General features: G+C 55.4%; 852 protein-coding genes, 16 tRNA genes, 7 rRNA genes, 3 other RNA genes, 18 pseudogenes, 1 riboswitch and 1 other annotated feature (1 of these 898 cut by a window edge). Of the genes and pseudogenes, 527 read left to right on the top strand and 369 right to left on the bottom strand.

What is annotated here, in order from left to right; all coding sequences use genetic code 11:
* Nucleotides 1–85 precede the first annotated feature (85 nt).
* The 3 genes from cysG (VPX56_RS21090) to nirB all read right to left on the bottom strand — a co-directional run bounded on the left by cysG (VPX56_RS21090) (nt 86) and on the right by nirB (nt 4,461).
* Nucleotides 86–1,459, bottom strand: a complete 1,374-nt coding sequence (gene cysG / locus VPX56_RS21090; protein ID WP_326468723.1) for a siroheme synthase CysG — start codon at nt 1,457–1,459, stop codon at nt 86–88.
* A 135-nt stretch (nt 1,460–1,594) separates the two neighbouring features.
* Complete coding sequence (gene nirD, locus VPX56_RS21085; protein WP_326468721.1) at nt 1,595–1,921, bottom strand: nitrite reductase small subunit NirD; 327 nt, start codon at nt 1,919–1,921, stop codon at nt 1,595–1,597.
* Nucleotides 1,918–4,461 (bottom strand): nitrite reductase large subunit NirB, encoded by a 2,544-nt coding sequence (gene nirB, locus VPX56_RS21080; protein ID WP_326468719.1) that lies wholly within the window; start codon nt 4,459–4,461, stop codon nt 1,918–1,920. Before nirB ends, nirD begins: the two co-directional genes overlap by 4 nt.
* Before the next feature lie 238 nt (nt 4,462–4,699).
* On the opposite strand from nirB, the gene VPX56_RS21075 reads away from it, so the two are divergent.
* Entirely contained in the window at nt 4,700–6,016 is a 1,317-nt protein-coding gene (locus tag VPX56_RS21075; RefSeq protein ID WP_326468717.1) for a cytosine deaminase, read from the top strand.
* A gap of 3 nt (nt 6,017–6,019) precedes the next feature.
* Here the strand turns inward: VPX56_RS21075 and tsgA are convergent, their stop codons facing one another.
* Entirely contained in the window at nt 6,020–7,204 is a 1,185-nt protein-coding gene (gene tsgA / locus VPX56_RS21070) for an MFS transporter TsgA (RefSeq protein WP_326468715.1), read from the bottom strand.
* Between the two features lie 278 nt (nt 7,205–7,482).
* Between tsgA and ppiA the strand changes: the two genes are divergently transcribed.
* The 4 genes from ppiA to argD all read left to right on the top strand — a co-directional run bounded on the left by ppiA (nt 7,483) and on the right by argD (nt 10,648).
* Nucleotides 7,483–8,055: a peptidylprolyl isomerase A gene (gene ppiA, locus VPX56_RS21065; protein WP_023309471.1), complete on the top strand. Its 573-nt coding sequence runs from the start codon at nt 7,483–7,485 to the stop codon at nt 8,053–8,055.
* A gap of 106 nt (nt 8,056–8,161) precedes the next feature.
* Entirely contained in the window at nt 8,162–8,746 is a 585-nt protein-coding gene (locus tag VPX56_RS21060; RefSeq protein WP_326468713.1) for a putative adenosine monophosphate-protein transferase Fic, read from the top strand.
* A gap of 30 nt (nt 8,747–8,776) precedes the next feature.
* Nucleotides 8,777–9,340 (top strand): aminodeoxychorismate synthase component 2, encoded by a 564-nt coding sequence (pabA, locus tag VPX56_RS21055; protein WP_326468711.1) that lies wholly within the window; start codon nt 8,777–8,779, stop codon nt 9,338–9,340.
* Nucleotides 9,341–9,427: 87 nt separating this feature from the next.
* Nucleotides 9,428–10,648: a bifunctional acetylornithine/succinyldiaminopimelate transaminase gene (gene argD, locus VPX56_RS21050; protein ID WP_326468709.1), complete on the top strand. Its 1,221-nt coding sequence runs from the start codon at nt 9,428–9,430 to the stop codon at nt 10,646–10,648.
* Here argD and VPX56_RS21045 read toward each other — a convergent pair.
* Complete coding sequence (locus VPX56_RS21045) at nt 10,645–12,732, bottom strand: YccS/YhfK family putative transporter (RefSeq protein ID WP_131635237.1); 2,088 nt, start codon at nt 12,730–12,732, stop codon at nt 10,645–10,647. The two genes, argD and VPX56_RS21045, sit on opposite strands and share 4 nt — an antisense overlap.
* Nucleotides 12,733–12,788: 56 nt before the next feature.
* Nucleotides 12,789–13,421 (bottom strand): cAMP-activated global transcriptional regulator CRP, encoded by a 633-nt coding sequence (crp, locus tag VPX56_RS21040; protein ID WP_000242758.1) that lies wholly within the window; start codon nt 13,419–13,421, stop codon nt 12,789–12,791.
* A gap of 310 nt (nt 13,422–13,731) precedes the next feature.
* Between crp and VPX56_RS21035 the strand changes: the two genes are divergently transcribed.
* Entirely contained in the window at nt 13,732–14,136 is a 405-nt protein-coding gene (locus tag VPX56_RS21035) for an OsmC family protein (protein ID WP_010436331.1), read from the top strand.
* Between the two features lie 86 nt (nt 14,137–14,222).
* Here the strand turns inward: VPX56_RS21035 and VPX56_RS21030 are convergent, their stop codons facing one another.
* The 3 genes from VPX56_RS21030 to VPX56_RS21020 are packed head-to-tail and all read right to left on the bottom strand — an operon-like array spanning nt 14,223 to nt 16,360.
* Entirely contained in the window at nt 14,223–15,092 is an 870-nt protein-coding gene (locus tag VPX56_RS21030; RefSeq protein WP_326468707.1) for a phosphoribulokinase, read from the bottom strand.
* 30 nt (nt 15,093–15,122) lie between these two features.
* A complete protein-coding gene (locus VPX56_RS21025) occupies nt 15,123–15,341 on the bottom strand; it encodes a YheU family protein (RefSeq protein WP_131635112.1) in 219 nt (72 codons plus the stop codon).
* Nucleotides 15,338–16,360 carry a hydrolase gene (locus tag VPX56_RS21020; RefSeq protein ID WP_263611468.1) on the bottom strand — a complete coding sequence of 341 codons (1,023 nt, stop codon included), beginning with the start codon at nt 16,358–16,360 and terminating at the stop codon, nt 15,338–15,340. The genes VPX56_RS21025 and VPX56_RS21020 overlap by 4 nt, the downstream gene beginning before the upstream one ends.
* 228 nt (nt 16,361–16,588) lie before the next feature.
* Between VPX56_RS21020 and mdcA the strand changes: the two genes are divergently transcribed.
* The 8 genes from mdcA to mdcH all read left to right on the top strand — a co-directional run bounded on the left by mdcA (nt 16,589) and on the right by mdcH (nt 23,637).
* Nucleotides 16,589–18,244 (top strand): malonate decarboxylase subunit alpha, encoded by a 1,656-nt coding sequence (gene mdcA / locus VPX56_RS21015; RefSeq protein ID WP_326468703.1) that lies wholly within the window; start codon nt 16,589–16,591, stop codon nt 18,242–18,244.
* Nucleotides 18,244–19,101 (top strand): triphosphoribosyl-dephospho-CoA synthase, encoded by an 858-nt coding sequence (locus tag VPX56_RS21010; RefSeq protein WP_326468701.1) that lies wholly within the window; start codon nt 18,244–18,246, stop codon nt 19,099–19,101. The genes mdcA and VPX56_RS21010 overlap by 1 nt, the downstream gene beginning before the upstream one ends.
* A gap of 9 nt (nt 19,102–19,110) precedes the next feature.
* A complete protein-coding gene (mdcC, locus tag VPX56_RS21005; protein ID WP_119937631.1) occupies nt 19,111–19,410 on the top strand; it encodes a malonate decarboxylase acyl carrier protein in 300 nt (99 codons plus the stop codon).
* Entirely contained in the window at nt 19,403–20,236 is an 834-nt protein-coding gene (locus VPX56_RS21000) for a biotin-independent malonate decarboxylase subunit beta (RefSeq protein WP_131635109.1), read from the top strand. The genes mdcC and VPX56_RS21000 overlap by 8 nt, the downstream gene beginning before the upstream one ends.
* The gene (mdcE, locus tag VPX56_RS20995) at nt 20,236–21,036 is read left to right on the top strand and encodes a biotin-independent malonate decarboxylase subunit gamma (protein WP_326472159.1); all 801 of its coding nucleotides are present in this window, start codon (nt 20,236–20,238) and stop codon (nt 21,034–21,036) included. The genes VPX56_RS21000 and mdcE overlap by 1 nt, the downstream gene beginning before the upstream one ends.
* Nucleotides 21,037–21,161: 125 nt before the next feature.
* Complete coding sequence (locus VPX56_RS20990; protein WP_006177842.1) at nt 21,162–22,121, top strand: AEC family transporter; 960 nt, start codon at nt 21,162–21,164, stop codon at nt 22,119–22,121.
* Between the two features lie 2 nt (nt 22,122–22,123).
* A complete protein-coding gene (locus tag VPX56_RS20985; protein WP_326468697.1) occupies nt 22,124–22,741 on the top strand; it encodes a malonate decarboxylase holo-ACP synthase in 618 nt (205 codons plus the stop codon).
* Entirely contained in the window at nt 22,741–23,637 is an 897-nt protein-coding gene (gene mdcH / locus VPX56_RS20980; protein ID WP_326468695.1) for a malonate decarboxylase subunit epsilon, read from the top strand. Before VPX56_RS20985 ends, mdcH begins: the two co-directional genes overlap by 1 nt.
* A 61-nt stretch (nt 23,638–23,698) precedes the next feature.
* Here the strand turns inward: mdcH and VPX56_RS20975 are convergent, their stop codons facing one another.
* Complete coding sequence (locus VPX56_RS20975) at nt 23,699–24,631, bottom strand: LysR substrate-binding domain-containing protein (protein WP_326468694.1); 933 nt, start codon at nt 24,629–24,631, stop codon at nt 23,699–23,701.
* 15 nt (nt 24,632–24,646) lie between these two features.
* Nucleotides 24,647–26,551 (bottom strand): ABC transporter ATP-binding protein, encoded by a 1,905-nt coding sequence (locus tag VPX56_RS20970; RefSeq protein ID WP_131635105.1) that lies wholly within the window; start codon nt 26,549–26,551, stop codon nt 24,647–24,649.
* A gap of 132 nt (nt 26,552–26,683) precedes the next feature.
* Here VPX56_RS20970 and kefG point away from each other — a divergent pair, with 132 nt between their 5' ends.
* From kefG to slyD, 4 genes are all read left to right on the top strand, one after another.
* Nucleotides 26,684–27,235, top strand: a complete 552-nt coding sequence (gene kefG, locus VPX56_RS20965) for a glutathione-regulated potassium-efflux system ancillary protein KefG (RefSeq protein ID WP_074160922.1) — start codon at nt 26,684–26,686, stop codon at nt 27,233–27,235.
* A complete protein-coding gene (gene kefB / locus VPX56_RS20960) occupies nt 27,235–29,040 on the top strand; it encodes a glutathione-regulated potassium-efflux system protein KefB (protein ID WP_131635104.1) in 1,806 nt (601 codons plus the stop codon). Before kefG ends, kefB begins: the two co-directional genes overlap by 1 nt.
* Before the next feature lie 13 nt (nt 29,041–29,053).
* Nucleotides 29,054–29,254 carry a YheV family putative zinc ribbon protein gene (locus VPX56_RS20955; RefSeq protein ID WP_010436300.1) on the top strand — a complete coding sequence of 67 codons (201 nt, stop codon included), beginning with the start codon at nt 29,054–29,056 and terminating at the stop codon, nt 29,252–29,254.
* Between the two features lie 94 nt (nt 29,255–29,348).
* A complete protein-coding gene (slyD, locus tag VPX56_RS20950) occupies nt 29,349–29,939 on the top strand; it encodes a peptidylprolyl isomerase (protein WP_119937639.1) in 591 nt (196 codons plus the stop codon).
* 124 nt (nt 29,940–30,063) lie between these two features.
* On the opposite strand, the gene VPX56_RS20945 is transcribed toward slyD, so the two are convergent.
* Nucleotides 30,064–30,282, bottom strand: coding sequence for a protein SlyX (locus VPX56_RS20945; RefSeq protein ID WP_131635235.1), 219 nt, complete (start codon nt 30,280–30,282; stop codon nt 30,064–30,066).
* A gap of 238 nt (nt 30,283–30,520) precedes the next feature.
* On the opposite strand from VPX56_RS20945, the gene fkpA reads away from it, so the two are divergent.
* From fkpA to bfr, 11 genes are all read left to right on the top strand, one after another.
* Nucleotides 30,521–31,339 carry an FKBP-type peptidyl-prolyl cis-trans isomerase gene (gene fkpA / locus VPX56_RS20940; RefSeq protein WP_080329016.1) on the top strand — a complete coding sequence of 273 codons (819 nt, stop codon included), beginning with the start codon at nt 30,521–30,523 and terminating at the stop codon, nt 31,337–31,339.
* Between the two features lie 167 nt (nt 31,340–31,506).
* Nucleotides 31,507–32,229 carry a helix-turn-helix transcriptional regulator gene (locus VPX56_RS20935; RefSeq protein WP_014171909.1) on the top strand — a complete coding sequence of 241 codons (723 nt, stop codon included), beginning with the start codon at nt 31,507–31,509 and terminating at the stop codon, nt 32,227–32,229.
* On the top strand, nt 32,229–32,615 hold the full coding sequence (gene tusD / locus VPX56_RS20930) for a sulfurtransferase complex subunit TusD (protein WP_131635103.1): 387 nt from the start codon (nt 32,229–32,231) through the stop codon (nt 32,613–32,615). Before VPX56_RS20935 ends, tusD begins: the two co-directional genes overlap by 1 nt.
* Nucleotides 32,615–32,974: a sulfurtransferase complex subunit TusC gene (tusC, locus tag VPX56_RS20925; protein ID WP_131635102.1), complete on the top strand. Its 360-nt coding sequence runs from the start codon at nt 32,615–32,617 to the stop codon at nt 32,972–32,974. The genes tusD and tusC overlap by 1 nt, the downstream gene beginning before the upstream one ends.
* A gap of 7 nt (nt 32,975–32,981) precedes the next feature.
* Nucleotides 32,982–33,269, top strand: a complete 288-nt coding sequence (gene tusB / locus VPX56_RS20920) for a sulfurtransferase complex subunit TusB (RefSeq protein ID WP_131635101.1) — start codon at nt 32,982–32,984, stop codon at nt 33,267–33,269.
* Between the two features lie 124 nt (nt 33,270–33,393).
* Complete coding sequence (gene rpsL / locus VPX56_RS20915) at nt 33,394–33,768, top strand: 30S ribosomal protein S12 (RefSeq protein WP_000246815.1); 375 nt, start codon at nt 33,394–33,396, stop codon at nt 33,766–33,768.
* Nucleotides 33,769–33,864: 96 nt separating this feature from the next.
* Nucleotides 33,865–34,335 carry a 30S ribosomal protein S7 gene (rpsG, locus tag VPX56_RS20910; protein WP_004106370.1) on the top strand — a complete coding sequence of 157 codons (471 nt, stop codon included), beginning with the start codon at nt 33,865–33,867 and terminating at the stop codon, nt 34,333–34,335.
* A gap of 96 nt (nt 34,336–34,431) precedes the next feature.
* On the top strand, nt 34,432–36,546 hold the full coding sequence (fusA, locus tag VPX56_RS20905) for an elongation factor G (protein WP_131635100.1): 2,115 nt from the start codon (nt 34,432–34,434) through the stop codon (nt 36,544–36,546).
* 69 nt (nt 36,547–36,615) lie between these two features.
* Nucleotides 36,616–37,800 (top strand): elongation factor Tu, encoded by a 1,185-nt coding sequence (gene tuf, locus VPX56_RS20900; RefSeq protein WP_326468683.1) that lies wholly within the window; start codon nt 36,616–36,618, stop codon nt 37,798–37,800.
* A 179-nt stretch (nt 37,801–37,979) separates the two neighbouring features.
* The gene (gene bfd / locus VPX56_RS20895; RefSeq protein ID WP_003863268.1) at nt 37,980–38,174 is read left to right on the top strand and encodes a bacterioferritin-associated ferredoxin; all 195 of its coding nucleotides are present in this window, start codon (nt 37,980–37,982) and stop codon (nt 38,172–38,174) included.
* A gap of 72 nt (nt 38,175–38,246) precedes the next feature.
* Nucleotides 38,247–38,723 (top strand): bacterioferritin, encoded by a 477-nt coding sequence (bfr, locus tag VPX56_RS20890; protein ID WP_003863270.1) that lies wholly within the window; start codon nt 38,247–38,249, stop codon nt 38,721–38,723.
* On the opposite strand, the pseudogene VPX56_RS20885 reads toward bfr, so the two are convergent.
* Nucleotides 38,707–39,178 (bottom strand): annotated as a pseudogene (locus VPX56_RS20885) (prepilin peptidase). The gene bfr and the pseudogene VPX56_RS20885 overlap by 17 nt on opposite strands.
* Nucleotides 39,179–39,558: 380 nt before the next feature.
* On the opposite strand from VPX56_RS20885, the gene rpsJ reads away from it, so the two are divergent.
* The 31 genes from rpsJ to VPX56_RS20730 all read left to right on the top strand — a co-directional run bounded on the left by rpsJ (nt 39,559) and on the right by VPX56_RS20730 (nt 54,392).
* On the top strand, nt 39,559–39,870 hold the full coding sequence (gene rpsJ, locus VPX56_RS20880; protein WP_001181005.1) for a 30S ribosomal protein S10: 312 nt from the start codon (nt 39,559–39,561) through the stop codon (nt 39,868–39,870).
* Between the two features lie 32 nt (nt 39,871–39,902).
* Nucleotides 39,903–40,532 (top strand): 50S ribosomal protein L3, encoded by a 630-nt coding sequence (gene rplC, locus VPX56_RS20875; protein WP_006178923.1) that lies wholly within the window; start codon nt 39,903–39,905, stop codon nt 40,530–40,532.
* A gap of 10 nt (nt 40,533–40,542) precedes the next feature.
* A complete protein-coding gene (rplD, locus tag VPX56_RS20870) occupies nt 40,543–41,148 on the top strand; it encodes a 50S ribosomal protein L4 (RefSeq protein ID WP_003031119.1) in 606 nt (201 codons plus the stop codon).
* The gene (gene rplW, locus VPX56_RS20865) at nt 41,145–41,447 is read left to right on the top strand and encodes a 50S ribosomal protein L23 (protein ID WP_000617546.1); all 303 of its coding nucleotides are present in this window, start codon (nt 41,145–41,147) and stop codon (nt 41,445–41,447) included. The genes rplD and rplW overlap by 4 nt, the downstream gene beginning before the upstream one ends.
* A gap of 17 nt (nt 41,448–41,464) precedes the next feature.
* Nucleotides 41,465–42,286 carry a 50S ribosomal protein L2 gene (rplB, locus tag VPX56_RS20860; protein WP_008457150.1) on the top strand — a complete coding sequence of 274 codons (822 nt, stop codon included), beginning with the start codon at nt 41,465–41,467 and terminating at the stop codon, nt 42,284–42,286.
* A gap of 16 nt (nt 42,287–42,302) precedes the next feature.
* Nucleotides 42,303–42,581, top strand: a complete 279-nt coding sequence (gene rpsS, locus VPX56_RS20855) for a 30S ribosomal protein S19 (RefSeq protein ID WP_001138117.1) — start codon at nt 42,303–42,305, stop codon at nt 42,579–42,581.
* A 14-nt stretch (nt 42,582–42,595) separates the two neighbouring features.
* On the top strand, nt 42,596–42,928 hold the full coding sequence (gene rplV, locus VPX56_RS20850; RefSeq protein ID WP_002919773.1) for a 50S ribosomal protein L22: 333 nt from the start codon (nt 42,596–42,598) through the stop codon (nt 42,926–42,928).
* Between the two features lie 17 nt (nt 42,929–42,945).
* Nucleotides 42,946–43,647 carry a 30S ribosomal protein S3 gene (rpsC, locus tag VPX56_RS20845; protein WP_000529945.1) on the top strand — a complete coding sequence of 234 codons (702 nt, stop codon included), beginning with the start codon at nt 42,946–42,948 and terminating at the stop codon, nt 43,645–43,647.
* Nucleotides 43,648–43,659: 12 nt separating this feature from the next.
* The gene (gene rplP / locus VPX56_RS20840) at nt 43,660–44,070 is read left to right on the top strand and encodes a 50S ribosomal protein L16 (RefSeq protein ID WP_002919759.1); all 411 of its coding nucleotides are present in this window, start codon (nt 43,660–43,662) and stop codon (nt 44,068–44,070) included.
* On the top strand, nt 44,070–44,261 hold the full coding sequence (gene rpmC, locus VPX56_RS20835; RefSeq protein WP_003863282.1) for a 50S ribosomal protein L29: 192 nt from the start codon (nt 44,070–44,072) through the stop codon (nt 44,259–44,261). The genes rplP and rpmC overlap by 1 nt, the downstream gene beginning before the upstream one ends.
* The gene (rpsQ, locus tag VPX56_RS20830) at nt 44,261–44,515 is read left to right on the top strand and encodes a 30S ribosomal protein S17 (RefSeq protein WP_008503489.1); all 255 of its coding nucleotides are present in this window, start codon (nt 44,261–44,263) and stop codon (nt 44,513–44,515) included. Before rpmC ends, rpsQ begins: the two co-directional genes overlap by 1 nt.
* A 166-nt stretch (nt 44,516–44,681) precedes the next feature.
* Nucleotides 44,682–45,053, top strand: coding sequence for a 50S ribosomal protein L14 (gene rplN, locus VPX56_RS20825; protein WP_002919748.1), 372 nt, complete (start codon nt 44,682–44,684; stop codon nt 45,051–45,053).
* Nucleotides 45,054–45,063: 10 nt separating this feature from the next.
* Nucleotides 45,064–45,378, top strand: coding sequence for a 50S ribosomal protein L24 (rplX, locus tag VPX56_RS20820; RefSeq protein WP_003863287.1), 315 nt, complete (start codon nt 45,064–45,066; stop codon nt 45,376–45,378).
* Between the two features lie 14 nt (nt 45,379–45,392).
* A complete protein-coding gene (gene rplE, locus VPX56_RS20815) occupies nt 45,393–45,932 on the top strand; it encodes a 50S ribosomal protein L5 (RefSeq protein ID WP_001096206.1) in 540 nt (179 codons plus the stop codon).
* A gap of 14 nt (nt 45,933–45,946) precedes the next feature.
* On the top strand, nt 45,947–46,252 hold the full coding sequence (gene rpsN, locus VPX56_RS20810) for a 30S ribosomal protein S14 (RefSeq protein ID WP_003863291.1): 306 nt from the start codon (nt 45,947–45,949) through the stop codon (nt 46,250–46,252).
* A gap of 30 nt (nt 46,253–46,282) precedes the next feature.
* Nucleotides 46,283–46,675 (top strand): 30S ribosomal protein S8, encoded by a 393-nt coding sequence (gene rpsH, locus VPX56_RS20805; RefSeq protein WP_006178918.1) that lies wholly within the window; start codon nt 46,283–46,285, stop codon nt 46,673–46,675.
* Nucleotides 46,676–46,687: 12 nt separating this feature from the next.
* Nucleotides 46,688–47,221: a 50S ribosomal protein L6 gene (gene rplF, locus VPX56_RS20800; protein ID WP_006178917.1), complete on the top strand. Its 534-nt coding sequence runs from the start codon at nt 46,688–46,690 to the stop codon at nt 47,219–47,221.
* Nucleotides 47,222–47,230: 9 nt separating this feature from the next.
* The gene (rplR, locus tag VPX56_RS20795) at nt 47,231–47,584 is read left to right on the top strand and encodes a 50S ribosomal protein L18 (RefSeq protein WP_003863297.1); all 354 of its coding nucleotides are present in this window, start codon (nt 47,231–47,233) and stop codon (nt 47,582–47,584) included.
* A gap of 14 nt (nt 47,585–47,598) precedes the next feature.
* Nucleotides 47,599–48,099: a 30S ribosomal protein S5 gene (gene rpsE / locus VPX56_RS20790; protein WP_003863299.1), complete on the top strand. Its 501-nt coding sequence runs from the start codon at nt 47,599–47,601 to the stop codon at nt 48,097–48,099.
* 6 nt (nt 48,100–48,105) lie between these two features.
* The gene (gene rpmD / locus VPX56_RS20785) at nt 48,106–48,285 is read left to right on the top strand and encodes a 50S ribosomal protein L30 (RefSeq protein ID WP_003863301.1); all 180 of its coding nucleotides are present in this window, start codon (nt 48,106–48,108) and stop codon (nt 48,283–48,285) included.
* A gap of 3 nt (nt 48,286–48,288) precedes the next feature.
* The gene (gene rplO, locus VPX56_RS20780; RefSeq protein WP_003863304.1) at nt 48,289–48,723 is read left to right on the top strand and encodes a 50S ribosomal protein L15; all 435 of its coding nucleotides are present in this window, start codon (nt 48,289–48,291) and stop codon (nt 48,721–48,723) included.
* Between the two features lie 7 nt (nt 48,724–48,730).
* Entirely contained in the window at nt 48,731–50,062 is a 1,332-nt protein-coding gene (gene secY, locus VPX56_RS20775) for a preprotein translocase subunit SecY (RefSeq protein ID WP_003863305.1), read from the top strand.
* A gap of 31 nt (nt 50,063–50,093) precedes the next feature.
* Complete coding sequence (gene rpmJ, locus VPX56_RS20770) at nt 50,094–50,210, top strand: 50S ribosomal protein L36 (RefSeq protein WP_000868187.1); 117 nt, start codon at nt 50,094–50,096, stop codon at nt 50,208–50,210.
* A gap of 146 nt (nt 50,211–50,356) precedes the next feature.
* Nucleotides 50,357–50,713: a 30S ribosomal protein S13 gene (gene rpsM, locus VPX56_RS20765; protein ID WP_003863308.1), complete on the top strand. Its 357-nt coding sequence runs from the start codon at nt 50,357–50,359 to the stop codon at nt 50,711–50,713.
* Between the two features lie 16 nt (nt 50,714–50,729).
* Complete coding sequence (rpsK, locus tag VPX56_RS20760; RefSeq protein ID WP_003863312.1) at nt 50,730–51,119, top strand: 30S ribosomal protein S11; 390 nt, start codon at nt 50,730–50,732, stop codon at nt 51,117–51,119.
* A 33-nt stretch (nt 51,120–51,152) separates the two neighbouring features.
* Nucleotides 51,153–51,773: a 30S ribosomal protein S4 gene (gene rpsD / locus VPX56_RS20755; protein ID WP_004868345.1), complete on the top strand. Its 621-nt coding sequence runs from the start codon at nt 51,153–51,155 to the stop codon at nt 51,771–51,773.
* Nucleotides 51,774–51,798: 25 nt separating this feature from the next.
* Nucleotides 51,799–52,788: a DNA-directed RNA polymerase subunit alpha gene (locus VPX56_RS20750; protein ID WP_002919219.1), complete on the top strand. Its 990-nt coding sequence runs from the start codon at nt 51,799–51,801 to the stop codon at nt 52,786–52,788.
* Nucleotides 52,789–52,828: 40 nt separating this feature from the next.
* Nucleotides 52,829–53,212 (top strand): 50S ribosomal protein L17, encoded by a 384-nt coding sequence (gene rplQ, locus VPX56_RS20745; protein WP_001216368.1) that lies wholly within the window; start codon nt 52,829–52,831, stop codon nt 53,210–53,212.
* A 107-nt stretch (nt 53,213–53,319) separates the two neighbouring features.
* Nucleotides 53,320–53,688, top strand: coding sequence for a DnaJ family domain-containing protein (locus tag VPX56_RS20740; protein WP_131635923.1), 369 nt, complete (start codon nt 53,320–53,322; stop codon nt 53,686–53,688).
* Between the two features lie 2 nt (nt 53,689–53,690).
* Nucleotides 53,691–54,116, top strand: a complete 426-nt coding sequence (gene zntR, locus VPX56_RS20735) for a Zn(2+)-responsive transcriptional regulator (protein WP_131635922.1) — start codon at nt 53,691–53,693, stop codon at nt 54,114–54,116.
* A 57-nt stretch (nt 54,117–54,173) separates the two neighbouring features.
* Nucleotides 54,174–54,392 (top strand): alternative ribosome-rescue factor A, encoded by a 219-nt coding sequence (locus VPX56_RS20730; protein ID WP_326468673.1) that lies wholly within the window; start codon nt 54,174–54,176, stop codon nt 54,390–54,392.
* Here VPX56_RS20730 and mscL read toward each other — a convergent pair.
* The 5 genes from mscL to def all read right to left on the bottom strand — a co-directional run bounded on the left by mscL (nt 54,389) and on the right by def (nt 59,170).
* Nucleotides 54,389–54,802, bottom strand: a complete 414-nt coding sequence (gene mscL, locus VPX56_RS20725; RefSeq protein WP_131635920.1) for a large-conductance mechanosensitive channel protein MscL — start codon at nt 54,800–54,802, stop codon at nt 54,389–54,391. The two genes, VPX56_RS20730 and mscL, sit on opposite strands and share 4 nt — an antisense overlap.
* A gap of 147 nt (nt 54,803–54,949) precedes the next feature.
* Complete coding sequence (gene trkA / locus VPX56_RS20720) at nt 54,950–56,326, bottom strand: Trk system potassium transporter TrkA (protein WP_131635919.1); 1,377 nt, start codon at nt 56,324–56,326, stop codon at nt 54,950–54,952.
* Nucleotides 56,327–56,348: 22 nt separating this feature from the next.
* Complete coding sequence (rsmB, locus tag VPX56_RS20715; RefSeq protein WP_326468667.1) at nt 56,349–57,635, bottom strand: 16S rRNA (cytosine(967)-C(5))-methyltransferase RsmB; 1,287 nt, start codon at nt 57,633–57,635, stop codon at nt 56,349–56,351.
* 52 nt (nt 57,636–57,687) lie between these two features.
* Nucleotides 57,688–58,635 (bottom strand): methionyl-tRNA formyltransferase, encoded by a 948-nt coding sequence (fmt, locus tag VPX56_RS20710; protein ID WP_326468665.1) that lies wholly within the window; start codon nt 58,633–58,635, stop codon nt 57,688–57,690.
* 25 nt (nt 58,636–58,660) lie between these two features.
* Nucleotides 58,661–59,170, bottom strand: a complete 510-nt coding sequence (def, locus tag VPX56_RS20705; protein ID WP_028018484.1) for a peptide deformylase — start codon at nt 59,168–59,170, stop codon at nt 58,661–58,663.
* Between the two features lie 127 nt (nt 59,171–59,297).
* Here def and dprA point away from each other — a divergent pair, with 127 nt between their 5' ends.
* The 6 genes and pseudogenes from dprA to VPX56_RS20675 all read left to right on the top strand — a co-directional run bounded on the left by dprA (nt 59,298) and on the right by VPX56_RS20675 (nt 63,084).
* Nucleotides 59,298–60,422 (top strand): DNA-protecting protein DprA, encoded by a 1,125-nt coding sequence (gene dprA, locus VPX56_RS20700; protein ID WP_326472157.1) that lies wholly within the window; start codon nt 59,298–59,300, stop codon nt 60,420–60,422.
* The gene (gene smg, locus VPX56_RS20695) at nt 60,394–60,867 is read left to right on the top strand and encodes a DUF494 family protein Smg (protein WP_014072048.1); all 474 of its coding nucleotides are present in this window, start codon (nt 60,394–60,396) and stop codon (nt 60,865–60,867) included. The genes dprA and smg overlap by 29 nt, the downstream gene beginning before the upstream one ends.
* 27 nt (nt 60,868–60,894) lie before the next feature.
* Nucleotides 60,895–61,449: a DNA topoisomerase family protein gene (locus VPX56_RS20690; RefSeq protein ID WP_326468660.1), complete on the top strand. Its 555-nt coding sequence runs from the start codon at nt 60,895–60,897 to the stop codon at nt 61,447–61,449.
* Nucleotides 61,442–62,014: an L-threonylcarbamoyladenylate synthase type 1 TsaC gene (tsaC, locus tag VPX56_RS20685; protein WP_263611662.1), complete on the top strand. Its 573-nt coding sequence runs from the start codon at nt 61,442–61,444 to the stop codon at nt 62,012–62,014. Before VPX56_RS20690 ends, tsaC begins: the two co-directional genes overlap by 8 nt.
* Nucleotides 62,015–62,020: 6 nt before the next feature.
* Nucleotides 62,021–62,839 carry a shikimate dehydrogenase gene (gene aroE / locus VPX56_RS20680; protein ID WP_326472155.1) on the top strand — a complete coding sequence of 273 codons (819 nt, stop codon included), beginning with the start codon at nt 62,021–62,023 and terminating at the stop codon, nt 62,837–62,839.
* Nucleotides 62,836–63,084: pseudogene (locus VPX56_RS20675) on the top strand (DUF1488 domain-containing protein). The gene aroE and the pseudogene VPX56_RS20675 overlap by 4 nt, the downstream one beginning before the upstream one ends.
* Here the strand turns inward: VPX56_RS20675 and VPX56_RS20670 are convergent.
* The gene (locus tag VPX56_RS20670) at nt 63,045–63,614 is read right to left on the bottom strand and encodes a gamma carbonic anhydrase family protein (protein ID WP_326468657.1); all 570 of its coding nucleotides are present in this window, start codon (nt 63,612–63,614) and stop codon (nt 63,045–63,047) included. The pseudogene VPX56_RS20675 and the gene VPX56_RS20670 overlap by 40 nt on opposite strands.
* A gap of 471 nt (nt 63,615–64,085) precedes the next feature.
* Between VPX56_RS20670 and VPX56_RS20665 the strand changes: the two genes are divergently transcribed.
* The 6 genes from VPX56_RS20665 (at nt 64,086) to rrf (VPX56_RS20640) (ending at nt 69,311) form a co-directional block, all read left to right on the top strand.
* Nucleotides 64,086–65,625, top strand: a 16S ribosomal RNA gene (locus tag VPX56_RS20665).
* A gap of 87 nt (nt 65,626–65,712) precedes the next feature.
* Nucleotides 65,713–65,787 (top strand) — tRNA-Glu (locus VPX56_RS20660).
* A gap of 184 nt (nt 65,788–65,971) precedes the next feature.
* A 23S ribosomal RNA gene (locus tag VPX56_RS20655) occupies nt 65,972–68,877 on the top strand.
* A 69-nt stretch (nt 68,878–68,946) separates the two neighbouring features.
* Nucleotides 68,947–69,062, top strand: a 5S ribosomal RNA gene (gene rrf / locus VPX56_RS20650).
* A 14-nt stretch (nt 69,063–69,076) separates the two neighbouring features.
* Nucleotides 69,077–69,152: transfer RNA gene (locus VPX56_RS20645), tRNA-Thr, on the top strand.
* Between the two features lie 43 nt (nt 69,153–69,195).
* Nucleotides 69,196–69,311 (top strand): 5S ribosomal RNA (rrf, locus tag VPX56_RS20640).
* Together the 16S, 23S and 5S rRNA genes with 2 tRNA genes alongside form the textbook arrangement of a ribosomal RNA operon.
* 106 nt (nt 69,312–69,417) lie before the next feature.
* Here rrf (VPX56_RS20640) and VPX56_RS20635 read toward each other — a convergent pair.
* From VPX56_RS20635 to VPX56_RS20605, 7 genes are all read right to left on the bottom strand, one after another.
* Complete coding sequence (locus VPX56_RS20635; RefSeq protein ID WP_263610381.1) at nt 69,418–70,176, bottom strand: amino acid ABC transporter ATP-binding protein; 759 nt, start codon at nt 70,174–70,176, stop codon at nt 69,418–69,420.
* 7 nt (nt 70,177–70,183) lie between these two features.
* Complete coding sequence (locus VPX56_RS20630; RefSeq protein ID WP_326472153.1) at nt 70,184–71,287, bottom strand: amino acid ABC transporter permease; 1,104 nt, start codon at nt 71,285–71,287, stop codon at nt 70,184–70,186.
* 9 nt (nt 71,288–71,296) lie between these two features.
* Nucleotides 71,297–72,478, bottom strand: a complete 1,182-nt coding sequence (locus VPX56_RS20625; RefSeq protein ID WP_326468655.1) for an amino acid ABC transporter permease — start codon at nt 72,476–72,478, stop codon at nt 71,297–71,299.
* Between the two features lie 67 nt (nt 72,479–72,545).
* A complete protein-coding gene (locus tag VPX56_RS20620; protein WP_326468653.1) occupies nt 72,546–73,571 on the bottom strand; it encodes an amino acid ABC transporter substrate-binding protein in 1,026 nt (341 codons plus the stop codon).
* A 472-nt stretch (nt 73,572–74,043) separates the two neighbouring features.
* Nucleotides 74,044–74,265 (bottom strand): lipoprotein, encoded by a 222-nt coding sequence (locus tag VPX56_RS20615; RefSeq protein WP_006178893.1) that lies wholly within the window; start codon nt 74,263–74,265, stop codon nt 74,044–74,046.
* A 247-nt stretch (nt 74,266–74,512) separates the two neighbouring features.
* A complete protein-coding gene (locus VPX56_RS20610; protein ID WP_131635246.1) occupies nt 74,513–77,626 on the bottom strand; it encodes an efflux RND transporter permease subunit in 3,114 nt (1,037 codons plus the stop codon).
* Between the two features lie 11 nt (nt 77,627–77,637).
* A complete protein-coding gene (locus VPX56_RS20605) occupies nt 77,638–78,777 on the bottom strand; it encodes an efflux RND transporter periplasmic adaptor subunit (protein ID WP_263610383.1) in 1,140 nt (379 codons plus the stop codon).
* 391 nt (nt 78,778–79,168) lie between these two features.
* On the opposite strand from VPX56_RS20605, the gene envR reads away from it, so the two are divergent.
* Nucleotides 79,169–79,870, top strand: coding sequence for an acrEF/envCD operon transcriptional regulator (gene envR, locus VPX56_RS20600; protein WP_326468650.1), 702 nt, complete (start codon nt 79,169–79,171; stop codon nt 79,868–79,870).
* On the opposite strand, the gene VPX56_RS20595 is transcribed toward envR, so the two are convergent.
* From VPX56_RS20595 to acuI, 14 genes are all read right to left on the bottom strand, one after another.
* Nucleotides 79,786–81,867, bottom strand: coding sequence for a putative bifunctional diguanylate cyclase/phosphodiesterase (locus tag VPX56_RS20595; protein ID WP_326468648.1), 2,082 nt, complete (start codon nt 81,865–81,867; stop codon nt 79,786–79,788). The genes envR and VPX56_RS20595 overlap by 85 nt on opposite strands.
* 129 nt (nt 81,868–81,996) lie before the next feature.
* Nucleotides 81,997–82,161 (bottom strand): DUF2556 family protein, encoded by a 165-nt coding sequence (locus VPX56_RS20590; protein ID WP_131635250.1) that lies wholly within the window; start codon nt 82,159–82,161, stop codon nt 81,997–81,999.
* Nucleotides 82,162–82,340: 179 nt separating this feature from the next.
* Nucleotides 82,341–82,637 carry a DNA-binding transcriptional regulator Fis gene (gene fis / locus VPX56_RS20585; protein WP_000462905.1) on the bottom strand — a complete coding sequence of 99 codons (297 nt, stop codon included), beginning with the start codon at nt 82,635–82,637 and terminating at the stop codon, nt 82,341–82,343.
* A gap of 23 nt (nt 82,638–82,660) precedes the next feature.
* Nucleotides 82,661–83,626: a tRNA dihydrouridine synthase DusB gene (gene dusB, locus VPX56_RS20580; RefSeq protein ID WP_010436190.1), complete on the bottom strand. Its 966-nt coding sequence runs from the start codon at nt 83,624–83,626 to the stop codon at nt 82,661–82,663.
* Between the two features lie 330 nt (nt 83,627–83,956).
* The gene (locus VPX56_RS20575) at nt 83,957–84,697 is read right to left on the bottom strand and encodes a carbonic anhydrase (RefSeq protein WP_326468645.1); all 741 of its coding nucleotides are present in this window, start codon (nt 84,695–84,697) and stop codon (nt 83,957–83,959) included.
* 138 nt (nt 84,698–84,835) lie between these two features.
* Nucleotides 84,836–85,717 (bottom strand): 50S ribosomal protein L11 methyltransferase, encoded by an 882-nt coding sequence (gene prmA, locus VPX56_RS20570; protein WP_263610387.1) that lies wholly within the window; start codon nt 85,715–85,717, stop codon nt 84,836–84,838.
* A gap of 11 nt (nt 85,718–85,728) precedes the next feature.
* A complete protein-coding gene (gene panF, locus VPX56_RS20565; protein WP_326472151.1) occupies nt 85,729–87,180 on the bottom strand; it encodes a sodium/pantothenate symporter in 1,452 nt (483 codons plus the stop codon).
* Complete coding sequence (locus VPX56_RS20560) at nt 87,170–87,412, bottom strand: YhdT family protein (protein WP_006178860.1); 243 nt, start codon at nt 87,410–87,412, stop codon at nt 87,170–87,172. The genes panF and VPX56_RS20560 overlap by 11 nt, the downstream gene beginning before the upstream one ends.
* Before the next feature lie 108 nt (nt 87,413–87,520).
* Nucleotides 87,521–88,870, bottom strand: coding sequence for an acetyl-CoA carboxylase biotin carboxylase subunit (gene accC, locus VPX56_RS20555; protein WP_010436177.1), 1,350 nt, complete (start codon nt 88,868–88,870; stop codon nt 87,521–87,523).
* A 10-nt stretch (nt 88,871–88,880) separates the two neighbouring features.
* On the bottom strand, nt 88,881–89,348 hold the full coding sequence (accB, locus tag VPX56_RS20550) for an acetyl-CoA carboxylase biotin carboxyl carrier protein (RefSeq protein WP_131635254.1): 468 nt from the start codon (nt 89,346–89,348) through the stop codon (nt 88,881–88,883).
* 21 nt (nt 89,349–89,369) lie between these two features.
* Nucleotides 89,370–89,822 (bottom strand): type II 3-dehydroquinate dehydratase, encoded by a 453-nt coding sequence (gene aroQ, locus VPX56_RS20545; protein ID WP_131635255.1) that lies wholly within the window; start codon nt 89,820–89,822, stop codon nt 89,370–89,372.
* A 234-nt stretch (nt 89,823–90,056) separates the two neighbouring features.
* Entirely contained in the window at nt 90,057–90,656 is a 600-nt protein-coding gene (gene msrQ / locus VPX56_RS20540) for a protein-methionine-sulfoxide reductase heme-binding subunit MsrQ (RefSeq protein WP_263610388.1), read from the bottom strand.
* Complete coding sequence (msrP, locus tag VPX56_RS20535; RefSeq protein WP_326468640.1) at nt 90,657–91,658, bottom strand: protein-methionine-sulfoxide reductase catalytic subunit MsrP; 1,002 nt, start codon at nt 91,656–91,658, stop codon at nt 90,657–90,659.
* 77 nt (nt 91,659–91,735) lie between these two features.
* Nucleotides 91,736–92,710 carry an acrylyl-CoA reductase (NADPH) gene (gene acuI, locus VPX56_RS20530; RefSeq protein WP_326468638.1) on the bottom strand — a complete coding sequence of 325 codons (975 nt, stop codon included), beginning with the start codon at nt 92,708–92,710 and terminating at the stop codon, nt 91,736–91,738.
* A gap of 179 nt (nt 92,711–92,889) precedes the next feature.
* Between acuI and csrD the strand changes: the two genes are divergently transcribed.
* From csrD to tldD, 8 genes are all read left to right on the top strand, one after another.
* Nucleotides 92,890–94,830: an RNase E specificity factor CsrD gene (gene csrD / locus VPX56_RS20525; RefSeq protein ID WP_263610391.1), complete on the top strand. Its 1,941-nt coding sequence runs from the start codon at nt 92,890–92,892 to the stop codon at nt 94,828–94,830.
* Between the two features lie 280 nt (nt 94,831–95,110).
* Nucleotides 95,111–96,154, top strand: coding sequence for a rod shape-determining protein MreB (gene mreB, locus VPX56_RS20520; RefSeq protein WP_000913396.1), 1,044 nt, complete (start codon nt 95,111–95,113; stop codon nt 96,152–96,154).
* Nucleotides 96,155–96,216: 62 nt separating this feature from the next.
* Nucleotides 96,217–97,221, top strand: coding sequence for a rod shape-determining protein MreC (mreC, locus tag VPX56_RS20515; protein WP_131635260.1), 1,005 nt, complete (start codon nt 96,217–96,219; stop codon nt 97,219–97,221).
* A complete protein-coding gene (mreD, locus tag VPX56_RS20510; RefSeq protein WP_131635261.1) occupies nt 97,221–97,709 on the top strand; it encodes a rod shape-determining protein MreD in 489 nt (162 codons plus the stop codon). The genes mreC and mreD overlap by 1 nt, the downstream gene beginning before the upstream one ends.
* 9 nt (nt 97,710–97,718) lie before the next feature.
* The gene (locus VPX56_RS20505; RefSeq protein ID WP_326468634.1) at nt 97,719–98,312 is read left to right on the top strand and encodes a Maf family protein; all 594 of its coding nucleotides are present in this window, start codon (nt 97,719–97,721) and stop codon (nt 98,310–98,312) included.
* Nucleotides 98,302–99,771 (top strand): ribonuclease G, encoded by a 1,470-nt coding sequence (gene rng / locus VPX56_RS20500; RefSeq protein ID WP_131635263.1) that lies wholly within the window; start codon nt 98,302–98,304, stop codon nt 99,769–99,771. Before VPX56_RS20505 ends, rng begins: the two co-directional genes overlap by 11 nt.
* Nucleotides 99,772–99,813: 42 nt before the next feature.
* Nucleotides 99,814–103,614 (top strand): AsmA2 domain-containing protein YhdP, encoded by a 3,801-nt coding sequence (yhdP, locus tag VPX56_RS20495; RefSeq protein ID WP_326468632.1) that lies wholly within the window; start codon nt 99,814–99,816, stop codon nt 103,612–103,614.
* 84 nt (nt 103,615–103,698) lie between these two features.
* The gene (gene tldD, locus VPX56_RS20490; protein ID WP_263610393.1) at nt 103,699–105,144 is read left to right on the top strand and encodes a metalloprotease TldD; all 1,446 of its coding nucleotides are present in this window, start codon (nt 103,699–103,701) and stop codon (nt 105,142–105,144) included.
* 49 nt (nt 105,145–105,193) lie between these two features.
* On the opposite strand, the gene VPX56_RS20485 is transcribed toward tldD, so the two are convergent.
* Together VPX56_RS20485 and aaeR are read right to left on the bottom strand one after the other, a co-directional pair.
* Nucleotides 105,194–105,808 (bottom strand): YagU family protein, encoded by a 615-nt coding sequence (locus tag VPX56_RS20485; RefSeq protein WP_131635266.1) that lies wholly within the window; start codon nt 105,806–105,808, stop codon nt 105,194–105,196.
* A gap of 218 nt (nt 105,809–106,026) precedes the next feature.
* Entirely contained in the window at nt 106,027–106,953 is a 927-nt protein-coding gene (aaeR, locus tag VPX56_RS20480; protein ID WP_131635267.1) for an HTH-type transcriptional activator AaeR, read from the bottom strand.
* Between the two features lie 179 nt (nt 106,954–107,132).
* Between aaeR and aaeX the strand changes: the two genes are divergently transcribed.
* From aaeX to VPX56_RS20455, 5 genes are all read left to right on the top strand, one after another.
* Nucleotides 107,133–107,336 (top strand): p-hydroxybenzoic acid efflux pump operon protein AaeX, encoded by a 204-nt coding sequence (gene aaeX, locus VPX56_RS20475; protein WP_003860416.1) that lies wholly within the window; start codon nt 107,133–107,135, stop codon nt 107,334–107,336.
* 7 nt (nt 107,337–107,343) lie between these two features.
* Nucleotides 107,344–108,276: a p-hydroxybenzoic acid efflux pump subunit AaeA gene (gene aaeA, locus VPX56_RS20470; RefSeq protein ID WP_131635268.1), complete on the top strand. Its 933-nt coding sequence runs from the start codon at nt 107,344–107,346 to the stop codon at nt 108,274–108,276.
* 5 nt (nt 108,277–108,281) lie between these two features.
* Entirely contained in the window at nt 108,282–110,249 is a 1,968-nt protein-coding gene (gene aaeB, locus VPX56_RS20465) for a p-hydroxybenzoic acid efflux pump subunit AaeB (RefSeq protein WP_131635269.1), read from the top strand.
* 88 nt (nt 110,250–110,337) lie between these two features.
* Nucleotides 110,338–111,792 carry an NAD-dependent succinate-semialdehyde dehydrogenase gene (locus VPX56_RS20460; protein WP_263610395.1) on the top strand — a complete coding sequence of 485 codons (1,455 nt, stop codon included), beginning with the start codon at nt 110,338–110,340 and terminating at the stop codon, nt 111,790–111,792.
* A gap of 18 nt (nt 111,793–111,810) precedes the next feature.
* A complete protein-coding gene (locus tag VPX56_RS20455) occupies nt 111,811–112,083 on the top strand; it encodes a barstar family protein (protein WP_326468625.1) in 273 nt (90 codons plus the stop codon).
* A 61-nt stretch (nt 112,084–112,144) separates the two neighbouring features.
* Here the strand turns inward: VPX56_RS20455 and yhcN (VPX56_RS20450) are convergent, their stop codons facing one another.
* The 3 genes from yhcN (VPX56_RS20450) to argR form a co-directional block, all read right to left on the bottom strand.
* Nucleotides 112,145–112,411, bottom strand: a complete 267-nt coding sequence (yhcN, locus tag VPX56_RS20450; RefSeq protein WP_131635272.1) for a peroxide/acid stress response protein YhcN — start codon at nt 112,409–112,411, stop codon at nt 112,145–112,147.
* Nucleotides 112,412–112,519: 108 nt separating this feature from the next.
* On the bottom strand, nt 112,520–112,783 hold the full coding sequence (gene yhcN / locus VPX56_RS20445; protein WP_326468620.1) for a peroxide/acid stress response protein YhcN: 264 nt from the start codon (nt 112,781–112,783) through the stop codon (nt 112,520–112,522).
* A 375-nt stretch (nt 112,784–113,158) separates the two neighbouring features.
* Nucleotides 113,159–113,629, bottom strand: coding sequence for a transcriptional regulator ArgR (gene argR, locus VPX56_RS20440; RefSeq protein ID WP_003860428.1), 471 nt, complete (start codon nt 113,627–113,629; stop codon nt 113,159–113,161).
* A 389-nt stretch (nt 113,630–114,018) separates the two neighbouring features.
* Here argR and mdh point away from each other — a divergent pair, with 389 nt between their 5' ends.
* The gene (gene mdh, locus VPX56_RS20435) at nt 114,019–114,957 is read left to right on the top strand and encodes a malate dehydrogenase (protein ID WP_326468617.1); all 939 of its coding nucleotides are present in this window, start codon (nt 114,019–114,021) and stop codon (nt 114,955–114,957) included.
* A 57-nt stretch (nt 114,958–115,014) separates the two neighbouring features.
* Here the strand turns inward: mdh and degS are convergent, their stop codons facing one another.
* The 3 genes from degS to zapG form a co-directional block, all read right to left on the bottom strand.
* Complete coding sequence (gene degS, locus VPX56_RS20430) at nt 115,015–116,082, bottom strand: outer membrane-stress sensor serine endopeptidase DegS (RefSeq protein WP_131635275.1); 1,068 nt, start codon at nt 116,080–116,082, stop codon at nt 115,015–115,017.
* Between the two features lie 92 nt (nt 116,083–116,174).
* On the bottom strand, nt 116,175–117,542 hold the full coding sequence (gene degQ, locus VPX56_RS20425; protein WP_131635276.1) for a serine endoprotease DegQ: 1,368 nt from the start codon (nt 117,540–117,542) through the stop codon (nt 116,175–116,177).
* A gap of 171 nt (nt 117,543–117,713) precedes the next feature.
* Nucleotides 117,714–118,112 carry a Z-ring associated protein ZapG gene (gene zapG / locus VPX56_RS20420; RefSeq protein WP_006178827.1) on the bottom strand — a complete coding sequence of 133 codons (399 nt, stop codon included), beginning with the start codon at nt 118,110–118,112 and terminating at the stop codon, nt 117,714–117,716.
* 189 nt (nt 118,113–118,301) lie between these two features.
* Here zapG and zapE point away from each other — a divergent pair, with 189 nt between their 5' ends.
* The 10 genes from zapE to nanQ all read left to right on the top strand — a co-directional run bounded on the left by zapE (nt 118,302) and on the right by nanQ (nt 126,841).
* Nucleotides 118,302–119,426, top strand: coding sequence for a cell division protein ZapE (gene zapE / locus VPX56_RS20415; RefSeq protein ID WP_326468614.1), 1,125 nt, complete (start codon nt 118,302–118,304; stop codon nt 119,424–119,426).
* Between the two features lie 350 nt (nt 119,427–119,776).
* On the top strand, nt 119,777–120,205 hold the full coding sequence (gene rplM / locus VPX56_RS20410; RefSeq protein WP_131635278.1) for a 50S ribosomal protein L13: 429 nt from the start codon (nt 119,777–119,779) through the stop codon (nt 120,203–120,205).
* Nucleotides 120,206–120,220: 15 nt separating this feature from the next.
* A complete protein-coding gene (rpsI, locus tag VPX56_RS20405; RefSeq protein WP_003860436.1) occupies nt 120,221–120,613 on the top strand; it encodes a 30S ribosomal protein S9 in 393 nt (130 codons plus the stop codon).
* A 308-nt stretch (nt 120,614–120,921) separates the two neighbouring features.
* Entirely contained in the window at nt 120,922–121,560 is a 639-nt protein-coding gene (gene sspA, locus VPX56_RS20400) for a stringent starvation protein SspA (protein ID WP_003860438.1), read from the top strand.
* 5 nt (nt 121,561–121,565) lie between these two features.
* Nucleotides 121,566–122,063 (top strand): ClpXP protease specificity-enhancing factor, encoded by a 498-nt coding sequence (sspB, locus tag VPX56_RS20395; RefSeq protein ID WP_263610400.1) that lies wholly within the window; start codon nt 121,566–121,568, stop codon nt 122,061–122,063.
* Nucleotides 122,064–122,165: 102 nt separating this feature from the next.
* Nucleotides 122,166–122,948, top strand: coding sequence for a transcriptional regulator NanR (gene nanR / locus VPX56_RS20390; RefSeq protein WP_063442144.1), 783 nt, complete (start codon nt 122,166–122,168; stop codon nt 122,946–122,948).
* A 122-nt stretch (nt 122,949–123,070) separates the two neighbouring features.
* The gene (gene nanA, locus VPX56_RS20385) at nt 123,071–123,964 is read left to right on the top strand and encodes an N-acetylneuraminate lyase (protein ID WP_063442146.1); all 894 of its coding nucleotides are present in this window, start codon (nt 123,071–123,073) and stop codon (nt 123,962–123,964) included.
* A 71-nt stretch (nt 123,965–124,035) separates the two neighbouring features.
* On the top strand, nt 124,036–125,520 hold the full coding sequence (locus VPX56_RS20380; protein WP_063442147.1) for an MFS transporter: 1,485 nt from the start codon (nt 124,036–124,038) through the stop codon (nt 125,518–125,520).
* Entirely contained in the window at nt 125,517–126,377 is an 861-nt protein-coding gene (gene nanK / locus VPX56_RS20375; RefSeq protein ID WP_326468609.1) for an N-acetylmannosamine kinase, read from the top strand. The genes VPX56_RS20380 and nanK overlap by 4 nt, the downstream gene beginning before the upstream one ends.
* Nucleotides 126,374–126,841: an N-acetylneuraminate anomerase gene (gene nanQ / locus VPX56_RS20370; protein ID WP_326468607.1), complete on the top strand. Its 468-nt coding sequence runs from the start codon at nt 126,374–126,376 to the stop codon at nt 126,839–126,841. Before nanK ends, nanQ begins: the two co-directional genes overlap by 4 nt.
* Nucleotides 126,842–126,876: 35 nt before the next feature.
* Here nanQ and VPX56_RS20365 read toward each other — a convergent pair whose 3' ends face one another.
* Together VPX56_RS20365 and gltB are read right to left on the bottom strand one after the other, a co-directional pair.
* A complete protein-coding gene (locus VPX56_RS20365) occupies nt 126,877–128,295 on the bottom strand; it encodes a glutamate synthase small subunit (RefSeq protein ID WP_119936799.1) in 1,419 nt (472 codons plus the stop codon).
* A 9-nt stretch (nt 128,296–128,304) separates the two neighbouring features.
* Complete coding sequence (gene gltB, locus VPX56_RS20360) at nt 128,305–132,765, bottom strand: glutamate synthase large subunit (protein ID WP_131635283.1); 4,461 nt, start codon at nt 132,763–132,765, stop codon at nt 128,305–128,307.
* Between the two features lie 687 nt (nt 132,766–133,452).
* Here gltB and VPX56_RS20355 point away from each other — a divergent pair.
* Complete coding sequence (locus tag VPX56_RS20355; protein WP_131635357.1) at nt 133,453–134,394, top strand: tRNA modification radical SAM protein MnmL/YtqA; 942 nt, start codon at nt 133,453–133,455, stop codon at nt 134,392–134,394.
* On the opposite strand, the gene VPX56_RS20350 is transcribed toward VPX56_RS20355, so the two are convergent.
* Nucleotides 134,374–135,876, bottom strand: coding sequence for a helicase HerA-like C-terminal domain-containing protein (locus VPX56_RS20350; RefSeq protein ID WP_131635284.1), 1,503 nt, complete (start codon nt 135,874–135,876; stop codon nt 134,374–134,376). The two genes, VPX56_RS20355 and VPX56_RS20350, sit on opposite strands and share 21 nt — an antisense overlap.
* 137 nt (nt 135,877–136,013) lie before the next feature.
* Here VPX56_RS20350 and VPX56_RS20345 point away from each other — a divergent pair, with 137 nt between their 5' ends.
* Complete coding sequence (locus tag VPX56_RS20345; RefSeq protein WP_326468603.1) at nt 136,014–137,660, top strand: dihydroxyacetone kinase subunit DhaK; 1,647 nt, start codon at nt 136,014–136,016, stop codon at nt 137,658–137,660.
* Between the two features lie 92 nt (nt 137,661–137,752).
* On the opposite strand, the gene ahr is transcribed toward VPX56_RS20345, so the two are convergent.
* The 5 genes from ahr to pepA all read right to left on the bottom strand — a co-directional run bounded on the left by ahr (nt 137,753) and on the right by pepA (nt 144,410).
* On the bottom strand, nt 137,753–138,772 hold the full coding sequence (ahr, locus tag VPX56_RS20340; RefSeq protein WP_008502818.1) for an NADPH-dependent aldehyde reductase Ahr: 1,020 nt from the start codon (nt 138,770–138,772) through the stop codon (nt 137,753–137,755).
* A gap of 83 nt (nt 138,773–138,855) precedes the next feature.
* A complete protein-coding gene (locus VPX56_RS20335; RefSeq protein WP_131635287.1) occupies nt 138,856–139,359 on the bottom strand; it encodes a GNAT family N-acetyltransferase in 504 nt (167 codons plus the stop codon).
* A 123-nt stretch (nt 139,360–139,482) separates the two neighbouring features.
* Nucleotides 139,483–142,338 (bottom strand): valine--tRNA ligase, encoded by a 2,856-nt coding sequence (locus tag VPX56_RS20330; RefSeq protein ID WP_326468601.1) that lies wholly within the window; start codon nt 142,336–142,338, stop codon nt 139,483–139,485.
* Nucleotides 142,338–142,781, bottom strand: coding sequence for a DNA polymerase III subunit chi (gene holC / locus VPX56_RS20325; protein WP_131635289.1), 444 nt, complete (start codon nt 142,779–142,781; stop codon nt 142,338–142,340). Before holC ends, VPX56_RS20330 begins: the two co-directional genes overlap by 1 nt.
* A 117-nt stretch (nt 142,782–142,898) precedes the next feature.
* The gene (gene pepA / locus VPX56_RS20320; protein ID WP_010436084.1) at nt 142,899–144,410 is read right to left on the bottom strand and encodes a leucyl aminopeptidase; all 1,512 of its coding nucleotides are present in this window, start codon (nt 144,408–144,410) and stop codon (nt 142,899–142,901) included.
* Nucleotides 144,411–144,676: 266 nt separating this feature from the next.
* Here pepA and lptF point away from each other — a divergent pair, with 266 nt between their 5' ends.
* From lptF to mtgA, 5 genes are all read left to right on the top strand, one after another.
* Nucleotides 144,677–145,777, top strand: a complete 1,101-nt coding sequence (gene lptF / locus VPX56_RS20315; protein ID WP_131635290.1) for an LPS export ABC transporter permease LptF — start codon at nt 144,677–144,679, stop codon at nt 145,775–145,777.
* The gene (lptG, locus tag VPX56_RS20310) at nt 145,777–146,859 is read left to right on the top strand and encodes an LPS export ABC transporter permease LptG (RefSeq protein WP_131635291.1); all 1,083 of its coding nucleotides are present in this window, start codon (nt 145,777–145,779) and stop codon (nt 146,857–146,859) included. The genes lptF and lptG overlap by 1 nt, the downstream gene beginning before the upstream one ends.
* A gap of 135 nt (nt 146,860–146,994) precedes the next feature.
* Nucleotides 146,995–149,328, top strand: coding sequence for an aerobic respiration two-component sensor histidine kinase ArcB (gene arcB, locus VPX56_RS20305; protein ID WP_263610407.1), 2,334 nt, complete (start codon nt 146,995–146,997; stop codon nt 149,326–149,328).
* 231 nt (nt 149,329–149,559) lie between these two features.
* Nucleotides 149,560–150,213: an isoprenoid biosynthesis glyoxalase ElbB gene (gene elbB / locus VPX56_RS20300; protein WP_326472148.1), complete on the top strand. Its 654-nt coding sequence runs from the start codon at nt 149,560–149,562 to the stop codon at nt 150,211–150,213.
* Nucleotides 150,210–150,935, top strand: coding sequence for a monofunctional biosynthetic peptidoglycan transglycosylase (gene mtgA, locus VPX56_RS20295; RefSeq protein WP_131635294.1), 726 nt, complete (start codon nt 150,210–150,212; stop codon nt 150,933–150,935). Before elbB ends, mtgA begins: the two co-directional genes overlap by 4 nt.
* Nucleotides 150,936–150,974: 39 nt before the next feature.
* Here mtgA and npr read toward each other — a convergent pair whose 3' ends face one another.
* The 11 genes from npr to VPX56_RS20240 all read right to left on the bottom strand — a co-directional run bounded on the left by npr (nt 150,975) and on the right by VPX56_RS20240 (nt 158,894).
* A complete protein-coding gene (npr, locus tag VPX56_RS20290; RefSeq protein ID WP_003861872.1) occupies nt 150,975–151,247 on the bottom strand; it encodes a PTS phosphocarrier protein NPr in 273 nt (90 codons plus the stop codon).
* Nucleotides 151,244–152,098, bottom strand: coding sequence for an RNase adapter RapZ (rapZ, locus tag VPX56_RS20285; protein WP_131635295.1), 855 nt, complete (start codon nt 152,096–152,098; stop codon nt 151,244–151,246). The genes npr and rapZ overlap by 4 nt, the downstream gene beginning before the upstream one ends.
* A gap of 45 nt (nt 152,099–152,143) precedes the next feature.
* Nucleotides 152,144–152,635 (bottom strand): PTS IIA-like nitrogen regulatory protein PtsN, encoded by a 492-nt coding sequence (gene ptsN, locus VPX56_RS20280; protein WP_131635296.1) that lies wholly within the window; start codon nt 152,633–152,635, stop codon nt 152,144–152,146.
* Between the two features lie 82 nt (nt 152,636–152,717).
* Entirely contained in the window at nt 152,718–153,005 is a 288-nt protein-coding gene (gene hpf / locus VPX56_RS20275) for a ribosome hibernation promoting factor (protein ID WP_119936816.1), read from the bottom strand.
* A 22-nt stretch (nt 153,006–153,027) separates the two neighbouring features.
* Nucleotides 153,028–154,461, bottom strand: coding sequence for an RNA polymerase factor sigma-54 (gene rpoN / locus VPX56_RS20270; RefSeq protein WP_326468592.1), 1,434 nt, complete (start codon nt 154,459–154,461; stop codon nt 153,028–153,030).
* Nucleotides 154,462–154,508: 47 nt separating this feature from the next.
* A complete protein-coding gene (gene lptB / locus VPX56_RS20265; RefSeq protein WP_131635298.1) occupies nt 154,509–155,234 on the bottom strand; it encodes an LPS export ABC transporter ATP-binding protein in 726 nt (241 codons plus the stop codon).
* A gap of 6 nt (nt 155,235–155,240) precedes the next feature.
* The gene (gene lptA, locus VPX56_RS20260) at nt 155,241–155,795 is read right to left on the bottom strand and encodes a lipopolysaccharide ABC transporter substrate-binding protein LptA (RefSeq protein WP_131635299.1); all 555 of its coding nucleotides are present in this window, start codon (nt 155,793–155,795) and stop codon (nt 155,241–155,243) included.
* Entirely contained in the window at nt 155,764–156,339 is a 576-nt protein-coding gene (lptC, locus tag VPX56_RS20255; protein WP_131635300.1) for an LPS export ABC transporter periplasmic protein LptC, read from the bottom strand. Before lptC ends, lptA begins: the two co-directional genes overlap by 32 nt.
* Nucleotides 156,336–156,902: a 3-deoxy-manno-octulosonate-8-phosphatase KdsC gene (gene kdsC / locus VPX56_RS20250; protein WP_131635301.1), complete on the bottom strand. Its 567-nt coding sequence runs from the start codon at nt 156,900–156,902 to the stop codon at nt 156,336–156,338. The genes lptC and kdsC overlap by 4 nt, the downstream gene beginning before the upstream one ends.
* A gap of 14 nt (nt 156,903–156,916) precedes the next feature.
* Nucleotides 156,917–157,903: an arabinose-5-phosphate isomerase KdsD gene (gene kdsD / locus VPX56_RS20245; RefSeq protein ID WP_131635302.1), complete on the bottom strand. Its 987-nt coding sequence runs from the start codon at nt 157,901–157,903 to the stop codon at nt 156,917–156,919.
* 13 nt (nt 157,904–157,916) lie between these two features.
* Entirely contained in the window at nt 157,917–158,894 is a 978-nt protein-coding gene (locus tag VPX56_RS20240) for a calcium/sodium antiporter (RefSeq protein WP_131635303.1), read from the bottom strand.
* A gap of 227 nt (nt 158,895–159,121) precedes the next feature.
* Between VPX56_RS20240 and mlaF the strand changes: the two genes are divergently transcribed.
* The 7 genes from mlaF to murA all read left to right on the top strand — a co-directional run bounded on the left by mlaF (nt 159,122) and on the right by murA (nt 163,913).
* A complete protein-coding gene (mlaF, locus tag VPX56_RS20235; RefSeq protein WP_131635304.1) occupies nt 159,122–159,934 on the top strand; it encodes a phospholipid ABC transporter ATP-binding protein MlaF in 813 nt (270 codons plus the stop codon).
* A gap of 7 nt (nt 159,935–159,941) precedes the next feature.
* Nucleotides 159,942–160,724, top strand: coding sequence for a lipid asymmetry maintenance ABC transporter permease subunit MlaE (mlaE, locus tag VPX56_RS20230; protein ID WP_131635305.1), 783 nt, complete (start codon nt 159,942–159,944; stop codon nt 160,722–160,724).
* 4 nt (nt 160,725–160,728) lie between these two features.
* On the top strand, nt 160,729–161,277 hold the full coding sequence (gene mlaD / locus VPX56_RS20225; RefSeq protein ID WP_131635306.1) for an outer membrane lipid asymmetry maintenance protein MlaD: 549 nt from the start codon (nt 160,729–160,731) through the stop codon (nt 161,275–161,277).
* 18 nt (nt 161,278–161,295) lie between these two features.
* Nucleotides 161,296–161,931, top strand: a complete 636-nt coding sequence (mlaC, locus tag VPX56_RS20220; RefSeq protein WP_131635307.1) for a phospholipid-binding protein MlaC — start codon at nt 161,296–161,298, stop codon at nt 161,929–161,931.
* Nucleotides 161,931–162,224, top strand: coding sequence for a lipid asymmetry maintenance protein MlaB (gene mlaB / locus VPX56_RS20215; RefSeq protein ID WP_131635308.1), 294 nt, complete (start codon nt 161,931–161,933; stop codon nt 162,222–162,224). The genes mlaC and mlaB overlap by 1 nt, the downstream gene beginning before the upstream one ends.
* A 125-nt stretch (nt 162,225–162,349) precedes the next feature.
* Complete coding sequence (gene ibaG / locus VPX56_RS20210; RefSeq protein ID WP_014071941.1) at nt 162,350–162,604, top strand: BolA family iron metabolism protein IbaG; 255 nt, start codon at nt 162,350–162,352, stop codon at nt 162,602–162,604.
* 49 nt (nt 162,605–162,653) lie between these two features.
* On the top strand, nt 162,654–163,913 hold the full coding sequence (gene murA / locus VPX56_RS20205; RefSeq protein WP_131635309.1) for a UDP-N-acetylglucosamine 1-carboxyvinyltransferase: 1,260 nt from the start codon (nt 162,654–162,656) through the stop codon (nt 163,911–163,913).
* 63 nt (nt 163,914–163,976) lie between these two features.
* Here murA and sfsB read toward each other — a convergent pair whose 3' ends face one another.
* Both sfsB and ispB read right to left on the bottom strand, forming a co-directional pair.
* The gene (sfsB, locus tag VPX56_RS20200; protein ID WP_131635310.1) at nt 163,977–164,264 is read right to left on the bottom strand and encodes a DNA-binding transcriptional regulator SfsB; all 288 of its coding nucleotides are present in this window, start codon (nt 164,262–164,264) and stop codon (nt 163,977–163,979) included.
* A gap of 228 nt (nt 164,265–164,492) precedes the next feature.
* On the bottom strand, nt 164,493–165,464 hold the full coding sequence (gene ispB / locus VPX56_RS20195; protein ID WP_131635311.1) for an octaprenyl diphosphate synthase: 972 nt from the start codon (nt 165,462–165,464) through the stop codon (nt 164,493–164,495).
* 257 nt (nt 165,465–165,721) lie between these two features.
* Between ispB and rplU the strand changes: the two genes are divergently transcribed.
* From rplU to cgtA, 4 genes are all read left to right on the top strand, one after another.
* On the top strand, nt 165,722–166,033 hold the full coding sequence (rplU, locus tag VPX56_RS20190; RefSeq protein WP_095284390.1) for a 50S ribosomal protein L21: 312 nt from the start codon (nt 165,722–165,724) through the stop codon (nt 166,031–166,033).
* A 19-nt stretch (nt 166,034–166,052) separates the two neighbouring features.
* Complete coding sequence (gene rpmA / locus VPX56_RS20185; protein ID WP_004385076.1) at nt 166,053–166,310, top strand: 50S ribosomal protein L27; 258 nt, start codon at nt 166,053–166,055, stop codon at nt 166,308–166,310.
* A 95-nt stretch (nt 166,311–166,405) separates the two neighbouring features.
* Nucleotides 166,406–167,374 carry a DMT family transporter gene (locus tag VPX56_RS20180; protein WP_263610411.1) on the top strand — a complete coding sequence of 323 codons (969 nt, stop codon included), beginning with the start codon at nt 166,406–166,408 and terminating at the stop codon, nt 167,372–167,374.
* 15 nt (nt 167,375–167,389) lie between these two features.
* Complete coding sequence (cgtA, locus tag VPX56_RS20175) at nt 167,390–168,565, top strand: Obg family GTPase CgtA (RefSeq protein WP_326468575.1); 1,176 nt, start codon at nt 167,390–167,392, stop codon at nt 168,563–168,565.
* A 35-nt stretch (nt 168,566–168,600) separates the two neighbouring features.
* On the opposite strand, the gene pmrB is transcribed toward cgtA, so the two are convergent.
* Genes pmrB through dacB form a run of 3 tightly spaced genes read right to left on the bottom strand, consistent with a single transcriptional unit; the run spans nt 168,601 to nt 171,739 of the window.
* A complete protein-coding gene (gene pmrB, locus VPX56_RS20170; protein ID WP_326468573.1) occupies nt 168,601–169,644 on the bottom strand; it encodes a two-component system sensor histidine kinase PmrB in 1,044 nt (347 codons plus the stop codon).
* Nucleotides 169,641–170,303: a two-component system response regulator PmrA gene (pmrA, locus tag VPX56_RS20165; protein WP_006178770.1), complete on the bottom strand. Its 663-nt coding sequence runs from the start codon at nt 170,301–170,303 to the stop codon at nt 169,641–169,643. Before pmrA ends, pmrB begins: the two co-directional genes overlap by 4 nt.
* A 2-nt stretch (nt 170,304–170,305) precedes the next feature.
* Entirely contained in the window at nt 170,306–171,739 is a 1,434-nt protein-coding gene (gene dacB, locus VPX56_RS20160; protein WP_131635315.1) for a serine-type D-Ala-D-Ala carboxypeptidase, read from the bottom strand.
* A 227-nt stretch (nt 171,740–171,966) separates the two neighbouring features.
* Between dacB and greA the strand changes: the two genes are divergently transcribed.
* On the top strand, nt 171,967–172,443 hold the full coding sequence (greA, locus tag VPX56_RS20155) for a transcription elongation factor GreA (protein WP_131635316.1): 477 nt from the start codon (nt 171,967–171,969) through the stop codon (nt 172,441–172,443).
* Between the two features lie 151 nt (nt 172,444–172,594).
* On the opposite strand, the gene yhbY is transcribed toward greA, so the two are convergent.
* Nucleotides 172,595–172,888 carry a ribosome assembly RNA-binding protein YhbY gene (yhbY, locus tag VPX56_RS20150; protein WP_003861814.1) on the bottom strand — a complete coding sequence of 98 codons (294 nt, stop codon included), beginning with the start codon at nt 172,886–172,888 and terminating at the stop codon, nt 172,595–172,597.
* 127 nt (nt 172,889–173,015) lie between these two features.
* Here yhbY and rlmE point away from each other — a divergent pair, with 127 nt between their 5' ends.
* From rlmE to VPX56_RS20120, 6 genes are all read left to right on the top strand, one after another.
* A complete protein-coding gene (rlmE, locus tag VPX56_RS20145) occupies nt 173,016–173,642 on the top strand; it encodes a 23S rRNA (uridine(2552)-2'-O)-methyltransferase RlmE (RefSeq protein WP_010436004.1) in 627 nt (208 codons plus the stop codon).
* A 102-nt stretch (nt 173,643–173,744) separates the two neighbouring features.
* Nucleotides 173,745–175,679, top strand: a complete 1,935-nt coding sequence (ftsH, locus tag VPX56_RS20140) for an ATP-dependent zinc metalloprotease FtsH (protein ID WP_010436002.1) — start codon at nt 173,745–173,747, stop codon at nt 175,677–175,679.
* A 99-nt stretch (nt 175,680–175,778) separates the two neighbouring features.
* On the top strand, nt 175,779–176,627 hold the full coding sequence (gene folP / locus VPX56_RS20135) for a dihydropteroate synthase (protein WP_131635317.1): 849 nt from the start codon (nt 175,779–175,781) through the stop codon (nt 176,625–176,627).
* The gene (gene glmM / locus VPX56_RS20130) at nt 176,620–177,957 is read left to right on the top strand and encodes a phosphoglucosamine mutase (protein WP_131635318.1); all 1,338 of its coding nucleotides are present in this window, start codon (nt 176,620–176,622) and stop codon (nt 177,955–177,957) included. Before folP ends, glmM begins: the two co-directional genes overlap by 8 nt.
* A 224-nt stretch (nt 177,958–178,181) precedes the next feature.
* Nucleotides 178,182–178,514 carry a preprotein translocase subunit SecG gene (gene secG / locus VPX56_RS20125; RefSeq protein ID WP_003861803.1) on the top strand — a complete coding sequence of 111 codons (333 nt, stop codon included), beginning with the start codon at nt 178,182–178,184 and terminating at the stop codon, nt 178,512–178,514.
* Nucleotides 178,515–178,523: 9 nt separating this feature from the next.
* Nucleotides 178,524–178,610, top strand: a tRNA-Leu gene (locus VPX56_RS20120).
* A 188-nt stretch (nt 178,611–178,798) separates the two neighbouring features.
* On the opposite strand, the gene argG is transcribed toward VPX56_RS20120, so the two are convergent.
* Complete coding sequence (gene argG, locus VPX56_RS20115) at nt 178,799–180,145, bottom strand: argininosuccinate synthase (protein ID WP_326468567.1); 1,347 nt, start codon at nt 180,143–180,145, stop codon at nt 178,799–178,801.
* Between the two features lie 286 nt (nt 180,146–180,431).
* Between argG and VPX56_RS20110 the strand changes: the two genes are divergently transcribed.
* From VPX56_RS20110 to mtr, 12 genes are all read left to right on the top strand, one after another.
* Nucleotides 180,432–180,508: transfer RNA gene (locus VPX56_RS20110), tRNA-Met, on the top strand.
* 207 nt (nt 180,509–180,715) lie between these two features.
* Nucleotides 180,716–181,168 (top strand): ribosome maturation factor RimP, encoded by a 453-nt coding sequence (gene rimP, locus VPX56_RS20105; RefSeq protein ID WP_014071903.1) that lies wholly within the window; start codon nt 180,716–180,718, stop codon nt 181,166–181,168.
* A gap of 28 nt (nt 181,169–181,196) precedes the next feature.
* Entirely contained in the window at nt 181,197–182,699 is a 1,503-nt protein-coding gene (nusA, locus tag VPX56_RS20100; protein WP_131635319.1) for a transcription termination factor NusA, read from the top strand.
* Nucleotides 182,700–182,723: 24 nt separating this feature from the next.
* Nucleotides 182,724–185,411, top strand: coding sequence for a translation initiation factor IF-2 (gene infB, locus VPX56_RS20095; RefSeq protein WP_131635320.1), 2,688 nt, complete (start codon nt 182,724–182,726; stop codon nt 185,409–185,411).
* Nucleotides 185,412–185,623: 212 nt separating this feature from the next.
* Complete coding sequence (rbfA, locus tag VPX56_RS20090; protein WP_003024988.1) at nt 185,624–186,028, top strand: 30S ribosome-binding factor RbfA; 405 nt, start codon at nt 185,624–185,626, stop codon at nt 186,026–186,028.
* A complete protein-coding gene (gene truB / locus VPX56_RS20085) occupies nt 186,028–186,978 on the top strand; it encodes a tRNA pseudouridine(55) synthase TruB (protein WP_326468563.1) in 951 nt (316 codons plus the stop codon). The genes rbfA and truB overlap by 1 nt, the downstream gene beginning before the upstream one ends.
* Before the next feature lie 155 nt (nt 186,979–187,133).
* Nucleotides 187,134–187,403: a 30S ribosomal protein S15 gene (gene rpsO / locus VPX56_RS20080; RefSeq protein ID WP_003861789.1), complete on the top strand. Its 270-nt coding sequence runs from the start codon at nt 187,134–187,136 to the stop codon at nt 187,401–187,403.
* A 242-nt stretch (nt 187,404–187,645) separates the two neighbouring features.
* Nucleotides 187,646–189,781 carry a polyribonucleotide nucleotidyltransferase gene (pnp, locus tag VPX56_RS20075; RefSeq protein WP_263610414.1) on the top strand — a complete coding sequence of 712 codons (2,136 nt, stop codon included), beginning with the start codon at nt 187,646–187,648 and terminating at the stop codon, nt 189,779–189,781.
* Between the two features lie 108 nt (nt 189,782–189,889).
* Entirely contained in the window at nt 189,890–190,774 is an 885-nt protein-coding gene (gene nlpI / locus VPX56_RS20070; RefSeq protein ID WP_131635323.1) for a lipoprotein NlpI, read from the top strand.
* A 107-nt stretch (nt 190,775–190,881) separates the two neighbouring features.
* Nucleotides 190,882–190,962 (top strand): protein YrbN, encoded by an 81-nt coding sequence (gene yrbN / locus VPX56_RS20065; RefSeq protein WP_097397692.1) that lies wholly within the window; start codon nt 190,882–190,884, stop codon nt 190,960–190,962.
* Nucleotides 190,955–192,841, top strand: a complete 1,887-nt coding sequence (locus VPX56_RS20060; RefSeq protein ID WP_131635324.1) for a DEAD/DEAH family ATP-dependent RNA helicase — start codon at nt 190,955–190,957, stop codon at nt 192,839–192,841. Before yrbN ends, VPX56_RS20060 begins: the two co-directional genes overlap by 8 nt.
* Before the next feature lie 142 nt (nt 192,842–192,983).
* On the top strand, nt 192,984–194,228 hold the full coding sequence (mtr, locus tag VPX56_RS20055) for a tryptophan permease (protein WP_047646463.1): 1,245 nt from the start codon (nt 192,984–192,986) through the stop codon (nt 194,226–194,228).
* A gap of 89 nt (nt 194,229–194,317) precedes the next feature.
* Here mtr and VPX56_RS20050 read toward each other — a convergent pair whose 3' ends face one another.
* From VPX56_RS20050 to ubiU, 3 genes are all read right to left on the bottom strand, one after another.
* Nucleotides 194,318–195,325 (bottom strand): luciferase-like monooxygenase, encoded by a 1,008-nt coding sequence (locus VPX56_RS20050; protein WP_326468558.1) that lies wholly within the window; start codon nt 195,323–195,325, stop codon nt 194,318–194,320.
* A gap of 78 nt (nt 195,326–195,403) precedes the next feature.
* Nucleotides 195,404–196,282, bottom strand: coding sequence for a U32 family peptidase (locus tag VPX56_RS20045; RefSeq protein ID WP_090418859.1), 879 nt, complete (start codon nt 196,280–196,282; stop codon nt 195,404–195,406).
* Nucleotides 196,283–196,289: 7 nt separating this feature from the next.
* Nucleotides 196,290–197,285 carry a ubiquinone anaerobic biosynthesis protein UbiU gene (ubiU, locus tag VPX56_RS20040; RefSeq protein ID WP_114978834.1) on the bottom strand — a complete coding sequence of 332 codons (996 nt, stop codon included), beginning with the start codon at nt 197,283–197,285 and terminating at the stop codon, nt 196,290–196,292.
* A 220-nt stretch (nt 197,286–197,505) separates the two neighbouring features.
* Between ubiU and ubiT the strand changes: the two genes are divergently transcribed.
* Together ubiT and VPX56_RS20030 are read left to right on the top strand one after the other, a co-directional pair.
* Nucleotides 197,506–198,030, top strand: a complete 525-nt coding sequence (gene ubiT / locus VPX56_RS20035) for a ubiquinone anaerobic biosynthesis accessory factor UbiT (protein WP_131635327.1) — start codon at nt 197,506–197,508, stop codon at nt 198,028–198,030.
* Nucleotides 198,024–198,527, top strand: a complete 504-nt coding sequence (locus VPX56_RS20030; protein WP_326468551.1) for a GNAT family N-acetyltransferase — start codon at nt 198,024–198,026, stop codon at nt 198,525–198,527. Before ubiT ends, VPX56_RS20030 begins: the two co-directional genes overlap by 7 nt.
* Here the strand turns inward: VPX56_RS20030 and VPX56_RS20025 are convergent.
* Nucleotides 198,514–198,843: a GIY-YIG nuclease family protein gene (locus VPX56_RS20025; protein WP_326472145.1), complete on the bottom strand. Its 330-nt coding sequence runs from the start codon at nt 198,841–198,843 to the stop codon at nt 198,514–198,516. The two genes, VPX56_RS20030 and VPX56_RS20025, sit on opposite strands and share 14 nt — an antisense overlap.
* A gap of 14 nt (nt 198,844–198,857) precedes the next feature.
* Between VPX56_RS20025 and VPX56_RS20020 the strand changes: the two genes are divergently transcribed.
* Entirely contained in the window at nt 198,858–199,292 is a 435-nt protein-coding gene (locus VPX56_RS20020; RefSeq protein ID WP_326468549.1) for a YhbP family protein, read from the top strand.
* On the opposite strand, the gene VPX56_RS20015 is transcribed toward VPX56_RS20020, so the two are convergent.
* Complete coding sequence (locus VPX56_RS20015; protein ID WP_131635330.1) at nt 199,272–199,790, bottom strand: type 1 glutamine amidotransferase domain-containing protein; 519 nt, start codon at nt 199,788–199,790, stop codon at nt 199,272–199,274. The two genes, VPX56_RS20020 and VPX56_RS20015, sit on opposite strands and share 21 nt — an antisense overlap.
* Before the next feature lie 128 nt (nt 199,791–199,918).
* On the opposite strand from VPX56_RS20015, the gene VPX56_RS20010 reads away from it, so the two are divergent.
* Both VPX56_RS20010 and VPX56_RS20005 read left to right on the top strand, forming a co-directional pair.
* Nucleotides 199,919–200,563, top strand: a complete 645-nt coding sequence (locus VPX56_RS20010) for an NAD(P)H-binding protein (protein ID WP_131635331.1) — start codon at nt 199,919–199,921, stop codon at nt 200,561–200,563.
* Nucleotides 200,564–200,603: 40 nt separating this feature from the next.
* Nucleotides 200,604–201,641: a permease gene (locus VPX56_RS20005; RefSeq protein WP_326468545.1), complete on the top strand. Its 1,038-nt coding sequence runs from the start codon at nt 200,604–200,606 to the stop codon at nt 201,639–201,641.
* A gap of 50 nt (nt 201,642–201,691) precedes the next feature.
* Here the strand turns inward: VPX56_RS20005 and dolP are convergent, their stop codons facing one another.
* The 4 genes from dolP to VPX56_RS19985 are packed head-to-tail and all read right to left on the bottom strand — an operon-like array spanning nt 201,692 to nt 205,365.
* The gene (gene dolP, locus VPX56_RS20000; RefSeq protein ID WP_263610418.1) at nt 201,692–202,267 is read right to left on the bottom strand and encodes a division/outer membrane stress-associated lipid-binding lipoprotein; all 576 of its coding nucleotides are present in this window, start codon (nt 202,265–202,267) and stop codon (nt 201,692–201,694) included.
* A 9-nt stretch (nt 202,268–202,276) separates the two neighbouring features.
* Entirely contained in the window at nt 202,277–202,867 is a 591-nt protein-coding gene (gene diaA, locus VPX56_RS19995) for a DnaA initiator-associating protein DiaA (RefSeq protein ID WP_003861754.1), read from the bottom strand.
* A gap of 21 nt (nt 202,868–202,888) precedes the next feature.
* Complete coding sequence (locus VPX56_RS19990; protein ID WP_326468543.1) at nt 202,889–203,284, bottom strand: YraN family protein; 396 nt, start codon at nt 203,282–203,284, stop codon at nt 202,889–202,891.
* A complete protein-coding gene (locus tag VPX56_RS19985; protein ID WP_326468541.1) occupies nt 203,242–205,365 on the bottom strand; it encodes a penicillin-binding protein activator in 2,124 nt (707 codons plus the stop codon). Before VPX56_RS19985 ends, VPX56_RS19990 begins: the two co-directional genes overlap by 43 nt.
* A 62-nt stretch (nt 205,366–205,427) precedes the next feature.
* Here VPX56_RS19985 and rsmI point away from each other — a divergent pair, with 62 nt between their 5' ends.
* Complete coding sequence (rsmI, locus tag VPX56_RS19980) at nt 205,428–206,291, top strand: 16S rRNA (cytidine(1402)-2'-O)-methyltransferase (RefSeq protein ID WP_131635336.1); 864 nt, start codon at nt 205,428–205,430, stop codon at nt 206,289–206,291.
* A gap of 65 nt (nt 206,292–206,356) precedes the next feature.
* Here rsmI and VPX56_RS19975 read toward each other — a convergent pair whose 3' ends face one another.
* The 9 genes from VPX56_RS19975 to kbaZ form a co-directional block, all read right to left on the bottom strand.
* Nucleotides 206,357–208,246: an alpha-galactosidase gene (locus VPX56_RS19975; RefSeq protein WP_326468538.1), complete on the bottom strand. Its 1,890-nt coding sequence runs from the start codon at nt 208,244–208,246 to the stop codon at nt 206,357–206,359.
* Between the two features lie 19 nt (nt 208,247–208,265).
* Nucleotides 208,266–209,138 carry a tagatose-bisphosphate aldolase subunit KbaY gene (kbaY, locus tag VPX56_RS19970; protein WP_045134778.1) on the bottom strand — a complete coding sequence of 291 codons (873 nt, stop codon included), beginning with the start codon at nt 209,136–209,138 and terminating at the stop codon, nt 208,266–208,268.
* Nucleotides 209,139–209,150: 12 nt separating this feature from the next.
* Nucleotides 209,151–210,299, bottom strand: a complete 1,149-nt coding sequence (locus VPX56_RS19965; RefSeq protein ID WP_326468536.1) for an SIS domain-containing protein — start codon at nt 210,297–210,299, stop codon at nt 209,151–209,153.
* A 246-nt stretch (nt 210,300–210,545) separates the two neighbouring features.
* Nucleotides 210,546–211,679, bottom strand: coding sequence for an N-acetylglucosamine-6-phosphate deacetylase (gene nagA, locus VPX56_RS19960; protein ID WP_326468534.1), 1,134 nt, complete (start codon nt 211,677–211,679; stop codon nt 210,546–210,548).
* Complete coding sequence (gene agaF, locus VPX56_RS19955; protein WP_131635341.1) at nt 211,676–212,110, bottom strand: PTS galactosamine/N-acetylgalactosamine transporter subunit IIA; 435 nt, start codon at nt 212,108–212,110, stop codon at nt 211,676–211,678. Before agaF ends, nagA begins: the two co-directional genes overlap by 4 nt.
* A 16-nt stretch (nt 212,111–212,126) precedes the next feature.
* A complete protein-coding gene (gene agaE, locus VPX56_RS19950; RefSeq protein WP_010435942.1) occupies nt 212,127–213,005 on the bottom strand; it encodes a PTS N-acetylgalactosamine transporter subunit IID in 879 nt (292 codons plus the stop codon).
* Nucleotides 212,995–213,774 carry a PTS N-acetylgalactosamine transporter subunit IIC gene (gene agaW / locus VPX56_RS19945; protein ID WP_010435940.1) on the bottom strand — a complete coding sequence of 260 codons (780 nt, stop codon included), beginning with the start codon at nt 213,772–213,774 and terminating at the stop codon, nt 212,995–212,997. Before agaW ends, agaE begins: the two co-directional genes overlap by 11 nt.
* A 10-nt stretch (nt 213,775–213,784) precedes the next feature.
* Entirely contained in the window at nt 213,785–214,258 is a 474-nt protein-coding gene (gene agaV / locus VPX56_RS19940; RefSeq protein ID WP_263610426.1) for a PTS N-acetylgalactosamine transporter subunit IIB, read from the bottom strand.
* Between the two features lie 19 nt (nt 214,259–214,277).
* Entirely contained in the window at nt 214,278–215,585 is a 1,308-nt protein-coding gene (gene kbaZ / locus VPX56_RS19935) for a tagatose-bisphosphate aldolase subunit KbaZ (protein ID WP_326468530.1), read from the bottom strand.
* A gap of 239 nt (nt 215,586–215,824) precedes the next feature.
* Here kbaZ and VPX56_RS19930 point away from each other — a divergent pair, with 239 nt between their 5' ends.
* Nucleotides 215,825–216,628, top strand: a complete 804-nt coding sequence (locus tag VPX56_RS19930) for a DeoR family transcriptional regulator (RefSeq protein ID WP_326468528.1) — start codon at nt 215,825–215,827, stop codon at nt 216,626–216,628.
* Nucleotides 216,629–216,741: 113 nt separating this feature from the next.
* On the opposite strand, the gene garD is transcribed toward VPX56_RS19930, so the two are convergent.
* Nucleotides 216,742–218,313, bottom strand: a complete 1,572-nt coding sequence (garD, locus tag VPX56_RS19925) for a galactarate dehydratase (protein ID WP_326468526.1) — start codon at nt 218,311–218,313, stop codon at nt 216,742–216,744.
* Between the two features lie 414 nt (nt 218,314–218,727).
* Between garD and VPX56_RS19920 the strand changes: the two genes are divergently transcribed.
* The 10 genes from VPX56_RS19920 to pflB all read left to right on the top strand — a co-directional run bounded on the left by VPX56_RS19920 (nt 218,728) and on the right by pflB (nt 230,956).
* Nucleotides 218,728–220,062 carry an MFS transporter gene (locus tag VPX56_RS19920; RefSeq protein WP_131635345.1) on the top strand — a complete coding sequence of 445 codons (1,335 nt, stop codon included), beginning with the start codon at nt 218,728–218,730 and terminating at the stop codon, nt 220,060–220,062.
* Nucleotides 220,063–220,077: 15 nt separating this feature from the next.
* The gene (gene garL / locus VPX56_RS19915; protein ID WP_326468523.1) at nt 220,078–220,848 is read left to right on the top strand and encodes a 2-dehydro-3-deoxyglucarate aldolase; all 771 of its coding nucleotides are present in this window, start codon (nt 220,078–220,080) and stop codon (nt 220,846–220,848) included.
* Nucleotides 220,849–220,868: 20 nt separating this feature from the next.
* The gene (gene garR, locus VPX56_RS19910; protein ID WP_131635347.1) at nt 220,869–221,759 is read left to right on the top strand and encodes a 2-hydroxy-3-oxopropionate reductase; all 891 of its coding nucleotides are present in this window, start codon (nt 220,869–220,871) and stop codon (nt 221,757–221,759) included.
* 76 nt (nt 221,760–221,835) lie between these two features.
* Nucleotides 221,836–222,981 carry a glycerate 2-kinase gene (gene garK / locus VPX56_RS19905; protein WP_326468521.1) on the top strand — a complete coding sequence of 382 codons (1,146 nt, stop codon included), beginning with the start codon at nt 221,836–221,838 and terminating at the stop codon, nt 222,979–222,981.
* Between the two features lie 32 nt (nt 222,982–223,013).
* Nucleotides 223,014–223,390: RNase P RNA component class A (gene rnpB / locus VPX56_RS19900), an RNA gene on the top strand.
* A gap of 664 nt (nt 223,391–224,054) precedes the next feature.
* Nucleotides 224,055–224,975: a transcriptional regulator TdcA gene (tdcA, locus tag VPX56_RS19895; protein ID WP_326468519.1), complete on the top strand. Its 921-nt coding sequence runs from the start codon at nt 224,055–224,057 to the stop codon at nt 224,973–224,975.
* 100 nt (nt 224,976–225,075) lie between these two features.
* Entirely contained in the window at nt 225,076–226,065 is a 990-nt protein-coding gene (tdcB, locus tag VPX56_RS19890) for a bifunctional threonine ammonia-lyase/L-serine ammonia-lyase TdcB (protein ID WP_131635350.1), read from the top strand.
* A gap of 10 nt (nt 226,066–226,075) precedes the next feature.
* Nucleotides 226,076–227,407 (top strand): threonine/serine transporter TdcC, encoded by a 1,332-nt coding sequence (gene tdcC / locus VPX56_RS19885; RefSeq protein ID WP_131635351.1) that lies wholly within the window; start codon nt 226,076–226,078, stop codon nt 227,405–227,407.
* A gap of 30 nt (nt 227,408–227,437) precedes the next feature.
* Entirely contained in the window at nt 227,438–228,646 is a 1,209-nt protein-coding gene (gene tdcD, locus VPX56_RS19880; RefSeq protein ID WP_326472143.1) for a propionate kinase, read from the top strand.
* 15 nt (nt 228,647–228,661) lie between these two features.
* Nucleotides 228,662–230,956 carry a formate C-acetyltransferase gene (pflB, locus tag VPX56_RS19875; RefSeq protein WP_326468513.1) on the top strand — a complete coding sequence of 765 codons (2,295 nt, stop codon included), beginning with the start codon at nt 228,662–228,664 and terminating at the stop codon, nt 230,954–230,956.
* Between the two features lie 38 nt (nt 230,957–230,994).
* Here pflB and VPX56_RS19870 read toward each other — a convergent pair whose 3' ends face one another.
* From VPX56_RS19870 to VPX56_RS19855, 4 genes are read right to left on the bottom strand one after another with little or no spacing between them, the layout of a single operon-like run.
* Nucleotides 230,995–231,966 carry a DUF3396 domain-containing protein gene (locus VPX56_RS19870; RefSeq protein WP_326468511.1) on the bottom strand — a complete coding sequence of 324 codons (972 nt, stop codon included), beginning with the start codon at nt 231,964–231,966 and terminating at the stop codon, nt 230,995–230,997.
* Nucleotides 231,967–231,978: 12 nt separating this feature from the next.
* The gene (locus VPX56_RS19865) at nt 231,979–233,190 is read right to left on the bottom strand and encodes a DUF3396 domain-containing protein (RefSeq protein WP_326468509.1); all 1,212 of its coding nucleotides are present in this window, start codon (nt 233,188–233,190) and stop codon (nt 231,979–231,981) included.
* A 12-nt stretch (nt 233,191–233,202) separates the two neighbouring features.
* A complete protein-coding gene (locus tag VPX56_RS19860) occupies nt 233,203–234,486 on the bottom strand; it encodes a VRR-NUC domain-containing protein (RefSeq protein WP_326472141.1) in 1,284 nt (427 codons plus the stop codon).
* Entirely contained in the window at nt 234,486–237,005 is a 2,520-nt protein-coding gene (locus tag VPX56_RS19855) for a type VI secretion system Vgr family protein (protein WP_326468507.1), read from the bottom strand. Before VPX56_RS19855 ends, VPX56_RS19860 begins: the two co-directional genes overlap by 1 nt.
* 237 nt (nt 237,006–237,242) lie before the next feature.
* Here VPX56_RS19855 and VPX56_RS19850 point away from each other — a divergent pair, with 237 nt between their 5' ends.
* Nucleotides 237,243–237,653: a Spy/CpxP family protein refolding chaperone gene (locus VPX56_RS19850; RefSeq protein WP_326468505.1), complete on the top strand. Its 411-nt coding sequence runs from the start codon at nt 237,243–237,245 to the stop codon at nt 237,651–237,653.
* Nucleotides 237,654–237,720: 67 nt separating this feature from the next.
* Here the strand turns inward: VPX56_RS19850 and VPX56_RS19845 are convergent, their stop codons facing one another.
* The 3 genes from VPX56_RS19845 to VPX56_RS19835 are packed head-to-tail and all read right to left on the bottom strand — an operon-like array spanning nt 237,721 to nt 238,997.
* Nucleotides 237,721–238,206 (bottom strand): Hcp family type VI secretion system effector, encoded by a 486-nt coding sequence (locus VPX56_RS19845; protein ID WP_238458540.1) that lies wholly within the window; start codon nt 238,204–238,206, stop codon nt 237,721–237,723.
* Nucleotides 238,207–238,227: 21 nt separating this feature from the next.
* The gene (locus tag VPX56_RS19840; protein ID WP_326468502.1) at nt 238,228–238,545 is read right to left on the bottom strand and encodes a DUF1493 family protein; all 318 of its coding nucleotides are present in this window, start codon (nt 238,543–238,545) and stop codon (nt 238,228–238,230) included.
* A 2-nt stretch (nt 238,546–238,547) separates the two neighbouring features.
* Nucleotides 238,548–238,997, bottom strand: coding sequence for an STM2901 family protein (locus VPX56_RS19835; RefSeq protein WP_326468501.1), 450 nt, complete (start codon nt 238,995–238,997; stop codon nt 238,548–238,550).
* A gap of 220 nt (nt 238,998–239,217) precedes the next feature.
* Between VPX56_RS19835 and VPX56_RS19830 the strand changes: the two are divergent.
* A pseudogene (locus VPX56_RS19830) lies at nt 239,218–239,364 on the top strand (serine dehydratase subunit alpha family protein); the annotation flags it as partial.
* A gap of 67 nt (nt 239,365–239,431) precedes the next feature.
* Here the strand turns inward: VPX56_RS19830 and VPX56_RS19825 are convergent.
* Complete coding sequence (locus tag VPX56_RS19825) at nt 239,432–240,133, bottom strand: pirin family protein (protein ID WP_131633429.1); 702 nt, start codon at nt 240,131–240,133, stop codon at nt 239,432–239,434.
* Between the two features lie 104 nt (nt 240,134–240,237).
* Here VPX56_RS19825 and yhaJ point away from each other — a divergent pair, with 104 nt between their 5' ends.
* A complete protein-coding gene (gene yhaJ, locus VPX56_RS19820; RefSeq protein ID WP_003862655.1) occupies nt 240,238–241,140 on the top strand; it encodes a DNA-binding transcriptional regulator YhaJ in 903 nt (300 codons plus the stop codon).
* A gap of 41 nt (nt 241,141–241,181) precedes the next feature.
* Here the strand turns inward: yhaJ and VPX56_RS19815 are convergent, their stop codons facing one another.
* From VPX56_RS19815 to VPX56_RS19765, 11 genes are all read right to left on the bottom strand, one after another.
* Nucleotides 241,182–241,547: a DUF805 domain-containing protein gene (locus VPX56_RS19815; protein WP_131633430.1), complete on the bottom strand. Its 366-nt coding sequence runs from the start codon at nt 241,545–241,547 to the stop codon at nt 241,182–241,184.
* Between the two features lie 107 nt (nt 241,548–241,654).
* Entirely contained in the window at nt 241,655–242,641 is a 987-nt protein-coding gene (locus VPX56_RS19810; RefSeq protein ID WP_131633431.1) for a glutathione S-transferase family protein, read from the bottom strand.
* A gap of 72 nt (nt 242,642–242,713) precedes the next feature.
* Nucleotides 242,714–243,106, bottom strand: a complete 393-nt coding sequence (locus VPX56_RS19805; RefSeq protein ID WP_003862651.1) for a DoxX family protein — start codon at nt 243,104–243,106, stop codon at nt 242,714–242,716.
* Nucleotides 243,107–243,358: 252 nt separating this feature from the next.
* Nucleotides 243,359–243,655 carry a YqjK-like family protein gene (locus tag VPX56_RS19800; RefSeq protein WP_131633432.1) on the bottom strand — a complete coding sequence of 99 codons (297 nt, stop codon included), beginning with the start codon at nt 243,653–243,655 and terminating at the stop codon, nt 243,359–243,361.
* Nucleotides 243,652–244,050: a phage holin family protein gene (locus VPX56_RS19795; protein ID WP_131633433.1), complete on the bottom strand. Its 399-nt coding sequence runs from the start codon at nt 244,048–244,050 to the stop codon at nt 243,652–243,654. Before VPX56_RS19795 ends, VPX56_RS19800 begins: the two co-directional genes overlap by 4 nt.
* 1 nt (nt 244,051) lies before the next feature.
* Nucleotides 244,052–244,357, bottom strand: a complete 306-nt coding sequence (locus VPX56_RS19790) for an ElaB/YgaM/YqjD family protein (RefSeq protein ID WP_008503141.1) — start codon at nt 244,355–244,357, stop codon at nt 244,052–244,054.
* Between the two features lie 29 nt (nt 244,358–244,386).
* On the bottom strand, nt 244,387–244,755 hold the full coding sequence (locus tag VPX56_RS19785; RefSeq protein ID WP_131633434.1) for a DUF1090 domain-containing protein: 369 nt from the start codon (nt 244,753–244,755) through the stop codon (nt 244,387–244,389).
* A 143-nt stretch (nt 244,756–244,898) separates the two neighbouring features.
* On the bottom strand, nt 244,899–245,282 hold the full coding sequence (gene mzrA / locus VPX56_RS19780; RefSeq protein WP_131633435.1) for an EnvZ/OmpR regulon moderator MzrA: 384 nt from the start codon (nt 245,280–245,282) through the stop codon (nt 244,899–244,901).
* 2 nt (nt 245,283–245,284) lie between these two features.
* Complete coding sequence (yqjA, locus tag VPX56_RS19775; RefSeq protein ID WP_131633436.1) at nt 245,285–245,947, bottom strand: DedA family general envelope maintenance protein YqjA; 663 nt, start codon at nt 245,945–245,947, stop codon at nt 245,285–245,287.
* A 344-nt stretch (nt 245,948–246,291) separates the two neighbouring features.
* A complete protein-coding gene (gene exuR, locus VPX56_RS19770) occupies nt 246,292–247,068 on the bottom strand; it encodes a transcriptional regulator ExuR (protein ID WP_131633437.1) in 777 nt (258 codons plus the stop codon).
* 182 nt (nt 247,069–247,250) lie between these two features.
* On the bottom strand, nt 247,251–248,549 hold the full coding sequence (locus VPX56_RS19765) for an MFS transporter (RefSeq protein ID WP_131633438.1): 1,299 nt from the start codon (nt 248,547–248,549) through the stop codon (nt 247,251–247,253).
* 476 nt (nt 248,550–249,025) lie between these two features.
* Between VPX56_RS19765 and uxaC the strand changes: the two genes are divergently transcribed.
* On the top strand, nt 249,026–250,438 hold the full coding sequence (gene uxaC, locus VPX56_RS19760) for a glucuronate isomerase (RefSeq protein ID WP_326468489.1): 1,413 nt from the start codon (nt 249,026–249,028) through the stop codon (nt 250,436–250,438).
* A 17-nt stretch (nt 250,439–250,455) separates the two neighbouring features.
* A complete protein-coding gene (locus VPX56_RS19755; protein ID WP_131633440.1) occupies nt 250,456–251,943 on the top strand; it encodes a UxaA family hydrolase in 1,488 nt (495 codons plus the stop codon).
* Nucleotides 251,944–252,081: 138 nt separating this feature from the next.
* On the opposite strand, the gene sstT is transcribed toward VPX56_RS19755, so the two are convergent.
* The 4 genes from sstT to VPX56_RS19735 all read right to left on the bottom strand — a co-directional run bounded on the left by sstT (nt 252,082) and on the right by VPX56_RS19735 (nt 256,350).
* Entirely contained in the window at nt 252,082–253,323 is a 1,242-nt protein-coding gene (gene sstT / locus VPX56_RS19750; RefSeq protein ID WP_263610443.1) for a serine/threonine transporter SstT, read from the bottom strand.
* Between the two features lie 234 nt (nt 253,324–253,557).
* Nucleotides 253,558–254,526, bottom strand: a complete 969-nt coding sequence (locus VPX56_RS19745) for a TerC family protein (protein ID WP_326468486.1) — start codon at nt 254,524–254,526, stop codon at nt 253,558–253,560.
* A gap of 251 nt (nt 254,527–254,777) precedes the next feature.
* Nucleotides 254,778–255,776: a Gfo/Idh/MocA family protein gene (locus VPX56_RS19740; RefSeq protein ID WP_131633443.1), complete on the bottom strand. Its 999-nt coding sequence runs from the start codon at nt 255,774–255,776 to the stop codon at nt 254,778–254,780.
* Between the two features lie 70 nt (nt 255,777–255,846).
* Entirely contained in the window at nt 255,847–256,350 is a 504-nt protein-coding gene (locus VPX56_RS19735; protein WP_326468483.1) for a M48 family metallopeptidase, read from the bottom strand.
* 83 nt (nt 256,351–256,433) lie between these two features.
* Between VPX56_RS19735 and rlmG the strand changes: the two genes are divergently transcribed.
* Entirely contained in the window at nt 256,434–257,570 is a 1,137-nt protein-coding gene (gene rlmG / locus VPX56_RS19730) for a 23S rRNA (guanine(1835)-N(2))-methyltransferase RlmG (protein WP_326468481.1), read from the top strand.
* Nucleotides 257,571–257,652: 82 nt separating this feature from the next.
* On the opposite strand, the gene VPX56_RS19725 is transcribed toward rlmG, so the two are convergent.
* From VPX56_RS19725 to lsrR, 3 genes are all read right to left on the bottom strand, one after another.
* Complete coding sequence (locus VPX56_RS19725; RefSeq protein ID WP_326468479.1) at nt 257,653–259,674, bottom strand: NADPH-dependent 2,4-dienoyl-CoA reductase; 2,022 nt, start codon at nt 259,672–259,674, stop codon at nt 257,653–257,655.
* A gap of 207 nt (nt 259,675–259,881) precedes the next feature.
* Nucleotides 259,882–261,480, bottom strand: a complete 1,599-nt coding sequence (gene lsrK, locus VPX56_RS19720; protein ID WP_326468477.1) for an autoinducer-2 kinase — start codon at nt 261,478–261,480, stop codon at nt 259,882–259,884.
* Between the two features lie 34 nt (nt 261,481–261,514).
* A complete protein-coding gene (gene lsrR / locus VPX56_RS19715) occupies nt 261,515–262,483 on the bottom strand; it encodes a transcriptional regulator LsrR (protein ID WP_010435856.1) in 969 nt (322 codons plus the stop codon).
* A 215-nt stretch (nt 262,484–262,698) separates the two neighbouring features.
* On the opposite strand from lsrR, the gene lsrA reads away from it, so the two are divergent.
* From lsrA to lsrG, 6 genes are read left to right on the top strand one after another with little or no spacing between them, the layout of a single operon-like run.
* Nucleotides 262,699–264,186: an autoinducer 2 ABC transporter ATP-binding protein LsrA gene (gene lsrA, locus VPX56_RS19710; protein ID WP_326472139.1), complete on the top strand. Its 1,488-nt coding sequence runs from the start codon at nt 262,699–262,701 to the stop codon at nt 264,184–264,186.
* Nucleotides 264,183–265,214 carry an autoinducer 2 ABC transporter permease LsrC gene (lsrC, locus tag VPX56_RS19705; protein WP_326468475.1) on the top strand — a complete coding sequence of 344 codons (1,032 nt, stop codon included), beginning with the start codon at nt 264,183–264,185 and terminating at the stop codon, nt 265,212–265,214. The genes lsrA and lsrC overlap by 4 nt, the downstream gene beginning before the upstream one ends.
* On the top strand, nt 265,215–266,192 hold the full coding sequence (lsrD, locus tag VPX56_RS19700) for an autoinducer 2 ABC transporter permease LsrD (protein WP_257259989.1): 978 nt from the start codon (nt 265,215–265,217) through the stop codon (nt 266,190–266,192).
* 1 nt (nt 266,193) lies between these two features.
* The gene (gene lsrB, locus VPX56_RS19695) at nt 266,194–267,195 is read left to right on the top strand and encodes an autoinducer 2 ABC transporter substrate-binding protein LsrB (RefSeq protein WP_326468472.1); all 1,002 of its coding nucleotides are present in this window, start codon (nt 266,194–266,196) and stop codon (nt 267,193–267,195) included.
* An 11-nt stretch (nt 267,196–267,206) separates the two neighbouring features.
* Entirely contained in the window at nt 267,207–268,094 is an 888-nt protein-coding gene (gene lsrF, locus VPX56_RS19690) for a 3-hydroxy-5-phosphonooxypentane-2,4-dione thiolase (RefSeq protein ID WP_029741387.1), read from the top strand.
* A complete protein-coding gene (gene lsrG, locus VPX56_RS19685) occupies nt 268,091–268,384 on the top strand; it encodes a (4S)-4-hydroxy-5-phosphonooxypentane-2,3-dione isomerase (RefSeq protein WP_003862606.1) in 294 nt (97 codons plus the stop codon). The genes lsrF and lsrG overlap by 4 nt, the downstream gene beginning before the upstream one ends.
* A 96-nt stretch (nt 268,385–268,480) precedes the next feature.
* Here lsrG and VPX56_RS19680 read toward each other — a convergent pair whose 3' ends face one another.
* Together VPX56_RS19680 and VPX56_RS19675 are read right to left on the bottom strand one after the other, a co-directional pair.
* Nucleotides 268,481–269,329 (bottom strand): dihydrodipicolinate synthase family protein, encoded by an 849-nt coding sequence (locus tag VPX56_RS19680; protein ID WP_326468469.1) that lies wholly within the window; start codon nt 269,327–269,329, stop codon nt 268,481–268,483.
* Between the two features lie 12 nt (nt 269,330–269,341).
* Nucleotides 269,342–270,028 (bottom strand): B3/B4 domain-containing protein, encoded by a 687-nt coding sequence (locus tag VPX56_RS19675; protein WP_326468467.1) that lies wholly within the window; start codon nt 270,026–270,028, stop codon nt 269,342–269,344.
* A gap of 42 nt (nt 270,029–270,070) precedes the next feature.
* Here VPX56_RS19675 and VPX56_RS19670 point away from each other — a divergent pair, with 42 nt between their 5' ends.
* On the top strand, nt 270,071–270,673 hold the full coding sequence (locus tag VPX56_RS19670) for a helix-turn-helix domain-containing protein (RefSeq protein ID WP_326468465.1): 603 nt from the start codon (nt 270,071–270,073) through the stop codon (nt 270,671–270,673).
* A gap of 38 nt (nt 270,674–270,711) precedes the next feature.
* On the opposite strand, the gene ygjG is transcribed toward VPX56_RS19670, so the two are convergent.
* Entirely contained in the window at nt 270,712–272,091 is a 1,380-nt protein-coding gene (ygjG, locus tag VPX56_RS19665) for a putrescine aminotransferase (RefSeq protein WP_326468463.1), read from the bottom strand.
* 435 nt (nt 272,092–272,526) lie between these two features.
* Here ygjG and VPX56_RS19660 point away from each other — a divergent pair, with 435 nt between their 5' ends.
* Both VPX56_RS19660 and VPX56_RS19655 read left to right on the top strand, forming a co-directional pair.
* Nucleotides 272,527–274,047, top strand: a complete 1,521-nt coding sequence (locus VPX56_RS19660; protein ID WP_326468461.1) for a methyl-accepting chemotaxis protein — start codon at nt 272,527–272,529, stop codon at nt 274,045–274,047.
* A gap of 239 nt (nt 274,048–274,286) precedes the next feature.
* Nucleotides 274,287–275,846 (top strand): methyl-accepting chemotaxis protein, encoded by a 1,560-nt coding sequence (locus VPX56_RS19655; RefSeq protein ID WP_131633455.1) that lies wholly within the window; start codon nt 274,287–274,289, stop codon nt 275,844–275,846.
* On the opposite strand, the gene VPX56_RS19650 is transcribed toward VPX56_RS19655, so the two are convergent.
* A complete protein-coding gene (locus VPX56_RS19650; protein WP_131633456.1) occupies nt 275,843–276,337 on the bottom strand; it encodes a PadR family transcriptional regulator in 495 nt (164 codons plus the stop codon). The genes VPX56_RS19655 and VPX56_RS19650 overlap by 4 nt on opposite strands.
* 147 nt (nt 276,338–276,484) lie before the next feature.
* Here VPX56_RS19650 and VPX56_RS19645 point away from each other — a divergent pair, with 147 nt between their 5' ends.
* On the top strand, nt 276,485–277,249 hold the full coding sequence (locus tag VPX56_RS19645; protein WP_326468456.1) for a siderophore-interacting protein: 765 nt from the start codon (nt 276,485–276,487) through the stop codon (nt 277,247–277,249).
* Here VPX56_RS19645 and VPX56_RS19640 read toward each other — a convergent pair whose 3' ends face one another.
* The 5 genes from VPX56_RS19640 to VPX56_RS19620 form a co-directional block, all read right to left on the bottom strand.
* The gene (locus VPX56_RS19640) at nt 277,250–278,419 is read right to left on the bottom strand and encodes a DNA repair protein (protein ID WP_326468454.1); all 1,170 of its coding nucleotides are present in this window, start codon (nt 278,417–278,419) and stop codon (nt 277,250–277,252) included.
* A 382-nt stretch (nt 278,420–278,801) separates the two neighbouring features.
* Nucleotides 278,802–279,587, bottom strand: a complete 786-nt coding sequence (locus VPX56_RS19635) for a hypothetical protein (RefSeq protein ID WP_326468452.1) — start codon at nt 279,585–279,587, stop codon at nt 278,802–278,804.
* Between the two features lie 11 nt (nt 279,588–279,598).
* Nucleotides 279,599–280,621 (bottom strand): phage integrase, encoded by a 1,023-nt coding sequence (locus VPX56_RS19630; protein WP_326468450.1) that lies wholly within the window; start codon nt 280,619–280,621, stop codon nt 279,599–279,601.
* A 3-nt stretch (nt 280,622–280,624) separates the two neighbouring features.
* On the bottom strand, nt 280,625–281,182 hold the full coding sequence (locus tag VPX56_RS19625) for a PH domain-containing protein (RefSeq protein ID WP_326468448.1): 558 nt from the start codon (nt 281,180–281,182) through the stop codon (nt 280,625–280,627).
* A gap of 15 nt (nt 281,183–281,197) precedes the next feature.
* Nucleotides 281,198–281,779, bottom strand: coding sequence for a phage repressor protein CI (locus VPX56_RS19620; RefSeq protein ID WP_326472137.1), 582 nt, complete (start codon nt 281,777–281,779; stop codon nt 281,198–281,200).
* 135 nt (nt 281,780–281,914) lie between these two features.
* Between VPX56_RS19620 and VPX56_RS19615 the strand changes: the two genes are divergently transcribed.
* Together VPX56_RS19615 and VPX56_RS19610 are read left to right on the top strand one after the other, a co-directional pair.
* The gene (locus VPX56_RS19615) at nt 281,915–282,136 is read left to right on the top strand and encodes a regulator (protein WP_326468446.1); all 222 of its coding nucleotides are present in this window, start codon (nt 281,915–281,917) and stop codon (nt 282,134–282,136) included.
* Between the two features lie 30 nt (nt 282,137–282,166).
* A pseudogene (locus tag VPX56_RS19610) lies at nt 282,167–282,661 on the top strand (phage regulatory CII family protein).
* A gap of 760 nt (nt 282,662–283,421) precedes the next feature.
* Here VPX56_RS19610 and VPX56_RS19605 read toward each other — a convergent pair.
* Both VPX56_RS19605 and VPX56_RS19600 read right to left on the bottom strand, forming a co-directional pair.
* Nucleotides 283,422–283,748 (bottom strand): hypothetical protein, encoded by a 327-nt coding sequence (locus VPX56_RS19605; RefSeq protein ID WP_326468444.1) that lies wholly within the window; start codon nt 283,746–283,748, stop codon nt 283,422–283,424.
* Nucleotides 283,749–283,905: 157 nt separating this feature from the next.
* Nucleotides 283,906–283,981 (bottom strand) — tRNA-Ile (locus VPX56_RS19600).
* Nucleotides 283,982–284,106: 125 nt separating this feature from the next.
* On the opposite strand from VPX56_RS19600, the gene mug reads away from it, so the two are divergent.
* Nucleotides 284,107–284,613 (top strand): G/U mismatch-specific DNA glycosylase, encoded by a 507-nt coding sequence (mug, locus tag VPX56_RS19595; protein WP_263611210.1) that lies wholly within the window; start codon nt 284,107–284,109, stop codon nt 284,611–284,613.
* Nucleotides 284,614–284,643: 30 nt separating this feature from the next.
* Here mug and VPX56_RS19590 read toward each other — a convergent pair whose 3' ends face one another.
* From VPX56_RS19590 to rpsU, 5 genes are all read right to left on the bottom strand, one after another.
* Nucleotides 284,644–286,641, bottom strand: a complete 1,998-nt coding sequence (locus VPX56_RS19590) for a TonB-dependent receptor domain-containing protein (RefSeq protein ID WP_131633461.1) — start codon at nt 286,639–286,641, stop codon at nt 284,644–284,646.
* A 10-nt stretch (nt 286,642–286,651) separates the two neighbouring features.
* Nucleotides 286,652–287,701 (bottom strand): 7-bladed beta-propeller protein YncE, encoded by a 1,050-nt coding sequence (yncE, locus tag VPX56_RS19585; protein WP_326468441.1) that lies wholly within the window; start codon nt 287,699–287,701, stop codon nt 286,652–286,654.
* Nucleotides 287,702–287,863: 162 nt separating this feature from the next.
* Nucleotides 287,864–289,705: an RNA polymerase sigma factor RpoD gene (rpoD, locus tag VPX56_RS19580; RefSeq protein ID WP_131633463.1), complete on the bottom strand. Its 1,842-nt coding sequence runs from the start codon at nt 289,703–289,705 to the stop codon at nt 287,864–287,866.
* A gap of 165 nt (nt 289,706–289,870) precedes the next feature.
* Nucleotides 289,871–291,616: a DNA primase gene (gene dnaG, locus VPX56_RS19575; RefSeq protein ID WP_131633464.1), complete on the bottom strand. Its 1,746-nt coding sequence runs from the start codon at nt 291,614–291,616 to the stop codon at nt 289,871–289,873.
* A 115-nt stretch (nt 291,617–291,731) separates the two neighbouring features.
* The gene (rpsU, locus tag VPX56_RS19570) at nt 291,732–291,947 is read right to left on the bottom strand and encodes a 30S ribosomal protein S21 (RefSeq protein ID WP_001144069.1); all 216 of its coding nucleotides are present in this window, start codon (nt 291,945–291,947) and stop codon (nt 291,732–291,734) included.
* Between the two features lie 236 nt (nt 291,948–292,183).
* Here rpsU and tsaD point away from each other — a divergent pair, with 236 nt between their 5' ends.
* On the top strand, nt 292,184–293,197 hold the full coding sequence (gene tsaD, locus VPX56_RS19565; protein WP_131633465.1) for a tRNA (adenosine(37)-N6)-threonylcarbamoyltransferase complex transferase subunit TsaD: 1,014 nt from the start codon (nt 292,184–292,186) through the stop codon (nt 293,195–293,197).
* A 44-nt stretch (nt 293,198–293,241) separates the two neighbouring features.
* Here the strand turns inward: tsaD and ureG are convergent, their stop codons facing one another.
* From ureG to plsY, 10 genes are all read right to left on the bottom strand, one after another.
* Nucleotides 293,242–293,859, bottom strand: coding sequence for an urease accessory protein UreG (gene ureG, locus VPX56_RS19560; RefSeq protein WP_131633466.1), 618 nt, complete (start codon nt 293,857–293,859; stop codon nt 293,242–293,244).
* Between the two features lie 9 nt (nt 293,860–293,868).
* On the bottom strand, nt 293,869–294,543 hold the full coding sequence (locus tag VPX56_RS19555) for an urease accessory protein UreF (RefSeq protein WP_326468437.1): 675 nt from the start codon (nt 294,541–294,543) through the stop codon (nt 293,869–293,871).
* Nucleotides 294,543–295,082, bottom strand: coding sequence for a HupE/UreJ family protein (locus tag VPX56_RS19550; protein WP_326468435.1), 540 nt, complete (start codon nt 295,080–295,082; stop codon nt 294,543–294,545). Before VPX56_RS19550 ends, VPX56_RS19555 begins: the two co-directional genes overlap by 1 nt.
* A gap of 9 nt (nt 295,083–295,091) precedes the next feature.
* Entirely contained in the window at nt 295,092–295,550 is a 459-nt protein-coding gene (ureE, locus tag VPX56_RS19545; protein ID WP_326472136.1) for an urease accessory protein UreE, read from the bottom strand.
* A 9-nt stretch (nt 295,551–295,559) separates the two neighbouring features.
* Complete coding sequence (gene ureC, locus VPX56_RS19540) at nt 295,560–297,263, bottom strand: urease subunit alpha (protein ID WP_326468433.1); 1,704 nt, start codon at nt 297,261–297,263, stop codon at nt 295,560–295,562.
* Nucleotides 297,256–297,570, bottom strand: a complete 315-nt coding sequence (locus VPX56_RS19535) for an urease subunit beta (RefSeq protein ID WP_326472134.1) — start codon at nt 297,568–297,570, stop codon at nt 297,256–297,258. The genes ureC and VPX56_RS19535 overlap by 8 nt, the downstream gene beginning before the upstream one ends.
* A gap of 10 nt (nt 297,571–297,580) precedes the next feature.
* The gene (locus VPX56_RS19530) at nt 297,581–297,883 is read right to left on the bottom strand and encodes an urease subunit gamma (protein ID WP_326468431.1); all 303 of its coding nucleotides are present in this window, start codon (nt 297,881–297,883) and stop codon (nt 297,581–297,583) included.
* Nucleotides 297,884–297,893: 10 nt separating this feature from the next.
* Nucleotides 297,894–298,721 (bottom strand): urease accessory protein UreD, encoded by an 828-nt coding sequence (locus tag VPX56_RS19525; RefSeq protein WP_326468429.1) that lies wholly within the window; start codon nt 298,719–298,721, stop codon nt 297,894–297,896.
* Between the two features lie 189 nt (nt 298,722–298,910).
* A complete protein-coding gene (locus VPX56_RS19520; protein WP_131633472.1) occupies nt 298,911–300,377 on the bottom strand; it encodes an MFS transporter in 1,467 nt (488 codons plus the stop codon).
* A gap of 93 nt (nt 300,378–300,470) precedes the next feature.
* A complete protein-coding gene (gene plsY, locus VPX56_RS19515) occupies nt 300,471–301,085 on the bottom strand; it encodes a glycerol-3-phosphate 1-O-acyltransferase PlsY (protein ID WP_010435699.1) in 615 nt (204 codons plus the stop codon).
* Nucleotides 301,086–301,192: 107 nt separating this feature from the next.
* On the opposite strand from plsY, the gene folB reads away from it, so the two are divergent.
* A complete protein-coding gene (folB, locus tag VPX56_RS19510; protein ID WP_131633473.1) occupies nt 301,193–301,561 on the top strand; it encodes a bifunctional dihydroneopterin aldolase/7,8-dihydroneopterin epimerase in 369 nt (122 codons plus the stop codon).
* A 105-nt stretch (nt 301,562–301,666) separates the two neighbouring features.
* Entirely contained in the window at nt 301,667–302,488 is an 822-nt protein-coding gene (bacA, locus tag VPX56_RS19505; protein WP_119936945.1) for an undecaprenyl-diphosphate phosphatase, read from the top strand.
* A 13-nt stretch (nt 302,489–302,501) separates the two neighbouring features.
* Here the strand turns inward: bacA and VPX56_RS19500 are convergent, their stop codons facing one another.
* Together VPX56_RS19500 and VPX56_RS19495 are read right to left on the bottom strand one after the other, a co-directional pair.
* Entirely contained in the window at nt 302,502–303,743 is a 1,242-nt protein-coding gene (locus VPX56_RS19500) for a multifunctional CCA addition/repair protein (protein ID WP_131633475.1), read from the bottom strand.
* A gap of 60 nt (nt 303,744–303,803) precedes the next feature.
* Complete coding sequence (locus VPX56_RS19495; RefSeq protein ID WP_131633476.1) at nt 303,804–304,424, bottom strand: TIGR04211 family SH3 domain-containing protein; 621 nt, start codon at nt 304,422–304,424, stop codon at nt 303,804–303,806.
* Nucleotides 304,425–304,661: 237 nt separating this feature from the next.
* Between VPX56_RS19495 and VPX56_RS19490 the strand changes: the two genes are divergently transcribed.
* The 3 genes from VPX56_RS19490 to hldE are packed head-to-tail and all read left to right on the top strand — an operon-like array spanning nt 304,662 to nt 310,308.
* On the top strand, nt 304,662–305,960 hold the full coding sequence (locus tag VPX56_RS19490) for a CYTH domain-containing protein (RefSeq protein WP_326468424.1): 1,299 nt from the start codon (nt 304,662–304,664) through the stop codon (nt 305,958–305,960).
* A gap of 21 nt (nt 305,961–305,981) precedes the next feature.
* Nucleotides 305,982–308,837, top strand: coding sequence for a bifunctional [glutamate--ammonia ligase]-adenylyl-L-tyrosine phosphorylase/[glutamate--ammonia-ligase] adenylyltransferase (gene glnE / locus VPX56_RS19485; RefSeq protein ID WP_326468422.1), 2,856 nt, complete (start codon nt 305,982–305,984; stop codon nt 308,835–308,837).
* A 40-nt stretch (nt 308,838–308,877) separates the two neighbouring features.
* Nucleotides 308,878–310,308, top strand: a complete 1,431-nt coding sequence (gene hldE / locus VPX56_RS19480; RefSeq protein WP_326468420.1) for a bifunctional D-glycero-beta-D-manno-heptose-7-phosphate kinase/D-glycero-beta-D-manno-heptose 1-phosphate adenylyltransferase HldE — start codon at nt 308,878–308,880, stop codon at nt 310,306–310,308.
* A 115-nt stretch (nt 310,309–310,423) separates the two neighbouring features.
* Here the strand turns inward: hldE and ubiK are convergent, their stop codons facing one another.
* On the bottom strand, nt 310,424–310,720 hold the full coding sequence (gene ubiK, locus VPX56_RS19475; RefSeq protein WP_028014454.1) for a ubiquinone biosynthesis accessory factor UbiK: 297 nt from the start codon (nt 310,718–310,720) through the stop codon (nt 310,424–310,426).
* 120 nt (nt 310,721–310,840) lie between these two features.
* A riboswitch (FMN riboswitch) is annotated at nt 310,841–310,991 on the top strand.
* Nucleotides 310,992–311,097: 106 nt separating this feature from the next.
* Here ubiK and ribB point away from each other — a divergent pair.
* Nucleotides 311,098–311,751: a 3,4-dihydroxy-2-butanone-4-phosphate synthase gene (gene ribB / locus VPX56_RS19470; RefSeq protein ID WP_131633480.1), complete on the top strand. Its 654-nt coding sequence runs from the start codon at nt 311,098–311,100 to the stop codon at nt 311,749–311,751.
* Between the two features lie 44 nt (nt 311,752–311,795).
* On the opposite strand, the gene VPX56_RS19465 is transcribed toward ribB, so the two are convergent.
* The 5 genes from VPX56_RS19465 to zupT form a co-directional block, all read right to left on the bottom strand.
* Nucleotides 311,796–312,857: a type 1 fimbrial protein gene (locus tag VPX56_RS19465; RefSeq protein WP_263611222.1), complete on the bottom strand. Its 1,062-nt coding sequence runs from the start codon at nt 312,855–312,857 to the stop codon at nt 311,796–311,798.
* Nucleotides 312,841–313,602: a fimbrial biogenesis chaperone gene (locus VPX56_RS19460; protein ID WP_263611261.1), complete on the bottom strand. Its 762-nt coding sequence runs from the start codon at nt 313,600–313,602 to the stop codon at nt 312,841–312,843. The genes VPX56_RS19465 and VPX56_RS19460 overlap by 17 nt, the downstream gene beginning before the upstream one ends.
* Before the next feature lie 9 nt (nt 313,603–313,611).
* A complete protein-coding gene (locus VPX56_RS19455) occupies nt 313,612–316,050 on the bottom strand; it encodes a fimbria/pilus outer membrane usher protein (protein WP_326468414.1) in 2,439 nt (812 codons plus the stop codon).
* Between the two features lie 78 nt (nt 316,051–316,128).
* Nucleotides 316,129–316,689, bottom strand: a complete 561-nt coding sequence (locus VPX56_RS19450; RefSeq protein WP_131633483.1) for a fimbrial protein — start codon at nt 316,687–316,689, stop codon at nt 316,129–316,131.
* A gap of 330 nt (nt 316,690–317,019) precedes the next feature.
* Entirely contained in the window at nt 317,020–317,793 is a 774-nt protein-coding gene (gene zupT, locus VPX56_RS19445; protein WP_326468411.1) for a zinc transporter ZupT, read from the bottom strand.
* A 131-nt stretch (nt 317,794–317,924) separates the two neighbouring features.
* Here zupT and ygiD point away from each other — a divergent pair, with 131 nt between their 5' ends.
* Entirely contained in the window at nt 317,925–318,713 is a 789-nt protein-coding gene (gene ygiD, locus VPX56_RS19440) for a 4,5-DOPA-extradiol-dioxygenase (RefSeq protein ID WP_326468409.1), read from the top strand.
* A 79-nt stretch (nt 318,714–318,792) separates the two neighbouring features.
* Here the strand turns inward: ygiD and VPX56_RS19435 are convergent, their stop codons facing one another.
* The 3 genes from VPX56_RS19435 to tolC form a co-directional block, all read right to left on the bottom strand.
* Nucleotides 318,793–319,953 carry a glutathionylspermidine synthase family protein gene (locus tag VPX56_RS19435; RefSeq protein WP_326468407.1) on the bottom strand — a complete coding sequence of 387 codons (1,161 nt, stop codon included), beginning with the start codon at nt 319,951–319,953 and terminating at the stop codon, nt 318,793–318,795.
* 2 nt (nt 319,954–319,955) lie between these two features.
* Complete coding sequence (locus tag VPX56_RS19430) at nt 319,956–320,621, bottom strand: DUF1190 family protein (protein ID WP_326468405.1); 666 nt, start codon at nt 320,619–320,621, stop codon at nt 319,956–319,958.
* Nucleotides 320,622–320,774: 153 nt separating this feature from the next.
* Entirely contained in the window at nt 320,775–322,253 is a 1,479-nt protein-coding gene (gene tolC / locus VPX56_RS19425; protein WP_131633488.1) for an outer membrane channel protein TolC, read from the bottom strand.
* 203 nt (nt 322,254–322,456) lie between these two features.
* Between tolC and nudF the strand changes: the two genes are divergently transcribed.
* The 5 genes from nudF to parE are packed head-to-tail and all read left to right on the top strand — an operon-like array spanning nt 322,457 to nt 326,865.
* A complete protein-coding gene (gene nudF, locus VPX56_RS19420; RefSeq protein WP_326468402.1) occupies nt 322,457–323,089 on the top strand; it encodes an ADP-ribose diphosphatase in 633 nt (210 codons plus the stop codon).
* Nucleotides 323,086–323,508 carry a DUF1249 family protein gene (locus VPX56_RS19415; protein WP_045330081.1) on the top strand — a complete coding sequence of 141 codons (423 nt, stop codon included), beginning with the start codon at nt 323,086–323,088 and terminating at the stop codon, nt 323,506–323,508. The genes nudF and VPX56_RS19415 overlap by 4 nt, the downstream gene beginning before the upstream one ends.
* A 27-nt stretch (nt 323,509–323,535) precedes the next feature.
* On the top strand, nt 323,536–324,363 hold the full coding sequence (gene cpdA, locus VPX56_RS19410) for a 3',5'-cyclic-AMP phosphodiesterase (RefSeq protein WP_131633490.1): 828 nt from the start codon (nt 323,536–323,538) through the stop codon (nt 324,361–324,363).
* The gene (gene yqiA, locus VPX56_RS19405; protein WP_326468398.1) at nt 324,363–324,944 is read left to right on the top strand and encodes an esterase YqiA; all 582 of its coding nucleotides are present in this window, start codon (nt 324,363–324,365) and stop codon (nt 324,942–324,944) included. The genes cpdA and yqiA overlap by 1 nt, the downstream gene beginning before the upstream one ends.
* 28 nt (nt 324,945–324,972) lie before the next feature.
* The gene (gene parE / locus VPX56_RS19400; RefSeq protein WP_131633492.1) at nt 324,973–326,865 is read left to right on the top strand and encodes a DNA topoisomerase IV subunit B; all 1,893 of its coding nucleotides are present in this window, start codon (nt 324,973–324,975) and stop codon (nt 326,863–326,865) included.
* A 120-nt stretch (nt 326,866–326,985) separates the two neighbouring features.
* Here the strand turns inward: parE and VPX56_RS19395 are convergent, their stop codons facing one another.
* Entirely contained in the window at nt 326,986–329,115 is a 2,130-nt protein-coding gene (locus VPX56_RS19395; protein ID WP_326468396.1) for a TonB-dependent siderophore receptor, read from the bottom strand.
* Between the two features lie 382 nt (nt 329,116–329,497).
* On the opposite strand from VPX56_RS19395, the gene VPX56_RS19390 reads away from it, so the two are divergent.
* From VPX56_RS19390 to VPX56_RS19370, 5 genes are read left to right on the top strand one after another with little or no spacing between them, the layout of a single operon-like run.
* On the top strand, nt 329,498–330,310 hold the full coding sequence (locus tag VPX56_RS19390) for an ABC transporter ATP-binding protein (protein ID WP_263611233.1): 813 nt from the start codon (nt 329,498–329,500) through the stop codon (nt 330,308–330,310).
* Nucleotides 330,307–331,290, top strand: coding sequence for a FecCD family ABC transporter permease (locus VPX56_RS19385; protein ID WP_263611234.1), 984 nt, complete (start codon nt 330,307–330,309; stop codon nt 331,288–331,290). Before VPX56_RS19390 ends, VPX56_RS19385 begins: the two co-directional genes overlap by 4 nt.
* Entirely contained in the window at nt 331,287–332,327 is a 1,041-nt protein-coding gene (locus VPX56_RS19380; protein WP_326468394.1) for a FecCD family ABC transporter permease, read from the top strand. Before VPX56_RS19385 ends, VPX56_RS19380 begins: the two co-directional genes overlap by 4 nt.
* A 9-nt stretch (nt 332,328–332,336) precedes the next feature.
* Nucleotides 332,337–333,287 (top strand): iron-siderophore ABC transporter substrate-binding protein, encoded by a 951-nt coding sequence (locus tag VPX56_RS19375; protein WP_326468392.1) that lies wholly within the window; start codon nt 332,337–332,339, stop codon nt 333,285–333,287.
* The gene (locus VPX56_RS19370) at nt 333,284–334,159 is read left to right on the top strand and encodes a MurR/RpiR family transcriptional regulator (RefSeq protein ID WP_263611237.1); all 876 of its coding nucleotides are present in this window, start codon (nt 333,284–333,286) and stop codon (nt 334,157–334,159) included. Before VPX56_RS19375 ends, VPX56_RS19370 begins: the two co-directional genes overlap by 4 nt.
* 41 nt (nt 334,160–334,200) lie before the next feature.
* Here the strand turns inward: VPX56_RS19370 and VPX56_RS19365 are convergent, their stop codons facing one another.
* Complete coding sequence (locus tag VPX56_RS19365; RefSeq protein WP_131633503.1) at nt 334,201–335,040, bottom strand: AraC family transcriptional regulator; 840 nt, start codon at nt 335,038–335,040, stop codon at nt 334,201–334,203.
* Between the two features lie 166 nt (nt 335,041–335,206).
* Between VPX56_RS19365 and VPX56_RS19360 the strand changes: the two genes are divergently transcribed.
* Genes VPX56_RS19360 through VPX56_RS19350 form a run of 3 tightly spaced genes read left to right on the top strand, consistent with a single transcriptional unit; the run spans nt 335,207 to nt 339,535 of the window.
* Nucleotides 335,207–337,021 (top strand): DUF2264 domain-containing protein, encoded by a 1,815-nt coding sequence (locus VPX56_RS19360; protein WP_326468388.1) that lies wholly within the window; start codon nt 335,207–335,209, stop codon nt 337,019–337,021.
* 33 nt (nt 337,022–337,054) lie between these two features.
* The gene (locus VPX56_RS19355; protein WP_326468386.1) at nt 337,055–338,320 is read left to right on the top strand and encodes an oligosaccharide MFS transporter; all 1,266 of its coding nucleotides are present in this window, start codon (nt 337,055–337,057) and stop codon (nt 338,318–338,320) included.
* A 27-nt stretch (nt 338,321–338,347) separates the two neighbouring features.
* The gene (locus tag VPX56_RS19350; protein ID WP_326468384.1) at nt 338,348–339,535 is read left to right on the top strand and encodes a glycoside hydrolase family 88 protein; all 1,188 of its coding nucleotides are present in this window, start codon (nt 338,348–338,350) and stop codon (nt 339,533–339,535) included.
* 32 nt (nt 339,536–339,567) lie between these two features.
* Here VPX56_RS19350 and lysM read toward each other — a convergent pair whose 3' ends face one another.
* From lysM to qseB, 5 genes are all read right to left on the bottom strand, one after another.
* Entirely contained in the window at nt 339,568–340,011 is a 444-nt protein-coding gene (gene lysM, locus VPX56_RS19345) for a peptidoglycan-binding protein LysM (protein WP_131633507.1), read from the bottom strand.
* 142 nt (nt 340,012–340,153) lie between these two features.
* Nucleotides 340,154–340,468: a putative quinol monooxygenase gene (locus VPX56_RS19340; RefSeq protein ID WP_131633508.1), complete on the bottom strand. Its 315-nt coding sequence runs from the start codon at nt 340,466–340,468 to the stop codon at nt 340,154–340,156.
* A gap of 31 nt (nt 340,469–340,499) precedes the next feature.
* A complete protein-coding gene (locus VPX56_RS19335; protein WP_131633509.1) occupies nt 340,500–341,081 on the bottom strand; it encodes an NAD(P)H-dependent oxidoreductase in 582 nt (193 codons plus the stop codon).
* 105 nt (nt 341,082–341,186) lie between these two features.
* A complete protein-coding gene (qseC, locus tag VPX56_RS19330; RefSeq protein WP_263611242.1) occupies nt 341,187–342,524 on the bottom strand; it encodes a quorum sensing histidine kinase QseC in 1,338 nt (445 codons plus the stop codon).
* A complete protein-coding gene (qseB, locus tag VPX56_RS19325) occupies nt 342,521–343,180 on the bottom strand; it encodes a quorum sensing response regulator transcription factor QseB (RefSeq protein ID WP_326468377.1) in 660 nt (219 codons plus the stop codon). The genes qseC and qseB overlap by 4 nt, the downstream gene beginning before the upstream one ends.
* A 139-nt stretch (nt 343,181–343,319) precedes the next feature.
* On the opposite strand from qseB, the gene VPX56_RS19320 reads away from it, so the two are divergent.
* The 5 genes from VPX56_RS19320 (at nt 343,320) to VPX56_RS19300 (ending at nt 350,834) form a co-directional block, all read left to right on the top strand.
* Nucleotides 343,320–343,721 carry a YgiW/YdeI family stress tolerance OB fold protein gene (locus VPX56_RS19320; protein WP_263611244.1) on the top strand — a complete coding sequence of 134 codons (402 nt, stop codon included), beginning with the start codon at nt 343,320–343,322 and terminating at the stop codon, nt 343,719–343,721.
* Between the two features lie 118 nt (nt 343,722–343,839).
* The gene (gene parC / locus VPX56_RS19315) at nt 343,840–346,098 is read left to right on the top strand and encodes a DNA topoisomerase IV subunit A (RefSeq protein WP_131633513.1); all 2,259 of its coding nucleotides are present in this window, start codon (nt 343,840–343,842) and stop codon (nt 346,096–346,098) included.
* Between the two features lie 162 nt (nt 346,099–346,260).
* Entirely contained in the window at nt 346,261–346,998 is a 738-nt protein-coding gene (gene plsC / locus VPX56_RS19310) for a 1-acylglycerol-3-phosphate O-acyltransferase (RefSeq protein WP_326468373.1), read from the top strand.
* A 59-nt stretch (nt 346,999–347,057) separates the two neighbouring features.
* Complete coding sequence (gene ftsP / locus VPX56_RS19305) at nt 347,058–348,470, top strand: cell division protein FtsP (RefSeq protein ID WP_326468371.1); 1,413 nt, start codon at nt 347,058–347,060, stop codon at nt 348,468–348,470.
* Nucleotides 348,471–348,659: 189 nt separating this feature from the next.
* Entirely contained in the window at nt 348,660–350,834 is a 2,175-nt protein-coding gene (locus VPX56_RS19300; protein ID WP_326468369.1) for a YgiQ family radical SAM protein, read from the top strand.
* Nucleotides 350,835–350,930: 96 nt separating this feature from the next.
* Here VPX56_RS19300 and dkgA read toward each other — a convergent pair whose 3' ends face one another.
* Both dkgA and yqhD read right to left on the bottom strand, forming a co-directional pair.
* A complete protein-coding gene (gene dkgA / locus VPX56_RS19295) occupies nt 350,931–351,758 on the bottom strand; it encodes a 2,5-didehydrogluconate reductase DkgA (protein ID WP_131633517.1) in 828 nt (275 codons plus the stop codon).
* 105 nt (nt 351,759–351,863) lie between these two features.
* Nucleotides 351,864–353,027 carry an alcohol dehydrogenase gene (gene yqhD, locus VPX56_RS19290; RefSeq protein WP_326468366.1) on the bottom strand — a complete coding sequence of 388 codons (1,164 nt, stop codon included), beginning with the start codon at nt 353,025–353,027 and terminating at the stop codon, nt 351,864–351,866.
* 195 nt (nt 353,028–353,222) lie between these two features.
* Between yqhD and VPX56_RS19285 the strand changes: the two genes are divergently transcribed.
* Nucleotides 353,223–354,122 carry an AraC family transcriptional regulator gene (locus VPX56_RS19285; protein ID WP_326468364.1) on the top strand — a complete coding sequence of 300 codons (900 nt, stop codon included), beginning with the start codon at nt 353,223–353,225 and terminating at the stop codon, nt 354,120–354,122.
* A gap of 45 nt (nt 354,123–354,167) precedes the next feature.
* Here the strand turns inward: VPX56_RS19285 and yghB are convergent, their stop codons facing one another.
* On the bottom strand, nt 354,168–354,827 hold the full coding sequence (gene yghB, locus VPX56_RS19280) for a DedA family general envelope maintenance protein YghB (RefSeq protein ID WP_080328201.1): 660 nt from the start codon (nt 354,825–354,827) through the stop codon (nt 354,168–354,170).
* A gap of 143 nt (nt 354,828–354,970) precedes the next feature.
* Complete coding sequence (gene metC / locus VPX56_RS19275; protein ID WP_263611251.1) at nt 354,971–356,158, bottom strand: cystathionine beta-lyase; 1,188 nt, start codon at nt 356,156–356,158, stop codon at nt 354,971–354,973.
* 251 nt (nt 356,159–356,409) lie between these two features.
* On the opposite strand from metC, the gene exbB reads away from it, so the two are divergent.
* From exbB to VPX56_RS19260, 3 genes are all read left to right on the top strand, one after another.
* Nucleotides 356,410–357,141, top strand: a complete 732-nt coding sequence (exbB, locus tag VPX56_RS19270; RefSeq protein ID WP_131633522.1) for a tol-pal system-associated acyl-CoA thioesterase — start codon at nt 356,410–356,412, stop codon at nt 357,139–357,141.
* A gap of 4 nt (nt 357,142–357,145) precedes the next feature.
* Nucleotides 357,146–357,571, top strand: coding sequence for a TonB system transport protein ExbD (gene exbD / locus VPX56_RS19265; RefSeq protein ID WP_047062705.1), 426 nt, complete (start codon nt 357,146–357,148; stop codon nt 357,569–357,571).
* Nucleotides 357,572–357,750: 179 nt separating this feature from the next.
* Nucleotides 357,751–359,202, top strand: coding sequence for a methyl-accepting chemotaxis protein (locus VPX56_RS19260; RefSeq protein ID WP_326468359.1), 1,452 nt, complete (start codon nt 357,751–357,753; stop codon nt 359,200–359,202).
* Here VPX56_RS19260 and VPX56_RS19255 read toward each other — a convergent pair.
* The gene (locus VPX56_RS19255) at nt 359,199–359,672 is read right to left on the bottom strand and encodes a cytoplasmic protein (protein WP_370974281.1); all 474 of its coding nucleotides are present in this window, start codon (nt 359,670–359,672) and stop codon (nt 359,199–359,201) included. The genes VPX56_RS19260 and VPX56_RS19255 overlap by 4 nt on opposite strands.
* Nucleotides 359,653–360,057, bottom strand: a complete 405-nt coding sequence (locus VPX56_RS19250) for a hypothetical protein (RefSeq protein ID WP_326468357.1) — start codon at nt 360,055–360,057, stop codon at nt 359,653–359,655. The genes VPX56_RS19255 and VPX56_RS19250 overlap by 20 nt, the downstream gene beginning before the upstream one ends.
* A gap of 102 nt (nt 360,058–360,159) precedes the next feature.
* Between VPX56_RS19250 and VPX56_RS19245 the strand changes: the two genes are divergently transcribed.
* Nucleotides 360,160–360,663 carry an ESA_00282 family adhesion-associated protein gene (locus tag VPX56_RS19245; RefSeq protein WP_326468356.1) on the top strand — a complete coding sequence of 168 codons (504 nt, stop codon included), beginning with the start codon at nt 360,160–360,162 and terminating at the stop codon, nt 360,661–360,663.
* A gap of 81 nt (nt 360,664–360,744) precedes the next feature.
* Nucleotides 360,745–361,233 carry a TIGR00645 family protein gene (locus VPX56_RS19240; RefSeq protein WP_131633527.1) on the top strand — a complete coding sequence of 163 codons (489 nt, stop codon included), beginning with the start codon at nt 360,745–360,747 and terminating at the stop codon, nt 361,231–361,233.
* Nucleotides 361,234–361,343: 110 nt separating this feature from the next.
* Here VPX56_RS19240 and VPX56_RS19235 read toward each other — a convergent pair whose 3' ends face one another.
* Nucleotides 361,344–362,384 carry an aldo/keto reductase gene (locus tag VPX56_RS19235; RefSeq protein WP_326468353.1) on the bottom strand — a complete coding sequence of 347 codons (1,041 nt, stop codon included), beginning with the start codon at nt 362,382–362,384 and terminating at the stop codon, nt 361,344–361,346.
* 261 nt (nt 362,385–362,645) lie between these two features.
* Between VPX56_RS19235 and VPX56_RS19230 the strand changes: the two genes are divergently transcribed.
* On the top strand, nt 362,646–364,193 hold the full coding sequence (locus VPX56_RS19230) for a methyl-accepting chemotaxis protein (protein ID WP_263611255.1): 1,548 nt from the start codon (nt 362,646–362,648) through the stop codon (nt 364,191–364,193).
* Between the two features lie 52 nt (nt 364,194–364,245).
* Here the strand turns inward: VPX56_RS19230 and fucR are convergent, their stop codons facing one another.
* Nucleotides 364,246–364,962 (bottom strand): L-fucose operon activator, encoded by a 717-nt coding sequence (fucR, locus tag VPX56_RS19225; protein WP_131633530.1) that lies wholly within the window; start codon nt 364,960–364,962, stop codon nt 364,246–364,248.
* Between the two features lie 197 nt (nt 364,963–365,159).
* Between fucR and VPX56_RS19220 the strand changes: the two genes are divergently transcribed.
* The 4 genes and pseudogenes from VPX56_RS19220 to VPX56_RS19205 all read left to right on the top strand — a co-directional run bounded on the left by VPX56_RS19220 (nt 365,160) and on the right by VPX56_RS19205 (nt 368,317).
* A complete protein-coding gene (locus VPX56_RS19220; protein WP_326468348.1) occupies nt 365,160–365,762 on the top strand; it encodes a helix-turn-helix transcriptional regulator in 603 nt (200 codons plus the stop codon).
* Nucleotides 365,763–365,775: 13 nt separating this feature from the next.
* Nucleotides 365,776–366,342, top strand: a pseudogene (locus VPX56_RS19215) (LuxR C-terminal-related transcriptional regulator); the annotation flags it as partial.
* Between the two features lie 239 nt (nt 366,343–366,581).
* Nucleotides 366,582–367,634 (top strand): ABC transporter substrate-binding protein, encoded by a 1,053-nt coding sequence (locus VPX56_RS19210; RefSeq protein ID WP_326468346.1) that lies wholly within the window; start codon nt 366,582–366,584, stop codon nt 367,632–367,634.
* Nucleotides 367,634–368,317: a molybdate ABC transporter substrate-binding protein gene (locus VPX56_RS19205; protein WP_326468344.1), complete on the top strand. Its 684-nt coding sequence runs from the start codon at nt 367,634–367,636 to the stop codon at nt 368,315–368,317. The genes VPX56_RS19210 and VPX56_RS19205 overlap by 1 nt, the downstream gene beginning before the upstream one ends.
* Before the next feature lie 76 nt (nt 368,318–368,393).
* Here VPX56_RS19205 and yghU read toward each other — a convergent pair whose 3' ends face one another.
* A complete protein-coding gene (gene yghU / locus VPX56_RS19200) occupies nt 368,394–369,260 on the bottom strand; it encodes a glutathione-dependent disulfide-bond oxidoreductase (RefSeq protein ID WP_326468342.1) in 867 nt (288 codons plus the stop codon).
* Nucleotides 369,261–369,505: 245 nt separating this feature from the next.
* Between yghU and VPX56_RS19195 the strand changes: the two genes are divergently transcribed.
* Genes VPX56_RS19195 through VPX56_RS19175 form a run of 5 tightly spaced genes read left to right on the top strand, consistent with a single transcriptional unit; the run spans nt 369,506 to nt 374,889 of the window.
* Nucleotides 369,506–371,095, top strand: a complete 1,590-nt coding sequence (locus VPX56_RS19195; RefSeq protein WP_326468340.1) for an ABC transporter substrate-binding protein — start codon at nt 369,506–369,508, stop codon at nt 371,093–371,095.
* A gap of 45 nt (nt 371,096–371,140) precedes the next feature.
* Nucleotides 371,141–372,094: an ABC transporter permease gene (locus VPX56_RS19190; RefSeq protein ID WP_326468338.1), complete on the top strand. Its 954-nt coding sequence runs from the start codon at nt 371,141–371,143 to the stop codon at nt 372,092–372,094.
* Between the two features lie 5 nt (nt 372,095–372,099).
* Complete coding sequence (locus VPX56_RS19185) at nt 372,100–372,945, top strand: ABC transporter permease (protein ID WP_023294546.1); 846 nt, start codon at nt 372,100–372,102, stop codon at nt 372,943–372,945.
* Nucleotides 372,938–373,915 carry an ABC transporter ATP-binding protein gene (locus tag VPX56_RS19180; RefSeq protein WP_326468336.1) on the top strand — a complete coding sequence of 326 codons (978 nt, stop codon included), beginning with the start codon at nt 372,938–372,940 and terminating at the stop codon, nt 373,913–373,915. Before VPX56_RS19185 ends, VPX56_RS19180 begins: the two co-directional genes overlap by 8 nt.
* Nucleotides 373,912–374,889 carry an ABC transporter ATP-binding protein gene (locus VPX56_RS19175; protein ID WP_326468334.1) on the top strand — a complete coding sequence of 326 codons (978 nt, stop codon included), beginning with the start codon at nt 373,912–373,914 and terminating at the stop codon, nt 374,887–374,889. Before VPX56_RS19180 ends, VPX56_RS19175 begins: the two co-directional genes overlap by 4 nt.
* A 106-nt stretch (nt 374,890–374,995) precedes the next feature.
* On the opposite strand, the gene VPX56_RS19170 is transcribed toward VPX56_RS19175, so the two are convergent.
* A complete protein-coding gene (locus tag VPX56_RS19170) occupies nt 374,996–375,544 on the bottom strand; it encodes a DsbA family protein (protein WP_326468332.1) in 549 nt (182 codons plus the stop codon).
* A gap of 152 nt (nt 375,545–375,696) precedes the next feature.
* Between VPX56_RS19170 and gss the strand changes: the two genes are divergently transcribed.
* Nucleotides 375,697–377,559, top strand: coding sequence for a bifunctional glutathionylspermidine amidase/synthase (gene gss, locus VPX56_RS19165; RefSeq protein WP_326468330.1), 1,863 nt, complete (start codon nt 375,697–375,699; stop codon nt 377,557–377,559).
* Nucleotides 377,560–377,632: 73 nt separating this feature from the next.
* Here the strand turns inward: gss and VPX56_RS19160 are convergent, their stop codons facing one another.
* Nucleotides 377,633–378,796: a polysialyltransferase family glycosyltransferase gene (locus VPX56_RS19160; protein WP_326468328.1), complete on the bottom strand. Its 1,164-nt coding sequence runs from the start codon at nt 378,794–378,796 to the stop codon at nt 377,633–377,635.
* Between the two features lie 257 nt (nt 378,797–379,053).
* Between VPX56_RS19160 and VPX56_RS19155 the strand changes: the two genes are divergently transcribed.
* Genes VPX56_RS19155 through VPX56_RS19140 form a run of 4 tightly spaced genes read left to right on the top strand, consistent with a single transcriptional unit; the run spans nt 379,054 to nt 382,091 of the window.
* Nucleotides 379,054–379,605: a peroxiredoxin gene (locus tag VPX56_RS19155; RefSeq protein WP_131633542.1), complete on the top strand. Its 552-nt coding sequence runs from the start codon at nt 379,054–379,056 to the stop codon at nt 379,603–379,605.
* A 20-nt stretch (nt 379,606–379,625) separates the two neighbouring features.
* Nucleotides 379,626–380,858: a protein-disulfide reductase DsbD family protein gene (locus VPX56_RS19150; RefSeq protein WP_131633543.1), complete on the top strand. Its 1,233-nt coding sequence runs from the start codon at nt 379,626–379,628 to the stop codon at nt 380,856–380,858.
* 20 nt (nt 380,859–380,878) lie between these two features.
* Nucleotides 380,879–381,436 (top strand): RNA polymerase sigma factor, encoded by a 558-nt coding sequence (locus tag VPX56_RS19145; RefSeq protein WP_326468325.1) that lies wholly within the window; start codon nt 380,879–380,881, stop codon nt 381,434–381,436.
* Nucleotides 381,423–382,091: a DUF1109 domain-containing protein gene (locus VPX56_RS19140; protein ID WP_326468323.1), complete on the top strand. Its 669-nt coding sequence runs from the start codon at nt 381,423–381,425 to the stop codon at nt 382,089–382,091. The genes VPX56_RS19145 and VPX56_RS19140 overlap by 14 nt, the downstream gene beginning before the upstream one ends.
* A gap of 4 nt (nt 382,092–382,095) precedes the next feature.
* Here VPX56_RS19140 and VPX56_RS19135 read toward each other — a convergent pair.
* Both VPX56_RS19135 and VPX56_RS19130 read right to left on the bottom strand, forming a co-directional pair.
* Nucleotides 382,096–382,171 (bottom strand) — tRNA-Phe (locus VPX56_RS19135).
* A gap of 95 nt (nt 382,172–382,266) precedes the next feature.
* The gene (locus VPX56_RS19130) at nt 382,267–382,980 is read right to left on the bottom strand and encodes a DUF554 domain-containing protein (RefSeq protein ID WP_131633546.1); all 714 of its coding nucleotides are present in this window, start codon (nt 382,978–382,980) and stop codon (nt 382,267–382,269) included.
* Nucleotides 382,981–383,161: 181 nt separating this feature from the next.
* Here VPX56_RS19130 and VPX56_RS19125 point away from each other — a divergent pair, with 181 nt between their 5' ends.
* Complete coding sequence (locus VPX56_RS19125) at nt 383,162–385,297, top strand: ornithine decarboxylase (protein WP_326468320.1); 2,136 nt, start codon at nt 383,162–383,164, stop codon at nt 385,295–385,297.
* Nucleotides 385,298–385,412: 115 nt separating this feature from the next.
* Here VPX56_RS19125 and VPX56_RS19120 read toward each other — a convergent pair whose 3' ends face one another.
* Together VPX56_RS19120 and VPX56_RS19115 are read right to left on the bottom strand one after the other, a co-directional pair.
* Nucleotides 385,413–386,105 carry a response regulator gene (locus VPX56_RS19120; RefSeq protein ID WP_131633548.1) on the bottom strand — a complete coding sequence of 231 codons (693 nt, stop codon included), beginning with the start codon at nt 386,103–386,105 and terminating at the stop codon, nt 385,413–385,415.
* Complete coding sequence (locus VPX56_RS19115) at nt 386,095–387,732, bottom strand: sensor histidine kinase (protein WP_326468318.1); 1,638 nt, start codon at nt 387,730–387,732, stop codon at nt 386,095–386,097. Before VPX56_RS19115 ends, VPX56_RS19120 begins: the two co-directional genes overlap by 11 nt.
* Nucleotides 387,733–388,077: 345 nt before the next feature.
* Between VPX56_RS19115 and VPX56_RS19110 the strand changes: the two genes are divergently transcribed.
* From VPX56_RS19110 to citG, 8 genes are read left to right on the top strand one after another with little or no spacing between them, the layout of a single operon-like run.
* A complete protein-coding gene (locus VPX56_RS19110; RefSeq protein ID WP_014885210.1) occupies nt 388,078–389,439 on the top strand; it encodes a 2-hydroxycarboxylate transporter family protein in 1,362 nt (453 codons plus the stop codon).
* 17 nt (nt 389,440–389,456) lie between these two features.
* On the top strand, nt 389,457–390,320 hold the full coding sequence (locus tag VPX56_RS19105) for a fumarylacetoacetate hydrolase family protein (RefSeq protein WP_131633550.1): 864 nt from the start codon (nt 389,457–389,459) through the stop codon (nt 390,318–390,320).
* A 10-nt stretch (nt 390,321–390,330) separates the two neighbouring features.
* Nucleotides 390,331–391,353: a [citrate (pro-3S)-lyase] ligase gene (gene citC / locus VPX56_RS19100; protein WP_326468314.1), complete on the top strand. Its 1,023-nt coding sequence runs from the start codon at nt 390,331–390,333 to the stop codon at nt 391,351–391,353.
* Between the two features lie 16 nt (nt 391,354–391,369).
* Entirely contained in the window at nt 391,370–391,663 is a 294-nt protein-coding gene (gene citD / locus VPX56_RS19095) for a citrate lyase acyl carrier protein (protein ID WP_326468312.1), read from the top strand.
* Nucleotides 391,660–392,535: a citrate (pro-3S)-lyase subunit beta gene (gene citE, locus VPX56_RS19090; RefSeq protein ID WP_326468310.1), complete on the top strand. Its 876-nt coding sequence runs from the start codon at nt 391,660–391,662 to the stop codon at nt 392,533–392,535. The genes citD and citE overlap by 4 nt, the downstream gene beginning before the upstream one ends.
* Before the next feature lie 10 nt (nt 392,536–392,545).
* Nucleotides 392,546–394,063: a citrate lyase subunit alpha gene (citF, locus tag VPX56_RS19085; protein ID WP_326472130.1), complete on the top strand. Its 1,518-nt coding sequence runs from the start codon at nt 392,546–392,548 to the stop codon at nt 394,061–394,063.
* A 2-nt stretch (nt 394,064–394,065) separates the two neighbouring features.
* Nucleotides 394,066–394,605, top strand: coding sequence for a citrate lyase holo-[acyl-carrier protein] synthase (gene citX / locus VPX56_RS19080; RefSeq protein ID WP_326468308.1), 540 nt, complete (start codon nt 394,066–394,068; stop codon nt 394,603–394,605).
* Nucleotides 394,583–395,386 carry a triphosphoribosyl-dephospho-CoA synthase CitG gene (gene citG / locus VPX56_RS19075; RefSeq protein ID WP_326468306.1) on the top strand — a complete coding sequence of 268 codons (804 nt, stop codon included), beginning with the start codon at nt 394,583–394,585 and terminating at the stop codon, nt 395,384–395,386. Before citX ends, citG begins: the two co-directional genes overlap by 23 nt.
* A gap of 90 nt (nt 395,387–395,476) precedes the next feature.
* Here citG and VPX56_RS19070 read toward each other — a convergent pair whose 3' ends face one another.
* The 4 genes from VPX56_RS19070 to mutY all read right to left on the bottom strand — a co-directional run bounded on the left by VPX56_RS19070 (nt 395,477) and on the right by mutY (nt 399,510).
* Complete coding sequence (locus VPX56_RS19070) at nt 395,477–396,733, bottom strand: nucleoside permease (RefSeq protein WP_131633556.1); 1,257 nt, start codon at nt 396,731–396,733, stop codon at nt 395,477–395,479.
* Nucleotides 396,734–396,957: 224 nt separating this feature from the next.
* Nucleotides 396,958–398,034, bottom strand: a complete 1,077-nt coding sequence (gene mltC / locus VPX56_RS19065; protein WP_263611554.1) for a membrane-bound lytic murein transglycosylase MltC — start codon at nt 398,032–398,034, stop codon at nt 396,958–396,960.
* Between the two features lie 124 nt (nt 398,035–398,158).
* Nucleotides 398,159–398,431 carry an oxidative damage protection protein gene (locus tag VPX56_RS19060; protein WP_003862425.1) on the bottom strand — a complete coding sequence of 91 codons (273 nt, stop codon included), beginning with the start codon at nt 398,429–398,431 and terminating at the stop codon, nt 398,159–398,161.
* A gap of 26 nt (nt 398,432–398,457) precedes the next feature.
* Nucleotides 398,458–399,510 carry an A/G-specific adenine glycosylase gene (mutY, locus tag VPX56_RS19055; protein WP_326468302.1) on the bottom strand — a complete coding sequence of 351 codons (1,053 nt, stop codon included), beginning with the start codon at nt 399,508–399,510 and terminating at the stop codon, nt 398,458–398,460.
* Between the two features lie 144 nt (nt 399,511–399,654).
* Between mutY and trmB the strand changes: the two genes are divergently transcribed.
* Genes trmB through VPX56_RS19040 form a run of 3 tightly spaced genes read left to right on the top strand, consistent with a single transcriptional unit; the run spans nt 399,655 to nt 401,474 of the window.
* The gene (trmB, locus tag VPX56_RS19050; RefSeq protein WP_022649361.1) at nt 399,655–400,374 is read left to right on the top strand and encodes a tRNA (guanosine(46)-N7)-methyltransferase TrmB; all 720 of its coding nucleotides are present in this window, start codon (nt 399,655–399,657) and stop codon (nt 400,372–400,374) included.
* Complete coding sequence (locus tag VPX56_RS19045) at nt 400,374–400,700, top strand: YggL family protein (RefSeq protein ID WP_131633560.1); 327 nt, start codon at nt 400,374–400,376, stop codon at nt 400,698–400,700. The genes trmB and VPX56_RS19045 overlap by 1 nt, the downstream gene beginning before the upstream one ends.
* A gap of 57 nt (nt 400,701–400,757) precedes the next feature.
* Nucleotides 400,758–401,474: a YggN family protein gene (locus tag VPX56_RS19040; RefSeq protein WP_131633561.1), complete on the top strand. Its 717-nt coding sequence runs from the start codon at nt 400,758–400,760 to the stop codon at nt 401,472–401,474.
* Nucleotides 401,475–401,622: 148 nt separating this feature from the next.
* On the opposite strand, the gene VPX56_RS19035 is transcribed toward VPX56_RS19040, so the two are convergent.
* The 6 genes from VPX56_RS19035 to VPX56_RS19010 form a co-directional block, all read right to left on the bottom strand.
* Nucleotides 401,623–401,985 (bottom strand): endonuclease domain-containing protein, encoded by a 363-nt coding sequence (locus tag VPX56_RS19035; RefSeq protein WP_326468299.1) that lies wholly within the window; start codon nt 401,983–401,985, stop codon nt 401,623–401,625.
* Between the two features lie 63 nt (nt 401,986–402,048).
* Nucleotides 402,049–403,191 (bottom strand): radical SAM family heme chaperone HemW, encoded by a 1,143-nt coding sequence (hemW, locus tag VPX56_RS19030; RefSeq protein ID WP_326468297.1) that lies wholly within the window; start codon nt 403,189–403,191, stop codon nt 402,049–402,051.
* Nucleotides 403,184–403,777, bottom strand: coding sequence for an XTP/dITP diphosphatase (locus VPX56_RS19025; RefSeq protein WP_326468295.1), 594 nt, complete (start codon nt 403,775–403,777; stop codon nt 403,184–403,186). Before VPX56_RS19025 ends, hemW begins: the two co-directional genes overlap by 8 nt.
* A gap of 3 nt (nt 403,778–403,780) precedes the next feature.
* Complete coding sequence (gene yggU, locus VPX56_RS19020) at nt 403,781–404,077, bottom strand: DUF167 family protein YggU (protein WP_028018385.1); 297 nt, start codon at nt 404,075–404,077, stop codon at nt 403,781–403,783.
* Entirely contained in the window at nt 404,074–404,640 is a 567-nt protein-coding gene (locus VPX56_RS19015) for a YggT family protein (RefSeq protein ID WP_131633565.1), read from the bottom strand. The genes yggU and VPX56_RS19015 overlap by 4 nt, the downstream gene beginning before the upstream one ends.
* Before the next feature lie 21 nt (nt 404,641–404,661).
* Nucleotides 404,662–405,363 carry a YggS family pyridoxal phosphate-dependent enzyme gene (locus VPX56_RS19010; RefSeq protein WP_131633566.1) on the bottom strand — a complete coding sequence of 234 codons (702 nt, stop codon included), beginning with the start codon at nt 405,361–405,363 and terminating at the stop codon, nt 404,662–404,664.
* 17 nt (nt 405,364–405,380) lie between these two features.
* On the opposite strand from VPX56_RS19010, the gene VPX56_RS19005 reads away from it, so the two are divergent.
* Complete coding sequence (locus tag VPX56_RS19005) at nt 405,381–406,361, top strand: type IV pilus twitching motility protein PilT (RefSeq protein ID WP_326468291.1); 981 nt, start codon at nt 405,381–405,383, stop codon at nt 406,359–406,361.
* 10 nt (nt 406,362–406,371) lie between these two features.
* Here VPX56_RS19005 and ruvX read toward each other — a convergent pair whose 3' ends face one another.
* The 8 genes from ruvX to metK form a co-directional block, all read right to left on the bottom strand.
* Nucleotides 406,372–406,788 (bottom strand): Holliday junction resolvase RuvX, encoded by a 417-nt coding sequence (gene ruvX, locus VPX56_RS19000; RefSeq protein ID WP_006811925.1) that lies wholly within the window; start codon nt 406,786–406,788, stop codon nt 406,372–406,374.
* The gene (locus tag VPX56_RS18995; RefSeq protein ID WP_131633568.1) at nt 406,788–407,348 is read right to left on the bottom strand and encodes a YqgE/AlgH family protein; all 561 of its coding nucleotides are present in this window, start codon (nt 407,346–407,348) and stop codon (nt 406,788–406,790) included. The genes ruvX and VPX56_RS18995 overlap by 1 nt, the downstream gene beginning before the upstream one ends.
* A gap of 87 nt (nt 407,349–407,435) precedes the next feature.
* The gene (gene gshB / locus VPX56_RS18990; RefSeq protein ID WP_326468287.1) at nt 407,436–408,383 is read right to left on the bottom strand and encodes a glutathione synthase; all 948 of its coding nucleotides are present in this window, start codon (nt 408,381–408,383) and stop codon (nt 407,436–407,438) included.
* 19 nt (nt 408,384–408,402) lie between these two features.
* The gene (gene rsmE / locus VPX56_RS18985; protein ID WP_326468286.1) at nt 408,403–409,134 is read right to left on the bottom strand and encodes a 16S rRNA (uracil(1498)-N(3))-methyltransferase; all 732 of its coding nucleotides are present in this window, start codon (nt 409,132–409,134) and stop codon (nt 408,403–408,405) included.
* 52 nt (nt 409,135–409,186) lie between these two features.
* Entirely contained in the window at nt 409,187–409,894 is a 708-nt protein-coding gene (gene endA / locus VPX56_RS18980) for a deoxyribonuclease I (RefSeq protein WP_131633571.1), read from the bottom strand.
* 94 nt (nt 409,895–409,988) lie between these two features.
* Nucleotides 409,989–410,486 carry a SprT family zinc-dependent metalloprotease gene (locus VPX56_RS18975; RefSeq protein ID WP_131633572.1) on the bottom strand — a complete coding sequence of 166 codons (498 nt, stop codon included), beginning with the start codon at nt 410,484–410,486 and terminating at the stop codon, nt 409,989–409,991.
* 60 nt (nt 410,487–410,546) lie between these two features.
* Nucleotides 410,547–411,944 (bottom strand): galactose/proton symporter, encoded by a 1,398-nt coding sequence (galP, locus tag VPX56_RS18970; RefSeq protein ID WP_119936193.1) that lies wholly within the window; start codon nt 411,942–411,944, stop codon nt 410,547–410,549.
* Nucleotides 411,945–412,309: 365 nt separating this feature from the next.
* Nucleotides 412,310–413,464 carry a methionine adenosyltransferase gene (metK, locus tag VPX56_RS18965; protein ID WP_010435443.1) on the bottom strand — a complete coding sequence of 385 codons (1,155 nt, stop codon included), beginning with the start codon at nt 413,462–413,464 and terminating at the stop codon, nt 412,310–412,312.
* A 493-nt stretch (nt 413,465–413,957) separates the two neighbouring features.
* Between metK and yqgB the strand changes: the two genes are divergently transcribed.
* The 3 genes from yqgB to speB all read left to right on the top strand — a co-directional run bounded on the left by yqgB (nt 413,958) and on the right by speB (nt 417,258).
* Nucleotides 413,958–414,089 carry an acid stress response protein YqgB gene (yqgB, locus tag VPX56_RS18960; protein WP_127312443.1) on the top strand — a complete coding sequence of 44 codons (132 nt, stop codon included), beginning with the start codon at nt 413,958–413,960 and terminating at the stop codon, nt 414,087–414,089.
* 8 nt (nt 414,090–414,097) lie between these two features.
* The gene (speA, locus tag VPX56_RS18955) at nt 414,098–416,074 is read left to right on the top strand and encodes a biosynthetic arginine decarboxylase (protein WP_326468281.1); all 1,977 of its coding nucleotides are present in this window, start codon (nt 414,098–414,100) and stop codon (nt 416,072–416,074) included.
* Nucleotides 416,075–416,337: 263 nt separating this feature from the next.
* The gene (speB, locus tag VPX56_RS18950) at nt 416,338–417,258 is read left to right on the top strand and encodes an agmatinase (RefSeq protein WP_006811917.1); all 921 of its coding nucleotides are present in this window, start codon (nt 416,338–416,340) and stop codon (nt 417,256–417,258) included.
* Between the two features lie 3 nt (nt 417,259–417,261).
* Here speB and VPX56_RS18945 read toward each other — a convergent pair whose 3' ends face one another.
* Complete coding sequence (locus VPX56_RS18945; protein ID WP_326472126.1) at nt 417,262–418,473, bottom strand: MFS transporter; 1,212 nt, start codon at nt 418,471–418,473, stop codon at nt 417,262–417,264.
* A gap of 414 nt (nt 418,474–418,887) precedes the next feature.
* Between VPX56_RS18945 and VPX56_RS18940 the strand changes: the two genes are divergently transcribed.
* The 14 genes from VPX56_RS18940 (at nt 418,888) to VPX56_RS18875 (ending at nt 431,582) form a co-directional block, all read left to right on the top strand.
* Nucleotides 418,888–419,211 carry a Rieske (2Fe-2S) protein gene (locus VPX56_RS18940; protein ID WP_131633574.1) on the top strand — a complete coding sequence of 108 codons (324 nt, stop codon included), beginning with the start codon at nt 418,888–418,890 and terminating at the stop codon, nt 419,209–419,211.
* Nucleotides 419,208–419,516: a recombinase-like helix-turn-helix domain-containing protein gene (locus VPX56_RS18935; RefSeq protein ID WP_131633575.1), complete on the top strand. Its 309-nt coding sequence runs from the start codon at nt 419,208–419,210 to the stop codon at nt 419,514–419,516. The genes VPX56_RS18940 and VPX56_RS18935 overlap by 4 nt, the downstream gene beginning before the upstream one ends.
* 10 nt (nt 419,517–419,526) lie before the next feature.
* A complete protein-coding gene (locus tag VPX56_RS18930) occupies nt 419,527–420,549 on the top strand; it encodes an aromatic ring-hydroxylating oxygenase subunit alpha (RefSeq protein ID WP_263611547.1) in 1,023 nt (340 codons plus the stop codon).
* Entirely contained in the window at nt 420,549–421,298 is a 750-nt protein-coding gene (locus VPX56_RS18925; RefSeq protein WP_326468278.1) for an SDR family oxidoreductase, read from the top strand. Before VPX56_RS18930 ends, VPX56_RS18925 begins: the two co-directional genes overlap by 1 nt.
* A gap of 12 nt (nt 421,299–421,310) precedes the next feature.
* On the top strand, nt 421,311–422,099 hold the full coding sequence (locus tag VPX56_RS18920; protein ID WP_238458924.1) for an IclR family transcriptional regulator: 789 nt from the start codon (nt 421,311–421,313) through the stop codon (nt 422,097–422,099).
* A gap of 78 nt (nt 422,100–422,177) precedes the next feature.
* Entirely contained in the window at nt 422,178–423,104 is a 927-nt protein-coding gene (locus tag VPX56_RS18915; RefSeq protein ID WP_326468276.1) for a VOC family protein, read from the top strand.
* The gene (locus VPX56_RS18910; RefSeq protein ID WP_326468274.1) at nt 423,101–424,288 is read left to right on the top strand and encodes an NAD(P)/FAD-dependent oxidoreductase; all 1,188 of its coding nucleotides are present in this window, start codon (nt 423,101–423,103) and stop codon (nt 424,286–424,288) included. The genes VPX56_RS18915 and VPX56_RS18910 overlap by 4 nt, the downstream gene beginning before the upstream one ends.
* 25 nt (nt 424,289–424,313) lie before the next feature.
* The gene (locus VPX56_RS18905; protein WP_326468272.1) at nt 424,314–425,570 is read left to right on the top strand and encodes an MFS transporter; all 1,257 of its coding nucleotides are present in this window, start codon (nt 424,314–424,316) and stop codon (nt 425,568–425,570) included.
* Nucleotides 425,571–425,580: 10 nt separating this feature from the next.
* Nucleotides 425,581–426,111, top strand: coding sequence for a cupin domain-containing protein (locus VPX56_RS18900; protein WP_131633582.1), 531 nt, complete (start codon nt 425,581–425,583; stop codon nt 426,109–426,111).
* 9 nt (nt 426,112–426,120) lie between these two features.
* Nucleotides 426,121–426,891, top strand: coding sequence for an alpha/beta fold hydrolase (locus VPX56_RS18895; protein ID WP_326468269.1), 771 nt, complete (start codon nt 426,121–426,123; stop codon nt 426,889–426,891).
* On the top strand, nt 426,875–427,669 hold the full coding sequence (locus VPX56_RS18890) for an SDR family oxidoreductase (RefSeq protein ID WP_326468267.1): 795 nt from the start codon (nt 426,875–426,877) through the stop codon (nt 427,667–427,669). The genes VPX56_RS18895 and VPX56_RS18890 overlap by 17 nt, the downstream gene beginning before the upstream one ends.
* A 9-nt stretch (nt 427,670–427,678) precedes the next feature.
* Nucleotides 427,679–428,449, top strand: coding sequence for an aspartate dehydrogenase (locus VPX56_RS18885; protein ID WP_131633585.1), 771 nt, complete (start codon nt 427,679–427,681; stop codon nt 428,447–428,449).
* Nucleotides 428,450–428,458: 9 nt separating this feature from the next.
* Complete coding sequence (locus tag VPX56_RS18880) at nt 428,459–429,928, top strand: aldehyde dehydrogenase (RefSeq protein WP_326468263.1); 1,470 nt, start codon at nt 428,459–428,461, stop codon at nt 429,926–429,928.
* A gap of 13 nt (nt 429,929–429,941) precedes the next feature.
* Nucleotides 429,942–431,582 carry a thiamine pyrophosphate-binding protein gene (locus VPX56_RS18875; protein WP_326468261.1) on the top strand — a complete coding sequence of 547 codons (1,641 nt, stop codon included), beginning with the start codon at nt 429,942–429,944 and terminating at the stop codon, nt 431,580–431,582.
* Between the two features lie 93 nt (nt 431,583–431,675).
* On the opposite strand, the gene VPX56_RS18870 is transcribed toward VPX56_RS18875, so the two are convergent.
* Both VPX56_RS18870 and loiP read right to left on the bottom strand, forming a co-directional pair.
* Complete coding sequence (locus VPX56_RS18870) at nt 431,676–432,944, bottom strand: OprD family outer membrane porin (RefSeq protein WP_326468259.1); 1,269 nt, start codon at nt 432,942–432,944, stop codon at nt 431,676–431,678.
* A 209-nt stretch (nt 432,945–433,153) separates the two neighbouring features.
* The gene (gene loiP, locus VPX56_RS18865; protein ID WP_119936175.1) at nt 433,154–433,912 is read right to left on the bottom strand and encodes a metalloprotease LoiP; all 759 of its coding nucleotides are present in this window, start codon (nt 433,910–433,912) and stop codon (nt 433,154–433,156) included.
* 272 nt (nt 433,913–434,184) lie between these two features.
* Here loiP and tkt point away from each other — a divergent pair, with 272 nt between their 5' ends.
* The 4 genes from tkt (at nt 434,185) to fbaA (ending at nt 439,918) form a co-directional block, all read left to right on the top strand.
* The gene (tkt, locus tag VPX56_RS18860) at nt 434,185–436,176 is read left to right on the top strand and encodes a transketolase (RefSeq protein WP_326468257.1); all 1,992 of its coding nucleotides are present in this window, start codon (nt 434,185–434,187) and stop codon (nt 436,174–436,176) included.
* Between the two features lie 337 nt (nt 436,177–436,513).
* Nucleotides 436,514–437,533 (top strand): erythrose-4-phosphate dehydrogenase, encoded by a 1,020-nt coding sequence (epd, locus tag VPX56_RS18855; RefSeq protein WP_131633591.1) that lies wholly within the window; start codon nt 436,514–436,516, stop codon nt 437,531–437,533.
* A gap of 49 nt (nt 437,534–437,582) precedes the next feature.
* On the top strand, nt 437,583–438,746 hold the full coding sequence (pgk, locus tag VPX56_RS18850; RefSeq protein WP_010435381.1) for a phosphoglycerate kinase: 1,164 nt from the start codon (nt 437,583–437,585) through the stop codon (nt 438,744–438,746).
* 92 nt (nt 438,747–438,838) lie between these two features.
* Nucleotides 438,839–439,918, top strand: a complete 1,080-nt coding sequence (gene fbaA / locus VPX56_RS18845) for a class II fructose-bisphosphate aldolase (RefSeq protein ID WP_131633592.1) — start codon at nt 438,839–438,841, stop codon at nt 439,916–439,918.
* Nucleotides 439,919–439,965: 47 nt separating this feature from the next.
* On the opposite strand, the gene VPX56_RS18840 is transcribed toward fbaA, so the two are convergent.
* Nucleotides 439,966–440,871 (bottom strand): carbamate kinase, encoded by a 906-nt coding sequence (locus tag VPX56_RS18840; RefSeq protein ID WP_326468253.1) that lies wholly within the window; start codon nt 440,869–440,871, stop codon nt 439,966–439,968.
* 334 nt (nt 440,872–441,205) lie between these two features.
* On the opposite strand from VPX56_RS18840, the gene VPX56_RS18835 reads away from it, so the two are divergent.
* The 8 genes from VPX56_RS18835 (at nt 441,206) to VPX56_RS18800 (ending at nt 449,726) form a co-directional block, all read left to right on the top strand.
* The gene (locus VPX56_RS18835; RefSeq protein ID WP_131633594.1) at nt 441,206–442,429 is read left to right on the top strand and encodes an MFS transporter; all 1,224 of its coding nucleotides are present in this window, start codon (nt 441,206–441,208) and stop codon (nt 442,427–442,429) included.
* Nucleotides 442,430–442,442: 13 nt separating this feature from the next.
* Nucleotides 442,443–444,104 carry an acyl-CoA synthetase FdrA gene (locus tag VPX56_RS18830; protein ID WP_326468250.1) on the top strand — a complete coding sequence of 554 codons (1,662 nt, stop codon included), beginning with the start codon at nt 442,443–442,445 and terminating at the stop codon, nt 444,102–444,104.
* 16 nt (nt 444,105–444,120) lie between these two features.
* Entirely contained in the window at nt 444,121–445,383 is a 1,263-nt protein-coding gene (locus tag VPX56_RS18825) for a YlbE family protein (protein WP_263610366.1), read from the top strand.
* 40 nt (nt 445,384–445,423) lie between these two features.
* Nucleotides 445,424–446,299 carry an oxamate carbamoyltransferase subunit AllH family protein gene (locus VPX56_RS18820; RefSeq protein WP_326468248.1) on the top strand — a complete coding sequence of 292 codons (876 nt, stop codon included), beginning with the start codon at nt 445,424–445,426 and terminating at the stop codon, nt 446,297–446,299.
* Nucleotides 446,217–447,146, top strand: coding sequence for an HTH-type transcriptional activator AllS (allS, locus tag VPX56_RS18815; RefSeq protein WP_131633598.1), 930 nt, complete (start codon nt 446,217–446,219; stop codon nt 447,144–447,146). Before VPX56_RS18820 ends, allS begins: the two co-directional genes overlap by 83 nt.
* 122 nt (nt 447,147–447,268) lie before the next feature.
* Nucleotides 447,269–448,123, top strand: a complete 855-nt coding sequence (gene mscS / locus VPX56_RS18810; RefSeq protein ID WP_263610363.1) for a small-conductance mechanosensitive channel MscS — start codon at nt 447,269–447,271, stop codon at nt 448,121–448,123.
* A gap of 144 nt (nt 448,124–448,267) precedes the next feature.
* Nucleotides 448,268–448,903, top strand: a complete 636-nt coding sequence (argO, locus tag VPX56_RS18805; RefSeq protein ID WP_326468245.1) for an arginine exporter ArgO — start codon at nt 448,268–448,270, stop codon at nt 448,901–448,903.
* Between the two features lie 91 nt (nt 448,904–448,994).
* On the top strand, nt 448,995–449,726 hold the full coding sequence (locus VPX56_RS18800) for an oxidative stress defense protein (protein WP_326472122.1): 732 nt from the start codon (nt 448,995–448,997) through the stop codon (nt 449,724–449,726).
* A 48-nt stretch (nt 449,727–449,774) separates the two neighbouring features.
* Here the strand turns inward: VPX56_RS18800 and argP are convergent, their stop codons facing one another.
* Nucleotides 449,775–450,668 (bottom strand): DNA-binding transcriptional regulator ArgP, encoded by an 894-nt coding sequence (gene argP, locus VPX56_RS18795; protein WP_326468243.1) that lies wholly within the window; start codon nt 450,666–450,668, stop codon nt 449,775–449,777.
* A gap of 127 nt (nt 450,669–450,795) precedes the next feature.
* Here argP and rpiA point away from each other — a divergent pair, with 127 nt between their 5' ends.
* Both rpiA and serA read left to right on the top strand, forming a co-directional pair.
* On the top strand, nt 450,796–451,455 hold the full coding sequence (rpiA, locus tag VPX56_RS18790; protein WP_131633600.1) for a ribose-5-phosphate isomerase RpiA: 660 nt from the start codon (nt 450,796–450,798) through the stop codon (nt 451,453–451,455).
* A 265-nt stretch (nt 451,456–451,720) separates the two neighbouring features.
* Complete coding sequence (gene serA, locus VPX56_RS18785; RefSeq protein WP_263068125.1) at nt 451,721–452,953, top strand: phosphoglycerate dehydrogenase; 1,233 nt, start codon at nt 451,721–451,723, stop codon at nt 452,951–452,953.
* Nucleotides 452,954–453,055: 102 nt separating this feature from the next.
* Here serA and VPX56_RS18780 read toward each other — a convergent pair whose 3' ends face one another.
* From VPX56_RS18780 to zapA, 3 genes are all read right to left on the bottom strand, one after another.
* Complete coding sequence (locus VPX56_RS18780; protein WP_326468238.1) at nt 453,056–453,652, bottom strand: 5-formyltetrahydrofolate cyclo-ligase; 597 nt, start codon at nt 453,650–453,652, stop codon at nt 453,056–453,058.
* Between the two features lie 24 nt (nt 453,653–453,676).
* Nucleotides 453,677–453,860: non-coding RNA, 6S RNA (gene ssrS / locus VPX56_RS18775), on the bottom strand.
* A gap of 41 nt (nt 453,861–453,901) precedes the next feature.
* Nucleotides 453,902–454,231, bottom strand: coding sequence for a cell division protein ZapA (gene zapA, locus VPX56_RS18770; protein ID WP_014071673.1), 330 nt, complete (start codon nt 454,229–454,231; stop codon nt 453,902–453,904).
* Nucleotides 454,232–454,398: 167 nt separating this feature from the next.
* On the opposite strand from zapA, the gene VPX56_RS18765 reads away from it, so the two are divergent.
* From VPX56_RS18765 to VPX56_RS18730, 8 genes are all read left to right on the top strand, one after another.
* The gene (locus VPX56_RS18765) at nt 454,399–454,977 is read left to right on the top strand and encodes a YecA/YgfB family protein (RefSeq protein WP_131633603.1); all 579 of its coding nucleotides are present in this window, start codon (nt 454,399–454,401) and stop codon (nt 454,975–454,977) included.
* Nucleotides 454,978–455,008: 31 nt separating this feature from the next.
* Nucleotides 455,009–456,322 carry a Xaa-Pro aminopeptidase gene (gene pepP, locus VPX56_RS18760; RefSeq protein ID WP_326472120.1) on the top strand — a complete coding sequence of 438 codons (1,314 nt, stop codon included), beginning with the start codon at nt 455,009–455,011 and terminating at the stop codon, nt 456,320–456,322.
* Nucleotides 456,319–457,497: a 2-octaprenyl-6-methoxyphenyl hydroxylase gene (ubiH, locus tag VPX56_RS18755; protein WP_131633604.1), complete on the top strand. Its 1,179-nt coding sequence runs from the start codon at nt 456,319–456,321 to the stop codon at nt 457,495–457,497. The genes pepP and ubiH overlap by 4 nt, the downstream gene beginning before the upstream one ends.
* Nucleotides 457,498–457,509: 12 nt before the next feature.
* A complete protein-coding gene (gene ubiI / locus VPX56_RS18750) occupies nt 457,510–458,712 on the top strand; it encodes an FAD-dependent 2-octaprenylphenol hydroxylase (RefSeq protein WP_131633605.1) in 1,203 nt (400 codons plus the stop codon).
* A 397-nt stretch (nt 458,713–459,109) separates the two neighbouring features.
* On the top strand, nt 459,110–460,204 hold the full coding sequence (gene gcvT / locus VPX56_RS18745; RefSeq protein ID WP_131633606.1) for a glycine cleavage system aminomethyltransferase GcvT: 1,095 nt from the start codon (nt 459,110–459,112) through the stop codon (nt 460,202–460,204).
* A gap of 23 nt (nt 460,205–460,227) precedes the next feature.
* Complete coding sequence (gene gcvH, locus VPX56_RS18740) at nt 460,228–460,617, top strand: glycine cleavage system protein GcvH (protein ID WP_006178383.1); 390 nt, start codon at nt 460,228–460,230, stop codon at nt 460,615–460,617.
* Between the two features lie 124 nt (nt 460,618–460,741).
* Complete coding sequence (gcvP, locus tag VPX56_RS18735; protein ID WP_326468231.1) at nt 460,742–463,615, top strand: aminomethyl-transferring glycine dehydrogenase; 2,874 nt, start codon at nt 460,742–460,744, stop codon at nt 463,613–463,615.
* A 70-nt stretch (nt 463,616–463,685) separates the two neighbouring features.
* Complete coding sequence (locus VPX56_RS18730) at nt 463,686–464,429, top strand: SDR family oxidoreductase (protein ID WP_131633608.1); 744 nt, start codon at nt 463,686–463,688, stop codon at nt 464,427–464,429.
* Nucleotides 464,430–464,488: 59 nt separating this feature from the next.
* Here the strand turns inward: VPX56_RS18730 and bglA are convergent, their stop codons facing one another.
* A complete protein-coding gene (bglA, locus tag VPX56_RS18725; protein WP_263610358.1) occupies nt 464,489–465,922 on the bottom strand; it encodes a 6-phospho-beta-glucosidase BglA in 1,434 nt (477 codons plus the stop codon).
* Between the two features lie 116 nt (nt 465,923–466,038).
* Nucleotides 466,039–466,770, bottom strand: coding sequence for a MurR/RpiR family transcriptional regulator (locus tag VPX56_RS18720; protein ID WP_131633849.1), 732 nt, complete (start codon nt 466,768–466,770; stop codon nt 466,039–466,041).
* Nucleotides 466,771–466,820: 50 nt separating this feature from the next.
* Here VPX56_RS18720 and yqfB point away from each other — a divergent pair, with 50 nt between their 5' ends.
* Nucleotides 466,821–467,132 (top strand): N(4)-acetylcytidine aminohydrolase, encoded by a 312-nt coding sequence (yqfB, locus tag VPX56_RS18715; protein ID WP_131633610.1) that lies wholly within the window; start codon nt 466,821–466,823, stop codon nt 467,130–467,132.
* 165 nt (nt 467,133–467,297) lie between these two features.
* Nucleotides 467,298–467,957, top strand: a complete 660-nt coding sequence (trhA, locus tag VPX56_RS18710) for a PAQR family membrane homeostasis protein TrhA (protein ID WP_131633611.1) — start codon at nt 467,298–467,300, stop codon at nt 467,955–467,957.
* 110 nt (nt 467,958–468,067) lie between these two features.
* On the opposite strand, the gene ygfZ is transcribed toward trhA, so the two are convergent.
* Entirely contained in the window at nt 468,068–469,048 is a 981-nt protein-coding gene (ygfZ, locus tag VPX56_RS18705; RefSeq protein WP_131633612.1) for a tRNA-modifying protein YgfZ, read from the bottom strand.
* A 294-nt stretch (nt 469,049–469,342) separates the two neighbouring features.
* Between ygfZ and sdhE the strand changes: the two genes are divergently transcribed.
* On the top strand, nt 469,343–469,609 hold the full coding sequence (gene sdhE / locus VPX56_RS18700; RefSeq protein ID WP_042716098.1) for an FAD assembly factor SdhE: 267 nt from the start codon (nt 469,343–469,345) through the stop codon (nt 469,607–469,609).
* A complete protein-coding gene (locus tag VPX56_RS18695) occupies nt 469,590–470,000 on the top strand; it encodes a protein YgfX (RefSeq protein WP_131633613.1) in 411 nt (136 codons plus the stop codon). The genes sdhE and VPX56_RS18695 overlap by 20 nt, the downstream gene beginning before the upstream one ends.
* Nucleotides 470,001–470,007: 7 nt before the next feature.
* Here the strand turns inward: VPX56_RS18695 and fldB are convergent, their stop codons facing one another.
* Nucleotides 470,008–470,529: a flavodoxin FldB gene (gene fldB / locus VPX56_RS18690; RefSeq protein WP_131633614.1), complete on the bottom strand. Its 522-nt coding sequence runs from the start codon at nt 470,527–470,529 to the stop codon at nt 470,008–470,010.
* A 101-nt stretch (nt 470,530–470,630) separates the two neighbouring features.
* Here fldB and xerD point away from each other — a divergent pair, with 101 nt between their 5' ends.
* The 5 genes from xerD (at nt 470,631) to lysS (ending at nt 476,723) form a co-directional block, all read left to right on the top strand.
* The gene (xerD, locus tag VPX56_RS18685; RefSeq protein ID WP_131633615.1) at nt 470,631–471,527 is read left to right on the top strand and encodes a site-specific tyrosine recombinase XerD; all 897 of its coding nucleotides are present in this window, start codon (nt 470,631–470,633) and stop codon (nt 471,525–471,527) included.
* A 28-nt stretch (nt 471,528–471,555) separates the two neighbouring features.
* Entirely contained in the window at nt 471,556–472,269 is a 714-nt protein-coding gene (gene dsbC / locus VPX56_RS18680; RefSeq protein WP_326468222.1) for a bifunctional protein-disulfide isomerase/oxidoreductase DsbC, read from the top strand.
* A 5-nt stretch (nt 472,270–472,274) separates the two neighbouring features.
* Nucleotides 472,275–474,008 (top strand): single-stranded-DNA-specific exonuclease RecJ, encoded by a 1,734-nt coding sequence (recJ, locus tag VPX56_RS18675; RefSeq protein WP_326468220.1) that lies wholly within the window; start codon nt 472,275–472,277, stop codon nt 474,006–474,008.
* A gap of 89 nt (nt 474,009–474,097) precedes the next feature.
* Nucleotides 474,098–475,196, top strand: a protein-coding gene (gene prfB / locus VPX56_RS18670) for a peptide chain release factor 2 (RefSeq protein ID WP_108416304.1) whose coding sequence is annotated in 2 segments (ribosomal slippage) — nt 474,098–474,172 and nt 474,174–475,196 — 1,098 coding nt in all. Because the reading frame shifts where the segments join, the coding sequence is not laid out codon by codon here.
* A 9-nt stretch (nt 475,197–475,205) separates the two neighbouring features.
* Entirely contained in the window at nt 475,206–476,723 is a 1,518-nt protein-coding gene (lysS, locus tag VPX56_RS18665) for a lysine--tRNA ligase (protein ID WP_326468218.1), read from the top strand.
* A gap of 38 nt (nt 476,724–476,761) precedes the next feature.
* Here lysS and idi read toward each other — a convergent pair whose 3' ends face one another.
* The gene (gene idi, locus VPX56_RS18660; protein ID WP_131633619.1) at nt 476,762–477,304 is read right to left on the bottom strand and encodes an isopentenyl-diphosphate Delta-isomerase; all 543 of its coding nucleotides are present in this window, start codon (nt 477,302–477,304) and stop codon (nt 476,762–476,764) included.
* 213 nt (nt 477,305–477,517) lie between these two features.
* Here idi and actS point away from each other — a divergent pair, with 213 nt between their 5' ends.
* The 3 genes from actS to VPX56_RS18645 all read left to right on the top strand — a co-directional run bounded on the left by actS (nt 477,518) and on the right by VPX56_RS18645 (nt 479,695).
* Nucleotides 477,518–478,210 (top strand): amidase activator ActS, encoded by a 693-nt coding sequence (gene actS, locus VPX56_RS18655; RefSeq protein WP_242673398.1) that lies wholly within the window; start codon nt 477,518–477,520, stop codon nt 478,208–478,210.
* A gap of 80 nt (nt 478,211–478,290) precedes the next feature.
* Nucleotides 478,291–478,364: transfer RNA gene (locus VPX56_RS18650), tRNA-Gly, on the top strand.
* 164 nt (nt 478,365–478,528) lie between these two features.
* Complete coding sequence (locus VPX56_RS18645) at nt 478,529–479,695, top strand: tyrosine-type recombinase/integrase (protein ID WP_001546991.1); 1,167 nt, start codon at nt 478,529–478,531, stop codon at nt 479,693–479,695.
* Nucleotides 479,696–480,234: 539 nt separating this feature from the next.
* On the opposite strand, the gene VPX56_RS18640 is transcribed toward VPX56_RS18645, so the two are convergent.
* A complete protein-coding gene (locus VPX56_RS18640) occupies nt 480,235–482,187 on the bottom strand; it encodes a hypothetical protein (RefSeq protein WP_094917375.1) in 1,953 nt (650 codons plus the stop codon).
* Nucleotides 482,188–482,761: 574 nt separating this feature from the next.
* On the opposite strand from VPX56_RS18640, the pseudogene VPX56_RS18635 reads away from it, so the two are divergent.
* From VPX56_RS18635 to VPX56_RS18620, 4 genes and pseudogenes are all read left to right on the top strand, one after another.
* A pseudogene (locus tag VPX56_RS18635) lies at nt 482,762–482,949 on the top strand (IS3 family transposase); the annotation flags it as partial.
* Nucleotides 482,950–483,174: 225 nt separating this feature from the next.
* Nucleotides 483,175–484,344, top strand: coding sequence for an ABC-three component system protein (locus VPX56_RS18630; RefSeq protein WP_094917373.1), 1,170 nt, complete (start codon nt 483,175–483,177; stop codon nt 484,342–484,344).
* A gap of 8 nt (nt 484,345–484,352) precedes the next feature.
* Nucleotides 484,353–484,820, top strand: a complete 468-nt coding sequence (locus VPX56_RS18625) for a hypothetical protein (protein ID WP_001546987.1) — start codon at nt 484,353–484,355, stop codon at nt 484,818–484,820.
* Nucleotides 484,817–486,760 (top strand): AAA family ATPase, encoded by a 1,944-nt coding sequence (locus tag VPX56_RS18620; RefSeq protein WP_001546986.1) that lies wholly within the window; start codon nt 484,817–484,819, stop codon nt 486,758–486,760. Before VPX56_RS18625 ends, VPX56_RS18620 begins: the two co-directional genes overlap by 4 nt.
* 727 nt (nt 486,761–487,487) lie before the next feature.
* On the opposite strand, the pseudogene VPX56_RS18615 reads toward VPX56_RS18620, so the two are convergent.
* From VPX56_RS18615 to VPX56_RS18575, 9 genes and pseudogenes are all read right to left on the bottom strand, one after another.
* Nucleotides 487,488–487,880, bottom strand: a pseudogene (locus VPX56_RS18615) (VOC family protein).
* A gap of 64 nt (nt 487,881–487,944) precedes the next feature.
* The gene (locus VPX56_RS18610) at nt 487,945–488,154 is read right to left on the bottom strand and encodes a zinc ribbon domain-containing protein (RefSeq protein ID WP_234625480.1); all 210 of its coding nucleotides are present in this window, start codon (nt 488,152–488,154) and stop codon (nt 487,945–487,947) included.
* A gap of 169 nt (nt 488,155–488,323) precedes the next feature.
* Nucleotides 488,324–489,964 (bottom strand): class I SAM-dependent methyltransferase, encoded by a 1,641-nt coding sequence (locus VPX56_RS18605; protein ID WP_326468207.1) that lies wholly within the window; start codon nt 489,962–489,964, stop codon nt 488,324–488,326.
* A 7-nt stretch (nt 489,965–489,971) separates the two neighbouring features.
* Nucleotides 489,972–490,229, bottom strand: a complete 258-nt coding sequence (locus tag VPX56_RS18600; RefSeq protein WP_060175518.1) for a YjhX family toxin — start codon at nt 490,227–490,229, stop codon at nt 489,972–489,974.
* Between the two features lie 310 nt (nt 490,230–490,539).
* Nucleotides 490,540–490,932: a VOC family protein gene (locus tag VPX56_RS18595; protein ID WP_326468204.1), complete on the bottom strand. Its 393-nt coding sequence runs from the start codon at nt 490,930–490,932 to the stop codon at nt 490,540–490,542.
* A gap of 13 nt (nt 490,933–490,945) precedes the next feature.
* Nucleotides 490,946–492,202 carry a multidrug efflux MFS transporter MdtM gene (locus tag VPX56_RS18590; protein ID WP_100051024.1) on the bottom strand — a complete coding sequence of 419 codons (1,257 nt, stop codon included), beginning with the start codon at nt 492,200–492,202 and terminating at the stop codon, nt 490,946–490,948.
* A 39-nt stretch (nt 492,203–492,241) separates the two neighbouring features.
* Nucleotides 492,242–492,814 (bottom strand): DUF1349 domain-containing protein, encoded by a 573-nt coding sequence (locus VPX56_RS18585; protein WP_326472114.1) that lies wholly within the window; start codon nt 492,812–492,814, stop codon nt 492,242–492,244.
* Between the two features lie 40 nt (nt 492,815–492,854).
* Nucleotides 492,855–493,673, bottom strand: coding sequence for a GNAT family N-acetyltransferase (locus tag VPX56_RS18580; protein ID WP_100051023.1), 819 nt, complete (start codon nt 493,671–493,673; stop codon nt 492,855–492,857).
* Between the two features lie 60 nt (nt 493,674–493,733).
* Nucleotides 493,734–494,168, bottom strand: a pseudogene (locus VPX56_RS18575) (VOC family protein).
* An 866-nt stretch (nt 494,169–495,034) separates the two neighbouring features.
* Between VPX56_RS18575 and VPX56_RS18570 the strand changes: the two are divergent.
* On the top strand, nt 495,035–495,844 hold the full coding sequence (locus tag VPX56_RS18570; RefSeq protein ID WP_326468200.1) for a MerR family transcriptional regulator: 810 nt from the start codon (nt 495,035–495,037) through the stop codon (nt 495,842–495,844).
* A 46-nt stretch (nt 495,845–495,890) separates the two neighbouring features.
* On the opposite strand, the pseudogene VPX56_RS18565 reads toward VPX56_RS18570, so the two are convergent.
* A pseudogene (locus tag VPX56_RS18565) lies at nt 495,891–496,117 on the bottom strand (hypothetical protein).
* Nucleotides 496,118–496,417: 300 nt separating this feature from the next.
* Here VPX56_RS18565 and VPX56_RS18560 point away from each other — a divergent pair.
* Nucleotides 496,418–497,026 carry a DUF1062 domain-containing protein gene (locus VPX56_RS18560; RefSeq protein ID WP_100051021.1) on the top strand — a complete coding sequence of 203 codons (609 nt, stop codon included), beginning with the start codon at nt 496,418–496,420 and terminating at the stop codon, nt 497,024–497,026.
* 167 nt (nt 497,027–497,193) lie between these two features.
* Here VPX56_RS18560 and VPX56_RS18555 read toward each other — a convergent pair whose 3' ends face one another.
* The 4 genes from VPX56_RS18555 to VPX56_RS18540 form a co-directional block, all read right to left on the bottom strand.
* The gene (locus VPX56_RS18555; RefSeq protein ID WP_196520885.1) at nt 497,194–497,613 is read right to left on the bottom strand and encodes a putative zinc ribbon protein; all 420 of its coding nucleotides are present in this window, start codon (nt 497,611–497,613) and stop codon (nt 497,194–497,196) included.
* Nucleotides 497,601–498,029 (bottom strand): putative zinc ribbon protein, encoded by a 429-nt coding sequence (locus tag VPX56_RS18550; protein ID WP_100051019.1) that lies wholly within the window; start codon nt 498,027–498,029, stop codon nt 497,601–497,603. The genes VPX56_RS18555 and VPX56_RS18550 overlap by 13 nt, the downstream gene beginning before the upstream one ends.
* Nucleotides 498,030–498,147: 118 nt before the next feature.
* Complete coding sequence (locus VPX56_RS18545; RefSeq protein WP_094917361.1) at nt 498,148–498,354, bottom strand: helix-turn-helix transcriptional regulator; 207 nt, start codon at nt 498,352–498,354, stop codon at nt 498,148–498,150.
* A gap of 84 nt (nt 498,355–498,438) precedes the next feature.
* Entirely contained in the window at nt 498,439–499,026 is a 588-nt protein-coding gene (locus tag VPX56_RS18540; RefSeq protein ID WP_094917359.1) for a YagK/YfjJ domain-containing protein, read from the bottom strand.
* A gap of 647 nt (nt 499,027–499,673) precedes the next feature.
* On the opposite strand from VPX56_RS18540, the gene VPX56_RS18535 reads away from it, so the two are divergent.
* Nucleotides 499,674–500,882 carry a hypothetical protein gene (locus VPX56_RS18535; RefSeq protein ID WP_094917357.1) on the top strand — a complete coding sequence of 403 codons (1,209 nt, stop codon included), beginning with the start codon at nt 499,674–499,676 and terminating at the stop codon, nt 500,880–500,882.
* A gap of 306 nt (nt 500,883–501,188) precedes the next feature.
* Here the strand turns inward: VPX56_RS18535 and lpxP are convergent, their stop codons facing one another.
* Entirely contained in the window at nt 501,189–502,097 is a 909-nt protein-coding gene (gene lpxP / locus VPX56_RS18530; protein ID WP_326468193.1) for a kdo(2)-lipid IV(A) palmitoleoyltransferase, read from the bottom strand.
* A 555-nt stretch (nt 502,098–502,652) separates the two neighbouring features.
* Nucleotides 502,653–502,829 carry a YnfU family zinc-binding protein gene (locus VPX56_RS23050; protein WP_213076229.1) on the bottom strand — a complete coding sequence of 59 codons (177 nt, stop codon included), beginning with the start codon at nt 502,827–502,829 and terminating at the stop codon, nt 502,653–502,655.
* A gap of 153 nt (nt 502,830–502,982) precedes the next feature.
* Between VPX56_RS23050 and VPX56_RS18525 the strand changes: the two genes are divergently transcribed.
* Nucleotides 502,983–503,216 (top strand): hypothetical protein, encoded by a 234-nt coding sequence (locus VPX56_RS18525; RefSeq protein WP_001446196.1) that lies wholly within the window; start codon nt 502,983–502,985, stop codon nt 503,214–503,216.
* Nucleotides 503,217–503,235: 19 nt separating this feature from the next.
* Here VPX56_RS18525 and VPX56_RS18520 read toward each other — a convergent pair whose 3' ends face one another.
* The 3 genes from VPX56_RS18520 to cspF all read right to left on the bottom strand — a co-directional run bounded on the left by VPX56_RS18520 (nt 503,236) and on the right by cspF (nt 512,432).
* Nucleotides 503,236–511,818: a GH36-type glycosyl hydrolase domain-containing protein gene (locus VPX56_RS18520; protein ID WP_232927828.1), complete on the bottom strand. Its 8,583-nt coding sequence runs from the start codon at nt 511,816–511,818 to the stop codon at nt 503,236–503,238.
* A gap of 155 nt (nt 511,819–511,973) precedes the next feature.
* Nucleotides 511,974–512,117: a YnfU family zinc-binding protein gene (locus VPX56_RS18515; protein ID WP_228961026.1), complete on the bottom strand. Its 144-nt coding sequence runs from the start codon at nt 512,115–512,117 to the stop codon at nt 511,974–511,976.
* Between the two features lie 102 nt (nt 512,118–512,219).
* Entirely contained in the window at nt 512,220–512,432 is a 213-nt protein-coding gene (gene cspF, locus VPX56_RS18510) for a cold shock-like protein CspF (RefSeq protein WP_001446195.1), read from the bottom strand.
* A gap of 278 nt (nt 512,433–512,710) precedes the next feature.
* Here cspF and VPX56_RS18505 point away from each other — a divergent pair, with 278 nt between their 5' ends.
* The 5 genes and pseudogenes from VPX56_RS18505 to VPX56_RS18485 all read left to right on the top strand — a co-directional run bounded on the left by VPX56_RS18505 (nt 512,711) and on the right by VPX56_RS18485 (nt 515,124).
* Nucleotides 512,711–512,929, top strand: a complete 219-nt coding sequence (locus VPX56_RS18505; RefSeq protein ID WP_000203924.1) for a cold shock domain-containing protein — start codon at nt 512,711–512,713, stop codon at nt 512,927–512,929.
* Between the two features lie 268 nt (nt 512,930–513,197).
* A complete protein-coding gene (locus tag VPX56_RS18500; RefSeq protein WP_010434226.1) occupies nt 513,198–513,425 on the top strand; it encodes a hypothetical protein in 228 nt (75 codons plus the stop codon).
* A 561-nt stretch (nt 513,426–513,986) separates the two neighbouring features.
* Nucleotides 513,987–514,391, top strand: a complete 405-nt coding sequence (locus VPX56_RS18495) for an H-NS family histone-like protein (RefSeq protein ID WP_223537960.1) — start codon at nt 513,987–513,989, stop codon at nt 514,389–514,391.
* Between the two features lie 52 nt (nt 514,392–514,443).
* Nucleotides 514,444–514,593: pseudogene (locus tag VPX56_RS18490) on the top strand (arsenical resistance protein ArsH); the annotation flags it as partial.
* 312 nt (nt 514,594–514,905) lie between these two features.
* Nucleotides 514,906–515,124: a hypothetical protein gene (locus tag VPX56_RS18485; protein ID WP_063956689.1), complete on the top strand. Its 219-nt coding sequence runs from the start codon at nt 514,906–514,908 to the stop codon at nt 515,122–515,124.
* 273 nt (nt 515,125–515,397) lie between these two features.
* On the opposite strand, the gene VPX56_RS18480 is transcribed toward VPX56_RS18485, so the two are convergent.
* Together VPX56_RS18480 and VPX56_RS18475 are read right to left on the bottom strand one after the other, a co-directional pair.
* Nucleotides 515,398–516,930, bottom strand: coding sequence for an EAL domain-containing protein (locus VPX56_RS18480; protein WP_048991857.1), 1,533 nt, complete (start codon nt 516,928–516,930; stop codon nt 515,398–515,400).
* A gap of 197 nt (nt 516,931–517,127) precedes the next feature.
* Nucleotides 517,128–517,432: pseudogene (locus VPX56_RS18475) on the bottom strand (hypothetical protein); the annotation flags it as partial.
* Between the two features lie 1,207 nt (nt 517,433–518,639).
* Between VPX56_RS18475 and VPX56_RS18470 the strand changes: the two are divergent.
* From VPX56_RS18470 to VPX56_RS18415, 12 genes are all read left to right on the top strand, one after another.
* Nucleotides 518,640–519,527: a GTPase family protein gene (locus tag VPX56_RS18470; protein ID WP_094917353.1), complete on the top strand. Its 888-nt coding sequence runs from the start codon at nt 518,640–518,642 to the stop codon at nt 519,525–519,527.
* Nucleotides 519,528–519,703: 176 nt separating this feature from the next.
* Nucleotides 519,704–520,111, top strand: coding sequence for a hypothetical protein (locus tag VPX56_RS18465; RefSeq protein WP_048294088.1), 408 nt, complete (start codon nt 519,704–519,706; stop codon nt 520,109–520,111).
* Nucleotides 520,112–520,115: 4 nt separating this feature from the next.
* Complete coding sequence (locus VPX56_RS18460; protein WP_326468181.1) at nt 520,116–520,598, top strand: hypothetical protein; 483 nt, start codon at nt 520,116–520,118, stop codon at nt 520,596–520,598.
* Nucleotides 520,599–520,682: 84 nt separating this feature from the next.
* Nucleotides 520,683–521,501: a DUF932 domain-containing protein gene (locus VPX56_RS18455; RefSeq protein ID WP_048294090.1), complete on the top strand. Its 819-nt coding sequence runs from the start codon at nt 520,683–520,685 to the stop codon at nt 521,499–521,501.
* Nucleotides 521,498–521,761: a DUF905 domain-containing protein gene (locus VPX56_RS18450; protein ID WP_048294091.1), complete on the top strand. Its 264-nt coding sequence runs from the start codon at nt 521,498–521,500 to the stop codon at nt 521,759–521,761. Before VPX56_RS18455 ends, VPX56_RS18450 begins: the two co-directional genes overlap by 4 nt.
* 75 nt (nt 521,762–521,836) lie before the next feature.
* On the top strand, nt 521,837–522,268 hold the full coding sequence (locus VPX56_RS18445) for an antirestriction protein (RefSeq protein WP_048294092.1): 432 nt from the start codon (nt 521,837–521,839) through the stop codon (nt 522,266–522,268).
* Nucleotides 522,269–522,280: 12 nt separating this feature from the next.
* The gene (gene radC, locus VPX56_RS18440; protein WP_048294093.1) at nt 522,281–522,823 is read left to right on the top strand and encodes a RadC family protein; all 543 of its coding nucleotides are present in this window, start codon (nt 522,281–522,283) and stop codon (nt 522,821–522,823) included.
* Nucleotides 522,820–523,041, top strand: a complete 222-nt coding sequence (locus tag VPX56_RS18435; protein WP_012543032.1) for a DUF987 domain-containing protein — start codon at nt 522,820–522,822, stop codon at nt 523,039–523,041. Before radC ends, VPX56_RS18435 begins: the two co-directional genes overlap by 4 nt.
* 25 nt (nt 523,042–523,066) lie before the next feature.
* Complete coding sequence (locus VPX56_RS18430; protein WP_094917351.1) at nt 523,067–523,423, top strand: type IV toxin-antitoxin system YeeU family antitoxin; 357 nt, start codon at nt 523,067–523,069, stop codon at nt 523,421–523,423.
* Nucleotides 523,424–523,443: 20 nt separating this feature from the next.
* The gene (locus tag VPX56_RS18425) at nt 523,444–523,767 is read left to right on the top strand and encodes a TA system toxin CbtA family protein (RefSeq protein WP_094917349.1); all 324 of its coding nucleotides are present in this window, start codon (nt 523,444–523,446) and stop codon (nt 523,765–523,767) included.
* A 279-nt stretch (nt 523,768–524,046) separates the two neighbouring features.
* Nucleotides 524,047–524,577, top strand: coding sequence for a P-loop nucleotide/nucleoside kinase family protein (locus VPX56_RS18420; protein WP_131633621.1), 531 nt, complete (start codon nt 524,047–524,049; stop codon nt 524,575–524,577).
* Between the two features lie 246 nt (nt 524,578–524,823).
* Nucleotides 524,824–525,789 carry a sugar-binding transcriptional regulator gene (locus VPX56_RS18415; protein ID WP_131633622.1) on the top strand — a complete coding sequence of 322 codons (966 nt, stop codon included), beginning with the start codon at nt 524,824–524,826 and terminating at the stop codon, nt 525,787–525,789.
* Between the two features lie 101 nt (nt 525,790–525,890).
* Here VPX56_RS18415 and VPX56_RS18410 read toward each other — a convergent pair whose 3' ends face one another.
* The 4 genes from VPX56_RS18410 to VPX56_RS18395 are packed head-to-tail and all read right to left on the bottom strand — an operon-like array spanning nt 525,891 to nt 528,574.
* A complete protein-coding gene (locus VPX56_RS18410) occupies nt 525,891–526,349 on the bottom strand; it encodes a PTS sugar transporter subunit IIA (RefSeq protein WP_004105511.1) in 459 nt (152 codons plus the stop codon).
* Complete coding sequence (locus VPX56_RS18405) at nt 526,349–526,642, bottom strand: PTS sugar transporter subunit IIB (protein ID WP_131633623.1); 294 nt, start codon at nt 526,640–526,642, stop codon at nt 526,349–526,351. Before VPX56_RS18405 ends, VPX56_RS18410 begins: the two co-directional genes overlap by 1 nt.
* 21 nt (nt 526,643–526,663) lie before the next feature.
* Nucleotides 526,664–528,034, bottom strand: a complete 1,371-nt coding sequence (locus VPX56_RS18400; protein WP_004105509.1) for a PTS galactitol transporter subunit IIC — start codon at nt 528,032–528,034, stop codon at nt 526,664–526,666.
* Nucleotides 528,035–528,037: 3 nt separating this feature from the next.
* Complete coding sequence (locus VPX56_RS18395) at nt 528,038–528,574, bottom strand: RpiB/LacA/LacB family sugar-phosphate isomerase (RefSeq protein WP_097402162.1); 537 nt, start codon at nt 528,572–528,574, stop codon at nt 528,038–528,040.
* Nucleotides 528,575–528,947: 373 nt separating this feature from the next.
* Between VPX56_RS18395 and VPX56_RS18390 the strand changes: the two genes are divergently transcribed.
* From VPX56_RS18390 to hxlB, 7 genes are all read left to right on the top strand, one after another.
* Nucleotides 528,948–529,703, top strand: coding sequence for a DeoR/GlpR family DNA-binding transcription regulator (locus tag VPX56_RS18390; protein ID WP_326468173.1), 756 nt, complete (start codon nt 528,948–528,950; stop codon nt 529,701–529,703).
* A gap of 358 nt (nt 529,704–530,061) precedes the next feature.
* Nucleotides 530,062–530,511: a PTS galactitol transporter subunit IIA gene (gene gatA / locus VPX56_RS18385; RefSeq protein WP_131633625.1), complete on the top strand. Its 450-nt coding sequence runs from the start codon at nt 530,062–530,064 to the stop codon at nt 530,509–530,511.
* 21 nt (nt 530,512–530,532) lie between these two features.
* Nucleotides 530,533–530,826 carry a PTS sugar transporter subunit IIB gene (locus tag VPX56_RS18380; RefSeq protein WP_131633626.1) on the top strand — a complete coding sequence of 98 codons (294 nt, stop codon included), beginning with the start codon at nt 530,533–530,535 and terminating at the stop codon, nt 530,824–530,826.
* A 27-nt stretch (nt 530,827–530,853) separates the two neighbouring features.
* Complete coding sequence (locus VPX56_RS18375) at nt 530,854–532,107, top strand: PTS transporter subunit IIC (RefSeq protein WP_131633627.1); 1,254 nt, start codon at nt 530,854–530,856, stop codon at nt 532,105–532,107.
* Nucleotides 532,108–532,125: 18 nt separating this feature from the next.
* Nucleotides 532,126–532,770 (top strand): ribulose-phosphate 3-epimerase, encoded by a 645-nt coding sequence (gene rpe / locus VPX56_RS18370; RefSeq protein WP_131633628.1) that lies wholly within the window; start codon nt 532,126–532,128, stop codon nt 532,768–532,770.
* A 122-nt stretch (nt 532,771–532,892) separates the two neighbouring features.
* A complete protein-coding gene (locus tag VPX56_RS18365) occupies nt 532,893–533,645 on the top strand; it encodes an SDR family NAD(P)-dependent oxidoreductase (protein ID WP_131633629.1) in 753 nt (250 codons plus the stop codon).
* Between the two features lie 14 nt (nt 533,646–533,659).
* A complete protein-coding gene (hxlB, locus tag VPX56_RS18360) occupies nt 533,660–534,220 on the top strand; it encodes a 6-phospho-3-hexuloisomerase (RefSeq protein ID WP_131633630.1) in 561 nt (186 codons plus the stop codon).
* A gap of 143 nt (nt 534,221–534,363) precedes the next feature.
* Here hxlB and VPX56_RS18355 read toward each other — a convergent pair whose 3' ends face one another.
* The 5 genes from VPX56_RS18355 to VPX56_RS18335 all read right to left on the bottom strand — a co-directional run bounded on the left by VPX56_RS18355 (nt 534,364) and on the right by VPX56_RS18335 (nt 540,853).
* Nucleotides 534,364–535,434, bottom strand: a complete 1,071-nt coding sequence (locus VPX56_RS18355) for an ABC transporter ATP-binding protein (protein ID WP_131633631.1) — start codon at nt 535,432–535,434, stop codon at nt 534,364–534,366.
* The gene (locus tag VPX56_RS18350; RefSeq protein ID WP_023309073.1) at nt 535,427–537,196 is read right to left on the bottom strand and encodes an ABC transporter permease; all 1,770 of its coding nucleotides are present in this window, start codon (nt 537,194–537,196) and stop codon (nt 535,427–535,429) included. Before VPX56_RS18350 ends, VPX56_RS18355 begins: the two co-directional genes overlap by 8 nt.
* An 80-nt stretch (nt 537,197–537,276) precedes the next feature.
* On the bottom strand, nt 537,277–538,365 hold the full coding sequence (locus tag VPX56_RS18345; protein WP_131633632.1) for an ABC transporter substrate-binding protein: 1,089 nt from the start codon (nt 538,363–538,365) through the stop codon (nt 537,277–537,279).
* A gap of 168 nt (nt 538,366–538,533) precedes the next feature.
* Entirely contained in the window at nt 538,534–539,229 is a 696-nt protein-coding gene (locus tag VPX56_RS18340) for a response regulator (protein ID WP_131633633.1), read from the bottom strand.
* Nucleotide 539,230: 1 nt separating this feature from the next.
* Nucleotides 539,231–540,853 carry a sensor histidine kinase gene (locus VPX56_RS18335; RefSeq protein WP_326468164.1) on the bottom strand — a complete coding sequence of 541 codons (1,623 nt, stop codon included), beginning with the start codon at nt 540,851–540,853 and terminating at the stop codon, nt 539,231–539,233.
* 176 nt (nt 540,854–541,029) lie between these two features.
* Between VPX56_RS18335 and yjdI the strand changes: the two genes are divergently transcribed.
* Together yjdI and VPX56_RS18325 are read left to right on the top strand one after the other, a co-directional pair.
* Nucleotides 541,030–541,260 carry a 4Fe-4S mono-cluster protein YjdI gene (gene yjdI / locus VPX56_RS18330; protein WP_032660181.1) on the top strand — a complete coding sequence of 77 codons (231 nt, stop codon included), beginning with the start codon at nt 541,030–541,032 and terminating at the stop codon, nt 541,258–541,260.
* Between the two features lie 10 nt (nt 541,261–541,270).
* Nucleotides 541,271–541,543: a GNAT family N-acetyltransferase gene (locus VPX56_RS18325; protein ID WP_008499687.1), complete on the top strand. Its 273-nt coding sequence runs from the start codon at nt 541,271–541,273 to the stop codon at nt 541,541–541,543.
* Nucleotides 541,544–541,570: 27 nt separating this feature from the next.
* On the opposite strand, the gene VPX56_RS18320 is transcribed toward VPX56_RS18325, so the two are convergent.
* Nucleotides 541,571–542,182 (bottom strand): LysE family translocator, encoded by a 612-nt coding sequence (locus VPX56_RS18320; RefSeq protein WP_131633635.1) that lies wholly within the window; start codon nt 542,180–542,182, stop codon nt 541,571–541,573.
* A 115-nt stretch (nt 542,183–542,297) separates the two neighbouring features.
* On the opposite strand from VPX56_RS18320, the gene VPX56_RS18315 reads away from it, so the two are divergent.
* The gene (locus tag VPX56_RS18315; RefSeq protein ID WP_045404629.1) at nt 542,298–542,750 is read left to right on the top strand and encodes an Lrp/AsnC family transcriptional regulator; all 453 of its coding nucleotides are present in this window, start codon (nt 542,298–542,300) and stop codon (nt 542,748–542,750) included.
* Between the two features lie 55 nt (nt 542,751–542,805).
* Here the strand turns inward: VPX56_RS18315 and VPX56_RS18310 are convergent, their stop codons facing one another.
* Both VPX56_RS18310 and VPX56_RS18305 read right to left on the bottom strand, forming a co-directional pair.
* On the bottom strand, nt 542,806–544,035 hold the full coding sequence (locus VPX56_RS18310) for an amino acid permease (RefSeq protein WP_326468159.1): 1,230 nt from the start codon (nt 544,033–544,035) through the stop codon (nt 542,806–542,808).
* 119 nt (nt 544,036–544,154) lie between these two features.
* Nucleotides 544,155–544,616 carry a multidrug/biocide efflux PACE transporter gene (locus tag VPX56_RS18305; RefSeq protein WP_326468157.1) on the bottom strand — a complete coding sequence of 154 codons (462 nt, stop codon included), beginning with the start codon at nt 544,614–544,616 and terminating at the stop codon, nt 544,155–544,157.
* Between the two features lie 101 nt (nt 544,617–544,717).
* On the opposite strand from VPX56_RS18305, the gene VPX56_RS18300 reads away from it, so the two are divergent.
* From VPX56_RS18300 to VPX56_RS18290, 3 genes are all read left to right on the top strand, one after another.
* Complete coding sequence (locus tag VPX56_RS18300) at nt 544,718–545,584, top strand: LysR family transcriptional regulator (RefSeq protein ID WP_326468155.1); 867 nt, start codon at nt 544,718–544,720, stop codon at nt 545,582–545,584.
* A gap of 93 nt (nt 545,585–545,677) precedes the next feature.
* Nucleotides 545,678–546,856: an acetyl-CoA C-acetyltransferase gene (locus tag VPX56_RS18295; RefSeq protein WP_326468153.1), complete on the top strand. Its 1,179-nt coding sequence runs from the start codon at nt 545,678–545,680 to the stop codon at nt 546,854–546,856.
* 315 nt (nt 546,857–547,171) lie between these two features.
* Nucleotides 547,172–547,855, top strand: coding sequence for an oligogalacturonate-specific porin KdgM family protein (locus VPX56_RS18290; RefSeq protein WP_131633641.1), 684 nt, complete (start codon nt 547,172–547,174; stop codon nt 547,853–547,855).
* Nucleotides 547,856–548,040: 185 nt separating this feature from the next.
* On the opposite strand, the gene VPX56_RS18285 is transcribed toward VPX56_RS18290, so the two are convergent.
* Nucleotides 548,041–549,216 carry an oligogalacturonate lyase family protein gene (locus VPX56_RS18285; RefSeq protein ID WP_326468150.1) on the bottom strand — a complete coding sequence of 392 codons (1,176 nt, stop codon included), beginning with the start codon at nt 549,214–549,216 and terminating at the stop codon, nt 548,041–548,043.
* 297 nt (nt 549,217–549,513) lie between these two features.
* On the opposite strand from VPX56_RS18285, the gene kduI reads away from it, so the two are divergent.
* The 3 genes from kduI to araE all read left to right on the top strand — a co-directional run bounded on the left by kduI (nt 549,514) and on the right by araE (nt 552,904).
* Nucleotides 549,514–550,350, top strand: a complete 837-nt coding sequence (kduI, locus tag VPX56_RS18280) for a 5-dehydro-4-deoxy-D-glucuronate isomerase (RefSeq protein WP_131633643.1) — start codon at nt 549,514–549,516, stop codon at nt 550,348–550,350.
* A 63-nt stretch (nt 550,351–550,413) separates the two neighbouring features.
* Nucleotides 550,414–551,175, top strand: a complete 762-nt coding sequence (gene kduD / locus VPX56_RS18275) for a 2-dehydro-3-deoxy-D-gluconate 5-dehydrogenase KduD (protein WP_042717044.1) — start codon at nt 550,414–550,416, stop codon at nt 551,173–551,175.
* Nucleotides 551,176–551,488: 313 nt separating this feature from the next.
* Entirely contained in the window at nt 551,489–552,904 is a 1,416-nt protein-coding gene (gene araE, locus VPX56_RS18270; RefSeq protein WP_326468148.1) for an arabinose-proton symporter AraE, read from the top strand.
* A gap of 84 nt (nt 552,905–552,988) precedes the next feature.
* Here the strand turns inward: araE and VPX56_RS18265 are convergent, their stop codons facing one another.
* Genes VPX56_RS18265 through VPX56_RS18250 form a run of 4 tightly spaced genes read right to left on the bottom strand, consistent with a single transcriptional unit; the run spans nt 552,989 to nt 557,214 of the window.
* Nucleotides 552,989–554,275, bottom strand: a complete 1,287-nt coding sequence (locus VPX56_RS18265; protein WP_326468146.1) for an ABC transporter substrate-binding protein — start codon at nt 554,273–554,275, stop codon at nt 552,989–552,991.
* Between the two features lie 13 nt (nt 554,276–554,288).
* Nucleotides 554,289–555,416: an ABC transporter ATP-binding protein gene (locus VPX56_RS18260; RefSeq protein WP_131633646.1), complete on the bottom strand. Its 1,128-nt coding sequence runs from the start codon at nt 555,414–555,416 to the stop codon at nt 554,289–554,291.
* A gap of 12 nt (nt 555,417–555,428) precedes the next feature.
* Entirely contained in the window at nt 555,429–556,331 is a 903-nt protein-coding gene (locus tag VPX56_RS18255; protein ID WP_326468144.1) for a carbohydrate ABC transporter permease, read from the bottom strand.
* On the bottom strand, nt 556,324–557,214 hold the full coding sequence (locus VPX56_RS18250; protein ID WP_131633648.1) for a carbohydrate ABC transporter permease: 891 nt from the start codon (nt 557,212–557,214) through the stop codon (nt 556,324–556,326). The genes VPX56_RS18255 and VPX56_RS18250 overlap by 8 nt, the downstream gene beginning before the upstream one ends.
* A 540-nt stretch (nt 557,215–557,754) precedes the next feature.
* Here VPX56_RS18250 and wzz(fepE) point away from each other — a divergent pair.
* Nucleotides 557,755–558,885 carry an LPS O-antigen length regulator Wzz(fepE) gene (wzz(fepE), locus tag VPX56_RS18245; RefSeq protein ID WP_326468142.1) on the top strand — a complete coding sequence of 377 codons (1,131 nt, stop codon included), beginning with the start codon at nt 557,755–557,757 and terminating at the stop codon, nt 558,883–558,885.
* Between the two features lie 34 nt (nt 558,886–558,919).
* Here wzz(fepE) and VPX56_RS18240 read toward each other — a convergent pair whose 3' ends face one another.
* A complete protein-coding gene (locus VPX56_RS18240; protein WP_154126085.1) occupies nt 558,920–559,243 on the bottom strand; it encodes a cupin domain-containing protein in 324 nt (107 codons plus the stop codon).
* 136 nt (nt 559,244–559,379) lie between these two features.
* Between VPX56_RS18240 and VPX56_RS18235 the strand changes: the two genes are divergently transcribed.
* Nucleotides 559,380–560,072 (top strand): aspartate/glutamate racemase, encoded by a 693-nt coding sequence (locus VPX56_RS18235; RefSeq protein ID WP_326472107.1) that lies wholly within the window; start codon nt 559,380–559,382, stop codon nt 560,070–560,072.
* On the opposite strand, the gene VPX56_RS18230 is transcribed toward VPX56_RS18235, so the two are convergent.
* Nucleotides 560,067–560,993, bottom strand: a complete 927-nt coding sequence (locus VPX56_RS18230; protein WP_326468136.1) for a LysR family transcriptional regulator — start codon at nt 560,991–560,993, stop codon at nt 560,067–560,069. The two genes, VPX56_RS18235 and VPX56_RS18230, sit on opposite strands and share 6 nt — an antisense overlap.
* Nucleotides 560,994–561,116: 123 nt before the next feature.
* On the opposite strand from VPX56_RS18230, the gene lysA reads away from it, so the two are divergent.
* Entirely contained in the window at nt 561,117–562,379 is a 1,263-nt protein-coding gene (gene lysA / locus VPX56_RS18225) for a diaminopimelate decarboxylase (RefSeq protein WP_326468134.1), read from the top strand.
* Here the strand turns inward: lysA and VPX56_RS18220 are convergent.
* Complete coding sequence (locus tag VPX56_RS18220; RefSeq protein ID WP_131633653.1) at nt 562,349–563,386, bottom strand: LacI family DNA-binding transcriptional regulator; 1,038 nt, start codon at nt 563,384–563,386, stop codon at nt 562,349–562,351. The two genes, lysA and VPX56_RS18220, sit on opposite strands and share 31 nt — an antisense overlap.
* Nucleotides 563,387–563,685: 299 nt before the next feature.
* Between VPX56_RS18220 and VPX56_RS18215 the strand changes: the two genes are divergently transcribed.
* The 4 genes from VPX56_RS18215 (at nt 563,686) to VPX56_RS18200 (ending at nt 567,769) form a co-directional block, all read left to right on the top strand.
* Nucleotides 563,686–565,011, top strand: coding sequence for a PTS sugar transporter subunit IIC (locus tag VPX56_RS18215; RefSeq protein WP_326468131.1), 1,326 nt, complete (start codon nt 563,686–563,688; stop codon nt 565,009–565,011).
* A gap of 7 nt (nt 565,012–565,018) precedes the next feature.
* Nucleotides 565,019–566,446: a glycoside hydrolase family 1 protein gene (locus VPX56_RS18210; protein ID WP_326468129.1), complete on the top strand. Its 1,428-nt coding sequence runs from the start codon at nt 565,019–565,021 to the stop codon at nt 566,444–566,446.
* Between the two features lie 76 nt (nt 566,447–566,522).
* Nucleotides 566,523–567,296, top strand: coding sequence for a GntR family transcriptional regulator (locus VPX56_RS18205; protein WP_131633656.1), 774 nt, complete (start codon nt 566,523–566,525; stop codon nt 567,294–567,296).
* Nucleotides 567,293–567,769: a GNAT family N-acetyltransferase gene (locus VPX56_RS18200; RefSeq protein ID WP_131633657.1), complete on the top strand. Its 477-nt coding sequence runs from the start codon at nt 567,293–567,295 to the stop codon at nt 567,767–567,769. Before VPX56_RS18205 ends, VPX56_RS18200 begins: the two co-directional genes overlap by 4 nt.
* Here VPX56_RS18200 and galR read toward each other — a convergent pair.
* Entirely contained in the window at nt 567,730–568,746 is a 1,017-nt protein-coding gene (gene galR, locus VPX56_RS18195; protein WP_263610344.1) for an HTH-type transcriptional regulator GalR, read from the bottom strand. The two genes, VPX56_RS18200 and galR, sit on opposite strands and share 40 nt — an antisense overlap.
* 620 nt (nt 568,747–569,366) lie before the next feature.
* Between galR and aas the strand changes: the two genes are divergently transcribed.
* Entirely contained in the window at nt 569,367–571,526 is a 2,160-nt protein-coding gene (aas, locus tag VPX56_RS18190) for a bifunctional acyl-ACP--phospholipid O-acyltransferase/long-chain-fatty-acid--ACP ligase (protein ID WP_263610343.1), read from the top strand.
* The gene (gene lplT, locus VPX56_RS18185) at nt 571,519–572,712 is read left to right on the top strand and encodes a lysophospholipid transporter LplT (RefSeq protein WP_326468123.1); all 1,194 of its coding nucleotides are present in this window, start codon (nt 571,519–571,521) and stop codon (nt 572,710–572,712) included. Before aas ends, lplT begins: the two co-directional genes overlap by 8 nt.
* 92 nt (nt 572,713–572,804) lie before the next feature.
* On the opposite strand, the gene VPX56_RS18180 is transcribed toward lplT, so the two are convergent.
* The 4 genes and pseudogenes from VPX56_RS18180 to VPX56_RS18165 form a co-directional block, all read right to left on the bottom strand.
* Nucleotides 572,805–573,845, bottom strand: a complete 1,041-nt coding sequence (locus VPX56_RS18180) for an NADP(H)-dependent aldo-keto reductase (RefSeq protein WP_326468121.1) — start codon at nt 573,843–573,845, stop codon at nt 572,805–572,807.
* A gap of 131 nt (nt 573,846–573,976) precedes the next feature.
* Complete coding sequence (locus VPX56_RS18175; protein ID WP_326468119.1) at nt 573,977–574,195, bottom strand: YgdI/YgdR family lipoprotein; 219 nt, start codon at nt 574,193–574,195, stop codon at nt 573,977–573,979.
* A 129-nt stretch (nt 574,196–574,324) separates the two neighbouring features.
* Nucleotides 574,325–575,017, bottom strand: coding sequence for a DNA mismatch repair endonuclease MutH (gene mutH / locus VPX56_RS18170; protein ID WP_326468117.1), 693 nt, complete (start codon nt 575,015–575,017; stop codon nt 574,325–574,327).
* A 151-nt stretch (nt 575,018–575,168) separates the two neighbouring features.
* Nucleotides 575,169–575,258: pseudogene (locus VPX56_RS18165) on the bottom strand (hypothetical protein); the annotation flags it as partial.
* A gap of 442 nt (nt 575,259–575,700) precedes the next feature.
* Between VPX56_RS18165 and rppH the strand changes: the two are divergent.
* The 12 genes from rppH (at nt 575,701) to recD (ending at nt 594,020) form a co-directional block, all read left to right on the top strand.
* Nucleotides 575,701–576,231: an RNA pyrophosphohydrolase gene (rppH, locus tag VPX56_RS18160; RefSeq protein ID WP_003862791.1), complete on the top strand. Its 531-nt coding sequence runs from the start codon at nt 575,701–575,703 to the stop codon at nt 576,229–576,231.
* A gap of 12 nt (nt 576,232–576,243) precedes the next feature.
* Nucleotides 576,244–578,490, top strand: coding sequence for a phosphoenolpyruvate--protein phosphotransferase (gene ptsP, locus VPX56_RS18155; RefSeq protein ID WP_263610340.1), 2,247 nt, complete (start codon nt 576,244–576,246; stop codon nt 578,488–578,490).
* A 182-nt stretch (nt 578,491–578,672) separates the two neighbouring features.
* Entirely contained in the window at nt 578,673–579,548 is an 876-nt protein-coding gene (lgt, locus tag VPX56_RS18150; RefSeq protein WP_131633665.1) for a prolipoprotein diacylglyceryl transferase, read from the top strand.
* 6 nt (nt 579,549–579,554) lie between these two features.
* On the top strand, nt 579,555–580,349 hold the full coding sequence (gene thyA / locus VPX56_RS18145) for a thymidylate synthase (RefSeq protein ID WP_326468114.1): 795 nt from the start codon (nt 579,555–579,557) through the stop codon (nt 580,347–580,349).
* A 185-nt stretch (nt 580,350–580,534) separates the two neighbouring features.
* Nucleotides 580,535–580,999: a prepilin peptidase-dependent protein gene (locus tag VPX56_RS18140; RefSeq protein WP_263610338.1), complete on the top strand. Its 465-nt coding sequence runs from the start codon at nt 580,535–580,537 to the stop codon at nt 580,997–580,999.
* On the top strand, nt 580,990–581,550 hold the full coding sequence (locus VPX56_RS18135) for a prepilin peptidase-dependent protein (protein ID WP_326468112.1): 561 nt from the start codon (nt 580,990–580,992) through the stop codon (nt 581,548–581,550). Before VPX56_RS18140 ends, VPX56_RS18135 begins: the two co-directional genes overlap by 10 nt.
* Entirely contained in the window at nt 581,547–581,948 is a 402-nt protein-coding gene (locus VPX56_RS18130; protein ID WP_326468110.1) for a DUF2509 family protein, read from the top strand. The genes VPX56_RS18135 and VPX56_RS18130 overlap by 4 nt, the downstream gene beginning before the upstream one ends.
* The gene (locus VPX56_RS18125; RefSeq protein ID WP_131633670.1) at nt 581,933–582,256 is read left to right on the top strand and encodes a prepilin-type N-terminal cleavage/methylation domain-containing protein; all 324 of its coding nucleotides are present in this window, start codon (nt 581,933–581,935) and stop codon (nt 582,254–582,256) included. Before VPX56_RS18130 ends, VPX56_RS18125 begins: the two co-directional genes overlap by 16 nt.
* 11 nt (nt 582,257–582,267) lie before the next feature.
* The gene (recC, locus tag VPX56_RS18120; protein WP_326468107.1) at nt 582,268–585,642 is read left to right on the top strand and encodes an exodeoxyribonuclease V subunit gamma; all 3,375 of its coding nucleotides are present in this window, start codon (nt 582,268–582,270) and stop codon (nt 585,640–585,642) included.
* Nucleotides 585,643–585,781: 139 nt separating this feature from the next.
* On the top strand, nt 585,782–588,664 hold the full coding sequence (ptrA, locus tag VPX56_RS18115) for a pitrilysin (protein WP_326468105.1): 2,883 nt from the start codon (nt 585,782–585,784) through the stop codon (nt 588,662–588,664).
* Complete coding sequence (recB, locus tag VPX56_RS18110; RefSeq protein ID WP_326468104.1) at nt 588,661–592,203, top strand: exodeoxyribonuclease V subunit beta; 3,543 nt, start codon at nt 588,661–588,663, stop codon at nt 592,201–592,203. The genes ptrA and recB overlap by 4 nt, the downstream gene beginning before the upstream one ends.
* Nucleotides 592,200–594,020, top strand: a complete 1,821-nt coding sequence (recD, locus tag VPX56_RS18105) for an exodeoxyribonuclease V subunit alpha (protein WP_326468102.1) — start codon at nt 592,200–592,202, stop codon at nt 594,018–594,020. The genes recB and recD overlap by 4 nt, the downstream gene beginning before the upstream one ends.
* Before the next feature lie 32 nt (nt 594,021–594,052).
* Here recD and argA read toward each other — a convergent pair whose 3' ends face one another.
* Nucleotides 594,053–595,384: an amino-acid N-acetyltransferase gene (gene argA, locus VPX56_RS18100; protein WP_131633675.1), complete on the bottom strand. Its 1,332-nt coding sequence runs from the start codon at nt 595,382–595,384 to the stop codon at nt 594,053–594,055.
* 216 nt (nt 595,385–595,600) lie between these two features.
* Here argA and amiC point away from each other — a divergent pair, with 216 nt between their 5' ends.
* Nucleotides 595,601–596,854 carry an N-acetylmuramoyl-L-alanine amidase AmiC gene (gene amiC / locus VPX56_RS18095; protein ID WP_131633676.1) on the top strand — a complete coding sequence of 418 codons (1,254 nt, stop codon included), beginning with the start codon at nt 595,601–595,603 and terminating at the stop codon, nt 596,852–596,854.
* Nucleotides 596,855–596,943: 89 nt separating this feature from the next.
* Here amiC and VPX56_RS18090 read toward each other — a convergent pair.
* From VPX56_RS18090 to VPX56_RS18080, 3 genes are all read right to left on the bottom strand, one after another.
* A tRNA-Met gene (locus tag VPX56_RS18090) sits at nt 596,944–597,020 on the bottom strand.
* 44 nt (nt 597,021–597,064) lie between these two features.
* A tRNA-Met gene (locus tag VPX56_RS18085) sits at nt 597,065–597,141 on the bottom strand.
* A gap of 171 nt (nt 597,142–597,312) precedes the next feature.
* Nucleotides 597,313–597,389 (bottom strand) — tRNA-Met (locus VPX56_RS18080).
* Between the two features lie 208 nt (nt 597,390–597,597).
* Between VPX56_RS18080 and mltA the strand changes: the two genes are divergently transcribed.
* Nucleotides 597,598–598,695, top strand: coding sequence for a murein transglycosylase A (gene mltA, locus VPX56_RS18075; RefSeq protein WP_131633677.1), 1,098 nt, complete (start codon nt 597,598–597,600; stop codon nt 598,693–598,695).
* A 75-nt stretch (nt 598,696–598,770) separates the two neighbouring features.
* Nucleotides 598,771–599,577, top strand: a complete 807-nt coding sequence (tcdA, locus tag VPX56_RS18070; protein ID WP_326468097.1) for a tRNA cyclic N6-threonylcarbamoyladenosine(37) synthase TcdA — start codon at nt 598,771–598,773, stop codon at nt 599,575–599,577.
* Here tcdA and csdE read toward each other — a convergent pair.
* Both csdE and csdA read right to left on the bottom strand, forming a co-directional pair.
* A complete protein-coding gene (gene csdE, locus VPX56_RS18065; protein ID WP_326468095.1) occupies nt 599,568–600,014 on the bottom strand; it encodes a cysteine desulfurase sulfur acceptor subunit CsdE in 447 nt (148 codons plus the stop codon). The two genes, tcdA and csdE, sit on opposite strands and share 10 nt — an antisense overlap.
* Nucleotides 600,011–601,219 (bottom strand): cysteine desulfurase CsdA, encoded by a 1,209-nt coding sequence (csdA, locus tag VPX56_RS18060; RefSeq protein WP_326472105.1) that lies wholly within the window; start codon nt 601,217–601,219, stop codon nt 600,011–600,013. The genes csdE and csdA overlap by 4 nt, the downstream gene beginning before the upstream one ends.
* A gap of 192 nt (nt 601,220–601,411) precedes the next feature.
* Between csdA and VPX56_RS18055 the strand changes: the two genes are divergently transcribed.
* The 4 genes from VPX56_RS18055 (at nt 601,412) to rlmM (ending at nt 604,434) form a co-directional block, all read left to right on the top strand.
* Nucleotides 601,412–601,639 carry a YgdI/YgdR family lipoprotein gene (locus VPX56_RS18055; RefSeq protein ID WP_008499648.1) on the top strand — a complete coding sequence of 76 codons (228 nt, stop codon included), beginning with the start codon at nt 601,412–601,414 and terminating at the stop codon, nt 601,637–601,639.
* A 349-nt stretch (nt 601,640–601,988) separates the two neighbouring features.
* Nucleotides 601,989–602,906, top strand: coding sequence for a glycine cleavage system transcriptional regulator GcvA (gene gcvA / locus VPX56_RS18050; protein ID WP_263610328.1), 918 nt, complete (start codon nt 601,989–601,991; stop codon nt 602,904–602,906).
* 39 nt (nt 602,907–602,945) lie between these two features.
* Nucleotides 602,946–603,341, top strand: coding sequence for a DUF423 domain-containing protein (locus tag VPX56_RS18045; protein WP_003862756.1), 396 nt, complete (start codon nt 602,946–602,948; stop codon nt 603,339–603,341).
* Nucleotides 603,334–604,434 carry a 23S rRNA (cytidine(2498)-2'-O)-methyltransferase RlmM gene (gene rlmM / locus VPX56_RS18040; RefSeq protein WP_131633681.1) on the top strand — a complete coding sequence of 367 codons (1,101 nt, stop codon included), beginning with the start codon at nt 603,334–603,336 and terminating at the stop codon, nt 604,432–604,434. The genes VPX56_RS18045 and rlmM overlap by 8 nt, the downstream gene beginning before the upstream one ends.
* A gap of 63 nt (nt 604,435–604,497) precedes the next feature.
* Here rlmM and xni read toward each other — a convergent pair whose 3' ends face one another.
* The 5 genes from xni to queF all read right to left on the bottom strand — a co-directional run bounded on the left by xni (nt 604,498) and on the right by queF (nt 610,921).
* Entirely contained in the window at nt 604,498–605,253 is a 756-nt protein-coding gene (gene xni, locus VPX56_RS18035) for a flap endonuclease Xni (protein WP_263610327.1), read from the bottom strand.
* 112 nt (nt 605,254–605,365) lie between these two features.
* Nucleotides 605,366–606,733: an L-serine ammonia-lyase gene (locus VPX56_RS18030; protein WP_326468091.1), complete on the bottom strand. Its 1,368-nt coding sequence runs from the start codon at nt 606,731–606,733 to the stop codon at nt 605,366–605,368.
* A 63-nt stretch (nt 606,734–606,796) separates the two neighbouring features.
* Entirely contained in the window at nt 606,797–608,086 is a 1,290-nt protein-coding gene (locus VPX56_RS18025) for an HAAAP family serine/threonine permease (RefSeq protein WP_131633684.1), read from the bottom strand.
* A 511-nt stretch (nt 608,087–608,597) separates the two neighbouring features.
* On the bottom strand, nt 608,598–609,962 hold the full coding sequence (gene ppnN / locus VPX56_RS18020) for a nucleotide 5'-monophosphate nucleosidase PpnN (RefSeq protein ID WP_263610325.1): 1,365 nt from the start codon (nt 609,960–609,962) through the stop codon (nt 608,598–608,600).
* Between the two features lie 116 nt (nt 609,963–610,078).
* Entirely contained in the window at nt 610,079–610,921 is an 843-nt protein-coding gene (queF, locus tag VPX56_RS18015; RefSeq protein ID WP_131633686.1) for an NADPH-dependent 7-cyano-7-deazaguanine reductase QueF, read from the bottom strand.
* Between the two features lie 69 nt (nt 610,922–610,990).
* Between queF and syd the strand changes: the two genes are divergently transcribed.
* The 8 genes from syd to VPX56_RS17975 all read left to right on the top strand — a co-directional run bounded on the left by syd (nt 610,991) and on the right by VPX56_RS17975 (nt 619,339).
* Entirely contained in the window at nt 610,991–611,536 is a 546-nt protein-coding gene (syd, locus tag VPX56_RS18010) for a SecY-interacting protein (RefSeq protein ID WP_263610324.1), read from the top strand.
* A 632-nt stretch (nt 611,537–612,168) separates the two neighbouring features.
* Entirely contained in the window at nt 612,169–612,498 is a 330-nt protein-coding gene (locus VPX56_RS18005) for a YqcC family protein (protein WP_131633689.1), read from the top strand.
* On the top strand, nt 612,495–613,280 hold the full coding sequence (gene truC / locus VPX56_RS18000; protein ID WP_263610323.1) for a tRNA pseudouridine(65) synthase TruC: 786 nt from the start codon (nt 612,495–612,497) through the stop codon (nt 613,278–613,280). Before VPX56_RS18005 ends, truC begins: the two co-directional genes overlap by 4 nt.
* Before the next feature lie 15 nt (nt 613,281–613,295).
* Nucleotides 613,296–613,745 (top strand): flavodoxin, encoded by a 450-nt coding sequence (locus tag VPX56_RS17995; RefSeq protein WP_131633691.1) that lies wholly within the window; start codon nt 613,296–613,298, stop codon nt 613,743–613,745.
* A 328-nt stretch (nt 613,746–614,073) separates the two neighbouring features.
* On the top strand, nt 614,074–615,429 hold the full coding sequence (gene gudP / locus VPX56_RS17990; RefSeq protein WP_131633692.1) for a galactarate/glucarate/glycerate transporter GudP: 1,356 nt from the start codon (nt 614,074–614,076) through the stop codon (nt 615,427–615,429).
* Entirely contained in the window at nt 615,429–616,769 is a 1,341-nt protein-coding gene (locus tag VPX56_RS17985) for an enolase C-terminal domain-like protein (protein WP_326472103.1), read from the top strand. Before gudP ends, VPX56_RS17985 begins: the two co-directional genes overlap by 1 nt.
* A gap of 15 nt (nt 616,770–616,784) precedes the next feature.
* Complete coding sequence (gudD, locus tag VPX56_RS17980) at nt 616,785–618,122, top strand: glucarate dehydratase (RefSeq protein WP_326468083.1); 1,338 nt, start codon at nt 616,785–616,787, stop codon at nt 618,120–618,122.
* Nucleotides 618,123–618,199: 77 nt separating this feature from the next.
* Nucleotides 618,200–619,339, top strand: a complete 1,140-nt coding sequence (locus tag VPX56_RS17975) for a glycerate kinase (protein ID WP_326468081.1) — start codon at nt 618,200–618,202, stop codon at nt 619,337–619,339.
* Between the two features lie 117 nt (nt 619,340–619,456).
* On the opposite strand, the gene barA is transcribed toward VPX56_RS17975, so the two are convergent.
* Nucleotides 619,457–622,216: a two-component sensor histidine kinase BarA gene (gene barA / locus VPX56_RS17970; RefSeq protein ID WP_326468079.1), complete on the bottom strand. Its 2,760-nt coding sequence runs from the start codon at nt 622,214–622,216 to the stop codon at nt 619,457–619,459.
* Between the two features lie 57 nt (nt 622,217–622,273).
* Here barA and rlmD point away from each other — a divergent pair, with 57 nt between their 5' ends.
* From rlmD to eno, 5 genes are all read left to right on the top strand, one after another.
* Nucleotides 622,274–623,572, top strand: a complete 1,299-nt coding sequence (gene rlmD / locus VPX56_RS17965) for a 23S rRNA (uracil(1939)-C(5))-methyltransferase RlmD (protein WP_326468077.1) — start codon at nt 622,274–622,276, stop codon at nt 623,570–623,572.
* 51 nt (nt 623,573–623,623) lie between these two features.
* Nucleotides 623,624–625,855, top strand: coding sequence for a GTP diphosphokinase (relA, locus tag VPX56_RS17960; RefSeq protein WP_131633697.1), 2,232 nt, complete (start codon nt 623,624–623,626; stop codon nt 625,853–625,855).
* Nucleotides 625,856–625,924: 69 nt separating this feature from the next.
* A complete protein-coding gene (mazG, locus tag VPX56_RS17955; RefSeq protein ID WP_326468073.1) occupies nt 625,925–626,716 on the top strand; it encodes a nucleoside triphosphate pyrophosphohydrolase in 792 nt (263 codons plus the stop codon).
* 223 nt (nt 626,717–626,939) lie between these two features.
* A complete protein-coding gene (gene pyrG / locus VPX56_RS17950; RefSeq protein ID WP_131633699.1) occupies nt 626,940–628,577 on the top strand; it encodes a glutamine hydrolyzing CTP synthase in 1,638 nt (545 codons plus the stop codon).
* 82 nt (nt 628,578–628,659) lie between these two features.
* Nucleotides 628,660–629,958: a phosphopyruvate hydratase gene (eno, locus tag VPX56_RS17945; protein ID WP_131633700.1), complete on the top strand. Its 1,299-nt coding sequence runs from the start codon at nt 628,660–628,662 to the stop codon at nt 629,956–629,958.
* Nucleotides 629,959–630,011: 53 nt separating this feature from the next.
* On the opposite strand, the gene VPX56_RS17940 is transcribed toward eno, so the two are convergent.
* Entirely contained in the window at nt 630,012–631,121 is a 1,110-nt protein-coding gene (locus tag VPX56_RS17940; RefSeq protein WP_326468069.1) for an SDR family oxidoreductase, read from the bottom strand.
* A 357-nt stretch (nt 631,122–631,478) separates the two neighbouring features.
* Nucleotides 631,479–632,303 (bottom strand): MurR/RpiR family transcriptional regulator, encoded by an 825-nt coding sequence (locus VPX56_RS17935; protein WP_326468067.1) that lies wholly within the window; start codon nt 632,301–632,303, stop codon nt 631,479–631,481.
* Nucleotides 632,304–632,468: 165 nt separating this feature from the next.
* Here VPX56_RS17935 and VPX56_RS17930 point away from each other — a divergent pair, with 165 nt between their 5' ends.
* From VPX56_RS17930 to queE, 3 genes are read left to right on the top strand one after another with little or no spacing between them, the layout of a single operon-like run.
* Complete coding sequence (locus tag VPX56_RS17930; protein ID WP_131633703.1) at nt 632,469–634,028, top strand: PTS transporter subunit EIIC; 1,560 nt, start codon at nt 632,469–632,471, stop codon at nt 634,026–634,028.
* The gene (locus VPX56_RS17925) at nt 634,028–634,735 is read left to right on the top strand and encodes an N-acetylmannosamine-6-phosphate 2-epimerase (protein ID WP_131633704.1); all 708 of its coding nucleotides are present in this window, start codon (nt 634,028–634,030) and stop codon (nt 634,733–634,735) included. The genes VPX56_RS17930 and VPX56_RS17925 overlap by 1 nt, the downstream gene beginning before the upstream one ends.
* A gap of 54 nt (nt 634,736–634,789) precedes the next feature.
* Nucleotides 634,790–635,461 (top strand): 7-carboxy-7-deazaguanine synthase QueE, encoded by a 672-nt coding sequence (queE, locus tag VPX56_RS17920; RefSeq protein ID WP_131633705.1) that lies wholly within the window; start codon nt 634,790–634,792, stop codon nt 635,459–635,461.
* A gap of 17 nt (nt 635,462–635,478) precedes the next feature.
* Here the strand turns inward: queE and VPX56_RS17915 are convergent, their stop codons facing one another.
* The gene (locus VPX56_RS17915; RefSeq protein ID WP_326468063.1) at nt 635,479–636,876 is read right to left on the bottom strand and encodes an MFS transporter; all 1,398 of its coding nucleotides are present in this window, start codon (nt 636,874–636,876) and stop codon (nt 635,479–635,481) included.
* 27 nt (nt 636,877–636,903) lie between these two features.
* Entirely contained in the window at nt 636,904–638,073 is a 1,170-nt protein-coding gene (locus tag VPX56_RS17910; RefSeq protein ID WP_326468061.1) for a M20 aminoacylase family protein, read from the bottom strand.
* 171 nt (nt 638,074–638,244) lie between these two features.
* On the opposite strand from VPX56_RS17910, the gene VPX56_RS17905 reads away from it, so the two are divergent.
* Nucleotides 638,245–640,593: a helix-turn-helix transcriptional regulator gene (locus tag VPX56_RS17905; RefSeq protein ID WP_326468059.1), complete on the top strand. Its 2,349-nt coding sequence runs from the start codon at nt 638,245–638,247 to the stop codon at nt 640,591–640,593.
* Here VPX56_RS17905 and queD read toward each other — a convergent pair.
* Nucleotides 640,578–640,940 (bottom strand): 6-carboxytetrahydropterin synthase QueD, encoded by a 363-nt coding sequence (gene queD, locus VPX56_RS17900; RefSeq protein ID WP_023309002.1) that lies wholly within the window; start codon nt 640,938–640,940, stop codon nt 640,578–640,580. The two genes, VPX56_RS17905 and queD, sit on opposite strands and share 16 nt — an antisense overlap.
* Before the next feature lie 305 nt (nt 640,941–641,245).
* Here queD and cysJ point away from each other — a divergent pair, with 305 nt between their 5' ends.
* From cysJ to cysH, 3 genes are all read left to right on the top strand, one after another.
* Nucleotides 641,246–643,051: an NADPH-dependent assimilatory sulfite reductase flavoprotein subunit gene (cysJ, locus tag VPX56_RS17895; protein WP_326468057.1), complete on the top strand. Its 1,806-nt coding sequence runs from the start codon at nt 641,246–641,248 to the stop codon at nt 643,049–643,051.
* A complete protein-coding gene (gene cysI / locus VPX56_RS17890) occupies nt 643,051–644,763 on the top strand; it encodes an assimilatory sulfite reductase (NADPH) hemoprotein subunit (protein WP_131633710.1) in 1,713 nt (570 codons plus the stop codon). The genes cysJ and cysI overlap by 1 nt, the downstream gene beginning before the upstream one ends.
* 99 nt (nt 644,764–644,862) lie before the next feature.
* The gene (gene cysH / locus VPX56_RS17885; RefSeq protein ID WP_063146470.1) at nt 644,863–645,597 is read left to right on the top strand and encodes a phosphoadenosine phosphosulfate reductase; all 735 of its coding nucleotides are present in this window, start codon (nt 644,863–644,865) and stop codon (nt 645,595–645,597) included.
* Between the two features lie 161 nt (nt 645,598–645,758).
* On the opposite strand, the gene VPX56_RS17880 is transcribed toward cysH, so the two are convergent.
* Nucleotides 645,759–646,802 carry an aminopeptidase gene (locus VPX56_RS17880; protein ID WP_263610310.1) on the bottom strand — a complete coding sequence of 348 codons (1,044 nt, stop codon included), beginning with the start codon at nt 646,800–646,802 and terminating at the stop codon, nt 645,759–645,761.
* A gap of 247 nt (nt 646,803–647,049) precedes the next feature.
* On the opposite strand from VPX56_RS17880, the gene cysG (VPX56_RS17875) reads away from it, so the two are divergent.
* From cysG (VPX56_RS17875) to rpoS, 13 genes are all read left to right on the top strand, one after another.
* Entirely contained in the window at nt 647,050–648,399 is a 1,350-nt protein-coding gene (gene cysG, locus VPX56_RS17875) for a siroheme synthase CysG (RefSeq protein WP_326472101.1), read from the top strand.
* Nucleotides 648,400–648,408: 9 nt separating this feature from the next.
* Nucleotides 648,409–649,317 (top strand): sulfate adenylyltransferase subunit CysD, encoded by a 909-nt coding sequence (gene cysD, locus VPX56_RS17870; protein WP_131633713.1) that lies wholly within the window; start codon nt 648,409–648,411, stop codon nt 649,315–649,317.
* Nucleotides 649,318–649,326: 9 nt separating this feature from the next.
* Nucleotides 649,327–650,751, top strand: coding sequence for a sulfate adenylyltransferase subunit CysN (cysN, locus tag VPX56_RS17865; protein WP_326468052.1), 1,425 nt, complete (start codon nt 649,327–649,329; stop codon nt 650,749–650,751).
* Complete coding sequence (gene cysC, locus VPX56_RS17860; protein ID WP_326468050.1) at nt 650,751–651,356, top strand: adenylyl-sulfate kinase; 606 nt, start codon at nt 650,751–650,753, stop codon at nt 651,354–651,356. The genes cysN and cysC overlap by 1 nt, the downstream gene beginning before the upstream one ends.
* A 58-nt stretch (nt 651,357–651,414) precedes the next feature.
* Nucleotides 651,415–651,741 carry a DUF3561 family protein gene (locus VPX56_RS17855; protein WP_131633716.1) on the top strand — a complete coding sequence of 109 codons (327 nt, stop codon included), beginning with the start codon at nt 651,415–651,417 and terminating at the stop codon, nt 651,739–651,741.
* Between the two features lie 79 nt (nt 651,742–651,820).
* On the top strand, nt 651,821–652,132 hold the full coding sequence (gene ftsB / locus VPX56_RS17850; protein WP_003862095.1) for a cell division protein FtsB: 312 nt from the start codon (nt 651,821–651,823) through the stop codon (nt 652,130–652,132).
* Nucleotides 652,133–652,151: 19 nt separating this feature from the next.
* Nucleotides 652,152–652,862, top strand: coding sequence for a 2-C-methyl-D-erythritol 4-phosphate cytidylyltransferase (gene ispD / locus VPX56_RS17845; RefSeq protein WP_131633717.1), 711 nt, complete (start codon nt 652,152–652,154; stop codon nt 652,860–652,862).
* A complete protein-coding gene (gene ispF / locus VPX56_RS17840; RefSeq protein WP_131633718.1) occupies nt 652,862–653,341 on the top strand; it encodes a 2-C-methyl-D-erythritol 2,4-cyclodiphosphate synthase in 480 nt (159 codons plus the stop codon). The genes ispD and ispF overlap by 1 nt, the downstream gene beginning before the upstream one ends.
* The gene (truD, locus tag VPX56_RS17835; protein WP_131633719.1) at nt 653,338–654,387 is read left to right on the top strand and encodes a tRNA pseudouridine(13) synthase TruD; all 1,050 of its coding nucleotides are present in this window, start codon (nt 653,338–653,340) and stop codon (nt 654,385–654,387) included. Before ispF ends, truD begins: the two co-directional genes overlap by 4 nt.
* Nucleotides 654,368–655,129, top strand: a complete 762-nt coding sequence (surE, locus tag VPX56_RS17830; protein ID WP_131633720.1) for a 5'/3'-nucleotidase SurE — start codon at nt 654,368–654,370, stop codon at nt 655,127–655,129. The genes truD and surE overlap by 20 nt, the downstream gene beginning before the upstream one ends.
* Nucleotides 655,123–655,749 carry a protein-L-isoaspartate(D-aspartate) O-methyltransferase gene (locus VPX56_RS17825; RefSeq protein ID WP_131633721.1) on the top strand — a complete coding sequence of 209 codons (627 nt, stop codon included), beginning with the start codon at nt 655,123–655,125 and terminating at the stop codon, nt 655,747–655,749. The genes surE and VPX56_RS17825 overlap by 7 nt, the downstream gene beginning before the upstream one ends.
* A 116-nt stretch (nt 655,750–655,865) precedes the next feature.
* Nucleotides 655,866–656,990 carry a murein hydrolase activator NlpD gene (nlpD, locus tag VPX56_RS17820; protein ID WP_131633722.1) on the top strand — a complete coding sequence of 375 codons (1,125 nt, stop codon included), beginning with the start codon at nt 655,866–655,868 and terminating at the stop codon, nt 656,988–656,990.
* A gap of 60 nt (nt 656,991–657,050) precedes the next feature.
* A complete protein-coding gene (gene rpoS / locus VPX56_RS17815; protein WP_013098493.1) occupies nt 657,051–658,043 on the top strand; it encodes an RNA polymerase sigma factor RpoS in 993 nt (330 codons plus the stop codon).
* Between the two features lie 52 nt (nt 658,044–658,095).
* Here rpoS and VPX56_RS17810 read toward each other — a convergent pair whose 3' ends face one another.
* Complete coding sequence (locus tag VPX56_RS17810) at nt 658,096–658,473, bottom strand: DUF4440 domain-containing protein (protein ID WP_326468043.1); 378 nt, start codon at nt 658,471–658,473, stop codon at nt 658,096–658,098.
* Nucleotides 658,470–659,672: an MFS transporter gene (locus VPX56_RS17805; protein ID WP_326468041.1), complete on the bottom strand. Its 1,203-nt coding sequence runs from the start codon at nt 659,670–659,672 to the stop codon at nt 658,470–658,472. The genes VPX56_RS17810 and VPX56_RS17805 overlap by 4 nt, the downstream gene beginning before the upstream one ends.
* A 110-nt stretch (nt 659,673–659,782) precedes the next feature.
* Between VPX56_RS17805 and VPX56_RS17800 the strand changes: the two genes are divergently transcribed.
* Nucleotides 659,783–660,670, top strand: coding sequence for a LysR family transcriptional regulator (locus VPX56_RS17800; RefSeq protein WP_326468039.1), 888 nt, complete (start codon nt 659,783–659,785; stop codon nt 660,668–660,670).
* Here the strand turns inward: VPX56_RS17800 and VPX56_RS17795 are convergent.
* Nucleotides 660,667–661,074 (bottom strand): MarR family winged helix-turn-helix transcriptional regulator, encoded by a 408-nt coding sequence (locus VPX56_RS17795; protein WP_131633726.1) that lies wholly within the window; start codon nt 661,072–661,074, stop codon nt 660,667–660,669. The two genes, VPX56_RS17800 and VPX56_RS17795, sit on opposite strands and share 4 nt — an antisense overlap.
* Before the next feature lie 172 nt (nt 661,075–661,246).
* Between VPX56_RS17795 and VPX56_RS17790 the strand changes: the two genes are divergently transcribed.
* Genes VPX56_RS17790 through VPX56_RS17780 form a run of 3 tightly spaced genes read left to right on the top strand, consistent with a single transcriptional unit; the run spans nt 661,247 to nt 663,498 of the window.
* Complete coding sequence (locus tag VPX56_RS17790; RefSeq protein WP_326468038.1) at nt 661,247–661,849, top strand: non-oxidative hydroxyarylic acid decarboxylases subunit B; 603 nt, start codon at nt 661,247–661,249, stop codon at nt 661,847–661,849.
* Nucleotides 661,839–663,266 (top strand): non-oxidative hydroxyarylic acid decarboxylases subunit C, encoded by a 1,428-nt coding sequence (locus tag VPX56_RS17785; RefSeq protein ID WP_326468036.1) that lies wholly within the window; start codon nt 661,839–661,841, stop codon nt 663,264–663,266. Before VPX56_RS17790 ends, VPX56_RS17785 begins: the two co-directional genes overlap by 11 nt.
* 10 nt (nt 663,267–663,276) lie before the next feature.
* A complete protein-coding gene (locus VPX56_RS17780; protein ID WP_326468034.1) occupies nt 663,277–663,498 on the top strand; it encodes a non-oxidative hydroxyarylic acid decarboxylases subunit D in 222 nt (73 codons plus the stop codon).
* A gap of 139 nt (nt 663,499–663,637) precedes the next feature.
* Here VPX56_RS17780 and mutS read toward each other — a convergent pair whose 3' ends face one another.
* On the bottom strand, nt 663,638–666,199 hold the full coding sequence (gene mutS / locus VPX56_RS17775; RefSeq protein ID WP_263610300.1) for a DNA mismatch repair protein MutS: 2,562 nt from the start codon (nt 666,197–666,199) through the stop codon (nt 663,638–663,640).
* 113 nt (nt 666,200–666,312) lie between these two features.
* The gene (locus tag VPX56_RS17770) at nt 666,313–666,543 is read right to left on the bottom strand and encodes a SymE family type I addiction module toxin (protein ID WP_131633730.1); all 231 of its coding nucleotides are present in this window, start codon (nt 666,541–666,543) and stop codon (nt 666,313–666,315) included.
* Nucleotides 666,544–666,717: 174 nt separating this feature from the next.
* On the opposite strand from VPX56_RS17770, the gene VPX56_RS17765 reads away from it, so the two are divergent.
* On the top strand, nt 666,718–667,062 hold the full coding sequence (locus tag VPX56_RS17765; protein ID WP_326468030.1) for a nitrous oxide-stimulated promoter family protein: 345 nt from the start codon (nt 666,718–666,720) through the stop codon (nt 667,060–667,062).
* A gap of 5 nt (nt 667,063–667,067) precedes the next feature.
* On the opposite strand, the gene VPX56_RS17760 is transcribed toward VPX56_RS17765, so the two are convergent.
* From VPX56_RS17760 to hypA, 10 genes are all read right to left on the bottom strand, one after another.
* Complete coding sequence (locus tag VPX56_RS17760; protein WP_326468028.1) at nt 667,068–668,288, bottom strand: MDR family MFS transporter; 1,221 nt, start codon at nt 668,286–668,288, stop codon at nt 667,068–667,070.
* A 15-nt stretch (nt 668,289–668,303) separates the two neighbouring features.
* Nucleotides 668,304–669,065 (bottom strand): siderophore ABC transporter ATP-binding protein EitC, encoded by a 762-nt coding sequence (gene eitC / locus VPX56_RS17755; RefSeq protein ID WP_326468026.1) that lies wholly within the window; start codon nt 669,063–669,065, stop codon nt 668,304–668,306.
* Nucleotides 669,065–670,102 (bottom strand): FecCD family ABC transporter permease, encoded by a 1,038-nt coding sequence (locus VPX56_RS17750; protein WP_263610297.1) that lies wholly within the window; start codon nt 670,100–670,102, stop codon nt 669,065–669,067. Before VPX56_RS17750 ends, eitC begins: the two co-directional genes overlap by 1 nt.
* Nucleotides 670,102–671,100, bottom strand: coding sequence for a siderophore ABC transporter substrate-binding protein EitA (eitA, locus tag VPX56_RS17745; RefSeq protein ID WP_326468023.1), 999 nt, complete (start codon nt 671,098–671,100; stop codon nt 670,102–670,104). Before eitA ends, VPX56_RS17750 begins: the two co-directional genes overlap by 1 nt.
* Nucleotides 671,101–671,251: 151 nt before the next feature.
* Complete coding sequence (gene flhA / locus VPX56_RS17740; RefSeq protein WP_131633736.1) at nt 671,252–673,324, bottom strand: formate hydrogenlyase transcriptional activator FlhA; 2,073 nt, start codon at nt 673,322–673,324, stop codon at nt 671,252–671,254.
* A gap of 62 nt (nt 673,325–673,386) precedes the next feature.
* Nucleotides 673,387–674,397 carry a hydrogenase expression/formation protein HypE gene (hypE, locus tag VPX56_RS17735; protein ID WP_263610294.1) on the bottom strand — a complete coding sequence of 337 codons (1,011 nt, stop codon included), beginning with the start codon at nt 674,395–674,397 and terminating at the stop codon, nt 673,387–673,389.
* Nucleotides 674,394–675,515, bottom strand: coding sequence for a hydrogenase formation protein HypD (gene hypD, locus VPX56_RS17730; RefSeq protein ID WP_326468020.1), 1,122 nt, complete (start codon nt 675,513–675,515; stop codon nt 674,394–674,396). The genes hypE and hypD overlap by 4 nt, the downstream gene beginning before the upstream one ends.
* Before the next feature lie 3 nt (nt 675,516–675,518).
* Nucleotides 675,519–675,791: a HypC/HybG/HupF family hydrogenase formation chaperone gene (locus VPX56_RS17725; protein ID WP_119936001.1), complete on the bottom strand. Its 273-nt coding sequence runs from the start codon at nt 675,789–675,791 to the stop codon at nt 675,519–675,521.
* Entirely contained in the window at nt 675,782–676,645 is an 864-nt protein-coding gene (gene hypB, locus VPX56_RS17720) for a hydrogenase nickel incorporation protein HypB (RefSeq protein WP_131633739.1), read from the bottom strand. Before hypB ends, VPX56_RS17725 begins: the two co-directional genes overlap by 10 nt.
* A 3-nt stretch (nt 676,646–676,648) precedes the next feature.
* Nucleotides 676,649–676,999, bottom strand: coding sequence for a hydrogenase maturation nickel metallochaperone HypA (hypA, locus tag VPX56_RS17715; protein ID WP_131633740.1), 351 nt, complete (start codon nt 676,997–676,999; stop codon nt 676,649–676,651).
* Between the two features lie 211 nt (nt 677,000–677,210).
* Between hypA and hycA the strand changes: the two genes are divergently transcribed.
* From hycA to hycI, 9 genes are all read left to right on the top strand, one after another.
* Nucleotides 677,211–677,675, top strand: a complete 465-nt coding sequence (gene hycA / locus VPX56_RS17710) for a formate hydrogenlyase regulator HycA (RefSeq protein WP_131633741.1) — start codon at nt 677,211–677,213, stop codon at nt 677,673–677,675.
* Nucleotides 677,676–677,746: 71 nt separating this feature from the next.
* Nucleotides 677,747–678,355, top strand: coding sequence for a 4Fe-4S dicluster domain-containing protein (locus tag VPX56_RS17705; protein ID WP_131633742.1), 609 nt, complete (start codon nt 677,747–677,749; stop codon nt 678,353–678,355).
* A complete protein-coding gene (gene hycC, locus VPX56_RS17700) occupies nt 678,352–680,166 on the top strand; it encodes a formate hydrogenlyase subunit 3 (RefSeq protein WP_326468014.1) in 1,815 nt (604 codons plus the stop codon). Before VPX56_RS17705 ends, hycC begins: the two co-directional genes overlap by 4 nt.
* A gap of 1 nt (nt 680,167) precedes the next feature.
* Entirely contained in the window at nt 680,168–681,091 is a 924-nt protein-coding gene (locus VPX56_RS17695) for a respiratory chain complex I subunit 1 family protein (RefSeq protein ID WP_326468012.1), read from the top strand.
* Nucleotides 681,092–681,106: 15 nt separating this feature from the next.
* Nucleotides 681,107–682,816: a hydrogenase large subunit gene (locus VPX56_RS17690; RefSeq protein WP_326468010.1), complete on the top strand. Its 1,710-nt coding sequence runs from the start codon at nt 681,107–681,109 to the stop codon at nt 682,814–682,816.
* Between the two features lie 132 nt (nt 682,817–682,948).
* Nucleotides 682,949–683,491 (top strand): formate hydrogenlyase complex iron-sulfur subunit, encoded by a 543-nt coding sequence (locus VPX56_RS17685; RefSeq protein ID WP_326468008.1) that lies wholly within the window; start codon nt 682,949–682,951, stop codon nt 683,489–683,491.
* Nucleotides 683,491–684,258, top strand: a complete 768-nt coding sequence (locus tag VPX56_RS17680) for an NADH-quinone oxidoreductase subunit B family protein (protein ID WP_021241938.1) — start codon at nt 683,491–683,493, stop codon at nt 684,256–684,258. The genes VPX56_RS17685 and VPX56_RS17680 overlap by 1 nt, the downstream gene beginning before the upstream one ends.
* Complete coding sequence (locus VPX56_RS17675) at nt 684,255–684,665, top strand: formate hydrogenlyase maturation HycH family protein (RefSeq protein WP_326468006.1); 411 nt, start codon at nt 684,255–684,257, stop codon at nt 684,663–684,665. Before VPX56_RS17680 ends, VPX56_RS17675 begins: the two co-directional genes overlap by 4 nt.
* Nucleotides 684,658–685,131 (top strand): hydrogenase maturation peptidase HycI, encoded by a 474-nt coding sequence (gene hycI, locus VPX56_RS17670; RefSeq protein WP_326468004.1) that lies wholly within the window; start codon nt 684,658–684,660, stop codon nt 685,129–685,131. The genes VPX56_RS17675 and hycI overlap by 8 nt, the downstream gene beginning before the upstream one ends.
* Before the next feature lie 66 nt (nt 685,132–685,197).
* On the opposite strand, the gene VPX56_RS17665 is transcribed toward hycI, so the two are convergent.
* Nucleotides 685,198–686,622, bottom strand: coding sequence for a 6-phospho-beta-glucosidase (locus tag VPX56_RS17665; RefSeq protein WP_326468002.1), 1,425 nt, complete (start codon nt 686,620–686,622; stop codon nt 685,198–685,200).
* Between the two features lie 18 nt (nt 686,623–686,640).
* The gene (ascF, locus tag VPX56_RS17660; RefSeq protein WP_131633750.1) at nt 686,641–688,092 is read right to left on the bottom strand and encodes a PTS cellobiose/arbutin/salicin transporter subunit IIBC; all 1,452 of its coding nucleotides are present in this window, start codon (nt 688,090–688,092) and stop codon (nt 686,641–686,643) included.
* Nucleotides 688,093–688,305: 213 nt separating this feature from the next.
* Here ascF and VPX56_RS17655 point away from each other — a divergent pair, with 213 nt between their 5' ends.
* The 4 genes from VPX56_RS17655 to VPX56_RS17640 all read left to right on the top strand — a co-directional run bounded on the left by VPX56_RS17655 (nt 688,306) and on the right by VPX56_RS17640 (nt 693,247).
* A complete protein-coding gene (locus VPX56_RS17655; protein ID WP_326468000.1) occupies nt 688,306–689,319 on the top strand; it encodes a LacI family DNA-binding transcriptional regulator in 1,014 nt (337 codons plus the stop codon).
* A gap of 135 nt (nt 689,320–689,454) precedes the next feature.
* Entirely contained in the window at nt 689,455–690,000 is a 546-nt protein-coding gene (hydN, locus tag VPX56_RS17650; RefSeq protein ID WP_131633752.1) for an electron transport protein HydN, read from the top strand.
* Nucleotides 690,001–690,006: 6 nt separating this feature from the next.
* Nucleotides 690,007–692,247 carry a carbamoyltransferase HypF gene (gene hypF, locus VPX56_RS17645; protein ID WP_326467998.1) on the top strand — a complete coding sequence of 747 codons (2,241 nt, stop codon included), beginning with the start codon at nt 690,007–690,009 and terminating at the stop codon, nt 692,245–692,247.
* Nucleotides 692,225–693,247 (top strand): HoxN/HupN/NixA family nickel/cobalt transporter, encoded by a 1,023-nt coding sequence (locus VPX56_RS17640; RefSeq protein WP_326467996.1) that lies wholly within the window; start codon nt 692,225–692,227, stop codon nt 693,245–693,247. The genes hypF and VPX56_RS17640 overlap by 23 nt, the downstream gene beginning before the upstream one ends.
* Here VPX56_RS17640 and VPX56_RS17635 read toward each other — a convergent pair.
* The 4 genes from VPX56_RS17635 to norV form a co-directional block, all read right to left on the bottom strand.
* Nucleotides 693,220–694,884 carry an SgrR family transcriptional regulator gene (locus VPX56_RS17635; protein WP_326467994.1) on the bottom strand — a complete coding sequence of 555 codons (1,665 nt, stop codon included), beginning with the start codon at nt 694,882–694,884 and terminating at the stop codon, nt 693,220–693,222. The two genes, VPX56_RS17640 and VPX56_RS17635, sit on opposite strands and share 28 nt — an antisense overlap.
* A gap of 161 nt (nt 694,885–695,045) precedes the next feature.
* The gene (locus VPX56_RS17630; protein WP_165500698.1) at nt 695,046–695,204 is read right to left on the bottom strand and encodes a hypothetical protein; all 159 of its coding nucleotides are present in this window, start codon (nt 695,202–695,204) and stop codon (nt 695,046–695,048) included.
* 206 nt (nt 695,205–695,410) lie between these two features.
* On the bottom strand, nt 695,411–696,544 hold the full coding sequence (gene norW, locus VPX56_RS17625; protein WP_326467991.1) for an NADH:flavorubredoxin reductase NorW: 1,134 nt from the start codon (nt 696,542–696,544) through the stop codon (nt 695,411–695,413).
* Nucleotides 696,541–697,986, bottom strand: coding sequence for an anaerobic nitric oxide reductase flavorubredoxin (gene norV / locus VPX56_RS17620; protein ID WP_131633757.1), 1,446 nt, complete (start codon nt 697,984–697,986; stop codon nt 696,541–696,543). The genes norW and norV overlap by 4 nt, the downstream gene beginning before the upstream one ends.
* Before the next feature lie 187 nt (nt 697,987–698,173).
* Between norV and norR the strand changes: the two genes are divergently transcribed.
* The gene (norR, locus tag VPX56_RS17615) at nt 698,174–699,688 is read left to right on the top strand and encodes a nitric oxide reductase transcriptional regulator NorR (RefSeq protein WP_326467988.1); all 1,515 of its coding nucleotides are present in this window, start codon (nt 698,174–698,176) and stop codon (nt 699,686–699,688) included.
* On the opposite strand, the gene gutQ is transcribed toward norR, so the two are convergent.
* The 7 genes from gutQ to srlA form a co-directional block, all read right to left on the bottom strand.
* Complete coding sequence (gutQ, locus tag VPX56_RS17610; RefSeq protein ID WP_263610281.1) at nt 699,685–700,650, bottom strand: arabinose-5-phosphate isomerase GutQ; 966 nt, start codon at nt 700,648–700,650, stop codon at nt 699,685–699,687. The genes norR and gutQ overlap by 4 nt on opposite strands.
* Nucleotides 700,643–701,416, bottom strand: a complete 774-nt coding sequence (srlR, locus tag VPX56_RS17605) for a glucitol operon DNA-binding transcriptional repressor SrlR (protein ID WP_032640855.1) — start codon at nt 701,414–701,416, stop codon at nt 700,643–700,645. The genes gutQ and srlR overlap by 8 nt, the downstream gene beginning before the upstream one ends.
* A gap of 63 nt (nt 701,417–701,479) precedes the next feature.
* The gene (gene gutM / locus VPX56_RS17600) at nt 701,480–701,839 is read right to left on the bottom strand and encodes a transcriptional regulator GutM (RefSeq protein WP_131633760.1); all 360 of its coding nucleotides are present in this window, start codon (nt 701,837–701,839) and stop codon (nt 701,480–701,482) included.
* A 92-nt stretch (nt 701,840–701,931) separates the two neighbouring features.
* Nucleotides 701,932–702,711, bottom strand: a complete 780-nt coding sequence (gene srlD, locus VPX56_RS17595; RefSeq protein WP_181593736.1) for a sorbitol-6-phosphate dehydrogenase — start codon at nt 702,709–702,711, stop codon at nt 701,932–701,934.
* 14 nt (nt 702,712–702,725) lie between these two features.
* Complete coding sequence (srlB, locus tag VPX56_RS17590) at nt 702,726–703,088, bottom strand: PTS glucitol/sorbitol transporter subunit IIA (protein WP_181593735.1); 363 nt, start codon at nt 703,086–703,088, stop codon at nt 702,726–702,728.
* A 12-nt stretch (nt 703,089–703,100) separates the two neighbouring features.
* Nucleotides 703,101–704,060, bottom strand: a complete 960-nt coding sequence (gene srlE / locus VPX56_RS17585; RefSeq protein WP_181593734.1) for a PTS glucitol/sorbitol transporter subunit IIB — start codon at nt 704,058–704,060, stop codon at nt 703,101–703,103.
* Nucleotides 704,057–704,620, bottom strand: a complete 564-nt coding sequence (gene srlA / locus VPX56_RS17580; RefSeq protein ID WP_023333189.1) for a PTS glucitol/sorbitol transporter subunit IIC — start codon at nt 704,618–704,620, stop codon at nt 704,057–704,059. Before srlA ends, srlE begins: the two co-directional genes overlap by 4 nt.
* Nucleotides 704,621–704,872: 252 nt before the next feature.
* Here srlA and mltB point away from each other — a divergent pair, with 252 nt between their 5' ends.
* From mltB to VPX56_RS17485, 19 genes are all read left to right on the top strand, one after another.
* On the top strand, nt 704,873–705,973 hold the full coding sequence (gene mltB / locus VPX56_RS17575; protein ID WP_263610278.1) for a lytic murein transglycosylase B: 1,101 nt from the start codon (nt 704,873–704,875) through the stop codon (nt 705,971–705,973).
* Between the two features lie 371 nt (nt 705,974–706,344).
* A complete protein-coding gene (locus tag VPX56_RS17570; RefSeq protein WP_131633765.1) occupies nt 706,345–706,998 on the top strand; it encodes a metal ABC transporter ATP-binding protein in 654 nt (217 codons plus the stop codon).
* The gene (locus VPX56_RS17565) at nt 706,995–707,855 is read left to right on the top strand and encodes a metal ABC transporter permease (protein ID WP_326467982.1); all 861 of its coding nucleotides are present in this window, start codon (nt 706,995–706,997) and stop codon (nt 707,853–707,855) included. The genes VPX56_RS17570 and VPX56_RS17565 overlap by 4 nt, the downstream gene beginning before the upstream one ends.
* 14 nt (nt 707,856–707,869) lie before the next feature.
* On the top strand, nt 707,870–708,748 hold the full coding sequence (locus VPX56_RS17560; protein WP_326472099.1) for a metal ABC transporter substrate-binding protein: 879 nt from the start codon (nt 707,870–707,872) through the stop codon (nt 708,746–708,748).
* 130 nt (nt 708,749–708,878) lie between these two features.
* Entirely contained in the window at nt 708,879–709,376 is a 498-nt protein-coding gene (pncC, locus tag VPX56_RS17555; protein ID WP_131633767.1) for a nicotinamide-nucleotide amidase, read from the top strand.
* Between the two features lie 89 nt (nt 709,377–709,465).
* A complete protein-coding gene (gene recA / locus VPX56_RS17550) occupies nt 709,466–710,524 on the top strand; it encodes a recombinase RecA (protein ID WP_131633768.1) in 1,059 nt (352 codons plus the stop codon).
* A gap of 68 nt (nt 710,525–710,592) precedes the next feature.
* Nucleotides 710,593–711,093 (top strand): recombination regulator RecX, encoded by a 501-nt coding sequence (gene recX, locus VPX56_RS17545; RefSeq protein ID WP_131633769.1) that lies wholly within the window; start codon nt 710,593–710,595, stop codon nt 711,091–711,093.
* Between the two features lie 131 nt (nt 711,094–711,224).
* Nucleotides 711,225–713,852, top strand: a complete 2,628-nt coding sequence (gene alaS, locus VPX56_RS17540) for an alanine--tRNA ligase (RefSeq protein WP_131633770.1) — start codon at nt 711,225–711,227, stop codon at nt 713,850–713,852.
* A gap of 241 nt (nt 713,853–714,093) precedes the next feature.
* A complete protein-coding gene (gene csrA, locus VPX56_RS17535) occupies nt 714,094–714,279 on the top strand; it encodes a carbon storage regulator CsrA (protein WP_000906486.1) in 186 nt (61 codons plus the stop codon).
* A gap of 342 nt (nt 714,280–714,621) precedes the next feature.
* A tRNA-Ser gene (locus tag VPX56_RS17530) sits at nt 714,622–714,714 on the top strand.
* Nucleotides 714,715–714,718: 4 nt separating this feature from the next.
* Nucleotides 714,719–714,795, top strand: a tRNA-Arg gene (locus VPX56_RS17525).
* Nucleotides 714,796–714,859: 64 nt separating this feature from the next.
* A tRNA-Arg gene (locus VPX56_RS17520) sits at nt 714,860–714,936 on the top strand.
* Nucleotides 714,937–715,097: 161 nt separating this feature from the next.
* A tRNA-Arg gene (locus tag VPX56_RS17515) sits at nt 715,098–715,174 on the top strand.
* A gap of 28 nt (nt 715,175–715,202) precedes the next feature.
* Nucleotides 715,203–715,279: transfer RNA gene (locus VPX56_RS17510), tRNA-Arg, on the top strand.
* A gap of 118 nt (nt 715,280–715,397) precedes the next feature.
* The gene (gene yqaB / locus VPX56_RS17505; protein WP_221551326.1) at nt 715,398–715,964 is read left to right on the top strand and encodes a fructose-1-phosphate/6-phosphogluconate phosphatase; all 567 of its coding nucleotides are present in this window, start codon (nt 715,398–715,400) and stop codon (nt 715,962–715,964) included.
* On the top strand, nt 715,961–716,389 hold the full coding sequence (locus VPX56_RS17500) for a YqaA family protein (RefSeq protein ID WP_008499541.1): 429 nt from the start codon (nt 715,961–715,963) through the stop codon (nt 716,387–716,389). The genes yqaB and VPX56_RS17500 overlap by 4 nt, the downstream gene beginning before the upstream one ends.
* An 83-nt stretch (nt 716,390–716,472) precedes the next feature.
* Nucleotides 716,473–718,017 carry a glutamate--cysteine ligase gene (gene gshA / locus VPX56_RS17495; protein WP_263610273.1) on the top strand — a complete coding sequence of 515 codons (1,545 nt, stop codon included), beginning with the start codon at nt 716,473–716,475 and terminating at the stop codon, nt 718,015–718,017.
* A gap of 154 nt (nt 718,018–718,171) precedes the next feature.
* Entirely contained in the window at nt 718,172–718,687 is a 516-nt protein-coding gene (gene luxS, locus VPX56_RS17490; RefSeq protein WP_119935962.1) for an S-ribosylhomocysteine lyase, read from the top strand.
* Nucleotides 718,688–718,741: 54 nt separating this feature from the next.
* Nucleotides 718,742–719,506, top strand: a complete 765-nt coding sequence (locus VPX56_RS17485; protein ID WP_326467974.1) for an AraC family transcriptional regulator — start codon at nt 718,742–718,744, stop codon at nt 719,504–719,506.
* Here VPX56_RS17485 and leuA read toward each other — a convergent pair.
* The 13 genes from leuA to VPX56_RS17420 form a co-directional block, all read right to left on the bottom strand.
* Complete coding sequence (gene leuA / locus VPX56_RS17480) at nt 719,493–721,148, bottom strand: 2-isopropylmalate synthase (RefSeq protein WP_326467972.1); 1,656 nt, start codon at nt 721,146–721,148, stop codon at nt 719,493–719,495. The two genes, VPX56_RS17485 and leuA, sit on opposite strands and share 14 nt — an antisense overlap.
* 184 nt (nt 721,149–721,332) lie before the next feature.
* Complete coding sequence (emrB, locus tag VPX56_RS17475; RefSeq protein ID WP_131633775.1) at nt 721,333–722,880, bottom strand: multidrug efflux MFS transporter permease subunit EmrB; 1,548 nt, start codon at nt 722,878–722,880, stop codon at nt 721,333–721,335.
* 16 nt (nt 722,881–722,896) lie between these two features.
* On the bottom strand, nt 722,897–724,069 hold the full coding sequence (gene emrA / locus VPX56_RS17470; protein ID WP_131633776.1) for a multidrug efflux MFS transporter periplasmic adaptor subunit EmrA: 1,173 nt from the start codon (nt 724,067–724,069) through the stop codon (nt 722,897–722,899).
* 126 nt (nt 724,070–724,195) lie between these two features.
* Nucleotides 724,196–724,726: a transcriptional repressor MprA gene (gene mprA, locus VPX56_RS17465; protein ID WP_131633777.1), complete on the bottom strand. Its 531-nt coding sequence runs from the start codon at nt 724,724–724,726 to the stop codon at nt 724,196–724,198.
* A 313-nt stretch (nt 724,727–725,039) separates the two neighbouring features.
* Nucleotides 725,040–726,224, bottom strand: a complete 1,185-nt coding sequence (locus tag VPX56_RS17460; RefSeq protein ID WP_263611301.1) for an MFS transporter — start codon at nt 726,222–726,224, stop codon at nt 725,040–725,042.
* Between the two features lie 209 nt (nt 726,225–726,433).
* Nucleotides 726,434–727,429, bottom strand: a complete 996-nt coding sequence (gene proX / locus VPX56_RS17455) for a glycine betaine/L-proline ABC transporter substrate-binding protein ProX (protein ID WP_165500700.1) — start codon at nt 727,427–727,429, stop codon at nt 726,434–726,436.
* A gap of 9 nt (nt 727,430–727,438) precedes the next feature.
* The gene (proW, locus tag VPX56_RS17450) at nt 727,439–728,503 is read right to left on the bottom strand and encodes a glycine betaine/L-proline ABC transporter permease ProW (RefSeq protein ID WP_165500701.1); all 1,065 of its coding nucleotides are present in this window, start codon (nt 728,501–728,503) and stop codon (nt 727,439–727,441) included.
* Nucleotides 728,487–729,698: a glycine betaine/L-proline ABC transporter ATP-binding protein ProV gene (proV, locus tag VPX56_RS17445; protein ID WP_131633779.1), complete on the bottom strand. Its 1,212-nt coding sequence runs from the start codon at nt 729,696–729,698 to the stop codon at nt 728,487–728,489. Before proV ends, proW begins: the two co-directional genes overlap by 17 nt.
* Nucleotides 729,699–730,131: 433 nt before the next feature.
* Complete coding sequence (nrdF, locus tag VPX56_RS17440) at nt 730,132–731,091, bottom strand: class 1b ribonucleoside-diphosphate reductase subunit beta (RefSeq protein WP_263611303.1); 960 nt, start codon at nt 731,089–731,091, stop codon at nt 730,132–730,134.
* A 9-nt stretch (nt 731,092–731,100) separates the two neighbouring features.
* The gene (nrdE, locus tag VPX56_RS17435) at nt 731,101–733,245 is read right to left on the bottom strand and encodes a class 1b ribonucleoside-diphosphate reductase subunit alpha (RefSeq protein WP_326467963.1); all 2,145 of its coding nucleotides are present in this window, start codon (nt 733,243–733,245) and stop codon (nt 731,101–731,103) included.
* A complete protein-coding gene (gene nrdI, locus VPX56_RS17430; protein ID WP_131633782.1) occupies nt 733,218–733,628 on the bottom strand; it encodes a class Ib ribonucleoside-diphosphate reductase assembly flavoprotein NrdI in 411 nt (136 codons plus the stop codon). The genes nrdE and nrdI overlap by 28 nt, the downstream gene beginning before the upstream one ends.
* The gene (gene nrdH / locus VPX56_RS17425; RefSeq protein ID WP_131633783.1) at nt 733,625–733,864 is read right to left on the bottom strand and encodes a glutaredoxin-like protein NrdH; all 240 of its coding nucleotides are present in this window, start codon (nt 733,862–733,864) and stop codon (nt 733,625–733,627) included. The genes nrdI and nrdH overlap by 4 nt, the downstream gene beginning before the upstream one ends.
* A 243-nt stretch (nt 733,865–734,107) precedes the next feature.
* Nucleotides 734,108–734,434: a DUF883 family protein gene (locus VPX56_RS17420; RefSeq protein WP_131633784.1), complete on the bottom strand. Its 327-nt coding sequence runs from the start codon at nt 734,432–734,434 to the stop codon at nt 734,108–734,110.
* Between the two features lie 158 nt (nt 734,435–734,592).
* Between VPX56_RS17420 and VPX56_RS17415 the strand changes: the two genes are divergently transcribed.
* The gene (locus tag VPX56_RS17415; RefSeq protein ID WP_023333165.1) at nt 734,593–734,937 is read left to right on the top strand and encodes a DUF2002 family protein; all 345 of its coding nucleotides are present in this window, start codon (nt 734,593–734,595) and stop codon (nt 734,935–734,937) included.
* Nucleotides 734,938–734,969: 32 nt separating this feature from the next.
* Here the strand turns inward: VPX56_RS17415 and alaE are convergent, their stop codons facing one another.
* Nucleotides 734,970–735,419 (bottom strand): L-alanine exporter AlaE, encoded by a 450-nt coding sequence (gene alaE / locus VPX56_RS17410; RefSeq protein ID WP_131633785.1) that lies wholly within the window; start codon nt 735,417–735,419, stop codon nt 734,970–734,972.
* A gap of 495 nt (nt 735,420–735,914) precedes the next feature.
* Here alaE and stpA point away from each other — a divergent pair, with 495 nt between their 5' ends.
* Entirely contained in the window at nt 735,915–736,319 is a 405-nt protein-coding gene (stpA, locus tag VPX56_RS17405) for a DNA-binding protein StpA (protein WP_131633786.1), read from the top strand.
* 36 nt (nt 736,320–736,355) lie between these two features.
* On the opposite strand, the gene VPX56_RS17400 is transcribed toward stpA, so the two are convergent.
* Nucleotides 736,356–736,535 carry a YodC family protein gene (locus tag VPX56_RS17400; RefSeq protein WP_131633787.1) on the bottom strand — a complete coding sequence of 60 codons (180 nt, stop codon included), beginning with the start codon at nt 736,533–736,535 and terminating at the stop codon, nt 736,356–736,358.
* A 221-nt stretch (nt 736,536–736,756) separates the two neighbouring features.
* Between VPX56_RS17400 and VPX56_RS17395 the strand changes: the two genes are divergently transcribed.
* On the top strand, nt 736,757–736,915 hold the full coding sequence (locus VPX56_RS17395) for a YqaE/Pmp3 family membrane protein (protein ID WP_007681616.1): 159 nt from the start codon (nt 736,757–736,759) through the stop codon (nt 736,913–736,915).
* Here VPX56_RS17395 and VPX56_RS17390 read toward each other — a convergent pair.
* A complete protein-coding gene (locus VPX56_RS17390) occupies nt 736,912–737,841 on the bottom strand; it encodes a LysR substrate-binding domain-containing protein (RefSeq protein ID WP_131633788.1) in 930 nt (309 codons plus the stop codon). The two genes, VPX56_RS17395 and VPX56_RS17390, sit on opposite strands and share 4 nt — an antisense overlap.
* A gap of 320 nt (nt 737,842–738,161) precedes the next feature.
* Here VPX56_RS17390 and VPX56_RS17385 point away from each other — a divergent pair, with 320 nt between their 5' ends.
* The 7 genes from VPX56_RS17385 (at nt 738,162) to VPX56_RS17355 (ending at nt 746,705) form a co-directional block, all read left to right on the top strand.
* The gene (locus tag VPX56_RS17385; RefSeq protein WP_326467952.1) at nt 738,162–738,767 is read left to right on the top strand and encodes an ankyrin repeat domain-containing protein; all 606 of its coding nucleotides are present in this window, start codon (nt 738,162–738,164) and stop codon (nt 738,765–738,767) included.
* A gap of 107 nt (nt 738,768–738,874) precedes the next feature.
* A complete protein-coding gene (fdrA, locus tag VPX56_RS17380; RefSeq protein WP_326467950.1) occupies nt 738,875–740,416 on the top strand; it encodes an acyl-CoA synthetase FdrA in 1,542 nt (513 codons plus the stop codon).
* The gene (locus tag VPX56_RS17375; protein ID WP_326467948.1) at nt 740,416–741,831 is read left to right on the top strand and encodes a YlbE family protein; all 1,416 of its coding nucleotides are present in this window, start codon (nt 740,416–740,418) and stop codon (nt 741,829–741,831) included. Before fdrA ends, VPX56_RS17375 begins: the two co-directional genes overlap by 1 nt.
* Nucleotides 741,832–741,842: 11 nt before the next feature.
* Nucleotides 741,843–743,387, top strand: a complete 1,545-nt coding sequence (locus tag VPX56_RS17370; protein WP_326467946.1) for a xanthine permease — start codon at nt 741,843–741,845, stop codon at nt 743,385–743,387.
* A gap of 120 nt (nt 743,388–743,507) precedes the next feature.
* Nucleotides 743,508–744,464, top strand: a complete 957-nt coding sequence (locus VPX56_RS17365; protein WP_326467945.1) for a carbamate kinase family protein — start codon at nt 743,508–743,510, stop codon at nt 744,462–744,464.
* Nucleotide 744,465: 1 nt separating this feature from the next.
* Complete coding sequence (locus tag VPX56_RS17360; protein ID WP_326467943.1) at nt 744,466–745,845, top strand: amidohydrolase family protein; 1,380 nt, start codon at nt 744,466–744,468, stop codon at nt 745,843–745,845.
* A gap of 125 nt (nt 745,846–745,970) precedes the next feature.
* Nucleotides 745,971–746,705, top strand: a complete 735-nt coding sequence (locus VPX56_RS17355) for a class I SAM-dependent methyltransferase (RefSeq protein ID WP_326467941.1) — start codon at nt 745,971–745,973, stop codon at nt 746,703–746,705.
* On the opposite strand, the gene VPX56_RS17350 is transcribed toward VPX56_RS17355, so the two are convergent.
* Nucleotides 746,699–747,301: a short chain dehydrogenase gene (locus tag VPX56_RS17350; protein ID WP_326467940.1), complete on the bottom strand. Its 603-nt coding sequence runs from the start codon at nt 747,299–747,301 to the stop codon at nt 746,699–746,701. The genes VPX56_RS17355 and VPX56_RS17350 overlap by 7 nt on opposite strands.
* A gap of 98 nt (nt 747,302–747,399) precedes the next feature.
* Here VPX56_RS17350 and VPX56_RS17345 point away from each other — a divergent pair, with 98 nt between their 5' ends.
* Nucleotides 747,400–748,323 carry a LysR family transcriptional regulator gene (locus VPX56_RS17345; RefSeq protein ID WP_326467939.1) on the top strand — a complete coding sequence of 308 codons (924 nt, stop codon included), beginning with the start codon at nt 747,400–747,402 and terminating at the stop codon, nt 748,321–748,323.
* Nucleotides 748,324–748,346: 23 nt separating this feature from the next.
* Here VPX56_RS17345 and VPX56_RS17340 read toward each other — a convergent pair whose 3' ends face one another.
* From VPX56_RS17340 to VPX56_RS17320, 5 genes are all read right to left on the bottom strand, one after another.
* Nucleotides 748,347–748,907, bottom strand: a complete 561-nt coding sequence (locus tag VPX56_RS17340) for an Ail/Lom family outer membrane beta-barrel protein (RefSeq protein WP_326467937.1) — start codon at nt 748,905–748,907, stop codon at nt 748,347–748,349.
* Nucleotides 748,908–748,998: 91 nt separating this feature from the next.
* Nucleotides 748,999–749,358 (bottom strand): hypothetical protein, encoded by a 360-nt coding sequence (locus tag VPX56_RS17335; protein ID WP_326467935.1) that lies wholly within the window; start codon nt 749,356–749,358, stop codon nt 748,999–749,001.
* Nucleotides 749,359–749,369: 11 nt separating this feature from the next.
* Nucleotides 749,370–757,172 carry a two-partner secretion domain-containing protein gene (locus tag VPX56_RS17330; RefSeq protein WP_326467933.1) on the bottom strand — a complete coding sequence of 2,601 codons (7,803 nt, stop codon included), beginning with the start codon at nt 757,170–757,172 and terminating at the stop codon, nt 749,370–749,372.
* Nucleotides 757,165–757,713: a toxin-activating lysine-acyltransferase gene (locus VPX56_RS17325; protein ID WP_131633801.1), complete on the bottom strand. Its 549-nt coding sequence runs from the start codon at nt 757,711–757,713 to the stop codon at nt 757,165–757,167. The genes VPX56_RS17330 and VPX56_RS17325 overlap by 8 nt, the downstream gene beginning before the upstream one ends.
* The gene (locus VPX56_RS17320; protein WP_326467930.1) at nt 757,713–759,335 is read right to left on the bottom strand and encodes a ShlB/FhaC/HecB family hemolysin secretion/activation protein; all 1,623 of its coding nucleotides are present in this window, start codon (nt 759,333–759,335) and stop codon (nt 757,713–757,715) included. The genes VPX56_RS17325 and VPX56_RS17320 overlap by 1 nt, the downstream gene beginning before the upstream one ends.
* 368 nt (nt 759,336–759,703) lie before the next feature.
* Between VPX56_RS17320 and VPX56_RS17315 the strand changes: the two genes are divergently transcribed.
* The 6 genes from VPX56_RS17315 to VPX56_RS17290 all read left to right on the top strand — a co-directional run bounded on the left by VPX56_RS17315 (nt 759,704) and on the right by VPX56_RS17290 (nt 766,879).
* Nucleotides 759,704–760,885 (top strand): aminotransferase-like domain-containing protein, encoded by a 1,182-nt coding sequence (locus VPX56_RS17315; RefSeq protein ID WP_326467928.1) that lies wholly within the window; start codon nt 759,704–759,706, stop codon nt 760,883–760,885.
* A 385-nt stretch (nt 760,886–761,270) separates the two neighbouring features.
* Nucleotides 761,271–761,891: a LuxR C-terminal-related transcriptional regulator gene (locus VPX56_RS17310; RefSeq protein ID WP_131633804.1), complete on the top strand. Its 621-nt coding sequence runs from the start codon at nt 761,271–761,273 to the stop codon at nt 761,889–761,891.
* 122 nt (nt 761,892–762,013) lie between these two features.
* Nucleotides 762,014–762,556, top strand: a complete 543-nt coding sequence (locus tag VPX56_RS17305) for a fimbrial protein (protein WP_326467925.1) — start codon at nt 762,014–762,016, stop codon at nt 762,554–762,556.
* A 45-nt stretch (nt 762,557–762,601) separates the two neighbouring features.
* The gene (locus tag VPX56_RS17300) at nt 762,602–763,261 is read left to right on the top strand and encodes a fimbrial biogenesis chaperone (RefSeq protein WP_326467923.1); all 660 of its coding nucleotides are present in this window, start codon (nt 762,602–762,604) and stop codon (nt 763,259–763,261) included.
* Between the two features lie 43 nt (nt 763,262–763,304).
* Nucleotides 763,305–765,833, top strand: a complete 2,529-nt coding sequence (locus tag VPX56_RS17295) for a fimbria/pilus outer membrane usher protein (protein WP_326467921.1) — start codon at nt 763,305–763,307, stop codon at nt 765,831–765,833.
* Nucleotides 765,834–765,844: 11 nt separating this feature from the next.
* Nucleotides 765,845–766,879, top strand: coding sequence for a fimbrial protein (locus VPX56_RS17290; RefSeq protein WP_326467919.1), 1,035 nt, complete (start codon nt 765,845–765,847; stop codon nt 766,877–766,879).
* A gap of 23 nt (nt 766,880–766,902) precedes the next feature.
* Here VPX56_RS17290 and nudI read toward each other — a convergent pair whose 3' ends face one another.
* The 9 genes from nudI to VPX56_RS17245 form a co-directional block, all read right to left on the bottom strand.
* Entirely contained in the window at nt 766,903–767,328 is a 426-nt protein-coding gene (gene nudI, locus VPX56_RS17285) for a nucleoside triphosphatase NudI (protein ID WP_326467917.1), read from the bottom strand.
* Nucleotides 767,329–767,368: 40 nt separating this feature from the next.
* On the bottom strand, nt 767,369–767,716 hold the full coding sequence (locus tag VPX56_RS17280) for a HigA family addiction module antitoxin (protein WP_326467915.1): 348 nt from the start codon (nt 767,714–767,716) through the stop codon (nt 767,369–767,371).
* Between the two features lie 10 nt (nt 767,717–767,726).
* Nucleotides 767,727–768,026 (bottom strand): type II toxin-antitoxin system RelE/ParE family toxin, encoded by a 300-nt coding sequence (locus VPX56_RS17275; protein WP_131633811.1) that lies wholly within the window; start codon nt 768,024–768,026, stop codon nt 767,727–767,729.
* Nucleotides 768,027–768,308: 282 nt separating this feature from the next.
* Entirely contained in the window at nt 768,309–769,478 is a 1,170-nt protein-coding gene (locus tag VPX56_RS17270) for a beta-barrel domain-containing protein (RefSeq protein WP_131633855.1), read from the bottom strand.
* Between the two features lie 10 nt (nt 769,479–769,488).
* Nucleotides 769,489–771,681, bottom strand: coding sequence for a type I secretion system permease/ATPase (locus tag VPX56_RS17265; protein WP_263611324.1), 2,193 nt, complete (start codon nt 771,679–771,681; stop codon nt 769,489–769,491).
* Nucleotides 771,678–773,081 (bottom strand): TolC family outer membrane protein, encoded by a 1,404-nt coding sequence (locus VPX56_RS17260; protein WP_263611325.1) that lies wholly within the window; start codon nt 773,079–773,081, stop codon nt 771,678–771,680. The genes VPX56_RS17265 and VPX56_RS17260 overlap by 4 nt, the downstream gene beginning before the upstream one ends.
* 73 nt (nt 773,082–773,154) lie before the next feature.
* Nucleotides 773,155–785,199, bottom strand: coding sequence for a BapA/Bap/LapF family large adhesin (locus VPX56_RS17255; protein ID WP_326467910.1), 12,045 nt, complete (start codon nt 785,197–785,199; stop codon nt 773,155–773,157).
* A 713-nt stretch (nt 785,200–785,912) separates the two neighbouring features.
* Entirely contained in the window at nt 785,913–786,269 is a 357-nt protein-coding gene (locus tag VPX56_RS17250; protein WP_131633815.1) for a hypothetical protein, read from the bottom strand.
* 133 nt (nt 786,270–786,402) lie between these two features.
* Complete coding sequence (locus tag VPX56_RS17245) at nt 786,403–786,993, bottom strand: TOBE domain-containing protein (RefSeq protein ID WP_326467907.1); 591 nt, start codon at nt 786,991–786,993, stop codon at nt 786,403–786,405.
* 51 nt (nt 786,994–787,044) lie between these two features.
* Between VPX56_RS17245 and VPX56_RS23045 the strand changes: the two genes are divergently transcribed.
* The 46 genes and pseudogenes from VPX56_RS23045 (at nt 787,045) to VPX56_RS17020 (ending at nt 834,958) form a co-directional block, all read left to right on the top strand.
* Nucleotides 787,045–787,461 carry an Ail/Lom family outer membrane beta-barrel protein gene (locus VPX56_RS23045; RefSeq protein ID WP_407655047.1) on the top strand — a complete coding sequence of 139 codons (417 nt, stop codon included), beginning with the start codon at nt 787,045–787,047 and terminating at the stop codon, nt 787,459–787,461.
* A gap of 655 nt (nt 787,462–788,116) precedes the next feature.
* Entirely contained in the window at nt 788,117–788,608 is a 492-nt protein-coding gene (tssB, locus tag VPX56_RS17240) for a type VI secretion system contractile sheath small subunit (RefSeq protein WP_326467905.1), read from the top strand.
* A gap of 40 nt (nt 788,609–788,648) precedes the next feature.
* Nucleotides 788,649–790,184: a type VI secretion system contractile sheath large subunit gene (tssC, locus tag VPX56_RS17235; protein ID WP_326467903.1), complete on the top strand. Its 1,536-nt coding sequence runs from the start codon at nt 788,649–788,651 to the stop codon at nt 790,182–790,184.
* Between the two features lie 13 nt (nt 790,185–790,197).
* Complete coding sequence (gene tssK, locus VPX56_RS17230) at nt 790,198–791,538, top strand: type VI secretion system baseplate subunit TssK (RefSeq protein ID WP_263611327.1); 1,341 nt, start codon at nt 790,198–790,200, stop codon at nt 791,536–791,538.
* Nucleotides 791,535–792,209 (top strand): type VI secretion system protein TssL, short form, encoded by a 675-nt coding sequence (gene tssL, locus VPX56_RS17225; RefSeq protein WP_326467900.1) that lies wholly within the window; start codon nt 791,535–791,537, stop codon nt 792,207–792,209. Before tssK ends, tssL begins: the two co-directional genes overlap by 4 nt.
* On the top strand, nt 792,209–793,882 hold the full coding sequence (locus VPX56_RS17220) for an OmpA family protein (protein ID WP_326467898.1): 1,674 nt from the start codon (nt 792,209–792,211) through the stop codon (nt 793,880–793,882). Before tssL ends, VPX56_RS17220 begins: the two co-directional genes overlap by 1 nt.
* Before the next feature lie 5 nt (nt 793,883–793,887).
* Complete coding sequence (hcp, locus tag VPX56_RS17215; RefSeq protein ID WP_029883904.1) at nt 793,888–794,379, top strand: type VI secretion system effector Hcp; 492 nt, start codon at nt 793,888–793,890, stop codon at nt 794,377–794,379.
* A 160-nt stretch (nt 794,380–794,539) separates the two neighbouring features.
* A complete protein-coding gene (tssH, locus tag VPX56_RS17210) occupies nt 794,540–797,191 on the top strand; it encodes a type VI secretion system ATPase TssH (RefSeq protein ID WP_326467895.1) in 2,652 nt (883 codons plus the stop codon).
* A complete protein-coding gene (locus VPX56_RS17205) occupies nt 797,188–799,545 on the top strand; it encodes a type VI secretion system Vgr family protein (RefSeq protein WP_326467893.1) in 2,358 nt (785 codons plus the stop codon). The genes tssH and VPX56_RS17205 overlap by 4 nt, the downstream gene beginning before the upstream one ends.
* A 6-nt stretch (nt 799,546–799,551) precedes the next feature.
* The gene (locus VPX56_RS17200) at nt 799,552–800,097 is read left to right on the top strand and encodes a DUF3828 domain-containing protein (RefSeq protein ID WP_326467891.1); all 546 of its coding nucleotides are present in this window, start codon (nt 799,552–799,554) and stop codon (nt 800,095–800,097) included.
* 73 nt (nt 800,098–800,170) lie between these two features.
* Complete coding sequence (locus VPX56_RS17195) at nt 800,171–800,641, top strand: DUF3828 domain-containing protein (RefSeq protein WP_326467889.1); 471 nt, start codon at nt 800,171–800,173, stop codon at nt 800,639–800,641.
* Between the two features lie 342 nt (nt 800,642–800,983).
* Nucleotides 800,984–803,341 (top strand): hypothetical protein, encoded by a 2,358-nt coding sequence (locus VPX56_RS17190; protein ID WP_407655155.1) that lies wholly within the window; start codon nt 800,984–800,986, stop codon nt 803,339–803,341.
* Nucleotides 803,338–803,955 carry a hypothetical protein gene (locus VPX56_RS17185; RefSeq protein ID WP_326467886.1) on the top strand — a complete coding sequence of 206 codons (618 nt, stop codon included), beginning with the start codon at nt 803,338–803,340 and terminating at the stop codon, nt 803,953–803,955. The genes VPX56_RS17190 and VPX56_RS17185 overlap by 4 nt, the downstream gene beginning before the upstream one ends.
* 64 nt (nt 803,956–804,019) lie before the next feature.
* A complete protein-coding gene (locus VPX56_RS17180) occupies nt 804,020–804,625 on the top strand; it encodes a hypothetical protein (RefSeq protein ID WP_326467884.1) in 606 nt (201 codons plus the stop codon).
* Between the two features lie 249 nt (nt 804,626–804,874).
* A complete protein-coding gene (locus VPX56_RS17175; protein WP_326467882.1) occupies nt 804,875–805,423 on the top strand; it encodes a hypothetical protein in 549 nt (182 codons plus the stop codon).
* A gap of 67 nt (nt 805,424–805,490) precedes the next feature.
* On the top strand, nt 805,491–805,754 hold the full coding sequence (locus VPX56_RS17170) for a PAAR domain-containing protein (RefSeq protein ID WP_111465610.1): 264 nt from the start codon (nt 805,491–805,493) through the stop codon (nt 805,752–805,754).
* Between the two features lie 2 nt (nt 805,755–805,756).
* Nucleotides 805,757–806,965, top strand: a complete 1,209-nt coding sequence (locus tag VPX56_RS17165; RefSeq protein WP_131633829.1) for a hypothetical protein — start codon at nt 805,757–805,759, stop codon at nt 806,963–806,965.
* Nucleotides 806,958–810,329 carry an ImcF-related family protein gene (locus VPX56_RS17160; protein WP_326467879.1) on the top strand — a complete coding sequence of 1,124 codons (3,372 nt, stop codon included), beginning with the start codon at nt 806,958–806,960 and terminating at the stop codon, nt 810,327–810,329. The genes VPX56_RS17165 and VPX56_RS17160 overlap by 8 nt, the downstream gene beginning before the upstream one ends.
* A 53-nt stretch (nt 810,330–810,382) precedes the next feature.
* Nucleotides 810,383–810,754, top strand: a complete 372-nt coding sequence (locus tag VPX56_RS17155) for a hypothetical protein (RefSeq protein ID WP_326467877.1) — start codon at nt 810,383–810,385, stop codon at nt 810,752–810,754.
* Between the two features lie 4 nt (nt 810,755–810,758).
* Complete coding sequence (locus tag VPX56_RS17150; protein WP_131633832.1) at nt 810,759–811,232, top strand: hypothetical protein; 474 nt, start codon at nt 810,759–810,761, stop codon at nt 811,230–811,232.
* A 355-nt stretch (nt 811,233–811,587) separates the two neighbouring features.
* On the top strand, nt 811,588–812,079 hold the full coding sequence (locus VPX56_RS17145; protein WP_326467875.1) for an AcrVA2 family anti-CRISPR protein: 492 nt from the start codon (nt 811,588–811,590) through the stop codon (nt 812,077–812,079).
* A gap of 342 nt (nt 812,080–812,421) precedes the next feature.
* Nucleotides 812,422–813,606, top strand: coding sequence for a tetratricopeptide repeat protein (locus VPX56_RS17140; protein ID WP_326467873.1), 1,185 nt, complete (start codon nt 812,422–812,424; stop codon nt 813,604–813,606).
* A gap of 43 nt (nt 813,607–813,649) precedes the next feature.
* Nucleotides 813,650–814,540 (top strand): PASTA domain-containing protein, encoded by an 891-nt coding sequence (locus VPX56_RS17135; RefSeq protein ID WP_326467871.1) that lies wholly within the window; start codon nt 813,650–813,652, stop codon nt 814,538–814,540.
* A gap of 47 nt (nt 814,541–814,587) precedes the next feature.
* Complete coding sequence (gene tssA, locus VPX56_RS17130) at nt 814,588–816,195, top strand: type VI secretion system protein TssA (protein ID WP_326467869.1); 1,608 nt, start codon at nt 814,588–814,590, stop codon at nt 816,193–816,195.
* Between the two features lie 32 nt (nt 816,196–816,227).
* A complete protein-coding gene (gene tssF / locus VPX56_RS17125; protein ID WP_326467867.1) occupies nt 816,228–817,997 on the top strand; it encodes a type VI secretion system baseplate subunit TssF in 1,770 nt (589 codons plus the stop codon).
* A gap of 225 nt (nt 817,998–818,222) precedes the next feature.
* A complete protein-coding gene (locus VPX56_RS17120) occupies nt 818,223–820,496 on the top strand; it encodes a lysozyme family protein (protein ID WP_326467865.1) in 2,274 nt (757 codons plus the stop codon).
* Nucleotide 820,497: 1 nt separating this feature from the next.
* On the top strand, nt 820,498–820,926 hold the full coding sequence (locus tag VPX56_RS17115; RefSeq protein WP_131633838.1) for a hypothetical protein: 429 nt from the start codon (nt 820,498–820,500) through the stop codon (nt 820,924–820,926).
* Nucleotides 820,927–820,981: 55 nt separating this feature from the next.
* Nucleotides 820,982–821,170: pseudogene (locus tag VPX56_RS17110) on the top strand (type VI secretion system baseplate subunit TssF); the annotation flags it as partial.
* Complete coding sequence (tssG, locus tag VPX56_RS17105; protein ID WP_326467859.1) at nt 821,134–822,216, top strand: type VI secretion system baseplate subunit TssG; 1,083 nt, start codon at nt 821,134–821,136, stop codon at nt 822,214–822,216. The pseudogene VPX56_RS17110 and the gene tssG, both read left to right, overlap by 37 nt.
* A 35-nt stretch (nt 822,217–822,251) precedes the next feature.
* Nucleotides 822,252–822,776, top strand: coding sequence for a type VI secretion system lipoprotein TssJ (gene tssJ, locus VPX56_RS17100; protein ID WP_326467857.1), 525 nt, complete (start codon nt 822,252–822,254; stop codon nt 822,774–822,776).
* A gap of 4 nt (nt 822,777–822,780) precedes the next feature.
* Complete coding sequence (locus VPX56_RS17095) at nt 822,781–825,102, top strand: type VI secretion system Vgr family protein (protein ID WP_326467855.1); 2,322 nt, start codon at nt 822,781–822,783, stop codon at nt 825,100–825,102.
* Complete coding sequence (locus tag VPX56_RS17090) at nt 825,099–825,632, top strand: DUF4123 domain-containing protein (protein WP_326467853.1); 534 nt, start codon at nt 825,099–825,101, stop codon at nt 825,630–825,632. The genes VPX56_RS17095 and VPX56_RS17090 overlap by 4 nt, the downstream gene beginning before the upstream one ends.
* 1 nt (nt 825,633) lies before the next feature.
* On the top strand, nt 825,634–825,990 hold the full coding sequence (locus VPX56_RS17085; protein WP_326467851.1) for a hypothetical protein: 357 nt from the start codon (nt 825,634–825,636) through the stop codon (nt 825,988–825,990).
* On the top strand, nt 825,983–826,651 hold the full coding sequence (locus VPX56_RS17080; protein WP_131636016.1) for a restriction endonuclease fold toxin 5 domain-containing protein: 669 nt from the start codon (nt 825,983–825,985) through the stop codon (nt 826,649–826,651). Before VPX56_RS17085 ends, VPX56_RS17080 begins: the two co-directional genes overlap by 8 nt.
* 9 nt (nt 826,652–826,660) lie before the next feature.
* Complete coding sequence (locus VPX56_RS17075) at nt 826,661–827,353, top strand: hypothetical protein (RefSeq protein ID WP_326467848.1); 693 nt, start codon at nt 826,661–826,663, stop codon at nt 827,351–827,353.
* Between the two features lie 13 nt (nt 827,354–827,366).
* Nucleotides 827,367–828,704 (top strand): annotated as a pseudogene (locus tag VPX56_RS17070) (type VI secretion system Vgr family protein); the annotation flags it as partial.
* A 554-nt stretch (nt 828,705–829,258) separates the two neighbouring features.
* Nucleotides 829,259–829,714 (top strand): hypothetical protein, encoded by a 456-nt coding sequence (locus VPX56_RS17065; RefSeq protein ID WP_131635989.1) that lies wholly within the window; start codon nt 829,259–829,261, stop codon nt 829,712–829,714.
* Nucleotides 829,715–829,906: 192 nt separating this feature from the next.
* A complete protein-coding gene (locus VPX56_RS17060; protein ID WP_326467845.1) occupies nt 829,907–830,431 on the top strand; it encodes a hypothetical protein in 525 nt (174 codons plus the stop codon).
* Nucleotides 830,432–830,509: 78 nt separating this feature from the next.
* Nucleotides 830,510–830,629 (top strand): annotated as a pseudogene (locus tag VPX56_RS17055) (type VI secretion system lipoprotein TssJ); the annotation flags it as partial.
* 30 nt (nt 830,630–830,659) lie between these two features.
* Nucleotides 830,660–830,995: a hypothetical protein gene (locus VPX56_RS17050; RefSeq protein WP_326467843.1), complete on the top strand. Its 336-nt coding sequence runs from the start codon at nt 830,660–830,662 to the stop codon at nt 830,993–830,995.
* A gap of 47 nt (nt 830,996–831,042) precedes the next feature.
* Nucleotides 831,043–831,651, top strand: a complete 609-nt coding sequence (locus tag VPX56_RS17045; protein ID WP_326467841.1) for a hypothetical protein — start codon at nt 831,043–831,045, stop codon at nt 831,649–831,651.
* Between the two features lie 112 nt (nt 831,652–831,763).
* Nucleotides 831,764–832,025 (top strand): annotated as a pseudogene (locus VPX56_RS17040) (type VI secretion lipoprotein TssJ); the annotation flags it as partial.
* A gap of 15 nt (nt 832,026–832,040) precedes the next feature.
* Nucleotides 832,041–832,432: pseudogene (locus VPX56_RS17035) on the top strand (S-type pyocin domain-containing protein); the annotation flags it as partial.
* 179 nt (nt 832,433–832,611) lie between these two features.
* Nucleotides 832,612–833,061: a type VI secretion system baseplate subunit TssE gene (gene tssE, locus VPX56_RS17030; protein WP_131635992.1), complete on the top strand. Its 450-nt coding sequence runs from the start codon at nt 832,612–832,614 to the stop codon at nt 833,059–833,061.
* Between the two features lie 27 nt (nt 833,062–833,088).
* Nucleotides 833,089–834,465, top strand: a complete 1,377-nt coding sequence (locus VPX56_RS17025; RefSeq protein WP_326467839.1) for a VasL domain-containing protein — start codon at nt 833,089–833,091, stop codon at nt 834,463–834,465.
* A gap of 13 nt (nt 834,466–834,478) precedes the next feature.
* Nucleotides 834,479–834,958, top strand: a complete 480-nt coding sequence (locus tag VPX56_RS17020) for a hypothetical protein (RefSeq protein ID WP_326467838.1) — start codon at nt 834,479–834,481, stop codon at nt 834,956–834,958.
* A gap of 41 nt (nt 834,959–834,999) precedes the next feature.
* Here the strand turns inward: VPX56_RS17020 and VPX56_RS17015 are convergent, their stop codons facing one another.
* The 6 genes from VPX56_RS17015 to VPX56_RS16990 all read right to left on the bottom strand — a co-directional run bounded on the left by VPX56_RS17015 (nt 835,000) and on the right by VPX56_RS16990 (nt 841,115).
* The gene (locus VPX56_RS17015) at nt 835,000–836,175 is read right to left on the bottom strand and encodes a cupin domain-containing protein (RefSeq protein ID WP_326467837.1); all 1,176 of its coding nucleotides are present in this window, start codon (nt 836,173–836,175) and stop codon (nt 835,000–835,002) included.
* Nucleotides 836,176–836,186: 11 nt separating this feature from the next.
* A complete protein-coding gene (locus VPX56_RS17010; protein WP_326467835.1) occupies nt 836,187–836,978 on the bottom strand; it encodes an HpcH/HpaI aldolase family protein in 792 nt (263 codons plus the stop codon).
* The gene (locus VPX56_RS17005) at nt 836,960–837,703 is read right to left on the bottom strand and encodes an alpha/beta fold hydrolase (protein WP_326467833.1); all 744 of its coding nucleotides are present in this window, start codon (nt 837,701–837,703) and stop codon (nt 836,960–836,962) included. Before VPX56_RS17005 ends, VPX56_RS17010 begins: the two co-directional genes overlap by 19 nt.
* Before the next feature lie 8 nt (nt 837,704–837,711).
* Nucleotides 837,712–838,476 (bottom strand): SDR family NAD(P)-dependent oxidoreductase, encoded by a 765-nt coding sequence (locus tag VPX56_RS17000; RefSeq protein WP_326467831.1) that lies wholly within the window; start codon nt 838,474–838,476, stop codon nt 837,712–837,714.
* Nucleotides 838,477–838,479: 3 nt separating this feature from the next.
* Nucleotides 838,480–839,802, bottom strand: a complete 1,323-nt coding sequence (hisD, locus tag VPX56_RS16995; RefSeq protein ID WP_326467829.1) for a histidinol dehydrogenase — start codon at nt 839,800–839,802, stop codon at nt 838,480–838,482.
* Nucleotides 839,803–839,876: 74 nt separating this feature from the next.
* A complete protein-coding gene (locus VPX56_RS16990; protein WP_326467827.1) occupies nt 839,877–841,115 on the bottom strand; it encodes an MFS transporter in 1,239 nt (412 codons plus the stop codon).
* 307 nt (nt 841,116–841,422) lie between these two features.
* On the opposite strand from VPX56_RS16990, the gene VPX56_RS16985 reads away from it, so the two are divergent.
* From VPX56_RS16985 to VPX56_RS16925, 13 genes are all read left to right on the top strand, one after another.
* Nucleotides 841,423–842,493, top strand: a complete 1,071-nt coding sequence (locus VPX56_RS16985; RefSeq protein ID WP_326467825.1) for a LacI family DNA-binding transcriptional regulator — start codon at nt 841,423–841,425, stop codon at nt 842,491–842,493.
* Nucleotides 842,490–843,461, top strand: a complete 972-nt coding sequence (locus VPX56_RS16980) for a nuclear transport factor 2 family protein (RefSeq protein WP_263611576.1) — start codon at nt 842,490–842,492, stop codon at nt 843,459–843,461. The genes VPX56_RS16985 and VPX56_RS16980 overlap by 4 nt, the downstream gene beginning before the upstream one ends.
* Nucleotides 843,462–843,567: 106 nt before the next feature.
* Nucleotides 843,568–844,710 (top strand): nuclear transport factor 2 family protein, encoded by a 1,143-nt coding sequence (locus tag VPX56_RS16975; protein WP_131636003.1) that lies wholly within the window; start codon nt 843,568–843,570, stop codon nt 844,708–844,710.
* The gene (gene hisD / locus VPX56_RS16970; RefSeq protein WP_131636004.1) at nt 844,711–846,006 is read left to right on the top strand and encodes a histidinol dehydrogenase; all 1,296 of its coding nucleotides are present in this window, start codon (nt 844,711–844,713) and stop codon (nt 846,004–846,006) included. It begins immediately after the preceding gene.
* 53 nt (nt 846,007–846,059) lie between these two features.
* A complete protein-coding gene (locus tag VPX56_RS16965; protein WP_326472095.1) occupies nt 846,060–847,379 on the top strand; it encodes an amidase in 1,320 nt (439 codons plus the stop codon).
* Between the two features lie 350 nt (nt 847,380–847,729).
* A complete protein-coding gene (locus VPX56_RS16960) occupies nt 847,730–848,581 on the top strand; it encodes a DUF6387 family protein (protein WP_326467820.1) in 852 nt (283 codons plus the stop codon).
* A 99-nt stretch (nt 848,582–848,680) separates the two neighbouring features.
* A complete protein-coding gene (locus tag VPX56_RS16955; RefSeq protein ID WP_149543129.1) occupies nt 848,681–848,887 on the top strand; it encodes a helix-turn-helix transcriptional regulator in 207 nt (68 codons plus the stop codon).
* Between the two features lie 321 nt (nt 848,888–849,208).
* A complete protein-coding gene (locus VPX56_RS16950; RefSeq protein ID WP_326467816.1) occupies nt 849,209–850,414 on the top strand; it encodes a site-specific integrase in 1,206 nt (401 codons plus the stop codon).
* A 1-nt stretch (nt 850,415) separates the two neighbouring features.
* Nucleotides 850,416–851,729, top strand: coding sequence for a tyrosine-type recombinase/integrase (locus VPX56_RS16945; RefSeq protein ID WP_326467814.1), 1,314 nt, complete (start codon nt 850,416–850,418; stop codon nt 851,727–851,729).
* Complete coding sequence (locus tag VPX56_RS16940) at nt 851,726–853,357, top strand: DNA-binding protein (protein ID WP_326467812.1); 1,632 nt, start codon at nt 851,726–851,728, stop codon at nt 853,355–853,357. The genes VPX56_RS16945 and VPX56_RS16940 overlap by 4 nt, the downstream gene beginning before the upstream one ends.
* Nucleotides 853,358–853,756, top strand: a complete 399-nt coding sequence (locus VPX56_RS16935; protein WP_001052044.1) for a hypothetical protein — start codon at nt 853,358–853,360, stop codon at nt 853,754–853,756.
* 92 nt (nt 853,757–853,848) lie between these two features.
* Nucleotides 853,849–854,262 carry a hypothetical protein gene (locus tag VPX56_RS16930; RefSeq protein ID WP_080172273.1) on the top strand — a complete coding sequence of 138 codons (414 nt, stop codon included), beginning with the start codon at nt 853,849–853,851 and terminating at the stop codon, nt 854,260–854,262.
* 395 nt (nt 854,263–854,657) lie between these two features.
* Nucleotides 854,658–855,998, top strand: coding sequence for a hypothetical protein (locus VPX56_RS16925; protein ID WP_326467807.1), 1,341 nt, complete (start codon nt 854,658–854,660; stop codon nt 855,996–855,998).
* Nucleotides 855,999–856,073: 75 nt separating this feature from the next.
* On the opposite strand, the gene bamE (VPX56_RS16920) is transcribed toward VPX56_RS16925, so the two are convergent.
* The 5 genes from bamE (VPX56_RS16920) to VPX56_RS16900 form a co-directional block, all read right to left on the bottom strand.
* Nucleotides 856,074–856,376, bottom strand: a complete 303-nt coding sequence (bamE, locus tag VPX56_RS16920) for an outer membrane protein assembly factor BamE domain-containing protein (RefSeq protein ID WP_001417601.1) — start codon at nt 856,374–856,376, stop codon at nt 856,074–856,076.
* A 101-nt stretch (nt 856,377–856,477) separates the two neighbouring features.
* Nucleotides 856,478–857,146 carry a hypothetical protein gene (locus VPX56_RS16915; protein ID WP_326467805.1) on the bottom strand — a complete coding sequence of 223 codons (669 nt, stop codon included), beginning with the start codon at nt 857,144–857,146 and terminating at the stop codon, nt 856,478–856,480.
* A gap of 310 nt (nt 857,147–857,456) precedes the next feature.
* Nucleotides 857,457–858,695 (bottom strand): relaxase/mobilization nuclease domain-containing protein, encoded by a 1,239-nt coding sequence (locus VPX56_RS16910; protein ID WP_326467803.1) that lies wholly within the window; start codon nt 858,693–858,695, stop codon nt 857,457–857,459.
* The gene (locus VPX56_RS16905) at nt 858,695–859,108 is read right to left on the bottom strand and encodes a hypothetical protein (protein ID WP_001610850.1); all 414 of its coding nucleotides are present in this window, start codon (nt 859,106–859,108) and stop codon (nt 858,695–858,697) included. Before VPX56_RS16905 ends, VPX56_RS16910 begins: the two co-directional genes overlap by 1 nt.
* A gap of 445 nt (nt 859,109–859,553) precedes the next feature.
* Nucleotides 859,554–860,003 (bottom strand): hypothetical protein, encoded by a 450-nt coding sequence (locus VPX56_RS16900; protein WP_163387558.1) that lies wholly within the window; start codon nt 860,001–860,003, stop codon nt 859,554–859,556.
* A 441-nt stretch (nt 860,004–860,444) separates the two neighbouring features.
* Here VPX56_RS16900 and hxsD point away from each other — a divergent pair, with 441 nt between their 5' ends.
* From hxsD to VPX56_RS16875, 5 genes and pseudogenes are all read left to right on the top strand, one after another.
* Nucleotides 860,445–860,717: a His-Xaa-Ser system protein HxsD gene (gene hxsD / locus VPX56_RS16895; protein WP_000333418.1), complete on the top strand. Its 273-nt coding sequence runs from the start codon at nt 860,445–860,447 to the stop codon at nt 860,715–860,717.
* Entirely contained in the window at nt 860,717–862,105 is a 1,389-nt protein-coding gene (gene hxsB / locus VPX56_RS16890; protein ID WP_326467799.1) for a His-Xaa-Ser system radical SAM maturase HxsB, read from the top strand. The genes hxsD and hxsB overlap by 1 nt, the downstream gene beginning before the upstream one ends.
* Nucleotides 862,098–863,210, top strand: a complete 1,113-nt coding sequence (gene hxsC, locus VPX56_RS16885; protein WP_326467797.1) for a His-Xaa-Ser system radical SAM maturase HxsC — start codon at nt 862,098–862,100, stop codon at nt 863,208–863,210. The genes hxsB and hxsC overlap by 8 nt, the downstream gene beginning before the upstream one ends.
* Nucleotides 863,207–863,842, top strand: coding sequence for a His-Xaa-Ser repeat protein HxsA (gene hxsA, locus VPX56_RS16880; RefSeq protein WP_326467795.1), 636 nt, complete (start codon nt 863,207–863,209; stop codon nt 863,840–863,842). Before hxsC ends, hxsA begins: the two co-directional genes overlap by 4 nt.
* Before the next feature lie 68 nt (nt 863,843–863,910).
* Nucleotides 863,911–865,723 (top strand): annotated as a pseudogene (locus VPX56_RS16875) (DUF6119 family protein).
* Here the strand turns inward: VPX56_RS16875 and VPX56_RS16870 are convergent.
* The 4 genes from VPX56_RS16870 to smpB all read right to left on the bottom strand — a co-directional run bounded on the left by VPX56_RS16870 (nt 865,710) and on the right by smpB (nt 868,494).
* Entirely contained in the window at nt 865,710–866,126 is a 417-nt protein-coding gene (locus VPX56_RS16870) for a hypothetical protein (protein ID WP_000448924.1), read from the bottom strand. The pseudogene VPX56_RS16875 and the gene VPX56_RS16870 sit on opposite strands and share 14 nt — an antisense overlap.
* Before the next feature lie 38 nt (nt 866,127–866,164).
* Nucleotides 866,165–867,394: an integrase domain-containing protein gene (locus VPX56_RS16865; protein ID WP_023329935.1), complete on the bottom strand. Its 1,230-nt coding sequence runs from the start codon at nt 867,392–867,394 to the stop codon at nt 866,165–866,167.
* Nucleotides 867,395–867,559: 165 nt separating this feature from the next.
* Nucleotides 867,560–867,922: a transfer-messenger RNA gene (ssrA, locus tag VPX56_RS16860) on the bottom strand.
* An 89-nt stretch (nt 867,923–868,011) separates the two neighbouring features.
* Nucleotides 868,012–868,494, bottom strand: coding sequence for an SsrA-binding protein SmpB (gene smpB / locus VPX56_RS16855; protein WP_006178063.1), 483 nt, complete (start codon nt 868,492–868,494; stop codon nt 868,012–868,014).
* Nucleotides 868,495–868,650: 156 nt separating this feature from the next.
* Between smpB and VPX56_RS16850 the strand changes: the two genes are divergently transcribed.
* Together VPX56_RS16850 and VPX56_RS16845 are read left to right on the top strand one after the other, a co-directional pair.
* Nucleotides 868,651–869,088 (top strand): type II toxin-antitoxin system RatA family toxin, encoded by a 438-nt coding sequence (locus VPX56_RS16850; protein ID WP_326467791.1) that lies wholly within the window; start codon nt 868,651–868,653, stop codon nt 869,086–869,088.
* The gene (locus VPX56_RS16845; RefSeq protein WP_263611580.1) at nt 869,078–869,365 is read left to right on the top strand and encodes an RnfH family protein; all 288 of its coding nucleotides are present in this window, start codon (nt 869,078–869,080) and stop codon (nt 869,363–869,365) included. Before VPX56_RS16850 ends, VPX56_RS16845 begins: the two co-directional genes overlap by 11 nt.
* A gap of 104 nt (nt 869,366–869,469) precedes the next feature.
* On the opposite strand, the gene bamE (VPX56_RS16840) is transcribed toward VPX56_RS16845, so the two are convergent.
* From bamE (VPX56_RS16840) to nadK, 3 genes are all read right to left on the bottom strand, one after another.
* Complete coding sequence (gene bamE / locus VPX56_RS16840) at nt 869,470–869,808, bottom strand: outer membrane protein assembly factor BamE (RefSeq protein ID WP_014884883.1); 339 nt, start codon at nt 869,806–869,808, stop codon at nt 869,470–869,472.
* Between the two features lie 138 nt (nt 869,809–869,946).
* The gene (gene recN, locus VPX56_RS16835; protein ID WP_326467788.1) at nt 869,947–871,608 is read right to left on the bottom strand and encodes a DNA repair protein RecN; all 1,662 of its coding nucleotides are present in this window, start codon (nt 871,606–871,608) and stop codon (nt 869,947–869,949) included.
* Between the two features lie 85 nt (nt 871,609–871,693).
* Nucleotides 871,694–872,572, bottom strand: a complete 879-nt coding sequence (gene nadK, locus VPX56_RS16830; protein WP_326467786.1) for an NAD(+) kinase — start codon at nt 872,570–872,572, stop codon at nt 871,694–871,696.
* A 122-nt stretch (nt 872,573–872,694) separates the two neighbouring features.
* On the opposite strand from nadK, the gene grpE reads away from it, so the two are divergent.
* A complete protein-coding gene (gene grpE, locus VPX56_RS16825) occupies nt 872,695–873,288 on the top strand; it encodes a nucleotide exchange factor GrpE (protein WP_165500742.1) in 594 nt (197 codons plus the stop codon).
* A 52-nt stretch (nt 873,289–873,340) separates the two neighbouring features.
* On the opposite strand, the gene VPX56_RS16820 is transcribed toward grpE, so the two are convergent.
* Nucleotides 873,341–874,627: an HlyC/CorC family transporter gene (locus VPX56_RS16820; RefSeq protein WP_131635739.1), complete on the bottom strand. Its 1,287-nt coding sequence runs from the start codon at nt 874,625–874,627 to the stop codon at nt 873,341–873,343.
* Nucleotides 874,628–874,645: 18 nt separating this feature from the next.
* The gene (locus VPX56_RS16815; protein ID WP_131635738.1) at nt 874,646–875,437 is read right to left on the bottom strand and encodes a cytochrome C assembly family protein; all 792 of its coding nucleotides are present in this window, start codon (nt 875,435–875,437) and stop codon (nt 874,646–874,648) included.
* A gap of 166 nt (nt 875,438–875,603) precedes the next feature.
* On the opposite strand from VPX56_RS16815, the gene ffh reads away from it, so the two are divergent.
* The 7 genes from ffh to VPX56_RS16780 all read left to right on the top strand — a co-directional run bounded on the left by ffh (nt 875,604) and on the right by VPX56_RS16780 (nt 881,022).
* Nucleotides 875,604–876,965, top strand: a complete 1,362-nt coding sequence (ffh, locus tag VPX56_RS16810; protein WP_131635737.1) for a signal recognition particle protein — start codon at nt 875,604–875,606, stop codon at nt 876,963–876,965.
* 116 nt (nt 876,966–877,081) lie between these two features.
* Entirely contained in the window at nt 877,082–877,330 is a 249-nt protein-coding gene (gene rpsP / locus VPX56_RS16805) for a 30S ribosomal protein S16 (RefSeq protein WP_003863133.1), read from the top strand.
* Nucleotides 877,331–877,345: 15 nt separating this feature from the next.
* On the top strand, nt 877,346–877,885 hold the full coding sequence (gene rimM / locus VPX56_RS16800) for a ribosome maturation factor RimM (RefSeq protein ID WP_021241995.1): 540 nt from the start codon (nt 877,346–877,348) through the stop codon (nt 877,883–877,885).
* 31 nt (nt 877,886–877,916) lie between these two features.
* A complete protein-coding gene (trmD, locus tag VPX56_RS16795; protein WP_125914974.1) occupies nt 877,917–878,684 on the top strand; it encodes a tRNA (guanosine(37)-N1)-methyltransferase TrmD in 768 nt (255 codons plus the stop codon).
* Between the two features lie 43 nt (nt 878,685–878,727).
* Nucleotides 878,728–879,075 carry a 50S ribosomal protein L19 gene (gene rplS / locus VPX56_RS16790; protein WP_006178051.1) on the top strand — a complete coding sequence of 116 codons (348 nt, stop codon included), beginning with the start codon at nt 878,728–878,730 and terminating at the stop codon, nt 879,073–879,075.
* A gap of 132 nt (nt 879,076–879,207) precedes the next feature.
* Nucleotides 879,208–879,612, top strand: coding sequence for a DUF2946 domain-containing protein (locus VPX56_RS16785; protein WP_131635736.1), 405 nt, complete (start codon nt 879,208–879,210; stop codon nt 879,610–879,612).
* Between the two features lie 39 nt (nt 879,613–879,651).
* Complete coding sequence (locus VPX56_RS16780) at nt 879,652–881,022, top strand: PepSY-associated TM helix domain-containing protein (RefSeq protein WP_326467779.1); 1,371 nt, start codon at nt 879,652–879,654, stop codon at nt 881,020–881,022.
* Nucleotide 881,023: 1 nt separating this feature from the next.
* Here VPX56_RS16780 and VPX56_RS16775 read toward each other — a convergent pair whose 3' ends face one another.
* The 4 genes from VPX56_RS16775 to VPX56_RS16760 form a co-directional block, all read right to left on the bottom strand.
* The gene (locus VPX56_RS16775) at nt 881,024–881,509 is read right to left on the bottom strand and encodes an OmpA family protein (protein WP_131635734.1); all 486 of its coding nucleotides are present in this window, start codon (nt 881,507–881,509) and stop codon (nt 881,024–881,026) included.
* Between the two features lie 12 nt (nt 881,510–881,521).
* On the bottom strand, nt 881,522–882,742 hold the full coding sequence (gene dgcN / locus VPX56_RS16770) for a diguanylate cyclase DgcN/YfiN (protein ID WP_326467778.1): 1,221 nt from the start codon (nt 882,740–882,742) through the stop codon (nt 881,522–881,524).
* Complete coding sequence (locus VPX56_RS16765) at nt 882,735–883,271, bottom strand: regulatory sequestration protein YfiR (protein WP_326467776.1); 537 nt, start codon at nt 883,269–883,271, stop codon at nt 882,735–882,737. The genes dgcN and VPX56_RS16765 overlap by 8 nt, the downstream gene beginning before the upstream one ends.
* A gap of 153 nt (nt 883,272–883,424) precedes the next feature.
* The gene (locus tag VPX56_RS16760) at nt 883,425–883,799 is read right to left on the bottom strand and encodes a DUF2799 domain-containing protein (RefSeq protein ID WP_326467775.1); all 375 of its coding nucleotides are present in this window, start codon (nt 883,797–883,799) and stop codon (nt 883,425–883,427) included.
* 214 nt (nt 883,800–884,013) lie between these two features.
* Between VPX56_RS16760 and aroF the strand changes: the two genes are divergently transcribed.
* The 3 genes from aroF to VPX56_RS16745 are packed head-to-tail and all read left to right on the top strand — an operon-like array spanning nt 884,014 to nt 887,149.
* Nucleotides 884,014–885,084 (top strand): 3-deoxy-7-phosphoheptulonate synthase AroF, encoded by a 1,071-nt coding sequence (gene aroF, locus VPX56_RS16755; RefSeq protein ID WP_326467773.1) that lies wholly within the window; start codon nt 884,014–884,016, stop codon nt 885,082–885,084.
* A gap of 10 nt (nt 885,085–885,094) precedes the next feature.
* Nucleotides 885,095–886,216: a bifunctional chorismate mutase/prephenate dehydrogenase gene (tyrA, locus tag VPX56_RS16750; protein ID WP_131635729.1), complete on the top strand. Its 1,122-nt coding sequence runs from the start codon at nt 885,095–885,097 to the stop codon at nt 886,214–886,216.
* 60 nt (nt 886,217–886,276) lie between these two features.
* The gene (locus VPX56_RS16745; RefSeq protein WP_326467771.1) at nt 886,277–887,149 is read left to right on the top strand and encodes an SMP-30/gluconolactonase/LRE family protein; all 873 of its coding nucleotides are present in this window, start codon (nt 886,277–886,279) and stop codon (nt 887,147–887,149) included.
* Here the strand turns inward: VPX56_RS16745 and pheA are convergent.
* From pheA to bamD, 4 genes are all read right to left on the bottom strand, one after another.
* Entirely contained in the window at nt 887,146–888,306 is a 1,161-nt protein-coding gene (gene pheA / locus VPX56_RS16740; protein WP_263611587.1) for a bifunctional chorismate mutase/prephenate dehydratase, read from the bottom strand. The two genes, VPX56_RS16745 and pheA, sit on opposite strands and share 4 nt — an antisense overlap.
* Before the next feature lie 30 nt (nt 888,307–888,336).
* Nucleotides 888,337–888,462 (bottom strand) — a sequence feature (Phe leader region).
* Complete coding sequence (gene pheL, locus VPX56_RS16735) at nt 888,414–888,461, bottom strand: pheA operon leader peptide PheL (protein ID WP_001386991.1); 48 nt, start codon at nt 888,459–888,461, stop codon at nt 888,414–888,416. Its footprint overlaps the feature before it by 48 nt.
* Nucleotides 888,463–888,572: 110 nt before the next feature.
* Entirely contained in the window at nt 888,573–888,914 is a 342-nt protein-coding gene (gene raiA / locus VPX56_RS16730) for a ribosome-associated translation inhibitor RaiA (protein WP_003863162.1), read from the bottom strand.
* A gap of 268 nt (nt 888,915–889,182) precedes the next feature.
* On the bottom strand, nt 889,183–889,920 hold the full coding sequence (gene bamD, locus VPX56_RS16725) for an outer membrane protein assembly factor BamD (protein WP_131635726.1): 738 nt from the start codon (nt 889,918–889,920) through the stop codon (nt 889,183–889,185).
* A 131-nt stretch (nt 889,921–890,051) separates the two neighbouring features.
* Here bamD and rluD point away from each other — a divergent pair, with 131 nt between their 5' ends.
* From rluD to VPX56_RS16680, 9 genes are all read left to right on the top strand, one after another.
* Complete coding sequence (rluD, locus tag VPX56_RS16720) at nt 890,052–891,032, top strand: 23S rRNA pseudouridine(1911/1915/1917) synthase RluD (RefSeq protein WP_326467767.1); 981 nt, start codon at nt 890,052–890,054, stop codon at nt 891,030–891,032.
* A complete protein-coding gene (yfiH, locus tag VPX56_RS16715) occupies nt 891,029–891,760 on the top strand; it encodes a purine nucleoside phosphorylase YfiH (RefSeq protein WP_326467765.1) in 732 nt (243 codons plus the stop codon). The genes rluD and yfiH overlap by 4 nt, the downstream gene beginning before the upstream one ends.
* Before the next feature lie 129 nt (nt 891,761–891,889).
* Nucleotides 891,890–894,463, top strand: a complete 2,574-nt coding sequence (gene clpB / locus VPX56_RS16710) for an ATP-dependent chaperone ClpB (RefSeq protein WP_326467763.1) — start codon at nt 891,890–891,892, stop codon at nt 894,461–894,463.
* Between the two features lie 427 nt (nt 894,464–894,890).
* Nucleotides 894,891–896,430 (top strand): 16S ribosomal RNA (locus VPX56_RS16705).
* An 87-nt stretch (nt 896,431–896,517) separates the two neighbouring features.
* Nucleotides 896,518–896,592, top strand: a tRNA-Glu gene (locus VPX56_RS16700).
* A gap of 184 nt (nt 896,593–896,776) precedes the next feature.
* A 23S ribosomal RNA gene (locus VPX56_RS16695) occupies nt 896,777–899,682 on the top strand.
* A gap of 70 nt (nt 899,683–899,752) precedes the next feature.
* Nucleotides 899,753–899,868: ribosomal RNA gene (gene rrf, locus VPX56_RS16690) — 5S ribosomal RNA — on the top strand.
* Between the two features lie 132 nt (nt 899,869–900,000).
* On the top strand, nt 900,001–900,453 hold the full coding sequence (locus tag VPX56_RS16685) for a DUF4385 domain-containing protein (protein WP_326467761.1): 453 nt from the start codon (nt 900,001–900,003) through the stop codon (nt 900,451–900,453).
* Nucleotides 900,454–900,603: 150 nt separating this feature from the next.
* Nucleotides 900,604–901,911: an MFS transporter gene (locus VPX56_RS16680; RefSeq protein WP_131635892.1), complete on the top strand. Its 1,308-nt coding sequence runs from the start codon at nt 900,604–900,606 to the stop codon at nt 901,909–901,911.
* On the opposite strand, the gene VPX56_RS16675 is transcribed toward VPX56_RS16680, so the two are convergent.
* From VPX56_RS16675 to trxC, 5 genes are all read right to left on the bottom strand, one after another.
* Nucleotides 901,908–902,231, bottom strand: a complete 324-nt coding sequence (locus VPX56_RS16675; protein WP_263611649.1) for a YfiM family lipoprotein — start codon at nt 902,229–902,231, stop codon at nt 901,908–901,910. The two genes, VPX56_RS16680 and VPX56_RS16675, sit on opposite strands and share 4 nt — an antisense overlap.
* A 45-nt stretch (nt 902,232–902,276) precedes the next feature.
* A complete protein-coding gene (pssA, locus tag VPX56_RS16670; protein WP_326472091.1) occupies nt 902,277–903,632 on the bottom strand; it encodes a CDP-diacylglycerol--serine O-phosphatidyltransferase in 1,356 nt (451 codons plus the stop codon).
* Between the two features lie 109 nt (nt 903,633–903,741).
* Nucleotides 903,742–906,405, bottom strand: a complete 2,664-nt coding sequence (locus tag VPX56_RS16660) for a bifunctional acetate--CoA ligase family protein/GNAT family N-acetyltransferase (RefSeq protein ID WP_326467758.1) — start codon at nt 906,403–906,405, stop codon at nt 903,742–903,744.
* A gap of 35 nt (nt 906,406–906,440) precedes the next feature.
* On the bottom strand, nt 906,441–907,139 hold the full coding sequence (gene tapT, locus VPX56_RS16655) for a tRNA-uridine aminocarboxypropyltransferase (RefSeq protein WP_326467756.1): 699 nt from the start codon (nt 907,137–907,139) through the stop codon (nt 906,441–906,443).
* Between the two features lie 69 nt (nt 907,140–907,208).
* On the bottom strand, nt 907,209–907,628 hold the full coding sequence (gene trxC / locus VPX56_RS16650) for a thioredoxin TrxC (RefSeq protein ID WP_131635888.1): 420 nt from the start codon (nt 907,626–907,628) through the stop codon (nt 907,209–907,211).
* 204 nt (nt 907,629–907,832) lie between these two features.
* On the opposite strand from trxC, the gene VPX56_RS16645 reads away from it, so the two are divergent.
* Nucleotides 907,833–908,948, top strand: a complete 1,116-nt coding sequence (locus VPX56_RS16645; RefSeq protein WP_326467753.1) for a tRNA/rRNA methyltransferase — start codon at nt 907,833–907,835, stop codon at nt 908,946–908,948.
* A 39-nt stretch (nt 908,949–908,987) separates the two neighbouring features.
* Here VPX56_RS16645 and ung read toward each other — a convergent pair whose 3' ends face one another.
* Complete coding sequence (gene ung / locus VPX56_RS16640; RefSeq protein WP_326467751.1) at nt 908,988–909,677, bottom strand: uracil-DNA glycosylase; 690 nt, start codon at nt 909,675–909,677, stop codon at nt 908,988–908,990.
* Nucleotides 909,678–909,990: 313 nt separating this feature from the next.
* On the opposite strand from ung, the gene grcA reads away from it, so the two are divergent.
* Complete coding sequence (grcA, locus tag VPX56_RS16635) at nt 909,991–910,374, top strand: autonomous glycyl radical cofactor GrcA (protein WP_029741127.1); 384 nt, start codon at nt 909,991–909,993, stop codon at nt 910,372–910,374.
* 54 nt (nt 910,375–910,428) lie between these two features.
* Here grcA and srmB read toward each other — a convergent pair whose 3' ends face one another.
* Entirely contained in the window at nt 910,429–911,757 is a 1,329-nt protein-coding gene (srmB, locus tag VPX56_RS16630) for an ATP-dependent RNA helicase SrmB (RefSeq protein ID WP_131635885.1), read from the bottom strand.
* A 132-nt stretch (nt 911,758–911,889) separates the two neighbouring features.
* Here srmB and trmN point away from each other — a divergent pair, with 132 nt between their 5' ends.
* Entirely contained in the window at nt 911,890–912,627 is a 738-nt protein-coding gene (trmN, locus tag VPX56_RS16625; RefSeq protein WP_326467748.1) for a tRNA(1)(Val) (adenine(37)-N(6))-methyltransferase TrmN, read from the top strand.
* Here the strand turns inward: trmN and nadB are convergent.
* A protein-coding gene (gene nadB, locus VPX56_RS16620) for an L-aspartate oxidase (protein WP_326467746.1) crosses the window boundary here: on the bottom strand, nt 912,612–913,693 show its 3' portion. Its footprint extends 538 nt past the window's final position; only the last 1,082 of its 1,620 coding nucleotides appear in the window; the start codon falls outside the window, past its right edge; its stop codon occupies nt 912,612–912,614. The genes trmN and nadB overlap by 16 nt on opposite strands.

The following is a 913,693-nucleotide window of genomic DNA, read 5'->3' as shown; positions in this document are numbered from 1 at the left end:
GTTCCATTTCAGGGCGGTATGTTATCGACAGCGGTAAGAGGGGAGTAGTCCGGTTAAGGACTACTCGAAATTTGGAGAATATGCGTCAGTGGTTGGAGAACCAGTTCAGTTTCTCGCGTAGCTCAACCACGCGGCCAACAATAATCAGCGCCGGACTTTCTACCTGCTGCGCCAGTTCGCCGAGCTGCGTCAGCACGCCATCCACCACGCGCTGCGTAATGGCGGTACCGTTTTCCACCAGCGCGACCGGCATATCTGCCTCCATGCCGTGTTCCAGCAGTTTTGCCTGGATGGTCGCGGCCTGGTTCAGCCCCATGTAGAACACCAGAGTCTGCTTTTCGGCGGCCAGGTTGTGCCAGTCCAGCTCGCTGCCGGTTTTCAGATGGCCCGTCACCAGGCGCACGCTCTGAGCGTAATCACGGTGGGTCAGCGGAATACCGGAGTAGGCTGAACACCCGGACGCCGCCGTAATGCCCGGCACCACGGAGAACGGAATGCCCGCGTTGCACAGCGTTTCCAGCTCCTCGCCGCCGCGGCCAAAGATAAACGGATCGCCGCCCTTAAGGCGGACCACGCGCTTGCCTTTCTGCGCCTCGTGCAGCAGGATCTGGTTAATCTCCTCCTGCGGCACGCAGTGGTAGCCCGCTCGCTTGCCGACGAATACGCGGTCGGCGTCGCGGCGCACCAGGTTCATGATGTCATCGGAGACCAGGCGATCGTACACCACGATATCGGCCTGCTGGATCTGCTGTAGCCCTTTTAGGGTCAGCAAGCCCGCGTCGCCGGGACCAGCCCCGACCAGCACCACTTCACCGCGGTGATCCAGCGGTTCGATGAACAGCTGCTCGGTCGTCTCTTCAACGGCTTTCGCATCCTGATTCGCCAGCGACTGCGCCAGCCGGTCGTTAACAAAGAATTTTTCCCAGAAGCGGCGACGTTCACCGACGGTCGAGAAGGTTTGCTTCACGCGGGAACGAAGCTGCCCGGCGTACTGCGCAATCTGACCAAGGTGCTGGGGCAGCACGGCCTCCAGCTTTTCCCGCAGCAGGCGGGCGAGAACCGGCGAGCGACCGCCGGACGACACCGCGATCATCAGCGGCGAGCGGTCGATGATCGACGGCATGATAAAGCTGGCCTCTTTCGGCGCATCCACCACGTTGCAGAAGATGCGGCGCGCTTCGCAGGCGTCGCTGACGCGCTGGTTCACTTCATCGTTATCCGTCGCGGCGATGGTCAGCCAGCAGGTATCCAGCAGGGATTCATTAAATTCCCCCTGTTCCAGCGTGAGCATCCCTTCCTGGGCCCAGACGTTAAACTGCGGGGCGAAGTCGAGGGCGTTGACGGTCAGTCGAGCGCCCGCTTCCAGCAGCAGGCGCGCTTTGCGCTCAGCCACGTCGCCGCCGCCCACGAGCAGGCAGTCGCGGTTGCGTAATTGACAAAAAATCGGCAGGTGATCCACGACGTTACCTCGCAGCATTCATGGAGGGGGTAAGAGTTGACGTCAGGATAACAGCAGGAATCGTACAGAACATACGGTTTTTCCTGCCGTTACCCATAAGGGGTCATAAGCCTTTCCTATTGAAAAGGCTGGGGGTTACGCCTTCAGCTGCACCTTGCCGTCCCTCACGCGGGCGTCGTAGTGCTTCACAGAGTGGCTCTCATCTTCCATGCAGTGCCCGTCGGTCAGGCGGAAGCGCTGCTTTTTCAGCGGGCTGGCAACCCACAGCTCGCCCTGGTGCTCCGCAATCAGGCCGCGGGAGAGCACGCTGGCGTCGAAGAACGGGTCGATATTGCTGATGGCAAAAACCTGTTCGTCATGACGAGGGCGGAAAATCGCGACCTGCTCGTTACCCAGCAGCGCACAGACGCCGGTGGCAGGCAGAATATCGTTAATGTTGCAGATGTTTACCCACTGGCTCATGCGTTTTCCTCCACCAGAGTTACCGGAATACGTTCATACGGCGTCGCCGGACGATGCTGTTCGCGCTCTGCCACGACCTGCACGTTAGGGTCGCGCTGGGTGCTGTTGATAAAGTGTTTGAAGCGCGTCTGCGCCGCCGGGGTGTTCACGGTTTCGGTCCATTCGCAAATCACCGCGTCGCGCAGGCGAGCCATCTCTTCTTCCAGATGCTCGTTCAGGCCCAGCTTGTCGTCGATGATGACCGACTTCAGGTAGTCGATGCCGCCTTCCAGATTATCCAGCCACGAGGCGGTACGGGTCAGCTTATCGGCGGTACGGATGTAGAACATCATGAAGCGGTCGAGATACTGAATCAGCGTGTCGCGATCGAGGTCTGCCGCCAGCAGGTCCGCGTGGCGTGGCTTCATCCCGCCGTTGCCGCACACGTACAGGTTCCAGCCTTTCTCGGTGGCGATGATCCCCACGTCTTTACCCTGCGCTTCGGCACATTCGCGGGTACAGCCGGAGACGCCGAACTTCATTTTGTGCGGCGTGCGGATGCCCTTGTAGCGGTTCTCCAGCTCCACGCCGAAGCCCACGCTGTCGCCGACGCCGTAGCGGCACCAGGTGCTGCCCACGCAGGTTTTTGCCATGCGCAGCGCTTTTGCGTACGCGTGGCCGGTTTCGAAGCCCGCTTCAATCAGCTGACGCCAGATTTCCGGCAGGTCATCCTTCTGCGCGCCAAACAGGCCGATACGCTGGGAGCCGGTGATTTTGGTGTACAGATTAAATTCACGGGCGATACGGCCTACGGCCACCAGCCCTTCCGGCGTGATTTCGCCACCGGCGGAACGTGGAATAACGGAGTAGGTGCCGTCTTTCTGGATGTTGGCCAGGAAGTTGTCGTTGGTGTCCTGCAGCGGCGTATGCTCGGGTTTAAGCACGTACTCGTTCCAGCAGGAGGCCAGCAGGGAGCCGACGGTCGGTTTACAGACTTCGCAGCCGTAGCCCTGGCCGTGCTTCGCCAGCAGTTCGTCGAAGGACTTAATGCCCTCCACGCGGATCAGGTGGTACAGCTCCTGGCGAGAATATGCGAAGTGCTCGCACAGGTTGTTGTTCACTTCGATGCCCTGTTTCGCCAGTTCGGCGTTCAGCACCTGCGTGACCAGCGGAATACAGCCACCGCAGCCGGTACCGGCTTTGGTTTCCGCTTTCAGCGCCGCCACGGTATGGCAGCCTTTGTTGATGGCGGAGATCAGCATGCCTTTGGTGACGTCGAAGCAGGAGCAAATCTGCGCGCTGTCCGGCAGTTTGTCCACGCCGATAGACGGCTTGCCGCTGGAGGCGTAGGCCGGGAGGATCAGCGCGTCCGGGTTTTCCGGCAGCTCGATGGCGTTCAGCACCAGCTGCAGCAGGTTGCCGAAGTCGCTGGTGTCACCCACCAGTACCGCGCCGAGCAGGGTTTTGTTGTCCTGGCTGACGATCAGGCGTTTATAGACTTCTTTGCTTTCGTCGAGGTAGACGTAGCTGCGTGAGTTCGGGGTACGACCGTGCGCATCGCCGATGCCGCCTACGTCCACGCCCAGCAGCTTCAGCTTGGCGCTCATGTCTGCGCCGGTGAAGGCGTTTTCGGTGCCGAGAATGTGGTCAACGGCAACCTGCGCCATTTTGTAGCCCGGCGCCACCAGGCCGTAGACGCGGTTGTTCCAGCTGGCGCACTCGCCGATAGCGTAGATATCCGGGTCGGAGGTCTGGCAGGAATCGTTAATCATGATCCCGCCGCGCTGCGCCACGGCCAGACCGCACTGGGTGGCCATTTTGTCGCGCGGACGAATACCGGTGGAGAAGACGATGAAGTCCACTTCCAGCTCGCTGCCGTCGGCAAAGCGCATGGTTTTACGCGCTTCGGTACCTTCCTGAACGATCTCTTTTGTGTTCTTGCTGGTGTGAACCTTCACGCCCATGCTTTCGATTTTACGGCGCAGCTGGTCACCGCCCATGTGGTCCAGCTGTTCGGCCATCAGCATCGGGGCAAATTCGATGACGTGGGTTTCAACGCCGAGGTTTTTCAGCGCGCCTGCGGCTTCCAGACCCAGCAGGCCGCCGCCGACGACCGCACCGCGTTTGCTACGGCGGGCGCAGTTTTCGATGGCTTTCAGGTCTTCAATGGTACGATAAACGAAGCAATCCTGCGTTTCCGAGCCTTTGATCGGCGGGATCCACGGGTATGAGCCAGTCGCCATGATCAGCTTGTCGTAAAAAACCGTACGTCCGGCGCTGGAGTGGATCACTTTTTCCTGACGGTTGATGGTGATAGCGCGTTCGCCCACCAGCACTTTTACGCCGTGCTTCTCATAGAAACCTTCACGCACCAGAGAAAGCTCTTCGGCGGTATGATGGGAGAAGTAGGAAGACAAGTGCACACGGTCGTACGCCTTGCGGGGTTCTTCACAGAACACGGTAATGTCGAAACGGTCGGCGTCGGCTTTATCGAGAAGATCCTCAATAAAGCGGTGGCCGACCATGCCGTTACCGATGATAGCGAGTCTGACTTTGCTCATTTTTGCCTCGATTTCTTTTCTATTACTGCCTACCTTAACGATTCAGCAGGGGCACTTATTGATGCAAATCAAATACGCCTTAACCTACCCCCTAAGTGGTATATGACTGATTTGTCAGGATTTTTATAAGTAATGGAATTTGCTGGCTTTTCGCATTCGCTGATTTTGTGTACAAAATAGGGCGCATTTTTAAAAATGCGTACTCCTAAATTTCAGACGCGTTTTTCGGGAGAAAGGTATGTCTACAACACCGCTTTGGCTTGTCCAGAATGTTCGCTTACCGGGTCGGGAAGGGCTGTGGCAAATTCCCATTGAGAACGGTCGTTTTGGCGGCATTACGCCGATGGACGATACCCATGCCGAAAGTTACGAAATCCTCAACGCGCGCGGCGGGCTGGCGATCCCGCCGTTCATCGAGCCGCATATCCACCTGGATACCACGCAGACGGCGGGCGAGCCGAGCTGGAACCAGTCCGGCACGCTCTTTGAAGGCATCGAGCGCTGGGCCGAGCGCAAGGCGCTGCTCAGCCATGAGGACGTAAAGGCCCGCGCCTGGAAAACGCTGAAGTGGCAAATCGCCAACGGCATCCAGTTTGTGCGTACTCATGTGGATGTCTCTGATCCGACGCTCACCGCCCTTAAGGCGATGCTGGAGGTGAAGCAGGAGGTCGCCCCGTGGGTGACGCTGCAAATCGTCGCGTTCCCGCAGGAGGGCATTCTCTCTTACCCGAACGGCGCGGCGCTGCTGGAAGAGGCGTTAAGGCTGGGGGCCGACGTGGTGGGGGCGATCCCGCACTTCGAGTTCACCCGCGAGTACGGCGTGCAGTCGCTGCATATCGCTTTTGATCTGGCGAAGAAGTACGACCGACCGCTGGATATCCACTGCGATGAAATTGACGACGAACAGTCCCGGTTTGTCGAAACCGTCGCAACGCTGGCGTACGAGGCCGGCATCGGCCCGCGCGTGACCGCCAGCCACACCACCGCCATGCACTCCTACAACGGCGCGTACACCTCGCGCCTGTTCCGCCTGCTGAAGATGTCGGGCATCAACTTTGTCGCTAACCCGCTGGTGAACATCCACCTGCAGGGGCGCTTTGACGACTATCCGAAGCGTCGCGGCATCACGCGCGTGAAAGAGCTGCAGGAGGCGGGCATTAACGTCTGCTTTGGTCACGATGACGTTTTTGACCCGTGGTATCCGCTCGGCACCGGCAACATGCTGCAGGTGCTGCACATGGGGCTGCACGTCTGTCAGATGATGGGCTATCCGCAGATCGACAGCGGCCTGAACCTGATAACCCATAACAGCGCCCGTACCTTTGGCCTGAGCGATTACGGCATTGAGGAGGGCAACCCGGCGAACCTGATTATTCTGCCTGCGGAGAGCGGATTTGAAGCCGTGCGCTGCCAGGTGCCGGTGCGCTGGTCGATTCGTCAGGGACGCGTGATTGCCACGACGCAGCTGGCGCAGACGTGGATCCAAACGGACGTCGGAGGAGAAGAGGTGAGCTTTGCCAGAAACAGCCCCTCTGCAGAGCGCAAAGGGGCGTAGGGTTTAGTGGGACGCTGCTGCCGCGTTGTGCTGGCGGTGGCGGGTCACGAAGCCCAGAATGAAGCACATGATGAACACCACGGCGTACAGACCGTTGGCGGTGTGCAGCGCCGCCAGCGGGCCGCTGTGGGCGACGATTGGGCCAGTCACCACGAAGGTCAGCATGGTGCCGATGGTGCCGCAGGTCAGAACGAAGTTAACCAGCTTCGGCGAGGCCACTTTGGTCTGCAGGGAGCCCAGGGTGATGATTGAGGTATAAATCGCGCTGGAGAAGAAGCCCAGGGTCAGAATGAACCACGGCATATGCTCCGGGGAACCGTTGATGAACAGATACATCAGCACGGTTGCCAGACCTGCCAGCACGGTGAGAATGCGCTGCAGGTCGAAGAAGCGCAGGATGAAGCTAAACGCCCACATGCCGAACATGTAAGACATCCAGAAATCGCTCACCAGTTTGCCCGCGTCGTTCAGGCTCATGCCCAGCCCTTTGGCGTATTCCGGTACCCAGGAGATAAAGCCCAGCTGGCCGAGGATGTAGCACAGCGCGGCGACGGAGAGGAACAGCACGCCGATGCCCCATTTCTCTTTTGCGACAGGTTCAGACGCGGTTTGCGCTTTCTTGCCCAGCACCGGGAAGTCGCAGCCGAAGGTCAGAATAAAGATCGCCACGTAGACCAGACCGATGCAGGCATACACCCAGTACCACTCGATGCTGCGCGCCAGCAGAACGGCGGCGACCATCGGGAAAATCATCCCGGCCATGCTGAAGAAGGAGTCGGTAAACAGCAGGCGCGCGCCGCGCTGGCGGCCTTCATACATGTGCGTAATAAGGAACGTACCGATCGACATGGTGATCCCGCTGACCAGACCGAGCACGAACATGGCGGCGGAGAACAGGGCGATGCTGTGGCTCAGCATCAGGCCCGCCACGGCGGCGACCATCAGCACAAAGCCAAAGCGCAGCTGGGTTTTCAGCGGGACGATTTCCATCAGCCAGGCATTCAGGAAGATTGAGATCAGGATCCCCGCGTTGAGGAAGGTGAAGGTGTTACTCATGCTGGAAACGGGCAGCTGGAAGTAGTCTGCGATATTTCCCATCACCATCCCGGTGACGATCACCAACGCGCCGGTCAGGGCGTAGGAGAAGAAGCTGATCCATGTGAGCTTGATGCGATTGCTGTTAGTCATGTCTGGCCTGTTCAAAGTAAAGTAAAACGCATTAATCGCGTTTGAGCGGGCAGATTTTAGACGGGAAAGTGATCTAATTAAATCTTTTAGGAAACTTTCGATCTTAATTGCAGGGTTTAGTGTGATCCTGATCACACTAAAAGGCGTTATAACCAATCGTTTGCGCGGTTACAACTGTTTCAATTTCGTAAAATTAGGTAAAAGGCTGGTCTACGTTCATACTGCTCTTTAGAATCAAGCCATTCGCTTTTTATACTGCGCTTTGTTAAGGAATTCTCATGCTCAAATCAACACTGGCGGCTGTCGCAGCTGTGTTTGCTCTTTCTGCCGTTTCCCCTGCTGCGCTGGCAGCCAAGGGTGACCCTCACGTCCTGCTGACGACCTCTGCCGGGAATATTGAGCTGGAACTGAACAGCCAGAAAGCCCCTGTTTCTGTTAAAAACTTCCTCGACTACGTGAACAGTGGTTTCTATAACAACACCACCTTCCACCGCGTGATCCCTGGCTTCATGGTGCAGGGCGGCGGCTTCAACGAGCAGATGCAGCAGAAGCAGCCTAACCCGCCAATCAAAAACGAAGCGGACAACGGCCTGCTGAACAAGCGCGGCACCATCTCCATGGCGCGTACAGCGGATAAAGACAGCGCGACCAGCCAGTTCTTTCTGAACGTGGCGGATAACGCCTTCCTCGACCACGGCCAGCGCGACTTTGGCTATGCCGTTTTCGGTAAGATTGTGAAAGGTATGGACGTGGCCGACAAGATTTCTCAGGTGCCGACCCACGACGTCGGTCCGTACCAGAATGTGCCGTCAAAACCGGTGGTTATCCTCTCCGCAAAAGTTCTGCCGTAACTCTTCTGAACGCGGGTTTCTTTTGCCCGCGTTTTGTCTCCCTCCCTGCGAAAGCGCGTTTTGCTGCTTATACTTGTGGCAAACGGACTATTCAGGGAGGCGTTAAGTGAAAAAACTCACCGATAAGCAAAAATCCCGTCTCTGGGAACAGCAGCGTAACGTCAATTTTCAGGCCAGCTGCCAGCTCGAAAAAGGCAATGGTCCTTCAGATCCTCAAATTGAGTCGCTGGCGCTGGGGCCTTCTGCACCCGGCTTGCCCCACCTGTGCCTCATTCACCGCCACCTGTACCGCAGAGAGATTAAGCTGGCTGGCGAGTTCCGCACCGCCGATATCGCTAAGGGCGACATTCCTTTTTGTCATTTCGAGTACATCGAGAAGATGGGGAACGACCTGATGGACGCGCTGGAATACGACAACTATCTGGTCGGCCTTAGCAAAGAGGAATTTACAGACCGGGTTAGCCATTACTACTGTGAAATCAATATGCTGCACCCTTTTATGCGCGGTAACGGCATTTCCCAGAGGATCTTCTTTGAGCAGCTGGCACTCCACGCGGGCTACGCGCTGGACTGGCGTGATATCGATCCCGCGCAGTGGGTAGCGGCTAACCAGAGTGGTGCGATGGGGGATTTAACGGCCCTGAACGCCATCTTTGCCAAAGTAGTGAGCGAAGCGCGGGAATCTGAGTAAAATAGGGCGGCATTTTTTTCTGGAGCCGCCATGATTCTTCTGATTGATAACTACGATTCCTTCACCTGGAACCTTTACCAGTATTTCTGCGAGCTGGGTGCCGAGGTGGTCGTTCGCCGTAACGACGAGATAACCCTGGCAGATATCGAGAAGTTGGCTCCGCAGAAAATTGTTATCTCACCGGGCCCCTGCACGCCGTCGGAATCCGGCATCTCGCTTGATGCGATACGCCGTTATGCAGGCAAGCTGCCGATTCTGGGCGTCTGCCTCGGCCATCAGGCCATTGCTCAGGCGTTTGGCGCGACCATCGTGCGCGCAGCGAAGGTGATGCATGGCAAAACGTCACCCGTCACGCACGCCGGCACGGGCGTATTCACCGGGTTGAATAATCCCCTAACCGTAACGCGCTACCATTCTCTGGTAATCGACCCGCCAACCTTACCCGCGTGCTTTGACGTGACCGCCTGGAGCGAGTCGCAGGAGATCATGGGGATTCGCCACCGCGAGTGGGATCTCGAAGGCGTGCAGTTCCACCCGGAAAGCATCCTCAGCGAGCAGGGCCACCAGCTGCTGGCGAATTTCCTTAAGCGCTGAATATCTGTTGCCTTGCTGTGATTTTTTATGCATATTTTGTGATTATATTTTCACAATCACTGTGACATAAAAATGGATGGTCATGACATGGCAACTGAACAACCAGCAATTACCCGCGCGACATTCGATGAAGTCATTCTGCCGATTTATGCACCGGCCGAGTTTATCCCTGTAAAAGGGAAAGGCAGCCGCGTCTGGGATCAGCAGGGCAAAGAGTATGTGGATTTCGCGGGCGGCATTGCGGTGACGGCGCTGGGTCATTGCCATCCTGCGCTGGTGGAGGCGCTGAAAACCCAGGGCGAAACCCTGTGGCACACCAGCAACGTGTTCACCAACGAACCGGCGCTGCGCCTGGGGCGTAAGATCATCGATGCCACCTTCGCCGAGCGCGTGCTGTTCATGAACTCCGGCACTGAAGCCAACGAAACCGCCTTTAAGCTGGCGCGCTACTACGCAACCACGCGCCACAGCCCGTACAAAACCAAAATCATCGCCTTCCATAACGCTTTCCACGGACGCTCGTTCTTTACCGTTTCCGTTGGTGGTCAGCCGAAATACTCAGACGGGTTTGGTCCGAAGCCAGCCGACATCGTTCACGTGCCCTTTAACGATCTGCACGCGGTAAAAGCGGTAATGGATGACCATACCTGCGCGGTCGTCGTTGAGCCGATTCAGGGCGAAGGCGGCGTGACGGCGGCGACGCCGGAGTTCCTGAAAGGACTGCGCGAACTGTGCGACGAGCATCAGGCGCTGCTGGTCTTTGATGAAGTGCAGTGCGGCATGGGGCGCACCGGGGATCTGTTTGCCTACATGCACTACGGCGTGACGCCGGACATCCTGACCAGCGCCAAAGCGCTCGGCGGCGGCTTCCCGGTCAGCGCGGTGCTGACGACGCAGGATATTGCCTCTGCGTTCCACGTTGGTTCTCACGGCTCTACCTACGGCGGCAACCCGCTGGCGAGCGCCGTGGCGAGCGCGGCGTTTGATATCATCAACACGCCGGAGGTGTTGAACGGCGTCAACGCGAAGCGGGAGCTGTTTGTCAAGCACCTGCTGCAGATTGATGAGCAGTACGACGTGTTCAGCGAAATCCGCGGCATGGGGCTGCTGATTGGCGCCGAGCTGAAGCCGCAGTACAAAGGCCGCGCGCGCGATTTCCTGCACGCCGCCGCGCACGAAGGGGTGATGGTGCTCAACGCCGGACCGGACGTAATGCGCTTTGCGCCGTCGCTGGTGGTGGAAGAGAAGGATATTGAAGACGGGTTAAGCCGTTTTGCCGCGGCGGTCGCGAAGATCGTTAAGGGTTAATACTCGGTTCGCTTTAATCGACGCGTTAACCAAATCCCGTGATGCGGACGCTGACGCCATGCCACCGATGAAATGGTGTGCATGGTGTTCAAATGTCCCAGAACGCGCTGCAGGTGCTGCTCCAGGGTGCTCATCGGCCCGTGGGTCAGCGTTTCAGGCGCTTCGAGAATATTGGAATCGCCCGACTCGCCCGGCGCGTCGTACTCCAGACGCTGCTGACACCTCTGCAACGCAATTTCACACGACTGCAAATAGCGCTGCGCCAGATCCGGCGTGAGCATGGTGTGCTCGCGCGCCAGCGTGGTCATGGCGTTAATGTGCTCGACGATAAACTGGCTGTGTGTCACCCACAGCTTCATGTCTGCAAGATAGTGCGAGTTAAAGCCCGGCTCCTGCATCGCCTGGTTGAGCGAGTTGAACAGGGCGTTGTGCGCCTGGTTGACCCTCATGCGCTGGTAGGCCAGCGGGGAGGGCTGCGGATCGTCGCTCAGGATCAGGCGGATGGCCTGCTGATCGGCCTCCAGCGCGTCGTGGGCGTTTTGCCTCAGTAATCCGCTCTGCCACTGCGGCCACAGCCAGACCATGCCGCCGAAGGCAATCAGGCAGCCAATCAGGGTATCGACCAGGCGGGCAATAATGAATTGATCGCCGTTGAGCGTGAGCAGCTGCAGGGTGTACACCGCCGTAACCGTAAAGCCCACCGTCGCCCAGCCGTAGTTTTTGCGGATGATGAGATAGCTCACCATCGTAATCGCCAGCATCCCGACCAGCGTATACCCTTCCGGCACGTGGAAATGCAGCGTCGCCCCCGCAATAATCAGCCCGGCCATCGTGCCGCCAGCCCGGTGGAAAATACGCACGCGCGTGGCGCCATAGCCGTTCTGCGTCACGAACAGCACGGTCATTAAGATCCAGTAGGGTTTCGGCAGATGCAGCGCCATACCCATCAGGCTGGCGATGCTGAGCATGACGCTTATCCGCGCGGCGTTGCGCAGGGCGGCGGATTTCAGCGACAGGTAGCTTTTGAGGGCGGGCAGCAGCGGCAGACGCTTCTGTTTATCCGCCATCAGGTCGCGAGGATAAAGCGGGCGCTGGGTACGCAATACGCGGGCGATGCGGCTGAAGTGCCAGGCGGCAAACTGGCCGACCGGGTTATCCGGGTGCTGACGCGCAATTTTTTCCAGCGCGCCGAGCGGTTTGTCCATGTTAAAGCGCGTCGGGTAGCGGTGATAGAGAATATCGTCGGCCAGCACCCGCAGGCGCGCCGACACGGTCTGGGCGTTCCAGCGGATCACCGCTTCGGCGTGGCTGCGCTCGACCAGCTTTTGCACCTCCTGCGGATGGTGCAGGCTCACGGAGATATGCTCCTGCAGATCCAGCCCCACCTGGAAGGTGCGCAGCAGCCGCTTGTACTCGTGGTTTTTATTGGCGGCGAGCATGTGCAGCTGCTGATAGCACTGGCTGATCAGGTCGACCACCTTTTGCTGGCGCGCCAGCAGCGGCGGAAGGGATTTCTCCGGATCGGTGTGCTGGGTCAGCAGGGTATATTTGGCTTCACAGTAATCCGCCAGCTGCACGTAGAGCAGGCTCAGGGATTCACGCAGCGGCTGCTCCCGCCACAGCCAGAACCAGAACCAGTTAAACAGCCCGTACCACAGCGTGCCGAGGGCGTAGATGAGCAGCGGTTCCCATATCGGCATATTCCCCGCGAGGCTCAGGGTGAATATGGCGGCAATCAGCGAGGCGGGCAGCAGGCGCGCGTGAAGCGAACTGATCTCCGCCGTTACGCCGAGCGTCATCGCCAGCACGGTCAGGATCAGCGGGAGCGGAATATCACGGGCGAGCAGGAGCTGTACGGCAAGGCTACAGCCGGCAAACAGGCAGCCGCCGATAATCAGGCGCTTGAAAAAGCGTTTATGCGGCGTGTCCAAACCGGCGATGTTGCAGCAGGCGGGCACGAGGGAAAACAGCAGGCCTTGCTGAAGATGTCCGAGGATCAGGCCCACGGCCACGGGAAGGCACAACACCAACGTTTGTCGCAGTGCGTAGTTAACTTCCGGGTGATAAATCAGCCTGCGCCACATGGGGAATAGAGACAAAAACGGCGTGCCACCCTGAGATGGCACGCCGTTTGACCGAATTAACGGGTTCCGTAAACCACGATGGTTTTACCGTGCGCGGAGATCAGGTTCTGATCTTCCAGCATTTTCAGAATACGGCCTACTGTTTCACGGGAACAACCGACGATCTGACCGATTTCCTGACGGGTAATTTTAATTTGCATGCCGTCCGGGTGGGTCATTGCGTCTGGCTGTTTCGCCAGGTTCAGCAGGGTCTGTGCGATACGACCGGTCACGTCCAGGAACGCCAGGTTACCGACTTTTTCAGAGGTGACCTGCAGGCGACGCGCCATCTGGGAAGAGAGACGCATCAGGATGTCAGGATTAACCTGAATCAGCTGACGGAACTTCTTGTAAGAAATTTCAGCCACTTCACATGCTGTCTTTGCACGAACCCAGGCGCTACGTTCCTGGCCTTCTTCAAACAGGCCCAGTTCGCCGATGAAATCGCCCTGGTTCAGATAAGAAAGGATCATCTCTTTCCCTTCTTCATCTTTGATCAGCACTGCCACCGAGCCTTTAACGATGTAATACAACGTCTCGGCTTTTTCACCCTGGTGAATCAGAGTGCTTTTCGATGGGTACTTATGAATGTGGCAATGAGACAAGAACCATTCGAGAGTCGGGTCTGTTTGCGGTTTGCCAAGCACCATGCGCTGTTATCCTCTGTTATAAGCTGTCACCAGAGTCATAAGATGCATCCGGACTCTGGGGTTGCAATCGAATTCTTACCCATACCCTGGGAAGTCGGCTGTCGTAATTTTCGCAGCCAGTAAAGTTTGATGTCCTCTGCATACATGTGTAACGTCAATGTATTACTGTAGCATCCAGAGTGTTTTAGCATAGCTTTTGCCGCGTGTCTCCTGGTGTCTCGCTTCAGCATGATGCAGGTCGCCTTCCGTTGCGAGAAATGTAACGCGCGCGTAATCTGTCACCAAAAATGCAACGTTGGAGTTAATGAATATGCAAGCGCGTGTGAAATGGGTTGAAGGTTTAACGTTCCTGGGCGAATCCGCTTCCGGGCACCAGATTTTGATGGACGGTAACTCCGGCGACAAGGCCCCAAGCCCGATGGAAATGGTGCTGATGGCGGCGGGTGGATGCAGCGCGATTGACGTGGTGTCGATTCTGCAAAAAGGCCGTCACGATGTGACCGACTGCGAAGTGAAGCTCACGTCAGAACGTCGCGAAGAGGCGCCACGCCTGTTCACGCATATTAATCTGCACTTTATCGTGACCGGTAAAGAGCTGAAAGATGCCGCGGTATCACGCGCCGTAGACCTTTCTGCGGAAAAATACTGCTCTGTGGCGTTAATGCTGGAGAAAGCGGTAAAAATCACCCATTCGTATGAGGTGATCGAGGCTTAATCTTTTGGCGGGTGGCGCTTCGCTGACCCGCCCTACAAAAGCACGACCGTAGGCCCGGTAAGCGCAGCGCCACCGGGCAAAACAACTCACGCGATCTGCTTCCCTTCCATCAGTCGCTGGACCAGCGGCGTCATAATTAACTCCATCGCCAGCCCCATTTTTCCGCCCGGCACCACCAGCGTATTCATGTGGGAAATGAACGAGCCCTGCAGCATCGCCAGCAGCCAGGGATAATCGATGCCTTCCAGATTGCGGAAGTGGATCACCACAAAACTCTCATCCAGAGACGGGATGGTTTTCGCCGCAAACGGGTTGGAGGTGTCCACCGTCGGCACGCGCTGGAAGTTGATATGGGTACGCGAGAACTGTGGCGTCAGGAAGTTGATGTAATCTTCCATAGATCGCACCACCGAATCCATCACCGCCTCGCGCGAATGGCCGCGCTCGCTGATGTCGCGCGTCAGCTTCTGGATCCATTCCAGGTTAACGATCGGCACCACGCCCACCAGCAGATCCACGTGGCGCGCCACGTCGTGCTGGTTGGTCACCACGCCGCCGTGCAGCCCTTCGTAAAACAGCACGTCGGTGGGTTCCGGCAGCGGCTGCCACGGGGTAAACGTCCCCGGCACCTGGTTCCAGGGAACCGCTTCGTCGTAGGTGTGCAGGTATTTGCGGGATTGTCCTTTGCCGGTCTGACCGTATTCTCTGAAGGTCTGCTCTAGCAGGCCGAAATCATTGGCATCGGGGCCAAAGTAGCTGATGTGTTTACCGAGATCCCGCGCTTTACGGATGGCCATGTCCATTTCAGGGCGCGTGTAGCGGTGAAAGCTGTCGCCCTCAACCTCTGCCGCCTGTAAGTTCAGCTGTGCGAAAATTTTGCGAAAGGCAAGGCTGGTGGTGGTGGTTCCCGCCCCGCTCGAACCCGTGACGGCAATAACCGGATGTCTGGCAGACATAGCAACTCCCTGACTGGAAAGGTTTACAGATCAGCCGTGAAACGCGTTGCGGGGCATGATATTGACCGTCTCATGCAGTTCAGACCATACCAGCACCACGTCGCCGCTTTTAAGCTGGCGTTTTACATCGCTGACCTTTTGTTCAAGAGAACGTTCATGTTCACCATAATCGGTGCCCTCTCGTAATACAAAGCTTTCAATCAGATTATCGAGCGTTTCGGGAGGCAGATCCTGCCAGGGAATAATCATTTTTTACCGTCCAGAAATGAGGTGAGCCAGTCAGGAATGCGGGTTTCCAGCCACATTTTCGGGCGTCGCAGCGTACCGCCGACAAATCCCACGTGGCCGCCATGCTCGGTCAGCTGATAGTGAACGTTTTCAGGCAAAAATTCCTGGGCCGGAATGGAGTGGTGGTCCATAAACGGATCGTCTTTGGCATGGATGATCAGCGTCGGCTGGGTGATTTTGCTGAGCAGCGGCATTGCGCTGCACTGGCGATAATAGTCAATCGCATCGGCAAATCCGTGAATTTTAGCGGTGATCAGATCGTCGAATTCACGAATGCGGCGCACCTTTTTCAGCTGGCGAAGGCTAACGGGTAAGGTGTCCGGGTAGGCCTTCAGCTTACGCGCCGCGTTGGCCTTCAGCAGGTTGAGCAGGTAGCGCTGATAAACCCGTGAAAAGCCTTTTTCCATATGGTAGCTGCACTGCTCCAGCATGAAAGGCGCAGAGACGATAACGGCGGCATCCAGCGGCACCGTTTCACCCTCTTTCGCCAGCAGGCAGGCCAGCATATTGCCGCCCAGCGAATAGCCCACCGCCGCCGTCGGCACCGTTCCATAGTTCTCTCTCAGCCAGTGTAAGAACCAGGTGCCATCTTCGGTTTCACCCGAATGATAAATGCGCTTCTGGCGATTCGGCTCGCCGCTGCAGCCGCGAAAATGCATCACCACGCCAAGCCAGCCGCGCGCCTTTGCCGCCTCGATGAGGCCATGCGCGTAAGGGCTGTGCAGGCTGCCTTCCAGACCGTGAAACACCACCAGCCGGGGCTTATGCCTGGCCAGCTCCGGCGCTTCGCTCCAGGCGAGATCCAAAAAGTCACCGTCCGGCAAATCCAGGCGCTGCCAGTGTGGGGTGAACTGAACCTTGCGGCGGATCAGGCGCGGCAGCATGGTTTGCAGATGGCAGTTAGCCAGGCCGCGCATGGGCACGAATTCTGCGCTGTCGTCGGCAGCAATCTCAAAGTCTGACGGGATGATTTGGGTCATAACGGCGATGCTAATTATTGTCTGTTATTTACGATACCTTCCGAATTGTACCCCGTTTAGCCTGGATTTCCGAAACATGAACTGATCCCGATCACAAATCTTTACCTTGATTATTACTCTCAGGCTAATGATTGCGCTCTATGCTTAATTGATGCCTTTCTCACCAGAGCGCACACTTTACTCAACGTTAAGCAAATCAAAATGATTAGCTGAATCAGGAGGTTAATAATGTTATCTGGGCAAACACCCACCCGGCAATGGAACACTCGACGCAGCGAAAAAGCGCGTCGTCTGGCGTCCGTACCGGTGCAGGGCAAGGTACTGCCAACCGGCGATCTTGTCGCTATGCTGGAAAAACTGATCGCACCGGGCGACAAGGTCGTTCTGGAAGGTAACAACCAGAAGCAGGCCGATTTCCTTTCCCGCTCGCTCGCCGAGGTGAATCCGCAAATCGTTCACGATCTGCATATGATCATGCCGAGCGTGGGCCGCAGCGAGCATCTGGATATCTTCGAAAAAGGCATCGCCCGCAAGCTGGACTTCTCCTTCTCCGGCACGCAAAGCCTGCGCATTTCGCAGCTGCTGGAAGACGGTCAGCTCGAAATCGGTGCGATCCACACTTACATCGAACTTTACTCACGCCTCTACGTCGACCTCTCGCCCAACGTGGCGCTGATTGCCGGTTTTAAAGCGGACCGCAAAGGTAACCTCTACACCGGGGCAAGTACCGAAGATACCCCGGCGCTGGTGGAAGCCGCCGCGTTCCACGACGGCATCGTCATCGCACAGGTGAACGAGCTGGTGGACGACGAATGCGATCTGCCGCGCGTCGACATTCCGGGCTCCTGGATCGATTACGTGGTCGTTGCGGATAAGCCGTTCTTTATCGAACCGCTGTTCACCCGCGACCCGCGCCTGATCAAGCAGGAGCATATCCTGATGGCGATGATGGCCATCAAAGGCATCTACGCAGAGCACCAGGTGCAGTCCCTGAACCACGGTATCGGCTTTAACACCGCGGCGATTGAGCTGCTGCTGCCTACCTACGGCGAACAGCTCGGCCTGAAGGGCAAAATCTGTCAACACTGGACGCTGAACCCGCATCCCACGCTGATCCCCGCCATCGAAAGCGGCTGGGTGGAAAGCGTGCACTGCTTCGGCGGCGAGCTGGGGATGGAAGAGTACATCCGCGCCCGTCCGGACGTGTTCTTTACCGGTGCCGACGGCTCCATGCGTTCCAACCGCGCCTTCTGCCAGCTGGCAGGCCAGTACGCGGTGGATATGTTCATCGGCTCTACGCTGCAGGTTGACGGCTACGCCAACTCCTCCACCGTGACCCGCGGTCGTCTTTCCGGCTTCGGCGGTGCGCCAAACATGGGCCACGATCCGCACGGTCGTCGTCATGCGACCCCGGCCTGGCTGAACATGATCACCGAGCCTGACCCAATGCAGCGCGGTAAAAAACTGGTCGTGCAGATGGTCGAAACCTTCCAGGCAGGCGTGAAGCCGACCTTCGTGGAAAAACTCGATGCCGTTGACGTGGCGAAAGCCTCCGGCATGCCGCTGGCACCGGTGATGATTTACGGCGATGACGTGACGCACGTGCTGACGGAAGAGGGGATTGCTTACCTCTATCGCGCCAAAGATCTGGAAGAGCGTCGGGCCATGGTTGCCGCCGTCGCGGGGATCACCGATATCGGCCTGGGCGTTGACGCCAAACGCGTGGCGGAACTGCGCCAGAGCGGCAAAGTGGTCTATCCGGAAGATATGGGCATCCGCCGTACCGACGCTACCCGCTCTCTGCTGGCAGCCGGCAGCGTGTCTGACCTCGTTGAGTGGTCCGGCGGTTTGTACAACCCACCTGCGAAATTCCGGAGCTGGTAATGAAAGTTCTGCCCCAGATTCAGGTTGAAGGCGGTGCCGAATGGCTGGCGCGAACCGCCACGCAGTGTCTGATTGACGAAGCACGTTTAAGCCCGAAACCCGGTCTGGTGGACAGTCGGGGGAACGGCGCGCACCACGATTTATCCCTTGCGCTCATGGAGCGCTCCGCGCACAGCCTGACCTCCACGTTTCAGGCGCTGGCGCAGCAGAGCTGGCAGCGCCCGGCGGATATTGCCCTCAGGCAAACCGTTGGCCGTCTTGGCCGCGAAGGCGAACGGCAGATGATGGCCGCTACCGACGGCGTGAACACTCACCGCGGCGCGATTTGGGCGCTGGGGCTGTTGGTCAGCGCGGTGGCGATGCTGGGCGGGGATGCGGCTGCGCAAGCCGTCGCAAATACCGCCGCCCAGCTGGCGAAACTGCCGGACGAGGCGGCGCCGAAAGTGTTCAGCAAAGGGCTGCGCGCCACGCACCGCTACCGCGTGCCGGGCGCCAGAGAAGAAGCGCAGCAGGCGTTTCCGCACGTTATGCAGCGCGCGCTGCCGCAGCTTCGCCTGAGCCGTCTCAACGGCAGCAGCGAAACGCAGGCCAGGCTCGACGCGCTGATGGCGATCATGACCTCCCTCACCGACACCTGCGTGCTGTCGCGCGCCGGAATGGAGGGGCTGGACGCCATGCAGAGTGGTGCCCGTGCGGTACTGAACGCCGGAGGCTGTGCAACGCTCGCGGGCCAGCGGGCATTGGCGAGCTTAGATCGTCAGATGCTCACGCTCAACGCCTCGCCGGGCGGCGCAGCCGACCTGCTTGCCGCCACGCTGTTTCTCGACCGCGTCGAAACGCCTTATTCAAAGCATTAAGAGGATGTTATGGAAAAAATCACATTGACCGTGCCAGCCAGCCGCGCGTTAAGCGGCAGGGCGCTGGCAGGGGTAGTCGGCTCCGGGGATATGGAGGTGTTGTTTGCCGCCGAACCGGGCCAGACCTTAACCATCGATATCACCACCTCCGTCGACAACAGCCGTGGTCGCTGGGAGGCCCTGTTCAACCGCCTGCAGACCGTCAGCAGCCTGCCCGCCGGGAAGCTGACCATCCACGACTTCGGCGCGACGCCGGGCGTGGCGCGCATTCGCATCGAACAGGTCTTTGAGGGGGTAAGCCATGCGTAATGACAGCAGCTTTATCGAACTAAAAGCGCGCCAGCGCGCGCAGGCTCTGCTGGATGACGGCAGCTACCGCGAACTGCTGGACCCGTTTGAAGGCATTATCTCTCCGTGGCTTGGGCCGCAGGGGATTGTTCCGCAGGCCGATGACGGTATGGTCGTCGCAAAAGGCACCATTAACGGCCAGCCTGCGGTCGTCGTCGCGATTGAAGGCGCGTTCCAGGGCGGCAGCATGGGCGAAGTGTCCGGCGCCAAAATGGCGGCGGCCCTGGAGCTGGCGGCGGAAGATAACCGCAACGGTATTCCGACTCAGGCGGTGCTGTGCCTCGAAACCGGCGGCGTGCGTCTTCAGGAAGCCAACCTGGGCCTGGCGGCGATTGCCGATATCCACGCGGCGATCGTTGACCTGCGCCGCTACACCCCGGTGGTCGGGATTGTTGCCGGAACCGTGGGCTGCTTCGGCGGGATGTCCATTGCGGCAGCGCTCTGCAGCTACCTGATCGTGACCCGCGAAGCGCGTCTTGGCCTCAACGGCCCGCAGGTTATCGAGCAGGAGGCGGGCATTGAAGAGTATGACTCCCGCGACCGTCCGTTTATCTGGAGCATGACCGGCGGCGAAGTGCGCTATCAAAGCGGTCTGGTGGATGCCCTGGTAGGCGACGGCGTGAACGCGGTGAAAGCGGCGATGAACGACGCGATTGCCAAAGGCGTGCCGGCGAAACACCGCACCGATAACTACGACGATTACCTGAACCGTCTGACGAATTTCGACACCCGCAAGCAGGCCGATGCCGAACAGATTAACGCGCTTTTTGCCCGGGAGGTGAAATGATGAGTAATTCAATAAGCCGTGGCGAACTCTGGCTGGAAACCCTCGCCCCGAACGCCAAACGTATCGAAGGGCTTTGCCCGTCCGTGCAGGCGGCAGACGGCGAGCTGAACGGCGAGGCGGTGCGCTTTGTGGCCGTGGTGCCGGATGCCAATAACCACTTCCCGCGCGCGGCGCAGGGCGAAGTCGGCCTGCTGGAAGGCTGGACGCTGGCGAAGGTGGTCAGCGAAACCGTCGCGGCGGATGCCGATAAAGCCGTTAAGCGCCCGATTGTGGCGGTGATCGACGTCCCAAGCCAGGCCTATGGCCGTCGCGAAGAGGCGTTTGGTATCCACCAGGCGCTGGCGGGAGCCGCTGCCGCGTATGCAAACGCGCGTCTGGCCGGCCACCCGGTGATTGGTCTCATCGTCGGCAAGGCGATGTCCGGCGCGTTTCTGGCGCACGGCTACCAGGCCAACCGCCTGATCGCCTTTAACGACAAGGGCGTGCTGATCCACGCGATGGGTAAAGAGTCTGCGGCGCGTATTACGCTGCGCACCGTGGAGGCGCTGGAAAAACTGGCGGCGACCATTCCGCCGATGGCGTACGACATCAGCAACTACGCCACGCTGGGGCTGCTCTCTAACCTGCTGGATATCAGCAACCCGGATGCCCCATCCGATAACGATCTGGCGCAGGTGAAAACCACCCTGCAGCAGGCCATCAGTGACGCACGTCAGGACACCACGTTGAAAAACCGCTTGGGTGCTGACAACCGCCGCAGCTCGGCGCTCGTACGCGAACGTATGCGAGCCAGCTGGTAAGTAAAAAGAGACCTGCCAGAGATGTACAACCCCGTGGGCGCGCCCGCTGCGCCCGCGCGGGAACCTGCATCCTGAAAATAATAAACATCGCGCCAGTGCTTAAACTTTTTTACTACAGGTGATTTATGACTTACGTAATTGTTCATGCTCTTGCACCGATTTTCGTCATCATGCTGCTGGGATTCTGGGCCGGTAAGGCAAAGATGGTCGATAACAAAAATGTTTCCCTGCTCAATATTTTCGTGATGGATTTTGCACTGCCTGCCGCGCTGTTCAGCGCCACCGTGCAAACCCCGTGGACCGGCATCGTGGCCCAGTCGCCGCTGATCCTGGTGCTTACCCTGGCGATGTGGATCACCTATGCGGCAATCTACTTCCTCGCCACTAAAGTCTTTAAAAAATCCCCGCAGGACGCGGCGGTGCTGACGCTTACCGTTGCCCTGCCAAACTACGCGGCGCTCGGTCTGCCGATTCTGGGCAGCGTGCTGGGTGAAAGTTCTTCCACGTCGCTCTCCGTGGCGGTTTCTATCGCCTGCGGTTCGGTGCTGATGACCCCGTTCTGCCTGCTGATTCTGGAGCGTGAGAAAGCGCGCGCCGAAGGGAATAATTCCGGCTCAACGCTCTCCATGCTGCCGGTGCTGATGTGGCGTTCCATTAAGAAACCGATCGTGATGGGCCCGCTGCTGGGGGTGATCCTTTCCGCCATCGGCATCAAAATGCCGGAACTGGTGCTTGCGGCGATTAAACCGCTGGGGCTGTCCGCCACCGCTGCCGCGCTGTTCCTGACCGGGGTGATCCTCTCTGCCCGCAAGCTGCAGATCAATACCATGGTGATCACCTCCACCATCGCCAAGCTGCTGATTCAGCCAGCGATTGCCTGGGGTATCGTTTTGATCTTCGGCCTGCACGGCTCCGTGGCGATCACCGCTATCCTGATGATTGCGCTCTCCGCAGGCTTCTTCGGCGTGGTGTTCGGTAACCGCTTTGGCGTGCAGTCGCCGGATGCTGAAGCCGTGCTGCTGTTAAGCTCCGTACTGTGTATCCTGTCGCTGCCGCTGTTTATCTCGCTGACTTCAGGAATGTAATCATGACCACAACATTACGACCGCACGACCTCATCTGGCTTACCGCGCGCGACGCGCTGGAAGGCATCACCGAATCCTGGGTGGAGGCGGCCTGGCACACTGGACTGCCTGTGGTGGTGCGGCGTGATGTTGATAGTGAAGGCCGCATTCCCGTTGGCGTGCGTGGATTGCGCCGCGACCAGCGGGCGGCCGGATGGGTGAAGCCGGAAAACGTGCTGCGCGTGGTTTCACCTGAAGACCTGAGCGTTACAGCCGATCTGCTGCGCTCGCCCTTTGTGACTCAGCCACCGGTTCAGGTGGCGCTGCAGCTTGCTCAGCAGCCGTGGCCCTGGACGTGGGGCATTACCGGCAGCACCGGCTACGCGCTGGCAACCGGTATACCGGTGATTCATGCCGACAGCGATCTGGACCTGCTGATCCGCGCCCCGCAGCCCGTTTCTCCTGACGCGTTTACAGCCTGGCAGTCTCAGCTTGGCCGCGCGCTGTGTCGGGCGGATACGCAGGTGGATACGCCCGAGGGCGGATTCGCGCTGGCGGAGTGGCTGCGCGACGGCAAAACGCTGTTAAAAACGCAATGTGGGCCGCGCCTGGTGGCGGACCCGTGGCGCAGGGAGGAGTGATGAAAATACTGTTTACCTTTCCGGGGCAGGGCACGCAGCACGAAGGCATGCTGCAAAACCTGCCGGGAATGGAGCTGGCTCAGGCGCGCGAGGTGCTTGGGGATGAAGTCGATAATCTCGACAGTGCCGCCTCGTTAACCCATACCCGCGCGGTTCAGCTTTCGCTGCTGATTGCCGGCGTGGCCTGGGCGCGCGAGCTGGAGCGTCGCGGCGTGACGCCGGATATCGTCAGCGGGCTGTCCATCGGCGCTTATCCGGCGGCGGTTATCGCGGGTGCGCTGGACTTTTCGGACGCGCTGAGGCTGGTGGCGCTGCGCGGTGACCTCATGGAGCAGGCCTACCCGCACGGCTACGGCCTGACGGCCATCATGGGCTTAACCCTGCCGCAGGTGGAAACGCTGATCCAAGGCACCGGAACCTACATCGCCAACCTGAACGCCGAAACGCAGATCGTGATCGCCGGAAGCGATGACGGGATGGCGCAGGCGGCAGAACGCGCGCTGGCGAAAGGGGCGAGCAAGGCCAGGCGGCTGGCGGTGAGCGTGCCGTCGCACTGCGAACTGCTGGCGGAACCGGCACAAAAGCTGGCGTCGGCGTTTGAATCGGTCAGCCTTTCCCGCCCGCGCTGCGCGTACCTGAGCGGCAGCACCGGGCGCGTGCTCTGGCAGCCGGAAAAGATTGCCGACGATCTGGCGATGAACATGGCGCGCACCGTGCGCTGGCAGGAGGCGGTGATCTCCGCTAACGAGCGTGAAGCGCGGCTGGCGATTGAAATGCCGCCCGGCGGCGTACTGACCTGCCTGACGCGTCAGGCCGCGTGGGAAGGGGAGACCATCTCGCTGGAGCGCAGCGGGGTGGACGTGGCGGTACATCTGGCGAAGCGGCTTCGTGCGTGATCTTTTGCCCGGTGGCGGCTGCGCCTTACCGAGCCTACGGGTTCGGTTGTCTTGTTCTGTATCACACACCTTCCTGCAGGCTGCGGGCATACATCCGCCCCTCGGCGGCTAATGCCCGCAGGCTCGGGTCCTGCTCGCGGTTGCGGGCAAAGACGATCGCGATAAGCTGCTGCATCTGGTACGGCTGCGCCAGCTTCAGCAGCTGCACCGAATTCTCATACACTTTCTTCATCCTGCCCGGCATCAGCGTAAACCCAACGCCCGCCTGCACCAGGCTCAGCATCGAGAAAATATCATTCACGCGGGTGACGATTTCCGGCTCGAACCCGGCGATATGAAACGCTTCCTGAAACCCGGCGTACGTGGCGAACCCTTCCGCCAGGGCGACAAATTTCTGGTCTTTGTAATCACGCAGATCGGCGGGCCCGCTGGTATTCAGCGTGGCGGAGGCGGGGGCGGCAAGGAAAATGTCGTCGTGGAAGAGGGGCAGCACTTCGAGGCTGTTACGGTCGATGTCGCTTTCGGAGATGGAGATCAGAATCGCGTCCAGCGAGCCTTCATCCAGCATGTGCAGCAGGGTGTCGTTGGAGCCCATCGTCAGATCCATCTCCAGATCCGGACGGCGGAGCTTCATGCCCATAATCAGGCGCGGCACGGTTTCCAGCGTCAGGGAGTAGAGCGTGCCCACGCGCAGCCGCCCCTGGCCGATACCGGCGATTTTGCGGGATTCCTCGAGCCCGCGCTCCATCACCTGCATCACCTCCTGGCAATACTCCAGCAGCGTCCACGCGGAGGGGAGCGCAATCAGGTTACGCCCTTTGTGGGTAAAGAGCGGACAGCGCACGTTCTCTTCCAGCGTGTGCAGCGCGCGGTGAACGCTGACGCCGCTCAGGCCAAGCGTTTCGGCGGTGCGCGCGATATTGCCCTTCTCCATGAAGGTCATGAAGATGCTGAGCTTGCGGAACGTAATCTCGCTCGTGATATCGAAACCCATAACCCTCCCGGCGTGTTAGTCGGCCTGCAGCATCGCTTCCAGCTGCTCCTGCGCGTCCAGCCACGCCATTTCACACTCCTCGAGGCTGGATTTGGTTTTTGCCTGGGTTTGCAGGCAGTCGGTCAGCTCAGCCTTGCGGCTCTGGTCGTACAGCCCGCTGTCGCCCAGCTTCTCTTCAACGGCGGCAAGCGTGGCGTTGAGCTTTTCCATCTCTTTTTCAAGACGGGCGATTTCCTTGCGCAGCGGCTGCGTCTGGGTGCGCAGCTCCGCCTCGCGGCGCTTCTGGTCTTTACGCGACTGCGCGCTGTTGGCGTTGTCCTTCGCTGACTCTTCCGGCTGGTTTTCCTGCTTCTGCACGTCCGTCAGCCACTGCTGGTAGTCTTCCAGGTCGCCGTCGAACGGTTCGACTTTGCCGCCGTGGACTAAATAGAGATCGTCCGTGGTGGAGCGGATCAGGTGACGGTCGTGCGAGACGACAACCAGCGCGCCTTCGAACTCAATCAGCGCTTCGGTCAGCGCCTGACGCATGTCGAGATCCAGGTGGTTGGTCGGTTCATCGAGCAGCAGCAGGTTCGGGCGCTGCCAGACGATCAGCGCCAGCACCAGACGGGCCTTTTCGCCGCCGGAGAAGCGCTCGGTGTTTTCGGTGACCTTATCCCCCTGGAAGCCGAAGCCGCCGAGGTAGTCGCGCAGCTTTTGCTCCATCTCCTGCGGTGCCAGACGCGCCAGGTGCTGAATCGGCGATTCATCCGCGCGTAAAAATTCCAGCTGATGCTGGGCGAAGTAGCCCAGCTTGATGCCCTTCGCCAGGCCGATTTCACCGCTGACCGGGTTAAGCTCGCCCGCCAGCAGCTTGATCAGCGTCGATTTACCGGCACCGTTACGCCCCAGCAGGCCGATACGTGAACCCGGGACCAGGTTGAGCTTGATGGAGTCGAGAATAATGCGGTCGGCATAGCCCGCGCTCACTTTTTCCATCTTCAGGAGCGGGTTTGGCAGGCTTTCCGGCGCACGGAAGCTGAAGTGGAACGGGTTATCCACGTGCGCCGGGGCAATCATCTCCATGCGTTCCAGCATCTTGATGCGGCTCTGGGCCTGCTTCGCTTTTGAGGCCTTGGCCTTAAAGCGATCCACGAAGCTCTGCAGGTGCGCCACGCGCTGCTGCTGGCTTTCGTACATGGACTGCTGCTGGGCAAGACGCGTCGCGCGCTGGCGCTCGAAGGAGCTGTAGTTGCCGGTGTATTCGAACATCGTTTGCTGTTCGATATGGATGATTTTATCCACCACCGGGTCGAGGAAGTCGCGGTCGTGGGAGATCAGAATCAGAGTGCCCTGATAGCTCTTGAGCCACTTCTCCAGCCAAATAACGGCATCGAGATCGAGGTGGTTGGTGGGTTCATCGAGCAGCAAAAGGTCAGAGCGACAGATCAGCGCCTGGGCCAGGTTAAGGCGCATGCGCCAGCCGCCGGAGAAGTCGCTGACCGGGCGTTCAAGCTGTTCGTTGCTGAAGCCCAGACCGTGCAGCAGGCTGGAGGCGCGGGAGCGAATGGTCCAGGCGTCGATGGCGTCCAGCTTGCCGTGAACGGTGGCAATGGCGTGACCGTCGTTGCGCTCGTTGGCGGCGTTGAGTTCCGCCTCAAGCCTGCGGTATTCGCGGTCGCCGTCGATAACATAGTCGAGCGCCGGTTCGCTCAGCGCAGGCGTCTCCTGGTTAACCCAGGCCAGCTGCCAGTTCCCCGGATAGGTAAAGTTACCGCCATCAGCGCTAATCTCGTTTTTCAGCAGGGCGAGCAGGGTCGATTTACCGCAGCCGTTTTTGCCGACCAGACCCACCTTTTGGCCCGGGTTGATGGTAGCGGTCGCGTTATCCAGCAGGACGCGCACGCCGCGACGAATTTGTAACGAGGAGAAAACAATCATAGAAGCGCCGTATGTTCCGACTATGTTAATTTGTCATTATGATAATGTAAGGTGTGGGCCACTTTCCCCACCGGGCCGCCATGGTAGCCCAAAACGACAACAATACACAAAAACAGAACCGGGAGGGGAGTGATGTCTCAGACAGCGAAAGTGCTGCTGCTGTATGCCCATCCGGAATCTCAGGACTCGGTGGCGAACCGGGTGCTGCTTAAGCCGGCCACACAGCTCAGTAACGTAACGGTGCACGATCTCTACGCGCACTATCCTGATTTCTTTATCGATATTCCTTACGAGCAGGAACTGCTGCGTCAGCATGACGTGATCGTGTTCCAGCATCCGCTTTATACCTATAGCTGTCCGGCGCTGCTGAAAGAGTGGCTGGACCGCGTGCTGAGCCGGGGCTTTTCCAGCGGGGTGGGGGGCAACCAGCTCGCGGGAAAGTACTGGCGTAGCGTTATCACTACCGGCGAGCCGGAGAGCGCCTACCGCCACGACGGGCTGAACCGCTATCCGATGAGCGATATTCTGCGGCCGTTCGAGCTGACGGCGGCGATGTGCCGCATGCACTGGATGAGCCCGATTATCGTTTACTGGGCACGGCGACAGGAGCCGAAAGCGCTGGCGAGCCATGCCAGAGCCTACGGTGAATGGCTGGCGTCACCCATTCCGGCAGGAGGTCGCTGATGGAAGGATCAAATCTCCTGCTTGCCGGGGTGTTGTTTCTGTTCGCGGCGGTTGTCGCGGTGCCGCTGGCCGCCCGTATCGGCATCGGCGCGGTGCTGGGCTATCTGTTAGCCGGTATTGCCATTGGCCCCTGGGGGCTGGGATTCATCAGCGATGTGGATGAAATCCTCCACTTCTCCGAGCTGGGCGTCGTCTTCCTGATGTTTATCATCGGCCTGGAGCTGAACCCGTCCAAGCTGTGGCAGCTCCGTCGCTCTATCTTCGGCGTGGGCGCGGCGCAGGTGTTGTTCAGCGCGGCGATCCTTGCCGGACTGCTGATGATGACGGACTTCTCGTGGCAGGCGGCGACAATCGGCGGGATTGGCCTGGCGATGTCGTCCACGGCAATGGCGCTGCAGCTGATGCGCGACAAAGGAATGAACCGTAACGAAGCCGGACAGCTGGGCTTTTCGGTCCTGCTGTTCCAGGATTTGGCGGTGATCCCGGCGCTGGCGCTGGTGCCGCTGCTGGCCGGTTCCGGTGACGATCATTTCGACTGGGTGAAAGTCTCCATGAAGGTGCTGGCCTTCGCGGGGATGCTGATTGGCGGACGTTTCCTGCTGCGCCCGGTGTTCCGCTTTATTGCCGCCTCGGGCGTGCGCGAAGTCTTTACCGCCGCGACGCTGCTGCTGGTGCTCGGGTCCGCCCTGTTTATGGACGCGCTGGGGCTGTCTATGGCGCTCGGTACGTTTATTGCCGGGGTACTGCTCGCCGAGAGTGAATATCGACACGAGCTGGAAACAGCCATCGATCCCTTTAAGGGGCTGCTGTTAGGGCTGTTCTTTATTTCGGTGGGCATGGCGCTGAATCTGGGCGTGCTCTATACCCATCTGCTGTGGGTGATTGCGAGCGTCGCCGTGCTGGTCGCGGTGAAGACGCTGGTGCTCTACGTCCTGGCACGCGTTTACGGGCTGCGCAGCTCGGAAAGAATGCAGTTCGCCAGCGTGTTAAGCCAGGGGGGAGAGTTCGCGTTTGTGCTGTTCTCTACCGCATCTTCCCAGAAACTGTTTAAAGACGACCAGATGGCGCTGCTGCTGGTAACGGTGACGCTGTCGATGATGACCACGCCGCTGCTGATGAAGCTGGTGGATAAAATGCTCTCCCGCCGCCTGAACCCGGTGGATGATGAGGATGAGGCCCCGTGGGTGGAAGACGATAAGCCGCAGGTGATTGTCGTGGGGTTTGGCCGTTTTGGACAGGTCATTGGTCGCCTGCTGATGGCGAACAAAATGCGCATCACGGTGCTGGAGCGCGATATCAGCGCGGTCAACCTGATGCGCAAATATGGCTATAAGGTTTACTACGGCGACGCGACCCAGCTTGAACTGCTGCGCTCGGCCGGGGCGGAAGCGGCAGAGTCTATCGTCATCACCTGTAACGATCCGGAAGATACGATGAAGCTGGTGGAGCTCTGCCAGCAGCATTTCCCGCATCTGCATATTCTGGCGCGTGCGCGCGGACGTGTTGAAGCTCACGAACTTTTGCAGGCGGGTGTGAAACACTTCTCCCGCGAGACGTTCTCGAGCGCGCTGGAGCTGGGGCGCAAGGCGCTGGTGTCGCTGGGCATGCATCCCCATCAGGCCCAGCGTGCCCAGATGCACTTCCGCAGGCTGGATATGCGGATGCTGCGCGAGCTGATGCCGGTGCATAGCGACACGGCGCAGATCTCCCGCGTGCGGGAAGCGCGTCGCGAACTGGAGGAGATCTTCCAGCGCGAGATGCAGCAGGAACGACGCCAGCTCGACGGCTGGGATGAATTTGAATAAAGGGTAACGAAAGATGGCTGTACGTAAACGCTTTATCGCGGGAGCAAAATGCCCGACCTGCCAGGCGCAAGATACTTTGGCCATGTGGCGGGAAAATAATATTGATGTGGTTGAGTGTGTTAAGTGCGGTCACCAGATGCGCGAGGCCGATAAAGAGGCCCGCGATCACGTTCGCAAAGAAGAGCAAGTGATCGGCATTTTTCATCCAGACTAGCGATATGCTCTGAGTTTTTTTAAGCTTAAGGGTACACGGGTGCAGATTTCCGCTACAATCTGCGCCAGCAATTTTCCCACGCTCAGGAGATATCATGAAAGTAGCAAAAGACCTGGTGGTCAGCCTGGCCTATCAGGTACGTACAGAAGACGGTGTGTTGGTTGATGAGTCTCCGGTGAGTGCGCCGCTTGACTACCTGCATGGTCACGGTTCCCTGATTTCTGGCCTGGAAACAGCGCTGGAAGGTCATGACGTTGGCGACAAATTTGACGTTGCTGTAGGCGCGAACGACGCTTACGGTCAGTATGACGACAACCTGGTTCAGCGCGTGCCTAAAGACGTGTTCATGGGTGTTGACGAGCTGCAGGTTGGCATGCGCTTCCTGGCTGAAACTGACCAGGGCCCGGTGCCGGTTGAAATCACCGAAGTTGAAGACGACCACGTTGTGGTTGACGGCAACCACATGCTGGCTGGCCAGAACCTGAAGTTCAACGTAGAAGTTGTTGCGATCCGTGAAGCAACCGAAGAAGAACTGGCTCACGGCCACGTTCACGGTGCGAACGGTCACGACCATGACCACGACCACGGCCACGACGGCTGCTGCGGTGGTCACGGTCACGATCACGACCATGGCCACGACCACGGTAAAGGTGGTTGCGGCAACGGCGGCTGCGGCTGCCACTAATACCCGTCGTCTTTCAAGCCGCCTTCCAGCGACCTGAAATCCATAGGGTATTTGACATGTAGGCCCGGTAAGCTTCGCGCCACCGGGCACAAAAAAAGCGGGGAGATCCCGCTTTTTTTACGCCTCAATAATGAGGTGGTGGCGTCTCTTCTGACTGAGAGGCAATGTGCGATGACTGGGTTGCCTTCACTTTTTCAGTGAGAAGCCGCATTAAATCGCGCAGTTTTGCCATTTCAAGCTCATGGGCGGTCACCGTCTGGTTTAGCTCTTCGATGGTGATGTCCTGAAAAGCCAGGCGGCTTTCCAGCTCAGCCAGTCTCGCTTCTATCAATGTGTCCTGCATCATTCACCTCGTCTATTTCTGGTTTGCCACGATGGGCTCGCGGCGGCGAATTTTAACCGAGTTTATGCCTAAGTACAGTATCCATCCCATTGGCAAGAAACTTATTTAAACAAAAATAGTCTGAAAAGAGGCGAGAATCGGGGGAGTCTGTCTGTAGATTTCTTCCGCAACGATTTATAGTACGTTACTCATTTACGTTTAATGCTGGGGTGAGAGTCCCCAGGCCCTGGAGATATGGATGAAATCACTGTTTAAAGTAACGCTGCTGGCGACGACGATGGCTGTTGCACTGAATGCGCCGCTGTCTTTCGCAGCTGACACTGCTGCGAAGCCTGCTGCGACTGCAGACAGCAAAGCGGCGTTCAAAAATGACGACCAGAAATCCGCCTACGCACTTGGCGCATCTCTGGGTCGTTACATGGAAAACTCTCTGAAAGAACAAGAGAAACTGGGCATCAAACTGGACAAAGCGCAGCTGATCGCGGGTGTTCAGGATGCATTTGCAGACAAGAGCAAACTGTCTGACCAGGAAATCGAGCAGACTCTGCAGGCGTTTGAAGCGCGCGTGAAAGGCGCCGCTCAGACCAAGATGGAAGCAGATGCCAAAGACAACGAAGCGAAAGGCAAAGCCTATCGTGACACCTTTGCTAAAGAGAAGGGCGTAAAAACTTCCTCTACCGGTCTGGTGTATAAAGTTGAGAAAGAAGGTACCGGCGATGCGCCTAAAGACAGCGACACCGTTGTGGTTAACTACAAAGGTACGCTGATCGACGGTAAAGAGTTCGACAACTCCTATACCCGCGGTGAGCCTCTCTCCTTCCGTCTGGACGGTGTTATCCCAGGCTGGACTGAAGGCCTGAAGAACATCAAGAAAGGCGGCAAGATCAAACTGGTTATCCCACCGGATCTGGCTTACGGCAAAACCGGCGTTCCGGGTATCCCTGCGAACTCTACCCTGGTATTCGACGTAGAACTGTTGGATATCAAACCGGCTCCGAAAGCGGATGCGAAAGCAGACGCACCGGCTGACGATAAAGCCGCTGCAGCGAAGAAGTAATCTCGCAAAAAACCGCCGCCTTTTAGGCGGCGGTTTTTTTTATTGTGGGGCAGATAGAATTAACACTGGAAAGCGTTATACACGCTGTATTAATTTAGTTGTCCGTGTAGATAATGAGCCTGCCCTGAAAACGTAACGACAGGCTCCTGAAAAGGAGTGTTTTTTTCATGTCCAGGTCGCTTTTAACCAACGAAACCAGTGAGCTTGATTTGCTGGATCAACGTCCTTTCGATCAGACCGACTTCGATATTCTGAAATCCTACGAAGCGGTGGTGGACGGGTTAGCGATGCTCATTGGGTCCCACTGCGAAATCGTATTGCACTCCCTGCAGGATCTGAAGTGTTCCGCCATCCGCATTGCGAATGGTGAACATACTGGCCGTAAAATTGGTTCGCCAATCACCGACCTTGCATTGCGTATGCTGCATGACATGACCGGCGCGGACAGTAGCGTCTCCAAATGTTATTTCACCCGCGCCAAAAGCGGCGTGCTGATGAAATCAGAAACCATCGCAATTCGAAACCGCGAGCACCGCGTGATCGGGCTGCTGTGCATCAACATGAACCTTGATGTGCCATTCTCGCAAATTATGAGCACCTTCATTCCACCAGAAACGCCGGACGTGGGCTCTTCGGTTAACTTTGCCTCCTCCGTGGAAGACCTGGTGACGCAGACGCTTGAGTTCACTATTGAAGAAGTGAATGCCGATCGCAACGTATCAAACAACGCCAAGAATCGTCAGATCGTGCTGAACCTCTACGAGAAAGGCATTTTTGATATCAAAGATGCCATCAACCAGGTGGCCGACCGTCTCAATATCTCCAAGCACACCGTCTACCTCTACATTCGCCAGTTCAAAAGCGGTGATTTCCAGGGGCAAGACAAGTAATGCGTTTTGCATTAATGGTAACAGGTCCGGCGTATGGGACTCAGCAGGCCAGCAGCGCGCTGCAGTTTGCTTATGCGCTGCTTGATGCGGGACACGAGCTGGCGAGCGTCTTCTTCTATCGTGAAGGGGTGTATAACGCGAACCAGTTTACCTCACCGGCGAGCGATGAATTTGATCTCGTGCGCGCGTGGCAGGCATTAAACGAAAAGCAGGGCGTTGAGCTGCACATCTGCGTGGCAGCGGCATTGCGCCGTGGCGTGACCGATGCAACCGAAGCCGCGCGTCTTGGATTATCGGGTTCTAACCTGCAGCCCGGTTTTTCGTTGAGTGGTCTGGGTGCACTGGCACAGGCGGCATTAACCTGCGACAGAGTGGTGCAATTCTGATGAAGCGCGTAGCATTTGTTTTTACGTCTGCGCCGCACGGCAGCGCTTCTGGCCGAGAAGGGCTGGATGCGTTACTTGCGACTTCCGCGCTGACCGAAGATATCGGTGTCTTCTTTTTGGGCGACGGCGTATTTCAGCTTCTGGCGGGGCAACAGCCTCAGGCCATTCTGGCGCGTGATTATATCGCGACGTTCAAAGTGTTACCGCTTTACGATATCGAAACCTTCTTTGTTTGTGCTGACTCTTTGGCCGCGCGTGGTTTAAACGAGGCAACGCCTTTCGTGCTGGATGCGACAGTCCTGCCTTCTGCTGCATTGCGCGAACACCTTTCCCACTACGACACTGTTCTGACTTTCTGAGGCCGTCATGCTCCATACCCTGAGCCGTTCACCGTGGCAATGTGATATCGACGCGTTAATGCGTATGCTGCGCGAGGGCGATGCTCTGCTGCTGATGCAGGATGGCGTGCTGGCTGCGCTTGAAGGCAGCCGTTTCGTTGAAATCCTCAATAGTGCCCCCATATCGGTCTCTGCGCTGAAAGACGATCTTGATGCGCGGGGCCTGTCTGGTCAAATTTCAGCCAAAATTGACGTGATTGGCTATACTGAGTTCGTCAATCTAACGGTGAAACATGCCAGTCAAATGAACTGGTGATTTGAGATCGCTGTATATTTCTTGACACCTTTTCGACGTAGCCCTAAAATTTCGCGTCCTCATATTGTATGAGGTCGATTTATTACGTGTTTACGAAGCAAAAGCTAAAACCAGGAGCTATTTAATGGCAACAGTTAACCAGCTGGTACGCAAACCACGTGCACGCAAAGTTGCAAAAAGCAACGTGCCTGCACTGGAAGCCTGCCCGCAGAAACGTGGCGTATGTACCCGTGTATATACCACCACTCCTAAAAAACCAAACTCCGCACTGCGTAAAGTATGCCGTGTGCGTTTGACTAACGGTTTCGAAGTGACTTCCTACATCGGTGGTGAAGGTCACAACCTGCAGGAACACTCCGTGATCCTGATCCGTGGCGGTCGTGTTAAAGACCTTCCGGGTGTTCGTTACCACACCGTTCGTGGTGCGCTCGACTGCTCAGGTGTTAAAGACCGTAAGCAGGCTCGCTCCAAGTACGGCGTGAAGCGTCCTAAGGCTTAATGGTTCTCCGTTAAGTAAGGCCAAACTGATTTATCTTAATGTCACACTAAACTCTTTGAGTTTTGGACAATCCTGAATTAACAACGGAGTATTCCCATGCCACGTCGTCGCGTCATTGGTCAGCGTAAAATCCTTCCAGATCCGAAATTCGGATCAGAACTGCTGGCAAAATTTGTAAATATCCTGATGGTAGATGGTAAAAAATCTACTGCAGAAGCAATCGTATACAGCGCGCTTGAGACCCTGGCTCAGCGTTCTGGTAAAAATGAACTGGAAGCTTTCGAAGTCGCTCTCGACAACGTTCGCCCAACTGTAGAAGTTAAGTCCCGCCGCGTTGGTGGTTCTACTTATCAGGTTCCAGTTGAAGTTCGTCCGGTTCGTCGTAATGCTCTGGCAATGCGTTGGATCGTTGAAGCTGCTCGTAAACGCGGTGATAAATCCATGGCTCTGCGTCTGGCGAACGAACTTTCTGATGCTGCAGACAACAAAGGTACTGCAGTTAAGAAACGTGAAGACGTTCACCGTATGGCAGAAGCCAACAAGGCGTTCGCACACTACCGTTGGTAATCCCTTCGGAGTATTAGTCACCAGGCGGGCGCTTCAGAGAAGCCGCCCGCTCTGGGTAACTTAACTGAACGCCTAAAGAAACAAACGAGGAATCAAATGGCTCGTACAACACCCATCGCACGCTACCGTAACATCGGTATCAGTGCGCACATCGACGCCGGTAAGACCACTACTACCGAACGTATTCTGTTCTACACCGGTGTAAACCATAAAATCGGTGAAGTTCATGACGGCGCTGCCACCATGGACTGGATGGAGCAGGAGCAGGAGCGTGGTATTACTATCACCTCCGCAGCGACTACTGCATTCTGGTCAGGTATGGCTAAGCAGTACGAACCGCATCGCGTAAACATCATCGACACCCCGGGCCACGTTGACTTCACCATCGAAGTAGAACGTTCCATGCGTGTTCTTGATGGCGCGGTAATGGTTTATTGCGCAGTTGGTGGTGTTCAGCCACAGTCTGAAACCGTATGGCGTCAGGCGAACAAATATAAAGTTCCACGCATCGCGTTCGTTAACAAAATGGACCGTATGGGTGCTAACTTCCTGAAAGTTGTTGGTCAGATCAAAACCCGTCTGGGCGCGAACCCTGTTCCGCTGCAGCTGGCAATTGGTGCTGAAGAAGGCTTCACCGGCGTTATCGACCTGGTGAAAATGAAAGCCATCAACTGGAACGAAGAAGACGCAGGCGTTACCTTCACTTACGAAGATATCCCGGCAGAGATGCAGGACCTGGCTGACGAATGGCACCAGAACCTGATCGAATCCGCGGCAGAAGCTTCTGAAGAGCTGATGGAAAAATACCTGGGTGGTGAAGAACTGACTGAAGAAGAGATCAAAAAAGCTCTGCGTCAGCGTGTTCTGAACAACGAAATCATCCTGGTAACCTGTGGTTCTGCGTTTAAGAACAAAGGTGTTCAGGCGATGCTGGATGCGGTAATTGATTACCTGCCATCCCCGGTTGACGTTCCTGCGATCAACGGCATCCTGGACGACGGTAAAGATACTCCGGCTGAGCGTCACGCAAGTGATGACGAGCCGTTCTCTGCACTGGCGTTCAAAATTGCTACCGACCCATTCGTTGGTAACCTGACCTTCTTCCGCGTTTACTCTGGTGTGGTTAACTCCGGTGACACCATCCTGAACTCCGTGAAAGCGGCGCGTGAACGTTTTGGCCGTATCGTACAGATGCACGCTAACAAACGTGAAGAGATCAAAGAAGTTCGTGCGGGCGACATCGCTGCAGCTATCGGTCTGAAAGACGTGACGACTGGTGACACCCTGTGTAACCCAGATCACCCGATCATTCTGGAGCGTATGGAATTCCCTGAGCCGGTAATCTCCATCGCAGTTGAACCAAAAACCAAAGCTGACCAGGAAAAAATGGGTCTGGCTCTGGGCCGTCTGGCTAAAGAAGACCCATCATTCCGCGTATGGACTGATGAAGAATCTAACCAGACCATCATCGCTGGTATGGGTGAACTGCACCTGGACATCATCGTTGACCGTATGAAGCGTGAATTCAACGTTGAAGCGAACGTGGGTAAACCTCAGGTTGCTTACCGCGAAGCAATTCGCTCTAAAGTTACCGATGTTGAAGGTAAACACGCTAAGCAGTCTGGTGGTCGCGGTCAGTACGGTCACGTTGTGATCGACATGTACCCACTGGAGCCGGGCTCTAACCCTAAAGGTTACGAGTTCATCAACGACATCAAAGGTGGTGTAATTCCTGGTGAATACATCCCTGCCGTTGATAAAGGCATCCAGGAGCAGCTGAAAGCGGGTCCTCTGGCTGGTTACCCGGTTGTTGACATGGGTGTTCGTCTGCACTTCGGTTCTTACCACGACGTTGACTCCTCAGAACTGGCGTTTAAACTGGCTGCTTCTATCGCCTTTAAAGAAGGCTTTAAGAGAGCGAAACCAGTTCTGCTTGAGCCAATCATGAAGGTTGAAGTAGAAACTCCTGAAGAGAACACCGGTGACGTTATCGGTGACTTGAGCCGTCGTCGCGGTATGCTGCGTGGTCAGGAATCTGAAGTAACTGGCGTTAAGATCCACGCTGAAGTTCCACTGTCTGAAATGTTCGGATATGCAACTCAGCTGCGTTCTCTGACCAAAGGTCGTGCATCATACACCATGGAATTCCTGAAGTATGATGATGCGCCAAACAACGTTGCTCAGGCCGTTATTGAAGCCCGTGGTAAGTAATCCACAGGATTAAAACCTAAGTCCCGTGCTCTCTCCGAAGGGGAGAGCACTATAGTAAGGAATATAGCCGTGTCTAAAGAAAAATTTGAACGTACAAAACCGCACGTCAACGTTGGTACTATCGGCCACGTTGACCATGGTAAAACTACCCTGACTGCTGCAATCACTACCGTACTGGCTAAAACCTACGGCGGTGCTGCTCGTGCATTCGACCAGATCGATAACGCACCAGAAGAAAAAGCTCGTGGTATCACCATCAACACTTCCCACGTTGAATATGACACCCCGACTCGCCACTACGCACACGTAGACTGCCCAGGCCACGCCGACTATGTTAAAAACATGATTACCGGTGCTGCGCAGATGGACGGCGCGATCCTGGTTGTTGCTGCGACTGACGGCCCAATGCCTCAGACCCGTGAGCACATCCTGCTGGGTCGTCAGGTAGGCGTTCCTTTCATCATCGTGTTCCTGAACAAATGCGACATGGTTGATGACGAAGAGCTGCTGGAACTGGTAGAGATGGAAGTTCGTGAACTGCTGTCTCAGTACGATTTCCCAGGCGATGATACTCCAATCATCCGTGGTTCTGCTCTGAAAGCGCTGGAAGGCGAAGCAGAGTGGGAAGCGAAAATCATCGAACTGGCTGGCTTCCTGGATTCTTACATCCCAGAACCAGAGCGTGCGATTGACAAGCCATTCCTGCTGCCAATCGAAGACGTATTCTCCATCTCCGGTCGTGGTACCGTTGTTACCGGTCGTGTAGAGCGCGGTATCATCAAAGTTGGCGAAGAAGTTGAAATCGTTGGTATCAAAGAGACTGCTAAGTCTACCTGTACTGGCGTTGAAATGTTCCGCAAACTGTTGGACGAAGGCCGTGCTGGTGAGAACGTTGGTGTTCTGCTGCGTGGTATCAAACGTGAAGAAATCGAACGTGGTCAGGTTCTGGCGAAGCCAGGCTCAATCAAGCCACACACCAAGTTCGAATCTGAAGTGTACATCCTGTCCAAAGACGAAGGCGGCCGTCATACTCCGTTCTTCAAAGGCTACCGTCCACAGTTCTACTTCCGTACAACTGACGTGACCGGTACCATCGAACTGCCAGAAGGCGTTGAGATGGTAATGCCAGGCGACAACATCAAAATGGTTGTTACCCTGATCCACCCAATCGCAATGGACGATGGTCTGCGCTTCGCAATCCGCGAAGGCGGCCGTACCGTTGGCGCGGGTGTTGTTGCTAAAGTTCTGGGCTAATTCATTATCCCTGAATGAAAAAAGGACGCTTCGGCGTCCTTTTTTGTTTTTTGTCATTACGCGCTTGTCACAAATTTTCGCATTTTTTGTCCGCACCCGTTCCGTATCCCGCCGCTTGTGCTATTGTAATCATAACCATTCTCACTTACACTTTGCGCATATTTTGAACGGGAGTCTGTATGTACGTTTGTTTATGTAATGGTGTGAGTGACAAAAAAATTCGTCAGGCCGTTCGTCAGTTTCAGCCTCAGTCCTTCCAGCAGCTTCGCAAGTTTGTTCCGGTGGGAAATCAATGCGGTAAGTGCGTGCGCGCCGCGCGTGAAATTATGCAGGACGAATTGATGCAGATCCCGGAATTCAAAGAGATCGCCTAAGCGCATATCTTTTTTTTGACATCCCTGTAGCCCGTTCTACGCTTCAATGAGTGGAAGCGGAGGGACTATATAATGAAAGGTGATGTTAAAATCATAAGTTATCTCAATAAATTATTGGGAAATGAGCTTGTCGCAATCAATCAGTATTTTCTCCATGCAAGAATGTTCAAAAACTGGGGTCTGACTCGCCTCAATGATGTTGAATACCATGAGTCCATCGATGAGATGAAACACGCCGATAAATACATTGAGCGTATTTTATTCCTCGAAGGCATTCCTAACCTGCAGGATCTCGGTAAGCTGGGCATCGGAGAGGATGTCGAAGAGATGCTGCGTTCGGACCTCCGGCTGGAGCTCGAAGGTGCGAAAGATCTTCGCGAAGCCATTGCCTATGCTGACAGCGTACACGACTATGTTAGTCGCGATATGATGATCCAGATCCTGGCGGACGAAGAAGGGCATATCGACTGGCTGGAAACCGAACTGGATCTCATCAGCAAAATCGGCCTACAGAACTATCTCCAGTCGCAGATTAAAGTGGAAAGCTAATCAGATTTTGCCAGCCGACGCATAAACCCGCTGCCGCCAGAAATGGCCCAAAAGGCAGTGGGTTTTTTAATGTCCGTTTAGCCGGAGAGAGCGTAGATATGGCCAGATGGCACAGAAGTGCCATGAGCGCAGCAACGAACGCCATTATCGGCAGCACGCACCAGCCATGCCATGCGCCAAGCGCGCCCAGGTATTTTACATCGCCATAGCCCATCCCTTCATGTCCATACATAAGTCGATATCCCCAATAGATAACAGAATCCAACATAGCCCGCCATCGCGCCAACCACTGAACTGGCAAGAAAATCTGGATGAATGCAGAGCTGGAACAGCAGGCCTGACCATAACAGCGGGCAGAGGTATTTATCAGGGAGAATACCGAACCGGATATCTTCTCGTACCAGTAATAGAGAAAAAGAAAAATAAAGCAGCAGGAAGGGGAGGGTGGTTAGCATAGAGTAAGCCTCTGAAAAGATTTCAGCGCATACTCCGCGCTTCGCATTGGCCGGACAACGGGCAAAAGTGAAACTTGCGTAGCGCTTTCAAAACAAGAGATGCGATGGGATTCGTTGCTTAGAATATTGCGAGGGCGCACGCAAACAGTGGCTTTGGCGCTTAATTTCTAAACGGCACTTGCGTCTTTCCCTGATTTACGTATAATGCGCGGGCTTGTCGTAATTGACGGCGGGTTCAATCTGAACCAGAGTAACAAATTTGTTGCTCAACAATGCTCCCAATTGGGGAGCTACGTAAGAACGGTTACACTCTCCCATCAATCGTAATGGGTTTGAGGAGTAATCATTTTCGTTTATAAAATAATTGGAGCTCTGGTCTCATGCAGAACCAAAGAATCCGTATCCGCCTTAAAGCGTTTGATCATCGTCTGATCGATCAATCAACCGCGGAAATCGTCGAGACTGCTAAGCGCACTGGTGCGCAAGTCCGTGGTCCGATCCCGCTGCCGACCCGCAAAGAGCGCTTCACCGTTCTGATCTCCCCGCACGTCAACAAAGACGCGCGTGATCAGTACGAAATCCGCACTCACAAGCGTCTGGTTGACATCGTTGAGCCAACTGAGAAAACCGTTGATGCTCTGATGCGTCTGGATCTGGCTGCCGGTGTAGACGTGCAGATCAGCCTGGGTTAATCAGGTCATCGAGCGATTGAGAGGTTGATACAATGATTGGTTTAGTCGGTAAAAAAGTGGGCATGACCCGCATCTTCACTGAAGATGGCGTTTCAATCCCAGTAACCGTAATCGAAGTTGAAGCAAACCGCGTTACTCAGGTTAAAGATCTGGCTAACGATGGCTACCGCGCTGTTCAGGTGACCACTGGTGCTAAAAAAGCTAACCGTGTAACCAAACCAGAAGCGGGTCACTTCGCTAAAGCTGGCGTAGAAGCTGGCCGTGGTCTGTGGGAATTCCGTCTTGCTGAAGGCGAAGAGTTCACCGTAGGTCAGGACATTAGCGTTGAGCTGTTTGCTGACGTTAAAAAAGTTGACGTAACCGGTACCTCTAAAGGTAAAGGTTTTGCTGGTACCGTTAAGCGCTGGAACTTCCGTACCCAGGACGCTACTCACGGTAACTCCTTGTCTCACCGCGTTCCGGGTTCAATCGGTCAGAACCAGACTCCGGGCAAAGTGTTCAAAGGCAAGAAAATGGCAGGTCAGCTGGGTAACGAACGTGTGACCGTTCAGAGCCTGGACGTAGTACGTGTTGACGCTGAGCGCAACCTGCTGCTGGTTAAAGGTGCAGTTCCGGGTGCAACCGGTAGCGACCTGATCGTTAAACCAGCTGTGAAGGCGTAAGGGGATAGCAATGGAATTAGTATTGAAAGACGCGCAGAGCGCGCTGACTGTTTCCGAAACTACCTTCGGTCGTGATTTCAACGAAGCGCTGGTTCACCAGGTTGTTGTTGCTTATGCAGCTGGTGCTCGTCAGGGTACTCGTGCTCAGAAGACTCGTGCTGAAGTAACTGGTTCTGGCAAAAAGCCATGGCGCCAGAAAGGTACCGGCCGTGCGCGTTCAGGTTCTATCAAGAGCCCGATCTGGCGTTCAGGTGGCGTGACCTTCGCTGCGCGTCCACAGGACCACAGTCAAAAAGTTAACAAAAAGATGTACCGCGGCGCGCTGAAAAGCATTCTGTCCGAACTGGTACGTCAGGATCGTCTGATCGTTGTCGAATCATTCTCTGTTGAAGCGCCTAAAACTAAGCTGCTGGCACAGAAACTGAAAGACATGGCTCTGGAAGATGTGCTGATCATCACCGGTGAGCTGGACGAGAACCTGTTCCTGGCCGCACGTAACCTGCACAAGGTTGACGTACGCGATGCGACTGGTATCGACCCGGTTAGCCTGATCGCCTTCGACAAAGTCGTAATGACTGCTGATGCTGTTAAGCAAGTTGAGGAGATGCTGGCATGATTCGTGAAGAACGTCTGCTGAAGGTGCTTCGCGCACCGCACGTTTCTGAAAAAGCGTCTACTGCGATGGAAAAAACAAACACCATCGTTCTCAAAGTTGCTAAAGACGCGACCAAAGCAGAGATCAAAGCTGCTGTGCAGAAACTGTTTGAAGTCGAAGTCGAAGTCGTTAACACCCTGGTCGTTAAAGGGAAAGTTAAACGTCACGGACAGCGTATCGGTCGTCGTAGCGACTGGAAAAAAGCTTACGTCACCCTTAAAGAAGGCCAGAACCTGGACTTCGTTGGCGGCGCTGAGTAAGTCGGAGGAGTAATACAATGGCAGTTGTTAAATGTAAACCGACATCTCCGGGTCGTCGCCACGTCGTTAAAGTGGTCAACCCTGAGCTGCACAAGGGCAAACCTTTTGCTCCGTTGCTGGAAAAAAACAGCAAATCCGGTGGTCGTAACAACAATGGCCGTATCACCACTCGTCACATCGGTGGTGGCCACAAGCAGGCTTATCGTATTGTTGACTTCAAACGCAACAAAGACGGTATCCCAGCAGTTGTTGAGCGTCTTGAGTACGATCCGAACCGTTCCGCGAACATCGCGCTGGTTCTGTACAAAGATGGCGAACGCCGTTACATTCTGGCCCCTAAAGGCCTGAAAGCTGGCGACCAGATTCAGTCTGGCGTTGATGCTGCAATCAAAGCAGGTAACACCCTGCCGATGCGCAATATCCCGGTTGGTTCTACCGTTCATAACGTAGAAATGAAACCAGGTAAAGGCGGTCAGCTGGCACGTTCCGCTGGTACTTACGTTCAGATCGTTGCGCGTGACGGTGCTTATGTCACCCTGCGTCTGCGTTCTGGTGAAATGCGTAAAGTCGAAGCAGACTGCCGCGCTACCCTGGGCGAAGTTGGCAATGCTGAGCATATGCTGCGCGTTCTGGGTAAAGCAGGTGCTGCACGCTGGCGTGGTGTTCGTCCTACCGTTCGCGGTACTGCGATGAACCCAGTCGACCACCCACATGGTGGTGGTGAAGGTCGTAACTTTGGTAAGCACCCGGTATCTCCGTGGGGCGTTCAGACCAAAGGTAAGAAGACCCGCAGCAACAAGCGTACTGATAAATTTATCGTACGTCGCCGTAGCAAATAATTTTAGAGGATAAGCCATGCCACGTTCTCTCAAGAAAGGTCCTTTTATTGACCTGCACTTGCTGAAGAAGGTAGAGAAAGCGGTGGAAAGCGGAGACAAGAAGCCCCTGCGCACTTGGTCCCGTCGTTCAACGATCTTTCCTAACATGATCGGTTTGACCATCGCTGTCCATAATGGTCGTCAGCACGTTCCAGTCTTTGTTACCGACGAAATGGTTGGTCACAAACTGGGTGAATTCGCACCGACTCGTACTTATCGCGGCCACGCTGCTGATAAAAAAGCGAAGAAGAAATAAGGTAGGAGGAAGAGATGGAAACTTTAGCTCAACATCGCCATGCTCGTTCTTCTGCTCAGAAGGTTCGCCTTGTTGCTGACCTGATTCGCGGTAAGAAAGTGTCGCAGGCCCTGGACATCCTGACCTATACCAACAAGAAAGCTGCGGTATTGGTCAAGAAAGTACTGGAATCTGCCATTGCTAACGCTGAACACAACGATGGCGCTGACATCGACGATCTGAAAGTTGCGAAAATTTTCGTAGATGAAGGCCCAAGCATGAAGCGCATTATGCCGCGTGCGAAAGGTCGTGCAGATCGCATCCTGAAGCGCACCAGCCACATTACTGTGGTTGTGTCCGATCGCTGAGACTCTGGAGACTAGCAATGGGTCAGAAAGTACATCCTAATGGTATTCGCCTGGGTATTGTAAAACCATGGAACTCAACCTGGTTTGCGAACACCAAAGAATTCGCTGACAACCTGGACAGCGATTTTAAAGTACGTCAGTACCTGACTAAGGAACTGGCTAAAGCGTCTGTATCTCGTATCGTTATCGAGCGTCCAGCTAAGAGCATCCGTGTGACTATTCACACTGCTCGTCCTGGCATCGTTATCGGTAAGAAAGGCGAAGACGTAGAAAAACTGCGCAAGGTCGTAGCGGATATCGCTGGCGTTCCTGCACAGATCAATATCGCTGAAGTTCGTAAGCCTGAACTGGACGCTAAATTGGTTGCTGATAGCATCACTTCACAGCTGGAACGTCGCGTTATGTTCCGTCGTGCTATGAAGCGTGCTGTACAGAACGCAATGCGTCTGGGCGCTAAAGGTATCAAAGTTGAAGTTAGCGGCCGTCTGGGCGGCGCGGAAATCGCACGTACCGAATGGTACCGCGAAGGTCGCGTACCGCTGCACACTCTGCGTGCTGACATTGACTACAACACCTCTGAAGCGCACACCACTTACGGTGTAATCGGCGTTAAGGTATGGATCTTCAAAGGTGAGATCCTGGGTGGTATGGCTGCTGTTGAACAACCGGAAAAACCGGCTGCTCAACCTAAAAAGCAGCAGCGTAAAGGCCGTAAATAAGGAGCGTCGCTGATGTTACAACCAAAGCGTACAAAATTCCGTAAAGTGCACAAAGGCCGCAACCGTGGTCTGGCGCAGGGTACGGATGTTAGCTTCGGCACTTTCGGTCTGAAAGCTGTTGGCCGTGGTCGTCTGACTGCACGTCAGATCGAAGCAGCACGTCGTGCAATGACCCGTGCAGTTAAGCGTCAAGGTAAGATCTGGATCCGTGTATTCCCGGACAAACCGATCACCGAGAAGCCACTGGAAGTTCGTATGGGTAAAGGTAAAGGTAACGTGGAGTACTGGGTTGCCTTGATCCAACCGGGCAAAGTCCTTTATGAAATGGACGGTGTTCCGGAAGAGCTGGCCCGTGAAGCCTTCGGCCTGGCAGCAGCGAAACTGCCTATCAAAACCACCTTTGTAACTAAGACGGTGATGTAATGAAAGCAAAAGAGCTGCGTGAAAAAAGCGTTGAAGAGCTGAACGCTGAGCTGCTGAACCTGCTGCGTGAGCAGTTCAACCTGCGTATGCAGGCTGCAAGTGGCCAGCTGCAACAGACTCACCTGCTGAAGCAAGTGCGTCGCAATGTTGCACGCGTTAAGACTTTACTGACTCAGAAGGCGGGTGCGTAATGACCGATAAAATCCGTACTCTGCAAGGTCGTGTTGTTAGCGACAAAATGGAGAAATCCATTGTTGTAGCTATCGAACGTATTGTGAAACACCCGATCTACGGTAAATTCATCAAGCGTACGACCAAACTGCACGTACATGACGAGAACAACGAATGTGGTATCGGCGACAAGGTTGAAATCCGTGAATGCCGTCCACTGTCCAAGACTAAGTCCTGGACGCTGGTTCGCGTTGTAGAGAAAGCGGTTCTGTAATAGAGTACGCATTCTCAATACGAATAAACGGCTCAGCGATGAGCCGTTTATTTTTTCTACCCATATTGCAGAAGCGGTGTTATAATGCCGCGCCCTCGATATGGGGCTTTTTAACGGCTCTGATTTTAGAGTCTCAGGTAGTAGTTGACATTAGCGGAGCACTAAAATGATCCAAGAACAGACTATGCTGAACGTCGCCGACAACTCCGGTGCACGTCGCGTAATGTGTATCAAGGTTCTGGGTGGCTCGCACCGTCGCTACGCAGGCGTAGGCGACATCATCAAGATCACCATCAAGGAAGCAATTCCACGTGGTAAGGTCAAAAAAGGTGATGTGCTGAAGGCGGTAGTGGTGCGCACCAAGAAGGGTGTTCGTCGCCCTGACGGTTCTGTCATTCGCTTCGATGGTAATGCATGCGTTATTTTAAACAATAACAGCGAGCAGCCTATCGGCACGCGTATCTTTGGGCCGGTAACTCGTGAACTTCGTACTGAGAAGTTCATGAAAATTATCTCTCTGGCACCAGAAGTACTCTAAGGAGCGAATCATGGCAGCGAAAATCCGTCGTGATGACGAAGTTATCGTGTTAACCGGTAAAGATAAAGGTAAACGCGGTAAAGTAAAAAATGTTCTGTCTTCCGGCAAACTTGTCGTTGAAGGTATCAACCTGGTTAAGAAACATCAGAAGCCGGTTCCGGCCCTGAACCAACCAGGCGGCATCGTTGAAAAAGAAGCTGCTATTCAGGTTTCTAACGTTGCAATCTTCAATGCGGCTACCGGCAAGGCTGACCGTGTAGGCTTTAGATTCGAAGACGGCAAAAAAGTCCGTTTCTTCAAGTCTAACAGCGAAACTATCAAGTAATTTGGAGTAGTACGATGGCGAAACTGCATGATTACTACAAAGACGAAGTAGTTAACAAACTCATGACTGAGTTTAACTACAATTCTGTCATGCAAGTCCCTCGGGTCGAGAAGATCACCCTGAACATGGGTGTTGGTGAAGCGATCGCTGACAAGAAACTGCTGGATAACGCAGCAGCTGACCTGACAGCAATCTCCGGTCAAAAGCCGTTGATCACCAAAGCACGCAAATCAGTTGCAGGCTTCAAAATCCGTCAGGGCTATCCGATCGGCTGTAAAGTAACTCTGCGTGGCGAACGCATGTGGGAGTTCTTTGAGCGCCTGATCACTATTGCTGTTCCACGTATCCGTGACTTCCGTGGCTTGTCCGCTAAGTCTTTCGACGGTCGTGGTAACTACAGCATGGGTGTCCGTGAGCAGATCATCTTCCCAGAAATCGACTACGATAAAGTCGACCGCGTGCGTGGTTTGGATATTACCATTACCACTACTGCGAAATCTGACGAAGAAGGCCGTGCTCTGCTGGCTGCCTTTGACTTCCCGTTCCGCAAGTAAGGTAGGGTTACTGAATGGCTAAGCAATCAATGAAAGCACGCGAAGTAAAGCGCGTAGCTTTAGCTGATAAATTCTTCGCTAAACGCGCTGAACTGAAAGCGATCATTTCTGATGTGAACGCTTCCGACGAAGATCGTTGGAATGCGGTTCTCAAGCTGCAGTCTCTGCCGCGTGATTCCAGCCCGTCTCGTCAGCGTAACCGCTGTCGTCAAACAGGTCGTCCACATGGTTATGTGGGCAAGTTTGGGTTGAGCCGTATCAAACTGCGTGAAGCCGCCATGCGCGGTGAAGTACCAGGCTTGAAAAAGGCTAGCTGGTAATTACCAATTGAATCACGGGAGTAAAGACAGATGAGCATGCAAGATCCGATCGCGGATATGCTGACCCGTATCCGTAACGGTCAGGCCGCGAACAAAGTTGCGGTCACCATGCCTTCCGCCAAGCTGAAAGTGGCAATTGCCAACGTGCTGAAGGAAGAAGGTTTTATCGAAGATTTTAAAGTTGAAGGCGACACCAAGCCGGAACTGGAACTTACTCTCAAGTATTTCCAGGGTAAAGCTGTTGTAGAAAGCATTCAGCGTGTCAGCCGCCCAGGTCTGCGCATCTATAAGAAAAAAGATGAGCTGCCGAAAGTTATGGCTGGCCTTGGTATCGCAGTTGTTTCTACCTCTAAAGGTGTTATGACTGATCGTGCAGCGCGCCAGGCTGGTCTTGGTGGCGAAATTATCTGCTACGTAGCCTAATCGGAGGAAAGAATGTCTCGTGTTGCTAAAGCACCGGTCGTTATTCCTGCCGGCGTTGATGTAAAAATCGACGGTCAGGTTATTACGATCAAAGGTAAAAACGGCGAGCTGACTCGTACCCTCAACAATGCTGTTGAAGTTAAACATGCAGATAATGCTCTGACCTTCGGTCCACGTGATGGTTTTGTGGATGGATGGGCTCAGGCTGGTACCGCGCGTGCCCTGCTGAACTCAATGGTTGTTGGTGTTACCGAAGGCTTCACTAAAAAGCTTCAGCTGGTTGGTGTAGGTTATCGTGCAGCTATCAAAGGGAATGCAGTAGGCCTGTCTCTGGGCTTCTCACACCCTGTTGAGCATCCGCTGCCGGCCGGTATCACTGCAGAATGTCCGACTCAAACTGAAATCGTGCTGAAAGGCGCTGATAAACAGCTGATCGGTCAGGTTGCAGCAGATCTGCGCGCCTACCGTCGTCCTGAGCCTTATAAAGGCAAGGGTGTTCGTTACGCCGACGAAGTCGTGCGTACCAAAGAGGCTAAGAAGAAGTAAGGTAACACTATGGATAAGAAATCTGCTCGTATCCGTCGTGCGACCCGCGCACGCCGCAAGCTCAAAGAGCTGGGTGCAACTCGCCTGGTGGTACATCGTACCCCGCGTCATATTTACGCACAGGTAATTGCACCGAACGGTTCTGAAGTTCTGGTAGCTGCTTCTACTGTAGAAAAAGCTATCTCAGAACAATTGAAGTACACCGGTAACAAAGACGCCGCTGCAGCTGTAGGTAAAGCTGTTGCAGAACGCGCTCTGGAAAAAGGCATCAGCAATGTTTCCTTTGACCGTTCCGGGTTCCAATATCATGGTCGTGTCCAGGCACTGGCAGATGCTGCCCGTGAAGCTGGCCTTCAGTTCTAAGGTAGAGGTGTAAGATGGCTCACATCGAAAAACAGGCTGGCGAACTGCAGGAAAAGCTGATCGCGGTTAACCGCGTATCTAAAACCGTAAAAGGTGGTCGTATTTTCTCCTTCACAGCTCTGACTGTAGTTGGTGATGGTAACGGTCGCGTTGGTTTTGGTTACGGTAAAGCGCGTGAAGTTCCAGCAGCGATCCAGAAAGCGATGGAAAAAGCCCGTCGCAATATGATTAACGTCGCGCTGAACAACGGCACCCTGCAACACCCAGTTAAAGGTGTTCACACGGGTTCTCGTGTATTCATGCAGCCAGCTTCAGAAGGTACCGGTATCATCGCCGGTGGTGCAATGCGCGCCGTTCTGGAAGTTGCTGGAGTTCATAACGTTCTGGCTAAAGCATATGGTTCCACCAACCCGATCAACGTGGTTCGTGCAACTATTGATGGCCTGGAAAATATGAATTCTCCAGAAATGGTCGCTGCCAAGCGTGGTAAATCCGTTGAAGAAATTCTGGGGTAATTGACCATGGCAAAGACTATTAAAATCACTCAAACCCGCAGTGCAATCGGTCGTCTGCCGAAACACAAGGCAACGCTGCTTGGCCTGGGTCTGCGTCGTATTGGTCATACCGTTGAGCGCGAGGATACTCCTGCTGTACGTGGTATGGTCAACGCGGTTTACTTCATGGTTAAAGTTGAGGAGTAAGAGATGCGTTTAAATACTCTGTCTCCGGCCGAAGGCTCTAAAAAGGCGGGTAAACGCCTGGGTCGTGGTATCGGTTCTGGCCTCGGTAAAACCGGTGGTCGTGGTCACAAAGGTCAGAACTCTCGTTCTGGCGGTGGCGTACGTCGCGGTTTCGAGGGTGGCCAGATGCCACTGTACCGTCGTCTGCCGAAGTTCGGCTTCACCTCTCGCAAAGCAGCGATCACAGCGGAAATCCGTCTGTCTGACCTGGCGAAAGTTGAAGGCGGCGTTGTAGACCTGAACACGCTGAAAGCAGCAAACATTATCGGTATCCAGATCGAGTTCGCGAAAGTGATCCTGGCTGGTGAAGTTTCTACTCCGGTAACTGTTCGTGGCCTGCGTGTTACTAAAGGTGCTCGTGCTGCTATCGAAGCTGCTGGCGGTAAAATTGAGGAATAAGTAGCAGATGGCTAAGCAACCGGGATTAGATTTTCAAAGTGCCAAAGGTGGATTTGGCGAGCTGAAACGCAGACTGCTGTTTGTTATCGGCGCGCTGATTGTGTTCCGTATTGGCTCTTTTATTCCGATCCCTGGTATCGATGCCGCTGTACTTGCCAAACTGCTTGAGCAACAGCGAGGCACCATCATTGAAATGTTCAACATGTTCTCTGGTGGTGCTCTCAGCCGTGCTTCTATCTTCGCATTGGGTATTATGCCGTACATTTCGGCATCTATTATTATCCAGCTGCTGACGGTCGTTCATCCGGCCCTGGCAGAGCTGAAGAAAGAAGGGGAGTCTGGACGTCGTAAGATTAGTCAGTACACCCGTTACGGTACTCTGGTGCTGGCAATATTCCAGTCGATCGGTATTGCTACCGGTCTGCCGAATATGCCTGGTATGCAGGGCCTGGTGTTAAACCCAGGCTTTGCATTCTACTTCACCGCTGTTGTAAGTCTGGTCACAGGGACTATGTTCCTGATGTGGCTCGGCGAACAGATTACTGAGCGTGGTATCGGTAACGGTATCTCAATCATTATCTTCGCCGGTATTGTTGCGGGCCTCCCGCCAGCCATCGCCCATACTATTGAGCAAGCGCGTCAAGGCGACCTGCACTTCCTCCTGTTGCTGTTGGTTGCAGTATTAGTATTTGCAGTGACGTTCTTTGTTGTCTTCGTTGAACGTGGTCAACGCCGCATTGTGGTGAACTACGCTAAACGTCAGCAAGGTCGTCGTGTCTATGCTGCACAGAGCACACATTTACCGCTGAAAGTGAACATGGCGGGGGTTATCCCGGCTATCTTCGCTTCCAGTATTATTCTGTTCCCGGCGACCATCGCGTCATGGTTCGGGGGCGGGACTGGTTGGAACTGGCTGACAACAATTTCGCTGTATTTGCAGCCTGGGCAACCACTTTATGTGTTACTCTATGCGTCTGCGATCATCTTCTTCTGTTTCTTCTACACGGCGTTGGTCTTCAACCCGCGTGAAACAGCAGATAACCTGAAGAAGTCCGGTGCATTTGTACCAGGAATTCGTCCGGGAGAGCAAACGGCGAAGTATATCGATAAAGTAATGACTCGCCTGACTTTGGTTGGTGCGCTTTATATTACTTTTATCTGCCTGATCCCGGAGTTCATGCGTGATGCGATGAAAGTGCCGTTCTACTTCGGTGGGACCTCGCTGCTTATCGTTGTTGTCGTGATTATGGACTTTATGGCTCAAGTGCAAACTCTGATGATGTCGAGTCAGTATGAGTCTGCATTGAAGAAGGCGAACCTGAAAGGCTACGGCCGCTAAATGGTCGTCTGAGAAGTTACGGAGAGTAAAAATGAAAGTTCGTGCTTCCGTCAAGAAATTATGCCGTAACTGCAAAATCGTTAAGCGTGATGGTGTCATCCGTGTGATTTGCAGTGCCGAGCCGAAGCATAAACAGCGCCAAGGCTGATTATTTCGCATATTTTTCTTGCAAAGTTGGGTTGAGCTGGCTAGATTAGCCAGCCAATCTTTTGTATGTCTGTACGTTTCCATTTGAGTATCCTGAAAACGGGCTTTTCAGCATGGTGCGTACATATTAAATAGTAGGAGTGCATAGTGGCCCGTATAGCAGGCATTAACATTCCTGATCAGAAACATGCTGTGATCGCATTAACTTCGATCTACGGCGTCGGCAAGACCCGTTCTAAAGCCATTCTGGCTGCAGCGGGTATCGCTGAAGATGTTAAGATCAGTGAGCTGTCTGAAGAACAAATCGACACGCTGCGTGACGAAGTTGCCAAATTTGTCGTTGAAGGTGATCTGCGCCGTGAAATCAGCATGAGCATCAAGCGCCTGATGGATCTTGGTTGCTATCGCGGTTTGCGTCATCGTCGTGGTCTGCCAGTGCGCGGTCAGCGTACTAAGACCAACGCACGTACCCGTAAGGGTCCGCGCAAACCGATCAAGAAATAATCGGGGTGATTGAATAATGGCAAAGGCACCAGTTCGTGCACGTAAACGTGTAAGAAAACAAGTCTCTGACGGCGTGGCTCATATCCATGCTTCTTTCAACAACACCATCGTTACTATTACTGATCGTCAGGGTAACGCATTGGGTTGGGCAACAGCCGGTGGTTCCGGTTTCCGTGGTTCTCGCAAATCCACTCCGTTCGCAGCTCAGGTTGCAGCAGAGCGTTGCGCAGAAGCCGTAAAAGAATACGGCATCAAGAATCTGGAAGTTATGGTTAAAGGTCCGGGTCCGGGTCGTGAATCTACTGTTCGCGCTCTGAACGCCGCTGGTTTCCGCATCACGAATATTACTGATGTGACTCCGATCCCTCATAACGGTTGTCGTCCGCCGAAAAAACGTCGCGTATAACGCTCCGTTTTTTAGGTTAGTTGGAGATAGAAAATGGCAAGATATTTGGGTCCTAAGCTCAAGCTGAGCCGTCGTGAGGGCACCGACTTATTCCTTAAGTCTGGCGTTCGCGCGATCGATACCAAGTGTAAAATTGAACAAGCTCCTGGCCAGCACGGTGCGCGTAAACCGCGTCTGTCTGACTATGGTGTGCAGTTGCGTGAAAAGCAAAAAGTTCGCCGTATGTACGGTGTGCTGGAGCGTCAGTTCCGTAACTACTATAAAGAAGCAGCACGTCTGAAAGGCAACACGGGTGAAAACCTGCTGGCTCTGCTGGAAGGTCGTCTGGACAACGTTGTATACCGTATGGGCTTCGGCGCTACTCGTGCTGAATCACGTCAGCTGGTTAGCCACAAAGCAATCATGGTAAACGGTCGTGTTGTTAACATCGCTTCTTATCAGGTTAAAGCGAATGACGTTGTTAGCATTCGTGAGAAAGCGAAAAAGCAATCTCGCGTGAAGGCCGCTCTGGAGCTGGCTGAGCAGCGTGAAAAGCCAACCTGGCTGGAAGTTGATGCTGGCAAGATGGAAGGTACGTTCAAGCGTCAGCCAGAACGTTCTGATCTGTCTGCGGACATTAACGAACACCTGATCGTCGAGCTTTACTCCAAGTAAAGCTTAGTACCAAAGAGAGGACACAATGCAGGGTTCTGTGACAGAGTTTCTAAAACCGCGCCTGGTAGATATCGAGCAAGTGAGTTCGACGCACGCCAAGGTGACCCTTGAGCCTTTAGAGCGTGGCTTTGGCCATACTCTGGGTAACGCACTGCGCCGTATTCTGCTCTCATCGATGCCGGGTTGCGCGGTGACCGAGGTTGAGATTGATGGTGTACTTCATGAGTACAGCACCAAAGAAGGCGTTCAGGAAGATATCCTTGAAATCCTGCTCAACCTGAAAGGGCTGGCGGTGAGAGTTCAGGGTAAAGATGAAGTTATTCTTACTCTGAATAAATCTGGCATTGGCCCTGTGACTGCAGCCGACATCACCCACGACGGTGATGTTGAAATCGTCAAGCCGCAGCACGTGATCTGCCACCTGACCGATGAGAACGCAGCTATTAGCATGCGTATCAAAGTTCAGCGCGGTCGTGGTTATGTGCCGGCTTCTGCCCGAATTCATTCGGAAGAAGATGAGCGCCCAATCGGCCGTCTGCTGGTCGACGCATGCTACAGCCCTGTAGAGCGTATTGCCTACAATGTTGAAGCAGCGCGTGTAGAACAGCGTACCGACCTGGACAAGCTGGTCATCGAAATGGAAACCAACGGCACAATCGATCCTGAAGAGGCGATTCGTCGTGCGGCAACCATCCTGGCAGAACAACTGGAAGCTTTCGTTGACTTACGTGATGTACGTCAGCCGGAAGTGAAAGAAGAGAAACCAGAATTCGATCCGATCCTGCTGCGCCCTGTTGACGATCTCGAATTGACTGTCCGCTCTGCTAACTGCCTCAAGGCAGAAGCTATCCACTATATCGGTGATCTGGTACAGCGTACCGAGGTTGAGTTGCTGAAAACGCCGAACCTGGGTAAAAAATCTCTTACCGAGATTAAAGACGTGCTGGCTTCACGTGGTCTGTCTCTGGGCATGCGCCTGGAAAACTGGCCACCGGCAAGCATTGCTGACGAGTAACCGGATCACAGGTTAAGGTTTTACTGAGAAGGATAAGGTCATGCGCCATCGTAAGAGTGGTCGTCAACTGAACCGCAACAGCAGCCATCGCCAGGCTATGTTCCGCAACATGGCAGGTTCACTGGTTCGTCATGAGATCATCAAGACGACCCTGCCTAAAGCGAAAGAGCTGCGTCGCGTAGTTGAGCCGCTGATTACTCTTGCCAAGACTGACAGCGTTGCTAATCGTCGTCTGGCATTCGCCCGTACTCGTGATAACGAGATCGTGGCAAAACTGTTTAACGAACTGGGCCCGCGTTTCGCGAGCCGTGCCGGTGGTTACACTCGCATTCTGAAGTGTGGTTTCCGTGCAGGCGACAACGCGCCGATGGCTTACATCGAGCTGGTTGATCGTTCAGAGAAAGCAGAAGCTGCTGCAGAGTAATCTGCAGTAACGTAAAAAAACCCGCCTCGGCGGGTTTTTTTATATCCGCTGAATCCCCACTTATCTACAATAGCTGTATCTTTTCTGTTCATCCTCTGGAGGTCATTATGTGGTTGCTCGACCAGTGGGCAGAACGCCATATCAGTGATGCCCAGCGCAAAGGAGAATTCGATAATCTTCCTGGAAGCGGCGAACCCCTTGAGCTTGGAGATGATTCGCACATTGCACCTGAATTACGGGCTGGATATCGCTTACTTAAAAATGCAGGGTGTTTGCCTCCGGAACTTGAGCAGCGAAAAGAAGCGATTGAGCTTTCTGATCTGCTAAAAGGTATTCGTAAAGACGATCCACGACATGCTGAGCTGAGCCGCAGACTCACGTTGATTGAACTTAAGCTCCGTCAGGCGGGGGTGAGCACTGCTTTTTTACACGGCGAGTATAGTGGCAGATTAATGCAGAGAATAAATGAGGAATAGTCATGTACCGTATCGGTGAACTTGCAAGGCTTGCTAACGTGACGCCGGATACCATCCGTTACTACGAAAAGCAGCAGATGATCGATCATGAGGTACGGACCGAAGGCGGATTCCGTCTTTACACTGATAACGATCTGCAGCGGCTGCGGTTTATCCGTTATGCCAGGCAGCTCGGCTTCACGCTGGAATCGATACGCGAGCTATTATCGATCCGTGTTGATCCGGAACACCATACCTGCCAGGAATCGAAAAGCATCGTTCAGGCTCGGCTGGATGAGGTTGAAGCTCGAATTCAGGAATTGCAAACTATGCAGCGTTCCCTGCAAAGATTGAATGATGCTTGCTGCGGTACGGCGCACAGCAGCGTTTACTGCTCTATTCTGGAGGCGCTTGAACAGGGTGCCAGTATCGAAACTCAGAGCTGTTGATTTTTAATCAATCGAAGTCTAGACTCGCGTCAACATAAACCACGCTCAGGAGAAACTATGAGCCGCTATCAGCATACGAAAGGACAAATTAAGGATAACGCCATTGATGCACTGCTTCACGACCCGCTCTTCAGGCAACGCGTAGAAAAAAATAAGAAGGGAAAAGGAAGTTATCTGCGTAAAGGCAAACATGCAAATCGGGGTAACTGGGAGGCCAGTGGCAAGCAAGCGAATCGCTTATTTACCACTGGCCTTCCTGCTTTTAGCCTCTGTTAAGTGCGGCTATTCTGCTCTTTTAACAGATCGCGAATTTCAGTAAGCAGAACTTCTTCTTTAGTGGGGGCGGGCGGCGCTGCTGCCGGCTCTTCTTTTTTACGGTTAAGCTTGTTGATAAGCTTGATGGCCATAAAAATAGCAAACGCTACAATCACGAAATCAAAAATATTCTGGATAAATACACCGTAGTGCATAACAACTGCCGGGACATCACCCTGCGCATCCCTAAGCGTGACGGCGAATTGTTTGAAATCAATGCCCCCAATTAACAGCCCCAACGGTGGCATGATAATGTCTGCTACGAGTGATGAAACGATCTTGCCGAATGCGGCACCAATAATGACACCCACCGCCAAATCCACTACATTCCCGCGCATCGCAAATTCGCGAAATTCTTTAATAAAACTCATTATGTTCTCCTTGTGCCAGCTGACGACTATAAGTTTAACAAATGATTAGCCATTTGCCATTGGGGATAAATAATCGTTATGAAAAAATAGATGGCATATTAAATAGAAGGTTAATATTCGGGTGCTGTTTGACGAGCACCCGATACATTAAAGGAAGAAAGGACTTGGCTGGAATAAACGTTCGACGTCGGTAATAAATTTTTTATCGGTAAGGAACATAATTACGTGGTCACCTTGCTCAATACGTAAATTATCATTGGCAATCATGACATCATTCCCACGCACGACGGCGCCGATGATGGTGCCCGGTGGCAGCTTAATTTCATCGATGGAACGGCCGACCACGCGTGACGTGCTTTCATCCCCGTGTGCTACCGCTTCTATAGCTTCAGCAACCCCACGGCGTAACGATGAAACGCCGACAATATCCGCTTTACGAACGTGACTGAGCAGTGCAGAAATCGTCGCTTGCTGCGGTGAAATCGCAATATCAATCACGCTCCCCTGCACGAGATCAACATAGGCACGGCGCTGTATCAGCACCATTACTTTTTTCGCCCCCATGCGTTTGGCGAGCATCGCGGACATGATATTTGCTTCGTCGTCATTGGTAACGGCAATAAACAGATCGACTTGATCAATATGCTCTTCTGCCAATAACTCTTGATCCGATGCATCACCATAAAATACGATCGTATTTTGCAGCTTTTCAGCAAGTTCTGCAGCGCGCTGTTGATCGCGTTCGATCAGCTTCACGCTGTAATCTTTTTCAAGCCTGTGTGCCAAACCCGCACCGATATTACCCCCCCCAACCAGCATGATGCGCTTGTAAGGTTTTTCAAGGCGCTGGAGTTCACTCATAACGGCGCGGATATGCTGAGATGCGGCGATAAAGAAGACCTCATCTCCCGCTTCTACGATTGTTGAACCCTGTGGGCGAATCGGCCTGTCGTGGCGGAAAATGGCGGCGACGCGGGTATCAATATGCGGCATGTGCTCGCGCATCGTGGACAATGCGTTACCGATAAGTGGCCCGCCATAATAGGCTTTTACCACGGCCAGGCTCACCTTCCCTTCAGCAAAGTTAACAACCTGCAATGCACCCGGGTATTCGATCAGGCGGTAAATGCTGTCTATAACCAGCTGCTCAGGTGCAATCAGATGGTCGATAGGGACTGCTTCTGAATTAAAGAGCTTTTCCGCATCCCGGACATAGTCCGGAGAACGGATGCGAGCGATTCGGTTTGGCGTGTTGAAGAGTGAGTAAGCGACCTGACAGGCGACCATATTGGTTTCGTCTGAGCTGGTAACGGCAACCAGCATGTCGGCATCGTCGGCCCCCGCCTCACGAAGCACGCGTGGATGCGACCCATGCCCCTGCACGACGCGAAGGTCAAATTTGTCCTGCAAGACGCGCAGCCGGTCGCCATTGGTGTCTACAATCGTGATGTCGTTATTTTCACCGACAAGATTTTCCGCCAGCGTCCCGCCAACCTGTCCAGCACCCAGAATGATAATCTTCATATCTCGCGACCCGTTCTCAACATCACTTTTTGATTAGCTTAGCGTAAAAGAAGCCATCACCCTCTTCAGCACCCGGCAGGTTTTGCTGGCCTGGGCGTTCCGGCGTTCCCGTATCGTGCAGAGCAGCATCAGGAGTACGTTTCAGGAAGGCTGAAATTTGTTGACTGTTCTCTTCCGGAAGCACGGAGCAGGTTGCATAGACCAGCGTTCCGCCGGATTTCAGATGTGGCCAAATGGCGTCGAGAATGTCAGCTTGCAGCTGCGCAAGCTCTGGAATATCGCGATCGCGTCGCAACCACTTGATATCCGGATGACGTCGTATTACACCCGTTGCAGAGCAAGGAGCGTCGAGCAATATGCGATCGAACTGCGTCTCGCCGCACCATTCTGCAGGTTTACGTCCGTCACCCTTTTTGACCTGCGCCTTCATACCCAGACGCTTCAGGTTATCGTAGACGCGTGAAAGGCGCTGCTCATCAACATCGACCGCCATGACGTTGGCTTGTGGCGCGACTTCCAGAATATGGGTGGTTTTGCCTCCAGGTGCAGCGCAGAGGTCAAGGATGTGCTCACCATTTTTCGGTTCAAGCCAGGTCATGCAGCCCTGAGCGGAAGCATCCTGCACGGTTACCCAGCCGTCTTCAAAACCGGGTAATGCGTGCACAGGTGCAGGAGCCGCTAAGCGCACGGCGTCAGGGTAGGCTTCATGCGTAAAGCCATTCATTCCGGCGTCTTCCAACAAAGCCAGCCAGGCATCGCGGGTATGATGATTGCGGTTGACGCGTAGCCACATGGGCGGGCGCTGGTTATTAGCTTCAGCAATTTCCTGCCACTTCTGCGGATACGCCTTTTTGAGGCGCTTCAGGAGCCACTCAGGGTGAAGAAAACGGGTTTCGCTCTGGGAAAATTCAGTCAGCAATTCTTCCTGTTGCCGTTGAAATTGACGCAGTACCCCGTTGATCAAGCCTTTCAACTGCGGGCGCTTAATCGCCACAGCACCTTCAACCGTTTCAGCCAGCGCGGCATGCGGTGGAATACGGGTATGAAGAAGCTGGTAGAAGCCAACCATAATCAAATAATGCACGGTACGCTGTTTGCCCGTCATAGGGCGTGACATCAGCTTATTAACCAGCCATTCAAGCTGGGAAAGGGTGCGCAAAACCCCGAAGCATAGCTCCTGGAGCAGCGCTTTATCTTTATCGGACACTTTTTGCTGCAGCGCAGGCAGGACATTGCTCAGCGACTGACCCTGCTCGACCACTTTTTCAACGGCCTGCGCCGCCATACTGCGTAAGTTTTGTTTTTTCATAACCGTAAAAATAAAAATGCCCGGAAACTCCGGGCTTTAAAGATGAACGTTTTCAGGCAAGACGGTTGCCAGGAATAAACCACTCGCGACGAGAATTTAACAGGTCCTGCGCGCTCATCGCTTTTTTACCTGCGGGCTGCAGCGACTCAAGGTTTAAAATGCCTTCTGATGTCGCAACCTGGATACCCTGCTTGTTCGCTTCGATTATTGTCCCCGGTTCAGCAGTGACATGGCAATCAATAACGGAGGCTTTCCAGACCTTCACCGGTTGCTCATCAATCATCATCCAGCTCATAGGCCACGGATTGAAGGCGCGAATATTGCGCTCAAGCTGAGCAGCGGGAAGCGACCAATCGATCTGCGCTTCTTCTTTACTCAGCTTTTCAGCATAGGTGACCTGCGCTTCATCCTGAACTTCCGGTTTTGCGGTATTGTCAGCAAGCTGTTGCAGCGTTTCGATAAGCCCCTGTGGGCCAAGATCGGCTAGCTTGTCGTAAAGCGTGGCGCTGGTATCGTCGGCCGTAATTGGACAGGACAGCTTATACAGCATGTCGCCAGTATCTAAGCCTACATCCATCTTCATGATTGTGACGCCAGTTTCAGCATCACCAGCCCACAGAGAACGCTGGATTGGTGCCGCTCCACGCCAGCGCGGGAGGAGAGAACCATGGACATTCACACAACCGAGACGAGGCATATCAAGCACGGCTTTTGGCAAAATCAAACCGAAGGCGACAACCACCATCACGTCTGCATTCAGATCAGCCACTAATTGCTGATTTTCCTGAGGGCGCAAGGATGATGGCTGGAATACGGCTATTCCGTGCTCTTCTGCCTGCACTTTCACCGGGCTCGGCATGAGCTTTTTGCCGCGACCTGCCGGGCGATCTGGTTGGGTAAACACGCCAACAACCTGGTGACCAGACGATAACAGCGCGTCAAGATGACGCGCTGCAAAATCAGGAGTACCCGCGAAGATAATACGTAGTGTTTTAGACACGTTGTTCCTTGTATCCGGGGGGACGTTACGCGCGAGAACGCATACGATCCAGTTTTTCTACTTTCTGACGAATACGCTGCTGCTTCAGGGGGGAGAGGTAATCGATAAACAGTTTACCGACCAGGTGATCCATCTCATGCTGAATACAAATGGCGAGCAGATCGTCTGCTTCCAGCTCGAACGGGTTACCGTCGCGATCCAGGGCGCGAATTTTCACTTTTTCCGCACGCGGCACTAAAGCACGCTGTTCCGGAATGGACAAGCAGCCTTCTTCAATCCCTGTTTCGCCGCTCTTTTCGAGCAGTTCAGGGTTGATCAGCACCAGGCGACCATCGCGATTTTCAGAAACGTCGATCACGATAATACGTTTGTGAATATCTACCTGAGTTGCCGCCAGGCCGATGCCTTCTTCGGCATACATGGTATCGAACATATCATCGACGATACGCTGAATTTCTGCATTCACTTCTTTAACCGGTTCAGCGACGATGCGAAGGCGCTCGTCCGGAATATGTAACACTTGCAAAACTGCCATAAATTTCCAGAGTCGTGTTCAGGAGTTGATAAGAATATTATCTCTATTCTAGACAAATCCCCCATCGATTGACAGCATCAGTGACCAATCGCAATGATTGCGGAGGCTGCTTATGGCAGGGAAAAGGATGACATCTACAGAGATATGGTTACGGCTGATAAACGTGGGTTCTTTATGTGGTGATGCAATGCTGGAAGTGGCGTTGCGTCTGCTTAAACAAGCAACGATTGATGGAACGGCGGCCCGTGAATCCGGGCTGTCAGCAAAGCAGGCAGGGCGCTTTTTTGCGCTTGATGAACAAGAGCTTGAGCGCAGCCTTATGTGGATTGAACAGCCAGATAACCACCTGGTAACCGCAAACGACCCTCTCTATCCACCGTTATTGCGAACGATTCCTGATTTTCCTGGGGCGCTGTTCGTTAAAGGTAATCTTGATGCGCTGAATACCGTTCAGCTGGCAGTGGTCGGCACGCGCGCCCCCTCCTGGTACGGCGAACGGTGGGGCAAGATACTGTGTGAACAACTTTCACAATGCGGCTTTACAATAACCAGCGGGCTGGCCTGCGGTATTGACGGTGTTGCCCATAACGCCGCGCTTTCGGTAAAAGGGTGCAGTATTGCGGTTCTGGGCAACGGGCTTTTTAGCATTTACCCTCGCCGGCATCAGCAGCTGGCAGATCGACTTATCGCGTCGGAGGGGGCGATAGTGTCTGAATTCTCACTCTCCACTCAGCCCTGGCCGGGGAATTTTCCTCGTCGCAATCGAATTATTAGTGGATTGAGTCATGGCGTGTTGGTTGTTGAAGCGGCACTGCGCAGCGGGTCGTTGGTGACGGCAAGATGTGCGCTTGAACAGGGGCGAGAAGTGTTTGCCTTGCCCGGACCGATAGGTAACCCTGGATGTGAGGGGCCGCACTGGCTGATCAAGCAAGGCGCTACGCCAGTGACTGGGGTGGAAGACATCCTCGAAAATTTGCGATATGGCTTGCACTGGTTAACAGATGAAACCGAAAAGCAACATTATTCATCAGATAAGGAAGAGGTAGCATTGCCATTTCCCAAGCTCCTGGCTAACGTAGGAGATGAGGTAACACCTGTTGACGTTGTCGCTGAACGTGCCGGCCAACCTGTGCCAGTAACGGTAGCACAGCTACTTGAACTGGAGTTAGCAGGGTGGATCGCAGCTGTACCCGGCGGCTATGTCCGATTAAGGAGGGCATGCCATGTTCGACGTACTGATGTATTTGTTTGAAACTTACATCCACAACGAAGCAGAAATGCGCGTGGATCAGGACAAATTGACACGGGATCTTACCGATGCAGGCTTTGAGCGGGAAGATATATATAATGCGTTGATGTGGCTGGAAAAACTGGCTGATTATCAGGAAGGCCTTGCCGAACCGATGCAGCTTGCTTCTGACCCATTGTCAGTGCGTATTTATACAGCGGAAGAGTGTGAAAGGCTGGATGCCAGCTGCCGGGGATTCATTTTATTCCTTGAGCAAATTCAGGTGCTAAACCTCGAAACGAGAGAAATGGTGATAGAGCGCGTCATGGCGCTGGATACTGCAGAATTCGAACTGGAAGACCTCAAGTGGGTGATCCTGATGGTTCTGTTCAATATACCTGGCTGTGAAAATGCCTATCAGCAAATGGAAGAATTACTCTTTGAAGTGAATGAAGGTATGCTGCACTAATTCAAATGTGTAGCACCAAGAGTTGTTATGGCCAAATCAGCACTTTTTACGGTGCATAAAAATGAGCCCTGCCCACAGTGCGGGGCTGAACTTGTCATTCGGTCCGGGAAACACGGTCCGTTTCTCGGTTGTTCACACTATCCGGAATGTGATTATGTCCGTCCCCTGAAAAGCCAGGCTGATGGACATATCGTTAAAATTCTGGAGGGGCAGCTTTGTCCTCTCTGCGGAAGTGAATTAGCGCTACGCCAGGGCCGTTACGGAATGTTTATTGGGTGTAGCCGCTATCCCGAGTGTGAACATACGGAACAAATTGATAAACCAGATGAAACGGCTATTTCTTGCCCGCAGTGCCAACGAGGGCAACTGGTACAGCGACGTTCTCGTTTTGGTAAGACCTTCCATTCTTGCGATCGCTATCCTGAATGCCAGTTCGTTATCAATTTCAAACCGGTAGCGGGCGTCTGCCCTCATTGCAACTATCCGCTGCTTATAGAGAAGAAATCGGCGCAAGGCATCAAACATTTCTGCGCCAGTAAACAATGTGGAAAGCCGGTATCGGCGGATCAAACCAGTGAATAATAACCTGCCATCAGGCTCCATTGCTCATGCTGTGGACGTCCTGAAAAATGAAGAAGTCATCGCTTATCCAACAGAAGCTGTCTTTGGGGTCGGTTGCGATCCTGATAGCGAAAGGGCCGTGAGCCGCTTACTTGCACTCAAACAAAGACCCGTCGAAAAAGGGCTGATTTTGATCGCTGCAAACTTCGAGCAGCTTAAACCTTATATTGATGACTCCATGCTGACGCCAGCACAGCGGGAGACGATCTTCTCCGCGTGGCCTGGGCCAGTAACCTTTGTTTTCCCGGCACAGCCGACGACGCCGCGCTGGTTGACCGGGCGTTTTGACTCCCTCGCCGTTCGCGTAACCGACCATCCGCTGGTGGTGGAGCTCTGTGAGGCGTTTGGCAAACCGCTGGTTTCAACCAGCGCCAACCTGACCGGGTTGCCTCCTTGCCGGACTAGCGAAGAAGTGCTTGCGCAGTTTGGGGATGATTTCCCGGTGGCGGCTGGTGAGACGGGCGGTCGCCTCAATCCGTCGGAAATCCGTGACGCCTTGACCGGCGAACGTTTTCGCCAGGGGTAATATATGATGGAAACTTACGCTGTTTTTGGTAACCCGATCGCACATAGCAAGTCGCCGTTAATCCATCAGCAGTTTGCTGACCAGCTGCACATCGACCATCCCTATGGTCGCGTGCTGGCCCCTGTTGATGCATTTATCGCTACGTTGAATGCCTTTTTTAACGCGGGCGGACAAGGTGCGAACGTGACGGTGCCTTTTAAGGAAGAAGCATTCGAACGCGCAGATGAGCTGACGGAACGCGCCGCTCTTGCGGGAGCGGTGAACACGCTCAAACGGCTTGAGGATGGTCGTCTTCTTGGCGATAACACCGACGGGATAGGTCTGCTGAGCGATCTGGAGCGACTGTCATTTATCAAACCCGGTTATCGGGTTCTGCTGATTGGTGCCGGTGGGGCATCGCGGGGCGTACTGCTTCCTTTACTTTCATTGGATTGTGCGGTGACCATTACCAACCGAACCTTCTCCCGGGCGGAAGAGCTGGCAGCATTGTTTGCCCATACGGGAAGCGTGAGTGCGGTAGCGCTAGACGATCTTGACGATCGCGAGTTCGATCTCGTCATCAATGCCACATCAAGCGGCATTGGTGGTGAGGTACCGGCAATCCCTGTTTCGCTCGTGAGCGCGCACACCTATTTCTACGACATGTTTTATCAGAACGGTAAGACACCATTTCTAAACTGGTGTGAACGGCACGGCGCAAAACACCTTGCTGACGGTTTGGGTATGCTGGTGGGTCAGGCGGCACACGCAGTTCTGCTTTGGCACGGCGTGTTACCTGCTGTCGAACCGGTAATCGAAAAGTTGAATCAGGAACTGAAGGCGTGAACCAGGCAATCCACTTCCCTGACCGAGAAACCTGGGATGAGAGTTAACAAGCGGTCTGCTTCCCGGTGTTGGTGCACGGCATGCAGCTTACCTGCGCTATCAGTGGGGAAGCGTTGCTGAGTCGCTTTGGTGGTTCGAATCCGCTAGAGGTGTTTTGCGAAAATCGCTGGGATCTGGAAGAGGATGCCAGCGATTTAATTCGCGATCAGCAGGAAGACGATCGGGGCTGGGTCTGGTTATCTTGATCCAGATAGTCATTCTTCCATTTGACATAGTTGTTTGCTGAGTATTTCAATCCCTCGATCTCCGCTTCTTTTAAGGGGCGGATCTGTTTCACCGGGCTACCTAAATAGAGATAACCACTTTCCAGTCGTTTGTTTTGCGGGACAAGACTGCCGGCGCCAATCATTACGTCATCTTCTACTATTACGCCATCCAGTAAAATCGAACCCATACCAACCAGTACCCTGTTTCCGATCGTACAGCCGTGGAGCATTACTTTATGGCCGACGGTAACATCTTCCCCAACGATCAGTGGATTACCTTCCGGGTTATAGGCGGATTTATGGGTGACATGCAGAACGCTGCCGTCCTGAATATTGGTGCGTGCGCCGATTGATACATAGTTAACGTCTCCCCTGATCACAACCAATGGCCAGATGCTAACGTCGTCGGCCATTCGGACATCGCCGATGACCACACTGCTGGCGTCGATCATCACGCGATCGCCTTTTTTGGGGAAAAGATCTTTATAAGGACGTAAGACAACAGACATATCTACCTCGACAGATGGGCGCTATACAGAAGACTTTGATCGTTTTATGGGATCGAGGCAAGGCAAAACACGTCAATATTTAAGCAGATCGGGCGGGATTTCAGCGAAAAGAACGGAAAATCAGCAGTCGGTAAAAAAGATCTAAAAAATGCTTGTGCTAAAAACTGGGATCCCTATAATGCGCCTCCATCGACACGGCGGATGTGAATCACTTCACAAACAACCCGGTCGGTTGAAGAGAAAAAATCCTGAAATAACGGGTTGACTCTGAAAGAGGAAAGCGTAATATACGCCACCTCGCAACGGTGAGCGAAAGCCGCGTTGCACTGCTCTTTAACAATTTATCAGACAATCTGTGTGGGCACTCAAAGTGACATGGATTCTTAACGTCTTCGGACGAAAAATGAATACCAAGTCTCTGAGTGAACATTCGTAATTCATTACGAAGTTTAATTCACGAGCATCAAACTTAAATTGAAGAGTTTGATCATGGCTCAGATTGAACGCTGGCGGCAGGCCTAACACATGCAAGTCGAGCGGTAGCACAGGGAGCTTGCTCCTGGGTGACGAGCGGCGGACGGGTGAGTAATGTCTGGGAAACTGCCTGATGGAGGGGGATAACTACTGGAAACGGTAGCTAATACCGCATAACGTCGCAAGACCAAAGAGGGGGACCTTCGGGCCTCTTGCCATCAGATGTGCCCAGATGGGATTAGCTAGTAGGTGGGGTAACGGCTCACCTAGGCGACGATCCCTAGCTGGTCTGAGAGGATGACCAGCCACACTGGAACTGAGACACGGTCCAGACTCCTACGGGAGGCAGCAGTGGGGAATATTGCACAATGGGCGCAAGCCTGATGCAGCCATGCCGCGTGTATGAAGAAGGCCTTCGGGTTGTAAAGTACTTTCAGCGAGGAGGAAGGTGTTGAGGTTAATAACCTCAGCAATTGACGTTACTCGCAGAAGAAGCACCGGCTAACTCCGTGCCAGCAGCCGCGGTAATACGGAGGGTGCAAGCGTTAATCGGAATTACTGGGCGTAAAGCGCACGCAGGCGGTCTGTCAAGTCGGATGTGAAATCCCCGGGCTCAACCTGGGAACTGCATTCGAAACTGGCAGGCTAGAGTCTTGTAGAGGGGGGTAGAATTCCAGGTGTAGCGGTGAAATGCGTAGAGATCTGGAGGAATACCGGTGGCGAAGGCGGCCCCCTGGACAAAGACTGACGCTCAGGTGCGAAAGCGTGGGGAGCAAACAGGATTAGATACCCTGGTAGTCCACGCCGTAAACGATGTCGACTTGGAGGTTGTGCCCTTGAGGCGTGGCTTCCGGAGCTAACGCGTTAAGTCGACCGCCTGGGGAGTACGGCCGCAAGGTTAAAACTCAAATGAATTGACGGGGGCCCGCACAAGCGGTGGAGCATGTGGTTTAATTCGATGCAACGCGAAGAACCTTACCTACTCTTGACATCCAGAGAACTTAGCAGAGATGCTTTGGTGCCTTCGGGAACTCTGAGACAGGTGCTGCATGGCTGTCGTCAGCTCGTGTTGTGAAATGTTGGGTTAAGTCCCGCAACGAGCGCAACCCTTATCCTTTGTTGCCAGCGGTTAGGCCGGGAACTCAAAGGAGACTGCCAGTGATAAACTGGAGGAAGGTGGGGATGACGTCAAGTCATCATGGCCCTTACGAGTAGGGCTACACACGTGCTACAATGGCGCATACAAAGAGAAGCGACCTCGCGAGAGCAAGCGGACCTCATAAAGTGCGTCGTAGTCCGGATTGGAGTCTGCAACTCGACTCCATGAAGTCGGAATCGCTAGTAATCGTAGATCAGAATGCTACGGTGAATACGTTCCCGGGCCTTGTACACACCGCCCGTCACACCATGGGAGTGGGTTGCAAAAGAAGTAGGTAGCTTAACCTTCGGGAGGGCGCTTACCACTTTGTGATTCATGACTGGGGTGAAGTCGTAACAAGGTAACCGTAGGGGAACCTGCGGTTGGATCACCTCCTTACCTTAAAGAACCTGCCTTTGTAGTGCTCACACAGATTGTCTGATGAATGTAGAGAAGCAAGACGGCTGCGAAGTCGAGACACTCCGTGTCCCCTTCGTCTAGCGGTTAGGACTCCGCCCTTTCACGGCGGCAACAGGGGTTCGAATCCCCTAGGGGACGCCACTTGCTGGGTGTGAGTGAAAGACACAGCCAACCGATATCTCAAAACTAACTCGGTGAGTTACGTTTGAGATATTTGCTCTTTAAAAATCTGGATCAAGCTGAAAATTGAAACGGCACACCTTAATGGTGTGTTCGAGTCTCTCAAATTTTCGCAATCATGAAGTGAAACATCTTCGGGTTGTGAGGTTAAGCGACTAAGCGTACACGGTGGATGCCCTGGCAGTCAGAGGCGATGAAGGACGTGCTAATCTGCGAAAAGCGCCGGCGAGGTGATATGAACCTTTGACCCGGCGATGTCCGAATGGGGAAACCCAGTGTGTTCCGACACACTATCGTTAACTGAATACATAGGTTAACGAGGCGAACCGGGGGAACTGAAACATCTAAGTACCCCGAGGAAAAGAAATCAACCGAGATTCCCCCAGTAGCGGCGAGCGAACGGGGAGCAGCCCAGAGTCTGAATCAGCTTGTGTGTTAGTGGAAGCGTCTGGAAAGTCGCAGGGTACAGGGTGATACTCCCGTACACGAAAGCACACATGCTGTGAACTCGAAGAGTAGGGCGGGACACGTGGTATCCTGTCTGAATATGGGGGGACCATCCTCCAAGGCTAAATACTCCTGACTGACCGATAGTGAACCAGTACCGTGAGGGAAAGGCGAAAAGAACCCCGGCGAGGGGAGTGAAAAAGAACCTGAAACCGTGTACGTACAAGCAGTGGGAGCCTCTTTATGGGGTGACTGCGTACCTTTTGTATAATGGGTCAGCGACTTATATTCTGTAGCAAGGTTAACCGTATAGGGGAGCCGAAGGGAAACCGAGTCTTAACTGGGCGTTAAGTTGCAGGGTATAGACCCGAAACCCGGTGATCTAGCCATGGGCAGGTTGAAGGTTGGGTAACACTAACTGGAGGACCGAACCGACTAATGTTGAAAAATTAGCGGATGACTTGTGGCTGGGGGTGAAAGGCCAATCAAACCGGGAGATAGCTGGTTCTCCCCGAAAGCTATTTAGGTAGCGCCTCGTGAACTCATCTTCGGGGGTAGAGCACTGTTTCGGCTAGGGGGCCATCCCGGCTTACCAACCCGATGCAAACTACGAATACCGAAGAATGTTATCACGGGAGACACACGGCGGGTGCTAACGTCCGTCGTGAAGAGGGAAACAACCCAGACCGCCAGCTAAGGTCCCAAAGTCATGGTTAAGTGGGAAACGATGTGGGAAGGCACAGACAGCCAGGATGTTGGCTTAGAAGCAGCCATCATTTAAAGAAAGCGTAATAGCTCACTGGTCGAGTCGGCCTGCGCGGAAGATGTAACGGGGCTAAACCATGCACCGAAGCTGCGGCAGCGACGCGTATGCGTTGTTGGGTAGGGGAGCGTTCTGTAAGCCGTTGAAGGTGGCCTGTGAGGGCTGCTGGAGGTATCAGAAGTGCGAATGCTGACATAAGTAACGATAATGCGGGTGAAAAGCCCGCACGCCGGAAGACCAAGGGTTCCTGTCCAACGTTAATCGGGGCAGGGTGAGTCGACCCCTAAGGCGAGGCCGAAAGGCGTAGTCGATGGGAAACAGGTTAATATTCCTGTACTTGGTGTTACTGCGAAGGGGGGACGGAGAAGGCTATGTTAGCCGGGCGACGGTTGTCCCGGTTTAAGCATGTAGGCGGAACGATTAGGTAAATCCGGTCGTTTATTAACGCTGAGGTGTGATGACGAGGCACTACGGTGCTGAAGTAACAAATGCCCTGCTTCCAGGAAAAGCCTCTAAGCATCAGGTAACACGAAATCGTACCCCAAACCGACACAGGTGGTCAGGTAGAGAATACCAAGGCGCTTGAGAGAACTCGGGTGAAGGAACTAGGCAAAATGGTGCCGTAACTTCGGGAGAAGGCACGCTGATATGTAGGTGAAGCCCCTGCGGGTGGAGCTGAAATCAGTCGAAGATACCAGCTGGCTGCAACTGTTTATTAAAAACACAGCACTGTGCAAACACGAAAGTGGACGTATACGGTGTGACGCCTGCCCGGTGCCGGAAGGTTAATTGATGGGGTTAGCGGCAACGCGAAGCTCTTGATCGAAGCCCCGGTAAACGGCGGCCGTAACTATAACGGTCCTAAGGTAGCGAAATTCCTTGTCGGGTAAGTTCCGACCTGCACGAATGGCGTAATGATGGCCAGGCTGTCTCCACCCGAGACTCAGTGAAATTGAACTCGCTGTGAAGATGCAGTGTACCCGCGGCAAGACGGAAAGACCCCGTGAACCTTTACTATAGCTTGACACTGAACACTGGTCCTTGATGTGTAGGATAGGTGGGAGGCTTTGAAGCGTGGACGCCAGTCTGCGTGGAGCCGTCCTTGAAATACCACCCTTTAATGGCTGGTGTTCTAACGTAGACCCGTAATCCGGGTTGCGGACAGTGTCTGGTGGGTAGTTTGACTGGGGCGGTCTCCTCCCAAAGAGTAACGGAGGAGCACGAAGGTTAGCTAATCCTGGTCGGACATCAGGAGGTTAGTGCAATGGCATAAGCTAGCTTGACTGCGAGAGTGACGGCTCGAGCAGGTGCGAAAGCAGGTCATAGTGATCCGGTGGTTCTGAATGGAAGGGCCATCGCTCAACGGATAAAAGGTACTCCGGGGATAACAGGCTGATACCGCCCAAGAGTTCATATCGACGGCGGTGTTTGGCACCTCGATGTCGGCTCATCACATCCTGGGGCTGAAGTAGGTCCCAAGGGTATGGCTGTTCGCCATTTAAAGTGGTACGCGAGCTGGGTTTAGAACGTCGTGAGACAGTTCGGTCCCTATCTGCCGTGGGCGCTGGAGAATTGAGGGGGGCTGCTCCTAGTACGAGAGGACCGGAGTGGACGCATCACTGGTGTTCGGGTTGTCATGCCAATGGCATTGCCCGGTAGCTAAATGCGGAAGAGATAAGTGCTGAAAGCATCTAAGCACGAAACTTGCCCCGAGATGAGTTCTCCCTGACTCCTTGAGAGTCCTGAAGGAACGTTGAAGACTACGACGTTGATAGGTCGGGTGTGTAAGCGCAGCGATGCGTTGAGCTAACCGATACTAATGAACCGTGAGGCTTAACCTTACAACGCCGAAGGTGTTTTGGCGAAGAGACGACACGATTTTCAGCTTTGATACAGATTAACAGAATTTGCCTGGCGGCTTTAGCGCGGTGGTCCCACCTGACCCCATGCCGAACTCAGAAGTGAAACGCCGTAGCGCCGATGGTAGTGTGGGGTCTCCCCATGTGAGAGTAGGGAACTGCCAGGCATCAAATTTAGCGTGCTGATATGGCTCAGTTGGTAGAGCGCACCCTTGGTAAGGGTGAGGTCCCCAGTTCGACTCTGGGTATCAGCACCACTTTATACTTAGGTTAAAGTTCGGCAAGAAGTAAAAGAATTTGTCTGGCGGCTTTAGCGCGGTGGTCCCACCTGACCCCATGCCGAACTCAGAAGTGAAACGCCGTAGCGCCGATGGTAGTGTGGGGTCTCCCCATGTGAGAGTAGGGAACTGCCAGACATCAAATAAGTGAAAAGGCCATCCGAAAGGATGGCCTTTTTGCGTTTGTGCGCTGAAAAAACGGTCGGCCGGGTAAGGCGGAGCCTCCACCCGGCAGAGCAAACGGCTAATGAATCACCTGCGACAGGAATGCTCGCGTACGTTCTGACTTCGGATGCGCAAAGAACTCATCTGGCGGTGCCTGCTCAACAATCTCCCCGCGATCCATAAATATCACCCGGTCGGCCACGGTTCGCGCAAACCCCATCTCATGCGTAACGCAGAGCATTGTCATTCCGGATTGTGCCAGCCCAATCATGGTATCCAGTACCTCTTTTACCATTTCCGGATCAAGCGCAGAGGTTGGTTCATCAAACAGCATAATTTTAGGTTTCATACACAATGAACGGGCGATAGCCACGCGCTGCTGCTGACCGCCGGATATCTGGCCGGGGAACTTATTGGCATGTTCTGCGATACGCACGCGTTCAAGGTAATGCATTGCCAGCGCCTCAGCTTCCTTTTTCGGCATCTTTTGTACCCAAATTGGTGCCAGCGTGCAGTTCTGCAGAACGGTAAGATGCGGGAACAGATTGAAGTGCTGAAAGACCATTCCCACCTCCTGACGTACACGTTCGATATTGCGGATATCTTCATTCAATTCGATACCATCAACAACGATACGTCCTTGCTGATGTTCCTCAAGATGGTTAATGCAACGAATGGTCGTTGATTTTCCCGAACCTGATGGTCCGCAAAGAACAATTCTCTCACCCTGCCTGACCTTGAGATTAATGTCTTTCAGTACGTGAAACTGCCCGTACCATTTATTGACGCTTTCCAGCGTAATCATCGCGTCGGCAGGTGTCATAGTAATCTGGCTCATAATATCCTCAATGCGGTGTACGCCCTGTGTTAAAGCGCTTTTCCAGATGCTGGCTGTAGCGCGACATGCTAAAACAGAAGATCCAGTAGATCAGTGCAGCAAAGACATATCCCTCGGTGGACATACCCAGCCAGACGGGGTCAACGGTTGCCTGTTGCACGCTGCTGAAGAGATCGAATAATCCGATGATGATCACCAGACTGGTGTCCTTGAAGAGGGCGATTATCGTGTTGACCAGGCCTGGGATAACCAGCTTGAGCGCCTGAGGCAGGATGACCAGCCCCTGCGTTTTCCAGTAACCCAGCGCCAGAGATTCCGCCGCTTCGTACTGCCCTTTTGGCAATGCCTGCAGACCGCCACGAACCACTTCAGCAACATAGGCGGACTGGAACAAAATCACCCCGACCAAAGCGCGGATCAGTTTGTCGATGGTGGTGCCTTCTGCCATAAACAGCGGCAGCATGACCGAAGACATAAAAAGAACGGTGATAAGCGGTACGCCACGCCAGAACTCGATAAAGATGACGGAAAGTATACGGACCACCGGCATTTTTGAACGCCGTCCCAGGGCGAGTAAAATTCCCCAGGGAAGCGCACCTGCGATCCCCACTGAAGCGATAATCAACGTTAGCGTCAACCCGCCCCACTGGCGTGTTTCAACGCGTTCCAGTCCCAGGAAACCGCCATACAACAGCGCCCAGACAATAATCGGATAAACCACTGCCCAGGCGGCGATATAGCGTCCACGATGAGGCAGTTTTTTCCAGAACATGACCGCGATAGAGGCCAGGCCAATAACCAACGCCAAATTAATCCGCCAGCGCTGTTCGTGCGGATACAATCCATACATGAACTGACCAAAACGCTCGTGAATAAATACCCAGCATGCACCTGCTTTAGTACAGTCAGCGCGGGTAGAACCTACCCAGTTAGCCTGCAGGAAAGCCCAGTTCAGTAGCGGTGGGATCAACTCCCACATAAGCCACAGGCAGACAATCGTCAGCAGGCTATTCCCCCAGCTGGAGAACAGATTTTTACGCGCCCAGAAAATAAAGCGTCCACCCGTCGAGCGGGCAGGACGCTGAGAGTACGACAATATTGCTTTTGTCATCATTGATCCTTAGCGCTCAACCAGGGCGATACGACGGTTATAAAGATTCATTACCAACGAGATTGCGAGGCTGATAACCAGGTAGACCGACATCGTGATCGCAATGGTTTCAATAGCCTGTCCCGTCTGGTTAAGCACGGTCCCGGCGAACAGCGACACCATATCGGGGTAGCCAATTGCGGCCGCCAGAGATGAATTTTTGACAATATTGAGATACTGACTGGTCAGTGGTGGAATGATGACGCGCAAAGCCTGTGGAATGATGACCTGACGAAGCGTTACCGTATGGGGTAAGCCCAGTGACCGCGCAGCCTCGTGCTGCCCATGGGGCACGGCCTGGATACCGGCACGAATGATTTCAGCGATAAATGCAGAGGTATAAATTGAAAGCGCAAGCGTCAAAGCAGCCAGTTCCGGGATTAATACCATCCCTCCCTGGAAGTTGAAGCCACGCAGATGTGGGATTTGCCAGTGTAGCGCTGCACCAAATACCCAGTGCGCCAGTAACGGCAGGCCGATGATGAGGATTGTTGCTGTCGGCCAGGTCTTGCGGAGTTGCCCGGTTTTAACCTGATGCCTGCGATTATAGCGGTATAGCCCGGTGGAGATGGCACAGGCAACCATAACAGCGGCAATGAACGCGAGCACGCCCTCGGCTATCTGCGGAGAAGGAATATACAATCCGCGGTTGCTTAGGAAGAACAGATCGAATGCGTCAACGGCCTGGCGCGGCCCCGGGAGGTTACGCAGCACGGCGAAATACCAGAAGAAAATCTGCAGCAGGGGCGGGATATTACGAAACGTCTCAATATAAACAGTAGAGAGTTTCCGCAGCAGCCAGTTTTCTGACAGCCTGGCTAGCCCAATGAAGAATCCCAGTATCGAAGCGAAAACGATACAAAGCGCCGAAACCAGCAGCGTGTTGAGTAAACCCACGACAAATACGCGTCCATACGTATCGCCTTCCTGGTAATCAATAAGATGCTGAACAATGCCAAAGCCCGCGCTGCGATCCAGAAAGGCAAAGCCGGAGGTAATGCCGCGATTATTCAGGTTGGTGACGGTGTTGTGTATTAAATAAACGGCGACGACCACAACCGCGATGACGGCAATAATCTGGAATAGCCAGGCGCGGACCGCGGGATGAGAAAAGGATAGCGATCCTTTTACGGTTGAGCGGCGATGGGGCATAAAGAAACCTCGGTAACCATGACTCTGGACTGGGCATTGCAAATGCAATGCCCGTTACAGCGAATACTTAACGTACTGGCGGTGCGTATTGAATGCCGCCGTTGTTCCAGAGATTGTTCTGGCCGCGTTTGATCTTCAGCGGGCTTTCCGATCCCACATTGCGCTCAAAGATCTCAGCGTAGTTACCGACCTGCTTAACGATGTTATAAGCCCATTTATTATCCAGCTTCAGATCCTTGCCAAAATCACCTTCTTTACCCAGCAGGTGTGCCATATCAGGTGTAGACGGATTCGCGGCTTTCTCATCGACGTTTTTCGAGGTGATGCCCATCTCTTCAGCGTTCAGCATCGCGAACAGGGTCCAGCGAACGATAGAGAACCAGTCTTCATCGCCACGACGGACGACCGGCCCCAGAGGCTCTTTGGAAATGACTTCAGGCAGGACAATCCATTCTGCAGGGTTGCTTAGCTTGATACGCAATGCGTACAGCTGTGACTGATCGGATGCCAGCGTATCGCAGCGGCCAGACTCCAGCGCTTTAGCCGATTCATCGGAGCGATCGAATGTGACGGGGGTATACTTCATGTTATTCGCTTTGAAGTAATCCGCGACGTTAAGCTCGGTATCAGTACCGGCCTGAATACACACGGTCGCTCCATCCAGCTCTTTGGCACTTTTCAGGCCTGCTTTATTGTGCGTGAGGAAGCCGATACCGTCGTAATAGGTCACGCCGGTAAACGACATGCCCATGCCTGCATCGCGGGAGGAGGTCCAGGTAGTATTGCGAGAGAGCATGTCAACCTCGCCAGACTGCAGCGCGGTGAAACGTTCCTTCGCCGTCAGCGGGGTATATTTCACTTTACTGTCATCGCCAAACACTGCAGCAGCGACGCCACGGCAGACATCAACATCAATACCGGTAAATTTGCCGTTCGCGTCGGCATAAGAGAAGCCAGGCAAACCGTCACTGATACCGCATTGTACAAAGCCTTTCTTTTTAACCGCATCCAGCGTCGTGCCTGCATGGGCCTGACCGGCTACTGCAAACAATACGCCTGCGGCGGCCAGGCTGGCTATCATCGTCTTTTTCATAATGCATCCTGTGTGGCGAAATTTATCGTTATAGAGGCGTTTTAATACGCTTTTACCTGTCTGTGGCTTTGGCCAACGTTTATAAAGCAAACGTAGTGCCAGGTTTGCGCTCGATAAAATAAAGAACAAGTGAACGCATAATGCTGAGTGTAGACAGGGTTAAATAAATCGAATGCCCTCAAACGGTGCGAAATTCCAACCTGCGCCACAAATTAGAGCAAAAGTGAGATTAACGATAAGAAAAAGATGAAAGATAGTTTCTGACGTAATTATTGGCAGGGTATTAAATGTATTTAATAGGTGAAAATCATCACGCTAAATTATGAAAGTAAAATAGTTAAGCAAAAAGGCTGTGACCGAAAACTTAAATGGAATGAGCTGAGGGGGCGGAGAAATTAATTTTACTTATCTGAAATAATGCATGCTGGAAAGAGCAAAAGCGCGGACGGCGCCGCGCTTTCAGTGGATATTCTTATTTGGTCAGGGCGACGATACCCAGCGTCAAACCTGCGATAGCAGCGGCCCCGCCGGCAATCGCACCGGCCGTTTCCCAGTTATCCTGAGTGGTACCCTTCATACAGGTATTGGTATGAACCAGTCGGCCCTGATCGTCGTATACCGGTACACAGGGAGAATCGTGCGCGCAACCAGCAAGCAGCGCAGCGAGTAGTGCAACGGAAATGAATCTTTTCATGATGTTACCTCAGTGTTTTTTCGCATTCGCTATAAAGCCTGAGCGGCTATTAACGAATTGATGACTATTTTACCACCGGTATAAGCTCACGCTGCATGGGGAATAATCTCAAATTATGTGGATTGTAAAAATCATGGAGAAAAGAGAGCTCTTCGAATCAAATCATGGAGAAAGTGTGGCGTCCGGGGATATTAATTCATTGAACCTGATAATAAAAAAGGCACCAAAGGTGCCTTTAAGTTATTCATTATTCCTTATGCCGGGTAAACCGGCGACGGACCACCACAAAGAAAACAGGCACAAAGAAAATGGCCAACAGAGTGGCGGAAAGCATCCCGCCCATCACGCCGGTGCCGACAGCGTTTTGCGCACCGCTCCCCGCGCCGCTGCTGATCACCAGTGGCATGACCCCAAGAATAAATGCGAGAGATGTCATCAGGATAGGACGCAAGCGCATACGTGAGGCTTCAAGCGTTGCTTCGATGATCCCCTTGCCCTCTTTATCCATAAGATCTTTGGCAAACTCAACGATCAGGATGGCGTTCTTGGCAGACAGGCCGATCGTTGTCAGCAGGCCAACCTGGAAATAGACGTCATTGTTCAATCCACGCAGAGAGGCTGCGAGGAGAGCACCAATGACACCCAACGGCACAACCAGCATGACCGAGAAGGGAATGGACCAGCTTTCATACAGCGCTGCCAGACACAGGAATACGACAATCAGCGAAATGGCGTACAGCGCAGGCGCCTGATTGCCGGAAAGTCGTTCCTGGAATGACATGCCCGTCCAGTCATAGCCGATGCCGGAAGGCAGTTTTGAGGCAAGGCTTTCCATCATGACCATGGCCTCACCGGTACTTTTACCCGGGGCGGATTCGCCAAGGATTTCCATCGATGGCATCCCGTTGTAGCGTTCCAGGCGAGGCGAGCCGTACACCCAGTGAGAGGTGCTAAAGGCTGAGAACGGCACCATTTCACCGTTTGCGCTGCGCACATAGAGATTATTGATGTCCCCAGGCAACATACGGAAGTGGGCGTCAGCCTGGACGTAAACTTTTTTCACACGCCCATGGTCGATAAAGTCATTCACATATGTTCCGCCGAGTGCCGTCGAGATCGTTTGATTGACGTCCGAAATACTGACGCCCAGCGCCTGTGCTTTCTCCTGATCGACATCCAGTTTGAACTGTGGGGTATCTTCCAGGCCGTTGGGACGCACGCGCACCAGCAGGTCAGGATGCTCTTTAACCATGCCGAGCAGCGTATTTCGCGCCTGAGTCAGCTGCGTATGCCCCAGGTTAGCCTGATCGATCAGCTCGAAGTCAAAGCCCGTTGCCGTACCCAGTTCGATAATGGCAGGCAGGTTAAATGGAAATACGAGCCCATCCTTTATCTGGCTGAACGCTTTAGTTGCGCGGCTAACAATCGATTCAACGCTGTTAACCGCGCCCGGACGCTCTTCCCAGGGTTTCAGGCTGACAAAAGCGATACCGGAGTTTTGACCCTGGCCGCTAAAGCTAAAGCCGTTAACGGTGAAGACGGATTCAACATTCGCCTTCTCTTTTGTCAGATAGTAGTCCTGAACCTGATCGAGCACCTGTTGGGTTCGCGTTTGCGTCGCACCGGCCGGGAGCTGCACCATCGTCATAAAGACCCCCTGATCCTCTTCAGGCAGGAAGGAGGTCGGCAGACGCAGAAACAGCACCGCCATACCGCCTACGATGATCACATATACCACCAGGTATCGCCCGGTTTTGCGAAGAATACCGCTCACGCTGTTGCTGTAATGCTCCACGCTCTTGTCAAAGAGCGCGTTAAACCAGCCAAAGAATCCCCCTTTTTTCTCGTGATGATCGCTGGAAACCGGTTTAAGCAATGTTGCGCAAAGAGCAGGCGTCAGAATCAATGCCACCAGTACGGACAGCGCCATCGCGGAGACGATGGTGAGCGAGAACTGGCGGTAAATCGCCCCCGTTGATCCGCCAAAAAAGGCCATCGGGATAAAGACCGCTGAAAGCACCATGGCGATACCTACCAGGGCGCCCTGAATCTGCTCCATCGACTTCTGCGTCGCCTCTTTGGGCGGCAGATTGTCCTCGACCATCACGCGCTCGACGTTTTCAACCACCACGATGGCATCGTCGACCAATAGCCCGATCGCCAGCACCATCCCGAACATCGTCAGGGTATTGATGGAGAAGCCAAACGCCGCCAGCACCGCAAAGGTCCCCAGCAGGACAACCGGCACCGCAATGGTGGGGATAAGCGTTGCCCGCAGGTTTTGCAGGAACAGATACATGACCAGGAAGACGAGAATGATTGCCTCAAACAGCGTTTTCACGACCTCATGGATAGATATTTTGACAAATGGCGTGGTGTCGTAAGGGTAAACAACCTTCAGCCCCTGCGGGAAGAACTGTTGGAGCTGTGCCAGTTTGCTCTTGATGGCCGCAGCGGTATCCAGCGCGTTCGCCCCGGTTGCCAGCTTAATTCCAAGACCGGTTGCCGCCTGACCGTTGATCTTGGTGACCATGTTGTAGTTTTCGCCACCTAACTCAATGCGCGCCACATCTTTCAAATGAACCATAGAGCCATCCTGGTTCACCTTCAGCGTTACGCGGCCAAACTCTTCCGGCGACTTCAGGCGGGTCTGCGCAATGATCGAGGCGTTCAACTGCTGACCCGGGACGGATGGGGTCCCGCCTAGCTGGCCAGCCGCTATCTGGTCGTTCTGCGTTTTCAGCTGGTTAATCACATCCAGCGGCGTCAGCTGGTATTTGTTCATGGCATTGCTGTCGAGCCAGATGCGCATCGCATACTGGGCACCAAACAGCTGGACATCACCTACCCCAGTGGTTCGGCTGATCGTATCCTTCACGTTAGAAGCGACATAGTCTGAGATGTCGTCCTGAGTAAGGTTTTTATTATCTGAAACAAAGCCTGCAACCAGCAGGAAGCTGCTGCTGGACTTCTCTACACCGATCCCTTGCTGCTGTACTTCTTGCGGCAGCAGCGGCATGGCGAGCTGAAGTTTGTTCTGAACCTGAACCTGGGCAATATCCGGATCGGTACCTGACTGGAAGGTCAGCGTAATCGTGACGCTGCCCGAGGAGTCGCTGGTGGAGGACATGTACATCAGGTTATCGATACCGTTCATATTCTGCTCGATAACCTGCGTAACGGTATCCTGTACCGTCTGTGCATCAGCGCCAGGGTAAGTCGCTGTTATGGCAACGGCGGGCGGTGCGATGGTCGGATACTGCGCGATAGGCAGTTTGAGAATAGCCAGCCCGCCCGCAATCATCAGAATGATGGCGAGAACCCAGGCAAAAACCGGCCTTTGAATAAAGAAATTAGCCATGCTGTCGCCCCTTAACTGGCTGGAGTAGCTGCGGTGTCGGGTGTCGCCACCACGGTGGCGCCAGGTCTGGCTTTTTGTAATCCGCTGACAATCACGCGATCACCGTTTTTCAATCCTTCCGTCACCAGCCAGCGATCGCCGACTGCCTGTGGGGCAACAACCGTACGTGACTCCACCTGGTTTTTATCGTTAACCACCAGAACGGTTGCGTCGCCGCGCGGTGTACGGGTCACCCCTTGCTGCGGAACCAGAATGGCATCCGGCTGTGTGCCTTCATCAATACGAGCCCGGACAAACATGCCTGGCAACAGCATGTGCTGCGGATTAGGGAAAATTGCGCGAAGGGTAATGGAGCCGGTGCTTTGGTCTACGGTGACGTCAGAGAACTGCAGCGTGCCCTTCAGGGGATAAGGCTGGCCATTTTCCATCAACAGCTCAACGGTACGGGTGCCATCCCCTTTTTGCAGACTCGTCTGCTTAAGCCGCATAAAATCGTTGCTGGACTGGGTGACGTCGACATAAATCGGATCAAGCTGCTGTACCGTTGCCAGCGCGGTTGCCTGTCCATTGGTGACAAGCGCGCCCTCGGTCACGCTGGATTTGCCAATACGACCATCAATTGGCGAGGTGACTTTGGTATAGGCGAGATTGATGCGTGCGCTTTCAACGCCAGCCCGTGCAGCCACGACGCTGGCATCGGCCTGCTGAGCGGTTGCCACCGCCTGGTCATACTCTTGCTTGCTGACATACTGCGTGCCGACCAGCGGGACGTAACGTTTCACCGTCAGATGGGCAATATTGGCTGCAGCCTGCGCCTTAACCAGTTCACCTTTGGCGTTGTCATACGCAGCCTGATATGTTGCAGGATCGATCTGGTAAAGGGAGTCACCCGCTTTTACATCGCTTCCCTCAGTGAAGTTACGACGCAGAATAATACCGCTTACCTGAGGACGAACCTCCGCGACACGGAATGCATCAGTCCTGCCCGGAAGCTCAGTTGTGACAGCCAGCGGAGCGCTTTTCACAATATGTACGCTGACCTGAGGCGCCTGCGGTTGTTGCTGTTGGTTTTCCTGCCCATCGCATCCTGTGAGCAGCGCGGCGCAGACAATAAAACCGGATATGGGTAAGAGTCTGAAATGATTCGTCATTACTGTTCCTTTAAATACCCATTAACCGATATTTCCGTGAATCGGTGACTGGGCAGGGGACAAAAACAAAAATGTAGCTGCACATAATAATGAGGGTAATTAATGTTTTTTAATTTATACGTGCGAATGAATGGGGAGGAATGTAAAAATAGGAATCAGGCTCAACACATTCAGCCGGGGTCTTCTGGTAAACGAATCAAATAAATGGCGTTTGATAAACGTGATTCATATGTTTGGTGTATTTATTGCGATTGATATATTCGCCTAAATTATAAATTAAGTGAATTGACTTTTTTTGTGCAAAATTAAAACCTGTTTTGGTGAATACTTCATTCGACCCCACTGTATTTTCTGAGAATGCAGTCACCCTGTGAGTAACGAGTAGCATTTTATGGCGCGTAAAAAGAAAGAAGATGCTCAAAAAACCCGGCAGCAGCTGATTGAAGCGGCTATCGGGCAGTTCGCTGCACGCGGCGTCGCTAACACCACGCTTACGGATATCGCCGATGCTGCCCAGGTTACGCGCGGGGCGGTTTACTGGCATTTCAGCAGTAAATCAGAAATATTTAATGCTATCTGGGAGCAGCAGTTACCGCTTCGTGAAATTATTCGTGACAGGCTTTTGCTATCAGAAAATGATAATCCCTTGTTAATGCTTCGTGAGCTGTTCATTACTGCATTGCAGTATATTGCGCGTGAGCCCCGTCAGTGCGCACTGTTGCAAATTTTGTATCATAAGTGTGAATTTAATAGCGATATGATTTCAGAGTGTGAAATCAGAAAACGCATTGGTTTCAACTTCAAGCATCTGCGCGCCATTTTGGAAAAATGTATTTCGCATAACATCATTTCCTCTCAGGTCAACGTTGATCTTACGCTTATCGTTTTTCATGGTTTTTTTAGCGGAATAATTAAAAACTGGTTAATGAATAGCGACAGCTTCAATCTCTACCAGCAGGCACCCGCTTTGGTCGATAACATCCTGGCGACACTTCCGCTGACTGATGATTATGAGTCCGCGCCGGGCACCATTTCTCCCTGCGCGCAAAGCGCATCAATCGTCTCTGCGCTAACCGGTTTACCTAACAGATAGCCCTGAAGGGTGTTACAGCCAAGCTCCGTTAAAAACGTTTGCTGCGCTTCGGTTTCTACGCCCTCAGCCACGACTTTCAGGTTCAGCGTTTTTGCCAGCGCGACGATGGCTGAAACAATAGTGGCGTCATCACTTTCCCCGCTCAGCTCCTGCACGAAGGCACGATCGATTTTCAGCTCGCAGGCGGGCAAGCGTTTAAGGTACAGCAGGCTTGAATACCCTGTACCAAAGTCATCAATGGAGGCTTTTACACCGGCATTCGTAAGCTCTGTCAGCACCCGTACGCTTTCGTCAGGGTTGCTCATGGCCGTTGTCTCCGTGACCTCCAGGATGAGCATTTCCGGCGGCACGTGGTGACGCGCCAGACAGTCAAGTACCGTCTTAACCAGCGAGGGCTGCTCGAACTGCAGCGTCGACAGATTCACCGCCATTGACCAGTCCTGATGCCCCTGAAGATGCCATTCGCGTAACTGGCGACAGGCTTCGTTGATCACCCAGTTGCCAATGGGGATGATCTGGCCGGTTTTCTCAGCCAGAGGTAAAAACAGGTCCGGCGTCAGTAATCCCTGCTTCGGATGCTGCCAGCGTAAGAGCGCCTCAAAGCCGAGGACCGGGCCTGCCGGGGCATGGAATTTAGGTTGATAGACCAGGCGAAGCTCATCGCGCTCGATCGCAAGCCACAGGTCGTTCATCAGCTGGAGGTGAGTCTGCGCCAGGGTATTCATGGAGGGCTGGAAAAAATGGTAGCCGTTTCGACCCATATGCTTGGTGTGGTACATCGCCGCATCTGCGTTAAACATCAGTTCGCGATCGGTTGTACCGTCGTGTGGGTAAAGCGCGATCCCAATACTGAGGGTCACGACCAGCTCATAAGGTTCCAGGCTGAAAGGGCTGTCTATGGCGCGAACCAGCGAGTTAGCCAGTGAGGCTGCATCGTCAGGGCCTTCCCCTTCTGCCAGCAGAACAAATTCATCACCGCCGATACGTGCAAGCGTGAACTGGCCCTTCAGGTGCTGCAGCAAGCGCTCCGTTACGGCGACCAGTAGCTTATCACCCACATCGTGGCCGTAGGCGTCATTGATCGCTTTAAACCCGTCGAGATCCATGAACATTAGCGCAAACTGCGCATTTTCTCGTTCGGCCTTACTGATGGCCTGATCGAGACGGTCCTCCAGCAGGATACGATTCGGCAGGCGGGTTAACGTATCGTGCAGTGCCAGCTGAGCCAGTTCCCGGTTTGCTTCGGCAAGAGACGAAGCCAGTAATGAGGTGCGCGCCTGCAGGCGAGCATCCAGCATTGAAACGAGCAGTGAAATCCCCAGAATGGACAGGGCGACCACGCTGACCAATACGGCCAGCCAGCTGCCGTTAATGCCGTGGTGATGAGCCATGGTCGACATCGGAAACTGGGCGGCCTTCATGCCGGCATAGTGCATGCCGGCAATAGCGATCCCCATAGTGAGTGCGGCACCCAGACGCATCAACGCGACCCTGGCGGCCTCATGTCGAAGGCGGAACGTGAGCCAAAGGGCAACGAGTGAAGCCGCTAGCGCGATGGCGACAGAAATGACCACCCAGGTCGTATCCCAGATGATACCGGGCGTGACCTCCAGCGCCGCCATGCCGGTGTAATGCATCGCCACAATCCCGGTTCCCATCACCAGCGCCCCCGGCAGCAGTCGGCGTAAGCGCAACTGCTCGCAGCTGACAAGCCACAGGGCAAACATTGATGAACCAATGGCGATAACCATTGAGAGTACCGTCAGCGTGGCGTTGTAGCTCATGCTCATGGAGAGATCCATCGCCAGCATGCCGATAAAATGCATTGCCCATACGCCGATACCCATCGCAATGCCACCGCCGGCCAGCCAGATGCGGGCTGCAATACCCTGGCTCCCCGCGACGCGCGCGGCCATATTCAGCGCGGTATAGGCGGCAAGGATGGCGACAATAAAGGAGATGACTACGAGGATTTGGTTGTATTGGCTAACCAGCATGGTCTGTTCAACTCGAGTGTGAGGTTACGCAAGAGCGGTTGGGAAGGGCGAGACATTATCACCGTAAGATAATGACTAAAAGGGATTTAAATCCCTGTTTTTACTGGGTGATACAGGGGTGTCTACGGCTTAATCAAGCGCTGAGCAATTGACTAATTTTAGCGGATTCACGGAATTCATGTTGCGGCACTTGTCAGTTTCGGTGCTCATCAGCTCTATCCACTGCATCAGCAGCGCGTCGAACAGGAAAACTGAGATAGCAAACACAACCAGCCACCAGTATTTACGAATCATAGTGTCATTCCGGGAGAAGAGAGCCTGTAGGGTGGTGGAAATATACACGAAAAGCCGCGCTTGGAAAGCGGCGGAGGAGAAGGTTTACAAAGCGTTGACGGTTGCGGGCGAGGCGAATAAAAAAGGCGCTTCCCCATGCCGAAGAGCGCCTTTTTAAACAAGCATTTAACTGATTAGTATCAGTTCATGCCGTATTTTTTCAATTTCTTACGCAGAGTACCACGGTTGATACCCATCATCAGCGCAGCGCGGGTTTGGTTACCGCGGGTGTATTGCATCACCATGTCCAACAGTGGCTGTTCAACTTCAGCCAGTACCAGCTCATACAGGTCATTAACATCCTGACCGTTCAGTTGAGCAAAATAGTTCTTCAGTGCCTGTTTAACCGAGTCACGCAGGGGCTTTTGAGTCACCTGATCCTGGGAGTTAACGGTGGAAACGGTCAGTACGTCAGAATTTACGCGTTGTTCGAACATAGTTCTGTCAGCTCTTTATTTCATTACGCAAGATTTTCGAAGTATGCCTCCAACGCCTCCAGCTGTACGCTGGCATCCTCTATGGCGTTGAATGTGCGCCGAAACTGGTCATTTGGAGCGTGCTCCTGGAGATACCAGGATACGTGTTTACGCGCAATTCGGTACCCTTTTGCCTGGCCGTAGTGGTCATGCAATTCCCGAACATGCGAACAAAGCAAGCGCTTAACCTCTGCCAGTGGCAGGGGGGCAAGCAGCTCCCCAGTGTCCAGATAATGCTGGATTTCCCGAAAGATCCAGGGTCTTCCCTGAGCTGCACGTCCTATCATCAGAGCATCAGCTCCCGTATAGTCGAGCACAGCTCTGGCTTTAAGCGGGTCAGTAATGTCACCATTCGCGATAATCGGAATGGAAACTTTCTGCTTAACTGCCCGAATGCTGTCGTATTCAGCTTCACCATTGAACAAACAGGCGCGAGTGCGTCCATGAATGGTCAGGGCCTGAATGCCACAGTCTTCGGCCAGTTGGGCAATCTCTACACAGTTACGGTGTTCCGGCGACCAACCCGTGCGAATCTTTAACGTAACAGGAACGTCCACCGCGCTGACAACCGCCGTCAGGATAGACTTCACCTGGTCGGGGTATTGCAGAAGGGCTGAACCTGCAAGCTTGCGATTCACTTTCTTGGCCGGGCAACCCATATTGATATCAATAATTTGGGCGCCACTTTCCACGTTGATACGCGCGGCATCTGCCATCTCTTCAGGCACGCTTCCGGCAATTTGCACGGTACGAATACCTGGTTCATCAACGTGCACCATCCGCAAACGTGACTTATCGCTTTCCCATACCTGCGGGTTAGACGACATCATCTCGGAAACGGTTAAACCTGCTCCCATCTCGTAGCACAGCGTCCTGAACGGCCGGTCGGTAATACCTGCCATTGGGGCTGCGATCAGGCGATTTCTGAGCTGGTGGTGTCCGATGCGCATGAGTTAAGAAATGACCATACTGTGACTGCAAGGCGGCGTATATTACGCATTTTTTGCACGAGATGAAAGGCCAAACTTTGAACAATCCTCTGTTGTAGATCAAGGAATCGCCGGTCAATCATTCTGTTGAGAATTATTCACTATTTAAATCATTATGTTATACGAAACAGGTTATTTTATGGGCGCTTACAATTTCCCGTAACTTCTCATCATTTCTGAATAAATGCAGCACTTGAGCGGCATAATCTGCTGTTTTTAGCAGCAGATTATGCCGGTTCTTTGCGATCTGCGTCGCATTTTAGAACATCATCTCAGTTCAGAAAATGGACATTATTCAACAACTACGCGGCCATGAAGTGACTGTACCGGACGGTTATTATCGTGATGCATCGTATGGGTGAATTTTGCCAGCTGCTCGGCCGAAAGCGTCAGCGGATGTTTGAGGACAATCCATGTCACCCCCTCTGAGCACGGCGGCGTGGTCAGGGAGCCGCTAAAGCGCCAGTAGGTTTTCTCTTTTGGCAGCAGCTTGTTGAGATCGAGATCCTGCGTAATGGAGACGTTCTGCTCCGCCTGCTGAGGCATGACCGCCCACAGCTTTTCAAGCTCAGGGTTCGCGGCACCTTTATCAAACATCACCGCAACGACCGCCAGTTCGCCGTTGGCATTTTTATGCACCAGATGCATTTCCATCGCGTATTTTTTACCGTGAACGGTGTTTTCGCTCGGCGCGTGGAAATGGAACTGTTGTAACGTCCAGCTTTGCTTGTCGAGCGTGATGCTATCGCGCGTGTCGGCTTTTTCGCTCGCCTGGATCGTATGGCCATTGTTTGTCAGCGTCACGGGACCATCGCGGTAAGCCGTTTTCAGCGGGGAGAGATGGGCTTTGGCAGTCGAATCAATATTGATGGGGGACTGGTTCATCCCGCTTTGACAGGTCTTGTAGGCCTCATCCAGTTCGCCCCAGTGCTCCGGTGCACCTTCGCCTTCGTAGCTCCAGTGTGATGCGAAAGCGGAAGCGGAGATCATACTCAGCGCGAGCAGCGCTGCCTTGCCGGTAAAGTGATTCATAATATTCTTCCAGTGAATTGTTGTAATTCAAATCATGATTTATCATTATGATTTGTAGGGTTATTTTACCGGAGAATGGCTGGGGAAGTGAGAGATATGAGAGGAAAACAGGCGTGGTCAGATGACCACGCCAAATGCTTACTTTTTACGACCGGTAATGCGGCACCACTCTTCTTTCTCAACAACGGGGTCGAGTGCGAACAGATCGGCATAGGCTTCACAGACGCTGTCTGCCTGGCTCGCCAGGATACCCGAAAGACCCAGCAGACCACCCTCAACGGGCAGCACGCTGATTAACGGTGCCAGTTCACGTAACGGGCCTGCCAGAATATTCGCAACCACCACATCGGCTTTCATGGCTTCTGGCTGCGCATCCGGGAGATAAAGCTCCAGGCGCTCGGACACGCCGTTGCGCTCGGCGTTATCGCGGCTGGCCTGAATGGCCTGCGGATCGATGTCGATCCCGATGGCTTTTGCCGCGCCCAGCTTGAGCGCCGCAATGGCAAGGATCCCGGAGCCACAGCCAAAGTCGATCACCGTCTTGCCTTCCAGATCCAGGCCATCCAGCCATTGCAGGCAGAGCGAGGTTGTCGGGTGAGTGCCGGTACCAAAGGCCAGGCCCGGGTCGAGCATCACGTTGACCGCATTCTCGTCCGGGACGTCGCGCCAGCTCGGGCAGATCCACAGGCGCTTGCCGAACTGCATCGGGTGGAAATTATCCATCCACTCGCGTTCCCAGTCTTTGTCTTCCAGCTGTTCGATTTTGTGCACAAAGCCCGCGCCCAGCAGAGGATGATTTTCCAGAATCGCGACAACCTCTTTCATATCCGTTTCCGCATCGAACAGGCCGATAACGTCGGTATCACCCCACAGGCGGGTTTCGCCCGGCAGCGGCTCAAAGACCGGCGTGTCATGCGTGTCCTGGAAGGTGATAGAAACCGAACCGGCCTCCATCAGCGCATCGCTCAGCTCTTCGGCGTTCGCGCCGGTTGTATTCAGTTTTAGTTGGATCCACGGCATGGCAAAACTCTTTATTTATCAGTAGAAATCATAGCGGGTTGTTGAACGGGCTGACCGAAACGGTTCCCCACCACAAACGCCAGTAAACTTAGCAGTAACGAAGGCACAATCGGATGGAAGCCCAGATACTGAATTTTAAATGTTGCGAGCACGGCGTAAAGCACGCCGCCGACAATCATGGCGCTCAGCGCGCCGGCAGCATTGGCGCGTTCCCAGTAGAGCCCCAATACCAGCGGCCACAGGAAGACGGCTTCAAGGCCGCCAAACGCGAGCAGGTTCAGCCAGATGATCATCTCCGGCGGACGCCATGCGGCAAGCAGAAGCAATGCGCCCAAAACCAGGGTAATCACCGCAGACATGCGCTTTAAGCGGCGTTCGTTTTCAACCTGCTCAGGGCGCAGGTTCAGATAAAGATCTTTAATGATCGTAGCGGAACTTTGCAGCAGCTGAGCGTTGATTGTCGACATGATGGCGGCCATTGGGGCGGCAAGGAAAATCCCGGCAGCGAACGGTGGAAGCACTTTGACCATCAGCGTTGGGATCACCAGATCCGGCACGGTGAGGTCGGGGATCACCGCGCGCCCTAATGCGCCCGCCAGGTGCATACCAAACATCAGGATCGCGACAACGATAGTGCCGATAATGATACCTCGGTGCACGGCTTTGCTGTCTTTATAAGAGATACAGCGCACAGCCGTATGCGGCAGACCGATAACCCCAAAGCACACTAATACCCAGAACGAGGTCATAAATGTAGGAGAAAGGATGTCATCCGCGCCCTGCGGCGAAACCAGTTTTGGATCGATCGCCTCGAGGGTTTCAACCGCATGGCTCAGGCCGCCCGCGGCGTGGACGATGCCGACCAGCAGGACGATAGTGCCGATAAGCATCACCATGCCCTGCATCGTATCGTTCAGCACGCTGGCGCGGAATCCGCCAAACGCGGTATACAGCGCAATGCTGACCCCGAAGATGATCAGGCCTGTCTCGTAGGGGATCCCGGCAGCCGTTTCCAGCAGGCGTGCCCCGCCGATAAACTGTACCGTCATCGCGCCAATAAAGGCCACCAGCAGGCTTAAGCTTGCCAGCCACACCAGTAAACGGCTCTGATAGCGGGCAAACAGCATATCGTTGAGCGTCACGGCATTGTAGCGACGCGCCAGGATAGCGAATTTTTTGCCCAGGATGCCCAGGGAGAGCCAGACGGCGGGAAGCTGGATCATCGCCAGCAGCACCCAGCCTAGCCCGTATTTATAGGCCGCCCCGGGGCCGCCGATAAACGAGCTGGCGCTAATGTAGGTGGCGGTCAGCGTCATGGCCAGCACAACGCCGCCCATCGAGCGGCTGCCGAGGAAATACTCGTTCAGAAAGCTCCCGGTCGACCTTTTACGCATGGCGTAAATCGACAGGCCAAACACCACGAATAGGTAAGCGATAAGCGGCAGAATGACTTCAAGCTGCATCATCGTCCTCCAGCGGAATGTCGCGATAGATAAATTTCACCATTGCCCAGCAGAGCAGGATAAAGACCAGCGGCACCAGCAGGCAGGCCATTTCAAACCAGTGCGGCAGGCCGGTAATGCCAATAGCGGAGTCAGGTAAGTAAGCAGTTACTAACCATGCAGCAAGATAGAGAAGGGTCAGCCACAGCGCCCAGCGCGCTTCTTTATGGGCCTGAACAAAACGCTTGTCCATTTTTTGTCCCTTGTGGATGAAGAAAGCGGGGATTGTACATGATGGGGTGCGGCAATCCCCAGAAATAAAAAAGGCCGGATAATCCGGCCTTTTAGCGTCAATGCAGTCTTACTTCTCGTGCAGACCGAGTTTCTTCTCAAGATAGTGGATGTTGGTGCCACCATTCTGGAAGTGCTCGTCGCTCATGATGCGCATCTGCAGATCGACGTTGGTTTTGATACCGTCGATGATCAGCTCCTGCAGGGCGTTCTTCATGCGGGCAATCGCCACGTCACGGTTCTCGCCGTAGCAGATAAGCTTACCGATCATTGAGTCATAGTACGGCGGTACGGTGTAACCGGCGTAAATATGGGACTCCCAGCGCACACCAAAGCCACCCGGCGCGTGGAAACGCGTGATTTTACCCGGGCTAGGCAGGAAGGTATTCGGGTCTTCGGCGTTAATACGGCATTCTACCGCATGGCCTTTCACCACAACTTCTTCCTGTTTGATGGACAGAGGCTGGCCGGCTGCAATACGCAGCTGTTCTTTGATCAGGTCAACGCCGGTGATCATTTCGGTAACCGGGTGTTCAACCTGAATACGGGTGTTCATCTCAATGAAGTAGAACTCGCCGTTTTCGAACAGGAACTCAAAGGTACCTGCACCGCGATAGCCGATGTCGACACACGCTTTGGAGCAACGCTCGCCGATGTAGCGACGCAGTTCCGGGGTAATGCCCGGTGCTGGCGCTTCTTCGACCACTTTCTGGTGACGACGCTGCATGGAGCAGTCACGTTCTGCCAGATAGATCGCGTTACCCTGACCGTCAGCCAGCACCTGAATTTCGATGTGGCGTGGGTTTTCCAGGTATTTTTCCATGTACACCATGTCATTGCTGAAAGCCGCTTTCGCTTCAGCTTTGGTCATGGAGATGGACTGCGCCAGTTCAGCATCGCTGCGCACAACGCGCATACCGCGACCGCCGCCGCCGCCGGACGCCTTGATGATAACCGGGTAGCCAATGCGTTTAGCGTGAGCACGGTTAGCATCCATGTCGTCGGTCAGCGGGCCGTCAGAACCAGGAACGGTTGGAACACCGGCTTTCTTCATCGCGGTGATTGCAGACACTTTGTCGCCCATCAGGCGGATGGTGTCGGCTTTCGGGCCGATAAAGATAAAGCCAGAGCGTTCGACCTGCTCGGCAAAGTTGGCGTTCTCAGAGAGGAAGCCGTAACCCGGGTGAATAGCCACCGCGCCGGTGATTTCAGCGGCACTGATGATAGCCGGGATATTCAGATAGCTTTTTACGGACGGAGCCGGGCCAATACAGACCGTCTCATCCGCCAGCAATACGTGTTTTAAATCACGATCCGCGCTTGAGTGCACGGCCACGGTCTTGATGCCCAGCTCTTTACAGGCACGAAGAATACGCAGTGCAATCTCGCCGCGGTTGGCGATAACAATTTTATCCAGCATGTGCGCCTCGTTACTCGATGACGACCAGCGGCTCGTCAAATTCTACCGGCTGACCACTTTCGACCAGAATCGCTTTCACGGTACCTGACTTGTCAGCTTCGATCTGGTTCATCATTTTCATGGCTTCAACGATGCACAGGGTATCGCCTACATTGACTTTCTGACCCACTTCGATGAACGCTTTCGCGTCCGGGCTCGGGGTGCGGTAGAAAGTACCAACCATTGGGGAACGTACGATGTGACCACTGATTTCTGCAGCTGCTGCAGGTGCGGCTTCTGCTGCTGGTGCAACGGCTGCGGCGAGCGCAGGCTGTTGTTGCATCATCGGCGCAGCGTAAGCTTGCTGCATTACCGGGAAGCTAGCGGCTGGGGCTGCACGGCTGATGCGTACAGACTCTTCGCCTTCAGAAATTTCCAGTTCGGAGATGCCTGATTCTTCAACCAGCTCGATCAGTTTTTTAATCTTACGAATATCCATGAGTGGGTTCCGTACTCTTGTTTAGTGTGATTGTGACAGGCGTTTTACCGCTGTCTGTAAAGCGTATGAATAACCGTCCGCACCCAGTCCACAGATTACGCCAGCAGCGATGTCTGACAGATAGGAGTGGTGGCGGAACGGCTCACGGGCGTGCACGTTGCTCAGGTGGATCTCGATAAACGGGATATTCACCGCAAGCAGTGCGTCGCGTATAGCAACACTGGTGTGCGTAAACGCGGCCGGATTGATCAGGATATAGTCCACATTGTCTTTAGCCTGATGAATACGGTCGATGATTGCGTACTCCGCGTTAGACTGAAAATGATCCAAATCCACATCCAGCGAGGCTGCTTCCGTACCCAGACGGTTAACAATTTCGCTCAATGTCAGCGTGCCGTACTTCTCTGGCTCACGGGTTCCGAGCATGTTCAGGTTCGGTCCGTTCAAAACTAAGATCTGGAATTTATCAGCCATTGTGCCGCTATCTCCTGCGATTCTCCGGTAAAAAACAAAATATACCTTAGAAGCGCGATTGTCACCTTTTCAGAGGCTAAAAACCCCTGTCAGGAAAACCAAAGTCGCACATTATAACGATTTCGTAGCATTTAGCAGCTAAATACTGGTCTTATCAGGGAAGATTATCAACCGCATTCCGCAAAAGATTCGCGGTTGATAAGTAATCTGCGGGAAAACGCACAGTTTCGCGTACTATCGGAACCACTGGCGGAACTTCTTGTAACGCCACGCTAAAAGCGCCACGGCCAGCAGCGCGTAAAGGATTGGCTGCGGGGATAAGATCTTCACTGACCACAGGTAATGAATGGGAGCGAGGATCGCGACAAGATAGACGACGTTGTGCAAAAGCTGCCAGCGTCTGCCCATTTTTCGCTGTGCATACTGCGTGGATGTTAGCGCAAGCGCCAGTAAAATCACCCAGCTCACGATACCCAGCGTCAGATAAGGGCGAGTCACCAGTTCGCGACCCAGCAGTGCCAGATTGTTAATACCCAACTCCAGCAGCGCGTAGCTGGTTAAGTGTATCGTTGCCCACGCAAAGCACCATAGCCCTAACAGGCGGCGGGTGCGTATCAATAATGGCTGCTTAGCGTAACGCGCCAGCGGTGAAACCAGCAAGGTTGCCAGTAAAAATTTCAGAGCCATCCTACCCGTAAAATGCTGGATATCCTTCGCCGGATCTGCGCTAAACGCACCGTGGCTGACGGCCCAGAAGAGCCAGATAAAAGGAAGCAACCCGGCCAGATGCAGCAACACCTTCAGCCAGGTTATCTGCTTTGCGGTTAAGCGCACTTAGAAATTCTCCCGTAAATTCAGCCCTCGGTAGAGCGAGGCCACTTCATCCGCATAGCCGTTAAACAGCAGCGTCGGCTGACGCTTCACGTCCAGCGCGCCGCCGGAGCCAATAAAGCGCTCCGTGGCCTGCGACCAGCGCGGATGGTCCACGTGCGGGTTCACGTTGGCAAAAAAGCCGTATTCGCCCGGCGCCGCCAGGTTCCAGGTGGTTGGCGGGCGCTCGCGGGTGAGCTTGATGCTGACGATGGATTTGATCCCTTTAAAGCCATATTTCCACGGCACGGTCAGGCGGACAGGCGCGCCGTTCTGCGGCGGGAGCGCTTTACCGTATACGCCAACGGTCAGCAGGGTGAGGGGATGCATTGCCTCGTCCAGGCGTAAACCTTCGACATAAGGATACTCAAGCCCGCCGCCGATAAACCTGTCCTTCTGGCCCGGCATTTCGTCCGGGGCGTAACGCGTCTGGAAGGAGACATATTTTGCATTGCTGGTGGGTTCAACCATTGCCAGCAGCTTATGGAGCGGGAAGCCCACCCAGGGGACCACCATCGACCAGGCCTCAACGCAGCGCATGCGGTAGATGCGCTCTTCGAGCGGGAAGCGCGTGGTGAGATCGTGATGATCCAGCGTCAGCGGCTTCGCGACTTCACCGTCAATATTCAGCGTCCAGGGATCGGTTTTCATACTGCCGGCGTTGGCGGCAGGATCGGCTTTATCAAGGCCAAATTCGTAGAAGTTGTTGTAGCCGGTCACTTTATCTTCCGGCGTCAGCGCCAGCGTGTTTTGCCATTGAGCCGGTTTCGTAAAGGTGAGCGGCGCGCCCGAAGGCGCTTTCGGACGGTCGTTGCCCTTAAACCAGTCGAGCAGGTCGGCGTGAGCCGCAGGGGTAAGCGTCAGGGCCGTGGCGCTGATGCCAAGCATCTTCAGGATCTGGCGGCGCTGTAGCATAAAGACAGATTCGGACGTTACGTCGGCTTCCGTCAGTTTTGGGGTTTTCATGGCATCCTCCGTCAGGCGTTTTTCTAAGCATGACGGAGGAGAGGGGTTAGCGCGAATATGTCACGAAAATTTGAAGATTACGCCACTTTCACCAGCGCACGGCCGTGGAACTGGTTGTCCATGATCTTGCTGGCATATTCAGGGGCCTGGCTAAGCGTGATTTCGGTTGCGCTCTGCGCGTAAAACGATTCCGGCAGATCGCGCACCAGACGTTCCCAGGCCATCGTGCGGCGCGCTGCCGGGGTCATCACGGAATCGACACCCTGCAGGCGGACGTTGCGCAGGATAAAAGGCATCACGGTAGTCGGCAGGGCAAATCCGCCTGCCAGACCGCATGCCGCCACACAGCCGCCGTAGTTCATCTGCGCCAGCACTTTCGCCAGCACTTTGTCGCCAACGGTATCGACCGCGCCGGCCCAGAGCTGTTTTTCCAGTGGACGGGTTTCGGCAAACTCTTCGCGCCCCAGAATCCGGTTTGCGCCCAGCTGGCGCAGATAGTCATGGGTGCTTTCGCGGCCAGAGACGGCGACGACCTGATACCCCAGCTTATGCAGCAGCGTTACCGCGGTGCTGCCCACGCCACCGCTGGCACCGGTAACTACGATCTCGCCTGATTCAGGACGGATGCCGGCATCTTCCAGCGCCATTACGCACAGCATGGCGGTAAAGCCCGCCGTACCGACGATCATCGCTTTGCGGCCATCCATACCTTTTGGCATCGGTACCAGCCAGTCGCCCTTAACGCGGGCCTGCGTTGCCAGTCCGCCCCAGTGGTTTTCGCCTACACCCCAGCCGGTGAGCAACACCTGCTGTCCGACATGGAAACGAGGATCTTCACTGCTATGCACGTGGCCAGCAAAATCGATCCCTGGAATCATTGGGAAATTTCGGATGATTTTACCTTTGCCCGTAATGGCCAGCGCATCCTTATAGTTCAGACTTGACCAGTCGATATCGACGGTCACGTCGCCTTCGGGCAGACGGCTCTCTTCAACGGCTTGCACCGAGGCAAGGGTTTTACCGTCCTGCTGTTCTAAGATCAAAGCCTGCATACGGGATCCTCATTACTCTGATTGGAAAATAATTTCTGAAGACTATACTCGCAGAATGAAACGTTATGCCGATTTAACGCAATAAATTGCCAGATACACCAGCTTTGGTAGTATGTCGCATCTTAAATGCAAGTTAGCGCTTACTCGCTACCCCATCAACCCACGGAGTAATCTCAAGGATGCGATTAACGACGAAATTCTCAGCGTTCATTACCCTGCTGACGGGACTGACGATTTTCGTCACGCTGATTGGCTGCTCCCTGAGCTTTTACAACGCCATCCAGGACAAACTGGTCAACCGGGTACAATCCGTTGCGTCGGTGATTGATACGCGTCTGATTACCACCTCGTTCCCGGAACTCTCCCGCGAGCTGGATGAGCTGATGGTGCCCGTTGATATTGTGCAAATAGACATTACGCAGGGAAAGCACAAGGTCTTCAGCCATGTACGCCAGAGCAGCTATCGGCCCGCAGGGGCGGTGAATCAGTACCGGGACGTGACGGTTCATTCGCTTAAAAATCCTGGGCTTGCGATACATATGGTCTACCTGGACCCTATGGCGAGCTACTTCCATTCGATGCTGACCACCGCGCCTCTTACCCTTGCCGTTGCATTCATTATTGTGCTGATTTTTCTGGCGGTTCGCTGGCTGCGTCGGCAGCTTTCCGGCCAGGAGCTGCTGGAGACCCGCTCCGTGCGGATCCTCAACGGCGAGCGCGGCCCGCAGGTGCGCGGCTCGGTTTATGAATGGCCTTCGCGCACCAGCAGCGCCCTGGATGTACTGCTCTCCGAAATCCAGTTTGCCAGCGACCAGCGTAGCCGCATGGACACGCTAATCCGCTCTTACGCCGCGCAGGATAATAAAACCGGCCTTAATAACCGTCTCTTCTTTGATAATCAGCTGGCCACGCTGCTGGAAGATCCTGAAAAGGTGGGCACGCACGGCGTCGTGATGATGCTCCGCCTGCCTGATTTCGATCTGCTGCGCGACACCTGGGGCCGGCGCGTGGCGGAAGAGAACCTCTTTACCCTCATAAACCTGATCTCCACCTTTATTATGCGCTATCCGGGGGCGCTGCTGGCACGCTATCACCGCAGCGATTTTACCGTGCTGCTCCCTCATCGCACCCTGAAGGAGTCGGAAAGCATTGCCAGCCAACTTCTCAAGGCCGTAGATGCGCTCCCGCAGAGCAAAATGCTCGACCGTGATGATATGGTGCATATTGGCATCTGCGCCTGGCGCGGCGGCCAATCGACAGAACAGGTGATGGAACATGCCGAAGCGGCCACCCGCAACGCCGTGTTGCAGGGCGCGAACGGCTGGGCGGTATATGACGATTCCCTGCCGGAAAAAGGGCGCGGGAACGTGCGCTGGCGTACCTTGATTGAGCAAATGCTGAGTCGCGGCGGGCCGCGCATCTATCAAAAACCGGCCGTCATGAAAAATGGCAATGTGCATCACCGCGAGTTGATGTGCCGTATTTTCGACGGTAACGAAGAGGTTATTTCTGCGGAATATCTGCCGATGGTGATGCAATTTGGTCTTTCCGAAGAGTATGACCGTCAGCAAATTACGCGCCTGATACCGTTTTTATCGTTTTGGCCTGACGAAACCCTGGCATTACAGGTGACCGTCGAGTCGTTAATTCGCCCGCGTTTTCAGCGCTGGCTGCGCGATACGTTAATGCAATGCGAAAAATCGCAACGTAAACACATTATTTTTGAACTTGCCGAGGCAGATGTAGGTCAACACATCAGTCGGTTACGTCCGGTGGTTCGTCTGATCAATGCGCTCGGCGCACGCGTAGCCGTGACGCAGGCCGGTTTAACCCTTGTCAGCACCAGCTGGATCAAGGAGCTGGACGTGGAGCTATTAAAGCTTCACCCAGGGCTGGTAAGGAATATCGAAAAGCGTACGGAAAACCAGCTGCTGGTGCAGAGTTTGGTGGAAGCGTGCAAGGGAACGCAAACACAAGTATTTGCCACCGGCGTGCGCGCCCGAGGCGAATGGCAGATGTTGACAGAGCGCGGTGTTACGGGTGGTCAGGGGGATTTTTTTGCCTCCTCTCAGCCGCTTGACACCAATGTGAAAAAATATTTGCAAAGATACTCTGTTTGACCTGCCGTTTACTTTGTTTTCACGTAGAATATCGCGCCTGTAGCTTTGAGTATGACGAGCAAAAAGCCAGTGAACGACCTTTAACGGGTTACAAATGAAAGTGAGGGACGCACTGTTTACTCAGCCCTGAGGGAATCAGGGGATTAATTTGTAACAAAGGAAACGTACTGCACTAATTTTCACCGTAGCAGATGATTTTTGCGCCTTGTCGCTGCTGCGTGTGGTTGGTAAAGTAAGCGGATTTTGTTTTCCGCCCCAGCTTTCAGGATTATCCCTTAGTATGTTGAAAAAATTTCGTGGCATGTTTTCCAATGACCTGTCCATTGACCTGGGTACCGCGAATACCCTTATCTATGTAAAAGGACAAGGCATCGTATTGAATGAGCCTTCCGTTGTGGCCATTCGTCAGGATCGTGCCGGCTCGCCGAAAAGCGTAGCCGCGGTGGGTCATGACGCGAAGCAGATGCTGGGTCGTACCCCTGGCAACATCGCCGCAATCCGCCCAATGAAAGACGGCGTTATCGCTGACTTCTTCGTGACTGAAAAAATGCTTCAGCACTTCATCAAGCAGGTTCACAGCAACAGCTTCATGCGCCCAAGCCCGCGCGTTCTGGTGTGTGTGCCGGTGGGAGCAACGCAGGTAGAACGTCGCGCCATTCGCGAATCTGCTCAGGGCGCAGGCGCCCGTGAAGTGTTCCTGATTGAAGAACCAATGGCTGCGGCTATCGGTGCGGGTCTGCCAGTCTCCGAAGCAACCGGTTCGATGGTTGTGGACATCGGTGGCGGTACCACTGAAGTGGCCGTCATCTCCCTGAACGGCGTGGTGTACTCCTCTTCCGTGCGTATCGGCGGCGACCGCTTTGACGAAGCCATCATTAATTATGTGCGCCGTAACTACGGCTCTCTGATCGGTGAAGCCACCGCAGAGCGTATCAAGCACGAAATCGGTTCTGCCTATCCGGGTGATGAAGTTCGCGAGATCGAAGTTCGCGGCCGTAACCTGGCGGAAGGCGTTCCACGTGGCTTTACCCTGAACTCCAACGAAATTCTGGAAGCACTGCAGGAGCCACTGACGGGCATCGTGAGCGCGGTAATGGTTGCGCTGGAACAGTGTCCACCAGAGCTGGCGTCCGATATCTCCGAGCGCGGTATGGTTCTGACCGGTGGTGGTGCGCTGCTGCGTAACCTCGACCGCCTGTTAATGGAAGAGACAGGTATTCCTGTCGTAGTTGCAGAAGATCCACTGACTTGCGTCGCCCGTGGTGGTGGCAAGGCGCTGGAAATGATCGACATGCACGGCGGCGATTTGTTCAGCGAAGAGTAGTCGAGTTTGAGAGGGTAGCAATTTGCTACCCTTTCTCTCTGACGCGAGAATACGCATAGCCTATGAAGCCAATTTTTAGCCGTGGCCCATCGCTACAGTTTCGCCTCATTCTGGCGGTTCTGGTTGCGCTTGGGGTCATTATTGCCGATAGCCGCCTCGGTACGTTCAGCCAGATCAGAACGTACATGGATACCGCCGTCAGTCCTTTCTACTTTGTTTCAAATGGTCCCCGTGAACTGCTCGACTCCGTTTCTCAAACGCTGTCTTCGCGCGACCAACTCGAACTCGAAAACCGGGCATTACGTCAGGAACTGCTGCTCAAAAACAGCGAGCTGCTGATGCTGGGGCAATACAAGCAGGAAAACGCGCGTCTGCGTGAACTGCTCGGCTCGCCGCTGCGTCAGGATGAGCAGAAAATGGTCACGCAGGTGATCTCCACCGTGAACGACCCCTACAGCGATCAGGTTGTGATCGACAAAGGGAGCGTGAACGGGGTGTATGAAGGTCAGCCTGTTATCAGTGATAAAGGCGTCGTGGGCCAGGTTGTTGCCGTGGCCAAACTGACCAGCCGCGTGCTGCTGATTTGCGATGCCACGCATGCGCTGCCGATCCAGGTCCTGCGCAACGACATCCGGGTGATTGCGGCCGGTAACGGCTGTACGGACGATCTGCAGCTTGAGCATCTGCCGGCCAATACGGACATTCGCGTGGGCGACGTGCTGGTCACGTCCGGCCTGGGCGGACGCTTCCCCGAAGGCTACCCGGTAGCGGTTGTCTCCTCCGTGAAGCTCGATACTCAGCGCGCGTACACGGTGATTCAGGCACGCCCAACGGCGGGTTTACAGCGTCTGCGCTATTTACTGCTGCTGTGGGGGGCCGATCGTAACGGTTCCAACCCGATGACGCCGGAAGAGGTTCATCGCGTGGCAAACGAACGCCTGATGCAGATGATGCCGCAGGTTCTGCCCGCGCCGGACTCCATGGGGCCGCCTGCGCCCGTGCCGGCGCCCGCTACGGGCATAACGGATGCGCCGCCACCGCCTAAAGTCTCGACTGGAGGGCAGTAGTGGCAAGCTATCGTAGCCAGGGGCGCTGGGTTATCTGGCTCTCGTTTCTCGTTGCCCTGCTCTTGCAGGTTATGCCCTGGCCGGACGACATCCTCGTTTTCCGGCCAAACTGGGTGTTACTCATTTTGCTCTACTGGATCCTTGCCCTGCCGCACCGCGTAAATGTCGGCACAGGTTTTGTGATGGGTGCCATACTGGATCTCATTAGCGGCTCTACGCTTGGCGTACGCGCGTTATCCATGAGCATTATTGCGTATCTCGTCGCACTCAAATTCCAGCTCTTTCGTAACCTTGCGCTCTGGCAACAGGCGCTGGTGGTGATGTTGTTGTCGCTCGCTGCGGATATCGTTGTTTTCTGGGCAGAGTTTTTAGTGATCAACGTCTCTTTCCGACCGGAAGTGTTCTGGAGTAGTGTAGTGAACGGTGTGCTCTGGCCATGGCTGTTCCTGCTGATGCGTAAAATTCGCCAGCAGTTTGCTGTGCAATAAAAGGTTTCTATGACGTCTTTGTATCTTGCTTCCGGCTCTCCGCGCCGTCAGGAACTCCTGACCCTGCTGGGCGTATCTTTTGAACGCATCGTTACCGGCATTGAAGAAAAACGTGCTGAGGGCGAAAGCGCTCAGCAGTATGTTTCCCGCCTGGCGCGTGAGAAAGCGCAGGCCGGCGTGGCGCAAACGCCGCGTGACCTTCCGGTGCTGGGGGCAGATACCATCGTTATCCTTAACGGTGAGGTGCTTGAGAAACCGCGTGATGCAGACCATGCGGCGCGAATGTTGCGCAAAATGTCCGGACAAACGCATCAGGTAATGACCGCCGTCGCGCTGGCGGACAGCCAAAACGTGCTGGATTGCCTGGTGGTAACGGACGTGACGTTCAGAGTGCTTACCGACGACGAGATTGCCGCTTACATTGCCAGCGGTGAACCGATGGATAAAGCAGGTGCATACGGTATTCAAGGGTTGGGTGGCTGTTTTGTCAGGAAGATAAATGGCAGCTATCACGCCGTAGTCGGCTTACCGCTGGTGGAAACGTATGAGTTGCTGAGCAATTTTAACTCACTGCGTGAGGGAAGGGATAATAATGACGGCTGAATTGTTGGTAAACGTAACGCCCTCGGAAACCCGTGTGGCCTATATTGATGGTGGCATCCTTCAGGAAATTCACATTGAGCGTGAAGCGCGGCGCGGAATCGTAGGCAATATCTACAAAGGTCGTGTCAGTCGTGTCCTGCCGGGTATGCAGGCGGCTTTTGTAGATATTGGGCTCGATAAGGCGGCCTTTTTACACGCCTCCGACATCATGCCGCACACCGAGTGCGTCGCAGGCGAAGAGCAAAAGCAGTTTGCCGTGCGCGACATTTCCGAGCTGGTGCGTCAGGGCCAGGATCTGATGGTGCAGGTGGTGAAAGACCCCCTCGGCACTAAAGGCGCCCGCCTGACCACCGACATCACGTTACCTTCCCGCTATCTGGTCTTTATGCCTGGCGCATCGCACGTTGGCGTCTCCCAGCGTATTGAGAGCGAAACCGAGCGCGAGCGCCTGAAAAAAGTGGTTAGCGCCTACTGCGATGAACAGGGTGGTTTCATCATCCGCACCGCGGCGGAAGGGATCAGTGAAGACGATCTGGCGTCCGACGCCGCCTATCTCAAGCGCGTCTGGACCAAGGTGATGGAGCGTAAAAAACGCAACCAGACCCGCTACCAGCTGTACGGCGAGCTGGCGCTCGCGCAGCGCGTCCTGCGCGATTTTGCCGACGCGCAGCTCGATCGCATTCGCGTGGACTCCCGCCTGACGTATGAAGCGCTGCTGGAGTTTACCGCCGAGTACATCCCGGAAATGCCCGGGCTGCTTGAACACTACTCTGGCCGTCAGCCGATCTTCGACCTTTTTGATGTCGAAAACGAAATCCAGCGTGCGCTGGAGCGCAAGGTTGAGCTGAAGTCCGGCGGCTATCTGATTATCGATCAGACCGAAGCGATGACCACCGTCGATATCAACACCGGCGCGTTTGTCGGCCATCGCAATCTGGATGACACCATTTTCAACACCAACATTGAAGCGACGCAGGCCATCGCGCGCCAGCTTCGTCTGCGCAATCTGGGCGGCATTATCATCATCGACTTTATCGATATGAATAATGAAGATCACCGCCGTCGTGTGCTGCACTCCCTGGAGCAGGCGCTGAGTAAAGATCGCGTAAAAACCAGCATCAACGGCTTTTCACAGCTGGGTCTGGTGGAGATGACCCGCAAGCGCACCCGCGAAAGCGTGGAGCACGTGCTGTGTAACGAATGCCCAACCTGCCACGGTCGTGGCACGGTAAAGTCGGTAGAGACGGTCTGCTACGAAATCATGCGTGAAATCGTGCGCGTCCATCACGCCTACGACTCAGACCGTTTTCTGGTCTATGCTTCCCCTGCGGTGGCTGAGGCGCTGAAAGGTGAAGAGTCGCACGCGCTGGCGGAAGTGGAAATTTTTGTCGGCAAACAGGTAAAAGTGCAAATCGAGCCGCTCTATAACCAGGAGCAGTTTGACGTCGTGATGATGTAAGACGCAGTTCGCTGCAAGACCAAGGCTGACAAGGAGAGATGCGTGAGGCGATTGCCGGGGATTTTACTGCTTACAGGGGCAACGCTGGTCGTGATTGTCGCGTTGCTCGTGAGCGGGCTGCGCCTCGTTCTCCCACATCTGGACAGCTGGCGTCCGCAGATCCTCGCAAAAATCGAATCTGCTACCGGCGTGCCGGTGGACGTCAGCCAGTTAAGCGCGAACTGGCAGAACTTCGGCCCGACGCTTGACGTCCGGGATATCAATGCCAGCCTGAAAGACGGCGGCTTTGTGAAAATTAAGCGCGTGACGCTGGCGCTGGACGTCTGGCAAAGTCTGCTGCATATGCGCTGGCAGTTTCGCGACCTGACTTTCTATCAGCTTCAGTTTCTGACCAATACGCCGCTGCGCGGCGGTGACAGCAATCAGGGGCTGGAGACCAACCGCATCAGCGATCTCTTCCTACGCCAGTTCGATCATTTCGATCTGCGCGACAGCGAAGTGAGCTTCATTACCCTTTCAGGCCAGCGCGCCGAGCTGGCCATCCCCCAGCTGACATGGCTTAACGGCAAAGACCGCCACCGCGCCGAAGGGCAGGTGAACCTCTCCAGCCTGAACGGGCAGCACGGCGTAATGCAGGTGCGGATGGATCTGCGGGACGATAATGGCCTGCTTAACAACGGCAAGGTCTGGCTGCAGGCCGACGATGTGGATGTCAAACCCTGGCTCGGCGACTGGATCCAGCAAAACATGCAGCTGGAAACCGCCCGATTTAGCCTGGAAGGCTGGATGACCCTGACCGATGGGGAATTTTCCAGCGGCGATGTCTGGCTAAAGCAGGGGGGCGCGAGCTGGAAAGGTGAAAATCAGCAGCATCAGCTTTCCGTGGATAATCTCACTGCGCATGTGACCCAGGTGAAAGAAGGCTGGCAGTTTGCCATTCCGGATACGCGCATCACGATGGACAGTAAGCCCTGGCCACGCGGTGCGCTGACCCTGGCGTGGATGCCGGAGCAGGACGTGGGTGGCGTGGGCAGCAAACGTAGCGATGAGCTACGCATTCGCGCCAGCAATTTGGATCTGACCGCGATAGAGGGGCTGCGCTCGATGGCGGCAAAGATTTCTCCCGATCTGGGTGAGATCTGGCTGGCAACGAAGCCGAAAGGGCAGATCGATACCCTGGCGCTGGATATTCCGCTGCAGGCGACGGAAAAAACGCGTTTCCAGGCCGCGTGGAAAAGCCTCGCCTGGAATCAGTGGAAGCTTCTGCCGGGTGCAGAGAACTTCAGCGGCAAGCTGGAGGGCAGCGTTGAAAACGGCAGGCTTACGGTCGATATGCATAACGCCAAAATGCCTTATGAGACCGTGTTCCGCGCGCCGCTGGAAATTGAACAGGGGAACGCAACGCTTAACTGGCTGAAAAATGATAAAGGTTTTCAGCTGGACGGCCGCCATCTTGATGTGAAAGCCAAAGCGGTACACGCGCGTGGGGATTTCCGCTATCTGCAGCCTGAAGGTGAAGAGCCGTGGCTGGGGATTCTGGCGGGGATCAGCACCAGCGACGGTTCACAGGCGTGGCGCTACTTCCCGGAAAACCTGATGGGGAAAGCGCTGGTGGACTACCTGAGCGGCGCAATTCAGGGCGGTCAGGCGGATAACGCCACGCTGGTCTACGGCGGTAACCCGCATCTTTTCCCGTACAAGCATAACGAAGGTCAGTTCCAGGTGCTGGTGCCGCTGCACAACGCCACCTTTGCCTTCCAGCCGGACTGGCCCGCGCTGAAAAATCTCGATATCGAACTCAACTTTATCAATGACGGACTGTGGATGAAGGCCGACAGCGTTGCGCTGGGCGGCGTGACGGCCAGCAATCTGACGGCAAACATCCCGGACTACTCCAAAGAGAAGCTGCTTATCGATGCGGATATCAACGGCCCGGGCAAGGCGGTTGGGCCGTACTTTGAGGATACGCCGCTCGATGATTCGCTGGGAGCGACCCTCCAGCAGCTGCAGCTAGATGGCGATGTGAATGCTCGCTTACATCTGGATATTCCGCTGGACGGCGAGATGACCACCGCGAAAGGCGATGTTCGTCTCAACAACAATAGCCTGTACATCAAACCGCTCGACAGCACGCTGAAAAACCTCACCGGACAGTTCAGCTTCGTGAACGGCAACCTGAAGAGCGAGCCGCTCAAGGCCAGCTGGTTCAATCAGCCCGTCAATATTGACTTCTCCACCACCGAAGGGGAAAAGGCCTATCAGGTGGCGGTCAACCTGGACGCCAGCTGGCAGCCTGCCAGAATGGACGTTTTGCCGAAGCCAATCGCGCAATCGGTCGACGGTGCCGTTTCCTGGAACGGCAAGGTGGCTATCGATCTGCCTTATCACGCCGGAGCACGCTATAAAGTCGATATTACTGGCGACCTGAAAAACCTCAGCAGCCAGCTCCCCGCGCCGCTGGACAAAAAGGCCGGACAGCCGCTGCCGGTGAAGCTCAACGTTGACGGCAACCTCAATAGCTTCGAACTGACCGGCAGCGCAGGTGGAATGAACCATTTCAACAGCCACTGGCTGCTTAACCGCAAGCTGACTCTCGACAGAGCCATCTGGACGAGCGACAGTCGCACCACGCCGCCGCTGCCTGAGCAGGCAGGCATTGAACTTAACCTTCCGGCGATGGACGGTGCTGAATGGCTGGCGCTGTTCCAGAAGGGCGTGGGGCAAAACGTCGATCAAGCCGCCCAGTTCCCGCAGACCATCACCCTTCGCACGCCTGCGCTGACCCTGGGCGGACAGCAGTGGAACAATCTCAGCATTGTCTCTCAGCCTACGAGCAACGGCTCGAAGGTTGAGGCGCAGGGCCGGGAAATCAACGCCACGTTAAATATGCGCGATAACGCCCCGTGGCTGGCCGCGATCCGCTATCTCTACTACAACCCGACAGCCGCGAGCGGTAAAGACCCGGCGGCTGGCTCGTCGCCGTTCAGCAACGCTTCCCGCGTGGATTTCAGCGGCTGGCCCGATCTGCAGTTGCGCTGCGCCGAATGCTGGCTGTGGGGGCAAAAATACGGCCGTATTGACGGGGATCTTGCCATCAAAGGCAATACGCTGAGCCTGACCGGCGGGCTGGTCGATACCGGTTTTGGGCGCCTGACGGCTGCGGGCGAGTGGGTCAATAACCCAGGCGAGCAGCGCACCTCGCTGAAGGGCGACATTAAGGGCAACAGGCTGGACGCAGCGGCTAACTTCTTTGGCATCAGCACACCGCTTCGCGGCTCGTCATTCGACGTGAATTACGATCTTCACTGGCGCGCGGCGCCGTGGAAGCCAGATGAAGCGTCGCTCAACGGCATACTGAAAACCAACTTTGGTAAGGGTGAAATTGCCGACGTGAGTACGGGGCGCGCCGGACAGATCCTGCGCCTGCTGAGCTTTGATGCGCTGCTACGCAAGCTGCGCTTCGACTTCAGCGATACCTTCAGCGAAGGTTTTTACTACGATTCCATCCGCAGTACGGCGTGGATCAAGGACGGCGTGCTGCATACTGACAACACGCTGGTCGATGGCCTGGAAGCGGATATCGCGATGAAAGGTTCGGTGGATCTGGTGCGCCGCGAGCTGGATATGGAAGCGGTGGTGGCTCCGGAAATTTCCGCCAGCGTAGGCGTTGCGGCAGCCTTTGTGGTGAACCCGATCGTCGGTGCGGCCGTGTTTGCCGCCAGTAAAGTGCTGGGGCCGCTCTGGAGTAAAGTCTCAATCCTTCGCTACCGGATTACCGGGCCGATCGATAAACCGCAGATTAATGAAGTGCTGCGCCAGCCGCGCAAAGATGCACAGCAATGATTTGACGTGGGCAGGTAATTGCCTCACTCTCAATAAATACGATTTTTATACCGCCACGGGCGGCAACGAACGAGTAGCAATACGATGAGTCTGAACCTGGTAAGTGAACATTTGCTCGCAGCGAACGGCCTGAGCCATCAGGACCTGTTCTCCATTCTTGGTCAATTGACCGAACGCCGTCTCGACTACGGCGATCTCTATTTCCAGTCGAGCTATCACGAATCCTGGGTTTTAGAAGACAGCATCATCAAAGATGGCTCTTATAACATCGATCAGGGCGTTGGCGTGCGCGCCATCAGCGGCGAGAAAACCGGTTTTGCCTATGCTGACCAAATTAGCCTTGCCGCGCTGGAGCAGAGCGCGCAGGCCGCGCGTACCATCGTGCGTGACGCGGGCGATGGCCGCGTGAAAACCTTGGGCGAAGTGCAGCATTCTGCACTCTATACCAGCATCGATCCGCTGCAGAGCATGAGCCGCGAAGAGAAGCTGGACATCCTGCGTCGCGTGGATAAAGTGGCGCGCGCGGCGGATAAACGGGTGCAGGAAGTGTCTGCCAGCCTGAGCGGCGTGTATGAGCTGATTCTGGTTGCGGCGACCGACGGGACGCTGGCCGCCGACGTGCGCCCGCTGGTGCGTTTGTCTATCAGCGTGCAGGTCGATGACGACGGCAAACGCGAGCGCGGCTCAAGCGGCGGCGGCGGTCGTTTTGGCTATGATTGGTTCCTGGGCGATGTTGACGGCGAAGCACGCGCTGACGCATGGGCAAAAGAAGCCGTGCGCATGGCGCTGGTAAATCTTCATGCTGTCGCGGCGCCGGCGGGTTCATTCCCGGTCGTTCTGGGCGCGGGCTGGCCGGGCGTGCTGCTGCACGAAGCGGTCGGTCACGGTCTGGAAGGGGACTTTAACCGTCGCGGGACCTCCGTGTTCAGCGGTCAGATGGGGCAGCTCGTCTCTTCTGAGCTTTGCACCGTCGTGGACGATGGCACCATGCTGGATCGTCGCGGCTCGATTTCTATCGATGACGAAGGTACGCCAGGCCAGTACAACGTGCTGATCGAAAACGGCGTGCTGAAAGGCTACATGCAGGACAAACTCAATGCGCGCCTGATGGGCGTTGCGCCAACGGGCAACGGTCGCCGTGAATCTTACGCGCACCTGCCGATGCCGCGCATGACCAATACCTATATGCTGCCGGGCCAGTCCACGCCGCAGGAGATTATCGAATCCGTTGACTACGGTATCTTCGCGCCAAACTTTGGCGGCGGTCAGGTTGATATCACCTCCGGCAAGTTTGTGTTCTCAACCTCAGAAGCCTATCTGATCGAGAAAGGCAAAGTCACCAAAGCGGTGAAAGGCGCGACGCTGATTGGCTCCGGTATTGAGGCTATGCAGCAGATCTCAATGGTCGGTAACGATCTGAAGCTGGATAACGGCGTGGGCGTCTGCGGTAAAGAGGGGCAGAGCCTGCCGGTTGGCGTGGGCCAGCCTACGCTGAAAGTGGATAACCTGACGGTCGGCGGTACCGCCTGATCTGAAAAAGCATGAAGAATGGCGCTACTCTCGGGTAGCGCCATTTTTTTTAGCGTAAATTGCCCAGCGGAATTTCAGGGTCCGGCTCGTGGGTAATGCGATTGCGTAAATCACGACGAATAATTTCGATCGACCAGAACCAGATCAGATGCCCTACGATCTCTGAAACGTGCTCATACCACGGCAGCTCAAAGAGCGGCGGCGTCAGCCCCATGAGCGGGAAGGAGATCATATGGACAAAGAGCTGAGCTAATGCACCGGCCAGCAAGCCCTGCCACAGTTTAATTTTCGGGAAGACTTCAGCGACAACGCAATACCCTACGGCAAAGACGATAGAGAAAATAATATGCGTCACGCCGACGCTGTTAAATATATGCCCGGCGAATGTATAAACGGCGGCATTAGGATCGGCAATGCCCAGCCAGTCGCGCAGAAATATATAGGGAGGATTAAGGAAGTTGCGTGAGCAATCGATCTGGCCTGCCGCTCTCAATAATTGTTCCGGCCCACACGCGGCGGTGAATAAATCCGTCGGGCTACGTGGAGGCAGCGGCACTTCGGCTCCCCATTTGACAAAGGCGGAGACAACCCCTGCGATCAACCCAATGAATGCAGCGAGACCGTAGCGTCTGCGCGAACGCGGTGTTTGTTCAAATAGATTCATTTCTTTTCCTTGTTTAACGTCATCCTGCTAAATACATTTTATTTTTCATGTTGGTAATAATAAAATAACAGCCTGAATATCAGGCTGCTTATACGGTAAATGGCGGATGATAACGGTGTCAATTCGCTATTGTTGATAGTCAGCCGGTTTAAATACTTAATTTAAGGAAGCTGTGCCCGGAAATATTCATGCCAAATATTATTCCCGGGACAATCTTATTATTCTTTTCGTCGACCTCGCATCCCCTGAAATAGCTCTGCGACGTCTACGAAATACTCGGTCAGATAGTTAATACAGACCTGCACCTTAAGCGGCAGTTTGTCCTTTTCGGTATACAGGGCGTAAACCGGGCGCGGATCGGACTGGTAGCGCGGGAACAGGATCTCCAGCTCGCCGCTGTTGATTTCGTTGATCACCCACATTAACGGCACGTAGGCGATCCCGGCGCCGGCAACCAGCCAGCGGGAGATGGTCATGGGATCGTTTGTCACAAACCTGCCTACCGGCAGCAGTTTGGTGGAAAGCCCTTCCGGAGCGATCAGTTCAAACTCATTATCCGGACGCACGCTGTACTCCAGCCAGGAGTGATTACTGAGATCGGCGGGTTTCTCAGGGATGCCATACTGCGCGAGGTAGCTTTTGGAGGCGCAGACCACCATCGGCATACTGCCCAGCCTACGCGAGAACAGGCTGGAATCCTGCAACGCGCCGACGCGGATCACCACGTCCAGCCCGTCGGCAATCAGGTCCGGAGCCGGGATACCCGTCACCAGATTCACCGTTAACCCCGGATACTCTTTCAGCATATCCGCCGTCATGGCAGCGAGAACATTTTGTGCCATAGTTGAAGAACACCCGATTCGCAGCGTGCCGATGGGGGTGTTGTTAAAGGCGTAGAGCTGTTCGTGAACGTCCTGCACTTCAAGCAGCATTCGCCGACAGCCCTGATAGTAAATTTTACCCGCCTCCGTGAGGCCTATGCTGCGGGTACTGCGGTTGAGCAACTTCACCTGTAGCTCATCTTCCAGCTTCGAGACGGTCTGGCTGATGGAAGAAACGCTCATCTGGAGCTGGCGAGCGGCGGCGGTAAATGAGCCGAGTTCAACCACTTTGGCGAAAACGGACATGCGCTTTAAACGTTCCATTGTTAACTCTGGCTTAAAAGTGATTTAGATCACATATTATAGATAACAGCATAACAGTTACGTTAATATATTATTAATTACATAACGGCTGCGCCACTCTCGCCCGGCATTTCTTGCTCTCCTGCGGCGGCGCGTGCTTAAAAATTCTGTAGCCTGCACTCTCTCTAATCAAGGTCAACATGAGTCTGTTTCCCGTTATCGTGGTGTTCGGTCTGTCGTTCCCACCGATATTCTTCGAGCTTCTTTTATCACTGGCGATTTTTTGGCTGGTGCGCAAGGTGCTGGTCCCTACCGGGATCTACGATTTCGTCTGGCATCCTGCATTGTTCAATACCGCGCTGTATTGCTGCCTGTTTTACCTGATATCGCGCATGTTTGTCTGAGGTTGATGTGAAAACGCTAACAAGAAAAATCTCCCGCACTGCCATTACGATGGCGCTGGTCGTCCTGGCGTTCATTGCTATTTTCCGCGCCTGGGTTTATTACACTGAATCCCCCTGGACGCGCGATGCGCGGTTCAGCGCGGATGTCGTGGCGATAGCGCCCGACGTCGCCGGGCTTATCACCGCGGTTAACGTTCACGATAACCAGCTGGTGAAAAAAGATCAGGTGCTGTTCACCATCGACCAGCCTCGCTATCAAAAAGCGTTAGAAGAAGCTGAGGCGGACGTGGCCTATTACCAGGCGCTGGCTGCCGAGAAGCGTCGTGAAGCTGGACGTCGTAACCAGCTAGGCGTGCAGGCGATGTCTCGCGAAGAAATTGACCAGTCTAACAACGTGCTGCAAACCGTTCTGCACCAGCTTGCAAAAGCCGAAGCGACGCGGGATCTGGCGAAGCTCGATCTGGAGCGTACGGTGATTCGCGCGCCGTCCGACGGCTGGGTGACCAACCTCAACGTCTATACCGGGGAATTTATCACCCGTGGCTCTACCGCCGTGGCGCTTGTCAAACAGAACTCCTTCTACGTGCTCGCCTATATGGAAGAGACCAAGCTGGAAGGCGTGCGTCCTGGCTATCGCGCTGAAATCACGCCGCTGGGCAGCAATCGCGTTATTAAAGGCACGGTTGATAGCGTCGCCGCTGGCGTAACCAACTCCAGCAGCAGCAATGATTCCAAAGGCATGGCGACCGTCGATTCCAACCTAGAGTGGGTGCGTCTGGCCCAGCGCGTGCCGGTACGTATTCACCTTGATGAGCAGCAGGGCAACCTCTGGCCTGCGGGCACCACGGCGACCGTGGTGATCACCGGCGAGAAAGACCGCGATTCAAGCCAGGACTCTTTCTTCCGTAAAATGGCCCATCGCCTGCGCGAGTTTGGTTAATCGCCATGGGTATTTTCTCCATCGCCAGCCAGCATCTCCGCTTCGCCGTGAAGCTGGCGTGCGCCATCGTGCTGGCGCTGTTTATCGGCTTTCACTTCCAGCTGGAAACGCCCCGCTGGGCGGTGCTGACGGCCGCGATTGTTGCAGCAGGCCCCGCCTTTGCGGCAGGCGGTGAACCCTACTCTGGCGCAATCCGCTACCGCGGGATGCTGCGCATTGTCGGGACGTTTATCGGCTGTATTGCGGCGCTCACCATTATTATCCTGATGATCCGCACGCCGCTGCTGATGCTGATGGTGTGCTGTATCTGGGCGGGCTTCTGCACCTGGGTTTCTTCCCTGGTGAAAGTTGAAAACTCCTACGCCTGGGGTCTGGCTGGCTATACCGCGCTGATTATTGTCATCACCATTCAGTCCGAACCGCTGCTTGCCCCGCAGTTTGCCGTAGAGCGCTGCAGCGAGATCGTGATTGGTATCGTCTGCGCTATCGTCGCTGACCTGCTTTTCTCGCCGAGATCTATCAAACAGGAGGTGGACCGTGAGCTGGACGCGTTCATTGTTGCGCAGTACCAGCTGATGCAGCTTTGCATTAAGCACGGTGACAGCGAAGAGGTCGACAAGGCCTGGAGCGGCCTGGTGCGTCGCGCCCAGGCGCTGGAAGGCATGCGCAGCAACCTGAACATGGAGTCTTCGCGCTGGTCCCGCGCGAACCGCCGCCTGAAGGCCATCAACACCGTTTCGCTAACGCTGATCACCCAGGCGTGTGAAACCTACTTGATTCAAAACACCCGTCCTGAAGCGGTGACCGACACCTTCCGCGAGCTGTTCGATGAGCCGGTTGAAACGGTGCAGGACGTACACAGGCAGCTTAAACGCCTGCGCCGGGTTATCGCCTGGACGGGGGAGCGCGACACGCCGGTAACGATTTATACCTGGGTTGGCGCTGCGACGCGCTATCTGCTGCTGAAACGCGGCGTGATCGGCAATACTAAAATCAGCGCCGCAGAAGAAGAGGTGCTGCAGGGCGAGGTGGTGATCAAGGCGGAATCCGCCGAGCGTCACCATGCCATGGTTAACTTCTGGCGCACCACGCTGGCCTGTATGCTCGGCACGCTGTTCTGGCTGTGGACCGGCTGGACGTCCGGCAGCGGCGCAATGGTGATGATTGCCGTTGTGACCGCGCTGGCGATGCGTTTGCCGAATCCGCGCATGGTCGCCGTCGACTTCCTGTACGGGACAATAGCCGCACTTCCGCTCGGGGCCTTCTATTTCCTGGTGGTTCTGCCTTCGACCCAGCAGAGCATGCTGCTGCTCTGCATTAGCCTGGCGGTCATGGCGTTCTTTATTGGTATCGAAGTGCAAAAACGCCGTCTGGGATCGCTGGGCGCCCTGGCGAGCACCATCAATATTCTCGTTCTGGATAACCCGATGACGTTTCACTTCAGCCAGTTCCTCGACAGCGCGTTAGGGCAGCTGGTGGGCTGTTTCCTGGCGATGATGGTGATCCTGCTGGTTCGCGATAACTCTCAGGCGCGGACCGGACGCGTGCTGTTGAATCAGTTTGTGTCGGCTGCCGTATCGTCGCTGACCACCAACGCCGCACGCCGCAGGGAGAACCATCTTCCCGCGCTGTATCAGCAGCTGTTTTTACTGTTGAACAAATTCCCCGGCGACATCGCAAAATTTCGTCTGGCGTTAACGATGATCATTGCGCACCAGCGTCTGCGAAACGCGCCAGTGCCGATCAACGACGATCTCTCTGCGTATCACCGCCAGCTGCGGCGCACCGCTGATCATGTGATCTCCGCCTCCAGCGATGACAAACGCCGCCGCTACTTCACGCAGCTGCTGGAAGAGCTGGATATCTATCAGGAGAAGCTCAAGGTCTGGGAAGCGCCGCCTCAGGTGACAGAGCCGGTAGAGCGGCTGGTGTTTATGCTGCACCGCTACCAGAACGCCCTGACGGATAACTGATGATGGTAAAAAACCGACGCCAAAAGCGTCGGTTTTTTTGTGGCTATACTTAGTTCTGCATGCTCTTACATTCAGAAAGGGAGGACACATGACAACCCAGGCTCTTCAGGACAACATCCTTTTTCAGACCGGCTATCTGGTTAATGGCTTATGGAAAACGCTGGATACCACCTTTGACGTGCTGAATCCGGCAACCGGTGAGGTTGTTGCGAAAGTGGCAAAAGCGGGTAAAGCGGAAACCGAAGAAGCGATTGCCGCGGCGGCTAAAGCCTTCCCGGCATGGCGTGCCAAAACCGCCAAAGAGCGTTCGACGATCCTCTATCGCTGGTATGAACTGATTATTGAGAATAAAAGCTGGCTTGGCAGGTTAATGACCACCGAACAGGGCAAGCCCCTGAAGGAAGCGGAAGGCGAAGTCGAGTACGCTGCCAGCTTTATTCAATGGTTTGCCGAGCAGGCCAAGCGCGCCAATGGTGAAATTATTCCCCCCATTAAACCCGGCTCCCGCATTCTCGCGACCCGCGAACCCGTCGGCGTGGTGGCGGCGATCACGCCGTGGAACTTCCCGATGGCCATGCTCACCCGTAAATTAGGCCCGGCGCTTGCCGCAGGGTGTACGGGGGTGATTAAACCTGCCAACAACACGCCGCTCAGCGCCTTTGCGCTGCTTACGCTGGCTAAACAGGCTGGCGTACCGGATGGCGTGCTCAACGCCGTGGCGGGCAATACGCATGAAATCAGCGACGCCATTATGGCGAGCCACGACGTGCGCAAGATCTCCTTTACCGGATCAACCTCGGTAGGCAAAACGCTGGTGCGTAACGCCGCAGAAACGATGAAAAAAGTCTCGATGGAGCTGGGAGGAAATGCCCCGTATATCGTCTTTGAAGATGCGGACATTGATGCCGCGGTGAAAGGGGCAATCGCCAACAAATTCCGTAACGCCGGGCAGGTCTGCGTCAGCGTTAACCGCTTCTATATCCAGGAAACCGTTTACGATAAGTTTGTGAATCAGCTTGCCGATGCGGTGAAGGCGCTGAAGGTGGGGAATGGCGTGGAAGAGGGCGTGGTGGTGGGTCCGCTGATCGAGTCCGCTGCCGTCGATAAAGTCCGCGAGCATGTTGAAGATGCCGTGGCTAAAGGCGCGACGGTGCTGGCCGGCGGTAAGCCACACGATCTTGGCGGAAATTTCTGGATGCCAACCGTGCTCGGCGATTGCCATGAGGGCATGAAGCTGGCAGAAGAAGAGACGTTTGGCCCGGTCGCGGCCTGCTTCCGTTTCACCTCGGAAGATGAAGTTATCCAGCGGGCTAACAATACGCCTTTCGGGCTGGCGGCCTATTTCTACACCCAGAATTTATCTCGCGTTTTCCGCGTCTCACAGGCAATTGAGAGCGGCATGATCGGCATTAACGAGTGCGCGGTTTCTACGGAATTGGGGCCGTTTGGCGGTGTGAAAGAGTCCGGGCTGGGCCGTGAGGGTTCGGTATTGGGTCTGGACGAGTTTCTGGAAGTCAAAACCCTTCACATTGGAGGGCTGTAATGGACAGGGCGGCTGGCAATGAAAATCTATACCTTTGATTTTGATGAAATCGACAGTCAGGAAGCGTTCTATCGTGAATTTGTCCGCATGTTCAACCTTGAGCGGGAAAGCGTTACCAATCTGGATACGCTATGGGACGTGGTCACCGGCAATCAGTTACCGTTACCGCTGGAGATAGAGTTTATCCATCTGCCCGACAAGCTGCGCAGGCGCTTCGGCGCGCTGGTTTTATTATTTGATGAAGCGGAAGAAGAGCTGGAAGGTCAGCTGCGTTTTAACGCCCGGCATTAGTAAAAAAAAGCCCCTGACCGGGAGGCCAGGGGCAAGTCGTATGATGAGATACGACGAGGGTTTATTTATACAGCTCAGCGGTTGCGTGCCAGTGATCGCCCTGATTCAGCTCGGTAACGCGATAGCTGCTTGCGCCCGCTTTTTCAGCTTTTGCTGCCAGTTCCTGACGGATATCCATCGGAGCGCCGGTAACGGACGTTACGGATACACTACCCATAGACTGCAGATTCTGTGCCTGGTCGGCATTTACCTGTTGTACGGCTGCGCTCGCGCCGAAAGAAAGAACGGATGCCAGGCCGAGGGTTGCGATGATTAATTTGGTTTTCATAGTCTTTGCTCCTGAAAAGGGTGTTCTCAACGGCGAGAAGGGTTGAACTGCTATTTTTATGCCTGGTGCCGTTGAGTGGATAATTAGGTCTTCTGGTATTACTAAAACTTATTTGTACAGCTCAGCGGTTGCATGCCAGTGGTCGCCGGAACGCGCTTCGATGATGCGATAAGATGATGCACCCTGTTCTTCCGCTTTTTTGTTCAGCATTTCATGCATGTCCATCGGAGAGGTGCTCACCGCGCCGACAGAAACCGTGCCGATTGCCTGGCGGGATTGCGCCTGATCCGCGTTAATAGAGTCAGCCGCAAACGCACCGAATGACAGGACAGACAGGACGCTCAGCGCCGCTACAGTCGTTTTGATATTCATGATTCTTTACCTCGTCGAATTTTTTAGTGGGGTCTTGTTTCGTGACCCTCATCACAAAATCAAGTATACACTAATCACGCTAAAAATTAATACCAGACTAATTGTTTCACAGGTAATTACGTGTTAACGGCGGTAATTTTTATAACAAAAATGCATAAAAGTGGACGTTTTTTCGACATAATGTTGCTGTATATCTAATTAAATCATATGGATATGATAATTTGATTTTTTGTGCGATTTGTTGATTTGGCATTCATCAAATGAATGTTAATGGATGGTAAAAAGCACTATTTGTTAAAGTCAGAAGGGGAGAAAGCAGGGGAAAACCTGGCGGGAGCAGAACAACCCCCGCAGCTGCGCCACGGGGGGAGAGGATTACAGTTCCTGTTCGAACAGGACCAGAATCGCTTCGTAGAGATCTTTCACGGAGAAACCATTCGCAGGGGTTGTAAAGATGGTGTCATCGCCGGCGATGGTACCCAGAATGCCTTCCGCTTTACCTAATGAGTCCAGCAGGCGCGCGATCAGCTGCGCAGCACCAGGGCTCGTGTGGATCACCACCACGGCATCGTTATAGTCGATATCCAGCACCAGGTTTTTCAGCGGGCTGGAGGTGGTCGGCACGCCAAGTTCAGCAGGCAGGCAATAGACCATCTCCATTTTGGCGTTACGCGTACGCACCGCGCCAAATTTGGTTAACATGCGGGAGACTTTCGACTGGTTGATGTTATCGAAGCCTTGTTCCTGCAGCGCCTGAACAATTTCTCCCTGAGAACTGAATTTCTCTTCTTTGAGCAGCGCCTTAAACGCCTTCACTAATTCTTCTTGCTTAGACGAGCTTCGCATAAGTCACCCGGAATATGACGATAGAAACAACATTATTATGCATGTGGATGAATTTTTATGCAAATTATCTACCGAGCGGTAGTCTGAAATAATGTTATGAAAGGGAGTGATTTTATCAGAATTCGTTATCGGAAAACATGCCTGAGTCACGCCGCGCAAATAAGCTTAAAAGTAAATTAAATGTTATCAAAATGATGTTGTTTTGGTGGCTGGGCAGGGTGTATTGTAACCACCTCTTGATTCGTCACCCCCGACTGAACGTTTACGAGGGTGAAAAGCGTGTGACCTCTAATTATTTAGCTACGAAAATTGTAATTATTTACCTGCTGAATTATGGTCGCCGCAACGGAGTTGAAGATAATTAAGTTAACCATAATAAGGAGTTTAGGATGAAAGTCGCAGTCCTCGGCGCTGCTGGTGGTATCGGCCAGGCGCTTGCCCTACTACTGAAAACCCAACTGCCTTCAGGCTCAGAACTCTCCCTGTACGATATTGCCCCGGTTACCCCAGGTGTGGCGGTTGATCTGAGCCACATCCCGACAGCTGTGAAAATCAAAGGCTTCTCCGGTGAAGACGCGCGTCCTGCGCTGCAGGGTGCAGACGTGGTGCTGATCTCCGCAGGTGTTGCACGTAAGCCTGGCATGGATCGTTCAGACCTGTTCAACGTCAACGCGGGTATCGTGAAGAACCTGGTGCAGCAGATTGCAGAAATCTGCCCGAAAGCCTGCATCGGCATTATCACTAACCCGGTGAACACCACCGTAGCTATCGCGGCAGAAGTGCTGAAGAAAGCGGGCGTTTACGATAAAAACAAACTGTTCGGCGTCACCACGCTGGATATCATCCGTTCCAACACCTTCGTTGCTGAGCTGAAAGGCAAACAGCCAACTGAGGTTGAAGTGCCGGTTATCGGTGGTCACTCAGGCGTGACGATCCTGCCTCTGCTGTCGCAGATCCCGGGCGTGAGCTTCACCGAGCAGGAAGTGGCTGACCTGACCAAACGCATCCAGAACGCGGGCACCGAAGTGGTGGAAGCGAAGGCCGGTGGCGGTTCTGCAACGCTGTCTATGGGCCAGGCGGCGGCACGTTTCGGCCTGTCTCTCGTTCGAGCGCTGCAGGGCGAGAAAGACGTTGTTGAATGCGCTTATGTCGAAGGCGACGGCGAACACGCCCGCTTCTTCTCTCAGCCGCTGCTGCTGGGTAAAAACGGTATTGAAGAACGTAAGTCTATCGGTACGCTGAGCGCGTTTGAACAAAACGCGATGGAAGGCATGCTGGATACGCTGAAGAAAGATATCACCCTGGGCGAAGAGTTCGTTAACAAGTAAAACGCACTTTCCCCGGTATAAAAAAACGGAGCTTATTGCTCCGTTTTTTTATGGCCGTCAGTTGGTCGCCGGGTACTCCTGGATCGTCACCTGAATCGTCAGCTTTTTATCGTTACGCATAACTTCGACCGGGATAATTGAGCCTGGGCGTATTTCTGCCACCTGGTCCATGGTCTCGAGCGCCGATACCGCAGGCGTGCCGTTCACCGATACGATGACATCGTTGACCTGAATACCCGCGTTGGCCGCCGGGCCGCCCGGGGAGACTTCGTTAACCACGATCCCCTGAATCTGATCGATACCGCCGCCCTGCGTGTGCATCGGCGCAATCTCACGCCCGCCAATGCCGATATAACCGCGGATGACGCGGCCATCGCGGATCAGCTTATCCATAATCTTCGTCGCCAGCTGGAACGGGATCGCAAAGCCGATACCTTCCGGCGTCTCGCCGTCGTTGCTTTTATCGAAGGAGAGGGTATTGATACCCATCAGTTCGCCTAGCGAGTTCACCAGCGCGCCGCCTGAGTTGCCGTGGTTGATAGACGCATCGGTCTGCAGGAAGTTCTGCCGCCCTGACGGGTTCAGGCCAATTCGACCGGTGGCGCTGATAATGCCCTGGGTGATGGTCTGACCGAGGTTATACGGGTTACCGATCGCCAGCACCACGTCGCCAATGTGCGGCGTACGCTTGCGGTTAATCGGGATAGTCGGCAGACCGCCGGTGGCGTTGATTTTCAGCACGGCCAGGTCGGTCAGGCTATCGGAGCCGACCAGCAGGGCCTCAAACACGCGACCGTCCTGCAGCGCGACGATAATCTGGTCGGCATCGTTAATCACGTGTTTGTTCGTAATGATGTAGCCGCGCTCGTCCATAATCACCCCGGAGCCGAGCGTGCGGATCTCCAGCTGATTATGACTCGAACTATTAAGACCGCGGTTATAGACGTTAACCACGGCAGGCGCCGCACGGCGGACGGCCTGGTTATAGGTGGCCGGCGTTTCATCCGTGCTGTCAAACTGAGGGGCAGTCAGCTTGTTGAACTGGCGTAAAGAGGGCATAGCCACTAACAGCAGGCCAGCAACAATCAAACCGATAGCAATAGAACGAAAGAGCTTTAAAAGCATGATGCGCGTGTCGTTAATAAAGGAACGGTTTGCAGCATAACATGAGTTATCCGGACATCACACGCAGCGGCGATGCCCGGCGTCGCAAATGCCTAGCGTAATAAAATATAGATAGAGTCGTTGCCGCGCATAATCTGCAGGGCAATGACCGTCGGTTTACCTTCCAGCACCTTGCGCATCTCCGCGATAGACTGCACGCGATTGCGGTTCACGCCGATGATAACGTCATCCTGGTGCAAGCCCGCCTGCGCGGCAGGGCTGCTCTTCTCGACGGTATCAACGGTAATCCCCTTGGTGCCGTCTTTAAGCTGGCCGTCGCTCAGCGTCGCCCCCTGCAGGGTCGGAGCGATAAGCTCCGCGCTGGCAGAGGAAGAGGTGCTCTTGTCCAGCGTGACCTCAACATCCAGCGGCTTGCCGTCGCGAATCAGGCCCAGCTTCACTTTGGCACCCGGTTCCGTGGTGGCAATACGGGAGCGCAGTTCGGCGAAGCTGCTCAGCGGCTTGCCGTTAAGGCTGACGATGACATCACCGGATTTCACGCCAGCTTTCGCCGATCCGGAATTGGGCAGCACTTCACTGATAAACGCCCCGCGCTGCACATTGATGTTGAACGCCTTGGCGATATCCGCGCTCATCTCCATCCCTTTAATCCCCAGCAGCCCGCGTTTGACTTCACCAAACTGGATGAGCTGCTGAGACAGCGTTTTGGCCATATTGCTGGGAATGGCAAAGCCAATTCCGACGCTGCCGCCGCTCGGGGCAAGGATCGCCGTGTTAATGCCGATCAGTTCACCGTTGAGATTAAGCAGCGCACCGCCGGAGTTACCGCGGTTAATAGAGGCATCGGTCTGAATAAAGTTTTCCAGCCCTTCCAGATTCAGTCCACTGCGCCCCAGCGCGGAGACAATGCCTGAGGTGGCGGTCTGGCCGAGGCCGAACGGGTTACCGACGGCAACGGCAAAGTCGCCGACGCGCAGCTTGTCGGAGTCCGCAATGGCAATTTGCGTCAGGTTGCTCGGGTTTTGCACCTGCAGCAGCGCAATGTCGCTCTGGTCGTCACCGCCGATCAGCCTGGCATCGAATTCACGCCCGTCATTCAGCTGGACGCTAATTTTATCCGCCTGGCTGATCACGTGGTTATTGGTCAGGATGTAGCCTTTAGCCGCATCAATGATGACCCCTGAACCGAGCCCTTCAAAAGGCTGCGCCTGCTGGTCGGGAGCGTCATCACCAAAATATTTTTTCAGTTCTTCAGGGACGCGCTGGCTTTGTCGCGCCGTGCCTTCCACCTGGACGCTGACCACGGCGGGCAACACTTTTTCCAGCATCGGCGCCAGGCTCGGAATGGCGGCTTGTCCGGGTACCTGTGACGGCAAAGCCGCACCCGCAGGGTAGGATGCCGAGAGAGATAACCCGACACTTAACGCTAACGCGCTCAACAGCTGGTTTTTTTTCTTCATTGATGCTGACTCTCGTATCCTGGAATGAAAGAAGAACGGCCCCAAAAACATCCTGATGTTATTGAATTTTAAACCGCTGAACAATGAGGTGTTTGACTAAATAATAGCTGGGGACGGAAAGAAAGGACGGGCGCAGTCGCTGCGCCCGTAAAATAAATTCAGGTTGTGCGATTAATCGCGTTTTGCACCACCGCGCAGCAGGCCTGACGCGCCGTCAGAATAGTCGCGAGGCATCTGAACAGGGGCCTGATCGTTACCGGCTTCTGAGTCCGCCAGACGGTTGCGGAACGGGTTGGTTTCCGCCGTCATTTCCGGCAGCAGGCTGCTGGAGCTTTTCGCCATATGTTGGTACAGCTGACGATAGTCTGTCGCCATATTGTCCAGCAGCTCGGCGCTACGGGCAAAGTGGCTGACCAGCTCTTCGCGGTACTCTTCCAGCTCGGCTTTGTTCTTTTCCAGTTCGTACTGCAGAGACTGCTGCTGACGCAATTTGCGATTACCGAAACGCATCGCCACAGCACCAATGATGATGCCGACGACTAAACCGATTAGCGCATATTCCCAGGTCATGAACTTCTCCCGTTGTCTTGTTGTTCCGTAGGGTGTTGGCTCGGCTCCTGCCTGTGCCTGATATTGCCACTATAACCGCTATTTCTGCAGAAGTGGAATCCTGACGTATCATCGCGTAGTGTAGAACGGCCTTTTTTTCATCAGTCACGCCTGCTGGTGAGGTTTAATTGAAGGAATAACAACAAGATTATGCAAAGCCTGTCCCCCGCATCGCGATACCAACACGCCCTGAAAGAGGGTTCACACCAGCCGGATGACGTTCAGCGTGAAGCGGTAAATCGTCTGGAATCGATTTACCAGTCGCTCACGGCCCAGCCCGCAGAAACCGTGCAGGGCGGGGGGCTGAAGGCCGCGTTTGGTCGCTTCCTCGGTAAAAAAGAGCCGCAGAAGACGCCACCTGTTCGCGGCTTATATATGTGGGGCGGCGTTGGGCGCGGTAAAACCTGGCTGATGGACATGTTCTATCAGAGCCTGCCCGGTACGCGTAAGCAGCGTCTGCACTTTCACCGCTTTATGCTGCGAGTGCACGAAGAGCTGACGGCATTGCAGGGTAAAAGCGATCCGCTGGAGATCGTGGCCGACCGCTTTAAGGCCGAAACGGACGTGCTTTGCTTTGACGAATTTTTTGTCTCCGATATTACAGACGCCATGCTGCTGGGCGGGCTGATGAAAGCGCTGTTTGCGCGCGGCATTACCCTGGTGGCGACGTCAAATATTCCGCCGGACGATCTGTATCGCAACGGTCTGCAGCGCGCGCGATTCCTGCCCGCTATTGATGCCATTAAACAGCACTGTGACGTGATGAACGTTGATGCGGGTGTGGATTACCGTCTGCGCACGCTGACCCAGGCCCACCTGTGGCTTTCGCCGTTGAACGCTGAAACTACCGCTCAGATGGATACGCTGTGGCTTGCGCTGGCAGGGGCAAAACGTGATAACGCCCCGGCGCTGGAGATTAACCACCGTCCGCTGCAAACGCTGGGCGTAGAAAATCAAACCCTGGCCGTCTCTTTTGCCACGCTCTGCGTAGATGCCCGCAGCCAGCATGATTATATTGCGCTCTCGCGCCTGTTCCACACCGTGATGCTGCTGGATGTTCCTGTCATGACGCCGCTGATGGAGAGCGAGGCGCGGCGCTTCATTGCGCTGGTGGATGAATTCTACGAACGCCACGTTAAGCTGGTGGTCAGCGCAGAAGTTCCTTTATATGAGGTGTATCGGGGGGAGCGACTCAAGTTTGAGTTCCAGCGCTGCCTGTCGCGCCTGCAGGAGATGCAAAGCGAGGACTACCTCAAGCGCGAGCATATGCCGTAATAAATGCCCCCTCTTCTCGTGGGAGAGGGGCTCGGGATGAGGGGATCAGGCCTTAACTAACGCCACCCTCTTCTCGTGGGAGAGGGGCTGGGGGTGAGGGCACCAGACCGCACAGTCTCCCACCTCCGAAAAACCCATTCCAAATCACATTTAAGGGTCGATCTTTGACCTCAACTTCTCTATAATCTTGCGACCCCACGTTACGAGAAGGTTTTTTTCCCAAAACTTTCTATGTGTCGGCATTTGCTATTCGAAGGGGTAGGTTTGCCGGACTTTGTCGTGTGAGCCTCAACTGACTAAACGTTTGGGTGTTCACCAACGTGTAACTTATTTATTTGGGTAAGCTTTTAATGAAAACTTTTACAGCTAAACCAGAAACCGTACAACGCGACTGGTATGTTGTTGACGCGACCGGTAAAACTCTGGGCCGTCTGGCTTCCGAACTGGCTCGTCGCCTGCGCGGTAAGCACAAAGCGGAATACACTCCGCACGTTGATACTGGTGACTACATCATCGTTCTGAACGCAGAAAAAGTTGCTGTAACCGGCAACAAGCGCGAAGACAAAATGTACTACCATCACACCGGCCACATCGGTGGTATCAAAGAAGCGACCTTTGAAGAGATGATTGCTCGCCGTCCTGAGCGTGTGATTGAAATCGCGGTTAAAGGCATGCTGCCAAAAGGCCCGCTGGGTCGTGCTATGTTCCGTAAACTGAAAGTTTACGCAGGTAACGAGCACAACCACGCGGCACAGCAACCGCAAGTTCTTGACATCTAATCGGGATTATAGGCAATGGCTGAAAATCAATACTACGGCACTGGTCGCCGCAAAAGTTCCGCAGCTCGCGTGTTCATCAAACCGGGCAGTGGTAAAATCGTAATCAACCAACGTTCTCTGGAACAGTACTTCGGTCGTGAAACTGCCCGCATGGTAGTTCGCCAGCCGCTGGAACTGGTTGATATGGTAGAAAAACTGGATCTGTACATCACCGTTAAAGGTGGTGGTATCTCCGGTCAGGCAGGTGCGATCCGTCACGGTATCACCCGCGCTCTGATGGAGTACGACGAATCCCTGCGTTCTGAACTGCGTAAAGCTGGCTTCGTTACTCGTGACGCGCGTCAGGTTGAACGTAAGAAAGTGGGTCTGCGTAAAGCACGTCGTCGTCCACAGTTCTCCAAACGTTAATCACTTTCTGCTTACGCAGAACGATTGGCGAAAAACCCGCTTCGGCGGGTTTTTTTATGGATAATGCGCAGGTTATCCACAAAATCCATTCATCTATCTTCTCTTTTTCCACATTTCCAGAATCCCCTCACCACAAAGCCATCAAAATCTGGTAAACTATCATCCAATTTTCTGCCCAAATATCGGTGAATACTCGATTTTTGTTCGATTCTTGAACAATGTGTCTTCTCTGGGATGGGCGATATTTCATCTGGCTGGCCCCTGTTGGGCCGGTAGCAGTAAAATTCTGAATATACCTGGAGGTTTTCATGGCTGTCGCTGCCAACAAACGTTCGGTAATGACGCTGTTTTCTGGTCCTACTGACATTTATAGCCATCAGGTTCGTATCGTGCTGGCCGAGAAGGGTGTCAGTTTTGAGATCGAGCATGTGGAAAAGGATAACCCACCTCAGGATCTGATCGATCTCAACCCGAGCCAGAGCGTACCGACGCTGGTGGATCGCGAGCTGACCCTGTGGGAATCCCGCATCATTATGGAATACCTGGATGAGCGTTTCCCGCATCCGCCGCTGATGCCTGTTTACCCGGTTGCGCGTGGCGAAAGCCGCCTGTACATGCAGCGCATCGAAAAAGACTGGTACTCGCTGATGAACGTTATCGTCAACGGTTCCTCCTCTGAAGCCGATGCCGCACGTAAACAGCTGCGTGAAGAGCTGCTGGCAATTGCCCCTGTGTTTGGTCAGAAGCCATTCTTCCTGAGCGACGAGTTCAGCCTGGTGGATTGCTACCTGGCACCGCTGCTGTGGCGTCTGCCTACGCTGGGCGTTGAGTTCAGCGGCCCGGGCGCAAAAGAGCTGAAGGGCTACATGACTCGCGTATTTGAACGCGATTCTTTCCTGGCATCTCTGACTGAGCCAGAACGTGAAATGCGTCTTGGCCGAGGCTAATAACTGTGGAAATGTCACAACTTTCTCCACGCCGTCCGTATCTGCTGCGCGCCTTCTATGAATGGCTGCTGGATAACCAGCTCACGCCGCACCTGGTTGTGGATGTGACGTTGCCGGACGTGCAGGTTCCTATGGAATACGCACGTGACGGACAGATCGTGCTGAACATTGCACCGCGCGCGGTGGGTAATCTGGAGCTGGCCAATGACGAAGTGCGCTTTAACGCGCGCTTCGGCGGCGTGCCGCGTCAGGTTTCGGTTCCACTGGCTGCGGTGCTGGCGATCTACGCACGTGAAAACGGTGCTGGCACCATGTTCGAGCCGGAAGCGGCGTATGACGAAGACGTTGCCAGCCTGAACGATGACGACGCATCCGATGAACGCGAAAGCGACACCGTGATGTCTCTGATCGACGGTGATAAACCGGATCATCACGACGACAATGACCCTGATGACGATCCGCCTCCGCGCGGTGGCCGTCCGGCGCTGCGCGTAGTGAAATAATCAAACAGGCCCTCAGGGCCTGTTTTGCTTTCTGCCCCTTTTCGCCCCCTCTAATTTCCTGTGTTATGATGAGCCGTTTTCCTTCTATGGCACCGGACTGCAATGAAACCGACCGATCTTAAAGCTGAAAACTCTGATGAAACTATTGGCCGCAGCCTGCATCGTCGTCCGCTGACGCGCAAAAAGCTGTCCGATATGGTGGAGGAAGAGCTGGAGCAGATGATCCGCCGCAAGGAGTTCGCCCAGGGAGAACAACTGCCCTCCGAACGCGAGCTAATGGAGTTTTTCAACGTGGGCCGCCCTTCGGTGCGTGAGGCGCTGGCGGCGCTAAAGCGCAAAGGGCTGGTGCAGATCAACAACGGTGAACGTGCCCGCGTCTCCATGCCTTCAGCCGATACCATCATCAGCGAACTTTCAGGCATGGCGAAAGATTTCCTGACCCAGCCCGGCGGCATTGCCCATTTTGAGCAGCTACGCCTGTTCTTTGAATCCAGCCTCGTTCGGTTTGCGGCTGAGTTTGCCACTGACGATCAAATCGCTCAGCTGACAAAAGCGCTGGAGATCAACAGCCAGTCTCTGGATGATAATGCCCTGTTTATTCGATCCGACGTCGATTTCCACCGCGTGCTGGCGGAGATCCCCGGCAATCCAATCTTCAACGCGATCCACGTTGCGCTGCTCGACTGGCTGATCGCCGCGCGTCCAAAAGTGCCGGATGCCGAGCTGTATAAGCATAATGAAGTCAGCTATCGCCAGCATATTGCGATCGTCGATGCGATCCGCCGCCGCGATCCGGATGAGGCCGATCGCGCGCTCCAGACCCACCTCAACAGCGTTTCTGCCACCTGGCACGCTTTCGGCCAACATTCAAAAGCCAAAAAATAACGATCCTTTAGTGAAGCAGATCGCAATATAAGCGTTCTGTATTCCACTGCTGCTTAATTGATCTGGTATAACAGGTATAAAGGTATATCGCTATAACAAACACACGATTGATTGAGGTAACTATGGCAACGCAATTACGCGGCGTAATGGCCGCACTCCTGACCCCGTTTACTCAGCAGCAAATGCTCGATAAAGAGAGCCTGCGCCGTCTGGTGCAGTTCAATATTGAGCAAGGCATCGACGGGCTTTATGTGGGTGGCTCAACGGGAGAGGCTTTTGTGCAAAGCCTTTCAGAACGCGAGCAGGTAATGGAGATCGTGGCGGATGAGGCGAAGGGGAAAATTACCCTCATTGCCCATGTTGGCTGCGTCAGCACCGCAGAAAGCCAGCAGCTGGCAACTGCCGCCGCCCGCTTTGGGTTTGACGCCGTGTCCGCCGTCACACCGTTCTACTATCCCTTCAGCTTTGAAGAACACTGCGACCACTATCGTGCAATTATTGACTCCGCTGATGGTTTGCCGATGGTGGTCTACAACATTCCTGCGCTGAGCGGCGTTAAGTTAACGCTGGAGCAGATCAACACGCTGGTGACGCTGCCGGGCGTCGGCGCACTGAAGCAAACCTCTGGCGATCTCTTCCAGATGGAGCAGATCCGCCGCGCGCATCCGGATCTGGTGCTCTACAACGGCTACGACGAGATCTTCGCCTCCGGACTGCTGGCAGGCGCTGACGGAGGGATCGGCAGTACGTACAACATTATGGGCTGGCGCTATCAGGCGATCGCTAAAGCGGTTCGGGAAGGGGATAACGCCACCGCGCAGCGCCTGCAAGGCGAGTGCAACAAGGTTATCGACCTGCTGATCGGCGCCGGCGTCTTCCGTGGTCTGAAAACGGTGCTGCACTATATGGACGTGGTCTCCGTACCGCTGTGCCGCAAGCCGTTTTCACCCGTGGACGAAAAATTCGTGCCCGCGCTTAAAGCCCTGGCAGAGCAGCTCATGGCGGAAAAACGCTAACGCATTACGTAGGCCGGACAAGGCACAGCCGCCGTCCGGCAAAACGACAGAGAAATCGTCGGGAGAGTGAAATGAGTATATCTACCCAAAGCATCCCGTGGTACCGCCATCTTAGCCGCCCGCAGTGGCGCGCATTCTCCGCTGCCTGGCTGGGATATTTGCTTGATGGCTTCGATTTTGTACTGATTGCCTTAGTTCTGACGGAAGTGAAAAGCGAGTTCGGCCTGACGACGGTGGAAGCTGCGAGCCTGATTTCGGCGGCCTTTATCTCACGCTGGTTCGGTGGCCTGCTGCTGGGAGCGATGGGCGATCGCTATGGCCGCAAGCTGGCGATGATTACCAGCATTGTTCTTTTCTCCTGCGGCACCCTGGCCTGCGGGTTTGCGCCGGGCTACGTCACCATGTTTATCGCCAGAATGGTGATCGGCATGGGGATGGCGGGCGAATACGGCTCCAGCGCAACCTACGTAATCGAAAGCTGGCCAAAGCAGCTGCGCAACAAGGCGAGCGGCTTTTTGATTTCCGGTTTCTCCGTGGGGGCCGTCATCGCCGCGCAGGTCTACAGCCTCGTGGTCCCCGTCTGGGGCTGGCGCGCGCTGTTCTTTATCGGCATCTTGCCTATCGTTTTTGCCCTGTGGCTGCGCAAAAACATCCCGGAAGCCGAGGACTGGAAGGCGAAGCACGCTGGCAAAGCGCCGGTGCGCACGATGGTCGATATTCTGTATCGCGGTAAGTACCGCGTCATCAATATTGCCATGACGCTGTTTGCCGGTGCGGCGCTGTGGCTCTGCTTTGCCGGAGAGCTAAACAACGTTGGGATGGTGGTTATTCTGGGGCTGCTGTGCGCCGTCGTTTTTATCAGCTTTATGGTGCAAAGCAGCGGCAAACGCTGGCCCACTGGCGTAACGCTGATGGTTGTGGTGCTGTTTGCCTTTCTCTATTCGTGGCCGATTCAGGCGCTGCTGCCAACCTATTTGAAAACGGAGCTGGCCTACGATCCGGCTACGGTGGCTCGCGTGCTGTTCTTCAGCGGATTTGGCGCGGCGGTGGGCTGCTGCGTAGGCGGTTTTCTTGGCGACTGGCTGGGCACGCGTAAAGCGTACGTCTGCAGCCTGCTGGCCTCGCAGCTGCTCATAATTCCGGTATTTGCGATCGGCGGCGCGAATATCTGGGTGCTCGGGCTGCTGCTCTTTTTCCAGCAGATGCTGGGTCAGGGCATTTCCGGGATCTTACCTAAGCTCATCGGCGGCTATTTCGATACCGACCAGCGGGCGGCCGGGCTTGGATTTACCTATAACGTCGGCGCGCTGGGCGGGGCGCTTGCACCGGTGATCGGCGCTCTGCTGTCCCAGCGGATGGAGCTGGGAACCGCGCTGGGATCGCTCTCCTTTGGCCTGACGTTTGTCGTGATCCTGTTGATCGGCCTCGATATGCCGTCCCGCGTTCAGCGCTGGATCAGGCCGGAAGCGCTGCGTACTCACGACGCCATCGACGGTAAACCGCTGAGCGGAGCCTTTCCTGCGGGCGCGGTCAAACGCGAGCAGGTGATGAAATGACGACGCTGGCAATCGATATTGGCGGCACGAAGCTCGCTGCCGCCCTGGTTGAAGGGGACGTTATGTCGATGCGCAGGGCGTGCCCGACCCCCGGCAGCCGGACGCCGGGCGCGCTTGAGGAGGCGCTACGTGCCCTGGTTTTACCCCTGGTTAAGCACGCCGGGCGCGTGGCGGTGGCATCGACAGGGATTATTCATAACGGCGTGCTCACCTCCATCAATCCGGCCAACCTGGGCGGCCTGGAGCACTTTCCGCTGGTCGCCTTTCTGGAAGCCGCCACGCAATTACCGGTCACGGCGGTTAACGACGCGCAGGCCGCCGCATGGGCAGAGTTTTGCGCCTTGCCCGAGAGGGACGATATGGTGTTCCTGACGGTTTCAACCGGCGTGGGCGGCGGCGTTGTACTCAATGGAAAACTTCAGACGGGCAGCGGCGGGCTGGCCGGGCATCTTGGGCATACGCTGGCCGATCCCGCCGGGCCGCTTTGTGGCTGTGGACGACGAGGATGCGTTGAAGCCATTGCCTCAGGCCGGGGCATTGCCGCTCAGGCGCAGGGCGAACTGGCAGGGCTGGATGCGAAGGCGATATTCAGCCGGGATACGCCGCAGGCCCGCGGGCTGGTGGCAAGTTCGGCACACGCGCTGGCGCGACTGATCGCCGACGTGAAAGCCGTTACCGACTGTCAGGTTGTCGTGGTCGGCGGCAGCGTGGGGCTGGCGGAGGGGTATCTACCCCTGGTGAAAGCCTGTTTATCGCAGGAGCCAGACGTGTATCAGGTGCCCCTTCGGGCGGCGCATTATCGTCACGACGCCGGGCTATTGGGCGCGGCGCTGTTAGCTACAGGAGACGCGTTATGATGATGGGAGAGCTGCAGTCACTGGCATCGTCGGGCCTGCCCGCCGCACTGGTGAATGCTCTCACGCTGGCGGTTGCCGCCCGGCCGCAGGAGAAAGCGCCGGGCCACTACGCACTGCAGGGTGATGATATCTTTATGAATGTTATGCAGTTTTCTACACAAGCTCCGGAGCTGAAAAAGGCAGAGCTGCACGCGGAGTATATTGATATCCAGCTCCTGTTAGCCGGTGAAGAGCGGGTTCTGTTTGGCGTGGCGGAGTCCGCGCGCGGGTGCGAGGAAATGCATAGCGCCGAGGATTATCAGCTTTGCAGCCGCATCGAAGGGGAGCAGTCGGTAGCGTTAAGACCGGGGATGTTCGTGGTGTTTATGCCGGGGGAACCGCATAAGCCAGGGTGTATCACCGACTCGGCGGGAGAGATTAAAAAGGCCGTGGTGAAGGTTCGCGCCAGCCTGCTAAGCGCATAAAAAAAGCCGGATGGTTTTCCATCCGGCTCGATCTTTTACACTTCCAGGTAGTTAAGAATACCGTCAGCCGCTTTACGCCCTTCGGCAATCGCCGTCACCACCAGGTCGGAACCGCGAACGATATCGCCACCGGCGAAGATTTTCGGGTTGCTGGTCTGGAAAGCGTTATCGCTGCCTTCTGGCGCAATCACGCGGCCCTGCGAATCCAGCTCGACGCTGTGCTTCGCCAGCCACTCCATGCTGTGAGGACGGAAACCGAACGCCATCACCACGGCATCGGCAGGGATCACGTGTTCAGAGCCTGCCACGATTTCCGCGCGACGACGGCCCTTCGCATCCGGCGCGCCCATCTCCGTGCGCGCCATCTTCACGCCGCTCACTTTACCGTTAGCATTCACTTCCACGCCCAGAGGCTGAATGTTGAACTGGAACTCCACGCCCTCTTCACGCGCGTTTTTCACCTCGCGCTTAGAGCCCGGCATGTTCTCTTCATCGCGACGGTAGGCGCAGATGACGTGGGCCGCGTTCTGGCGAATAGAGGTACGCACGCAGTCCATCGCGGTATCACCGCCGCCCAGCACCACCACGCGCTTGCCTTCCATGCTGACGAACGGCTCTTCGGCGGTTTCGCCGTAGCCCATAATCTGCTTGGTGTTGGCAATCAGGAACGGCAGAGCGTCAAACACGCCGGGCGCGTCTTCGTTCTCCAGGCCGCCGCGCATGGACTGATAGGTGCCCACGCCCAGGAACACGGCATCGTAATCTTTCAGCAGATCGTCGAGCTGCACGTCGCGGCCCACTTCCACGTTCAGTTTGAACTCGATGCCCATGCCGGTGAAGATTTCACGGCGACGGGTCATGACCTCTTTTTCCAGCTTGAAGGCCGGGATACCGAAGGTCAGCAGGCCGCCGATTTCCGGATGACGGTCAAAGACCACCGCCTTCACGCCGTTGCGGGTCAGCACGTCCGCACAGGCCAGGCCCGCCGGTCCCGCGCCGATGATGGCCACGCGCTTGTCGGTTTGACGCACGCCGGTCATATCCGGACGCCAGCCCATCTCGAACGCTTTATCGTTAATATAGCGCTCGATGTTGCCGATGGTCACCGCACCGAACTCATCGTTCAGCGTACAGGAGCCTTCGCACAGACGGTCCTGAGGACACACGCGGCCGCACACTTCCGGCAGGGTGTTGGTCTGGTGAGAAAGCTCGGCCGCTTCAAAAATACGCCCTTCGTTGGCCAGCTTCAGCCAGTTCGGGATGTAGTTATGTACCGGACATTTCCATTCGCAGTAAGGGTTACCGCAGGACAGGCAGCGGTCTGCCTGCGCTTTGGCCTGGCCTTCTGAAAACGGCTCGTAGATTTCAACAAATTCAATTTTGCGGATCTTCAGCGGTTTCTTTGGCGGATCAACACGCTGCAGGTCGATAAACTGGTATACGTTCTGGCTCATCTGAATTCCTTACTGCGCCTGCACGCGCAGCTCTGCTGCGCTACGACTACGGTGACCCAACAGGGCTTTAACATCGCTGGACTTCGGCTTAACCAGCGCGAATTTCGCAGAGAACGCCGGCCAGTTCGCCAGGATCTCTTCGCCGCGCGAAGAACCGGTATGCTGCACGTGTTCGGTAATCAAACCGCGCAGGTGTTCTTCGTGGATAGCCAGCGTATCAACGTCCAGCACTTCCACCAGCTCCGGGTTCACGCGCTTGCGGAACTCACCGTCTTCGTCCAGGACGTACGCAAAACCGCCCGTCATGCCCGCGCCGAAGTTCACGCCGGTTTTACCCATTACGCAAACAATCCCGCCCGTCATGTATTCACAGCCGTTATCGCCAATGCCTTCCACCACGGTGATAGCACCAGAGTTACGCACCGCAAAACGCTCGCCCGCACGGCCTGCTGCGAACAGGCGACCGCCGGTCGCGCCGTACAGGCAGGTGTTACCGATGATGCTCGCTTCGTGGCTGCGGAAGGCGGAGCCAACCGGAGGACGCACCGCCAGCAGACCGCCCGCCATGCCTTTCCCGACGTAGTCGTTGGCATCGCCGGTCAGGTACAGCTCAACGCCGCCTGCGTTCCACACGCCGAAGCTCTGGCCCGCCGTCCCGCTGAAGTGCGCGGTAATCGGGTCGGCAGCCAGCCCCTGGTCACCGTGCGTTTGCGCGATGTAGCCGGAGAGCGACGCGCCCACGGAGCGGTCGGTGTTGCGGATATCAAACCAGAACGTTTTGCTCTGCTTGTCGTCTACGTACGGCTTCGCCTGCTGAAGCAGCTGCGCGTTCAGCACGCCGTTGTCGAACGGCGGGTTCTTCTCGGTGCAGTAGACCGCTTTGCCAGGGTGCGGCTGCGCGGTTTCCAGCAGCTTGCCCAGATCCAGCTTCTGCTGCTTAGCGGTAAACCCTTCCAGCTCTTTCAGCAGGTCGGTACGGCCAATCAGGTCTACCAGGCGCTTCACGCCCAGCTGCGCCATCAGCTCGCGGGTTTCGCGGGCGATGAAGTCAAAGTAGTTGGTCACTTTGAACGGCAGGCCGTGATAGTGGTTCTTACGCAGCTTCTCGTCCTGGGTTGCAACGCCGGTTGCGCAGTTGTTCAGGTGGCAAATACGCAGGTATTTACAGCCGAGTGCAACCATCGGGCCGGTACCGAAGCCGAAGCTTTCCGCGCCGAGGATCGCCGCTTTGATGATGTCGAGGCCGGTTTTCAGGCCACCGTCCACCTGCAGGCGGATCTTGTGACGCAGACCGTTAGCCACCAGCGCCTGCTGGGTTTCCACCAGCCCAAGCTCCCACGGGCAGCCCGCGTATTTTACGGAGGAGAGCGGGCTTGCGCCGGTACCGCCGTCGTAGCCGGCGATGGTGATGAGGTCCGCATAGGCTTTCGCCACGCCGGTAGCGATGGTGCCGACGCCCGGTTCGGAAACCAGCTTCACGGAGATCATCGCCTTCGGGTTGACCTGCTTCAGGTCGAAAATCAGCTGCGCTAAGTCCTCGATAGAGTAGATATCGTGGTGCGGCGGCGGGGAGATCAGCGTCACGCCCGGCACCGAGTAGCGCAGTTTGGCGATGTACGGGGTAACTTTATCACCCGGCAGCTGACCGCCTTCGCCCGGTTTCGCACCCTGAGCGACTTTAATCTGAATCACGTCGGCGTTGACCAGATACGCAGGCGTTACGCCAAAGCGACCGGATGCCACCTGCTTGATGCGGGAGACCTTGTTGGTGCCGTAACGCGCAGGGTCTTCACCGCCTTCGCCGGAGTTGGAGTTGCCGCCGATGCTGTTCATGGCTTCCGCCAGCGCCTCGTGGGCTTCCGGGCTCAGCGCGCCGATGGACATCGCCGCGGTATCAAAGCGTTTGAACAGCTCGGTTGCAGGCTCTACGTCGTCAATGCTGACGGCTTCGTCACCCGGGTTCAGGGCGATAAGGTCGCGCAGCGTCGCCGCCGGACGGTTGTTCACCAGCTCAGCGTACTGCTGATAATCGCCGTATTCGCCGCTCTGAACCGCCTGCTGCAGCGTGCGCACCACGTCCGGGTTGTAGGCGTGGTATTCGCCACCGTGAACGTATTTCAGCAGACCGCCCTGATCCAGCGGCTTACGTGCCAGCCAGGCGCGTTTTGACAGGTTCACCAGATCCTGCTGGAAGTCAGCAAAACCGGCGCCGCCGATGCGGCTGATCACGCCCTGGAAGCAGAGGTTGGCGACATCGTCATGCAGGCCGACCGCTTCAAATAGCTTCGAGCAGCGGTAGGAGGCAATGGTCGAGATGCCCATTTTGGACATGATCTTATACAGGCCTTTGTTGATGCCGTTACGGTAGTTCAGCATCACCGCGCGGTAGGCTTTGTCGATGGCGCGGGTATCCACCAGACGGGCCAGCGTTTCATAGGCCAGGTACGGGTAGATCGCCGTCGCACCGAAGCCTAACAGCACCGCAAAGTGGTGCGGATCGCGGGCGCTCGCGGTTTCTACAATGATGTTGGCGTCGCAGCGCAGGCTCTTGTCGACCAGACGCGTCTGGATTGCACCTACCGCCATTGGCGCAGGCACCGGCACGCGGTTTTTCGCGATGTTACGGTCAGACAGCACCAGCAGCACGGTGCCGTTACGCACCATCTGTTCGGCTTTGTCACACAGCGCATTCACCGTCTCTTCGAGGGTCGCTTCGGTCACGTCGAAGGTAATATCGAGCGTGTCGGCGCGGTAGTGCTCCTCTTTCATGGTGGTGAGCTGCTTGAAATCGGAGTACAGCAGGATCGGCGATTTGAAGGTCAGACGGTGCGCCTGACCTTCGGCCTCGCAGAAGACGTTCATCTCGCGGCCGATGCTGGTCGCCAGCGACATTACGTGCGCTTCACGCAGCGGGTCGATCGGCGGGTTGGTCACCTGCGCAAACTGCTGGCGGAAGTAGTCGTAAATAATGCGCGGCTGGCTGGAGAGCACGGCAAACGGGGTATCGTCACCCATAGAGCCGACCGCTTCCTGGCCGTTTTCGCCGAGCACGCGGATAACAGAGTCCAGCTCTTCCGCACTGTAGTTAAACTGTTTCTGGAAGCTCGCGAGGGTGTCGTCGTCCATTTCGCGGCTGCCCACTTCTTCGTCCGGCAGGTCCTCGAACGGCACCAGGCGGCGGACGTTTTTCTCCATCCACTCTTTGTACGGATGGCGGCTTTTCAGATCGTGATCGGTCTCGGCGGAGTGCAGGATGCGGCCGCCGCGGGTGTCGATAACCATCAGCTCGCCCGGACCGACGCGGCCCTTCTCGACCACTTCGTCAGGCTGGTAATCCCAGATCCCGACCTCAGAAGCGCAGGTGATGAGCTTGTCTTTGGTGATGACGTAGCGTGCGGGACGCAGGCCGTTACGGTCCAGGTTACAGGCAGCGAAGCGACCGTCGGACATCACGATGCCCGCCGGGCCGTCCCACGGCTCCATGTGCATGGAGTTAAAGTCGAAGAACGAACGCAGCTCGGGGTCCATATCCGGGTTGTTCTGCCAGGCCGGCGGCACGAGCAGGCGCATGGCGCGCACGATGTCCATCCCGCCCGCCAGCAGCAACTCCAGCATGTTGTCCATTGAGCTGGAGTCAGAGCCGGTTTCGTTCACGAACGGTGCGGCATCGTGCAGATCAGGGATCAGCGGCGTCTGGAACTTATAGGTACGGGCGCGGGCCCACTGGCGGTTACCGGTGATGGTGTTGATCTCGCCGTTGTGCGCCAGATAGCGGAACGGCTGTGCCAGCGGCCAGCGTGGAACGGTGTTGGTGGAGAAGCGCTGGTGGAACAGGCAAATGGCCGATTCCAGACGCAGGTCCGCCAGGTCCAGGTAGAAGCGCGGCAGGTCAGCCGGCATACACAGACCTTTATAGATGTTTACCAGGTTCGAGAGGCTACAGACGTAGAACTCTTTATCCTCCTGGAGACGTTTTTCAATGCGGCGGCGGGCGATAAACAGGCGGCGTTCCATATCGCGTGGACGCCAGCCCGCAGGCGCGTTGACGAAAATCTGTTCAATGCGAGGCAGCGAGGAGAGGGCGATTTCACCGAGCACCCCTTCGTTGGTTGGCACATCGCGCCAGCCGACAATAGACAGGGTTTCACGCTGAAGTTCTTCTTCGACGATGCGGCGTGAGGCGGCAGCCTTTTCAGTGTCCTGATTCAGGAACAGCATGCCGACAGCGTAGTTTTTGGCTAAACGCCAGCCGCGCTCTTCCGCCACGATGCGGAAGAAACGATCCGGTTTTTGCAGCAGCAGGCCGCAACCGTCGCCGGTTTTACCATCGGCAAGGATGGCACCACGGTGCTGCATACGGGCCAGTGCGTGAATAGCGGTACGCACTACCTTGTGGCTAGGTTCGCCTTCTATGTGGGCGATCAGGCCGAAACCACAGTTATCCTTCTCAAGGGATTTATCGTACAACATATCAGTGAACCTCCCCAGGCTCGTCGGGCTTCCCACTGAACTTTACCGTGGCGCACAGGCACAGAAAGAGCATGGCGACGGGGTTTGCGTTTCATACGCGGACCTCGCATTCGCCCTCTTAATATCCTTTTCGCGCAGGTAAACAAGTTTGAGGACTTGCTTCAGAGGGAATCTCAATTACTGCATAAATATGATGAGCAGGCTGCTCATCCAGAAAGCTTCCAGCGGATTTCCAACTTATCGGGAATTGGTACACAGGTCAAATGGCAATCTTATTTATACAAAAATGTGCTAAAGAGGTATTAACTATTTGTATGTAAAAGATATTTAACTATTTTTACAACCAGCAAACGCCCTGAAAAGAGCCTGCGTAGTGTGATCTGACTCACTATATGAAAGCGGTATTATCGATGTAGCGTGCTGAATAGCGGTTTTATGACAGAATAATAATCTGGATGGTGCTTCAGACCCGCATAAAATCACTGTTTTTCAGTGTCGGCGCTATAACTGAAAAAAACCATCCGAACATAAGGAAAAGTAATCACGACCGGCGTGAATGAAATTGCAGTAATCTTGATTATTTATTCAAATAAATAAAGGCCGTCCTGGGCGATTGATCCAGGTCATCGCCGACAGAGGCTAAAAATGGCAGGCTTGTCCCCTTTCTTCGGGACGGTCTATCAGATTATGCAGTTACAGAAATTAGTCAATATGTTTGGTGGGGATCTTTTGCAGCGCTATGGGCAAAAGGTTCATAAGCTGACGCTGCACGGCGGCTTTAGCTGCCCGAATCGCGACGGCACTATCGGACGCGGCGGCTGCACCTTCTGTAACGTGGCCTCCTTTGCTGACGAAGCCCAGCAGCATCACTCTATCGCGGAACAGCTTGCGCATCAGGCCAGCCTGGTAAACCGTGCGAAGCAGTATCTGGCCTATTTCCAGGCCTACACCAGCACGTGGGCGGAGGTGCAGGTGCTGCGCTCTATGTACCAGCAGGCCGTCAGCCAGGCCAATATTGTCGGGCTGTGCGTGGGCACGCGCCCGGACTGCGTGCCGGATGCGGTGCTGGATCTGCTCAGCGAATACAAAGAGCTGGGCTATGAGATCTGGCTGGAGCTGGGGCTGCAGACCGCACATGACAAAACCCTGCACCGCATCAATCGCGGGCATGATTTCGCCTGCTACCAGCGCACCACGCGCCTGGCACGCGAGCGCGGGCTGAAGGTCTGCTCCCATCTGATCGTCGGCCTGCCCGGTGAAGGGCAGCAGCACGGCCTTGAGACTCTGGAAAGGGTAGTGGAAACCGGCGTGGACGGCATCAAGCTGCATCCGCTGCACATCGTTACGGGAAGCATTATGGCGAAAGCCTGGGAGGCCGGGCGGTTAGGCGGTATTGAGCTGGAGGACTATACGGTGACGGCGGGGGAGATGATTCGCCACACGCCGCCGGAGATTGTCTACCACCGCATCTCCGCCAGCGCCCGCCGCCCAACGCTTCTGGCACCGCTCTGGTGCGAGAACCGCTGGACGGGGATGCTGGAGATCGACCGCTACCTGCAGGAGCAAGGCGTACAGGGGTCGGCGCTGGGCAGGCCGTGGGTTCCCCGTCTACCGACGACGTCCACCTAACAGGCTCCCCAGCATGCCGCGCACAATCTGATTGGTGACCTGCCGCGCGGCGCTTTTCGCCATGGTCTGCACCACGCCGTCGCGTTTTCCGCCGCGTGGCCCGGTGGTGCCGAACAGGATATCTTTTAGCCCGCCGAGAATGCCGTCATCCACGGCGACAGTCTGGCCTTTGGCGGCTGGGGCATCCTGAGATTCCGCTGTCGCCTGTACGCCCTTCTGCAGCATCTCAAACGCGGACTCCCGGTCCACCTCGTCTTCATACTTGCCGTAAACCGGGGAGTGGTTAATCAGGCCGTTACGTTCATCGTCGGTAACGGGTCCCATCCGCGAGCAGGGCGCGATTACCATGGCGCGTTCCACCACGGACGGGCTGCCCTTGGCATCCAGGAAGGAGATCAGCGCTTCACCGGTGCCCAGCGCCTGGATCGCGGTTTCGGTATCAAAGGCCGGATTGGCGCGCATGGTTTGCGCGGCGGCTTTCACCGCCTTCTGATCTTTCGGCGTAAAGGCGCGCAGGGCGTGCTGCACGCGGTTACCGAGCTGGCCGAGAACGTTATCGGGGATATCCGACGGGTTTTGCGACACAAACCAGACGCCAACGCCTTTAGAGCGGATCAGGCGAATGACCTGTTCAATTTTATCCAGCAATACCTGCGGCGCGTCGTTAAACAGCAGGTGCGCTTCGTCAAAGAAGAACACCAGCTTCGGTTTTTCCAGGTCGCCCGCTTCCGGTAGCTGTTCATACAGTTCGGAGAGCATCCACAGCAGGCTGGCGGCGTAGAGCTTCGGCATCTGGTAGAGCTTTTCTGAACTCAGAATGTTGATGATGCCTTTGCCATTGCTGTCGGTGCGCATCCAGTCTTTGATATCCAGCATCGGCTCGCCGAAGAAGTGCTCGGCCCCCTGTTGCTCCAGCGTCAGTAGCCCGCGCTGAATGGCCCCAACCGAGGCGCTGCTGATGTTGCCGTACTGGTTCTGGAAGGACTTGGCGTTATCGCCGATGTACTGGGTAATGGCGCGCAGATCCTTGAAATCAAGCAGCAGTAACCCCTGATCGTCGGCAATGCGGAAGATGATATTCAGCACGCCGGACTGCACGTCGTTGAGGTTAAGCAGACGGGCCAGCAGCAGCGGGCCGAGATCGGAGACGGTGGCGCGCACCGGATGGCCTTTTTCACCGAAGATATCCCATACCACCACCGGATTGTTATGCGGCGTCCAGTCGGTGATGCCAATATTCTTCAGCCGTTCAAGCAGTTTTTCAGAGGCAGTCCCTTCCTGAGCCACACCGGTTAAATCGCCCTTTACGTCAGCCATAAAGACCGGCACGCCAATCTCTGACAATGATTCCGCCAGCTTTTGCAGGGTGACGGTTTTTCCCGTCCCGGTGGCGCCGGTGATCAAGCCGTGGCGGTTCGCCATCGCGGGCAGTAAAAACAGCTCTTTTTCCAGCGTCCGGGCAATTAACAATGGTGTACTCATGATGCACGTCCTCTCTTAGTCCTGGGTGCAGTATAGGCAACCTGACGGCAAAATGGCTGAGTAAATTGCTGACTTTGCGGCGCATTACCCAGCGCGGACTATGCTTTTGCATACGGTTCACAACATTTTGGGAAGCTATGTCCAGATTCTTTTTTAACGACCGCAAACAGCTGGTCAACGACGCCATTGAAGGTATTCTGATCTCGGCCCCGCGTGGCAACCTCGTCAAGCTTGATATCGACCCGGCGATTCGCGTGGTGGCGCGCGCCGACTGGGATAAAAGCCGCGTGGCGGTGATCTCCGGGGGCGGTTCGGGTCACGAACCGGCGCACGCCGGGTTTGTCGGAAAAGGGATGCTTACGGCGGCGGTATGTGGAGACCTGTTTGCCTCCCCCAGCGTCGATGCGGTGCTAAATGCCATTGTGGCGGTGACGGGCGATCGCGGCTGTCTGCTGATTGTGAAAAACTACACCGGCGACCGTCTGAACTTCGGCCTGGCGGCTGAAAAGGCCAAACGCTACGGGCTGAAGGTCGAGATGGTGATTGTCGCAGACGACATCGCACTGCCGGATAACAAGCAGCCGCGTGGTATCGCGGGAACAGCGCTGGTGCATAAGATTGCGGGCTATGCGGCAGAGCAGGGTAAATCCTTGAGCGACGTGCGGGACATTGCGCAACAGGCCTGCGACAGCCTCTGGAGCCTGGGCGTGGCAATGCAAACCTGCAACCTGCCGGGCAGCGACGATGAAGAGGGGCGCATTAAGCAAGGCCACGTGGAGCTGGGGCTGGGCATTCACGGCGAGCCGGGTGCGTCCGTGGTGGATACGCAAAACAGCAAGGAGATTATCGACACGCTGGTGAAGCCGTTAAAGGCGCAGGCGGGCGAAGGGCGCTTTGCGGTGCTGATTAACAACCTCGGCGGCGTCTCGGCGCTGGAGATGGCGCTGCTGACCAAAGAGCTGGCGCATTCGGCGCTGAAAGACGATATTGCGTATCTCATCGGTCCTGCGCCGCTCGTCAGTGCGCTCGACATGAAGGGGTTTTCGCTCACGCTGCTGAAGCTAAACGATCTCTTTGAAAAAGCGATTCACGCCGAGGTGGAGACGTTGGGTTGGCAAAAGCCCGTAGCGTTTGCGCCGTTGCGCACCGTTTCCCATAGCGCGATCCACGATCGTGTGGAATACACCCCGTCGGACAATCCGCAGGTGAGTGAGTACGTCTCTTCGGTGACGAAGACGCTAATCCAGCTGGAAAACCGCCTGAACGCGCTGGATGCCAAAGTGGGTGATGGCGATACTGGTTCTACTTTTGCGCAAGGCGCGAGGGATATTGCGCAGCGCCTGGAGGAGAACAATCTTCCGCTGAAAGACGTCTCTACGCTGCTGCTGCTGGTGGGCGAGCGGCTGGCGACGGTGATGGGCGGATCGAGCGGGGTATTGATGTCGATCTTCTTCACGGCAGCGGGGCAAAAGCTTCACGATGGGCAGCCGCTGCCGGAGGCGCTGCTGAGCGGGCTGGCGCAGATGAAGCAGTACGGCGGGGCAGATCTCGGCGATCGCACGCTAATCGACGCGCTGCAGCCGGCGCTGGAGGCGTTGCGGAAAGGCGATATCGAGTCAGCGGCGAAGGCCGCGCAGCAGGGCGCGGAGGCCACGGCGAAGATGGCAAAAGCCGGAGCGGGGCGCTCGTCGTACGTGAATAAAGAGAATCTGGACGGCGTGATGGATCCGGGAGCGGTCGCGGTGGCGGAGGTGTTTAAGGCCATGGTAGAAGCAAAACGGTAACAACCGTTACCGTTTTTAGTGTTTGCGCCCTCTCCCAGTGGGAGAGGGTTGGGGTGAGGGCATCAGGCCGCACATTCCCCGGCAATGTCACATCAAAAATCCGCTTTCAGCACCACGCGGTAACGGGCTTTGCCGTCGCGCACGTGCTGGATCGCTTCGTTGATCTTCGACATCGGATACAGCTCGGTGGTCGGTGCCACTTTGGTGCGTCCGGCAAACTTCATCAGCTTGCGCAGTTCATATGGCGTCCCGGTCGCAGAACCGGAAATGCTGCGATCCCCGCCGATCAGGGTAAACGCTGGAACCGGCAGGGGCTTCATTACGGCACCCACGGTGTGGAAGTTACCGCCGTAGGCCAGCGCTTCGAAGTACGGCTGCCAGTCGAGATCGACGTTCACGGTATTGATGATCAGGTCAAACTGACCCGCCAGCGCGTTCAGCGCGTCCGGATCGCGGCTGTTCACCACTTTATCCGCACCCATCGCCAGCACTTCTTTCTCTTTCGCCGGGTTGGAGCTGAACGCCGTCACTTCGCAGCCCATCGCGTGCAGCAGCTTGATGGCGATATGCCCCAGGCCGCCAATACCGATCACGCCCACGCGGCTGGTGGCGGTGATATGGTGCATCAGCAGCGGTTTGAAGACGGTGATACCGCCGCACAGCAGCGGACCGGCGGATTCGATATCAATGCTGTCCGGCAGCGGGATGACCCATTGCCAGTCGGCGCGCAGCTTGTCGGCAAAACCGCCCTTGTTCAGAATGGTGGGAACGGCGCCCTCGAGGCAGTTGATCTGGTTCCCGCTGATACAGGCATCGCAGTGACCACAGCTGCGTGCCGTCCAGCCAATACCCACGCGCTGGCCAACCTTCAGCCCTTTGTCCTGCGCGGCGCTACCGAGCGCCACCACGCGGCCAATGACTTCGTGCCCGGCAACCAGCGGATAGCTGGAGAAGCCCCATTCGTTGTCGATCATCGAGAGATCCGAGTGGCAGATCCCGCAGTAATCAACCTGCACTTCGACGTCTTCTGCTTTTAGTTCGCCCGCATCGTACTCGTACAGCTCAAGTTCTGCACCCGCCTGCGGTGCGGCGTAGCTTTTTATCTTCGACATCGTGTTTCCCCCGTTATGGTGTGAACTGAGAGTGTAGAGCATTCAGTTTACAGCCGCTTAACAGAAGAGGGCAGGAACGAAAGTTACAGACTTTTCAGCATTCTGACTTCGCAGTCAACGTGGCCGGTACAGCCCAGCGGCGCATCGATATGCTCAAAGCCCAGATGCTCATACAGGCCAATAGCCTCTTTGAGGAAGGCGGTGGTTTCGAGGTAACAGCGCTTAAAACCCTGGGTGCGCGCGTGCTCAAGGGCAACGAGCGCCAGCTTCTTCGCCAGGCCCTGCCCACGCACAGACGGCAGGAAATACATTTTCTGTAGCTCGCAGATGTCCGGCTCGCTGCAGCTGAGTGGCGCAACGCCGCCGCCGCCTACGACCTTGCCATCCTGCTCAAGTATCCAGTAGGCGTGGCCCGGCTGGCTGTAGAGCTGGAACAGTTCGTCCAGGTTCGGGTCGGCAACCGTGTAGCCTTTGTCAGCGGTCAGGCCGTATTCGGCGGAAACGGTGCGGATAACGGCGGCGATAGCCCGGTTATCCTGCTCGGCGATCGGGCGCATTGTCGTCGCGACGGGGGTAATCACGCTCATAGCATTACTCATTACAAAAATTGACACACAACTGCTGTTAATAGCACCGCAGAAAGGGGAGTGCAAGCGAGGAGTTTTCAGGAAGGTTACCCCTTACGCCCTGAAGCGTAAGGGGTAAAAGCATTACAGGGCGGCAATAACCGCCTGCTGCTCAATCAGCTTGGTCTTCGCATCGGCGAAAGCAACCAGGCGTTCACGCTCTTTGGCGATGACCGCTTCCGGCGCGCGGGCGACAAAGCCTTCATTCGCCAGCTTGCTTTCGATTTTGCCAATTTCCACGTCGACTTTCGCCACTTCTTTCGCCAGACGCGCCAGCTCGGCGTCTTTGTCGATCAGGCCCGCCATCGGGATCAGCAGCTCGGCGCCGTCGATGATTTTGGTCACGGAAACCGGGCCTTTGTCATCCGCAGGCAGCACGGTGATGCTTTCCAGACGCGCCATGGTTTTCAGGAAGGTGTTGTTCTCGCTGACGCGACGAACGGCAGCCTCGCTGCAGCCGCGCAGCAGCAGCTCAAGCGGTTTTCCTGGGGCAATGTTCATCTCAGCACGAATATTACGTACCGCAACGATCGCCTGCTTCAGCCACTCGGTGTCCGCAGACGCCGCTTCATCAACCTTCGCCGCATCGAATTCCGGGAACGGCTGCAGCATGATAGTGTCAGCGTTGATGCCTGCAATCACCTTCACGCGCTGCCAGATGGTTTCGGTGATGAATGGAATGACCGGATGCGCCAGGCGCAGCAGGCCTTCCAGAACGGTAATCAGCGTGTTGCGCGTGCCGCGCAGTTCCGCCTCAGTTCCGCCGTTCATCACCGGCTTCGCCAGCTCCAGATACCAGTCGCAGAACTGGTTCCAGGTGAACTCGTACAGGATGCCCGCCGCGATGTCGAAGCGGTAGCTGTCCAGCGCCTCACGGAACGCTTTCACCGTCTGGTTGAATTCCGCCAGGATCCAGCGGTCCGCCAGCGACAGGGTCATTTCGCCGCCGTTGAAGCCGCAGTCCTGATCTTCGGTGTTCATCAGCACGAAGCGGCTGGCGTTCCACAGCTTGTTACAGAAGTTACGGTAACCTTCCAGACGCTTCATGTCCCAGTTGATGTCGCGGCCGGTAGAAGCCAGCGCCGCCAGGGTGAAGCGCAGGGCGTCGGTACCGTGAGACTCGATCCCGTTCGGGAACTGCTTCTCGGTGCGCTTGCGGATTTTCTCTGCCAGCTGCGGCTGCATCATGTTGCCGGTACGTTTTTCCAGCAGGTCTTCCAGAGAGATACCGTCAACCATATCTAGCGGGTCAATCACGTTACCCTTGGACTTGGACATCTTCTGGCCTTCGTCGTCGCGGATCAGACCGGTCATGTAGACGGTATGGAAAGGAACCTGCGGCTTGCCGTCTTCGTCTTTGATGAAGTGCATGGTCATCATGATCATGCGGGCAATCCAGAAGAAGATGATGTCGAAGCCGGAGACCATCACGCTGGTTGGGTGGAACTGACGCAGCGCGTCGGTATTTTCTGGCCAGCCGAGGGTGGAGAAGGTCCACAGCGCGGAGGAGAACCAGGTGTCCAGCACGTCTTCGTCCTGACGCAGCGCAACGTCCGCGCTCAGGTTGTTTTCCTGACGCACTTCGTCTTCGGTGCGGCCAACGTAGACGTTGCCTTCGTTGTCGTACCACGCCGGGATACGGTGACCCCACCACAGCTGACGGGAGATACACCAGTCCTGAATGTCACGCATCCAGGAGAAGTACATGTTTTCGTACTGCTTCGGTACGAACTGAATGCTGCCGTTCTCAACCGCTTCAACAGCCGGTTTCGCCAGCACGTCGGCACGCACGTACCACTGATCGGTCAGCATCGGCTCGATAACCACACCGCCACGGTCGCCGTACGGCACGGTCAGATCGTGAGGTTTGATCTCTTCCAGCAGGCCGAGCGCGTCAACGGCAGCCACAATCGCTTTACGCGCGGCAAAACGTTCCATCTTCTGGAACTCAGCCGGGATAGCGTTGGAGTAAACGTCGGACTCTTCGCCTTTGGTGTCGTACACTTCTGCGCTTTCGCGGATATCGCCGTCGAAGGTCAGAATATTGATCATCGGCAGGGCGTGACGACGACCCACTTCATAGTCGTTAAAGTCGTGCGCCGGGGTGATTTTCACGCAGCCGGTGCCTTTTTCCATGTCGGCGTGTTCGTCGCCCACAATCGGAATGCGGCGGTCAACCAGCGGCAGCACCACGAATTTGCCGATCAGGTCTTTATAGCGCGGATCTTCCGGGTTAACGGCCACGCCGGTATCGCCCAGCAGGGTTTCCGGACGGGTGGTCGCGACCACCAGGTAATCTTTACCGTCGGCGGTTTTTGCGCCGTCGGCCAGCGGATAGCGGATGTGCCACATGGAGCCTTTAGACTCGCGGTTTTCCACTTCCAGGTCAGAGATGGCGGTACGCAGTTTCGGGTCCCAGTTTACCAGGCGCTTGCCGCGGTAAATCAGGTCTTCTTTGTACAGGCGCACGAAGACTTCTTTCACGGCGTTGGACAGGCCTTCGTCCATGGTGAAGCGCTCGCGCTCCCAGTCCACGGAGTTGCCGAGACGGCGCATCTGACGGGTAATGGTGCCGCCGGATTCCGCCTTCCACTGCCAGATTTTATCGATGAACGCATCGCGACCGTAGTCGTGACGGGTTTTACCTTCTTCAGCGGCAATTTTACGCTCTACCACCATCTGGGTCGCGATACCCGCGTGGTCCGTCCCCGCCTGCCACAGGGTGTTTTTGCCCTGCATGCGCTGGTAGCGGATCATGGTGTCCATGATGGTTTGCTGGAAAGCATGACCCATGTGCAAACTGCCGGTGACGTTCGGCGGCGGGATCATGATGCAGAAGGACTCTTTGCTTTCGTCGCCGTTAGGCTTGAAATAGCCCTGCTTTTCCCAGTGCTCGTAAAGCGGCTGTTCGATATCGCGTGGGTTGTATGTTTTTTCCATTATGTCCAGGTTGCCGTATTCAGGTTAAAACCAGCCAGGCGGTACGCTTTATAGCGTTCGCGCGCCAGTTGTTTCAAAGATTCTTCGTAAGGGACAAAGTCTACCACTTCTGTGAAAGCGGTGGCAAAATCTGCAAAGTCTATCCGCAGGCTAATCAGAATATCGCGCGCGCTGCTGTTGCGCTTCTGCGGCCAGGCAATTTCTACCGGTGCGCCGCCGCGCGGACCTTCGCCCGACAGGTTATGCGGCACAAAGCTCTCCGCCGGGCGCGCCCACAGCGCTTCATCAAGGCGAATCGCCTGCTGCTCATCTTCACAGGCGATCAACACGCGTTTGCCTGCGCGCCAACGTTCTGCGGCAATTTCACACACCAGCTGTTCGACGGCGCTGAGGCCATCCTGATGGGTGTCGTTGTCCAGAAGGTAGAACGTTGCATTCTTCATATATGGGGCTTCTTGTCGTGGATTTAAATGCAAAGCCGGGTGGCGCTACGCTTACCCGGCCTACGGTTGAGTGATGCTGTAGGCCGGGTAAGGCGAAGCCGCCACCCGGCGTTTACATCACTCGTCGCCGTTAAAACCCGCACGATTGAGCAGGAACTGCGACAGCAGCGCCACCGGACGGCCGGTTGCGCCTTTGGCTTTACCGGAGCGCCATGCGGTGCCCGCGATATCCAGGTGTGCCCAGTTGTACTTGCGGGTGAAGCGTGCCAGGAAGCAGCCCGCGGTGATCGCCCCGCCAGGACGACCGCCGATATTCGCCATATCCGCAAAGTTGGACTCCAGCTGCTCCTGGAACTCATCGCCCAGCGGCAGGCGCCACGCGCGGTCACCGGCCTGTTCGGACGCGCCGATCAGCTCGTGCGCCAGCGGGTTGTGGTTCGACATCAGGCCGGTGATGTGGTGGCCCAGGGCGATCACGCAGGCGCCGGTCAGCGTTGCCACGTCGATTACCGCTTCAGGCTCGAAGCGCTCAACGTAGGTCAGCACGTCGCACAGCACCAGACGGCCTTCGGCGTCGGTATTTAGCACTTCAACGGTCTGGCCGGACATGGTGGTCAGCACGTCGCCCGGACGATAAGCGCGACCCCCAGGCATGTTTTCACAGCCTGCCAGCACGCCGATGACGTTAATCGGCAGTTGAAGTTCAGCCACCATGCGCATCACGCCATACACCGCCGCTGCGCCGCACATGTCGTACTTCATCTCGTCCATGCCTTCGGCAGGCTTGATGGAGATACCGCCGGAGTCAAAGGTCAGGCCTTTACCGACCAGCACGATCGGGCGCGCGTCTTCGGACGGGTTGCCCTTGTACTCGATAACGGACATCAGGGATTCGTTCTGAGAGCCGTTGCCAACCGCCAGGTAAGAGTGCATCCCCAGCTCTTTCATCTGCTGTTCGCCGATGACGCGGGTGATGACGTTCTTGCTGTAGGAATCGGCCAGCTGTCGCGCCTGAGAGGCCAGATACGCGGCGTTGCAGATGTTTGGCGGCATGTTGCCAAGATCTTTCGCGGCTTTGATACCGGCGGCAATTGCCAGGCCGTGCTGGATCGCGCGCTCGCCGCTCGTCAGCTCGCGACGGGTTGGGACGTTAAAGACCATTTTACGCAGCGGGCGACGCGGCTCGCTTTTATTGGTCTTCAGCTGGTCGAAGCTGTAAAGGCTCTCTTTTGCCGTCTCAACGGCCTGGCGCACTTTCCAATAGGTGTTACGGCCTTTGACGTGCAGTTCGGTCAGGAAGCAGACGGCTTCCATCGAGCCGGTATCATTCAGCGTATTAATAGTTTTCTGAATAACCTGCTTGTACTGACGCTCGTCCAGCTCGCGCTCTTTGCCGCAGCCAATCAGCAGAATTCGCTCTGACAGGACGTTCGGAACATGGTGCAGTAACAGCGTCTGCCCAGGTTTGCCTTCCAGTTCGCCACGGCGCAGCAGGGCGCTGATGTAGCCGTCGCTGATTTTATCGAGTTGCTCGGCGATCGGGGAGAGTCGGCGCGGTTCAAAGACGCCCACAACGATGCAGGCACTCCGCTGTTTCTCCGGGCTACCGCTTTTTACACTGAACTCCATGCACTACGCTCCTGAATCTTAAAGACAACGGCGGCGGCTACGGATAGAATTGAAACCTTTCGTAACTCATGTCCGCTGTTGTGGTGACTTCGTGTTAATCTTACGTTATTACGGTTTCGACACGTCAGAAAAAGTCCTGAAGCGTGAATCCGCCGGATGTTTTAATCTTAGCGATGATTTCGACGACTCAAGAGAATAAATGACGTTTAAGCCATGAAACAAGCGATTTTCCAGCAAAGAGACGGGTTTTTACGGGCGTATTTAAAGTGATAATCATAAGATATCTGGTGCGGGAGACGCTCAAAAGCCAACTGGCGATCCTCTTTATCCTGCTGCTGATTTTTTTCTGTCAGAAGCTGGTTAAGATCCTCGGTGCGGCCGTTGACGGTGAAATTCCTACGAATCTGGTGCTTTCCCTGCTTGGGTTAGGCGTCCCGGAAATGGCGCAGCTTATTCTACCGCTGAGCCTTTTCCTTGGCCTGCTCATGACGCTGGGAAGACTCTACACCGAAAGTGAAATCACGGTGATGCATGCCTGCGGCTTGAGCAAAGCCGTGCTGCTGAAAGCTGCTTTTGTTCTGGCGCTGTTTACCGGCATCGTTGCCGCCGTGAACGTCATGTGGGCGGGCCCTATGTCCTCTCGCCATCAGGATGAAGTCCTGGCCGAAGCCAAGGCGAACCCCGGTATGGCGGCATTGGCGCAGGGTCAGTTCCAGCAGGCAACCGACGGTAACTCCGTTCTGTTCATCGAGAGCGTCGACGGCAGCAAATTTAACGACGTCTTCCTGGCCCAGTTGCGCACCAAAGGCAACGCGCGCCCGTCGGTGGTGGTTGCCGATTCCGGTCAGCTTGCCCAGCGTAAAGACGGTTCTCAGGTCGTCACGCTGAACAAGGGGACGCGTTTCGAAGGCACCGCGATGCTGCGCGATTTCCGCATCACCGATTTCCAGAACTATCAGGCCATTATCGGCCACCAGGCCGTCGCGCTGGACCCCAGTGATACCGAGCAGATGGATATGCGCACCCTGTGGAATACCGATACTGACAGAGCGCGTGCAGAGTTCCACTGGCGTATCACCCTCGTATTCACCGTATTTATGATGGCATTTATTGTGGTGCCGCTGAGCGTGGTAAACCCACGTCAGGGCCGCGTGCTGTCGATGCTGCCGGCGATGCTGCTTTATCTCGTGTATTTCCTGCTGCAGACCTCGATTCGCTCTAACGGCGCGAAAGGGAAGCTGGATCCGATGATCTGGACGTGGGCGATCAACAGCCTGTACATCCTGCTGGCGCTGGGATTAAACCTGTGGGATACGGTGCCGATGCGCCGCATTCGTGCCCGATTCTCGCGTAAAGGAGCGTTGTAATGCAGGCGTTTGGCGTTCTCGATCGCTATATCGGTAAAACGATTTTCTCCACCATCATGATGACGTTGTTCATGCTGGTGTCGCTCTCCGGCATTATCAAGTTTGTCGATCAGCTGAAAAAAGCCGGGCAGGGCAGCTACGACGCGCTGGGCGCAGGAATGTATACCCTGCTCAGCGTGCCGAAAGATGTGCAGATCTTCTTCCCGATGGCGGCGCTGCTTGGCGCGCTGCTGGGGCTGGGGATGCTGGCACAGCGTAGCGAACTGGTGGTGATGCAGGCATCGGGCTTTACCCGTATGCAGGTTGCGCTCTCGGTCATGAAAACCGCGATCCCGCTGGTTCTGCTAACCATGGCGATTGGCGAGTGGGTGGCACCGCAGGGTGAGCAGATGGCGCGTAACTATCGCGCGCAGGCCATGTACGGTGGTTCACTGCTCTCCACTCAGCAAGGGCTATGGGCGAAAGATGGTAAAAACTTCGTCTACATCGAACGGGTTAAAGGCGATGACGAACTGGGCGGCGTAAGCATTTATGCCTTCAACGATGAGCGCCGTCTGCTGTCCGTACGTCACGCCTCATCGGCAAAATTTGATGCTGAACATAAGCAGTGGCGTCTGTCGCAGGTGGATGAGTCTGACCTGACGAATCCAAAACAGATCACCGGTTCACAGACGGTATCGGGTACGTGGAAGACCAACCTGACGCCCGACAAGCTTGGGGTGGTTGCGCTTGATCCCGATGCGCTGTCGATTAGCGGTCTGCATAACTACGTGAAGTACCTGAAGTCGAGCGGACAGGATGCCGGACGCTATCAGCTCAACATGTGGAGCAAAATCTTCCAGCCGATGTCGGTGGCGGTCATGATGCTGATGGCGCTGTCGTTCATCTTCGGGCCGTTGCGCAGCGTGCCGATGGGCGTGCGCGTCGTGACCGGTATCAGCTTCGGCTTCGTGTTCTACGTTCTTGACCAGATCTTCGGTCCGCTGACTCTGGTGTACGGCATTCCGCCGATTATCGGTGCGCTGCTGCCGAGCGCCAGCTTCCTGCTGATCAGCCTCTGGCTGCTGCTGAGACGTTCCTGACCTTCCTCTCCTCGCCCCCGTTTCTCCGGGGGCGAGGCTAATCTCCTGTTTCACCCCGCACTTTTTCTCACAACCTTCAACGCCTCGCCGTGAATTTGAGTATTATTGAGCGATAAAGTCGTGAAGGGATCTTCTATGAAGCAAATTCGAATGCTCGCCCAGTACTACGTCGACCTGATGATGAAGCTTGGGCTGGTGCGGTTCTCCATGCTGTTGGCCTTGGCGCTGGTTGTTCTGGCCATTGTCGTGCAAATGGCTGTCACCATGGTTCTGCACGGTCAGGTCGAAAGTATCGACGTGATCCGATCTATCTTCTTCGGCCTGTTGATTACCCCCTGGGCGGTCTATTTCCTGTCCGTGGTGGTTGAACAGCTGGAAGAGTCGCGCCAGCGCCTGTCTAAGCTGGTGGATAAGCTGGAGGAGATGCGCGAGCGCGATCTGAAACTGAACGTTCAGCTGAAGGACAACATTGCCCAGCTTAATCAGGAGATCTCGGATCGTGAGAAGGCAGAGGCCGAGCGCCAGACCACGCTGGAGCAGCTTAAAATTGAAATGAAAGAGCGTGAGGTCACGCAAATTCAGCTTGAGCAGCAATCCTCCTTCCTGCGCTCTTTCCTGGATGCTTCGCCGGATCTGGTGTTCTACCGCAACGAAGATAAAGAGTTTTCCGGCTGTAACCGCGCCATGGAGCTGTTGACCGGGAAAAGCGAAAAACAGCTGATCAACCTCAAGCCGCAGGATGTCTATTCTGAAGAGGCGGCAGCAAAAGTGATGGAGACGGATGAAAAGGTCTTCCGCCACAACGTCTCGCTGACCTACGAACAGTGGCTGGATTATCCGGACGGGCGCAAGGCCTGCTTTGAAATCCGTAAGGTCCCGTACTATGATCGCGTGGGCAAACGCCACGGGCTGATGGGCTTTGGCCGCGATATTACCGAGCGTAAGCGCTATCAGGATGCGCTCGAGCGCGCCAGCCGTGACAAAACCACCTTTATCTCGACCATTAGCCACGAACTGCGCACGCCGCTCAACGGCATCGTAGGGCTGAGCCGTATTCTGCTGGATACCGACCTGACCGATGAGCAGGAAAAATACCTGAAGACGATCCACGTCTCGGCGGTGACGCTGGGTAATATCTTCAACGATATTATCGACATGGATAAAATGGAGCGTCGTAAAGTTCAGCTTGATAATCAGCCGGTTGATTTTACGGGCTTCCTCGCTGACCTGGAGAACCTCTCAGGGCTGCAGGCTCAGCAAAAAGGGCTGAGCTTCGTGATGGAACCGACCCTGCCGCTGCCGCATAAAGTGGTGACGGACGGCACGCGTCTGCGCCAGATCCTGTGGAACCTGATCAGTAACGCCGTGAAGTTCACCCAGAAGGGGCGGGTTGCCGTGCGCATTCGCTATGACGAAGGTGACATGCTGCACTTCGAGGTGGAAGACTCAGGGATTGGTATTCCGCAGGAGGAGCAGGACAAAATCTTCGCAATGTATTATCAGGTAAAAGACAGCAATGGCGGTAAGCCTGCAACCGGTACGGGGATTGGCCTGGCGGTGTCTAAACGTCTGGCGAAGAGCATGGGCGGGGACATCACCGTTGCCAGCCAGACGGGAAAAGGTTCAACCTTTACCCTCACGGTACATGCGCCTGCGGTCGCTGAAGAGGTTGAAGATACCTTTGAGAGCGACGATATGCCGCTGCCGGCGCTGCACGTGCTGCTGGTGGAAGACATCGAGCTGAACGTTATCGTGGCGCGCTCCGTTCTCGAAAAGCTGGGTAACAGCGTGGACGTGGCGATGACCGGTAAAGCCGCGCTGGAGATGTTCACTCCTGGCGAATATGACCTTGTTCTGCTGGATATTCAGCTGCCGGACATGACCGGGCTGGATATTTCTCGCGAACTGACGAGCAAGTATGCCGCCGAGGATCTGCCGCCGCTGGTGGCGCTGACGGCGAACGTGCTGAAGGACAAAAAAGAGTACCTCGATGCCGGTATGGATGATGTGCTCAGCAAGCCGCTGGCGGTGCCTGCCCTGACCGCCATGATCAAGAAGTTCTGGGATACCCGTGATGAAGAGGAGAGCACCATGACGTCTGTTGATAGCGCTAAAGCCCAAACGATACTGGATACCGCGATGCTGGAGCAGTATATCGACCTGGTGGGGCCTAAACTGATTACCGATGGCCTGGCCGTATTCGAAAAAATGATGCCGGGTTATTTAAGCGTGCTGGAATCTAACCTGACCGCGCGCGATCGGAAAGGCATTGTGGAAGAAGGGCATAAGATTAAAGGGGCCGCGGGGTCGGTTGGGCTACGCCACCTGCAGCAGCTGGGCCAACAGATTCAGTCGCCTGATTTACCTGCATGGGAAGATAACGTAGGTGATTGGGTTGAAGAGATGAAACAAGAGTGGCAGAACGATGTGGCGGTGCTGAAAGCCTGGGTGGACGCCAGAAAAAAATGACCCCGGCTTAACCGGGGTGCGCGAATACTGCGCCAACACCAGGGAAATCGTGGCTGCGCCTGATTTTTTGTGTTGTTTTCGCTTGGACGCCGCCTGAATATTTAGGCCGCACGCAAATAAGATAGCAAATCTTAAATGGTTTGTTACATGAATCAGTGAAATGTGTGAAGCATAGCGTTTTAATCAGAATTATTAATGTGCTTCAGCACGTTGCATAGAAGGATCGTCATGATGAAAAAGATTGGTGTCGTGCTCAGCGGCTGCGGTGTTTACGATGGTTCGGAAATACACGAAGCCGTAATCACGCTGCTGGCATTATCGCGCCGGGGCGCTGAGGTGGTCTGCTTCGCGCCGGATAAAAACCAGGCGGATGTGATTAATCATCTTACCGGTGAACCGATGGCGGAAAACCGCAACGTGCTGATTGAAGCGGCGCGAATTGTCCGCGGAGATATTCATCCTCTGATTGAGGCTGATGCCGCCGAGCTAGATGCCTTAATCGTGCCGGGCGGCTTTGGCGCAGCCAAAAATCTCAGCACCTTCGCCACTCAGGGGGCGGAGTGCCAGGTCGATCCAGATTTAAAAGCGCTGTCACAGGCGATGCATGCGGCAGGCAAGCCGCTGGGCTTTATCTGTATCGCGCCGGCGATGCTGCCCGCTATTTTTGATTTCCCCCTGCGCCTGACTATCGGGACGGATATTGATACCGCAGAGCTTGTCGACGAGATGGGTGGCGAACACGTGCCTTGCCCGGTCGATGACATTGTGGTCGATGAAGACAACAAAATTGTCACCACGCCTGCGTATATGCTGGCGCAAAACATCGCTGAGGCCGCTGCGGGTATCGAAAAGCTGGTGGACAGAGTGTTGGTTCTCGCTGAATGAGCCGTAAATATTCCGCAGGAGCGTGGGTAAAACGTATCCTGCTTCGCATTGTGCTTGTGCTGGCGGTGTTCTGGGGCGGCGGGATTGCCCTGTTCGGCATTCTGCCGGTTCCCTTTTCCGCCGTCATGATTGAGCGTCAGGTCAGCGCATGGTTCACCGGTGATTTCAGCTACGTTGCGCATTCTGACTGGGTGAGCATGGATGAGATCTCTCCGTTCATGGGGCTGGCGGTGATCGCCGCAGAGGATCAGAAATTCCCAGAGCACTGGGGTTTCGACGTGGCCGCTATCGAGAAGGCGCTTGCCCATAACGAACGTCACGAAAACCGGGTGCGCGGCGCATCGACCCTTTCGCAGCAGACCGCCAAAAACCTGTTTTTATGGGATGGCCGAAGCTGGGTGCGCAAAGGGCTCGAAGCAGGGCTAACGCTGGGCGTCGAAACGGTCTGGAGCAAGAAGCGTATTCTGACCGTCTATCTGAATATCGCGGAGTTTGGCGACGGCGTATTTGGCGTTGAGGCCGCCTCACAGCGTTACTTCAATAAACCAGCCAGCCGTTTGAGTATGTCTGAAGCCGCGCTGCTTGCCGCCGTTCTGCCGAATCCCATCAAGTTCAAAGCCAGCGCTCCCTCGGGATACGTGCGGAGCCGTCAGGCGTGGATTATGCGCCAGATGCGTCAGCTGGGTGGGGAAGGTTTTATGGAGCGTAACAACTTAATGTAGGGCGGGTAAGCGCAGCGCCACCCGCCGAGGGGGCGAACGTTAGTCTTCGTCAAACCCGGCGTTGAACAGCGCAATCACCGCTGCCAGCGCCTCTTCTTCCTGCGGGCCGGTCGCCTCGACTTCGATCTGGCGACCTTTGGCGGAGTCCAGCATTAGCAGCGCAATCACGCTGTTGGCTTCCGCCTCGGTACCTTCATCGTTACGCAGCAGAACTTCAGCATCAAAACCCTGCATCAGCTCAAACAGCTTCATCGCCGGGCGGGCGTGCATACCCAGCTTGTTGGTGATCTCAACGGTCTGTTTTACGGTCATGTTTTGCGTTTTTCCAGCGTGCGATGACGGGACTGAACGTTCTTTCCGCGCGAGCGGAAGTAGTCGGCCAGCTGTTCGGCGATATAGACCGAACGATGTTTACCGCCGGTACAGCCAATCGCCACCGTCAGGTAGCTACGATTGTTTGTTTCCAGCATAGGTAACCATAGCTCAAGGTAGCTTCGCGTCTGGTAGATAAAATTGTGTACTTCTGTGTGCCGGTCGAGGAAGGCCGCGACAGGCTTATCCAACCCGGTCATTGGACGCAGTTTTGGGTCCCAGTGCGGGTTCGGCAGGAAGCGCACGTCGAAAACGTAATCCGCATCGATAGGGATACCGTGCTTAAAGCCGAAGGATTCGAACACCATGGTCAGCTCGCGCTCGCGCTTGCCCAGCAGGCGGGTTCGCAGCATTTCTGCCAGTTCGTGAACGGACATTTCGGAGGTGTCGACAATCAGATCCGCCCGTGACCGCAGCGGCTCCAGCAGATCGCTTTCCTGGTCGATGGCGCTTTCCAGGGAGAGGTTTTTACTGGAGAGCGGGTGCAGACGGCGGGTGTCGCTGTAGCGGCGGATCAGCGTGTTGCGATCGGCGTCCAGAAACAGCAGCTGCGGCGAGAACGCGTCAGGCAGGTTGCTCATCGCCTGTTCAAAGATCTCCGGCGATTCAGGCATGTTACGCACGTCAATGCTGACCGCTGCCGAGATCTGCCTGTCGGCCAGCGTCCGCGCCAGCTCCGGCAGCAGCACCACCGGCAGGTTATCGACGCAGTAAAATCCCATATCTTCCAGCGCGCGCAGGGCGACGGATTTCCCCGACCCCGAGCGGCCACTGACGATCATCAGCACCATGTTCCGTTTCTCCTCAGGACAACAGATGTGAAAGCCATCTCCCGGTTATGCATCATCCTGATTGCCTTCTGCTTCAGTGATAATCTGGTAGAGCTCTTCATCACTTTGGGCTGAACGCAGTCGACGGCAAATGGTTTTATCAGCCAGGCGTTTAGCGACCAGCGAAAGCGTATGCAGATGGGTTTTTGTCTGGTCGGCAGGCACCAGCAGCGCGAAGAGGAGATCGACCGGCTGGTTATCAATGGCATCGAAGGCAATAGGCGTTTCGAGCTGCACAAACACGCCGACGGCACGCAGGGTGTCTTCTTCGAGCTTGCCGTGCGGGATCGCGATACCGTTGCCGATGCCGGTACTGCCCATTTTTTCACGGGTCAGGATAGCTTCGAACACCACCTGCGGCGGCAGGCCCAGCTGTTTTGCGGCCAGTTCACTGATGATCTCCAGCGCACGTTTTTTGCTCTGGCAGTGAACGCCACTGCGGGTACATTCCTGGTTAAGGACATTGCTCAGTTGAAGAGCCGAATCGTTGTTCATCATAATTTCACCTAAGCGCTAACTGTACAAATGGCCTGTTGTGTTTCACAACAGGCCGTCCTGCACCCGTTAACTGCCCGGACAATTAGTGTTGTTTCAGTTTATCTTTATGTTTATTGAGCTGTCGCGCAAGCTTATCAATCAAGCCGTCGATAGCCGCGTACATGTCTTGCCCTTCCGCACTGGCATGGAGTTCACCCCCGTTAACGTGCAGGGTTGCATCCGAGATATGAGTCACTTTCTCCACTTTCAACACAATATAGACCTGATTGATCCTTTCGAAATACTGTTCGAGCTTCGCGAACTTCGTGTTCAGAAAATCGCGTAATGCCTCAGTAATCTCGACATTGTGTCCTGTGATGTTGAGCTGCATAGTGTCTTCCTTATCGGTTGTGTCAGACCAGTTGTTTACGCTGGTTAGACGGCGGAATGGATAAAGACTCTCGATACTTCGCAACAGTACGACGTGCCACCATAATACCCTGATCGGACAGCATGGTGGTTAACTTACTGTCACTCAGTGGCTTCGCGGGGTTCTCCGCTGCGATCAACTTCTTCACCAGTGCACGGATCGCCGTGGACGAGGCTTCGCCACCGCCCTCGGTGCTCACATGGCTGGAGAAGAAATACTTAAGCTCAAAAATACCGCGCGGGCTGTGCAGATACTTCTGCGTGGTCACGCGGGAAATGGTTGATTCATGCATCTCGACGGCCTGGGCGATATCCGCCAGCACCATCGGCTTCATGTACTCTTCGCCCTGCTCAAAGAACGCCTGCTGCTGTTCGACAATACAGCGGCTTACGCGCAGCAGCGTATCATTTCGGCTCTCCAGACTTTTGATCAGCCATCGCGCTTCCTGCAGGTTGCTGCGAATATATTGATTGTCTGAGTCGTTACGCACGCTGGTGCACATGGAGGCGTATTGCTGATTAATTTGCAGGCGAGGAATGCTGTCTGAGTTCAGTTCAACGACCCAGCGGTCGTTGTGCTTTCTGACCAGGACATCCGGGATGACATACTCGGGTTCGCTGGTCTGGATCGACTGACCGGGGCGCGGATCGAGCGACTGGATCAGGTTAACCGCTTCTTTCAGCACCTCTTCCTTCTGGCGCGTGACGCGCATCAGGGTACGGAAATCGTGGTTAGCCAGCAGATCCAGATGATCGCTGATGATTAATCGGGCCTCATCAAGCCAGGGCGTGGTTTTGTCGAACTGCGAGAGCTGGATCAGCAGGCAATCGCGCAGATCTTTTGCCGCGACCCCGACCGGATCGAAGCGCTGGATGCGCTTCAGGACGGCTTCAATTTCTTCGAGTTCAATCTCGTCGTCGCCGATGCTTTCCAGAATATCGTCAAGCGTGACGGTCAAGTAGCCGGTGTCATCGACGGCATCGACAATTGACGTCGCAATTGCGCGGTCGGTGTCGGAGAAGGGCGTCAGCTCAACTTGCCACATCAGGTAGTCCTGCAGCGACTGGGTCGTTTCGCCCTGATAAACCGGCAGCTCGTCGTCCTGATAATCTGCACGCGTGCCCGAAGGCGTTCCGGCGGTGTAGAGTTCATCCCAGCTGGCATCCAGCGGAAGCTCGTCCGGCATCTCTTTTTGTTCGAGCGCATCAACGGTATCGAGCGTTTCAGTGTCCTGCGATTGCTGAGTATCTACCTCGTCATGAAGATCGGTTTGCTCCAGCAGCGGATTGCTGTCCAGCGCCTGCTGGAGCTCCTGCTGGAGTTCTAACGTGGACAACTGCAACAGGCGAATTGCCTGCTGTAGCTGCGGCGTCATTGCCAGTTGTTGGCTGAGCCGTAATTGCAAACCTTGCTTCATGTTCAGAGCATTTTTCTCCGGTTCGGCGTTGTGTTACCTCTACCCTATCAGAGTCTGAAGTCTTCCCCAAGGTACACGCGCTTAACATGCTCATCTTCGAGGATTTGCTGCGGCGTACCGTGGGCGATCAGATGGCCCTGGCTCACAATGTAGGCGCGTTCACACACCGCCAGCGTTTCACGAACGTTGTGGTCGGTGATCAGCACGCCAAGTCCGCTGTCGCGCAGATGCTCGATAATACGTTTGATGTCGATAACGGAGATCGGGTCAACGCCCGCGAAGGGTTCATCCAGCAGGATGAATTTCGGGTTCGCCGCCAGCGCGCGCGCAATTTCAACACGGCGACGTTCACCGCCGGATAACGCCTGACCGAGGCTGTCGCGCAGGTGTTCGATGTGGAACTCCTCCATCAGCTCATTGGCGCGATCCTGACGCTGTTCGCTGGTCAGATCGTCACGAATTTGCAGTACCGCCATCAGGTTATCGTAAACGCTCAGGCGGCGGAAAATGGAGGCTTCCTGAGGCAGGTAGCCAATGCCACGACGCGCGCGCGCGTGCAGCGGCAGCAGGCTAATGTCTTCATCGTCGATGATAATGTTGCCCGCATCGCGCGGCACAATGCCGACGACCATGTAAAACGTGGTGGTTTTACCCGCACCGTTAGGGCCAAGCAGGCCCACGATTTCGCCGGAATTGACGGTCAGACTGACATCTTCCACGACGCGGCGGCCCTTGTAGGCTTTCGCAAGATTTTTTGCAGTTAATGTTGCCATAGCGAATTAGTTACTCTTCTTCTGTGCCGGGGCCTGGCCTTTGCCTTTGTCCTGCAGCTGGGACGGAACAAGCACGGTAGTCACGCGTTTGCCTTTCTCACTGGTGGCCTGCATTTTCTGCTCTTTCACCAGATAGGTGATCTTGTCGCCGGTGATATTGCTGTCCAGCTGCTCCAGATAGGCGTTACCGGTGAGGATAACCAGATCCTTCGCCAGTTCGTAATGCATGTGCGAGGCACGCCCTTTTACCGGCTTGCCGTTGTCCTGCATCTGGTAGAAGGTGGCCGGATTGCCATAGCCATCGATGATTTCTTTGCCCTGCTCGCCGCCTGGGCGGGTAACGACCACTTTGTCGGCGTTAATTTTGATCGTGCCCTGGGTCATGACGACGTTGCCCGTGAAGGTGACGACGTTACCCTGCATATCGAGCGACTGCGCGTCGGACTCGATATGAATTGGCTGCTCGGTATCACCCGTCACAGCAAAAGCGGGAAGACTGGCCGCCAGCATCGCACTGGCGATAATTACTTTAAGGCTGAGTTTGTTTGTTTTGAATTTCATAGGAGGTTCTAACCTTTTCAATCAGCTCGGCGTTTTTGCTGCGTAAGTTCCCGCGCATTCTCAGACCGCTGGAATTAAATGTAGTGCCATACAGTGTGACCAGATCCTGCGACGTGACATCCTGGGTCACCAGGTTGATTTGGGCATTATCCGTCGTAATTTTGCGCAGCTGCGAGTCAGGGGTCAGGGCGTTGACTTCAACGTGGCCGTACAGATACAGCATACGGTCGTTCGTCAGCTTTGCCCTGTCTGACTTAATCGACCACGTCGGCACTTTGTCCGTATCGAACGTGGTCATGACGGGCTGGGTAAACCAGGAAATACCGTCATCTGAAAAATATTCTACATGCTGGGCAATCAGCCGATAGTTCAGCGCCCCTTCAGGGCTGTAGACCACGGTGTCGCTGTGATCGCTTTTATAGGTTGGCTCGTTATTATTCACTACTTCTGTCTGCGTATCGTCACGATCGGCAAGATTCACGCCAATCAGGACCAGCGCAACAAGCGAAAGCAGAATGATAACCCAACGTCTGGTTTTACTCATATCGATTGCCCTTTGGCCTCATCAAGCTTGCCCTGCGCCAGCAGAAGCAGATCGCAGACTTCACGTACGGCACCACGGCCACCGTTAATATGGGTAACATAGTCAGCGCGCGGGATCAGCAGCGGATGCGCATCGGCCACCGCGATACTCAGGCCCACTTCCGCCATCACCGGCCAGTCAATCAGATCGTCCCCGACGTAGGCCACATTTTCCGGTGCGATAGCCAGTTTACCCAGCAGATCGTTGAAGGCGACCATCTTGTCGGATTGCCCCTGATACAGATGGGTAATGCCCAGCGTTTCACAGCGATCTTCTACCAGTTTAGCTTTTCGTCCGGTGATGATTGCAACTTCAATACCCGACGTGAGCGCGCAGCGAATGCCGTAACCGTCGCGAACGTTAAATGCTTTCAGCTCTTCGCCATTATTGCCCATGTAAATCAGGCCATCGGAGAGTACGCCATCCACATCCAGGATCAGCAGGCGAATATTTTCCGCCTTTGCCATCATGGAGGTACTCACCGGACCATAACAGGTTGCAAGGGATGCACCCGCATTACTCATTGTCTTATCCTTCATTACACTACGCCCGCGCGCAGCAGATCATGCATATGTACCACACCCAGCAATTGGTCGCCATCGGCAACCATGACGGAGGTGATATGACGGGACTGCATGAGGTTCAATACATCCACAGCCAGCGTGCCTGGACGCACGCGAATGCCGCCTGTCGTCATGACGTCGGCAATACCGAGCGTGCGGACATCCACCCCCATATCGAACACGCGACGCAGGTCGCCATCGGTGAAAATGCCCTGAATTTTCATCAGGTCATCGCATATCACCGTCATGCCCAGATTTTTACGGGTGATCTCCAGCAGCGCATCGCGCAGCGAAGCCTCTTTGCTGACGTGAGGGATCTCATCGCCCGTGTGCATAATATCGTTCACCCGCAGCAGCAGCTTGCGGCCCAGCGCGCCACCCGGGTGGGACAGCGCGAAATCTTCCGGCGTAAAGCCCCGGGCTTCAAGCAGCGCAACGGCCAGCGCATCGCCCATGACCAGCGCAGCCGTGGTGCTGGATGTCGGCGCAAGACCGAGCGGACAGGCTTCTTTGGGGACCTTCACACACAGGTGAATATCCGCGGCGCGCGCCATGCTGCTTTCGGGGCGGCTGGTCATGCAAATGAGCGGAACCTGCAGGCGCTTCAATACCGGGATCAGCGCCAGGATCTCATTGGACTCGCCGGAATTCGACAGTGCAATGACCACATCCTGCGGCGTGACCATCCCCAGATCGCCGTGCGCGGCTTCACCAGGATGGACAAAGAAGGAGGAGGTTCCCGTGCTGGCAAACGTCGCCGCCATTTTGCGCCCGATGTGACCGGACTTGCCCATTCCCATGACCACGACTTTACCGGCACAGTAGAATATCTTCTCACATGCCAGACTAAAATCCTGATTAATGTACTGATCTAACTGCGCCAGACCTTCACGTTCAATCTCCAGAACGTCTTTGCCTGCTTTCTGAAAGTCAAAACCCGGCTGCAATTCTACTTGCGACATAATGCGTTTCCGTTTACCCAGAGAGAAGAGGCGAGAGCCAGTACAGCATAGCCATCCATACGATAAATCCACCTGTCAGCAGCGCGCCTGCGCCTTTGCCTATCTGCTCTTTTCGCCGCCAGCAGAGCAGGGCGAAAATCACGCTGACCAGCAGCATCACACCGTAATCACGCGTGAAGGCCATAGGGTTAAATGGCCCCGGTGAAATCAGAGCCGGTAGCCCCATCACGATGGCGATATTGAAAATGTTGGAACCGATGATGGTGCCAATGGCGATATCGTCTTCGCCCTTACGTGCGCCAGCAATGGCCGTGGCCAGCTCCGGCAGGCTGGTGCCGATGGCAATCACGGTCAGGCCGATGGTTAGTTCGCTCATGGCGAAATAGTTCGCCAGCACGGTTGCGTTATCCACCACCATGCGCGTGGCCATCGGCATGATGATTAACGCAACGCCAAGCCAAAGCAGCGCGACGGGAAGCGTGCCTTCACGCGGGAGTTCGGCAACATGCTCGCGCGTCAGGCTGTCATGGCCCTGTTTTTCAGCCTGCCGGGCGATTTTAACACTATAAAGTAGCCAGATGGCCGCCAGCGCCAGCAGGAAAATGCCGTCGCTGTAGCTCAGCACCCCATCATAAAATACGCAGCCTGCCAGCAGGCTTACGATTAACATTAGCGGCAATTCGCGGCGCAGAACATCAGAATGCACGCGAAAAGGATGCAGCAGCGCGGCAAGGCCTAAAATAAGCAGAATATTGACGATGTTAGAGCCGATCGCCGTGCCAATCGCGAGGTCAACCTGACCGTGTAAAGAGGCGGTAACCGAGACGATTATTTCAGGAAGAGAAGTGCCGACGCTGACAACGGTCATCCCGATGACAATAGGCGGTACGCCAATCAGACGGCACAGGATCGATGCGGCAAACACTAAACGGTCAGCACTGTAGACCACCAAAAGTAAACCAATTATTAACAGTGCTGTTGCTAAAAGCATCAAAAGTCCTTTCTTCAGGTATACTCGCCGGTCCACCGTGCAGAATTGCCGGCGCTGCATACAGTCTGAGACGTAACGAATTCCTAATTTTGACTTTATGCGCTGGAAAAGTAAAACAAATGCCAGCTTTCGCTAACCTCAAAGGCTAATATTCTGTAAAAATGTGGGGTTTAGGGCTGATTTAAGCGTTACGCTTCGCATGAGGCAGGGTAAGAAAGGAACCATAAATGAGCCAAACGATGGCGAATATAGTCGATGTCCGCGGTGTGAGCTTTTCTCGCGCCGACAGATTGATATTTGATGATATTTCGTTGACCGTACCGCGTGGCAAGATTACCGCCATTATGGGGCCGTCCGGGATCGGTAAAACGACTCTGTTACGACTCATTGGTGGGCAGATCCCACCAGACAGCGGAGAAATTCTTTTCGACGGGGAAAACGTCCCGGAGATGTCGCGATCGCGCCTGTATACCGTGCGTAAGCGCATGAGCATGCTTTTTCAGTCGGGAGCGTTATTCACCGACATGAACGTCTTCGATAACGTGGCTTATCCGCTGCGAGAACATACCCAGCTGCCGCCAGAACTGCTGAAAAGCACCGTGATGATGAAGCTGGAAGCCGTGGGGCTGCGAGGTGCGGCGAAATTAATGCCGTCTGAGCTTTCCGGCGGTATGGCACGTCGCGCCGCGCTGGCGCGCGCCATTGCGTTAGAACCTGATTTAATCATGTTCGACGAACCTTTCGTCGGGCAGGACCCTATCACTATGGGCGTGTTGGTTAAGCTCATCTCTGAATTGAACAGCGCGCTCGGCGTGACCTGCATCGTGGTCTCCCACGACGTGCCGGAAGTGCTGAGCATTGCTGATTACGCCTACATTGTGGCAGACAAAAAGATCGTTGCGCACGGCAGTGCTCAGGCGTTGCAGGAAAATTGCGATCCGCGAGTTCGTCAGTTCCTGGACGGCATTGCGGATGGACCCGTGCCGTTCCGCTATCCTGCGGGCGATTACCGTGATGATTTACTGGGAATAGGGAGTTAAGCCACTCATGCTGTTAAATGCGTTGGCCGCTCTCGGACACCGTGGCATAAAAACCATCAGGACGTTCGGGCGTGCCGGATTGATGTTATTCAACGCGGTGGTCGGCAAGCCGGAATTCCGTAAACATACGCCTTTACTCGTGCGACAGCTCTATAATGTCGGCGTGCTGTCGATGCTCATCATCATCGTTTCCGGTCTGTTTATCGGTATGGTGCTGGGGCTGCAGGGGTATCTGGTTCTCACCACCTACAGCGCGGAAACGAGCCTTGGAATGCTGGTTGCGCTCTCGCTGCTGCGTGAGCTGGGGCCGGTTGTTGCGGCGCTGCTGTTTGCCGGACGCGCGGGTTCTGCGCTAACGGCGGAAATCGGCCTGATGCGTGCGACCGAGCAGCTTTCCAGCATGGAGATGATGGCGGTCGATCCGCTGCGTCGCGTGATCTCGCCACGTTTCTGGGCTGGGGTTATTTCCTTACCGTTGCTCACCATCCTCTTTGTCGCCGTGGGTATTTGGGGCGGTTCGCTGGTTGGCGTGCACTGGAAAGGGATTGACGCCGGGTTCTTCTGGTCTGCTATGCAGGATGCGATCGACCTGCGAATGGATCTGGTTAACTGCCTGATTAAAAGCGTGGTCTTCGCTATTACGGTCACCTGGATTGCCTTGTTTAACGGTTACGATGCTATCCCGACGTCGGCGGGCATTAGCCGTGCTACTACACGTACTGTCGTACATTCGTCGCTGGCCGTACTGGGTCTGGATTTTGTGCTCACCGCACTGATGTTTGGGAATTGAGTTCATGCAAACGAGAAAAAATGAAATTTGGGTTGGCGTGTTTCTGCTGTTAGCCCTGCTGGCTGCACTGTTCATCTGCCTGCGCGCGGCGGATATCACTTCCGTTCGCACCGAGCCGACGTATCGTATCTATGCCACTTTCGATAATATCGGTGGCCTGAAGGCGCGCTCGCCGGTTCGCATCGGCGGCGTGGTGATTGGCCGCGTGACGGATATTACGCTCGATGAGAAAACCTATCTCCCGCGCGTCGCGATGGAGATTGAAGAGCGCTACAACCATATTCCAGATACCAGCTCGCTTTCCATTCGTACCTCCGGCCTGCTGGGTGAGCAATATCTTGCCCTGAACGTCGGTTTTGAAGACCCGGAGCTGGGAACGACTATCCTTAAGGACGGTAGCGTAATCCAGGATACGAAGTCCGCGATGGTGCTGGAAGATATGATTGGTCAGTTCCTTTACAACAGTAAAGGGGATGATAAAAACTCAGAAGCTGCGCCTGCGCAGAGTGAAGAGCATACCAACGCCGCACCGGCACCTGGTGCAGCGAATTAATTTCAGGAGAAGTCATTCATGTTTAAACGACTGTTAATGGTTGCCATGCTGGTCATTGCCCCTCTTTCCGCAGTACATGCGGCAGACCAGACTAACCCGTACAAACTGATGGATGAGGCCGCACAGAAGACCTTCGATCGTCTTAAGAACGAGCAGCCTAAAATTCGTGCTAATCCTGATTATCTGCGCGACGTGGTCGATCAGGAACTGCTTCCGTACGTGCAGATTAAATATGCGGGCGCGCTGGTTCTGGGACGTTACTACAAAGATGCTACCCCAGCGCAGCGTGATGCCTACTTTGCCGCCTTCCGCGAGTACCTGAAACAGGCGTACGGCCAGGCGCTGGCGATGTATCACGGTCAGACCTATCAAATTGCTCCTGAACAGCCGCTGGGCGACGCGACCATTATCCCTATCCGCGTGACCATTAACGATCCTAACGGTCGTCCGCCGGTTCGTCTGGACTTCCAGTGGCGTAAAAACAGCCAGACCGGCCACTGGCAGGCGTATGACATGATTGCCGAAGGGGTGAGCATGATCACCACCAAACAGAACGAGTGGAGCGATCTGCTGCGCACCAAAGGTATTGATGGCCTGACCGCACAGCTGCAGTCTATCTCTCGTCAGAAAATTACGCTGGACGAGAAAAAGTAATGTCTCAGCAGCTTGGCTGGTCGCGTGAAGGCGAGGCGTTAAAACTGTCCGGTGAACTGGATCAGGACTTGCTGAACCCGCTATGGGATAAGCGTCATGAAGCCATGCAGGGCGTGACGCTCATTGACTTAAGCGACGTCACGCGGGTTGATACGGCTGGGATTGCGCTGCTGACCCATCTGATAGCGGAAGGGAAAAAGCAGGGTAAAAACGTCGCGCTTCACGGTGCGAGCGACAATGTTGTTACCCTGGCGCAGCTCTACAATTTGCCGCAGGACGTTTTGCCTCGTTAATATTTTCAGTGCGTTACTTCTGAAAGCCTCGACAGTTTCATCGTCGGGGCTTTTTGCTTGTTTAAGACTGCGCCACTTTGCTCTAAGATGTTGGGCTTGTTTTACTATCAGATGATTAAGAACCCATGGAAAATAATGAAATCCAGGCAGTGCTGATGAATGCACTCTCCCTTCAGGAAGCCCACGTCTCTGGCGATGGCAGTCACTTCCAGGTTATTGCTGTGGGTGAGATCTTCGACGGTATGAGTCGCGTGAAGAAGCAGCAGGCTGTTTACGCGCCGCTGATGGAATACATTGCGGACAACCGCATCCACGCCCTGTCGATTAAAGCGTTCACCCCGCAAGAGTGGGCACGCGATCGCAAACTAAACGGTTTTTGAGCTGAGGGCTATGCCCGCAGCACGGTTGAATTTATAAGAGAGCAATTACATGGACAAATTTCGTGTACAGGGGCCAACGCGTCTCCAGGGCGAAGTCACAATTTCTGGCGCCAAAAACGCCGCGCTGCCAATCCTCTTTGCCGCGCTGCTGGCGGAAGAGCCGGTAGAAATTCAGAACGTACCGAAGCTGAAAGATATCGACACCACCATGAAGTTGCTCACCCAGCTGGGTACGAAAGTCGAGCGTAACGGTTCCGTGTGGATCGATGCCGGCAACGTTAACAACTTCTCTGCGCCTTACGACCTGGTGAAAACCATGCGTGCGTCCATCTGGGCGCTTGGCCCGCTGGTGGCGCGTTTTGGTCAGGGGCAAGTCTCGCTGCCGGGCGGTTGCGCCATCGGCGCGCGTCCTGTTGACCTGCACATCTTTGGCCTTGAGAAACTGGGCGCAGAGATCAAGCTGGAAGAAGGTTATGTGAAAGCGTCCGTCAATGGCCGTCTGAAAGGCGCGCACATTGTTATGGATAAAGTGAGCGTAGGCGCAACCGTCACCATCATGTCGGCAGCGACGCTGGCAGAAGGCACGACCGTTATTGAAAACGCCGCGCGCGAGCCGGAGATCGTGGATACCGCGAATTTCCTCGTGGCGCTGGGTGCAAAAATTTCGGGTCAGGGCACCGACCGCATCACCATCGAAGGCGTTGAGCGCCTGGGTGGCGGCGTTTACCGCGTTCTGCCGGACCGTATCGAAACCGGTACCTTCCTGGTGGCAGCGGCGATTTCCGGCGGCAAGATTGTCTGCCGTAACGCACAGCCTGACACGCTGGATGCCGTTCTGGCGAAACTGCGCGATGCGGGTGCGGATATTGAAACAGGTGAAGACTGGATTAGCCTGGATATGCACGGTCAGCGTCCAAAAGCCGTAAATGTGCGTACTGCACCGCATCCTGCCTTCCCGACGGACATGCAGGCGCAATTTACCCTGTTAAACCTGGTTGCAGAAGGCACCGGGTTCATCACGGAAACCATCTTCGAAAACCGTTTCATGCATGTGCCTGAACTGATCCGTATGGGCGCGCATGCTGAGATCGAAAGCAATACGGTTATCTGCCACGGCGTTGAAAAACTGTCGGGTGCGCAGGTGATGGCGACCGACCTGCGTGCGTCCGCAAGCCTGGTGCTGGCGGGTTGTATTGCAGAAGGAACGACCGTTGTCGATCGTATCTACCACATCGATCGTGGCTATGAGCGTATCGAAGACAAACTGCGCGCGCTGGGTGCCAATATCGAGCGTGTGAAGGGCGAGTAATCGTTCCGGCACCCCCCTGCCTTGAAGGGCTGGGGGATTGCTGTTCCTGTCAAACCGGGTGCATCAGCTCTGATGCGCTTTCTTTGTTTTGCTCTGGCGCATCATGCGCGTTCTGTCGATAAACTCATGCGTAACAGGGTCGTGGTAGCGTGACGGCCAGATTATCCACGGGTGCGTGTCCAGCGCCGTCGCGATGATTAATTCTCCCTTTGGCCAGGGGCGGGTCAGGGCGTTTGCCAGCGTCGAAGAGCTTAAACCGCTGCGGCGCGATTCTGCTGCCAGTGATGTTCCTTTTTTGCGCAGTGCCGCAATGATGTCAGCGGAATGCCAGTCGATAAATTTCGTATCCATAAAGCTGTCCTTATGTTCGTATTCACCTGCGCCATTTCTCCTGAAATGACCGCGTTACTATAGCGCCTTCGAACACATGTTCTAAAAAGTTCGAGTTACTGGAAGCAATATTCAGAATAAGACATGGCTTTATTCATGCGGCCTGTAAGCCGATGATTTAACATGAATATGGAATTTACAGGAGCTTATTGGAGTTCCCCGTGACGCGCACGGGGAAAGGGCGAGAAATTAACGATCGCGCTGAACGGCGATGTGGGCAAGACCAATTAGCGCCTCGCGCCACGGGCTGTCGGGAATAACCTGGAGTGCTTCGATGGCTTTATCGGCCTCTTCCTCGGCACGCTGACGCGTCCATTCCAGCGATCCGCAGATAGCCATTGTTTCCAGTACAGGTTCCAGAAGATGTCGACCATTTCCCTGTTCGATCGCTTCGCGGATCATTTTCGCCTGTTCAGGCGTGCCGTTGCGCATGGCATGGAGCAACGGCAGGGTCGGTTTACCTTCGTTCAGGTCATCGCCAACGTTTTTACCGAGCGTTTCGCCATCGGCGCTGTAATCCAGCAGGTCATCAATCAGCTGGAACGCGGTGCCAAGGTAGCGGCCATAATCCTGCAGCCCTTTTTCCTGCGCTTCCGTACAGCCTGCCAGGATGCCAGAACATTGCGCAGCCGCTTCAAACAGGCGCGCGGTCTTGCTGTAGATGACGCGCATGTAATTTTCTTCCGTGATGTCCGGGTCGTTGACGTTCATCAGCTGGAGGACTTCGCCTTCCGCGATCACGTTTACGGCTTCAGACATCACTTCGAGCACTTTCAGCGAGCCCAGGCTGGTCATCATCTGGAAGGCGCGGGTATAGATAAAATCCCCGACCAGAACGCTGGCTGCGTTACCGAAGGCGGCATTGGCCGTGGCTTTCCCGCGACGCATGTCTGATTCATCCACAACGTCATCGTGCAGAAGCGTCGCAGTATGAATAAATTCGATCAGGGCAGCGATCGTGACGTGGGCATTTCCCTGATAGCCAATGGCGCGGGCGGCCAGAATGGCAATCATCGGGCGAATGCGTTTACCGCCGCCGCTGACGATGTAATAGCCCAACTGATTGATCAGCTGAACGTCAGAGTTGAGTTGCTCCAGGATTGCTGCATTCACACCCGCCATATCTTGCGCGGTTAACTCGTTGATTTTTTCTAAATTCATCGCAAAAGCCGGGCTTTTTATCCTGTTTATCCCACACGATGTGGGTTCACAATGGGGTTGGGTTTATCAATAGTATTGCTGATTGTACTGAAAAAACCGCGCAGATAAACGTTACCGTACGTGTTGTGTTTTTTTTCTTCATGTATTGACGGTAGCACTTGTCAAAGGCTCGCGTTTTGCGTAATATTCGCGCCCTATTGTGAATATTTATAGCGCACTCTGATTCATACGAGGACGTGCGCGGAAGCGGAGTTTATATGTACGCGGTTTTCCAAAGTGGTGGTAAACAACACCGAGTAAGCGAAGGTCAGACCATTCGCCTGGAAAAGCTGGACATCGCAACTGGCGAAGCTGTTGAGTTCGCTGAAGTTCTGATGATCGCAAACGGTGAAGAAGTCAAAATCGGCGTTCCTTTCGTTGATGGCGGCGTTATCAAAGCTGAAGTTGTTGCTCACGGTCGTGGCGAGAAAGTTAAAATCGTTAAGTTTCGTCGTCGTAAACACTACCGTAAGCAGCAGGGCCACCGTCAGTGGTTCACTGATGTGAAAATTACTGGCATCAGCGCCTAAGACCTGAGGAGAGATTTAAATGGCACATAAAAAGGCTGGCGGCTCCACACGTAACGGTCGCGATTCAGAAGCTAAACGCCTTGGCGTTAAGCGTTTCGGTGGCGAATCCGTTCTGGCGGGTAGCATCATCGTTCGTCAACGTGGTACCAAATTCCACGCTGGCAACAACGTAGGTTGCGGTCGTGACCACACTCTGTTTGCTAAAGCAGACGGTAAAGTGAAATTTGAAGTTAAAGGCCCGAACAACCGTAAATACATCAGCATCGTTGCTGAGTAAGGTTTTCTCGGTCCGGTAACGGATTAAAGCCCCGCAACACGTTGCGGGGCTTTTTACATTGGAAACCCGGAAAATTTTCTGTAGGGAAAACGGGCATGAAGCAGCAGGCCGGCATTGGTATTCTTTTGGCGATCACCACCGCGATGTGCTGGGGTGCACTGCCAATTGCAATGAAGCAGGTACTGGAAGTGATGGAGCCACCAACGGTGGTGTTTTATCGCTTTCTGATGGCAAGCATTGGCCTCGGTGCCATTCTGGCCGTCAAAGGTAAGCTGCCACCGCTGCGCATCTTCCGCAAACCGCGATGGCTGGTATTGCTGGCAATCGCGACGGGCGGTTTGTTCGGTAACTTCATCCTGTTCAGCTCTTCCCTGCAGTACCTTAGCCCTACGGCGTCGCAGGTGATTGGTCAACTCTCACCGGTCGGTATGATGGTGGCCAGCGTCTTTATCCTGAAGGAGAAGATGCGCGGGACGCAGATTGTCGGGGCGAGCATGCTGCTTTGTGGCCTGGTGATGTTCTTCAACACCAGCCTCGTGGAAATTTTTACCCGCCTGACGGATTACACCTGGGGTGTGATTTTCGGTGTGGGTGCAGCAACGGTCTGGGTGAGTTACGGCGTCGCGCAAAAGGTGTTATTGCGTCGTCTGGCCTCACAGCAGATCCTCCTTTTGCTGTACACTTTGTGTACAATAGCATTATTGCCACTAGCAAAGCCGGGTGTGATTACCCAGCTTAGCGACTGGCAGCTGGCGTGCCTCATTTTTTGTGGGCTTAATACGCTGGTCGGTTATGGCGCGCTGGCCGAAGCAATGGCGCGCTGGCAGGCAGCGCAGGTGAGCGCGTTAATCACGCTGACGCCGCTGTTTACCCTGTTATTTTCAGATTTGTTATCAATGGCCTGGCCCGATGTTTTCGTCAGACCGATGCTCAACCTGTTGGGCTATCTCGGTGCGTTTGTCGTGGTTGCGGGCGCGATGTATTCCGCCATTGGCCATCGTCTTTGGGGGCGTTGGCGCAAAAATGAAGCGGTCGTAGTAGAAGTCCCCCGCTCAGGCGAATGAGTTACGGAGAGTAAAATGAAGTTTGTTGATGAAGCTACGATTCTGGTCGTAGCAGGTGATGGCGGTAACGGCTGTGTAAGCTTCCGTCGTGAAAAATATATTCCTCGTGGCGGCCCTGACGGCGGCGACGGTGGTGACGGCGGCGACGTGTGGCTGGAGGCGGATGAGAACCTCAACACGCTGATCGACTACCGTTTTGAAAAATCTTTCCGTGCTGAGCGTGGCCAGAACGGCCAGAGCCGTGACTGTACCGGCAAACGGGGTAAGGACGTCAACATTAAGGTTCCGGTCGGTACGCGTGTCATCGATCAGGGTACGGGCGAAACTATGGGTGATATGACCAAACACGGTCAGCGCCTGCTGGTTGCGAAAGGGGGGTGGCACGGTCTGGGTAACAGCCGTTTCAAATCATCCGTAAACCGTGCTCCGCGTCAGAAAACCATGGGTACGCCGGGCGATACGCGCGAGCTGCAGCTGGAGCTGATGCTGCTGGCTGACGTGGGTATGCTGGGTATGCCGAACGCCGGTAAATCAACGTTTATCCGTGCGGTATCAGCCGCCAAGCCAAAAGTGGCGGATTATCCGTTTACCACGCTGGTGCCAAGCCTGGGCGTTGTCCGTATGGACCATGAAAAGAGCTTTGTCGTCGCTGATATCCCAGGTTTGATCGAGGGCGCAGCGGAAGGCGCAGGTCTCGGTATTCGCTTCCTGAAGCACCTTGAGCGCTGCCGCGTGCTGCTGCACATTGTTGATATTAATCCAATCGACGAATCCGATCCGGTTGAAAACGCCCGTATCATCGTGGGTGAACTGGAAAAATACAGCGAAAAACTCGCCGGTAAGCCGCGCTGGCTGGTCTTTAACAAGATCGACCTGATGGACAAAGCGGAAGCCGAAGCGAAAGCGAAAGCGATTGCTGACGCAATGGGTTGGGAGGATAAATACTACCTGATCTCTGCGGCAAGCCAGGTTGGCGTGAAAGATCTTTGCTGGGATGTGATGACCTTTATCATCGAAAACCCAATCGTTCAGGCGGAAGAAGCGAAACAGCCTGAAAAAGTTGAATTCATGTGGGATGACTACCACCGCCAGCAGCTCGAAGAGCTGGAAGCGGAAGAAGATGATGAAGACTGGGACGATGACTGGGATGAAGACGACGAAGAAGGCGTCGAGTTCATCTACAAGCATTAATTCCTGCAAGAAGCCCCTGTTAAGGGGCTTTTTTTTTAACCTAACGTCGACGGTAACCAGCAGCTGGCAATTAAACCGCCTTCTGCGGCATTCTCTAGCGTCAGTTTGCCGTGATGAAGCTGCACAATGCGTTGCACAATGCTCAGCCCAAGGCCGCTTCCGCCGTAGCGCTGATCGAGCCGGCGGAAAGGCTCGGTGATGGACTGACGGTGCGCTTCGTCAATGCCCGGGCCCTGATCGATGACGCTAACCTCTGTCCCGCCGTCCCGCTCGGTCAGCGTCACTTCAATCGTGGTTCCCGCAGGGCTATAGCGTCCGGCATTCTCCAGCAGATTACGCAGCATCAGGCGCAGAAGCACCGCATCACCCTGAACCGTCAGCGGGCTTTTGGCGGGCCAAATGACCGTGTGCTCTTTAGCTTCATGCTCAAGGCCGAGAGGGGTGATGATATTGTCTGTCCAGCTGACGGTATCGTAGTGGCCGCTGGCCATCGCTTGCCCGGCTCGCGCCAGCATGAGCAGCTGTTCAACGGTGTGCATCAGCTGATCGATGCGGCTGATTAACGGAGTAGCCTGTGCCGAACCCGACTGCACCATGAGTTCCAGATGCAGCCTGATCCCGGCGAGAGGCGTCCGAAGCTCGTGGGCAGCGTCTGCGGTAAAGAGACGCTCCTGCTGAATGGTGTGATCCAGCCGCGCGAGGAGCTGGTTCAGAGAGGTGGTGACCGCGCCAATCTCCTCCATGTCGGAATACATAGGCAGCGGCGTCAGGTTGTCCGCAGAACGGTTCGCCAGGCTGACGCGCAGTTTATTCAAAGGGCGGGTTATCCAGGTCACCGCCCAGAAAGAGAAGAAGAGCGTAAAGCCTACCATCACCAGGGAAGGCACCAGCAGAGAGGCAATCGCCTCGCGGATCTCTTTCTCGACGTGATTGTTACGGGATTTCGCAGACAGCGTTTCGCTGACCAGAAAGCCAATCTGCTCCCGGCTTTCGTGCCACAGCCACACGACGCTAATCAGCTGAAAAAAGAGAAGAATAACCGCCAGCAACACCATCAATCGCCGACGCATACTGTTCATTTCTGACTCTCCAGGCGGTAGCCAACGCCACGGACGGTTTTAATCCGATCCTTGCCGAGCTTGCGGCGCAGATTGTGAATGTGGACTTCAAGAGTGTTAGAGCCCGGATCGTCCTGCCAGGAGTAGATATCCTGCTGCAGCGTTTCGCGGTGTACGGTTTGTCCGCTGCGCATGATGAGGCGCGTAAGCAGTGCAAACTCTTTAGGCGTGACTTCAACCGGTTGGGATTGGCGCAGCACCTGCTGGGTTTGCAGATTCAGCGTAATATCGCCGTCGGTCAGCAGATTGTCGCTATGCCCCTGATAGCGGCGGATCAGCGCCCGCACGCGTGCCTGCAGCTCCGCAAGCGCAAAGGGTTTTACCAGGTAGTCATCCGCACCGGAATCGAGGCCATTAATGCGGTCTTCGATGGCATCGCGGGCGGTAAGGATCAGCACCGGGTTTTCCACACCGCGGCGACGCCACTGGCTCAGCAGCGTGGCGCCGTCTTTATCCGGCAGGCCTAAATCGAGGATCACCAGGCTGTATTCGCCGCTTTGGATCAGCGCGTCCGCTTCTGCCGCCGTTGCGGCACAGTCGAGAGCATATCCCTCATTGGCTAAAGCCAGCGCCAGCCCTTCCTGTAATAACAGATCGTCTTCAACTATGAGCAGTTTCATCGCTAGTTATTCTGGTAGATGTCCTTATAAAGCCTGCTTTCGAAACGTACCAGCGGGATACGACGATTACGCTGGTCGGCCGGTTCGACGGCATAGCCGGAAAGATACTGCACGAATGCCATGCGTTGTCCGCTGGCGGTCGTGATAAAGCCTGCAAGGTTGTATACGCCCTGCAGTGAACCGGTTTTCGCCGACACTTTGCCATCCACTCCGGCGGCGTGAAGTCCTGCACGGTATTGAAGTGAACCGTCGTGCCCGGCAAGCGGCAGCATCGTAATAAAGTTTAGCTCAGTGTCATGTTGTGCAATGTACTGAAGCACTTGCATCATCGTTGCTGGGGAGATCAAATTATGACGCGATAATCCGGACCCATCGACGGCGATGGTATTACCAAGATCGATCCCCGCCTGCTGGCGAAGGATCTGACGTACGGCATCTGAACCCGCGCGCCACGTACCCGGGACGCCGAAACGGGCGTGACCAATCATGCGAAACACCGTATCAGCAATCATGTTATCTGACTTTTTCAGCATAATCTTAAGCAGATCGTGCAGTGGAGCCGATTGTTTGGTCGCAATAACGTTACCGGGCTGATTGACTTGGGTCTGACGGAGCAGGGTGCCGGAATAGGTTATTCCAGCCTGTTTCAGCTCGTCTTTGAGAATGGCGCCAGCATAGCCCGCGCCATCCTGTATGGCGAAGGCCAGCGGCAGCGGATCGGCACGCTGCGTCAGGCAGCCGGTGAGCGTGAACCGATTAAGATCGCCTGGCACCACGTCCAGCTCGCAATATTGCGCATCCGGGGAACCTTTCGCCAGCGTGCGAACCTGGCTGAACATCGTGACCGGGTAGTAAGACGCCACGCGGATAAATGCTAAATCATCCGGTTTCGGTGCGCTGTACAGCGAGACGGAAAAGCAGTTACGGTCAACGATAGCGGCGGCAGGCGGGGCGCTAAAGCACTGCGTCATATCGTTCCACGGCCAGCCGGGGGCTTTGTCATGGCTGGCAAAGATAGAGGTGTCGATCAGCACGTTGCCATCAATTTTCTGCACGCCAGATTTTTTCAGCACCGCCACCATGTTGCGGATATCCTGGCGCTTAAAGGTCGGATCGCCGCCAAAGCGGGCGATAAGATCGCCTTTCAGTTCGCCATCTGCCACGTTGCCTTTTGTCTCAAGGGTGGTGGTAAAACGAAAATCCGGCCCGAGCTGAAGCAGCGCGGCGAGCGCAGTGATCACCTTCTGGGTACTGGCAGGCAGCGCCATCTGTTGACTGTGATAGTCAATCTCTGGCGACTGCGCGCCAACCTTCTGCACCATCAGCGCAAGGTTAGCACCCGCGGGCAGCTGATTAATGTATTCATCAACATTCGCAGCCTGGACGGTGAACGTTATACTGGTAGTCAATCCGATGATAAAACTGGAAAATCGCATAATCTCGCGCTAACAACCCGAAAACAAACCGTCATACTACGGTGCATGGCACTGCAAAGTAAACGATGACCCATAGTGAACTTCGCGGTAAAATGCATATCAAAATGAAAATTGCTGCTGGCCTGGGGCTCCGCTCCCGGGTCGGTTTTCTTTTTGCTTCTTGCCCGCTCATGGGGGCAGGAGCAGGGAACACTGCTCCCAACAGGAATGTTTAAGAGGTATAACAAATGCAAGCTATTCCGATGACCTTACGTGGTGCCGAAAAACTGCGCGAAGAGCTGGATTTCCTGAAATCCGTGCGTCGTCCTGAAATCATCGCCGCTATCGCGGATGCGCGTGAGCATGGCGACTTGAAAGAGAATGCTGAATATCACGCCGCGCGTGAGCAGCAGGGCTTCTGTGAAGGGCGTATTAAAGATATCGAAGCAAAGCTGTCCAATGCGCAGGTTATCGATATCACTAAAATGCCAAACAATGGCCGCGTGATCTTTGGCTCTACCGTTAGCGTGTTGAACCTGGACAACGATGAAGAGCAAACTTATCGCATCGTGGGTGATGATGAGGCTGACTTTAAGCAGAACCTGATTTCGGTGAACTCCCCGATTGCTCGTGGCCTGATTGGCAAAGAGCAGGATGATGTGGTCATGATTCGCACCCCAGGCGGTGAAGTGGAATACGAAATTACGAAGGTTGAATACCTGTAATTCGCTTCTCCGCTAAGATGTTGATACATTGTAAAGAAAAGAAAAAGGCCGCATAGCGGCCTTTTATCAACTCAAGGAGCGTGGCATTTTGCTCACCTGCTGACAGAAATCCCTCGTTTTACACAGAAAATGTGTGCAATTCAGGATATCCTTAGCGTGGCAGCGAGATTTTGCGCTCTTTAGATGGGCGATAGAGCACCAGCGTTTTACCGATGACCTGTACGTTACAGGCGCCGGTTTCGCGCACGATGGCTTCCACGATCAGGTTTTTAGTGTCTCTGTCTTCAGAGGCGATTTTCACCTTGATCAGCTCGTGGTGTTCCAGCGCTTGTTCAATCTCGGCAAGCACCCCTTCGGTCAAACCATTGTTGCCAAGCATAACTACAGGCTTGAGCGGATGTGCCAGACCTTTAAGGTGCTGTTTTTGTTTAGTACTCAGATTCATCGTATATTTTTGCTTACGTTGGGATTGAAAACGGTTCATTCTACCGCCATCTCCCTTATATCGCCAAATAGCAGCGTAGAAATTTACGTCAAAGGTAGGCAACGATGAACCCGGACGGAAAAGTTAAATGACAGGTAAAAAGCGTTCTGCCAGTTCCAGCCGCTGGCTTCAGGAACACTTTAGCGATAAATATGTTCTGCAGGCGCAGAAAAAGGGGTTACGTTCCCGCGCCTGGTTTAAACTTGATGAAATACAGCAAAGTGACAAACTTTTTAAGCCGGGGATGACGGTTGTCGACCTCGGTGCCGCGCCTGGCGGATGGTCCCAGTATGCGGTAACGCAGATCGGCGGCGCGGGTCGAATCATTGCATGCGATCTTTTACCGATGGATCCCATTGTCGGTGTCGACTTCCTTCAGGGCGATTTTCGTGATGAATTAGTGCTGAAAGCGTTACTTGAACGTGTGGGTGACAGTAAGGTCCAGGTTGTCATGTCTGATATGGCACCAAATATGTGTGGAACACCGGCGGTGGATATCCCCCGCGGCATGTATCTGGTGGAGCTAGCGTTAGAAATGTGTCGTGATGTACTAGCGCCTGGTGGTAGTTTTGTTGTGAAGGTGTTTCAGGGCGAAGGTTTCGAGGAGTACCTTAAGGAAATTCGCTCCCTGTTTGCGAAGGTCAAAGTTCGTAAGCCGGACTCTTCCCGGGCGCGTTCCCGTGAAGTGTATATTGTAGCGACCGGGCGAAAATGATAACCGGTAGATTTCAGGCGAAAGTTTGAATGAAACTGGATATAGAGTATCCTGACGCTGTTTTTAACACAGTTGTAATGTGAGGTTAATCCCTTGAGTGACATGGCGAAAAACCTAATTCTCTGGCTGGTCATTGCCGTCGTGCTGATGTCAGTATTCCAGAGCTTTGGGCCCAGCGAGTCGAATGGCCGCAAGGTGGATTATTCTACCTTCCTGCAGGAGGTCAATCAGGACCAGGTTCGCGAAGCGCGTATCAACGGACGTGAGATCAACGTTACCAAGAAAGATAGTAACCGTTACACGACCTACATCCCGGTGAACGATCCTAAGCTGCTTGATAACCTTCTGACCAAAAACGTCAAAGTGGTTGGCGAGCCGCCAGAAGAACCGAGCCTGCTGGCTTCTATCTTCATTTCCTGGTTCCCGATGCTGCTTCTTATCGGCGTCTGGATCTTCTTTATGCGTCAAATGCAGGGCGGCGGTGGCAAAGGTGCCATGTCGTTCGGTAAGAGCAAGGCGCGTATGCTAACGGAAGATCAGATCAAGACCACATTTGCCGATGTCGCAGGTTGTGACGAAGCAAAAGAAGAAGTGGGCGAACTGGTTGAATACCTGCGCGAGCCGAGCCGTTTCCAGAAGCTGGGCGGTAAGATCCCGAAAGGCGTCCTGATGGTCGGCCCTCCGGGTACCGGTAAAACCCTGCTGGCGAAAGCGATTGCAGGTGAAGCGAAGGTGCCGTTCTTTACTATTTCAGGTTCTGACTTTGTTGAAATGTTCGTGGGCGTGGGTGCATCTCGTGTGCGCGACATGTTCGAGCAGGCCAAAAAGGCAGCGCCGTGCATTATCTTCATCGATGAAATCGACGCCGTAGGCCGCCAGCGTGGCGCAGGCCTGGGCGGTGGTCACGATGAACGTGAACAGACGCTGAACCAGATGCTGGTTGAGATGGACGGCTTCGAAGGTAACGAAGGTATTATCGTTATCGCCGCAACTAACCGCCCTGACGTACTTGACCCAGCGCTGCTGCGTCCTGGCCGTTTCGACCGTCAGGTTGTGGTCGGTCTGCCGGATGTTCGCGGTCGTGAACAGATTCTGAAAGTCCACATGCGTCGCGTACCGCTGGCACCAGACATCGACGCGGCAATCATTGCGCGTGGTACTCCGGGCTTCTCCGGTGCGGATCTGGCTAACCTGGTCAACGAAGCCGCTCTGTTTGCCGCTCGCGGTAACAAGCGCGTCGTATCCATGGTGGAGTTTGAGAAAGCGAAAGACAAAATCATGATGGGTGCGGAACGTCGCTCCATGGTGATGACGGAAGCGCAGAAAGAGTCCACGGCATACCACGAAGCAGGCCACGCGATTATCGGTCGTCTGGTACCGGAGCACGATCCGGTGCACAAAGTGACGATTATTCCACGCGGCCGCGCGCTGGGTGTGACCTTCTTCCTGCCTGAAGGCGACGCGATCAGCGCGAGCCGTCAGAAGCTGGAAAGCCAGATTTCGACCCTTTACGGCGGTCGTCTGGCAGAAGAGATTATCTACGGTGTGGAACATGTGTCTACCGGTGCGTCCAACGACATCAAAGTCGCGACAAACCTGGCACGTAACATGGTGACCCAGTGGGGCTTCTCCGACAAACTCGGTCCGCTGCTGTATGCAGAGGAAGAGGGTGAAGTATTCTTGGGCCGTTCCGTGGCGAAAGCAAAACATATGTCCGATGAAACGGCACGTATCATCGATCAGGAAGTGAAATCATTGGTAGAGCGTAACTATGCGCGCGCACGCCAGATCCTGAACGACAATATGGACATCCTGCACTCGATGAAAGATGCGCTCATGAAATATGAGACTATCGATGCTCCGCAGATTGACGACCTGATGGCGCGTCGCGAAGTGCGTCCGCCAGCAGGCTGGGAAGACCCAGGCGCTTCCAACAATTCTGACAACAATGGCACCCCGCGTGCGCCGCGTCCGGTCGATGAACCGCGTACGCCAAACCCGGGCAACACCATGTCAGAACAGTTGGGCGATAAGTAAGTCACTGCTGTTGACGCGTTTGTCTGTATCTCAAACCCTGGAGCTTGCTCCGGGGTTTTTCTTTTCTGTTAAACCACATTAATACCAGGGATTTTCGCCATGAAACTATTCGCCCAGGACTCGCATCTCGATCTCTCACATCCGCACGTGATGGGCATCCTGAATGTTACCCCTGACTCCTTCTCTGACGGCGGCACGCACAACACGCTGATCGACGCGGTTAAGCACGCAAATTTAATGATCAACGCGGGTGCCACCATTATTGATGTTGGCGGTGAATCGACGCGTCCAGGCGCGGCGGATGTTTCTGTAGAGGAAGAGCTGGCGCGCGTGGTGCCGGTGGTTGAAGCCATCGCACAGCGTTTCGAAGTGTGGATCTCTGTTGATACCTCTAAACCTGAAGTCATTCGTGAAGTAGCGAGAGTAGGCGCTCACATTATCAATGACATCCGCTCATTGACCGAGCCGGGCGCTATTGAAGCGGCAGCGGAAACCGGCCTGCCGGTTTGTCTGATGCACATGCAGGGTCAGCCGAAAACGATGCAGGAAGCCCCGAAGTATGACGATGTCTTTGCCGACGTGAATCGCTTCTTTAATGAGCATATAGCGCGCTGCGAGCGTGCCGGTATCGCAAAAGATAAATTGCTGCTCGACCCGGGGTTCGGTTTCGGTAAAAATCTTTCCCACAACTATGCGCTGCTTGCGCGCTTATCAGAATTTCATCAGTTCGGCCTGCCGCTGCTGGTGGGGATGTCGAGAAAGTCGATGATTGGGCAACTGCTGAACGTGGGGCCAAGCGAGCGTCTAAGCGGCAGCCTGGCGTGCGCGGTGATTGCAGCGATGCAGGGCGCGCATATTATCCGTGTCCATGACGTCAAAGAAACAGTAGAAGCCATGCGTGTGGTAGAAGCCACACTGGCAGCGAAGGAAAACAAACGCTATGAGTAATCGTAAATATTTTGGTACCGATGGCATCCGTGGGCGCGTAGGCGATGCGCCAATCACCCCTGATTTTGTTCTGAAGTTGGGCTGGGCTGCTGGCAAGGTACTGGCGCGTCATGGTTCCCGTAAGATCATCATCGGTAAAGATACCCGTATTTCAGGCTATATGCTGGAATCCGCGCTGGAAGCCGGCCTCGCCGCAGCGGGGCTTTCTGCTTCCTTCACCGGCCCAATGCCTACGCCCGCCGTTGCGTATTTGACGCGGACCTTCCGTGCGGAAGCGGGGATTGTTATTTCGGCATCGCATAACCCGTTCTACGACAACGGCATCAAGTTCTTCTCTATCGACGGCACCAAGCTGCCGGATGAAGTGGAAGAGGCTATTGAGGCCGAAATGGAAAAAGAGATCACCTGCGTCGACTCAGCCGAGCTGGGTAAAGCGAACCGCATTGTTGATGCCGCGGGCCGTTACATTGAATTCTGTAAAGGAACCTTCCCGAACGAGCTGAGCCTGGCGCATCTGAAGATTGTGGTGGATTGTGCAAACGGCGCGACCTACCACATTGCCCCGAATGTTTTCCGCGAGCTGGGTGCGAACGTGATCACCATCGGCTGTGAGCCAGACGGCCTGAACATCAACGAGCAGGTGGGAGCAACGGACGTTCGTGCTCTGCAGGCACGCGTGCTGGCGGAAAAAGCCGATCTGGGGATTGCGCTGGACGGCGACGGCGACCGCGTGATCATGGTTGACCACGAAGGTAACAAGGTCGACGGCGATCAGATCCTCTACATCATTGCGCGTGAAGGTCTGCGTCAGGGCCAGCTTCGCGGCGGCGCCGTAGGTACGCTGATGAGCAACATGGGTCTGGAGCTGGCGCTGAAGCAGCTTGGGATCCCGTTTGTCCGCGCGAAAGTGGGCGACCGCTACGTGCTGGAAAAACTGCAGGAGAAGGGCTGGCGCATTGGGGCTGAAAACTCCGGCCACGTGATCCTTCTCGACAAAACGACCACCGGTGACGGCATTGTCGCGGGCCTGCAGGTTGTGGCCGCCATGGCGCGCAACCATATGAGCCTGCACGATCTCTGCAGCGGCATGAAAATGTTCCCGCAGATCCTCGTCAACGTGCGTTTCACAGCGGGTAAAGGCGATCCGCTTGAAAATGACAACGTGAAAGCGGTGATGGCTGACGTTGAAGCGGCCCTGGGCAATCGTGGCCGTGTACTGCTGCGTAAGTCAGGTACTGAGCCACTGATCCGCGTAATGGTGGAAGGTGAAGATGAAGCGCAGGTGACTGAATTCGCGCACCGTATTGCTGATGCGGTGAAAGCTGCATAATATTTCACTGTAAGTGTTTAAAAAGGCGGCGCTTGCCGCCTTTGTTTTAAGCAATTAACGGCTTTTTGCTGTTTTTTTCCGCAGTTGATACAATGCGTCAAAAATGCCCTTGCGAAGGTGATTCGCTTTGGTTAGTATTCACACCCGCTTCAGTGGGAAACACGAAATCCTGCTAATTGGTCGAAGCATTGGTATGCGGCAAATCCGCAAGGAACAGGTTGATTATGTACGAAGCTCTTTTAGTTATTTTCCTTATTGTAGCCATCGCTCTCGTAGCGCTGATCATGCTGCAGCAAGGTAAAGGCGCTGATATGGGAGCCTCCTTCGGAGCAGGCGCTTCCGGTACGCTGTTTGGTTCAAGTGGTTCTGCGAACTTCATGACCCGCACTACGGCGATTCTGGCTACGCTGTTCTTCATCATCAGTCTGGTGCTGGGCAATATCAACAGCAACAAGACCAGTAAAGGAAGCGAGTGGGAAAATCTGAGCGCGCCAGCAAAAACTGAGCAGACTCAGCCAGCTGCACCGGCTAAGCCAACCAGCGATATCCCGCAGTAAGTATTCAGTACCGAGGTGGTGGAATTGGTAGACACGCTACCTTGAGGTGGTAGTGCCCTAACGGGCTTGTGGGTTCGAGTCCCATCCTCGGTACCAATATTCCAGAAGAAAGACGTCGAAAGACGTCTTTTTTTTCGTCTGTATATCGTGAGATCTCCGATCTTGTGTAGGGCGGGTAAGCGCAGCGCCACCCGCCATTTTGCCCGGTGGCGCTGCGCTTACCGGGCCTACGAAGAGCATAAAAAAGGCGCCCTGTGGGCGCCTTTTGCATGTCTTGCTGTCGATTACTTCTTGTCGCTGTGTTCCAGGTTTTCAACCTGCGGCAGACCGTTACCGGAGCTGGCGGAAAGCAGGCCGTTCTCAACGTAGTTGAACAGCTTCTCACGGGTATCGGTGATGTCCAGGTTACGCATGGTCAGCTGACCAATACGATCGTCCGGAGAGAATACGGAATCACCTTTTTCCATGGTTAAACGCTCTGCTTTATAGGTCAGGTTGTCAGACACGGTATTCAGGATGGAGTAGTCATTGCCGCGACGCAGTTCCAGCGTCACTTCGCCGGTGATTGCGCTTGCTACCCAACGCTGCAGGGCATCACGCAGCATCAGCGCCTGCGGATCGAACCAGCGGCCCTGATACAGCAGTTTGCCCAGCTGACGTCCATGTGAGTGATACTGCTCAATGGTGTCTTCGTTGTGAATACCGGTCAGCAGACGTTCGTAAGCAATGTGCAGCAGCGCCATCCCCGGAGCTTCGTAGATGCCACGGCTTTTCGCTTCGATAATACGGTTTTCAATCTGATCGCTCATGCCCAGACCGTGACGGCCACCGATGCGGTTTGCTTCCAGCATCAGCTCAACGTCGTCAGAGAAGGTCTTGCCGTTCAGGGCAACCGGATGGCCGCGCTCAAAGCGTACGGTGACTTCCTCCGCCTGAATTTTGACGTTTTCGTCCCAGAACTTCACGCCCATGATCGGGTTAACGATCTTCACGCTGGAGTTCAGGAATTCGAGATCTTTTGCTTCGTGCGTGGCACCCAGCATGTTGGAGTCGGTAGAGTAGGCTTTCTCAACGGACATTTTGTAATCAAAGCCGCAGGCAATCATGAATTCGGACATTTCATGACGGCCGCCCAGCTCGTCAATGAAGTCGGTATCCAGCCACGGTTTGTAAATCTGCAGTTCGGCGTTGGTCAGCAGGCCATAACGATAGAAACGTTCGATATCGTTGCCTTTATAGGTGCTGCCATCACCCCAGATATTCACGTCATCTTCTTTCATGGCGGCAACCAGCATGGTGCCGGTGACGGCACGGCCCAGCGGGGTGGTGTTGAAATAGGTCAGGCCGCCGGTGGTGTTATGAAAGGCACCACACTGAATCGCAGCGATACCTTCGGCGACCAGCTGCTTACGGCAGTCAATCAGGCGTGCGTTCTCTGCGCCATACTCCATGGCACGACGAGGGATCGCGTCATAGTCTTCCTCATCCGGCTGTCCCAGGTTCGCAGTATATGCATAAGGAACCGCTCCCTTCTGGCGCATCCACAGCAGTGCAGCGCTGGTATCCAGGCCGCCTGAAAAAGCGATGCCAATACGTTGTCCTACCGGAAGATGCTTGAGAATCGTCGTCATATAATAAAACCCTGCTTGATTGACTGATTAGAGACCGCTTTCGCTCTCGATGCATGTTTATGCAAAATAAGTGAGTATTCATTTAATCATCTTTTGTCGATGACCGAAAGAGACTCGTGCGTTTTTTGTAAAATTTTCCCTCGGTTTGCCCTGGCGCAATCTGGGTTGACAGGTGGGGTCCACTATCAATATACTGAACGCCGATTTAACGTCCCGTCTTCGGTACCAAATCCCAGCATTATTTGCAAATTCTCACCAAAACGCGTAGAATTTGCCACGTTTCAGGCGCGGGGTGGAGCAGCCTGGTAGCTCGTCGGGCTCATAACCCGAAGGTCGTCGGTTCAAATCCGGCCCCCGCAACCACTTTCCCATAAAGTTCTTTTTCAAATATACTGTGAAGACTTAGAGCCTTCGTAGCTGGATTTGAAAAAATTCTTTCGGAGAGTGCTCCAGGCCACAGTTGTGGCTATAGGGTTCAGTTATCTAAAGCCCCGATTTGTCGGGGTTTTTTGTTATCTGACTACAGAATAACTGGGCTTTACGCCCTTTTTTTATGTCTTGGGGGTGGGCTTGTCCACATTAGAGCAAAAATTAACAGAGATGATTACTGCACCGGTCGAAGCACTGGGCTACGAACTGGTTGGCATCGAATTCGTTCGCGGCCGCACATCGACGCTGCGCATCTATATTGATAGTGAAGATGGCATCAATGTTGATGATTGTGCTGATGTAAGCCACCAGGTCAGTGCGGTAATGGATGTTGAAGATCCAATCACTGTTGCGTACAACCTGGAAGTTTCCTCACCTGGCCTCGATCGCCCGATGTTCACGGCCGAGCACTATGTGCGCTTTACCGGTGAAGAAGTGGCCCTCGTTCTGCGTATGGCCGTACAGAACCGCCGTAAATGGCAGGGAATTATCAAAGCCGTTGATGGTGAAATGATCACGGTGACAGTCGAAGGCAAAGATGAAGTGTTCGCGCTGAGTAATATCCAGAAGGCGAACCTGGTTCCCCACTTTTAACAGTCTGGATTGAGGTGAAAAGCCCGCGATGAACAAAGAAATTTTGGCTGTTGTTGAAGCCGTCTCCAACGAGAAATCACTGCCGCGTGAGAAGATTTTCGAAGCGCTGGAAAGTGCACTGGCTACAGCAACCAAGAAAAAATACGAACAAGAGATCGATGTTCGCGTAGAAATCGATCGTAAAAGCGGTGACTTCGATACATTCCGTCGTTGGGTAATCGTAGAAGAAGTGACCCAGCCAACCAAAGAGATCACGCTGGAAGCGGCGCGTTACGAAGACGAAAGTCTGAACGTGGGTGAATATGTTGAAGATCAGATTGAATCTGTCACCTTCGACCGTATCACGACGCAGACCGCTAAACAGGTTATCGTGCAGAAAGTTCGCGAAGCCGAGCGTGCACTGGTCGTCGATCAGTTCCGCGATCAGGAAGGCGAAATCATCACCGGCGTGGTGAAGAAAGTTAACCGCGACAACATCTCTCTGGAAATCAAATCCGAAGGGTTGCCGGGTAACGCTGAAGCGGTAATTCTGCGTGAAGATATGCTGCCGCGCGAAAACTTCCGCCCAGGCGACCGTATCCGTGGCGTTCTGTACGCTGTGCGTCCAGAAGCGCGTGGCGCTCAGCTGTTCGTGACCCGTTCTAAACCAGAAATGCTGGTAGAACTGTTCCGTATCGAAGTACCGGAAATCGGTGAAGAAGTTATTGAAATCAAAGCGGCGGCTCGCGATCCGGGCTCCCGTGCGAAAATCGCAGTAAAAACTAACGACAAGCGTATCGACCCGGTCGGTGCTTGCGTAGGTATGCGTGGTGCACGTGTTCAGGCGGTATCTACCGAACTGGGCGGCGAGCGTATTGATATCGTTCTGTGGGACGACAACCCAGCGCAGTTCGTGATCAACGCAATGGCTCCGGCTGATGTGGCGTCTATCGTTGTTGACGAAGACAAACACACCATGGATATCGCTGTAGAAGCGGGTAACCTGGCGCAGGCAATCGGCCGTAACGGTCAGAACGTACGTCTGGCGTCACAGCTGAGCGGCTGGGAACTCAACGTAATGACCGTTGATGACCTGCAGGCTAAGCATCAGGCTGAAGCCCATGCGGCGATCGATACCTTTACCAAATACCTCGACATTGACGAAGATTTCGCCACCGTTCTGGTAGAAGAAGGTTTCTCTACGCTGGAAGAACTGGCCTATGTGCCAATGAAAGAGCTGCTGGAAATTGACGGTCTGGATGAACAAACCGTTGAAGCCCTGCGTGAACGCGCTAAAAACGCACTGACCACCCTGGCACTGGCTCAGGAAGAAAGCCTTGGCGATAAGAAGCCGGCTGATGACCTGCTGAATCTGGAAGGTCTTGATCGTGCGATTGCGTTCAAGCTGGCTGCCCGTGGTGTTTGTACGCTGGAAGATCTCGCTGAGCAAGGCGTTGATGACCTGGCTGATATCGAAGGTTTAACCGACGAGAAAGCCGGCGAGCTCATCATGGCCGCACGTAATATTTGCTGGTTCGGCGACGAAGCGTAATAAACTGTAGCAGGAAGGAACAGCATGACTGATGTAACTGTAAAATCGCTGGCTGCTGAGATTCAGACCTCCGTGGACCGCCTGGTACAGCAATTTGCTGATGCAGGGATCCCGAAGTCCGCTGATGACTCAGTGACCGCGCAAGAAAAACAAACCTTGTTAGCGCACCTGAACCGTGAACACGGCTCAACGCCTGACAAGCTGACGCTGCAGCGCAAAACGCGCAGCACGTTGAACATTCCTGGTACCGGTGGTAAAAGCAAATCGGTACAAATTGAAGTCCGCAAGACACGCACCTTTGTAAAACGTGATCCGCAAGAGGCAGAACGCCTTGCCGCGGAAGAGCAGGCACAGCGTGAAGCGGAAGAACAAGCTCAGCGTGAGGCAGAAGCAACTGCCAAACGTGAAGCAGAATTAAAAGCTGAACGTGAGGCCGCAGAAAAAGCGAAACGCGACGCAAGTGATAAAGTGAAGCGTGACGCTGCGGAAAAAGACAAAGTGAGCAATCAACAGACCGACGAAATGACAAAAACTGCCCAGGCTGAAAAAGCCCGCCGTGAAAATGAAGCTGCCGAGCTGAAGCGTAAAGCGGAAGAAGAAGCCCGCCGCAAGCTTGAAGAAGAAGCTCGCCGCGTCGCCGAAGAAGCGCGTCGCATGGCAGAAGAAAACGAGAAGAACGGCGTGAATACCGCTGAACCGACTGAAGACACCAGCGATTATCACGTCACCACTTCTCAGCACGCACGTCAGGCTGAAGACGACAACGACCGTGAAGTTGAAGGTGGTCGTGGCCGTACGCGCAGCACCAAAGCCGCGCGTCCTGCGAAAAAAGGCAACAAGCACGCTGAATCCAAAGCTGACCGTGAAGAAGCACGCGCTGCCGTTCGCGGCGGTAAAGGCGGTAAGCGTAAAGGTTCTGCTCTGCAGCAGGGCTTCCAGAAGCCTGCTCAGGCGGTTAACCGTGACGTTGTGATCGGCGAAACCATCACCGTTGGCGATCTGGCGAACAAGATGGCGGTTAAAGGCTCTCAGGTCATCAAAGCGATGATGAAACTGGGCGCAATGGCGACCATCAACCAGGTCATCGACCAGGAAACCGCACAGCTGGTTGCCGAAGAGATGGGCCACAAAGTTATCCTGCGTCGTGAAAACGAGCTGGAAGAAGCAGTAATGAGCGACCGTGACACTGGCGCAGCGGCTGAACCGCGTGCACCGGTTGTGACCATCATGGGTCACGTTGACCACGGTAAAACCTCTCTGCTTGACTACATTCGTTCTACTAAGGTTGCTTCCGGTGAAGCGGGTGGTATTACCCAGCACATCGGTGCTTACCATGTTGAAACTGAAAACGGCATGATCACCTTCCTGGATACCCCGGGCCACGCAGCGTTTACCTCAATGCGTGCTCGTGGTGCTCAGGCGACGGATATCGTTGTCCTGGTTGTTGCTGCGGACGATGGCGTAATGCCACAGACCATCGAAGCTATCCAGCACGCGAAAGCGGCGCAGGTGCCTCTGGTTGTTGCAGTCAACAAAATCGATAAGCCAGAAGCTGACATGGACCGCGTTAAGAACGAACTGTCCCAGTACGGCGTTATGCCGGAAGAGTGGGGCGGTGAAGCGCAGTTCATCCCTGTATCTGCAAAAGCGGGTACCGGTATTGACGACCTGCTGAACGCTATCCTGCTGCAGGCTGAAGTTCTGGAGCTGAAAGCGATCCGTAATGGTATGGCGAGCGGCGCGGTGATCGAATCCTTCCTGGATAAAGGTCGTGGTCCGGTTGCAACCGTTCTGGTTCGTGAAGGTACGCTGAACAAAGGCGACATCGTCCTGTGCGGATTCGAATACGGTCGCGTTCGTGCGATGCGTAACGAACTGGGTCAGGAAGTGCTGGAAGCGGGTCCATCCATTCCAGTGGAAATCCTGGGCCTGTCCGGTGTTCCGGCTGCCGGTGATGAAGTGACCGTTGTGCGTGACGAGAAGAAAGCGCGTGAAGTTGCACTGTATCGTCAGGGCAAATTCCGTGAAGTTAAGCTGGCTCGTCAGCAGAAGTCTAAACTCGAGAACATGTTCGCGAACATGACCGAAGGCGAAGTTCACGAAGTGAACGTCGTTCTGAAAGCCGACGTTCAGGGTTCTGTGGAAGCGATCTCCGACTCCTTGCTGAAACTGTCTACCGACGAAGTTAAAGTGAAGATCATCGGTTCTGGCGTAGGTGGTATCACCGAAACCGACGCAACCCTGGCTGCAGCGTCCAACGCCATCCTGGTTGGCTTCAACGTTCGTGCGGATGCGTCTGCACGTAAAGTGATCGAAGCTGAAAGCCTGGATCTGCGTTACTACTCCGTCATCTATAACCTGATCGACGAAGTGAAAGCAGCAATGAGCGGCATGCTGTCTCCTGAGCTGAAACAGCAGATCATCGGTCTGGCTGAAGTACGTGACGTGTTCAAATCACCGAAATTCGGTGCGATCGCGGGCTGTATGGTTACCGAAGGTAACATCAAGCGTCACAACCCAATCCGCGTACTGCGTGACAACGTGGTTATCTACGAAGGCGAGCTGGAATCCCTGCGCCGCTTCAAAGATGACGTTAACGAAGTCCGTAACGGCATGGAATGTGGTATCGGCGTGAAGAACTACAACGACGTTCGCGTTGGCGATATGATCGAAGTGTTCGAGATCATCGAAATTCAGCGTACCATCGCTTAATCTTCGTCGGCTTTTGGGCCGCCACTGCGTTGGCTGCGCTCGTTCACCCCGGTCACATAGTTATCTATGCTCCCGGGGATTCACGAGCTTGCCGCCTTGTTGCAACCCAAAATCCTTAGAAGATTAACTAGCGTAGGCCGGGTAAGCGAAGCGCCACCCGGCAATAATTTAAAAAAGGGGCTTTAGCCCCTTTTTTGTCTGGAGAATTTATTATGGCGAAAGAATTTGGTCGCCCTCAGCGCGTAGCGCAGGAAATGCAGAAAGAGATCGCGCTCATTCTGCAACGTGAAATTAAAGACCCACGCGTGGGCATGATGACCACCGTCTCTGGCGTAGAGATGTCTCGTGACCTGGCCTATGCCAAAGTGTTCGTGACCTTCCTGAACGATCAGGATGAAGCCGCGGTGAAAAACGGTATCAAAGCGCTGCAGGAAGCCTCTGGCTTCATCCGCTCTCTGCTGGGCAAAGCGATGCGCCTGCGTATCGTGCCAGAGCTGACCTTCTTCTACGACAACTCGCTGGTCGAAGGTATGCGCATGTCCAACCTGGTGACCAGCGTGGTGAAACACGACGATGAGCGTCGTGTTAACCCAGCGGACGACAGCAAGGAGGACTGATGAGTCGTCCTCGTCGTCGCGGTCGCGACGTGCATGGCGTGCTGCTGCTGGACAAACCTCAGGGCGCATCCAGCAACGACGTGCTGCAAAAAGTGAAGCGTATTTTTAACGCCAACCGCGCGGGCCATACGGGTGCGCTGGATCCGCTGGCGACCGGTATGCTGCCGGTTTGCCTGGGAGAGGCGACAAAGTTTTCCCAGTATCTGCTGGATTCCGATAAGCGTTATCGCGTTATCGCTAAACTGGGCCAGCGCACGGATACCTCCGACGCGGACGGCCAGGTCGTGGAAGAGCGTCCGGTGACCTTCAGCGCGGAACAGCTTGATGCGGCGCTGGAAAGCTTCCGTGGTGACACCATGCAGGTGCCGTCGATGTATTCGGCGCTGAAATATCAGGGCAAGAAGCTCTACGAATATGCGCGTCAGGGCATCGACGTCCCGCGCGAAGCCCGTCCGATTACCGTGTACGAGCTGCTGTTCATTCGCCATGAAGGCGATGAGCTGGAGCTGGAAGTACACTGTTCGAAAGGCACCTATATTCGCACCATCATTGACGACCTCGGCGAAAAGCTGGGCTGCGGCGCGCATGTTATCTACCTGCGTCGTCTGGCCGTCAGCACATACCCGGTTGAGCGCATGGTCACTCTGGAGCATCTCCGTGAGCTGGCTGAGCAAGCTGAAACGCAGGGAATTGCGCCGGCAGATTTGCTCGACCCGTTACTGATGCCGATGGACAGTCCGGCAGCGGATTTCCCGATTGTTAATCTTCCTTTAACATCGTCCGTGTACTTTAAGAACGGAAATCCTGTGCGGACCACGGATGCGCCGCTGGAAGGTCTGGTACGAGTGACCGAAGGTGATGAGGGTAAGTTTATCGGCATGGGTGAAATGGATGGCGAAGGGCGTGTTGCCCCTCGTCGCCTGGTCGTTGAATATCCGGTCGAAGCCTAACGGCGATTGCGGCTCACCTTGCGATAAGCAGGGGAGACGAGTAGAATATCGCCGCTTAACGATCTGCAAATTGTTTAACAATCGGCTGGTCGTATACTGGGATTGCTGAATTAGAGATCGGCATCCTTACATTCTTTATATTCTGGAGTTTGAAAATGTCTCTAAGCGTTGAAGCTAAAGCTAAAATCGTTTCCGAGTTTGGTCGTGGTACTAACGACAGCGGTTCTACCGAAGTTCAGGTTGCACTGCTGACTGCACAGATTAACCACCTGCAGGGTCACTTTGCAGAGCACAAAAAAGATCACCACAGCCGTCGTGGTCTGCTGCGTATGGTTTCTCAGCGTCGTAAACTGCTCGACTACCTGAAACGTAAAGATGTTGCACGCTACACCGCGCTGATCGAGCGTCTGGGTCTGCGTCGCTAAGTCTTGCGAGTTTCAGAAAAGGGGGCCTGATGGCCCCTTTTTTCAACCAGACGGCAGCAATTCACTGGAAACTATTGTATTGTTGCTATAAATGATCTTCATTGCAGAGGTTCGCGCGGCTAATGAGAGGCTTCACCCATGGGGGTGTCGGTTGTCATTAGTCGCGAGGATGCGAAGAAGGTCGGGTTAAATCGTCAGCACGCCTGTGGTGTGCTGTCATACATTTTAGAAAGGACAGAACTTTGCTGAATCCGATCGTTCGTAAATTCCAGTATGGTCAACATACCGTCACGCTGGAAACCGGCATGATGGCACGTCAGGCTACTGCTGCCGTTATGGTAAGCATGGATGACACCGCGGTATTCGTTACCGTTGTTGGCCAGAAAAAAGCTAAACCAGGTCAGGACTTCTTCCCGCTGACCGTTAACTACCAGGAGCGTACCTACGCTGCCGGTAAAATCCCGGGTGGTTTCTTCCGTCGTGAAGGCCGTCCAAGCGAAGGCGAAACCCTGATCGCGCGTCTGATTGACCGCCCTGTTCGTCCGCTGTTCCCGGAAGGCTTCGTAAACGAAGTTCAGGTTATCGCGACCGTTGTTTCCGTTAACCCACAGGTTAACCCGGACATCGTTGCTATGATCGGCGCATCTGCTGCCCTGTCACTGTCTGGTATTCCATTCAATGGCCCAATCGGTTCCGCGCGCGTTGGCTACATCAACGACCAGTACGTGCTGAACCCAACTCAGGAAGAGCTGAAAGAAAGTAAGCTGGACCTGGTGGTTGCCGGTACTGAAGCGGCGGTTCTGATGGTTGAATCCGAAGCTGAACTGCTGAGCGAAGACCAGATGCTGGGTGCGGTGGTGTTTGGCCACGAACAGCAGCAGATCGTTATCCAGAACATCAACGACCTGGTGAAAGAAGCCGGTAAACCACGCTGGGACTGGCAGCCAGAAGCGGTGAACGACGCGCTGAACGCACGCGTTGCTGCACTGGCAGGCGCACGTCTGAGCGATGCATACCGCATCACCGACAAACAAGAGCGTTACGCTCAGGTTGACGTCATCAAATCAGAAACCATCGCGACGCTGGTTGCTGAAGATGAGTCTCTGGATGCTAACGAGCTGAGCGAAATTCTGCACGCTATCGAGAAAAACACCGTTCGTAGCCGCGTTCTGGCAGGCGAGCCGCGTATCGATGGTCGTGAAAAAGACATGATCCGTGGTCTGGACGTTCGTACTGGCGTTCTGCCACGTACTCACGGTTCCGCGCTGTTCACCCGTGGCGAAACGCAGGCGTTGGTTACCGCAACCCTGGGTACTGCACGTGACGCACAGAACATCGACGAACTGATGGGCGAGCGTACTGACAGCTTCCTGTTCCACTACAACTTCCCTCCGTACTCCGTCGGTGAGACCGGTATGGTTGGCTCGCCGAAGCGTCGTGAAATTGGTCACGGTCGTCTGGCGAAGCGCGGCGTGCTGGCAGTGATGCCGGAAGCAGACAAATTCCCGTACACCGTTCGTGTGGTGTCTGAAATCACCGAATCTAACGGCTCTTCTTCTATGGCTTCCGTGTGTGGTGCCTCTCTGGCGCTGATGGATGCAGGCGTGCCAATCAAAGCCGCCGTTGCGGGTATCGCAATGGGCCTGGTGAAAGAAGGCGACAACTTTGTTGTTCTGTCTGACATTCTGGGCGATGAAGATCACCTGGGCGATATGGACTTCAAAGTCGCAGGTTCCCGCGAAGGTATCTCTGCGCTGCAGATGGATATCAAAATTGAAGGTATCACCAAAGAGATCATGCAGGTTGCTCTGAACCAGGCTAAAGGTGCGCGTCTGCACATCCTGGGCGTGATGGAACAGGCGATTAACGCGCCGCGCGGCGACATTTCTCAGTTCGCTCCGCGTATCCACACCATCAAGATCAATCCAGACAAGATCAAAGACGTTATCGGTAAGGGCGGTTCTGTAATCCGTGCTCTGACCGAAGAGACCGGCACCACTATCGAAATCGAAGATGACGGTACTGTGAAGATCGCAGCAACCGACGGTGAGAAAGCGAAATTCGCTATCCGCCGCATCGAAGAAATCACTGCAGAGATCGAAGTGGGCCGTATCTACGCGGGTAAAGTGACCCGTATCGTTGACTTTGGCGCATTCGTTGCCATCGGTGGCGGTAAAGAAGGTCTGGTACACATTTCTCAGATCGCCGACAAGCGCGTTGAGAAAGTGACCGATTACCTGCAGATGGGCCAGGAAGTCCCGGTTAAAGTTCTGGAAGTTGATCGCCAGGGCCGCATCCGTCTGAGCATTAAAGAAGCAACCGAGCAGTCTCCTGCTGCTGCGCCAGAAGCACCGGCAGCAGAACAGCAAGGCGAGTAAGGTTGCCATTTGCCCTCCGCTTTGCGGAGGGCCTATTATCAGGCAGGACGCCTTGTTAGCAGCCGGGGGACAGGACGTTCATCCAATAGTTGTCTTCGGGAGTGGGAAATGAAGCCTTTTTTGCGCTGGTGTTTCGTTGCGACAGCTTTAACGCTGGCAGGATGCAGCAACTCTGCCTGGCGTAAGAGCGAAGTCCTCGCAGTGCCATTGCAACCGACTTTGCAGCAGGAAGTGATTCTGGCACGCATGGAACAAATTCTTGCCAGTCGGGCTTTAACCGATGACGAACGCGCACAGCTTTTATATGAGCGCGGAGTGTTGTATGATAGTCTCGGTCTGAGGGCATTAGCGCGAAATGATTTCTCACAAGCGCTGGCAATCCGACCTGATATGCCTGAAGTATTCAATTACTTAGGTATATATTTAACGCAGGCAGGCAATTTTGATGCTGCCTATGAAGCGTTTGATTCTGTACTTGAGCTTGATCCAACTTACAACTACGCGCACTTGAATCGCGGTATCGCATTGTACTACGGCGGTCGTGATAAGTTAGCGCAAGATGATCTGCTGGCGTTTTATCATGACGATCCTAATGATCCTTTCCGCAGCCTGTGGCTTTACGTCGTTGAGCGAAAGCTCGATGAAAAGCAGGCCAAAGAAGCACTGAAACAGCGCTTCGACAGTTCGGATAAGGAACAGTGGGGATGGAACATTGTCGAGTTCTACCTGGGGAACATTAGCGAAGCAACGCTGATGGAACGCCTCAAGGCGGACGCAACGGATAACACCTCGCTCGCTGAGCATCTCAGTGAAACCAACTTCTATTTAGGTAAGTACTACCTAAGTCTGGGGGATAAGGACAGCGCCACGGCACTGTTCAAATTAGCGGTTGCTAACAACGTACACAACTTCGTTGAGCACCGTTATGCATTGTTGGAATTATCGCTCTTGGGCCAGGAGCAAGACGACCTGGCAGAATCGGACCAGCAATAGCTGACGACATAAACATCAGCCCGTAATCTTTTGATTGCCATCACCTTAACTGGTGAGGGCGTTGTTGTTCGTCAATACACCTACTTTGAGCCGGTTCACACTTTTCAATGAAAATTGCTAATCATTTTCACGATGAGCTAAGTAGACTGGCCGCCATTAATATCGAGGCACTTGTACTACATGGCTGAATTCGAAACCACTTTTGCAGATCTGGGCCTGAAGGCTCCTATCCTTGAAGCCCTTAACGATCTGGGTTACGAAAAACCATCTCCGATCCAGGCTGAGTGTATCCCACACCTGCTCTCTGGTCGTGACGTGCTGGGCATGGCCCAGACTGGTAGCGGTAAAACTGCAGCGTTCTCGCTGCCGCTGCTGAACAACATCGATCCGGACCTGCGTGCACCGCAGATCCTCGTCCTGGCTCCAACCCGTGAACTGGCTGTTCAGGTTGCAGAAGCTATGACGGAATTCTCTAAACATATGCGCGGCGTAAACGTGGTAGCCCTGTACGGCGGCCAGCGTTATGACGTGCAGTTACGCGCCCTGCGCCAGGGTCCACAGATTGTTGTCGGTACGCCGGGCCGTCTGCTGGATCACCTGAAGCGCGGTACTCTGGACCTCTCTAAACTGAGTGGTCTGGTACTGGATGAAGCAGATGAAATGCTGCGTATGGGCTTCATCGAAGACGTCGAAACTATCATGGCGCAGATCCCAGAAGGTCATCAGACCGCTCTGTTCTCTGCAACCATGCCGGAAGCAATCCGTCGCATCACCCGCCGCTTCATGAAAGAGCCGCAGGAAGTGCGTATTCAGTCAAGCGTTACCACTCGCCCGGACATCAGCCAGAGCTACTGGTCCGTGTACGGCATGCGCAAAAACGAAGCGCTGGTACGTTTCCTGGAAGCAGAAGATTTTGATGCGGCGATTATCTTCGTTCGTACCAAAAACGCGACTCTGGAAGTGGCTGAAGCCCTGGAGCGTAGCGGCTACAACAGCGCAGCGCTGAACGGCGACATGAACCAGGCCCTGCGTGAGCAGACTTTGGAACGTCTGAAAGACGGTCGTCTGGATATCCTGATTGCAACCGACGTGGCAGCACGTGGTCTGGACGTTGAGCGTATCAGCCTGGTTGTAAACTACGACATCCCAATGGATTCCGAGTCTTACGTTCACCGTATCGGTCGTACCGGTCGTGCGGGTCGTGCTGGCCGCGCGCTGCTGTTCGTTGAGAACCGCGAGCGTCGTCTGCTGCGCAACATCGAACGCACCATGAAGCTGACCATTCCAGAAGCTGACCTGCCAAATGCAGATCTGCTGGGCAAACGCCGCCTGGAAAAATTCGCCGCGAAAGTACAGCAGCAGCTGGAAAGCAGCGATCTGGATCAGTACCGTGCGCTGCTGTCGCAGATTCAGCCTACCGCTGAAGGCGAAGAGCTGGACATGGAAACCCTGGCTGCAGCACTGCTGAAAATGGCTCAGGGCGAACGTAGCCTGATCGTGCCGCCAGATGCGCCAATGCGTCCTAAGCGTGAATTCCGTGACCGTGACGATCGTTTCGAACGTCGTGGCGACCGTAATGACCGTGGCCCGCGTGGCGATCGTCCAGAGCGTGGTGGTGAAGACCGTCCACGTCGCGAGCGTCGTGACGCTGGCGAAATGGAACTGTACCGCATTGAAGTTGGCCGTGATGACGGTGTTGAAGTTCGTCATATCGTTGGCGCGATCGCTAACGAAGGTGATATCAGCAGCCGTTACATTGGTAACATCAAGCTGTTCGGTACTCACTCCACCATCGAGCTGCCTAAAGGCATGCCGGGCGAAGTACTGCAGCACTTTACGCGCACCCGCATCCTGAACAAGCCGATGAACATGCAGCTAATGGGTGATGCACAGCCTCGCTCCGATCGCGGTGGCGAACGTCGTGGCGGTGGTCGCAGCTTCGGTGGCGAGCGTCGTGAAGGCGGTCGTAGCGAAGGTCGCGGTGAACCACGTCGTTTTTCCGGCGAACGCCGTGAAAGCCGTGGCCCACGTCGTGACGAAGGCTCAAGTCGTCGCCGTGACGCGTAAGCCTTACGCACCTGACGTAAAGTAAAATATACAGCCCCGATAAATGCTATCGGGGCTTTTTTTATTTCCTTTGTACTCTTGTACTGGTACAGTGCTGCACATTAACATGCATCACCGCATTATTGACTGGAGAAATGGCTGTATGGCGACACTAACCACCACCCAAACGTCACCTTCGCTGCTTGGCGGCGTGGTGATCATCGGCGGTACCATCATTGGTGCTGGGATGTTTTCCCTGCCCGTGGTCATGTCCGGTGCGTGGTTCTTCTGGTCGCTGGCGGCGCTGGTGTTCACCTGGTTCTGCATGCTCCACTCCGGGCTGATGATCCTTGAAGCGAACCTGAACTACCGCATTGGCTCAAGCTTCGACACCATCACCAAAGATCTGCTGGGCAAAGGCTGGAACCTGGTGAACGGGCTGTCCATCGCGTTTGTGCTCTACATCCTGACCTACGCATATATTTCGGCGAGCGGCTCAATCCTGCATCACACCTTCTCAGAGATGTCGCTGAACGTTCCGGCGCGTCTGGCGGGGCTATGCTTTGCGCTGGCTGTGGCGTTTATCGTCTGGATGAGTACCAAAGCGGTGAGCCGCATGACGGCGATCGTGCTGGGCGCGAAGGTCATCACCTTCTTCCTGACCTTCGGCAGCCTGCTGGGGCACGTGACGCCCGCCACGCTGTTTAACGTCGCGGAAGTGAATACCTCCTACACACCGTACCTGCTGATGACGCTGCCGTTCTGTCTGGCGTCGTTCGGCTACCACGGCAACGTGCCGAGCCTGATGAAGTACTACGGCAAAGATCCGCGCACCATCGTGAAGTGTCTGGTCTACGGCACGCTGCTGGCGCTGGGGCTGTACGTGATTTGGCTGCTGGGGACGATGGGCAACATCCCGCGTCCGGAATTTATCGGCATTGCCCAGAAGGGCGGTAACATCGACGTGCTGGTGCAGGCCCTGAGCGGCGTGCTGAACAGCCGCAGCCTGGATCTGCTGCTGGTTATCTTCTCTAACTTTGCGGTGGCGAGCTCTTTCCTCGGCGTGACCCTGGGGCTGTTTGACTACCTGGCGGATCTGTTTGGCTTTGATGATTCTGCCATGGGGCGCTTCAAAACCGCGCTGCTGACGTTCCTGCCGCCGATTGTGGGCGGCCTGCTGTGGCCGAACGGCTTCCTCTACGCCATTGGCTATGCAGGGCTGGCGGCAACCATCTGGGCGGCGATTGTACCGGCGCTGCTGGCGCGTAAATCACGTAAACGCTTCGGCAGCCCCAAATTCCGCGTCTGGGGCGGCAAGCCGATGATTGCGCTGATCCTGGTGTTTGGCGTTGGCAACGCGCTGGTTCACGTGCTGTCGAGCTTTAACCTGTTGCCCGTGTATCAATAAGTCTTTTGTGCCGGATGGCGGCTACGCCTTATCCGGCCTACGCGATCCCGTAGGCCCGGTAAGCGCAGCGCCACCGGGCGAAACAATGGCTATCCCACCAACTCCTCTTTCACCTGCATCGCCAAGTCAAACGAATGCAAACGCGCCTGGTGATCGAAAATCTGACCGTTAACCATAATCTCATCCGCCTGCGTCTCGCTCAGTACCGCGTCCAGCCCGTGGCGCACTTTCGCTTTATCACCCACCAGCGACATGCTCAGCGCCTGCTGAACGCCATACTGCTCGGAGGCGGACCACAGCTGGTGCATATTCTCTACCGGTGGCGGAAGCTGGCCGGTCTCGCCGCGGCGCAGCTTCATAAACGCCTGCTGCATTGAGGTAAACAGGAATTCAGCGTCGCGGTTGCTGTCTGCGGCAATGATGTTAATACATACCATCGCGTACGGCTTCTCAAGACGCTCGGACGGTTTGAAGTTCGTGCGGTACAGATGCAGCGCCTGGTGCAGCATATCCGGCGCGAAGTGCGAGGCAAACGCAAACGGCAGCCCCAGCTGTGCGGCGAGCTGGGCGCTGTACAGGCTTGAGCCTAGCAGCCACACCGGGATCTTCTCACCGTAACCCGGTACCGGGCGTACGTGCGGGTTCGGATCGCGCGCGTCGAACCAGTCCACCAGCTCAGCCACGTCGCGCGGAAAATTGTCGATATCACCGCTCATATGGCGGCGCAGGGCGCGCATGGTTGGCTGGTCGCTGCCTGGCGCGCGGCCAAGCCCCAGGTCAATTCGGCCCGGGTATAAGGTATTCAGCGTACCAAACTGCTCGGCGATAACGAGCGGGGCGTGGTTCGGCAGCATCACGCCGCCGGATCCCAGGTGCAGGGTAGTGGTATTTGCTGCAAGATAGCCAATCAGTACCGAGGTGGCGGCGCTGGCGATGCCTACCATGTTGTGATGCTCGGCCAGCCAGTAGCGGTGGTAGCCACGCTTTTCGGCCAACTGAGCCAGATCCAGAGAGTGCGAAAAGGCTTCTCTTGCCGAGGAGCCTTGTGGGATCGGCGCCAGATCCAGCACCGAAAACGGAATGGTTTTGTCAGTCATAACAGCTCACTTTGTCGACGGTGAATCTTTAATACTGCATTAAAAAATGATAACCGTTGTTAACAAAGTGAGCCTTTTTTACGCCTGCAGCTCCAGCCCGGCCAGACGCTTCCAGTAACCGTTGCAGTCGCTGTTGGCCGTCAGCGGCAGCGGCGCGGCACCGTTTTCGTTGGCGCGGAAGGCGTCCAGCATCGCGAACACGCCGGTATCGAGCGGCGACAGCCGCACCATATCCACCAGCCCGTCCATCGACGCCAGCTCGTTGCCGAGGTTATAAACATAGCCGCTCATGGTCTGAATGCCGTTCAGGACAAACACCTGCTGGTTCTCCTGCGACAGCATGCTGCGCCCGTTCGGGTACTTGATGCAGCAGGTTTCGCATTCGTCTTTCGGACGATCTTCCGACCGCGCGGTAAAGCAGCGGGCGGAGTAGGCCAGCGGCAGATGGCCGTAGCTCAGCACTTCCACTTCGAACTGATTGCGTATGCCCAGCTCGTCGCACTGATTCAGCAGGTTTGCCAGCCAGTCGCGGGAGAGTTCTACCGGCATGCACCAGCGCGTCATCCCCTGCTTGAGCAGTAGGCGCAGGGTCACGGCGTTGTAGCAGTTAAGCGCGTGGCCCGCGACAAACGGCAGCTTACGCTCGGCGCACATATTCACCACGCCGAGATCGCTCGCTTCCAGCAGGAACTCGCCGTTTTCGACGTAGCGCTTCAGCTCGCCCAGTTCGGACGAGGCCTGCACCAGCGCGAGCGTTGAGAGCACCACCTGCTTGCCGCTCCCGGCCAGGCTTTTCGCCATATCCAGCCAGTCGCCCACTTTGGTGGCGCGGCGCTTGCTGCACACCGCTTCGCCGAGGTAAATCACGTCGGCGCTGCTGGTGGCGGCCTGTTGGTAAAAATCTTCCAGCGTCTCTTTTGGCCAGTAGTAGAGCACCGGTCCTAATGAATATTTCATGATTATCTCACTGCCATTTACGGTGATACGCGCCAAGCGTGGTTTGCGTGCCTTCGGACATTGAACCGAGCGTCTCCATCCAGGCCGGCTGCGGGGCGTAGTTCTGCGGGTCCGCCATGCAGCGGTCGATGGCCTGACGCCACACTTTCGCCACCTGGCTCACGTAGGCCGGGCTGCGCTGGCGACCTTCGATTTTCACCGAGGCGATATTGGCCGCCAGCAGCTCTGGCAGCAATTCCAGCGTGTTAAGGCTGGTGGGCTCTTCCAGCGCGTGGTAGCGCTCGCCGTCGACCAGATAGCGGCCTTTGCACAGCGTTGGATAACCGGCGTTTTCACCGTCCTGATAGCGATCGATCAGCACTTCATTTAGACGAGATTCCAGCCCCTGAGGCGTTTGCTGCCAGCGAACAAAGCGGGCAGGGGAGCAGGCTCCGACGGTATTCGGTGATTCACCGGTGAGATAAGAGGAAAGATAGCAGCGACCTTCAGCCATGATGCACAGGCTGCCGAAGGCAAAAACCTCAAGCGGCACTGGCGTGACGCGGGCGAGTTGCTTAACCTGATGAATAGAGAGCACGCGCGGCAGCACCACGCGGGCGACGTCGAAGTTTTGATGATAAAAACGCACGGCTTCTTCGTTGGTGGCGGATGCCTGAACAGAGACGTGGCGCTCAATATGCGGATAACGTTCTGCCGCATACTCAAGCATGGCGAGGTCGGCCAGGATCAGCGCATCGGCGCCGAGCTGCGCCGCCATATCCACCGCGCGCTGCCAGCGTGCGTAGCCGTCAGGATGGGCAAAGGTATTGATGGCAATGTGCAGCTTGCGGCGGTGCTGGTGAACGAAGTTAACGGCTTCCTGAAGCTTTTTCTCCGTAAAGTTGAGGCCAGCAAAATGGCGGGCGTTGGTGTCATCTTTCAGCCCGATATAGACCGCATCGGCCCCATTTTCGATGGCCGCCTTAAGCGCCGGAAGATTTCCGGCAGGGCAGAGCAGCTCCATAAATTATCCTGATGTTGTCGATCGCAGGGATCGCAAAATTGTTAACGAGCTGGGATTTTAATTAACCCATACGCGACAATTTTTGATTTAAGGCAGCTAATGGCGTATTGATGACACCAATAATGAGGTAAGCCGGACGTCGGTTTGTTGATTTACGCCGCTATGTTCTGGAATGGATGTGGCAAAATAGCGGGATTACAGATATCAGGGAGTAAAGCTCGTGCTGGAGAAACTGCGTTCACGTCTCGTACAATTTGGTCCATCAATGCTGAGCGTGCCGGTCAAGCTGGCACCGTTCGCGCTTAAACGTCAGGTGCTGGAGCAGGTGCTGAGCTGGCAGTTCCGTCAGGCGCTGCAGGATGGCGAGCTGGAATTTCTGGAAGGCCGCTGGTTAAGCATTGAGGTGCGCGACATCGGGCTGCGCTGGTTTACCTCCGTTGAGAACGGCCAGCTGATCGTGCGCGAGTCCGCCGAGGCGGACGTGAGCTTTAGCGCAGACGCCAGCGATCTGCTGATGATCGCCGCGCGTAAGCAGGACCCGGATACGCTCTTCTTCCAGCGCCGTCTGGTGATTGAAGGCGACACGGAGCTGGGCCTGTACGTGAAGAATTTAATGGATGCCATTGAGCTGGAGCAGATGCCGAAAGCGCTGCGCGTGATGTTAATGCAAATGGCAGATTTCGTTGAGGCCGGGCTGAAAACCCCGCCGGACGGTAAACACACTTCAGTAGGTGAGCCATGCTGATTCGAGTCGAAATTGGGATTGATGCACCGGGTATCGATGCATTGTTACGCCGCTCTTTTGAGAGCGATGCGGAAGCCCAGCTGGTCCACGATCTCCGCGAAGACGGCCTGATCACGCTGGGGCTGGTTGCCACCGATGACGAAGGTCAGGTGGTGGGCTATGTGGCCTTCAGCCCGGTGATCGTTCAGGGCGAGGATCTTCAGTGGGTCGGAATGGCACCCCTGGCGATCGATGAAAACTATCGCGGGCAGGGTCTGGCGCGCCAGCTGGTCTATGAAGGGCTGGATTCGCTCAATGAGTTCGGTTACGCGGCCGTTGTCACGCTGGGCGATCCGGCGTTCTATGGCCGTTTAGGCTTTGAGCAGGCCGCGCATTACGATCTGCGCTGCCGCTGGCCGGGTACGGAATCCGCTTTCCAGGTCCATCGCCTGGCGGACGATGCGCTCAACGGCGTCAATGGCCTGGTCGAGTATCACGACCATTTCAATCGCTTTTAATCAGGCTCTCGCGTAGCGCCTCAAAGGAGCCGTCTCCGGTCACGAGGCGCTCTTTCTGGCGCTTCGTCAGCTGCTTGATGCGATATTCCAGCCTCAGCGCCAGCGAACGGTCGCCGACGGCCGCTGAGAAGGCGAGCCGTAATTCCCCTTTCCCCCGCAGCGCCTTAGCGCCTTTCCCCGTTTGATGCTGTAAAAAACGCCGCGCCACATCGGTAGTGATCCCGGTGTAGAGGGCGTTATCAGCGGTTCGGACAAGATAGAGAAACCAGCACACGGTAAACGGATTCAGTATGTTAAGGTGAACGCACCATAGCATGAGAGAGAACGAAAATGGAAACACTGGCCGCCATTAGCCGCTGGCTGGCGAAGCAGCATGTCGTGACCTGGTGCGTCTATGACGAGGGTGAGATGTGGTGCGCGAACGCGTTTTATTACTACGATCCGGAGCGCGTGGCGTTTTACGTCATGAGCGAAGACAAAACCCGGCATGCGCAGATGACCGGCCAGCAGGCGAAGATAGCTGGCACGGTAAACGGCCAGCCGAAAACCGTCGCACTGATCCGCGGGGTGCAGTTCAAAGGTGAAATCCGTCGGCTGGACGGAGAAGAGAGCGACGCGCGGCGTAAACACTACACGCGTCGCTTCCCTGTTGCGGCTGCGCTAAAGGCCCCGGTGTGGGAAATCCGCCTCGATGAGCTGAAATTTACCGACAACACCCTGGGTTTTGGCAAAAAGCTGCACTGGTTACGTCCCGAGCAGGCGTAGCGCTTCCCGGTTAAACGCCGGGAGATCGTCCGGGGTGCGGCTGGTGATCAGCTGGTCCTTGTCGTTCACGACCTCCTGATCGTAAAACTCCGCGCCCGCGTTTTTCAGATCGATAACGATCGGCTTCACGGCGGTCAGTTTGCGCCCGCGCACGACTTCGGCGCTGATCAGCAGCTGCGGACCGTGACAGATAGCAAACACCGGTTTGCCTGTTCCCACGAAGTCACGGGTAAACGTCACGAAGCGCTCGTCCCCGCGCAGGGAATCCGGTGAATGGCCGCCGGGTAACAGCAGGGCGTCGAAATCGGACGGGCTGACGTTATCGATAGACTCATCAATCGTCACGCTGGCTTCTCCCTTATGGCCTTTCACCGTTTTGCCCGCTTCTTTCTCAATGGTGATGACCTCATGTCCCGCCTTGCGGAATGCCTCTGCAGGAGAGGTGAATTCTGAATCTTCAAACTCGTCGGTAATCAAGACTGCGATTTTCTTGCCCATGCTTCCTCCGTTGTTTTGGGTTCAGACTGATTTTTCTCCGTTTGTGGTAAATACTTACCTGTAACAGACTTCTAAGTGTGGTAGACCACGCTGAGTTCGCAAACGGACAATTCTGTAAAGGGGATACGATGAGTCAGGTATTGATTACGGGTGCTACCGGGCTGGTGGGCGATCATCTGCTGCGGCTGCTGATTCAGGATCGCCATGTGAACTACATTGCTGCTCCGACGCGTCGCCCGCTGGCGGATATCTCGGGCGTCTTTAACCCGCACGATCCGCAGCTGACCGACGCACTGGCGCAGGTTCAGGATCCCATTGATATCGCCTTTTGCTGTCTCGGCACCACGCGGCGCGAGGCGGGCAGTAAAGAGGCATTTATCCACGCCGACTACACGCTGGTGGTGGATACGGCGCTCACCGCGAAAAAGCTGGGGGCGAAGCATTTTCTGGTCGTAAGCGCCCACGGTGCAAATGCCAGCTCGCCTTTCTTCTATAACAAGGTGAAGGGCAAAATGGAGGATGCGCTGATTGCGCAGAAGTGGGAGCGCCTGACGATCGTGCGCCCCTCCATGCTGATCGGTCATCGCGACGAGCGGCGTTTTAACGAGTCATTTTTTGCGCCGCTGTTTCGTATCCTTCCCGGCAACTGGAAATCCATCGAGGCGCGGGACGTGGCGCGCGCGATGCTAAAAGAGGCGCTTTCTCCCTCGCAGGAAGGCGTGAACATCATCCCTTCGGCAAAACTGCGTGAAATCGCACAGGGCGAGGCGTAAACTCCCCCGGCTAATTAAATAACACTCTCCGGGGAATGCTATGACTGGTCAGTCTTCATCTCAGGCGGCTACGCCTTTTCAGTGGTGGAAGCCCGCACTTTTCTTTCTCGTGGTCATTGTCGGCCTCTGGTATGTGAAATGGCAGCCGTACTACGGCAAAGCCTTCACCGCTGCCGAAACGCACAGCATCGGTAAATCTATTCTCGCTCAGGCTGATTCCAGCCCGCTTCAGGCGGCATGGGATTACGCCATGGTTTACTTCCTTGCCGTCTGGAAAGCCGCCGTGCTCGGCGTGATTCTGGGCTCGCTGATACAGGTGCTTATCCCGCGCAACTGGCTGGTGAAAACGCTGGGGCAGCCGCGCTTTCAGGGCACGCTGCTGGGGACCATTTTCTCCCTGCCGGGCATGATGTGCTCCTGCTGCGCCGCACCGGTTGCGGCGGGTATGCGTCGTCAGCGCGTGTCGATGGGCGGCGCGCTGGCGTTCTGGATGGGTAACCCGCTGCTCAACCCGGCAACGCTGGTCTTTATGGGCTTCGTGCTTGGGTGGCATTTCGCGTTCATCCGCCTGGTCGCCGGGCTGCTGACCGTGCTGGTGGTGGCGACGCTGGTGCAAAAACTGGTGAAGGATACTGCCGCAGAACCCGCAGCCGTTGAGCTGGACGTCAGCGAGCCGGAGGGTGGCTTCTTTGCCCGCTGGGGTATCGCGCTGTGGCAGCTTTTCTGGAGCACCATCCCGGTTTATATCCTGGCGGTGCTGGTATTGGGGGCGGCGCGCGTCTGGCTCTTCCCGCATGCGGATGGCGCTATCGACAACACGCTGATGTGGGTCATTGCGATGGCCGTTGCAGGCTGCCTCTTCGTGATCCCTACGGCGGCGGAAATTCCGATTGTTCAGACTATGATGCTGGCGGGCATGGGCACCGCACCGGCGCTGGCGCTGCTGATTACGCTGCCGGCGATCAGCCTGCCGTCGCTCATCATGCTGCGTAAGTCATTCCCGGCGAAAGCGCTATGGCTGACTGCGGGGCTGGTGGCGTTGAGCGGGGTGATAGTGGGGAGTGTTGCGTTGCTGTAAAAAAAAGCCCGGTGGCGCTAGCGCTTACCGGGCCTACAGTAAGGTGTGGCTTACTTAATGTACGTAAACGCGGTGGTAACGTGCTTCACGCCGCTCACCCGGCTGGCGATATCCGCCGCCGCTTTCCCTTCACGTTCGGTCACCAGGCCCAGCAGGAACACTTCGCCGTTCTCGGTGGTCACCTTCACGTTAGAGGATTTCACCTGATCGGAGCCCAGCAGCTGGGAGCGAACTTTGGTGGTAATCCAGGTATCGGATGAGGCGTCTCCCAGGCCAATTGGCTGGCCCTGACGCACTTCGTTAAACACTTCCGTAGTACCTTCTACGCCCATCGCAATTTGTTTCGCGCGTGAGGCCAGATCCATATTCGGTGCCTGGCCTGCCAGCAGCACTTTGCCCTGGTAAGCCGTCACGTTGATGCGCGCTTCTTTCTTGATTTGTTCGTCTTTCGACAGCGCGCTGTTGACGCGAAGTTCAAGCGTACCGTCATCTACCTGTGTTCCAACAGAACGCGGATCGGTTGCCGCTTTGGTACCCACTGCCGCGGTGCCGACAACGGCCGCTGCAATACATCCCTGAAGTAACAGTGCAGACGTTAGGACTGCGAGGGTCGATAAAGCCTTCATTAGTACTCCTTAATCATCCTGGTGAGGAAAAAGCGTGTTATCGATCAGATCGCATAAGCAGTTTACCGTCAGCATATGCATTTCCTGAATACGCGCGCTGCGGTGGGACGGAATGCGGATCTCCACATCCTGCGGCCCCAGTAAACCTGCCAGCTCGCCGCCGTCATAGCCGGTCAGGGCCACGATAGTCATATCGCGGGTGACGGCTGCTTCAACGGCTTTGACGATATCCCGGCTGTTGCCGCGCGTGGAGATCGCCAGCAGCACGTCTCCGGCATGGCCCAGGGCGCGCACCTGCTTAGCGTAAATCTCGTCATGCAGACGATCGTTAGCAATCGCTGTTAAGACCACATTATCGGTATTTAGTGCAATGGCGGGTAAACTCGGTCGTTCTGTTTCAAAACGATTGATCATGCTGGCAGCAAAATGCTGTGCGTTGGCGGCTGACGTGCCATTGCCACAACAGAGGATTTTGTTGCCATTCAACAGGGACTGTACCAGCGTCATGGCTGCGCGAGAGATCGCGTCCGGGAGGGCTTCCGCCGCGGCAATCTGAGTCTGGATGCTTTCTGTGAAGCACACTTTAATTCTTTCGAGCACGTTATCCCTTTTAAATCTTAATTATGCGTCTTCGCCAAAAGCGTTTTTAAGCCAGTCGATCTCATTTCCGGTGAAGGCTATCACATCGAACCGGCAATCCACAGTATCAAAACTCCCATTATGGCGGGCGAGCCACAAGTGGGCAGTCTGTAATAATTTTTGTTGTTTGGCGAACGTCACGCTGGCGGCAGCACCGCCAAAACGGGATGACTGTCGAAAACGCACTTCAACAAACACGGTGGTGTGACCTTCTTTCATAATCAGGTCGATTTCGCCGCCGCGTCCGCGGACGTTGGCGGCGACGAAGCGCAGTCCTTTGCCTTCAAGCCAGCGACGCGCTTTTAACTCCCACGCGTCACCGGTCTCTTTACGGCTTAACTGGCCGGGACGATTTGCCCCTGCTGGTATTTGAGCCATGATAACTTCCTGTTAATCACACAATCCTGAGTGGCGGTCAGATCGCCGGTATTGCCGTTAAGCTCAAAGCCCGGCACCTGGCGCATCTGGGTAAAGTGGTTTGCCAGCGCCCATGCATCGACACCCATCGCATACAGACGCGCCAGCGAGTAGTCGTTACGTACCGCGCCGAGCGCCTGCTGCATCAGCGCCGGGTTGCTGCCCGCCAGCATTGGGATTTCACTGTACTGAAGGCCATCCATCTCCAGACGGAAATCCGGGCCAGCGGTGCCCTGCGCGCTGCGCGAGCTGGCGTAGAGCGTTGCGCCGCTCTGGCTGCCGTTACGCATCGCGATCATTGGCTTAATGAAGGCAATCTCTTCCGGCGTGGCGACGATATAGGCCGCATCGACTTTACCGCCCCCGCTAATTTGCGCGTCGGTTGGCGGAGCTGGAATGGTCAGGCCGCCGATGGTCACGCCCTGCTGCTGCGGCAGGCTTGCGGAGACCGGGCTGCCGTTCAGCGCAATGCCTGCACCGCCGTTGACGCCTGCTCTCAGCTCAGAGGCCGAACCAAACTTCTGCTGCAGCACTACGCCGCCGCCGAGCGTTTGCCACTCCTGAGCAAAGGCATTTGCCACGCGATCGCCCAGCGTGCTGCGTGGGATGAGCAGCAGCGGAGCCTGCTTACCCTGCTCGTGAATATGACGCGCCGCGTCGCGCGCTTCGTCTTCCGGAGAAAGCGCGAAGTAGCAGATGTTGGCGCGGTTTTGCACGTTCTCTGGCTGGTTGAGCGCCAGCACGTTCAGCGTGGTGTTGCTCTTCATCAGCTCTTCCACGTTGTTTTTCAGCAGCGGGCCGACAACGATGCTCGCGCCATCTTTTTGCACCTGGGCCAGTACCTGGTCAAGCGGCTGAGAACTGGTGTCGTAGATTTTCAGCTCAGCGCCCGGCGCAGCGCTGGTGGTTGCCACGGTTTGTGGCTGGGCGACAGGCTGCTGTTCCGCTGGCGCGGTTTGCGGCTGCGGCTGTTCAGCCGTTGCCGGGGCAGGTGTTTCTGCCGGTGCTGGAGGGGTTGTCGCAGGCGTCGTCGGCGCGGTGACCGGGTTCTGCATGGTGCCCTGCGCAGGCGTTTGCGCCGTGGTCAGGTCGCTGGTCTCTGCGGCAGACGGGCTAACAACGTCATTCACGTTGGCTGCCTGAGCGGCCTGCTCCGGAACTGCGCTGCCGGACACTGGCGTGATGCCATTTTTCGCCGCTTCAAAACCTTGCTGAATGGTGCGGCCAAATACCGCCGCCTGGCCGTTCAACGGCAGAAGCAGGGCGATTTTGCTGGTGGAGGCTGGCTTGAAGTTCTGCACGTTCACCAGCTGGGTTGGCAGCATTTTTGCGCCCGGGTTTTGCGGATAGCGGGTCTGCCAGTCGGTAATGCCGGCTTTCAGCATCTTTGGATCGCTGCGGTTGGTCAACCACATCTGCTGCAGATCCAGCCAGCCCTGCAGCACGTTTTCGTCTGCATTGATGACCAATGCCCGAGCCTGCTCCTGCGTCATGGACGCGAGCGCCTGCCAGGTCGCATCGATATTTTTCTGCTTGTCCGCACCGGCGAGCAGCGGCTCCTGTGCGATCAGGGCGCGCAGCAGCGTCAGCGAAGGGCGACCCTGTTCAGCGGTGATACCGGCCTGCCAGAAGCGAGCCTGCTGATTTTTATCCAGCGCGCTGACGTCGATATTGCCGAGAATTTTCTTCGCGGACTCGTAATTTTTCAGCGCCACCTTCAGCTCGGCCGACAGCAGACCCTGCTCACGACGCTGGGTGTCGTTAAGATCCTGAGGCAGCTGGTTGAACAGTTCAGCGGCCTGCTGGGTTTTACCCTCTTTCAGCAGTGCACGAATGGCGAGTAATTGCCAGTTGATCCTGGTATCATTTGAGCTCTGCGACATTTGTTGCAGATAAAAACCAGAATCAGCCTGAGCCGAACCCTGCATATGGGCAGCGGTCTGGTCGGGTGCCTGGGTGCCACAGCCAGCGAAGATCAGGGCTGCCAGCAGGAGAGGCACGCTACGCGCGGCTTTTGTTCGAAGTAACGTTAAGGGTACCATACTGTATCCAGTGATTTTTTTTACGCAATGCTCAATATTAAATCGGCAATACGGACTAAACAATGAAACAACACGAAACGGCGGATAATTCTCAAGGCCAGCTTTATATTGTACCTACTCCTATCGGGAATTTGTCTGATATTACCCAACGTGCGCTGACCGTATTGCAAGCTGTTGATTTAATTGCCGCTGAAGATACTCGCCACACGGGTTTACTGCTGCAACACTTTGCGATAAACGCCCGCATGTTTGCCCTGCACGATCACAACGAGCAGCAAAAAGCCGAAACGCTGGTGGCGAAGCTCAAGGAAGGGCAGAACATTGCGCTGGTCTCTGACGCCGGTACGCCGCTGATTAACGATCCTGGCTACCACCTGGTGCGCACCTGCCGTGAAGCAGGCATCCGCGTCGTGCCGCTGCCGGGGCCGTGCGCCGCCATCGCGGCGCTGAGCGCGGCGGGTCTGCCGTCCGATCGCTTCTGCTATGAAGGTTTCCTGCCCGCCAAATCCAAGGGCCGCCGCGATGTCTTAAAAGAGCTTGAAGCTGAACCGCGCACTCTGATTTTCTATGAATCAACCCACCGCCTGCTGGAAAGCCTGGACGATATGGTGACCGTCTGGGGAGAAGCCCGCTACGTGGTGCTGGCGCGCGAGCTGACCAAAACCTGGGAAACGATCCACGGCGCGCCGGTGGGCGAGCTGCTGGCGTGGGTGAAGGAAGACGAGAATCGCCGCAAGGGCGAAATGGTGCTGATTGTCGAAGGGCATAAGGCACAGGAGGACGCGCTTCCAGCCGACGCGCTGCGCACGCTGGCGCTGCTGCAGGCAGAACTGCCGCTGAAGAAGGCCGCTGCGCTGGCGGCGGAAATTCACGGCGTGAAGAAGAATGCGCTGTACAAGTATGCGCTGGAGCAGCAGGGGGAGTAATTCCTGCTGTTGTTGTGCCGGGTGGCGGCTGCGCCTTACCCGGCCTACAGATCTTTATGCGCCTTTTAGTGAGCAGGCACTGCCTCAAACACCAGCGTTTCCAAGGGCTGCAGCGTAATCACCACGGCATTTTTATACTCCCCTGGTACGGTTGAATTACGCCCGTACACCGCCTTCAAACCGTATTGCGTGGCACCACCCGTCGGGATCTCAAAGTCTCTGGTCAGATCCAGGTAGTAGCTTTGCGGCTTATCCGACGGGTTACGCAAGCCGAGAATCGCTTTGTCCTTGCTCCAGGATGCCCAGCCGTAAACCTGCAGCGCGGTGGGATCGCCACCAATCCAGTGCGTGTCCACCAGCACGCCGGCGTTATCCCGCGACCACTTCGCGGCCTGTGCCAGGGTGTCCCACTTCGCCTTGTTGAGCATGGACGGGGTGATATACAGCTCCTGCAGCTGGGTGCCGGTCGCGAAGTAGCTCCAGACCTGATCGGCAAAGTCACCGTCCGTCTGGACTTTCTCCAGGCCGTAATAGGCATTTTCGGCGCTGACGATCCCGTGGTACATCAGCGAGTTCAGCGGGAACAGCGGGCCTTTGCGCACAATGGAGCGGTAGGTTTCGGCATCGCGATAGGTCATCCACTGCTGCACCGGCGTGCCGGGGCCGTACAGATTTATGTCATCCCCCTGACGCCAGATTGAATCCGCGTAGAACAGCCAGGACGGGCTGGCGTCGGTGCCGGTCGTCAGGTTGATAAACAGATTCGGGTTAGCGCTGCGCATGTTATGCAGCAGAGCGATGGAGGCGTCAAAATCCGAGGCAAACGGGCTGCCCTGGATGTGCGAATTGGCATTGCCCATCCCGTCGAGCTTGAACGAGGTAATGTGCTCGTTTTTGATCAGCTTGATAATCTGTTCATTGAAGTTTTTAAAATAGTTCGGCCCGGACAGCGCCAGCTTCCCGTCCACCGTTTCGAAACCGTATTCCTTCGCATGCGAGACGCGCGTATCGCGCGGCTTGTTGTAACCACCCCACGGCGAAAGCCACAGCCCGACGGAGCTGTGCAGGCTGTCGGCTTTCTCTCGTACCTTGCCAAAGCCGTTGCTGAATGCCGGGCCAAACAGCCAGCGTCCGGTAAGATCGTCCCAGCCGTCGTCCAGCAGGAAGGCGTCCAGCGCCACGCCGCGTCCGGTGATAAATTCCTTATTCCACTCATCCATGCGGCCAAGCACGTCCTGCTCGGAGTAGGGGGTAAAGAAACCGATATCCATCCAGCTGTTGTAGTGCAGGTAAGGCTTGTACGGGCGTGGACGCACGGCGTCGATGAACTGGTTCACGCTGCGGCGCAGCTGGCTGGTTTCGGGGAAGGTACCGAAATACGCGGTATAGCTCACCGGCGTCTCCGGCTGGATCGGCGTTTTTAATTCGACGTTGAGGTTGGTCGTCGCTTCATAGGCGTAGGTATTAACGATCGGCTTATCCGGCAGGATAAAGAACGAGTCAGCGATAATCGGCGAGCTGTTGATTGCCCCGTCAACGTAAGGTGCCTGAGCCTGTTTTTTCGTCGGGAAGAAGGTAATTTTTGCCACGTTTCGCGGTTGCCCGACGGCAGCAAGCGTGTAGTCGATGCTGGCGTACTTCCCCTTCACCAGGTTTAACTTCACCGTTACGTTAAAGTCCGGATGGGTAAAGTCGATGATAATTGCACTGTCCTGCTTTTCGACGTGCTTGATTTTGAAATCAGCGGTGTGGATTTTTGTTTCATCCGGCAGCGTCAGAAAGAACAGCTCCTGCGGGGTGATGGGATGGTTGGCAGTAGTATCTTTCACCACCACCGTTGAATTTGCGTCATCAAAGGACAGAGCAAGCTTATCGTTGGTGAGCGTGTAGTTTGCCGCCATAGCGCTACAGGGAACGACAAGGGCAAGCATTGAGAGGGTGAGGTTTTTTTTCATCAGAATAAGATCCTTTTTGTTATGCTTCAGCCGGAAGCAGCAACCGATTTGCCGAGCCGCAAACGGCGATCTTGCTTCTGACCACCTCTTTCATGGCGTCCATGCCGACCCGCATGTAGAAGCGCGGATCGTTACCCTGCGGATTTTCGGCAAACCAGGCTTTAACCGCGTCAGAGAAGGCGATTTTCAGCTCGGTCGCCACGTTCACTTTGCACACGCCCAGCTCGATGGTGCGGCGTACAAACTCATCCGGCACATCGCTCGCGCCGTGCAGCACCAGCGGCACGGTGACCACTTCGCGGATCTCGGCCAGCCGCTGGAAGTCGATTTTCGGACGTTTGGTATAGAGGCCGTGCGCGGTGCCGATGGCGACGGCAAGGCTGTCTACGCCGGTCAGCTCGACGAAGCGTTTCGCTTCCTGCGGATCGGTGAGGAACGCGCTTTCGGCGTCCACGCTCATGTCATCCTCCACGCCGCCCAGGCGGCCCAGCTCGGCCTCGACGCTGCAGTCGTTGAGGTGGCAGAAATCGACCACCGACTTCACCAGCTTCACGTTTTGTTCAAACGGATAGTGGCTGCCGTCGATCATCGCGCTGCGCACGCCCGCGTTGACCTTGCGGCGAATATCGTCCAGCGATTCGTGGTGATCGAGGTGCAGCGCCAGCGGCATGTCGTAGGTGTGGGAGTACGCGCTGCACAGGGCGTAGATCTCTTCCAGCGCGATATGCTTAAAGGTGCCCGGCGTGCCCGCCAGGATCACCGGCGATCGCATTTCGCTGCACGCTTCGAGGATCGCCTGGATCGTCTCCGCGTTGTGGATGTTGAATGCCGGAACGGCGTAGCCTTTTGCCTGCGCGTCCTGCAGAAGGTATTTGGTAGAAATAATACTCATGATCCGATCCTCTTAAGCCTGCCACGGGTGAATAACAACGCCCTGCACCACGCGGTTGACCGTCCCGCTGGCGGATGGCGTATCGGGCGTATTGCCTACGCTGAGCGACTGCGTGAGCGCAAAGACCTGGGCGTACATCAGGAAGCAGAACGCCTGTTCCATATCGATAAACGGACGGGAAGGCGGCAGCAGGATATGCGGGCCCGCTTCAATAACCGGATCGTTTTCAGCGGCGATGGCGACGACGCGCATGGCCTGCCGATCGCGGCGCAGCTCGGCCAGCAGATCCAGATCGTACTGACGGGTATACGGATGGCTTGAGACATACACCACCACCAGCGTTTCGCTATCGACCAGCGACTTCGGCCCGTGACGGAAGCCCGTCGGGGAGTCGTAAAACGCCGCCAGCTTGCCCGCCGTCAGCTCCAGCACCTTCAGCGCCGATTCGCGCGCCGCGCCCTGCAGGCCGCCGCTGCCCAGATAGACAACGCGTTTCCACGCTTCATTGCCAAAGACGCCGTGGCTGAAATCACCGAGCGTAGTGAGGATCGCCTGACACCGATCGGCGACGTCGCGGAAGGTGTGGCTATTGATCGTTTCCGGAGCGAACACGGCCAGGCAGCTGGCCATCATGGTGGTAATGCTGCTGGTCATGGCAAACCCGCGATCGTGCGTTTCGGCAGGCATCAGCAGGGCATAGGCGTTATCGCTGTCGACCGCAGTTTGATACAGGCTTCCCGCCTCATTGCAGGTGATCGACAGGTGGTAGCACTCCGGCACGAACTGATTTGCCAGCTCGACGGCAGCGACGCTTTCCGGGCTGTTGCCGGAGCGGGCGAAGGAGATCAGCAGCAGCGGATGCGCAGGGCTGAAGTAGTCCATTGGATTGGTGACCAGATCGGTCGTTGGAACGGCTGTGAAGTTTTTCCCGGTGTGGCTGGAAAGCCATGGCGCAATGATGTCGCCGATAAACGCCGATGTGCCCGCGCCGGTCAGGACGATCCGCAGATCGCGCTTGCGCAGCAGCGGCGTCAGGAAACTGTCGATCGAGGATCGCAGGCTATCGATATTATTCAGTGAGCGGCTCCAGCTCGCAGGCTGCTGGCGGATCTCTTCCTCGGTCCAGGTGCCGGTTGTGGCGGCGGTAGTGGTTTGTTGCATAACTCATTCCTTAGTCGTGTGAATTCCACATCAGACGCTGGCAATCGTGTCGCTATCTTTCGTTTCGTTTCACTTGTTCACGTTAGCAGTTAAATAAAATCTATAGAAAAGAAATCGAAAGTTCAATGAAAGAAAAGAAATAAAACGAAAAGTGTGATCGCCAAAGGAAAGGCAATGAAGAAGGAAAGGAAAAGAAAGGCCTTACGATCTCGTTCCGTAAGGCCAACGGGAGACACAATGAAAGGGCTAAAGGGGAAGAGCCTGGCCCTGAATCCAGATCTTATGGAGGTGCAAACCCCTGTCCAGCGCGATGAGATTCGCGCGTTTACCCGGCGCTAACGAGCCGAGCTGGTTATCCATACCCAGCAGGCGGGCCGGGTGCAGCGAGGCCATATGAATCGCGTCTTCGGCGGTAATGCCCGTATGTTCCACCATATTGCGTACGGCGGCATCCAGCGCGAGCGTGCTCCCGGCCAGCCCGCCGGCGCCGGTTCGAACCACGCCGTTTTGCATCGAGACCTCTTCACCACAGAGCGTGTAGCGTCCGTCCGGCATACCTGCCGCCTGCATGGCATCGGTAATCAGCACCACGCGATCCTGCGCGCAGCAGCAGCACAAGCGCATTGCGCCCGGATGGACGTGGTGCCCGTCGGCAATCAGCTCCAGCCACGCCCGTTTGTCCGTAAGCCCTGCGCCGACCATGCCGGGTTCCCTGTGGTGCAACCCCGTCATGCCGTTGTAGCAGTGAACCAGCCCGTCGGCACCCGCATCAAATGCCGCAAGCGTTTGATCGTAAGTGGCGGCGCTATGGCCCAGCATCACGCGTATGCCGCGCTGCTTAAGGTGGCGGATCGCTCGTAATGCGCCGGTTTTTTCCGGCGCGAGCGCCACTACCCGTAGCGTGCCCTGTGAAACGGCAACCAGCCTGTCCAGCTCGGCGATATCCAGCTCCCGGAACAGCTCCGGCGGATGCGCCCCTTTGTTCTGCGGCGTAAAGTAAGGTCCTTCCAGATAACTGCCCAGAACCTGCGCGCCGGGGCCGCCTGCGCGAGTGCGCCGGGCGATGCGCATAAGCGCGTCGTGGATGGCCTCCAGCGGCGCGGTGACGGTGGTGGGCAAAAATGCGCCCACCCCTTCACGCGCTTTATGCATCGCCAGCGTATCCAGCACGTCGGGCGCATCGTCCATGACGTCTACGCCCGCGCCGCCGTGCACGTGCGTATCGATGTACGCCGGGCAAAGCAGCTCAGCATCGCGCGCCGTAACGCCTGCCGGGATAGGTTCAATCGCCGCAATCGTTCCGTTTTCAATGCGTAGCTGGTGGTCGTCCAGCCAGCCCTGCTCCGTGAGCAAACGATGCGCGCGCAGCAGCTGGCTCATATTCCTTCCTCAGCCGGCGCTTCCTCGCGACAGCGTCCCAGCTCGTCCACCAGGCTGGTCAGCCCGCGATGCCCGCACTCCAGCGCCTGCCGCCGAAACGCTTCGCTGCTTAGCCCGTCGCGCTCCAGCACCATCTCCAGCAGCAGCTGCAGGTTGGTGCCGGTGATCACTTCGCTGCCCGGCCTTTGCATGGCGAGCGTTGACGCCACGCGGAACGGCGTGCCGCCCAGCAGGTCGGTAAGAAAGACAACATCGTGCTGCGCATCCAGCTCGCTGACCGCCTGCTCAAGCTGAGCGGTCAGCCGCGCGGTGGTGGAGCTTTCCGGAAAATCGACGGCGATGAACTGCGGCTGCTCGCCGAGGATCTGCTTCATTGCCTGCTCAAGCCCGCTGGCAAAGCCGCCGTGACCCGTCAAAATAATGCCTAACATCGCTACCTCTTTGCTTTTACAGGAAGTGACAGAACTTACCGACTACACCCAGCAGCACGGTGATACCAATCAGGCGCAGCGGGCTCCAGCCGCGGCGTACCAGCCAGAACATGGTCAGGGTATAGACCAGCGGCAGGAACGCGGGCATCAGCTTGTCGATCACGTCGGCCTGCAATTTAACGACCGCATCACCCGCCTTGATTTCAAGCGTGGTATTGAGGCGGACGTAGGTTGCCACCAGCGCGCCGATCACCGTCATCCCGACGATAGACGCCGCGTGGCCGACCTTTTTGGTGTTGGCCTTAATCAGCGGAATGGCCGCGACGCCCATCCGGTACGCGTAGTGCGCCAGGCCAAAACGCAGGCCAAGGTGCACCACGTTAAACAGCACGATAAAGACCACTGCGCCCAGAATCGACCCTTGCAGCGCCAGGCTGGCGCCAATACCGCCGCAGATGGGCAGCAGGGTTAGCCAAAACATGGCGTCGCCAATGCCGCCGAGCGGGGCACCGACGGCAATTTTGGTGCTCTGGATGCTGTTCACATCCTGCTTGGAGCGCTCCATCGCCAGAATAATGCCGATAACAAAGGTCACCAGGAACGGGTGGGTGTTGAAGAAGCCCATATGGCCTTTCATGGCGCGCGCCAGGTCCCGCTTGTTGGTGTGGATCTTTTTCAACGCGGGCAGTAAGCCGTACAGCCAGCCGGAGGCCTGCATACGTTCATAGTTAAACGAGGCCTGCAGCAGCATGGAGCGCCAGGCCACGCGGTTAATATCCTGCTTCGTCAGCTCGGCACCGATGCTTTGGTCCTCGTAGACGTTTTCATTCACGCCGGTCAGGAGCGTCTCTTCGCTTTCAGACACGCCCGGCAACGTTGTTTGGTTAGATGCCATCTTCGAATTCCTCTTTCTGAGCGGCAGGCGCCGTCGGTTCAGGTGATTTGCGCATCAGGTCGATCAGCGCCATTGCCAGCGCGGCCGCCGCTATCGCCAGCACCGGGAGCTTGAGCCAGGCTGCAGCCACAAAGCCGATAATGAAGTAAGGGATATAGACGTTTTTCATCATGATCTTCAGCAGTACGGCGAAGCCGATAGCTGGCATGATGCCGCCCGCCACGCCGAGGCCGTCAATCAGACGCGCTGGCAGAACGTCAATGGCGGTTTTCGCATGTTCTGCACCGAAGTAGATCGGCAGGAACGCGCACAGAAAATAGAAGATGCCGAGTGCCAGCAGCGCCAGATAGTTGACCCGTTCAATGCCGCTGGTGTCGGCATTTGCCGCCATGCGGTCGCAGCGGGACATCACGCCGGACATTACCGAGAAGAGGAAGGTGATCCCCATTTGCACCGCAACGGCAAACGGCACGGCGACGCCAACCGCAACCTCCGGCTTCACGCCGGTGCTGATGGCAAAGGCGGTGCCCACGATGGTGCCGATAATGACGTTAGGCGGCTGCGCGCCCGCCAGGGGTGCCAGTCCCATCCAGACCAGCTCTAACGTCCCGCCGGTCAAAATGCCGGTATGCAAATCGCCCAGAATCAGGCCGACCAGCGGCCCGAGTACCACCGGGCGGTGCATGTGCGTTAAGCCGTTAAACATATCCAGACCGGCGATAAAGGCGAGTACGCCCAGCGCCAGCGCCTGCAACAGACTGATTTCCATTGTGAATCCCTCAGAGCAGTTTAAAGAGATCCAAAGCAGCTTCTGTTGGTACGCCCTGAACGAAGCATTCCACTCCGGCAGATTTCAGGCCGTTGAACGCGGCGATATCGTTCGCGTCGACAGAGACCGTTTTGGCAATTTGTTGTTTGCCATTGGCGTAGTGCATGTTTCCCACGTTGATACGGGTGATGGGCACGCCGCCCTCGACCAGCGTCAGAAAATCGGCGGGTGATTTGCAGACCAGCAGGATTTTCTGACGGTCAGCGGCGCGGTGAATGTTGTCGATCACTTTTTGCAGCGACCAGAAGCGCACGGCGATCCCCTCCGCGAGCACCATTTCCATCAGGTTTTGCTGTACCGGATCTTCAGCCACCTCGTCATTTGCTACCAGCACCAGGTTTGCTCCCGCAAACCCCACCCACTGCACGCCCACCTGACCGTGGATCAGACGTTCATCGATGCGGCATAAAACAATGTTTGGCATAGCGTTTTCCTCTTTTTAATTATGCGTTTTGAGTCGTTACGCCTTCGCAGGCGGCGTGGTACTGCTGAAGTATGTCCTGAATGTGGTCGATAATGAGTTCCCGTGGTGTCGACTTGAGAGCGCCCTCGCGAACTTTGCCGTACTGCAGCGGCAGATACTGGCTAATCAGCGGCAGCGGGATGGGTTCATCCGCCAGGTTGCGCACCAGTCGCTCAAAAGCATCGTCAATCTGGCTGTCCGGCCAGTAGTAGCGCACGCGGTCGGAGTAGCTGTAGCCGCGCGCCAGGCGTCGCGCGTTACCGTCACCGTGGTAGTGGCTTTGCCAGTATTCCGGGCGATCGAGCATGACGTTTTCCAGCACGTGGCGCAGGCCGGAGCTGGCTTTCGCAGGGAGCAGTTCCTCTTCAATGGCGGCCAGCGAGAACAGCGCCTCGCGCAGGGCGAAGGTCAGGGCAGGGCCAACTTTCAGAATGGCGAAGTGATCTTTCACCAGCTGGCGAAGCGCCTGCGGCGTCTGGTAATCGGTGGAGTGCGCTTCAAACACCAGCGTGTCGTAGGCTTCAACCATTTTGCTCAGGGCAACGGCTTTCTGCGGCTGATAGTCGCAGACGTGCGCGTGGTCGAACTCCACGCCAGGCTGGACCACCAGGCCAATAATGCGCGGCCAGATGTCGTTTAACCCCTCTTTTTCGAACGCGTGGCGGTGAGCCTCAAGCGTGGCGCGGGCCGCGTCCGGCGTAGTGACCTCAAGCTCGGTGAGCGTCTCGTGTGCGCCGCCGGGAACCGGAACCTCCGTGCCGATAACGTAGACCAGATCGGTGACGCCGAACTGTTCGCGGCAGGTCGCTTCGGCAATCTTCGCCAGACGAGCCGCGCGTTCAGCAACGATGGCATCGGTTAACGGCACCGGATCGTCTTCGCAGGACATGCTGCAGTCGAGGTGGATCTTTTTGAATCCGGCGGCAACATAGCTTTTGATGAGGTCGTCGGCATTGGCCATCGCCTGCTGTGCAGGCAGGTTTTGCCAGCGGTTCGGCCCTAAGTGATCGCCGCCGAGGATCAGCTGTGAGGTCGGAAAATCGAGCGACTCGGCCAGACGGCAGACAAACCCGTAAAAATCTTCGGGCGTCATGCCGGTATAGCCGCCGAACTGATCCACCTGGTTGGAGGTGGCTTCAATCAATAGCGGCGTTTGATGCGACTGTGCGTAACGAATTGCGGCTTCAAGTACCAGGGGATGTGCGGAACAGACGGCGTAAATCCCGTTTGCATTCCCCCGTTTATGTTGTTCCACCATGTGTGTCAGATGTTTCACTTTCCTCTCCATTTCGGATGGTGTTGGTATTCATCTTTCGTTTTGTTTCATTTGATACTGCATCATGGTGTTATAAAAATAAAACGAAAGATAATAGTTTTCCGATCTGTTTCACAAAAGAAACATAATGAAAGGTTTCAGCGCCCGGTCGGCTTGCGTCTGGTCGCCAGACAGGGCTTGCATTCCCGTAAAAGAAAGGCCTTAATAGGCGAAACGAAATGAAACGAAAGTTTATTTATTAAGGAGCTCGTATGAGCAGCACCGATTCATCCGCGGAAAAGCGCATCACCGGTACCAGTGAAAGGCGAGAGCAAATTATTCAGCGGTTGCGGGCGCAGGGAAGCGTGCAGGTTAACGATCTTTCTCATCTCTATGGCGTGTCGACGGTGACGATCCGCAACGATCTGGCGTTCCTTGAGAAGCAGGGCATTGCCGTACGTGCCTACGGCGGCGCCCTGATATGTGAAGGCAATGCGACGGGCGCTGAGCCTTCCGTGGAGGATAAAAGTTCGCTGAATACGGCGGTGAAGCGCAGTATTGCGCAGGCCGCCGCTGAGCTGGTAAAGCCAGGCCACCGCATTATTCTGGATTCCGGCACCACGACGTTTGAAATCGCCCGCATGCTGCGCCAGCATACGGACGTGATTGCGATGACCAACGGGATGAACGTCGCCAATGCGTTGCTGGAAGCGGAAGGGGTAGAGCTGCTGATGACCGGCGGGCATTTGCGCCGTCAATCGCAATCGTTCTACGGCGACCAGGCGGAGCAGTCGCTACAGAATTACCATTTTGACCTTTTATTCCTGGGCGTTGACGCCATCGATCTGGATCGCGGTGTAAGCACGCACAATGAAGACGAGGCCCGCCTGAACCGCAAAATGTGCGAGGTGGCAGAGCGTATTATCGTGGTGACGGACTCCAGCAAGTTTAACCGTTCGAGCCTGCATAAAATCATCGATACGCAAAGGATCGATATGATTATTGTCGACGAAGGGATTCCGGCGGAGAGCCTGGACGGGCTGCGGAAGAGCGGGATTGACATGGTGCTGGTTTAAGAGGTTTTACACCTTTCCCCTCACCCTGCCCTCTCCCCATAGGGGCGAGGGTGAAAAGACCGCACCGAGCAGTCCCCTCTCCCCTATGGGGAGAGGGTTAGGGTGAGGGGCCATCACGTCACCGGTGCCGGATTAAACACCGCCAGCTGATTATGTAATCCCCACCGATCGGAGAAGGTTTTCTTCCGCCCGCTCGCCACGTCCAGAATGAAGTGGAACAGCTTCCAGCCCACGTCCTCAATGCTCTCTTCCCCGGTGGCGATGGTGCCCGCGTTGATGTCCATTAAGTCATACCAGCGGTTCGCCAGCTCGGTGCGGGTCGCCATCTTGATCACCGGCACCGCCATCAGGCCGTACGGCGTGCCGCGTCCGGTGGTGAAGACCTGAACCGTAATGCCGGACGCCACCTGCTGCGTACCGCAAACGAAATCGCTGGCAGGCGTTGCCGCGTAAATCAGGCCGCGTTTGGTTGGGCGCTGCCCGGGTGACAACACTTCCACAATCGCGCTCTGGCCGGATTTGGCAATCGAACCAAGGGCTTTTTCCACCACGTTCGCCAGGCCGCCCTTCTTGTTGCCCGGAGACGGGTTGGCGCTGCGATCGGTTTGGCCCATATCCAGATAGTTATCGTACCAGGCCATCTCCTCCAGCAGGCGTTTGCCCACCTCTTCGTTGACGGCGCGCGGCGTCAGCAGGTGGATGGCGTCACGCACCTCGGTTACCTCGGAGAACATCACCGTCGCGCCGCAGCGCACGAACAGATCGGACGCATAGCCCACCGCCGGGTTAGCAGTGACGCCGGAAAACGCATCGCTGCCGCCGCACTGGGTTCCTACAACCAGGTCAGACGCCGGGCAGGTTTCGCGCTGGCGCCTGTTGAGCTTGTCCAGATGACGTTCAGCCACCTGCAGAATATCGTCGACCATCGATCTAAAGCCGACGTGGTGTTCGTCCTGCAGGCGCACGATGCTGGCCTCGTCCACCGGAATGGCTTTCACATCCTCGGTGCCCTGCAGCAGGCGCTCAGGCTGCAGCTTTTCACAGCCCAGGCCAATCACCATCACCTCGCCGCCAAAGTTCGGGTTAAGGGCGATATTATGAATGGTGCGGATTGGTACCACCGCCGCGGGCGCGTTGATCGCCACGCCGCAGCCGTAAAGGTGGTTCAGGCCGACCACGCCGTCCACGTTCGGGTATTTCGGCAGCAGGTCGCGCTCGATGATTTTCAACACGTAATCCACCACGCCCGCCACGCAGTGCACGCTGGTGGTAATACCGAGCAGGTTCTTGGTGCCGACGCTGCCGTCCGCGTTGCGATAGCCTTCAAAGGTATAACCTTCCAGCGGCGGAAGCGGCTCGGGAACGCGGGTCGCCAGCGGCAGGGTGTTCAGCGGCGGTGCCTTGGGTAGCTCCACCAGCGACTCCTCAATCCAGCTTCCCTGCGGGATGGCGCGAACGGCATAGCCAATCACTTCACCGTAGCGCACGATTTCACCGTGAGCCGGGATATCCACCAGCGCGACTTTATGCCCCTGCGGAATATGCTCAATCAGTTCCAGCCCGTCCGGGAAACGGGTTCCCGCTTTTAAGCCGTTGTCGTTGACAATAATCGCCACGTTATCGGTGTCGTGTACTTTTATATAGAACGCCGTCGGCGATGCCTGTCGAATTTCAATGTCGGCCATTGTTCAGTATTCTCCAGCAAAGTGTCTGATAATTAATGCGGCCAGATGGATTTTTATTTTCTTATTATCGAAATAAAGATGCCGCTTCTTAAATAAAGAATGTCAGGACTTAGGGTATAAAAATGTGATCCGGATCACTCCCTAATGCGAGACATCATGCCCGTTAGCCCCTAATGCCTGATTCTGTGCATCAGCGCCCAGTGCCTTGTGCATATGCTCAAAATATTATTTATATAGGCCGCGATAATTGAGCGTTATTACAATGTGCGAATACCGGGTGATGATTATACTGAATCACGATTTCATTGCATCTGGTTAATTACCTGATATTGCCTGCTATCGATAAATAATCAGGGAATACTCCTTCATAAAAATTATAAATATAAAACTATCGATGTGCCCGAGGAAATAAACATGATTCTGGATACCGCTGTAGAATCGAAAAAGGGGATACCCACCCGTTATTTAATTCTGCTGATTATATTTATCGTTACGTCCATCAACTATGCTGACCGTGCCACGCTGTCGATTGCCGGCACCGAGGTGGCGAAAGAGCTGCAGCTGAGCGCCGTCTCGATGGGGTATATCTTCTCCGCCTTCGGCTGGGCCTACCTGCTGATGCAAATCCCCGGCGGCTGGCTGCTGGATAAGTTCGGCTCGAAAAAGGTTTACACCTACAGCCTGTTCTTCTGGTCGCTGTTCACCTTCCTGCAGGGCTTTGTGGATCTCTTCCCGCTGGCCTGGGCGGGCATTTCAATGTTTATCATGCGCTTTATGCTCGGCTTCTCGGAAGCGCCGTCATTCCCGGCGAACGCCCGCATCGTGGCGGCCTGGTTCCCGACTAAAGAGCGCGGCACCGCGTCTGCGTTGTTTAACGCGGCGCAGTATTTCTCGCTGGCGATCTTCTCTCCGCTGCTGGGCTGGCTGACCTTCGCCTGGGGCTGGGAACACGTCTTCACCGTCATGGGAGTGATTGGTTTCGTGCTGACCGGCGTATGGGTCAAGTACATCCATAACCCGACCGACCACCCGCGCATGTCCGGGCAGGAGCTGAAGTTCATTACCGAAGGCGGTGCCGTGGTCGATATGGACCACAAAAAGCCGGGTGCGCAGGCGGCGAGCGGCCCGAAACTCCACTACATCAAACAGTTATTGACCAACCGCATGATGCTGGGCGTCTTTTTTGGTCAATACTTTATAAACACCATCACCTGGTTCTTCCTCACCTGGTTCCCGATTTATCTGGTGCAGGAAAAAGGGATGTCGATTCTGAAGGTCGGTCTGGTGGCCTCCATCCCGGCGCTGTGCGGCTTTGCAGGCGGCGTGCTGGGCGGGGTGTTCTCGGATTACCTGATTAAGCAGGGCAAGTCGATAACGCTGGCGCGCAAGCTGCCGATTGTGCTGGGCATGCTGCTGGCATCATCCATCATCCTGTGTAACTACACCAACAACACCACGCTGGTGGTGGCCCTGATGGCGCTGGCGTTCTTCGGCAAAGGCTTTGGTGCCCTCGGCTGGCCGGTCATTTCCGACACCGCGCCAAAAGAGATTGTCGGCCTGTGCGGCGGGGTGTTTAACGTCTTTGGTAACGTGGCGTCTATCGCGACGCCGCTGGTAATTGGTTATCTGGTCAGTGAGCTGCATTCTTTCAACGCGGCACTGGTATTCGTTGGCTGTTCAGCGTTAATGGCGATGGTCTGCTACCTGTTCGTGGTAGGCGACATTAAACGTATGGAATTGCAGAAATAAGCAAAGGTATAAGCGATGAGTAACGATATCTTCCCGAACAAGTTTAAAGCGGCCCTCGCGGCGAATCAGATCCAGATTGGCTGCTGGTCTGCCCTGGCGAACCCCATCAGCACCGAAGTGCTGGGCCTGGCCGGGTTCGACTGGCTGGTGCTGGACGGCGAACATGCGCCAAACGATATCAGCACCTTTATTCCGCAGCTGATGGCGCTGAAAGGCAGCCACAGCGCGCCGGTGGTGCGCGTGCCGACCAACGAGCCGGTGATCGTCAAGCGCCTGCTGGATATCGGTTTCTACAACTTCCTGATCCCGTTCGTGGAGACCGAAGAAGAAGCGGTGCAGGCCGTGGCCTCTACCCGCTACCCGCCGGAAGGCATTCGCGGCGTGTCGGTGTCGCACCGCGCCAACATGTTTGGCACCGTGCCGGACTACTTCGCGCAGTCCAATAAGAACATCACCATCCTGGTGCAGATCGAGAGCCAGCAGGGCGTGGATAACGTCGATGCCATCGCCGCAACCGACGGCGTGGACGGCATCTTCGTCGGGCCAAGCGACCTGGCGGCCGCCTTCGGCCACCTGGGAAATGCGGGACATCCGGAGGTGCAGCGCGCCATTCAGCACATTTTCGCCCGCGCCAAAGCGCACGGCAAACCGTGCGGCATTCTGGCCCCGGTTGAAGCGGACGCCCGCCGCTACCTGGAATGGGGCGCGACCTTTGTTGCGGTCGGCAGCGACCTCGGCGTGTTCCGCTCCGCCACGCAGAAATTAGCAGACGCATTTAAAAAATAACCATCATTGAGGAAAAAGTTATGACGCTGAAAGTGGGCTTTATTGGCTTAGGTATCATGGGTAAACCAATGAGTAAAAACCTCATTAAAGCGGGTTACTCACTGGTGGTGCTAGACCGTAATTCAGACGCCGTGGCGGAAGTGATTTCAGCCGGTGCAGAAGCGGCCACCACGGCCAAAGCGGTTGCCGAGCAGTGCGATGTGATCATCACCATGCTGCCAAATTCCCCGCACGTAAAAGAAGTGGCGCTGGGCGAAAACGGCATTATCGACGGCGCGAAGCCGGGCCTGGTGGTTATCGACATGAGCTCTATTGCCCCGCTGGCCAGCCGAGAAATTAGCGAGGCGCTGAAGGTGAAGGGCGTGGATATGCTGGACGCGCCGGTGAGCGGCGGCGAGCCAAAAGCCATCGACGGCACGCTGTCGGTGATGGTGGGCGGCGACAAGGCGATTTTCGACAAATATTACGACCTGATGAAAGCGATGGCGGGTTCCGTGGTGCATACCGGTGAAATCGGGGCGGGTAACGTCACCAAGCTGGCGAACCAGGTGATTGTCGCCCTGAACATTGCGGCGATGTCAGAAGCGCTGACCCTGGCCACCAAGGCGGGCGTAAACCCGGATCTGGTTTATCAGGCGATCCGCGGTGGCCTGGCGGGCAGCACCGTGCTGGATGCCAAAGCGCCGATGGTGATGGATCGTAACTTCAAGCCGGGTTTCCGCATCGACCTGCACATTAAAGATCTGGCGAACGCGCTGGATACGTCCCACGGCGTGGGCGCGCAGCTGCCGCTGACCGCCGCGGTGATGGAGATGATGCAGGCGCTGCGCGCGGATGGGCTGGGTACAGCCGACCACAGCGCCATCGCGTGCTACTACGAAAAACTGGCGAAAGTGGAAGTTGCTCGCTAATGACGTCCTGCCCGGTGGCGCTGCGCTTACCGGGCCTACGGTCCAGGCCGGATCCGTGCTGTAACAGGCTACAACTATGAAAATCGTAATCGCTCCAGACTCTTATAAAGAAAGCCTTTCTGCCACCGAGGTAGCTCAGGCGATAGAAAAAGGATTTCGGGAGATTTTTCCCGACGCACTTTATGTTTCTGTGCCTGTTGCTGACGGTGGAGAAGGTACGGTCGAAGCGATGATCGCCGCCACCCGGGGCACGGCACAGCACGCCGTCGTCACCGGCCCGCTGGGGGAAAAGGTCAACGCCTGCTGGGGGATGTCGGGCGATGGCAGCACCGCATTTATCGAGATGGCGGCGGCCAGCGGCCTGGCGCTAGTGCCCCCCGCGCAGCGTAACCCGCTCGTGACCACTTCACGCGGCACGGGGGAGCTTATCCTCAGCGCGCTGGATAAAGGCGCACGCAATATTATTATCGGCATTGGCGGCAGCGCTACGAATGATGGCGGCGCCGGCATGATACAGGCGCTGGGCGCGAAGCTCACTGACGCGAACGGTACGGAGATCGGCCACGGCGGTGGCAGCCTGATGGCCCTTAACAGCGTTGATATTTCGGGCCTGGACGAGCGCCTTGAAGGGTGTTCGATCCGCGTGGCCTGCGACGTCACCAATCCGCTGGTGGGGGAAAAGGGGGCGTCACGCATTTTTGGCCCGCAGAAAGGGGCGACGGAAGGGATGATCCTCGAGCTGGACGCCAACCTCAGCCACTATGCCGATGTCATTAAAAAATCCCTGCGTATCGACGTGAAGCACGTACCGGGCGCGGGCGCGGCGGGCGGCATGGGCGCCGCGCTGATGGCCTTCCTCGGGGCAGAGCTTAAGAGCGGGATTGAGATTGTCACGCAGGCGCTTAACCTCGAAGAACATATCCACGACTGCACCTGGGTGCTGACGGGAGAAGGGCGCATCGACAGCCAGAGCATTCACGGCAAAGTGCCCGTTGGCGTAGCGAACGTCGCCAAAAAATACCATAAGCCGGTGATCGGCATTGCCGGTAGCCTGACGCAGGATGTCGGTGTCGTTCACCAGTACGGCATTGACGCGGTATTCAGCGTGCTGACCAGCATCGGCTCGCTCGAAGAGGCGTTTCGCAGCGCCTATGACAACATTTACCGCGCCTCGCGTAATATTGCCGCCACTTTACAGGTGGGGATGCACACCCAAGGGTGACAGCGGGGCGCAAACCCTCTATACTTCGCGCCGAAGCTGACCAGACAGTCGCCGCTTCGTCGTCGTCCCTTTCGGGGGAGACGGGCGGAGGGGAGGAAAGTCCGGGCTCCATAGGGCAGGGTGCCAGGTAACGCCTGGGGGGGAAACCCACGACCAGTGCAACAGAGAGCAAACCGCCGATGGCCCGCGCAAGCGGGATCAGGTAAGGGTGAAAGGGTGCGGTAAGAGCGCACCGCGCGGCTGGTAACAGTCCGTGGCACGGTAAACTCCACCCGGAGCAAGGCCAAATAGGGGTTCACATGGTACGGCCCGTACTGAACCCGGGTAGGCTGCTTGAGCCAGTGAGCGATTGCTGGCCTAGATGAATGACTGTCCACGACAGAACCCGGCTTATCGGTCAGCTTCAACTTTTTAAAGAACCCCGCTTCGGCGGGGTTTTTGCTTTCTGCACCATGATGCAATGTTTACAAACGAGACCAATTCTCAGTTTTGCGACATGAAGCACATTTCACTGTCTCGATGCTTAATGCATGCATTCATCCTCCATTGACGATCGCAATCACAAAATTTCCCGCTATAAAATGCGTTATTTGTAGTGTTTTGAGATTGTTAATATTGTTATTAAAATGGGTGTCATTGTTTTCTTATTTGATATGCATATATTGAAATCAAAAACATTTACCGCATGAATATGTGACCTGCTCCACTCTTTCCTTCATCATCGTAAAATTATTATTATCGTATTTGATAAATTACAAAAATGTTTTAAGTAAATAATGACTATTTATTAACCTTTAATTGTCTGAAAGTTAATCTTTATTGTTATTTAATATTTGAAGAAATTCACCGTGGTTATCGGCATAAAATAAATTTATTACTCCCTTTTTTGTTGATCAATATCAGCGTAATAGCGTATTTATATTTGTTTACTGTATTGATTTTAAAGGTTTTTATTGGGTTTTTGCAGCCAGCCGAATGAGTCCTAAAAGGTAAATTGTGAGTAACAGCACATACCCTCTTAAACACAATTAGGTAGAATCCGCTCCGTCATAGGGAAATAAGCGCAGAATATTATGAACACTATTATTCTACCGAAAACACAGCACCTCGTGGTATTTCAGGAAGTCATTAAAAGTGGCTCCATAGGTTCTGCGGCTAGACAGCTGGGCCTGACGCAGCCGGCGGTCAGCAAAATCATCAGCGATATCGAATCCTATTTCGGCGTGGAAGTGATGGTACGTAAAAACACCGGCGTAAAACTCACTGCCGCAGGCCAGGTTCTGCTCTCGTACTCAGAGTCGATCACCCGCGAAATGAAGAATATGGTGAGCGAGATTAACAGCCTCAGTTTTAGCACCGTCATGGACGTCTCCTTTGGCTACCCGTCGCTGATTGGCTTCACCTTCCTCTCTGAGATGATCAAAAAATTCAAGGAAGTGTTCCCGAAAGCGCGCGTCTCGATGTATGAAGCCCAGCTCTCGTCGTTCCTGCCCGCGATTCGCGACGGTCGTCTGGATTTTGCCATCGGCACGTTAAGCGACGAAATGCTGCTGCAGGATCTTCACGTCGAGCCGCTGTTTGAATCCGAATTTGTGCTGGTTGCCAGCAAATCACGAACGTGCACCGGCCCGACGACACTGGCATCGCTCACGCACGAGCAGTGGGTGATGCCGCAAACCGATATGGGCTACTACAAAGAACTTCTGACCACCCTGCAAGACAACCACATCAGCATTGAAAACATCGTCCAGACCGATTCCGTCGTCACCATTTATAACCTTGTCCTCAATGCCGATTACCTGACGGTCATTCCCCGCGACATGATTGCACCGTTCGGTTCTGACCAGTTTATTGTGCTGCCAGTGGAAGATGAATTTCCCGTGGCGCGTTATGCCGCGGTGTGGTCAAAAAATTACAGTATTAAGAAATCAGCGTCAGTATTAGTTGAGCTGGCGAAGCAATATTCGTCGATGAATATAGAAAGACGACGATGAATTTTTAGAACGTATTTTAAAAACACCCAGAGCTTATCTCTGTAACGCTCTGATACCCTGACTTTGCCTGAAAAGAATGAATTATTATAACGAGGATATTATGCACATTACCTACGATCTCCCGGTAACCATTGAAGATATTCAGGACGCCAGAAAACGACTGGCGGGAAAAGTTTATAAAACCGGTATGCCGCGCTCGAATTATCTCAGCGAACGCTGTAAGGGTGAGATATTCCTTAAGTTCGAAAATATGCAGCGTACGGGTTCATTCAAAATTCGCGGCGCGTTTAATAAGCTAAGCTCGCTGACCGATGCCGAAAAACGCAAGGGCGTTGTCGCCTGCTCTGCGGGCAACCACGCGCAGGGCGTGTCGCTCTCCTGCGCCATGCTCGGTATCGACGGCAAAGTGGTGATGCCGATGGGCGCGCCGAAGTCCAAGGTTGCCGCCACGCGCGACTACTCGGCTGAAGTGGTGCTCCACGGCGAGAACTTTAACGACACCATCGCCAAAGTGAGCGAAATCGTCGAGATGGAAGGGCGTATTTTTATTCCCCCTTACGATGATGCCAAAGTCATCGCCGGGCAGGGCACCATTGGTCTGGAAATTCTCGAAGATTTATATGACGTGGATAACGTCATTGTGCCTATCGGCGGCGGTGGCTTAATTGCCGGTATTGCCACGGCGATTAAGTCCATCAACCCGACCATTAATATTATCGGCGTGCAGTCTGAAAACGTTCACGGTATGGCGGCATCGTATCAGGCCGGTGAAATCATCAACCATCGCGTCACCGGAACATTAGCAGACGGTTGCGACGTTTCTCGTCCGGGTAATTTAACCTTCGAAATCGTTCGAGAATTAGTCGATGACATTGTGCTGGTGAGCGAGGACGACATTCGCAACAGCATGATTGCCCTTATTCAGCGAAATAAAGTCGTAACAGAAGGTGCCGGTGCGCTGGCCTGCGCGGCGTTATTAAGCGGCAAACTCGATCGCTATATTCAGGGCCGTAAAACCGTCTGCATTATTTCCGGCGGCAATATCGATCTCTCCCGTGTTTCCCAAATTACCGGCTTCGTTGACGCATAAAGGATGACCTATGAGCAACACAGAAAGCATTATCGTTGGCCAGACAAAAACGTCCACCTGGCGTAAGTCTGATACCACCTGGACGCTTGGCCTGTTTGGTACCGCGATTGGCGCGGGCGTGCTGTTCTTCCCCATTCGTGCAGGCTTTGGCGGCTTGATCCCCATCCTGCTGATGCTGGTTCTCGCCTTCCCGATTGCCTTTTACTGCCATCGGGCGCTGGCGCGCCTGTGTCTGTCCGGCAGCAACGTCTCCGGCAACATCACCGAAACGGTAGAGGAGCACTTCGGTAAGACCGGTGGGGTGGTGATCACCTTCCTCTACTTCTTCGCCATTTGCCCGCTGCTGTGGATTTACGGCGTCACTATTACCAATACGTTTATGACATTTTGGGAAAACCAGCTCCAGCTGCCCGCACTGAACCGCGGCTTTGTGGCGCTGTTCCTGCTGCTGCTGATGGCCTTTGTTATCTGGTTCGGTAAAGACCTGATGGTGAAGGTGATGAGCTTCCTGGTGTTCCCGTTTATCGCCAGCCTGGTGTTGATTTCCCTGTCGCTGATCCCTTACTGGAACTCGGCGGTGATCGACCAGGTCAACCTGAGCGATATCGCCTTCACCGGTCATGACGGCATTCTGGTCACGGTGTGGTTGGGGATTTCCATCATGGTCTTCTCCTTCAACTTCTCGCCTATCGTCTCCTCGTTTGTGGTCTCCAAGCGCGAAGAGTACGAGCCTGAGTTCGGGAAAGAGTTTACCGAGCAGAAATGTTCCAAAATCATCGGTCGCGCCAGCCTGCTGATGGTGGCGGTGGTGATGTTCTTCGCCTTTAGCTGCCTGTTCACGCTCTCTCCGCAGAACATGGCGGAAGCCAAAGCGCAGAATATTCCGGTGCTCTCCTACCTGGCGAACCACTTCGCGTCGATGTCGGGAAGCAAATCCACGTTCGCAACGGTGCTGGAGTACGGCGCGTCCATCATCGCCCTGGTTGCCATCTTCAAATCCTTCTTCGGCCACTACCTGGGCACGCTGGAAGGGCTGAACGGCCTGGTCCTCAAGTTCGGCTACAAGGGCGACAAGAAGAAAGTCTCCATCGGCAAGCTGAACACCATCAGCATGATCTTCATCATGGGATCCACCTGGGTTGTGGCCTACGCCAACCCGAACATTCTGGACCTTATTGAAGCCATGGGAGCGCCAATCATCGCCTCTCTGCTGTGCCTGCTGCCGATGTACGCCATCCGCAAGGCACCGGCGCTGGCGAAATACAAAGGCCGCACCGAGAACATCTTCGTTACCGTGGTCGGCTTGCTGACCATTCTGAACATCGTTTACAAACTGTTCTAACCCAAAGCTTAGGAAGAGCGGAGTCACATGATGATTGAGTTTCCGGTAGTACTGGTTATTAACTGCGGATCGTCCTCCGTTAAGTTTTCGGTGCTCGACGCAAGCAGCTGCGATGCCCTGATGACGGGGATTGCAGACGGTATCAACACCGAGAAGGCCTTTATTTCCGTGAACGGGGGTGAGCCAGTCGGACTGGCTCACCAGGACTACGAAGGGGCGCTGGCCGCCATCGCCCTGGAGCTGGAGAAGCGCGATCTGATGAGCAGCGTGGCCTTAATTGGCCACCGCATCGCTCACGGCGGCGACATCTTCAGCGAGTCGACCCTGATTACGGAACAGGTTATCGAGCAGATCCGCCAGGTTTCCCCGCTGGCGCCGCTGCACAACTACGCCAACCTGGGCGGCGTGGAAGCGGCAGAGCGCCTGTTCCCGGGCGTGCAGCAGGTGGCGGTATTTGACACCAGCTTCCACCAGACGCTGCCCCCGCAGGCGTATCTGTACGGCCTGCCGTACCGCTATTTCGAAGAGCTTGGCGTGCGCCGCTACGGCTTCCACGGCACTTCTCACCGCTACGTCGCCGCGCAGGCGCATACGCTTCTCGGGCTGTCCCCCGATGACAGCGGCCTGGTGATTGCCCATCTCGGCAACGGGGCGTCCATTTGCGCGGTGCGCAACGGGGAAAGCGTCGATACCTCGATGGGAATGACGCCGCTGGAAGGGCTGGTGATGGGGACGCGCTGCGGCGACGTGGACTTTGGCGCGATGGCGTGGATTGCCCAGCAGACCGGCCAGTCGTTTGAGGATCTGGAGCGCGTGGTCAACAAAGAGTCCGGGTTGCTGGGGATCTCCGGCATCTCCTCTGATTTACGCGCGCTGGAGAAAGCCTGGCACGAGGGCAACGAGCGTGCGCAGCTGGCGATCCAGACCTTCGTCCACCGCATTGCGCGGCACATTGCGGGTCACGCGGCGTCGCTGCACCGTCTGGATGGCGTGGTGTTTACCGGCGGCATCGGTGAAAACTCGACGCTCATTCGCGAGCTGGTGGCAGAGCATCTGAAGGTCTTTGGCATCATTCTTGATGAAGCCAAAAATGCGCTTCCGGGCAGCGCGGGTGAGCGCGTGATCTCTACAGATGCCTCCCGCACGGCCTGCGCGGTGATCCCAACCAATGAAGAAAAAATGATCGCGCTGGACGCCCTCCGTCTTGGGAAGGTCACTCCGGCTGCGGCTTACGCCTGATTAAGCGAGAAACGCATGAAAGTAACAATCGATACGGGCGTCGCGCCCTACAGCGACGCATGGGCCGGATTTCGCGGTGAAGAATGGAAAAACGCCGTTAACGTGCGCGATTTTATTCAGCATAACTACACCCCTTATGAAGGCGATGAGGCTTTCCTCGCGCAGGCGACGCCAGCAACGACGGCGCTGTGGCAGAAGGTGATGGTTGGCATTCGCCAGGAGAATGCTACCCACGCGCCGGTGGATTTTGACACCAACGTCGCCACCACCATTACCGCCCACGGGCCGGGCTATATTGACCAGGAGCTTGAGACGATCGTCGGCCTGCAAACCGATAAGCCGCTCAAGCGTGCGCTGCATCCGTACGGTGGGATCAATATGATCCGCAGCTCGTTCGACGCCTACGGTCGCGAGATGGATCCGCAGTTCGAGTACCTGTTTACCGACCTGCGCAAAACCCACAACCAGGGCGTGTTTGACGTCTACTCCCCGGAGATGATGCGCTGCCGTAAATCCGGCGTGCTGACCGGTCTGCCGGACGGCTACGGGCGCGGGCGCATCATCGGCGACTATCGCCGCGTGGCGCTGTACGGTATCAGCTATCTGGTGCGCGAGCGTGAGCTGCAGTTCGCCGATCTGCAGGGCAGGCTGGAGCGCGGTGAAGATCTGGAGGCCACGATCCGCCTGCGCGAGGAGCTGGCGGAGCACAGGCGCGCGCTGCTGCAGATCCAGCAGATGGCGGCGAACTACGGCTTTGATATCTCCCGCCCGGCGATGAACGCCCAAGAGGCGGTACAGTGGGTCTATTTTGCCTACCTTGCCGCGGTGAAATCCCAGAACGGCGGGGCAATGTCGCTGGGGCGCACGGCCTCGTTCCTCGATATCTACATTGAACGCGATATGCAGGCCGGGCGGCTGAGCGAGGTGCAGGCCCAGGAGCTGATCGACCACTTCATCATGAAGATCCGCATGGTGCGCTTCCTGCGCACGCCGGAGTTCGACACGCTCTTCTCCGGCGATCCGATCTGGGCGACGGAAGTGATCGGCGGCATGGGGCTGGACGGCCGCACGCTGGTCACCAAAAACAGCTTCCGCTATCTGCATACGCTGCACACCATGGGGCCTGCGCCGGAGCCGAACCTGACGATCCTCTGGTCCGAACGGCTGCCGATCGCGTTCAAGAAATACGCCGCGCAGATGTCGATCGACACCTCGTCCCTGCAGTATGAGAACGACGATCTGATGCGCGCCGACTTCAACAGCGACGATTACGCTATCGCCTGCTGCGTCAGCCCGATGATCATCGGCAAGCAGATGCAGTTCTTTGGCGCGCGAGCCAACCTCGCCAAAACGCTGCTGTACGCGATCAACGGCGGGGTGGATGAGAAGCTGAAGATCCAGGTCGGGCCAAAAACCGCTCCGCTGCTGGACGACGTGTTGGATTACGACACCGTAATGGCGAGCCTGGATCACTTTATGGACTGGCTGGCGGTGCAGTACATCAGCGCGCTGAATCTCATTCACTACATGCATGACAAGTACAGCTACGAAGCCTCGCTGATGGCGCTGCACGATCGCGACGTTTATCGCACCATGGCCTGCGGCATTGCCGGGCTGTCGGTGGCGGCGGATTCCCTGTCGGCCATCAAATACGCCACGGTAAAACCGGTGCGCGACCACACCGGTCTGGCGGTTGATTTCGTGATTGAGGGGGACTATCCGCAGTACGGCAACAACGACGATCGCGTGGACAGTATCGCCTGCGATCTGGTCGAGCGCTTTATGAAGAAAATTCAGGCGCTGCCGACATACCGCAACGCGGTCCCGACCCAGTCGATCCTGACCATCACCTCCAACGTGGTTTACGGGCAAAAGACCGGCAACACGCCGGACGGACGCCGCGGCGGCACGCCGTTTGCGCCTGGCGCGAACCCGATGCACGGTCGCGACAGAAAGGGGGCCGTGGCCTCGTTAACCTCGGTCGCCAAGCTGCCGTTCACCTACGCGAAAGACGGGATCTCCTACACCTTCTCCATCGTGCCGCAGGCCCTGGGCAAGGATCGGCTGGTGCGCAAAACCAACCTGGTGGGGCTGCTGGACGGGTACTTCCACCACGAAACCGCCATTGAGGGCGGGCAGCACCTGAACGTCAACGTGATGAACCGGGAGATGCTGCTGGATGCGATTGCCCATCCGGAGAACTACCCGAACCTGACGATCCGCGTGTCAGGCTATGCGGTGCGGTTTAACGCCCTGACGCGCGAGCAGCAGCAGGACGTGATATCGAGGACGTTTACGCAGGCGATGTGAGATATGTCATTTAGCCCCCTTTTCTGAAGGGGGCGTTTTTAATCCAGCAGGGCGCTGGCGTCATCGAAGCGGGCAAACCACTTCATGGAGGATTCTTCATCAAACTGGTGGTTTTCATATTCTGAATAGAAATGCAGCCCCTTATGCCCGTCATAACGAACAGGGAGAATAATCTGGTTTATTTTTACCAGTAATCGAGGAAGACCTTCCGTGTGTTTTTCGCCAAGTGGAGGAGGTAGCTCACCGGCTTTCATAATCACCCCGTTGTTATAGGAAAGCAGGTTGATTTCCGGTGTTTTCACCAGACGCCGAGAGACGACATTTTCTCCGCCGAGCCTTTCCAGCCAGGGCGTACCCAGAATGGTATACCAGCAGGCACCTTTGAGGCCTTCAACCGCTTCCCCGCCTTCCAGGGTGCCCAGAGAGTCCACCATCACCCCGGAAAAACGCTGCGCCAGGGCATATTCATACGGAAACATGCGCTCAAAGGCGTAGGGCAGGATGAACGACAGCCCGGCATAGCCGCTTTCCACTTCGAAGGTATTGCACAGCCACAGCAGCCATGACTCATAGCGTGCCTTACCGTCCGGCTCTTTCAGCAGGGAGAGGGGAAAGACCAGCTTAATAACGGAACGGTTATTTTCATTGTGGAAAATACGTTTTCCCATAATAAGAATTCCGTAATCCGGTGCCAGATATGACTCAGATGCAGAACTCAGTACCCAGTCAAAAATTTCCTCGGGCGTCGAGTTTAGAATGGCCTGCTTCTGTCTGGCATAATTGTTTTCGGTGATTTTGGTCCATTTCTTTACCGGCAGCGTTTTCCTGAGATACGGCTTAAATTCACCGTAATAACGATCCACGCACTCCACCATTTTGCGGCGAACGTCCGGCGTATGGCCGTTTTTAAAGAACACGGTGATAATCAGCCCGAGGTTCACCGCCGGGCTGCCGTCTTTATATTTCACCGATGCTTCCGGCAGCCATTTTTCGATATAGTCGAGTTCCATCTCTTGTTTCTCTTATTCCGGAATAATAAATACGCTGCCCTTATCGTCACGCTTAAGCAGCGACCAGCAGGCGCGGTGTTTTTTGCCGTACTTGTCTTCAAAGGCGGGCATCTGCTGCCCTTCCCGGGTCTGAATATACTCCGTTGTGCCGTTAACGATGGCGGCCCACTGCCCGGCGTGCGGGGCGGTTTCATCGGTCCAGCGGGTAATGCGTACCGGCTCTGATGAGGTTGCGGGCTCCTCGCTGTCCAGCAGGGCGCTGGCATCGTCGAAGCGCCGGTACCACTTCATGGTCGACTCTTTATTAAATTGGTGGTTCTCATATGACGAGTAAAAATGCAGCGAGCGGGGTTCATCGTAGCGAACCGGCTTGATGATTTGATTTATCTTCACCAGTAACGGGGGAAGGCCTTCTGTTTTCATCTCTCCCAGTGACGGAGGTAATTCACCGGCTTTCATAATTACCCCGTTGTTATAGGAGAGCAGGTTGATTTCCGGTGTTTTCGCCAGGCGCCGCGAGACGGCGTCTTCTCCGCCGAGCTTTTCCAGCCATGGTTTACCCAGAATGGTGTACCAGCAGGCACCCTTGAGCCCTTCGACTTCTTCCCCGCCTTCCAGGGTACCCAGAGAGTCCACCATCACGCCGGAAAAACGCTGCGCAAGGGCATATTCATAAGGAAACATGCGTTCAAAGGCGTAGGGCAAAACGAACGACAGCCCTGCATAGCCATTTTCAACTTCAAAAGTGTTGCATAACCACAGCAGCCAGGATTCATAGTTTTCCTTGCCATCAGACTTCTTGAGCAGTGAAAGCGGGAATATAAGCTTAATAACGGATCTATCGTTCTCATTGTGAAATATTCGTTTTCCCATAATAAGAATTTCATAATCTGGGGCATGGTAATCCGTATCGACGCTTCCCAAATACCAGGAAAAAATTTCCTCAGGCGTTGAGTCCAGGATCTGCTGCCGTTTTTTCTGATAGTTTTTATCCGTAATGCCAACCCACTTCGGCGCCATGGTTTTCTTCAGATATGGCTTAAATTCACCATAATAACGATCCACGCACTCCACCATTTTGCGGCGAACGTCCGGCGTATGGCCGTTTTTAAAGAACACGGTTATAACCAGCCCAAGGTTCACCGCCGGGCTGCCGTCTTTATATTTCACCGATGCTTCCGGCAGCCATTTTTCGATATAGTTCAGTTCCAGGTCCTTTAACATCCTCACTCCTTATTATTGTGATGCCACCAAGGTGGTTCCTGTTCCGAGGACCGCTGCCAGCGTCCCCCAGGCGCTTATCGCCAGGCGTACAATCAGTAAAAAGGCACCGATAATGACTTCCGGGATGCCCAGCGTCACCACCAGCACCCCGACGCCGACCGCCACCAGAATGACCCCTATGCCGATAGCCGCATCGGTCAGCACCTGCACCCAGTCCACCTGTTTTAACATCTCCAGCGTCATATCCGTTGCCTGCTGGATCTCCCGCCAGGCAGCACGTAGCTGTGCGTCTGTCCAGTAGGCCACCGTACGACCGGTCCGGCTCGCCCAGTGCCATGCCTGGCTGCCCTGCGAATAGACCCATTCGCCGCTGTCGTTCAGCCAGCCAGCAACTCGCTGGAGTTTCTGCTGCATCTCTTTTGACAGCGCATTCCAGCCCTCAGCGATGCCGCGAATGGCGCCTTCACTGAGATCGGCAACGGTATCACTGGCATGTGTCCATGGCTGGATTTTGGCAGGCACTGGTGCATTCGGCGGGCGTGGAGTGAAAATGGGGGGGTAGAGGAATAGCGGCCAGTATTTCGCCCCGCTTTTCACCCAGTTCTGCAGCGTGACGTTGACCACCTGATCGCTCCACTGTTGCTCCTGCGGGCGGCAGTCGTGGATCTCCAGAATAGTCATTCGCTCTTTATTTACCGGACCACCAACAATTTTTATGTAATCGTCATACTGCTCACGTTCCAGCTTATCCTCCGGAAACTTCACCTCCACCAGCCGCTCCAGATTATCGGCGTGCAGGTTGCCTTCGGTATCCGCTCCAGCCAGCCCCGGCCAGCGGTCCTTCCTGTTCTTAACAATGATCACGTCCGGACGGCGATAAATACCTTTTCCCGGTTCGGGGAAGGGGTTGGTGGTATGCCGCCTGCCCGGCCCTGTCTGCGTGCTGCTGAGATAAGGGCGGGGCGGCGTGGTGCGAATGTCAAACGGTACTTCCGCTTTGTACCACCAGTAATATTTTGCTGCGATTTCGTCTGCGCGGATAAGCCCGCTCATCATCAGTTGCTTCAGGCTCATCTGATAGCTTTTGCCGTTACGACGAACTTTTGCCGACAGGCGAGGAAAACGCATCGCATATTCCACCTTGATATGCAGATACTGACGGTTGTTCTCCGTCGGCAGCTGCGACTGCTTTTCCACCATCTCCACGCCTGTGGTGGTACAGTCCCACGGCTGGTTGTTTTTGCCTGAGGGGATATCGGGTGAATCAGGTGATGTGGGTAAATCCGGTAGTTCCATCATGGCTGCTCCCTGAGTTCAGTTTCCATTTGTTGCTCTGAGCCGTCACCAATAAACCACAGCATTTCCTGCGGCTGCGGTTTTTTCTGCACAACGTGTAGTTCGACATTTTCCTGAGTGCGGGTATAGACAGGCACCGTTTTCCCCTCTTCGTCGGTATAACCCGTCGCTATCTGTCCGGAAGGTGTTGTGAGTCTGTAAGGTTTTCCCGCCAGCAGGGTGCCGCGCTCATCCTGTAACTGGTAGATTGCGGAATAGATATACGATGTGCCCAACCGGGGCATCTTTAATGGCATGTCTGACGCTGCTGCCGCCATCGTCCGCTTCACTTTACGCATATACGTCGCCGTCGTGCCGTACTCGACTTTTCCCGCCTCCAGCCGCAGGTAGCTCCCCCCGCCGATAAGCGTGATGCGCTTTTTCCCCGCAAACGAGATGTCGCTCGCCGAGCTCATCGTCAGCTTCTTCTCTACAAACAGCCTCATATTGCCGTTCTGCGCCTGCACCTCCACCGGGCCCTCGCTGGCCTTCAGGCTCAGCTGGCCGGTCCGCGCAAACAGCCCGAGCTTTTCTCCTGCGAGGCCAGCCATATTCCCCATAACGCCGGTGCTGATGTCCCCGTCTGCATTAATGGCCACGTTTTTGCTGGCCGCCAGCTGCAGGTGCTCCCCGCTGGTCAGGGCCATCCCTTCCGGGGCCGACATCAGCAGCGCCTCGTTCAACGGCTTCAGACGCTCCTCAAACATCCGTATCTGGCTGTCCACGTCCGCCTTCAGGGCCTGCGCCTGCTCCGCCGCGATTTCCAGCTGCTGCAGCTGCTGGTTAAGCCGGTCGATTTCCTTCAGCGCCGCATCCCTGTCCAGCGCCTCGCCCCGGGCCTTCACCTGCGCGTCCGCGCTGACGAACAGCCCCTTTCCGGCGCGGATAGCCCCGTATTCATCCGTGCGCAGTTCTGCGCCCGTGCCGCGGCGCTGTCCCTGCGCGTCCACCAGGTGCCCGGCGTTCAGCTGGGTTTTTCCGTACTCCGTGGCGAGCTTGATGTGCTCCTCCCCGCGCCGGTCCTCCATCCGCAGCTTGTTGTTTGCGGGCGTGCGCAGCACGTTGCGGGTGTGATTGTCACGATTCACGAGGTCGGGATGTTCAGAGTCGTGCAGCGCATACGCGATGTACGGCAGGTCAATATCACCATTGCTGAACGCAATCGCCACTTCCGTCCCGTCGGTGAGCGGCGTATGCCAGCCATATGTATCACCAGAGTACGGTTTCGCCATCCGCAGCCACAGATACCCGTAACCGGGTTCCGTCCCCTCCCGGTCGAAGTCGAACTTCACCCGGTAGCGCCCCTGCTCGTCCAGGTGAGCGTATATGTCGTTCTTTTCCCGGCTCTCGATGCGCGCGGGCAGGGTGCCGTGAATTTCAGGGCGCGGGATTTCCGCCGGGCGGAAGCAGTAGCGCTCCGTGTACGGCATCCCGTCGACGGAGACGTGCAGGCGGGTGTCGCGGGCGGCGTGGTATTCCACCTGAGTGATGACCACGCCTTCCTGCAGCGCGCGAATCACCTCACCCTGCGGCTCCAGCACCTGGCCGGGCATCAGGCCAGCGGCGTTGCTCTCAAGGTGAACGCGGGCCGACCCGTTCAGCTCCCGCTCGTGGTGAATCCGGGCATAAAAGGCCCCGGATTCGGTCTCCGCCTCCGGGTCCGTATCGTCCCCTGCAGTGCGGTACGGCTCCTGGTAGCGGTAGTGTTCGCCCGTCGTCACCGCATCGCTGCGCACGCTGACCGCCGCATCCATCGGCGCGCCGGCGTCGCGGTAGTTGTGGTCCCTGGCGCTGACCCTCCCCGGCACCACCTGATGCCGGGTATGCACGTCCCACACCGACTCCTCTGCCCCGTCGTACAGCCCGGATGGCTCGCGGTACGGCAGGCGGACGTCAAACCGATAGTTCAGCGGGCTGTCGGCGAAAATCACGACCTCCAGCCCGCGGGCCTCGTCCATCTCCGTGCGCCAGAATATCCCGACCTCTGAAAGGAGGCGCTGCACAAAGTCGAGGTCCGTTTCCCGCCACTGGGTGATAAGCTCACGCGCCGGGTACGTCCGCTCCAGGCGGAAGTCAAAGTCCGGCCCTTCCAGCCCGTGCTGGCGTAAAACCTGCTCCACCACCTCCGGCACGGACTGGTTCTGAAAGACCCGGCACCGGCGGGTGCGGCTGAGCAGCGCCAGGCGGGAACTGAGCACCACCTGCCAGTGCGACTGGTCGGCGGTGACGGCAATCCACGCCATGCGGGTGATGATGCCGTGCACCGCCTTGCCGCTGCGCATGCGCAGTGTGGCGTGCTTCATCAGCACCTGCTCCGGGGCGACAGGGTTCTGCGGGGTGGTGAAGTCGATGGTCCAGCAGAAGGGTTCGCTGAGCGCCTCGCGGCCCTGAAAGCGCAGGACGTCGGGCGTGACGGGGGAGTCGTTTATCTCGAGGGTGTAGCGGGTCTGTCCGTCGAAAAGCGCTGACCAGTTATCCATAACAAAGACCTTTAATTCTCTATGGTGAATAATCTCTGTGATAGTTACATAACGCAAATTCGTTGTAAATTGCTTAAATGATGCGTCTAAAAAAGACGATATCTTATAAAAGAACCTGTAAATAAATTTTGCCCGCTGAACATACAAAAATGTTTATATAATTACTGACACATCTTCATCCGCTCTTGAAAAACAATGTTCCTGCTTTTCCCAATAACAAAATGTAAGGACAGTAAGATGATGAAAATGACCCGTATTGCGTTGGTTGCAGCGTCGCTGGCGGTGTGCAGTTTTACGGCGCAGGCCGCTAACGTTCAGGCTGCCCCGTCTCCGACGCAGGATCCGCTCGTGCAGCATTTAAAGCTCAGCAACGAGCAGGTTAAAAAGATTGAAGATCTGCACCAAACGTTGGAACAAAACGTCAGCAAGATCCCAATGACTGGCGTAAAAGATGGCGCGCTGATCGACATGTTCCAGACCGGGAAATGGGATGAAAGTACAGTGAAAAGTCAGCTTGCTGCCTTCGGCAAAATTGAAGAGCAGACCCGCTACTATCGCGTGAAATATTACTTCGATGTTAGTCAGGTGCTGACGCCTGAACAGCGCAAGCAGGTGAAAACCGACATGGCCAACGCGCTGGCAAACTGATCCAGGAATTAAAATGAAACCTCACAGAATCGCTTCAATTGGATTCTGTGAGGAATGATCCTGGCTTTCATGCTGATGCTCGTTCATTCCATGCATCAGAGAACTGAATATTCCCATCGCAATAGGTCCAGGTCGCTTTTTCGTAGCGCAATTGAATAGATTCAAGGTGGCCAGTACCAGGACAGTTACGAGTATCGTTAACAATAGGGGAGATAGAGACAACTTTCACACCTTCCAGCTCAGTTCTAAAATATTCAACCTCCCAACCTGCATCATTAATTCGGTAATATCTAATCTCAACTTTCTTAAGGTTTTGCCCTGTCGCTACCGCCTTATAAAGATAAGGAGATGAACTATCAATTTCCTTCTCGAACAGGAAAGGAGCATGTTTCCTCGTTCCGGTTAATCTTCCGGAGAGTGGATCGGTTGGAATAGTCAAATTATGGGTTAAACCTCTAATTTCAACACTCCCTTCACGATCCTGAACATCACATGAACCTTTAATGAGTGAACCACCGTCGTCATAGAACCAAATGTGAACAGGTACGGCCATGATAAAAACTCCTTCTATCAATCAATCGTGTATCCATTTTCCTGCTTTTACCGCTTCGGCAAACATTCTTACCGTCAATGGCTTTGATATTTGCTTAACCGGTTCTTTAGTAAACCATTTCCTGAAAAACCAGGTTTGAGTCCAGGGGAAATAATTTTCAGTGTTAACTTCAATAAGATACTCTTTTTCGAATCTCTCAATCACATATACGATATCATCCAGATCGGTGTAATCCTGTAAAACATCATCTATCTCAAGCGGGATTCTCTTGCCCGTAAATGTGCCTTGTTCTGGTAAATTGTCCCTGAAGAATTTTAAAACATCAGCTTCACTGTTCATCTTCACCAAATCCGGTCTTTTGGGTGAGTAATCGTATTATATCTTGAAAGCGTTTTGTAACTTATCATTGCAACATCTGCAGCAAGTATGGTTATCCCTAGTGCAGGTATCCATCGTCCAATGAATGCACCTAAGTTTTTGGTATACATTGGTTTTCGGTATTTAAAGCTTGCAAGTGTAATGGTAGGTAGTCGGTGTGGTAGCTGTACATTCAGTAGATCTCGCAGGTATTTAGATGCCACAGATGTGCCTATTGTAGCCGTTTCTGGCTTTGTTCTGGTTTCAAGTATAGGTAAACCAAGAATCATAGTGGCCATCATTACTGCATCCTTTAATCCGCCGAACTGTTCATCGGTGGCATCCAGAAAAATCCAAAAAAATAACTCAGATGCGGAGATGTTACATACACCTTTATAAAAGTATGTTCCATTGAGTTCTTCAACGGTGTCCATAGTATAACCATAGTCTTTGCATTGTTTTCTGAAATGTCATCCTATAAAAAACAAAGGGCTGAGAGTAGGGCTTTCCTCTTTATAAATTCCGAAATATTCGTTCTTTCAAGATGGCTATGATTTTTAAAGGGCATCATTCTTAGATAGTCCTGGTTATTTTTTCCAGTTCATGGGGATTTTTTCTCCCTTGCTCCGGTTAAGATTTTCTCACACCAACACACTGGATGACTCTGCCGTAACGGGCAACGAGGGAATTGTGGCGCACGATGTGGAGCAGTCGATCGCAAACCTGTGCGCGCTGGCGTGCCGCTCAATGCAGGCGACGGATCGGCAGATTATTGAGATTATGGCGAGTAAGGTGTTGTGATTTAATCCAACCCGTTACCCCTCTCCCACAGGGAGAGGGAACCGATCGAGCGAGGGGGGTGTTGATCTTAAACCGGCAAATCAATCAGCAGCGCGCGCAGCGGCGTATCCGCCACCAGGGTGATATTCGCCTCATCACGAATAAACGCCCCGTCGCCGCAGGTGAGCGCTTCTTTCTCTTCCGTATGCGTCACCGCATGTACCGTGCCGTGAATCGACTGCAGATAGGCGCGCGGGCCGTGAAGCTGGAAGCTCGCCTGTTCACCTTTTTTCAGCTCGATATGGTGCAGCCACACCTGCTGGCGCAGCTGCAGGCTGCCTTTGCTGCCGTCCGGCGAGGCAATCAGCTGCTGCTTATCGCCTGATAAATCTACCTTTTGCACCAGCGGGTTTTCCCGCTCCGGGCAGGCGTCCAGCCACAGCTGCATGCGGGTCAGCGTTTTGTCTTTGCTGAGATTATGCTCGCTGTAGCTGATGCCCGGCTGCGTGGAAATTAACAACGCTTCGCCAGCCTTTGCCTGGACATGATTGCCCTCGCTATCGCGGTATTCTGCCTCGCCTTCCAGGATCAGGTTCAGGATATCGACTTTCGGATACGTACGCGGCTGGAAGGCGCTGCCGGGGGCGAGCACTTCCTGGTTCAACACGCGCAGTGAAGCGTAACCGAGGAGTTTAGGGTCAAAGTAGTGTCCAAAGGAAAAGGTGTAGCGGGCCTGCAGCCAACCGAAATCGGCTTGTCCGCACTGTTTAGCTGTTCTTGTCGTAATCATAAACTTGACCTCTCTTTACACTAAAACAATGGTAAAGGTATGGACGCTGCATTGTTAGCCAGATATTCTGCCCGGTATGTTCAAATTTCCTGAATGAGAACGAGATGGCTAAAGAGAGAGCATTGACGCTTGAGGCGCTTCGCGTCATGGACGCGATAGACCGCCGTGGCAGCTTCGCCGCGGCTGCAGATGAACTGGGGCGCGTTCCGTCTGCGCTGAGCTACACCATGCAGAAGCTGGAGGAAGAGCTGGACGTGGTGCTTTTTGACCGCTCCGGTCATCGAACAAAATTCACCAACGTTGGCCGCATGCTGCTGGAACGCGGCCGCGTGCTGCTGGAAGCGGCGGATAAGCTCACCACCGACGCCGAAGCGCTGGCGCGCGGCTGGGAAACTCATCTTACGCTGGTGACCGAAGCGCTGGTGCCCACCGAAGCACTCTTCCCGCTGGTGGACAGGCTGGCTGCGAAGGCCAATACCCAACTGTCGATCATTACCGAGGTGCTGGCAGGGGCGTGGGAGCGTCTGGAGACGGGCAGGGCGGATATCGTGATTGCGCCGGACATGCACTTCCGCTCATCGTCGGAAATCAACTCCCGCAAGCTTTACAGCGTGATGAACGTCTACGTCGCCGCGCCGGATCACCCGATTCATCAGGAGCCAGAGCCGCTCTCAGAAGTGACGCGCGTGAAGTATCGCGGCGTGGCGGTCGCGGATACCGCGCGCGAGCGCCCGGTGTTAACGGTGCAGCTGCTGGATAAACAGCCGCGTTTAACCGTCACGTCTCTGGAAGATAAGCGCCAGGCGCTGCTGGCCGGGCTTGGCGTGGCGACGATGCCTTATCCGTTTGTTGAAAAAGACATTGCGGAAGGACGGCTGCGCGTGGTCAGCCCGGAGTACACCAGCGAGGTGGATATCATAATGGCGTGGCGTCGCGACAGCATGGGTGAAGCCAAGTCGTGGTGCCTGCGCGAAATACCCAAACTCTTCGCCCACCACAATAAATAAACGAGTAGGCCCGGTAAGCGTAATCGCCACCGGGCGTTATTTTACGCGCCGATCTTAGGATCGGGGCCAAAGCGGTTTTCACCCGGCGTGCCGTTCTGACAGTTGAAGACCAGGATCACAATCCAGCCCACGATCGGGATCAACAGCAGCAAGAGCCACCAGGCCGAACGATCGGTATCGTGCAGGCGTCGGAACTGAACCGCCCAGGAAGGCAGCATAATAAACACGCCATAAATCGTGGTGAGAATGCCTTCTCCCCCGGCACGTTCCCAGCCCAGAATTTTGTCCACAATACTCAGCACCAGGGCGAGGATGAAGTTCACCAGAACGAACATCCAGTACTCTTTACGGCGGGCACGTCCACCAAATCCAATGTAGTTGCGCAGTACGTTTAAATACCAGTCCATTTTTCCTTGCCTCATTTATCAGTCAATCACTTGTTTTCTAAGCGATCGAAGTAAGGATAGATGGATATTATGAATTAAAAAAGGGCATCTATTGATGCCCTTAATATTTAGCCGAAGCGGACGTCGCGCCCGTGCGGTTCATCCAGATCCTGCCACGGCCCAATGGAAATAATGCCCGTTGGGTTGATGGTTTTATGGCTGCGGAAATAGTGCGTGCGAATATGGTCAAAGTCGACCGTTTCGGCGATGCCCGGCGTCTGGTAGATATCGCGCAGAAAACCGTGCAGATTAAGGTAATCGCTGATGCGGTGTTTGTCGCACTTGAAGTGTGTAACGTAAACCGGATCAAAGCGGATCAGCGTGGTCCACAGGCGGATATCCGCTTCCGTCAGGCGATCGCCCGTTAAATAGCGGTGCTGGCCGAGGATCTGCTCCAGACGCTCCAGGGATTCAAAGACTTTACCGACCGCTTCATCATAGGCTTCCTGGCTGGTGGCAAAACCGGCCTTGTAGACGCCGTTGTTCACGCTGTCGTAGATCCAGCCGTTCAGCTCGTCAATCTTATCGCGCAGTTCAGCCGGATAGTAATCCCCGGCGCGAGCGCCGTGCGCGTCAAACGCGGTGTTGAACATGCGGATAATCTCCGCCGATTCATTGCTGACAATCGTCTGGTTTTTCTTGTCCCACAGCACCGGTACGGTTACACGCCCGGTGTAGTGCGGATCGGCGCGCAGATAAAGCTGGTACAGGAAATCGTGGTGATACAGGTTGTCGCCGGTGGCGGCAGGGAAATCAGCGTCAAACGTCCAGCCGTTTTCCAGCATTAGCGGATTCACTACCGAAACCGGAATCAACGACTCCAGCCCTTTCAGTTTGCGCACGATCAACGTGCGGTGCGCCCAGGGGCAGGCGAGAGAAACATACAGATGATAACGGTCTTTCTCAGCCGCGAAGCCGCCTTCACCGCTGGGGCCTGCAGCGCCATCGGCGGTCAGCCAGTTACGGAAGGCCGAAACAGAGCGCTTGAAGCGACCACCGGTGGATTTGGTGTCATACCAGACATCCTGCCAGACGCCGTCTACGAGTTGTCCCATTTTTTTCTCCTCCGTCAGATAGCAAAAGCGAGGAGATATCTCCTCGCTTTGAATTTATTCAGTATAGCGTGCTTACCACTTCTTATTCAGAAGGCGGTCGATGCTGTAGGCGCCCGGACCGGTGATAGCCAGCAGCAGGAAGCCGCCTGCGATGGTCAGGTTTTTCATGAACATCAGGGAGTTCACGCCTTCCGCAAAGTTGCTGTGGAAGATGAACGCGGTCAGCAGCGTGAAGCCTGCAGTGAACAGCGCGGTGGTACGGGTCAGGAAGCCGAACAGTACCGCCAGGCCGCCGCCGAACTCAAGCAGAATGGTCAGTGGCAGCAGGAATCCCGGAACGCCCATGGCTTCCATATACTGTTGGGTACCTGCATAGCCGGTGATTTTGCCCCAGCCTGCGGTGATGAACAGAATTGGCATCAGAATGCGCGCGACCAGTACACCAACATCTTCTAATTTTTTCATTTTACTCTCCAGGAAACCACATCAGCGGCTGAACTTTAAATGTGTGCAAATTCGGGTAGATACCGCGTCTTTGCTGTCGATGGAGAGAATCATAAACGGGGCGGGTAACAATTGTTAGCAAGGAAAACTGTCAATCTTTATCAAAGATATTGAGTAAGGGATGTGCGCGCTGGTGCCCTCACCCCAACCCTCTCCCACGGGGAGAGGGCGCAAAAACAAAAAACGGTAACCTGGGTTACCGTTTTGCTTTTATCACCGCAACTGCTGCTGACGAATCGTTGATTTCACCAGACGCCAGGCGCTCCAGGCACCGAAGCCACGACGGGCCCAGCGAACCAGCATATTGGGATGACGAATACTCCAGATCGCCATCACGCTGCTCCCGACCAAAGCCCACGAACGCAGGCTCAGGACGGTATTCCAGCCGCGGTCGAATCGACGCGTTGCGTCAACCCAATCGCGACGGCTGGCGGACAGATCCAGCCGCTGCTGTTGGATTTGACTCAACAGATACGCCTTTCGCTTTTGACGTTCGGCTGTGCTGCTCACGATTTATCATCCTCCAGCAGCGAGCGATCGTTGGCTAACTCCTGGCGCGTATGGCGCAAGAAGGTGGACGTGCGCGCTTTGTGCAGCGTCCAGATACCGCCAATTAGCGCTGCAACAAGCAGAACAACGGTGGTAGCTATCATCGCGTTAAGCCGATACTGCGGGTCGATGGCCCAGATGATTAACACCATCAGGCTCATCAGACCGAACGCGGCGAAGAGCATGGTCAGCCCCAGCATCAATAGCATCTGGAAGAGATTGGCTTTCTCCTCTTCCAGTTCGACGACGGCGAGGCGGACGCGCGTTTCGGCAATCCCGACCAGCGTGGTCAAAATACGCTGGCCGATACCGAGGACGTTATTAGCAGGCCCTTGTGCGTGACGAGGATCTTCCATATTAACGACGCGTCAGCAGAACACCCAGCACCACACCGACGGCAGCACCGATACCGACGCCCGTCCACGGATTGTCGCGAACATACTCATCGGCACGCGCTGCGGCCTCGCGGGTCTGCTTAGCCAACGCATCGCCGGTTTCACCCAGGCGGTAACGGCTCTCTTTCAGCGCCTGCTCCGCTTTGCTGCGCAGCTTGCTGACTTCTTCCTTAGACTTATCGGCAGAGGAGTTCAGCACCTCTTCCAGGGTATCCGCCAGGGATTTCAGTTCAGCGCGCAGATGTTCTGAGGTGGTATCTTTTGACATGATTCTCTCCTGTTGAGATTTCCGTTAACTCAATAATCGCGAGCTTCCAGCGCTTTCAGGTCATCCTGCGCTTCTTGCAACTTCCTCTCGCGTTTCGCAATTTTATCCGCATCACCTTTCTCTTTCGCTTCCTGCAGGTCTTGACGACGCTCGGCGATCTCGTCCTTTTGTTCAGCGATTTTCTTCTGGTGATCGGCACGCAGCTTGCTGTCCGTACAATTGTCTTTCACTTCGCTCAGCGCTTTTTTCAGGCCGTCAACACGGTGCTGATTGTTATGCTTTTCGGCATAGCTGATTTCACGCTGAATATCCTTTTCTTTCTCCTGACACAGAGAAGTGGCGAAGGATGCTGTGCTTAAAGAAAAAAGGGCCAGAGCCAGAGTGATGCGGTATTTCATTATTGAAACCTTCCATTGTGTTACGGCGTGAGCCGTGTTCCAGATTCATGCGGAGAACGTCTGAGGGGTGCTCCGCATACTTAAGCATAGTAAGTAAACGGGGGAATCACCAAAGTTGGTGAAAAGATTCGGAATCCTGGTAATTATCCGAACCGATGCGAAGTATCGCGCAATAATGACAGCCAGGCTGCAGGCTGGCTGTCATCTTCCTGCTGGGCAATGATGTACCCGTGCGGCAGCGTGCGGTCGAGCACAATTTTTGCCGCTGCGCTTTGCGCACTGGAATCAAATTTTATCAGCAGGACGTCGTCCTGCGGGGTGATGCTCTTAAAGCGAATGCCGTTGGCATCCAGATGATGCCAGACGGAAAAACCGTCAGGAACGCTGACGCCCTGATTCGCCGGGCGAATGGCCAGCGTGGACTCCTGCTGCTGAAGCGCCGCCCATGCCAGGAACAGGGCGCTGAACACGATCAGCGCAATCATGGCATAGGAAAAACGACGTACGACGAGCGGTGAGATAACCATCGTTAGCTCCTGGCCCCGTATTTCTTTTTCCACAGTACGTACAGCGAACCCAGCAGGCCAAACACCAGCAGCACGACCGGCAGCAGCATCAGGCACGACATCAGCTGGTCTTCATACTTCATAAAGACCGGCGTTTTACCCAGCGCATAGCCCAGCGTTGTCAGGATCAAGACCCACAGCAGGCCGCTCATCCAGTTAAAGAACTGGAAACGCGCGCTGCTCAGCCCGGAAAGCCCGGCAATGGTTGGCAACAGGGTTCTTACGAAGGCGATAAAGCGGCCAATCAGCAGCGCGGAAAGCCCGTGCTTATGGAAAAGATGATGCGCCCGCTGGTGATAATGTGCCGGCAGATGGGAGAGCCAGTTCTGCACAATGCGCGTGTTACCCAGCCATCGTCCCTGAATATAGCTCACCCAGCAGCCGAGGCTGGCGGCAACCGTCAGTAAAAAGATGGTTTGTGGGAATGCCATTGCCCCTTTGGCGCAAAGCACGCCAACCAGGACCAGCAGGCTGTCGCCGGGTAAGAAGGCAGCCGGAAGCAATCCGTTCTCAAGGAACAGGATCATAAACAAGACGAAATAGAGCATGCCAATCATGGAAGGGTTGGCCAGCGTTTCGAAATCCTGTGCCCAAAGGGCATTCAGTAGTTGGGTCAAAAGTTCCATTCAGTGTTCCTGGAAATCGGTTAACGTCACGCCTGTTATCCGGGAAAAACAGCACGGCGACATTGTTGTGATTTCATTATGGTCGCTCGCGGACACGGTAGTGTGTGGCCAACACTGTTCCCTGTTAATTGGCTGGTTAGCAAGCACTAACTTACAAAATAACGAAGTGAATCCAATTGTAACAAAGCCCAACGTTCTGCGTCACAGAATTTGCAGGGGTAAAATGATTTTGGCGTAAGCAAGGGAGGTGAGCGAGGAGTTTTACAAAGGCTGACACTATATATGTTTTGCTTACCCCCTCTCGCCGGAAGGCGCAGCGAAGCGCCTGCCGGGAGAAAAGGAAACTATTTTGCCTGACTGGCTGCAGTATCGAGATGAACGACAGGATTATCCGCAAAAAGATAGCGGTCTGCGTTAAATTCAAAGTCGTCGCTGGTTTCATTGAACAGCATCTGTTTGGTGTTTTCCAGGTGCTGCCACATGGCCAGCTTCGCGGCATGGGGATCTTTACGAATCAGTGCCTTAAGAATTTGGTCGTGATCGTCGCACCAGTTATCGACGGTGCGCAAATCGATGTGATCGTGCAGTTTTTTCCAGTACGGGTTGTGAACGCGCTGAGTCCACATTTTTTCAACAATTGCGGCCAGCGCCGTATTCTGGGTTGCCAGCGCCACCTGAACGTGAAACTGGAGGTCCCATTCGGAATCACGGAAGCATTTTTCCTTACGCGCGTTCTCCTGGATCTCCATCAGCTTCATGATGTCCTGCTTGGTCACCTGGGTTGCCGCAAACTCCGCAATGTTGCTTTCAATCAGCTGGCGAGCCTGGAGCAGCTCAAACGGACCGTAGCTGGCAAATTCCAGACTTTCGTCCGGTGCCGGGGAGTGTTTTGCCTGATTTGAAATAACGTGAATACCGGAACCTTTGCGTACCTCAACGTAGCCTTCTACTTCCAGCATGATGATGGCCTCGCGCACCACCGTGCGGCTCACGCTTTTTTCATCGGCAATGAAGCGCTCAGCGGGAAGTTTATCACCGACAAGATAGACACCTTGCTCGATGCGATCTTTCAGCTCGGCGGCAAGTTGTTGATATAAACGACGTGATTCGGTGATTTCCATATGCGCTCCAGGCAGGGTACGGCGGATGATTTGTTATACCACTTTTGCGCGCCAGTCTCCAGATTTCGCCATGAAAAAAGCCGCTACAGAGCGGCCTTTAAATGCCCGGCGGCGCTTCGCTTGCGCGGGCCTACGGGGTTTGTAGGCCGGGTAAGGCGAAGCCGCCACCCGGCACTGCAACGCTAACTCTGCGTTGCCGGCCCCCCAAGGGACTCTTTTGCCAGCTCGTCTGCGGATTTGCTTTTCAGCACCGTCCAGATGACTACCGCACCCAGCAGGTCGAAGATAGCCAGTACCGCGAACAGCGGGCTAAAGCCAATGGTATCCGCCAGGGCACCCACCACCAGCGCAAACATCGTACTTGCAGTCCAGGCGGCCATGCCGGTCAGGCCGTTGGCGGTGGCGACTTCGTTACGTCCAAACACGTCGGAAGAAAGCGTAATCAGCGCGCCGGACAGGGACTGGTGAGCAAAGCCACCGATACACAGCAGGGCGATAGCAACGTAAGGGCTGGTGAACAGGCCGATCATGCCCGGGCCAATCATCAGCAGCGCGCCCATGGTGACAACCATTTTACGGGAGACGATCAGGTTCACGCCAAACCAGCGCTGGAACAGCGGTGGCAGGTAGCCGCCCACGATACAGCCCAGGTCTGCGAACAGCATTGGCATCCAGGCGAACATCGCAATCTCTTTCAGGTTAAAGCCGTACACTTTAAACATGAACAGCGGGATCCATGCGTTGAACGTACCCCAGGCCGGTTCTGCGAGGAAGCGCGGCAGGGCGATACCCCAGAACTGACGGGTACCCAGGATCTGCCAGACGGTCATTTTTTTGCCGTTGTTGGTCTGATGCTGAGATTCCTGACCGCCAATGATGTATTCACGTTCTTCTTCAGACAGCTTTTTCTGGTCGCGCGGGTGTTTATAGAAGATCAGCCACGCCATTGCCCAGGCAAAGCTCAGGACGCCAGAGATGATGAACGCCATCTGCCAGCTGTGCATCACGATGGCCCACACCACCAGCGGCGGCGCAATCATCGCACCAATCGACGAGCCCACGTTGAAGTAGCCTACAGCGATGGAACGCTCTTTTGCCGGGAACCATTCGGAGCTTGCCTTCAGGCCCGCTGGGATCATGGCGGCTTCAGCCGCACCGACTGCACCACGCGCCAGCGCCAGGCCGCCCCAGCTGCCCGCCAGTGCGGTTGCACCGCAGAAAATCGCCCAGGCTACGGCGAAGAAGGCATAACCGATTTTGGTGCCCAGAATGTCCAGAACATAGCCTGCAACAGGCTGCATTATTGTATAAGCCGCGGAATAAGCAGCAATGATGTAGGAGTATTGCTGCGTGGAAATATGCAGCTCTTCCATTAACGTTGGAGCCGCTGCTGCCACGGTGTTACGTGTCAGGTAGCCCAGCACGGTGCCGAGCGTCACCAGTGCGATCATGTACCAACGTAACCCTTTAATTTTACGCATGTAAAACCTCATCGTTATGTTATTTCCGTGCCGGGGCACGGTAACAGCTCAACCGTTGCCGGGAGCTGCTCTGTAACGGGAGGGGCGTAACCGGGAGAACTTCCCGGAACGGCCCGAACCTTGCCATAAGTAATCGTGCATAAGTCGGTTTCCGTACCGTTAAATCCGATGTTACTCACACCGGTAATGCATTCCGTCGGCGTAGTGTTTGCGACGGCGAAAAGATAACTTGTCATACAACTTTAAAAGGTGAGTGACATCACAAAAGTGTGATTCTTTGTAAGGACATTCTGAGGCGAGATTAAAGCCAGTGCTGGCGCGGCCTGCGAGAGGGTTTACTCCGTTTGAGGTAATTTATTTGTCGACGTTTATTGATCTAACTCACGAAAAAAACTTCGGTCGGTGGAAATTGGTGTGATAACTTTGCAGCATATGAACATACGCTTTCAGACGCTCTCGTTACGAGGAAGACGATAATGACGCCGTTTATGACCGAAGATTTTCTGTTAGATACCGAATTTGCCCGCCGCCTGTACCACGACTACGCAAAAGACCAGCCGATTTTCGACTACCACTGCCACTTACCGCCGCAGCAGGTTGCCGAAAATTACCGTTTCAAAAACCTGTATGACATCTGGCTGAAGGGTGATCACTATAAATGGCGCGCGATGCGCACCAACGGCGTGGCGGAGCGCCTGTGTACCGGTGATGCGACCGACCGCGAGAAGTTCGACGCGTGGGCGGCCACCGTGCCGCATACCATCGGCAACCCACTGTACCACTGGACGCACCTCGAACTGCGCCGTCCGTTTGGCATCACCGGTAAGCTGCTCTCCCCAACCACCGCGGATGAAATCTGGGACCAGTGTAATGAGCTGCTGGCGCAGGACAACTTCTCCGCGCGCGGCATCATGAAGCAGATGAACGTGAAGATGGTCGGCACCACTGACGATCCTGTCGACTCGCTGGAGCACCACGCCGTCGTCGGTCAGGACGCCTCTTTTGACATCAAAGTGCTGCCGAGCTGGCGCCCGGATAAAGCCTTCAACATTGAGCAGGCTACCTTCAACGACTACATGGCGAAGCTGGCTGAAGTCTCTGATACCGACATCCGCCGTTTTGCCGACCTGCAGAGCGCGCTGACCAAACGTCTGGATCACTTCGCGGCGCACGGCTGTAAGGTATCTGACCACGCGCTGGACGTGGTGCTGTTTGCCGAGTCTAACGAAGCCGAGCTGGACAGCATCCTGGCGCGTCGCCTGTCCGGTGAAGCGCTGAGCGAGCATGAAGTTGCCCAGTTTAAAACCGCGGTGCTGGTCTTCCTCGGCGCGGAATATGCCCGTCGCGGCTGGGTGCAGCAGTACCACATTGGCGCGCTGCGCAATAACAACCAGCGTCAGTTCAAGCTGCTGGGCGCGGACGTGGGCTTCGACTCCATCAACGATCGCCCGCTGGCGGAAGAGCTGTCTAAGCTGCTGAGCAAACAGAACGAACAAAACCTGCTGCCGAAAACCATTCTCTACTGCCTGAACCCGCGCGATAACGAAGTGCTGGGCACCATGATCGGTAACTTCCAGGGTGAAGGTATGCCGGGCAAGATGCAGTTCGGCTCCGGCTGGTGGTTTAACGATCAGAAAGACGGCATGGAGCGTCAGATGACGCAGCTGGCGCAGCTCGGTCTGTTAAGCCGCTTTGTGGGTATGCTGACCGACAGCCGCAGCTTCCTCTCCTACACTCGCCACGAGTACTTCCGCCGCATTCTGTGCCAGATGATTGGCCGCTGGGTGCAGGCTGGTGAAGCGCCAGCGGATATCCAGCTGCTGGGCGAAATGGTGAAAAACATCTGCTTTAACAATGCGCGTGACTACTTCGCCATTGAACTGAACTAAGGCCGTTTGAGGTTGATATGCAATACATCAAAATCCATTCGCTGGATAACGTTGCCGTCGCGCTGGCAGATTTAACCGAAGGCACGGAAGTGACCTTTGACAACCAGTCGGTCACGTTACGCCAGGCCATTGGACGTGGACATAAGTTTGCCCTGATCCCCATTGCGAAAGGGGAGAACGTGGTGAAGTACGGTTTGCCCATCGGCCATGCGCTGGCGGATATTGCACCGGGTGAATACATTCACTCCCACAATACCCGTACCAACCTGAGCGATCTGGACGAGTACAGCTATCAACCTGACTTCCAGGCGGAAGCCGAGCGGGCGGCAGATCGCGAAGTGCAGATCTATCGCCGCGCCAACGGCGACGTGGGGATCCGCAACGAGCTGTGGATCCTCCCGACCGTCGGCTGCGTGAACGGGATCGCGCGTCAAATTCAGACGCGCTTTCTGAAAGAGACCAACGATGCCGAAGGCACCGACGGCGTGCATCTGTTCAGCCACACCTACGGCTGCTCCCAGCTGGGTGATGACCACATCAACACCCGCACCATGCTGCAAAACATGGTGCGCCACCCGAACGCGGGCGCGGTGCTGGTGATTGGCCTCGGCTGTGAGAACAACCAGGTCGACGCCTTCCGCGAAACGCTGGGGGAATTCGACCCCGAGCGCGTGCACTTTATGGTGTGCCAGCATCAGGACGACGAAGTGGAGGCGGGTCTTGAACAGCTGCGCCAGCTGTATGAGGTCATGCGCCACGACAGGCGCGAGCCGGGCAAGCTGAGCGAGCTGAAGTTTGGCCTGGAGTGCGGCGGATCTGACGGCCTGTCCGGGATCACCGCTAACCCAATGCTGGGCCGTTTCTCCGACTACGTCATCGCCAACGGCGGCACCACGGTGCTGACCGAAGTGCCGGAAATGTTCGGCGCGGAGCGTATTCTGATGAGCCACTGCCGCGACGAAGAGACGTTTGAGAAAACCGTCACCATGGTGAACGACTTCAAACAGTACTTCATCGCCCACAATCAGCCAATTTATGAGAACCCGTCGCCGGGTAACAAAGCGGGCGGGATCACCACGCTGGAAGAAAAATCCCTCGGCTGCACCCAGAAAGCGGGCGCGAGCCAGGTGGTTGACGTGCTGCGCTACGGTGAACGTCTCAAAACGCACGGCCTGAACCTGCTGAGCGCGCCGGGTAACGATGCGGTTGCCACCAGCGCGCTGGCCGGAGCGGGCTGTCACATGGTGCTGTTCAGCACCGGGCGCGGTACGCCGTACGGTGGGTTTGTGCCGACGGTGAAAATCGCCACCAACAGCGAGCTGGCGGCGAAGAAAAAGCATTGGATCGACTTCGATGCGGGCCAGCTGATCCACGGCAAAGCGATGCCGCAGCTGCTGACGGAGTTCGTGGATACTATCGTGGAATTTGCTAACGGCAAGCAGACCTGCAACGAGAAGAACGACTTCCGCGAGCTGGCGCTCTTTAAGAGTGGCGTGACGCTTTAATCGGTGCGGCCTGATGCCCTCACCCTGGCCCTCTCCCACGGGGAGAGGGTACAAACACTAAAAACGGCAACCTCAGGGTTGCCGTTTTGCGTTTACCCTGTAGGCCCGGTAAGGCGTAGCCGCCACCGGGCTTTTGTTTTAACTGCGCAGGGCGTTCTTCGCTAAACGCGCGTCTTCCGCCTGACAGGCCGCGGCGGTGAACAGCACGTCGGTAGAGGAGTTCAGCGCGGTTTCGCAGGAGTCCTGCAGCACGCCGATGATAAAGCCGACGGCCACAACCTGCATCGCGATCTCGTTCGGGATGCCGAACATATTGCACGCCAGCGGGATCAGCAGCAGCGAACCGCCCGCCACGCCGGATGCGCCACAGGCACACAGCGATGCCACCACGCTCAGCAGCAGCGCCGTTGGCAGATCCACCGGAATGCCCAGCGTCTGCACCGCCGCCAGCGTCAGCACGGTGATGGTGATCGCCGCGCCCGCCATGTTCACGGTTGCGCCCAGCGGAATGGAGACGGAATAGGTATCGCGGTCCAGGTTCAGCTTTTCAGCCAGCGCCATGTTGACCGGAATGTTTGCCGCAGAGCTGCGGGTGAAGAAGGCGTACACGCCGCTCTCGCGCAGGCACGTCAGCACCAGCGGATACGGGTTGCGGCGGATCTGCCAGAACACCAGCAGCGGGTTGATCACCAGCGCCACCAGCAGCATACAGCCAACCAGCACGACCAGCAGCTGCGCGTAGCCCCACAGCGCGTCAAAACCGGTGGTAGCCAGCGTGGAGGAGACCAGACCGAAGATCCCGATTGGCGCAAAGCGAATCACCAGCTTCACCATGAAGGTCACGGCGTTGGACAAATCGTTGACCAGATTTTTGGTGGTGTCGTTACCGTGACGCAGCGCGAAGCCCAGGCCAATTGCCCAGACCAGGATGCCAATGTAGTTGCCGCTCATCAGCGCGGTGACGGGGTTAGAGACCATGCTCATCAGCAGGCCGCGCAGCACTTCTACAATGCCGGACGGCGGGGTGATGTCACCGGCCGCGCTGGTCAGGTGCAGCGTGGACGGGAACAGGAAGCTAAACACCACGGCCGTTAAGGCCGCAGAGAAGGTCCCCAGCAGATACAGGAACAGAATAGGGCGAATGTTGGTTTTTTGTCCGTGCTGGTGGTTGGCAATTGAGGCCATGACCAGCATCAGAACCAGTACCGGTGCAACGGCTTTCAATGCACCCACGAACAGCGTCCCGAGCAGCCCCGTCGCTTCTGCCGCTGGCTTTGACACCATCGCCAGCAGGATCCCCAGTACCAGCCCTACCAGAATTTGTTTAACCAGGCTGCCCTGTGCCAGGCGCGCAAAAAGCCCCGTTGATTTTGTGCTCATACATTATTCCTGAGTGAAATTGCGTTCCATCCCGGATGTGCTCTAAGTCACATTTATGTCCGGATGTAAGTAAATGTTTGCCTGGTCGAGTATAGGGAAAGCGCGTACGGAGGGAAGCGTAAAATGCTGGATTTTACGTGTTGCGTCATGTTTTTTAACTATTGGTTAACGAAAATGCCGGGTGGCGCTGCGCTTTTCACCCTCTCCCTGTGGGAGAGGGCCGGGGTGAGGGAATTACTCCGCCTGCTGCTTCTTATCGTGCTGCCGGTTAACCCAGGTATTGATAATCAGCGTCACGATCAGAATGCCAAACACCACGCCGAGCGAAATGGCGATCGGGATATGGTAGAAATCGACGATCAGCATCTTGATACCGATAAACACCAGGATCACCGACAGGCCGTACTTCAGCATCGAGAAGCGCTCCGCCGCGCCCGCCAGCAGGAAATACATGGCACGCAGGCCGAGGATCGCGAACAGGTTTGAGGTCAGGACGATGAACGGGTCGGTCGTTACCGCGAAGATTGCCGGGATGCTGTCGACCGCGAAAATCACGTCGCTCAGCTCAACCAGAATCAGCACCAGCAGCAGCGGGGTGGCGAACAGCAGGCCGTTCTTGCGCACGAAGAAGTGCTCGGTTTCGATCTTGTCCGTCATGCGCAGGTGGCTGCGGATCCACTTCACCAGCGGCTTCTCGCCAATGCCGGTTTCGTCTTCTTTCGCCAGCGCCATTTTGATACCGGTGAACAGCAGGAACGCGCCAAAGACGTACAGCAGCCATTCGAACTGGGTAATCAGCCAGCTGCCGGCGAAGATCATGATGGTACGCAGGATGATCGCGCCCAGCACGCCGTAGACCAGCACGCGACGCTGCAGGGCAGCCGGTACGGCAAAGTAGCTGAACAGCATCAGCCAGACGAAGACGTTATCAACCGCCAGGGCTTTTTCAATCAGATAGCCGGTGAGGAAGGCGAGCGCCTGGGGATCGGCCACCGCGCGGCCTTCGGTCGAGGCCAGATACCACCAGAAGGCGGCGCAGAACAGCAGGGAGAGGGTGACCCAGACCAGCGACCAGGCCGCAGCCTGTTTGATGCTCATGCCGTGCGCGCCGCGACGACCCTGCAAAAAGAGGTCTATCGCCAGCATGATGAGCACGACAACCGCGAATCCGCCCCACAACATTGGAGTGCCGACAGAATGCATACTATTTTCCTTACACATAAAAAACAAAAACGGCCATGGTCAGAAGACGATAGCCGTTAGCTTTTTATGCATAGACCTCGCCTTCCGGCAAGGTCTCACTTACAACCACGAAGGTTGCCCGGCGACCGGATGCGGTATTGCACGCATCGTAATGACGATCCACCGGCGAAGAAGTTACTCCCCTTTGCAGGTAACAAAATATGTCAGACCATCGGTTTCGTCAATGGTCTGCACGGTTTCATTACACAGCTTTACGCGATCGCTTCCGCGCCTACGCCGTCTGCCGGGAACACCACGCCGGTCTGGCGGCGGATCTCCGTCTGCAGCTTCGCCGTCGTGCGGCTCACCGCGAGGCCCGGGTGATTCACTTCGTTGTCTTCCACCAGACGGGCGAAGACCTCTGCCTCATAGAGCATAGTGTTTATATGCTGAGGCTGCGTCAGCTCCTGCGCTTTGCCCCCGCGCGGCACAATGCTCACCTTCTGGCATTCTGAGATCTTTTCGACCACCAGCGATCCCGCTTCGCCCTGAATCTCGCTTGGCAGCACTGAATCGCTCACCTTCGAGTGCTGCAGGGTGACGCTGAAATCACCGTAGTCCAGCACCACTAGCCCGTGCGCATCCACGCCGCTCTCCAACAGGCTGGCGGTGGCCGTCACGCCGTGCGGTTCGCCCCACAGTGCAACCGCAGAGGCCAGGCAGTAAAAACCGATATCCATAATCGAGCCGTTCGAGAAGGCCGGGTTAAAGGTGTTCGGGTTCTCGCCGTCGAGATAGCGCTGGTAGCGCGACGAATATTGGCAGTAGTTGATAAAGGCTTTACGCACTTTGCCAATTTTCGGCAGGGACTGCTGCAGCAGCAGGAAATTCGGCAGGCTGGCGGTTTTGAACGCTTCGAACAGCACCACCTGGTTTTCGCGGGCAAGCGCAATGGCGGCTTCCACTTCCTGGATATTAGAGGCCAGCGGCTTCTCGCAAATCACATGCTTTTTATGGCTGAGGAACAGCTTCGTTTGCGGGAAGTGCAGGGAGTTCGGGCTGGCGATATACACCGCGTCAATGGCGTCGCTTTGCGCCATCTCGTCGAGCGAGGTGAACAGATGTTCAACGAGGTAGTCGTTAGCAAAACTCTGCGCCTGCTCGAGGCTGCGGGAATAGACTGCGGTGAGCTTGTATTTGCCGGTCTCGTGGGCGGCGTCGACGAACTGGCGCGTGATCCAGTTCGTTCCAATGACTGCGAAACGTATCATAAACGTTTACGTACTCCGTAGCTGGGAACCTTTAGCCACTGTAGCACGGGATTATTGCAAAACCAGTGCGCTATTCCGCATTACCTTTTAACGATAAATGCGTAAGCCACAGGCGGGTATCAAACTCGAGCTGGTGGTACTGCGGCTCCATGTGGCAGCACAGGGAATAGAACGCTTTGTCGTGCTCTTTCTCTTTCAGATGCGCCAGCTCATGAACCACGATCATCCGCAGAAAGGCTTCCGGCGCGTTTCGGAATACGGTCGCCACGCGGATCTCCGCTTTGGCTTTCAGCTTGCCGCCCTGCACGCGGGAGATGGCGGTATGCAGGCCGAGCGCATTTTTCAGCACGTGGATCTTATTGTCGTACATCACCTTGTTGATCGGCGGCGCGCTCCTGAGATACCGGTTTTTCAGATCCTGCGTATACTGCCAGAGCGCCTTATCGGTCGCGAAATCGTGCGTGCCGGGATAGCGTTTTTCCAGCACCGTGCCGAGCTTCTGCTCGGCAATCAGGCTGCGAACCTGAGTCAGTAAATGCTCCGGGTAGCCCTGGAGATAAGTAAGTTGGTTCATCAACGCCCCAAATCGACAATAAAACGGGTATACTCACGCACCCTTTTCAGGGATACGCCAAATTTTATCATTCAGGAGGGCCGATGAGCCACTTAGACAACGGTTTCCGTTCACTCAACCTTAAACGTTTCCCGGAAACGGACGACGTTAACCCGCTCATGGCGTGGGAAGCGGCGGATGAATATCTGCTGCAGCAGTTGGATGAGACTGAAATCCGCGGCCCGGTTTTGATCCTGAATGACGCGTTTGGCGCGCTGGGCTGCGCCCTGGCGGAGCACACGCCTTACAGCATCGGCGATTCCTACCTGAGCGAGCTGGCGACGCGTGAAAACCTGCGCCATAACGACATCGAAGAGTCCAGCGTGAAGTTCCTCGACAGCACCGCGGACTACCCGCAGGCGCCGGGCGTGGTGCTGATAAAAGTGCCAAAAACCATGGCGCTGCTGGAGCAACAGCTTCGCGCGCTGCGTAAGGTCGTGACGCCGGAAACGCGCATTATCGCGGGCGCCAAAGCGCGCGATATTCACACCTCGACGCTGGAGCTGTTCGAGAAAGTCCTCGGCCCGACCACCACGACGCTGGCCTGGAAAAAAGCGCGCCTGATCAACTGTACCTTTAGCGCGCCGGAGCTGGCCGACGCGCCAGAAACCCTGAGCTGGAACCTGGAAGGGACCGACTGGACCATCCACAATCATGCGAACGTCTTCTCCCGTACCGGTCTGGATATCGGCGCGCGTTTCTTTATGGAACATCTGCCGGAAAACCTGGAAGGTGAAATCGTCGATCTGGGCTGCGGTAACGGCGTGATTGGCCTGACGCTGCTGGCGAAGAACCCGGACGCCAGCGTGGTGTTCAGCGATGAGTCGCCAATGGCGGTGGCCTCCAGCCGTCTGAACGTGGAAACCAACATGCCGGAAGCGCTGGACCGCTGCGAGTTTATGATCAACAACGCGCTGTCGGGCGTAGAGCCGTTCCGCTTCAACGCGGTGTTCTGCAACCCGCCGTTCCACCAGAAGCACGCCCTGACGGATAACGTCGCCTGGGAGATGTTCCACCACGCGCGCCGCTGCCTGAAAATCAACGGCGAGCTGTACATCGTGGCGAACCGCCACCTGGACTACTTCCACAAGCTGAAGAAGATTTTCGGCAACTGCGTCACCGTTGCGACCAATAACAAGTTTGTGGTGCTGAAAGCGGTGAAGCTGGGACGTCGTCGGTAAGATCGTTTTGCCTGGCGGCGCTTCGCTTGCACAGGCCTACGGTTTTGTAGGCCCGGTAAGCGCAGCGCCACCGGGCGAGAAATCAAATCGCTAATGCCAATGTTGTCCCCTGCGCAATGGCCCGCCGCGCGTCCAGCTCCATCGCCACATCGCACCCGCCGATCAAATGCACCGTTTTACCGGCTTCGCGCAGCGGATCGGCCAGATCGCGCTTCGGCTCCTGCCCGGCACATAGAATGACATTATCCACGCCCAGCAGCCGCGGCTCGCCGCCGATCGTGACGTGCAAGCCCTCATCGTCGATCTTCTGGTAGCTCACCGCCGGGATCATCTTCACCCCGCGCGAGAGCAGGGTGGCGCGGTGGATCCAGCCCGTGGTTTTGCCCAGCCCTTCGCCCGGCTTGCTGGCCTTACGCTGGAGCATCACGATCTGGCGCGGGCTTTTCGGCAGCTGCGGCCCTTCCGGGCGCAATCCGCCGGACTGGCTCAGGCTGGTGTCGATACCCCATTCCACGCAAAACTCGGCGATGTTCTGGCTGGTGGCCTCGCCCGGCTGGCTTAAGTACATGGCGGTATCAAAGCCGATCCCGCCGCAGCCGATAATCGCCACCTTCTCGCCAACCGGCGTTTTGTCACGCAATACGTCCAGATAGCTCAATACCTTCGGATGATCGATACCCTCGATCGCAGGCGTGCGCGGGGCGATCCCGCTCGCCAGGATCACCTCATCGAAACCGAGCAGATCCGAAGCATTCACAAAGCGGCTGAGCTGCAGTTCCACGCCCGTAACCTCGATCATCCGGCGGTAGTAGCGCAGCGTTTCATAGAACTCCTCTTTGCCGGGGATCTGTTTGGCGATATTAAACTGCCCGCCGATCTCCGCCAGCGCATCAAACAGCGTCACGCTGTGCCCGCGCGAGGCAGCATTGACCGCAAATGCCAGCCCCGCCGGGCCAGCGCCCACCACGGCCAGGCATTTTTTATTCACCGCCGGAACGATCGGCATTTTAGTTTCGTGGCAGGCGCGCGGGTTAACGAGACAGGAGGTGACCTTGCCGACGAAGATCTGATCCAGGCAGGCCTGGTTACAGCCGATGCAGGTGTTGATCTCGTCCGCACGGCCGCTTTGCGCTTTGGAAAGCAGCTCGGCATCCGCGAGGAACGGACGCGCCATCGACACCATATCGGCGTCGCCGCGCGAAATCACATCGTCCGCCACCTGCGGATCGTTAATGCGGTTGGTGGTGACCAGCGGAACAGACACTTTGCCCTTCAGCCTGCGCGTTACCCAGCTGAACGCCGCGCGCGGCACCGGCGTGGCGATGGTCGGGATGCGCGCCTCGTGCCAGCCGATGCCGGTGTTGATAATGGTGGCACCTGCGGCTTCAATCGCCTGCGCCAGCTGCACGGTTTCGTCGAACGTCCCGCCGCCTTCCACCAGGTCGAGCATCGACAGGCGGAAGACGATAATAAAGTCCGCGCCCGCACGTTCGCGCACCGCGCGCACCACCTCCACGGCAAAGCGCATCCGGCGGGCATAGTCGCCGCCCCATTCGTCGTCGCGCTGGTTGGTGCGGGCGGCGAGGAATTCGTTAATTAGATAGCCTTCTGAGCCCATCACCTCAACGCCGTCGTAGCCCGCCTCGCGCGCCAGCGCCGCGCAGCGGGCGAAGTCGTCAATTAACGCCAGGATCTCGTCGTGGGTCAGTGCGTGAGGTTTAAAACGGTTAATCGGTGCCTGAAGGGCCGACGGTGCGACCAGACTCGGCTGATAGCTGTAGCGCCCGGTGTGCAGGATCTGCAGGGCGATTTTGCCGCCTTCTTTATGCACCGCGTCGGTCACGATCCGATGGTGCGCAAGCTGTGATGCATCGTTCAGCACCGCGCCGCCCTCCATCGTCACCCCAGAAGGGGCAGGGGCCACGCCGCCGGTCACAATCAGCGCCACCCCGTGGCGCGCGCGCTCGGCATAGAAGGCCGCCAGACGCTCGGCCCCGTCCGGACGCTCTTCCAGCCCGGTGTGCATCGAGCCCATCAGCACGCGGTTTTTGAGGGTGGTGAACCCCAGATCGAGAGGGGCGAATAACGACGGGTAGCGGCTCATAGTCTCTTCCAGTGTAAAATTATTGTTATGTGGTCGGATGAGTTACTAATTTAGCCAGCGGCAGCGGAAAGGTAAAAGCGGGATCGAATGATTGTGATAGATCTCAAAGAACTTCACCCCTCACCCTAACCCTCTCCCCGGAGGGGAGAGGGGACTGGCCGGTGCGGCCTTAAAGAATCGGCTCGATCAGGTTTTTTCCCTCTCCCCTTAGGGGAGAGGGGCAGGGTGAGGGGTTTGGGTTTTTACTAGCCCCGGTGCCTGCCACATCGACGTCGTCAGCCCGCTGTCCACCAGCCCCAGCTGGTCGGCGTACACCGCCTGCCACTTCTGCATCATGCCGTCGTACAGCTCGCGGTGCTGCGGGTTCGGCGTGAACTCGCGGCTCCACTTCACCAGGCGCTCGCCCGTCGAGGCCATATCCGCAAATAGCCCCGCGCCAGCACCTGCCGCGATGGCACAGCCGAGCGCCGTCGCCTCTTTCACCTCCGGCACGCGCACCGGCAGCCCGGTGACGTCGCTTAAGATCTGGCTCCACAGGGCGCCCTTAGCCCCGCCGCCCGCAAACACCAGGCTCTCAAACGTCACGCCGGAGAAGCGCGAAATCTGCGCCAGGTTGCAGGCCGAGACGATCGCCGCATTCTCCTCCAGGGCGCGGAACAGCGTCGCTTTGTTGCACTTTTCCGGGTCGATGGAGAGGTTAATAAACGACGGCGCGGCGTGGTACCACTGCTTAAAATGCATCGCGTCGGAAAATATCGGCATTACCCCGTGGGAGCCCGCCGGCACGCGGCTCGCCATCTCTTCCAGCAGGGAATAGGTGTCCATCCCCATCCGTTCGGCTATCAGCTTCTCTTCAGCGCAGAAGGCGTCGCGGAACCAGCGCATGGTCAGCCCGGTGAAGAAGCTGATCGACTCCGCCTGCGCCATGCCGGGAATCACGTGCGGGTTCACGCGGATGTTCATCTCGGGGTCGGTGCGCACCTGCGGCAGGTTGACGACCTGTTGCCAGAAGGTGCCGCCCAGCACTGCGGTTTGCCCGGCGCGGACCACGCCCAGCCCCAGACAGCCCAGCTGCACGTCGCCGCCGCCCATCACCACCGGGGTGCCTTCGCGCAGGCCGCTCTGCAGCGCGGCCTCTCTGGTGACAGCGCCCAGCACGGTGCCGGTCTCTTTCACCGGGGAGAGGATATCGGCGCGCAGCCCGGCCATGTCGAGCAGCGCCGGGCGCCAGTCGCGGGAGAAGAGATCCAGCATGCCCGTCGTGCCTGCGTTCGACGGATCAACCGCCAGCTCGCCGGAGAGCTTCGCCGCCAGCCAGTCGCTGATCATGGTGATGGTCGCGGCCCTGCGGTAGATGTCCGGGCGATGGTGCGCCAGCCACAGCAGGCGCGGCATGGCGCTCAGCGCCAGCGTCTGGCCGGAAACGTCATACACTTCGGATTCAAAACGGTCGTTGTGGATCTCTTTGAGTTCGGCCACTTCGCGGCTGGCGCGGGCGTCGACGTTGGCGCAGGCCCAGATGGCCTCGCCGTTGCGGTCGTACAGCACGATCCCTTCGCGCATCGAGCAGCATGCAACGGACTGAATGTCCGCCGCGCTCAGGCGCGCGCGCTCCAGCGCCTGATGAATGCACCGGCAGGCCAGCTGCCAGTTGGTCTCGAGGTCGAACTCCATCGACCCCGGCACGTTCTCCACGCTCAGGTGCTTCCACTCGGCCTGGCCGACGGCAATCTGGTTGCCCTGTAAATCGAAAATAACGGCGCGAACGCTGCCTGTCCCTGCATCTAACGCTAAAAGGTAACTCATGAGCTTGCCTCGTTGTTAGCGCAGGTCAACCCCGTTACGTCAGGGCCAGCACCGCGCGGGCTGTCGTCTCCTCCGTCACCAGGCCATTGATACGGCGACCCTTCAGTGCGGCATAAATCGCATCGGCTTTCTCTTCCCCTCCGGCCACGCCAACGATGGTGGGCAGCTGCGCCAGCTCATCGAGCGTGACGCCCAGCAGTTCTTTGTGGATCTCCAGCTCCTCGACGCACTCGCCTTCGGCATTGAGGAAATAGCCGAGAATGTCGCCGACCGCGCCTTTGCGGGCGTACATCAGCTGTTCACCTTCGCTGATATAGCCGGAGCGCAAAATCGTGGCGTCACGGCGCTGGTTAACCGAACCAATGCCGACCACCGCCACGTCGGCGGCGGTGGCGGCGAGGATCACGTCCCGCACGCTGGTTTCGCGTTTTAAGATCCCGGCCACCTCGGCGGAGGACACGCGAAGCGGGGCGGGGATCATGCTAACGCTGCAGGCCGCGTCCAGCTGGCCGATACCGGTCATATAGGGCCCGACGCCGCCGGAGAGCGTCACCAGGCGGATCTGCTGCGAGCTGATAAAGCCGCTCAGGTGCTGCAGGCTACTCATGGTGGTTTCACCAAACCCCACCGCCAGCAGCTGGCCGGGCTCCAGCACGCCCATCAGGGACTGCGCCGCGCCAATGCCGAGCCGCACGTTCATCGGCGGCGTATTTAACGCGGGCATCACGCGCACCAGCTTCAGGCCAAAGCGCTGCTGTAGCTCGGTCTCCAGCGCCAGGCAGCCCTCGTAGCGGGAGTTGATCTGCACGCGGATCACTCCGGACTGACGGCCCTTCTCCAGCAGGCGAGAAATCTTCAGGCGCGGCAGCCCGAGCCGCTCGCCGATGTCGTTCTGAGTTAATCCGTCGTGGTAGTAGCACCAGGCCACGCGCGCCACCAGCTCCTCTTCCGCCAGTGCCAGCCCGGCAAACCGTCCTTCTTCCGCAGTGCGTTTATCGCTCATAGTTGAACTCTTATAAAAATTTAGATCATATGTTCGTGATGGCGCGGAGGGAAAGTGTGAGCCACGCGACAAAACGGATCTTTTAGAACGTTTCTCGTTTATCTGTATCTCAATCGATAAAACTGTGATCCCTGCACGGTTGTAAATATAGTTCACCGTCTACGCTTTTGAACATTATTAAATCTAAAAATCATTTGTTCAATAGCGGAGCGATGATGACACCACTTCTCGACGCGCGGAATATCAGCAAGCAGTTCTCAGGCGTGCCGGTTCTGAAAGGCATTGATTTCACGCTGCTTGCGGGCCAGGTGCACGCCCTGATGGGCGGAAACGGCGCGGGAAAATCGACGCTGATGAAGATCATCGCCGGGGTGGAAACGCCGGATGATGGTGAACTTTCTGTCGAGGGGCAGTCATATGCGCGGCTCACGCCCGTGCAGGCGCACAGGTTAGGCATTTACCTGGTGCCGCAGGAGCCGCTGCTGTTCCCCAACCTGACGGTGCGGGAAAATATCCTTTTCCGCCTGCCGCGCGAGCGCGATCTGGAAAAGCGGCTGGCGGAGAAACTCCAGCAGCTGCAGTGCCAGCTTAACCTCGATGCCGCCGCCAGCACGCTGGAAGTGGCGGACCAGCAGATGGTGGAGATCCTGCGCGGGCTGATGCGCAATGCCAGGATCCTGATCCTCGACGAACCTACGGCCTCCCTCACGCCGGGCGAAACCGAGCGGCTGTTCCGCCAGATCCGCGCCCTGCAGGCGCTCGGCGTCGGGATTGTCTTTATCTCGCACAAGCTGCCGGAAATTCGCATGCTTTCGAGCCACGTCTCGGTGATGCGCGACGGCGCGGTGGTGCTGAGCGGCGAAACCGCGCAGTTTGACGACAGCGCCCTGATCGCCGCCATGACGCCGGTAAGCCGGGAGAAATCCCTCAGCGATACGCAAAAGCTGTGGCTGGCGCTGCCGGGCAACCGCCGCACTCAGGCGCAGGATTTCCCGGTGCTGCGGGTGGACGATCTCACCGGAGAAGGGTTTATCGATCTCAGCCTTGAGATCTACGCCGGGGAGATCGTCGGCCTGGCCGGGCTGGTGGGAGCCGGACGCACCGAGTTTGCGGAAACGCTCTACGGCCTGCGGCCGGTACGCGGGGGCCGCGTCTGGCTTGAGAATCAGGACATTACAGGCGAGCCGGTAAGTTCACGCCTGGAAAAAGGGCTGGTCTACCTGCCGGAAGACAGGCAGGTGTCCGGCCTGTTCCTCGACGCGCCGATCCGCTGGAACACGGTGGCGCTGAACGAGCCGTCGATTTGGCAGCAGCGCAAGCGGGAGTCGGCGGTGGTGGAGCGCTATCACCGGGCGCTGGGGATCAAGCTCAACCATGCGGATCAAACCGTGCGCACGCTCTCCGGCGGCAACCAGCAGAAGGTGCTGCTGGCGCGCTGTCTCGAGGCCAACCCTTTACTGCTGATCGTCGATGAGCCGACGCGAGGGGTGGACGTCTCGGCGCGCGCCGACATCTACCAGCTGATAAAAAGCGTGGCGGCGCAGAACGTGGCGGTGCTGATGATCTCAAGCGATCTCGACGAGTTCCCGGGCCTCGCGGACCGGGTGCTGGTGATGCATCAGGGCGTGCTCAGCGGCGAGCTGCCGCGCCACGCCGTCAGCCTCGACAGGATGATGGCGCTGGCGTTCGGAGGGCAATCATGAAGACCTTACTCAAAAACCGCGAGCTGAGCGCGTTTCTCGCCATTCTGGCGCTGTTCGCCGTGCTGGTGGCGCTGAATCCGTCCTACCTGAGTTTACAGACGCTGGGGATGATCTTCGCCAGCTCGCAGATCCTGATCCTGCTGGCCATCGGCGCGGCGCTGGTGATGCTGACCCGCAATATCGACGTGTCCGTCGGCTCCATCGTCGGGCTGTCCGCCATCGCCGTCGGCGTGGCGCTCAACAGCGGCTACAGCCTGCCCGTTTCCATTCTCTTCGCGCTGTCGACTGGCGCGCTGGCCGGGGCGTTCAACGGGTTTCTGGTGGTGGGGCTGCGCATCCCGGCGATTGTCGCCACCCTCGGCACGCTGGGGCTGTACCGCGGGGCGATGCTGCTATGGACGGGGGGAAAGTGGATTGAGGGGCTGCCGCCGGGGCTGAAATCCCTCTCTGAGCCTGCCGCCGTCGGCATATCTCCGCTTGGTATGCTGGTGTTGATCGTCGCGGCCACCGGCGCGTGGACGCTGTCGCGCACCGCGTTCGGGCGTGATTTCTACGCGGTGGGGGATAACCTCGCCGCCGCGCGCCAGCTGGGCGTGGCGGTGAACCGCACCCGCATGCTTGCCTTTACCCTCAACGGCATGCTGGCGGCCTGCGCCGGGATCGTCTTTGCCGCGCAGATTGGCTTTGTGCCGAACCAGACCGGCAGCGGGCTGGAGATGAAAGCCATCGCCGCCTGCGTGCTCGGGGGGATTTCGCTGCTGGGCGGCACGGGCACGCTGGTTGGCGCGCTGCTCGGTGCCTTCTTCCTGACGCAAATCGACACCGTGCTGGTGCTGTTCAGGCTCCCGGCGTGGTGGAACGACTTTATCGCCGGGCTGGTGCTGCTGGGTGTGCTGGTGCTCGACGGGCGCCTGCGCCAGGCGCTGGCGCGCCATCAGCGGGCGCTGAAATACGGTCGCTTCCAGCCGGGTAACAAAGGGGGAAAGCACGTTACCCCGTTTCCAAAACGCAAAAAAGAGGTGGCGTAAATGAGGCTTAACTGGGAAAGCGCGCTGCTGATTTTACTGGTGCTGGAGATCCTGCTCTTTGGCGCCATCAACCCGCGCATGCTTGATATCAACATGCTGCTGTTCAGCACCAGCGACTTCATCTGCATCGGCATTGTGGCGCTGCCGCTCACGCTGGTGATTATCAGCGGCGGGATCGACATCTCCCTCGGCTCAACCATCGGCCTGTGCGCCATCGCGCTGGGGGTGATGATGCAGGCGGGGTGGCCGATGGCGGTCGCCGTTCCATTGACGCTGCTGCTCGGCCTGCTGTGCGGATTATTTAATGCCGCGCTGATCCACTACACCGGCATCAGCCCGCTGGTGATCACCCTCGGCACCCTCTACCTCTACGGCGGCGGGGCGCTGCTGCTCTCCGGCATGGCGGGGGCGACGGGCTATGAGGGCATCGGCGGCTTCCCGGACAGCTTCACGGCGTTCGCTAACCTCACGGTGCTGGGGCTGCCGATTCCGCTGGTGCTGTTCGCGGTGATTACCGTCTTCTTCTGGCTGATTACCCACCGCGGGCGCTTTGGCCGTCATCTGTTTTTAATCGGGCAGAATCCGCGTGCGGCGCGCTATGCGGCGCTGTCGGTGAACGGCATGCCCTACGCGCTGTACGGGCTGGTGGGCGTGGCCTCCGCCATTGCCGCGCTGGTGATGGTCTCCTATTTCGGCTCCGCGCGTTCGGATCTGGGGCGCGATCTGCTAATGCCCGCGCTCACCGCCGCCGTGCTCGGCGGGGCCAATATCTACGGCGGGTCAGGTTCGGTTGTCGGTACGGCGCTGGCGGCGCTGCTGGTGGGCTACCTGCAGCAGGGTTTACAGATGGTCGGCATCCCTAACCAAGTGTCGAGCGCGCTGTCAGGGGCGCTGCTGGTTGTGGTGGTGATGGGACGTTCGCTGAGTCTGCACCGCGAGTGGGTGCGATCTCTCTTTAGAAAACTATCCGGAGCGTAAGATGAAAACAAAACTGTTCGTCCTGGCAATGGCCCTCAGCTTCGCCTCGGCGCAGGCGGCGGACCGCATTGCCTTTATCCCGAAGCTGGTGGGCGTGGGCTTCTTCACCAGCGGCGGCAACGGCGCGAAAGAGGCGGGGAAAGATCTTGGCGTGGACGTCACCTACGACGGCCCAACCGAGCCGAGCGTCTCCGGCCAGGTGCAGCTCATCAATAACTTCGTCAACCAGGGCTATAACGCCATCATCATCTCGGCCGTGTCGCCGGACGGACTCTGCCCGGCGCTCAAGCGCGCGATGCAGCGCGGCGTCAAGGTCCTGACCTGGGATTCCGACACCAAACCGGAGTGCCGCAGTATCTACATCAACCAGGGGACGCCGGAACAGCTGGGCGGCCTGCTGGTGGAGATGGCGGGCAAGCAGGTCACCAAACCGAACGCTAAAGTGGCGTTCTTCTACTCCAGCCCCACCGTCACCGACCAGAACCAATGGGTGAAAGAGGCGAAGGCCAAAATCGAGAAAGATCATCCGCAGTGGCAGGTCGTGACGACCCAGTTTGGCTATAACGATGCCACCAAATCCCTGCAAACCGCCGAAGGGATCTTAAAAGCGTATCCGGATCTGGACGCGATTATCGCCCCGGACGCCAACGCCCTGCCGGCGGCGGCGCAGGCGGCGGAAAACCTGAAGCGGGAAGGGGTGGCGATTGTCGGCTTCAGCACGCCGAACGTGATGCGCCCGTACGTTGAGCGCGGCACGGTGAAAGCCTTTGGCCTGTGGGACGTGGTGCAGCAGGGCAAAATTGCGGTCAATGTCGCCGATCGCCTGCTGAAAAAAGGCGATCTTAACGTCGGCGACAGCGTGGACGTAAAAGATATCGGCGCGCTGAAGGTCGAGCCGAACAGCGTGCAGGGCTACCAGTATGAGGCGAAGGGCAACGGCATCGTGCTGCTGCCGGAGCGCGTGGTGTTCACCAAAGAGAACATCAGCAAATACGATTTCTGACGGGGGAGCAAATGGCTGATTTAGACGACATCAAAGACGGCAAGGATTTTGGCATCGGCACGCCGCAGCAGAACGTGCCTTACACCCTGAAGGGCTGCGGCTCGCTGGACTGGGGCATGCAGTCCCGGCTTGCGCGCATCTTCAACCCGCAGAGCAACCGCACGGTGATGCTGGCCTTTGACCACGGCTACTTTCAGGGGCCGACCACCGGCCTTGAGCGTATCGACCTCTCCATTGCGCCGCTGTTTGGTGAAACCGACGTGCTGATGTGCACCCGCGGCATCCTCAGGAGCCAGGTGCCAGCCGCGACGAACAAACCGGTGGTGCTGCGCGCCTCCGGCGGTAACTCAATTCTGGGCGAGCTGTCCAACGAGTGCGTGGCGGTGGCGATGGAGGACGCGCTGCGCCTGAACGTCTGCGCGGTGGCGGCGCAGGTGTACATCGGCAGCGAGTTCGAGCATCAGTCGATCAACAACATCATCAAGCTGGTAGATGCGGGCGCGCGCTACGGCATGCCGACGCTGGCGGTGACGGGCGTGGGGAAAGAGATGGCGCGCGACGCGCGCTATTTCTCGCTCGCCAGCCGTATCGCCGCCGAGATGGGGGCGCAGTTCGTCAAAACCTACTACGTGGACGAGGGCTTTGAAAAAGTGACCGCCAGCTGCCCGGTGCCGATTGTGATTGCCGGGGGCAAAAAGCTGCCGGAGCACGAGGCGCTGGAGATGTGCTGGCGCGCGATTGACCAGGGCGCGTCCGGCGTGGACATGGGGCGCAACATATTCCAGTCCAGCGCGCCGCTCGCCATGCTGAAGGCGGTGAAGAAAGTGGTTCACGAGAACTGGAATGCTCGCGATGCGTTCCAGTTCTGGCAGGAAGAGAAACAGGGAGAAGCAAAATGAACGTGACGCTGGTTGAAATCAACATCAAGCCCGAGCGGGTGGACGAGTTTCTGGAGGTATTCCGCGCCAACCACGAGGGGGCAATCAAGGAGCCGGGAAACCTGCGCTTTGACGTATTGCAGGACCCGAGGGTGAAAACTCGGTTCTTTATCTACGAGGCCTATAAGGACGAAGAGGCGGTGCTGGCGCATAAGCAAACTCCGCACTATCTGGCGTGCGTGGATAAGCTTGAGGAATTGATGTCAGAGCCGCGCAAGAAACGCAGTTTTGTGGGGTTGCTGCCGGAGTAGCGGATTTGCCCGGTGGCGCTGCGCTTACCGGGCCTACGAATGCTAGGCTGTATTGATTTTGTAGGCCGGGTAAGCGTTAGCGCCACCCGGCATTTGTCAGGCCAGCGCCAGATCCGCCATTATCCCCGCAAGCGCCTTGCGCGGTTCACCCTGTATCGCCTGCAGCGGGAACGGCAGCGCGGGCGCTTCGACTTTCCCCATCATCTCGGCCGCCGCCGCCATTACCCTCAAACTACCGTAACGGCGGAACAGCGCCCACAGCGGCTCAAGCCGCTCGGACTGCGCCACCTCCTTCGATCGCGCAATCGCCAGCGCGGCCTGCGGGAACAATCCTCCCATCACCGAATACCAGACGTCAAACCCGGCCTGCAGGGCGGAGGCCGCTCGCCAGTCACCGGCGATGCCCAGCGTGACGTTTTCAGGAAGACGAGCGCGTACCTGCAACAGGTCCTCCGGCACGCGGCCAAGCTTTATGGACCCTATATTCGGCAGGGCCGCGGCGGCAAATAACAGTTCATCGCTAAACGAAAAACCGGTCGTTGCGGGATTATCGTAAATGCACAGCGGTACGGAGATCTGGCGGGTCACCGTTTCATAGAGATGAAACACTTCGTCTTCCGTTAATCGCTGGTACGACACGGGTGCCAGCAGCACGCCGGAGACGCCTGCCGATTGCGCGTCGTCAGCCAGACGCAGAATATCGTCCAGCCGTAATGCGCCGATGCTGACGATGACCGGAATGTCATCAGCATGCGCCACCGCGCAGCGTGCGATCTGGCCGCGCTCTTCAACGGTCAGATAGGCATAACTTCCCGTTGAGCCCAAAATGCCCAGTGAATCCACGCCAGCGTCGACAACGGGGCGCAGAAGATTGATGAAGGCCCGCTCGTCAAACGTCCCCTCTTTCAGGGGCGTTAACGGAAAGGCGCTTAACCCGTGAAACATTTTTTTGTCCTCTTACAGTTCCAGCAGCTGCACCTGCGCCGTGGCGCCGGGCATCATGCGCTGCAGATTATTGACCAGTTCTGCACCCGCCTCTTCCAGCGCGGCTAAAGGCATCGACGGAAGGCTTTCGAGAATAAACCACATAGATCGCGCCTGGCTATCGAGACGCGTGCGCACCCCCTGTCGCCAGTTCCAGCGGCGGCAGGTGACGCCGATATCGTCGCGCCAGATAACCTCGCCAGCATCCGGGTTTTCCGCCACCGGCTGGCCCTCTTTCAGGGTATCAAACGGCTCGCTGCCGTCGGCCAGCGTCAGTCGTGGTGCACCGGAATAGGCCGCGAGATTTTCCCCTCCCACCGGAATGGCATAGCGAATGCTCACCGCGTTATAGATATCCACTACCGGGTCGAGCGGCGGCAGCGAGCCGTCTTTAATCACCCGCTTGCGCAGGGCTGCGGCCGAGCAGGGCGTGCGTTTGGGTTTTGCGCCAAAGGCTTTAAACACCTCATCCCAGGCGGCGAGATGATCTTCAGCCCAGGGTACATCGTCATTCAACACCTGCTGGCAGGCCTGCGCCAGCGCGGCGGGCGCAACCTCCGGATGGATAATCGGCGCGGCTTCAACCAGAATGCTCAAGGCCCGAAAGCCGGGCGCGATCCCGGCCAGTCGTGAATCTATTGACGGCGTTACGAGAGACATAAATAATCCTGTATTGACTGTTTTATACCATGGTAGTGACCAATGACTGATAAAGTCAATATAATGACTGATTCGGGTGCCGATGTTGCCCAGGTAAGCCTGGCCGTAGCGAACCGCATCCGCAACTGGCGGAAAGAGAAAAAGCTGTCGCTGGACGAGCTGTCCCGCCGGGCCAGCGTCAGCAAAGGGATGCTGGTGGAAATCGAAAAGGGCGCAGCCAACCCCAGCATCGCCATTTTGTGCAAGCTGGCCGCCGCGCTCGGCATCTCCGTGGCGGATATCGTTAACGTCTCCAGCGAGCCGCTGGTGCATGTTATCGAAGAAGCGGCTATTCCGGTGCTGTGGCAGGGGGCGCAGGGCGGGTACGCCAGGCTGCTGGCGGGCACCGCGGGCCCGGACATGATTGAATTATGGCAGTGGGAGATGCAGCCGGGGGAGCGCTTTACCTCTCCAGGTCATTCGGCGGGAACCTTTGAGCTGCTGCACGTGAACGAGGGCGTGTTGACGCTGACGGTGGACGAGACGGTGACGCAGGTTAACGCTGGCGCGTCGGCGGTGGCGAAAACGGAAGCGAAGCACGGCTACGCCAATGAAGGTGATACCGTGCTTCGCTTCACCATGACGGTGGCGGAGTTTCACCGATAAAAAGTAGGCCGGGTAAGCGTAGCGCCACCCGGCGTTGTTTACGCTTCTTCCACGCTCACCCGCAGCGCTGCCAGCGCTTTACGCGCCGCTTTCAGCACCTGCTCACACTGCTCAATCGTCAGCGTCAGCGGCGGTTCTATGCGGATGGTTTTCGAGTTGTTGAGCGTTCCGGCGACCAGCACACGCTGGCGGAACATCTCGCTCGCGAAGCTATAGCCGGTTTCGTTATCAACAAACTCAATTGCCATCAGCATTCCTTTCCCGCGCGCGTCCTGCACCAGGTCCGGATACTCCCGGCCCAGCTGGCGGAAGCCGTCCAGCAGCATGTCGCCTTTCTGCTCCGCCTGCGCGGGCAGGTTTTGCTCCAGCAGCACGTTGATGGTGGCCAGCGCCGCCGCACAGGCCAGCGGGTTGCCGCCAAAGGTGGTTGTATGCAGGAACGGGTTGTCGAACAGCACCGAGAAGACCTCCTCGGTGGCCACCGTCGCGCCAATCGGCATCACGCCGCCGCCGAGCGCTTTCGCCAGGCACAGGATGTCCGGCTGAACGTTCTCGTGCTCGCAGGCAAACATCTTGCCGGTGCGCCCCATCCCTGTCTGCACTTCGTCGAAGATCAGCAAGGCGCCAAACTCATCGCACAGCTGACGCACGGCGGGCAGATAGCCTTGCGGAGGCAGGATCACGCCGCCTTCGCCCTGAATCGGCTCCAGGATCACCGCCGCCACGTCGTCGCCGGTTTTACGGCATTCGCTCAGCAGGGTGCGCATGGCGTTGATGTCGCCAAACGGCACGTGGCGGAAGCCCGGCAGCAGCGGCATAAAGGGTTTGCGGAAGGTGGATTTAGCGGTCGCCGACAGTGCGCCCAGGGACTTGCCGTGGAACGCGCCGCTGGTGGCGACAAAGGTGAACTTCCCGCGCGGCGACTGGTACGCCTTGGCGAGCTTAAGCGCCGCCTCGACCGATTCCGTGCCGCTGTTGCTAAAGAAGCTGTACTTTAGTTTGCCGGGCGTTAAGGCCGCCAGCGTTTTCGCGAGCATGGCGCGAAGCGGGTCGAGCAGCTCCTGGCTATGGAGAGGTTGTTTCGCAAGTTGATTCTGTACGGCGGAAACCACGACTGGATTACGGTGCCCCACGTTGAAAATACCAAAACCACCCAGGCAATCGATAAACTCCTGTCCCTGGGTGTCGACAAGCGTGTTCAGACTTCCCGCTTGCCACTCTACGGCTCCGTAATCCCCGCCGGCGGTAACAGATTTGCGATACTCCAGAAAACCAGGGTTCACATGCTCTTTAAAGTAGTCGATGACCTCTCGGTTAAGTTGTTTCATCTCCTCATGATCGAGCGTTCGCTTCTCAATGAGATTCAGTGCGTGCGCGGTACAGGCAAGAGCCGAGGCGCTGGAAGGTAACCTGTTCAAAATGTGCTCCCGGGGATCGCGTATCACATGATACTGAGTTAAGTATTGCAGGGATTACGCCACTTCAGATGACTTAACGAAAATCGGGATAAACGCCAGGTTAACATTATGTTGCACAATATTTAATCATGCCGGGACAAGCCAAACGGGATGAACGAGCAGCGCAGAGGCCGGGAAGATGATGCCAGCTTTCGTCAATTGCACCAGCGTGGTGCGTTACATGCTTTTTTAGCGGGCATTAACAGGTAACGCTTTGTAGGTAATTTCTTCTCGAAAGTATTTTAAATCAATTAATTATAAAAACGCACAAAAAGTGCGGTTTAACTAAAATTTGCGATCTCGATCGAATTTAACAACTAAAGATAAATTGGTTATCGCCGAAAAAACAATAAACCACAAAATTAACATTCGAATAACCTGCAAGGAATGCCCGCCATGTCCTCTCCATCCTACGTCACCCAGAATGAATATCTTCTGGGCGATGACACAACCCTAATGTCGACCACCGATCTCGACAGCTACATGACCCACACCAACGATACCTTTGTGCAGGTGAGCGGCTACTCCCTGCAAGAACTGCTTGGTCAGCCGCACAATCTGGTACGTCATCCCGATATGCCGAAAGCGGCCTTCGCTGACATGTGGTACACGCTGCAGCAGGGAGAACCCTGGAGCGGGATTGTCAAAAACCGCCGTAAAAATGGCGATCACTATTGGGTTCGCGCCAACGCCGTACCGATGGTGCGCCACGGAAAGGTGACGGGCTATATGTCGATTCGCGCGAAAGCGACGGCAGACGAAATTGCAGCCGTGGAGCCTTTGTATAAAGCCCTGAATGAAGGGCGTTGCAATAAACGCATCCATAAAGGGCTAGTGGTGCGTAAAGGCTGGCTCGGCAGGCTGGCTGGGATGCCGCTGCGCTGGCGGGTGCGCGGTGTCATGGCGGTGATGTTCGTGGCGCTGGCAGCCACGCTGGCGGCAACCTCTGCGGCCTGGGCTTCCTATGCGGCCGCCGCCGTTGTCATGCTGCTGGGCATGGCGCTGTTTGAACAGCAGATTGTCCGCCCGGTGGAAAACGTGGCCCGTCAGGCGCTCAGGGTGGCGACCGGCGAGCGCAACAGCGTGCAGCATCTGAACCGCAGCGACGAGCTGGGCCTGACGCTGCGCGCCGTCGGGCAGCTGGGGCTGATGTGTCGCTGGCTTATCAATGACGTCTCAAGCCAGGTGGTGAGCGTGCGCGACGGCAGCGACAGGCTGGCGCAGGGCAACGAAGATCTCAACGACCGCACGCGTCAGACCGTCACCAACGTGCAGCAAACCGTGGCGACGATGAACCAGATGGCGGCGTCGGTACAGAGCAATTCGGAAACCGCCGCCGAGGTGGACAAGCTCTCCGTCGCGGCCAGCAGCGCGGCAACGAAGGGCGGGAACGCGATGCAGACGGTGGTGAAAACCATGGACGACATTGCCGACAGCACCCAGCGGATTGGCTCGATTACCTCGCTGATTAACGACATCGCCTTCCAGACCAACATCCTGGCGCTGAACGCCGCGGTCGAAGCGGCAAGGGCGGGTGAGCAGGGCAAGGGCTTTGCGGTGGTCGCAGGCGAAGTGCGCCACCTCGCCAGCCGAAGCGCCAACGCGGCTAACGACATTCGTAAGCTGATCGATGCCAGCGCCAGCAAGGTGCAGTCCGGCTCCGATCAGGTTCATGCGGCGGGCCGCACCATGGACGACATCGTTGAGCAGGTGAAAAACGTCACGCAGCTGATTGCGCAGATTAGCAACGCCACGTCTGAGCAGGCGACCGGGCTGTCCGAATTAACCCGCGCCGTGGCGGAACTGGACGGCATTACGCAGAAAAATGCGGATCTGGTAGAAGAGAGCGCGCAGATCTCTGCCATGGTGAAGCACCGCGCCGGACGTCTTGAAGATGCGGTAACCGTGCTCCATTAAGTCTTTTCAGGTTTCGCTAAAGCCGTTTATTCCCTTCGGGAGTAAACGGCTTTTTGTTTTTCTGAATAAGTCAGCATGTTAAATAAATATTAAATAACTAAAAAATGCCGGATTTTTTATTCACTCCTGACCCGTTCATCAATGGTGGTAAAGAAAAAAACGATCAAAGTCATAAAGTTAGCGTTTTTATTACCGATAACAGCGATCGTCTGAGAAATAATCACATCGATGGAGTAAATATGTTCTTACATGACGTAAAGATCGGCACGAAATTATTTCTGGCGTTTGGGTTTTTTATTGTCCTGATGATCGTCAGCGCGAGCTTATCCCTTTTGAGCCTGAACCGGGCAAACAACGGGATGCAAACCATCATTAGCAGCGACTACCCGACTACGGTAAAAGCCAACCAGCTAATCGACAACTTCCAGGAATTTATTAGCACCCAGCAGCTTATGCTGCTTGACGAACAGGGCACGTACACGGCGCAATCCCAGCAGCGCTTAAAAGAGATCAGCGAGCGCATTACGGTGATCCTGGGGGAGCTGAACAACGCGCTGCATGATGCAAAATCACAGCAGGTGCTGGCGGATATCCGCGACGTGCGCCAGCAGTACCTGGACTCGCGCTACCGTATTTTACAGGCGGTGCAGAATAACGATCGTGCGGGAGCCATCCAGGAGATGATGACCAACACGATTGCCGTGCAGCAGGCTTACAAAGCGAAAGTGCAGGCGCTGATTGCCATTCAAAACAGCGAGATGCAGAGCGCAGGCGCGCAGGTGGACGGCGACTTCCGTACTAATCGCCTGCTGCTGATCCTGATCACCCTCTTCAGCGTGGCGGTGGGCAGCCTGATCGGCTGGTTTATCGTGCGCTCCATCACCCGTCCGCTGGGCCAGGCGGTGAGCTTTGCGGAAGCCATTGCCGAAGGCGATTTGACCGGCAGCATTCGCTCCCATGGTAAAGATGAAACCGGCCTGCTGCTCGCCGCGCTGATGGAGATGAAAACCCGTCTGCTGGACATCGTGCAGCAGGTGCAGACCGGCTCCGAGAACATCTCCAGCGCCGCCGCGCAGATTGTCGCGGGTAATCAGGATCTGGCCGCGCGCACGGAAGAGCAGGCCAGCTCCGTTGAACAGACCGCAGCCTCGATGGAGCAGATCACCGCGACGGTGAAAAACACCGCGTCGCACACGGGTGAAGCGACCAACCTCTCTGCCGATGCCGCCACGGTGGTCAAAAACAACGGCGAGATGATGAAGCAGGTGACCAGCAAAATGCGCCTGATTAACGATACGTCGAACCGGATGTCCGACATTATCGACCTGATCGACGCCATCGCCTTCCAGACCAACATTCTGGCGCTCAACGCGGCGGTCGAGGCGGCGCGTGCGGGCGAGCACGGTCGCGGCTTTGCGGTGGTGGCGGGCGAAGTGCGCCAGCTGGCGCAGAAAAGCGCATCGTCCGCGAGTGAAATCCGCCAGCTGATTGAAAGCTCCACCAGTCAGACCCAGGACGGGATGAACCTGGTTGAGAAAGCCAGCGGGCTGATCAACGGGATGGTTGGCAACGTGGAGGAGATGGATATGATTCTGCGCGAAATCCGCCAGGCGAGCCACGAGCAGACGGAAGGGATCTCGCAGATTAACAGCGCGATTGGCCTGATTGACGCTACCACCCAGCAGAACTCCGCGCTGGTGGAGGAGTCCGTTGCGGCGGCGGCCTCGCTAAACGAGCAGGCAATGCACCTGAAGGCGCTGGTACGCGTCTTCCGCGTGAGCGAGCACGCGCTGGCTTAATCCAGCTGGGAGATCTCCAGCGCCGCGCGGTCGATTACGCCGATAATCTGCTTTAGCTGCGCGTCGCTGAGCTCTCCCTGATTCACCTTCAAATCCAGCACCGCCTTGAAGTTATCCAGCGCCCGCTTCATCTGCGGGTTTTTGCGTAGCTGGAACCCCACGGAACGCGCTTTGATACGTTCCTGAATCTGCTCAAGCTGTTCCTGGTTTTCATCCAGCCAGCGCTGCCCTTCAGCGGTTATCGCAATTCTCTTACGCCCGTTCTCTTCGTCCGTAATGGTGATAAACGTCTGATCCTGCAGATAATCCAGAGTTGGGTAGATCACGCCCGGGCTTGGGGTGTAGTTCCCCTGCGTCAGGTTCTCAATCTCTTTGATCAGCTCATATCCGTGGCTGGCATTGCGCGTCAGGATATCCAGGATCACCAGCCGCAGGTCGCCGTGGCCAAAAAATCGTGGTCGGCGTCCACCGCCGTCGTGTTCGTGTCGCATGGTGAACCTCATAATTTGATATATCTAAACTATATCTTAGATATATTCAGATGCAATCTAAAAGATCTTGCATTCCTGGTTAATAGCAATCATTATCATTAAAAAATCAATTTCGATATATCGTATTCACCTGAGAAGGGCATAAACATGACATCAACCCGTTACCCTCAACGTGTCCGCAACGACCTGCGCTTTCGCGAGCTGAACGTGCTCCGCGTTGAGCGCGTCAGCGCGGGCTTCCAGCGCATCGTTCTCGGCGGCGAGGCGCTGGAAGGGTTTAGCTCCCGCGGCTTTGACGATCACACTAAGGTCTTTTTCCCGGCCCCGGGCACGACCTTTGTGCCGCCGGTGGTGACCGAGGACGGCATCGACTGGGGCGAAGGCGTGCGTCCGCAGGCGCGTGACTATACGCCGCTGTACGATGAGGTGAAGCATGAACTGGTGCTGGATTTCTATGTGCATGACGGCGGCATTGCCAGCAGCTGGGCGCTTGCGGCGAAGCCCGGCGACAAGCTCACTATTGGCGGCCCGCGCGGATCGCTGGTGGTGCCGGAAGATTACGCCTGGCAGCTCTACGTTTGCGATGAGTCCGGCATGCCCGCGCTGCGCCGCCGTTTAGAAGGCATAGCAAAACTGCCGGTGCGCCCGGACGTTCATGCGGTGGTGACCGTCAGCGATGCGTCTTATAAGGACTATCTGGCGCACCTGAGCGAATTTAACATCACCTGGGTTGTGGGCCATAGCGAACAGGCGGTAGCGGACCATCTGGCGACGCTGGTCGTGCCGGAGGCGGATTACTTTATCTGGCTGACCGGGGAAGGGAAGGTTGTGAAAAACCTGAGCCGTCAGTTTGAAACCGAGGCGATCGATCAACAGCTGGTGCGTGCCAGCGCATACTGGCACGCCAAATAATCAGGCGGCGGACTCCAGCTGCGCTTCGCTCACCTGATGTTCGAGCGAGGCGCGGACCTCGTTCAGCGCCTTCTCCTGCTGGGCAAAGTAGGCTTCCATATTGTTCAGCGAGGAGACCAGCAGCCAGGACTCTTCTTTCTCCAGCTCCGCCAGCTCGTTCACCAGGGTGTCGATTTGCTCGCGAACCTGCGCCATTTTTTTGCGGATTCGCTCCAGATCGTTCAGCCTGTCGCTCGCCATCAGCGGCTCAAAGCCCTGCTGCAGGCGCGCCACCAGTGAACGGATTGCTTTCACATCCCCGCGCTGCCTGGCCTGGTTGAGCTGCACCATCATGGTATTGGCTTCCTCTTTCAGATCGTCCGCAACCAGATCCGGATGGCACAGCTTGCTCGCTTGACGCCAAAGGCGTTTCAGCTCGTTCCGATCCTCTTCCGAGAGATCTTTCCCTTTACGCAGACGCACTTCGGCATCGTGATGCTGTTCGCGATACTTCTCGTACTCGTCGTTGGCCTCGTCGCGCGCCTGACGTGCCGGCTCTTCTTCACGCGTTAAGCCGCTCTCCAGCTCCAGCGCTTCGGCCAGCAGATTGGCGATGAGGTTGCTCTGCTGCTGCAGATGCTTGCGCGCCTCTGCAGCCTGAATGGAATCGGCAGGCAGGTCGCGCCAGCGCTGGGTGAGCGTTGCCAGCACCTCCACCGCCTGCGCCATATAGCGCTGACAGCGACGGTAATCCTCTTCCCGACGACGCGCCTCCGCCTGCTGACGACGCAGGTTTAGCTCCGCCAGCGTTTTGCGCAGAGCGAGGATCTGCTGCATCAGCGGCCCGAGGCGGGAGAAATAGAGGTCGTTGAACTCGTCAAGCTGTTGGACGCGGGCGTTACGACGATCGATCAGATCGCGCAGACGCTCCTCCAGCGCTTTCAGCTCCATCTTGCTGGCGGCCACCTGCGGGTCGCGCCACGGGGTAACGGCGCGCTGACCCTGCAGCCAGGCGGTGATGGCCCGGATGGCCGCGGTATAGTTCTTCTGCTCAAGCGCCACGACGATTGCCTGTAGCTCATCGTCAAACGCTTCATTTTTCAGCCGCGTCAGCTGGCTCTGGATGATGTCGTCATCTTCCAGTTCGATGGCATTTTTAATGATTTCTAGCCGTTTGATCGGTGTGCTCATGATGCCTTTTGCTCTGGCGCTTAAGTATTTGAGTTAAGGTTAGTTGTTGTAAAAGCTACAGGAAATAATACACACGGATGATGATCGGCGCGATGGGGGATTTCTTTAGTTTTTAGGGTTTGTGAAGGAGTGGTAGGTATTTTGCGATCCTTCTGGATGGGAGAGCACAGCAACTCCTCTTTCTCTGTGGAGTATCCCCAAGAAAAACAAAAGGGCCGACGATTTCTCGCCAGCCCTTGCTGTATCTGGTGGCCCCTGTTGGGTTTGAACCAACGACCAAGAGATTATGAGAACTATGACAACCAACCAAAAATTAAGTATTTACATATTTATCAATGCATTATCTTGGTAATAATAGGCAGTATATGTTAATAAATCTGACTTACTGCGACACTTTCGCGACATTTTTAGGTTCGTGATAAACATACACTGCATTATTGAAGGATGTAACGGGGGAATCAGGTGTAAACTTATTCTTGATATTTTCTAGCATAGAAGCATCACAAAATATGCCATAGAAATAGTACTCCATGTATAGGCACACACTAATTATAATTAACTCTCCAACTTCTTCAGTATGGTATTGAAATACCTTGTGCTTACTGTGCATATTCAAGTTTTTTTCTGTTAAATCTTTAAATTCTTGTATGCCAAATGCAAAGTCAAATATATCAAAATCTTCATCAAAACCAACAAGACTCATAGGTATAATGAACAGTTGTTTACTCCATGTATCACCATATGTTTTATGATAAATCCCTTTCAAAATGCATTCTTGATAAAATTTGTGATCTCCATACACTATATTAACTTCAGAGTTTTCAAAGTTAGGATTGAGGAAGGTGAGTTCTTTATTTTTGTTTCTAACAATTCTGGTGTCTTTAGCAAAGTTATTAAATGTCTTCACGTCCCTCAATGTTCCACGGATAACTTTATGCACCAATTTTTTAAAATCTTTATCTTGATGTATCTTCTTGCTTACCCCTACTAAAAACAGGCGCATTCTGCTATCTAAATCTGATTTCTTATTATTATGTTTATTGCATGATGGTACGCTTAAAAGGTTGTAAGTGTATTTCTCTGAGTCAGGGAAAAGACCTCGAGGAGGGATATGTTCGCTTGTCGTTGCTGGTTCATTGCAATAATAGCATGTTGGCTTAGTAGTCATTACTTATACCTTTAAATTGCTTTATTTAGAGGGTTGAATTTTAGTGCGTCTTGTAAATGGCTAGGTGAGAAGTGTGCATATCGCATTGTCATCTTTATTTCAGAATGTCCGAGTATTTTTTTTAACACAAGAATGTTACCACCATTCATCATAAAATGACTTGCAAAATTATGTCTTAAAACGTGAGTTAATTGTCCTGCTAGAAGTTCAATTCCTGCACGCTCAAGAGCATTTCTAAATGCGTAATAACATGGGGTAAAAAGGCTTCCATTTTTCTTTGGTAATTCCTCGAGCAATTCGTTCGATATGGGAAATGAACGATTACGTTTCCCTTTTGTTTTTATACAAGTTATCTTTCCTGCCGCAATCTGTGAACGCTTTAATTTTTCTCCTTCACTCCATCTTGCGCCGGTAGCTAAACAAATTCTCACTATAATTTCGAGATCTTTAGCGTTGCTGTTTCGGCATTCAAGTAAAACAGTTTTGATCTGTTCATCCGTTAGATAAGACATTTCACTTTCATCGATTCTAAACTGTCTTACGTTTTCTAAAGGATTTGGAGCTTTCCATTCTCCCAATTTTTTCAGCTCATTGAATACAGCAAGAAAATAAGCATGTTCAAGATTCATTGTTCGAGGGGAAATTTTGGATACTCGTTTCGTCCTGGCAAATTCACCTTCAAGTCTTTTGGCCCGATACGCAGTGAATAGTTGTGCATTAAACTCTGTAGCTAATGGCGATCCCATACACTCCGCAGCCCACAGCATAGAGCTTTTGCGCTTCTCACCATCATTCAAAGTGATGCCATGACGATCAAACCAGAGATGCACTAAATCAGACAAGCGGCGGCTGTCTTTGCGTTCCCCAAGCCAAGGGGAATCATCAATTTTTTGCAGTGTATAATTTTCGAAAGCAAGCGCTTCGCCTTTGGTGGAGAACTTCTTGCGGATGCGCTTGCCATCTTTGCCATTGGTACGGTCTACAGTATAGAAATCTGCAATCCATTGGCCATCAGCTAGTTTTCTTACAGGCATAACTTAACCGTTTAGAATTCGTTGTTTTTGCTGTTGGAACTCTTCGTCACTCAGAATTCCTTTTTCTTTGAGTGCGGCTAAACGCTCCATTTGAGAGATAAAATCATCTGCCTGTGGTTTAGCTTGCTCAACTTGTTGCGGAGCTTCGTTCTGAGCGTTGCGGGTCGAATTGATCAGGTTTGTGAAAGGAATAACCGATGTCTTCATGACATTTTTGATGGTGTATGTCTGACCGCTTGTGGAGATCATAATCTCACCAAGAATCAGCCCAGTTTTCCCACCAACACTTACAATGTTTTTAAGGTTAACATCGACCTGTTTCACGCCAAAAACCATGCCCTTATCCAGGAAGATAATTCGCTGGTTTGTGAGCGTTATTAGCCAGGTATTTCCGTCCATCGCCCCGCTTGCAACTGCCAGCGGTTGCTCACCTGAATTGAGGATATTGGGTAAGTGGAAAAATTCTTTTTTTGTGCCAAACGTTGAATCAGATACGACCTTTGCAAGGCGTGTGAATTCTTGTTTTAGCTGATCTTTTGAAGCTGTTTTATAGTCAATCATTATGAAGTCCCTATCTTATTTTACAGTTAGCACAACCCTGCCAATAATTTTGATGTCATCGATGGCGCAATCAAATGCCATACCTACACCGCTAATACGTACCTTACCAACTGGGATGCGGGTGAGGGTGCGAATACTCGTTTTTCCTTCCACTTCGACCAACCAGTCATCGTCATAAACTTCGGAGAAAGACTGATCAACGATGTACTGCATGAAACCATCAATGATGCACATTGGTTTCTGTGGCAGTGGCTTACCCGGCAAGAATGCCACTTTGTCCAGCATTAGCATGCCAGCTTCATAGAGTTGACCATCAACAATCTTTCGGCGTGGGACCTTGAGGATATCTAATTCATCGTCGTCAAACTTAGGGCCCCGACCAGTCGCAAGCCACTCTAAATTTGCACCTGTTTCAGCAGCACATCTCACGACGATATCAGCAGGAAAAATTCCACGCTTATAGCGCGAGGAGAGAGAGCTTGCTGCCATGTCCAGATGTTCCGCGAGCTGTAACTTCTGCGTAAAGCCGTAAGCCACAATCACCCTATCCAGGATAAGGGTGCTATCAACATCAAGGTCAATTTTGAATTTGCTAATAAAGAATCGACACTTTCAAAATCGAGAACTTAAAATTTTTAGTTATCGTAATTCGAATTAGCCTGGCTCCGTAGTTTGAATGTTGCCTTATATAACCCTGTATTGCCGTACAGGCTAACTGACGGAGTTTGCACTATGCGCCCCAACATTACAATCATTATCCAAGAGCCATACCTGCCATTAGATGAGTATTGCCGCCGCACTGGCACCAACAAAGAAACCGCTAGAAACCTGATTGAATACGGAAAATTGCCAATTAAACCGAAAGGAAAGCAAAAGAAAGGGTTGGTTGAGATCAACATGGCCGCTCTTACCATTCAGGCATTAAGCGAATGTGATATTTCGCTTAATGCGTAAAGAATCCTATCGATTAGTTAAAGGCAAATCATGTTTGATTTTCAGGTTTCCAAACATCCCCACTATGACGAAGCGTGTCGAACTTTCGCGCAGCGTCACAACATGGCGAAGCTGTCAGAGCGCGCGGGGATGAATGTTCAAACGCTACGTAACAAGTTGAACCCGGAGCAGCCTCACCAGTTCACTCCGCCAGAGTTATAGATGCTGACTGACCTGACTGAAGACTCGACTCTCGTCGATGGCTTTCTGGCTCAGATCCATTGTCTGCCTTGCGTACCGGTCAACGAAATGACGAAAGACAAATTGCAGTCCTACGTCATGCGCGCCATGAGTGAACTCGGCGAACTGGCAAGCGGCGTAGTTTCAACAGAACGCCTGACCCCAGCTCGTAAGATCTCAATGATTGAGAGCATTAATGCCGGTACCTGCCAGCAAATCACAGAGCTTAAATTAAAGCACTATACGATCTGCGAATTAGCAAAAAAATCTTCCAAGAAAACTCCGAATTCGCAATTTTTGGTTTAATGATTTCGGGAATCGTCACGATGTATCGACCGTCTCAGAGCCTATGTCGACGGTATATCTAGCGGTATATCTAGCGGTATGTCTGGCAGGAGAGGGCCGGAAAATTCGCGGATGTGCCTTACCCCATGAGCTGTTAAGAAATGATAAGGTTTTTGGACACACGCTGCCGGAAACTACCACCATGAGGCTTACCGGTTTATATCCGAAAACTTAGCGTGATCGGCTATTGCCGCTTTCCATGCGGGGCGCGGAGTATAAAACGCAGTATTGCCCCAAAAAGTATAATTCCGCACTTTTGACCACTTTTTAATTCCGCACTGAAACGCAGGTGATATGCGGCCTGAGAGGTGTTTTTTTCGCAGAATGATTCCGCAGTGAAAATGCGGAAAAATTAAATTGAACAAAATATGCACATGTTCATTTTGCATTGTTCTTCGTTGGAATCTGTGAACCAACATTTATGGGGCTGAACTAACCTCCTTTTGCTGAATGTTGGTTCGCATAAATCCAGTGCTGGTGCGACTTAAAGAGCCGTGAACCAACTGAACCAACGTTTTTTCTGTGTCTATATATACGTTTTTATTGTGTCTGGGCTGGCAGGTTAGCCGGGAACCACCAGCGCCGGTGGCCGGGGGGGATTGCAATCACTGCAGGCTATGGATCGCCATACGGCCCGCTTCATCGAATTTTTACACCCGCGAAAATAAAAAATTAGGGTAACGAATAAAGCAGGTAACTGACGTGCTGGTGGGATGGTGTTTTAAGCACCTTTCGGACTGAGGAACATCAGTAAGCCTGTGCCGACGATCGCGCCAAGAAAACCATAACCGCCGATGAAGTACATGGCGATCAGTCCAGAAAAATTCACTACGGACAGCAAAACACAGAAAAGTAAGGAGGACAGTTTATTTTTTTTGAGGCTATCAATGCTGCCCCAAACTCCCAGCCCAGCGAAAGGCAAAAGCAGAAGGCCCGAATTCAGCAGCGCTTTTTCATTCGTTAGATTTCTACAGCCATAGGAACAGCCAGCATAAGCATTATTGAGAGGGGCAAACAGAACCGAAGCAGTGATGAAGATCCGTTTCAATCATACCCCTTGCAGTAGTGGTTACTGCATGAAGCTCGTTAGATCCAGGAGTGTATAACGGTCATAAATTAACCATGTATCACTATGGTTCCCATTTCAAAATATCCTGGAGGATTTAGGGCTGGTGGGTGAATTCCCCGCCAGCCCTTGCTGTATCTGGTGGCCCCTGCTGGACTTGAACCAGCGACCAAGCGATTATGAGTCGCCTGCTCTAACCACTGAGCTAAGGGGCCGTGGCGGTGAATTATAAAGTAACTCCCCGCAGCAATCCAGCCATTCACACCTGCCTGCTGTTTTTATAAACAATGCATAATCAATCCTTTATACTTCCTTAACGATGTATCCATTGGGAGTAAAGATGATCAACGACATTCTGGCCCCGGGCCTGCGGGTGGTGTTCTGCGGAATCAACCCCGGCAAGTCCTCGGCGCACACCGGTTTTCACTTCGCCCATCCGGGAAATCGCTTCTGGAAGGTGATCCATCAGGCAGGCTTTACCGACAGGCAGCTCAAGCCCGAAGAAGAGCAGCACCTTCTGGATACGCGGTGTGGGATCACCATGCTGGTCGAACGCCCCACGGTGCAGGCAACGGAAGTAAACCTGCATGAGCTGCGCACTGGCGGGCGTGAGTTGATCGGGAAAATTGAAGACTATCAGCCTGCCGCGCTGGCGATCCTCGGCAAGCAGGCCTACGAGCAGGCGTTCAGCCAGCGCGGGGCGCAGTGGGGCAAGCAGAGTATAAGCATCGGCGTCACGCAGGTATGGGTGTTGCCGAACCCGAGCGGATTGAACAGGGCAACGCTGGACAAGCTGGTTGAGGCGTATCGGGAACTCGATGAAGCCCTTATCGTGCGCGGGTTGTAGCTGCCGGAGCCAGAGGCTCCGGCATCATCATCAGAACTCGAAACGGGCACCCATGTTGTAGCGGCGTCCTTCCAGGATGGAAGACTGGTTGTAGGACGTTTTGTATATCGGGTTTACGTCGAACAGGTTGTAGACCCCCGCCATCAGCGTGATGCGCTTGTTGAGGTGGTAGCGTGCGCCCATGTCGACCAGCGCATAGGCTTCTGTGGATGTCGATTTGCCGGTGTTTGGCGTATTGCTGCGCCAGCTGGCTTTGGTCCACAGCTCAAGGTCGTTAAGCGCGCTCCACGTCAGGGACAGGTTGGCCATGCTGCTCGGGAATTCGTTCAGCGCTTCACCCTTGTACTGACCGCTCTTTTGCTCGCTGTGGGTGTAGGTATAGTTCGCGTTCGCCTTCAGCGCTGGCGTCACCTGCCAGTCGCCGTTTAGCTCCAGGCCATAAATCTCCGCGTCGCTGACGTTGAAATACTGGGAGACCTCTTCTGCTTCATACCCGTTGTACACACACTTCTGCGTGGCGGTTGCCGTACAGATGGTGTAATCGCTGATCTTGTCTTTAAATTTGGTGAAGAACACGGTGGCATCCAGCGCAAGAGTGTCCTCCTGCCAGTAGACGCCCAGCTCGGTGTTGACGCTCTGTTCCGGCTTCAGGTCATCGTTGCCTATGCCGATAAAGGAGTACGGATAGGCGCCGTAGACGCTGGTGAAACCTTCGTTGTTCTCACGCAAATCCGGTTTTTTATAGCCTGCCGATACGCCGCCCTTCAGCGCCCAGCTTTCATCGAGGGTCCAGTTACCGTAGAGCTTCGGCGTCACGTGGTAGCCAAAGTAGCTATCGTGATCCAGGCGTGCAGAGGTCGTCAGGATAAAGTCAGGCACCATCATCCATGCATCTTCGGCAAAGACTGCCCAGCCGTTGCGGGCGATCTTGCTGACCGGGGTCACGCCCGGCACTTCCTTGTCTGCAATACCGAAGGTGTCGTCCAGTTCATTGCGCGTGAAGTTAATCCCCAGCGTCAGCTTGTGATCGCCAAGCGTAAAGGTGTTCGCGCTGTTGGCCTCGTAGTTTTTTTGCTTGATGAACTGCGAGCTCATGCCCGGCACGCGATATTCGGTTTTGGCGTTCTCGTAGCTGACGAAGTTCTTCACCTCCAGCAGATCGTCGCCGTACCAGGCGTGCTGAGCGAGCGACGCGGCATCACGATCGAAGTCCCACTGCCAGGCTTTATCGTTGTGCGATTTTACCTGGTGCCCCTTAACGACGTTCAAATCCCACAGCTGGGTATCGGTCGGAGACATATTGATGGTGGCATCCAGGTTCCCGGCCTGGTGCTTCACAAAGCGCTCGTCGTTCTGGCTGTCGTCATCGCGACGGTCAAGATAATCCGCCGCCACGCTCACCCCGAGCTTGCCCGGAATGACTGGCCCCATCAGGAAGGCGTTGGTCTGGTTGGTGTTGCCGTACTCGCTCTTCTCCTGCAGGAAGTAGTTATCTTCCAGCACGCCGGTCCATTTATCCAGGTTATAGCCTTTTTTGGTGATGACGTTGACCACGCCGCCGATAGAGTCGGAACCGTACAGCGAAGACATCGGCCCGCGAATCACCTCGATGCGCTCGATAGCCGCCATCGGCGGAAGGAAGGCCGCTTCAGTACCGATGTGGTGCCCGTAAGGACGGGATTCGCGGGTACCCTGTTTGATGCCGTTGACCATGTAAGAGGTATAGGTCGAGTCCATACCGCGCATCTGGACGTCGCCCGTGGCAAGGCTTCCGTTACCGTTGCCCACCAGGACGCCGGGCATCTCGCGCAGCGCTTCGGTGACGTTTTGATTCGAACGGGTGTTAAGCTCTTTTTCGCCGACGACGGAGATGGTGGCCGGTGCCTCGCGGCGCTCCTGTGCAAAACCGGTGGCGGTGACCACGAGCCGATCTTCATCAGCAGGCGTTGTTTCTTCAGCGAAAACGGTCGCAGGAAGGGTGGCGAGGGCGAGCGACATCGCCAGCGCCGTACGTGTCTGGTTAATCACAGCGTGCTCCTCAGAATTGGGTTAGATCGAGTTTGAGCACGTAGTCAGCCTTGTTGGCTTTCTCATCCTGCTTCACGCTGACGAACAGCGTTTTACCGTCAGGTGAAAGCACCATGCTGTTCGGCATGGCTGCCGTTTTGACGGTGTGCTTCAGGCTGTAGTTGCTGGCATCGATAATGCTGATCTGACGGGCATTGCGGTGGGTGACATACACTTCGTTGCGCGCGGCGTTGTAGACCGCGGCGATAGAGTTCGGGGTTGGGACGCGATGAACGATCTTGCCGGTGCCGAGCTGCACAACCAGCACGTCGGCAGTATTGGTATCCGCGATAAAGCCGACGCCTTTGGCGGTATTCAGGGCGATATTCAGGAAGTAGTGCTTAGGTTCGGATGGGTCAACCTTCACGCGGGAAAGCACCTGGGACGTTTTGCCATTCAGAGTGACTAACTCGCCTTTGCCGGTGACGGCGTAGACTTTGTCGCCATCTTCATCGACGGCAAAGCCGACCGGATCCATGCCTTTCAGGGCATGCAAAAGCCTCTGGTTCTGCGTGTCGACAACCCACAGCACGCCTTTACCTTCACTGCCGATGCCGGAGACATACAGGCGGTGGTGTTTCTTATCAAGAACTACCTCGCGGACGTGTGCTTTATTCTCAGCATCCGCAAGCTGGAGGGTTTTCACTTCTTTGCTGGTGCGGGTATCGAGCAGCGTCACTGAGCCATCCAGCGCGTTGCCTAACCACAGGATATGGTTGGCGTCATCGAGTGAAACCGCAAACGGGCGGCGCTGGGTAGTAATGCGCTCATCTACTTTTAGTGAATCGGCGGCAAGCTGGAACACTTCTCCGGCGGTTTTGTCTTTCTCGAACGAGGGGGCAGAGGCCGCGTAGAGGGCCTGTTGTCCGGCGTCATAAGCCAGTTCGTAAACGCCGTGACCCAGCGTCTGAGTGGAAAACTGATTTTCCGTGAAGTCCTTTGCCAAAACAGAACCCGCATGAAGGGCTAGGGAAATCGCGAGCGCACAGAGGGATTGATTTTTTAATGTTCTGAAATTCATGTAATTTTTCTTTACAGTAGTTTACGAAAAGAAAAATGATAATGAAAATAAATATCATTTACAATTGCATGTTCGCGCTGTTACCCCTACCAATTTTTGTACTCTGCGGAAAATCCGCAAAAAAAAAGCTCCCCGGAGGGAGCTTTTCAATAACGGGAACGATTAGTCGTCCAGGAAGCTGCGCAGCACTTCAGAGCGGCTTGGATGGCGCAGCTTACGCAGCGCTTTCGCTTCGATCTGACGGATACGCTCGCGGGTAACGTCGAACTGTTTACCCACTTCTTCCAGCGTGTGGTCGGTGTTCATATCGATACCGAAACGCATACGCAGCACTTTCGCTTCACGGGCGGTCAGGCCAGCCAGAACGTCGTGCGTGGCGGCACGCAGGCTCTCGGTGGTCGCAGAGTCCAGCGGCAGCTCGAGGGTGGTATCCTCGATGAAATCACCCAGATGCGAATCTTCATCGTCGCCGATTGGCGTTTCCATGGAGATTGGCTCTTTGGCGATCTTCAGCACTTTGCGGATCTTGTCTTCCGGCATCAGCATGCGCTCGGCCAGCTCTTCCGGCGTCGGCTCGCGGCCCATCTCCTGCAGCATCTGGCGGGAGATACGGTTGAGCTTGTTGATGGTCTCAATCATATGCACCGGAATACGGATGGTGCGCGCCTGGTCTGCGATAGAGCGGGTGATCGCCTGACGGATCCACCATGTCGCGTAGGTGGAGAACTTGTAACCACGACGGTATTCAAACTTATCTACCGCTTTCATCAGACCGATGTTGCCTTCCTGGATCAGATCCAGGAACTGCAGACCACGGTTGGTGTATTTCTTGGCGATAGAGATAACCAGACGTAAGTTCGCTTCAACCATCTCTTTCTTCGCACGGCGGGCTTTCGCTTCACCGATGGACATACGACGGTTAATGTCTTTCACCTGCTCGATGGTCAGGCCGGTTTCTTCTTCAATCTGCTGCAGCTTCTGCAGGCCACGATGGACGTCTTCCTTCACGTCGTGCAGTTTTTCAGACCACGGCTTGTTCATCGCGATAGCCGCGTTGAACCAGGTTTCGCTGGTTTCGTTACCGGTGAAGAGAGTGATGAAGTTCTTCTTCGGCATTTTGCACTGCTCAACGCACAGCTTCATGATGATGCGTTCCTGGGTGCGTACGCGATCCATCATCACGCGCATGCTGTTAACCAGGTAGTCGAACTGTTTTGGCACCAGGCGGAACTGTTTGAATACTTCAGACAGCTTCAGGATCTCTTCCTGAGCGGCGGCGTGGCTGCGGCCTTTTGCCTTGATGGTATCGCGGGCCAGTTCGTACTGGGTACGCAGCTCGCCAAACTTCTCACGCGCCAGTTCAGGGTCGATGCTGTTGTCATCGTCGCTGTCGTCTTCTTCTTCCTCGTCTTCTTCTTCGTCGTCATCCATCTCTTCCTGAGACAGTTCAGAACCGACGTGAGTGGCGGTTGGCGCCATATCTTCTTCAGCGTTCGGGTCGACAAAGCCGGTGATAAGGTCGGAGAGGCGAGCTTCTTCAGCTTCAACGCGATCGTACTGCTCCAGCAGGTAGGTGATCGCTTCCGGGTATTCGGCAACAGAGCACTGCACCTGGTTGATACCGTCTTCGATGCGTTTCGCGATGTCGATTTCGCCTTCGCGGGTCAGCAGTTCAACGGTACCCATTTCGCGCATGTACATGCGGACCGGGTCAGTGGTACGCCCGATTTCAGATTCCACGCTGGACAGTACCTGTGCAGCAGCTTCTTCCGCATCTTCGTCAGTGTTGTTGGAGGTTTCAGCCAGCAACAGATCATCGGCATCAGGTGCTTCTTCCATCACCTGAATACCCATGTCATTGATCATTTGGATGATGTCTTCGATCTGATCTGAATCGACGATATCTTCCGGCAGATGGTCATTGACCTCGGCATAGGTCAGATAGCCTTGCTCCTTACCGCGTTGGACAAGAAGTTTCAGCTGTGACTGCGGGTTTTGCTCCATAAGACGGTATCCACACTTAATTCGTTTGATTGGTGTCGGCGGTGGGGCTGCCAACCTTTAAAGCGAGGGCGTACTTATATTTTTGCCGCTGCCTCTCAGTGCGGCTGCCGGGGGCTTCCCGATCGATATTCGGCACTTAAGCCGTTAAATACTTTTGTCTTTCACTTATTTTCTTGCCAGTTCCTGGTTAATCATCCAGAGCTCCCGGCGTTCTTCGCTGCTTAAGCCGTGCGTGCGCTCGCGAGCGATCAGCTCTTCCTGGCGCAACTCAAGCATCGAATCAAACATATGGTTGAGTGAGTCGGTGAACGTTTTTTCTGCGATATCCTTATCTGCTATATCGTCCCACATCGACAGTTTTTCAAGGGTAGCGGCCTCTTTTGTGCCGCGATAATGTTCTAAAAGTTGTCCGGTGGTCAGACCTGGCTGCGACAAACAAGTGTTGACCAGTTCTGAAAATAAGCCAAGTCCGGGCAATTTTTCGTGGTTCAAACCCGCCAGCGACGGCACCTGCGGAGCAAGTTCGGGGTTTTGGACCAGTAACCCTATCAGTATACGCATGGTTGTGCGTTTTAGCTGAGGCGCGGGGCGAACCGTGCCGTTTTCAGCCTGTTTTGGCATTAAACGTTCAAGCTGGCTGTCATCCAGAATGCCGAGCTTATTGCCTAACTCCTGACGCAGATAGATGCGCAGCGTTTCGCCGGGCACCTGAGTAATTAGCGGCAGCGCCAGCGTGCTGAGCTGCGCGCGCCCGTCAGGGGTACTCAAATCGACCCGCGGCATCAGGCTGTTAAACAGAAACGTGGAGAGCGGCTGTGCCTGCTCCATCCGCGCTTCAAACGCCGCTTTGCCCTCTTTACGCACCAGCGTATCCGGGTCTTCACCGTCGGGCAGAAACATAAAGCGCAGCTGACGCCCGTCGGTCATGTACGGCAGCGCGGTTTCCAGCGCGCGCCAGGCGGCGTCGCGTCCTGCGCGGTCACCGTCGTAACAACAAATCACGTTGTTCGTGACGCGGAACAGCAGCTGGATGTGATCCGCCGTGGTGGACGTCCCTAACGACGCAACCGCGTAGTTAATGTCGTACTGCGCCAGCGCAACGACGTCCATATAGCCTTCGACGACCAGAAGACGCGGAGGTTCCGCATTATCCTGCTGCGCCTCATAAAGACCGTACAGCTGGCGGCCCTTATGGAAAATATCGGTTTCCGGGGAGTTGAGGTACTTCGGCATGCCGTCACCCAGCACGCGACCGCCAAAACCAATCACCCGGCCACGCTTGTCGCGGATCGGGAACATCACCCGTTCGCGGAAGCGGTCGTAGCTTCGTCCCTGGTCGTTGGTGACCAGCATGCCTGCATCGATGAGAGACTTACGATCTTCGCTATTGCCGCCAAAACGCTTTAACACGTTGTCCCAGCCGGGCGGGGCGTAACCAATAGCGAAACGCGCAATGACATCGTCGCTCAGTCCGCGCTTGTTCAGATACTGACGCGCAGGCTCAGCCGCAGAGTGCTTAAGAGACTGTTGATAAAACGAATTCAGGCCATCCAGCAGTTGATACAGCGTTTGCCGTTGATGACGCTCGATCTGACTTGGCCCGCTGCCGGCTTCATAGGGCACTTCAAGGTTATGCATCGCCGCCAGCTCTTCGACGGTTTCAACGAACTCGAGCTTGTCGTAGTTCATCAAAAAATCGACGGCATTACCGTGTGCGCCACAGCCGAAGCAGTGGTAGAACTGCTTTTCACCGTTTACGGTGAAAGATGGGGTTTTTTCGTTATGGAACGGACAGCACGCATGGTAGTTCTTGCCCTGCTTTTTTAGCTTTACCCGCGCGTCGATGAGATCGACGATGTCGGTTCTGGCAAGCAGGTCATTGATGAAAACGCGTGGGATTCTTCCGGCCATATGCCCCGTTATTTTTAGTGACTCATAAACGAAAACAAGCCGCGCATTCCTTCCGGAAGCACGGCCTTACGACTATTACTCTGTCTGTCAATTGAGGGCATTGGCCCTCAACAGATTAGTACAGACGAGTACGGCGTGCGTTTTCGCGAGCCAGTTTCTTCGCGTGACGTTTCACAGCGGAAGCTTTAGCGCGCTTACGTTCGGTCGTTGGTTTTTCATAAAACTCACGACGACGAACTTCAGCCAGAACACCTGCTTTCTCGCATGAACGTTTGAAGCGACGCAGTGCTACGTCGAACGGCTCGTTTTCACGTACTTTAATTACCGGCATGTAACTCTCACCTTTAATAAATTCGGTTTGCCGCTGGCATCAACGCCAGCTTATTTCAAAATGGTGCGGAATTTTACTGCAAATGCTGCTGCTTTGTAAAGCACCGATGCGATTTTGAAAGGGACTTTAATAAGGGTGAGGAGTATACACGAGCCTTCTTCCTGGGGCGAACAAAGTTTTACATCAACCCGCCCAGGCTCTACACTGCGCGGTATTGAAACGAGGTAAATCAAGTCATGCGTGTACTGGGTATTGAAACATCCTGCGATGAAACCGGCATCGCCATTTACGACGACGAAAAAGGGCTTCTGGCCAACCAGCTGTATAGTCAGGTGAAATTGCACGCTGACTACGGCGGCGTTGTGCCTGAACTGGCCTCTCGTGACCACGTGCGTAAGACGGTTCCCCTGATTCAGGCGGCGCTGAAGGAAGCCGGATTAACGGCAAAAGAGATTGATGCAGTGGCGTATACCGCAGGCCCGGGCCTGGTCGGCGCGCTGCTGGTTGGCGCTACCGTTGGCCGCTCGCTGGCCTTCGCGTGGGATGTTCCGGCGATCCCGGTCCACCATATGGAAGGGCATCTTCTGGCGCCGATGCTGGAAGACAATCCGCCTGAATTCCCGTTTGTCGCGCTGCTGGTCTCCGGCGGCCATACCCAGCTGATTAGCGTAACGGGCATTGGCAAGTACGAGCTGCTGGGCGAGTCCATCGACGACGCCGCCGGTGAAGCCTTCGACAAAACCGCCAAGCTGCTGGGGCTGGATTACCCGGGTGGCCCGATGCTGTCCAAAATGGCGTCGCAGGGAACGGAAGGGCGTTTTGTCTTCCCGCGTCCGATGACCGACCGTCCGGGGCTGGACTTCAGCTTCTCCGGGCTGAAAACCTTCGCGGCTAACACGATCCGCAATAACGACAACGACGAGCAGACCCGTGCCGATATCGCCCGCGCGTTTGAAGATGCGGTGGTGGATACGCTGATGATCAAGTGCAAGCGCGCGCTGGATCAGACCGACTTTAAGCGTCTGGTGATGGCGGGCGGCGTGAGCGCCAACCGCACGCTGCGCGCGAAGCTCGCCGAGATGATGCAAAAGCGTCGCGGAGAGGTGTTCTATGCCCGTCCGGAATTTTGTACCGATAACGGCGCGATGATTGCCTACGCGGGTATGGTGCGCCTGAATGCGGGCGCAACGTCCGACCTGAGCGTGTCCGTGCGTCCGCGCTGGCCGCTGGCGGAACTGCCGGAGGCGTAATCCCTCACCCTAACCCTCTCCCACAGGGAGAGGGGATCGTTTGATTACACCCGCAGCATCCCTTTCGCTTCCAGAAACGCAATAATCGTCGCTAAGCCGTCACCCGCCTTCAGGTTGGTAAACGTCCACGGGCGCTCGCCGCGCATGCGGTTGGTATCGCGCTCCATCACCTCCAGCGACGCACCGACGTACGGCGCGAGATCGGTTTTATTGATCACCAGAAAATCGGATTTGGTGATCCCCGGCCCGCCCTTGCGCGGAATTTTTTCCCCTTCGGCCACGTCGATCACGTAAATAGTCAGATCCGCCAGCTCCGGGCTGAAGGTCGCGCTCAGGTTGTCGCCGCCGCTTTCAACGAAGATCAGATCCAGATTGCCGAACTTCTCGCTTAACGCTTCCACCGCCGCCAGGTTCATTGAGGCGTCTTCGCGGATGGCAGTATGCGGGCAGCCGCCCGTTTCCACGCCCACGATGCGCTCCGGCTCCAGCGCGCCCGCCTCGGTCAGGATGCGCTGATCCTCTTTGGTGTAGATATCGTTGGTCACGACCGCGAGATGGTACGTGTCGCGCATCGCCTTGCAGAGCGCTTCCAGCAGCGCCGTTTTGCCCGATCCCACCGGGCCGCCCACGCCTACGCGCAGGGGATGTTTGTAATCAGCCATGTTGACTCCTCAGGAACGGAATAGTCGTGAATATTGGGTTTCGTGGCGCGCGGAGGCGATGGCCGAAAGCGGCGTCGCTGCCCCCAGCGCGTCGTCACTGCGTAAAAATGCCTGTTCAAACCCGGCGGCGTAGTGGTCGCTTAGCTCGATGATCAGCTGCTGCGCGGCCTGCTGCCCAAACGGCACCAGCTTGACGCCCGCCATCACCGCGCTCTCCATCCAGCTGTAGCCGAGGCTCAGCGCCAGCTCGCGCATGCTAATGCCCCAGCGCACGCCGAGCCAGGCCATGCCGCAGAGCTGGCTTTGCATAAACAGCGGCAGCCATTCTGTCGGGCAGTCTGGCTCCCAGCTTTTGATGAGGCGCGTAAAGGCCGCGCCGCGGTTGCGCTCCTCTTCGCGCAGCTCGCGCGTTTCCCGGCAGGCGAGAAGGTATGCCGTCCAATGTTTTGCCATTGCCAGATCCTGCTGCTCGCAGGCCTGGAACAGCCGGGTAAACAGCGGCAGATCGACGCAGAAAAAGCTCTGCTCCATCTGCTGGATCTGCCAGCGTTTAAAGGCCTCGGCATTCGTGACCCAGCCTGCCTCAACGGCCCACTCCAGCCCCTGCGACCAGGTAAACGACCCGACCGGCAGGCTGCTGCTGGAGAGCTGCATCAGGCGCAGCCTCTGGCGGGCGTGCTCCATCAGCTCATCAGCGCCAGCAGGGCGGAGACGATCAGCCCGCCGCCGAAGGTTTTACGCAGGCCGTCGTGACGTCGCAGCTGCAGTCCTGCGGCAAAGCTGGCGCACAGCACCGTGGCGCTGGCCAGCATAAACCCGCTGGTGAAGAGCCAGAAGCTGTGGCCGGACATCTCCACGCCGTGCGCCCAGCCGTGGAACATCGCCAGGGCAGGCACCGCCAGCAGCAGGCGGTTTTCAGTTTTAAACATCATTACGCCGGATACCGCCAGCGAGGCGATAATCAGCATCTCCATGCCGCTAAAGCCGCCGAGCAGGCTGCCCGCAATCGCGCCGACAAGCATCATCCCGAGGGTGGCAAGCGGCAGCAGAAGCCTGCGGCCGCTCAGGGCCGAGAGCACGCCCGCGCCGGTCAGCATCAGCAGGTGATCGAGCCCGGTCAGCGGATGGAGAAAACCGGCCTGAAAGCTGTCGGTGCCGTGGCCGGGATGGGCGAGCGCCGGAACGGAAAAGGCCAGAAGCAGCAGAGGTAAATACTTACGCATGATTGATCCTTAATGTGAATGAGCGTGAGAGTGGCTGTGGGCATCGCTGGTATAAGCGCCCGCTTCCGGTTCAAACGGCAGGCTGGCGTAGGCCATCTCCAGCCCGAACTGGCGCAGCATGTCGTCAAGAACGTGGTCGTGGTGATAGCGTAGCTCGCCGGGCATGATCTGCAGCGGCACGTGGCGGTTGCCCAGGTGGTAGCAGGCGCGGGCGAGCAGGAACGGATCGGCGCAGCGCACCACGGAAACTGACTCCGGGGCGGCGATCACCTCGACAACCTCGCTGCCGTCGTCGGTAGTCAGCAGGTCGCCCCCGCGCAGCAGCAGGCCGCGCGGCAGCATCAGCCCGGCTTCGCGGCCGTCGTTCAGCGATACGCGGGCGCGGCTTTTCACCCGCACGTCAATCGGCAGCGTGACGCTGGCGGTGACGGGGTGGGCATGGTCCAGACGTTGGGTTAAATAGATCATCATCACTCCTCAAAACAGGAAATAGCGTTGCGCCATCGGCAGTACGTCAGCCGGTTCGCTGGTTATCAGTTGACCGTCGACGCGCACCTCGTAGGTTTGCGAGTCGACGGTGATGTTCGGCTGCAGGGCGTTGTGGATCATGTCCGCCTTTTTCACCGTCCGGCAGCCTTTCACCACCGCCGTGGCGCTTTGCAGGTTGAGCTGCTGCGGGATGCCGTTCGCACTGGCGGCCTGCGAGATAAACGTCAGCCGGGTGGCGTGGCGCGCGGCGCCCAGCGATCCAAACATCGGACGGTAATGCACCGGCTGCGGCGTAGGGATTGAGGCGTTGATATCGCCCATCGGCGCGCAGGCGATCATCCCGCCCTTGACGATGGTGGCGGGCTTGACGCCGAAGAACGCCGGGGACCAGACCACGAGATCCGCCAGCTTGCCCGCCTCAATCGAACCGACTTCGTGGGCGATGCCGTGGGTGAGCGCCGGGTTAATGGTGTATTTGGCGACATAGCGCTTCACGCGGAAATTGTCGTTATCGCCGGTATCTTCCGGCAGCGCGCCGCGCTGGACCTTCATGCGGTGCGCCACCTGCCAGGTGCGGATAATCACTTCCCCCACGCGGCCCATCGCCTGCGAATCTGACGAGGTCAGCGAGAACGCGCCGATGTCGTGCAGCACGTCTTCCGCGGCGATGGTTTCCCGACGAATGCGGGATTCGGCAAACGCCACGTCCTCGGCGATATCCGGATCGAGGTGATGGCAAACCATCAGCATGTCGAGATGCTCGTCGATGGTGTTCACCGTGTAGGGCAAGGTCGGGTTGGTAGAGGAGGGCAGAATATTCGGGTGCGCGCAGGCGGTGATGATATCCGGCGCGTGGCCGCCGCCCGCGCCTTCGGTGTGGAAGGTGTGGATGGTACGCCCGGCGATAGCTGCCAGCGTGTCTTCGACAAACCCGGACTCGTTCAGCGTGTCGCTGTGCAGCGCCACCTGAATATCCATCTCTTCCGCCACCTCCAGCGAGCAGTCGATCGCCGCAGGCGTCGCGCCCCAGTCTTCGTGAATTTTCAGCCCGATAGCACCGGCGGCAATCTGTTCCCGCAGGGCGTCCGGGTTGGAGCCGTTACCCTTGCCGAGCAGGCCGATATTCACCGGCAGGGTATCGGCAGCCTGCAGCATGCGGGCGATATACCATGGCCCCGGCGTGCAGGTGGTGGCGTTGGTGCCCGCCGCCGGTCCGGTGCCGCCGCCGATCATGGTGGTGACGCCGGAGACCAGCGCCTCTTCCGCCTGCTGCGGGCAGATCCAGTGGATGTGGGTGTCGATCCCGCCAGCGGTGACGATCTTCCCCTCGGCGGCGATGACTTCCGTTGCCGCACCGATCGGGATCGTCACGCCGGGCTGAATGTCCGGGTTGCCGGCCTTGCCGACGGCAAAGATCCGCCCGTTCTTCACGCCGATATCGGCTTTAACGATCCCCCAGTGATCGACGATCAGCGCGTTGGTCAGGACCAGATCCACGCACCCGTCAGCGGTCATTTGACCCTGACCCATGCCGTCGCGGATCACCTTTCCGCCGCCGAACTTGACCTCTTCGCCGTAGATCGTGAGATCGTCCTCCACTTCGATCCACAGCTCGCTGTCGGCCAGCCGCACTTTATCCCCGGTTGTGGGGCCGAATATATCGGCATACGCCCGGCGTGAAATGTCAGCCATGTTTCACCTCTCCCATTACGTCACCGCGAAAGCCAAAAATGCGCTGCGCGCCCGCGATCTGAACCAGCGTCACCTCGCGCTTCTGGCCGGGCTCAAAGCGCACGGCGGTGCCCGCCGGGATGTTCAGGCGGTAGCCCTTGGTGGCTTCCCGATCGAACTTCAGCGCCGGATTGACCTCGTAAAAGTGGTAGTGCGATCCAACCTGGATCGGCCTGTCGCCGTGGTTTTCGACGATCGCGATTTGGGTTTCTCGCCCGACGTTGAGAGCAAGAGTGCCGGGCTGGATCCGGTATTCGCCTGGGATCATCATGCGCTCCTTAGACGATAGGGTTGTGGACGGTGACGAGCTTGGAGCCGTCCGGGAAGGTGGCTTCCACCTGAATATCCGGGATCATCTCCGGCACGCCTTCCATCACCTGATCGCGCCTCAGGACGTGGCAGCCCGCCTCCATCAGCGAGGCAACGGTTTCGCCATCGCGCGCGCCTTCCATAATGAAGGCGCTAATCAGTGCGACCGATTCCGGATAGTTGAGCTTTACCCCGCGCGCAAGGCGGCGCTCGGCAACCAGCGCGGCGGTAAACAGCAACAGCTTGTCTTTTTCTCTGGGGGTCAGTTCCATAACGTTTCTCTTATGTCTGCCAGATGCGGGGTGAACAGGCGGCTTTGGTGGTTAAAAGGGGGCGAAGCGACTGCCAGATCTCGCGCATCGCCCGCTGGCAAATCAGGTTATCGTGGGAGAGAAAGCGCACCGACAGCAGGCCATCGGTGAGCGTTGCCCCCGCATAATTTTCCAGCGGGGCGAGCCGTTCGCGCACCGCGTCGAGATGATCTTCCCGGGCAGGATAAAACAGCAGGGTGCCGATCCACGGATGCCCGGCGACGGGCGTAAGATCGCCATCGCTGAGGTGCTGGCGTTCAATCAGGCGCGGTTCATCATCCACCCACACCTCAAGGCGGCTTTCCAGCGTGCCGTGGCTGAAGGTTTCGTTAATCACCGGGCGGCCCAGGCAGTAAAGCTCCCAGGCCAGCAGCGTGCTGGAGGCCTTAAGATGAAAGACGGAGCGCAGCATCGCGTTTGCACCGGGAAAGATAATGGTGTCCTGCGGCAGCCACTCCAGCGTGGCGTTTTCCTCAAGGTAAAAGTGCTGGTTCAGACGCGCCTGCGGGCCGCTGCTGCGATAGAACTTGCTGGCGCCGGGCATGGTGATAAGCGCGTGGCTTTTGGCGTCCAGCCGAACGGAAATGTCCAGCGTATCGCCGCCCACAATCCCGCCGGGCGGGTGCAGCAGGTAAAGGTGGCAGGTTTCCTCTTCGGGATAAAACGGACGCTGAACGGTAAGCGGCCCGACGTGGTGGGCGGAGTGCAGGAGGGTTTTCTCAGGGGTATGACGAAACTGCAGGGCAAGCGATGCCTGCCAGCCTTTGTACGTATTATCAGTGACCTGAGTTGCTAACATGCTGCATCCATTTCACACCATCGGGATACGTTTCAGTATGCCCTGGCGGAAATGAAGGCTGTCATATGAGTCGCTTATGGATAAAAAACGGCTGATGTGATTTTCGCCCGGCGGCGCTACGCTTGCACGGGCCTACAGGGTAATGCGCAGTGTAGGCCGGGTAAGCGCAGCGCCACCCGGCAGGAAAGGCTAGCGATAATCCTCCGCATCCACATCATACCCGGACGGCTCCCAGCGGATCGCCAGCAGCGACGCCAGGCCGATAAACGGCGCCAGCGCAATCACCCAGAACACGGCGGTATCCAGCGAGGCGACCAGCAGCGGGAACAGGAACAGCGACAGCGTCGAGCTGCTGCGCATCAGCGTCTGGTTGAGGCCCACGCCCACGCCGCGCAGCGAGGTCGGGTAGCTCAATGAAGCAAACGTCATGGTATGCGCGCCCGGCCCGAAGCCCTGACCGAACAGGAACAGCGCCAGCATCGCCACGGCGACTACGCCCTCCGCCGCGCCTTCCGGTCGGCCAATCAGCGCCAGCCCGAGCAGCGCCACAAGCTGGCAGGCATAGCCCGCGAGCGACATCCGCCACGCGCCGAAGCGCGGCACGTAGCGTACCGCCAGCAGTCCGCCGACGAAGGCAAACAGCAGGTTAAGCACCAGCGAGATCAGAATGGTGGTGAGCATCGACTGCACGAAGAAGCTGGAGATAATCACCGGCAGGCCAAAGGCCACGGCGTTGTAGGCGAACGAGGAGACGACGGACAGCAGCGTGGCGAGCGTGGTGCGCCGCAGATAGATGCCCCGGAACAGGTTGAGGTAGTTCGACCATTTGGCCTTGTTAACCACCGGCGCGGGCTGGGCAAGCGCATCCTGCGGCACGTGGGCGTTGATATTGTACGACTGGCGAAGGATGGATGCGGCCTCTTTCAGGTTGCCCTGATTGGCCGCCCAGACCGGGGATTCGCTCATATAGCGGCTGCGAATGGCGATGATCGCCAGCGCGGGCACCGCGCCAAAGCCGAGGATGATGCGCCAGAGCCAGTCGCTGTGGCTTTCAGGCAGCACGGCGTAGAAGAAGAGAACCAGTAAGTAGGAAATACTGATGGCCGCATACCAGGTTGGGCACCACATCGCGACGCTGGAGGCCTTATTCCCCGGGCCTTTCAGTTTGGCGAACTCGCTCAGAAAGGCCATCGCCACGGGAAGATCGATCCCCACGCCGAGCCCCATGACAAAGCGCGCGCCTGCCAGCACATATTCGTTCGGGGCCAGCGCACAGGCGATAGCGGCGACGACAAAGAACACCATGTCGGCCATAAACACGCGGTAGCGCCCGATTTTATCCGTAAGATAGCCGCCGAGCAGCGCCCCGACGATGGCACCAAAGGTAATGGCCGACGCCACCATCCCTGTGCCAGCAGGGGTTAAATTGAATTCGCGGGTAATGTCCTTGATGCCAAACGCCAGCGCGCCGAGATCGTAGGCGTCGAGAAAAATACCGCCCAGCGCGATACCCACCACGATACGGGCGTTGGCCCGGCCCTGAGAACCGTCGTTAACCAGACGTGAAACGTCCGATGCGCTGCGCACCCACCTGATGTCGCCATCCGGGGTGCTTCCTGCCGTTGAAAGGGGAGTTGTATCTGTGATTTCTGCCATTTTTCTTTTTATGTGGTTGTGTTGTGTCTCTAACAGTTACCACAGGCAGAAGGTGACCAAAATCACATTTGGTTATAAGGCATAACGAACGGTTTATTTAGCGTCTTTCTTCTTACGCTTGAGCTTCGTCCAGATCTTCGTTTCCTGACGTCGCCACAGGCGCTGAATATTGTCGTGATGGCGCAGCAGGATCAGGCAGGAGAGCATCGACACCGGGAAGGTGAACTGGGGTTTGAACCACCAGACGTAGAACGGGGCAATCAGCGCGCTGACGATAGCGCCCAGCGACGAGTAGCCGCTCAACAGAATGGTGAGCAGCCAGGTGCCGGCCATTACGCCGGTGAGATCCCAGCCGATAGGCGCAATCGCACCAAAGGCCGTTGCGACGCCTTTGCCACCTTTGAAACCGAAGAACACGGGCCAGATATGGCCGACGCAGGCGGCGATGGCGATAAGGCCAAGCCAGAACGGCGTGACGCCCAGCGCGTAAGCGCCCCAGACGGGAAGCATTCCTTTCAGAACATCAAAAATCAAAACCGCTACGGCTGCTCCCTTGCCGCCAATTCGTAGTACATTGGTCGCCCCGGGATTCCCGGACCCGCTTTCGCGCGGATCGGGCAACCCGGCGATGCGGCAGACCAGAATGGCGCTGGAGATTGAGCCGCAAAGGTAGGCGAGGATAATCATTCCAGGCGCGATTGCACTCATAACGCTGTTCCGTTTTGAAAATGTATCTGTATTCTCAGCATCTGTGGATAATACGCATAATTCGCCGGAAGTGGTATCCGGTTTAGCCAAAAAGCAGGCAGGTCGTGATGGATATTGTATTTATAGAGCAACTTTCGGTAATCACCACTATTGGTGTTTACGACTGGGAACAGACCATCGAGCAGAAGCTGGTGTTCGATATCGAAATGGGCTGGGATAACCGCGCGTCGGCAAAAAGCGACGATGTTAACGACTGTCTGAGCTATGCCGACATTAGCGAAGCGGTCGTGGGGCACGTGGAAGGGCAGCGTTTTGCGCTGGTGGAACGCGTGGCGGAAGAGGTGGCGGAGCTGCTGCTGAGCAAGTTCAACTCGCCGTGGGTGCGCATCAAGTTAAGCAAGCCGGGTGCCGTTGCGCGCGCCGCCAACGTAGGCGTGATTATCGAGCGTGGCACAAATCTGAAATCAAAGGTTTAACGTCATCATCGTTAAACCATTTTCGTTTATATAGGTCTTAAAGCTGTATCTTTCACGGTAGCCGATGTGGCGACCGTTTTTTTATATCTTTTTAGGGGTTTATAGATGAGCGATATGCACTCGCTGCTGGTGGCGGCAATACTGGGTGTGGTCGAGGGATTGACGGAATTTTTGCCGGTTTCCAGTACGGGCCATATGATTATCGTTGGCCATCTGCTGGGCTTTGAAGGCGATACCGCAAAGACGTTCGAGGTTGTGATTCAGCTGGGTTCTATCCTGGCGGTTGTCGTGATGTTCTGGCGTCGTCTGTTTGGTCTGATCGGCATCCACTTTGGCCGCTTACCGCAGCGTGAAGGCGAAGGCACTGGCCGCCTGACGCTTATCCATATTCTGCTTGGCATGGTTCCGGCGGTGGTGCTGGGCCTGGTCTTCCACGATACCATCAAGTCGCTTTTCAACCCGATTAACGTCATGTACGCGCTGGTGGTCGGCGGCTTCCTGCTGATCGCAGCCGAAGTGCTGAAGCCAAAAGTGCCGCGTGCGGAAGGCCTGGACGATATGACCTACCGCCAGGCGTTTATCATCGGCTGCTTCCAGTGTCTGGCGCTGTGGCCGGGCTTCTCGCGCTCAGGTGCAACGATTTCTGGCGGGATGCTGATGGGCGTGAGCCGCTATGCGGCGTCTGAGTTTTCCTTCCTGCTGGCGGTGCCGATGATGATGGGCGCTACCGTACTCGACGTTTATAAGAGCTACCACTTCCTGACAGCTGGCGACATTCCGATGTTCGCCGTGGGCTTTGTCACCGCCTTTATCGTGGCGCTGGTCGCCATCAAAACCTTCCTGCAGCTGATCAAGCGTATCTCGTTTATTCCGTTTGCGATCTACCGCTTTATCGTCGCCGCTGCGGTGTACGTGGTCTTCTTCTGACGACCGGCTGCCCTCAGTCTTTTGGCTGAGGGCAGCGCTGTTCCTTCCACGCCGCGACGGCCTCAGTTCGCCGTTTCGTCATCTCTTCGCGAATCTCAGGCCCTTTAAATCCTGCCTCAACGACGTCCTTCGTTGGCACCGCTTTTGCCACCTCCCAGGCTTCGCGCAGCAAACGCCCCTGCGGGTAATCGCAGGCCTCAAACCCGGTGCGTCCGCGTACGTCAGCCTCGCTCGTTAAGGCGATTTGCTCCACGCGCTGCGGCTTGCGCCAGGCGTCGATGTTGTCAAACAGCTTAACGATGGTTGCCGGTTTCAGGATCGGGAAGGTATGGATCAGGTCATGGAATTCCGCCACCAGTTTTGCCAGGTCGCGGATCTCATTTGGCACGCGCAGGCGCTGGCAAATTCCCTCGACCAGCTTCACGCCCGCCGGACCGTGCCCGTGGTGGCGCGGCCAAAACTCCTTCGGCGTTAATCCTTTGCCGAGATCGTGGCACAGGGTGGAAAAACGCACGTCCACGTCCGGGCTAAGCATGGCGGCCATGCTCAGCGTCATCAGGGTATGTACGCCGGTATCAATTTCCGGGTGCCACTTCGCTGGCGCCGGTACGCCAAACAGGTTATCCACTTCCGGGAAGAGCACTTTCAGCGCCCCGCAGTCGCGCAGCACCTGGAAAAAGACCTGCGGGTTGCGGGTGGTGAGGGCGTTTTCCGTCTCTTTCCAGACGCGCTCGGGCGTGAGGTGTTCCAGCTCGCCCGCCTCGGTCATCGCCGCCATCAGCGCCAGGGTTTCATCGGCAATGCGGAAGCTCAGATGGGCATAGCGGGCAGCGAAACGCGCCACGCGCAGCACGCGAAGAGGATCTTCAGAAAACGCAGGGGAGACGTGACGCAATATGCGGTTACGCAGATCGTCCTGACCGCCGTAGGCGTCGATGATATGGCCGTCTGCATCCTGCGCCAGCGCGTTGATCGTGAGGTCGCGGCGCAGCAGATCCTGCTCCAGCGTGACGTCAGGAGCGGCATAGCAGGTAAAGCCGGTATAGCCTGAGCCCGATTTACGTTCGGTACGCGCCAGGGCGTACTCCTCACGGCTTTTCGGATGCAGAAAAACAGGAAAGTCGCGGCCTACCTGCTGGTAGCCCGCGTCGAGCATCTCTTCTGGCGTGGCGCCAACCACAACCCAGTCTTTATCTTTGACCGGCAGTCCTAACAACGCATCACGTACCGCACCACCGACCAGATAACTCTTCACGCACTACACTCCCGTTTTCTGTTTTCCCAGATGATACGTAAGTGTGGCAGAGAAGACGAGTTAGTTCATCCAGCGGTCTTTGCGTTTACGGCTTGGGATGAGCATTGGCAGCACGAGACCCAGCACCAGGCCTACGCCCAGCACGCCGCCGCCATACATAAACCACTGCATGATGATGGTGCGCTGCTTGTCATCAAGCTGAAGATTGGCGGCGCTGACTTTTTTCTGCGCGACAATCAGCTCGTTTTTCAGCTTCTGGTTCTCTTCCTTCAGGCCGTTAATCACGCTGTCGCTCTGCGCCACTTTTTGCTGCATTTCAGCCGTGCGCTGGTTCCAGGTGTTATCGATATTGGTCAGCTTGTCGGTGAGGGTTTTCACCTGGTTTTCCAGATCCGGCACGCGGGTGCGCAGGCTAGGCACGTTGCTCAGCTCTTTCAGCGGTATCCAGGAGGTACGGCCCGTACTGTCGCGAACCTGTCCATAGTTGGTGTCGGCATTGGTTTGTAACAGCACCACTTCCTCGCCGGCATTCACCGTACCCACGAGGCGATAATTGTCTCCGGGGCCACTGCGTACCCAGGTGTTGAGTTCATCAGAAACGTAACGCTTCTCTTCAGCGTGGACCGCGGTTGCGGCGCTAAAAGCGAGTAAAGTAAGTCCAATCAGGCGTAATTTAAGCATATCAGTCGTTATTTTCATAAATAGTGGAACGATAGTAGTGGTATCAGTGTCGCTACGCAAAGGATTCATCATCAATCGGAATCATCTGTGTCGTGCTTTTCACCACTTCAAACTTTTACGCCCGTCAAATTGCTCATTGCGTGGTAATTTGGCGCAAAATACTATGTACTGACAAACAAATGGCGAGGAAGTTCGCCTTCATCGACGCGTCTGTGACGCACGCAAAAGTACAAGGCTATGGCACAAGAAATCGAATTAAAGTTTATCGTCGAAAAAGACAGCGTTGACGCGCTCCGTCAGCACCTGAATACGCTTTCCGGCGAACACCATGAACCGGTACAGCTGCTTAATATCTATTACGAAACGCAGGAAAACTGGCTCCGTCGTCACGATATGGGCCTGCGCATTCGCGGCGCAAACGGCGCATATGAGATGACGATGAAAATCGCCGGTCGCGTGGTGGGCGGTTTGCATCAGCGTCCGGAATACAATATCGACATCAGCAAGCCAGAACTTGAGCTGGATCGCTTTCCTGCGGACGTTTGGCCTGAAGGAAAGCTGCCGGAAACCCTATCCGCTGAGGTACGGCCGCTGTTCAGCACCGACTTCTGGCGTGAGAAATGGCTGGTGACGGAAGGCAAAAGCCGTATCGAAATCGCGCTGGATCTGGGCGAGGTGAAGGCCGGTGAATTCCAGGAACCGATTTGCGAACTCGAGCTTGAGCTGCTCGAAGGTGATACGAGCGATGTACTGAAGCTGGCGCGCAAGCTGGTGAACCAGTCCGGACTGCGTCAGGGTAGCCTCAGCAAAGCGGCGCGCGGCTATCATCTGGCAGCCGGAAATTCCCCGCGCGTGGTAAAAGAGACGACCGTCCTGCGTGTTGCTCCGAAAGCCAGCGTGGAGCAAGGTATGGAAGCGGCGCTGGAGCTGGCGCTTTCGCAGTGGCAGTACCACGAAGAGCTGTGGGCGCGGAATGTGAAAAACGCGAAAACGCACGTGCTGGCAGCGATGGGCCTGGTGCGTCATACCCTGGCGCTGTTCGGCGGCATCGTGCCTCGTAAAGCGAGCGCTCACTTACGTGATCTGCTGACGCAAACCGAAACGCTGATGCTCTCCGACGTATCCGCGCAAACGGCGATCTACAGCCCGCAAACCGCCACGGCAAAACTGGCGCTGACCGAGTTTCTGGTGACGCGCGGCTGGCGCGCTTTCCTTGATGCGAAGGCCGAGGCTAAAATCGCCGAAAACTTCAAACGCTTTGCGGATATCCATCTTTCACGCCATGCCGCCGAGCTGAAAACGACCTTTGCCTACCCGCTGGGCGACCAGTATGGCGATCAGCTTCCGCGTCTTTCGCGCAATATCGACAGCATGTTGCTGCTGTCTGGCGCCTATGAAGCCAAGGCGCAGCCCTGGCTGGAAAACTGGCAGGGTCTGAAACATGCTATCGAAACCCGCCAGCACATTGAGATTGAGCATTACCGTAACGAGGCTATTTCGCAGGAGCCGTTCTGGCTGCACAGCGGAAAACGTTAACTCTGGCAAGGAACCCCTACAATGCCGCTTTCTTCGCAGTTAGAGCAGCACTGGCAGACCGTTTGCGAACGTCTGCCCGAGTCATTACCGGCATCATCGTTAAGCGAGCAGGCCAGAAGCGTGCTCACCTTCAGTGATTTTGTGCAGGAAAGTATTACTGCCAACCCTGACTGGCTGGCGGAGCTTGAGGGGTCGCCACCGCAGGCAGAAGAGTGGCGGCAGTATGCGGGCTGGCTGCAGGCCGACCTTGAGGGCGTGGCGGATGAGGCGACGCTGATGCGCGTCCTGCGCCAGTTCCGCCGTCGGGTAATGGTCCGTATTGCCTGGGCCCAGTCGCTGGAGCTGGTCAGCGAAGAGAGCACGCTGCAGCAGCTAAGCGAGCTGGCGCAGACGCTGATTGTCGCCGCGCGCGACTGGCTCTACGCCGCCTGCTGCAAAGAGTGGGGCACGCCGTGCAGCGAGGAAGGGGTTCCACAGCCGCTGTTGATCCTGGGAATGGGCAAGCTCGGCGGCTGCGAGCTGAACTTCTCCTCCGATATCGACCTGATTTTTGCCTGGCCGGAGAACGGCTCCACGCGCGGCGGCCGTCGCGAGCTGGACAACGCCCAGTTCTTTACCCGCCTCGGTCAGCGCCTGATTAAAGCCCTGGATCAGCCCACGCAGGACGGTTTTGTCTACCGCGTGGACATGCGTCTGCGTCCGTTTGGCGACAGCGGCCCGCTGGTGCTGAGCTTTGCGGCGCTGGAAGATTACTACCAGGAGCAGGGGCGCGACTGGGAACGTTACGCGATGGTCAAAGCACGGATTATGGGCGACAGCGACGACGCCTACGCCAACGAGCTGCGCGCCATGCTGCGCCCGTTCGTCTTCCGTCGCTATATCGACTTCAGCGTGATCCAGTCTCTGCGTAACATGAAGGGGATGATCGCCCGCGAGGTGCGCCGTCGTGGCCTTAAGGACAACATTAAGCTCGGCGCGGGCGGCATCCGCGAAATTGAATTTATCGTTCAGGTCTTTCAGCTTATTCGCGGCGGACGCGAGCCGTCCCTGCAGTCCCGCTCGCTGTTGCCAACGCTGAGCGCCATCGAACAGCTGCACCTGCTGCCGGAGGGCGACTCGACCACGCTGCGCGATGCCTACCTGTTCCTGCGCCGCCTGGAAAACCTGCTGCAGAGTATCAACGACGAGCAAACCCAGACCCTGCCGGGCGACGATCTGAACCGGGCGCGTCTTGCCTGGGGAATGCACGCAGAAGACTGGGCGGCGTTAACCGTACAGCTCGATGCCCACATGGCGGGCGTGCGGCGCATTTTTAACGACCTGATTGGCGACGATGAAGGCGAATCGCAGGACGACGCGCTCTCTGAACACTGGCGCGAGCTGTGGCAGGATGCGCTTCAGGAAGACGATACCACGCCGGTGCTGACGCATCTGAGTGACGACGCGCGCCATCGCGTGGTGGCGCTGATCGCGGACTTCCGGCTTGAACTTAACAAGCGCGCCATCGGCCCGCGCGGTCGGCAGGTGCTGGATCACCTGATGCCGCACCTGCTGAGCGAGGTCTGCTCCCGCGACGATGCGCCGGTGCCGCTGTCGCGCATGATGCCGCTGCTGAGCGGGATTATCACGCGTACCACGTATCTGGAGCTTCTGAGCGAGTTTCCGGGGGCGCTCAAGCACCTGATTTCCCTCTGCGCCGCCTCGCCGATGGTGGCGAACAAGCTGGCGCGTTATCCGCTCCTGCTGGACGAACTCCTCGACCCGAATACGCTGTATCAGCCGACGGCGACGGATGCCTACCGCGACGAGCTGCGCCAGTACCTGCTGCGCGTGCCCGAAGAAGACGAAGAGCAACAGCTGGAGGCGCTGCGCCAGTTCAAGCAGGCGCAGATGCTGCGCGTGGCGGCGGCGGATATCGCCGGAACGCTGCCGGTGATGAAAGTGAGCGATCACTTAACCTGGCTGGCAGAAGCGATCATCGATGCGGTTGTGCATCAGGCGTGGGTGCAGATGGTGGCGCGCTACGGCCAGCCGAAGCATCTCGCCGAACGAGAAGGTCGCGGCTTTGCGGTGGTCGGCTACGGCAAGCTCGGCGGCTGGGAGCTGGGCTACAGCTCCGATCTGGATTTAATCTTCCTGCACGATTGCCCGGTTGACGTGATGACCGACGGCGAGCGCGAAATCGACGGGCGTCAGTTCTACCTGCGCCTGGCGCAGCGCATTATGCACCTGTTCAGCACCCGCACCTCCTCCGGCATTTTGTATGAAGTGGATGCGCGCCTGCGCCCGTCCGGCGCGGCGGGCATGCTCGTCACCTCCACGGAATCGTTCGCGGAATACCAGAAGAGCGAGGCCTGGACGTGGGAGCATCAGGCGCTGGTGCGCGCCCGCGTGGTGTATGGCGATCCGCAGCTTAAAACGCAGTTTGACGTCATCCGTAAGGACGTCATGACGACCGCGCGCGAGGGCAGCACCCTGCAAACCGAAGTGCGCGAAATGCGCGAGAAAATGCGCGCGCATTTGGGCAATAAGCATCGCGATCGCTTTGATATTAAAGCCGATGAGGGCGGTATCACCGATATTGAGTTCATCACCCAGTATCTGGTGCTGCTGCACGCGCACGATAAGCCGAAGCTGACGCGCTGGTCGGATAACGTGCGCATCCTGGAACTGCTGGCGCAAAACGACATCATGGACGAGCAGGAGGCGCAGGCCTTAACCCGCGCCTACACCACGCTGCGCGACGAGCTGCATCATCTGGCCTTACAGGAACAGCCGGGCCACGTGGCGCTGGACTGTTTTGCTCATGAACGCGCACAGGTAACGGCGAGCTGGCAGAAGTGGCTGGTGGAACCGTGCGTAACAAATCAAGTGTGATATTATCGCGCGCAAATTGTGAATCTTTCTGGAGTCAGGAATGAAAGTAACACTGCCAGAGTTTGAACGTGCTGGGGTAATGGTTGTTGGGGATGTGATGCTGGACCGCTACTGGTACGGGCCGACCAGCCGCATCTCCCCGGAAGCACCGGTGCCGGTGGTTAAGGTCGACACCATTGAAGAGCGTCCCGGCGGCGCGGCAAACGTGGCGATGAACATCGCTTCTCTGGGCGCGCATTCGCGTCTGGTGGGCCTGACCGGTATCGACGATGCGGCGCGCGCGCTGAGCAAGTCGCTGGCGGACGTGAACGTGAAGTGCGACTTCGTTTCTGTTCCGACCCACCCAACGATTACCAAACTGCGCGTGCTGTCGCGCAACCAGCAGCTGATCCGCCTCGACTTTGAAGAAGGTTTCGAAGGCGTTGATCCTGAGCCGCTGCACGAGCGCATCAGCCAGGCGCTGGGCAATATCGGCGCGCTGGTGCTGTCCGACTACGCCAAAGGCGCGCTGGCAAGCGTACAGACGATGATCCAGCTGGCGCGCAAGGCCAGCGTGCCGGTACTGATCGACCCGAAAGGGACCGATTTTGAGCGCTATCGCGGCGCAACCCTGCTGACGCCAAACCTCTCTGAGTTTGAAGCGGTGGCGGGCAAGTGCAAAACCGAGCAAGAGCTGGTTGAGCGCGGCATGAAGATCATCGCTGATTTCGAGCTGTCTGCGCTGCTGGTGACCCGCTCCGAGCAGGGGATGACGCTGCTGCAGCCGGGCAAAGCGCCGCTGCATATGCCAACGCAGGCGCAGGAAGTCTACGATGTGACCGGTGCCGGTGATACGGTGATCGGCGTGCTGGCGGCGACGCTGGCGGCTGGGAATTCGCTGGAAGAAGCGTGCTACTTCGCTAACGCCGCGGCGGGCGTTGTCGTCGGTAAGCTCGGTACGTCAACCGTGTCGCCAATCGAGCTGGAAAACGCGGTGCGCGGGCGTGCCGATACCGGTTTTGGCGTGATGAGCGAAGAAGAGCTGAAGGTGGCCGTTGCCGCCGCGCGCAAGCGCGGTGAGAAAGTGGTAATGACCAACGGCGTGTTCGACATTCTGCACGCGGGCCACGTCTCTTATCTGGCGAACGCGCGCAAGCTGGGCGATCGCCTGATTGTGGCGGTCAACAGCGATGCGTCGACGAAGCGCCTGAAGGGTGAAACGCGTCCGGTGAACCCGCTCGAGCAGCGTATGATTGTACTCGGCGCGCTGGAGGCGGTGGACTGGGTGGTGTCGTTTGAAGAAGACACGCCGCAGCGCCTGATTGCCGGCATTCTGCCGGACCTGCTGGTGAAAGGCGGGGATTACAAGCCGGAGCAAATCGCGGGCAGCGAAGAGGTCTGGGCCAACGGCGGTGAAGTGATGGTGCTCAACTTTGAGGACGGGTGTTCAACCACCAACATCATCAAGAAGATCCAGAAAGACAGTCAGTAAAAAACGGGCCAGTTGGCCCGTTTTTTTATGTCGGGTGGCGGCTGCGCCTTACCCGACCTACGCGTTCATGTAGGCCCGGTAAGGCGTAGCCGCCACCGGGCACATCAGGCCGCACTTACTCCTGGTCGTCCACAGGTGGAATAGCCGGTGCAGGCTTCACTTCTTCCGGCGCATTGCGGTTTTCCAGCTCGCTCAGACGCTGTTCCAGCAGCGCCAGCTTTTCGCGGGTGCGCAGCAGAACCTGGGTCTGCACGTCAAACTCTTCGCGGCTGACTAAATCAAGGCGAACCAACTGCGCCTGCAGGGTCTGGCGGATTTTCTTTTCAACGTCATCACCAAACTCACGAATGCCCTTCGGCATGGACTCATGAACCTGACGCGCGATCTGCTCAATTTTCTTTGGGTCAATCATTGTCGTTTCCCTTGATGAAAAGGTGTTAGTGCCTATTGTAGCGCGTCATGCCGCGGGTTAAACAAAATTGTTTGAAGCTTATGCATTGCCCAGGGTAATCAATAGCGTTATAGTTATCTCGCTTATTCTCAGGGCGGGGCGAAATTCCCCACCGGCGGTAAATCAGCTTAACGCTGAAAGCCCGCGAGCGCTTTGGGTGAATTCTCAAAGGTCAGCAGATCCGGTGTAATTCCGGGGCCGACGGTTAGAGTCCGGATGGGAGAGAGTAACGATCCAGTCGGGCTTGGGCCCGCTCACGTTATCTTTTTGCCGCTTATACGGCGCTCCTAAGACTGCCCTGATTCTGGTAACCATAATGTTAATGAGGTTTTTTTACCATGAATCAGACGCTACTTTCCTCTTTTGGCACTTCAACTGAACGTGTTGAACATGCACTTGATGCGCTGCGCGAAGGCCGCGGCGTGATGGTGCTCGACGATGAAAACCGTGAAAACGAAGGCGACATGATTTTCGCCGCCGAAAACATGACCGTTGAGCAGATGGCGCTGACCATCCGTCACGGCAGCGGCATCGTATGCCTGTGTATTAATGAAGACCGTCGTAAACAGCTCGATCTGCCGATGATGGTTGAGAACAACACCAGCGCCTTTGGTACCGGCTTTACCGTGACCATCGAAGCGGCGCACGGCGTGACCACCGGCGTGTCTGCGGCTGATCGTCTGACTACCGTGCGTGCAGCCATTGCTGACGGCGCGAAGCCATCCGATCTGCATCGTCCTGGCCACGTTTTCCCACTGCGTGCGCAGGCGGGCGGCGTGCTGACCCGCGGTGGCCACACCGAAGCGACCATCGATCTGGTTACGCTGGCAGGCTTCAAACCTGCGGGCGTGCTTTGTGAACTGACCAACGATGATGGCACCATGGCGCGCGCGCCGGAGTGCGTCACCTTTGCCCGTCTGCACAACATGCCGGTCGTGACGATTGAAGATCTGGTGGAATACCGCCAGGCGCACGAGCGCAAAGCCAGCTGAAAGTGCTGATGTAAAAAAGCCGGGGAAACCCGGCTTTTTTGTTTCTAGTGGTAGTTAATTTTAAACAGCACGACCGTTTCGAACGGGCCTGACTGGATGGCTTTTCCCTCCACGGGCGATAGCTCAGCCGTGTACGTCTGATCGTATTGCAGCGTACTGCCCGTGAAATCAGCATACTCTTCATAATGGTTGAAGGTATAAGGCTCTGTACCATTGAGGATCCGCAGCTTCAGCCCATTGCCGATCAATAATGCCGTATCGTCAGCACTCAGTGATTCTGTGGTGTAGAACGATGAATCCATTTTAAATCCATCCGAACATTGCGCATCCTGCACTTTGGTTGTTCTCACCGAGAACGTGCGGGTACGCTTCTGCTGATTCACAATATCCCGGGCGCTAAAGGTACCAAAATCAATCTCCTGGTTTTCGGGGTATATGCTGAACGTTGCCCCGCAGTCCAGCACGGTAATGTTTTGCAGGCCGTTAATATGGTATTTGAGGTTTTTCGCGTCGGCCATTTGGTTAACCCCGCCCTTGCCATCGAACTGCACAACGATGTAATCGCCGAGCGAGCTGACATAGCCATGGGGGGGAATTGCCTTAATTTTTACAAACAGGCGCAATCGGGCCACAAATACCCGTGAGGTATGGATATCATCCGGGTTGCCGGAGCAGATGAGGTTTTCCCACCCCATTTGCCGGATCTGAGCGGGGGTATAGATCAGGATGTTATCGTTATCCAGACACTGGTGTGTATCAACGCCGTTGGGCTGGCCTGTTGCATCGTAATCCATCCCCTCGTAGGTCACACCAAGTTCGTAATAAGGATCTGAGGCAGCAGGGTAAGGGTTTACCCAGGCATAGACATCCTCCGGTTCAAAATCACCGACAACGTTGTGGTTGCAGGTCACCGGAATTTTGATGTCATCCGACTCCCAAATTTTTTGACCCACCTGCGCGTTACTGGGGATAGCAAAAGGCGTGATGGTTTTGGTCTCTTCAACGGGACCGCCAGAGCCACCCAGATAGCAGTCGAGCGCCAGCGCCTCTTTTAAAGGCAGTACAGAAACCAGCAGAATAAGAAGTACCTTAGTGAGCTTTCGCATCTTTATCGATCTTCCGTTCGGTAAGCGTGCATTGAGCCGTTCCGGCGCACTGCGCGTCGACTTTTTTCAGCGCACCGTAATCGTCGATATAACCGATGCTGTAATAGCTACCGTGATAATCACCGGTAGAGGTCGTTGCCGTCGCGAAAGGCGCAATCATCAGGCTGTCGAAGCCCGGCAGCATGGTTTTCGCATTCTTACTGAGCCACGCCAGGGTGATGTAATAGGGCGTAGGGTTGTGTACGGACAGCCCTTTCGCATTGGCTGAAACCTCCATGCGCATTTCCGCCAGCTCGCCAGGCTTTTTGGTAATGGATTTCGGACGCCAGAACAGCTTGATGCGGCTCTGCATCGCCACCTGCATGACGCTGCGTTCATCGCTGGCGCTGGTGCTTTTGGGGGGCACTTCGCGCAGGTTGAAATAAAAGAGCGATTCCCTGTCTTTCGGCAACTGGCTGGTGGCCGCTTGCTTAACTATCCTGACCTGAGACGCTGATCCGGCTTCAATGCGCTGAATAGGCGGAAGCGCCATAAAGTGCGTGTCATCTTTGCGCCCGTTTTCATCTTCAATCCATGAAAGGGCCAGATAAGGCTGTGCCTTACTTTGATTATCAACTTTCAGGCTGCTGGCCTTATCGCTTTCTGGAAAAACAATCCGCGTGCGGTCCAGGTTAACGGCTGCGTGAGTAGTGAATGCGGCACCGATTAACAACAGGCACAGATTCTTCAGTGGGGTGAGTTTCATCATGGTTTCTTACTGACATGGCAGTATCAACTGCATACTGTTTTCAAGGTGTGAAGGTAGCGTGAAGCGACACTGCTGATTGTCACCCCACGTCACGCGATAGTGTTGTTCTGGCTCTACGGCACCCAGCCAGACGTGGCCATCGTCGGCCACCATCCCAATTTGCCGATCGTTTTCCTGCAGGCGAACAACCGCACCGAGCGGTGGTGTGCCTGTTGGAGTGCGTAAAACGCCCGAAATATCCTTGCCCGCGCGGGTGGCAATCTGACGGTATCCGATAGCCCCCTCCGTCCATGTTGAGGTGACGACGCGGTTGTCCACGTCCACGCCATCAGGCAGGTTATTCATATTGACCTGCACGCTGGCGGGGGAGTAGCTGGAAAAAGAGGGTAAAACGCCAATGCCAAAACGGTTGGTTTCATCCCGGGCCATATTTAAGGGAATGTTGCCCACGCCGTCGGTGCTGACCATCACGCGCGGTTCGTTACCGTAGCTCCGGCGGTGCAGGGCGGCGCCTTTCGCCGTTGAGGTGAACGAGCCGTTCCAGCTGGCGCTGAGAGAGTTGTATTCGTCGGCCTTATAACTTCCGGAGAGATTCAGATCGCCAAAGGTAGAATAGTGTTGGTAATTACCGCTGAACTGCGCGCCGGAGTCCGGTTTCTCACTTTCAGTACCCGCCGAAACGCCCCAGGTGTTGTTGCGATCGGATGTGTCATACCACGACACTTTCTGCGTCACCGTGTCGCTGTTGTGCAGGTCGTAGTTGAGACGATGGTCGGGGTCCAGAGGCACGCTCAATGAGACATAGAACTGCGTATCATCGTCCTCATCTTCGTAATGCGTCTTGCTCCAGGACAGGGTTACGCCCAGGTTTTTCCAGCGGCCAATATCAAAGTTGTAGCCAGCCGTCACGCTGCCCGTGGTGGAAGGCGAATCATTCCACCAGGTCTGACGCAGCATATTCACATACAGGTTTAGCGATAGCGCCGAAATATACTGGCTGGCCGTGACGCTCAACGTCTGTTTTTCAGACTGTCGATCGTTGTTGTCATAATCCAGGAAACGGGCATAGCTCAGGAACTGCGGATCGGAATAGCGGTAGCTGGCGAGCGTAAGCTGGCTGCCCGTGGTATCGAAACGTTTGCTGTAGTTAAAGCGGTAGCTGTAGCCCGTCTGGCTATTCTGATGCGGCAACTGGCTGGTGGCCTGGGTAACGTCAAACGAGAGCGCCCCCAGATATTCCATGTTCTGCCCGATCCCGGCGGCGAAGGACCGGTAATGGTCTCCGTCGGCAAGAGTCCCACCGTAGAGGGAGGTTTGCGACAGCATGCCCCATGAGAATTCCCCGCTCATGAACGCGTTGTCTTCAACATCATGGGAGGCGTCTTTGCGCGCCTTCCCCGTTGCGAGTTTATAGCGTACCTGTCCCTTGCGCGTTAAGAAAGGCACCGATTCCGCCGACACCTGGAAGGTGCTCACGCGCCCGTCTTCTTCTGTGACTTTGACGTCCAGCGTGCCCTGTACCGACTGATTTAGATCCTGAATAACAAACGGCCCTGGCGGGACTTTGCTTTGATAAATAACGCGATCGGCGAGGCTGACGGTGACCGTGGCGTTGGTTTGCGCGATGCCGGTAATTTGTGGCGCGTAGCCGCGCAGCGACCAGGGCAACATACGCTCATCGCTGATCAGGGAGGCGCCAGTATAGGTAAAGGCATCAAAAATAGCGGACTGGAAATCCGTTTCGCCCAGCGTAAGTTTTGCACCCAGAGAGGGGAGTGGGCGGAACATATAGACGCGCGAAAAGCGTCCGTCGTTTTGTGAGCCTGCGTCAGTATGGGTTTGCGTGTACTGGTAATCGCTGCGCAGCCGCCATGCGCCCACATTCGCACCGGCGGTGCCGTAGGTGTTGGCGTTATCCGTGCTGCTGCCGTTATTCGGCTGGTAATGGCTGGCAAAAAGATTGTAATCCAGCAGGACGCCGGGCACGCCGTTGTCCCAGGTTGAGGGCGGCATCCAGTCGGCAGCACGGTACTGTAACCAGGCCTGAGGTACGGTGACCTTCAGCGTCTGGCTGGATTGCTCGAAGTTAAACTTTATATCCGGTCTGGATGCAAAATCGACGCACCCGTCTTTTTCAGGCAATGCGCTACGGATGTTGTCCTGCAGAGCAAAGGTATCGGCCAGCTCGGGTGGAATACAGACCTGGACGCTATTTTTTATCTGTCGCCAACGAAGCTGCCAACCATTTGCCAGCGGAATATCATTAATTGAGACGGTAACAAAATAGTTGCCTGGCGTAACGGAGATTTGATCTTTAAACAGTGATAAATCGACGCTACCACGCTGATCTTTATCTATTGCGTTAATGTTAAATTCAGTAGAGGAAGCAATTTTCGTCATTAACAGGGACGTAATGATAATTATCCATTGTAATTTATATGTCATCGTCCTGTTACTCAAAAAAAGATATAGAATGCCGGCTGGCATTTAATGTCAGCCGGTTTATACCGTGAAGTGAGGTAATTATTTGTACATCAGAACATAGTTTGCGGTTGCTTCAACCTGACCCGCGGTTGCCGTTTTACCGGTCGCAACTTCCATTAACGCTTTGAAGTGCAGAGTCTGAGTGGTTGAACCTGCCAGCAGTGCAATTTCATTAGCCGCACCCAGCGTGATGTTAGCTTCTGCGTTATCCAGCAGACGAACGCCAACGTTCTGAGCACCGCTTGCATAGGTGTTGCTCATCAGGCTGGTGTCAGTTGCGTCAGTTGCCGCACTGGTGAAGGTCACATCGACTTTGGTAATTGGCGTATCTGTTTCGTCAGCCGGATCGTCAAGCTGGCAGTTCTCCAGGTTGATATCTACCGCGACAGGCGTAGACTTTTTGTTGGCATTGATGACTGCAGTAGTCACTTCACCCAGATCCACTTCTTTATCAACGCTGTCTGGTGCAATACTGCAAGGAGCATCAATAACAACACCTTTGAATTTGATTTTGCCTGAACCCTGGTCGTCAGCAAAAGCAGAACCCGATACGATGGCTGCCATCGCAACCGCTAACAGTACTTTTTTACCCATATACATGAAAATATCCTTTTTCAAATGAATTCATAATCTGAATATTAATTTTCAGAATACGGGAAAAGTATACGGTTTGGCGGGGTGGGATGCGATTAATGTGGCTTAAACTTATTTTAAGTTTCTATTAAATTATAACTTTTAATTATTGTAAGCGTTTGATATTTGCTATCCAGCGCGCAGGGTTACCCTCAGGAATGGGCGATTGTATAGTGGATAATAATATAAAATAAATTACTTTACTTTTTTCTAAGAGATATCAACTGCGGTAATCAATATCGATAACATTAAATGAACGAGATGGGTGCCTCCGTGTAAAACGGAGGCGACAATCTTTTAACCTATCCCGGCAGTTTGCAGCAACACCAGGCTTAATCCCATCACCGACATCCCGCACAGTACGCCGTAGCTCGGGTTATTGTTTGGATCGATCTCTTTCGCCAGCGGCATGAGTTCATCCACCGAGAGGGCAACCATAATTCCGGCTACCGCCGCCATAATGGCTGCCATCACGACCGGAGAGACCAGGCTGCCAAGGATCAGCCACGCCAGCACACCACCGAGAATTTCGGCTATCCCGGATAGGCCCGCCCAGAAGACTGCGGTACGTTTTGAACCTGTCGCAGCATAGACCGGCCCGGCAACGGCCAGTCCTTCAGGAATATTGTGTAACGCCACCGCCAGGGCGATTCCAAGGCCCATCTCCAGGTTGCTGCTGGCCGTTACGTAGGTGGCCACGCCTTCGGGGAAGTTATGCAAACTGATACCCAGCGTCAGCAGGATTGCCGTGCGCTTGATATTACGCGGCATGGGGGTAACGCTCTTATGCATTAAATCCTGCGGATGGGCATGGGGCAACATGCGGTCGAGCGCAAAGTAGCCCAGCAGGCCCAATACAAACATGCCGTAGCCCAGAATGGGCGACATGCCCTCGGTGCCCAGCGCGGCAGGGAGCATCTCCATCAGTGAGATAAGCAGCATAATGCCTGCAGCAAAGCCCAGTGAGAAGGCCAGCACGCGGTTAGACGGCTTTTGCCCCAGCACGCCGAGCAGCGCGCCGATAAAGGTGGCCGCTCCCGCGAGTATTGTCAGAATCAAGGGGACTGACATTTATCTCTCCTTACGCTGTTCCTGATATTCAAAATTCCTGAAGATGATCTTCACGCTTATCTGCGTTCATCCTGACCAGATTGCGCGTACTGTAGAACCATCAAATTGACACCTTCTGTAAGGATATCATCATGTCTTCATCTCGTATGCCAGCGCTGTTTTTAGGCCACGGTAGCCCAATGAACGTTCTGGAAGATAACGTCTATACCCGCGCATGGCGTCATCTGGGCGAGACGTTGCCGCGTCCGAAGGCGATCGTGGTGGTGTCCGCGCACTGGTTTACCCGTGGAACGGGCGTGACGGCTATGGAAGCACCAAAAACGATTCATGATTTTGGCGGCTTCCCGCAGGCGCTGTATGACACGCACTATCCGGCACCGGGCTCGCCCGAGCTTGCACAGCAGCTGGTGGATCTGCTGGCGCCTGTCCCCGTTACGCTGGATAAAGAAGCCTGGGGATTTGATCACGGCTCGTGGGGCGTGCTGATCAAGATGTACCCGGATGCCGATATCCCGATGGTGCAGTTGAGTATCGACAGCACCAAGCCGGCAGCCTGGCACATGGAGATGGGGCGTAAGCTGGCGGCGCTGCGCGATGAAGGCATCATGCTGATTGCCAGCGGTAACGTGGTGCATAACCTGCGTACGGCGCGCTGGCACGGTGAGAACACGCCGTACCCGTGGGCAACATCCTTTAACGACTACGTTAAAGATAATCTAACCTGGCAGGGGCCGAGCGAGCAGCATCCGCTGGTGAACTATCTTGATCATGAAGGCGGTTCGCTCTCTAACCCAACGCCGGAACACTTCCTGCCGCTGCTGTATGTCCTGGGCGCATGGGATGGCCGGGAGCAGATCACTATTCCTGTCGACGGAATTGAGATGGGCAGCTTGAGTATGTTGTCGGTGCAGGTGGGGTGAAAACATGCCCGGTGACGCTACGCTGACCGGGCCTACAAAACCGTAGGCCGGGTCAGGCGAAGCCGCCACCCGGCAGATCTTACTCTAAGAAAATATGCGGATAGAACCGTGACAGATCCTGGGTGATCAGCGCGCGATCTTCGCGAATGCCAATCCCGGCAGGCTGGTCGTTGATGAGCCAGCTGCCAATCAGCGTATAGCTGTCGCCAAACTTCGGCAGTTGATAGAACGCCTGGACGATCATCCCTTCCTCGCCATAAGGCCCTTCAACCGCCTCCAGCGTTTTACCGTTTTCGATAATCGAGACGTTTGCCCCTTCGCGAGAGAAGATCGGCTTAACGACGTATTTCTCCATCGGCGGGAAATCATCTTCAGCAAAGTAAGCAGGCAGCAGGTTCGGATGGTTCGGGAACATCTCCCACAGCATCGGCAGCAGGGCTTTATTGGAGATAATGCTCTTCCAGGCCGGCTCCAGCCAGCGCACGCCCGCATCTTCCAGCTTGGTGGAGAACATCTCGCGCAGCATGTATTCCCACGGGTAGAGCTTGAACAGGTTGCTGATCACCTGGTCCTGGGTGTCGGTAAACTGACCTTTCTCGCCCAGGCCAATGTCCTCGATGTAGAGGAACTCTGTCGCCACTTCCGCTTCGGCCGCGCAGTCCTGCAGATACTGCACCGTTCCACGGTCTTCTCCCGTGTCGCGGCAGCAGGCAAGGTGCAGCAGGTTGAAACCGTGCTGTTCACGCAGTTCGGCGAAACGCTCAATCAGCTTTTCCTGCAGGCTGTTGAACTGGTCGCTGCCTTGCGGCAGGTTTCCGGCATTGGCCTGGTCTTCCAGCCAGATCCACTGGAAGAACGCGGCTTCGTACAGGGACGTTGGCGTATCGGCGTTATTTTCCAGAAGCTTAGGTTCACCCACGCCGTCCCATGCCAGATCGAGACGCGAATAGAGCGACGGCTGGCTGGTTTTCCACGACTGGCGCACAAAGCTCCAGGTATGCTTAGGGATGCGGAATTTGGTCATCAGCGCATCGCTGTCGATAACCTTCTCGACGACCTTCAGGCACATCTGATGCAGCTCAGCGGTAACCTCTTCCAGTTTTTCAACCTGGGCAAGGGTGAGCTTGTAGTAAGCATCTTCACACCAGTACGGCTCGCCGTACATGGTGTGGAAGTTAAAACCGTATTCGGTGGCTTTTTCGCGCCAGTCCGGGCGCTCAACAATACTGACTCGTTCCATGATCAGCCGCCCATAGAGCGTGTTGAAGAGCCGGTCGCGCTACGCTGCATGGTGGTCTGTTTTGCCACAGACTCGCCGAAGCCGCCGCGGGTAATGGTGCTGGTAGTCGCGGGCTTTGGTGCCATCGCCGTTTTTGGTACGGTCGTGGTGCGGCCAGGCGTTGCTGCGCCGTAGTTTTTACCGCTGGCATCGGTGTATTTGCCGTATGCCGGGCTGTTTGGGTTTTTGGAGCTAAACAGCGGCTGCTGCTGGTAGCCCGCGCCGCCGCTCATCATACGGCCCATCATGTAGCCTGCCATCAGCGGCATCCAGAAGCTGCCGCTGGACTGCGCCTGCGCCTGGTTTTCTGGCGCCATGCCTGCCTGAGCAGGTGCCTGCTGGCACTGGCCTTCGCCGAATTCAGCGACACAGTCTTCGCGCGAGGCGTATTTCGGCGCGGTGCGTTCCGCTTCTTTCAGGGCGTTGTTATAGGCAGTCGTACACTCAGCGGCTTTGCCGGTGGCGGTAGAGCAGTCGTCGGCGTTCTGATACATCGAGACCGTTTCGTCGCTTTGCTCACAGCCTGCCAGCATAAAAACAGCCGTGATCGCAAAGGCAACAGGAGTGAGGTGACGCGCGTTCCAGCTTTTGCGGAACGAGGCGTGATTAATCGTTTTTGTCCGTTTCATCTTTGTCTTCCAGGACCCAGTGGTAATAACGCTCAGGATAGAGGATGAGTGGTTGAAAATGAAGCGAAGAGGGGGATTAAGGGGGATCTTTACGTTGGCTTACGTTTGGATGTGATAGGGGTTCCCTCTCCCGAAGGAGAGGGAGGGTAATGCTTAGTTACGGAACGGATTGTTACCGCTGCTGGCAGGTGCGGTTGTACGTGCCGTAGCAGGCTGTGCTGCTGGCGCGCTGTTTTCACCGTTAAAGTTATCTACGGCGGCGGTCTGCTGCGGGTTCTCCGGCGCAACGCTTTCAGGTGACGTTGATACCGGTTTGCCCAGCGCGCTGTTCAGCGACTGCAGATCCTGCTCGTTCAGGGTACCGAGCGCCTGCTTGATGTTCAGCTGGTTAATCAGGTACTGGTAACGGGCGCTGGAGAGCTGCTGCTTGGCGTTATACAGCGTGGTTGTTGCGTCTAACACGTCAACGATGGTACGCGTACCGACGGAGTAGCCTGCTTCCATTGCGTCCAGGGAGCTCTGAGCAGACACAACGGCCTGTTTATAGGCGTTAATGCTGCTGATGGACGCGTTCACGTTGTTGAAGGAAGAACGCACGGTCTGCACCACGTTACGGTGCGCGCTCTCCAGCTGTTCGCTTGCGCCAACAAAGTTATATTGCGCCTGTTTGACCTGAGAGTTTACCTGACCGCCCTGATAGAGCGGCAGAGAGAAGCTCAGGCCCACTTTATTTTGCCCCTGGTTGCTGTCGTCATACTGGGCAGTATTGGTTTTAGAACCGCTGTAGGTGGTATCAGATACGCCGGTAGACGCGCTGAGGCTCAGGGTTGGCAGATGACCGTCCTGCGCCTGGCGAATCTGCTCGCGGGCCAGATCCTGGCTCAGACGTGCCTGCAGTAATGCCAGGTTGCGGTTTTCCGCTTCTTTCAGCAGGGCATTAACGGCCTGTGGCTTATCGGTTTTAAAGCTGTCTACGTTCAAAGATGCCAGCTCAGGGTAATAGTTACCGGTGACCTGACGCAGTGATTCCAGCGCGTTGTCGAGGTTGTTACGCGCGGTCACTTCATTTGCCAGAACGGTATCGTACTGTGAACGGGCGTTCTGTACGTCAGTGATGGCGACCAGGCCCACGTTGAAACGCTGGGTGGTTTGATCCAACTGACGATAAATTGCCTGTTTCTGCGCTTCGGTGTAGGAGAGCGCGTCAATCGCGCTCAGCACGTTGAAGTATGCTGTCGCGGTGTTCAGAATCAACGTCTGCTGATCGGTCTGATAGGTTACATCCTGAATGCCTGCGCTCTTTTCCTGCAGGGTCAGGGCACGCCATTTGGACATATCAAACAGGGTCTGGGTCAACTGCAGCGATGCGCTGGTGGCGTTGGAGTTAATGCCATTGGAGTCGCGGAAACCGTTGCTGTAGGTGTAGTCTGCACCTAAGCCCAACTGCGGCAGCAGTGGACTACGTGCTTCGTTAATCTTTTCAAACGCAGCATCACGATCGGCCGCTGACTTACGTAAATCAGGGTTGCCCAGACGTGCCTGCTGGTAGACCTGTAGCAGGTTCTCTGCCTGGCTCATTGCACTGAAGCCCGTCAGGCTCAGGCCGATAAGGATGGGGAGCAATTTCTTCATTTGCATTCCTTGTTGTGAAGCAGTATTAGCGCTGATCTAATTAAAAATAATTGCCGATTCTAACAGAATCATCCACACCAAAAGGTTGGCGTTACGTGCCATCTGGCGGTAATTTGCACCAATCTACCATATAGCCTTTGAAACGGCAGCCAAACAGCCTTGAAATTCACAATTTCATCACCATTGCTACCAGGACTCGACCCATGGAAAAACCAGAAAAGTTGCCAGTGACATTCGCCAAAAACGATGTAGAAATTATTGCACGAGAAACGCTTTATAGCGGTTTTTTTTCAATGGATCTTTACCGTTTCAGGCATCGCCTGTTCAACGGTGAGATGAGCGGTGAAATCCGCCGTGAAATTTTTGAGCGCGGGCACGCTGCAGTCTTGCTACCCTTTGACCCAGTGCGCGATGAAGTTGTGCTTGTAGAGCAGATCAGGATTGCCGCATACGACGTCAGCGACACCCCGTGGTTACTGGAGATGGTAGCCGGGATGATCGAAGAGGGTGAGTCGGTCGAAGACGTTGCCCGCCGTGAGGCGCTGGAAGAGGCGGGTCTGGCTGTCGGCCGCACGAAGCCGGTGCTGAGCTACCTGGCAAGCCCGGGCGGCACCAGCGAGCGCTTGTCTATTATGGTGGGTGAAGTGGACGCCACGACCGCGGAAGGCATTCACGGTCTGGCTGATGAAAACGAAGATATTCGGGTTCATGTGGTAAGCCGGGAGCAGGCTTACCAGTGGGTAGAAGAGGGGAAAATCGACAACGCAGCGTCTGTCATCGCCCTGCAATGGCTGCAGCTGCACTATGAGGCATTACGAAACGAGTGGAAAAAATGAAGCGCTATACGCCTGACTTCCCAGAAATGATGCGCCTGTGCGAAACCAATTTCGCCCAGCTGCGCCGCCTGCTGCCGCGAAATGACGCACCCGGCGAAACGGTAAGCTATCAGGTGAGCAACGCGCAGTATCGATTAACGATAGCAGAATCAACGCGCTACACGACGTTGGTAGAAATTGAGCAAACGGCACCCAGCATTAGCTACTGGAGCCTGCCGTCGATGACGGTGCGTCTCTACCACGACGCGATGGTCGCTGAAGTGTGTTCAAGCCAGCAGATCTTTCGCTTCAAAGCGCGGTATGATTATCCGAATAAAAAGTTGCATCAACGCGACGAAAAGCATCAAATTAACCAGTTTTTAGCCGACTGGCTAAGATATTGTTTAGCACATGGAGCAATGGCGATTCCGGTTTGTTAGCGTCATAAACCTACCTAAGGACACCATTTGGAAAGCCTGTTGAACCTGACTGTTGCTGGTGGGGCGCCAGTCAGGATATTACAAATCACCGATACCCACCTGTTTGCCGAAAAGCATGAAACTCTGCTGGGCGTGAACACCTGGGAGAGCTATCAGGCGGTACTAAGCGCGATCCATGCCGAAAATCGTGCCTGCGATCTGATTGTCGCAACGGGCGATCTGGCGCAGGATCAGTCCTCCGCGGCCTACCAGCATTTTGCTGAAGGTATCGCGAGCTTCAGCGTGCCTTGCGTCTGGCTGCCGGGCAATCATGACTTCCAGCCTGCGATGTTTAGCGCACTCCATGAGGCGGGGATCTCGCCGGCGAAGTGCGTGTTCGCGGGTGATAACTGGCAAATCCTGCTGCTCGACAGCCAGGTATTTGGCGTACCGCACGGTGAACTGAGCGAGTTTCAGCTCGACTGGCTTGAGGCTAAACTGGCCGCCGAGCCAGAGCGAAACACGCTGCTGTTGCTTCATCATCATCCCTTACCGGCTGGCTGTAGCTGGCTCGATCAGCATAGCCTGCGCAACTCTGCGGCGCTGGATAGCGTGCTGGTGAATTTCCCCCGGGTGCAAAACCTGCTGTGCGGGCACATTCATCAGGAACAGGATCTCGACTGGAATGGCCGCAGAATGCTGGCAACGCCGTCCACCTGCGTGCAGTTCAAGCCGCACTGCGCCAACTTCACCCTGGACACCATTGCACCGGGCTGGCGCTGGCTGGATCTGCATGCCGACGGCACGCTGACGACGGAAGTCTGCCGCCTGTCCGGCGCCAAATTCCGTCCTGACACCGCTTCAGAAGGCTATTGATGTCTACGCTTCTTTATCTTCACGGGTTTAACAGCTCGCCGCGTTCCGCGAAAGCGACGCAGTTTAGCCACTGGCTGAGCGAGCATCATCCAGACGTTGAGATGATTGTTCCGCAGCTGCCGCCTTACCCGGCGGATGCGGCGGAGATGCTGGAATCAATCGTGCTGGAACACGGCGGCGAATCATTTGGCGTGGTCGGCTCGTCGCTGGGCGGATACTACGCCACCTGGCTATCGCAATGCTTTATGTTGCCCGCCGTCGTGGTTAACCCGGCGGTACGTCCTTTTGAGCTGTTACGCGACTTTCTCGGGCAAAACGAGAACCCCTACACCGGACAGCAATATGTGCTAGAGTCACGCCATATTTACGATCTCAAAGTTATGCAGGTAGACCCGCTTGAAGCGCCCGATCTTATCTGGCTGCTGCAGCAAACGGGTGATGAAGTGCTGGATTACCGCCAGGCAGTGGCGTATTACGCATCCTGCCGCCAGACTATAGAGGAGGGCGGAAATCATGCTTTCACGGGCTTTGAGGATCATTTCACCCAGATTGTCGATTTTCTTGGACTGCACAGCCACTGACAATCAATGCGAATTGCTAGTTTAAATCATGACGCAAACCTATAACGCTGATGCCATTGAGGTACTCACCGGGCTTGAGCCGGTTCGCCGCCGCCCGGGGATGTACACCGATACGACGCGCCCAAACCACCTGGGCCAGGAAGTTATTGATAACAGTGTGGACGAAGCGCTGGCAGGCCATGCCAAACGCGTTGACGTCATTCTGCACGCCGATCAGTCGCTGGAAGTCATCGACGACGGGCGCGGCATGCCCGTGGATATCCACCCGGAAGAGGGTGTGCCTGCCGTTGAGCTGATCCTCTGTCGTCTGCACGCGGGCGGTAAGTTCTCTAACAAGAACTACCAGTTCTCCGGTGGCCTGCACGGCGTGGGCATTTCCGTGGTGAACGCCCTCTCCAAACGCGTGGAAGTGAACGTTCGACGCGACGGGCAGGTGTACAACATCGCGTTTGAAAACGGCGATAAAGTGCAGGATCTGCAGGTTGTCGGCACGTGCGGTAAACGCAACACCGGCACCAGCGTCCACTTCTGGCCTGACGAGAGCTTCTTCGATAGCCCGCGCTTTTCGGTTTCTCGCCTCACGCACCTGCTGAAAGCCAAAGCGGTGCTGTGTCCGGGCGTGGAAATCACCTTTAAAGACCACGTTAACAACACCGAACAAACCTGGTGCTACGCCGACGGTCTGAACGACTATCTGTGCGAAGCGGTAAACGGCCTGCCGACGCTGCCGGAAAAACCGTTCGTCGGGAACTTTAGCGGCGATACCGAAGCCGTGGACTGGGCGCTGCTGTGGCTGCCGGAAGGCGGCGAGCTGCTGACCGAAAGCTACGTCAACCTGATCCCAACCATGCTCGGCGGTACTCACGTCAACGGCCTGCGTCAGGGGCTGCTGGACGCGATGCGCGAGTTCTGCGAATACCGTAACATCCTGCCGCGCGGCGTGAAGCTGTCGGCAGAAGACATCTGGGACCGCTGCGCCTACGTCCTCTCCGTGAAGATGCAGGACCCGCAGTTTGCCGGGCAGACCAAAGAGCGCCTGTCGTCACGCCAGTGCGCGGCGTTCGTTTCCGGCGTGGTGAAAGACGCGTTTACCCTATGGCTGAACCAGAACGTGCAGGCAGCAGAAATGCTGGCCGAAATGGCGATCTCCAGCGCCCAGCGCCGTCTGCGTGCCGCCAAGAAAGTGGTGCGTAAAAAGCTGACCAGCGGCCCTGCGCTGCCGGGCAAGCTGGCAGACTGTACCGCGCAGGATCTCAACCGTACCGAGCTGTTCCTCGTGGAAGGGGACTCGGCGGGCGGATCGGCCAAGCAGGCGCGCGATCGCGAATATCAGGCGATCATGCCGCTCAAGGGTAAGATCCTGAACACCTGGGAAGTCTCGTCTGATGAAGTGCTGGCCTCGCAGGAGGTGCATGATATCTCGGTGGCGATCGGTATCGATCCGGACAGCGACGATCTGAGCCAGCTGCGCTACGGCAAGATCTGTATCCTTGCGGATGCGGACTCCGATGGCCTGCACATCGCCACGCTGCTGTGCGCGCTGTTTGTGAAGCACTTCCGCACGCTGGTGAAAAACGGCCACGTCCACGTGGCGCTACCGCCGCTGTACCGTATCGATCTCGGTAAAGAGGTCTATTACGCGCTGACGGAAGAAGAGAAGGCGGGCGTGCTGGAGCAGCTGAAGCGCAAGAAGGGCAAACCGAACGTACAGCGCTTTAAAGGGCTGGGCGAGATGAACCCGATGCAGCTGCGTGAAACGACGCTGGATCCAAATACCCGCCGTTTGGTTCAGCTGACCATCAGCGACGAAGACGAACAGCAGACCAACGCCATGATGGATATGCTCCTTGCCAAGAAGCGTTCGGAAGACCGACGTAACTGGCTGCAGGAGAAAGGCGATATGGCGGACATTGAAGCCTGATGCTGAAAAAGCCCTGCGATGCAGGGCTTTTTTTTGCCTGGTGGCGCTGCGCTTACCGGGCCTACGATCGATCCCCTCGCCCCTCTGGGGTTAGGGTGAGGGGAACTCCCCGCACTGACGTCAAAACTCCATCTTCACCGTAAACTGCACTTCGCGCGGGTCGCCAATCTGGTTGCCCAGGTTATTGGTCGCAATCGACGACGTGTAGTAGGTCTTATCGAACAGGTTTTTCACGTTCACCTGCAGCGTCACCGGATACTGCAGCTTCATCTTATACGCCGCAAACGCATCCGCCACGAAATAGCCCGGCAGATAATAATCCGCGCCGTTGGTTGCCGAGCGGCGGCTCACGCCGTGCCCGCCGCCGCCAATCGTCAGGGTATTACCGGCAAACGCATTCTGAATATCGTACGTCAGGAACAGAGAGCCGGTATGGCGCGGCACGTTCGGCAGCGGTTTACCCGCGTAGTCCGGGTCTTCCAGCACCTTCGCATCGGTATAACCGTAGCTGGCGATAATGTTGGTATTCTCGGTCAGCGATCCGGCGAGATCCACCTCCACGCCCTGAGATCGCACGCGGCCCGCGGTTTTGGCGACGGTTTCATCACCCACGCTTTCGGTATACAGCACGTTACGCTTGTGGATATCAAACAGCGCGATGTTGGCAGTAATGCCGTCGAACAGGTCAAACTTAGCGCCGATTTCATAGGCGTTTGAGGTCTCAGGCGGCAGGTCGCCAATGTAGCTCGCGATGGACGACTGCGGCATAAACGTCTGCGAATAGTTGGCAAAGAGCGACACTGCTGGCGTCAGCTTGTAAACCAGCCCCAGCTTCGGCGTCCACTGGTCGTCGCGGCTGTCGGTATTCACGTTAAACGGACGGCCTTTCCCCGCGTACTGGGTGTAATACTGATAGCGCAGACCGGCAACGGCGATCCATTTATCGGTCAGGTACAGCGCGTCCTGCGCATAGGCAGAATAGCTCTCCTGCTTGATGGTCTGATCGCTGTCCGACGCCGAGACGGTGGTGCACTTGTCGAGGTTGCCATAAACCGGATGGTAGATGTTGAAGCCTTTGACGTTCTTACAGCGCATCATATCCGAGCGCAGCAGATCGTAATTCTCATACGACACGCCGGTCAGGATCTCGTTGTAGAAGCCCGCAATATCGACGTTCCCCTGCAGATCCGCACGCGTCGTATGCATCCGCTGGGTCGAACCCTGGGTGGCATCCACGCGGCGGGTCAGGTTGCCGGTTTTCGAATCGTAGGCCATCACGCGGGCCTGGTTATCGCTGTATTTATCCTGGCTGTAGCTGTAGTCGAACTTCGCGGTCCACTGGCTGTTAAGGCGATACTCCGCGTTGAGCTGAGCGAGATCGGACTGTCCGTCGGTCACGTTGAACGACTCGTCGAAGCGGGTTTTGCGATCGACGTCGACGGCCTTTTTGGTATTGAGATCGAAGATCGTCCCGCGATCGAACGGCGTTTTATAGTCGCGATGCGAATAGAGCACCGTCACGGTGGCATCATCGCCGAACCAGGTCAGCGATGGGGCGATAAAGGTGCTGCGCTCGGTGCCAAAATTGCGCCAGTAGTCTTCGTCCTGATATTCACCCGTCAGGCGATACGCCAGGCGCGTGCCGTCAATCGGGCCCGTGACGTCAAACTGTCCGGTGCCGCCGCCAAAGCTGGTCGATGTGGCGGAAAGCGAGCCGCCAAAGGTTTTCTCCGGGTGTTTGGTTACCACGTTAATCAGCCCGCCGGGATCGAGAATGCCGTACAGGGTCGATGCCGGCCCCTTCAGCACCTCCACGCGTTCGGTTGACGCGTTAAAACTGCGCGGCAGCACGGTGCGCAGGCCGTTGGTCATGATGGAACCGTCGCGGTTCGCGCCAAAGCCACGGCGCACGAAGGCATCCTGCGTGCCGCCCAGGGTGTTGGTTTGCACCACGTTGCTGACGTTGTACAGCGCCTCGTCGAGCGTGGTCGCGTTTTGATCTTCCAGCACCTTGTCGCTGACGGTATTCACTACCTGCGGAATATCCAGCATCGGCATGTTGGTCAGCGTGGCGGTAGAGGTATTCAGGGGCTGATAGCCGTTGGTGGCGTCAACGGTAGCATTCGGATCGGCGGTAACGGTCAGGGTATCGCCGTCTTTTGCCGCTGCATGTATCAGAGGTGCCATAAACAGAAGTGAAAAGAGCGCGCGCCCTTTTACCCCAGAGAACGAAGGTGTGAACTTAGCCATTACATCTGTTTTCCCAAAATATCCACAAGGGAAGGCTTGCGGAAGAATGTGTGAGTCATTGCCCTTACGGTCTGTTCGTTAGCCATTGCGGCATCGAACTTGTAATTGAGAATCATTCAAACATGAGCGAATGTAGTAGTAAATGGAAAAAAGAAAAAATTGGCTACAGTGAACTTATTCACCTCAATGCTTTTGGGTGTGTTGTGTAATCGATTGAAATTATGTGATTAAATTTAGATTCATCAGATGTGTATCTTGACGTTTAACCCTGGCTTTTTAAGGGTGTTTCTTCTCTTGACTACTACATGAGGCGGCGGCAAACTCTCAAAAGAGAATGAGTTTTATTTTTATTTATTAGCTCCATTATTACGTTGGCGTTCACGTGGCTTACAACACCAAAAAGTCGGGACTGGTTCTTGAAAACCTTTCTGCGGGCTATCAGAAAAAAATCATCGTTGATGACATCTCCCTTGCGATCCCCCGGCAGAAAATGACCGTACTGGTGGGTGCCAACGGCTGCGGAAAATCCACGCTGCTGAGCACTCTCGCGCGTCTGCTACAGCCCCTCGGCGGCAGCGCGGTGCTGGACGGCAAAGCCATTCACGAACAGCCAACCAAAGCGGTTGCCCGACAGCTGGGCATTTTGCCGCAGTCTCCGCTGCTGCCGGAAGGGTTGACCGTGTTTGAGCTGGTGTCGCGCGGGCGCTTTCCCTGGCAGAATTTTATGCGCCAGTGGAGCGATGAGGACGAGCAGGCGGTTGAGGAGGCGTTACGCCTGACCGGGACGGCAGAGTTTGCCCATCTGCCGGTAGAAAGCCTGTCCGGCGGCCAGCGCCAGCGCTGCTGGATCGCGATGGTGCTGGCGCAGCAAACGCCCTACATCCTGCTGGATGAACCCACAACCTATCTCGATCTTCGCTATCAGGTGGAGATCCTCGAGCTGCTGCACGCCCTGACGCGCCGGCACGGGCGCACCGTGGTGGTGGTACTGCACGATCTCAACTTTGCCGTGAACTACGGGGATTCGCTGGTCTTTTTACGCCAGGGGAAAGTTGAAGGCGTATTGCATGAGGGCGATGCCTGCACGCCTGAACTCATTAAGGCGGTGTTTGATGTTGACGTGCATATGTCGGTTAACCCGCTGACCGGAAAGCCGTTTTTTATGCCGTTTCGCCAGGCTGCCGACAGGTCATGATGCGAACCTCGCTGGCATTTATCCTGTTCACGCTGCTGCTGGTGATGGGCGCGATTGCGCACCTGGGCATTGGCGCACGCTTTATCGCCCCGCAGACTGTGGTGGAAGCATTCTTCCATTTCGAGCCGCGCAATTTCGACCATAACGTCATCATAAAATTAAGACTGCTGCGCCTTTGCGCCGCGATGGTGACGGGTGCTGCGCTCGGCGTGGCGGGCGTACTGCTGCAGTCGGTGATCCGCAACCCGCTCGGCGAGCCGCATATTCTGGGGCTGAACGCCGGGGCGGCGCTGGCGGTAGTGCTGACCAGCGCTCTTGGGCTGTCGCTGCCGTTTGGGCGTCCGCTCGTTGCCGCTGCGGGAGCCGCCGCGCTCTTTTTGCTGGTGCTGCTGTTCTCCTCATCCGGACGCACCGGCCTCACGCCGATGAAGGTCACGCTGTGCGGCGTGGCGATGTCGGCCTTCGCCTCGTCGATTACCGCCGCGGCGCTGATTCTGGATGAGCAGACGCTGCTCGCCATGCGGACCTGGCTGGCGGGGGATTTATCCGGGCTAAACGGGGATACGATCGGGAGCGCCGCGGGGCTGGCTGCCGTGGGGTTTGCGCTGGCGCTCTGGCTCTCGCCGTCGCTGAACATGCTGGCGCTGGGCGACAGGATGGCGCAGGGGCTTGGCGTATCGCTGTTAAAAACCCGGCTGTTCGCGCTGCTGGCCATCGCGCTGCTGTGCGGCGCGGCGGTTTCTGTTGCCGGTCCAATCGGGTTTATCGGACTCGTGGTGCCGCAGCTGATCCGCCGCCTGGTATCGGTAGATTTACGCGTGATGGTGCCGCTTTCGGCCCTGTGCGGGGCGCTGGTTCTGCTGCTGGCGGATATCGCCGCCCGCACGCTGTTTACGCCGTATGAGCTGGCAACCGGCGTCATGACCGCGCTGGTGGGGGCGCCGGTCTTTATCCTTATGGCGTCGAGGATGTTCAAATGAACCGGGCTGGACTGCGTGCGCTACGCGTCGGCATTTTCTCGGCGCTGATTCGTCCGAGGGCGCTGGCGTGCCTGGCCCTCTTATTGCTGATAGCCTTCCTGCTGGTCACTTTTGGCCTCACCCACGGCTCCCTGCCCATTCCCGCCTCTGCCATCGGGCGCGCGCTGGTTTATCCGCAAACGCTGGATGCAGAGACGCATTACATCGTCATGGATATTCGCCTGCCGCGCCTGCTGATGGCGGTGCTGTGCGGCGCGATGCTCGGCACGGCGGGTGCGGCGATGCAGTCCATCACCCGCAATGGCCTGGCCGATCCTGGCCTTATCGGCGTGAAGGAGGGCTGCAGCGCGGCGGTGCTGCTGCTGATTTTTGAGTTTCCTGCGCTGGGGCTGTACTGGCGGCCACTTATCGGTATGGCCGGCGGGTTGCTGACCGCGCTGCTGGTGGTGGCGCTGGCCCGCGATATCTCGCGTCCCCGGTTCATTTTGATCGGCATCGGCGTGTCGTGGGCGTTTGCCGCCGCGATGGGGATCTTCATGACCACCGCCGACGTGCGCGACGTGCAGACGGCGATGCTGTGGCTGGCCGGAAGCCTGCACGCGGCAAACTGGACGCTGGTCGGCACTGCGGCTGCCTGGGCAGCGCCCGCGTTCGCGCTGCTGCTCTTTACCGCGCGCGCCGCCGATGTCGCGCTGCTGGGCAACCAAACCGCGACCGGCCTTGGGGTGCGTACCTCTCGCCTGGCGTTGCTGCGCGTCTTAGCGCCCGTTGTGCTGACCGCGGCCTGCGTCTCGTGCGTGGGCAGTATTGGCTTTGTCGGGCTGATCGCGCCGCATATGGCGCGCCTGCTCCTGCGCGGTGGGCAAACCGCGCTGCTGACGGGAAGCGCCGTGCTGGGTGCGCTGCTGGTGCTGCTGGCGGATAACGTCGGGCGTCTGGCATTTCTTCCGCTGCAGCTGCCGGCGGGAATAGTAATTTCAATGATTGGCGGACCGTTTTTCCTGCTGCTGCTCTGGCAGCGTCGGGACACATTTTAGGGGAGTGTAATGCGCGTACTTTTTTCGATGCTGCTGCTGGTGGGCTTCGCCGTCGGGGCGGCGGAGCCGACGCAGACGTTTACGGACGATCTGAACCGCAAAGTGGTGGTGCCGGTGCATCCGAAGCGGATCGTTTCTTTGCACGATCTGGATATCACCATTCCGCTGATCGAGCTTGGTGTGCCGCCGATCGCCAGCCATGGCCGCACCCGACCGGACGGCAGCCATTTTCTGCGCTCCAGCGGCATGTTAACCGGCGTCGACTTTGATAATTCCGACATCAAGTTTATCGGCACTGCGGATATCGATATCGAAGCCATCGCCGCCGCGAAGCCGGATCTTATCATCACCGAGCCGACCCGCAGCACGCCGGTAGAACAGCTGGAAAAAATTGCCCCGACGGTGAGTATCGATCACCTTGACGGCGGCGCGCCGGAGATCTACCGCAAGCTGGCGCAGCTGACCGGAACGCAGGCGCGGCTAAAGGTTCTGGAACGTCGCTACGAGGAGCAAATCAAGGCCCTGAAAGCAACGATCGACACCAGCAGGCTAACCGTCTCGGTGATTCAGGCTAATCAGGGAAAAATTAACGCCATGCACAGCTATCACTCGCTCGGGCGCGTGCTGCGCGACGCCGGGTTCAGGTTCCCGCCGCTGATTGAGAGCATCCCTGAGGGCGGGCGCATCGACGTCAGCGCCGAGCGCCTGCCGGAGCTGGACGCCGATTTTGTCTTTGCCACCTGGCGCGGGGATACCGGGGGTAAACCGCAGGACGAGCTGGCGGCGATGGATGCGGTGATGCCGGGCTGGTGTCAGTTTCTCAACGCCTGCCGAACCGGGCATTACGTGCTCATCTCCCGCGAGGAGGCGATCTCAAATTCATTTGCCTCGCTGGGGCTGATGGCCGCGCAGGTGCAGTCGCAGATAGCGGGCCGTCCGCTGCCGGAGGCGTCACGTTGAGCCGCAAAGTCGATGTTTACGGCGACCGCTTTCGAGCGCGGGCGCACCAGCTGACGCCGCGCCTGCTGCAGGTGGCGCGCTATATCAATGAGAACCGGGAAGCGGTGATGGAGCAGACGGCAATGGAGATTGCGACGATGCTCGATACGTCTGATGCCACCGTCGTGCGCGCCATTCAGGCGCTCGGTTTTGCGGGGCTGCGCGATCTGAAGCAGACGCTGGAGCAGTGGTTTGGCCCGGTGATCACCTCCAGCGAGAAGATGTCCACCACGGTGAATACGCTCACCAGCGACGTTAACGCGAGCATCGATTTTGTGCTGGAAGGGCATCAGCACACCTGTAACGTCTTGTCCCAGCCGGACAATCGCTATGCGATGGCGCAGGCCGTATCGCTGCTGGCGCAGGCGAGGCAGGTCGCTATTTTTGGCATTGGTGCATCCGGCATTCTGGCCGAGTACACCTCTCGCCTGTTTAGCCGTATAGGTCTGCCTGCGATCCCGCTTAACCGCACCGGCATTGGCCTCGCCGAACAGCTTATTGCCTTACAGCGTGGCGACGTGCTGGTGATGATGGCGCAAAAATCTGCGCACCGGGAAGGGCAGACCACGCTGCGCGAAGCGAAGCGTCTGGGCATTCCCACCATTTTGCTGACCAACGCCACCGACTCGCGATTCAGCAAAGAGGCGAGCGTGGTGATCCACGTTCCGCGCGGCGGTGAGAAGGGCAAAATACCGCTGCACGGCACGGTGCTGCTGTGTCTGGAGATGATTATTTTGTCCGTCGCCTCCACCGAGCCGCAGCGCACCATCAGGTCGATGAAGCGCATCAACGAATTTCACCGTGGGTTAAAGCCGGGCAAGAAAAGCGGTTGATTTTCCCCCTCTCCCCGTGGGAGAGGGCTGGGGTGAGGGCGTCAAACCGCACGATGGTTCTTCCTGTACTGCAGCGGCGTCTCCCCAATCCCTTTTTTGAACGCGCTGATAAACCACGTCACGTCGGAAAAACCCGTCTGCGCCGCGATGTCCCGCACGCTCGAATCCGTGTGAAGCAAAGACTCGCAGGCCTTGCGCAGCCGTAACGTATTCAGATAGTCGTGGATCTTCTCGCCCGTCTCCGCATGGAATTTTCGCGACACGTAGCTGCGCGATTTCCCCAGCTCTTCGGCCAGCGCGTCGAGCCGGAATTTTTCCTGGTAATGCTCGTCCAGCCAGAACATCACCTGGCTTGCGATCCCCTGGCTGCTGCCCGGCGCGCCGGCGTTATCGTCCGGCAGCATGGCAAACAGGCTTATCAACATCCCGGCGATGCTCTCGCTGTTCATGGGAGACTGATAACAGCCCAGCAGGTGATCGATATGCTGACGGCAATGCGCCAGGTCAGCGACCCACGCCTCGCCGCCGCGGCGCGAAAGCCGCTCCAGCCGCTGTCGGGTTTGCGGGAAATCGCGCAGGGTTTTCATCACGGCATGATGGTCGAGATGGATGATGGTGCGCCGGTAAATCGCTTCGGCCTGCTCGTCTACCATCACCTTGTGCAGCGTAAACGGCGGAAAGAAAAAAAGCCGCCCGGGGCGCATGGTGTAATGGCGGTTGTCGACAATCGCCACGCCAAACCCTTCTTCCACATACAGAATTTCCAGACACTGGTGCCAGTGGTGGTAACGCACCGTGTTGGCAAAGAGGCGGCTGAACGACACGACGGTGTCGTTCAGGGTAATCAGCTCAAGACGGTCGGATATCGGCGTGTCGCGCATAGTGCAATAAAACTCAACTTTTTCCCGTAACAACCACGTTATAAACCACCTTTTTAAATTTTCTTAACTGCGGGTTTATTCATCGCTCTTAGCTGTGACATGGCTAACATTTCTGCCCCTTGTGGATTCACTATGCTTTGCCGCAGTTGATTACGAGGGCAAACCAATGTGGGCGGTAAATAAAGAAAAATCAAATCCGTTGTCTTCACGCCGGGACGTAGTGGCGTATCTGAACGAGATGCTGGGCGCGCTGGATAAGCAGTTTCCGCCGGGCGGTTCCCGCTTCTCTCTGGGGGAAACCTGTGCGCATTACGCAACGGACATTGCGCAGATGGAAGGGCTTTCCCGCGCGCTGTGGGGGCTGTTTCCGCTGATGGCGGGCGGCGACGCCACGCCGTTTAGCGAGAAGTACATAACGGCCATCAGGCTCGGCACCGATCCGCAAAGCGCAGGCTACTGGGGCGAAGCCGGCCCTTACGATCAGCGCCTTGTAGAGATGGCGGCCTACGGTCTGGGGCTGTCCCTGCTGGGCGACAAACTCCTCGATCGCTTCACCGAGCGCGAAGTGATGAACCTCCACGCCTGGCTCAGCCAAATTACCGACGCGCAAATGCCGGACAGCAACTGGAACTACTTCGCCATTATGGTCCAGCTCGGCTTCAAACGCGCCGGACTGCCCTATGACCAGGCCGCCATCGATCGCCGCTTTGCGCTGATGGACGCCTACTATCTGGGAGACGGCTGGTATTCCGACGGCCCGGGCCGCCCGAAGGATTATTACATCTCGATGGCTTTCCACTTCTACGGGCTGATCTACGCCACCCTGAGCGGCGACGAGGCGAGGGCGGACGTGCTGCGCGAGCGTTCGCGCCTGTTCGCGGAAGACTTTATCTACTGGTCCGCTGCCGACGGTGCCTCGGTGCCGTTTGGCCGCAGCCTGACCTACCGCTTTGCGATGGTGGCGTTCTGGAGCGCGGTGGCTTTTTCCGGGCTGCAGGTGTTCACGCCGGGCATCGTGAAGGGCATTATTCTGCGCCATCTGCGCTGGTGGCAGCAGCAGCCGATGACCGATCGCGACGGCATTTTGACCCTCGGTTTTGCCTATCCGAACCTCGCAATGTGCGAGGACTATAACTCGCCCGGTTCGCCGTACTGGGCGCTGAAAACCTACCTTATTCTGGCGCTACCGGAGGCACACCCGTTCTGGCTGGCCGATGAGGAGCCGTTACCCGCACTGGCTGAAAAGCACGTGATTCCGCATGCCCAGCAGATCCTTATCCATGCGGAAAAGTCACAGCACGTCACCCTGCTCACCGCCGGACAGCTTGAGCTGAACAACTACGTCAATACCGACGCCAAATACACCAAATTTGCCTACTCCAGCCGCTTCGGCTTCACCATTGAGCGCGGGCGTTTTGGCCTGAAGCATGCCGCCTGCGACTCCATGCTGCTGCTGGCGGACGGAGACGATTACTACCGCGGGCGCCGCGCGTGTGACGCGGTGCGGGTGGACGAAAACTCTATCTACTCGCGCTGGTCGCCGTGGCACGACGTGCATATCGATACCTGGCAAGTGCCGTTCGGAGAGTGGCATCTGCGTCTGCACCGCATCAACAGCGCGCGCGCCCTGCAAACGGCAGAGGGTGGTTTCGCGGTGATGAAAACGGAACATCAGATCCGCGAGCGCGGCTGTTATCTCGCGGCGGAAAACGGCAGCAGCCTGATTGTCGATCTGTCGCCCGCCATCGCTCGCCAGCCGGACAGCATCGTCACGCCGCCAAACAGCAGCATCATGTTCCCGGAGTGCGCCTCCATTCCGCTGTTAAAAACCGATCTCCCGCCAGGGGAAAGCTGGCTCTGCTGCGCCGTCGTTGCCAGCGGATCGCCACACGATGCGGTAGCGCCGCAGCTGAACATCACCCAAAACCAGGTCGTTATTCGCGAACCCGGAAGCGAACGACAAATATCGTTCACGTTATAAAAACTCTGACCCCTACACGTCGGCGAGGATGATATGAAAAATACATCTACAACAAACAGAACCGAATATTACAAAATCAGCAGCTTTATTTTTCTCTATTTCTTTACCTGGTCTGCCAGTATTGGCCTATTGGCTATCTGGCTTGGTCAAAAAGCCAACCTCAGCGGATCGGTTATTGGGACCGTATTTGCCGTAAACGGTATTTTCTCCGTTATTCTCAAACCGATTTACGGCTACATTCTCGATAAGATCGGCATGAGCAAATATCTGCTCTATTTTGTGGTCGCCATGTCGGCCCTGATGGCGCCGTTCTTTATTTACGTCTATCAGCCGCTGTTAATGTCCAACACGATGCTGGGAATTATTATCGGCGCGCTCTATTTAAGCTTTGCCTGGTACGCGGGCGTGGCGGCGTGTGAATCCTATTCCGACCGCTTCAGCCGCCTGAACGGCATGGAGTTCGGGCAGATCCGCATGTGGGGATCGCTCGGCTGGGCGGTGGCGTCTTCGTTCTCCGGCCTGCTGTTTAACCTCTCGCCGGCCTATAACTTCATCATGGGCAGCGTGGCTTCGGTGGTGATGCTGATTGTCCTGCTGAGCCTGAAAGTGAACACTAACTCCGCTCGCGCCGGTGACGTGTTGACCAAAGAGAAAATCGCTCCGTCAGACGTGTATGCCCTGCTGCGAAACCGCAAGTTCTGGGCCTTCTGCCTCTACGTGGCGGGCGTGGCGTGGATGATGTTTATCGCCGAGCAGCAGTTCTCGCGCTATTTCGTCACCTTCTTCGACGATATCCACGAGGGTAACGCGGTGTTTGGTTATCTGGGCACCGTGCAGTCGGGGATGGAGTTCGTCATGTATATGGTGATCCCCCTGTTCGTGAACTTTATTGGCGCCAAGCGCGGGCTGTTAATCGTCGGCCTGGTGGTCGGCGCGCGCCTGATTATTTCCGGCATGTGCGATTCACACCTGTTAATTTCCGTGCTGAAACCGCTGTACGGCCTGGAAATATGCCTGCTGCTGGTGTCGGTCTTTAAATACATCGCCGAGCATTTCGATAAGCGCGTTAACGCCACCATGTATTTACTGGGCTATCAGGCCATGCTCTACGTCGGTAACGTGGTGGTTTCTTCACCTGCGGGATATATGTATGACCGCATCGGCTTTGAGCAGACCTATATCATCATGGGCGCCACGGCGCTGACCTTTACCCTTATTTCTGCCTTTACGTTATCCGCCTGCCAGAGCAAATGGCGCGGGGCCCGCGCGCTGAACGTAGCAGAAACCTCAACACGATAATTACGCCGTCAAAGAAGGAACCGAAATATGTTAAGTCGTATCAAAGAGGAGCGTCTGCCCGCTATCCCTGTGCCCGTTGATTCACGCGCGTTTAGCGATGAACTGAGCACGGCACGCCGCCACGTTCTCGACCTGATCAGCCGTCATTTAACGGAATTCGGCGAGCAGTTTCCAGCGGAAACCTGTAAGGACGGTTTTTATCCGCTGACCGACAACGTGGAGTGGACCACCAGCTTCTGGACCGGCCAGCTGTGGCTGGCGTGGGAGATGAGCGGCGAGGCGAAATTCCGCGCGATGGCGGAAAAACACGTGCGCTCGTTCGGCCTGCGCATCGCCGGGCGCAGCGACACCAACACCCACGATTTGGGCTTCCTGTACACGCTCTCCTGCGTGGCGGCCTGGCGACTCACCGGCAGCCGCGAGGCGCGCGGCTTCTCCCTGCTGGCGGCAGAGGCGCTGCTGGAGCGCTTCCATGAAAAGGCGAAGATCATTCAGGCGTGGGGCGATCTCGCTGACCCGGAGCAGGCCGGACGGATGATCATTGACTGCAACATGAACCTGCCGCTGCTGTACTGGGCGACGGAACAAACGGGCGATCCGCGCTTTGCCGACGCTGCAAAAGCGCACGTCATGCAGGCGGCGACGTACCTGATTCGCGAAGATGCCTCGACGTTCCACACCTACTATATGGATGTGAACACCGGCGCGCCGCGCTACGGCAATACCCAGCAGGGCTACGCCGACGACTCATGCTGGTCGCGCGGGCAGGCGTGGGGGATTTACGGCTTCCTGCTGAGCTATATCTATACCGGCGACGAGACGATGATCGCCCTGTCGAAGCGGCTGGCGAACTATTTCCTCAACCGTCTGCCGGAAGATTACGTCTGCCACTGGGATCTGGCGCTGGTAGGTACGGACGCGCTGCGCGATTCGTCTTCGGCGGCCATCGCGGTATGCGGCCTGCTGGAGCTGGTGAAGCATCTTCCGATCACGGATCCGGATCGCGAACGCTATCTGGAGTGGGCGAAAGGGATCATGTCGTCGCTGACGAAGCACTACCTGATGGGCAAAGACGAGAAGGGTAACGGGCTGCTGAAGCACTCGGTGTATCACCTGGCGAGCAATAAGGGCGTGGACGAGTGCGCGAGCTGGGGAGATTACTTCTACGTTGAGGCGCTGGTGCGCTTCACCCAGAGCTGGAAGCTGTACTGGTAAAACAGCCGGGGGGACGTCCCCCGGCTATGCGGTTACGCTTTCGGAATACGCAGCGTCTGGCCGGGGTAGATTTTATCCGGGCTGGAGAGCATCGGGCGGTTGGCCTCGAAAATCTTGTTGTACTGGTTGGCATCGCCGTACACGGTTTTGGAGATGGCGCTCAGGGTATCGCCAGATTTCACCGTATAGTACGTGGCTTCATCTTTGGCATCGGTGGCGGTGATATTGTTCTCAACCTCGCTCACCCCCGCGATGTTCCCCACGGCAACCTGGATTTTCTCTTTCTGCTCCTGCGTCAGCCCGTCACCCGTGACGCTGGCTTTGCCGTCGGTAACGGTGACCTGGACTTTATCCGCGCCAGGAATATTCAGCTTTTTGAGGTGCTCGCTGACTTTGTCGCCTGCATCCTTATGCGACTCTGTGAGGTTGTCCCACAGTTTCTCACCTGCTTCTTTAACGAAATTAAAAAGACCCATTCCATCCTCCTGTTAACAATGAAGTCAGAATAAGCATAGCAGTTGGGTTTTAAGGTGATAAAAAAGCCCGGTGGCGCTAGCGCTTACCGGGCCTGAATGTGTTCTCCCTCTCCCTGTGGGAGAGGGCGGGGTGAGGGGAAACTTAAACCCCTTGCTCCAGAATGCGGATGTGCGTTTCCAGAACGTCAGCTTTCACCGCGTCGCTCCACGCTTTCATGTGCGGGGTCTGCAGGTGCGCTTCGAGGTGCGCGACGGTTTCCCACTGCTCAACCATGATGATGGAGTCGGGTGCGGTCGCCTGGAAGCTCGCCTCGGTGGCGGCGTCAACCATCGGCGCGTAGCCGTGGCAGCCTTCTTCTTTCAGTACGGTTGGGATAATCTTCGCGAACTGATCCAGCACCGCCTGGCGGTGATGTTGACCTGGACGAGTACGGATTTCTGCGATAACGGTAAGCATGGTTACTACTCCTTTAATTCCAGGCTACCAGTTAAGCAAAAATTTCCGCGAGATGCTTGCGATATTCTGCGATATAGCGCGGGACGTCAGGCATTTTAATCACGTCGTTGACGATAAAGGTCGGCAGCGGGTCCATGCCCAGGAACTGATTCGCCTTGTGGAACGGCAGGTAAGCGCCGTCAACGCCCACGCCTTCGAAGAACTGATCTTTCTCGGTGAAGGCTTCCATCGGGGCGTTCCAGGTCAGGGAGAGCATATATTTTTTGCCCTGAATCAGGCCGCCGGAGCCGTATTTTTTCGACGCGTCTGAGCGGGTACGGCCGTCGCTGGCATACAGCGAGCCGTGGCCTTCGGTGAACACGTCGTCCATGTATTTTTTCACGGTCCACGGCGCGCCCATCCACCAGCCCGGCATCTGCCAGATCACCACGTCAGCCCACAGGAAGTTCTGCACTTCGGCCTTCACGTCGTAGTTGCTGTCCGCGCGCACGACCTTAACATCATGCCCGGCGTCGCGCAGGAAACCGTCCGCGACCTCGGTCAGGGTGTCATTCAGCTGGCCTTTTGAGTGGGCGAATTCTTTCGCGCCGTTGATAATCAGAATGTTGCTCATTATTTGTCCTCGGTGTTGAGAGTATGCCAGGTATTCTACGCGCGAGGACGGAGCGGAAAAATGAGCAAAATGTGCAAAGTCTTTTGCATTCAGCGCAATAATCGCTTACCAGCTTATTGTCACCTCAAAGCCACCCTGAGCCGCGTTGCCCAGCGCAACGCGCATGCCGTGCAGAGCAGCAATACGCTTCACGATGGATAACCCCAGCCCGCTGCCCGTTTCATCCTGCCCAGGCGGACGATAGAAGCGCTCGCCGATCCGCGCCAGCGCGTCGGGAGAAATCCCCGGGCCGTTGTCGCGCACCGTAAAGCGCCGGGCGTCCAGCGTTACGTCAATCAGGCTGCCGCGCGGGCTGTAGCGGATGGCGTTATCCAATAGGTTACGCACCAGCAAGCTGAGGAGCAGCCGCTGGCCGGTGCGTTTCACCTCCGGCGCGTTGACGTTCAGGCGAATGTCGATACCCGCCTGCTGCGCCGGATGATAAATATCCATCACCGCCGACTGCAGTAAATCGGCGATCGCGATCGGCTCCACGTCGTCGAGATTGTCGAGCGAGTCGAGGCGCGAAAGCGTAAGAAGCTGATCCACCAGCCGGGACGCGCGGTCGATACCCGCATGAAGCTGCGTCAGCGCTTTTGCCTGCGCCTGCGGATCGTCCAGATACAGCTGCGCCACGTCGGTTTGCACCTTCAGCGCGGCCAGCGGGCTGCGCAGCTCGTGGGCGGCATCGGAGGTGAAGCGGCGCTCGCGGCTCATCATCTCCTGCGTGCGGGTAAACAGGTGGTTCAACGCGTCTAGCAGGGGGCGCACTTCCGTCGGTACGCCTTCCGTCGGCAGTTTATCGGTGGCGTCCGGAGAGCGTGAACGCAGGGTCGTCGCGAGCTTTTTCAGCGGCCTCAGCTCGCGGCCCAGCAGCAGGATTAACAGCAAAAGCATCACGGGCAGCGCCACCAGCCACGGCGTGAGCTGCGAACTCACCACGTCCAGCGCCATATCCTGGCGATACTCCCACTCCTGGCCGACCACCACGCGGTACTTACCGTCCGGCGACGTCAGCCACAGGAAGCGCCATTCGTCGCTGTCGTCCTGAAGCCGTCCGTCAGCAAACCCGTCGCGACGGTAGTGATACGGGATATCGCGCCCGTTTTCGCCGTCGTTGAGGATCATGCTGCCGTCGGCGCTAAAGATGGCGAAGGCCAGCGCGTCATCGTCCAGATGTCCGTGCCTGGCTTTTTTCGGTATCTCGCGCATCCGTTCCGGCGCGCGAAGCTCGTCCAGATCCATCGTCAGCAGCCGTTTCGCAAACAGCATCTGCTGGGTATCAAACAGCTTGTCGAGCTTATGCGTCGTCTGCTGCCAGGCGACAAGGCTTGCGGCAAACCAGGCTGCCAGAGACAGCAGCAGGAACAGCAGCGTCAGGCGGAGCTTCAGGCTCAGTTTCATGCGTCACCCAGGGTATAGCCGATGCCGTGGACGGTGCGGATAAAGTCGCTCCCGAGCTTGCGGCGAAGATGATGGACGTGGACCTCCACAGCGTTGCTGGAGACATCGTCATCCCAGGTATAGAGCTTTTCTTCAATCGTTTTGCGGGGAAGCACGCGGCCCGCGTTGCGCATCAGCAGCTCCAGCAGGGCGAACTCTTTTGGCTTGAGGGTAAGCGCTTCGCCGTTAAGCGTGGCGACAAGGCCGGTCGGATCCAGCGTCACCTTGCCGTGACGAAGCTCGCTGCGCGCCTGGCCGTGGCTGCGGCGCACCAGCGCTTCAAGGCGGGCTGCGACTTCGATCAGGGCAAACGGCTTACAGAGATAATCGTCCGCGCCCAGGCGTAGCCCGTCGACGCGCTGGTTCAGCGCATCCCGCGCCGTCAGAATCAGTACCGGTTCGCTGCGCTTGCTTTCGCGCCAGGCGAGGAGGATCTCAAGCCCGTCAATTTCCGGCAGGGTCAGATCAAGCACCACAGCATCATAGGGCGCGGAATACAGCGCGGCCTGCCCGGTTTTGCCGTCGGTAAACCAGTCCACGCTAAAGCCCATTTTGCTTAATCCTGCCTTAATGCCGTCGCCGATAAGCCTGTCGTCTTCTACCAGTAAAATGCGCATGTTCCCTCCTTGATGCCGTCAGTAAACCCTCTGTACGCGCATGCTGTACAGTAAAAATAAATAAATTTTCCCCTTAAGAAGTTGTTAAGGATTACCCTGTTTAATGGATTGCGAAACCACATTAAAGGGAGAGATTAATATGAAAAAATTCGCTGCACTTGCTGCCATCATGATGATGACCACTGCCCCTGTTTTTGCTGCGCAGGGCGGATTTAACGGCCCGTCCGCAACGGCGCCCCAGACCCAAACCCAGCAGGGCGGTTTTGTTGATAACAACGCCAACCTGACGACGGCGGCAAAAGTGAAAGACCTGAAGGACGATGCCTGGGTGAAGCTGCGCGGTAACATCACCGAGCGCCTGTCCGATGACCGCTACACCTTCCGCGATGAAACCGGCACGGTGGTGGTTGAGATCGACCACAAGCGCTGGAACGGCGTGACCGTCAGCCCGCAGGATAAGGTTGAGCTTCAGGGTAAAGTCGATAAAGACTGGAACGAGTTTGAAATCGACGTGAAGCAGGTTATCAAGCTGAACAAATAACCCGGAAAGGGCCGCTTATGCGGCCCTTTTTCTTTGTGACTCAATTCGTCAGATGAGGTAGTATCTGCGGCAATATTGCCTGAAACCCTTCGGTTTCTGAGTTGAGGAATCACACGTAATGAGCGATATGGCAGAGCGCCTCGCGCTACATGAATTCACGGAAAACGCCTACCTGAACTACTCCATGTACGTCATCATGGACAGGGCGTTGCCGTTTATCGGGGATGGCCTGAAGCCCGTTCAGCGCCGCATCGTCTATGCGATGTCCGAGCTGGGGCTGAGCGCCAGCGCCAAGTTCAAAAAATCCGCCCGTACCGTCGGTGACGTACTGGGTAAATACCATCCGCACGGCGACAGCGCCTGCTATGAAGCGATGGTATTAATGGCGCAGCCGTTCTCTTACCGCTACCCGCTGGTGGACGGGCAGGGGAACTGGGGGGCGCCGGACGATCCAAAATCTTTCGCCGCAATGCGTTATACCGAATCCCGCCTGTCCAAATATGCCGAAGTGCTGCTGGGCGAGCTGGGTCAGGGAACCGTTGACTGGGTGCCAAACTTCGACGGTACGATGCAGGAGCCGAAGATGCTGCCTGCGCGTCTGCCGAACATCCTGCTGAACGGCACCACCGGTATTGCCGTGGGTATGGCGACGGACATTCCGCCGCACAACCTGCGCGAAGTGGCGAAGGCCGCCATCACCCTGATCGAGCAGCCGAAAACCTCGCTGGACGAGCTGCTGGATATCGTGCAGGGGCCGGACTACCCGACCGAAGCCGAAATCATCACCTCGCGCGCGGAAATCCGCAAAATCTACCAGAACGGCCGCGGCTCCGTGCGCATGCGCGCGGTGTGGAATAAAGAGGACGGCGCAGTCGTCATCACCGCGCTGCCGCATCAGGTTTCCGGTGCCAAAGTGCTGGAGCAGATCGCCTCCCAGATGCGCAATAAAAAGCTGCCGATGGTGGACGACCTGCGCGACGAATCCGACCACGAGAACCCGACCCGTCTGGTGATCGTGCCGCGCTCGAACCGCGTGGACATGGAGCAGGTGATGAACCACCTGTTCGCCACCACCGATCTGGAAAAAAGCTACCGCATCAACCTGAACATGATCGGCCTCGACGGGCGTCCGGCGGTGAAAAACCTGCTGGAGATCCTCACCGAATGGCTGGCGTTCCGCCGCGATACGGTGCGCCGTCGTCTGAATCACCGTCTGGAAAAAGTGCTTAAGCGCCTGCATATCCTCGAAGGTTTGCTGGTGGCGTTCCTCAATATCGACGAAGTGATTGAGATTATTCGTACCGAGGACGAACCGAAGCCCGCGCTGATGTCGCGTTTCGGCATCAGCGAAACCCAGGCCGAAGCGATCCTTGAGCTGAAGCTGCGCCATCTCGCCAAACTGGAAGAGATGAAGATCCGCGGCGAGCAGAACGAGCTGGAAAAAGAGCGCGATCAGCTGCAGGCGATCCTCGCGTCCGAGCGCAAGATGAACACCCTGCTGAAGAAAGAGCTGCAGGCCGATGCCGACGCCTTCGGCGACGACCGTCGTTCTCCGCTGCACGAGCGCGAAGAAGCGAAGGCGATGAACGAGCACGACATGCTGCCGTCCGAGCCGGTGACCATCGTGCTGTCTCAGAGCGGCTGGGTGCGTAGCGCCAAAGGCCACGATATTGACGCGCCGGGCCTGAGCTACAAGGCGGGCGACAGCTTTAAAGCGGCGGTGAAGGGCAAGAGCAACCAGCCGGTGGCGTTTATCGACTCTACGGGCCGCAGCTACGCCATCGACCCGATCACGCTGCCATCCGCGCGCGGGCAGGGCGAGCCGCTCACCGGCAAGCTGACGCTGCCGCCGGGCGCGACCGTTGACCATATGCTGATGGAAGCCGACGAGCAGAAGCTGCTGATGGCCTCGGATGCGGGCTACGGCTTTATCTGTACCTTTAACGATCTGGTGTCGCGCAACCGCGCCGGTAAAGCATTAATCAGCCTGCCGGACAACGCCCACGTGATGACGCCGCTGGTGATTGAGGACGAAAGCGATATGCTGCTGGCGATCACCACCGCCGGACGTATGCTGATGTTCCCGGTCAGCGACCTGCCGGAGCTGTCTAAAGGTAAAGGCAACAAAATCATTAACATCCCGTCGGCGGAAGCGGCAAAAGGCGAAGATGGCCTGGCGCACCTCTTCCTCCTGCCGCCGCAGAGCACGCTGACCATTCACGTCGGCAAGCGCAAAATCAAGCTGCGTCCGGAAGAGCTGCAGAAGGTGGTCGGTGAGCGCGGACGCCGCGGCTCGCTGATGCGCGGCCTGCAGCGGATCGACCGCGTGGAGATTGACTCGCCTGCGCGCAGCCAGGCGGGCGACAGCGAAGAGTAATCTGTTTCACCCCCTCTGTTCCGGAGGGGGTATTACCGTAAAATTTCCCGTAAAAACGTTGTTAATTCGTGCGTTGCGATTAACAATACGCGCTCGTAATAAAGTCCTTACCTGGCCACAGGTGAAGTATAATTGTCAGCTGTTTGGGCTTCAGAGGTCGCTATGCTATACATTGTTCGTCTCATTATTACCGTTATCTACTGCATTCTGGTCTGTGTATTCGGCTGCATCTACTGCCTGTTCAGTCCGCGTAATCCTAAGCATGTCGCCACGTTTGGCCATATGTTTGGTCGCCTTGCGCCGCTGTTTGGCCTGAAGGTGGAAAAACGCCTGCCGGAAGGCGCTGAGCACTTCGGCAACGCCATCTATATCGCAAACCATCAGAACAACTACGATATGGTGACCGCCGCAAACATCGTACTGCCGCCAACCGTGACGGTGGGGAAAAAGAGCCTGCTGTGGATCCCGTTTTTCGGCCAGCTTTACTGGCTCACCGGAAACCTGCTGATTGACCGTAACAACCGTGCAAAAGCACACAGCACCATTGCAGAAGTGGTCAATCACTTCAAAAAACGCAAAATCTCAATCTGGATGTTCCCGGAAGGGACGCGCAGCCGCGGTCGTGGGCTGCTGCCGTTTAAAACCGGTGCGTTTCATGCCGCAATTGCGGCGGGCGTTCCAATTATTCCCGTGTGCGTTTCCAATACTTCTAATAAGATTAATCTTAACCGCCTGAAAAATGGGCTGGTGATTGTCGAGATGCTGCCGCCGGTGGATACCAGCAAATACGGCAAAGATCAGGTGCGCGAGCTGGCGACACACTGCCGCGAGCTGATGGCGCAGCATATTGCCCAGCTCGACAAAGAAGTCGCAGAGAGAGAAGCCGCCGGTAACGTGTAGTCCGGCGTTTAAAGGGAAAACGAATTCCCGCGTTGTTAGTCGTTTCAGATGGAGCTTATATGTCACTCAGTCGGCGTCAGTTTATTCAGGCTTCGGGGATCGCCCTTTGTGCGGGTGCGATGCCGCTGACAGCCAACGCCGCCGGGCAGCAACCGCCGCTGCCCATCCCGCCGTTGATTGAATCTCGTCGCGGGCAACCGCTATTTTTGACCCTGCAGCGCAGCCACTGGTCGTTTACCCAGGGGACGCGTGCGTCCGTCTGGGGAATTAACGGGCGCTACCTTGGGCCGACCATTCGCGTGTGGAACGGCGATGACGTTAAGCTCATTTACAGTAACCGTACGACGGAAAATGTGGCGATGACCGTCAGCGGCCTGCAGGTCCCTGGGCCGTTGATTGGCGGCGCGGCGCGCATGATGTCGCCCAACGCCGACTGGGCGCCGGTGCTGCCGATCCGTCAGAGCGCCGCGACGTTGTGGTATCACGCGAATACTCCTAACCGCACCGCGCAGCAGGTCTACAACGGCCTGGCCGGCATGTGGCTGATTGAAGATGAGATCAGTAAATCCCTGCCGATCCCAAACCACTACGGCGTGGATGATTTCCCGATCGTTATTCAGGACAAGCGTCTCGATAACTTTGGTACGCCAGAGTACAGCGAGCCGGGCAGCGGTGGCTTTGTTGGCGACACGCTGCTGGTCAACGGCGCGCAAAGTCCGTATGTGGAAGTCTCGCGCGGCTGGGTGCGCCTGCGTCTGCTGAACGCTTCCAACTCGCGCCGCTACCAGCTGCAGATGAGCGATGGCCGCGCGCTGCACGTGATTTCCGGCGATCAGGGCTTCCTGCCCGCGCCGGTTTCCGTGAAGCAGCTGGCGCTTTCGCCGGGTGAACGCCGTGAAATCCTCGTGGATATGACCAACGGGGATGAAGTGTCGCTGACCTGCGGTGAAGCGGCGAGCATTGTCGACCGTATCCGCGGGTTCTTTGAGCCGTCGAGTATTCTGGTTTCTACGCTGGTGCTGACCCTGCGCCCAACCGGCCTGCTGCCGCTGGTCACCGATAGCCTGCCGATGCGCCTGCTGCCGCAGGAGATCGTGAGCGGTGCGCCGGTGCGCAGCCGTGACATCAGCCTGGGCGACGATCCCGGCATCAACGGTGCGCTGTGGGACGTTAACCGCATTGACATCACCGCGCAGCAGGGGACCTGGGAGCGCTGGACGGTTCGCTCGGACATGCCGCAGTCGTTCCATATTGAAGGGGTTTCATTCCTGATCCGCAACGTGAATGGTGCGATGCCGTTCCCGGAAGACCGCGGCTGGAAGGACACCGTCTGGGTGGATGGCCAGGTCGAGCTGCTCGTCTACTACGGTCAGCCATCGTGGCCGCACTTCCCGTTCCTGTTCCACAGCCAGACGCTGGAGATGATGGACCGCGGATCGGTGGGGCAGATGCTGGTAAATCCGGTGCCGTAAATTTTCCCCCTCACCCCGGCCCTCTCCCCAGAGGGGCGAGGGTGAAAGACCGCTCCGGGCAGTACCCTCTCCCCTTTGGGGAGAGGGTTAGGGTGAGGGGGATAACAGCCCGCATAATACCCCTTCATTTCCCACATTGTTCCAGCGTATAATCCCCGCCCTTTTGTCTATTTTTTCTTCGGAAGCACTATGAGCGCAATTTCCCTGATCCAGCCGGATCGTGACCTCTTCTCCTGGCCCCAGTACTGGGCGGCCTGCTTTGGACCGGCGCCGTTCCTGCCGATGTCCCGCGAAGAGATGGACCAACTGGGCTGGGATAGCTGCGACATCATTCTGGTCACGGGCGATGCGTACGTTGACCACCCGAGCTTTGGCATGGCCATCTGTGGCCGTATGCTCGAAGCGCAGGGCTTCCGCGTGGGGATCATCTCCCAGCCTGACTGGAACAGCAAAGACGACTTTATGCGTCTGGGCAAGCCGAACCTGTTCTTCGGCGTGACCGCAGGCAACATGGACTCGATGATCAACCGCTACACCGCCGACCGCAAGCTGCGCCACGACGACGCCTACACTGCCGATAACGTGGCGGGCAAACGTCCGGACCGCGCGACTCTCGTCTACACCCAGCGATGCAAAGAAGCATGGAAAGACGTGCCGGTCATCCTGGGCGGGATCGAGGCGAGCCTGCGCCGTACCGCGCACTACGACTACTGGTCCGATACCGTGCGCCGTTCGGTGCTGGTGGATTCCAAGGCCGACATGCTGATCTTCGGCAACGGTGAACGCCCGCTGGTGGAAGTGGCGCACCGTCTGGCGCAGGGCGAACCGGTTGGCGACATCCGCGACGTGCGCAACACCGCGATCATGGTAAAAGAAGCGCTGCCGGGCTGGAGCGGGGTAGATTCCCGCATCATCGACATGCCGGGCAAAATCGACCCAATCCCGCACCCGTACGGCGAAGATCTGCCGTGTGCGGACAACAAGCCGGTTGAGCCGAAAAAAGCCGAAGCCAAAGCCGTTGTGGTACAGCCGCCGCGTCCGAAGCCGTGGGAAAAGACCTACGTTCTGCTGCCGTCCTTCGAGAAGGTGAAAAGCGACAAGGTGCTCTACGCGCACGCCTCGCGTATTCTGCACCACGAAACCAACCCGGGCTGCGCCCGCGCGCTGATGCAAAAGCACGGCGAGCGCTATATCTGGGTTAACCCGCCGGCGATCCCGCTCTCTACCGAAGAGATGGACAGCGTCTTTGCCCTGCCGTACAAGCGCGTGCCGCACCCGGCGTACGGCAACGCCCGTATCCCGGCGTATGAGATGATCCGCTTTTCGATCAACATCATGCGCGGCTGCTTCGGCGGCTGCTCCTTCTGCTCCATTACCGAGCACGAAGGCCGTATTATTCAGAGCCGCTCCGAGGATTCGATCGTCAACGAGATCGAAGCCATTCGCGACACGGTGCCGGGCTTTACCGGCATCATCTCCGATCTGGGTGGCCCGACCGCCAACATGTACATGCTGCGCTGCAAGTCGCCGCGCGCGGAGCAAACCTGCCGTCGTCTTTCGTGCGTTTACCCGAGCATCTGCGAGCATATGGACACCAACCACGAGCCGACGATCAACCTCTACCGCCGCGCGCGCGACCTGAAGGGCATCAAGAAGATCCTGATCGCGTCCGGCGTGCGTTACGACATTGCGGTAGAAGATCCGCGCTACATCAAAGAGCTGGCGACGCACCACGTCGGCGGCTATCTGAAGATCGCGCCGGAGCACACCGAAGAAGGCCCGCTGTCGAAGATGATGAAGCCGGGTATGGGCAGCTACGACCGCTTTAAGGAGCTGTTCGACACCTACTCGAAGCAGGCGGGTAAAGAGCAGTATCTGATCCCGTACTTCATCTCTGCCCATCCGGGCACGCGCGATGAGGACATGGTTAACCTGGCGCTGTGGCTGAAGCAGCGCCGCTTCCGTCTGGATCAGGTGCAGAACTTCTACCCGTCGCCGCTCGCCAACTCGACGACCATGTATTACACCGGCAAAAACCCGCTGAGCAAGATTGGCTATAAGAGTGAAGACGTGGTGGTGCCTAAAGGGGATAAGCAGCGCCGTCTGCATAAAGCGCTGCTGCGCTATCACGATCCGAAAAACTGGCCACTAATCCGCCAGGCGCTGGAAGACATGGGTAAAAAACATCTGATCGGCTCGCGTCGCGACTGTCTGGTGCCTGCGCCGACGCTGGATGAGATGCGCGAAGCGCGCCGTCAGAACCGTCACACGCGCCCGGCGCTGACCAAGCACACGCCGATTGTGCATCAGCGTTCGAACGGTGGGGTGGGAACGAAGAAGAGCGTAAAACGTAAGATCGGTTAAACCTGTAACAATGCCCGGTGGCGCTGCGCTTACCGGGCCTACAGGTCAGCGCGTAGGCCGGGTAAGGCGAAGCCGCCACCCGGCTTTTTTACGCGACTACCCGCCAAACTGGTCCGGGTCCGGCCCAAGCCGCTTGCCCTTATCCAGCTTCGCAATCTCACCCAGCTCATCTTTATCCAGGCGGAAATCCCAGACGTCGAAGTTCTCGGCGATGCGCGACGGGGTGACCGATTTCGGGATCACCACCAGGCCGCTGTCCAGATGCCAGCGAATGACGATTTGCGCCGGGGTCTTGCCGTATTTATCCGCCAGGTCGCGGATAATTTTCTGATCGAATACCCCTTCGCCGCCCTGCGCCAGCGGGCTCCAGGACTCGGTCTGGATCTTGTGCGTGGCGTTCCAGGCGTGCAGCTGGCGCTGCTGCATCAGCGGGTGCAGCTCAATCTGGTTGATTACCGGCGCGACGCCCGTCTCATCAATCAGGCGCTGCAGGTGGTGCACCTGGAAGTTACATACGCCGATGCTTTTCACCAGACCCTCTTTTTGCAGCTCAATCATGCCCTTCCAGGCATCCACATAATGATCGATAGCCGGAACAGGCCAGTGCATCAGGTACAGGTCCACGAAATCGAGCTGGAGCTTATCCAGACTTTCCTGCAGGGCTTCATGAGGGCGTTTCTGATCGTCATTCCACAGCTTGGTGGTAATGAAAAGGTCGTCGCGGGGCATGCCGGCGCTGGCCAGCGCCTTACCCACGCCGTCCTCATTTTTGTATGCGGCGGCGGTATCGATGGAACGATAGCCGACTTCCAGGGCTTTATGAATGGCGGACACGACCTCGTCGTTACCGGCTTTCCATACGCCTAGCCCCAACTGGGGCATCACGTTGCCGTCCTGCAGCTTGATTACGGTTTGGTTTGCCATTTTTCCTCCTTCAGGTACGCATCGTCGAAGGACTACTCCGACGATGTGGTGTGCATTAAGTCTGGACGAAATGTCAAAAAACGAAAGTCAGGATCTCAAAAACGCCTAGCGTGCCGCTTCGTAGATGCGGCGGCTCACGTCCAGCGTAATGTCGCCATGCTCGCCCAGCTGGGTCATGCCGTGCTCTTCCAGTTTCGCCAGCAGGGCAGGGATGGAGCTGCCGTCCAGACCGTAGCCGGAGAGACGCGTTGGCACGCCCAGGCTTTCAAAGAAGCTGCGGGTCGCTTCGATGGCGGCATCGATACGCGCATCGTCCGAACCCTCGGTGATATTCCACACGCGCTCGGCGTACTGCAGCAGCTTCGCGCGTTTGGCGTCGCGTTTTTCATTCCACAGGGCAGGCAGAACGACGGCCAGCGTCTGGGCGTGGTCCAGACCGTGCATCGCCGTCAGCTCGTGGCCCAGCATGTGGGTTGCCCAGTCCTGCGGCACGCCTGCGCCGATCAGGCCGTTCAGCGCCTGAGTAGCTGCCCACATGACGTTGGCACGCACGTCATAGTTTTCCGGTTCTTTCAGCGCTTTCGGGCCATCTTCAACCAGCGTCAGCAGAATGCCTTCCGCGAAACGATCCTGAATTTTAGCATCCACCGTATACGTCACGTACTGCTCAACGGTGTGAACAAAGGCATCCACCACGCCGTTCGCCACCTGACGCGCAGGCAGGGTGTAGGTGTAAACCGGATCGAGGATCGCGAATACAGGCTGAACGTGTTCGTTCATAAAGGCCTGTTTGTCGCCCGTGGTTTTACGGGAGATAACGGCACCTTTGTTGGATTCAGAGCCGGTGGCTGGCAGAGTCAGCACGGAGCCCATTGGGATCGCGCTTTTAATGTCGCTGCCGCGGGTTTCCAGAATGTGCCACGGATCGATGCCGTCAGCGTAGTGCGCTGCCGCCGCGATGAATTTGGTGCCGTCCAGCACGGAACCGCCGCCAACGGCCAGCAGGAAGGTAATCTTCTCTTCGCGGGCGATTTTCACCGCGTTCATCAGCGTTTCGTAAGACGGGTTTGGCTCGATGCCGCCAAACTCACGCACGTCCAGGCCTTCCAGCGCGCTGTAGACCTGATCCAGCACGCCGGTTTTTTTCACGCTGCCGCCGCCGTAGGTGATCAGCACGCGGGCGTCAGAGGGGATTTGATCGCGCAGGTCGGCGATGGCGTCTTTACCAAACAGAATGCGGGTTGGGGTGTGAAGATTGAAGTTGTTCATTGCTCGTTCCCTTGTGTGGGTGAAAAACCGCGGTGGCGCAGATGGCTACCTGATGCTGCACATTGTGGCCGCGCGGCGCTATCCTCTCAATGCACATTCCTGCCGATGTCTTGCCCATTTCTACAGGGCGCTGGAGAATCCACGAGAAAATGCGCACACTGTATGGGTCGGAAACCGTACCCGGAGTCAGAAAAAATGCACCGCGATGAAATCTGTTTACAGCTCACCTCTCAGATTAAAAGGCTGATAGATAAGGATAATCTCTCTGGCGAGCTGCTGCCCGATATCCGCCTGCTCTACGGTACGCAGCCAGGTGCACGCACCCCGGTGATGTACCAGCCCGGCATCGTTTTTCTCTTTTCCGGCCATAAAATTGGCTATATCAACGAGCGCGTGTTCCGCTACGACACCAATGAATATCTGCTTCTGACCGTACCTTTACCCTTCGAATGTGAAACCTTCGCGACAGAGGCGGTGCCGCTGGCCGGTATTCGCGTCAACGTCGATATTCTTCAGCTGCAGGAGCTGCTGATGGAGATTGGCGAAGACGAGCTTTTCCAGCCGTCGATGGCGGCAAGCGGGATTAACTCAGCGACGCTGTCGGAGGAGATCCTCTGCGCTATTGAACGTCTGCTGGACGTGATGGAGAGGCCGCTGGATGCTCGTATTCTCGGCAAACAGATCGTCCGCGAGATCCTTTACCACGTGCTGCTGGGGCCGGGCGGCGGGGCGCTGCTGGCGCTGGTGAGTCGCCAGACGCACTTCAGCCTGATCAGCCGCGTGCTGAAGCGCATTGAGAGCCAGTACACGGAAAACCTCAGCGTTGACCAGCTGGCGGCGGAGGCGAACATGAGCGTCTCGGCGTTCCATCATAACTTTAAGTCAGTCACCAGCACCTCGCCGCTGCAGTACCTCAAAACCTACCGGCTACACAAGGCGCGTATGCTGATGATCCACGACGGCATGAAGGCCAGCGCGGCGGCGATGCGGGTTGGGTACGAAAGCGCGTCGCAGTTCAGTCGGGAGTTTAAGCGTTATTTCGGCGTTACGCCGGGGGAAGATGCGTCGCGCATCAGAACCATGCAGGGAGCTTAGGCGTTTTTCCCTCTCCCCTGTGGGGAGAGGGTCAGGATGAGGGGATCACGCGCTGCAGTATTTCTTCTTAATCACCACCGCAATCGTCCCCACCAGTCCGGCAACCAGCAGAAAGATCGGCAGCACCATCAGGAAGGTCATCACCTGATCTTCGTGATGTTTAACAAAGGGGATCATGTTCAGCGCATAGCCGAGCGTGGTCACTACGCCAACCCACAGCAGGGCGCTCAGCCAGTTAAAGAACTGGAAGCGGCGGTTCGACAGCCCGGAGATGCCCGCCATCGTAGGCAGAAGCGTGCGAACGAATGCCAGGAAACGCCCGGCCAGCAGCGCCAGAAGGCCGTGACGATCAAACATACAGGTCGCGCGCTGATGGTATTTATGCGGCAGCTGCGCCAGCCAGCCTTTCACTACGCGGGTGTTGCCCAGCCAGCGGCCCTGCAGATAGCTCAGCCAGCAGCCCAGGCTGGCGGCAGACGTCAGGATAACCATCGTCGGGGTGAAGTCCATAACGCCTTTACCGATCAGCGCCCCTGCAAGCAAAAGCAGGCTGTCGCCGGGTAAAAATGAGGCTGGCAGCAGTCCATTTTCCAGAAACAGGGTAGCGAACATCACGAAGTAGACAATGCCTACGACGTGAGGATCGGCCAGCGCGGCAAAATCGTGTTGCCAGAGCGCGGCAATAATATCTTGAATAACAGCCATGGACTTTCCTGTGGAACAGCATTTATAGCACTATTGTACTCCCTAATTCGCGCGTTAGGTTTGATCGCGGGCGCAAGTCATGCAGACTTTTCTTGTGGCGGTGTTCACGAAAGCGTCCAGGGAGTCCGTTTTCAGCCAGCACTCTACACGATACGCGCAAAGCCCGCCGCTAAATCGGCAATTAAATCGTCCACATCTTCTAAACCAATATGCAATCGGATCAGGGTTCCGCTGAAATCCACTCTGCCGCCGGGGCGCAGTTCCGCGATCTGCTCAGGCTGGTTCGGCAGGATCAGCGATTCAAATCCGCCCCACGAGTAGGCCATGCTGAAGAGGGTAAAATTATCCAGATAGCTTGCCAGCTCGTCATTGCTCAGCCGTTTTTTTAGAACAAACGAGAACAGACCGCTGCTGCCCGTAAAGTCGCGTTGCCAGAATTCGTGGCCTTTGCTACCGGGCAGCGCGGGATGATTCACGCGCTCAACCTGAGGATGCTGGGCCAGCCACTCGGCGACCTTCAGGCTGCTCTCATGATGCTGGCGCAGGCGCACCCCCAGCGTGCGGATGCCGCGGCTGGTCATGTAGGCCGTATCGGCATCCACCATCTGACCCATCAGATAGGCATTTTCGCGCAGCTGGTCCCAGCAGCGCGCGTTGGACACCGCCGTGCCGATCATGCCGTCGGAGTGGCCAATCAAATATTTGGTTGCCGCCTGAATGGAGATATCAATATCGAATTCCAGCGCCTTAAACAGCACGCCCGCTGCCCAGGTATTGTCGATCATGATAATCGCCTCTGGCGCTTTGCTGCGCACCGCCTTCACGATGGCGGGAACGTCGTGGACTTCCATGGTGATTGAACCCGGAGATTCCAGGAACACGATGCGCGTGTTCGGCTGAATAAGTTCTGCAATGCCTTCCCCAATCAGCGGGTCGAACCAGCCGGTGGTGACGCCGAGCTTGCTGAGGATTTTGGTGCAGAAGTCCTGGCTCGGCTCGTAGGCGGTATTGGTCATCAGGATATGGTCGCCCTGTTCGACAAACGCCAGAATAGTGTTGGCAACCGCCGCCGCGCCGCAGGGGAACAGCGCACAGCCCGCGCCGCCTTCCAGCTCGCACATCGCTTCCTGAAGGGAAAAGTGGGTTAGCGTGCCGCGACGGCCGTAAAAAAGCCCGCCTTTCGCGCGATTACGCGTGGCAATTTTTTTCTCCTCGACGGTATCAAATACCAGCGATGAGGCGCGCTGAATCACGCTGTTGACCGAACCCTGCGTATATTTCTTGCTGCGTCCGGCCTGTACCAGCGTGGTATCAAGATGCTTCTTTGTCATGTTCGCCAACCCTGTTTTTATACGTCTGGACGTCCAGACTACCATGATTGTAAAAATGTGCACCCGGATGCTTATCGAATAAGCAGAAAATATTATGAAAAATACGCATAAGAAATTTTTACTGCGTAAGCGCAAGGAAAGTGAGCGAAAATTACGGCAGTATGTAAATACTAATGAGAACTACTATCAATTCGACGACGTTTTGATATTATTACACTCAGATTTTGTGATTTGCGTCCTGGAGATACAGAGTGGGTAATAATTTGATGCAGACGGACCTCTCCGTCTGGGGCATGTATCAGCATGCTGACATCGTGGTTAAGATTGTGATGATCGGCCTGATTCTGGCGTCCGTTGTCACCTGGGCTATTTTCTTCAGCAAAAGCGTTGAGCTTATTTCGCAGAAGCGTCGCCTCAAGCGCGAGCAGCAGCAGCTGGCGGATGCCCGCTCTCTGGATCAGGCTTCTGACATGACCTCCTCCTTCCACGCGAAAAGCCTGACGTCCTTATTAGTGAACGAAGCGCAGAACGAGCTGGAACTCTCCGAAGGCAGTGAAGATAACGAAGGTATTAAAGAGCGTACCGGCTTCCGCCTGGAGCGCCGCGTTGCCGCCGTGGGCCGTCATATGGGCCGTGGCAATGGCTACCTGGCGACCATCGGTGCGATCTCGCCGTTCGTTGGCCTGTTCGGTACCGTCTGGGGCATCATGAACAGCTTTATCGGCATCGCGCAGACCCAAACCACCAACCTGGCGGTGGTTGCACCGGGTATCGCAGAAGCGCTGCTGGCAACGGCTATCGGCCTGGTTGCCGCTATCCCTGCCGTGGTTATCTATAACATCTTCGCGCGCATGATCGGCAGCTACAAGGCCACCCTCGGCGACGTTGCCGCTCAGGTTCTGCTGCTGCAAAGCCGTGACCTGGACCTCAACGCCAGCGCCGTTAAACCGGTGCACGCGGCGTCTAAACTGCGCGTAGGTTGATGGTATGGCGATGCGTCTTAACGAAAATCTGGACGATAACGGCGAAATGCATGAAATCAACGTGACGCCGTTTATCGACGTCATGCTGGTTCTGCTGATTATCTTCATGGTGGCTGCGCCGCTGGCGACGGTTGACGTGAAGGTGAATCTGCCGGCCTCCTCCAGCCAGCCTCAGCCGCGCCCGGAGAAGCCTATCTACCTGTCGGTGAAAGCGGATAAATCCATGTTCCTGGGTAACGACCCGGTGACGGATGCGTCGGTGATCCCGGCGCTGGACCAGCTCACCGGCGGCAAGAAAGACACCACCGTCTTCTTCCGCGCGGACAAAACCGTCGATTATGAAACCATGATGAAGGTAATGGACACGCTGCACCAGGCGGGTTACCTGAAGATTGGACTGGTTGGCGAAGAAAAAGCGACCGCAAAATAAATAAGAAGCTGGCGAAAGCCAGCTTTTTTTATGCGTAAAAAACACCTCATCACTCCCCGCCAGAATATATCCTTTTGCGGCAATTGCGCCGTGGAATATACCCACTACGCTTAAAACTGATAATAAAAAAATACCTTCTTTTGAAGGGCTTATTTCACCTGCACAGCAAGAGACTCCCTATGGCGATGATGACATGGCTGCACCCGCACGCACCTCAAAGTGACCTCATCTCTCTTTTTGCAATACGACGACGCGCCGATCGGCTCATGCTGGGACTGATCTGGGCCATGTGGGCCGTCTCGCTCGGCGTGGGCTACATGAATGAGAACCTGACGCAAGGTGCGACAATCGGCACCGCTCTGGCGTGTCTTGCGACCTTAGCGTCGCTCGTCTTCCCCGGTACGCTGTTGCTCCGCCTCGTTTTTGCGTTTGTCCTGATGGCCTTTTCGGCGCTGCTGATCCAGCTCGGAGAGGGGGAAACGGAATACCATTTCTCTGTTTTCGTTCTGCTGTCCGCCCTGCTGGCCTGGCGCGACTGGCGACCCTTGCTGGCGGGTGCTGCCGTCATCGCGCTGCATCACCTGATATTTAACTATCTCCAGGAAAACGATCTGTATGGCGTCGTGGTATTTATGCACACGGGCTTTCATATGGTGGTCTTTCATGGGCTGTTTGTGGTGGTACAGACCGCGATCCTTATTTTGCTGGCGGTTCGTATGGAGCAGGATGCGCGTTCGGCGAGCGAAGTGTCCAGGCTGGCGGGGGTGATTAACCGCGTGCCCGGCTATCTGACGCTGGCTGTCGACGGCGAATCCGCACATTCGTCCTTTGCCCGCACGTTCAGCCTGACGCTGGGCACCATGCGCTCAACGCTTGAGCAGGTAAGTACCAGCGTGGGCCAGCTGCTGGAGGCGTCCCGGACGTTGCGCCAGCGGAATAGCGCACTCTCGGAGCGAACCGATCGCCAGGCCTCGTCGCTGGCAACCGCTGCGAGCGCGATGGCGCAGCTCAGCGCCGTCGCCACCGAAACCAGCCAGAAGGCGACGCAGGTCAGCGAAATGGCGCTCAGCGCGAGTGAAGTTGCCGGGCAGGGCGGGAACAATATCGCCCAGGCGATTGCCGCAATGGAGCAAATCCGCGAGGAGTCACGGCGTATCGTTACCATTCTGGAGCTGATAGATGGGATCGCGTTTCAGACGAATATTCTGTCGCTGAATGCGTCCGTCGAAGCCGCACGAGCCGGTGAGCATGGCAAAGGGTTTGCGGTAGTGGCCTCAGAGGTTCGAATGCTGGCGCAGCGCAGCGAGGGGGCGGCGAAGGATATTCGCCAGCTTCTGGCAACCTCAGAGGCGACCACGCAGCACGGCGTTGAACAGGTTGAACAGGCGGGCCTGACCATGAAGTCGATTATTGAATGCATCGACGGGCTACGTTCATTGCTGGATGAGCTGTCGAATATGAGCGAACAGCAGCGGGCAAGTATTGCGCAGATGAATGGCAGTATTGCCAGTATTGATGCAAGCGTGCAGGAGAACGTGCAGCACGTCGCGCAGACGCTGCAGGTTGCGGAGCAGCAGCAACAGCAGACGGGGCAGTTGAAAGAGGCGATAGCCGTATTTCGGTTTGATTAGCTTTTACTGTCGACAGGCGCGTGGGCAGCAGGATGAACTGCCTGCGCGTCTTCATCAAGCGCGACGCAGGTTACGTTCGAGGTACGATAATCGCCATCGGACAGTTTGCGCGTCAGGCGCAGGGTGGCGGTTTCCCTGGCGAGCAGATACTGATAGTTGGCCTCCAGCCGCCCCAGGATCTTCTCTTTCAGCTCTGGCCGCTGCGCGATAATGGTATTGATAACCGTGCCGTAAATCTCTTCCTTAACCTGCAAAGAATATATTTCGCGACGATGCTGCCATTTCAGGCGGACCAGCGTGGCCGGGATCGATACCAGGTCCTGGGTAATGCGCGTCATCTCGGTATTTTTCGCGTTCCGTAACGCCTCGATATTTTGCTTTAAGATAAACTCGTCACTTTTTTTGTTATCTAAAGCTAAATAAACATTGTTTTCGTTAACTTCCTTCACGTTAATCTTCCCCGAGGTCATAAAAAATGGGGTTGTTTTTTTCGCGAGTAATTAAGTTAAGCCAAATTTCATTGCCCGCTTCATTTATTTCTTTGGTTTTTTCAGACATTATTTGACTTAGCGTCTGGGCATCTATTTCACCTTCTGCCTGCAGATCATCCAGCAGATGTACGAAGGCTTCAATTTTCACCGCGCGAAACAAACGGTCTTTTATATGGCGATCGTGCTCTTCCAGCAACATATTACGGGATTTGCCCGAACGGGAAACACCAATTAATATATCTGACTCAAAATCAGAGAGCTTTCTTTTCCCCTGAGTGAAATTAACCTCTTTTTCTCCTTCCGTCGAAGGCTGCTCCACAGGCGTGATGTGATACTTAGCCGGGACGAGGTTGTCGGGCAACATTTTTAATTTCCTTTAATTTCAACAGGGTGGGGTTGGTAAAGGCGTGAGATTCGTTGACAATATCATGAGGCAATTTTAAAATCAAAAAAAATGGAGCCAACCATGAACAGCATTTTTTTTACGGTCATTACATTACTATTACTGACCGCTGGTGTTCTTTTATTGATGCAAGAGTTCAATAAAACGAAAGCGTCGCAGGACACCGGTGAATCCCCGCAGCCTGAGCTGATGACAAAAGAGGAAGGTGAAGACCATTTCTCCGTATTGATGAACTCGGTCACACCGGTTTGGTACTGGCGGGTGAACCATGAATATATCGACTTTTTGCACGCCACAATTAAGCGGATGAAAATGTCGGAAATTAATGACACGCCGGGATTGTTTGAGGCGCAACGCCGCTGCAGCGACCTCAATTCGGCTGTCTATAAATATTATGACAATATCAAAAAGCGCTGCCTTAATGGTGAGAAGGTTTCCTACTCTGATTTAGATGTATTAAACCTGCGTCAGTGCTTTCGTGAGTTCAGCCTGGAGGCTTATCCGGAGCTGGTGGTGCTGGTGTGGCCGGAATATGCGCGCCCGGAGGTAAATCCGCAAGAAGTGTAGGCGTTCTGTTGGTTAGTTGTTGCAAACAGTGAGCACCGTTGGGATATACTGCGGGCTGGTTTCGTTTGCAGACAGGATTTTATGGAACGCTTTTTTGAAAACGCAATGTATGCCTCCCGCTGGATACTGGCTCCCGTCTACTTTGGACTTTCCCTGGCACTGGTCGCGCTGACGATTAAGTTCTTCCAGGAAATCTTACATGTTTTGCCGAACATCTTTTCTATTGCCGAAGCGGATCTGATTTTGGTCCTGCTGTCGCTGGTGGATATGACGCTGGTGGGGGGATTGCTGGTGATGGTGATGTTCTCTGGCTATGAGAACTTTGTCTCCCAGCTTGATATCTCTTCGCATAAAGAGAAGCTCAGCTGGCTGGGCAAAATGGACGCTACGTCGCTGAAAAACAAGGTCGCGGCCTCGATTGTGGCGATCTCCTCCATCCACCTGCTACGCGTGTTTATGGATGCCAAGAACGTCCCGGACAACAAGCTGATGTGGTACGTGATTATCCACCTGACGTTCGTGCTTTCGGCGTTCGTTATGGGGTATCTGGATAAGATCAGTAAGAAATAAAGTAGACCTTACCCCTCACCCTAACCCTCTCCCCAGAGGGGAGAGGGAACGTGAACACCCTCTCCCCTCTGGGGAGAGGGCAGGGTGAGGGGAGAGGGCAGCCGAGCGCGCTATTTATCCGACGACGCCTGCCACAGATTCAACTCCCCATCCGCAACATGCTGGTCAATCCGCTTGAGTTCGTCCTCGGTAAAACGCAGGTTACTCAGAGCCTGAACGTTCTCCTCCAGCTGTTCCGGACGGCTCGCGCCAATCAGCACGGACGTCACGCGCTCGTCCTTCAGCAGCCAGCTCAGCGCCATCTGCGCCATGCTTTGCCCGCGCGCGTGCGCCATCTCGTTCAGCAGACGCAGGCTGCTCAGGTTGGCCTCGGTCAGCATCTTTTCCGTCAGGCCGCGCACCTTCTTCCCTTCGCGCTGCATGCGTGAACCTTCAGGAATACCGTCGAGGTATTTCCCCGTCAGCAGGCCCTGCGCCAGCGGGGTGAAGGCGATACAGCCCGTCCCGTTCTCTGCCAGGGCGTCCAGCAGGCCGGTCTTATCTACCCAGCGGTTAAGCAGGTTGTACGACGGCTGGTGGATCAGCAAGGGGATTTTCCACTCGCTCAGCAGCGCGGCCATCGTCTGCGTGCGCTCCGTGGAGTAGGAGGAGATCCCCACGTACAGCGCCTTGCCGCTCTGCACGGCATGCGCCAGCGCGGCGGCCGTCTCCTCCATCGGCGTGTTTTCGTCAACGCGATGGGAATAGAAAATATCCACGTACTCCACGCCCATGCGCTTCAGGCTCTGGTCGAGGCTGGCGAGCAGGTATTTACGCGAACCGCCCGAACCATAAGGCCCCGGCCACATGTCGTAGCCCGCTTTGGTGGAGATAACCAGCTCGTCGCGATACGCGGCAAAATCTTCCCGCAGCAGGCGTCCAAAATTCTCTTCTGCGCTGCCCGGCGGTGGACCGTAGTTGTTGGCAAGATCGAAATGGGTAATGCCGAGATCGAAGGCTTTTCGCAGCAGCGCGCGCTGGGACTCGAGGGGCTGGACGTGGCCGAAGCTGTGCCACAGGCCCAGCGACAGCGCCGGCAGGCGCAGGCCACTTTTCCCGCAGTAGCGGTACTGCATACTTTCATAGCGGCCGGAGTAAGGGTGCCAGGACATGATGTCTCCTTTCTTATCGATGAATTTCGAAACAGCGTTTTCATTCTATGCCTATCAAATCACAAATTTTAGCCATAAGCGATGACGCACCTTACTGCTTCATCCAACGCATCGAGGATAAGTATTTACCAGCGCTGTGCGACCTATGAAGCCACGCTAATCAAAAATAATCACAAAAGGATATAATTTCCGCCTTCCCTGCCGATAACGAGAGTAGTACTCGCCCCTGGGCGAATTCACCCTCACGGCAAGGAAAACTCTATGCAGATGCTTCGCAATTTCACGATCCGCTTCGTCATGCTGGCGATACTGGGGATCTTTTGTTTAATGTGGGCGGGGGTTGGTCTGTACAGCACCTGGTCGCTGTCCCGCGTCTCTGATGGGAATGAGGTCGATCGGCAGCTGGTAAAACAGATGACGGTACTCAGCCAGGGCAACGATCAATACTTCCGCTTTGTCACTCGCCTGAGCCGCGCCATGGACGTTAAAGCGGCTGGCGGCACGCCGGATCTCGCGTCTGCCCAGCAGGCGCTGGACAACATGAGTAAAAAACTGGCCGAGATGAAGGCCATCTCTCCCGGGCCGATGGATGAGCAGGTTTCCGCCCAGGTGATCAGCACCTGGCAGGCGCTGCTCGATCGGGGCGTCGCCCCGCAAATGCAGCAGGCAAAGCTGGAATCGCTGGAGGGGTATCGCCAGCAGGCCAATAACGTTACGCCGCCGCTCAGCCGCGCGTTCGGTGCAGCGGCGGAGGACTTTAACAACGCCGCCGCCCGGGCGCTCGACAGCACCCGCGTGGTGGTCGACGGCCTGACCAGCATGACCCGCACGGTGATCATCGTCGCCACCCTCATCGGCCTGCTGATCCTCCTTTTCACCGACCGCTACCTGGTGGCAATGCTGGTGAAACCGCTGGACCGCATCCGCCTGCAGTTCCGCCAGATTGCGCAGGGCGATCTCAGTCAGCCGATTGAGCCCTTTGGCCGCAACTGCGTGGGGCAGCTGGTTCCCCTCCTGAGCGCCATGCAGGACAGCCTGCGCGAAGCGGTCAGCACCATCCGCTCCGGCAGCGAAAATATCTGGCGCGGCGCGACGGAAATCTCCAGCGGCAACAACGATCTCTCTTCCCGTACCGAGGAGCAGGCTGCTGCGCTGGAAGAAACGGCGGCCAGCATGGAACAGCTCACGGCGACGGTGAAACTGAACGCAGAAAGCGCCCGACAGGCCAGCGAGCTGGCGGATATTGCTTCCACCACGGCCAGCCGCGGCGGTTCACTGGTGGAGGATGTCGTCACGACCATGAGCGGGATTTCTGACAGCTCGAAGAAGATCGCCGAGATCACCACCGTGATTAACAGCATCGCCTTCCAGACCAATATCCTGGCGCTCAACGCGGCGGTTGAAGCGGCGCGCGCGGGCGAGCAGGGCCGTGGCTTTGCCGTGGTTGCCGGCGAGGTGCGTAATCTCGCAAGCCGCAGCGCCAACGCGGCAAAAGAGATTGAAGGGCTGATCGCGGACTCCGTATCCCGCGTCGAGCAGGGCGCGCAGCTGGTAAGCGACACGGGAACCACCATGGAAGCCATTCTGCGGGACGTGACCGAAGTGACGACCATCATGAAGCAAATCGCGTCCGCCTCCGAGGAGCAGAGCAAGGGCATTTCACAGGTGGGCATTGCCATTACCCAGATGGACGGCGTGACCCAGCAGAACGCCTCGCTGGTGGAGCAAGTCTCTGCGGCGGCCTCCGCCCTTGAACGTCAGACTGAAGAACTCCAGCGCTCGGTACAAAAGTTCCGCCTCACCGCCTGATCCCTTCTTCATCAAAGGCCGCCGCGCGCGGCCTTGATCGTCTGGCTGCGGGCTACCGCCTGGAAAGCTGTGCGTCAGTGATAACCTGCGTCACCTGTGAAAGCTGGCCGATCTTCACCTCACTTGAACGCTGGAATTTACTTTTATCAATTAGCAGCAGCGACTGGCTGGCACGGTGTAGCAGCTGCGCTTTGTACCCGGCGTTGTGCTCGACCGGGTCCCACATTATGCCCTGCTCATCAACGCCCTCGCAGGAGAAGATAAACAGGTCGATCTCCAGCGATTTCACCTGCGTAACCAGCGCAGGATTGACGTAGCAGCGGTATTTCCGTTCCAGCGTGCCGCCCGAGCAGATTAACGTAATGCGCTCGCGCTTCGCCATTTCATGGCAGATGGGCAGGCTGTTGGTAAAGACGGTGAGTTCAATATCCGGCAGCTGGCGCGCCAGGTGAAAGCAGGTGGAGCTGGCGTCGAGGGCAATCGTCATCCCTTCGCTGATCCAGTCCAGGGCGTGGCGGGCGATATCCGCTTTGTCCGCCGAGTGGCTCTTTAAGCGCGCACGGAATGGCTCGCCGCTGTCCCGGCTGTCCGGGTGGATCAGGCGCGCGCGCCCGTGCTGGCGCAGGATCTTTCCCTGCTGCTGAAGGGCGTTCAGATCGCGGCGGATCGTCTCTTTGCTGACGGCGAGCGTTTCTGCCAGCACGTCGGTTGTTAGCCAGTCACAGCTGCTCAGCAGTTCAATCACGTTCTGCTGTCGGGTCTGCTTCATGCGTCAGTCCAGTCTGATGACAATAAGCATGATTCTTGCCAGTTTATCGGGGCTTGTAAATATAGCGTTATTAAAAGAGAGGGATTTTTGATAAGGGCGTTAAGGGAGGCAAGGATCCAATATTGGACGCCGTTTGCGTTGAATAAACCCTGCTGAGAATTATCCTGTACGTCTGAGTTTTTATAGGATATTTCGCAATGGAAGGCATTTCTTCAGGCGTTCGGGTGATCCTTTTTGAGCCTCGGGCCTTGATACGCACTGGCGTGTGTTCATTCTTAAATCAGAATAACTGTAGGGTTATTCCATGCAGCTCTATCGAACATCTTTCCGAGGAGCTGTATGCGCTAACCGATGAAAAAATAATCTTATTAGCAGGGGCAGGCGGCCTTGGCAATATGCTGCCGGGACTGATCCGCATAATCCATTCATCCCGAAAAATGCCGTTGACCTCCGTGGTTTACACTCCGGGGAAAGAGGCGCTGTTAGCGAAAATGTTTATAGCTGCGGGAGCCGATAGTTGCCTCAGGGAAGACGCGCTGGAAAGCCAGCTAATGACAGAGATTACGGCGCCCAACGCGGCACAACAGCGTGGTGAGCAATTTTCTCCTGCCGAGTTGAGTATCGTCCTGGATTATGCGGCTGGAATGCAAACGCGAGACATCGCTAAACGTCGTAAGTGCAGTTACAAAACGGTATTCACCTTCAAGCGTAATGCCCGTCTTCGTATGGACCTTGGTAGCCATGCGGGATGGACAAATTTAATGTCGCATCTTTCTCGACTTACTTCACTCTATGAATAAGGCTGCCATTTTTATGTGCCAGATTCGTTATGTTGCCTGTGCCGATATTTATCTTTCGGGAATACGCGGCTGTCTGGACACTCTTGCCAGGCATCATCATGGCTGGAATTATCAACTGTCCCCGTTAGGGCTATATGACGAGGCTGATTTACTGATTGTGGATGGCACGCAATACGAAACGATAAAGGAAATACCTGAACCCCTCCTCTTTTTACTGCACAAAAGATCTACTCTGATTTTAGTTAACGCTTTTCAACAAGCGCTGACGGATATCCTTGAGAAAGAGTGTTGTTGTTCAATACTGTGCGTTGACGAAATGACGTTTCACCTCCGCGATATTCTGGATATCACGATGCGCGGCAAACGCTACCTCAGCCCGCTTATTATACGCTTTAAGCAGAAGACATCTGAAGAACCCCCCACCAGGCTGACGCTGGCGGAACATCGGATCATGTCGTTCCTGAAGCAGGGATATTCGGGCGTGGAGATAGCAAGGCTGCTTTTTCGCAGTGAGAAAACGGTCAGCAGCCATAAGCGCAGAATTATGAAAAAGCTTGGCGCGAAGAGTGACGTAGAGCTAAGCCAAAAGATAAATACGTTAAGCACATTCATGAATAGCTCCGGGGAGCATCCGGGGCGTTTCGGGAGAATGGAAAGCTAAAGAACGCCGGGCGTGACGATCGATGGGTTGCTTCACCAGTCTGCCCGCCCGTACTTCAGCCAGGCCATTAATGCTTGTCCTTCCTACCCACAAAGCACATCGCGACTCAATCTCTCTATCGTTGTATAATTGATTGCATAACGAAATGTGAGGGCATTATGAAACAGCGCTTTTGGCAGGCAGTCGCGTTTAGCGTACTGATTTTTCTCCCGTTATCATCTCAGGCATCGCGCCAGATAACTGACCAGATTGGTCGTACCGTCACCCTTCCTGACAAGGTTGACCGCGTGGTGGTGCTCCAGCATCAGACCCTGAACCTGCTGGTGCAGATGAACGCCACGGACAAAATTGTCGGAGTGATGGCGAACTGGAAGCAGCAGCTGGGTGAAGGCTACGGGCGTTTAGCCCCCGAGCTGAATCAGAAACCCGCGCTCGGCGATCTTACCCACGTCGACCCCGAGAAGCTGGTGGCATTGAAGCCGCAGGTGGTGTTTGTCACCAACTACGCGCCGCAGGAGATGATCGACAAGATAAGCAGCCTCGGTATTCCCGTCGTTGCGATCTCCCTGCGCCACGACGCGCCGGGTGAAAAAGCCAAGCTGAACCCAACGATGGCGGATGAAGAAAAGGCTTACGATCTGGGGCTGCGTGAAGGGATCGCCCTGATTGGCGAGATCGTGAATAAACAGCCGGAAGCGAAAGCGCTGATTGACGCGACCGACAAAGGCCGCCAGATGGTCAGAGAACGCCTGAACGCTATCCCGGCGGAAAAACGTATTCGCGCCTATATGGCAAACCCGGAACTCACCACCTACGGTTCAGGCAAATACACCGGCCTGATGATGGCGCATGCGGGGGCGGTTAACGTCGCGGCGAAAACCATACAGGGTTTCAAAACCGTGGCGATGGAGCAGGTGATAGCCTGGAACCCGCAGGTGATCTTCGTTCAGGACAGATATCCCTCCGTGGTCAACGAGATCCAAACCGGAGCGCAGTGGCAGACGATCGACGCGGTTAAAAACCATCGCGTGTACCTGATGCCGGAGTACGCCAAAGCCTGGGGCTACCCGATGCCGGAAGCGATGGGCATTGGCGAGCTGTGGATGGCGAAAAAGCTCTATCCCGAAAAGTTTAAGGACGTCGATATGCGTAAGGTGGCGAACGACTGGTATCAGCGCTTCTATCGCACGAACTATCAGGGAATCGACTGATGCGCGTGCTGGCGGCGGGCAGCCTGCGTATCGTGTGGCAGAATTTACTCGCGCAATTTCCTGAACCGGTCGAAACCCATTTCGGCCCGGCGGGGCTTTTGCGGGAACGCATTGAGGCGGGCGAGAAATGCGATCTGTTTGCCTCGGCCAATCTTGCCCATCCGCAGGCGCTATTGGCCTCCGGGCGGGCGCTGTCCGTGATGCCGTTTGCCTGCAATAAGCTTTGTCTGACCGTACGCAGCGACGTGCTGCAAGCGGGGGATGGCTGGCAGTCTCTGCTGATTCGCGATGATTTACGTATCGCCACCTCCACGGCGGGCGCCGATCCGTCCGGGGATTACACGCAGGAGCTGTTTACCCGCATGGGTGAGGCTGGCGAAGCGGTGCGTGCTCGGGCGACGGCGCTGGTGGGCGGACGAGATTCTGCGCCCATTCCGGCAGGTAAACTGGCGGCGGAGTGGATCATTCTCGGCGGTCAGGCGGACGTGTTTATCGGCTATGCGAGCTATGCTGCAAAACTACGGGAAGTTGCCGGACTGACGGTCATTGATATTCCGGCGCGAGTTAATCCGCGGGCGGAGTATGCCAGCGCGGTAATGACGGCAAGGGGAAAAGCGCTCGCGGATTATTTATTATCGAAAAGGGCAAAAACGATATTGCTCAATGCAGGGTTCGGCGCGTAAATCCGCCGGGTGGCGCTGCGCTTACCCGGCCTACCTTCATTCCCTCTCCCCGTGGGAGAGGGTTAGGGTGAGGGCATCAGCCCTGACGCTTATCTTCCGTATTGGTCTCAAAATCGCTCGCCGCATGGCGTTCGTGCAGCTGCTCGTTCAGCTCGCCGTTGGTGCGGTTTACGATACGCCCGCGCTTCACGGCTGGACGGTTCGCGATATCTTTGGCCCAGCGCTGCACGTTAGTGTACTTCTCTGCGTCCAGGAACTCGGCGGCGTTGTACACGCTGCCCAGCGCCACGCAGCCAAACCACGGCCAGATGGCCATATCGGCGATGGTGTACTCCTCGCCCGCCACGTAGCGGCCGCGCGCCAGCTGTTTATCCAGCACGTCGAACAGGCGCTTGGCTTCCATGGTGAAGCGGTCGATAGCGTACTCAATCTTCACCGGAGCATAGTTGTAGAAGTGGCCGAAACCGCCGCCGAGGAACGGGGCCGCGCCCTGAAGCCAGAACAGCCAGTTCAGCGTCTCGGTACGTCCCGCCGGATCTTTTGGCAGGAAGTGACCAAATTTTTCCGCCAGATAGAGCAGGATGCTGCCGGATTCAAATACGCGCGTCGGCGGGGTCGTGGAGTGATCGCGAAGCGCCGGTATTTTCGAGTTCGGGTTCACGTCGACAAAACCGCTGGAGAACTGATCGCCTTCACCGATGCGAATTAACCATGCGTCGTATTCCGCCCCTGTTACGCCCAGCGCCAGCAGCTCTTCGAGCAGGATGGTGACCTTCTGGCCGTTCGGGGTGCCCAGGGAGTAGAGCTGCAGCGGGTGTGAACCAACGGGCAGGTCTTTCTCATGCGTCGCGCCGGAGATCGGACGGTTGATGTTGGCGAACGCGCCGCCGCTGTTCTTATTCCATTCCCACACTTTCGGTGGCTGATACGTGTTGTCTGACATGTTGGTCTGCCTTTTGAGTGATGTGTTGAGGCAGTGTAGCAGGAGATTTGTGAAGGGTTTAACCAACTGAGCGCAATTAATTAACCGCTATTCCTTCTGGCGCTTATATATATCAAAAGCGGTATAAGCTTAATCGAAAATCGCATTTTCATTGTTAATGCGTAAATCCCCAAAGCTGAATATGATGCTTCAACATAAATAAAAGACGCAGTAGTAAATACTTTATCAGGCAAGGAGTTAGTGAGATGCGTAAGCTTCTGTTATCGGCAGTGGTAGTATCGCTCGCCTTAGGTCTGGCCGGCTGTGATGATGCTAAAAATAAAGAAACAAACAATGCGCCAGCGGCAAAAAGCGACGCGCCAAAGGAGGGCGGTTCGCTGATTATCGGGATTACCTCCGGCGACCCCTTAGCCGTGAATCCGCTCTATGCCAGCGACCGCACCACCTTAACCATCATGCAGGCGCTCTATTCCCCGCTGTACAGCTTTAATAACGGCAACATTGAGTGGGGCCTTGCGGAAAGCCTGACGCCCTCCGCCGACAACCTGAGCTATACCCTGACGTTAAAACCCAACCTCAAATGGCAGGACGGCCAGCCGCTGACGGCGGACGACGTGGTCTTCACCTTCAATAAGCTGCTGGATGCCAAACAGCACAGCTTCTTCCGCAGCATGTTCACCTACGGCGACAAGCCGGTACAGGTGAGCAAGGTGGATGAGCGCACCGTTAAGTTCACCTTACCGCAGGTCAGCGCGGCCTTTACCGGCACCCTGGTACAGATCTACCCGATCCCGCAGCACGTGTTCGCCGGTGAAGGCGACCTGGAAAAGAGCACCAAAAACGATGCGCCGGTCGGCTCCGGGCCGTTCAAATTTAAAGAGTATCGCGCCGGGCAGTATTACGCCCTGACCCGTTTTGACGATTACTGGAACGGCAAAGCGAAGCTTGATTCGGTCACCTACCGTTTCGCCAAAGACAGCAACGCTGCCAACCTTGCGCTGCAAAACGGTGAAATCAACCTCAAGATGGTGGACCCGCAGGATGTGAACCGCCTGAAAAATACCGGTAAGTTTGACTTCGTGGTCTATCCGGAAGGGCGTCTGGCCTATATGACGTTCAACCAGAACGTGCCGGTGATGAAGAGCAAAGCGCTGCGCCAGGCCATCGCCTATGCCATCAACAAAGACGAGCTAACCCAGACCGCGTTTACCTCGCTGGACTACGCTAAACCGGCGACCTCGTTCCTGACGCCAGATACCCTTTACAAGACGGATGACGTCGAGCAGTACAAATTCGATCTGCAAAAAGCCAAAGAGCTGCTGAAGACGTCCGGCGCGCCGGACAACCTCAAGCTGCGCCTGGCGTATGTGAACACCAACAAAACCCAGGAGAGCATGGCGCTCTACATTCAGCAGGCGCTGAAGGGCATTGGGGTGAACGTGGAGCTGATGCCGCTGGACTCCAACGCCATGTCTCAGCGCAGCCTCGATATGAACAACACCGCGTGGGAGCTGAACCTGGGCGGCTACATCATGGGCTCAGAGCCGGACGGTTACAAATCGCTGTTTATGAGCAACGAAGCCTATAACTACGCGCACTACAAAAATCCGCAGTTTGATGCCCTGTGGGATAAAGGCGCCGTGGAAACCGACGCCGCGAAGCGTGCCGATATCTACAAGCACATTCAGCAGACCGTGGCGAACGACATGACCTACTACCCGATTGCCTACACCAACGCGACCGTCGCGGTGGACAAGCGCTTCGGCGGCACCCGGGAGGCAGAGCCGAAACCGGTCTATCTGTTCCAGGATCTGTCAAAAATCTATCAGAAATAAGTGATTGCCCCGGCCGTCAGGTCGGGGATTTTGTAAGGGCACGTCGTGAACACACTCCTCACGCATCGGCTGCTGCAGCTGCTGCCGATGCTGTTCTTTATTTCACTGGTGGCGTTTTTGCTGGTCAAGCTCGCCCCCGGCGATCCGGTGGCGGCGTACATTACGCCGCGCATGGCTCCGGAAGATATCGAACGTATTCGCCAGAGCCTGGGGCTGGATAAGCCGCTGGTCACGCAGTACATCCTGTGGCTGAAAAACGTCCTGCAGGGCGATCTCGGCTATTCGCTGATTTACCACCGCCCGGTGCTGGAGATGATCGGCGAACGCATTCCGGCCACGCTGGGGCTGATGGGCGCGTCGCTGCTGATGGCGATCGTGCTGGCGATCCCGCTGGGCCTGTTGGCCGGGGCATTCAAGCACCGCTGGCTGGATCACCTGCTGAATTTATTCGCCTATATCGGCATCTCGGTGCCGATTTTCTGGTTCGGCATTTTGCTCATCACCGTGTTTGCCGTGCAGCTGAACTGGTTCCCCAGCATGGGGATGCGCACCATCGGCATGGAGGACAACGGGCTGGATCTGCTGCGTCACGGCGTGCTGCCGTGTATTGCCCTCACGTTCTACAACCTCTCCAGCTACGTGCGCTACATCCGCTCCAACACCATCTCGCAGCTCTCGGCCGACTACGTGCAGACCCAGCTTGCCTACGGCGCCACGCGCGCCAGCATTCTGTTCCGCCACGTGCTGAAAAACGTCTTGCTGCCGGTGATTACCCTGTTCGGCCTGTCGTTCGGCGAGCTGATCGTGGGGGCCTATGTGACGGAAAGCGTCTTCTCCTGGCCGGGGATGGGGCTGCTCGGGATCCAGTCGATCGCCTCGCTGGACTACCCGCTGATCATGGCGATCATCATGCTCTCGTCGATGATGCTGATCGTCGGTAACCTGATCGCCGACGTGCTTTATCGCTTCGCCGATCCCCGCATTCGTACGCTGAGGTAGCCCGGATGAGCAGACGCTGGCAGCAGGTTCGTCACCAGCTGCGCCGCAACCGTCCGGCGCAGTTCTCCCTGTTTGTGCTTTTTATTTTCGTTGTCGCCGCGCTCTGTGCGGGCTTAAGCCCGTACGATCCGGATCGGATGGCGCTCGGCGCGCGCACGCTACCGCCGGATGCCGCGCACTGGTTCGGCACCGACGAGTACGGGCGCGACTACTTCACCCGCGCGCTGTATGGCGGCCAGATCTCCCTGATGGTCGGTTTTCTGGCGATGCTCTTTTCCACGCTTATCGGCACGGTGGTAGGAACGGTGAGCGGCTATTTTGGCGGCTGGCTGGATAACCTGATGATGCGCGCCGTGGATATCCTGATGGCCATTCCGGCCTTCTTCCTGTTGCTTGTAGTGAATGCTTACCTCAAGCCGGGAGTGGATAACATCATTCTGATTATCAGCCTGCTGACGTGGATGAACATGTCGCGTCTGGTGCGTGCTGAAACCCTGTCGGTCAAAGAGCGCGAGTATGTGCTGTATGCCCGCGCGTCGGGGGAACATCCGCTGCGCATTATCGTGCGCCACATCATTCCCGGCGTGCTGCCGACCATCATCGTGGCGGCCACGCTCAATATCGCCTCGGCCATTCTGATGGAGTCAACGCTCAGCTTCTTAGGGCTGGGCGTGCAGGCGCCTGCGGCGTCGTGGGGAAGCATGCTTAACAACGCGCAGTCGTATATTGGCGAAGCGTCGTGGCTGGCGATGTTCCCCGGCATTCTGATCCTGCTGACGGTGTTCAGCTTTAACGTGCTGGGCGACGTGTTCCGTACCGCCTTTGAGCCAGGAGCGAATCGCGATGAGTAACTTATTAGCGCTTGAGAACCTTCAAACCACGTTCCGCACCCGCGAGGGCGAGGTTCACGCGGTGCGTGGCGTGAGCTTTCAGGTTCAGCCGGGCGAACTCGTCGGCATCGTCGGCGAGTCGGGCTGCGGGAAAAGCGTCACCTGTAAGTCGATTATCCAGCTTCTGGGGAGCAACGGACGGATAACCGGCGGCAGCATCCGCTTCCAGAACGAGGACCTGGCGCAGAAAACGCCCGCGCAGATGCGCGCCATTCGCGGCAACGAGATCGCGATGATTTTTCAGGACCCGATGACCGCCCTGAACCCGGTGCTGACCATCGGCAAGCAGATGGCTGAGATCCTGATGCGCAACAAAGGACTCAGCAAAAAAGCGGCCAAAGCGGCGGCGATCGCCATGCTGGAACAGGTGGGCATTGCCGGGGCGGAACGCCGATACGACCAGTATCCCCACGAGTTCAGCGGCGGGATGCGCCAGCGGGTGATGATCGCGATTGCGCTCTCCTGCAACCCGAAGCTGCTGATTGCCGACGAACCGACCACCGCGCTGGACGTGACCATTCAGGCGCAGATCCTGCGCCTGCTGAAAAGCCTGCAGCAGCAGACCCGGACCGCGATTTTGCTGATCACCCACGATCTCGGCGTGGTGGCGCAGGTCTGCAGCCGCGTGGTGGTGATGTACGGCGGGCTGGTGATGGAGGAGGGGAGCGTGGAGGACATTTTTTACCGCCCTGCGCATCCGTACACCCAGGGGCTGCTGGCCTCGCTGCCGCGCCCGGATGAGGTGAATCAGCGTTTATCGCCCATTGAAGGTTCGCCGCCTGGCCTGCTTAACCCGCCGCCGGGCTGTCCGTTCGCGGAACGCTGCCCGAAGCGCATGCCCCAGTGTGAACGACAGCCCGCGCTTTACGCTACCGGAGAGAGCCATCGCGCCGCGTGCTGGCTATGGGCCGACAAGGAGGTTCAGGCATGAGTGAACAACGTGAACCCTTGGTGAGCGTGCGTGAACTGCGCAAACACTATCAGCTGAACGCAGGCCTGCTGCGCAAAGGCGTGGCCGTGAAGGCGGTTGACGGCGTGAGCTTTGATATTCAGCGCGGGGAAACGTTTGGCCTGGTGGGAGAGTCCGGCTGCGGAAAATCCACCCTCGGCCGTGCGATTTTACGCCTGTTTGATATCACGTCCGGTGAAATCCACTTTGCCGGGCATGAGATTGCCCACGCCGGTGAAAGAGAGCTTAAGCCGCTGCGCAAGCGGATGCAGGCGATTTTTCAGGATCCTTACTCCTCGCTCAACCCCGGTATGACCGTGCGGCAGCTGGTGGCCGAACCGATGCAGATCCACGGCTACAGCCGCGAAGAGCAGCGGGAGCGTACTGAAACCCTGCTCTACAAAGTCGGGCTTAAGCAGGAACACCTTGAACGCTTCCCGCACGAGTTCAGCGGCGGGCAGCGTCAGCGTATTAGCATCGCGCGGGCGCTGTCCGTGCGCCCGGAGTTTGTGCTGTGCGATGAGCCTCTCTCGGCGCTGGACGTCTCGGTGCAGGCGCAGGTGGTGAATATCCTGCAGGATCTGCAGCAGGAGCTGGGGCTAACCTACCTGTTCATCGCCCACGATCTCTCCATGGTGCGCCATATCTCCAGCCGCATTGGGGTGATGTATCTCGGTAAGCTAGTGGAGGTGGCCCCGGCGAATGCACTGTATCAACATCCGGCGCACCCTTATACCCGCGCGCTGCTGGCGGCGGTTCCCCGTCCCGATCCGCGCATCCGCAATCTCGAAGACGCCACCCTGCGCGGCGATATTCCAGGACCCACGTCCGCACTGCCGGGCTGTAAGTTCTGCAGCCGCTGCCCGCACGCCATGCCGGTTTGCCAGACGCTGGAGCCTGCCATGCGGGAGATTGCGCCAGGGCATTTCGCGGCATGCTGGCTGTTTAAGATTTGAGCCTTAAACGTGTCGGGTGGCGCTGCGCTTACCCGACCTACAGGGTTTTGTGTTATGTAGGCCGGGTAAGGCGAAGCCGCCACCCGGCATGACCGACGGCACAACGCTATCCCAACACCCGCTTCGCCCACGCCTCTACGTCATCGCCGCTGCCTAAATCCGCCTGCACCAGGCCGTTAACCATAAACGTCGGCGAGACGTGAATGCCGTTCTGGCGGGCGTATTTGCAGTGCCATTTTATCTCATTTTGCAGTTCCGGCCGGGCAAACGCGCCTGCAACCTGCACCCCGCTGTAGCCCTCGATTCGCGCGATAATCTCGTCCGGCGTGGCCTGCATATTCGGGCCGCTGCAGTGGTCGGTAAATTCGAACTCCTCGCGATGGTCGGCCACCGCCTGCATCACTTTACGCGCGGCGTCTTTGCCGTCCGGCAGCGTGGATGCCGCCAGAATGCAGCGCACAATCACCCCGGAAAATAGGTGCCACGGCTGAGATTGCAGGCGGATTTTGACCGTGACCTTGTCTTCCCCAACCTGTTCCAGAAACGCATTCAGCTTATTAAACGCCTTCACCGAGAAGGGGCAGGTTGGTTCCAGAAACACTTCAAAGGTACGCGGGCCGTGGCCCCATTCCAGCGCTTGCGCCTGTACGCTCATGTTGACTCCTGATGTTGTGAATTTTAGTTATTGTTGCGACGAATAATTTGCCACGCAGGTGTATGATAAATCCACCTCTGTCAGGTTAATTACAACGTGCAGACGACGACAACCCCTAAAAAATTGCCGCCTGCCTGTTTTAGGTTGGATACATGCGTAAAGGAAAGTTAAGCAGTGATGCGCCATTCGGGACGTTGTTAGGCTATGCGCCCGGTGGCGTGGCGATTTACTCTTCAAATTACGGCAGTCTGGACCCGCGCAGCTACCCGGAAGATGCGGATTTCCGCAGCTATATCGGCAACGAATACATGGGCCACAAGTGGCAGTGCGTTGAGTTCGCCCGCCGTTTCCTGTTCCTCAACTACGGCTTTGTCTTTACCGACGTCGGCATGGCGTGGGAGATCTTCTCCCTGCGCTTTTTGCGCGAGGTGGTGAACGACAACATCCTGCCGCTGCAGGCCTTCGCCAACGGTTCGAAACGCGCGCCGCGCGCCGGGGCGCTGCTGATCTGGCAAAAGGGCGGCGAGTTTCACGAGACCGGCCACGTGGCGGTGATCACCCAACTGCTGGACGATAAGGTGCGAATTGCGGAGCAGAACGTGATTCACTCCCCGCTGCCGCTCGGGCAGCAGTGGACGCGCGAGCTGCGTCTGAGCGTGGAGAACGGGTGTTATACGATCCATGACACCTTCAACGACACGGAGATCCTCGGCTGGATGATCCAGACCGACGACGCGGAACACAGCATTCCCCAGCCGGAAATCGACGGTGAACTGCTGAAAATCAGCGGCGCGCGGCTGAAAAACACGCGTCAGTTCGACGGAAAATGGCTTAATGAAGATGACGCCCTGCAGCAGGCGTACGTTCGGGCGAACGGCCACGCGATCAATAAAGATCCCTGCCAGTATTTCACCATCACCGAAAGCGCCGAGCAGGAGCTGATCAAAGCGACGAATGAGCTGCACCTGATGTACCTGCACGCGACCGACAAGGTGCTGAAAGACGACAGCCTGCTGGCGCTCTTCGACATCCCGAAAATCCTCTGGCCGCGCCTGCGCCTCTCCTGGCAGTGGCGTCGTCACCATATGATCACCGGTCGTATGGACTTCTGCATGGACGAGCGCGGCATTAAGGTGTACGAGTACAACGCCGACTCCGCGTCCTGCCACACCGAGGGCGGGCTAATCCTTGAAGAGTGGGTGAAAAACGGCTATCGCGGCGCGGGCCACAACCCGGCGGAAGGGCTGCTGGAAGAGCTGACCGGCGCATGGAAGCACAGCCACGCGCGGCCGTTCGTTCACATCATGCAGGATAACGACGTTGAAGAGGACTACCACGCGCTCTTTATACAGCGTTCGCTGATGCAGGCCGGGTTTGACACCAAAATTCTGCACGGACTGGAGGTGCTAAGCTGGGATGCCGCCGGGCAACTCATCGACGATGAAGGCCGACCCGTCAACTGCGTGTGGAAAACCTGGGCATGGGAAACGGCGATCGAGCAGATCCGCGAGGTCAGCGAAACCGAGTACGCCGCCGTGCCGATCCGCACCGGGCATCCCGAGGGCGAGGTGCGCCTGATAGATGTCCTGCTGCGCCCGGAGGTGCTGGTCTTCGAGCCGCTGTGGACGGTGATCCCCGGCAATAAGGCGATCCTGCCGGTGCTGTGGCAGCTGTTCCCGAACCACCGCTACCTGCTCGACACCGATTTTGAGGTTAACGGTCTGCTGAAGCAGACCGGATACGCCGTCAAGCCGATTGCCGGACGCTGCGGCAGCAATATCGATCTGATTAGCGCCCAGGACGAACTGCTGGATAAATCCAGCGGCAAGTTTGTCGACCGTAAAAACATCTACCAGCAGCTGTGGTGCCTGCCGAAGGTTGACGGGAAGTACATTCAGGTTTGTACCTTTACCGTTGGGGGGAACTATGGCGGAACCTGCCTGCGCGGGGATGACTCGCTGGTGGTGAAGAAAGAGAGCGATATTGAGCCGCTGATTGTGCTTAAAGATAAATGACGTCCACCCCGATGCACCCACATCCGCAAGCGATCCTTGCGGATGTTTTTACATTGACGGGATACTTAAATCTCTATAAGCCAGCATGGTCTTCAAGATAAATAATATTATCTGTATCGAAGCAGCCGTATAATTTAATGAGCTCGATATTCATTCTGTTGACATCGTTACCCGCATGTCCGTTCATAATGACAAACTTCACGTTTTTATTTTTCATGCTGAAAAAGGAAGAGCTGAAGCAGCCCGCGATGTTTTTAGGCAGTAAACCTTGCGCGTGCAGGTATTCTAAGGGGATATTGTCCGGGAGTTCGGTAATATTTTCCCCTAAGGCACTGCGGAGCGCATGATTACGTTCACCATTTACGGGATGGCCCTTATAAATGATATGCTTCTCGTCGGGCAGGGCGCCTGATGATTTAAGCTCTGCGATCTTTTTCAGCATCGCGCGATGATGCTCCTCTCTTTTTTGCACATCAATATAATATGTGGTTAAAAAGAGAACGGCCTCGTTGTTTTTTGCCGTTTCTGATAGCTGCGCTCTCAGCCCTTCAGGGATGGCTAACAGGCGATCCCATATTTTTACCGTTGATAACAAGGCTGGGTGAGCATCATCGTAATTCAGCGGCACCGTTGCGCGCTGAAGCTTATCAAAGAATCGGCTGCCTGATTGACTCTCACGAGGCGACTGGAGAAGGTAATATTTCGCATCAAGGAAATAATGCCAGACATAATTATCGACCACGTTCCATTCCCAGGCATCCAGGGGTTTATTTGAGGTTAAGAGATGATGAAGCACTTCCGCTCGCTCATGCATCATCTTACTCAATACTTTTCCGTCGAAGCGACGCATTTCGGCCCGCTGGAGAAGGGTTCCTGTACCATCGTCATACAGGTGAAGCTGCAGCGTGTCCTGCGGAATAAACGGCAGGATCTGTTTCAATAACGGCAGCAAAATATCCTGCGCACGAAAGATATTCGTATGTATTTCAACCTGAAAACCCGGCCTGTTAAGGATGAACCTGGCAACGCTATTCAGCTTTTGTGACAGGTTTTCATTCACTTTATATGCGTATACGGTTCTGCCATTTTGTATTTCATCGATATTAATTTTGAGTCTTTCGAGGATCAGGATGCTATACACGTTTTCATCATCAATCGACTGAACATAATTGATGAGCTGCTGCGTCAAAGGAAGTGATGCCGGTTCAATATAGATTTTTAACGTTTTAATACTCATGGACAAACCCATGCCAGAAAGCCAATTTCATCCTAATGCAATTGATGTGCCATATATTTTTATCAATTCTATTAGTCACTTATCCGTCAGGAGGCGAAAGGGGAGGAAGCATTTTTTCCGCTGCTGGAAGATAAGCGTCAACCTCATATGACGCAGGCTTTGCCCCCCGCAGATTTTTTTCTCCCTGAGCGAAACCTTCGGGGCTTAGCGTGCGAACTATTATTCATACAGCACCTTTTTCCCTGATGGAGCCGACCATGAAACGTTTAAAAACCCTGTCCGCCGCCGCCGTACTCACGCTTTCTCTCTTCACCCTGAGCGCCAATGCCGCCCTTGAGGCGGGCGCGAGCGCCCCTGACTTTAGCCTGCAGGGCGCTCTGGGGGGAAAACCGCTGACCTTCTCCCTCAAGCAGGCGCTGCAAAAAGGCCCGGTCGTCCTCTATTTCTTCCCGGCTGCATTTACCAAAGGCTGTACCCTTGAGGCGCACGCCTTCGCCGAAGCAACCGACGACTTTAAAAAACTGGGGGCGACCGTTGTGGGCGTCACCGCCGGGAATGTCGATCAGGTGGATGAATTTTCGAAGCTGGAGTGTCGGGATAAATTTGCCGTGGCGGCCGATCCCGGCGCGAAAGTGGCTTCCGAGTATCAGACCCTGATGCAGATGAACGGCAAAACCGTTTCTGACCGGACGTCGTTCGTTATCGCGCCGGACGGTAAAATCCTGCTGAGCTATACCGACCGCAACCCTGACGAACACATCCAGAAAACCATGGATGCGGTGAAAAAATACGCGAATTCACACTCGTAACTTAGCTGCCGGGGTTCGCTATGCTAACAGCCATGCTGGCCGCCTTTGTGGGCGGCATTATTCTTAACTTTATGCCCTGCGTGTTCCCGGTGATCTCCCTCAAGGCGCTGGGCATTCTGCGCCATCAGGGTGACACCAAAAGCGCGCGCACCGAAGGGCTTGGTTTTCTGCTGGGGGTGATTTTTACCATGCTGGTCCTGGCGGGCGTGCTGCTGGCGCTGCGAGCGGGAGGAACGGCCGTCGGCTGGGGGTTCCAGCTCCAGTCTCCGCTGGTGATTGCTGCCCTGGCGCTGATTATCCTCGGCGCGGCGCTGAACCTGCTTGGCGTGTTTGAAGTGGGATTGTCGCTGCAGCGGGCGGGAGAGATCTCGGTTGGCCGCGGGGCCTTTACCCGCTCGGCGTTAACCGGGGCGCTGGCGATAGTGGTAGCAACACCCTGCTCGGCGCCCTTCATGGCGGGAGCCGTAGGGTATGCGCTGGTGCAGCCACCGGTGGTGTCGCTGGGCATTTTTCTCGCGCTGGCGCTAGGGTTTGCCGCGCCCTTTACCCTGATCTCACTGTTCCCGGCGATAGCCGAACGCCTGCCGCGACCCGGCGCCTGGATGGATGTTCTCAAGCGCGGGCTGGCTTTTCCGATGCTGGGGGCATTCGCCTGGCTGGTGTGGGTATTGACGCAGCAGGCAGGTACGACGGCGCTGGCGGTTATGCTGGCCTGCGCCGTGGTGGTGGCTTTTGCGGCGTGGCTGTACGGCATCGCCCAGCGTAGGCGCTACATCGGGCAGTCATACAAAGCGCTGCTGGCGGTAACGGTGGTACTGTTTGTGGCGGCAGTAGGCCCTCTGCCGGGAATGCTGCACACACAGCCATCGCAGCCGGACGCGCCGGGTGCGGAAAACATCACGCGGGTGACATGGTCGCCGCAGACGGTTGAGGAGATGCGCGGGCACGGTAAAGCCATCTTTGTCGATTTTACCGCGTCGTGGTGCATTACCTGTCAGGTCAACGAGCGGACGTCACTTTCAACAGCGGCGGTGAAGCAGGCGCTTGCCAGAACGGGCACCGTCTATATGGTGGCGGATTCAACCAAATTTAACGCCGATATCGATGACGCGATGAGCACGTTCGGGCAGGGCGGTTTGCCGCTGTATGTGGTCTACCCGGCGGATGGCGGCGCGCCGAAAGTATTGCCGCAGGTACTGACCCCCGCGATTGTGGTTGACGCGCTTAATCAGGCATCCGGTAAAAAAGCATGAGGTAACGCGCATGGCGGAATATGGATAGCGGCTTAGCGCCGCGCGAAGCATGGCCCGCACTGATGGCAAGCGCGCAGGCGGGCGATCGCGATGCGTATACGCATCTGTTGCGGGCCATCGTTCCGGCGATCCGGGGCATTGTCCGCAAACAGATTGCCGATCGCGTGCTGGTGGATGACGTCATCCAGGATGTTCTGCTGACGGTTCATCGGATACGGCATACCTACGATCCTGCCTGTCCTTTTCTGCCGTGGCTGATGGCGATTACGCAGGCCCGGACCATTGACGCATTGCGCAAGCGTGGCCGCCATCGGCTGCGTGAGGCGAATGACGAGGATCTGCCTGACTCAGCCTCAGAGAGCATGCCGGACCCGGATGAGCGAGGGGAGGAACTGGTGCTGATATTAGACCAGCTTCCCGTGCGCCAGCGTCAGATTGTGGAGCATATCCACCTGCAGGAGATGAGCCTCGCCGAGGCCGCCGCGCGCAATAATCTAAGCGTGGCAGCGGTGAAGTCGTTACTGCACAGAGCAATCACTAACCTTCGCCGGATGGGAGCAAAACATGGCCGATCATGATGTGTTAATTTCGCAGCTCAGTCAGGATGCCGGGCCGGTACGCCGCCTGTGGCCGAACAGCCTGCGCGTGGCCGCCTGGCTGCTGACGGCGCTGCCCTGCGGCTGGTTAAGCAGCCTGGTGTTTTACAGAGCCGTGACGGACTGGACGCAATCCGGCGCGCTGTTGGCGGCGCTGCAGCTTTTGGTCGCGTTCATCACCGGCACGCTGGCCATTCGCAATGCTTTTTTATTAAGCATTGCCGGGCGCAGGCCGCTGGGCTGGAAATGGTTTATACCGTTAATTGCGCTTTGGCTGTGCTGCGCGATGCTCAGCCTCGGGCACTCGCCCCTGCAGGCGCATCACCCTGATGAAGTGAACTGCTATCTGTATATGATGGCGGTGAGCGCACCAATGATGGCGATTGTGATTGGCTACTTGCGCCGGACGCGGTCGCTTTATCCGCTGCGCACGCTGGCCGTAGCCGGCGCTGGCGTGGCGTGTATGGCGCTGACGCTGCTGTTGTTTTGCCATCCGGTGGAAGTGCATCCGCTGGACTTTTTGCTGCACGTAGCGGCGGCGGGAACAATTGTTGTGGCGACGATGGTAATGGGATGGCGGTTGGTGAGGGTAGGGGAGCAGAAAAGCAAAAACCCGCCTTGTGGGCGGGTTCTTTAAATAGTGGTGCCCGGACTCGGAATCGAACCAAGGACACGGGGATTTTCAATCCCCTGCTCTACCGACTGAGCTATCCGGGCAACGGGGCGCATTAAACCCGATTCACCCTTCGCCGTCAACGAAATTTATTGATTTCGCTACAGACTGCACACTCTCTCACCAGTTCGCCGTAATCTTAGGCAAAAAAGTGCGTCCAGAGCGCGGACAGCGGCATGGCGAGCAGCAGGGCGGGCAGCATGTTGACCACTGCAAACATCTTTATCCCGCAGATGCGCAGCCCCGTAGCCAGCAGCAGCAGGCCGCCAACGGCGGTGAAGTCCGCCATCATTGCTGGCGTGGTCAGCGGCAGGATCAGCGTGGCGCAGGTAGCAAGCGCCAGCTGGATCAGCAGCATAGGCACGCAAATCGCCGCAACGGCGATGCCGAGCGTGGTGGCGAAAATGGTGGCGGTAAAGAAATCGAGAAACGCCTTAGCAATCAATATGCTGGGATCGCCGGTCATCCCTTCCTGCATCGAACCGAAAATCCCCGTGCCGCTGGCGCAAAACAGAATAATGATGGCGACATAGTTCTGAATAAACGTCTCATGCGTGCCGTGTTTCGCCTTGCCGGGGCGGGCAATCAGGTTTTTGGCTCTGCCTACCGCGTTATTGATGCCTTTTTCCAGGTAGCAGAACTCGCCGATCAGCGCGCCGAGCAGGGTCGCCAGCACCATCACCGGCAGGTTGGCGCATTTAATCACTAAAAGTATGCCGATGCCCAACGATGCCAGCCCAAATATCGACGGCATCGAGGAGCGAATACGCTCCGGCAGCCGCTGGCTTAGAAGCGCGCCCAGAACGCCGCCCAGTAAAACGGCTCCGGCGTTAATAAAGGGTCCGATAACCACGGTTAACTCCTGTTACTTAATCATTGGTATTGCATGATTATGACACGTCAAGGCTGCATCTGGCTTAGCTTTGCAAGGCTTAGTGCATACTGATTCTCTGTTGCACCTAAAAATAAAAGGTGACATTATTGCGCGAATTTTCTCCTCCCTGTCTCACCGCCCGGTGAGGGTAACTGCGCCTATGAAAACCATGAAAATTGCCGTCAGCCGCGAGCTGGTCTCCGCTGTCTCTACGCACCGCGAAAAGGTAACGCTGGACAGCACCGATTTTACCGACGTGGCGGCAGTCGTCATTACGGTGGCGGAAAGCCGCAGCGGCATTCTTGCGCTGCTGAAACGCACGGGCTTTCAGCTGCCGGTGTTTATGTTCTCGCAGGAGCCGACGGAGGTTCCTGAAGGCGTCACCGCCACCCTCGCCGGTAAAGCGCAAGAGTTCCTGGAACTGGAATCTGCCGCCTGCCGTTACGAAGAGAACCTGCTGCCGCCCTTTTTTGACACCCTGAGCCAGTACGTGGCGATGGGGAACAGCACCTTTGCCTGTCCGGGCCACCAGCACGGCGCGTTTTTCAGGAAGCATCCGGCGGGGCGGCAGTTCTATGAGTTCTTCGGTGAGAACGTCTTTCGCGCCGATATGTGCAACGCGGACGTGAAGCTGGGCGATCTGCTTATCCACGAAGGTTCCGCCAAGCACGCGCAAAAGTTCGCGGCGAAAGTCTTTAATGCCGATAAAACCTACTTCGTGCTGAACGGCACCTCAGCCGCGAATAAGGTTGTCACCAACGCGCTGCTGACCCGCGGTGACCTGGTGCTGTTTGACCGCAATAACCACAAATCTAACCATCACGGCGCGCTGATTCAGGCAGGGGCTACGCCGGTCTACCTTGAGGCGGCGCGAAACCCGTTCGGCTTTATCGGCGGGATCGATGAACACTGCTTCGACGATGCGTACCTGCGCAATCTGATCCGTGACGTGGCGCCAGAGAAGGCCAACGAGGCCCGCCCGTTCCGCCTGGCCATCATTCAGCTGGGCACCTACGACGGCACGATCTATAACGCGCGTCAGGTGATCGACAAGATCGGCCACCTCTGCGACTACATCCTGTTTGACTCCGCGTGGGTGGGCTACGAGCAGTTTATTCCAATGATGGCGGAAACGTCCCCGCTGTTGCTGGAGCTGAACGAGAACGATCCGGGCATTTTCGTGACCCAGTCGGTGCATAAGCAGCAGGCAGGGTTCTCGCAAACCTCGCAGATCCATAAAAAGGATAACCACCTTCGCGGTCAGGCGCGCTTCTGCCCGCACAAGCGGCTGAATAATGCCTTTATGCTGCACGCGTCCACCAGCCCGTTTTATCCGCTGTTTGCGGCGCTGGACGTAAACGCCAAAATTCACGAAGGCGAAAGCGGACGCAGGCTGTGGGCGGAGTGCGTCGAGCTGGGCATTGAGGCGCGCAACGCCATCATTGCCAACTGCCATATGATCAAACCCTTCATTCCACCGACGGTGGCGGGGCGTCCGTGGCAGGATCATGCGACACACACCATTGCCAGCGAGCGTCGTTTCTTCAGCTTCGAGCCGGGGGCAAAATGGCACGGTTTTGAGGGCTATGCCCGCGAGCAGTATTTTGTCGACCCGTGCAAGCTCCTGCTGACCACGCCGGGTATCGATGCCGAAACCGGGGAGTACACGGACTTCGGTATCCCGGCGACGATTCTGGCGCACTACCTGCGCGAGAACGGCATCGTGCCGGAAAAGTGCGATCTCAACTCAATCCTGTTCCTGCTGACGCCTGCCGAAAGCAGCGAGAAGCTGGCGCAGCTGGTTGCGATGCTGGGTCAGTTTGAGCAGCATATTGAAGACGACACCCCGCTGGCCGACGTGCTGCCGACCATTTTCCAGAAATATCCCGTGCGCTACCGTGATTACACGATCCGCCAGCTGTGCCAGGAGATGCACGATCTCTACGTCAGCTTTAACGTGAAGGATCTGCAGAAGGCGATGTTCCGTCAGGAGAGCCTGCCAGCGGTGGTGATGAACCCGCAGGATGCCAACCGGGAGTATATTCGCGGCGAGGTGGAGCTGGTTCGCATACGGGATGCCGCAGGGCGCATTGCCGCGGAGGGCGCGCTGCCTTATCCCCCTGGCGTGCTGTGCGTGGTGCCGGGTGAAGTCTGGGGCGGGGCGGTGCAGCGTTACTTCCTGGCGCTGGAGGAGGGCATTAACCTGCTGCCGGGCTTCTCGCCGGAGCTGCAGGGCGTATACAGCGAGAAGGATGCGGACGGGATTAAGCGGCTGTATGGGTACGTGTTGAGGTAGTGTGGGCCGTTGGCCTCACCCCTCACCCTAACCCTCTCCCCAAAGGGGAGAGGGGATTGCACGGAGCCGTCTTTTCACCCTCGCCCCTTTGGGGAGAGGGCCGGGGTGAGGGGAGCTATGCCGCACTACGTTTGTACATCCTCCTCGGATGCCCAATTTTCCCGTACAGCATCTCCACGCTGAGAAACCCCGCCTCGACGCAGTGTTCCAGATAGCGCCGGGTGGTGGTTTTACTCAAACCCGTCTCGCTCACCACTTCGTCCACCGAAAAACAGTGCGTCGCCTTGTCGTTAAAAAGCGTTTGTACCCGCGCCAGCGTGTTTTCCTCAATGCCTTTGCTGCCGTTATCCTGGCGGTAATTTTTCGCCTGCAGCAGATAAAGGGAATCCACGTTCTGCTGGTCGACAATCTTCCAGACGCGCTGCTGCTCGGCGAACTGCACAAAGCGCTCCAACGACTGGCTGAGCCGTTTCCAGGACACCGGTTTGAGGATGTAGTCAAACGCCCCGTTGCGGATCGCCTGGCTGCATGTGTCCATATCGCTGGCGGCGGTAATGAAAATCACCGAGCAGTTGGCGCGGGCCAGCATTGGATTGCTGATAAGCGTGATGCCCTTGCCGTCCGGCAGGTAGTTATCCAACAGCATCAGCTGCGGCTGCTTGCTCTCAAGCTGTGCCTGCGCGTCCGCCAGCGACGTGGCAATCCCCACCAGCCTCAGACGCGGATGTTTACTGATTAACTCCGCGTGCAGCTGCGCCAGTTCGTTCTCGTCTTCAACAATCAGTACGTCGATAAGTTCATGTTGCATAATCAGTATCTTCCATTTCCTGTGCAGGACGTCGGGCGGCATCCGTAGCGGGAATAAAGAGAGAGAAAATAGCCCCGCGCGGGGTGTTATCGGCAACTTCTATTGTGCCGCCCGCCTGCGTGACATAGCTTTCGATCAGATACAGGCCAATGCCATGATCGCCGCGCGTTTTGGTGGTGATGCCGCGTTCAAATATTCGATCGCGGATCGCCGGTTTAATGCCGACGCCCTGGTCGGCCACTTCCACGATCAGCTCCCGCTCGCTCAGCTTAATCAGTACGTCGACTGGGGCATGCGGCAGCGGCGAGCGCTGCGTCGCCTCAATGGCGTTATCCAGCAGGTTCCCAATAATCGAGATAAGTTCCGATTCAAGCAGCGGCAGGAAAGGCTTGTCCATTCGGCAGGCCGGATCGAAGCTCAGCTCCACGCCCTTCTCGCGGGCGCGGGCGGCTTTGCCCAGCAGCAGGCCGCACAGCATCGGAGAGCTAAAGCGCGACGAGATAAAGTCCAGCAGCTCCTGCGCATGCTCTGACTGCGCCTGAATATAGCCAATGGCCTCCTCGTAGCGCCCCATATGCAGCAGGCCTGAAAGGGTGGTCATCCGGTTAAGCTGCTCGTGGCGCATGATGCGCAGGTTATCAACGTAGCGCTTAACCTGGCTGAGCTGGGCGCTGAGCGAGTCGATCTCGTTGCGATCGCGGAAGGTGATCACCCATCCCTGGAGCGAATCTTCCAGCATGATCCGCACCCGGCTGGCAATTACGGTGAGGTCGTTAAAGCGGCAGATCTCATCGTGGGTATCTTTCGCCAGCATGGTCTGGGGAGTGAAGAATGGCACCGGATCGATCACCTGGCTTATCAGCTGCCCCCGAAGTTCGCGAGCAGGCTGGCTTAATCCCAATAATTTACGCGCCGCCTGATTGATCACCTCAATGCGCAGATCGTCGTCGATGGCGATCACCCCTTCGTAGATGGACTCCATCATCGCTTTCTGCTGGCGCACCAGCAGGCCGATCTCGCGCGGTTCCAGAGAGAAGATCTGCTTTTTAATACTGCGGGTGAAGAACCAGGAGAAGATAAACAGGGCGATCAGCAGCAGCACGGCCGCAATCAGGATGTTGACCACTTTGCTAACGGTGATGGTGTCCAGGTAGCTCGTGAGATAGCCCACCGAGACAATCCCCACCACCTGCCCGGCATCGTTAAAAATGGGCGCTTTGCTGCGCAGCGAAATGCCTAAGCCGCCCTTGCGGATCGTGGTGGTGCTTTTCCCGTGCAGGACCTCTTCGTTATCTCCCCCGACAAGCGTCTTTCCCACCCGGTCGGCAAAGACGGAGTGAAAAAGATGAAGGCCTTTATTGTCGCCAATCACAATAAAGCTGGCGTCGCTGTGGGCGGCTAATTTCTGCATGAAGTCATGGATGCCCTGGATATCCTTTTGTTCGACCTCTTTTCGCAGGGAAGGAATAAGGGCGATTTCCTCAGCCTGTATTTTTGCGCGTGCGCTCATTTCCTGATAAAGCTGCCTGCCGACGTCGACATAATAATATCCGCCCAGCAGCGCAAACAGCACTGAGAAAAAGGCGACCAGTGAAATAAACAGCTTGATCTGAAACGACACTTTCATAACTATCACGTCTGGTATCAACAGGTCGACTCAATATATCATCTTTTAACAAAGGGATGCCCGCTTTGCCGAAAACTTGTGATCCCTTGCACAGCACGCTCTGTAAAAGATTTATCTGAAAGAGCTTGCGCCTTAAGGCTAAATTAATAAATGTTATTTGTATGTTCAATTAAGAAAAAAAACCATAAAAACCACGGCAATAAATAAGCTATAAATCACATTAAATAAAAGAAACCATTAAAACCATAGCTGCCATTAAAACTTCGCTTTTAATATGCCATTCCTCACATAAAGTAAGCCTTTGTGACTCTAAGCTGAACGCACAAAATAACTAAGGGGCTTATTATGAGCACAACTGACGATTCTTTCTCTGTTACCCACGACCCGATTGAAATTCAGCGACCTTCGCTCAAAGAGCGCTGGTGGCATATTATGGATACCTGGAAAATCGGGATTATTCCTCTGCCGCTGTTCGTGCTGGCGGGCGCGCTGATTGCCATTGATTGCCTGGGCGGAAAGCTGCCGAGCGACATCGTGGTCATGGTGGCCACGCTGGCCTTCTTCGGCTTTGCCTGCGGCGAGTTCGGCAAACGCTTGCCGATTGTCGGCAAGCTCGGCGCGGCGGCGATTTGCGCCACCTTTATCCCTTCCGCTCTGGTCTACTACGGCCTGCTGCCGGACGTGGTGGTCGAGTCCACCACCAAGTTCTACAAATCCACCAACATTCTCTACCTCTACATCTGCTGCATTATCGTTGGCAGCATCATGAGCATGAACCGCACGGTGCTGATTCAGGGCTTCCTGCGCATCTTCTTCCCGATGCTGTGCGGTGAAATCGTCGGCATGCTGGTGGGGATGGGCGTCGGCCTGGCGCTGGGCCTTGAGCCGTTCCAGATCTTCTTCTTTATCATTCTGCCGATTATGGCGGGCGGCGTCGGGGAAGGGGCAATCCCGCTTTCCATCGGCTATGCCACCCTGCTGCACATGGACCAGGGCGTGGCGCTCGGCCGCGTGCTGCCGATGGTCATGCTCGGCGGCCTGACGGCAATCATCATCTCCGGCTGCCTGAACCAGCTCGGTAAACGCTACCCGCACCTGACCGGCGAAGGCCAGCTGATGCCGAACCGCGCGAATGCCGATACCACCGTTTCTCAGCCTGCGTTCTCCGGCAAAGCGGACGTCACCACTATCGCCTCCGGCGCGCTGCTGGCGGTGCTGCTCTACATGCTGGGCATGCTCGGCCACAAGCTGATTGGCCTGCCTGCGCCGGTCGGCATGCTGTTTATGGCGGTGCTGGTGAAGCTCTGCAACGGCGCCTCTCCGCGCCTGCTGGAAGGCTCGCAGGTGGTGTACAAATTCTTCCAGACCTCCGTGACCTACCCAATCCTCTTCGCCGTCGGCGTGGCCATCACCCCGTGGCATGAGCTGGTGGCGGCGTTCACCGTCAGCAACCTGCTGGTGATCGTCAGCACCGTTTCCGCGCTGGTGGCGACCGGCTTCTTCGTCGGCAAAAAGATTGGCATGCACCCGATTGATGTCGCCATCGTTTCCTGCTGCCAGAGCGGCCAGGGCGGTACCGGCGACGTGGCGATCCTGACCGCAGGCAACCGCATGAGCCTGATGCCGTTCGCCCAGATTGCTACCCGAATCGGCGGGGCGATTAACGTCTCTATCTCACTGCTGATTCTGGGCAACTTCCTCGTCTAAGTTTTCAGGAAATAACAATGAAACTCGCAAGCTTTTTATACCAGGGAAAACGCAGCTACGGCATCGTCCAGGCCGAGGGCGTGATTGATTTAGGCCGCCGTCTGGGCGACCGCTACGGCGACCTCAAGGCGCTGCTGCAGGGCAATGGGCTGGCGCAGGCCACCCGCTTTCTGAACGATGCGGTAGACGTGCCGCTAAGCGCCATCACCTTCTTACCGGTGATTGTGCAGCCGGAAAAAATCCTCTGCGTGGGCATGAACTACGCCGACAAGCGCAAGGAGTTTGACCAGCACAACCCGGCCCCGACGCTGTTTGTCCGCTTCCCGGATTCACAGACCGGCCACAACGAGCCGGTGCTGAAGCCGCGCCACTCCAGCGAATTCGATTACGAAGGCGAGCTGGCGGTGATCATCGGCAAAGGCGGTGAGAACATCAGCCGCGACGACGCCCTGCGCCATGTGGCGGGCTACAGCTGCTATATGGACGGCTCGGCCCGCGACTGGCAGCACACCTGGTTTACCGCCGGTAAAAACTGGCGTCAGACCGGCGCGTTTGGCCCGTGGATGGCGACGGCGGACGAGATCCCGGATCCGCATCAGCTGGCTATCCGCACCTGGCTGAACGGCCGCATGGTGCAGGAAGACAACACCAGCAGCATGATCCACAAGGTTGCGGAGCTGATCGAGTACATCAGCACCTTCACCCGCCTCAGCCCGGGCGACGTGATCATCACCGGATCTCCGGGCGGCGTGGGTAAAAAGCGCAACCCGCCGCTGTTTATGAAGGAGGGCGATCGCATTGAGGTGGAGATCGAGCATATCGGTCACCTGAGCAACGTGATTATGGAAGCGCCGGCCGTCGGGCTTGCGGCAGCACACTGAGGAAGGCGGCATGCACTCGCAACCCATCGATTTTCGCCACACCGTCGTGGCGAAACATCCTGAACGCTTAAGCCAGATCCGCTACCTGCTGGCAGACAGCGGCCTTGGCCTGGACAACGACATCACGCTGTTTGTCGAAGCCTGGTCCGGCGCGCAGCTGGTGGGTTGCGCAGGGCTTGCCGCCAACGTCATCAAGTGCGTGGCGGTCGACGAACAGCTTCGCGGCGAGAACCTCAGCGCGCGGCTGTTGGCAGAGGTGGAAAATGCGGCGCTGGCGCGCGGCCATTTTCACCTCTTCCTCTGCACCCGTCCGTGCAACCGGGAGCGCTTTGCCCGCAGCGGCTTCTGGCCGATTGCCCAAAGCGGGAACAACGCGGTGCTGATGGAGAACACCCCGCAGGGGATCGAGCGCTACTGCCGCTCCCTGCGCGCGAAGCGCAGGTGCGGGGAGAACATTGGCGCGATAGTGATGAACGCCAATCCGTTCACCCTCGGCCACCGCCATCTGGTGGAGCAGGCGGCGCAGCGGTGCGACGCTCTGCATCTGTTCGTGGTGCGTGAAGACGCCTCGTTCTTCCCGTTCAGCGCGCGCCTCGAGATGGTGCGCGCGGGCGTGGCGCATCTGCAGAACGTGGTGGTGCATGAAGGTTCGCAGTACATCATCTCCCGAGCCACCTTCCCGGCCTACTTCCTGAAGGAGACCGGCAGGGTGCAGCAGGCGTGGAGCGAGATTGACGTGCTGATTTTCCGGGACTTCATCGCCCCGGCGCTCGGCATCACGCACCGCTTCATCGGCTCGGAGCCGTTCTGCGATATCACCCGCCAGTACAACCAGACGCTGCACGACCTGCTGGCCTCGCATATTGAAGTGGTGGAAATGCCGCGCATCAAGGCCACCGGCAACGCCATTTCGGCCTCGGAAGTGCGCCGCTTGCTCAAGACACAGCAGTTTTCCCGGATCCGGGAGATTGTCCCGGACTCCACCTTCGCGCACCTCGAAGCACACTATCGTGCGAGTGCGGAAGTCGCATAACTATCAGGAATTTATCATGAATATTGTAAGGGAGGCGCTGGCCGGAACGCAGGAGTCCAGCGACCTGATGGTGAAAATCGCTCCCGCTCACGGCGAGCTGGAGATAGTCATCCACAGTGAAGTGATTAAGCAGTTTGGCGAGCAGATTCGCCAGGTGGTCAACGACACGTTGCGCGCCATGAATGTGCACCAGGGACTCATCATTATTGAAGACAAAGGGGCGCTGGACTGTGTGATCCGCGCCCGCCTGCAAAGCGCGCTGATGCGTGCCGCCGATGAACAGGCCATCAGCTGGGGGGCGCTGAAATGAGCAAACTCCGCCGCAGCATGCTGTTCCTGCCGGGCGCCAACGCCGCTATGCTCTCCACCGCCTTTATCTACCGTCCCGACTCCATCATGTTTGACCTTGAGGACGCCGTCGCCCTGCGCGAGAAGGATACCGCGCGCATGCTGGTGTTCCACGCGCTGCAGCACCCGATGTATCAGGATATCGAAACCGTGGTGCGCATTAACCCGCTCAGCACGCCGTTTGGCCTGCTGGATCTGGAGGCCGCCGTGCGGGCCGGCGTGGACGTGATCCGCCTGCCGAAAACCGACACCCCGGACGATATCTACGAGCTGGAAGGCCACCTTGAGCGTATCGAGCGCGAGTGCGGCCGCGAGGTCGGCTCCACCCGCGTGATGGCGGCGATTGAATCGGCCATTGGCGTTATCAACGCCGTGGCGATTGCCCGCAGCTCTGTGCGCCTCATCGGCATCGCGCTGGCCGCCTTTGACTACGTGATGGACATGCAGACCGAGCGCGGCGACGGCACCGAGCTGTTCTACGCCCGCTGCGCCGTGCTGCACGCCGCCCGCGCGGCGGGCATCGACGCCTTCGACGTGGTGTGGTCAGACGTTAACGACGAGGCCGGGTTCCTGCGCGAGGTCGATCTGATCCGCAAGATGGGCTTCAACGGCAAATCGCTGATTAACCCGCGCCAGATTGACCTGCTGCACAACGCCTACGCCCCGACGCAGGAAGAGGTGGATCACGCCAGAAGGGTGATTGAGGCGGCAGAAGAGGGCGAGCGTAACGGCCTGGGCGTGGTGTCGCTCAACGGCAAAATGGTGGATGCACCGATTATTAACCACGCGCAGGTGGTGCTGGAGCGTGCGGCGGCCTCCGGCGTGCGTCGGTAAGGATGAGATGATGAATCAGACAGAACTTCTTCACGTGAATTTTCCCCATCTGCGGGACTTAAAACCCTTCGATACCGCCCACAGCGCCACGCCGTGGCTGGCGGACAGCGACGCGAAGCACAGCCGCAAGCTCTGCGCCTCTGTTGAAGAGGCCGTTAAGCGCTGCGGCCTGCAGGACGGGATGACCATCTCCTTCCACCACGCGTTTCGCGAAGGCGACAGGGTGATCAACACCGTCGTGGCGCTACTGGCGCGGATGGGCTTCAAAAACCTGACGCTGGCCTCCAGCTCGCTGATGACCTGCAACGACGCGCTGATCGAGCATATTGAAAGCGGCGTCATCACCCGGATTTACACCTCGGGCATGCGCGGCAGGCTGGCGGACGCCATCTCCCACGGGCTGATGGACGAGCCGGTGCAGATTCACTCCCACGGCGGGCGCGTGAAGCTGCTCCAGGACGGCGAGCTGAATATCGACGTGGCGTTTCTCGGCGTGCCGTGCAGCGATGAGTTTGGCAACGCCAACGGAACGCACGGTAAATCGTGCTGCGGATCGCTCGGCTACGCGATGGTGGACGCGCACTTTGCCCGCAAGGTGGTGCTGCTGACCGAAGCCCTGGTGCCGTTCCCCAATATGCCCGCCAGCCTGGGGCAGGACCAGGTGGACTACATCGTGCAGGTTGAAAGCGTAGGCGACCCGGCGAAAATTAGCGTCGGCGCGGCGCGCGTCACCAGCAACCCGCGCGAGCTGATGATTGCCCGCTATGCGGCGGACGTCATTGAACACTCCGGCTACTTCAAACCGGGCTTCTCGATGCAGACCGGCTCCGGCGCGGCGGCGACAGCCTGCACGCGCTTTATGGAAGAGAAGATGGAGCGCAGCGGCGTGAAGGCGCGCTTTGCGCTCGGCGGCATCACCGGCAGCCTGGTGGATCTGCACGAGAAGGGGCTGATCGAAAAGCTGCTCGACACCCAGTGCTTTGACGGCCAGGCGGCGGCTTCGCTGGCGCGCAACCCGAACCACGTGGAGATCTCCACCAACGTTTACGCCAACCCCGGCAGCAAGGCGGCAAGCTGCGACCAGCTCGACGTGGTGATCCTCAGCGCGCTGGAAATCGACGTCGATTTCAACGTCAATGTGATCACCGGCTCCGACGGGGTGATGCGCGGCGCGTCCGGCGGACACTGCGACGTGGCCGCCGCGGCGAACCTGACCATTGTGGTCGCGCCGCTGCTGCGCAGCCGTATTCCGACGGTCGTGAAGCGGGTTACCACGCGCCTCACGCCGGGCGAAAGCATCGACGTGCTGGTCACCGACCACGGCATTGCGGTCAATCCGGCGCGCCCGGAGATCCGCGAGCGGCTGCAGGAAGCCGGGCTCAACGTTGTGGATATCAGCGCGCTTTACGAGCGGGCGATTTCCCTGACGGGCGTACCGAAACCGATTGAATTTACCGACAAAATCGTCGGGGTGATCCGCTACCGCGACGGCAGCGTGATCGACACCGTACGGCAGGTAAAGGAGTAGTTATGACAACAGCGACACCCGTGCGGGCGGGTGTCAGCCTGGACGAACTGCTGGCGGCGAAAGATCGCCGCGCGGCGCGCCAGGCTGACATGCTTGAGCACTATCAACAACCGGTGATCTCCCTCACGCTGGTCACGCCTGGGGAAATCAAAGACAGCCTGCGCTATCGCAATACCATGGGCGTGGCGCTGCAAATGTGCGACCAGCTGCTGTGGGAAAACCGCTGGCAGGTGCTGGACCGCCAGGTGCTGTGGCTCCCGACCGGGCCAGAAGCCCTGTGGTGCGTGGCCCATCCGGCGGCGGAAATCAAAGCGCACTGTGCGGATCTGGAGCAGACGCACCCGCTCGGCAGGCTGTGGGATCTGGATGTGATCTGCCCTCAGCACGGCCACGTCGGGCGTCAGTCGCTGGGGGCGAATCTCAGACGCTGCCTGATCTGCGACGAGCCCGCTCACGCCTGCTCCCGTTCGCGAAAGCATCCTGTTGAGGCGGTAGTTTCCCGCGTGGAGAAGACGATCGATGACTGGTTTGCTCGCGACTAAAACGCGCCCGGCTGACGTGCCCGCGCTTGCCGAAGCGGCGCTGTGGCAGGAGCTGGAGCTGACGCCCAAGCCGGGGCTGGTGGACAAACTCAATAACGGTTCCCATCGCGACATGGACCACGCGCTGTTCGTGCGCAGCATTGCGGCGATTACGCCGTGGTTTTCGCGCTTTGCCGAGCTGGGCAGTGTGCATGCGGATAAGCCCGCTGACGCACAGCTGCGGATTATCCGCCCGATGGGGATGGCCTGCGAGCAGGCGATGTACGCCGCAACGGGCGGAGTGAACGCGCACAAAGGCGGGATTTTTGCCCTGGGTTTACTGTGCTTCGCTGCCGGACGTGTGAAAAATATCTCCGCTGACAGCCTCTGCTGTGAGGTGAGTAACATCTGCAGCGGGCTGGTGTCGCGTGAGCTGGCCGGGCGCAGCGGGCAGGCGACGGCGGGCGAGCGGCAGTTTCAGCAGTACGGTTTAACCGGCGCGCGCGGCGAGGCGGAAAGCGGCTTTGCAACGGTGCGCAGGGCTTTGGATGCGTGGAACGGTCGGTCGCTTCACGGCCTGCTGCTGCGCCTGATGGCGGTTAATCAGGACAGCAATCTCGTGTCGCGCGGCGGCATTGAAGGGCTGCGCTACGTTCAGAGCTATGCGCGGGAATTACTGGCTAACGGCTGGGATCGCGAGGCGCTGCTTAAGATGGATAAGGCATTGATTGAACGGAATTTAAGCCCGGGCGGCAGCGCAGATTTGCTGTCGGTGGGGTGGGTGCTGTCTGCAATAAAATAGCCGGGTGGCGCTAACGCTTACCCGGCCTACTCTCCGTGCTTTTGTAGGCCCGGTAAGGCGAAGCCGCCACCGGGCAAAAGACATCAAGGATCAATGCGCAATCGGCTGCGCACCGTTCGGCACGCGAACGTGCTTGTACTTGAACAGCGCGATGAACGCGAAGAACAGCACCAGCGAGTACGCCGCGAAGATCAGCCACACGGGCTGCCAGTCGGTGATGCCGTTGGTGGTGTACATCTCTACCACTTTACCGCTCACTACGCCGCCCAGAATACAGCCGAAGCCGTTGGTCATCATCAGGAACATGCCCTGCGCGCTGGCGCGGATTTCAGGCTTCACCTCTTTCTCCACGAACACCGAACCGGAGATGTTGAAGAAGTCGAAGGCGCAGCCGTAAACGATCATCGACAGCACCAGCAGCACGGTGCCGAACGGGCTTGGGTCGCCGTAGGCGAACAGGCCGAAGCGCAGCATCCAGGCGGCGATACTGATCAGCATGACGTTCTTGATGCCGTAGCGGCTCAGGAAGAACGGGATGGTCAGGATGAACAGCGTCTCAGAGATCTGGGAGATGGACATCATCACCGACGCGTGCTCGACGATAAAGCTTCCGGCAAACAGCGGGTTGTTGTCGAAGCTGTGCAGGAAGGTGTTGCCGAACATGTTGGTGATCTGCAGCTCAGCGCCCAGCAGCATGGAGAAGATAAAGAAGATCGCCATGCGTCTGTTTTTAAACAGCGCGAACGCGTCCAGGCCGAGCATGGCGCTCCAGCTCTGGTTTTTCTGCTGGTTAGACACCGGAATGTGCGGCAGCGTCAGGGTGAACAGCGCCAGCACCACGGAGAGCGCGGCACCGATATAGAGCTGCATATGGCTTAGCTCGAAGCCTGCGAAGCTCACGCCCCACATTGCCATGATAAAGCCGATGGTGCCCCAGATGCGGATTGGCGGGAAGTCGGTCACGATGTCCATGCCCGCAGACTTGATGCGGTGGTAGGAGATGGTGTTGATCAGGCCAAGCGTTGGCATATAGGCCAGCGAGTTAAGCAGGATCACCATGAACATCGCCCCCGGCGTGGTCACTTCGGCCGCCATAAACAGCGTCCCCGCGCCCACCAGATGGCAAAGCATGTACAGCCACTTCGCACTCAACCATTTATCCGCCACGATACCGAGCAGCGTTGGCATGAAGACAGCTGCAATACCTAGCGAACTGTATACGGCACCAATAGACGCACCGTCGAACTTGAGCGTCACAAACATATAGGAGCCGAGTGTGGTCAGCCAGCTACCCCACAGGCAGAACTGCAGAAACGACAATATTTTAAGCTGCAGCTTAAGGTTCATGTTACTTTCCTCACAAGTGAGCGGGAGATATGTTGTTTTGGGAACATTCAGGGTTGTTATTTGATGCAATTCTATCAGTTGGCAACGATATGTTTTGTTACCTCCCGCAAAAAAATGCAATCCACATTAATTTGCAGTTTGGATTGTGATGCAAATAACATTTTCGTATGGAAGTTCAAGTTCCCTCTCCCTTTTGGGGAGAGGGCAGGGTGAGGGGGCGTTTTTTAGCGACGACGATAGTTCTTCTGCGCCGTATTCACCTTGTACAGATAGCGGCGTGATTCCGCAGACGGATGGCGGGTGGTGAGGGTTGAGTAGACATCCCCCGGCGCCATGCTGTTGATGATGCTCGCGGCCTGCACTTTATCGTTCGAGAAGACGCGCAGCACGCTGCCCGCACCGCCGTTATAGGCGGTGATCACCGCATAGCGGCGCGACGTGGGGTTATCAATGCCGCCAAGGTAGACATTGCTCAGCATCGCCAGGTAGGCGGTGCCGGTATCGATGTTGCTCTGCGGATCGAACAGATAGCTGCGGCTCGGCGTGCCGGATTTCCCCTGTGAGCGGAAGACATCTTTACCGGCGCTGTGCTGCACAACCTGCATCAGCCCCAGGGCGTCGGAACGGCTCACCGCGTAGGGGTTAAACGAGGATTCGGTCTGCATGATCGCCAGAATCAGCGACTCATCCACGCCGTACTTACGCGACGCCTGACGCACCATGCCCAGGTATTTATGCGCACGCTTGTCGAGGTGATTCGGCACCAGGTTGATGGTGATGCTGTAGATTACCTTCAGGCCGTTGGTGCGGCTTTTGAGGCGCGTCTGCAGCAGGTAGTCAGCAAATTTCGTGGCGCGACCTTCCCAGCGGATCGGCTGCCCGGTCTGATCGACGACCTGGCCGTACAGGAACGGCTCTTTAGAGATGGTGATATCGTCGGCATCGGAATAGAGATCGATAGAGCCCGGATCGTCACCCATCAGCAGGGTTTTGATAATGGCCTGACGCAGGCGCGCCGCAGGTTCAGTCCCCGCGATGGTTTCAACCGTGATCGTACCGTCATCAAAGTTGATGTGGCTGCGGGTCTGATAGGCGTCAGTGTACTTAACGTAGTCCTTAGGTCCGGCGATAAGAACTTCGTTAAATCCCCAAATATTTTCGATGTTATGGGCAAACTGCCCCATCAAAATGTCAAAACCGTTGGTGTCCTTAACCCAGGCTTCGTTGTAATCATCGCCTTTTTTCGAGGAACAAGAGACCAGCAACGGCGCAACTAGAGCTAGCGCTAAAAGTTTTTTCATCATTCCGGGAGTGCGTGTTGTGTTTGCTTTGGGGGTGCTGTTGCCCGGCGGCGCTGCGCTTGCACGGGCCTACGGTTTTGTAGGCCGGGTAAGCGCAGCGCCACCCGGCAACAGCCGCGCGATATTATTTTTCCGGCGGCGTATAGCCTTCGATGTGCACGTCTTTTCCTTCGAACAGGAAGTTAACCATCTCCTGCTCAAGCAGCTTGCGGTGCTCAGGGTTCATCATGCTGAGTTTCTTCTCGTTAATCAGCATGGTCTGCTTTTTCTGCCACTGTCCCCAGGCTTCTTTGGAGATTTCATTGTAGATGCGCTTGCCCAGGTCCCCCGGATAAAGCTGGAAGTCCTGGCCTTCAGCGTCGCGCTGCAGGAAAGTACAAAAAATCGTTCTGGCCATACTCATTCCTCTTTTGCTTGTCGATGCTAAACCATTGCACCGGCACGTAATTGTTGTAACAGGCGCTCCACGGGAGCCGCGAGCCCGACTGATGGCGGTTGCGCTAAGTTATACCAGAGAGCAGTGCCTTCATCCATGCACGAGGTGAATGACGACACGGGAAGCCACATCGGCACAATATCCAGGTGGAAATGGCTGAAGGTATGGCGGAACGCCGTCTGCTGCGTGAGGCTATCGGCGGCAATCCCGCGCTGTTTGAGCCATTCCCGCAGCAAATCTTCGTTTTCAAACTGTGGGAAGCAGTATAGACCACCCCACAGGCCGCTCGGCGGGCGCTGGGCGAGGAAGACCTCATCACCGCGCTGCATCAGCAGCATATAGCCGGTGCGCTCCGGCAGCGTCTGCTTGGGCTTTTTGCCCGGATATTGCGCCCATGAATGGTTAGCGTACGCCACGCAGAGGTTGTTCACCGGGCAGAGTTCGCATTTTGGTTTTGAGCGCGTGCAGACCATCGCGCCCAGATCCATCATCGCCTGATTAAAACGCTCCACGCCTTTCGCCGGGGTGACCGCTTCACTTATTTCCCACAGCCGTTTTTCCACGTCCTTCTTGCCCGGCCAGCCATCGACGGCATAGCAGCGGGCGAGCACGCGCTTCACGTTGCCGTCGAGGATCGGGAAATGCTTGCCTAATGACAGAGAGAGGATTGCGCCAGCGGTGGAGCGCCCGACGCCGGGGAGATCGGCCACCTCGTCGAAGGTTTCCGGGAATTTCCCGTTATGGCGCGTGGCGACCTGCTGCGCGGCCTTGTGCAGATTGCGCGCGCGGGCGTAATAGCCCAGGCCTGTCCACAGGTGGAGCACTTCGTCTAACGGCGCGTTGGCCAGATCGGTGACCGTCGGGAAGCGCGCCATAAAACGCTCAAAGTAAGGAATGACCGTCGCGACCTGCGTTTGTTGCAACATCACCTCGGAGAGCCATACTTTGTAAGGCGTTTTTTCAATTTGCCAGGGCAGGGTTTTACGCCCGTATTTGTCGTACCAGTCCAGCACCTGGGCTGAAAATTGAGAGGCTTGCATGGTCATCGATTCGCATAATCAGGGACGCAGATTGCAGCACAGCGTCAATCTGCTGTAAACCGGATCTTTCCCATGCTTGCATAGAAGCCTTAACTTTGGATAATGCCCGTTTCCCGAACACTCTCACAAGCAGACAACTCTTTTATGAAAAACGACGTCATTTCACCGGAATTTGATGAAAACGGTCGCCCGCTGCGCCGTATTCGCAGCTTTGTCCGCCGTCAGGGCCGCCTGACAAAAGGGCAGCAACACGCGCTGGACAACTACTGGCCGGTGATGGGCGTTGAGTTTAGCGAGCAGCCTCTGGACTTTACTGAGCTGTTTGGCCGTGACGCGCCCGTCACGCTGGAGATCGGTTTTGGTATGGGCACCTCGCTGGTGACCATGGCAAAAGCCCGCCCGGAGCAGAACTTCCTCGGCATTGAAGTGCACTCGCCGGGCGTGGGGGCCTGTCTCGCAACGGCTCATGAAGAGGGCGTTGAGAACCTGCGCGTGATGTGTCACGACGCGGTGGAAGTGCTGCACAAAATGATTCCTGACAATTCTTTGAACATGGTTCAGCTCTTTTTCCCTGACCCGTGGCACAAAGCACGTCATAATAAACGCCGTATCGTTCAGGCGCCGTTTGCCGAGCTGGTGAAAAGTAAGCTTAAGCTGGGCGGCGTCTTCCACATGGCGACCGACTGGGAACCTTATGCGGAACATATGCTGGAAGTGATGTCGTCGCTGGACGGCTATAAAAACCAGTCTGAAAGCAATGACTATGTACCGCGTCCGGACTCACGTCCGGTGACAAAATTTGAACAGCGTGGCCATCGTCTTGGTCACGGCGTATGGGACTTAATGTTCGAGAGGGTGAAATAATGGCAAAGAATCGTAGCCGTCGTCTGCGTAAAAAGATGCACATCGAAGAATTCCAGGAAGTGGGCTTCTCCGTTGCCTGGCGTTTCCCGGAAGGCACCAGCGTTGAGCAGATCGATCGGGACGTTGACGCGTTCATCAACGATGTGATCGAGCCAAACAAGCTGGCCTTTGACGGAAGCGGCTATCTGGCGTGGGAAGGTCTGATCTGCACGCAGGAAGTCGGTAAATGCACCGAAGAACATCAGGCGCTGGTACGCAAATGGCTTGAAGACCACAAGCTGCAGGATGTCCGCGTCAGCGAACTTTTCGACGTTTGGTGGGACTAATAAAGCATGTACGGGGCCAGCATTAGCTGGCCCATTTTGTCTGAGGGAGTGTTAAAGATGCGTAAAACGTTGCTGGCGGTTGCTTTACTGGCAATCGGAACCACCGCCCATGCGGAGTATAAATGTAGCGTCACCCCGCGTGACGACGTGGTATTAAGCCCGCAAACCGTGCAGGTCAAAGGCGAGAACGGCAATCTGGTGATTACGCCGGATGGCAACGTGACCTTTAACGGCAAACCGCAGAACCTGACGGCCGCGCAGCGCGAGCAGGCGAAGGATTATCAGGCCGAGTTACGCACCGCCCTGCCGTGGATTAACGACGGCGCGCTGACGCGCGTAGATAAAAGCCGCGTAGCGCTGGATAAGATCATCACCAAAGAGGTGGGTGAAAGCAGCAATATGCGCACCCGCCTGACCAAGCTGGACAAGCAGCTGAAAGAGCAGATGAACCGCATTATCGAGACTCGCACCGACGGCCTGACGTTCCACTATAAGGCCATTGATCAGGTGCGCGCCGACGGCCAGAACCTGGTGAACCAGGCGATGGGCGGCATTCTGCAGGACAGCATCAACGAGATGGGCGCAAAAGCCGTGCTGAAAGGCGGCGGTAACCCGCTGCAGGGCGTGCTGGGCAGCCTTGGCGGCTTGCAGACGTCGATTCAGAACGAGTGGAAGAATCAGGAAGCTGATTTCCAGCAGTTCGGCAAAGACGTGTGTAAGCGCGTGGTGTCGCTGGAGGATAGCCGTAAGGCGCTGGTGGGGACGCTGAAGTAATTTCCCCTCACCCTAACCCTCTCCCCAAAGGGGCGAGGGGATGGTTTGCTCTCTCTCCCTTTCAAATCCATGCCGGGCGAGGGGATGGTTTGCTCCCTCTCCCTTTCAGATCCATGCCGGGCGAGGGATGGTTTGCCCCCTCTCCCTTTCAGGGAGAGGGCCGGGGCGAGGGTTGCAGCATTTGCAGTGTTTCAAGGATCTTTTCTAACACCGCCTCTTCGCTATCCCAGAGTTCGTTGTTCCAGAAACGAATGACATGCCAACCTTTCTCATCAAGCCAGCACGTTCTCTGACGATCGTATTCCTGATTTTCATCATGTTGCCCGCCATCCAGCTCAACAGCCAGCCGAGCCGCACAGCAGGCGAAATCTAAAATGTAGTTTCCTACCGGATGCTGTCGGCGAAATTTATAATCAGCGAAACGGCGGCTGCGCAGTAAATACCAAAGCCGTCTTTCTTCCTTTGTCAGCTCGCGCCTGAGCTGTTTTGCATAAGAACGAATAATTTCCATCCCCACACTCTGCCAGCCTTTCCCTCAGCCGGCAGAACGGGATGCAAAATCCTGAATCAGCCTTCAGGAATCTTCGGCGAGGAACAGCTCAAGAAGGGAGTTTAAGAACAGCTTGCCGTGCTCGGTTATCTGCCAGTACGCATCACACTCGGTCAGATACCCCTGCGCCAGCGCCTCGTCGATCTGCGGACGAATCACCGATTCCGGCAGCCCGGTGTACAGCGCAAACTCCGCGCGCGGTGCGGCTTCCAGCAGGCGGAAGCGGTTCATAAAGAACTCAAACGGCTTGTCCGCCGCCTCGACGTCGTGCTGACGCTCCAGGTAGCGGCCTTCCATATACCCGCGCGGGTGGCGGGTCTTAGCGGTACGCAGAATGCGCCCGTCCGGGAAGGTCACCTTGCCGTGAGCGCCGCAGCCAATCCCCAGATAGTCGCCAAAGCGCCAGTAGTTCAGGTTGTGCTGACACTGGTAGCCCGGCTTCGCGTACGCGGAGGTTTCGTACTGCTGATAGCCTGCAGCGGTCAAAAGCCTATGGCCCTGCTCGAAGATGTCCCACAGCGCGTCGTCGTCCGGCAGCACCGGCGGACGGGAGCCGAAAAGCGTGTTTGGCTCGATGGTGAGCTGATACCACGACAGGTGCGGCGGGTTCAGTTCAATCGCCTGTCGCAGGTCGTCCAGCGCCTCTTCCAGCGACTGATCCGGCAGGCCGTGCATCAAATCGAGGTTAAAGCTGCGAAGATTAAGCCCGGTCGCCAGGTTCGCCGCACGCTTCGCCTCTTCCGGGCCGTGTATGCGCCCCAGACGCTTCAGCTTCGGCTCGCTAAAGCTCTGCACGCCGATGGAAATTCGATTCACGCCCGCGCGCTGATACTCGACGAAACGGTCGGCCTCAACGGTGCCGGGGTTGGCTTCCATCGTAATTTCAGCATCCGCCGCCAGGTTCAGACGCGCACGCACGCCGTCCAGCAGCGTTTGCATCGCCGGGCCTGAAAGCAGGCTCGGCGTACCGCCACCAATAAAAATGGTCTTAACTTCACGTCCCTGTGCGTAAGGTGCGTCGGCGTCCAGGTCGGCCAGCAGATGCGCAACGTAGTCATCGTGCGGCACTTCGCCCTTCAGCGCGTGCGAATTGAAATCGCAGTACGGGCATTTCTGCACGCACCACGGGATGTGAATATACAGACTCAGAGGCGGCAATTTAGCCATTACGTAACGCTTCCAGTAACAGTTTCAGCGCGCGTCCACGGTGGGAAATCGCGCTTTTCTCTTCGCGGGTCAGCTCCGCGGCGGTTTTGCCCTCGGTCGGGACAAAGAAAATCGGGTCGTAGCCAAAGCCGCCGCTGCCAGCCGCTTCACGGGTAATCACGCCCGGCCAGCTGCCGTGGCAGACGACAGGCGTAGGGTCTTCTGCGTGACGCATATAAACCAGCACGCAGTGGAACTGCGCGGTGCGCTGTTCGTCAGGGACGTCTTTAAGCGCAACCAACAGCTTTTCCAGATTCTGCTGGTCGGTGGCGTCCTCGCCGGAATAGCGCGCAGAGTAAATGCCCGGCGCGCCGCCGAGAAAATCCACGGCCAGGCCGGAGTCGTCGGCAATCGCGGGCAGGCCGGTGACCTGTGCAGCATGGCGCGCTTTCAGGATCGCGTTTTCGATAAACGTCAGGCCCGTCTCCTCGGCGGACTCCACGCCAAGCTCGGTTTGCGCTACCACGTCCAGCCCAAAATCATTTAACAGCGAGGCCAGCTCGCGCACTTTACCGGCGTTACCGGTCGCGAGAACAACTTTTTGCATGGTTTAGTCCTGTTCTGTCAGAGCCGCGACTTCCGTCGGGATAGATTGCGGATTGAGGATTTTTACCTGTTTATGCCGCCCAAGTTCACCTTTTTCGATGATGACCTGGCTTTTGGCGACGCGAAACTGTTTGGCAAGATATTTGGTCAGATGCGCGTTCGCCTGGCCGTCAACCGGCGGGGCGGTGATGGCGACTTTTAGCTCGTCGCCATGCAGTCCAATAATACTGTCTCGGCTGGCTTTCGGCTGAATATAAAGCCGTAAAACCAGCCCGTCGGCGCAGGTGCTAACTGCACTCATAGCGCCATCCACAGCCCCGGCAGCAGCATGTTGCCCGTGGCCTGTAACAGCTCGGCAATCCCCATATTAGCCACATACAGCAGCAGCACGAGGATCATCGGCGAAAAGTCGATTCCGCCCATTGACGGCAGCAGGTTACGAATTGGGCGCAGCAGCGGTTCAGTCAGCTGGATCAGCGCGTATTCCACCGGACTGCGTCCCTGGCTCACCCAGCTCATGATCGCCATCACCAGCAGCACCCAGAAGATCAGCGACCCGATGGTTTTAATCAGGATCAGGACAGCAGCGATCCAGATAATGGGCTGGAAGGTGACAACCATAAACAGCACGATCGCTTTGATCACGCTCAGAATAAAGGCGACCAGCAGCGAAGCGCTGTCCAGAGGGCCCATAGCCGGAATGATGCGGCGCAGCGGCCCCACTACAGGTTGCGTGATTTTCACGACAAACTGCGAGAAAGGATTGTAAAAATCACAGCGTGCCCACTGCATCCAGACGCGCAGCAAAAGCGCCATCGTATACAGCTCAAGCACTGTTGAGAGCAGGAAAGTCAACGTCTTCATGGCGTTCCTCAGGTTTCCTTATTATTTTGAGTAGTCGCGCGCACCGAAAATTGCCGTGCCGATGCGCACCATAGTGCTGCCCGCCGCGATGGCGGCTTCCATATCATCCGACATGCCCAGGGAAAGCGTGTCTACCGTTGCGTAACGTGCCTTAAGCGCCTCAAATGCTACAGCCATTTGCTGCGCCACGGCAAATTGCCTTTCATAACTTGACTCAGGTGCCGGGATGGCCATCAGCCCGCGCAGGGTTAAGCGGGGCAGGGCGGCAACGTCCGCCGCCAGCGCATCCAGCTCGGCTAGCGCAATGCCGGACTTGCTGTTTTCATCGCTGATGTTGATTTGTATCAGCACGTTAAGCGCGGGCATTTCCGCAGGACGCTGGTCGTTCAGGCGCGAAGCAATGCGCAGTCGGTCAACGGTATGGCACCAGTCAAAGTGTTCTGCCACCAGGCGGCTTTTGTTCGACTGCAGCGGTCCGATAAAGTGCCATTGCAGCCCCGTATTCCCCTGTTCCTGGAAATAACGAATTTTATCCACGCCTTCCTGAACGTAGTTTTCACCAAACGCCCGGTGGCCCGCATCAATCGCTTCTGCGATGGCGCTCGCAGGCTTGGTTTTACTGACTGCAAGCAACGTAATTTCTTCTGAAGCACGGCCGCAACGCGTTGCGGCGGCTGAGATTTTGTCCCGGACCTGTGCCAGGTTATGCGCAATGTCGTTCATTTTCCGAGGAGTAGTCTATGGATGTGGAAGAAATTGTGGCCCTTAGTGTAAAGCATAACGTCTCCGATCTACACCTGTGCAGTGATTCACCGCCGCGCTGGCGCAGATTAGGTCGGCTTGAGCCGGCCCCCTTTCCGCCTCCTGACGTCGAAGCGCTATTAAAAAGATGGCTTAACGACGAACAGCAGGGCGCGTGGTGGGCAAACGGGCAGGTGGATTTTGCCGTCACGCTCGCAGGCAACCAGCGCCTGCGCGGCAGCGCGTTTAACCATATGTTGGGCGTCTCGATAACGCTGCGGCTACTGCCGCTTGCTTGTCCGCAGCTTTCCGCACTGGGCGTGCCCCGGGCGATCCCGGAGCTGCTAGCGAACGACAACGGGCTGATTCTGGTGACGGGGGCAACCGGCAGCGGTAAATCCACGACGCTCGCGGCAATGGTGGATTTTCTCAATCATCATACTGACGGCCATATCCTGACGCTCGAAGATCCGGTTGAATTTATGTACCAGAGCGAACGCTGTCTGATTCAGCAGCGCGAGATCGGACAGCACAGCCCCTCCTTTGCCGAGGCGCTGCGCGGTGCGCTGCGTGAAGATCCGGATGTTATCCTGCTGGGTGAACTGCGCGATAGCGAAACCATCCGCCTGGCGCTGACCGCGGCAGAAACCGGGCATCTGGTGCTGGCAACGCTGCATACGCGCGGCGCGGCGCAGGCCATAGAGCGGCTGGTGGATACCTTCCCTGCGCAGGAGAAAGATCCGGTGCGTAATCAGCTGGCGGGCAGCCTGCGCGCCGTGCTGGCGCAAAAGCTGCGTCAGGATGTTCAGGGCGGGCGCGTGGCGCTGTATGAACTTTTAGTGAATACGTCGGCGGCAGCAAACCTTATCCGTGAAGGGAAAACCTGGCAGCTGCCTGGCATCATACAAACCGGCCAGCAGGCGGGAATGCAGAATTTCGATCAAAGCCTGGCGGAGAGAAAGGCGCAGGGGCGGCTATAGGCCCCGGCGCTCAGTAACCCTGTTCGAAATAGCTTTCGAGGATAATGACGGCAGACGCTGAATCCACGCTGCCTTTGTTCAGCGCCCGGAAGCCGCCGTGCTCAAACAGGCCAGCGCGCGCTTCGACGGTGCTTAGACGCTCGTCGTGGAGTTTGACGGACACGCCAAAACGGCCGTGGATTTTATTGGCGAACTTACGCGCGCGGGCGGTGAGCGGCTGCTCGGTGCCGTCCATGTTCAGCGGCAGACCCACGATCACGTCGTCTGGCTGCCACTCTTTGAGCAGGCGTTCGATAAGGTTCCAGTCCGGCGTGCCGTCGTTGGCCTTTAGCGCCGTGAGCGGGCGAGCTGTGCCGGTGATGCGCTGACCCACGGCCACGCCGATGCTTTTGGTGCCAAAATCAAAGGCCAGAAGCGTTCCGCTCATTACGCGTGCCCCGCGACGCCAGGCATGGTCAGGATATCGATGCCAATCAGTTTTGCCGCGTCACGCCAGCGATCGGCGATGGGGGTTTTGAACAGAATGTTCATATCAGCAGGTGCGGTCAGCCATGCGTTATCAAGGATCTCTTGTTCCAGCTGGCCTTTCTCCCATGAGGCGTAACCCAGCGCAACCAGCACTTCAGAAGGCTGTTCAGCAGTCCCCAGGGTTTCGAGAACGTCGCGGGAGGTCGTGACAACCGTGTTATCAGAAATACGAATACTGGAAGAGAAAACAGGCGGCGTATGCAGGATAAAACCACGATCTTCAGCGAGCGGGCCGCCAAGCATTACCGGTTTATCAAGACGGATCTCCGGCAGGCGCTCTTCAGCGGTGATTTTCAGCTTGTCCAGAATCCCTTCAACCTGGAGGTTTTCCAGCGGCTTGTTGATGATAATCCCCATCGCCCCGTCTTCATTGTATTCACAAATATAAACCACGGCGCGGCGGAAAATCGGGTCCTGGAGAGCAGGCATGGCAATAAGAAAGTGATGCTGTAAATTCATTGTCAGAGGTACTGTTTCCTGGTTTAAAAAGCGACAGCGTCCAGTATGCGGAGAAAGCCGGGCGCTGTCACTAATAGTATTGGTCAGTTATTTCTGTAAACGTTTTTCGATAGCGTCCATCAGCATTCCGGTGATCGAAATCGGGAACTCCGCTTCGATTTCACGAATGCAGGTTGGGCTGGTGACGTTTACCTCGGTCAGGCGGTCGCCGATGATGTCCAGGCCGACGAAGATCAGGCCTTTGGCCTTAAGCGTAGGGCCAACGCGGCGGGCAATTTCCCAGTCGCTTTCGGTCAGTGGACGCGGCTCACCGCGACCGCCGGCCGCCAGGTTACCGCGGGTTTCGCCGCCCTGCGGAATACGCGCCAGGCAGTAAGGAACCGGTTCGCCATCGACCACCAAAACGCGCTTGTCGCCGTCGACGATAGCAGGCAAATAGTTCTGCGCCATGCAGTAACGGGTGCCCAGCTCGGTCAGGGTTTCGGCAATCACGCCAATATTCGGGTCGCCTTCCTTCACGCGGAAGATAGACGCGCCGCCCATGCCGTCCAGCGGTTTCATGATGATATCGCCGTGCTTTTGCCAGAACTCTTTAAGCTGCGCCTTGCTGCGGGTCACCAGCGTTTCCGGCGTCAGGTCAGAGAACCAGGCCGTGTAGAGCTTCTCGTTACAGTCGCGCAGGCTCTGCGGCTTGTTGACGATCAGCGTTCCTTTCTCTTCAGCACGCTCAAGGATGTAGGTGCAGTAGATGAACTCGGTATCGAACGGCGGATCTTTACGCATCAGGATAACGTTGAGGTCGGCCAGGGCAATGTCCTGCTCGGCGCCGAATTCGTACCATTTGTCGTAGTTCTGCTCGACGTTAACAATGCGGGCGCGCGCGCGGGCTTCGCCGTTAATCAGGTAGAGATCGTTCATCTCCATATAGTGGAGTTCATACCCGCGACGCTGCGCTTCCAGCAGCATGGCGAAGCTGGAATCTTTCTTGATGTTAATGTTTGCGATGGGGTCCATCACGATGCCGAGCTTGATCATGTTCTTCTCCGTTAATGGGTCAACCCAGATCGCCAAACCGTACCTGTAGCGCGGTAATGGCTGTGAGTGCCGTTGTCTCAGTGCGCAGAACGCGAGGTCCCAACAGAATATCAGTAAACTGGTAACGTGCCGTCATTGCAATTTCGTCCGCCGACAGGCCGCCTTCCGGGCCAATCAACAGGCGTACGCGTTCGACGGGCAGCGGCAGCGTATTAATGCTGGCGCTGGCGCGCGGATGAAGATTGAGCTTCAGGCCGCTCTCCTCTTCTGCACACCAGTCCTCCAGATCCATCGCCGGGCGGATCTCCGGAACACGGTTGCGGCCGCTCTGTTCACAGGCCGCAATGGCGATTTTCTGCCACTGCTGGATCTTTTTGTTCAGACGTTCCGCATCCAGTTTAACGCCGCAGCGCTCAGAAAAAAGTGGCGTAATGAGGCTTACGCCCAGTTCAATGGATTTTTGAATGGTGAATTCCATCTTCTCGCCGCGCGACATCACCTGGCCCAGATGAATGTGCAGCGGCGATTCACGGTCATCCACGTCGCCGCGCAGCACGTTCACGTGCACGCTTTTTTTATCCGCACGGGTGATTTGTGCGTCGAATACCTGATTGGAACCGTCAAACAGCTGTACTGCCTGACCCGCGCCCATGCGAAGCACGCGGCCAACGTGGTTAGCGGCTTCATCAGACAGGGCGATTTCGCTGCCTGCGGTAATCGGTTCAGGGTGATAGATGCGAGGAATGCGCATAGTCAGAAATTCCGTGTGTCATGCAATATAAGCGAGTTGCCGCTAGTGTAGGTTAGCTCTTTTGCGCCTGGCAAGCCCGCTGGACGTAAGGGTTATGATTCCCCTGGACTTTAGCGATGCGTTCGTCGCGCTGGCATTCCCACTCCGTCACCGGATACTGCTTGTCCCAGGCAGTGAACAGCTGGGTTTGCTGGCGTGAAAGGTTAAGTTCATAGCGATCGCGCATATAGAAATAGGTGCGGGCGATGCTGCCGCGCGCGCGGGCCGGTGGCTCAGCGACCTTCTCTTTAAAATCCACCTTCATGGCGCACTGTCCGTACTGGCCCTCGCCGCCGTTCCACTGGCTGTACATAAAGTTGCCGCGATCGCCGTTCACCTCGCCAACCGCAGGCTGCAGGTTGTGCATATCGCTTTCCATCTGGCGGTACACCGGATCTTTCGAGCAGTTTTTACGTCCGCCATCCTGCCAGCACTGGCGCTGATGGCCAAACTGCCATGCCGGAACCACGTGTTCCCATTCGATTCGGCTGGCGCGGTTCTCATTTTTGCGTACCTGATAGCCGCAGGATTCAAGATCAACAACGCCTTTTTTGCCCTGCCAGTTAATTTTGCAGCCGCAGTAGAAATCGCCCGGCACGTCAGCGTTAACCTTAACGCCTGCGGCCTTGGCCTGGGAGAAGCTGTGAATACCGTCGGCCAGAGCGTGGCCGGAGAGCGCCGTCGCCAGGAAGGCAACCGCGAGAGAGAAATTACGGGACATCTTACACTCCGTGTCAAAACGAGCCCGCAACGTAGCGAATGTTGTTCCCGTATGCAATCAGTCAGATCAGGAAAGTTCCTGATAGTTCAATTGATTACTCTGCAACCAGCGGTTCGCCGCATTTGACGCAGCGGTAGGTGGCCTCGCCGCGCACCACGCGGTTATGACGCCGGACGGTAAGCTGATGCTGCTGGCACCGGCAGCGGTAGGGGAACGTATTGGTGCGTACTGATTCAAGCTCGAACTGATGGGTGCGGCGAGCCGGAACGCCAAGCACGGCTTCCATCATCCATTTCCACTCTTTCCCATGCGGTGCCACGCGGCCAAAGTGTTTCCACACCAGAAGGTGCGCCAGCTCGTGCGGAACAACTTCTTCAATAAACGCCTGCTGGTTTTCCATCATGAGCACCGGGTTAAGGCGGATCTCATAGGACTCCAGCCAGGCCGTTCCGGCAGAGGTGCCGCGCTGGTGATAGACGAGCTTTGGTTCAGGATAATTGCGGCCAAGCTTCATGTTCGCCTGGGCGAGTTTTTCCCGCAGGCTGCGCATAACGGCTTGCTGAATGGCGATGGGGAGACGGGGAGCTTTCATAGGGGCAGAGCATAAAGCGCGAAGCGGGGAGGCGCAAGAGGCACCTCCCCGGCAGGGTGATTAGTCGTGTGCGCCAATCTCGCGCAGCGGACGACCTTTCATCAGGTTACGTTCAATGTGTTCCAGCGAAACGTGTTTGGTCTCTGGAACCAGCCAGATAGTCAGAACAATAAAGAACAGGTTCAGACCAGAGTAGACCCAGAAGGTGTTGGCGTTGCCCAGGGTATTGAGCATAGTCAGGAACGTTGCGCCGACGATCATGTTGGCAATCCAGTTGGTCGCGGTGGAGCAGGTGATACCAAAATCACGCCCCTTCAGCGGCTGGATCTCGGAGCACAGTACCCAAATCAGCGGACCGGCGCTCATCGCAAAACCGACGATAAACATCAGCAGCATCGCCACCGCGAAGTACTGCGCGCTCGGTGAGTGAATACCCACATGCATCATGGTGCCGAGCACGCCCATCCCGACGGCCATCACCAGGAAGCCTAGCGTCAGCGTTGGCTTGCGTCCCCAGCGGTCAACCAGGCCGATGGCGATAAAGGTCGCCAGCACGTTGGTCAGGCCGACGATAACGGTGCCCCACATCTGCTCGGTGGTATTGGTATAACCCGCCAGCTCAAAGATTTTCGGCGCGTAGTACATGATGACGTTCATCCCGGTGAACTGCTGCATCACCTGCAGGAGCACGCCAAGGAACACCGCGCGGCGGAAGTTGCTGTTCTCTTTAAACAGCGCCCAGCCGGACTGCTTCACCTGCAGGCTTTCGCGGATCTCTTCCAGCTCATTTTTGGCCTCTGCGCTGGTATCGCGCAGGCGCAGCAGTACGCGTTCCGCGTCGTGGAAGCGCCGTTTCGCGGCAAACCAGCGCGGACTGTCCGGCAGGAAGAACACGCCAATCAGCAGCAGAATGGCCGGGATGATGATCACGCCGAGCATCCAGCGCCATGCGCCGCTGTAGCTAAAGGCGGTATCCGAGAGATAGGCACCCAGAATACCGATAGTGATCATCAGCTGGTACATCGAAATCATGCTGCCGCGAATTTTCTCCGGCGCGATTTCAGACAGATAGAGCGGAGCGGTATACGACGCGACGCCGACGGCCAGGCCGAGCAGCACGCGGGATACCAGCAGCACCTCAACGTTAGGCGCGGCGGCAGAGAAGAGCGAACCGGCAACGAACAGGATCGCGCCGATCATCAGGCTCTTTTTACGCCCGAGCTTGAAGGAGAGCCAGCCGCTGCCGACGGCACCGACGGCGGCGCCGAACATCATGGAGCTAACGACCCACTCCTGGGTGTGCGCGCTAATCTGGAACTCGTCGGTGATGAAGGGTAATGCACCGGCAATTACGCCGATATCCAGGCCAAAGAGTAATCCTGCCAGGGCGGCGAGGAAGCAGACGAAGAAGGTCATCGCCTTGTTGGACGTACGCCCCTGTTTTTTATTGTCAGGCATTATGCCCTCCAGTTGGGTTATCAGTTTTGTCGATGTTAAGGGTAGGTGAGTGACCCGTAAAAATATGTGAGATAAATCACAATGGTGTAATCGGTTACACTAACGTGGAACCGTAAAAATGATTAAAGCTTTGAAAATATAGAGCTAAACGAGGTGATGTGCATCGCGAAAGTACACATTTCAGACTTAACTGAAATAAAATGTAACAGCAGAAGAAAGGCGATCATGCAAAGAGATTATTCTGAAAGCGGGATATATTTGGCGTGGTGTAAACGGTTTCAAGTATTGTCGGGTAAGGCGCAGCCGCCATCCGACACAAAAAAAAGGCCAGCCCGAAGGCTGGCCCGTATAACGCTGTGGGTCGATTACTTCAGACCTGCAGCCTCACGCAGCAGGGCGGCTTTGTCGGTTTTTTCCCATGGGAAATGTTCACGACCAAAGTGACCGTATGCCGCGGTTTCTTTGTAGATTGGGTGCAGCAGATCCAGCATCTGAATCAGGCCGTATGGACGCAGGTCGAAGAACTCGCGCACCAGCAGGGTCAGCTGTTCTGAAGGCACTTTCTCAGTACCGAAGGTTTCCACCATGATGGAGGTGGGTTCAGCCACGCCGATTGCGTAGGAAACCTGGATCTCACAGCGGTCGGCCAGGCCGGCAGCGACGATATTTTTCGCCACATAACGTGCAGCGTACGCGGCAGAACGGTCAACTTTAGACGGATCTTTACCGGAGAACGCGCCGCCACCGTGACGCGCCATGCCGCCGTAGGTATCCACGATGATTTTACGACCGGTCAGGCCGCAGTCGCCCATTGGGCCGCCGATAACGAAGCGTCCGGTTGGGTTGATGAAGAATTTGGTTGCAGAGCTCAGCCATTCGGTCGGCAGAACCGGCTTGATGATCTCTTCCATCACTGCTTCCTGCAGGGATTTCTGGTCGATATCTTCGGAGTGCTGAGTGGACAGAACCACCGCATCGATACCCACGATTTTGCCGTCGTCGTACTGGAAGGTGACCTGGCTTTTCGCATCCGGGCGCAGCCACGGCAGGGTGCCGTTTTTACGCACTTCGGCCTGACGCTGCACCAGACGGTGTGCGTAAGTGACAGGCGCTGGCATCAGCACGTCGGTTTCGTTAGTTGCGTAGCCAAACATCAGGCCCTGGTCGCCCGCGCCCTGTTCCAGCGGATCGGCGCGGTCAACGCCCTGGTTGATGTCCGGAGACTGTTTGCCAATCGCGCTCAGTACCGCGCAGGAGTTGGCATCAAAGCCCATATCAGAATGCACATAGCCGATCTCACGCACCGTGTTACGGGTGATCTCTTCGATATCAACCCATGCGCTGGTGGTGATCTCACCGCCAACCAGAACCATGCCGGTTTTGACATAGGTTTCACACGCTACGCGCGCTTTTGGATCCTGCGCCAGGATCGCATCCAGCACCGCATCGGAGATTTGGTCAGCAATTTTATCAGGATGTCCTTCTGATACGGACTCGGACGTAAACAGGTGTTTTGCCATTTTTTATTTCACCTAAGAGGAATTTGGTTAGCTCAAGCTGCTGTGTGGAATAGCCATAGGAGATAATTCTACCAAGGCCTGCAGGATTTTGACACTGGCAGTCTGAGTGTTAATCAGTATGGATGGATTAACATCTGGACGTCTATTTTAGGTCACTTCTTCACCCGATTTCCAGTTTTTTTTGACTCAGCTCTCACTGCGTTGAAAACACAGCTGGAAATATTTCCTGACGGCGCTGGCAACGGGCGCATTTTTGTTTTGCTTTTTAGCCCCCTTCTCGGTATAAAACGCGGCGCGCGGAACGTGATTCCCGCAACCCGCATTTTAGTCTGCAAACCTGCCGATGTTAGACCCATCTCGGCGCTTCTCAGGATCTTCAGAGACGCTTGCGTGCTCTGAAAAACTGAACAAGGGCGCTCTTGTTTATACAAGAGTTTTCTCGTGGTTTCGCCGAACCTGTCATACAGAGTTCGGATACGTGTTTTACAATGATATGAATAAGAAACCGGTCGCACGGTCTGGATTTCAGCACACTCTGCTGGGAAACGGAGCCGTTTATGGGTTGTTATCGCCGTATAACGCTGCGATAGTAGTCAACTGTTTTACACTTAATACAAAGAGTTGAGGTTCGCTATGTCTGACGACATGTCTTCTTTTTCGCCTTCGTCAGCGGGCGAACAGGGTGTACTACGTTCTATGCAGGAGGTTGCGATGAGCTCCGAGGAAGCCAGCAAGATGCTGCGCACCTACAATATTGCCTGGTGGGGCAATAACTACTACGACGTCAACGAGCTGGGCCACATCAGCGTCTGCCCGGATCCGGACGTCCCTGAAGCGCGCGTGGATCTCGCCAAGCTGGTGAAAGCCCGCGAAGCACAGGGCCAGCGTTTGCCTGCACTGTTCTGCTTCCCGCAGATCCTGCAACATCGCCTGCGTTCCATCAACGCCGCGTTCAAGCGCGCGCGTGAATCCTACGGCTATGACGGCGACTATTTCCTGGTCTACCCGATCAAGGTAAACCAGCACCGCCGCGTGATTGAATCCCTGATCCACTCCGGCGAACCGCTGGGTCTGGAAGCCGGCTCCAAAGCGGAACTGATGGCCGTTCTGGCGCACGCGGGCATGACCCGTTCGGTGATCGTCTGTAACGGTTATAAAGACCGTGAATACATTCGTCTGGCGCTGATCGGCGAGAAGATGGGCCACAAGGTCTATCTGGTTATCGAGAAGATGACCGAAATCGCCATCGTGCTGGAAGAGGCCGAGCGTCTGAACGTTATCCCGCGCCTTGGCGTGCGTGCGCGTCTGGCGTCGCAGGGCTCCGGTAAATGGCAGTCCTCCGGCGGCGAAAAATCCAAGTTCGGCCTCGCGGCGAACCAGGTGCTCCAGCTGGTGGAAATTCTGCGCGAGCGCGGTCGTCTCGACAGCATTCAGCTGCTGCACTTCCACCTCGGCTCGCAGATGGCCAATATTCGCGACATCGCTACCGGCGTGCGTGAATCGGCGCGCTTCTACGTGGAGCTGCACAAGCTTGGCGTGAATATTCAGTGCTTCGACGTGGGCGGCGGCTTGGGCGTGGACTACGAAGGGACCCGCTCGCAGTCCGACTGCTCGGTGAACTACGGCCTGAACGAGTATGCCAACAACATCATCTGGGCGATCGGCGATGCCTGTGAAGAGAACGGCCTGCCGCATCCGACGGTAATCACCGAGTCCGGCCGCGCGGTCACCGCGCACCATACGGTGCTGGTCTCTAACATCATCGGTGTCGAGCGCAGCGAAATCACCGAAGCGACGCCTCCGGCAGACGATGCCCCGCGTTCCCTGCAAAGCATGTGGGAAACCTGGCAGGAGATGCACGAGCCGGGCACGCGCCGCTCTCTGCGCGAATGGCTGCACGACAGCCAGATGGATCTGCACGATATTCACGTGGGTTATTCCTCAGGCACCTTTAGCCTGCAGGAACGCGCGTGGGCGGAGCAGCTTTATCTGAACATGTGCCATGAAGTGCAGAAGCAGCTCGACCCGAGCAACCGCGCGCACCGTCCGATTATTGACGAGCTGCAGGAACGCATGGCGGACAAGATGTACGTCAACTTCTCGCTGTTCCAGTCAATGCCGGATGCCTGGGGTATCGATCAGCTGTTCCCGGTTCTGCCGCTTGAAGGGCTGAACCACGCTCCGGAACGTCGTGCGGTGCTGCTGGACATCACCTGTGATTCCGACGGCGCTATCGACCACTACGTTGACGGCGACGGTATCGCCACGACGATGCCAATGCCGGAATACGACCCGGAGAACCCGCCGATGCTGGGCTTCTTTATGGTCGGCGCGTATCAGGAGATCCTCGGCAACATGCACAACCTGTTCGGTGATACCGAAGCGGTTGACGTGTTCGTCTTCCCTGACGGCAACGTGGAAGTCGAGCTGTCTGACGAAGGGGATACCGTGGCGGACATGCTGGAATATGTTCAGCTGGATCCGAAAAAACTGCTCACCCAGTTCCGCGACCAGGTGAAAAACACCGGTCTGGACGACGCGCTGCAGCAGCAGTTCCTGGAAGAGTTTGAAGCGGGTCTGTACGGGTATACTTATCTGGAAGACGAGTAAGACATCTGCCTTTCCCCTCACCCCAGCCCTCTCCCCAAAGGGGAGAGGGTGTTCAAATTCCCTCTCCCCTTTGGGGAGAGGGTTAGGGTGAGGGGCAAAGACCGCACGATGCCCTATACTCTCTTGAACCCGTATGCATTACCGGCGATAATTCGCCCCAATAAGCGATTTACGAATCAATCCCTTCCTCGTCGGGTTTAACGACGCGGAGGGGATTTTTTTTCATCTGTTTTTAATGTATCGACTTTAAAAGAGGTCAGGACATGAGCACTTTAGGTCATCAGTACGATAACTCTCTGGTATCTAACGCGTTTGGTTTTTTACGCCTTCCAATGAACTTCCAGCCGTACGACAGCGACGCTGACTGGGTGATCACCGGCGTACCGTTTGATATGGCCACCTCAGGCCGCGCGGGCGGTCGTCACGGCCCGGCAGCGATCCGTCAGGTGTCTACCAACCTGGCCTGGGAGCACAACCGCTTCCCGTGGAACTTCGACATGCGCGAGCGCCTGAACGTGGTGGACTGCGGTGACCTGGTGTACGCCTTCGGCGACGCGCGTGAGATGAGCGAAAAGCTGCAGGCCCACGCCGAGAAGCTGCTGGCGGCCGGCAAGCGCATGCTCTCCTTCGGCGGTGACCACTTCGTGACCCTGCCGCTGCTGCGCGCCCACGCGAAGCACTTCGGTAAAATGGCGCTGGTGCACTTTGATGCGCATACCGACACCTACGCGAACGGCTGCGAGTTTGACCACGGCACCATGTTCTACACCGCGCCGAACGAAGGCCTGATCGACCCGAACCACTCCGTGCAGATCGGTATCCGCACCGAGTTCGACAAGGACAACGGCTTCACCGTGCTGGACGCGGGCCAGGTCAACGATCGCGGCGTGGACGACATTCTGGCGCAGGTTAAGCAGATCGTCGGCGACATGCCTGTGTACCTGACTTTCGACATCGACTGCCTGGATCCGGCGTTCGCACCGGGCACCGGTACGCCGGTGATCGGCGGCCTGACCTCGGACCGCGCCATCAAGCTGGTCCGCGGCCTGAAGGATCTGAACATCGTCGGGATGGACGTGGTGGAAGTGGCGCCGGCCTATGATCAGTCCGAGATCACCGCGCTGGCCGCGGCAACCCTGGCGCTCGAAATGCTCTACATCCAGGCGGCGAAAAAAGGCGAGTAAGCCTTACGCGCTCACTGCTGCTGCGCGACGCATGCGCAGCAGCAGCATTCCGCCCGCTAGCAGGGTGATAACCTGCGACACCACCAAAACCGAAAAGCCTGAGCTTACCGAACCCACCGATTTCATCACCATCCCCATCAGCAGCGGAATAAACGCCGCGCAGATATTGCCGATCCCATTGATAATGCCGTACGCGCTGCCCACCGCCTTCCGTGCGGCGTGATGCTGGATCACCGCAGGAATAGCCGCTCCCTGAAGCCCCCAGAACACGTTGGCGGACAGCATAAATAGCGCCAGCCATGCGGGCTGGTGGCTGAGCATCAGGGCGGCCACGGAGAGCGCCGTCAGCGTCCCGCCCACCACAAACAGCACCGGAGCCTGTTCCGGGCGCATTTTGTCGAGCAGCACGCCGCCGAGGAATTTAGATCCCAGGCTCAGCAGAAAGGGGATCGCCGCAAGCCAGCCCGTGGCGTGCAGCGAGAAGTGATGCTCGTCGCGCAGCCATGCGGGCAGCCACGCGCTGCTGCCCCACAGATAGCTCAGCGTGGCGATTTCAACCAGCAGGATCCAGCCCAGCAGCGGCGTCTGCCATGCCATCGTGAAGGTTTGCGCAAACCCCGGTTTTTTCATCGTCACCGGGCTTTGTGGCGCGGGCAGAAAACGCCAGATAAGCCCGCCGCCCAGCACCAGATTCATCACCGCCAGCGCGTAAAACGACCCCGCCCAGCCAAGATGCGCCATCAGCCAGGTGACCAGCGGAAAGCCCACGGCCAGCCCGAGAGAGACGCCCAGCGCGGTCACGGCGTTGGGTTTGCCTATCTCCTGTGCGCTAAAGTTATCGCTAATAAAGCGTGTTTTCAGCGAAAAGAGCGGTCCTTCGGCAATGCCCAAAATCAGGCGCGCAATAAGCATCCCCATCAGCGAGCCGAGCAGCGGCGAAACCGCGCAGACCACGGCCCAAATCGCAATGCTGCTTAATAATCCTTGACGGTAATGGAGTTTGCTTTCGATAACCGGTGTTAATAATAAAGCGGAAAATCCATAACCCAGCAGAAAGCAGGTCATGAGCATTCCCTGTAACATTCTGTTTTCATTTAGCTGAAAATGCTCGGCAAATTCCGGGTTTAAAATCATGACCGAGATATTTACCCGGTCGACGTAGGAAATAATAATCAGTAATAACAGTACAATTATTCCTTGCCATCTTGCCGTCATCATGCCCGCCTTAGGTTTTCATCTGTTTATATTTTTATAAGTGTGATTGTCACGGAGCTAAAATGGTTCACAGGTGAAACTCATTGTTTATTAAGAATAAATAAAATGTCAGTTTCACTGGTGAAACACCAAGGATGTGACGTTATTTTATTTTTAAGGAACAAAAAGAAAAGAAGTCAATATGTTTTATTCAAAATAGTCGGCTATTAAAAAAACGTATTTATCACGACACAAAAATGAAAATTTCATATCGCTGCATTTTTTCGTGATCCTTTGCACACTTAGTTAATTTATTACTATCTAATTAACAAATTCGTCACATTGACGCTTGACGAAACATCCATCGCTTTTATATTGACCGTATTAAATAAGAAACAGAGTTTCATATATGAAACAAAAGCCTGGAGGATCGTGATGAGCTGGATAGGCGTATGTGACGCAGAACAAGTACAGGAAGATTTCCCTTTTAGCGGCAGCGTCGAGGGTAAAGAGATCGGCGTTTACCTGATTGACGGCGAATATTACGCGCTGGAGGACGTATGTCCGCACGCCTACGCCCTGCTGAGCCAGGGCTTCGTGGAGGACGGCAAGGTGGAATGTCCGCTGCACGAGGCGGTGTTCGACGTTAAAACCGGCCAGTGCCTGCACGGCCCCGGGGGGCGCAACCTCAACCGCTACCCGGTTCGGGTCTATGAAAACCAAATCCAGATTACCTTCGTCGAGGAGACCGTGGCATGAGCGATACCCTGAACTACAACCCGGCGCTGCCGGAAAGCCGCCAGTTTACCCCGCCGGCGGAGGGCGGCAACGGCGCGATCCATAAGCCGGGTGATTACCAGAACCTGATCTGGCAGACCCGCAGCCGCGTGCCGGAAAGCTGGGAGGTGAACCTGATTGCCACGCTGGAAGAACTCTTTGAACAGGGCGTTGAAACCCTACCGGAGCTGGTAAACGGGCTGAACGCGGTGCGCATGCACGACCAGCAGGGCGAGCCGTGGAGCGACGCCAGCTTCCAGGCATTCTTACAGGTTAACGGCTACTGAGGGCAACGCGATGACGACGACCGTACAAAACTATCTCGATAAAGGCCTGCGCGGCCTCTGGTATCCGGTGCTGGCAAGCTGGGAAGTGCAGTCTGCTCCTGTGGGCATCACCCGCCTGGGCGAGCAGATTGTGGTCTGGCGCAACAAAGACGGCCAGGTGCAGGCGCTGGAAGACCGCTGCCCGCACCGCGGCGCGCGCCTGTCGATGGGCTGGAACCTCGGCGACCGTATCGCCTGCTGGTATCACGGCGTGGAAGTGGCGGGCAACGGCGAGGTAAAAGATGTGCCCGCCGTGGATAAATGCCCGCTGGTCGGCCAGCAGTGCGTGCGCAGCTATAACGTGCAGGAGGCGCACGGCGCTATCTTCCTGTGGTTTGGCGTCACCGCTGACCAGCAGCCGGACGAGCTGACCTTCCCGGATGAACTTGCCGACACGGAAAGCTTCAGCAACTTCCTCTGCACCGCCGCGTGGAAGTGCAACTACCAGTACGCGCTGGAAAACGTCATGGACCCAATGCACGGCACCTATCTGCATTCGTCGTCGCACTCGATGGCGGAAGGGGATCGCAAGGCCGATATGGTGCTCCAGCCGACAAAAACCGGCTTCATCTTTGAGAAAAAAGGGCAGAGCGGCATCAACTTCGACTGGGTTGAGCTGGGCAACAGCGGCACCTGCTGGATGCGCCTCTCCATTCCGTACAAGAAGCGCTTCGGACCGGGCGGCCACTTCTTTATCGTCGGCATGGTGGTGCCGGAAGATAACGACAACTGCCGCGTCTTCTTCTGGCGCATCCGCCGCGTGCAGGGCTGGCAGCGCGACATGTGGCGCTTCATGTACCGCAACCGCCTGGAAAAACTGCACTGGGAAGTGCTGGAGCAGGACCGCGTGGTGCTGGAAAGCCTGGCCCCGAACGCCCGCGAGCATGAATACCTCTACCAGCACGACGTCGGCCTCTCCCGCCTGCGCCGCATGATGCAAAAGGCTGCGAAAGAGCAACTGGCCGCACGCGAAGAACAGCAGGGAGCCGCCTGATGAACGGGCTGCTGAGCGGAAAGCGCATCGTGGTGACCGGCGCCGCGCGCGGGCTGGGCTACCACTTTGCCAAAGCCTGCGCGGAGCAGGGTGCAAAGGTAGTGATGTGCGACATCCTCAAGGGCGAGCTGGCCGAAAGCGCCCACGGGCTGAGCGAGCAGGGCTATGCGATCGAATCACACGTTATCGATCTGGCCGATCCGCATTCCATTGCGCAGGCGTTTAGCGCCATTGGCGAGCAGGGGCAGATTGACGGCCTGGTCAACAACGCGGCGATGGCGACGGGCGTGGGCGGCAAAAATATGCTCGATTACGATCCGGACCTCTGGGACCGCGTGATGAGCGTGAACGTCAAAGGCACCTGGCTGGTGACGCGCGCCGCCGTGCCGCTGCTTCGCGAAGGGGCGGGCATCGTGAACGTGGCGTCCGACACCGCGCTGTGGGGCGCGCCGCGCCTGATGGCCTACGTCGCCAGCAAGGGGGCCGTGATTGCCATGACCCGCTCGATGGCGCGCGAGCTGGGCGAAAAGCGCATTCGCATCAACGCCATCGCGCCGGGCCTGACCCGCGTCGAGGCAACCGAATATGTACCCGCCGAACGCCATCAGCTCTACGAAAACGGACGCGCATTAACGGGCGCGCAGCAGCCGGAGGATGTGACCGGCAGCGTGGTCTGGCTGTTAAGCGATCTGTCGCGGTTCATCACCGGACAGCTGATCCCGGTCAACGGCGGTTTTGTCTTTAACTGAGGTATGGCGATGATGGCAAACGATCGGGAAGTGAAGTATCTGGTGCCGGGGCTGGAGCGCGGTCTACAGCTGCTGTTGGCCTTTGGCGAGCAGCATCGCGAACTGACCTTTGCCGAGCTGCACCGGCTGGTGGATATGCCGAAGGCGACCGCCTACCGCGTGGTGCAGACGCTGGAGTTTATGGGCTTTCTGGAGCGCAACGCGCGTACCAATACCTTCTCGCTGGGCATGAACGTGCTGCGCCTGGGCTTTGAGTACATCGCCTCGCTGGACGTGGCGCAGGTCGGCCAGCCGGTCATCGAGCAGCTGCGCGACGTGAGCCACTGCAGCAGCCATCTGGCGATCCGCGACGGGCGCGACATTATCTACATCGCTCGCGTCAGCGCCGCCGGGTCGCGCATCAATCAGGTCAGCATTGGCACTCGCCTGCCGGTGCACTGCACCTCGCTGGGCCGCATGCTGCTGACCGATATCTCCCGCGCCGATTTTGAACAGCTGTTCCCGCACGAGCGCCTGCCGGGCAACACGCCGGGACAGCTTCACGACCGCGAGGCACTGTGGCAAATGGTGCAGCAGGACAAAGCCCGCGGGTACGTGATCGGCGAATCCTTCTTCCGCCACGGCATCTCCTCCATCGTCTACCCGGTGTATGACCGCAGCGGACGCGTGGCGGCGGTGGTCAGCATTCTGGTGCCGTCGGAAGAGATCCCCCAGACCGACCGCGAACGCCTGCAGAACGAGGTTCGCCTCGCGGCAGATAAAATTTCTGGCTTCTTAGGGTATCTGTCACAGGCCAGTTAAATCAGTGAGTTAACGTCAGGCGCTTGACCGCGTCGGGCATGTTTTACGCCCAATTTGGGCCAGATGAGGCAACGAACGATGAGTGTAACCGGAATTGAAAAGCTGGAATTTGGCGTGGAAGACCTGACGCACTGCGCCAAATTTATGCATGATTTTGGCCTGACGGGCGATGCCAGCGGCCAGCGTTTTACCACCCTGAGCGGCGCGCGCGTGGAGCTGAATCCCATCGACAGCCCGGACCTGCCGCCGGCGTTTGAAGCGGGCAACACCCTGCGCCGCATGACCTGGGCGGTTGCCAGCCAGGCAGATCTTAACTCGCTGCGCCCAAAGCTGGTGCAGCAGCCCGGCTTTCGCGAGGTGGGCGACGCGCTGGAGTGCCTCGACCCGAACGGCATGACGCTGCGCGTGCAGGTCAGCCAGCAGACCGACGTGGAGCTGAACGTCGAGCCGATTAACCAGTGGGGCGACGCCCGCCGGATCGACACCCCCAGCCCGGTTTACGATCGCGCCCAGCCCATCAACGTCGGGCACGTGGTGTTCTTCGTGGAGGAGCTGGCGGCGGTAGAAAAGTTCTACCGCGAGGTGCTCGGCTTCCAGGTCTCTGACCGCTACATCAACCGCGCCGTGTTCCTGCGCTGCGGCGCGCGCGGCGGCCACCACAACCTGTTCCTGCTGCAGCTGCCGAACCGCAGGCGCGGGCTGAACCACGTGGCCTTCACCGTGCGCGACATCCACGAGGTGATCGGCGGCGGTATCGCGATGAATAAAAATGACTGGAGCACCTTTATCGGGCCGGGCCGCCATCCGGTGTCGTCGGCGTACTTCTGGTACGTCAACAGCCCGACCGGCGGCGCGTTTGAGTATTACACCAACGACGACTACCTGACCGAGAACTGGCAGCCGCGCGAGCTGGAGCACTCGCTGGTCTCCTTTACCGAATGGGCGGTGGAAGGCGGCATTGACCACGACACGCGCCGCCAGCAGAAAAAGCCGGAGGCGGTATGACGTCGCGCATTGTCATTATCGGCGGCGGCCAGGCGGGCGGCTGGGCGGCGAAAACCCTGCGCGACGAAGGCTTCGACGGCGAGATTTGCGTGGTGGCGGAAGAGGAGTGGGATTTCTACGAGCGCCCGCCGCTGTCGAAAGCCTCTCTGCTGGAGCCGGACGCGGCGCTTCCGCGCCTGTTTACCGACGAGGCGCAGCGGGCGCTGAACCTGACCTGGTACCGCCCGCTGCGCGCGGAGCAGATCGACCGCAACGCGAAAGCGGTGCGTTTAAGCAATAGTGAACATCTTAGTTACAACATCCTTTTAATCGCCACCGGAGGGCGGGCGCGCCTGCCCGATGAGGCGTGGGCAGCGCATCCGCAGGTCTATACCCTGCGCCACTGGCAGGACGCGCAGCGCCTGAAGGGGCGGCTGGCGGAAAGCCAAACCCTGGCGATTGTCGGCGGCGGCTGGATCGGCCTGGAGATTGCCGCGTCCGCGCGCAGGAGCGGCGTGGCGGTCACGTTGTTCGAACAGCAGCCCGCGCTGTGCATGCGCTCGGTGAGCGGCGAGGTGTCGCAGCGCTTAGAAAACCTCCATCGCGAGCAGGGCGTGGATATCCGCACCGGCTGCGGCGCGATGGAGCTGGAGGACGATAACGGCCTGCCGATTATCCACTGCGACGGCCAGCGTGAAACCTTTGACGCGGTGGTGGTCGGGATCGGCGTCGATCTCAATCTGGAGCTGGCGCGCGAAGCGGGGCTTGAAACCGAACGCGGGATCGTCGTGGATGCCCAGGGGCGCACCTCCGATCCGTTTATTTTCGCTGCGGGCGACGTGGCCCAGCACCATCACTACGGCCTGTGCATCCAGTCCTGGGCCTTTGCCCAGAATCAGGCGGTGGCGACGGCGAAGGCGATGCTCAACCCCGACGCTCCGGGCTACGACGACGCGCCGTGGCTGTGGTCGGATCAATACCAGCACAACATTCAGATCCTCGGCATTCCGCAGCCGGGGAGCACAACGGTAGCGCGCGAAGATTCGCTGTTCTTCTCGCTGGACGAGAGCGGGCGGCTGGCGCAGCTGGTGGCGTTCGACGATGCGCGCACCGTCAAGCTGGCGAAGCGCTGGATGGCGGCGGGGCGGGATCTGTCCGACGTGCCGCTCGCCGACCCGACCTTTTCACTGATGTCACTGCGATAGCTAACCCGCACCCGTAGGGGGAGACATGACCACATTAGAGACCAACACCGCGCCCGTTGGGGCAGGCGGTGAGGGAACCCGCACGCCCGAAAAAGCGGTGCGCTGGGCCATCCCGCTGTCGCTGCTGGCCTGCGTGCTGCTGGCGTTTTTCGACAAAATCAGCATCGCGGCGCTGTTTTCCGACACCCATTTCCAGCAGGCGATGGGCATCGATTTTGACACCACGCGCCTCGGCATTCTGATGAGCGCCTTCCTGCTGAGCTACGGCTTTTCGTCGGTATTTTTAAGCGGGCTGGGCGACAAAATCGCGCCGCTGCGCCTGCTCACCGGGATGATGGCGGTGTGGTGCGTGCTGATGGTGGCGATGGGCTTCACCCATAACTACACGCTGATGATCGTCCTGCGCATTCTGCTGGGCGTGGCGGAAGGGCCGCTGTTCCCGCTGGCCTTCGCCATCGTGCGCCACAACTTCCCGCAGCATCTGCAGGCGCGCGCCACCATGCTGTGGCTGCTCGGCACGCCGGTGGGCGCGGCGATTGGTTTCCCGCTCTCCCTCTGGCTGCTGAACACCTTCGGCTGGCAGAGCACCTTCTTCGTGATGGCGATGCTCACCGTGCCGGTGCTTCTCTTTGTGCGCATCGGCCTGCGCGGGATCCGCCTGGAGGCGAAGCCCGGCACCTCGCAGGCGTATCAGGACGAACGCCGTGCCGCGCGCCGCGAGCTGTTCGTCAGCCCGCACTTCTGGATCATCTGCATCTTTAACATCGCCTTCCTGACCTACCTGTGGGGCATCAACGGCTGGCTGCCGGGCTACCTGATAAAGGGCAAAGGCATTCACCTGGAGCACGCGGGCTGGCTGTCGTCGATGCCGTTCATCGCCATGCTGGCGGGCGAGGTGATTGGCGCGTGGCTCTCGGACCGGGTCGACAAGCGCGCGGCGGCCTGCTTTATCTCGATGGCGGGGGCGGCAGTAGGCCTGGCGGCGGTGATGCACCTCGACGCCCCGCTGGCCGTTATCGCGGCGATGAGCTTCAGCACCTTCATGTGGGGCACCGGCGCACCCAACATTTTCGCCCTGCTGGCGAAGGCCACCCATCCGCGGGTGAGCGCCACGGCGGGCGGCATTTTCAACGGGCTGGGAAACTTTGCGGGCGCGCTGTCGCCGGCGGTGATGGGCGCGCTTATTGCCTTCACCCACAGCATGGATTCCGGGCTGATTTTTCTGGCGGTGATGGCGGCGGTGGGCTGCGTCCTGTTACTGCCGCTGCTGAGACGTTACTGAGGAGAGTGTCATGACTGATTCAACCGTAACCAACACATCTGGCATCAAGCCTGACCACCTGACGATGGAAGAGTGGATCGAGTCGCGCATCGCGCGCTTCGAAGGCCGCAAGTACGACTGGAACGCGCTGAAGTTCCAGGCCGACTTTGACCCGAAATACCGCCGGGCGCAGATGCGCTATATCGGCACCGGCGCAACGGGCGTGGCGAACGACACCAACACCGTGCAGGCAGACCACTTTACCTTCTCCACCATGGTGCTGCCGTCGAAGTGCGAAGGGCCGCTGCACCTGCACGACGACGTGGAGGAGGTGTTCTTCATGCTCAAAGGGCAGATCACGCTGATGATCCAGGACGGCGACAACTACACCGAAACCGTGCTGCGCGAGCGTGACCTGATCTCCGTTCCGGCGGGCATCTACCGCGGGCTGTTTAACCACGGCGAAGAAGAGGCGCTGATGTGCGTCATGCTGGGAACCAACAAGCCGGAAATCCCGACCTACCCCGCCGATCATCCGCTGTCCAAAGTGAAGCGGAACTAAGGGGGCATAATGACGGGTTTTCGTGAACAGGGAAGCGGCATCCCGCTGATGCTGCTGCACGGCATCAGCTCCGGCGCGGCCTCCTGGCACAAGCAGATGGCGCTGGACGGCTTTCGCGTGCTGGCGTGGGACATGCCCGGCTATGGCGAAAGCCCGATGCTGGCGGTTGAGCGGGCGAACGCGGGGGATTACGCCGACGCGCTGGCGGCGATGCTTGACCGCGCGGGCGTCTGGCAGGCGGTGCTGGTCGGCCATTCGCTCGGCGCAATGATTGCCAGCGCCTTCGCGGCGAAGTTCCCTGAGCGCGTCATCCATCTGGTGATAGCGGACGCCGCGCAGGGATACGGCAATGCCGCGCCGGAGCAGCGCGAGCAGGTCTGGCGCAGCCGCGAGCAGCAGATGGCGCTCGGCGGTGAGATCCTCGCCCAGACCCGCGCCGCGAAGCTGCTGCGCCCCGGCGCGCGTGCGGAAGATGTCGCCACCGTGGCGTCAGGAATGCGCAAGCTGCGCCCGGAAGGCTACCTTGCCGCCGCGTGGATGCTGGCGCACGACGACATTCACGGCTGGCTTAAAGGCTACTCCGGCACGTTTGAAGTCTGGTGTGGCGAGCAGGATGCGATCACGCAGCCCGAGCTGGTGCAGGGGCTGGCGCTGCGCTACGGCATGCCGTTTGTCGCCATTCCGCAGGCCGGGCACGCCAGCTATCTCGATAACGACGCGTTTTTCAACCAACAGCTTTTACGCATTAACGAAGAGGTGCGCGATGAATGCACACATTGACGGCCGCGTGGCGGTGGTCACCGGCGGTTCGTCCGGCATTGGCTTTGAGACGCTGCGCCTGCTGCTGGGCGAGGGGGCAAAAGTCGCCTTCTGCGGCCGCGATCCGGACCGGCTCGCCAGCGCCTGCGCGGCGCTGCAAAACGAATGCCCCAACGGGGAGATTTTAGCTTACCGCTGCGACGTGCTGAACGCCGACGAGATTCAGGCCTTCGCGGACGAGGTGCAGGCCCGCTTTGGCGGGGCGGATATGCTGATCAACAACGCCGGGCAGGGCTACGTGGCGCATTTCCACGATACCCCGCGCGAGGCGTGGCTGCACGAGGCCGAGCTGAAGCTGTTCGGGGTGATCAACCCGGTACAGGCGTTTCAGCCTCTGCTGGAGCAGTCCGACATCGCCTCTATCACCTGCGTGAACTCCCTGCTGGCGCTGCAGCCTGAGGAGCACATGATCGCCACCTCCGCCGCCCGCGCCGCGCTGCTGAACATGACCCTCACGCTCTCGAAAGAGCTGGTGGGCAAGGGCATCCGCGTCAATTCCATTCTGCTCGGCATGGTGGAGTCCGGGCAGTGGCAGCGCCGCTTTGAGAACCGGACGGACAAAAGCCAGAGCTGGCCGGAATGGACGGCGGATATCGCGCGCAGGCGCGGCATTCCGATGGCGCGCCTCGGCAAGCCGCATGAGCCCGCGCAGGCGCTGCTGTTTCTCGCCTCGCCGCTGGCCTCGTTTACCACCGGCGCCGCGCTGGACGTTTCCGGCGGCTTCTGCCGCCATCTGTAAGGACGCATTATGAAAAAGGTCATGTTAATTGGGTTTGGCGCCATGGCGCAGGCGGTGATTGAGCGCCTGCCTGCGGGCGTCGCTATCGGCTGGATCGTGGCGCGCGAGTCTCACCACGCGGCGATCCGCGCGCAGTTTGGCGATGCGGTAACGGCATTGGCCTCGCCGATGGACTGCACGCAAACGCCCGATCTGGTGCTGGAGTGCGCCAGCCAGCAGGCGGTGGCGCAGTATGGCGAAGCGATTTTAGGGCGCGGCTGGCATCTGGCCGTTATCTCCACCGGCGCGCTGGCGGACAGCGCGCTGGAGCAGCGCCTGCACGCGGCGGGCGGCAGGCTGACGCTGCTCTCCGGTGCGGTTGCCGGTATCGACGGGCTGGCGGCGGCGAAAGAGGGCGGGCTGGAACGCGTGACCTACCGGTCGCGCAAAAGCCCGGCCAGCTGGCGCGGCAGCTACGCCGAGCAGCTTATCGATCTCAATTCTGTTTCTGAGGCAAAAGTCTTCTTCGAGGGCAGCGCCCGCGAGGCGGCACGCCTGTTCCCGGCCAACGCCAACGTGGCGGCGACCGTGGCGCTCGGCGGCGTGGGGATGGACGACACCCGCGTGCAGCTGATGGTCGACCCGGCAACGAAACGCAACACCCACACGCTGCACGTGGAAGGCATGTTCGGCGAGTTCCATCTTGAGCTGAGCGGGCTGCCGCTGGCGTCTAATCCTAAAACCTCCACCCTGGCGGCATTGAGCGCGGTGCGCGCCTGCCGTGAACTGGCCCTGAGCTGAGGAGTGACGATGGACGATCTGAAGATTTTTATCGGCGGCCAGTGGCGGCGCGGCGGCGGCAATCCGATGCAGAGCCATTTCCCGGCTGACGGATCGCTTAACGCGACGTTACATGCGGCAAGCCTCGACGATCTGCAGGACGCGGTTGAGGCCGGAGAGCGCGCCTGGCGCGATCCGGCGTGGCGCGGCAGCCTGCCGCACGTCCGCGCGAAGATCCTGCATAAGGTTGCCGATCTGATTGAGTCCCGCGTGGACGAGCTGGCGCAGATGCAGAGCCGCGATAACGGCAAGCCGCTGGCGGAAGCGCGCGGGCTGGTGATGAGCGCGGCGGGAACGGCGCGCTACTTTGCCGCCGCCTGCGAGCTGCTGGAAGGCGAGCTTCCGACGCCGCGCCAGCCGGATTTGCTGACGCTGAGCCGCTACGAGCCGCTGGGCGTGGTGGCCGCCATCACGCCGTGGAACTCACCGATTGCCAGCGAGATGCAGAAGGTCGCGCCGGCTATTGCGGCGGGTAATGCGGTGATCCTTAAGCCCGCCGAAGCCACGCCGCTGATGGCGCTGGAGCTGGCGCGAATTTTTGAACAGGCGGGGCTGCCCGCCGGGCTGCTGAGCGTGCTGCCGGGCAAAGGCTCGGTGATTGGCGATGCGCTGGCGCGGCACCCTCGCGTGCGGAAAATTTCCTTTACCGGCGGCACCACCACGGGCCGTCATCTGGCGCACGTGGCGGCGGAAAAGCTGATCCCGGCCTCGCTGGAGCTGGGCGGAAAATCCCCCACCATCGTGCTGGAGGATGCCGATATCGAACAGGCCGCGCGCGGGATCTGCTACGGCATTTTCAGCTCGGCGGGGCAGGCGTGCATTGCCGGATCGCGGCTGTTTATCCACGAGAGCATTTACGCGCCGCTGATGGCGCGGCTGCTGGAATTAACTCGCGGACTGCGCGTGGGGCATCCGTTTAGCGAAGGCGTCCACGTGGGACCGCTGATCGGCGATAAGCATCGCCAGAGCGTGCAGGCGTACGTCGAGCTGGCGAAGCGCGAGGGGGGCCGCGTGCTGTGCGGCGGAGAGATCCCGGCGGATCCTGCGCTGGCAAACGGCAGCTTTTTCCTGCCCACGATTATCGAGGGCCTGAGCAACGGCGCCCGCGCGTGTCAGGAGGAGATCTTCGGCCCGGTGCTGGTGGCGATGCCGTTTCGCGATGAAGCCACGCTTATCCGCGAGGCCAACGACTCGGTTTATGGCCTGGCGGCGGGGATTTGGACCCGCGATACCGGACGCGCGCTGCGCCTGAGCGAGCAGCTGGAGGCTGGCACCGTGTGGATCAACACCTACAAAGTTTTTGCGATTTCGACCCCGTTCGGGGGCTTTAAAGAGAGCGGTCTGGGCCGCGAAAAGGGCATTCAGGGGCTGAAGGCCTGGATGCAGCAAAAGAGCATTTATCTGGCGACGGGTAACAGCGTCAACCACTGGTGCGACTGAGAAAGGGTGAGCAATGAGCGAAATGATAACCGTCGGCGACGCCATCGCCAGAACGCTGGAGCAGTATCAGGTTGAGGCCATCTACGGCGTCATCTCCATTCACAACCTGCCGATCGCGGACGCGGTGGGGCAGCGGGGTAACATCCGCTTCGTGCCCGCGCGCGGCGAGGCGGGGTCCGTCACCATGGCCGACGCCCACGGGCGCTTTTCCGGCCTCGGCGTGGCGCTGACCAGCACCGGCGCGGGGGCAGGGAACGCGGTAGGCGCACTGGTGGAAGCCATGAACGCCTGCACGCCGCTGCTGCACTTGACCGGCCAGGTTGAGAAAACGTGGCTGGACGCCGACACAGGGTTTATCCACGAAACCCGCGACCAGCTGACCTTCCTCAAGGCCAGCTCAAAGCGGGCGTACCGCATCAGCAACGCCAGCCAGGCGGTGGCCATTCTGCACAAGGCCATTCAGGAGGCGCAGACGGCGCCGTGCGGGCCGGTCTCTGTGGAAATCCCGATTGATATTCAGGGCGCGAAAATCCCGCTGTCGCTGGTGACGAAACCGGTGAAACCGGCTGCGGTTCCAGCCGTCGATCCCGCGACGGTTGACGCACTGTGGGCGCAGCTGAAGCAGGCCAAACAGCCGCTGCTGTGGCTGGGCGGCGGGGCCATGGGTAGCGGCGACGCGGTGAAAAGGCTGGCGGAGGCGGGCGTGACGGTGATTTCCAGCACCCACGCGCGCGGCGTGCTGCCGGACGGCCATCGCGCCAGCCTGCGGGCGTTCCACAACTCGCCGTCGGTGGAAGAGCTCATCGCGCAGTGCGACTTTACGCTGGTCGCCGGTTCTCGCCTGCGCAGCAACGAAACCCGTTCCTGGACGCTGGAGCTGCCGCATCCGCGCGTGCAGGTTGATATCGACCCGGCGGCGGCCAGCCGTAACTACCTGATGGACAACACGCTGGTCGCCGACTGTTCCGCGTTGCTTGGCGCGCTTGCAGACAAAATTCAGGGCCGCGAGTGGGGCAACGCGCAGTGGGATACGCAGGTGCAGCAGGCGGTTGAGCAGGCCGAACAGGGGCTGCGCGAGCAGTGCGGCGCCTACGCGAAGCTCAACGACGCCATCGAGAAGGCGCTGCCGAAAAATGGGTTGCTTGTGCGCGATATCACCGTCTCCGGCAGCCTGTGGGGCAGCCGACTGTTCCGCGCTAATGGGCCGCTGATGAACATTCACTCTCTGGCCGGGGCGATTGGCATGGGGCTGCCGATGGCGATCGGCACCGCGGTCGCTAACCCGCAGCGTAAGGTGGTGGGGCTGGTGGGCGACGGCGGCCTGAGCCTGAACCTCGGCGAGCTGGCAACGCTGGCGCAGGAAAAAGCCAACGTGACGCTGCTGATCATGAACGACGGCGGTTACGGCGTGATGCGCGGTATTCAGGATAAGTATTTCGGCGGGCGTCAGTACTACAACGAACTGCATACGCCGGACTTTACCCTGCTGGCGCAGGCGATTGGCCTGCAGGCGTGGAGCGTTGAGCGGGCCGAGGATTTTGATGCGGTGATGACGGAGGCGCTGGCGATGCCGGGGCCGTCGGTAGTCGAAGTGCGAATGGGGCAGATTGGCGCGCTGAAGTTTGCCGGGCCGCCGCAGAAGACGCTTTACTAGCTATTACCCCTCACCCTAACCCTCTCCCCAAAGGGGAGAGGGGATTGAGTACACCCTCTCCCCTTTGGGGAGAGGGCAGGGTGAGGGGATAAATCAGAACACGTTAAACGGATATTCCACGTAAGCGCGGATCTCATCCCCGCCCACGTTGTAGTCGCTGGCGTTGCTGGAGACGCGCAGCACGGAGTAGCGCAGGCGCAGCGTCAGGTCTTTCGCCGGGCCGTCCTGAACCTTGTACTGGAGCTGGTTAAACCACTCGTGCTCTTTGCCGTTGCTGGTTTCAGACGTTTTAATGTTGTCGCCGCGCACGTAGGCCGTGGTCCAGCTCAGGCCCGGCAGGCCGAGGCCACCGAAGTCCAGGCCGTAGGATGCCTGCCATGAGCGTTCGTCTTCGCCGTTGAAATCAGACCAGTAGGAGTTCGCCAGCCAGATGGTGTTGCCGCCGTCACCCACGCCGCCCTTGTCGCGATAGCCGCCGTAGTTGTAGCCGGTGCTGCCGCTGCTCTGCTGGTACGCCACCTTGAAGGTATGAATATCCCAGATGTAGCTCGCCGCCAGGCTCCAGATGGTGTTGCTGCGGCCCGTGTCGAGGCTGTCCGCGTAGCCCTGATCCAGTCGCGAGTTGTAGCCGTTGAAGTCGAGCACCAGCTGCTGTCCGGTGCTGAACGGCTGTTTGAAGTTCATGCCCAGATACTGCTTGTTCATCACCTCTTCGTTATGAGAGGCGTACAGCGCGCCGCTGAACTGATCGTTGAACTGGTAGCTTGCGCCGCCGAAGGTCAGGCTTTTCAGACCGCTGTCGTGGCGGTCGTCGCTTTTACGCTGCTCGTCGGTGAAGTAACCGGCGTTCACTTCCAGCCCGTCGATCTCTTTCGAGGTCAGCAGGGTGCCGGTGTAGCTTTCAAACAGCAGGCGGGAGCTGTCGGCAGTAACGATTGGCAGCTCGGGACGCTGGTTCCCGTAGCTCAGCAAGGTATTGGAGATGCGCATTTTGGCCGTCGCGCCAAACTTCGCCAGAGCGGATTTTGCCCGGCCGTCGTCTTCCTGCTTAAAGAAGTCGATGCCGCCCGCGCCGCTCTTGCCGCGGCCGCCGTCCAGACGCACGCCGTACTGCGCGATACCGTCCACGCCAAAACCCACCAGCCCTTCGGTATAGCCGGATGCAAACGTGGCGACGATGCCCTGACCCCATTCGGCTTTATCCTGCTGGCCCTGATGGTAATCACGGCTGATATACGCATTGCGTAAAAACAGGTCTAAATGGCTGTCGTCGATAAAACCCTGGCTGTCGGATTGCTGGCTTGCAGCGGCAGGTAATGCGGCGAATAAACTTAAAGCAATTAACGATAATTCTTTTTTCACGGAGGGAACGTCTCTGTATGGATATATTAATTTGAATGACTGCGCGTTTGATAATTACCGGAAAGGTTAACGATTGCAATAATTATGTGACCAGACGTTTCAGAGGATGGGCCAGATTTGGCGGGGCTTGCGGGGGTATTATCGATATGTGCTGTTAAGTTGGCAATTCATGCGAAATAAAAGGGAGGCAACTCTGCCTCCCCATAATATTATTTAATTCCGTCTGCGGCCATTCGGTCGCGAATATGCTGCGCGCGTTCAACCGAGGCCGGGTGATCGTCAAACATGGAGCTTTGACGACCCTCTTCCAGCTTGGCCAGTTTTTCAAAGCTGGTGGCTAAACCGGATGGATTAATGCCGCGTTTGCGCAACAGATCGTAGGAGTAATCATCTGCCTCAGATTCCTGACGCTGGGAGAACTGGGAGTTGACCAGCTTCTCGCCCATGTCGCCGATCTGGGACTGGGACAGGCTGCCGACGATGCCGCCCGCAGAGGCCGCCGCCGCACGAACGGCGTTGGTGCCCAGCGCAACCTGCATGCCTTTCTTCACGTGGCCGAGCGCGACGTGGCCCATTTCGTGGCCGATGACCGCTTCAACTTCGTTGTCGGTCATCATGTCCATCAGCCCGCTGTAGACGCGGATACAGCCATTCGCCATCGCGAAGGCGTTCACGTCTTTCGCCACGTACACCTTGTAGTTTACCGGCTGGCCGTTGATGTTATCGCCCAGCGCGGAAGCAATCTTATTCAGACGCTGCGTATAGGTACTGTTTGCCGGGGCGAGTGTAGCTTTGGCATCCATATCTTTACAGGCCTGATCGCTGAGCGTTTTAACCTGCTCGTCGCTCAGGGAATACGCCTGGAAGGCTTCTGCACCAGACGACATCAGGCCATTAGAATCCATGTTCTGACAGCCGCTCAGCAGGAGCGTCGTACCCAGGGCCAGCACTATTGCACGCATTTTCATGATGTTGCTTCCGTACTCGTTAATCTGAATAAAATCCGAAAAGTGCACCGTCAGCGAAGCCGGTGTCGGGCTAAGTATAAGGAATATCGACAGGGGCGAGCGAGGAGATTGCGCAACATGCGAGCATGATCCAGAGATTTCTTAACACGCAAAAGAATGCTCCATGTACATGACTTGCGGCTTGGGTTACATTGTTGGCACTTTTTTCCGGCGTAGCCCAAAACGCGCTGTCGTCAAGGGCATGGCCTTTAACAGTCCGATCTGGAGTTAAAATGTCCTCACGTAAAGAGCTTGCTAATGCTATTCGTGCGCTGAGCATGGACGCAGTACAGAAAGCCAAATCCGGCCACCCAGGGGCCCCTATGGGTATGGCTGATATCGCCGAAGTCCTGTGGCGTGATTTCCTGAACCACAACCCGCAGAACCCGTCATGGGCTGACCGTGACCGCTTCGTGCTGTCCAACGGCCACGGCTCTATGCTGATCTATAGCCTGCTGCACCTCACCGGCTACGACCTGCCAATCGAAGAGCTGAAAAACTTCCGTCAGCTGCACTCCAAAACTCCAGGTCACCCGGAAGTGGGTTACACCGCGGGCGTAGAAACCACCACCGGCCCGCTGGGTCAGGGTATTGCTAACGCAGTAGGTATGGCGATTGCTGAGAAGACCCTTGCGGCACAGTTCAACCGCCCTGGTCACGACATCGTTGACCACTTCACCTACGCGTTCATGGGCGACGGCTGCATGATGGAAGGCATTTCTCACGAAGTGTGCTCCCTGGCAGGTACCCTGAAGCTGGGCAAACTGGTTGCGTTCTATGACGACAACGGTATCTCCATCGACGGTCACGTTGAAGGCTGGTTCACTGACGACACCGCAGCACGTTTCGAAGCCTACGGCTGGCACGTTGTGCGTGGCGTTGATGGTCACGATGCTGACTCGATTAAACGTGCAGTAGAAGAAGCGCGTGCGGTAACGGACAAACCTTCTCTGCTGATGTGCAAAACCATCATCGGCTTCGGTTCTCCGAACAAAGCGGGCACCCACGATTCCCACGGTGCGCCGCTGGGCGATGCGGAAATCGCACTGACCCGTGAAGCGCTTGGCTGGAAACACCCTGCGTTTGAAATCCCATCTGACATCTACGCGCAGTGGGATGCAAAAGAAGTGGGCCAGGCGAAAGAAGCGGCCTGGAACGAGAAATTCGCTGCCTATGCGAAAGCGTTCCCACAGGAAGCGGCTGAATTCACCCGTCGTATGAAAGGCGACATGCCGTCTGACTTCGACGCGAAAGCGAACGAGTTCATCGCTAAGCTGCAGGCGAACCCGTCTAAAATCGCCAGCCGTAAAGCGTCTCAGAATGCGATTGAAGCGTTTGGTCCTCTGCTGCCTGAATTCCTCGGTGGCTCCGCTGACCTCGCGCCTTCTAACCTGACTATCTGGTCTGGTTCTAAAGCGATCAACGAAGACACTGCCGGTAACTACATCCATTACGGCGTACGTGAATTCGGTATGACCGCGATTGCCAACGGTATCTCCCTGCACGGCGGTTTCCTGCCGTACACCTCTACCTTCCTGATGTTCGTTGAATACGCTCGTAACGCCGTGCGTATGGCTGCGCTGATGAAACAGCGTCAGGTGATGGTCTACACCCACGACTCCATCGGTCTGGGCGAAGATGGCCCAACTCACCAGCCGGTAGAGCAGGTGGCTTCCCTGCGCGTGACCCCGAACATGAGCACATGGCGTCCATGTGACCAGGTTGAATCCGCGGTGGCGTGGAAATACGGCGTTGAGCGTCAGGACGGCCCAACCGCACTGATCCTCTCCCGTCAGAACCTGGCGCAGCAGGAGCGTACGCCAGAGCAGCTGGCGAACATCGCCCGCGGCGGTTACGTGCTGAAAGATTGCGATGGTCAGCCTGAGCTGATCTTCATCGCCACCGGTTCTGAAGTTGAGCTGGCCGTAGCGGCGTGGGAAAAACTGACTGCCGAAGGCGTTAAGGCGCGCGTGGTGTCCATGCCGTCTACCGACGCGTTCGACAAGCAGGATGCCGCGTACCGTGAAACCGTACTGCCTAAAGCGGTTTCCGCTCGCGTGGCGGTGGAAGCAGGTATCGCTGACTACTGGTTCAAATACGTGGGCCTGAACGGCGCTATCGTCGGCATGACCACCTTCGGTGAATCTGCTCCTGCAGAGCTGCTGTTCGAAGAGTTCGGCTTCACCGTTGAGAACGTTGTCGCTAAGGCGAAAGAACTGCTGTAATCGTTTGTCCGGTGCGGGCTGATGCCCTCACCCCGACCCTCTCCCACGGGGAGAGGGAGTATAAAGTAGGCCGGGTAAGCGCTAGCGCGCCACCCGGCTTTTTTGCAGGCATTATTCCATCAAAAATGTGACGCAAGTCATATAGCTGGCTTATTGGTCTGGGCAGAGATTCCTTTTATTCCCCGATTCGCTTATTCTTGCTGAAGCGTTTCAGTCGATTAAATGTTCGACAATTGACCAATCAATCGCAGTTTGTGACAGCAAAGATTCCCCTTCGGGCGTCGCTGGATTACTCTTTCAGCCACCTCAAACTCAGGGATAGCTTTGCAGGAGATCTATGACCGTACGCGTAGCGATTAATGGCTTCGGTCGCATCGGGCGCAACGTGGTTCGTGCTTTATATGAATCCGGGCGTCGTGCGGAAATAACCGTGGTGGCAATCAATGAACTGGCGGATGCTGCGGGCATGGCGCATTTGTTGAAATATGACACCAGCCACGGCCGCTTTGCCTGGGACGTTCGCCAGGAAAGAGAGCAGCTGTTTGTCGGCGATGATGCTATTCGCGTGCTGCATGAAAGCAGCATTGAAGGGCTACCCTGGCGTGAACTGGGCGTGGATGTGGTGCTTGACTGTACCGGCGTGTACGGCAATCGGGAACACGGCGAAGCGCATCTGTCCGCTGGCGCGAAAAAAGTCCTGTTCTCCCATCCCGGCAGCAACGACCTCGACGCCACCGTCGTGTTTGGCGTTAACCAGCACGAGCTGCAGCCTGAGCACCGCATTGTCTCCAACGCCTCCTGCACCACCAACTGCATTATTCCGGTCATCAAACTGTTAGACGATGCGTATGGCATTGAATCCGGCACCGTGACCACGATTCACTCCGCCATGCACGATCAGCAGGTCATCGACGCTTATCATCCGGACCTGCGACGCACTCGCGCGGCGAGCCAGTCGATTATTCCGGTAGATACTAAACTGGCTGCGGGGATCACCCGTATTTTCCCGCAGTTTAACGACCGTTTTGAGGCCATTGCCGTACGTGTCCCGACGATTAACGTGACCGCAATCGATCTCAGCGTGACGGTGAAAAAACCTGTAAAAGCCTGTGAAGTCAACCTGTTGCTGCAAAAAGCGGCACAGGGTGCATTTCATGGTATAGTTGACTATACGGAATTACCGTTGGTCTCAGTAGATTTTAACCACGACCCGCACAGCGCCATCGTCGATGGCACGCAAACGAGAGTCAGTGGCGCACACCTCATCAAGACGCTGGTTTGGTGTGATAACGAATGGGGCTTTGCTAACCGAATGCTCGACACCACGTTAGCAATGGCCGCTCAAGGTTTCAGGTAGGACGCATTGTGCGTCTGCAAAACTTTAAGAATCAACGAGAGGATTCACCATGTCTGTAATTAAGATGACCGATCTGGATCTGGCAGGTAAACGCGTTTTCATCCGTGCCGATCTGAACGTACCGGTTAAAGATGGCAAAGTGACCAGCGACGCGCGTATTCGTGCATCTCTGCCAACCATCGAACTGGCTCTGAAGCAGGGCGCTAAAGTGATGGTGACCTCCCACCTGGGTCGTCCAACTGAAGGCGAGTACAACGAAGAGTTCTCTCTGCTGCCGGTTGTTAATTACCTGAAAGACAAACTGTCCAGCCCGGTTCGCCTGGTGAAAGATTACCTGGACGGCGTAGAAGTCGCTGCCGGTGAACTGGTTGTTCTGGAAAACGTTCGCTTCAACAAAGGCGAAAAGAAAGACGACGAAGCGCTGTCTAAAAAATACGCTGCCCTGTGCGACGTATTCGTAATGGATGCATTCGGTACGGCTCACCGCGCGCAGGCCTCTACCCACGGTATCGGTAAATTTGCAGACGTTGCTTGTGCAGGCCCTCTGCTGGCTGACGAACTGGAAGCGCTGGGTAAAGCACTGAAAGAACCTGCTCGTCCAATGGTGGCTATCGTTGGTGGTTCTAAAGTTTCTACCAAACTGACCGTTCTGGATTCCCTGTCAAAAATCGCTGACCAGCTGATCGTAGGCGGTGGTATCGCGAACACCTTCGTTGCCGCTCAGGGCCACAACGTGGGTAAATCCCTGTACGAAGCAGACCTGGTTGACGAAGCGAAACGCCTGCTGACCACCTGTGATATCCCGGTCCCAACCGACGTTCGCGTAGCGACCGAGTTCTCCGAAACCGCAACCGCGACCCTGAAATCTGTTAACGACATCAAAGATGAAGAGCAGATCCTGGACCTGGGCGACGTTTCTGCACAGAAACTGGCTGAAATCCTGAAAAACGCGAAAACTATCCTGTGGAACGGCCCTGTTGGCGTGTTCGAATTCCCTAACTTCCGCAAAGGGACTGAAATCGTTGCTAACGCAATCGCAGACAGCGAAGCGTTCTCTATCGCAGGCGGCGGTGACACTCTGGCAGCAATCGACCTGTTCGGTATCGCTGACAAGATCTCCTACATCTCCACTGGTGGCGGCGCATTCCTCGAATTCGTGGAAGGCAAAGTACTGCCAGCAGTAGCAATGCTCGAAGAGCGCGCTAAGAAGTAAGCCATTCAAGGGCAGGGAAACCTGCCCAATTTTCAGCGCGCTTATAAGAGCACGCACCTTTTCTAACGGCCGAAGATACAGGACTAAGCAACATGTCTAAAATTTTTGATTTCGTAAAACCTGGCGTGATCACTGGTGATGACGTACAGAAAGTGTTCCAGGTAGCTAAAGAAAACAACTTCGCTCTGCCAGCAGTTAACTGCGTCGGTACCGACTCCATCAACGCCGTACTGGAAACTGCAGCCAAAGTTAAAGCTCCAGTTATCGTTCAGTTCTCTAACGGCGGCGCTGCGTTCATCGCAGGTAAAGGCGTGAAAACTGACGTTCCTCAGGGTGCTGCAATCCTGGGCGCTATCTCTGGTGCGCACCACGTACACCAGATGGCTGAACACTACGGTGTTCCAGTTATCCTGCACACTGACCACTGCGCGAAGAAACTGCTGCCGTGGATCGACGGTCTGCTGGACGCGGGTGAAAAACACTTCGCGGCAACCGGTAAGCCACTGTTCTCTTCTCACATGATCGACCTGTCTGAAGAGTCTCTGGAAGAGAACATTGAGATCTGTTCCAAATACCTGGCGCGCATGTCCAAAATGGGCATGACCCTGGAAATCGAACTGGGCTGCACCGGCGGTGAAGAAGACGGCGTGGACAACAGCCACATGGACGCTTCTGCACTGTACACCCAGCCAGAAGACGTTGATTACGCTTACACCGAGCTGAGCAAAATCAGCCCACGCTTCACTATCGCAGCGTCCTTCGGTAACGTGCACGGCGTTTACAAACCAGGTAACGTGGTACTGACCCCGACCATCCTGCGTGATTCTCAGGAATACGTTTCCAAGAAACACAACCTGCCGCACAACAGCCTGAACTTCGTCTTCCACGGCGGTTCCGGTTCTTCTGCTCAGGAAATCAAAGACTCCGTAAGCTACGGCGTAGTGAAAATGAACATCGATACCGATACCCAGTGGGCAACATGGGACGGTATCCTGGGCTACTACAAAACCAACGAAGCTTACCTGCAGGGTCAGCTGGGCAACCCGAAAGGCGAAGACCAGCCGAACAAGAAATACTACGATCCACGCGTATGGCTGCGCGCTGCCCAGACTTCTATGATTACTCGTCTGGAGCAGGCATTCAAAGAACTGAACGCGGTAGACGTTCTGTAATTTGAATTTTGCCCAATAAAAAAGGCTTCCTTCGGGAAGCCTTTTTTTTAGCCTGTAATACAGGTTCCTTTTTCGCCCGCCAGTATTTGCGGGGCGTCCTTCAGGGCGCCGATAAACGCCGTGTTTCCCGTTTGCTGCACGAACTGAATCACCGCTGCAGCCTTGGGCCCCATCGCACCGTCCGGTGCGGCAAAAGGTGCTAGCTCCTGCAACGTAACATGCCGAAGCGGGCGAGCCTGCGGCGTTCCCCAGTTTTCGTAGACCGCATCGGCATCGGTCAGGATCAATAAATGATCGGCGTGAATAGACTGCGCCAGCACCGCCGCGGTCAGGTCTTTATCGATGACCGCTTCCGTTCCCTGATAGCCCGCGCCCTCGGCGATCACCGGAATACCGCCCCCGCCACAGCAAATCACTACGTGGCCGGCAGCCATTAGCGCCGCGATTGCCTGGTGATCGACGATCTTCAGGGGAAGCGGAGAGGGGACAACGCGACGGATATACTTACCGTCTGCTTTCATCGTCCAGCCGTAGCGCGCCTCAAGCGCTGCCTGCTGCTCGGGCTGATAGACCGGGCCAATGTATTTTCCAGGCAGAGAAAAAGCCGGATCGTTCGCGTCCACTTCAACTCGAGTCATGAGCGTTGATACCGGAACGCTCCCCGCATACTGCGTCAGTTCCTGCGCGATAGCGGAGCCAATCATCCCCTGGCTTTCAGCAACCAGTATGTCCAGCGGCCAGGCAGGCGAGTCGGTATAGGCCGCATTCTGCAAGGCCAGCAGGCCGACCTGCGGCCCGTTGCCGTGAACGATGACCAGCTGGTAATCACTTCCCAGCGCGGCGACCATTCTGGCAAAGACCTTTATGCTGCGCTGCTGATTTTCTGCGCTCAGAACCTCTCCGCGCTGCAATAACGCATTGCCGCCAAGAGCAATAACTATTTTCTTTTTCATGATGACCTCTTTGGTAAATATCTCGCGGTCAAAATAAAGGTTTATGAAATCGGTAATGTGATAAACATTCCAGGTCGGCGACCACAAAAAATATCTCATTAATTAATCAGGTTTCGCTTTTGTTTATTTAATTAATTTTGAAAGTCATTATTAGATTTTTTTTAATAATATCGTCGTCAATTCCCAGGAATTTATAACAATAGATTTTGTGTGACGTTGTTCAAATGAAATAGCCTTGTACCTCGATACTGTAACGGCAGTTAAAACATCAAGCCTCACGTATCAGTGCGATAACAAGAGGTATTCAGCGGTAAATATTACCGGGAGATTGCTTATGTCTGCATCCTATGACGTGGCTGAGGCCACAAAGAAAAAAGGAATACCGGCCTGGTGGGTCACGATTTTCCTCTTCTGGCTAGGCTGGATTTTTATGTACGCCGACCGCACGGTATTAAATCCCGTGATGGGCGAGCTGGAAAAAGAATTTGGCTTGAGCGGAACGCAGTTAGGGATACTTAATTCAGTGTTCTATTTTTCCTATGCCTTATTGCAGGTCCCGGCCGGGATACTTGGCGATAAAATTGGCAAGAAAAAAGTGCTGGTTCCCGGCTTTATTCTCTTCGGCGTTTTTACCGCGGTGACCGGTTGGGCAAAAAGCTGGTACACGCTGCTCTTTGCGCGTGTTGTTACCGGCGCCGGGGAGGGGACATATTACGGCCCTCAGTACGGTTTATCCTCTGAACAGATCCCGAAAAAATACCGCTCGCTGGGCAGCGCGATAATTAACAGCGGTATGGCGTTCGGTATTGCCCTCGGCTTAATGACCTCCAGCTGGCTGGTCTATGACCAGGGTTACTCCTGGCGAATGCCGTTTTACGCAATGGCGATACCTTCCGTTCTGGTCGGGATTGCTATCTGGCTGTTCGTTAAGGAGAAGAAACGCACTGCCGATGCCGAAGGGCAAGCGGTTAAAAAAGGCAAGTTCAGCGATCTGTTTAAGAACCGTAACCTGATCCTGACTTACATCATGGTGTTCTGCAGCCTGTTTGGCTTCTTCGTGATCCTGACCTGGCTTCCTTATTACCTCCAGAACGAACGCGGCATTCCGGGCAGCGAAACCGGGTTTATCTCCTCGCTGGTGGCGTGGATCTCTATTCCGGGCGCGCTGCTGTTCTCCAGCCTCTCCGATAAGTTAGGCAAGCGTAAGCCATTAATTCTGTTTTTAGTGCCGGTGGCGATCGTCAGCATGTTGTCCATCGTCTGGATGCCAGGTATGACCGGCGTCATCGTCGCGCTCTGCGTGTACGGCCTGGTAGGCAAGCTGGCGCTGGATCCGGTGCTGGTGGCGCTGGTGGCCGACAGCGTGGATGAAAACAACTACAGCACCGCATTCGGATTATTCAACTTCATTGGTATGAGCTCATCCATTCTGGCACCGATTATTGCCGGGGCCGTTCGCGACATGACGGGAAGCCTGGCTTCCAGCTTCTATGTCTCCGCGGTGCTCCTGGCAATTGGTCTGTGCGGGATGCTGTTCTTAAAAGAGAAACGTGCATAAAGAGGTAGCGGTAATGATTTACGCCTTTGTTAAAAAGGGAAGTTTTCAGGATTCCGTCAGCCTGATGATTATTTCCCGCAAATTAAGCGAACACCCGGAAGTGGATCAGGTCTCCGTCATGATGGGAACCCCGGCGAATAAATCGATGCTGGAGTCAACGGGCTTCTGGCATGAGGAGTTTTCCCAGGCAACGCCGAACGATATTTGCGTCGCCGTACGCACCGGGTCCGAACAGCCCGAGATCCTGGATCTTATCCGCGAGCAGTTAGAGAAAGAGCTGAACGCGATTGCCACCGCGTCGGGGAGTTCACGCCAGCTGGTAAAAGCGCGGCGCTGGGAAAGCGCCTGCCAGAAACTGCCGGAGGCTAATCTGCTGCTGGTTTCCGTTGCCGGGGAGTACGCCGCGTCGGTCGCCCGGGAAGGATTGCTGGCGGATAAAAACGTGATGCTGTTTTCCGATAACGTGCCGGTCGCGCAGGAGGTTGAGCTGAAAACGCTGGCTCGCGAGCGAGGGCTGATCGTGATGGGGCCAGACTGCGGCACGGCGATGATTGCCGGCAGCCCGCTGGCTTTCGCGAACGTCCTGCCGGAGGGCGGAGTTGGCGTCATTGGCGCGTCCGGGACGGGCATTCAGGAAATCACCTCTCAGATTGCCCTTCACCAGCAGGGCATAAGCCATGCCATTGGTTTGGGGGGACGCGACCTGAGTGCTGAGGTCGGCGGCCTCAGCGCGCTCACCGCCCTGGAGATGCTGGCGGGCGATGAGGCAACAAAGGTCATCGCATTCGTTTCTAAACCGCCGTCGCCTGAGGTGCGCACCCGGGTTATTGCCGCCATGCAGGGCGTCGGTAAGCCCGTGGTTGCGCTGTTCCTCGGGAGCCAGCCGGAGCAGCGCCGCGACGGCAACGTCTGGCTTGCGCATTCGCTTTCCGATGCTGCACGGCTTGCGGTGCTGCTGATGCGCGTGGCTAACCAGCGCCAGACTCAGCCCGAGGTGGCGGGTAAACGCATTTGCGGTTTGTATGCCGGCGGTACGCTGGCGGCGGAAGCGGCGATGTTGCTTTCCGAGGGGCTGGGTATACCGCTGAGCGAAAGCCATCAGGATGGCGTCATGCTGGAGTCCGGAGGCCATCGCATCGTCGATTTAGGGGATGACAGCTACACCCTCGGCAGACCGCACCCGATGATCGACCCCACAACCCGCAGCATCGAAATTGAAAAGCTGGCCGCTCAGCCCGAGACGGGCGTTTTGCTGCTGGACGTGGTGCTGGGCTATGGCGCCTGTGCCGATCCTGCGGCGGCGGCGGTTGAGGCGATTGAAAGCGTGCGCTCGCAGCGCGCTGAGCCGCTGGTGGTTATCGCCACGCTGACCGGCACCGAGGCCGATCCCCAGGGGCGTAACGGGCAGAGCGAAAAGCTGCGGCAGGCCGGCGTCGCCGTTGTTGAGACGCTGGAAGAGGCCGTGTTGCTCGCCACCTGCCTGATCCAACCCCAGCCCACGAGCGCATCAGACAAGCACTGCGCGCTCCTCGACGGCGTTCAGGTCATCAATGCCGGACTGCGTAGTTTTGCGCTGGATCTGCAGAGCAGCGGGACGCCGGTTGTTCACTACCAGTGGGCTCCCGTCGCCGGCGGCAACGCCCGTCTTGCCAGTTTACTCAAACAGTTACATTAAGTTCAGAGGTACAGATATGTATTCATCTATTGCACAGGCCAATGAAGCCATCATTGAACGAATTAAAGCTGCGCGTCCGCACTGGGTGGCTGTCCGTCCTGCCAAAGAGGCGGTCGCCGAACTCTCCTCCGGGCGTAAGCTGTTGCACGCGGGCCCACCGATAGCCTGGGAAGAGATGACCGGGCCAATGCGCGGGGCGTGCATTGGGGCCACGCTGTTTGAAGGCTGGGCCGAGCGTGAAGAAGATGCGGTGCGCCTGCTGGAGCAGGGAGAAGTGGCGTTTATCCCGTGCCACCATGTGGGTGCCGTGGGGCCAATGGGCGGGATCACCTCGGCGAACATGCCGGTGCTGATCGTGCGTGATGTGGTTCATGGTAATCAGGCCTGCTGCAACCTGAACGAAGGCATCGGCAAGGTGATGCGTTTTGGCGCGTACGGTGAGGATGTGCAGCAGCGGCTGCGCTGGATGCGCGATACGCTGGCCCCGGTTCTGCAGGCAGCGCTGAGCGAAATTGACAACGGCATTGACCTGACGGCGATGATGGCGCAGGCCATTACCATGGGCGACGAGTTTCACCAGCGTAACATCGCCGCGTCTTCGTTATTACTGCGCACGCTCTCCCCGGTGATTGCGGGGCTGGATCGCCCGCAGGCTGACATCATAGAGGTGCTGCAGTTCCTGAGCGTAACCGACCAGTTCTTCCTCAACCTGGCGATGGCCTACAGCAAAGCGGTAATGGATGCGGCTGCGCAAATCAAGGCGGGTACCGTGGTCACGGCCATGACGCGCAACGGTCGCGAGTTTGGTATCCGCGTGAGCGGTACGGGCGACCGCTGGTTTACCGCCCCCGTGAATACCCCGCAGGGGCTCTTCTTTACCGGTTACAGCCAGGCGGACGCGAACCCGGATATCGGCGACAGCGCAATCACCGAAACGCTGGGAATTGGCGGTGCGGCGATGATTGCTGCACCCGGCGTCACGCGCTTTGTCGGGGCGGGCGGCATGGGCGCCGCGCTGGAAACGTCGGAAGAGATGGCTGAAATTTACCTCGCCAGTAACCCGCTCTTCCAGATCCCCTCCTGGGACTTCAGGGGAGCATGTCTGGGGTTAGATGTCCGTCGGGTTGTTGAAACCGGGATCACGCCGCTGATTAACACCGGTATCGCCCACCGCGAGGCGGGGATCGGACAGGTGGGGGCCGGCACGGTGCGCGCACCGCTGCCGTGCTTTGAAAAAGCCCTTGAGGCGCTCGCGGAGCTGTATCACGTTACCGCGTAAGGGGGGAGAGGGGCGGTCCTGCCGCCCCGGAGTGTTCGCTATGATCGTACAGTCTCTGGCCTGTGGTGGCGTTGATCGTCTGAGCGACGGGGAGTGGCGTCTGCACAGCCGCTTCACCCAAGCGATCAACTACAGCCATGCTGATGGCGCGCTGTTGACATTTATCCGTTACGGCAAGGGCGTCGCGCCTGCCGGGGTGTTGCTCTCCACGAGTAATTTCGCAAAAGTCTACGATGCTCAGCGGTGGACTAAACGGGGCAAGATCCTGCTGGGGCATAACGCATCTGTCTTGCTACGACGTCCCCTCAACCTGACTCCTCAAAGCGGTAGGATGCCCGTGCCCGATTTGCGGAACTACCCGGAAAAAACGGGGCTGTGCGGCCCGCTTCGTCAGCTGGACGCGGGTGCCATCGCCTTCAGGCTATTGCTGGATGGTCTCACCCAGTGGGAGAGCGGAATGCCTCCTTCATGGGCAGGATTAATTGGCATGGGGCCTGGCCTGACGCCCGGTGGCGACGACATGCTGACAGGCGCGCTGGCAGTGTTACATGCTTCACATTTTTCCACGCAACTCCAGGCTTGCCCATTTTTACCCTCGGCCGATCAACTCATGACGCTCACAACGTCGGTAAGCTGTAGTTACCTCAACAGCGCCCGCTACGGCGAATTTTCGACTCCGGTTCTTCACCTGCTGCGCTGCCTGCAGGCCGGGCGCGATCCGCACAGAGCCATTCGGCGGCTGGTGCTGATGGGGCATACGTCGGGCGCAGATATTGTTGCCGGCATGGTGATTACGTTGCGATGGCTACAGATCCGGAAGGAAAGGCGAGGACATGCTCGATCAGGAAACAGTGCGGACATTTATTCGGGTTGCGGAGACCGGAAGTTTTTCGCGGGCGGCCGCTTCTCTCCATAAAACGCCAGCAGCGATCAGCTATCGGATTAAAACGCTTGAGGAGCAAACCGGCACGCAGCTCTTTTTACGCACCACTCGTTCAGTGAGCTTAACCCCTGCGGGCACGCATCTGCTCGAAAACTGTCGGCAGTGGCTGAGCTGGCTGGACGCCATGCCGGATGAACTGCAGCAAATTAATGCGGGCGTCGAAAGACAGATCAATATTGTTGTTAACAATCTGCTTTACCAGCCGCGCTCTGCCGCCAGGCTGTTAACCTGGCTGCATCAACGTTTTCCCTTCACGCGTTTCCAGCTTTCCCGCCAGGTGTATATGGGGGTGTGGGATGCGTTGCTCTACGATGATTTTCACCTCGCCATTGGGGTGACGGGATCGGAATCCCTGTCCAATACCATTTCACTTCTCCCGCTGGGTGAGATTCGCTGGCGCTTCGTGGTTGCCAGCGATCACCCGCTGGCGTCACATCCTGCGGATCGCTTAACGGACGATATGCTGCGCAAGTATCCGGCGATCAATATTGACGACACCTCGCGTAACCTGACGCGTCGGGTGGCGTGGCTGCTCGGCGGGCAGAAGGAGATCAAGGTGCCTGATATGAGCACTAAAATTGCCTGTCACCTCAGCGGGCTGGGGGTAGGTTTTTTGCCAGAGCGTCAGTGTCAGCCCTATATTGAGTCCGGGCAGCTGGTGGCAAGAGAGGTGGTAAACCCGCGCCAGAAATCTCCGCTATCGGTGGCGTGGAAGTCCGTCGGCAGCGGAAAGGTGATTGACGAGATAGTGACGTTATTTCGCAACAAAGATCCGCTGGTGGCGGAATTTACCAGTGAAATAGACCCTCAGCTTTACTAACTCTTACAGAAATCGGCCTCCGTAAATGGCATATTTTCCTGCTTTTGTTTACCTTTAACACTGGCGTTTTCGTGATTGAGATCTCGTTAGCGCGTGTTTGGGTTATTAACAAGGAAAATTGAATGGAAGATCTCGGTGTAGTAGATGGGATTAACAACGCGGGAACCTGGCTGGTGCGCAACCAGGCCCTACTGATTAGCTATGCGGTGAATATTGCGGCAGCGATTGCCATCATTGTCGTGGGGATGATTATTGCCCGTACGGTTTCCAGAGGCGTCAACCGCGTCATGCTGGCCCGTCATATCGATGCTACCGTTGCTGATTTTCTTTCTGCGCTGGTGCGTTACGGGATCATCGCCTTCACCCTCATTGCGGCAATGGGCCGGGTCGGTGTTCAAACAGCGTCGGTCATTGCCGTTCTGGGGGCCGCCGGTTTGGCCGTGGGCCTGGCACTTCAGGGCTCGCTTGCAAACCTGGCGGCTGGCGTGCTGCTGGTGACGTTCCGACCATTCCGCGCGGGAGAATATGTCGATCTCGGCGGTACGGCGGGTACCGTACTCAACGTGCAAATTTTCTCCACCACGCTGCGTTCGGCGGATGGCAAAATTGTTATTGTGCCAAACAAGAAGGTGATCGATGGCAACATCACTAACTTCTCGCGCGAGCCGGTTCGTCGTAATGAGCTACTCATTGGAGTTGGCTATGATTCCGATACCGATCTGGTGAAAAAGCTGATTACCGATATTATTGAATCCGACGACCGCATTCTTAAAGATCGCGAAATGACCGTCCGCCTGAACGAGCTGGGTGCGTCCTCCATCAACTTTGTGGTGCGTATCTGGAGCAAAAGCGGCGATCTGCAAAACGTTTACTGGGACGTTCTGGAGCGTATCAAGCGTGACTTCGACGCTAACGGCATCAGCTTCCCGTACCCGCAGATGGACGTAAACGTCAAAAAAGTCAAAGAAGCAGAATAACGTCTTCCCAGGCCCGGTAAGCGCTAGCGCCGCCGGGCTTTTCTTTTATTAGCCACGCTAATCACCAATTAATATTATCCATTTCCTCTAATGTGATTCGCGCAGTATAGTCTGCTTCCAGAACAATACTGTGAGAATTTCGTCATGTTATCCTATTATTTTCAAGGTCTTGCGCTGGGCGCGGCCATGATCCTTCCCCTCGGCCCGCAGAATGCGTTCGTGATGAACCAGGGCATCCGTCGCCAGTATCATCTGATGATTGCCCTGCTGTGTGCGGTAAGCGATTTACTGCTGATCTGCGCCGGGATTTTTGGCGGCAGCGCATTGCTGATGCAGTCCCCGTGGCTGCTGGCGCTGGTGACCTGGGGCGGCGTGGCGTTCCTTTTATGGTACGGATTCGGCGCCCTAAAAACGGCCATGAGCAGCAATCTCGAGCTGGCGAGCGCCGAGGTGATGAAGCAGGGGCGGTGGAAGATAATCGTGACCATGCTCGCGGTCACCTGGCTTAACCCGCACGTCTATCTTGATACCTTTGTGGTGCTGGGCAGCCTGGGCGGGCAGCTGGACGTTGAGCCAAAACGCTGGTTTGCGCTCGGTACGGTCAGCGCGTCGTTCCTCTGGTTCTTTGGTCTGGCTATTCTGGCCGCGTGGCTGGCGCCGCGCCTGCGCACCGCCAAAGCGCAGCGCGTAATCAATACCCTTGTGGGGCTGGTAATGTGGTTTATCGCGTTTCAGCTGGCCAAAGAGGGCGTTCATCACGTACAGGGATTGTTCAACTAAGCGTTGTCTTATGGACATCTGAACCAGACCCGCTAAGCTTGCTGGCATGCGCCCTGATGTTGGGCACTCTTCGCAACATGGAGGAATGACAGTGAAGTTTAAGGTGATGGCCCTGGCGGCATTAGTGAGTTTAGGTGCGGTGTCGGTGCAGGCGAATGAACTGCCAAACGGCCCGCACATCGTCACTTCAGGCACCGCAAGCGTGGATGCGGTACCGGATGTTGCAACGCTGGCAATTGAAGTGAACGTAGCCGCGAAGGATGCCGCTTCTGCCAAGAAGCAGGCTGACGACCGTGTTGCGCAATATCTCTCTTTCCTGGAACAGAATGGTGTCGCTAAAAAAGACATCAACTCTGCTAACCTGCGTACCCAGCCCGATTATGACTACCAGAACGGTAAAAGTATCCTGAAAGGCTACCGCGCCGTGCGTACCGTGGAAGTGACGTTGCGCCAGCTGGATAAGCTGAATTCGCTGCTGGACGGTGCGCTGAAGGCGGGTCTGAACGAAATTCGTTCCGTCTCTCTGGGCGTTGCGCAACCGGATAAATACAAAGACGAAGCGCGTAAAGCGGCGATTGATGATGCAATTCATCAGGCGGAGCAGCTGGCTTCTGGCTTCAAGAGCAAGCTCGGCCCGGTTTACAGCGTGCGCTACCACGTCTCTAACTACCAGCCAAGCCCGATGGTACGGATGATGAAGGCCGACGCTGCGCCGGTATCTGCTCAGGAAACCTATGAGCAGCCGACCATTCAGTTCGACGATCAGGTGGACGTGGTGTTCGAGCTGCAGCCAGCTCAAACTCAGGCGGCTAAGGCGCAGTAATTTGCCCTCACCCTAACCCTCTCCCACAGGGAGAGGGAATTCAAGCGATTAATCCTGCCTCAACACCTTATGCCCAAACGTCAGCAGCGCGTCGGTGACGTTGCGCATCATGCGGCTTTCCGGTGCAAAACGGTGCCAGTAGAGCATCCGGCGCTGGTACAGCCCCGGCGTTAAGTCAATCAGCTCACCGCTTTTCAACTCTCTTTCAATCTGCAGGTGCGGGATCATGCAGCAGGTGGTGCCCTGACGCGCGAGCTGCACGAAGGCTTCGGACGAGTTCACGATATGGCACGGCACGCTGCCCGGCGGCAGGTCGAAGTTTTGCTGGAGAAACGCCTGGTGCATATCGTCGAGATGGTCAAACGCCACGGCGGGGGCTTTCAGCAGCGCGGCGCGGGTGACGCCGTTCGGGAAGTAGCGCTCAGCAAAGGCTTTTGAACCGACGAACAGGTAGTCCAGCGCCCCCAGCTGATCGACCAGACAGCTTGGCAGCGCCTGAGGCTGAATACTGACCGCCCCGACCACTTCGCCACGACGCAGGCGTTCCTGGGTGCGGGTTTCATCTTCTACCTGTAAATTCAGACGGATAGGGGAGTCAGCCAGGACGGGGGCAAGGGCAGGCAGCAGCCAGGTTGCCAGGCTGTCGGCGTTCACCGCCAGTGACAGGAGCAGCGGCGTAGAGCCAGTCTGTTCGTCACCCAGCCACTCGTCTTCAAGCAGTTCCACCTGGCGCAGCAGGGCGAGGAGTTTTTGCCCCTGCTCGGTTGGGCGCGGCGGAACGGTACGCACCAGCAGCGGTTGCCCGAACATATTTTCAAGCTGTTTGATGCGCTGTGATACGGCGGACTGAGTGATGCACAGCTTCTGCGCCGCGCGCTCAAAACCTCGTTCACGAATAACCGCATCAAGTGCCTGTAGTGTTCTGTAGTCCGGACGTTTCATTGCTCTGGCTTACTCCTTAATTTTGCTTAATCTGCACTATGACACAATTTTCCCTTCGTGGCAGACGAATTCCATCCGACGTGTTCTATAATGCGCCGTAAGTTTTCACACCACAGGCAAAACGATCATGACGCAGGATGAACTGAAAAAAGCAGTAGGATGGGCCGCTCTCCAGTACGTACAGCCGGGCACCATTGTGGGTGTTGGCACCGGGTCGACGGCGGCACACTTCATTGATGCACTGGGCACGATGAAAGGGCAGATTGAGGGCGCAGTTTCCAGCTCTGATGCTTCCACGGAAAAGCTGAAAAGCCTCGGCATTACCGTTTTCGATCTGAATGAAGTGGATCGCCTGGGCATCTACGTTGACGGTGCGGATGAAATCAACGGCCACATGCAGATGATCAAAGGCGGCGGCGCGGCGCTGACGCGTGAAAAGATCATTGCTTCCGTTGCCGACAAGTTTATCTGCATCGCGGATGCCTCCAAGCAGGTGGATATTCTCGGTAACTTCCCGCTGCCGGTTGAAGTGATCCCGATGGCGCGCAGTGCGGTGGCGCGTGAGCTGGTGAAGCTGGGCGGGCGTCCGGAGTACCGTCAGGGCGTGATGACCGACAACGGTAACGTGATCCTCGACGTACACGGCCTGGAAATCCTCGATGCGGTAGCGCTGGAAAATGCCATCAACGGCATTCCGGGCGTAGTGACCGTAGGGCTATTCGCCAACCGTGGCGCGGACGTGGCGCTGATCGGCACCGCTGACGGCGTGAAAACCATCGTAAAATGATCTGACGGGGGGAGTCCTCCCCCCGCTAAAAAAAATTGAAAAGCTAAATTCGGTGACTTGTGTCACGTTTTTACGCCTCTTTTGCCGATCCTGCCGCGTTCATAATTATCCGTAGCATATTCCTCTGCCATTTTGCCCTGCATGACTTTTCTTCAGAGCCCCGACGCAAACGTTCATATTGCTGCAATAGTTTTTTTTGATATGTTGGCTACAGCGGATTTAAATCCAGCACAACATCAGTTCAGACAAAAACAGGGTCGGGTAAATGGCAAAGGTATCACTGGAGAAAGACAAGATTAAATTCCTGCTGGTCGAGGGCGTGCACCAAAAAGCAATCGATAGCCTTCGTGCGGCAGGTTACACCAACATCGAATTTCACAAAGGCGCGCTCGATACCGAAGAGCTGAAAGCGTCCATCCGTGATGCCCATTTCATTGGCCTGCGATCCCGTACTCACCTGACCGAAGATGTTATCGCTGCGGCAGAAAAGCTGGTGGCAATCGGCTGCTTCTGCATCGGCACCAACCAGGTTGACCTGAACGCCGCCGCTAAACGCGGTATTCCCGTCTTTAACGCTCCGTTCTCCAACACCCGTTCCGTGGCGGAGCTGGTGATTGGCGAACTGCTGCTGCTGCTGCGCGGCATTCCTGAAGCCAACGCCAAGGCGCACCGCGGGGTGTGGAACAAGCTGGCGTCCGGTTCCTTTGAAGCGCGCGGTAAAAAGCTGGGGATTATCGGCTACGGTCACATCGGCACCCAGCTCGGTATTCTGGCGGAATCTCTCGGGATGCACGTCTTCTTCTACGATATCGAAAGCAAGCTGCCGCTGGGCAATGCGACGCAGGTTCAGCATCTGTCTGACCTGCTGAACATGAGCGACGTGGTGAGCCTGCACGTGCCGGAAAATGCCTCCACTAAAAACATGATGGGCGCGGAAGAGCTGGCGCTGATGAAGCCGGGCTCGCTGCTGATCAACGCCGCGCGCGGCACGGTTGTTGATATTCCTGCGCTGGCGGATGCCCTGAAGCGTAAGCATCTGGCGGGTGCGGCGATTGACGTCTTCCCGACGGAGCCTGCAACCAACAGCGATCCGTTCACCTCTCCGCTGTGCGAGTTCGACAACGTGATCCTGACGCCGCACATTGGCGGTTCTACCCAGGAAGCGCAGGAGAACATCGGCCTGGAAGTGGCGGGCAAGCTGAGCAAATACTCCGACAACGGTTCTACGCTCTCTGCGGTGAACTTCCCGGAAGTGTCTCTGCCGCTGCACGGCGGTCGCCGTCTGCTGCACATTCACGAAAACCGTCCTGGCGTGCTGACCGCCATTAACCAGATCTTTGCCGAGCAGGGCGTCAACATCGCCGCGCAGTACCTGCAGACCAACTCGCAGATGGGCTACGTGGTAATTGATATCGAAGCGACGGAAGAGGTTGCCGAGAAAGCGCTGCAGAGCATGAAGGCGATACCGGGAACGATTCGCGCGCGTCTGCTGTACTGATGGTGCGGATTGTGGTGTCGGGTGGCGCTTACGCTTACCCGACCTACAATGTTTGAGGATTTATGTAGGCCGGGTAAGGCGTAGCCGCCACCCGGCTTTATCCTACCAGACCCAGATTTTGCTGGGCGTCACCACCGCCGGCAGAGGAATATCCCACTTCTCCACCGGCAAGGCTTCTACTGCCTGACAATCATGCGCATAACCCACGGGCTGCAGGCCGTACTGCTGCCAGTTTTGCAGCGTTCTGTCGTAAAAACCACCGCCCATTCCCAGGCGCTGCCCTTGTTCATCAAACGCCACCAGCGGCGTAATCAGCACGTCCAGCTGTGACAGCGGCAGCACGTCGCGCACGTCGAGCTTCGGCTCGGTGATTTTCAGACGATTCACCACCAGCTCGCTGTGCGGATGGTAGTGCAGAAACAGGAGATTGCCCTTGCTAAACGGGTGCAGGACCGGAAGGTAAATCTTTTTCCCGGCGCGCCAGAGCTGCTCGATAAGCGGCTGCGTGTCCAGTTCGCCGTCAAACGAGAGAAACAGGGCGATGGTATGCGCCAGCACAACGGGCGGGTACGCCATCATACGTGCAGCAGCCTGTTGGGCGAATTCTGCCTGCTGCTCGGGCGTTAAGGCTCGACGGCGATGACGAATAAATTTACGGACGTCCTGGCGAGAAAGAGAAACTTCAGGGAATTGGGTCATGGTAGTCGGTAGAAGAAGAGAGAGGGAATCTCCGAGATGCCGCCGCAGGCTGTAACCCTTGAACCCTTGGTTCAAGGTGAATGTGTCGTCATAGTTTTAAGGCTTCTCGGACGAACCGAGCATGCTCACCAACCATGGAGCGCCACATTCTTGTGGTATGAAATATCGGCTCAGGGGACTGGCCCGCTTGCGAACATCTCAGAGAAATTTTGTCTTCCCAGTTACTCTACCATAGTCAACTGAGAAGTGTTATTCAAACTTTGGTCCCGGTCTTTCTGGAGTGCGACCCTGATCAAGCAACGCCTGTTCAATGGTCTGCTGGAGCATTTTAATGCGCTGCTCCATGCTTGCCGCATAGTCGCGGGTCTTCGCCTTTTCCTGAGTCAGTTCATAGCTGATGTTCAACGCGGCGATGAAAACCAGCTGCTCAGTATTTGTGACTCTAGTGCGTTCTTTTAGATCTTGCAACCGCTGATTCAAATCGTCCGCAGCCTGATTCAAAGCATCCCTTTGTTCAGGTGGACAATTCACTCGCAGTGAACGACCAAAAATCTGGAGATCGACGGGTTGTGCAGACATGCCACCTTCCTGCTGATTGACTGCGCTGCCTTCGCTTACTGCCCCGGGGGCTGCGAAGGGGCGACACTATAGCTACCCTGATGTGAAGATACAAGCCCTTTTCTGGTATCACCAGGGTCCAAAGTGGTAGCATATCATGAATCTTTCCCCTTTGATGACGAATGCTCATGTCTAAACAGAACGAAATGCCTGGTTACAAGGATTTAAACCAGTTACTGAACCAGCAGGGAGTGGGTTTAACCCCTGCCGAAATGCACGGTCTGATCAGTGGCATGCTGTGCGGCGGAAACAGCGACAGCTCATGGCAGCCGCTGCTTCACGACCTGACGAATGAAGGGCTGGCATTTGGTCACGAGCTGGCGGAGGCGCTGCGTAAAATGCATGCCGCGACCAGCGATTCTCTGGAAGACGATGGCTTCCTTTTTCAGCTTTATCTGCCTGAAGGCGACGACGTTAGCGTTTTCGATCGTGCCGACGCGCTCGCGGGCTGGGTAAATCACTACCTGCTGGGGCTGGGCGTCACGCAGCCTAAACTCGATAAAGTGACCGGCGAAGCGGGTGAAGCGATCGACGATCTGCGTAACATCGCGCAGCTGGGCTACGACGAAGATGAAGACCAGGAAGAGCTGGAAATGTCTCTCGAAGAGATCATCGAGTACGTGCGCGTTGCGGCGCTGCTGTGCCACGACAACTTTACGCGCTCGCAGCCGACCGCGCCGGAAGTCCGCAAGCCAACCTTACATTAAGAAAAATAACGCACAGGAGGGTGTCATGGTTATCTCGAATCAAGAGTATTCTCGCCGCCGACAGGCGCTGTTAGCCAATATGCAGCCAGGAAGCGCCGCGCTGATTTTTGCCGCGCCCGAAGTGACGCGCAGCGCCGACAGCGAATACCCCTATCGACAGAGCAGCGATTTCTGGTACTTCACCGGCTTTAACGAGCCGGAAGCGGTGCTGGTGCTGATTAAGAGCAATGACACCCACAATCACAGCGTGATTTTCAACCGCGTACGCGATTTAACCGCCGAAATCTGGTTCGGCCGCCGCTTGGGGCAAGAGGCCGCGCCCGAGAAACTCGGCGTGGATCGTGCCCTCGCGTTTAGCGAAATCAATCAGCAGCTTTATCAGCTGCTTAACGGCCTGGACGTGCTCTACCACGCGCAGGGCGAATATGCGTACGCCGATGAGATTGTCTTCACCGCGTTGGACAAGCTGCGTAAAGGATCGCGGCAGAACCTCTCTGCGCCCGCCACGCTGACGGACTGGCGTCCGATGGTGCATGAGATGCGCCTCTTCAAGTCTGAAGAAGAGCTTGCGGTGATGCGCCGCGCCGGTGAAATCAGCGCCCTGGCCCATACCCGCGCGATGGAGAAATGCCGTCCGGGGATGTTTGAATATCAGCTTGAAGGCGAAATTCAGCATGAGTTCAACCGCCACGGCGCGCGCTTCCCGTCCTACAACACCATTGTTGGCGGCGGGGAGAACGGCTGCATTCTGCACTACACCGAAAACGAAAGCGCACTGCGCGACGGCGATCTGGTGTTGATCGACGCGGGCTGCGAATACCTTGGCTACGCGGGCGACATTACCCGTACCTTCCCGGTGAACGGTAAATTCTCGCCTGCACAGCGTGAGATTTACGACATCGTGCTGGAATCTCTGGAAACGGCGCTCACGCTGTTCCGCCCGGGCACCTCGATTCAGGACGTAACCAGCGACGTGGTGCGCATCATGATTTCCGGTCTGGTGAAGCTCGGCATCCTGAAAGGGGACGTTGACGCGCTGATTACTGAAAATGCCCATCGCCCGTACTTTATGCACGGGTTGAGCCACTGGCTGGGGCTGGACGTTCATGACGTCGGCGCGTACGGTCCTGAACGGTCACGCCTGCTGGAGCCGGGCATGGTATTAACCGTGGAGCCGGGCCTGTACATTGCGCCGGATGCCGACGTGCCGGAACGATACCGCGGGATTGGCATTCGTATTGAAGACGATATTGTGATTACCGAAACCGGTAACGAAAACCTGACCGCATCGGTGGTGAAAAAGGCGGACGACATTGAGGCGCTGATGGCAGCGGCACGCGCATGAGCGTGATTATCGTTGGCGGCGGGATGACGGGCGCCACGCTGGCGCTGGCGATTTCGCATCTGACGAAAGGCCAGCTCCCGGTCCATCTTGTGGAAGCCGTTGCGCCACAGGCGACGAACCACCCCGGTTTTGACTCGCGCGCCATTGCCCTGGCGCAGGGAACCTGTCAGCAGCTTTCACGCATTGGTATCTGGCAGGCGATTGCCGACTGCGCCACGGCGATTAACACCGTGCACGTTAGCGATCGCGGCCATGCCGGGTTTGTGACGCTGGATGCCCATGATTACCGTATTGACGCGCTGGGGCAGGTGGTTGAGCTGCACGACGTTGGCCTGCGCCTGTTTCGGCTGTTGCAGGATGCGCCAGGCGTGACGCTGCACTGCCCGACACGCGTCGCCAGCTTTAGCCGCAGCGAGGAGGCGGTCAGCGTTGTGCTGGAGGATGGCACCACGCTTGAGGGCCAGCTTCTGGTGGCGGCAGACGGTTCGCGTTCTGCGCTTGGCACCCAGTGCGGCGTAGAGTGGCGGCAGCAGCCGTACGGACAGGTTGCGGTCATTGCGAACGTCTCAACCGCAGGAGCGCACAACGGCCGGGCGTTTGAGCGCTTCACGCCGCACGGCCCGCTGGCGATGCTGCCGATGTCGGACGGGCGCTGCTCGCTGGTGTGGTGCCACGCGCAGGACAAGGCCGAGGAAGTGCAGTCCTGGTCTGACGAACGCTTCTGCACCGAGCTGCAAAAAGCCTTCGGCTGGCGGCTGGGGCGCATTACCCATGCCGGAAAACGCGCCGTTTATCCGCTATCGTTAACGACCGCGTCGCAGTCCATATCCCATCGCGTGGCGCTGGTGGGCAATGCCGCCCAGACGCTGCACCCGATCGCCGGACAAGGCTTTAACCTTGGGCTGCGTGACGTGATGAGCCTGGCCGAGTCTCTGGCGCAGGCGTGGGGCGAGCAAAAAGATTGTGGCGCCTATTCAGTTCTCAGCCATTATCAGAAGCGTCGTCAGGCCGATAAAGAGGCGACGATCGGCGTTACCGATGGTTTAGTACACCTGTTTGCCAATCGCTGGGCGCCGCTGGTTGCAGGTCGCAACCTCGGGCTGATGGCGATGGAACTGTTCATTCCGGCACGTGACGTGCTGGCGCAGCGGACCCTGGGTTGGGTCGCGCGTTAAGGAGTTATCACCGTGCAAAATGTTGATGTTGCCATCGTTGGCGGCGGAATGGTCGGGCTGGCGCTGGCCTGTGGATTACAGGGCAGCGGCCTGCGCGTGGCCGTGCTGGAGCAAAAAGCGCCGCACCCCGTCTCGCCTGATGCGCCGCCTGAACTGCGCGTGTCGGCGATCAATGCGGCAAGCGAAAAACTTCTCACGCATCTTGGCGTCTGGTCGGATATCGTGGCGCAGCGCGCCAGCTGCTATCACGGCATGGAAGTGTGGGACAAAGACAGCTTTGGCCACATTGCCTTTGACGACGAAAGCATGGGCTATAGCCATCTGGGCCATATCATTGAGAATGCGGTGATCCACCACGCGCTGTGGCAGAAAGCGCAGCAGTGCAGCGACGTGACGCTGGTAGCGCCCGCGCAGATCCAGCAGGTGGCGTGGGGCGAAAACGAGGCGTTTATCACCCTGCAAAGCGGCGACATGCTGACCGCGCGTCTGGTGGTGGGTGCCGATGGCGCCAACTCCTGGCTGCGCAACAAGGCGGATATTCCGCTGACCTACTGGGATTATCGTCATCACGCGATGGTTGCCACCATTCGTACAGCAGAGCCGCACGGCGGCGTGGCGCGGCAGATTTTCCATAGCGACGGCATTCTGGCCTTCCTGCCGCTAAGCGATCCACACCTGTGCTCTATCGTCTGGTCCCTGGTGCCGGAAAAAGCCCAGCAGATGCAGGAAGCAACGCCGGACGCCTTCAACCAGGCGCTGTGCGTGGCCTTTGATAACCGCCTTGGCTTGTGCACCCTTGAAAGCGAGCGCCAGGTCTTCCCGCTAACCGGCCGCTACGCGCGTCAGTTTGCCGCGCACCGTCTGGCGCTGGTGGGTGATGCAGCGCATACCATTCATCCGCTGGCCGGGCAGGGTGTCAACCTTGGCTTTATGGATGCGGCGGAGCTGGTAGAAGAGCTGCGTCGCCTGCACCGCGAAGGTAAGGACATTGGTCAGCATCTCTATCTGCGCCGCTACGAGCGCAGCCGCAAGCACAGCGCGGCGATGATGCTGGCGGGAATGCAGGGCTTCCGCGAGCTGTTTGCCGGGGCAAATCCGGCGAAAAAACTGCTGCGCGATATCGGTCTTAAACTGGCCGATACGCTTCCTGGCGTTAAGCCACAGCTCCTTCGCCAGGCGATGGGTCTTAACGACCTGCCGGACTGGCTGCGCTAAGTTAGACCCCCGTCACACTTTACTTCCCCGGCCTCCGCGCCGGGGAAATTCCCTCGTTTGAAATATTCTAATTCCACGCTGTTTTTCGCATTAGATAATCTAATGTCGTGTTTTTGAAGGGACGGAAATTCGGCCCATTTTTCCGCACGAAATATCACCATGTGCTAAATCCTGTTAGATCATTGTTAATTTTGTGCGGGTTTAATCGCATTTTTCCAGTGAATAACTCTGTAGGCTTTTCAACGTTTTTTGGTCATAAGCTAATGTGATGACCCGTTTTACCTTATGGTTAACCGCCGGTTTCGGTGGTAAGTTCAGGTAAAAGAGAACGTTTGCGTCGGCATTCGGGAACGAGGCCGATACCGGGTTTCACGGTGAATTTTTCAACGAGGACAAGATGGCTCAACAGACTCCTTTGTACGAACAACACGTGTTATGCGGCGCCCGCATGGTGGACTTCCACGGCTGGATGATGCCGCTGCACTACGGCTCGCAGATTGATGAGCACCACGCGGTGCGCACCGATGCCGGTATGTTCGACGTGTCCCATATGACGATTGTCGATCTGCGCGGCAGCCGCACCCGGGAGTTTTTGCGTTATCTGCTGGCAAATGACGTCGCCAAACTGAAGACGCCGGGTAAAGCGCTCTATACCGGCATGCTGAACGCCTCGGGCGGCGTGATTGATGACCTTATCGTCTATTACTTTACCGAAGATTTCTTCCGCCTCGTCGTAAACTCCGCCACCCGCGAAAAAGACCTCTCCTGGATTTCCCAACACGCCGAACCTTATGCCATCGACATCACCGTTCGTGACGATCTGTCGCTGATCGCCGTGCAGGGGCCGAACGCGCAGGCGAAAGCCGCGTCTCTGTTTACCGACGAGCAGCGCAAAGCAACCGAAGGCATGAAGCCCTTCTTCGGCGTGCAGGCGGGCGATCTGTTTATCGCCACCACTGGCTACACGGGTGAAGCGGGCTACGAAATTGCGATGCCGAACGAGAAGGCCGCCGATTTCTGGCGTGCGCTGGTGGAAGCGGGCGTGAAGCCTGCGGGTCTGGGCGCGCGCGATACGCTGCGTCTGGAAGCGGGCATGAACCTCTACGGCCAGGAGATGGACGAAGGCGTCTCCCCGCTGGCGGCCAACATGGGCTGGACCATCGCATGGGAACCGGCTGACCGCGACTTTATTGGCCGTGAAGCGCTGGAAATGCAGCGTGAGAAGGGCACTGAACAGCTGGTTGGCCTGGTGATGAAGGAAAAAGGCGTGCTGCGCGGCGAACTGCCGGTGCGCTTCACCGATGCCGACGGCAATCATCGCGAAGGCGTGATCACCAGCGGAACCTTCTCCCCGACGCTCGGCTACAGTATTGCACTGGCACGCGTGCCGGCGGGCATTGGCGACACGGCGGTGGTGCAAATCCGCAATCGCGAAATGCCGGTCAACGTGACCAAACCGATTTTTGTTCGCGCCGGTAAGCCGGTCGCCTAATCATTTTTATCAGGAGAACTTCAATGAGCAATGTGCCAGCAGAACTGAAATACAGCAAAGAACACGAGTGGCTGCGCAAAGAGGCGGACGGCACTTACACCGTAGGGATCACCGAGCACGCGCAGGAGCTGCTGGGCGACATGGTGTTTGTTGACCTGCCTGACGTGGGCACGACCGTTAGCGCGGGCGACGACTGCGCCGTAGCGGAGTCCGTAAAAGCGGCTTCTGACATCTACGCTCCTGTGAGCGGCGAAATCGTTGCCGTCAACGACGCGCTGAGCGATTCGCCAGAGCTGGTGAACAGCGAGCCGTATGAAGGCGGCTGGATCTTCAAGATCAAAGCCAGCGACGAAGCGCAGGTTGCCGCGCTGCTGGACGCGACCGCGTACGAAGCTCTGTTGGAAGACGAGTAATCAGTAATCCCCCTCTCCCTTTGGGAGAGGGCAGGGGTGAGGGTGCCAATCTTCCCCTCACCCTAACCCTCTCCCAAAGGGAGAGGGAACTTAAATTCACTGCACGTTTCAGGAACCATCGCTCATGACACAGACTTTAAGCCAGCTTGAAAACCGTGGCGCCTTCATTGAACGTCACATTGGGCCGGATGCTCAGCAACAGCAGGAGATGCTGAAGACGGTTGGCGCGGATTCATTAAACGCACTGATCGGCCAGATCGTGCCAAAAGACATCCAGCTTGCCACGCCGCCGCAGGTAGGTGAAGCCACCACGGAATTCGCCGCGCTGGCGGAGCTGAAGGCCATCGCCGGCCTCAACAAGCGCTATAAGTCTTACATTGGCATGGGCTATACCAACGTGCAGCTGCCGCCGGTTATCCTGCGCAACATGCTGGAAAACCCGGGCTGGTACACCGCTTACACCCCGTATCAGCCAGAAGTCTCCCAGGGCCGTCTGGAAGCGCTGCTGAACTTCCAGCAGGTGACGCTGGATCTGACCGGGATGGACATCGCCTCCGCCTCGCTGCTGGATGAAGCCACCGCCGCCGCCGAAGCGATGGCGATGGCAAAACGCGTGAGCAAGCTGAAAAATGCCAACCGCTTCTTCGTGGCGGTGGACGTGCATCCCCAGACGCTGGACGTGGTGCGTACCCGCGCAGAGACCTTCGGCTTTGACGTGATCGTCGACGATGCCGACAAAGTGCTGGATCACCAGGACGTTTTCGGCGTGCTGCTGCAGCAGGTAGGTACAACGGGTGAAGTACACGACTACGGCGCGCTGATTGCCGAACTGAAGTCCCGCAAGGTGATTGTTAGCGTTGCCGCCGATTTTATGGCGCTGGTGCTGCTGACGGCACCGGGCAAACAGGGGGCGGATATCGTCTTCGGCTCTGCGCAGCGCTTCGGCGTGCCGATGGGCTACGGCGGTCCGCACGCGGCGTTCTTCGGCGCGAAAGATGAATTCAAACGCTCCATGCCTGGTCGTATTATCGGCGTCTCAAAAGATGCTGCCGGTAACACCGCGCTGCGCATGGCGATGCAGACCCGCGAGCAGCACATCCGCCGCGAGAAAGCGAACTCCAACATCTGTACCTCCCAGGTCCTGCTGGCGAACATCGCCAGCCTGTACGCCGTGTTCCACGGCCCGGCTGGCCTGAAGCGCATTGCCAGCCGCATTCACCGCCTGGCCGATATTCTGGCCTGCGGCCTGCAGCAGAAAGGCCTTAAGCTTCGCCATGAGCACTATTTCGACACCCTGTGCGTGGACGTGGCGGACAAAGCGGCCGTGCTGGCGCGTGCGGATGCAGCAGAGATCAACCTGCGCAGCGATATCCACAACGCCGTCGGCATTACGCTGGACGAAAGCACCACCCGCGACGATATCCTGAACCTGTTCAGCGTGCTGCTGGGTGACGCGCACGGCCTGGATATTGATACGCTCGATAAAGAGGTCGCGCTCGACAGCCGCTCCATTCAGGAAAGCATGCTGCGCAATGACGCGATCCTGACGCATCCGGTGTTCAACCGCTACCACAGCGAAACCGAGATGATGCGCTATATGCACTCTCTGGAGCGCAAGGATCTGGCGCTGAACCAGGCGATGATCCCGCTGGGCTCCTGCACCATGAAGCTGAACGCCGCGGCAGAGATGATCCCGATCACCTGGCCGGAGTTCTCCGAGCTGCACCCGTTCTGCCCGCCAGAGCAGGCGGAAGGTTATCACATGATGATCAACCAGCTTTCCGACTGGCTGGTGAAGCTGACCGGTTATGACGCGCTCTGCATGCAGCCGAACTCCGGCGCGCAGGGCGAGTACGCGGGCCTGCTGGCGATCCGCCACTATCACGAAAGCCGCAGCGAAGGTCACCGCGATATCTGCCTGATCCCAAGCTCCGCCCACGGTACCAACCCGGCCTCTGCCCAGATGGCGGGCATGGAAGTGGTTGTGGTTGCCTGCGATAAGAACGGCAACATCGATCTGGCCGACCTGCGCGCGAAAGCCGAGCAGGCGGGCGACAAGCTTTCCTGCATCATGGTGACCTACCCGTCCACCCACGGCGTGTACGAAGAGACCATCCGTGAAGTGTGCGAAGTGGTGCACCAGTTCGGCGGTCAGGTTTACCTCGACGGCGCGAACATGAACGCGCAGGTGGGCATTACCTCACCGGGCTTTATCGGTGCGGACGTGTCGCACCTGAACCTGCACAAAACCTTCTGCATCCCGCACGGCGGCGGCGGCCCGGGCATGGGCCCAATCGGCGTGAAGGCGCACCTGGCACCGTTTGTTCCGGGCCACAGCGTGGTGCAGATTGAAGGCATGCTGACCCGTCAGGGCGCGGTCTCTGCGGCACCGTTCGGCAGCGCCTCTATTCTGCCAATCAGCTGGATGTACATCCGCATGATGGGCGCGGAAGGGCTGAAGCAGGCGAGCCAGGTGGCGATCCTGAACGCCAACTACATTGCGACTCGCCTGAAGTCCGCCTTCCCGGTGCTCTATACCGGTCGCGACGGTCGCGTGGCGCACGAGTGCATTCTGGATATTCGTCCGCTGAAAGAGCAGACCGGCATCAGCGAGCTGGATATCGCCAAGCGCCTGATCGACTACGGCTTCCACGCGCCAACCATGTCGTTCCCGGTTGCGGGTACGCTGATGGTTGAGCCGACCGAGTCTGAAAGCAAAGCCGAGCTGGACCGCTTTATCGACGCGATGCTGGCGATCCGCATGGAGATCGACCGCGTGCAGGACGGCGAGTGGACGCTGGAAGATAACCCGCTGGTCAACGCCCCGCACACCCAGCACGAGATGGTGGCAGAGTGGAACCACGGCTATTCCCGCGAGCTGGCGGTCTTCCCGGCAGGCGTGGCAAACAAATACTGGCCGACCGTGAAGCGTCTTGATGACGTCTACGGCGACCGTAACCTGTTCTGCTCCTGCGTGCCGATGAGCGAATACCAGTAATATTGCTGATGTAGTAACGTAGGCCGGGTAAGGCGAAGCCGCCACCCGGCTTTTTTATTGGGAGAAGAGAATGGGTATTGCACTTGTGACCGGCGCCAGCCGCGGTATTGGCAAAGCCACCGCGCTACAGCTGGCACGCGAAGGTTACACCGTGGCGGTGAACTACCATCACAACGTTAAGGCCGCGACGGACGTCATCAGTCAGATCGTCGAGTCGGGCGGCAAAGCCTTTGCCGTGCGCGCGGACATCAGCGACGAAGCGCAGGTAATGGCGATGTTCGACAGCATCGATCGCGAAGGCGAGCCGCTGACGGCGCTGGTGAATAACGCAGGTATTCTGTTTGAACAATCGACCATTGAGAATTTGTCGGCTGAACGTATCAACCGCGTGCTCTCTACCAACGTCACGGGCTATTTCCTCTGCTGTCGTGAAGCGGTGAAGCGCATGTCTAACAAGCACGGCGGCAAGGGTGGGGCGATAGTGAACGTCTCTTCCGCCGCGTCACGCCTGGGCGCGCCGGGAGAATACGTGGACTATGCTGCATCCAAAGGTGCGGTGGATTCCCTGACCACCGGGCTATCCCTTGAGGTGGCGGGGCAGGGCATACGGGTTAACTGCGTACGTCCGGGTCTAATCTATACCGATATCCATGCGTCCGGCGGTGAACCGGGGCGGGTGGATCGCGTTAAGTCGATGCTGCCAATGCAGCGCGGCGGTCAGCCGGAAGAGGTGGCGCAGGCGATTGTCTGGCTGCTGAGCGAGAAGGCGTCGTACGTCACGGGCAGTTTTTTAGAGTTGGCCGGTGGGAAATAAACCCCTCACCCTAACCCTCTCCCACAGGGAGAGGGGATCAATCGTAGCGCCGCCCGGCGTTAAAGTTTCTCGCCGTTGCTGGCAATCACTTCCTTATACCAGTTAAAGCTCTTCTTGCGGGAACGCGACATATCGCCCGTGCCGTCGTCGTGCTTGTTCACGTAGATAAACCCGTAGCGCTTGCTGTACTGTCCGGTGGTGAAGGAGACGCAGTCGATGCAGCCCCACGGCGTATAGCCCATCAGATCCACGCCGTCGTAAGTCACCGCCTTAATCATCTCTTCAACGTGCGCGCGCAGGTAATCGATGCGGTAGTCGTCGTTGATGCTGCCGTCTTCTTCGACTTTATCGTAGGCACCAAAACCGTTTTCAACGATAAATAGCGGTTTCTGATAGCGTTCATACAGTTCGCACAGCGCATAGCGCAGGCCCACCGGGTCAATCTGCCAGCCCCAGTCGGAGGCCTTCACGTGCGGGTTCGGCACGCTGCCTTCGAAGCCGGAAATGGCGTCACCGGTACCGCCTTCTGCCTTAACCGCGTTGGTCATGTAGTAGCTGAAGCCCAGGTAGTCGCAGGTGCCTTCGCGCAGGATCTGCTCGTCGCCCGCCTCCATTTTGATGGAGAAGCCGCGGCGCTCCCATTCGTTCAGCACGTAGGATGGGTAGTAACCCCGGAGCTGTACGTCGGTAAAGACATAGCGTTCGCGCATGGACTCCTGGGCAAACATCACGTCCTCGGGTTTGCAGGAGAACGGATAGAGCGCCACCATCGCCAGCATGCAGCCAACTTTCATCTCCGGGTTGATGCGACGCGCGGCTTTCACCGCCAGGGCGCTGGCAACGAACTGATGGTGCAGCACCTGGTACATGGTCTCTTCAGGGTTATCGTGTTCGGTGTACACCACGCCAGAGCAGCAGTAGCCGAACAGCGGCGCGCGCCAGTTACGCTGGTTATTGATTTCGTTGAAGGTCATCCAGTATTTGACCTTGTTTTTGTAGCGCTCGAAGACCACTTCGGAGAAACGCACAAAGAAATCGACCACTTTACGGTTGGTCCAGCCACCGTATTCCTGTACCAGGTGCAGCGGCATTTCAAAGTGGGAGAGGGTGATCACCGGCTCGATATTGTATTTCAGCAGTTCGTCGAACATGTCATCGTAGAACTGCAGCCCTTCTTCATTCGGCTGGGTTTCGTCACCTTTCGGGAAGATGCGCGTCCAGGCGATGGAGGTGCGGAAGCATTTGAAGCCCATCTCGGCAAATAGCTTGATGTCTTCTTTGTAATGGCCGTAGAAATCAACGGCTTCGTGGTTTGGGTAGTATTTACCTTCAATCACTTCCTGAGTGATTTCACGCGGTACGCCGTGAGCGCCGCCGGTCAGGACGTCACAAATGCTTGGTCCTTTACCACCCTTATTCCAGCCGCCTTCAACCTGGTGTGCCGCAACCGCGCCGCCCCATAAAAACTCTTTTGGTAAGGTCAATTTTTTCATCGCTGCTCATCTCAATAAATGATTAATTGCTATCGAGTCTAGCAAAGCGAAATTAAATGTCACGATATAACAATTTCCAGGAATTGTGATTTGTTACATCGAAAAAACAGGACGTTTTATTCTGTTAATTTCTTCGCCAGCTTACGCCCGAGCGATTCCAGAATATAGATAACGGGAATTTGAGTGGTAATATCGTAGACGCCACCGATGCGCGTCTGGGGAACATGCCAGGAGAGGTTGAAGTCAGCAAGCTTTGCCAGGCGTGAGTGTTCATGGCTGGTGATGGAGAGCACCTTACAGCGGTGCAGGCTGAACTGGCTGGCAAAGCGCAGGATCTCCTCGGTTTCACCCGACACGGATAAAACGATCGCCAGCGCATTTTTCGCCATATCATTGGTCACCGGGAAATAAGGATCGTCAATATGGTTGCTGAATTTTCCAATATTCGAGAAAAAACGCGCGCCGTATTTCGCCAGTGAGCCGGACGTCCCCGCGCCCACAAATATAATACGTTCGGAGGAGAGGATAATATCTACCGCATCATCCAGTAACGCATCGAACTCTTCATTATTGACGCTTTTAAAGAAGCTGATAATTTCGCTGGCACCGAAATTCGCCTGCTGGGGCTCATTCTGCTCCAGGTAAAGCTTAAAGCGCACGCGAAATTCGGAGTAGCCCTCGCAGTTGAGCTTGCGGCAAAAGCGCAGGATAGTGGTGGTAGAGACGCCAGCCGCGTCCGCCAGCTCGCGGATGGTCATGTACATTACTTTGTCACGGTTCTTGATGACATAGTTGTAGACCATCATCTCAAGATTATTGAGACCGGCAATGGCGGAATGGGAGAACATGCTCACAATGGCTAAACTCACTCATTAACTTTTCTTCAGGGAATAATAACATGCAGCCAAACGACATCACTTTTTTTCAGCGCTTTCAGGACGACATTCTGGCCGGGCGAAAAACCATCACCATTCGTGACGAAAGCGAATCCCATTTTAAGCAGGGCGATATCCTGCGCGTCGGTCGCTATGAGGATGACGGCTACTTTTGCACCATTGAAGTGACAGGTACATCGACCGTTACGCTGGATACGCTAACGGAAAAACACGCAGAGCAGGAGAACATGACCCTGGAGACGCTCAAAAGCGTGATTGTGGAAATCTATCCCCATCAGAACCAGTTTTATGTGATTGATTTTAAATGTCTTTAATGATGATGGTAACACGTGTTAGCTGAAATTAAACCGTAACTACCTGATTGTAAATCAGAAATATTAGGTTTAATTTTATTTTAGCTAACAGGTGTTCTCTGGAATCATTCTCAGTTAGCATAACCAGACGATGAATAATCATCTTTTGTTTTCCCGGAGTTACCTATGGTGAGCAAGCCATTAATCGCACAGGGATATTCACTGGCTGAGGAAGTAGCCAACAGTATAAGCCACGGCATTGGCCTGGTGTTTGGGATAGTCGGATTAGTGCTATTGCTGGTGCAGGCGGTGGACGCCAATGCCAGCGCGATGGCCATTACCAGCTACAGCCTGTACGGCGGGAGTATGATCCTGCTGTTCCTGGCCTCGACGCTGTATCACGCTATTCCGCATCAGCGGGCCAAGACCTGGCTCAAAAAATTCGACCACTGCGCCATCTATCTTCTGATCGCGGGCACCTACACCCCGTTCTTGCTGGTGGGATTAAACTCACCGCTGTCGCGTGGCCTAATGATCGTCATCTGGAGCCTGGCGCTGCTGGGAGTCCTGTTTAAGCTGACCATTGCGCACCGGTTCAAAATACTGTCGCTGGTGACCTATCTGACGATGGGCTGGCTGTCGCTTATCGTGGTGTATCAGCTGGCGATCAAGCTGGCCGTGGGGGGCGTAACGCTTCTGGCGGTGGGCGGCGTGGTCTACTCGCTGGGCGTAATTTTCTACGTCTGTAAGCGCATCCCGTATAACCACGCTATCTGGCACGGCTTTGTGCTGGGCGGCAGCGTGTGCCACTTTTTGGCGATTTATTTGTATGTGGGGCAGGCGTAGGTTTTTCCACCGTGCGGGCGGTTACCCTCACCCCGGCCCTCTCCCACGGGGAAAGGGAGGACACCAAAACCGTAGGCCCGGTAAGCGCAGCGCCACCGGGCGATACAGCATCACTCTTCCAGTGAATACGGCAGCGGCTCGATGCTCAGTGTGTTTACGTCGTCACGCACGCGGAACACGCTGTCGGCTTCCATATCGTTATTCATCACCACCTGAACCAGCAGGCGTCCATCATCCAGCTGTACGGCGGCTAACACCGTACCGGTACGACGCCAGTTTTCACCCATCTTCAGCTCGAGATCTTCACCCGCTTCCGGTACACGGCTTGCGTGGCCCGCCAGCGTCCACAGGGCGCGTTTGTTCGCTCCTCGGAATTTTGCGCGCGCCACCATCTCCTGACCCGTGTAACACCCTTTCTTAAAGCTGATGCCGCCCAGCGCCTGAATGTTGGTAGCCTGTGGAATAAACTGCGCGCTGTTTGCTGCGTCAATCACCGGCAGACCCGCTTCAATGTTCAATGCCAGCCACTGTTGGCTGTTGTTGAACTGCGCTTCACCGCGCAGCGCTTCAGTGACGCGCTCTGCGGTAGCGACATCCGTTACCAGCAGGAAACGCTCGGCAGGATGTTCAAACCACAGGATAGAGGTCGCGCCTTCGCTGACGACCTGCTTTTCCGCATCCGGCAGTTCGCCGAACAGGTTTTTCAGCGCTGCGCGCGCCTGGAAACCCGCCACGCCCAGAAGAACATGTTCATCATCTGCGGCGATGGTGACTTTGGAAAATACCGCATATTTTTTCAGCTCCTTGAGCTGGGCGTCGCGCAGGCTGCGGCGCTCGATAAAGGCAAATCCGTCCTGACGACGAAACAGGCGCAGGTTGCTCCACATTTTACCTTTTGGATCGCAGTGCGCGGCCAGCAGGTGCTGGTGTTCAGTCATCTGACTGACGTCGGCGGTGACCTGGCCCTGCAGGTACTTTTCGGCATCGGCACCGGTGAGCGTTGCCAGCGCCCAGTCATCAAGAGTAATAAGCGTCAGCGGCAGACGCGCGGAGGCGGCGGGCTGGCGAGGAGAGAATGGAGTAAAAGCCATAATGGTATCCTGAGTTGCTTAACGCTTTGATAATGCCTAATGGTAAAAGAGCCTACAGGCATTGCAAGCGCTTTCAGCAGGCCATTCGTGCCATAACGCGGTTATGCGTAGCGCCACGCAAAATGGTGTAATCCGCTGTCTTTGTAGGGATTATTTTGGAATCCGGCTTCCGGCTTGCAATATTCCAGTAATGAAACGGTCAAAAACACGTTACACTAGCGAGTGCTCCCGTAGAGAAACAAAGAACACTGAACGGGGTACCGACTGTGCCAAACGTAATGCAGGAAACAGAACATGGATATTAACAACAAGGCCCGTATTCACTGGGCATGCCGGCGCGGCATGCGCGAACTTGATATCTCCATCATGCCCTTCTTTGAACACGAGTATGACAGCCTCAGCGATGACGATAAGCGTCTGTTCGTACGCCTGCTTGAGTCTGACGATCCTGATTTGTTCAACTGGCTGATGAACCACGGCAAACCCGCCGACACCGAGTTGCAGCGGATGGTGCAATTAATTCAAACACGGAATCGGGAACGTGGTCCTGTGGCAATCTGATCTTCGCGTCTCGTGGCGCTCGCAGTGGATGTCTTTATTGCTCCACGGGCTGGTTGCGGCACTGGTGCTACTGATGCCGTGGCCGCTCAGCTACACCCCGCTGTGGCTGCTGCTGCTCTCATTTGTGGTGTTTGACAGCGTGCGCAGTCAACGCCGCATCAATGCGCGCCAGGGGGAAATCAAACTGATGATGGATTCCCGGCTGCGCTGGCAGGGAAAAGAGTGGGACATAATCGGTATGCCCTGGATGCTGAACTCCGGCATGATGCTGCGGCTACGCAACGTCGGTGGCGGGCGACGTCAGCACCTGTGGCTGGCGGCTGATAGTATGGATATTGACGAGTGGCGCGATCTGCGCCGGACGCTTCTGCAGCAGCCGACGCAGGAATAAGCGCAGGTTAGCTAAACTTTTCAGCCATTTCGCCGAGGATCTGCTCGCACCAGTTTTGCAGGCGCTCGTCGCTAAGATCGTACTGGTTGGTCTCATCGAGCGCGAGGCCGACAAACAGCTGGCCGTCAGCAATAATCGGCTTCTTACTGGTAAACTCGTACCCTTCGGTTGGCCAGTAGCCGATGAAAGTGACGTTTTTGGGGGCCAGCTTGTCATGCAGCATACCCAGCGCATCGAGGAACCACTCGCCGTAGCCAAGCTGATCGCCCATGCCGTACATCGCAATGATTTTGCCGTCGAGGTTGAGCGTATCAAGCTGATCCCAGAGGGCTTCCCAGTCTTCCTGTATCTCACCAAAGTCCCAGGTTGGGATGCCGAGGATTAGCACGTCGTACTGCTCCATCAGCGTGACAGCGTCATCTTTCAGGTTATGCAACGTCACCAGTTCCGGGCCAATGATGTCACGAATTTTTTCCGCCGCCATTTCGGTGTAGCAGGTGCTGGAACCATAGAAAAGACCAATATTCATCGCGTAACTATCTCAATTCTTGCTATGACATTGCGCGTAGTGTACCAGAAACCGGCGGCATTCAGGCATAATGCCCGGATTGCAGAATCAAAGGGGCTGATGTGGAAAAGGATCTCGCACTCATCGAACAGTTTCTCGATACGCTATGGCTTGAGAAGAATCTGGCCGAGAATACGCTCAGTGCTTACCGGCGCGATCTTACCCTGCTGGTGGAGTGGCTGGCGCGCAGGCAGCTTTCGCTGGAGAGTGCGCAAAGCGATGACCTGCAAGGGTTGCTGGCTGAACGTATGGAAGGGGGCTACAAAGCAACGAGCTCTGCGCGCCTGCTAAGCGCGATGCGACGTCTGTTTCAGCACCTTTACCGTGAGAAAATACGAGCAGACGATCCCAGCGCGCTTCTGGCGTCGCCGAAATTACCCCAGCGGCTGCCGAAAGATCTCAGCGAAGCGCAAGTTGAGAGATTATTACAGTCGCCCGCGGTTGACCTGCCGCTGGAGTTACGCGATAAAGCCATGCTTGAGCTATTGTATGCTACCGGCTTGCGCGTTTCTGAACTGGTCGGCCTGACGATGAGCGATATCAGCCTGCGTCAGGGCGTGGTTCGCGTGATTGGTAAAGGAAACAAAGAACGGCTGGTACCGCTGGGGGAAGAGGCGGTTTACTGGCTGGAAACGTATCTGGAACATGGCCGACCGTGGCTGCTGAATGGCGTTTCTATCGATGTTTTGTTCCCCAGCCAGCGCGCCCAGCAAATGACGCGGCAAACCTTCTGGCATCGGATTAAGCATTACGCCACGCTGGCGGGTATTGATAGCGAAAAATTATCGCCGCACGTTTTGCGTCACGCCTTCGCGACGCATCTGTTAAACCACGGCGCGGATTTACGCGTGGTGCAGATGCTGCTGGGACACAGCGATCTTTCAACGACGCAAATTTATACCCATGTCGCGACGGAACGCCTGCGACAGCTACACCAACAGCACCACCCACGCGCGTGAGTGCCGACGAATTGTAACAGGATCACATATGAAAAAGTCTTTCGCGCTGTTCACCCTGCTGGCAGCCTCTTTTACCGGTTTTGCTCATGCTGACGATGCAGCCATCAAACAGTCCCTGACCAAGCTCGGCGTCTCGAGCAGCGACATTCAGCCTGCGCCGGTAGCCGGTATGAAAACCGTGTTGACCAACAGCGGCGTGCTGTACGTCACCGAAGACGGCAAACACATTATTCAGGGGCCAATGTACGACGTGAGCGGCGCGCAGCCGGTCAACGTGACCAATCAGCTGCTGATGAAAAACCTGAACGTGCTCGAAAAAGAGATGATCGTCTATAAAGCGGCGCAGGAAAAACACGTCATTACCGTCTTCACAGACATCACCTGCGGCTACTGCCACAAGCTGCATGAAGAGATGAAAGACTACAACGCGCTGGGCATTACCGTGCGTTACCTGGCCTTCCCGCGTGCGGGCGTGCAGAGCCAGCCAGAGCAGGACATGAAGGCTATCTGGTGTGCGAAAGACCGCAACAAAGCCTTCGATGATGCGATGAACGGTAAGGGCGTTAAGCCCGCGTCCTGTGATATCGATATCGCGAACCACTATGCGCTGGGCGTGCAGTTTGGCGTTAACGGCACGCCAGCCATTGTGCTGAGCAACGGCTACGTGGTGCCGGGCTATCAGGGGCCAAAAGAGATGAAAGAGTTCCTCGACGCGCACCAGAAACAGACCGGTGGTAAATAATTCGCGTGAAAGCTCCGATAAAACTGCGCCGCCGCGAAGCGGCCGACACGGCTGATTTACCTGACGATCTTTCGCCGCTGTTAAAGCGGCTCTATGCCAGTCGCGGCGTGCGAACGGCGGGCGATCTCGAACGCAGCGTCAAAGGCATGCTGCCCTGGCAGCAGCTGAGCGGTGTCGAAACGGCCACTGAAATACTCTATAACGCCCTGCGTGAAGGCACGCGGATTGTGGTAGTGGGGGATTTCGATGCCGACGGCGCAACGAGCACTGCGCTGAGCGTGCTCAGCCTTCGCGCGCTGGGCTGTGATAACGTCACCTACCTGGTGCCGAACCGTTTCGAAGACGGCTACGGGCTGAGTCCGGAAGTGGTCGATCAGGCGCGCGCGCGCGGCGCGCAGCTGATCCTGACCGTGGATAACGGGATCTCTTCCCATGCGGGCGTCGATCATGCTCATGCCTTGGGGATCCCGGTGCTGGTTACCGATCACCACCTGCCCGGCGAAACCCTGCCTGCCGCCGAAGCGATTGTTAACCCAAACCTGCGGGACTGCGATTTCCCGTCGAAATCCCTGGCCGGTGTCGGCGTGGCGTTTTATCTGATGCTGGCCCTGCGTACGCTGCTGCGGGATAAGAACTGGTTTGAGTCGCGCGGTATTGCAGCGCCAAACCTCGCGGAATATCTCGATCTTGTCGCGCTGGGCACCGTCGCGGACGTCGTTCCGCTGGATACCAATAACCGCATTTTGACCTGGCAGGGCTTAAGCCGCATTCGGGCGGGCAAGTGTCGTCCGGGGATTAAGGCGCTGCTGGAGATTTCCAACCGCGACCCGCTTAAGCTGGCAGCAAGCGATCTGGGCTTTGCCCTCGGGCCGCGCCTGAACGCCGCCGGAAGGCTGGACGATATGTCCGTGGGCGTGGCGCTGCTGCTGTGCGACAACATCGGCGAAGCGCGCGTGCTGGCAAATGAACTGGATGCGCTCAACCAGACCCGCAAAGAGATTGAGCAGGGGATGCAGGCCGAAGCGCTGACCCTGTGCGAAAAGCTGGAGCGCAGCGGCGATACCCTGCCGGGCGGCCTGGCGATGTACCATCCCGAGTGGCACCAGGGCGTGGTGGGTATTCTGGCGTCGCGCATTAAGGAACGTTTCCACCGCCCGGTGATTGCCTTTGCGCCGGCTGGCGACGGCACGCTGAAAGGCTCTGGCCGTTCGATTCAGGGGCTGCACATGCGCGATGCGCTGGAGCGTCTGGACACGCTGCATCCGAGGTTGATGATCAAGTTCGGCGGCCACGCGATGGCGGCTGGACTGTCGCTGGAAGAGGCGAAGTTCAACGAGTTCCAGCGGCTGTTTGGCGAGCTGGTGACCGACTGGATTGACCCGGCGCTGCTGCAGGGTGAGGTCGTCTCCGATGGTGAACTCTCGCCGTCTGAAATAACCATGGAAGTCGCGCAGATGCTGCGCGATGCCGGGCCGTGGGGGCAAATGTTCCCGGAGCCGCTGTTCGATGGCCGTTTCCGTCTGCTGCAACAGCGTATTGTTGGCGAACGCCACCTTAAGGTGATGGTCGAGCCGGTTGGCGGCGGCCCGCTGCTGGACGGCATCGCGTTTAACGTCGACACCTCCGTGTGGCCTGACAACGGCGTGCGCGAAGTTGAACTCGCTTACAAACTCGATATAAACGAGTTTCGCGGTAATCGCTCCCTTCAGATCATCATCGACAATATCTGGCCAATTTAGCGTCAGTAAAGCTACAAAAAAGGGCGTGGATTCGGTACAATCCCGCTCTTATCACCGCATTTTGACAAGCTCATAAAAGAAAACAGACCATGTTTGAAATTAATCCGGTAAAAAACCGCATTCAGGACCTCACGGAGCGCTCTGACGTTCTTAGGGGGTATCTTTGACTACGATGCCAAGAAAGAGCGTCTGGAAGAAGTAAACGCCGAGCTGGAACAGCCGGACGTCTGGAACGAACCTGAACGCGCACAGGCGCTGGGTAAGGAACGTTCCTCTCTCGAAGCCATTGTAGATACCCTCGACCAGATGTCACAGGGGCTGGAAGATGTCTCGGGTCTGTTAGAACTGGCTGTTGAAGCCGACGACGAAGAAACCTTTAACGAAGCCGTGGCTGAACTCGACGTTCTGGAAGAGAAGCTGGCGCAGCTTGAATTCCGTCGTATGTTCTCCGGTGAATATGACAGCGCCGACTGCTATCTCGATATTCAGGCTGGTTCTGGCGGTACGGAAGCTCAGGACTGGGCGAGCATGCTGGCGCGTATGTACCTGCGTTGGGCGGAAGCGCGCGGTTTCAAAACCGAAATTATCGAAGAATCTGAAGGTGAAGTCGCGGGTCTGAAATCCATCACCATTAAGATTATTGGCGATTACGCCTACGGCTGGCTGCGTACTGAAACCGGCGTTCATCGCCTGGTGCGTAAGAGCCCGTTCGACTCCGGCGGCCGTCGCCATACCTCCTTCAGCTCCGCGTTTGTTTACCCGGAAGTGAAAGACGATATTGATATCGAAATCAACCCGGCCGATCTGCGAATCGACGTTTACCGCGCATCCGGTGCGGGTGGTCAGCACGTTAACCGTACGGAATCTGCGGTGCGTATCACCCACATTCCAACCAACACGGTAACGCAGTGCCAGAACGACCGTTCTCAGCATAAGAACAAAGACCAGGCCATGAAGCAGATGAAAGCGAAGCTTTATGAGCTGGAAATGCAGAAGAAAAATGCTGAGAAACAGGCGATGGAAGACAACAAGTCCGACATCGGCTGGGGCAGCCAGATCCGTTCTTACGTCCTTGATGACTCCCGCATCAAAGACCTGCGTACCGGGGTTGAAACCCGTAACACGCAGGCGGTGCTGGACGGCAGCCTGGACCAATTTATCGAAGCAAGTTTGAAAGCAGGGTTATGAGGAACCAACATGTCTGAACAACAAGCACAGGGCGCTGACGCGGTAGTCGATCTTAATAACGAACTGAAAACCCGCCGCGAGAAGCTGGCAGCGCTGCGCGAGCAGGGCGTGCCGTTCCCGAACGATTTTCGTCGTGACCACACCTCAGACCAACTGCACGCTGACTTCGACGGTAAAGAGAACGAAGAGCTGGAAGCGTTGAACGTCGAAGTATCCGTGGCTGGCCGTATGATGACCCGTCGTATCATGGGTAAAGCGTCCTTCGTAACGCTGCAGGACGTTGGCGGCCGTATTCAGCTGTACGTCTCCCGTGACGACCTGCCGGAAGGCATCTATAACGAGCAGTTCAAGAAGTGGGATCTGGGCGATATCCTGGGCGCGAAGGGTAAGCTGTTCAAAACCAAAACCGGTGAATTGTCTATCCACTGCACCGAGCTGCGTCTGCTGACCAAAGCCCTGCGCCCGCTGCCGGACAAATTCCACGGCCTGCAGGATCAGGAAGCGCGCTATCGCCAGCGCTATCTGGATCTCATCTCTAACGATGACTCCCGCAAGACCTTCAAAATTCGCTCTCAGATCATGGCCGGTATTCGCCAGTTCATGGTCAACCGCGACTTTATGGAAGTGGAAACGCCAATGATGCAGGTGATCCCGGGCGGCGCGTCTGCGCGTCCGTTCATCACCCATCACAATGCCCTGGACCTGGACATGTACCTGCGTATCGCGCCGGAACTGTACCTGAAGCGTCTGGTGGTCGGTGGCTTCGACCGCGTGTTCGAAATCAACCGTAACTTCCGCAACGAAGGCATCTCCGTGCGTCATAACCCAGAGTTCACCATGATGGAACTCTACATGGCGTATGCGGATTACAAAGATCTGATCGAGCTGACCGAATCCCTGTTCCGTACTCTGGCGCAGGACATTCTGGGCACCACTGAAGTGCCTTACGGTGAAGAAGTCTTCGACTTCGGCAAGCCGTTCGTTAAGCTGACCATGCGCGAAGCGATCAAGAAATACCGTCCGGAAACCGAGATGGCCGATCTGGATAACTTCGACTCTGCCAAAGCCATCGCGGAAAGCATCGGTATCAAGGTTGAGAAGAGCTGGGGTCTGGGCCGCATCGTGACCGAGATCTTTGAAGAAGTGGCTGAAGCGCACCTGATTCAGCCGACCTTCATTACCGAGTACCCGGCAGAAGTCTCTCCGCTGGCGCGCCGCAACGACGTGAACCCGGAAATCACTGACCGCTTCGAGTTCTTCATCGGTGGCCGTGAAATCGGCAACGGCTTTAGCGAGCTGAACGATGCAGAAGATCAGGCGCAGCGCTTCCAGGATCAGGTTGATGCGAAAGCGGCAGGCGATGACGAAGCGATGTTCTTCGATGAAGACTACGTGACCGCGCTGGAACACGGCCTGCCGCCAACGGCAGGTCTGGGCATTGGTATCGACCGTATGGTTATGCTGTTCACCAACAGCCACACCATCCGTGACGTGATCCTCTTCCCGGCGATGCGTCCAGTGAAGTAAGCCGTCATGACGTAAAAAAAGCCCCGAAAGGGGCTTTTTTATTGCGCCGCGAAAGACTTGAGCTTTTCGCGCGCGGTTGTGGCTTCCATCACCATCCACGGGCTAAATGCCCAGGGCGTGGCGTCCAGCGCGCGGAACAGCGCTTCCAGCTGCACCCACCGGTGCTCCATCACTTCTTCTTGATTTATCGTGATTTCGCCGGTGATGCGAGCGGCAAATACCGGGCAGATTTCATTCTCGACAATCCCGGAAGGGTCGATTTCACGGTAGCGAAACTCTGGCGCAACGGCGGTGATATCGGTCAGTTCGGCGCCCACTTCGAAGCGGCAGCGGCGGATGATCGCCTGTTCAATCGCTTCCCCGGACTGCGGATGCCCGCAAACGGAGTTTGTCCAGACGCCTGGCCAGGCTTTTTTGCTGAGGGCGCGCCGGGTGATCAGACATTCGCCTTTAGCATTAAACAGCCAGGAGGAGAAAGCCAGGTGTAGTGGGGTATCGGAGGTGTGCGCGGCGTATTTTTCCTGAGTGCCAATCACCATTCCCTGGTCATTTACCAAAATAACGTGTTCTTGAATACTCATTGATGCTCCAGTGCCTGAATGCCGTATGGTTCAGCACCATCAGCCGGATAATTATACTGCATTCTTATACGAACGGTTTGGCTTGCAGAGCGGAAAAGGGCTGACCCACATCAGTTTGGGCTGCTATCATAGTGCGCCACTCACGCTGACCGAGGATCTGTTTTGTTTGCAGGAAGCCTGACGAGAAACCCCATCGCTGCCGTTTTTTGCCTGATGCTGACGCTTTTCCTGGCGGGATGCTCGGGAAGCAAATCTTCGGATATGGGCAGCTATTCCGGCGCGGTGTATACCGTTAAGCGCGGCGATACCCTGTACCGTATTTCGCGCGCCACGGGCACCAGCGTGAAGGATCTGGCGCGTCTGAATAACATCTCGCCGCCGTATACCATCGAGGTGGGGCAGAAGCTGAAGGTTAACGGCAGTTCTTCTTCGGCCAAAAAATCGTCCTCTAAGGGCAAAACCGCCAAAGTGACGCCGTCTTATCAGGTGCCAAAGTCTTCATGGCCGCCGGTCGGCCAGCGCTGCTGGATCTGGCCTGCCAGCGGGAAAGTCGTTGCGCCGTACTCCCTCTCTGAGGGCGGCAATAAAGGCATTGATATCTCAGCCGCGCGCGGAACGCCGGTCTATGCTTCTGGTGCCGGCAAGGTGGTCTACGTGGGTAATCAGCTTCGCGGCTACGGCAACCTCATCATGATAAAGCACGGTGAAGACTACATTACGGCCTACGCCCACAACGACACGATGATGGTCAATAACGGGCAGAACGTGAAGGCGGGGCAGAAGATTGCGACCATGGGCAGCACCGGCACGGACTCGGTGAAGCTGCATTTCCAGATCCGTTATAAAGCGACGGCCATCGATCCGCAGCGCTATCTCCCGGCGCAGGGCAGCAAACCGAAGTGCTAAGTGATTATTTAATCGCCACTTAGTGGTAAAGAGGCTTGTATGGAGATGCGTAAGGTCTATAATGCCTTACGCACCTCAAAGCGGGCGTAGTTCAATGGTAGAACGAGAGCTTCCCAAGCTCTATACGAGGGTTCGATTCCCTTCGCCCGCTCCAAACTCAACTCTCCTGAAGTCTACCAAACTCAATTTTCCCTTGATAAATCAGCAGTTATAGCATTCTATTAGTCTATTGAACTCAATTGTACTCCCCCAGGGTCAAGCTCAATGTGGGGGTATGGATGGGGGTATAATTGTACCCCCTGCTGAGAGGTACCCCCAATGAAGCTGACTGCTCGTCAGGTTGAAACTGCGAAACCCAAAGAGAAGCCCTACAAACTGGCCGATGGTGGTGGGCTTTACCTGCTGGTTAATCCCAACGGTAAAAGATACTGGCGTCTCAAATACCGTTCGTTAGGTAAAGAGAAGCTGCTCGCTATTGGCGTTTACCCCGATGTTTCTTTAGCTGAAGCCAGAAGCAAGCGAGAGGATGCTAAAAGGACATTAGCGGCTGGCAACGATCCTTCTCTTGAACGGAAAATTGAAAAACTTAGTCGTCAACAAGACGCAGAAAACTCTTTTGAGGCTATCACGCGGGAGTGGTATCAGCGTCGCTATGACCGCTGGTCTGTCTCCTACCGCGAAGAGATGCTGAGAACCTTCGAAAAGGATGTGTTCCCTTATATCGGTCACCGGCCAATCAAAGATATCAAGCCGATGGAGTTGCTTGCAGTTCTTTCAAAGATAGAAGCAAGAGGGGCAACTGAGAAGGTCCGTAAGGTTCGCCAGCGCTGTGGAGAGGTTTGGAAGTATGCTGTTGTGACTGGCAGGGCCGAGTACAATCCAGCACCTGATCTAGCCAGCGCCGTGAGTCCTCATGAGAAAGAGCACTATGCTTTTTTAACCCAGGATGAATTGCCTGAGTTTCTTCGGACTCTGAACACCTATGCCGGTAGTGTGCTTGTAAAGATTGCGATGCAATTGCTCATTTTAACGGGAGTAAGGCCAGGGGAATTGAGGCAAGCGGAGTGGCAGGAGTTTGATTTTGAGCGGAAGGTTTGGAACGTGCCAGCAGAGCGCATGAAAATGCGCCGCCCTCATCTGGTTCCGTTATCAAGCCAGGCAATTGACCTGCTTAATCAGCTTAAACCCATAACGGGAACAGGAGCGTTGCTGTTCCCGGGACGTAATAACCCAAAGAAACCGATGAGTGATATGGCTTTGACTGTGTTGGTAAGGCGCATCGGCTATGCAGGTCGCGTTACAGGGCATGGATTCCGCCACACTATGAGTACTATTTTGCATGAGCAGGGATTTAATTCAGCTTGGATCGAGCTACAGTTGGCTCACGTCGATAAGAACTCAATTCGTGGGACCTATAACCATGCTCAGTATCTAGAAGGGAGGATGGAGATGATGCAGTGGTATGCAGATTATATTGGCAAGTAAAAATCAATCATAGCTTTTGAGACTATAGTTAAATTAGTTAGTTATTAGTAGGTAGCGCGAATTCTTTAGCTTAGCTCCTCCGTTTTGGAGGAGTTGAACACCAGTAATTTTTTTGTACTGATTTTCATTTCTGCTTACTTCTGAAACGTTACATTTGCGTTTAACTGTCTATATATTGCCGCTTACGCACATTCCCCTCTAATTACCAAGGTTATGTTTCAGGTGCCAATGCCCCCCATTCATCATAAATGGGGGCATCCGTAAACCATTCACCTTCCAGGAGCAGATCCGCCTTGCAGAAGAGTTGGTTGCAGCCCATCAGCGTGTCACCAGTATTGTCGTAACGAACAGCAATGCCCCCTCAATCATCGAGCTATACGAAAGCAAAGGCTTCAAGTTAAGTCCCTTCACGCTTTACGATCTATCTCCAGCGAAGGCAACGGTCGTGAGTTTATTTCTGACATCGTGGGAATTCGAGTTTGATGGATATAGGTTAAGAGACCATATAATTTGGCCTCTTAACAGAAGGTTATACTTTATTAAACCGTTGCATCTACCTCTAATACTCTTAAAGCCTTTAGGTAATTAACATCTACTGACTCCGGCCTTTTCACCATCTCAATAATTAAATGGTATGGAATTGGAAATCTCGGAATCTCTTTTCTATCCACTCTTTCAATATCCTTTAAGACCTTTGATAAATTAGTGTCTTCAACAGTCAATAGATATTTCTTAACAGATTCTATAATCGTGTCCGTCATAAACCTATTAGAATTTCTTTCATGCTTTAATATAGTAGCGTAAACATCATGTTTCTCGATAGGGAGTGTAACCACCTCGGGTATTTCATAATAATCGGAGTAATTTAAGTTAATTCTGTAGCGTTGAGCGACTTGAAGTTTAAAGTATTCATATATTACTCTATGAAGCTTGATTGGTTTTGCGACCCCCTCTTTAGCAAAAACTTCCAAATATTCTGCCAGAATAAAGCTGGAGTGAGTGAAAACTTTTTGATTATAGAACTTCAGATTATCCTGAACATAATTTTCATAGTAATCACCAGGGTAGGCTTCTAGCAAAAAAACAGTCCTTTCCTCGTCAGTAAAGTTAGTAGAATATGATTCACCTAAATTGTCTGAAAAATAATGTAAAAAATGTGAGTAGGTTACTGATTCATACTGCGGAGGGGTTAATATTAAACCAAAAAGATCAGCGATTTCTTCATAGGTCTCAATGGAATTATAGTTTTTTTTCTTATTGTGACTATCGTAGAAATATTCCGAATAGAACTCTCTGCGAGTTGGCGATGTTGAAAGGCAGTCAATATACTCCGCAGGAAAGTTTCTATCATGATACTCTAAATTAAGATTGGCAATTATGTAATGAATTCTCTTTTTAGCCCACATATCCATAAATGGAGATGTAAACATATTACTGATTAAATTTAAAACGGTATTGGCATATAGCTTTGATTTATTTTTTTGATCGTAAAAAAACAAAGCCATAATCCCTTCAGCTATATTCTGATTGAAACTTATTGCATTAAAAAAGCCAACTGATAATTTAATATTTGGTAAGAAATGGGAGTACGCATTCTGTGAAACTATGTCATGGTACTTAGATATCCCTTCATCGTTCACATAATTATATATCTCAAGTATTTCATCGAAGCTATAATTCTCCGCAAATGAATTTATTGAGTCAATTCGTTTGTCGTCCCACTCCTTAATGTCCTGGGTAACTGCACCCCGAGAGAGAAATAATTCAGGCGTCACATCTTGAATTTCCTCAAGGGTAGATAACTTCGAAAACAGCCCCACATCTGTAACGTCAATAATTTCCGATTCATTAACAAATGAAGACTCTGAAATAACATGCCCAATGTTATCAAAGAATGAGAAAGGTTTACCATTATTCCCAGTATTTGGTTGAGACCATGTAGGATAGAATGAATTAATTTCGCCGTTTCGATATAGAACAGCGATCCTCATGCAATTCAACGGTTCGTCTATTTTATAATAACAAATTAACTCACCATCACGGCTTTCATGTTTGCTGATGTTCAACAAAGCATCATTCAGTAAATCAAGAATCTCGCTCTCACCAACTGTCTTTGGAAATAGTGTTTTCCAGAGAAATCCTGATTTATAATTATTCTCAGGAAATAATGTCATCTTTGCTGCTTTAGAGGTGAAAACTGACTCTGGTAATTTTAACAAAATAGTTCCATTTTGAAGTTCTCGCTCGTAGTACCATTCGTCATTGGTTTTGTTATTATAGAGTAAAATATTTTTCAGACCGGGAGTTTTACTTAAATAAGACTGCCATCCTGAATAGGTGTGTAATCCTCCAGAGATTACTTTTTTAGCAATACGCCCATTATCAGTTTCAAACACCTTATCCGTGACTTCGCCGTGGAGGACATGTTCAAGAGCATTTTTGGACAGTGTAAGTTTAAGATTTTCGTTTATTTGATATGTGTGAAGTACCATTGTTTAAACTAATCCATTGTAAGAGAATTGAATAAAAGGATACTTTAACTTACCTCCTCCTCTAAAGCATTACAAAAAATGAGGAGTTGTCTTTAAGTGATCACAACAAAAAATCAAAATTCTCCGCATTTCAAATGTAACGATTCATAAACTGCCCACACGTACAACAACTGTAGGCATTTTTATGCCAAAAATCGCAGTCAAAACCTCAAGTTGCTCTGGGTACGGTAAGTTCCCTTCCTGCCCGCCAACTGAAGCCGTGGACTTTGTTACGGTCAACGGCTTCGGTGTATTCGCCCAGGGCAATGCCTACACCTCTCATTCTGACGGGAAAACCTCTTATGAAGGCACGGAGTTATCTACAGGCCCATGGATCACTATCAACGGTATGCCTGTTGTCTGTGAGGGAGATCCTGTGTCTTGTGATTCAACGGCTTCCAGTGGTGACCAACTGGTGATGTGATCAACTAAAACTGGCCACCACTTTAGAGTTTTTCCAGTATCGGCTTTCCGATTCGTTTGTGGGTAACCCTCCGTTATAGTCATGCGGCCTTAGTGCGCTGTAATACCCGACGATAATGCGGTGGCCGAATCGTTCTTCAGTTCTGTGAAAAAAGAGCGGATCAAAAAGCGCATCTATAAAACTCGGGATCTGGCCCGAGCCGATATCTTCGATTACTTTAAAGTGTTCTACAACGGGCCCAGCGCCACAATCATCTCGGCGGCGTCAGTCCGGAGGCCTTTGAACAGGCCTCGTCGTGAGGACAGGATATGTCTACAGCCATGGGGTCAGTCCATACTTACAGGAAGCCTTTGTGAAACCGAAATTGTGATTTTGACAATTGAAGTGTGCTGGAATTGCTTGTAAGTTACTTTATATAAAGAGGAAAAAGGGGCTTATTACTTCCACTATATAATAAATCTACCCACTTTTTCTGAATCGTTAGATTTACCCCTAGAGAAATTCCCCGGCGACACGGAGTAAATATGAACAAAAGTTGCGTAGTTTTTGTACATGGGTTCACAGGAGGCGCAGGTACTTGGAAGAATAGCAAGGGGGAGAGTTTTTCGGACTTGTTAAGGGCTGATCGTGAAATCGATCAGTCTTATGATTTTTATGAGTTTGATTACTATACAAAGATTGCCAGTTTAGTTGATTCTGCACTGGTAGTTAGGCTGCTCAGTTTGGTTGGTTTGGGCTCGGGGAAAGTCAAGAAAAACCAACCTATCAGACGAATTAGTGAACTGCTAAGTACCTATGTTAGGACCAACCTAAGTAGCTATGATAGTGTCATATTTATTGCTCACAGCATGGGGGGGTTGATTGTTAAAGACTATATCTTAAACCATGAAAAAGGAGACACACCGGAGCCAATTGGTTATCTATCTCTCGCAGTCCCTCACAAAGGATCCATTGGTGGCTATTTGCTGGGTTCATTCAATCTTAATGCCAAAGAGCTTCAGCCATTAAATGCTTATAGCGACACACTAAACAATGCGTGGATAGATGCAAAAGAGAGCCTCCCCAAAGCTCAGTACTATATTGCACTACATGACGAATGCGTCGACGAGGTTAGTGCTTTGCCGTTTACTGTAAAAAGATCAGATAAATTTGTGGTTGATCATGACCATATATCCATTTGTAAGCCATCTGACGTTAATGATATGGTTTGTGCTCAGGCAGCCAACTTCTTAAAAAGCCGAGCTTATGATTTTACAATGTCCGAGTTAGCGACAACAGTATACAAACCGGAGTCAAACTCATACGAGAAAGAGATATTTGTTATTAAAATGATCTTATCGGACGTAGGTGAAAAGGGGATTGATGATGCTAAAGGATCATTTTTTCACGCAGAGATAATAACTAAAGCAGCAGATAAAAAGGACCGGATAACTCTCCAAGACCTACAGACGAAGGTTCTTTCTCTATATCAACAATCCTACAACGCGCATTCTAGCAAGCTCGAAGCAAATGAAGTCTTTGCTAAAGTCCATGACTTACTATTGGAGCAAGACTCTAAGGTTCTGGTTAGTGGCGTGAACTACATTAACTTTATGCACAAGAAGGGACTACTGCATCAGTTGGCAAACAAACTTAATACTCAAGTTACTTGGTCTGACAAAATTGGAATCCAAGATATCTTGGCAAAAATGTAGAGGTCATCATGTCTTCGATAATTGATTATCGCGAAGAGTTTTTTGTGCGTCTTTATCGGTGCTGGTTGATCGTTAGCATTTTAGGATTCAACCAAAAAGGTAAGAATATTCTATCTATCAAAAAAGCGGCTTTTTTCGATTTTTTGGTAAGAAATCCAAAATTATTTCATGAATTTCTCGTGAAATTTGACCGACTTTCAAATGAACCTCCTTGCTCAGAAATTCTGTACTCAAGCAATATTGACTATGGTGCATTCCAGGAATATCAAGAATTTTTGAAAAGCGTTTTAGTGTTAGAAAGCGAAGGCTATTTAGAAATTACACGCGCAGGAGATGATTTCTTTATCGCATCGACTAATAAAAAGTTTGCCGAAGCAATGACCCCTCCACCAACGTGGCAAATTAACATAGGTTTACTCAAGCCGCTGGTGAGTAAGTCTCTCAGTGTGCTTTATAAAGGAGTTCTTAGCAAATGAACACGGAAAATAGCCCTTACATTTTTGTGAAGAAAATTGTTATCCACGGAGTGGATACCTCGTATGAGGCAACATTTGAAAATGGTATAAATCTGATTTGGGGGGACATGGACTGTGGTAAATCCAGTATTCTGAATCTGATTGATTACTGCTTAGGAGGAAGTAATGATACCCTCACGTATGGTGAGATTTTGGCTAAAGGTAGAACTGCATACTTAGAGGTAGACCTTAACGGTAATGTAATTACCTTCGAGCGGCCTATTTTAGACTCATTAGCTCCAGTGAAGGCATATCGAGTTCCTTATTCATTGATCCTAACGACATACCCCATGCTCTTATCTGCCGATTCGCAAAAATCACTTCCCGACGGCTGGATTTCTGATTTTATTTTGGATGCTCTAGGGATTCCTAAAGTTAGCATCAAAGAGTCTCGTTACCGTGATGAGGCGAACTCTGATCGACTCAGTTTCCGTGACTTGATGAAATTAATGTACCTAAAACAAACAAAAGTTGGCGCTGATAGTTTATTGAATTACGGTAATCCTATAGTATTTAATAAAAACATTGAAGTTCAGAAGTTTGTTTACAATATTCACGACGACAAGTTGGCCTCCCTGAATAAAGAGTTGCAGATGGAGACACAAGCACTACACCTCCTGCAAGCTTCTGAAACTGCTATCTCAAAATTCTTATGTGATGTAAACATCACCACTAAAGCTCAGAACGATAGTGATGATCTTATCACTTCAAAAGAGCTTGCACTTAGCGAACTGGAAGAAAACGCGGAAAAATTAAAGGCAGACTATGAGTTCTCTAGCGCTGTTTCTCTTGAGATGGCGCGCGAAATCGTGCAAATGAGATCAAGCGTTTCTCATTTGAAGTCAGAGCGTCTAGAACTTGAGAAACAACATAATAATTTTTCTAAACTAAAGAATACATACCAGAGCGATCTAGAGTCTCTAAATATATCTAAACTTACAAGAGTCTCTATATCTAATCGCAACATTATAGATACAACGCTCCCTTGCCCACTGTGCTCTAGTGAAATTAGCTTAGCAGCCCCCCAACTCACTGATAGCGACTTAGAGGCAGAGATTAAATCTATTAAGAATAGACTCGCTGGAGTGCTCGTAGCACTAGAAAATATTTGGGCTAAAAAAATAAATCTTCTTGAACAAGAAACTGATATATCGAAGAAGCTAAGTTCGTTAACTGTTGATTTTGATAAATTTAATATAGAGAACATATCTGCTCTTTTATCCTCTATCGAAGCGCTTGAGCGTGCAAAGGTCGAGATTAAGGTCAGCATCGCTTCAGCTAAAAGAGACTTGGCTATCAATAACAAATATTCTGATATATCAAAGGGAATTCAAGATAAAAATTCAGTTATTTTTGCGCTAAAACGCAATATAAAATCGGTAGAGGACGGGCTTACGGGACTTGATGATGTAGTATCTAGCTTGAGCGGTATATTTAGAAAATACATTTCAAATAGTGGGCTTCAAAACGTCCATGACGTATATGTAAATAAAAAATTCATCCCTCACTTTCGCGATATAAGTTACTACAACACAACTTCTGGCGGCGTAAGAACCATCATGTCCATCGGAGGATTCGTATCTAGAATGGAGTATTTACTCTCTACCGCCGGAAATCTCCCTACTTTTCTTATGGTAGATACACCAGGTCAAAATATTGGACGAAGGGGAAGAAAGGATGATGACTCAGCCCTTTCAGATCCTGTCCTCTACAACAATATATTTAAACAATTCCTTGGGCTGGTGAACAAAGCTCGAGCAGAAAATAGACTATTTCAGATCATTGTTGTTGACAATGATTTGCCGCCGGTTCTAGAGGAAGGAGGGGATTATCACTTGGTGAAAAGATTCAGCAAGAATGGTGGAGAGTTTGAAAAGGGATTGATTAATGATTACGAGTAGTGGCGCAAAGTAATTCATGTTTAATCAATTTCTGGAGCTCTTTAGTAAGATAAATGCTACCTATTAGCATTACGGAATCAACGGTGTAACCAAACATGCACGCAACAACTTTGCTCCAGATTCCCGGTGTTGGGACGTTAATTCTGCTCTTCGCTCATAGCACACCTTGAGCCGTCCATAGTTGTCCGCTTCGTGCCAGAAGCAGAAGCGGACTATTTTTAGGTCGTCATTCAATCTTCTATTGAGGTCATTTCTTCAGAGAGTCATTGTCTTAGAATTAGTATTTTAAATGGATATAGGTTATCTGAACGGTATACTAAATCGTATCCCCGCTCAGCCTGAAGTTTGTACTGAGCAAACGTAACAATAAGGCTTCCTGCTGCTACATCATCTGCAATCAAAACACTGCGTCAGCTTGTTGACAATGGCCAATTGAATACCGCGAACAAGTGTAAGAACTCCCAGCAACTCTGCTTCATAGTCCTCTTTTGTTAGCCCCTTAAATCCCTGATATTTCATCCACTCAGCATCATTACGATACACCATAAAACTATCAATTTCGTGTGAATGAAATGTTCGAATGATGCATCTTGACGATATTATTTGCATAAGGCTTCCTGTTTAATGATTCTCCTGCCCCAGTCTCTGCGACTACAAGAGTTACCGCCTGACTATGTCCGGTGCGTCGCCGCTTTCATACACAACACGAAAACTGTCAGTTTGATGTTCAACCCTCATCGGCATAGAATACAAACGCCAGCTTATTGCCATCCGGATCGCGTACATAAGCACTATGAAATCCTTGTCCGTATTGCGGTCTGTGATCCGGCGCACCTTCATCCGCGCCTCCCAGATTAAGGGCAAGCTCATGCAACTGTCTGATATGTTCAATAGAACGGGCGTTCAGCGCCACCATCGTGCCATTACCAACCCCGGCGGGCTGCCGATCAAAGGGCATGCCAACGCAGAGTCCGATGGTATGGTTATCGCTGAACGTCCCTCAGGACGCGCCCTCTTCATTACGGCCTGACTTTGGATGTCCAAGCAATTCCATCAGCGGATCGTAGAACCTTATGGCGAGTGACAGGTCATTGGTCCCTGGCATAATGTGAGAAAACATCTGCTCTCCTTTATGGAATCAGGGGAGTGAAGATAGCCTGCCTAAATCACGCAGGCTTTGTTTTTCATTCATCTGCTTTATGGGCCCAGGCGGGCATCGCCGTCAGATAACGTTTTGCCCGTTTTGTTGCTTCTTCCGGGCCGACTTTTTGCCAGGAATCAAGGAAGCTGGCCAGGCCTGATACCGCCTCTTCCCAGGGTTTAAGATTGCCGTTGCTGTCGCTGCAATACGCACAATATTGATCGCTGGCACTGTGTGCATCGGGTGCCGACATCGGCATTCCGCAAGCCTGACAGAACTGTTCATGTTGTGACATATGATGCTCCTTATGGTGACATCCTGATTAATAAATATACTGAGTATGTATTGTGCAGGTGATGCCTCAGATCAAAGCAAAGGCGAAGCCCCCGGTATTTCCGGTCAGAAATACCGGGAACCTGTTGTTATCTGGCAATAAGCGCGAACACGCCCCAGCCAAAGTATTCCCGCGCGTACGTTACGTGGCGTTTCGGCGAGATGTTTAGCTCGGCCCTGACTTCCGCTACGAAGTCATCATCAGGATTAGCCTCCAGCCAGCGGCGCATGGTCAGCCATTTCGCTGCCTCATACCGGTCCCAGCCTTCCTGGTCTGCCAGTACCATTTCCACCACGTCGTAGCCGAGTTCATCGAACGCACTCACAAGCCCCGGAAGCGTCAGGAAATCGCTTGTCGAGCTGACGCCGCAGGCCTGGGCTATCTCTTCCGTCGCGGGTAGCTGACGCCAGTAAGGTTCACCGATGAGCATGATCCCGCCCGGTTTAAGGCTCTGCGCCAGCAGTTCGACTGTCCCGGCAAAGCCTCCGGCAATCCAGGTCGCGCCGACGCAGGCTGCTACGTCACATTTTTCATTGGCGACGTAACCCGCCGCATCATTATGAATAAAATGTACGCGTTCGCTGACGCCGAGTTCTTCCGCGCGGCGTCTAGCCTGCGCGGTGAAGAGCGAACTCATGTCGATGCCAGTCCCCGTAATGCCATGATCCCGGGCCCAGGTGCAGAGCATCTCGCCCGAGCCGCTGCCGAGGTCAAGAATGCGGATGCCCGGCTTCATGCGTAGCACGCGGCCCAGCGTGGCGTACTTCTCTTCGGTGAACGGGTTGTGGATGCGGTGTTCGCTTTCACTGATAGTAAAAATACGTGGGATATCCAATGTGGAATTCCTTTTATTGCGTTGAGTATTAAGAGGAAGTTCCTCTGAGATTTTTGCTTTTTCGGCCAGCAGAGCAAACAGCTTTCCTTCAAATGTCTCGCTGACTGGCCAGTCGTGGCTTTCAGGAGGAGGAAGCAGGGTAAAACCGACATTACCGAGCAGGCTGATGTACTCGTCATCGCGCCAGGCCGTCATCTGGCTGCCGAAACGGGTGGTGTGACCGTTTGCTTCTATGGCCCAGAACTGCGTTGAGCTGGTCTGGGCTTCTTCATCCCAGCCATGTTCCGTCAGCAGCAGGTGAGGGATGCCCAGAAACAGCCCGTCCGGACAGCGTTGCCAGCTCGGTTCAGCCATTCCCTGACGTTTAACTTCGTCGAAAGTATGGACTTCAGTGAGCAGCCTGCCATCCGGCTCCAGCCACAGCGCGCAGCGGCTGACGAGTGAGCGCGCATCTGCCGCGCTGAACACATTCAGTTCCCCGAATGTCATCATGATGAAATCGAACGATTTATCCGGCCAGTATGCGCGGATATCCTGCTGGACATAGTCGATGTTCAGACCGGCATTCTGCGCCTGCTGACGGGCCCAGCTCACGGATGCCGGTGAGAAATCCACGCCGGTGCAGTGAAATCCGCGCTCCGCCAGGCCGTGGGTATAAAAGCCGGGGCCGCAGCCGAGATCGAGGATATGTGCGCCAGGGGATAACTGGCTGGCGATCCACTCGACCTGCTGCTCAATGACCTTCTGCCTGCGGCTGGCCCAGTCGTGATCCTGCGACAAATGGTTCGCCAGCATGCGCTGGCTGAAAGCCGGTTCATCCCAGGGGATTTTACTTTCCTGTGCTGATAGCTGGATGTGCCGGGATGAGGAAATAAGGGTGCTGATATCCATCATGCTCTCCTTAGCGGTTATCAAGCTGTGCGCGAACGTTATTCAGCCCGGTGGTGTTGATGCGGTACGGCTGACCGTTGACGGACTTGATCAGTTTTTTGGTTTTGAGTTTTTTGAAGGTGGCAAGGGTGCAGTCGGTGAGCAACAGCCCTTCGCGGGTGTAGCATTCAACGGCGGTGACGCGGCCAGACGCATCGCGGACGTGCGCAATATGGCCACCTTTGGCGAGAACGTGTAAGGTACGTTGTTCCTGACGGGATAAATTCATACTGGAAAACCTGTTTAATCATCATGTGCAAAATGTGCAAACACACAGCGGTGTCCGCATTCGATTTCGGCGCATTGATAATCAGTCCGGCCTGAAAAGGTCGGGGAACTGATTATCGGATGATTACATTCTCCAGCATCAAAGCCTCGGGTTGGGTTGAAAGGTATTTACAGGGTGAATAATAACACCTTGTTTTAATAAGTGAATATCCTGAGCTGAAAAGTGTGATCCAGACAGGGGTCAGTGAGGACTCCCTTATTAAATCGACGGAGATTCTTAGCTGTAAAGGGTCTGCCGGGAAATGAACACTTCAGCTCCCAAAACCGTAATACACAAACGCCAGTTTATTGCCATCCGGATCGCGTACATAAGCACTATGAAATCCTTGTCCGTATTGCGGTCTGTGATCCGGCGCACCTTCATCCGCGCCTCCCAGATTAAAGGCAAGCTCATGCAACTGTCTGATATGTTCAATAGAACGGGCGTTCAGCGCCACCATCGTGCCATTACCAACGCCCGCTGGTTGTTGGTTAAAGGGCCTGCCGACGCACAATCCGATGGTATGGTTATCGCTGAACGTCCCCCAGGATGCGCCTTGTTCATTCCGGCCTGCCTTAGGATGCCCAAGCAATTCCATCAACGGATCGTAGAATCGGATGGCGCGTGGTAAATCGTTAGTACCCAGCATCACATAAGAAAACATAAACCCTCCTTACTTATTGTTTCTGACAGCCTACAGGTGATTCTGACTGGTTCTGATGCTGCCCACGCAGTTTAAGCAGGCGGGAAACTGATATGATGACGGCTATACCGGCCAGCAGCGCCGCGCCGTGGAAAGCAATCCTGCCGCCAGCATGGAAGTAAACCCAGCGGGTTATTTCAATGCTAAGGGCAATTATGCCGAGCGCCAGAATATTCAGCGTGGCAGAAACGGTGCCTTTTGGCAGGTTATGAGAAAAGAGCGTTAAGCGAAACAGCACCGGATAGAGCAGTCCAATACCCAGGGCATAAAAGCTCGTTCCCAGTACTGACCATAGCCAGACGTGTGGCCATAGCAGGTTGCCGACCAGCAAAGCCAGCAAGCCAGCAAGCTGTATCGGGACTGTACCCCAGATAAAACGCGGTGAAGTCGGGTCTTTGATAAAATTCGCTACGATCGCACTGGCGATAATGATCCCACTAAACACGGGCACCTGTGTCCAGGCATAGGTACCGGGAGACATACCCCCGTGCTCAATCAGGATCACGGGGGAGAGCGCTACCCAGGTGATGATAGGCAGGTTACCAAAAGCGACTGCCAGTGAGCCGGTCAGCACCACTGGATGGCGAAATGCCGCGATGAAATCTGACAGCACTTCACCCGGTTTGAATTCTCTTCCCTGAGATATAACTGTTTCCGGCATTTTGAACAGTAGTAAGAACCATGCTACCAGACCAAACACACCGATGATGGCAAAGAGCAGTTTCCAGTGAATGAACGCCATCAGCGCAGCGCCGGCCACCGGCCCGATAATTGGGGCGAGCAGAACAATGGAGGTCAGCGCAGCCATGATCCTGATGGAATCTTTTTCATCAAAGGCCTCCTGTATTGATACATAACCAACGGTGGAGATAAAACAGATGCTGGTGCCCTGAATAAAGCGGGCGACGAAGTATTGTTCGATCGAGGTGACAAACAGCATGCTCAGGCAGGCTAAGGCAAAGATTATTGCACCCGTGAGCAGGACCGGGCGGCGGCCAATCCTGTCGGAGAGTGGCCCCAGGAGCCACTGTAGCGCCAGTCCGCCTGCCATATACAAACTGACTGATGCTGGAGCCAGCGTAACATCCGCCTGTAACTCATTTATAATGTTAATGACGCCCGGCTGAATAAGGTCCGTTGTCAGGTAGGCTGAAAAATCGTAGATGATCATCGCCAGTGGAAATAATAGGACGCTGCCATACCTGCCAATACGTCCCGAAAATGGCTTCATAAACGGGTTCTCCGTTTTTTATTATTGAATGGTTATTTATCAACTTAGATCGTGCAGTTCCTTATCCATCGCAGGAGTCAGTCTGAGATCAAGAAATGCTACCTCCAACCCCTTGCGCTGAGGTGTACAACACATGATGCCCGTTTTGACAGGGCCCGTAGGGAAATGGCTTAAGCGAAGTAATGGCCAGTGCTGTCCATCTGAGGAGTACTGCAGTCGTAACGCATCTTTTTTACGGGTCAGACGCAGCCAGAATTCCTTCGGATCCCCTGGAAAGAGTCCTGTAGCCCAGTCGGAATTTCTCATCGTGAGTACACTCCCGATTGCAGGTGCTCCATCGTTAAATTCGATGCCAGCTTTGAGCCAGTGCTGTTCGTCAGAGATAATCATAATTCCGGCCTGGTCATAGAGTGTGGTGAAGTCTGCACGGATCCTGACCTGAAAAGTAAAATCAGCTGTTACATCAGTAGCGTAGACGTGGCCGGTAAAACGCTCAAACCCGTACCAGGTACGGCACCAGAAATCAGTATGCTCATCTGTGATTACCGACAGGGCATTATTTTCGTAGCACCATACGGCGGGCTCATTGAGCCATTCAAACCTGCAACTCATCATTGTTCTCCTGTCATGCGGAATGCAGCATAACGATAGTTTAAAATGTCAGTTCCATTTCAAACTGGCATAACGGTTCAGCCTGATAACCCGCCGCAGTAAATAATGGTGCCAGCGTTTCTGGGATCGCGGCTGATGTACCTATGCCAGGCCATCTGGCATTGATTTTCTGAAGCATTCTTTTAGCCCGTCCCTGGTAACGATACACCGGTTCCACAAACAAACAGCGGAGCTGAGGTTGTCCCATGAACTCCGCGACAGCACACCATGCATGTTCGTTATCCCTGAGGATGTCGCAGGGAATAGACAAGAGCTGCAGGGGACTGGCCAGCCAGGGAAGATCATCATCTGGTGCAGACCAGACGGTACGCAGGAAGTCATCAACAGCCTTGGATTCCATAGCCCCTGAAGGTATTTCCAGACGAGACTGTGGATCTCCCCGGTATTTGCACAGATGTCGGCGAACCTGAAAACCGAGCGCGTGATAGAGAGCGATGGCCCGGGTATTTTCGCGCATTACTTCCAGCCTCACGCTGGATAACTTTTTCTCTTTTAAGGTGGTAAACAGAGGAGTAAGCATCTGTTTTGCCAGTCCCTGGCTCCGGTACTCGGGCAACACACCAAATGCTGCCAGACGCGCTTTGTCCATTCTGCGGGTTACGATGGCTATTGCCGCCGGGTTATCATTGACCAGCCAGACAAACGAGTCTTCAAGACTGAGTCCTTCGGAAATGAAACGTGAGGCAAATATTTCCGGTGGCAACGCAAACGGTGTCAATGATTCATTAAAGCTGTCTGCAAGAATACGGCTCAACTCCGTAATGCTGCATTCAAGGGCTGATACCGGAATAACGGTCATAGATAAAGCTCTCCATTGCGGTTACCGGGAGCTACAGGAGGAAAATATGCACCCTGTTTCTCAGGCAGTGAAGCTGATTTTTACAGAGCGGGCACTGCGATCGCCCTCACCATGGTAAACAGCTTCGATATTGTTACCGTCCGGATCCAGAACAAAAGCGGCATAGTATCCGGGGTGATAGGTTCGTTCGGCAGGTGCGCCGTTATCACGTCCGCCATGATTTAGTGCTGCATGGTAAAACGCGTTCACCGATTCACGGTCTGTGGCCTGAAAGGCCAGATGGTGCCGTCCTGTAGGCACCCCTCAAGACTCCGAACTTTTTACGGACGAAATGACAAGTTCGTCAGCCCAGATATAATCGTCATCGGTGATAACCAGGGGGATCTTAAGTTCCGCCAGAACAGCAGTGTAAAACGCTTTGCTTGCGTCAAAGTTGTTTACCAGGAGCTGGATATGGTCGATAAGTCTGCCACGATGTAACGTATAGTTATCCATGGTTCATTTCCTTATTCAGATTCTGTCAGTCAGGTCTGTACCTGTGAAACCCAACAGATGCACAACTCTACGTAATGCTTGTGTTGTTGAAAAAAAATACGTTAAATTTTGTGCTCTGTACCCGAAAGGTATCAGAAAATCATTCCAGATTTGGCCATTGTACAGGAATTGCTATTCCGTTATTCGCTTATGACCAGGCTCTCAATTGCCAGTTGTAATATAAAGAGCAGGGATGAGATAAGAGCAAGCCATTTTACGGGGCGTAGTTTACGTTCAGGTATAGAGAGCGTGTGGAGTATGGCATGACGCTTCATTTTATTGAGTGGCATGCTGCCTCCTGAAAAAGAGCCCCCTGCACAGGCTGCTAAACAATGAAAAAAGAATCATTCCACAACCAAGGCACTTATGAGTAAGGTTAATTGCCGTGGAGCTAACGTAACGGTCGAGGCGGTAAAAACAAGCCACAAGTGGGTAACCGTTTTCCTACCGAATTGACAGCGTCCTCCTGTAGAACTGTTCGTTTGTTAGCCAGAACAGGTTAACGGATAAAAACGGTATATCCATATCAAATAAGAGGTTGTTTAGCTTTTATTTAAAAAATACTAATCGAATAATGCGCGCTCGAATAATAACAAATTCGGAACTATCCAGAAATGCTAATTAATAGGTGCTTATGAGAACTGGAGAGATAACTCCTTCTGATGAGCCACAATGCAGTCCCATCCCGGTCAGGAGATTCTCAGGTTTAATAAGCATGATTAACCAGTACTGTAATGATGGCTCAACGTAAGACGCGTCAGTTTGCTGTTGACTCTCCTGTAAGGTAAGACTGTAAGGTCCACTTATTCATTCAGGGAGATAGTTACATGTATCAAATAGGGCTGTTTTCAAAGATCTGCCGTGTGACGATAAAAACGCTTCATTACTATAATGAAATCGGTTTACTTGTCCCTGCCTATATTAATCCTGAGAATGGTTATCGATTTTATACTTCTGATCAATTAATGAAATTCCATCAGATTGCGAGTTTACGTCAGCTTGGATTTACAATAACTGAAATAGTTACTCTTACTCAGGATGAAAATTCCTGCCACATAATTGAACGGCGACGCCTTGAAGTACAGAAACAAATTCGGGACATGAACGATATGCTCTCCCGAATTAACCACTATCTGCAACATAAAAAAAAGGAAAGAATTATGTTATATCAAGCTGTTTTGAAAGAGATCCCGGAATGTATTGTTTACTCCAAGCGTTTCATTATTCCTGATTTTTCCTCTTATATCAAATTAATTCCGCCTATAGGACGAGAGGTTATGAAGGCAAATCCAGGTTTAACCTTAACTACCCCGGCTTATTGTTTCACTCTTTATCATGATAAAGAGTATAAAGAGAAAAATATGTATGTGGAGTTCTGCGAAGCTGTTAATGATTTTGGTAAAAATGAAGGAAATATTATTTTCCAGGTAATCCCTGCCATAACAGCTGTAACTGTAATACACAAGGGACCATATGATTTATTAAGAAATGCTTACATTTACCTTATGCAATGGGTTGAAGACAATGGTTACTTGTTAACAAATTCACCAAGGGAAAGCTACATCGACGGCATCTGGAACAAACAAGACTCCGCAGAGTGGATGACTGAAATACAGTTCCCTGTAGAGAAAGTTTAATAGAAATGCAGGCTGGCCCGGTTAAGGGCCACCTGCTGATAATCATTCAGATTGGAAATTCCCAGGCTGGCATTGCCGTCAGGTAACATTTTGCCTGCTTTTGTGCCCGACTTTTTGCCAGCAATCAAGGCAACCCTGTATCGCCTATGACCAGTGTTTAAGATTGCCGTTGCTGTCGCTGCAGTACGCACAATATTTATCACTGGCACTTTGTGCATCGGTTGAATACATCGCCATTCCGCAGGCCTGATTAAACCACTTGTGCTGTGTCATCATGTGCTCCTTCAGTCAGTTGATTGTCTGCTAAACATACAAACTTACTGCACGGTCTTTAACGGGTCAGATCAACAGCTCCTGATGGAACGGAACCACTATGAACATTGATTGAGCTCATTTACCAGATAAGTTCCATTTTGATAGGCTCGACTTAACTCGTTTACCATTTACAGGATTGTAACGTTGGAAATCTTTTTTTAACCCGCTGAAAAATATCTCTTAAATATTTTTCATACACAAACATTCATGGTCCGTTTAGTACGGATCCGGTTTTGTATGGGTTAAAAAAGGTACGTTATGAAAGTTACATGGACCGTCACGCCTGTGGGGTATCAGCGCATCGCGAAGCGGTGCCCTTCATGCAAAATTAAACGGGACTTCACGCCGTCAGGTGCATTTCGGGTTAATTCGCAAAAGAAGGTGCTGGATGTATGGAGTATCTATAAATGCACACACTGCGATTACACCTGGAATATCTCCCTGTTTTCTCGTCTGCACGTCAGCAAAATTGACCGCCAGCTTTATCATCGGCTGATGAGCAACGATGCCGCCACGGTTCAACATTTTGCCTGTGATATTGCGACGCTGAAGCGGAACAACGCCGAGCTATCGGGTCGGCCTGATTTTCACGTTCAGGAGCGCTGGCCGTTAAGCATCACCGCCCACCAGCGGATCCACGTTAGTGTCAGGATCTCTCGTTCATTTCAGGTAAGTCTGCTGTCGATTTTGAAGCAGCAGCTCATGCTGAGTGCTGGTGAGATTCAGAGAAGGGTGGAAGCAGGGCAGATCGGCGGCGTTACGATGAAGATGCTTAAATCGAGAAAGCTGAAGGCTGGGGATTATAAGTTCCAACTATCTCTGGATGCGTTGTATGCCAGACGAAGGATCACTCTGAAACAACGATGAAAGTAAGAAGCTCACCTTGAGGTTGTTGGTATATAAATATCGAGGCCTTTCAAAGTAGTGAACGAAATACCAATAAAAAAGGTGAGCTTCAGCTTTTAATCATCAATCACCACTATCTGGATAGGCCTCCAAACAAAGTAAGAGAGGAGAAGGCTAAACTTACTCGTCTACTCAGGTAACAAGAGCGCTTTGCTAGCAGTACGCTCAACGCTGTAAATTCCAGAATGGCATGTTTTACAATGCTTGTTACCGACGTAATCTTCACTACAAAGAGCGCAGAACCAGTGGGTAGGCGGGCTGGTCGAGGTATCGATCGCATAAGTGATCTGCCGCAATTTTTTAATACGGGCAGCTTCCTTCTCCAGTGGGTCCACCCAGGCGCACTTCATCAGTTTATGGTGAGATATCGAGTGCTGAATATGCTCAAACCAAGGGCCTTCTTTCTCATCCCCTTTATGTAATATTAGCCTGCAGCCACAGCTGGCGCATGTCCAGTGCTCGTTGGTATTGGAGGCTTCAGCGGCTTCCTTAGCAGTGACATACTTGTTGTATATGTTGTTTGCCAGAAAGCATTTCAGTATGCGCATCCCGTCACCTCCGCAGTCTGGTCTGCTGTACTGGAGTGCGCCCGGCTGTAATCACCGGTACGGCAATTCAGGCAGTACCGTTCGCCGTGGTAATCACTGTCGCACTCCGAACAGTGCCATTCGGCCTTACGTACTATCGGGAGGACATCCGGGACGTAACGGCGCAGCATGCGTATCCGCCGTGCTTCTTTCGGCTCAGGGCATACGTACGGGCAATGGTGACGACCGTTCTCGGTCAGGTCTTCCCGTGTATGCTCAAACCACGGGCGGTTAGTACCCCATTCAGGATGGAATAACAGAGCGCTGCCGCAGAGGTGGCAGGTGTAGCGGTCATAAGGGTGAAGCTGTGCAGTGGTTGCGCCCGTTAGACGCTGATTGCCGTCAAGGCCGATAAAAGATTTGGCGTAAATCGTCATAGTAATGGGTCCTTTGCCATACGACAGGCAGAGCTAAGCCGTCCCGGGGAGGGCAGCAGTGCAGGTCATACGACTGGTGGCGTTAAATCAGGTGGGAGATGTGATTGCGTTCGATAGATTACTGGCGGGACTGATCAATGCGTTCCTGTAGCCAGGCTTCCACTTCGCTTTCAAGCCAGCGGGAGCTTCTGCCCAGCTTAATTGGCTTTGGGAATTCACCGTCTTTAATCAGTTTGTAGAACCATTTGTCCGTTAAGCCGGTGAGTTGTGTGATAAACGCCATATCGACAAATTTGTCGGTAAGAAGGCAGTCAGGTGTAGTCATCGTTTTTCTCCTTAAGTGAATGGGAGAAGGAGCCAGGTATGGTGAGCGCAGACTCCTTCAAACGATGTGGCACCGGCGTAATTTTTAACTGGCTTTTCGCCGCCTGCCTGCTGTCCGTGGTGTAGGAATATCACTCAACTGGCAGATAACCCCCAGGGTTTTCTGTGCCTGCTTGCTGAGGTAGCTCAGGATGTACTGCATACCTCTGCGGCCCTTGGCATCGTCATAAGAGGTCACCCATTCTCCTCTCACGCGATAATGCTCTTTAGGCTCACAACGATGTGTGTGTCCTTCTCCCCATGTCACATAATTCCAGGTGTCCCTGAGTGCTTCAAAGACGGTCCAGACCTGGCGATGCTTCTGACCGTTAAGGTAAAACGCGGCGTGGATGTGGTAACCATGCTGTTCAGTTTGTTCCAGTACCCATGCGTAACCCACCAGCCCGTTGATATCCCCGCAGCGTTGAATCAGTAATGTGATATCCGCTACTGTCGAATGAATATCTCCCTCACCATGCGAATCGCTGTCCTGAAGGTAAGAGAAGTCCACCCGTAGCATCAACAGCTTGGAATAACGCTCAAATAACTGGTCCTGATGGCGTCGTAGCTTTCGGCTCAGGGCTGTGTGCTGAACGTAGCTAAGATTGATATCGGTCGTGTCGTGGTAGCTCATGTCTGATTCTCCATGTGAGTGTAATCGTCATGGGAATGGACACAGGCGTCAGTTTTGAAATGGGTGCAGGAGAGCGGTAAGTATCGCGGTACCATGCTGATTGCCGTGCTCGGGCATCGCTCATGGGGGGGGAGGGTTACGAAAGTGCTTCTCTATAAAATATCATTTCATTCCTTAATTAATTGATTTCGGCCCCATGGTCATGCACTTCAAGGCGGGAGCATTTGCTCATCTCATGGCGTTGACCTTGTTGACACCTCCGCCAATTTTGACCAGATGATTTTTTAAATTACCTTACCAACTACAGACTCTTCCCCAGATCTAACTCAGCAGCATAAGAGAGACGAGTCTAAGCCGCTTATTCGTTATATTGTTGTGACAAATAGACCAGAAAGAGACGGAGCAGGTGATTTGCAGGGCATTTAGGGCAGCAAACCCAGTATTAACAGCATCTGCAAGTAAGATAAATAATTAAAAAACGACGATATACATCATAAAAGACGACGATTTATTGTATTAAAATCGAGAGGTTTCATACTAAAAAACAAACATGATAAACGTCAGAATTCGTACAGTTGAAGTATGAAAAATTGTGTATTCGGACGAGTGACAATTTCAATGTTGCAGCGAGTTGGGAGGATAGAGGGATGGCAGACCTGAAGGATGACTTTAGAGTGTTTGACTTACGCCGGGAAGCCCTGGCCTATGAGAGTCCTAACCAAAGGTGGGGAGAAATCAGCCATCAATATTTCTTTGTTGGGTTCGAGCGCCTTGAGGAGAATGAAAGGCCAGATAAGGATGAAAAGTCCAAAGCTAGCTTCAGGATGTTCGACATGCTGGACAAACTTTATCTGAGTCAGGCGACCAGCGATGGTCAAGAGTTTAGAAGACCGAAGATGGAGTTTCGTGATTCTCAGCCAATTCACAGCGAACAGTTAGAGAAAAAGTGGAGAGATGCGCTTGTAAAAGCGATATCTGATAAAGAAAAGGCATTATCTTATCTCAGCGAGAACTATCGGAAGGTTGTAAGAAAGCATCGTCAGGTTGAAATGTTGACTCTGAGTTTCTATTTACCTCTTGATAAAGGGGAGAACATGCGGAACATACGGATTAAAAAAGATGACTCTCGTTTCAGACTACAACTCGCTGAACTTGAACGACGCTTTACCTTGATGAGGAAAAGAATAATTGCGGATCCGCTTTATAAAGCCGCCTGTGGTTATTCGCGAGTGATACTGATAAATGCTAGATTTGAGCCTTTCTATCTGGTGAATTTCTTTTTCAAAAAGCATCCAGGCAGTCGGATCGACAGCTTAGTCTCATTAGACATTTACAGGAAATGGGTGCAATCGGGTAAGAAAGAAAACAAATCTGGTGAGCAGGTTGGATATTATTGCTTTAAGGATGCATCCCGGCCACATGTTCCAGAAGACAGTGGGCTATTTATTCGCAGGCCAGACCGAGTAACCGATGTTGGTCAATTTTCAGACCCAATCTCGTTGGTTTTATCAGAAGAGAGGAAATTCGAAAACAACCGCAAAGATTATCTGGCTTTCTTTCGCCTTCAGGCCCAAATCTATAATGTTATTCCAGGTGCACGAACCCTGACATGTTCTGACGATTTTACCTACATCAACGCAGCCGAGAAGAAACGCAGAAAAGCCAAAAAAGAAGACCTGAAGAAGAAATCCAAAACAGCATTACCTATCACTGAAACTTCAGCTATACCCGGAAATGATATCCATGATAAAGAGGACTCTCCCGAGTTGCCTTACATGTTCGACGAATTTAATGATGTCCTGCCTTCAAACTTAGAAGAACATATGTACGGAATTTTAAAAGAAGAGAAGCCGTAGCTATCCTTTTTGTGGTGGATGATCGACGTCAGAAAATGAACCAGTGGCTATGGTTTCTCAGGCAAAGGCGGTACACAATTGCAAACTTAAACAGCCACCAGGTATCATTCCAGTCATGTTACTGGATAGTTCAACGTCTGCTATGAGCGAAAAACGGACCTTCAAATCCGAACCGGTTCAATTGATTAACCTTGGCTGTCAGTCAAGCTATCGTTAACATGAATCCGATCGAAAATTCCTTATCGCATTTTTACAAATACGCAGTGGCAAGAAAGATAGATTCTGGCTCATGACAAGTAGAGTTGTTCATTTGTATAAAGAGATTTCGCCTTCAGGACGCGTTTTGAACCTGCGATGCATCCACAGGTATTGCTCAGGAGCACGGAGAATTTCACGCTCGATGATCTTGTTCATATAAGCCGCTGCGGCGACCTTGTCTTCCCCTGGATAGCCTGACAACGGCTTGCTGATATACATGTGATAACCTTGTTTATCGCTACGTCGAATCATGCTAAGTGTGATCAAGGGTGCACCAGCGAGTTTTGAAAGAACATACGTTCCGTTCGTCGTTGCTGCTTTTTTTACCGAGAAAAAAGGTGCAAAAACGCTTCCTTTAGACCCATAATCCTGGTCTGGTGCAAACCAAACGGCTTCACCTGCTTTTAGCGCATGAACAAAACCTGATAAATTACGTCGATTAATCATAGCCTTATTTGAACGCATACGCCCTTTTGTCTGTACCCATTCCATTAATGGATCATTGTGTGGGCGATACGTTGCCATCATAGGATGGCATAACCCCATTATTCTTCCACACAACTCAAGGGACATAAAATGAATCCCGACAACCATTACTCCTCTTGTCGCACCGGTCAGGTTTTCAAGCCCTTCGACATCAAACCATTTTTTGACTCTCGCATCGCTCCAGAACCAGGCCATTCCTGTTTCCATCAGTCCCAGCCCGAGAGAAACAAAGTTTTTATTGACCATCTGGCTCCGGGCAAACGGTGTCATCTCGGGAAAGCACAGTTCGATATTTCTAATCGCAATCCGTTCCCGGCGTTTCAGAATGGGTCTTGATATTTTTCCAAGGCCAGAGCCCAGAATATGTAAAACCGGGTAAGGAAGTTGAACGAGAAGCCACAGCAGACCCAAACCAGACCAGGTAAGCCAGTGGCGAGGATGAAGTAAATTATGAGTTAAAGTCTGTGCCATAAATTTCCTTAATGCTAATGAAGGTTATAACGCAAAAGGAAAACAATGAGGCAATTCGTCTTTAGCGATACATTTTGTTTTAGATGATTTAAATTCATCTAAATTCAGGAAAAAAATATTTTCCAGTGGCTGGTGAATAATTTAAAGAACCAGGAGTGAATTGTAAGCCAGCAAATTTATTCTGTTATAAATCCATGGTTTTATCATTGATACTCAAGGAATTGTCTTCTTGATTCATCATCATCAAGGTACTCAAAAGAAAGAAGCCGAATTTTGGTAAGTTTACAAAACCACTCACAATCGTTTCGTTGAATAATTTCGTCTGGTTTGAAACATATCCCGGATGCCACCCGAATAATCGCATATTTACCATTACTAAACCTGACCCTGTGAATACAGAAAGGTTGGCCAGCCTGTCCGTGACAGCTGTTCGACATGATATGCCCTTCAATAAAAACAGATTTTTTAGATTTCATTATCATACCCTCGACAACAGCAGTACAGGAGGAATGTTGTCATTTTCCGACATCACTGACGTTAAGTGGCAGAAGCTGATCAGCCGCCGATACACCAGCATTCTGAAGGTCTGAACAACAGTCCGCAGGCAGGGCACTCAAGAACCGCATCTTTTCTTAGTTTACCTGCTTTCTGATCGGCTCTGTGTGCACATACCGGACAGGCAACATGAACCGGTCTTTCTTTAAAATACCTGAGCCCATTTGTATAAGACATAAATAATTCTCTGAGGAATAGAGTGATTATTATACGCTTTAATATAAAAATAACTGGCATAAGTTATGTTAAGTTGTGTCTGAATCAGGATATCAGATATTGAAAATTGAACGTCTTATTTATGATACACTACCCTTCCGTGAGAAATTTAAGATGAAATCAGAAGACACCCTTGACTGGTATCCGGCACAATTACCGCCTGTGAAAATTATTCTTGGAGAAGCCGTGCTGGCTGTGGGTAAACAGGGCCGACCGATTAATACCCGCACCTTGCTGGAATACCTTCAGGTCATACAGGACAAACAAAAAAGGCGGGATGACAAAATCGCCATGCAGACTGCGATTGATGTTCTCAGGGATAATCAGCGCATTAACGGCAGACGTTAATGCACCTCCGGGATCAGTGTCAGTTCTGAATGATCTCAACCGTATGGTTTTGTCCATCATCCTTCAGCGGTATTCTGTCATCAGGGAGGAGAACACCATCCAGCGTCACGCAATATTCTGCATCGCCGCGTGAAACACTAATCTGATAATGGCTTTCACCATATTGATATGCCATAGAAAAAGAGGACCACTCATCCGGTAACCTGGCATGAACACTAAAGTCAGTGCCGGAACGTTTTATCCCCAGTAATCCCTCGGTAAGTAAACGCCAGGCCCAGGCTGCGGAACCGGTATACCAGCTCCACCCTGCACGTCCGGTATGGGGAGCGACACTGTAGACATCAGCACTCATGACATAAGGCTCAGCTTTATAAATCCCGACAGAGTCCGCATTCAGGGTATGATTTATAGGGCTGAGCATTGACCAGAGTTGCCAGGCTCGTTCGGCATTCCCCATTCGGGCAAAGGCCATCACTGCCCAGATGGCGCCATGCGTATACTGCCCTCCGTTTTCCCGCACGCCGGGCAGGTACCCCTGTATGTAGCCCGGATTTGGACCGTGTCCGTCGAAAGGAGGCGTTAACAGTTTGATCAGCCCTCCTTCGTTATCCACAAGGTGCTTATCCAGCGCCTGCATGGCCTTTGCGCACCGTCCCGGGCTCGCGGCGCCGGACAATACAGACCAGCTCTGCGCAATCGCATCAATCCGGCAGTCCTGTGAGGTTTTCGATCCCAGGGGAGTACCATCGTCAAAATACCCGCGCCGGTACCATTCCCCATCCCAGGCGTGGGCTTCGAGATTACTTTGCAGGCGCAGAGCCTGTGAACGGCACATCGCGGCGACGCTTTCATCCAGCCTGTGCTCCGCCAGCGCTGCAAACCGCTGCAAAATGTCGTACAGGAAGAAGCCCAGCCAGACGCTTTCACCTTTGCCTTCGATACCCACCCGGTTCATCCCGTCATTCCAGTCACCAGCCCCCATCAGCGGCAGGCCATGCTCCCCGAAGCGAAGTCCATAGTGAATAGCTTTGACGCAGTGTAACCAGAGTGTCTCTTCGGTGCCGCTGATGACCGGCGTGTCATAGACAGACTCTTCACCAGGCTGAAGCGAGCGTCCTTCCAGATAAGGAATGCGTATTTCCAGTGCATCCATATCCCCCGTCGTTTCAACATAGTGGCACACAGCAAGCGGCAGCCAAAGATAGTCATCGGAACAGCGGGTACGCACACCGTTGCCGTGTGGCGGGTGCCACCAGTGCTGCACATCCCCCTCGATAAACTGCCGTGATGCACAGAGTATTATCTGTTCACGCATCCGGTCCGGAGCAGCGTGGCTCAGAGCCAGCGTATCCTGCAGCTGATCGCGAAAACCAAATGCACCGCCAGACTGATAGTAGCCACTCCGGGCCATAAGACGGCAGGCGACCGTCTGATACAGCAGCCAACCATTAACCAGTAAATTTACGGACGTGTCGGGGGTGTTAACTACGATTTTATCGAGAACATTGTGCCAGTGATTATGAATCCGGTTCAGCTCCTGGCGGACCGTATCCTCGTTCATGTAGCGGGCCAGCGTCTCCTGAGCACAAACATCATTCTCCTCTGCGCCGAGGATAAAAATAAACGTCCTCTGGTCCCCGTCAATTAATGTAACCGCCGATTGCACCGCTCCGCAGGGATCCAGACCGGCCCCCGTCTTACCAGAAAGCTTTTGCAGTTTCATGGCCGAAGGGGCGTGAAGGGAACCATTACGGCCAATAAACTCCCGGCGATCCCCTGTCAGAGAACAATCATTACCGCTGACGGCAAAAAATGCAGTTCGGCCGCCACCATTATCACCATAAAAGTTATTCGCAAGCACCCCGCAGCCACCGGGCGTTCTGGCCACATGTGTCACAATGTGAGGGGCTGAGCGCGTTCGTGTTTCTCCGAGCGTCCACTCTACATAGCCTGTGACGGAAAGTTGACGTGTCCGTCCCGAAGAGTTACTGAGCGTCAGGAGCACCAGTTTAACCGGATCTTCTTCAGCAACCAGGACCGTCAACTCGCTGTCTATACCACTCTCACGATGGGCAAAAACGCTGTAGCCAAAACCATGGCGGGTCAGGTAGTCACCGTGTCCGCGAACAGGTAAAGCCGTCGGCGACCAGCACTCCCCGCTCTCTTCATCGCGCAGGTAAAATGCCTCGCCGCTGCGATCGCTCACCGGATCGTTCTCCCACGGCGTCAACCGGTATTCATGGGCATTCTCATACCAGGTATAGGCCTGCCCTGCCTCTGAGATCACACTGCCAAAACGAGAATTTGCCAGTATGTTCGACCAGGGAGCCGGTGTAAGCGCATTTTCCCGAAGGACGATCTGATACTCCCGCCCATCCTGAGAAAATCCACCGTACCCATTGAAATGGCATAACTGACTGGTATCAGGGCTCCAGTCCGTATGTTGATTACGCTCGCGCACAGCACGCGGAATGAATGCCCTTGCCGGCGATTTCAGGGTATGAATACGCTGGTTAAGCTGCTCATTAATACCCCCTGCGCGGTCATCAAGATAAAGACAGGCCACGCTCATCAAAAGCAACTTATCCTCAGCGGAGAGATGCTCACCGTTCCGGACAAAAAGCCCGCCCTTTTTATCCAGCAGACTGGCTTCAGACCCGGCATAAATTAACTCCATAATCTGATTTTGTAATCCCTGCTGGTAGCCGCCGGGGCTGTTATTCAGGATAACCAAATCAACATCCAGCCCTTTCTGTCTCCAGTAACGGTGTGCCTGAATCAGTGTGGTCACTGAGGTGATACTTTCCTCGCTGGTTATACTCAGCAGCACTATCGGCAGATCCCCTGAAATTGCCCAGCCCCACAGTCCGGACTGGCCACGCCGGTTGCGGCCTATCGCCTGGCCTTCGGCGCGCAGCTCCTGGACAGGGTAAAGCACAGCGCTGGCGAGACTATTGAACAACGTGGCATCATCTTCACTGGCGTTCATCTGGCGCAATACCACCAGACTGTGAGACCAGGCCAGTTCAAAGACGCGATCGGCGATAGGGTAATCGCGATATTTCTCCAGCAACGCCAGGCTCTGCTGACGGGTCTCGCTGATGCCATAAATGATATCAATCGTAACCGGCTGCCCTGGCTGCAGAATGATGGCGTTGCGAATTGCCAGTATCGGATCCAGCACCGAGCCCGACGTGTTGCCTAGCATCCCTCCCGTCTCTATTGCCTGTGCATTCGCAGGGTTTCTGCCACGTCCAATAAACCTTGCCCTGTCCGTTTCAAACGACACGTTATGTCGGTTATCGCCGTGCACCACCATCATGTGAAACAGGCAAGGGCCCGGTTCATCCGGTGAGCGCGGGCGCCGGTGGCAAAGAATAGCGTCACGCTCTGGAGCCAGCTCAGTCTGAATAAACAAATTGCTGAATGCCGGGTGTGCCAGATCGCTGGCATCAGGTGCCAGTACCACTTCAGCATAGGTTGTCAGCTCCAGAGAGCGAGGCTTACGACCACGATGAATCAGTGTGAGCCGTCGCAATTCAACATCATCCTCCGGAGAGATCACCACCTGAGTTTTGACGCTGAGTCCCCCTAAGCTGCGTCTGAATTCTGCCCCCGCATCGGTGAACAACACTTCCTCGTCTTGTCCGCTGGTGTAGCCTGTTGGTTGCCAGGTATTGCTCCACACATCTCCCGTCTGGGTATCGCGGATGTAGCAGAATGCTCCCCAGTTATCACAGGTGGTATCACTGCGCCAGCGCGTTAGTGCAATATCATTCCAGCGACTGTAACCACCGCCGCCCGCGGTCAACATCAGATGATAATGGCCGTTGGACAGGAGTTGAATATCCGGGGAGGGGGTATCCACGCTATAGAAAATACGGGGTTCATAGCGAACGGGTTTGACCATGCCCTCATGAGATTCAAAATGACGGCGCGGACTGTACAGATCGACCGCATCCGGCACGCGCTCCTGTAACAGCAGACTCGCTGACCGGAATACCGTGCTGGACATAAAGCGTTCAGTCATGGGGGCGTCAAGCAGCACATGAGCCAGCGCCTGAAATGCCATACCCTGGTGATGCGCCATCCAGGACTGTACCACCGCATAGAGCTGACCGGTTGCAAGACGTGAGGGGGTATAGTCCAGCGCTTCATAAAAACCGTATTCTCCGCGTGCACCATTTTTTTGCAGCCTGAACAGGTTCTCACAGGCTCTCTGTGGGGAAACCATCAGCGCCAGCAGCGTGGCGTAAGGAGCAACAACCATGTCATCGGCAAGTCCCCTGCGTAGACCGAGCCCCGGTACGCCAAATGCCTGATACTGATAATTATGCTGAACATCAAAAGCATGATAGCCAGACTCTGAAACACCCCATGGTACCCCGCGTTCTTTCCCCCAGTTAATCTGGCGCATAACCGCCGACTGACTCATTTCATCGAGCAGGCTGCCGGGCCAGGTGGGCATCACCAGATTCGGCATCAGATATTCAAACATGGATCCGCTCCATGACATCAGGGCAGTTTCATTATCAATCGTGGTAAACAATCGACCCAGCGCGTACCAGCTTTTAAGAGGCAGCTGATTAGTCGCAATGGCAAGAAAACTGGTCAGGCGGATTTCAGACGGCAGGAGATCGTAGTGGCTTTTGTCAGGCATATTGGTGTCACAGTTATAACCGACGCTGAGCAGACTGGTTGCTTCACTGTACAGAAAGGCGAAATCCATCCGGGCATGCTCATCCAGCCGCTGTTCCAGCTCGGTGATAATATTGAGTCGCATTCGGGCCTGCTCCGCCACTGACGCCGGAGGCGTTCCTGTACCGGTTAATGTCGGACGGGCAAGCTCGCTCAGCGTCGGCAGCGTCTGTTCATTCCAGGATGCAGGCAACCAGCCAAGCAACAGAGACCACTCATGGCAAAGCTGAACCAGTTGATGCTCCAGATATCCAGCCCAGCGCATCTGAAGAGGAGATCCCTGATGACATGCGCTGGTCAGATGGTTGCACTGGGTGCGCATGCTTTTCAGTTCGCTGAAAAGCGCCTGCGGAGAGAGCGACACCGCGTTCAGGCAATGCTTGCGCAGCAGTCTCAGGCTGTCAGGTGGGTTCTTACCCCACTGTTTTTCCAGAATATCCAGCGTATCGTTCAGTCCTGCCAGTATCTGTTGGTTGCTTAAAACAGGCTGATGACGCATGGCGGACAGGCCTGCACGCAGGGTCAATAAATGCCCGGCCATATTGCCGCTGTCGACGCTGGAGATATAGCGTGGACTTAGGGGGACCAGCGTACGGGTGTCATACCAGTTGTAGAGATGGCCCCGGTAGTGCTCCATTTTATCCATCGTGTCGAGCGTGAGCGACACGCGCCGGAGCACCTCTCCGCCAGGCAGGTAGCCAAAGTCCCATGCCGTCAGGTTAGCCATAAGTGAAAGACCAATATTGGTAGGAGAAGTTCGGTGTGCCACCGTCGGTTGTGGTATTTCCTGATAATTATCAGGCGGAAGCCAGTTCTCTTTTGCTGTGGCAAATGTTTCAAAAAAAGCCCAGATTTCACGGCTTGTCTGGCGTAACAGCTGTTTTTGTTCCTGATTAGGCGAAAAAACCTTACGCACGGGCTGGCGACTCAGCCAGCTCATCAGCAGCGGTGCCACACACCATACCAAACCGATCGGTAACGCAATCCCCAGCAGCTGTGGGGCAAATTGTCCGGTCAGTATTGTCAGCGCCACGCCACCGGCAACGTTCAGCCACATCGCCTGATAAAAACGTGCAACAGTGGGTCTGGCCTGACTGCTGTCCTGGCTGTGGCTGACCCACTGGCTGAGGTGACGCCTGCTTATCCCCAGTCGCCATAGCGTCACGGCGATCGCTTTCAACGAATATCCGGCTTCGTGCGGCAGTATCGCAAAATTAAGGCTGATACCTGACAAACGCTTCAGCGCGCCCGCCCCCACCAGTAACAGATGCGGCTTCACGCGGCGACGCAGAGGTTTATGCAGAAGGTCATGGCTGATGCAGAGGATGGCTGGCAACAGCCATATCAGCAACAGTATGCCCAGCCAGTAAACCGGATTGGGTACCCAAAGCAGAGTGAAGAACAGCAATATCAGTAAAGAGGGGGCGACCAGACTGCGACGTAGATTATCGAGTAATTTCCAGTAAGAAAGCGCGGTCAGCGGATTCCTGACCCGGGTTCCATCGGCTTTTCTGACGCGTGGTTTTAGCCAGTTAAGCAGTTGCCAGTCACCCCGGATCCAGCGTGAACGTCGTGCAACATCCGACAGATAATTATTAGGGTACTGTTCGTACAGTAACACCTCGCTCAGCAGACCCGAACGTGCATAGCATCCTTCAAGCAGATCGTGGCTGAGTACCAGATTTTCCGGGCAGATGTTGGTAGTGGCCTGCATAAAAATATCAACATCGTAAATCCCTTTGCCCACAAACGAGCCTTCCCCAAAGAGATCCTGATAAATATCCGAAGACATCATCGAATAAGGGTTATTGCCCGGTACGCTGCTGCGCAGGGCTGCGTAACGCCCCTGACCGTTGCGTGGTATCTCCTCCGCAAGACCGGGCTGTAAAATACCGAATCCTTTGACAACCCTCTGGCGTACCGGATCATACTCAGGCGTATTCAGCGGATGCGCCATCGTCGCGACGAGTTTGTGTGCCGTATCGCGCGGGAGCACCGTATCGCTGTCCAGGGTAATGACGTATTTTATGTGACCCGGTAAAAGGTGGGCAGGCATCTCTGCAACGCTGACGAATTGCGTTCCGGGATGGCGCAACCAGCTGTTCAGTAACGCCAGTTTTCCCCGCTTGCGTTCATAGCCCATCCACGCTCCTTCCGAGGGGTTCCATTCAGGCTGGCGATGTAACAGATAAAAACGTGGTCGGCCGGAGGGGTAGCGGCGATTAAGCGCCTGCGTATCGGCGATAGCCTGTCTGAGCAGCGCGTGACTTTCCGGCGAGGGTTCATTTTCAGAATCAGCAAAATCAGTGAGCAGCGCGAACCTGAGATTTTCGTTTTCATTCCCCAACCAGCAGACTTCAAGACTGGTGAGGAGCTGGCTGAAACTTTCGTGGCTGGTCAACATGCAGGGAATGACTAACATGGTGGCACTTTCAGCGGGAATACCGGCTGAAAAATCCATCCCCGGCAAGGGTCGAGGAACGCGAAAACGGGTGGTTGCATCACTGAGCAAATCGCTCATTAACTGAGTTAATGCGATAATCAGAGGTAATATCACCGCGATCAATAGCCAGTCTGCGCCCTGCATGGCGGTTTCGTGCAATATTGCTGCGGTCGCTGCGGTTGTCAGCAACGCCAGGCTTCCAAGCCATGACAGCAGGGTTATTCTGTTGAAACTGTGCCGCAAGCGTATGAGCCTTGAGGCGTCTGCCAGGAGATGAATATCCAGCGCCTGTCGACCTTCGCCCGCAAGATAATAACCAACATGATGTTCCGGTGTATCGGGCGCTTTTTCCTCTGAAAGCGCCAGCACCTTCTCAGCAACCTCAGGCTCGCTGAGACCGCTGTCCCTGGCCAGAACCTCAACTACGTGCCGGTAATGATCCCGGGTATTGAAGTGCATCCGGGGATAGATGCCGGCAGGATCATTGCGTAATGCCTGTTCGACAACGCTTATCGTTTCGGCGAAATCAGCCCAGTCCGTTTCACTCAATAAACGCAGGCCCGCGATGCTGTTACTGACGGACAGCTGGCTGGCGGCAAGCTGCTGATTGAAACTATGTATGAGAACGTCAGTGGTGATCCCCTGTTCCCGAAGGCACTGATCAACCCAGGTCAGAGGTAACGACAGCGCGTTGCCATGCCCCTGCAGGCGCCGCACCAGCTCTGCGACAAACGCACTGGTTAACGGAGGTCGGGAGCGCGCCATATCGGCAACCACCATGATTAAATCACCAGGCGCACTCTCTGCGCATTCGACAATCCTTGTTATCCACGTATCAGCAAGGTTTCTGTCCTGCTGCGCTTTTATCACTTCCATACTGATACGACGAAGATTTTCAATCAGCGCAAGGCGCAGCATTCCCGGTAACGCCCAGACTTCACCCAGCGTCAGCGGCGTCACCTGTTGATAGGCAGTGAGATAGCTGGTCAGGCTGGCGGCATCCCAGCGGCCATCGCCGTGAGCAATGGCCTCTGATGCAATATGATAAATTCGTGGGCAATTCAACGGCGATACAAGCGACGGAAGACCTTTGCCAAAGCTTTTCGGCAGATGCTGGCGGACAGTGCGGATTTGTTCCTCAATCAGATAATAATTGTCCAGCAGCCATTCACCGGCGGGCATGATACTGGTCTTTTTACCCGCGTTAAGCTCATAGCAGTTTTGGGTAATGACGGCCTCATTGTCGCCAAGCCGTTTCAGAAGATAATAAGGATGCCTATCCGGTGATACTTTATGAGTCCGCGCCAGCTTCTGGCCGTAGCGTTCCATCTGGACGGTCGAAAAGAGTTCTGACCGCGGCGAGCTTTCACCGGCAGGATCGTTCGCCGAAAACGTTATGTTTTCGGCAGCATTCATCAGAATACGGGAGCGGTTAAACCACGCTCTGGGGATCATTTTCATAGCATTGCTCTGATGCGACGTTAGCGCGCAGGAGCAGTTGAGAAATCAGTTCAGAAACGTTCTCTCAGGATGGGCGTCAGGCATCAGGGATTTAACAGCTGCCGGAATCTAACATAAGTATAGGACATGAGCTCTGTTCTGCGGTTTTGGTCGAGCTAGCGTCGGGAGATAAACAGAGCCTTACATCCGGGGCAAAGCATGGTCTGGTTGAGCCGGATTTTTGACAACGGTTGTACTGATTTTAAGCCACAAACAGGACAGGCAGCAGTGGCAGTAGACGCACTGCTGAAGAATTTCATTGCGTAATTGATAACAGACATAACCATTAACCTTTCAATGAATGAGCTTCACCGTACCACATGTGGTTAAGTTTTAATCTATCTATTTTGACACACTGAAAATCAGGAAAGATAAATGTTCGCAGCCACAGGCCCCCTGAGACCGTTTATCCGGCAAAACTCTATGCGGCTTCCAGGGATGAGTAATTCTGATTCGCGAGAGTTAACGGCTGAAATGTGAAGCAGAACGTCTTTTCGTCCATCAGATGGGATGATGAGGCCTTTACCACTAAGAATATCAAAGCTTTTGACAATTCCTGTCATTTTATGGGACAAGTCAATTCCTTATTGAAAACACGTAAAGACTATACATTGAAAATGGCATTCAGCCACTTTTATTTTCCCTACAGGACCTCTGGACGGCTAAAAGATAATTTGCTTATATCGATTCCCTGTGCCTTAATGAATCCCATCAGTTCGATGTACTAATGAAAGTTAGAAATTTTCCGGGCAGTTCTCATTACCAGGCGCTATCGTTGATATCCCCTCTTTTGAGTCCATATGTTTAATCTTATACGTTTACTATCAATACAATCATGTATAACGGAGTCAGTATGACCTCTAGAATTATGGGCCTGGTTAAATGGTTTAACGAAGACAAAGGTTTTGGCTTCATCTCTCCTCTTGATGGCAGCAAAGATATCTTTGTCCATTTATCTGCACTTGATGGCGACAACTTTAAAACCTTATTTGAAGGTCAGAAAGTTGAATTCGCCATTCACCGCGGAGACAAGGGTCCTGCTGCTGCAAACGTAACACTTTGCGATAAATAAATCATTGTGGGTCTGCGATAACGATGAAGGATTATTCCTGAGTAGACAGATCCATAACTTAAATCAGATGAAAGTCGTTTATTCATAATATCTGATCAGCATATTTTTCAAAATTATGAGTATGCTAACCGATGTGATGAAGTGCAGTACTACTGCATAAAAAGTCTAAAAGCACAAACTAACCACATGTTAAATAAGAAGTGCGTAATGGCTTTGACCTTAATGGCATCTGCCAGTTAATATCCACGAGAGAACATGGTAATAGAATATGATTAAAGTCCTTGTTTTCTTTAATGCTGAATCCTGTAAAGTCATGACCGTTCTGGAAGGTATATCCTCTATCAGGCAGGAATATCCAAACGGTGAAGAAACACATCTTCGGATTATGTCTGCAGGTTTTCCTTCCTTAACTGGCGATCATGGTATTGTTTACGTGGCTACTGACAGGGAGTTAACGTCACAGGAGATACTTGATGCGGCCAGGAAATATTTATAGCATTTTTGTCATGCTCTCTGCTCCACGTTTAATTGCATGCTTACCCTATTTATCAGAATCGAACAAAAAATGAGTTGAAAACATTTATGGCCTGCTAACAGCAGGCTTTTTTTTACATTACACTTTTTAGAAACACCTCTATAAAGAGAGAGTAATTCGCTACCTTCTGACAAAATGCAGGTGTCTCTCCCCTGCGTGCCATCTTGCCATTTGTGAAAAACCTTGCTAAGCGGCGGCGCTGTCTCTCCTCATTTTAAATCTCATCAGGTGTGACTGAAGCAATAAGTTATGAGGATATAAAAAGGCTCTCCGGATGACTCCTGGCATCATAGTTTTAAGTACCTTCAAAAATGCATGGACATTTCGTATGAGTTGTAATTTAGTTCTTGCACATTCTTCTTAATTTTTCTTGCGATAAGAGATTTATATAAGTAGTCTAAACCTCGTTAATAACAATATGTCCCAATCGCATTAAAATGCTCAGTAAGAAAAATCGTGTTGATGAGCAACCGTCGACATTGGTATTTGCTGAACAACGAAAAAACTTTAAAAGGTCTCTTTATGTCAGATGCTCTAACACAGTTAAACAATATCCGTACCTTACGTTCTCAGACTCGTGAAATGTCATTAGATGTACTGGAAGATGTTCTGGAAAAGTTTAAAATTATTCTTATAGAACGACGAGAAGAAGAGACATTACGTCTTGCAAATGAAAGTCAGCGCCGCGATAAACTGGAAACACTTCGTCAGATGATGCTTGATGAGGGTATCGACCCCTCCGAACTTTTAGCTGCTATTGGCTCTTCGGGTAAGGCTAAAAGGACGCGCTCCCCCCGCCCCGCGAAGTATCGATATACTGACGAAACTGGAGAGTCAAAAACATGGTCAGGTCAGGGGCGAATGCCGAAGCGGATCTCAAATCTGATTGCTGAAGGTGGGGAATTAAAAGATTTTGAAATCAGCTAAAAAGAGCCGGGTATAACCCGGCTCTTTTTTGTATAGGCCGCAAGTTGCCTTAGAGAATAGTCGAGAAACATTTAGTTCCGCTGATGTAACCGAGAAGCTGTTTAAAATCACAGTGCTGCTTAAGGGACAAACCGGTTATCTTGCAGATCGTTACAGCGAGCAAAAAGAGAGCCATCAGGAGCTTTCATCCCGAGTTAATTAGGACAATATATAATGTATGTTCTTCGTGAATCCATACTGCATGAGCTTAACAACGTCCGTTATTGGCACAAAACTGACATCCCAACCTGTATCAGATCATTAAAATTGCCATAAGTTAAGCCAGTAACTCTCTGGTATGACGTAGCGCTTGCGCATCAGGCAGGACAGCCAAATTTGATGTTCGCTGAAAGCTGATTGCTCCCTGGCGCAATGCCTATTGTTAGCTTGCAGGTGAAATAATAACAGAAGGCCTATCCAAAGCGTGTTATAAGCGAGTATGAAAACCTCCACACGGGTGGTTGAGAGGCATGGCATGAAATTACGAATCACAAGAGCAATCGGCCTCAGCAGGTTCTCGCCACGTTGGGTTAAGGTTATCTGTTTACAGTTAACAAAAAATGATATTGAGCGCTCCCTCAATGCTCTACTGGCCAACATTGATGAATCTGAGCTTTCTCCGGAGCAAGTCAAAGCGTTTAGGGAATGCGTTGACAGGATTAACCTGGCACGGGGTAAGGGGATGCAGGCGTGAGCACTTTTAATTAAGCATTTTTCGATGTTGCTTTGTCAATGATGGCTTTTATCCAAAAAATTCGGCAGGTGAAAAGTAGTCTAACCGTTTGATAAAAGGTAAGCCCAAACCGTATATGCGCGGCGTGTTTGCTGCGCAAGTATCGCTGACAGGCCGACAGCAGCGGAGCTCTCGAAAGCCACATATGAGCCAATGAAGACTGATGGGAGCGCGTAGGGATGAAACTGTCCGCTATGAGCGAGGAGCGGACGTTTCTTTTGAACATCCAACTGTTCATTCAACCTTCACTCTCACTTTAGGTTTAGATAACAAAATCATTATTAATTCAGAAAAAGGAACTGGCTTAAAGAAATAATATCCCTGCATAAATAAGATATTGTTCCTGATTAGATAGTCAAGCTGCTCTTGCGTTTCTACACCTTCTGCAACAATGCTTATTGAAAGTTTTCGCGCAAGGTCAAGGACAGAATCCAGTATGAGAGTCGAGTCCTCATGCTCATTAACCCGACTTACAAAAGTTTGATCAATTTTGATGTAATCAATATTGAGATCCTGTAGGTAGGAGAGCCCTGAGTAGCCGGTTCCAAAATCATCAAGTGCAATGGAAAAACCATTTGCATGCAGTTCATTCAGGGTTTGAGCAAGTTTTTCATCGATATTCAGGGGCTCACGCTCGGTTACCTCAATGACAAGTTTCAAATCGTGCCGACTGAAACAATTCTTATATTTCAAACACTCTTCCACAAATGTGGGCGCTGCGATATGAGAAGGGTTGTAGTTAATCCCAACATGGAATCCTTCTGGTATTTTACTGGCAACGGCGTTCAAATTAGACACTACTTGGGCCATAAGGCTTTGCGTTAACGGTACTATCAACCCTGATTTTTCCGCCAGAGGAATAAATGAAGCAGGAGAAATATACCCTCCGTTCGGATTCTTCCATCTGGCCAACACTTCAACACCACGAAGTGTGCCATCTTTGCCATTTACGATAGGCTGATAAAAAGGGACGATATCCCCCTTGGAAATGGCCCGACCAAGCGCTTCTTCAGGGAGAGTAGTTTTAGTAAGATATTTATTAAGGATGTAGGCGGCGAGACAGGACATCAGCAGTAAAAACAGCAGTATCCCCCCAGCCTGACTGATCATATTCTGCAGGTTCTGCATGCTGAAAAACGCAACGTAGTTGTAATCAATACTGAAGGGATATTCTGAGTCCCTAACGTGTGCAGAAAGATGTTGCGTTTCGTTTACCTTAGTGACATCACCGGACATACCTATTACGTTATTCCCTACCCTTAGGGCGTATCCTAGGCCTTTTAATGGGATATCCAGCGCATCCCTGATATGACTATCGCTTACTGTGACTATGATACGGCTGTCAGCGTATTTGGTCTGAACGAGAAGAACAGGAAGACCGTCAACTGTACTGCTGGAAGGCACAAGTAACAGTTGGGAATTCGGCAATGCGTTAATGTTAACCAGTAGTACGCGATTTCCCGGTAGGGATGAACACCAGACTGCTCCCCTCCTGACTATAATGATAGTTCTGAGATGGGGGAGGAGTGCTGCTAAAGTACCAAGCTGATATTGCTCTTCCGGGCCACAGCCTTTTTCGGCAATACCCATCGCCGTCCGGTTAGCAAGGCGGGCTTCATTCAGAATCACTGTCATATTGTTTGATACATACCTTGCCCCAGCAAGACCGTCTGCGCGAGTGGTGTACCAGACCTGTGTATTAAGAATGAATACCCCCAGGATAAACATTGCCACGGCTACGGCGATGGGAAGAATTGCATTGCGCATTTACGTATCCTGGGATGTCTGATTAGACTACTATGGAGCATCGAAGTGCCCAATTCTGTAATTACAAAAAGCATGGTTGATAAGATAAAAATTAACCATGACAAACATAGAAATATTTTGCACAAAGCGAGCACTTTTCCTGAGACTTCGTTTTCAGATACAGGGATGTGATGCTACCCTGATCGCCTTAGAAATCTTTACTTCCGCTTATGGCGCAAGGTTGCTGTTATAGCCCTGACAATCTTATACTCCATCGACTCAGATATCTCTAACGCATCATCGACTTCAATGCCCAGATAGCGGACTGTGCGTTCCAGTTTGTTATGGCCAAACAGAAGATGGATCCCCTTGAGATTCTTGCTTTTCTTGTATCTCAGTTAAGATTTTGTTCTCCTCACGGAATCAGTGCCTTACAGCGTGTCATCAAGACCAAGCGTTGCTGCCCATCCATGATAATGCGATTGTATTGTCGGGATGAGATATGTTGGTAAGAACTGGCCCGCTATTGGAACATAAAGTCTTAGCTGTGCAGAAAATAGCCTCCCCTTTAATTGATTTTAAAAATTAATAGTTTTCTTGTTATTGTTTTATATATAACACAAAAGAATTACTAGATTGTTAATCATGGCTCGTCGTGTATATTGTATAAAGAAGATAAAGAATATTATCGATGTGAAATTCTTGACGGGATATTCGATGTCGATTATCCCGTTTTTTTTTGAAAAAAATCCTCTAGATTTTTGTATAAAAAATCGAACAACTGCTTAAGGAAAAATGTTCTTTTATAAAGATACGTTAAGATGTGGTGCCGGGTGCCTCCCGATGTATCTTTACCAGTCCTGAGATACGCGAGCATATTGCATTTTGACTGGTTCGCCCCGCCGCTGAGGGGGATTCACCACTTGATAAAGTTAGAATAAGATCATGTTTTCGTCAATATGCAATTCTTCGAGAGTTAATGGACGCATTTAATATTTTTGTCATCTAACGGTCGTTTGATTTAAAGAAATCACCATCTGCAGATGAGTGTAGAGGTTGCATGAATTTCCGATTTTATTGCAAAAAAAGAATTCTAATATTTCTTTTAAAATTCACACACTAACTTTTTGAGTGCGTGCAAAAAAACCGTGTGCTTAACACGGTTTCTGAAAATCAGAAAAGGTTGCTTTACCATTCATGTGCTTCATAAGAAGCTTATTCATTATAAGCTACAATCAAAAAGTATGCTGAATTTTTATAATAAATGTAAGTACCGATATCTTTTCTTTTCCCCTCTTAGTAGGCAGCAAGATTGCAGTTAGCCTCAACGAAAGATTATTTGTATTATAGAACAATCGCTTGCTATCTTTTTTGGTGACATCAACGATGTAAGCACAACTCGATAAGGGTTTCGTTCAACTTTAGCGGGCAACAAAAACCATTCACTGCTTTTGAGTTTTTCCCGTATCGATTTTGAATTGTTTGATATTAATCCTCCGCTGCGACCTGCTCTCCGTTAACTAGCAAGGACTTACATTAGGAACGTCTGCTCATGGCACGAAGCAGACCCACATAACTAATTCACTAGCCTTCATTCAGTGTTCGCTTAAATCGATCGTCAGAGCTGAGATCTAAAATTTAGTCAGTTATATATCATCTTACTGAATACCTTTACCTTTCTCTTCAACAGGCCATCTCCACCGGATGGCCTTTATCATTCAGAGGCCAGCATGAAACATCTCTCGGGCTACGCCCTTATCCGCCGTCACCTGCGGCGCTATCCACGCTCACTACGACAACATTTGCTGAAAGAACTCAATCAGCTCGTCACGTACGAACCAGTGATTGGCATTATGGGTAAAACCGGCGTCGGTAAGTCCTCGCTGTGTAACGCGCTGTTTCGTAGTGAAGTTTGCGCCGTGAATGCGGTGGAAGCCTGTACCCGCCAGCCTCAACGGGTTCGTCTGCGCTTTGGCTCTCACTATTTGACGCTGTTTGACCTGCCTGGTGTTGGAGAAAGCCTGCAACGTGATGATGAGTACCGCGAACTTTATCAGGAACTGATGCCAAAGCTCGATATGGTGTTGTGGGTGTTAAAGGCGGATGACCGCGCCTTCTCGGTAGAGGAGCAGTTTTATCAGGCCGTTTTTGCCGGGTACAACGGGCCACGGCCTCCATTGATATGGGTACTGAATCAGGCGGACAAGACCGAACCGGCAGAGCAATGGAACTGGTCTTCCGCGCAACCCTCAGCGCTGCAGGCTGAACATATTGCTCAGAAACAACTGGCAGTTGCCCGCCTTCTGGGAATTGCAGAGCGTGATGTACTGGTCATCTCCGTCAGGGGGCGTTACCGGCTGTCGCGCCTGGTGGAGGCCATGATTACCCGTCTCCCAAAGCAGACCCGCAGCCCGCTGGTACCGCACCTTCAAACCGGCTATCGCACACAAGTCGTTATCAGCAGCTCCCGCACCGGCTTTGGCGAGGCGGTCGTGGAGGTGATTGACCGCATCATTGATTTGGCCCCGCTGCCGCAAGTTGCCCGCTCGGCCCTTCAGGCCGTGACGCATACCGTGGCCCGCGCCGCCCGCACGATCTGGTCCTACTTCTTCGGTTGACTTTCTCCGTACATCCCACATTTCGATAAGTTTTTTGGTTCATACACGATCGAAATTCTCGATCGACCCGATCGGATATCTTCATTATCCAGGCGAAAAAACCGCTTATAAAATCCCCTGGCAGACATTCACTGAGTAAGCGCGACAGCGCACCTGTCGCATCACAAGGAGCAAATATGAACATGTTCTCTGCTGCCGCCGCCGTAATCACATTACTGGCAGGCCTCGTCTCATCTGCGGTAAGCGCAGAAAATGACGCCATCAAAGTCGATATCCAGAAAAGTGGCTGGGAGTGCAATGACTGTGTCTACGTCACTGTGACTGCCCGCACGGAGCGGATTCAGATAAAAAATATCGATGTAAACCGGGGCAAATGCCCGCAGCTGAAGCAGGGCGTGACCACCATTCAGGGTCAGAAGATGGAGGGGTGGTGGCCCAATAAAGACCCGTTCACGCCCCGTACGATGCAGTTTGCTGACAGTCTGACCTGGCGATTTGGCAACACGCTCTGGCAGAAGGGTATTACCTGCAATGTTATTGAAGCCCGGATATTCACTGACCTGGGCGTATTCACTTACAGCTGAAACCATGATGAAAATAAAACAAACGACCCAAAAGATTGTCTCGTTGCTGATACTGGCCTGCCTCGCAATGAGCGCCGATGTGTCTGCGGCACCCGCCGGGAATGAGTCCCGACTGATTACAGATGAGGCCGGATATCTGGTCTGCCATCGGTGTGGCGCGGAACACAAGGACAGCTATCTAATGGCGGAGTATCCTGCGGGCTCGCGGGAGAAATCCGTGAATTATCACCTGGTCCGGGATATGAGTCGCTACACCTTTCTGATGTCTTCGGATGCCCCGGCGACTGCGGCGAATCAGACGCCGGATTTCTGGTACATCGATAAGCAATCATCCACCCCGGCGCTGAACAGCATTGTCTTTGACGACGATAATTCGGCACTGTCATCCGCAGAGCACATCACCGTGACAGAGGCTGACGGCCAGACCCGGCTCAACGTTATTTGGGCGAACGGGAAGCGGAACATCTTCATTCTCGATAATCCTTAAACCCCATCAGATCAGCATCACACCCGACGCCCTGCTCATTCGAGTGGGGCGTTTTCTTTTGTGCCTTCAGATAAGGAAACAACCATGAAATTAGCCAGCCGTTTTGGTGCGGTGAACCTCGTTCGCCGTGACCGCCCGCTCACCCACGAGGAGCTGGCGCACTATGTGCCGAGCGTGTTCAGTGAAGACAAGCATGAATCCCGCTCAGAACGTTATTCATATATTCCGACCATCACCCTGCTTGAAAACCTGCAGCGTGAAGGGTTCCAGCCTTTCTTTGCCTGTCAGACCCGCGTGCGGGACCCCAGCAAACGTGAACACACCAAACACATGCTGCGCCTGCGCCGTGAAGGGCAAATCACCGGTAAGCAGGTGCCGGAAATTATCCTGCTGAATAGTCATGATGGGTCCAGTTCCTATCAGATGCTGCCGGGACTGTTTCGTGCTGTTTGTCAGAATGGGCTGATATGCGGGGAGAGTTTTGGAGAAGTACGTGTGCCGCATAAAGGCAACGTGGTGGAGAAAGTCATTGAAGGGGCTTATGAAGTGCTGGAGATATTTGACCGGGTGGAGGAGAAGCGCGATGCCATGCATTCACTTCTGCTACCGCCACCTGCTCAGCAGGCGATGGCGAAAGCGGCACTGACTTACCGTTTTGGGGAAGAGCATCAGCCGGTCACGGAGTCACAAATTCTTGCGCCACGCCGCTTGCAGGATGAGAGCAATGACCTGTGGACCACGTATCAGCGCATTCAGGAAAACCTGATTAAAGGCGGTCTGTCCGGTAGAACGACCAAAGGCAAACGGGCCCATACCCGCGCAGTGAAAGGCATCGATGGGGATGTGAAGCTCAATCGTGCCCTTTGGGTCATGGCTGAAAACATGCTGGAGCTCGCATCATGACCGCGCAGAAACAAAAGGGCCAGAGCCTGCTTCCGGCCGGACCTTTTACCCGCCAGCAGGCGGAGTACGTCAACGCGGCATACCAAAACATCTTCATCGAGGATGACCAGGGAAGCCATTTTCGGCTGGTCCTGCGCGATGCGGATGGCCGGATGGTTTGGCGAGCCTGGAACTTTGAACCGAAGGCCGGGACCGGGCTTAATGCGTACATCCGGGACTACGGCATCCTGCAGGGCCCTCTCAGCCGCCTGCCTTATTAACCACATTGCCACGCTTTCATTTTTCCCCTGACCCGCCAGCCTGAACCGCTGGCTTTTTTATTACCGGAGAAACCCATGAATGACACCACAACTGAACTCACCATTTCCGTCGCTGTTGTTGCCGATGAGTTACGCATCGGCTTCTGGCCGCAGCACTTTGGCTCCATCCCGCAGTGGATAACCCTTGAACCTCGCATTTTCGCCTGGATGGACCGGCTGTGTGTCGATTATCACGGCGGTATCTGGCGCTTTTCGACGCTCAGTAATGGAGGTGCTTTTATGGCTCCAGAGTCAGAGAGCGATGAGAAGTGGTCATTGTTCAACAACATGAACGGCAATGGCGCAGAGCTTACCAGTGAAGCTGCAGGGATAGTCGCGTGCCTGATGGCATACAGCCACCATGCCTGTCGTACCGAATGTGACGCGATGACTGAGCATTATTATCGCTTACGTGACTACGCGCTGAACCATCCGGAATGCAGCGCCATTATGCATCTCATTGACTGAGGCATACCGAACATGAATACCGCAATATCCCCACCGTTATCGCAGCCTGAACTCTTTCCGGTGTCGGTCATGGCTCAGCATGGTTGCCTGCTCCCCGCGACATCCGGATTGACACCCTATGCCCAACGGACCATTCGCCGGGCTATCAACCTGCTGGATAAATATCTGCGCCAGCCCGGCATATCTTTTACCTCAAGTACTGCTGCCCGTGACTGGCTTCGGTTACAGCTGGCAGGACAAGAACGGGAAGTGTTTATGGTGCTCTATCTTGATAATCAGCATCGTTTACTGGAGAGCGAAACGCTGTTTGCCGGTTCAGTTAACCATGTCCAGGTCCATCCCCGCGAAGTAGTGAAGTCAGCGCTTCGCTTAAATGCTGCAGCTGCCGTGCTGGCGCATAACCATCCATCCGGTGATCCCGAGCCCAGCCAATGCGATCGCAATATTACGGGCAGGCTTAAAGATGCCCTGGCACTGGTTGATGTGAACACGCTCGATCATCTGGTCATCGGCTCAGAGGGCATTGTGTCGTTCGCGGAGCGAGGCTGGATATGAAAATCATCAGTAAACGCCAGGCAATGACCCTGTACCGGCAACATCCTGGCTCCCGGCTGTTTCGCTTCAGTACAGGAAAATATAAATGGTCAGGCAGTATCTGCCATTATGCTGGCCGCGAGGTGGAAGATATACGCGGCGTTCTGGCCGTATTTGCTGAACGCCGTCAGGACCGCAATGGTCCCTATGTCATTCTTCGAAGTGTCACTCTCAATTAATCTTTCCCTTTAATCAGGAACAATAATGAACAATCACTCAGAATCTGGTGACAAGCCGGAGAATCCAGCCTGCCAGCAGTGGGGGCTAAAGAGTACGATCACACCCTGTTTTGGAGCTCGTCTGGTGCAGGAAGGCAACCGGGTGTATTTTCTCGCTGACCGGGCCGGATTCAACGGTGCTTTCAGCGACGATGACGCGCTGCACCTGGATCAGGTCTTTCCGTTGATACTCAAACAACTGGAGCTGATGCTCACCAGCGGAGAACTCTCTTCCCGGCATCAGCACTGCGTCACGCTATATCACAACGGACTAACGTGCGAAGCCGATACTCTTGGTAGTTGCGGCTACATATATATCGCCATTTATCCCACTCAACGTTAATTACCTTCACGAGAGAAAACATGAAACCTCAACCTGCAACAACTTCGCGGGCGGTAAAGCCCTGTCTGTCGCCCGTGGCAGTGTGGCAAATGTTACTGACACGCCTGCTTGGACAGCACTATGGCCTGACACTGAACGACACGCCGTTCAGTGATGAAACCGTAATTCAGGAACACATTGATGCCGGTATCACGCTGACTGATGCCGTGAATATTCTGGTGGAAAAGTACGAACTGGTTCGTATTGATCGCAGAGGGTTTAGCTGGCAAGAACAAACGTCATATCTCACGATTATTGATATCATGAGGGCCCGCTGCGTTCTGGGTTTATTAAATCATAATTAGTCTGATGCTAATGGTGTCGCTGCTTTCGCAGTATGCTTGCCATTTGCTATCATCTCGCTTCCTGCTGATTTATCGACAAAGGTAATTACTTGAATTCAAAGTCTCTGTGCTTTGGGGGTATCTTTGGGGGTATAAGTTAAGATATAACTTGAAAATTCTATATTTTTCAGGTTCTTGTTGGTTTTGTTCTACTCCCTTCGCCCGCTCCAGTTTCAAGTCTACTACACTCATTTTTCCCAGAATAAATCAGCAGTCTCAGCATTCCACAACGAGATAACTATGTTACTGATCTTTGGCGGTCTGCCCGGCACCGGGAAATCAACCATTGCTCGCCTGCTTGCCGCAAGGCTGGATGCAGTCTGGTTACGCATTGATTCGATTGAGCAGGCGCTGATTCGCGCCAAAACCGTCACTACGCAGGATATGGGGCCCGCCGGCTATCTGGTGGCATACTCCCTAGCCGAGGATAACCTCAGGCTGGGTAACCTGGTGATTGCTGATTCGGTCAATCCCATTGCCATTACCCGCCAGGCCTGGAGAGAGGTCGCGACCGTGAATGCCGTGCCTTTTCTGGAGATAGAATTTACCTGCTCCGACCAAACCCAGCATCGATATCGCGTTGAAAACCGCACTGCGGATATTAGCGGCCATATTTTGCCGGACTGGCAAAAGGTGATTACCCGTGAATACGAACCCTGGCGTTCTGCTAGCCTGACTCTGGACACTTCCATGCTGACCGCCGAAGAGGCGGTAGAGCGGATCCTGCAGCATATGAAGTCGCGCGGTTTCTGCACGCCGGTAAGTTCATAGAGTAAGCCGGGTAACGGATGGAGTGAACATTACGTTGCAAAACGTGGTTGGTTTTTCAGATTATCTTTCTCAACCATTTCCACCCTTTATAATTTACCCTGCCAGGACGTTTTGCATCACAAAACACAAAATTCCGCCAGGGTCCCGTATCTGATGAGCGATTAAAAGTGTACTCTTTTGAGTATGGCATCTGAGCATACCGCTCAAATGACTTGTGATGCCTCTCGTTATATATGGATAACCGCTATGCCAAAAGAGAACAAAAATCCAAAGCTGCGCAACTACGATCCCCGTTTTATCTACTCTCTTGTTGTTAAGCGTTATTTCTCTGAAATGAAGACGAAAATAGAAATCGCCGAGGAGCTCGGTCTGTCTCGCTTCAAAGTTGCACGCCTGATTGATGAAGCCATTGCGCAAGAGTATGTAAAATTTACCTTCCCTAAACAGCAGGCTCTGGACGAGGAAATAGCGCAAAATCTCTGCAAAAAATACGGATTGCAGGATGCCGTTGTGCTCTCCGTTTCCGAGTCCTGGTCTTCCCAGGAACAGCTAAACGTCAAGCTGGGAGGGATAACGGCGACCTACCTGAGTGAGATCCTCAAAGAGGGTATGAAATTTGGTCTCGCCTGGGGGCGGGTTCTTTCAAGTACTGTGAGTCAACTGACGACATTACCCGTGCTGGATGTGGTTCAGCTTTCTGGCGTTCATCCAGGCATTGAATTTAGTCAGGGGCCGATTGATTTAATTCACAAAGTCGCTGCCATTTCCCACGGAAGAGCGCACCCGATGTATGTACCCATGTGGGTGGATGACGAAAGTTTAGCCCAGAAACTCGCAGAGGATCAGGCTGTTCAGGATACGCAAAAGTTTTACTCAAATATGGATGTCGTTATTACGGGCATTGGGGCCTGGAAAACCGGCTCTTCCAGTTTATGCGATATATTCCCTGAAGCGTGGCGTGAGACTTTACTTAGTCAGGACATTACTGCTGATGTATGCGTAACACTGGTAAATAGCAAAGGGGAAATACTGGATAGCCCGCTGAACCGCCTGGGGTTCGGCATTACGACAGAACAATTGCGGGCCACAAAGAAACTGATTGGGGTTGCTGGGGGGGACGAAAAATATGAAGGTATAGTTGCCTCTCTCAAATCAGGTCTTCTGAATGTGCTGATTACTGATTTTGATACGGCTATAAAACTTCTGGATTAATGGTCACATTGAATTCATTTTGCGCCGCATTGTGTTTCATATATGCACTGCTTACTTTCTGATTTGAAAAAGGCAGATAAGTGATATCTGCCTTTTGTTTATCAGGATGCTACAAGCATCTCTTCAACATATTTCCCGACTTCGTGCGTTTTAAGGTTACGGCACGACTCGATGAACGAAATATCCTGGAAGAGCGTAAAGAGGCGGCGCAGCACAGACATATGCTGATCGCTGGTGGCGAAGGCGAGATTAAACATAATGCCGCATTCCACTGTGAGGTCAGCATCTTCCATCTGACCAAACACGACTCCTTTATCAAAACGCACAATGCTTATGCTATTGGTTTTTACCAGCGTATAGTCTGCATGCGGGATGGCAATGCCCTGACCGTTCGCCATTAATAAACCAGTTGGATAAGTCTTCTCACGCTCCAGGCAGGCCTGAATATACTCGGGAGTGATATAGCCTTTTTCCAACAGCTTCTGGCCTGCAAACTCAATTGCTGCATGCCAGTCAGCGATCGTACCCTCGACGTCATTTACCAGAATCTCAAGTTTCATCATTTCTCCTGGCTAAGCATTTCTTCTTTAACAGCATCAAAAATCTCATCTTCGCCCAGACCCGTTAACAGGCCCGCCCCCACAATCACACGAGTAGTGATGCCTGGGTTATCCAGCTTGGTTGAAGAAACAATCAGGTCATAGCTGTTAAACGTGTCCGTGGTGCAGGCCATTAAAGAGGATTTATCTACCTGCGCTTCGATGTTCTGTTCTTTCAGGTAATCCTGCAGGACAGAAACCATAATGGAAGAGGAGGCAATACCGTTTCCGCATACAACTAAAATTTTTTTCATTTTTAATTACCTTCTGAAGTTTTAAGCCGTTTTTTCTGCCTCAGTTTTCAACTGGCGGCGCGCTTTCTGTTTGAGTAAATAGCCTACGGACAACAGCAACACAGCGGCGAGAGCATAGCCTGCGATGCCAACATGGCTGAGTCCAGCAAAGAGACCGGTGAAAGGGTTAGCTGACGGGTTAAGCGATGAGTACATCACGCTGGCATCGGGATTGGTGCCGAACTTCTGGAACACTTCATTTGTTGCCGGAGCCATCCAGGAAGCGATGTATAAGCCGCCGCCAAACAGGATGATGGAGGTCACCCAGGTACGAATTATGTTGCCATTAAAAACAGGTACCATACACGCAATAAAGAATACGAACTGCGAGAGGTCCCCCAGAGGCATCACTCGGTTGCCGGGAAGGACAACGGCGAGGATAACAATGACCGGGATCAGTAGCAGGGCAGGTGCGATAACTGAAGGATGACCAACAATCAGCGCGGTATCCATCCCGACAGTGATCTCACGATCCGGGAAACGTTTAACCAGTTTCTTACGTGCCACGTTGGACAGTGGTACCAGACCTTCCATCATGATTGAGGTCATGCGCGGCAGCAGGAGCATCACGGCGGCAAGGTACATACCCAGCTGCAGGCTGGCGATAATGGTGTGATACGGAGATTCCCAACCATAACCACAGAAGCCAAGAAGAATGCCAATAATGAAACCAACCATGGTCGGATCGCCAAGGATACCAAAGCGTTTCTGAATGCTTTCCGCCGTGACGTTCAGGTTACGGAATCCAGGAATACGATCGTAAATCCAGTTAAACGGATAAGCGAACAGCAAATAGGTATTTGCAACCGGGTGAGAGATGGCAACGCCTTTTGGCAGGTTGAAGAATTTCTCGTTGTTTTTGGCACCGAGGTCAGCCGCGATAAGCGCCCAGACATGGAACAAGGCAGCCGTAAGAACGCCGTAAAGGAAGCTGCCGGAGTAAGCGCCAACAATGGCACCCATCGAGGCATTCTGATGAAGGTTAAACACGTCAACGTTTACGCAGTCCGTCAGACGGGCCACCAGCATGGCAATATTCACCGCGACGCACAGAGGGATAATAATCGCCCCCATGCTTGAGCCAAAACCCATGACGGCGGTGGCTGCGCCGCCAACGTCAATGGCGCTCAGTGAGGAACCGGTGGCCTCAGCAAGCCCCGTCACCGCCGGCTGCATTTTTTCAAGCATCAGCTTGATGGTCATGGTTAATGCAATAAAACCAATGCCGACTTTAATGGCTGATGAAATACACTCCGACAGAGGGCGCCCCAGAAGTTTCATCAGTATAAGGAAGATGACCGGTATAAAAATAAAGTTACCCAGGTCATTGATAAACTGTGTGATCAGTTCCATTTATTAGCCCTCAGATTTCTCATCATCTGGTCTGAAACCCATATTCCATCGAACATCTTCAGGTTTCGTCAGCAATGCGTTGTCACTGCGTTCTGCTTCCAGTAGATTCTTTTTGGAATTTTCCCTTGCAGTGGCAAAGTCGAACGCGTTGTCATACCAGGCATCAACGATCATTTTTGTGTATTCAAGATCATTCACTCTGCAGCCAAGCCCAATCACCTGCGCATTGTTACTGAGTCTTGCTCGCCTGGCCGAGTACGGGTTGGTGACGGCAACAGCACGAATCCCCCAGTGCTTATTTATCTGGCAAGTAAAGCCAATTCCGGTTCCGCAAATGTAGATACCAAGGCGGCATTCGTCCCGCTGAATAACACCTGCCATTTCATCCGCAAGACGAGCGAAGTTGTTGAAACCGTCTTCTTTTCGTTTAACGGGATCGTACACGACCTCGGCATTTTTCTCTTCTTCGAGGTATTTTTTAATCTCCTCCTTACGATCAAATCCCACATCATCACATGCGATTGCAATTTTCGTTTTCATCTCATCTAACCTGTCATAAAGAACTTAAGCCAAGTATGCGGTTGGTAAATATTGGTTGCCAACTGAGATCTAAATCACAAAATTTATAAAGTATTGATTTAATTGAATTTAAAAACCAATAAAAACAAACAAAAGCTAATTTTAACCAATGCTTCAGTGTTGCTCAGGAAAATGGGATTTACAGATTGTAGCGTTGAAAATTGATGGGTTTTTAATTAATTTATTGTTTTTTATTAAAGCCTTACTGTCGTTCTCAGAAACGACGGTTCCCAGACCCAGTGCTATTTTTCCTCCCCTTATGTTTGTTTTAGTTTGCATCTTCTGTGCTATGATTCGCTTCATTGCATTGAGCTGAAAGGTTATAGGGGGAAGGATGTACCTGGTTGAAGAAAGGAGAAAATTGATCCTGGAAGAGATTATTTCGGCGGGTACCGTGTACGTGAGCGACTTGGCCAAAAAGTATGAAGTCACTTATGAAACCATCCGCAAAGATCTCACTTCTCTTGAAAAAAAAGGGCTGCTGGTTAAAAGCCATGGAGGGGCAACCTTAAAGCAGGGGGCTGTCGAGCATCCTTTCCAGGTCAGGGAAAAAGAAAACAGTACCTTCAAACAAGCTATAGCCAGGAAAGCGCTGGACTTTATTCCCCCCAATAGCTCAATGATCATTGGTACAGGGAGCTCTAACTATGAACTGGCCAATCTGTTGTGCATGAAATCTGGCTTTAAAATTTTTACCGATTCTCTCCCGGTGGCCAGCGTGCTGATCGAGTCAGATAACCAGGTCTTTCTGTTCGGCGGAGAACTGAGGAAGAAAAGCTCTTCTGTCTTTGGCGGGTGGGCTGTGTCAATGATTAATGATATTAACGTCGATCTCTGCTTTATCGGTACCGACGGCTTCAACAATATGACGGGCCCGTCCACTCCATCCTCTTCGGATGCCTTTCTTGATCGAACGATCATTGCCCATTCCGAGAAGAAATATATCTTAGGCGATTACACTAAGTTCCAGCGAAGCAGCTTGTTTAAGATCTGCGACTGGTCTGAGATTACCGCGCTGATCACTAATGATATTGCTGATAAAGACGGTATTGCCGAGGTTGCGAAGCATACGACAGTAATAACCTGCTGATTTTTAATCCAATAACTCCATTAACGGTACATAGCATGTGCCGTTGTCCCGCAGAAACAACATCAACCTGACGCTCTGCTCATAAGAGCATTTTGCGTATCGCTATCTTAAAAGTCTCTCCAGCATAAAGTGAGTTAATGAAATCCGATAAATATCATTAACTTACATGTTTTCCCCGGATTATCTCTCGCCAATTAATGCTCACATGAGCGCATCTTATTATGCGCTTATGTGATTTATTGTGATCAAGATATAACTTTTGCAAGCTCCCTATTTTAGCAAATCACCGATGTGCTATAACTGCTCATGTGATTAGTTAAGCGCTCACATGAGCATTTGATAAGGTGAGGAGAAAAAAGTGGGTACAATTTCTATCAGTGTCGCGGATGGGGCGGCATACAAAACGTATGATGAAGTGCTGGAGCACATTCACAAGAAACATCAGGCCGAGGGGATCGTCAAAGAGACTTACCTCCAGGCACTGCGTGAACGTGAAGCTGATTACCCAACCGGGATTTTACTTGATGGCTATGCTGTCGCCATTCCACATTGCGATAGCCAGCACGCCGTCAGCCCGGCGATATATATCATCCGTTTGCCAGAAGAAATTGAAGTTAATCAGGCAGATGGCGATGAAAAATTATGGGTTCGCCTGGTTGTCAACCTGGTTGTTACTCAACCTGCAGATCAACTGCAATTGTTGAAGGCGCTGTTTAACCATCTTCAGCTAACTGATTTTTACCACCAGATGCTGGAGCTTCCTGCTGAAGAAGCACAGGCATTGTTTATTAACACGATAATTAAATAACAATTACCCGGAGATTTTACCATGATTACTATCCTCGTAGCCTGCGGAAGCGGTGTAGCAACCTCCACACTAGCCGCTGATGAAGTTAAATCGGTTTGTGCTGAATACGGCATTGCCAACGTTAAGATTAATAAATGCAGTATGTCCGAACTGGCCTCTGAAATGCAAAGCGCTGATGTTGTCCTGACAACGAATAATTATAAAGGCGATATTGGTAAGCCGCACATGAGTGTCGCAGGTTTTATTACCGGTATTAACGAAGCCGCGTTGCGTCAAAAATTAGGCGAACTGTTAAGCGAAATTTCCAAAGGCTAAAGTCTGAAAAAGACGGGGGATGGTTAAATGGAAATGTTAAAAAGCATCATGTTTACTATTACAAGCATGGGCGCTACAGCAATATTGCCGCTTGTTATTTTCCTTTTAGGTCTGGTTTTTCGAATGAAAATTGGTGCTGCCATTAAATCTGGCATCACTGTCGGTATCGGTTTCATTGGTCTGGGACTGGTTGTTGGGTTGCTAAACACAGCCCTGCAGCCAGCAATTGCATATTACTCAAAAATTGGCAGCGGATTCACCGTGGCTGATATTGGATGGCCTGCCGTTGGCGCAGCTGCGTGGGTTGCCCCGTTTGCCGCAATGGTTATTCCTATTGGCATTATCCTGAACCTGATCCTGGTTCGTCTGAAGCTTACCAAAACTCTCAATGTGGACATCTGGAACTACATGCATTTCCTTGTTCCGGGGGCGCTTGCGTATTTCGTCTTTGACAGCTTTTTCCTTGGGCTGGGTGTCGCCGTGGCTCTTAGCGTAGCCGCGCTGTTTATTGGCGATCTTATTGCGCCAAGATGGCAGAAATACTACGGCCTGGAGGGAACGACCTGTACCACGATGATCCACATCGGATGGACACTTCCATTTGCATGGGTTGTTAACAAAATTATCGATTTCATTCCAGGTTTAAACAAGCTGGATGTGGATTTAGAGAGCGTTCAGAAGCGACTGGGTGTATTCGGTGAACCCGCAATCATCGGCGTGATTGTCGGTTGTCTCCTGGGATTGTTAACCAAACAACCTATTACAACCATCGTGCCAATGGCGATGGGCGTGGCTGGCGTCATGGTGCTGTTGCCAAAAGTGGTTGGGGTCCTTATGGAAGGGCTTAACCCGATAGGTAAGAGCGCTAAAGAAATCATGCAAAAGCAGATGGGTAAAGATGCGGAACTGAATATCGGGATGGACTGTGCCCTGGCGCTTGGCGACCCAGCGACGGTTACCGTCACCGTTATTACCATCCCTCTGACAATGCTTTGTGCGCTGGTTTTACCGGGTATTCAGATATTCCCAATCGGCGTGCTGATGTCAATTATCTACATGACGACCATGACGGTCATGGTCAGTAACGGCAACGTTATTCGCTCGATTATCTCAACCTTACTGTTCTGCGTGGTGGTTATGTATCTGGGGGGATATGTCGCGCCCGGTGCAACTCAGTTCCTGAGCGGTGCTGGCGTCGGCCTGAATGGTCTGGGTACGGACTTCGTATTAACCGGCCCTTGGGAGATTCTCACCTACTGGTTGAGCACGGTTACCCATTAATTTACGGAGTTGACTAAAATGGCACAAATTTTACCATCAATATTTGGTGCAAACATATTACGTTTGCAGGAAGAACTTCAGTTTCTGGAAACGGAAAATACCGAAATTCTGCATGTTGATTTAATGGATGGCACTTACGTAAGTAATATTGCTTTCGGTCCTAATCAAATTGCGGTAATGAAAAAAGCCAGTTCAATGATATTTGATGTACATATGATGCTGGTTAATCCGGAAAGACACGTTGATGATGTTATTAAAACCGGCGCGGAAATGATTTCTGTTCATTATGAATCAACGCCACACGTGCATTATATTATTCAGAAGATCAAAAAAGCGGGGCGCAAAGCTGGCGTAGTACTCAATCCGGGGACGCCGGAACACGTAATTGAATACCTTCTCGATGATATTGATTACATTTTAATTATGACCATTAACCCTGGTCAGCCAGGCCAGACATTTATTGAAAAAAGTCTGGAGAAGATCATAAATACTAAAAAGATGGTTGCCGGACGCAATATTCAGATTGAAGTTGATGGCGGCGTTAATGCTGAAATTGCTAAAAAGGTAAAAGAGGCGGGGGCTGATTTAATTGTTGTTGGCGGTGCATTATTTAATGATGCACCCCGAGAAAGCTATCAGGCATTAAGGGTAGCGATCCAATAGCAGTTTGGTACCAAATAAACCCAGTAACCCTGCACGCTATTATTAGCATTAATTAAATCACCAATTGCCTGAAAGGGGAGTTGTCCTCCCCTTTTTCCTGAGATTTTGAGGAGTATAGTGAAATGAGTAATTTTGAAGGTAAAGTCGCGCTAGTAACCGGTGGGGCACATGGAATCGGTAAAGGTATTGCTCAGCAATTCGCTGACCGTGGGGCTCATACTGTCATTGTCGATTACAATGAAGGAAATGGTAAAAAGACGGCCGAAGAGTTAACTTTCGGTAATGTTAAATCCTTATTCGTTAAAACCGATGTATCCGATCCGAAGGCTCTGGAAAACGTTCGCGAGCAGGTTTTTCAAACCTTCGGACGTATTGATATTTTGGTATTAAACGCGGGCGTGGCGTTTGCTAATAAGGTTAATAACATTACTTTTGAAGAGTGGAATAAAACAATTGCAATTAACCTTACAGGCCTGTTTAACACCGTTAAGGCGTTCTACGACGACTTCACCACTAACCGTGGATCTATCGTTTATATCTCATCTGGCTCCGCGCTTTCCGGCACTGGTGGCGGTGTAAGTTACCCGGCCAGTAAAGCAGGCGGTGAGGGATTGATTCGCGGCCTGGCAAAAGAACTGGGGCCTAAGGGTGTCAATGTTAACGCTATCGCTCCACGCCTGATTGATACCGGTGAAATGATGCGCGTCAATTATCCTACCCAGGCCGATCTTGATGCTGTTCTGGAAAAAATTCCGGTGCGCCGCCTTGGCACCATTGACGATGTGGCTAACCTGGCAATCTTTTTGGCTGATAAAGATAACTCGTACATCCAGGGGCAAACCATTCTGATGGATGGTGGCCGTACCATCGCTTAAAGGGAGGGAATCACATGAGTGTTCAACAAAATACCTTAAATATCCTGAGCGAGCTGCAGCAAAATGCGATGAAAATTGATGATGCCCAGGCAGCCCAATTTGTCGCACAGATTAAAAATGCCAGGCATATCTTTCTGCAGGGCGCGGGTCGTAGCGGCATCGCCATCCGCGGCTTTGCAAACCGTCTTCTCCACCTCGGTTTTTCAGTAAGCGTTGTAGGCGAAATTTCTTCTCCTCATACGAAACCGGGCGACCTGGTCATTATTGGCTCCGGCAGCGGTGAGACCGGCAGTCTTGTGAGCCTGGCGCAGAAGGCCGTAGCCTGCGGCGTGGATGTGGCGCTTGTTACGATGAAAGCCGAGTCCACAATCGGCAAACTGGCCAAAAGCACGCTTGTGTTGCCTGGCACCGTAAAAGAAGACAACGATCGTGAAGACGGTGCTTTTTCCCAACCCATGGGATCGGCTTTTGAGCAGCTCTGCTTTATCGCTTATGACGCAATCGTGCTTGAGCTGATGGCCCAGCTCGGCGAAACCAGCGACACGATGTTTAAGAGACACGCTGACCTTGAGTAATCGCCAGGAAGCGTCCATTTAACGGGACGTCTTAAGTTTTGATAGGCCCGGTAAGCGCAGCGCTGCCGGGCAAGGGTTGTCTAATTAGTCGATAAACGTCGGGTGAAGGCATTGCCTTACCCGACCAATAACCCGTCGTTTTTTTAATTTTTCGGGAACACCCAAACATGCTTCTCAGGCAGCGAAAGATGGCAGTGCTGCGGATCCCGAACCTCATGCCCATACGCACGAATGACAAAATCATCCCCCACTGTGCGGAATAGGTACTCCCACCGGTCGCCGAGATACATGCTGGTGAGCAGCGGCAGCTTAAGCTGATTCTCCCCAGGCCCCTCGACCACCGCCACGCGCTCGACGCGGATCACCGCCGTGGCTTCTTCACCGCTCTGTACCCCTTCACCGGCCTGGCCCCACAGCACCCAGCCTTTTCCTTCGATACGCGCTTTGCCGTCGCGCACTTCGGTGACCTTGCCGTGCAGGCGGTTGTTGCTGCCCATAAACTCGGCGGTAAACAGCGTTTTCGGCGAGCCGTACATCTCCTGCGGCGTGCCCTGTTGCTCAATTTTGCCGTTGTTGAGCAGCAGGATGCGGTCGGAAATGGACATCGCTTCGTTCTGGTCGTGCGTCACCATCAGCGCGGATAACCCGAGCTTGATAATCAGCTCGCGCAGGAACACGCGGGCCTCTTCGCGCAGCTTGGCGTCGAGGTTAGAGAGCGGTTCGTCCAGCAAAATCACCGGCGGGTTGTATACCAGCGCACGGCCAATCGCCACGCGCTGCTGCTGCCCACCGGAGAGCTGGTGCGGGTGACGTTTACCAAGATGGCCCAGACCCAGCTGGTCCAGCACGCCCTGCACGCGCTGCTGGATCTCTTTGGCCGGAACTTTGCGCAGCTTGAGAGGATAGGCCACGTTCTCAAACACGGTCTTGTGCGGCCACAGGGCGTAGGACTGAAACACCAGCCCCAGGTTACGCTCTTCCGCCGGGATCTCGCTGCGCGGCGTGCCGTCGTAAACTTTATTGTTGCCAATGACAATCGACCCCTGCGTCGGTTTTTCCAGACCCGCGACGGCGCGCAGCAGGGTGGTTTTACCGCTGCCGGAGGGGCCTAACAGGGAGACCACTTCGCCGCGCTTCAGGTTCATGGAGACACCTTTTAAAACAGGATTGTCGCCGTAGGTTAAGTGCAGATCGTCAACCGCTAATTCAATCATGTATTTTCACTCCGAAACGAAGGGCAATGCCCAGACCTACCACGACCAGCAGGATGTTAATGAAAGAGAGCGCCGCCACGATATCGATGGCACCCGCGGCCCAGAGGGAAACCAGCATCGAGCCGATGGTCTCCGTGCCGGGTGAAAGCAGGTACACACCCGTTGAGTATTCGCGCTCAAAGATCAGGAACATCAGCAGCCACGAACCGATAAGACCGTAGCGGGAGAGCGGGATGGTGACGTGGCGGGTGATCTGCCCGCGCGTCGCCCCGGTGCTGCGCGCCGCTTCTTCAAGCTCCGGCCCCACCTGCAGCAGCGTGGAAGAGATAAGCCTCAGCCCGTAAGCCATCCACACCACGGTATAGGCCAGCCAGACGCTGAAAATGGTGCTGCGCAGCGAACGCAGCCAGACGATGACGTTTTCGCGCATCCAGTCGGTCCAGGCGAACCCGGAAAGCCAGCCGGATTTCAGGGAGTTATCCAGCCACATCGGCAGGAACAGGAACACCCACAGGAACGCCAGACCCGCCAGCAGGCCAGGCACGGCGCGCGGCACCAGCACGCTGTAGTCCAGGAAACGCGTGGTGTTATCCGGCTTGCGGTGCATGGCAATGCCGACAAACAGGTAGCACACCACGGCCAGCGCGCCGCCAATCACGCCAATCGCCATGGAGTTAACGATGGCGCGCAGCAGGTTGGGCTGCGCCCAGATGGTGCGGAAGGTGTTCAGAGAAAGCTCGTCCCACAGCGAAACGCCCACGCCCCAGTTGGAGATAAACGCGCGTAATACCACGCCGAGCAGCGGAACGCCGATGGTGACGGTGAGCCAGAAGGCAATCACGCCGCCAGCCACCCAGCGCCATTTACCCAGGGGTAGCGCGCGGGCCTGCGAGGCCTTGCCCTTCATGGTGACGAAGCGGTTGGCGGTACGCATCAGGCGACGCTGGAGCATCACCAGCGGGATGGTGATGCAGATCAGCACCACGGCAACCGCTGCCATCAGGTTATAGGATGGGGTGCCCATCTTGTTCGTCAGCTTATAGAGATAGGTCGCCAGCACCATGTTGCCTTCCGGGTCGCCGAGTACCAGCATCAGGCCAAACACTTCCAGCCCGAGGAAGAACAGCAGCACGGTGGCGTACAGAATGGACGGGCGCACCATCGGCAGGCTGACGGAGGTCATCACCTGCCAGGGCGACGCCCCCGCGGTGCGCGCGGCTTCTTCCACATCGGAGCCCACGCTGCGCAGCGCTGACGAGATATACAGATAGGCGTGCGGGACGTGCGTCAGGCCGGCGATGACCACAATGCTCGACATGTCGTAGATATTCCACGGCACAAAGCCAATCAGCGCCTGAGCCCACTGGGAGAGAAAGCCCACCGGACCGGCGGCTACCACGTAGCCGAAGCCCAGCACCATCGGTGAAACGAAAATCGGGACCAGGATCAGCGGCTCAATCAACCGGCGACCGGGCAGGTCGGTACGCACCATCAGGAACGCCAGCACGCCGCCCAGCGGAATGGAGATAAAGACCAGCCCGAAAGCAAGAATAAAGCCGCTTTTCAGGGCCTTATAAAAATCAGGGTCGGTGAAAATAAATTCAAATGATTCAAAGCTCCACTCTTTTGACGGCGAAAAGAACGGGGCGGACAGGAAGCTCTGTATCACGATAAACGACAGCGGCGTGTAGATAACCAGGGCGGTTATCAGCACGACGATGCCTCGCGGCAGGCTTTGCCACTTTCTGCGTAATGTATTCATGGGGTATCCCTGGTGTTGCAGCCCAGAAAAACGAACTCAGTCGATAAGGGAGCGCGGCGGCCTGCGCCGCGCTCAGACGCTTATTTACCGGCGGCGGTACGCCACTCTTTGATGTACTCCAGGCGTTTTTTCGGCTGCAGGTATTCCAGCAGCGTTTCATCAACCGGAATTGGCTTCAGCGCGTTGCCGAGGATTTTGGTCAGGCCGTCGATATCATTTTTCCCTTCGATATCGTTACGAATGGAGGGAATATCCGCCTGATTGGCCAGAATGTTTTGCCCTTGTTCAGACAGCACATAGTCCAGCCACAGCTTCGCGGCGTTGCCGTTTTGCGCCTGCTGGCTGATGAACGACACGCGCGACAGCACCAGGGTGTAATCTTTTGGATAGGAAATGCCGAGCGACGGATCGTTCTTCGCACGCGCTTCCGCGTAGGAGCCAAGGATGTTGAAGCCGATCAGGTTTTCACCGGAGGAGACGCGCTCCATCATGGTGCCGGTAGATGACTGCACCGATAAGCCGCCTTTGGCGACGTCGGCCAGGGTCTTAAAGTAGTTAGGATCGGCGTTGTGATCCTGAACCGAGAGCATAAAGCCCAGGCCCGATTTTTCGATGTCGTAGGTGGTGACTTTGCTCTTGAATTTGTCCGTCTGGCTGGCAATCAGCTTCGCCAGTGCGGCGTGAGAGTCCGGCACGTCGCCGGCCGGGATCAGACGCTTGTTGTAGATAAAGACCACCGGCTCATAGGTAGTGCCGTAAGCCTTATCCTTCCAGACCGCCCATTTCGGCAGCTGGCCTTGCTCCGGAGATTTATACTCCATGGCGTAGTCGGTGGCGAGCTTCAGCCCGGTGTCCATAGAGGAGCTCCAGACCACGTCGCCGCTCACGCCACCGGAGGCCTGTTCGCTGATGAAACGGTTGTACAACTCGGTGCTGTTCATGTCGTTGTATTCAACTTTAATGCCCGGGTAGGTTTTTTCGAAGCCCTGGATCAGCGGCCCGGCGGCTTTGATGTCGGTGGTCGAGTAAATAACAACCTTGCCCTCTTTCGTTGCGGCATCAACAACTTTTTGATACTCAGCAGGATAGCCCTGCGGCAGGGCAGACAGTGCAGAAGCAGAGAACAGTACGGTAGCGGTAAGCAGAGAAATTCGGAACGTGTTCGACATTATAGTTAACCTTTTAGTTACATTTGAGGAACTAATTGTCAACATAGCGTATCGGGCTCCACCCACAATAGGGGGGAGCGGGTAATGATTCCGAAGTGTGATTGTCGCCGTCGTTTCAGCAATTAACACCATAAAATCCACGAACGTTAGCTTACGAACGGTTCTGGATTACGGTTTCTCGGGCGCTTTGCGGTATAACCTTCGCGGATGGCCGATATTGCCATACAGCATTTCGACGCTGATTAACCCGCTCTCCACGCAGTATTCAAGGTAGCGACGTCCCGTGGTTTTGCTGATCCCCACGTTATCCACCACCTCTTCAACCGACATCGCGTTGTCGGGATGCTCGGCGAACAGGCGTTTAATCCGTTCCAGCGTCTGGGGCTCAATGCCCTTCGTAGACGGGGTAATGGAGGCTTCCGCAGCAGGCAGATTAAACAGGCGATCCAGCGCATGCTGGTCGACCACCTTCACCTGCTGCACGGTGTGGATGAAGCGCATAAAGCGCTCCAGCGAGGCGTGCAGGCGCTGGAAAAAGACGGGCTTAATCAGGTAGTCAAACGCGCCGCTGCGCATGGTGTGGCTGCAGGTCTGCATATCGCTGGCGGCGGTGATGAAGATCACCGAGCACTCATAGCTTTTCAGCAGCGGGTTATCGATGAGCTCCACGCCTTTACCGTCCGGGAGATAGTTGTCCAGCAGGATAAGCCGCGGCTGATGCTGACGAATCAGGCTGCACGCCTGCTCAATCGACGCGGCGATGCCCACCACGCGCAAATGAAAATTTTGCTCGATATACTCGCGATGCAGCTCCGCCAGGTGCGGCTCATCCTCAACGATCACAACGTCAAGTGGTCGGGTCATGCTATTGCCCATTCGGAATAAACACGGAAAAAATAGTGCCCTGCGGCGTGTTGTCGGCTATCTCAATACTGCCGCCGGCCTTGTCGATATATCCTGCCACCAGAAACAGGCCAATACCGTGCTCGGTACCCACAATGTCGTTTTCGCTGTCCGGTTTGCTGCTAAACCCCTGGCGGAAAATATGCGGCTTCATCGCATCGTCCACCCCGCAGCCCCGGTCGGCTACCTCGATCAGCAGCTCCTGGTTACGGTCAGAAATATAGAGTTCTACCGGCGCGTGGACCGGCGCGTTGAGGGTCGCCTCCACGGCGTTATCCAGCAGATTACCAATAATGGACATCAGCTCCGTTTCACTCAGCGCGGCAGGCATGCGGGTGAGCTGGCAGGCGGGATCAAACAGCAGCTCGATGCCTTTTTCGCGCGCGCTGACGTATTTTCCGAGCAGCAGCCCGCACAGCGCCGGAGAGACAAAATGGGCGGAGACAAAATCCAGCACGCGCTGCGCGCCTTCTGACTGCACCTGGATGTAGCGGATCGCCTCGTCATAGTGTTTCATCTGCAGCAACCCGACCAGCGTGGCGGTCCAGTTCAGCTGTTCGTGGCGCATAATGCGCAGGTTATCCGCATAGCGTTTGATCTGACTAAGCTGGCTGCTGAGCGTGTTAATGTCATTTTTGTCGCGAAAGCTGTACACCCAGCCGCTTTCAACGCCCGTTTCGACCTCAATCGCTACGCGGTTGACGATCACCTCCCGCTGGTTCAGCACCGCAATCTGGTCGTGGCTCCCGCTGCTCACCGAGGCGTAGCGCTGGGATAAAAAGCCCGGCGACGTTTGCAAAATGTTTTCCAGCGGTTTACCGATAAGTTCTTTCTCACTTTGCCGAATATCCAGCATTTCTCGTGCCGCGCGGTTAATTAAAATCAGCTGCTTCTCACCGTTGACGGCAAATACCCCTTCGTACATGGCTTCTAATAGCGCGCGCTGCTGTAACACCAGCTGAGCGATATCTTTTGGCTCCAGTCGGAACATCTGTTTTTTGAGGTTGCGGGTAAACAGCCAGGAGAAAATAAACAGCAGGAGCAGAAGCGCAGCGCCGTACAACCCCGACTGCCAGAGAATGCGGGCGTTAATGTTGGCAATATACGAGGTCAGATAGCCGACCGAGACAATGCCAATCACCTGATGCTGCGCGTTGAAGATGGGGGCTTTGCTGCGTAGCGACACGCCAATCCCGCCCTGACGCACGGAAATAATGGTTTTACCCTTTAACACCTCCGCATTATCCCCGCCGATCATCGGTAAATTAATACGCTCCGGAGATTCCGAATGATAAAGGTGCTGTTCCTCGGTATCGCCAATCACAATGTAGCTGGCATCGCTTTCGGCGCGCAGCGGCTGAATTAATCGGGCGATGCCGGGGATATCTCTGGCTGCAACCATAGCCGCCAGACCCGGCATCAGCGCGATCTGGCTGGCCTGAACCCGGGCGCGCTGGCCGAGATCGTGATGGAGCTGTCGGTCAATAAAATGAAACAGGATTGTTCCCAGCAGAACTAACAGCAGGCAGGAGAAGCACACCAGCGCTAAAAACAGCTTTACCTGAAAAGAGAGTCTGCGTTTCATTCAACCTGCGGAAGTTATGCAAAAGTGACATTTGCCGAGCCTGACATGTGCCAATAGCGGACGCAATCTGGCGAGAAAAGAGTTGTGACCTGGCTTTTCGTTTTCGGCGTTATAGCCATCAGGATCCCGTAAGGCTATGCTTCATTCAGCACGATAATAATTACAGAGGCAATGTCATGGATAAAGAACTACTGGATGCGGGTTACCGGGCCTATACCGGCGAGAAAATTGACGTTTACTTCAATACCGGGATCTGCAAACACTCAGGTAACTGCGTGCGTGGGAGCGCAAAGCTGTTTAATCTGAAACGTAAACCGTGGATCGTTCCCGATGAAGTGGACGTTGAAACGGTTGTCCGCGTGATTGATACCTGCCCGAGCGGTGCGCTGAAGTATCGCCAAAAATAAGCGAGGAACCATGGATATTCTGGAAGGCCATAACAAGTTTTACGTGAATGATGCGAACGGCAACCAGGTCGCGGAGATTGTCTTCGTACCGACCGGCGAGCACCTGAGCATTATCGAGCACACCGACGTGGATGAGAGCCTGAAAGGGCAGGGCGTTGGCAAACAGCTGGTGGCGAAAGTGGTGGAGAAGATGCGCGGTGAGAACCGCAAAATTATTCCCCTGTGCCCGTTCGCGAAGCATGAGTTTGATAAAACGCGGGAATATGACGATATTCGGGCGTAAATAACACCGGCGATGGCCGGTGTTTTTTCATCTCGCCTGCTCAAATAGCAATATCAACGCGATCAGCACCATTATCCCTCCTGATGCCATGCTTACCAGACGCGCCGCCTGCGGCCGGGTCGCCAGTACCGCTTTCGAACCATACCCCACCAGCAGATAGACCAGCGTACAGGTGATAAGGTGCATCACGCCAAGCGCGGACATTTGCATTGCTATCGACCAACTTCCGGTCGGGTCGGTAAACTGCGGAAGCAGCGCCAGGAAAAGTAAAAAAACTTTCGGGTTAAGACCGCTAATACAGAGTCCTTTCACCGCCCACTGCCTCCAGTTTCCCGCATGGTGGGTGGCCTTTTCCGGTGCGGCAGGGTGACGCAACAAGCCTATGCCAAGCCACAGGAGATACAGGGCTCCCGCCACGGTCAACCCGGTTAACGCCAGCGGATGTTGAGCAATCACTACCCCCACGCCAGCCACCACAATCAGCGTGGCTAACATATGCCCGGACATCAACCCCATCACCGCCGGCACCACGCGTCGCCCGTTAATTCCGGCGCTAATGGCGTAGGCCCAGTCGGCGCCTGGCGTCATGATAAGCAGAAAAGAAACCACCCAAAAGCCGGCCACAATACTCATTTCCATCGTCCTGAAGACTCCCGCAGTGCGTCAAAGGTTGAGAAAAAGAATATCGCTAACCCTGCGAAATAGGCTTTCAATGTTATGCTCATAACACCGTGAAATTGAGAAAATCTTCCACATGGATAGCATCGATCGAAAAATTCTTGCTGAGCTACAGTCTGATGGCCGCTTATCCCTGACCGAGCTGGCTGAAAGAGTGAACCTGAGCCTCTCGCCGTGCCATCGTCGCGTGCGGGCGCTGGAGCAAAGCGGGGCCATAACGGGATACCGGGCCAGCCTCGACCCCGCCAAAATGGGATTCAACTTCCTGGCGATAGTGTTTGCGACGCTGAAGGAGGGGGACAGAAAGGCGGTTAGCGCGTTTGAAGCGGCGGTGGAGGAGATCCCGCAGATTGTGCTGGCACAGCGCCTGTTTGGCGATCCCGATTATCTGATGCACGTCGTGACCCGCGACCTTCCCGCTTTCCAGAAGCTCTACGACGAGAAGCTCTCCGCCATGCCGGGCGTGCAGCATCTTCGCTCAACGCTTGTCATGAAAACGGTCGTGCAGGACAGGCCTTTTCCGCTGTAAGCAGCAGGCCAGGACTGAATAGCCTGCCCGGCAGAGCACCGGGCAGGAAAGGGGATTAGCCTACAAACATCACCGACACGCACAGCACGCCGACGATCAGCGTCAGCAGGTTGCCAATGGAGCGGTACTGTTTCAGCGAGGGGATCAGATACGTCGACAGCGTCGGCATGATAAACAGGATCATGGCGATAAGCGGGCCGCTGATGGCGTAAATCATCGAAATGGCGTTCGGGTTAATGCAGCAGACGGCAAAGGTGATTAACGACACCCCCATAATGGAAATTGCGCGGTTAAAGGCGCGGCTTTTCTTCACGCCCACCTGACCCAGCGACGATTTTACAATCTCTGTCGCCCCTTCAATCACCCCAAAATAGGTGCCGAGGAACGATTTTGACATCGCCACGATCGCCACGATAATCCCGGAAATGCCCAGCCATGTCGGTGAGGAAGGCATCATAGACAGCGCCGACAGGATCGTGACCCCTTCCTCTTTCGCCGCCACGATATAAGACGGTGGAATGGACAATAAGCAGCTAAACACGAAGAACAGCACGCTCAGGCAGATAATCAGGTACGCCACCTTCATGATTTTTTTGCATTTACCCATGGCTTCGTCACCGTACTTCTCGCGACGATCGACTGCAAACGTCGAGATAATCGGGGTATGGCTAAAAGCGAAAACCATCACCGGGATCGAAATCCACACCTGATGCAGCGTATGTTGATTGAATGCCATCTGGCTGGTGAGCAGCGACGGCTGCCAGCTTCCGGTCAGGTACAGAGACACAAACAGGAAATAGGCGATCAGCGGGAACACCAGGAATCCCATTACCTTTATCGTAATGTGACGGCCCATCAGGAAGATCATGTTCAGCACCAGCACGACGCCAAAGCTCACCAGCATGCGCACGCCGGTATCGACCGTCATTCGCTTTGCCAGCTGTTCGGTTAATGAGTTCGTTATCGCCACCGCGTAAATCAGCACCACCACAAAGAAGGCGACAAAATAGAGCGTGGTGATCAGATTGCCGATCTTCTTACCGTAGTAGTGGCTTACCGCGCCAGTAATCCCTTCGTTACCTTTGGTTTTGGACGACAGGATAAATTGCGCCAGCGCTTTGTGCGGCCAGTAGGTTAATGGATAGGCCACAAGGGCGGTAATAAGCAGGACAATCGCGCCTGCGGAGCCAAGCTGAATGGGCAAGAACAGCGTTCCTGCGCCCACGGCGGTGCCATAGAGGGCGAAACTCCAGAGAGTCTCTTCTTTTGACCAAATTTTCGACATTAGAGCAACGTATCAACTATAAAACGAACAAAAAGAAGTGCAATTTACCATAATTATGAGGCGAGGACGCAGTTGCTTCGAAAGAGATTGGCCGGAGCAGGCGTCCGGCCAGAAGAGAATTAGTTTGCCAGGGCGCGTCGCTGCTGGCGGCGTTTGATAAATTTTTCGCGCAGGGTGTCATACGCCCAGTTATAGAACATGGTGTACGGCAGGAAGAACAGGAAGAAACCTATTTCCAGAGTGAATGCCTGAAGCAGCGTCACGCCCAGTACGGCGGCAACAATTGATACGCCAATCACAATAAATCCGCATTCAAATCCTAAGGCGTGCAGGGCGCGAACTTTGGCCGTGCGTTTCACGCGCTGAACGGGCCAGAAGCGGTCAAACCCGAAATTATAGATAATGTTCCAGAGCATCGCCGTGGTGGCGAGGATGATGGTTAACCCTCCCATTTCAACCACGGAGCGCTGCATGAGCCAGGCTGTGGTTGGCGCGAGGATGGCGGTGGCAATCCCTTCAAAGCAGACGGCATGGAAGATCCGCTCCGGCAGTTTACGTTGGAGTGCATCCTGATGTTGCATAGTGACCTCATTAATTCGCCGTTATGGGCGTTGATGCGGCCTATTTTTATCGCTAAAGCTGATATATTAAAGATGGTATCCATCGATAAAGTAGATAGCTCATGCGCTATTCCCCCGAAGCTCTCACCGCGTTTGTCGAGACGGTGGCTGCCGGCTCTTTTTCTGCCGCCGCCCGTCGCCTGCGTAAAAGCCAGTCCACGATCAGCACCTCCATTGCCAACCTTGAGGCGGATCTGGGGTTCGATCTTTTTGACCGCTCGGCCCGCCAGCCGGTGTTAACCGCCCAGGGCGAGCAGGTGTTGGGCTATGTGCAGTCGATCCTCGCCGCCAGCGCGCGGCTTGACGAGCTGGCGGTGTCCCTGACGGCGCAAACCGAGGCGCGCCTGACGTTTGTGCTTTCCGACACGCTCAACCCGGACGTGCTCGAAGATCTGATGAAACAGTTCGACCAGCGTTTTCCCCATACGGAATTCGAATGTCTGATTGGTGAAGAAGAGGATGTTATCGACCTGCTCCAAAAGGAGAGGGCGCAGATTGGCCTGACGGAAGCGCGCGACAGCTACCCGACGGATATCGGCGCGACCCGCCTTCCCATGCAGACCCGCATGGCAATCTATGTCTCTGCAGAGCATCCTCTTGCCGGACAACACGAAACAAAAAGCGACGAGCTGCACGGCTGGCGCGAGCTGCGGTTGAGCACCTATCTTGAGCGCGAGACACCGCTTGCCCGAGGGCCCATCTGGTCAGCGCCAAATTACCTGTTACTCTTGAGTATGGCGGTGCAGGGATTTGGCTGGTGCGTGCTGCCGTGCGCATTGGTAGACGAATTCGCCGCCGCAAAATCGCTGGTGCAACTGAACGTCCCCGGCTGGCCTCGCGCGATCGGCATCGATCTGCTGTGGAACAAACGATCGCCCCCAGGCGTCGCCGGAAGTTGGCTGCGGCAGTATTTGCAGGACGCTCGCTAATCCTTGTGATTTAACTCACTATTTTTAAACAATTACGATAATTGTTGATAACAATAATCTACTATCGTCAGGTCATTTAACACTGAGGTCGTGATGAAAGATGTCGTCATAGTGGGTGCGTTGCGTACAGCTATCGGCTGTTTTCAGGGGGCACTTGCGCGCCACTCGGCTGTTGATCTGGGCAGCGTAGTGGTGAAAGCGCTGGTGGAGCGCAGCGGGATCGCAGCACATGAAATTGATGAGGTGATCCTCGGCCAGGTTCTGACGGCGGGAGCCGGGCAAAACCCTGCCCGCCAGGCTGCCCTGAAAGGCGGTCTGCCTAACACCGTATCCGCGATCACCATTAACGACGTCTGCGGCTCCGGCTTAAAAGCGCTGCATCTTGCCACCCAGGCCATCCAGTGTGGCGAGGCGGACGTGGTCATCGCTGGCGGTCAGGAGAACATGAGCCGCGCCCCGCACGTACTCACCGACAGCCGCACCGGCGCACAGCTGGGCAACAGCCAGCTGCTCGACAGCCTGGTGCACGACGGCCTGTGGGACGCCTTCAATGATTACCACATGGGCGTGACGGCGGAAAACCTGGCGCGTGAATACGGCATCAGCCGCGAGCTTCAGGACGCCTGGGCGCTCAGCTCGCAGCAAAAAGCCCGCGCCGCGATAGACGCCGGACGCTTTCGTGACGAGATCGTTCCGGTCAGCACACAGCGCCAGAACGGCGACACCGTGATGGTGGATACCGATGAACAGCCGCGCACCGATACCAGTGCAGAAGGGCTGGCAAAGCTCAATCCGGCGTTTGAAACGCTCGGTTCCGTCACGGCGGGAAACGCCTCTTCCATCAATGACGGTGCGGCTGCCGTGATGATGATGAGCGAAAGCAAAGCGCTTGAACTTGATCTCCCCGTGCTGGCGCGTATCAAAGCCTTCGCCAGCGTGGGGGTCGATCCTGCCTTTATGGGGATCGCGCCGGTATACGCCACGCGCCGCTGTCTTGAACGCGCCGGCTGGCAGCTCTCTGATGTGGATCTGATTGAAGTGAACGAAGCCTTCGCAGCGCAGGCCATCTCGGTGGGAAAAATGCTGGAATGGGACCCGCAGCGGGTAAACGTTAACGGCGGGGCGATTGCGCTCGGCCATCCTATCGGCGCGTCCGGCTGCCGGATTCTGGTATCGCTGGTCCACGAAATGAAAAAGCGAAACGCCCGTAAAGGCATCGCCACGCTTTGTATTGGCGGCGGACAAGGGGTTGCGCTGGCGATTGAGCGATAACGCCTTGTCACCGTGAAGAACCTCCCTTTGGGAGGTTTTTTTTTACATTCAGAACGGCAAATTTACCCTTATCAGTTTATTCTCACGCGGAATTGAATAATTGCGTGCTGAATTATTCGCAACGCTAGCATCAGACTGTGATCTCTCTCCGGAAATTTAATCTTAAGTTCCCCTTTTTGTTGATGAAGTTCACGTCCATCTTTGCCAAAAAAAGTGAAACAAATAATTACGATCCCGGTCACTAAAATAGCGTTATTTAAAAAATAAACTTCAGTTTCATAAAAACGAAACGTTATTTTAATTGAGGGTTTTTTCATGTTTAATAAATCTCTGGTCCTTGCTTCCCTTATTGGTGCGTCCTTCGCGGCTAATGCTGTTACCGTCGATCTGCGTCATGAATACATTGACAGCGGCTCGAACGCCGACCGCGTCTCCGTCTCGCACCGCTTTGCAAATGGCTTAGGTTTTTCCGTCGAAGCGAAGTGGAAATCTGGCGGCGACAAAGCCGATCAGCCGTTTGCGGACGTCGTGGGTAACGGCCACGAAGATCAAATTAGCTGGCGCTGGAAAGCCACTGACAATATTGCGCTGACGCCTGCTTTTACGATTGAAAGTAATGATAGCCGCACCATTTATAAACCGAATTTGCATTTGCAATATAGTTTTGATAGTGGCTTCTACGTGGCGGCACGTTACCGCTATGAATATACCCGCTATCCGTCAAGCTCAAATAAAGAAGATGATAAAGTAAACCGCGGTGATGCCTGGGTGGGTTGGGTATTAGGCGACTGGCGTACCGAGCTTAACTATGTTTATGCGAAAAGCTCTGAGGGTATGATTCGAAATAACAACAAAGACTATTCCAACGAATATAACGCCAAGCTGGCCTATAAATGGGATAAAAACTGGGCGCCGTATGTTGAAGTGGGTAACGTAGGCGTGAAAGAGACCGACGAACGCCAGACCCGCTTCCGTTTAGGCGTGGCGTATTCCTTCTGATTGTCCTGCTCCTTTTCTAAAAACCGCCGGGTGGCGCTGCGCTGACCCGGCCTACTTTGATCCCTCCCATTTCACTCTGTAGGCCCGGTAAGCGTTAGCGCCACCGGGCAAAACGCGCGCACCAGGCCCAAAAAAAAGCCCTCCGCAGGGGAGGGCAAGGCCAGTTACAGAAACACTAACTCAAATCATGCTTGCAACATTTCAGGTTGCTCGGGAAGTTTCGCGATATAGAGCGCCGGCTTGCCGTCTTTATCGGAACTGTACAGCACCGCCTTATCATCCGGGGTAAAGGAGGGATGCGGATGGGTGACCTGGCGGCTGTTAGCCACCGTCGCCCAGGAGGTATCGTGACGGGCGATGCGGAAGTACGCTTTCTTCGCCACGTCAAAGGCATACAGGTACGGATCGTTATCGATGGTATAGCCGCTGGTGTCTTTAACGTCGACCGGCGTGCCGGAACCGTCGCCCACCAGCAGCGTGCCGTCGAAGTTACTCATCAGGTGCGAACAGGAAGGCATCTGCATCACCGCCTCGTTAACGCCCGTGTCCGGGTTAAAGCTGTAGATGGTGCGGCCCTGCTGGCCTTTTAGATAGGAAACATAGACCAGGGCAGAACCGTTTGGCACCCAGAATTCATGCGTGCAGCTTTCACCTGCGGCGTGCTCTTTTACTTTGCGCACGTTGCTCCCGTCTTCATTGACCAGCCACATGCGGGCGTCAACCAGATCGTGCGGGCCTTCGTGGCAAAACGCGACCGTACTGTCATCAAACGGACGGTAAATCGGATGCCCAAGCCAGTTCTTTTCTTCATGGATGGTGGAGCTTGCGCCGGTTTTCAGATCGACGCGCAGGAGGCGGCAGTGCGGCCCTTTATGGAAAAAGTCGTGGAAAATCTTCCAGTCATTCAGCGGCGTCCAGTCCCGTTTGGCAATTTCAATGCCGACCAGTTTGGTGCAGTCGCTGTTTGCAACCCAGGTGCCATAGCCGACCCACTCATCAGAGACGCGATAGACTTCGCGCTCTACCAGCGTCTGCAGATCCACCTCCAGCAGGGTGCGATCGTTCTTCACGTAGTAGAAGGAGGCATCATCCGGCGAGAGGAAGCCGCCAAAGGTGTTATCGCCCGCGCCTTCCGTCAGCTGTACCGCTTCGGCCTTTTTCAGATCCAGCAGGTAGTAGTTCCAGTGGCCGTCGAACTCCCCCGCGAACAGCAGATGGCTGCCGTCGTTAAAGAAGCACTTCTGGTAAAAGTAGTTGCGATGACAGGTTACTTCCGGGGGGGTCAGGCGGGTCACTTCCACGCCTGTATCCGGATCGCGGCTGACCTCGTAGTTCAGCTTGACCCGCATACCTTTAGCCATAGTGCGCTCCTTGTAGGAAAGATAAGTTAAAAACTGGGTATCAAAATATCAAAACGTCGTTTCAATATGTGTGACTTAAGACGCAATTCGTAAGAATCATTGATGTGAATTATGGCGGCAGGGCATTATCGTGATCGAAACATCATTTTCGGCATTAAGATGCAGAAAAAGTGAAACAACGTTTTAAATGCAATTGAAATGCCCAATCTCTGCGGATACTATGTGCTCATCAATAAAACGGAACGCCGTTTCGTTAATTATCTTTGCCTTTGGGCACGATCAATTCTGGAGGTTTACGTGGACATCAGACAAAGCATCCACAGTGCACATGCTAAGACGCTGGATACCCAGGGCCTGCGCAATGAATTCCTGGTTGAACAGGTGTTCGAGGCCGACAAGTACACCATGGTCTACAGCCACATTGACCGCATTATTGTCGGCGGCATTATGCCCGTGGCGAAAACCGTCTCCGTGGGCGGCGAGGTGGGTAAACAGCTGGGCGTGAGCTATTTCCTGGAACGCCGCGAGCTGGGCGTGATTAATATCGGCGGGCCGGGCACCGTCACCGTCGACGGTCAGTGCTATGAGATAGGCCACCGCGACGCGCTGTACGTCGGTAAAGGGGCGAAAGAGGTGGTCTTTGCCAGTATCGACAGCGCTAAACCGGCGAAGTTTTACTATAACTGCGCACCGGCACACACCACCTATCCAACCAAAAAAGTGACCCCTGCAGACGTTGCGCCGGTCACGCTGGGGGATAACCTCACCAGCAACCGCCGCACCATCAACAAATACTTTGTTCCGGACGTGCTGGAAACCTGCCAGCTCAGCATGGGGCTGACCGAGCTTGCGCCGGGCAACCTGTGGAACACCATGCCGTGCCACACCCACGAGCGCCGCATGGAAGTCTATTTCTACTTCAACATGGATGAAGATGCCTGCGTGTTCCACATGATGGGGCAGCCGCAGGAAACGCGCCATATCGTGATGCATAACGAGCAGGCGGTGATTTCTCCAAGCTGGTCCATTCACTCAGGCGTGGGAACGAAAGCCTATACCTTTATCTGGGGTATGGTGGGCGAGAACCAGGTCTTTGATGACATGGACCACGTCGCTGTTAAAGATCTGCGCTAGTCGCGGGCAGTTAAGCATAAACCTGCCTGTTCGTGACAGGCGCTGAAAGAGTAAGGAACAAACATGATTCTGGATGCATTTTCTCTGCAGGGTAAAGTGGCCGTGGTTTCCGGGTGTGACACCGGTCTGGGCCAGGGCATGGCGTTAGGCCTGGCGGAAGCGGGCTGTGACATCGTCGGTATCAACATCGTTGAGCCAACGGAAACCATCGAGCGCGTCACCGCGCTGGGCCGCCGATTTCTGAGCCTGACGGCTGACCTGCGTAAAATCGATGCGATCCCTGAGCTGCTGGATCGTGCCGTGGCGGAGTTCGGCCACATCGATATCCTGGTGAACAACGCGGGCCTGATCCGTCGCGAAGATGCGATTAACTTCAGCGAGCGCGACTGGGACGACGTGATGAACCTGAACATCAAGAGCGTGTTCTTTATGTCTCAGGCGGCGGCGAAGCACTTCATCGCGCAGGGTAAAGGCGGCAAGATCATCAACATCGCCTCCATGCTCTCCTTCCAGGGCGGCATCCGCGTGCCGTCTTATACCGCGTCGAAAAGCGCGGTGATGGGCGTAACCCGTCTGCTGGCAAACGAGTGGGCGCAGCACAACATCAACGTCAACGCGATTGCGCCGGGCTATATGGCGACCAACAACACCCAGCAGCTGCGCGCTGATGAAGAGCGTAGCGCGGCGATCCTGGAGCGCATCCCTGCGGGGCGCTGGGGTCTGCCGAGCGATCTGATGGGGCCGATTGTCTTCCTGGCCTCCCCGGCATCGGATTACATCAACGGCTACACCGTGGCCGTCGACGGCGGCTGGCTGGCGCGTTAATTCCGCCTGTATCAATAACCTCTGCCCATGGGCGGAGGTTTTTTTTGCGCAAAAATTGGCTTAGTCCATATCGATAAAGATGAAAAATCCATACTGAAAAATCATAAATGACGGTAATCACACTTTTATTGCTTAAATATTAACTAATTAGTAAAGATACGTGATTATTCGCCACGCGTTGAAATTGTAATGTCCATCACAGAACGGTATGCCGCAGCGAAATAATCCATAACTTCGCGATTTCCCGCCTGACACTTTTCCTCACTTTCTCGTAATTTCAGTTAACGAATTTTGCTGTTGAGGCAGGAAAAATATGACATCTATAAATGACTCTACCCTTATGCCCGCTGCGCTGCGTGATACCCGGCGCATGAATCAGTTTGTCTCTATTGCGGCTGCCGTGGCGGGTTTGCTGTTTGGCCTGGATATCGGCGTGATTGCCGGTGCGCTGCCGTTTATTACCGATCACTTTACCCTCAGTAACCGTCTGCAGGAGTGGGTGGTGAGCAGCATGATGCTCGGCGCGGCCATCGGCGCGCTGTTCAACGGCTGGCTGTCGTTCCGTCTTGGCCGCAAATACAGCCTGATGGTCGGGGCGATCCTGTTCGTTGCGGGCTCGATCGGCTCCGCGTTTGCAACAAACGTAGAGGTGCTGCTGCTCTCCCGCGTGCTGCTGGGCGTGGCGGTGGGGATTGCCTCCTACACCGCGCCGCTGTACCTCTCCGAGATGGCGAGCGAGAACGTGCGCGGGAAGATGATCAGCATGTATCAGCTGATGGTGACGCTCGGCATCGTGCTGGCGTTTCTGTCTGATACCTATTTCAGCTACAGCGGTAACTGGCGCGCGATGCTCGGCGTGCTGGCGCTGCCCGCGCTGCTGCTGATCGTGCTGGTGATTTTCCTGCCGAACAGCCCGCGCTGGCTGGCGCAAAAGGGGCGCCACGTGGAGGCGGAAGAGGTGTTGCGCATGCTGCGCGATACCTCGGAAAAAGCGCGTGAGGAGCTGAACGAGATCCGCGAAAGCCTGAAGCTCAAGCAGGGCGGCTGGGCGCTGTTTAAGGTCAACCGCAACGTACGCAGGGCGGTGTTTCTCGGCATGCTGCTGCAGGCGATGCAGCAGTTCACCGGCATGAACATCATCATGTATTACGCCCCGCGCATCTTCAAAATGGCAGGGTTCACCACCACCGAACAGCAGATGATTGCGACGCTGGTTGTCGGGCTGACCTTTATGTTCGCCACTTTCATTGCGGTATTTACGGTGGACAAAGCCGGGCGTAAACCGGCGCTGAAGATTGGTTTTAGCGTGATGGCGATCGGCACGCTGATCCTCGGCTACTGCCTGATGCAGTTTGATAACGGCACCGCGTCCAGCGGGCTGTCGTGGCTCTCCGTTGGCATGACCATGATGTGCATCGCCGGTTACGCAATGAGCGCCGCGCCGGTGGTGTGGATCCTGTGTTCTGAAATTCAGCCGCTGAAGTGCCGTGACTTTGGTATTACCTGCTCCACCACCACCAACTGGGTGTCGAACATGATCATCGGTGCGACCTTCCTGACGCTGCTGGATTCGATTGGTGCAGCCGGCACCTTCTGGCTCTATACGGTGCTGAACGTGGCGTTTATTGGCGTGACGTTCTGGCTGATCCCTGAAACAAAAGGCGTGACGCTGGAGCATATTGAACGCAAGCTGATGGCCGGGGAGAAATTGCGGAACATCGGCGTGTGATTTTATCGCCCGGTGGCGCTACGCTTACCGGGCCTACGGGATCGAGTAGGCCGGGTAAGGCGAAGCCGCCACCCGGCTTGGTTTTTACCGCATCGCGCGTCTCAAAATACGCTCCGCCTGACGCTGGAAGTCAGCCGCCGTCTCTTCCACGGTTTTCTGGCCGTAGTCGATATACTGCAGAGACGTACCGAACTGGGCCACAATCTGCGGATCGTCAAAGTATGGCGACACGGACAGTTTCGCAGGCAGCGACTGCGCCAGGCGCAGGCCTGCTACGGAAGGATCGCTCTCTTTGATGGTGCCGTCTTCGGTCAGGAACTGCACCGCCGCTTTGCTCAGCGGTACGCCGCGCTCCAGGCCCAGCGTATCCACACCCTCTTTGCTGTTCAGCAGGAAGTTAATCAGCTTCGCCGCCGCTTCCGGGTTTTTGGTGGATTTACCAATCGACAGCATCTGCGCAGGCTTAAAGAACAGGCCCGCATCGGTGGCGCCCGGCAGCATAGGGTAGCTGCCCAGCGCCAGCTTCGCCGGTGGCTTCAGGTTGTCGGAATACTTATTGATGGTGGAGTTCCACATGTAGGTGCCGCCCCATTCGCCCTGGATCCACGGCTTCATCTCGTACATGTTGCTCTTGCCAAACGACGCATAGTATTTGGTATCCGGCATCACGTGGCTATCCACCAGCTTTTTGTAGGTCTGGAAGAACTCTACCCACTGCTCTTTGCTGTAGCTGAATTTTTTGGTTTTCTCGTCCACGGCAGGAATGTTGTACTTCTGGATCATGTACGAGTTCAGCAGCGCCAGCGTGTCCTGATGCTCCAGCACGACCGGGTAGTACTGCTTGCCAAGCTTGGTCTCGAACGTCTTGCCCGCCGCCATCAGCTCGTCCCAGGTTTTCGGATATTCAACGCCCGCTTTTTTCCAGGTCTCGTCGTTGAAGTAGAATACGCGCGCGGTCACGGAGATCGGAATGCCGCTCAGCTTGCCGTTCACGGTGGTGGACTGCAGCTCTTTTGGATCGAACTGCGTCAGGTCGATGACGTCCTTCATCTTGTTCAGATCGTAAAAGCCGTCGCCGGTTTTGGAGAAGATCGGCAGCCAGTTCCAGTTAGTCTGCATCACGTCCGGCTCGGTGCCGCCCGCGATCTGGGTGGTCAGGCGGGAGAGATGGCCGTCCCAGCCGGTGTACTCTGCCTTCACGTTGATGTCCGGGTTCTGTTTATGGAACTCTTCCAACGCCTTCAGCGTGACCTGGTGACGACCGTTGCCGCCCCACCAGGACATACGTAAATCAACATCTTGCGCCATCGATGGCAAAGCGGTAAGGCCCAGGGTAGCGGAAATTGCTGCGCTTAAAAGCACTTTTTTCATTTTTATAACTCCATCAGAGAGAGAGGTTCTGCTCGGTTTTTGCGTCAAAAATATGACACTTATTCATATCAAACGTGAAGTACACCTTGCGGTGAAGGCCTTTATCGATCATTGGCTTAGCTTCATCGGAAGGAATTCGGGCGGTCAGTTCATAGTCCGCAACTTTCAGGTACACAAAGAATTCGTGGCCCATGTTCTCGACGCGCACCATCTCGCCGCTGCAGCCGCCGTCCTGGAACGGCTCGTCAGAGAGCGACACGAACTCCGGGCGCACGCCGTAGAAGACCTCCTGACCGGCCCAGGCAGACACTTTCTCCTGCTTCTCGGCGTTTAGCGGCATGGTTTCATTGCCAATGGCGATATGCAGCTGCCCCGCGTTGTCCACCAGCTGGCACTTGCGAATGTTCATCTCCGGCGCGCCGATAAAGCCCGCCACGAACATGTTCTTCGGCTTGTGGTAGAGGTTATCTGGCGTATCAACCTGCATGATGTGGCCGAGCTTCATCACGCAGATACGGTCGCCCATGGTCATTGCTTCGGTCTGGTCGTGGGTGACGTACACGGTGGTCGCCGGTTTACCGGATTGCTTCAGCTGCTTGTGCAGGTCCGAAATACGGATACGCATTGAGGCGCGCAGCTTGGCGTCGAGGTTGGATAGCGGCTCGTCGAACAGGAACACGTCCGGCTTTTTCACAATCGCGCGGCCTACCGCCACGCGCTGCGCCTGGCCGCCGGAAAGCTGGCGCGGCAGGCGGTCGAGCAGCTCCTCCAGCTCCAGGATTTTGGCGGCTTCATTCACCTGGGCTTCAATCTGATCTTTCGGCAGCTTGCTCAGCTTCAGGCCGAAGGCCAGGTTCTCGCGCACCGTCATGTGCGGATAGAGCGCATAGTTCTGGAACACCATCGCAATCCCGCGCTCCTTCGGCGCGAGGTTGTTCACGATCTTATTGCCGATACGCACTTCGCCGCCGCTGATGGTTTCCAGCCCGGCCAGCATGCGCAGGGTGGTGGATTTGGCGCAGCCGGACGGCCCGACGATCACCATGAATTCCCCTTCGGAGATGGAAAGGTCGATAGCATGTACCGCTTTGAAGCCGTTGGAGTAAACCTTTTCCAGTTTGTTGAAGATAACTTCAGCCATGATATTTCCCTCTTAACCTTTAATTCCGCTGCTGGTAACGCCCTGTACGAAGTAGCGCTGTGCCAGGAAGAAGACAATGATGGATGGCAGAATGGAGATGCTCGCCATTGCCAGAATTTCGTTCCACGGCGCACCCTCGGTGACGTCGATGGACATTTTCAGAGCCAGTGCAATCGGGTATTTGTCCACGCTGTAGACGTAAATCAGCGGCCCGATAAAGTCGTTCATTGACCACATGAACTGGAACAGGGCGACGGAGATAATGGCCGGCTTCAGGATCGGCACCACCACGTACCACAGCACCTGGAAGGAGTTACAGCCGTCAATTTGCGCCGCTTCCTCCATGTCACGCGGTACCCCGCGCAGGAACTGGATCAGCATGAAGACGAAGAACCCCTGCGTGGCGAAGGCCAGCGGCAGATACAGCGGCATGTAGCTGTTGAGCATGCCCATTTCACGGAACATCAGGTACTGCGGGATCAGCAGCACGGTGCTGGGCAGCAGCATGGTGGTGATGAGCGTGGCGAACCAGAATTTCTTCCACGGGATCTCGAAGCGGGCAAAGCCGTACGCCACGATGGTGGAGGAGATAATGGTCAGGATCACTTTCGGGATCACATACTTGAACGTGTTCAGCATGTAGTGACCGAAGTTGTACTCGGTCCCGGTTTTCCAGCCGTTCACGAAGCCGTCCCAGGTGGCGTGTGCGGGCCACAGGCTGAGGGTGGTGAAGATCTCGTGGTTCGGTTTGAACGACGCCGAGAACATCCACACCAGCGGGTAGAGCATCAGCAGGCCGACAAACAGCAGGATCACATAGCGAATGCTGGCGTTGATTTTCTCTCTGCGCAGCGTGCGCGCCACTTCGCGCTCGGCAACGCTTCTTGCCGTGGAGAGTTGTTGGATATCAGCCATTTTTGCCTCCTTTATCGGCGGAGTAGAAGACCCAGTATTTCGACGACTTAAAGGCGATACCGGCAAAGACGGCGACCACCAGGAACAGGATCCACGCCAGCGCGGCGCCGTAGCCCATATCGAAGTATTTGAACGCGGTGTCGTAGATGTAGAGCGAGAACAGGTAGGTCGAATAGGTTGGCCCGCCGCCGGTAATTACGTACGGCCCGGTAAATTCCTGGAACGCCTGGGTAGTCTGCATGATGAAGTTAAAGAAGATCACCGGCGTAATCAGCGGTACGGTCACTTTCGTGAACATCTGCCATTTGGATGCGCCGTCGATCATCGCCGCTTCGTACTGCGATTGCGGAACGTTTTGCAGCGCCGCCAGGAAGATCACCATCGCAGAACCAAACTGCCAGACGCGCAGCAGGGTCACGGACATCAGCGCCAGCGAAGGTTCGCCAAGCCAGTTCACCGGGTCAAAGCCAAACACGCCGATAAAGCTGTTCAGCAGGCCATCAATGGCAAACAGCGCGCGCCACAGTACGGCAATGGCGACGGAGCTGCCGAGGATGGACGGAATATAGTAGGCCGTACGGAAGAATCCGATGCCGCGTAATTTAAAGTTCAGAACAAACGCAATCCCTAATGCGAAGGCGAGCTTTAACGGAATGGTCAAAAATACGTAGGCAAAGGTAACGCCCATGGATTTCCAGAAGAGCGTGTCTTCGGTAAACATGTAGCGATAGTTTTCGATGCCGTTAAACACCGGCGGACTCATCAAATCGTAATCCGTAAAGCTGAGGAAAAACGATGAGACGAAGGGGAAAGCCGTGAAGAGTATCAGCCCAATTATGTAGGGCGATATCCACGCTAACCCCAGCAGCTTGTTTTCATTCATACATACCTACCTGGCGATCAATGGTTAAAACGGAATCTGCTTTTGTTACGTTTTCTCATGCACGAAACGCCAGCATGAGAGGGAATATTCAGGGCCGTGCGTATGACGTTAAATCCATTACAAATTGTTTTATAACGTTTTTCTGTGATTGTCGCTGTTAGGCGCGGTTTGAGTTTCAAACCAGGCGAACCAGCGTTCTTGAATACTAAAACATCGTTTTATTTTATTTTATTGCTATTTGTTTCTGCGTCATTCGCTTAATGATGGAAATGTGATCGAGGTCGAAACGGCGTTTCAATAAGGTGAGGGAGGTGGCATTTTTGCCTTATTTCGGGCGTTCAAATAAGAGCGGACGGATAAGAGGAAAGGTAAGCAGATGATGAGTAACAACAATACGCTTTGATAGCTAACTACTAATTCTGATAGTCGGTCTACAGATGGAGCAATCTGGCATTCAGATAATTCTTACTTTCTTGTATCATCGGATCAACGGAATCACACAGGCAGAAATTTACTGCATCCCCTAAAAGAAGAACGTTTATGTCAGCTATGGATTTCAAAAAAAACACGGACCTCGATTTTCCCCACTACACTACCCCGGCCGTCAGTGCTAAAGAGATCGACCTTCTGGGATTGTTAGATATCCTTCTTGCAGCGAAAAAACGCATCATTACCATTGCGTTTGCCTTCGCTTTGATTGGCCTGGCGATAGCATTTTTACTGCCGCAAAAATGGACCAGCAAGGCCGTGATTACCCCGGCAGAGCAGACGCAGTGGAACCCGTTACGCCAGATGATGGTTACGCTGCAGGTGCTGGACGTGGACGTAAAAATTTCCCGCCCGGACGTATTCAACCTGTTTATCAAAAAGTTTCAGTCACAGACCCTGCTTGAAGAGTATATGAAGAGCTCGCCGTACGTGATGTCTCAGCTCGAGGGCACACAGGTCGATCCGCAGGAGCTGCACCGTGCGGTGGTGGGCGTCTCTGAAAACATGAAAGCGAAAAATGACACGCAGGTAAAAGACGCCGATAAAGCGCCTTTTACCTCGTGGACGTTAAGCTTCACCGCGCCGACCGCCGAAGATGCCCAGACGGTGCTTGATGGCTACATCGACTATATCTCTCGCATCGTTGAGCTGGAGACGATGGAGAATATTCGTAACCAGATCGCCCTGAAAACCAAGGTGGTGCAGCAGCAGCTGGAGCTGGATCGCGTGCGTTTGACCAATATTCACAACACCAACCTGCAGCGTCTTAACTATTCGCTTGAGGTCGCCAACGCGGCGGGTATTAAGAAGCCGGTCTACAGTAACGGTCAGGCGGTTAAGGACGATCCGGATTATTCGGTGGCGCTAGGCGCTGACGGTATTTCACAGAAGCTGCAGATCGAGAAAAACATGAAAGATGTTGCAGAGCTGAACGCCGACTTCCAGAACCGTGAATATTATCTGGCGCAGTTGAAAAAATTATCCGTTGAGGACGTCAAGCTTGAGCCCTTTAAGTATCAGCTTTCGCCATCCATGCCGGTGAAAAAGGAGGGGCCGGGCAAAGGCCTGATTGTGATCCTGGCGGGTGTTCTGGGTGGGTTGCTCGCGTGCGGTAGCGTGCTGCTGCGCGAGGCGATGCTCGCCCGTAATCCGCTGCCGGAGCCGATAGCGGAACAAATCTAATCATGAAGAAGGGCGCTGATAACAGCGCCCTTTTTTATTTCAGGAAGTCTTCGCGTACCGGGGTAAAGGTATCCAGAAGTGTGCCAGGCTTGAGGCACACGCAGCCGTGCATCACGTGCGGCTCCTTGTAGAGCGTATCGCCCGCCGTTACCACATGCTTCTCTTCACCGATGGTGAACTCGAACTCGCCGGAGAGCACATAGGTGAGCTGCTCGTGCGGGTGGTTGTGCATTGGGCCGATCGCCCCCTGTTCAAAGTTGACCTCAACCGCCATCATCTTGCCGTCGTGCGCCAGAATGCGACGCGTCACGCCATTGCCCAGATCCTCAAGCGTCGTCTCTTTGTGGAAAATAAACATATCTCCGCCTTGTTATGATGTGAAACATTGTTTCATTTAATTTATATCACTCCGATTTAAAAAGAAACGACGTGACAAAGAACTGGAAACAGGATCACAAGTTTGCTTCACTGGGATAAACCTATAAGGAGGAATGATGAAAACAATCGGCCTGCTGGGCGGGATGAGCTGGGAGTCAACAATTCCCTATTACCGTCTGATTAACGAGGGCGTGAAGCAGCGTCTGGGCGGCCTGCATTCCGCTAGCCTGCTGCTGCACAGCGTGGATTTCCATGAAATCGAAGCCTGCCAGTCGAGCGGGGAATGGGATAAGGCCGGGGAGATTCTGGCGGAGGCGGCGCTGGGGCTGGAGCGGGCGGGCGCAAAGGGCATCCTGCTGTGTACCAATACCATGCACAAGGTTGCGGCGCATATTGAAGGACGGTGTTCGCTGCCGTTCCTGCATATTGCGGATGCCACCGGGCGGGCGATTGCCGCATCCGGGATGACGCGCGTGGCACTGTTGGGTACGCGCTATACCATGGAGCAGGACTTCTATCGTGGCCGTTTGCACAGCGAATTTGGCATTGAGAGCCTGATCCCGGACGAGGCTGACCGGGCGCGCATTAATCAGATTATTTTTGATGAGCTTTGCCTCGGCACCTTCAGCGAACCTTCCCGCGCGTATTACGCCAGCGTAATTGAGAAACTCGCGCAGCAGGGTGCCGAAGGGGTCATTTTCGGCTGCACGGAGATCGGTTTGCTTGTACCCGCCGAGCGCAGTCCGATCCCGGTGTTCGACACCGCAGCCATTCACGCCGCCGATGCCGTCGAGTTTATGCTTTCATAGGGCGTTTTGTAGGTCAGGTAAGCGAAGCGCCACCTGACGCGCGTGCTCCGTCAAATGCCCGGTGAAAGCGTCAACCAGCGCCGAAGCCGGGCGGTGCAGCGGGCGGATCAGGCTCACGGTGAACGGAACGGAGACGCTAAAGCGGCGGATGACGATCCCGCTTCCGGCATAGTCCAGCGCCGTGAGGGGATTGACGACCGCGACGCCCACGCCCGCGCGCACCATGGCGCAAATTGACGCCGCGCTATGCGTTTCCACCACCATCCGCCGCTTCACCTGATGCTCGGCAAACAGCGCGTCCAGCAGCTGACGGTAGCTGTCGGTCTGCGACAGGCTAATGTAGTTCTCGCCGTGGAAATCAGCGGGCGTCAGCACCTCTTTGCTGGCGAGGGGATGACCGGCGGGCAGCACGCAAACTTCGTCCAGCGAAAGCAACTCCGTGCGCTCCGTGCCGGCAGGCGTGGCGAGGGTTTCCGTCAGACCCAGATCGTGACGCTGGGCCGACAGCCACTCTTCAAGCAGCGGCGACTCCTGCGGCACGATGGTGAGGTTGACCTCGGGGTAGCGGGCCAGAAAAGGCTGCAGCAGCGCGGGCAGGAACGACTGGGAAAAAACGGGCAGGCAGACGATGGACAGCTCGCCCTGGCGAAACTCGCGCAGGCTCTCTGCCGCGCTCACAATCCTGTCCAGCCCGTACCACGATCGCTGTACCTCTTCGAACAGACGCAGGCCCTGAACCGTCGGGTGCAGTCGGCCTCGCGTGCGCTCGAACAGCTTCAGTTCCAGCACCTTCTCAAACCGCGCCAGCTCGCGGCTGACCGTCGGCTGCGAGGTATGCAGCATCTGCGCGGCTTCGGTGAGATTGCCGGTGGTCATCACGGCGTGAAAAATCTCGATATGGCGGAGGTTAACGGCGGGCATAAGGCACCTGATGGCTGAACGTAATCCATATCATTTTTGCATAGACTCAGGATAAAACGATATTTTTTATTCTCTTCGGGCTGTGGCGTAATCAGGTAAAACAGTGATTACCCGGAGAAGACCATGCCACGCCCGCTGAACCAGACGGATACCGATTTGAACGCCGACAACCTGCTGCGCCTGCCCGCCGAGTTTGGCTGCCCGGTGTGGGTCTACGATGCGCAGATTATTCGCGAGAAGATCGCCGCCCTGCATCAGTTTGACGTGGTGCGTTTTGCCCAGAAGGCCTGCTCCAATATTCATATTCTGCGCCTGATGCGCGAGCAGGGCGTAAAAGTCGACTCCGTGTCGCTGGGCGAAATCGAACGCGCGCTGGCCGCCGGGTTTGATCCAAAAATCGACAGCGACGCGATCGTCTTTACTGCCGATCTGATTGACGACGCCACCCTGGCGCGCGTCCACGAGCTGCAGATCCCGGTGAATGCCGGTTCTGTGGATATGCTGGAACAGCTGGGGCAGGTCTCGCCCGGCCATCGCGTCTGGCTGCGCGTGAACCCAGGCTTTGGTCACGGCCACAGCCAGAAGACCAACACCGGCGGAGAGAACAGCAAGCACGGCATCTGGTATGCCGATCTGCCTGCCGCGCTGGCGGTATTGCAGCGTTATAATCTGAAGCTGGTGGGCATTCATATGCACATTGGTTCCGGCGTGGATTACGGTCACCTTGAGCAGGTGTGCGGAGCGATGGTGCGCCAGGTTATCGAGTTTGGTCAGGATCTGGAGGCGATCTCCGCCGGTGGCGGGCTGTCTATTCCTTACCGCGAAGGTGAAGAGGCGATCGATACCGATCACTATTACGGCCTGTGGAGCGCAGCGCGCGACAGCATCGCCGCTCACCTGGGTCATCCGGTGAAGCTGGAAATTGAGCCGGGCCGTTTCCTGGTGGCAGAGTCGGGCGTGCTGGTGTCGCAGGTGCGAAGCGTGAAGGAGATGGGCAGCCGTCACTTCGTGCTGATTGACGCAGGCTTTAACGACCTGATGCGTCCGTCCATGTACGGCAGCTATCACCACATTACGGCGCTGGCCGCCGATGGCCGCGATTTAAAGCAGGCTTCGCGCGTTGAGACAGTTGTTGCCGGTCCGCTGTGTGAATCCGGCGACGTCTTTACCCAGCAGGAAGGCGGCAAAGTCGAAACGCGCCCGCTGCCTGAAGTGAAGCCGGGGGATTACCTGGTGCTGCACGATACCGGCGCGTACGGGGCGTCTATGTCGTCCAACTACAACAGCCGCCCGCTGCTGCCGGAAGTGCTGTTCGATCGCGGCGTGGCGCGGCTTATCCGCCGCCGCCAGACCATTCAGGAGCTGCTGGCTTTAGAACTCATCTGAGTAAAGTACGGCCCCGTTGTGACCGAGTCGCGCAGGACCAGCGTGCCGGTAAACGGCGGGATTGCTTCGACCGGCTGGTTTTTCGCCAGCCGGATCGCCTGATCGATCGCGGTGACGATCATATTGTCGATCGGCAGGTAGACCGACGATAGCGCAGGCTCCAGCCATTTCGCACTGGGCGCATCGTCAAAGCCAAACAGCGAAATATCCTGCGGGATCTTAAGCCCGGCCTGGTGCAATGCTTTAGAGGCACCCAATGCCATATCATCGTTACAGGCAAACAGGGCGCTGAACGGTACTTTCTCGTCAATCAGCTCCTTGCACAGCTCGTAGCCCCGCGTCATGCCCGCATCGCCGTACTTAATCCGCCGCTCGTCCAGACGAATGCCGTGCTTTTCGAGCGCCTTGCGGTAGCCCATCAGGCGCGCTTTGCCGGTGGGGGTGTGGATAGGCACGGTCATGCAGGCGATCTCGCGATGTCCCTGGCTTATCAGGTAATCCACCGCTTTGAAGGCGGCATCCTGCTGTTCGAAGAAGACGCAGCGATCCGGCGCCTGGCTGACTTCACGGTTGATCACCACCAGCGGCGTTTGCACGCTGTGGATCAGCTTGATGATCGCCTTTTCGCTCATGTAGCGGGTGTACAGCACGATGGCGTCGCATTTGCGATCGGCCAGCATCTGCACCGCCTGTTCTTCCTGCTCCGGCGCGTCGTGACCGTCGGTGACGATCAGCTGTTTACCGTGCGTCTCCGTCTGCCGCGAGGCCTGCTGCAGCAGGCGGCCAAAGTAAAAACCGTCGAAGGTTGAGACCACCAGGCCAATGCTGTTGCTGGTCTGGTTGGCGAGCGATCGCGCGAGAAAGTTCGGGCGATAGCCCAGCTCTTCCATCGCAGCGAACACCTGCTTTCGCGTACTCTCTTTAACCTGACCCGTGCCGTTCAGCACGCGCGAGACGGTGGCCTTCGACACGCCCGCACGCAGTGAGACATCCAGCATTGTTGCCATTCGAAATTCCTGCTTCCCCGTTATGGTCTGCAGTTTAACACAGACCTCACGGCGCATAAGCGACGCGGGATGGGCAAAACCCCATGAGGATCACGCTTTTCAGCAACGATCTAACGGCGCGGAATAAATGGCTGAAAGTGGTATGCCAAATTGGTCAAAAATCGCAATCTGGAATACCTCTGGCGGCGTTGAGAGCTTAATCACAGAACAATCCGCATCATGAAGCTATTTTTGGTATGCCAATAGTATCCGGCTGTACACCTTATTCAATAAAAGCCCTTTTACTGAGGTATTACCCTATGGCATTACAGGAAAAACTGATCGACGCTCTGGGCAGTTTTGCCACCAAATTCAACAGCTATCGCTACATCATGGCGATCAAGTCTGCCTTTATTACCCTCATGCCGGTCATCATCGTTGGGGCATTCTCGGTACTGATCTCCAACATGGTGCTGGACCCGAAAAACGGGCTGGCGAGCTTCCATTCGCTGTCGTTTCTCGCCGCGCTAAAGCCGATCACCAGCGCGCTAAACTACGCCACGCTTAACTTCCTTAACATCGGCGCGGTATTTTTAATTGGCGTGGAGCTGGGGCGCATCAACGGGATCAAGTCCCTGTTTCCCGGCCTGCTGGCGGTGATCTGCTTTATCTGCGTTACGCCGACCACCGTGGAAATGCTGGTGGACGGCGAAATGCACGTGGTGAAAGACGTGCTGCTGCGCCAGTTCTCCGATACCCGCAGCCTGTTCCTCGGCATGTTTATCGCCATTCTCTCCGTTGAGGTTTACTGCTGGCTGGAAAACCGCAAGGGGCTGAAGATTAAGATGCCGGATACCGTACCGCCTAACGTGGCGGCGTCGTTTTCCGCCCTGATCCCGGCCATTATCACCACCACCGCGATCGCCACCTTTGGCTTCGTTTTCCACCAGCTTAGCGGCATGTATCTTTACGACGCGGTTTATCAGGTGGTGCAGCAGCCGCTGGAGCGCGTGGTGCAGAGCCTGCCGGGTATCCTGCTGCTGATGTTTGTCGCCCAGCTGTTCTGGGTGATTGGTATCCACGGCAACCAGATGATCAAGCCGATCCGCGAGCCGCTGCTGCTGGGAGCGATCACCGTTAACATGAGCGCCTTTGAGCAGGGCAAAGAGGTGCCGAATATCATCACCATGCCGTTCTGGGATGTGTACATGAGCATCGGAGGTTCCGGCCTGACCATCGGCCTGCTGATTGCGGTAATGATTGCCACCAAACGCAAGGAGATGAAGGAAATTGCCAAGCTCTCCATCGGCCCGGGGCTGTTTAACATTAACGAGCCGGTGATCTTCGGTATGCCAATCATGCTTAACCCGATCCTCGCCATTCCGTTCATCATCACGCCGCTGGTAACCGGTTCAATCGGTTATTTCGCCACCGTGACCGGCTTTGCCGGTAAAGCCGTGGTAATGGTGCCGTGGACCACGCCACCGCTGATTAACGCCTGGCTCTCTACTGCGGGTTCAATGGGGGCGGTCATCACCCAGCTGATCTGCATCGTGACGGCGGTGCTGATTTATCTGCCGTTTGTGAAGATTGCTTCACGCCGTGCAGATCAGGCCGCGCTGCAGCAAGCTACCGACAACGCATGAGGACGCGATGAGTATAAAACAGATAACCCTACCGCAGGATTTCATTCTTGGCGCGGCCGCTTCTGCCTGGCAAACCGAAGGGTGGAGCGGTAAAAAGCCGGGGCAGGATTCGTGGATCGATCTCTGGTACAAGAACGATCGTCACGTCTGGCATAACGGCTTTGGCCCGGCGGTGGCGACCGATTTTATCAATCGCTTTCGCGAAGATGTGTCCCTGATGAAGCAGGCGGGGCTGACGCACTACCGCACCTCTATCAACTGGTCGCGCTTTTTAACCGACTATGAAAACGTGACGGTGGATGAAGAATACGCCGCCTATTACGACGCGCTGTTCGACGAAATGCGTCGTCAGGGCATTGAGCCGATGATCTGTCTGGAGCATTACGAACTGCCGGGCGCGCTGCTGGAAACCTACGGCGGCTGGGCGTCGAAGCATGTGGTTGAGCTGTTCGTTCGCTATGCGGAAAAGGTCTTTGAGCGTTTCCACGGCAAAGTCACCCGCTGGTTTAGCTTCAACGAGCCGATTGTGGTGCAGACCCGCGTCTACCTCGACGCGCTGCGCTGGCCGTACGAGCAGAACACCAGCACCTGGATGCGGTGGAACCACCATAAGGTGCTGGCGACGGCGAAGGTCGTGAAGCTGTTTCGCGAGAAGGGTTATGACGGTTCGGTGGGCTGTATTCTCAATCCGGAAGTGACCTATCCGCGCTCCCGCGCGCCGCACGACGTGCGGGCAGCGGAGATTTACGATCTGTTTTATAACCGCGTGTTTCTCGATCCGCTGGTGCACGGGCGCTATCCGCAGGAACTCTTTACCCTCCTTGAGAAGCATCAGGTTGAGTGGGATTACACGGCGGAGGAGCTGGCGCTGATCGCTGAAAACACCGTGGACGAGCTGGGCATCAACCTCTATTACCCGCACCGCGTTAAAGCGCCTTCCCGCGCCTGGCACCCGGAGACCCCGTTCCACCCGGCCTACTACTACGAGCCGTTTGAGCTGCCGGGGCGACGGATGAACCGATCCCGCGGCTGGGAAATTTATCCGCGCATCATCTACGACATGGCGATGCGGATAAAAAATGACTACCGCAACATCGACTGGTTCGTGGCGGAAAGCGGCATGGGCGTGGAAAACGAAGCGCAGTTCCGCAACCGAGACGGCATTATTGATGACGCATACCGCATAGACTTTATCAGTGAACACCTCTACTACGCGCTGCTGGCGCGGGAGGAGGGGGCAAACTGCCACGGCTATATGCTGTGGGCCTTCACGGATAACGTCTCGCCGATGAACGCCTTTAAAAATCGCTACGGGTTGATTGAAATCGATCTGGACAACAATCGCGCCCGGCGGCCAAAAAAATCGGCTTCCTGGTTCAGGCGGCTGCGCGACGAGCGCGTGCTTACCCTCAGCGTTGACGATGAATGGAAGTGAGCCTTCTGGTAAAATAGTGCACAAACTGGCCGGGAGGACGCCCGGCCTGCGCATTAACTGAAAAACAGGTGAAAACGTGGATAAGGCTGTCATCCTGCCGGAAAAAAAACAGTACCAGGAAATTGGCGAGGATTTACGGGCGCAAATTATCCAGGGGCATTATCCCGTGGGATCGCGCCTGCCGCCGGAGCGCAACATTGCTGAGACCTATGGCGTAAGCCGCACCATCGTGCGCGAAGCCTTGCTGATGCTGGAGCTGCAGGGCACGGTGGATATCCGCCAGGGCTCCGGCGTCTACGTGATGCGCATCCCTGAAGAGCACGAAAACGAGGAGGAGCGTTTCCTCAACAGCGACGTGGGCCCGTTTGAGATTTTACAGGCGCGCCAGCTCCTCGAAAGCAACATCGCCGCCTTTGCCGCCAAAATGGCAACGCGCGCCGATATCGACAACCTGCGCCGCATCATCGAGCAGGAGCAGCGGGCGATTGCCGCCAACGACAACAGCCAGGATAACAATAAAATGTTTCACCTGGTGCTGGCGGGGGCGACGCAAAACCAGATGCTGCTGGCGACGGTCGAGAGCGTCTGGCATCACATGGACAGCAGCCCGCTGTGGCAGCAGTTCAACGTCCATATTGCCAGCCGGGCGTATCGCCTCAAATGGCTGGGCGACCGCCAAACCATTCTCGCCGCGCTGCGCCGTCGCGACGTGATGGGCGCCTGGCAGGCGATGTTCCAGCATCTGGAAAACGTGAAGAAGAGCCTGCTCGAATTATCCGATGAAGATGCGCCAGATTTTGACGGCTACCTTTTTGAATCCGTTCCGATTTTTCAGGGAAAGCTGGTGTGAATATTCTGCCGCTCTACGCCGCGCCGCAGTATGCCGATCGGGTGATTGACTGGATCTGGCGTGCTTTTGGCGACGGGCTGCCGCGTGAGTTTTTCCACAGCGTTATCGATCACAGCCAGACGCCAGGCGCATTGCCGCTGACCTTTATTGCCGTTGAGGATGAGCAGCTTCTGGGCACCGTGGGACTATGGCGCTGCGATCTTATTACTCGTCAGGATCTGTACCCCTGGCTGGCGGCGCTGTACGTCGATGACGCGGCGCGCGGAAAAGGGCTGGCGGGGAAGCTTCAGGAGCACGTTATCGCGTATGCCGCGCAGGCCGGGTTTACCGAGCTGCACCTGTGGTCTGCCTGCCGCGACTTCTACGAACGTTACGGCTGGCAGTACATTGGCGATGCGCTGGAGTACCCGGATAAAACAGTACACCTCTATCGTTATTCGCTCTGCGCTTCGGCAGGCGAAGTAACGGAGTGACGGCGTACTAACGTTGGGCTGAACAGGTGCGTGATTTCCGGCGGCTGGCGCTGTTCCGCCAGCGCTAACGCCAGCTCCGCTGCCTGCGTTGCCATGGTGATAATCGGGTAACGCACGGTGGTCAGGCGAGGGCGCACGTAGCGTGAGACCAGCACGTCATCGAACCCAATCAGCGAAATTTCTGCCGGAACATCAATACCGTTGTCGTTTAACACGCCCATCGCGCCGGCGGCCATCGAGTCGTTATAGCTGGCCACTGCGGTAAAATTGCGCCCGCGTCCGAGTAATTCCGTCATCGCCTGTTCGCCACCGCTCTCGTCTGGCTCACCGTAGGCCACCAGGCGATCGTTGCACGGCAAACCGTTTTCGCGCAGCGCGTCGTAATAGCCCTGCAGGCGATCTTCCGCGTCTGAAATCGGGTGATTCGAGCAGAGGTATCCGATGCGGGTATGGCCCTGCTGGATCAGGTGACGGGTTGCAAGCCACGCGCCGTAGCGGTCGTCGAGCGCCACGCAGCGTTTTTCAAAGCCGGGGATAATTCGGTTAATAATCACCATCCCGGGGATCTGCTTCATCAGGTGAATCAGCTCGTCATCAGGGATCATTTTGGCGTGGACAACCAGCGCAGCGCAGCGATGGCGAATCAGCTGTTCGATGGCCTGGCGTTCTTTTTGCTGGTTGTGGTAGCCATTGCCGATCAGCAAGAAATTGCCGGTGTGATAAGACACCTGTTCAACCGCCTTAACCATTGCGCCAAAAAACGGGTCCGAGACATCGCCCACCACTAGCCCGATGGTTTCGGTAGATTGCTGAGCAAGTGCACGGGCGTTGGCGTTGGGATGGTAATTCAGGTTTTCCATGGCGCTTTGCACTGCCTGGCGCGATGCGTCACTGGCTTTGGGGGAGTTGTTAATGACGCGTGAGACGGTCGCAACGGAAACTCCTGCCAGACGAGCCACATCCTTAATTGTCGCCATTTAATACCTTCTTAGTGGGGTAAGCGTTTACACATCAACTAGTGTTGCGGAAAAGTCCCGCGCATTCAAGGGGAGCGGGATTTGGTCATTCACAAACGTGATGCAGACCAGAGCGTGACCGTGTAATCGTTACACGCTTAACCATGTCTAAATAATGTCAATCCGAACCTTTAGTTACACTTTGCCTCAGGCTGTTGCGATTGTCCGATAGCGGGGATGAGGATGGGATTGATAGAGTCGAGATCCCAGAGGTATTGATAGGTGAAATCAACTCCGGTTGATTGACACGATTTACACCAACCTGCGTTTATACGCAGGTTTTTTTTTGCCCGTCATTCAACCTGTAACAGCAAACGAGAATATTCACACCTGGTTGCATTTCGGCTTACTCCCTTGCGTTTTCCCGCTGGCGAAGCCGGGTAGCAAGAGCCACAATCAGGATCCCAGAGGTATTGATTGGTGAGAATTCTTAGTACGGTTTCGTACTCATCTCTTGCACCAGCCTGCGCGGATGCGCAGGTTTTTTTTCGCCTCAATTTTTGCTGTCGCCCCCTCTCCACTTCTCGTGTAATCTGCCAACAATTAATAACCCTCCATACTGGCTGGCAAAGGGAGTTGAGATGCTTTTTGGGTTCTTCCGTACACTGTTTCGTGTCCTTTTCCGCGTCCGCGTCACTGGCGATGCCCAGGCGCTTCGCGGCGAACGCGTGCTTATCACGCCAAACCACGTGTCGTTTATCGACGGCATACTGCTGGCGCTATTTCTGCCAGTGCGGCCCGTTTTTGCCGTGTACAGTTCCATCAGTGAAAAATGGTACATGCGCAAGCTGGCACCGCTGATCGATTTTGTGCCGCTCGACCCTACAAAACCGATGATGATCAAACATCTGGTGCGCCTGGTTGAACAGGGCCGGCCGGTGGTTATTTTCCCCGAAGGGCGTATCTCGGTGACGGGTTCGCTGATGAAAATCTATGACGGTGCCGGATTCGTTGCGGCGAAGTCAAAAGCTACGGTGGTGCCGCTGCGTATTGAAGGCGCAGAGCTGACCCACTTCAGCCGCCTGAAAGGGCTGGTGAAGCAGCGTCTGTTCCCTAAGATTACCCTGCACATTCTGCCGCCGACCACGTTACCGATGCCTGAGGCACCGCGAGCCCGCGATCGCCGCAAAATCGCCGGTGAAATGCTGCACCAGATTATGATGGAAGCGCGCATGGCCGTACGCCCGCGCGAAACGCTGTATGAATCGCTGCTGTCGGCGCAGTACCGCTATGGCGCAAAGAAGAACTGCATTGAAGACATCAACTTCACGCCGGATACCTACCGCAAGCTTTTGACCAAGACGCTGTTTGTTGGCCGTATTCTTGAGAAGTACAGCAAGCAGGGTGAAAAGATCGGCCTGATGCTGCCGAACGCGGGCATCAGCGCCGCCGTGATTTTTGGCGCCGTTTCTCGCGGGCGTATTCCGGCTATGATGAACTATACGGCGGGCGTAAAAGGGTTGACCAGCGCGATTACCGCGGCGCAAATTAACACCGTGTTCACCTCCCGCCAGTTCCTTGATAAAGGCAAGCTGTGGCATCTGCCGGAGCAGCTGACGCAGGTGCGCTGGGTCTTCCTGGAAGATTTAAAAGCCGACGTCACCACCGGCGACAAGCTGTGGATATTTGCTCACCTGCTTGCGCCGCATCTCGCGCAGGTGAAGCAGAAGCCGGAAGACGACGCGATTATCCTCTTTACGTCCGGTTCTGAAGGCAACCCGAAAGGGGTCGTTCACAGCCACAAGAGCATTCTGGCGAACGTCGAGCAGATCAAGACGATTGCTGACTTTACCGCGAATGACCGCTTTATGTCGGCACTGCCGCTGTTCCACTCCTTTGGCCTGACCGTCGGCCTCTTCACGCCGCTGCTAACGGGTGCGGAAGTGTTCCTTTACCCAAGCCCGCTGCACTACCGCATCGTGCCGGAGCTGGTCTATGACCGTAACTGTACCGTGCTGTTCGGTACATCAACGTTCCTCGGCAACTACGCCCGCTTCGCCAATCCGTATGATTTCTTCCGCGTGCGCTATGTGGTTGCAGGCGCAGAAAAACTTCAGGACAGCACCCGACAGATCTGGCAGGACAAGTTTGGCCTGCGCATTCTGGAAGGCTATGGCGTGACGGAGTGTGCGCCTGTCGTGTCGATCAACGTTCCGATGGCGGCGAAGCCGGGCACCGTTGGCCGCATTTTGCCGGGGATGGACGCGCGCCTGCTGGAGGTGCCGGGCATTGAGGACGGTGGCCGCCTGCAGCTGAAGGGGCCTAACGTGATGAACGGCTATCTGCGCGTGGAAAACCCGGGCGTGCTGGAAGCGCCAACGGCGGAAAACGTCAATGGGGATATTGAGACCGGCTGGTACGACACCGGCGATATTGTTCGCTTCGACGAGCAGGGCTTTGTGCAGATCCAGGGGCGCGCTAAACGCTTCGCCAAAATTGCGGGTGAAATGGTTTCGCTGGAGATGGTTGAAATGCTGGCGACGGCGGTTTCTGCCGACAAACTGCACGCGACGGTGGTGAAGAGCGATGCCAGCAAAGGCGAGGCGCTGGTGCTGTTCACTACGGACAGTGAGCTTAAGCGCGACCAGCTGCTTAAACATGCGCGCGAGCACGGCATTCCCGAGCTGGCGGTGCCGCGCGATATTCGCTATCTCAAGCAGCTTCCTGTACTGGGCAGCGGTAAGCCCGATTTCGTCACCCTAAAAGGCATGGTTGAAGAGGCGGAAAAGCAAAATGCGTGAGTCAGTACACACTAACACTTCAATCTGGTCGAAGGGCATGATGGCGGTCATTGCGGCGCAGTTTCTCTCTGCGTTCGGCGATAACGCGCTGCTGTTTGCCACCCTGGCGCTGCTGAAAGCCGAGTTTTACCCCGACTGGAGCCAGCCGATCCTCCAGATGGTGTTTGTGGGTGCTTACATTATCTTTGCGCCTTTTGTGGGGCAGGTGGCGGACAGTTTCCCGAAAGGTCGGGTGATGATGTTTGCCAACGGCCTCAAGCTGCTGGGGGCCGCGAGCATCTGCTTTGGTATCAACCCGTTTATCGGATATACGCTGGTGGGGATCGGTGCTGCCGCTTACTCTCCGGCCAAGTACGGTATTCTGGGCGAGCTTACAACCGGCGATAAGCTGGTGAAAGCCAACGGCCTGATGGAGTCCTCCACCATTGCCGCTATCCTGATTGGTTCTGTCGCGGGCGGAGTGCTGGCGGACTGGCATGTGCTTGCCGCACTGAGCGTCTGTGCCGTGGTATACGGCGGGGCGGTTATTGCTAACCTGTTCATTCCCACACTGGCGGTGGCACGTCCGGGGCAATCCTGGCGCTTCAGGCCGATGACCGGCAGCTTCTTTAACGCCTGCCGCGTGCTCTGGCGTAACGGTGAAACGCGCTTCTCGCTGATGGGCACCAGCATGTTCTGGGGCGCGGGCGTGACGTTGCGCTTCCTGCTGGTGCTGTGGGTGCCGGTGGCGCTGGGGATTGTGGACAATGCTACCCCAACTTACCTTAACGCGATGGTTGCGGTCGGGATTGTCGTTGGGGCCGGCGCTGCGGCAAAACTGGTTACGCTTGAGACGGTGGCGCGCTGTATGCCTGCGGGCATCCTGATTGGCGTTGGCGTGCTGTTCTTCTCGCTCCAGCATGCGTTATTACCCGCGTATGCGCTGCTGATCCTGATTGGTATCCTGGGCGGGTTCTTCGTGGTGCCGCTGAACGCGCTTTTGCAGGAGCGGGGAAAACACACCGTTGGAGCCGGGAACGCCATCGCCGTGCAAAATCTCGGCGAAAACATGGCGATGCTCCTGATGCTGGGGCTTTATTCGCTGGCTGTGAAGGTTGGCGTGCCGGTTGTGGCCATTGGCGTCGGGTTTGGCGCGCTGTTTGCGCTGGCGATTACCGGGCTGTGGGTCTGGCAGCGTCGGCGTTGATAAGTGCTGCCTGATGCCCTCACCCCGGCCCTCTCCCACAGGGAGAGGGGGCAAACCCTAAAACGGCAACGTGCGTTGCCGTTTTGCTTTTATTACGGTGCCGGGTATGTGTATACCTGATGCACCGCTTCAATTTCCGCTAACACCTCTTCACTCAGGTTCAGATGGAAACTCTCAATGTTCGTTTTCAGCTGATCCATCGTCGTTGCGCCCAGCAGGGTACTGGCCACAAACGGCTGACGACGCACGAAGGCGAGCGCCATCTGCGCAGGGTCAAGGCCGTGACGCTTTGCGATGTCCACATACGCCGCGACGGCTTTTTGGGTTTGCTCACCGCTGTAGCGGGTAAAGCGGCTGAAAAGCGTATTACGCGCGCCAGCAGGCTTCGCGCCGTTCAGGTATTTGCCCGTCAGCGTGCCGAAGCCCAGGCATGAGTAGGCGAGCAGCTCCACCTCTTCATACTGCGTCACTTCCGCCAGACCGACCTCATAGCTGCGGTTAAGCAGGCTGTAGGGGTTCTGGATGGTGACGATACGCGGCAGGTCGTGCTTATCGGCCAGGTGCAGATAGCGCATCACGCCAAACGCGGTTTCGTTCGAGACGCCAATGTAGCGGATCTTGCCCGCGCGCTGGCACTCGGTAAGGGCTTCCAGCGTTTCCAGCAGTGAGACCGCCGGGGCGTTCTCATTCCAGCTGTAGCCCAGCTTGCCAAAGCAGTTGGTTTGGCGCTGCGGCCAGTGAACCTGGTAGAGATCGAGATAATCGGTTTGCAGGCGCTTCAGGCTGGCATCCAGCGCGGCGCGGATGTTTTTGCGATCGAGGATCTGGTTAGGGCGGATCCCGGCATCGTTATTGCGCGAGGGGCCGCTGACCTTCGAGGCAACGACCAGCTTTTCACGGTTGCCGCGTTTTGCCAGCCAGTTACCCACGTAGGTTTCGGTCAGCCCCTGCGTCTCAGGGCGAGGAGGAACGGGGTACATCTCCGCGACATCAATCAGGTTAATGCCCTGGCTGACGGCATAATCAAGTTGTGCATGGGCATCGGCTTCGCTGTTTTGTTCACCAAATGTCATCGTGCCCAACCCCAGCTGGCTAATCTCCAGAGCGCTATGGGGGATACGGTGATAGTGCATAGCCGGCTTCCTTAGTAAACATGTGGATCGCGTCAGGGGCTTCCCGACAAAGGAATATAAACATGGCAGAGGGGAGGCAAAAGGGGAAGAGAAAAATCAAAAAGGCCAGCAGGGTACTGACCTTTATCCATTTATCGTTCGATAATCTGCGAAACTTCGTCGCGATTGATTTGCATGTTATTCCCTTCCCGATCGCGGTAGCTGACCAGGCCGGTATCGTCGTCGACTTCTGGCTTGCCGTCGGTCAAAATCATCCGACCGTCTTTTGTCGACATCACGTAATCACTGCTACAACCCGAGACAGCAAATGCTAAACCGACTGCTGTAATTAACACTGCCCATTTTTTCATCGTTATCGTCCTCACCTGGCTCGTATCAAATCATAGTGTAGTAATAACCTGATATTTCGACAGGAGGAAGCGGTAAAATCTTAAAAACCAGGCGATTGTGTTTGATAGCTCGCAAAATTCGTTAAAAACTTAGTTTTTGAGTAAGAAATGGCGAGCAAGCAGCGCGCTGGTGAAATTCTTTTTAAGGTAAAAACCGCGCGGTAACGTCAGTATGGATTCACCCCGCATGCCGACTGCCTCTGTCAGCGCCTTGCTGTTGGCCGCTTTCGGGCGGATCTGTAACACTTCGCCGTGTCGGGCGGTAATACGCTCTACCTGCCCGAGAACGATCATATCCATTAATTCCTCCCAGTCGAGGCGGAGCTGGCGATCCTCGTCCTCATCAGGGCTCCAGAGCAGCGGTGCCCCCACCCGGCGCTCGGCGAGAGGGATTTGGCGCTCTCCTTCGACCGGAACCCACAGAACTCGCTTCAATTTATGGCGTACGTGGCTGGTTTCCCACGTCACGCCCGTATTACCCGTTAAAGGCGCAACGCAGACAAAGGTTGTTTCCAGCGGTTTACCGTTGCGATCGACAGGGATAGTTTTTAGCTCCACGCCCAGTGCCGCAAAATCTTGCTCAGGTTTACTTCCCGCGCTGGCGCCCAGCCATAGCTCAAGCAGCATGCCAATCCAGCCCTTATCGCGCTTGAGATCGTTTGGGATCGTTAAACCTGCCATTGCCGCCAGCTCGCCGAGCGAAAAGCCCGCCAGACGCTGCGCCTGGTCGATCAGCTGGGTTTCACTGGAAGGGGGTGAAAGCAATGGGGCAAGCGGGCGCATGACGTTAACCTTTTGATTAAAAAATGTACCAGGAAATTATCCCTTGTGGATAGAGTTTAACTTTTTCTGTATGAATATTCCATGTCACTGATTTATAGGTTTTTTTAAATTTTTTAAAGTAATCCGATACGGCTAAGCGCAGGGTTGTTCAAATCTGGTCACTGACAATGAACAGGATCTTACACCATGTTATCCACAGAAAAGTGGGATAACTGGGAATAACCCTCACTACTGTTTCAATTTACAGCCTTGACGTGCGATGAAAATCGAATTTTCACACAAATTGTGACTAACTTATTGGCACAATCTGTGGATAAAACCGACGCTGTTCGATCTTTCGTCAGTACGACGATCTCTGATGTGACGATCGTCACGTCATGGGCTTGGCGGTCTATAAAAATACAATTAACCCAATGAAATCCATAGTATTATTTTTAATGTGTGGTCGGGCGCTTTGGCTGGGCTTTTAGGTTGTCCATCGGTAATTCCATACTTCTTCACAACTATATCCACAGAAAAGGTGAATAAAATTGCCGTTATGGCGTCTCATCTGTTTATAACTCGCCTCATAATTGTGAGTTATTCAAATGTTATTAGGTTGCAAGCCTATAAGAGAGTGGTTTACCGCCTCCCTGTAGTGTGAAACAATCATTTGTATATAAAGTTTAGTTTGGGGTAGTCCGGTGATTGATGACGATGGCTACCGCCCGAACGTAGGAATTGTAATTTGTAATCGTCAGGGCCAGGTGATGTGGGCCCGGCGATATGGTCAGCACTCCTGGCAGTTCCCACAAGGTGGGATCAACCCAGGAGAGTCCCCAGAACAAGCGATGTACCGGGAGCTGTTTGAAGAGGTCGGTTTAAGCCGAAAAGATGTTCGCATCCTGGCTTCGACCCGCAACTGGTTGCGTTACAAGTTACCGAAACGTTTGGTGCGTTGGGACACAAAGCCGGTTTGTATCGGCCAGAAACAAAAATGGTTTCTGCTGCAGTTGGTGGGCAACGATTCAGATATCAATATGCAAACCAGCAGTACGCCGGAATTCGATGGCTGGCGCTGGGTAAGCTATTGGTATCCTGTTCGTCAGGTCGTGTCGTTCAAACGCGACGTTTACCGTAGGGTGATGAAAGAGTTCGCAAGTGTTGTGATGCAGCTTCAGGAGACGCCTCCAAAGCCGCAGAGCGCACCTGCCTGGCGACGTAAAAGAGGTTAAGCTACGCAAATCATGCTCACCCGCTTGCGAGAAATAGTCGAGAAAGTGGCCAGTGCGCCTCGTCTGAACGAGGCGCTGAATATTCTGGTCACTGACATCTGTCTTGCGATGGAAACCGAAGTCTGTTCGGTGTATCTGGCCGACCATGACCGGCGATGCTATTACCTGATGGCGACCCGTGGCCTGAAAAAACCGCGAGGCCGTACCGTTACGCTCGCGTTTGATGAAGGTATTGTGGGCCTGGTTGGGCGTCTGGCTGAACCCATCAACCTTGCCGATGCGCAAAAACACCCTAGCTTCAAATATATTCCTTCCGTAAAAGAAGAGCGATTCCGCGCCTTCCTGGGCGTGCCGATTATCCAGCGTCGCCAGCTCCTCGGCGTGCTCGTAGTCCAGCAGCGCGAGCTGCGCCAGTACGATGAGAGTGAAGAGTCTTTCCTTGTGACGCTCGCCACGCAGATGGCCGCGATCCTCTCTCAGTCTCAGCTTGCTGCTCTCTTTGGTCAGTATCGTCACACGCGCATACGTGCGCTTCCGGCATCGCCGGGTGTCGCCATTGCTGAAGGCTGGATGGACGCAACTCTGCCTTTAATGGAGCAGGTGTACGAGGCCTCGACGCTTGATGAAGCGCTCGAACGCGAGCGTCTTACCGCTGCGCTTGAAGAGGCTTCCAACGAATTCCGCCGCTACAGCAAACGCTTTGCCGCGGGCGCGCAAAAAGAGACGGCGGCCATCTTTGACCTCTATTCTCACCTGCTTTCCGATGCCCGCCTGCGGCGGGAGCTGTTTGCTGAAGTCGATAAAGGCGCGGTAGCAGAATGGGCGGTGAAAAAAGTCATCGAGAAATTCGCCGAACAGTTTGCTGCGCTGACCGACGGTTATCTGAAAGAGCGGGCAGGTGATTTGCGCTCGCTGGGGCAGCGTCTGTTGTTCCACCTCGACGATACCATTCAGGGCGCGAATGCCTGGCCTAAGAAGTTTGTGCTGGTCGCTGATGAGCTTTCGGCAACGACGCTGGCCGAGCTGCCGCAGGACAGGTTGGCGGGCGTGGTGGTACGCGATGGCGCAGCCAACTCACATGCTGCCATTATGGTGCGCGCGCTGGGTATCCCGACGGTTATGGGCGCAGATATTCAGCCCTCGGTGTTGCACCGACGCACGCTGGTGGTGGACGGATATCGCGGCGAGCTGCTGGTCGATCCTGAGCCGGTTCTGCTCCAGGAATACCAGCGCCTTATCAGTGAAGAGAATGAATTAAGCAAGCTGGCGGAAGATGACGTCAATCTGCCCGCACAGCTTAAAAGCGGCGAGCGGGTTAAAGTCATGCTCAATGCCGGTTTAAGCCCCGAGCACGAAGAGAAGCTCGGTAGCCGCATTGACGGCATTGGCCTATACCGCACGGAAATCCCGTTCATGCTGCAAAGCGGCTTCCCGTCTGAAGAGGAGCAGGTCGCGCAATATCAGGGCATGCTGCAGATGTTCAACGATAAGCCCGTCACGCTGCGTACCCTTGACGTTGGGGCGGACAAACAGCTGCCGTATATGCCGATCAGCGAAGAGAACCCGTGCCTCGGCTGGCGGGGGATCCGCATTACCCTCGATCAGCCAGAAATCTTCTTGATTCAGGTACGCGCCATGCTGCGCGCCAACGCGGCGACGGGAAATCTCAGCATTTTATTGCCGATGGTGACCAGCATTGACGAGATCGATGAAGCGAAGCGCCTGATCGAACGTGCGGGCCGTGAAGTGGAAGAGATGATCGGCTATGCGATCCCTAAACCGCGCATTGGCGTGATGCTCGAAGTGCCGTCCATGGTCTTTATGCTGCCGCAGCTGGCCAACCGCGTTGATTTTATCTCTGTCGGCACCAACGACCTGACGCAGTACATTTTGGCCGTTGACCGAAACAACACGCGCGTTGCCAGTATCTATGACAGCCTGCATCCGGCGATGCTCCGGGCATTAGCAATGATTGCCCGTGAAGCCAATCAGTACGATCTCGACCTGCGCCTTTGCGGTGAAATGGCCGGAGATTCCATGTGCGTTGCGATCCTGATTGGTCTGGGGTTCCGCCATCTGTCGATGAACGGCCGCTCGGTTGCGCGTGTGAAATATCTGTTACGCCATATCGACATCGACGATGCCCGCGAACTGGCGGCCCGCAGTCTGGAGGCGCAGTTAGCCACCGAAGTGCGACACCAGGTTGCGGCGTTCATGGAGCGACGCGGCATGGGTGGCCTGATCCGCGGCGGCCGTTAAGCCCTCATCCCGCAGGAGAAGGCACCCGCGCACGATACCCTATACACATCTTTTACATCTCAGGCGCATCCTCTGCGCCTGCCTTATGCTATTATTCGCAACCTTGGAGCACCTGCCATCGGCGGGAATGCAATTCTACCGCTGTCCACTTTCAGCGGAATAACAACATCTTGTGGTGACAGATGAACAGTGGTTATCTGCATTTTCCGGAATTCGATCCGGTTATTTTCTCAGTAGGACCTGTCGCGCTTCACTGGTACGGATTGATGTACCTCGTGGGCTTTATTTTCGCTATGTGGCTTGCGGGCCGTCGCGCCAGCCGTCCAGGCAGCGGGTGGACGAAAAACGAGGTCGAGAACCTGCTGTATGCCGGTTTCCTCGGCGTGTTCCTCGGTGGCCGCATTGGCTACGTCCTGTTCTATAACTTCCCGGTTTTCCTGAACGATCCACTGTATCTGTTCCGCGTCTGGGACGGCGGCATGTCCTTCCACGGCGGCCTGATTGGTGTGATCCTGGTGATGGTGATTTTCGCCAAACGTACCAAACGCAACTTCTTCCAGGTTTCTGATTTTATTGCACCGCTGATTCCGTTTGGTCTGGGTGCAGGCCGTCTGGGCAACTTTATCAACGGTGAACTCTGGGGCCGTGTCGATCCGAGCGTCTCTTTCACCATGCTGTTCCCGGGTTCACGTGCAGAAGACATTGCGCTGCTGCCGTCCCATCCCGAGTGGCAATCTATCTTTGATACCTATGGCGTTCTGCCTCGCCATATGTCCCAGCTGTATGAGCTGGCGCTGGAAGGCGTTGTGCTGTTTATCATCCTAAATATCTTCATCCGCAAACCGCGCCCGATGGGGGCCGTCTCTGGCCTGTTCCTGATTGGGTATGGCGCGTTCCGTATCATCGTCGAGTTCTTCCGCCAGCCGGATGCACAGTTTACCGGCGAGTGGGTACAGTACATCAGCATGGGGCAGATCCTCTCCATTCCGATGATTGTCGCGGGTGCCATTATGATGATTTGGGCGTATCGTCGTCGTCCACAGCAACAACTCTCCTGAGGAACCATGAAACAGTATCTTGAATTGATGAAAAAAGTGCTCGATGAGGGCACGCCGAAAAACGACCGCACCGGCACCGGTACGCTCTCCATTTTTGGCCACCAGATGCGCTTCAACCTGCAGGACGGCTTCCCTCTGGTGACGACGAAGCGCTGCCACCTGCGCTCGATCATTCATGAACTGCTCTGGTTCCTGCAAGGCGATACCAACGTTGCGTATCTGCACGAAAATAATGTCTCCATCTGGGACGAGTGGGCAGATGAAAACGGCAACCTGGGTCCGGTTTACGGCAAACAGTGGCGCGCGTGGCCCACGCCAGACGGTCGCCATATTGACCAGATCACCACCGTCATGAACCAGCTGAAAAACGACCCGGACTCGCGCCGTATCATCGTTTCTGCCTGGAACGTGGGGGAGCTGGACAAGATGGCGCTGGCACCGTGCCATGCGTTCTTCCAGTTCTACGTGGCTGATGGCAAGCTATCCTGCCAGCTTTATCAACGCTCCTGCGACGTGTTCCTCGGCCTGCCGTTTAACATTGCCAGCTATGCGCTGCTGGTGCATATGATGGCGCAGCAGTGCGACCTGGAAGTGGGTGATTTTGTCTGGACCGGTGGCGATACTCACCTGTATAGCAATCACATGGAACAGACACACCTTCAGCTGACCCGTGAACCGCGCGCGTTGCCAAAACTGGTTATCAAGCGTAAACCGGAATCAATTTTCGACTATCGCTTTGACGACTTTGAAATTGAAGGATACGACCCGCATCCCGGCATCAAAGCGCCTGTCGCGATCTGATACCGCAGATATTCACACAGCCGGCGCGTATTCGCGCCGGTTTTTTTTTCGCCCGCATTTCGTTTCACGAGCCGTTATCCAGATCGCATGCAACGTGTTGCAACTGGCAATATTCTCTGGATGCCGCCTCGTAATCCTCCCATTCGTTCCTCGCGGCTTCCCCGGCGCTGCGCCACACTCCCGGCATGAAAAAAGAGAACGGCTTTACGCTTATTGAAATCATGGTTGCTATCGCCCTTGTCGCCATTCTTAGCGCTACGGGGATGTATGGCTGGGACAGCTGGCAGCACCAGCAGCGGCTTTGGCAAACCGCCGGGCAGGTGCGTGACTACCTGGTGTTTCTGCGCAATAACGCAAACCGATATAACCGTGACCACCAGGTAACCATTCAGAGAGAGGGAGAGAGCCTCTGTCTGGCAAGCTCTTTCGTGAAGGGTTGCGAGAAGGGCAATCCGTACGTAATGAGCCCGCTCTGGCCTGAGGTGACGTTTAGCGAGATAACGCCTTCATTAGGCTTCTATGGATTAAGGGATACCGCATGGGCAGGAAGGATACGGGTGCAAAGTCGGGCGGGAGAATGGCTAATAATCGTTTCAAACGGTGGTCGAATCAGAATGTGCAATGCTACAGGCGATCGGTCATGCCAATGAATCAGCAGGGCTTTTCCCTGGCTGAGGTCCTGATCGCGATGGCAATCAGCAGCGTGTTGCTACTAAGCGCATCGCGTTTTTTACCTGCCTTGCAGCAGGCCGTTTTGTTGCAGTCAGGCCAGCGGGAGCTTGAGGAGGAGGTTTGGCAACGCCTTTACGCCGTCGGCAAGCAGCTTCAACGGGCGGGTTTATGCGCCGGAAACTGCCAGGGGCAAGGACTGACAATTGCCAGACAGGGGAGTTGCGTCGTTGTGAAGTGGGATGCAAACAGCAACGGTCGCTGGGACACGGCCGCATCTGAAAACGAGAGTACGGGCTATCGCCTGGAGTCAGGGGCGCTGGAAACGTTGCGGGGGGCAAGCGGCTGTGAGGGAAAGGGGTGGGAAAAACTTACCGATCCCAATCGGGTGGTCATCCAGCAGTTTAAGGTGAGTCAAACGGAACGCGCCGGTTTTGCGCCAGAGCTGACCATTGCACTGACCGCTATTCGCAAAACTGAAAATAGTGCCCCTTATCAGGCGCGCTACGGGGTCACGGGGTTTAACCTGTGAACCGGCAGCGCGGAATGTCCTCTCTGGCGCTGGTTCTGCTTCTGCTGGTGCTCGGCACGCTCATCCTCACCGGCCTTAACCAGCAGCTTACCTCGTTCAGCACGCTGGTGGGCGGCGAGAGTCGCGCGGTTCAAATGCAGGCAACCGTACAGTCAGCGCTGGAGTGGGGCCGGGTTCAGCCCTGGTCGACAGAGACAGATCTCCAGTGCAAAAACGGCACCGCCTGGCGAGTGTGTTTGCGATTGCTCAGTGAGGCGCGGGTGTTGCTCATTGCCAGAAGCGATGATCTGCTGCTGTGGCGTACGGGGGAGGTGGTGGAGGGAAACATACAGTTTTCGCGCCACGGCTGGAGTGATTTTTGTCCGCTTAAGGAGAGTGCGCTATGCCAGATACCCTGAACAGAGAAAATGGGTTCAGTATGGTTGAGGTATTACTGGCGATGATGCTGCTGGTCGTAGTGGTCACGGCATTGTCCGGATATCACCGGGCGCTGGCCGCACGTTTTACCTCGTTTAATCAGTACCGCCAGCTCTGGCATAACGTCTGGAACCAGTCGCTGCTGGAAGCCGATGCGCTACCTGACGGCTGGCAGGTCAAGCGGGTGCAGACAACGCAGTCCGGATGTGTCAGCATCACGGTTACACTTATTTCTCCTCTGGGGCGGCGCGGCGAGATGACGCGTCTGCATTGCCCGGTAAGCCAGTAGTTGGAGCGTCTATGTTAAGGGTCTACCACTCGAATCGTCTGGATGTGCTGGAAGCGCTGATGGAGTTCATCGTTGAGCGCGAGCGGCTCGACGATCCTTTTGAGCCTGAAATGGTGCTGGTGCAAAGCACCGGCATGGCGCAGTGGCTGCAAATGTCGCTTTCACGGAAATTTGGCATTGCGGCTAACATCGATTTTCCATTGCCTGCGAGCTTTATCTGGGAGATGTTTGTCCGCGTGCTGCCGGACATCCCTGAGCAGAGCGCGTTCAATAAGCAAAGCATGAGCTGGAAGCTGATGTCGCTGCTGCCTGATATGCTGACGCACGATGAATTCACTATGCTACGTCACTACCTCAGTGATGATACCGATAAGCGCAAGCTGTTCCAGCTGGCATCGCGTACCGCCGATCTTTATGACCAGTATCTGGTTTACCGCCCGGAATGGCTGACAAGCTGGGAGGCAGGTGAATTAGTTGAAGGCTTACCGGAGGCGCAAATCTGGCAGGCACCTCTGTGGAAAGCGCTGGTAGAACATACTGAGGCGCTCGGTCAACCCAAATGGCACCGTGCGAACCTATACCAACGGTTTATCTCAATTCTGGAAAGCGCTTCCGAACGTCCGGCCCGGCTGCCGTCGCGCGTGTTTATTTGCGGTATTTCTGCTTTGCCGCCAGTCTACCTGAAAGCGCTAGACGCGCTGGGTAAACACATAGATATCCATATTCTCTTCACCAACCCGTGCAGGGACTACTGGGGCGATATTCAGGATTCGCGCTGGCTTTCGCGGCTGGTGACTCGCCAGAGAAAACGCCTCTTTGAAGAACGCGACGTTCCTCTGTTTAAAGACAGCGAAACCGCCGCCCAGCTTTTCGATGAAAACGGGATTCAAAATCTGCCAAATCCGCTGCTCGCATCCTGGGGCAAGCTGGGGCGTGATTACATTCATATGCTCTCAGACATCACGTCGTCAGGTGACGGTGATGTGGATGCGTTCGTCGAGATCCCGCCGGACAGCCTGCTGCACAATATTCAGCTGGATATCCTGAATCTGGAAAACCGTGCGGTTATGGGAGTGACTGCGAAAGAATTTGAACGCAGCGACAGCAAACGAAAGCTGGATCCTGACGATCGCAGTATTACCGTTCACGTATGCCATAGCCCACAGCGTGAGGTTGAGATCCTCCACGACCGGCTGTTGGCCATGCTGCAGGACGATCCTGAGCTGACGCCGCGCGATATCGTTGTAATGGTGGCGGATATCGACAGCTACAGCCCCTTTATACAGGCTGTTTTTGGTAGCGCCACGGGCGAACGATACCTTCCTTATGCCATCTCTGACCGTCGCGCGCGGCAGTCTCACCCAGCGTTACAGGCTTTCCTCTCTTTGCTTTCGCTGCCGGATAGCCGGTTTATCTCTGAAGACGTGCTGGCATTGCTGGATGTGCCCGTCCTGGCCGCGCGTTTCAACATTGATGAAGAAGGGCTACGCTACCTTCGCCAGTGGGTCAATGAATCTGGCATTCGCTGGGGGATCGATGACGACAACGTTCAGGAATTCGAACTTCCGCCTACCGGACAGCACACCTGGCAATTTGGCCTGACGCGTATGCTGCTGGGCTACGCGATGGAAAGCAGCCAGGGTGAATGGAACGAGGTCCTACCTTACGACGAGTCCACCGGGCTTATCGCCGAGCTTGTCGGCCATTTAGCCTCGCTGCTGATGCAGCTCAACCGCTGGCGACGCGAGCTTATGCAGCCGCGACCGCTTGAAGAGTGGCTGCCAGTTTGCCGCGAGATGCTGAATGACTTCTTCCTGCCGGACGGTGAAACCGAAGCGGCGATGGCGCTCATTGAAAAGCAGTGGCAGGGGATCGTTGATGAGGGCGTTAATTCGCACTATTACGAGGCGGTTCCACTTACGCTTCTGCGCGATGAGCTGACTCAGCGTCTTGACCAGGAGCGCATCAGCCAGCGTTTCCTTGCGGGGCCGATCAACATTTGTACACTGATGCCAATGCGATCTATCCCGTTCAAAGTGGTTTGTCTGCTCGGCATGAACGACGGTATTTATCCACGCGCGCTCGCCCCGCTTGGCTTCGACTTAATGAGTCCAAAACCAAAGCGTGGCGACCGTAGCCGCCGTGATGATGACCGTTATCTGTTCCTGGAAGCGCTCATTTCCGCCCAAAGCAAACTGTACATCAGCTATATCGGTCGTTCGATTCAGGACAACAGCGAGCGCTTCCCCTCCGTGCTCGTTCAGGAACTGGTGGACTACATCGGGCAGAGCCACTATTTGCCGGGTGATGAAGAGCGCAATTGCGACGAAAGCGAACAGCGGGTGAAAGCGCATATTACCTGCTGCCACAGCAGGATGCCGTTTGACCCGGTGAACTACGTTGCCAACGAGCATCAGAGCTACGCCCGCGAGTGGCTACCGGCAGCAAAAAAAGACGGCACGGCGCATACCGACTTCATTCAGGAACTTGAGCCGCGTCCTATCGAAAACCTTAACTTCGACCAGCTGCAGCGCTTTTGGGCGCATCCGGTGCGCGCATTCTTCCAGCAAAGGCTGCAGGTTAACTTCCGTTCTGAGGAGAGTGAAATTCCGGATGCTGAACCATTCATCCTGGACGGGCTGGAGAGGTTTAAGCTGAATTCCCAACTTTTAAATGCGTTGGTAGATCAGGAAGACGCGAATACGCTTTTTCGTCGTTATAAGGCTTCGGGATTACTCCCGTATGGCGCGTTTGGCGAAATCGTGTGGGATGCGCAGTGTCAGGAGATGAAGGCGCTGGCCGATCGCGTAATCGAATGCAGACAGCCCGGCAAAAGCCTTGAGATCGATCTTCACTGCAACGGTGTTCATCTCACGGGCTGGCTGCCTCATGTCCAGCCTGACGGGCTTCTGCGCTGGCGGCCCTCTATGCTTGGCGTTTCACACGGTTTGCAACTCTGGCTTGAACATCTTGTCTACAGTGCGGGTGGTAACAAAGGCGAAAGCCGGATCTTCGTGCGTAAAGAGGGCGAATGGCGTTTCCCGCCGATGGAAGCTGAGCAGGCGCTGAATTATTTGTCCCTGTATATCGAAGGCTACCGTCAGGGAATGAACAAACCGCTGCTCCTACTGCCAGAAAGTGGAGGGGCGTGGATAAAAGTCTGTTATGACGCGCAGAATGATGCCATGTTAACGGATGACGCTTCCCTACAGAAAGCGCGGAGTAAGTTTGTTCAGGCCTATGAAGGCAACATGATGGTGCGAGGCGAAGGTGAAGATGTCTGGTATCAACGTTTATGGCGAACGCTTGAGCCAGAATATTTCGAGGCAATCACGGAAGAGGCGCAGCGCTATCTGTTACCGCTGTTCAAATTTAATCAGTCCTGAGCGCTGTATAAAAATTGCGCAGTATGGGGTGTTCATTTATGATGCACTTCTTATCACGGACTGATGTACCCAAAGAAAGAGATGCTGGCGTGTCCAGCACGCAGTTTGTTAATGATGTAGCCGTGATAAAGAGGTCGTAATGCCAGGCAGCACCTTGTTTAAAGCGTTCGTTTTGTTTGTCGCCCTTTGGGCTCCAGTCACTCAGGCAGATTCCGGTTGGCAACCCGTTCAGGAAACTATCCGTAAGAGCGAAAAAGATACCCGCCAGTATCAGGCTATTCGCCTTGATAACGGGATGACCGTGCTGCTGGTTTCCGATCCGCAGGCGGTAAAGTCTCTGTCCGCGCTCGTTGTGCCGGTAGGCTCGCTGCAAGATCCTGAAGCCCACCCAGGGCTTGCGCACTATCTGGAGCATATGACGCTGATGGGTTCCAAAAAATACCCGCAGCCAGATAGCCTCTCCGAATTCCTTAAAATGCATGGCGGCAGCCATAATGCCAGTACCGCACCGTACCGCACTGCATTTTACCTCGAAGTTGAAAACGATGCGCTGGAAGGGGCGGTAGACCGCCTGGCTGATGCTATCGCCGCACCGCTGCTCGATAAAAAATACGCCGATCGCGAACGCAATGCGGTGAATGCCGAACTGACCATGGCACGCACGCGAGACGGTATGCGCATGGCGCAGGTGAGCGCCGAAACCATCAACCCGGCGCACCCGGGGTCGCGTTTTTCCGGCGGTAACCTTGAGACGCTGAGCGACAAGCCGGGCAGCCCGGTGCTCGACGCGCTGCACGCATTTCGTGATAACTACTACTCCGCCAATCTTATGAAAGCTGTCATCTACAGCAACAAACCGTTGCCGGAGCTGGCAAGCATTGCATCACAGACGTTTGGGCGGGTACCGAATAAAAACATCGATCTGCCAAAGATTGACGTTCCGGTCGTGACCGACGCGCAAAAAGGGATCGTGATCCACTACGTCCCTGCCATGCCCCGCAAAGTCCTGCGCGTGGAGTTCCGTATTGATAACAACACGGCGCAGTTTCGCAGCAAAACCGATGAGCTGGTGACCTATCTTATCGGTAACCGTAGCCCGGGTACGCTGTCCGACTGGCTGCAAAAGCAGGGGCTGGTAGAAGGCATTCGTGCAGATTCCGATCCCGTTGTGAACGGCAACAGCGGCGTGCTGGCGATCTCAGCAACCCTGACGGACAAAGGTCTGGCGCACCGCGATGAGGTCGTGGCGGCTATCTTCAGCTACCTCTCTTTGCTGCGCGAAAAGGGCGTTGATAAGCACTACTTTGATGAACTGGCCCACGTGCTGGATCTCGATTTCCGTTATCCGTCAATCACGCGCGATATGGACTACGTTGAATGGCTGGCGGATACAATGATCCGCGTGCCGGTCGCGCACACGCTGGACGCGGTGAATATTGCTGACCAGTATGATGCGGAGGCGATAAAAGCGCGTCTGGCGATGATGACCCCGCAAAATGCGCGAGTCTGGTATATCAGCCCGAACGAGCCGCATAACAAAACGGCCTACTTTGTCGACGCTCCTTATCAGGTAGATAAGATCAGCGCCCAGACCTTCGCCGACTGGCAGAAAAAGGCCGGAGAGATTGCGCTGCAGATGCCCGAGCTGAACCCCTACATCCCGGATAATTTTTCGCTGATTAAAACCACGAAGGATTACCCGCACCCAAAACTGATTATCGATGAACCGACGCTGCGCGTGGTGTACGCGCCAAGCCGCTATTTTGCCAGCGAGCCGAAAGCGGATGTCAGCGTCGTGCTGCGCAATCCGAAAGCGATGGACAGCGCAAAAAACCAGGTGATGTTTGCCCTCAATGACTATCTGGCCGGTATCGCGCTGGACCAGCTCAGCAATCAGGCTGCTGTCGGTGGGATCAGCTTCTCTACCAACGCCAATAACGGGCTGATGGTGAATGCGAACGGCTATACTCAGCGTTTGCCACAGCTGTTCCAGGCCTTGCTGGAAGGCTACTTCAGCTACACGCCAACCGAAGAACAGCTTGAGCAGGCTAAATCCTGGTATGCGCAAATGATGGATTCGGCGGAGAAGGGCAAAGCGTACGATCAGGCGATTATGCCTGCACAGATGCTCTCCCAAATCCCCTATTTCCAGCGTGAAGATCGTCGGGCGCTTCTGCCATCCATCTCTTTAAAAGACGTGCTGGCCTACCGTGATTCGCTGAAAACCAACACGCGTCCGGAGTTCCTCATTGTCGGGAACATGAGCGAGGAACGGGCTAAAGCCCTGGCGAACGATGTGCGAACGCAGCTGGGTTCAAAAGGCGACGAGTGGTGTCGCAACCAGGATGTCCTGGTTGAGAAAAAGCAGAATGTGATTTTCGAGAAAGCGGGGAGCAGCACCGATTCCGCGCTGGCCGCCGTATTCGTACCGAAGGGCTATGATGAGTTTGCCAGCTCTGCGCAAAGCGCCGTACTTGGACAAATTATCCAGCCGTGGTTCTACAACCAGCTGCGCACGGAAGAACAGCTTGGCTACGCGGTGTTTGCCTTCTCTATGAACGTGGGTAGGCAGTGGGGGCTTGGTTTCCTGCTGCAAAGCAGCGATAAGCAGCCTGCGTATCTCTGGCAGCGCTATCAGGCGTTCTTCCCGCAGGCAGAAGAAAAATTGCGCGCAATGAAGCCGGAAGAGTTTGCTCAGATCCAGCAGGCCGTCATCGCGCAGGTCATGCAGCCGCCGCAGACGCTGGGTGAAGAAGCATCCCAACTGAGCAAAGATTTCGATCGCGGTAATATGAAATTTGATTCGCGTGATAAAGTAGTGGCCGAGATAAAACAGCTGACGCCGCAGAAGGTTGCCGACTTCTTCCATCAGGCGGTTATCAAGCCGCAGGGAATTGCCATCCTGTCACAGGTTTCCGGTAGCCAGAACGGGAAAACGGAATACGTAGACCCGAAAGGCTGGAAAGTCTGGAAGAGCGTCACTGCACTGCAGCAATCTATGCCCTGGAGTAAGAAAGAATGACCGATACCGCTGAGTCCCTTGATCCCTTACGTTTACCTCTACAGGGTGAACGATTGATTGAAGCCTCAGCGGGAACGGGAAAAACCTTTACCATAGCCGCGCTCTATCTGCGCCTGCTGCTGGGGCTTGGCGGAAACGCGGCTTTTCCACGCCCCCTCAGCGTGGAAGAGCTGCTGGTGGTTACCTTTACCGAGGCAGCCACCGCTGAGCTGCGAGGCCGAATTCGTTCCAACATTCACGAACTGCGCATCGCCTGTCTGCGTCAGAGCACGGATAACCCGCTTTACGCGAGCCTTCTGGAAGAGATTGCCGATAAGCAACAGGCCGCACAATGGCTGCTGCTGGCTGAGCGGCAGATGGACGAAGCGTCCGTCTTCACCATTCACGGCTTCTGTCAGCGTATGCTGAGCCTCAACGCGTTTGAATCCGGCATGCTCTTTGAGCAGCAGCTTATTGAAGATGAGTCCCTGCTGCGCTATCAGGCCTGCGCCGACTTCTGGCGTCGCCACTGTTATCCTCTGCAGCGCGATATCGCCGAAGCGGTACATGCATTGTGGAGTGGCCCGGAAGCCCTTTTGCGCGCTATCGATCGCTATTTGCAGGGTGAAGCGCCGGTCATTAAATCCCCGCCGCCTGCGGATGAAACCCTGGCTTCTCGCCATGAAAAGATTATCGCCCAAATTGCGGCCTTTAAGCAGAAGTGGAACGCCTCCGTCGGTGAGATTGAAGCGATTGTCGAAAATTCCGGGATCGACAGACGCAAATTCAACCGTGGCAATCAGGGCAAATGGATCGACAAGATCAGCGCCTGGGCGCAGGAAGAGACCCGCGGCTATCAGCTCCCGGATGCGCTGGAAAAATTTTCCCAGCGTTTCCTGGTCGAGCGAACCAAAGCCGATGGCATTGTCCCTGAGCACGCCCTCTTTGTGGCCATTGAGGCCCTGCTCGCCGAGCCGTTAACCCTCAATGATTTGGTTATCACCCGCGCCATGACGGAGATCCGCGAAGCGGTATCGCGTGAAAAACGCCGTCGGGGCGAGCTTGGTTTTGACGATATGTTAAGCCGCCTGGACGCGGCGTTGAGCAGTGAAAACGGTGAAGCGCTTGCCTCTGCAATCCGTACCCGCTTCCCGGTCGCAATGATTGATGAATTTCAGGATACCGACCCCCAGCAGTACCGTATTTTCCGCCGTATCTGGCGACACCAGCCGGATACCGCACTGTTGCTGATCGGTGACCCTAAGCAGGCCATTTACGCCTTCCGTGGCGCCGACATTTTTACCTACATGAAGGCCCGTAGCGAGGTCGCAGCGCATTACACTCTGGACACCAACTGGCGTTCCTCGCCCGGCATGGTTGAAAGCGTTAACGCGCTGTTCGAGCGTATGGATACGGCTTTCATGTTCAAGGAAATTCCCTTTAAGCCGGTAAAATCCGCCGCGAAAAATGCCTCTTTGCGCTTTGAATTCAACGGTGCGACGCAGCCAGCCATGAACTTCTGGCTGCTGGAGGGCGAAGGTTATGGCGTTGCTGACTATCAAAATGCGATGGCGCAGCACTGTGCCGCGCAAATTCGAGACTGGCTCAGCGCGGGCGCTCGCGGTGACGCGGTGCTCTGGAAAGGTGAGAAATCCACGCCTGTAAAAGCCTCCGACATCACGGTGCTGGTGCGGAGTCGCCAGGAGGCTTCACTCGTACGCGATGCGCTGACGTTGCTGAATATTCCGTCCGTTTATCTCTCCAACCGCGATAGCGTGTTTGAAACCCTGGAAGCCCAGGAGATGCTGTGGCTGCTGCAGGCCGTGCTGGCACCGGAGCGTGAGAGTACGCTTCGCAGCGCGCTGGCCAGCGCCATGCTCGGGCTGAACGCCCGGGATATCGATGCGCTGAACAGCGATGAAGTCGCCTGGGACGCGGTGGTGGAAGAGTTTGTTCACTATCGTGAGCGCTGGCAAAAACGCGGCGTGATGGCGATGCTGCGCGAACTGTTGGCGCAGCGCCACCTTGCCGAGAATATGCTCGCGACGGCAGGCGGCGAGCGTCGCCTTACCGATATCTTGCATATTAGCGAGCTGCTGCAGGAAGCGGGGACGCAGCTGGAGAGCGAACACGCGCTGGTGCGCTGGCTGTCGCAGCAAATCGCCGACCCAAACAGCAACGCTTCAAGCCAGCAGATGCGTCTTGAGAGTGACAGGCACCTGGTGCAAATCGTCACCATTCATAAATCGAAAGGGCTGGAATATCCGCTGGTCTGGCTGCCGTTTATTGCGAACTATCGCGTGCAGGATCAGGCGTTTTATCACGATCGCGACTCGTTTGAAGCGGTCCTTGATTTAAGCAACGCCGAGTCCAGCGTTGAGCTGGCCGAAGCCGAGCGTCTGGCGGAAGATTTACGCCTGCTCTACGTCGCGCTGACCCGCTCCGTCTGGCACTGTAGCCTGGGCGTCGCTCCACTTTTCCGCCGTCGGGGAGAGAAGGCGGGGGAAACCGATTTTCATTTGAGCGCTCTCGGGCGGCTTATTCAGCTCGGTGAGCCAAAAGACGCGGCAGGGCTGCGCCAGTGTCTCGAATCACTCTGCAACGATCATATTGCCCTGCATATCCCGTCCTCTCCGGACAACAGCCGCTGGGAGATGCCGGAACAGCGCGAAGCGGAGCTGAACGCCCGTCAGATCGCGCGCACCATTGTGGACGACTGGCGCGTCACCAGCTATTCCGGTTTACAGCAGCACGGTCAGAGCATCGCACAGGATCTGATGCCAAAGCTGGACGTCGATGCTGCAGGCACCGGCAGCGTGCCGGTTGAGCCGGTACTGACGCCGCATCAGTTTCCACGCGGCGCGTCGCCAGGGACCTTTTTGCACAGCCTGTTCGAAGAGCTGGATTTCACTCAGCCCGTCTCTGACGAGTGGGTGCTGAAAATGCTGCAGAGCGGGGGCTACGACGTGCAATGGCAGCCGGTGCTTAGGGACTGGATTAACGCCATTTTGCAGGCGCCGCTCACGGAGCAGGGTATTTCTCTCAGCCGGTTAACCGCCCGGGATAAGCAGGTTGAGATGGAGTTTTATCTCCCTATCGCCAGCCCGCTGAAGGCGGACGCGCTGGATGCGCTCATTCGCGAATACGACCCGCTGTCTGCCGGCTGCACGCCGCTCGGTTTCCGCCAGGTTCAGGGCATGTTGAAAGGTTTTATCGACCTTGTCTTCCGGCACGAAGGCCGTTACTACCTGCTGGATTACAAATCGAACTGGCTTGGCGAGAACAGCGAAGCCTACACGCAACAGGCGATGGCATCCGCCATGCAAATGCATCGCTACGATCTGCAGTATCAGCTGTATACCCTGGCGCTGCATCGCTACCTGCGCCATCGCATCGCGGATTACCGTTACGAAGAACACTTTGGCGGGGTCATCTATCTGTTCCTGCGCGGCGTGGATGCCGCTGACCCGCACTCAGGTATCTTCACTACCCGTCCTGATGTGGAACTCATTGAAAAAATGGATAATCTGTTTGCCGCAGGCACGGAGGAGGTGGCATGACGATGCAGGAATTATTGCTGGACGCGGTAGAGCAACGCTTGCTGCGCCAGCTGGATGTACAGTTTGCGATGATGGTTGCCGGTGAGCAGCCTGCGGTGATGCTTGCTGCGGCAATGCTCAGCAAAGATGCAGGGGAGGGGCACGTCTGCCTGCCGCTTTCGCGCCTGGCTATTGATGCAAGCATGCCTGCAGCCCTGCAGTCTTGCTTCGCCCTGCTCGGTGACTCGGTGGACTGGCAGACGGTGCTATTGGATTCACCTGCGGTCAGCCTGTCGGATACCCAGACGCCGCTCATCCTCATCGGGGAGCGCTTATACCTTAACCGATTGTGGCGCAACGAACTGACGGTAGCGCGCTTCTTTAGCGAGACCAACGCCCCGCTACCGTGCGATGAAGCACAGCTCCGGCAAACGCTGGACTCTCTGTTTATCTCCACCGAGGCCCTGGACTGGCAGAAAGTGGCTGCGGCGGTAGCGTTAACGCGGCGCATTTCGGTGATTTCTGGCGGTCCGGGGACGGGGAAAACGACCACCGTTGCAAAACTGCTTGCTGCGCTGATTCAGCTTTCCGGTGAGCAGAAATGCCGTATTCGCCTGGCGGCGCCCACGGGTAAAGCGGCGGCCCGCCTGACGGAATCTCTGGGTGGGGCGATGCAAAAGCTGCCTCTTAGCGATGCTCAGCTGGCGCTTTTCCCTAAAGACGCGAGCACGCTGCACCGCTTGCTCGGCGCGCAGCCGGGCAGCCAACGCCTGCGTTACCATGTCGGAAACCCGCTGCATCTGGACGTGCTGGTGGTGGATGAGGCTTCGATGATTGACCTGACGATGATGTCGCGGCTAATCGATGCGCTGCCGCCTCACGCTCGCGTTATTTTCCTGGGCGACCGCGATCAGCTCGCCTCCGTTGAAGCGGGCGCGGTGCTAGGCGATATCTGCACCTACGCCAGCTATGGCTATACCGCCGCGCGCGCCCAGGAGCTGGCGCGCCTGACGGGATGCGCGCTGGAAGCCAACAGCGTTCCGCAGGCAGCCGCGCTGCGCGACAGCCTCTGTCTGCTGCAAAAAAGCTACCGCTTTGGCAGTGACTCCGGCATCGGCCGGCTGGCTGCGGCGGTAAACCGCGGCGATCGCCACACCACTCGGGCGGTATTCGACGGCACCTTCACCGATATCGAGAAGAAATCGCTGCAAACCGGGGAAGAGTATCAGGCGATGCTAAATGACGCCTTGCAGGGGTATCAGCACTTTTTGACCGGCGTTCAGCAGCAGAACGCGCCGGAGCAGGTCATCGCCGCCTTTGGCGAATATCAGCTGCTGTGTGCCTTGAGGGAAGGGCCTTTCGGCGTAAGCGGTCTGAATGACAGGCTGGAACAGCTACTGGCTCAGAAACGTAAAATCATGCGTCAGCCGCACTCTCGCTGGTATGAAGGCCGGCCGGTGATGATTTCCCGCAACGACAGCGCGCTGGGCCTGTTCAACGGGGATATCGGAATTGCGCTTGACCGTGGACAGGGACTGCGCGTCTGGTTCCAGATGCCGGATGGCAGCGTGAAGTCCGTGCAGCCAAGCCGTTTACCGGAGCATGAGACGGCCTGGGCGATGACGGTGCACAAATCACAGGGGTCTGAATTTACCCATGCGGCGCTGATCCTGCCTACGCAGCTCTCACCGGTTATTACCCGTGAGCTTATCTACACCGCAATCACCCGTGCGCGTCAGCGCCTGTCGCTGTATACCGATGAGCGGGTGCTGGTACAAGCAATCGCCGCGCGTACGGAGCGGCGAAGCGGGTTAAGCGCGATTTTTGAGTCAGCATAGGCAAGCCCTCCACCTTCGGCGAGGGCGTTGGCTCATCCCAGGTCGGCCATCAGGACTTTTGAACGGCGCTGATAGTTATACATCTCTTTCTTGCTCTCCGGCAGCGAGTCAATATCCACCGGCGTGAAGCCGCGTTCCTGGAACCAGTGAATGCTGCGCGTCGTCAGCACGAACAGCTTGCTGAGCCCAATCTGGCGAGCCTGTGCCGCCACGCGCTCCAGCAGCACTTCGCCGCGTGACGAGCTGCGGTAGTCCGGATGCACGGCAACGCAGGCCATTTCGCCGATCTTCTCTTCCGGGAAGGGATAAAGCGCGGCGCAGGCAATGGTCAGGTTATCGCGCTGGATGATGGTGAATTTGTCGATCTCCATTTCCAGCTGTTCACGCGAGCGGCGAACCAGAATGCCTTGCTGCTCCAGCGGACGGATCAGTTCCAGAATACCGCCGATATCGTTAATGGTGGCGCGGCGGATCTGCTCCGCGCTCTCCATCACAATCTGCGTGCCGATACCGTCGCGTGAGAACAGCTCCTGCAGCAGGGCGCCGTCTTCCTGATAGCTGATCAGGTGGCTGCGGCGCACGCCGCTGCGGCAGGCTTTTACGGCGCCGCGCAGAAAGCGCACGGTGCCGGAGTGGTAATCTCCCGCCTCTTCCAGCTCTTCGACGCGCGCCTGCGCCTCGTTAGGGAATAACTCAGGCACAATCACCCCTTCTTCGTTTTCGACGCCCTGAGAGGAGCAAAACCCAATCATCTTTTCCGCCTTCAGCTTGATGGCTAACTGCGTGGCGATCTCTTCAGACGTGAGGTTAAAGCTTTCGCCTGTGACGGAAACGGCCACGGGGCCCATCAGCACGATGGCACCGCTGTCCAGCTGGCGGTGAATCGCCTCTTCATCAATACGGCGAATACGGCCGCTGTGGCAGTAATCCACGCCATCGTCCACGCCGAGAGGCTGGGCGATGATGAAGTTGCCGCTCACGACGTTAATATGCGCCCCCTGCAACGGCGTGTTGTTCAGGCTCATCGACAGGCGAGCGGTGATGTCCAGCTGAAGCAGACCCGCCGCCTGCTTAACCAGTTCAAGGGTTTTGGCATCCGTGACGCGGGTATGCTTGTGATAAATCGGCTCATGGTGATGAGAGGCCAGGTTAGCATCAATCTGCGGGCGGGCGCCGTACACCACGACCAGGCGGATGCCAAGGCTGTGCAGTAGGCCGATGTCGTTGACAATGCTGGAAAAGTTTTCATGCTCAATGGCTTCGCCGCCGAGCATGATGACAAACGTTTTTCCCCGATGGGTATTGATATAGGGAACAGAATGGCGGAATCCCTGGACCAGTTCGGTTCTACGTTCCTTCACCATGGCACAACCCTTAATGAATGTTTATTCGTAATTTATGTATTTTTATTCGATTGTGGGCGCGTGTGCAAGCCTAAATTTTCTCCGGCACACAGAAAAGAATAAGTAATCCGTGCGTTAACGTATGATTGTTTACCCTTTTATAGATGACAGTTTATGCGTCATTCGTTAAAGTTTTCGGTCAATTTGGACTTTTTGTATTTCTTGCTCGGGAGAAGCATGTCGGGATCCAATTCAGCAATAAGCCGCCGCCGTTTATTAAAAGGGGCCGGGGCAATGTGGTTGCTTAGCGTCAGTCAGGTGGGTCTTGCCGCCACAAGCCAGGTTGTGGCTGTGCGCGTCTGGCCCTCGTCGACCTATACGCGCGTGACGGTAGAATCCAATCGCGTGTTGAAATATAAGCAATTTGCCCTCAGCAATCCTGAACGTGTCGTGGTGGATCTCGAAGGTGTGAACCTGAACTCCGTGCTAAAGGGGATGGCGGCGCAGATCCGCGGCGACGATCCTTTTATCAAATCGGCGCGCGTGGGGCAGTTCGATCCGCAAACCGTGCGCATGGTGTTTGAGCTAAAGCAGAACGTTAAGCCTCAGCTGTTCGCCCTTGCGCCCGTAGCTGCCTTTAAGGAGCGTCTGGTTATGGATCTTTATCCGGCCAATGCAACGGATATTCAGGACCCGCTCCTGGCATTGCTTGAGGATTACAACAAAGGCGATCTCGACAGGCAGGTTCCACCAGCGCAAAGCGGCCCGCAGCCCGGGAAGGCAGGGCGCGACCGTCCGATTGTGATCATGCTCGATCCCGGCCACGGTGGGGAAGACTCGGGAGCCGTCGGGAAATATCACACCCGCGAAAAAGACGTGGTGCTGCAGATCGCTCGTCGTCTCAAGGCCTTAATCGATAAAGAAGGCAATATGCGCGCCTACATGACGCGTAATGAAGACGTCTTTATCCCGCTGAAGGTGCGGGTGGCAAAAGCGCAGAAGCAGCGCGCGGATCTTTTCGTCTCGATTCATGCGGATGCGTTTACCAGCCGTCAGCCGAGCGGCTCTTCGGTATTCGCGCTTTCCACAAAAGGGGCGACCAGTACGGCGGCGCGATATCTTGCCGATACGCAGAACGCCTCGGATCTTATCGGTGGGGTGGGCAAAAGCGGCGATCGCTACGTCGACCACACCATGTTCGATATGGTGCAGTCGTTGACCATTACCGACAGCCTGAAATTTGGTAAGGCGGTGCTGGGCAAGCTGGGCAATATCAATAAGCTGCATAAAAACAGCGTCGAGCAGGCCGGGTTTGCGGTGCTGAAAGCGCCGGATATTCCGTCCATCCTGGTCGAAACCGCGTTTATCAGCAACGTGGAAGAGGAACGTAAGCTCAAGACCGCTAAATTCCAGCAGGAAGTGGCGGAGTCGATTCTGGCAGGGATACGGGCGTATTTCTCGGACGGGGCGACGCTGGCGCGACGTGGCTAATGCTGTACGCCGGGCTATCGCCCGGCAGTTTTCACAAACTGCAGATACAAAAAAACACCCTGAAGGGTGTTTATTGTTTTTAGAAGTATTGGTTGCGGGGGCCGGATTTGAACCGACGACCTTCGGGTTATGAGCCCGACGAGCTACCAGGCTGCTCCACCCCGCGTCCGTCTTTCTACTGTTGTAGAAACTTACTTCTTCAAATTTGATTGGTTGCGGGGGCCGGATTTGAACCGACGACCTTCGGGTTATGAGCCCGACGAGCTACCAGGCTGCTCCACCCCGCGTCCGTCTTTTTGCTTCGTATTTCAAACCACATCTGCGTTGACTTTCCCCGTTCACCTCAGTCACTTACTTGAGTAAGTTCCTAAGGATTCACTGCGTCGTCGCCTTGCTGTGATTCGAACTACTTCGCAAAAATTTCTACTGTCGTAGAAGATACTTCATCAAATTTTAATTGGTTGCGGGGGCCGGATTTGAACCGACGACCTTCGGGTTATGAGCCCGACGAGCTACCAGGCTGCTCCACCCCGCGTCCGTGGATGCGCACTATACTCGGATAGGTTTGTGATGCAACCCCTTTTTCACATAAAACATGATTTTGTATGCAAATTGAACGACATGGCTCCCTTTGGACTATTTTTTGTGCAAAATTTGCCAAAGGGCATGCGATTGCATTTCATTAGCTTTGGCGGTTTGTTATCTTCATCACGCGGATAAAGGCAACTTAAAGACGAGATATAATGAAAGGACGTTGGGCGAAGTATCTAATGACAGGCGCAATGGTGGCGATTCTTGCGGCCTGCTCTTCTAAACCGACCGATCGCGGTCAACAGTATAAAGACGGGAAGTTATCCCAGCCTTTCTCCTTAGTTAACCAGCCTGATGCCGTAGGCGCACCGATTAACGCCGGAGATTTCTCCGAGCAGGTCTATCAGATCCGCAATGCGTCACCGCGCCTGTACGGTTCACAGAATAACGTTTATAGCGCGGTACAGGACTGGCTGCGCGCGGGCGGCGATACGCGCAACATGCGCCAGTTTGGTATCGATGCCTGGCAGATGGAAGGGGCGGATAATTACGGTAACGTCCAGTTTACCGGGTATTACACGCCAGTGATTCAGGCTCGCCACACGCGCCAGGGTGAGTTCCAGTACCCTATTTACCGTATGCCGCCAAAACGCGGCCGCCTGCCGTCGCGCGCTGAGATCTACGCCGGTGCGCTAAGCGAAAACTACGTCCTGGCCTACAGTAACTCGCTGATGGATAACTTCATCATGGACGTGCAGGGCAGCGGCTACATTGATTTCGGTGACGGCTCCCCGCTTAACTTCTTCAGCTATTCCGGTAAAAACGGCCATGCCTATCGCAGTATCGGCAAGGTGCTGATCGACCGCGGCGAAGTGAAGAAAGAAGATATGTCGATGCAGGCGATCCGCGAGTGGGGCGAAAAGCACAGCGAAGCCGAGGTGCGTGAGCTTCTTGAGCAGAACCCGTCGTTCGTCTTCTTCAAGCCGCAAAACTTCGCGCCGGTGAAAGGGGCGAGCGCCGTGCCGCTGATTGGCCGCGCGTCCGTCGCATCGGATCGTTCTATCATTCCTGCGGGCACCACGCTGCTGGCTGAAGTCCCTCTTCTGGACAATAACGGCAAATTCAGCGGTCAATATGAACTGCGCCTGATGGTCGCGCTGGACGTCGGCGGCGCGATTAAAGGCCAGCACTTCGATATTTATCAGGGCATTGGCCCTGACGCAGGCCATCGCGCGGGCTGGTATAACCACTATGGACGCGTATGGGTGCTGAAGGCAGCGCCTGGTGCCGGAAACGTATTCAGCGGCTGAGTGTGGTATTCTGAGCGCAATACGGATTACTGTTCAGGGTGAGGAATACCTCACCCTTTTTACATCTGAGGTTTTATGTCTGTGGTAATTAGCGATGCCTGGCGCCAGCGTTTTGGCGGCACGGCACGTTTATACGGTGAAAAAGCCCTGCAGCTGTTTGCGGATGCGCACGTCTGCGTGGTGGGCATTGGCGGCGTGGGCTCATGGGCGGCGGAAGCGCTGGCGAGAACCGGCATTGGCGCAATCACGCTGATTGATATGGATGACGTCTGTGTGACCAATACCAACCGGCAGATCCACGCCCTGCGCGATAGCGTTGGCCTCGCAAAGTCAGAGGTCATGGCGGAGCGTATTCGTCTGATCAACCCTGAGTGCCGGGTGACGGTAATCGATGACTTCGTGACGGCTGATAACGTTGCGGAGTACATGAGCAAAGGCTACAGCTACGTCATTGACGCCATCGACAGCGTGCGTCCTAAAGCGGCCCTGATCGCATACTGCCGCCGGTATAAGGTTCCGCTGGTGACTACCGGCGGTGCGGGCGGGCAAATCGATCCCACACAGATCCAGGTCGCCGATCTGGCGAAAACGATTCAGGATCCGCTGGCCGCCAAGCTGCGCGAGCGTTTAAAACACGACTTCAACGTGGTGAAGAACAGCAAGGGCAAGCTCGGCGTCGACTGTGTGTTCTCGACCGAAGCGCTGGTCTACCCGCAGGCGGATGGGTCGGTCTGTGCGATGAAGAGTACGGCGGAAGGGCCAAAACGGATGGACTGCGCGTCAGGCTTTGGCGCGGCCACCATGGTGACCGCGTCTTTCGGTTTTGTGGCGGTGTCTCACGCCCTGAAGAAGATGATGGCGAAGGCGGAACGTCAGGCCTGAGCCTCACGCGCGGCGTCCAGTACCGCGTCGCTCAGCGCGGTCAAACCCTGACTGCGCGAGGCGCTAAGCTGGGCACGTAGCCCTAGCTCATCAAACAGCACCAGCGGCGAATGCGCCTGCAGATCGGCGGCGCTTTTGCCTTCCACCGCGGTTAACAGCACCGCCAGCAGACCGCGTACGATGCGGCCTTCGCTGTCGCCAAAGAAATGCATCTTCCCGTCAGAAACGCTAAACCCCAGCCATACGCGGTTCTCGCAGCCCGGGATCTCTTTTGCCTGCGCTTTCAGTTCGTCAGAGAGGGCAGGCAGCTGCTTTCCGAGCAGGATCAGCTGGCGATATTTATCTTCCCACTGTGTGAGTGGGGTGAAGGTATGTTTTAACGTCTCTTCGGTTATGACGGAGCCGAACGGGTGTCCGGCTAAAGCTGGGCTAGTCATTCATCCACCAGGAGTTCAAGGGCGCGGTCAACGGCGTCAACGAGCGCGTCGACATCGCTTTGCGTGTTATACGGGGCAAACGAGGCGCGTAGCGTACCGCTAACGCCCAGCGCCGCCAGAAGCGGCTGGGCGCAATGCTGGCCGGCGCGCAGGGCAATGCCGTATTCAGCGAGCAGGGTCACCATATCGCTATGATGTACGCCCGCAAAATCGAAGGCGAGAAGGCTGGAATCCTGTACGCGAAACGAACGGAAGCCCGGTCGTTTTTTGAGTTCCTCTTCCGCCAGCGTCGCCAGGCTTCGGCTCCAGCGCTCAGCCTGGACCACGTCGGTTTCCGCCAGCCATTCCAGCGCGGCGCTCAGGCCGATGACACCGGCCACGTTGGGCGTACCGGCCTCCAGACGATAAGGCACGTCCTGAGTTTTAAAGCCGTCGAAGGTCACTTCGGTGATCATCTTGCCGCCGCCGAGCCACGGCGTCATTTGTGCCAGCAGGTCGGGTTTGCCGTACAGCGCGCCGCTCCCGGTTGGCCCGTAGAGCTTGTGTCCTGAGAAGGCATAGAAATCGATATCAAGCTTTTGCACGTCCGCCGGAAAATGCACCACGCCCTGCGCACCATCAACCATCACCACCATGCCGCTGGCATGGGCAATCTCAATAGCGCGAGCCAAATCCGGACAGCCGCCGGTGACGTTAGACATCTGGCCCAGCGCCAGAATACGGCTGCGCGAGCCGATAAGCTCAGGCAGACGCCCCACGTCCGGCAGGAGATCGGCACCCAGCGGAAGCTTCACAATGCGCGCGCCCGTCTGCTCTGCCACCATCAGCCATGGTACCAGGTTGGCATGATGTTCCGCTTCGCTGACGATGATCTCATCGCCCGGCTGCAGCATCGGGCGTGCATAGCACTGCGCCACCATATTAATGGCCTCGGTGGTGCCGCGCGTCCAGACGATGTTCTTCCCGCTTTCGGCGTTGATCAGGCGCGCAACCTGATCCCGTGCGGCTTCGTATTGCGCCGTCAGGCGCTGCGCTTCGGCAAACTGGCTGCGATGCACGTTCCCGGCGCTCAGGCTGTAAAACTGCTGCGTCGCCTCGATAACCGCCTGCGGCTTCAGCGCAGTGGCTGCGCTATCAAGGTAAATTCCGGCATCGGCCAGCGCCGGAAACTGTGCGCGAAACTGCGCAGGACTGAAAGCGTTCATGGAATTCCTCATGTCGATAAAGAGATCGTCGCGCAATTTCATCGGCAGGGCAAGGAGGTTGGTATCTATAAGATTTGTCTGCATATCCTGGCGACCTCAGAAAAGCAGGTTATGCTAAATAGTGTTAGGTGGATGTTTTAGCCTGTTATAAATCGAGGTTTGAATAGCATTAATTGCTAAAGGAGAATAATCATGAATAAGACAGCTGCAATCATTTCTGCCTGTGCGTTTACTTTTGCTCTGAGCGCCTGTTCTGGTAATAACTACGTGATGCACACCAATGATGGTCGTTCTATCGTTTCGGAAGGGAAACCGACAACCGATAATGATACCGGGATGATTTCATACAAAGATGCTAACGGGAACAAGCAGCAGATCAACCGCACGGACGTGAAAGAGATGAAAGAAATCGAGCATTAACAGTTCGACAGGCAAAAAAAAGCACCGCAAATTGGCGGTGCTACATTAATCACTATGGACAGACAGGGTAAATGTACAGGAAGTGAAAAATTGGTAGCGTTGCTACCGTGGTCTGAATCGCAGACCAATTGCAAACACAACAACACAACATCACAACCGTAAGCCAAAAGCCCTTCAGAACACGCATTCCAAAAAAAGCTTTTCGTTCCGGCTCAGGAAGTGCCGCCACTATAGGTATTTGCTGGTAGTTCCTCAACGGACAAATTATAATGGCTCAGATAAAAAAAACTAATAGGTTAAGCATTGTTTCCTATATGTTAAATCTTGTTAACATCTAAGCCAGATAACCATGTCAAAGCGATTGCCACCCCTCAATGCATTACGTGTTTTTGATGCAGCAGCACGTCACCTGAGCTTCACCCGCGCAGCAGATGAGCTTTTTGTGACGCAGGCCGCAGTAAGTCACCAAATCAAGTCCCTGGAGGATTTTCTGGGGCTAAAGCTGTTCCGCCGACGCAACCGTTCCCTGCTGCTGACTGAAGAAGGCCAAAGCTATTTTCAGGATATCAAAGAGATTTTTTCCCAGCTTACCGAAGCCACACGCAAGCTGCAGGCGCGCAGTGCAAAAGGTGCGTTGACCGTCAGTTTATTGCCCAGTTTTGCCATTCAGTGGCTGGTGCCAAGGCTCTCAAGCTTTAACTCAGCTTATCCGGGAATTGATGTTCGAATCCAGGCGGTGGATCGTCAGGAAGACAAGCTCGCGGACGATGTGGACGTGGCTATTTTTTACGGTCGCGGCAACTGGCCGGGCTTGCGCGTAGAAAAATTATACGCAGAATATCTGCTGCCGGTCTGCTCACCTTTGCTGCTGACGGGCGAGAAGGCGCTGAAGACGCCCGCGGATTTGGCGCAACATACGCTTTTACATGATGCTTCTCGCCGTGACTGGCAAACTTATACCCGCCAATTAGGTCTTAACCATATAAACGTGCAGCAGGGGCCCATTTTTAGCCACAGCGCGATGGTGTTACAGGCTGCCATTCACGGGCAGGGCGTGGCGTTGGCGAACAACGTCATGGCGCAGTCCGAAATTGAGGCGGGCCGTCTGGTTTGCCCATTTAATGATGTTCTGGTCAGCAAGAATGCGTTTTATCTGGTTTGTCATGACAGTCAGGCAGAACTGGGTAAAATAGCCGCCTTCCGACAGTGGATACTGTCCAAAGCGGCGAACGAGCAAGAAAAATTCCGCTTCAGGTATGAACAATAACTTTTGTGTGCTGAGCACGCATCACTTTAGGATCGACACATGACCAGCCGTTTCATGCTGATTTTTGCCGCGGTGAGTGGCTTTATTTTTGTTGCACTGGGTGCCTTTGGCGCGCATGTGCTAAGCAAGTCTTTGGGCGTCGTTGAAATGGGCTGGATCCAGACCGGCCTTGAATATCAGGCTTTCCATACGCTGGCGATCTTTGGCCTGGCGGTGGCGATGCAGCGCCGAATCAGCATCTGGTTTTACTGGAGCAGCGTATTCCTGGCGCTGGGTACCGTGCTGTTTAGCGGTAGCCTGTACTGCCTTGCGCTCTCGCATCTGCGCCTTTGGGCGTTTGTTACACCTGTCGGCGGCGTCAGCTTCCTGGCAGGTTGGGTATTAATGTTTATCGGAGCCATCCGTCTGAAACGCAAGGGCGTTGTTCATGAATAAGGTTGTTTTATATTGTCGCCCGGGGTTTGAGAAAGAGTGCGCCGCGGAAATTACGGACAAAGCGGCGAAGCGCGAGGTCTTCGGCTTTGCCCGCGTGAAAGAGAATGCGGGCTACGTCATCTTCGAGTGCTATCAGCCTGAGGATGCCGACAGGCTGGCGCGCGAGCTGCCGTTCAGCTCGCTGATTTTTGCGCGCCAGATGTTTGTTGCGGGCGAGCTGCTGAAGGATCTGCCGCCGGAAGACCGCATCACGCCGATTGTCGGCATGCTGCAGGGCGTGGTGGAGAAGGGCGGCGATCTGCGCGTTGAGGTGGCGGATACCAACGAAAGCAAAGAGCTGATGAAGTTCTGCCGTAAATTCACGGTTCCGCTGCGCGCGGCGCTGCGTGACGCGGGCGTGTTAACCAACTACGAAACGCCAAAACGTCCGGTGGTGCATATCTTCTTTATCGCCCCTGGCTGCTGCTATACCGGCTATTCGTATACCACAAACAACTCCCCGTTCTTTATGGGCATCCCGCGCTTGCGCTTCCCATCCGATGCGCCGAGCCGTTCAACGCTGAAGCTGGAAGAGGCGTTCCACGTCTTTATCCCGGCGGATGAGTGGGACGAACGCCTGGCAAACGGCATGTATGCGGTCGATCTGGGCGCATGTCCGGGCGGCTGGACCTATCAGCTGGTGAAGCGCAACATGTGGGTGTCGTCTGTCGATAACGGCCCGATGGCGCAAAGCCTGATGGATACCGGACAGGTGACCTGGCTGCGTGAAGACGGTTTCCGCTACCGTCCAACCCGCAACAACATCTCCTGGATGGTGTGCGATATGGTTGAGAAGCCGGCGAAAGTGGCCGCGCTGATGGCATCCTGGCTGGTAAACGGCTGGTGTCGTGAGACGATCTTCAACCTCAAGCTGCCGATGAAAAAGCGCTACGAGGAAGTTTCTCAGAACCTGGCCTACATTCAGGAGCAGATGGACGAGCACGGCATTAACGTGGTCATTCAGGCGCGCCAGCTGTATCACGACCGCGAAGAGGTGACGGTACACATTCGTCGCTGGTGGGCTGCGGTCGGCGGACGTCGCGACGAGCGATAGTACGTGCTTTGTTTTGCCCGGTGGCGCTGCGCTTACCGGGCCTACAAAATCGTGTAGTCCTTTTTAACGTTCTAACCGCAGCTGCTGTAAATTCCCGTCCAGCTGCAGATCCGTTTGTAGCGTGGCTATCTCCCGGCAGATAAACGCCATCTCTTTATGCGCCTCCAGCTTCTTGCGCCATTTCTCCGGCACGTCATCAAGCCGGGCATAAATCCCTTCCAGACGTTGAAAATCCGTCAGCAGCTGCGCGGCACTCTTCGGTCCAATACCGGCTACACCTGGAACTTTCGAGCTGCTAATTCCCGCCAGCCCCCAGTAGTCAGGCAGTTGCTCTGGCGAGACGCCGAACTCGCTGGCGATAAACGGCGCGTCCAGCCAGCGTTTTTGAAAGTAGTCGCGGATACGAATAGTGGGGGAGAGTAGCTGGCAGTAGCCTTTGTCGGTAGAGACAATGGTCGCCTGATGTCCGGCACCGGCGACTTTGACGGCCAGCGTGGCGGCCAGATCGTCTGCTTCGTTACCCTCTGCGCCCCAGCAGGGTACGCCACGCTGCTCAAAGGCTGCACGTATCACGGGCAATTCAGCGTGAAGGTCGTCCGGCATCGGTGCGCGTCCGGCTTTATAGTCGGGCAGGCGCTGGTGTCGCCAGCCCGTGTTGCGCGCTTCGTCGTCGAACACGGCAACCGCATGGGTGGGTTCGCTATGGCGGATAAGCTGTTCAAGCGCGTGCAGGCAGGTGTCCTTGCAGGGCGTGCCTTGTACCGCATGGATACGGCGGATCAGGTTGAGTGCATCGACGATAAGCAAGTGAACGGCCACAGATATTCTCCCTAAAATCTAATGGGTAAAGGGTATCACTGTCGGCAGGATGAAACGAATAGCGAGAGGGAAAACAGGAAGAAGCCTCGCAAAACGAGGCTTCCCGAGAGGCTTAATCGCAGGTCACGATCTTCATCGCCAGGCCGCCGCGCGAGGTTTCGCGGTATTTGGCGTTCATATCTTTACCCGTTTCGTACATGGTTTCGATAACTTTATCGAGACAGACGCGCGGTTCGCTGGTGCGGCGCAGCGCCATACGCGCCGCGTTCACCGCCTTCACGGAGGCGATCGCGTTACGCTCGATGCACGGCACCTGCACCTGTCCGGCGACCGGGTCGCAGGTCAGTCCCAGGTTATGTTCCATACCGATTTCAGCCGCAATGCATACCTGAGTCGGGCTTGCGCCCAGCAGCTCTGCCAGACCCGCCGCCGCCATGGAGCAAGCCACGCCGACTTCACCCTGACAGCCCACTTCCGCACCGGAAATGGAGGCGTTCATCTTGTACAGTGAGCCAATCGCGCTGGCGACCAGCATGTATCGCGCCAGTGAGTTTGCGTTCACTTCGCGGATAAACTTGTCGTAATAAGCCAGCACCGCCGGAACGATACCGCACGCACCGTTGGTTGGCGCGGTGACGACGCGGCCGCCCGCGGCGTTCTCTTCGTTCACCGCCAGTGCGAACATGTTGATCCAGTCGACAACGGCCATCGGGTCGGTCGTGGTTTTGTCGGTGCTGACCAGCATACGGCGCAGCGCTGCCGCACGGCGCGGCACCCGCAGCTTGCCCGGCAGAACGCCTTCGGTGGTGATCCCGCGCTCGATGCCGCCGCGCATCACGTCCCAGACGTTTGCAAAGTGTTGCTCCAGCTCTTCTTTGCTGTGCAGCGCCAGTTCGTTTTTCATCATCAGGCCGGAGAGAGAAAGCCCCGTTTCCTGGCAGTGGCGCTGTAAGTCCGCCGCGTTTTTGTACGGATAAGGCACTTCAACAGCAGAACTGTTGGTTTGACCAAAGTGGTCTTCGTCGACGATAAAACCGCCGCCGATGGAGTAATACGTCTGGCTGTAAACCGCCTTGTCGCCGGCCAGCGCGGTAATGCGCATGCCGTTTTCGTGCAGCGACAGGTTGTCAGCATGGAAGTTCATGCAGTGATCAACCGGGAATTCAACCTCATGCTCGCCGTTCGCCAGCAGTAAACGACCGTGGGTGTTTACGTCCTGGATGAAGCCTGGGATCGCGTCAATATCAACGGTGTCCGGCAGGTTTCCCGCCAGGCCCATGATAATGGCGATATCGGTATGGTGGCCCTTACCGGTCAGGGAAAGGGAACCGTATACATCGACAACCACGCGGGTGATGTCGTGCAAAATGCCGCGTGCAATCAAGTCATCCGTGAATTGTTTACCGGCCTTCATTGGTCCGACGGTGTGAGAGCTGGAAGGACCAATACCGATTTTGAAGATATCGAATACGCTAATCATGATGCGTCCATTGCTATCAGTCAGAGGGGAGGAGTGCGCCGCCCGAGAGCGGCGCAGGAGGTATTAGCTGAACAGCGAGTAGAAAATAGCGGAGATGGCAATCAGGCCCATAATCACAACGAAAACGTTGCTGATATGGCCGCTGTATTTACGCATCGCAGGCACTTTCTGAATCGCGTACATCGGCATCAGGAACAGAATCATCGCGATAACCGGGCCGCCCAGGGTTTCAATCATGCCCAGGATGCTTGGGTTCAGGGTCGCTACCGCCCAGGTGGTGAGCAGCATGAACAGCGCAGTGATTTTGTTCAGCTTGTTGATTTCAATGCTCTTACCTTTACCGCGCAGAGATTTAATCACCATACCGTTGAAGCCTTCACGTGCGCCCAGGTAGTGGCCCAGGAAGGATTTGGTGATAGCGATAATCGCGATGATCGGTGCCATCCACGCAATCAGCGGTGCGTTAAAGTGGTTTGCCAGGTAAGACAGGATAGAGATGTTCTGCTCTTTCGCCGCCGCCAGATCCGCAGGGGAGAGGCTCAGCACGCAGCTGAAGACGAAGAACATCACGGTCAGAACCATCATCACGTGAGCGCGCGCCAGAATGCTGGAGCACTTCTTCTCTGCACCGTTGCCGTACTCTTCACGCTTCGCAACCGCGAAGGAGGAGATGATTGGCGAGTGGTTGAAGGAGAACACCATTACCGGAATGGCCAGCCACAGCGTCAGCAGCAGGCCGTTACCGGTCGCGGATGCGCTGCTCATGGACAGGGTTTCCAGCGCCGCACCGTTCCACTGTGGGATCAGGTAGCAGGCCAGGACCATCAGGGCGGCAACAAACGGGAACACCAGAATGCTCATCGCTTTAACGATCATCTGCTCGCCGAAGCGCACGATGGTCATCATGCCGACGATCAGGATCAGAGACAGAATGGCGCGCGGTGGCGGCGTCATCTGCAGCTGGTGCGTCATGAAGCTTTCAACGGTGTTGGTGATGGCGACGCTGTAAACCAGCAGAATCGGGTAAATGGCGAAGAAGTAGAGCAGGGTAATCAGTTTACCTGCGCCGATGCCGAAGTGCTCTTCAACCACTTCCGTAATGTCTTCGCCCGGATTTTTACCGGACAGCACGAAGCGGGTCAGGCCGCGGTGTGCAAAGAAGGTCATCGGGAAAGCGATGATCGCCATGATGATCAGCGGGATCAGACCGCCGACGCCTGCGTTGATAGGAAGGAACAGTACACCAGCGCCGATTGCCGTGCCGTAAAGGCCAAGCATCCACATGGTATCCGTTTTGCGCCAACCGCTTCGGGAATCAATCGAAGCAACGGTGCTGGTTTGAGTGGTTTCCATCTGTATCTCCTGGAGGAAGCAAATTGTCAGGTTTCTAGTCAAATCCGATGAAAAAGTGCCTGACGGTAATATGAAATTCGTTCAGTGACGGTTTTTTAATAATTTTCGCCCGTAACTATTGGCGGGCGGAAAGATACATTCAAGTTATGAATCCTTCAGTGATCCTGATCCCAAATGCAATAATCCACTCTCTATGTGGGCATGTTTAGACCATTTATCTGTTAAAAAAACATCAAAGAGAATTTACGGGCGCGAAGGCTACCATTAACGACATGTAGCCTGAAAGACTGGGCCGTAAGTTAGGAGACTTACGCTGTAAAGAAATGGCTTTATAGGATTTTGTGGCAGGTAATTTTGATTAAGGCTGATAATTTACGGTTTGTCATTCCAGGTAATCGTTTGCGTTGGGGATGGATTAGTAAATGACATAGAAGATGCTAATGAATTGCATCAGTAATAAAAAAGCCGGAACGCGTTGGACGCGATCCGGCTTCAACAGAGGAGAAAAGCGTTATTTGATGATTTCGTAGCAAGGGATGTAGGCCGAACCCGGCAGCTTCATGCGGTGCTGAGCGACAAAGCCCTGCAGCATGTCATCCATGCGGCGCATCATCTCCGGGTCGCCGTGGATCTTATACGGCCCAAACTCTTCTATGGCGCGGATACCGACCTCTTTCACGTTACCCGCCACGATGCCGGAGAAGGCGCGACGCAGGTCGGCAGCCAGCACTTCCACAGGCTGGTCGGGATACAGTTTCAGGTTCGCCATATTCTCATGCGATGGCTCAAACGGGATCTGCAGATCCGGCGCGATGCGGATCGACCAGTTAAAGCTGTAGGCATCGCCGGTATCGCGACGGTTCTCTTTCACCAGCGGCATCGCTTTTTTCATCTGGCGGGCCACTTCCGCGGCATCGTCAATGATGATGCGATAGTGACGACGCGCATCTTCACCAAGGGTGTGCACGATAAATTCGTCCAGCACGCGGAAGTAGTCGGCGCTCTCTTTCGGCCCGGTCAGGATCAGCGGCAGGACCTGGTTTTTGTTTGCCGGGTTCATCAAAATACCCAGCAGGTAAAGCAGCTCTTCTGCCGTGCCTACGCCGCCCGGGAAGATGATAATGCCGTGGGCGATACGGACAAACGCTTCAAGGCGTTTCTCGATATCCGGCATGATGATCAGTTCATTCACCAGCGGGTTAGGCGGTTCAGCCGCAATAATGGACGGTTCGGTCATGCCGATGAAACGCCCTTCTTTATAGCGCTGCTGGGCATGACCCACCGCCGCCCCTTTCATTGGCGCTTCCATCGCACCCGGGCCACAGCCGGTGCAGATGTTAAGCTCGCGCAGGCCAAGCTGGGTGCCTACCCGGCGGGCATACAGGTATTCGGTTTCGTTAATGGAGTGCCCGCCCCAGCAGACAACCATATTCGGCGCTTCGCCCACGTGCAGGGCACGGGCGTTGCGCAGAATAGAGAATACAAGGTTTGTAATATGGACGGAGCTTTCCAGGTCGAGGTGCTGGAAGCGCCCGGCATTGTGGATCTGTCCGTTCACGAACAGAATGTCGCGCAGCACGGCAAACAGGTTGGCCTGCAGAGAGCGAATAATGCGACCGTCGACAAAGGCCTCTTCCGGCGGGTTGATGACCTCAAGCTTCACGCCGCGCTCGCGGCGCAGCACGTTGATATCAAAGCTTTCGAAGCGGGACAGCAGCTCTTTACTGTTGTCGGTCAGGCTTCCGGAGTTCAGTACGGCAAGTGAACAGTTACGAAACAGTTGATAAAGGTCGCTACTGGCCGTGCGTTTAAGCATGTCCACTTCCAGCTGCGACAACATATCCATTGAGCCAAGCGGGCTAATATGTGTAATCAAGTGAGCTCCTTACGGGACGATTATCGTCTTTCCCTGTTGATTACAATAGCCCTGGCTTATGACGTTTCACAACACCCGGCGCGGAATACCGGCCGCATATTATGAAAATATTTATATTACTGCCGGACTAGCCGCCCGGTGGCAGGCACAAAATCGGTATTGGTACGCCACGGGTTGATGTCCAGACCGCCGCGGCGGGTGTAGCGCGCGTAAACGCTCAGCTTTTCAGGCTGGCAGAAGCGCATGATGTCGTTAAAAATGCGCTCCACGCACTGCTCGTGGAATTCGTTGTGATGGCGGAACGACACCAGATAGCGCAGCAGCTTTTCCCGATCGATTTTCGGGCCGCGGTACTGGATCTGCACCGAGCCCCAGTCCGGCTGATGGGTAATCAGGCAGTTGGACTTCAGCAGATGGCTGACCAGCGTCTCTTCAACAACCTTGCCGCTTGCCGCGTTTTCGAGGTAGTCGGTACTGAACTCGTAGCTTTCAACTTCAATGTCCTGATCGTCAATGCAGGCGCCGCTGAAGTGGGCGATGGGTTGCCCTTCCAGCTCGTGCAGGCGGTACAGCGAAACCGCTACGTCGCCCTGGGCGCAGGCGCGTAAATCCCGTTCCAGCGTGCGCTGTACGTCGTCCCAGCTGTCGAATTTGGTCTGGTTAAAGCTATTGAGATAGAGCTTGAAGCTTTTCGACTCGACCAGGTTAACGCTGGCGTAATCCAGCTCCACATGACCGACGGCCACCTGCGGCAGGCCGCGAGCGTTAAGCCAGGACAGCTCGTATAGCGTCCAGATATCGCCGCCCACAAACGGCAGCGCGTCGGCGTGCAGGCCTAGCGGATCGCGGTTCAGGCTGCGCGGCACGCCCTGCAGCAGGCTTGCATCGTAGGTGTCGCGGTAGTCGGTCGATTTGCCCAGCGTTAAGCCGGTTAACGCCTGATGATTTTCGTAAGACATGTTTCATAGCCACTTTACAGGTACACTTATGGGCTGAGTTTATCCTGTCTTACAAGAAGAGAGAAATCGGTGGATATCGAAACTGCAAATGCCCTTACGACCTTCACGACCCGCTACTGCGACGCATGGCATGAAAAGCAGGGTACGTGGCCGCAAAGCGCCGATCTTTATGGTGTGCCATCGCCATGCATTATCTCAACCCTTGAGGACAGCGTACTCTGGCAGCCCAAACCCTTCACGGGTGAGCAGAATGTAAATGCGGTTGAACGCGCAATGGACCTTGTGGTACAACCAGCGGTTCATGCGTTTTATACCACGCAGCTAGCGGGGGATATGGCCGCGCGCTTTGCCGACATATCGCTGACGCTGTTGCAGACCTGGAGTGAAGACGACCTCCAGCGCGTTCAGGAAAACCTGATTGGCCATCTGGTCACGCAAAAACGCCTTAAGCTTTCTCCGACGCTCTTTATCGCTACCCTGGACAGCGAGCTGGATATTATTTCCGTCTGCAACCTGTCCGGAGACGTCGTTAAAGAGACGCTCGGCACCCGCAAACGCGACGTACTCGCCCCTTCACTTGCGGATTTCCTTAGCCAGCTTGAGCCCCTTCTGTAATCCATGATGCTACTGCGTGTGTAAGAGATCTCTTACAAGGTTTGTGAGACATCGCTTAAACATTCAGGATTGTCTCATCGGATTCATATCATTATTGCCCTATTTTTCATTTGCTTATGGGGTTTTTGTGACTTTGTAGATGATGCGCTACTGCATACAGCGCTTACAGAGTGGGTTGTAAGACGAAGCGGAATAGCGGATTCTATCTCTGTCGACAGGATGCCGACACGAGAGACGAACATCAGGATGATGGCGTTTCTTACAAAGGACTCGTCAGGATGGCGCTGCAGGAAGGCTTCAGGATGAAGCAAAGTGGATATCGCAGGATGCGTAAGGGACACCTCCAGGAAGGAGAACGAGAGCCGGTCAGGATGGTCGGTGGGTCAGGATGGCCAGGACGTTTCAGGATGAGACAAACACGTCAGGAAGATGTGTGCAGGATGCAAAAGGTTGACGGATGACCAGGCCTTCGGGCATCAGGAAAAGTTGTCACGGACGAGCAGGGAGCACGAATTGTAGCTGGAATGCTGCGAAACGAACCGGGAGCACTGTTTTTACAGTGCTCCCTTTTTTTATTTCTACCTTCTGCAATGCTATGCTGCGCGCCGTTCATTTTTTCAGTTGAGGTTCCCATGACGCAACACGATAGCGTTCGTGCTCAGTTGCACGCCATCGAGGCACGCCTGCGCCAACATCAGCTGTGGCAGGAAACTGCGCCGCAGCCAGAGGCGTTTGCAAGCACTCAGCCCTTCTGCCTGGATACGCTGGAGCCGTTTGAGTGGCTGCAGTGGGTATTGATTCCGCGCATGCACGCGCTGCTGGATGGAGGTCATCCTCTCCCGCAGGATTTTGCGGTTTCTCCTTATTATGAAATGGCGCTCGATGCATCGCATCCGGCGCGCCCGGTCATGCTGCCTGAACTGGAACGCCTGGATGCGCTGTTTGCCGGTGATAATGCATGACGCTTGAGATCCTCTATCAGGACGAGTGGCTGGTGGCGGTGAATAAACCGTCGGGCTGGCTGGTACACCGCAGCTGGCTGGACCGCGACGAGAAGGTCGTGGTAATGCAGACCGTACGCGACCAGATTGGTCAGCATGTCTTTACCGCCCATCGTCTGGACAGACCAACCTCCGGCGTCCTGCTGATGGGGTTGTCCAGCGAAGCTGGGCGTTTGTTGTCTCAGCAGTTTGAACAGCACCAGATGCAAAAGCGCTACCACGCGATTGTGCGCGGCTGGCTGACGGATGCCGCCACGCTGGATTATCCGCTGGTGGAAGAGCTGGACAAAATTGCCGATAAATTCGCCCGTGATGACAAAGGCCCACAGCCGGCCGTGACGGATTACCGCGGGATGGCGACCGCGGAAATGCCCGTCGCCACCGGCAAATTCCCCACCACGCGCTACAGCCTGGTTGAGCTTTTGCCTAAAACCGGGCGCAAGCACCAGCTACGCCGCCACCTTGCGCACCTGCGTCACCCGATAATCGGCGACAGCAAGCACGGCGATCTTCGCCAGAACCGCAGCGCGGCGGAACATTTTGGCTGTCATCGTCTGATGCTGCACGCAAGTGAGCTAAGCCTGACGCACCCGTTCACCGGCGAGCCGTTGACTATCCGCGCGGGGCTGGATGACGTCTGGATGCAGGCGCTGTCACAGTTTGGCTGGCTTGGACAACTCCCCGAAAATGAAAGGGTTGAGTTTGTCCCGGGCAACGTTCAGGATGAACAGCAGACGCAATAATGACGGGAGCAAAGCATGGCTGAAGTAGGCATTTTTGTCGGCACGATGTACGGCAATTCGCTGCTGGTGGCGGAAGAGGCAGAGGCAATCCTCGCGAACCAGGGCCATAAGGCCACGGTGTATGAAGATCCGGAACTGGCCGACTGGGAAAAATACAAAGATAAATACATCCTGGTGGTGACCTCCACGACCGGACAGGGCGACCTGCCGGACAGCATCGTGCCGCTGTTCCAGGGCATTAAAGACCAGCTTGGCTACCAGCCTGACGTTCACTACGGCATCATTGCCCTGGGCGACAGCTCTTACGCCAATTTCTGCGGCGGCGGCAAGCAGTTCGATGCGCTCCTGCAGGAGCAGAGCGCCCAGCGCGTCGGCGAAATGCTGCTGATTGACGCGGGCGAACACCCGGAACCAGAAAGCGAATCCAACCCGTGGGTTGAGCACTGGGCAACGCTGCTTAACTAGTTTTGTAGTTTGTACGCCGGGTCAGGCGAAGCCGCCACCCGGCAACAAAGCCGCACGAAAACCTCAATTCCGTGAACCATCTTCCACTGCTTTGGGCTTATGCCCCAAACCGCGTCTCACTCCCCCTTCAATGTTGTGTCGATGCACGGTGAGGAAGAGCGCCACTCCTTCATATACTTTTCCCGTCAGTTACCCAATAAGGCAGCGCTTCACCATAAAACGGCCTTCAGCCGTACCAAAACTGCCGAACACTTATCTCTCATTCTGATTACCCTACAGGTGCTGTACAGAATGAACCAGGCGAAAGCTATGATTCAGGAGTGCAACTATGAGTACATTAAGCCAGGCGGCGAGCAGCGCAGAGAAGCGCACTAACGCTCGCTACTGGATCGTGGTGATGCTGTTTATCGTCACGTCCTTCAACTACGGTGACCGCGCCACGCTGTCGATTGCCGGATCTGAGATGGCAAAAGATATCGGGCTTGATCCGGTCGGCATGGGTTACGTTTTCTCAGCGTTTTCGTGGGCCTATGTCATTGGGCAAATTCCCGGCGGCTGGCTGCTTGACCGCTTCGGCTCCAAACGCGTCTATTTCTGGTCCATCTTTATCTGGTCGATGTTCACCCTGCTGCAGGGCTTCGTTGATATCTTCAGCGGCTTCGGCATTATCATTGCGCTCTTTACCCTGCGCTTCCTGGTGGGCTTAGCCGAAGCGCCGTCCTTCCCCGGCAACAGCCGCATTGTGGCAGCCTGGTTCCCGGCGCAGGAGAGGGGAACGGCGGTGGCGATTTTTAACTCCGCACAGTACTTCGCAACGGTCATCTTTGCGCCAATCATGGGCTGGCTGACGCACGAGGTGGGTTGGTCGCACGTCTTCTTCTTCATGGGCGGGCTTGGGATCGTCATCAGCTTTATCTGGCTGAAGGTGATTCACGAGCCGAACCAGCACCCGGGCGTGAACAAAAAAGAGCTGGAGTACATTGCCGAGGGCGGGGCGCTGATCAACATGGATCAGAAATCCGAAAAAGCAAAAGTGCCGTTCAGCCAGAAATGGGCGCAGATCAAACAGCTCGTCGGCTCGCGCATGATGATCGGTATTTATCTGGGCCAGTACTGTATCAACGCCTTAACCTACTTCTTCATTACCTGGTTCCCGGTTTACCTGGTGCAGGCGCGCGGCATGTCGATTCTTAAAGCGGGGTTTGTCGCCTCGATCCCGGCTATCTGCGGCTTTGTGGGCGGGGTACTCGGCGGTGTGATTTCCGACTGGCTGATGCGCCGTACCGGTTCCCTGAATATCGCGCGTAAAACGCCGATTGTGCTCGGTATGCTGCTCTCCATGACCATGGTGTTCTGTAACTACGTCAGCGCGGAATGGATGATCATCGGCTTTATGGCGATGGCTTTCTTCGGCAAAGGCATAGGCGCGCTGGGCTGGGCGGTGATGGCGGATACGGCGCCAAAAGAGATCAGCGGCCTGAGCGGCGGCCTGTTCAATATGTTTGGCAACATCTCCGGGATTGTTACGCCAATCGCCATCGGCTACATCGTAGGTACGACGGGCTCCTTCAACGGCGCGCTGATCTACGTGGGGGTTCATGCCCTGGTGGCGGTGCTGAGTTACCTGGTACTGGTGGGCGATATTAAACGCGTCGAGCTTAAACCTGTTGCGGAGCGTGGATGATGACAACGCAATCAAGCCCAATCGTGACTGATATGAAGGTCATTCCGGTAGCCGGTCAGGACAGCATGCTGCTCAACATTGGCGGCGCGCACAACGCCTGGTTTACCCGCAATATTGTGGTGCTCACCGACAGCGCAGGAAATACCGGCGTGGGCGAAGCGCCGGGCGGGGAGGTGATTTACCAGACGCTGGTGGAGGCCATTCCGCAGGTGGTCGGGCAGGAAGTCGCCCGCCTGAACAAAGTGGTTCAGCGGGTGCATAAAGGCAATCAATCGGCAGATTTTGACACCTTCGGGAAAGGTGCCTGGACCTTTGAGCTGCGCGTGAATGCGGTTGCCGCGCTGGAGGCCGCGCTGTTGGATTTACTCGGCAAAGCGCTGAACGTGCCGGTCTGCGAACTGCTGGGGCCGGGCAAACAGCGCGATGCGGTGACGGTTCTCGGTTATCTTTTCTATGTGGGCGATCGCAATAAAACCGACCTGCCGTATCTGGAACGCTCCCCGGGCAACCATGAATGGTATCACCTGCGCCATCAGGAAGCGCTCTCCAGCGAGGCGGTAGTTCGCCTGGCGGAAGCCGCGCAGGACCGCTACGGCTTTAAAGATTTTAAGCTTAAGGGCGGCGTGCTCCCCGGCGAGCAGGAGATTGAAAGCGCGCGTGCGCTGAAAAAACGCTTCCCGGACGCGCGGATCACCGTCGATCCCAACGGCGCGTGGCTGCTGGATGAAGCGATCGACCTTTGCAAAGGTCTGGGGGACGTGCTGACCTACGCTGAAGATCCCTGTGGTGCCGAGCAGGGCTTCTCAGGCCGCGAGGTGATGGCGGAGTTCCGCCGGGCAACCGGCCTGCCGGTCGCCACCAACATGATCGCCACCAACTGGCGCGAAATGGGTCATGCGGTCATGCTCAATTCGGTGGACATTCCGCTGGCAGACCCGCATTTCTGGACGCTTTCAGGCGCGGTGCGCGTGGCGCAGCTCTGCGACGACTGGGGTCTGACCTGGGGATGTCACTCTAACAACCATTTCGATATCTCGCTGGCGATGTTTACCCACGTTGGCGCGGCGGCACCGGGTAATCCGACCGCCATCGACACCCACTGGATTTGGCAGGAGGGGGAAGCCCGCCTGACTCAAAACCCGCTGGAGATCAAAAACGGCAAAATTGCCGTACCGGATGCGCCGGGGCTGGGCGTGGAGCTTGACTGGGATCAGATCCACAAAGCGCACGAGGCGTATAAAAAGCTGCCGGGCGGCGCGCGTAACGACGCAGGCCCGATGCAGTACCTTATCCCCGGCTGGACATTTGACCGTAAGCGCCCTGTTTTTGGACGTCACTGATAAAAGGATTGAACCATGAACACATTTACTACCCCTGTCGTCACTTCCATGCAGATCGTTCCGGTTGCGGGCCATGACAGCATGCTGATGAACCTGAGCGGCGCGCACGCGCCATTCTTTACCCGCAATATTGTGATTATCAAAGACAATTCCGGGCATACCGGCGTGGGTGAAATCCCGGGCGGCGAGAAGATCCGCAAAACGCTGGAAGAGGCTACTCCGCTGGTTGTAGGCAAAACGCTGGGTGAATATAAAAACATCCTGAATACCGTGCGCAGTAATTTTGCCGACCGTGATGCGGGCGGGCGCGGGCTGCAAACGTTCGACCTGCGCACCACTATCCATGTGGTGACCGGTATTGAAGCCGCGATGCTGGATCTGTTAGGCCAGCATCTGGGCGTAAACGTTGCCTCCCTGTTGGGCGACGGCCAGCAGCGCAGCGAAGTGGAAATGCTGGGCTACCTGTTCTTTGTCGGCAACCGCAAGCTGACGCCGCTGCCGTACCAGAGCCAGCCGGACGAAAAATGCGACTGGTATCGTATTCGTCACGATGAGGCCATGACACCGGATGCGGTGGTACGCCTGGCAGAAGCGGCTTACGAAAAATATGGCTTCAATGATTTCAAGCTGAAAGGCGGCGTGCTGGCCGGAGAAGAAGAGGCGGAAGCCATTACCGCGCTGGCAAAACGCTTCCCGCAGGCGCGCGTGACGCTGGATCCTAACGGCGCATGGTCGCTTGATGAAGCGATTAAAATCGGTAAGCAGCTTAAAGGCGTGCTGGCCTACGCGGAAGATCCGTGCGGCGCTGAGCAGGGTTTCTCAGGCCGCGAGGTGATGGCGGAGTTCCGTCGGGCGACCGGTTTGCCAACGGCTACCAATATGATCGCTACCGACTGGCGTCAGATGGGGCATACCTTGTCCTTGCAGTCTGTCGATATTCCGCTGGCGGACCCGCACTTCTGGACGATGCAGGGATCGGTTCGCGTGGCGCAGATGTGCCATGAATTCGGCCTGACCTGGGGTTCGCACTCCAACAACCACTTCGATGTCTCTCTGGCAATGTTTACCCACGTGGCGGCGGCGGCCCCCGGCAAGATTACCGCTATCGATACCCACTGGATTTGGCAGGAAGGCAACCAGCGCCTGACGAAAGCGCCGTTTGAAATCAAAGGCGGCATGGTGCAGGTTCCTTCTACGCCGGGTCTGGGCGTTGAGCTGGATATGGACCAGGTGATGAAGGCCCACGAGCTGTATCAGAAACACGGCCTCGGCGCGCGTGACGATGCGCTGGCGATGCAGCATTTGATCCCTGACTGGACATTCGACAATAAACGTCCGTGCATGGTACGATAAACGCATTGGGACCGCTCCCACGAGCGGTCATTTACGTGGTGTATGCTTAACGTAATTAACATGCGTAAGGATGGCTTATGAAAATTGTTATCGCGCCGGACTCGTACAAGGAAAGCCTGAGCGCGCTTGAGGTCGCGACGGCGATAGAGAACGGTTTTCGCGAAATTTTCCCGACGGCGGAATACGTCAAACTTCCGGTAGCGGACGGCGGTGAGGGGACGGTAGAGGCGATGGTTGCAGCCACGGCAGGGCGGATTGTCCCTGTGCCGGTTACCGGCCCGCTGGGCGAGCGTGTGGAAGGATTTTTCGGGCTTTCCGGCGATGAGCAGAGCGCCTTTATCGAGATGGCCGCGGCGAGTGGTCTTGAGCTGGTCGCGCCCGCGCAGCGTAATCCACTGAAAACCACCTCCTGGGGCACCGGTGAGCTGATCCGCCATGCGCTGGATGCGGGCGTTAAGCATATTATTATCGGTATCGGCGGCAGCGCGACGAACGACGGCGGTGCAGGCATGGTGCAGGCGCTGGGCGCAAAGCTGCTGGACGCTAAAAAGCAGCCTGTTGCGCAGGGCGGCGGCGAACTGGCGCGTATCGAGCATATCGATCTCAGCGGTCTGGACAAGCGTCTGGCAGACTGCCGAATTGAAGTGGCCTGTGACGTCACCAACCCGTTAATCGGTGAAGACGGTGCTTCTGCCGTGTTTGGCCCACAGAAGGGGGCGACGCCGGAGATGATTGTTACCCTGGACCACGCGCTGGCGCATTACGCGCAGGTTATTGCCCGGGATCTGGATATTGACGTTGTTAATCTCGATGGCGGCGGTGCGGCGGGCGGAATGGGCGCTGCGCTGTATGCCTTCTGCGGCGCGCAGCTGCGTCAGGGAATCGAGATCGTCACCGACGCGCTGCATCTGGCCGAACAGGTTGCAGACGCTGATTTAGTCATTACGGGTGAAGGGCGCATCGACAGCCAGACCATTCACGGTAAAGTGCCGGTCGGCGTGGCGAAAGTGGCTAAACGCTACAACAAACCGGTTATCGGAATTGCGGGTAGCCTGACGGCGGATGTGGGCGTGGTGCATAATCACGGTATCGACGCCGTGTTCAGCGTGCTCTATACCATTTGCTCGCTGGAAGACGCGCTGGAAAACGCCAGCAAGAATGTGCAAATGGCCGCGAGGAATATTGCTGCGGTGTTGAAGGTGGGGCAGACAGGGTAGCTTCCCCTCACCCCGCCCTCTCCCCTAAGGGCGAGGGAGAAAAAATCGCACAGTTCTATCCCCTCTCCCTTTTGGGGAGAGGGTTAGGGTGAGGGGTAGCGCCACCGGGCGTTTGCCTCAGTTCCCCAGCACCTTCATCGCTTCCCGCGTCACATTATCCATCTCATCCAGAAGCTCCAGAAACTCAGGTTCAAGATCGGACTCTGGCGTTCCGGCACGCAGCTGCTGTTCCAGCAGCTGGCAGAGATTTTTTAGTCGGGGCACGCCGCTATAGCCGCAGCTGCCGTGCAGCTTATGGATAGCTTCCATCAAACCTTCAGGATTTTCACCTACCAGCTGCTCTTCAACCTTATTGCGGATCTCCGGCAGGAACGCGACCAGCATTTGCAGCATGTCGCGGGCTAAATCGGCTTTCCCCGCCGCCTGGCGAAGCGCAAGCTGCCAGTCAAAAGTGGCGTTTGGATTAACGTTGATCTCGGCGGATTCGCTCGTGAAGATATAGGTTCCGCCTATATGCCCCGGCTTATAGCGTATCAGGAGGTTGTGCAGTTTCTCTTCGTCGATGGGTTTTGCCAGGTAATCATTCATCCCGGCACTCAGCAGCTTCTCTTTTTGACCGGCCATCGCGTGCGCGGTCACGGCAATCACCGGGGTTTGCTGCTGGTGAGGGAGCTGGCGGATCAGCTCGCAGGCGCGAATACCATCCATGCCCGGCATCTGAATATCCATCAGAATCAAATCGAACTGCATCTGTTTCGCCCGTTCAACCGCCTGGGAGCCGCTGGTGCACAGTTCGACGTGCTGAACCTGATCCTCCAGCAGCACGCCGATGAGCTTCAGGTTGGCCGGATTATCATCCACCGCCATGACGCTCATCGGCAGTTTTTGCTCGTTATTAACCAGCGGCAGGGCGTGCTGGCTCAGGCGGCAGTATTCCGTCAGCGCAGGCAGCAGGCGAGTGGCGGTAAGCGGTTTAAGCAAACAGGCTGCCGCGCCGTCATTTTTCAACTCTTCCGCATTGATTTGCGCATGGCACGGCAGCGCCAGCAGCAGATAATCCGTCATGGACGCAGCCTTCGCCAGACGCTCCTGCTGCATGGTCAGCTCCCCGGTGAAGGTGACCGGAATGCCCATCAGCAGAATATCGTAATGCTCGATGGCCAGCGCGGAGAAGGTTGGGCTGTAGATAACCTCCAGCGGCGTCGTGCTTAACACATCCAGCGTACATTGCGCCGCCGCGGCATTAGGCTCCACGTAGGCAAGCCGCATTCCCTTCAGGCAATCCGTCACCGGGCCATCGGTCAGCACGTTGGGATTAAGGTCAAGGTTGATGTGGAACCAGAACGTCGAACCACGGTTTGGCTGGCTGTGGAAGGAGATATCGCCGCCCATCTCTTTCACCAGTTTTTGCGTGATCACCAGCCCCAGCCCTGTTCCGCCGTGACGCCTTGAGATACTGGCATCCGCCTGGCGAAACGCCTGGAACAGACGCGACTGATCGCGTTCGGGGATGCCGATACCGGTATCGCGGATCTGGATCTCAACCTGCACCTTGTTGTTACTGATAGAGCGTCGTTCCACCAGGATGTCGATGTTGCCGCTTTCGGTAAACTTGATGGCATTCCCGACAAGGTTAGTGATGACCTGCTGGAGACGCAGCGGGTCGCCGATAACGTTATCCGGCACGTCGTTCTTAATGTTGAGCGTCAGCTCAAGCCCTTTATCATGAGACGAGTGTGCAAGCAGCGTGACCACTTCATCCAGCGTGCTGCGAAGCGGGAACGGAATGCTCTCCAGAATCAGCTTGCCCGCCTCCAGCTTGGAGAAGTCCAGCACGTCGTTAATGATTGCCAGCAGGTTATTGGCCGAGCGTTCAATCGTGTGAAGATGGTCGCGCTGGGTGGGATTAAGCTCGCTTTTAAGCGTCAGGCGGGTAAAGCCGATCACGCCGTTCAGCGGCGTGCGCAGCTCGTGCGACATATTCGCGAGAAATTCAGACTTAATACGCGCCGCTTCCTGGGCGCGCTTTTTCGCCAGGTCCAGCTCGACGTTCTGGATTTCCATCTGCTCAAGCGTTTCACGTAAGTCCGACGTGGCCTGATCGACGTTGTGCTGCATCTCTTCGTGATAGGCCGCCAGCGACATCGCCATCGAGTTGATGCCATTTTTCAGCATATCCAGCTCGCCCAGCATAAATCCTTCCACCCGGCTGTCGAGCTGGCCGCGGCGAATGCGGTCTACGGTGTTGACCATGTTGCGAATAGGCCCCGTCACATCGCGCATCAGTCGCCAGCCGAAGATAAGCGCAATGCCGATACAAAACAGCATCATCACGCCGGAGATAAAGATTTCTTTATACTGCTGCAGGCGTACCGACTTGAGATCCAGCTCCAGCGCCACATATCCCAGCATATTGCTGCTCGATTTGGCATCGGACTGGGCGGACTCATCGGGCGAATAGCTTTCGGAGACGATCGGCGTGCGCAGGATCATGATATCGCCCCGCCGCAGCACCGTGAGGTGGCGCGGGAACGGCGTACCCTCAGGAATTTTCAGGGACGTAGGATCAAGATGAAAATTGGAGGTGACGAACAGGCGGTTGTGTTCGTCGTAAACCGAGATTGCGCGGACGATCTCAGAATGGCGTCGATGCAGTACGCTGATGAGTTGACCAATTGATTCGCGGTTTTGCAGGTTCATTCCGTACTCGCTGGAGACGGCCAGCGGTTCAATAATGCTGGCTCCGGCATCTTCGAGCTGGCGCTGCAAATCGTTATAGCGGTGCACCACAAAGAAGATACTCAGCAGCAAACCGATAAGCACGGTGGGGGCGAGGATCAAAATCATCATGCGAGCACGCAGGCTGTAGTTGGTCATGGAGTTCCGTTATGGGACAATTAGGGTAATTATGTTTATTTGAGAACAATCTCAGCAATGGCGCAATTCTACTCTGCAAAGCGACGCGTTACGACGCGTCAGATCATAACTGTTGAAGCCACGGACCTCGACCCTTTCGGTCAGGGGGTGGCGCGTCACAATGGTAAAGCATTGTTTATCACAGGTTTGCTGCCAACGGAACGCGCAGAAATTACGCTGACGGACGATAAGCGCCAGTACGCACGCGGCCAGGTTAAGCGTCGTCTTAGCGATAGCCCTGAACGCGTAGTGCCGCAGTGCCCGCATTTTGGCGTCTGCGGCGGCTGCCAGCAACAACATGCCAGTCCACTTTTACAGCAAAAAAGCAAAAGCAGCGCGCTGTCTCGCCTGCTTAAGCATGAGGTTAATGACGTTATTGCCGATAAGCCCTGGGGCTACCGTCGCCGCGCGCGGTTGAGCCTCAGCTACCAGCCAAAAGCGGCCCGGCTTGAAATGGGGTTTCGCAAGTCCGGGTCCAGCGATATTGTCGATATCAAGCAGTGCCCCATTCTGGTGCCCCAGCTTGAGGCATTGCTCCCGGAAGTGCGCGCCTGCCTGTCGGCGTTGGAGGGATTACGCCACCTGGGGCACGTCGAACTGGTGCTGGCAAACAATGGTCCGCTGATGGTGCTGCGTCATACTGCACCGCTGTCGACAAAAGACCGCGAAAAACTGGAACGCTTTTCGCATTCTCACGAGCTGGCTCTTTTCCTCGCGCCCCAAAGCGAGATACTTGAGCAGGTAACGGGAGAAGCTCCCTGGTATGCGTCAAACGGGCTACGCTTAACGTTCAGCCCGCGGGACTTCATTCAGGTGAACGACGGCGTAAATCAGCAGATGATTGAAAAAGCGCTGGCGTGGCTGGATGTTCAGCCAGACGATCGGGTGCTCGATCTCTTTTGCGGAATGGGGAATTTCACCCTCCCTCTGGCGCAGAAAGCGGCCAGCGTGGTGGGCGTAGAAGGCGTCGAGGCGCTGGTGGCAAAAGGGCAGGAAAATGCTCTACAGAACGGCTTGCACAATGTGACATTTTTTCATCAAAACCTTGAGGAAGATGTTACTCAACAGCCGTGGGCAAAACAGGGCTTCGATAAAATACTTCTCGACCCTGCACGTGCAGGCGCACCTGGCGTAATGCAGCATATAATTAAACTCGCGCCGACGCGCGTGGTCTATGTTTCCTGTAACCCGGCAACGCTTGCCCGTGACAGCGAGGCGTTAGTCAGTGCGGGTTACCAGATTCAGCGTCTGGCAATGCTGGACATGTTCCCGCACACTGGGCATCTGGAATCGATGGTGTTGTTCGAGCACATCTAATTTGTTTGGCTTGTCGACTTCGACAGGCCCTGGTCCCTAAAGGAGAGGACGATGGTTGCGGTAAGAAGTGCACATCTTAATAAAGCTGGTGAGTTTGACCCACAAAAATGGATCGTAAGTCTGGGGATTTCCAGCCAGCAGTCGTGTGAACGCTTAACCGAAACCTGGGCCTACTGTCTGCGCACCACGCAGGGACATCCGGATGCCGAGCTGCTGCTGTGGCGCGGCATCGAAATGGTCGAAATTTTATCCATGCTCAACATGGATATCGAAACGCTGCAGGCGGCACTTCTGTTCCCGCTTGCCGACGCTAACGTTGTTACCGAAGATGTGCTGGTAGAAAGCGTGGGTAAACCCGTCGTCTCGCTCATTCACGGCGTGCGCGATATGGCCGCCATCCGCCAGCTTAAAGCCGCTCAAACCGATTCCGTCTCCTCCGAACAGGTTGATAACGTTCGCCGGATGCTGCTGGCGATGGTGGATGACTTCCGCTGCGTGGTCATCAAGCTTGCCGAGCGCGTAGCGCACCTGCGCGAAGTCAAAGATGCGCCGGAAGACGAACGCGTCCTGGCCGCCAAAGAGTGTACAAACATCTATGCGCCGCTGGCGAACCGCTTAGGCATCGGTCAGCTGAAATGGGAGCTGGAAGATTACTGCTTCCGCTACCTGCACCCTGCGGAATATAAGCGTATCGCCAAGCTCCTGCACGAGCGCCGTATCGATCGCGAACACTACATCGACGAGTTCGTCGGCGGGCTGCGCCAGTCGATGAAAGAAGAAAACGTGCGCGCCGAGGTATACGGTCGGCCAAAACACATCTACAGCATCTGGCGCAAAATGCAGAAGAAACATCTCGCGTTTGACGAGCTGTTCGACGTGCGTGCCGTGCGTATCGTTGCGGAGCGCCTGCAGGACTGCTATGCCGCGCTGGGGATAGTGCATACTCACTTCCGTCATCTGCCGGATGAGTTCGATGATTATGTTGCGAACCCGAAACCGAACGGCTACCAGTCTATTCATACCGTGGTGCTGGGGCCCGGCGGCAAAACGGTTGAGATTCAGATCCGTACCAAACAGATGCACGAAGACGCCGAGCTGGGCGTCGCCGCGCACTGGAAATACAAAGAAGGCACTTCGGGCGGGGTACGCTCCGGTCATGAAGACCGCATTGCCTGGCTGCGCAAGCTGATTGCGTGGCAGGAAGAGATGGCCGATTCCGGCGAAATGCTCGACGAAGTGCGCAGCCAGGTGTTCGATGACCGGGTATATGTCTTTACGCCGAAAGGCGACGTTGTCGACCTGCCGGCCGGCTCCACGCCCCTCGACTTTGCTTACCACATCCACAGCGACGTGGGGCACCGCTGCATCGGCGCGAAAATTAGCGGGCGCATCGTGCCGTTCACCTATCAGCTGCAGATGGGCGACCAGATTGAAATCATCACCCAGAAGCAGCCGAACCCAAGCCGCGACTGGCTTAACCCGAATCTGGGCTACGTTACCACCAGCCGCGGACGTTCTAAAATTCACGCCTGGTTCCGTAAGCAGGATCGTGACAAAAACATCCTTGCCGGACGCCAGATCCTGGACGACGAGCTGGAGCATATCGGCATAAGCCTGAAAGAAGCAGAGAAGTTCCTGCTGCCGCGCTACAACTTCAACGAGCTTGATGAGCTGCTGGCGGCGATTGGCGGCGGTGATATCCGCCTCAACCAGATGGTGAATTTCCTGCAGGCGCAGTTCAACAAGCCAAGCGCGGCGGAGCAGGACGCGGCGGCGCTGAAGCAGCTGCAGCAGAAAACCTATGCTCCCCAGCAGCGCAGCAAAGACAATGGCCGCGTGGTTGTGGAAGGGGTAGGCAATTTAATGCACCACATTGCGCGCTGCTGCCAGCCTATCCCGGGCGACGACATTGTCGGCTTTATCACTCAAGGGCGCGGGATTTCGATCCACCGTTCCGACTGCGACCAGCTCGCCGAGCTTCAGTCTCACGCGCCAGAGCGCATCGTGGAAGCCGTCTGGGGCGAGAGCTACTCTGCGGGCTACTCGCTGGTGGTGCGCGTCACTGCCAACGACCGCAGCGGCCTGCTGCGCGACATCACGACCATTCTCGCCAACGAGAAGGTTAACGTGCTGGGCGTTGCCAGCCGCAGCGACACCCGCGAGCAGCTTGCCACCATCGATATGACCATCGAAATCTACAACCTGCAGGTGCTGGGCCGCGTGCTCGGCAAGCTGAACCAGGTGCCGGACGTGATTGACGCGCGTCGTCTGCACGGCGGATAAGATTTTCCTCTTTTGTAGGCCGGGTAAGGCGCAAGCCGCCACCCGGCATTTTTTTATCAGGACAGAACCATGACTCAAATCGACCGCCTGCTCGGCATCATGAAACGCCTCCGCGACCCGGAAAACGGCTGCCCGTGGGACAAAGAGCAAACCTTCGCCACCATCGCACCCTATACGCTTGAAGAGACCTACGAAGTGCTGGACGCCATTTCACGCGAAGATTTCGACGACCTGCGCGGCGAGCTGGGCGATCTGCTTTTCCAGGTGGTGTTCTATGCGCAGATGGCGCAGGAAGAGGGGCGTTTTAACTTTGACGATATCTGTGCCGCCATCAGCGACAAGCTGGAGCGTCGCCACCCGCACATTTTTGGCGATGCCGCCGCAGGCACCAGCGCCGAGGTATTGACCCGCTGGGAGCAAATCAAGAGCGCCGAGCGCGCCGAAAAATCCCAGCACTCCGCGCTGGATGACATTCCGCTAAGCCTGCCTGCACTGATGCGCGCGCATAAAATTAAGAAACGCTGCTCTGCCGTTGGCTTTGACTGGCACTCCCTCGGCCCGGTGCTGGATAAAGTGCATGAAGAGATTGACGAAGTCATGCATGAAGCGCAGCAGGCCGTCGTGGATGAAGCAAAGCTGGAGGAGGAGATGGGCGACCTGCTGTTCGCCACCGTCAACCTTTCGCGCCATTTGGGTGTAAAAGCGGAAACCGCGCTGCAAAAAGCGAACCTCAAATTTGAACGCCGCTTCCGTGAAGTTGAGCGGATTGTGGCCTCGCGCGGCCTGGAAATGACCGGAATTGACCTCGAGGCTATGGAAGAAGTCTGGCAGGAAGTAAAACGGCAGGAATATGATCTCTAACGGAATTTTGCGAGCAAGCGCAATTTGTGTGATTTTTTAAATGACAAGCGCTTGATTTGCGTCAAAAACATTTACCCAAAAGGGGCTATTTTCTCACTCCTTATGTTTGTCATGGCCTGGATTGGAGACGGAGAATGAAAGTTTGTGGCGCTCGCCGTGTTCGGGTATACTACTTTCCCGTCCTGGTTATTCCATCGTTTCACCCTAACTTCTCAGGTTCAGCATGACAACGAACTATATTTTTGTGACCGGCGGGGTCGTATCCTCTCTGGGTAAAGGCATTGCCGCAGCCTCCCTCGCAGCCATTCTTGAAGCCCGTGGCCTCAATGTGACCATGATGAAACTGGATCCGTACATCAACGTCGATCCTGGCACCATGAGCCCAACCCAACACGGGGAAGTGTTCGTTACTGAAGACGGCGCTGAAACCGATCTGGATCTTGGCCACTACGAGCGTTTCATCCGTACCAAAATGACCCGTCGTAATAACTTCACGACTGGCCGTATCTACTCTGACGTACTGCGTAAAGAGCGCCGCGGCGACTACCTGGGCGCAACCGTACAGGTGATCCCGCACATCACTAACGCGATCAAAGAGCGTGTCCTTGCCGGTGGCGAAGGCCATGACGTTGTGCTGGTTGAAATCGGCGGTACCGTGGGTGATATCGAATCCCTGCCGTTCCTCGAAGCGATTCGCCAGCTGGCGGTAGACATTGGTCGTGAGCACGCGCTGTTCATGCACCTGACGCTGGTGCCGTACATGGCTGCTGCAGGTGAAGTGAAAACCAAACCGACCCAGCACTCTGTTAAAGAACTGCTCTCCATCGGTATTCAGCCTGACATCCTGGTTTGCCGTTCCGATCGCGCTATTCCAGCGAACGAGCGTGCGAAAATTGCATTGTTCTGTAACGTGCCGGAAAAAGCCGTTATTTCAATGAAAGATGTCGATTCAATTTATAAAATCCCGGGCCTGTTGAAATCACAGGGCCTGGACGATTATATTTGTAAACGATTCAGCTTGAACTGTCCGGAAGCTAACCTGTCTGAATGGGAACAGGTTATTTACGAAGAAGCCAATCCGGGCGGCGAAGTGACTATCGGTATGGTCGGTAAGTACATTGAACTGCCGGATGCCTATAAGTCAGTCATTGAAGCGCTGAAACACGGTGGTCTGAAGAACCGCGTCTCCGTTAACATCAAGCTGATTGATTCGCAGGATGTTGAAACGCGCGGCGTTGAAATTCTGAAAGATCTGGATGCTATCCTTATCCCTGGCGGCTTCGGCTACCGCGGTGTAGAAGGCAAGATCGCCACCGCACGCTATGCGCGTGAAAACAACATTCCATACCTCGGCATCTGCCTGGGTATGCAGGTTGCGCTAATCGAATTCGCGCGCAATGTAGCGGGTATGGAAAACGCGAACTCTACGGAATTTGTGCCAGACTGTAAGTACCCTGTAGTGGCGCTTATTACTGAATGGCGCGATGAAGACGGTAACGTCGAAGTCCGTACCGAGAAGAGCGACCTGGGTGGCACGATGCGTCTTGGCGCACAGGCCTGCCAGCTGTCTGACGATAGCGTGGTGCGTAAGCTGTATGGCGAAACAACCATCACCGAACGCCATCGTCACCGCTATGAAGTCAACAACATGTTGTTGAAACAAATTGAAGCTGCGGGTCTGCGTGTTGCGGGCCGCTCCGGGGACGATCAGTTAGTCGAGATCATTGAGGTGCCAAACCATCCGTGGTTCGTTGCCTGCCAATTCCACCCGGAATTTACTTCAACGCCGCGTGATGGGCATCCGCTGTTTGCAGGCTTTGTGAAGGCCGCCAGCGACTACCAGAAGCGTCAGGCGAAGTAAAAAAAGTTAGAACGGCAACGCGTACCTTGGGTACGCGTTGTTTGTCTGGAGTTTTAGTTTAACTTGTACTGAGGAAAATCTAATGTCCAAAATCGTTAAAGTCATCGGTCGTGAAATCATCGACTCCCGTGGTAACCCGACCGTTGAAGCCGAAGTTCATCTGGAAGGTGGTTTCGTCGGTATGGCAGCTGCTCCATCAGGTGCTTCTACTGGTTCCCGCGAAGCGCTGGAACTGCGCGATGGCGACAAATCCCGCTTCCTGGGCAAAGGCGTACTGAAAGCTGTTGGCGCTGTGAACGGTCCTATTGCTCAGGCAATCCTTGGCAAAGACGCCAAAGACCAGGCTGGCATCGACAAGATCATGATCGATCTGGACGGTACTGAAAACAAATCTAACTTCGGTGCGAACGCAATCCTGGCTGTTTCTCTGGCAAACGCCAAAGCAGCTGCGGCAGCTAAAGGCCAGCCACTGTTCGAGCACATCGCTGAACTGAACGGCACCCCAGGCAAATACTCCATGCCTGTACCAATGATGAACATCATCAACGGTGGTGAGCACGCGGATAACAACGTTGATATTCAGGAATTCATGATTCAGCCAGTTGGCGCGAAATCCCTGAAAGAAGCCGTGCGTATGGGTTCTGAAGTGTTCCACAACCTGGCTAAAGTTCTGAAAGCTAAAGGTATGAACACTGCTGTTGGTGACGAAGGTGGCTACGCGCCAAACCTGGGCTCTAACGCAGAAGCACTGGCAGTCATCGCAGAAGCAGTAAAAGCTGCTGGCTACGAGCTGGGCAAAGACATCACCCTGGCGATGGACTGTGCAGCATCTGAATTCTACAAAGACGGTAAATACGTTCTGGCTGGCGAAGGCAACAAAGCGTTCACCTCCGAAGAGTTCACTCACTTCCTGGAAGACCTGACCAAACAGTACCCAATCGTTTCTATCGAAGACGGTCTGGACGAGTCTGACTGGGACGGTTTCGCATACCAGACCAAAGTACTGGGCGACAAAATCCAGCTGGTTGGTGACGATCTGTTCGTAACCAACACCAAGATCCTGAAAGAAGGCATCGAGAAAGGCATCGTTAACTCCATCCTGATCAAATTCAACCAGATCGGTTCTCTGACCGAAACTCTGGCTGCGATCAAAATGGCGAAAGACGCTGGCTACACCGCTGTTATCTCTCACCGTTCTGGCGAAACTGAAGACGCGACCATTGCCGACCTGGCTGTGGGTACCGCTGCAGGCCAGATCAAAACCGGTTCTATGAGCCGTTCTGACCGTGTTGCTAAATACAACCAGCTGATTCGTATCGAAGAAGCTCTGGGCGAAAAAGCACCATACAACGGTCGTAAAGAGATCAAAGGCCAGGCATAATCGCCTAAGCCTTAAAATGAAAATGCCAGTCGAATGACTGGCATTTTTTTTGCCTATTTAAAATCGACCGCCATTTGCTCCGGGATGGTCAGCCCCTGGGTCGTTTGCACGCAGCGGGCGATGTAGTCCGTGAAGCGTGGGGGTTTTGGCATCCCCATACTGAGCAGCTTATCATTGCTGAAGCGCACGTTCAGCGTGGCAAAGGCCCCGTATAAACGCATGGCTTTCAGCATCAGACGTTCGTTACACGGACCAAAAATATTTTTGAGTTCGCGGCGCATTCTGACCAGCGTTTCGTAGCTTACCTGCGCATACTTATCCCCGACCGGCGCTTTCTCCAGCGCCTGCGCCATTGCATTATCAATGTCTGCGAAGCGAACGCTATTCTCTTCACCCGCTGAAATATGCACAATTTCTCCCGGGCGGGCATCGCTGTAGAGCAGCATGAGCAGCGCATCGGCGCAGTAGTCCACCGGGACGACATCAATCCTGTCTTCCATGGAGCACATGAATTTTTGCAGCATCAGCCCCATGCTAAAGACCCAGAAGATGCTGCTGGAAGGGGCACAGCCGTGGAGCGTATGGCCCACGACGATAGAGGGCCGGGCGATGAGGAGCGGCAGGTTAGGGCAGTGTTGACGCATCAGCTGTTCGATGGTCGATTTTGAATAGGTATATTCCACGAGATGCTCGGCGTTTTCCCTGAACTCGGCGCTTTCCGCTACCAGCGAATCCTGTTCTGGCGTGCAGGACATGGCCGTTCCGACGTGCACGAAGCGCTGCAGGGTTGCCACCTGTTCCATACGGCGAGCCAGCGCTAACGTGCCTTCGACATTCACTTTCCAGATAAGCGGATTGTTTCCAAAGGATGCGACGGCCGCGCAGTTAAGGACATGCGTTACGCTCTCCAGACGCGGATCGTTCAGAAACGTTTCTGGCTGGCTGAGATCGCCAATGAGCACATCCTCGGCTTTCAGCGCGTTTAGCCTGCTTTCATGGACGTTAAACTTGCGCATGTTTTCCTTCACGCGTTCAAGCCCACTTTGCGCGTCATCGGCGCGGGCGAGCAGAACCAGCTTTACGCCTTCTTTGCCATTCAGGATTTTTTCAAGCACTGCTCCACCCAGGAAACCCGTCACGCCTGTAATTAATAACGTCTTCATTGATACCGTCTCATAATGATTGATGAGGCGGATTGTAGGCGTGCAAAAGTAAACGGTATTTAAATAATAAAAGGCCGAAATCAACGGCGCCTTAAGCTTATTTTAAGAAATGAAAAGCAGGGGGAGATATAAGACATTGCGAGTGAGATAAAAATTCAAATTATCGATGCTTTGATTTTTATGTATTGATTTTTAAGGGGTTTATTTTCGTTTTTGTGCCGTTTAATTTAATGCTAAATGTAATAAATAAAATGATTTGTTACACCAATCATTTGCTGGAGAGATATATCAAACAGGATTTAAGCCAAACTGAAACCGATCGCTCGCAGGCTATTTTATTTAGCCTGCGAATGGTTTTCAGAGCAGCAGCGGCAGCGTGGCGCTCGCCGTTTGCTGGCTAACGTCGCCGTAATGGCCATCCAAAGCAATCAGTGACGTGGTCAGCAGCTCGACCAGCAGCATCACGCCAACCTTCGCGTTGAGCGCCCCGGCGCTAAGAGGGCCTTCCGGCTTGGCGGCAACCAGCTGCATATCGCTCAGGGATGCCAGCGGACTGCGGGGCGTATTGCTGAGCGCCAGGACCTTCACGCCGCGCTTGCGGGCAAGCTTCACCACGTGGAGTAAATCACGCGTTGAGCCGGAGCTGGAGATGGCCACGACCAGCGTTTCTTTTGAAAGCGTTGTCGCATTCATTGCCGCACGGTGCATATCGCTAAACAGCTGTGCGGGTTTGCCCAGCCTCAATAACTTGTAGTGGAGATACTCGCCGAGGATCGCGCTGGCCGCTACGCCGTAAATTTGTACGGACTGCGCCCGGTGCAGCGCCAGCGCGGCCTCTTCAAGCAGCGTCCGGTCGAGCAGCCTGGCGGTATCCTGCAAAGCCTGCACCGACTCATCCACAACGGTATCAATCTCATCCCCGGCCTGACGCGCGGGCTGGCCCTGCTGAATATCAAGCGCCAGCGCCATTTTGAATTCGTTATAGCCTTTGCAGCCCAGCGTCCGACAAAGTCGCGTCACGCTGGCCTCGCTGGTGTGACTTTCGCGGGCCAGCTCGGTGATCGTCAGGTACAGCACCCGGGCAGGATCGTTGAGAACAAACTCCCCCAGCTTTTGTTGCGTTGGGCTGTACCCGGAAGCCTCCTGGCGTAGCTTCAGCAGCAGGTTTTCATGGTCTGACATGCAAGATCCTTAATGCGTTTCTCTGCGACTAGTGTGGCGGAAAGCGGGGGAAAGATGCCAGTCATTTCGAAAAAGTATGATCGGCCTCCTGGTTTTTGATGATAATTTTCACTATTAAATATTAATGTGGTAAAAATTTTCATCGTTAAATAAGGGGATGAAAAAATGATGCAAATGTTCAGTGGGGCTTCTTCTGGTGGCTGGTTTGAAAAAGCGCAGCGCTTCGGCAAATCCTTTATGCTGCCCATCGCCGTATTGCCTGCGGCGGGCCTGCTGCTGGGGATCGGCGGCGCGCTATCGAATCCCAATACGCTCGCGGCTTATCCGTTCCTGGACGTTGGCTGGCTACAGGCCATCTTCACCATCATGAGCAGCGCGGGTTCGATTGTGTTTGCGAACCTCTCGGTGCTGTTTGCCGTTGGGGTTGCCGTCGGGCTGGCAAAAAGCGACAAGGGCACGGTAGGCCTGGCGGCATTGCTTGCGTTTCTGGTGATGAATGCCACCATCAACGCGCTGCTGATCCTCACCGGCAAGCTGGCTCTTGAGAACCCGGGAGCGGTGGGGCAGGGCATGACGCTGGGCATTCAGACGCTGGAAACCGGCGTGTTTGGCGGCGTTGTGATTGGCCTCGTAACCTGCATGCTGCATCATCGGTTTAATAAGATTGCCCTTCCGCAGTTCCTGGGCTTCTTTGGCGGCTCACGCTTTGTGCCCATTATTAGCTCGCTGGCGGCAATATTCATCGGCGCGGCAATGACGGTGGTCTGGCCGCATTTCCAGAAACTGATTTTTGGTCTGGGCGGGCTGGTGGATGCCACCGGCTATCTCGGCACCCTGCTGTACGGGTTCATTTTGCGCATGCTCGGCCCGTTCGGTTTGCACCACATCTTCTATCTTCCTTTCTGGACCACCGCGCTCGGCGGGAGCGAGATCGTCAACGGTCATCTGGTTGAGGGCACGCAGCGGATTTTCTTCGCCCAACTGGCCGATCCCACCACGCGTCAGTTTTACGAAGGCACGTCGCGCTTCATGTCCGGGCGCTTCATTACCATGATGTTTGGCCTGCTGGGCGCCTGCCTGGCGATGTACCACACCGCAAAGCCGGAGAACAAAAAGCGCGTGGCCGGGCTGCTGCTTTCAGCGGCGTTAACCTCGTTCCTGACCGGGATTACCGAACCTATCGAGTTCTCCTTCCTGTTTATTGCCCCGGTGCTGTACGTCATTCATGCGCTGTTTGACGGGCTGGCGTTTATGCTCGCACACATGCTGCACATCACCATCGGGCAAACCTTCTCCGGCGGTTTCATTGACTTCGTGCTGTTCGGCATTCTGCAGGGCGAGGCTAAAACGAACTGGATGTTCGTCCCGCTGGTGGGCGTGCCGTGGTTCTTCCTTTACTACTTCACCTTCCGCTATCTGATTAACCGCTTTGATTTCGCCACGCCGGGTCGGGAAAAGGAGGCGATGGCTGACGAAGTTACCCTTGCGCAAAGCGAGCGTGCTGCTGCGGTAATCGCCGGGTTAGGCGGAAAAGAGAACCTCGAAGAGGTGGACTGCTGCGCCACGCGCCTTCGCGTCACGGTCAAAGACGGCAGCCGGGTGAATGAGGCGGCCCTGAAAGCCACCGGCGCGCGCGGCGTTATCGTGCGCGGAAATGGAGTCCAGGTCATATATGGCCCGCACGTCACGATCATCAAAAACGAAGTGGAAGAGATCTTATCGTAATGAAAACTGTACTGGATAATCTGAAGGGAAAGCTGGTCGTCTCCTGTCAGGCGCTGGAGAACGAACCGCTGCACAGTCCGTTTATTATGTCGCGGATGGCGCTGGCGGCGCGTCAGGGCGGGGCCGCAGGCATTCGCGCCAACAGCGTGGCGGATATCGAAGCCATTAAGCAGCAGGTGTCTCTGCCCGTTATCGGCATCATCAAGCGGGATTACCCCGCAAGCGAGGTGTTTATCACCGCGACGATGAAAGAGGTGGATGAGCTGATGACCGTCTCTCCCGAGATCGTTGCGCTTGATGCGACGGCGCGGGAACGACCCGGCGATGACTCTCTGGACGCGCTGGTCACGCGTATTCGATCGCATTATCCCACGGTGCTGCTAATGGCGGATATTTCCACCGTTGAAGAGGCCGTGACGGCGCAGAGGCTTGGCTTCGACTGCGTCGGGACCACGCTATATGGCTACACCGCGGAAACCGCGGGACGTTCACTTCCGCAGGATGACTGCGCGTTCCTGAAAGCGGTGCTGGCTGCCGTGACGCTCCCCGTGGTGGCCGAAGGCAACGTGGATACCCCAGAGCGCGCGGCCAGGTGTCTGGCGCTGGGGGCGCATACGGTCGTCGTCGGCGGGGCGATCACCCGACCACAGCAAATCACTGAACGGTTTATGGCGGCGATTGGCGCGCAAAGCACCGATGGAGCATGACCATCCGGCGGGGATCTGCGATACTTATCGTTTATCCCCTTAACTGAGATGACTATGCAGTACCCGATTAACGAGATGTTCCAGACCCTGCAAGGCGAGGGTTACTTTACCGGCGTCCCCGCCATTTTTATTCGTTTACAGGGATGCCCGGTTGGCTGTGCCTGGTGTGACACCAAACATACGTGGGATAAGCTCGCAGATCGGGAAGTGTCGCTGTTTAGCATTCTGGCGAAAACCAAAGAGAGCGATAAGTGGGGCGCGGGAAGCGCGGAAGATCTGCTGGCCATTATTGGTCGTCAGGGCTGGACGGCTCGCCATGTGGTGATCACCGGGGGGGAACCCTGCATCCACGACCTGATGCCGCTGACCGAGCTGCTCGAAAAGAACGGCTACAGCTGCCAGATCGAAACCAGCGGCACCCATGAGGTGCGCTGTTCACACACGACCTGGGTGACGGTCTCGCCAAAAGTGAATATGCGCGGCGGGTACGACGTATTGTCTCAGGCGCTGGAACGCGCGGATGAGATTAAGCACCCGGTAGGGCGCGTGCGGGATATCGAAGCGCTGGATGAGCTGCTGGCAACGTTAACCGATGAAAAACAGCGTGTGATTGCGCTGCAGCCAATCAGCCAGAAAGACGATGCGACGCGTCTGTGCATTGAAACCTGTATCGCCCGCAACTGGCGGCTGTCGATGCAGACGCACAAGTACCTGAATATTGCCTGAACCCTTCGCGGCCCCGCTTATCGCGGGGCCCGTGCTGAAGGGAGTAACGCCCAGGTTACTGCCGCCGACGCGAGACAAATCGCGCTGTTAAACAGTAACGCATACTGCGCGGCGCTGGCCATTCCCAGCGGCAGCAGCAGCGCGTACAGCGAAGCGGTGACGGCGATCCCCATGGCCCCGCCCAGCGAACTGCCCATCTTATACACTCCTGAGGCCACCCCAACTTTGTTTTCCGGCGCGTTCATCACCGCCGTATCCGTTGACGGCGTGGCATAGCATCCCAGCCCCAGGCCGAATAGAATGTTGCTCAGAAACACGGTGACAATGTAGATCTCCTTGCTTAAAAACGTACAGGAGATCAGCGTGATACCCGTTGCGGTGAGCAGCGGCCCGGTCATCATAGGCAGCCGCGCCCCGTAGCGCTGGAGCAGCTTTTCCCCGACCCGAATCATCGCAAGCACGGTGACCAGATAACCCAGCGTCATCATGCCGGTTTGCAGCGGCGACAGACGGTGGCCTTGCTGCAGCCAGATGCTGGCGATCATCATGGTGCCAATGCAGCCGTTGAGCAAAAAATTAGAGAAGACCGAGGCGCTGTAGGCCCGGTTTTTAAACAGGGCAAAATCAATCAGCGCCGCATCACCCTTGCGTCGCCCCGCAAGCACAAAGCAAACCCCCGCCAGCGCTGCGCCACCCAGCACAAGCAGCGACAGGCCGCTGCCCCAGCCCCAGCCGTGCCCCTTGCTGATAAACAGGTTCAGCAGCACCAGCATACAAACAAAGCTCACCAGGCCGCTGATATCCAGCCTGTGGCGACTCGCGCCGTCGCTTCGGCTTTCCGGAGTACCGCGAATCAGCAGCAGTGCCGCCGCCGCTACCAGCATGGAAAAAATAAAGATCCAGCGCCAGCCGAGCGTGGTAGCGATGGCGCCGCCGACAAACGAGCTCAGGCCGCTGCCGCCCCAGGAGCCGATGACCCAAAAGCTGATTGCCCGCTGGCGCGCGCTGCCCTGATACCAGGTTTTAATCAGAGCCAGCGTAGCGGGCATGATGCAGGCTGCTGACAGGCCCTGGATCGCTCTGCCCAGCAGAAAAAGAACCGGTTCCCACGAGACGAAAAGCAGTGCGCTGCCGATGATGCTCAGCGTCAGGCCAATGTACGTCATGCGCACGCGGCCAAACTTATCGGCAAAGCCCCCGCAGGCAACGACAAAACAGCCGCATAGCAACGCGCTGAGGCTGACCGCCAGCGTGAGGGTTTCCAGGGAGATAGCCAGGCTATTTTTCATTGTCGGCACAACGTTTATCACCGACTGCGCGAATAACCAGAACGTTAGAACGCTCATCACAATACCGGCCAGCAGCCGATCGTTACCGGCATAGGAGGTCGTGTCTGTCAGGGGAACGGTACTCATCGTGCAGCCCTCCGGGGTTGGCGCCAGCTAGCGCAGATAGTGTTCGGTTAACGCGGTCCAGAGCGCCGCCCCGGTCAGCAGGATCTTGTCGTTAAAGTCGTAGCCTGGGTTATGCACCATGCAGCGGTCCGGCTCATCCCCGGCTCCCAGAGTGAAGTAGCAGCCGTGAGGATTTTTTTCGAGCATGAACGCAAAATCCTCGCTCCCCATAAACGCATTCACCGACGTGACGGCATCCTGACCGAACAGATCGGTCGCCACGGCGCGCACCATTTCGTTGGCCTGCGGGTTATTGTTCAGCACCGGGCTGCCGTTCACGTGACGGATCGTGGCCGTGGCGTTGAAGCTCTCAGCCTGCGCCACCGCGATGTCGTGGATACGCTGCAGGACGGTTTGACGCACCGCTTCGTCCAGCGTGCGCACGGTCAGCTTCATTAATACCTTGTCGTTGATGATGTTCGGGGCGTGTCCCGCCTGGATGCTGCCCACGGTCACGACGGCCGGCTGGAACGGCGTGATATTCCTCGACACAATCGACTGCAGGGCGAGGGTGATATGGCAGGCGACCAGCGTGGCATCGACGGTGTGTTCCGGAACGGCGCCGTGCCCTCCCACGCCGTTGACTTCAATGTGCACGGTGTCCGAGGAGGCCATCATGGCGCCATCGCGCAGGCCAATTTTCCCGAGCGGCTGGGAGGGCATATTGTGCAGGCCAAAAATATGGTCGCAGGGGAATTGCTCAAACAGGCCATCCTCGACCATAACGCGCCCACCATACAGCAGCTCTTCCGCGGGCTGAAAAATCAGGTGTAGCGTGCCGTTAAAGCTGCGGGTGCGCGCCAGATACTCTGCGGCATAGAGCAGCGTGGTGGTGTGGCCATCGTGGCCGCAGCCGTGGAATTTACCCTCGACGGTGCTGCTCCAGGCCTTGCCGCTATTTTCCTGCATCGGCAGCGCGTCCATATCGGCGCGCAGGCCCAGGCGTTTGCTGCCGTTACCCACTTTCAGCGTACCGACCACCCCGGTTTTCGCCATTCCACGGTGGACCTCATAGCCCCATTCATGAAGGAGCGTTGCGACGCGATCGCTGGTTTTATGCTCCTCAAAGCCGATTTCAGGGTGCCGGTGAAATTCGCGGCGTAACTCAGTGAACCGAGCCTCGGTGCCCCGCAGCGCGTCAACAATTGGATGTGTCATTTTTGTTATCCTTTTCCTGCTAAACGGTGTTAGTTTCGAGTTTATGTCGATCGTATTGCCTGAAAATGCTCTTTTTTGTTGTAATTCGACGCCTTTTTCCTGATTGTTTTTCATACGATTCAGTTATGACAAAAAACAGCCCGTCATTATTTGTCTTTGCAGGGGAAGCGAATGGAGCAGCGGGGAAATGAATTTACGGTGGCCGTGGAGGACGTGCGCCTGTTCGCGCAGGATGAAGGCGACTGCCTGACGATACTGTGGGTGCTGGAAGGGCAGGCCGAGCTGGAAACCCACGCGGGACAAGAAACGGTGCCGACAAACGGCCTTGCGGTGATAAACCGCCATCAGCGCTGGCGGTTCAGCAGCCAGAGCGCGAACGTTACCCTGCGCGTCGTCCTCTCCGGGCGCTGGTTGACCCAGCTGTACACTGACTTTTTTTCCCATGACTACGTCATACCCACGGCGCCTGGCGGGAGCTGTCCGCAGTGCGACGAGCTGCGGCATCTGCTGCGTCAGCTTCTTGTGGTGGCGCTGGTCAACGATCCCCATCGCTACAGGCTGGAGGCGAACCGCTGGCTGAGCGAGATCCTGCTGCTGCTGATCGGCCGCTTTCAGCAGCCTGCCCGCCTTAAACCCCGTGACCAGCACGCTAACGTAAGCAAGCGCATCACCCGCGTGCTGGAGCGAATTAACGCCAGCTACACCCGCCGCATTACGCTGGCCGAAATCGCAGAGAGTGAATTTGTCTCCGAAGCGTGGCTCTCCCGTCTGTTTAGAAAGGAGGTCGGGGTCAGTTTTATGCAGTACATCACCGCCCTGCGGCTGGAAAAAGCGGCTGCTGCCCTGTGTCTCACCAGTCGTCCCTTGCATCAGATTGCGCAGGAGCACGGGTTTGCCAGCACGCGAATGATGACCGATCGGTTCCGGCACGCTCACGGCATGTCTCCAGGCGAGTTTCGTAAGGCCATGCGCCATCGCCCCGACGCTTACCGCTTGCGGACGAGCGCGGGCGAGCAGCGCTTTCCCGTTGCGGTGGATACGCTGTTCAGCCTGCTCAACGGCGCTGAGGCCCGCGGCTGGGAACCTTCTCCGCTAACCCACTCTCCCGGTCAGGAGCGAATACTGGATCTGCAGCAGCTTCATCCGCTCTCTGGCGCGATGCGACACACGCGGCTGGTTGTCACCCTGCGCGAGCTGGACGATTTGCTGCGGGAAGATGTTCGCCAGCATCTGGAGGCGCTACACGAGGCGATCCCCATTGAGGGAATTGATATCGCGGAACCTTTCCTCAGCAGCCGTCTGTTCGCCACGGGGTGGGACAATCCCCATATGGCGGGCTACGCCTGCTGGTACAATCTGCAACAGCTGTTCACCTGGGTGGCGAAAAAAGGCTGGACGATCCTGCTGCACACGGGCGTCACCACCCGATGCGATCTCCTCACGCGCTTTTTGCAGCTGTCGGTCAGCCGATTTTCTCCCGACGTCACCGCAGGCTGGCACGCCGTGATGCACTGGTCTCCTCAGGCAAACCCGGAGAACCAGGAGCACGCCTGGCAGACGCAGAGGGCGGCGCTTCGGACCTATCTTCCGCAGGCAAAATTTGGGGTATGGCATCGTTTTTTACCCGTCGGTACCGAGCCTATCGGCGACGCGTTATTCCGCTCGAGCATACTGGACCAGGCCGATTTTCTCGCCTGTCCGGCAGATGCCAACGAGCTGCTCGATCTGGCGCAGCTGGGTCCGGCGCATCTCTCCTCGTCAGAAAATTATCCCGTGCTGAAGATCCGCCAAATCCTCGCCGCCCTTCGCCAGCGGCAGCGCGCGCTGCCGGTATGGTTACTCTCGTGGAATACCCTTACCGGGAACACGCGGGCGACCAACGGCTGGTTTTTTCGCGGCGCGTTGCTGATGCAAAATCTGCTCGGGCTTTCAGAACAGGTCTGGCTGGCGGGATTCTGGCTAAATTCAGGCTTGCAGGGTGAGGCCAGGGCGAACAACACCCTGGATACATCGAGCCTTGCGCTTCAGTATAACCACGGCCTTCCCCGGCCTATCTACTGGGTGCTATGGCTGTGGCAGCGCCTGCGGGGAGAAGTGCTTGTCAACGACAAGAGCGTCCTGCTGCTTCGCCATCAGGGGCGCTATCAGCTGCTGCTGCGTAACGTGGTGGTTTTCAATCCGCTGCTCTCCAGCGAGGAGGCCTTCATCCAGCGCTTTCGCCAGCAGTATCATCTTGAGCTGCGGGGAATGCGCGGCTGCTGGCGCATTAAGTGCCATCTTTTCGATCGTCACAACGGTGCGCTCTACCCGCTGCTGGAAGGGGTACACAGTGAAAGCGGGCCTGACGAGGAGATGTTGCGCTGGATTGCGCATAAAGCGCGTCCAACGCTTTCCGTACGCGATGAACGGCTTTATGACGGCTGGCAAATCACGGAATCGCTGGAGAGTAACGCGCTCGTACTCTATGAGTTCACGCCGCTAGACGCGCGCGAGGAAGAGGGGGATCACTCCCCGCGATAGATGCAGCCTGCGGTGCAGGTTTCTTTGATCATCACCGCGCTCAGCAGCGGCACCAGCGGCTTCATCTGATCCCAGATCCATTTTGCCAGCACTTCGCTGGTCGGATTTTCAAGGCCCGGAATGTCATTCAGGTAGTAGTGATCCAGACGATCGTAGGTTGGCTTAAACGCGGCCTTCAGCTCGGCAAAATCCATGATCCAACCGGTATGCGGATCGACTTCACCGGTGATTTCAAGGCGCACCATAAACGAGTGCCCGTGCAGGCGGCCACATTTATGCCCTTCAGGCACATGCGGAAGGTGGTGGGCGGCTTCGAAGGTGAAATCTTTAAACAGTGTGGTGGACATGATCGCTCTCAGTAATGCGGAAAAAACCGCCGCATAGTACCGGAAAGCACAATTTTTAGCATTAACTAAAACGGCTCTGAAAGCATAAGGCGGATATATAGGATGCCTGAATGCTATTTGGCTATATATATCAAAGGGTTGTTTAATCGTTTTTATCGTTAAGAACGATAGCTAAAACAGGTTAGTCCATTTGGTTATTTATTATTTCCATCCCTTCTTTAATTGTTATTATCCTCGCCGTTAACCTTATCTCTAGTTTGGTCTTTTTGCATAAATTCCGCTTTGCTACTGGAACATAACGACGCATGACAACACAGGCCCCACCTTCAAATTTGCTTCCCCTGAACCCGGAGCAGCTGGCGCGCCTTCAGGCTGCCACCACGGATTTTTCACCTACCCAGCTTGCCTGGGTTTCCGGCTATTTCTGGGGAATGCTCAACCAGCAGCCTGGTGCTGTAGCCGCAGCGCCCGCCGCAGCGGTTGACATTCCTGTCATAACGCTCATCTCCGCCTCGCAAACCGGCAACGCCCGCCGCGTGGCGGAAGCGCTGCGTGATGATTTGCTCGCCGCTAAACTGAACGTGAACCTGGTGAACGCCGGGGATTATAAATTTAAGCAAATCGCGTCAGAAAAACTGCTGGTGGTTGTGGCCTCAACGCAGGGTGAAGGTGAACCCGCTGAAGAAGCGGTGGCGCTGCACAAGTTCCTGTTCTCGAAAAAAGCCCCCAAACTGGACGGTACCGCTTTTGCCGTGTTCGGCCTTGGCGATACCTCGTATGAGTTTTTCTGCCAGTCCGGTAAAGACTTTGACAGCAAGCTGGCGGAGCTGGGCGGTGAACGCCTGCTGGACCGCGTGGATGCGGATGTGGAATATCAGTCCGCGGCCGCCGAGTGGCGCGCGCGCATCGTTGAGGTGCTGAAAGCCCGCGTCCCGAAAGAGACGCCAGCACAGGCTGCCGCCACCGCCGCGGGTACTGTCAATGAAATCCATACCAGCCCTTATACCAAAGAGGCGCCGCTGACGGCGAGCCTGTCGGTGAATCAGAAAATCACCGGACGCGACTCGGAAAAAGACGTGCGCCATATCGAGATCGACCTGGGCGACTCAGGCCTGCGCTATCAGCCTGGCGACGCCCTGGGCGTCTGGTATCAGAACGATCCGGCGCTGGTGAAAGAGCTGGTCGAGCTGCTGTGGCTGAAGGGCGACGAGCCCGTCACCGTGGAAGGCAAAACGCTGCCGCTTTCTGACGCGCTGCAGTGGCATTTCGAGCTGACGGTAAACACCGCCAATATCGTTGAAAGCTATGCCACCTTAACGCGCAGCGAGTCCCTGCTGCCGCTGGTCGGTGACAAAGCGAAGCTGCAGCATTACGCGGCGACCACGCCAATTGTCGACATGGTGCGCTTCTCTCCTGCGCAGCTGGATGCCGATGCGCTGATTGGCCTGCTGCGTCCGCTGACGCCGCGCCTGTACTCCATCGCCTCATCGCAGGCGGAAGTGGAAAGCGAAGTGCATATCACCGTGGGCGCGGTGCGTTACGACATCGAAGGCCGTGCCCGAGCGGGCGGGGCATCTGGCTTCCTGGCCGACCGCGTCGAAGAAGAGGGCGAGGTGCGCGTCTTTATCGAGCACAACGACAACTTCCGCCTGCCGGCGAACCCGGAAACCCCGGTCATCATGATTGGCCCTGGCACCGGCATTGCGCCGTTCCGCGCCTTTATGCAGCAGCGCGCCGCGGATGAAGCGCCGGGCAAAAACTGGCTGTTCTTCGGCAACCCGCACTTCACCGACGATTTCCTCTACCAGGTCGAGTGGCAGCGCTATGTTAAAGAAGGCGTACTGACCCGCATCGATCTGGCCTGGTCGCGCGATCAAAAAGAAAAAGTCTACGTACAAGACAAGCTGCGCGAACAGGGCGCAGAGCTGTGGCGCTGGATCAATGACGGTGCCCACATTTATGTCTGCGGCGACGCCAATCGCATGGCGAAAGACGTTGAGCAGGCTTTACTGGACGTGATTGTCGAATTCGGCGGTATGGATGCCGAAACGGCGGATGAATTTTTAAGTGAGCTGCGCGTCGAGCGCCGTTATCAGCGAGATGTCTACTAATGAGCGAAAAACATCCTGGCCCACTGGTGGTCGAAGGCAAACTGACGGATGCCGAGCGCATGAAGGTAGAGAGCAACTACCTGCGCGGCACCATTGCCGAAGATTTAAATGACGGCCTGACCGGCGGTTTCAAAGGCGATAACTTCCTGCTGATCCGTTTCCACGGTATGTACCAGCAGGACGACCGCGATATCCGCGCCGAGCGTGCCGAGCAGAAGCTGGAGCCGCGCCACGCGATGCTGCTGCGCTGCCGCCTGCCGGGCGGGGTCATCACCACCAAACAGTGGCAGGCGATCGACAAATTCGCCCATGACAACACGATTTACGGCAGCATTCGTCTGACCAACCGTCAGACCTTCCAGTTCCACGGCATTCTGAAGAAGAACGTTAAGCCGGTTCACCAGATGCTGCACTCGGTCGGGCTGGACGCGCTGGCGACCGCCAACGACATGAACCGTAACGTGCTGTGCACCTCGAACCCGTACGAGTCTGAACTGCACGCCGAGGCGTACGAGTGGGCGAAGAAGATCTCCGAGCACCTGCTGCCGCGCACCCGCGCCTACGCGGAGATCTGGCTCGATCAGGAGAAAGTGGCGACCACTGACGAAGAGCCGATCCTCGGCCAGACCTACCTGCCGCGTAAGTTCAAAACCACGGTGGTGATCCCGCCGCAGAACGATATCGACCTGCACGCCAACGACATGAACTTCGTGGCGATCGCCGAAAACGGCAAGCTGGTAGGCTTTAACCTGCTGGTGGGCGGCGGTCTTTCTATCGAGCACGGCAACAAGAAAACCTACGCCCGCACCGCGAGCGAGTTCGGCTACCTGCCGCTGGAGCACACGCTGGCCGTGGCGGAAGCGGTGGTGACTACCCAGCGCGACTGGGGTAACCGTACCGACCGTAAAAATGCGAAAACCAAATACACCCTGGAGCGCGTGGGCGTCGAGACGTTCAAAGAAGAAGTGGAGCGTCGCGCGGGCATCAAGTTTGAGCCAATCCGTCCTTACGAATTTACCGGTCGCGGCGATCGCATTGGCTGGGTAAAAGGCATCGACAACAAATGGCACCTGACGCTGTTTATCGAAAACGGCCGTATTCTGGACTATCCGGGACGCCCGCTGAAAACCGGCCTGCTGGAAATTGCGAAGATCCACAAAGGCGAGTTCCGCATTACCGCTAACCAGAATCTGATTATTGCCGGCGTGCCGGAGAGCCAGAAGGCGAAGATCGAGAAGCTTGCGCGCGATCATGGGCTGATGAATGCGGTCAAACCGCAGCGTGAAAACTCCATGGCCTGCGTGTCGTTCCCGACCTGCCCGCTGGCAATGGCCGAAGCCGAACGCTTCCTGCCGTCTTTCACCGATAAAGTGGAAGCGATTCTGGAAAAACACGGTATTCCGGACGAGCATATTGTTATGCGCGTGACCGGCTGCCCGAACGGCTGCGGCCGTGCGATGCTGGCCGAGCTGGGTCTGGTCGGCAAAGCGCCGGGTCGTTACAACGTCCATCTTGGTGGGAATCGCAGCGGAACGCGCATTCCGCGTATGTATCGCGAAAATATCACGGAGCCGGAAATTCTCGATTCCGTTGACGAGCTTGTCGGGCGCTGGGTGAAAGAGCGCGAAGCGGGTGAAGGCTTCGGCGACTTTACGGTGCGTGCGGGCATCATTCGCCCGGTGCTCGATCCCGCAAGGGATTTCTGGGAGTAACCCATCCTTTGCCCGGTGGCGCTTCGCTTACCGGGCCTACGGGTTTTGTAGGCCGGGCAAACGCAGTGCCGCCCGGCAAAACAGGCAAACGAGGTTCTTATGTCCGTACTCGATCTAAACGCCCTAAATGACCTGCCCAAAGTTGAACGCATTCTGGCGCTGGCAGAAACCAACGCCCAGCTGGAAAAGCTGGACGCCGAAGGGCGCGTGGCCTGGGCGCTGGAAAACCTGCCCGGAGACTACGTGCTCTCGTCGAGCTTTGGCATTCAGGCGGCGGTCAGCCTGCATCTGGTGAATCAGATCCGCCCGGACATTCCGGTGATCCTTACCGATACCGGCTATCTGTTCCCGGAAACCTACCAGTTTATCGACGAGCTGACGGACAAGCTCAAGCTGAACCTGAAAGTCTACCGCGCGACGGAAAGTGCGGCCTGGCAGGAGGCGCGCTACGGCAAGCTGTGGGAGCAGGGCGTTGAGGGCATTGAGAAATACAATGAGATCAACAAAGTCGAGCCGATGAACCGCGCGCTGAAAGAGCTGAATGCGCAGACCTGGTTTGCGGGCCTGCGCCGCGAGCAGTCGGGAAGCCGCGCTACGCTACCGGTGCTGGCGGTTCAGCGCGGCGTGTTCAAGGTGCTGCCGATTATCGACTGGGATAACCGTACGGTGTACCAGTACCTGCAAAAACACGGGCTGAAGTACCATCCGCTGTGGGATCAGGGCTATCTGTCGGTTGGCGATACCCACACCACGCGCAAATGGGAGCCGGGAATGGCGGAAGAAGAGACGCGATTCTTTGGGCTGAAGCGCGAGTGCGGGCTGCACGAAGGGTAAATCCTTCCTGCCCCTCACCCCGGCCCTCTCCCCAAAGGGGCGAGGGGGAAAAGACGGCTCCGTGCGATCCCCTCTCTCCAAAGGGGCGAGGGGGAAAAGACGGCTCCGTGCGATCCCCTCTCCCCTATGGGGAGAGGGTTAGGGTGAGGGGAAATAATACCTCAGGCTTTCCCCGCTTTCGCCAGCTCCTTCACCAGCGGCAGCATCACCTTCACGACGTCCCGACTGCGGTGCTCAATCCGCTGCGGCAGCGCGCTATCAATGTGCTGCTGATTATCCAGCCTGACGTCATGCCAGCTTGTCCCGTCCGGGAAGGCTTTTGATTTGGCACGCTGCTGGTAGCCGTCTTTTTTGCCCAGCCCCCAGTTGGTGGCCTCGACGTACAGCACGGGAATGCCCGCTTTATCGAAAACTTCCCCGTCGTTGCAGCAGCCGGTTCCTTTTGGATAATCCGGATTGCCGCCCGGGTTGGTGGTGGCATAAACGCCATGGCTGCGCGCGATGGCCAGCGCCCGGTCGCGCGTCAGTTTACGTACGCTGCTCGGCGTACTCTGCCCGCTGTTAAAATAAAGCTTATCGCCGACGATCAGGTTATCGAGATTAATCACCAGCAGCGTATTTTTCTTCTCTTCATTACTCATGCGCTTAAGGAGATTCTCAGCGCCGAGCGTGCCTTCTTCTTCACCGCTGGTGGCAATAAAGCGAATTCCATACTTCGTCGGGATATTCTTCAGACGTTCGGCCAGTTCGAGCATAACGCCCAGACCCGCTGCGTTATCGTCCATGCCCTGCAGCGTCAGTCCACCGAGATTATTATCGGTATCAGCGTCGCTCATCGGAGCATAGGTATCGAGGTGCGCCATAATGATGATCTGCTCATCGGCCTTGCCTTCGTGCGCCGCAATGACCGTACTGCCCGTCACGTTATGCCAGTTTTTCGTTTTATTACGTGAGGTATAGATATAGCGGCTGTGGAACGAGCGGATATCGCTCTGATAGCCCATATCCGCAAACTGCTGGCGAATATAGTCGGCGGAAAGCATCTCGGCTGGGGTGCCGGTCATGCGTCCAGGAAAGACGGTGGCAATGTGTCGCGCCTGCAGAGTGGCGATTTCACCATACGCCTGGTTTTTTGCCTGGGCCGGAAGAATAAAGCAAACGCCGAGCGCCAGGGCAGCAATACGGTGGCGCATTGCGGAAAACATAGTGAGTCCTTAAAAAATAGAGCAAAATTTTAACCCGCTTAGTATGAAACTGTGATCGTGCATACACAATTTGAATTGCGCTTAAATGCCCGAAATTTAGCGTGTTAAGCACTTTTTGATATTTGCTTTTGCAATGCGTTATTCCATTGAGTAACTACTCATTCCAATTCGTAATTTCATTCGATCTAAGCCGCCCCCTATAGTCCCCTTATTCCTCGTTGTTAGTGAGTTGTTGCTTGTGGACTATCTGCCCTTATTTGCCGCGATTAAAGACAGGCCGGTGCTGGTTGTTGGCACGGGTGAGATCGCCGATCGCAAAATCGCGTTCCTCCACCGTGCCGGTGCGCAGGTGCGGGTAGTCGACGAGGCGGATTTCGACGAGTCGCAAATCGACAGCGTGGTGCTGGTGATTGCCGCAACCGAAAACCGCGAGCTGAACCGCCGGGTTTCCGACGCGGCGCAGGCTCGCTATCGTCTGGTTAACGTCGTTGACGACCAGCCTTTGTGCTCGTTTATTTTCCCGTCGATTGTTGACCGCTCGCCGCTGCTGGTGGCGATCTCCTCCGGCGGCACCGCACCGGTGCTGGCGCGCGTGCTGCGTGAAAAAATCGAAGCGCTGCTGCCGACCAGCCTCGGGCGCATGGCGGAAAAAGCCAGCTACTGGCGCAACCACCTGAAAACGCGCCTGACCAGCGTGACGGAACGCCGTCGCTTCTGGGAGCGCGTGTTTCGCGGCCGCTTTGCCAGCCTGATGCATGCCGGCAATGAGACGGCGGCGCAGAAAATTCTCGAGGACGAACTGGATAACCCCGGCAGCAGCGGCGGGGAGATCATTCTGGTGGGGGCAGGGCCGGGCGATGCCGGGCTGCTGACGCTGCGTGGCCTGCAGGTGCTTCAGGATGCGGACGTCGTTTTCTACGACCATCTGGTCACCGACGGCGTGCGCGAGCTGATCCGTCGCGACGCGGAGCAAATCTGCGTCGGCAAACGGGCGGGCGAGCACTCTGTGCCGCAGCACGACACTAATCAGATGCTGATTGACGCGGCGAAGGCAGGCAAAACCGTGGTGCGCCTCAAAGGGGGCGACCCGTTTATCTTTGGCCGCGGCGGTGAAGAGCTGCAGGCCGCAGCCGAAGCGGGCGTCCCGTTCCAGGTGGTGCCCGGCATTACGGCGGCCTCTGCGGTCACGGCCTACGCCGGTATTCCGCTGACCCATCGCGATTACGCCCAGAGCGTGACCTTTGTGACCGGCCACTACAAAGCCGACAGCGCGCCGTTCGACTGGTCGCATCTCGCTCAGAGCCGCCAGACGCTGGCGATTTACATGGGCACGATGAAGGCGGCGGACATCAGCGAACAGCTTATTCAGCACGGCCGCGAGGCAACGACGCCCGTGGCCGTCATTTCTCGCGGCACGCGTGTCGATCAGCACGTTGCTATCGGCGAGCTTCATGAACTTGCAACTCTGGCGAAAGACGCCCCGATGCCCGCCCTGATCGTGGTGGGGGAAGTGGTGCAGCTGCACGGTACGCTCGCCTGGTTTCAGAACACAACCGATACAGAAGGCTTCGGTTCTTCTGTCGTAAATTTGGCTTAAGGAACGGTTATGGACCAAAAACGTCTTACTCACCTGCGGCAGCTCGAAGCGGAAAGTATCCATATTATCCGCGAAGTGGCCGCCGAGTTTTCTAACCCGGTGATGATGTACTCCATCGGTAAAGATTCCAGCGTCATGCTGCATCTGGCGCGTAAAGCGTTTTATCCGGGCACGCTGCCGTTCCCGCTGCTGCACGTGGATACCGGCTGGAAGTTCCGCGAAATGTACGAATTCCGCGACCGTACCGCGAAAGCCTACGGCTGCGAGCTGCTGGTGCATAAAAACCCGGAAGGGGTGGCGATGGGCATTAACCCGTTCGTGCACGGCAGCGCCAAGCATACCGACATCATGAAAACCGAAGGGCTGAAGCAGGCGCTGAATAAATACGGTTTTGATGCGGCCTTCGGCGGCGCGCGCCGCGATGAAGAGAAATCCCGCGCCAAAGAGCGTATCTACTCCTTCCGCGACCGCTTCCACCGCTGGGACCCGAAAAACCAGCGCCCGGAGCTGTGGCACAACTACAACGGCCAGATTAACAAAGGCGAAAGCATTCGCGTCTTCCCGCTCTCTAACTGGACCGAGCTGGATATCTGGCAGTATATCTATCTGGAAAATATTGAGATCGTTCCGCTGTACCTGGCCGCCGAGCGCCCGGTGCTGGAGCGCGACGGCATGCTGATGATGATCGACGACGATCGCATCGACCTGCAGCCGGGTGAAGAGATCAAACAACAGATGGTCCGTTTCCGTACCCTCGGCTGCTGGCCGCTGACCGGCGCGGTGGAATCCAACGCGCAGACGCTGCCGGAGATCATCGAAGAGATGCTGGTGTCGACCACCAGCGAGCGACAGGGCCGCATGATCGACCGCGACCAGGCAGGCTCCATGGAGCTGAAGAAACGTCAGGGTTATTTCTAAGGAGCCGCCATGAACACCACTATTGCTCAACAAATCGCTAATGAAGGCGGCGTAGAAGCCTACCTGCACGCCCAGCAGCACAAAAGCCTGCTGCGCTTTCTGACCTGCGGCAGCGTCGACGACGGGAAAAGCACCCTGATTGGCCGCCTGCTGCACGACACGCGCCAGATTTATGAAGACCAGCTTTCATCCCTGCATAACGACAGCAAGCGTCACGGCACCCAGGGCGAAAAGCTCGACCTGGCGCTGCTGGTGGACGGCCTGCAGGCGGAGCGCGAGCAGGGCATCACCATTGACGTGGCCTACCGCTACTTCTCTACCGAGAAGCGCAAATTTATTATCGCCGACACCCCGGGGCACGAGCAGTACACCCGCAACATGGCGACCGGCGCGTCCACCTGCGATCTGGCGATCCTGCTGATCGACGCCCGTAAAGGCGTGCTGGATCAGACCCGTCGTCACAGCTTTATCTCCACGCTGCTGGGGATCAAACACCTTGTGGTGGCGGTGAACAAAATGGATCTCGTCGACTACAGCGAAGAGACCTTCAACCGTATTCGTGAAGAGTATCTGACCTTTGCCGGGCAGCTGCCGGGCAATCTCGATATCCGCTTTGTGCCGCTGTCCGCGCTGGAGGGCGATAACGTCGCTTCCCAGAGCGCGAACATACCGTGGTACAGCGGCCCGACGCTGCTGGAGGTGCTGGAAACCGTTGAGATCCAGCGCGTGGTTGACACCCAGCCGATGCGCTTCCCGGTGCAGTACGTTAACCGTCCTAACCTCGATTTTCGCGGTTTCTCCGGCACCATTGCCTCTGGCTCGGTGAAGGTTGGGCAGCGCGTAAAAGTGCTGCCATCCGGCGTGGAATCGGCCATCGCCCGTATCGTGACCTTCGACGGCGATCTGCCGGAAGCGGGGGCCGGTGAAGCGGTCACGCTGGTCCTGAAAGATGAGATTGATATCAGCCGGGGCGACCTGCTGGTCGACGCGCAGGAAACGCTGGCCGCGGTGCAGGGCGCCGCGGTGGACGTGGTGTGGATGGCCGAACAGCCGCTGACGGCAGGCCAGAGCTACGACATCAAAATTGCGGGCAAGAAAACCCGCGCCCGCGTGGACGGCATTCAGTTCCAGGTGGACATCAACAACCTGACCCAGCGTGAGGTGAGCGAGCTGCCGCTGAACGGCATCGGTCTGGTCGATCTGACCTTCGACGAACCGCTGGTGCTGGATCAGTACCAGCAGAACCCGGTTACGGGCGGGCTTATCTTCATTGACAGACTGACCAACGTCACCGTGGGGGCCGGCATGGTGCGCGAGCCTAACGAACAGGCTGCCGCGACGTCTGAATTCAGCGCCTTTGAGCTTGAGCTGAACGCGCTGGTGCGTAAGCACTTCCCGCACTGGGGCGCACGCGATCTGCTGGGAGGCAAGTAATGGCCGCCCATGATGAGAACGTCGTCTGGCATCCTCATCCGGTCACCGTCGCCCAGCGCGAGCAGCTCCACGGTCACCGTGGGGTTGTGCTGTGGTTTACCGGGCTGTCCGGCTCCGGTAAATCCACGGTGGCAGGCGCGCTGGAAGAGGCGCTGCATCAGCAGGGCGTGAGCACATACCTGCTGGATGGCGACAACGTGCGTCACGGCCTGTGCAGCGACTTAGGCTTTAGCGATGAAGACCGCAAAGAGAACATCCGCCGGGTAGGTGAAGTCGCCAGCCTGATGGCTGACGCCGGGCTGGTGGTGCTGACGGCGTTTATCTCACCGCATCGCGCCGAGCGCCAGATGGTGCGCGAGCGCGTGGGCCACGGCCGCTTTATCGAAGTGTTTGTGGATACGCCGCTGGAGATTTGCGAAGCGCGCGATCCGAAAGGGCTGTACAAGAAAGCCCGGGCGGGTGAACTGCGCAACTTCACTGGGATTGATTCGGTTTACGAAGCGCCTGAATCGCCAGAGATTCACCTGGAGGGTCAACAATTGGTAACAAATTTAGTAAGCCAATTATTAGACCTGCTCAGACGGGACGATATTATCAGATCCTGAGACGGTATCGTTCGGGAGCTGTCTTCCCGAACGATGAGTCACGGTCACAGGATTAGCTATGCGCAACAGTGAAAACTACATTATCAACACCGGGTCGGAGCCGTTAGCGACCGACGACGAAACGACCTGGTCATTTCCTGGGGCCATCGTCGGCTTTATTTCGTGGCTGCTGGCGTTGGGCATTCCGTTTCTCATCTACGGCGGCAACACGCTGTTCTTCTTCCTCTACACCTGGCCTTTCTTCCTGGCGCTGATGCCCGTGGCGGTTGTCGTCGGCATTGCCCTGCACTCCCTGTTCAATGGCCGGCTCCTGTACAGTACCGTTATCACTATCGCTACCGTTGTTATCATATTTGGACTGCTGTTTTTGTGGCTGATGGGTTAACTTGCGACATAATTAAAACCCCGGAGTAGAGTCCAGCGGAAAGTTATGGGATGATGAAGCCGTTTTTTCAGGGGGCAGGATGGGTAAACTAACGCTGCTGTTGCTGGCTTTGCTGGTCTGGCTGCAATATTCGCTGTGGTTCGGCAAGAACGGACTGCACGACTATAGCCGGGTGAGCGATGACGTCGCGGCTCAGCAGGCAACAAACGCCAAACTTAAGGCGCGAAACGATCAACTCTTTGCTGAAATTGATGACCTCAATGGCGGGCAAGAGGCGATTGAGGAACGCGCACGCAATGAACTCAGTATGACTAAGCCGGGCGAAACCTTTTATCGTCTGGTTCCGGATGCGTCTAAACGCAATCAGGGCTCAGCACAAAACAATCGATAATCAGGCCCAGGATTACGACATGGCAGTAACTTTTTCGGACGTATGCGCCGTGGTGCCGGCCGCAGGTTTTGGCCGGCGCATGCAGACAGAATGTCCCAAGCAGTACCTCTCAATTGGCGATAAAACGATCCTTGAGCACGCCGTAGCGGCGCTGCTGGCGCATCCGCGCGTGACGCATGTTGTTATCGCCATCAGCCCGGGCGATGCGCGCTTCGCGCAGCTGCCGCTGGCGAACCACCCGCAGATTACCGTTGTTGACGGCGGTGCCGAGCGCGCCGACTCCGTCCTTGCTGGCATTCAGGCCGCCGGAAACGTGCAGTGGGTGCTGGTGCATGACGCCGCGCGCCCGTGCCTGCATCAGGACGACCTTGCGCGCCTGCTTGCGCTGAGTGAGACAAGCAGGGTCGGCGGCCTTCTTGCCGCGCCGGTGCGCGACACCATGAAGCGCGCCGAGCCGGGCAGACAGGCCATTGCCCACACCGTTGAGCGCGTCGACCTCTGGCACGCGCTGACGCCACAGTTTTTCCCCCGCGAACTCCTCCACGACTGCCTGACGCGAGCGCTGAAAGAAGGTGCGACCATCACGGACGAAGCCTCGGCGCTGGAGTATTGCGGCTATCACCCTGAGCTTGTTGAAGGACGCGCTGATAATATAAAAGTGACGCGCCCGGAAGATTTACGGCTCGCGGAATTTTATCTTACCCGTTCGACCCATCAGGAGAAGGCATAATGCGAATTGGACACGGTTTTGATGTACACGCCTTTGGCGGAGAAGGCCCAATTATCATTGGCGGCGTACGCGTTCCTTACGAAAAGGGGCTGCTGGCGCATTCTGATGGCGACGTGGCGCTGCATGCGCTGACCGACGCGCTGCTCGGCGCTGCCGCGCTGGGCGACATCGGCAAGCTGTTCCCGGATACCGATCCGGCCTTTAAGGGGGCTGACAGCCGCGAGCTGCTCCGCGAAGCCTGGCGCCGCATTCAGGCCAAAGGCTACACCCTGGGCAACGTGGATGTAACGATCATCGCGCAGGCACCGAAAATGCTGCCCCACATTCCGCAGATGCGCGTGTTTATCGCTGAAGATCTGGGCTGCCACATGGATGACGTCAACGTCAAAGCCACCACCACCGAGAAGCTGGGCTTCACGGGCCGTGGCGAAGGCATTGCCTGCGAAGCCGTGGCGCTGCTGGTGAAGGCGGCACAATGACGCATTTCGACGATCTGACGTACCTGCACGGTAAACCACACGGGAATGGCCTGCTGAAAGCCAGCCCGGAAGATTTCGTGGTGGTAGAGGATTTAGGCTTTGAGCCGGACGGTGAAGGTGAGCACATTCTGATCCGCATTCTGAAAAACGGCTGCAACACGCGGTTTGTCGCCGACGCGCTGGCAAAATTCCTCAAAATTCACGCCCGCGACGTCAGCTTCGCCGGGCAAAAAGACAAACACGCCGTTACCGAGCAGTGGATTTGCGCCCGCGTGCCGGGCAATGCGATGCCTGATTTAAGCAAATTTGAGCTTGAAGGCTGTAAGGTGCTGGAGTACGCCCGCCACAAGCGCAAGCTGCGCCTTGGCGCGTTGAAGGGTAACGCCTTTACCCTGGTGCTGCGTGAAGTGACCGATCGCGATGACGTGGAAAAGCGTTTAAACGCCATCAGCGAACGGGGCGTACCGAACTACTTCGGCGCACAGCGCTTTGGCATTGGCGGCAGCAACCTGCAGGGCGCCCTGCGCTGGGCGCAAAGCGATGCGCCGGTACGCGACAGGAATAAACGCAGTTTTTGGTTGTCGGCGGCACGCAGCGCGTTGTTTAATCAGATTGTGAGCGAACGACTGAAAAAAACGGACGCGAATCAAGTTGTTGTCGGCGATGCGCTACAATTAGCGGGACGCGGAAGCTGGTTTGTGGCATCGGCAGAAGAAATGGCCGACGTCCAGTCGCGCGTGGACGCCAAAACCCTGATGATTACCGCCGCGTTGCCCGGTACGGGCGACTGGGGACCGCAGGGTGAGGCGCTGGCCGCCGAGCAGGCCGCCGTGGCGGATGCGCCAGAATTGCAATCATTGCTGGTGCGGGAAAAAGTCGAAGCAGCACGCCGCGCGATGCTGCTCTACCCGCAACAGCTTAGCTGGAACTGGTGGGATGACGTGACCGTCGAGTTACGCTTCTGGCTGCCGGCAGGTAGCTTTGCCACCAGTGTTGTCAGGGAACTTATCAACACGTCGGGTGATTATGCGAATATTGCTGAGTAACGATGACGGGATCCATGCGCCAGGCATTCAGACGCTGGCGAAACACCTTCGCGAATTTGCGGAAGTGCAGGTCGTGGCGCCCGATCGTAACCGCAGTGGAGCGTCTAACTCGTTGACGCTCGAGTCGTCGCTTCGCACCTTTACCTTTGATAACGGTGATATCGCCGTGCAGATGGGCACGCCGACCGACTGCGTGTTCCTCGGCGTGAACGCGCTGATGCGTCCGCGTCCGGATATCGTGGTTTCCGGTATCAATGCCGGACCGAATCTTGGCGATGACGTAATCTACTCCGGCACCGTGGCCGCCGCGATGGAAGGACGTCATCTTGGCTTCCCGGCGCTGGCGGTATCGCTCAACGGCCACAAGCATTACGATACGGCGGCGGCCGTCACCTGCTCCCTTCTTCGTGCGCTGGGCCGTGAACCGCTGCGAACCGGCCGCATCCTCAACATTAACGTCCCCGATCTGCCGCTCGATGAAATCAAAGGTATTCGGGTAACGCGCTGCGGTAGCCGACACCCTGCCGATCAGGTGATCCCGCAGGAGGACCCGCGCGGTAATACGCTCTACTGGATTGGTCCTCCGGGCGAAAAATGTGATGCCGGGCCGGATACCGACTTTGCCGCCGTGGACGAAGGGTACGTTTCCGTTACGCCTTTACACGTGGATTTAACCGCTTACAGCGCGCATGATGTGGTGTCGGGCTGGCTGGATCGTGTCGGGGTGAACACGCAATGGTAAGCAAACGTGTACAAACTCTTCTGGAACAACTGCGCGCTCAGGGAATCACCAACGAGCCTGTGCTGAATGCACTTGCTCAGGTTCCCCGTGAGAAGTTTGTAGATGAGGCGTTTGAACACAAAGCGTGGGAAAACGTGGCGTTGCCGATTGGACAGGGGCAGACGATTTCGCAGCCCTACATGGTTGCACGCATGACGGAGTTACTGGAGTTAACGCCGGGTTCTCGCGTGCTGGAGATTGGCACCGGATCCGGGTATCAAACCGCGATCCTTGCGCATCTGGTTCAGCATGTCTGTTCGGTTGAGCGCATCAAAGGCTTACAGTGGCAGGCGCGCCGTCGCCTGAAACAACTTGATTTACATAATGTTTCGACACGTCACGGTGATGGATGGCAGGGTTGGCAGGCCCGCGCCCCGTTTGATGCCATTATCGTCACGGCCGCGCCGCCTGAGATACCGGCAGCGCTCTTATCGCAGCTGGATGAAGGCGGCATTCTCGTCCTGCCCGTGGGTGATGAACATCAGCTGTTGAAGCGCGTTCGTCGACGTGGCGGAGAGTTTATTATCGATACCGTAGAAGCCGTGCGCTTTGTGCCTCTGGTTAAGGGAGAGCTGGCCTGAGACTCGGAATTTTCCAGGGTTATTAAGGCAAATTCAGCGTATGGTGTGGCGCGATAGGTTCGTGCCATCACGGTTATTTTTAAGTCACTGGTAGTTAACACATTCCTGGGGGATACATGAGCGCGGGAAGCCCTAAATTCACCATCAGCCGTGTTGCGGCATTATCACTGGTTTCGCTTTGGCTGGCGGGTTGTACGAGTTCTAACAATGCGCCTGCGCCCGTCAGTTCCGTTGGCGGAAACAGCGGCTCGGGCAATACGTCCAGTGGAATGCTGATTACGCCGCCGTCGACAATGGGTTCCACGACGGCGCAGCAAGTTCCGCCGATCCAGCCTGTTCAGCAGCCGATATCGCAGCCAACTCAGATTCAGCCAGTGCAACAACCTGTTCAGACGCAAAATGGCCGCATAGTCTATAACCGTCAGTATGGGAACATTCCGAAAGGAAGCTATACGGGCGGCAGCACCTATACCGTTAAACGCGGTGATACGTTGTTCTATATTGCCTGGATCACCGGGAACGATTTCCGCGATCTGGCTCAGCGCAATAACGTCCAGGCCCCGTATGGACTGGAAGTGGGGCAAACACTCCAGGTTGGCAATGCGACAGGCGCGCCGCTAACGCCTGGCAACACCGTTTCTGCAGCCGACGTGTCGGCGCAAAATAACAGCGTTATGCCTGCACAAAAATCCAGCACGGTGGTTGCTTCACAACCTGTAATTACGTATTCTGAGGATTCAGGTGATCAGAGTGCTAACAAAATGTTGCCGAATAATAAAGGTACTGCGACGACAGTCACAGCACCGGTTACGGCTCCTGTGGTTAGCTCTACCCAACCGACTGCCAGCAGTACGTCTACCAGTTCGCCTATCTCTGCATGGCGCTGGCCAACTGACGGCAAGGTTATCGAAAACTTCTCTTCCACCGAGGGTGGAAATAAAGGGATCGATATCGCAGGAAGTAAGGGACAGGCTATCATCGCGACCGCAGACGGGCGCGTTGTGTATGCCGGTAACGCGCTGCGCGGTTACGGTAATCTTATTATCATAAAACATAACGATGATTATCTGAGTGCCTACGCCCATAACGACACAATGCTGGTCCGGGAACAACAAGAAGTTAAGGCGGGGCAAAAAATAGCTACCATGGGTAGCACCGGCACCAGTTCTACACGCTTGCATTTTGAAATTCGTTACAAGGGGAAATCCGTAAACCCGCTGCAGTATTTGCCGCAGCGATAATTTGACGGGGCATGCCAGCCAGGGTGTCTCGTTCAGGGATCACGGGTAGGAGCCACCTTTATGAGTCAGAATACGCTGAAAGTTCATGATTTAAATGAAGACGCGGAATTTGATGAGAACGGAGCAGAGGCTTTTGACGAAAAAGCCTTAGTAGAAGAGGAACCCAGTGATAACGATTTGGCTGAAGAAGAGCTGTTATCGCAGGGCGCCACACAGCGTGTACTGGACGCGACTCAGCTTTACCTTGGGGAGATTGGTTACTCCCCACTGCTAACGGCCGAAGAAGAAGTCTATTTCGCACGTCGTGCTTTGCGTGGTGATGTTGCCTCGCGCCGTCGCATGATTGAAAGTAACCTGCGACTGGTCGTGAAAATTGCTCGCCGTTACGGCAATCGTGGTCTGGCTCTGCTGGATCTGATTGAAGAGGGCAACCTGGGCCTCATCCGCGCAGTTGAGAAGTTTGACCCGGAACGCGGGTTCCGTTTCTCAACCTACGCGACCTGGTGGATTCGTCAGACCATCGAACGGGCTATTATGAACCAAACCCGTACGATTCGACTGCCGATCCACATCGTCAAAGAGTTGAATGTCTATCTCCGTACCGCGCGCGAGTTGTCCCATAAGCTGGACCACGAGCCAAGTGCAGAAGAGATTGCCGAACAGCTCGACAAACCGGTTGATGACGTGAGCCGTATGCTGCGTCTCAACGAGCGCATTACCTCGGTTGACACCCCGCTGGGTGGCGACTCCGAAAAAGCGCTGCTGGACATCCTGGCCGATGAAAAAGACAACGGCCCGGAAGACACCACGCAGGACGATGACATGAAACAGAGCATCGTCAAATGGCTGTTCGAACTGAACGCCAAACAGCGTGAAGTGCTGGCACGTCGTTTCGGTTTACTGGGGTACGAAGCTGCAACACTGGAAGACGTCGGCCGTGAAATTGGCCTGACTCGTGAACGTGTTCGTCAGATTCAGGTTGAAGGTCTGCGTCGCCTGCGTGAAATCCTGCAGGGGCAAGGTCTGAATATCGAAGCGCTGTTCCGCGAATAAGCAACCTTTCGTCAAAAAAGGCCCGTCGTGAGACGGGCCTTTTTCTTTTGCGCTACGGCTGCGCCGTTTCGTGCAGCAGTCGCCATGCAATCCTGTCGCCTTCGTGGTTGAGCACCGCGGTCGACCAGCGCACGTTTACGGGCTGACCCGGGCGCGTCTGCGTCTCCCTATAGTGAAGCACCGCGCCGCTGTCCCACGTCTGCAGCGTCGTTAACGCATCGATGGTAATGTTGAGGCCGGGTCGACTTCCGCGCTGGGCGTTCAGAAAGCTGGCGAGGGCGTGATGATCTAAATGGGCTCCGCTCGGAGGAACCATCAGAAAGTCCGGCCGGAAACGGGCGAGCAGGGCATCAACATCACCTTCTCCTGCCCCGAGCCAGTTCTCAAGCGCGACGTGGATGTCGATGATCTCGTGTTCGTAATGCGTCATGGTTTCTCCTGTTGCAGCTGCGCTAGCACCTGCGTGTTGTTAAGACGGAAAACGTACGGTACGGGCAGTAAGGTTATGGCTGCGGCAAACGCAAACATCCCGTGCCAGGCGGTGAGCGGCGCAAGATAAGCCTGCATGATGTTCAGCACCTGAGCCAGCAGCAGTGCACCCGCAAAAAAGCTCAGCTGACGATTAAGGTTCCATAGCGCGCTGGCATCCGGCATATCCTCGCGGCGCGTCGTCAAAAACGCGCTGCTCTGGGCCGTGCTGCTGCACAGACTTCCTCCTGCGCCCATCAGCGTAAACGCAACGGCAGGCAACAGCGTTGTCGAGCTGACGTTAATCAAAAGCAGAATACCCATCGCCTGCAAAAGGCAGCCAATGACGATCAGAGGCCGGGGACCGATACGGTTGAAATAGCGTCCCGTCGCCGCGATCGCCATAAACGATGCCACAGACCAGGGCAGCATAAGCATTCCCGTTGCGCTGGGCGTCATGTTGGCCTCGCTCTGAAGGTAATACATTCCCGTTACGTTTACGCCAATAAAGATGCCGGGTACGCACACGTAGATGAGCATGGAAAAGCGCATCAGCGGGTCCCCCAGCAAAGAAAGGTTTAAAAGCCTGGTTGTGTTTACGGGTGATGATTCAGCATTAAGCCACGCGCAGGCCAGCACAAACGTGACGATAGCCACGGGCAGCGTGGCAAAAAATATCCAGCGCCAGCTAAGGGCCTGAACCAGCGCACCGCCCACGGCGGGGGAACAGGCGGGCGCTAACAGGGCAACCAGCATCACTGCGGAAGAGAGTCTGGCGCGTTCGTGGGGCTTGAACTGTTGCCAGGCCAGCGCTTGCCCGACCGGGATCAGCAGCCCGCCCCCGACGCCCTGCAGCACGCGCCAGGCGATCAGGCTTTCAAGAGAAGAAGCCAGGCCGGAAGCCGCTGAGGCCGCGCTGAAGAGAACCAGCGAGAGAAGGATTACGCGCTTCGGGCCGGCGCGGCGCGTCAGGATGCTGCTGAAAGGGATGACGAGCGTCAGGCCGGCAATATACCCGTTGCTCACCCAGGCAAGCGCGGAAGGCGTGGCGTTAAACGCGCGAGCCATTGCCGGGAAGGCGACGCTGGCAATAAACATGTTAATCAAATCAAGGAACAGGCCGAGCAGAAAGACTACGGCGATTTTGCTGCGATACGTCATGGTGGCTCCTCCGGTGAGGTGGCGTATCGTATCGGCCCGCACGCTGCGGATAAACGCGACAAAGCGCGATATACTGTCAAAAATATTTTGACAGTAGGCAGGGAAAAACGATGCTTAATCTCCAGCGTACGGCAATGTTTATCGCCGTGGCCGATACCGGCAGCTTCACGGCTGCCGCTGAGGCAATGGGGCTGACAAAAGCCGTGGTGAGTTTCAACATTCGCCAGCTTGAAGATGAGCTGGGAGTTACGCTGCTGCTTCGTTCCACGCGACGCCTGACGTTGACCGAGGCGGGGAAGCTATTTCATCAACGAAGCGTCATGCTTTTAAGAGATGCGGAACGCCTTCAGGATGACGTACGCGTCAACCATGCCGGGCTAACGGGGGATTTACGGATCACCACCACGCCCGAATATGGCTCGCAGGTCGTGGTCCCTTTACTGGCTGAATTCAGCCAGAAGCACCCGGATCTTCGCGTGCGTCACGTCTCTTCCTCATTGCATGCTGACCTTATCTCGGAGCGCTTCGACGTCGCTATCCGGCTGGGCACGCTTGCAGATTCGCGCTACCACGCCGCACTGATGACGTCCTTCACCATTCTGCCCGTGGCGACGCCCGGCTGGCTGGTTAAGCATCCGATGGAATCGCTGGAGCAGCTGGCGGAGGCGGACTGGATCATTCACGAGCGCCTCGCGTCTCCGCTGCGCTGGCAGGTGAAAGACGCCGGCGGACAGACGGTATTTCTTGAGATCAAGAAAGCCCCGCGCCTGTATGCAGACAGCGCGCAGGCGCTGATGGCGTTCGCGCTGGCCGGGTGCGGCGTGGCGCTGCTGCCGGAGTGGCTGGTGCGCCACGCCCTGGATGCGGGGGCGCTGGTATCGCTTTTGCCGGAGTACGCGTTTGCTCAGCAGGGCATCTATGCCGTATATCCGGATGCACAGCATGTGCCCGCGAAGGTGCGAACGTTTATCGATTTTATGCGCGCGAGGGTTAACTAATCGTGCATCATCTTTTTGATGAGCGCTGAAAATTGCTCGCGCTCAGCCCCGTTGAGGCGCCCTAAAAATGCCTCATCTACCTCATTTCCTACCGGTTTACAGCTCTCAAGCAGGGCCTCACCTTCAGCCGTCAGAAAGACAAACCGACGGCGCTTGTCCGCAGGATCGTGCTCGCGCTTGACCAGGCCGCGTGATTCCATGCGGCTCAGCATTTCGGCCAGCGTCGCCTTGGTGCTCACGGCAACTTCCGTCAGTGCGACCTGCTCAATGCCTGGATTTTCAGCAATCGACCGGAGTACAGCGTATTGCGGCTTGGTCAGTTCCGGCAGGGCATGTTGCCACTGAGCGGTATGCTGTTGAAAAAGCTGCCGCAGCAGGTGGAACGCTTCTTGTCTTAACTCCATGAACACTCCGACGGAAAAATACTCCCTCTATGATAGCCGCTATCGGCTCTGATTTTAACGCGCCTGTTTTTAGCAATTAGTGTGATCGTATGCGAACGATCTTGTCAGCAACGGCATCCGGGAGTAATTTAAACAATATGTTCGTACACGAACGAATTAATTGAGGTACTGAATGAGATTGATAGTCGGAATGACGGGAGCAACAGGCGCGCCGCTGGGCGTGGCCCTTTTGGAGGCGCTGCGCGATATGCCGGAGGTAGAGACCCATCTGGTGATGTCGAAATGGGCGAAAACAACCATTGAGCTGGAAACGCCTTATACCGCGCAGGACGTTGCGGCACTGGCGGATGTGGTCCATAGCCCGGCTGACCAGGCCGCGACCATCTCCTCCGGCTCGTTTCGTACCGACGGCATGATCGTCATTCCGTGCAGCATGAAAACGCTGGCGGGTATCCGCGCAGGCTATGCCGAAGGGCTGGTAGGGCGTGCGGCAGACGTCGTCCTCAAAGAAGGACGCAAGCTGGTGCTGGTGCCGCGAGAAACTCCGCTGAGCACCATCCATCTGGAGAACATGCTGGCGCTTTCCCGCATGGGCGTGGCGATGGTGCCGCCTATGCCTGCTTATTACAACCACCCGCAAACCGCCGATGACATTACTCAGCACATCGTTACCCGCGTGCTCGACCAGTTTGGTCTTGAGCATAAAAAGGCGCGTCGATGGCACGGCCTGCAGGCGGCGAAACATTTTTCACAGGAGAATAAAGATGGCATTTGATGATTTGAGAAGCTTCCTGCAGGCGCTCGATGAGCAAGGGCAGCTGCTGAAAATTGAGGAAGAGGTAAACGCCGAGCCCGATCTGGCGGCGGCCGCCAACGCCACCGGCCGCATTGGCGACGGCGCGCCCGCGCTGTGGTTCGATAATATTCGCGGCTTCACCGATGCCTGCGTGGTTATGAACACCATCGGCTCCTGGCAGAACCACGCCATTTCGATGGGGCTGCCTGCGAACACCCCGGTAAAAAAACAGATCGACGAGTTTATTCGCCGCTGGGACAAATTCCCGATCGCGCCCGAGCGCCGCGCCAATCCTGCATGGGCGCAGAACACGGTGGATGGGGACGATATCAACCTGTTTGACATTCTGCCCCTGTTCCGCCTGAACGACGGCGACGGTGGTTTTTATCTTGATAAAGCGTGCGTCGTGTCGCGCGATCCGCTCGACCCCGATCACTTCGGCAAGCAGAACGTCGGTATCTACCGCATGGAAGTGAAGGGCAAGCGCAAGCTCGGCCTGCAGCCGGTTCCGATGCACGATATCGCTCTGCATCTGCACAAAGCGGAAGAGCGCGGTGAAGACCTGCCGATTGCGATTACGCTAGGCAACGACCCGATCATCACCCTGATGGGGGCCACGCCGCTGAAATACGATCAGTCCGAGTATGAAATGGCCGGGGCGCTGCGTGAAAGCCCGTACCCGATTGCCACCGCGCCGCTGACCGGCTTCGACGTGCCGTGGGGTTCTGAAGTGATCCTCGAGGGCGTTATTGAAGGCCGCAAGCGTGAAATTGAAGGGCCGTTTGGTGAATTTACCGGACACTATTCCGGTGGCCGAAATATGACGGTTGTACGTATCGATAAAGTCTCCTATCGCACCAAACCGATCTTTGAGTCGCTCTATCTGGGCATGCCGTGGACCGAGATTGACTATCTGATGGGTCCGGCTACCTGCGTGCCGCTCTACCAGCAGCTGAAAGCGGAATTCCCGGAAGTGCAGGCGGTGAACGCGATGTATACCCACGGCCTGCTGGCGATTATCTCCACCAAAAAACGCTACGGCGGCTTTGCCCGCGCGGTCGGTTTACGTGCCATGACCACGCCGCACGGTCTGGGCTACGTGAAGATGGTAATCATGGTGGATGAGGATGTCGATCCGTTCAACCTGCCGCAGGTAATGTGGGCGCTGTCATCGAAGGTAAACCCTGCGGGGGATCTGGTGCAGCTGCCGAACATGTCGGTACTGGAACTTGACCCCGGCTCTAGCCCGGCGGGCATAACCGACAAGCTGATTATTGATGCCACCACGCCGGTTGCGCCGGACAACCGTGGCCACTACAGCCAGCCGGTACAGGATCTGCCTGAAACCAAAGCCTGGGCTGAAAAACTGACCGCGATGCTGGCGGCACGCCAATAAGGAGGAAAAAATGATTTGTCCACGCTGTGCCGATGAGCACATTGAAGTGATGGCGACATCACCGGTGAAAGGTATCTGGACCGTTTACCAGTGCCAGCATTGTCTGTATACCTGGCGCGATACCGAACCGCTGCGCCGCACCAGCCGCGAGCACTACCCGGAAGCGTTCCGCATGACGAAGAAGGATATTGACGAGGCGCCGCAGGTGCCGACGATCCCGCCGCTGCTGTAAAAAAAGCCCGGTGGCGCTGCGCTTACCGGGCGATAATATTGTGCGCTTTGTTTTGCCGGGTGGCGGCTTCGCCTTACCCGGCCTACAAAACCGGTAGGCCCGGTAAGCGCAGCGCCACCGGGCGAATGACCGTAGAAAACTAAACCAGACTCTTCAACCGATAAATCCACTCCAGCGCCTGACGCGGCGTCAGGGAATCCGGGTCGAGATTCTCCAGTGCTTCCACCGCTGGCGACGTCTCTTCCGCCGGGGCCAGCAACGACATCTGCGTACCGTCAATCTGCGTAGCTGCCGCGTTCGGCGACAGGCTTTCCAGCTCCCGCAGTTTTTGACGCGCGCGTTTAATCACCTCTTTTGGCACGCCTGCCAGCGCCGCTACGGCCAGGCCATAGCTCTTGCTTGCCGCGCCATCCTGCACCGTGTGCATAAAGGCGATGGTATCCCCATGCTCCAGCGCGTCGAGATGAACGTTGGCAACGCCCTCCATTTTTTCCGGCAGCTGCGTCAGCTCGAAGTAATGGGTGGCGAACAGCGTCATTGCTTTGATTTTATTTGCCAGGCTCTCAGCACAGGCCCAAGCCAGGGACAAGCCATCATAGGTTGACGTTCCGCGGCCTACCTCATCCATCAGCACCAGGCTGTGTTCGGTGGCGTTATGCAGGATGTTCGCGGTTTCGGTCATCTCAACCATAAAGGTTGAACGGCCGCTTGCCAGATCGTCCGCCGCCCCTACGCGGGTGAAGATACGGTCGATTGGGCCGATCTCCACTTTTTGCGCAGGAACGTAGCTGCCGATATAGGCGAGAAGGGCGATCAGCGCGGTCTGGCGCATATAGGTACTTTTACCGCCCATGTTAGGGCCGGTAATGATCAGCATTCTTCTCTGCGGTGACAGACTCAGCGGGTTAGCGATGAACGGCTCGTTCAGCACCCGTTCAACCACCGGATGGCGGCCTTCGGTAATGCGAATGCCGGGCTTATCGGTAAAGGTCGGGCAGGTATAGTTCAGCGTTTCTGCACGCTCGGCCAGATTCACCAGTACATCCAGCTCCGCCAGCGCGCCCGCGCTGAGCTGCAGGTCGGCCAGGTGCGGCATCAGCATGTCGAACAGTTCGTCATACAGCTGTTTTTCGAGCGCCAGCGCTTTGCCTTTCGAGGTAAGGACTTTGTCCTCATACTCTTTAAGCTCAGGAATAATATAGCGCTCGGCATTCTTCAACGTCTGGCGACGCACGTAGTGAATCGGTGCCAGGTGACTCTGCCCACGGCTGATCTGAATGTAATAGCCGTGTACCGCGTTATAGCCCACTTTCAGGGTGTCGAGGCCCAGCCGCTCGCGTTCGCGAATTTCCAGCTTATCGAGATAGTCCGTTGCGCCATCTGCCAGCGCGCGCCACTCATCCAGCTCTTCGTTATAGCCAGGGGCAATGACGCCGCCGTCACGCACAAGCACCGGTGGCGCATCGATGATGGCGCGCTCCAGGAGTTCGCGAAGCTCGGTAAATTCGCCCATGGTTTCGCGGAGTTTCTGAACCGGCTCGCTGTTAACGTCACTCAGCTGTGCACGCAGTTCCGGCAACTGCTGGAAAGCATGACGCATGCGTGCGAGATCGCGCGGGCGAGCCGTACGCAGCGCCAGACGCGCCAGAATACGCTCCAGATCGCCAACCTGGCGTAATACCGGCTGCAGATCGGTATAACGATCCTGCAGGGCGGCAATGGTCTGCTGGCGGCCAATCAGCGTGTCGGTATCGCGAACCGGCATATGCAGCCAGCGCTTCAACATGCGGCTGCCCATCGGCGTGACGGTGCTGTCGAGCACCGAAGCTAGGGTATTTTCGACGCCACCGGCCAGATTCTGGGTGATCTCCAGATTACGGCGCGTGGCGGCATCCATGATGATGCTGTCCTGCTGGCGCTCCATGGTAATAGAGCGGATATGCGGCAGGGCGGTACGCTGGGTATCTTTCACATACTGCAGCAGGCAGCCGGCTGCACACAGCCCGCGCGGCGCATTCTCTACGCCAAAGCCAATCAGATCGCGGGTGCCAAACTGCAGATTAAGCTGCTGACGCGCCGTATCAATTTCGAATTCCCACAGCGGGCGACGACGCAGGCCGCGACGCCCTTCAATCAGCGCCATTTCGGCGAAGTCTTCGGCGTAGAGCAGCTCAGCCGGATTGGTACGCTGCAGCTCGGCGGCCATGGTTTCGCGATCGGCAGGTTCACTCAGGCGAAAACGCCCGGAACTGATATCCAGCGTGGCGTAGCCAAACCCTTTACCGTCCTGCCACAGCGCCGCCAGCAGGTTATCCTGACGCTCCTGTAGCAGCGCTTCGTCGCTGATGGTGCCGGGCGTAACGATGCGCACGACCTTGCGCTCAACCGGACCTTTCGAGGTAGCCGGATCGCCAATCTGTTCGCAAATGGCGACGGATTCACCCTGATTCACCAGTTTGGCCAGGTAGTTCTCAACCGCGTGATGCGGAATACCCGCCATCGGGATAGGCTCACCCGCAGAGGCACCGCGTTTGGTCAGTGAGATGTCGAGCAGCTGCGACGCACGTTTAGCATCGTCGTAAAATAGCTCGTAAAAATCGCCCATACGATAAAACAGCAAGATTTCCGGATGCTGTGCCTTCAGCTTCAGATACTGCTGCATCATAGGCGTGTGTGCGTCGAAATTGTCGATTGTGCTCATGGAGTGATGATGTCCATTTCCTTGAAAATATTGCGCTTTGAGCGGCTCAAAGGCCGTTAGTTCCCTCTATTGTCGCATGAAAAAAAGATGCGGCGCAGTAAAATGTCGCGACTTTACGAGGCTCCTTCCGACATTAATTCGATAATGATTTTTCCACGCTCAACGCCGACCCGAACCTGCGAGTTTGTGGTAAATCCGGCCTGTTCTAACCAGTCTCCCTTTAAGCTCAGGGCGGCATGCACGCTGTAGCGTGTGGGAATTTTAGTCTTGCGGTCTTCATGCCGTTTTCTGAAATATCCCACTTTAAGGTGGCGATACGGTTTGGTGATAGCGATCTCTTGCATAGCGGCTCCTGCGGTGTTGGCGGTGACTGTTATTAAAGCCTGTATAAAATACCAGTAAAAATGAGGCGGTGCGGGCTTAAGAGTGGAAGGCGGATTCAGAAAACGAAATGCAACAACTGAAATCGATACCGTAAAGGGGTATTATGAATACACTTTATTACCCGGTACCCCGTCATGACTGGTAAACGCATCTCACGAGAAAAAGAGACGATCGCCAAAATGATCGCCCTGTATGAAAAACAGTGCCCGCAGGCCTCAAAAGAAGAAGGGCATTATCAGGCCTTGAATGCCTATGCCGATAAACGCCTGGATAAATGCGTCTTTGGTGAGGAAAAGCCCGCCTGCAAGCAGTGTCCGGTGCACTGCTACCAGCCGGTGAAGCGTGAAGAGATGAAGCAGGTTATGCGCTGGGCAGGGCCGCGTATGCTGTGGCGTCATCCGATCCTGACTATCCGCCATCTCATCGACGATCGCCGCCCGGTGCCGGAATTACCGGAAAAGTATCGCCCGAAAAAGTAGCCGTTTCAGCGTCTCAATGGACGACAAATGATGTTCAGCGCCACCGCGCTGCACAGCGGGAACAGCGCCAGCAGCAGCCAGGGATAAACCGCCTGCGCTGAGGGCACAAGCGCCCGATCCAGCAGGCTGCCAAACAGCAAATTTCCCGCCAGCACCGCGATGCCGCCTGCAGTAGAGAGGGCGCCATAGTGCGCACCCAGCGTTGATTCCTCGGCGAAATGCGGGATCAAATCTTTTGCCGACGGCACCAGCAGCATTTGCCCCAGCGTCAACAGGGTGACGAAAATTGCAGAGGGCAGCAGCCGCAGCCAGCCTTCCGACGGCTCAGTCGATGCAAACAGGGCCACGCTCGCAAAGGAGGCGGAGAGCAGCAAAAAGCCCACCGGTAAAATTTTGACCGCGCCGACTCGTCTGGCGACACGCGCCAGCGGCAGCTGAAACGCGATAATCAGCACCGAGGCCAGCATAAAAAGCGGCCCCAGATCTTTCTCGGTGCCGCCGGAGCGCTGGATCTCCACCGGCAGCGCCAGGTACAGCTGGTTGTAGCTCAACAGCCATGAGCTGTAGGCGATGATAAAGGCCACAAAACGCGGCTGGCGGAACGTCGTCCACCAGGGAAGAATGTTGAGCGCCCGCTGGCTCTGATGCGCAGCAGGCAGGCAGAAAAACAGGATCGCCAGCGCCGCGATAAATATCCCCGCGCCCGCCAGCGCGACCTGGCGAAAGCCCAGCCCCGTCAGCAGCGCGCCCGCCACGGGGCCCAGCACCGCGCCGAGTTCGCCGCACACGGCAAAGAGCGCAAACCACTCCGCCCGGCTGCGTTTTCCTTTCGCCTCGCTTTGCGTGCCTGCTTTTGCCAGCAGCGCCTCAATGGAGGGCGAGAAGAGCGCGCCGCCGATGCCGGTCAGACACGCCCCGAGAATAATGGGCCACAGCGATTGCCCGAAGGCCAGCAGCAGATAGCCCGCGACGCGGATAACGCAGCCGCTCAGGATAACGACCTTCGCGCCGTATTTGTCCGAAAGCGCGCCGCCGACGATAAACATGCCCTGCTGCGAAAACGTGCGCAGCCCGAGCACCAGCCCGATAAGCCCGCCGGAGAGCAGCATGTCGTCGCGTAAAAATATCGCCAGGAAAGGCACGACGGCGTAAAAGCCGATGTTAAACACAAACTGGCTGCCCAGTAATACGGGCGGCCAGAGGGTCGTGGCGGTGCGCAGGGGCATACCGTCTACTCGCTCCTACACGATAAAGTGAATGTGCTTTTTGCCATGGTACGGGGAGATCTCAATTTTGGTTTTCACTCTGAACACATCCCAGAGCAGCTCCTCGGATAAAATCTCCTGCGGGGTTCCCGTGGTCACAATTTGCCCTTTTTGCATCACTATCAGCGAATCGCAGAACATCGACGCGTGGTTGAGGTCGTGGATGGCGACGATGCTGGTGACGGGTAATTCGCTGATCAAGTGCATCAGCTGCATTTGATGATGAATATCCAGGTGGTTGGTCGGTTCATCCAGCAGGATTTCTGTCGGAGCCTGAGCCAGCGCGCGGGCAATATGGACGCGCTGGCGCTCTCCGCCGGACAGGCTCAGCCAGCCCTGCTCGCCGCGGTCCAGCATGTCCACGCGCGCAAGGGCGGCGTTGACGATTTCGTCATCCTGCGCGCTCCAGTTCGAGAAGGCAGAGTGGTGCGGAATACGCCCGAGCTTTACCACGTCGCGCACGCGCATGTTGGCGTCGGTCATGCCGTGCTGCTCAACGAACGCCACGCGGCGGGCAAGCTGCTTTTTGGCAATGCGGGAAATGTCCTGGCCGTCGAGGGTCACGCAGCCGGCATCCGGGCGGCGCAGCCCGGCGAGGATACGCAAAAGGGACGATTTGCCGCAGCCGTTTGGGCCAAGCAGTCCTACCGTTTCGCCCCGGGAGACCTTCAGCGAGACGTCATTCACGATGACTTTTTTACCTACCTTCCAGGTAATATTTTCAGCGCAGATACTCATCACTTATTCCTTGAGCGATAGATAATCACGGCAAAGAACGGGACGCCAACCAGCGCGGTCACCACGCCGACGGGCAGGCTTTGCGGGGCAATCAGCATGCGCGAGGCAATGTCTGCCAGCACCATCAGGATCGCGCCCGCCAGCGCGCTGGCAATAAGTAGCGTGCGGTGCAGCGGACCGAACAGGAAGCGCATGATGTGCGGTACCACCAGCCCGACAAAGCCGATAGAGCCTGCCATGCTGACGATCGTCGCGGTAATCAGCGCGGTGGCGGTAAATAGCGCCAGACGCACCCAGGGCACGTTAATGCCGAGCGACGCGGCGGCATCGTCCCCGAAGGTGAACGCATCCAGCGCGCGGGAGTAGTAGAGACACACGGCCAGACCCGCCAGCACCACGACCAGCGCCAGCTGGAACTCGGGCCAGCGCACGCCGCTAAAGCTGCCGAGCAGCCAGAACATCACGTCGCGCGCCTGCTGCGCGCTGGCGGAGGTGCTGATGGTGTAGGCGGTAATGGCGTTGAACAGCTGCGAGGCGGCAACCCCTGCCAGGATCGTACGCTCATTGCCGCCGCGCGCGCCGTTCGTCAGGAAGGCGACAAAGGCGAAAGCGGCGAACGCCCCGGCAAACGCGCCCGCAGAAAGCGACACCGCGCCGGTGCCGATGCCCAATACCACGACGGACACTGCACCCGTAGACGCGCCTGCGGACACGCCCAGCACGTAGGGTTCCGCCAGCGCGTTTTTCAGCAGGCTTTGCAGCACGGCGCCGCAGATGGCAAGCCCGGCACCGCAGCAGGCCGCCACCAGCGCGCGGCTCAGGCGGAAGTCCCAGATAACGCTCTCATAGATGCGGTTGAGCGGAACCTCGGTCAGCCCCAGCTTATTACCGATAGCGTAAAAGACGTTAGAGAGCGGAATCGACAGTTCGCCGACGCTGACGCCAAGGGCAATCACCAAAAATAACAGGACGATAGCAAGCAGAGCGGACGTGGTCAGGAACAGGCCCTGTCGGGCCTGCAGTACGGCTGCCGTCATCAGTTCAGCCCCAGCTTTCTGAGCTGTTCGCCCACCTGTTCAGCCCCGTAAATCGTACGAATCGTCGGGTTCATGGCCTGACCGTCCATCACCACGATATGGCCTTTTTTGACGGCATCGAGCTGGCTGACGGCGGGATCGCTTTTCAGAAATTTGATTTTCTCTTCCGCGTTATCGAGCGCCCAGCGGTTACGATCCAGGCTGGAGACGACGATCACGTCCGGGTTGGCGGCAATAATGCTTTCCCAGCCCACGGTCGGCCATTCGGTTTCGGAGGTGATGGCGTTATGGCCGCCCAGCACGTTGGCAATAAATCCGGAGGCGCTGTTTTTACCGCCAACGTAGGCATCAGCAGACGGGGATGCGCTGGAGAACCAGAAGACGAACGACAGATCTTTTTTGCTCTTACCGAACTCCTGACGCAGGTCGGCCTCGCGTTTTTTGAAATCGGCAATGACGGCCCGACCGCGATCTTCAACGTTGAAAATTTTGGCGAAATCTTCGATCTCTTTATAGAGATAGGTCATATCCCACAGCGTCTGGCGGCTGCCGTACATATCCCCGGCCGCTTTTTTGGTGGCGCACATGCCCGGCGATAAATAGCTGTTCACGCCGACGGTGGCCAGATCTTCCCGTTTGGCGACCTTACTCTCTGGCCCAAGCAGCAGGGGAAGCTGGGCAGGAACAAAGTCAGGGTTTTGCGAAAGGATGGATTCAAGGGTAGGAATTTCAACCGTCAGCGTCTTCACTTTTGCGTTCTGTTCAGCCAGCTGCGGCAAGACTTTGGTCGGCCAGAAGGCGCTGGCTTTGACCTTATCTTCCAGCCCCAGCAGAAGCAAAATCTCCACCGTATTCTGACCAAGGGCAACGACGCGCTCAGGCGGTTTGGTAAACGTCTCTTTGTAGCCGCAGTTTTCAATCGTCAGCGGATACGTTGTTGCCAGAGCAGAGCCGATCGACGCAACCGCCAGACCTAACGCAAAGATGACCTTTTTCATTACACGCTACCCTTCATTAAAATTATTATTAATGCAAATGAAACGCATTATTGAGGCGGAATTTTATACAGAGGAAAATATATTGTGTCAATGAGGGACAATTGCGCGGGGTAACGAAAGGCGGCGCCCGCAACGGCGCCGGAATGACGGGTTAAACCAGGCTCTCTTTATCGATTCCCAGACGCTTCATGCGTGAGAGCAGGGTGGTGCGCTTCAGCCCCAGCCGCTGGGCCGCGCCTTTTGGCCCCGCAACGACGCCGTTCGTCTCCTTGAGTACGCGCATTATCAGCTGATATTCATCTTCGCCGTCCTGCGCCACCTCTGCCGCAGCGCGGGTTTCGTCCGGCGGCGAGATTTCAGGCAGGGAGAGCTGAAGAACGCTTCCGCGCGTCAGCAGCACCGCGCGCTCAATGACGTTTTCCAGCTCGCGCACGTTGCCCGGCCACTCCATCGACGAAAGGGTACGCAGCGTTTCGGCGGGGATGCTGTCGATGTTTCGCCCCATCCGCCGCGCAATTTTGGCGGTAAAGGCCTTCACCAGCAGGGGGATATCTTCCGGGCGCTCGCGCAGCGGCGGCAGGCAGATCGGGAAGACGTTCAGGCGGTAATAGAGATCGCTTCGAAATTCGCGGTCGGCGACCATTTTTTTCAGGTCGCGGTTGGTGGCGGCAATTAGCCGCACGTCGGTCTGGATAAGCTTGTTGCTGCCAAGGCGCTCAAACTCCTGCTCCTGCAGTACGCGCAGCAGCTTGGGCTGTAGCTCCAGCGGCATATCGCCCACCTCGTCGAGGAACAGCGAGCTTTTGTCCGCCAGCTCGAAACGCCCCAGCCGCTGGCTGCTTGCCCCGGTGAACGCGCCGCGTTCGTGGCCGAACAGATCGCTTTCCAGCAGGCCCGCGGGCATGGCGGCGCAGTTCATCTTCACCATGCGGCGGCTGTTGCGGTTGCTCAGGTTGTGAATAGCCCTGGCGATCAGCTCCTTGCCGGTGCCGGTTTCGCCGAGGATCAGCACCGTGCTGTCGCTCTGCGCCACCATCTCAACCTGCTTGAGCACGCTGTACATGGCGTCGCTGCGCCCGATGATTTCGCCAAACTCGCTGTCGACGTTGTTGAGCTGTTCGGTCAGGGCCAGGTTCTCATCCACCAGCCGTTCTTTCAGGCGATGAATTTCCTGATAGGCAAGGGCGTTATCCAGGGCAATAGAGATGCGCTCGGCGATCTGGCGCAGCAGCTTCAGGTTGGCGGTGGTAAACACGCCTTCCTCGCACTGCGCCAGCTTCAGCACGCCCAGCATGGTGTTGCCGGACATCAGCGGCAGCAGGCACAGCGTCTGGATTTTGTTGCCCCAGGTGTTAAACAGCATCCGCTCGTACGGCGCGACCGGGTCCTGCTCGTTGAGGTTAAGCAGCAGGATCTCTTTGCTTTTAAACACTCGCTCAGAAAGCGTACCCGCTTCGTCCACTTCGCTCTGCTCGTGCGCAGGGTTGGCTTCATCGAGATAATGCGTGGAGTAGATGTTCAGCTTGCCCTTGCGGTGCCCGCGCAGCGCAATGCTGATGGCGTCGATTTTGAAATAGTGGTGGATCTCTTTCGAGACTTCGCTGACCAGCTCGTCCATGTCGAGCCGTGACAGCACGGCGTTGGTGATGGCGACCAGAATGCGAAAGTTGTCGCGCTCGCGGCTCAGCAGGTCGAAATCCACGTTGTTGGTGACCCGGCTTTGGATCTGCTCTGCCACCACGCCCACAATCTGGGTGAAGGTATGCAGGCGTTCGTACTCCGCCTCGGTCCAGGGCTGGTCCGTATTGCGGATAAACTCGCAGCCGCCAAAGATGTGGCCTTCCGCCGCCAGGGGTAACATGCAGTAATGGCCGAAAGGCTGGTAAATATTGCTCTCCGCCAGCTTTGGCCAGGCCTGTCGAAATTCCGCAAAGTTGCAGTGCAGTACCTCCGGGCGGGAAAGAATGCGCCGCACCGGACCGTGCGCCAGAAAGGTTTCATCTTCGTATTCAAAGGGTTTGCCGTTATCACGCGTTGAGTAATAGCTCGCGCGATGCGTTCCGCTATGCCAGAGCACAACGGCGGCGCTGTCGGCCAGCGCCGATTGCCTGACCAGCCGCGTCAGGGCATCGCTGAGCGAACCGAGATCGGGCTGCTGTAAAAGTGTGCGCGTGATGTCAAACAGGCCCTGCTGTCCTAGATCGCTCATCGGTGTATACGGCATTATTGCTTTCCACTTGAAACTGGCAAAAAGATAAATTGAGTGCTGACCGCTTATGGCGCGGTCTAGCAAATACGGGGTAACGGCTCCGCGTGCGGGAGATCCAGCGTACGCTTAACGCCATACAGTCCGGCCAGGCGCACCCCTTTGCGCTCAACCACCTCGCCGATGATTGCCGCATCCTTGCCTAAGGGATGTGCGCTCAGCTGCGCAAGTACGGCTTCCGCCGCCGCGCGATTCACGCCGATGACCAGCTTGCCTTCGTTAGCAAAGTTTAGCGGATCGAGGCCTAATAGCTCGCACAGCCCGCGCACGGCAGGTTTAACCGGCAGACCGCGCTCGGTCAGTTCGATGCCGTACCCGCAGCTTGCGGCGAACTCGTGCACCACGGCGTTGACGCCGCCTCGCGTGGCGTCGCGCAGGGCTTTTACCCCCGGAATGGCGCGTAGCGTCTGGATAAGCGGAGTGAGTACCGCGCAGTCGCTGCGCAGCTCGCCGTCCAGCCCCAGGCCTTCGCGGAGGTTAAGAATCGTTGCCCCGTGGCAGCCCAGCGTTCCGCTGACGATCAGCACGTCGCCCGCGGCAAGCTGCTGCGCGCCCCAGTGGATATCGGCGGGGATCGCCCCCATGCCGGCGGTGTTGATGAAAAGCTTATCGGCCGCGCCGCGCTGCACCACTTTGGTATCCCCGGTCACGATAGCAATGCCCGCCTCGCGCGCGGTCTGCGCCATGCTGTTGACCACCGCCGCGAGCGTCTCCATTGGTAGCCCTTCTTCGAGGATAAACCCGCACGAGAGGTAGCGGGGGACCGCGCCGCTAACGGCTACGTCGTTCGCCGTACCGCAGACGGCGAGCTTGCCGATATCGCCCCCCGGAAAGAACAGCGGGTCAATCACGTAGCTGTCGGTGGAGAAGGCCAGCCGGTCGCCCTGCGCGGTCAGGGTCGTGAGGTCAATGCGCGCCTGGTCTTCCTGTTCGGCAAGCCAGGGATTGTTAAACGCCTCCATGAACAGCCGGTTAATCAGCTGCTGCATCGCCTGTCCACCGCTTCCGTGCGCCATTTCAACCGTGTTCATACTTCACACTCCTGATTGCGATACTGATACCACGCGGCACATGCGCCCTCAGAGGAGACCATCAGCGCGCCAAACGCGGTTTGCGGGTTACAGGTGTTACCCAATAACGGGCATTGATGCGGTTTACATTTTCCGGTGAGTACCTCGCCGCAGCGGGCGCGCGGATCGTCGCAAACCTGCTGCGGCTGCGGGCGGAAATGCGCCTCGGCGTCGAACGAGCGGTAGGCCGGCGTTAATCTCACGCCGGATTCGGCAATCAGCCCCAGGCCGCGCCACTCGCTGCCGCCTTCGACGCAAAACACGTCGGCTATCGCCTGCTGGGCGAGCGCATTGCCCGCATCAGGCACCACGCGGCGATACTGATTTTCTACCGCGCTCAGGGCCGCTATTTTCTGCTCAACCAGCATGGTCACGCCTTGCAGTAGATCAAGCGGTTCGAAACCAGCGACCACTAACGGACGATTGTACCGTTCAGCGATAAAGCCGTAGGCGTCTGTGCCAATCACCATGCTGACGTGGCCCGGTGCCAGAAAGGCGTCTATCCCGTTTCCCGGCTCTTCCAGCAGGTTGCGCAGCGTGGGAATGAGCGTAATGTGCTGGCAAAAAAAGAAAAAGTTGTCGAGCTTACGCGCTTTCGCCTGCTGGAGCGTGATGGCGGTGGCGGGCATGGTGGTTTCAAACCCCAGGCCAAAAAACACGACCCTGCGCGAGGGGTTATTCTCTGCCAGCGTCAGGGCATCGATCGGCGAGTAAACGATCCGCACGTCCGCGCCGCGCGCCTTCGCCTGCAGCAGCGATCCCTTTTTCCCCGGCACGCGCATCGCGTCGCCAAAGGTGCAGAAGATCACGTCGGGATGGCTGGCGATTTCAATACAGCTGTCGATGCGCCCCATCGGCAGAACGCAGACCGGGCAGCCGGGGCCGTGGATAAACTCGATGTTTTCCGGCAGCAGCTGGTCGAGGCCAAACTTGAAGATGGCGTGGGTATGCCCGCCGCACACCTCCATGATCCGCAGCGGTTTTTCTTTCGTGTAGTCCAGCTGCGCCGCGCGCGTTTTCAGGTGCCCGATAAGCTGCATCACCTGTTCCGGCGCGCGGTATTCATCAACGTAACGCATATGCTATCGCTCCTCGCCGAACAGGAGCGCGCCTACGTCAGGCTCCACGTCGAACATGTTTTGCAGGGCGTCGAGGGTGTCGCGGGCTTCCGCTTCATTTATTACGCTCATCGCAAACCCCACGTGGACCAGCACCCACTGGCCGAGGCGCGAGGCGCCCGTTTCGTCAGTGCTGCCTACCAGCGTCAGGTCGACGTCGCGCAGGATGCCGCAGACCTCGACTTTGGCCTGATTCCCGTCAATGGAATGGATCTGCCCCGGTACGCCTATGCACATCGTTCACTCTCCAGCCAGTTCAGCCAGGCGTCCATGCCGTCGCCGCGCGTGGCGGAGACCAGCAGGATCTGAATCTCCGGATTCACTTCCCGGGCATACGCCAGACACTTATCCACGTCGAAATTCAGGTACGGCAGCAGGTCAACTTTGTTCAGCAGCATGATGGAGGCCGCAGCAAACATATGCGGATATTTCAGCGGTTTGTCTTCCCCTTCTGTCACGGAAAGCACTGCGACCTTGTGTCGTTCGCCAAGGTCAAAGCTCGCCGGGCAGACCAGGTTGCCGACGTTTTCAATAAACAGGATGCCGTTATCCGCCAGCGGCAGTCGCGGGGCGGCATCGGCAATCATCTGCGCGTCCAGATGGCAGCCTTTGCCGGTGTTGACCTGAATCGCCGGGGTGCCGGTTTCGCGAATGCGCGCGGCGTCATTAACGGTTTGCTGATCGCCTTCGATAACGGCGCAGGAGACGCGCGCGTTCAGGCGTTTGAGCGTTTCGGTCAGCAGCGTGGTTTTGCCGGAACCGGGGCTGGAGACCAGGTTCAGCACCAGCTGTTTACGGGCGGCAAAACGGGCGCGGTTGCGGGCGGCGAGCCGGTTATTTTTGTCCAGCACGTCGATCTCCACCTCCAGCATCTGGCGCTGGCTCATGCCCGGCGCGTGGGTACCCGCCTCGCCGTGGCCGTAGTGCAGATCGCCCGCAGCGGATTGTTGCGGGGCGAAGGTGATACCGGTTAAGGCCGCCGCAGGCCGCGGGGCAGGAGAAAAGGGCGCGGAGCGAAACGCGGAGTGGGGACGGTGTTCATCCCCTTCTATATACAGGTTGCCTTCGGCGCAACCGCAGGTGCTACACATAACTTACTCCTTCTCGATTTCGAGGCGTTGGATCTGCATACCGTCGTCCGCCACGATGCGCAGCCCGGCGCTCTGGCACTGCGGGCAGCGCTGAACCTTTGATGACAGCAGGGTGACGTACTGCTGGCACTGCTCGCACCAGCACTCCGCCTGCTGCTCGTCGATATGCAGCTCGCATCCTTCCGCCAGCGTACCGCGGCACACCAGCTCAAAGCAGAAGGTGAGGGCGCTGGTCTCGACGCAGGAAAACGCGCCAACCTTCAGCCAGACGCCGGTAACGCGCTTCGCGTGGTTTTGCACTGCCTGCTGTTCGATAAGCTCCAGGGCCCGCTGGCAGAGGGTAATTTCGTGCATGACGCCTCCTCAATGATTTGCGCCATTCAATGCAATAACGGTGCCAGCTTGATTTTTGTTAAGGCGTGACGATGTCAACGCTGTCGAAATGACACGTCGACACCCCGATGATGACAGCGTGAGCTTCGTTAAATCCTTTAAAATTCAATAAATTAAAAACTGGCACGGAATCTGCTTAACAGCCGCTATCTCCATTACGCGGATACCTTTTATGACTATTTGGGAAATTAGCGAAAAAGCTGACTACATCGCGCAGCGTCACCAGCAGCTGCAGGATCAGTGGCACCTCTACTGCAACTCTCTGGTTCAGGGGATCACCCTGTCGAAAGCCCGCCTGCACCACGCCATGAGCTGTGCGTCGCAGGGGGATATGCGCTTTGTGTTATTCGGTCACTTTACGATCAACGTCACTCTGGCAGAGAGTTTTAACAGCCACACCATCGAGTACTACGTCGAGACAAAAGAGGGTGAAAAACAGTGTATTGCGAAGGCGCAGCTGATGGCCGACGGCATGGTGGACGGTCACGTCAGCAATCGCGATCGCCAGCAGGTGCTTGAGCACTATCTGGAGAAAATCGCGCCGGTGTACAACGGGCTCTACGCGGCGGTTGAACACGATTTGCCGGTCAACCTGCAGCAGCTGATGGATGGAAACGCCCCGGCAAACGTGGCCTGAATATCGCGTGTCGAGATGTGTCGACACGACAGTTTTTTCGTCAAAAATGACCATCACCAGAGGATTGCCCGGTGAACCGTTTTGTAATTGCTGACTCGACGGTCTGTATTGGCTGTCGAACCTGTGAGGCGGCGTGTTCAGAAACGCATCGCCTGCACGGGCTACAGTCCATGCCGCGCCTGCGCGTCATGCGTAATGAAAAAGAGTCTGCCCCGCAGCTCTGCCACCACTGCGAGGATGCCCCCTGCGCGGGCGTCTGCCCCGTTAACGCCATCACCCGCGTTGACGGTGCCGTCCAGCTGAATGAAAGCCTGTGCGTTAGCTGCAAGCTGTGCGGCATCGCCTGTCCGTTCGGCGCCATCGAATTTTCCGGCAGCCGCCCGCTGCATATTCCGGCGAACGCAAACACGCCGAAAGCCCCGCCTGCGCCACCGGCTCCGGCACGCGTGAGCACGCTGCTGGACTGGGTGCCCGGCATCCGTGCCGTTGCGGTGAAGTGCGATCTGTGCAGCTTCGATGAACAAGGCCCGGCGTGCGTGCGCACCTGCCCGACCAAAGCGCTGATTCTGGTCAACATTCGCGACATTGCCCGCACCAGCAGGCGCAAGCGCGAGCTGACCATTAATACCGACGTCGGCGATCTTTCGCTTCTGCAGGCGCTTAACGAGGGGGCGAAATGAACGCCATTACCATGATTAACAGCGCCGTGGCGTACTTTGCCGCTGCCGCCGTGCTGGCGCTGATCTTCTCTTTTCATAAAACCCTGAGCGGCTGGATCGCCGGTATCGGCGGGGCGGTCGGCAGCCTGATGACGCTGGCTGCGGGCGGCGTCGTCCTGATCGGCGGGCAGTCCGTTTCCGCACTCATGCCGCTGATCCGCTATACCGTCGCGCTTACGCCGCTGAACGCCATCTGGCTGGTGACGTTTGGCCTGTGCGGGCTGTTTATCAGCCTGTTCAATATTGACTGGCATCGCCATCAGCAGGTCAAAGCTAACGGCCTGCTGGTCAATCTGCTGATGGCGACGGCGGTCTGCACCGTTATCGCCAGCAACCTCGGTGCGCTGGTGGTGATGGCCGAAATCATGGCGCTGTGCGGCGTGTTCCTGACGGGCTGCAGCGCCTCCGGCAAGCTGTGGTTTGCGCTCGGGCGCCTCGGCACGCTGCTGCTGGCGCTGGCCTGCTGGCTGGTGTGGCAGCGTTTCGGCACGCTGGACTTTGCCGCGCTTCACGGCCAGGCGCTGGGCAATGACGTCTGGGTTCTCGGCGTCGTCGGTTTTGGCCTGCTGGCCGGGATTATCCCGCTGCACGGCTGGGTACCCCAGGCGCATGCGAACGCCTCCGCGCCCGCCGCCGCGCTGTTCTCCACCGTCGTCATGAAGGTAGGGCTGTTCGGCATTCTGGCGATAACCCTGACCAACGGGCAGCCGCCGCTGTGGTGGGGCATCGTGCTGCTGGTCGCAGGCATGATTACCGCGTTCGTCGGCGGGCTGTACGCGCTGATGGAGCACAACATCCAGCGCCTGCTGGCATACCACACGCTGGAAAACATCGGCATCATCCTGCTCGGAATGGGCGCGGGCGTGACCGGGCTGGCGCTTAACCAGCCGGCGCTGATTGCCGCCGGGTTTATCGGCGGCCTGTATCACCTCGTCAACCACAGCCTGTTTAAAAGCACGCTGTTCCTCGGGGCGGGCAGCGTCTGGTTCCGCACCGGCCATCGCGATATCGAAAAGCTCGGCGGCATCGGTAAAAAGATGCCGGTGATTTCACTGGCGATGCTGGTCGGGCTGATGGCGATGGCCGCGCTGCCGCCGCTGAACGGCTTTGCCGGAGAGTGGGTGATCTATCAGTCCTTCTTCGCGCTCGGTCAGAGCGATACGTTCATCGCGCGCCTGCTTGGCCCGCTGCTGGCGGTCGGTCTGGCGATTACCGGCGCGCTGGCGGTGATGTGCATGGCCAAAGTTTACGGCGTGACCTTCCTCGGCGCGCCGCGCACCCGCGAAGCTGAAAACGCCTGCTGCGCGCCGGTACTGATGGCGATAAGTGTGGTCGCGCTGGCGATCTGCTGCATCGCGGGCGGGGTCGCCGCGCCGTGGCTGCTGCCGCTGCTGGGGCGCGCTATTCCGCTGCCGCTCGCGACGGCGCATACCGTCGTTTCCCAGCCGATGATTGCGCTGCTGCTGGTTGCCGCGCCGCTTCTGCCGTTCTTGCTGATGCTGTTCTTCAAACGCGACCGTCTCGCCTCCCGCGCGCGCGGTTCGGCGTGGGCCTGCGGCTATGAACACGAGCAGTCGATGGTTATCACCGCCCACGGCTTCGCCATGCCGGTGAAGGAGAACTTCGCCGCCGTGCTGAAGCTGCGCCACTGGCTGAACCCGGTGGACTGGGTGCCGGGCTGGCAGAGTGCCGCCGTGCCCCTGCTGTTCCGCCGTCTTGCGCTGATCGAGCTGGCGGTGCTGGTGGTCATTGTGATTTCACGAGGAGCCTGACATGAGTCTGTTACTGGCAATACTTCAGGCGCTGGTGCTGTTCGCCGTCGCGCCGCTGCTGTCGGGCATCACGCGCGTGGCGCGCGCCCGGATGCATAACCGTCGCGGGCCCGGCGTGCTCCAGGAGTACCGCGATCTCTTCAAGCTGCTTTCCCGTCAGAGCGTCGCCCCGGATGCCGCAGGCTGGGTCTTCCGCCTGACGCCGTTTGTGATGGTGGGCGTGATGCTGACCATCGCCACCGCGCTGCCGGTGGTGACGGTGGGCTCGCCGCTGCCGGCGCTTGGCGATCTGATTACGCTGATCTACCTCTTCGCCATCGCCCGCTTCTTCTTTGCGATTGCGGGTCTGGACACCGGCAGCCCGTTTACCGGCATCGGCGCCAGCCGCGAGGCGATGCTCGGCGTGCTGGTGGAGCCGATCCTGCTGCTGGGGCTGTGGGTCGCCGCGCAGGTGGCGGCCTCAACCCACATCAGCTTTATCACCGACACCGTCTATCACTGGCCGGTGGCGCGCTCGATCCCGCTGGTGCTGGCGCTCTGCGCCTGCGCGTTCGCCACCTTTATTGAGATGGGCAAACTGCCGTTCGACCTCGCGGAAGCGGAGCAGGAGCTGCAGGAAGGGCCGCTTACCGAATACAGCGGCTACGGCTTTGCGGTGCTGAAGTGGGGCATCAGCCTCAAGCAGCTGGTGGTGCTGCAGATGTTCGTCGGCGTTTTCTTCCCGTGGGGGCAGATGACCCATTTCTCCGCGGGCGGCCTGGTGCTGGCGGTGGTTGTTGCCGCCCTCAAGCTGCTGGTCGGCGTGCTGGTGATTGCCCTGTTTGAAAACAGCATGGCGCGCCTGCGCTTTGTCGAAACGTCGCGCATCACCTGGGCCGGTTTTGGTTTTGCATTTTTAGCGTTCGTCTCCTTGCTGGTGGCGTGATTAAAGAGAGTATTTATGTCTGAAGAAAAGAAAGGTCAGCAGTATCTCGCCGCGTTGCATCAGGCTTTCCCCGGCGTGGTGCTGGAGGAGTCATGGCAAACCAAAGACCAGATAACCGTCACCATTAAGGTGAACTACCTGCCGGAAGTGGTGGAGTTTCTGTACTACCAGCAGGGCGGCTGGCTGTCGGTGCTGTTCGGCAACGACGAGCGCCAGCTGTGCGGCAACTATGCGGTGTACTACGTGATGTCGATGGAGCAGGGCGAAAAGTGCTGGCTCACCGTGCGCGTCGAGGTCGATCCGAATAAGCCAGAATACCCGTCCGTCACGCCGCGCGTGCCCGCCGCCGTGTGGGGCGAGCGCGAAGTGCGCGACATGTACGGCCTGGTGCCGGTCGGTCTGCCGGACGAGCGCCGCCTGGTGCTGCCGGACGACTGGCCGGACGAACTCTATCCGCTGCGCAAAGACAGCATGGACTACCGCCAGCGCCCGGCGCCGACCACCGACAGCGAAACCTACGAGTTCATCAACGAGCTGGGCAGCAAGAAGAACAACGTGGTGCCGATCGGCCCGCTGCACGTCACCTCCGACGAACCGGGCCACTTCCGCCTGTTCGTTGACGGCGAGAACATCATCGACGCCGACTACCGCCTGTTCTATGTCCACCGCGGCATGGAAAAGCTGGCGGAAACCCGCATGGGTTACAACGAAGTGACGTTCCTCTCTGACCGCGTGTGCGGCATCTGCGGCTTCGCCCACAGCACCGCCTACACCACCTCGGTGGAGAACGGCATGGGGATCGTGGTGCCGGAGCGCGCGCAGATGATCCGCGCCATTCTGCTGGAGGTGGAGCGCCTGCACTCGCATCTGCTGAACCTCGGCCTGGCCTGCCACTTCGTCGGCTTTGACTCCGGGTTTATGCAGTTCTTCCGCGTGCGCGAGGCGTCGATGAAGATGGCGGAGATCCTCACCGGGGCGCGTAAAACCTACGGCCTGAACCTGATCGGCGGGATCCGCCGCGACCTGCTGAAGGACGACATGATCCAGACCCGCCTGCTGGCGCAGCAGATGCGCCGCGACGTGCAGGAGCTGGTGGACATGCTGCTCAGCACGCCAAACATCGAGCAGCGCACCGTCGGCATCGGCCGTCTTGACCCGGAAATCGCCCGCGACTTCAGCAACGTCGGCCCGATGGTGCGCGCCAGCGGCCACGCCCGCGACACCCGTGCCGATCACCCGTTCGTCGGCTACGGCCTGCTGCCGATGACCGTGCACAGCGAGCACGGCTGCGACGTCATTTCGCGCCTCAAGGTGCGTATCAACGAGGTGTTCACCGCGCTGAACATGATCGACTTCGGCCTCGATAACCTGCCGGGCGGCCCGCTGATGGTGGAGGGTTTCACCTATATTCCAAACCGCTTTGCCCTCGGCTTTGCCGAAGCGCCGCGCGGGGACGATATCCACTGGAGCATGACCGGCGACAACCAGAAGCTCTACCGCTGGCGCTGCCGTGCGGCGACCTACGCCAACTGGCCAACCCTGCGCTATATGCTGCGCGGTAACACCGTCTCCGACGCGCCGCTGATCATCGGCAGCCTCGACCCGTGCTACTCCTGCACCGACCGCATGACCGTCGTGGACGTGCGCAAGAAGAAAAGCCAAGTGGTGCCGTACAAAGAGCTTGAGCGCTACAGCATCGAGCGTAAGAACTCGCCGCTGAAATAGATGATGTTGTGCGGTCTGGTCCCCTCACCCCGGCCCTCTCCCCAAAGGGGCGAGGGGGCGAACGGTTCCCTCTCCCTTTTAGGGAGAGGGCTAGGGTGAGGGTGAGAAAACCGCACGAAAGCAGGAGTAAAAATGTTTACCTTTATCAAAAAAGTAATCAAAACCGGCGTGCAGACCAGCAGCTATCCGCTGGAGCCGATGCCGGTGGATAAAAACTTTCGCGGCAAGCCGGAGCACAACCCGCAGCAGTGCATCGGCTGCGCGGCCTGCGTCAACGCCTGTCCGTCGAATGCCTTAACGGTCGAAACGGATCTCAAAAGCGGCGAGCTGGCCTGGCAGTTTAACCTCGGGCGCTGCATCTTCTGCGGCCGCTGCGAGGAGGTCTGCCCGACGGTGGCCATTCGCCTGTCGCAGGAATACGAGCTGGCGGTGTGGAAGAAGGAAGACTTTCTCCAGCAGTCGCGCTTTGACCTGTGCAGCTGCCGCGTCTGCGAGCGCCCGTTCGCCGTGCAGAAAGAGATCGACTACGCCATCGCGCTGCTGCAGCACAACGGCGACGCCCGCGCGGAGCATCACCGCGAAAGCTTTGAAACCTGCCCGGAGTGCAAGCGTCAGAAGTGCCTGCTGCCGTCCGACCGCATTGATATCACCCGCCATATGAGAGAGGCCAGCTGATGGAAAACCTACTGGGCCCGCGCGACGCTAACGGCATTCCGGTGCCGATGACGGTGGACGAATCCATCGCCAGCATGAAGGCGTCGCTGCTGAAAAAAATCAAACGCTCGGCCTACGTCTACCGCGTGGACTGCGGCGGCTGCAACGGCTGCGAGATCGAGATCTTCGCCACGCTGTCACCGCTGTTTGACGCCGAGCGCTTCGGCATCAAGGTGGTGCCGTCTCCGCGCCATGCGGACATTCTGCTGTTTACCGGGGCCGTCACCCGCGCCATGCGATCCCCCGCGCTGCGCGCCTGGCAGTCCGCGCCGGACCCGAAAATATGCATCTCGTACGGGGCCTGCGGCAACAGCGGCGGCATCTTCCACGACCTTTACTGCGTCTGGGGCGGCACCGACAAAATCGTGCCGGTGGACGTCTACATTCCAGGCTGCCCGCCGACACCCGCCGCGACGCTGTACGGCTTTGCGATGGCGCTCGGCCTGCTGGAGCAGAAAATCCACGCCCGCGAACCGGGCGAGCTGGACAACCAGCCGGCCGCCATTCTGCACCCGGACATGGTGCAGCCGCTGCGCGTGAAGGTCGACCGCACGGCGCGCAGGCTGGCGGGCTATCGCTACGGGCGTCAGATTGCCGACGATTATCTGCGTCTGCTCAGCCAGGGTGACCATCAGGTGGCGCGCTGGCTGGAGGCGGAAAACGATCCGCGTCTCAATGAGATCGTGGCGAACCTGAACAGCATCGTGGATGAGGCGCGTATCCGATGAGTGAAACGGTGGTGTTCAGCCAGCTGAGCCGTAAGTTTATTGATGAGAACGATGCCACGCCGGATGCGGTGCAGCAGGTGGTCTATTACAGCCTGGCGATTGGGCATCACCTCGGGGTGATCGACTGCCTGGAGGCGGCGCTGAGCTGCCCGTGGGCCGATTACCTGGCGTGGATCGCCACGCTGGAGGAGGGCAGCACGGCGCGGCGCAAGATGGAGGGCGTGCCGAAGTACGGCGAGATCGTCATCGACGCCAACCACATTGCGATGCTCGCCAACGCCTTTGACGCGGCGCTGAGCAGGCAAACCCCCGGGCAGCAGGCGTGGAGCAAAACGCTGCTTAGCATGCTGCACGATATTCATCAGGAGAGCGCCATCTACCTGATGGTGAGGAGATTACGTGACTGACGTTTTACTGTGTGTTGGCAACAGCATGATGGGCGACGACGGCGCGGGCCCGCTGCTGGCAGAGATGTGCGCCGCGAACCCGCAGGGCAGCTGGGTGGTGATTGACGGCGGCAGCGCGCCGGAAAACGACGTGGTCGCCATTCGCGAACTGCGCCCGGAGAGGCTGTTAATCGTTGATGCCACCGATATGGGGCTCAACCCCGGCGAGATCCGCCTGATTGACCCGGACGACATCGCCGAGATGTTTATGATGACGACGCACAATATGCCGCTGAACTACCTGGTCGATCAGATTAAAGACGACGTGGGCGAGGTGCTGTTTTTGGGGATCCAGCCGGACATCGTTGGGTTTTATTACCCGATGACGCCGCCGGTGAAAGAGGCGGTGGAAGTGGTCTATTCAAGGCTTGCGGAGTGGGGTGGAAATGGTGGGTTTGAACCCCTCACCCCGGCCCTCTCCCCATAGGGGAGAGGGTGTGTTTTGTCCCCTCTCCCCTATGGGGAGAGGGTTAGGGTGAGGGGTAAGGATTGGCTACTCCAGATCCCCCCCATTACTCGCAATCACCTTCTTATACCACCCGAACGATTTCTTGCGCTTGCGGTCCAGCGTGCCGTTCCCGGCGTCGTCCCGGTCGACGTACACAAACCCGTAGCGCTTGCTCATCTCGCCCGTTGAGGCCGACACCAGGTCGATGCAGCCCCAGGTGGTGTAGCCCATCAGCGGTACGCCGTCCTCAATCGCGTCGCCCATGGCGCGGATGTGCTCGCGCAGGTAGCTGATGCGGTAGTCGTCGTTGATCTCGCCGTTGGCGTCAATCTCGTCCTTCGCGCCCAGGCCGTTTTCCACCAGGAACAGCGGCTTCTGGTAGCGGTCGTACATCATGTTCATGGTGATGCGCAGGCCGAGCGGGTCGATGCCCCAGCCCCACTCGCTCACCTGAATGTGCGGGTTGCGCAGAGACTTCACGATGTTCGCCGCGCTGGTGTTGCCCGCGTTCATGTCCGCCGAGGCGCAGCGCGAGGCGTAATAGCTAAACGAGACAAAGTCGACGGTGTTTTTTAACAGTTCGTCGTCGCCGGGATCTTTCACAATCACCACGCCTTTCTCGCGGAACACGCGGGCGGAGTAGGCCGGATAGCTGCCGCGCGCCTGCACGTCGATAAAGAATAGGTTCTCGCGGTCTTTCTCAAGCGCCATCCACACGTCTTCCGGCTTGCAGGAGTACGGGTAGAAGTTCCCGCCCGCCAGCATGCAGCCGACCTGGTTTTCCGGGTTCACCTCGTGGGCGATTTTGGTCGCCAGCGCGCTCGCCACCAGCTCGTGGTGTGCGGCCTGGTATTTCACCTGGTCTTCGTTTTCGCCTTCCTCAAACACCAGCCCCGCGCCGGAGAACGGGCTGTGCAGCATGATGTTGATTTCGTTGAAGGTCAGCCAGTATTTCACCAGCCCGTTAAATTCTTCAAAGCAGGTGCGGGCGTAGCGGGCGAAGAAATCGACCATCTTACGGTTGCGCCACGAGCCGTACTCCGTCACCAGGTGCATCGGCACGTCGAAGTGGCACAGGGTGACCAGCGGCTCAATGTTGTACTTTTTGCACTCCTCGAACACCGCGCGGTAGAAGGCGATGCCCTCTTTATTCGGCAGCGGCTCGTCGCCGTTCGGGTAGAGACGGCTCCAGGCAATCGAGGTGCGGAACACCGTAAAGCCCATCTCCGCCATCAGGGCGATGTCCTCTTTATAGCGATGGTAAAAATCAATCGCCTCGTGGCTTGGGTAGAACTCGTCGTCACGCAGCGAGAAACGCTTTTCCTTACCGACCTTCACCGCCAGGCGATTCGCGCCGTGGGGGATCATATCGACCGTCGTCAGCCCCTTTCCGCCTTCACGGTAAGCACCTTCACTCTGGTTAGCGGCAAGCGCGCCGCCCCATAAAAATCCTTGTGGAAAAACAGACATTCTTACCTCGCTTTCAATTTATGCTTGTGCTGCTTTGCTCTGTACCGGTGCGGTCTGCAGGGCGCGCGCTTTTTCGGCCTCGTCTTCGACCGGGATATCCTCAAAGCCGAGTATCAGGGTCAGAACAAACGACAGCACCACCGCCAGCCCCATCACGCCAAACACCCAGACGATGGTCATCGGGTTGGCCGGGTCGAAGAACTGCACGCTGGTGAACAGCCCCGGCGCCGCCATCGAGTGGCTGGCGAGACCGGCCATGCCCGCCACCGCGCCGCAGATAAAGCCGCTGATCAGGCTGGCAATCAGCGGACGCTTCAGGCGTACCGCCACGCCGTACAGGGCAGGTTCAGAGATCCCCGCCATAATGGCGGAGGCCGCCGCCGCCAGCGCCGTCTGGCGCAGCTCAGGGTTTTTGGTTTTCCACGCCACCGCCAGCGACGAGCCGCCGAGCGACAGGTTGGCGCCGATTTCCGACGGCATCACCATCCCCTCTTTGCCCGTTTCGGCGATGGTCTGAATGATAGTCGGCGTAAACACGCGGTGCATCCCGGTCATTACCAGCAGCGGCCACAGCGCGCCCATGATGGCGACGGAGAGCCAGCCCAGATAGCCGTGAATGGTGTAAACCAGCGCGGAGATGGCGCTGCCGATCCAGATCCCCAGCGGGCCAATCAGCACGATGGCGAGCGGGGCGGCAATCAGCACGATCAGCATCGGCTTGAGGAAGTTTTTGGTTACCGCCGGGGTAATGCGATCCACCCAGCGTTCGATATACGACAGGCACCAGGTCATCACCAGCGCCGGGATGACGGTGTAGGTGTATTTCACCGCCGTCACTGGGATGAAGGCAAACTCAACGTGCTCGCCCTGCGCGGCCTTCGCCATCAGCTCGATAAAGCTTGGGTGCACCAGCACGCCCGCAATGGCAATCGCCAGCGACATATTGGTTTTGAACTTCACCGCCGCCGAGGCCGCCACCATCAGCGGCAGGAAGAAGAACGCGCCGTCGCCGATGACCGTCAGGATGGTCAGCGTGGGATCGCCCTTGCCCAGCACGCCGGTCATCTCGAGGATCATCGCCAGCAGCTTGACCATCGAGCCGCCGATGATCGCCGGGATCAGCGGGGACATGGTGCCGATCAGCGCGTCGAGGATCCCGGCGCCGATGCGGCGCAGGGTCAATTTCTGCGGGCCTTCCGGTACGGCAGGCTGCAGGCTGGTTGGCAGCAGGCTCACCACTTCGCGGTAGGCCTGAGAAACGGTGTTGCCAATGATGACCTGGCACTGGTTGTCGTTGCGCACCACGCCGAGCACGCCGCTGATGCTTTTCAGGCGCGCGGCGTCGGTGAGGCTTTCGTCTTTCAGCACGAAGCGCAGGCGCGTCATGCAGTGGGTGACGGCGACGATGTTCTCTCTGCCGCCCAGCGCGCTGACAACGTCGTTCGCCAGCGCGGCGTAATTTTTGGCCATCGGATGTGATCCTGTTATCGTTGTGAGAAGTGTAGGAAACCGGTTCCACATAATCATCATGAGTTTCTGTGAATGAAACAAGATCGCTTTTTAGCCATTTTTTCGTTTCGTGATGACGATCACTCGAGGGTGTTAAAAGCGTGAGATCGCCGCTGCGACAATTTTTCTGCAGTGCAGTACACTGCGCCCATCAGGTTCAAACGGAATAACAACATGACCACGATGCTGGAAGTGGCGAAGCGGGCAGGCGTTTCGAAAGCGACGGTCTCCAGGGTGCTGTCGGGAAATGGCTACGTCAGCCAGGAGACCAAAGACCGGGTATTTCAGGCCATCGAAGAGAGCGGCTATCGCCCCAATCTGCTGGCGCGAAACCTGGCGACTAAACGCACCCAGACGCTGGGGCTGGTGGTGACCAACACGCTGTATCACGGCGTCTACTTTAGCGAACTGCTGTTCAACGCCGCGCGCATGACCGAAGAGAAGGGGCGGCAGCTGATCCTCGCGGACGGCAAGCACAGCGCCGAGGAAGAGCGCGAGGCCATCCAGTATCTGCTCGACATGCGCTGCGACGCGGCGATCATCTACCCGCGCTTTTTGAGCGTGGAGGAGATGGACGAGATCGTCGAGAAGTGCGAGCAGCCGATCATGGTGCTCAACCGCCGCCTGCGGAAAAACAGTAGCCACTGCGTCTGGTCCGATCATAAAGCCTCCAGCCAGGAGGCGGTGTCGCAGCTGATTGCGAAGGGGCACCGTGACATTGCGTTTATCACCGGCTCGCTGGATTCTCCGACCGGGGTTGAGCGCCTTTCCGGCTACAGGGACGCGCTGGCGCAGCACGGTATTCCGCTGCGCGAGGGGCTGGTTGCGCAGGGTAAGTGGAACCCGGCCAGCGGCGCGGCGGCGGTGTCTGAGCTGCTCGCTCGCGGTGAACGCTTTACGGCGCTGGTGGCGAGCAACGACGATATGGCGATCGGAGCCATAAAGCAGCTTCACCAGAGCGGGATCGCCACACCGGATGCGGTGTCGGTGATCGGCTTTGACGACGTGGCGATTGCGCCCTACATCGTGCCGTCGCTCTCCAGCGTGCGCGTTCCGGTGACGGAGATGATCCAGGAGACCATTAGCCGCCTGATTTTCATGCTCGACGGCGGCGAATTCAAATATCAGCAAACGTTTTCCGGCGAGCTGATCCTGCGCGAATCGGTAATTGATGGCCCGCACCGCTGACGTCGACAGCCGTCATCGTCAGAAGTGACGATGACGGCACCTCTGTCTTTTCTGTAAATCCAGTTATTTCAATAGTTTAAAAACTGGCACGGTTTATGAATAGCTCCGCGCATGACTGTTATGCTGGAGAAGCAGATGAACCGTTTTATGATGGCCGATGCCAGTAAGTGTATTGGCTGCCGTACCTGTGAAGTTGCATGCGTAGTATCCCACCAGTCGGAGCAGGATTGCGCCTCCCTGACCCCGGAAGCCTTCCTGCCGCGCATTCACGTTATTAAGGGCGTGAACATCTCAACCGCCGCGATTTGCCGCCAGTGCGAAGACGCACCCTGCGCCAACGTCTGTCCGAACGGGGCGATTAAGCGCGAGAAAGGCTTTGTGCACGTGATGCAGGAGCGCTGCATCGGGTGTAAAACCTGCGTTGTTGCCTGCCCGTACGGGGCGATGGAGGTGGTGGTTCGCCCGGTGGTGCGCAACAGCGGAATGGGGCTGAGCGTGCGCGCGGAAAAAGCAGAAGCCAACAAGTGCGATCTCTGCTACCACCGCGAAGCCGGCCCGGCCTGCATGGAGGTCTGCCCGACGCACGCGCTGGTGTGCGTGGATCGCGACAAGCTCGAACAGATGAGCGCCGAAAAACGCCGACGTGCGGCGTTCGACACCTCCTCGTCACTGCTGTTTTAACCTGCGATGAGCGGTAACGGCGTTCAGCTGCGGGTGCGCGGCAAGGTGCAGGGCGTGGGGTTTCGGCCCTTCGTCTGGCAGCTTGCGCATCAGCTTCAGCTAGCGGGTGACGTCTGCAACGACGGAGAGGGCGTGCTGGTGCGCCTCGCGGGTAATGGGGGGGCCTTTACCGCGAGGCTGCGCCAGGACTGCCCGCCGCTGGCGCGCATTGATGACGTTGAAACGCAGCCGTTCACCTGGACGACCCTGCCGGACGCGTTCGTTATCCGCCACAGCGCGGGCGGGGCGATGGACACCCAAATTGTCCCCGATGCCGCCACCTGTCCCGCATGTCTGGCTGAAATGCGCGACCCTGGCGAGCGCCGTTATCGCTACCCGTTTATCAACTGCACCCACTGCGGGCCGCGCTTTACCATCATTCGCGCCATGCCCTACGACCGTCCGGCCACGTCGATGGCCGCTTTCCCGCTCTGCGTGCCGTGCGAGACGGAATACCGCAATCCTGCCGATCGACGTTTTCACGCCCAGCCGGTGGCCTGCCCGGACTGCGGGCCCGCGCTGGAATGGCGTTCGGGCGACGTTGTTGCCATCCGCGAAACGGCACTGCGTGAAGCGGTGGCAATGCTCATGAGCGGTGGCATAGTCGCGGTTAAAGGGCTGGGCGGTTTTCACCTCGTCTGTGATGCGCAAAATCCGCAGGCGATACGGAAACTGCGGGCACGCAAGCAGCGCCCGTCGAAGCCGCTGGCGGTGATGATCCCGCAGGCGGATAAGCTGCCTGAGTCGATTCAGACGCTGCTCGGCTCACCCGCTGCACCCATCGTGCTCACGCCAAAAGCCTGGCTGCCTGACTACCCTGAGGCTATCGCACCGGGTCTGGATAACGTGGGGATCATGCTGCCCGCTAATCCGCTGCAGCACCTTCTGATGATGGACTGCCGGCATCCGCTGGTGATGACCTCCGGCAACCTCAGCGGCAGGCCGCCTGCCATCAGTAATCAACAGGCGCTGGATGAACTGGGCAACATTGCGGACGGCTTCCTGCTGCACAATCGCGATATTCTTCAGAGGATGGACGATTCGGTGATGGATCGGGACGGCATGATGCTGCGCCGCGCGCGCGGGTTTGTGCCCGATGCCATCACGTTGCCTGCGGGTTTCGAGAACATCCCCGCCATGCTGTGTACCGGCGCGGAGATGAAAAACACCTTCTGCCTGGTGCGCGGCAATCAGGCGGTGCTGAGCCAGCATTTTGGCGACCTGAGTGACGACGGTGTCGAAGCGCAGTGGCGCGGCGCGCTCTCGACGATGCAGGACATCTACGCCTTTCAGCCGGAGCGCGTGGTGTGCGACGCCCATCCGGGCTATCACACGCAACAATGGGCGCAGGGGCAGGGGCTACCGGTCGAACCCGTGTTGCACCATCACGCGCACGCGGCGGCGTGCCTGGCCGAAAACGGCTGGCCGCGAGAGGGCGGAGACGTTATCGCCCTGACGCTGGACGGCATCGGCATGGGCGAAAACGGCGCGCTGTGGGGCGGGGAGTGCCTGCGGGTCAACTATCTTGAGTGCGAACATCTCGGCGGGCTGCCCGCCGTTGCGCTGCCGGGCGGCGATCTGGCGGCGCGGCAGCCGTGGCGTAATTTGCTCGCCCACTGCCTGGCGTTTGTTCCTGACTGGACGCAGTACCCGGAAACGCGCGCGCTTCAGGCACAACGCTGGCCGCTGCTGGCGACGGCCATCCAGCGCGGCATTAACGCGCCGCTGGCCTCGTCGTGCGGTCGCCTGTTTGACGCGGTCGCCTGCGCGCTGGGCATCGATACGCAGAGCTACGAAGGTGAAGCCGCCTGCAGGCTGGAAGCGCTGGCATCGCGGTGCGCGGGCGTCGATCATCCGGTGACGCTGTCAGTCGAGAACCTCGCGCGTTTCTGGCAGCAGTGGCTGACCTGGCAGGCTGAGCCGTGCGAGCGCGCGTGGGCGTTTCACGACGCGCTGGCTAAAGGGCTGGCGGAACTCGCCGCGCTCCATGCCCGACGCCTGTCGCTGTCGACAATCTGCCTCAGCGGCGGCGTGTTGCATAACCGTCTGCTGCGCGCGCGCCTGCGTCATTATCTCTCTGACTTCACTCTTCTTTTTCCTCATCACCTGCCCGCAGGCGACGGGGCTATCTCCTTCGGGCAGGCGGCGATCGCCGCCGCCCGGTCATGTTCACAAAGGACTTACAATGTTACGACTCTTACGCAATGAACCTCGCGCGGCGCTTCTGCTGCTGGGACTGGTAATGGCTAATTTGCTCGCCTGGGGATGGGCATGGCAAACCTTTAGCGGCAGCACGGCGCTGATGGCCGCCAGCCTGCTGGCGTGGTGCTACGGGCTGCGCCATGCGGTAGATGCGGACCACATTGCCGCCATTGATACCGTGACGCGTAAGATGATGCAGCAGGGCAAGCGTCCGTCCGGCGTGGGGGCGTGGTTCTCGCTGGGGCATTCCACCATCGTGGTGCTGGCCTCCATTGCCATCGCCGCCACCGCGACGGCGTTTCAGAAAAACATGGCATGGTTCCACGAAACCGGCAGCCTGATCGGCACCGCCGTTTCCGCAACCTTCCTGCTGGCGATGGCGCTGGTGAACATGGTGATCCTGCGCGGCGTCTGGCGCAGCTTTCAGGCGCTGAAAAACGGCAGGCCGGTGCAGGGCGACATCGCGCTCCCTGCGCAGGGCGGCGTCATGAACTGGCTGTTCGGCAAAACCTTCCGCCTGGTGAATAAAAGCTGGCAGATGTATCTGGTCGGCTTCCTGTTTGGCCTCGGCTTTGACACGGCCACCGAGATTGGCGTGCTGGGGATCTCTGCCGCCAGCGCCTCCAGCGGAATGTCGGTGTGGGCCATCATGATCTTCCCGGCGCTCTTCGCCAGCGGCATGGCGCTGGTCGATACGCTCGATAACCTGCTGATGGTCGGGGCCTACGGCTGGGCGTTCAACAAGCCGCAGCGCAAGCTCTACTACAACATGACCATCACCGGCACCTCCGTGGTGGTGGCGCTGTTTATCGGCGGGCTGGAAGCGCTGGGCCTGCTGATGGACAAATTTGCCCTCAGCGGCGGCGTCTGGGATCTGATTGGCGCGGTGAACGACAACCTGGGCAACGCCGGGTTTGTGGTGGTCGGGCTGTTCGTTGCCTGCTGGCTGATCTCGATGGTCAACTACCGCTGGCGCGGCTACGACGCGCTGATCGTGCGCTCCTGAACCGGCGGCAGCCAGGCGCGGGTAAAATCGAGCCAGCCGCTGGCGGTCAGCACAATGTCCTGCACGTTTTCCAGGGTGTTAAGACGATAGCGGTAGTGGAACAGCGGCGTGCAGGCGCCGCTTTCCAGCAGGTGCTGAAAGAAGGCGGGCAGGTGTTTTCGCAGGCTTTCTTCGCTTTCGCAATACGCCATCAGCGCCTGCTTCGCTTTGCGCCAGGCGGCCTGCCCCAGCGCGGTGGCCCAGGCGGGTTCTTCTGTAAACCACTCTGCCAGCGCAAACTCCGGCACTTCGCCTGCCAGATAGTCCCCCAGTAGGATATCGCCCTGCGCCAGCGCGTCGGGCGCATGCCATTCCTCGCGGTCCTTCCACTGAATGCTAACGTCGCAGCCGCGCTTTTTCAGGCGCGCTTGCAGCATGCTGGCCAGATCGCTCAGTCCCGGCGTGTCGTAACAGACAAGCGAAAGGGTGGCGGGAAGCGCCACCTCGGATACATCCGGAAGGGCAGGCGTCGCAATGCCGGGCAGAATTTCCGTGCGGGTGTCGACATCCTCCCGGCAAAGGTACTGTTGATTGATATGCTGAATTTCCTGGCGCAGCCAGGCCGCCAGCGGCTCTGGCAGCATGGCGTTCAGCATCAGCCAGGCAAACCCACCGCTGGTAGAGGTGACGGACGCCCGGGCATTGTCTCCTTTCCCCACGGTGATCCACGCGGGTCTTTCCGCCTCGCTGCGGGTTCGCCAGAACTCAATGGCGTGCAGCAGCGGGTGCGCGGCAAAGTACCAGGGCTGGCGCTCAAGGCGCAGATAGTGGGAGTGGTGGCGAGCGATAGCAAACGGCCCGGCACCGATATCCGGCTGCTGCGGATGCGGCAGGCGACAGGCGTGGTGGGCGAGACGGTGCGCCAGCATAGCGTCGGGCGTGTTCAGCTGGAACTCCAGACACCAGGGGGCGACAAGCGACACCGTTTGAACGTGCGCCAGCCCCGAATTGCGCGCGGGGTCCGTGAACAGCTGATGCAGCGCGCTGAGAATATCTTCATCGCTGATGGACTGCCCGTTATGCCAGTGCGCGCCGCTGCGCAGGTAAAACCGCCAGGCGAGTTTATCCTCGCTGGCTTCCCAGTGGTGGGCTAAATCGGGCACGGGCCGTGGGTGGCCTGACGCATAGCGCGTCAGCCCCGCGTGTACCGCGCAGATAATATGCTGCTCGGCGCGACGACGCTGAAGGGCGGGGTGAAGCGAGGTCAGCGGGCGGTACCACGGAATACGCAGGGTTGGCTGATGCTTTAGCCATTTTCCCCCTAAAAACGGGGTGATGATGTGGTGCAGGCTGGCCGGATCGCCGTCGGCCAGCTGGAGCGCGCTCTGGTAATCCCCTTTCTCCAGACAGGCGTGCATCAGCGGCGCGCTCAGTTCGCTGGTGGTTGTCAGGCAGTGCAGGGTGGCACGATGCCCGCGCCCCGGCTGCGCATCCCAGCTTAGCCAGCCGCTTTGCGCGAGCTGGCGCAGCAGGGTGCGCGCATGACGTTCGCTGCACAGCGCAACCTCCGCGACTTCTGCGATGGTCGTGGAGGCTGGCGCAGCGCCGTAGTGCTGATAAAGCCGTTGATACTGACGGATTTTCTGTAGCTGGCGCATAGCGGCATACCGATAACAAAGGGATGCTGAGAGTGTAGGATTTTTTTGCGGAAGAAAAAGTGCTGGTTTACATAAAGTGTTCCGGTTTTTAGCCCGGCGGCGCTACGCCTGCGCGGGCCTACGGGCTTTGTAGGCCGGGCAAGCGTAGCGCCACCCGGCAATTACCGCTCATGCTCACTGACCGGCATCATCAGCTCACGCAGACGCTCAATGCGCGCCTCCGGGCTGAGCCAGAGCCAGCGAAACAGAATATGTTCTCCCTTTTTCGCCTGTTTAAAATAGGTTGAAAAGTAAAGTAGCTCTTTGCTGAACGTTGCCATGGGATGTCTCCGGCTGATTAATTCCTGTTCAGGGTAAGCCGGGGAAGGGGGATAAAACAGGGTGATGTTTTTAAGCTGTTCCGCATTTACATCGGGCAAAAAAAAGCCCCGGGACATCGGGGCGGCGGATAATAAAATCCAAAGGTTAAGTAAGCGTGGCAGTACTGTAGGCCGGGTAAGCGAAGCGCCACCCGGCAAAAAGAGGGTTAAGCAGGTAGCGATTTCAGCAGCGCAAAGGCCTCCTTCATGCGGTCTTCACTGACCACAAAGGCCCGCACCTGGCCGTCATTATCCGAACCGCGCGCCACCATGCCCTGCGGCTCAATGGCGATGTTCCAGTTCAGATCCTGACGCTGCGTTTCACCCGCAAGGTGCAGCGGTAATTCCGGCGTTTTGACCTTCACCAGCATGGCGGGTAATTTCAGCGGCGCGCTGCCGCCGAGCAGGTTTTTTGCCAGATACATGGCGCTTAATTGAATCGGCTGCAGGAACGGCAGCACCTGCCCGTTAATTTCAGCGCAGTCGCCCAGGGCGTAAATATCCGGCTGCGTGGTTTGCAGATAGCTGTCCACCTTCACCCCGCGGTTTGTTTCAGCCCCGGCGCGATGCGCCAGAGCGGTTTCCGGGCGCAGGCCCGTTGCGGCAACTACCACATCCACCTCTACGCTGCGGCTGCGGTCGAGCGTAGCGCGAATGCCGCTCTCGGTTTTGGTCAGGCTCTGCAGCTGTGATTTCAGCAGCAGATGTACGCCCATGTCGGTCAGACGATGCTGTAAGCGACTGCTTACTTCTGCTGGCATCAGCGCCGACAGGATGCTCGCCGCGTGGTCGACGAGGGTAACGGACTTGCCCGCACGGCAGAAATCCATCGCCAGCTCGGTGCCGATCAGCCCGCCGCCGACGATCATCACGCGCTGCGCGTCGCGAAGCCTCGTTTCGCTGGCCTGATACTCCTGCTGGCTGTTGAGGGTAATCATCAGCTCGCGGCCTTCGACCGGCGGCACAAACGCAGAGGCCCCCGTGGCGAGCACCAGCCTGTCGTATTGCCAGGTTTTCTCTTTCGCCTTCACTACGTGGGCGGCGGCGTCGATATCGGTGACCCAGGTATAAGGGAACAGGCGCAGGTTAAACTGTTCGGCGAACTCCCCCGCCGTCTGGCGGGTGAGGTCGTCGGCGCGCTGATTCTGGCTAATGACGTGGCTTAAATCAGGCTTGTTGTACTCATCCATGCTGTCGGCGGCAATGACCGTCAGCGGCACGCTGGCGTCCTGCTTGCGGATGTTTTTCACCAGCTGGCGGGCGGCAAAGCCCGAGCCGATGATGACGATACCGTTGCTCATTTTGCCTCCGTACCCAGTTCGTCAAAGACGTCTTTACCGAGGGAACATTCCGGACAGAGGAAGTTGTCCGGAACCTCGCTCCACGGCGTGCCCGGAGCGACATCCTGCAGCGGTTCGCCCAGTTCAGGATCGTAAATCCACTGGCAGACGCTGCACTGCATGCGCGGGCCGAGGTCTGCGGTGGAGGCTGCACACGCGGTGGCTTCCTGAGAGGCGGAAGGTTTTGCTGCTGTTTCAGGCAGCGGAGCGAGCGCCCACTGACGTGCAATATCGCGGCCGTGCTGGCGGCAGATTTCCAGCGCGTCGATATCCGGGCGCCATTTCGCCTTCAGGCTCAGGGACATTTCGAATCCGGCATCCTGCAGGCGGGTAGACAGACGATCTACCGCGCCGCCGCTCCAGCCGTGGGAGCCAAACGCGCTGGCGCGCTTGTTGCGAAAGCGCAGGCCGGTCATCTCTTCCACCAGGCCGGCAATTTTCGGCATCATCACGTTGTTCATGGTGGAGGTACCCACCAGCACGCCCTTCGAGCGGAAGACGTTGGTCAACACCTCATTCTTATCGCTGCGCGCCACGTTGAAGATTTTCACCGCCACGTTGGGGTCCACTTCGTTGATGCCCTGGGCAATCGCGTCCGCCATCATGCGGGTATTGTTGGACATGGTGTCGTAGAAAATGGTGATGCGATCTTCCTGATAGTCCGCCGCCCACTTCAGGTACAGCTCAACAATCTGGGTTGGGTTCTCACGCCACACCACGCCGTGGGAGGTGGCGATCATATCCACCGGCAGGTTGAAGCCGAGGATTTCGGTGATTTTTGGCGTTACCAGGCGGCTGAACGGCGTCAGGATGTTGGCGTAGTAGCGCTGGCACTGCTCGAACAGCTCGGTCTGGTCCACTTCGTCGTTGAACAGGCGCTCGTCGCAGTAGTGCTGGCCGAAGGCGTCGTTGCTGAACAGCACCGCGTCGCCGGTCATGTAGGTCATCATGCTGTCCGGCCAGTGCAGCATCGGGGTTTCAACGAAGATCAGCTGTTTGCCATTGCCGATATCCAGCGCGTCGCCGGTTTTCACGGTGTGGAAGTTCCACTCCGGGTGGTGGTGGTGACCGTTGATGGAGTCGATGGCGTTAGTGGTGCAGTAGATCGGGGTGTTCGGAATGTAGGACATCAGCTCGGTCAGCGCGCCGGCGTGGTCCTCTTCCGCGTGGTTGATGATGATGTAGTCGATAGCGTCGAGGTCGATTTCGCTGCGTAGGTTCTGCACGAATTCGCGGCTGAACTTGTGATCGACGGTATCGATCAGCACGTTTTTACCTTCGCGGATAAGATAGCTATTGTAGCTGCTGCCGCGCAGCGTTTTGTATTCCGTCCCGTGGAAATCACGCACTTCCCAGTCACGTTGACCGACCCAATGAATGTTATTTTTAACCAGAATAGACATAGCAACCTCAGCTTAATACGGTGTGTTCAAATAAGATGGTTTAGCTATATCAAGTTGCGTGCCAACTTTTTAATTGATTGAATTTAATGAATTTATTGTTTTTCATCTCTTAATGGGTAGTCATTATGACTATACTAAATACGGTCAATATGACAGTATGTGTTGTCAAAATGACAATGAGGCAGACATGAGCTTTTCCGTAGACGTGCTGGCGAAGATCGCCATTGAACTGCAAACCGGTATCGGCCATCAGGACCGCTTTCAGCGCCTGATTTCCACGCTGCGCCACGTGCTTGAGTGCGATGCGTCCGCGCTGCTGCGCTACGAGGGGCGGCAGTTTATTCCGCTGGCTATCGACGGGCTGGCGCAGGACGTGCTGGGGCGGCGCTTTACGCTTGAAGGCCATCCGCGCCTGGAAACCATCGCTCGCGCGGGGGACGTGGTGCGCTTCCCGGCGGACAGCGACCTGCCCGATCCGTACGACGGCCTGATCCCGGGACAGGAGAGCCTGAAGGTGCACGCCTGCATCGGGCTGCCGCTGTTTGCCGGACAAAACCTGATTGGCGCGCTCACGCTCGACGGCATGTCGCCGGACCAGTTTGATACCTTTAGCGACGAAGAGCTGCGCCTGATTGCCGCCCTGGCCGCCGGGGCGCTGAACAATGCCCTGCTGATTGAACAGCTGGAAAGCCAGAACATCCTACCCGGCAGCCCGGCGGCGTTTGAGCAGGTGACGCACACCGAGATGATCGGCCTTTCGCCGGGGATGGAGCAGCTCAAAAAAGAGATCGACATCGTGGCGGCCTCCGATTTGAACGTGCTGATTTTCGGTGAAACCGGCACCGGTAAGGAACTGGTGGCGAAATCGATCCACGAAGCCTCGCCGCGCGCGGTCAACCCGCTGGTGTACCTCAACTGTGCGGCCCTGCCGGAAAGCGTGGCGGAAAGCGAGCTGTTTGGGCACGTTAAGGGGGCATTTACCGGGGCCATCAGCAACCGCAGCGGCAAGTTCGAAATGGCCGATAACGGCACGCTGTTTCTGGATGAAATCGGCGAGCTGTCGCTGTCGCTACAGGCCAAGCTGCTGCGCGTGCTGCAGTACGGCGACATCCAGCGCGTGGGGGATGACCGCAGCCTGCGGGTGGACGTGCGCGTGCTGGCGGCGACCAACCGCGATCTGCGGGAAGAGGTGCTGGCGGGGAATTTCCGTGCGGACCTGTTCCACCGCCTGAGCGTATTCCCGCTCTCCGTCCCGCCGCTGCGCGAGCGCGGTGACGATGTCGTGCTGCTGGCCGGCTTTTTTTGCGAGCAGTGTCGGCTCAAAATGGGGCTGTCCCGCGTGGTGCTCAGCCCGGGGGCAAGAACCCATCTCCTGAGCTACGGCTGGCCGGGCAACGTGCGCGAGCTGGAGCACGCTATTCACCGCGCGGTGGTGCTGGCGCGGGCGACGCGCTCGGGTGACGAAGTGGTGATCCACGCGCGGCATTTTGCCCTTCATGATGACGGCGTACAGGCCGTTGCCCAGGCTACACCGGAAATTGCCAATGAAAACCTGCGTGAAGCCACGGAGGCGTTTCAGCGTCAGATGATCACCCGCGCGCTGGAACAGAACAACCGCAGCTGGGCGGCGTGCGCGCGGGCGCTGGAGATGGACGTCGCCAACCTGCACCGGCTGGCGAAGCGTCTTGGGCTGAAGGGTTAAATTATCCCGGCCTGGTAGAAGTCCTGCAGGTTGATGGCGCCGCACAGCCTGCCGGCATCGTCCACTACCGGGGCGGCGGTGATTTTGCGCTTCATCAGCACCTCTTTGGCCTCAATGGCGCGGCTTTCGGCGTTCAGCGTCAGCCCGCCGAGGGTCATTGCGTCCGACACCTGCGATTCCAGCGTGCCGCCTCCCACCAGCCAGCGGCGCAGGTCGCCGTCGGTGAACACGCCCCTTACGCAGCCGCTTTCGTCGCACACCGCCACCAGCCCCAGCCCGGTGCGGCTGAGTTCAAGCATCGCATCCATCACGCTGGTGTCGAGTTTGACCTGCGGAATGGCGTCGTCGGTACGCATCAGGTGGTGAACCTTGTTGAGCAGGCGTGCGCCGAGCGCGCCCGCCGGATGCGAACGGGCGAAATCTTCTTCGTTAAAGCCGCGCGCCTGCATCACCGCCATTGCCAGCGCGTCGCCCATCATCAGGGTGTTAACGGTGCTGGAGGTCGGAGCGAGGTGCATCGGGCAGGCTTCGCGCTCGACGGAAATATCCAGCGTCGCTTTGGCGGCCAGCGCCAGCGGCGAGCGGGATTTGCCGGTCATCGCCAGCAGGGCGACCGATTTTTCCTGCAGGCGCGGAATAATAAGATCCAGCTCTTTGGCCGAACCGGAGTAGGAGATAAACAGCATCACGTCGCGGCTTTCGATCATCCCGAGATCGCCGTGCAGCGCCTCAGCGGGATGCACGAAGAACGCCGGGGTGCCGGTGCTGGCGAGCGTCGCGGCAATCTTTTTGCCGATATGGCCGGATTTACCGATGCCCGCTACGATCACCTTGCCTTCGCAGTGGATAATGGTGTTGGCGGCGCGGACAAAATCCTCGCCCAGACGTTCCGGCAGGCGGCTGGCTTCCTGCAGCTCCAGCATCAGCGTCTGGCGGCCCGTTTCTAACAGAAAATCACTCATCTCTCTCTCCGGTTACGATCACGTCGATTCCTTTCTCTTCCAGCGCTTTTTTGAACGCCGGGTCGATACCCGCGTCGGTAATCAGCTTATCGACGCTTTCAAGGCTACAGACAATGTTGGGGCTTTTGCGGCCAAACTTCGACGAGTCTGCCATCAAAATCACTTCCCGCGCGGCGTTGCACATGGCCTTGCTGACGCTGAACACCTCGTTAAAGGTGGTGACGCCCGCGTTCAGGTCGATGCCGTCGGTGCCCATAAACAGTTTATCAAAGCTGAAGTGGTCAAAGGCGTTCTCCGCCAGCTGGCCGTGAAACGACGCCGATTTTTTGCGAAAAGTGCCGCCGGGCATCAGGATGGTCTGCTCGCTGTCAAACTCCGACAGGGCGTTGACGATGTGCAGGCTGTTGGTCATCACCGTGATGTTGTTAAAGCGGCTGAGCAGGGGGATCATCTGCAGAACGGTGCTGCCCGCGTCGAGGATGATGGAGTCGCCGTCGTGGATAAATTTGACGGCAGCTTCGGCAATCAGCGCTTTCTGGTGGGTATTGATCAGCGTTTTGTGATCGATAGGCGGGTCCGCTTCGTCTTTATTCAGCACCACGCCGCCGTAGGTTCGAATGACGGCACCGGAGTTTTCGAGCAATACCAGGTCCTTGCGTATTGTCGTGCCGGTGGTGTCAAAGTAGTGGGCCAGATCCTCTACCGAGCATTTTCCCTGCTTTTGCAGATGCTCCAGAATGGCCGCCTGCCGCTGACGAGGTTTCATAGGCGCTTCGTTCCTTAGGTTGCGAAATGATAATTTCGCAAGCCTATAGCTTTCACAACGAAATTATCCATGTTTCAGATTAAGCGCTAATGATAGTGCATTCTGACAGAGTGGATCATGGGGAAAGATCACATCAGGCTGCAATTCCTGCAGCGAAATGCCGTTGATTGCCTGGATTTTCACCGGCCGGGCGAACACCGTCATGCCGCGCATGATGAGGGAATCGCAGACGCGGTTGTTTTCATCCAGCGCAACGGCGACCACCACGCGCGGCTTGAAGCGCCCGCCGGAACGTCCGACCCCGACGCGCCCCTTCTGACACAGGGCGTCAAACGCGCGGTTGAACTGGTGGATCTGCCAGCCGCCGAACGCCATCTGGCACAGCCAGGCGAGGGCGGCGACGGTGATGAGTGCGGTTACCATATTTCACTCCTTAAATGCCGGGTGGCGGCTGCGCCTTACCCGGCCTACGGGATTTGTAGCCCCGGTAAGCGCAGCGCCACCGGGGAAGGGACTTAGAACATGACCTGCCCACCCGTCACGTTAATCGACTGCCCGGTGCAATAAGACGCCTTCGGGCTGGCGTAGAACAGCAGCATGTTCAGCACGTCCTGATAATCGCACCCGCGCTTCAGCGGCACTTTATCGATGTAATACTGCTCAACCTCGTCGGCGCTAATGCCGAGCTTGGTGGCGTACTGCGGCAGCAGGGACTGGAACATCGGCGATTTCAGCAGGTTGCCGAGCATCAGCGAGTGAACGGTAATGCCGTACTCGGCCAGATCCAGCGCCAGAGACTGCGTCAGCCCCACGCCGCCAAACTTCGCCGCGCTGTAGCCGGAGTTGTGCTTGCTGCCCACTTTCCCTGATTTGGAGTTGATCTGAATGATGCGCCCCTGAACGCCGTCGCGGATCATCAGGCGGGAAAACTCGCGGGCGCAGAGGAAATAGCCCACCAGGTTCACCTGCAGCGAGCGGTCAAAATCCCCCAGTTCGAAATCGCTGATAAAGGCCGCTTTCGCAATCCCCGCGCTGTAGACCAGCAGGTCGGTACGTCCAAAAATCTCGTCCACGCCGCGGGCCAGCGCCATCACGCTCTGCTCGCTGGTGGCGTCGGCACCAAACCCGTACGCCGTGCCTTCGCCAAACTCGGTGTTAATGGTGTCCGCCACGCGGGCGGCTTTTTCACTCTGAATGTCCACTACCGCCACGCGGTAACCCTCTGCGGCAAGCCCACGGCAGAGGAACTCGCCTAAGGTTTGTCCCCCACCAATGACAACGGCAACCTGACTCATGTGTCTCTCCTTAATTACGCAACAAATTTTAACGTGCAGCCTGGGGTAACGGCCTGCGGAACCGGGCCATCGACGTGAACCGTACCGGGGTATTCCGCCTGCGGCTGGCCGTCGAAACGCAGGGTGATATGGCCCAGCTCGCGCAGGTTTTGCTCGGCCACGTCGCCGACGGCGGTGACGGCATAGCGCGCCTCGCCCAGCTCCAGCCGGCTTCCTGCCTTCAGCTCACCGTTCAGCTCGCCGTGGCAGTGGATAAAACAAAACTCTTCGATATCCGCCGGGGCGCCTTCTCGGAAGGTGATCAGCATCTGGTCGCTCAACGCGTCGGCCGCGCTCTGGCCGATGCGGGTAATGGTGGTCTGGTAAATCACGGTCATCGCAGGAACCTCTTATTGATAAATAAAGCCGGAGACAAACCAGGCAATCAGCACCGTCGGCGCGCCCGTCAGGAAGCGGCTCACCAGCACCGACGGTACGCCCACGCGCACGGTGTCCTGGCGCGCTTCGGCCAGCGACAGCCCAACGGGGATGAAGTCGCACGCCGCCTGGGCGTTAATGGCAAACAGGGCGGGCAGGGCGAGGTGCGGCGGAATGTTCCCCAGACCAATCTGCACCCCAATCAGCACGCCGATGACCTGGGCAATCACCGCGCCCGGGCCGAGGAACGGCGACAGCAGCGGGAAGGAGCAGATCAGCGCCAGCGTCACCAGCCCGAGCGGGTGGCTGGCGAGCGGCGCGAGGCCGTGGGCAATCCAGTCGCCCAGGCCGGACGCCATGATGATGCCGATCAGCGCCGAGACGAACGCCATAAACGGCAGGATGGTTTTCAGCACCGTGTCGATGGTGTCGCGCCCGGACTGGAACAGCACCGCCACGGCGGAACCCATGCCCATCCCGACCTTCGCCAGCAGGCCGTCGCTCTGCTCGGTGATTTTCCTGCTGGTGTCGTACTCGCGCGGGGCCGCTTTTTGCGGCGCGGGTGTGCCATTCACCAGCGTGATGTTGTCCTCCTTCACGCCCGAGACGTAAATGTCCTCAAGGATGTACTGCGCCAGCGGGCCGGATTTTCCGGTGGAGTGAATATTCACCGTCGGAATGCGGCGCTTCGGATAGATGCCGCAGCGCAGCGTGCCGCCGCAGTCGATCACCGCCACGCCGATTTCCGCTTCCGGCGGCTCGCCCTCCTTGAAGCCGTCGACCGCTTCCCAGCCGGTCAGCTCGCGCAGCCTGTCGACGATCGCCGGGCGCGTGCCCGCGGTGATGTAGACGATCTTTTTGCCTTCGGTGGCGTCGAACTCCAGCGGGCCGCCCCAGCCGCCCGTGCCTTTCTCAATGCGAATACGGCTCATGCTGTGGCTCCTGAAAGATGGACTTTCTGTTCAAGCTGGATGCCCATTTTTTTCTCAAAAATGGCGGTGGTGAGGTCGGTGACCCAGCCGCGGAAGAAGTTGGTGACCAGCCCGACCAGCAGATAGCTCACCGCCAGCGGGCCGAGCGGCAGGCCAAGTGTGGTGAGACCGCTGGCGATCCCGAGATAGACAAACAGCTCGCCGGGGTTGATGTGCGGGAACAGGCCGTTCATCGAATGGCAGCTGTAGGACGCGGCGGCGTAGTAGCTCGGCTTGTACTTTTCCGGCATAAAGCGGCCGAGGCTCAAGGTCATCGGATTGCAGAAAACGAAGGTGCCGATAAAGGGCAGTACGAGGTAGCGGGACAGCGGATTCCCGGCGCAGCGCTGGGCGAAGCGTTCAATGCGCTGCTGGCCGATAAAGTTTATCAGCGCGTTCATGATCACCAGCAGGCTGATCAGCAGGGGCAGGATCCCGGTCACCATGCCGGTGAACACTTCTCCGCCTTTCTGAAACAGCCCGATGAACCACTCGGCGCCGTGGGTGATGGTTTCTATCATTCTTCTCTCCTGTGGGGCTTTTTTGTTTTTGTATAACTGCGGTCAATAATAATCACTTTGAAAGGTTTTAAAGTGTTAATTAGATCTCACAATGAAAGAAAAATAGATTATTTTGAAAGTTAACGGGGCGTATAAAGCCAGCTTGGATGAAAAAAGCACAGATTTGCGTTGGGGAAGTGTTACCGCTTCCTTGAGGAGACGGGGATGCTTTACCATAATGGGTTCTTACCGAACTCGTTAAATGGATGTCCCATGTTCAAGCGTCGTTACGCAGCGCTGTTGCCTGCGCTTATTCTGCTGTCCGCCTGTAGTAGCAAACCTAAAACTGAAGCCGTCCAGCAAACGGCTGGCGCGCCTTCCGGAGGGTTCCTGCTGGAGCCGCAGCACAATATGATGCAGATGGGCGGCGACTTCGCGAACAACCCGGCGGCAGAGCAGTTCATCGACAAAATGGTGAGCAAGCACGGCTTTGACCGCCAGCAGCTGCATGAAATTCTCTCTCAGGCGAAGCGCCTGGACTACGTGCTGCGCCTGATGGACAGGCAGGCACCGACGGCGCAGGTGCCGACCGGGCCAAACGGCGCGTGGCTGCGCTATCGCAAACAGTTTATTACGCCGGACAACGTGCAAAACGGCGTGGTGTTCTGGAACCAGTACGAAGATGCGCTCAACCGCGCCTGGCAGGTCTACGGCGTACCGCCGGAAATTATCGTTGGGATCATCGGCGTGGAGACCCGCTGGGGCCGCGTGATGGGCAAAACCCGCATCCTCGACGCGCTGGCGACGCTTTCGTTTAACTACCCGCGCCGCGCCGAGTATTTCTCATCCGAGCTGGAGACCTTCCTGCTGATGGCGCGCAGCGAGCAGGACGACCCGCTCGATCTGAAAGGGTCCTTTGCCGGGGCGATGGGCTACGGCCAGTTTATGCCGTCCTCCTATAAACAGTATGCCGTCGACTTTAACGGAGATGGCCATATCAACCTGTGGGACCCGGTGGATGCCATCGGCAGCGTAGCGAACTACTTCAAAGCCCACGGCTGGACGCCGGGCGGCCAGGTTGCCGTGCAGGCGAACGGCGAGGCGTTTGGTCTGGAAAACGGCTTTAAAACCAAATACAGCGTTGCGCAGCTGACGGCGGCAGGCTTAACGCCAACCCAGCCGCTGGGCAATGTCGACCAGGTGAGCCTGCTGCGCCTGGACGTGGGTACCGGCTATCAATACTGGTACGGCCTGCCGAACTTCTACGCCATTACCCGCTATAACCACAGCACCCACTATGCAATGGCGGTGTGGCAGCTGGGGCTGGCGGTATCTCAGGCCCGCGTGCCGGCGGCGTCACCGTTTAGTCAGTAAGTCACTTTATTCCCCCTCTCCCTGTGGGAGAGGGCTGGGGTGAGGGCATCAGGCCGCAGTGCCGCCCAATCGCCCGGTGACGCTTCGCTTACCGGGCCTACGGGCTGGGTATTCTCCCTCTCCCTTTGGGAGAGGGTTGGGGTGAGGGCACCCGCGCGCACTTATTTCCTGCAGAAACATTTCGCCACACTCCCTTTTCACACCCGCCATTTACATCTTAATCGCCTTTCATTATTGTTATGTTATAACATTTAATGTGGTGTCGATATGTCAACGTCCCTGTTTTCTCTCTCTTCCCCGGTTCGGCTGCTGCTGGCCCTGGTACTCATTCTCTTTCTTGGGCTGGCCGTGCGCTGGGCGGTGGCGTTGCCATGATCGTGATGAACGAACTGGTCGCGGGCTACGACCGCCAGCCCGTTACGCGTCCTCTTTCGGGGGGGATCGAACGGGGGAGCATGACCGCGATTATCGGCGCTAACGGCTGCGGGAAATCTACGCTGCTGAAAACGCTCGCCGGGTTTATCCCGCCCGTGAGCGGCAGATTCCGCTGGCAGGGTAAACGCCCGGTAATCGGCTGGCTGGCGCAGCGTCATGCCCTGGAGGCGCAGTTTCCGCTGACCGTACGGGACGTGGTCAGCATGGGCTGCTGGCCCGGTATTTCGCTTTTCGCCGGTTTGCGCCGCGAAGCGGGCCTGCGCATCAGCGGCGCGCTTGAGCGCGTGGGGCTGGAATCGCTGGCGTTAACCACCATCGACGAACTCTCCGGCGGCCAGTTCCAGCGCATGCTGTTTGCCCGCGTCCTGGTACAGCAGGCGCCGCTGGTGATGCTGGATGAACCCTTTACCGGCGTCGATGAGGCCACCTGCAACGTGCTGATGGATCTGATGCTGGAGATGTATATGCAGGGGCAGACGCTGCTCGCGGTTCTGCACGACAGCGAGCGCGTGTCGCGCCACTTCCCGCAAACGCTGCGCCTGGACGCTGACGTACCGCGCTGGAAAACCGAGCGGGTGAGGGTGGCATGATCTGGCATATATTCTTCCAGCCGTTCATCGAGTACGGCTTTATGCGCCGCGCGCTGGTGGTTTGCCTGGCGCTTTCCGTCAGCACCACCGCGCTGGGCGTATTCCTTCAGCTGCGCCGGATGAGCCTGATGGGCGATGCGCTCTCGCACGCCATTCTGCCCGGCGTCGCCGTGGGGTATCTACTCAGCGGGATGTCGCTGCTGGCGATGAGCATTGGCGGCTTTATTGCCGGGATTGCCGTAGCGCTGGTGGCCGGACTGGTCAGCCGCCGCACGCCGCTCAAAGAAGATGCAAGCTTTGCCGGTTTCTACCTCGGTTCGCTGGCGCTGGGCGTCACGCTGGTTTCCCTGCGCGGTTCGAACGTCGACCTCCTGCATCTGCTGTTCGGTTCTATTCTCGCGGTGGACAGCGATGCCGCGCTGTTTGTGGTAGGGGTTTGTGTCTTCACGCTCATCGTGCTGGCTATTTTTTATCGCGGGCTCGTGACTGAGGCGTTTGATACCGCCTGGCTGCAGGTAAACGCCCGCTGGCTACCCGGCTTACTGCACGGCCTGTTTCTGGCGCTGCTGGTGCTTAACCTGGTGGCCGGTTTTCAGGTGCTTGGCACGCTGATGGCGGTCGGTCTGATGATGCTCCCCGCCGTGGCGGCGCGCTGCTGGGCGCGCACCTTACCGGGATTACTGCTGATGGCGGGCATTAGCGGCATTGTTTGCGCGTGGCTGGGGCTGAGCCTCTCCTGGGCGGTGAGTTTACCCGCCGGACCGTCCATCGTGCTCACCGCCAGCGCCCTCTTTTTTATGTCCATTCTATTTGGCACGCGAAGCAGGCTGGCTGGCAGCCTGCGGACGCTTTTTTAACTCAAGGGGAAATGATGAAACGTACAGGGTTAGCCGTGGCGCTCGCGCTTGGGATGCTGTCGCAGGGTGTGATGGCGAAAACGATCAATGTGGTGACAAGTTTTTCCATTCTGGGGGATATCACGCAGGAAGTGGGGGGGGACCACGTTAAGGTGACGACGCTGGTCGGCCCGGACGGCGATCCGCACACCTTTGAACCGTCCCCGAAAGACAGCGCGGCGCTCAGCAAGGCTGACGTGGTGGTGGTTAACGGTCTGGGGCTGGAGGGCTGGCTTGACCGTCTGGTGAAAGCCTCCGGGTTTAAAGGCCAGCTGGTGGTGGCCTCAGCCGGGGTGAAAACGCACACGCTTGAGGAAGATGGCAAAACCGTGACCGATCCGCACGCGTGGAACAGCGCGGCGAACGGCGCGCGCTATGCACAAAATATTCTGAACGGGCTGGTGAAAGCCGATCCGCAAGATAAAGCGGCGCTCGAGGCTACTGGTAAGCCGTATATCGCGCAACTGACGCAACTGGATGGGTGGGCCAAAACGCGCTTTAGCCAGATCCCGCCAGCGAAGCGCAAAGTGCTGACCAGCCATGACGCGTTCGGCTACTTCAGCCGCGCGTATGGCGTGACCTTTATGGCGCCGCAGGGGCTGTCGTCTGAGAGCGAAGCCAGCGCGGCGCAGGTCGCTGAGATTATCAATCAAATTAAAGCCGACGGCGTGAAAACCTGGTTTATGGAAAATCAGCTCGATCCGCGTCTGGTTAAACAGATTGCATCGGCGACGGGCGCGCAGCCAGGGGGCGAGCTTTACCCGGAAGCGCTGTCGGCCAAAGGCGGCGTTGCGGATACCTACGTGAAGGCGTTTCGCCACAATGTGGATACGCTCGCGAACAGCATGAAATAACATTCTCCACGGCCGGTGCGCCTGCACCGGCTTTTTTCTGAAGCCCCCTCGTAAAACCCGAAGCGCATCCCCATATCTGACGAGAAAGTGCTATCTTGTGCTGCACGTTTCTCTATGGCCTGGAGCGAGAATGACTGACCATGAATTAATGCAGCTTAGCGAAGTGGTAGGGCTGGCGCTAAAGCAGCGTGGGGCGACCATCACCACCGCTGAGTCCTGCACCGGCGGCTGGGTTGCCAAGGTGATAACGGATATTGCAGGCAGTTCCGCCTGGTTTGAGCGCAGCTTTGTAACCTACAGTAATGAAGCTAAAGCGCAGATGATCGGCGTACGAGAAGCCACGCTGGAGCAGCATGGCGCAGTCAGCGAGCCGGTCGTTATTGAGATGGCCATTGGCGCCCTGAAAGAGGCGCGTGCCGATTACGCCATCTCCATTAGCGGCATCGCGGGGCCGGACGGCGGCAGCGACGTTAAGCCCGTTGGCACCGTCTGGTTTGGCTTTGCCACTTCTAAAGGTGAGGGGATCACCCGTCGGGAGTGCTTCAGCGGCGATCGCGAAAGCGTGCGTCGTCAGGCAACTGAATATGCGTTAAAAACGCTCTGGCAACAATTTCTACAAAACACTTGATACTGTATGACTATACAGTATAATTGCATCAACAGAACAGAAATCCACGGTGAAGCGCAGTTGCTTCTCCCGGCATGACAGGAGTAATAATGGCTATCGACGAGAACAAACAGAAAGCGTTGGCGGCAGCACTGGGCCAGATCGAAAAGCAATTCGGTAAAGGCTCCATCATGCGCCTGGGTGAAGACCGTTCCATGGACGTGGAAACTATCTCCACCGGTTCGCTTTCTCTTGATATCGCACTGGGCGCTGGCGGTTTGCCAATGGGCCGTATCGTAGAAATCTACGGACCGGAATCCTCAGGTAAAACGACCCTGACCCTGCAGGTGGTTGCAGCGGCACAGCGCGAAGGTAAAACCTGTGCGTTTATCGATGCCGAGCACGCGCTGGACCCTGTCTATGCTCGTAAACTGGGCGTTGATATCGACAACCTGCTGTGTTCCCAGCCGGACACCGGCGAGCAGGCGCTGGAAATTTGTGACGCGCTGGCGCGCTCCGGTGCGGTTGACGTAATCATCGTCGACTCCGTTGCGGCGTTGACGCCAAAAGCGGAAATCGAAGGTGAAATCGGTGACTCTCACATGGGCCTCGCGGCACGTATGATGAGCCAGGCGATGCGTAAGCTGGCGGGTAACCTGAAGCAGTCCAACACGCTGCTGATCTTCATCAACCAGATCCGTATGAAAATTGGCGTGATGTTCGGTAACCCGGAAACCACTACCGGTGGTAACGCACTGAAATTCTACGCGTCTGTTCGTCTGGATATTCGTCGTATCGGCGCAGTGAAAGACGGCGAGAACGTGGTGGGTAGCGAAACCCGCGTGAAGGTTGTGAAGAACAAAATCGCAGCACCGTTCAAACAGGCTGAATTCCAGATCCTCTACGGCGAAGGCATTAACTTCTACGGCGAGCTGGTCGACCTGGGCGTGAAAGAGAAGCTGATTGAAAAAGCGGGTGCCTGGTACAGCTACAACGGCGATAAGATTGGTCAGGGTAAAGCGAATGCTATCTCCTGGCTGAAAGATAACCCGGCTGCAGCGAAAGAGATTGAGAAGAAGGTGCGTGAGCTTCTGCTGAACAACCAGGACTCCAAACCTGATTTCGTGGCTGATGCTGCGGATGCTGAAGAAACCAACGAAGACTTTTAAGTCTCTCGTGTAAAGATGAAGGGCTGCTGATGCGGCCCTTTTTGCATTTCTGAATCTGCAGGTTTTTTATGAGTGAATCCACATCACGCCGACCCGCCTACGCGCGACTGCTCGATCGCGCGGTGCGCATCCTTGCCGTGCGTGACCATAGCGAACAGGAACTGCGGCGAAAACTGTCAGCGCCTGTGATGAGCAAAAATGGGCCGGAAGAAATAGATGCTACGGCAGAAGATTACGACCGCGTCATTGCCTGGTGCTACGAGCATCACTATCTGGACGACGGGCGCTTTGCTTCCCGCTTTCTCGCCAGCCGCGGCCGCAAAGGATATGGCCCTGCGCGCATACGTCAGGAGCTAAATCAGAAAGGCGTTGCCCGCGAAGCCATTGAAAAAGCCATGCGAGAATGCGATACCGACTGGTGCGAGCTGGCAAAAGAACAGGCGATTCGGAAATACGGTGAACCGCTGCCGCGTGAATTTTCAGAAAAAGTCAAAATTCAGCGCTTTTTGCTCTATCGCGGCTTCCTGATGGAAGATATTCAGGATATATGGCGTAATTTTGTCGATTGAGCGCATGCGGGATTTTACTTCCCACTAAAGAAAACTTATCTTATTCCCACTTTTTCCAGTAGCTGGTCCGTCCAACTGTTTACAGATACGGACCTGCTGCGACATTTCGTTAGCTTGATTTCAGGATAATTATGAGCAAGAGCACCGCTGAGATCCGTCAGGCGTTTCTCGACTTTTTCCATAGTAAGGGACACCAGGTTGTTGCCAGCAGCTCCCTGGTACCGAACAATGACCCGACTCTGCTGTTTACCAACGCCGGGATGAACCAGTTCAAGGATGTATTCCTTGGTCTCGACAAGCGTAATTATTCCCGCGCCACAACCTCACAGCGTTGCGTACGTGCGGGCGGTAAACACAACGACCTGGAAAACGTCGGTTACACCGCGCGCCACCACACCTTCTTCGAAATGCTGGGTAACTTCAGCTTCGGCGACTATTTCAAACACGACGCTATTCAGTACGCATGGGAACTGCTGACCGGTGAAAACTGGTTCAACCTGCCGAAAGAGCGTCTGTGGGTGACCGTCTACGAAACCGATGACGAAGCCTTCGACATCTGGGAAAAAGAAGTTGGGATCCCGCGCGAGCGTATTATTCGCATCGGCGATAACAAAGGCGCGCCTTACGCGTCTGATAACTTCTGGCAGATGGGCGACACCGGTCCGTGCGGTCCGTGCACCGAAATCTTCTACGATCACGGCGACCACATCTGGGGCGGCCCTCCGGGAAGCGCTGAAGAAGATGGCGATCGCTACATTGAGATCTGGAACATCGTCTTCATGCAGTTCAACCGTCAGGCTGACGGTACCATGGAGCCGCTGCCGAAACCGTCTGTAGATACCGGCATGGGCCTGGAGCGTATCGCGGCCGTTCTGCAGCACGTGAATTCCAACTACGACATCGACCTGTTCCGCACGCTGATCGCGTCCGTCGCGGAAGTGACCGGTGCGACCGATCTCAGCAACAAATCGCTGCGCGTTATTGCAGACCATATCCGTTCCTGTGCGTTCCTGATTGCCGACGGCGTTATCCCGTCGAATGAAAACCGTGGCTACGTGCTGCGTCGTATCATTCGTCGTGCCATCCGTCACGGCAACATGCTGGGCGCGAAGGACACCTTCTTCTATAAACTCGTTGGGCCACTGATTGGCGTGATGGGTGCTGCCGGTGACGAACTGAAACGCCAGCAGGCGCAGGTGGAACAGGTTCTGAAAACCGAAGAAGAGCAGTTTGCGCGTACGCTTGAGCGCGGTCTGGCGCTGCTGGACGACGAACTGTCTAAGCTCAAGGGCGACACGCTGGATGGCGAAACCGCTTTCCGCCTGTACGACACCTACGGCTTCCCGGTTGACCTGACGGCGGACGTTTGCCGCGAGCGCAACATCAAAGTTGACGAAGCGGGCTTCGAAGCCGCGATGGAAGAGCAGCGCCGTCGCGCGCGTGAATCCAGCGGTTTTGGCGCAGACTATAACGCGATGATCCGCGTTGATAGTGCATCAGAATTCAAGGGTTATGACGCGCTGGAGCTGACCGGTAAAGTGACCGCGCTGTTTGTTGACGGTAAGGCCGTAGACAGCATCAGCGCGGGTCAGGAAGCCGTCGTCATTCTGGACAAAACGCCGTTCTATGCGGAATCTGGCGGCCAGGTTGGCGATAAAGGCGAGCTGAAAGGCAACGGCTTTAGCTTCAGCGTCAGCGATACTCAGAAATACGGTCAGGCGATTGGTCACCAGGGCAAACTGGTTTCCGGTTCTCTGAAAGTGGGCGAGGGCGTACAGGCTAACGTTGATGAAGCTCGCCGCGCGCGCATTCGTCTGAACCACTCTGCAACCCACCTGATGCACGCTGCCCTGCGCGACGTACTGGGTACACACGTTGCTCAGAAGGGTTCTCTGGTTAACGATAAGGTCCTGCGTTTCGACTTCTCGCATTTTGAAGCGATGAAACCGTCTGAAATCCGCGCGGTAGAAGATCTGGTGAACGCGCAGATCCGTCGTAACCTGCCAATCGAGACCCACATCATGGAGCTCGAGGACGCGAAGAAAAAAGGTGCGATGGCGCTGTTTGGCGAGAAGTATGACGAGCGCGTTCGCGTGCTGAGCATGGGCGACTTCTCTACCGAGCTGTGCGGCGGTACGCACGCTTCGCGCACCGGTGACATCGGTCTGTTCCGCATCGTTTCCGAGTCCGGTACGGCGGCGGGCGTGCGTCGTATCGAAGCGGTAACCGGTGAAGGTGCGATTGCCAGCCTGCATGCGCAGAGCGACCAGCTGCACGATATCGCGCAGCTGCTGAAAGGCGATAGCCAGAACCTGGGCGAGAAAGTGCGCGTTGCGCTGGATCGTACCCGTCAGCTGGAAAAAGAGCTGCAGCAGTTGAAAGAACAGGCTGCAGCGCAGGAGAGCGCAAGCCTCTCCAGCAAAGCAGTAGATATTAAGGGCGTCAAACTGCTGGTCAGCGATCTGGCGGGCGTGGAGCCTAAGATGCTGCGTACTATGGTCGACGATCTGAAGAACCAGCTTGGTTCTACGGTTATCGTGCTGGCGACGGTGGCAGAAGGTAAGGTTTCTCTGATTGCGGGGGTCTCTAAGGATGTGACCGATCGCGTTAAAGCAGGGGAACTTATTGGTATGGTCGCCCAGCAGGTGGGTGGCAAAGGTGGCGGTCGTCCGGACATGGCGCAAGCCGGTGGTACGGATGCGGCGGCACTTCCCGCGGCATTGGCCAGCGTTGAAAGCTGGGTAAGCGCGAAACTGTAATAACTACAAAGCACAAGCAGACGCCATAGCGGCAACGTTATGGCGTCTTGTTCACTGCGCTATCGATAATGATAAAGTCAGGTTGAGTTTGTGTATATCGGCTAAACTTACGTTTAACAGAATGTGATGCCGTGACTGCTTACACTTTACGTGTTTGTCATCGCTTACTTTTTGGCGTTATATGATGGATAATGCCGGGATACAAGAGACCCGACTCTTTTAATCTTTCAAGGAGCAAAGAATGCTGATTCTGACTCGTCGAGTTGGTGAGACCCTCATGATTGGGGATGAGGTCACCGTGACAGTTTTAGGGGTAAAGGGTAACCAGGTACGTATTGGTGTTAACGCTCCTAAAGAAGTATCTGTCCACCGTGAAGAGATCTACCAGCGTATCCAGGCTGAAAAATCCCAGCAGTCCAGTTACTGATATTGTCGCGTCTCGCTGTCGGGCGAGACGCAACCCTCCCGCCATTTTTCCTGCTTAACGTTACCGTTTAATTTCAATCGCTCTGTTTTTAACCACTCCGTTATCCTTAACTCGTCCTTACGCCGCCATTTCTGCATAGGTTTTCTGTAAAGATGCCTGCAAAATCCGCTTATAAAACACCCTCTTTGCGGCTTTTACATGCGAATTGCGTGTGATTTGTGCAAACGATAAAAGCTTTTGGAAAATTGTTTGACTTATAAGTCCCAGAAAGTAATATATGCGCCACGCAGCGACGAGAAGCTCTTAACGAGTTACTCGAAGCACTCGAAAGAGGCGTTGTGTGGTGAGGTGGCCGAGAGGCTGAAGGCGCTCCCCTGCTAAGGGAGTATGCGGTCAAAAGCTGCATCCGGGGTTCGAATCCCCGCCTCACCGCCATTTTGCATCCGTAGCTCAGCTGGATAGAGTACTCGGCTACGAACCGAGCGGTCGGAGGTTCGAATCCTCCCGGATGCACCATCTATTACTTCATATTGCTTTCGAAGTGATATGAGTATCGTGTAGTACAGTAGTAAATCCCGATGCATCCGTAGCTCAGCTGGATAGAGTACTCGGCTACGAACCGAGCGGTCGGAGGTTCGAATCCTCCCGGATGCACCATATTCTCCGAGATAACAGCGATGCTGTTGTTTCAAGGTCTGCGAGTTAATCGCAAGCACCAGGGAGGATAACGTTGCTTTAGCAACGGCCCGAAGGGCGAGGCGCAGCCGAGTAATCCTCCCGGATGCACCATTTACTATTTCTGAAAGCAGTACCCTGATGCATCCGTAGCTCAGCTGGATAGAGTACTCGGCTACGAACCGAGCGGTCGGAGGTTCGAATCCTCCCGGATGCACCATTATTATTTCTAAAAGTAGTACCCTGATGCATCCGTAGCTCAGCTGGATAGAGTACTCGGCTACGAACCGAGCGGTCGGAGGTTCGAATCCTCCCGGATGCACCATCTTCTCCTCCCTTTGTTTATTCCTTCGACGTTCCGTCAGTAATCTCTTTCTCTGCCAGCGACAAAAACCCCCTTTTACGATAAAGTAATGCTTTGTTAATCGGTTAGCGAGAGCACGATGTACGCACAGTATGACGGTTTGATCTTCGATATGGATGGCACCATCCTGGATACCGAACCCACGCATCGTAAAGCCTGGACTGACGTCCTGAGCCGTTACGGTATGCGTTTCGATCTTCAGGCGATGATTGCCCTCAATGGCTCGCCAACCTGGCGTATTGCTCAGGCCGTGATTGAACTCAATCAGGCCGATCTCGACCCGCACCTTCTCGCGCGTGAAAAAACCGATGCGGTAAAAGCGATGCTTTTAGACACCGTTCGCCCTTTGCCACTCATTGATGTGGTAAAAGAGTGGCATGGACGCCGTCCAATGTCGGTGGGGACGGGCAGTGAAAGCGCGATTGCAGAAGCATTGCTCAACCATCTTGGCCTGCGCCACTATTTTTCGGCCGTGGTTGCTGCCGATCACGTTAAACATCACAAACCCGCACCGGACACCTTCCTGCTTTGTGCAGAACTCATGGGCGTACCTGCGGCAAAATGCGTTGTGTTTGAAGATGCCGATTTTGGTATTCAGGCCGCGCATGATGCCGGAATGGCTGCGGTGGACGTTCGCTTACTGTGAGTGACGCGCTGTCACTTGCCTCATTATTCGCCAGCAGTTTTTTAAGCGCCACGCTCTTACCGGGAAATTCGGAAGTGGTGCTGGTGGCGATGCTGTTGTCCGGCGTGAGTCAGCCCTGGTTGCTAGTGTTAATAGCAACAATGGGTAATAGCCTTGGAGGGCTGACTAACGTTATTCTTGGGCGTTTCTTTCCGCTCCGCGAAAAATCGCGCTGGCAGGAAAAGGCAGTCGGCTGGCTAAAACGCTATGGCGCTGCCACGCTGTTATTAAGCTGGATGCCTGTAATAGGTGATTTACTGTGTCTGCTGGCGGGATGGATGCGCATCTCCTGGGGACCAGTGCTCTTTTTTTTGTGCCTTGGCAAGGCGTTGCGCTATGTGCTCGTGGCATGGGCAACGCTGCAGGGTATGACGTGGTGGCACTAATTGGTGGAATGAATACGCGACCTTCAATCGTCAACCATTACAATTATGCTGAGAAACATTACTTTGACAGGCGGGAGGTCAATTTGATCCCGGACGTATCACAGGCGCTGGCCTGGCTGGAAAATCACCCTCAGGCACTGAAGGGGATTCAGCGTGGCCTTGAGCGCGAAACGCTGCGCGTAAACGCGGATGGCAGCTTAGCGACAACGGGTCATCCGAAGGCGTTAGGCTCGGCGCTGACACATAAATGGATCACAACCGATTTCGCCGAAGCGCTGCTGGAGTTCATCACGCCGGTAGAGGGTGATATTGATCGTATGCTGACGATCCTGCGGGACGTTCATCGCTTCACCGCCCGTAATCTGGGCGATGAGCGCATGTGGCCGCTGAGCATGCCGTGCTATATCGAGCAGGGTCAGGATATCGAACTTGCGCAGTACGGCACGTCAAATATTGGTCGTCTGAAAACGCTTTACCGTGAAGGGCTGAAAAACCGCTACGGTGCGCTGATGCAGACTATCTCTGGCGTGCACTACAATTTCTCACTGCCGATGGCGTTCTGGCAGGCAAAGTGCGGTGAAACGGATAAAGAGGCGATCTCTGCGGGTTATTTCCGTTTGATCCGCAACTATTACCGTTTTGGCTGGGTGATCCCGTATCTGTTTGGCGCGTCACCGGCGATCTGCTCTTCTTTCCTGCAGGGGAAACCGACCACGCTGCCGTTCGAGAAAACCGAGTGCGGGATGTACTATCTGCCCTACGCAACCTCTCTGCGCCTGAGCGACCTTGGCTATACCAATAAATCGCAAAGCAATCTCGGTATTACGTTTAACGAATTGCACGAATATGTGGCAGGATTGAAGCGGGCGATCAAAACCCCGTCGGAAGAGTACGAGAAAATCGGCCTCGAAAAAGACGGTAAGCGCCTGCAAATCAACAGCAACGTGCTGCAAATTGAAAATGAACTGTATGCGCCAATTCGTCCGAAGCGCGTAACCCGCAGCGGCGAAACGCCGTCGGATGCGCTGCAGCGCGGCGGGATTGAGTACATTGAAGTGCGATCGCTGGACATCAACCCGTTCTCACCGATTGGCGTTGACGAGCAGCAGGTGCGTTTCCTGGATCTGTTTATGGTCTGGTGCGTGCTGGCGGATGCGCCGGAGATGAGCGCAGATGAACTGCTCTGCACGCGCACCAACTGGAATCGCGTGATTCTGGAAGGTCGCAAACCGGGCCTGACGCTGGGTATTGGCTGCGAAACGGCGCAATTCCCGCTGGCTAAGGTGGGCAAAGATCTGTTCCGCGATCTGAAGCGCGTCGCGCAGACGATGGACAGCGTGTACGGCGGTGAAGCGTATCAGGACGTGTGCGACCAGCTGGTCGAGAGCTTTGATAACCCGGAACTGACGTTCTCCGCGCGTATTCTGCGTTCTATGCTTGAACAGGGCATTGGCGGTACGGGTCGGGCGCTCGGCGCAGAGTATCGTGAGATGCTGATGCAGGAGCCGTTGGACGTACTGAGCGAAGCGGATTTTGTGGCGGAACGCGATGCGTCCGTCGTGCGTCAGAAAGAGGTCGAAGCGGCGGATACCGAGTCGTTTGAGGCGTTTCTGGCGAAGCAGTCTTGAGCTGAAAAAGAAAAAGGCCACATCGCTGTGGCCAAAATATACATCTCTGAATTCAGGGATGATGATAACAAATGCGCGTCTTTCATATACTCAGACGCGCATTCTGTAGAAGAGTTCAGTTTATTTTAAAAAAAATCACTGTCGGAGGTGACGTATGCCGTTATTAGATAGCTTTACTGTCGACCATACCCGTATGGAAGCACCTGCAGTCCGTGTCGCGAAGACCATGCACACCCCGCACGGCGACACGATCACCGTTTTCGATCTGCGCTTCTGCGTGCCGAACAAAGAAGTGATGCCGGAAAAAGGTATTCACACGCTGGAGCACCTGTTCGCCGGCTTTATGCGTGACCACCTGAACGGCAACGGCGTTGAGATTATCGATATCTCTCCGATGGGCTGCCGTACCGGCTTCTACATGAGCCTGATTGGTGTGCCTGATGAGACGCGCGTTGCGGACGCGTGGAAAGCGGCGATGCAGGACGTGCTGAAGGTGAAAGAGCAGAACCAGATCCCTGAGCTGAACGTTTACCAGTGCGGGACTTACCAGATGCACTCTCTGGAAGAAGCGCAGGAGATCGCGCGTCACATCATCGAGCGTGACGTTCGCGTGAACAGCAACGACGAGCTGGCCCTGCCAAAAGAAAAACTGCAGGAACTGCACATCTAGTGCACCTTTTCCCTCTCCCACAGGGAGAGGGTAGGGTGAGGGTGGTTTAACCCCATGACCACAACCTCAACTTTCTCCTTTACCCATCGCCCCCTCGTTCCGTTCGCCCATGATTACGTTCATGGCGACAGCGAGCCGTGGCACCAGCACGACTGCGCGCAGCTGCTGCACAGCCTGAGCGGCGTGGTGCGGGTTGATACCGCATCCGGCTGCTGGGTGGTGCCGCCCGGGCGCGGCGTCTGGCTACCGGCGGGGACGCAGCACTCCCTTCGCATCACTGGCAACGTTGCCGCCCGTACGCTGTTTATCGATCCGCTGGCGCGCGCCGATCTCCCGGCGACCTGTCAGATCGTGCAGATCTCACCCCTGTTGCGCGAGCTGATCCTCACCAGCCTGACGCTGCCGGAATCCTACGCACCCGGCAGCCGCGATGAACGGATCTATGAGCTGATCCTCGATGAAATCCGCATCATGCCGGTGCTGCCGTTTCACCTGCCGGAGCCGGAAAGTGAAGCATTGCGTCATCTTTGTCGTCACATCCGCCAGACCGCAGGGGAGAGTTGGAGCAGCACGCAGGCCGCGAGCATGATGGGAATGAGCGAACGCACCCTGAACCGCCATTTTCAGCAGCAGACCGGATTAAGCTACAGCGAGTGGGTGAGAAGGGCGCGCCTGCTGGAAGCCTTAGTGCGGCTGGCGCAGGGCCAGCCGGTGCTGCGCGTGGCGCTTGATCTGGGCTACGGCAGCCACAGCGCGTTCACGGCAATGTTTCGCCGGGCGATGGGCATTTCCCCTAGCGATTACTTTAAGAACGACTGACGGCGTTAAACAGCGCCTGAATCGACGCGCGCGCCACGTCGCTGTCAATGCCCACGCCCCAGCGGCTGCTGCCGTCCTGGAACAGGCAGCGGATGTAGGCCACCGAGCGGCTATCGCTGCGCTCGCCCAGCGTATGCTCGTGATAATCCTTAATCACAAAGGGCGCGTTAACCCAGCGGCTTAAGCCGTGAGCGGCGGCAGAGAGCAGCCCGTTGCCCTGACCCTCCAGCTGGCGCGTTCCCCCCTGCGTGGCAACGCTTGCGGTTAAGCGCAGCTGGCCGTCCTGCTGGCTGTCGCTGCGGTAGGATTGCAGCGCAAACTGCGGCGTCGCCACCAGCCCGTAGCGGGCGCGGAACAGCTGCCAGAGCGCATTCTGCGTCATCTCTTTCCCGTGGCGATCGGTTTCCTGCTGCACGTGCTGGCTAAAGTCCTGCTGCAGGGCGCGGGGCAGCTTCAGTCCGTGGTTTTGCTCGATAAGCCACGCGCTGCCGCTTTTCCCTGACTGGCTGTTCACGCGGATCACCGCTTCGTAGGTGCAGCCGATATCCTGCGGATCGACGGGCAGATAGGGCATCTCCCAGCGCTCGCCAGGCCTGCGGGCATCAAAGCCTTTTTTGATCGCGTCCTGGTGCGAGCCGGAGAAGGCGGTATAGGCCAGCCGACCCGCCCACGGATGGCGCGGATGCACCGGCAGCTGGTTGCAGGCTTCCACTACTTCCACCACCCGGTTCATGTCGCTGAAGTCCAGATTTGGGCTAACGCCCTGGCTGTAGAGATTCATTGCCAGCGTCACCAGGCAAACGTTGCCCGTGCGCTCCCCGTTGCCAAACAGGCAGCCCTCCACGCGGTCTGCGCCTGCCATCACGGCCAGCTCGGCGCTGGCCACGCCGGTTCCGCGGTCGTTATGCGGATGCACGCTGATGCAGACGTCGGCGCGGCGGCTGAAGTGGCGGCAAAAATACTCGATTTGATCGGCATAGACGTTCGGCGTGCTCACCTCGACGGTGGCGGGCAGGTTGATCACCATCGGACGCTCGGCGCACGGCTGCCAGATTTCTGCCACCGCCTCACAAATCTCCAGCGCAAAGTCCGGTTCGGTAAAGCAGAAGGTCTCCGGTGAATACTCATACTGCCAGCGGGTGTCCGGGTTCTCTTCGCACAGCTGGCGGATGAGGCGCGTGGAGCGCGTGGCCAGCTCGACGATCTGCGCTTTCTCCATGCCGAACACCAGGCGGCGGAACAGCGGGGCGGTAGCGTTATAGAGGTGCACGGTGGCCTGTTTCGCGCCGCGCAGTGATTCGAAAGTGCGATGAATAAGATCTTCCCGCGCCTGGGTCAGCACCTGAATCGTGACGTCATCCGGAATGCGGTTCTCTTCAATCAGCTGGCGAACAAAGTTGAAGTCCGTCAGCGAGGCGGAAGGAAAAGCGACCTCGATCTCTTTGAATCCGCAGCCGATCAGCAGGTCCCAGAACTGCAGCTTGCGCGCGCTGTCCATCGGCTCGGCAAGCGCCTGGTTGCCGTCGCGCAGATCGGTTGAAAGCCAGCGCGGCGCGCGGGTGATGCGCTGCTCCGGCCAGCGGCGGTCGGGCAGAGACATGACGGGATAAGGTTGGTATTTGTCGGCGGGTGTATTCAGCATGATGCGCTCCTGTTGTCTTTTCACTATCGTGAATCGATTTCAGAAGCGCTGCTTTATCGGAAATGACAATCGCTGTTGCGTTTTGGACACGGTGCGGTTTTTTGCCGGATGGCGGCTACGCCTTATCCGGCCTACGTTCGTAGGCCCGGTAAGCGCAGCGCCACCGGGCAACCGTCGCACAGGACTAGTGCGCGCCACCGCCCCCGCTGCCGGCACCAAACGGGGGTTTAGCAAACCACACCAGCCCCAGGAGGACGAGGAAGATCCCCGCCGATATCCAGAAAATCTCGTTTGCCGAGATAATCAGCCCCTGGTTGGTGATCTGCTGGGCAATCCACCCTGACGCCTGCTGCTCCGTCATCCCCATTCCCTGCAGCTGGTTGTACATCTGCTGAGAGTTCGGGTTGAACGGATTCACCGCTTCGGTCAGCTGGGCATGGTGCATCGATTCACGGTTGGTCCACAGGGTGGTGGTGATCGACGTACCGATCGAGCCCGCCAGCGTTCGCGTAAAGTTCGACAGGCTGGATGCCGCCGCCATGCGCTCGGGCGGCAAGCCGGAAAGCGTGATGGTCGTCAGCGGCATAAAGAAACACGCCACGGCAAAGCCCTGAATAAACTGCGGCCACGCGGACGCGCCAAAGTCCATTCCCGGTTCAAACGTATACGCGCGCCAGTAGAAGCACACGGCGTACATGATAAAGCTGAACGTCACCAGCCTGCGCATGTCGAGCTTGTGGGCGAAGCGGCCAATAATCGGCGACAGCAGAACCGGAATCAATCCAACCGGCGCCGAGGCTAAGCCTGCCCAGGTTGCGGTATAGCCGTATACCTCCTGCAACAGCTGCGGCAGCAGTACAATCGCGCCGAAGTAAAGCATGTAGGCGAGGCTGATACACAGACAGCCGATGGTGAAGTTTCGCGACTTAAACAGCGACAGGTCGACTATCGGGTTATCGTCCGTCAGCTCCCAGACGATCAGGAAGCTCAGCGACACCACCGCGACAATGGTCAGGATGATGATCTCCCGCGAGTTGAACCAGTCCAGCTCTTTGCCCTGGTCGAGCATGACCTGCAGGCTACCGATGCCGACAACCAGCAGGGCCAGACCAATGGCGTCGATACGCCGCTGTTCTGTTCGCGTTTCCCGGCCGCGCAGCGACTGCAGCGTCATCATGACCACGATGGCGCCAATCGGCACGTTGATGAAGAAGATCCAGCCCCAGTGATAGTTGTCGCTGATGTAGCCGCCTAAGATAGGCCCGCAAATCGGCGCGACAATCACGGTCATCGACCACAGCGCCAGCGCGATAGAGCGTTTGGCGGGCGGGTAGTTGTTCAGCAGCAAACTCTGCGACAGCGGAATCAACGGCCCGGCGACAATCCCCTGAATGACGCGGAAGAAAATCAGCATCGTCAGGCTGGTGGACATGCCGCACGCCCAGGAGGCGATGACGAAGGCGATGGTTGACCAGAGGAACAACTTCACTTCACCGACGCGCTTTGCCAGCCAGCCGGTAATCGGAATAGAGATGGCGTTCGCCACCCCGAACGAGGTAATGACCCAGGTCCCCTGGCTCAACGACGAGCCAAGGTTACCGGCGATGGTCGGGATCGCCACGTTTGCGATGGTGGAGTCCAGCACCTGCATGAATGTCGCCAGCGAGAGCGCAATGGTCATGATGACCAGCTGCGCCCCTTCCAGCGGTTTTTGCGGCTTTTGCTGTTGCATAACGCTCACCTTCGGATTAACCGGCGTTTGCCTTCACGATGTCATCGATCAGCTTGTTGACCGGATCGAGGCTAATTTCACGGGCGTTACTTTCATAAGCCGGGCTGCTGCGGACCTGGCTTGCGAGGATCTGACCGTCGCGGTTGGCGGTATCTACCGTCACCAGCGTGGAAAGACCAATACGCAGCGGATGGTCAGCAAGCTGTTTTTCATCCAGCTCAATACGCACGGGCAGGCGCTGTACTACTTTGATCCAGTTACCGGTGGCGTTCTGCGCGGGCAGCAGGGAAAAGGCGCTGCCGGTCCCCATGTCCAGACCCACCACTTTACCGGTGTACTTCACGTCGTCACCGTAGATGTCGCTGACCACGGTCGCGGTCTGGCCAATGCGCATATGGGCCAGCTGCGTCTCTTTGAAGTTAGCATCTACCCACAGGTTGTTTGCCGGAACGACCGCCATCAGCGGCGTGGTGGTGCTAATCTGCGCGCCAGGCTGTACGGAACGGCGCGAGACGTAGCCGGTCATCGGGCTGACGATTTTGGTACGCTGCAGGGCAAGCCATGCGTTACGCACTTCGGTCGCGGCCTGCTTAACGGCAGGCTGGTTTTCAAGGCTTGTGCCCAGCACCATCGCCTGATTCGCATTGTACTGCTGGATCGCAACGTCCAGCTGTGCCTGCGCGCTGGCAACGGCATCGCGGGCGTGCTGCAGCTCTTCACGGCCAATCAGGTTAGCGGTGCCCAGAGGAACACGACGATTCAGGTCGCTCTGCGCCTGCGCCAGTGCGGTTTTCTGCACGTCGATGCTGGCCTGAAGCTGTTTACTGTTGATCATCAGCTGGCGGGTTTGACGAACGCTGGACGCCAGCTCCGTCTGTGCTTTTTCAAACGCCTGCTGGGCGTCCGTCGGATCGAGCGTGACCAGCACATCGCCTTTTTGCACAAAGTCGGTATTGTCAGCCCAGACTTTCGTCACGCTGCCCGACACCTGCGCCATAATTTGTACCTGGTTCCCTGCCACGTATGCATCGTCTGTCTCTTCAGCATGACGCAATACTAAAAACCAATAGATCCCATATGCCACGGCAATAATAATAAAGAGCAAGGTCAGCAGAAGAAGGGCGCTCTTACGTTTGCCTTTCTTGTTGACCGGTTGCTGCGGGGTTGTGTTCTCCGCATTTGCGCTCATTGTTGTTCTCCACGATCTTCTTATTTTCACATCGGCTGAGCCGACCTGTTGTCAGAAAGGCCAGCAGTGTGACGTGCTGGCCTGTCGGTTTTCTTATAAATCTGGATTGTCGAGCGTGTCGTCGCGTTAGCGCAGCGCCTCAAGAATAACGCCGTCTTCATCCATCTGATCCAGACGGGTCAGCAGCTTGCGAGTGATGTGCTCAAGCTGGTCGCGCTCGGCGGTGCTGAGAACAGACCAGAGTTGGTGCAGACAGTTGTGCTGAGGCGGTAATACCTCACGCAGGAATTCGTGACCTTTGTCGGTCAGCTGCAGGTGCAGGCAGCGGCGATCGTTGTCGCTTTCACGGCGCTCAATCCAGCCGCGTTTTTCCAGCTCATCCGCGATACGGGTCGCGTTAGTGCGGGATGAACCCAGCGCGCAGCTCAGCTCAGACGGCTGAATGCTGTGGTTCTCCTGAGACTCCAGGGTAATCAACGCCATAAATAACGTCTCGTTAATCCCTTGAGCTTTCAGCATCTTATTACGGTTGTCCAGCAGTTTCCCCTGCATGTGCATGCACAGGCGGGTCAGCAGGATTTCCTGATACGGGAACTCCTCGTGACGACTGGCGCGGAATTTAAGCATTTGTTCAATGGGCGTAAACGAACTATCCATTTGGGCATAACCTCATTAATTACAGCCGATATAGTAACGACAGTGACAAATAATGTAAATGAATTATTTGTGCGGTTATATCCGCCAAATGTATGTCACCATCAGAAAGCGCCGGGTAAGTCCGTGACCCGGTGAGCACAGAAAGCGTAGGGAGTGAACCCATAGAAGAGAGGAGGTGAGGATGGGGGTCTGAACTATTCATGCCGGTACTAAATATGTCACCCACATTAAAATTTCTGGGATAAATGATTGCGTTTACATTAACAGATGCAGGACCCCTTTACACCCCAAGAGGTCCAAAGCAATGTAAATCTTAGTGAATCGCCTCCTGGCGATGATAGCCACGCCACCATACAAGCAGGTTCAGCGCGGCGACGATGGCCCCAATCGAACACACGCCCGCCCAGCCCGCATGCTGCCATGCCGAGGCTGATATTAATGAGCCCGCCGCCCCGCCGATGAAGTAGCTGGTCATGTAACCGGCGGTCAAACGGTTACGCGCGTCCGGCTTCACGCGGTAGATAACGGTCTGGTTGGTGATATGTACGCCCTGCACGGTGAGGTCGAGCACCAGAATCCCGACGATCAGCGCCAGTACGGAGGAATGTCCGTACCAGATCGCTGCCCAGGAGAGCAGAAGTAAGACCAGCCCTGCGGAGGTGGTCATGTGCGACTTGCCTTTATCGGCCAGCCCACCGGCCGGACGCGCGCCCAGCGCGCCTGCGGCACCTGCCAGGCCAAACAGGCCAATCACCCCTTCGGAATAGTTAAACGGCGGGGAGGCCAGCAAAAAGGCCATCGACGTCCAGAGAATGCTGAAGTTGGCGAAGGTTAAACAGCCAAGCAGTGCGCGGGTACGCAGCAGTTTATCCTGCGTGAACAGGCTGAATACGGAAGCCAGAAGCTGCGGATAGTTCAGGTGGTTTTCCTGCTTCACTTTCGGCAGGCCGCGCCACAGCGCCAGCGCCATGACGACCATCAGCACGCTCGCCACCCAGTAAACGGTGCGCCAGCCGCCCAGGCTTGCCAGCAGTCCGGCAACGGTACGCGCCAGTAAGATCCCCAGCAGCAGCCCGCTCATGATGGTGCCCACCACCTTGCCGCGTTTTTCCGGCGCGGCGAGCGTTGCCGCCAGCGGCACCAGAATTTGCGCGACGACGGAGAACAGCCCCGTCAGCGCGGTGCCGATAATCATCATCGTCAGCGACTGGCTGCTGGCGGTGATCAGCATCCCGCCCGCGGCCAGTAAGGTCATTGAGACAATCAGCATCCGGCGCTCAAACATATCGCCGAGCGGCACCAGGAACAGCAGCCCTGCGGCATAGCCAAGCTGTGCAGCGGTGACGATAAAACCGGCGGAGCTGGCGGAGAGATTGAACGCGCGGGCGATGGTGTCGAGAAGAGGTTGCGCATAATAGTTGCTGGCGACCGCCAGACCCGTTGCCACGGACATTAAAAGAATCAGTGCCGGGCTAAGCCCGTGAGTGGTTTTAGTCATTATGTTCAGGGATCGTAAGTTAAGTGATTATTTTTCCGGAAACATAATAACCAATGATTGTGAATGTTGGGGGATTGTTACGTGCTGGATTGTGCGGTTTAGGTTGGGTGCGGTTTGATCCCCTCACCCTATCCCTCTCCCCAAAGGGGAGAGGGGATTTTATACACCCTCTCCCCTTTGGGGAGAGGGCAGTGTGAGGGGTAGTATTTTTACTTCTGCGCCGCAAGCGCCTCTTTCACCCAGCCGTCAAACAGCTGCTGGTGGGCTTTGATCCAGCCGTCAACGTGGCCTTTCACATCCGCCTCAGACGATTTGCCCTCGTGCATCATGGCGTTCTGGGCGTTGATGTCCGCCAGCGGCAGCTTCATTACCGAGAACAGCTTCGCCGCGGCCGGGTTTTTCTCCGCCCAGGCTTTGTTGGCCACGATATGCATCGTGTTCACCGGGAAGCCATAGTTCATGCCGTTCGGCAGCTTAGTGTCGATATCCTTCTGCTCGCCCGGCAGGGAGGAGAACGGCACCTGCAGCCACACCACGTCTTTACCCGGCTTCAGCACGTCGCTCACCCAGTACGGGGTCCAGGTGTAGTAGATAACCGGCTTGCCCTCTTTGAAGCGGGCAATGGTATCGGCCATCATCGCGGAGTAGTTGCCGTGGCTCACGTCGACCGTTTTCGCCAGATCGAACGCTTTGTTCTGGTGGTTAATCACCGCTTCGCAGCCCCAGCCCGGCGAGCAGCCCATCATGTCGGCCTTGCCGTCGCCGTTGGTGTCGAACAGTTTGGCGATCTTCGGATCTTTCAGCTGTTCAATATTGGTGATGTGATACTTATCGGCGGTTTTCTTGTCGATCAGATAACCCTGCGCCGCACCGGTCACGAAGGTGCCTTCGCGATAGAATTTCTTGTCGCCCCCGGCGGCGGCATACATGTCGTCGTGCAGCGGCTGCCAGTTCACGGCGGTAAAGGTGGCGTCACCGGAGGCAATCGAGGTATAGCCCACGTTGTAGTCCACTTCGCTGGCGGTATTCACCGTATAGCCCAGCTTCTCCAGCGCGCGGCTGACGATCTGAGTCTGGAAACTCTCTTCCGAAATGGTGCTCTGCACCGGCTGAACGGTAATGCCTTTACCCGGCAGCTCGGCCGCAAAGGTGCTGGTGGAGACAAGGGTCGCAAACGCTGAGGCAAAAAGTACGCTATGTCGCATCGTTGTTCCTTATTTTATGAATGGGCGGGTGAGTAACCCGACAGGGCCGGTGGTATACCAGCGACGGTTGCCGCGACTGCGTGAATCACGACCGACAGCCTGCGTCAGGCGGTCAAGAATAATGGCGAGGATCACAATGCCGACGCCGCCGACGGTGGCCAGCCCCATGTCGAGACGGCCAATGCCGCGCAGCACCATCTGACCCAGGCCGCCAACGGCAATCATCGAAGCGATCACCACCATCGACAGGGCCAGCATCAGCGTCTGGTTTACGCCCGCCATGATGGTTGGCATTGCCAGCGGAAGCTGAACTTTAAACAGCATCTGGCGCGGGCTAGCACCGAACGAGCGCGACGCTTCGATCAGATCCGCAGGTACCTGGTTAATCCCCAGAATGGTCAGACGAATAATCGGCGGCAGGGCGAAGATAATGGTCACCACCACGCCCGGCACGTTGCCGATGCCGAACAGCATCACGATAGGCACCAGGTAGACGAACGCTGGCGTGGTCTGCATCGCATCCAGCAGCGGGCGAATAATCTTCGCCGCCCGCGGGCTGCGCGCCAGCCAGATCCCCATCGGCAGGCCTATCACCACGCAGAAGAGCAGGGCGGTCAGCACCAGCGCCAGGGTGATCATTGCCTGCGACCACGCGCCAATCGCGCCGATGGCAATCAGGGAGATCAGCGTGGCGATCCCCATGCCCGCGCTGCCGATCTGCCAGGCGATCAGGGAGAACAGGATGATGGCGACCGGGGCCGGCATGCCCAGCATCAGCTGCTGGAAGCCGTTGAGGATGTAATCCACCGGGACGCGGATGCCCTGGAAGACCGGACGGAAGTGGGTGACCACCCAGTCGATCCCCTCCGTGACCCAGCTGTCCAGCGGGATCAGCGTCTTGTGGAACGGGTCCATAATGTTGAAGTGTTCTGGCGCAGGCGCAGGCGCGCTGTTGAGCCAGTCAGCTGCACCGCCGCCATCGGCAGGAGCAGGCGTGGAACCCCACGCGTCGGCAGATTGCGCAGCGCTGTCCGCTGCTTCAGTGGTTCCCCACGGGTTAGATTGATCGGTCATTGTGTGCCCCCTCGCGATCTAAAGCCTGCAGCAGCATCCGTTTTGAGATGATGCCGACGTACTGTTGTTCCTCACCGACGACCGGTACGGCGCACGGCGCCTGGCCCACGTGTGAGAGCAACTCGCTGAGCGGCGTTTCGGCGTCCACGGCAAGCGGAGCGTCGATTAACGCCGCATCGATCCCCTGATTTTCGCCCAGAGCGGTTTTCAGGGAGTCGATGGAGACAATGCCGACAAACTTATTGCCGCGTTCGACCAGATAACCGTATTCACGGTCTTCATCCTGCAGCAGCTTAAGCGCGGAGCGCGGGCCGAAGCCTGGCGTTTTACGAATAATGCCGTTCGGGGAACGACGGGCAATATCTTTAGCGCTAAAGACCTGACTAATATCCACGCCGCGGAAGAAGGTGCGGACATAATCATTCGCCGGATTATTCAGAATTTCATCTGGTGTCCCTACCTGCACGACTTCACCGTTTTGCATAATGGCAATACGATCGCCAATACGCATGGCTTCATCCAGATCGTGGGAAATAAAGACAACGGTGCGCTGATGTTTTGCCTGTAATTTTACCAGTTCATCCTGCATCTCGGTGCGAATTAATGGGTCGAGGGCGGAGAAGGCTTCATCCATTAATAATATGTCTGGATTAATGGCTAATGCGCGAGCTAATCCCACGCGCTGGCGCATACCGCCAGAAAGTTCATCCGGATAACCGTGGGCGTAATTTTCAAGCCCTACCTGACGCAGCGCGTCGAGCGCTTTTTCATGACGTTCCTGAGCAGGCACGCCCGCTAATTCCATACCAAACGCGGTATTGTCCAGTACCGTCAAATGCGGCATCAGCGCGAATGACTGAAACACCATTGCAATCTTTTTTCTGCGCACCTCGCGAAGCTCTGCGGCCGATATTTTGGCGATATCCACGCCGTCAATCAGCACCTGTCCGCGGGTGGGTTCAATCAGGCGATTGAGAAGGCGAACCATAGTGGATTTACCCGAGCCGGATAATCCCATGATGACAAAAATCTCGCCTTCTTCAATGGCCAGACTGGCGTCTTTAACGCCAAGCGATAGCCCGGTTTTTTCCAGAATTTGCTCTTTCGAAAGGCCCTTCTCAATATATTTGAATGCGCGCTGTGGATGCTCGCCAAATACTTTATAAAGATTTTTCACTTCTAATTTAATTGCCATGCAATAGAGAGTGTCCTGTTATTTGTTTATGTCGATATGATTACCATGATAAATAGTTAACTGGCATTACCCTAACATACTGAGAATCTGAGACAACCCTGAGTCCGCCATAAGCGCGAATTTTGCCACAAGCGAAACGGCTGAATTACCCATGAGTAAAGGGCTGAGGGTGGTTTGAATTTTTCTGAATTTTTTACCGCAGCATCGGGAAATATCACCTGAATCGGCGTGATTCAGGTGAATATGAAGCGGAAATTACAGTGTAGATGACATGGAAATATTATGGGGATAATGCGGGGATTTATATTAAATTAATGAATGTTATTTTCCCCTCACCCTATCCCTCTCCCCGGAGGGGAGAGGGGATCGCTCCGTACCGTTTTTTCTCCCTCGCCCCTTTGGGGAGAGGGCGGGGTGAGGGGAGGGGAAAACATTAAAAATCCCAATCCTCATCTTCCGTTTCCACCGCCTTGCCCATTACGTAAGACGAGCCGGACCCGGAGAAGAAGTCATGGTTTTCGTCGGCATTCGGCGACAGCGCCGCCAGAATCGCCGGGTTGACTTCCGCTATTTCTGGCGGGAACAGCGCCTCATAGCCCAGGTTCATCAGCGCCTTGTTGGCGTTGTAGCAGAGGAAGGCTTTCACGTCCTCCTCCCAGCCGCTGCCGGCGTACAGTTCCTCGGTGTAGCTCAGCTCGTTGTCGTAGAGATCCATCAGCAAATCGAGGGCAAATCCTTTAAGTTCCTCGCGTTTTTCCGGGCTGACTTTCTCCAGCCCTTTCTGATACTTATAGCCAATGTAATACCCGTGTACCGCTTCATCGCGGATGATGAGGCGGATCAGGTCGGCGGTGTTGGTGAGCTTGCCCCGGCTCGACCAGTACATCGGCAGCCAGAAGCCGGAATAGAAGAGGAAGGATTCCAGAAACACGCTGGCGATCTTTTTCTTCAGCGGCTCGTCGGCGCGGTAGTACTCCAGCACCAGATCGGCCTTGCGCTGCAGCGACGCGCTCTCTTCACTCCAGGCGTAGGCCGCGTCCACGTCTTTGGTCTGGCACAGCGTCGAGAAAATCGAGCTGTAGGAGCGGGCATGGACCGCCTCCATAAAGCTGATGTTCGACATCACGGCTTCTTCGTGCGGCGTCAGCGCATCCGCCATCAGCGCAGGCGCGCCGACGGTGTTTTGAATGGTGTCCAGCAGCGTCAGGCCGGTGAAAACGCGGATCGTCAGCTGCTGCTCGGCGTGGCTCAGCGTTTGCCAGGCCGGAATATCGTTTGAAAGGGGCACCTTTTCCGGCAGCCAGAAGTTGCTGGTCAGGCGGTTCCACACCTCAAGGTCTTTGTCGTCCTGAATTTTGTTCCAGTTAACGGCACTCACGCGTGACAGTTTCATCCTTTCTCCTTACAGCGCGCAGGACACGCAGCCTTCAATTTCGGTGCCTTCCAGCGCGAGCTGGCGCAGGCGAATGTAGTACAGCGACTTAATGCCTTTTTTCCAGGCATAAATCTGCGCCTTGTTGATATCGCGGGTGGTGGCGGTATCCGGGAAGAAGAGCGTCAGCGACAGCCCCTGATCCACGTGCTTCGTTGCCTCCGCGTAGGTATCGATGATTTTTTCCGGGCCGATCTCATACGCGTCATGATAGAGCGCCAGGTTCTCATTGGTCATAAACGGGGCGGGGTAGTAAACGCGCCCGGTTTTGCCTTCCTTACGGATTTCAATTTTTGACACGATCGGGTGAATGCTCGACGTGGCGTGGTTGATGTAGGAAATCGAGCCGGTTGGCGGCACCGCCTGCAGGTTCTGGTTGTAGATGCCGTAGCGCATCACGTCATCGCGCAGCTGCTGCCACATCTCGCGCGTCGGCAGGGTTATCCCCGCGCGGGCGAACAGGGCCCGCACTTTTTCGGTTTTCGGCTGCCAGTCGCCTTCAAGGTACTGGCTGAAATACTCCCCGCTGGCGTAGCGCGACTGCTCAAAGCCCGCGAAGTGCTGGTTACGCTCGCGCGCCAGCATCATCGACGTATTAAGCGCGTGCCAGGTGACGGTGTAGAAATAGAGGTTGGTGAAATCCAGCCCCTCCGGGCTGCCGTAGGCAATGCCTTCCCGCGCCAGATAGCCGTGCAGGTTCATCTGCCCCAGCCCGATGGCGTGGGACGCGGCGTTGCCCGCCTCAATGGACGGCACGCTGCGAATGTGGCTCATGTCGGACACCGCCGTCAGCCCGCGGATGGCGGTCTCCACCGTGCGGCCAAAGTCGGGTGAATCCATGGTGTGGGCAATATTCAGCGACCCGAGGTTGCAGGAGATATCTTTCCCGATATCCGCGTAGTCGAGGTTTTCGTCGTAGGTGGAGGCGCTGTTGACCTGCAAAATCTCCGAGCACAGGTTGCTCATGTTGATGCGCCCGGCGATCGGGTTCGCGCGGTTCACCGTGTCTTCGTACATGATGTACGGATAGCCGGACTCAAACTGAATTTCCGCCAGGGTCTGGAAGAAGTCGCGGGCGTTAATGTACGTCTTGCGAATGCGATCGTCGGCCACCAGCTCGTCGTACAGTTCGCTTATCGCCACGTCGCCAAAGGCTTTGCCGTAAATTCGCTCGATGTCATAAGGGGAAAAAAGCGCCATGTCGGCATTCTCTTTGGCGAGCCGGAAGGTGATATCGGGGATCGTCACGCCGAGCGAAAGGGTTTTGATGCGGATTTTTTCGTCGGCGTTCTCGCGCTTGGTATCCAGAAAACGCAGAATATCCGGGTGGTGCGCGTGCAGATAAACGGCCCCCGCGCCCTGACGCGCGCCCAGCTGGTTGGCGTAAGAAAACGCATCTTCCAGCATCTTCATCACCGGGATCACGCCGGAAGACTGGTTTTCGATGCGCTTGATCGGCGCGCCCGCCTCGCGCAGGTTCGAGAGCAGAAACGCCACGCCGCCGCCGCGCTTAGAGAGCTGCAGCGCAGAGTTCACCGCGCGGCCAATCGACTCCATATTGTCTTCGATGCGCAGCAGGAAGCAGGAAACCAGCTCGCCGCGCTGGGCTTTGCCGCAGTTGAGGAAGGTCGGCGTGGCGGGCTGGAAGCGACCGGAGAGGATCTCCTCCATCAGGCGTTCAGCCTGCGCTTCATCCCCCTGCGCCAGGGTTAACGCCACCATCACGGTGCGATCCTCGAAGCTCTCTAAATAGCGTTTGCCGTCGAAGGTTTTCAGGGTATAGCTGGTGTAATACTTCCACGCGCCGAGGAAGGTCTGGAAACGAAAACCGCTGGCGTGCGCGCGTTCAAACAGCGTCACGACAAAGTCGCGATCGTAGCGGGTCAACACGCCTTCTTCGTAGTAGCCCTCTTTTACCAGATAGTCGAGACGCTCCTGCTGGCTGCCAAACGTTACGGTATTCGGGCGAACGTGAGCGGCAAAAAACGCGTCGACCGCCTCGTGGTCTTTGCCAAACTGAATTCGCCCCTCGCGATCGTACAGATTGAGCATCGCGTTTAGCGCGTGGTAATCCGGCGCGGCCTGAATTACACGTTCTGCGGTTGTCGTTGCCAAAATTCGTTCACTCCTTTACGCACGTTTTCTACGTCCTGCTGTGTCCCCATCAGTTCGAAGCGATAGAGATACGGCACGCCGCATTTTTGAGAGATGACATCCCCGGCGCGGCCAAAGGCATCGCCGAAATTGCGGTTTCCCGCCGCAATCACGCCGCGGATAAGCTGTCGATTATGAGGATCGTTCAGAAAGCGGATGACCTGGCGGGGAACCGCGCCCGCCGTCCCGCCGCCGCCATAGCTGGGCACGACCAGTATGAAGGGTTCGTCTACCTGAATACGCTCCCGCTCGTTCAGCGGAATGCGGATTGCAGGCAGCCCGACGCGCTCGATAAAGCGAAGCGTGTTTTCCGAGCTGCTGGAAAAGTAGACCAGCCCACTCATGCACTGGCGGCCTGAGCGGCGAGGCGGTTGATCATGTCCGGGCGGAAGCCAGACCAGCTGGTTTCCCCGGCAACCACGACGGGCAGCTGGCGGAAGCCTTGCGCGCGCAGGGTATCGGCAGCGTCGGGAACCAGGTCGATATTCACCATCTCAAAACGTACGCCGCGGCTCTCCATCGCGCGTTTGGTGGCGTGGCACTGAACACAATCGTTACGAGTGTAAATAATAATGCTCATGATTCGTATTTCCATTTAGAATGAAAGGCTGGCGCGATTTGTCGCGTCAGGTTGTGTGTATCTTGCTAAAGGGAATACTAGATGTAGTTGTGATAAGTTTCAACCATACAAGATATGGGAAATTTAGATTGATTATGCCCCGGCGATGAGCCCGGCGGGGCAGGGCAGGCTGTACGGGATTTTCAGGCGAGCGGGCAAAGAAAAGCCCCGGCGCCAGAGGCTACCGGGGCTGACAGGCCGCGCTTACTTGCGCAGGCTGAGCAGCGCGCCGACGAAAATGCCGACCGCCGCGACCGTGCCCAGCGTGCAAAGCGGTTTTTCGCGCACGAAGGTAGTGGCGCAGCTCGCCATGTCGCAGGCAGCCTGCGTGGTACGCGAGCGGCCGTTCATTCTGGCCCGCGTTTCACGCAGCAGAGACTGAGCCTTACGTTTCGCGGCATCCGCATCATCCTTCGCGTCGGTTCCCCAGGATTTCAATACATCTTCCAGGGTGTCCGCTAATTGACTGACATCATTACGAATATCCTGAGCGTCGTCATTAATATCGTTTCGGTTCGGTCTGTTAAACATACGATCCTCCATAATTTGCGTTCCCGTTTAGTGTAGTTCAGAAATTTAATATCTGAAGGGAGTCACGCCTTATCGGGCAGTTTATGGAATATTCTGAAAGCCCTGCTAATGCTGAATACTGTAAGGTTGCCGGGCAGGAATGATAATGAGGAAGAGATATGTATTTACGACCCGATGAGGTGGCGCGCGTTCTTGAAAAAGAAGGGTTCACCATGGATGAGGTAACGTCAAAAGCGTACGGATATCGCCGTGGCGAGAATTATGTTTACGTTAACCGTGAAGCAAGAATGGGGCGCACCGCTCTCATTATTCACCCGACGCTGAAAGACAGAAGTTTGTCATTTGCTGAGCCCGCCTCGGATATTAAAACCTGCGATCATTATCAGCAATTTCCGCTCTATTTAGGCGGTGAAAGGCATGAGCATTATGGTATTCCGCACGGTTTCAGCTCGCGTATGGCGCTGGAGCGATTCCTGAAGGGATTGTTTGGCGACGTTCAGTAGGTTTGCGACTGGCCTGGGCCAGTCGCCTCATATTACGCTTTTGCCTGGCTGTACTGGCTGACTTTGAACAGCCGACGACAGTAGTCGAGAAAATAGCCGTAAACCGCACCCATCAACATCGAAATCACGATATTTGAGCTGACCGCAGCGGCAATCTGATGCCAGTCTGCGCCAACGACCAGCAGAATGGCGACGTAAACCGGTGACTGAAACGTCACGTACGCCAGCACGTCTGCCAGATTTTTCACCCAGCCTGCGGGGCTAATACGACGCGCAAATCGCATCACGGCATCGCGGTATAATCCGTAAGGCCAGGCAATGATGATGTTGACCGGGATCGCGACCAGGCGAGAAGAAAGCGACTGCTCGAAGGTCATTCCGGAGAGGAATATTTCAATCAGCATGTTCACGACGGAACAGTAGACAACCATCGCGAAGGTATCCGCTACCGCGTGGCGCAGGCGAGATTGCGGTGAGAACATGTCTGAACTCCTTGAGAAGACACACGGGTAACGTTTTGCCCGCAGCAATTAGTGCTTTAGGTTGGTTTGTTTTGTGTGTATAGCGTATCTCTCTGCGTTTAAACTAACAACTAGTGATTAATTTTTATTTAATCGCCTTTTGTCCACAAAATCCTCTATGATTGTGCGATTTTTGCACGCTTCGTTATTATGTTCCTTAACCGCCGTTTTGTAATTCAAAATCAATAGCTTAAATTTTATGGATGGCGTGCGATTTTGGCTCTTATGGCCTGAAGCACAGCATTCTGCAGTTTGGCTTAAAAGTGAACATTTATATTGAAGTGGGGGATATATTCCCGGGTAAACATGCAGGCACCTGTTCAGATATTTAAAATTCATATTTTAAAATACTTACAATATTGTCAAAAAGAGTGGATGGGTAGATATTGGCGGGGAAATCAATTATTCTACCCGTTGATTTTTCGACTTACCCCAAAGAAAAGGTTTTCAATTATTATGTCTTTGACGTTACAGAATCTTAATAATATCCGTACTCTGCGTGCGATGGCGCGTGAATTATCCCTGGACGTGCTCGAGGAAATGCTGGAGAAAGTCCGCATCGTTGCCGAAGAGAAACGTAGCGAACAGGCGGAATTCGAGAAACAACGTGCTGAGCAGCAGGATAAAATTAATGCGTTGCTGGAACTGATGAAAGCCGATGGTATTTCACCTTCTGATTTGCTCGGTTCAGAACGCGCAATCGCGGGTCAGCCAGCGAAAAAACGCAAAGTTCGTGAGGCGAAATATCGCTTTACCGACGTGAATGGCGAAGAGAAAACCTGGACCGGTCAGGGCCGCACGCCGAAGCCAATTGCCACTGCGCTGGCAAACGGCAAATCACTGGATGATTTCCTGATCTAATCCAGAAGCCGGGCGGAGCGCCGCCCGGTTATATTATTAGCAGACGCCGAAATCACCTGCTTCGGTATATAAGGTCACGTCTGCGGCTTTCAGCGTAAATTTCTCGCCCTGCTCATTGCTGGCCTGTACCGCCACAATGTTCTCACCGTCCACTTCGAGCACTTTCAGTTTTGGGCCGCCCTGACGCGGTTGTACATAATCACCGACAGAAAACATAACACCTCCTCATTGATTTGTGCGTTTCACCTTAGCCCACGCTGCGTCCAGGGCACAATGAATTTCCTGTTTCTACCCCTGAGTGGTGAGCGCTTAAGCCAGTGTAAAGAGGGTAAAGGCAGGTAAAAGCGCGAGGGCGCCCTGGCAGCAAGCGGTAAACTGGCTATGCTTAGAGATACTCTCTTTTTATTTTCAATTGGTTAGCTTGCACGGAGTTTTTTATGGGTTTTTGGCGTATCGTGTTTACCATCATCCTGCCACCGCTGGGCGTGCTGCTTGGCAAAGGATTTGGCTGGGCATTTATTCTCAACATCCTTCTCACGCTGCTGGGCTATATTCCCGGCCTTATCCACGCGTTTTGGGTGCAATCCAAAAGCTAGGCCCGCCAGAGTAAATCGCTGTAGATCCCGGTCAGGACGCCGTCTGGCGCAAACTGCTGTTTGATCCAGCGCGTCACCTGGCCGGTCGCCGCATGCTGCGTGGCGAGCAGCATGCGTGAATCCTGACGCGGGTTATTGATCCGCCGCGTTATCAGCAGCCCATCTTCCATCGCCTCCCGCGCCATATACTCCGGTAAAAAACCTATCCCTTCGCCCAGGATCTGACACTGGCACTTGGTGTTGAAATCCGGCACCAGAATCGCCTCCTGCCCGTGCAGCAGCCAGCCAACCTTCTTGTTAATGGTGTGCGCCGTGTCTTCCACCATGATGTTGGGATACAGACGAAGCTGGCTTTCCGCTATCGGCTCCGGCGAAAACGCCAGCGGATGCGTCGGTGAAATGGCAAAGACCCAGCGGATAGCGCCGATCTCGGTGTAGTCAATGCCGCCGCCGTCGAGCAGGGTATCCGGCGCGCCAATGGCAATGTTGGCCTGATTGTTAATGATGGAGTCCCAGACGCCGTTATACACCTCGGTGGTCACGGTGATCTGGCAGGTGGGAAACTGCTTTTTCAGCACCTGCAGCAGCCGGGCGGTGTGGCGAGGGGTATACAAAAGCTGATTGATGCAGATGCGCACCCGGGTTTCGATCCCCTGGGAAATGGTATCTATCCCGCGCTTGATGGCGTGAAAATCGTTCAGCAGGTCGGTGGCCTTGCGGTAAAAGTAAAACCCGGACTCGGTCAGTTCGATGCTGCGCGTGTTGCGCACGAACAGCACCACGTCCAGCCCGGTCTCCATGCGCTTGATGGTATAGCTAACGGCCGAGGTAGTGACACCCAGCTCGGCGGCGGCTTTGCTGAAGCTGCCGAAGCGCGCTGCGGTGGTGAAGGTCAGCAGGTTCTCTTCGGTAAAGATGGAATTCATATCTCACTCCCGTCAGCCATCAGTTTTGAACATATTTTAACAACGCCGTTACAACGCATTTGAAGCCGATCACAGTTCTGACTCTTTGTCGTAGGCCGCACACCATAAGGCTTCATCAGACATAAGCAGAATGCAGCTTCGCGCGCTAAAACGCGGAGAAACATAAGAAAAAGGTTGCACGGACGCACGTTTTGACCTGACTGTTGAATTTACCTCAACAATGAATTGACTGTCGATGAATCATTTTTAAGCGGATTCTTTTATGACCAGGCTGTTGCTATTCTCAGGTCAACAGAAATAAAAACATCGGGAGTCTGAATATGTCTGCGAACGAACTCGTTACTGAATTTCTGCTGGCGGCAGAGGAGGGCAATAGCGACGCGCTAAAAGCCTGCCTGGAAAAAGGCGTGGATATTAACGCCACCAACCGCCAGAAAAGAACCGCCGTTATCATTGCCAGCCTGAAAAAACATTATGCCTGCGTAGCGTTATTAATTGCAGCCGGGGCGGATATTGATAAGCAGGATCAGACCTGCTTTAACCCCTTCCTGATTAGCTGCCTGACCAACGATATCACCCTGCTGCGCACTGTCCTCCCGGCCAATCCCGATCTCGACCGTCTGACGCGCTTTGGCGGCGTGGGCATTACGCCCGCCAGCGAAAAGGGGCACGTTGAGATCGTGCGCGAGCTGCTGGAAAAAACCGATATCAACGTCAACCACACCAACTTTGTCGGCTGGACGCCGCTGCTGGAGGCGATCGTGCTTAACGACGGCGGCGCGAAGCAGCAGGAGATCGTCAGGCTGCTGCTGGATCACGGCGCGAACCCGCACATGACCGATAAATACGGTAAAACGCCGCTCGAGCTGGCGCGGGAAAAAGGCTTCGATGCGATAGCTGACCTGCTGCTGGCGGCGGGCGCATAACGCATTTGGCCAGCCTTTTCCGGCTGGCCGTTAATTGAAAAGTATTTTTAACCGACGTGCATTTTGCGCGACGGCGGCCCCCTTTTATCCGCGTTCTGGAGAAAATAATGCCAACCAAAATCGTCATAAAAAAGAACACCTATTTTGATTCGGTATCATTAATGTCCGTTTCCACCAAAGCCAATAAATTGCCGGGCGTCGATCAGGCGTTTGTGGCTATGGCAACGGAAATGAATAAAGGCGTATTAAAAAATCTCGGGCTATTAACGCCGGAATTAGCGGAAGCCAAAAACGGCGACCTGATGATCGTGATTAAAGGCGACGCGGCGAATGAGGAAACGCTGGCCGCCATTGAAGCGCTGTTCACGCGTAAAGAGAGCGCAGGCTCCCATGAAGCGCGCTACGCGACGATTGCCAGCGCCAAAACCCATCGTCCGGACAGCAACCTTGCGGTGATTTCCGTCAACGGCACCTTCGCCGCCCGCGAAGCGCGCCAGGCGCTTGAAAACGACCTTAACGTGATGCTGTTTTCCGATAACGTGTCGCTCGACGACGAGCTGGCGCTTAAGCAGCTGGCGCACCGGAAAGGGCTGCTGATGATGGGGCCGGACTGCGGCACCGCCATCATCAACGGCGCGGGACTGTGCTTTGCCAACGCGGTGCGCCGCGGCCCGATCGGCATCGTCGGCGCATCCGGCACCGGCAGCCAGGAGCTGAGCGTGCGCATTCACGAGTTCGGCGGCGGCGTGTCGCAGCTGATTGGCACCGGCGGGCGCGATCTCAGCGAGAAAATCGGCGGCCTGATGATGCTCGACGCCATCGAGATGCTGGAGGCCGACGACGCCACGCAGGTGATTGCGCTCATCTCCAAGCCGCCGGCTCCTGCCGTGGCGGAAAAGGTGCTGGCCCGCGCCCGCGCCTGCCGCAAGCCCGTTGTCGTCTGCTTCCTTGGGCGCAGCGAACCGCCCGCCGATGAGGACGGCCTGCAGTATGCGCGCGGCACCAAAGAGGCGGCACTGAAGGCGGTCCTGCTCACCGGCATCAAAAAAGAGTCCCTGGACCTGCATCCGCTCAACTGGCCGCTGATTGAAGAGGTGCGCGCCCGCCTGACGACGCAGCAGAAGTACATTCGCGGCCTGTTCTGCGGCGGCACGCTGTGCGACGAGGCGATGTTCGCGGCGCTTGCGAAATTTGACGACGTTTACAGCAACATCCAGCCGGATCCCGCGAAACGCCTGAGCGACATCAGCGTCAGTAAAGCCCATACCTTCCTCGACTTCGGCGACGACGACTTCACCAACGGCAAGCCGCACCCGATGATCGACCCGACCAACCGCATCAGCCGCCTGCTGCAGGAGGCGCGCGACCCGGAGGTGGGCGTCATCGTGATGGACTTCGTGCTGGGCTTCGGCGCGCACGAGGATCCGGTCGGCGTGATGCTCGACGCCATCAAAGAGGCGCAGGCCATCGCGAAGGCCGATCGCCGTCCGCTTGAGATCCTCGGCTACGTGCTCGGCACCGACCAGGATCCGCAGTCGCTGTCGCAGCAGTGCCAGCTGCTGACTGATGCAGGCGTGATCTGGGCCAGCAGCAGCACCAATACCGGATTACTGGCGCGCGAATTTGTCTGCAAAGGGGAGAAAGCATAATGACCACCTTATTCAACCAGCCGCTGAACGTCATTAACGTCGGCATTGCGATGTTCAGCGACGATCTTAAAAAACAGCACGTACCCGTCACCCGGCTCGACTGGACGCCGCCGGGGCAGGGCAATATGCAGGTCGTTGAGGCGCTTGACCAGCTGGCGGAAAAACCGCTGGCGGAGAAAATCGCCGCCGCTAACCAAATCGCCCTTGAGCGCATTATTCAGTCCCATCCGGTGCTGGTGGGCTACGACCAGGCCATTAACGTTGTGCCGGGCATGACCCGCACCACCATTCTGCACGCCGGTCCGCCCGTCTCCTGGGAAAACATGTGTGGCGCCATGAAGGGCGCGGTCACCGGGGCGCTGGTGTTTGAAGGGCTGGCGACAGATCTGGACGACGCGGCAAGGCTGGCGGCCTCTGGCGACATTACCTTCTCGCCGTGCCACGAGCACGACTGCGTGGGCTCGATGGCGGGCGTCACCTCCGCGTCGATGTTTATGCACATCGTCGAGAACAAAACCTATGGCAACCGCGCGTTCACCAACCTCAGCGAGCAGATGGCGAAGATCCTGCGCATGGGGGCCAACGACCAGAGCGTGATCGACCGCCTGAACTGGATGCGCGATGTGCTCGGCCCGATGCTGCGCGACGCGATGAAGATTATCGGCGAAATCGACCTGCGCCTGATGCTGGCCCAGGCGCTGCACATGGGCGACGAGTGCCACAACCGCAACAACGCGGGCACCACGCTGCTTATTCAGGCGCTAACGCCGGGGCTGATCCAGGCGGGCTATCCGGTAGAGCAGCAGCGCGAGGTGTTCGAGTTCGTCGCCAGCAGCGACTACTTCTCCGGCCCGACGTGGATGGCGATGTGTAAGGCCGCGCTGGACGCCGCGCACGGCATTGAGTACAGCACCGTCGTCACCACCATGGCGCGCAACGGCTACGAGTTTGGCCTGCGCGTTTCCGGCCTGCCGGGGCAGTGGTTCACCGGCCCGGCGCAGCAGGTGATTGGCCCGATGTTCGCGGGCTATAAGCCGGAAGACTCCGGGCTGGATATCGGCGACAGCGCCATCACCGAAACCTACGGCATCGGCGGCTTTGCGATGGCGACGGCCCCGGCAATCGTTGCGCTGGTGGGCGGGACGGTGGACGAAGCCATCGACTTCTCCCGCCAGATGCGCGAAATCACCCTCGGCGAAAACCCGAACGTCACCATTCCGCTGCTCTCGTTTATGGGCATCCCAAGCGCCATCGACATCACCAAAGTCGCGGGCAGCGGTATTCTGCCGGTGATCAACACCGCCATTGCCCATAAAGACGCGGGCATTGGCATGATTGGGGCGGGCATCGTTCACCCGCCGTTTAGCTGTTTTGAAAAGGCGCTGTTGACCTTCCGCGATCGCTACTTTTTATAAGGCAAGCATCCATGAAAAACATGAAGCTGGAGTGGAAAAGAGGTGACTGGGCGGCGTATTTCGGGTTGATGACCAACAACCTGACCAATCTGCTGACCATGATGGGGCTGCTCATTTTTGTCGTCGGCATCCCGAAGGAGATTGTTTATGGACGCATCGCACCGGCCTTCGGGCTGGCGGTGCTGGTCGCGAGTATTTGCTACGCGTGGTTTGGCCTGCAGATGGCGCGCGCCACCGGGCGCACGGACGTCACCGCGCTGCCGTCCGGCCCGAGCGCGCCGTCGATTTTTACCGTCACCTTCCTGGTGCTGATGCCGGTTTATCAGCAAACGGGCGACGCGGATTTTGCTATCCAAATCGGCCTGGTGTGGTGCTTTGTTGAGGCGATGATCCTTGCGGGCGGTTCGTTTTTAGGGGAAACCATCCGCAAGATGATCCCGCGTACCGTGCTGCTGTCGTGCCTGTCCGGTTTAGGCCTGCTGCTGCTGGCGATGAACCCGATGCTGCAGGCGTTCGAAGCGCCGACCGTGTCGTTTATCGTGCTGCTGCTGATCTTCATCAACTGGTTCGGTAAAAAGCCGATTTTCGCCAAAATCCCGACCGGCCTGCTGTTGTTAATCGCCGGTACGGCGCTGGCGTGGATCTCCGGCCTGCAAAGCCCGGAAGCGATCAAAGCCTCGATGTCGTCATTTGGCTTTAACCCGCCGCAGGTGCACGTGGAAGGCTTCCTGCAGGGGCTACCGCACGCCCTGCCGTATCTCGCGTCTGCCGTACCGCTGGGGCTGGCGAACTACATCTTTGACCTGGAAAACATCGAAAGCGCCCACGCGGCGGGCGATCCCTACCCAACCCGCAAGGTGATGCTGGCGAACGGCCTGGCCTCGATGCTCGGCTGCCTGATGGGCAACCCGTTCCCGGTGACGGTCTACGTCGGTCATCCCGGCTGGAAAGCGATGGGGGCCAGCATCGGCTACACGCTGGCCTCCGGCGTGACCATGTTCATCGTGCCGCTGTTCGGGCTGGGGGCGTTTATGCTCGCCATCATACCGATGACCGCCATCGTGCCGATTCTGGTGTTTATCGGCATCGTGACGGCCAACCAGGTCGTAAGGGAAACGCCCAAGGTGGAGGTGCCGGTGATCTTCATCTGCCTGTTCCCGTGGATCGCCAACTGGGCGCTGACCATGATGAACAGCGTGATGGGGGCGGCGGGCACCAGCGCGGCGAAAATCGGCACCGACGTGCTGCACAGCAAGGGGATCTACTACGAAGGGCTGATGCACCTCGGCAACGGCGCGCCGCTCGCCAGCATGCTCTGGGGCTGTATCGCCATCTTCTCCATCATCAACAAGCCGCTGCGCGGGGCCGTTGCGGCAGCCGTCGGCGCGCTGCTGGCGCTGTTCGGCGTCATCCACGCCCCGGTGGTGGGATTTGCCGAAGGCAGCTCGCTGATGTTCGTCACGGCCTACCTGATGATGGGCGGCATGTTTGTGGTGAAGCATTTCCTCGATAGCCGGGAAGCTGCGAGCGCTGCGGCACCGGTTTCTGAAGCTTAAAACATTTCCCCTCACCCTAACCCTCTCCCCAAAGGGGAGAGGGGACGTTAACTCCCTCGCCCCTTTGGGGAGAGGGCCGGGGTGAGGGGAAACATACCGCACCGATGTGAAGGAAAGCATATGAAAGAGCTTATGGTCGTCGCCATCGGCGGCAACAGCATTATCAAAGACAACGCCAGCCAGTCGGTTGAGCATCAGGCGCAGGCGGTGAAAGCGGTGGCCGAGTCGGTGCTCGAAATGCTGGCCTCCGACTATGACATCGTGCTCACCCACGGCAACGGCCCCCAGGTGGGGCTGGATCTGCGCCGCGCCGAAATCGCCCACGAGCGGGAAGGGCTGCCGCTGACCCCGCTGGCAAACTGCGTGGCGGACACCCAGGGCGGCATCGGCTACCTGATCCAGCAGGCGCTCAACAACCGCCTGGCCGCGCGCGGTGATAAAAAAGCCGTGACGGTGGTCACCCAGGTCGAGGTGGATAAAAACGATCCCGGCTTTACGCACCCGACGAAACCTATCGGCGCGTTCTTCACCGAGTTGCAGCGCGACGAGCTGCAGCGTGCGCACCCGGACTGGCGTTTTGTCGAAGACTCAGGCCGCGGCTATCGCCGCGTGGTGGCCTCTCCGCAGCCGCTGCGGATTGTCGAGGCGGATGCCATAAAAACCCTGACGCAAAAAGGCTTTGTGGTGATTGGCGCGGGCGGCGGCGGAATACCCGTGATCCGCAGCGAGCAGGGCGACTACCAGAGCGTCGACGCGGTGATTGATAAAGATCTCTCCACCGCGCTGCTGGCGCGCGAGATCCGCGCCGACGTGCTGGTGATCACTACTGGCGTGGAGAAAGTGTGCGTTAACTTCGGCAAGCCAAACCAGCAGGCGCTGGACGGCGTAAACGTGGCGCAGATGACGCGCTACATGGACGAAGGCCACTTCCCGGCGGGCAGCATGCTGCCCAAAATCGTCGCCTCGCTGGAGTTTTTAAAACACGGCGGCAGGCGGGTGATTATCACCTCGCCGGACTGCCTGCCCGCGGCGCTGCGCGGTGAAACCGGCACCCATATCGTTAATGAAGGAAGATAAGATGAGTGAAAATAAAAGCCGCCGCGAGTTTATTAGCCAGAGCGGCAAAATGGTCACCGCCTGCGCGCTGTTTGGCGCCACCGGCTCCGTCGCGTATGCTGCGGATACCGCAAAGCCAACCTGCGAGACGGGCAAACCGATGAGCATCACCGCAAAACACTACTACCTCGACAACGTGCTGCTGGAGGCCGGGTTCAATTTTGACGGCAGCGTGGCGACGAGCACCCGCACCGAGCTGAAAACGCTGGAAATCAAAGACGGAAAGATCGTCGCCCTGCGCGACAACGGCAGCCACGCCGACGCTGCGCTGCCGCACTACGACGCGGGTAAAAAGCTAATGCTCCCGGCGATGCGCGACATGCACATCCATCTGGATAAAACCTTCTACGGCGGCCCGTGGCGCTCGCTGAACCGTCCGGCGGGCACCACCATTCAGGACATGATCCGCCTTGAGCAGAAGCTGCTGCCGGAGCTGCAGCCCTACACCCAGGAGCGCGCGGAAAAGCTGATCGACCTGATCCAGTCGAAAGGTTCCACGGTCGCCCGCAGCCACTGCAATATTGAGCCGGTTTCCGGGCTGAAGAATCTGGAAAATCTGCAGGCGGTATTAGCTCGCAGAAGCGCAGGCTTTGACTGCGAAATCGTTGCCTTCCCGCAGCACGGCCTGCTGCTGTCGAATGCAGAAAAGCTGATGCGCGAGGCGATGCAGGCCGGGGCGCACTACGTGGGCGGGCTGGACCCGACGAACGTGGACGGCGCGATGGAGAAATCCCTCGATCTGATGTTCCAGATTGCGCTGGACTACGACAAAGGGGTGGATATTCACCTGCACGAAACCAGCCCGGCGGGCGTGGCGGCGGTGAACTACATGGTGGAAACCGTGGAGAAAACGCCGGAGCTGAAGGGCAGGCTGACCATCAGCCACGCCTTCGCGCTGGCGACGCTCAACGAGCAGCAGGTGGATGAGATCGCCACCCGCATGGCGGCGCAGCAGGTGACCATCGCCTCCACCGTGCCGATTGGCACCCTGCACATGCCGCTGAAGCAGCTGCGCGAGAAGGGCGTGTTCGTGATGACGGGGACCGACAGCGTGATCGACCACTGGTCGCCGTATGGCCTGGGGGACATGCTGGAGAAAGCGAATCTCTATGCGCAGCTCTACATCCGCCCCAACGAGCAGACGCTTTCCCGCGCGCTCGGTATCGCCACCGGCGACGTGCTGCCGCTGAACGACAAAGGCGAGCGCGTGTGGCCGAAGGCGCAGGACGACGCCAGCTTTGTGCTGGTGGACGCCTCCTGCTCCGCCGAGGCCGTGGCGCGCATTTCACCGCGTACCGCGACGTTCCACAAGGGCAACCTGGTCTGGGGTACTGTGGGCTAAAAGCGAGCCGGGTGGCGCTGCGCTTACCCGGCCTACGGTTCGGAGATTTTGTAGGTCGGGTAAGGCGAAGCCGCCACCCGGCAATGCTTTATACTGGGAGTCACATTCTTAAAGAGGGATCTGCCATGGCACAAAACATCTACGATAACCTGGCGTTTTTCGAGGGCTACGCCCAGCTTCCGCGCTCGGTGCAGGGTCTGGACGGCGCGCCGGAGTGGCCCGCGCTTAAGGCCATGCTGCCGGATTTAACCGGCAAATCGGTTGTCGATCTCGGCTGCGGCTACGGCTGGTTCTGCCGCGCAGCGCGCGAGCTGGGCGCGGCTGACGTCATCGGTGTCGATATTTCCGAAAAGATGCTCGCCCGCGCGGCTGAAATGACGGATGACCCACGAATTCACTATCAGCGTAGCGATCTGGAATCTCTCACGCTCAACGAGAACGGCCTTGATTTGATCTACAGCTCGCTGGCGCTGCACTATCTGCCGGAGCTGGACTCCCTGTTTGCGAAGGTTCAGCGCGCGCTCAAGCCCGGCGGCAGCCTGGTCTTTTCGATGGAGCACCCGATATACACCTGCGCGAGCCGTCAGGGCTGGCTGACCGACGACAGCGGCGAGCGGTTCTGGGGCGTCAACCATTATCAGGAAGAGGGCCAGCGCGTCAGCAACTGGCTGGCGGACGGCGTTATCAAGTATCACCGCACGCTCGGCACCACGCTCAACGCGCTAATCAAGGCCGGACTGACGATCGATGAGGTCAACGAATGGGGCCCAACGCAGGCGCAGATTGACGCCTGGCCCGCGCTGGCCGAAGAGGCTGAACGCCCGATGCTGGTGCTGATCGCCGCCCGTAAGGCTCAGTAACCGACCCTGTACACCCGCCCGCTCTGCACGCCTTCCACGCTGCGGCGGTAGGCCAGCGCCACGGTGGCGGCGGGCACGCTTTCAAAGCCCGGGAAGAAGCCGTCGTACGCCTCGGCGGATTCCGTCAACACCGTCGGGCTAATCAGGTTGATGCGAATGCCGCGCGGCAGCTCACAGGCCGCGGCGCGAACAAAGCCTTCCAGCGCCGCGTTCACCGTGGTGGCATTCACGCCCTGCGCGATCGGCTCGTGCGCCACAATGCCGCTTATCAGCGTAATCGAACCGCCTTCGTTCAGGTGGTGCTGGCCGGTCAGGGCCAGGCGCACCTGCCCGAGCAGCTTATCCTGCAGCCCCTGGTTGAAATCGCTGTCCCTCATGGTGGCGAGCGGGCCAAAGTGCAGGCCGCCGCTGGCGGAGACAATCGCATCCACCGGGCCAGTCTTTTCAAACAGCGCCTGCACGCTCTCCTGCGAGGTGATATCCACCTGATGGTCGCCCTGCGTACGGCCGACGCGAATGACCTCGTGGCGACGGCTTAACTCTTCCGTAACTGCACGGCCGACCGTGCCGCTGGCACCAATAATCACGATTTTCATAGCAGACTCCTTAACGTTGTGAGCCTTCATTCTTTAATAAATAAAAAGTCAGATAAACTGGACTAACGTTAGATGATTACTAACCAGAGGTTTGGAATATGGATAAGCTACGCGGCATGGAAACGTTCGTTGCGGTGGTGGAAAGCGGCAGCTTCACCCGCGCGGCGGCACGGCTGGAGATGTCGGCGGTGATGGTGGGCAAGTACGTTGCCCTGCTGGAATCCCGGCTCGGCACGCGGCTGCTGGAGCGCAACACGCGCCGACAAAGTTTGACCGATGCCGGACGCGTCTATTTTGAAGAGGCAAAGCGGGTGCTGGAGCAGGTCATCGTTGCTGAAAGCGCGGTGGAGCGCCTGCGTGCCGCACCCGCCGGCACCCTGCGCGTGACGGCGCCCACGTCGTTTGGCGGCTGCGTGATTGCGCCGCTCACCGCCGCCTTTTTGCAGCGCTTTCCCGACGTGCGCGTGGAGCTGGATCTCACTAACCGGATGGTGGACCTGGTGGATGAAGGCGTCGATCTGGCGATCCGCATCGGTGACGTTCGCAACGACGATCTGGTGGCGAAATACCTCTGTCCGTACCGAATGGTCATTTGCGCCGCGCCGGACTATCTGGCCCGCCACGGTACGCCGCAAACCCCTGCCGATCTGGTGGATCATCTGTGCCTGTCCCACACGGTATGGACGGCGCGCAACGAGTGGCGGCTGCCGGGCGTGGAAGGGGAGGTGCGCTGGAAGCGGGACGCGATCTTAAGATGCAACGACGGCTACGGGCTGAGGATGGCGGCGAGAGCGGGAGCGGGGCTGCTGCTGCAGCCTGAGGTGCTGGTGGCGGAAGAGCTGGCGAGCGGAAAGCTGGTACGGGTGCTGGAGAAATTCACGCCTGAGCCAAGGCCGGTGCATCTGCTGTGGCGGCAGGATCTCCGGCCCCTGCCGAAGCTCACGCAGTTTATTGCGCATGTTGTGCGGTCTGTCATGCCCGGTGGCGCTGCGCTTACCGGGCGTACAAAACCCGGTCCGTAGGCCGGGTCAGGCGAAAAGGGGGCTTAGAACCGATAACCCACGCCCACGTTAAACCCGTTGATGGAACGATTGCCGTCCAGATCCGCGTTGGTGCCTTCGTAGCCAACGTTAATCGCCAGCTCTGGCGTTGGGTTAAACTGCACGCCCGCGCCGTAGGCGAAAGAGGTCGATTTTTCGGAGATGCTGTCCTTCTGGGTAAAACCGTCGCCCGCGTTCACCCATTTGGTGTCGCCGTCCGCTTTGACGTGCGCGACGCCGCCCAGCGCGTACAGGGAAACGTACTCATTAATGCGGTAGGCCGGGCCCACCAGCAGGGAGTAATACTTTGCCTCAACGTGGTTTTTCACCGAATCAGAAGCAACATAGTAATGTTCGTCCTCATCGCCGCTCATGTAGGTGAATGAACCCATAACGCTCCACGGGGAATCCCACTCGTAGCGATACTGCGCGTTAACGCCGCGGATATTTTTGAAGTCTTCGATTTTGCTCTGCGCATAGCCAACGGAAACCGTCTGGTTATCCGCCAGCGCAGCGCCGCTCGTCAGGCTTGCCGCGATAAGTACCGCCAGAGATATTTTTTTCATTTACCGTCATCCTTTCGTCGTTTTTTTTAATGATTGCCGGAACGCTCCGGCAATACGGGCGCGGTAATCCGCGCCAGATAAGGTGATAAAGTCAGTTCGGGCACAGCCCGGTCGGCGCCTTTAGCGGGCCGCACTCATCGAAGCCATACACCTTGTAGCCCTTGGCTTTCATGCAGCCTGAGATTTTCTCTTCTCTGGCAACCACTTCCTGAAGCGTTTGCCCTGGCCGGGCGCTGCCCCCGTTCCAGCTACCGTCATCCAGATTGGCGCGTCTGGGCACCCCGCAGCTGTAAAGATCTTCTTTACGCTGAGCGGTGTCGGTACGCCCGGTGTTATCCAGCTTCTGGAAGGTCTGGGCGTATTTCACGTACTGGTAATTGGATGAATCCTTACTGTCCACTACGCAGCCGGTGAGCAGGAAGGGCAACAGAAGAAGCAGGCTTTTTTTCATGGTTCGCTCACTCACTGAGAGGTTGAGAAAATAAACTGCAGCAGCTCAGGCGACACCAGCTCGCTCATGGCAAACGGTGTGGCAATTGGAATGGCTGCAATGGTCCAGGTATTGGCCGCCGTGGTAACCAGCGGGTTGCGATCCCGGCCGGTATTACCCGCGTTATCATAAAAACCGGGCAACTGACCGCCAACCAAATCATGGGTTCCGGCATAGCTTTCAACAAGATCGTCAAAGAATGAACCCGCTGAATAGGTCCACGAGCTCATCATCCCCACGCCGCCCTGGAATCCGCCGGTCGGGCCATAAAGCCCGTCAGATACCGTACGGTCTTCCAGCAGGGCGTCGAACGTCTTATGACGGTCATCCCCTTTGTACTGAACCCGGCCTCTGTCGTCGAGAATAAGGGCGTGATTGTTGTTCTCATCGTTTACGCAGCGGATGTTGTTGTCGCCGCAGATGAAGTCGAGGCCAACGCGGACGCCCCCGAGCTTAACGCCGTCGTAGAGTCCGTCGCTTGGGCCGGAGACATTGCTGATCACGTTGCCGTCTTTATCGACGACCCCCGGGAAGATCAGGGAGTTTTTAAGCGTTTCCTCACGCATTTTCGTCGCCGCCAGCGACAGCGTGCCCTGGGTTATCGCAGCATCCGGCGACCCGGCAACGACACCCACCAGCGTTTGCAGGAAGCGGCGCTGATACTGCAGTTTGTATATATCCTCCATCGCAGCATCTTGCTTCGCTTTATCGCCGGTTTTGATGGCGTCCTGAAGAACCTTACGGGCTGCGGCCTGCTTGTCGTCGAGGTACTCGCCAATCTGACGATTCGCATTCTCTTTGAAATCGCGGGTGACGCTGACCTGAAGGTTTAGCTCTTTGAACACCTCGTCTTTGTCGAAATTGTTCTTAATCGCCCCGGAGTTCGCCGCGGCGGTCTCGGTGGTGATATCGGTCTTCACGCCCTCAATGGCCTGCTGCTGGCCGTCCGGGTTGGTGAGGGTGATATTGCTGGTGTTAATGCCGCTGCGGGTGGTACCGCTGTCGCTACCGCTATCGTGGCCGATGCCGAAGGTCACGTTTTTATTCGTACCCGCGTCGGCGTTGTGGCTTACCGAGCCGCCAATGCCAAAACCGTTACCCTCAAATTCCGAGGTGTTCTGCACGTCGCGCCAGCCCAGCGTGCCGGTACTGAACTGGTTTTTACCCGCCAGCTCGGCGCTCTCGCTGGAGGTGATGATCCCGCCGATCAGTTCGGTACGATCCTTCACGTTGATGTTGTAGCCATCGCCGCCCGCAAAGACGCCGGACTGCTCCTGCACCGAGGCGTAATTCGCATCCACCTTCGACTGACCATAGTTACCGGACGCCGCAAAGCCGTAGCCCACGGTGACCTGGCCGCCCATGCTCTTCTGCTCGCCTTTGTAGGTCATGGTGTCCTGCAGGCTCTCGATATTGAGGTTCTCAGCGGTGATATCCACCCCTTTGCCGAGGAGCTGCCCCCCGCGCAGCGTGGTGTCGCCGCCGCTGATAATGCGGGTCTGCCCGTCCATATCGCCCACGTGGCTGTTGCGCCAGGAGACTTCATCCCCGTTACCGTAGCCTTTGCCTTTGTTTGCGCCAGCGGTAACGCCGAAGGATGCGCCGCCCTGGCCGTAGCTGACCGCGATCCCGGCGTTCCAGCCGCTGGAGTTATCGGTGCTGCGATCGTGGCTCTCCTGCTGCGCCGCCACGATATTGATGTCGTTATCGGCAAACAGCGTGGTGCCTTGCTTACCGCTCACGTCGGAGCCAACGATGTTGATATCCGACGTCTCGCCGCCGGTGGCGACCACCACGGCCTGCTTGCCGGCATTCACCTTACTTGCCAGCGCCGTGGTGCTGTCGTTGGTCTGGGTGTGCGTCTGCTTGCTTTGGCCGTAGGTCAGCGACACGCTCACGTTTTGCGCAGCGGCCTGGGCGCCGTTGGCCATCACGCCCTGCGCGGCGCTCATCATGGTGTTAGCGGCGCGCGCGCTGTCCCACGCGGCGTTGGCGGCGGCCAGCATATTGATGCGGTCGTTGTTGCTCTGCCCGACCTTCTCGGTCGACGCCATCACGCTTTGCAGCGCCTGTACGACCGGCACGTTCACCGCCAGGGTAAAGCCTTTCTGCTCCACGGTACGTTTGTACTGCGAGGCGTAGGTGTTTTCCGCCGCCTCGATGGTGACGTTTTTCCCCTGAATGCCGACGTTGCCGTTTGGCGAGGCGACGGTGCTGCCGGTCTGGCGGTAGTCGTTACCCGCCAGCAGAAGCGTATCGCCCTGCAGGCTGCCGACCATCGACCCCTGACCCGCCAGCGCCTGGCTTGCCTGCTCGGTGGTCTCTTTGCGGGATCCCACGGTGAAGCCAATTCCGCCCGAACTCAGCAGGCCCGATTTTTTCTCTTGCTTCAGGTGCGTTTCGTCGTTGCGTCCGCCCATGCTGGTGAGCGTCAGATCGTTTCCGGCGCGCAGCGCGACGTCACCCGTGCCGACGACGCTGCTGCCCGCTACGGTGAGATCTTTCCCGGCGCTGATGTTAACCGAATCGGCGCTCAGCTCGCTTCCCTGCACCGTTTGCCGGTCTACCGTATCGCGGGTTTTGGTGGTGGTTTTTGACAGCCAGCCGTTGCCGCCTACCACTTTATGACGCTCGTCGAGCTGGCTTTCGTTAAGCACGCCTTCGATGTTGACGTTGTTTTTCGCCGCCATGGCCAGCGCGCCGTCGGAGGTGACGGATGAGCCCCGGACGTTAATGTCCTGACCTGCCGAGACGGCTACGCCGCCGGTGCCGGTGAGAACGCTGCCGTTACGATCGACGCTGCTCTGCCTGAGCGTGTTGTCCGCATCCCAGACCAGGTCGTCGCTGCTGGCGGTCGTGACCGTATTGAGATCCACGTTGCGTCCCGCAACCAGCTGCGCTTTGCCGTTCTCGCCGCTGGCAATCACCTGCGCACCGGTCAGGGTGATGTCGCGCCCGGACTGCAGCGCGAGCTTGCCGTCGTCGCCCTGAACGTAAATGCCGGAAACGCTGTCGATGGTGGTGCGCGCGAAGCTATTTTCCCCGTTCACGCTCTGTGCGCTGGCGGTCGTGGTGGTGACGTTAATATCGCGCCCGGCGTTAGCCAGCACGCTGCTGTCGCCGACGATGGCTGCGCCGACGTTGTTGATGTCGGTCCTGGCATTCAGGCTGACGTCCGCCGCCCTGATGATGCCTGACTGGTTGGTAATGTTGTCTGCGTCCAGCTGCAGCACCTTGCGCCCGGCAATGGTACCGCTGTTGAACAGGTCGCCGTTGAGCTTCATCGACACGTTGTTCCCGGCAATCAGCGCGCCGGAGCCATCGATATCGCCCTGTTTAACCTTGGCGTACACCTGCGGAACCAGCACGGTCTGCATTGAGCCGTCCTGCATTTTGACCTGGGTGTTAACCAGCCAGACGATATCCCCGGTCAGCAGCGCCATCTGCTCTGGCGTGAGCGCCACGCCGAGCTTGAGGTTATAGGCCTTGCCGAAGGTAATGCCTTTATCCATTAACGACTTAAACTGCTCTTCATCATTGCTGTAACCGTCCAGGTAGCGCTGGCCGGTGATGCCCACCACCTGCTCACGCACCAGCCGCTGCTCGTAATAGCCATCGCCCAGCCGCTTCAGCGTGTTGTCGCCATCGTCGGTAAACGCGTTCTGCATATAGTCGCTGCCGAGCCACTGGCGCTCGTTGGTAAAGCGCGGGTCGGTTTCGACCAGATACGGCACGTCCGCCGACGGGTTAACCTTAAACAGGCTGTTGTCCGGCAGGGTGGTGTTCGGGCCGATTATGCGGATGGCGCCATCGGCTGGCGTCACCTCAAACTCCTGGCCTGCCGGCGGCGTAACGGGTTCGCCCGGCTTGACGGTGTGCTGCGGCGCGGCGCTGACCCCCGCAGCCTGACCAATGTCGACGCCCGTGCCCTGCAGCACCAGCGGCGTGATGCTGAGGTTGCTGCCCTCCACGCTGCCGTTGCTGACGACCTGGCCCGGCTTCAGGGAGATGCTCTGAATGGCGGTTGGCGGGGTATACGCCGTGGCGCTGCGCCCCTGCTCGTCATCGCCTTTGTGACGGATGCGGTAGTAGTGGGTCACGGTGCCGCTGTCGGTGGTATAACGCACGCCGCTGACGTCGTCATTCTGCACGCTGCCCAGCTGGTCAATCAGCAGCGTGCCGCCCGCCACGACCTGGCTGTTGTCGTTAAACAGCCTGTCGCCCGTCAGGGTCATGCTGCCGCCGGAGAGGATCTTCGCCGGATCGCTCTCCTTAATCCGCGTTTCATCCACGGTGCGGGTGTAATCGTACTGGTTGAAATCGTCGTAGTTCGCGCCCGTATGTTCCGGCGTATTCAGGTTACGCAGGCCGTCCGAGGAGTTGCCGTCCACCCAGACGCCGTCGTCACCGGCCTTCCAGCGGCTGGTTGAGCCGGTGTGCTGATATTCGGTGAGCTGTTCCTGCGAAACCTGCACCACTTCGGTGGAGAAGTTATCGTTGATGTTATTGATCTGCGAGGCGGCAATCGCCATGTCCCCGGCGGACTCGATGGTGGAGCTGTGGTTATTAATCGCGCCCGCGCGCCCGGTCGCCGCGCCGCTTTCGTCCAGCGCGCCGCCAATCTGCATCGTACCGGCGCTGTAGATCAGGCCGTGTCCGACGTTGTTCAGCGTCTGTATGCCCAGATCCACGCGCTCGCGCCCGGCAAGCGTCGCCGCCGTGCCGTTTTCGGCCAGGTTGTTGAAGGTGATAGCGTTCACGCCCACGGCGTCACCGTAAATGCGCCCGGTACCGACGTTGGTCAGCGTATCGGCGTTAATGCGGGTGTGGATGCCGTCAATCAGGCCGTAGTTCAGCACGGTGCCGGTCGCGCTTAGCGTATTGCTCCCGGCGTTAATCTCGCCGCTGGCGGCGTTGGTGAGGCTGGCGCTCTGCAGGCTCAGCGCGCTGCCCGCGATCAGCCTGCCGCTGTTGGTGAACTCGCCCGGCGTGGTGAAGCTGAGGTTGCCGTTGGCAATGGTGCTCCCGCTGTTGTTCACTCCGCTTGCGCTACTCAGCGTCATATCCCCGAGCGACAGCAGCTGGCCGCTGGCATCAAGGTTTTGCGCCGCAACGCTGAGCGCTTTGCCAGCCTTAACCGTGCCGCCGGCGTTGATCAGATCCAGCCCGCTTCCGCTGAGATCCAGCGTACCGGCCGAGGCCAGCGCGCCTGCGCTGTTGTTCAACACGCCGCTGGCGCGCACGCTGAGGGCGTCATTCGCCAGAATGCTGCCGCTCTGGTTGTCGACGGCATTCGTGTTGACGGCGACGCTCTGGCCTTCCAGCCCCTGATTTTCACCAAGGGTGTTTTGGTTAACAAAGTTGAGGGCGTTGACCGTGACCGATTTGCCGCTGCGGATAAGGCCCGAGGCGTTATCCACCAGGCCTCTGGCGCTGTCGATCAGCAGATCGCCCACGGTCTGGATCTGCCCGCCGCTGTTTTGCAGGGTATCGCTGTGCAGGGCGGTGTTCGCGCTGCCAATCACGCGCCCCGCGCTGCGGTTGTCGATGCTGCTGGCGGCGATGTCGGCGCTATCCGCTGCGGCCAGCGTGCCCGCCTGATTGTTCAGGTTCCCGGTTGAGAGGTTCAGCGCGCCAAGGCTGTTAAGCGTGCCGGAGGCGTTATCCAGCGCCCCGGTGGTGACGTTCACGCCGTTGCCCTGCAGCACGCCGGAGACGTTGCTCAGCTGGCTTGCCGCGTTAAGGGACAGGCCGTCAGCCGCCGCCAGCTGTCCGGCGTTGTTGATCAGCGCGTCACCCGTGAAGGCAAGGCTGGTGCCGGAGAAGGTCGTCCCGTTGGTGTTATCCAGCAGGCTGCCGTTGAGCGTCATCGCGTCCACGGATTTCACCGCGCCGCCGCCGTTGTTCAGGGAGGCAAACGACGCGTTCAGGCGCTGGTTCGCGCCAATCTGGCCGAGAGTGTTATCCACATCGCCGCTGTTCAGCGTGAAATCACCGCTGCTGGCGAGGAAGCCGCTCTGGTTGTTCAGCGTGCCGCTCTCAAGGCTCAGCGCCCCCTGAGAGAGCAGGGAGCCGGACCGGTTGTCCAGCGTACCGCCGTTCAGCGCAAGGGTCGCGCCATCGGCGACAATCACGCCCTGCTGGTTGGTTACGCCCGACGCGGTGATGCGCTGGGTTTTGGCGGCTTCGATGCGGCCTTTGGTATTGTTGATGGTCTGCCGGGTGGCGATCTCGCCGTCACCGGCAACCGCAGAAATCAGCCCCTGCTCGTTGTTAAGCGAGTCGGCCGTCATGTGGTTTTTACCCGCGACGGCAATCACCTTGCCCTGGGTATTGTCGACGGACCCGGCGTTAATCTGCACGTTATTCGCCGCGCCCAGCGTACCGCCGGTATTGTCGAGCATCCTGCCGGTGCGAATAGTCAGCTCGCTGGCGTTAACCTTCGCGCGGGCCGTTTTCACATCCCCCGCGCCGCCCTCGATTTGCACGCGTTTTCCCTGCGTCTGGCTGTCGCTGAGGTCCACGCCCTGGCCGCTGGCGCTCAGGTTCCCGCCCGCCAGGGTTTGCCCGTGGGCGCTTAGCTGCCCGCTGGTGCTGAGCTGCAAATCGCCCGCATCGGCCAGCTTGCCGTCGCCTTTAACCCCGGCGGCCAGCACGCTCTCTTTGCTGCCGGTGAGGCTGGCGGCCTTGACCCGCACGTTGTTTGCCGCGGTCAGCACGCCGCTGTTAGACAGCTCGCCGGCGGTCTGGACGGTTGCGCTGTCGCTGGCGCGCACGGTGCCGCTGTTCTCAATGCGTCCGTCGGCGGTAATGATAACGTTGCCCGCCTGCGCGCCCATCGCCCCGGCGTTGCGTACGCCCACGCCGCGCTCGGTGCCGACCATGCGGATTTTACCCGCGTACATGCCGCCGAGGCTGGAGACGTCCACAGCCAGCTGGGGGCGTGCGGTGGCGTCATCGCTGCCTTTCTCAATCTTCTCATGGGCCGCATCTACCGTGTTGCGCCCGGTCGTGACCTTGAGGTCTTTCGCCCACAGCCCGGCGTTCACCTTCACCGAGCGGGCGATGATGTCGGTGTAATCCGCGCCGGAGGTATCCATCCCGGCGCCGTCCACCACCACTTCACCGCGATCGACCTTATAGCCCGTCAGCTGGCCGTCCTTCATCTGCGCCTGGCCGGTGGTCAGGGTGGCGCGGTTGGCGTTGATAAATCCGCAGCCGCTGCAGGTAATGCCCGACGGGTTCGCTATCACCACCTGGGCTTTTTTCCCCGCAACCTCAATCATGCCGTTCAGCCTGCTCGGATCGCGCGAGCTGACTTCGTTGAGAATAACTTTGGCTTCCCCTTTGGCGAGCCACGGGTTGCCCGCCACCATGCCGCCGAGGTTGGTCTGCACGTTTTTGTGGGAGTTGTTGAGGATGGCCCCGTTTTTATCCACGTCGAACCGGGTGTAGTTGTTGCGCGACACGCCCGCCTTCGATGGCGTCTGGATATTGACCTGCGGCGTGCCGTTGGCGCTTTTGATCACCGTCGGCTGCTGGTTTTTGGGCGCGCCGGTGTTGGCAACAATGGCGGCCTGCGCCGTGTGTACGGCACCCATCGCCAGCCACAGGCTTAGGCTGAGGGCGCTGACCTTGCCAATAATCTGGCTGTGCGTATGGCCAATGCCGGAAGAACGGGATGAACCGGCGCGGCCGGAGCGGGCGATGTCGGCCACCACCATCAGCATGCCGCGCGCTTTGTTAAAGACAATTCGGTACAGGTTCTTATTCATGGTTCGTTCCTCTAAACGCTTCCGGCAGTTTCACGGCGAGCGGGTGTTGCCGTTGCCACTCTCTTGCTTGTTCCCGGCTGACGCGGCTGCCGTGGAAAATCATGACGCGCTTGCCGCGCTCGGCGCCCCGGTGATAAAGCGCGCGGCAGACGTGGTCAGGGAAGATGTCGCGACACATCAGGGCGTACATCTGCGCGGTATGCCCGAAGGGGGCGATCCAGTCGCAAAACCAGATCCTGTCCCCGCTGTCCCAGTCCTCTTCCTTCATCTCGATCGACGGGCGGGTGAGATAGCGGGCTTCCGACTCCTCGTTGAGCCACGCCCAGCTGAGGAAGAACACCGGACGATTGTTTTCCGAAATAAGCACATACTGCCCGCGCTTGATGATGGGCAGCAGCAGCGTCGGCAGGGCGTGCAGCGGGGCATCGCGGTGCATCGGGGAGTGCATCCACAGCCAGACGGTTGCGCCCAGCACCTCGGCTTCGCTCTCTTCGCCGCCGAGCATCAGCGGGGCTTTGATATCCAGATTTCCGATGCGCATCACCAGCTCCAGTTGAGGTTAAACCCGAGGGTCAGGTTGCTGGTGGTGAACCCGTCTGGCTTCGAGAACGGTGTTCCCGCGAACATGTCATAACCGGTGTTGAAGGCGCTGCCGCGCAGGCCCACCACGCCGCCTGCCAGATGTTTGCCGATCAGATAATCCGAACTGTAGCCGCCCACCTCGCCGTAATCCGCGCCGAGATACAGCTCCTGATTCGGCAGCGGCGTGCTCCATGCCAGATCGTTACGCACGTACCAGCCGTGGCTGGCGTTCAGGGTGCGCTCGCCGTCAAAGCCGCGCACCGTCCAGCGGTTGCCGATGGCGAACTGATCCTGCGGCGTCAGCGGCGTGTTGCTGATCTGGCGCAGGTACTGCACGTTGTAGCGGAAGTTCTGGGTGCCGATGTCGAACGGCAGATCGAGCTGGGCGTTCAGCTGGGCGATCTTGCCCAGCGCGGTCGCTTCGCCGAACGTCTCTTCCGGCGCTGGACGCGCGCCAAACCAGCGGGTGCCGCGCTGGTAGCTGATGCCCGCATCCAGCGTGGCCTGACCAATGTAGTGGCGATGTTCCAGCCCTACGCGCCAGCCCGCCGTCTGACGGCGCTGCACGCCGACTTCGGTGTCTTCGATATAGTTACGCGTTTCGCGGGCCAGCACGTCATAGGTGAAGGTGGTTTTCTGCGTGCCGCTGCGGTGCAGGACGCGGCTGAGCTGCACGTCCAGGTTTTTGCTTTTCCCGCTGTAGCGGTAGTTGCCGTTCAGCCCGGCGACGGTCTGGTGATAGTCGTAATCGCTGCCCGTCACGCCGAGCATCCAGTAGCCAAAAGGCACAGAGTAATGCGCGGTGTAGTTTTTGCTGACCTTGCCGCTCTTGTCATTCAGGTCGTGGCTGGCGGAGACGTACAGCAGATCGCTCAGCGAGAAGGGGTTATCCAGCGACAGCGTAACGCCGCCCTGATAGCGCCCGGTGGTTTCGGTCCCGGCATCGTCCAGCGACAGGCCCAGTCGCCACATTTTGCTCTGCCTGCGGGTGATGACCACGTCGCTCTCACCGGGTTTTTCGCCCGGCAGGATCTCCATGTTCGCTTCCACCGTCGGCAGGCGCTGCAGGTTTTCGAGCCCCTGCTCGATATCGCGCAGATCCAGCAGGTTGCCCTCGTGCGCCGGGAACGCGCTGTAGAGCTGGATGTAATCATCGCTATCCTCGGTCAGCTTCACGTGGCGAACGTAGCCCGGCACGACGGTCAGCTTCAGGATGCCGCTTTTCAAATCCTGAGAAGGGGCCAGCACGCGGGTGGTGATCCAGCCGTGATCGACGATGCGGTTTTGCATCGTGCTCATCAGCAGGTTGATCCCTTTTCCGCCCAGGCAGCGCCCCTGTGCCTGATCGGCCATGCGCTGCAGGGGCAACCAGTGGGGCAGGGCATCCTGGCCGCTCAGCTCCACGCGGGTTATCGGGAAGCAGGGCGTTTCGGTGGGAAAGTTAATTTTGCCAAAACTGGAGGATGGCTCTGAGAGGCGCACGTCGGGCACCGGCGGCGTCAGCTGTTGTTCGAGTGCCTTCTGGCGTTGCTGCTGGATAATAAACTGATTATCCGGCTCAGCAGCATGGGCAGAAAGCATTAAAAACAGGCCAGTGGCTGACGATATTATTATCGCTTTAGTGTGTCGGGCTATCATCGGATGTTCCGCGCTGTGTAAGAAAAAAGGGTGCAATGTGAATTTATGTAAGATTGTTTAAATATTGGCGAGGTAATAAAAGGGGGATTAATCCTAAAGCTCGGAAAAGTCCGAGCGGTAATATCCTTAAATTTGGTAGTTCTGGTCGTTAAGGAAAATATATTTGCGTTTAGGAGGATATATCCAATAACCCGCAGGGTTGTTGTGGCTATAACGGAGTGACGCCTCAGCGCGTGCGAAAAGGAGTTATCAAAGCCGCAGACATGTGCTACTAAGACGGAGCACATCATAAAAAATAAGGTTAGATAAGAATGTCTGTCAATAAACTCGCCAGCAGCGCGCAGGGCCTGCAATCATCAGCCATCCGTGAATTATTAAAACACAGCAAAATGGCGGGCGTGATTTCGCTGGGCGGCGGTATTCCCAATCCTGAGCTTTTCGATCACGAAGGCCTGAAAATGGCCGCTGATGCCGTCTTATCCCAGCACTTTGGCGAGGCCTTTCAATACGGGCTGACCGAGGGCGTGCCGGGGCTGCGCGAGGAAATTCAGAAGATCTGCGCCGGGCGCGGTATTTCCTGTCACGCTGACGACGTGGTTATTACGTCCGGTTCGCAACAATCTCTCGACGTCCTGGCGCGCGCATTAATTAATCCGGGCGATATTGTCGTCGTAGAACGTCCTACTTATCTGGCCGCGCTGCAGGTATTTGGCCTGGCGCAGGCGCAGTTTGAATCCGTGGGCACCGACGGGGATGGAATGAATGTCGACGAGCTCGAAGCGCTGGTGGCAAATAAGACCATCAAAGCGGTCTATATCGTTCCGACGTTTGGTAACCCCGGCGGCGTAACGCTTTCTGAAACCCGCCGTAAACAGCTGGTGGAATTATCTAAACGCTATGACTTCGTTATTATTGAGGACGACCCGTACAGCGAAATCAGCTATACCGACGACGTATTCCGTCCGCTGATTGCGCACGCCAAAGATATTGGCAACGAAGATAACGTGGTCTATACCTCCACCTTTTCGAAAATCCTCGCGCCGGGAACCCGCGTGGGCTGGGTGCTGGTGCCCGAGTGGCTGAAACGCGCGGTGGTGAATCTGAAGCAAACCACCGACCTGCACACCAGCACGCTCTCGCAGCTTATGACCTATGAGTATCTGAAAACCGGCCGCCTGGCCGGGCAGATCGCGACGATCCGCGAGGCATACCGTCAAAAATACCGGACCTTCGCAAGCGAGCTGGAGGCGGAGCTGGGCGATGTGATGTCGTTCCACAAGCCGAAGGGCGGGATGTTCCTGTGGGCGAAAATGAACAACGGCATCAACACGACGCGCTGGCTGGAAAAAACCTTAGGCAACGGCGTGGTGTTTGTACCGGGTGAGTTCTTCTACTGCAGCGCGCCAGACCATGCGACGCTGCGTATGTCCTTCGTGACGCCAACGGATGAACAGCTGAAAGAAGCGGTAAGACGTTTGAAAGCGTCGCTGTAATACCGCGCGGGGGATGATTCTGCATACAATTTAATCGATGAAGGCGAAACAGTGTTTTAAAAACTTCACGTTAACTTGCGCAGGATCATACCTCTGGCATGTTTTTGGATTGTATTCGAATAGTTATACCTAAATTAACATTTTCTAACTAATTCATTCCGCATGGATTTTTTGTGAGGATCGCACTTTTTGTATTATCATTTTTAGGATTACTCTTACACTTGCTGCCCATATTCTTATTTGCATCTCAATCACTTTGATCTGAATAATGTCTCATGGAATAAGCACGGTGGTTAGATAGTTTTTGGCAATAGCACAGGGTTAAATCTATTCACAGGCTTTATTCCCGGAATGTTATACATGGATCAGTATAAGGTTACGGACGATGATTATTTGTGTATCTGATAATGCCTGGTTCAGGATTGGGCTTAAAGAAATCGTACAAACCTGTCCGAAAGAGAAACGTGAACTCAGCTTTTTGAGCTTTAAAAAAGCGTACAGCATACTGAGTGATTTTGCGACCGACTCGCCGGTGACGATAATTATTGATTATTATATCGCCGATCATGGGTTATTACTGCTGCTACTAAAGTTAAAGCGTAAGAACGCGTTTGATAATATTCTCATTATTACCACCCATGAACGTATTGTTGACATTACCGAGAATATTTTGCTGGACTCTGTTGCGGATATTTTAATTGATAATAGCGAGTCGCGTGAAAAAATAGGCCGTTTTATGATCAAAGATAATGCGGGGCAGATTATTTCTAAATCCATCACCAACCGAACCTGGGCGATGATTAAGAAGAACTCAAATCTGACGCATCGGGAAATTGATCTGATGCCGTTTTTTATTACAGGGAAAGGTAATAAAGAGATCTCCCGGCAGGTGGATATCAGCGAAAAAATGGTGAGCATTCACCGTCGCAATATTTATACCAAGCTGCACGTTGATAGCCTGACGGGGCTGTATAACTATCTCACCACGGATATCAAAATGAGCTGAGAAGGATGCTCAGAGTGAAATAATTCGCTGGAATGCGCTACAAATTTATAACGTCATCGAGAATTGAATAACTTCATCGTTAATCGCCAGTTATATCGTCTTAAAAACAGAAGGAGCTGTATATGAAATTGAAATCACTTTGCGCGGCAATGGTTGTTATGGGTCTCGCTACCTCTTTTGCCCATGCGGCAGACGGCAAGCTCAAGTTTATTGGTAAAATTGGATCGTCAACCTGCCAGATATCGGGCGGTGCGGCAGCAGAAATCGATGTGCCAATGGGTACGGTGCCGGTTGAAAGGTTGCAAAGCGATGCCGAAGGCCCGGAAGTCGGCTTTGCCATCAATATGACGAACTGCAAACCGGGTACTTACTATCTGGTTCTCGACGGCGTGAGTCCGTCTGGTCAACAGAACATTCTTGATTTAGAAAACGCGAATGATGCTTCTACGGCGAAAGGGGTGGGGATTAAAATTAAGGATATTGCTGATAAAAATATCACCCTATCCAAAACCCTTGATAAAGATGATGCCAGCATCACCATTACTGAGGCCGATAACGGCGGCGGCACGTTTTATCTGAAAGCAAACTATTTTGCCTACAACCAGAGCGCGTTAACCTCCGGGGAAGCAAACGCAACGGCCACCTTTACTATTGTACAACAGTAATATTAACGGAAGCAGGCCCGACGGGCCTGCTGTTAGGGTGGTAGCATGAAGTCACTCACATTTATTCTATTGGCGTTATTTTCCGCATCGTCTTTTTCTGCCGTACAGATTGAAAGCTCACGCGTTATCTATTCTGGCGAATATAAATCTGCCTCCCTGACGCTGCATAACGCATCGGAGAAAAATTATATCGTTCAGACCTGGCTCGATGAAGATGCTGATAAGCCAGGCAAAGAGATGGTCGTCACGCCGCCCGTTCTGAAAGTCAAACCCGACCAGAGTGCGGTATTGCGTTTTATCTATTCCGGTAAAGGACTGCCGACCGATCGTGAAAGCCTGTACTGGATTAACGTTCAGGAAATTCCCCCGCGCGCCAGCGAGCCGAACGTGATGCAGCTGGCAATCCGGACGCGCCTCAAGCTGTTTTATCGTCCAGCGGGCTTAAACGCCAGGCTTGAGGATCAGGTGAGTCATTTAACGTTCGTAAAGAACGCAGGCAATTTGGTCGTCAAAAATAACGGGCCGCTGCATATCAGCCTGAGTCAGCTAATTATTCAACCTCCTCAGTCGCAGCTGTTAAAACTGACCGCGCCGATGATTTCACCTTTTAGCAGTGAAACCATCACGTTTCCAAAAGGATCGCGGATCGTTGGCTTAACCTATATCAATGATTATGGCGGCATTGCTGACGTCAAAATAAATTAAGCCATCGTTGCGGGTTAGTTAATAATGTCATGGATGAACCATTATGCAACGAGCATGGATTCCCTTATGTGCGCTCACCTTTTTGCTGGTTACCGGCACCGAGTGCGCGGCGCAAAGTGAATATAACACCTCATTCTTTCACGGTAGCGGGGATCGGTCTTTCATTAATTTGATTGATCCTGACTCGGGCATTATTCCCGGAACCTATTCACTCGATATATATGTAAACCAGAAGCTGGTCGATCAGCGCGACGTCGAGATTGTGCGGGATAACGCCGATAAATCGCTTCGCCCCTGCATCAGCGCAGAACAGCTTCGCGACTGGTCCGTCGCCATTCCCCCTGAAGACGATGAGCGCTGTTATCCCCTCGAAAAGCGGATGACGGGGGCATCGATGGGCTTCACGATGGCGGAGCATCGCCTGGATATTCAGGTGCCCCAGCTTAGCATGCACACCCAGCCGCGCGGGGCGATCCCGTCTACGCGTTACGACGACGGCATTAACGCCGCCTTTGTAAACTACAACCTGGTGGCAAACAACGTCAGGAGCAGCGGCCAGGAGAGCCAGTACGCTTATCTTTATCTCAATAACGGCATCAATATCGGCGCGTGGCGCTTTCGTCATATGGCGAACCTGACAAAGCGAAGCGGGGAGGAGAGCCACTGGCAAAACGTCTCGTCCTGGGCGGAAAGGGCGCTTCCCTCGCTCAAGAGCCGCCTGCTGCTTGGGCAGGCGAGCACCGGCACGGTGTTATTCGACAGCATTCCTTTTCGCGGGGCGCAGCTGGCCTCGGAGCCATTGATGCGCGCGGAGAGCCAGTCGCGCTATGCGCCGATTGTCAGAGGCGTGGCGGAAAGCAACGCCCGCGTGGAGGTGCGGCAGAATAAATACCTGATCTACTCCACTAACGTACCGCCAGGCCCGTTCGCCTTCGACGATATTGTGCCGGTCAGCCAGAGCGGCGATCTGTTCGTGACGATTATCGAAACGGACGGACGCAAAACCAATCTGGTGATCCCCTATACCGTCCTGCCGGGCCTGGTGCGCAAGGGGCAGTGGAACTATGACGTCGCTGCGGGGAAGTACCATGACGGCGCGAATGGCTATGCCCCGGGATTTGCGGAAAGCCAGCTTTCCTACGGGATAAGCGATACGATCACCCTGTCTGGCGGCCTGCTTTCCGCCGAGCACTACCAGAGCGCGGCGCTGGGCGTCGGTCAAAATATGGGGCATTTTGGCGCGGTGTCGGTCGATCTTGCCTTGTCGGATACGCGTCTGGCGCGCGGTGATGCCGAGCAGGGGGGCAGCGCGCGCTTTCTCTACGCCAAGTCGTTTTTGGATTCCCGAACGGATTTCCAGGTGGCGGGCTACCGTTACTCGTCCTCCGGCTATTACGATTTTCAGGAATCGGTTCAGGAACGCCGCCGCTGGGACAATGGCCGGTACAAAACCTATTACTGGGACGACACCCGCCTGGACGATCCTGAGTGGGTGGTTTCAAAGCCTGAGGTCAGCTATGACGCCAGCTATGCCACCAAAAAATCCCGGCTGGATATCTCCATGAGCCAGCAGATTGGCGAGATAAGCCAGTTTTATCTGACGTTCAGCAGGCAAAATTACTGGAAAGGGGCCAAAACGGATACCTCCGTACAGTCGGGGCTCACCTCGCGGCTGGGTAACGTGACCTGGAGCCTTTACTATCAAAATACCCGTAACCATTACGCCTCGAATGACAGCAGCATCAACCTGCGGCTGTCGCTGCCGCTGAGCCTTGGCAGCCATCCGGCGACGGCGACCACGGATCTCCATGCCGATCGTGCCGGAAACGTCTCCTCATCAGCCGGGCTAAGCGGGTCCATGCTGGAAGATAACCGCCTCAGCTATGCCGTGCAGGTAGAGCAGAATGATTCAGAACGCACGGCGGGCGACATGAGCATGGGCTACCGGGGCGGTGCCGAGAACCTGTGGCTGGGCTACTCCACGGCGGAAAATATGCAGCAGACGAGCATGAACCTCTCGGGCGGGATCGTTGCGCACCGCGGCGGGGTGACGCTATCGCAGCCGCCGGGCACCACGTTTAGCTTAATTGAAGCGCAGAACGCGGAGGGCGTGGGCGTCATGAATCAGACCGGCGTGCGGATCGACGCGTCGGGCTATGCGGTTGCGCCAAATGCGATCCCGTACCGCAACAATACCTGGTCGTTAGACACCCGTGATTTCCCGGACGATCTCGACGTGCCTCTGGCGACCCAGAATAACGTGCCTACCCGTGGCGCTATCACCCGGGTGACGTTTGAAACCTGGCGAGGGGAGAGCGTGCTGATCCACAGCAGGCGACCGGATAACAGCGTTCCACCGGTTGGGGCGCAAGCCTACAGCCGGGGCGATCGTAACAACGGCATCGTCGGAACGGATGGGGATATTTTTGTCTCTGGCGTAACGGCAGGGGAGACCATCACGATCCGCTGGGGCGAAGGGGCGGATGAGCAGTGCCGCATCCAGCTGCCAGACGGGCATCCGGTTGACCAGGCTGGCGCGGGATACCGTGAGATCGCCGCCATTTGTCGATAAAGGAGAAGGTAATGCAATTTCAGGGACGACACATACTCTACGCCGCCGTGGTGTTTTGCTTCGGGTTATTTTCTTCCACCGTGATGGCCCTGACCTGCAAGGCGCAGGGTTCGGTGAGTCAGTATGTGGCTATAGACAGCGTGATCAAGGCGTCCGTGGGGGATTTTGGCACCAACACCAAGATATGGGTTTCCGCGCCGATTACGGCGACGTTTACCTGTTCCGATACGGATAATTTCCCAAAAGGGGAAAGCGCCTTTTTATGGCTGGATCCGAAGGATGCGGTGAAAAATGTTCACAACTCGCTGGAGATCGGCATCACCTTCAGGAACGTTGATTACAAGCTGAAGAAGGGCGACAAGATCGAAATCGGTCCCGGCACGATGTGTACGCCTGACGGGAAGGGGGGCTGCACCTCGAAGGCCACTTCGCAGACCTTTTCCCTGACTTATCAGGTGTATATTAAAACGACGGGGCTGCCTGCGGCGTCGGATGGCAAGGTGATGGGCGACGTCAGCCTGTCGCTCTTTCAGGTGGACGGCGTAGGCGGCCTGCGGGGTGGAACGGTCACTCAGGACGGCAACTTTAACCTGACGATCACCGGGCTGGATAAAATCACCTTCCTGGCCTGCACGCCAAAAGTGATGCTGGTGCCCGATACGCTCGACTTTGGGGTCATCAACGGCAGCTGGGCCACGCCGGGGAAAATTGAGAAAACCAAACCTTTTACCCTGCAGGTTGATTTGACCCGCGAAGCCAGCGGTAAAACCTGCACCGGCGAGACGCTGCTCATGACCCTCAGCTCGACGAATCCGGTTAAGGATGGCGCGATTATCATGCCGGCGACGAACAGCGGCTTTGGCTTTATCATTTCCGCCAACAGCCTGATGGAGCCGCGCATCGCCTTGAACACGCCGCAGACGATAGGGGTAATTAGCGGCGATCGGCTTATGCGTGATTATTACGCGGGGTTTATCTGGACGACGAACGCGCCCCTGTTAGGGGATTACAGCGCGACGGCCACCTTTACGGTGACGTTCAGGTAACGCCGTCGGGACTGCACCTGAGTTTAGAGGAGGCCTTTCTGCGCGAAGGTGACGCGCGTGGCCTCGTTCAAATCCAGCGATTTCAAAGACGCCGGGGGCACCCAGGCAATTTCCTGAAACTCTTCGTTGAAGGTTACGCTGCGGTTGGCGCTGATGCAGTCGAAGATCAGGTAAATCATATAAATTTCTTCCGTGGTGCCGTCGGCATAGGTTTTCACCCGTATGTCATCGCGGAAGGCCCAGGGCTTCGCCTCGGTAATCTCCAGCGCGTCCCCCAGCTCCTCGCGGATTTCGCGGCGCAGCGCCTGTTCCATCGTTTCGCCGGGCTCCATTCCACCGCCGGAGAGCGCCCACTGGCCGGGGAACACGCCGCGATCGTCGGCCATTTTGCACAGCAGATAAGCCCCGTCGTTCTGAATGATGGGGCAGACAATAGTACGTTGACGCATGGTTTCTTCCTGAAAGATGAGTAACTTAACACCGTGCCTTTTAGGCCACGTCAGGCTGGCCTGATTTTCGTTTTGCAATGATTTCAGCCGCTGTCTTTATACGGCTTAGCTCTTCCTGAGTCCGTGAATCAATTTGCGCTTCCCATATTTCAACGTTGAGCTGCAGGTTCAGCCAAAACTCAATCGTGGTATCAAACGCTTTAGCCAGCCTGATCGCCATATCAGCAGTTAGTTTACGATTATTATTGACCAGAGCGCTGATGGTGTTTCGGTGCACGTTAAGCATGTCCGCAAGGTCGCTAATTTTCAGATTGAGCGGCTCAAGATATTCATATTGCAAGACATCGCCCGGCGTGGTGGGTTTGCGTAGTGCCTGTTGTAGAGTCATATGGGATACCTCATTTGTGTGGCGTGTACTTGTGTGCTGAGAGGTAGAGATCGTTTGCTTTGCCCTCTGTCCACCGGAAAACCAGCCTGTATTGCCTGTTTACGCGAATTGATGAAAATCCTGCGAGTGGGGGATTCAACAATTCATACATATTCCCTGGCGGGGATCTTAGATCCCGGTGAGAGGTTGCTGCGTTGATGATATCTAGCTTTCTCGCCAGGGCAGATTCCAGGCTCGCTGGAATGATGTTGCATGATTTTCCATAGAGAAAGAAATCCATAAGCCATTGATCGCGAAAATGATTAATCATAATACTGGTTAGCTCCGATCCGTGAAGCTGAGTGGATATTAATGCACTCCCGCACTGTGCGCAAGTGCAATATTTGGTGCGAGAATAATATACCTAGAGTAGGACTTGAGGAAAGCCGACGGCGACATAGAAAGATGATTCTTCGAGGCGGATTCAGGGAATATGTATACGATTGCCGATTTTCCCCTCACCCTAACCTTCTCCCCAGAGGGGCGAGGGGATTGATTGTGCAGTTTGAGGTTTTGTAGGCCGGGTAAGGCGTAGCCGCCACCCGGCAATGTATCACCGCTCCCTCAGCGCCTCTTTCGCCCGGTTAAACGGCTTGATCATATAGTCCAGCACCGTTTTTTCCCCGGTCTTGATATCCACCGTTGCGATCATCCCCGGCACGATCGAAAAATGCCTGCCCGCCTTATTCACCAGGTAATCCTGGCTGGTGCGGATAAACACGCGATAGTAGAACACTTCAGGCTTGGCCTCGTCCTGAATGGTGTCCGGCGAAATGGTTTCGACCACGCCGTGCAGCCCGCCGTAGATGGCATAATCGTACGCGGTGATCTTCACCAGCGCTTCCTGGTTAGGGTGGATAAAGGCAATATCGCGCGGCGACAGGCGGGTTTCAATCAGCAGATGATCGTCCACCGGCACGATCTCCATCAGCTCTCCGTTGGGAGGAATGACGCCGCCGATGGTGGTGACTTTGATGTTTTTCACGATCCCGCGCACGGGCGATTTCACCGTCAGGCGCGTGACGGAGTCCTCACGCCCCTTCAGTACCGCCGACACCATATCCACTTCCGCGTTGGCTTTGGATAACGCTTCTCGGGCCTGCACGTAATACTGCGAGCGCACGTCGGTGAGCTTCAGCTCCAGGTCGCTTTTTTGCCGCTGCAGGCGCAGCACTTCCACGTGGCTCGCCGCGCCGGTTTTTACCAGACGCTGGGTGATCGCCAGCTCTTTATTCGCGAGATCTAACGCTGCGCGCAGCTCGCGCTGGGTATCCTCCAGCTGCGCGCGGCGGGAGTTGTAGAGCCGGGTTTCGGCGGCGATCAGATCCGTCCATTTCGCCAGCGAAGGGGGAAACTTTAGCGGCAGATCGTTCACCTCTGCGTATAAACGCACGCTGGAGGCCAGCGATGCCCGATAGCGCGCGGCGCTCTCCCCAACGTTCGATTCCGATCGCGTCGGGTCCAGCCGCGCCAGCACCTGTCCGGCCTGCACCTGATCGCCCTCGTGAACGTTAAGCTCGGTCAGAATACCGCCGTCGAGCGACTGCAAAACCTGCTCGCGCGAGCTGGGGATCACCTTGCCCGTTCCGGTTGAGACTTCATCCAGCACGCCAAACCACGCCCAGATCCCAACGGCAACAAACAATAGCAGAGAGAAGATGACGATTCGCCGCGCGCCGGTGTAGCCGCTTTCGGAATCGAGCGCGTTGTCCAGGTCGTCCATGGCGGCAACGTCACGCTGATTGATTTTCATTTTTCCACTCCCGTCCGGTTGCCTGCTGCTGTTGCTGCATGCGGCTGTTGCTCAGCGCCTGCGCTTTCGGGGCGTCCATTACTAGCATGCCCTCTTTCAGTACCACTACGCGCTCGACCAGCTCCAGCACCGGCACGCGGTGGGTGGCGACGACAAGCGTGCGGTTGCCGAGCCAGGCCCCCAGACGCTGGATAAATTCCCGTTCGGTGTGTTCATCAAGCGACGCGGTGGGTTCATCCATCAGCACGATATTCGGGTCGCGCAGGAGCATGCGCGCCAGCAGGATAGACTGCCGCTGCCCGCCCGATAACCCGACGCCGTTCTCCATAATCGGATAGTCCAGCCCCTTCGGCAGCTTCTGCACAAAGCCCGCTGCGCCGCACATCTCCAGCACCTCGAAGATCTCTTCATCCGTGGCGCGCGGCATGCCGAGCGTGATGTTCTCCCGCAGGGTGCCGTAAAACAGCCGCGCGTTCTGGGTCATAAAGCCGACGTTACGCCGCACGTCCGCCACGTCCAGATGCGGCAGGCTGAAGTTGTCGAGCCGCAGCTCTCCCGCGGCCAGATCCATCCCCCCGGCCATGGCCTGCAGCAGGGTCGATTTGCCCGCGCCGTTGCGCCCGAGGATCGCCACTTTCTCACCCGGCCTGATCTCCAGGCGGTTGATGCGCAGCGCCATGCGCGGATCTTCCGGGTGATAGCGGAACTGCGCCTGCTCGAACAGGTAGTGGCCGCGCAGCACGTCCTGGCGGATCGGCGTCTCTTCGCGCTGGTTTTCGGTGGGCAGCTGCATGATGCTGTCCAGACCTTCCTTCGCCGCTTTCACCTGCTGCCAGCGGGCGAGCACGCCGCACAGGGTCGCCATCGGGGCGATCATGCGCGAGGCCAGCATCGAAGCGGCCACCACCGAACCGGTGGTTAAGGTGCCGTCGATCACCATGGGCGCACCGACCACGATGACGCCTGCGTAGACGAGACTCTGGATGGTCATCCCCCAGCTGATCAGGTTTTGCGTCAGCTCGCGGGTGCGCAGGCCGGACTCTGCGGTGATCTGGATATAGCTGTTCCACTGCTGCAAAAAGCGGTTTTCCGCCTGCATCAGCTTGATGTCCTCCAGCCCCTGCACGCTCTCCACCAGCACCGCGTTGCGCAGGGTGGATTCATGCGCGGACTGCTTCGCCAGCTCCGCCAGCTTCTTTTGCAGCAGCAGGCCGGGCAGCACCATGATCACCGCCGCGACCGGGGCGATCCACGCCAGCTGCGGGGCGATGATCGCCAGCACCACCACGAACAGGAGGAAGAACGGCAGATCGACAATGGTCGAGATGGTGGAGGAGGTGACCATCTCGCGGATCTGCTCCAGCTCGCGCAGCTGCGAGATAAAGCTGCCGGTGGAGCGGGGGATCGCGCTGTTGCGCAGGCGCAGGGCGTGGCCGAACACGCGATCCGACACCCGCAGATCCGATCGCTTGCCCAGCAGATCCATAATGTGTCCGCGCGCCACGCGCAGCACGAAGCCAAACAGGGTGGCAATCAGCACCCCGATGGTCAGCACGTAGAGCGTGGGGTAGGACTGCGCGGGGATCACCCGGTCATACACCTGCATGGAAAAGACAATCCCCGACAGCGACAGCACGTTGATAAACAGCGCCGCCAGCATCACCCAGCTGTAGGGGCGGAGGTCGCGCAGGACCAGGCGATAAAGCCAGTCCGGGCGGTATTTGGAGATATAGGCATCAACGCGGCTGTCCTTCAGCGCCGCCAGCGGGCGCAGGGCGATAACGTGGCGGATGGCGGGCAGCATCGCGCTCATCGACAGGCGGTTGGTGTGCGTTTTGCCGTCGAAAAAGATCACCTCAAGGGTGTCCTCGCCGTCGAAATGCTCGATGACGCCGATTTTGCCTTCGTCCAGCGCCACGACTACCGGCAGCCGCCAGCTGTTGATGGACTGCTGATCCGCCGTGAGCAGCTGAAACGACAGCCCGGCCTCGCGGGCGAGCTGGGTCAGCGCCGGAACCATAGGTTTACCCTTCAGCCATGGGGCGCCCGCGATCAGCGCCCCGGGCGAGCAGGCCACGCGGTAGCGGGTGGCAACATAGCCAAACGCCTGCGCCCACTGTTCCAGCTCCTCGTCCGTTACGATCTCGCCCTGCGGGATGTCACTTTGCTTCATGGCTGGATCTCCACGGTCTGGATGGTGCGATTGTCAAGATCGAAGGAATGGCGCAGGCGGCCGGTGTTGTACAGGCAGTTCAGCTGAAGCTGATGCAGCTGTCCGGCGGTCTGCTGCTGGGTGAAGCGCGCCTGGTAGACCTCCTGCTCGGCGTTGAGGACGTCGAGCAGCGGGCGCGAGCCGAGATCGAGATACTGCTGCTGATAAAGCTCGCGGGTGCGGGCGCTTAGCGCCTCCTGGCGCCCCTGAATTTGCAGGGTGCTCATCAGGCTCATGACCTGGCTGCGGGCTTCCAGCAATTTTTGCCGGACGTCGAGGCGCGTGCGCTGAATGGTGGACTGCGCGGATTCCACCGCATGTCCGGCAGCGTTACGCCTGGCGGTGAGGCCGCCTCCCTGATAGAGCGGCATCTGCACCTTTACCCACGCGGAATACTGAGTGCGGTCCCGCGTCTCGCTGCCCGCGTAGCGGTCGTTAAGGTAGTGGCGCACTTCCGGTTCGAGCGAAATGGTCGGCGTCATCTGCGCGTTGGCGTTGTCCAGGTTGGCCTGCGCGACGTTAGCCTGCGCCCAGGCCGCCAGTACGGCGGGCACCAGACGATCGTCCGGCTCGGCGATGTCGCAGCTGCGGGCCAGGCTTTGCGGGAAGTCGTTGCTGACCTCGTTCAGGTTGTTCCAGCCGAGAAAGCTCATCAGCGTGGCGCGGGAGCTGTCGAGGCTGGCCTGATACTGCATCAGCTGCGCGCGGGCGCCTTCGATACGGGCGTCGGTCTGCACCACGTCAGAGAGCGAGGTGGCCCCCTCGTCGTTGCGCAGCTTCGTCAGCTTTCCGATCGAGGAGAGGGCGTCGAGCTGCTCTTTCGCCGTCTCCACCATCTGCTGCCAGGTTTGCACCTGCACCATGGCGATGGCGGTGTCGTGGGCGATGGTGTCGATGCTCACCAGCACGTTAGCCTGCTGCTGGGCGACGCCCGCGCTTTCGGCGCGCACCTGGCTTGCCACTTTGCCAAAGTCGTAGAGCATTTGCGAAAGGGAGAGCACCAGCGACGGCGTAAAACCGTTGTCGCTGCCGTCGTGGGTGTAGCCGTTTTCCATTCCGGCGTTGACCTGCGGATAGTATTTCGATTTGGCGACGTCCACGTTTTCGCTCTGCTGGTAGAGTTTCCCCACCGCTTCGCTGATGGCGGGGTGCCAGGTAACGGCGCGATTCACCGCTTCACCCAGCTGGAGCGTGCCGGGGGCGGCATTGCCCGGCATGGGGGCCACGCGACCATTCAAAGAGGGGAGTTCCTGCGTTTCGCGCAGTTGTTCAGTATTGATCGTCGCCGCCGGGTTGGCGGCCGTTGCGGGCACAGATATCAGGCAGCACGAGAGCCACCAGTAAGGCATCTTCTTTCCCATGTCTTATCCCTAATAAAAGAGTACTGCTTTATTTTGCCCGGGCGCTGCTGCGCCCGGGTCATTTGGTTTGCTATCAGGTAATGATGTGCTGCTGGTTAACAAGCTCGTCGTAGGTGGTCTGAACGCCATCAAGCGTAACGAGCGTTGTATTAGTGTAGGTGCTCCCTGCACCATCACGGTCGACGGAGATCACAGTGTTGCCACCGCTTTGAGTAACATGGAGATAATTACCCAGCGTTGAGGCGCTACCGTTCCAGCCCACCAGCAGATCGCCGATGTCGATCTTGTCTCCCTGCGCCAGCGAGAAGTTGGTCCAGTGATCGCCCACCGTGCTGTTGACGTTGCCCGCCGTGGCGTTGCCCGCCGCGTTGTTCAGCACCTGGTAAATCAGGGTGTCCGCATAGGCCGTGCCGGTGATCACGTCGTTATGCTCCGAGCTGATGAACTGCGGCGCCATGTTGATGGTCAGCGAGGCGGTATCCGTTTTGCCCGCCGCGTCGGTCAGGGTGTAGTTAAAGACCTCCTTCGAGGTGATGGTGGCGAGCGAAACGCCGCTGTTCAGGGTGTAGGTGTAGTGACCGTCTGCGCCAATCGCCAGGGTGCCGTAGTGGCCGACGATATTGACGGTGGCGCTGCCGGTGTAAGGATCCAGCGTGGTGGTCACGCCGTTGTAGCCCGTTACGCTCAGGCGGGTGTCCACCGAGTGCAGCTGATCCATCGCCCCGGCGGAGTCCGTACCGTCAAAGATGTTGCCGTTGACGGTGTGGCCGCTGGTGGAGTCATACTGGGTCAGCGAGTAGGTGGTGCCGGTGACGCTCGGGGTGATCGTGATGCTGCCAAGACCCAGCGCCGGTACGCTACCGGTATAGCTCAGCGTGTAGGTGCCTGCGTTAAGATCGAGGCCGGTAACGGCAATATCAGCATTGCCTCCCAGCAGCAGACCGCCGCCAAACGAGCCCGTTTTGAGGGTGGTACCGCCCTGAGAAATCGCCCAGTTGACCGTCAGCCCGCCCAGCGTCAGAAGTGATGCCACGTTAAAGTGCAGCACAATGTCGTGCAGGGCGGTGTTGGCGTCCACCACAAAGGTGCCGCTGCCGCTGCCCGAGGTGGTGGCCAGCAGGGCTGAGTTCCAGCTTGCGCTCCCCACACTGGTGTCGGAGTAACCCGTGGTGTGGTGTACCGAGGTGACGTCGAGCACGTGGCTGATATCGTTCACGGCATCCATCGCCCTTGCGGTTGGGGTGATGTTCAGCGATGCGGTGTCCTTCGCCCCGTTTGGCGCCTTGATGGTGTAGACGAAGGTATCCGGCGTGCTGATGTGGTCCGCGCCGACACCGCTCTTCAGGGTGTAGGTGTACTGCCCCGACGCGTTGATGGTCAACGTGCCGTACTCCCCGACGATGGTCGTCACGCCGCTGTTATTGACCGTGACGCCGTTCACTTCTGAAACCACGGTGCCGGATGGGGCAATATCATCCGCCAGCACGTTACCGGTGGTGCTGGCGCTGACGCTCGACACGCTGTAGACGTGATCTTCCAGCACGTTCAGCGTATAGCCCGTCAGGGCGGTGATGCCCGCCGCGGTGTTGAGCAGGAACAGATACTCCCCGGACGGCAGGTTCAGCGTCAGCGTTGACGAGGTTCCGCCCAGCAGCGGCGCGCGCAGCCAGCCCGGCTGGACGCGCATCTGCTCGAAGGTCTGGGTGGCGTCGTTGAACTTATAGACGTACAGGTCAAACACCGACGCCAGGGCCACGCCGCCCACGGAGGCCTGGATGGTCATGGTGCGGGTGGTGCCTTCCTCCACGCTGTAGATGATCGGGTTGCTCAGGTCGTCCAGCAGGTTCAGCCCCAGCGTACTGCCAAGGTTGACGCCCACGACGGTGAAGCCGCCCTGCGAGGAGGTGCCGTTATTGATTTCATGCACGGTGGTGTCAAAGGTCAGCGACGCCGTGTTGTCCACTGCCACCACGCTGTTGGCGGTGGTGCCTGCCCCCAGAGACAGCACCAGGTTTGCCGACGCGCTGGTGCCGTTGTGGGTGATGGTGTAGGTGAAGCTCTCCGTGCGGCCCACCACCGAGGCGCTGGTGTTGGTCAGGTTATAGGTGTAGCTGCCGTCGCGGTTGATGGTCAGGGTGCCGTACTGCCCCTGAATCACCGTGCCGTCGACGGTCACGTTGGTCGTTACGCCCAGGGCATTGGTCACCGCAGTCACCGTGGTGCCCGCCGGCGCGTTATCGCTGCCGGTGGTCGGGTCAACGTCGAGAATCACGTTCCCGCCGAGGCTGGTATCGCCGGTCACCGTACCTGCGCTGGTCTCTTTCACCCCTACGTCAATGCTGGTGTAGGAGCCGGTTGCCAGCAGGTTGGTGTTGTAGCTCAACACGCGATACTGGCCGCTGGCAAGGCCGTTCAGGTTCAGGGAAACGCCGGTTGCCCCCAGGGTGAGCAGGTCGGCGAACTGCGGCTGGCCGGTATCCACAACCGTGGTCCAGGTGCCGTTCACGCTATCGAAACGCTGCACCACCAGCTCAAGGGTGTTGAGCAGGGACAGCACCGCGCCGGTGGCGTTGGCATTGACCGCGATATCCGCGCTGCCGCCGCTACCCACCGTGAAGCCGACCTGTGCGGTGTCGTTGCCGAGCAGGGTCAGCACGTTGCCGAGCGCACCCACCAGCAGGAAGCCGTAGTCGCTGTACTGCGAGTTAGTGACCGTCGCCGTGGTGCTGATATCCAGCTCCTCGACGTTGCTGCTGGCCGACAGCGGAACCACTGGCGCAAGGACCGATCCCGGCTGGGACGGGTTGCCCGCGGCATCCGTTGCGGTGATTTGCAGCGTCTGGCCTTCGGTCTGCTTGTTGAGGAAGGTATAGCTGTAGGTGCCGTTGCTCCCCGCCGTGGTGGTGACCGTGGTGCCATCCGCCAGGCGAATCGAAACGGTGCTGCCCGCTTCGGCATTCCCCGTCAGCACGCTGCCGTCGGCGTTAAATACCCCGGTAGGCGTGTTGGGGGCCGTGATGTCGACAATCACCGTCGTGGCCGTGGAGATTGGCCCGGTTCCCGTACCGTTAGCCGCCGAGGCGGTAAAGGCATGCGAGCCTTCGCTCAGCGCCGGCGTGGTGAAGGTCCAGTTGCCCGACCCGTCCGCCACGACCGTCCCCATCGACACGCCGTTGTTATACAGCGTGACGGTGGAATTCGGCTGCGCCGTGCCGCTCAGGGTTGGGGTGGTGTCATCGGTGGTCTTACCGTTGGTCAGATTCCCGGTGATGGTGCCAGCGTTATCGTTGATGGTGGCGATAACCGGCGCGTTCGGCAGGGTGGTGAAGGGTGCCGTGACCGAGGCGCTGGAACCGGCGTTACCCGCTTTATCAGTGGCGAAGGCGAGCAGCGTTTCGCCGCCGGTCTGCGCCGGGCTGATCGTGACGTTAAAGCTGCCGCTACCGTCCGCCGTTGCCGTCCCCAGTACCGTGCCGGTGCTGCTGGTGATGGTCACCGTGCTGCCCGCTTCGGCCGTACCGGTGACGTGCGTCCCGTTGGTGATGACGGCGAGCGCCAGCGGCAGCGCAGGCGGCGTCACATCCACGGTAATTGAGCTAATTGGCGACGCCGGGCTGGTGTTGCCCGCCGCGTCGGTCGCGGTGGCGGTGAAGTTATGCTGTCCTTCCGTCAGCGTGGTGCTGGTCTGCGGCAGCGTCCAGTTGCCGTTGGCGTCGGCGGTGACGGTGCCCACGAGCGTGGTACCGTCGTAGATGCGCACGGTGGCGTTGGCTTCGGCCGTGCCGTTAAGCGTTGGACGCGTATCGTTCGTCGGGTTGTTGCCGGTAATCGGTCCGGTGACGGTGCCCACATCATCGACAATCGAGCTGATGACCGGCGCGTTCGGCACCGTTGCGTCAACAACGATCGCGAAGCCCGTCGTCGGCGCGCTGACGTTGCCCGCCGCGTCGGTTGCTCTGACGGTCAGCGTGTGCGGGCCGTCCGCCAGGGCGGTGGTTGGTGTGAAGCTCCAGCTTCCGCCGGTGGCGACCACGCTGCCAATCAGGGTGGTGCCATCGTAGATATTCACCGTTGAGCCGGCTTCTGCGGTGCCGTTGAGGGTAGGCAAGGCATCGTTGGTCACCTGACCGTTGGTCAGGTTGACGGTGGTGCCAACATCATCAACAACGGAGGTGAGCACCGGTACGGCTGGCGGCGTGGTATCCACATTCACCACGAAGTTACCGGACGATGGGCTGACGTTGCCCGCCGCATCGGTTGCCGTTGCGGTGAGGGTATGGTTGCCGTTTGCCAGCGGCGTGGTGAGCTGGATGGACCATTTACCGTCCGCGCCCGCCGTGGCCTGGCCAATCTGCGTGCCGTTCTCAAACAGACGCACGACGGCGTTGGCCTCGCTGGTGCCGCCGATCGTCGGCAGCGTATCGTCGGTGACCTGACCGCTGCCGAACGAGCCGGTGATCGTGCCCTGGTCGTCAACGCCCTGGCTGATGATTGGGGCGACGGGGGCAACGGTATCCACGACCACCGTGAACCCTGCCGACGGCTGGCTGAGGTTACCTGCCGCATCGGTCGCCGTCATCGTCAGCGTATGGCTGCCGTTGGCCAGCGGATCCGTTGGCGTGAAGGTCCAGTTGCCTGAGCCATCCGCCGTCGTCTGGGCGATAAGCACCCCGTTGTCGTAGATACGGATCGTGGCGTTGGCTTCTGCCGTCCCCGCCAGGGCAGGCTGCGTATCATTGGTCGACTGACCGTCGGTCAGCGTCCCGGTCGACGGCAGCCGATCGTCGGTAACGGTGCTAATCACCGGCGGGTTCGGGATGCTGGTATCGACGGTCAAATCGAACAGCGTGGAGCCGGTGCTGGTGTTCCCCGCCGCGTCCGTCGCCGTGAGGCTCAGGGAATGCGGTCCGTCAGCCAGCCCGGTCGTCGGCGTGAATGTCCAGGTTCCCGAAGCATTCACCACGGCGGTACCGATCTCCACGTTGTTATCAAAGATATGAACTGTGGAGCCAATTTCCCCGGTGCCGTTGAGGGTTGGCAAGGCGTCATTGGTTGCCGAACCGGTCGTTAACGCCCCGGTGACCGGGCCAATATCGTCAACCACGCTGGTGATAACCGGCGCGGTCGGGCCGACGGTATCAACGGTAAGGTTGAAGACCGGGGAGTTGGCGGAGACGTTGCCTGCCGCATCGCTGGCATTGATGCGAAGGCTGTGAGGCCCTTCCGTCAGCGCGGTGGTCGGCGTCCACGTCCAGGTACCGTCGCCGTTGACGGTGACGGTGGCGATTTCATTGCTGCCATCCAGAATATGGATAATGGAGCCCGCCGCGCCCGTACCGGCAAGGGTTGGGGTGTTGTCATTGGTGACCTGGCCCGACGTCAGCGTCCCGTTTACGCCGCCCGGGACGTTGTCCGTCACGGTGTTCAGGACCGGCGTCGTCGGCGCGACGGTATCAACAATAACGTTGTACGAATTGGATGACGTGCTGACGTTACCCAGCGGGTCGGTGGCGATAACGCTGAAGGTATGGCTCCCTTCAGCCAGCGGCGAGGCCGGCGTGAAGGTCCAGGCACCCGATGCGTTAGCCTGCACGGTGCCAATCTGGATCGCCCCTTCGAAAATGGCAATGGTGCTGTTGGCCTCCGCCGTGCCGGACAGCGTCGGCGTGGCATCGTTGGTGGTCCCACCGGTCGGCACGTTGACCACCGTGCCCACGTTATCCTCTGCGCCCGTAATCACCGGCGTGGTCGATACCGTATCGACGACGATGGCAAACGGCGGGGAGGCAGGGCCCTGGTTACCGGCAGGATCGGTCGCGCGGATGGTGAGGCTATGGGTATCGTTGCTGAGCGCCGTCGAAGGCGTAAAGCTCCATGCGCCCGTTGGACCCACCAGTGCGGTGCCAAGCAGATTACCGTTATCGTAAACGGAAATGGTGTCTCCCGGCGTTGCGGTGCCGCTCAGCGTTGGCCGATCGTCGTTGGTAGACTGTCCGTTAGCCAGCGGGCCCGTGCCGGGGCCGACATCATCCGTGACGGCGCCGATGGTCGGTGCCAGCGGCGCGGTAGTATCAATGGTTACCGTTGAGGCCGGAGAGAGGCCGCTGGTGTCCGCGCCGACCGTTGCGGTGACTTCAAAGCGGTGTAGCCCCTCCGTCAGCGGCGCGCCCGGGGTGTAACTCCAGGCCCCGGTGGAGGCGTCCGCGACCACGGTATCCAGTATTGCGCCATCAAGATAAATGGTGACGGTGCTGCCTGCCACGGCGGTGCCGTTAAGCGTTGGCGTGGTGTCGTCGGAAGCGCTGCCTTTCACATCGCCGGTAACGGGGCCCACGCTATCGATGATGGTGGTGATGACCGGAATGGCCGGCAGATCCGGGGTATCAACGACGGTAAACGGCGCGTTAGGGCTGACGTTGCCCGCGGCGTCGGTTGCCGTAACTTCCAGGGTCGTTGGGTTGGTTTGCGCAGGCGTCAGGGCAATGGAGAACGTACCGTCCTGCCCGGCCACGCCCGTGCCGATGATGGTTGTGCCATCCCGCACGATGATGGTAGTACCGGCCTCAGCCGTACCGGTGAGAGGGGTCCCCTGTTCGGTCAGCGCCAGGTCCGCAGGCTGCGCAGGCGGCAGATTATCGACGGTTATCGTGACGGTGGTCGAACTCGAAATATTGCCCGCCGCATCGGTGGCGCTCACCAGGATCGTGTGGGTGGCATTATCGCCCAGCGCCACATTTGGCGTAATTGTCCAGGTGCCATCCGCCTGGACCACGGCGGAATTGGTTGTCGGTAAATTGTCGATGGCAAGAATGATGGTTGAGCCGGGTTCGCCGGTTCCGCTCAACGTTGGGGTGGTATCTTTTGTGAAGTGTACGCCGTCGACAAGGTTACTGTCGGCGACTGCGGTCAACAGCGGCGTTGTCGGCGCGACGGTATCGATGGTGACGGTGAAGGCCGGACTGGTGCCGCTCACGTTACCGGCCGCATCCAGGGAGGAGGCGGTCAGCGTCAGTTTTCCATCCGGCAGCGTGGACGGCGTGTATGACCACGCGCCGGCGACGACGTCGACGCGGGCGATCTCCACGCCGTTGTTATAAATAATGACCTTATCGCCGGTACTGCCGGTACCGGAAATGGTTGGCGTAGAGTCAGCCGTTGAGCCGCCTGACGTCGCCCCCCCGGCAAGGAGAATATCCGGCGTCGCGGGTGGGGTGGTATCCACGCTGAAGGTGAATCCCGTGGACGGATCGGAAACGTTGCCCGCTTCATCCGTTGCGGTAGTGGTAATCGAGTGGCTGGCTTCGTCAAGCGGAGAGTCCGCTTCTGGTCGCCACGTCCATTTACCGTCCGCGCCGACGGTCACCTGGCCAATCTGTACGGCAGTATCACCGTTAACGCTATCGTAAATGGTGATGACGTCGTTAGGCGTGCCGGTGCCGTTAAAGACCGGACGGTCGTCGTTAGTCGTCGTGCCGGACGCGATCGTTCCTGTAATTTGATCGACGTTGTCGGTAATGGTCGGGGCCGTCGGGGCATCCGGCGCTTCGGTGTCGATCGTTATCTGGATCGGCTGCGATGGCGCACTTTCGTTACCGGCGCCGTCCTTCGCGGTGACGGTCAGCGTCAGGTTGTAGGTCCCGTCGTCCAGGCCACCCGGCGGCGTCCAGGTCCAGGTGCCGCCCGGCGGGATCACCACGGTGCCCAGTATGTCATCCCCGTTATAAATGGTGATGGTATCGCCCGCGGTGCCCGTTCCGCTCAGCGTTGGGTTGGTATCACGCGTGATATCGCCCGAGCCAAGCGTAACGTCCGTGCCATCCGGATTCACGACCACGGCCGGCGTATCCGGCGTGTCCGGTGCCAGCGTGTCGACTCTAATCGTGATCGGCTCGGACGTCGTTGTCGTCCCCGCGCTGTTGGTGGCCACCACGGTCAGAATATGCGTGCCATCCGTCAGCGGCGAGGTTGGCGTGAAGGTCCAGTTCCCTGCACCATCCACCGTGGCGGTGCCGATGGCGTTGGCCCCGTCAAAGACGGTAATGGTCGTCCCCGGATCGGTGGTCCCGGCGATCAGCGGCGAGGAGTCATCGGTTGGATCGCCGTTATTGACCGGCCCCTTAATGGGCCCCACGTCATCGGTAATGGTTCCAATCTCAGGCGCCGACGGAGCTTCGGTGAAAATATTCAGCGCAAAGTCTGCGGAAGGCGCGCTTTTGTTCCCGGCGGCATCGGTGGCGGTCGTGGTCAGCGTATAGCTACCGTCAGGAATAACGGCCGGCGGCGTAAAGGTCCAGGCACCGTTTTGCCCCACGACGACGGTACCGAGAGGGTTTCCGTCAAGAAGGATGGTGATCGTCGATCCGGGTTCACCAGAGCCGTTGAGCGTAGGGCGGTTATCGTTCGTCAACTGCCCGCTGGTAATGGCTCCGGTCACGCCTGCAACATCATCTACCACGCTGCTGACGACCGGTGCGTTAGGGGCCTGCGTGTCGACGGTAATGCTCCAGCTGTTGGAGAGCCCGGTGCTATTTCCGGCGGCATCGGCGGCGGAGGTGGTAAAGGTATGCCCGCCCTGGCCCAGCGCAGGCGGCGTAAAGCTCCAGTTACCGCTTCCGTCGACCTGCACGGTGTCCACCAGCCTGCCGTTGTCGAAAATGGAGATGATGGAGCCTGCCTCACCGGTTCCGCGGATCAGCGGAGTCGTGTCATTGGTGATGGCGTTATTGTTAAGCAAACCGGTGTTAGCTTCGACGTTATCTTCCAGCGAAACAATCACCGGTAAGGACGGCGGAGTTACATCAGGGGCGTTGACCGGTGCGGAATCCCCGATATTGCCCGCAGGATCTTGGGCGCTGACGTCCAGGGTCTCGCCATTTTTCTGCGGCGGCGTGAGGGTTACCGTGAAGTTGCCGCTATCATCGACGCTGCCCGTGCCGAGGGTGGTGGTCCCTTGTTTCACGGTGACCGTGGTGCCCGGCTCTGCGCTCCCGATCAGCGTGGTGCCATCCGGGCTAACGACCAGCCCGGTTGGGGCATCGGGCGCCGTGGTGTCCGGCGCCGTGATTTCCGCGTTCGGGCTGGTGTTGCCTGCGTCATCTTTGGCGCTGACGTCCAGCAGCTGGCCGTTGTTTTGCGCAGGGATTAATGGAATGGTGAATGTGCCGTCCGTGCCCACCGGACCTGACGCGACCGTGGTGCCGTCCGGATATTTGATGGTGACCGTGCTACCGGGTTCTGCATCCCCGGAGATGCTGGTGCCGTCGGGAGCAATCACAACGTTGGTTGGGGCGTTTGGCGCGGTGATGTCCGGGGCATCGGCATCGGTGCCGGTGCTGCCGTTACCCGCTTTGTCGGTAGCGGTGACGGTCAGGGTTTCACCATTTTTCTGTGGGGTATTCAGCGTCACCGTAAAGCTGCCGTCGTTCCCGGCAACGGCGGTGCCCAGCGTAACGCCGTTCGCATCCTTCACCGTAACGGTGCTTCCCGCCTCCGCAGTTCCCGTTACCTGCGTGCCGTTGGCAGAGACCGCGACGTCGTCCGGTGCCGGAGGCGAAACGGTATCGACGATAATGTTAAAGGAGATGGAATCCCCGCTGGTGCCCGCCGGGGTGGTCGCCGTGGCGGTGATAATGTGTGTGGCATCAAGCAGTACGGTTGAAGGGAAACTCCATGCCCCGCTTGCATCCGCCACGACGGTGCCGATGAGGTTGCCGTTGTCATAAATAGTAATGGTGGCATTCGCGACGGAGGTCCCGCTAATGAGCGGGGTATTATCGTTGGTCGCCTGGCCAAAACCGATGGAGACGGGATCGGCGCCGTTGTCATTGTCCACGCGGATGATGATCGGCGTATCCGGGAAGCCCGAGTCGCTGGCGTTAAACGGCGTAGGATTGCCGATGTTGCCGGCGGCATCCTCTGCGACGGCGGTCAGGGCTTTACCGTCGGTTTGTGCAGGCGATACCCGCACGGAAAAGTGACCGTCAGCACCGGCAAGACCTTGCCCAATCAGCGTGTTGCCGTCGTAGATAGAGACCGTGCTGCCAGGCTCCGCCTGCCCGGTGACAAAAATACCGGTATCCGCCATCGGATCGACGGTAGGGGGGGCTGGAGGCGTGGTATCGACGATAAAGGTGATCGGATCTGAAGGCTGGCTCAGGTTGCCCGCCGCGTCGCTTTCACGCACGGTGATGGAGTGCGATCCTTCTGCCAGCGGCGTCGTTGGCGTGTAGTTCCACAGTCCGTTTGACCCCACGGTGACGGTGGCGACGGGCTGGCCGTTATCGTAGATGGTGATTTTGTCGCCCGGCGTACCTTGTCCGCTCAGGCCTGGGCGCGTGTCATCGGTTCTTTCGCCGTTCTGTACCGACCCGACAATTGAGCCTCTGGCGTCATCAACAACGACGGCCACCGGCGTTGCGGGTGGCGTGATATCCACGGTAAAGCTAAAGCTGCCGTTTGCCGACGTCGTGTTACCCGCCGCATCCGTTGAGGTCAGGGTTATCTGATGGGAACCTTCCGCCAGGGCTGCCGCTGGCGTGAAGGTCCAGGTCCCGCTAGCGGAAACGGTTGTGGTACCGATCAGTACGCCTTTGTCATAGAAGGAAATAACCGAACCTGCTTCACCCGAGCCGTTGAACGTAGGGCGCGTGTCGTCAGTGACCTGGCCGCTTGTCAGCGGGCCTTTAATCGACCCTACGTCATCCGTCACGCTGCCCAAAATCGGCACCACGGGCGCGGACGTATCGACAATCACGACGTACCCGCCGGAGGCGGCACCGGTATTTCCGGCGGCATCGGTGGCTTTTGCGGTGAACTGATGGCTGCCTTCGCCCAGATTACCCTCAGGGGTAAATGTCCACTTGCCGGTGGCATCGGCTTTTACGGTGCCAATGAAAACGCCTTTATCGTACAGGGTGACGGTGGAATTCGCTTCTGCGGTACCGGTGAGCGTAGGGCGCGCATCGTTGGTGCTGCCGCCGTTACCGACGCTGCCCGTATTAGGGTTGACGTCGTCAGTCACGCTGGTGATAACCGGCGCCTGAGGCGCGAGGGTATCCACTACAAACGAGACCGTACCGGAGGCCGGGCTGGTATTGCCTGCCGCATCTGTTGCCGTTGCCGTGAGGGCATGCGGGCCATCCGCCAGCGCCGTTGACGGCGTAAAGGTCCATTTACCGTCGGCATCAACCGTCGTGGTGCCAATGGCTTTGCCGTTATCGTAAACAGTGATGGTTGTGCCTGGCTCGCCGGTGCCGCTCAGCGCGGGTTTCGCATCGTTGGTAGGCTGCCCGTTGCCGACCGGGCCGGTTACCGTGCCGACGTCGTCATTCACCAGAACAATGTCGGGCGCGTCGGGGGCCGTGAGGTCAGGTGCGGTGGCGTGCGCCTCTTTACTGATATTCCCCGAGCTGTCTGTTGCTGTCGCACTGATTTCCTGGCCGTTCGTCAGCGGCGTCCCGAGGTTGATCGTGAACGAACCGTCGCTTCCCGCTTTACCCGTACCTATCACATTACCCTCGCTGTCCTTCAGCGTAACGGTACTTCCCGGCTCCGCGCTGCCGGTGACGGTTTTACCGTCGCCTGAAATTTGCAGGCGGGTAGGAGCATCGGGCGGTGTTGTGTCAGGATTGGACGGATTGCCCGGATTTCCGGGGTTCCCGGGATTACCGTTATCGTCATCGCCACCACCACCACCGCCGCCGCCGCTGCTGGCCGCGACGGCAATTCCTCCGGCTACGGCTAACCCTCCTAATACCCAGGGCCAAACGGCTGCGCCACCGGTATCGCTACCTGCTGCTGCCAGCAAAACGTCGGTGGAGGCGATAGATTCGTATGTCGCTGCACCCGTTGGGTCAGCAATCCACCACAGTGCGCCATCGCTTTCTTCGAGCACCAGCTGGCTCGCCCCTTCTGCATCAGTGACGTAAAAATTCTTAAGGGTGATCGCCTCGCCGGAGTTGAGGGTGATGACCAGATCGTTCCCACTGCGCGCGTACTGGGCGATATCGGATCGCTCGACATGAAGTTCAACGATAGAGGAATGGCTCAGCGTAACCTGAGTACCTTCCGTAGTTGTTTCCACGCCAGTAAGTTTCGAGATAACAGAGATTTGGCTCATATTATTATTACTCCAGCAGAGTTGTCATGGACGGCAAACGAGTCGAGCCATCTCTTTGCTATGGGTAAAGCGCGCTCCCGGCATAATTACTGGGTTTAAAACAGTAATTACCGTCACTTTCTTTAGAGCGATCGATGCCCGCCAGCGCGATGAGTGGCAACATCAGTACGAATCTATTTATTTAGTGCAGATGAATTTGTGTTTTTAATTTTATGTGCGTTATAAACCTTGTGATTAATAGAGGAATTTATTTATTTCGGTATAAAAATGATATAGCTATAAATCTCTGGATATGCAAATTAAGCTTCGGTAAAGACAGAGCGTAACGTTGAAGGTGGAATTAATTAATTGTGATTGTGCATGGAGTGGTTTTTAAAATGTCTTCCTTTTCAATTGCTTGTGTTTTTAGTAAGCAGGGTATTTAATATGTAAGCGAAGCGATAATAACGGAATGGACGTATTATTAAATTATTTCCAGGGCTTTTGTTAATGGTTGCTTAATTGCCATTTAAGTTAGGGTAAAGTTTTTGCTATAGGATATATTATGTTTGTGCACATATTTTAAATATATTCTGGTGGGGAATTCAATATCTGCTAGCGAAAGGAAAATAATGAAAAGACTCAGTAAAAATACATGCTTATATTAATCAGGATGAAAAAGAGGTTAAACGGCAGGCAAATAAAAAGGCCGCAACTGCGGCCTTTATGAGGGGTTACTCAGTCACTTTCTTTTCTAGCTCACCGGCACCCTGCTTGGTTTTGTTCCAGCCTTTCTCGGCACCTTCTTTGGTGGCATCCCACCCTTTCTCGGTACCTTCTTTGGTTTTATGCCAGGCTTTCTGGGAATCTTCGCTGACCTTGCTGCCAACGCTGTCGCTTTTACCTTCCGCAGCGTGCTGCTGTTTCAGCTTCAGCTCTTCGCCCTTGTTCTGCTCTTCATGCAGTTTTTGCTTCGCCTCGTTAGCGTTTGCATTCGCCGCGGCGACGGTGTCATCGGTAGCATGTGTGGTCGCAGCAAAAACAGGGGAAGCCAGCAGAACGGCAGATAATGCGATAATTGTTTTTTTCATAATATCCTCATTTAACGTTATCGGTTATGAGCGTGATTCAGCATGACACAGGCGAAGCGGGATGGCTTTAGGAAAAAACTGTAATGAGATCAATGGCCCCTTCAGCGGTTGCTGAAGGGGATTGGCGAGCACGCTATGCCCGCAGGCGTTTGCCGGTTTCGGCTTCAAACAAGAAGATTTTCGCTGCATCTACGGTGAGAAAGACCTTCTGCCCCGCGTTAACGTCCAGCTTCTCATGGGCCACCACGATCAGCTCCTGGTCGCCAACACGCACCCGGATCTCCTGCCCTTCACCGGTCATTTCTATCAGCACAATTTCTGCGGCTATCCCTGAATCGCTTATCCGCAGATAGTGTGGGCGCGTGGCGCAGATAACATCCATCCCTTCAGCGCGTGGGCCGAGGGGGGAGGCGAAACGGTAGCCGTTGTGCAACACGATTTCGCCGTTCTGAATCATGCCTTTTAATGTGTTAATTTCCGGCGTGCCGATAAAGCCCGCGACAAAGAGGTTATCCGGGTCACGGTATAGCTCCTCCGGCGTGCCGACCTGCTCAATATGGCCGGCATTCAGCACCACAATTCTGTCCGCCATGGTCATGGCTTCCGTTTGATCGTGCGGGAGGCGATCGAGCAAATGCGTCAGCCCCAGGATTTCCGCAGCCGCGTCCACGCGCGTCATCCGTTCCGTTTTTGAGACCCCGGCAAGCTTCAGGGCAAAGCTCATATTGTCCCGCACCTTCATGTGCGGGTAGAGGCGGGCGATCGTCTGGGCGTCATGTTTTCTGTTTTATACAGTAAAAACGGCACGAGCAAGCGAGCAGAGTCTGGAAGTCAATTCAGTTTTAATACGCAATATCTGAGCCTGTCGGCAGGGCCGGCCTGGCGAATTAATCCCTACGTCAGCGTTTATGGTTTAGTCGGTGCCTCCTCGTTGCGTAGCGACCTGGAATACATAACGCCTTCTCAGCGAAAGGTACGAAAAAAATCAAAAAGACGACTCAGAGCAAAACCCCGTTCCCGCGGCAGCATTCATCACGTTCACGAATTTAGCTCTGATTATGGCCTGGTTGGAGGCGTTGGGGTTCAGTTTAATCTGTCAAAAAATCTGGTGCTGGACACATCATGGGAATACTCATGGTTACGGAATAATCGCATCAGCTCATGGGGAATGGGTTTAGGGTATCGTTTCTGATGCCTCGAACCAATAAACGGAGAGAATACCATCACCAAAAAAATGATCGCGTCTGCAGCTGCCGGTAAAAGGGTGAGAAGCGTCATTTACCTGGGAAAGGTATTAAATAAACAAAAGTAAGCACGTTGTTCACGCTGATGGCTGCAGGCAACTGTGATATTCACCTCAGTTTTCTGGCAATTATTGGAGCCCGGCACGGACTGTGATGTGGGAGATCGTGTATCTTAATTTTTTTCATCAAGCCTGTGTAATGAAACTACTGTCCAGAATTGGACTTTTTTATTACTGATACCTGTCACAAAATTAAGCTATTGCTCATTACGCCTTCAGGATTTTCTCAAGCGCAAGGATATCTATCGCGGTATTCATGTATTGATACACATCAACAAAACGAGTGTGCTCAGTTATAAAACTGATGTTTTCATCAGTGGCAGATATTAATTCCATGTTTTTGTGAATAAACAGTTAATGGTTCGTGTTTTTAATGCATGCAGAGTGTCGTCTGCTGGGCGCATTCAGTGGAAAATTCTTAATAAAAGTCTCATATTGGATCTAAGATCTGATTGGTTGATCTATGGTAGTGTTTTGTTCTACTATGGCTTTGTAAAGAAACGTCGTTATTTTCAACAAACATTCCTTAAGGAAAGGGACCGCTATGGCTGATACGTTCCAGAACGAGGTGCCCAAGGCACGCATAAATCTTAAATTAAGCCTGCATACAGGCGGTGCGCAGAAGAAAGTCGAACTGCCGCTTAAGCTCCTCACCGTCGGTGATTTCAGTAATGGTAAAGAGAGCCGTCCATTATCTGAAAGAGAAAAAATTAACGTCAATAAAAATAACTTCAACAGCGTACTTTCGGAATTTAACCCGGAGGTAAATCTGACCGTGCAGAACACGCTGGCCGGCGAGGGGGCGGAAGAAAATGTGAAACTGAATTTCTCCGATATTAAAGATTTCGAGCCTGAGCAGGTGGCCCGTCAAATCCCTCAGCTCCGCGCCATGCTGGCGATGCGTAATTTATTACGCGATCTCAAATCCAATCTCCTTGATAACGCCACTTTCAGAAAAGAGCTCGAGAAAATTCTTAAAGACCCGGCGCTGTCTCAGGAATTACGCGACGATATGAGTGCACTGGCCCCGAAATAAGCGGCGTGCGTTATTTAATGGATTAACCGGGAATATGCTGATGTCTGTAAATTCTGAAAACGCCTCCGCACAGGGGCAGACCACCGTACTGGAAAAAGAGAGCGTTTATGCCTCCCTGTTTGAAAAAATCAACCTGACTCCGGCTTCCAGCCTGGGTGATATTAACGCGTTTCTGGATGATGCGGCGCTGTCTGACGCGCCGGCTGGCGAGCGCCTGACGGCGGCGATGCAGGTATTTATGGACTGTATCCGCAAGTCCGGTCAGCAGGTTGAGAAACTCGACAAAACGCTGATTGACCACCACATCGCGGAGCTGGACTTCCAGATCAGCCGCCAGCTGGACGCGGTGATGCACCACCCCGAGTTCCAGAAGGTGGAATCCCTCTGGCGCGGCCTGAAGCAGCTGGTGGACGGTACCGACTACCGCCAGAACGTCAAAACCGAAATTCTGGACGTGTCTAAAGACGATCTGCGCCAGGACTTTGAAGACGCGCCGGAACTGATCCAGAGCGGACTCTACTGGCACACCTATACCGCTGAATATGACACCCCGGGCGGTGAGCCGATTGGCTCGGTGATCTCCTCCTATGAATTCGACGCCAGCCCGCAGGACGTGGCGCTGCTGCGCAACATCTCTAAGGTGTCTGCTGCCGCGCACATGCCGTTTATCGGCGCCGTCGGGCCGAAATTCTTCCTGAAAGACTCCATGGAAGAGGTCGCCGCGATTAAAGACATCGGCAACTACTTCGATCGCGCCGAGTACATCAAGTGGAAGTCCTTCCGCGACACCGACGATTCGCGCTATATCGGCCTGGTGATGCCGCGCGTGCTGGGGCGTCTGCCGTACGGTCCGGACACCGTGCCGGTGCGCAGCTTTAACTATGTCGAGCAGGTGAAAGGCCCGGATCACGAGAAATACCTGTGGACCAGCGCGTCGTTCTCCTTCGCCTCCAACATGGTGAAGAGCTTCGTCAATAACGGCTGGTGCGTGCAGATCCGTGGCCCGCAGGCCGGTGGTGCGGTGAAAGATCTGCCGATCCACCTGTATGACCTCGGCACCGGTAACCAGGTGAAAATCCCGTCTGAGGTGATGATCCCGGAAACCCGCGAGTTTGAATTCGCCAACCTGGGCTTTATCCCGCTGTCTTACTACAAGAACCGCGACTACGCCTGCTTCTTCTCGGCGAACTCCGCCCAGAAACCGGCCCTGTACGACACCGCCGACGCGACGGCGAACAGCCGTATCAACGCGCGCCTGCCGTACATCTTCCTGCTGTCGCGTATTGCGCACTACCTGAAGCTTATTCAGCGCGAAAACATCGGCACCACCAAGGATCGCCGTCTGCTGGAGCTGGAGCTGAACACCTGGGTGCGGGGTCTGGTGACGGAAATGACCGATCCGGGCGACGAGCTGCAGGCTTCCCACCCGCTGCGCGATGCGAAGGTGGTGGTGGAAGATATCGAGGACAACCCGGGCTTCTTCCGCGTGAAGCTGTTTGCGGTGCCGCACTTCCAGGTGGAAGGCATGGACGTGAATCTGTCTCTGGTAAGCCAGATGCCGAAAGCGAAAGCGTAAGGCGGGAGCAGGGATGAAAATTTATCGTCCGCTGTGGAACGAGGGGGCGCTGCTGTCCCCTCAGCAGTTCCAGCAACAGTCTGAATGGGAGGCCTTTCGCAGCGCGGGCGTTGCGGCTCTCTCATCGCCATTTGCGTGGGGCGTAGAGCGGGTTGAATTTGATGAAAGGCTGCTGGTTTCGGGCCTTCTTCAGGTTACATACCTGCGGCTCTGGCTGCCTGACGGCACGCTGGTAGACACAACGGTCAGCGATTTGCCGCCGGAGCCGCGCGAGCTCGGGACCTCGCAGTATTCGGACGCGGTTACGGTGGTGATCGCCCTTCCGCTCATGCAGTACGGGCTGAACAACGTGCAGCAGGAATCGGTTTTGGCAGACCGACCGCTCCGCTATCGGGAAGAGTGGGTCAATATCCAGGACGCGTTTGGCAGCGAGGAGGAATCCGTTGCTGTCGCCCGCTATAACCTGGCGATCCGTTTTGAACATGAGGATAACGCTTCGTGGCGGTGCTGCCCGGTTGCGCGTCTGATTCGCGACGGACAAGGGTGGCGTCAGGATCCGGCATTCATTCCGCCAATGGCACTGTTCTCTTCAAGCCCGTCGATGAGGGAAAGACTGGTGCTGCTGAACCGCCAACTGCGCTCCCGTCGCCAGCGCCTGATGTCCATGCGTCGTGAAAGCAACGAGCGTCTGGCAGATTTCGCGGTGGCAGACGTCTCTCTGTTCTGGCTGCTCAATGCACTGAACTCCCATGCAAGAGTACTGACGGAATTTGAACGTTTTCCCGATCGTCATCCAGAACAGGTGTGGGCGGAGCTTGCGCGTCTGGCCGGCAGTATGCTGACGTTTTCTCTCGACAGCGATTTGGACGCCATTCCCGGCTATGACCATGCTGCACCCGAAAAAACGTTTCCGCCACTGTTTGAACTGATTACCGGCCTGCTGGAAGCCAGCCTGCCGTCACGAGTGATTGCGCTGGAGATGTCCAGACCGGACGAGCAGACATGGAAAGCCTCGCTGCACGATATTCGTCTGCGCGAAGAGGCCGATCTTTATCTGTCCGTCAGATCTGACGTTCCTGCGTGGCAGGTAGCAGAGAAATTCCCGGCGTTGTGTAAGGCGGGTTCACCGGATGATGTCAGTGCTATTTCGTCAGTCGCCCTGCAGGGGATCCCGCTTATTGCAGTTAATCGCGTTCCTGCAGCGCTGCCGGTACGGATGGAGAATCAGTACTTCGCGCTGGACATGGAAAGTGCTGCCGCCCGGGACATGCTGGAACAGGGCATTTGCATGTTCTACGTGCCGGCGCTGTTGGGAAGGCTTGAGCTAGAACTGTTTGCGGTGCTGCGGTCATGAGAAAAGACATTGATATTGATGAACTGATGGCGGAAACCTGGCTCACCGTCACTCTGCTTCAGCAGGGGGCAACGACGCCAGATGGTGATGTGCTTTATGAAAAGTGCTCTAAGCACGTAGAGAGTGTGCGCGAAGTGCTGGATCGTGCTGGATACGACGAGGCCAGCATTGAACATATTTCCTACGCACAGTGCGCGTTGCTTGACGAAGTGGTCATGAGCAGAGCGCCGAGCGAGGGCAATGATATTGAGGCAGGTCAGGCTGCCTGGCGAAAAGCGCCGTTGCAGGCCCGCTATTTTGGTTCATTACACGCAGGCGAAGCCCTCTGGGATCGTATCGCAGAGGTGTTGCGCCAGCCCGCGCCGAATATGGCCGTTCTGACCTGTTTTCACCGGGTGATCGCGCTGGGCTTCCGCGGATTGTACAGCATAAGCTCTGTCAGTCAGTCGCAGCGCGAAGAGGTGATCAAGGCCCTTGCTGAGCGAGTGCCGCCTCTGGACGCGGATATCTCTCTGGTTGTGCGCCGGACCGGAAAGCACCGCTACAGCCTGCTGCGTTCAGTATGGTTCTGGGTTGCTGCGGCTGTTGTGGTTACGGGCATTGTGTGGTGGGGAGGGCACCTCTGGCTTCAGTCACTGTTGTCAGAGCAGTTACCGGAGTTACCTCACTAATGCGTAAATCAGCCCTGGTATCTCTGGTCTTTCACGTTCTGGCGGGTGTTGCGGCGCTCGTATGGCTGCTGTGGGGATTCATACCGGCAGGCACGCTGTTAAAAATCATCATGACGGTGTGCATTGTTGCGCTAGCTCTCTGGCTGGTATGGAAAAAAGGTCGCCCCGGTCAGAGGGTGGCGGAGGGGGAAACATCCCTCTGCGATCTCCCGCTTTTTGATGCCGGTGGGCCCGTTGTTCTCGTGTGTGGGGATGAGCTGGACGCATTATTCAAGGGACAAACGCTGCGCAAAACCGCGCAGGGCTGGTGGCTGCGGGTGAATGACGTCAACAGGCTGAGCGACATTGTTCGCGATATTCACGAACAGCAGCCGCGTCATACCGGACAGATCTCCGTTATGTATTCCTGCCAGCCTGACAGGCATCAGGATGAAGCCGTGCTGAGAGCATCCCTGAAAGCGTTACGCCAGCAAATGAAGCAATTGAGTCAGATAGCCGGATTTCCCGTGCCGGTCATTCTGAGCGGCGAGTTTTCCGGCCCGGAAACCCCATGGCTTGTTGTGCGTAGCGACAAACCGGTTGTTTATCCGGTCGATGAGACGCCGCAGGCTCTGGATGACTGGCAACAGGAAAATCATCTGGCGCTGATGCCAGTCCTACGGGAAGCGTTTGCTTTTATGCGCACCATCCTGATGGATGAGCTGGCAAAAGAAGATCGGCTCTTTCCGGCGGTTTATCCGTTTGCGGTCGCATTTCGAAGTGGGAAGGTATCTGGTGACGCGTCTTCGCTGTGGTCGCACCACCTGTGTCGTCTGACGCATTTAATTTTGCCGCAGGCAGTTGGAACATCTGAAGTTTCGGGGCGTTTTCCGGACGCGGTGTTGCCGATTCTTGCGCCTTACTGCGCTCCCGTACAGGGGGGACAGAGAACTCGTCGTCTCGTCTTATGGATTCTGGCATGCGCTCTGACTGCGTTGGTTTTTTCCGCCGTCAATAACGCGGCGCTGATTCGCCAGGTAGGAATGGATTTGCAGCGCTGGTATGCCATACCCATGAACCACTACGAGCCCAAAGCGCGGTCGCTTGTTGCACTTAAACAAGATGCCCTTCTGCTGGAGCGCTGGCAGCGGCAGGGGGAACCCATCAGGTATGCTTTGGGATATTACCCTGACCAGCGTTTATGGCTGGCATTACAGCAGGCGATTGACACGTATGTGCCCCCTCCGGCACCTGCGCCAAAGCCACAGCCCAAAATTATCCGCCTCGACAGCATGTCGCTCTTCGACACCGGGAAATGGCAGCTGAAGCCCGGCTCGACGAAGCTGCTGGTGAACTCGCTGGTCGGCATTAAGGCAAAGCCGGGCTGGCTGATTGTGGTGGCGGGCCATACCGACAGCACGGGCGACGATAAATCCAACCAGGTGCTCTCCCTGAAACGTGCTGAGTCGGTGCGCGACTGGATGCGCGATACCGGCGACGTGCCGGAAAGCTGTTTTGCGGTGCAGGGCTACGGTGAAAGCCGCCCTGTCGCCACCAACGACACGACAGAAGGCCGCGCGCTGAACCGCCGTGTCGAAATCAGTCTGGTGCCGCAGGCGAATGCCTGCCAGCTGCCGGGCAACACACCCGCGTCATCGCAGGATGATGACGTCTCAAAAAATGAAATGGAGTAATTAACATGGCAATTCCTGTTTATCTGTGGCTGAAGGACGACGGCGGCGCGGACATTAAAGGTTCCGTGGACGTGAAGGACCGTGAAGGCAGCATCGAAGTGGTGGCGCAGGAGCATAACCTGTACATCCCGACCGACAACAACACCGGCAAGCTGACCGGCACGCGTATCCACACGCCGTTCCTGTTCACCAAGGAAATCGACTCCTCCAGCCCGTACCTGTACAAGGCGGTGACCACCGGTCAGACCCTGAAATCGGCGGAGTTCAAATGGTACAAAATCAACGACGCGGGCCAGGAAGTGGAGTACTTCAACACCAAGCTTGAGAACGTGAAGCTGGTGAAGGTGAATCCGAAGATGCACGACATCAAGGATCCGGCTTTCGAGAAGCACAACCACCTCGAGCAGATTGAACTGCGCTACGAAAAAATTACCTGGACCTATAAAGACGGCAACATCATTCATTCCGATTCCTGGAACGAACGTACTACCGCTTAACGGCCCGAAGCAGACGGTTATCCGTCTGCTTTTTTTGCTGAGCGCCCGTTCTGACGGGCCCTGAGCAAAAACACACAATCTGCCTGCCTGACCTGATGCGCTTTGGTATGTCTACAGCGACGGGCGGTAGCGTGCCCGGAACTGATAAAGAGAGAATCTCATGGAAAACCCAGCCATCCTGTTACGCCGTCTTAATCCCTACTGCGCCCGCGCGATGGAAGGTGCCGCCTCCCTGTGCCAGACCCGCGCCCATGCGGAAATCCTGCCCGAGCACTGGCTGCTGAAGCTGCTGGAGCAGGGCGAGGGCGACCTGACGGTGCTGGCCCGCCGCTACGAATGGGATATGGATGCGATATGGCAGGCCCTGCTGGGGTTTATGGACGCGCTGCCGCGCTCGGTGCGCAGCCGCCCGCAGCTCTCGGACGGTATTCAGGCCCTGATGCAGGACGCCTGGCTGCACGCCTCGCTGGCGGGCGAGGCGCATATCCGCAGCATTCACCTCCTGATGGCGCTGGCGGAGAAACCGTCCCGGGTACGCTGCGATGGCCTGTGGCCGCTGCTGACCCTGGCGCAGAGCCAGCTTGAGCGCCTGCGCCCGCTGCTGGATGCGCAGTCGGACGAGCGTCCGGAAGTGCAGCAGGAGGCGGAACTGGCGCAGGGCGGTGAGGTGGAGTTTGTCGGCCGTCCGGTGAATTCCGGTATAAAGGAAGGGGAGCTGAACCCGGCGCTGCAGAACGCGCTGGACAAGTTCACCCTTGACGTTACCGCCCGCGCCCGGGAGGGGAAAATCGACCCTGTGTTCGGCCGCGACAACGAAATCCGCCAGATGGTGGATATCCTGTCCCGCCGCCGCAAGAACAACCCGATACTGGTCGGCGAGCCGGGCGTCGGCAAGACCGCCCTCGTGGAGGGGCTGGCGCTGCGTATTGCGGACGGCAACGTGCCGGACGCGCTGAAGCCGGTCACCGTGCGCACTCTCGACCTCGGCCTGCTGCAGGCGGGGGCGGGGGTCAAGGGGGAGTTCGAGCAGCGCCTGAAAAACATCATTGAGGCGGTGCAGCAGTCGCCGCTGCCGGTGCTGCTGTTCATTGATGAAGCCCACACGATTATCGGGGCGGGCAACCAGGCGGGCGGGGCCGATGCGGCCAACCTGCTGAAGCCGGCCCTGGCAAGAGGCGAACTCAGAACCATCGCCGCCACCACCTGGAGCGAGTACAAGCAGTACTTCGAGCGCGACGCCGCGCTGGAGCGCCGCTTCCAGATGGTGAAAGTGGACGAGCCGGACGACGACACCGCCTGCCTGATGCTGCGCGGCCTGAAGTCGCGCTACGCGGAGCATCACGGTGTGCACATTACGGATGAAGCGGTGAAGGCGGCGGTTACCCTCTCCAGACGCTACCTCACCGGCCGCCAGCTGCCGGACAAGGCGGTGGACCTGCTGGACACGGCCTCCGCCCGCATCCGCATGAGCCTGGATACGGTGCCGGAACAGCTGACCTGTCTTAAAGCGCAGCTCACGGCGCTGGATATGGAGAAGCAGGCGCTGCTGGAGGATATCGCGGTGGGCAACTGCGCGCACGGCGAACGGCTGGCCGCCATCGAAAAGGATGAAATCCGCATCATCCTGCAGCTCGACGAGCGGGAAACGCAGTACGGCCGGGAGCTGAAACTCACGGAAGAACTGCTCGCCTGCCGCACCGATATCTCCCGCCAGGCGGACATTGCCGACCTGCAGAACCAGCTTGTCGCCGTGCAGCAAAATGCCCCGCTGCTGGGGCTTGACGTGGATGCGCGCACCGTCGCCACGGTCATCGCCGACTGGACCGGCGTGCCGCTCTCCTCTCTGATGAAGGACGAGCAGACGGAGCTGCTGAGCCTTGAGAATAACCTCGGCAAACGCGTGGTGGGCCAGGACGCGGCGCTGAACGCCATCGCGCAGCGACTGCGCGCCTCGAAAACAGGGCTCTCGCCGGAGAACGGCCCGCAGGGCGTGTTCCTGCTGGTTGGCCCGAGCGGGACCGGCAAGACCGAAACCGCGCTGGCGCTGGCGGACGAGCTTTTCGGCGGCGAGAAATCCCTTATCACCATCAACCTCTCCGAGTATCAGGAGCCGCACACCGTCTCCCAGCTCAAGGGTTCCCCGCCGGGCTACGTCGGCTACGGCCAGGGCGGCATTCTCACCGAAGCGGTGCGCAAGCGCCCGTACAGCGTGGTGCTGCTGGATGAAGTCGAGAAGGCCCACCGCGACGTGATGAACCTGTTTTATCAGGTATTCGACCGGGGATTCATGCGCGACGGCGAGGGGCGCGAAATCGACTTCCGCAACACGGTTATCCTGATGACGTCGAACCTCGGCAGCGACCACATTATGCAGATGCTGGACGAACGACCGGAGTCCACTGAATCAGACCTGCATGAGCTGCTGCGCCCGCTGCTGCGCGACCACTTCCAGCCCGCGCTGCTGGCGCGCTTCCAGACGGTGGTTTACCGCACGCTGGCACAGGACGCCATGCGAATCATCGTGGGCATGAAGCTGGAGCAGGTGAGCAAACGTCTCAACCGTCACTACGGAATGACAACCCATATCAGCGAAAGCCTGTCCGATGCGCTGACCGCCGCCTGCCTGCTGCCGGATACCGGGGCGCGCAACGTCGACAGCCTGCTTAACCAGCAGATTCTGCCAGTGCTGAGCCAGCAGCTGCTGAGCCATATGGCGGCGGGGCAGAAGCCGCAGCATCTGACGCTGGGCTGGGATGAGGAAGAGGGGATTGTGCTGGCATTTGACGAACAAGCAGAAGGAGAAGCGTCATGAACAGTTCCCTGATCAACAAGGCTACCGATGCGGTGCAGCAACTCCTGGGCCAGTCACGTTACCGGGTTGATGTTCATGACTGTGCTGAGTTTCTGGATGTGTTGCGCTACAGCGCGGTGGAATCCCTCAGCGAGCCCTGGCGGTATGACGTGGCGGTCACCTGCTCCTCTGCGGATATTGCCTGCGACACGCTACTGCTGAAACCGGCGTCATTTACCTTCCAGACCCCGGTGTTTGACGGGGCCCCGGCGCTGCCGGTCCGGACGCTTTACGGGGTGGTGGAGTCATTTCGCCGGATATCCACGTCCGGTGAGGATACCCGTTACGCGCTGACGCTGGTTCCCCGCATCGCGCTTTTGGGTTTTACAAAGGGCAGTCAGATTTTCCTCAACCAGTCGGTCACGGAAGTGGTTGAACAGGTACTGCGTAAACACGGCCTGGAAGGACCCGATTTTGAGTTCCGGCTCTCCCGGGAATATCCCTCCCGGGAGCTCATCACCCAGTGGCGGGAAACAGACCTTGAGTTTATCCAGCGCCTGCTGGCGGAGGTGGGCATTTACTGGCGCTATGAAATGGACAGCCGTCTTGAACAGGACGTGGTGATTTTCCAGGACAGCCAGCAGCAGTATGAATTTGGCGTCACGCTGCCATTGCGCAGCCAGGCCGGGATGAGTGACAGCGGCCAGGAGAGCATCTGGGATATTCAGACCGCATACAATGTGGTGAGCGGGAGTGTGGTCACCCGTGACTACAACTACCGCGAAGCGCTGACCCCTCAGGACAGCGCCGAAAGTATTTTCAGCAAGGAAGGGATCACCACCGGGGAAACGTACCATTATGCGGAACCCTTCCTGTCAGCGGGTGATACTGAAAGTACAGAGAGCGGGGCATACTTCGCCCGTCTGCGTCACGAACGCATTCTGAACGCGCAGTATCGCGTCAGCGGGCATTCCTCCAGCCCTCATCTGGCCCCGGGTCAGGTACTGGAAACAGACGGCACGTTACCCGATGCCGTGAAAGAAGGCATCCTCATCACCACGGTGCGCACCAGCGGTTCGCGCAAAAGTAGCTTTACGCTGACGTTTGAAGGGATCCCCTACAGCGAAACGGTCTGTTATCGTCCGGCACCGCTCAGTCGCCCGGTGATATCCGGTTCACTTCCGGCCCGGGTGGAAAGCACACAGAAAGGCGACACCTATTCCTGGCTAGACACGGAAGGACGCTACCGCGTGAAGCTGGACTTCGACCGCAACAGTGCTGAACAGGGGTATGCCTATCTGTGGCTGCGGCTGGCTAAACCCTATGCCGGAGATACCTACGGATTTCACTCGCCGCTTCTCGACGGAACGGAAGTGGCCGTTGTTTTTGACGGCGGGGATCCGGATCGGCCGTACATCGCTTATGCCCTGCACGATTCAGAACACCCGGACCATGTTACCAGTGATAATCATACGCGGAACGTGTGGCGCACGCCGGCGAACAATAAGCTGCGGATGGAGGATAAGCGCCAGGAAGAGCATATAAAGCTCGCGACAGAATATGGCAAAACGCAGCTGAATATGGGTCATCTGGTCAACGGTCAGCGAGAAAAACGCGGCGCCGGTTTTGAATTGCGTACGGATGAGCATGGTGCAGTACGTGCGGCAAAGGGTCTGTTCCTGACGGCGGATGCCCAGGCCAGAGCCCAGGGCCCGGTGCTGGAAATGGCCCCTGCCATCAACCAGATTAACCAGGCCAACAGCCAGATGCAGGCGCTGAACAGCGCCGCCGAAGCTGCCGGAGCCCTGGTCACTGATATCAATACCCAGATTAGTTTTGTGACCGACAAAATCAAAGACCTCCAGTCTGCGGTCCTGCTGGGTAGCGCGCCGCAGGGGGTGGCACTGACCTCAGGTGCACATCTTCAGCTCAGCAGTACCCGCAACACCATGATCAATGCAGGCCAGCACCTTGATATCGGTGCGATGAAAAATCTGTCCGTAACGGCAGAAAAAGCCCTGGGTCTGTTTGTGCATAAAGACGGGGCGAAGCTGGTTGCCAACCAGGGAGACATCGAGATTCAGGCTCAGCACAACACGATGGCCCTGTTTTCTGAAAAGCAGCTGACGGTGACCAGTAGTGAAGATGAAATTATTATCAGCACCCCGGAAACCCTGACGCTGAACGGCGGCGGGTCTTACCTGAGGCTGAGTAAGAACGGTATTGAACATGGTTCATCTGGTGAGTTCATTATGAAGACGTCTGACTATCTGGTACCAGGCACAGGCGCAAATCTCCCCAACGAAACACCTAATTTCAGCCTGACGGATATCACTCAGGAAAATAAAATGAGCAGTAAGTCATTTAATGACTAAGGGCTGATGATGGATCCATTAATTCCACATATGCGTAATGTGTTTTTATTTTCATTTTTGCTTTGTTTATCAAATTTTACACTGGCATCCGAGCAAACAAGCCCAGAAAGCATCGTGTACAATTTTTATAAGTCATATTTGAAAGAAGAATCATCGAACAACAGTCGATTTCTCAACCAATATGTTTCTGATGCATTAATGAAAAGCATTAACGACTCAATGATGTGTAGTTATGATTCTGATGATTCAGTGTCGGCAGAAGAACTCGAAGGAAAATGTACACAAAAGCGCGAATGCAAGCAGTTTAAAGGGCGTTATATTTGTAACTGGAATGGTGCTTGGGTTGATACTGATGTTGATTATTTTACAAAATCACAAGATATTTATCCTTCATGGAAAGTAAGTATCAGTACCTTTGATGTATCTCAGAAAAAGAATGACTCTTCAGTCAACGTTATTTTAGGAGCGGGTTGCGAGCTTAAAGTTAAATTTAAGGTTATTCTAGAAAGAATTGATGGGAAGTGGAAAATCACCAGCGTAACGGAACAATAATAACGTGGTCATTTTCTAAATTTCTCACCTCGACTACTCGTACAAATACCAACATATCTACGGAGAGACGTTCATGTTGAAGAAGATTGTTTTTGCTTGCTGCTTATTCTGCGTGGCCAATATAGCCTCAGCTACAGCAAACAATAGTTCAATTCCTGGGGGGGTTGTTGCAAATTTTTATCATGATTACCTTGTCGCGTCTGAAATGCCTGATATGGAATCAGCTGATAAACTAACTCAAAAAGCTATTTTTGAATATACAACTGAGCATCTCAGAAGTCTGCGGGATAATGATGAATCGGGTGCTGATTATTTTGTCGATGCCCAGGATATATGTGAAGAATGGAAAGACAGCATTAATGTGGAAACTATTTCAGAGAATGACCAAGTAGCACAAGTGAAGCTAACATTAGGATATGGTAAGGGCGTATCCCTGTATGCCATTAACCTGGTTAAAGAAAACGGGAACTGGTTAATGGATTCTGTTAAGCCCATATCTCATAGTAGTATTTATTGCCCTCGACAAGCAGAGGGGGGAGAATAAATGCTGGACAAGAATGTCGCAGTTAGTGTTTTAAACACTCAAGCCCTGGCCAGAGCGAAAATTAACGCTGAAAATTTCAAAAATGGCATAGATAAAAAACTTAAATATGGTGAGTCAAAATGTGCCCGCTATGTTAAAAAAGCATTAATCGCTGGAGGGGCATCTGCAAAAAATTCAGGAATTGAATCAGCTAAAAATTATGGCCCATGGCTGCTTGAAAATAACTTTAAAGTTGTTGATAACGCTACAACAGTGCGTACTGGCGGTGTATTCACAATTTCTGGTCAGCAAGTGGGGGATGTTGTCGTAATCCAGGCAGCACCACATCATGTGCATGGTCATATGGCGATGTTTAATGGTACACACTGGGTATCTGATTTTGTCCAGGAAAGGGGGTTCTATCCTGCCCAGATATATCGTGATCAAAACATACCCTATGCACTTTATCGTTATGGCGATAATACCACATCAGAGCAGAACGCCTCGGCTACCCAAAAAGGAAAAATTAAAATTGTTTGGCCTATTCCCTCTAACAACCGAGGCAGTGAATTTGGGAACCTGGAGGATATCCTTTCCCACCTGGATGGAGAGTCAACCGGACAATACGCTATTGGCCGTAGTGGGATGTGGCATGGCGGTATTCATATCACGCATATCACGACTCCGTGGTGTGCTCTCAGTGGCAAAGCACCTTTGGAGGCATTCGATTTCCCGGTTGCTTTCAAAGGCGAGCAGGCTATACGTTGCATGGCAGATGGGGAAATCATTGCCTATCGTGTCTGCAATGATTATATGACACTTGCCTGGGAATCCGGTCCGCTGAGTTTTTCGGGTTCATTCGTTCTGGTAAAACACTATATTCAGCCGGGTGAAAAAGAAACAAGTGGACTGCATTTCTACACCCTGTATATGCATCTTGCGCCGTATTCAGCTTATGAGGCCGAAGCAGAAAATCAGTGGGTCATTCAGGATACTCTAAGAGCATATTCTGAAATGGACTGGCTGACGGCAAAATTGACTTCAGATAAAACTTCTCCACAAATCGCCGGGCACATGCCTAAAGGGGCTAGAGTGGAGTGGGACCCAGCAGACAGCAATCTTAACGCCACAGGAAGTAACAAGAGAAAATACGGACTTGTGACGCTAAAGGGTTTACCAGAAGAAACCAGCAGTACTCTCACTCCTGGTCAGCGCTATTGGGTTGTTGTGGATAATAACAATATTAAGTCAGCGCCGGGGGCCGGTCCAGGCTGGTGGCGACACTTGCTTCCTCCCGCAAAGGAAGTCATGGTATTTGATAAAACGGTAAGTCTCAATTCACCATTGGCTATTATGGCCGGTGACCCGATTGGGCACATGGGCTACTATCAGGCACCAAAGGATGGGGGATATGAGGCGAGATATCAGGTGCATATTGAATGTACCAGCATGGATGATAACCTGGAAAAATTCCTGACCAATCCAGATAAAGTGGGGGAGAAAAACCCACTCTGGCTGAAGTATTCTCCGGGCCTTTCTCTGTACACAAAAGATGTCGCGAAAGGCACCTTCGCAAAGGGGGGAACGTCTACAACGCGGACAGGCATTCTTCCGTTGAGCAAAGTCACAACTGAAACTGATATTTCAACAAAGCAAGAATACTGGCAGCTGCGACCGGAAAATGCCTATGTGCCCAAAGGTCTGGCGGAGCCTCAACTTCTGTCACAGTATGATTTGGCAAAGTTGGGTTTCAGAACTGAAACCGTAGAGCCTGTCAGCTTTGATTACCTGGATGGAAAAAACCAGCCAGTTGGATTTTTCCGCAGCCTTATCAACTCGCTCTATGAGGCTGCGACCGGTGACACGCGAACCAGTCATGCACTGGTAAAGCATAATTATCAGCGCCTTCTTGATAAAATTGATAGTGGAAACGACCGTTACTCTCCGATGGAATACTGGAGAGCACTTCATAATCCTGACTATCGTGACGTCATTCAGAAAACAATCGTAAAACATCCCAGCGACTGGTATTTCAAAAAAGGCGATGCTATCTGGCAACCATTCCTGAATGCACTGAAGAAAGATGCTCCTGAATGGAAAAAATACAGCGAAGATTTTCTTGATAAAATGGCATGGATGCAGGATGTCACCACGGAGAAGCTAGGCCCCTCGTTATGGCATATGCATCCTATAATGTTTCTAGGGGCAATGATTCGCATAAAAAAACGACATTCGGGACTTTTCACTGTACAAGATGGGAAAGAAGCTTTACGTAAAATATATGATAAATACGGTAAAGACATGTCTGTGATAGTTGAAAGAATGTTTCGTATCGAGACCAAACACTTTACTTCTGGTCAATATCAACATTGTGGTGCTCCTGGTATGGAGGTACATGGTGCTCCTCCAGCATACGGATGGAGTTCTGACTTTTTCTCGCAACATCCAGAATATCAACCGACTGGGATTTGGAGTAAAAAAGAAGGAAGAGGGTTAAGTGGGCAGGGAGGAAATGCCCAAGTCACAGATAAGCCAAAACAATTTGTAGTATTCGATTCTGTTGAGAGTTCAATGGAATATATTGTGTACTATATTAATAAGCACGGCGGAAACTATGCCCGATGGTACTCAACCCAAGACTCAGCACAAAAACTATATAGAGAAGAATGTGGGGCAATCAAACCCAAATTCACGAATGAGTTTTCTGAGGTAAATTCATGATTAAATTTAAAGCACTTCCTTTTGTTTTGTTGACTTACTCTATCTCAGCATTTTCTAGTGTTACTGATGATGATTTTGATAGATGCTCACAATTCTTGGATAAAATAGTAGCTTCCAGTAATGCAAGTTTGATAAAAGAGTTGAAAGTGAATAGGAGTCTCATTAAAGCAGATGTTGACAGTGTCAGTGGCAATGATATAAATGCTAAAGTTCAATTCAATAAAAGTCAGTCAACTGACACTCCAGGCGAAGGCTTTCTTTTATGGGTGAAATATGATTACCTCAAATTCAATTTGGAGGATGTTACTATTGATCCAGATAATCCAGAAAAATTAAGTTTTGATAATAGATACGCGTCAGTATACCTCAACTGCCTGAACAAAAAAGTAATTTTCAAAGTCAATGGTGATTCCCGATTACAGTTTTATAAAGATGATAAATTATCAACCCCAGAAAACGGTGTATTTATCCTACCAGGGGAATATGTGGAAGTTGAAAGAAACTCAGGGAGCGCTTCGTATGTTAAATATCAAGCAAAGGACGGAGTGGTATATTCTTCCTGGGTGGATTCTAGCCGCATACAGAAATATTCCCCAGGTACCATTAAACACTAAAAACTTATTCTTCAAAGTTACTTTCTATATTGAAAGGTAGCCAGATGAAAAGCAGAGGATTGAAATGATTAAAATCATGCTATCCATCTTATTATATGGTTTCTCCTGCTATACTTTTGCTGGCGATTTTTGTTCGGAGTTGTCCAAAACAGCTGAGAAGGAACAAGAATATGTAGATCATTCTATGAACATTTATAAAGTCACATCAAAAACAAGACTTTACTTTAATAGCGTGCCGAGTGAACAATACAAGATTAACAATGCTTTTATAATTAACGGTGATGTAGTTTCAGGATACACCACTCTTAATGGATATTTGTTTGCATCATATTTCAAGAAAAATGGCGATTCGGTCGATGGATGGCTCAAACTATCAGATTTAAAAAATACCGGATATACCAGTGGTCCATCAAGTGACGAACAAACTGTTTTTAATATTATTCCAGATGTCATTAAGAAAAACGCACTGACTACAGCACCTGAAAAATGTATCAACATCAGTGGAGATGACACTGACAATAAATACTACAAATTCGCTATAACCAAAAAATCACTTGAAGAATGTAAAAACGTGCAACTCACTCCTTTTAGCATCTTGGTAAAAAAAGGGACTCAAGAAATTTACACAAATCAAGGAGATGATATTGATAAATTCTACCCAATCGAATGAAGTAAAAAATCGAATCACATAAAATACTGATTGCTATAGAAAGGAGATAATACGCCAACATCAGCCTTAGATATGATGGAATTTATGATAGGGCATTTAGGCTAACGGGCAACCTAGGTCTCACAAAAATCCACTGCGTAAGAAATATACTGAACTATTTTTCCGAAAATGAGGCATGCATTTGTAGATGAAATCAAAGGGGAGAGTAAATGAAGGCTTTATAAAAGAATAAGGGTTCTATTACTTTCGTTGTTGCCGTTGTCCATCTCCTTTGCTGCAAGCCCGGAGCAGTGCCACTCATATTTTACTGAGTTAGTGAGGAGCAGTAACTATCCATTTAATGAATGGAATGTAAAACCCAACAAAATAAAATTAATAATTGATGAAGATGATAACTCGATTATAAGCGCGAAATTAGTGATCGATACCGATGGTTCAGGCATAATTGGATGGGTTTTATTTGACAAACGCAAGGCAGAGTTGTTTAACACAACCATCGAACCAGAAAACCCAATTAAACTGACCTATAACAATGAATGCGAAAAAGCTCAAAAATATTGCCTTTCAGGTGAAGTTATTTATCAGGTTCAAAGTAAGAAGCGTGTGTGCTTTTTTGAGAGATCTGATTCCGGCATGAAAAAAACAAACACTTTTATTGTCAATGGTGATTATGTTCAGCGATTGGAAACGCAGAACAAATACACCCAAGTTTCTTATCAAACAAAGTCAGGGGCTACAGTTACAGGCTGGGTTGAGTTGGCCTCATTGAGACAAATTGACTTTAAAAGCACCTGGTAAGAAACGCACATTACATATGTAAAGCAAAAGCACCTTTCCAGGGAACTCAGAGAAATGAGGTAAATTTATGCTTCAAATTATTCGTAAAGGCGATAAAACCACTCACGGCGGTTCGGTACTGACCGCTTCAGAAACGATGAAATTCGGTGGTATCGGCGTTGCCCGTAAAGGCGACAAAGTGTCCTGCCCGGTTCCGGGACATGGCCCTACAACTATCATAGAAGGCAATCCTGATTATCTCGATCATGGTATCCCGGTTGCATTTCACGGCCACAAATGTGCCTGTGGTTGCACATTGATCAGTTCATTTGCCGCTGCAAAGGTTGCCTGATTATGCCCGTCTGGCTGGATGCCATCCCTGAAAAGGCTCCTAAGGTAGCGCGTCCCGGCACCCGTCGCTGGCTGCTGTTCCTGGCATTTGTCATGCTGGGGGGCATAGCGCTCACGTTATGGTGCTGGACGTCAGAAAGAACAGGATTTGTCTTCTGGTTCACCGCGCTGGGTCTTCCATTCTGCACCTGGGGGCTTCTGTTTGGTTTACGCCGGTTTGCCTATAAAGCCGAACAGGTCGGTGCCGGGTCTCGTAATGCCGAACGCGAAGCACTCATTCAAAGTGAAATTCTGCGCGGTCAGCGCTGCGCCTGGATCCTCGGTACGCACATCCAGGCTCCGGCCGGAAACAAAGCCGATGACCTGCTGGAGGCAATGAAAGTCGCAGCTCCCGTTATCGACTTCTCTTGCCCACGAGGATGTGACAAACCGGTCAGATACGCGGCATTACCAGAATATCAGACGGATTTAACGAAGGCCCTGAAAGCGGCGGTTAATAAACTAACCACGCGTGTAGAGGGGATAGTTAAGCCGCTTCCTCCCGAGCTGCCATGCTGGCTGATGCTCGATTGTGATAACGATCTGTATCCCCTGATTGAAGAGCAGCTTAAAGCCGATCTCTCACTCAAGACGGGCAGGCTATTTCGCCTGATGGCCGGAAAAGGGCTGGGGGCGTTTGATGCCTGGCTGGACAAGCGATGGGACGCCCCGGGCATTCTGGTTGCCATCACGCTGTCGTTACCGGCGTCTCCCCGGGAAGAAGACGCTGATGCTGTATCAATGGTGGTATTGAGCAACCGCAAAGCCAATGCCTGGCCGGATGCGCTCCGCCTCCATCGCCCCGAAAGGGGATCAGAAACAACGCTCACAAAGACGCTCACCCGGGCGCTGCTCTGGTCGAAGACCCTGCCCAATGAACTCAAAGGAAGCTGGATCTCCGGTCCCACATTGACGTCGGGCAGCGGCTGGAATAATGCCTGCGAAGAGAGCGAAGTGGAATTTAGTCTTTCAGAAGACAATTCCAGTATCGATCCCGTGCTGGGATATACCGGCCATGCGGCCCCATGGGTTGCCATCACGCTCGCCGATGCAGCCTTTGAACAACGAGGGGTGCAGGTTATCGCCGCACAACCCGCCGCTGACAAAGACGACGTCTGGATCGCCGTCATCACCAAAGAAGAAGTTCGCAAGGAATCGCCTAAGAATGTCTAAGGTAAAAGTAAAAACTCTCATCGGCTCGGTTGTGACTGTCGCCTTCTTCCTGACAGCCATCGTGGCATTTTTGTTTTATGCCTTTCCGGAAAATGTGGCCTCAGCCACCGGATTCGGACCGTATGACGGCCAGCGCATACTCACATTCTGCGCCATTCTGGTTGCCGCGCTGTTTTTACTCGGCTGGCTGACAGAGAAGGCTTTCGACTTCACCGGTAAATCGGGGTTGTACTTCCACTGGGGGCAGAAAAAGTCTCAGATTGCCGCTCCGGTGACGAATACCATTGCCAGCGAAGAAGACGACGAAGAACCGGTTTTCAGCGAAGACGCGGTGTCCGAGCACCTGCGCTTTCGCTATGGACGCCGCTGGCAGCGTAAAGTGCGACTCCTGCTGGTAACGGGCAACCCGGATGACGTCCATAAAGCGGCCCCGGGCCTGTGTCATGACCTCTGGCAGGAAGGCGACGGCAACGTGCTGATTTATGGTGGTGACGCGCAGTCACTTCCGGATGAGATCTTCCTTTCAAAACTGAAACGCCTGCGTTCCGGCCAGCCGGTTGATGGCATTATTCAGGTGATGAGTACTTCAGCCCTCCCGACGGATATCGAACGGGATGCCTTCTTGCGTTGCCGCCAGAAAGCCGACCATCAGTTGGGCTGGCAGGCTCCCGTCTGGCTGTGGCTGACTGACAACGCTACCGGTGCTCAACTGGGGGCTGAAACGACTGCTACAGGGGTTATTTTCGGACCGGAAGGCACCGTAAAAGGGGCGCGTGAAGCGTTTTCTACGCTGGCGCAACGCCTGCAAAAAGCCGGTATGGCGCAGATACTGAATAATCCGGCTCATAACGGCCTGCTTCAGCTGTCCTCCCGTCTGCAACACGAACTGAAAGCCAGTCTGACCGTTTTGCTCAGCGGGCTGATGCAGGGATCTGCGGCTTGGCGTTTACGCGGTGTCATGTTCAGCCCTGAACTGGCCGTTGCCGGAACGGTGCCGAACACACGCTCCGACACACCGACCTGGAAAGCCGTCATTGATGACTGTGCCACAGTACGCGCCAGAAAACTGGGCTTCGACTGGCTGAAGGTGCTGCGCTTAATTCTGCTTTCCCTGATTGTCCTGTGGGGGGCCGGTACTCTGCTGTCCCTCATCGTTAACCGTACCCAGATTTATCAGGCGCAGGAGACGGCAAGGCAGGCGGCGGATACTGCAAAACCCCTGGCTGAACGCCTGCACAACCAGCTTGTGCTCCAGCAGGCCATTGCCCGTCTGCAACATCGTGAGGCGACCGGCGCTCCGTGGTATACCCGCTTTGGACTCAATCAGGACCACGACACGCTGGTGGCCCTGTGGCCACTGTATGCCCGCAATAATGCGCTGCTGATAAGAGATGTCACGGCTATCCACCTGAAACAGCAGCTTCAGGCTTTTGTTAATCTTCCGCCAGCCAGCGAAGCCCGTATGCAGGGAACACAGCAGGCTTATGATGTGCTGAAAAGCTACCTGATGATGGCCAGACCGGACAAAGCTGATGCCGGATGGCTGGCGCAACATGTGCTGACGGCTTGGCCGAAACGGCAGGGTATATCAGATGGCGCCTGGCAGGAAATGGCACCAAAACTGCTGGGCTTTTACGCCCAGAACCTGCCGTCACATCCGGAATGGAAAATTAAGCCTGATGCCGGACTTGTCACGACCGTGCGTCAGATCCTCCTTAAACAGATTGGCCAGCGTAATGCTGAATCCGGGCTGTATCAGGACATGCTGAAGCGCGTTGCCAGCAACTGGCCGGATCTCACGCTGGCGGATATGACCGGCGACACGGATGCCTCCACCGTCTTCAGCACAGAAGAGGTGGTGCCGGGCATGTTTACCCGCCAGGCCTGGGAAGAACAGGTGCAGGATGCAATTGATGAGGTGGTTAAAACTCGCCGCGATGAAATCGACTGGGTGCTGACGGATAAAACCCATCAGCCCGGAAGCGATGTTTCGCCGGAAGCGCTGAAGTCTAGGCTGACCGAACGTTACTTTACCGATTTCGGCAATGCCTGGCTGAATATGGTCAACAGCATCCAGTGGCACGAAGCGGCCTCGCTCTCTGACGCGATCGCCCAGCTCAATCTGATCGGTGACGTGCGCCAGTCGCCACTGGTGGCGCTGATGAACACCCTGGCATGGCAGGGAAAAACCGGCGAGAAGGGGGAAGCGCTGGCGGATTCGATAGTGGATTCGGCGAAAAAGCTGGTTGGCCGGAAAAAGAGTGTGAAGCAGTTTATCGAACAGGCGCAGGGACCACGCGGTCCGCTGGACGATGTGTTTGGTCCGCTGACGGGATTCATGGAGGGAAAAGAGGGTACCGGACGTAACGGTAACCTGAGTTTTCAGTCCTGGCTTGCCCGTGTCACCCAGGTACGCCTGAAACTTCAGCAGGTCACCAGCGCGCCGGATCCACAGGCAATGTCTCAAATGCTGGCTCAGACCGTGTTCCAGGGCAAGGCTATTGACCTGACTGACACACGTGACTACAGCAGTCTGGTGGCGGCGAGCCTGGGCCAGGAGTGGAGCGGGTTCGGCCAGTCATTGTTTGTTCAGCCGCTGGATCTGGCCTGGCGACAGGTGCTGACCCCGGCAGCAGAAAGCCTCAATACCCGCTGGCAGACGACCATTGTCGATCAGTGGAATAAAGCTTTTGCCGGCCGCTATCCGTTTAAAGCCACAGGAAGTGATGCTTCCTTACCGCTGCTGGCTCAGTTCCTGCGCGGCGATTCAGGTCGCATCGCCACGTTCCTGAAAACCAGCCTTGGCGGCATTCTCCACCAGGAGGGGAACCGCTGGGTAGTGGATCCTTCTGCAAGCCAGGGAATGGAAGTGAGCCCGGATTTCCTGCGGGCAATTAACCAGCTGGCCGAACTGTCGGACATTGTTTTTGCCCAGGGCGATGCGGGCGTTCACTTTGAATTAATGGCGCGTACTTCCCGTGATGTGGCCCGTATGCAGCTGACGCTTGATGAACAGAATCTGGACTTCTTTAACCAGATGGAAAGCTGGCAGAGTTTTACCTGGCCGGGAAACACGTATTACCCGGGTGTCAGCCTTCGCTGGCGCAGCGTGAACAGCGGGATGCAGCTTTACACCAGCAACCAGGGGAACTGGGGATTCATCCGGCTGCTGGATAAGGCATTAATTACGCCTCTTGATGCGAGCCGCACACAGCTGGTCTGGATCACCCCCGACGGTAATCCGCTGAAGTTTGTTATGCGCAGTGAGCTGGGTGACGGTCCGCTTGCCCTGCTGAAGCTCCAGGGATTTACGCTGCCCAACGCTATTTTTAACGTCGAGGCTGGCGCAGAAGAGCGCCAGTAACGATGGGCGGGAAACTGAATCCTCAGCCCTCAATATGAAAATGGAGTTAGCTTATGTTTAAGCATTTGGATACAGGGCTAATTCAATTCATGTCTGATACTGCAAAAGACTTAGGGACGACAACGTCAAAACTTGCTGCCATGACACATATAGAACAGATGGATTATGTGAAGAAGTATTTTGAAATGCAGGCTAATAATTTTGATCATCCTACGAACAAATGGTCATTGGGGGATGTATATCTTTCAATATTCACACCAGCAGCCATGTTACTCAAAGATTCAGATATCGTATACGCAAAGGGACAACGCGCCTATGCTGTTAACCAGTTCCATGACAGAAATAAAGATGGAAAGATTATTATAAGTGAAATTGTAAAAAATATAGACGAATTTTATGCTAAAGGGTTTAATTATGAAGGTTAATTTTATGAAGTTAAAATTCGGGAATTATTTCCTTCCGATTTTTGTCGTATCTTCTTTCTTTGGCACATCTGCACTGGCAAGTGAAATTCCGCATGTACACACGACTGTAGAAAAAGGAATGTGTAGTATTGAAATAGATGGTGGTACGATTGACAATTACAAATGCAATTATTTTCGCGCACCATTCGTTCTAAACTACTCCTACTTATATGAAGCCGACAAGCAAATATTTGTTTTGATTGATAGCCCGATGGGAAATGCTTGCGATGGTGGCCCATTACATATTTATAGCAAAACAGAAGATGGAAAATTCAAGCCTTTGAAAACAATTGATTTCTGTAGGGGGCATTATCCATTAATAACCAGTGGGCCAGAAACTTTCATAATAAAAATTCCTTCAATATCTATTGACGGTACGGATAAAAAGATCCCGGCTGAGACATGGGAATTAAAGAATGATGAATTAGTTAAGAGATAAGGAAGAGGAATTTAATAATGCTCCAGATTATCCGTAAAGGTGACAAAGTGTCCTGCCTGGTCGAGTGGCATGGCTGCTATCTTCAGCGTCGCCGCTGAAGTAGAAGAGCGCCAGTAACGATGGGCGGGAAACTTCACCCAGCAATCGCTTTCGCAAAACAGGTGGAAGGCTGGTCCCCGGGTATTTTCAGCAAGGTGGATAAATGGCGGGAGGCTGAATCACTGGCTCCCTGCAGTTTATGACGTTTCGCCAGTGTAGACGCTGTCTTGCGGACTGGCTGAAGCATAATCCAGCGCCTGAGGAAGGATTCCTTTGTCCCGCGATCATGAAACGTTTCCCGCCACATGTCGTTTATATGACACTTGCGGCCTGGCGAACCGGTAAAACGCTCCTCCACTGCGATGAATCACTCTTCCGGATCCTGGGAGAAACCCGCCAGACCGACGCACTGCCAGGAGAAATGCTTCGCCGCCTGCCATTCTGGGGATTCTGGCTCGATTTTCCGGCTGACACGGTCTTTGCTGAAGGCCAGGGGGCGCTGATGGGCGCATTTTTCACCCTAGCCGATCATGATAACCAGACGGATGCGCTGCTCGCCCTGACGCTCGCTCAGGATCCGCTTTCCCGGGAGCACATTCCGATGGGGATGGAGTATCTCGCGTTAACCGATCCTGTCTCCACGGCCATCAGTCAGCAGGAGGAGGGGATACGTGGATTCTGGCACGCCGTACTGCCGGTGCTGTTCTGGCTTTGCTCGGAGAATAGTGTGATGGGGAAGACAGGGAAAACCTGTGAGACCCGCGCCAAGACGCGTCGGAAAGCATCAACGCCTCATCCCGCCCGATAAGCCCGTGCAGATTTTTGCGGGCGTCCGGGCCGATTCCGCGCTCAGGCAGGCACCGCGAGCACCGGAAGTCAGTACCTCAGGGGACGGCTCCTCCACGCCCCCACCGGCGCCTTCGTCCCCATGTCAGAAAAGCCCACTAGCAAAGCTACTGGAAGGGCAAACCCACTCCGGGGGAGGAGAAAAGTGTGCTGCTGAAATGGAAGCCACCGAAAATCGTCAATGGCAAGGACGACGATTCTCTGGAAGCCGTCATCAGATTCATGAAAGACATCGACAAATCATCCTGAATTAAGATGTGTCGGTTTAATTATAATGAAATATAGAAGTTATTTAAGGATAAACATGAAGGATGTAATTAAATTAAGTTTGCTGGCCTTATCAATCTCATTCAGTTTTGTTGGTTATGCTGAAAGTAAATCTGTAGAGGTCTTAAGCGCTGTCGTTAAGGACAAAAAAATATCAGGTGCGCAGGTGGTTATTCAGCGAAACGGCGAGCAATCCATTTCTTCTTTAAGTGATGACTCAGGAAACGTCCAGATTGGCAATAACACAACCGACACAAATGACAGTCTGATAATTATCAAGAAAAATGGATATTCAACCCTGGTGGCGAAATGTCCATGTGGTGGGATGAGTTATGCATTAAGCCCGACAATGAAAGGGCTTGATAGTATGCGCGTGGTTTTGGGGTGGGGAAGTTCACCTTCTGATCTTGATTCACATATGGTATATCCCGAAAATCATATTTTCTTCGGCCATAAGTTGGGCGATAATGGAAATCTTGACGTTGATGATACAGATAGCTATGGACCTGAGACTATTACGTTAACCAGACGAGAGAATGGGAAGCCCTATGTTTATGCTGTTCACGACTATAGTGATAAGTCTGATCCAGATACCAAGAATCTCTCCAACAGTGAAGCGAAAGTGTTTGTTTATGTTGGGGAGTCATTAGTTCGGACATATTATGTCCCTAAAGACCAATCGGGGAATTTATGGACTGTTTTTAAAGTTAATGAAAATGGTGCCATCGAAGATGTGAACAATATAAAAGGTATCTCTGTCGGTGCCAGTGATATCGATAATGTTTTAACGCCACTTTTGAATAGCAACGCAACGTTGCCTCATCAAAACTGGGGGGCTGAGCAAATTGATATTTCAAATACGTTGAATCTTAAGGGTGAAGAATCATACCGTCGGAAGCAATATGAGGAGGCAATTTCGTTTTTCACAGAGTCAGTCAATAACTATTCAGAAAATGGCAAGGCATATGGCAATCTCGGGTTGGTATATCAGAAGGTTGGTCGTACCGCTGAAGCTATATGGGCAAACCGCAAAGCTATTACACTGGCCTCTGGTAAAAATGCAGCAACAATCCGGGCTGGTGCAAATTATAATATAGGAAAAATATACGAAGGGGAAAGTCAGTACAGTGATGCCCTAAATTACTACAACGCAGCCAAAAATGAAAAGCAAAACCCTGTTTACGACAATGCGATATTAAGAGTAAGCAGCAAAATAAATTAAATGTTAATGTTCTTTTCGCATAACGTTTCACATGCGAAACGTTATGCTTATTAAAAATAATGTGGCATCTATGATTTTAAACTATACCAGTCGATTTACACACTGTTTAATATGTGCTTGTAAATTGTTGTTTTTAACAACCACTTTTTCATCCAATGCTTCGGAAAATATACCTAAAGTATCATCAACAGTAGATGGCTTGCATATTGTCGCCATTAATAAATTGCCAGCAGCGCCTCAGAAAACTCCTTCTGATGAGCCTGTATTAAATTGTGATAGAGATCCACCCAGGACTATCGAGGGAAAAGCCGTTTCATCTCTGGGATGGAGAGTGATTAATGAAATCTCTAACGGAGATTTGACTATCGTTGGGTTTTTCAGCAAAGGTGAGGATGGTACAAGCGGATCCTGCTTTGTCAAAGATGGAAATGTGGCAATTTATAGCAAGGGTTCTCTCCAGGCTTTAATTTATGGTGATAACATCACCGATGGCTCAAATTCGCCTTTGGGTGCAGTTTCCAAAACCAATTTAAATAACACATTCCGTCTGAGAGAATTTTCCCCGGGTATGACCGCAGTTGCTGATTTGTTTTATGACGGTAATGTTGCTCGTGTTCAGCCAATTGCACCGATAGAACCATTTTGTAACGGGATAGCACCTGTACCAAACATTTACGGAAAAGATATTAAAAGCGCCAGAAAATTGCTCAAAAATTATGGATGGAAGCCTGAAAATGTCGAAGCGGACCCGGGCGACTTCATTGCCAAGGAATTGAATGCAGAAGGAATTACCGAAGTGGATTCATGCTCTGGGACAGGATTTGGGTTCTGTAACTTCGATTATCAACGTGAAGGTGGGATCTCTTTGAATGTCATAACAATGGGGGATGATTTTACAGTAACCGATTACGGTGCCCACTGTCCGGAACAATGATCAATGGAAGCGTTTAACTTTTCATCTAGTAATGAATGGGGAAATAAATGAGCTCACCGCAAGCCCTTTTATCTGCATGTGCCACAAGCCAGGAGGAAAAACAGTATCTTGTTATCCGGGCTACCAACGCCCTGTCACTTTGGGATACCTGGCTGCACCCCTTCACCTCTGGGTCAGAAACCGGAGACGATCCCGCATACGATGATAATTTCCAGCTGATGCGGGAAGAGATTAATAAGCTTTCGGGCACCGATTCAGCGCTGTTGTGCGAGCTGGCCCGGACGTGTCTTTGTGAATGCGCCAAAGACATTCGTGTGGTGACCTGGTACGTGCAGGCCCGACTCAGCCGCGACGGTGAAAAAGGGTTGTCCGAAGGCTTACTGCTTCTTGTTGCGATGCTGACCCGCTACGGGCAGGCATGTCATCCGCAGCGTCCCGCCGCCCGTAAAGCTGCGCTGGAGTGGCTGAACAGTGCAAAAGTGACTGATGCACTGCTGTTATGGCCCGAGGTGGACAGCAATGACGCCGGTCTGACGGCGGGCGCCATAAACCTGCTTGAATCCGCCGTGGCAGAGTGGCCGGACGCTGAGAAACCGTCTTTTGCAGGCCTTTGTACCGCTCTGGAAAACCGCCTGGCACGTTCAGGTGGCATGGAGGCGCTGGTCCCCCAGAACAGCAGCGCCCGGGAGCACGGGCGTGAATCAGCCAATCCGGATTCTCCACAACTGTCAGCGGTGAAATCGGGCCGCGATTTACTCGACCAGACTAGGTTACTTTCCCGCTGGCTGAGCGAGCAGCCACACGGCTGGCTGGCTTCTCACCGGCTGATAAAGACCGTGCGGTGGGATACGGTCGATCAGATCCCCCCACTCGACAGTAGCGGTCGCACCCGCCTGGTACCGCCGAAACCCGAATATCGCGCTCAACTTAAGCGGCTCTATCTTCAGAAAAACTGGACCGAACTGGTTGAGCAGGCCAGCCAGATGTTTTGCGAGGGGGTCAACCATTTCTGGCTCGATCTTCAGTGGTATCTCTGGCAGGGGCTCAGCCATGCCGGCCAGCCCTGGGATACCTGGGCTGACTCCGTCCTTTTCGATCTGCGGCTGCTGCTTAAACGCCTCCCGGGGCTTGAAGGGCTGGCATGGAATGACGGCACCCCCTTTGCAGACGAAGTCACCACCGCCTGGATTGCTGAAAAAGTGAATGAAGAAGGCCTGATGTACGGCGATGAACCCGCTACCGTCGTTAATGGTCAGGCTGATGATGTGCTGCTCCTTGAGTCCGAAGCCATGGCGAAGGGAGACACGGAAGGGCCCGAGTCGGCGCTTGCCTGGCTCCAGACCCGTCCTGGACTGGACTCACCGCGAAATCGCTGGCTGATACGCCTGCTGATGGCCCGTGTTGCGGAACAATACGGGCGTAACGACATGGCGCTTCATCTGTTGGCCGAGCTGACATCCAGTGCACCGCATCTGACGCTGAGGGAATGGGAGCCGGACCTGTTATTCGAAGTTCAGGCCCGCCGTTTGAAACTCCTGCGCATGAAAGCCGGTCGCAGCGAGTCCGATAAAATCCGACTGATGCCTGAGATGGATGCCCTGCTGGCGGGGCTGATTACCATCGACCCTGCCCGTGCCATGGTGCTGTGTGGCTGAATTTTGTCTGTTAACTATCAGGAATACCGAGCATGGATGATTTAACCCTGCGCTATTTTGAAGCCGAAATGCGCTATCTGCGCGAGGCAGGAAAAGAATTTGCCCGGGCACATCCGGATCGGGCGGCAATGCTCAATCTCGATAAGCCCGGAGCCCGGGACCCTTATGTTGAAAGGCTGTTTGAAGGCTTTGCCTTCCTGATGGGCCGTCTGCGAGAAAAGCTGGATGACGACCTGCCGGAACTCACTGAAGGGCTGGTTAGTTTACTGTGGCCACATTATATGCGGACCATCCCGTCTCTGGCGATTGTGGAATTTGCCCCTGAATGGCGCAGCCTCAGGCAGGCTGAAATGTTGACGGAAGGTTTCTCGGTTCTGTCGCGTCCTGTTGGCCCGCATAAGACCGCCTGTCAGTATCGCACCACGCGGGTTGTGCCTTTACAACCTCTGCACCTTGCTGATGCACGTCTGCATACTGAGGCGGATGGGCGCTCCACCATCCGGCTGCGTTTTGAATGTCCGGAGAAAGTGGACTGGAGCAAAGCAGGGATCGATAAAGTCGCCATATTCCTTAACGCAGAGAGTCCTGTGAGTTCAGCGCTGCATCTGGCCATGACCCGTCGTGTACACGCCATGTATGCTCGTCATGCCGGAACGCACACCGAACGTCATCAGTTTGACGGCTGGTGCAAACCCATGGGCTTTGACGACAGTGATGGCCTGTGGAAGAAAGCCGATACAGCCTTCAGTGGTTACCAGCTGCTGCTGGAGTATTTCAGCTTCCGTCCAAAGTTTATGTTTGTGGAGCTGCGCGGCCTCGACGCCATCGGGCTCACAGCGGCCAGCACCTGGTTTGAAATCGACATTGTACTCAGTGAAGCCTGGTCATCCGATCTGCCTTTTGAGACGGAAAACTTCCGGCTGCACTGTGCGCCGGTGATCAACCTCTTTACCCTCGAAGCCGACCCGCTGACGCTGAACCCGCTGGAGAACGAATACCTGCTCAGGCCATTGCGTCTTCAGGATGGTCACACGGAGATTTACAGCGTCGATAATATTCACGGCGCGGTGAAGAATGGCAAACATCCTTATGTGCCGTTCACCAGCTTCCGGCACCGGGGCGGTATGATGCGCCACGATGCCCCTGAGCGTTATTACCACACCCGCGTGAAACGCGGTCCCTCTGGCCTGTATGACACCTGGTTAATTCTCGGGGGGCGCTCGTTCGAGCTGGAACAGCTGTCCGATAAACCGGAATCCCTCTCGATGCGAATAACCGGTACCAACGGCCAGCTTCCGCGCAAAGCGCTGGAAAGTACGCTGCTGGACAGGGTAGTCAAAACCGGCAAGGTTCCCGTCAGGGTACTGAATGTCACAGCACCGACGATGCCGCTGTATCCCCCGGCAAACGACCGTTTTCACTGGCGGGTGATGAGTCACCTCGGCTCAAACTTCCTCAGCATGATGGACAATCCGGAAGTTCTGAGGGGCACGCTGGCGCTCTATGACTGGACCGACGATGAAATGAACCGCCGCCGGCTTGAAGCTATCGTCGCCGTCAGGCACACCCTGATCCGCCGTTTTGAGAAGGGCTTTATGCTCCGGGGCGTGGACATTGAGGTCACGCTGAATATGGACAATTTTGCAGGCGAGGGCGATGTGAATCTCTTCGGGGAGATGCTGCACCGGTTCTTCGCGCTTTATGCCGATATTCACCTCTTTAACCAGCTCACGCTGGTGCTGCAACCGACAGGGAAACGACTGAGATGGTGCGAGAATCACAGCCAGCACGTACCGGGCTGACGCAGGCCCTTAACTATAAAATGTAGTCAGCTTATGCCTAAGAGTTTGAATACACATATTGATGCAGACATAGCTTGTGAAGAGGATGAGAATCCTGGTTCAGCTAAAGATGAACCTGATTCGTTAACAGCGGAAGGTTTATCGCCGGTTTTCAATCAGGCTGAGACCATGAAAGTCAGTCAGGTCGTCTGTAAATCTTTTAGTGACTGACAGGGAGTGTGAATCGTGTCTGTATTACCCAAAATTGTCTGGCCTGTCCCCTCCAACAAGCGGGGAAGTGAGTTCAAAAATCAGGAAGAGATCCTCTCCCAATTGGGTGGCGAATCAACCGGTCAATATACGATTGGTCGCAGCGGGATGTGGCATGGCGGGATCCATATCACCGAAGCCACAACCCCGTGGTGTGCGCTGAGTGGCAAATCACCTCTGGAAGCGGTGGATTTTCCGGTTCCTTTTAAAGGCGAGCAGGCGGTGCGATGCATGGCTGACGGGGAAGTGGTTGCTTATCGAGTCTGCAAGGATTATCTGACGCTTGCATGGGAATCCGGTCCGCTGAGTTTCTCCGGCTCATTCGTCCTAGTAAAACACTATATTCAACCGGGTGAAAAAGAGACAAGCGGGCTGCATTTCTATACTCTGTATATGCACCTGGCCCCGTATTCAGCCTATAGTGTCAATACGGCTGAAACAAAATGGACGCTTCAGGATTCGCTGTCTGCCTACGATCCTGAATGGGTGATGTCAGCCAGTACAAAGAACAAAGATGTCAGCGACAGCTATGAAAAAGGCACGATGCCTAAGGGATCTGTTGTCGAGTGGGATAAGACGGACGGGAGCCTCCATACCATCGCGTTCAATAAGCGTGAATACGGTCTTGTTACTCTTATAAATTTCCCTGAAGAGACTTCGAAGAAAAAGAAAGGAACCTCGCTTAAGTCGGGTCAGCAATACTGGATACTGGTGGATAATAACAATATTTCGCCAGGTACAAGCGGTGTGGTCCAGCCTTCCTGGTGGCAGAAACTGATGCCCCCGGCAAAAGAAGCGATGAAATTTGACCAGGTTGTGTGCCCGCCGCCCTATGCCATCAGAGCTGGTGATCCTGTTGGTCATATGGGGTACTTTCAGGCACCTAAGGACGGTGGCTATGAGGCCCGGTATCAGGTACATATCGAATGCACAAGTATGGATGATAACCTGGAAACGTTCCTGACCAACCCTGAGCAGGTTGGAGAAAAGAATCCACTCTGGCTGATGTATGTTCCGGGTCTTGCGCTGTACAAAAAAGAGGTTGCAACCGGAACGTTCACAAAGGATACCAGAGTGACCACCGTGACCGGGATCTTGCCACTGAGTCAGGTGCAAATTGAAACCGATAAGACGACCAAACAGGAATACTGGCAACTGCGACCAGAAAATGCTTATGTGCTCAAAGGACAGGCTGAACCACAGCTTCTGTCACAGTATGATCTGGCAAAGCTAGGATTCAAAACTGAAACCGCAGAGCCTGTCAGCTTTGATTATCTGGATGGAAAAAACCAGCCCACTGGATTCTTCCGTAACCTGATCGACTCCCTCTACCAGGCCGCGACCGATGATACACGAACCAGTCATGCCCTGGTTAAACATAATTATCAGCGACTTCTGGATAAAATTGATAGTGGAAGCGATCGCTATTCTCCAATGGAATACTGGAAAGCACTTCATAATCCCGATTATCGTGACGTTATTCAGAAAACAATAGTAAAACATCCCAGCGACTGGTACTTCAAAAAAGGCGATGCTATCTGGCAACCGTTCCTGAATGCGCTGAAGAAAGAAGCCCCTGAATGGAAGAAATATAGCGAAGATTTTCTCGATAAAATGGCCTGGATGCAAGATGTGACGACTGAAAATCTGGGGCCTAATCTCTGGCATATGCACCCAATAGTATTTTTGGGTTCATTTACTAAAAGAGACAAAATTATATGGATGAAAAAATTTACAGAAAAATTTGGAGTAATTAAAGCAGATGCATTTAGGTCCAAGTTATTGGAGGTTTCCAATGAGTTAAGTATTGATCCGAACTACATTATGGCTTGTATCGCACTGGAAACGGGAAAAACATTTAGAACAGACATCAAAAACCCAGGCTCATCTGCAACGGGTCTAATTCAGTTTATGGATGATACGGCCAAAGATCTTGGAACTTCAACTCGTCAACTTCGGGCAATGGACCACGTAGAACAAATGGAGTATGTTAAAAAATACTTCAAAATGCAGGCGAACAATGTCGGGGTTCCAACAGAACAGTGGACTCTTGAGGATGTATATTACTCGATATTCAGACCTAAAACGATACTACTCGGGCCAAATGATATTGTTTATCAAAGAAGTGACGGAGACTATTATAGTAAGAATCTATATCATGATAGAAATAGCGACGGAAAGATCACTAAAAATGAAATAGCAGAAAATATTAGAGTAAATTACAAATTAGGCATTCCTGAGGCAGGATAATATGACAACGCAATTAAAAAAATTTACAACAGCATTATGCTTGTTAGTTATATCAACATCGGCATGTTGCGCCCATAGCAAGGATGTCTTAGTCAATGCCAATAGGCTAAAAAGCACAGGTTTTTTGGATGGACAGACGGGTTCTGTAGATGTTGACCTGAACGGTGATGGATACGAAGATACCATTGAATATACTTTTTCAAGTACAACGCCACCTGGTACATGTGACCAGTCAGATTGCATGTCTAGTCTGGACAACTCTCCAATATTAACATTCCAGATAAAAATGCATGATGGTAAGTCTATCGATGGTTCATACATGTGTACCTCTCTAGATGTTTCAAAGGAACTTCACAATGGAATGAAAGACATATTATGCGGACCCAAATATATACTTCGCTGGAACGGTGAAGAATATGATACAGACTAATTAGTACTATGAGCACCTTCTAATAGGAGGTGCCAAGTTCCAACCTAAAATGATTATTAATATCACGATGAATATGGACAATTTTGCAGGCGAGGGCGATGTGAATCTCTTTGGCGAGATGCTGCACCGGTTCTTTGCGCTCTATACCGATATTCACCTCTTTAACCAGCTCACGCTGGTACTGCAACCGACAGGAAAACGACTAAGATGGCGCGAGAATCACAGCCAGCACGTACCGGGCTGACGCTGGCCCTTAACAAAGATATCTGGCAGGCCAATTTTTATCGTTTCTGCCAGTTGCTGGAGCAGGAAAATCCGGACGCGCCAAAACTGGGCACCACCAGCCATCCGGGCAACGACCCGGTACGTTTCAGACCCTGGCCAGGTATGGGTTTCCCGGTCAGTACCCTGAAAGCGGTGGAGACCGACGAAGACCATCCGACACTACCCCCAACGGTCCGCACGACATTTCTGGGGATGTATGGCGTGGACTCGCCTCTGCCAACTGCTTACCTGGATGACATTGCACAACGCCGCGAAGGCCATGAGGCGGTCACCTCGTTTCTGGATATTTTCAGCCATCGCATCACCACGCAGTATTACCGGATCTGGCGAAAATACGCGTATCCGGCAACCTTCGAGGCGGGGGGGCGCGATGCCACATCGCAATGTTTGCTGGGTCTGGTGGGACTCGGTATACCGGGCACGGCTGAGCAGGTGGCAACGCCGGTTTCCCGTTTCCTGGCCCTGCTGGGTACCATGCGATTGCCCACCCGCAATGCTGAAGGCATCCGGGCTCTGGTGAGCCTGCTGGCACCGATTACCCGGGTATTTATCACCGAACCCGATCCGGTTAAGGTCCATATCGATAACCGCAGTGGGCTGGGTACTGGCAACCGCGTCCGTCTTTCACAGCGGGCCACGCTGGGTAAAACGGGCAGGGAAGCCTGTAGCAGAGTGCTGGTGACACTGGTCACGGAAGATCCCGGCGAAGCCGAAGGCTGGTTACCCGGTGGCATCCTTCATACCGATTTGCTGGTCCTGATGCGCGTCTATCTTGGTTACCGCAGCAATGCCCGACTGCGCCTCACTGTACCCGTGTGGGTGTTGCCTGAGCCGCGCCTTGGCAAAGGCAGGCGTATTCAGCTCGGGCGCACCGGCCTGCTCGGACTGAAGGACGGCAGACTCAGCGATAACCAGGAAACCCTGACCGTCAGTCTGGGCTGCTATGAAGGGCTCCAGTATTCTGCGTTCCCTCCCGCTGAAGACGGGCATTACCGCTTCGACTAAATACGTATTCACATTCTCAATAAAGGAACTTTTGAATGGCAACAGTAACCCGCTGGTGGGCGCTGACGCTTATTGCCTGTGGTCTGCTCGCAGGCTGCGGTCTGACGCAGACCGTCACGGACGGTACGGTCAGCATCACGAAATCCATCTTCTACAAAAAAATTAAAACGCTGCATCTGGATTTTACCCCACGCACGGCCATTAACGCCGATGGCGCACAGACGCCGCTGGCGACCATGGTGCGGGTGTATCAGCTCAGGGATCGTAAAGCGGTTGATGCCGCCGATTACCAGACGCTGCTGCGCAAGGCAGATACGGTACTTAAGGACGACGTGCTGGCGTCAAAAGAGCTGCTGGTGATGCCCAACGGCAGCGTGACGCTCAATATGCCCATGGATGAAAATGCTCAGTTCGTGGCGGTGGTGGGGCTGTTCAACCGCCCGGATATGCAGGACAACCGCTGGCGCCTGGTGCTGACACGTGACGACCTCGACCCGGACAAACCCCGCACGATTGAACTGGGCGATGGCTGGCTCAGCCTTGTGCCGGTAAAGGAGTGACGTAATGGATAACTGGTCAGCGCTTTTTGACGGACAGACCCGATACTTTCTGGATATCAATGACAGCACAGTGAAGCCGGATGTCCTGCGCTTTTACGGCAGGGAAGCCCTGAGCGAACCGTTTAAATGGGATATTGAGTTCACCACGCTGCAGGCGAACATTCTTCCGGAACAGGTGCTGATGAAATATGCCACCTTCCGGATGCGTAGCGGCAAAAATGTCCACGGCATTGTGACCCGCCTGGAATGGCTGTCCACCTCCGCAGACCAGTCCCACTACCGGCTTACGCTCAGTTCCCGCCTGGCGCTGCTGGCACACACCCGGCAGTGCGCCGTGTTTCAGAACCAGTCCGTCCCGGAGGTGGTGGAGCAGGTGCTGCGCAGACACGGGCTGGAGGGACCTGATTTTGAATTCAGGCTGGAGCGCAACTACCCGCCGCGGGAAATTATCACCCAGTGGCAGGAAACGGATTTGCAGTTCATCCAGCGCATTCTGTCTGAGGTGGGAATTTACTGGCGTACGGAGATGGATAACACCCGTGAGCTGGATGTGTACATATTTGCTGACAGCCAGCTTAACTACCGGTTTGACGTGCGCCTGCCGTACCGCGAGCCATCGGGGCTGTTTGACGGTGCGGCAGAGTCGGTCTGGGATGTGCGGACGTGGCACAGGATTGCCACCGGCACCGTTACCACACGTGATTACAACTACCGGACCGCCTCCACGCCGATGGATGCGACGGTCAGCGTGCGCAGTGATGCGGTCACAACCGGGGAGCATTACCGCTACGCAGCGCCTTACCGTGACGCGGGTGATGACACCAGCCCGGAGCCGGAAACCGAATCCGGCGCGTTTTACGCCCGGCTTCACCACGAGCGGGAACTCAATAAATCAGCCCGAATCCACCTGTTCAGCAACGCCTCACACCTCGCGCCCGGTCAGGTGCTGGAGCCGCAGGGCGATGTCATTACGGCCCTGAAAGAGGGCGTGCTTCTCACGCTTGTGACCTTCCGGGGAGCCCGTGATTCCCGCCTGCACGTGTCGGTGTGGGGCCAGCCCTACACCGAGCGTTACTGTTTCCGCCCGGTGGACATCCCGCGCCCGGAAATTCACGGTACGCTTCCGGCGCGGATTGAGAGCCGGGAAAAGAACGATATCTACGCTCACCTGGACGAGCAGGGGCGCTACCGGGTGAAGCCGGACTTCGACCGGGAGGGGACGGAACCCGGTTACGGGTATCTGTGGCTGCGGATGGCGAAACCGTATGCCGGTGAAACGCTGGGCTGGCATACGCCGCTCACCGACGGGACGGAAGTGGCGATTGCGTTCAGCAATGGTGATATTGACCTGCCGTACATCGCGTATGCGCTGCACGACTCTGAGCACCCGGACCACGTCACCCGCGACAACCACACGCGCAACGTGCTGCGCACGCCCGCAAACAACAAGCTGCGGATGGAGGACCGGCGCGGGGAGGAGCACATCAAGCTCGCCACGGAGTACGGGAAAACCCAGCTCAACAGCGGGCATCTGGTGGACAGCCAGGGGCAACGTCGCGGCACGGGCGCAGAACTGCGCACGGATGAATACGGGGCTATTCGCGCCGGAAAGGGCCTGTTCGTCAGCGCGGACGCGCAGGCGAAAGCGCAGGGTGACGCACTGGATATGAGCGCTGCGCTGAAGGAAATCGACCGGCTTAACGAGCAGCTGCAGCAGCTGGAAATCGCGGCGGAGCAGGCGCAGGCCCTGAAGGCGGACGTGGACAGCCAGATACGGATGTTTGAGGAGCGTCTGAAGCCGCTCAATGAGGCGCTGCTGATGTCCGCCCCGGAAGGGGCGGCGCTGACCAGCGCTGAGCATCTGCAAATGACAGCCACAAAAAATGTTGCCATCAGTGCAGGCGGGGATATCAGCACTGGCGTCATGGGTAACATGGCCGCCCTCGCCGGAGAAAAGCTCGGTCTGTTTGCCCGCACCGGACAACTGAGCCTGAAATCCGGCGAAGGCCCCGTGGAGGCGCAGGCGCAGAACGGCAATATGAGGCTGTTTGCGGAGAAGAAGCTGACGATAAGCTCGGCGAGCGACATCTCGTTTGCCGGAAAGAAACGCATCACGCTTATCGGCGGGGGGGGCTACCTGCGGCTGGAGGCGGGGAAGGTGGAGTACGGTACGACGGCAACGTATCTGCGCAAAGTGAGGAGAACGATGGCGGCGGGGGCGGTGAGTATGCCGGTTAAGGCAGCGACGGGCGGCGGGATTTGCCTGAGTTGCCTGATGAAAGCTGCAATGAATGGTAATGCTTTCGTCATACGGGGGGAATCATGATTAATAATTCATATAATTTAATTATGAGATCTTTAATGTCCTATCCTGATTGTTCATTGTTTGCACTTGTTGACGGCTTGCAATATGAGCGTCATTTCGGGGATGAGATTCAGCACGAACAGGGAGTTGCTGAACCATTTTTAAATAGCTGGCCTGACGCCCGTCTTGCTTTTGCTGGGCCCTGGTTATTTCGTCTCAATAACTCGGTAAGCCATCGTGACAAACTGAAACAACTGGCGGAGGCTGTTCCATCTGTTTCGTGGATAATTTCCTCCGAATCTCTTGAAAGTTTAATTGACCATTTCAGAACCTTTCTCAATTTACAGTTGCCGGATGGTCGGTGCGCTCTTTTCCGATTTTATGATCCACGAATTTTGGCTGAAATCGAATTTTTGCTGGAAGAAACTCACTATATGCAATTTATTAATCGAACAAAAGAATGGGTTTTTCAGGTGGATGGGGAAATGATGGGTATGAAGAGCAAAGCTAGTTATTACACTGGTCGATGGTTGAAGGATAGGGGGAGTTAAAGTGGTAATAAAACTATCTCAGCAGCAGCTTGAACAGCTTACTCAAAGAGAAAGTCTCAATTATATTAAGCGCCTGCATGAGGTTATTGTCAGAAACTCACCCTCTCTTTCCGATGATAATGAATTACTTACAAGGCTTAAAGATGCTGATGAGTTCTTGAATATTCACGATTTTCATAATCAAGAGGTTAAAACAGATTTTTTGATAATGAATGCCTTTGAGCCCTATTTCTATAAAACGAAAGCGATGCAAGACTGGTTACTAAATGGTGAAGAAAGCACCGAAAGTGAATACATAAAGTATCAACAAATCAGAGGAAATCTGGTAAAAAGAATGTTCGGAGAAGCTAATGAGTGATATCGGAAGTACGTTTCCCGTTCCATCTGGCAGAACAGGTACTTTTCCGCAAGCCAGGGGAGGCCGCCTGGGAGGAGTGATTGGGATTATTCAGGAGCTTGATTCTGCCAGGGAAGCATATCTTGTACGGATGGCTGAAATGGAGAAAGTGAAAGCAGAAGCTGCAACAATGACTAAAGAATTGAGTGAGGAAGGGTGTGATCAGTGTGTCTATACTCAAGGGCAGGTTACATTACAGAATATAGAAGGTTGGTCTGATGTCAGTATTGCGTATCAGTTTTATATTTGTCAGCTACCTATTCATTTTCCTGTTATGAAAATAATGGAATGGACTTATGGCGTGGCATTTGATGGATTTGCGCCGAAAGAATGCGTACTGAAAGAAAGTAAGGCCAACTATGACCAATTTTTTGACAGTAATGGGGATGTCAAGTTTTTCATGACTATAAAGAATTTTGGTGAGGGTCTTTTTATAAAGCAAGCTACAGCGCAGAATGCTTGTGCAATTAAAGGCATGCCGCCTGGTAAGTTAGAATGGTATTTTATGCAACCCATAAGTGCTAAGTATGCCAGAATTGAATTTGCTTTAGAAGGTTTGGATATAAACGTTATCTACAAACCTATGCCTTTAGATTACATAAAAAATATATTTCCAGGTTGAGGTGGTTTTATGCATTACAAAATTCATTCTTTACTTTACAGAAAAGATATTTTAACTGCTGTTCAGTTGTTTAAAGAACTGAGATATTTGATCGATGCTTTGCCCAGTTGGGTTGAGAAGAAAAAAATTTGGTTAATTGCACATCCTTCAAAGAAAATTATAGCCCTAAACGAACTTGGTATTTCTGACGATGCATTGGCCTATGTCGATTATTTGATTGTAAATAAGAAGCCTATAAGCATAGTTCTGGCTGATGAAAATGAAGATGATAGTATCATAACCATTTTATATAAAAACACACCATCTATTTCAAATGAAAGATATTTACTCACATTGACAATTAAATCATTATCTAGTTATAATGATGTAGATAATTTTGTTTATATATTTAAGGCTATGGTTAATTATAATGGATGGTGCTTTAAATATATACTCCTTGATACAGAGCAATATATATTCAATCAAAGGGAAGTGTTTGATGATCGATTACCAGTTGGTTGGATGTTATATTTGCCTGTAAGGATAAAACACGAGCATGTTCCATCCGCATATAAAGTATTTGATATCGAAAACAATGCCGGAACCATAGTTATATCTAAATCAGTGTTTAATGGTAAAGAGCCATTTGATATTACATGCGCAAATAATGTGGAGATAGAACTAGCAGCGAATGGTTTATTACCTTTAATCAAAGGATTGTAACTTTGAATTCAGGCTGGAGCGCACCTACCCGCCGCGTGAAATTATCTCCCAGTGGCGGGAAACGGATTTGCAGTTCATTCAGCGCATTCTGTCCGAGGTGGGGATTTACTGGCGTACGGAGATGGATGACACCCGTGAGCTGGATGTGTACATTTTTGCCGACAGCCAGCTTAACTACCGGTTTGACGTGCGCCTGCCTTACCGCGAGCCATCGGGGCTGTTTGACGGTGCGGCAGAGTCGGTCTGGGATGTGCGGACGTGGCACAGGATTGCCACCGGCACCGTTACCACACGTGATTACAACTACCGGACCGCCTCCACGCCGATGGATGCGACGGTCAGCGTGCGCAGTGATGCGGTCACCACCGGGGAGCATTACCGCTACGCAGCGCCTTACCGTGACGCGGGTGACGACGCCAGCCCGGAGCCGGAAACCGAGTCCGGCGCGTTTTACGCCCGGCTTCACCACGAGCGGGAGCTCAATAAATCAGCCCGTATCCACCTGTTCAGCAACGCCTCACACCTCGCGCCCGGTCAGGTGCTGGAGCCGCAGGGTGATGTCATTACGGCCCTGAAAGAGGGCGTGCTTCTCACGCTTGTGACCTGCCGGGGAGCCCGTGATTCCCGTCTGCACGTGTCGGTCTGGGGCATGCCCTACACCGAGCGTTACTGTTTCCGCCCGGCGGACATCCCGCGCCCGGAAATTCACGGTACGCTTCCGGCGCGGATTGAGAGCCGGGAAAAGAACGATATCTACGCTCACCTGGACGAGCAGGGGCGCTACCGGGTGAAGCCGGACTTCGACCGGGAGGGGACGGAACCCGGTTACGGGTATCTGTGGCTGCGGATGGCGAAACCGTATGCCGGTGAAACGCTGGGCTGGCATACGCCGCTCACCGACGGGACGGAAGTGGCGATTGCGTTCAGCAATGGTGATATTGACCTGCCGTACATCGCGTATGCGCTGCACGACTCTGAGCACCCGGACCACGTCACCCGCGACAACCACACGCGCAACGTGCTGCGCACGCCCGCAAACAACAAGCTGCGGATGGAGGACCGGCGCGGGGAGGAGCACATCAAGCTCGCCACGGAGTACGGGAAAACCCAGCTCAACAGCGGGCATCTGGTGGACAGCCAGGGGCAACGTCGCGGCACGGGCGCAGAACTGCGCACGGATGAATACGGGGCTATTCGCGCCGGAAAGGGCCTGTTCGTCAGCGCGGACGCGCAGGCGAAAGCGCAGGGTGACGCACTGGATATGAGCGCTGCGCTGAAGGAAATCGACCGGCTTAACGAGCAGCTGCAGCAGCTGGAAATCGCGGCGGAGCAGGCGCAAGCTAAAAAATCATTAACAGAAGGGGGCAAAAAATATTGGGGCAATCAGTTTTCATTCAAAATCTCCGACCCTAAATGTGGAACACAAATACTACCGATCGAGTTTAAAGTGCTATTTGTGAAATCTGATGAACACTATATATTCAAAATACATGATAAATATGATCGTGAAGGTGTCACGGGAAATGTCCTCGATGTATCGAAAAATACAGGTCCATGGACATATGCCCACGAATTCGGTCATTGCTATGGGTTACCTGATGAATATGGATACACTCCTGACGCAGAAGAGAATGATCAAGTAGTTTACTATAAACCGGATGGGTCTCTTGATTCACCAATTTCTATTCCTTATAATGGAGGAGATCCAAGTGATCCAGCTTCAACAATTATGGCTGCATATGGGAATACTATTATTCTGAAAAGACATGGATGGATTATAGCTATTGAAGCGAATGAGATTTTTCATGAAGCTGGTTTAGGAAGGAGAATAAGATGCGATATAGTATAATTCTAAGTTTATTAACTTCTTTATACACATCAATTTCTTTAGCAGAGGCCCCAAAAATGAAAGATAACATTTTTTTTACTATTAGTGTTAGTTGCAGCGGTCAGAAAGAATGTACATACAATAATCAGAGTGAAATTCCAGTCACTGTGAGATTTCAGAATTTATATTCCAAAGGTTACTATATTCCTTTGGAATATATTAAGAGAACTGGACCCAGTATCAAATTAACTGATCGTGACAATAAAAAGAGCATGCCACTCAAGCCAAATCTAGTTAGTTGGGATTTAAAGAAAAAAATGACTTACATCCCTGAAGGTGGGAATATTGAATTTACCTGGACTCTTTTGGATAGAGATATTTCACAATTTATAAATGATGGAAACCTCAATGTTGATGCTGATTTCAAGATTAGAACAAAAATATATGATGATAAGAAAGATGAAATTGGTGACTTTATTTCATTGTCAAAATTAGTTTTAAAAGGAAGTAACCTAAATGAAGATAAACGCTGACCAACTCTCATTGCTAAATTCGTACTCATCTAATTCTTATGCTAGTGAACTAGTGAAGCATTGCAAATCTATCTTTCCGTTGATATATGATTCACTGCATGAAAAAAATTAAGAACTAATATTGCAAAACTAATTGAGACGGCAGGGAGATCAAAGGTTACTCAACGTGGTCCCCTTCAGCTCTACTTCGATATGGCTATTACGCTAGGTTCTGAGTTTGAAACTGATCCAATGTACTCAGATTTTAGTTTTGAGCCAGATCAATTTCCGACGAAAAATCAATTAGAAATATCTTTATCTCTTCATGAAAAATCTAGCATCTATATCGAGAATGTCATTGGGGAAGATGGCAAATATGCAAAAAACTTTCTTGGCCGGTTAGAAGTTGAGATGTTCTCAAACATACATAGAATTAATTTCATAGAAAGTATGCATAAATTATTAATTGATGTTTACCCTCAGAAGTACGATTTCTTGGGCCTAGACAAAACAAATGCCCTGATAGAGCGGGGTACTAAAAAATTCAAACATGATAATACCAGGCCAAAGATACAAGCCATATATATTATATTAATGTTTGTTATCGGGCATGGCTTTGAAAATGATTTATTCCATCAGAATGAAAATATTTTCAATAGTAATGCTCATGATGATGACTTTTACATATTAAAATCCAAAGGATTTATTGTACGGTTCATTAATGCATTGGTTTTATAGAATTAATAAATCAGATTTCGGGTAAGTATCCCCATAACTAGTTGTGTTTTCAGGCAATACGCACGCTTTCAGGCATACCTGCTTTCGGTATTTTGTTCAGCGCTCGCTGGCTGCGCTCTGACTCAGACTGTCACGGACGGTACGGTCAGCATCACGAAATCCCTCTTCTACAAAAAAATTAAAATGCTGCATCTGGATTTAGGTGTTCATGCTCTGGAGAAGTGGTAAATGACTGAAGGATCAGCTTTAACCAATGAAACTCCATACTCAACATATGATATAACGGGTTTATTAATGCCCGCTCGGGCGTTCTTTTTTACCATTGTTGATGAACCAGGTAAAGACGGTTTCTTGGTTAGAAAAATATATTCTTCAAATTCTGATCCATATCTTTCAAATATGGATTTAACAGAAGCGAAACTACTTCCAGAAACTAATCCGGAACGATATGGTTTAATTCCGAAGGACTTTTCTGCTTCCTACACTGTAGCAGAGCATGTGATGGGGGATGGCTGTTGCTGGAGCAAAAATAGGTACAGTAGCAGGTGCGGCGGTTGGCATTGAGACTGGCCCAGGGGCGATGCTGACAGGACTTGTTGGCGGGATTATATTTGGAACAGCAGGCTACTTTGGCGCAGATTGGGTGGCGGATTATATTGATGAAAATTAAATCATTTAATTTATTTAGAAAAAAAAGTCAATTCCAGGATGATTTCCCTATTGCACAATTTAGTGATTTACCAAAGAGGAGATCTTTTTATCCAATGTTTTTGTCTCTAGAGAAGCATAAGATATATGCTCATTCAGCACGATTTATGATAAAACCTGAAGATCAATCCATCATTGAGAATCTAATCGAATTACATTTTCATAAAAAAATAAATATAAATGAGAAAAAAAAGAAGGTTGCAGATCATGATAAAATTCTCATTTTTTATAAGTTTAGTGAGTTTGGGCAGGATATAGTAAGGGTTATCACAAATGATAATGAATTTGTTAAATGTCTTTGTGAGGCAGGTTTTGAACCTCCAGGGCCAGAAATTGTATTTCCTGATAAGAATTTTGGTAATTATGGTAGTCTGCAAGGAGAGATGGCGTTCTGGTGGGATGTATATTGGGAACCGTTTTGGAAGTGTTTAAGGGAGGATGAAAGAAAAGATTATCTCGGACGGAGTAATTTCTCGGTTGATACCATTCAATTTCTGGAATGTCGCCAATAGTTAAAATATATACAACATTATTCACCTCCGTTATCCGAAATTCTCTACGTAAAATTTGTTAGCGCCCTCTTTCTAGTGTTAAACCTGTTCGCAGACTGTAATTGATGGTGAGGTCTGGCAGTTCAGGGATCGCAAAGCGGTTGATGCCGCCGATTACCAGACGCTGTTGCGCAAGGCTGATACGGTACTTAAGGACGATGTCTTGGCGTCAAAAGCACTGCTGGTGATGCCATGTGCCAATGGAGGAGGATGCACAGTTTGTAGCGGTGGTGGGACTGTTTAACCGTCCGGATATGCAGGATAACCGCTGGCGCCTGGTCCTGACCCATGACAACCTCGACCCGGATAAAGCCCGCGTCATTGAGCTGGGCGAGGCGCTGGATAGGGATGCCGCGCTGTATGTCCCTTCTGCAGGTGAAGGCAGCGCCAATGTTTCAGGGCGAGATGAATTCTGGTTCGAGGAAAAGCTTTGGCAGAAAGCGCTGACCGGAGCAAAAACCACGACCCGTGTGAGATGCTTCTGGCGGCATGATGAACAGGGTAACATGCGGGTCTACGGGGTCCATACGGGTTAAGGTATGCCGTATGAAGGTGTGCGCACGGCTGAATGAAATGGGTTGAAAAAAATAACCGTTATGAGTTAACCCCGGCTCACGGTGTTGATGGCCCGTTGATAACCTGGACGCCGGAAAGGCCGGAAAACAGCGACATTTCGTCGCATGCGGGCAGCAATATCAGACCCATCGATCAGGCTACTATACTGGTTACTCCGATCCCTGACGATAACATTTATTAAAAGAGATGAAGAGTAAATAAATATGGCTATAAGATGAGAGTTTGATTCTTCGCTGGAAAGGTTTAATTCGGCTCCCGAATTGATTATGCAGAGACGGGGTGCAAAAAACATATAATTAAATGAAATCTCGACTTTCACATTGACGAAAAACTCAAAGGAATATAATGAGTTATAAACATCCATCCTTATATGAAACGCTAATGGGTAACTTTTCAGGAGATCTTCCGATCGATCACGTAAGTGAAGAGGAACAGGTCATTTTATCAGTTTTGGATAATATACAGCGTATCCTCAATTCTCGTGCTGATGCTATTTCACACTTACCAGATTATGGTTTACCGGACATGACAAAAATCCTTCAGGGTATGCCTGGAACTGCACATCAATTGATTGAGACGCTCTCAAGCGTTCTACTAAAATATGAACCCCGATTGCAGTCAATGAATGTGACTTTGTTGGAGCAGCAGATCCCTGGTGAATTGAGGTATACGATTGATGCCGAGTTGAAGGGGGTTGGATTGGTCCACTATGGCACCGAGTTTATGCCAGAGGGCAAAGTCCTGCTCCGCCATCTGAAGCAGCAGAATTATATGGATAAAAATTCATATTTTTAGCGTTTAAAATTTAGCAAGGACAGCGTTATGCATTTGGTAAACACACGTTCCCTCAAAACCGGCGGCGACCCGCGCACGCTTGCGGATTACGCCGCGCTTCGCGATGAAATGAGCAAGCTGACGCATCCGGCTCGCCCGGATGTTAACTGGCAGCACGCGGAAACGCTCTGCCTCTCACTGTTCGAGCACAACGGGGTGGAGCTGCAAACTGCGGCCTGGTATACCCTTGCCCGCACGCATCTGTCCGGTTTGTACGGCATGAATGAAGGCCTGGCGATTCTGGATGCGCTTCTCTCTCGACAGTGGGGGAGTGTGTGGCCGCAGCCGGTGCATGCCCGGATGGAGATCTTAAGCGGGCTCAGCAAGCGCTTACAGCAGGTAATGCGTACCCTGACGCTGAGCTATGCCGACCTTAGCCAGCTGTACCAGGCCGAAGCTTATCTGAATGCGCTGGGCGACGTGCTGCAGCGTCTGGAGCTGAAACACGCCAGCCAGCTTGATCCCCTGCGAAATCTTATGCATAACGCGGCGGTGAGGCTGGAAAACAGCGAAAACACGGGCGTGAGCCTGCCGGGCGTTGCCCCGACCCGGACAGAGATCGGCAGCAACGAACCGACAGAGCATGTGAAATGGGTCTATATCGCCCAGCCTGAGCCTCAGCCGCACGTGCAGGTGATGATAGAACCGTCGTCTGCACCCGTGAAGCCGTGGAGGCCGTTTGCCGCCGGAATGCTGACCATGCTGGTGCTGTCCGGCGTGACGGTCTGGGGATGGCAGATAACACATAAACCAGACCCGGCGCAGGCGCAGTTTGCGGCATCGTTTGCGCCGTTGCCGACTGCGCTGTCAGCTGAACAGCTCCAATCTTTCAGGAAGTCCTCTCCTTCATCTGAGATGGGTATTAAGCAGACGCGGCAGCAGCTCGCGCGGCTTGTACAGCTAAAACCTGACTGGGCCATCGCCAGGGGGGATGAACTGCTGAAGCAGGCGCTGACGCTGTGGCCGGAGCAGGCGAAACCGCTGGTGCAGCAGTGGCAGCAGCAGATAACGATCGCAGCGCTTCCCGAGGACAATCTGAACGGCTGGCATCAGGGGATGACGCAGCTGCAGCAGCTGGCGAACCGGCTTAACGCCCTTGATGAGCAAAAGGGAAAGTACATGACCGTGAGCGAGCTGAAATCAGCCGTGTTTACTCTTTCACAGTCGTTTAGCCGTACCGTTCCGCTGGAGGAACAGCTGCGTCAAATGGCGGCTGTTCCGGAAGGGCAGGTGTGGCCGGCGGCGGCGCAGAATCTGGTGGAACAGCATCTGCAGCAGCTGATTGCCCGTTACGCCCTGATGAAACAGAAATGGCCGGAAGGTGAATATCAGACTGAATCCGCGCGACCGAGTGCGAAAAATTAACAGGGACGACAACGTGTCAGCCAGAGAACGTTTTTTTAAGAAAGTGCAGCAAAATAATGACAGAACGCCACCGGGGAAGAATTCCGTTGAGGCTGAAATCCGGCTATTTCGTCTGCGGATGGATGCGCTGGCGCAGCAAATCAGCCAGTGGTTTGCGGAAAGCAGCATCGAGGTTATTTTATCGACAAAGCATATCCATGACCTGAGCACAATCGGCTACAGCCTCAGCAGCGGCATATGCCGTTACGACATTACCGCTATTCGGCTACAGAATGGCGATCGTAGCGTCAGCATTACGCCTGAACAGTTCTGCTGCGAAACGGAGACGGGGCGCGTGGTAATGCAGGCCACGGCACCGGGCTTCAGCCAGGTATTTTACCTGAGCATGGCGCCGGAAACGGGCTGGTTTATCCGGCGCGAACGTCAGAGCGTAAAAGAGAATGCCATCATGACGGAAGATCTCTTCTTCCAGGCGGTAGACTGTCTGGCCTGAATATTACCGCCGCCATCTGGGATACCGATAGCGGCATAACGTCAGGCTTCCGCTTGCCATTTTTCCAGTTTTGCACCCGCCCGACGTGCCGTAACGGGCAAGATATCGGCATCGGCGACGTAGCCATCCGGATCGAGGCAGCGGTTGTGCGCTTTTGCCTGCAGCAGAACCTCTTCATCCCAGTACAGGCGTTTACGGCCATCGCCTCGGGTGGTGAGAATGAACTCGGTGTTACCGCCTGCCGCGCGGTAGCGCCGCCAGCTGTTTGCCGGAATGGAGATCACCGAACGTTCAGGGGCGATGATGCTGACCTCTTTGCCCGCCTCGTTCCATGTGACCTCCAGCTGGCCCTTAAAGACCATAATCACCTGGGTATCGGGGCAGACATGTCGGCCCACGATGCAATCGTCGGCGAGCCGTAGCCACTCGACGGAAAAGCCGTGTGGGTCGGTCATGGCCGGGGACGCGTCCCTGTCCTGTGAAATGCCAAAACCGATAACCGGCGCGATCTCGCCGCCGTGTCCCGGCAGCACCGAGTCCAGCAGCCCCCGCGATGACCAGCAGCGTTCATCGCCGGTCACCGCGCGCCTGCGCATCTCTTCAACGCTATAATCACGTAGCCCGGCAATATACTCCTCCGACAGCGGCGTCAGCAGCGTTGAAGGGTCAGGCTGCGGGTCCCCTGCCTCTTGCGTAATCAGCATATTATCCTTGCTCAAATACATCCCATATTCGCCCGCCGCCGCCAGCACCGACGGATGCCAGATAATCCCGCCCGTGTTGTCGCCCCCCAAAACGGTAAACACCATGCCGCTGGTATCCGCTTTACTCACGTTGGTAAACCCCCGGAAGATCCAGGTCGGAATGGAGAGGATCGCGGGGGCGCTGAATTCTGCTTCATGTTCCCCACGCGCGCCCCAGCGAAAACGCCACGTCCCTTCGTGGATCAGAAACACCTCCGCCGTGAAGTGAAGATGGAGGTTGTTGGTCACGCCCTTCGGCATGGCCGCCGCGCCGATGTTGAAACCGTGCGGCTCGGGGATATTCACGACCTGCTCCGTGGACTGCGTAACGCCGGGGCCGATGAACGAATAGTTCTGCTTCAGATTCGAGCCCGGCAGCCTGCAGTCAATAAAGGCAAGATTGCAGGAGACCATATCGTCAGGGGCGATTAACCGGCTTCTGGCCTGGCTTTCAGTAAGATGGATAGTTTTCATGTGTTCTCCTTTTAATAACCGGATGCGCCGGTCGCGGGGATGGCGTTGCCGCGCGCGAGGGCAATGGCTTCACGCGAGGCGCGGCCCAGCTGCATCACATCGTTTGCCGGCGTGACAAAATGGAACCCCTGGGCAATACGCTCTGCGGCCGCCGCCCCGGAGGTGCAGAAAATCCCGGCCATCTTTTGATGCTTGTGACAGCGTTCAATCACCTTATTAACGGCTGCAAGCATCTCCGGGTGCCGTGATTCCGCGCTGGCGCTGCCCGTCAGCGTTAGCGAGAGATCGTTGGGACCAATAAACACGCCGTCCAGCCCGTCGGTATCGAGAATAGCGTCGAGGTTTGCCAGTCCTTCGCGGGTTTCGATCATCGCCAGCGTCAGAATTTCGTCGTTGGCGTGCTGCGGATAGTCGCTGCCGCCGTAGAGCAGCCCGCGTGCCGGGCCAAAAGAACGAACGCCCAGCGGTGGATAGCGGCAGGCGGCGACAAAGCGGCGAGCCTGCTCGGCGCTGGAGATCATCGGGCAGATCGCACCGTACGCCCCGGCGTCCAGGACGCGCATGATTTGCGCCGGGTTGTTATCGGCCACCCGGACGAGCGGGACGGCAGGCGTGGCCGACAGCGCCTGAAGCATCGTTAGCGCGCTGGCGAAATCAATCATGCCGTGCTGGAGATCGACGGTCACGGCGTCGTAGCCCTGATGGCCGATAATCTCCGCGCTGTAGCCGGAGGGGATTGCCAGCCAGCCGTTAATGATGGGCGTATTTTCCCGAAACGCGGTCTTTAGTCTGTTTTTGCGCACTGTATGCACTCCGTAATCCACTGGCGCAGCGGTGGGGCGACGTCATCCGGCGCTTCCAGCGGAATAAAATGCCCGCTGGCCTCCACCGTATGCCATTCCGCATTCCCGGCGCTGGCGGCCAGTAAGTGGTGATGATGGGGCGTGCAGATAACGTCCTGCGCGCCGTTGAGAAGGGCTATCGGGCAGGCGAGGGCGGCGAGCGCCGCGCGGTTGTCCTGCCGGTGAATGGCGATTTCCGTATGCTCTGCGAAGGTCGTGATACCGCACTCCTGCGCCATCCGGCAGATGACCGCCTGCAGGGCGCGATCGTCCAGGCGTTCTGGCGCCACGTAGCGCGGCCACAGGGTCGACATCAGCCAGTCGGTAATGCCCTGCGCCTGAGCGGTACGCACCGCTTCCCGGCGCGGCGCGGCATTTTCCGGCGGATCGACAAGGGGATTGGCGGAGAGCAGCGCGAGGCCGCCGATCCTGTCCGGCGCGTCGGCGGCCATTTGCAGCGCGACGATGGCTCCAAGTGAAAAACCGGCCAGCAAAAAGCGTGGCGGCAGCACGTTCAGCAGCCGCTGTGACGCCTGCTGCGCGGTTCCCGCTCCCGCTAGCGTGACGCACACTGTCGCCGCAACGTTTAGCCGCGCAATCACGGGCTGCCAGAGCCGGGCGTTACACAGCGTACCGCCGAGCAGCACCAGCGGCAGGTCGGTGTTATCCAACAAAGCCTGTTCCATTGCGAGCCTCACGTTGCCGTCCAGCCGCCGTCTACCATCAGCGCGCTGCCGGTGATCATCCCGGCGGCCTCGGAGGCAAGGAACACCACCGGCCCCATAATGTCCTCTAGCCTGCCCAGGCGGCGCAGCTTGATGTTATCCAGCACGTAGCGGCGAAACGCGGGGTCTTCAAGCGCCGATCGCGACAGATCGGTTTCGATGAAGGTTGGGCAAAGCGTGTTGACCCGGATCCCGGCGTCGCCCAGCTCAAGCGCCATCGTTCGGGTTAACCCCTCCAGCGCAAACTTGGAGGCGCAGTACACGCTCCGCGCGGGGCCGCCTACGTGCCCCATCTGCGATGAAATGTGAATAATCGATCCCGCAATACCGCCTGCCTTCATGCGCCGCGCCACGCGCTGGCTGACAAAAAAGGTGGCGCGCAGGTTAAGCGCCATCACCGCATCGAAATCTCCCTCCTTTACCTCCAGAAACGGCTGGTGGCGGGCCAGCCCGGCGCTGTTCACCAGAATGTCGAGATCCGGCAGGGTCGACAGGATGCGTTCCGTCTGGTCGGCGTCGGTAATATCCAGCGTTACCGGGTGGAGTGACAGCTGGTGCTCCGCGGCCAGGCTAGCGGCATGCGCCAGCGCCTCACCATCCCGGGCGGCTATCCATACCTCTGCGCCCGCCTGGGCGAGGGCAACCGCAGCGGCGAAGCCAATTCCTCTGGACCCGCCGGTGACCAGCGCGCGCTTGCCGTGTAAAGAGAAAGAGGGCGTTTGCACAAGCGTCATGAATTACACCTTTTCCCTGACCGGAGCCGGCGTGGCGTAGGGAACATCCGTCTGGCCGTAACGACGCACGCGAATATTGGCCTGCTCGGCGTGTCCGGCGAACCCTTCCAGCAGCGACAGGCGCGAGCAATAGCTGCCGATTTCAGCGGTAGCTTCGTCACTGAGCACCTTCTGGAAGGTGCAGGTTTTCATAAATTTGCCGACCCACAGGCCGCCGGTGTAGCGCGCGGCTTTTTGCGTAGGCAGCGTGTGGTTGGTTCCTATGACCTTATCGCCATAGGCAACGTTGGTACGCGGGCCAAGGAACAGCGCACCGTAGTTGGTCAGGTTCGCCAGGAACCAGTCGTCCCGGTCGGTCATCACCTGCACGTGCTCGGACGCAATGCGATCCGCCTCCAGCAGCATCTCTTCGTAGCTGTCGCACACGATGATTTCGCCGTAGTCCTGCCACGACTGGCGGGCGATGTCGGCGGTCGGCAGCTTTTCCAGCAGGCGCTCGATTTCGCGCAGCGTCTCTTGGGCCAGCGTCAGCGAATTGGTCAGCAGGATCGCGGGTGTGGTCACGCCGTGTTCGGCCTGGCCCAGCAGGTCCGTGGCGCATATTTCTGCATCAACGGTGTCATCCGCGATCACCAGCGTTTCCGTCGGCCCGGCAAACAGGTCGATGCCCACCCGCCCAAACAGCTGGCGTTTTGCTTCCGCAACGAAGGCATTTCCCGGCCCTACCAGCATATCCACCGGCGCAAGGGAGTCCGTGCCTAACGCCATCGCCCCAATCGCCTGAATGCCGCCCAGGGCATAGATTTCCGTGGCCCCCGCCATTTTTTGCGCCGTGACAATTGCCGGTGCGGGTTCACCGTTAAACGGTGGCGCGCAGCTGATTATGCGGGAACAGCCCGCCACGCTGGCCGTGATGATCGACATATGCGCTGACGCCAGCAGCGGATACTTCCCGCCCGGCACATAACACCCTACGGCGTTAATCGGGATATTTTTATGGCCGAGGATCACGCCCGGGCGCGTCTCAATTTCCAGGTCCCGTAGACATTCCTTCTGTGCCCGGGCAAAATTCGCCACCTGCTGCTGGGCAAATTCAATATCCTGAATATCCTGGCGGCTTAGCCGTTTAATACAGCGATCGATTTCCGCAGGCGTCAGGCGATAATCCTGGCGGTCATAGCGATCGAACTTTATCGATAATTCGCGGATGGCTTTATTCCCACGCTTTTCAATATCGGCGAGTATGTGCTCAACCGTTTCTCTTATTTGCTGATTGGCCTGCTGGCGCTCTTCGGTGGATTTACCGCTTTTTAATTTCCAGGACACACGCTTCTCCTTACCTTATTAAGATGTCAGTTGCCCTCCCGGCGAACCGGGATAGGGTATTTACTTCAGATGTGCTATTGATCCGGCGCGGCGGCGTAAGCCCCGTTTTTTAATTCGCGGGAAGATGTTTGCGCCTTGCGGGCATATACCCAGCGGGCGGACAGCGGCGTGGCAATGGCGGCAATAACGGACAGGGCGGCAATTAATAAATAACCGGACGACAGGTTAATATGTTGCATCATGACGCCCATCATTACCGGCCCGACAAACATACCGCAGGAATAAATGGTCTGGAATAAGCCCATCCGCGTGGATTGTTCATCGGAGGTGGTATTTACCACGCTGAGCGACATAAACGCGGCAAAGGCCATGCCGAACGAGAATCCAGCCAGCGCCTGCCACAGATAAATGACGTAGATATTGCTGGTGAAGGGGATGCCGAAGGTGGAAATCACCTGAAGAACGATGCCGAGCACGGCGGTTTTAACCAGACCGAGGCGCTGATAAAACACCGAGCTGCACAGGGCGATGGCCAGCCCGTAAAACAGAAGATGAATGTTACCGAGCAGGGCGAGGATGCCCGCCCGGGCGCCAAGCTGCTCGGCGTAGACCGGCGTCAGCGTATCGCGGGTGGCGAAGGGCACCAGGATCACGATGGTCGCCAGGATGCCGATCAGCCAGACGGAGCGGTCGGCCAGCTGCTGGCGCGCGCCGGTGATGCAGGCCTTAAGCGTGGGCGCCTGCACCGGGTCGTGAACGTCCTGAATGCGGGTCGTCAGAATCAATGCAACCAGCGCAGAGATGCAGGAGACGAAGAAGGAGATGTTGTTGGCGAAATAGTGAATCAGCACCGCGCCAATGCAGTTGCCGAGAAATACGCCGATGGGGCCAGCCAGCGCCAGCAGCGCGACGGCGGCAGGGGCTTCGCTGCGATCGAAATAGCGCATGAACAGGATGTTGTACAGCACCCAGGACGCCGCCGTAACGCCGTCGGCCGCTTTTGCCATATACAGCGTGATGGCGTTTGGCTCGAGCCAGGCAATCGGCCAGGCGATAATCGGCAGCAGCAGACCAATCTGGATAAAGATCCTGCGGCTCTTCACGACATCGGAAATGATGCCTAGCGGGAAGCGAATGAGAAGGGTAGCCAGCCCGGATGCGCCCATGATGATACCCATGATCTGGGGCTCGATGCCCTGGTTGATCATCATCGGTGCCAGAAAGGCATCAATGCTGTGAATGCAGATAAAGAACAGGATGCTGATGATGAAAAAGAGCCGGGCTTCCCGACGGCGTAACAGTGCTCGAAACATGGTTTTGAACCTCTTAAAAAGTAATGGGTTACAACCAGCCAAGTACGACGTTTACCGGTTCAATCCTTTGGGCGACTCCTGTTCTCTCCGGTACCATTGACGGTATGAAACGCTTTGCATACGTATTCAAGATTTGAAGTTACGAAAAGGTTTCGTGTTTGTAAAGTGATCTGGATCTTGTTGTGAGAAATTTGATTTTTTGTGTTGCATACGCATGCAAAGGTGGTGTAAGTATAAAAAACACCCACTGGCTGAGGCGTCTGGAGCAGGGCATAGTGGGTAAGACGTTGATAAGGAATCAGGGGTAATGAAACGTAAGACTTTTGCAGCAGTCACATCCCAACAGGTCGCGCAGCTTGCGGGGGTATCGCAGTCTGCGGTATCGCGAACGTTCACGCCGGGGGCCAGCATTTCACCGGCGACGCGTGAAAAAGTGCTGCAGGCGGCGCGCGAGCTGGGCTATCGCCCGAATGCGATAGCCCGATCGCTCAACACGGCGCGTTCGCGCATTATCGGCGTGGTGATTTCTTACTTTGATAATCCCTTTTACTCGCAGGTGCTGGAGGCGCTGGCGCAGAAGCTGGATACGCTGAACTATCACCTGCTGCTGTTTGTCGGCGATCGCGAAGGCAACGTCGACCGGATTTTTGACCAGATCATGCAGTACCGGGTGGACGGTATTGTGCTGGCATCCGTCACGCTGTCGCTGGAGCTATCTGAGGAGTGCCTTGCCGCCGGGATACCGGTGGTGCTGTTTAACCGCAGCGAAGAGAGCGGAATGGCCTCCAGCGTTAACAGCAACAACGAAGCGGCGGCGCGTCAGATAGCTGAATTTCTGCTGGCGGGTGAGCACAAGCGTTTCGCCTACGTGGGTGGCGTGGCGGATTCGCCGGTCAATATTGCCCGACAGCGCGGGTTTATCTCCACGCTGGAAGAACACGGCATCACCGATGTGCAGGTGGTGCACGGGAATTACGATGTTCAGCAAACGACCCGCGCGGCCTACGCCCTGTTTTCGGCGTCGCCAGCGCCGGATGCGGTCTTCGTCGCCAACGACCATATGGCCGTAACGGTGATGGACGTGGCGCGCTATGAGTTTGGTTTGCGGATCCCCGAGGAGGTTTCTGTTGTCGGCTACGACGATATCGGCCCTTCGGGCTGGCCTTCCTACGCGTTGACGTCTGCATCACAGCCGGTGGGGGCGATGGTCGATGCCACGGTCGAGCTGCTCATGAAGCAAATTGAAAGCGGAACCATAGAGCCTGAACAGATTACGGTGCCTGGCACGCTGGTTATACGCCACTCAGCCCGTCGCCCGCGTAGCGGCATTATCGAAAACAACGGCTTATCGCTATTTCAGTCTAAGGAGCTCAAATGACCCGATTGCGGGGCTTCAGCCCTCAGTTCGACTCCATCCAGCAGTTCATTTTGACGCTGACGCACGTGGTATGGGAGCAGAAGGATATTGGCCAGCTGGCCGATTTTTACGCCACGCCGGTTGTTTTCATTACCCCGGAGAAACAGCTGCATGAGCTCTCCCAGTTTATGCGCCTCACACTCGAGGCCATGCACAGCTTCCCGCAGCGGTCTGTGCTGACGGAGGACATTCTGTGCAGCCAGAATCCGGGGGACGAGTACTATGCGGCGCAGCGTACCGTTGCCCGCATTCAGCACCTGGGAGAGGGCTTTTTCGGTCCGCCGACCGGGAAGAACGTCTGGGTACGCACGTGGGCCGACCGCATCTGCGTCGACGGTGCCATACGCCAGGAGTGGCTGCTGCAGGATCGCGCCGCCATTGTGGCGCAGCTGGGGCTGGATATCCGTGAGTTTGCCTTTAACCTGGCGACCATGCGCCAGCAGCTTGGGCTGGAGTCTGTTTCTGCCGAGACGCTGGATGCCCGCTGGGCGGGCGGTCCTGAGGGGGATGACGTGGAGGGCGCGCTGGCGGGCGTGGTTGAACGCTACCTGACGATGTGGGCGGGCGGTAATAGCGGCGTGGTGCCCGGTTTATACCATCCGGCGGCGACGCTTTACGCGCCGGGACACTGCGTCTGTACCGGTGAACAGGACATCGCCGCACAGCTTTCCGGCTACCGCGCCTCCTTTGCCGACAGCGAAACGCAGCTTCATCATCTGATTGTGCGTAAGGATCCTAATGAGCCGATTCGGATCTCACTGCGCTGGTCGTTGTTAACCTGGCATGACGGCTACGGCAAGTTTGGCGCGCCCACGCGTAAACCCGTTTCTATCACCGGTATCACCCAGCTTGAATTGCGTGACGGTTTAATTTTCCGTGAATATCTGGGAATCGATGAGTTAGCGATTTGGTCGCAAATATTTAATTAACGGGGCGGCAGCCCCCCTTATTCCGGCTGCAAATAATATCCGCGTTAAATTCACCCTCACTTACGGGTGCGGGTTCTTATTGTCTGAAAATAGAGCAGGAGTTTATATGTCTTCAACAGAAGCAACAAATAAAGCACCAGCCGTACCCGAAAAAAGTAGCGTAAAAGCGCTGAAAGATGAGCCCGTATTACAGGTGGAACGCCGCGATTTTGTCGATCTGGTACCGGAGAAACGTCCGCGCGTGCAATCATTAAGAGGCTTTGATGATTGCTATACCGATATTGTCGATTACATCGTTCGCTGTACACATAAAATATGGGACGAGCGCGACGTCGGATTAATTTATTCTCACTACACCCATAACTGCGTGCTGTATAACGCGCTGGGAACATTATATAACCGCGAGCAGGTGGTCCAGGATACGCTGCAGCGCTTAATTGCCTTCCCGGAGCGTCGTGGAATGGCAACCCAGGTTATCTGGAACGGGAATGATGTGGATGGTTTTTATACCTCTCACCTGGTAACGGGAAGCGGGCGGCATACCCAGCACAGTCATTTAGGCAAGCCGACAAACCGCACCTTTGTAACCCGTACCGTGGCGGATTGCATGATCCACGAGAATAAAATTTACCGGGAGTGGGTCGTGAGCGACAACATGTCGCTGATGAAACAGCTTGGCCTGAACACCGATCAAATCGCGTTTAATATGGCAAAAGAGCAGTTTGATAAAGGCTTCCGCGTGATGGATATCGGCGAAAACGGCCGCATGCTGGGGCAATATCCGCCGGAGATGGAGTGCGATGTTTCTATAGCGCACACCGATACGGAAGAGCAGTGCCTGCGCTGGCTGCACGAGATCTACAACCGCCGAATGTTCGGCAAGATCAAAGAAGTGTACGCGCCGAACGTGCAGTGGCATGGCCCGCTGATGAAAGAGCTGTACGGCACTGCGGCAGTAACGCACCAGACGCTGGCGCTGGTGGGAATGATCCCCGACGGCGCGTGGCTGCCTCAGCATATTTGTTCCAACCCGTGCGACGAAGGCGGCGTTAAGGTGGCGGTTCGCTGGATCATCGAGGGGCACCACCTGGGCTATGGCGAGCTGGGCAAGCCGACCGGGGAGCGATTGTTCGTGATGGGTATGTCGCACTACCACATCCTTAACGGGAAAATTGTCGATGAATGGGTGGTTTACGACCACCTGGCGCTGCTGGCGCAAATCAAGCTCGGCCAGATGGAGGATGCGTAAATGATCGAACAGGTGATTTGGATCAAGCGCCCGCAGGGGCAGGATGCGCAGGCCGATCGTTCCCTGACGGAGAAGGTCAGCGCCATTATCGAACGCGTGAGAAGCGAAGGCGACGCGGCCCTCAGAGCGTATTCGCAGCAGTTTGATAACGTCGTGCCGGCGCAGTTTGAAGTGAGCGGGCAGGAGATCGCCGAAGCGCTGGAGGGGATGGACGCCCAGACGCGCCGCGACAGCGAGTTTGCCATTAACCAGGTGCGGCGCTTTGCGCAGGCGCAGCTGGCGACCATGCAGCCCCTGGAGGTCGAGACGCTGCCCGGCGTGCATCTGGGGCACCGGATCATCCCGGTGCAGACCGTGGGCTGCTACGTGCCGGGTGGCCGTTATCCCATACTCTCCGCGCCGGTGATGTCCATCGTTCCGGCGACCGTTGCGGGCTGCGAACAAATTATTGCCTGCCTGCCGCCGGGGGCACATCCGTCGATGATTGCGGTTTGCCATCTGGCGGGGGCGCATCGCATTTTTAAAGTGGGCGGCGCGCAGGCCATCGCGGCCATGGCCTGGGGAACGGAAAGCATTCCGTCGGTGGATAAAATCGTCGGGCCGGGCAATGCCTTCGTTAATGAAGCGAAACGTCAGGCGTTTGGGAAAGTCGGCATTGATGCCCTCGCCGGACCAAGCGAGATTTTCACCCTCGCCGACGACAGCGCCGATCCGCGCATTCTGGCCGCCGATATGCTGGCCCAGGCAGAACACGACGTGCACACGCGCGTCGGCCTGGCGACGACCAGCCGGGATATCGCCGAGCGTACGCTGGCGGAGGTTGAGCGTCAGTTAGCCAGCCTGCCGACGGCAGCGACGGCGGGCGAGGCGTGGCGCCGGCAGGGCGAGATCGTGCTCTGCGAAGATGAAGCGCAGCTTATCGCCTTTGCCGACCATATGGCGACGGAACACCTGCAGGTACATACCCGCGATCCGCACGCCACGGCGGCGAAGATCCGCAACTATGGCTCGCTGTTTATCGGTCAGAACGCCAGCGTGGTGTTCTCTGATAAATGCTGCGGCACCAACCATACGCTACCGACGATGGCGGCAGCCCGCTATACCGGCGGCCTGTGGGTGGGGGCGTATGTCAAAATCTGTACCCATCAGTGGATTGATGAGCAGGGCATCCCGGCGATTGCAGAACCGGCGATCCGCCAGAGCCGCACTGAGGGGATGCAGGGGCACCGACGGGCGGCAGAAATTCGACTGCGTCCGCAGGAGATTGACGCGATTACCACCGGTATGCGGGACTAAACACGAGGCCGGGCAGCATCCTGCCCGGCTTTCAACACCTGGAAACTGAGATGATGAAGCGCCTGATACCGCCAGACGACTGTCCGGAAGAGATTGCCCGCCGCCTCGAAGCCATAGAACAGCACCGTGCGCTTAACGCCATTCTCGGTGTTAATCCCGATGCGATGACCCTGGCGGAGGCGTATCAGAAGCAGCGTCGACGCGGTGAACGTATCGGCCCTTTGCACGGCGTTCCGTTAATTATCAAAGATAATATCGCCTGCGCGCCGATGCCCGTTACCCTGGGCTGTCGCGCGCTGGGTTCCCTGCAGGCAACATCGGACGCGCGGGTCGTGCAGCGGCTGCGCGGGGCGGGAGCGATTATTCTTGCCCGAGCCAATATGTCCGAGTTTGCGTTCGACGTGCGCTCGCGAAGTTCACTGGGCGGTGATGTGGCTAACCCACTTTGTCCGTCGGTTACCGCCGGAGGCTCCAGCGGAGGATGCGCCGCTGCGGTTGCGGCCGGCATGGCCGACGGCGCGCTGGGTACGGATACCGGCGGTTCAATCCGTATTCCCTGTAGCTATACCGGGCTGGTGGGGCTGCGCCCCGCCTTTCGTCGTTCGCAGCTGGACGGCGTTGCGCCGCTCTCACCCAGCAAAGATACCGTGGGCCCAATGGTCCATCGCGTTGAAGATGCCGCCTTGCTGCACGCCATCATCCACGGCCTGCCCCCGGTTCCTCTTCCTGCCCGTTCACTCAAAGGCGTTCGCTTTGGTGTGATTGCTGCCTTACAGGGTGAGGATGAAGCGCAATTGGCCGTGTGGCAGAGGGAGCTGCACACGCTACGCCGGGCAGGGGCGACGCTGGTGGAGGTCTCTTTACCGTTTCTGAATGACATCAGAGAGGCGACCTGCCTAAGCCTGTATGAATTTCGCATGGCGATCGACGACTGGCTACGCAAGCAGCCGGGTGCGCCTGCTGGACTGACGAGCATTGTCGACTCCGGTGCGTTTCTGCCAGAGTTTGCTCCGTTTCTCAGGCAGATGCTGACGTATAACACGTTGAAAACCCCGCTTTGGCTGGCGGGACGGCGTTTCCAGCGACGGCTGCGGCAGAACCTTTACCAGGCCGCGGAGCTGCAGCACATCGACGGATTTTTGTATCCCACCGTACAACGTTTACCGGAAAGCATGGCGAAGATGCCGCCAGGCTGCGCGCCGGAGCTTGCCGCCATCAGCGGCTTGCCTGCGATAACGCTGCCGTGTGGCGTGAGCCGAAGAGGATTGCCCGTGGGAATGGAGATTATGTCAGTGCAGGAGGATGAAACTGCATTGATGACGCTGGCACTGGCCTGTGAGCAGGCTTTTGTCGGGGGGCATAACGTGAGGTAGGCACAAAAAAGCCCGCAGGGCTTGCGCCGTGCGGGCTTTCAGGACTTCATCGGATGACTCTGGTAATCACCGATGGAGAATTTTGGGCTGGCGTCCCTGTAACTAGATATCTATTTGATTGAATTTTCTAGATAACTGCTGTTTCTGACTTTACCTTTGGTTCTATAAAGGAACCATAAATCGTAACGGCATAAACCCCTGAAAATAGTCCGTTAGCGAACTGTATCAAAAAATATCAAACCTTTTGGTTCAACTTCCTGATGGCATCTGAACTCATTTCATTGGTCTTCCTTTAACATGTCGATTACGTTTGCTACATACATTAAGTCTAATGCCTGTTGGAGATCGTTATGAAAAACTGGTCAGTTGAACATACGAGAGAGGTGAAGAAGTGGCTGGATATAGATACATATCGCGGATTCGAAGAGCTTCCGCTTATACACCTCTACCATGAATTGCTGGCAAGGACATTGTTCTTCAAACCATATCATGAAGAATTTGAAGCAGAAGCCGTAAGGCTCTACATCGACAGGATCTTCACTGGAAAGCCCTTTCTCATCACAGAAAAGCATCTCGGCTATCTCACAAGAGAGGATACTCTTTACCAGCCCCCGCACTTCTTTTTGACGACAACCGAAAGACTGGCTCAACTCAGCATAGTTGGATTACGGAACTCACTGTTTTTTTGGGATGGAAGCGATGAGTATTCTGTTAACAGAGAATTCCTCGATAGCCCTGTATCGGAAGTTTTGCCAAAATTGTTCAGAGATACGGTCATGGTCGAAATTGACCTAGCAAACGGGACAGATGAAGAGATCGCTGAATCACTCAAAGCTGCACTTCCTCAATGGCGTAAAGTGCGTGGTATAGAACCAGATGTAACGGAAGCTATTCGCTTTGGTTATGGAACGATTAAGAAAATCATCAACTACAGACTTATACCCCTTATTGATATCTTGGTATGGTCAAACCTGCACCAAGTTCGTGTATCCGAAGATCGCCTTTCACGGCTCCTGTACACGGATGATGATGATGAAGAACAAACCCGCCTGAACCACCAAATCAGGGATACGGACAGACCCCTTGCTCTGAAGGCCGCGAGTATACCGTTCATCCGTCAGTTTCATCTGTTCATCAACAAAAACGACCACCTAAAAAAGATCAGAGTTTCAGACGTGATGAAAATCGCTGATTCTGACTAAGACCAACCTCCATTAGCTCTGGCGTTCTCGGCTTCGGTCTTTTTCCTGCTGATTCATTTATATAGTAATTCCCATCGCAACTGAAATGAGGAATAAAATATGAATCAGCACAATACTCGCCTTATTCGTTTACCAGAGGTTCTAAATCGAACCGGTTATGGTAAAGCGTGGATCTATCATCTAATCAGCAAAGGCCGTTTCCCATCACCAGTCAAAATTGGATCTCGTGCAGTTGCTTTCATTGAAAGTGAAGTAGACGAATGGATTCAATTAACTATCGAAAATTCAAGAAAGCATGTTGCCTGAAATAAATTACAGCCTTCTTATTTATGAAGATTAATTCTCAGATTTGTAAAGTTTAAATCTTTAAGAAACCTATATTTAACGTAATTCTTTACGTTTTTTTAGGCAGGGCTTACGCCATAGGTATTTAAAGGTGGTTTCTTAATATCAGGTATGGATACTATTTACTAGCCGTACCTGTTTATTTGACGTCAAATAAATTTTTTCAAGCCATTAATATATATACCAAATAAACTAAAGTCATTGTAAAAAATTTGAATTATTTTGAATTGGAATATATTTAATAAGTGAGAGTGATATTAATTTGTAAAGAATGAGGTCAAAATGGGATATAAAGTAAAGAAATTCATCATGAGTAATGGGGAGCGAGGATGCCTGATCCTTGATAAAAATAGTAATTTACCAGCTTACTATCAAAATCTATTTCTTACTACAGACATAAGAAATAGAGGCGCAACCGCCTCAACTATGGAAATAGTTGCAACTAACTTACTAATTTTTAGTAATTTCTTAGATAGTAGGAAAATTAATATAGTTGAGAGAATTGAGCTTAAAAAGTATCTCAGTGTTGCAGAAATAGATGATCTGGTAAGATATGCGAAACAAAGATTCGATAGACAAAAAATTATAAATATAAAATCAGCAAGTAATAAGTTTATTGCGAAGAGAACCTTTAGTTATAGAGTACACGTTTTTTCACGCTACCTTAAGTGGTTATGTGGATTAGTTCATTCGTCAAAGGGGATTCATGCAAAGTATGAAGTAGAAGTATTTATTGAAAGTATCAGAGCACATATTCCAAGAAACAGTTCATTGAATATGAATGAAATATCTGAAAAATCGTTAAACGAAGAAGAGATCAATGTGCTTTTCCGTCTATTGGAAATTGGCGGGATTGAAAACCCTTTCCATAAGGAAGTACAGGTCAGGAACAGACTAATATTTACCTTGCTCTTAAATTTAGGTTTAAGGGCTGGAGAGTTGCTCAATCTTAAAATAGATGATTTTGATCTCAGAGACAATACTTTAAGTGTAGTCAGAAGACATGATTCAAAAGAAGATGGAAGATCTTATCAACCATTAGTAAAGACTGGAGAAAGGGTTATTCCGTTATCTGATGAGTTAGCCAGTGAAATTTTTGATTACATAAGCAATAGCAGGGAAAAAATGACAAAAAGGAAAAAGCATAATTTCTTATTGGTGGCTCATTGCACCGGAAAAAACGCAGGAGAACCCTTAAGCATTTCAGCTTATGAGAAGGTGATATCAACACTGAAACGAGCAAGTCCAAAGCTATATAATCTTTCAGGTCATAGGTTAAGGCACTCTTGGAATTATATGTATTCTAAAGGAATAGAAGGCGCTGAATTAGAATATAGTAGAAGGAAAGATTTAAGGAATTATCTAATGGGTTGGTCAAAGGAGTCAATCATGTGTGATAGATACAATTTTAAATATATATCCCAACAAGAGAAGGATGTCGTCCTAAAGGTCTATAAATCAGTAAGTAAAATAATTAATGGGGTTTAATGTGGAAATCAAATGTATTGAAAGTGAGCAAATTTTTTTTGCTAAGATGAATAGATATAGTTTCAAACTGTCAGATAAGAAATGGCAACTTGATAAAGAAAACTGCGTATACCCTCATAAAGTTGTAGATATAATGCCTGCAAAAATGAAACTTAGCTACTTAAAAACATTAGCTTACTATGCGTCTGAATATAGTTCTTTTTATATACAAAATATTAACACTCTATTTTATAAGTGGTTTGGTGCAATAACCATCGATACTATTGATGACAAAGCAATATATCAATTGAATGTTTATTTAGGTTCAGAAAGAAACTACAAACTAAACTTAATTAAGGCTTTCATAATTAAATGGAAAAATCTCAATTATCCTGGGGTAGAAGCGACTGCCATTAGAATGCTGGAGAAAATAAAAATCATTCCAAACCAAACAGGAGATGCAGTTAAAAGACGAGATCCAAATAAAGGACCTTTAACTGAAACGGAATTCAATAACATCATTAACGCCGTTGGAAAATTTTATCATGAGAAGAAAATTCAATGCTTTTTGTATTGTTATATCCTTTTGCTGGCAATAACAGGAAGAAGGCCATTACAATTAATATCTCTAAAAGCTAAAGATCTCATTAAAAATGAGAGAGGGTGCTTTTTGAATGTACCAAAAGTAAAACAAAGAAAATGTTTCAGAAAAGAATTTAACATGGTTATGATAGAACCGTTCTTATATGACAGCTTATCGATGCTAATTAATCAAAATCAGGCGTTTGTTGAAGATAAATTCAGTGTTGGGATTAGTAACTATAGAGGCGAATTACCAATCTTCATGAATTTAGATAAGATTACGGAAACAAAAAGGATTGAGGATTTTTTATATGATTTAACAACAGATTTTTTCCATATGAAAAATTCAGTTATGTCAAAACTATTAAAACACTTTCCGTCAAAATTCGATGTTAGGTCAGAAAGGACTAACAGCTATATAGAACTTAATGCTAGAAGATTCAGATATACGTTAGGAAGTCGACTGGCTAATGAAGGAGCCTCAATTGAGGTGATTGCTAAAGCGTTAGATCATAAATCAGTAAACTCTTCTATGATATATATAAAAAATAATCCTGACAACGTTTATGACATCGATAAGAGACTAAGTGAGTTTTTTAACCCCTTATCTAATATACTTATGGGCATAGAGATTGAAGAAAACAAGAACTTTTTTATCAAGTATGTTTCAGATGCATTTTTCTTATTGGAAGATACGAAAGAGGATTTGAAATGTTTAACGTGTAAAAAATTCAATCCCTGGAGAGCATTATGAACAATATATTTATTTTTGAACCAAGCAATAAAAACAACCCTCACGATAATGTTATTAAGTTTATCGAGTTTTGTAAGAGTACTATTTCTAATAATAATTTAACAACTTCATGGGAAAGCAATAAATGGAAAGGTTTATATAGGTTTACTAAGTTTAACTCAAAAAACAACCTAAACAGCAAGGAGTGCTTAGATGATAGCTTTATTAATTTTGCTAAAGCATATATGTTGCATGTGCATTCATTCAATAAATCTAAGACGAAACACTCAACATTATCAATGTTGAAGATTGTCGAATTCGTTTTACTTAAAATCAATATGGAAGCTAATGTAAACTATTGCAACAATTCAATCTTTGATGAATGCATAAGGATAGCCTCTGAAAAGTATTCTAAAGCACATGCATTTGCTATTGGGAAAGAACTTGAGAAATTGAGTTCATTTTTAAATGATAATAGGATGACTAACTCATTTTATTTATTTTGGGTAAATCCAATTAGGTATAGGATTACTCAGTCTTGGACTGGTTATGATTCTTCACTGGAAGGCCATTCTAGATTGCCTGATATCAAATCAGTTATTGCGATTGCTGAGATTTTTTCAAAGCGGGATGAACAATTATCGTCAAGAGATATATTTACTACATCTGTGCTTGCTTTACTTATGTGTGCACCGAGTAGGATATCGGAAATTTTAGCTTTGCCAGCGGATTGTGAAATCACAGAATGTGATGGAAAGGGCATTCAAAGATACGGTTTAAGATTTTTTTCAGCAAAAGGGTATGAAGGCAATATAAAATGGATTCCAACTTTAATGATACCTGTAGCTAAAAAGGCTATTAGCAGATTAAAAGAATTATCAAGTCAAGCGAGGTTATTGGCTGCTGAAATTCAAAAGAATCACTCTAATTCAACGAAGGGAACCCTTAAAGAAAATATACCTCCTGATCTCTTTTGGTATGATAGAGAGAAGAAAATCAAATATTCTAATGCGCTTTGCTTGTTAACTGAAGGACAGTTAAATCAAAATAAAAAGGAAATGTCAGATAAATTATTCAGACCTACAACGAATTTTTTTAAAACTGATATCGTTGATTCTGATTATATAAAAGGGTATTTTAATGTTTTTAAAAGACATGGTTATATAAATGAAGATGGTAGCCCATATTTGCTAAGAACACATCAACTAAGGCATCTTCTCAACACATTTGCTCAAATAAATGGTATGGATGAATTTAGTATTGCTCGCTGGTCTGGACGTAAGCTTATTTCTCAAAATGTTTCTTATGACCACAGATCGCATCTTCAAATGTCTAAAGCAATAAGAGAACAAAAGTTATCAGTATGTGTTAATGAGCACAGAATAAAGGATATTCCAGTGGTGGATCTTAATGAGTTTGACTCACTTAGTAGTGGTGCAGTACTTGTATCAAAACATGGCTACTGCAAGCACTCATATGCGTTTAAGCCGTGTGAACATTATCCGATTGAGAATTCTAGTTTAGATAACGAAACGATTTCAAACATTCACGATAAAATTTTAAAAAGAACACTGTATGATAAAAATGATGGGAACATAAATGCTGATAGATGGTATGAATTCCATAAGAGAATAAAAAAAGGAGAATGAATGGCTAAGCATATAAATGGTTATCATGAGAAGAAGATTGTAGATGTTATTAACACATGGTCTATAGATGAAAAACTAACCTGGGATGCTTTGTGCGACAGGTTAGTAAGGATTATTGGGAAAAGACCATCAAGACAATCCTTAAGTAGTCATGTAAGGATTGCAGAAAGCTTCAGTGTGAAAAAGGCCACTATCAAATCTGGTGCAATACACACTGTAAAACCTGCTAATTTAAAAGTGGCTTCTCAACGAATTAGAAGACTTGAAGCAGAAAATGAAGCTTTGAAGGCATTAAATGAACGCTATTTAGAGCAGTTCAAAGTATGGCTTTATAATGCTCACCTTAAACAAATAACGATTGAAGAACTTAATAATCCGTTACCTGCAAAATACCTTTAATAAAATTGATAGGTTTTAACTATTGACATGATTAATAATTATGGTATTTCTTTAATTGTCAGGATGACAAAAAAATTGCAAGGATGCATATTATGGAAAAAATAAATATTAATCTTATGGAAAGGTATCTTCTTCTGCTTGATCGATTCGTTGATAAACTCGCTGAATCAGGTTTCTCAGAGCAACGAATTATAGAACAATCATATCTTTTTTGTGCAGGATTTTATATCAAATACCAAAGTGGTATCGAAAAAATGACCTTCTCCAACAGGGAGGTTGTTTTAACCTTTCTGCTACTTTCATATTATACTCATATAAATAAACTTGATGATGATTTGATCAACAAAGAGCGTATGAAGCATGTATGCTCTTCATTGATTAACTTTATAGTCAGTAATGGTAGCCGAACAGAGAAAGTCTATGCTAATGAGAAAAGGAAATATGAGGCTTCAACTCTAAAAAGAGAATTATCGAAAAAGGATAAAAGGAAAAGATATGGGTTGTAGTATTTGTATGGTTTTCATTGAACTTACTTAATCTATAGTCTAAATTTTAATATTAGATTCATAAATCTATAATTCCATGAATATAATTAATGCTTAAAAGCATCCTCTAAGGTGCTTTTACTGTTACCATGCATACATACCCAGAACCTTTAACAAACGATAATAGAGGGGGGTTGTGTATAACAACCCCCTGACCTTACTAAGGTTAGCGATATTATTCAGCATCGTTCTGTCAAACATTTAATTTCTTTGAAAAATATTAATTCTACCTCTTAAGTTAATAACTTCGACTTGATAGTGTATTTTGGTAAGTTGGGGTACAATTTTTTGATTGGATCGTCAATAAGAAAAAGCTAGAATCCTTAGAAGGACATAGATTTTCATAGGGTTAAGATATGACGATTGCGAAGGATAGTTCGACTGATGAAATCATTCATGGAAATGATCTCCGTGGAATGGATGATTTTTACATTAAGACAACGAGTTTTGAATGCCCATACGAGCCTTGTAAAATTAAAGCCACACCTTGTAGTTTTACTATGAAACATATTAATCAATCATATTTTAGATATGGCGATAAACATAAGGATGGATGTGGTATTCATGATCCACGATATAAAAACAATCATACTTCAAATGACGAAAGAAAACATAATTCGCCACCTGCTCCGGTTATATCACTTTTAAAAATTGATGTGAAACCAAGAGGTGGTGTTAAAAATGCCAGAAATAGTAGAAATGAAAATCACAAGGATGAAAAAAAAGGTAATGAACATCCTGTATCTTCATCAAGTATTAAGCCAGTCGTTGACTATTACATAAATAATAGCAATCATAATGAACAGCTATCAATCCCTCCATATGGCACGCGATCTTATAAAGATACATTTCAACTTATTTTTTACAAAAACAACATACGTTATTACAAACCTGCTATTTATTATGGTGTAGTCCAGTCTAATATTCGGTTGCATGAAGATTCAGATAAACATTGTATTACTTTCCTCGCAAGGGATAAGAAGACCCAAAAACCATTTACGCTTGAAATTGATGTTTCTGACTGGAATAAAAGTCAGAAGGATGTGTTTTGGAAGGAATATGAAAAGCAAAGGAAGGAAGCTGATAGGTATTATAAGGGACTTAAAGATAAAAGGAATGCTAAAAAATACCTGACGGTTTTCTTTTTTGGGATGCCGGATGAAAATGATAAGTTTCTATTTAAGACAAACCACTTTAAATTAGTATATGTGGCTTTCTTGGGTAAATTTGAAAGCTCATATAATGATAGTAATTATTACATTGAAAATGATCTGTCTGTATCATCATTGAATGAACAACCCATTTCATTATCTGATATAGACCATAAAAATCATGAATATAATATTGAAACTTCATTAGATTTTAGTTCTCCTTTGCCAGAGCCAGAGCCAGAGCCAGAGCCAGAGCCAGAGCCAGAGCCAGAGCCAGAGCCAGAGCCAGAGCCAGAGCCAGAGCCAGAGCCAGAGCCAGAGCCAGAGCCAGAGCCAGAGCCAGAGCCAGAGCCAGAGCCAGAGCCAGAGCCAGAGCCAGAGCCAGAGCCAGAGCCAGAGCCAGAGCCAGAGCCAGAGCCAGAGCCAGAGCCAGAGCCAGAGCCAGAGCCAATAAGATCCTCTTTAAAGGAAAATACTGAGACTGTAGAAATGAACAGTAAAGTTTGGGGGAGGCTGAAAAAGATAATCACTTTCTTTAAAAAGTGATTTATGTTTCTGTAAAAAGCCCGTAGGTTTCAACTGCGGGCTAGATTTTCCCTTGATGCTGGTTTTGTCTTTTATCTAAAAAATGCCAGTCTTCACGTTGCTTGTTCCAGCATTAAAGATGTATGTGCTGACTTTTTCGCCTTTGAAAGAAACTGTCAGAGATTTAGTTTGTGAGTCTGCGCCACCTGCAAGCAGTCCCACAACGGGGATGAAAGAGGTTGCTTTGGACTGGCTGTTATACATAGTGTATGACCATTGTTCTTCACCATCGATCAAAGAACGGCTGTCAGGTTCACCGAACGATGCTAATACGTCCTGTTTTGTAGTTTTGCCTTTAACAATTTTGGTTTTCACACTTTCCTGCGTCTCATTTTTCAATGACTGGTTGCCTACTGAAGAACAACCTGCCAAGGTCAGAAAAACGAATCCTACGATTATGATTTTTTTCATACCACACTTTCCTTTTTTATTTTTAAATTTTAGCGCTTTACTGACTCAATAAGATTTCTAAGTTCATTTTCAAATTTCTGGCTTCTTCTTTTCATCAAATTGATAAAAATAAAACTTCCAACTCTTGAGAAAAGATATGTAAACCACATGTATTTGTGGTCGCTCCACATGTAGCCGTCTTTAAATCCCCAGGGTAGTGTGAGAAATGAAATAAGTGCAGCAGCACAAAGTAAAATGAAAATAACGGTGAGAAACTTTGGAACAGGCATTGCTCTGTAATACGATGCTGTTGAGGCAGTAAGAAATAGCATTGTCAGAAAAGCGGGGATAATAATGGTTTTTCTTTTTAAGTTTACCTCGTGTTCACCCGTTTTCTTATTAACGACAAGCGCATCTTTATATGCATCATACGAACCATCCTCACTATATTGGCGAAGTTCGTATTTATGGATAGTGTGTGAACTTCTGAAAGGGATACCATAGTCAGAAATCTGCTTCTCATCCCCTGTGTTGGTTTTTACCCAGATATGACCATTGCCTGGATCGGAGTCGATGACAGTGGCAGAGAAAGTCTCAATAAATGTGAAAGTTTCACCAAACAGCACAAAATTGGGTGTCGTGATTTCCGTTTGCCGAGGATCATCAGAAAGACCAGCTTCAGCTTCTTTCTTCCTGCTTTTCGTAGCGGAGATGCTCATACAAGTTCCTTAGTATTCAAGATGAAGTCATATTCGGTGATGTATGAAACCGTCCAGGCTTACAGTTGAGATGGTAGTTGCCATTTCAAACCCTGCGCTTGAGCTAATGAATAAGTAAATAGACTAGTTAAATCATATCGTTAGATGATTTCATGTAAATTGACATTTTGACTTAGTTCGTAAGAAACGCAAATCACTTGTACCGATCGATTATGAATTAATGATAGATACAATCTATCAGCTATAAGTTATCGATCGGTATAAACGATCAATGTATTGGGATATATTTATCCAAAAAGGCTTGCTAGCCTTACATCGAAAGCGAAGCTCTTCTGGATTGAGGTGCTGATTCGATGAGATTTTTTTGGGGGAGAGGCATAATCTCTATCACTCTCACGCCAGTGATGGTTGTGTGTTTTCGAGGACGTTTAAGGGTTGGGATTTTGAGGTTTTTCAACATACGATAAATTACATCGAGGTAGGGGATGTATTCCAACCACCTGAACGCTGAAACTGCATAGCTTTGGTCGGGGGCTTCTTTTAACGCTTCTTTGGCACCAGCTTCTAAGTGAAACTGCTTTACAGAAGCGTTAGTGTATTCGTCCTGACCAGCACGGTTATCATGGATAAGCGCTTCTATGGGGCTGTGAACCTCTCTTGTTGTGATTTCAGGAGCATCTGTAGTCATGAACGTACAAGGCGCTTCACTGACAGATGCTTTCAGTTCAAACAGGAAAGCATTATCACGTTCCGGTTGATAGTTGAGTTTGTTCTGCAAGGCTGACCAAGAATAACCCTTACCGAGCTGCGAAGCTTTGAAAGCAATCCCCCTATATTCGAATGAAAAACCGTTCATCTTACCCGCAGAAGCAATGTTAGGGATTGGCCTGATATTTTGTGCCATAAGCTGTTGCACGAAGTCGGTAATCGATTGCCTGGTATCAAGCAGTTCATCAAGGGCGTTTTGGATGATTGCTTTTGGGCATAGCTCACCAGTTCTCTTTTCTATCATCAGCTCATTACGGGATTTTTTGAGCTTCGGTGTAGGTGAGGGCGCTGCTGGAGTAGCTTTCGGTCCTTTGGTTCTTGTCAGATTGTAATCTCTTTCAAGTTGCTGAATTATTCTTGTGCTTGCCAGGTTCTCGTTCTTGCCGAGGTAGAGCTTTCCTGCAACAAGAGAAACTCTGCTTGCGATGATATGGATGTGCTGGCCGTCTTCGTCGTCATGTAGGATGTAGCATCTGAGATGCGTTTCAGAGAACCCCATTCTTGTCATGTAGTCATCTGCGATGCAGGACCACTGTTTAGCCGTAAGTGATTCACCTTTAGGTAAGCGAAGCGAGTTGTGCCAAACAGCCTTTTGCACGTCAGGGCGAAGCTGTTTGGTGCTATCAAATTCAGCGATCAGATCTTTAGCGACATTGCCAACTATCGTTATATTTCCACCGATCACGATAGGGTCTTTTTTATGATGAGAATCGGGCTTTAATGCATAGAGGACGATACCAGCAAAACTCTTTCCTCTGCGGATTTTCTGCATCCCTTTCATTATTTATCACTGACAGATTGATTTGCTGACAGAAGGGCATCTCTTAGTGCTTTTATTCTTTTTTGCACCGTATAAATTTCGGTGATAGTAAAAGGACTATCGTGTGATTTAGTGTTGAGATGCTGAACAAGGTTGTTCAGATCCTGAGATGCCTTGGCAAGGTCTTTCCAGACAAGTAGATTTATTTCAGGAATTTTGGGAGGGAGACGATTCAATGCTGACATACGTATCCAAACAGCACGGTTAAGATCCTCTCGTAAACCATCAACGTAGGATAACTCGGCATCATTTAATCTGATACTAATACAATGAGAACGTGTCTTCTGAGAGGGTAATTCAGCAGAAGCGAAATTTTCATAGCTACAGATTCTGAATGGCTTGATATTATTAAAAGTATGATTTCTATCATTCATATAAACTCCTTTCATATAGGCAAGTAAAATAAGCATGTCCGTTATGCTTATTTTATTTATATGATAGATGCTGAAAATGTCAATGTATGCAGTTGACTTTGGTTTTGATTTTTTCAACCAAAGGGCGAAAAAACAAGGAGCAACTCAAAGTATCACCGAAGGAGATGCTGAGAGTTAGCCCTTGCTTATTATTGAATTGATATTGACAATTAATATTAATTTGATATCTATATATAAAATAAATTTCAAAAAGGCACGCATATGAAAAAGAAAAATGTCATAATCATTTCAATAATTTCTTATTTTTTATTCATTATATCGTCATTGTTTTTTTTGAATATCACTCCCAATTTTAGTTTTAGTAATCTAGATTATGTTAATGATAGATATGTTATTTTAGCCGTGGTAACAGAAATTTGTATAATACTATTACCACTTATTATGATTATTGCAAAGGTTCTTTTTGATGAGTGTTCTGAGAAGACGAGCGATAAGACTTAAAATTGTCTATGCTTTCTGATGCAGCAATACTCGCTTTAATGATTAGTAAAATAGTGTAAGCGAGTAAGAGAATATACCCAAAGATGTTGGTCATCAGAGTTTGAAATAAATCTATTTTTACGGGAGGTAGAGTTTTTAATATTAACAATGAGGCTGTTAATGCACTTATTGAATAAAGAATAGCATCATTGCATAATTTTATAATATTCCGCAGTTGACTATTCGTTGAAAATAAAATAAAGATTGAAAGTATTATTGCAGGGATTAAAGGTGTTAGTAACCAATACATGCTATTTATTGGTTGGAACTTAACCCAAATTACTAATAAAAATGTTGCAATTAATGATATGATATATCCATGAAATAAAAAATCACTAATTTTTTTATTTTCCATCACGGCATTCCTGTTTGTAATGTTGAACTATTCGTCTTCTCTCTACGTTGCTCAAGATAGTGAAAGCGATTGTAGGCTTCCCTGACATCAATTGTGCCCACGATACTAGTCAACGCTTCTTCGAGCAAGTCAGTACAGAATCCTTTCGCATTGTGATTACTGAAAGGATACGTCTCATACTATAAGCCACTAACAACTCTTTGAAACCCCTGCGTTTTAACGTCATGTTAGCTTCTTAGCTGTTTGCCGGTTCAAGCGGCATATGAAAATCAGAAAACATTATTGATTATCATAGGATAAGCAGCATCTTTTTTCGGAATCGCCATTCAGATGCTAACATCCTGTAACATATTAATTAAATGGTGTATCCTCATTTCTATAGGAAAAATCCGCTTTAAAGCGGTTGCTGATTGTGATTATTAGTTTTGTGAGGCAATGGCAATGTGCGAAAGGACGTTAAAAAAAGATGTTTATTCTGAATGGGTTATACGCAATAGCCTGTACTGGATGACTTCTCTTACTCAGTGGAAACTTTGTGAAGATATATCCTCCTGGACAATCTCTTTTGAAAACGATAGTCCCGAATGCCTCTATGAATTCGAGAGGCTGCTGAATGATTATGCTTTGCGAGAAAAACTACAGCATAAAACGGGGGCGTTGAGAGATTCTATTGTCCATAAAGTGCTTCGCAGTGTCGATGAAAGGCTTTCGTAATGGAATTGATGCCATTCAATTTTGACAGATTGCCTAATGGACGGGTTTTTATAAGCAACCTCGCTGGCTTTCATCACTTCATTAATGAGCAAGAGCTGCTTGATCTTTCTGATGAGCAAATCAGTGCGGAGCAATCAAACGCACTAGAAAGCAAGCTGTTCATAACCAACGAAAGCTCATCAGCTATTGCTCCCTATGCTTTAAGTTCTGCTTTTGCAAAACGATTGATGAATGAACTGGCGATCAGGCCAATTTTCATGATTGTGCCCACATTGCGCTGCGACCATACCTGCAAGTATTGTCAGGTCAGTAGAGCTTCAGTGAACGCCTCTGGTTATGATCTAGATCCCGATCTCATCCCTGATATCATTTCGACTATCAAAAAACTATCGACACCACCTTACAAGATAGAGATACAGGGTGGAGAGCCACTCTTGCGGTTCGATTTAATTCAGTCTATCTATGAGCAATGTACTGAAACGCTGGGAAGCACCGATTTTGAGATGGTGATAGCATCAAGCCTGTCTGTCTTGAATGAGGATATGCTTGAATGGTCGAGAGACAGGAACATAACGTTCTCTGTTTCGCTTGATGGTGAGGAAGTTGTTCACAACAGTAATCGAATTCTTGGTCATGGGCTTGCTTATAGTAAAACAGTATCAGGAGTAGAGGCTATCAAACGGTCTTTAGGCGCTGGTCGCGTTGCAACGGTTACTACAGTTACTAAAGATCTTATCAGGCATCCTGAATCGATTGTCCAGGCTCACTTGTCTCTTGGCCTCAAGGACATGTTTATCCGACCTGTTAGTCCCTATGGGTTTGCACAAAAAGCATCGTTCACCTTTTCTATGGACGAATACTTAAGTTTCTATGCCTCGTTGATAGATGAAATCCTTAAGATGAATAATGAAGGGATAAGGGTTGTGGAACATTCGGCCTCCATTCATCTGAAAAGGATCTTCAATCCCGGTTTTAGTGGTTATGCGGATTTGAAGTCGCCAAGTGGGGTCGTGCTTAACAGTATTCTTTTCAATTATGATGGTCGAGTATATGGTAGCGATGAGAGCCGTATGTTGCAGAAGGTGAACCCTGAAACGGAGTTCAGTGCGGGTGAGGTTAAGACGCTATCATTTTCCAAGAGTTCTTACTATAACGCAGTATTGAGTTCATCGTTCAATTTTGCTCTGCCAGGTTGTGATACATGCGCGTATCAACCATTTTGCGGTGCAGACCCATGCCAGAGCATAAGTGTACAAGGTGAGCCTGTCGGTGATAGGAGTCGTTCAACGTTTTGTCAGTATCACAAGGGAATGTTCAGGTATCTGATGAACTCCATCTCAGAAGGTGGTCCGAAGGCTGAGATGCTAAAAGGATGGGCATATGTCTGAGGTTATCAGGAACGATATCTTTCATTTTGCTTCAAAAAAGAATGTGCCCAAGGGGGTCTATCGGTTATGCAAAAAAAAACCAGTGAACCCTTTATTCTTTTTGCCCAATTTACTGGTAGTTGCTGAAGGCAATAATGATGCTATTCAACCATGCTTTGATTACTCTGTTATTAGCACTGAATTATTTGAGTCAATTGAAGATGGAGATATTGGGATAATCAACAATGGCAATATGATACGCGTTATTCTGTCCCGCAGAGCCAATCATAATACTGTCTTAGTTACGGAACGCTGCAATAACCTGTGCCTGTTTTGTTCCCAGCCACCAAAGAATACAAATGATGACTGGCTGCTTACCCAATCAGCCCTTGCTATAGCTTCATTTGGTTTGAATGGAGTTGTTGGGGTCAGCGGTGGTGAACCTCTGCTGTATGGAGATGATTTCCTACATTTCATTGATTTTATCATCGAGAACTCACCAGAGACTGCTTTGCATGTTTTAACAAACGGGCGCAAATTTGCTGATACCAACTTTACTCATGAAATGGCAAAGCGAAGTAAAAAGATAAAAATCATCTTTGGTATACCGCTCTACTCATCAAGACCACTTGTGCATGATCATTTGGTAGGAAGTGATGGCGCATTTAATGAAACGGTTAAGGGGTTAATCAATGCAGGGAACTCAGGGATTAATATCGAACTTAGAGTTATTCCGACACTGGCTAACTATACGGAATTGGATGGCATCGTAGAGTTCGTTGGCCGTGTTTTCTCCAACATCAATCAGATTTCCCTTATGGGGTTGGAATCTATCGGTTGGGCGCGAAAAAACTGGTCAACAATCTTCATTGAACACAGCAGCTATAGTGAGAAAATAACCTCCGCTATAGACGCTGCACACAGGTCAGGTATACCTCTAACAATTTTTAATTATCCTTTGTGTCATCTTCCTGAAAGAGCCTGGGAGCTTGCTGCTCAGTCGATCTCTGATTGGAAAAATTACTATCCTAAAGAATGTGATGAATGCACTCAGAAGTCTTCCTGTGCTGGTTATTTCAGTTCTTCAACGGGCCGTTTTCATCAACCACCGAGACCAATTTTATGAAAAAATTTAATTTTGCTGCTCTACTTCCGGGGTTTTTGGCACTCAATAATTCTGTATGGGCAAGTGATTCATCTACCGGAGCAAGTGATTTGCCTGGTATGACTCTTAATGAACATGATTTAGTGATAGCCCCACTTAACACCGAAGTTCCATTCTACATTGCAGGGCATCGCAGTCATAGCTCCCATCGGAGCCATAGTTCTCACCGTTCATCATCAGGTGGCGGGTACTATGGTGGCAGCACTCCCTATTATCCAAAAACATACAGCTCACCAAGTTCATCTGGGTCTTCAAGTTCAGGAACAAGTCCCTCATCGTCCTCTTCCTCTGTGCGTTCGCTTCGTTCTAACGACAATAACAACTCTACTACTACGAATTCTGTTGGAACTACAGAAGCTAACCGTGCAAGTAATGGGCTGACTTCTGGTACAGAGAAGCGTAAGCGCTTAATCATGCGGGTTCAATTCGCTTTGCTGGACAAAGGTTATTACAACGGGAATATTGACGGCATAATGGGGCCTTCCACAAGGCAGTCAATAAAAAATTATCGCATTGCGAACGGACTACCAGTGCCCTCAAGTGAAACCTTGGATACACAGTTGTTAAATTCATTGAGTATTTTAGCTCGATAAATTAAGTATATTAAAAATTTTTCACTTTAACATTAACTTGTATGAATATATATTTCAGAGGCGATTAAATGTCAGTCAGCTATAACATATATAGAATGCCATATAAGAGTCTTCCAGAATTGACAAAAAAAATCATTAAAGAAGGGCTTGTCGAACAAAAAACTATTCTACATCAATCTTATCAACTCAAATTTTATTTTTCTGATAAATTAAAAGGAAATGAAGTATGGTGGTGGGATGTTTTTAGTGATTTCTTCAATGAAGAAATTGAAAAGCCTCATAATATATTCTATTTTGGCCTGCTAATAGGATTTAAAGAAAAGGACCCTGAGAATTGCTATCTTATCAGTCTTGGTAAATCACATTTTTATCTCAGCAAGTTTATTGAAGCAGACTTTGGGCTGAATGTGGCAATGCGTATAGCTAATGATGAAAATATTTTACTCAAGAAAAGCAGATTCTTTTGTGGGGGAAAGAGTCAGGAGGCATCCTCATACTCACAGTTTGTTCAAGGAGCATATTTTCCTGGCGAATCCATCGAGCATCTCAAAACAAAAGCCAAAGAAACTGACAAGTGGGGATGTAATAATATAACTTTTTCTGATTCAATTCAGCTAAGTTTGGATGGTGCTCCTACTGCATTAGTCGATGTTTTCAATGATATTGATTCTTCGTTGGCAACCAAAGAGAAAATCGAATTTCCTAAATCGGAAAAAATCACTGACGAGTCAAAGATAGATGAGCTTGATAATTATCTACTTCAATCGATCATTACAGATGATGCAAAAGTTATTATTGATGAGATTCAATCTTTTGGTGCCTCTATTGTAATTAATAATTCTTTGACATTTTTTAAATTGCACACAAAAGTTGAGGGGAGTGGAAAGTATCTTCAATCATCAGATAAAATTAATGACATAAAAATAGCAGATGTAAAGAAATTCATAAAAAATAACAACATAAAAGATGTCAATAAAGTTTTTGTTAAGATAACTAATGAAAATAACAGTGGTCATACAGCCTCGTTAAAAGAAATATTGAGCATTACTTATAGCGAGGGCAGCGAGCACTTCTTCCTTAAGAGGGGAGGATGGAGTCGATTTAACTCTGCTTTTATGAAGTATTTGTCTACTTCTTTAGCCAGTATAAAATTTGAGGTTAAAGATGCTCTTAAGGAAGACGACTTCAAAGTATGGCAAGCTGAAAAAATAAAACAAATCGCAGAAGGAACTTCTAAAGACAAATTAGAATATAGAGAATATTATTTTAATGAAAAGATGTCTGATGAGAAAGGTTATATACTTCTAGATCGCCAGCTAAAAAAAATACCATCCTTACGTGATAATGGCAAGGACTACAATGTTGAAGTTGCAGATCTTTATAAAAATGGAGAGATTATTGCTGTAAAGATATCAGATAAACCGCATGATCTAATTTATAATATTGAACAGTCAAAAACCACAATTCAAACTATAGTAAGAGGAGTAGTAAAATTTGAAGAGACAATTACTGATGTGGTTTTATGGATCTCAACTACTACAAAAGCTAAAAAATTAATTGACATCAATTCTATTCAATTTTTATTAGCGGTTCAAACTTGGAAGGAAGTTGTTGAAGGATTTAATCTGAAACCAAAGATATATTATTCACATCACGACAAACCCCAAAAGAAAAAGGGAAAGAAAAAAAACGCATCTTAAATCTGAACTTAGAATTGGTTATGGAGAAAGATATCAGGTTATAGCGTCTCAGTATCGCTCCAATATTGGTGTGGATTATGTATCACTGATACTACCAAAATTATTATGTTTTAGGTATGGTGATTTACCGCCATACCTCTTTTGTATTTATCTCGCAATGATGTTGTTTACTTTTGTTTAAGTCTTCTAAGCTTCATACTTTCTAATGAGAATAATAATAGAGTTGTGCTGTATATAAAACCAGAGTTAGTTAATAACTTTAAATTTAATGCTTCAGGATTTTCACTGAGAAAATGAAAGGCATAAACTAAGTATACAGCTAAAGCAGCCGTTCCAATTGTTGGTCCAATATCGCCTTGATCATGAGGTTCAAGGTTTACATTGAACTTAAAGATTAGCCATTCAAATCCCCAAGTAAAAAAAACAACTAATATCATGGCTGCGAATAATTTCGCGATGTTATCTGCTGATGGATTCATCAGAACAGATTGTTTCTGAAAAAATTCACAAAGTGAGAGTCCGAAAAAAATAAAAAAAAGTGGTCTGGAACTAAATTTTTCAAAAACTTTGAATAGGGTTTCCATTTTCTTTACCTTCAGGATTATATTAGCTATTCTGATACTTAGGCTACCAGAGCATTTGATCTTTGAGCTTGAACGTAATCACTCCACCATTGCATCAAACTCTGTCGCTCTATCAGATATTCTGCACGATTGTATGCTGCGATAATTTCATCTTTTTTCGAGTGGGCAAGCGCTGCCTCAAGAACTTCAGCTCTGAATTTACCAGACTCCTCTGCCGCTGTTCGTGCAATAGAACGCATACCGTGAGCTACAAGCTCGCCTCCGAACCCCATTCGGATGATAGCTGCGTTGGCTGTTTGTTCATGCATATGATTAAGAGGCGCTTTAATGCTGGGGAAAACCCATTCTCTATGCCCACTTATTGATTTCATTAATTCAAGGATGCGCAAAGCTTCTTTACTCAAAGGAACTTTGTGAGGCTTTTTCATTTTCATGAAATCAGCAGGAATGTTCCAAATGCTGTTGGTTGTATCAATATCAGACCATCTTGCGCGAACGGCTTCACCCGGACGAACCCATGTCAACAATTGCCATTCAATTAGCATACGTGTTTCCAACCGGATTGACGCATTCGTCAAAGATTCCATAAACCTTGGCAATTCGCTTGGGGGAAGGGCAGGCATATTTTGCTTTTTTGGTTTACTGAATCTTTGACCAAGGTTGTCAGCTGGGTTGAACTCAATAAGTTCTTCAGTAGCTGCCCACCGGAAGATTTCATTCAGACGTGAAATGATACGGCGTAGAGTTTCCAATACGCCTCGTTGCTCAATAGGATCAAGGTGTTGTTTTAAGAGCTTAGGCCGGATCTCATTGATAGGGACATTACCCAGACCAGGAAAGACATTTCTCTCTAAGCTGCGCCAGATGTCTGCTGCATGGTCTTGTGAGATACCTGATGTCTTTACCTTCTCATCTAACCATTTCCGCGCTACGGCTTGGAGAGTGTGCTCAGTAGCACTCTTTAATGCCTTCGCCTTATCGTTGTTATGGATTTGTGGATCAACACCATTTGCCAGAAAGGAAAGATATTCATCACGTAAGGCTCTGGCTCTTGCCAGTGTAAGGTGAGGATAGGTCCCAAGGCTCATTTTGGTTCTTTTTTTACTCACTGGCACTGCATACCTGAAATACCAATTCTTCTTTCCTCCTTTCGAGAGGGGAGCGATTCGTAGTATCAAACCATCTCCGTCAAACAAGTTGATTTCTTTGTCGGCTGGCTTGGTGCTTTTGATTTCAGTGTCAGTGAGCTTCTTAGCGATTTTTGCCATTTTGGGACCCTCGGTTTTTGGACCCTTCTTAGTGGGTCCCATTCAGGGTGCCATAACTCGTAGTTCTCAGCAATTCTCAATGGACGACAATAGACGTAAAAAAGCCCGCGGAGCTTGTGCTGTGCGGGCTTAGTAGACTTCATTGAACTTCAAACAACTAAAAAGTGGTGGAGCTGGCGGGAGTTGAACCCGCGTCCGAAATTTCTACATCCTCGGTACTACATGCTTAGTTTGTCTTTACATTCGCACGCCAGCTGCGGACAGACACGCCACTAACGAACTAGCCTGATTAGTTTTAGCACTTCAACCCCAGGCAGGGCATCCGCGCGATCTCTTTTGGGTTTGACCTCTCTTGATCCCCGTCTTAAGAGCGGAAGCTAGGGAGAGAGGGCTCTTAGCAGGTTATTAAGCTGCTAAAGCGTAGTTTTCGTCGTTTGCGACTATTTTTTTGCGGCTTTTTACGAGGCAAACCGCCCCTCGGCATGCACCTTGGGTTTCGCAAATCCCGTCGAATCCAGAATCAGCCCCAATAGTGTTGAACTGAGTATACCAGATTTTTCTTCCTGGATACCAGCCCGGAACGCTAACTTATTGAATTGTACAATACGTGTACAAAATCAACGTCCAGCGTTTTTCATAATACGTGCTTTATCGAGCTGCCATTCGCGTTCTTTCAGATCGGTACGTTTATCGTGCTGCTTCTTACCTTTCGCGACGCCGATTTTCACCTTGCACCAGGCATTTTTCCAGTACATAGAGAGCGCAACCACGGTGAAGCCTTCGCGGTTAATGCGTCCGTAAAGAGATTCAAGCTCACGCTTGTTCAACAGCAGCTTACGGGTGCGCGTGGGATCGCACACGTAGTGTGAAGAGGCGACGGTCAGCGGCGTAAAGTTTGCGCCGAACAGGAAGGCTTCGCCGTCTTTCAGGATCACGTAGCTATCGCCAATATTGGCCTTCCCGGCGCGCAGCGATTTTACTTCCCAGCCCTGCAACGCAAGGCCAGCTTCGAATTCTTCTTCGATGAAATACTCGTGGCGAGCACGCTTGTTTTGCGCAATGGTCGCCGAGCCTGGTTTATGTGCTTTTTTCTTCGTCATAAGTGTCGTAAAGCCGTCGGTAATCTGATTTCAAAAAGTCACCTCATTGCGTCCCGTGAGGTCTAACGCGCTATATTAGCACGAGATGGGCCTTAGCGTTTTTTTAACAGGTGATAAATGTTATTATTTGTTGGTTGTGTGACCATGGAAAATGCTATGCCTCAGATTAGCCGTACTGCGCTTGTCCCTTACAGCGCGGAACAAATGTATCAGTTAGTGAACGATGTTCAGTCTTATCCGCAGTTTATACCGGGATGCACCGGTAGCCGGGTGCTGGAATCTGGCCCGACGCAGATGACTGCGGCAGTGGATGTCTCCAAAGCGGGGATCAGCAAGACGTTCACCACCCGTAATACGCTGACCGATAATCAGAGTATTTTGATGCATCTGGTGGATGGGCCATTTAAAAGCCTGATGGGCGGCTGGAAGTTTACGCCGCTGAGCGCGGACGCCTGCCGTATTGAATTCCATCTGGACTTCGAGTTTACCAATAAGCTGATTGAGCTGGCGTTTGGTCGCATCTTTAAAGAGCTGGCATCAAACATGGTTCAGGCGTTCACCACCCGCGCCAAAGAGGTTTACAGTGTCGCATAAGATTGCTGTCGAAGTGGTGTATGCCCTGCCGGAGAAACAATATTTGCAGCGCGTTATGCTGGAAGAAGGGGCTACCGTTGAGACGGCTATTCATGCTTCTGGCCTGCTTGAGCTGCGCAGCGATATCGATCTGGCAAAAAATAAAGTTGGGATTTATAGCCGTCCGGTGAAGCTGGCGGATGTGCTGAAGGATGGCGATCGGGTTGAGATTTATCGTCCGCTGATTGCTGATCCGAAAGAGCTGCGTCGCCAGCGTGCGGAGAAATCGGCTAAGTAGCGCTTTCTTCCCCCTCACCCTGACCCTCTCCCCAAAGAGGCGAGGAATCAACGGAAAACAAAAAAGGTGCTCAATGAGCACCTTTTTGCGTTTCTGACAGTGGATTACTTAGTCAGGGCAGGCTTGTTGTCGATGTTGGTCAACACACCGGCGCTGCTGAAGGTCAACGTCAGGGTCTGCTGGGTCACATCTTCGTGGCCTGGCTGCTGACGGAATACATAGAACCAGGTGTTTGTACCGAACGGATCGGACATCATCGGGGTTCCCAGTGCATAAGCGACCTGCTGTTGTGTCATCCCCACGCGGATTTTGGACACATCGTTAGGGGTAAGGTAGTTCCCCTGGTTGATGTCAGGGCGGTAAACCACTTTCTCCAGAGTGGAACAGCCTGCGGTCAACATCAGAAGAACCGCTGCGGCAGCGGTCAGCATTTTACAACGCATAGTGATTTGATTCCTTTTCGGGCCCGAGCAGAACGCGGCTCATATGTAATATGCCGATGATAATAGACCTTGCCCCACTTTGAAACCGGTCTGGCGGCGTTTTTGTTGTTCTGTATGACCCTGAGATCCCGAAAAAGTTTATGCCGCCAGCAGTTCTTTCGCGTTCGCGAGCGTGTTGCGGGTGACTTTACTACCGCCGAGCAGGCGCGCCAGCTCCTGCAGCCGTGCACGTTTATCAAGCGGTTTCATGTGCGTTTCGGTCATTTCGCCATCGGTTTCCTTGCTGACGATAAAGTGATGATGACCACAGCCCGCGACTTGAGGCAGGTGGGTGACACACATCACCTGAGTCGATTCGCCAAGCTGGCGTAACAGTTTACCGACTACCGCAGCCGTCGGGCCGCTGATCCCCACGTCCACTTCATCGAAAATTAGCGCCGGGGTTTCCATTTTACGCGCGGTAATCACCTGAATCGCCAGGGCGATACGCGATAGCTCGCCGCCAGAAGCGACCTTAGAGATAGCCTGCAAAGGCTGACCTGGGTTAGTCGTGACGCGGAATTCGATGCGATCTGCGCCTTCAGCCGTCAGGTGGTTCTCTTCGAAGCGGACATCGATAGTGAACACGCCGTGCGGCATCGCCAGCGCGTGCATGCTGTCGGTGATGTGCTGGCTTAACTCCTGCGCATAGTGCTGGCGGATGTCATGCAGCTGTTTCGCCGTCGCCAGCGCCTGCTGATGATGCAGATTAACCGCCAGGGATAAGGTTTCAAGTGAGTCAGCCTGATCGTCCAACTGCTGTTGTTCGTCAAGCAGGGACTGATAGAAAAGTGGCAGCTCTTCCGGCGTGACGTGGTGCTTACGCGCCAGCGAAATCTGACGAGAGATGCGCTGCTCAAGTTCGAACAGACGATTCGGGTCGAGCTCCAGGCGTTCACAGTAATGTCGCAGCTCATCCCCGGCTTCGGAAATTTGAATGGCCGCTTCTTCCAGCATATCCAGCACGCCGGACAGCTTGCTGTCCATACCGGCCAGTTCAGTCATCAGCTGGCGCACGTTATAAAGCTGGCTTTGAAGGTTGACGTCTTCGCCATCGGCCAGCATGTTCAGCGCATTCTGGCTGGTTGAAAGCAGGTGACCGCTGTTTGCAAGACGCTTGTACTCTTCGTCGATCTGCTCAAACTCACCCGCCTGTGGGGCAAATTCGTTTAGCTCTTTAAGCTGGTATTCAAGCAGCTCGGCGCGTGCGGCACGCTCCTGGCTTTGCTGCTGATGCTGCGCGAGTTCGCGGCAGCTCTGGTGCCACTGGCGATAGTGGTCCGCCATCAGCTGAGTAAGTGCGTACTCACCGGCATATCCATCAAGCAGGGCTTTCTGTTGTTCCGGTTTGATAAGCTGCTGGTGTGCATGCTGGCCGTGGATTTGGATAAGCAACTGACCAAGCTCGCGAAGCTGGGAAAGGGGGACCGCCGTGCCGTTGATAAAGCCACGGGAGCGTCCGTCGCTGTTAATCACGCGGCGAAGTAAACACTCACGCCCGTCTTCCAGCTGGTTCTCTTCCAGCCAGCGCAGCGCCGCAGGGGTATCTTTCAGGGAGAAGCGGGCGCAGAGATCGGCTCGGGTTGCACCCCGGCGAACCATGTCACCCTCTGCACGGCCACCGAGGCACAAGCCGAGGGCATCAATGGCAATGGATTTACCTGCACCGGTTTCGCCGGTAATCGCCGTCATCCCGCTCTGGAAATCGATTTCAAGCTCGCGAACGATGGCAAAGTTGCTGATGGTCAGTTGTGCCAGCATAATTGTTTTCCTGTATGAAAAACCATAACTGTGTTTTCATACAGTATAAACTGGTTTTTTATACAGTAAAGCGCTGGATGCGAAATCAGAACAATTTTTTTGACCAGCCGAGCTTAGAGCTTAATGTGTTGAAATAGCTGTAATCTTTCGGGTGGATAAGATTCAGATGGTAATCGCAGCGGCGAATCAACACATCTTCACCTTCCTGTATGGGCAGCGCGATTTGGCTGTCGCAGCTGATCTCAAGGTCATTACGGCGGTGCGAGAATCGCAGACGTATCGTGCTGTCGCCGTTGATCACCAGCGGGCGGGCGGAGAGCGTATGCGGGAACATCGGCACCAGGGTGATGGCATCCAGGGATGGGGTCAGGATCGGACCGCCGGCAGAGAGCGAGTAGGCGGTAGAGCCGGTCGGCGTCGAGATGATCAGCCCGTCAGAGCGCTGCGAAAAGGCAAAGATTTCGTCGATATACACTTCGAACTCAATCATGTGCGCCACTTTACCGGGGTGAAGAACCACCTCGTTAATCGCGGTGCTGATGCGCTTCTGGCAGTCCTGCTGGCACACCTGTGCTTCCAGTAGAAAGCGTTTTTCACTAATAAAGTGGCCTTCCAGCACGTCGGCCAGTTGCTGTTGGGCGTTGTCCGGGTCGAGGTCGGTCAGAAAACCAAGGTTACCGCGGTTGATGCCGATAACCTTGATGTCATAGCGAGCCAGGGTTCTGGCTGCACCCAGCATATTGCCATCGCCGCCGACCACTACGGCGAGGTCCGCCTGCTGGCCAATCTCCGCCAGCGTACCGGTTTTGACGCTCTTAAGCTGCAGCTCCTGAGCGATTTGCTGCTCAACCATCACTTCATAGCCTTTGCCACACAGCCAGCGATACAACATTTCATGTGTCGTCAATGCGGTAGGGTGGCGCGGATGCCCGACGATCCCAATACACCTGAAATGATTATTCATTTTCTGGAGGTCCTTGTGCCTGATGAATGATGACAATCTGTCTTGTTCCCTTGAATCCCGGAAACTGATCCCCATAATAAGCGAAGTTAGCGAGATGAATGCAGAAAAACGCGGAGAAATTCATGAGTAGTAAAGAACAGAAAACGCCTGAGGGGCAAGCCCCTGAAGAAATTATCACGGAACAGCACGACGACGTTGAAGCCGTTGAGTCAGATGCGTCTGCTGAGCAGGTGGACCCGCGCGATGAAAAGATTGCCAATCTGGAAGCCCAGCTGGTAGAAGCGCAGAATCGCGAGCGCGATGGCGTACTGCGTATCAAAGCGGAGATGGAAAACCTGCGTCGTCGCACCGAGCTGGACGTTGAAAAAGCGCATAAGTTTGCGCTGGAGAAGTTTGTCAACGAACTGCTGCCGGTGATTGACAGCCTGGATCGCGCCCTGGAAGTCGCTGATAAAGCCAATCCGGACAACGCGGCGATGATCGAAGGTATCGAACTGACGCTGAAATCCATGCTGGACGTGGTGCGTAAGTTCGGCGTGGAAGTGATTGCCGATACCAACGTGCCGCTGGATCCAAACGTTCACCAGGCGATTGCGATGGTGGAATCTGAAGAGATCGAAGCCGGTAAGGTGCTGGGCGTGATGCAGAAAGGTTACACCCTGAATGGCCGTACCATTCGCGCCGCAATGGTGACCGTGGCGAAAGCGAAGGCATAATTTGCCGCCCTGTAGTGCCGGGTGGCGGCTTCGCCTTACCCGGCCTACAACATCATTCAGCGATACTTTCGCGTAACGGTTTAACGGGCAGGACCTTCACCTGCTTAATCATATTGTCCTGCACGTCCAGGATATCAATATCGTACTGCTCAATGCGCACGCGGGTTCCCGCTGCCGGGATCTCTTCCAGCGCTTCAAGAATCATGCCGTTTATCGTTCGGGCTTCATCTTCCGGCAAGTGCCAGTTGAACGCTTTATTGAGTTCACGTATGTTCGCGCTGCCGTCAATCAGCACCGAACCATCGTTTTGCGGCGTCACTTCTTCTGCGAGGGAAGGGGACATTGACGTCGTGAAGTCACCGACAATCTCTTCCAGAATATCTTCGACCGTTACCAGCCCCTGAATATCGCCGTACTCATCGACCACCAGGCCGACTTTCTTTTTATTGCGCTGGAACTTCACCAGCTGCGTGCTGAGGGGAGTACCTTCCGGCACGTAGTAAATCTCGTCAGCGGCGCGGAGCATTACCTCTTTGGTGAACTCGTTTTTCTCGGTCATCAGGCGATAGGCTTCACGCACGCGCAGCATGCTGATGGTGTCATCCAGCGAGTCGCGGTAGAGCACAATGCGCCCATGCGGCGAGTGCGTGAGCTGGCGGACGATGGCCTTCCAGTCGTCGTTGATATCAATCCCGACGATTTCGTTTCGCGGCACCATGATGTCGTCGACGCTGACCTTTTCCAGATCCAGAACCGACAGGAGCATGTCCTGGTTACGACGTGAGATTTGCGAGCGGGATTCATTCACGATGGTGCGCAGCTCGTCTTTGCTGAGCGCGCTGCTGATAGTGACGTCAGCCTTGATGCCGACCATGCGCATCAGCAGGCGGGTGACCATGTTCAGCAGCCAGACCAGCGGCATCATCAGGATCAGCAGGGGTGCCAGCAGGAAGCTGCTCGGATAGGCAACCTTCTCAGGATAAAGCGCCGCGATGGTTTTCGGCAGCACTTCGGCAAACACCAGTACCACAAACGTCAGAACCCCGGTGGCAATGGCGACGCCGGCGTTACCGTAGAGGCGCATACCGACGATGGTCCCCAGCGCTGAGGCCAGGATGTTCACGAGGTTGTTTCCGATAAGCACCAGGCTTATCAGGCGGTCAGGCTTGCGCAGCAGCTTTTCAACGCGACGGGCAGCGCGGTTACCCTGCTTAGCGCGATGACGCAACCGGTAGCGGTTTAGCGTCATCATGCCGGTTTCAGAGCCGGAGAAATAGGCGGAGATGACCACCATGACGATCAGCGTAACGATCAGCGTGGTGGTAGAGATGTGTTCCAGGGGGAACTCCTTTGTTACTTAGCCAGCAAATTGCTGTATGACGCGGCTGCCAAAATAGGCAAGGGTGAGAATGCCAGCCCCCGCAACGTTAAACCAGACTACGCGGCGACCCCGCCAGCCTTCGTGATAATGGCCCCATAACAGGACAATATAGACAAACCACGCGATGATGGAGAGGACCGCTTTATCGATATTCTCTACGCTGAACAGGTTTTTCATATAAAACAGCCCGGTGCAGAGCGTCAGCGTCAGCAGAACTACGCCGACCTGGGTGATGTGAAACATCTTACGTTCAATGACCATCAGCGGCGGCATTTCGTGGTTGAAGGCCAGCTTTTTGTTCTTCAGCTGGTAGTCAATCCAGGCGAGCTGCATCGCGTAGAGTGCGGCAATGATCAGCGTCGCATAGGCAAACAGCGACAGGCCAATGTGCACCAGCATTCCCGGCGTCGCTTCCAGATGCGTGATGAATTCATTGGGCATGAACGTGGCTAATGCCAGATTGATCAGCGCAAACGTATAGACAATCGGCAGCAGCAGCCAGCCGCGGTTTTTAGACGCGACGATGGTCATCACGGTACAGATCATCAGGCTGACCAGCGAGCCGACGTTCAGCACGCTCAGGTTTTGCACGCTGCCGTCGCCGGGAATAATGCGCGATTCAAGCGCAAACGCATGGCTTATGAGTGCGATCACCGCCGAAAGAATTGCCATGCGCCGCCAGCCGCTGTTTTTTTGCAGCAGTCCAGGAACGATCAGCGCGAGGCTGACAGAGTAGGCAACAAGGGCGATCAGTGCGAAAACAGGCATATGGGCGTCGACAGTCGTCTTAATAAGAAAGAGAAGCAGTATAACGTTACGTGACGCGTGCTCCAACCGTTGCATAACAACAAAGGCGCCTTCATGTTATACTCCGGCAAAATTCTGTGTATGTGTCGCTTATGCGACCCAACGTTTCTACCCCAGGCGAGAGACAATGTTTGATAATTTAACCGATCGTTTGTCGCGCACGCTGCGCAACATCAGCGGCCGCGGACGCCTTACCGAAGAAAATGTTAAAGAGACGCTGCGCGAAGTCCGCATGGCGCTGCTCGAAGCCGACGTGGCGCTGCCGGTTGTGCGTGATTTTATCAGCCGCGTTAAAGAGAAAGCGGTTGGTCACGAAGTGAACAAAAGCCTGACCCCAGGTCAGGAGTTCGTCAAAATCGTCCGTAACGAACTGGTTGCGGCGATGGGCGAAGAGAACCAGGTGCTTAACCTGGCGGCTCAACCTCCGGCCGTTGTGCTGATGGCGGGCCTGCAGGGTGCGGGTAAAACCACCAGCGTCGGTAAGCTGGGTAAATTCCTGCGCGAGAAGCACAAGAAAAAAGTGCTGGTGGTGTCTGCCGACGTCTATCGCCCGGCGGCGATTAAGCAGCTGGAAACCCTGGCAGAGCAGGTCGGCGTGGATTTCTTCCCGTCTGACGTGGCGCAGAAGCCTGTCGACATCGTTAACGCGGCGCTGAAAGAGGCGAAGCTGAAGTTCTACGACGTGCTGCTGGTGGATACCGCCGGTCGTCTGCACGTTGACGAAGCGATGATGGACGAAATCAAGCAGGTGCATGCTTCTATCAATCCGGTAGAAACCCTGTTTGTTGTTGACGCCATGACCGGTCAGGATGCGGCGAATACCGCGAAAGCCTTTAACGAAGCGCTGCCGTTAACCGGCGTGGTGCTGACTAAAGTCGACGGCGACGCCCGCGGCGGTGCGGCGCTTTCCATTCGTCATATCACCGGTAAGCCGATTAAATTCCTCGGCGTGGGTGAGAAGACCGAAGCGCTGGAGCCGTTCCACCCGGACCGTATTGCTTCCCGTATTCTCGGCATGGGCGACGTGCTGTCGCTCATCGAAGATATCGAGAGCAAGGTTGACCGTGCGCAGGCCGAGAAACTCGCCAGCAAGCTGAAAAAAGGCGACGGTTTTGACCTGACCGACTTCCTTGAGCAGCTGCGACAGATGAAAAACATGGGCGGCATGGCAAGCCTGATGGGCAAACTGCCGGGCATGGGCCAGATCCCTGACAACGTCAAATCCCAGATGGATGACAAGGTGCTGGTGCGTATGGAGGCGATCATCAACTCGATGACGCTGAAAGAACGTGCGAAGCCAGAAATCATCAAGGGTTCCCGTAAACGCCGTATTGCGGCCGGCTGCGGCATGCAGGTGCAGGACGTAAACCGCCTTCTGAAACAGTTCGACGACATGCAGCGCATGATGAAGAAAATGAAGAAAGGCGGCATGGCGAAGATGATGCGCGGCATGAAAGGCATGATGCCACCCGGTTTTCCTGGCCGTTAATCGCTTTTGAGATTGCTTTTTGCCCGAAAATGAGTAAAATTTTCGGGCTTTTAATATGACACCCGGGTTCCGTTCCTCGATGGGGCCTGGGTGTTTTATTCACACAAGAGGATGTTATGGTTACTATTCGTTTAGCTCGTCACGGCGCTAAAAAGCGTCCGTTCTACCAGGTTGTTGTAACTGACAGCCGTAATGCACGCAACGGTCGCTTCATCGAGCGCGTTGGTTTCTTCAACCCACTGGCCGCTGGCGCAGAAGAAGAAACTCGTCTGGATCTGGATCGTATCGCTCACTGGGTTGGCCAGGGCGCTACTGTTTCCGATCGCGTTGCTACGCTGATCAAAGCAGCAAACAAAGCAGCTTAATCTGTCACGGTGGTCATGATGAGCAACAAAGCACCTGTTGAACCGATCGTATTGGGAAAAATGGGTTCTTGCTACGGTATCCGTGGTTGGCTCAGAGTGTTTTCCTCCACTGAAGACGCTGATAGCATTTTTAATTACCAGCCCTGGTTTATCCAGAAAGGCGGTAAGTGGGAAGAGGTCGAGCTGGAAAGCTGGCGTCACCACAATCAGGACATCATCATCAAGCTGAAAGGCGTTGACGATCGTGATGCTGCGAATGCGCTGACTAATTGTGAAATTGTCGTGGATTCGTCGCAGTTGCCACAGCTGGAAGAGGGCGACTACTACTGGAAAGACCTTATGGGTTGCCAGGTGGTCACTACCGAAGGCTACAGCCTGGGAAAAGTCATCGATATGATGGAAACCGGGTCAAATGACGTTCTCGTCATCAAGGCAAACCTGAAAGATGCATTTGGCATCAAGGAGCGGTTGGTTCCGTTCCTCGATGGACAGGTTATCAAGAAAGTCGATCTCACTACTCAAACCATTGAAGTAGATTGGGATCCTGGTTTTTAAATTCTCCGGATAAACGGTAAAAGACGGCGCTATGTGGATTGGCATAATTAGCCTGTTTCCTGAAATGTTCCGCGCGATTACCGATTACGGGGTAACTGGCCGGGCAGTAAAGAATGGCCTGCTGAACATCCAGAGCTGGAGTCCTCGTGACTTCACTCATGACCGGCACCGTACCGTGGACGATCGTCCTTACGGCGGCGGACCGGGGATGTTAATGATGGTGCAACCCTTACGGGACGCCATTCACACAGCAAAAGCCGCGGCAGGTGAAGGCGCGAAGGTGATTTATCTGTCACCTCAGGGACGCAAGCTTGATCAAGCGGGCGTGAGCGAACTGGCGACGAATCAAAAGCTGATTCTGGTCTGTGGTCGCTACGAAGGGATAGATGAGCGCGTAATTCAAACCGAGATTGACGAAGAATGGTCTATCGGCGATTACGTTCTCAGCGGTGGTGAGTTACCGGCAATGACGCTGATTGACTCTGTTGCCCGGTTTATTCCGGGTGTACTGGGCCATGAAGCCTCGGCAACGGAAGATTCGTTTGCCGATGGATTGCTGGACTGTCCACACTATACTCGTCCTGAAGTGTTAGAAGGTATGGACGTCCCGGCAGTGTTACTGTCTGGAAACCATGCCGAGATACGTCGCTGGCGTTTGAAGCAGTCGCTGGGCCGAACCTGGCTTAGAAGACCTGAACTTCTGGAAAACCTGGCTCTGACTGAAGAGCAAGCAAAGTTGCTGGCCGAGTTCAAAACTGAACACGCGCACCAGCAGCATGAACATGATGGGAATGCGTAATACGCGCCCGAATATCAGTTTACCCAGGATAAGAGATTAAATTATGAGCAACATCATTAAACAAATTGAACAAGAGCAGATGAAGCAGGACGTACCTTCCTTCCGTCCAGGTGACACCGTGGAAGTGAAAGTATGGGTTGTTGAAGGTTCCAAAAAACGTCTGCAGGCATTCGAGGGCGTGGTTATCGCTATTCGTAACCGCGGTCTGCACTCTGCATTCACTGTTCGTAAAATTTCCAACGGCGAAGGCGTTGAGCGTGTCTTCCAGACTCACTCTCCGGTAGTTGACAGCATTGCTGTTAAACGTCGTGGTGCTGTACGTAAAGCTAAACTGTACTACCTGCGTGAGCGTACTGGTAAGTCTGCTCGTATTAAAGAGCGTCTGAACTAAGATTCGCTTAAGCGACATCCTGTTAGAAAGGGCTGGCCGAAAGGCTGGCCCTTTTTTTATCCCATCGCACCTCTCGCGTTAACCCTTTCGACATAAATCATTTACAATGCTCGCCTCTTCCCTGGAGGGTAAGTGAATAACGTACTGCATCGGCATAACTGGAAACGCGCAGCGGCACTGGCCGCGCTGTTTGCGATCCTGCTGATCGTGGTTGCGCCGCTTATCTCCGTCTCGCTGCAAAAAGATCCCATGAGCGCGATGCCGGGTATGCATCATGACATGAGCATGATGTCGATGGATGACCATCATGGCGATATGCCGCATTCCGTGCCCGTCGACCATGCGGAAGCGTGTGGCTACTGCGTGCTGATGGCGCATGTGCCGGGCGTGATGCTGGCGTTGATTGTCCTGCTCAGCGCGGTGCTGCAGAGGCTTCGCGTTAAGCCGCCGCGCCAGGCGGTCAGCCACTGGCACTTTTTCCCCTGGCTTTACCCTGATACCCGCGCGCCGCCGCGGCAGTCTGCTTTTTCCCTTTAAAAAATAAATTGATAACTTACTGCCTTAAAAAGGAAAAGTATGACTACCTGCACTCCGCGCGCGGCATGGGGAAACCTGCTGCGTCGCCTCCATTTCTACGTTGGGCTGTTTGTCGGCCCGTTTATCTTCTTTGCCGCGCTAACCGGTACGCTGTATGTGGCGACGCCGCAGCTTGAGAATGCGGTTTATCGTCATGCGCTTCACGCTGATGCCGCGGGTAAGCTGCAGCCGCTGGCGGAACAAATTGCCGTAGCGGAGAAAACCGTTGGGACAAAGCTGCGTTTGCACGCCGTTCGGCCTGGTCTGGTGAATGGTGAAACTACCCGCGTGATGTTTGCAGACCCGGCGCTTGGGCCATCTGAACATCGTGCCATTTTTATCGATCCTGTAAGCCTTGAGGTGCGCGGAGATATGACGGTATATGGCACCAGCGGGATTTTGCCGCTGCGCCAGAAGATCGATTATTTGCATAATTCATTAATGATGGGCGATTTTGGACGACTCTATAGCGAGCTGGCCGCGTCCTGGATGTGGGTGTCCGCCCTGGGAGGTATCGCCCTGTGGTTCTACATCCGACCAAAGCGCCGGATGAACAATCGCTTTCAGAATCGCCGCCGTCTGCACGTCATCCTGGGCTGGAGCCTGCTGGGCGGGATGCTGTTATTTTCCGCAACCGGGCTGACGTGGTCCCAGTGGGCAGGAGGAAACGTTGATAAGCTGCGAGCCGGGATGAACTGGCTGACGCCGCAGGTTAATACGATGCTCTCCGGTGCGCCAATGGTCATGGACGAACACGCTGAACATCGCGGCCACCACGGCGGGAGGGTAATGCCGGAGATGACGATGGCGCTTTCGCAGTTTGACGCGGTATTGCATGCCGCCCGTAATGCGGGGATCAATGCTAATAAGCTTGAGATCCGTCCGGCAAGAATGGCCGATCGGGCCTGGACGGTGACGGAAATCGATCGTAGCTGGCCCACGCAGGTGGATGCCGTTGCGGTTGATCCCCGAACGATGCAGATTCTGGACAGAACCTGCTTTGATGACTTCCCGTTAATGGCAAAACTCACCCGCTGGGGCGTAGATTTCCATATGGGGATCTTGTTTGGTCTGGTCAATCAGCTTTTGCTTATCGCGTTCGGTATTGCGTTGTGCGTGCTGATTATCTGGGGATACCGGATGTGGTGGATGCGTCGTCCTGCACTATCTGCGTCTAACCCTGTCCAGACGCTTTGTCAAAGCTGGCTGGCTCTACCGCGTTGGGGGAGGGCCGTGACGTTGGCGGCAGGCGTACTGCTGGGGCTGGCATTGCCGGTGATGGGCGTCAGTCTGGCGATATTCATCATCGTTGACTGGCTGAGATGGCGAGCGGCCTCTGGGGTGTCGCTCACCGAATCGTCCGCTAAATAACCTATGGCGTGCTGATGACCACCGCAACGCGGCGGTTTTCAGCACGTCCTTGTGGGGTGCTGTTGCTGGCTACAGGATATTTTTTGCCTAATCCCTGCGTCGTGAAGTTGCTGCGGGGGGCGTGGGCTCCTTTCGCCCAGGCATCAGCCACCACGTTCGCACGTTTTAACGACAGCGCTTCGTTGTAGCTCTCTTCGCCGTAATTGTCGGTATGCCCGTCCATACGCGCGTGGTTCAGGCCGGTTGCTGCCAGGCGTGATGCCATGGTCTGGATCTGCGTTTCACTTTCCGGACGCAGTCTGGCATCGTTTTTATCAAATAATATTTTGTCCGAAAGGCCCAGGGACCAGTCGCCGTTCAGTTCGTTAAAGCCGTAAGACTTCATCGCCGCAATTTGCTCTGGCGTGAATTTGCCCTTTGGCTGCGTCTGGCAGCCTGTCAGAACCAGTGATGCCAGCAACAGCGGCGTGAAGTATCGCTTTAACATAGTGTATCCTTCCTAACTTATTGTTTTTGTACGCTGGTTTTTGACCTGGTACATGTTGCGGTCCGCTCGCTCCAGCAATGCTTCCAGAGATGCATTTTCCCACGCCAGAGCAAAGCCAATGCTGAGTGACATTGATGCGGTATGCCCGTTATGCAGATCGAACGGGCGAATAAACTGCTGCGAAAGCGCAGCACAAATGTCTTTAACCTCATGTTCAGAATGGACGCCGTACAGCACCATTGCGAACTCATCGCCGCCCAGACGGTATGACTGATGGCGCTTATCACCAAACTCAACCATTCTGCTGGCGACCTCAATGAGGACGCAGTCTCCCGCCGCATGTCCCCAGGTATCATTAATTAGCTTAAAGTTATCGCCATCCAGAAAAAGCAGGGCCGAATTCGATTTTGCAGAAGTGTCATTCATCAATGCCGCAATGCTGTTACGAAATGCAGCGCGGTTCGCCAGCCCCGTCAGGGGATCGTGCATGGCGGTGCGCATCAGCTGAGCATTCTTCGCCTGCAGCTTAAGCTGCCACTCTTCCATTTCATCCAGAAGGCTGTTGAAATCTTCACCAAACTGGTGAAATTCTTCAATACGGCCTGCCTTGACCCTGCGGGAGAAATTACGGTTGGTGCGGACATCATGAACGACGTCCGTGATGTTCTGCATGGCGGTGACCATGCCGTGGTGCAGCGAGCGGGTAATGGTGAGCGCAACGGCAGAAGCAAACAGTATGCAGCCGGTGAGTACGGCAAATGACATCCAGATAAAATGGCTGATAAGGCTGTCGCGTGCGGTAAGGCGAATTTCGCCTATGGTATTGCCGTTATGCATTATTGGCTGTGTAACCGGAACAGGGAACAGCCAGCGGCTAACCAGCGCACCCAGGGTGTCGGTGTTATCCTCAGGGTTCCATGACCAGTAGGCAAACTGTTTTTTGTTGACGTTGAGGACTTCCGCAGCCGCAAACTGCCCCTGTTTGCCGAGGGTCGCGAGGGTTTCATTGGCCGCCAGAGCATCATTAAACACCAGAGAGGCCTCGAGACTGTGGCTCATGGTTGCGCCAGTTAATTCGAGATTTTTTTGAGCGTATTGCTTTAATGTCACCACGGAGGCAAAACACAGCAACAGCCATATAAACGTCATTGTTATTATGACGCTTATCATACTGATACGTCGTAGCGTTCTTTTAAACGTAGGACGCGGTGTTGAAGTGAAATCCTTATTCATGCTTCTTATTCCGTGCCAGCATTAATACATCCGGATTGACTCTAACGCCACTGCGAGACAGTGCATCCAGATTGACGGAAAACCTTACCCGGACGTCTTCTATTATCAGACAAAATGCGCTGCCAATAACACATTCCAGATTTTGCTCTGAGATTAATAACAACGCTCGGCCCTGATATTGACTTATTAAATCAAGCTGTTGGGCAGGGGATTCGCTCCCGAAATATATTGCGTCGCACATTGCTGTTAGTGCTTCCCGGTCGTTACGTACAATGACAGAGGTATAAGGCAACTCGCTTTGCCCGTCTTCACGGCTGAGTGCCTGCACATAGTGAGATGTGGCATAAATACAAAGTTTGGGCAGTCCGGAGAGGGACGGCCATCGGGTATAACTCACAATACCGGAAACAATAGAACGTACTGATTTATCGGTATCTGTGGGCGTGCCCGCAGCCGCTGAACCAGCCGTAAGGATCAGTACGAGCACCAGGGTAAGTCGGAACAAAGAGATCAAGAATGAATTTCTCACCAGAATCCGCCAAACCGCTCTGGAAATAGATGTCCTTAAGAGTTGCAGGCAGAATAGCATTGTTTATCAAAGCCGTCATTATGTCAGCAATGCAACTGAGTTGACTTAGGTTAAATCTGACAGTTGTATTTATTCTGATGGTTAAAAATATAATCAATTAAGTCTGCTGCTGCTCATGCTTTCTTCCGTTCCTTTTTGCCATGCCTCATGCAGTCTTGCCGCATTATCAGCGGTATCACAGCTAGCAGGGAATGATTTACCCGCCAATCCCCAGGCATGAATGAATCCTTCCTCGCACACTTTTTTTTGGCCGTCTTTATAGCCACGAAGATATTCGCTGCGGTCAACATGCGCATCGTTAAAGATATCGGCCAGGGCCTGATTATCTTTAACCGATAGTCCATTCATGGCGTCTTCCTTACCGGCATCAAACCAGCTGGGGCTTGTCCAGTCGGGCTGAAACGTATAAGGATTGATTTGGCAGCCCGACAAAAGCAAGACCAGCAGCGTAACAGCCATCGAATGCATAGCGATTCTCCTTTATTCTTCAGCATAGCCTGGCATGAATAAAGATGTGTGTAATTTTAAGTTTACGTATTTAGCGGCTGTTTTTTGCAATAAATTGGCTTCTGTAAACTTATTTTTACGTATTTTGGATTGAAATCTTTACTTGTTGTGGTATCGTTGTTCCACCTCTCCGAGGAAACAAACTATCGCAAACGAGCCAGACAGGATCGCCACCATGCAAAAAGACGCGCTGAACAACGTACACATTACCGACGAACAGGTTTTAATTACTCCCGAACAACTGAAAGCGGAATTCCCGCTGAGCATCGCGCAGGAGGCTCAGATTGAGCACTCGCGCCAGACTATTTCTGACATCATTGCTGGCCGCGATCCGCGCCTGCTGGTGGTGTGTGGTCCTTGTTCCATTCACGATCCTGAAACCGCCATTGAGTACGCTCGTCGATTTAAAACATTAGCGGAGGAGGTCAGCGATAGCCTCTATCTGGTGATGCGCGTCTATTTTGAAAAGCCACGTACTACCGTAGGCTGGAAAGGATTGATTAACGATCCGCACATGGATGGCTCGTTTGATGTGGAAGCAGGCCTGAAGATTGCGCGTCGCCTGCTGGTGGAGCTGGTCAGCATGGGGCTGCCGCTGGCAACCGAAGCGCTGGATCCGAATAGCCCGCAGTACCTGGGCGATCTGTTTAGCTGGTCTGCGATTGGTGCACGCACCACGGAATCGCAAACGCACCGCGAAATGGCCTCTGGCCTGTCGATGCCGGTCGGCTTTAAAAACGGTACCGACGGCAGCCTGGCAACGGCGATTAACGCGATGCGCGCCGCCGCCATGCCGCACCGTTTCGTCGGCATTAACCAGGCGGGCCAGGTGTGCCTCCTGCAAACCCAGGGTAACCCGGATGGGCACGTGATCCTGCGCGGCGGAAAAGCGCCGAACTACAGCCCTGCGGACGTGGCGCAGTGTGAAAAAGAGATGGAACAGGCGGGACTGCGCCCGGCGCTGATGGTAGATTGCAGTCATGGTAACTCTAATAAAGATTACCGTCGCCAGCCTGCGGTTGCGGAATCCGTGATCGCACAGATCAAAGATGGCAACCGTTCGATTATCGGTCTGATGATTGAGAGCAACATTCACGAAGGCAATCAGTCATCTGAACAACCGCGCAGCGCAATGAAGCACGGCGTGTCCGTAACGGACGCCTGCATCAGCTGGGAAACCACCGATGCGCTGCTGCGTGAGATCCACAAAGATTTAAACGGCCAGCTGTCGTCGCGTCTGGCTTAAGAGGTTAGCTATGGTTGCTGAATTGACCGCATTACGCGATCAAATTGATGAAGTGGATAAGGCGCTGCTGGACCTGCTGGCGCGCCGTATGGCATTGGTTGCAGAGGTAGGTGAGGTCAAAAGCAAGTACGGCCTGCCGATATACGTCCCGGAGCGCGAAGCCTCGATGCTCGCCTCCCGCCGTAAAGAGGCCCAGGCGCTGGGCGTTTCGCCAGATTTGATCGAAGATGTTCTGCGTCGCGTGATGCGGGAATCCTATTCCAGCGAAAACGACAAGGGCTTCAAAACCCTCTGTCCTTCGCTGCGCCCGGTGGTGATCGTGGGCGGCGGCGGCCAGATGGGGCGTCTGTTTGAAAAAATGCTCACGCTGTCAGGCTACCAGGTGCGCATTCTGGAGAAAGATGACTGGGCTCGCGCGCCAGAGCTGATGAAAGATGCGGGAATGGTCATCGTCAGCGTGCCTATTCACGTCACGGAACAGATCATCGGGAAGCTTCCTGTCCTGCCGGAAGATTGCATTCTGGTGGATTTAGCCTCCGTCAAAAATGGGCCGCTGCAGGCAATGCTGGCGGCGCATACCGGCCCGGTGCTGGGTCTGCATCCGATGTTTGGCCCGGACAGCGGCAGCCTTGCAAAGCAGGTTGTCGTCTACTGCGACGGCCGTCAGCCGGAAGCGTACCAGTGGTTCCTGGAACAGATTCAGGTCTGGGGCGCGCGTTTGCACCGTATTAGCGCGGTTGAGCATGACCAGAACATGGCGTTCATCCAGGCGCTGCGCCACTTTGCGACCTTTGCTTATGGCCTGCATCTGGCGGAAGAGAACGTTCAGCTTGAACAGCTGCTGGCGCTCTCTTCACCTATTTACCGTCTGGAGCTGGCGATGGTCGGGCGTCTGTTTGCGCAGGACCCTCAGCTTTACGCCGACATCATTATGTCTTCCGGGAATAATATTGCCCTCATCAAACGCTACTATCAGCGCTTCGGTGAAGCCATCACCCTGCTGGAGCAGGGGGATAAACAGGCGTTTATCGACAGCTTCCGTAAGGTAGAGCACTGGTTCGGTGACTATGCGACGCGCTTCCAGAGCGAGAGCCGCACGCTGTTGCGCCAGGCAAATGACAGTCGCCAGTAATGCGATGATGTATATACTGAAAGCCAGCATTGCTGGCTTTTTTCATTTTGGGGACCTGTCATGGCTGAACCGCAGCTGCTGTTGAATTACACCGGGCACTTGCCTGAGTGCCCGACGTGGAGTGCAGAAGAAGATGCGCTCTACTGGGCTGATATTCTGGAAGGGGAGATCCACCGTTATCATTTGCCAACGGGCGAGCATTCAGTGCTCTCTTTCCACGAAGAGGTGGGCTGTTTTGCTCTGCGCGAACGCGGTGGGTTTATCGTTGCGATGCGAACCGGCATCTGGCTGACCGATAAGCACGGCCTGCTGCGACGCAAGGTGTGTGATAACCCGTCTAACCCGCAGCTCGCACGTTTTAATGATGGTGGAACCGATTATCTGGGGCGATTCTACGCCGGTACGTTTTGGGGGCCGGGGGATTACAACGGCGCCCTGCTGATGCGCATCGACAATGACCTGACGCCGAAAGTGATCCAGTGTGATATTCACGGCCACAACGGCTTAGCGTTTAGCCCGGATAATCAGTGGATGTTTACCTCAGACACGCCAAACGGCGTTATCTATCGCACGCCGCTTGATGAGCAGGGCGAACCCGGTCAGCGTGAGGTATTTCGCCGGTTTAACGAGGGGGAGGGTATACCCGACGGGGCGGCGATGGATAGCGAGGGCTGTTACTGGAGCGCACTGTTCGATGGCTGGCGCATTGCCCGTTTTTCACCGCAGGGCGAGCAGCTGGAAGAGCATCGGCTGCCGGTGCGTTGTCCGACGATGGTTTGCTTTGGCGGCGAGGACATGAAAACGCTGTTTATTACCACCACGCGGGAAAATATGGACGAGGACGAGGTGGCGCAGTATCCCCTTTCTGGCGCCATCTTCACCCTGCCGGTCAGCGTGGCAGGGATGAAGAAAAGCCGCTTTATCGAACGTTAGGCCGGGTCGACCGGGACGACGTTTTCGCTCGGATAGCAGCCCAGCACCTTCATTGAACGGGTGATCTCGCCCAGCTCGCGCAGGGCTTTCTGCATGGATGCAGATTCCAGGTTGGCCTGAATATCAAGATAGAACATCTCTTCCCACGGATTGCCGTTAATGGGGCGAGATTCCAGCTTGGTCATGATCAGGTTGTGGTTACGCAGTACCAGAAGCGCCTCTACCAGTGCACCGGCCTGCTGGCCGGTCGCCATCAACAGGGTGGTTTTGGCTGGTACCTGATCCGAAACGTCAATGGCCTTACGTGCCAGCACCACGAAGCGGGTAATGTTTTGCGTCTGGTTTGCCAGGTTACGTTCCAGCACCTGCAGGCCATACAGCGCGCCACCGGCTTCACTGCCGAGCGCAGCAACGGTTGGCGAGTTCGCCTGGGCTACTTTTTCCATCGCCGCAGAGGTGCTTTCGGTGTACTCGATTTTCCAGTTCGGATAGCGGTTGAGGAACTGGCTGCACTGCTGGAAAGGCTGCGGGTGGCTGTATACCGTTTCGACCGTGCTCAGGTCGGTGGAGCCGGAGACCAGCACGCAGTGATCGATAGGGATCGTCAGCTCGCCAACCAGCGACAGGCTGGTGTGCTGCAGCAGATCGTAAACGTCGTTGATGGCGCCGGAGCTGGTGTTCTCTATCGGCACCACGGCGTAATCTGCCTGGCCGGTCTCGACCTGGTTAAAAATGTCGGCAAACTTCGCGCAGCCGCTCTCAATAAACTCTTCAAAATGGCGCGCTGCGTACTGACGCGCAGCAAGGTGTGAGTACGAACCTTTCGGGCCGAGGAAGGCGATACGCGCAGAGTGCGGGTTGGTTTTATTCAGATGCTGCTGCAGTAACGCCTGCTGGGTCAGAACGGAATCTTCAATAATGAGCTGGAACAGGCGGGTGATGTAGTGGGCATCAAGATGATGCGCTTTGCCAAGCTGAATCAATCGCTCCAGTAAATCGCGCTCGCGGTCGATATCGCGCACGGGGCGGTGGGAATCCAGCTTGGCTTTGCCCACCTCCACGGCAAGCGTGCGGCGTTCGGCCAGCAGGGCCAGTAATTTTTCATCCAGCGCGCTGATTTTTACGCGCAGATCCAATAACGGGTTTTCCGGTGTCATAGTGTTGCCTGTCTCATTTTATCGTTATCAATAAAAAAGGCCCCCCGGAGTGGGAGGCCTTGTTGTTCGTCTTCGCATTCTTTATCACACGACGAAACGCCTCCCGGTCAGGGGAAGGTAAAAAAGAATGCGAAGAAGAACGGCGTGTGTTTCATAAGGTCATCCTGTGATTGATACCGTTAAAGTACCCGTACTGTTTTCACCCTGTCAATAAAAAACAAAAAACGCGCCCGAAGGCGCGTTGGCGGTACACTCAATTTAAAGGATTACTCTTCTTCAACTTCTTCCGCGAAGCTGGCGTCTTTCACCGATGTTGCGGCGCGACGGGCTTCACCTTTGTGTTGCACTTTATTGAGCTGCCGTTCCAGCTTGTTGATCAAATCGTTAATAGCGGTGTACATATCCTCGTGTTTTGCGCTGGCGACCAGATGGCCGTTTGGAGTATTGATAGTTGCGTCAGCGATGAAACCCTGCGGCTCCTTGGACAGGATGATATGTGGATTAATCAAATGAGTTTGCCATTTATCCAGTTTGGCGAGACGGTCTGCGACGTGCTGGCGGATTGCCGGAGTAATTTCCATTTGTTTACTGGTAATGTTCATTGTCATAAATTTTACCTCTTGTCTTTCCGTCTTGGTGATTCCAGCATACCCGACCTAATGTCAAAATGTGTGATTTAGATCACGTTATTTTGTCGGTTTTTGTCAGGGAATCTTTTTTGTGAGGAAGGGCAGGAAGAGGTGAGATTTACCTTGTCGAAGGCAAAAATTGGGGCCATAGTTGACTGGATGTGTTGAGGCTAACGCCCTTCAGCGACGCTCTAAAATGAATAAAAAAACGGCAGCCTTCGGGCTGCCGTTTTGCATTGAGGCAATATCAGGTGTTGCTGCTGTTTGCGGCAATGATTTTCGCCACTTTTTCAGCCTGAGACGTCATCTGCATCTGACGATAAGCATTTTCCATCAGCTTCAGGCCATCGCGCGTTGCCTGGGTATCCGGGTAATCGCGCAGCATACCTTCTACACGGTTAACGACCGCAACCCATGCACCACGGCGGGTATAGTATTCCGCCACAGAGTATTCGTATTTCGCCAGACGATCTTTCAGGAACACAAGACGCTTGGTGGCGTCGGTAATGTACTGACTGTTCGGGTAGCCGCGCACCAGCTTGGAGAAGTCATTGAAGGCATCACGCGCGTGCTGCGGGTCACGGTCGGAACGATCCACGCCGAAGAAGCCCTGCAGAGCACTGTCATCCAGCGCCATGTTAGTCAGACCGCGCATATACATCACGTAATCGATGTTAGGATGGGTCGGGTTCAGACGCATGAAGCGATCGATGGCTGCCTGAGCCAGCGGCAGATCGGCATTTTTATAATAGGCGTAGATGAGATCTAACTGCACCTGCTGCGAGTAAGGGCCAAATGGATAGCGATTATCCAGCGCTTCCAGTTGCGTTATCGCCTGTTTCCAGTTACCGTCCTGCAACTTTTGTTGTGCAGTCGCATAGATTTCATTCGGCGGATTGTCAGGGACCTGTTCATTTGAACCGGAGCAGCCCACCAAAGCCAGGCTCAACGTGGCCGCTGCCACCAGATATTTCATGCGCGTCATGACGTTTTGACTTTCCTCAAATGTTTGTCCGGGAGAAACTCTGTTCCTGCTCCCGATTAAGACCAGCTACAATAGCACACTATATTAAACGGCGAAGCCGTAAAACCCAACGTTAAACGAAGAAGCAGTTTATGGCACAACGAGTAGAACTCACCGCAACAGTCTCCGAAAATCAGCTCGGTCAACGCTTAGATCAGGCTTTGGCCGAATTGTTCCCTGATTATTCGCGTTCACGTATAAAAGAATGGATCCTTGACCAGCGCGTGCTGGTAAACGGCAAGATCTGGGACAAACCAAAAGAGAAAGTGTTAGGTGGGGAAGCTGTCGCCATCAATGCTGAAATCGAAGAGGAAATCCGCTTCGAGCCGCAGGACATCCCGCTGGACATCGTCTATGAGGATGATGACATTCTGGTGATCAACAAGCCTCGTGGCCTTGTGGTTCACCCGGGCGCGGGAAATCCTGACGGTACGGTACTTAACGCGCTTCTCCATTATTATCCGCCGATCGTGGACGTACCGCGTGCCGGGATTGTGCACCGTCTGGATAAAGACACGACCGGCCTTATGGTAGTGGCGAAGACCGTTCCTGCTCAGACTCGTCTGGTGGAATCGCTGCAGCTGCGCGAAATTACGCGTGAGTATGAAGCGGTAGCGATCGGTCATATGACCTCTGGCGGCACGGTTGAAGAGCCGATCAGCCGTCATCCAACCAAACGTACCCATATGTCGGTGCATCCCATGGGGAAACCGGCGGTGACGCATTACCGCATTATGGAGCATTTCCGCATTCACACGCGTCTGCGGTTGCGTCTGGAGACGGGGCGTACGCACCAGATCCGTGTTCATATGGCACATATCACTCATCCGCTGGTGGGTGACCAGGTGTATGGTGGTCGTCCGCGTCCGCCAAAAGGCGCATCGGAAGCATTCATTAGCGTTCTGCGTAAATTCGATCGTCAGGCGCTGCATGCAACCATGCTGAGGCTTTACCACCCAATCTCCGGTATTCAGATGGAGTGGCATGCGCCGATCCCACAGGATATGGTGGAGCTTATCGAAGCGCTGCGCGCTGATTTTGAAGAACATAAGGATCACGTGGACTGGTTATGACCAAACTGATTGTCCCGGAGTGGCCGCTGCCTGAAGGTGTGGCAGCCTGCAGTTCGACCCGAATTGGCGGTGTGAGCCAGGGGGCGTGGGAGTCGTTGAACCTCGGCGCGCACTGCGGTGACAGCCTGGAACACGTTGAAGAAAACCGTAAACGTCTGTTTGCTGCGGGCAAGCTACCGTCGAAACCGGTCTGGCTTGAGCAGGTTCACGGCAAGGATGTATTGACGCTGTCGGGGGAGCCCTATGCGTCTAAACGTGCCGATGCTTCCTACAGCAACACGCCGGGAACGGTGTGCGCCGTGATGACCGCTGACTGCCTGCCGGTTCTGTTCTGTAACCGTGCGGGCACTGAAGTGGCGGCAGCCCATGCGGGCTGGCGCGGTCTGTGTGAAGGTGTGCTGGAAGAGACTGTCGCCTGCTTTAACGATGAGCCAGACAATATCATCGCCTGGCTCGGCCCGGCCATTGGCCCCCGAGCATTTGAAGTGGGACCAGAGGTCCGTGAAGCATTTATGGAAAAAGATCCGCAGGCAGCGGATGCTTTCCTCCCGTCCGGGGAGAAATACCTGGCCAATATTTACCAGCTTGCGCGCCAGCGCCTGAATAATGTCGGCGTGACGCAGATCTTCGGCGGCGATCGCTGCACCTTCACCGAAAAGGGTGATTTTTTCTCCTATCGCCGCGACAAGACGACGGGTCGTATGGCAAGTTTCATTTGGCTGATATAACCTAAAGAATCAAGACGATCCGGCACGTGCCGTTTTCTTTTCACATAATTCAGGTCATTAACCTTGAATAATTGAGGGATGACCTCATTTAATCTCCAGTAGCAAATTTGACCTGTTATGGGAGGAGTTATGCGTCTGGATCGTCTTACTAATAAATTCCAGCTTGCTCTCGCCGATGCCCAGTCTCTCGCACTGGGGCACGACAACCAATTCATCGAACCTCTTCATTTAATGAGCGCCTTGCTGAATCAGGAAGGGGGATCGGTACGTCCTTTATTAACGTCCGCTGGCATCAATGCTGGCCAGCTGCGTACAGCTATCGATCAGGCGCTGAGCCGTTTACCGCAGGTAGAAGGTACCGGCGGCGACGTCCAGCCGTCCCAGGATCTGGTGCGCGTGCTGAACCTTTGCGACAAGCTGGCGCAAAAACGTGGGGACAACTTTATTTCGTCGGAGCTTTTTGTTCTGGCGGCGCTTGAATCACGCGGTACCTTGACCGACCTGCTGAAAACTGCCGGTGCGACCACCGCCAACGTGACTCAGGCGATTGAGAACATGCGCGGAGGTGAAAGCGTGAACGATCAGGGAGCCGAAGACCAACGTCAGGCTTTGAAGAAATTTACGGTCGATCTGACCGAGCGTGCTGAACAGGGCAAACTTGACCCGGTTATCGGTCGTGATGAAGAAATTCGCCGTACCATCCAGGTGCTGCAGCGCCGTACCAAAAATAACCCTGTGCTGATTGGTGAACCGGGTGTCGGTAAAACCGCCATCGTTGAAGGCCTGGCGCAGCGTATCGTTAACGGTGAGGTGCCGGAAGGGCTGAAAGGCCGCCGCGTGCTGGCGCTGGACATGGGCGCGCTGGTGGCCGGTGCGAAATACCGCGGCGAGTTCGAAGAGCGTCTCAAAGGCGTGCTTAACGACCTGGCGAAGCAGGAAGGCAATGTTATCCTGTTTATCGACGAACTGCATACCATGGTCGGTGCGGGTAAAGCGGACGGCGCGATGGATGCCGGGAACATGCTGAAACCGGCGCTGGCGCGCGGTGAGCTTCACTGCGTCGGTGCCACTACGCTTGATGAGTATCGTCAGTACATTGAGAAAGATGCCGCGCTGGAACGTCGTTTCCAGAAAGTGTATGTTGCTGAGCCAAGCGTTGAAGACACCATCGCAATCCTGCGTGGTCTGAAAGAACGCTATGAGCTGCACCACCATGTGCAGATCACTGACCCGGCTATCGTGGCTGCGGCGACGCTTTCGCATCGCTATATTGCTGACCGCCAGCTGCCGGATAAAGCCATCGACCTTATTGATGAAGCTGCATCCAGCATTCGTATGCAGATTGACTCAAAGCCGGAAGAGCTGGACCGACTCGACCGTCGTATCATTCAGCTCAAGCTGGAACAGCAGGCGCTGAAGAAAGAGTCTGATGAAGCCAGTAAGAAACGCCTGGATATGCTGAACGAAGAGCTGGACGATAAAGAGCGTCAGTACTCTGAGTTAGAAGAAGAGTGGAAAGCGGAGAAAGCTTCTCTTTCTGGCACCCAGACGATCAAATCAGAACTGGAACAGGCAAAGATTGCCATTGAGCAGGCGCGTCGCGTTGGCGATCTGGCGCGGATGTCCGAGCTGCAGTACGGCAAAATTCCTGAGCTGGAGAAACAGCTTGAGATTGCGACGCAGTCCGAAGGCAAAACGATGCGTCTGTTGCGTAATAAAGTGACGGATGCCGAAATTGCTGAAGTGCTTGCCCGCTGGACCGGTATTCCTGTGGCGCGCATGCTGGAAGGCGAACGCGAAAAACTGCTGCGCATGGAGCAGGATCTGCATAACCGCGTTATTGGCCAGAACGAGGCGGTTGAAGCGGTTTCCAACGCTATCCGCCGTAGCCGTGCCGGGCTGTCTGACCCGAATCGCCCAATTGGTTCGTTCCTGTTCCTCGGGCCAACCGGTGTCGGTAAGACCGAGCTGTGTAAAGCGCTGGCTAACTTTATGTTCGACAGCGACGACGCGATGGTGCGCATTGATATGTCCGAGTTTATGGAGAAACACTCCGTCTCGCGTCTGGTCGGTGCGCCTCCGGGATATGTCGGCTATGAAGAAGGTGGCTATCTGACGGAAGCGGTCCGTCGTCGTCCTTATTCCGTCATCCTGCTGGATGAAGTGGAAAAAGCGCACCCGGATGTGTTCAACATTCTGCTGCAGGTTCTTGATGACGGTCGTCTGACGGACGGCCAGGGGAGAACGGTCGACTTCCGTAACACGGTTGTCATTATGACCTCTAACCTGGGTTCCGATTTGATTCAGGAACGTTTCGGTGAACTGGATTACGGTCATATGAAAGATTTGGTGCTCGGTGTAGTTAGCCAAAACTTCCGTCCGGAGTTCATCAACCGTATTGATGAAGTGGTGGTGTTCCATCCTCTGGGTGAGAAACACATTGCGTCGATTGCTCAAATCCAGCTGCAGCGTCTGTATAAACGTCTGGAAGATCGGGGATATGAAATCCACATCTCTGACGATGCGCTGAAGTTGCTAAGCGAGAATGGTTACGATCCGGTGTATGGGGCGCGTCCATTGAAACGCGCTATCCAGCAGCAGATCGAAAACCCGCTGGCGCAGCAGATCCTTTCCGGGGAGCTGATTCCTGGCAAAGTTATCCGTCTCGAAGCCAACAACGATCGCATTGTGGCAGTGCAGTAAGTCACAAAATGCAAAAACGGGCCGCTTGCGGCTCGTTTTTGTTTAAAAACCAGGCGAAAATTGAGGTTCGGAAGGTGATTTGCCTGGAAAGTGAGCAGTCAGTAAATAATTTTCACTTTATCCTTGCGGCTTCAGAATAACGCCCTATAATGCGCCTCCACTGACACGGAACAACGGCTTACAGGCCGCCGGGTCAACGGAGAAAAGCGAATTTAACACTTGACTCTGTAGCGGGGAAGCGTAATATGCACACCCCGCGCCGCTGAGAAAAGCGAAGCGGCACTGCTCTTTAACAATTTATCAGACAATCTGTGTGGGCACTCAAAGTGACATGGATTCTTAACGTCGCAAGACGAAAAATGAATACCAAGTCTCTGAGTGAACATACGTAATTCATTACGAAGTTTAATTCACGAGCATCAAACTTAAATTGAAGAGTTTGATCATGGCTCAGATTGAACGCTGGCGGCAGGCCTAACACATGCAAGTCGAGCGGTAGCACAGGGAGCTTGCTCCTGGGTGACGAGCGGCGGACGGGTGAGTAATGTCTGGGAAACTGCCTGATGGAGGGGGATAACTACTGGAAACGGTAGCTAATACCGCATAACGTCGCAAGACCAAAGAGGGGGACCTTCGGGCCTCTTGCCATCAGATGTGCCCAGATGGGATTAGCTAGTAGGTGGGGTAACGGCTCACCTAGGCGACGATCCCTAGCTGGTCTGAGAGGATGACCAGCCACACTGGAACTGAGACACGGTCCAGACTCCTACGGGAGGCAGCAGTGGGGAATATTGCACAATGGGCGCAAGCCTGATGCAGCCATGCCGCGTGTATGAAGAAGGCCTTCGGGTTGTAAAGTACTTTCAGCGAGGAGGAAGGTGTTGAGGTTAATAACCTCAGCAATTGACGTTACTCGCAGAAGAAGCACCGGCTAACTCCGTGCCAGCAGCCGCGGTAATACGGAGGGTGCAAGCGTTAATCGGAATTACTGGGCGTAAAGCGCACGCAGGCGGTCTGTCAAGTCGGATGTGAAATCCCCGGGCTCAACCTGGGAACTGCATTCGAAACTGGCAGGCTAGAGTCTTGTAGAGGGGGGTAGAATTCCAGGTGTAGCGGTGAAATGCGTAGAGATCTGGAGGAATACCGGTGGCGAAGGCGGCCCCCTGGACAAAGACTGACGCTCAGGTGCGAAAGCGTGGGGAGCAAACAGGATTAGATACCCTGGTAGTCCACGCCGTAAACGATGTCGACTTGGAGGTTGTGCCCTTGAGGCGTGGCTTCCGGAGCTAACGCGTTAAGTCGACCGCCTGGGGAGTACGGCCGCAAGGTTAAAACTCAAATGAATTGACGGGGGCCCGCACAAGCGGTGGAGCATGTGGTTTAATTCGATGCAACGCGAAGAACCTTACCTACTCTTGACATCCAGAGAACTTAGCAGAGATGCTTTGGTGCCTTCGGGAACTCTGAGACAGGTGCTGCATGGCTGTCGTCAGCTCGTGTTGTGAAATGTTGGGTTAAGTCCCGCAACGAGCGCAACCCTTATCCTTTGTTGCCAGCGGTTAGGCCGGGAACTCAAAGGAGACTGCCAGTGATAAACTGGAGGAAGGTGGGGATGACGTCAAGTCATCATGGCCCTTACGAGTAGGGCTACACACGTGCTACAATGGCGCATACAAAGAGAAGCGACCTCGCGAGAGCAAGCGGACCTCATAAAGTGCGTCGTAGTCCGGATTGGAGTCTGCAACTCGACTCCATGAAGTCGGAATCGCTAGTAATCGTAGATCAGAATGCTACGGTGAATACGTTCCCGGGCCTTGTACACACCGCCCGTCACACCATGGGAGTGGGTTGCAAAAGAAGTAGGTAGCTTAACCTTCGGGAGGGCGCTTACCACTTTGTGATTCATGACTGGGGTGAAGTCGTAACAAGGTAACCGTAGGGGAACCTGCGGTTGGATCACCTCCTTACCTTAAAGAACCTGCCTTTGTAGTGCTCACACAGATTGTCTGATGAATGTAGAGAAGCAAGACGGCTGCGAAGTCGAGACACTCCGTGTCCCCTTCGTCTAGCGGTTAGGACTCCGCCCTTTCACGGCGGCAACAGGGGTTCGAATCCCCTAGGGGACGCCACTTGCTGGGTGTGAGTGAAAGACACAGCCAACCGATATCTCAAAACTAACTCGGTGAGTTACGTTTGAGATATTTGCTCTTTAAAAATCTGGATCAAGCTGAAAATTGAAACGGCACACCTTAATGGTGTGTTCGAGTCTCTCAAATTTTCGCAATCATGAAGTGAAACATCTTCGGGTTGTGAGGTTAAGCGACTAAGCGTACACGGTGGATGCCCTGGCAGTCAGAGGCGATGAAGGACGTGCTAATCTGCGAAAAGCGCCGGCGAGGTGATATGAACCTTTGACCCGGCGATGTCCGAATGGGGAAACCCAGTGTGTTCCGACACACTATCGTTAACTGAATACATAGGTTAACGAGGCGAACCGGGGGAACTGAAACATCTAAGTACCCCGAGGAAAAGAAATCAACCGAGATTCCCCCAGTAGCGGCGAGCGAACGGGGAGCAGCCCAGAGTCTGAATCAGCTTGTGTGTTAGTGGAAGCGTCTGGAAAGTCGCAGGGTACAGGGTGATACTCCCGTACACGAAAGCACACATGCTGTGAACTCGAAGAGTAGGGCGGGACACGTGGTATCCTGTCTGAATATGGGGGGACCATCCTCCAAGGCTAAATACTCCTGACTGACCGATAGTGAACCAGTACCGTGAGGGAAAGGCGAAAAGAACCCCGGCGAGGGGAGTGAAAAAGAACCTGAAACCGTGTACGTACAAGCAGTGGGAGCCTCTTTATGGGGTGACTGCGTACCTTTTGTATAATGGGTCAGCGACTTATATTCTGTAGCAAGGTTAACCGTATAGGGGAGCCGAAGGGAAACCGAGTCTTAACTGGGCGTTAAGTTGCAGGGTATAGACCCGAAACCCGGTGATCTAGCCATGGGCAGGTTGAAGGTTGGGTAACACTAACTGGAGGACCGAACCGACTAATGTTGAAAAATTAGCGGATGACTTGTGGCTGGGGGTGAAAGGCCAATCAAACCGGGAGATAGCTGGTTCTCCCCGAAAGCTATTTAGGTAGCGCCTCGTGAACTCATCTTCGGGGGTAGAGCACTGTTTCGGCTAGGGGGCCATCCCGGCTTACCAACCCGATGCAAACTACGAATACCGAAGAATGTTATCACGGGAGACACACGGCGGGTGCTAACGTCCGTCGTGAAGAGGGAAACAACCCAGACCGCCAGCTAAGGTCCCAAAGTCATGGTTAAGTGGGAAACGATGTGGGAAGGCACAGACAGCCAGGATGTTGGCTTAGAAGCAGCCATCATTTAAAGAAAGCGTAATAGCTCACTGGTCGAGTCGGCCTGCGCGGAAGATGTAACGGGGCTAAACCATGCACCGAAGCTGCGGCAGCGACGCGTATGCGTTGTTGGGTAGGGGAGCGTTCTGTAAGCCGTTGAAGGTGGCCTGTGAGGGCTGCTGGAGGTATCAGAAGTGCGAATGCTGACATAAGTAACGATAATGCGGGTGAAAAGCCCGCACGCCGGAAGACCAAGGGTTCCTGTCCAACGTTAATCGGGGCAGGGTGAGTCGACCCCTAAGGCGAGGCCGAAAGGCGTAGTCGATGGGAAACAGGTTAATATTCCTGTACTTGGTGTTACTGCGAAGGGGGGACGGAGAAGGCTATGTTAGCCGGGCGACGGTTGTCCCGGTTTAAGCATGTAGGCGGAACGATTAGGTAAATCCGGTCGTTTATTAACGCTGAGGTGTGATGACGAGGCACTACGGTGCTGAAGTAACAAATGCCCTGCTTCCAGGAAAAGCCTCTAAGCATCAGGTAACACGAAATCGTACCCCAAACCGACACAGGTGGTCAGGTAGAGAATACCAAGGCGCTTGAGAGAACTCGGGTGAAGGAACTAGGCAAAATGGTGCCGTAACTTCGGGAGAAGGCACGCTGATATGTAGGTGAAGCCCCTGCGGGTGGAGCTGAAATCAGTCGAAGATACCAGCTGGCTGCAACTGTTTATTAAAAACACAGCACTGTGCAAACACGAAAGTGGACGTATACGGTGTGACGCCTGCCCGGTGCCGGAAGGTTAATTGATGGGGTTAGCGGCAACGCGAAGCTCTTGATCGAAGCCCCGGTAAACGGCGGCCGTAACTATAACGGTCCTAAGGTAGCGAAATTCCTTGTCGGGTAAGTTCCGACCTGCACGAATGGCGTAATGATGGCCAGGCTGTCTCCACCCGAGACTCAGTGAAATTGAACTCGCTGTGAAGATGCAGTGTACCCGCGGCAAGACGGAAAGACCCCGTGAACCTTTACTATAGCTTGACACTGAACACTGGTCCTTGATGTGTAGGATAGGTGGGAGGCTTTGAAGCGTGGACGCCAGTCTGCGTGGAGCCGTCCTTGAAATACCACCCTTTAATGGCTGGTGTTCTAACGTAGACCCGTAATCCGGGTTGCGGACAGTGTCTGGTGGGTAGTTTGACTGGGGCGGTCTCCTCCCAAAGAGTAACGGAGGAGCACGAAGGTTAGCTAATCCTGGTCGGACATCAGGAGGTTAGTGCAATGGCATAAGCTAGCTTGACTGCGAGAGTGACGGCTCGAGCAGGTGCGAAAGCAGGTCATAGTGATCCGGTGGTTCTGAATGGAAGGGCCATCGCTCAACGGATAAAAGGTACTCCGGGGATAACAGGCTGATACCGCCCAAGAGTTCATATCGACGGCGGTGTTTGGCACCTCGATGTCGGCTCATCACATCCTGGGGCTGAAGTAGGTCCCAAGGGTATGGCTGTTCGCCATTTAAAGTGGTACGCGAGCTGGGTTTAGAACGTCGTGAGACAGTTCGGTCCCTATCTGCCGTGGGCGCTGGAGAATTGAGGGGGGCTGCTCCTAGTACGAGAGGACCGGAGTGGACGCATCACTGGTGTTCGGGTTGTCATGCCAATGGCATTGCCCGGTAGCTAAATGCGGAAGAGATAAGTGCTGAAAGCATCTAAGCACGAAACTTGCCCCGAGATGAGTTCTCCCTGACCCTTTAAGGGTCCTGAAGGAACGTTGAAGACTACGACGTTGATAGGTCGGGTGTGTAAGCGCAGCGATGCGTTGAGCTAACCGATACTAATGAACCGTGAGGCTTAACCTTACAACGCCGAAGGTGTTTCGGCGAAGAGACAGAGACGATTTTCAGCCTTGATACAGATTAACAGAATTTGCCTGGCGGCTTTAGCGCGGTGGTCCCACCTGACCCCATGCCGAACTCAGAAGTGAAACGCCGTAGCGCCGATGGTAGTGTGGGGTCTCCCCATGTGAGAGTAGGGAACTGCCAGGCATCAATTAGAAGAACCCCGTACCGAAAGGTGCGGGGTTTTTTGCATTCATAAGCCGAAAAAATGTAGTCCCGTTGGCAGCTTCACTCCGGCGGGCCTACAATTGTTAAAACTATTTTAACAGCGGTGCCGCTTTGATACGTCCATTTGATTACCAACAAGATTTTGCCAGCATCAACTTCCGCGATCATCCTGAACTTTACCAGGTGGGTCGGGGAGAACAAGGCGTGCTGATGGTCGAGCCTTATAAAAGTGAAATCCTTCCACACTGGCGTTACAAAAACGCAGACGTTGCAGCGCACTCAGCAAAAGCGATATATGCCCTGTTTGAAGAATATCGCCAGCAAAACGACTTTGTAGGCATGGACATGGCAAGGAAATTCATACAGATGGGATATACCCGTGCCCGACGATACGCCAATCATAAAGGTGGAAAAAAGTACGATCTGGATCGTAACGTCAAACCCCTCGATCACGATCCGGTTAAAGCAGAGGCTGCTGCGGTATTTAAAGAATGGTGGGATAAAATTCGCGCGGATGATGATTATTTGCGTCGAAAAAAAGCGCACCAGCGCGAGTGGGGATAATTACTACGTGCGCTAATAATTCAATACCCGATCGACTTCACAAAACCAAATGAAACACATTGGAAACATTTTATTTACCTAACGATTCGTTTTAAATCCGGTTTTACTGTGGGAGGGCAATGGCCCGCAATGTGAGACAGGGGATTTAAAATGACAGAAACCGTAGCAAGTACAGATACGGAAAATACAAATTTAACAGGCAAGGACACCCGCCGAAGAGTTTGGGCAATCGTTGGGGCCTCATCGGGGAACCTGGTAGAGTGGTTTGATTTTTACGTTTATTCATTCTGTTCGCTCTACTTTGCGCATATCTTTTTCCCATCCGGCAATACCACAACACAACTTCTGCAAACCGCAGGCGTATTTGCCGCCGGGTTTTTAATGCGTCCGATAGGAGGATGGTTGTTCGGCAGAATCGCCGACAGAAGAGGCCGCAAGACCTCAATGCTCATATCCGTATGCATGATGTGCGTTGGCTCGCTGGTGATCGCCTGTTTACCCGGGTATGACACTATCGGAACATGGGCACCGGCGTTGCTCTTGCTGGCACGTTTGTTCCAGGGCCTGTCTGTTGGGGGCGAATATGGCACCAGCGCAACATACATGAGTGAAGTTGCGGTTGAGGGGAGAAAAGGCTTCTATGCATCATTCCAGTATGTGACGCTCATTGGCGGACAACTGCTTGCTTTGCTGGTTGTCGTGATCCTGCAACAAATTCTTAGCGACGAAGATTTACGCGCCTGGGGCTGGCGTATCCCGTTTGCGATGGGAGCCGCTCTGGCTGTTGTCGCTCTATGGTTGCGCCGACAGCTGGATGAGACATCTCAGCAGGAGGTCAGGTCGCTGAAGGAAGCGGGATCAATGAAAGGGCTATGGCGAAATCGTAAAGCATTTTTGATGGTTTTAGGTTTTACCGCTGCCGGGTCGTTGAGTTTTTATACCTTCACCACCTATATGCAAAAATATCTGGTTAACACAACCGGGATGCATGCCAATGTAGCCAGCGTGGTCATGACGGTAGCGCTGCTGGTGTTTATGCTGATTCAGCCCATTATCGGTGCCCTGTCGGACAAAATTGGTCGCCGCAACTCAATGCTAATTTTTGGCTGCTTGCTCACCCTGGGTACCGTTCCGCTGTTAACCGCGCTGCAGCATACCACCTCGCCTTATGCTGCTTTCGGCTTAATCATGGTTGCACTCATTATTATCAGTTTTTATACGGCAATCAGCGGCATCCTGAAGGCGGAGATGTTCCCGGCACAGGTCCGTGCCCTGGGGGTCGGCCTTTCTTATGCGGTGGCTAATGCTCTGTTTGGCGGATCGGCGGAGTATGTTGCGCTGTCGCTTAAATCCTGGGGAAGCGAAACGACCTTCTTCTGGTATGTCACCGTGATGGGCGCACTGGCGTTCATTGTTTCTCTGATGCTGCATCGCAAGGGCAAGGGCATTCGTCTTTAATAATGCGCCATCTGCCACACGGCGTAGCCGGTCGTTGCGCCGGCTACGTCCCAGGCAAAATCTTTCCAGCTCCAGCCGCTTCCAGCCGGACGACTGTCCCAGAGCTCCTTCGACGCGCCAAGACTGACAGAAAACATAACGCCAATGGCAGCGCTCCGGTCCCGGCTATAGCCCTGGTGTTGTGCGTACTCATTACCGGCCGCAGACAACATCGCAGAGGCGAGAAAGTGCTGGGCTTTATCCTGACCAGACCAGCTATCGTTTGCCATATGGCTGCAGCCGGTGAGGGCAAGCGTGGTGACGAGGAGAGGGATACGCATCATAGGCTCCATAAAAAAAGCCCCGTCAGTGACAGGGCTTCGGCATCACAGAATGCGGCTAATAAGACGGTCAATACGGATGCGACGTAAACGACGAATGAGCTTGCGGACCTTCACCGGATAATCGGCAATGCTTTGCAGATCGCGGTAGTGACGAACCACCGTCGTATGCGTGCGGATAAGCTCAAGCTCGCGATCGCGTTGGACAGCCAGCTCGTGCTTAGGATCGTGGATCAAAATGGCATTTTCCAGATCCAGGCGCCAGGCGCGAGGGTTGAGGTTATTGCCGGTCAGCAGCATCCATTCGTCATCAACCCACATACCTTTAAGATGGTAGGAGTTGTCTTCATCTTTCCACTGGCGCACTACCAGCTGGTCGGTATTCACATAGTATTGTAAACGGCTGAGGAAACGACGAAGGTTAATCTCATAGAGATAGGGCAGAGCGCCGATGATCTTAAACGGCTGATCTTCCGGAATGAAAAAGTCGTTTGCCGTTTTATCACCAACGATAATTTCGACCTTTTTCCCATCTCGTAACAGCTGGATGATGTTACGCACCAGCACGGCAGGAAGATTGAAGTACGGCGTGCAAATCGTCAGTTTCTGCTCTGCGCACGGCATCAGGTGGTAGATGGTTTTATTCAGCAGGCTGGACTTGCCTAAACCGACCAACGGGGTAACGGATAACTCTTCGTTATTGGCATCACCCTGGAAATGATAGACCGCATCGCGCAGTTCCTGACGGAAAGAGCGAATATCATTTTTGATTTCCGGGCTCTTGGGACGATTAGGATCGTCAAGACGATTGACGCCGCGGCCATGAACCAGGTTCTTATCAACCCAGTTGAACATGATGTCGGCCATCTGCGGATTGCGAATCAGATGGTAGCGGTCGTAGCGATACTTATCGAGCTGATGGAGGTAAACATCATTCAGGCTCGCGCCGCTGTAAAGCACGCTGTCATCAATGATAAAACCTTTAAAATGCAGAACGCCGAGCGCTTCACGGGTGTTAACCGGTACGCCATAAACAGGCACATCGACGCCAGGATTCTCCTGCGCCGTGCGGCAGTACCAGTCTGCGTTTGTATTGGAAGCGGCTGCGCCAATACGTCCGCGCTGGCCTCGATGCCAGTCAACCAGCACGCGAATATCCAGTTCCGGACGCTGACGTTTCGCTTCATAGAGCGCGTTCAGGATCCCGCGCCCACCTTCATCCTGTTCCAGATACAGCGCAACGATACAAATGCGTCGCGTGGCGCTGGCAATCTTTTCCAGAAGCGTCTCCCGAAAATGAGCGGGAGCGTAAAAGAACTCTACATCATCAACTGACTGAGAAATCTTCGGTAGTTGAGCAAGGTGTTGTTGATGTTTATTGCGCTTAAATTTTGACAACATCACAGTGCGTTTCTTCTCTGTTCATTGAAGGGTTGTCTGTACCATGCAAACAACATAAGCGGACAATGATACCCCAGTGCCGTGCAAAGTGGGTAACATTTCCAGTAGCTTACTCGTGTTTATCAGATGACCTCAGGCTAAGAGAAAGGGCTACAATCCCCTCGTCCAGCTGGATATCAACGTCAAATCCAAGTTTTCGCGCCAGAGTCACCATCCCGCGATTGTTAGGCATAGTAATGCCATTCAGACGTAACAGTCCGTGATCGCGCGTATAGCTGATAAGTTTTTCCAGCAGCCGCCGCCCCAGACCCAGGCCTTTGAGGTCGGAGCGCACCAGCACGGCAAATTCAGCATCCACGTTATCCGGATCGGATATGGCACGCGTCACGCCGAGGATCTCATCACCCTGTTCGGTATGCCGCACGGCCACAAACGCCATTTCTCGATCGTAGTCGATCTGGGTCATATTGGCTAAATCATCATGGGTAAATTCATTGATTTCGCTAAAGTAGCGATAGTAAAGATCCTCTTTGGTAACCTGGCCGATAAATGCCCGTAGCTGGGGTTCATCTTCAGGCAGGATAGGGCGAAACAGCGCTCGCTCACCGTTTTTCATCTCTACCCACTCTTCGAGCTGCAGGGGATATGGCCGGATGGCAAGGCGGCTTTCTCTGTCACCTTCAAAAGGTGCAATATCCAGCGTGACGTCCAGCGCGGTAAACTCGTTGCCAGAAACGAGAAGGGGATGAATATCCAGCCGCTGGATCTCAGCGCAATCGACAATCAGGTTAGATACCTTCACCAGAAACTGACTTAGCCCGGCAATATCGAGCGGGCGCAACGCGCTCCGGCCACGGATTTTCTTACTTTTAATCGCCTGAATAACCAGGTAGCGTGCAAGGTTCATGTTCAGCGGCGGCAGCGCGACAACCGCCTGCTCTTCAGGCCGCCATTCTACGCCGCCTTCACCCAACATGATGAGCGGGCCGAAGACCGGGTCGTGTTCAACCACCACCCGCAGCTCCTGAGCCCCCGCACGATTAGCCATACTTTGAACCAGCAGGCCGTGGATACGTGCCTGCGGCCAGGTCATTTTTACGCGGTCGATAATGGCATCTGCCGCTTGCTGCACCTCCGCAGCCGTACGCAGGTAAAGCATTACGCCCTGTATGTCTGACTTATGGGGGATATCGGGTGAGCGTAACTTTAGCGCGACCGGATAGCCAATTTGCTCCGCAATGTGAACGGCCTCGGCGCTATCGCTGGCGATCCAGGTCGGCAGGGTTTGCATCCCGTAGCTGCCCAGAATGGGCTGTACCTCGTGGGTATCAAGCGACGTTGCGCCATCTTCGGTGGCCTGCTGTAAAAGCCGTCGAACGTCTACTGAATTTGCCGTCAGGTTACCCGGCAATGCTGGCGTTTCGCGCAGCTGCTTCTGGTTGCGGCGATATTCCACCATATGCATAAAGGCGGTAATGGTACCTTCCGGCGTGCGATAGGTTGGCATGCCGGCTTCGCTAAAGAGACGCCGGGCTTCCTGAGAGGAAAACTCGCCGCACCAGTTGGTTAACAGGGTGACGTATTTACCGCGGGGATGGTTTCGCACGGCGTCAATCAGCGCGCGGGCGCTTTCACTGCCCGGCGCTGCAGCGCTTGGGGAGTGGATAATCATGAGCGCATCAAAATCCTGGCTGTCCAGCAGGATGGATATTGCCCGGGTATAGCGCTCGCTGCTGGCATCGTCGCGTAAATCGAGCGGATTGCCGGGATCGACGCTTCCTGGCAATGCGTCACGCAGACGCGCAAGCGTCTCTTCACCCAGCGTCGCCAGCTTGCCGTTGCGCCGCCACAGCTCATCCAGCGCGAGCGCAGCGGGGGCAGCGCCATTGCTGACAATCATTAACTTCTCACCGCGAAGCGGGCGCATATGGCTTAACGTTTCGACGGCGGAAAAAAGCTCGTGCGTATCCTGCACCCGCAGCAAACCCGCTCTCTGGATCGCGGCATCCCAGGCGGGGTCTATACCGGAGTGCGAATTGAGCAAGCGCTGCGCTGCAGGGCTACGGCCGCTTTTAATCACCAGTATTGGCTTGTTGCGGGATGCGCTGCGGGCTGCCGACACAAAGCGACGGGCATCGCTTATATGCTCAAGATAAAGAAGGATGGCGCTGGTTTTGCTGTCTCTTGCGAGGAAGTCCAGCAGCTCATCGACGTCGATATCCAGGCTATCGCCCAGTGCGATGAAGTAGGAGAAACCCATTTCGCGCTGCTGGGCCCAGTCGAGGATAGTGTTCGAGACGGCGGCGGACTGCGAGATGAAGGCCAGCTTGCCTTTGCGGATCGGTACTGGCGAAAAGCTCGCATTCAGGCCTTGCCACGGCGCAAGCAGGCCGAGACTGTTCGGGCCAAGAATGCGCATCTGATAGCGGCTGGCGCAGGCGAGCAGCTCAGCCTGCTGCTCCTGAGGGGAGGAGAGGATAATGCAGGTTTTACACCCTTTTTCGCCGAGTGATGCCAGCAGTTCAAGATTGCGCTTCGCATGCGTACAGAGCACGGCAAGGTCAGGAATAAAAGGCAGGCTCTGCATGTTCGGCCATGCCAGAACGCCCAGCACAGCCTTATAGGCAGGCGTAACCGGCATGACGGGGCCATTAAATCCGCCCGCCAGCAAGTTGCGCATCATCAGATAACCTGCGCGATCGGGTTTCATCGAGGCGCCAATGACGGCAATGGATTTAGGACGTAATAGCGCTTCTAACCCTCGCTGGCTCATGCAAGTCTCCTGTGAATGCTAGCGACCTGATGATTTTAAACGCTTTCTGCCTCTGTTGCTGTGACGCTGCCCTTATGAACGGTTTTTCCCGCCAAGTAGCGTTCGCGAAAACAGGTGAAATGGCTGCCCAGCGCGCTGGCGGCATGGGTATCACCCGCTAAATCCAGCAGCGCAATCGCCACTTCCGCGGTGCAGTATTGCCCGTCAGCGTGGGCTTCACGCAGGCGATAGGCCGAAACGCGTGACAGATCGACAGAAATCACCGGCAGCGCATCAAGATACGGGCTTTTGCGGAACATCTTTCGCGCTTCGGTCCAGGTACCGTCCAGCATGATGAACAGCGGCGGTTTTCCCGAAGAAGGCGTAGTCACCACCTGACGGTGTTCACCCGCATAGGATGCCGGAAAAACAACCATCGGCTGATAGTCTGGATTAGCCACTAAATCGAGCAGCGCCTGAGGCGGTTTCGTGCGCGACCACTGAAACGCAGCGGTATCTGGCAAAATATCGGCAATAAGACGCCCCGTATTGCTCGGCTTCATCGGTTCAGTGTCGAACATCACCAGGCAAAAACGGCTTTCTGCCTGACTTGGGGTAAGCGTCTCGCATAGACAGACTTTAAGCGGCAGCAGACAGCGCTGACAGCGGCGGATACGGTTGCCACGAGCAAGGAAAGGGCGTGTTGCACGCGCGAGGCGTTCGGCGCGTAGTTGAAGGACAGCGTTATCAGTCATGGGCGAAATGCAGGAAAAAGAGTATTTTCGCAGAGGCGGGAGCGGGGCACAAGATGTGCCCCGTGAATGTTACAGCGATTCGTTTAACCAGCTTTCAAATGGCGCTTTTGGAACCGCGCCGTTGAGCATGTCGATGACTTCGCCATTCTTGAAAATCATAATGGTCGGGATGCTGCGAATGCGAAAGCGCGCGCTGAGCTCGCGTTCGGCTTCGGTGTTCACCTTAACAAAACGCATTTTCCCGCTGCGCTCTTCGGCCACGTCTTCAAAGATTGGCGCGAAGTTACGGCACGGGCCGCACCAGGGTGCCCAGAAATCGACAACCACAGGAAGATCGTCCTTGAGGAGTTTGTCCAGCGTAGCACCCGTCGCATTAATGACATCGCCATCAAACAATTCATGGCCACAACGTCCGCATTTCGCACCATCTTCCATTCGATCGGCAGGAATGCGATTAAGAGCCTGACAGTTGGCACATACGGTATTCATAACTAACCTCTGATAGAGCCGTGGGACAGCGGCAGAACGCCGATAATGTTTCTAATATGTTACATATTATCATTGAGCCTGTTTGAAACGACAACGCGTTTTATTCAATGAGTACAATAGTCACAGGCTTTTGTACGAAATAATGGCTATGAGCTTGCACATCGGGTAATCTGCGCGCTTCGCGCAGCGCTGGTGGAGAAAAGCATGAACGACGAAATGAAAAACAAAAGCGGCAAGGTCAAAGTGATGTATGTCCGCAGTGATGATGACTCTGATAAACGCACCCAAAATCCGCGTACCGGAAAAGGTGGCGGGCGTCCGGCGTCTTCTCGTGCAGACGGTGGCCGTCGCCCCGCCCGCGATGACAAAAATTCCCGCGGTGATGACCGCAAACGTGACGACCGTCCGCGTACCGACCGTCCACGCAATGACCGTCCACGCGACGATCGTCCGCGCGATGACTTCTCACGTGATAACGCTTCCCCGTGGCGTACCGTTTCTCGCGCTCCTGGCGAAGAAGCGCCTGAAAAGGCCGATCACGGCGGCATCAGCGGTAAGAGCTTTATCGATCCGGAAGTGCTGCGTCGTCAGCGCGCAGAAGAGACCCGCGTGTACGGCGAAAACGCCTGTCAGGCGCTGTTCCAGAGCCGCCCAGAGTGCATCGTTCGCGCCTGGTTTATCCAGAGCGTGACCCCGCGCTTTAAAGAAGCGCTGCGCTGGATGGCCGCAAACCGCAAAGCCTACCACGTCGTGGATGATGCCGAGCTGACCAAAGCGTCCGGCACCGAACACCACGGCGGCGTCTGCTTCCTGATCAAAAAACGTAACGGGACGACCGTGCAGCAGTGGGTCAGCCAGGCGGAAGCCGATGACTGCGTGCTGGCGCTGGAAGACGTGGGCAACCCGCATAACCTGGGCGCAATGATGCGCAGCTGCGCGCACTTTGGCGTGAAAGGCGTGCTGTTGCAGGATGCTGCGCTGCTGGAGTCCGGTGCGGCAATCCGTACTGCGGAAGGCGGTGCAGAACACGTTCAGCCGATCACCGGCGACAGCGTTCTGGATGCCATTGAGCAGTTCCGTAAAGCGGGCTACTCCATCGTGACCACGTCCAGCCATGCGGGTACACCGCTGTTTAAAGCAGCGCTGCCACGTAAAATGGTGCTGGTATTAGGTCAGGAGCGTGACGGTCTCTCTGATGCTGCGCTGTCCAGCGCGGATCTGAGCGTCTCTATCGACGGGACGGGTAACGTTGAAAGTCTGAACGTTTCCGTTGCAACCGGCGTACTGCTGGCCGAATGGTGGCGTCAGAACAAGGCATAAGCCTTACGCGTGCCGGGTTTCGCCCGGCACATTCAAACCCTACTCGCTTTCTGCCGGTAACGCTGGCATCCAGTCAATCGGCGTTTCGCCACGCTTTTCCAGCCACTCATTCGCCAGAACAAAATGATTACAGCCAAAGAAACCGCGATGTGCCGACAGCGGCGACGGATGTGGCGCTTTCAGCACGTGGTGACGCTGGCGATCGATAATCGCGCCTTTCTTCTGCGCATGCGATCCCCAGAGTAAAAACACCACCCCTTCACGATGCTCATTGATCAGGCTAATCACCTTGTCGGTAAAGGTTTCCCAGCCCAGGCTGGCGTGAGAGTGCGCCTGTCCGGCGCGTACGGTCAGCACGGTGTTCAGCAATAACACCCCCTGATGCGCCCAGCTCTCCAGATATCCGTGCTTTGGTCGAGCAAACCCGGGAAGCGTGCCTTCAAGCTCTTTATACATATTCAGCAGAGAAGGGGGAATGGCGACGCCCGGACGAACGGAAAATGCCAGACCGTGCGCCTGCCCGGGCCCGTGGTAGGGATCCTGACCGAGGATTACCACCTTCACATCGCTCAGTTCCGTATAGCGGAAAGCATTGAAAACATCTTTCTGTGGCGGATAAATCGTCTGGCCGGATTGTCGCTCAGCCGCAACCGTGCTCAGGGTATTCACAAAATAGGGCTGCTTTTTTTCTTCGGCCAGTACGTCATGCCATGTTAAAGGGGTTGTCATCTCGCTCTCCTGCGAATCTCATTCTGCGCCTAGCTTACCCGCTAACGTCCGGTGAGCAAAATTCCACGCGCAAATTCGCGCTAACTCCTTAAATTTAATTTGAATTCGTCCGTTTTTCTTTGAATTGGTAAGGTGTTGAAATTGATCTAAAACAATAAAATCAAACCACACTCTTTATGTGGTTGGTGTTTTTGTTGATTTAAATCAATAAATCGCAAGGGGCTGGGTGTTATATATACACGCAAGCAACAATGGTTTTACCAATTGGCCGCGAGAGGCCGACATCAGTTACTGTAGCCTAAGGGGGCAACACATGATTACAGGTATCCAGATTACTAAAGCTGCAAATGACGATCTGCTCAACTCTTTCTGGCTGCTGGACAGCGAGAAAAATGAAGCGCGCTGCGTAGTGGCAAAAGCCGGTTTTGCTGAAGATGAAATCGTTCCGGTAAATAAACTGGGCGAAATCGAATACCGCGAAGTGCCAATGGAAGTGCAGCCGGAAGTGCGTGTGGAAGGTGGTCAGCACCTGAACGTAAACGTTCTGCGTCGCGAAACGCTGATGGATGCCGTTGAGCATCCGGAAAAATACCCGCAGCTGACCATTCGTGTTTCTGGCTATGCGGTACGCTTTAACTCTCTGACCCCAGAACAGCAGCGCGACGTGATTGCGCGTACCTTTACCGAGAGTCTGTAAGGGTTTTAGCCACGGGGGTGGCATAAAAAAGCCGGGGAATTCCCCGGCTTTTTTTTACTCTTCGGTTTTCGACTCTGGCGCAGCGGAGCTTGGCTTGCGGCGTTTACCAATGTTTTTGGTATCGCGGTGGCGCTGCTTCACGCGCGGCTTCTCTTTCTCTTTTTCTTTTCTCTCAGCGCGTTTTGCCAGCGCTTTTTTGGACGGTTTGCCCGTCATTTTTTCGCTCGGCGCACGCGTGGTCGGACGAAGCTCATCAATAACCCGCGCTTTCAGCGGCTCATCAACGTAGCGGCCAATTTTTTGCAGCAGCAGGTAATCATGTGCTTCGACCAGCGAAATGGCGATGCCTTTGCGACCCGCACGACCGGTACGGCCAATACGGTGAAGATAGGTATCTCCGCTGCGCGGCATATCGAAGTTAATCACATGGCTCACGTCAGGAATATCGATCCCGCGCGCCGCGACGTCGGTGGCGACCAGCACGTTAACGCGACCATCGGTCAGACGCTTAATGCCTTCGGTACGCTTCACCTGCGCCATCTCACCTTCAAGGTAGCAGTTGTTGATGCCCGCATTGCGCAGCATTTCAGCCAGCTCATGCACGCGCTCGCGCTTACGCACAAACACGATGGTGCGCAGAGCATCTTCCTGCTTCAGCAGATGTTTCAGCAGCTCGACCTTGTGCTCAAGGTTGTCCGCACGGTAATACCACTGGTGGATTTTTTTACGCTCACGGGTGGAAGGCGTAGCCGACACTTCTACCGGATCTTCCAGCAGACGCTCTGCGAAGTCTTTGATCGCTTCCCCTTCGAGGGTGGCAGAGAACAGCATCGTCTGGTTACGCCAGCGTGTTTCACCCGCGATATGCTCGATATCCTGCGCGAAGCCCATGTCCAGCATGCGGTCTGCTTCGTCCAGAATCAGCGTTTCAACCGCGCGGCAGTCGAAGTTCTCTTCTTTAATGTACTGCAGCAGGCGGCCGGTGGTCGCAACAACGATGTCCTGGTTTTCGCTGAACACTTCGGCGTGGTTCATATACGCAACGCCGCCGGTGATGGTGGCGATATCCAGATGGGTGTTCGCCGCAAGTTCACGCGCGTGTTCAGCAACCTGCATTGCCAGTTCACGCGTAGGCGTCAGGATCAAAATGCGCGGCGGACCTGATTTTTTACGTGGGAAATCGAGCAGATGCTGCAAGACAGGCAGCAAGTAGGCTGCTGTTTTCCCCGTGCCGGTTGGCGCAGAACCGAGCACATCGCGGCCCTCAAGCGCAGGCGGAATGGCCGCGGCCTGAATGGCGGTCGGGCGTGTAAAGCCTTTGCTCTCAAGTGCATTGAGCAGGCTTTCATCGAGTTCAAGTTCGGAAAAAGTCGTTACAGTCATGTTCTACCTCTGTGTGGGGCGCTGATTATAGACGTTACGGCTGTAATCTTCATCTGTTTGTATGGATATCGCTTTTCGACCACATCGCTTTCCCCTATGCTACCCCAGTTTCACTTTGAAGGTTGCCCTGTCATGTCTCAACTCAAAGCGCAGCTGCGCCGCGATGGTTTTACGTTTAAACAATTTTTTGTGGCTCACGATCGCTGTGCGATGAAAGTCGGTACCGACGGTATTTTACTGGGCGCCTGGGCTCCTGTCGCCGGCGTTAAGCGCATTCTGGACATTGGCACCGGCAGCGGGCTGTTGGCATTAATGCTGGCACAGCGCACGGAAGAGCATGTCACGATTGACGCGGTTGAGCTGGATGCACAGGCGGCAGAGCAGGCAGCCGAAAACGCGGCTGAATCCCCATGGGCAGCCCGGCTAAAAGTAGAATGTGCCGATGTGCTAGCCTGGGCACCCGATCAAACCGCACGTTACGATCTGATCGTCAGCAACCCGCCGTACTACGCGCCGGGCGTCGAATGCGCAACGCCGGAGCGCGAACAGGCGCGCTATACCGGTTCGCTCGATCATAAATCGCTGCTCACCAGCGCGGCGGAGTTGATTTCCGAAGAGGGCTTTTTCTGTGTCGTATTGCCGGAAAGCACCGGAAATATCTTTATTGAGATTGCGCGGGAGATGGGCTGGAATCTGCGTTTACGCACCGATATCTCAGATACGGAAGGGCGATTGCCTCACCGCGTGCTGCTGGCGCTTTCGCCCAAAGAGGGCGAGTGCTTTAACGACAGAATGGTGATTCGTGGGCCAGACCAGCGCTACTCTGAAGATTACGCTGCTCTGACCCAGGCGTTTTATCTGTTTATGTGAGCCTGCGGGGATAAGACCGACGGGCCGGATTCAGGCAGCAGGTCGGGATAATCCAGAGTGTAGTGCAGGCCACGGCTCTCTTTACGCATCATCGCGCAGCGGACAATGAGCTCTGCAACCTGCACCAGGTTGCGCAGCTCAAGCAGATTGTTGGAGACGCGGAAGTTGGCGTAATACTCATCAATCTCCTGTTGCAGCATCGTGATACGGCGTAAAGCGCGCTCCAGGCGTTTCGTGGTGCGGACTATTCCTACATAGTCCCACATAAACAGCCGCAGCTCGTGCCAGTTATGCTGAATCACCACCAGCTCATCCGGGTTTTCCACGCGGCTTTCATCCCAGGCGGGCAAGCGCTCGGTCTGGCGGGCGTAAGGCATTCGTTTGGTAATGTCTTCCGCCGCAGACCAGCCGTACACCAGGCACTCCAGCAGGGAATTCGACGCCATGCGGTTGGCGCCATGTAACCCGGTATAACTCACCTCACCGATGGCATACAGCCCATCCACGTCGGTGCGGCCATTGTCGTCAACCATCACGCCGCCGCAGGTGTAGTGAGCTGCAGGCACAATCGGGACCGGATCGCGGGTAAGATCAATCCCCAGGCCCAGCAGTTTTTCATAAATCATCGGGAAGTGCTGGCGAATGAATTCAGCAGGTTTATGGCTGATATCCAGATACATGCAGTCCACGCCGAGGCGTTTCATCTCGTGGTCGATGGCGCGGGCAACGATATCGCGCGGCGCAAGCTCTGCTCTTTCGTCAAAGTCCGGCATAAATCGGGAACCGTCCGGGCGCTTCAGGTAGGCCCCTTCTCCGCGCAGCGCTTCCGTCAGCAGGAAGTTTCGCGCCTGAGGGTGAAAGAGGGCGGTGGGGTGGAACTGGTTAAACTCGAGGTTTGCCACGCGGCATCCGGCACGCCAGGCCATCGCGATACCGTCGCCGGAGGCAATGTCCGGGTTAGTGGTATATTGATACACCTTTGACGCGCCGCCCGTGGCCAGCACGACCGCTTTTGCCCGGCAGGTTTCCACTTTTTCTTTATTACGATTCCAGACCCAGGCCCCCA

This window comes from Enterobacter wuhouensis, from assembly GCF_035835995.1.
Taxonomy (GTDB): domain Bacteria; phylum Pseudomonadota; class Gammaproteobacteria; order Enterobacterales; family Enterobacteriaceae; genus Enterobacter; species Enterobacter wuhouensis.
The sequence above is the reverse complement of the archived record's forward strand: the minus strand, read 5'-3'. Positions and strand labels throughout refer to the sequence as shown.

What these genes read in the sequence shown, in the direction of transcription:
- nirD (WP_326468721.1), bottom strand. Translation starts at nt 1,921, where the DNA reads ATGAGCCAGTGGGTAAACATCTGCAACATTAACGATATTCTGCCTGCC.
- nirB (WP_326468719.1), bottom strand. Translation starts at nt 4,461, where the DNA reads ATGAGCAAAGTCAGACTCGCTATCATCGGTAACGGCATGGTCGGCCAC.
- VPX56_RS21075 (WP_326468717.1), top strand. Translation starts at nt 4,700, where the DNA reads ATGTCTACAACACCGCTTTGGCTTGTCCAGAATGTTCGCTTACCGGGT.
- tsgA (WP_326468715.1), bottom strand. Translation starts at nt 7,204, where the DNA reads ATGACTAACAGCAATCGCATCAAGCTCACATGGATCAGCTTCTTCTCC.
- ppiA (WP_023309471.1), top strand. Translation starts at nt 7,483, where the DNA reads ATGCTCAAATCAACACTGGCGGCTGTCGCAGCTGTGTTTGCTCTTTCT.
- pabA (WP_326468711.1), top strand. Translation starts at nt 8,777, where the DNA reads ATGATTCTTCTGATTGATAACTACGATTCCTTCACCTGGAACCTTTAC.
- argD (WP_326468709.1), top strand. Translation starts at nt 9,428, where the DNA reads ATGGCAACTGAACAACCAGCAATTACCCGCGCGACATTCGATGAAGTC.
- VPX56_RS21045 (WP_131635237.1), bottom strand. Translation starts at nt 12,732, where the DNA reads ATGTGGCGCAGGCTGATTTATCACCCGGAAGTTAACTACGCACTGCGA.
- crp (WP_000242758.1), bottom strand. Translation starts at nt 13,421, where the DNA reads ATGGTGCTTGGCAAACCGCAAACAGACCCGACTCTCGAATGGTTCTTG.
- VPX56_RS21035 (WP_010436331.1), top strand. Translation starts at nt 13,732, where the DNA reads ATGCAAGCGCGTGTGAAATGGGTTGAAGGTTTAACGTTCCTGGGCGAA.
- VPX56_RS21030 (WP_326468707.1), bottom strand. Translation starts at nt 15,092, where the DNA reads ATGTCTGCCAGACATCCGGTTATTGCCGTCACGGGTTCGAGCGGGGCG.
- VPX56_RS21025 (WP_131635112.1), bottom strand. Translation starts at nt 15,341, where the DNA reads ATGATTATTCCCTGGCAGGATCTGCCTCCCGAAACGCTCGATAATCTG.
- VPX56_RS21020 (WP_263611468.1), bottom strand. Translation starts at nt 16,360, where the DNA reads ATGACCCAAATCATCCCGTCAGACTTTGAGATTGCTGCCGACGACAGC.
- mdcA (WP_326468703.1), top strand. Translation starts at nt 16,589, where the DNA reads ATGTTATCTGGGCAAACACCCACCCGGCAATGGAACACTCGACGCAGC.
- VPX56_RS21010 (WP_326468701.1), top strand. Translation starts at nt 18,244, where the DNA reads ATGAAAGTTCTGCCCCAGATTCAGGTTGAAGGCGGTGCCGAATGGCTG.
- mdcC (WP_119937631.1), top strand. Translation starts at nt 19,111, where the DNA reads ATGGAAAAAATCACATTGACCGTGCCAGCCAGCCGCGCGTTAAGCGGC.
- VPX56_RS21000 (WP_131635109.1), top strand. Translation starts at nt 19,403, where the DNA reads ATGCGTAATGACAGCAGCTTTATCGAACTAAAAGCGCGCCAGCGCGCG.
- mdcE (WP_326472159.1), top strand. Translation starts at nt 20,236, where the DNA reads ATGAGTAATTCAATAAGCCGTGGCGAACTCTGGCTGGAAACCCTCGCC.
- VPX56_RS20990 (WP_006177842.1), top strand. Translation starts at nt 21,162, where the DNA reads ATGACTTACGTAATTGTTCATGCTCTTGCACCGATTTTCGTCATCATG.
- VPX56_RS20985 (WP_326468697.1), top strand. Translation starts at nt 22,124, where the DNA reads ATGACCACAACATTACGACCGCACGACCTCATCTGGCTTACCGCGCGC.
- mdcH (WP_326468695.1), top strand. Translation starts at nt 22,741, where the DNA reads ATGAAAATACTGTTTACCTTTCCGGGGCAGGGCACGCAGCACGAAGGC.
- VPX56_RS20975 (WP_326468694.1), bottom strand. Translation starts at nt 24,631, where the DNA reads ATGGGTTTCGATATCACGAGCGAGATTACGTTCCGCAAGCTCAGCATC.
- VPX56_RS20970 (WP_131635105.1), bottom strand. Translation starts at nt 26,551, where the DNA reads ATGATTGTTTTCTCCTCGTTACAAATTCGTCGCGGCGTGCGCGTCCTG.
- kefG (WP_074160922.1), top strand. Translation starts at nt 26,684, where the DNA reads ATGTCTCAGACAGCGAAAGTGCTGCTGCTGTATGCCCATCCGGAATCT.
- kefB (WP_131635104.1), top strand. Translation starts at nt 27,235, where the DNA reads ATGGAAGGATCAAATCTCCTGCTTGCCGGGGTGTTGTTTCTGTTCGCG.
- VPX56_RS20955 (WP_010436300.1), top strand. Translation starts at nt 29,054, where the DNA reads ATGGCTGTACGTAAACGCTTTATCGCGGGAGCAAAATGCCCGACCTGC.
- slyD (WP_119937639.1), top strand. Translation starts at nt 29,349, where the DNA reads ATGAAAGTAGCAAAAGACCTGGTGGTCAGCCTGGCCTATCAGGTACGT.
- VPX56_RS20945 (WP_131635235.1), bottom strand. Translation starts at nt 30,282, where the DNA reads ATGCAGGACACATTGATAGAAGCGAGACTGGCTGAGCTGGAAAGCCGC.
- fkpA (WP_080329016.1), top strand. Translation starts at nt 30,521, where the DNA reads ATGAAATCACTGTTTAAAGTAACGCTGCTGGCGACGACGATGGCTGTT.
- VPX56_RS20935 (WP_014171909.1), top strand. Translation starts at nt 31,507, where the DNA reads ATGTCCAGGTCGCTTTTAACCAACGAAACCAGTGAGCTTGATTTGCTG.
- tusD (WP_131635103.1), top strand. Translation starts at nt 32,229, where the DNA reads ATGCGTTTTGCATTAATGGTAACAGGTCCGGCGTATGGGACTCAGCAG.
- tusC (WP_131635102.1), top strand. Translation starts at nt 32,615, where the DNA reads ATGAAGCGCGTAGCATTTGTTTTTACGTCTGCGCCGCACGGCAGCGCT.
- tusB (WP_131635101.1), top strand. Translation starts at nt 32,982, where the DNA reads ATGCTCCATACCCTGAGCCGTTCACCGTGGCAATGTGATATCGACGCG.
- rpsL (WP_000246815.1), top strand. Translation starts at nt 33,394, where the DNA reads ATGGCAACAGTTAACCAGCTGGTACGCAAACCACGTGCACGCAAAGTT.
- rpsG (WP_004106370.1), top strand. Translation starts at nt 33,865, where the DNA reads ATGCCACGTCGTCGCGTCATTGGTCAGCGTAAAATCCTTCCAGATCCG.
- fusA (WP_131635100.1), top strand. Translation starts at nt 34,432, where the DNA reads ATGGCTCGTACAACACCCATCGCACGCTACCGTAACATCGGTATCAGT.
- bfd (WP_003863268.1), top strand. Translation starts at nt 37,980, where the DNA reads ATGTACGTTTGTTTATGTAATGGTGTGAGTGACAAAAAAATTCGTCAG.
- bfr (WP_003863270.1), top strand. Translation starts at nt 38,247, where the DNA reads ATGAAAGGTGATGTTAAAATCATAAGTTATCTCAATAAATTATTGGGA.
- rpsJ (WP_001181005.1), top strand. Translation starts at nt 39,559, where the DNA reads ATGCAGAACCAAAGAATCCGTATCCGCCTTAAAGCGTTTGATCATCGT.
- rplC (WP_006178923.1), top strand. Translation starts at nt 39,903, where the DNA reads ATGATTGGTTTAGTCGGTAAAAAAGTGGGCATGACCCGCATCTTCACT.
- rplD (WP_003031119.1), top strand. Translation starts at nt 40,543, where the DNA reads ATGGAATTAGTATTGAAAGACGCGCAGAGCGCGCTGACTGTTTCCGAA.
- rplW (WP_000617546.1), top strand. Translation starts at nt 41,145, where the DNA reads ATGATTCGTGAAGAACGTCTGCTGAAGGTGCTTCGCGCACCGCACGTT.
- rplB (WP_008457150.1), top strand. Translation starts at nt 41,465, where the DNA reads ATGGCAGTTGTTAAATGTAAACCGACATCTCCGGGTCGTCGCCACGTC.
- rpsS (WP_001138117.1), top strand. Translation starts at nt 42,303, where the DNA reads ATGCCACGTTCTCTCAAGAAAGGTCCTTTTATTGACCTGCACTTGCTG.
- rplV (WP_002919773.1), top strand. Translation starts at nt 42,596, where the DNA reads ATGGAAACTTTAGCTCAACATCGCCATGCTCGTTCTTCTGCTCAGAAG.
- rpsC (WP_000529945.1), top strand. Translation starts at nt 42,946, where the DNA reads ATGGGTCAGAAAGTACATCCTAATGGTATTCGCCTGGGTATTGTAAAA.
- rplP (WP_002919759.1), top strand. Translation starts at nt 43,660, where the DNA reads ATGTTACAACCAAAGCGTACAAAATTCCGTAAAGTGCACAAAGGCCGC.
- rpmC (WP_003863282.1), top strand. Translation starts at nt 44,070, where the DNA reads ATGAAAGCAAAAGAGCTGCGTGAAAAAAGCGTTGAAGAGCTGAACGCT.
- rpsQ (WP_008503489.1), top strand. Translation starts at nt 44,261, where the DNA reads ATGACCGATAAAATCCGTACTCTGCAAGGTCGTGTTGTTAGCGACAAA.
- rplN (WP_002919748.1), top strand. Translation starts at nt 44,682, where the DNA reads ATGATCCAAGAACAGACTATGCTGAACGTCGCCGACAACTCCGGTGCA.
- rplX (WP_003863287.1), top strand. Translation starts at nt 45,064, where the DNA reads ATGGCAGCGAAAATCCGTCGTGATGACGAAGTTATCGTGTTAACCGGT.
- rplE (WP_001096206.1), top strand. Translation starts at nt 45,393, where the DNA reads ATGGCGAAACTGCATGATTACTACAAAGACGAAGTAGTTAACAAACTC.
- rpsN (WP_003863291.1), top strand. Translation starts at nt 45,947, where the DNA reads ATGGCTAAGCAATCAATGAAAGCACGCGAAGTAAAGCGCGTAGCTTTA.
- rpsH (WP_006178918.1), top strand. Translation starts at nt 46,283, where the DNA reads ATGAGCATGCAAGATCCGATCGCGGATATGCTGACCCGTATCCGTAAC.
- rplF (WP_006178917.1), top strand. Translation starts at nt 46,688, where the DNA reads ATGTCTCGTGTTGCTAAAGCACCGGTCGTTATTCCTGCCGGCGTTGAT.
- rplR (WP_003863297.1), top strand. Translation starts at nt 47,231, where the DNA reads ATGGATAAGAAATCTGCTCGTATCCGTCGTGCGACCCGCGCACGCCGC.
- rpsE (WP_003863299.1), top strand. Translation starts at nt 47,599, where the DNA reads ATGGCTCACATCGAAAAACAGGCTGGCGAACTGCAGGAAAAGCTGATC.
- rpmD (WP_003863301.1), top strand. Translation starts at nt 48,106, where the DNA reads ATGGCAAAGACTATTAAAATCACTCAAACCCGCAGTGCAATCGGTCGT.
- rplO (WP_003863304.1), top strand. Translation starts at nt 48,289, where the DNA reads ATGCGTTTAAATACTCTGTCTCCGGCCGAAGGCTCTAAAAAGGCGGGT.
- secY (WP_003863305.1), top strand. Translation starts at nt 48,731, where the DNA reads ATGGCTAAGCAACCGGGATTAGATTTTCAAAGTGCCAAAGGTGGATTT.
- rpmJ (WP_000868187.1), top strand. Translation starts at nt 50,094, where the DNA reads ATGAAAGTTCGTGCTTCCGTCAAGAAATTATGCCGTAACTGCAAAATC.
- rpsK (WP_003863312.1), top strand. Translation starts at nt 50,730, where the DNA reads ATGGCAAAGGCACCAGTTCGTGCACGTAAACGTGTAAGAAAACAAGTC.
- rpsD (WP_004868345.1), top strand. Translation starts at nt 51,153, where the DNA reads ATGGCAAGATATTTGGGTCCTAAGCTCAAGCTGAGCCGTCGTGAGGGC.
- VPX56_RS20750 (WP_002919219.1), top strand. Translation starts at nt 51,799, where the DNA reads ATGCAGGGTTCTGTGACAGAGTTTCTAAAACCGCGCCTGGTAGATATC.
- rplQ (WP_001216368.1), top strand. Translation starts at nt 52,829, where the DNA reads ATGCGCCATCGTAAGAGTGGTCGTCAACTGAACCGCAACAGCAGCCAT.
- VPX56_RS20740 (WP_131635923.1), top strand. Translation starts at nt 53,320, where the DNA reads ATGTGGTTGCTCGACCAGTGGGCAGAACGCCATATCAGTGATGCCCAG.
- zntR (WP_131635922.1), top strand. Translation starts at nt 53,691, where the DNA reads ATGTACCGTATCGGTGAACTTGCAAGGCTTGCTAACGTGACGCCGGAT.
- VPX56_RS20730 (WP_326468673.1), top strand. Translation starts at nt 54,174, where the DNA reads ATGAGCCGCTATCAGCATACGAAAGGACAAATTAAGGATAACGCCATT.
- mscL (WP_131635920.1), bottom strand. Translation starts at nt 54,802, where the DNA reads ATGAGTTTTATTAAAGAATTTCGCGAATTTGCGATGCGCGGGAATGTA.
- trkA (WP_131635919.1), bottom strand. Translation starts at nt 56,326, where the DNA reads ATGAAGATTATCATTCTGGGTGCTGGACAGGTTGGCGGGACGCTGGCG.
- rsmB (WP_326468667.1), bottom strand. Translation starts at nt 57,635, where the DNA reads ATGAAAAAACAAAACTTACGCAGTATGGCGGCGCAGGCCGTTGAAAAA.
- def (WP_028018484.1), bottom strand. Translation starts at nt 59,170, where the DNA reads ATGGCAGTTTTGCAAGTGTTACATATTCCGGACGAGCGCCTTCGCATC.
- dprA (WP_326472157.1), top strand. Translation starts at nt 59,298, where the DNA reads ATGACATCTACAGAGATATGGTTACGGCTGATAAACGTGGGTTCTTTA.
- smg (WP_014072048.1), top strand. Translation starts at nt 60,394, where the DNA reads ATGTTCGACGTACTGATGTATTTGTTTGAAACTTACATCCACAACGAA.
- VPX56_RS20690 (WP_326468660.1), top strand. Translation starts at nt 60,895, where the DNA reads ATGGCCAAATCAGCACTTTTTACGGTGCATAAAAATGAGCCCTGCCCA.
- aroE (WP_326472155.1), top strand. Translation starts at nt 62,021, where the DNA reads ATGGAAACTTACGCTGTTTTTGGTAACCCGATCGCACATAGCAAGTCG.
- VPX56_RS20670 (WP_326468657.1), bottom strand. Translation starts at nt 63,614, where the DNA reads ATGTCTGTTGTCTTACGTCCTTATAAAGATCTTTTCCCCAAAAAAGGC.
- VPX56_RS20635 (WP_263610381.1), bottom strand. Translation starts at nt 70,176, where the DNA reads ATGAGCCAGATTACTATGACACCTGCCGACGCGATGATTACGCTGGAA.
- VPX56_RS20630 (WP_326472153.1), bottom strand. Translation starts at nt 71,287, where the DNA reads ATGACAAAAGCAATATTGTCGTACTCTCAGCGTCCTGCCCGCTCGACG.
- VPX56_RS20625 (WP_326468655.1), bottom strand. Translation starts at nt 72,478, where the DNA reads ATGCCCCATCGCCGCTCAACCGTAAAAGGATCGCTATCCTTTTCTCAT.
- VPX56_RS20620 (WP_326468653.1), bottom strand. Translation starts at nt 73,571, where the DNA reads ATGAAAAAGACGATGATAGCCAGCCTGGCCGCCGCAGGCGTATTGTTT.
- VPX56_RS20615 (WP_006178893.1), bottom strand. Translation starts at nt 74,265, where the DNA reads ATGAAAAGATTCATTTCCGTTGCACTACTCGCTGCGCTGCTTGCTGGT.
- VPX56_RS20610 (WP_131635246.1), bottom strand. Translation starts at nt 77,626, where the DNA reads ATGGCTAATTTCTTTATTCAAAGGCCGGTTTTTGCCTGGGTTCTCGCC.
- VPX56_RS20605 (WP_263610383.1), bottom strand. Translation starts at nt 78,777, where the DNA reads ATGACGAATCATTTCAGACTCTTACCCATATCCGGTTTTATTGTCTGC.
- envR (WP_326468650.1), top strand. Translation starts at nt 79,169, where the DNA reads ATGGCGCGTAAAAAGAAAGAAGATGCTCAAAAAACCCGGCAGCAGCTG.
- VPX56_RS20595 (WP_326468648.1), bottom strand. Translation starts at nt 81,867, where the DNA reads ATGCTGGTTAGCCAATACAACCAAATCCTCGTAGTCATCTCCTTTATT.
- VPX56_RS20590 (WP_131635250.1), bottom strand. Translation starts at nt 82,161, where the DNA reads ATGATTCGTAAATACTGGTGGCTGGTTGTGTTTGCTATCTCAGTTTTC.
- fis (WP_000462905.1), bottom strand. Translation starts at nt 82,637, where the DNA reads ATGTTCGAACAACGCGTAAATTCTGACGTACTGACCGTTTCCACCGTT.
- dusB (WP_010436190.1), bottom strand. Translation starts at nt 83,626, where the DNA reads ATGCGCATCGGACACCACCAGCTCAGAAATCGCCTGATCGCAGCCCCA.
- VPX56_RS20575 (WP_326468645.1), bottom strand. Translation starts at nt 84,697, where the DNA reads ATGAATCACTTTACCGGCAAGGCAGCGCTGCTCGCGCTGAGTATGATC.
- prmA (WP_263610387.1), bottom strand. Translation starts at nt 85,717, where the DNA reads ATGCCGTGGATCCAACTAAAACTGAATACAACCGGCGCGAACGCCGAA.
- panF (WP_326472151.1), bottom strand. Translation starts at nt 87,180, where the DNA reads ATGCAGCTTGAAGTCATTCTGCCGCTTATCGCTTACCTATTCGTGGTG.
- VPX56_RS20560 (WP_006178860.1), bottom strand. Translation starts at nt 87,412, where the DNA reads ATGGACAAGCGTTTTGTTCAGGCCCATAAAGAAGCGCGCTGGGCGCTG.
- accC (WP_010436177.1), bottom strand. Translation starts at nt 88,870, where the DNA reads ATGCTGGATAAAATTGTTATCGCCAACCGCGGCGAGATTGCACTGCGT.
- accB (WP_131635254.1), bottom strand. Translation starts at nt 89,348, where the DNA reads ATGGATATTCGTAAGATTAAAAAACTGATCGAGCTGGTTGAAGAATCA.
- aroQ (WP_131635255.1), bottom strand. Translation starts at nt 89,822, where the DNA reads ATGGCTGATAAATTCCAGATCTTAGTTTTGAACGGACCGAACCTGAAC.
- msrP (WP_326468640.1), bottom strand. Translation starts at nt 91,658, where the DNA reads ATGAAAACCCCAAAACTGACGGAAGCCGACGTAACGTCCGAATCTGTC.
- acuI (WP_326468638.1), bottom strand. Translation starts at nt 92,710, where the DNA reads ATGCAGGCTTTGATCTTAGAACAGCAGGACGGTAAAACCCTTGCCTCG.
- csrD (WP_263610391.1), top strand. Translation starts at nt 92,890, where the DNA reads ATGCGATTAACGACGAAATTCTCAGCGTTCATTACCCTGCTGACGGGA.
- mreB (WP_000913396.1), top strand. Translation starts at nt 95,111, where the DNA reads ATGTTGAAAAAATTTCGTGGCATGTTTTCCAATGACCTGTCCATTGAC.
- mreC (WP_131635260.1), top strand. Translation starts at nt 96,217, where the DNA reads ATGAAGCCAATTTTTAGCCGTGGCCCATCGCTACAGTTTCGCCTCATT.
- VPX56_RS20505 (WP_326468634.1), top strand. Translation starts at nt 97,719, where the DNA reads ATGACGTCTTTGTATCTTGCTTCCGGCTCTCCGCGCCGTCAGGAACTC.
- rng (WP_131635263.1), top strand. Translation starts at nt 98,302, where the DNA reads ATGACGGCTGAATTGTTGGTAAACGTAACGCCCTCGGAAACCCGTGTG.
- tldD (WP_263610393.1), top strand. Translation starts at nt 103,699, where the DNA reads ATGAGTCTGAACCTGGTAAGTGAACATTTGCTCGCAGCGAACGGCCTG.
- VPX56_RS20485 (WP_131635266.1), bottom strand. Translation starts at nt 105,808, where the DNA reads ATGAATCTATTTGAACAAACACCGCGTTCGCGCAGACGCTACGGTCTC.
- aaeR (WP_131635267.1), bottom strand. Translation starts at nt 106,953, where the DNA reads ATGGAACGTTTAAAGCGCATGTCCGTTTTCGCCAAAGTGGTTGAACTC.
- aaeX (WP_003860416.1), top strand. Translation starts at nt 107,133, where the DNA reads ATGAGTCTGTTTCCCGTTATCGTGGTGTTCGGTCTGTCGTTCCCACCG.
- aaeB (WP_131635269.1), top strand. Translation starts at nt 108,282, where the DNA reads ATGGGTATTTTCTCCATCGCCAGCCAGCATCTCCGCTTCGCCGTGAAG.
- VPX56_RS20460 (WP_263610395.1), top strand. Translation starts at nt 110,338, where the DNA reads ATGACAACCCAGGCTCTTCAGGACAACATCCTTTTTCAGACCGGCTAT.
- VPX56_RS20455 (WP_326468625.1), top strand. Translation starts at nt 111,811, where the DNA reads ATGAAAATCTATACCTTTGATTTTGATGAAATCGACAGTCAGGAAGCG.
- yhcN (WP_131635272.1), bottom strand. Translation starts at nt 112,411, where the DNA reads ATGAAAACCAAATTAATCATCGCAACCCTCGGCCTGGCATCCGTTCTT.
- yhcN (WP_326468620.1), bottom strand. Translation starts at nt 112,783, where the DNA reads ATGAATATCAAAACGACTGTAGCGGCGCTGAGCGTCCTGTCTGTCCTG.
- argR (WP_003860428.1), bottom strand. Translation starts at nt 113,629, where the DNA reads ATGCGAAGCTCGTCTAAGCAAGAAGAATTAGTGAAGGCGTTTAAGGCG.
- mdh (WP_326468617.1), top strand. Translation starts at nt 114,019, where the DNA reads ATGAAAGTCGCAGTCCTCGGCGCTGCTGGTGGTATCGGCCAGGCGCTT.
- degS (WP_131635275.1), bottom strand. Translation starts at nt 116,082, where the DNA reads ATGCTTTTAAAGCTCTTTCGTTCTATTGCTATCGGTTTGATTGTTGCT.
- degQ (WP_131635276.1), bottom strand. Translation starts at nt 117,542, where the DNA reads ATGAAGAAAAAAAACCAGCTGTTGAGCGCGTTAGCGTTAAGTGTCGGG.
- zapG (WP_006178827.1), bottom strand. Translation starts at nt 118,112, where the DNA reads ATGACCTGGGAATATGCGCTAATCGGTTTAGTCGTCGGCATCATCATT.
- zapE (WP_326468614.1), top strand. Translation starts at nt 118,302, where the DNA reads ATGCAAAGCCTGTCCCCCGCATCGCGATACCAACACGCCCTGAAAGAG.
- rplM (WP_131635278.1), top strand. Translation starts at nt 119,777, where the DNA reads ATGAAAACTTTTACAGCTAAACCAGAAACCGTACAACGCGACTGGTAT.
- rpsI (WP_003860436.1), top strand. Translation starts at nt 120,221, where the DNA reads ATGGCTGAAAATCAATACTACGGCACTGGTCGCCGCAAAAGTTCCGCA.
- sspA (WP_003860438.1), top strand. Translation starts at nt 120,922, where the DNA reads ATGGCTGTCGCTGCCAACAAACGTTCGGTAATGACGCTGTTTTCTGGT.
- nanR (WP_063442144.1), top strand. Translation starts at nt 122,166, where the DNA reads ATGAAACCGACCGATCTTAAAGCTGAAAACTCTGATGAAACTATTGGC.
- nanA (WP_063442146.1), top strand. Translation starts at nt 123,071, where the DNA reads ATGGCAACGCAATTACGCGGCGTAATGGCCGCACTCCTGACCCCGTTT.
- VPX56_RS20380 (WP_063442147.1), top strand. Translation starts at nt 124,036, where the DNA reads ATGAGTATATCTACCCAAAGCATCCCGTGGTACCGCCATCTTAGCCGC.
- nanK (WP_326468609.1), top strand. Translation starts at nt 125,517, where the DNA reads ATGACGACGCTGGCAATCGATATTGGCGGCACGAAGCTCGCTGCCGCC.
- nanQ (WP_326468607.1), top strand. Translation starts at nt 126,374, where the DNA reads ATGATGATGGGAGAGCTGCAGTCACTGGCATCGTCGGGCCTGCCCGCC.
- VPX56_RS20365 (WP_119936799.1), bottom strand. Translation starts at nt 128,295, where the DNA reads ATGAGCCAGAACGTATACCAGTTTATCGACCTGCAGCGTGTTGATCCG.
- gltB (WP_131635283.1), bottom strand. Translation starts at nt 132,765, where the DNA reads ATGTTGTACGATAAATCCCTTGAGAAGGATAACTGTGGTTTCGGCCTG.
- VPX56_RS20355 (WP_131635357.1), top strand. Translation starts at nt 133,453, where the DNA reads ATGCAGTTACAGAAATTAGTCAATATGTTTGGTGGGGATCTTTTGCAG.
- VPX56_RS20350 (WP_131635284.1), bottom strand. Translation starts at nt 135,876, where the DNA reads ATGAGTACACCATTGTTAATTGCCCGGACGCTGGAAAAAGAGCTGTTT.
- VPX56_RS20345 (WP_326468603.1), top strand. Translation starts at nt 136,014, where the DNA reads ATGTCCAGATTCTTTTTTAACGACCGCAAACAGCTGGTCAACGACGCC.
- ahr (WP_008502818.1), bottom strand. Translation starts at nt 138,772, where the DNA reads ATGTCGAAGATAAAAAGCTACGCCGCACCGCAGGCGGGTGCAGAACTT.
- VPX56_RS20335 (WP_131635287.1), bottom strand. Translation starts at nt 139,359, where the DNA reads ATGAGCGTGATTACCCCCGTCGCGACGACAATGCGCCCGATCGCCGAG.
- VPX56_RS20330 (WP_326468601.1), bottom strand. Translation starts at nt 142,338, where the DNA reads ATGGAAAAAACATACAACCCACGCGATATCGAACAGCCGCTTTACGAG.
- holC (WP_131635289.1), bottom strand. Translation starts at nt 142,781, where the DNA reads ATGAAGAATGCAACGTTCTACCTTCTGGACAACGACACCCATCAGGAT.
- pepA (WP_010436084.1), bottom strand. Translation starts at nt 144,410, where the DNA reads ATGGAGTTCAGTGTAAAAAGCGGTAGCCCGGAGAAACAGCGGAGTGCC.
- lptG (WP_131635291.1), top strand. Translation starts at nt 145,777, where the DNA reads ATGCAGGCGTTTGGCGTTCTCGATCGCTATATCGGTAAAACGATTTTC.
- arcB (WP_263610407.1), top strand. Translation starts at nt 146,995, where the DNA reads ATGAAGCAAATTCGAATGCTCGCCCAGTACTACGTCGACCTGATGATG.
- elbB (WP_326472148.1), top strand. Translation starts at nt 149,560, where the DNA reads ATGAAAAAGATTGGTGTCGTGCTCAGCGGCTGCGGTGTTTACGATGGT.
- mtgA (WP_131635294.1), top strand. Translation starts at nt 150,210, where the DNA reads ATGAGCCGTAAATATTCCGCAGGAGCGTGGGTAAAACGTATCCTGCTT.
- npr (WP_003861872.1), bottom strand. Translation starts at nt 151,247, where the DNA reads ATGACCGTAAAACAGACCGTTGAGATCACCAACAAGCTGGGTATGCAC.
- rapZ (WP_131635295.1), bottom strand. Translation starts at nt 152,098, where the DNA reads ATGGTGCTGATGATCGTCAGTGGCCGCTCGGGGTCGGGGAAATCCGTC.
- ptsN (WP_131635296.1), bottom strand. Translation starts at nt 152,635, where the DNA reads ATGATGAACAACGATTCGGCTCTTCAACTGAGCAATGTCCTTAACCAG.
- hpf (WP_119936816.1), bottom strand. Translation starts at nt 153,005, where the DNA reads ATGCAGCTCAACATCACAGGACACAATGTCGAGATTACTGAGGCATTA.
- rpoN (WP_326468592.1), bottom strand. Translation starts at nt 154,461, where the DNA reads ATGAAGCAAGGTTTGCAATTACGGCTCAGCCAACAACTGGCAATGACG.
- lptB (WP_131635298.1), bottom strand. Translation starts at nt 155,234, where the DNA reads ATGGCAACATTAACTGCAAAAAATCTTGCGAAAGCCTACAAGGGCCGC.
- lptA (WP_131635299.1), bottom strand. Translation starts at nt 155,795, where the DNA reads ATGAAATTCAAAACAAACAAACTCAGCCTTAAAGTAATTATCGCCAGT.
- lptC (WP_131635300.1), bottom strand. Translation starts at nt 156,339, where the DNA reads ATGAGTAAAACCAGACGTTGGGTTATCATTCTGCTTTCGCTTGTTGCG.
- kdsC (WP_131635301.1), bottom strand. Translation starts at nt 156,902, where the DNA reads ATGAGTAATGCGGGTGCATCCCTTGCAACCTGTTATGGTCCGGTGAGT.
- kdsD (WP_131635302.1), bottom strand. Translation starts at nt 157,903, where the DNA reads ATGTCGCAAGTAGAATTGCAGCCGGGTTTTGACTTTCAGAAAGCAGGC.
- VPX56_RS20240 (WP_131635303.1), bottom strand. Translation starts at nt 158,894, where the DNA reads ATGCTTTTAGCAACAGCACTGTTAATAATTGGTTTACTTTTGGTGGTC.
- mlaF (WP_131635304.1), top strand. Translation starts at nt 159,122, where the DNA reads ATGAGCCAAACGATGGCGAATATAGTCGATGTCCGCGGTGTGAGCTTT.
- mlaE (WP_131635305.1), top strand. Translation starts at nt 159,942, where the DNA reads ATGCTGTTAAATGCGTTGGCCGCTCTCGGACACCGTGGCATAAAAACC.
- mlaD (WP_131635306.1), top strand. Translation starts at nt 160,729, where the DNA reads ATGCAAACGAGAAAAAATGAAATTTGGGTTGGCGTGTTTCTGCTGTTA.
- mlaC (WP_131635307.1), top strand. Translation starts at nt 161,296, where the DNA reads ATGTTTAAACGACTGTTAATGGTTGCCATGCTGGTCATTGCCCCTCTT.
- mlaB (WP_131635308.1), top strand. Translation starts at nt 161,931, where the DNA reads ATGTCTCAGCAGCTTGGCTGGTCGCGTGAAGGCGAGGCGTTAAAACTG.
- ibaG (WP_014071941.1), top strand. Translation starts at nt 162,350, where the DNA reads ATGGAAAATAATGAAATCCAGGCAGTGCTGATGAATGCACTCTCCCTT.
- murA (WP_131635309.1), top strand. Translation starts at nt 162,654, where the DNA reads ATGGACAAATTTCGTGTACAGGGGCCAACGCGTCTCCAGGGCGAAGTC.
- sfsB (WP_131635310.1), bottom strand. Translation starts at nt 164,264, where the DNA reads ATGGATACGAAATTTATCGACTGGCATTCCGCTGACATCATTGCGGCA.
- ispB (WP_131635311.1), bottom strand. Translation starts at nt 165,464, where the DNA reads ATGAATTTAGAAAAAATCAACGAGTTAACCGCGCAAGATATGGCGGGT.
- rplU (WP_095284390.1), top strand. Translation starts at nt 165,722, where the DNA reads ATGTACGCGGTTTTCCAAAGTGGTGGTAAACAACACCGAGTAAGCGAA.
- rpmA (WP_004385076.1), top strand. Translation starts at nt 166,053, where the DNA reads ATGGCACATAAAAAGGCTGGCGGCTCCACACGTAACGGTCGCGATTCA.
- VPX56_RS20180 (WP_263610411.1), top strand. Translation starts at nt 166,406, where the DNA reads ATGAAGCAGCAGGCCGGCATTGGTATTCTTTTGGCGATCACCACCGCG.
- cgtA (WP_326468575.1), top strand. Translation starts at nt 167,390, where the DNA reads ATGAAGTTTGTTGATGAAGCTACGATTCTGGTCGTAGCAGGTGATGGC.
- pmrB (WP_326468573.1), bottom strand. Translation starts at nt 169,644, where the DNA reads ATGAACAGTATGCGTCGGCGATTGATGGTGTTGCTGGCGGTTATTCTT.
- pmrA (WP_006178770.1), bottom strand. Translation starts at nt 170,303, where the DNA reads ATGAAACTGCTCATAGTTGAAGACGATCTGTTATTACAGGAAGGGCTG.
- dacB (WP_131635315.1), bottom strand. Translation starts at nt 171,739, where the DNA reads ATGCGATTTTCCAGTTTTATCATCGGATTGACTACCAGTATAACGTTC.
- greA (WP_131635316.1), top strand. Translation starts at nt 171,967, where the DNA reads ATGCAAGCTATTCCGATGACCTTACGTGGTGCCGAAAAACTGCGCGAA.
- yhbY (WP_003861814.1), bottom strand. Translation starts at nt 172,888, where the DNA reads ATGAATCTGAGTACTAAACAAAAACAGCACCTTAAAGGTCTGGCACAT.
- rlmE (WP_010436004.1), top strand. Translation starts at nt 173,016, where the DNA reads ATGACAGGTAAAAAGCGTTCTGCCAGTTCCAGCCGCTGGCTTCAGGAA.
- ftsH (WP_010436002.1), top strand. Translation starts at nt 173,745, where the DNA reads ATGGCGAAAAACCTAATTCTCTGGCTGGTCATTGCCGTCGTGCTGATG.
- folP (WP_131635317.1), top strand. Translation starts at nt 175,779, where the DNA reads ATGAAACTATTCGCCCAGGACTCGCATCTCGATCTCTCACATCCGCAC.
- glmM (WP_131635318.1), top strand. Translation starts at nt 176,620, where the DNA reads ATGAGTAATCGTAAATATTTTGGTACCGATGGCATCCGTGGGCGCGTA.
- secG (WP_003861803.1), top strand. Translation starts at nt 178,182, where the DNA reads ATGTACGAAGCTCTTTTAGTTATTTTCCTTATTGTAGCCATCGCTCTC.
- argG (WP_326468567.1), bottom strand. Translation starts at nt 180,145, where the DNA reads ATGACGACGATTCTCAAGCATCTTCCGGTAGGACAACGTATTGGCATC.
- nusA (WP_131635319.1), top strand. Translation starts at nt 181,197, where the DNA reads ATGAACAAAGAAATTTTGGCTGTTGTTGAAGCCGTCTCCAACGAGAAA.
- infB (WP_131635320.1), top strand. Translation starts at nt 182,724, where the DNA reads ATGACTGATGTAACTGTAAAATCGCTGGCTGCTGAGATTCAGACCTCC.
- rbfA (WP_003024988.1), top strand. Translation starts at nt 185,624, where the DNA reads ATGGCGAAAGAATTTGGTCGCCCTCAGCGCGTAGCGCAGGAAATGCAG.
- truB (WP_326468563.1), top strand. Translation starts at nt 186,028, where the DNA reads ATGAGTCGTCCTCGTCGTCGCGGTCGCGACGTGCATGGCGTGCTGCTG.
- rpsO (WP_003861789.1), top strand. Translation starts at nt 187,134, where the DNA reads ATGTCTCTAAGCGTTGAAGCTAAAGCTAAAATCGTTTCCGAGTTTGGT.
- nlpI (WP_131635323.1), top strand. Translation starts at nt 189,890, where the DNA reads ATGAAGCCTTTTTTGCGCTGGTGTTTCGTTGCGACAGCTTTAACGCTG.
- yrbN (WP_097397692.1), top strand. Translation starts at nt 190,882, where the DNA reads ATGAAAATTGCTAATCATTTTCACGATGAGCTAAGTAGACTGGCCGCC.
- VPX56_RS20060 (WP_131635324.1), top strand. Translation starts at nt 190,955, where the DNA reads ATGGCTGAATTCGAAACCACTTTTGCAGATCTGGGCCTGAAGGCTCCT.
- mtr (WP_047646463.1), top strand. Translation starts at nt 192,984, where the DNA reads ATGGCGACACTAACCACCACCCAAACGTCACCTTCGCTGCTTGGCGGC.
- VPX56_RS20050 (WP_326468558.1), bottom strand. Translation starts at nt 195,325, where the DNA reads ATGACTGACAAAACCATTCCGTTTTCGGTGCTGGATCTGGCGCCGATC.
- VPX56_RS20045 (WP_090418859.1), bottom strand. Translation starts at nt 196,282, where the DNA reads ATGAAATATTCATTAGGACCGGTGCTCTACTACTGGCCAAAAGAGACG.
- ubiU (WP_114978834.1), bottom strand. Translation starts at nt 197,285, where the DNA reads ATGGAGCTGCTCTGCCCTGCCGGAAATCTTCCGGCGCTTAAGGCGGCC.
- VPX56_RS20030 (WP_326468551.1), top strand. Translation starts at nt 198,024, where the DNA reads ATGCTGATTCGAGTCGAAATTGGGATTGATGCACCGGGTATCGATGCA.
- VPX56_RS20025 (WP_326472145.1), bottom strand. Translation starts at nt 198,843, where the DNA reads ATGCTATGGTGCGTTCACCTTAACATACTGAATCCGTTTACCGTGTGC.
- VPX56_RS20020 (WP_326468549.1), top strand. Translation starts at nt 198,858, where the DNA reads ATGGAAACACTGGCCGCCATTAGCCGCTGGCTGGCGAAGCAGCATGTC.
- VPX56_RS20015 (WP_131635330.1), bottom strand. Translation starts at nt 199,790, where the DNA reads ATGGGCAAGAAAATCGCAGTCTTGATTACCGACGAGTTTGAAGATTCA.
- VPX56_RS20010 (WP_131635331.1), top strand. Translation starts at nt 199,919, where the DNA reads ATGAGTCAGGTATTGATTACGGGTGCTACCGGGCTGGTGGGCGATCAT.
- VPX56_RS20005 (WP_326468545.1), top strand. Translation starts at nt 200,604, where the DNA reads ATGACTGGTCAGTCTTCATCTCAGGCGGCTACGCCTTTTCAGTGGTGG.
- dolP (WP_263610418.1), bottom strand. Translation starts at nt 202,267, where the DNA reads ATGAAGGCTTTATCGACCCTCGCAGTCCTAACGTCTGCACTGTTACTT.
- VPX56_RS19990 (WP_326468543.1), bottom strand. Translation starts at nt 203,284, where the DNA reads ATGGCTCAAATACCAGCAGGGGCAAATCGTCCCGGCCAGTTAAGCCGT.
- VPX56_RS19985 (WP_326468541.1), bottom strand. Translation starts at nt 205,365, where the DNA reads ATGGTACCCTTAACGTTACTTCGAACAAAAGCCGCGCGTAGCGTGCCT.
- rsmI (WP_131635336.1), top strand. Translation starts at nt 205,428, where the DNA reads ATGAAACAACACGAAACGGCGGATAATTCTCAAGGCCAGCTTTATATT.
- VPX56_RS19975 (WP_326468538.1), bottom strand. Translation starts at nt 208,246, where the DNA reads ATGAAAAAAAACCTCACCCTCTCAATGCTTGCCCTTGTCGTTCCCTGT.
- kbaY (WP_045134778.1), bottom strand. Translation starts at nt 209,138, where the DNA reads ATGAGTATTATTTCTACCAAATACCTTCTGCAGGACGCGCAGGCAAAA.
- VPX56_RS19965 (WP_326468536.1), bottom strand. Translation starts at nt 210,299, where the DNA reads ATGCAACAAACCACTACCGCCGCCACAACCGGCACCTGGACCGAGGAA.
- nagA (WP_326468534.1), bottom strand. Translation starts at nt 211,679, where the DNA reads ATGAGCCAGCTGCTGCGCGCGCATCGTTTGCTCACGGAGCAGGGCTGG.
- agaF (WP_131635341.1), bottom strand. Translation starts at nt 212,110, where the DNA reads ATGTTAGGCATTATTTTGACGGGTCACGGCGGCTTTGCCAGCGGGCTT.
- agaE (WP_010435942.1), bottom strand. Translation starts at nt 213,005, where the DNA reads ATGGCATCTAACCAAACAACGTTGCCGGGCGTGTCTGAAAGCGAAGAG.
- agaW (WP_010435940.1), bottom strand. Translation starts at nt 213,774, where the DNA reads ATGGAAATCAGTCTGTTGCAGGCGCTGGCGCTGGGCGTACTCGCCTTT.
- agaV (WP_263610426.1), bottom strand. Translation starts at nt 214,258, where the DNA reads ATGCCAAACATTGTTTTATGCCGCATCGATGAACGTCTGATCCACGGT.
- kbaZ (WP_326468530.1), bottom strand. Translation starts at nt 215,585, where the DNA reads ATGGAGAGGAAAGTGAAACATCTGACACACATGGTGGAACAACATAAA.
- VPX56_RS19930 (WP_326468528.1), top strand. Translation starts at nt 215,825, where the DNA reads ATGAGCAGCACCGATTCATCCGCGGAAAAGCGCATCACCGGTACCAGT.
- garD (WP_326468526.1), bottom strand. Translation starts at nt 218,313, where the DNA reads ATGGCCGACATTGAAATTCGACAGGCATCGCCGACGGCGTTCTATATA.
- VPX56_RS19920 (WP_131635345.1), top strand. Translation starts at nt 218,728, where the DNA reads ATGATTCTGGATACCGCTGTAGAATCGAAAAAGGGGATACCCACCCGT.
- garL (WP_326468523.1), top strand. Translation starts at nt 220,078, where the DNA reads ATGAGTAACGATATCTTCCCGAACAAGTTTAAAGCGGCCCTCGCGGCG.
- garR (WP_131635347.1), top strand. Translation starts at nt 220,869, where the DNA reads ATGACGCTGAAAGTGGGCTTTATTGGCTTAGGTATCATGGGTAAACCA.
- garK (WP_326468521.1), top strand. Translation starts at nt 221,836, where the DNA reads ATGAAAATCGTAATCGCTCCAGACTCTTATAAAGAAAGCCTTTCTGCC.
- tdcA (WP_326468519.1), top strand. Translation starts at nt 224,055, where the DNA reads ATGAACACTATTATTCTACCGAAAACACAGCACCTCGTGGTATTTCAG.
- tdcB (WP_131635350.1), top strand. Translation starts at nt 225,076, where the DNA reads ATGCACATTACCTACGATCTCCCGGTAACCATTGAAGATATTCAGGAC.
- tdcC (WP_131635351.1), top strand. Translation starts at nt 226,076, where the DNA reads ATGAGCAACACAGAAAGCATTATCGTTGGCCAGACAAAAACGTCCACC.
- tdcD (WP_326472143.1), top strand. Translation starts at nt 227,438, where the DNA reads ATGATTGAGTTTCCGGTAGTACTGGTTATTAACTGCGGATCGTCCTCC.
- pflB (WP_326468513.1), top strand. Translation starts at nt 228,662, where the DNA reads ATGAAAGTAACAATCGATACGGGCGTCGCGCCCTACAGCGACGCATGG.
- VPX56_RS19870 (WP_326468511.1), bottom strand. Translation starts at nt 231,966, where the DNA reads ATGGAACTCGACTATATCGAAAAATGGCTGCCGGAAGCATCGGTGAAA.
- VPX56_RS19865 (WP_326468509.1), bottom strand. Translation starts at nt 233,190, where the DNA reads ATGTTAAAGGACCTGGAACTGAACTATATCGAAAAATGGCTGCCGGAA.
- VPX56_RS19860 (WP_326472141.1), bottom strand. Translation starts at nt 234,486, where the DNA reads ATGGAACTACCGGATTTACCCACATCACCTGATTCACCCGATATCCCC.
- VPX56_RS19855 (WP_326468507.1), bottom strand. Translation starts at nt 237,005, where the DNA reads ATGGATAACTGGTCAGCGCTTTTCGACGGACAGACCCGCTACACCCTC.
- VPX56_RS19850 (WP_326468505.1), top strand. Translation starts at nt 237,243, where the DNA reads ATGATGAAAATGACCCGTATTGCGTTGGTTGCAGCGTCGCTGGCGGTG.
- VPX56_RS19845 (WP_238458540.1), bottom strand. Translation starts at nt 238,206, where the DNA reads ATGGCCGTACCTGTTCACATTTGGTTCTATGACGACGGTGGTTCACTC.
- VPX56_RS19840 (WP_326468502.1), bottom strand. Translation starts at nt 238,545, where the DNA reads ATGAACAGTGAAGCTGATGTTTTAAAATTCTTCAGGGACAATTTACCA.
- VPX56_RS19835 (WP_326468501.1), bottom strand. Translation starts at nt 238,997, where the DNA reads ATGGACACCGTTGAAGAACTCAATGGAACATACTTTTATAAAGGTGTA.
- VPX56_RS19825 (WP_131633429.1), bottom strand. Translation starts at nt 240,133, where the DNA reads ATGATTACGACAAGAACAGCTAAACAGTGCGGACAAGCCGATTTCGGT.
- yhaJ (WP_003862655.1), top strand. Translation starts at nt 240,238, where the DNA reads ATGGCTAAAGAGAGAGCATTGACGCTTGAGGCGCTTCGCGTCATGGAC.
- VPX56_RS19815 (WP_131633430.1), bottom strand. Translation starts at nt 241,547, where the DNA reads ATGGACTGGTATTTAAACGTACTGCGCAACTACATTGGATTTGGTGGA.
- VPX56_RS19810 (WP_131633431.1), bottom strand. Translation starts at nt 242,641, where the DNA reads ATGGGACAACTCGTAGACGGCGTCTGGCAGGATGTCTGGTATGACACC.
- VPX56_RS19805 (WP_003862651.1), bottom strand. Translation starts at nt 243,106, where the DNA reads ATGAAAAAATTAGAAGATGTTGGTGTACTGGTCGCGCGCATTCTGATG.
- VPX56_RS19795 (WP_131633433.1), bottom strand. Translation starts at nt 244,050, where the DNA reads ATGGAAGATCCTCGTCACGCACAAGGGCCTGCTAATAACGTCCTCGGT.
- VPX56_RS19790 (WP_008503141.1), bottom strand. Translation starts at nt 244,357, where the DNA reads ATGTCAAAAGATACCACCTCAGAACATCTGCGCGCTGAACTGAAATCC.
- VPX56_RS19785 (WP_131633434.1), bottom strand. Translation starts at nt 244,755, where the DNA reads ATGAAATACCGCATCACTCTGGCTCTGGCCCTTTTTTCTTTAAGCACA.
- mzrA (WP_131633435.1), bottom strand. Translation starts at nt 245,282, where the DNA reads ATGGTTATCTCACCGCTCGTCGTACGTCGTTTTTCCTATGCCATGATT.
- yqjA (WP_131633436.1), bottom strand. Translation starts at nt 245,947, where the DNA reads ATGGAACTTTTGACCCAACTACTGAATGCCCTTTGGGCACAGGATTTC.
- exuR (WP_131633437.1), bottom strand. Translation starts at nt 247,068, where the DNA reads ATGGAAATCACCGAATCACGTCGTTTATATCAACAACTTGCCGCCGAG.
- VPX56_RS19765 (WP_131633438.1), bottom strand. Translation starts at nt 248,549, where the DNA reads ATGCGTAAAATTAAAGGGTTACGTTGGTACATGATCGCACTGGTGACG.
- uxaC (WP_326468489.1), top strand. Translation starts at nt 249,026, where the DNA reads ATGACGCCGTTTATGACCGAAGATTTTCTGTTAGATACCGAATTTGCC.
- VPX56_RS19755 (WP_131633440.1), top strand. Translation starts at nt 250,456, where the DNA reads ATGCAATACATCAAAATCCATTCGCTGGATAACGTTGCCGTCGCGCTG.
- sstT (WP_263610443.1), bottom strand. Translation starts at nt 253,323, where the DNA reads ATGAGCACAAAATCAACGGGGCTTTTTGCGCGCCTGGCACAGGGCAGC.
- VPX56_RS19745 (WP_326468486.1), bottom strand. Translation starts at nt 254,526, where the DNA reads ATGCATTCTGTCGGCACTCCAATGTTGTGGGGCGGATTCGCGGTTGTC.
- VPX56_RS19740 (WP_131633443.1), bottom strand. Translation starts at nt 255,776, where the DNA reads ATGATACGTTTCGCAGTCATTGGAACGAACTGGATCACGCGCCAGTTC.
- VPX56_RS19735 (WP_326468483.1), bottom strand. Translation starts at nt 256,350, where the DNA reads ATGAACCAACTTACTTATCTCCAGGGCTACCCGGAGCATTTACTGACT.
- rlmG (WP_326468481.1), top strand. Translation starts at nt 256,434, where the DNA reads ATGAGCCACTTAGACAACGGTTTCCGTTCACTCAACCTTAAACGTTTC.
- VPX56_RS19725 (WP_326468479.1), bottom strand. Translation starts at nt 259,674, where the DNA reads ATGAGCCGCTACCCGTCGTTATTCGCCCCTCTCGATCTGGGGTTCACC.
- lsrK (WP_326468477.1), bottom strand. Translation starts at nt 261,480, where the DNA reads ATGAGTTACCTTTTAGCGTTAGATGCAGGGACAGGCAGCGTTCGCGCC.
- lsrR (WP_010435856.1), bottom strand. Translation starts at nt 262,483, where the DNA reads ATGAGCGATAAACGCACTGCGGAAGAAGGACGGTTTGCCGGGCTGGCA.
- lsrA (WP_326472139.1), top strand. Translation starts at nt 262,699, where the DNA reads ATGACACCACTTCTCGACGCGCGGAATATCAGCAAGCAGTTCTCAGGC.
- lsrC (WP_326468475.1), top strand. Translation starts at nt 264,183, where the DNA reads ATGAAGACCTTACTCAAAAACCGCGAGCTGAGCGCGTTTCTCGCCATT.
- lsrD (WP_257259989.1), top strand. Translation starts at nt 265,215, where the DNA reads ATGAGGCTTAACTGGGAAAGCGCGCTGCTGATTTTACTGGTGCTGGAG.
- lsrB (WP_326468472.1), top strand. Translation starts at nt 266,194, where the DNA reads ATGAAAACAAAACTGTTCGTCCTGGCAATGGCCCTCAGCTTCGCCTCG.
- lsrF (WP_029741387.1), top strand. Translation starts at nt 267,207, where the DNA reads ATGGCTGATTTAGACGACATCAAAGACGGCAAGGATTTTGGCATCGGC.
- lsrG (WP_003862606.1), top strand. Translation starts at nt 268,091, where the DNA reads ATGAACGTGACGCTGGTTGAAATCAACATCAAGCCCGAGCGGGTGGAC.
- VPX56_RS19680 (WP_326468469.1), bottom strand. Translation starts at nt 269,329, where the DNA reads ATGTTTCACGGGTTAAGCGCCTTTCCGTTAACGCCCCTGAAAGAGGGG.
- VPX56_RS19675 (WP_326468467.1), bottom strand. Translation starts at nt 270,028, where the DNA reads ATGTCTCTCGTAACGCCGTCAATAGATTCACGACTGGCCGGGATCGCG.
- VPX56_RS19670 (WP_326468465.1), top strand. Translation starts at nt 270,071, where the DNA reads ATGACTGATAAAGTCAATATAATGACTGATTCGGGTGCCGATGTTGCC.
- VPX56_RS19660 (WP_326468461.1), top strand. Translation starts at nt 272,527, where the DNA reads ATGTCCTCTCCATCCTACGTCACCCAGAATGAATATCTTCTGGGCGAT.
- VPX56_RS19655 (WP_131633455.1), top strand. Translation starts at nt 274,287, where the DNA reads ATGTTCTTACATGACGTAAAGATCGGCACGAAATTATTTCTGGCGTTT.
- VPX56_RS19650 (WP_131633456.1), bottom strand. Translation starts at nt 276,337, where the DNA reads ATGCGACACGAACACGACGGCGGTGGACGCCGACCACGATTTTTTGGC.
- VPX56_RS19645 (WP_326468456.1), top strand. Translation starts at nt 276,485, where the DNA reads ATGACATCAACCCGTTACCCTCAACGTGTCCGCAACGACCTGCGCTTT.
- VPX56_RS19640 (WP_326468454.1), bottom strand. Translation starts at nt 278,419, where the DNA reads ATGAGCACACCGATCAAACGGCTAGAAATCATTAAAAATGCCATCGAA.
- VPX56_RS19635 (WP_326468452.1), bottom strand. Translation starts at nt 279,587, where the DNA reads ATGACTACTAAGCCAACATGCTATTATTGCAATGAACCAGCAACGACA.
- VPX56_RS19630 (WP_326468450.1), bottom strand. Translation starts at nt 280,621, where the DNA reads ATGCCTGTAAGAAAACTAGCTGATGGCCAATGGATTGCAGATTTCTAT.
- VPX56_RS19625 (WP_326468448.1), bottom strand. Translation starts at nt 281,182, where the DNA reads ATGATTGACTATAAAACAGCTTCAAAAGATCAGCTAAAACAAGAATTC.
- VPX56_RS19615 (WP_326468446.1), top strand. Translation starts at nt 281,915, where the DNA reads ATGCGCCCCAACATTACAATCATTATCCAAGAGCCATACCTGCCATTA.
- mug (WP_263611210.1), top strand. Translation starts at nt 284,107, where the DNA reads ATGATCAACGACATTCTGGCCCCGGGCCTGCGGGTGGTGTTCTGCGGA.
- yncE (WP_326468441.1), bottom strand. Translation starts at nt 287,701, where the DNA reads ATGAATTTCAGAACATTAAAAAATCAATCCCTCTGTGCGCTCGCGATT.
- rpoD (WP_131633463.1), bottom strand. Translation starts at nt 289,705, where the DNA reads ATGGAGCAAAACCCGCAGTCACAGCTGAAACTTCTTGTCCAACGCGGT.
- dnaG (WP_131633464.1), bottom strand. Translation starts at nt 291,616, where the DNA reads ATGGCCGGAAGAATCCCACGCGTTTTCATCAATGACCTGCTTGCCAGA.
- rpsU (WP_001144069.1), bottom strand. Translation starts at nt 291,947, where the DNA reads ATGCCGGTAATTAAAGTACGTGAAAACGAGCCGTTCGACGTAGCACTG.
- tsaD (WP_131633465.1), top strand. Translation starts at nt 292,184, where the DNA reads ATGCGTGTACTGGGTATTGAAACATCCTGCGATGAAACCGGCATCGCC.
- ureG (WP_131633466.1), bottom strand. Translation starts at nt 293,859, where the DNA reads ATGGCTGATTACAAACATCCCCTGCGCGTAGGCGTGGGCGGCCCGGTG.
- VPX56_RS19555 (WP_326468437.1), bottom strand. Translation starts at nt 294,543, where the DNA reads ATGGAGCACGCCCGCCAGAGGCTGCGCCTGATGCAGCTCTCCAGCAGC.
- VPX56_RS19550 (WP_326468435.1), bottom strand. Translation starts at nt 295,082, where the DNA reads ATGCGTAAGTATTTACCTCTGCTGCTTCTGGCCTTTTCCGTTCCGGCG.
- ureE (WP_326472136.1), bottom strand. Translation starts at nt 295,550, where the DNA reads ATGATCTATTTAACCCAACGTCTGGACCATGCCCACCCCGTCACCGCC.
- ureC (WP_326468433.1), bottom strand. Translation starts at nt 297,263, where the DNA reads ATGGCTGACATTTCACGCCGGGCGTATGCCGATATATTCGGCCCCACA.
- VPX56_RS19535 (WP_326472134.1), bottom strand. Translation starts at nt 297,570, where the DNA reads ATGATCCCAGGCGAATACCGGATCCAGCCCGGCACTCTTGCTCTCAAC.
- VPX56_RS19530 (WP_326468431.1), bottom strand. Translation starts at nt 297,883, where the DNA reads ATGGAACTGACCCCCAGAGAAAAAGACAAGCTGTTGCTGTTTACCGCC.
- VPX56_RS19525 (WP_326468429.1), bottom strand. Translation starts at nt 298,721, where the DNA reads ATGTTAGCAACTCAGGTCACTGATAATACGTACAAAGGCTGGCAGGCA.
- VPX56_RS19520 (WP_131633472.1), bottom strand. Translation starts at nt 300,377, where the DNA reads ATGGCAGAAATCACAGATACAACTCCCCTTTCAACGGCAGGAAGCACC.
- plsY (WP_010435699.1), bottom strand. Translation starts at nt 301,085, where the DNA reads ATGAGTGCAATCGCGCCTGGAATGATTATCCTCGCCTACCTTTGCGGC.
- folB (WP_131633473.1), top strand. Translation starts at nt 301,193, where the DNA reads ATGGATATTGTATTTATAGAGCAACTTTCGGTAATCACCACTATTGGT.
- bacA (WP_119936945.1), top strand. Translation starts at nt 301,667, where the DNA reads ATGAGCGATATGCACTCGCTGCTGGTGGCGGCAATACTGGGTGTGGTC.
- VPX56_RS19495 (WP_131633476.1), bottom strand. Translation starts at nt 304,424, where the DNA reads ATGCTTAAATTACGCCTGATTGGACTTACTTTACTCGCTTTTAGCGCC.
- VPX56_RS19490 (WP_326468424.1), top strand. Translation starts at nt 304,662, where the DNA reads ATGGCACAAGAAATCGAATTAAAGTTTATCGTCGAAAAAGACAGCGTT.
- glnE (WP_326468422.1), top strand. Translation starts at nt 305,982, where the DNA reads ATGCCGCTTTCTTCGCAGTTAGAGCAGCACTGGCAGACCGTTTGCGAA.
- hldE (WP_326468420.1), top strand. Translation starts at nt 308,878, where the DNA reads ATGAAAGTAACACTGCCAGAGTTTGAACGTGCTGGGGTAATGGTTGTT.
- ubiK (WP_028014454.1), bottom strand. Translation starts at nt 310,720, where the DNA reads ATGATTGACCCAAAGAAAATTGAGCAGATCGCGCGTCAGGTTCATGAG.
- ribB (WP_131633480.1), top strand. Translation starts at nt 311,098, where the DNA reads ATGAATCAGACGCTACTTTCCTCTTTTGGCACTTCAACTGAACGTGTT.
- VPX56_RS19465 (WP_263611222.1), bottom strand. Translation starts at nt 312,857, where the DNA reads ATGCGAAAGCTCACTAAGGTACTTCTTATTCTGCTGGTTTCTGTACTG.
- VPX56_RS19460 (WP_263611261.1), bottom strand. Translation starts at nt 313,602, where the DNA reads ATGAAACTCACCCCACTGAAGAATCTGTGCCTGTTGTTAATCGGTGCC.
- VPX56_RS19455 (WP_326468414.1), bottom strand. Translation starts at nt 316,050, where the DNA reads ATGACATATAAATTACAATGGATAATTATCATTACGTCCCTGTTAATG.
- VPX56_RS19450 (WP_131633483.1), bottom strand. Translation starts at nt 316,689, where the DNA reads ATGTATATGGGTAAAAAAGTACTGTTAGCGGTTGCGATGGCAGCCATC.
- zupT (WP_326468411.1), bottom strand. Translation starts at nt 317,793, where the DNA reads ATGTCAGTCCCCTTGATTCTGACAATACTCGCGGGAGCGGCCACCTTT.
- ygiD (WP_326468409.1), top strand. Translation starts at nt 317,925, where the DNA reads ATGTCTTCATCTCGTATGCCAGCGCTGTTTTTAGGCCACGGTAGCCCA.
- VPX56_RS19435 (WP_326468407.1), bottom strand. Translation starts at nt 319,953, where the DNA reads ATGGAACGAGTCAGTATTGTTGAGCGCCCGGACTGGCGCGAAAAAGCC.
- VPX56_RS19430 (WP_326468405.1), bottom strand. Translation starts at nt 320,621, where the DNA reads ATGAAACGGACAAAAACGATTAATCACGCCTCGTTCCGCAAAAGCTGG.
- tolC (WP_131633488.1), bottom strand. Translation starts at nt 322,253, where the DNA reads ATGAAGAAATTGCTCCCCATCCTTATCGGCCTGAGCCTGACGGGCTTC.
- nudF (WP_326468402.1), top strand. Translation starts at nt 322,457, where the DNA reads ATGGAAAAACCAGAAAAGTTGCCAGTGACATTCGCCAAAAACGATGTA.
- VPX56_RS19415 (WP_045330081.1), top strand. Translation starts at nt 323,086, where the DNA reads ATGAAGCGCTATACGCCTGACTTCCCAGAAATGATGCGCCTGTGCGAA.
- yqiA (WP_326468398.1), top strand. Translation starts at nt 324,363, where the DNA reads ATGTCTACGCTTCTTTATCTTCACGGGTTTAACAGCTCGCCGCGTTCC.
- parE (WP_131633492.1), top strand. Translation starts at nt 324,973, where the DNA reads ATGACGCAAACCTATAACGCTGATGCCATTGAGGTACTCACCGGGCTT.
- VPX56_RS19395 (WP_326468396.1), bottom strand. Translation starts at nt 329,115, where the DNA reads ATGGCTAAGTTCACACCTTCGTTCTCTGGGGTAAAAGGGCGCGCGCTC.
- VPX56_RS19385 (WP_263611234.1), top strand. Translation starts at nt 330,307, where the DNA reads ATGATGCGAACCTCGCTGGCATTTATCCTGTTCACGCTGCTGCTGGTG.
- VPX56_RS19380 (WP_326468394.1), top strand. Translation starts at nt 331,287, where the DNA reads ATGAACCGGGCTGGACTGCGTGCGCTACGCGTCGGCATTTTCTCGGCG.
- VPX56_RS19375 (WP_326468392.1), top strand. Translation starts at nt 332,337, where the DNA reads ATGCGCGTACTTTTTTCGATGCTGCTGCTGGTGGGCTTCGCCGTCGGG.
- VPX56_RS19365 (WP_131633503.1), bottom strand. Translation starts at nt 335,040, where the DNA reads ATGCGCGACACGCCGATATCCGACCGTCTTGAGCTGATTACCCTGAAC.
- VPX56_RS19360 (WP_326468388.1), top strand. Translation starts at nt 335,207, where the DNA reads ATGTGGGCGGTAAATAAAGAAAAATCAAATCCGTTGTCTTCACGCCGG.
- VPX56_RS19355 (WP_326468386.1), top strand. Translation starts at nt 337,055, where the DNA reads ATGAAAAATACATCTACAACAAACAGAACCGAATATTACAAAATCAGC.
- VPX56_RS19350 (WP_326468384.1), top strand. Translation starts at nt 338,348, where the DNA reads ATGTTAAGTCGTATCAAAGAGGAGCGTCTGCCCGCTATCCCTGTGCCC.
- lysM (WP_131633507.1), bottom strand. Translation starts at nt 340,011, where the DNA reads ATGGGTCTTTTTAATTTCGTTAAAGAAGCAGGTGAGAAACTGTGGGAC.
- VPX56_RS19340 (WP_131633508.1), bottom strand. Translation starts at nt 340,468, where the DNA reads ATGCTTACCGTTATCGCAGAAATCCGTACTCGTCCAGGTCAACATCAC.
- VPX56_RS19335 (WP_131633509.1), bottom strand. Translation starts at nt 341,081, where the DNA reads ATGAGCAACATTCTGATTATCAACGGCGCGAAAGAATTCGCCCACTCA.
- qseC (WP_263611242.1), bottom strand. Translation starts at nt 342,524, where the DNA reads ATGAAACTGAGCCTGAAGCTCCGCCTGACGCTGCTGTTCCTGCTGCTG.
- qseB (WP_326468377.1), bottom strand. Translation starts at nt 343,180, where the DNA reads ATGCGCATTTTACTGGTAGAAGACGACAGGCTTATCGGCGACGGCATT.
- VPX56_RS19320 (WP_263611244.1), top strand. Translation starts at nt 343,320, where the DNA reads ATGAAAAAATTCGCTGCACTTGCTGCCATCATGATGATGACCACTGCC.
- parC (WP_131633513.1), top strand. Translation starts at nt 343,840, where the DNA reads ATGAGCGATATGGCAGAGCGCCTCGCGCTACATGAATTCACGGAAAAC.
- plsC (WP_326468373.1), top strand. Translation starts at nt 346,261, where the DNA reads ATGCTATACATTGTTCGTCTCATTATTACCGTTATCTACTGCATTCTG.
- ftsP (WP_326468371.1), top strand. Translation starts at nt 347,058, where the DNA reads ATGTCACTCAGTCGGCGTCAGTTTATTCAGGCTTCGGGGATCGCCCTT.
- VPX56_RS19300 (WP_326468369.1), top strand. Translation starts at nt 348,660, where the DNA reads ATGAGCGCAATTTCCCTGATCCAGCCGGATCGTGACCTCTTCTCCTGG.
- dkgA (WP_131633517.1), bottom strand. Translation starts at nt 351,758, where the DNA reads ATGGCAAACCAAACCGTAATCAAGCTGCAGGACGGCAACGTGATGCCC.
- yqhD (WP_326468366.1), bottom strand. Translation starts at nt 353,027, where the DNA reads ATGAACAACTTCAATCTTCACACCCCAACCCGCATTCTGTTTGGTAAA.
- VPX56_RS19285 (WP_326468364.1), top strand. Translation starts at nt 353,223, where the DNA reads ATGCACCGCGATGAAATCTGTTTACAGCTCACCTCTCAGATTAAAAGG.
- yghB (WP_080328201.1), bottom strand. Translation starts at nt 354,827, where the DNA reads ATGGCTGTTATTCAAGATATTATTGCCGCGCTCTGGCAACACGATTTT.
- metC (WP_263611251.1), bottom strand. Translation starts at nt 356,158, where the DNA reads ATGACAAAGAAGCATCTTGATACCACGCTGGTACAGGCCGGACGCAGC.
- exbD (WP_047062705.1), top strand. Translation starts at nt 357,146, where the DNA reads ATGGCGATGCGTCTTAACGAAAATCTGGACGATAACGGCGAAATGCAT.
- VPX56_RS19260 (WP_326468359.1), top strand. Translation starts at nt 357,751, where the DNA reads ATGGCGATGATGACATGGCTGCACCCGCACGCACCTCAAAGTGACCTC.
- VPX56_RS19255 (WP_370974281.1), bottom strand. Translation starts at nt 359,672, where the DNA reads ATGACCTCGGGGAAGATTAACGTGAAGGAAGTTAACGAAAACAATGTT.
- VPX56_RS19250 (WP_326468357.1), bottom strand. Translation starts at nt 360,057, where the DNA reads ATGTTGCCCGACAACCTCGTCCCGGCTAAGTATCACATCACGCCTGTG.
- VPX56_RS19245 (WP_326468356.1), top strand. Translation starts at nt 360,160, where the DNA reads ATGAACAGCATTTTTTTTACGGTCATTACATTACTATTACTGACCGCT.
- VPX56_RS19240 (WP_131633527.1), top strand. Translation starts at nt 360,745, where the DNA reads ATGGAACGCTTTTTTGAAAACGCAATGTATGCCTCCCGCTGGATACTG.
- VPX56_RS19235 (WP_326468353.1), bottom strand. Translation starts at nt 362,384, where the DNA reads ATGTCCTGGCACCCTTACTCCGGCCGCTATGAAAGTATGCAGTACCGC.
- VPX56_RS19230 (WP_263611255.1), top strand. Translation starts at nt 362,646, where the DNA reads ATGCAGATGCTTCGCAATTTCACGATCCGCTTCGTCATGCTGGCGATA.
- fucR (WP_131633530.1), bottom strand. Translation starts at nt 364,962, where the DNA reads ATGAAGCAGACCCGACAGCAGAACGTGATTGAACTGCTGAGCAGCTGT.
- VPX56_RS19220 (WP_326468348.1), top strand. Translation starts at nt 365,160, where the DNA reads ATGGAAGGCATTTCTTCAGGCGTTCGGGTGATCCTTTTTGAGCCTCGG.
- VPX56_RS19210 (WP_326468346.1), top strand. Translation starts at nt 366,582, where the DNA reads ATGAAACAGCGCTTTTGGCAGGCAGTCGCGTTTAGCGTACTGATTTTT.
- VPX56_RS19205 (WP_326468344.1), top strand. Translation starts at nt 367,634, where the DNA reads ATGCGCGTGCTGGCGGCGGGCAGCCTGCGTATCGTGTGGCAGAATTTA.
- yghU (WP_326468342.1), bottom strand. Translation starts at nt 369,260, where the DNA reads ATGTCAGACAACACGTATCAGCCACCGAAAGTGTGGGAATGGAATAAG.
- VPX56_RS19195 (WP_326468340.1), top strand. Translation starts at nt 369,506, where the DNA reads ATGCGTAAGCTTCTGTTATCGGCAGTGGTAGTATCGCTCGCCTTAGGT.
- VPX56_RS19185 (WP_023294546.1), top strand. Translation starts at nt 372,100, where the DNA reads ATGAGCAGACGCTGGCAGCAGGTTCGTCACCAGCTGCGCCGCAACCGT.
- VPX56_RS19180 (WP_326468336.1), top strand. Translation starts at nt 372,938, where the DNA reads ATGAGTAACTTATTAGCGCTTGAGAACCTTCAAACCACGTTCCGCACC.
- VPX56_RS19175 (WP_326468334.1), top strand. Translation starts at nt 373,912, where the DNA reads ATGAGTGAACAACGTGAACCCTTGGTGAGCGTGCGTGAACTGCGCAAA.
- VPX56_RS19170 (WP_326468332.1), bottom strand. Translation starts at nt 375,544, where the DNA reads ATGAGCGTACAGGCGCAAGCGCTGGAATGGGGCCACGGCCCGCGTACC.
- gss (WP_326468330.1), top strand. Translation starts at nt 375,697, where the DNA reads ATGCGTAAAGGAAAGTTAAGCAGTGATGCGCCATTCGGGACGTTGTTA.
- VPX56_RS19160 (WP_326468328.1), bottom strand. Translation starts at nt 378,796, where the DNA reads ATGAGTATTAAAACGTTAAAAATCTATATTGAACCGGCATCACTTCCT.
- VPX56_RS19155 (WP_131633542.1), top strand. Translation starts at nt 379,054, where the DNA reads ATGAAACGTTTAAAAACCCTGTCCGCCGCCGCCGTACTCACGCTTTCT.
- VPX56_RS19150 (WP_131633543.1), top strand. Translation starts at nt 379,626, where the DNA reads ATGCTAACAGCCATGCTGGCCGCCTTTGTGGGCGGCATTATTCTTAAC.
- VPX56_RS19145 (WP_326468325.1), top strand. Translation starts at nt 380,879, where the DNA reads ATGGATAGCGGCTTAGCGCCGCGCGAAGCATGGCCCGCACTGATGGCA.
- VPX56_RS19140 (WP_326468323.1), top strand. Translation starts at nt 381,423, where the DNA reads ATGGCCGATCATGATGTGTTAATTTCGCAGCTCAGTCAGGATGCCGGG.
- VPX56_RS19125 (WP_326468320.1), top strand. Translation starts at nt 383,162, where the DNA reads ATGAAAACCATGAAAATTGCCGTCAGCCGCGAGCTGGTCTCCGCTGTC.
- VPX56_RS19120 (WP_131633548.1), bottom strand. Translation starts at nt 386,105, where the DNA reads ATGCAACATGAACTTATCGACGTACTGATTGTTGAAGACGAGAACGAA.
- VPX56_RS19115 (WP_326468318.1), bottom strand. Translation starts at nt 387,732, where the DNA reads ATGAAAGTGTCGTTTCAGATCAAGCTGTTTATTTCACTGGTCGCCTTT.
- VPX56_RS19110 (WP_014885210.1), top strand. Translation starts at nt 388,078, where the DNA reads ATGAGCACAACTGACGATTCTTTCTCTGTTACCCACGACCCGATTGAA.
- VPX56_RS19105 (WP_131633550.1), top strand. Translation starts at nt 389,457, where the DNA reads ATGAAACTCGCAAGCTTTTTATACCAGGGAAAACGCAGCTACGGCATC.
- citC (WP_326468314.1), top strand. Translation starts at nt 390,331, where the DNA reads ATGCACTCGCAACCCATCGATTTTCGCCACACCGTCGTGGCGAAACAT.
- citD (WP_326468312.1), top strand. Translation starts at nt 391,370, where the DNA reads ATGAATATTGTAAGGGAGGCGCTGGCCGGAACGCAGGAGTCCAGCGAC.
- citE (WP_326468310.1), top strand. Translation starts at nt 391,660, where the DNA reads ATGAGCAAACTCCGCCGCAGCATGCTGTTCCTGCCGGGCGCCAACGCC.
- citF (WP_326472130.1), top strand. Translation starts at nt 392,546, where the DNA reads ATGAATCAGACAGAACTTCTTCACGTGAATTTTCCCCATCTGCGGGAC.
- citX (WP_326468308.1), top strand. Translation starts at nt 394,066, where the DNA reads ATGACAACAGCGACACCCGTGCGGGCGGGTGTCAGCCTGGACGAACTG.
- citG (WP_326468306.1), top strand. Translation starts at nt 394,583, where the DNA reads ATGACTGGTTTGCTCGCGACTAAAACGCGCCCGGCTGACGTGCCCGCG.
- VPX56_RS19070 (WP_131633556.1), bottom strand. Translation starts at nt 396,733, where the DNA reads ATGAACCTTAAGCTGCAGCTTAAAATATTGTCGTTTCTGCAGTTCTGC.
- mltC (WP_263611554.1), bottom strand. Translation starts at nt 398,034, where the DNA reads ATGAAAAAACTTTTAGCGCTAGCTCTAGTTGCGCCGTTGCTGGTCTCT.
- VPX56_RS19060 (WP_003862425.1), bottom strand. Translation starts at nt 398,431, where the DNA reads ATGGCCAGAACGATTTTTTGTACTTTCCTGCAGCGCGACGCTGAAGGC.
- mutY (WP_326468302.1), bottom strand. Translation starts at nt 399,510, where the DNA reads ATGCAAGCCTCTCAATTTTCAGCCCAGGTGCTGGACTGGTACGACAAA.
- trmB (WP_022649361.1), top strand. Translation starts at nt 399,655, where the DNA reads ATGAAAAACGACGTCATTTCACCGGAATTTGATGAAAACGGTCGCCCG.
- VPX56_RS19045 (WP_131633560.1), top strand. Translation starts at nt 400,374, where the DNA reads ATGGCAAAGAATCGTAGCCGTCGTCTGCGTAAAAAGATGCACATCGAA.
- VPX56_RS19040 (WP_131633561.1), top strand. Translation starts at nt 400,758, where the DNA reads ATGCGTAAAACGTTGCTGGCGGTTGCTTTACTGGCAATCGGAACCACC.
- VPX56_RS19035 (WP_326468299.1), bottom strand. Translation starts at nt 401,985, where the DNA reads ATGGAAATTATTCGTTCTTATGCAAAACAGCTCAGGCGCGAGCTGACA.
- hemW (WP_326468297.1), bottom strand. Translation starts at nt 403,191, where the DNA reads ATGGCTAAATTGCCGCCTCTGAGTCTGTATATTCACATCCCGTGGTGC.
- VPX56_RS19025 (WP_326468295.1), bottom strand. Translation starts at nt 403,777, where the DNA reads ATGCAAAAAGTTGTTCTCGCGACCGGTAACGCCGGTAAAGTGCGCGAG.
- yggU (WP_028018385.1), bottom strand. Translation starts at nt 404,077, where the DNA reads ATGAGTGCAGTTAGCACCTGCGCCGACGGGCTGGTTTTACGGCTTTAT.
- VPX56_RS19015 (WP_131633565.1), bottom strand. Translation starts at nt 404,640, where the DNA reads ATGAAGACGTTGACTTTCCTGCTCTCAACAGTGCTTGAGCTGTATACG.
- VPX56_RS19010 (WP_131633566.1), bottom strand. Translation starts at nt 405,363, where the DNA reads ATGAACGACATTGCGCATAACCTGGCACAGGTCCGGGACAAAATCTCA.
- VPX56_RS19005 (WP_326468291.1), top strand. Translation starts at nt 405,381, where the DNA reads ATGGATGTGGAAGAAATTGTGGCCCTTAGTGTAAAGCATAACGTCTCC.
- ruvX (WP_006811925.1), bottom strand. Translation starts at nt 406,788, where the DNA reads ATGAGCGGAACGCTTCTGGCCTTTGATTTTGGCACCAAAAGCATCGGC.
- VPX56_RS18995 (WP_131633568.1), bottom strand. Translation starts at nt 407,348, where the DNA reads ATGAATTTACAGCATCACTTTCTTATTGCCATGCCTGCTCTCCAGGAC.
- gshB (WP_326468287.1), bottom strand. Translation starts at nt 408,383, where the DNA reads ATGATCAAGCTCGGCATCGTGATGGACCCCATCGCAAACATTAACATC.
- rsmE (WP_326468286.1), bottom strand. Translation starts at nt 409,134, where the DNA reads ATGCGCATTCCTCGCATCTATCACCCTGAACCGATTACCGCAGGCAGC.
- endA (WP_131633571.1), bottom strand. Translation starts at nt 409,894, where the DNA reads ATGTCCCGTAATTTCTCTCTCGCGGTTGCCTTCCTGGCGACGGCGCTC.
- VPX56_RS18975 (WP_131633572.1), bottom strand. Translation starts at nt 410,486, where the DNA reads ATGAAAGCTCCCCGTCTCCCCATCGCCATTCAGCAAGCCGTTATGCGC.
- galP (WP_119936193.1), bottom strand. Translation starts at nt 411,944, where the DNA reads ATGCCTGACAATAAAAAACAGGGGCGTACGTCCAACAAGGCGATGACC.
- metK (WP_010435443.1), bottom strand. Translation starts at nt 413,464, where the DNA reads ATGGCAAAACACCTGTTTACGTCCGAGTCCGTATCAGAAGGACATCCT.
- yqgB (WP_127312443.1), top strand. Translation starts at nt 413,958, where the DNA reads ATGAATAAGAAACCGGTCGCACGGTCTGGATTTCAGCACACTCTGCTG.
- speA (WP_326468281.1), top strand. Translation starts at nt 414,098, where the DNA reads ATGTCTGACGACATGTCTTCTTTTTCGCCTTCGTCAGCGGGCGAACAG.
- speB (WP_006811917.1), top strand. Translation starts at nt 416,338, where the DNA reads ATGAGCACTTTAGGTCATCAGTACGATAACTCTCTGGTATCTAACGCG.
- VPX56_RS18945 (WP_326472126.1), bottom strand. Translation starts at nt 418,473, where the DNA reads ATGACGGCAAGATGGCAAGGAATAATTGTACTGTTATTACTGATTATT.
- VPX56_RS18940 (WP_131633574.1), top strand. Translation starts at nt 418,888, where the DNA reads ATGAGCTGGATAGGCGTATGTGACGCAGAACAAGTACAGGAAGATTTC.
- VPX56_RS18935 (WP_131633575.1), top strand. Translation starts at nt 419,208, where the DNA reads ATGAGCGATACCCTGAACTACAACCCGGCGCTGCCGGAAAGCCGCCAG.
- VPX56_RS18930 (WP_263611547.1), top strand. Translation starts at nt 419,527, where the DNA reads ATGACGACGACCGTACAAAACTATCTCGATAAAGGCCTGCGCGGCCTC.
- VPX56_RS18925 (WP_326468278.1), top strand. Translation starts at nt 420,549, where the DNA reads ATGAACGGGCTGCTGAGCGGAAAGCGCATCGTGGTGACCGGCGCCGCG.
- VPX56_RS18920 (WP_238458924.1), top strand. Translation starts at nt 421,311, where the DNA reads ATGGCAAACGATCGGGAAGTGAAGTATCTGGTGCCGGGGCTGGAGCGC.
- VPX56_RS18915 (WP_326468276.1), top strand. Translation starts at nt 422,178, where the DNA reads ATGAGTGTAACCGGAATTGAAAAGCTGGAATTTGGCGTGGAAGACCTG.
- VPX56_RS18910 (WP_326468274.1), top strand. Translation starts at nt 423,101, where the DNA reads ATGACGTCGCGCATTGTCATTATCGGCGGCGGCCAGGCGGGCGGCTGG.
- VPX56_RS18905 (WP_326468272.1), top strand. Translation starts at nt 424,314, where the DNA reads ATGACCACATTAGAGACCAACACCGCGCCCGTTGGGGCAGGCGGTGAG.
- VPX56_RS18900 (WP_131633582.1), top strand. Translation starts at nt 425,581, where the DNA reads ATGACTGATTCAACCGTAACCAACACATCTGGCATCAAGCCTGACCAC.
- VPX56_RS18895 (WP_326468269.1), top strand. Translation starts at nt 426,121, where the DNA reads ATGACGGGTTTTCGTGAACAGGGAAGCGGCATCCCGCTGATGCTGCTG.
- VPX56_RS18890 (WP_326468267.1), top strand. Translation starts at nt 426,875, where the DNA reads ATGAATGCACACATTGACGGCCGCGTGGCGGTGGTCACCGGCGGTTCG.
- VPX56_RS18885 (WP_131633585.1), top strand. Translation starts at nt 427,679, where the DNA reads ATGAAAAAGGTCATGTTAATTGGGTTTGGCGCCATGGCGCAGGCGGTG.
- VPX56_RS18880 (WP_326468263.1), top strand. Translation starts at nt 428,459, where the DNA reads ATGGACGATCTGAAGATTTTTATCGGCGGCCAGTGGCGGCGCGGCGGC.
- VPX56_RS18875 (WP_326468261.1), top strand. Translation starts at nt 429,942, where the DNA reads ATGAGCGAAATGATAACCGTCGGCGACGCCATCGCCAGAACGCTGGAG.
- loiP (WP_119936175.1), bottom strand. Translation starts at nt 433,912, where the DNA reads ATGAAAATGCGTGCAATAGTGCTGGCCCTGGGTACGACGCTCCTGCTG.
- tkt (WP_326468257.1), top strand. Translation starts at nt 434,185, where the DNA reads ATGTCCTCACGTAAAGAGCTTGCTAATGCTATTCGTGCGCTGAGCATG.
- epd (WP_131633591.1), top strand. Translation starts at nt 436,514, where the DNA reads ATGACCGTACGCGTAGCGATTAATGGCTTCGGTCGCATCGGGCGCAAC.
- pgk (WP_010435381.1), top strand. Translation starts at nt 437,583, where the DNA reads ATGTCTGTAATTAAGATGACCGATCTGGATCTGGCAGGTAAACGCGTT.
- fbaA (WP_131633592.1), top strand. Translation starts at nt 438,839, where the DNA reads ATGTCTAAAATTTTTGATTTCGTAAAACCTGGCGTGATCACTGGTGAT.
- VPX56_RS18840 (WP_326468253.1), bottom strand. Translation starts at nt 440,871, where the DNA reads ATGAAAAAGAAAATAGTTATTGCTCTTGGCGGCAATGCGTTATTGCAG.
- VPX56_RS18835 (WP_131633594.1), top strand. Translation starts at nt 441,206, where the DNA reads ATGTCTGCATCCTATGACGTGGCTGAGGCCACAAAGAAAAAAGGAATA.
- VPX56_RS18830 (WP_326468250.1), top strand. Translation starts at nt 442,443, where the DNA reads ATGATTTACGCCTTTGTTAAAAAGGGAAGTTTTCAGGATTCCGTCAGC.
- VPX56_RS18825 (WP_263610366.1), top strand. Translation starts at nt 444,121, where the DNA reads ATGTATTCATCTATTGCACAGGCCAATGAAGCCATCATTGAACGAATT.
- VPX56_RS18820 (WP_326468248.1), top strand. Translation starts at nt 445,424, where the DNA reads ATGATCGTACAGTCTCTGGCCTGTGGTGGCGTTGATCGTCTGAGCGAC.
- allS (WP_131633598.1), top strand. Translation starts at nt 446,217, where the DNA reads ATGCTCGATCAGGAAACAGTGCGGACATTTATTCGGGTTGCGGAGACC.
- mscS (WP_263610363.1), top strand. Translation starts at nt 447,269, where the DNA reads ATGGAAGATCTCGGTGTAGTAGATGGGATTAACAACGCGGGAACCTGG.
- argO (WP_326468245.1), top strand. Translation starts at nt 448,268, where the DNA reads ATGTTATCCTATTATTTTCAAGGTCTTGCGCTGGGCGCGGCCATGATC.
- argP (WP_326468243.1), bottom strand. Translation starts at nt 450,668, where the DNA reads ATGAAACGTCCGGACTACAGAACACTACAGGCACTTGATGCGGTTATT.
- rpiA (WP_131633600.1), top strand. Translation starts at nt 450,796, where the DNA reads ATGACGCAGGATGAACTGAAAAAAGCAGTAGGATGGGCCGCTCTCCAG.
- serA (WP_263068125.1), top strand. Translation starts at nt 451,721, where the DNA reads ATGGCAAAGGTATCACTGGAGAAAGACAAGATTAAATTCCTGCTGGTC.
- VPX56_RS18780 (WP_326468238.1), bottom strand. Translation starts at nt 453,652, where the DNA reads ATGACCCAATTCCCTGAAGTTTCTCTTTCTCGCCAGGACGTCCGTAAA.
- zapA (WP_014071673.1), bottom strand. Translation starts at nt 454,231, where the DNA reads ATGTCTGCACAACCCGTCGATCTCCAGATTTTTGGTCGTTCACTGCGA.
- VPX56_RS18765 (WP_131633603.1), top strand. Translation starts at nt 454,399, where the DNA reads ATGTCTAAACAGAACGAAATGCCTGGTTACAAGGATTTAAACCAGTTA.
- ubiH (WP_131633604.1), top strand. Translation starts at nt 456,319, where the DNA reads ATGAGCGTGATTATCGTTGGCGGCGGGATGACGGGCGCCACGCTGGCG.
- gcvT (WP_131633606.1), top strand. Translation starts at nt 459,110, where the DNA reads ATGGCTCAACAGACTCCTTTGTACGAACAACACGTGTTATGCGGCGCC.
- gcvH (WP_006178383.1), top strand. Translation starts at nt 460,228, where the DNA reads ATGAGCAATGTGCCAGCAGAACTGAAATACAGCAAAGAACACGAGTGG.
- gcvP (WP_326468231.1), top strand. Translation starts at nt 460,742, where the DNA reads ATGACACAGACTTTAAGCCAGCTTGAAAACCGTGGCGCCTTCATTGAA.
- VPX56_RS18730 (WP_131633608.1), top strand. Translation starts at nt 463,686, where the DNA reads ATGGGTATTGCACTTGTGACCGGCGCCAGCCGCGGTATTGGCAAAGCC.
- bglA (WP_263610358.1), bottom strand. Translation starts at nt 465,922, where the DNA reads ATGAAAAAATTGACCTTACCAAAAGAGTTTTTATGGGGCGGCGCGGTT.
- VPX56_RS18720 (WP_131633849.1), bottom strand. Translation starts at nt 466,770, where the DNA reads ATGTTCTCCCATTCCGCCATTGCCGGTCTCAATAATCTTGAGATGATG.
- yqfB (WP_131633610.1), top strand. Translation starts at nt 466,821, where the DNA reads ATGCAGCCAAACGACATCACTTTTTTTCAGCGCTTTCAGGACGACATT.
- trhA (WP_131633611.1), top strand. Translation starts at nt 467,298, where the DNA reads ATGGTGAGCAAGCCATTAATCGCACAGGGATATTCACTGGCTGAGGAA.
- ygfZ (WP_131633612.1), bottom strand. Translation starts at nt 469,048, where the DNA reads ATGGCTTTTACTCCATTCTCTCCTCGCCAGCCCGCCGCCTCCGCGCGT.
- sdhE (WP_042716098.1), top strand. Translation starts at nt 469,343, where the DNA reads ATGGATATTAACAACAAGGCCCGTATTCACTGGGCATGCCGGCGCGGC.
- fldB (WP_131633614.1), bottom strand. Translation starts at nt 470,529, where the DNA reads ATGAATATTGGTCTTTTCTATGGTTCCAGCACCTGCTACACCGAAATG.
- dsbC (WP_326468222.1), top strand. Translation starts at nt 471,556, where the DNA reads ATGAAAAAGTCTTTCGCGCTGTTCACCCTGCTGGCAGCCTCTTTTACC.
- lysS (WP_326468218.1), top strand. Translation starts at nt 475,206, where the DNA reads ATGTCTGAACAACAAGCACAGGGCGCTGACGCGGTAGTCGATCTTAAT.
- idi (WP_131633619.1), bottom strand. Translation starts at nt 477,304, where the DNA reads ATGAGTATTCAAGAACACGTTATTTTGGTAAATGACCAGGGAATGGTG.
- actS (WP_242673398.1), top strand. Translation starts at nt 477,518, where the DNA reads ATGCTGACGCTTTTCCTGGCGGGATGCTCGGGAAGCAAATCTTCGGAT.
- VPX56_RS18645 (WP_001546991.1), top strand. Translation starts at nt 478,529, where the DNA reads ATGAAGCTGACTGCTCGTCAGGTTGAAACTGCGAAACCCAAAGAGAAG.
- VPX56_RS18640 (WP_094917375.1), bottom strand. Translation starts at nt 482,187, where the DNA reads ATGGTACTTCACACATATCAAATAAACGAAAATCTTAAACTTACACTG.
- VPX56_RS18630 (WP_094917373.1), top strand. Translation starts at nt 483,175, where the DNA reads ATGAACAAAAGTTGCGTAGTTTTTGTACATGGGTTCACAGGAGGCGCA.
- VPX56_RS18625 (WP_001546987.1), top strand. Translation starts at nt 484,353, where the DNA reads ATGTCTTCGATAATTGATTATCGCGAAGAGTTTTTTGTGCGTCTTTAT.
- VPX56_RS18620 (WP_001546986.1), top strand. Translation starts at nt 484,817, where the DNA reads ATGAACACGGAAAATAGCCCTTACATTTTTGTGAAGAAAATTGTTATC.
- VPX56_RS18610 (WP_234625480.1), bottom strand. Translation starts at nt 488,154, where the DNA reads ATGTCGGCACCCGATGCACACAGTGCCAGCGATCAATATTGTGCGTAT.
- VPX56_RS18605 (WP_326468207.1), bottom strand. Translation starts at nt 489,964, where the DNA reads ATGATGGATATCAGCACCCTTATTTCCTCATCCCGGCACATCCAGCTA.
- VPX56_RS18600 (WP_060175518.1), bottom strand. Translation starts at nt 490,229, where the DNA reads ATGAATTTATCCCGTCAGGAACAACGTACCTTACACGTTCTCGCCAAA.
- VPX56_RS18595 (WP_326468204.1), bottom strand. Translation starts at nt 490,932, where the DNA reads ATGTTTTCTTATGTGATGCTGGGTACTAACGATTTACCACGCGCCATC.
- VPX56_RS18590 (WP_100051024.1), bottom strand. Translation starts at nt 492,202, where the DNA reads ATGAAGCCATTTTCGGGACGTATTGGCAGGTATGGCAGCGTCCTATTA.
- VPX56_RS18585 (WP_326472114.1), bottom strand. Translation starts at nt 492,814, where the DNA reads ATGAGTTGCAGGTTTGAATGGCTCAATGAGCCCGCCGTATGGTGCTAC.
- VPX56_RS18580 (WP_100051023.1), bottom strand. Translation starts at nt 493,673, where the DNA reads ATGACCGTTATTCCGGTATCAGCCCTTGAATGCAGCATTACGGAGTTG.
- VPX56_RS18570 (WP_326468200.1), top strand. Translation starts at nt 495,035, where the DNA reads ATGTATCAAATAGGGCTGTTTTCAAAGATCTGCCGTGTGACGATAAAA.
- VPX56_RS18560 (WP_100051021.1), top strand. Translation starts at nt 496,418, where the DNA reads ATGAAAGTTACATGGACCGTCACGCCTGTGGGGTATCAGCGCATCGCG.
- VPX56_RS18555 (WP_196520885.1), bottom strand. Translation starts at nt 497,613, where the DNA reads ATGCGCATACTGAAATGCTTTCTGGCAAACAACATATACAACAAGTAT.
- VPX56_RS18550 (WP_100051019.1), bottom strand. Translation starts at nt 498,029, where the DNA reads ATGACGATTTACGCCAAATCTTTTATCGGCCTTGACGGCAATCAGCGT.
- VPX56_RS18545 (WP_094917361.1), bottom strand. Translation starts at nt 498,354, where the DNA reads ATGACTACACCTGACTGCCTTCTTACCGACAAATTTGTCGATATGGCG.
- VPX56_RS18540 (WP_094917359.1), bottom strand. Translation starts at nt 499,026, where the DNA reads ATGAGCTACCACGACACGACCGATATCAATCTTAGCTACGTTCAGCAC.
- VPX56_RS18535 (WP_094917357.1), top strand. Translation starts at nt 499,674, where the DNA reads ATGGCAGACCTGAAGGATGACTTTAGAGTGTTTGACTTACGCCGGGAA.
- lpxP (WP_326468193.1), bottom strand. Translation starts at nt 502,097, where the DNA reads ATGGCACAGACTTTAACTCATAATTTACTTCATCCTCGCCACTGGCTT.
- VPX56_RS23050 (WP_213076229.1), bottom strand. Translation starts at nt 502,829, where the DNA reads ATGTCTTATACAAATGGGCTCAGGTATTTTAAAGAAAGACCGGTTCAT.
- VPX56_RS18525 (WP_001446196.1), top strand. Translation starts at nt 502,983, where the DNA reads ATGAAATCAGAAGACACCCTTGACTGGTATCCGGCACAATTACCGCCT.
- VPX56_RS18520 (WP_232927828.1), bottom strand. Translation starts at nt 511,818, where the DNA reads ATGAAAATGATCCCCAGAGCGTGGTTTAACCGCTCCCGTATTCTGATG.
- VPX56_RS18515 (WP_228961026.1), bottom strand. Translation starts at nt 512,117, where the DNA reads ATGAAATTCTTCAGCAGTGCGTCTACTGCCACTGCTGCCTGTCCTGTT.
- VPX56_RS18505 (WP_000203924.1), top strand. Translation starts at nt 512,711, where the DNA reads ATGACCTCTAGAATTATGGGCCTGGTTAAATGGTTTAACGAAGACAAA.
- VPX56_RS18500 (WP_010434226.1), top strand. Translation starts at nt 513,198, where the DNA reads ATGATTAAAGTCCTTGTTTTCTTTAATGCTGAATCCTGTAAAGTCATG.
- VPX56_RS18495 (WP_223537960.1), top strand. Translation starts at nt 513,987, where the DNA reads ATGTCAGATGCTCTAACACAGTTAAACAATATCCGTACCTTACGTTCT.
- VPX56_RS18485 (WP_063956689.1), top strand. Translation starts at nt 514,906, where the DNA reads ATGAAATTACGAATCACAAGAGCAATCGGCCTCAGCAGGTTCTCGCCA.
- VPX56_RS18480 (WP_048991857.1), bottom strand. Translation starts at nt 516,930, where the DNA reads ATGCGCAATGCAATTCTTCCCATCGCCGTAGCCGTGGCAATGTTTATC.
- VPX56_RS18470 (WP_094917353.1), top strand. Translation starts at nt 518,640, where the DNA reads ATGAAACATCTCTCGGGCTACGCCCTTATCCGCCGTCACCTGCGGCGC.
- VPX56_RS18465 (WP_048294088.1), top strand. Translation starts at nt 519,704, where the DNA reads ATGAACATGTTCTCTGCTGCCGCCGCCGTAATCACATTACTGGCAGGC.
- VPX56_RS18460 (WP_326468181.1), top strand. Translation starts at nt 520,116, where the DNA reads ATGATGAAAATAAAACAAACGACCCAAAAGATTGTCTCGTTGCTGATA.
- VPX56_RS18455 (WP_048294090.1), top strand. Translation starts at nt 520,683, where the DNA reads ATGAAATTAGCCAGCCGTTTTGGTGCGGTGAACCTCGTTCGCCGTGAC.
- VPX56_RS18450 (WP_048294091.1), top strand. Translation starts at nt 521,498, where the DNA reads ATGACCGCGCAGAAACAAAAGGGCCAGAGCCTGCTTCCGGCCGGACCT.
- VPX56_RS18445 (WP_048294092.1), top strand. Translation starts at nt 521,837, where the DNA reads ATGAATGACACCACAACTGAACTCACCATTTCCGTCGCTGTTGTTGCC.
- radC (WP_048294093.1), top strand. Translation starts at nt 522,281, where the DNA reads ATGAATACCGCAATATCCCCACCGTTATCGCAGCCTGAACTCTTTCCG.
- VPX56_RS18435 (WP_012543032.1), top strand. Translation starts at nt 522,820, where the DNA reads ATGAAAATCATCAGTAAACGCCAGGCAATGACCCTGTACCGGCAACAT.
- VPX56_RS18430 (WP_094917351.1), top strand. Translation starts at nt 523,067, where the DNA reads ATGAACAATCACTCAGAATCTGGTGACAAGCCGGAGAATCCAGCCTGC.
- VPX56_RS18425 (WP_094917349.1), top strand. Translation starts at nt 523,444, where the DNA reads ATGAAACCTCAACCTGCAACAACTTCGCGGGCGGTAAAGCCCTGTCTG.
- VPX56_RS18420 (WP_131633621.1), top strand. Translation starts at nt 524,047, where the DNA reads ATGTTACTGATCTTTGGCGGTCTGCCCGGCACCGGGAAATCAACCATT.
- VPX56_RS18415 (WP_131633622.1), top strand. Translation starts at nt 524,824, where the DNA reads ATGCCAAAAGAGAACAAAAATCCAAAGCTGCGCAACTACGATCCCCGT.
- VPX56_RS18410 (WP_004105511.1), bottom strand. Translation starts at nt 526,349, where the DNA reads ATGAAACTTGAGATTCTGGTAAATGACGTCGAGGGTACGATCGCTGAC.
- VPX56_RS18405 (WP_131633623.1), bottom strand. Translation starts at nt 526,642, where the DNA reads ATGAAAAAAATTTTAGTTGTATGCGGAAACGGTATTGCCTCCTCTTCC.
- VPX56_RS18400 (WP_004105509.1), bottom strand. Translation starts at nt 528,034, where the DNA reads ATGGAACTGATCACACAGTTTATCAATGACCTGGGTAACTTTATTTTT.
- VPX56_RS18395 (WP_097402162.1), bottom strand. Translation starts at nt 528,574, where the DNA reads ATGAAAACGAAAATTGCAATCGCATGTGATGATGTGGGATTTGATCGT.
- VPX56_RS18390 (WP_326468173.1), top strand. Translation starts at nt 528,948, where the DNA reads ATGTACCTGGTTGAAGAAAGGAGAAAATTGATCCTGGAAGAGATTATT.
- VPX56_RS18380 (WP_131633626.1), top strand. Translation starts at nt 530,533, where the DNA reads ATGATTACTATCCTCGTAGCCTGCGGAAGCGGTGTAGCAACCTCCACA.
- VPX56_RS18375 (WP_131633627.1), top strand. Translation starts at nt 530,854, where the DNA reads ATGGAAATGTTAAAAAGCATCATGTTTACTATTACAAGCATGGGCGCT.
- rpe (WP_131633628.1), top strand. Translation starts at nt 532,126, where the DNA reads ATGGCACAAATTTTACCATCAATATTTGGTGCAAACATATTACGTTTG.
- VPX56_RS18365 (WP_131633629.1), top strand. Translation starts at nt 532,893, where the DNA reads ATGAGTAATTTTGAAGGTAAAGTCGCGCTAGTAACCGGTGGGGCACAT.
- hxlB (WP_131633630.1), top strand. Translation starts at nt 533,660, where the DNA reads ATGAGTGTTCAACAAAATACCTTAAATATCCTGAGCGAGCTGCAGCAA.
- VPX56_RS18355 (WP_131633631.1), bottom strand. Translation starts at nt 535,434, where the DNA reads ATGATTGAATTAGCGGTTGACGATCTGCACTTAACCTACGGCGACAAT.
- VPX56_RS18350 (WP_023309073.1), bottom strand. Translation starts at nt 537,196, where the DNA reads ATGAATACATTACGCAGAAAGTGGCAAAGCCTGCCGCGAGGCATCGTC.
- VPX56_RS18345 (WP_131633632.1), bottom strand. Translation starts at nt 538,365, where the DNA reads ATGTCGAACACGTTCCGAATTTCTCTGCTTACCGCTACCGTACTGTTC.
- VPX56_RS18340 (WP_131633633.1), bottom strand. Translation starts at nt 539,229, where the DNA reads ATGACCCGACCACTTGACGTTGTGATCGTTGAGGATGAGCCGCACCTG.
- VPX56_RS18335 (WP_326468164.1), bottom strand. Translation starts at nt 540,853, where the DNA reads ATGAAACGCAGACTCTCTTTTCAGGTAAAGCTGTTTTTAGCGCTGGTG.
- yjdI (WP_032660181.1), top strand. Translation starts at nt 541,030, where the DNA reads ATGGATAAAGAACTACTGGATGCGGGTTACCGGGCCTATACCGGCGAG.
- VPX56_RS18325 (WP_008499687.1), top strand. Translation starts at nt 541,271, where the DNA reads ATGGATATTCTGGAAGGCCATAACAAGTTTTACGTGAATGATGCGAAC.
- VPX56_RS18320 (WP_131633635.1), bottom strand. Translation starts at nt 542,182, where the DNA reads ATGGAAATGAGTATTGTGGCCGGCTTTTGGGTGGTTTCTTTTCTGCTT.
- VPX56_RS18315 (WP_045404629.1), top strand. Translation starts at nt 542,298, where the DNA reads ATGGATAGCATCGATCGAAAAATTCTTGCTGAGCTACAGTCTGATGGC.
- VPX56_RS18310 (WP_326468159.1), bottom strand. Translation starts at nt 544,035, where the DNA reads ATGTCGAAAATTTGGTCAAAAGAAGAGACTCTCTGGAGTTTCGCCCTC.
- VPX56_RS18305 (WP_326468157.1), bottom strand. Translation starts at nt 544,616, where the DNA reads ATGCAACATCAGGATGCACTCCAACGTAAACTGCCGGAGCGGATCTTC.
- VPX56_RS18300 (WP_326468155.1), top strand. Translation starts at nt 544,718, where the DNA reads ATGCGCTATTCCCCCGAAGCTCTCACCGCGTTTGTCGAGACGGTGGCT.
- VPX56_RS18295 (WP_326468153.1), top strand. Translation starts at nt 545,678, where the DNA reads ATGAAAGATGTCGTCATAGTGGGTGCGTTGCGTACAGCTATCGGCTGT.
- VPX56_RS18290 (WP_131633641.1), top strand. Translation starts at nt 547,172, where the DNA reads ATGTTTAATAAATCTCTGGTCCTTGCTTCCCTTATTGGTGCGTCCTTC.
- VPX56_RS18285 (WP_326468150.1), bottom strand. Translation starts at nt 549,216, where the DNA reads ATGGCTAAAGGTATGCGGGTCAAGCTGAACTACGAGGTCAGCCGCGAT.
- kduD (WP_042717044.1), top strand. Translation starts at nt 550,414, where the DNA reads ATGATTCTGGATGCATTTTCTCTGCAGGGTAAAGTGGCCGTGGTTTCC.
- araE (WP_326468148.1), top strand. Translation starts at nt 551,489, where the DNA reads ATGACATCTATAAATGACTCTACCCTTATGCCCGCTGCGCTGCGTGAT.
- VPX56_RS18265 (WP_326468146.1), bottom strand. Translation starts at nt 554,275, where the DNA reads ATGAAAAAAGTGCTTTTAAGCGCAGCAATTTCCGCTACCCTGGGCCTT.
- VPX56_RS18260 (WP_131633646.1), bottom strand. Translation starts at nt 555,416, where the DNA reads ATGGCTGAAGTTATCTTCAACAAACTGGAAAAGGTTTACTCCAACGGC.
- VPX56_RS18255 (WP_326468144.1), bottom strand. Translation starts at nt 556,331, where the DNA reads ATGGCTGATATCCAACAACTCTCCACGGCAAGAAGCGTTGCCGAGCGC.
- VPX56_RS18250 (WP_131633648.1), bottom strand. Translation starts at nt 557,214, where the DNA reads ATGAATGAAAACAAGCTGCTGGGGTTAGCGTGGATATCGCCCTACATA.
- VPX56_RS18240 (WP_154126085.1), bottom strand. Translation starts at nt 559,243, where the DNA reads ATGTTTATTTTCCACAAAGAGACGACGCTTGAGGATCTGGGCAATGGC.
- VPX56_RS18235 (WP_326472107.1), top strand. Translation starts at nt 559,380, where the DNA reads ATGAAAACAATCGGCCTGCTGGGCGGGATGAGCTGGGAGTCAACAATT.
- VPX56_RS18230 (WP_326468136.1), bottom strand. Translation starts at nt 560,993, where the DNA reads ATGCCCGCCGTTAACCTCCGCCATATCGAGATTTTTCACGCCGTGATG.
- lysA (WP_326468134.1), top strand. Translation starts at nt 561,117, where the DNA reads ATGCCACGCCCGCTGAACCAGACGGATACCGATTTGAACGCCGACAAC.
- VPX56_RS18220 (WP_131633653.1), bottom strand. Translation starts at nt 563,386, where the DNA reads ATGGCAACAATGCTGGATGTCTCACTGCGTGCGGGCGTGTCGAAGGCC.
- VPX56_RS18215 (WP_326468131.1), top strand. Translation starts at nt 563,686, where the DNA reads ATGGCATTACAGGAAAAACTGATCGACGCTCTGGGCAGTTTTGCCACC.
- VPX56_RS18210 (WP_326468129.1), top strand. Translation starts at nt 565,019, where the DNA reads ATGAGTATAAAACAGATAACCCTACCGCAGGATTTCATTCTTGGCGCG.
- galR (WP_263610344.1), bottom strand. Translation starts at nt 568,746, where the DNA reads ATGGCGACAATTAAGGATGTGGCTCGTCTGGCAGGAGTTTCCGTTGCG.
- aas (WP_263610343.1), top strand. Translation starts at nt 569,367, where the DNA reads ATGCTTTTTGGGTTCTTCCGTACACTGTTTCGTGTCCTTTTCCGCGTC.
- lplT (WP_326468123.1), top strand. Translation starts at nt 571,519, where the DNA reads ATGCGTGAGTCAGTACACACTAACACTTCAATCTGGTCGAAGGGCATG.
- VPX56_RS18180 (WP_326468121.1), bottom strand. Translation starts at nt 573,845, where the DNA reads ATGCACTATCACCGTATCCCCCATAGCGCTCTGGAGATTAGCCAGCTG.
- VPX56_RS18175 (WP_326468119.1), bottom strand. Translation starts at nt 574,195, where the DNA reads ATGAAAAAATGGGCAGTGTTAATTACAGCAGTCGGTTTAGCATTTGCT.
- mutH (WP_326468117.1), bottom strand. Translation starts at nt 575,017, where the DNA reads ATGCGCCCGCTTGCCCCATTGCTTTCACCCCCTTCCAGTGAAACCCAG.
- ptsP (WP_263610340.1), top strand. Translation starts at nt 576,244, where the DNA reads ATGCTCACCCGCTTGCGAGAAATAGTCGAGAAAGTGGCCAGTGCGCCT.
- lgt (WP_131633665.1), top strand. Translation starts at nt 578,673, where the DNA reads ATGAACAGTGGTTATCTGCATTTTCCGGAATTCGATCCGGTTATTTTC.
- thyA (WP_326468114.1), top strand. Translation starts at nt 579,555, where the DNA reads ATGAAACAGTATCTTGAATTGATGAAAAAAGTGCTCGATGAGGGCACG.
- VPX56_RS18140 (WP_263610338.1), top strand. Translation starts at nt 580,535, where the DNA reads ATGAAAAAAGAGAACGGCTTTACGCTTATTGAAATCATGGTTGCTATC.
- VPX56_RS18135 (WP_326468112.1), top strand. Translation starts at nt 580,990, where the DNA reads ATGCCAATGAATCAGCAGGGCTTTTCCCTGGCTGAGGTCCTGATCGCG.
- VPX56_RS18125 (WP_131633670.1), top strand. Translation starts at nt 581,933, where the DNA reads ATGCCAGATACCCTGAACAGAGAAAATGGGTTCAGTATGGTTGAGGTA.
- recC (WP_326468107.1), top strand. Translation starts at nt 582,268, where the DNA reads ATGTTAAGGGTCTACCACTCGAATCGTCTGGATGTGCTGGAAGCGCTG.
- ptrA (WP_326468105.1), top strand. Translation starts at nt 585,782, where the DNA reads ATGCCAGGCAGCACCTTGTTTAAAGCGTTCGTTTTGTTTGTCGCCCTT.
- recB (WP_326468104.1), top strand. Translation starts at nt 588,661, where the DNA reads ATGACCGATACCGCTGAGTCCCTTGATCCCTTACGTTTACCTCTACAG.
- recD (WP_326468102.1), top strand. Translation starts at nt 592,200, where the DNA reads ATGACGATGCAGGAATTATTGCTGGACGCGGTAGAGCAACGCTTGCTG.
- argA (WP_131633675.1), bottom strand. Translation starts at nt 595,384, where the DNA reads ATGGTGAAGGAACGTAGAACCGAACTGGTCCAGGGATTCCGCCATTCT.
- amiC (WP_131633676.1), top strand. Translation starts at nt 595,601, where the DNA reads ATGTCGGGATCCAATTCAGCAATAAGCCGCCGCCGTTTATTAAAAGGG.
- mltA (WP_131633677.1), top strand. Translation starts at nt 597,598, where the DNA reads ATGAAAGGACGTTGGGCGAAGTATCTAATGACAGGCGCAATGGTGGCG.
- tcdA (WP_326468097.1), top strand. Translation starts at nt 598,771, where the DNA reads ATGTCTGTGGTAATTAGCGATGCCTGGCGCCAGCGTTTTGGCGGCACG.
- csdE (WP_326468095.1), bottom strand. Translation starts at nt 600,014, where the DNA reads ATGACTAGCCCAGCTTTAGCCGGACACCCGTTCGGCTCCGTCATAACC.
- csdA (WP_326472105.1), bottom strand. Translation starts at nt 601,219, where the DNA reads ATGAACGCTTTCAGTCCTGCGCAGTTTCGCGCACAGTTTCCGGCGCTG.
- VPX56_RS18055 (WP_008499648.1), top strand. Translation starts at nt 601,412, where the DNA reads ATGAATAAGACAGCTGCAATCATTTCTGCCTGTGCGTTTACTTTTGCT.
- gcvA (WP_263610328.1), top strand. Translation starts at nt 601,989, where the DNA reads ATGTCAAAGCGATTGCCACCCCTCAATGCATTACGTGTTTTTGATGCA.
- VPX56_RS18045 (WP_003862756.1), top strand. Translation starts at nt 602,946, where the DNA reads ATGACCAGCCGTTTCATGCTGATTTTTGCCGCGGTGAGTGGCTTTATT.
- rlmM (WP_131633681.1), top strand. Translation starts at nt 603,334, where the DNA reads ATGAATAAGGTTGTTTTATATTGTCGCCCGGGGTTTGAGAAAGAGTGC.
- VPX56_RS18030 (WP_326468091.1), bottom strand. Translation starts at nt 606,733, where the DNA reads ATGATTAGCGTATTCGATATCTTCAAAATCGGTATTGGTCCTTCCAGC.
- VPX56_RS18025 (WP_131633684.1), bottom strand. Translation starts at nt 608,086, where the DNA reads ATGGAAACCACTCAAACCAGCACCGTTGCTTCGATTGATTCCCGAAGC.
- queF (WP_131633686.1), bottom strand. Translation starts at nt 610,921, where the DNA reads ATGTCTTACGAAAATCATCAGGCGTTAACCGGCTTAACGCTGGGCAAA.
- VPX56_RS18005 (WP_131633689.1), top strand. Translation starts at nt 612,169, where the DNA reads ATGACGCAACACGATAGCGTTCGTGCTCAGTTGCACGCCATCGAGGCA.
- truC (WP_263610323.1), top strand. Translation starts at nt 612,495, where the DNA reads ATGACGCTTGAGATCCTCTATCAGGACGAGTGGCTGGTGGCGGTGAAT.
- VPX56_RS17995 (WP_131633691.1), top strand. Translation starts at nt 613,296, where the DNA reads ATGGCTGAAGTAGGCATTTTTGTCGGCACGATGTACGGCAATTCGCTG.
- gudP (WP_131633692.1), top strand. Translation starts at nt 614,074, where the DNA reads ATGAGTACATTAAGCCAGGCGGCGAGCAGCGCAGAGAAGCGCACTAAC.
- VPX56_RS17985 (WP_326472103.1), top strand. Translation starts at nt 615,429, where the DNA reads ATGACAACGCAATCAAGCCCAATCGTGACTGATATGAAGGTCATTCCG.
- gudD (WP_326468083.1), top strand. Translation starts at nt 616,785, where the DNA reads ATGAACACATTTACTACCCCTGTCGTCACTTCCATGCAGATCGTTCCG.
- VPX56_RS17975 (WP_326468081.1), top strand. Translation starts at nt 618,200, where the DNA reads ATGAAAATTGTTATCGCGCCGGACTCGTACAAGGAAAGCCTGAGCGCG.
- barA (WP_326468079.1), bottom strand. Translation starts at nt 622,216, where the DNA reads ATGACCAACTACAGCCTGCGTGCTCGCATGATGATTTTGATCCTCGCC.
- rlmD (WP_326468077.1), top strand. Translation starts at nt 622,274, where the DNA reads ATGGCGCAATTCTACTCTGCAAAGCGACGCGTTACGACGCGTCAGATC.
- relA (WP_131633697.1), top strand. Translation starts at nt 623,624, where the DNA reads ATGGTTGCGGTAAGAAGTGCACATCTTAATAAAGCTGGTGAGTTTGAC.
- mazG (WP_326468073.1), top strand. Translation starts at nt 625,925, where the DNA reads ATGACTCAAATCGACCGCCTGCTCGGCATCATGAAACGCCTCCGCGAC.
- pyrG (WP_131633699.1), top strand. Translation starts at nt 626,940, where the DNA reads ATGACAACGAACTATATTTTTGTGACCGGCGGGGTCGTATCCTCTCTG.
- eno (WP_131633700.1), top strand. Translation starts at nt 628,660, where the DNA reads ATGTCCAAAATCGTTAAAGTCATCGGTCGTGAAATCATCGACTCCCGT.
- VPX56_RS17940 (WP_326468069.1), bottom strand. Translation starts at nt 631,121, where the DNA reads ATGAAGACGTTATTAATTACAGGCGTGACGGGTTTCCTGGGTGGAGCA.
- VPX56_RS17935 (WP_326468067.1), bottom strand. Translation starts at nt 632,303, where the DNA reads ATGTCAGACCATGAAAACCTGCTGCTGAAGCTACGCCAGGAGGCTTCC.
- VPX56_RS17930 (WP_131633703.1), top strand. Translation starts at nt 632,469, where the DNA reads ATGATGCAAATGTTCAGTGGGGCTTCTTCTGGTGGCTGGTTTGAAAAA.
- VPX56_RS17925 (WP_131633704.1), top strand. Translation starts at nt 634,028, where the DNA reads ATGAAAACTGTACTGGATAATCTGAAGGGAAAGCTGGTCGTCTCCTGT.
- queE (WP_131633705.1), top strand. Translation starts at nt 634,790, where the DNA reads ATGCAGTACCCGATTAACGAGATGTTCCAGACCCTGCAAGGCGAGGGT.
- VPX56_RS17915 (WP_326468063.1), bottom strand. Translation starts at nt 636,876, where the DNA reads ATGAGTACCGTTCCCCTGACAGACACGACCTCCTATGCCGGTAACGAT.
- VPX56_RS17910 (WP_326468061.1), bottom strand. Translation starts at nt 638,073, where the DNA reads ATGACACATCCAATTGTTGACGCGCTGCGGGGCACCGAGGCTCGGTTC.
- VPX56_RS17905 (WP_326468059.1), top strand. Translation starts at nt 638,245, where the DNA reads ATGGAGCAGCGGGGAAATGAATTTACGGTGGCCGTGGAGGACGTGCGC.
- queD (WP_023309002.1), bottom strand. Translation starts at nt 640,940, where the DNA reads ATGTCCACCACACTGTTTAAAGATTTCACCTTCGAAGCCGCCCACCAC.
- cysJ (WP_326468057.1), top strand. Translation starts at nt 641,246, where the DNA reads ATGACAACACAGGCCCCACCTTCAAATTTGCTTCCCCTGAACCCGGAG.
- cysI (WP_131633710.1), top strand. Translation starts at nt 643,051, where the DNA reads ATGAGCGAAAAACATCCTGGCCCACTGGTGGTCGAAGGCAAACTGACG.
- cysH (WP_063146470.1), top strand. Translation starts at nt 644,863, where the DNA reads ATGTCCGTACTCGATCTAAACGCCCTAAATGACCTGCCCAAAGTTGAA.
- VPX56_RS17880 (WP_263610310.1), bottom strand. Translation starts at nt 646,802, where the DNA reads ATGTTTTCCGCAATGCGCCACCGTATTGCTGCCCTGGCGCTCGGCGTT.
- cysD (WP_131633713.1), top strand. Translation starts at nt 648,409, where the DNA reads ATGGACCAAAAACGTCTTACTCACCTGCGGCAGCTCGAAGCGGAAAGT.
- cysN (WP_326468052.1), top strand. Translation starts at nt 649,327, where the DNA reads ATGAACACCACTATTGCTCAACAAATCGCTAATGAAGGCGGCGTAGAA.
- cysC (WP_326468050.1), top strand. Translation starts at nt 650,751, where the DNA reads ATGGCCGCCCATGATGAGAACGTCGTCTGGCATCCTCATCCGGTCACC.
- VPX56_RS17855 (WP_131633716.1), top strand. Translation starts at nt 651,415, where the DNA reads ATGCGCAACAGTGAAAACTACATTATCAACACCGGGTCGGAGCCGTTA.
- ftsB (WP_003862095.1), top strand. Translation starts at nt 651,821, where the DNA reads ATGGGTAAACTAACGCTGCTGTTGCTGGCTTTGCTGGTCTGGCTGCAA.
- ispD (WP_131633717.1), top strand. Translation starts at nt 652,152, where the DNA reads ATGGCAGTAACTTTTTCGGACGTATGCGCCGTGGTGCCGGCCGCAGGT.
- ispF (WP_131633718.1), top strand. Translation starts at nt 652,862, where the DNA reads ATGCGAATTGGACACGGTTTTGATGTACACGCCTTTGGCGGAGAAGGC.
- truD (WP_131633719.1), top strand. Translation starts at nt 653,338, where the DNA reads ATGACGCATTTCGACGATCTGACGTACCTGCACGGTAAACCACACGGG.
- surE (WP_131633720.1), top strand. Translation starts at nt 654,368, where the DNA reads ATGCGAATATTGCTGAGTAACGATGACGGGATCCATGCGCCAGGCATT.
- VPX56_RS17825 (WP_131633721.1), top strand. Translation starts at nt 655,123, where the DNA reads ATGGTAAGCAAACGTGTACAAACTCTTCTGGAACAACTGCGCGCTCAG.
- nlpD (WP_131633722.1), top strand. Translation starts at nt 655,866, where the DNA reads ATGAGCGCGGGAAGCCCTAAATTCACCATCAGCCGTGTTGCGGCATTA.
- rpoS (WP_013098493.1), top strand. Translation starts at nt 657,051, where the DNA reads ATGAGTCAGAATACGCTGAAAGTTCATGATTTAAATGAAGACGCGGAA.
- VPX56_RS17810 (WP_326468043.1), bottom strand. Translation starts at nt 658,473, where the DNA reads ATGACGCATTACGAACACGAGATCATCGACATCCACGTCGCGCTTGAG.
- VPX56_RS17805 (WP_326468041.1), bottom strand. Translation starts at nt 659,672, where the DNA reads ATGACGTATCGCAGCAAAATCGCCGTAGTCTTTCTGCTCGGCCTGTTC.
- VPX56_RS17800 (WP_326468039.1), top strand. Translation starts at nt 659,783, where the DNA reads ATGCTTAATCTCCAGCGTACGGCAATGTTTATCGCCGTGGCCGATACC.
- VPX56_RS17795 (WP_131633726.1), bottom strand. Translation starts at nt 661,074, where the DNA reads ATGGAGTTAAGACAAGAAGCGTTCCACCTGCTGCGGCAGCTTTTTCAA.
- VPX56_RS17790 (WP_326468038.1), top strand. Translation starts at nt 661,247, where the DNA reads ATGAGATTGATAGTCGGAATGACGGGAGCAACAGGCGCGCCGCTGGGC.
- VPX56_RS17785 (WP_326468036.1), top strand. Translation starts at nt 661,839, where the DNA reads ATGGCATTTGATGATTTGAGAAGCTTCCTGCAGGCGCTCGATGAGCAA.
- VPX56_RS17780 (WP_326468034.1), top strand. Translation starts at nt 663,277, where the DNA reads ATGATTTGTCCACGCTGTGCCGATGAGCACATTGAAGTGATGGCGACA.
- mutS (WP_263610300.1), bottom strand. Translation starts at nt 666,199, where the DNA reads ATGAGCACAATCGACAATTTCGACGCACACACGCCTATGATGCAGCAG.
- VPX56_RS17770 (WP_131633730.1), bottom strand. Translation starts at nt 666,543, where the DNA reads ATGCAAGAGATCGCTATCACCAAACCGTATCGCCACCTTAAAGTGGGA.
- VPX56_RS17765 (WP_326468030.1), top strand. Translation starts at nt 666,718, where the DNA reads ATGACTGGTAAACGCATCTCACGAGAAAAAGAGACGATCGCCAAAATG.
- VPX56_RS17760 (WP_326468028.1), bottom strand. Translation starts at nt 668,288, where the DNA reads ATGCCCCTGCGCACCGCCACGACCCTCTGGCCGCCCGTATTACTGGGC.
- eitC (WP_326468026.1), bottom strand. Translation starts at nt 669,065, where the DNA reads ATGAGTATCTGCGCTGAAAATATTACCTGGAAGGTAGGTAAAAAAGTC.
- VPX56_RS17750 (WP_263610297.1), bottom strand. Translation starts at nt 670,102, where the DNA reads ATGACGGCAGCCGTACTGCAGGCCCGACAGGGCCTGTTCCTGACCACG.
- eitA (WP_326468023.1), bottom strand. Translation starts at nt 671,100, where the DNA reads ATGAAAAAGGTCATCTTTGCGTTAGGTCTGGCGGTTGCGTCGATCGGC.
- flhA (WP_131633736.1), bottom strand. Translation starts at nt 673,324, where the DNA reads ATGCCGTATACACCGATGAGCGATCTAGGACAGCAGGGCCTGTTTGAC.
- hypE (WP_263610294.1), bottom strand. Translation starts at nt 674,397, where the DNA reads ATGAACACGGTTGAAATGGCGCACGGAAGCGGTGGACAGGCGATGCAG.
- hypD (WP_326468020.1), bottom strand. Translation starts at nt 675,515, where the DNA reads ATGCGTTACGTTGATGAATACCGCGCGCCGGAACAGGTGATGCAGCTT.
- VPX56_RS17725 (WP_119936001.1), bottom strand. Translation starts at nt 675,791, where the DNA reads ATGTGCATAGGCGTACCGGGGCAGATCCATTCCATTGACGGGAATCAG.
- hypB (WP_131633739.1), bottom strand. Translation starts at nt 676,645, where the DNA reads ATGTGTAGCACCTGCGGTTGCGCCGAAGGCAACCTGTATATAGAAGGG.
- hypA (WP_131633740.1), bottom strand. Translation starts at nt 676,999, where the DNA reads ATGCACGAAATTACCCTCTGCCAGCGGGCCCTGGAGCTTATCGAACAG.
- hycA (WP_131633741.1), top strand. Translation starts at nt 677,211, where the DNA reads ATGACTATTTGGGAAATTAGCGAAAAAGCTGACTACATCGCGCAGCGT.
- hycC (WP_326468014.1), top strand. Translation starts at nt 678,352, where the DNA reads ATGAACGCCATTACCATGATTAACAGCGCCGTGGCGTACTTTGCCGCT.
- VPX56_RS17695 (WP_326468012.1), top strand. Translation starts at nt 680,168, where the DNA reads ATGAGTCTGTTACTGGCAATACTTCAGGCGCTGGTGCTGTTCGCCGTC.
- VPX56_RS17690 (WP_326468010.1), top strand. Translation starts at nt 681,107, where the DNA reads ATGTCTGAAGAAAAGAAAGGTCAGCAGTATCTCGCCGCGTTGCATCAG.
- VPX56_RS17685 (WP_326468008.1), top strand. Translation starts at nt 682,949, where the DNA reads ATGTTTACCTTTATCAAAAAAGTAATCAAAACCGGCGTGCAGACCAGC.
- VPX56_RS17680 (WP_021241938.1), top strand. Translation starts at nt 683,491, where the DNA reads ATGGAAAACCTACTGGGCCCGCGCGACGCTAACGGCATTCCGGTGCCG.
- VPX56_RS17675 (WP_326468006.1), top strand. Translation starts at nt 684,255, where the DNA reads ATGAGTGAAACGGTGGTGTTCAGCCAGCTGAGCCGTAAGTTTATTGAT.
- VPX56_RS17665 (WP_326468002.1), bottom strand. Translation starts at nt 686,622, where the DNA reads ATGTCTGTTTTTCCACAAGGATTTTTATGGGGCGGCGCGCTTGCCGCT.
- ascF (WP_131633750.1), bottom strand. Translation starts at nt 688,092, where the DNA reads ATGGCCAAAAATTACGCCGCGCTGGCGAACGACGTTGTCAGCGCGCTG.
- VPX56_RS17655 (WP_326468000.1), top strand. Translation starts at nt 688,306, where the DNA reads ATGACCACGATGCTGGAAGTGGCGAAGCGGGCAGGCGTTTCGAAAGCG.
- hydN (WP_131633752.1), top strand. Translation starts at nt 689,455, where the DNA reads ATGAACCGTTTTATGATGGCCGATGCCAGTAAGTGTATTGGCTGCCGT.
- hypF (WP_326467998.1), top strand. Translation starts at nt 690,007, where the DNA reads ATGAGCGGTAACGGCGTTCAGCTGCGGGTGCGCGGCAAGGTGCAGGGC.
- VPX56_RS17640 (WP_326467996.1), top strand. Translation starts at nt 692,225, where the DNA reads ATGTTACGACTCTTACGCAATGAACCTCGCGCGGCGCTTCTGCTGCTG.
- VPX56_RS17635 (WP_326467994.1), bottom strand. Translation starts at nt 694,884, where the DNA reads ATGCGCCAGCTACAGAAAATCCGTCAGTATCAACGGCTTTATCAGCAC.
- VPX56_RS17630 (WP_165500698.1), bottom strand. Translation starts at nt 695,204, where the DNA reads ATGGCAACGTTCAGCAAAGAGCTACTTTACTTTTCAACCTATTTTAAA.
- norW (WP_326467991.1), bottom strand. Translation starts at nt 696,544, where the DNA reads ATGAGCAACGGTATCGTCATCATCGGCTCGGGCTTTGCCGCCCGCCAG.
- norV (WP_131633757.1), bottom strand. Translation starts at nt 697,986, where the DNA reads ATGTCTATTCTGGTTAAAAATAACATTCATTGGGTCGGTCAACGTGAC.
- norR (WP_326467988.1), top strand. Translation starts at nt 698,174, where the DNA reads ATGAGCTTTTCCGTAGACGTGCTGGCGAAGATCGCCATTGAACTGCAA.
- gutQ (WP_263610281.1), bottom strand. Translation starts at nt 700,650, where the DNA reads ATGAGTGATTTTCTGTTAGAAACGGGCCGCCAGACGCTGATGCTGGAG.
- srlR (WP_032640855.1), bottom strand. Translation starts at nt 701,416, where the DNA reads ATGAAACCTCGTCAGCGGCAGGCGGCCATTCTGGAGCATCTGCAAAAG.
- gutM (WP_131633760.1), bottom strand. Translation starts at nt 701,839, where the DNA reads ATGGTAACCGCACTCATCACCGTCGCCGCCCTCGCCTGGCTGTGCCAG.
- srlD (WP_181593736.1), bottom strand. Translation starts at nt 702,711, where the DNA reads ATGAGTCAGGTTGCCGTTGTCATTGGTGGGGGACAAACCTTAGGCGAG.
- srlB (WP_181593735.1), bottom strand. Translation starts at nt 703,088, where the DNA reads ATGACCGTGATTTACCAGACCACCATTACCCGCATCGGCCAGAGCGCG.
- srlE (WP_181593734.1), bottom strand. Translation starts at nt 704,060, where the DNA reads ATGAGCCGTATTCGCATTGAGAAAGGCACGGGCGGCTGGGGCGGCCCG.
- srlA (WP_023333189.1), bottom strand. Translation starts at nt 704,620, where the DNA reads ATGATAGAAACCATCACCCACGGCGCCGAGTGGTTCATCGGGCTGTTT.
- mltB (WP_263610278.1), top strand. Translation starts at nt 704,873, where the DNA reads ATGTTCAAGCGTCGTTACGCAGCGCTGTTGCCTGCGCTTATTCTGCTG.
- VPX56_RS17570 (WP_131633765.1), top strand. Translation starts at nt 706,345, where the DNA reads ATGATCGTGATGAACGAACTGGTCGCGGGCTACGACCGCCAGCCCGTT.
- VPX56_RS17565 (WP_326467982.1), top strand. Translation starts at nt 706,995, where the DNA reads ATGATCTGGCATATATTCTTCCAGCCGTTCATCGAGTACGGCTTTATG.
- VPX56_RS17560 (WP_326472099.1), top strand. Translation starts at nt 707,870, where the DNA reads ATGAAACGTACAGGGTTAGCCGTGGCGCTCGCGCTTGGGATGCTGTCG.
- pncC (WP_131633767.1), top strand. Translation starts at nt 708,879, where the DNA reads ATGACTGACCATGAATTAATGCAGCTTAGCGAAGTGGTAGGGCTGGCG.
- recA (WP_131633768.1), top strand. Translation starts at nt 709,466, where the DNA reads ATGGCTATCGACGAGAACAAACAGAAAGCGTTGGCGGCAGCACTGGGC.
- recX (WP_131633769.1), top strand. Translation starts at nt 710,593, where the DNA reads ATGAGTGAATCCACATCACGCCGACCCGCCTACGCGCGACTGCTCGAT.
- alaS (WP_131633770.1), top strand. Translation starts at nt 711,225, where the DNA reads ATGAGCAAGAGCACCGCTGAGATCCGTCAGGCGTTTCTCGACTTTTTC.
- csrA (WP_000906486.1), top strand. Translation starts at nt 714,094, where the DNA reads ATGCTGATTCTGACTCGTCGAGTTGGTGAGACCCTCATGATTGGGGAT.
- yqaB (WP_221551326.1), top strand. Translation starts at nt 715,398, where the DNA reads ATGTACGCACAGTATGACGGTTTGATCTTCGATATGGATGGCACCATC.
- luxS (WP_119935962.1), top strand. Translation starts at nt 718,172, where the DNA reads ATGCCGTTATTAGATAGCTTTACTGTCGACCATACCCGTATGGAAGCA.
- VPX56_RS17485 (WP_326467974.1), top strand. Translation starts at nt 718,742, where the DNA reads ATGACCACAACCTCAACTTTCTCCTTTACCCATCGCCCCCTCGTTCCG.
- leuA (WP_326467972.1), bottom strand. Translation starts at nt 721,148, where the DNA reads ATGCTGAATACACCCGCCGACAAATACCAACCTTATCCCGTCATGTCT.
- emrB (WP_131633775.1), bottom strand. Translation starts at nt 722,880, where the DNA reads ATGCAACAGCAAAAGCCGCAAAAACCGCTGGAAGGGGCGCAGCTGGTC.
- emrA (WP_131633776.1), bottom strand. Translation starts at nt 724,069, where the DNA reads ATGAGCGCAAATGCGGAGAACACAACCCCGCAGCAACCGGTCAACAAG.
- mprA (WP_131633777.1), bottom strand. Translation starts at nt 724,726, where the DNA reads ATGGATAGTTCGTTTACGCCCATTGAACAAATGCTTAAATTCCGCGCC.
- VPX56_RS17460 (WP_263611301.1), bottom strand. Translation starts at nt 726,224, where the DNA reads ATGACTAAAACCACTCACGGGCTTAGCCCGGCACTGATTCTTTTAATG.
- proX (WP_165500700.1), bottom strand. Translation starts at nt 727,429, where the DNA reads ATGCGACATAGCGTACTTTTTGCCTCAGCGTTTGCGACCCTTGTCTCC.
- proW (WP_165500701.1), bottom strand. Translation starts at nt 728,503, where the DNA reads ATGACCGATCAATCTAACCCGTGGGGAACCACTGAAGCAGCGGACAGC.
- proV (WP_131633779.1), bottom strand. Translation starts at nt 729,698, where the DNA reads ATGGCAATTAAATTAGAAGTGAAAAATCTTTATAAAGTATTTGGCGAG.
- nrdF (WP_263611303.1), bottom strand. Translation starts at nt 731,091, where the DNA reads ATGAAACTGTCACGCGTGAGTGCCGTTAACTGGAACAAAATTCAGGAC.
- nrdI (WP_131633782.1), bottom strand. Translation starts at nt 733,628, where the DNA reads ATGAGTGGGCTGGTCTACTTTTCCAGCAGCTCGGAAAACACGCTTCGC.
- nrdH (WP_131633783.1), bottom strand. Translation starts at nt 733,864, where the DNA reads ATGAGCATTATTATTTACACTCGTAACGATTGTGTTCAGTGCCACGCC.
- VPX56_RS17420 (WP_131633784.1), bottom strand. Translation starts at nt 734,434, where the DNA reads ATGTTTAACAGACCGAACCGAAACGATATTAATGACGACGCTCAGGAT.
- VPX56_RS17415 (WP_023333165.1), top strand. Translation starts at nt 734,593, where the DNA reads ATGTATTTACGACCCGATGAGGTGGCGCGCGTTCTTGAAAAAGAAGGG.
- alaE (WP_131633785.1), bottom strand. Translation starts at nt 735,419, where the DNA reads ATGTTCTCACCGCAATCTCGCCTGCGCCACGCGGTAGCGGATACCTTC.
- stpA (WP_131633786.1), top strand. Translation starts at nt 735,915, where the DNA reads ATGTCTTTGACGTTACAGAATCTTAATAATATCCGTACTCTGCGTGCG.
- VPX56_RS17400 (WP_131633787.1), bottom strand. Translation starts at nt 736,535, where the DNA reads ATGTTTTCTGTCGGTGATTATGTACAACCGCGTCAGGGCGGCCCAAAA.
- VPX56_RS17395 (WP_007681616.1), top strand. Translation starts at nt 736,757, where the DNA reads ATGGGTTTTTGGCGTATCGTGTTTACCATCATCCTGCCACCGCTGGGC.
- VPX56_RS17390 (WP_131633788.1), bottom strand. Translation starts at nt 737,841, where the DNA reads ATGAATTCCATCTTTACCGAAGAGAACCTGCTGACCTTCACCACCGCA.
- VPX56_RS17385 (WP_326467952.1), top strand. Translation starts at nt 738,162, where the DNA reads ATGTCTGCGAACGAACTCGTTACTGAATTTCTGCTGGCGGCAGAGGAG.
- fdrA (WP_326467950.1), top strand. Translation starts at nt 738,875, where the DNA reads ATGCCAACCAAAATCGTCATAAAAAAGAACACCTATTTTGATTCGGTA.
- VPX56_RS17375 (WP_326467948.1), top strand. Translation starts at nt 740,416, where the DNA reads ATGACCACCTTATTCAACCAGCCGCTGAACGTCATTAACGTCGGCATT.
- VPX56_RS17370 (WP_326467946.1), top strand. Translation starts at nt 741,843, where the DNA reads ATGAAAAACATGAAGCTGGAGTGGAAAAGAGGTGACTGGGCGGCGTAT.
- VPX56_RS17365 (WP_326467945.1), top strand. Translation starts at nt 743,508, where the DNA reads ATGAAAGAGCTTATGGTCGTCGCCATCGGCGGCAACAGCATTATCAAA.
- VPX56_RS17360 (WP_326467943.1), top strand. Translation starts at nt 744,466, where the DNA reads ATGAGTGAAAATAAAAGCCGCCGCGAGTTTATTAGCCAGAGCGGCAAA.
- VPX56_RS17355 (WP_326467941.1), top strand. Translation starts at nt 745,971, where the DNA reads ATGGCACAAAACATCTACGATAACCTGGCGTTTTTCGAGGGCTACGCC.
- VPX56_RS17350 (WP_326467940.1), bottom strand. Translation starts at nt 747,301, where the DNA reads ATGAAAATCGTGATTATTGGTGCCAGCGGCACGGTCGGCCGTGCAGTT.
- VPX56_RS17345 (WP_326467939.1), top strand. Translation starts at nt 747,400, where the DNA reads ATGGATAAGCTACGCGGCATGGAAACGTTCGTTGCGGTGGTGGAAAGC.
- VPX56_RS17340 (WP_326467937.1), bottom strand. Translation starts at nt 748,907, where the DNA reads ATGAAAAAAATATCTCTGGCGGTACTTATCGCGGCAAGCCTGACGAGC.
- VPX56_RS17335 (WP_326467935.1), bottom strand. Translation starts at nt 749,358, where the DNA reads ATGAAAAAAAGCCTGCTTCTTCTGTTGCCCTTCCTGCTCACCGGCTGC.
- VPX56_RS17330 (WP_326467933.1), bottom strand. Translation starts at nt 757,172, where the DNA reads ATGAATAAGAACCTGTACCGAATTGTCTTTAACAAAGCGCGCGGCATG.
- VPX56_RS17325 (WP_131633801.1), bottom strand. Translation starts at nt 757,713, where the DNA reads ATGCGCATCGGAAATCTGGATATCAAAGCCCCGCTGATGCTCGGCGGC.
- VPX56_RS17320 (WP_326467930.1), bottom strand. Translation starts at nt 759,335, where the DNA reads ATGCTTTCTGCCCATGCTGCTGAGCCGGATAATCAGTTTATTATCCAG.
- VPX56_RS17315 (WP_326467928.1), top strand. Translation starts at nt 759,704, where the DNA reads ATGTCTGTCAATAAACTCGCCAGCAGCGCGCAGGGCCTGCAATCATCA.
- VPX56_RS17310 (WP_131633804.1), top strand. Translation starts at nt 761,271, where the DNA reads ATGATTATTTGTGTATCTGATAATGCCTGGTTCAGGATTGGGCTTAAA.
- VPX56_RS17305 (WP_326467925.1), top strand. Translation starts at nt 762,014, where the DNA reads ATGAAATTGAAATCACTTTGCGCGGCAATGGTTGTTATGGGTCTCGCT.
- VPX56_RS17300 (WP_326467923.1), top strand. Translation starts at nt 762,602, where the DNA reads ATGAAGTCACTCACATTTATTCTATTGGCGTTATTTTCCGCATCGTCT.
- VPX56_RS17295 (WP_326467921.1), top strand. Translation starts at nt 763,305, where the DNA reads ATGCAACGAGCATGGATTCCCTTATGTGCGCTCACCTTTTTGCTGGTT.
- VPX56_RS17290 (WP_326467919.1), top strand. Translation starts at nt 765,845, where the DNA reads ATGCAATTTCAGGGACGACACATACTCTACGCCGCCGTGGTGTTTTGC.
- nudI (WP_326467917.1), bottom strand. Translation starts at nt 767,328, where the DNA reads ATGCGTCAACGTACTATTGTCTGCCCCATCATTCAGAACGACGGGGCT.
- VPX56_RS17280 (WP_326467915.1), bottom strand. Translation starts at nt 767,716, where the DNA reads ATGACTCTACAACAGGCACTACGCAAACCCACCACGCCGGGCGATGTC.
- VPX56_RS17275 (WP_131633811.1), bottom strand. Translation starts at nt 768,026, where the DNA reads ATGATTAATCATTTTCGCGATCAATGGCTTATGGATTTCTTTCTCTAT.
- VPX56_RS17270 (WP_131633855.1), bottom strand. Translation starts at nt 769,478, where the DNA reads ATGGACGACCTGGACAACGCGCTCGATTCCGAAAGCGGCTACACCGGC.
- VPX56_RS17265 (WP_263611324.1), bottom strand. Translation starts at nt 771,681, where the DNA reads ATGAAGCAAAGTGACATCCCGCAGGGCGAGATCGTAACGGACGAGGAG.
- VPX56_RS17260 (WP_263611325.1), bottom strand. Translation starts at nt 773,081, where the DNA reads ATGGGAAAGAAGATGCCTTACTGGTGGCTCTCGTGCTGCCTGATATCT.
- VPX56_RS17255 (WP_326467910.1), bottom strand. Translation starts at nt 785,199, where the DNA reads ATGAGCCAAATCTCTGTTATCTCGAAACTTACTGGCGTGGAAACAACT.
- VPX56_RS17250 (WP_131633815.1), bottom strand. Translation starts at nt 786,269, where the DNA reads ATGAAAAAAACAATTATCGCATTATCTGCCGTTCTGCTGGCTTCCCCT.
- VPX56_RS17245 (WP_326467907.1), bottom strand. Translation starts at nt 786,993, where the DNA reads ATGAGCTTTGCCCTGAAGCTTGCCGGGGTCTCAAAAACGGAACGGATG.
- VPX56_RS23045 (WP_407655047.1), top strand. Translation starts at nt 787,045, where the DNA reads ATGTTTTCTGTTTTATACAGTAAAAACGGCACGAGCAAGCGAGCAGAG.
- tssB (WP_326467905.1), top strand. Translation starts at nt 788,117, where the DNA reads ATGGCTGATACGTTCCAGAACGAGGTGCCCAAGGCACGCATAAATCTT.
- tssC (WP_326467903.1), top strand. Translation starts at nt 788,649, where the DNA reads ATGTCTGTAAATTCTGAAAACGCCTCCGCACAGGGGCAGACCACCGTA.
- tssK (WP_263611327.1), top strand. Translation starts at nt 790,198, where the DNA reads ATGAAAATTTATCGTCCGCTGTGGAACGAGGGGGCGCTGCTGTCCCCT.
- tssL (WP_326467900.1), top strand. Translation starts at nt 791,535, where the DNA reads ATGAGAAAAGACATTGATATTGATGAACTGATGGCGGAAACCTGGCTC.
- VPX56_RS17220 (WP_326467898.1), top strand. Translation starts at nt 792,209, where the DNA reads ATGCGTAAATCAGCCCTGGTATCTCTGGTCTTTCACGTTCTGGCGGGT.
- hcp (WP_029883904.1), top strand. Translation starts at nt 793,888, where the DNA reads ATGGCAATTCCTGTTTATCTGTGGCTGAAGGACGACGGCGGCGCGGAC.
- tssH (WP_326467895.1), top strand. Translation starts at nt 794,540, where the DNA reads ATGGAAAACCCAGCCATCCTGTTACGCCGTCTTAATCCCTACTGCGCC.
- VPX56_RS17205 (WP_326467893.1), top strand. Translation starts at nt 797,188, where the DNA reads ATGAACAGTTCCCTGATCAACAAGGCTACCGATGCGGTGCAGCAACTC.
- VPX56_RS17200 (WP_326467891.1), top strand. Translation starts at nt 799,552, where the DNA reads ATGATGGATCCATTAATTCCACATATGCGTAATGTGTTTTTATTTTCA.
- VPX56_RS17195 (WP_326467889.1), top strand. Translation starts at nt 800,171, where the DNA reads ATGTTGAAGAAGATTGTTTTTGCTTGCTGCTTATTCTGCGTGGCCAAT.
- VPX56_RS17190 (WP_407655155.1), top strand. Translation starts at nt 800,984, where the DNA reads ATGGCGATGTTTAATGGTACACACTGGGTATCTGATTTTGTCCAGGAA.
- VPX56_RS17185 (WP_326467886.1), top strand. Translation starts at nt 803,338, where the DNA reads ATGATTAAATTTAAAGCACTTCCTTTTGTTTTGTTGACTTACTCTATC.
- VPX56_RS17180 (WP_326467884.1), top strand. Translation starts at nt 804,020, where the DNA reads ATGATTAAAATCATGCTATCCATCTTATTATATGGTTTCTCCTGCTAT.
- VPX56_RS17170 (WP_111465610.1), top strand. Translation starts at nt 805,491, where the DNA reads ATGCTTCAAATTATTCGTAAAGGCGATAAAACCACTCACGGCGGTTCG.
- VPX56_RS17165 (WP_131633829.1), top strand. Translation starts at nt 805,757, where the DNA reads ATGCCCGTCTGGCTGGATGCCATCCCTGAAAAGGCTCCTAAGGTAGCG.
- VPX56_RS17160 (WP_326467879.1), top strand. Translation starts at nt 806,958, where the DNA reads ATGTCTAAGGTAAAAGTAAAAACTCTCATCGGCTCGGTTGTGACTGTC.
- VPX56_RS17155 (WP_326467877.1), top strand. Translation starts at nt 810,383, where the DNA reads ATGTTTAAGCATTTGGATACAGGGCTAATTCAATTCATGTCTGATACT.
- VPX56_RS17150 (WP_131633832.1), top strand. Translation starts at nt 810,759, where the DNA reads ATGAAGTTAAAATTCGGGAATTATTTCCTTCCGATTTTTGTCGTATCT.
- VPX56_RS17145 (WP_326467875.1), top strand. Translation starts at nt 811,588, where the DNA reads ATGACACTTGCGGCCTGGCGAACCGGTAAAACGCTCCTCCACTGCGAT.
- VPX56_RS17140 (WP_326467873.1), top strand. Translation starts at nt 812,422, where the DNA reads ATGAAGGATGTAATTAAATTAAGTTTGCTGGCCTTATCAATCTCATTC.
- VPX56_RS17135 (WP_326467871.1), top strand. Translation starts at nt 813,650, where the DNA reads ATGCTTATTAAAAATAATGTGGCATCTATGATTTTAAACTATACCAGT.
- tssA (WP_326467869.1), top strand. Translation starts at nt 814,588, where the DNA reads ATGAGCTCACCGCAAGCCCTTTTATCTGCATGTGCCACAAGCCAGGAG.
- tssF (WP_326467867.1), top strand. Translation starts at nt 816,228, where the DNA reads ATGGATGATTTAACCCTGCGCTATTTTGAAGCCGAAATGCGCTATCTG.
- VPX56_RS17115 (WP_131633838.1), top strand. Translation starts at nt 820,498, where the DNA reads ATGACAACGCAATTAAAAAAATTTACAACAGCATTATGCTTGTTAGTT.
- tssG (WP_326467859.1), top strand. Translation starts at nt 821,134, where the DNA reads ATGGCGCGAGAATCACAGCCAGCACGTACCGGGCTGACGCTGGCCCTT.
- tssJ (WP_326467857.1), top strand. Translation starts at nt 822,252, where the DNA reads ATGGCAACAGTAACCCGCTGGTGGGCGCTGACGCTTATTGCCTGTGGT.
- VPX56_RS17095 (WP_326467855.1), top strand. Translation starts at nt 822,781, where the DNA reads ATGGATAACTGGTCAGCGCTTTTTGACGGACAGACCCGATACTTTCTG.
- VPX56_RS17090 (WP_326467853.1), top strand. Translation starts at nt 825,099, where the DNA reads ATGATTAATAATTCATATAATTTAATTATGAGATCTTTAATGTCCTAT.
- VPX56_RS17080 (WP_131636016.1), top strand. Translation starts at nt 825,983, where the DNA reads ATGAGTGATATCGGAAGTACGTTTCCCGTTCCATCTGGCAGAACAGGT.
- VPX56_RS17075 (WP_326467848.1), top strand. Translation starts at nt 826,661, where the DNA reads ATGCATTACAAAATTCATTCTTTACTTTACAGAAAAGATATTTTAACT.
- VPX56_RS17065 (WP_131635989.1), top strand. Translation starts at nt 829,259, where the DNA reads ATGAAAGATAACATTTTTTTTACTATTAGTGTTAGTTGCAGCGGTCAG.
- VPX56_RS17060 (WP_326467845.1), top strand. Translation starts at nt 829,907, where the DNA reads ATGGCTATTACGCTAGGTTCTGAGTTTGAAACTGATCCAATGTACTCA.
- VPX56_RS17050 (WP_326467843.1), top strand. Translation starts at nt 830,660, where the DNA reads ATGACTGAAGGATCAGCTTTAACCAATGAAACTCCATACTCAACATAT.
- tssE (WP_131635992.1), top strand. Translation starts at nt 832,612, where the DNA reads ATGAGTTATAAACATCCATCCTTATATGAAACGCTAATGGGTAACTTT.
- VPX56_RS17025 (WP_326467839.1), top strand. Translation starts at nt 833,089, where the DNA reads ATGCATTTGGTAAACACACGTTCCCTCAAAACCGGCGGCGACCCGCGC.
- VPX56_RS17015 (WP_326467837.1), bottom strand. Translation starts at nt 836,175, where the DNA reads ATGAAAACTATCCATCTTACTGAAAGCCAGGCCAGAAGCCGGTTAATC.
- VPX56_RS17005 (WP_326467833.1), bottom strand. Translation starts at nt 837,703, where the DNA reads ATGGAACAGGCTTTGTTGGATAACACCGACCTGCCGCTGGTGCTGCTC.
- VPX56_RS17000 (WP_326467831.1), bottom strand. Translation starts at nt 838,476, where the DNA reads ATGACGCTTGTGCAAACGCCCTCTTTCTCTTTACACGGCAAGCGCGCG.
- VPX56_RS16990 (WP_326467827.1), bottom strand. Translation starts at nt 841,115, where the DNA reads ATGTTTCGAGCACTGTTACGCCGTCGGGAAGCCCGGCTCTTTTTCATC.
- VPX56_RS16985 (WP_326467825.1), top strand. Translation starts at nt 841,423, where the DNA reads ATGAAACGTAAGACTTTTGCAGCAGTCACATCCCAACAGGTCGCGCAG.
- VPX56_RS16980 (WP_263611576.1), top strand. Translation starts at nt 842,490, where the DNA reads ATGACCCGATTGCGGGGCTTCAGCCCTCAGTTCGACTCCATCCAGCAG.
- VPX56_RS16975 (WP_131636003.1), top strand. Translation starts at nt 843,568, where the DNA reads ATGTCTTCAACAGAAGCAACAAATAAAGCACCAGCCGTACCCGAAAAA.
- hisD (WP_131636004.1), top strand. Translation starts at nt 844,711, where the DNA reads ATGATCGAACAGGTGATTTGGATCAAGCGCCCGCAGGGGCAGGATGCG.
- VPX56_RS16965 (WP_326472095.1), top strand. Translation starts at nt 846,060, where the DNA reads ATGAAGCGCCTGATACCGCCAGACGACTGTCCGGAAGAGATTGCCCGC.
- VPX56_RS16960 (WP_326467820.1), top strand. Translation starts at nt 847,730, where the DNA reads ATGAAAAACTGGTCAGTTGAACATACGAGAGAGGTGAAGAAGTGGCTG.
- VPX56_RS16955 (WP_149543129.1), top strand. Translation starts at nt 848,681, where the DNA reads ATGAATCAGCACAATACTCGCCTTATTCGTTTACCAGAGGTTCTAAAT.
- VPX56_RS16950 (WP_326467816.1), top strand. Translation starts at nt 849,209, where the DNA reads ATGGGATATAAAGTAAAGAAATTCATCATGAGTAATGGGGAGCGAGGA.
- VPX56_RS16940 (WP_326467812.1), top strand. Translation starts at nt 851,726, where the DNA reads ATGAACAATATATTTATTTTTGAACCAAGCAATAAAAACAACCCTCAC.
- VPX56_RS16935 (WP_001052044.1), top strand. Translation starts at nt 853,358, where the DNA reads ATGGCTAAGCATATAAATGGTTATCATGAGAAGAAGATTGTAGATGTT.
- VPX56_RS16930 (WP_080172273.1), top strand. Translation starts at nt 853,849, where the DNA reads ATGGAAAAAATAAATATTAATCTTATGGAAAGGTATCTTCTTCTGCTT.
- VPX56_RS16925 (WP_326467807.1), top strand. Translation starts at nt 854,658, where the DNA reads ATGACGATTGCGAAGGATAGTTCGACTGATGAAATCATTCATGGAAAT.
- VPX56_RS16915 (WP_326467805.1), bottom strand. Translation starts at nt 857,146, where the DNA reads ATGAGCATCTCCGCTACGAAAAGCAGGAAGAAAGAAGCTGAAGCTGGT.
- VPX56_RS16910 (WP_326467803.1), bottom strand. Translation starts at nt 858,695, where the DNA reads ATGAAAGGGATGCAGAAAATCCGCAGAGGAAAGAGTTTTGCTGGTATC.
- VPX56_RS16905 (WP_001610850.1), bottom strand. Translation starts at nt 859,108, where the DNA reads ATGAATGATAGAAATCATACTTTTAATAATATCAAGCCATTCAGAATC.
- VPX56_RS16900 (WP_163387558.1), bottom strand. Translation starts at nt 860,003, where the DNA reads ATGGAAAATAAAAAAATTAGTGATTTTTTATTTCATGGATATATCATA.
- hxsD (WP_000333418.1), top strand. Translation starts at nt 860,445, where the DNA reads ATGTGCGAAAGGACGTTAAAAAAAGATGTTTATTCTGAATGGGTTATA.
- hxsB (WP_326467799.1), top strand. Translation starts at nt 860,717, where the DNA reads ATGGAATTGATGCCATTCAATTTTGACAGATTGCCTAATGGACGGGTT.
- hxsC (WP_326467797.1), top strand. Translation starts at nt 862,098, where the DNA reads ATGTCTGAGGTTATCAGGAACGATATCTTTCATTTTGCTTCAAAAAAG.
- hxsA (WP_326467795.1), top strand. Translation starts at nt 863,207, where the DNA reads ATGAAAAAATTTAATTTTGCTGCTCTACTTCCGGGGTTTTTGGCACTC.
- VPX56_RS16870 (WP_000448924.1), bottom strand. Translation starts at nt 866,126, where the DNA reads ATGGAAACCCTATTCAAAGTTTTTGAAAAATTTAGTTCCAGACCACTT.
- VPX56_RS16865 (WP_023329935.1), bottom strand. Translation starts at nt 867,394, where the DNA reads ATGGCAAAAATCGCTAAGAAGCTCACTGACACTGAAATCAAAAGCACC.
- smpB (WP_006178063.1), bottom strand. Translation starts at nt 868,494, where the DNA reads ATGACGAAGAAAAAAGCACATAAACCAGGCTCGGCGACCATTGCGCAA.
- VPX56_RS16850 (WP_326467791.1), top strand. Translation starts at nt 868,651, where the DNA reads ATGCCTCAGATTAGCCGTACTGCGCTTGTCCCTTACAGCGCGGAACAA.
- bamE (WP_014884883.1), bottom strand. Translation starts at nt 869,808, where the DNA reads ATGCGTTGTAAAATGCTGACCGCTGCCGCAGCGGTTCTTCTGATGTTG.
- recN (WP_326467788.1), bottom strand. Translation starts at nt 871,608, where the DNA reads ATGCTGGCACAACTGACCATCAGCAACTTTGCCATCGTTCGCGAGCTT.
- nadK (WP_326467786.1), bottom strand. Translation starts at nt 872,572, where the DNA reads ATGAATAATCATTTCAGGTGTATTGGGATCGTCGGGCATCCGCGCCAC.
- grpE (WP_165500742.1), top strand. Translation starts at nt 872,695, where the DNA reads ATGAGTAGTAAAGAACAGAAAACGCCTGAGGGGCAAGCCCCTGAAGAA.
- VPX56_RS16815 (WP_131635738.1), bottom strand. Translation starts at nt 875,437, where the DNA reads ATGCCTGTTTTCGCACTGATCGCCCTTGTTGCCTACTCTGTCAGCCTC.
- ffh (WP_131635737.1), top strand. Translation starts at nt 875,604, where the DNA reads ATGTTTGATAATTTAACCGATCGTTTGTCGCGCACGCTGCGCAACATC.
- rpsP (WP_003863133.1), top strand. Translation starts at nt 877,082, where the DNA reads ATGGTTACTATTCGTTTAGCTCGTCACGGCGCTAAAAAGCGTCCGTTC.
- rimM (WP_021241995.1), top strand. Translation starts at nt 877,346, where the DNA reads ATGATGAGCAACAAAGCACCTGTTGAACCGATCGTATTGGGAAAAATG.
- trmD (WP_125914974.1), top strand. Translation starts at nt 877,917, where the DNA reads ATGTGGATTGGCATAATTAGCCTGTTTCCTGAAATGTTCCGCGCGATT.
- rplS (WP_006178051.1), top strand. Translation starts at nt 878,728, where the DNA reads ATGAGCAACATCATTAAACAAATTGAACAAGAGCAGATGAAGCAGGAC.
- VPX56_RS16780 (WP_326467779.1), top strand. Translation starts at nt 879,652, where the DNA reads ATGACTACCTGCACTCCGCGCGCGGCATGGGGAAACCTGCTGCGTCGC.
- VPX56_RS16775 (WP_131635734.1), bottom strand. Translation starts at nt 881,509, where the DNA reads ATGTTAAAGCGATACTTCACGCCGCTGTTGCTGGCATCACTGGTTCTG.
- dgcN (WP_326467778.1), bottom strand. Translation starts at nt 882,742, where the DNA reads ATGAATAAGGATTTCACTTCAACACCGCGTCCTACGTTTAAAAGAACG.
- VPX56_RS16760 (WP_326467775.1), bottom strand. Translation starts at nt 883,799, where the DNA reads ATGCATTCGATGGCTGTTACGCTGCTGGTCTTGCTTTTGTCGGGCTGC.
- aroF (WP_326467773.1), top strand. Translation starts at nt 884,014, where the DNA reads ATGCAAAAAGACGCGCTGAACAACGTACACATTACCGACGAACAGGTT.
- tyrA (WP_131635729.1), top strand. Translation starts at nt 885,095, where the DNA reads ATGGTTGCTGAATTGACCGCATTACGCGATCAAATTGATGAAGTGGAT.
- VPX56_RS16745 (WP_326467771.1), top strand. Translation starts at nt 886,277, where the DNA reads ATGGCTGAACCGCAGCTGCTGTTGAATTACACCGGGCACTTGCCTGAG.
- pheA (WP_263611587.1), bottom strand. Translation starts at nt 888,306, where the DNA reads ATGACACCGGAAAACCCGTTATTGGATCTGCGCGTAAAAATCAGCGCG.
- raiA (WP_003863162.1), bottom strand. Translation starts at nt 888,914, where the DNA reads ATGACAATGAACATTACCAGTAAACAAATGGAAATTACTCCGGCAATC.
- bamD (WP_131635726.1), bottom strand. Translation starts at nt 889,920, where the DNA reads ATGACGCGCATGAAATATCTGGTGGCAGCGGCCACGTTGAGCCTGGCT.
- rluD (WP_326467767.1), top strand. Translation starts at nt 890,052, where the DNA reads ATGGCACAACGAGTAGAACTCACCGCAACAGTCTCCGAAAATCAGCTC.
- yfiH (WP_326467765.1), top strand. Translation starts at nt 891,029, where the DNA reads ATGACCAAACTGATTGTCCCGGAGTGGCCGCTGCCTGAAGGTGTGGCA.
- clpB (WP_326467763.1), top strand. Translation starts at nt 891,890, where the DNA reads ATGCGTCTGGATCGTCTTACTAATAAATTCCAGCTTGCTCTCGCCGAT.
- VPX56_RS16680 (WP_131635892.1), top strand. Translation starts at nt 900,604, where the DNA reads ATGACAGAAACCGTAGCAAGTACAGATACGGAAAATACAAATTTAACA.
- VPX56_RS16675 (WP_263611649.1), bottom strand. Translation starts at nt 902,231, where the DNA reads ATGCGTATCCCTCTCCTCGTCACCACGCTTGCCCTCACCGGCTGCAGC.
- pssA (WP_326472091.1), bottom strand. Translation starts at nt 903,632, where the DNA reads ATGTTGTCAAAATTTAAGCGCAATAAACATCAACAACACCTTGCTCAA.
- VPX56_RS16660 (WP_326467758.1), bottom strand. Translation starts at nt 906,405, where the DNA reads ATGAGCCAGCGAGGGTTAGAAGCGCTATTACGTCCTAAATCCATTGCC.
- tapT (WP_326467756.1), bottom strand. Translation starts at nt 907,139, where the DNA reads ATGACTGATAACGCTGTCCTTCAACTACGCGCCGAACGCCTCGCGCGT.
- trxC (WP_131635888.1), bottom strand. Translation starts at nt 907,628, where the DNA reads ATGAATACCGTATGTGCCAACTGTCAGGCTCTTAATCGCATTCCTGCC.
- VPX56_RS16645 (WP_326467753.1), top strand. Translation starts at nt 907,833, where the DNA reads ATGAACGACGAAATGAAAAACAAAAGCGGCAAGGTCAAAGTGATGTAT.
- ung (WP_326467751.1), bottom strand. Translation starts at nt 909,677, where the DNA reads ATGACAACCCCTTTAACATGGCATGACGTACTGGCCGAAGAAAAAAAG.
- grcA (WP_029741127.1), top strand. Translation starts at nt 909,991, where the DNA reads ATGATTACAGGTATCCAGATTACTAAAGCTGCAAATGACGATCTGCTC.
- srmB (WP_131635885.1), bottom strand. Translation starts at nt 911,757, where the DNA reads ATGACTGTAACGACTTTTTCCGAACTTGAACTCGATGAAAGCCTGCTC.
- trmN (WP_326467748.1), top strand. Translation starts at nt 911,890, where the DNA reads ATGTCTCAACTCAAAGCGCAGCTGCGCCGCGATGGTTTTACGTTTAAA.